The 913,716-nt window shown below is 60.9% G+C and carries 889 protein-coding genes, 5 tRNA genes, 2 other RNA genes and 6 pseudogenes (2 of these 902 only partly in view); 420 read left to right on the top strand and 482 right to left on the bottom strand.

Annotated elements, in window-relative coordinates; genetic code table 11:
* Both glmU and glmS read left to right on the top strand, forming a co-directional pair.
* Window positions 1–619 carry the end of a bifunctional UDP-N-acetylglucosamine diphosphorylase/glucosamine-1-phosphate N-acetyltransferase GlmU gene (gene glmU, locus DevBK_RS05270; RefSeq protein WP_317184702.1) on the top strand. 731 nt of this gene lie to the left of the window's left edge, so only the last 619 of its 1,350 coding nucleotides appear in the window; its start codon lies off the left edge, out of view; its stop codon occupies window positions 617–619.
* Window position 620: 1 nt separating this feature from the next.
* Entirely contained in the window at window positions 621–2,447 is a 1,827-nt protein-coding gene (gene glmS / locus DevBK_RS05265) for a glutamine--fructose-6-phosphate transaminase (isomerizing) (RefSeq protein ID WP_317184701.1), read from the top strand.
* Window positions 2,448–2,563: 116 nt separating this feature from the next.
* Here glmS and recG read toward each other — a convergent pair whose 3' ends face one another.
* Window positions 2,564–4,672 (bottom strand): ATP-dependent DNA helicase RecG, encoded by a 2,109-nt coding sequence (gene recG / locus DevBK_RS05260; protein WP_317184700.1) that lies wholly within the window; start codon window positions 4,670–4,672, stop codon window positions 2,564–2,566.
* 101 nt (window positions 4,673–4,773) lie between these two features.
* On the opposite strand from recG, the gene DevBK_RS05255 reads away from it, so the two are divergent.
* From DevBK_RS05255 to DevBK_RS05235, 5 genes are all read left to right on the top strand, one after another.
* The gene (locus DevBK_RS05255) at window positions 4,774–5,127 is read left to right on the top strand and encodes a PRC-barrel domain-containing protein (protein WP_061907353.1); all 354 of its coding nucleotides are present in this window, start codon (window positions 4,774–4,776) and stop codon (window positions 5,125–5,127) included.
* A 94-nt stretch (window positions 5,128–5,221) separates the two neighbouring features.
* On the top strand, window positions 5,222–5,500 hold the full coding sequence (locus tag DevBK_RS05250) for a succinate dehydrogenase assembly factor 2 (protein ID WP_317184699.1): 279 nt from the start codon (window positions 5,222–5,224) through the stop codon (window positions 5,498–5,500).
* On the top strand, window positions 5,497–8,982 hold the full coding sequence (gene mfd, locus DevBK_RS05245; RefSeq protein ID WP_317184698.1) for a transcription-repair coupling factor: 3,486 nt from the start codon (window positions 5,497–5,499) through the stop codon (window positions 8,980–8,982). The genes DevBK_RS05250 and mfd overlap by 4 nt, the downstream gene beginning before the upstream one ends.
* A gap of 119 nt (window positions 8,983–9,101) precedes the next feature.
* Window positions 9,102–9,749 carry a glutathione S-transferase family protein gene (locus tag DevBK_RS05240; RefSeq protein WP_317185595.1) on the top strand — a complete coding sequence of 216 codons (648 nt, stop codon included), beginning with the start codon at window positions 9,102–9,104 and terminating at the stop codon, window positions 9,747–9,749.
* Window positions 9,750–9,954: 205 nt separating this feature from the next.
* Complete coding sequence (locus DevBK_RS05235) at window positions 9,955–10,683, top strand: invasion associated locus B family protein (RefSeq protein WP_061907350.1); 729 nt, start codon at window positions 9,955–9,957, stop codon at window positions 10,681–10,683.
* A 72-nt stretch (window positions 10,684–10,755) separates the two neighbouring features.
* On the opposite strand, the gene DevBK_RS05230 is transcribed toward DevBK_RS05235, so the two are convergent.
* Genes DevBK_RS05230 through DevBK_RS05220 form a run of 3 tightly spaced genes read right to left on the bottom strand, consistent with a single transcriptional unit; the run spans window position 10,756 to window position 12,831 of the window.
* Window positions 10,756–11,922: an FAD-dependent monooxygenase gene (locus DevBK_RS05230; RefSeq protein WP_317184697.1), complete on the bottom strand. Its 1,167-nt coding sequence runs from the start codon at window positions 11,920–11,922 to the stop codon at window positions 10,756–10,758.
* A complete protein-coding gene (locus tag DevBK_RS05225) occupies window positions 11,915–12,379 on the bottom strand; it encodes a DUF6691 family protein (RefSeq protein ID WP_317184696.1) in 465 nt (154 codons plus the stop codon). The genes DevBK_RS05230 and DevBK_RS05225 overlap by 8 nt, the downstream gene beginning before the upstream one ends.
* Window positions 12,379–12,831, bottom strand: a complete 453-nt coding sequence (locus tag DevBK_RS05220) for a YeeE/YedE thiosulfate transporter family protein (protein ID WP_317184695.1) — start codon at window positions 12,829–12,831, stop codon at window positions 12,379–12,381. Before DevBK_RS05220 ends, DevBK_RS05225 begins: the two co-directional genes overlap by 1 nt.
* A 243-nt stretch (window positions 12,832–13,074) precedes the next feature.
* On the opposite strand from DevBK_RS05220, the gene DevBK_RS05215 reads away from it, so the two are divergent.
* The 10 genes from DevBK_RS05215 (at window position 13,075) to DevBK_RS05170 (ending at window position 19,198) form a co-directional block, all read left to right on the top strand.
* Window positions 13,075–13,959 (top strand): TerC family protein, encoded by an 885-nt coding sequence (locus DevBK_RS05215; RefSeq protein ID WP_082461162.1) that lies wholly within the window; start codon window positions 13,075–13,077, stop codon window positions 13,957–13,959.
* Complete coding sequence (locus DevBK_RS05210) at window positions 13,956–14,927, top strand: quinone oxidoreductase family protein (protein ID WP_062630239.1); 972 nt, start codon at window positions 13,956–13,958, stop codon at window positions 14,925–14,927. The genes DevBK_RS05215 and DevBK_RS05210 overlap by 4 nt, the downstream gene beginning before the upstream one ends.
* 59 nt (window positions 14,928–14,986) lie before the next feature.
* Window positions 14,987–15,076 (top strand) — tRNA-Ser (locus DevBK_RS05205).
* Between the two features lie 95 nt (window positions 15,077–15,171).
* On the top strand, window positions 15,172–15,429 hold the full coding sequence (locus tag DevBK_RS05200; RefSeq protein ID WP_317184694.1) for a GIY-YIG nuclease family protein: 258 nt from the start codon (window positions 15,172–15,174) through the stop codon (window positions 15,427–15,429).
* Window positions 15,430–15,448: 19 nt separating this feature from the next.
* Window positions 15,449–15,967 carry a hypothetical protein gene (locus DevBK_RS05195; RefSeq protein ID WP_317184693.1) on the top strand — a complete coding sequence of 173 codons (519 nt, stop codon included), beginning with the start codon at window positions 15,449–15,451 and terminating at the stop codon, window positions 15,965–15,967.
* Window positions 15,968–16,041: 74 nt separating this feature from the next.
* Window positions 16,042–16,278 (top strand): hypothetical protein, encoded by a 237-nt coding sequence (locus tag DevBK_RS05190; protein ID WP_317184692.1) that lies wholly within the window; start codon window positions 16,042–16,044, stop codon window positions 16,276–16,278.
* A gap of 204 nt (window positions 16,279–16,482) precedes the next feature.
* Window positions 16,483–16,674 carry a hypothetical protein gene (locus tag DevBK_RS05185; RefSeq protein ID WP_046143849.1) on the top strand — a complete coding sequence of 64 codons (192 nt, stop codon included), beginning with the start codon at window positions 16,483–16,485 and terminating at the stop codon, window positions 16,672–16,674.
* Between the two features lie 132 nt (window positions 16,675–16,806).
* Entirely contained in the window at window positions 16,807–17,475 is a 669-nt protein-coding gene (locus DevBK_RS05180; protein WP_317184691.1) for an allophanate hydrolase subunit 1, read from the top strand.
* A complete protein-coding gene (locus DevBK_RS05175) occupies window positions 17,475–18,377 on the top strand; it encodes a biotin-dependent carboxyltransferase family protein (RefSeq protein WP_317184690.1) in 903 nt (300 codons plus the stop codon). The genes DevBK_RS05180 and DevBK_RS05175 overlap by 1 nt, the downstream gene beginning before the upstream one ends.
* Window positions 18,374–19,198, top strand: coding sequence for a 5-oxoprolinase subunit PxpA (locus DevBK_RS05170; protein WP_317184689.1), 825 nt, complete (start codon window positions 18,374–18,376; stop codon window positions 19,196–19,198). The genes DevBK_RS05175 and DevBK_RS05170 overlap by 4 nt, the downstream gene beginning before the upstream one ends.
* A gap of 130 nt (window positions 19,199–19,328) precedes the next feature.
* Here the strand turns inward: DevBK_RS05170 and DevBK_RS05165 are convergent, their stop codons facing one another.
* From DevBK_RS05165 to DevBK_RS05145, 5 genes are all read right to left on the bottom strand, one after another.
* Window positions 19,329–20,081, bottom strand: a complete 753-nt coding sequence (locus tag DevBK_RS05165; RefSeq protein WP_317185594.1) for an ABC transporter ATP-binding protein — start codon at window positions 20,079–20,081, stop codon at window positions 19,329–19,331.
* 14 nt (window positions 20,082–20,095) lie between these two features.
* Window positions 20,096–20,860: an ABC transporter ATP-binding protein gene (locus DevBK_RS05160; RefSeq protein WP_317184688.1), complete on the bottom strand. Its 765-nt coding sequence runs from the start codon at window positions 20,858–20,860 to the stop codon at window positions 20,096–20,098.
* A gap of 9 nt (window positions 20,861–20,869) precedes the next feature.
* On the bottom strand, window positions 20,870–22,012 hold the full coding sequence (locus tag DevBK_RS05155) for a branched-chain amino acid ABC transporter permease (protein ID WP_317184687.1): 1,143 nt from the start codon (window positions 22,010–22,012) through the stop codon (window positions 20,870–20,872).
* Window position 22,013: 1 nt separating this feature from the next.
* Window positions 22,014–23,045, bottom strand: a complete 1,032-nt coding sequence (locus tag DevBK_RS05150) for a branched-chain amino acid ABC transporter permease (RefSeq protein WP_317184686.1) — start codon at window positions 23,043–23,045, stop codon at window positions 22,014–22,016.
* Between the two features lie 189 nt (window positions 23,046–23,234).
* Window positions 23,235–24,593: a substrate-binding protein gene (locus tag DevBK_RS05145; RefSeq protein WP_317184685.1), complete on the bottom strand. Its 1,359-nt coding sequence runs from the start codon at window positions 24,591–24,593 to the stop codon at window positions 23,235–23,237.
* Between the two features lie 188 nt (window positions 24,594–24,781).
* Between DevBK_RS05145 and DevBK_RS05140 the strand changes: the two genes are divergently transcribed.
* Genes DevBK_RS05140 through DevBK_RS05125 form a run of 4 tightly spaced genes read left to right on the top strand, consistent with a single transcriptional unit; the run spans window position 24,782 to window position 29,755 of the window.
* Window positions 24,782–26,404 (top strand): helix-turn-helix domain-containing protein, encoded by a 1,623-nt coding sequence (locus DevBK_RS05140; protein ID WP_317184684.1) that lies wholly within the window; start codon window positions 24,782–24,784, stop codon window positions 26,402–26,404.
* Window positions 26,405–26,458: 54 nt separating this feature from the next.
* Window positions 26,459–26,842, top strand: a complete 384-nt coding sequence (locus DevBK_RS05135; protein ID WP_061907334.1) for a response regulator transcription factor — start codon at window positions 26,459–26,461, stop codon at window positions 26,840–26,842.
* On the top strand, window positions 26,820–27,053 hold the full coding sequence (locus DevBK_RS05130) for a hypothetical protein (protein ID WP_317185617.1): 234 nt from the start codon (window positions 26,820–26,822) through the stop codon (window positions 27,051–27,053). The genes DevBK_RS05135 and DevBK_RS05130 overlap by 23 nt, the downstream gene beginning before the upstream one ends.
* On the top strand, window positions 27,053–29,755 hold the full coding sequence (locus DevBK_RS05125) for a sensor histidine kinase (RefSeq protein WP_317184683.1): 2,703 nt from the start codon (window positions 27,053–27,055) through the stop codon (window positions 29,753–29,755). The genes DevBK_RS05130 and DevBK_RS05125 overlap by 1 nt, the downstream gene beginning before the upstream one ends.
* Here the strand turns inward: DevBK_RS05125 and DevBK_RS05120 are convergent.
* Window positions 29,752–30,528: an ion channel gene (locus DevBK_RS05120; protein WP_317184682.1), complete on the bottom strand. Its 777-nt coding sequence runs from the start codon at window positions 30,526–30,528 to the stop codon at window positions 29,752–29,754. The two genes, DevBK_RS05125 and DevBK_RS05120, sit on opposite strands and share 4 nt — an antisense overlap.
* A 217-nt stretch (window positions 30,529–30,745) precedes the next feature.
* Here DevBK_RS05120 and DevBK_RS05115 point away from each other — a divergent pair, with 217 nt between their 5' ends.
* The 4 genes from DevBK_RS05115 to DevBK_RS05100 all read left to right on the top strand — a co-directional run bounded on the left by DevBK_RS05115 (window position 30,746) and on the right by DevBK_RS05100 (window position 33,966).
* Window positions 30,746–31,489 carry a glycosyltransferase family 2 protein gene (locus DevBK_RS05115; RefSeq protein WP_317184681.1) on the top strand — a complete coding sequence of 248 codons (744 nt, stop codon included), beginning with the start codon at window positions 30,746–30,748 and terminating at the stop codon, window positions 31,487–31,489.
* 89 nt (window positions 31,490–31,578) lie between these two features.
* Window positions 31,579–33,054, top strand: coding sequence for a flagellar hook-length control protein FliK (locus tag DevBK_RS05110; RefSeq protein ID WP_317184680.1), 1,476 nt, complete (start codon window positions 31,579–31,581; stop codon window positions 33,052–33,054).
* Window positions 33,051–33,344, top strand: coding sequence for an EscU/YscU/HrcU family type III secretion system export apparatus switch protein (locus tag DevBK_RS05105; protein ID WP_317184679.1), 294 nt, complete (start codon window positions 33,051–33,053; stop codon window positions 33,342–33,344). The genes DevBK_RS05110 and DevBK_RS05105 overlap by 4 nt, the downstream gene beginning before the upstream one ends.
* A 76-nt stretch (window positions 33,345–33,420) precedes the next feature.
* Window positions 33,421–33,966: a DUF2076 domain-containing protein gene (locus DevBK_RS05100; protein WP_317184678.1), complete on the top strand. Its 546-nt coding sequence runs from the start codon at window positions 33,421–33,423 to the stop codon at window positions 33,964–33,966.
* 12 nt (window positions 33,967–33,978) lie between these two features.
* On the opposite strand, the pseudogene DevBK_RS05095 reads toward DevBK_RS05100, so the two are convergent.
* Both DevBK_RS05095 and DevBK_RS05090 read right to left on the bottom strand, forming a co-directional pair.
* A pseudogene (locus DevBK_RS05095) lies at window positions 33,979–34,395 on the bottom strand (cell wall hydrolase); the annotation flags it as partial.
* Window positions 34,396–34,532: 137 nt separating this feature from the next.
* Window positions 34,533–34,877: a hypothetical protein gene (locus tag DevBK_RS05090; RefSeq protein ID WP_061907325.1), complete on the bottom strand. Its 345-nt coding sequence runs from the start codon at window positions 34,875–34,877 to the stop codon at window positions 34,533–34,535.
* A gap of 167 nt (window positions 34,878–35,044) precedes the next feature.
* Between DevBK_RS05090 and DevBK_RS05085 the strand changes: the two genes are divergently transcribed.
* Window positions 35,045–35,374, top strand: a complete 330-nt coding sequence (locus DevBK_RS05085) for a hypothetical protein (RefSeq protein WP_061907324.1) — start codon at window positions 35,045–35,047, stop codon at window positions 35,372–35,374.
* On the opposite strand, the gene DevBK_RS05080 is transcribed toward DevBK_RS05085, so the two are convergent.
* Entirely contained in the window at window positions 35,364–35,996 is a 633-nt protein-coding gene (locus tag DevBK_RS05080) for a 5'-methylthioadenosine/S-adenosylhomocysteine nucleosidase (protein WP_317184677.1), read from the bottom strand. The genes DevBK_RS05085 and DevBK_RS05080 overlap by 11 nt on opposite strands.
* Window positions 35,997–36,137: 141 nt before the next feature.
* On the opposite strand from DevBK_RS05080, the gene DevBK_RS05075 reads away from it, so the two are divergent.
* Window positions 36,138–36,383 (top strand): hypothetical protein, encoded by a 246-nt coding sequence (locus tag DevBK_RS05075; protein ID WP_061907322.1) that lies wholly within the window; start codon window positions 36,138–36,140, stop codon window positions 36,381–36,383.
* Window positions 36,384–36,442: 59 nt separating this feature from the next.
* On the opposite strand, the gene DevBK_RS05070 is transcribed toward DevBK_RS05075, so the two are convergent.
* Entirely contained in the window at window positions 36,443–36,613 is a 171-nt protein-coding gene (locus DevBK_RS05070; protein WP_317184676.1) for a DUF2934 domain-containing protein, read from the bottom strand.
* A 155-nt stretch (window positions 36,614–36,768) separates the two neighbouring features.
* Window positions 36,769–36,845, bottom strand: a tRNA-Arg gene (locus tag DevBK_RS05065).
* 49 nt (window positions 36,846–36,894) lie between these two features.
* Here DevBK_RS05065 and DevBK_RS05060 point away from each other — a divergent pair.
* Both DevBK_RS05060 and prfB read left to right on the top strand, forming a co-directional pair.
* Window positions 36,895–37,395, top strand: coding sequence for a peptide deformylase (locus tag DevBK_RS05060; RefSeq protein ID WP_061907321.1), 501 nt, complete (start codon window positions 36,895–36,897; stop codon window positions 37,393–37,395).
* A 52-nt stretch (window positions 37,396–37,447) separates the two neighbouring features.
* Window positions 37,448–38,570, top strand: a protein-coding gene (gene prfB, locus DevBK_RS05055; protein WP_317184675.1) for a peptide chain release factor 2 whose coding sequence is annotated in 2 segments (ribosomal slippage) — window positions 37,448–37,516 and window positions 37,518–38,570 — 1,122 coding nt in all. Because the reading frame shifts where the segments join, the coding sequence is not laid out codon by codon here.
* A gap of 151 nt (window positions 38,571–38,721) precedes the next feature.
* On the opposite strand, the gene DevBK_RS05050 is transcribed toward prfB, so the two are convergent.
* Together DevBK_RS05050 and DevBK_RS05045 are read right to left on the bottom strand one after the other, a co-directional pair.
* Window positions 38,722–39,861 carry a M23 family metallopeptidase gene (locus DevBK_RS05050; protein ID WP_317184674.1) on the bottom strand — a complete coding sequence of 380 codons (1,140 nt, stop codon included), beginning with the start codon at window positions 39,859–39,861 and terminating at the stop codon, window positions 38,722–38,724.
* An 81-nt stretch (window positions 39,862–39,942) separates the two neighbouring features.
* Window positions 39,943–40,422 (bottom strand): peroxiredoxin, encoded by a 480-nt coding sequence (locus tag DevBK_RS05045; RefSeq protein WP_317184673.1) that lies wholly within the window; start codon window positions 40,420–40,422, stop codon window positions 39,943–39,945.
* 149 nt (window positions 40,423–40,571) lie between these two features.
* Here DevBK_RS05045 and DevBK_RS05040 point away from each other — a divergent pair, with 149 nt between their 5' ends.
* Window positions 40,572–44,042, top strand: a complete 3,471-nt coding sequence (locus tag DevBK_RS05040) for a DUF3971 domain-containing protein (protein WP_317184672.1) — start codon at window positions 40,572–40,574, stop codon at window positions 44,040–44,042.
* 50 nt (window positions 44,043–44,092) lie between these two features.
* Here DevBK_RS05040 and tyrS read toward each other — a convergent pair whose 3' ends face one another.
* A complete protein-coding gene (gene tyrS, locus DevBK_RS05035) occupies window positions 44,093–45,343 on the bottom strand; it encodes a tyrosine--tRNA ligase (protein ID WP_061907316.1) in 1,251 nt (416 codons plus the stop codon).
* A 172-nt stretch (window positions 45,344–45,515) separates the two neighbouring features.
* Window positions 45,516–46,178, bottom strand: coding sequence for an alpha/beta hydrolase (locus tag DevBK_RS05030; RefSeq protein ID WP_062630263.1), 663 nt, complete (start codon window positions 46,176–46,178; stop codon window positions 45,516–45,518).
* 280 nt (window positions 46,179–46,458) lie between these two features.
* Between DevBK_RS05030 and DevBK_RS05025 the strand changes: the two genes are divergently transcribed.
* The 8 genes from DevBK_RS05025 (at window position 46,459) to DevBK_RS04990 (ending at window position 54,791) form a co-directional block, all read left to right on the top strand.
* Complete coding sequence (locus DevBK_RS05025) at window positions 46,459–47,604, top strand: cysteine desulfurase family protein (protein ID WP_317184671.1); 1,146 nt, start codon at window positions 46,459–46,461, stop codon at window positions 47,602–47,604.
* 67 nt (window positions 47,605–47,671) lie between these two features.
* Entirely contained in the window at window positions 47,672–49,201 is a 1,530-nt protein-coding gene (gene sufB / locus DevBK_RS05020; RefSeq protein ID WP_062630265.1) for a Fe-S cluster assembly protein SufB, read from the top strand.
* 113 nt (window positions 49,202–49,314) lie between these two features.
* The gene (gene sufC, locus DevBK_RS05015; RefSeq protein WP_317184670.1) at window positions 49,315–50,076 is read left to right on the top strand and encodes a Fe-S cluster assembly ATPase SufC; all 762 of its coding nucleotides are present in this window, start codon (window positions 49,315–49,317) and stop codon (window positions 50,074–50,076) included.
* A gap of 6 nt (window positions 50,077–50,082) precedes the next feature.
* A complete protein-coding gene (gene sufD, locus DevBK_RS05010; RefSeq protein WP_317184669.1) occupies window positions 50,083–51,291 on the top strand; it encodes a Fe-S cluster assembly protein SufD in 1,209 nt (402 codons plus the stop codon).
* Window positions 51,292–51,410: 119 nt separating this feature from the next.
* Complete coding sequence (locus tag DevBK_RS05005) at window positions 51,411–52,631, top strand: cysteine desulfurase (RefSeq protein ID WP_317184668.1); 1,221 nt, start codon at window positions 51,411–51,413, stop codon at window positions 52,629–52,631.
* Between the two features lie 70 nt (window positions 52,632–52,701).
* On the top strand, window positions 52,702–53,034 hold the full coding sequence (locus tag DevBK_RS05000; RefSeq protein ID WP_244487030.1) for an SUF system Fe-S cluster assembly protein: 333 nt from the start codon (window positions 52,702–52,704) through the stop codon (window positions 53,032–53,034).
* Window positions 53,035–53,088: 54 nt separating this feature from the next.
* The gene (locus DevBK_RS04995) at window positions 53,089–53,469 is read left to right on the top strand and encodes a HesB/IscA family protein (protein WP_061907308.1); all 381 of its coding nucleotides are present in this window, start codon (window positions 53,089–53,091) and stop codon (window positions 53,467–53,469) included.
* 44 nt (window positions 53,470–53,513) lie between these two features.
* Entirely contained in the window at window positions 53,514–54,791 is a 1,278-nt protein-coding gene (locus DevBK_RS04990) for a 3-phosphoshikimate 1-carboxyvinyltransferase (protein ID WP_317184667.1), read from the top strand.
* Window positions 54,792–54,794: 3 nt separating this feature from the next.
* Here DevBK_RS04990 and DevBK_RS04985 read toward each other — a convergent pair whose 3' ends face one another.
* Both DevBK_RS04985 and DevBK_RS04980 read right to left on the bottom strand, forming a co-directional pair.
* Window positions 54,795–55,862 carry a GGDEF domain-containing protein gene (locus DevBK_RS04985; RefSeq protein ID WP_317184666.1) on the bottom strand — a complete coding sequence of 356 codons (1,068 nt, stop codon included), beginning with the start codon at window positions 55,860–55,862 and terminating at the stop codon, window positions 54,795–54,797.
* 122 nt (window positions 55,863–55,984) lie between these two features.
* Complete coding sequence (locus tag DevBK_RS04980) at window positions 55,985–57,382, bottom strand: DEAD/DEAH box helicase (protein ID WP_317184665.1); 1,398 nt, start codon at window positions 57,380–57,382, stop codon at window positions 55,985–55,987.
* A gap of 427 nt (window positions 57,383–57,809) precedes the next feature.
* Between DevBK_RS04980 and DevBK_RS04975 the strand changes: the two genes are divergently transcribed.
* Window positions 57,810–59,156 carry an MFS transporter gene (locus DevBK_RS04975; protein WP_317184664.1) on the top strand — a complete coding sequence of 449 codons (1,347 nt, stop codon included), beginning with the start codon at window positions 57,810–57,812 and terminating at the stop codon, window positions 59,154–59,156.
* A gap of 6 nt (window positions 59,157–59,162) precedes the next feature.
* On the opposite strand, the gene DevBK_RS04970 is transcribed toward DevBK_RS04975, so the two are convergent.
* On the bottom strand, window positions 59,163–60,386 hold the full coding sequence (locus DevBK_RS04970; RefSeq protein ID WP_317184663.1) for an MFS transporter: 1,224 nt from the start codon (window positions 60,384–60,386) through the stop codon (window positions 59,163–59,165).
* Between the two features lie 324 nt (window positions 60,387–60,710).
* Between DevBK_RS04970 and mazG the strand changes: the two genes are divergently transcribed.
* Window positions 60,711–61,538: a nucleoside triphosphate pyrophosphohydrolase gene (mazG, locus tag DevBK_RS04965; RefSeq protein WP_317184662.1), complete on the top strand. Its 828-nt coding sequence runs from the start codon at window positions 60,711–60,713 to the stop codon at window positions 61,536–61,538.
* On the opposite strand, the gene hflX is transcribed toward mazG, so the two are convergent.
* From hflX to DevBK_RS04945, 4 genes are all read right to left on the bottom strand, one after another.
* A complete protein-coding gene (gene hflX / locus DevBK_RS04960) occupies window positions 61,527–62,894 on the bottom strand; it encodes a GTPase HflX (RefSeq protein ID WP_061911582.1) in 1,368 nt (455 codons plus the stop codon). The two genes, mazG and hflX, sit on opposite strands and share 12 nt — an antisense overlap.
* A gap of 8 nt (window positions 62,895–62,902) precedes the next feature.
* Window positions 62,903–63,154, bottom strand: coding sequence for an RNA chaperone Hfq (gene hfq / locus DevBK_RS04955; protein WP_035078721.1), 252 nt, complete (start codon window positions 63,152–63,154; stop codon window positions 62,903–62,905).
* 185 nt (window positions 63,155–63,339) lie between these two features.
* Window positions 63,340–64,722, bottom strand: a complete 1,383-nt coding sequence (locus DevBK_RS04950; protein WP_061911581.1) for a sigma-54-dependent transcriptional regulator — start codon at window positions 64,720–64,722, stop codon at window positions 63,340–63,342.
* A complete protein-coding gene (locus DevBK_RS04945; RefSeq protein WP_061911579.1) occupies window positions 64,722–67,049 on the bottom strand; it encodes a sensor histidine kinase NtrY-like in 2,328 nt (775 codons plus the stop codon). Before DevBK_RS04945 ends, DevBK_RS04950 begins: the two co-directional genes overlap by 1 nt.
* 217 nt (window positions 67,050–67,266) lie before the next feature.
* Here DevBK_RS04945 and DevBK_RS04940 point away from each other — a divergent pair, with 217 nt between their 5' ends.
* Entirely contained in the window at window positions 67,267–68,166 is a 900-nt protein-coding gene (locus tag DevBK_RS04940; protein ID WP_062630272.1) for a DMT family transporter, read from the top strand.
* On the opposite strand, the gene ntrC is transcribed toward DevBK_RS04940, so the two are convergent.
* The 3 genes from ntrC to dusB are packed head-to-tail and all read right to left on the bottom strand — an operon-like array spanning window position 68,163 to window position 71,733.
* Window positions 68,163–69,608 carry a nitrogen regulation protein NR(I) gene (ntrC, locus tag DevBK_RS04935; RefSeq protein WP_061911575.1) on the bottom strand — a complete coding sequence of 482 codons (1,446 nt, stop codon included), beginning with the start codon at window positions 69,606–69,608 and terminating at the stop codon, window positions 68,163–68,165. The genes DevBK_RS04940 and ntrC overlap by 4 nt on opposite strands.
* A complete protein-coding gene (locus tag DevBK_RS04930; protein WP_244484014.1) occupies window positions 69,605–70,735 on the bottom strand; it encodes a two-component system sensor histidine kinase NtrB in 1,131 nt (376 codons plus the stop codon). The genes ntrC and DevBK_RS04930 overlap by 4 nt, the downstream gene beginning before the upstream one ends.
* On the bottom strand, window positions 70,732–71,733 hold the full coding sequence (gene dusB, locus DevBK_RS04925) for a tRNA dihydrouridine synthase DusB (protein ID WP_317184661.1): 1,002 nt from the start codon (window positions 71,731–71,733) through the stop codon (window positions 70,732–70,734). Before dusB ends, DevBK_RS04930 begins: the two co-directional genes overlap by 4 nt.
* 174 nt (window positions 71,734–71,907) lie before the next feature.
* Here dusB and DevBK_RS04920 point away from each other — a divergent pair, with 174 nt between their 5' ends.
* Both DevBK_RS04920 and DevBK_RS04915 read left to right on the top strand, forming a co-directional pair.
* The gene (locus DevBK_RS04920; protein ID WP_317184660.1) at window positions 71,908–73,104 is read left to right on the top strand and encodes a bifunctional 2-C-methyl-D-erythritol 4-phosphate cytidylyltransferase/2-C-methyl-D-erythritol 2,4-cyclodiphosphate synthase; all 1,197 of its coding nucleotides are present in this window, start codon (window positions 71,908–71,910) and stop codon (window positions 73,102–73,104) included.
* A complete protein-coding gene (locus tag DevBK_RS04915) occupies window positions 73,104–73,607 on the top strand; it encodes a CinA family protein (RefSeq protein WP_317184659.1) in 504 nt (167 codons plus the stop codon). Before DevBK_RS04920 ends, DevBK_RS04915 begins: the two co-directional genes overlap by 1 nt.
* Window positions 73,608–73,612: 5 nt before the next feature.
* Here DevBK_RS04915 and DevBK_RS04910 read toward each other — a convergent pair whose 3' ends face one another.
* The 15 genes from DevBK_RS04910 to aspS all read right to left on the bottom strand — a co-directional run bounded on the left by DevBK_RS04910 (window position 73,613) and on the right by aspS (window position 90,459).
* A complete protein-coding gene (locus tag DevBK_RS04910; protein ID WP_317184658.1) occupies window positions 73,613–74,056 on the bottom strand; it encodes a type II toxin-antitoxin system RatA family toxin in 444 nt (147 codons plus the stop codon).
* Window positions 74,056–75,006, bottom strand: a complete 951-nt coding sequence (lipA, locus tag DevBK_RS04905) for a lipoyl synthase (protein WP_317184657.1) — start codon at window positions 75,004–75,006, stop codon at window positions 74,056–74,058. The genes DevBK_RS04910 and lipA overlap by 1 nt, the downstream gene beginning before the upstream one ends.
* A gap of 88 nt (window positions 75,007–75,094) precedes the next feature.
* A complete protein-coding gene (locus DevBK_RS04900) occupies window positions 75,095–76,135 on the bottom strand; it encodes a Gfo/Idh/MocA family oxidoreductase (RefSeq protein WP_062630276.1) in 1,041 nt (346 codons plus the stop codon).
* Window positions 76,136–76,286: 151 nt separating this feature from the next.
* Window positions 76,287–77,726: a dihydrolipoyl dehydrogenase gene (gene lpdA, locus DevBK_RS04895; protein ID WP_317184656.1), complete on the bottom strand. Its 1,440-nt coding sequence runs from the start codon at window positions 77,724–77,726 to the stop codon at window positions 76,287–76,289.
* A 24-nt stretch (window positions 77,727–77,750) separates the two neighbouring features.
* Window positions 77,751–78,401, bottom strand: a complete 651-nt coding sequence (locus DevBK_RS04890) for an SGNH/GDSL hydrolase family protein (protein ID WP_317184655.1) — start codon at window positions 78,399–78,401, stop codon at window positions 77,751–77,753.
* A 9-nt stretch (window positions 78,402–78,410) separates the two neighbouring features.
* A complete protein-coding gene (locus DevBK_RS04885; RefSeq protein WP_317184654.1) occupies window positions 78,411–79,793 on the bottom strand; it encodes a pyruvate dehydrogenase complex dihydrolipoamide acetyltransferase in 1,383 nt (460 codons plus the stop codon).
* 11 nt (window positions 79,794–79,804) lie between these two features.
* Window positions 79,805–81,166: a pyruvate dehydrogenase complex E1 component subunit beta gene (locus tag DevBK_RS04880; RefSeq protein WP_410494061.1), complete on the bottom strand. Its 1,362-nt coding sequence runs from the start codon at window positions 81,164–81,166 to the stop codon at window positions 79,805–79,807.
* A 37-nt stretch (window positions 81,167–81,203) separates the two neighbouring features.
* Entirely contained in the window at window positions 81,204–81,599 is a 396-nt protein-coding gene (locus tag DevBK_RS04875) for a hypothetical protein (RefSeq protein ID WP_317184652.1), read from the bottom strand.
* Between the two features lie 6 nt (window positions 81,600–81,605).
* Entirely contained in the window at window positions 81,606–82,625 is a 1,020-nt protein-coding gene (pdhA, locus tag DevBK_RS04870; protein WP_061911547.1) for a pyruvate dehydrogenase (acetyl-transferring) E1 component subunit alpha, read from the bottom strand.
* 113 nt (window positions 82,626–82,738) lie between these two features.
* The gene (locus DevBK_RS04865) at window positions 82,739–83,137 is read right to left on the bottom strand and encodes an FtsB family cell division protein (RefSeq protein ID WP_317184651.1); all 399 of its coding nucleotides are present in this window, start codon (window positions 83,135–83,137) and stop codon (window positions 82,739–82,741) included.
* A 58-nt stretch (window positions 83,138–83,195) separates the two neighbouring features.
* Window positions 83,196–84,167 (bottom strand): ribose-phosphate diphosphokinase, encoded by a 972-nt coding sequence (locus tag DevBK_RS04860; RefSeq protein ID WP_062630284.1) that lies wholly within the window; start codon window positions 84,165–84,167, stop codon window positions 83,196–83,198.
* Between the two features lie 57 nt (window positions 84,168–84,224).
* Entirely contained in the window at window positions 84,225–84,515 is a 291-nt protein-coding gene (locus tag DevBK_RS04855) for a Dabb family protein (RefSeq protein ID WP_317184650.1), read from the bottom strand.
* Window positions 84,516–84,518: 3 nt separating this feature from the next.
* On the bottom strand, window positions 84,519–86,798 hold the full coding sequence (locus DevBK_RS04850) for an NADP-dependent malic enzyme (protein ID WP_317184649.1): 2,280 nt from the start codon (window positions 86,796–86,798) through the stop codon (window positions 84,519–84,521).
* 127 nt (window positions 86,799–86,925) lie between these two features.
* On the bottom strand, window positions 86,926–88,536 hold the full coding sequence (locus tag DevBK_RS04845) for an EAL domain-containing protein (RefSeq protein WP_156352101.1): 1,611 nt from the start codon (window positions 88,534–88,536) through the stop codon (window positions 86,926–86,928).
* Window positions 88,537–88,677: 141 nt separating this feature from the next.
* On the bottom strand, window positions 88,678–90,459 hold the full coding sequence (gene aspS, locus DevBK_RS04840) for an aspartate--tRNA ligase (protein ID WP_317185593.1): 1,782 nt from the start codon (window positions 90,457–90,459) through the stop codon (window positions 88,678–88,680).
* A 176-nt stretch (window positions 90,460–90,635) separates the two neighbouring features.
* On the opposite strand from aspS, the gene rnd reads away from it, so the two are divergent.
* Window positions 90,636–91,805 (top strand): ribonuclease D, encoded by a 1,170-nt coding sequence (gene rnd, locus DevBK_RS04835; RefSeq protein WP_061911535.1) that lies wholly within the window; start codon window positions 90,636–90,638, stop codon window positions 91,803–91,805.
* A gap of 10 nt (window positions 91,806–91,815) precedes the next feature.
* Here the strand turns inward: rnd and DevBK_RS04830 are convergent, their stop codons facing one another.
* Genes DevBK_RS04830 through DevBK_RS04815 form a run of 4 tightly spaced genes read right to left on the bottom strand, consistent with a single transcriptional unit; the run spans window position 91,816 to window position 97,300 of the window.
* Window positions 91,816–93,351: a Ppx/GppA phosphatase family protein gene (locus DevBK_RS04830; protein ID WP_317184648.1), complete on the bottom strand. Its 1,536-nt coding sequence runs from the start codon at window positions 93,349–93,351 to the stop codon at window positions 91,816–91,818.
* Window positions 93,352–93,353: 2 nt separating this feature from the next.
* On the bottom strand, window positions 93,354–95,519 hold the full coding sequence (locus DevBK_RS04825) for an RNA degradosome polyphosphate kinase (protein ID WP_061911531.1): 2,166 nt from the start codon (window positions 95,517–95,519) through the stop codon (window positions 93,354–93,356).
* On the bottom strand, window positions 95,512–96,258 hold the full coding sequence (locus tag DevBK_RS04820) for a hypothetical protein (RefSeq protein ID WP_061911529.1): 747 nt from the start codon (window positions 96,256–96,258) through the stop codon (window positions 95,512–95,514). Before DevBK_RS04820 ends, DevBK_RS04825 begins: the two co-directional genes overlap by 8 nt.
* Window positions 96,227–97,300, bottom strand: a complete 1,074-nt coding sequence (locus DevBK_RS04815) for an AI-2E family transporter (RefSeq protein ID WP_317184647.1) — start codon at window positions 97,298–97,300, stop codon at window positions 96,227–96,229. The genes DevBK_RS04820 and DevBK_RS04815 overlap by 32 nt, the downstream gene beginning before the upstream one ends.
* A 253-nt stretch (window positions 97,301–97,553) precedes the next feature.
* Between DevBK_RS04815 and purM the strand changes: the two genes are divergently transcribed.
* The 3 genes from purM to purN are packed head-to-tail and all read left to right on the top strand — an operon-like array spanning window position 97,554 to window position 99,690.
* Complete coding sequence (gene purM / locus DevBK_RS04810) at window positions 97,554–98,630, top strand: phosphoribosylformylglycinamidine cyclo-ligase (protein WP_317184646.1); 1,077 nt, start codon at window positions 97,554–97,556, stop codon at window positions 98,628–98,630.
* Between the two features lie 2 nt (window positions 98,631–98,632).
* Window positions 98,633–99,106, top strand: a complete 474-nt coding sequence (locus DevBK_RS04805; RefSeq protein ID WP_317184645.1) for an ATP-binding protein — start codon at window positions 98,633–98,635, stop codon at window positions 99,104–99,106.
* Window positions 99,103–99,690: a phosphoribosylglycinamide formyltransferase gene (purN, locus tag DevBK_RS04800; protein ID WP_317184644.1), complete on the top strand. Its 588-nt coding sequence runs from the start codon at window positions 99,103–99,105 to the stop codon at window positions 99,688–99,690. Before DevBK_RS04805 ends, purN begins: the two co-directional genes overlap by 4 nt.
* A gap of 31 nt (window positions 99,691–99,721) precedes the next feature.
* On the opposite strand, the gene DevBK_RS04795 is transcribed toward purN, so the two are convergent.
* Window positions 99,722–100,630, bottom strand: a complete 909-nt coding sequence (locus tag DevBK_RS04795) for a 5'-methylthioadenosine/S-adenosylhomocysteine nucleosidase (RefSeq protein WP_317184643.1) — start codon at window positions 100,628–100,630, stop codon at window positions 99,722–99,724.
* Between the two features lie 184 nt (window positions 100,631–100,814).
* On the opposite strand from DevBK_RS04795, the gene DevBK_RS04790 reads away from it, so the two are divergent.
* From DevBK_RS04790 to DevBK_RS04780, 3 genes are read left to right on the top strand one after another with little or no spacing between them, the layout of a single operon-like run.
* Window positions 100,815–101,711, top strand: coding sequence for a DMT family transporter (locus DevBK_RS04790; protein ID WP_317184642.1), 897 nt, complete (start codon window positions 100,815–100,817; stop codon window positions 101,709–101,711).
* A 48-nt stretch (window positions 101,712–101,759) separates the two neighbouring features.
* A complete protein-coding gene (locus tag DevBK_RS04785) occupies window positions 101,760–101,966 on the top strand; it encodes a hypothetical protein (protein WP_156464155.1) in 207 nt (68 codons plus the stop codon).
* 1 nt (window position 101,967) lies between these two features.
* Window positions 101,968–102,156, top strand: a complete 189-nt coding sequence (locus DevBK_RS04780; RefSeq protein ID WP_062630295.1) for a hypothetical protein — start codon at window positions 101,968–101,970, stop codon at window positions 102,154–102,156.
* A 12-nt stretch (window positions 102,157–102,168) separates the two neighbouring features.
* On the opposite strand, the gene gatB is transcribed toward DevBK_RS04780, so the two are convergent.
* From gatB to DevBK_RS04765, 3 genes are all read right to left on the bottom strand, one after another.
* Complete coding sequence (gene gatB, locus DevBK_RS04775; protein WP_317184641.1) at window positions 102,169–103,668, bottom strand: Asp-tRNA(Asn)/Glu-tRNA(Gln) amidotransferase subunit GatB; 1,500 nt, start codon at window positions 103,666–103,668, stop codon at window positions 102,169–102,171.
* A 100-nt stretch (window positions 103,669–103,768) separates the two neighbouring features.
* Window positions 103,769–104,278, bottom strand: a complete 510-nt coding sequence (locus tag DevBK_RS04770) for a GNAT family N-acetyltransferase (RefSeq protein ID WP_317184640.1) — start codon at window positions 104,276–104,278, stop codon at window positions 103,769–103,771.
* A gap of 39 nt (window positions 104,279–104,317) precedes the next feature.
* Window positions 104,318–104,635, bottom strand: coding sequence for a chorismate mutase (locus tag DevBK_RS04765; RefSeq protein ID WP_061911506.1), 318 nt, complete (start codon window positions 104,633–104,635; stop codon window positions 104,318–104,320).
* Between the two features lie 255 nt (window positions 104,636–104,890).
* Between DevBK_RS04765 and DevBK_RS04760 the strand changes: the two genes are divergently transcribed.
* Window positions 104,891–105,148 carry a YjhX family toxin gene (locus DevBK_RS04760; RefSeq protein WP_317184639.1) on the top strand — a complete coding sequence of 86 codons (258 nt, stop codon included), beginning with the start codon at window positions 104,891–104,893 and terminating at the stop codon, window positions 105,146–105,148.
* A 170-nt stretch (window positions 105,149–105,318) separates the two neighbouring features.
* Here the strand turns inward: DevBK_RS04760 and DevBK_RS04755 are convergent, their stop codons facing one another.
* The 7 genes from DevBK_RS04755 to DevBK_RS04725 all read right to left on the bottom strand — a co-directional run bounded on the left by DevBK_RS04755 (window position 105,319) and on the right by DevBK_RS04725 (window position 109,579).
* Entirely contained in the window at window positions 105,319–105,636 is a 318-nt protein-coding gene (locus DevBK_RS04755) for a hypothetical protein (protein WP_061911621.1), read from the bottom strand.
* A gap of 129 nt (window positions 105,637–105,765) precedes the next feature.
* Entirely contained in the window at window positions 105,766–107,250 is a 1,485-nt protein-coding gene (gene gatA, locus DevBK_RS04750; RefSeq protein WP_317184638.1) for an Asp-tRNA(Asn)/Glu-tRNA(Gln) amidotransferase subunit GatA, read from the bottom strand.
* Window positions 107,243–107,710: a hypothetical protein gene (locus tag DevBK_RS04745; protein ID WP_317184637.1), complete on the bottom strand. Its 468-nt coding sequence runs from the start codon at window positions 107,708–107,710 to the stop codon at window positions 107,243–107,245. Before DevBK_RS04745 ends, gatA begins: the two co-directional genes overlap by 8 nt.
* Window positions 107,698–108,207: a hypothetical protein gene (locus tag DevBK_RS04740; protein WP_317184636.1), complete on the bottom strand. Its 510-nt coding sequence runs from the start codon at window positions 108,205–108,207 to the stop codon at window positions 107,698–107,700. Before DevBK_RS04740 ends, DevBK_RS04745 begins: the two co-directional genes overlap by 13 nt.
* The gene (locus DevBK_RS04735; RefSeq protein WP_317184635.1) at window positions 108,204–108,686 is read right to left on the bottom strand and encodes a GNAT family N-acetyltransferase; all 483 of its coding nucleotides are present in this window, start codon (window positions 108,684–108,686) and stop codon (window positions 108,204–108,206) included. Before DevBK_RS04735 ends, DevBK_RS04740 begins: the two co-directional genes overlap by 4 nt.
* Window positions 108,686–108,973, bottom strand: coding sequence for an Asp-tRNA(Asn)/Glu-tRNA(Gln) amidotransferase subunit GatC (gene gatC, locus DevBK_RS04730; protein WP_317184634.1), 288 nt, complete (start codon window positions 108,971–108,973; stop codon window positions 108,686–108,688). Before gatC ends, DevBK_RS04735 begins: the two co-directional genes overlap by 1 nt.
* Window positions 108,974–109,060: 87 nt before the next feature.
* Window positions 109,061–109,579, bottom strand: coding sequence for a hypothetical protein (locus DevBK_RS04725; protein WP_317184633.1), 519 nt, complete (start codon window positions 109,577–109,579; stop codon window positions 109,061–109,063).
* Between the two features lie 70 nt (window positions 109,580–109,649).
* Between DevBK_RS04725 and ruvX the strand changes: the two genes are divergently transcribed.
* The 7 genes from ruvX to topA all read left to right on the top strand — a co-directional run bounded on the left by ruvX (window position 109,650) and on the right by topA (window position 117,936).
* Window positions 109,650–110,102: a Holliday junction resolvase RuvX gene (gene ruvX, locus DevBK_RS04720; RefSeq protein ID WP_317184632.1), complete on the top strand. Its 453-nt coding sequence runs from the start codon at window positions 109,650–109,652 to the stop codon at window positions 110,100–110,102.
* Window positions 110,103–110,178: 76 nt separating this feature from the next.
* Window positions 110,179–111,144, top strand: coding sequence for an aspartate carbamoyltransferase catalytic subunit (locus DevBK_RS04715; RefSeq protein WP_317184631.1), 966 nt, complete (start codon window positions 110,179–110,181; stop codon window positions 111,142–111,144).
* Window positions 111,141–112,433 (top strand): dihydroorotase, encoded by a 1,293-nt coding sequence (gene pyrC / locus DevBK_RS04710; RefSeq protein WP_317184630.1) that lies wholly within the window; start codon window positions 111,141–111,143, stop codon window positions 112,431–112,433. The genes DevBK_RS04715 and pyrC overlap by 4 nt, the downstream gene beginning before the upstream one ends.
* Window positions 112,434–112,619: 186 nt before the next feature.
* Window positions 112,620–113,120, top strand: a complete 501-nt coding sequence (locus tag DevBK_RS04705) for a DUF1993 domain-containing protein (protein ID WP_317184629.1) — start codon at window positions 112,620–112,622, stop codon at window positions 113,118–113,120.
* Between the two features lie 340 nt (window positions 113,121–113,460).
* Window positions 113,461–114,066 (top strand): glycerol-3-phosphate 1-O-acyltransferase PlsY, encoded by a 606-nt coding sequence (plsY, locus tag DevBK_RS04700; RefSeq protein WP_317184628.1) that lies wholly within the window; start codon window positions 113,461–113,463, stop codon window positions 114,064–114,066.
* A 17-nt stretch (window positions 114,067–114,083) separates the two neighbouring features.
* Complete coding sequence (gene dprA, locus DevBK_RS04695) at window positions 114,084–115,199, top strand: DNA-processing protein DprA (protein WP_317185592.1); 1,116 nt, start codon at window positions 114,084–114,086, stop codon at window positions 115,197–115,199.
* A 79-nt stretch (window positions 115,200–115,278) separates the two neighbouring features.
* Window positions 115,279–117,936, top strand: coding sequence for a type I DNA topoisomerase (topA, locus tag DevBK_RS04690; RefSeq protein WP_317184627.1), 2,658 nt, complete (start codon window positions 115,279–115,281; stop codon window positions 117,934–117,936).
* A gap of 120 nt (window positions 117,937–118,056) precedes the next feature.
* Here topA and DevBK_RS04685 read toward each other — a convergent pair whose 3' ends face one another.
* Window positions 118,057–119,100 carry a dipeptidase gene (locus DevBK_RS04685; RefSeq protein WP_317184626.1) on the bottom strand — a complete coding sequence of 348 codons (1,044 nt, stop codon included), beginning with the start codon at window positions 119,098–119,100 and terminating at the stop codon, window positions 118,057–118,059.
* Between the two features lie 292 nt (window positions 119,101–119,392).
* Here DevBK_RS04685 and rnr point away from each other — a divergent pair, with 292 nt between their 5' ends.
* The 5 genes and pseudogenes from rnr to rpmG all read left to right on the top strand — a co-directional run bounded on the left by rnr (window position 119,393) and on the right by rpmG (window position 123,036).
* On the top strand, window positions 119,393–121,669 hold the full coding sequence (gene rnr / locus DevBK_RS04680; RefSeq protein WP_317184625.1) for a ribonuclease R: 2,277 nt from the start codon (window positions 119,393–119,395) through the stop codon (window positions 121,667–121,669).
* Between the two features lie 4 nt (window positions 121,670–121,673).
* Window positions 121,674–122,072, top strand: coding sequence for a DUF983 domain-containing protein (locus DevBK_RS04675; RefSeq protein ID WP_061911475.1), 399 nt, complete (start codon window positions 121,674–121,676; stop codon window positions 122,070–122,072).
* Between the two features lie 111 nt (window positions 122,073–122,183).
* A complete protein-coding gene (locus tag DevBK_RS04670; RefSeq protein WP_061911473.1) occupies window positions 122,184–122,426 on the top strand; it encodes a type II toxin-antitoxin system ParD family antitoxin in 243 nt (80 codons plus the stop codon).
* Between the two features lie 2 nt (window positions 122,427–122,428).
* A pseudogene (locus DevBK_RS04665) lies at window positions 122,429–122,715 on the top strand (type II toxin-antitoxin system RelE/ParE family toxin).
* 153 nt (window positions 122,716–122,868) lie between these two features.
* Window positions 122,869–123,036, top strand: a complete 168-nt coding sequence (gene rpmG / locus DevBK_RS04660; protein WP_046104197.1) for a 50S ribosomal protein L33 — start codon at window positions 122,869–122,871, stop codon at window positions 123,034–123,036.
* 396 nt (window positions 123,037–123,432) lie between these two features.
* On the opposite strand, the gene DevBK_RS04655 is transcribed toward rpmG, so the two are convergent.
* Window positions 123,433–124,803, bottom strand: coding sequence for a PleD family two-component system response regulator (locus DevBK_RS04655; protein ID WP_317184624.1), 1,371 nt, complete (start codon window positions 124,801–124,803; stop codon window positions 123,433–123,435).
* Between the two features lie 85 nt (window positions 124,804–124,888).
* Window positions 124,889–125,260, bottom strand: a complete 372-nt coding sequence (locus tag DevBK_RS04650; RefSeq protein ID WP_317184623.1) for a response regulator — start codon at window positions 125,258–125,260, stop codon at window positions 124,889–124,891.
* A gap of 123 nt (window positions 125,261–125,383) precedes the next feature.
* On the opposite strand from DevBK_RS04650, the gene DevBK_RS04645 reads away from it, so the two are divergent.
* From DevBK_RS04645 to DevBK_RS04605, 9 genes are all read left to right on the top strand, one after another.
* Window positions 125,384–125,662, top strand: a complete 279-nt coding sequence (locus tag DevBK_RS04645; protein ID WP_061911467.1) for a DUF3572 family protein — start codon at window positions 125,384–125,386, stop codon at window positions 125,660–125,662.
* A 9-nt stretch (window positions 125,663–125,671) separates the two neighbouring features.
* Complete coding sequence (locus tag DevBK_RS04640; RefSeq protein ID WP_317184622.1) at window positions 125,672–127,000, top strand: DNA polymerase IV; 1,329 nt, start codon at window positions 125,672–125,674, stop codon at window positions 126,998–127,000.
* Window positions 126,997–127,455, top strand: a complete 459-nt coding sequence (locus DevBK_RS04635) for a RidA family protein (RefSeq protein WP_062630315.1) — start codon at window positions 126,997–126,999, stop codon at window positions 127,453–127,455. Before DevBK_RS04640 ends, DevBK_RS04635 begins: the two co-directional genes overlap by 4 nt.
* A gap of 72 nt (window positions 127,456–127,527) precedes the next feature.
* A complete protein-coding gene (locus DevBK_RS04630) occupies window positions 127,528–128,292 on the top strand; it encodes a glycerophosphodiester phosphodiesterase family protein (protein ID WP_317184621.1) in 765 nt (254 codons plus the stop codon).
* Window positions 128,279–129,451: a GNAT family N-acetyltransferase gene (locus DevBK_RS04625; protein WP_410494039.1), complete on the top strand. Its 1,173-nt coding sequence runs from the start codon at window positions 128,279–128,281 to the stop codon at window positions 129,449–129,451. Before DevBK_RS04630 ends, DevBK_RS04625 begins: the two co-directional genes overlap by 14 nt.
* A gap of 59 nt (window positions 129,452–129,510) precedes the next feature.
* The gene (locus DevBK_RS04620) at window positions 129,511–130,638 is read left to right on the top strand and encodes a hypothetical protein (RefSeq protein WP_317184620.1); all 1,128 of its coding nucleotides are present in this window, start codon (window positions 129,511–129,513) and stop codon (window positions 130,636–130,638) included.
* Between the two features lie 9 nt (window positions 130,639–130,647).
* Entirely contained in the window at window positions 130,648–131,067 is a 420-nt protein-coding gene (locus tag DevBK_RS04615; protein WP_410494038.1) for an HIT family protein, read from the top strand.
* Between the two features lie 143 nt (window positions 131,068–131,210).
* Entirely contained in the window at window positions 131,211–131,924 is a 714-nt protein-coding gene (gene lexA, locus DevBK_RS04610) for a transcriptional repressor LexA (RefSeq protein WP_062630320.1), read from the top strand.
* A complete protein-coding gene (locus tag DevBK_RS04605; protein ID WP_317184618.1) occupies window positions 131,924–132,304 on the top strand; it encodes a nuclear transport factor 2 family protein in 381 nt (126 codons plus the stop codon). Before lexA ends, DevBK_RS04605 begins: the two co-directional genes overlap by 1 nt.
* A gap of 715 nt (window positions 132,305–133,019) precedes the next feature.
* Here the strand turns inward: DevBK_RS04605 and DevBK_RS04600 are convergent.
* The gene (locus DevBK_RS04600) at window positions 133,020–134,825 is read right to left on the bottom strand and encodes an IlvD/Edd family dehydratase (protein ID WP_317184617.1); all 1,806 of its coding nucleotides are present in this window, start codon (window positions 134,823–134,825) and stop codon (window positions 133,020–133,022) included.
* Window positions 134,826–135,108: 283 nt separating this feature from the next.
* On the opposite strand from DevBK_RS04600, the gene DevBK_RS04595 reads away from it, so the two are divergent.
* The 4 genes from DevBK_RS04595 to DevBK_RS04580 are packed head-to-tail and all read left to right on the top strand — an operon-like array spanning window position 135,109 to window position 139,487.
* A complete protein-coding gene (locus DevBK_RS04595) occupies window positions 135,109–136,020 on the top strand; it encodes a 2-dehydro-3-deoxygalactonokinase (protein WP_317184616.1) in 912 nt (303 codons plus the stop codon).
* A 13-nt stretch (window positions 136,021–136,033) separates the two neighbouring features.
* Window positions 136,034–136,645, top strand: coding sequence for a 2-dehydro-3-deoxy-6-phosphogalactonate aldolase (locus DevBK_RS04590; RefSeq protein WP_317184615.1), 612 nt, complete (start codon window positions 136,034–136,036; stop codon window positions 136,643–136,645).
* Complete coding sequence (locus DevBK_RS04585) at window positions 136,642–137,517, top strand: SMP-30/gluconolactonase/LRE family protein (protein WP_317184614.1); 876 nt, start codon at window positions 136,642–136,644, stop codon at window positions 137,515–137,517. Before DevBK_RS04590 ends, DevBK_RS04585 begins: the two co-directional genes overlap by 4 nt.
* Before the next feature lie 8 nt (window positions 137,518–137,525).
* Entirely contained in the window at window positions 137,526–139,487 is a 1,962-nt protein-coding gene (locus tag DevBK_RS04580) for a beta-galactosidase (protein ID WP_317184613.1), read from the top strand.
* Here the strand turns inward: DevBK_RS04580 and DevBK_RS04575 are convergent.
* Entirely contained in the window at window positions 139,456–141,417 is a 1,962-nt protein-coding gene (locus DevBK_RS04575) for a ComEC/Rec2 family competence protein (protein ID WP_317184612.1), read from the bottom strand. The two genes, DevBK_RS04580 and DevBK_RS04575, sit on opposite strands and share 32 nt — an antisense overlap.
* Before the next feature lie 241 nt (window positions 141,418–141,658).
* Here DevBK_RS04575 and gltX point away from each other — a divergent pair, with 241 nt between their 5' ends.
* Window positions 141,659–143,074: a glutamate--tRNA ligase gene (gene gltX, locus DevBK_RS04570; RefSeq protein ID WP_317185590.1), complete on the top strand. Its 1,416-nt coding sequence runs from the start codon at window positions 141,659–141,661 to the stop codon at window positions 143,072–143,074.
* Window positions 143,075–143,228: 154 nt separating this feature from the next.
* Window positions 143,229–144,518 carry a citrate synthase gene (gene gltA / locus DevBK_RS04565; protein WP_061911435.1) on the top strand — a complete coding sequence of 430 codons (1,290 nt, stop codon included), beginning with the start codon at window positions 143,229–143,231 and terminating at the stop codon, window positions 144,516–144,518.
* Window positions 144,519–144,548: 30 nt separating this feature from the next.
* Here gltA and DevBK_RS04560 read toward each other — a convergent pair whose 3' ends face one another.
* The 14 genes from DevBK_RS04560 to hisI all read right to left on the bottom strand — a co-directional run bounded on the left by DevBK_RS04560 (window position 144,549) and on the right by hisI (window position 161,448).
* Window positions 144,549–145,706 (bottom strand): lipid-A-disaccharide synthase, encoded by a 1,158-nt coding sequence (locus DevBK_RS04560; protein ID WP_317184611.1) that lies wholly within the window; start codon window positions 145,704–145,706, stop codon window positions 144,549–144,551.
* Window positions 145,707–146,516, bottom strand: a complete 810-nt coding sequence (lpxA, locus tag DevBK_RS04555; protein WP_061911431.1) for an acyl-ACP--UDP-N-acetylglucosamine O-acyltransferase — start codon at window positions 146,514–146,516, stop codon at window positions 145,707–145,709.
* Window positions 146,513–146,986: a 3-hydroxyacyl-ACP dehydratase FabZ gene (gene fabZ / locus DevBK_RS04550; protein WP_062630329.1), complete on the bottom strand. Its 474-nt coding sequence runs from the start codon at window positions 146,984–146,986 to the stop codon at window positions 146,513–146,515. The genes lpxA and fabZ overlap by 4 nt, the downstream gene beginning before the upstream one ends.
* Window positions 146,983–148,011, bottom strand: a complete 1,029-nt coding sequence (gene lpxD, locus DevBK_RS04545) for a UDP-3-O-(3-hydroxymyristoyl)glucosamine N-acyltransferase (protein WP_317184610.1) — start codon at window positions 148,009–148,011, stop codon at window positions 146,983–146,985. Before lpxD ends, fabZ begins: the two co-directional genes overlap by 4 nt.
* A 73-nt stretch (window positions 148,012–148,084) precedes the next feature.
* Complete coding sequence (bamA, locus tag DevBK_RS04540) at window positions 148,085–150,208, bottom strand: outer membrane protein assembly factor BamA (RefSeq protein ID WP_317184609.1); 2,124 nt, start codon at window positions 150,206–150,208, stop codon at window positions 148,085–148,087.
* Window positions 150,209–150,388: 180 nt separating this feature from the next.
* Entirely contained in the window at window positions 150,389–151,525 is a 1,137-nt protein-coding gene (gene rseP / locus DevBK_RS04535; protein WP_244484018.1) for an RIP metalloprotease RseP, read from the bottom strand.
* A gap of 37 nt (window positions 151,526–151,562) precedes the next feature.
* Window positions 151,563–152,360, bottom strand: coding sequence for a phosphatidate cytidylyltransferase (locus DevBK_RS04530; protein ID WP_317184608.1), 798 nt, complete (start codon window positions 152,358–152,360; stop codon window positions 151,563–151,565).
* Between the two features lie 59 nt (window positions 152,361–152,419).
* Entirely contained in the window at window positions 152,420–153,181 is a 762-nt protein-coding gene (locus tag DevBK_RS04525) for an isoprenyl transferase (RefSeq protein WP_062630333.1), read from the bottom strand.
* 34 nt (window positions 153,182–153,215) lie between these two features.
* Window positions 153,216–153,770 carry a ribosome recycling factor gene (gene frr / locus DevBK_RS04520; RefSeq protein ID WP_061911417.1) on the bottom strand — a complete coding sequence of 185 codons (555 nt, stop codon included), beginning with the start codon at window positions 153,768–153,770 and terminating at the stop codon, window positions 153,216–153,218.
* 89 nt (window positions 153,771–153,859) lie between these two features.
* On the bottom strand, window positions 153,860–154,579 hold the full coding sequence (gene pyrH / locus DevBK_RS04515; protein ID WP_061911416.1) for a UMP kinase: 720 nt from the start codon (window positions 154,577–154,579) through the stop codon (window positions 153,860–153,862).
* Between the two features lie 177 nt (window positions 154,580–154,756).
* On the bottom strand, window positions 154,757–155,686 hold the full coding sequence (tsf, locus tag DevBK_RS04510) for a translation elongation factor Ts (protein WP_061911413.1): 930 nt from the start codon (window positions 155,684–155,686) through the stop codon (window positions 154,757–154,759).
* Between the two features lie 70 nt (window positions 155,687–155,756).
* Complete coding sequence (gene rpsB / locus DevBK_RS04505; RefSeq protein ID WP_061911412.1) at window positions 155,757–156,527, bottom strand: 30S ribosomal protein S2; 771 nt, start codon at window positions 156,525–156,527, stop codon at window positions 155,757–155,759.
* A gap of 365 nt (window positions 156,528–156,892) precedes the next feature.
* A complete protein-coding gene (gene dnaE / locus DevBK_RS04500) occupies window positions 156,893–160,348 on the bottom strand; it encodes a DNA polymerase III subunit alpha (RefSeq protein ID WP_062630334.1) in 3,456 nt (1,151 codons plus the stop codon).
* 650 nt (window positions 160,349–160,998) lie between these two features.
* Entirely contained in the window at window positions 160,999–161,448 is a 450-nt protein-coding gene (gene hisI, locus DevBK_RS04495) for a phosphoribosyl-AMP cyclohydrolase (protein WP_317184607.1), read from the bottom strand.
* 109 nt (window positions 161,449–161,557) lie between these two features.
* On the opposite strand from hisI, the gene DevBK_RS04490 reads away from it, so the two are divergent.
* A complete protein-coding gene (locus DevBK_RS04490) occupies window positions 161,558–161,977 on the top strand; it encodes an EVE domain-containing protein (protein ID WP_317184606.1) in 420 nt (139 codons plus the stop codon).
* Window positions 161,978–162,002: 25 nt separating this feature from the next.
* Here the strand turns inward: DevBK_RS04490 and folE are convergent, their stop codons facing one another.
* Entirely contained in the window at window positions 162,003–162,623 is a 621-nt protein-coding gene (gene folE, locus DevBK_RS04485) for a GTP cyclohydrolase I FolE (protein WP_317184605.1), read from the bottom strand.
* 142 nt (window positions 162,624–162,765) lie between these two features.
* Here folE and DevBK_RS04480 point away from each other — a divergent pair, with 142 nt between their 5' ends.
* The 6 genes from DevBK_RS04480 to DevBK_RS04455 all read left to right on the top strand — a co-directional run bounded on the left by DevBK_RS04480 (window position 162,766) and on the right by DevBK_RS04455 (window position 167,758).
* Entirely contained in the window at window positions 162,766–163,218 is a 453-nt protein-coding gene (locus DevBK_RS04480) for an iron-sulfur cluster assembly scaffold protein (RefSeq protein WP_317184604.1), read from the top strand.
* Window positions 163,218–163,529 carry a membrane protein insertion efficiency factor YidD gene (yidD, locus tag DevBK_RS04475; protein WP_317184603.1) on the top strand — a complete coding sequence of 104 codons (312 nt, stop codon included), beginning with the start codon at window positions 163,218–163,220 and terminating at the stop codon, window positions 163,527–163,529. The genes DevBK_RS04480 and yidD overlap by 1 nt, the downstream gene beginning before the upstream one ends.
* Window positions 163,530–163,690: 161 nt before the next feature.
* Complete coding sequence (gene thrS, locus DevBK_RS04470) at window positions 163,691–165,679, top strand: threonine--tRNA ligase (protein ID WP_317184602.1); 1,989 nt, start codon at window positions 163,691–163,693, stop codon at window positions 165,677–165,679.
* A gap of 28 nt (window positions 165,680–165,707) precedes the next feature.
* Entirely contained in the window at window positions 165,708–165,905 is a 198-nt protein-coding gene (locus DevBK_RS04465) for a hypothetical protein (protein ID WP_317184601.1), read from the top strand.
* 20 nt (window positions 165,906–165,925) lie between these two features.
* Window positions 165,926–166,357: an alternative ribosome rescue aminoacyl-tRNA hydrolase ArfB gene (gene arfB / locus DevBK_RS04460; protein ID WP_317184600.1), complete on the top strand. Its 432-nt coding sequence runs from the start codon at window positions 165,926–165,928 to the stop codon at window positions 166,355–166,357.
* A 24-nt stretch (window positions 166,358–166,381) separates the two neighbouring features.
* Window positions 166,382–167,758 (top strand): phosphomannomutase, encoded by a 1,377-nt coding sequence (locus DevBK_RS04455; protein ID WP_317184599.1) that lies wholly within the window; start codon window positions 166,382–166,384, stop codon window positions 167,756–167,758.
* 88 nt (window positions 167,759–167,846) lie between these two features.
* On the opposite strand, the gene DevBK_RS04450 is transcribed toward DevBK_RS04455, so the two are convergent.
* Both DevBK_RS04450 and DevBK_RS04445 read right to left on the bottom strand, forming a co-directional pair.
* Window positions 167,847–169,646 (bottom strand): hypothetical protein, encoded by a 1,800-nt coding sequence (locus DevBK_RS04450; RefSeq protein WP_317184598.1) that lies wholly within the window; start codon window positions 169,644–169,646, stop codon window positions 167,847–167,849.
* A gap of 110 nt (window positions 169,647–169,756) precedes the next feature.
* Window positions 169,757–170,491 (bottom strand): rhomboid family intramembrane serine protease, encoded by a 735-nt coding sequence (locus DevBK_RS04445; protein WP_082461149.1) that lies wholly within the window; start codon window positions 170,489–170,491, stop codon window positions 169,757–169,759.
* A 160-nt stretch (window positions 170,492–170,651) separates the two neighbouring features.
* Between DevBK_RS04445 and DevBK_RS04440 the strand changes: the two genes are divergently transcribed.
* The 3 genes from DevBK_RS04440 (at window position 170,652) to DevBK_RS04430 (ending at window position 172,855) form a co-directional block, all read left to right on the top strand.
* Window positions 170,652–171,326, top strand: coding sequence for a PAS domain-containing protein (locus DevBK_RS04440; protein WP_162236081.1), 675 nt, complete (start codon window positions 170,652–170,654; stop codon window positions 171,324–171,326).
* Between the two features lie 70 nt (window positions 171,327–171,396).
* Entirely contained in the window at window positions 171,397–172,020 is a 624-nt protein-coding gene (locus DevBK_RS04435; RefSeq protein ID WP_317184597.1) for a PilZ domain-containing protein, read from the top strand.
* A 211-nt stretch (window positions 172,021–172,231) separates the two neighbouring features.
* Window positions 172,232–172,855: a transglutaminase-like cysteine peptidase gene (locus DevBK_RS04430; protein ID WP_317184596.1), complete on the top strand. Its 624-nt coding sequence runs from the start codon at window positions 172,232–172,234 to the stop codon at window positions 172,853–172,855.
* Window positions 172,856–172,975: 120 nt separating this feature from the next.
* On the opposite strand, the gene DevBK_RS04425 is transcribed toward DevBK_RS04430, so the two are convergent.
* Window positions 172,976–173,296 carry a DUF6949 family protein gene (locus DevBK_RS04425; protein ID WP_062630347.1) on the bottom strand — a complete coding sequence of 107 codons (321 nt, stop codon included), beginning with the start codon at window positions 173,294–173,296 and terminating at the stop codon, window positions 172,976–172,978.
* A gap of 113 nt (window positions 173,297–173,409) precedes the next feature.
* Between DevBK_RS04425 and DevBK_RS04420 the strand changes: the two genes are divergently transcribed.
* Window positions 173,410–174,066: a hypothetical protein gene (locus DevBK_RS04420; protein WP_317184595.1), complete on the top strand. Its 657-nt coding sequence runs from the start codon at window positions 173,410–173,412 to the stop codon at window positions 174,064–174,066.
* A 16-nt stretch (window positions 174,067–174,082) separates the two neighbouring features.
* Here the strand turns inward: DevBK_RS04420 and DevBK_RS04415 are convergent, their stop codons facing one another.
* From DevBK_RS04415 to DevBK_RS04405, 3 genes are all read right to left on the bottom strand, one after another.
* Window positions 174,083–174,301, bottom strand: a complete 219-nt coding sequence (locus DevBK_RS04415) for a DUF3126 family protein (RefSeq protein WP_061911375.1) — start codon at window positions 174,299–174,301, stop codon at window positions 174,083–174,085.
* A 112-nt stretch (window positions 174,302–174,413) separates the two neighbouring features.
* Window positions 174,414–175,238: a serine O-acetyltransferase gene (cysE, locus tag DevBK_RS04410; protein WP_061911373.1), complete on the bottom strand. Its 825-nt coding sequence runs from the start codon at window positions 175,236–175,238 to the stop codon at window positions 174,414–174,416.
* Window positions 175,239–175,318: 80 nt separating this feature from the next.
* A complete protein-coding gene (locus DevBK_RS04405) occupies window positions 175,319–176,089 on the bottom strand; it encodes an alpha/beta hydrolase (protein WP_317184594.1) in 771 nt (256 codons plus the stop codon).
* Between the two features lie 148 nt (window positions 176,090–176,237).
* Here DevBK_RS04405 and DevBK_RS04400 point away from each other — a divergent pair, with 148 nt between their 5' ends.
* The 5 genes from DevBK_RS04400 to DevBK_RS04380 all read left to right on the top strand — a co-directional run bounded on the left by DevBK_RS04400 (window position 176,238) and on the right by DevBK_RS04380 (window position 181,147).
* Complete coding sequence (locus tag DevBK_RS04400; protein ID WP_061911369.1) at window positions 176,238–176,483, top strand: zinc-finger domain-containing protein; 246 nt, start codon at window positions 176,238–176,240, stop codon at window positions 176,481–176,483.
* Window positions 176,484–176,491: 8 nt separating this feature from the next.
* Window positions 176,492–177,676 (top strand): FAD-dependent monooxygenase, encoded by a 1,185-nt coding sequence (locus DevBK_RS04395; protein WP_317184593.1) that lies wholly within the window; start codon window positions 176,492–176,494, stop codon window positions 177,674–177,676.
* A gap of 76 nt (window positions 177,677–177,752) precedes the next feature.
* A complete protein-coding gene (locus DevBK_RS04390; RefSeq protein WP_317184592.1) occupies window positions 177,753–179,087 on the top strand; it encodes a TCR/Tet family MFS transporter in 1,335 nt (444 codons plus the stop codon).
* Complete coding sequence (locus tag DevBK_RS04385) at window positions 179,062–179,547, top strand: GNAT family N-acetyltransferase (protein WP_317184591.1); 486 nt, start codon at window positions 179,062–179,064, stop codon at window positions 179,545–179,547. Before DevBK_RS04390 ends, DevBK_RS04385 begins: the two co-directional genes overlap by 26 nt.
* Before the next feature lie 31 nt (window positions 179,548–179,578).
* Window positions 179,579–181,147, top strand: a complete 1,569-nt coding sequence (locus tag DevBK_RS04380; RefSeq protein WP_317184590.1) for a cryptochrome/photolyase family protein — start codon at window positions 179,579–179,581, stop codon at window positions 181,145–181,147.
* 10 nt (window positions 181,148–181,157) lie between these two features.
* Here DevBK_RS04380 and DevBK_RS04375 read toward each other — a convergent pair whose 3' ends face one another.
* Both DevBK_RS04375 and gndA read right to left on the bottom strand, forming a co-directional pair.
* Window positions 181,158–182,480, bottom strand: coding sequence for a chloride channel protein (locus DevBK_RS04375; protein WP_317184589.1), 1,323 nt, complete (start codon window positions 182,478–182,480; stop codon window positions 181,158–181,160).
* Window positions 182,481–182,547: 67 nt separating this feature from the next.
* Window positions 182,548–183,966 (bottom strand): NADP-dependent phosphogluconate dehydrogenase, encoded by a 1,419-nt coding sequence (gndA, locus tag DevBK_RS04370; RefSeq protein WP_317184588.1) that lies wholly within the window; start codon window positions 183,964–183,966, stop codon window positions 182,548–182,550.
* Window positions 183,967–184,186: 220 nt separating this feature from the next.
* On the opposite strand from gndA, the gene DevBK_RS04365 reads away from it, so the two are divergent.
* Together DevBK_RS04365 and DevBK_RS04360 are read left to right on the top strand one after the other, a co-directional pair.
* A complete protein-coding gene (locus DevBK_RS04365) occupies window positions 184,187–184,957 on the top strand; it encodes an SDR family oxidoreductase (RefSeq protein WP_317184587.1) in 771 nt (256 codons plus the stop codon).
* Window positions 184,932–185,492 carry a gluconokinase gene (locus tag DevBK_RS04360; protein ID WP_410494060.1) on the top strand — a complete coding sequence of 187 codons (561 nt, stop codon included), beginning with the start codon at window positions 184,932–184,934 and terminating at the stop codon, window positions 185,490–185,492. Before DevBK_RS04365 ends, DevBK_RS04360 begins: the two co-directional genes overlap by 26 nt.
* On the opposite strand, the gene DevBK_RS04355 is transcribed toward DevBK_RS04360, so the two are convergent.
* The 5 genes from DevBK_RS04355 to DevBK_RS04335 all read right to left on the bottom strand — a co-directional run bounded on the left by DevBK_RS04355 (window position 185,476) and on the right by DevBK_RS04335 (window position 189,205).
* Window positions 185,476–186,381, bottom strand: a complete 906-nt coding sequence (locus tag DevBK_RS04355; protein WP_317184585.1) for a DMT family transporter — start codon at window positions 186,379–186,381, stop codon at window positions 185,476–185,478. The genes DevBK_RS04360 and DevBK_RS04355 overlap by 17 nt on opposite strands.
* Window positions 186,382–186,449: 68 nt before the next feature.
* Entirely contained in the window at window positions 186,450–187,205 is a 756-nt protein-coding gene (locus tag DevBK_RS04350; protein WP_062630360.1) for an SDR family NAD(P)-dependent oxidoreductase, read from the bottom strand.
* 102 nt (window positions 187,206–187,307) lie between these two features.
* Window positions 187,308–187,775, bottom strand: a complete 468-nt coding sequence (locus tag DevBK_RS04345) for a CYTH domain-containing protein (protein ID WP_317184584.1) — start codon at window positions 187,773–187,775, stop codon at window positions 187,308–187,310.
* Window position 187,776: 1 nt separating this feature from the next.
* Window positions 187,777–188,661 carry a CHAD domain-containing protein gene (locus DevBK_RS04340; protein ID WP_317184583.1) on the bottom strand — a complete coding sequence of 295 codons (885 nt, stop codon included), beginning with the start codon at window positions 188,659–188,661 and terminating at the stop codon, window positions 187,777–187,779.
* 7 nt (window positions 188,662–188,668) lie between these two features.
* Complete coding sequence (locus tag DevBK_RS04335) at window positions 188,669–189,205, bottom strand: methylated-DNA--[protein]-cysteine S-methyltransferase (RefSeq protein WP_317184582.1); 537 nt, start codon at window positions 189,203–189,205, stop codon at window positions 188,669–188,671.
* A 54-nt stretch (window positions 189,206–189,259) separates the two neighbouring features.
* On the opposite strand from DevBK_RS04335, the gene DevBK_RS04330 reads away from it, so the two are divergent.
* Window positions 189,260–189,931, top strand: a complete 672-nt coding sequence (locus tag DevBK_RS04330) for an RluA family pseudouridine synthase (RefSeq protein WP_317184581.1) — start codon at window positions 189,260–189,262, stop codon at window positions 189,929–189,931.
* 13 nt (window positions 189,932–189,944) lie between these two features.
* Here the strand turns inward: DevBK_RS04330 and DevBK_RS04325 are convergent, their stop codons facing one another.
* Entirely contained in the window at window positions 189,945–190,223 is a 279-nt protein-coding gene (locus tag DevBK_RS04325; RefSeq protein ID WP_317184580.1) for a hypothetical protein, read from the bottom strand.
* A complete protein-coding gene (locus DevBK_RS04320) occupies window positions 190,223–190,603 on the bottom strand; it encodes a RidA family protein (RefSeq protein ID WP_317184579.1) in 381 nt (126 codons plus the stop codon). The genes DevBK_RS04325 and DevBK_RS04320 overlap by 1 nt, the downstream gene beginning before the upstream one ends.
* Before the next feature lie 79 nt (window positions 190,604–190,682).
* Between DevBK_RS04320 and DevBK_RS04315 the strand changes: the two genes are divergently transcribed.
* Window positions 190,683–190,767: transfer RNA gene (locus DevBK_RS04315), tRNA-Leu, on the top strand.
* A gap of 19 nt (window positions 190,768–190,786) precedes the next feature.
* Window positions 190,787–191,464 (top strand): hypothetical protein, encoded by a 678-nt coding sequence (locus DevBK_RS04310; protein ID WP_317184578.1) that lies wholly within the window; start codon window positions 190,787–190,789, stop codon window positions 191,462–191,464.
* Here DevBK_RS04310 and gpt read toward each other — a convergent pair whose 3' ends face one another.
* Window positions 191,465–191,962, bottom strand: a complete 498-nt coding sequence (gene gpt / locus DevBK_RS04305; protein ID WP_061911336.1) for a xanthine phosphoribosyltransferase — start codon at window positions 191,960–191,962, stop codon at window positions 191,465–191,467.
* Between the two features lie 79 nt (window positions 191,963–192,041).
* The gene (locus tag DevBK_RS04300; protein WP_317184577.1) at window positions 192,042–192,812 is read right to left on the bottom strand and encodes a competence/damage-inducible protein A; all 771 of its coding nucleotides are present in this window, start codon (window positions 192,810–192,812) and stop codon (window positions 192,042–192,044) included.
* Window positions 192,813–192,933: 121 nt separating this feature from the next.
* On the opposite strand from DevBK_RS04300, the gene map reads away from it, so the two are divergent.
* A complete protein-coding gene (gene map / locus DevBK_RS04295; protein ID WP_062630369.1) occupies window positions 192,934–193,764 on the top strand; it encodes a type I methionyl aminopeptidase in 831 nt (276 codons plus the stop codon).
* A 50-nt stretch (window positions 193,765–193,814) separates the two neighbouring features.
* A complete protein-coding gene (gene radC / locus DevBK_RS04290; RefSeq protein WP_317185589.1) occupies window positions 193,815–194,492 on the top strand; it encodes a RadC family protein in 678 nt (225 codons plus the stop codon).
* On the opposite strand, the gene DevBK_RS04285 is transcribed toward radC, so the two are convergent.
* The 3 genes from DevBK_RS04285 to dgt all read right to left on the bottom strand — a co-directional run bounded on the left by DevBK_RS04285 (window position 194,484) and on the right by dgt (window position 198,027).
* Window positions 194,484–195,743: a GNAT family N-acetyltransferase gene (locus DevBK_RS04285; RefSeq protein ID WP_317184576.1), complete on the bottom strand. Its 1,260-nt coding sequence runs from the start codon at window positions 195,741–195,743 to the stop codon at window positions 194,484–194,486. The genes radC and DevBK_RS04285 overlap by 9 nt on opposite strands.
* Before the next feature lie 117 nt (window positions 195,744–195,860).
* The gene (locus DevBK_RS04280) at window positions 195,861–196,598 is read right to left on the bottom strand and encodes a cytochrome c biogenesis CcdA family protein (protein WP_061911326.1); all 738 of its coding nucleotides are present in this window, start codon (window positions 196,596–196,598) and stop codon (window positions 195,861–195,863) included.
* 85 nt (window positions 196,599–196,683) lie between these two features.
* Window positions 196,684–198,027 (bottom strand): dGTP triphosphohydrolase, encoded by a 1,344-nt coding sequence (gene dgt, locus DevBK_RS04275; RefSeq protein ID WP_317184575.1) that lies wholly within the window; start codon window positions 198,025–198,027, stop codon window positions 196,684–196,686.
* A gap of 200 nt (window positions 198,028–198,227) precedes the next feature.
* On the opposite strand from dgt, the gene rpe reads away from it, so the two are divergent.
* The 6 genes from rpe (at window position 198,228) to DevBK_RS04245 (ending at window position 202,423) form a co-directional block, all read left to right on the top strand.
* Window positions 198,228–198,908 (top strand): ribulose-phosphate 3-epimerase, encoded by a 681-nt coding sequence (gene rpe / locus DevBK_RS04270; RefSeq protein WP_317184574.1) that lies wholly within the window; start codon window positions 198,228–198,230, stop codon window positions 198,906–198,908.
* 30 nt (window positions 198,909–198,938) lie between these two features.
* Entirely contained in the window at window positions 198,939–200,270 is a 1,332-nt protein-coding gene (gene purB / locus DevBK_RS04265) for an adenylosuccinate lyase (protein WP_317184573.1), read from the top strand.
* Window positions 200,267–200,818, top strand: a complete 552-nt coding sequence (locus DevBK_RS04260) for an alpha/beta hydrolase (protein WP_317184572.1) — start codon at window positions 200,267–200,269, stop codon at window positions 200,816–200,818. The genes purB and DevBK_RS04260 overlap by 4 nt, the downstream gene beginning before the upstream one ends.
* Entirely contained in the window at window positions 200,818–201,231 is a 414-nt protein-coding gene (locus tag DevBK_RS04255; protein ID WP_317184571.1) for a GNAT family N-acetyltransferase, read from the top strand. Before DevBK_RS04260 ends, DevBK_RS04255 begins: the two co-directional genes overlap by 1 nt.
* A 233-nt stretch (window positions 201,232–201,464) precedes the next feature.
* On the top strand, window positions 201,465–201,776 hold the full coding sequence (locus DevBK_RS04250; protein WP_062630378.1) for a DUF1344 domain-containing protein: 312 nt from the start codon (window positions 201,465–201,467) through the stop codon (window positions 201,774–201,776).
* Window positions 201,777–202,117: 341 nt separating this feature from the next.
* A complete protein-coding gene (locus DevBK_RS04245) occupies window positions 202,118–202,423 on the top strand; it encodes a DUF1344 domain-containing protein (protein ID WP_317184570.1) in 306 nt (101 codons plus the stop codon).
* A gap of 52 nt (window positions 202,424–202,475) precedes the next feature.
* On the opposite strand, the gene DevBK_RS04240 is transcribed toward DevBK_RS04245, so the two are convergent.
* Entirely contained in the window at window positions 202,476–202,799 is a 324-nt protein-coding gene (locus tag DevBK_RS04240) for a DUF1476 domain-containing protein (RefSeq protein ID WP_317184569.1), read from the bottom strand.
* Window positions 202,800–203,027: 228 nt separating this feature from the next.
* On the opposite strand from DevBK_RS04240, the gene purC reads away from it, so the two are divergent.
* From purC to DevBK_RS04160, 16 genes are all read left to right on the top strand, one after another.
* Window positions 203,028–203,792 (top strand): phosphoribosylaminoimidazolesuccinocarboxamide synthase, encoded by a 765-nt coding sequence (gene purC, locus DevBK_RS04235; RefSeq protein WP_061911308.1) that lies wholly within the window; start codon window positions 203,028–203,030, stop codon window positions 203,790–203,792.
* Window positions 203,793–203,808: 16 nt separating this feature from the next.
* A complete protein-coding gene (gene purS / locus DevBK_RS04230; RefSeq protein WP_061911306.1) occupies window positions 203,809–204,051 on the top strand; it encodes a phosphoribosylformylglycinamidine synthase subunit PurS in 243 nt (80 codons plus the stop codon).
* Window positions 204,052–204,316: 265 nt separating this feature from the next.
* Window positions 204,317–205,393 carry an acyltransferase family protein gene (locus tag DevBK_RS04225; RefSeq protein ID WP_317184568.1) on the top strand — a complete coding sequence of 359 codons (1,077 nt, stop codon included), beginning with the start codon at window positions 204,317–204,319 and terminating at the stop codon, window positions 205,391–205,393.
* Between the two features lie 61 nt (window positions 205,394–205,454).
* Window positions 205,455–205,976: a hypothetical protein gene (locus DevBK_RS04220; RefSeq protein ID WP_317184567.1), complete on the top strand. Its 522-nt coding sequence runs from the start codon at window positions 205,455–205,457 to the stop codon at window positions 205,974–205,976.
* Window positions 205,977–205,980: 4 nt separating this feature from the next.
* Entirely contained in the window at window positions 205,981–206,649 is a 669-nt protein-coding gene (gene purQ, locus DevBK_RS04215; protein ID WP_317184566.1) for a phosphoribosylformylglycinamidine synthase subunit PurQ, read from the top strand.
* 33 nt (window positions 206,650–206,682) lie between these two features.
* Window positions 206,683–207,294 carry a DJ-1/PfpI family protein gene (locus DevBK_RS04210; RefSeq protein ID WP_061911298.1) on the top strand — a complete coding sequence of 204 codons (612 nt, stop codon included), beginning with the start codon at window positions 206,683–206,685 and terminating at the stop codon, window positions 207,292–207,294.
* Window positions 207,291–209,516 carry a phosphoribosylformylglycinamidine synthase subunit PurL gene (gene purL / locus DevBK_RS04205; protein ID WP_317184565.1) on the top strand — a complete coding sequence of 742 codons (2,226 nt, stop codon included), beginning with the start codon at window positions 207,291–207,293 and terminating at the stop codon, window positions 209,514–209,516. Before DevBK_RS04210 ends, purL begins: the two co-directional genes overlap by 4 nt.
* 80 nt (window positions 209,517–209,596) lie before the next feature.
* Window positions 209,597–210,190 (top strand): hypothetical protein, encoded by a 594-nt coding sequence (locus DevBK_RS04200; RefSeq protein WP_317184564.1) that lies wholly within the window; start codon window positions 209,597–209,599, stop codon window positions 210,188–210,190.
* An 88-nt stretch (window positions 210,191–210,278) separates the two neighbouring features.
* Window positions 210,279–210,512: a BolA family protein gene (locus tag DevBK_RS04195; protein WP_061911292.1), complete on the top strand. Its 234-nt coding sequence runs from the start codon at window positions 210,279–210,281 to the stop codon at window positions 210,510–210,512.
* A 5-nt stretch (window positions 210,513–210,517) separates the two neighbouring features.
* Complete coding sequence (locus tag DevBK_RS04190; RefSeq protein ID WP_317184563.1) at window positions 210,518–210,832, top strand: DUF6665 family protein; 315 nt, start codon at window positions 210,518–210,520, stop codon at window positions 210,830–210,832.
* A 53-nt stretch (window positions 210,833–210,885) separates the two neighbouring features.
* Window positions 210,886–211,209 carry an HIT family protein gene (locus tag DevBK_RS04185; RefSeq protein ID WP_317184562.1) on the top strand — a complete coding sequence of 108 codons (324 nt, stop codon included), beginning with the start codon at window positions 210,886–210,888 and terminating at the stop codon, window positions 211,207–211,209.
* Window positions 211,206–211,829, top strand: coding sequence for an HAD family hydrolase (locus DevBK_RS04180; RefSeq protein ID WP_410494036.1), 624 nt, complete (start codon window positions 211,206–211,208; stop codon window positions 211,827–211,829). The genes DevBK_RS04185 and DevBK_RS04180 overlap by 4 nt, the downstream gene beginning before the upstream one ends.
* Window positions 211,829–212,389 carry a hypothetical protein gene (locus tag DevBK_RS04175; RefSeq protein WP_317184560.1) on the top strand — a complete coding sequence of 187 codons (561 nt, stop codon included), beginning with the start codon at window positions 211,829–211,831 and terminating at the stop codon, window positions 212,387–212,389. The genes DevBK_RS04180 and DevBK_RS04175 overlap by 1 nt, the downstream gene beginning before the upstream one ends.
* Before the next feature lie 108 nt (window positions 212,390–212,497).
* A complete protein-coding gene (gene grxD / locus DevBK_RS04170) occupies window positions 212,498–212,833 on the top strand; it encodes a Grx4 family monothiol glutaredoxin (RefSeq protein ID WP_317184559.1) in 336 nt (111 codons plus the stop codon).
* 147 nt (window positions 212,834–212,980) lie between these two features.
* Window positions 212,981–214,201, top strand: coding sequence for an MFS transporter (locus DevBK_RS04165; protein ID WP_317184558.1), 1,221 nt, complete (start codon window positions 212,981–212,983; stop codon window positions 214,199–214,201).
* Between the two features lie 121 nt (window positions 214,202–214,322).
* Window positions 214,323–215,579: a multidrug effflux MFS transporter gene (locus DevBK_RS04160; protein WP_317184557.1), complete on the top strand. Its 1,257-nt coding sequence runs from the start codon at window positions 214,323–214,325 to the stop codon at window positions 215,577–215,579.
* Between the two features lie 35 nt (window positions 215,580–215,614).
* On the opposite strand, the gene DevBK_RS04155 is transcribed toward DevBK_RS04160, so the two are convergent.
* Genes DevBK_RS04155 through DevBK_RS04145 form a run of 3 tightly spaced genes read right to left on the bottom strand, consistent with a single transcriptional unit; the run spans window position 215,615 to window position 216,930 of the window.
* A complete protein-coding gene (locus DevBK_RS04155; protein WP_317184556.1) occupies window positions 215,615–216,244 on the bottom strand; it encodes an ATP-dependent Clp protease proteolytic subunit in 630 nt (209 codons plus the stop codon).
* 45 nt (window positions 216,245–216,289) lie between these two features.
* The gene (locus DevBK_RS04150; protein ID WP_317184555.1) at window positions 216,290–216,619 is read right to left on the bottom strand and encodes an SRPBCC domain-containing protein; all 330 of its coding nucleotides are present in this window, start codon (window positions 216,617–216,619) and stop codon (window positions 216,290–216,292) included.
* Complete coding sequence (locus DevBK_RS04145) at window positions 216,616–216,930, bottom strand: metalloregulator ArsR/SmtB family transcription factor (protein WP_317184554.1); 315 nt, start codon at window positions 216,928–216,930, stop codon at window positions 216,616–216,618. The genes DevBK_RS04150 and DevBK_RS04145 overlap by 4 nt, the downstream gene beginning before the upstream one ends.
* A 105-nt stretch (window positions 216,931–217,035) precedes the next feature.
* Here DevBK_RS04145 and DevBK_RS04140 point away from each other — a divergent pair, with 105 nt between their 5' ends.
* Window positions 217,036–218,238, top strand: a complete 1,203-nt coding sequence (locus DevBK_RS04140) for a pyridoxal-phosphate-dependent aminotransferase family protein (protein WP_317184553.1) — start codon at window positions 217,036–217,038, stop codon at window positions 218,236–218,238.
* On the opposite strand, the gene DevBK_RS04135 is transcribed toward DevBK_RS04140, so the two are convergent.
* Together DevBK_RS04135 and ttcA are read right to left on the bottom strand one after the other, a co-directional pair.
* Window positions 218,228–219,040 (bottom strand): inositol monophosphatase, encoded by an 813-nt coding sequence (locus tag DevBK_RS04135; RefSeq protein ID WP_317184552.1) that lies wholly within the window; start codon window positions 219,038–219,040, stop codon window positions 218,228–218,230. The two genes, DevBK_RS04140 and DevBK_RS04135, sit on opposite strands and share 11 nt — an antisense overlap.
* Window positions 219,037–219,900: a tRNA 2-thiocytidine(32) synthetase TtcA gene (gene ttcA, locus DevBK_RS04130; protein ID WP_317185588.1), complete on the bottom strand. Its 864-nt coding sequence runs from the start codon at window positions 219,898–219,900 to the stop codon at window positions 219,037–219,039. Before ttcA ends, DevBK_RS04135 begins: the two co-directional genes overlap by 4 nt.
* A gap of 178 nt (window positions 219,901–220,078) precedes the next feature.
* On the opposite strand from ttcA, the gene DevBK_RS04125 reads away from it, so the two are divergent.
* Window positions 220,079–221,479: a peptide transporter gene (locus DevBK_RS04125; RefSeq protein ID WP_317184551.1), complete on the top strand. Its 1,401-nt coding sequence runs from the start codon at window positions 220,079–220,081 to the stop codon at window positions 221,477–221,479.
* 46 nt (window positions 221,480–221,525) lie between these two features.
* Here DevBK_RS04125 and DevBK_RS04120 read toward each other — a convergent pair.
* From DevBK_RS04120 to DevBK_RS04095, 6 genes and pseudogenes are all read right to left on the bottom strand, one after another.
* Window positions 221,526–221,952 (bottom strand): annotated as a pseudogene (locus DevBK_RS04120) (VOC family protein).
* A 205-nt stretch (window positions 221,953–222,157) separates the two neighbouring features.
* Window positions 222,158–222,775 (bottom strand): 30S ribosomal protein S4, encoded by a 618-nt coding sequence (rpsD, locus tag DevBK_RS04115; RefSeq protein WP_061911256.1) that lies wholly within the window; start codon window positions 222,773–222,775, stop codon window positions 222,158–222,160.
* A gap of 173 nt (window positions 222,776–222,948) precedes the next feature.
* A complete protein-coding gene (locus tag DevBK_RS04110; RefSeq protein ID WP_317184550.1) occupies window positions 222,949–224,187 on the bottom strand; it encodes an MFS transporter in 1,239 nt (412 codons plus the stop codon).
* A gap of 67 nt (window positions 224,188–224,254) precedes the next feature.
* Window positions 224,255–225,067, bottom strand: a complete 813-nt coding sequence (locus DevBK_RS04105; RefSeq protein ID WP_061911615.1) for an RNA methyltransferase — start codon at window positions 225,065–225,067, stop codon at window positions 224,255–224,257.
* Between the two features lie 56 nt (window positions 225,068–225,123).
* Entirely contained in the window at window positions 225,124–225,720 is a 597-nt protein-coding gene (locus DevBK_RS04100; protein ID WP_062630400.1) for a GNAT family N-acetyltransferase, read from the bottom strand.
* A gap of 180 nt (window positions 225,721–225,900) precedes the next feature.
* The gene (locus DevBK_RS04095; RefSeq protein WP_317184549.1) at window positions 225,901–226,470 is read right to left on the bottom strand and encodes a GNAT family protein; all 570 of its coding nucleotides are present in this window, start codon (window positions 226,468–226,470) and stop codon (window positions 225,901–225,903) included.
* A 57-nt stretch (window positions 226,471–226,527) separates the two neighbouring features.
* On the opposite strand from DevBK_RS04095, the gene DevBK_RS20995 reads away from it, so the two are divergent.
* On the top strand, window positions 226,528–226,983 hold the full coding sequence (locus tag DevBK_RS20995) for a GFA family protein (RefSeq protein WP_410494035.1): 456 nt from the start codon (window positions 226,528–226,530) through the stop codon (window positions 226,981–226,983).
* The gene (locus tag DevBK_RS04090) at window positions 226,983–227,318 is read left to right on the top strand and encodes a TfoX/Sxy family protein (RefSeq protein ID WP_317184548.1); all 336 of its coding nucleotides are present in this window, start codon (window positions 226,983–226,985) and stop codon (window positions 227,316–227,318) included. The genes DevBK_RS20995 and DevBK_RS04090 overlap by 1 nt, the downstream gene beginning before the upstream one ends.
* A gap of 2 nt (window positions 227,319–227,320) precedes the next feature.
* On the opposite strand, the gene fabF is transcribed toward DevBK_RS04090, so the two are convergent.
* Both fabF and DevBK_RS04080 read right to left on the bottom strand, forming a co-directional pair.
* Window positions 227,321–228,604, bottom strand: a complete 1,284-nt coding sequence (gene fabF / locus DevBK_RS04085; protein WP_317184547.1) for a beta-ketoacyl-ACP synthase II — start codon at window positions 228,602–228,604, stop codon at window positions 227,321–227,323.
* Window positions 228,605–228,662: 58 nt separating this feature from the next.
* Window positions 228,663–229,037: a MarR family winged helix-turn-helix transcriptional regulator gene (locus tag DevBK_RS04080; protein WP_317184546.1), complete on the bottom strand. Its 375-nt coding sequence runs from the start codon at window positions 229,035–229,037 to the stop codon at window positions 228,663–228,665.
* A gap of 184 nt (window positions 229,038–229,221) precedes the next feature.
* On the opposite strand from DevBK_RS04080, the gene DevBK_RS04075 reads away from it, so the two are divergent.
* Window positions 229,222–230,433: an NADP-dependent isocitrate dehydrogenase gene (locus DevBK_RS04075; RefSeq protein WP_317184545.1), complete on the top strand. Its 1,212-nt coding sequence runs from the start codon at window positions 229,222–229,224 to the stop codon at window positions 230,431–230,433.
* Between the two features lie 69 nt (window positions 230,434–230,502).
* On the opposite strand, the gene DevBK_RS04070 is transcribed toward DevBK_RS04075, so the two are convergent.
* On the bottom strand, window positions 230,503–232,200 hold the full coding sequence (locus DevBK_RS04070; protein ID WP_317184544.1) for a VWA domain-containing protein: 1,698 nt from the start codon (window positions 232,198–232,200) through the stop codon (window positions 230,503–230,505).
* Window positions 232,201–232,397: 197 nt separating this feature from the next.
* Here DevBK_RS04070 and DevBK_RS04065 point away from each other — a divergent pair, with 197 nt between their 5' ends.
* Window positions 232,398–233,282: a DMT family transporter gene (locus DevBK_RS04065; RefSeq protein ID WP_317184543.1), complete on the top strand. Its 885-nt coding sequence runs from the start codon at window positions 232,398–232,400 to the stop codon at window positions 233,280–233,282.
* Between the two features lie 109 nt (window positions 233,283–233,391).
* Here the strand turns inward: DevBK_RS04065 and alaS are convergent, their stop codons facing one another.
* Both alaS and recA read right to left on the bottom strand, forming a co-directional pair.
* On the bottom strand, window positions 233,392–236,031 hold the full coding sequence (gene alaS, locus DevBK_RS04060) for an alanine--tRNA ligase (protein WP_317184542.1): 2,640 nt from the start codon (window positions 236,029–236,031) through the stop codon (window positions 233,392–233,394).
* A 265-nt stretch (window positions 236,032–236,296) separates the two neighbouring features.
* Window positions 236,297–237,367 (bottom strand): recombinase RecA, encoded by a 1,071-nt coding sequence (gene recA / locus DevBK_RS04055; RefSeq protein WP_061911241.1) that lies wholly within the window; start codon window positions 237,365–237,367, stop codon window positions 236,297–236,299.
* A 276-nt stretch (window positions 237,368–237,643) separates the two neighbouring features.
* Between recA and araD1 the strand changes: the two genes are divergently transcribed.
* The 4 genes from araD1 to DevBK_RS04035 all read left to right on the top strand — a co-directional run bounded on the left by araD1 (window position 237,644) and on the right by DevBK_RS04035 (window position 240,356).
* Window positions 237,644–238,639: an AraD1 family protein gene (araD1, locus tag DevBK_RS04050; RefSeq protein WP_317184541.1), complete on the top strand. Its 996-nt coding sequence runs from the start codon at window positions 237,644–237,646 to the stop codon at window positions 238,637–238,639.
* A 132-nt stretch (window positions 238,640–238,771) separates the two neighbouring features.
* Window positions 238,772–239,788, top strand: coding sequence for an aldo/keto reductase (locus tag DevBK_RS04045; RefSeq protein ID WP_317184540.1), 1,017 nt, complete (start codon window positions 238,772–238,774; stop codon window positions 239,786–239,788).
* Between the two features lie 56 nt (window positions 239,789–239,844).
* The gene (locus tag DevBK_RS04040) at window positions 239,845–240,111 is read left to right on the top strand and encodes a glutathione S-transferase N-terminal domain-containing protein (RefSeq protein WP_317185587.1); all 267 of its coding nucleotides are present in this window, start codon (window positions 239,845–239,847) and stop codon (window positions 240,109–240,111) included.
* Entirely contained in the window at window positions 240,075–240,356 is a 282-nt protein-coding gene (locus DevBK_RS04035) for a glutathione S-transferase C-terminal domain-containing protein (RefSeq protein ID WP_317184539.1), read from the top strand. Before DevBK_RS04040 ends, DevBK_RS04035 begins: the two co-directional genes overlap by 37 nt.
* A gap of 94 nt (window positions 240,357–240,450) precedes the next feature.
* On the opposite strand, the gene DevBK_RS04030 is transcribed toward DevBK_RS04035, so the two are convergent.
* Together DevBK_RS04030 and cckA are read right to left on the bottom strand one after the other, a co-directional pair.
* A complete protein-coding gene (locus DevBK_RS04030) occupies window positions 240,451–240,846 on the bottom strand; it encodes a DUF2237 domain-containing protein (protein ID WP_317184538.1) in 396 nt (131 codons plus the stop codon).
* 43 nt (window positions 240,847–240,889) lie between these two features.
* Window positions 240,890–243,460, bottom strand: a complete 2,571-nt coding sequence (gene cckA / locus DevBK_RS04025) for a cell cycle histidine kinase CckA (protein WP_317184537.1) — start codon at window positions 243,458–243,460, stop codon at window positions 240,890–240,892.
* 159 nt (window positions 243,461–243,619) lie between these two features.
* Here cckA and DevBK_RS04020 point away from each other — a divergent pair, with 159 nt between their 5' ends.
* Entirely contained in the window at window positions 243,620–244,150 is a 531-nt protein-coding gene (locus DevBK_RS04020) for an AAA family ATPase (protein ID WP_317184536.1), read from the top strand.
* 14 nt (window positions 244,151–244,164) lie between these two features.
* On the opposite strand, the gene flhB is transcribed toward DevBK_RS04020, so the two are convergent.
* From flhB to flgB, 6 genes are all read right to left on the bottom strand, one after another.
* Window positions 244,165–245,247 carry a flagellar biosynthesis protein FlhB gene (flhB, locus tag DevBK_RS04015; RefSeq protein WP_062630411.1) on the bottom strand — a complete coding sequence of 361 codons (1,083 nt, stop codon included), beginning with the start codon at window positions 245,245–245,247 and terminating at the stop codon, window positions 244,165–244,167.
* A 3-nt stretch (window positions 245,248–245,250) separates the two neighbouring features.
* A complete protein-coding gene (gene fliR, locus DevBK_RS04010; RefSeq protein WP_061911227.1) occupies window positions 245,251–246,021 on the bottom strand; it encodes a flagellar biosynthetic protein FliR in 771 nt (256 codons plus the stop codon).
* On the bottom strand, window positions 246,021–246,287 hold the full coding sequence (fliQ, locus tag DevBK_RS04005) for a flagellar biosynthesis protein FliQ (RefSeq protein ID WP_061911225.1): 267 nt from the start codon (window positions 246,285–246,287) through the stop codon (window positions 246,021–246,023). Before fliQ ends, fliR begins: the two co-directional genes overlap by 1 nt.
* A 109-nt stretch (window positions 246,288–246,396) precedes the next feature.
* Window positions 246,397–246,891, bottom strand: a complete 495-nt coding sequence (locus DevBK_RS04000; protein ID WP_244484022.1) for a flagellar hook-basal body complex protein FliE — start codon at window positions 246,889–246,891, stop codon at window positions 246,397–246,399.
* A gap of 20 nt (window positions 246,892–246,911) precedes the next feature.
* Window positions 246,912–247,322, bottom strand: a complete 411-nt coding sequence (flgC, locus tag DevBK_RS03995) for a flagellar basal body rod protein FlgC (protein ID WP_061911223.1) — start codon at window positions 247,320–247,322, stop codon at window positions 246,912–246,914.
* A 14-nt stretch (window positions 247,323–247,336) separates the two neighbouring features.
* Window positions 247,337–247,744 carry a flagellar basal body rod protein FlgB gene (gene flgB, locus DevBK_RS03990; RefSeq protein ID WP_061911221.1) on the bottom strand — a complete coding sequence of 136 codons (408 nt, stop codon included), beginning with the start codon at window positions 247,742–247,744 and terminating at the stop codon, window positions 247,337–247,339.
* A gap of 177 nt (window positions 247,745–247,921) precedes the next feature.
* Between flgB and DevBK_RS03985 the strand changes: the two genes are divergently transcribed.
* The 3 genes from DevBK_RS03985 to nhaA all read left to right on the top strand — a co-directional run bounded on the left by DevBK_RS03985 (window position 247,922) and on the right by nhaA (window position 250,918).
* Window positions 247,922–248,578: a flagellar biosynthetic protein FliO gene (locus DevBK_RS03985; RefSeq protein ID WP_317184535.1), complete on the top strand. Its 657-nt coding sequence runs from the start codon at window positions 247,922–247,924 to the stop codon at window positions 248,576–248,578.
* Window positions 248,544–249,335, top strand: a complete 792-nt coding sequence (gene fliP, locus DevBK_RS03980; protein ID WP_061911610.1) for a flagellar type III secretion system pore protein FliP — start codon at window positions 248,544–248,546, stop codon at window positions 249,333–249,335. Before DevBK_RS03985 ends, fliP begins: the two co-directional genes overlap by 35 nt.
* A 386-nt stretch (window positions 249,336–249,721) precedes the next feature.
* Window positions 249,722–250,918: a Na+/H+ antiporter NhaA gene (gene nhaA, locus DevBK_RS03975; RefSeq protein ID WP_317184534.1), complete on the top strand. Its 1,197-nt coding sequence runs from the start codon at window positions 249,722–249,724 to the stop codon at window positions 250,916–250,918.
* Window positions 250,919–251,454: 536 nt separating this feature from the next.
* On the opposite strand, the gene DevBK_RS03970 is transcribed toward nhaA, so the two are convergent.
* From DevBK_RS03970 to DevBK_RS03950, 5 genes are all read right to left on the bottom strand, one after another.
* Window positions 251,455–254,799 (bottom strand): hypothetical protein, encoded by a 3,345-nt coding sequence (locus DevBK_RS03970; protein ID WP_317184533.1) that lies wholly within the window; start codon window positions 254,797–254,799, stop codon window positions 251,455–251,457.
* Between the two features lie 199 nt (window positions 254,800–254,998).
* Complete coding sequence (locus tag DevBK_RS03965; RefSeq protein WP_317184532.1) at window positions 254,999–256,024, bottom strand: hypothetical protein; 1,026 nt, start codon at window positions 256,022–256,024, stop codon at window positions 254,999–255,001.
* On the bottom strand, window positions 256,021–256,464 hold the full coding sequence (locus DevBK_RS03960; protein WP_156352106.1) for a DUF6468 domain-containing protein: 444 nt from the start codon (window positions 256,462–256,464) through the stop codon (window positions 256,021–256,023). Before DevBK_RS03960 ends, DevBK_RS03965 begins: the two co-directional genes overlap by 4 nt.
* Before the next feature lie 14 nt (window positions 256,465–256,478).
* Entirely contained in the window at window positions 256,479–257,645 is a 1,167-nt protein-coding gene (fliM, locus tag DevBK_RS03955; RefSeq protein ID WP_062630419.1) for a flagellar motor switch protein FliM, read from the bottom strand.
* Window positions 257,645–258,178, bottom strand: a complete 534-nt coding sequence (locus tag DevBK_RS03950) for a flagellar basal body-associated FliL family protein (RefSeq protein ID WP_062630420.1) — start codon at window positions 258,176–258,178, stop codon at window positions 257,645–257,647. The genes fliM and DevBK_RS03950 overlap by 1 nt, the downstream gene beginning before the upstream one ends.
* A 284-nt stretch (window positions 258,179–258,462) precedes the next feature.
* On the opposite strand from DevBK_RS03950, the gene flgF reads away from it, so the two are divergent.
* The 9 genes from flgF to DevBK_RS03905 all read left to right on the top strand — a co-directional run bounded on the left by flgF (window position 258,463) and on the right by DevBK_RS03905 (window position 265,769).
* Window positions 258,463–259,200: a flagellar basal-body rod protein FlgF gene (gene flgF / locus DevBK_RS03945; protein WP_061911609.1), complete on the top strand. Its 738-nt coding sequence runs from the start codon at window positions 258,463–258,465 to the stop codon at window positions 259,198–259,200.
* A 15-nt stretch (window positions 259,201–259,215) separates the two neighbouring features.
* Window positions 259,216–260,001: a flagellar basal-body rod protein FlgG gene (gene flgG, locus DevBK_RS03940; RefSeq protein WP_061911204.1), complete on the top strand. Its 786-nt coding sequence runs from the start codon at window positions 259,216–259,218 to the stop codon at window positions 259,999–260,001.
* 12 nt (window positions 260,002–260,013) lie between these two features.
* Entirely contained in the window at window positions 260,014–260,961 is a 948-nt protein-coding gene (gene flgA, locus DevBK_RS03935; RefSeq protein WP_162236082.1) for a flagellar basal body P-ring formation chaperone FlgA, read from the top strand.
* Between the two features lie 16 nt (window positions 260,962–260,977).
* Window positions 260,978–261,715: a flagellar basal body L-ring protein FlgH gene (gene flgH, locus DevBK_RS03930; RefSeq protein WP_410494034.1), complete on the top strand. Its 738-nt coding sequence runs from the start codon at window positions 260,978–260,980 to the stop codon at window positions 261,713–261,715.
* 247 nt (window positions 261,716–261,962) lie between these two features.
* Complete coding sequence (locus tag DevBK_RS03925; RefSeq protein WP_317184531.1) at window positions 261,963–263,462, top strand: carboxypeptidase M32; 1,500 nt, start codon at window positions 261,963–261,965, stop codon at window positions 263,460–263,462.
* Between the two features lie 277 nt (window positions 263,463–263,739).
* Entirely contained in the window at window positions 263,740–264,174 is a 435-nt protein-coding gene (locus DevBK_RS03920) for a curlin (protein ID WP_061911196.1), read from the top strand.
* A 60-nt stretch (window positions 264,175–264,234) separates the two neighbouring features.
* A complete protein-coding gene (csgH, locus tag DevBK_RS03915) occupies window positions 264,235–264,612 on the top strand; it encodes a curli-like amyloid fiber formation chaperone CsgH (RefSeq protein ID WP_062630423.1) in 378 nt (125 codons plus the stop codon).
* 181 nt (window positions 264,613–264,793) lie between these two features.
* Window positions 264,794–265,198 (top strand): curlin, encoded by a 405-nt coding sequence (locus DevBK_RS03910; RefSeq protein ID WP_317184530.1) that lies wholly within the window; start codon window positions 264,794–264,796, stop codon window positions 265,196–265,198.
* A gap of 148 nt (window positions 265,199–265,346) precedes the next feature.
* Window positions 265,347–265,769, top strand: coding sequence for a YciI family protein (locus tag DevBK_RS03905; protein ID WP_061911190.1), 423 nt, complete (start codon window positions 265,347–265,349; stop codon window positions 265,767–265,769).
* A gap of 44 nt (window positions 265,770–265,813) precedes the next feature.
* Here the strand turns inward: DevBK_RS03905 and dksA are convergent, their stop codons facing one another.
* Both dksA and DevBK_RS03895 read right to left on the bottom strand, forming a co-directional pair.
* Window positions 265,814–266,230: an RNA polymerase-binding protein DksA gene (dksA, locus tag DevBK_RS03900; protein WP_061911188.1), complete on the bottom strand. Its 417-nt coding sequence runs from the start codon at window positions 266,228–266,230 to the stop codon at window positions 265,814–265,816.
* Between the two features lie 174 nt (window positions 266,231–266,404).
* Window positions 266,405–266,824 (bottom strand): flagellar assembly protein FliX, encoded by a 420-nt coding sequence (locus DevBK_RS03895; protein ID WP_317184529.1) that lies wholly within the window; start codon window positions 266,822–266,824, stop codon window positions 266,405–266,407.
* A 247-nt stretch (window positions 266,825–267,071) separates the two neighbouring features.
* On the opposite strand from DevBK_RS03895, the gene DevBK_RS03890 reads away from it, so the two are divergent.
* The 4 genes from DevBK_RS03890 to DevBK_RS03875 all read left to right on the top strand — a co-directional run bounded on the left by DevBK_RS03890 (window position 267,072) and on the right by DevBK_RS03875 (window position 269,548).
* Window positions 267,072–268,196, top strand: a complete 1,125-nt coding sequence (locus tag DevBK_RS03890) for a flagellar basal body P-ring protein FlgI (protein ID WP_061911184.1) — start codon at window positions 267,072–267,074, stop codon at window positions 268,194–268,196.
* Entirely contained in the window at window positions 268,196–268,516 is a 321-nt protein-coding gene (locus DevBK_RS03885) for a rod-binding protein (RefSeq protein WP_061911182.1), read from the top strand. Before DevBK_RS03890 ends, DevBK_RS03885 begins: the two co-directional genes overlap by 1 nt.
* Window positions 268,516–268,986 (top strand): hypothetical protein, encoded by a 471-nt coding sequence (locus DevBK_RS03880; protein WP_061911180.1) that lies wholly within the window; start codon window positions 268,516–268,518, stop codon window positions 268,984–268,986. Before DevBK_RS03885 ends, DevBK_RS03880 begins: the two co-directional genes overlap by 1 nt.
* 235 nt (window positions 268,987–269,221) lie before the next feature.
* Window positions 269,222–269,548 carry a hypothetical protein gene (locus tag DevBK_RS03875; protein WP_062630427.1) on the top strand — a complete coding sequence of 109 codons (327 nt, stop codon included), beginning with the start codon at window positions 269,222–269,224 and terminating at the stop codon, window positions 269,546–269,548.
* Between the two features lie 126 nt (window positions 269,549–269,674).
* On the opposite strand, the gene DevBK_RS03870 is transcribed toward DevBK_RS03875, so the two are convergent.
* Entirely contained in the window at window positions 269,675–270,784 is a 1,110-nt protein-coding gene (locus DevBK_RS03870) for a flagellin (RefSeq protein WP_061911176.1), read from the bottom strand.
* A gap of 488 nt (window positions 270,785–271,272) precedes the next feature.
* On the opposite strand from DevBK_RS03870, the gene DevBK_RS03865 reads away from it, so the two are divergent.
* From DevBK_RS03865 to flaF, 3 genes are all read left to right on the top strand, one after another.
* The gene (locus DevBK_RS03865) at window positions 271,273–274,035 is read left to right on the top strand and encodes a flagellin (RefSeq protein ID WP_061911174.1); all 2,763 of its coding nucleotides are present in this window, start codon (window positions 271,273–271,275) and stop codon (window positions 274,033–274,035) included.
* A gap of 253 nt (window positions 274,036–274,288) precedes the next feature.
* The gene (flbT, locus tag DevBK_RS03860; protein WP_061911173.1) at window positions 274,289–274,726 is read left to right on the top strand and encodes a flagellar biosynthesis repressor FlbT; all 438 of its coding nucleotides are present in this window, start codon (window positions 274,289–274,291) and stop codon (window positions 274,724–274,726) included.
* Window positions 274,665–275,039 (top strand): flagellar biosynthesis regulator FlaF, encoded by a 375-nt coding sequence (gene flaF / locus DevBK_RS03855; RefSeq protein ID WP_061911171.1) that lies wholly within the window; start codon window positions 274,665–274,667, stop codon window positions 275,037–275,039. Before flbT ends, flaF begins: the two co-directional genes overlap by 62 nt.
* Window positions 275,040–275,237: 198 nt before the next feature.
* Here the strand turns inward: flaF and DevBK_RS03850 are convergent, their stop codons facing one another.
* The 3 genes from DevBK_RS03850 to DevBK_RS03840 form a co-directional block, all read right to left on the bottom strand.
* A complete protein-coding gene (locus DevBK_RS03850) occupies window positions 275,238–277,451 on the bottom strand; it encodes a hypothetical protein (RefSeq protein ID WP_317184528.1) in 2,214 nt (737 codons plus the stop codon).
* A 14-nt stretch (window positions 277,452–277,465) separates the two neighbouring features.
* The gene (gene flgK / locus DevBK_RS03845; protein ID WP_317184527.1) at window positions 277,466–279,331 is read right to left on the bottom strand and encodes a flagellar hook-associated protein FlgK; all 1,866 of its coding nucleotides are present in this window, start codon (window positions 279,329–279,331) and stop codon (window positions 277,466–277,468) included.
* 213 nt (window positions 279,332–279,544) lie between these two features.
* Window positions 279,545–282,262 carry a flagellar hook-basal body complex protein gene (locus DevBK_RS03840; protein WP_317184526.1) on the bottom strand — a complete coding sequence of 906 codons (2,718 nt, stop codon included), beginning with the start codon at window positions 282,260–282,262 and terminating at the stop codon, window positions 279,545–279,547.
* Window positions 282,263–282,501: 239 nt separating this feature from the next.
* On the opposite strand from DevBK_RS03840, the gene DevBK_RS03835 reads away from it, so the two are divergent.
* From DevBK_RS03835 to DevBK_RS03820, 4 genes are all read left to right on the top strand, one after another.
* Entirely contained in the window at window positions 282,502–283,368 is an 867-nt protein-coding gene (locus DevBK_RS03835; protein ID WP_317184525.1) for an ATPase, read from the top strand.
* 68 nt (window positions 283,369–283,436) lie between these two features.
* A complete protein-coding gene (gene metA, locus DevBK_RS03830) occupies window positions 283,437–284,345 on the top strand; it encodes a homoserine O-acetyltransferase/O-succinyltransferase family protein (RefSeq protein ID WP_317184524.1) in 909 nt (302 codons plus the stop codon).
* A gap of 101 nt (window positions 284,346–284,446) precedes the next feature.
* Entirely contained in the window at window positions 284,447–285,898 is a 1,452-nt protein-coding gene (locus DevBK_RS03825; protein ID WP_317184523.1) for a YcjX family protein, read from the top strand.
* Window positions 285,895–286,920 carry a YcjF family protein gene (locus DevBK_RS03820; RefSeq protein ID WP_061911157.1) on the top strand — a complete coding sequence of 342 codons (1,026 nt, stop codon included), beginning with the start codon at window positions 285,895–285,897 and terminating at the stop codon, window positions 286,918–286,920. The genes DevBK_RS03825 and DevBK_RS03820 overlap by 4 nt, the downstream gene beginning before the upstream one ends.
* On the opposite strand, the gene DevBK_RS03815 is transcribed toward DevBK_RS03820, so the two are convergent.
* On the bottom strand, window positions 286,909–287,607 hold the full coding sequence (locus DevBK_RS03815; RefSeq protein WP_061911155.1) for an EAL domain-containing protein: 699 nt from the start codon (window positions 287,605–287,607) through the stop codon (window positions 286,909–286,911). The genes DevBK_RS03820 and DevBK_RS03815 overlap by 12 nt on opposite strands.
* Before the next feature lie 198 nt (window positions 287,608–287,805).
* On the opposite strand from DevBK_RS03815, the gene DevBK_RS03810 reads away from it, so the two are divergent.
* Window positions 287,806–288,129, top strand: a complete 324-nt coding sequence (locus DevBK_RS03810; RefSeq protein WP_061911153.1) for a hypothetical protein — start codon at window positions 287,806–287,808, stop codon at window positions 288,127–288,129.
* Here DevBK_RS03810 and DevBK_RS03805 read toward each other — a convergent pair.
* The 11 genes from DevBK_RS03805 to DevBK_RS03755 all read right to left on the bottom strand — a co-directional run bounded on the left by DevBK_RS03805 (window position 288,126) and on the right by DevBK_RS03755 (window position 299,069).
* Window positions 288,126–288,449: a 2Fe-2S iron-sulfur cluster-binding protein gene (locus DevBK_RS03805; RefSeq protein WP_061911151.1), complete on the bottom strand. Its 324-nt coding sequence runs from the start codon at window positions 288,447–288,449 to the stop codon at window positions 288,126–288,128. The two genes, DevBK_RS03810 and DevBK_RS03805, sit on opposite strands and share 4 nt — an antisense overlap.
* 185 nt (window positions 288,450–288,634) lie before the next feature.
* A complete protein-coding gene (locus DevBK_RS03800; RefSeq protein ID WP_061911149.1) occupies window positions 288,635–289,660 on the bottom strand; it encodes an NAD(P)/FAD-dependent oxidoreductase in 1,026 nt (341 codons plus the stop codon).
* A gap of 163 nt (window positions 289,661–289,823) precedes the next feature.
* Window positions 289,824–291,098 (bottom strand): phosphoadenylyl-sulfate reductase, encoded by a 1,275-nt coding sequence (locus DevBK_RS03795; RefSeq protein WP_317184522.1) that lies wholly within the window; start codon window positions 291,096–291,098, stop codon window positions 289,824–289,826.
* Window positions 291,099–291,274: 176 nt separating this feature from the next.
* On the bottom strand, window positions 291,275–292,933 hold the full coding sequence (locus DevBK_RS03790) for a nitrite/sulfite reductase (protein WP_317184521.1): 1,659 nt from the start codon (window positions 292,931–292,933) through the stop codon (window positions 291,275–291,277).
* Window positions 292,920–293,249: a DUF2849 domain-containing protein gene (locus DevBK_RS03785; RefSeq protein ID WP_061911145.1), complete on the bottom strand. Its 330-nt coding sequence runs from the start codon at window positions 293,247–293,249 to the stop codon at window positions 292,920–292,922. The genes DevBK_RS03790 and DevBK_RS03785 overlap by 14 nt, the downstream gene beginning before the upstream one ends.
* On the bottom strand, window positions 293,246–294,640 hold the full coding sequence (gene cysG, locus DevBK_RS03780; protein ID WP_317184520.1) for a siroheme synthase CysG: 1,395 nt from the start codon (window positions 294,638–294,640) through the stop codon (window positions 293,246–293,248). The genes DevBK_RS03785 and cysG overlap by 4 nt, the downstream gene beginning before the upstream one ends.
* Before the next feature lie 190 nt (window positions 294,641–294,830).
* Window positions 294,831–295,151 carry a 2Fe-2S iron-sulfur cluster-binding protein gene (locus DevBK_RS03775; RefSeq protein WP_061911142.1) on the bottom strand — a complete coding sequence of 107 codons (321 nt, stop codon included), beginning with the start codon at window positions 295,149–295,151 and terminating at the stop codon, window positions 294,831–294,833.
* Window positions 295,152–295,418: 267 nt separating this feature from the next.
* Window positions 295,419–296,588 carry an SAM-dependent methyltransferase gene (locus DevBK_RS03770; protein ID WP_317184519.1) on the bottom strand — a complete coding sequence of 390 codons (1,170 nt, stop codon included), beginning with the start codon at window positions 296,586–296,588 and terminating at the stop codon, window positions 295,419–295,421.
* A complete protein-coding gene (locus DevBK_RS03765; RefSeq protein ID WP_317184518.1) occupies window positions 296,585–298,186 on the bottom strand; it encodes a peptide chain release factor 3 in 1,602 nt (533 codons plus the stop codon). Before DevBK_RS03765 ends, DevBK_RS03770 begins: the two co-directional genes overlap by 4 nt.
* A gap of 84 nt (window positions 298,187–298,270) precedes the next feature.
* Entirely contained in the window at window positions 298,271–298,630 is a 360-nt protein-coding gene (locus DevBK_RS03760) for a hypothetical protein (protein ID WP_317184517.1), read from the bottom strand.
* A gap of 43 nt (window positions 298,631–298,673) precedes the next feature.
* Window positions 298,674–299,069, bottom strand: coding sequence for an Hpt domain-containing protein (locus tag DevBK_RS03755; RefSeq protein ID WP_317184516.1), 396 nt, complete (start codon window positions 299,067–299,069; stop codon window positions 298,674–298,676).
* Window positions 299,070–299,522: 453 nt separating this feature from the next.
* On the opposite strand from DevBK_RS03755, the gene DevBK_RS03750 reads away from it, so the two are divergent.
* Window positions 299,523–305,450, top strand: a complete 5,928-nt coding sequence (locus tag DevBK_RS03750; protein WP_317184515.1) for a hypothetical protein — start codon at window positions 299,523–299,525, stop codon at window positions 305,448–305,450.
* Between the two features lie 317 nt (window positions 305,451–305,767).
* On the opposite strand, the gene DevBK_RS03745 is transcribed toward DevBK_RS03750, so the two are convergent.
* The 5 genes from DevBK_RS03745 to acs all read right to left on the bottom strand — a co-directional run bounded on the left by DevBK_RS03745 (window position 305,768) and on the right by acs (window position 312,391).
* A complete protein-coding gene (locus DevBK_RS03745; RefSeq protein WP_317184514.1) occupies window positions 305,768–306,964 on the bottom strand; it encodes an MFS transporter in 1,197 nt (398 codons plus the stop codon).
* A 136-nt stretch (window positions 306,965–307,100) separates the two neighbouring features.
* On the bottom strand, window positions 307,101–308,162 hold the full coding sequence (locus DevBK_RS03740; RefSeq protein ID WP_317184513.1) for a glycosyltransferase family 1 protein: 1,062 nt from the start codon (window positions 308,160–308,162) through the stop codon (window positions 307,101–307,103).
* An 89-nt stretch (window positions 308,163–308,251) separates the two neighbouring features.
* Window positions 308,252–309,052 carry a UDP-2,3-diacylglucosamine diphosphatase gene (locus DevBK_RS03735; protein WP_061911125.1) on the bottom strand — a complete coding sequence of 267 codons (801 nt, stop codon included), beginning with the start codon at window positions 309,050–309,052 and terminating at the stop codon, window positions 308,252–308,254.
* A gap of 85 nt (window positions 309,053–309,137) precedes the next feature.
* Window positions 309,138–310,220, bottom strand: a complete 1,083-nt coding sequence (locus DevBK_RS03730) for a glycoside hydrolase family 3 N-terminal domain-containing protein (protein ID WP_061911123.1) — start codon at window positions 310,218–310,220, stop codon at window positions 309,138–309,140.
* 227 nt (window positions 310,221–310,447) lie between these two features.
* Entirely contained in the window at window positions 310,448–312,391 is a 1,944-nt protein-coding gene (acs, locus tag DevBK_RS03725) for an acetate--CoA ligase (protein WP_317184512.1), read from the bottom strand.
* A 159-nt stretch (window positions 312,392–312,550) separates the two neighbouring features.
* Here acs and DevBK_RS03720 point away from each other — a divergent pair, with 159 nt between their 5' ends.
* Window positions 312,551–313,117 (top strand): GNAT family protein, encoded by a 567-nt coding sequence (locus tag DevBK_RS03720; RefSeq protein WP_317184511.1) that lies wholly within the window; start codon window positions 312,551–312,553, stop codon window positions 313,115–313,117.
* 213 nt (window positions 313,118–313,330) lie between these two features.
* On the opposite strand, the gene DevBK_RS03715 is transcribed toward DevBK_RS03720, so the two are convergent.
* From DevBK_RS03715 to DevBK_RS03695, 5 genes are all read right to left on the bottom strand, one after another.
* Window positions 313,331–314,653 carry a lipopolysaccharide biosynthesis protein gene (locus tag DevBK_RS03715; protein WP_317184510.1) on the bottom strand — a complete coding sequence of 441 codons (1,323 nt, stop codon included), beginning with the start codon at window positions 314,651–314,653 and terminating at the stop codon, window positions 313,331–313,333.
* The gene (locus DevBK_RS03710; protein WP_061911115.1) at window positions 314,650–315,819 is read right to left on the bottom strand and encodes a lipid II:glycine glycyltransferase FemX; all 1,170 of its coding nucleotides are present in this window, start codon (window positions 315,817–315,819) and stop codon (window positions 314,650–314,652) included. Before DevBK_RS03710 ends, DevBK_RS03715 begins: the two co-directional genes overlap by 4 nt.
* A 123-nt stretch (window positions 315,820–315,942) precedes the next feature.
* Entirely contained in the window at window positions 315,943–316,641 is a 699-nt protein-coding gene (locus tag DevBK_RS03705) for a TerC family protein (protein ID WP_061911113.1), read from the bottom strand.
* A gap of 220 nt (window positions 316,642–316,861) precedes the next feature.
* A tRNA-Lys gene (locus DevBK_RS03700) sits at window positions 316,862–316,937 on the bottom strand.
* A gap of 201 nt (window positions 316,938–317,138) precedes the next feature.
* Entirely contained in the window at window positions 317,139–317,336 is a 198-nt protein-coding gene (locus DevBK_RS03695; RefSeq protein ID WP_317184509.1) for a hypothetical protein, read from the bottom strand.
* A gap of 285 nt (window positions 317,337–317,621) precedes the next feature.
* On the opposite strand from DevBK_RS03695, the gene DevBK_RS03690 reads away from it, so the two are divergent.
* Window positions 317,622–318,734, top strand: a complete 1,113-nt coding sequence (locus tag DevBK_RS03690; RefSeq protein ID WP_317184508.1) for a pyridoxal phosphate-dependent aminotransferase — start codon at window positions 317,622–317,624, stop codon at window positions 318,732–318,734.
* Here the strand turns inward: DevBK_RS03690 and DevBK_RS03685 are convergent.
* The 9 genes from DevBK_RS03685 to DevBK_RS03645 form a co-directional block, all read right to left on the bottom strand.
* Window positions 318,719–319,666 (bottom strand): endonuclease/exonuclease/phosphatase family protein, encoded by a 948-nt coding sequence (locus tag DevBK_RS03685; RefSeq protein WP_317184507.1) that lies wholly within the window; start codon window positions 319,664–319,666, stop codon window positions 318,719–318,721. The genes DevBK_RS03690 and DevBK_RS03685 overlap by 16 nt on opposite strands.
* A 27-nt stretch (window positions 319,667–319,693) precedes the next feature.
* Complete coding sequence (locus DevBK_RS03680) at window positions 319,694–320,143, bottom strand: GNAT family N-acetyltransferase (RefSeq protein ID WP_317184506.1); 450 nt, start codon at window positions 320,141–320,143, stop codon at window positions 319,694–319,696.
* Window positions 320,144–320,209: 66 nt separating this feature from the next.
* Window positions 320,210–321,769: a 2-isopropylmalate synthase gene (locus tag DevBK_RS03675; protein ID WP_317184505.1), complete on the bottom strand. Its 1,560-nt coding sequence runs from the start codon at window positions 321,767–321,769 to the stop codon at window positions 320,210–320,212.
* Between the two features lie 116 nt (window positions 321,770–321,885).
* Window positions 321,886–322,011, bottom strand: a complete 126-nt coding sequence (locus DevBK_RS03670; RefSeq protein ID WP_274532533.1) for a hypothetical protein — start codon at window positions 322,009–322,011, stop codon at window positions 321,886–321,888.
* Window positions 322,012–322,114: 103 nt separating this feature from the next.
* Window positions 322,115–322,999, bottom strand: coding sequence for a PhzF family phenazine biosynthesis protein (locus tag DevBK_RS03665; RefSeq protein WP_317184504.1), 885 nt, complete (start codon window positions 322,997–322,999; stop codon window positions 322,115–322,117).
* A 1-nt stretch (window position 323,000) separates the two neighbouring features.
* The gene (locus DevBK_RS03660) at window positions 323,001–323,495 is read right to left on the bottom strand and encodes a heme-degrading domain-containing protein (RefSeq protein WP_061911099.1); all 495 of its coding nucleotides are present in this window, start codon (window positions 323,493–323,495) and stop codon (window positions 323,001–323,003) included.
* 90 nt (window positions 323,496–323,585) lie between these two features.
* Window positions 323,586–324,305, bottom strand: a complete 720-nt coding sequence (locus DevBK_RS03655; protein ID WP_317184503.1) for a hypothetical protein — start codon at window positions 324,303–324,305, stop codon at window positions 323,586–323,588.
* Window positions 324,306–324,467: 162 nt separating this feature from the next.
* Window positions 324,468–325,487 carry a ketol-acid reductoisomerase gene (gene ilvC, locus DevBK_RS03650; RefSeq protein ID WP_061911095.1) on the bottom strand — a complete coding sequence of 340 codons (1,020 nt, stop codon included), beginning with the start codon at window positions 325,485–325,487 and terminating at the stop codon, window positions 324,468–324,470.
* A gap of 27 nt (window positions 325,488–325,514) precedes the next feature.
* Window positions 325,515–326,162: a TetR/AcrR family transcriptional regulator gene (locus DevBK_RS03645; protein WP_317184502.1), complete on the bottom strand. Its 648-nt coding sequence runs from the start codon at window positions 326,160–326,162 to the stop codon at window positions 325,515–325,517.
* A 363-nt stretch (window positions 326,163–326,525) separates the two neighbouring features.
* Between DevBK_RS03645 and DevBK_RS03640 the strand changes: the two genes are divergently transcribed.
* The 4 genes from DevBK_RS03640 to DevBK_RS03625 are packed head-to-tail and all read left to right on the top strand — an operon-like array spanning window position 326,526 to window position 329,182.
* Window positions 326,526–326,735, top strand: a complete 210-nt coding sequence (locus DevBK_RS03640) for a hypothetical protein (RefSeq protein WP_317184501.1) — start codon at window positions 326,526–326,528, stop codon at window positions 326,733–326,735.
* On the top strand, window positions 326,732–327,328 hold the full coding sequence (locus DevBK_RS03635) for an alpha/beta hydrolase (RefSeq protein WP_317184500.1): 597 nt from the start codon (window positions 326,732–326,734) through the stop codon (window positions 327,326–327,328). Before DevBK_RS03640 ends, DevBK_RS03635 begins: the two co-directional genes overlap by 4 nt.
* A 53-nt stretch (window positions 327,329–327,381) precedes the next feature.
* A complete protein-coding gene (locus DevBK_RS03630; protein WP_317184499.1) occupies window positions 327,382–327,828 on the top strand; it encodes an Rrf2 family transcriptional regulator in 447 nt (148 codons plus the stop codon).
* A 16-nt stretch (window positions 327,829–327,844) separates the two neighbouring features.
* On the top strand, window positions 327,845–329,182 hold the full coding sequence (locus DevBK_RS03625; RefSeq protein ID WP_317184498.1) for an FAD/NAD(P)-binding protein: 1,338 nt from the start codon (window positions 327,845–327,847) through the stop codon (window positions 329,180–329,182).
* Here DevBK_RS03625 and DevBK_RS03620 read toward each other — a convergent pair.
* From DevBK_RS03620 to DevBK_RS03580, 9 genes are all read right to left on the bottom strand, one after another.
* Window positions 329,179–330,051, bottom strand: a complete 873-nt coding sequence (locus DevBK_RS03620; RefSeq protein ID WP_317184497.1) for a DMT family transporter — start codon at window positions 330,049–330,051, stop codon at window positions 329,179–329,181. The two genes, DevBK_RS03625 and DevBK_RS03620, sit on opposite strands and share 4 nt — an antisense overlap.
* A gap of 53 nt (window positions 330,052–330,104) precedes the next feature.
* A complete protein-coding gene (locus DevBK_RS03615) occupies window positions 330,105–332,012 on the bottom strand; it encodes a glycoside hydrolase family 127 protein (RefSeq protein WP_317184496.1) in 1,908 nt (635 codons plus the stop codon).
* Between the two features lie 117 nt (window positions 332,013–332,129).
* Window positions 332,130–333,185, bottom strand: a complete 1,056-nt coding sequence (locus DevBK_RS03610) for a sn-glycerol-3-phosphate ABC transporter ATP-binding protein UgpC (RefSeq protein WP_317184495.1) — start codon at window positions 333,183–333,185, stop codon at window positions 332,130–332,132.
* The gene (locus DevBK_RS03605; protein WP_317184494.1) at window positions 333,182–334,009 is read right to left on the bottom strand and encodes a carbohydrate ABC transporter permease; all 828 of its coding nucleotides are present in this window, start codon (window positions 334,007–334,009) and stop codon (window positions 333,182–333,184) included. The genes DevBK_RS03610 and DevBK_RS03605 overlap by 4 nt, the downstream gene beginning before the upstream one ends.
* Window positions 334,006–334,908 carry a carbohydrate ABC transporter permease gene (locus DevBK_RS03600; protein WP_061911077.1) on the bottom strand — a complete coding sequence of 301 codons (903 nt, stop codon included), beginning with the start codon at window positions 334,906–334,908 and terminating at the stop codon, window positions 334,006–334,008. Before DevBK_RS03600 ends, DevBK_RS03605 begins: the two co-directional genes overlap by 4 nt.
* Before the next feature lie 185 nt (window positions 334,909–335,093).
* Entirely contained in the window at window positions 335,094–336,323 is a 1,230-nt protein-coding gene (locus DevBK_RS03595) for a sugar ABC transporter substrate-binding protein (RefSeq protein ID WP_317184493.1), read from the bottom strand.
* A 71-nt stretch (window positions 336,324–336,394) separates the two neighbouring features.
* Window positions 336,395–337,441: a LacI family DNA-binding transcriptional regulator gene (locus tag DevBK_RS03590; RefSeq protein ID WP_317184492.1), complete on the bottom strand. Its 1,047-nt coding sequence runs from the start codon at window positions 337,439–337,441 to the stop codon at window positions 336,395–336,397.
* A 72-nt stretch (window positions 337,442–337,513) separates the two neighbouring features.
* Window positions 337,514–338,410: a sugar phosphate isomerase/epimerase gene (locus DevBK_RS03585; protein ID WP_317184491.1), complete on the bottom strand. Its 897-nt coding sequence runs from the start codon at window positions 338,408–338,410 to the stop codon at window positions 337,514–337,516.
* An 11-nt stretch (window positions 338,411–338,421) separates the two neighbouring features.
* Window positions 338,422–339,456 carry a Gfo/Idh/MocA family oxidoreductase gene (locus DevBK_RS03580; RefSeq protein ID WP_317184490.1) on the bottom strand — a complete coding sequence of 345 codons (1,035 nt, stop codon included), beginning with the start codon at window positions 339,454–339,456 and terminating at the stop codon, window positions 338,422–338,424.
* 144 nt (window positions 339,457–339,600) lie between these two features.
* Here DevBK_RS03580 and DevBK_RS03575 point away from each other — a divergent pair, with 144 nt between their 5' ends.
* Window positions 339,601–340,626, top strand: a complete 1,026-nt coding sequence (locus DevBK_RS03575) for a LacI family DNA-binding transcriptional regulator (RefSeq protein ID WP_317184489.1) — start codon at window positions 339,601–339,603, stop codon at window positions 340,624–340,626.
* Between the two features lie 6 nt (window positions 340,627–340,632).
* On the opposite strand, the gene DevBK_RS03570 is transcribed toward DevBK_RS03575, so the two are convergent.
* Together DevBK_RS03570 and DevBK_RS03565 are read right to left on the bottom strand one after the other, a co-directional pair.
* Window positions 340,633–341,517: an alpha/beta hydrolase family protein gene (locus tag DevBK_RS03570; RefSeq protein ID WP_317184488.1), complete on the bottom strand. Its 885-nt coding sequence runs from the start codon at window positions 341,515–341,517 to the stop codon at window positions 340,633–340,635.
* A complete protein-coding gene (locus tag DevBK_RS03565) occupies window positions 341,518–342,420 on the bottom strand; it encodes a hypothetical protein (protein ID WP_317184487.1) in 903 nt (300 codons plus the stop codon).
* Between the two features lie 184 nt (window positions 342,421–342,604).
* Here DevBK_RS03565 and DevBK_RS03560 point away from each other — a divergent pair, with 184 nt between their 5' ends.
* Together DevBK_RS03560 and DevBK_RS03555 are read left to right on the top strand one after the other, a co-directional pair.
* A complete protein-coding gene (locus DevBK_RS03560) occupies window positions 342,605–343,732 on the top strand; it encodes an NADH:flavin oxidoreductase/NADH oxidase (RefSeq protein ID WP_317184486.1) in 1,128 nt (375 codons plus the stop codon).
* Window positions 343,733–343,950: 218 nt separating this feature from the next.
* On the top strand, window positions 343,951–344,376 hold the full coding sequence (locus tag DevBK_RS03555; RefSeq protein WP_061911061.1) for a hypothetical protein: 426 nt from the start codon (window positions 343,951–343,953) through the stop codon (window positions 344,374–344,376).
* Window positions 344,377–344,381: 5 nt separating this feature from the next.
* Here DevBK_RS03555 and DevBK_RS03550 read toward each other — a convergent pair whose 3' ends face one another.
* From DevBK_RS03550 to DevBK_RS03515, 8 genes are all read right to left on the bottom strand, one after another.
* Complete coding sequence (locus DevBK_RS03550; RefSeq protein WP_082461345.1) at window positions 344,382–346,301, bottom strand: potassium transporter Kup; 1,920 nt, start codon at window positions 346,299–346,301, stop codon at window positions 344,382–344,384.
* Window positions 346,302–346,477: 176 nt separating this feature from the next.
* Window positions 346,478–347,062: an NADPH-dependent FMN reductase gene (locus DevBK_RS03545; protein ID WP_061911058.1), complete on the bottom strand. Its 585-nt coding sequence runs from the start codon at window positions 347,060–347,062 to the stop codon at window positions 346,478–346,480.
* Window positions 347,063–347,294: 232 nt separating this feature from the next.
* Entirely contained in the window at window positions 347,295–348,035 is a 741-nt protein-coding gene (locus DevBK_RS03540) for a pyridoxine 5'-phosphate synthase (protein ID WP_317184485.1), read from the bottom strand.
* A gap of 161 nt (window positions 348,036–348,196) precedes the next feature.
* Entirely contained in the window at window positions 348,197–348,751 is a 555-nt protein-coding gene (gene ilvN, locus DevBK_RS03535) for an acetolactate synthase small subunit (protein WP_061911054.1), read from the bottom strand.
* A gap of 22 nt (window positions 348,752–348,773) precedes the next feature.
* Window positions 348,774–350,543, bottom strand: a complete 1,770-nt coding sequence (locus tag DevBK_RS03530) for an acetolactate synthase 3 large subunit (RefSeq protein WP_317184484.1) — start codon at window positions 350,541–350,543, stop codon at window positions 348,774–348,776.
* Between the two features lie 206 nt (window positions 350,544–350,749).
* Complete coding sequence (locus tag DevBK_RS03525; protein WP_317184483.1) at window positions 350,750–351,256, bottom strand: NUDIX hydrolase; 507 nt, start codon at window positions 351,254–351,256, stop codon at window positions 350,750–350,752.
* 253 nt (window positions 351,257–351,509) lie between these two features.
* Window positions 351,510–351,785: a YMGG-like glycine zipper-containing protein gene (locus DevBK_RS03520; protein WP_061911048.1), complete on the bottom strand. Its 276-nt coding sequence runs from the start codon at window positions 351,783–351,785 to the stop codon at window positions 351,510–351,512.
* Window positions 351,786–351,864: 79 nt separating this feature from the next.
* A complete protein-coding gene (locus DevBK_RS03515) occupies window positions 351,865–352,230 on the bottom strand; it encodes a DUF423 domain-containing protein (RefSeq protein WP_317184482.1) in 366 nt (121 codons plus the stop codon).
* 68 nt (window positions 352,231–352,298) lie between these two features.
* Here DevBK_RS03515 and DevBK_RS03510 point away from each other — a divergent pair, with 68 nt between their 5' ends.
* The gene (locus DevBK_RS03510) at window positions 352,299–353,717 is read left to right on the top strand and encodes an MATE family efflux transporter (RefSeq protein ID WP_317184481.1); all 1,419 of its coding nucleotides are present in this window, start codon (window positions 352,299–352,301) and stop codon (window positions 353,715–353,717) included.
* Here the strand turns inward: DevBK_RS03510 and miaA are convergent.
* Window positions 353,714–354,649 carry a tRNA (adenosine(37)-N6)-dimethylallyltransferase MiaA gene (gene miaA, locus DevBK_RS03505; RefSeq protein WP_317184480.1) on the bottom strand — a complete coding sequence of 312 codons (936 nt, stop codon included), beginning with the start codon at window positions 354,647–354,649 and terminating at the stop codon, window positions 353,714–353,716. The genes DevBK_RS03510 and miaA overlap by 4 nt on opposite strands.
* Window positions 354,650–354,717: 68 nt before the next feature.
* On the opposite strand from miaA, the gene serB reads away from it, so the two are divergent.
* A complete protein-coding gene (gene serB, locus DevBK_RS03500; protein ID WP_317184479.1) occupies window positions 354,718–355,590 on the top strand; it encodes a phosphoserine phosphatase SerB in 873 nt (290 codons plus the stop codon).
* A 503-nt stretch (window positions 355,591–356,093) separates the two neighbouring features.
* Here serB and hflC read toward each other — a convergent pair.
* From hflC to DevBK_RS03460, 8 genes are all read right to left on the bottom strand, one after another.
* Window positions 356,094–357,221, bottom strand: a complete 1,128-nt coding sequence (gene hflC / locus DevBK_RS03495; protein WP_062631786.1) for a protease modulator HflC — start codon at window positions 357,219–357,221, stop codon at window positions 356,094–356,096.
* Window positions 357,222–357,223: 2 nt separating this feature from the next.
* A complete protein-coding gene (gene hflK, locus DevBK_RS03490; RefSeq protein ID WP_061911040.1) occupies window positions 357,224–358,360 on the bottom strand; it encodes an FtsH protease activity modulator HflK in 1,137 nt (378 codons plus the stop codon).
* 63 nt (window positions 358,361–358,423) lie between these two features.
* Window positions 358,424–358,948, bottom strand: a complete 525-nt coding sequence (locus DevBK_RS03485; protein WP_317184478.1) for a dihydrofolate reductase — start codon at window positions 358,946–358,948, stop codon at window positions 358,424–358,426.
* Window positions 358,945–359,427 carry a GNAT family N-acetyltransferase gene (locus DevBK_RS03480; protein ID WP_317184477.1) on the bottom strand — a complete coding sequence of 161 codons (483 nt, stop codon included), beginning with the start codon at window positions 359,425–359,427 and terminating at the stop codon, window positions 358,945–358,947. The genes DevBK_RS03485 and DevBK_RS03480 overlap by 4 nt, the downstream gene beginning before the upstream one ends.
* A 3-nt stretch (window positions 359,428–359,430) precedes the next feature.
* On the bottom strand, window positions 359,431–360,444 hold the full coding sequence (locus DevBK_RS03475) for a DUF4424 domain-containing protein (RefSeq protein WP_317184476.1): 1,014 nt from the start codon (window positions 360,442–360,444) through the stop codon (window positions 359,431–359,433).
* A gap of 70 nt (window positions 360,445–360,514) precedes the next feature.
* Window positions 360,515–360,844: a hypothetical protein gene (locus tag DevBK_RS03470; RefSeq protein WP_061911032.1), complete on the bottom strand. Its 330-nt coding sequence runs from the start codon at window positions 360,842–360,844 to the stop codon at window positions 360,515–360,517.
* Window positions 360,841–361,635, bottom strand: coding sequence for a thymidylate synthase (locus DevBK_RS03465; protein ID WP_317184475.1), 795 nt, complete (start codon window positions 361,633–361,635; stop codon window positions 360,841–360,843). The genes DevBK_RS03470 and DevBK_RS03465 overlap by 4 nt, the downstream gene beginning before the upstream one ends.
* Window positions 361,636–361,644: 9 nt before the next feature.
* Complete coding sequence (locus tag DevBK_RS03460) at window positions 361,645–362,217, bottom strand: DUF1003 domain-containing protein (protein ID WP_410494059.1); 573 nt, start codon at window positions 362,215–362,217, stop codon at window positions 361,645–361,647.
* Between the two features lie 107 nt (window positions 362,218–362,324).
* Here DevBK_RS03460 and DevBK_RS03455 point away from each other — a divergent pair, with 107 nt between their 5' ends.
* Window positions 362,325–362,588 (top strand): YdeI/OmpD-associated family protein, encoded by a 264-nt coding sequence (locus DevBK_RS03455; protein ID WP_317184474.1) that lies wholly within the window; start codon window positions 362,325–362,327, stop codon window positions 362,586–362,588.
* A gap of 59 nt (window positions 362,589–362,647) precedes the next feature.
* Window positions 362,648–363,901 (top strand): dienelactone hydrolase, encoded by a 1,254-nt coding sequence (locus tag DevBK_RS03450; protein WP_317184473.1) that lies wholly within the window; start codon window positions 362,648–362,650, stop codon window positions 363,899–363,901.
* Here the strand turns inward: DevBK_RS03450 and DevBK_RS03445 are convergent.
* Complete coding sequence (locus tag DevBK_RS03445; RefSeq protein WP_317184472.1) at window positions 363,898–364,434, bottom strand: thermonuclease family protein; 537 nt, start codon at window positions 364,432–364,434, stop codon at window positions 363,898–363,900. The two genes, DevBK_RS03450 and DevBK_RS03445, sit on opposite strands and share 4 nt — an antisense overlap.
* A 125-nt stretch (window positions 364,435–364,559) precedes the next feature.
* Here DevBK_RS03445 and ssrA point away from each other — a divergent pair.
* From ssrA to DevBK_RS03430, 3 genes are all read left to right on the top strand, one after another.
* Window positions 364,560–364,916: a transfer-messenger RNA gene (gene ssrA / locus DevBK_RS03440) on the top strand.
* Window positions 364,917–365,028: 112 nt separating this feature from the next.
* Complete coding sequence (locus tag DevBK_RS03435; RefSeq protein WP_061911024.1) at window positions 365,029–365,526, top strand: SspB family protein; 498 nt, start codon at window positions 365,029–365,031, stop codon at window positions 365,524–365,526.
* A gap of 13 nt (window positions 365,527–365,539) precedes the next feature.
* On the top strand, window positions 365,540–365,764 hold the full coding sequence (locus DevBK_RS03430; protein WP_317184471.1) for a ribbon-helix-helix domain-containing protein: 225 nt from the start codon (window positions 365,540–365,542) through the stop codon (window positions 365,762–365,764).
* Here DevBK_RS03430 and DevBK_RS03425 read toward each other — a convergent pair.
* Window positions 365,745–369,362 (bottom strand): AsmA family protein, encoded by a 3,618-nt coding sequence (locus DevBK_RS03425; protein ID WP_317184470.1) that lies wholly within the window; start codon window positions 369,360–369,362, stop codon window positions 365,745–365,747. The genes DevBK_RS03430 and DevBK_RS03425 overlap by 20 nt on opposite strands.
* 168 nt (window positions 369,363–369,530) lie before the next feature.
* Complete coding sequence (locus DevBK_RS03420) at window positions 369,531–371,705, bottom strand: esterase-like activity of phytase family protein (RefSeq protein ID WP_317184469.1); 2,175 nt, start codon at window positions 371,703–371,705, stop codon at window positions 369,531–369,533.
* A 193-nt stretch (window positions 371,706–371,898) separates the two neighbouring features.
* On the opposite strand from DevBK_RS03420, the gene DevBK_RS03415 reads away from it, so the two are divergent.
* The 3 genes from DevBK_RS03415 to DevBK_RS03405 all read left to right on the top strand — a co-directional run bounded on the left by DevBK_RS03415 (window position 371,899) and on the right by DevBK_RS03405 (window position 375,544).
* A complete protein-coding gene (locus DevBK_RS03415; protein WP_317184468.1) occupies window positions 371,899–374,232 on the top strand; it encodes an ATP-dependent helicase in 2,334 nt (777 codons plus the stop codon).
* A gap of 58 nt (window positions 374,233–374,290) precedes the next feature.
* Window positions 374,291–374,608 (top strand): heavy metal-binding domain-containing protein, encoded by a 318-nt coding sequence (locus DevBK_RS03410; protein WP_061911014.1) that lies wholly within the window; start codon window positions 374,291–374,293, stop codon window positions 374,606–374,608.
* A gap of 66 nt (window positions 374,609–374,674) precedes the next feature.
* Complete coding sequence (locus DevBK_RS03405; protein ID WP_061911012.1) at window positions 374,675–375,544, top strand: 50S ribosomal protein L11 methyltransferase; 870 nt, start codon at window positions 374,675–374,677, stop codon at window positions 375,542–375,544.
* Window positions 375,545–375,685: 141 nt separating this feature from the next.
* On the opposite strand, the gene DevBK_RS03400 is transcribed toward DevBK_RS03405, so the two are convergent.
* The gene (locus tag DevBK_RS03400; RefSeq protein ID WP_280114011.1) at window positions 375,686–375,817 is read right to left on the bottom strand and encodes a hypothetical protein; all 132 of its coding nucleotides are present in this window, start codon (window positions 375,815–375,817) and stop codon (window positions 375,686–375,688) included.
* 119 nt (window positions 375,818–375,936) lie between these two features.
* Window positions 375,937–376,071 (bottom strand): hypothetical protein, encoded by a 135-nt coding sequence (locus tag DevBK_RS03395; RefSeq protein WP_280137179.1) that lies wholly within the window; start codon window positions 376,069–376,071, stop codon window positions 375,937–375,939.
* A 106-nt stretch (window positions 376,072–376,177) separates the two neighbouring features.
* On the opposite strand from DevBK_RS03395, the gene DevBK_RS03390 reads away from it, so the two are divergent.
* Complete coding sequence (locus DevBK_RS03390) at window positions 376,178–377,992, top strand: aminopeptidase P family protein (RefSeq protein WP_317184467.1); 1,815 nt, start codon at window positions 376,178–376,180, stop codon at window positions 377,990–377,992.
* 234 nt (window positions 377,993–378,226) lie between these two features.
* On the opposite strand, the gene DevBK_RS03385 is transcribed toward DevBK_RS03390, so the two are convergent.
* The 25 genes from DevBK_RS03385 to rsmH form a co-directional block, all read right to left on the bottom strand.
* Window positions 378,227–378,721, bottom strand: a complete 495-nt coding sequence (locus DevBK_RS03385) for a hypothetical protein (protein ID WP_317184466.1) — start codon at window positions 378,719–378,721, stop codon at window positions 378,227–378,229.
* An 87-nt stretch (window positions 378,722–378,808) separates the two neighbouring features.
* Window positions 378,809–379,267 carry a DUF3828 domain-containing protein gene (locus DevBK_RS03380; protein ID WP_317184465.1) on the bottom strand — a complete coding sequence of 153 codons (459 nt, stop codon included), beginning with the start codon at window positions 379,265–379,267 and terminating at the stop codon, window positions 378,809–378,811.
* A 35-nt stretch (window positions 379,268–379,302) separates the two neighbouring features.
* A complete protein-coding gene (locus tag DevBK_RS03375; protein WP_317184464.1) occupies window positions 379,303–380,583 on the bottom strand; it encodes a hypothetical protein in 1,281 nt (426 codons plus the stop codon).
* A gap of 13 nt (window positions 380,584–380,596) precedes the next feature.
* Window positions 380,597–382,807 carry an NAD-dependent DNA ligase LigA gene (gene ligA, locus DevBK_RS03370; RefSeq protein WP_410494031.1) on the bottom strand — a complete coding sequence of 737 codons (2,211 nt, stop codon included), beginning with the start codon at window positions 382,805–382,807 and terminating at the stop codon, window positions 380,597–380,599.
* Window positions 382,808–382,953: 146 nt separating this feature from the next.
* Complete coding sequence (gene recN / locus DevBK_RS03365; RefSeq protein ID WP_317184463.1) at window positions 382,954–384,624, bottom strand: DNA repair protein RecN; 1,671 nt, start codon at window positions 384,622–384,624, stop codon at window positions 382,954–382,956.
* Between the two features lie 322 nt (window positions 384,625–384,946).
* Complete coding sequence (locus tag DevBK_RS03360) at window positions 384,947–385,621, bottom strand: class I SAM-dependent methyltransferase (protein WP_317184462.1); 675 nt, start codon at window positions 385,619–385,621, stop codon at window positions 384,947–384,949.
* Between the two features lie 73 nt (window positions 385,622–385,694).
* Window positions 385,695–385,994, bottom strand: a complete 300-nt coding sequence (locus DevBK_RS03355) for a hypothetical protein (protein ID WP_317184461.1) — start codon at window positions 385,992–385,994, stop codon at window positions 385,695–385,697.
* A 261-nt stretch (window positions 385,995–386,255) separates the two neighbouring features.
* Window positions 386,256–387,101 carry an outer membrane protein assembly factor BamD gene (locus DevBK_RS03350; protein WP_317184460.1) on the bottom strand — a complete coding sequence of 282 codons (846 nt, stop codon included), beginning with the start codon at window positions 387,099–387,101 and terminating at the stop codon, window positions 386,256–386,258.
* 136 nt (window positions 387,102–387,237) lie between these two features.
* Window positions 387,238–388,185 carry a UDP-3-O-acyl-N-acetylglucosamine deacetylase gene (gene lpxC, locus DevBK_RS03345; RefSeq protein ID WP_061910994.1) on the bottom strand — a complete coding sequence of 316 codons (948 nt, stop codon included), beginning with the start codon at window positions 388,183–388,185 and terminating at the stop codon, window positions 387,238–387,240.
* Between the two features lie 119 nt (window positions 388,186–388,304).
* Window positions 388,305–389,981, bottom strand: coding sequence for a cell division protein FtsZ (gene ftsZ / locus DevBK_RS03340; protein ID WP_062631763.1), 1,677 nt, complete (start codon window positions 389,979–389,981; stop codon window positions 388,305–388,307).
* Window positions 389,982–390,333: 352 nt separating this feature from the next.
* Window positions 390,334–390,900, bottom strand: coding sequence for an NAD(P)H-dependent oxidoreductase (locus tag DevBK_RS03335; RefSeq protein WP_317184459.1), 567 nt, complete (start codon window positions 390,898–390,900; stop codon window positions 390,334–390,336).
* Window positions 390,901–391,007: 107 nt separating this feature from the next.
* Window positions 391,008–391,391, bottom strand: coding sequence for a helix-turn-helix domain-containing protein (locus tag DevBK_RS03330; protein WP_317184458.1), 384 nt, complete (start codon window positions 391,389–391,391; stop codon window positions 391,008–391,010).
* A 30-nt stretch (window positions 391,392–391,421) separates the two neighbouring features.
* The gene (gene ftsA / locus DevBK_RS03325; RefSeq protein WP_082511796.1) at window positions 391,422–392,735 is read right to left on the bottom strand and encodes a cell division protein FtsA; all 1,314 of its coding nucleotides are present in this window, start codon (window positions 392,733–392,735) and stop codon (window positions 391,422–391,424) included.
* On the bottom strand, window positions 392,732–393,613 hold the full coding sequence (locus tag DevBK_RS03320) for a cell division protein FtsQ/DivIB (RefSeq protein WP_317184457.1): 882 nt from the start codon (window positions 393,611–393,613) through the stop codon (window positions 392,732–392,734). The genes ftsA and DevBK_RS03320 overlap by 4 nt, the downstream gene beginning before the upstream one ends.
* Window positions 393,601–394,521 carry a D-alanine--D-alanine ligase gene (locus DevBK_RS03315; RefSeq protein ID WP_061910984.1) on the bottom strand — a complete coding sequence of 307 codons (921 nt, stop codon included), beginning with the start codon at window positions 394,519–394,521 and terminating at the stop codon, window positions 393,601–393,603. The genes DevBK_RS03320 and DevBK_RS03315 overlap by 13 nt, the downstream gene beginning before the upstream one ends.
* 220 nt (window positions 394,522–394,741) lie before the next feature.
* Window positions 394,742–396,157, bottom strand: a complete 1,416-nt coding sequence (murC, locus tag DevBK_RS03310) for a UDP-N-acetylmuramate--L-alanine ligase (protein ID WP_317184456.1) — start codon at window positions 396,155–396,157, stop codon at window positions 394,742–394,744.
* A complete protein-coding gene (gene murG, locus DevBK_RS03305; protein ID WP_317184455.1) occupies window positions 396,154–397,269 on the bottom strand; it encodes an undecaprenyldiphospho-muramoylpentapeptide beta-N-acetylglucosaminyltransferase in 1,116 nt (371 codons plus the stop codon). Before murG ends, murC begins: the two co-directional genes overlap by 4 nt.
* Window positions 397,266–398,429: a putative peptidoglycan glycosyltransferase FtsW gene (locus tag DevBK_RS03300; protein WP_317185584.1), complete on the bottom strand. Its 1,164-nt coding sequence runs from the start codon at window positions 398,427–398,429 to the stop codon at window positions 397,266–397,268. The genes murG and DevBK_RS03300 overlap by 4 nt, the downstream gene beginning before the upstream one ends.
* A 185-nt stretch (window positions 398,430–398,614) precedes the next feature.
* Window positions 398,615–399,406, bottom strand: coding sequence for a DUF4394 domain-containing protein (locus tag DevBK_RS03295; RefSeq protein WP_244484237.1), 792 nt, complete (start codon window positions 399,404–399,406; stop codon window positions 398,615–398,617).
* A gap of 287 nt (window positions 399,407–399,693) precedes the next feature.
* Window positions 399,694–400,779, bottom strand: a complete 1,086-nt coding sequence (gene mraY / locus DevBK_RS03290; RefSeq protein ID WP_061910978.1) for a phospho-N-acetylmuramoyl-pentapeptide-transferase — start codon at window positions 400,777–400,779, stop codon at window positions 399,694–399,696.
* A gap of 29 nt (window positions 400,780–400,808) precedes the next feature.
* Window positions 400,809–402,200, bottom strand: a complete 1,392-nt coding sequence (locus tag DevBK_RS03285) for a UDP-N-acetylmuramoyl-tripeptide--D-alanyl-D-alanine ligase (protein ID WP_317184454.1) — start codon at window positions 402,198–402,200, stop codon at window positions 400,809–400,811.
* Between the two features lie 256 nt (window positions 402,201–402,456).
* Entirely contained in the window at window positions 402,457–403,899 is a 1,443-nt protein-coding gene (locus tag DevBK_RS03280) for a UDP-N-acetylmuramoyl-L-alanyl-D-glutamate--2,6-diaminopimelate ligase (protein ID WP_244484235.1), read from the bottom strand.
* Window positions 403,900–403,902: 3 nt separating this feature from the next.
* On the bottom strand, window positions 403,903–405,639 hold the full coding sequence (locus DevBK_RS03275) for a penicillin-binding protein 2 (RefSeq protein ID WP_317184453.1): 1,737 nt from the start codon (window positions 405,637–405,639) through the stop codon (window positions 403,903–403,905).
* Entirely contained in the window at window positions 405,636–406,019 is a 384-nt protein-coding gene (locus DevBK_RS03270; protein ID WP_061910973.1) for a hypothetical protein, read from the bottom strand. The genes DevBK_RS03275 and DevBK_RS03270 overlap by 4 nt, the downstream gene beginning before the upstream one ends.
* The gene (gene rsmH / locus DevBK_RS03265) at window positions 406,016–407,017 is read right to left on the bottom strand and encodes a 16S rRNA (cytosine(1402)-N(4))-methyltransferase RsmH (protein ID WP_317184452.1); all 1,002 of its coding nucleotides are present in this window, start codon (window positions 407,015–407,017) and stop codon (window positions 406,016–406,018) included. Before rsmH ends, DevBK_RS03270 begins: the two co-directional genes overlap by 4 nt.
* Window positions 407,018–407,214: 197 nt before the next feature.
* Here rsmH and DevBK_RS03260 point away from each other — a divergent pair, with 197 nt between their 5' ends.
* From DevBK_RS03260 to DevBK_RS03250, 3 genes are read left to right on the top strand one after another with little or no spacing between them, the layout of a single operon-like run.
* Window positions 407,215–408,711, top strand: a complete 1,497-nt coding sequence (locus DevBK_RS03260; protein WP_317184451.1) for a sensor histidine kinase — start codon at window positions 407,215–407,217, stop codon at window positions 408,709–408,711.
* Window positions 408,704–409,147, top strand: a complete 444-nt coding sequence (locus tag DevBK_RS03255; protein ID WP_061910967.1) for a response regulator — start codon at window positions 408,704–408,706, stop codon at window positions 409,145–409,147. The genes DevBK_RS03260 and DevBK_RS03255 overlap by 8 nt, the downstream gene beginning before the upstream one ends.
* A 4-nt stretch (window positions 409,148–409,151) precedes the next feature.
* Window positions 409,152–410,186 (top strand): histidine kinase dimerization/phosphoacceptor domain -containing protein, encoded by a 1,035-nt coding sequence (locus tag DevBK_RS03250; protein WP_062631754.1) that lies wholly within the window; start codon window positions 409,152–409,154, stop codon window positions 410,184–410,186.
* 140 nt (window positions 410,187–410,326) lie between these two features.
* On the opposite strand, the gene DevBK_RS03245 is transcribed toward DevBK_RS03250, so the two are convergent.
* The 11 genes from DevBK_RS03245 to katG form a co-directional block, all read right to left on the bottom strand.
* Entirely contained in the window at window positions 410,327–411,607 is a 1,281-nt protein-coding gene (locus DevBK_RS03245; protein WP_317184450.1) for a saccharopine dehydrogenase family protein, read from the bottom strand.
* Between the two features lie 45 nt (window positions 411,608–411,652).
* Window positions 411,653–412,753 carry a carboxynorspermidine decarboxylase gene (locus DevBK_RS03240; RefSeq protein ID WP_317184449.1) on the bottom strand — a complete coding sequence of 367 codons (1,101 nt, stop codon included), beginning with the start codon at window positions 412,751–412,753 and terminating at the stop codon, window positions 411,653–411,655.
* 175 nt (window positions 412,754–412,928) lie between these two features.
* On the bottom strand, window positions 412,929–413,111 hold the full coding sequence (locus tag DevBK_RS03235; RefSeq protein WP_317184448.1) for a hypothetical protein: 183 nt from the start codon (window positions 413,109–413,111) through the stop codon (window positions 412,929–412,931).
* A 190-nt stretch (window positions 413,112–413,301) separates the two neighbouring features.
* Window positions 413,302–413,457, bottom strand: coding sequence for a hypothetical protein (locus DevBK_RS03230; protein WP_156352236.1), 156 nt, complete (start codon window positions 413,455–413,457; stop codon window positions 413,302–413,304).
* Between the two features lie 187 nt (window positions 413,458–413,644).
* An RNA gene (gene rnpB / locus DevBK_RS03225) (RNase P RNA component class A) lies at window positions 413,645–414,028 on the bottom strand.
* A gap of 45 nt (window positions 414,029–414,073) precedes the next feature.
* Window positions 414,074–414,820, bottom strand: a complete 747-nt coding sequence (locus DevBK_RS03220) for a DnaJ family molecular chaperone (protein ID WP_317184447.1) — start codon at window positions 414,818–414,820, stop codon at window positions 414,074–414,076.
* Between the two features lie 114 nt (window positions 414,821–414,934).
* Window positions 414,935–415,759 carry a hypothetical protein gene (locus tag DevBK_RS03215; RefSeq protein WP_317184446.1) on the bottom strand — a complete coding sequence of 275 codons (825 nt, stop codon included), beginning with the start codon at window positions 415,757–415,759 and terminating at the stop codon, window positions 414,935–414,937.
* Window positions 415,760–415,882: 123 nt separating this feature from the next.
* Window positions 415,883–416,779 carry a methylenetetrahydrofolate reductase [NAD(P)H] gene (gene metF / locus DevBK_RS03210; protein WP_317184445.1) on the bottom strand — a complete coding sequence of 299 codons (897 nt, stop codon included), beginning with the start codon at window positions 416,777–416,779 and terminating at the stop codon, window positions 415,883–415,885.
* 4 nt (window positions 416,780–416,783) lie between these two features.
* Window positions 416,784–417,734, bottom strand: coding sequence for a metalloregulator ArsR/SmtB family transcription factor (locus DevBK_RS03205; protein ID WP_317184444.1), 951 nt, complete (start codon window positions 417,732–417,734; stop codon window positions 416,784–416,786).
* Window positions 417,735–417,806: 72 nt separating this feature from the next.
* Window positions 417,807–418,937, bottom strand: coding sequence for a DUF2336 domain-containing protein (locus DevBK_RS03200; RefSeq protein WP_317184443.1), 1,131 nt, complete (start codon window positions 418,935–418,937; stop codon window positions 417,807–417,809).
* Window positions 418,938–419,090: 153 nt separating this feature from the next.
* Entirely contained in the window at window positions 419,091–421,316 is a 2,226-nt protein-coding gene (gene katG, locus DevBK_RS03195; protein WP_317184442.1) for a catalase/peroxidase HPI, read from the bottom strand.
* A 93-nt stretch (window positions 421,317–421,409) separates the two neighbouring features.
* On the opposite strand from katG, the gene DevBK_RS03190 reads away from it, so the two are divergent.
* Both DevBK_RS03190 and DevBK_RS03185 read left to right on the top strand, forming a co-directional pair.
* A complete protein-coding gene (locus DevBK_RS03190; RefSeq protein ID WP_317184441.1) occupies window positions 421,410–422,324 on the top strand; it encodes a hydrogen peroxide-inducible genes activator in 915 nt (304 codons plus the stop codon).
* Between the two features lie 75 nt (window positions 422,325–422,399).
* Complete coding sequence (locus tag DevBK_RS03185) at window positions 422,400–422,909, top strand: nuclear transport factor 2 family protein (RefSeq protein WP_317184440.1); 510 nt, start codon at window positions 422,400–422,402, stop codon at window positions 422,907–422,909.
* A 5-nt stretch (window positions 422,910–422,914) separates the two neighbouring features.
* Here DevBK_RS03185 and rarD read toward each other — a convergent pair whose 3' ends face one another.
* Window positions 422,915–423,865 carry an EamA family transporter RarD gene (gene rarD, locus DevBK_RS03180; RefSeq protein ID WP_082461339.1) on the bottom strand — a complete coding sequence of 317 codons (951 nt, stop codon included), beginning with the start codon at window positions 423,863–423,865 and terminating at the stop codon, window positions 422,915–422,917.
* A gap of 185 nt (window positions 423,866–424,050) precedes the next feature.
* Here rarD and DevBK_RS03175 point away from each other — a divergent pair, with 185 nt between their 5' ends.
* A complete protein-coding gene (locus DevBK_RS03175; RefSeq protein ID WP_062631745.1) occupies window positions 424,051–424,500 on the top strand; it encodes a host attachment protein in 450 nt (149 codons plus the stop codon).
* Window positions 424,501–424,567: 67 nt separating this feature from the next.
* Here the strand turns inward: DevBK_RS03175 and DevBK_RS03170 are convergent, their stop codons facing one another.
* The 10 genes from DevBK_RS03170 to DevBK_RS03125 form a co-directional block, all read right to left on the bottom strand.
* Window positions 424,568–425,428 carry an alpha/beta hydrolase gene (locus DevBK_RS03170; RefSeq protein ID WP_317184439.1) on the bottom strand — a complete coding sequence of 287 codons (861 nt, stop codon included), beginning with the start codon at window positions 425,426–425,428 and terminating at the stop codon, window positions 424,568–424,570.
* Entirely contained in the window at window positions 425,428–425,751 is a 324-nt protein-coding gene (locus tag DevBK_RS03165) for a hypothetical protein (RefSeq protein WP_317184438.1), read from the bottom strand. Before DevBK_RS03165 ends, DevBK_RS03170 begins: the two co-directional genes overlap by 1 nt.
* On the bottom strand, window positions 425,748–426,086 hold the full coding sequence (locus tag DevBK_RS03160) for a hypothetical protein (RefSeq protein WP_317184437.1): 339 nt from the start codon (window positions 426,084–426,086) through the stop codon (window positions 425,748–425,750). The genes DevBK_RS03165 and DevBK_RS03160 overlap by 4 nt, the downstream gene beginning before the upstream one ends.
* 125 nt (window positions 426,087–426,211) lie before the next feature.
* The gene (locus DevBK_RS03155; RefSeq protein ID WP_061910935.1) at window positions 426,212–426,580 is read right to left on the bottom strand and encodes a response regulator; all 369 of its coding nucleotides are present in this window, start codon (window positions 426,578–426,580) and stop codon (window positions 426,212–426,214) included.
* Entirely contained in the window at window positions 426,573–428,018 is a 1,446-nt protein-coding gene (locus DevBK_RS03150) for a sensor histidine kinase (protein ID WP_317184436.1), read from the bottom strand. Before DevBK_RS03150 ends, DevBK_RS03155 begins: the two co-directional genes overlap by 8 nt.
* A gap of 94 nt (window positions 428,019–428,112) precedes the next feature.
* Complete coding sequence (locus tag DevBK_RS03145) at window positions 428,113–428,682, bottom strand: DUF6969 family protein (protein WP_410494058.1); 570 nt, start codon at window positions 428,680–428,682, stop codon at window positions 428,113–428,115.
* Window positions 428,683–429,091: 409 nt separating this feature from the next.
* Complete coding sequence (locus DevBK_RS03140; RefSeq protein WP_317184434.1) at window positions 429,092–430,306, bottom strand: YeeE/YedE family protein; 1,215 nt, start codon at window positions 430,304–430,306, stop codon at window positions 429,092–429,094.
* Between the two features lie 94 nt (window positions 430,307–430,400).
* Window positions 430,401–431,306 (bottom strand): sulfurtransferase, encoded by a 906-nt coding sequence (locus DevBK_RS03135; protein WP_317184433.1) that lies wholly within the window; start codon window positions 431,304–431,306, stop codon window positions 430,401–430,403.
* 179 nt (window positions 431,307–431,485) lie between these two features.
* Window positions 431,486–433,141: an energy-dependent translational throttle protein EttA gene (gene ettA / locus DevBK_RS03130; RefSeq protein ID WP_317184432.1), complete on the bottom strand. Its 1,656-nt coding sequence runs from the start codon at window positions 433,139–433,141 to the stop codon at window positions 431,486–431,488.
* Between the two features lie 118 nt (window positions 433,142–433,259).
* Entirely contained in the window at window positions 433,260–434,348 is a 1,089-nt protein-coding gene (locus tag DevBK_RS03125; RefSeq protein ID WP_317184431.1) for a methyl-accepting chemotaxis protein, read from the bottom strand.
* Between the two features lie 261 nt (window positions 434,349–434,609).
* On the opposite strand from DevBK_RS03125, the gene DevBK_RS03120 reads away from it, so the two are divergent.
* Window positions 434,610–435,959: a pitrilysin family protein gene (locus DevBK_RS03120; protein WP_317184430.1), complete on the top strand. Its 1,350-nt coding sequence runs from the start codon at window positions 434,610–434,612 to the stop codon at window positions 435,957–435,959.
* A complete protein-coding gene (locus DevBK_RS03115) occupies window positions 435,956–437,302 on the top strand; it encodes a pitrilysin family protein (protein WP_317184429.1) in 1,347 nt (448 codons plus the stop codon). Before DevBK_RS03120 ends, DevBK_RS03115 begins: the two co-directional genes overlap by 4 nt.
* Before the next feature lie 122 nt (window positions 437,303–437,424).
* Here DevBK_RS03115 and DevBK_RS03110 read toward each other — a convergent pair whose 3' ends face one another.
* From DevBK_RS03110 to DevBK_RS03085, 6 genes are all read right to left on the bottom strand, one after another.
* Window positions 437,425–439,596: an FdhF/YdeP family oxidoreductase gene (locus DevBK_RS03110; RefSeq protein ID WP_317184428.1), complete on the bottom strand. Its 2,172-nt coding sequence runs from the start codon at window positions 439,594–439,596 to the stop codon at window positions 437,425–437,427.
* Between the two features lie 66 nt (window positions 439,597–439,662).
* On the bottom strand, window positions 439,663–440,598 hold the full coding sequence (gene ppk2 / locus DevBK_RS03105; protein ID WP_061910915.1) for a polyphosphate kinase 2: 936 nt from the start codon (window positions 440,596–440,598) through the stop codon (window positions 439,663–439,665).
* A 132-nt stretch (window positions 440,599–440,730) separates the two neighbouring features.
* Complete coding sequence (locus DevBK_RS03100; protein ID WP_317184427.1) at window positions 440,731–441,516, bottom strand: hypothetical protein; 786 nt, start codon at window positions 441,514–441,516, stop codon at window positions 440,731–440,733.
* Between the two features lie 342 nt (window positions 441,517–441,858).
* Window positions 441,859–442,782 carry a response regulator gene (locus tag DevBK_RS03095; protein WP_317184426.1) on the bottom strand — a complete coding sequence of 308 codons (924 nt, stop codon included), beginning with the start codon at window positions 442,780–442,782 and terminating at the stop codon, window positions 441,859–441,861.
* Complete coding sequence (locus DevBK_RS03090) at window positions 442,769–446,143, bottom strand: ATP-binding protein (protein ID WP_317184425.1); 3,375 nt, start codon at window positions 446,141–446,143, stop codon at window positions 442,769–442,771. The genes DevBK_RS03095 and DevBK_RS03090 overlap by 14 nt, the downstream gene beginning before the upstream one ends.
* A 111-nt stretch (window positions 446,144–446,254) precedes the next feature.
* Window positions 446,255–448,180 carry an acid phosphatase gene (locus tag DevBK_RS03085; RefSeq protein WP_317184424.1) on the bottom strand — a complete coding sequence of 642 codons (1,926 nt, stop codon included), beginning with the start codon at window positions 448,178–448,180 and terminating at the stop codon, window positions 446,255–446,257.
* A 226-nt stretch (window positions 448,181–448,406) separates the two neighbouring features.
* Here DevBK_RS03085 and urtA point away from each other — a divergent pair, with 226 nt between their 5' ends.
* The 5 genes from urtA (at window position 448,407) to urtE (ending at window position 454,377) form a co-directional block, all read left to right on the top strand.
* Window positions 448,407–449,714, top strand: coding sequence for an urea ABC transporter substrate-binding protein (gene urtA, locus DevBK_RS03080; RefSeq protein ID WP_410494030.1), 1,308 nt, complete (start codon window positions 448,407–448,409; stop codon window positions 449,712–449,714).
* A 178-nt stretch (window positions 449,715–449,892) separates the two neighbouring features.
* Window positions 449,893–451,497: an urea ABC transporter permease subunit UrtB gene (gene urtB, locus DevBK_RS03075; RefSeq protein WP_317184423.1), complete on the top strand. Its 1,605-nt coding sequence runs from the start codon at window positions 449,893–449,895 to the stop codon at window positions 451,495–451,497.
* Window positions 451,498–451,729: 232 nt separating this feature from the next.
* Window positions 451,730–452,923, top strand: a complete 1,194-nt coding sequence (gene urtC / locus DevBK_RS03070) for an urea ABC transporter permease subunit UrtC (RefSeq protein WP_317184422.1) — start codon at window positions 451,730–451,732, stop codon at window positions 452,921–452,923.
* A 3-nt stretch (window positions 452,924–452,926) separates the two neighbouring features.
* Window positions 452,927–453,676 carry an urea ABC transporter ATP-binding protein UrtD gene (urtD, locus tag DevBK_RS03065; protein WP_317184421.1) on the top strand — a complete coding sequence of 250 codons (750 nt, stop codon included), beginning with the start codon at window positions 452,927–452,929 and terminating at the stop codon, window positions 453,674–453,676.
* Window positions 453,673–454,377 carry an urea ABC transporter ATP-binding subunit UrtE gene (gene urtE / locus DevBK_RS03060; protein WP_317184420.1) on the top strand — a complete coding sequence of 235 codons (705 nt, stop codon included), beginning with the start codon at window positions 453,673–453,675 and terminating at the stop codon, window positions 454,375–454,377. The genes urtD and urtE overlap by 4 nt, the downstream gene beginning before the upstream one ends.
* Window positions 454,378–454,432: 55 nt before the next feature.
* Here the strand turns inward: urtE and DevBK_RS03055 are convergent, their stop codons facing one another.
* The gene (locus DevBK_RS03055; protein ID WP_062631725.1) at window positions 454,433–454,789 is read right to left on the bottom strand and encodes a hypothetical protein; all 357 of its coding nucleotides are present in this window, start codon (window positions 454,787–454,789) and stop codon (window positions 454,433–454,435) included.
* 259 nt (window positions 454,790–455,048) lie between these two features.
* Between DevBK_RS03055 and DevBK_RS03050 the strand changes: the two genes are divergently transcribed.
* The 12 genes from DevBK_RS03050 (at window position 455,049) to ureG (ending at window position 463,153) form a co-directional block, all read left to right on the top strand.
* Window positions 455,049–455,720 (top strand): urease accessory protein UreD, encoded by a 672-nt coding sequence (locus tag DevBK_RS03050; protein ID WP_317184419.1) that lies wholly within the window; start codon window positions 455,049–455,051, stop codon window positions 455,718–455,720.
* An 11-nt stretch (window positions 455,721–455,731) separates the two neighbouring features.
* On the top strand, window positions 455,732–456,034 hold the full coding sequence (locus DevBK_RS03045) for an urease subunit gamma (protein WP_061910895.1): 303 nt from the start codon (window positions 455,732–455,734) through the stop codon (window positions 456,032–456,034).
* Window positions 456,035–456,044: 10 nt separating this feature from the next.
* Complete coding sequence (locus tag DevBK_RS03040) at window positions 456,045–456,623, top strand: HupE/UreJ family protein (RefSeq protein WP_062631723.1); 579 nt, start codon at window positions 456,045–456,047, stop codon at window positions 456,621–456,623.
* A 7-nt stretch (window positions 456,624–456,630) separates the two neighbouring features.
* Window positions 456,631–456,936 (top strand): urease subunit beta, encoded by a 306-nt coding sequence (locus tag DevBK_RS03035; protein WP_062631722.1) that lies wholly within the window; start codon window positions 456,631–456,633, stop codon window positions 456,934–456,936.
* Window positions 456,937–457,038: 102 nt separating this feature from the next.
* Window positions 457,039–457,458 carry a hypothetical protein gene (locus DevBK_RS03030; RefSeq protein WP_156352232.1) on the top strand — a complete coding sequence of 140 codons (420 nt, stop codon included), beginning with the start codon at window positions 457,039–457,041 and terminating at the stop codon, window positions 457,456–457,458.
* 102 nt (window positions 457,459–457,560) lie between these two features.
* Window positions 457,561–459,270, top strand: coding sequence for an urease subunit alpha (gene ureC / locus DevBK_RS03025; RefSeq protein WP_317184418.1), 1,710 nt, complete (start codon window positions 457,561–457,563; stop codon window positions 459,268–459,270).
* Entirely contained in the window at window positions 459,270–460,400 is a 1,131-nt protein-coding gene (locus tag DevBK_RS03020) for a methyltransferase domain-containing protein (protein ID WP_317184417.1), read from the top strand. Before ureC ends, DevBK_RS03020 begins: the two co-directional genes overlap by 1 nt.
* An 86-nt stretch (window positions 460,401–460,486) precedes the next feature.
* On the top strand, window positions 460,487–460,927 hold the full coding sequence (locus DevBK_RS03015; RefSeq protein ID WP_317184416.1) for an MliC family protein: 441 nt from the start codon (window positions 460,487–460,489) through the stop codon (window positions 460,925–460,927).
* Window positions 460,928–460,946: 19 nt separating this feature from the next.
* Complete coding sequence (locus DevBK_RS03010; RefSeq protein WP_061910882.1) at window positions 460,947–461,417, top strand: urease accessory protein UreE; 471 nt, start codon at window positions 460,947–460,949, stop codon at window positions 461,415–461,417.
* Between the two features lie 3 nt (window positions 461,418–461,420).
* On the top strand, window positions 461,421–462,077 hold the full coding sequence (locus DevBK_RS03005; protein ID WP_317184415.1) for an urease accessory protein UreF: 657 nt from the start codon (window positions 461,421–461,423) through the stop codon (window positions 462,075–462,077).
* 2 nt (window positions 462,078–462,079) lie between these two features.
* Entirely contained in the window at window positions 462,080–462,505 is a 426-nt protein-coding gene (locus DevBK_RS03000; RefSeq protein WP_061910877.1) for a DUF3995 domain-containing protein, read from the top strand.
* A 15-nt stretch (window positions 462,506–462,520) separates the two neighbouring features.
* Window positions 462,521–463,153: an urease accessory protein UreG gene (gene ureG, locus DevBK_RS02995; protein WP_317184414.1), complete on the top strand. Its 633-nt coding sequence runs from the start codon at window positions 462,521–462,523 to the stop codon at window positions 463,151–463,153.
* Between the two features lie 70 nt (window positions 463,154–463,223).
* On the opposite strand, the gene glgX is transcribed toward ureG, so the two are convergent.
* The 8 genes from glgX to DevBK_RS02955 form a co-directional block, all read right to left on the bottom strand.
* Complete coding sequence (gene glgX / locus DevBK_RS02990) at window positions 463,224–465,224, bottom strand: glycogen debranching protein GlgX (RefSeq protein WP_317184413.1); 2,001 nt, start codon at window positions 465,222–465,224, stop codon at window positions 463,224–463,226.
* A 10-nt stretch (window positions 465,225–465,234) separates the two neighbouring features.
* Window positions 465,235–466,866 (bottom strand): alpha-D-glucose phosphate-specific phosphoglucomutase, encoded by a 1,632-nt coding sequence (locus DevBK_RS02985; RefSeq protein WP_317184412.1) that lies wholly within the window; start codon window positions 466,864–466,866, stop codon window positions 465,235–465,237.
* Window positions 466,847–468,307 (bottom strand): glycogen synthase GlgA, encoded by a 1,461-nt coding sequence (gene glgA, locus DevBK_RS02980; RefSeq protein ID WP_317185582.1) that lies wholly within the window; start codon window positions 468,305–468,307, stop codon window positions 466,847–466,849. Before glgA ends, DevBK_RS02985 begins: the two co-directional genes overlap by 20 nt.
* A complete protein-coding gene (gene glgC / locus DevBK_RS02975; protein WP_061910869.1) occupies window positions 468,307–469,578 on the bottom strand; it encodes a glucose-1-phosphate adenylyltransferase in 1,272 nt (423 codons plus the stop codon). The genes glgA and glgC overlap by 1 nt, the downstream gene beginning before the upstream one ends.
* Window positions 469,579–469,634: 56 nt before the next feature.
* A complete protein-coding gene (gene glgB / locus DevBK_RS02970) occupies window positions 469,635–471,833 on the bottom strand; it encodes a 1,4-alpha-glucan branching protein GlgB (RefSeq protein ID WP_061910867.1) in 2,199 nt (732 codons plus the stop codon).
* 86 nt (window positions 471,834–471,919) lie between these two features.
* Window positions 471,920–474,391, bottom strand: coding sequence for a glycogen/starch/alpha-glucan phosphorylase (locus DevBK_RS02965; protein WP_317184411.1), 2,472 nt, complete (start codon window positions 474,389–474,391; stop codon window positions 471,920–471,922).
* Between the two features lie 95 nt (window positions 474,392–474,486).
* A complete protein-coding gene (locus DevBK_RS02960; protein ID WP_317184410.1) occupies window positions 474,487–476,340 on the bottom strand; it encodes a monovalent cation:proton antiporter-2 (CPA2) family protein in 1,854 nt (617 codons plus the stop codon).
* Window positions 476,341–476,439: 99 nt separating this feature from the next.
* On the bottom strand, window positions 476,440–477,687 hold the full coding sequence (locus tag DevBK_RS02955) for an AI-2E family transporter (protein ID WP_317184409.1): 1,248 nt from the start codon (window positions 477,685–477,687) through the stop codon (window positions 476,440–476,442).
* Between the two features lie 129 nt (window positions 477,688–477,816).
* On the opposite strand from DevBK_RS02955, the gene DevBK_RS02950 reads away from it, so the two are divergent.
* Complete coding sequence (locus DevBK_RS02950; RefSeq protein WP_317184408.1) at window positions 477,817–478,758, top strand: nucleoside hydrolase; 942 nt, start codon at window positions 477,817–477,819, stop codon at window positions 478,756–478,758.
* Between the two features lie 36 nt (window positions 478,759–478,794).
* Here DevBK_RS02950 and DevBK_RS02945 read toward each other — a convergent pair whose 3' ends face one another.
* Window positions 478,795–480,381 (bottom strand): ABC-F family ATP-binding cassette domain-containing protein, encoded by a 1,587-nt coding sequence (locus DevBK_RS02945; RefSeq protein ID WP_317185581.1) that lies wholly within the window; start codon window positions 480,379–480,381, stop codon window positions 478,795–478,797.
* A gap of 181 nt (window positions 480,382–480,562) precedes the next feature.
* On the opposite strand from DevBK_RS02945, the gene DevBK_RS02940 reads away from it, so the two are divergent.
* Window positions 480,563–481,174 (top strand): LysE family translocator, encoded by a 612-nt coding sequence (locus tag DevBK_RS02940; protein ID WP_062631710.1) that lies wholly within the window; start codon window positions 480,563–480,565, stop codon window positions 481,172–481,174.
* Window positions 481,175–481,208: 34 nt separating this feature from the next.
* Window positions 481,209–481,415 (top strand): hypothetical protein, encoded by a 207-nt coding sequence (locus DevBK_RS02935; protein ID WP_061910855.1) that lies wholly within the window; start codon window positions 481,209–481,211, stop codon window positions 481,413–481,415.
* Here DevBK_RS02935 and DevBK_RS02930 read toward each other — a convergent pair.
* Window positions 481,412–481,948 (bottom strand): DUF2087 domain-containing protein, encoded by a 537-nt coding sequence (locus DevBK_RS02930; protein ID WP_062631709.1) that lies wholly within the window; start codon window positions 481,946–481,948, stop codon window positions 481,412–481,414. The genes DevBK_RS02935 and DevBK_RS02930 overlap by 4 nt on opposite strands.
* Window positions 481,949–482,187: 239 nt before the next feature.
* Between DevBK_RS02930 and DevBK_RS02925 the strand changes: the two genes are divergently transcribed.
* Window positions 482,188–482,264: transfer RNA gene (locus DevBK_RS02925), tRNA-Ile, on the top strand.
* Window positions 482,265–482,348: 84 nt separating this feature from the next.
* Here DevBK_RS02925 and DevBK_RS02920 read toward each other — a convergent pair.
* Window positions 482,349–482,654, bottom strand: coding sequence for a TM2 domain-containing protein (locus DevBK_RS02920; RefSeq protein WP_062631708.1), 306 nt, complete (start codon window positions 482,652–482,654; stop codon window positions 482,349–482,351).
* A 195-nt stretch (window positions 482,655–482,849) separates the two neighbouring features.
* On the opposite strand from DevBK_RS02920, the gene DevBK_RS02915 reads away from it, so the two are divergent.
* From DevBK_RS02915 to phoB, 7 genes are all read left to right on the top strand, one after another.
* A complete protein-coding gene (locus tag DevBK_RS02915) occupies window positions 482,850–483,605 on the top strand; it encodes an IclR family transcriptional regulator C-terminal domain-containing protein (protein WP_317184407.1) in 756 nt (251 codons plus the stop codon).
* 273 nt (window positions 483,606–483,878) lie between these two features.
* Window positions 483,879–484,904, top strand: coding sequence for a substrate-binding domain-containing protein (locus tag DevBK_RS02910; RefSeq protein ID WP_062631707.1), 1,026 nt, complete (start codon window positions 483,879–483,881; stop codon window positions 484,902–484,904).
* A 66-nt stretch (window positions 484,905–484,970) separates the two neighbouring features.
* Complete coding sequence (pstC, locus tag DevBK_RS02905) at window positions 484,971–486,344, top strand: phosphate ABC transporter permease subunit PstC (protein WP_317184406.1); 1,374 nt, start codon at window positions 484,971–484,973, stop codon at window positions 486,342–486,344.
* Between the two features lies 1 nt (window position 486,345).
* Window positions 486,346–487,710 carry a phosphate ABC transporter permease PstA gene (gene pstA, locus DevBK_RS02900; RefSeq protein WP_082461332.1) on the top strand — a complete coding sequence of 455 codons (1,365 nt, stop codon included), beginning with the start codon at window positions 486,346–486,348 and terminating at the stop codon, window positions 487,708–487,710.
* 68 nt (window positions 487,711–487,778) lie between these two features.
* Complete coding sequence (gene pstB, locus DevBK_RS02895; protein WP_061910842.1) at window positions 487,779–488,561, top strand: phosphate ABC transporter ATP-binding protein PstB; 783 nt, start codon at window positions 487,779–487,781, stop codon at window positions 488,559–488,561.
* A gap of 23 nt (window positions 488,562–488,584) precedes the next feature.
* On the top strand, window positions 488,585–489,301 hold the full coding sequence (gene phoU, locus DevBK_RS02890) for a phosphate signaling complex protein PhoU (protein ID WP_061910756.1): 717 nt from the start codon (window positions 488,585–488,587) through the stop codon (window positions 489,299–489,301).
* A 105-nt stretch (window positions 489,302–489,406) separates the two neighbouring features.
* Complete coding sequence (gene phoB, locus DevBK_RS02885) at window positions 489,407–490,108, top strand: phosphate regulon transcriptional regulator PhoB (protein ID WP_061910755.1); 702 nt, start codon at window positions 489,407–489,409, stop codon at window positions 490,106–490,108.
* On the opposite strand, the gene DevBK_RS02880 is transcribed toward phoB, so the two are convergent.
* Window positions 490,105–491,241 (bottom strand): GGDEF domain-containing protein, encoded by a 1,137-nt coding sequence (locus DevBK_RS02880; RefSeq protein ID WP_317184405.1) that lies wholly within the window; start codon window positions 491,239–491,241, stop codon window positions 490,105–490,107. The genes phoB and DevBK_RS02880 overlap by 4 nt on opposite strands.
* 189 nt (window positions 491,242–491,430) lie before the next feature.
* Between DevBK_RS02880 and DevBK_RS02875 the strand changes: the two genes are divergently transcribed.
* On the top strand, window positions 491,431–492,354 hold the full coding sequence (locus DevBK_RS02875) for an MYG1 family protein (RefSeq protein WP_317184404.1): 924 nt from the start codon (window positions 491,431–491,433) through the stop codon (window positions 492,352–492,354).
* A 15-nt stretch (window positions 492,355–492,369) separates the two neighbouring features.
* Here DevBK_RS02875 and DevBK_RS02870 read toward each other — a convergent pair whose 3' ends face one another.
* The 5 genes from DevBK_RS02870 to DevBK_RS02850 all read right to left on the bottom strand — a co-directional run bounded on the left by DevBK_RS02870 (window position 492,370) and on the right by DevBK_RS02850 (window position 495,588).
* The gene (locus DevBK_RS02870) at window positions 492,370–492,618 is read right to left on the bottom strand and encodes a hypothetical protein (protein ID WP_317184403.1); all 249 of its coding nucleotides are present in this window, start codon (window positions 492,616–492,618) and stop codon (window positions 492,370–492,372) included.
* Between the two features lie 176 nt (window positions 492,619–492,794).
* Complete coding sequence (locus DevBK_RS02865) at window positions 492,795–493,049, bottom strand: hypothetical protein (RefSeq protein ID WP_061910750.1); 255 nt, start codon at window positions 493,047–493,049, stop codon at window positions 492,795–492,797.
* A 47-nt stretch (window positions 493,050–493,096) separates the two neighbouring features.
* Window positions 493,097–493,303: a cold-shock protein gene (locus DevBK_RS02860; protein WP_317184402.1), complete on the bottom strand. Its 207-nt coding sequence runs from the start codon at window positions 493,301–493,303 to the stop codon at window positions 493,097–493,099.
* A gap of 204 nt (window positions 493,304–493,507) precedes the next feature.
* A complete protein-coding gene (locus DevBK_RS02855) occupies window positions 493,508–493,957 on the bottom strand; it encodes a YaiI/YqxD family protein (RefSeq protein ID WP_317184401.1) in 450 nt (149 codons plus the stop codon).
* The gene (locus DevBK_RS02850; protein WP_317184400.1) at window positions 493,957–495,588 is read right to left on the bottom strand and encodes an MFS transporter; all 1,632 of its coding nucleotides are present in this window, start codon (window positions 495,586–495,588) and stop codon (window positions 493,957–493,959) included. The genes DevBK_RS02855 and DevBK_RS02850 overlap by 1 nt, the downstream gene beginning before the upstream one ends.
* Before the next feature lie 412 nt (window positions 495,589–496,000).
* Here DevBK_RS02850 and DevBK_RS02845 point away from each other — a divergent pair, with 412 nt between their 5' ends.
* Window positions 496,001–496,498 (top strand): DMT family transporter, encoded by a 498-nt coding sequence (locus DevBK_RS02845; protein WP_062631700.1) that lies wholly within the window; start codon window positions 496,001–496,003, stop codon window positions 496,496–496,498.
* Complete coding sequence (locus DevBK_RS02840) at window positions 496,495–496,917, top strand: DMT family transporter (RefSeq protein ID WP_062631699.1); 423 nt, start codon at window positions 496,495–496,497, stop codon at window positions 496,915–496,917. Before DevBK_RS02845 ends, DevBK_RS02840 begins: the two co-directional genes overlap by 4 nt.
* Before the next feature lie 60 nt (window positions 496,918–496,977).
* Here DevBK_RS02840 and DevBK_RS02835 read toward each other — a convergent pair whose 3' ends face one another.
* Window positions 496,978–498,417 (bottom strand): aldehyde dehydrogenase family protein, encoded by a 1,440-nt coding sequence (locus DevBK_RS02835; protein ID WP_061910737.1) that lies wholly within the window; start codon window positions 498,415–498,417, stop codon window positions 496,978–496,980.
* 48 nt (window positions 498,418–498,465) lie between these two features.
* Entirely contained in the window at window positions 498,466–499,617 is a 1,152-nt protein-coding gene (locus tag DevBK_RS02830) for a fumarylacetoacetate hydrolase family protein (protein WP_317184399.1), read from the bottom strand.
* A gap of 240 nt (window positions 499,618–499,857) precedes the next feature.
* Between DevBK_RS02830 and DevBK_RS02825 the strand changes: the two genes are divergently transcribed.
* Window positions 499,858–500,571 (top strand): SIMPL domain-containing protein, encoded by a 714-nt coding sequence (locus tag DevBK_RS02825; protein WP_061910733.1) that lies wholly within the window; start codon window positions 499,858–499,860, stop codon window positions 500,569–500,571.
* A 170-nt stretch (window positions 500,572–500,741) separates the two neighbouring features.
* On the opposite strand, the gene DevBK_RS02820 is transcribed toward DevBK_RS02825, so the two are convergent.
* Together DevBK_RS02820 and DevBK_RS02815 are read right to left on the bottom strand one after the other, a co-directional pair.
* Complete coding sequence (locus DevBK_RS02820; RefSeq protein ID WP_317184398.1) at window positions 500,742–501,560, bottom strand: sulfite exporter TauE/SafE family protein; 819 nt, start codon at window positions 501,558–501,560, stop codon at window positions 500,742–500,744.
* A 14-nt stretch (window positions 501,561–501,574) separates the two neighbouring features.
* Window positions 501,575–501,994 (bottom strand): secondary thiamine-phosphate synthase enzyme YjbQ, encoded by a 420-nt coding sequence (locus tag DevBK_RS02815; RefSeq protein WP_061910840.1) that lies wholly within the window; start codon window positions 501,992–501,994, stop codon window positions 501,575–501,577.
* Between the two features lie 256 nt (window positions 501,995–502,250).
* On the opposite strand from DevBK_RS02815, the gene DevBK_RS02810 reads away from it, so the two are divergent.
* The 6 genes from DevBK_RS02810 (at window position 502,251) to DevBK_RS02785 (ending at window position 508,214) form a co-directional block, all read left to right on the top strand.
* On the top strand, window positions 502,251–504,533 hold the full coding sequence (locus tag DevBK_RS02810) for an OmpA family protein (protein WP_317184397.1): 2,283 nt from the start codon (window positions 502,251–502,253) through the stop codon (window positions 504,531–504,533).
* A gap of 122 nt (window positions 504,534–504,655) precedes the next feature.
* Entirely contained in the window at window positions 504,656–505,171 is a 516-nt protein-coding gene (locus DevBK_RS02805; RefSeq protein WP_317184396.1) for a TIGR00645 family protein, read from the top strand.
* Window positions 505,172–505,307: 136 nt separating this feature from the next.
* The gene (locus tag DevBK_RS02800) at window positions 505,308–505,670 is read left to right on the top strand and encodes a hypothetical protein (protein ID WP_061910725.1); all 363 of its coding nucleotides are present in this window, start codon (window positions 505,308–505,310) and stop codon (window positions 505,668–505,670) included.
* Window positions 505,671–505,829: 159 nt separating this feature from the next.
* Window positions 505,830–506,528: a tellurite resistance TerB family protein gene (locus DevBK_RS02795; RefSeq protein WP_317184395.1), complete on the top strand. Its 699-nt coding sequence runs from the start codon at window positions 505,830–505,832 to the stop codon at window positions 506,526–506,528.
* Window positions 506,529–506,626: 98 nt separating this feature from the next.
* The gene (locus DevBK_RS02790) at window positions 506,627–507,667 is read left to right on the top strand and encodes an LLM class flavin-dependent oxidoreductase (RefSeq protein WP_317184394.1); all 1,041 of its coding nucleotides are present in this window, start codon (window positions 506,627–506,629) and stop codon (window positions 507,665–507,667) included.
* 1 nt (window position 507,668) lies between these two features.
* Window positions 507,669–508,214 (top strand): hypothetical protein, encoded by a 546-nt coding sequence (locus tag DevBK_RS02785; RefSeq protein ID WP_317184393.1) that lies wholly within the window; start codon window positions 507,669–507,671, stop codon window positions 508,212–508,214.
* On the opposite strand, the gene queF is transcribed toward DevBK_RS02785, so the two are convergent.
* From queF to dnaG, 6 genes are all read right to left on the bottom strand, one after another.
* Entirely contained in the window at window positions 508,211–508,663 is a 453-nt protein-coding gene (gene queF, locus DevBK_RS02780) for a preQ(1) synthase (RefSeq protein WP_061910721.1), read from the bottom strand. The genes DevBK_RS02785 and queF overlap by 4 nt on opposite strands.
* 1 nt (window position 508,664) lies before the next feature.
* Entirely contained in the window at window positions 508,665–508,886 is a 222-nt protein-coding gene (locus DevBK_RS02775) for a hypothetical protein (protein ID WP_061910719.1), read from the bottom strand.
* A 71-nt stretch (window positions 508,887–508,957) separates the two neighbouring features.
* A complete protein-coding gene (locus tag DevBK_RS02770) occupies window positions 508,958–509,251 on the bottom strand; it encodes an HlyU family transcriptional regulator (protein ID WP_062631691.1) in 294 nt (97 codons plus the stop codon).
* Window positions 509,252–509,262: 11 nt separating this feature from the next.
* On the bottom strand, window positions 509,263–509,550 hold the full coding sequence (locus DevBK_RS02765) for a DUF2442 domain-containing protein (RefSeq protein WP_061910715.1): 288 nt from the start codon (window positions 509,548–509,550) through the stop codon (window positions 509,263–509,265).
* Between the two features lie 9 nt (window positions 509,551–509,559).
* Complete coding sequence (gene rpoD, locus DevBK_RS02760; protein ID WP_061910713.1) at window positions 509,560–511,617, bottom strand: RNA polymerase sigma factor RpoD; 2,058 nt, start codon at window positions 511,615–511,617, stop codon at window positions 509,560–509,562.
* 189 nt (window positions 511,618–511,806) lie between these two features.
* Window positions 511,807–513,741, bottom strand: coding sequence for a DNA primase (gene dnaG, locus DevBK_RS02755; protein ID WP_317184392.1), 1,935 nt, complete (start codon window positions 513,739–513,741; stop codon window positions 511,807–511,809).
* A gap of 63 nt (window positions 513,742–513,804) precedes the next feature.
* Here dnaG and DevBK_RS02750 point away from each other — a divergent pair, with 63 nt between their 5' ends.
* Complete coding sequence (locus tag DevBK_RS02750) at window positions 513,805–514,206, top strand: hypothetical protein (protein WP_317184391.1); 402 nt, start codon at window positions 513,805–513,807, stop codon at window positions 514,204–514,206.
* Here the strand turns inward: DevBK_RS02750 and DevBK_RS02745 are convergent.
* On the bottom strand, window positions 514,203–514,763 hold the full coding sequence (locus DevBK_RS02745) for an HdeD family acid-resistance protein (RefSeq protein ID WP_317184390.1): 561 nt from the start codon (window positions 514,761–514,763) through the stop codon (window positions 514,203–514,205). The two genes, DevBK_RS02750 and DevBK_RS02745, sit on opposite strands and share 4 nt — an antisense overlap.
* 182 nt (window positions 514,764–514,945) lie before the next feature.
* On the opposite strand from DevBK_RS02745, the gene DevBK_RS02740 reads away from it, so the two are divergent.
* From DevBK_RS02740 to DevBK_RS02730, 3 genes are all read left to right on the top strand, one after another.
* Entirely contained in the window at window positions 514,946–516,130 is a 1,185-nt protein-coding gene (locus tag DevBK_RS02740) for an MFS transporter (RefSeq protein WP_062631686.1), read from the top strand.
* Between the two features lie 98 nt (window positions 516,131–516,228).
* Window positions 516,229–517,377: a GGDEF domain-containing protein gene (locus DevBK_RS02735; RefSeq protein ID WP_062631685.1), complete on the top strand. Its 1,149-nt coding sequence runs from the start codon at window positions 516,229–516,231 to the stop codon at window positions 517,375–517,377.
* Window positions 517,378–517,495: 118 nt separating this feature from the next.
* Window positions 517,496–518,107 carry a glutathione S-transferase family protein gene (locus DevBK_RS02730; protein ID WP_062631684.1) on the top strand — a complete coding sequence of 204 codons (612 nt, stop codon included), beginning with the start codon at window positions 517,496–517,498 and terminating at the stop codon, window positions 518,105–518,107.
* Between the two features lie 36 nt (window positions 518,108–518,143).
* On the opposite strand, the gene DevBK_RS02725 is transcribed toward DevBK_RS02730, so the two are convergent.
* The gene (locus DevBK_RS02725; protein ID WP_317184389.1) at window positions 518,144–518,602 is read right to left on the bottom strand and encodes a GatB/YqeY domain-containing protein; all 459 of its coding nucleotides are present in this window, start codon (window positions 518,600–518,602) and stop codon (window positions 518,144–518,146) included.
* A 186-nt stretch (window positions 518,603–518,788) separates the two neighbouring features.
* On the opposite strand from DevBK_RS02725, the gene carA reads away from it, so the two are divergent.
* A complete protein-coding gene (gene carA, locus DevBK_RS02720; protein ID WP_062631683.1) occupies window positions 518,789–520,000 on the top strand; it encodes a glutamine-hydrolyzing carbamoyl-phosphate synthase small subunit in 1,212 nt (403 codons plus the stop codon).
* 37 nt (window positions 520,001–520,037) lie between these two features.
* Here the strand turns inward: carA and DevBK_RS02715 are convergent, their stop codons facing one another.
* The 4 genes from DevBK_RS02715 to DevBK_RS02700 all read right to left on the bottom strand — a co-directional run bounded on the left by DevBK_RS02715 (window position 520,038) and on the right by DevBK_RS02700 (window position 523,417).
* Window positions 520,038–521,576, bottom strand: coding sequence for a glycosyltransferase family 32 protein (locus DevBK_RS02715; RefSeq protein WP_317184388.1), 1,539 nt, complete (start codon window positions 521,574–521,576; stop codon window positions 520,038–520,040).
* A 112-nt stretch (window positions 521,577–521,688) separates the two neighbouring features.
* Window positions 521,689–521,865, bottom strand: coding sequence for a hypothetical protein (locus DevBK_RS02710; RefSeq protein WP_317184387.1), 177 nt, complete (start codon window positions 521,863–521,865; stop codon window positions 521,689–521,691).
* 71 nt (window positions 521,866–521,936) lie between these two features.
* Window positions 521,937–522,443: a cupin domain-containing protein gene (locus DevBK_RS02705; RefSeq protein WP_317184386.1), complete on the bottom strand. Its 507-nt coding sequence runs from the start codon at window positions 522,441–522,443 to the stop codon at window positions 521,937–521,939.
* A 50-nt stretch (window positions 522,444–522,493) separates the two neighbouring features.
* Window positions 522,494–523,417: a neutral zinc metallopeptidase gene (locus DevBK_RS02700; protein ID WP_061910685.1), complete on the bottom strand. Its 924-nt coding sequence runs from the start codon at window positions 523,415–523,417 to the stop codon at window positions 522,494–522,496.
* Window positions 523,418–523,681: 264 nt separating this feature from the next.
* Between DevBK_RS02700 and DevBK_RS02695 the strand changes: the two genes are divergently transcribed.
* The gene (locus DevBK_RS02695; protein WP_317184385.1) at window positions 523,682–525,658 is read left to right on the top strand and encodes a bifunctional 2',3'-cyclic-nucleotide 2'-phosphodiesterase/3'-nucleotidase; all 1,977 of its coding nucleotides are present in this window, start codon (window positions 523,682–523,684) and stop codon (window positions 525,656–525,658) included.
* Window positions 525,659–525,693: 35 nt separating this feature from the next.
* Here DevBK_RS02695 and DevBK_RS02690 read toward each other — a convergent pair whose 3' ends face one another.
* The gene (locus DevBK_RS02690) at window positions 525,694–526,137 is read right to left on the bottom strand and encodes a MarR family transcriptional regulator (protein WP_317184384.1); all 444 of its coding nucleotides are present in this window, start codon (window positions 526,135–526,137) and stop codon (window positions 525,694–525,696) included.
* 114 nt (window positions 526,138–526,251) lie between these two features.
* Between DevBK_RS02690 and DevBK_RS02685 the strand changes: the two genes are divergently transcribed.
* Entirely contained in the window at window positions 526,252–526,689 is a 438-nt protein-coding gene (locus DevBK_RS02685) for an organic hydroperoxide resistance protein (protein WP_061910679.1), read from the top strand.
* 53 nt (window positions 526,690–526,742) lie between these two features.
* Here DevBK_RS02685 and DevBK_RS02680 read toward each other — a convergent pair whose 3' ends face one another.
* From DevBK_RS02680 to motA, 3 genes are all read right to left on the bottom strand, one after another.
* Window positions 526,743–526,916 (bottom strand): DUF1328 family protein, encoded by a 174-nt coding sequence (locus tag DevBK_RS02680; protein WP_082461327.1) that lies wholly within the window; start codon window positions 526,914–526,916, stop codon window positions 526,743–526,745.
* A gap of 115 nt (window positions 526,917–527,031) precedes the next feature.
* Entirely contained in the window at window positions 527,032–527,952 is a 921-nt protein-coding gene (locus DevBK_RS02675) for a flagellar motor protein MotB (protein WP_317184383.1), read from the bottom strand.
* Between the two features lie 63 nt (window positions 527,953–528,015).
* Window positions 528,016–528,879, bottom strand: coding sequence for a flagellar motor stator protein MotA (gene motA, locus DevBK_RS02670; protein ID WP_061910835.1), 864 nt, complete (start codon window positions 528,877–528,879; stop codon window positions 528,016–528,018).
* Between the two features lie 182 nt (window positions 528,880–529,061).
* On the opposite strand from motA, the gene DevBK_RS02665 reads away from it, so the two are divergent.
* The 4 genes from DevBK_RS02665 (at window position 529,062) to carB (ending at window position 535,112) form a co-directional block, all read left to right on the top strand.
* Window positions 529,062–529,487 carry a hypothetical protein gene (locus tag DevBK_RS02665; RefSeq protein WP_062631678.1) on the top strand — a complete coding sequence of 142 codons (426 nt, stop codon included), beginning with the start codon at window positions 529,062–529,064 and terminating at the stop codon, window positions 529,485–529,487.
* A gap of 40 nt (window positions 529,488–529,527) precedes the next feature.
* Window positions 529,528–530,631, top strand: coding sequence for a class I SAM-dependent RNA methyltransferase (locus DevBK_RS02660; protein WP_317184382.1), 1,104 nt, complete (start codon window positions 529,528–529,530; stop codon window positions 530,629–530,631).
* 129 nt (window positions 530,632–530,760) lie between these two features.
* Window positions 530,761–531,129 carry a response regulator gene (locus DevBK_RS02655; RefSeq protein ID WP_317184381.1) on the top strand — a complete coding sequence of 123 codons (369 nt, stop codon included), beginning with the start codon at window positions 530,761–530,763 and terminating at the stop codon, window positions 531,127–531,129.
* Between the two features lie 671 nt (window positions 531,130–531,800).
* Complete coding sequence (gene carB / locus DevBK_RS02650) at window positions 531,801–535,112, top strand: carbamoyl-phosphate synthase large subunit (RefSeq protein ID WP_317184380.1); 3,312 nt, start codon at window positions 531,801–531,803, stop codon at window positions 535,110–535,112.
* Window positions 535,113–535,192: 80 nt separating this feature from the next.
* On the opposite strand, the gene DevBK_RS02645 is transcribed toward carB, so the two are convergent.
* From DevBK_RS02645 to DevBK_RS02630, 4 genes are all read right to left on the bottom strand, one after another.
* Complete coding sequence (locus tag DevBK_RS02645; RefSeq protein WP_317184379.1) at window positions 535,193–535,804, bottom strand: hypothetical protein; 612 nt, start codon at window positions 535,802–535,804, stop codon at window positions 535,193–535,195.
* Window positions 535,805–535,859: 55 nt separating this feature from the next.
* Window positions 535,860–536,225, bottom strand: a complete 366-nt coding sequence (locus tag DevBK_RS02640; protein ID WP_317184378.1) for a hypothetical protein — start codon at window positions 536,223–536,225, stop codon at window positions 535,860–535,862.
* A gap of 67 nt (window positions 536,226–536,292) precedes the next feature.
* Window positions 536,293–537,312 (bottom strand): low-specificity L-threonine aldolase, encoded by a 1,020-nt coding sequence (gene ltaE, locus DevBK_RS02635; protein WP_317184377.1) that lies wholly within the window; start codon window positions 537,310–537,312, stop codon window positions 536,293–536,295.
* A 50-nt stretch (window positions 537,313–537,362) separates the two neighbouring features.
* Entirely contained in the window at window positions 537,363–538,340 is a 978-nt protein-coding gene (locus DevBK_RS02630; RefSeq protein WP_317185580.1) for a methyltransferase, read from the bottom strand.
* Between the two features lie 487 nt (window positions 538,341–538,827).
* Here DevBK_RS02630 and DevBK_RS02625 point away from each other — a divergent pair, with 487 nt between their 5' ends.
* A complete protein-coding gene (locus DevBK_RS02625; protein WP_061910660.1) occupies window positions 538,828–539,037 on the top strand; it encodes a cold-shock protein in 210 nt (69 codons plus the stop codon).
* A 69-nt stretch (window positions 539,038–539,106) separates the two neighbouring features.
* Here DevBK_RS02625 and DevBK_RS02620 read toward each other — a convergent pair whose 3' ends face one another.
* Window positions 539,107–540,255, bottom strand: a complete 1,149-nt coding sequence (locus tag DevBK_RS02620; protein WP_317184376.1) for a PQQ-dependent sugar dehydrogenase — start codon at window positions 540,253–540,255, stop codon at window positions 539,107–539,109.
* Between the two features lie 301 nt (window positions 540,256–540,556).
* Between DevBK_RS02620 and greA the strand changes: the two genes are divergently transcribed.
* The 7 genes from greA (at window position 540,557) to DevBK_RS02585 (ending at window position 547,909) form a co-directional block, all read left to right on the top strand.
* Window positions 540,557–541,030: a transcription elongation factor GreA gene (greA, locus tag DevBK_RS02615; protein WP_061910657.1), complete on the top strand. Its 474-nt coding sequence runs from the start codon at window positions 540,557–540,559 to the stop codon at window positions 541,028–541,030.
* Between the two features lie 157 nt (window positions 541,031–541,187).
* Window positions 541,188–542,138, top strand: a complete 951-nt coding sequence (gene trxB / locus DevBK_RS02610) for a thioredoxin-disulfide reductase (RefSeq protein WP_317184375.1) — start codon at window positions 541,188–541,190, stop codon at window positions 542,136–542,138.
* Window positions 542,139–542,249: 111 nt separating this feature from the next.
* On the top strand, window positions 542,250–543,149 hold the full coding sequence (locus tag DevBK_RS02605) for a LysR family transcriptional regulator (RefSeq protein ID WP_061910653.1): 900 nt from the start codon (window positions 542,250–542,252) through the stop codon (window positions 543,147–543,149).
* 199 nt (window positions 543,150–543,348) lie between these two features.
* Window positions 543,349–543,957 carry a signal peptidase I gene (gene lepB / locus DevBK_RS02600; protein ID WP_317184374.1) on the top strand — a complete coding sequence of 203 codons (609 nt, stop codon included), beginning with the start codon at window positions 543,349–543,351 and terminating at the stop codon, window positions 543,955–543,957.
* On the top strand, window positions 543,954–544,667 hold the full coding sequence (locus DevBK_RS02595) for an HAD family hydrolase (RefSeq protein WP_317184373.1): 714 nt from the start codon (window positions 543,954–543,956) through the stop codon (window positions 544,665–544,667). Before lepB ends, DevBK_RS02595 begins: the two co-directional genes overlap by 4 nt.
* Window positions 544,668–544,700: 33 nt before the next feature.
* A complete protein-coding gene (locus DevBK_RS02590; RefSeq protein WP_317184372.1) occupies window positions 544,701–545,186 on the top strand; it encodes a hypothetical protein in 486 nt (161 codons plus the stop codon).
* Window positions 545,187–546,772: 1,586 nt separating this feature from the next.
* Window positions 546,773–547,909 (top strand): hypothetical protein, encoded by a 1,137-nt coding sequence (locus DevBK_RS02585; RefSeq protein ID WP_317184371.1) that lies wholly within the window; start codon window positions 546,773–546,775, stop codon window positions 547,907–547,909.
* On the opposite strand, the gene DevBK_RS02580 is transcribed toward DevBK_RS02585, so the two are convergent.
* Together DevBK_RS02580 and DevBK_RS02575 are read right to left on the bottom strand one after the other, a co-directional pair.
* Entirely contained in the window at window positions 547,906–548,415 is a 510-nt protein-coding gene (locus tag DevBK_RS02580) for a 2'-5' RNA ligase family protein (RefSeq protein WP_317184370.1), read from the bottom strand. The two genes, DevBK_RS02585 and DevBK_RS02580, sit on opposite strands and share 4 nt — an antisense overlap.
* 2 nt (window positions 548,416–548,417) lie before the next feature.
* Window positions 548,418–549,620, bottom strand: a complete 1,203-nt coding sequence (locus DevBK_RS02575; RefSeq protein ID WP_317184369.1) for a pyridoxal phosphate-dependent aminotransferase — start codon at window positions 549,618–549,620, stop codon at window positions 548,418–548,420.
* 183 nt (window positions 549,621–549,803) lie between these two features.
* Here DevBK_RS02575 and DevBK_RS02570 point away from each other — a divergent pair, with 183 nt between their 5' ends.
* A complete protein-coding gene (locus tag DevBK_RS02570) occupies window positions 549,804–550,100 on the top strand; it encodes a hypothetical protein (protein WP_062631663.1) in 297 nt (98 codons plus the stop codon).
* Between the two features lie 91 nt (window positions 550,101–550,191).
* Here DevBK_RS02570 and DevBK_RS02565 read toward each other — a convergent pair whose 3' ends face one another.
* The 5 genes from DevBK_RS02565 to DevBK_RS02545 form a co-directional block, all read right to left on the bottom strand.
* Window positions 550,192–550,764: an SH3 domain-containing protein gene (locus DevBK_RS02565; protein ID WP_317184368.1), complete on the bottom strand. Its 573-nt coding sequence runs from the start codon at window positions 550,762–550,764 to the stop codon at window positions 550,192–550,194.
* Window positions 550,765–550,872: 108 nt separating this feature from the next.
* Window positions 550,873–551,544, bottom strand: a complete 672-nt coding sequence (locus tag DevBK_RS02560; RefSeq protein WP_061910634.1) for an SH3 domain-containing protein — start codon at window positions 551,542–551,544, stop codon at window positions 550,873–550,875.
* Between the two features lie 119 nt (window positions 551,545–551,663).
* Entirely contained in the window at window positions 551,664–552,260 is a 597-nt protein-coding gene (locus DevBK_RS02555; protein WP_317184367.1) for a peptidase inhibitor family I36 protein, read from the bottom strand.
* Window positions 552,261–552,339: 79 nt separating this feature from the next.
* A complete protein-coding gene (locus DevBK_RS02550) occupies window positions 552,340–552,717 on the bottom strand; it encodes an acyl-CoA thioesterase (protein ID WP_244484205.1) in 378 nt (125 codons plus the stop codon).
* An 11-nt stretch (window positions 552,718–552,728) separates the two neighbouring features.
* A complete protein-coding gene (locus tag DevBK_RS02545) occupies window positions 552,729–553,325 on the bottom strand; it encodes a thymidine kinase (protein ID WP_061910631.1) in 597 nt (198 codons plus the stop codon).
* Between the two features lie 349 nt (window positions 553,326–553,674).
* On the opposite strand from DevBK_RS02545, the gene DevBK_RS02540 reads away from it, so the two are divergent.
* Window positions 553,675–554,061 carry a DUF2147 domain-containing protein gene (locus DevBK_RS02540; protein WP_061910629.1) on the top strand — a complete coding sequence of 129 codons (387 nt, stop codon included), beginning with the start codon at window positions 553,675–553,677 and terminating at the stop codon, window positions 554,059–554,061.
* A 1-nt stretch (window position 554,062) separates the two neighbouring features.
* On the opposite strand, the gene DevBK_RS02535 is transcribed toward DevBK_RS02540, so the two are convergent.
* From DevBK_RS02535 to DevBK_RS02525, 3 genes are all read right to left on the bottom strand, one after another.
* Window positions 554,063–554,968, bottom strand: coding sequence for a DMT family transporter (locus DevBK_RS02535; RefSeq protein ID WP_317184366.1), 906 nt, complete (start codon window positions 554,966–554,968; stop codon window positions 554,063–554,065).
* A 149-nt stretch (window positions 554,969–555,117) separates the two neighbouring features.
* Window positions 555,118–556,338, bottom strand: a complete 1,221-nt coding sequence (locus DevBK_RS02530) for an aminotransferase class V-fold PLP-dependent enzyme (protein ID WP_317184365.1) — start codon at window positions 556,336–556,338, stop codon at window positions 555,118–555,120.
* A gap of 172 nt (window positions 556,339–556,510) precedes the next feature.
* Complete coding sequence (locus DevBK_RS02525) at window positions 556,511–557,218, bottom strand: Spy/CpxP family protein refolding chaperone (protein ID WP_317184364.1); 708 nt, start codon at window positions 557,216–557,218, stop codon at window positions 556,511–556,513.
* A 189-nt stretch (window positions 557,219–557,407) separates the two neighbouring features.
* Here DevBK_RS02525 and DevBK_RS02520 point away from each other — a divergent pair, with 189 nt between their 5' ends.
* The 8 genes from DevBK_RS02520 (at window position 557,408) to DevBK_RS02485 (ending at window position 565,979) form a co-directional block, all read left to right on the top strand.
* Entirely contained in the window at window positions 557,408–558,079 is a 672-nt protein-coding gene (locus tag DevBK_RS02520) for a YoaK family protein (RefSeq protein WP_317184363.1), read from the top strand.
* A gap of 62 nt (window positions 558,080–558,141) precedes the next feature.
* Window positions 558,142–558,522: a VanZ family protein gene (locus DevBK_RS02515; RefSeq protein ID WP_317184362.1), complete on the top strand. Its 381-nt coding sequence runs from the start codon at window positions 558,142–558,144 to the stop codon at window positions 558,520–558,522.
* Between the two features lie 93 nt (window positions 558,523–558,615).
* The gene (locus tag DevBK_RS02510; RefSeq protein ID WP_061910622.1) at window positions 558,616–559,017 is read left to right on the top strand and encodes a hypothetical protein; all 402 of its coding nucleotides are present in this window, start codon (window positions 558,616–558,618) and stop codon (window positions 559,015–559,017) included.
* 161 nt (window positions 559,018–559,178) lie between these two features.
* Complete coding sequence (locus DevBK_RS02505) at window positions 559,179–560,546, top strand: HD-GYP domain-containing protein (protein WP_317184361.1); 1,368 nt, start codon at window positions 559,179–559,181, stop codon at window positions 560,544–560,546.
* A 614-nt stretch (window positions 560,547–561,160) separates the two neighbouring features.
* Window positions 561,161–561,403 (top strand): DUF2188 domain-containing protein, encoded by a 243-nt coding sequence (locus DevBK_RS02500; protein ID WP_061910618.1) that lies wholly within the window; start codon window positions 561,161–561,163, stop codon window positions 561,401–561,403.
* Window positions 561,404–561,528: 125 nt separating this feature from the next.
* Window positions 561,529–564,135 carry an excinuclease ABC subunit UvrB gene (gene uvrB / locus DevBK_RS02495; RefSeq protein ID WP_317184360.1) on the top strand — a complete coding sequence of 869 codons (2,607 nt, stop codon included), beginning with the start codon at window positions 561,529–561,531 and terminating at the stop codon, window positions 564,133–564,135.
* A 258-nt stretch (window positions 564,136–564,393) separates the two neighbouring features.
* Window positions 564,394–565,146: a hypothetical protein gene (locus tag DevBK_RS02490; protein ID WP_317184359.1), complete on the top strand. Its 753-nt coding sequence runs from the start codon at window positions 564,394–564,396 to the stop codon at window positions 565,144–565,146.
* Window positions 565,147–565,154: 8 nt separating this feature from the next.
* On the top strand, window positions 565,155–565,979 hold the full coding sequence (locus tag DevBK_RS02485; RefSeq protein ID WP_317184358.1) for a hypothetical protein: 825 nt from the start codon (window positions 565,155–565,157) through the stop codon (window positions 565,977–565,979).
* Here the strand turns inward: DevBK_RS02485 and DevBK_RS02480 are convergent.
* The gene (locus DevBK_RS02480) at window positions 565,976–566,203 is read right to left on the bottom strand and encodes a hypothetical protein (RefSeq protein WP_317184357.1); all 228 of its coding nucleotides are present in this window, start codon (window positions 566,201–566,203) and stop codon (window positions 565,976–565,978) included. The genes DevBK_RS02485 and DevBK_RS02480 overlap by 4 nt on opposite strands.
* A gap of 10 nt (window positions 566,204–566,213) precedes the next feature.
* Here DevBK_RS02480 and DevBK_RS02475 point away from each other — a divergent pair, with 10 nt between their 5' ends.
* The 5 genes from DevBK_RS02475 to DevBK_RS02455 all read left to right on the top strand — a co-directional run bounded on the left by DevBK_RS02475 (window position 566,214) and on the right by DevBK_RS02455 (window position 569,338).
* Window positions 566,214–566,942, top strand: a complete 729-nt coding sequence (locus tag DevBK_RS02475; RefSeq protein ID WP_317184356.1) for a hypothetical protein — start codon at window positions 566,214–566,216, stop codon at window positions 566,940–566,942.
* Window positions 566,943–567,255: 313 nt separating this feature from the next.
* Window positions 567,256–567,540, top strand: a complete 285-nt coding sequence (locus DevBK_RS02470) for a hypothetical protein (RefSeq protein WP_061910607.1) — start codon at window positions 567,256–567,258, stop codon at window positions 567,538–567,540.
* A 63-nt stretch (window positions 567,541–567,603) separates the two neighbouring features.
* Entirely contained in the window at window positions 567,604–567,990 is a 387-nt protein-coding gene (locus tag DevBK_RS02465) for a hypothetical protein (protein WP_061910605.1), read from the top strand.
* A gap of 492 nt (window positions 567,991–568,482) precedes the next feature.
* The gene (locus DevBK_RS02460) at window positions 568,483–568,932 is read left to right on the top strand and encodes a DUF1236 domain-containing protein (RefSeq protein ID WP_317184355.1); all 450 of its coding nucleotides are present in this window, start codon (window positions 568,483–568,485) and stop codon (window positions 568,930–568,932) included.
* 115 nt (window positions 568,933–569,047) lie between these two features.
* Window positions 569,048–569,338 carry an SH3 domain-containing protein gene (locus DevBK_RS02455; protein WP_317184354.1) on the top strand — a complete coding sequence of 97 codons (291 nt, stop codon included), beginning with the start codon at window positions 569,048–569,050 and terminating at the stop codon, window positions 569,336–569,338.
* Between the two features lie 3 nt (window positions 569,339–569,341).
* Here DevBK_RS02455 and hemH read toward each other — a convergent pair whose 3' ends face one another.
* From hemH to DevBK_RS02440, 3 genes are all read right to left on the bottom strand, one after another.
* Complete coding sequence (gene hemH / locus DevBK_RS02450) at window positions 569,342–570,364, bottom strand: ferrochelatase (protein WP_317184353.1); 1,023 nt, start codon at window positions 570,362–570,364, stop codon at window positions 569,342–569,344.
* Window positions 570,365–570,453: 89 nt separating this feature from the next.
* The gene (locus DevBK_RS02445; protein ID WP_317184352.1) at window positions 570,454–572,160 is read right to left on the bottom strand and encodes a DUF1007 family protein; all 1,707 of its coding nucleotides are present in this window, start codon (window positions 572,158–572,160) and stop codon (window positions 570,454–570,456) included.
* A gap of 14 nt (window positions 572,161–572,174) precedes the next feature.
* Window positions 572,175–573,071: a LysR family transcriptional regulator gene (locus DevBK_RS02440; RefSeq protein ID WP_317184351.1), complete on the bottom strand. Its 897-nt coding sequence runs from the start codon at window positions 573,069–573,071 to the stop codon at window positions 572,175–572,177.
* A gap of 198 nt (window positions 573,072–573,269) precedes the next feature.
* Here DevBK_RS02440 and DevBK_RS02435 point away from each other — a divergent pair, with 198 nt between their 5' ends.
* Together DevBK_RS02435 and DevBK_RS02430 are read left to right on the top strand one after the other, a co-directional pair.
* Window positions 573,270–573,692 (top strand): MarR family winged helix-turn-helix transcriptional regulator, encoded by a 423-nt coding sequence (locus tag DevBK_RS02435; RefSeq protein WP_156352226.1) that lies wholly within the window; start codon window positions 573,270–573,272, stop codon window positions 573,690–573,692.
* A gap of 176 nt (window positions 573,693–573,868) precedes the next feature.
* Window positions 573,869–574,342: an SH3 domain-containing protein gene (locus tag DevBK_RS02430; protein WP_317184350.1), complete on the top strand. Its 474-nt coding sequence runs from the start codon at window positions 573,869–573,871 to the stop codon at window positions 574,340–574,342.
* Between the two features lie 47 nt (window positions 574,343–574,389).
* On the opposite strand, the gene DevBK_RS02425 is transcribed toward DevBK_RS02430, so the two are convergent.
* Entirely contained in the window at window positions 574,390–574,827 is a 438-nt protein-coding gene (locus DevBK_RS02425; protein WP_061910589.1) for a hypothetical protein, read from the bottom strand.
* A 122-nt stretch (window positions 574,828–574,949) separates the two neighbouring features.
* Between DevBK_RS02425 and DevBK_RS02420 the strand changes: the two genes are divergently transcribed.
* Window positions 574,950–575,345 (top strand): DUF2177 family protein, encoded by a 396-nt coding sequence (locus DevBK_RS02420; RefSeq protein WP_061910587.1) that lies wholly within the window; start codon window positions 574,950–574,952, stop codon window positions 575,343–575,345.
* Between the two features lie 82 nt (window positions 575,346–575,427).
* Here the strand turns inward: DevBK_RS02420 and DevBK_RS02415 are convergent, their stop codons facing one another.
* Both DevBK_RS02415 and DevBK_RS02410 read right to left on the bottom strand, forming a co-directional pair.
* Window positions 575,428–576,345 (bottom strand): DMT family transporter, encoded by a 918-nt coding sequence (locus tag DevBK_RS02415; RefSeq protein WP_317184349.1) that lies wholly within the window; start codon window positions 576,343–576,345, stop codon window positions 575,428–575,430.
* 62 nt (window positions 576,346–576,407) lie between these two features.
* Complete coding sequence (locus tag DevBK_RS02410) at window positions 576,408–576,728, bottom strand: hypothetical protein (protein WP_317184348.1); 321 nt, start codon at window positions 576,726–576,728, stop codon at window positions 576,408–576,410.
* Window positions 576,729–576,915: 187 nt separating this feature from the next.
* Here DevBK_RS02410 and DevBK_RS02405 point away from each other — a divergent pair, with 187 nt between their 5' ends.
* From DevBK_RS02405 to DevBK_RS02350, 12 genes are all read left to right on the top strand, one after another.
* Complete coding sequence (locus DevBK_RS02405; RefSeq protein ID WP_317184347.1) at window positions 576,916–577,701, top strand: SDR family oxidoreductase; 786 nt, start codon at window positions 576,916–576,918, stop codon at window positions 577,699–577,701.
* 58 nt (window positions 577,702–577,759) lie between these two features.
* Window positions 577,760–579,643, top strand: a complete 1,884-nt coding sequence (gene uvrC, locus DevBK_RS02400) for an excinuclease ABC subunit UvrC (protein ID WP_317184346.1) — start codon at window positions 577,760–577,762, stop codon at window positions 579,641–579,643.
* Window positions 579,644–579,711: 68 nt separating this feature from the next.
* Entirely contained in the window at window positions 579,712–580,242 is a 531-nt protein-coding gene (locus tag DevBK_RS02395; RefSeq protein WP_062631642.1) for a DUF3060 domain-containing protein, read from the top strand.
* Between the two features lie 107 nt (window positions 580,243–580,349).
* Entirely contained in the window at window positions 580,350–580,703 is a 354-nt protein-coding gene (locus DevBK_RS02390; RefSeq protein ID WP_317184345.1) for a YciI family protein, read from the top strand.
* Between the two features lie 96 nt (window positions 580,704–580,799).
* Complete coding sequence (locus DevBK_RS02385; RefSeq protein WP_061910573.1) at window positions 580,800–581,303, top strand: pyridoxamine 5'-phosphate oxidase family protein; 504 nt, start codon at window positions 580,800–580,802, stop codon at window positions 581,301–581,303.
* A gap of 114 nt (window positions 581,304–581,417) precedes the next feature.
* Window positions 581,418–582,419 carry an ATP-binding cassette domain-containing protein gene (locus tag DevBK_RS02380; RefSeq protein ID WP_317184344.1) on the top strand — a complete coding sequence of 334 codons (1,002 nt, stop codon included), beginning with the start codon at window positions 581,418–581,420 and terminating at the stop codon, window positions 582,417–582,419.
* Window positions 582,416–583,213, top strand: a complete 798-nt coding sequence (locus tag DevBK_RS02375) for an ABC transporter permease (protein WP_317184343.1) — start codon at window positions 582,416–582,418, stop codon at window positions 583,211–583,213. The genes DevBK_RS02380 and DevBK_RS02375 overlap by 4 nt, the downstream gene beginning before the upstream one ends.
* Window positions 583,214–583,216: 3 nt before the next feature.
* Window positions 583,217–584,017: an ABC transporter permease gene (locus tag DevBK_RS02370; RefSeq protein WP_317184342.1), complete on the top strand. Its 801-nt coding sequence runs from the start codon at window positions 583,217–583,219 to the stop codon at window positions 584,015–584,017.
* Window positions 584,018–584,316: 299 nt separating this feature from the next.
* Window positions 584,317–585,390, top strand: coding sequence for a 3-deoxy-7-phosphoheptulonate synthase (locus tag DevBK_RS02365; RefSeq protein WP_317184341.1), 1,074 nt, complete (start codon window positions 584,317–584,319; stop codon window positions 585,388–585,390).
* A gap of 177 nt (window positions 585,391–585,567) precedes the next feature.
* Entirely contained in the window at window positions 585,568–586,137 is a 570-nt protein-coding gene (pgsA, locus tag DevBK_RS02360) for a CDP-diacylglycerol--glycerol-3-phosphate 3-phosphatidyltransferase (protein ID WP_317184340.1), read from the top strand.
* A complete protein-coding gene (locus tag DevBK_RS02355) occupies window positions 586,134–586,385 on the top strand; it encodes a MoaD/ThiS family protein (RefSeq protein WP_062631636.1) in 252 nt (83 codons plus the stop codon). The genes pgsA and DevBK_RS02355 overlap by 4 nt, the downstream gene beginning before the upstream one ends.
* Window position 586,386: 1 nt before the next feature.
* A complete protein-coding gene (locus DevBK_RS02350) occupies window positions 586,387–586,833 on the top strand; it encodes a molybdenum cofactor biosynthesis protein MoaE (protein WP_062631635.1) in 447 nt (148 codons plus the stop codon).
* A 220-nt stretch (window positions 586,834–587,053) separates the two neighbouring features.
* Here the strand turns inward: DevBK_RS02350 and DevBK_RS02345 are convergent, their stop codons facing one another.
* Complete coding sequence (locus tag DevBK_RS02345; protein WP_062631634.1) at window positions 587,054–587,944, bottom strand: branched-chain amino acid aminotransferase; 891 nt, start codon at window positions 587,942–587,944, stop codon at window positions 587,054–587,056.
* 135 nt (window positions 587,945–588,079) lie between these two features.
* Between DevBK_RS02345 and DevBK_RS02340 the strand changes: the two genes are divergently transcribed.
* Both DevBK_RS02340 and DevBK_RS02335 read left to right on the top strand, forming a co-directional pair.
* Entirely contained in the window at window positions 588,080–588,598 is a 519-nt protein-coding gene (locus DevBK_RS02340; RefSeq protein WP_410494028.1) for a MarR family winged helix-turn-helix transcriptional regulator, read from the top strand.
* Window positions 588,599–588,830: 232 nt separating this feature from the next.
* The gene (locus tag DevBK_RS02335) at window positions 588,831–589,124 is read left to right on the top strand and encodes a hypothetical protein (protein WP_317184339.1); all 294 of its coding nucleotides are present in this window, start codon (window positions 588,831–588,833) and stop codon (window positions 589,122–589,124) included.
* Between the two features lie 13 nt (window positions 589,125–589,137).
* Here DevBK_RS02335 and proC read toward each other — a convergent pair whose 3' ends face one another.
* The 3 genes from proC to DevBK_RS02320 form a co-directional block, all read right to left on the bottom strand.
* Window positions 589,138–589,959, bottom strand: a complete 822-nt coding sequence (proC, locus tag DevBK_RS02330; protein ID WP_317184338.1) for a pyrroline-5-carboxylate reductase — start codon at window positions 589,957–589,959, stop codon at window positions 589,138–589,140.
* Entirely contained in the window at window positions 589,959–590,459 is a 501-nt protein-coding gene (locus tag DevBK_RS02325; protein ID WP_061910550.1) for a YbjN domain-containing protein, read from the bottom strand. The genes proC and DevBK_RS02325 overlap by 1 nt, the downstream gene beginning before the upstream one ends.
* A gap of 265 nt (window positions 590,460–590,724) precedes the next feature.
* Window positions 590,725–590,976 carry an accessory factor UbiK family protein gene (locus DevBK_RS02320; RefSeq protein ID WP_061910547.1) on the bottom strand — a complete coding sequence of 84 codons (252 nt, stop codon included), beginning with the start codon at window positions 590,974–590,976 and terminating at the stop codon, window positions 590,725–590,727.
* Window positions 590,977–591,118: 142 nt separating this feature from the next.
* Between DevBK_RS02320 and DevBK_RS02315 the strand changes: the two genes are divergently transcribed.
* Window positions 591,119–591,847 carry an SDR family NAD(P)-dependent oxidoreductase gene (locus tag DevBK_RS02315; RefSeq protein WP_317184337.1) on the top strand — a complete coding sequence of 243 codons (729 nt, stop codon included), beginning with the start codon at window positions 591,119–591,121 and terminating at the stop codon, window positions 591,845–591,847.
* On the opposite strand, the gene DevBK_RS02310 is transcribed toward DevBK_RS02315, so the two are convergent.
* Complete coding sequence (locus tag DevBK_RS02310; RefSeq protein ID WP_317184336.1) at window positions 591,844–592,647, bottom strand: hypothetical protein; 804 nt, start codon at window positions 592,645–592,647, stop codon at window positions 591,844–591,846. The genes DevBK_RS02315 and DevBK_RS02310 overlap by 4 nt on opposite strands.
* Window positions 592,648–592,765: 118 nt before the next feature.
* Here DevBK_RS02310 and DevBK_RS02305 point away from each other — a divergent pair, with 118 nt between their 5' ends.
* The 5 genes from DevBK_RS02305 to DevBK_RS02285 all read left to right on the top strand — a co-directional run bounded on the left by DevBK_RS02305 (window position 592,766) and on the right by DevBK_RS02285 (window position 597,132).
* Window positions 592,766–593,227, top strand: coding sequence for a GNAT family N-acetyltransferase (locus tag DevBK_RS02305; protein ID WP_317184335.1), 462 nt, complete (start codon window positions 592,766–592,768; stop codon window positions 593,225–593,227).
* Between the two features lie 140 nt (window positions 593,228–593,367).
* A complete protein-coding gene (gene lgt / locus DevBK_RS02300; RefSeq protein ID WP_317184334.1) occupies window positions 593,368–594,192 on the top strand; it encodes a prolipoprotein diacylglyceryl transferase in 825 nt (274 codons plus the stop codon).
* 10 nt (window positions 594,193–594,202) lie between these two features.
* Window positions 594,203–595,282: a class I SAM-dependent methyltransferase gene (locus DevBK_RS02295; protein ID WP_317184333.1), complete on the top strand. Its 1,080-nt coding sequence runs from the start codon at window positions 594,203–594,205 to the stop codon at window positions 595,280–595,282.
* Window positions 595,279–596,040 (top strand): peptidoglycan editing factor PgeF, encoded by a 762-nt coding sequence (pgeF, locus tag DevBK_RS02290; RefSeq protein ID WP_317184332.1) that lies wholly within the window; start codon window positions 595,279–595,281, stop codon window positions 596,038–596,040. Before DevBK_RS02295 ends, pgeF begins: the two co-directional genes overlap by 4 nt.
* Window positions 596,041–596,199: 159 nt before the next feature.
* The gene (locus DevBK_RS02285; RefSeq protein ID WP_062631626.1) at window positions 596,200–597,132 is read left to right on the top strand and encodes a ribose-phosphate pyrophosphokinase; all 933 of its coding nucleotides are present in this window, start codon (window positions 596,200–596,202) and stop codon (window positions 597,130–597,132) included.
* A 142-nt stretch (window positions 597,133–597,274) separates the two neighbouring features.
* On the opposite strand, the gene DevBK_RS02280 is transcribed toward DevBK_RS02285, so the two are convergent.
* A complete protein-coding gene (locus tag DevBK_RS02280) occupies window positions 597,275–597,706 on the bottom strand; it encodes a hypothetical protein (protein ID WP_062631625.1) in 432 nt (143 codons plus the stop codon).
* 244 nt (window positions 597,707–597,950) lie between these two features.
* Between DevBK_RS02280 and DevBK_RS02275 the strand changes: the two genes are divergently transcribed.
* Window positions 597,951–598,583 (top strand): 50S ribosomal protein L25/general stress protein Ctc, encoded by a 633-nt coding sequence (locus tag DevBK_RS02275; RefSeq protein ID WP_317184331.1) that lies wholly within the window; start codon window positions 597,951–597,953, stop codon window positions 598,581–598,583.
* A gap of 166 nt (window positions 598,584–598,749) precedes the next feature.
* On the top strand, window positions 598,750–599,448 hold the full coding sequence (pth, locus tag DevBK_RS02270) for an aminoacyl-tRNA hydrolase (protein WP_317185578.1): 699 nt from the start codon (window positions 598,750–598,752) through the stop codon (window positions 599,446–599,448).
* 571 nt (window positions 599,449–600,019) lie between these two features.
* On the opposite strand, the gene DevBK_RS02265 is transcribed toward pth, so the two are convergent.
* The 5 genes from DevBK_RS02265 to DevBK_RS02245 all read right to left on the bottom strand — a co-directional run bounded on the left by DevBK_RS02265 (window position 600,020) and on the right by DevBK_RS02245 (window position 607,398).
* Window positions 600,020–601,390 (bottom strand): alpha-glucosidase/alpha-galactosidase, encoded by a 1,371-nt coding sequence (locus tag DevBK_RS02265; RefSeq protein WP_156352224.1) that lies wholly within the window; start codon window positions 601,388–601,390, stop codon window positions 600,020–600,022.
* 12 nt (window positions 601,391–601,402) lie between these two features.
* Window positions 601,403–603,067, bottom strand: coding sequence for an ABC transporter ATP-binding protein (locus DevBK_RS02260; RefSeq protein ID WP_061910525.1), 1,665 nt, complete (start codon window positions 603,065–603,067; stop codon window positions 601,403–601,405).
* A 10-nt stretch (window positions 603,068–603,077) separates the two neighbouring features.
* The gene (locus tag DevBK_RS02255; RefSeq protein ID WP_062631622.1) at window positions 603,078–604,211 is read right to left on the bottom strand and encodes an ABC transporter permease; all 1,134 of its coding nucleotides are present in this window, start codon (window positions 604,209–604,211) and stop codon (window positions 603,078–603,080) included.
* A 62-nt stretch (window positions 604,212–604,273) separates the two neighbouring features.
* Window positions 604,274–605,287 (bottom strand): ABC transporter permease, encoded by a 1,014-nt coding sequence (locus tag DevBK_RS02250; RefSeq protein ID WP_062631621.1) that lies wholly within the window; start codon window positions 605,285–605,287, stop codon window positions 604,274–604,276.
* A gap of 80 nt (window positions 605,288–605,367) precedes the next feature.
* Window positions 605,368–607,398 (bottom strand): ABC transporter substrate-binding protein, encoded by a 2,031-nt coding sequence (locus DevBK_RS02245; RefSeq protein WP_317185577.1) that lies wholly within the window; start codon window positions 607,396–607,398, stop codon window positions 605,368–605,370.
* 215 nt (window positions 607,399–607,613) lie between these two features.
* Here DevBK_RS02245 and DevBK_RS02240 point away from each other — a divergent pair, with 215 nt between their 5' ends.
* Complete coding sequence (locus DevBK_RS02240; RefSeq protein ID WP_317184330.1) at window positions 607,614–608,528, top strand: helix-turn-helix domain-containing protein; 915 nt, start codon at window positions 607,614–607,616, stop codon at window positions 608,526–608,528.
* A gap of 137 nt (window positions 608,529–608,665) precedes the next feature.
* Here the strand turns inward: DevBK_RS02240 and DevBK_RS02235 are convergent, their stop codons facing one another.
* Entirely contained in the window at window positions 608,666–609,478 is an 813-nt protein-coding gene (locus tag DevBK_RS02235) for a helix-turn-helix domain-containing protein (protein ID WP_317184329.1), read from the bottom strand.
* Window positions 609,479–609,563: 85 nt separating this feature from the next.
* On the opposite strand from DevBK_RS02235, the gene DevBK_RS02230 reads away from it, so the two are divergent.
* Window positions 609,564–610,382 (top strand): phytanoyl-CoA dioxygenase family protein, encoded by an 819-nt coding sequence (locus DevBK_RS02230; protein ID WP_317184328.1) that lies wholly within the window; start codon window positions 609,564–609,566, stop codon window positions 610,380–610,382.
* 192 nt (window positions 610,383–610,574) lie between these two features.
* Here DevBK_RS02230 and ychF read toward each other — a convergent pair whose 3' ends face one another.
* The 6 genes from ychF to DevBK_RS02200 all read right to left on the bottom strand — a co-directional run bounded on the left by ychF (window position 610,575) and on the right by DevBK_RS02200 (window position 616,472).
* A complete protein-coding gene (gene ychF / locus DevBK_RS02225) occupies window positions 610,575–611,672 on the bottom strand; it encodes a redox-regulated ATPase YchF (RefSeq protein ID WP_317184327.1) in 1,098 nt (365 codons plus the stop codon).
* A gap of 399 nt (window positions 611,673–612,071) precedes the next feature.
* Window positions 612,072–612,650, bottom strand: coding sequence for a LysE family translocator (locus tag DevBK_RS02220; RefSeq protein WP_317184326.1), 579 nt, complete (start codon window positions 612,648–612,650; stop codon window positions 612,072–612,074).
* On the bottom strand, window positions 612,647–614,188 hold the full coding sequence (locus DevBK_RS02215; RefSeq protein WP_317184325.1) for a tryptophan halogenase family protein: 1,542 nt from the start codon (window positions 614,186–614,188) through the stop codon (window positions 612,647–612,649). Before DevBK_RS02215 ends, DevBK_RS02220 begins: the two co-directional genes overlap by 4 nt.
* 122 nt (window positions 614,189–614,310) lie before the next feature.
* Window positions 614,311–614,607, bottom strand: coding sequence for a type II toxin-antitoxin system RelE/ParE family toxin (locus DevBK_RS02210; RefSeq protein WP_082461320.1), 297 nt, complete (start codon window positions 614,605–614,607; stop codon window positions 614,311–614,313).
* Window positions 614,595–614,867, bottom strand: a complete 273-nt coding sequence (locus tag DevBK_RS02205; RefSeq protein WP_317184324.1) for a CopG family ribbon-helix-helix protein — start codon at window positions 614,865–614,867, stop codon at window positions 614,595–614,597. Before DevBK_RS02205 ends, DevBK_RS02210 begins: the two co-directional genes overlap by 13 nt.
* A 150-nt stretch (window positions 614,868–615,017) precedes the next feature.
* Window positions 615,018–616,472: an alpha-glucosidase/alpha-galactosidase gene (locus DevBK_RS02200; protein ID WP_062631612.1), complete on the bottom strand. Its 1,455-nt coding sequence runs from the start codon at window positions 616,470–616,472 to the stop codon at window positions 615,018–615,020.
* A gap of 90 nt (window positions 616,473–616,562) precedes the next feature.
* Here DevBK_RS02200 and DevBK_RS02195 point away from each other — a divergent pair, with 90 nt between their 5' ends.
* The 11 genes from DevBK_RS02195 (at window position 616,563) to DevBK_RS02145 (ending at window position 625,565) form a co-directional block, all read left to right on the top strand.
* Window positions 616,563–617,444, top strand: coding sequence for an AraC family transcriptional regulator (locus DevBK_RS02195; RefSeq protein ID WP_317184323.1), 882 nt, complete (start codon window positions 616,563–616,565; stop codon window positions 617,442–617,444).
* 138 nt (window positions 617,445–617,582) lie between these two features.
* Window positions 617,583–618,059: a molybdopterin-dependent oxidoreductase gene (locus DevBK_RS02190; RefSeq protein ID WP_061910496.1), complete on the top strand. Its 477-nt coding sequence runs from the start codon at window positions 617,583–617,585 to the stop codon at window positions 618,057–618,059.
* A 50-nt stretch (window positions 618,060–618,109) separates the two neighbouring features.
* The gene (locus tag DevBK_RS02185; protein WP_317184322.1) at window positions 618,110–620,407 is read left to right on the top strand and encodes a putative bifunctional diguanylate cyclase/phosphodiesterase; all 2,298 of its coding nucleotides are present in this window, start codon (window positions 618,110–618,112) and stop codon (window positions 620,405–620,407) included.
* A 71-nt stretch (window positions 620,408–620,478) separates the two neighbouring features.
* Window positions 620,479–620,952 (top strand): MaoC family dehydratase, encoded by a 474-nt coding sequence (locus tag DevBK_RS02180; RefSeq protein WP_317184321.1) that lies wholly within the window; start codon window positions 620,479–620,481, stop codon window positions 620,950–620,952.
* Entirely contained in the window at window positions 620,949–621,506 is a 558-nt protein-coding gene (locus DevBK_RS02175; protein WP_317184320.1) for a MaoC family dehydratase, read from the top strand. The genes DevBK_RS02180 and DevBK_RS02175 overlap by 4 nt, the downstream gene beginning before the upstream one ends.
* A gap of 31 nt (window positions 621,507–621,537) precedes the next feature.
* Window positions 621,538–621,882 carry a hypothetical protein gene (locus DevBK_RS02170; protein ID WP_317184319.1) on the top strand — a complete coding sequence of 115 codons (345 nt, stop codon included), beginning with the start codon at window positions 621,538–621,540 and terminating at the stop codon, window positions 621,880–621,882.
* A gap of 129 nt (window positions 621,883–622,011) precedes the next feature.
* Entirely contained in the window at window positions 622,012–622,878 is an 867-nt protein-coding gene (locus DevBK_RS02165; RefSeq protein WP_317184318.1) for a hypothetical protein, read from the top strand.
* A gap of 153 nt (window positions 622,879–623,031) precedes the next feature.
* Window positions 623,032–624,051 (top strand): TerC family protein, encoded by a 1,020-nt coding sequence (locus tag DevBK_RS02160; protein ID WP_317184317.1) that lies wholly within the window; start codon window positions 623,032–623,034, stop codon window positions 624,049–624,051.
* Window positions 624,052–624,392: 341 nt separating this feature from the next.
* Window positions 624,393–624,563 (top strand): hypothetical protein, encoded by a 171-nt coding sequence (locus DevBK_RS02155; protein WP_317184316.1) that lies wholly within the window; start codon window positions 624,393–624,395, stop codon window positions 624,561–624,563.
* Window positions 624,564–624,699: 136 nt separating this feature from the next.
* Window positions 624,700–625,101: a VOC family protein gene (locus tag DevBK_RS02150; RefSeq protein WP_317184315.1), complete on the top strand. Its 402-nt coding sequence runs from the start codon at window positions 624,700–624,702 to the stop codon at window positions 625,099–625,101.
* 65 nt (window positions 625,102–625,166) lie between these two features.
* A complete protein-coding gene (locus tag DevBK_RS02145) occupies window positions 625,167–625,565 on the top strand; it encodes a GFA family protein (protein ID WP_317184314.1) in 399 nt (132 codons plus the stop codon).
* 54 nt (window positions 625,566–625,619) lie between these two features.
* On the opposite strand, the gene DevBK_RS02140 is transcribed toward DevBK_RS02145, so the two are convergent.
* From DevBK_RS02140 to petA, 5 genes are all read right to left on the bottom strand, one after another.
* Complete coding sequence (locus DevBK_RS02140) at window positions 625,620–626,153, bottom strand: adenine phosphoribosyltransferase (protein ID WP_317184313.1); 534 nt, start codon at window positions 626,151–626,153, stop codon at window positions 625,620–625,622.
* A gap of 26 nt (window positions 626,154–626,179) precedes the next feature.
* Window positions 626,180–626,374, bottom strand: a complete 195-nt coding sequence (locus DevBK_RS02135) for a hypothetical protein (protein ID WP_156352221.1) — start codon at window positions 626,372–626,374, stop codon at window positions 626,180–626,182.
* 155 nt (window positions 626,375–626,529) lie between these two features.
* Entirely contained in the window at window positions 626,530–627,402 is an 873-nt protein-coding gene (locus DevBK_RS02130) for a cytochrome c1 (RefSeq protein WP_317184312.1), read from the bottom strand.
* Window positions 627,403–627,416: 14 nt separating this feature from the next.
* On the bottom strand, window positions 627,417–628,670 hold the full coding sequence (locus tag DevBK_RS02125; protein ID WP_061910474.1) for a cytochrome b: 1,254 nt from the start codon (window positions 628,668–628,670) through the stop codon (window positions 627,417–627,419).
* A gap of 14 nt (window positions 628,671–628,684) precedes the next feature.
* Window positions 628,685–629,236 carry a ubiquinol-cytochrome c reductase iron-sulfur subunit gene (gene petA, locus DevBK_RS02120; protein ID WP_082461317.1) on the bottom strand — a complete coding sequence of 184 codons (552 nt, stop codon included), beginning with the start codon at window positions 629,234–629,236 and terminating at the stop codon, window positions 628,685–628,687.
* A gap of 208 nt (window positions 629,237–629,444) precedes the next feature.
* Here petA and DevBK_RS02115 point away from each other — a divergent pair, with 208 nt between their 5' ends.
* The 4 genes from DevBK_RS02115 (at window position 629,445) to DevBK_RS02100 (ending at window position 632,244) form a co-directional block, all read left to right on the top strand.
* Window positions 629,445–629,909, top strand: coding sequence for a tRNA (cytidine(34)-2'-O)-methyltransferase (locus DevBK_RS02115; RefSeq protein ID WP_317185576.1), 465 nt, complete (start codon window positions 629,445–629,447; stop codon window positions 629,907–629,909).
* An 18-nt stretch (window positions 629,910–629,927) separates the two neighbouring features.
* Window positions 629,928–630,800 carry an oxygen-dependent coproporphyrinogen oxidase gene (gene hemF, locus DevBK_RS02110; RefSeq protein WP_317184311.1) on the top strand — a complete coding sequence of 291 codons (873 nt, stop codon included), beginning with the start codon at window positions 629,928–629,930 and terminating at the stop codon, window positions 630,798–630,800.
* 1 nt (window position 630,801) lies between these two features.
* A complete protein-coding gene (locus tag DevBK_RS02105) occupies window positions 630,802–631,977 on the top strand; it encodes an AAA family ATPase (protein WP_317184310.1) in 1,176 nt (391 codons plus the stop codon).
* Window positions 631,978–632,046: 69 nt separating this feature from the next.
* The gene (locus tag DevBK_RS02100; RefSeq protein ID WP_061910466.1) at window positions 632,047–632,244 is read left to right on the top strand and encodes a DUF1059 domain-containing protein; all 198 of its coding nucleotides are present in this window, start codon (window positions 632,047–632,049) and stop codon (window positions 632,242–632,244) included.
* Here DevBK_RS02100 and DevBK_RS02095 read toward each other — a convergent pair.
* The 3 genes from DevBK_RS02095 to DevBK_RS02085 form a co-directional block, all read right to left on the bottom strand.
* The gene (locus DevBK_RS02095) at window positions 632,241–633,410 is read right to left on the bottom strand and encodes a CCA tRNA nucleotidyltransferase (RefSeq protein ID WP_317184309.1); all 1,170 of its coding nucleotides are present in this window, start codon (window positions 633,408–633,410) and stop codon (window positions 632,241–632,243) included. The two genes, DevBK_RS02100 and DevBK_RS02095, sit on opposite strands and share 4 nt — an antisense overlap.
* A complete protein-coding gene (locus DevBK_RS02090) occupies window positions 633,407–634,033 on the bottom strand; it encodes a CoA pyrophosphatase (protein ID WP_162243266.1) in 627 nt (208 codons plus the stop codon). The genes DevBK_RS02095 and DevBK_RS02090 overlap by 4 nt, the downstream gene beginning before the upstream one ends.
* Before the next feature lie 76 nt (window positions 634,034–634,109).
* Window positions 634,110–634,658 (bottom strand): N-acetyltransferase, encoded by a 549-nt coding sequence (locus DevBK_RS02085; RefSeq protein WP_317184308.1) that lies wholly within the window; start codon window positions 634,656–634,658, stop codon window positions 634,110–634,112.
* A gap of 352 nt (window positions 634,659–635,010) precedes the next feature.
* On the opposite strand from DevBK_RS02085, the gene DevBK_RS02080 reads away from it, so the two are divergent.
* Complete coding sequence (locus DevBK_RS02080) at window positions 635,011–635,970, top strand: glutathione S-transferase family protein (RefSeq protein WP_317184307.1); 960 nt, start codon at window positions 635,011–635,013, stop codon at window positions 635,968–635,970.
* Window positions 635,971–636,042: 72 nt separating this feature from the next.
* Window positions 636,043–636,522, top strand: coding sequence for a DUF4126 domain-containing protein (locus tag DevBK_RS02075; RefSeq protein WP_317184306.1), 480 nt, complete (start codon window positions 636,043–636,045; stop codon window positions 636,520–636,522).
* 3 nt (window positions 636,523–636,525) lie between these two features.
* Here the strand turns inward: DevBK_RS02075 and DevBK_RS02070 are convergent, their stop codons facing one another.
* Both DevBK_RS02070 and DevBK_RS02065 read right to left on the bottom strand, forming a co-directional pair.
* Window positions 636,526–636,999, bottom strand: coding sequence for an NUDIX domain-containing protein (locus DevBK_RS02070; RefSeq protein WP_156352220.1), 474 nt, complete (start codon window positions 636,997–636,999; stop codon window positions 636,526–636,528).
* Window positions 636,993–637,229, bottom strand: a complete 237-nt coding sequence (locus tag DevBK_RS02065) for a hypothetical protein (RefSeq protein WP_162243265.1) — start codon at window positions 637,227–637,229, stop codon at window positions 636,993–636,995. Before DevBK_RS02065 ends, DevBK_RS02070 begins: the two co-directional genes overlap by 7 nt.
* A gap of 24 nt (window positions 637,230–637,253) precedes the next feature.
* On the opposite strand from DevBK_RS02065, the gene DevBK_RS02060 reads away from it, so the two are divergent.
* The 4 genes from DevBK_RS02060 (at window position 637,254) to DevBK_RS02045 (ending at window position 641,264) form a co-directional block, all read left to right on the top strand.
* Window positions 637,254–638,102 carry a metallophosphoesterase family protein gene (locus tag DevBK_RS02060; protein ID WP_062631595.1) on the top strand — a complete coding sequence of 283 codons (849 nt, stop codon included), beginning with the start codon at window positions 637,254–637,256 and terminating at the stop codon, window positions 638,100–638,102.
* Between the two features lie 210 nt (window positions 638,103–638,312).
* A complete protein-coding gene (locus DevBK_RS02055; RefSeq protein ID WP_317184305.1) occupies window positions 638,313–639,644 on the top strand; it encodes a hypothetical protein in 1,332 nt (443 codons plus the stop codon).
* A complete protein-coding gene (gene murD / locus DevBK_RS02050) occupies window positions 639,634–640,935 on the top strand; it encodes a UDP-N-acetylmuramoyl-L-alanine--D-glutamate ligase (RefSeq protein ID WP_317184304.1) in 1,302 nt (433 codons plus the stop codon). Before DevBK_RS02055 ends, murD begins: the two co-directional genes overlap by 11 nt.
* On the top strand, window positions 640,932–641,264 hold the full coding sequence (locus DevBK_RS02045) for a DMT family transporter (RefSeq protein ID WP_062631592.1): 333 nt from the start codon (window positions 640,932–640,934) through the stop codon (window positions 641,262–641,264). Before murD ends, DevBK_RS02045 begins: the two co-directional genes overlap by 4 nt.
* On the opposite strand, the gene DevBK_RS02040 is transcribed toward DevBK_RS02045, so the two are convergent.
* Complete coding sequence (locus tag DevBK_RS02040) at window positions 641,265–643,007, bottom strand: hypothetical protein (protein WP_317184303.1); 1,743 nt, start codon at window positions 643,005–643,007, stop codon at window positions 641,265–641,267.
* Between the two features lie 272 nt (window positions 643,008–643,279).
* Between DevBK_RS02040 and DevBK_RS02035 the strand changes: the two genes are divergently transcribed.
* Complete coding sequence (locus tag DevBK_RS02035; RefSeq protein ID WP_061910446.1) at window positions 643,280–643,726, top strand: hypothetical protein; 447 nt, start codon at window positions 643,280–643,282, stop codon at window positions 643,724–643,726.
* A 359-nt stretch (window positions 643,727–644,085) separates the two neighbouring features.
* Here DevBK_RS02035 and DevBK_RS02030 read toward each other — a convergent pair whose 3' ends face one another.
* Window positions 644,086–645,132 (bottom strand): NAD(P)-dependent alcohol dehydrogenase, encoded by a 1,047-nt coding sequence (locus tag DevBK_RS02030; protein ID WP_317184302.1) that lies wholly within the window; start codon window positions 645,130–645,132, stop codon window positions 644,086–644,088.
* 397 nt (window positions 645,133–645,529) lie between these two features.
* Here DevBK_RS02030 and DevBK_RS02025 point away from each other — a divergent pair.
* A pseudogene (locus tag DevBK_RS02025) lies at window positions 645,530–645,952 on the top strand (CHASE4 domain-containing protein); the annotation flags it as partial.
* Window positions 645,938–646,780, top strand: coding sequence for a GGDEF domain-containing protein (locus DevBK_RS02020; RefSeq protein ID WP_317185575.1), 843 nt, complete (start codon window positions 645,938–645,940; stop codon window positions 646,778–646,780). The pseudogene DevBK_RS02025 and the gene DevBK_RS02020, both read left to right, overlap by 15 nt.
* A gap of 6 nt (window positions 646,781–646,786) precedes the next feature.
* On the opposite strand, the gene DevBK_RS02015 is transcribed toward DevBK_RS02020, so the two are convergent.
* Window positions 646,787–646,948: a hypothetical protein gene (locus DevBK_RS02015; RefSeq protein WP_156352219.1), complete on the bottom strand. Its 162-nt coding sequence runs from the start codon at window positions 646,946–646,948 to the stop codon at window positions 646,787–646,789.
* A gap of 125 nt (window positions 646,949–647,073) precedes the next feature.
* Here DevBK_RS02015 and ade point away from each other — a divergent pair, with 125 nt between their 5' ends.
* The 3 genes from ade to DevBK_RS02000 are packed head-to-tail and all read left to right on the top strand — an operon-like array spanning window position 647,074 to window position 651,228.
* Window positions 647,074–648,783 (top strand): adenine deaminase, encoded by a 1,710-nt coding sequence (gene ade / locus DevBK_RS02010; RefSeq protein WP_317184301.1) that lies wholly within the window; start codon window positions 647,074–647,076, stop codon window positions 648,781–648,783.
* 4 nt (window positions 648,784–648,787) lie between these two features.
* The gene (locus DevBK_RS02005; protein WP_317184300.1) at window positions 648,788–650,413 is read left to right on the top strand and encodes a CocE/NonD family hydrolase; all 1,626 of its coding nucleotides are present in this window, start codon (window positions 648,788–648,790) and stop codon (window positions 650,411–650,413) included.
* A 56-nt stretch (window positions 650,414–650,469) separates the two neighbouring features.
* On the top strand, window positions 650,470–651,228 hold the full coding sequence (locus tag DevBK_RS02000; protein ID WP_317184299.1) for a HugZ family protein: 759 nt from the start codon (window positions 650,470–650,472) through the stop codon (window positions 651,226–651,228).
* 112 nt (window positions 651,229–651,340) lie between these two features.
* Here DevBK_RS02000 and DevBK_RS01995 read toward each other — a convergent pair whose 3' ends face one another.
* From DevBK_RS01995 to uraH, 11 genes are all read right to left on the bottom strand, one after another.
* Entirely contained in the window at window positions 651,341–653,503 is a 2,163-nt protein-coding gene (locus DevBK_RS01995; RefSeq protein ID WP_317184298.1) for a malate synthase G, read from the bottom strand.
* Window positions 653,504–653,558: 55 nt separating this feature from the next.
* Window positions 653,559–654,860, bottom strand: coding sequence for a guanine deaminase (gene guaD / locus DevBK_RS01990; RefSeq protein ID WP_317184297.1), 1,302 nt, complete (start codon window positions 654,858–654,860; stop codon window positions 653,559–653,561).
* On the bottom strand, window positions 654,857–656,083 hold the full coding sequence (locus tag DevBK_RS01985) for a urate hydroxylase PuuD (protein ID WP_317184296.1): 1,227 nt from the start codon (window positions 656,081–656,083) through the stop codon (window positions 654,857–654,859). Before DevBK_RS01985 ends, guaD begins: the two co-directional genes overlap by 4 nt.
* Window positions 656,084–656,282: 199 nt before the next feature.
* Window positions 656,283–657,368, bottom strand: coding sequence for a BMP family ABC transporter substrate-binding protein (locus tag DevBK_RS01980; RefSeq protein WP_317184295.1), 1,086 nt, complete (start codon window positions 657,366–657,368; stop codon window positions 656,283–656,285).
* Window positions 657,369–657,423: 55 nt separating this feature from the next.
* Window positions 657,424–658,347 (bottom strand): ABC transporter permease, encoded by a 924-nt coding sequence (locus DevBK_RS01975; RefSeq protein WP_062631580.1) that lies wholly within the window; start codon window positions 658,345–658,347, stop codon window positions 657,424–657,426.
* The gene (locus tag DevBK_RS01970; RefSeq protein ID WP_061910424.1) at window positions 658,347–659,429 is read right to left on the bottom strand and encodes an ABC transporter permease; all 1,083 of its coding nucleotides are present in this window, start codon (window positions 659,427–659,429) and stop codon (window positions 658,347–658,349) included. Before DevBK_RS01970 ends, DevBK_RS01975 begins: the two co-directional genes overlap by 1 nt.
* Window positions 659,413–660,945 carry an ABC transporter ATP-binding protein gene (locus tag DevBK_RS01965; RefSeq protein ID WP_317184294.1) on the bottom strand — a complete coding sequence of 511 codons (1,533 nt, stop codon included), beginning with the start codon at window positions 660,943–660,945 and terminating at the stop codon, window positions 659,413–659,415. Before DevBK_RS01965 ends, DevBK_RS01970 begins: the two co-directional genes overlap by 17 nt.
* Before the next feature lies 1 nt (window position 660,946).
* Window positions 660,947–661,804: a xanthine dehydrogenase accessory protein XdhC gene (gene xdhC / locus DevBK_RS01960; protein ID WP_317184293.1), complete on the bottom strand. Its 858-nt coding sequence runs from the start codon at window positions 661,802–661,804 to the stop codon at window positions 660,947–660,949.
* A 91-nt stretch (window positions 661,805–661,895) separates the two neighbouring features.
* Window positions 661,896–664,226: a xanthine dehydrogenase molybdopterin binding subunit gene (xdhB, locus tag DevBK_RS01955; RefSeq protein WP_317184292.1), complete on the bottom strand. Its 2,331-nt coding sequence runs from the start codon at window positions 664,224–664,226 to the stop codon at window positions 661,896–661,898.
* Window positions 664,226–665,692, bottom strand: a complete 1,467-nt coding sequence (gene xdhA / locus DevBK_RS01950) for a xanthine dehydrogenase small subunit (protein WP_317184291.1) — start codon at window positions 665,690–665,692, stop codon at window positions 664,226–664,228. The genes xdhB and xdhA overlap by 1 nt, the downstream gene beginning before the upstream one ends.
* A 3-nt stretch (window positions 665,693–665,695) precedes the next feature.
* A complete protein-coding gene (gene uraH / locus DevBK_RS01945) occupies window positions 665,696–666,049 on the bottom strand; it encodes a hydroxyisourate hydrolase (protein ID WP_291406852.1) in 354 nt (117 codons plus the stop codon).
* A 154-nt stretch (window positions 666,050–666,203) separates the two neighbouring features.
* Between uraH and DevBK_RS01940 the strand changes: the two genes are divergently transcribed.
* Window positions 666,204–667,187 carry a LysR family transcriptional regulator gene (locus DevBK_RS01940; RefSeq protein WP_317184290.1) on the top strand — a complete coding sequence of 328 codons (984 nt, stop codon included), beginning with the start codon at window positions 666,204–666,206 and terminating at the stop codon, window positions 667,185–667,187.
* Between the two features lie 65 nt (window positions 667,188–667,252).
* The gene (gene puuE / locus DevBK_RS01935; RefSeq protein WP_317184289.1) at window positions 667,253–668,671 is read left to right on the top strand and encodes an allantoinase PuuE; all 1,419 of its coding nucleotides are present in this window, start codon (window positions 667,253–667,255) and stop codon (window positions 668,669–668,671) included.
* A gap of 19 nt (window positions 668,672–668,690) precedes the next feature.
* Here the strand turns inward: puuE and DevBK_RS01930 are convergent, their stop codons facing one another.
* Both DevBK_RS01930 and DevBK_RS01925 read right to left on the bottom strand, forming a co-directional pair.
* Complete coding sequence (locus DevBK_RS01930) at window positions 668,691–668,837, bottom strand: hypothetical protein (RefSeq protein WP_156352217.1); 147 nt, start codon at window positions 668,835–668,837, stop codon at window positions 668,691–668,693.
* Between the two features lie 57 nt (window positions 668,838–668,894).
* Window positions 668,895–669,382: pseudogene (locus DevBK_RS01925) on the bottom strand (SRPBCC family protein).
* 52 nt (window positions 669,383–669,434) lie between these two features.
* Between DevBK_RS01925 and DevBK_RS01920 the strand changes: the two are divergent.
* The 5 genes from DevBK_RS01920 to DevBK_RS01900 all read left to right on the top strand — a co-directional run bounded on the left by DevBK_RS01920 (window position 669,435) and on the right by DevBK_RS01900 (window position 672,621).
* Complete coding sequence (locus DevBK_RS01920) at window positions 669,435–669,764, top strand: ArsR/SmtB family transcription factor (protein ID WP_061910406.1); 330 nt, start codon at window positions 669,435–669,437, stop codon at window positions 669,762–669,764.
* Window positions 669,765–669,831: 67 nt separating this feature from the next.
* Window positions 669,832–670,650: a bifunctional allantoicase/(S)-ureidoglycine aminohydrolase gene (locus DevBK_RS01915; RefSeq protein ID WP_317184288.1), complete on the top strand. Its 819-nt coding sequence runs from the start codon at window positions 669,832–669,834 to the stop codon at window positions 670,648–670,650.
* Window positions 670,651–670,665: 15 nt separating this feature from the next.
* Entirely contained in the window at window positions 670,666–671,172 is a 507-nt protein-coding gene (locus tag DevBK_RS01910) for an ureidoglycolate lyase (protein WP_317184287.1), read from the top strand.
* Between the two features lie 69 nt (window positions 671,173–671,241).
* Complete coding sequence (locus DevBK_RS01905) at window positions 671,242–671,994, top strand: META domain-containing protein (protein ID WP_317184286.1); 753 nt, start codon at window positions 671,242–671,244, stop codon at window positions 671,992–671,994.
* Window positions 671,995–671,997: 3 nt separating this feature from the next.
* Window positions 671,998–672,621 (top strand): nucleoside deaminase, encoded by a 624-nt coding sequence (locus DevBK_RS01900; RefSeq protein ID WP_317184285.1) that lies wholly within the window; start codon window positions 671,998–672,000, stop codon window positions 672,619–672,621.
* 120 nt (window positions 672,622–672,741) lie between these two features.
* Here DevBK_RS01900 and DevBK_RS01895 read toward each other — a convergent pair whose 3' ends face one another.
* The gene (locus DevBK_RS01895; RefSeq protein WP_156352216.1) at window positions 672,742–672,888 is read right to left on the bottom strand and encodes a hypothetical protein; all 147 of its coding nucleotides are present in this window, start codon (window positions 672,886–672,888) and stop codon (window positions 672,742–672,744) included.
* 221 nt (window positions 672,889–673,109) lie between these two features.
* Here DevBK_RS01895 and otsB point away from each other — a divergent pair, with 221 nt between their 5' ends.
* Together otsB and DevBK_RS01885 are read left to right on the top strand one after the other, a co-directional pair.
* On the top strand, window positions 673,110–673,898 hold the full coding sequence (otsB, locus tag DevBK_RS01890; protein ID WP_200913711.1) for a trehalose-phosphatase: 789 nt from the start codon (window positions 673,110–673,112) through the stop codon (window positions 673,896–673,898).
* A gap of 93 nt (window positions 673,899–673,991) precedes the next feature.
* Window positions 673,992–675,407: a trehalose-6-phosphate synthase gene (locus DevBK_RS01885; RefSeq protein ID WP_317184284.1), complete on the top strand. Its 1,416-nt coding sequence runs from the start codon at window positions 673,992–673,994 to the stop codon at window positions 675,405–675,407.
* A gap of 117 nt (window positions 675,408–675,524) precedes the next feature.
* On the opposite strand, the gene DevBK_RS01880 is transcribed toward DevBK_RS01885, so the two are convergent.
* From DevBK_RS01880 to DevBK_RS01865, 4 genes are all read right to left on the bottom strand, one after another.
* Window positions 675,525–677,003, bottom strand: coding sequence for a DEAD/DEAH box helicase (locus tag DevBK_RS01880; protein ID WP_317184283.1), 1,479 nt, complete (start codon window positions 677,001–677,003; stop codon window positions 675,525–675,527).
* A 339-nt stretch (window positions 677,004–677,342) separates the two neighbouring features.
* Window positions 677,343–678,134 (bottom strand): molybdopterin-dependent oxidoreductase, encoded by a 792-nt coding sequence (locus DevBK_RS01875; RefSeq protein WP_317184282.1) that lies wholly within the window; start codon window positions 678,132–678,134, stop codon window positions 677,343–677,345.
* On the bottom strand, window positions 678,131–679,039 hold the full coding sequence (locus tag DevBK_RS01870; protein WP_410494025.1) for a cytochrome b/b6 domain-containing protein: 909 nt from the start codon (window positions 679,037–679,039) through the stop codon (window positions 678,131–678,133). The genes DevBK_RS01875 and DevBK_RS01870 overlap by 4 nt, the downstream gene beginning before the upstream one ends.
* A 71-nt stretch (window positions 679,040–679,110) precedes the next feature.
* Entirely contained in the window at window positions 679,111–679,761 is a 651-nt protein-coding gene (locus DevBK_RS01865) for a ThuA domain-containing protein (RefSeq protein ID WP_061910391.1), read from the bottom strand.
* Between the two features lie 229 nt (window positions 679,762–679,990).
* Between DevBK_RS01865 and DevBK_RS01860 the strand changes: the two genes are divergently transcribed.
* A complete protein-coding gene (locus tag DevBK_RS01860; RefSeq protein WP_317184281.1) occupies window positions 679,991–681,592 on the top strand; it encodes a bifunctional metallophosphatase/5'-nucleotidase in 1,602 nt (533 codons plus the stop codon).
* A 36-nt stretch (window positions 681,593–681,628) separates the two neighbouring features.
* Here the strand turns inward: DevBK_RS01860 and DevBK_RS01855 are convergent, their stop codons facing one another.
* Both DevBK_RS01855 and DevBK_RS01850 read right to left on the bottom strand, forming a co-directional pair.
* Window positions 681,629–681,997: a response regulator gene (locus DevBK_RS01855; RefSeq protein ID WP_317184280.1), complete on the bottom strand. Its 369-nt coding sequence runs from the start codon at window positions 681,995–681,997 to the stop codon at window positions 681,629–681,631.
* 41 nt (window positions 681,998–682,038) lie between these two features.
* Window positions 682,039–682,290, bottom strand: a complete 252-nt coding sequence (locus DevBK_RS01850; RefSeq protein WP_061910387.1) for a GlsB/YeaQ/YmgE family stress response membrane protein — start codon at window positions 682,288–682,290, stop codon at window positions 682,039–682,041.
* A 163-nt stretch (window positions 682,291–682,453) separates the two neighbouring features.
* Between DevBK_RS01850 and DevBK_RS01845 the strand changes: the two genes are divergently transcribed.
* Window positions 682,454–683,023, top strand: a complete 570-nt coding sequence (locus tag DevBK_RS01845; RefSeq protein WP_317184279.1) for a hypothetical protein — start codon at window positions 682,454–682,456, stop codon at window positions 683,021–683,023.
* A 75-nt stretch (window positions 683,024–683,098) separates the two neighbouring features.
* On the opposite strand, the gene DevBK_RS01840 is transcribed toward DevBK_RS01845, so the two are convergent.
* From DevBK_RS01840 to DevBK_RS01815, 6 genes are all read right to left on the bottom strand, one after another.
* Entirely contained in the window at window positions 683,099–684,142 is a 1,044-nt protein-coding gene (locus tag DevBK_RS01840) for a Gfo/Idh/MocA family oxidoreductase (RefSeq protein WP_317184278.1), read from the bottom strand.
* Window positions 684,143–684,318: 176 nt separating this feature from the next.
* Window positions 684,319–685,107 (bottom strand): ThuA domain-containing protein, encoded by a 789-nt coding sequence (locus DevBK_RS01835; protein ID WP_317184277.1) that lies wholly within the window; start codon window positions 685,105–685,107, stop codon window positions 684,319–684,321.
* A gap of 176 nt (window positions 685,108–685,283) precedes the next feature.
* A complete protein-coding gene (locus tag DevBK_RS01830; protein ID WP_317184276.1) occupies window positions 685,284–686,288 on the bottom strand; it encodes an ABC transporter ATP-binding protein in 1,005 nt (334 codons plus the stop codon).
* 12 nt (window positions 686,289–686,300) lie between these two features.
* Window positions 686,301–687,146, bottom strand: a complete 846-nt coding sequence (locus DevBK_RS01825) for a carbohydrate ABC transporter permease (protein WP_317184275.1) — start codon at window positions 687,144–687,146, stop codon at window positions 686,301–686,303.
* Window positions 687,146–688,126 (bottom strand): carbohydrate ABC transporter permease, encoded by a 981-nt coding sequence (locus DevBK_RS01820; protein WP_061910374.1) that lies wholly within the window; start codon window positions 688,124–688,126, stop codon window positions 687,146–687,148. Before DevBK_RS01820 ends, DevBK_RS01825 begins: the two co-directional genes overlap by 1 nt.
* Before the next feature lie 91 nt (window positions 688,127–688,217).
* Complete coding sequence (locus DevBK_RS01815; protein WP_410494024.1) at window positions 688,218–689,483, bottom strand: ABC transporter substrate-binding protein; 1,266 nt, start codon at window positions 689,481–689,483, stop codon at window positions 688,218–688,220.
* A gap of 467 nt (window positions 689,484–689,950) precedes the next feature.
* Between DevBK_RS01815 and DevBK_RS01810 the strand changes: the two genes are divergently transcribed.
* Window positions 689,951–690,970 (top strand): substrate-binding domain-containing protein, encoded by a 1,020-nt coding sequence (locus DevBK_RS01810; protein ID WP_061910372.1) that lies wholly within the window; start codon window positions 689,951–689,953, stop codon window positions 690,968–690,970.
* A 108-nt stretch (window positions 690,971–691,078) separates the two neighbouring features.
* Here the strand turns inward: DevBK_RS01810 and DevBK_RS01805 are convergent, their stop codons facing one another.
* Both DevBK_RS01805 and DevBK_RS01800 read right to left on the bottom strand, forming a co-directional pair.
* Complete coding sequence (locus DevBK_RS01805; protein ID WP_317184274.1) at window positions 691,079–691,810, bottom strand: hypothetical protein; 732 nt, start codon at window positions 691,808–691,810, stop codon at window positions 691,079–691,081.
* Complete coding sequence (locus DevBK_RS01800; protein ID WP_062631555.1) at window positions 691,807–692,736, bottom strand: aminotransferase class IV; 930 nt, start codon at window positions 692,734–692,736, stop codon at window positions 691,807–691,809. Before DevBK_RS01800 ends, DevBK_RS01805 begins: the two co-directional genes overlap by 4 nt.
* A gap of 116 nt (window positions 692,737–692,852) precedes the next feature.
* On the opposite strand from DevBK_RS01800, the gene DevBK_RS01795 reads away from it, so the two are divergent.
* The 11 genes from DevBK_RS01795 to DevBK_RS01745 all read left to right on the top strand — a co-directional run bounded on the left by DevBK_RS01795 (window position 692,853) and on the right by DevBK_RS01745 (window position 704,787).
* Entirely contained in the window at window positions 692,853–693,200 is a 348-nt protein-coding gene (locus DevBK_RS01795) for a hypothetical protein (protein WP_317184273.1), read from the top strand.
* A gap of 254 nt (window positions 693,201–693,454) precedes the next feature.
* Entirely contained in the window at window positions 693,455–694,564 is a 1,110-nt protein-coding gene (locus DevBK_RS01790) for an ABC transporter substrate-binding protein (RefSeq protein WP_317184272.1), read from the top strand.
* Between the two features lie 246 nt (window positions 694,565–694,810).
* Window positions 694,811–695,677: an ABC transporter permease subunit gene (locus DevBK_RS01785; RefSeq protein WP_317184271.1), complete on the top strand. Its 867-nt coding sequence runs from the start codon at window positions 694,811–694,813 to the stop codon at window positions 695,675–695,677.
* Window positions 695,674–696,465, top strand: coding sequence for an ABC transporter permease (locus tag DevBK_RS01780; RefSeq protein WP_061910363.1), 792 nt, complete (start codon window positions 695,674–695,676; stop codon window positions 696,463–696,465). Before DevBK_RS01785 ends, DevBK_RS01780 begins: the two co-directional genes overlap by 4 nt.
* Before the next feature lies 1 nt (window position 696,466).
* The gene (locus DevBK_RS01775; protein WP_061910361.1) at window positions 696,467–697,456 is read left to right on the top strand and encodes an ABC transporter ATP-binding protein; all 990 of its coding nucleotides are present in this window, start codon (window positions 696,467–696,469) and stop codon (window positions 697,454–697,456) included.
* A 182-nt stretch (window positions 697,457–697,638) separates the two neighbouring features.
* Window positions 697,639–698,472, top strand: a complete 834-nt coding sequence (sseA, locus tag DevBK_RS01770; RefSeq protein WP_317184270.1) for a 3-mercaptopyruvate sulfurtransferase — start codon at window positions 697,639–697,641, stop codon at window positions 698,470–698,472.
* A 176-nt stretch (window positions 698,473–698,648) separates the two neighbouring features.
* Window positions 698,649–699,875 carry an efflux RND transporter periplasmic adaptor subunit gene (locus DevBK_RS01765; RefSeq protein ID WP_317184269.1) on the top strand — a complete coding sequence of 409 codons (1,227 nt, stop codon included), beginning with the start codon at window positions 698,649–698,651 and terminating at the stop codon, window positions 699,873–699,875.
* A gap of 182 nt (window positions 699,876–700,057) precedes the next feature.
* On the top strand, window positions 700,058–703,171 hold the full coding sequence (locus DevBK_RS01760) for an efflux RND transporter permease subunit (RefSeq protein ID WP_317184268.1): 3,114 nt from the start codon (window positions 700,058–700,060) through the stop codon (window positions 703,169–703,171).
* A gap of 76 nt (window positions 703,172–703,247) precedes the next feature.
* Window positions 703,248–703,703: a macro domain-containing protein gene (locus DevBK_RS01755; RefSeq protein WP_317184267.1), complete on the top strand. Its 456-nt coding sequence runs from the start codon at window positions 703,248–703,250 to the stop codon at window positions 703,701–703,703.
* 35 nt (window positions 703,704–703,738) lie between these two features.
* Window positions 703,739–704,368, top strand: a complete 630-nt coding sequence (locus DevBK_RS01750; RefSeq protein WP_317184266.1) for an LD-carboxypeptidase — start codon at window positions 703,739–703,741, stop codon at window positions 704,366–704,368.
* A gap of 41 nt (window positions 704,369–704,409) precedes the next feature.
* Entirely contained in the window at window positions 704,410–704,787 is a 378-nt protein-coding gene (locus DevBK_RS01745; RefSeq protein WP_317184265.1) for a hypothetical protein, read from the top strand.
* A gap of 12 nt (window positions 704,788–704,799) precedes the next feature.
* Here DevBK_RS01745 and DevBK_RS01740 read toward each other — a convergent pair whose 3' ends face one another.
* The gene (locus tag DevBK_RS01740; RefSeq protein ID WP_317184264.1) at window positions 704,800–705,507 is read right to left on the bottom strand and encodes a YafY family protein; all 708 of its coding nucleotides are present in this window, start codon (window positions 705,505–705,507) and stop codon (window positions 704,800–704,802) included.
* 69 nt (window positions 705,508–705,576) lie between these two features.
* On the opposite strand from DevBK_RS01740, the gene DevBK_RS01735 reads away from it, so the two are divergent.
* The gene (locus DevBK_RS01735) at window positions 705,577–705,999 is read left to right on the top strand and encodes a VOC family protein (RefSeq protein ID WP_317184263.1); all 423 of its coding nucleotides are present in this window, start codon (window positions 705,577–705,579) and stop codon (window positions 705,997–705,999) included.
* 73 nt (window positions 706,000–706,072) lie between these two features.
* Here DevBK_RS01735 and DevBK_RS01730 read toward each other — a convergent pair whose 3' ends face one another.
* Window positions 706,073–706,666, bottom strand: coding sequence for a TetR/AcrR family transcriptional regulator (locus DevBK_RS01730; RefSeq protein ID WP_317184262.1), 594 nt, complete (start codon window positions 706,664–706,666; stop codon window positions 706,073–706,075).
* A gap of 132 nt (window positions 706,667–706,798) precedes the next feature.
* Between DevBK_RS01730 and DevBK_RS01725 the strand changes: the two genes are divergently transcribed.
* Window positions 706,799–707,197, top strand: a complete 399-nt coding sequence (locus DevBK_RS01725; protein WP_317184261.1) for a RidA family protein — start codon at window positions 706,799–706,801, stop codon at window positions 707,195–707,197.
* A gap of 56 nt (window positions 707,198–707,253) precedes the next feature.
* On the opposite strand, the gene mmsB is transcribed toward DevBK_RS01725, so the two are convergent.
* The 3 genes from mmsB to chvE all read right to left on the bottom strand — a co-directional run bounded on the left by mmsB (window position 707,254) and on the right by chvE (window position 711,350).
* On the bottom strand, window positions 707,254–708,531 hold the full coding sequence (gene mmsB / locus DevBK_RS01720) for a multiple monosaccharide ABC transporter permease (RefSeq protein WP_410494023.1): 1,278 nt from the start codon (window positions 708,529–708,531) through the stop codon (window positions 707,254–707,256).
* Window positions 708,528–710,060, bottom strand: coding sequence for a multiple monosaccharide ABC transporter ATP-binding protein (gene mmsA / locus DevBK_RS01715; protein WP_061910339.1), 1,533 nt, complete (start codon window positions 710,058–710,060; stop codon window positions 708,528–708,530). The genes mmsB and mmsA overlap by 4 nt, the downstream gene beginning before the upstream one ends.
* A gap of 222 nt (window positions 710,061–710,282) precedes the next feature.
* Complete coding sequence (gene chvE / locus DevBK_RS01710; protein ID WP_061910805.1) at window positions 710,283–711,350, bottom strand: multiple monosaccharide ABC transporter substrate-binding protein; 1,068 nt, start codon at window positions 711,348–711,350, stop codon at window positions 710,283–710,285.
* A 456-nt stretch (window positions 711,351–711,806) separates the two neighbouring features.
* Here chvE and DevBK_RS01705 point away from each other — a divergent pair, with 456 nt between their 5' ends.
* The 11 genes from DevBK_RS01705 (at window position 711,807) to DevBK_RS01655 (ending at window position 724,489) form a co-directional block, all read left to right on the top strand.
* Window positions 711,807–712,577: a FadR/GntR family transcriptional regulator gene (locus DevBK_RS01705; RefSeq protein WP_061910338.1), complete on the top strand. Its 771-nt coding sequence runs from the start codon at window positions 711,807–711,809 to the stop codon at window positions 712,575–712,577.
* Between the two features lie 85 nt (window positions 712,578–712,662).
* Window positions 712,663–715,056, top strand: a complete 2,394-nt coding sequence (locus DevBK_RS01700; RefSeq protein ID WP_317184260.1) for a methyl-accepting chemotaxis protein — start codon at window positions 712,663–712,665, stop codon at window positions 715,054–715,056.
* A 201-nt stretch (window positions 715,057–715,257) separates the two neighbouring features.
* Entirely contained in the window at window positions 715,258–715,524 is a 267-nt protein-coding gene (locus DevBK_RS01695) for a hypothetical protein (protein ID WP_317184259.1), read from the top strand.
* A gap of 62 nt (window positions 715,525–715,586) precedes the next feature.
* Window positions 715,587–716,246 (top strand): hypothetical protein, encoded by a 660-nt coding sequence (locus tag DevBK_RS01690; protein WP_317184258.1) that lies wholly within the window; start codon window positions 715,587–715,589, stop codon window positions 716,244–716,246.
* A 127-nt stretch (window positions 716,247–716,373) separates the two neighbouring features.
* Window positions 716,374–719,697 carry a transglutaminase family protein gene (locus DevBK_RS01685; protein ID WP_317184257.1) on the top strand — a complete coding sequence of 1,108 codons (3,324 nt, stop codon included), beginning with the start codon at window positions 716,374–716,376 and terminating at the stop codon, window positions 719,695–719,697.
* A gap of 4 nt (window positions 719,698–719,701) precedes the next feature.
* Window positions 719,702–722,113, top strand: coding sequence for a circularly permuted type 2 ATP-grasp protein (locus DevBK_RS01680; protein WP_317184256.1), 2,412 nt, complete (start codon window positions 719,702–719,704; stop codon window positions 722,111–722,113).
* A 3-nt stretch (window positions 722,114–722,116) separates the two neighbouring features.
* A complete protein-coding gene (locus DevBK_RS01675; RefSeq protein ID WP_317184255.1) occupies window positions 722,117–722,995 on the top strand; it encodes a transglutaminase family protein in 879 nt (292 codons plus the stop codon).
* A gap of 69 nt (window positions 722,996–723,064) precedes the next feature.
* Window positions 723,065–723,274 carry a hypothetical protein gene (locus tag DevBK_RS01670; RefSeq protein ID WP_317184254.1) on the top strand — a complete coding sequence of 70 codons (210 nt, stop codon included), beginning with the start codon at window positions 723,065–723,067 and terminating at the stop codon, window positions 723,272–723,274.
* An 89-nt stretch (window positions 723,275–723,363) separates the two neighbouring features.
* Window positions 723,364–723,522 (top strand): DUF3309 family protein, encoded by a 159-nt coding sequence (locus DevBK_RS01665; protein ID WP_082461306.1) that lies wholly within the window; start codon window positions 723,364–723,366, stop codon window positions 723,520–723,522.
* Between the two features lie 179 nt (window positions 723,523–723,701).
* Window positions 723,702–724,052, top strand: coding sequence for a YqjD family protein (locus tag DevBK_RS01660; protein WP_061910324.1), 351 nt, complete (start codon window positions 723,702–723,704; stop codon window positions 724,050–724,052).
* Complete coding sequence (locus tag DevBK_RS01655; RefSeq protein ID WP_317184253.1) at window positions 724,052–724,489, top strand: phage holin family protein; 438 nt, start codon at window positions 724,052–724,054, stop codon at window positions 724,487–724,489. The genes DevBK_RS01660 and DevBK_RS01655 overlap by 1 nt, the downstream gene beginning before the upstream one ends.
* A gap of 20 nt (window positions 724,490–724,509) precedes the next feature.
* Here DevBK_RS01655 and DevBK_RS01650 read toward each other — a convergent pair whose 3' ends face one another.
* The 3 genes from DevBK_RS01650 to DevBK_RS01640 all read right to left on the bottom strand — a co-directional run bounded on the left by DevBK_RS01650 (window position 724,510) and on the right by DevBK_RS01640 (window position 727,683).
* Window positions 724,510–725,415, bottom strand: a complete 906-nt coding sequence (locus DevBK_RS01650) for a diacylglycerol/lipid kinase family protein (RefSeq protein ID WP_317184252.1) — start codon at window positions 725,413–725,415, stop codon at window positions 724,510–724,512.
* A 4-nt stretch (window positions 725,416–725,419) separates the two neighbouring features.
* Entirely contained in the window at window positions 725,420–726,673 is a 1,254-nt protein-coding gene (locus DevBK_RS01645) for a sensor histidine kinase (protein WP_317184251.1), read from the bottom strand.
* Window positions 726,674–726,927: 254 nt separating this feature from the next.
* Window positions 726,928–727,683 carry a Crp/Fnr family transcriptional regulator gene (locus DevBK_RS01640; protein WP_061910316.1) on the bottom strand — a complete coding sequence of 252 codons (756 nt, stop codon included), beginning with the start codon at window positions 727,681–727,683 and terminating at the stop codon, window positions 726,928–726,930.
* A gap of 42 nt (window positions 727,684–727,725) precedes the next feature.
* On the opposite strand from DevBK_RS01640, the gene DevBK_RS01635 reads away from it, so the two are divergent.
* Window positions 727,726–728,184 (top strand): hypothetical protein, encoded by a 459-nt coding sequence (locus DevBK_RS01635; protein WP_317184250.1) that lies wholly within the window; start codon window positions 727,726–727,728, stop codon window positions 728,182–728,184.
* Here DevBK_RS01635 and DevBK_RS01630 read toward each other — a convergent pair.
* A complete protein-coding gene (locus DevBK_RS01630; RefSeq protein WP_061910312.1) occupies window positions 728,181–728,735 on the bottom strand; it encodes an RNA polymerase sigma factor in 555 nt (184 codons plus the stop codon). The genes DevBK_RS01635 and DevBK_RS01630 overlap by 4 nt on opposite strands.
* Before the next feature lie 4 nt (window positions 728,736–728,739).
* Complete coding sequence (locus DevBK_RS01625; protein ID WP_061910310.1) at window positions 728,740–728,949, bottom strand: NepR family anti-sigma factor; 210 nt, start codon at window positions 728,947–728,949, stop codon at window positions 728,740–728,742.
* 155 nt (window positions 728,950–729,104) lie between these two features.
* On the opposite strand from DevBK_RS01625, the gene DevBK_RS01620 reads away from it, so the two are divergent.
* Window positions 729,105–729,899, top strand: coding sequence for a response regulator (locus DevBK_RS01620; RefSeq protein WP_061910309.1), 795 nt, complete (start codon window positions 729,105–729,107; stop codon window positions 729,897–729,899).
* Window positions 729,900–730,014: 115 nt separating this feature from the next.
* Window positions 730,015–730,179, top strand: a complete 165-nt coding sequence (locus tag DevBK_RS01615; RefSeq protein ID WP_046142315.1) for a DUF1328 domain-containing protein — start codon at window positions 730,015–730,017, stop codon at window positions 730,177–730,179.
* Window positions 730,180–730,222: 43 nt separating this feature from the next.
* Here DevBK_RS01615 and DevBK_RS01610 read toward each other — a convergent pair whose 3' ends face one another.
* Window positions 730,223–731,017: a YdcF family protein gene (locus tag DevBK_RS01610; protein WP_317184249.1), complete on the bottom strand. Its 795-nt coding sequence runs from the start codon at window positions 731,015–731,017 to the stop codon at window positions 730,223–730,225.
* Between the two features lie 190 nt (window positions 731,018–731,207).
* Between DevBK_RS01610 and DevBK_RS01605 the strand changes: the two genes are divergently transcribed.
* From DevBK_RS01605 to DevBK_RS01590, 4 genes are read left to right on the top strand one after another with little or no spacing between them, the layout of a single operon-like run.
* Complete coding sequence (locus DevBK_RS01605; RefSeq protein ID WP_317184248.1) at window positions 731,208–732,020, top strand: amino acid ABC transporter ATP-binding protein; 813 nt, start codon at window positions 731,208–731,210, stop codon at window positions 732,018–732,020.
* Between the two features lie 31 nt (window positions 732,021–732,051).
* The gene (locus DevBK_RS01600) at window positions 732,052–732,804 is read left to right on the top strand and encodes a transporter substrate-binding domain-containing protein (RefSeq protein ID WP_317184247.1); all 753 of its coding nucleotides are present in this window, start codon (window positions 732,052–732,054) and stop codon (window positions 732,802–732,804) included.
* A 58-nt stretch (window positions 732,805–732,862) separates the two neighbouring features.
* Window positions 732,863–733,675, top strand: coding sequence for an ABC transporter permease subunit (locus DevBK_RS01595; protein ID WP_317184246.1), 813 nt, complete (start codon window positions 732,863–732,865; stop codon window positions 733,673–733,675).
* A complete protein-coding gene (locus DevBK_RS01590) occupies window positions 733,675–734,409 on the top strand; it encodes an ABC transporter permease (RefSeq protein WP_062631533.1) in 735 nt (244 codons plus the stop codon). The genes DevBK_RS01595 and DevBK_RS01590 overlap by 1 nt, the downstream gene beginning before the upstream one ends.
* 10 nt (window positions 734,410–734,419) lie before the next feature.
* Here DevBK_RS01590 and DevBK_RS01585 read toward each other — a convergent pair whose 3' ends face one another.
* The 3 genes from DevBK_RS01585 to DevBK_RS01575 all read right to left on the bottom strand — a co-directional run bounded on the left by DevBK_RS01585 (window position 734,420) and on the right by DevBK_RS01575 (window position 736,861).
* Window positions 734,420–734,896 (bottom strand): two-component system response regulator, encoded by a 477-nt coding sequence (locus DevBK_RS01585; protein ID WP_317184245.1) that lies wholly within the window; start codon window positions 734,894–734,896, stop codon window positions 734,420–734,422.
* Between the two features lie 56 nt (window positions 734,897–734,952).
* Window positions 734,953–736,164, bottom strand: a complete 1,212-nt coding sequence (gene uxuA, locus DevBK_RS01580; RefSeq protein ID WP_317184244.1) for a mannonate dehydratase — start codon at window positions 736,162–736,164, stop codon at window positions 734,953–734,955.
* A gap of 79 nt (window positions 736,165–736,243) precedes the next feature.
* Window positions 736,244–736,861 (bottom strand): trimeric intracellular cation channel family protein, encoded by a 618-nt coding sequence (locus tag DevBK_RS01575; RefSeq protein ID WP_317184243.1) that lies wholly within the window; start codon window positions 736,859–736,861, stop codon window positions 736,244–736,246.
* A 91-nt stretch (window positions 736,862–736,952) separates the two neighbouring features.
* Between DevBK_RS01575 and DevBK_RS01570 the strand changes: the two genes are divergently transcribed.
* On the top strand, window positions 736,953–737,573 hold the full coding sequence (locus DevBK_RS01570) for a hypothetical protein (RefSeq protein WP_317184242.1): 621 nt from the start codon (window positions 736,953–736,955) through the stop codon (window positions 737,571–737,573).
* Between the two features lie 119 nt (window positions 737,574–737,692).
* Here DevBK_RS01570 and DevBK_RS01565 read toward each other — a convergent pair whose 3' ends face one another.
* The 16 genes from DevBK_RS01565 to mdh all read right to left on the bottom strand — a co-directional run bounded on the left by DevBK_RS01565 (window position 737,693) and on the right by mdh (window position 754,617).
* Window positions 737,693–738,028, bottom strand: coding sequence for a cupin domain-containing protein (locus DevBK_RS01565; RefSeq protein WP_317184241.1), 336 nt, complete (start codon window positions 738,026–738,028; stop codon window positions 737,693–737,695).
* Between the two features lie 4 nt (window positions 738,029–738,032).
* Entirely contained in the window at window positions 738,033–738,755 is a 723-nt protein-coding gene (kduD, locus tag DevBK_RS01560) for a 2-dehydro-3-deoxy-D-gluconate 5-dehydrogenase KduD (protein WP_410494057.1), read from the bottom strand.
* A 38-nt stretch (window positions 738,756–738,793) separates the two neighbouring features.
* Window positions 738,794–739,618: a 5-dehydro-4-deoxy-D-glucuronate isomerase gene (gene kduI, locus DevBK_RS01555; RefSeq protein ID WP_317184239.1), complete on the bottom strand. Its 825-nt coding sequence runs from the start codon at window positions 739,616–739,618 to the stop codon at window positions 738,794–738,796.
* A 29-nt stretch (window positions 739,619–739,647) separates the two neighbouring features.
* Window positions 739,648–740,379, bottom strand: coding sequence for a FadR/GntR family transcriptional regulator (locus tag DevBK_RS01550; protein WP_317184238.1), 732 nt, complete (start codon window positions 740,377–740,379; stop codon window positions 739,648–739,650).
* Between the two features lie 4 nt (window positions 740,380–740,383).
* The gene (locus tag DevBK_RS01545; RefSeq protein WP_317184237.1) at window positions 740,384–741,664 is read right to left on the bottom strand and encodes a TRAP transporter large permease; all 1,281 of its coding nucleotides are present in this window, start codon (window positions 741,662–741,664) and stop codon (window positions 740,384–740,386) included.
* Window positions 741,665–741,671: 7 nt separating this feature from the next.
* Entirely contained in the window at window positions 741,672–742,199 is a 528-nt protein-coding gene (locus DevBK_RS01540) for a TRAP transporter small permease (protein WP_317184236.1), read from the bottom strand.
* A 53-nt stretch (window positions 742,200–742,252) separates the two neighbouring features.
* Complete coding sequence (locus tag DevBK_RS01535) at window positions 742,253–743,233, bottom strand: TRAP transporter substrate-binding protein (RefSeq protein WP_317184235.1); 981 nt, start codon at window positions 743,231–743,233, stop codon at window positions 742,253–742,255.
* Between the two features lie 331 nt (window positions 743,234–743,564).
* On the bottom strand, window positions 743,565–744,974 hold the full coding sequence (gene lpdA / locus DevBK_RS01530) for a dihydrolipoyl dehydrogenase (protein WP_317184234.1): 1,410 nt from the start codon (window positions 744,972–744,974) through the stop codon (window positions 743,565–743,567).
* 24 nt (window positions 744,975–744,998) lie between these two features.
* Window positions 744,999–745,631, bottom strand: coding sequence for a LysE family transporter (locus DevBK_RS01525; RefSeq protein WP_061910276.1), 633 nt, complete (start codon window positions 745,629–745,631; stop codon window positions 744,999–745,001).
* Between the two features lie 80 nt (window positions 745,632–745,711).
* A complete protein-coding gene (locus tag DevBK_RS01520; RefSeq protein ID WP_317184233.1) occupies window positions 745,712–746,101 on the bottom strand; it encodes an MAPEG family protein in 390 nt (129 codons plus the stop codon).
* Between the two features lie 47 nt (window positions 746,102–746,148).
* Complete coding sequence (locus DevBK_RS01515; RefSeq protein WP_061910272.1) at window positions 746,149–746,604, bottom strand: hypothetical protein; 456 nt, start codon at window positions 746,602–746,604, stop codon at window positions 746,149–746,151.
* A gap of 172 nt (window positions 746,605–746,776) precedes the next feature.
* On the bottom strand, window positions 746,777–748,048 hold the full coding sequence (gene odhB, locus DevBK_RS01510) for a 2-oxoglutarate dehydrogenase complex dihydrolipoyllysine-residue succinyltransferase (protein ID WP_062631519.1): 1,272 nt from the start codon (window positions 748,046–748,048) through the stop codon (window positions 746,777–746,779).
* A 22-nt stretch (window positions 748,049–748,070) separates the two neighbouring features.
* Window positions 748,071–751,076 (bottom strand): 2-oxoglutarate dehydrogenase E1 component, encoded by a 3,006-nt coding sequence (locus DevBK_RS01505; protein ID WP_061910268.1) that lies wholly within the window; start codon window positions 751,074–751,076, stop codon window positions 748,071–748,073.
* 372 nt (window positions 751,077–751,448) lie between these two features.
* Entirely contained in the window at window positions 751,449–752,351 is a 903-nt protein-coding gene (gene sucD / locus DevBK_RS01500; RefSeq protein ID WP_317184232.1) for a succinate--CoA ligase subunit alpha, read from the bottom strand.
* An 18-nt stretch (window positions 752,352–752,369) separates the two neighbouring features.
* Window positions 752,370–753,563: an ADP-forming succinate--CoA ligase subunit beta gene (gene sucC / locus DevBK_RS01495; protein ID WP_317184231.1), complete on the bottom strand. Its 1,194-nt coding sequence runs from the start codon at window positions 753,561–753,563 to the stop codon at window positions 752,370–752,372.
* Window positions 753,564–753,654: 91 nt separating this feature from the next.
* Window positions 753,655–754,617, bottom strand: a complete 963-nt coding sequence (gene mdh, locus DevBK_RS01490) for a malate dehydrogenase (protein WP_061910262.1) — start codon at window positions 754,615–754,617, stop codon at window positions 753,655–753,657.
* Window positions 754,618–754,813: 196 nt separating this feature from the next.
* Here mdh and DevBK_RS01485 point away from each other — a divergent pair, with 196 nt between their 5' ends.
* Both DevBK_RS01485 and DevBK_RS01480 read left to right on the top strand, forming a co-directional pair.
* Window positions 754,814–755,068 (top strand): BrnT family toxin, encoded by a 255-nt coding sequence (locus DevBK_RS01485; protein ID WP_317184230.1) that lies wholly within the window; start codon window positions 754,814–754,816, stop codon window positions 755,066–755,068.
* Entirely contained in the window at window positions 755,061–755,486 is a 426-nt protein-coding gene (locus DevBK_RS01480) for a BrnA antitoxin family protein (RefSeq protein WP_317184229.1), read from the top strand. The genes DevBK_RS01485 and DevBK_RS01480 overlap by 8 nt, the downstream gene beginning before the upstream one ends.
* Here DevBK_RS01480 and zapE read toward each other — a convergent pair.
* The 3 genes from zapE to DevBK_RS01465 all read right to left on the bottom strand — a co-directional run bounded on the left by zapE (window position 755,483) and on the right by DevBK_RS01465 (window position 757,778).
* On the bottom strand, window positions 755,483–756,640 hold the full coding sequence (gene zapE, locus DevBK_RS01475) for a cell division protein ZapE (protein WP_317184228.1): 1,158 nt from the start codon (window positions 756,638–756,640) through the stop codon (window positions 755,483–755,485). The two genes, DevBK_RS01480 and zapE, sit on opposite strands and share 4 nt — an antisense overlap.
* Before the next feature lie 160 nt (window positions 756,641–756,800).
* Entirely contained in the window at window positions 756,801–757,424 is a 624-nt protein-coding gene (locus DevBK_RS01470; protein WP_061910254.1) for an AprI/Inh family metalloprotease inhibitor, read from the bottom strand.
* A 120-nt stretch (window positions 757,425–757,544) separates the two neighbouring features.
* Window positions 757,545–757,778 carry a hypothetical protein gene (locus tag DevBK_RS01465; protein ID WP_317184227.1) on the bottom strand — a complete coding sequence of 78 codons (234 nt, stop codon included), beginning with the start codon at window positions 757,776–757,778 and terminating at the stop codon, window positions 757,545–757,547.
* Window positions 757,779–757,974: 196 nt separating this feature from the next.
* Between DevBK_RS01465 and DevBK_RS01460 the strand changes: the two genes are divergently transcribed.
* From DevBK_RS01460 to DevBK_RS01445, 4 genes are read left to right on the top strand one after another with little or no spacing between them, the layout of a single operon-like run.
* Window positions 757,975–759,075: a microcin C ABC transporter permease YejB gene (locus tag DevBK_RS01460; RefSeq protein ID WP_317184226.1), complete on the top strand. Its 1,101-nt coding sequence runs from the start codon at window positions 757,975–757,977 to the stop codon at window positions 759,073–759,075.
* Window positions 759,072–760,175 carry an ABC transporter permease gene (locus tag DevBK_RS01455; protein ID WP_317184225.1) on the top strand — a complete coding sequence of 368 codons (1,104 nt, stop codon included), beginning with the start codon at window positions 759,072–759,074 and terminating at the stop codon, window positions 760,173–760,175. The genes DevBK_RS01460 and DevBK_RS01455 overlap by 4 nt, the downstream gene beginning before the upstream one ends.
* Window positions 760,172–761,806, top strand: coding sequence for an ABC transporter ATP-binding protein (locus tag DevBK_RS01450; RefSeq protein ID WP_317184224.1), 1,635 nt, complete (start codon window positions 760,172–760,174; stop codon window positions 761,804–761,806). Before DevBK_RS01455 ends, DevBK_RS01450 begins: the two co-directional genes overlap by 4 nt.
* Before the next feature lie 12 nt (window positions 761,807–761,818).
* Entirely contained in the window at window positions 761,819–763,672 is a 1,854-nt protein-coding gene (locus DevBK_RS01445) for an extracellular solute-binding protein (RefSeq protein WP_317184223.1), read from the top strand.
* 162 nt (window positions 763,673–763,834) lie between these two features.
* On the opposite strand, the gene DevBK_RS01440 is transcribed toward DevBK_RS01445, so the two are convergent.
* Genes DevBK_RS01440 through DevBK_RS01430 form a run of 3 tightly spaced genes read right to left on the bottom strand, consistent with a single transcriptional unit; the run spans window position 763,835 to window position 770,570 of the window.
* Window positions 763,835–764,437, bottom strand: coding sequence for a class I SAM-dependent methyltransferase (locus tag DevBK_RS01440; RefSeq protein WP_317184222.1), 603 nt, complete (start codon window positions 764,435–764,437; stop codon window positions 763,835–763,837).
* Window positions 764,437–768,765, bottom strand: a complete 4,329-nt coding sequence (locus DevBK_RS01435) for a translocation/assembly module TamB domain-containing protein (protein ID WP_317184221.1) — start codon at window positions 768,763–768,765, stop codon at window positions 764,437–764,439. The genes DevBK_RS01440 and DevBK_RS01435 overlap by 1 nt, the downstream gene beginning before the upstream one ends.
* Window positions 768,765–770,570, bottom strand: coding sequence for an autotransporter assembly complex family protein (locus DevBK_RS01430; protein ID WP_317184220.1), 1,806 nt, complete (start codon window positions 770,568–770,570; stop codon window positions 768,765–768,767). Before DevBK_RS01430 ends, DevBK_RS01435 begins: the two co-directional genes overlap by 1 nt.
* Before the next feature lie 413 nt (window positions 770,571–770,983).
* Here DevBK_RS01430 and DevBK_RS01425 point away from each other — a divergent pair, with 413 nt between their 5' ends.
* On the top strand, window positions 770,984–771,760 hold the full coding sequence (locus DevBK_RS01425; protein ID WP_317184219.1) for an SDR family NAD(P)-dependent oxidoreductase: 777 nt from the start codon (window positions 770,984–770,986) through the stop codon (window positions 771,758–771,760).
* 117 nt (window positions 771,761–771,877) lie between these two features.
* Here the strand turns inward: DevBK_RS01425 and DevBK_RS01420 are convergent, their stop codons facing one another.
* On the bottom strand, window positions 771,878–772,912 hold the full coding sequence (locus DevBK_RS01420) for an Ldh family oxidoreductase (RefSeq protein ID WP_317184218.1): 1,035 nt from the start codon (window positions 772,910–772,912) through the stop codon (window positions 771,878–771,880).
* Window positions 772,913–773,177: 265 nt separating this feature from the next.
* Between DevBK_RS01420 and DevBK_RS01415 the strand changes: the two genes are divergently transcribed.
* The 3 genes from DevBK_RS01415 to DevBK_RS01405 all read left to right on the top strand — a co-directional run bounded on the left by DevBK_RS01415 (window position 773,178) and on the right by DevBK_RS01405 (window position 776,539).
* Window positions 773,178–774,074 carry an aromatic ring-hydroxylating dioxygenase subunit alpha gene (locus DevBK_RS01415; protein ID WP_317184217.1) on the top strand — a complete coding sequence of 299 codons (897 nt, stop codon included), beginning with the start codon at window positions 773,178–773,180 and terminating at the stop codon, window positions 774,072–774,074.
* Between the two features lie 108 nt (window positions 774,075–774,182).
* Window positions 774,183–775,892, top strand: a complete 1,710-nt coding sequence (locus DevBK_RS01410) for a Rieske 2Fe-2S domain-containing protein (protein ID WP_317184216.1) — start codon at window positions 774,183–774,185, stop codon at window positions 775,890–775,892.
* A gap of 2 nt (window positions 775,893–775,894) precedes the next feature.
* On the top strand, window positions 775,895–776,539 hold the full coding sequence (locus tag DevBK_RS01405; protein ID WP_317184215.1) for a glutathione S-transferase family protein: 645 nt from the start codon (window positions 775,895–775,897) through the stop codon (window positions 776,537–776,539).
* Between the two features lie 137 nt (window positions 776,540–776,676).
* Here the strand turns inward: DevBK_RS01405 and DevBK_RS01400 are convergent, their stop codons facing one another.
* Window positions 776,677–777,807: a hypothetical protein gene (locus DevBK_RS01400; protein ID WP_317184214.1), complete on the bottom strand. Its 1,131-nt coding sequence runs from the start codon at window positions 777,805–777,807 to the stop codon at window positions 776,677–776,679.
* Between the two features lie 246 nt (window positions 777,808–778,053).
* Between DevBK_RS01400 and fabV the strand changes: the two genes are divergently transcribed.
* Entirely contained in the window at window positions 778,054–779,223 is a 1,170-nt protein-coding gene (fabV, locus tag DevBK_RS01395) for an enoyl-ACP reductase FabV (RefSeq protein ID WP_317184213.1), read from the top strand.
* 28 nt (window positions 779,224–779,251) lie between these two features.
* Here the strand turns inward: fabV and DevBK_RS01390 are convergent, their stop codons facing one another.
* A complete protein-coding gene (locus DevBK_RS01390) occupies window positions 779,252–780,283 on the bottom strand; it encodes a lysine-2,3-aminomutase-like protein (protein WP_317184212.1) in 1,032 nt (343 codons plus the stop codon).
* A complete protein-coding gene (epmA, locus tag DevBK_RS01385; protein WP_317184211.1) occupies window positions 780,280–781,338 on the bottom strand; it encodes an EF-P lysine aminoacylase EpmA in 1,059 nt (352 codons plus the stop codon). Before epmA ends, DevBK_RS01390 begins: the two co-directional genes overlap by 4 nt.
* A gap of 127 nt (window positions 781,339–781,465) precedes the next feature.
* Between epmA and efp the strand changes: the two genes are divergently transcribed.
* The gene (efp, locus tag DevBK_RS01380) at window positions 781,466–782,035 is read left to right on the top strand and encodes an elongation factor P (protein ID WP_061910221.1); all 570 of its coding nucleotides are present in this window, start codon (window positions 781,466–781,468) and stop codon (window positions 782,033–782,035) included.
* Between the two features lie 135 nt (window positions 782,036–782,170).
* On the opposite strand, the gene DevBK_RS01375 is transcribed toward efp, so the two are convergent.
* Both DevBK_RS01375 and DevBK_RS01370 read right to left on the bottom strand, forming a co-directional pair.
* Complete coding sequence (locus DevBK_RS01375; protein WP_317184210.1) at window positions 782,171–782,392, bottom strand: DUF2934 domain-containing protein; 222 nt, start codon at window positions 782,390–782,392, stop codon at window positions 782,171–782,173.
* 164 nt (window positions 782,393–782,556) lie between these two features.
* Complete coding sequence (locus tag DevBK_RS01370) at window positions 782,557–783,045, bottom strand: ferritin-like domain-containing protein (RefSeq protein WP_062631510.1); 489 nt, start codon at window positions 783,043–783,045, stop codon at window positions 782,557–782,559.
* A gap of 155 nt (window positions 783,046–783,200) precedes the next feature.
* Here DevBK_RS01370 and DevBK_RS01365 point away from each other — a divergent pair, with 155 nt between their 5' ends.
* Window positions 783,201–783,911 (top strand): class I SAM-dependent methyltransferase, encoded by a 711-nt coding sequence (locus DevBK_RS01365; RefSeq protein ID WP_317184209.1) that lies wholly within the window; start codon window positions 783,201–783,203, stop codon window positions 783,909–783,911.
* A gap of 116 nt (window positions 783,912–784,027) precedes the next feature.
* On the opposite strand, the gene DevBK_RS01360 is transcribed toward DevBK_RS01365, so the two are convergent.
* From DevBK_RS01360 to DevBK_RS01300, 13 genes are all read right to left on the bottom strand, one after another.
* Entirely contained in the window at window positions 784,028–784,672 is a 645-nt protein-coding gene (locus DevBK_RS01360; protein ID WP_317184208.1) for a ThuA domain-containing protein, read from the bottom strand.
* Window positions 784,669–786,282, bottom strand: a complete 1,614-nt coding sequence (locus DevBK_RS01355) for an acyltransferase (protein WP_317185572.1) — start codon at window positions 786,280–786,282, stop codon at window positions 784,669–784,671. Before DevBK_RS01355 ends, DevBK_RS01360 begins: the two co-directional genes overlap by 4 nt.
* A complete protein-coding gene (locus tag DevBK_RS01350) occupies window positions 786,282–787,289 on the bottom strand; it encodes a hydroxyacid dehydrogenase (protein WP_317184207.1) in 1,008 nt (335 codons plus the stop codon). The genes DevBK_RS01355 and DevBK_RS01350 overlap by 1 nt, the downstream gene beginning before the upstream one ends.
* The gene (locus tag DevBK_RS01345; protein WP_317184206.1) at window positions 787,289–789,142 is read right to left on the bottom strand and encodes a DUF2264 domain-containing protein; all 1,854 of its coding nucleotides are present in this window, start codon (window positions 789,140–789,142) and stop codon (window positions 787,289–787,291) included. Before DevBK_RS01345 ends, DevBK_RS01350 begins: the two co-directional genes overlap by 1 nt.
* Window positions 789,143–789,257: 115 nt before the next feature.
* The gene (locus DevBK_RS01340) at window positions 789,258–790,334 is read right to left on the bottom strand and encodes an oligopeptide/dipeptide ABC transporter ATP-binding protein (protein ID WP_317184205.1); all 1,077 of its coding nucleotides are present in this window, start codon (window positions 790,332–790,334) and stop codon (window positions 789,258–789,260) included.
* Window positions 790,331–791,347 carry an ABC transporter ATP-binding protein gene (locus DevBK_RS01335; protein ID WP_317184204.1) on the bottom strand — a complete coding sequence of 339 codons (1,017 nt, stop codon included), beginning with the start codon at window positions 791,345–791,347 and terminating at the stop codon, window positions 790,331–790,333. Before DevBK_RS01335 ends, DevBK_RS01340 begins: the two co-directional genes overlap by 4 nt.
* A gap of 171 nt (window positions 791,348–791,518) precedes the next feature.
* Complete coding sequence (locus DevBK_RS01330; protein WP_317184203.1) at window positions 791,519–792,661, bottom strand: ABC transporter permease; 1,143 nt, start codon at window positions 792,659–792,661, stop codon at window positions 791,519–791,521.
* Window positions 792,661–793,650 carry an ABC transporter permease gene (locus DevBK_RS01325; protein ID WP_317184202.1) on the bottom strand — a complete coding sequence of 330 codons (990 nt, stop codon included), beginning with the start codon at window positions 793,648–793,650 and terminating at the stop codon, window positions 792,661–792,663. The genes DevBK_RS01330 and DevBK_RS01325 overlap by 1 nt, the downstream gene beginning before the upstream one ends.
* A 115-nt stretch (window positions 793,651–793,765) precedes the next feature.
* Window positions 793,766–795,667, bottom strand: coding sequence for an ABC transporter substrate-binding protein (locus DevBK_RS01320; protein WP_317184201.1), 1,902 nt, complete (start codon window positions 795,665–795,667; stop codon window positions 793,766–793,768).
* Window positions 795,668–795,749: 82 nt separating this feature from the next.
* Window positions 795,750–797,471, bottom strand: coding sequence for a heparinase II/III family protein (locus DevBK_RS01315; RefSeq protein ID WP_317184200.1), 1,722 nt, complete (start codon window positions 797,469–797,471; stop codon window positions 795,750–795,752).
* 488 nt (window positions 797,472–797,959) lie between these two features.
* Entirely contained in the window at window positions 797,960–798,964 is a 1,005-nt protein-coding gene (locus DevBK_RS01310; RefSeq protein WP_317184199.1) for a LacI family DNA-binding transcriptional regulator, read from the bottom strand.
* A gap of 66 nt (window positions 798,965–799,030) precedes the next feature.
* Window positions 799,031–800,005, bottom strand: coding sequence for an acetylxylan esterase (locus DevBK_RS01305; protein ID WP_317184198.1), 975 nt, complete (start codon window positions 800,003–800,005; stop codon window positions 799,031–799,033).
* A gap of 83 nt (window positions 800,006–800,088) precedes the next feature.
* Complete coding sequence (locus DevBK_RS01300) at window positions 800,089–800,541, bottom strand: hypothetical protein (RefSeq protein WP_317184197.1); 453 nt, start codon at window positions 800,539–800,541, stop codon at window positions 800,089–800,091.
* A gap of 225 nt (window positions 800,542–800,766) precedes the next feature.
* Between DevBK_RS01300 and DevBK_RS01295 the strand changes: the two genes are divergently transcribed.
* The 6 genes from DevBK_RS01295 (at window position 800,767) to DevBK_RS01270 (ending at window position 806,594) form a co-directional block, all read left to right on the top strand.
* The gene (locus DevBK_RS01295; RefSeq protein ID WP_317184196.1) at window positions 800,767–802,251 is read left to right on the top strand and encodes an ABC transporter substrate-binding protein; all 1,485 of its coding nucleotides are present in this window, start codon (window positions 800,767–800,769) and stop codon (window positions 802,249–802,251) included.
* Between the two features lie 84 nt (window positions 802,252–802,335).
* Window positions 802,336–803,409 carry an ABC transporter permease gene (locus tag DevBK_RS01290; protein ID WP_317184195.1) on the top strand — a complete coding sequence of 358 codons (1,074 nt, stop codon included), beginning with the start codon at window positions 802,336–802,338 and terminating at the stop codon, window positions 803,407–803,409.
* The gene (locus tag DevBK_RS01285; protein WP_317184194.1) at window positions 803,406–804,251 is read left to right on the top strand and encodes an ABC transporter permease; all 846 of its coding nucleotides are present in this window, start codon (window positions 803,406–803,408) and stop codon (window positions 804,249–804,251) included. Before DevBK_RS01290 ends, DevBK_RS01285 begins: the two co-directional genes overlap by 4 nt.
* Window positions 804,248–805,057 carry an ABC transporter ATP-binding protein gene (locus tag DevBK_RS01280; RefSeq protein WP_317184193.1) on the top strand — a complete coding sequence of 270 codons (810 nt, stop codon included), beginning with the start codon at window positions 804,248–804,250 and terminating at the stop codon, window positions 805,055–805,057. The genes DevBK_RS01285 and DevBK_RS01280 overlap by 4 nt, the downstream gene beginning before the upstream one ends.
* Window positions 805,054–805,815, top strand: coding sequence for an ABC transporter ATP-binding protein (locus DevBK_RS01275; RefSeq protein WP_317184192.1), 762 nt, complete (start codon window positions 805,054–805,056; stop codon window positions 805,813–805,815). The genes DevBK_RS01280 and DevBK_RS01275 overlap by 4 nt, the downstream gene beginning before the upstream one ends.
* Window positions 805,812–806,594, top strand: a complete 783-nt coding sequence (locus DevBK_RS01270) for a DUF1684 domain-containing protein (RefSeq protein WP_317184191.1) — start codon at window positions 805,812–805,814, stop codon at window positions 806,592–806,594. The genes DevBK_RS01275 and DevBK_RS01270 overlap by 4 nt, the downstream gene beginning before the upstream one ends.
* Before the next feature lie 241 nt (window positions 806,595–806,835).
* Here the strand turns inward: DevBK_RS01270 and DevBK_RS01265 are convergent, their stop codons facing one another.
* Both DevBK_RS01265 and DevBK_RS01260 read right to left on the bottom strand, forming a co-directional pair.
* On the bottom strand, window positions 806,836–807,087 hold the full coding sequence (locus tag DevBK_RS01265; RefSeq protein ID WP_061910176.1) for a GlsB/YeaQ/YmgE family stress response membrane protein: 252 nt from the start codon (window positions 807,085–807,087) through the stop codon (window positions 806,836–806,838).
* Between the two features lie 121 nt (window positions 807,088–807,208).
* Window positions 807,209–807,529, bottom strand: a complete 321-nt coding sequence (locus tag DevBK_RS01260; RefSeq protein ID WP_317184190.1) for a hypothetical protein — start codon at window positions 807,527–807,529, stop codon at window positions 807,209–807,211.
* A gap of 213 nt (window positions 807,530–807,742) precedes the next feature.
* On the opposite strand from DevBK_RS01260, the gene DevBK_RS01255 reads away from it, so the two are divergent.
* From DevBK_RS01255 to DevBK_RS01240, 4 genes are read left to right on the top strand one after another with little or no spacing between them, the layout of a single operon-like run.
* The gene (locus DevBK_RS01255; protein WP_317184189.1) at window positions 807,743–809,044 is read left to right on the top strand and encodes a sorbosone dehydrogenase family protein; all 1,302 of its coding nucleotides are present in this window, start codon (window positions 807,743–807,745) and stop codon (window positions 809,042–809,044) included.
* A 6-nt stretch (window positions 809,045–809,050) separates the two neighbouring features.
* On the top strand, window positions 809,051–810,031 hold the full coding sequence (locus tag DevBK_RS01250) for an ABC transporter substrate-binding protein (RefSeq protein ID WP_317184188.1): 981 nt from the start codon (window positions 809,051–809,053) through the stop codon (window positions 810,029–810,031).
* A gap of 5 nt (window positions 810,032–810,036) precedes the next feature.
* Window positions 810,037–810,801 (top strand): ABC transporter permease, encoded by a 765-nt coding sequence (locus DevBK_RS01245; RefSeq protein WP_317184187.1) that lies wholly within the window; start codon window positions 810,037–810,039, stop codon window positions 810,799–810,801.
* A complete protein-coding gene (locus DevBK_RS01240; protein WP_317184186.1) occupies window positions 810,780–811,520 on the top strand; it encodes an ABC transporter ATP-binding protein in 741 nt (246 codons plus the stop codon). Before DevBK_RS01245 ends, DevBK_RS01240 begins: the two co-directional genes overlap by 22 nt.
* Here DevBK_RS01240 and DevBK_RS01235 read toward each other — a convergent pair.
* From DevBK_RS01235 to exbB, 3 genes are read right to left on the bottom strand one after another with little or no spacing between them, the layout of a single operon-like run.
* Window positions 811,489–812,643 (bottom strand): TonB family protein, encoded by a 1,155-nt coding sequence (locus DevBK_RS01235; RefSeq protein WP_317184185.1) that lies wholly within the window; start codon window positions 812,641–812,643, stop codon window positions 811,489–811,491. The two genes, DevBK_RS01240 and DevBK_RS01235, sit on opposite strands and share 32 nt — an antisense overlap.
* On the bottom strand, window positions 812,640–813,095 hold the full coding sequence (gene exbD / locus DevBK_RS01230; RefSeq protein ID WP_317184184.1) for a TonB system transport protein ExbD: 456 nt from the start codon (window positions 813,093–813,095) through the stop codon (window positions 812,640–812,642). The genes DevBK_RS01235 and exbD overlap by 4 nt, the downstream gene beginning before the upstream one ends.
* Before the next feature lie 3 nt (window positions 813,096–813,098).
* Window positions 813,099–814,025: a tonB-system energizer ExbB gene (gene exbB, locus DevBK_RS01225; protein ID WP_317184183.1), complete on the bottom strand. Its 927-nt coding sequence runs from the start codon at window positions 814,023–814,025 to the stop codon at window positions 813,099–813,101.
* Window positions 814,026–814,228: 203 nt separating this feature from the next.
* Here exbB and DevBK_RS01220 point away from each other — a divergent pair, with 203 nt between their 5' ends.
* The gene (locus tag DevBK_RS01220; RefSeq protein ID WP_317184182.1) at window positions 814,229–814,759 is read left to right on the top strand and encodes a biliverdin-producing heme oxygenase; all 531 of its coding nucleotides are present in this window, start codon (window positions 814,229–814,231) and stop codon (window positions 814,757–814,759) included.
* Window positions 814,756–817,299, top strand: coding sequence for an HWE histidine kinase domain-containing protein (locus DevBK_RS01215; RefSeq protein ID WP_317184181.1), 2,544 nt, complete (start codon window positions 814,756–814,758; stop codon window positions 817,297–817,299). The genes DevBK_RS01220 and DevBK_RS01215 overlap by 4 nt, the downstream gene beginning before the upstream one ends.
* Before the next feature lie 217 nt (window positions 817,300–817,516).
* On the opposite strand, the gene DevBK_RS01210 is transcribed toward DevBK_RS01215, so the two are convergent.
* The 4 genes from DevBK_RS01210 to DevBK_RS01195 all read right to left on the bottom strand — a co-directional run bounded on the left by DevBK_RS01210 (window position 817,517) and on the right by DevBK_RS01195 (window position 821,680).
* The gene (locus tag DevBK_RS01210; RefSeq protein ID WP_317184180.1) at window positions 817,517–818,551 is read right to left on the bottom strand and encodes a sulfate/molybdate ABC transporter ATP-binding protein; all 1,035 of its coding nucleotides are present in this window, start codon (window positions 818,549–818,551) and stop codon (window positions 817,517–817,519) included.
* An 11-nt stretch (window positions 818,552–818,562) separates the two neighbouring features.
* Window positions 818,563–819,438, bottom strand: a complete 876-nt coding sequence (cysW, locus tag DevBK_RS01205) for a sulfate ABC transporter permease subunit CysW (RefSeq protein WP_082461299.1) — start codon at window positions 819,436–819,438, stop codon at window positions 818,563–818,565.
* A complete protein-coding gene (gene cysT / locus DevBK_RS01200) occupies window positions 819,422–820,267 on the bottom strand; it encodes a sulfate ABC transporter permease subunit CysT (RefSeq protein WP_061910152.1) in 846 nt (281 codons plus the stop codon). The genes cysW and cysT overlap by 17 nt, the downstream gene beginning before the upstream one ends.
* A 198-nt stretch (window positions 820,268–820,465) precedes the next feature.
* Entirely contained in the window at window positions 820,466–821,680 is a 1,215-nt protein-coding gene (locus DevBK_RS01195; protein ID WP_317184179.1) for an O-antigen ligase family protein, read from the bottom strand.
* 206 nt (window positions 821,681–821,886) lie between these two features.
* On the opposite strand from DevBK_RS01195, the gene DevBK_RS01190 reads away from it, so the two are divergent.
* The 4 genes from DevBK_RS01190 (at window position 821,887) to DevBK_RS01175 (ending at window position 825,639) form a co-directional block, all read left to right on the top strand.
* Entirely contained in the window at window positions 821,887–822,612 is a 726-nt protein-coding gene (locus DevBK_RS01190; RefSeq protein ID WP_317184178.1) for a hypothetical protein, read from the top strand.
* Between the two features lie 108 nt (window positions 822,613–822,720).
* Window positions 822,721–823,950: a polysaccharide biosynthesis/export family protein gene (locus tag DevBK_RS01185; protein WP_317184177.1), complete on the top strand. Its 1,230-nt coding sequence runs from the start codon at window positions 822,721–822,723 to the stop codon at window positions 823,948–823,950.
* Window positions 823,951–823,965: 15 nt separating this feature from the next.
* Entirely contained in the window at window positions 823,966–824,733 is a 768-nt protein-coding gene (locus DevBK_RS01180) for a family 16 glycosylhydrolase (protein WP_317184176.1), read from the top strand.
* 12 nt (window positions 824,734–824,745) lie between these two features.
* Window positions 824,746–825,639, top strand: coding sequence for a polysaccharide pyruvyl transferase family protein (locus DevBK_RS01175; protein WP_317184175.1), 894 nt, complete (start codon window positions 824,746–824,748; stop codon window positions 825,637–825,639).
* Between the two features lie 233 nt (window positions 825,640–825,872).
* Here DevBK_RS01175 and DevBK_RS01170 read toward each other — a convergent pair whose 3' ends face one another.
* From DevBK_RS01170 to DevBK_RS01140, 7 genes are all read right to left on the bottom strand, one after another.
* A complete protein-coding gene (locus tag DevBK_RS01170) occupies window positions 825,873–827,351 on the bottom strand; it encodes a lipopolysaccharide biosynthesis protein (protein ID WP_317184174.1) in 1,479 nt (492 codons plus the stop codon).
* A complete protein-coding gene (locus tag DevBK_RS01165) occupies window positions 827,348–828,355 on the bottom strand; it encodes a glycosyltransferase (RefSeq protein WP_317184173.1) in 1,008 nt (335 codons plus the stop codon). Before DevBK_RS01165 ends, DevBK_RS01170 begins: the two co-directional genes overlap by 4 nt.
* Window positions 828,306–829,592 (bottom strand): O-antigen ligase family protein, encoded by a 1,287-nt coding sequence (locus DevBK_RS01160; RefSeq protein WP_317184172.1) that lies wholly within the window; start codon window positions 829,590–829,592, stop codon window positions 828,306–828,308. The genes DevBK_RS01165 and DevBK_RS01160 overlap by 50 nt, the downstream gene beginning before the upstream one ends.
* Window positions 829,589–830,788: a glycosyltransferase family 2 protein gene (locus DevBK_RS01155; RefSeq protein WP_317184171.1), complete on the bottom strand. Its 1,200-nt coding sequence runs from the start codon at window positions 830,786–830,788 to the stop codon at window positions 829,589–829,591. Before DevBK_RS01155 ends, DevBK_RS01160 begins: the two co-directional genes overlap by 4 nt.
* 16 nt (window positions 830,789–830,804) lie before the next feature.
* On the bottom strand, window positions 830,805–831,191 hold the full coding sequence (locus DevBK_RS01150; protein ID WP_317184170.1) for a hypothetical protein: 387 nt from the start codon (window positions 831,189–831,191) through the stop codon (window positions 830,805–830,807).
* 9 nt (window positions 831,192–831,200) lie between these two features.
* Window positions 831,201–831,872 (bottom strand): sugar transferase, encoded by a 672-nt coding sequence (locus tag DevBK_RS01145; protein ID WP_061910126.1) that lies wholly within the window; start codon window positions 831,870–831,872, stop codon window positions 831,201–831,203.
* A gap of 432 nt (window positions 831,873–832,304) precedes the next feature.
* On the bottom strand, window positions 832,305–832,487 hold the full coding sequence (locus DevBK_RS01140) for a hypothetical protein (RefSeq protein WP_156352208.1): 183 nt from the start codon (window positions 832,485–832,487) through the stop codon (window positions 832,305–832,307).
* 397 nt (window positions 832,488–832,884) lie between these two features.
* Between DevBK_RS01140 and galU the strand changes: the two genes are divergently transcribed.
* On the top strand, window positions 832,885–833,796 hold the full coding sequence (galU, locus tag DevBK_RS01135; protein WP_317184169.1) for a UTP--glucose-1-phosphate uridylyltransferase GalU: 912 nt from the start codon (window positions 832,885–832,887) through the stop codon (window positions 833,794–833,796).
* A gap of 594 nt (window positions 833,797–834,390) precedes the next feature.
* Here galU and DevBK_RS01130 read toward each other — a convergent pair.
* The 15 genes from DevBK_RS01130 to phnG all read right to left on the bottom strand — a co-directional run bounded on the left by DevBK_RS01130 (window position 834,391) and on the right by phnG (window position 849,866).
* A complete protein-coding gene (locus DevBK_RS01130; protein WP_317184168.1) occupies window positions 834,391–836,631 on the bottom strand; it encodes a Wzz/FepE/Etk N-terminal domain-containing protein in 2,241 nt (746 codons plus the stop codon).
* Window positions 836,632–836,651: 20 nt separating this feature from the next.
* The gene (locus DevBK_RS01125; RefSeq protein WP_317184167.1) at window positions 836,652–837,542 is read right to left on the bottom strand and encodes a glycosyltransferase family 2 protein; all 891 of its coding nucleotides are present in this window, start codon (window positions 837,540–837,542) and stop codon (window positions 836,652–836,654) included.
* Complete coding sequence (locus DevBK_RS01120; RefSeq protein ID WP_317184166.1) at window positions 837,542–838,540, bottom strand: glycosyltransferase family 2 protein; 999 nt, start codon at window positions 838,538–838,540, stop codon at window positions 837,542–837,544. The genes DevBK_RS01125 and DevBK_RS01120 overlap by 1 nt, the downstream gene beginning before the upstream one ends.
* Window positions 838,537–839,694, bottom strand: a complete 1,158-nt coding sequence (locus DevBK_RS01115) for a glycosyltransferase (RefSeq protein ID WP_317184165.1) — start codon at window positions 839,692–839,694, stop codon at window positions 838,537–838,539. The genes DevBK_RS01120 and DevBK_RS01115 overlap by 4 nt, the downstream gene beginning before the upstream one ends.
* A 241-nt stretch (window positions 839,695–839,935) precedes the next feature.
* Window positions 839,936–841,276 (bottom strand): phosphonate ABC transporter, permease protein PhnE, encoded by a 1,341-nt coding sequence (gene phnE, locus DevBK_RS01110; RefSeq protein WP_317184164.1) that lies wholly within the window; start codon window positions 841,274–841,276, stop codon window positions 839,936–839,938.
* A gap of 2 nt (window positions 841,277–841,278) precedes the next feature.
* Complete coding sequence (phnE, locus tag DevBK_RS01105) at window positions 841,279–842,253, bottom strand: phosphonate ABC transporter, permease protein PhnE (RefSeq protein WP_317184163.1); 975 nt, start codon at window positions 842,251–842,253, stop codon at window positions 841,279–841,281.
* Between the two features lie 141 nt (window positions 842,254–842,394).
* On the bottom strand, window positions 842,395–843,303 hold the full coding sequence (phnD, locus tag DevBK_RS01100; protein WP_317184162.1) for a phosphonate ABC transporter substrate-binding protein: 909 nt from the start codon (window positions 843,301–843,303) through the stop codon (window positions 842,395–842,397).
* 61 nt (window positions 843,304–843,364) lie between these two features.
* On the bottom strand, window positions 843,365–844,192 hold the full coding sequence (phnC, locus tag DevBK_RS01095; RefSeq protein ID WP_317185571.1) for a phosphonate ABC transporter ATP-binding protein: 828 nt from the start codon (window positions 844,190–844,192) through the stop codon (window positions 843,365–843,367).
* A gap of 323 nt (window positions 844,193–844,515) precedes the next feature.
* The gene (locus tag DevBK_RS01090) at window positions 844,516–845,133 is read right to left on the bottom strand and encodes a DapH/DapD/GlmU-related protein (protein WP_317184161.1); all 618 of its coding nucleotides are present in this window, start codon (window positions 845,131–845,133) and stop codon (window positions 844,516–844,518) included.
* Window positions 845,130–845,834, bottom strand: coding sequence for a phosphonate C-P lyase system protein PhnL (gene phnL, locus DevBK_RS01085; RefSeq protein WP_317184160.1), 705 nt, complete (start codon window positions 845,832–845,834; stop codon window positions 845,130–845,132). Before phnL ends, DevBK_RS01090 begins: the two co-directional genes overlap by 4 nt.
* Entirely contained in the window at window positions 845,834–846,610 is a 777-nt protein-coding gene (gene phnK, locus DevBK_RS01080) for a phosphonate C-P lyase system protein PhnK (protein ID WP_317184159.1), read from the bottom strand. The genes phnL and phnK overlap by 1 nt, the downstream gene beginning before the upstream one ends.
* Before the next feature lie 153 nt (window positions 846,611–846,763).
* Window positions 846,764–847,639: an alpha-D-ribose 1-methylphosphonate 5-phosphate C-P-lyase PhnJ gene (locus tag DevBK_RS01075; protein WP_061910096.1), complete on the bottom strand. Its 876-nt coding sequence runs from the start codon at window positions 847,637–847,639 to the stop codon at window positions 846,764–846,766.
* Between the two features lie 103 nt (window positions 847,640–847,742).
* On the bottom strand, window positions 847,743–848,825 hold the full coding sequence (locus DevBK_RS01070) for a carbon-phosphorus lyase complex subunit PhnI (RefSeq protein ID WP_317184158.1): 1,083 nt from the start codon (window positions 848,823–848,825) through the stop codon (window positions 847,743–847,745).
* A gap of 1 nt (window position 848,826) precedes the next feature.
* Window positions 848,827–849,411, bottom strand: a complete 585-nt coding sequence (gene phnH / locus DevBK_RS01065) for a phosphonate C-P lyase system protein PhnH (RefSeq protein ID WP_317184157.1) — start codon at window positions 849,409–849,411, stop codon at window positions 848,827–848,829.
* Window positions 849,411–849,866, bottom strand: a complete 456-nt coding sequence (gene phnG, locus DevBK_RS01060) for a phosphonate C-P lyase system protein PhnG (RefSeq protein WP_317184156.1) — start codon at window positions 849,864–849,866, stop codon at window positions 849,411–849,413. The genes phnH and phnG overlap by 1 nt, the downstream gene beginning before the upstream one ends.
* Window positions 849,867–849,942: 76 nt before the next feature.
* Between phnG and phnF the strand changes: the two genes are divergently transcribed.
* Window positions 849,943–850,668 (top strand): phosphonate metabolism transcriptional regulator PhnF, encoded by a 726-nt coding sequence (gene phnF / locus DevBK_RS01055; protein ID WP_317184155.1) that lies wholly within the window; start codon window positions 849,943–849,945, stop codon window positions 850,666–850,668.
* A gap of 137 nt (window positions 850,669–850,805) precedes the next feature.
* Here the strand turns inward: phnF and phnN are convergent, their stop codons facing one another.
* Both phnN and DevBK_RS01045 read right to left on the bottom strand, forming a co-directional pair.
* Entirely contained in the window at window positions 850,806–851,363 is a 558-nt protein-coding gene (phnN, locus tag DevBK_RS01050; RefSeq protein ID WP_317184154.1) for a phosphonate metabolism protein/1,5-bisphosphokinase (PRPP-forming) PhnN, read from the bottom strand.
* Window positions 851,360–852,502 (bottom strand): alpha-D-ribose 1-methylphosphonate 5-triphosphate diphosphatase, encoded by a 1,143-nt coding sequence (locus DevBK_RS01045; RefSeq protein WP_317184153.1) that lies wholly within the window; start codon window positions 852,500–852,502, stop codon window positions 851,360–851,362. Before DevBK_RS01045 ends, phnN begins: the two co-directional genes overlap by 4 nt.
* A gap of 180 nt (window positions 852,503–852,682) precedes the next feature.
* Between DevBK_RS01045 and DevBK_RS01040 the strand changes: the two genes are divergently transcribed.
* The 5 genes from DevBK_RS01040 (at window position 852,683) to DevBK_RS01020 (ending at window position 859,004) form a co-directional block, all read left to right on the top strand.
* Complete coding sequence (locus tag DevBK_RS01040) at window positions 852,683–855,769, top strand: alpha-mannosidase (protein ID WP_317184152.1); 3,087 nt, start codon at window positions 852,683–852,685, stop codon at window positions 855,767–855,769.
* Between the two features lie 84 nt (window positions 855,770–855,853).
* Entirely contained in the window at window positions 855,854–856,963 is a 1,110-nt protein-coding gene (locus DevBK_RS01035; RefSeq protein ID WP_317184151.1) for a CehA/McbA family metallohydrolase, read from the top strand.
* A 135-nt stretch (window positions 856,964–857,098) separates the two neighbouring features.
* The gene (locus DevBK_RS01030) at window positions 857,099–858,148 is read left to right on the top strand and encodes a LacI family DNA-binding transcriptional regulator (RefSeq protein ID WP_317184150.1); all 1,050 of its coding nucleotides are present in this window, start codon (window positions 857,099–857,101) and stop codon (window positions 858,146–858,148) included.
* 135 nt (window positions 858,149–858,283) lie between these two features.
* A complete protein-coding gene (locus DevBK_RS01025) occupies window positions 858,284–858,526 on the top strand; it encodes a hypothetical protein (RefSeq protein WP_317184149.1) in 243 nt (80 codons plus the stop codon).
* A 205-nt stretch (window positions 858,527–858,731) separates the two neighbouring features.
* On the top strand, window positions 858,732–859,004 hold the full coding sequence (locus DevBK_RS01020; protein ID WP_317184148.1) for a hypothetical protein: 273 nt from the start codon (window positions 858,732–858,734) through the stop codon (window positions 859,002–859,004).
* A 5-nt stretch (window positions 859,005–859,009) separates the two neighbouring features.
* On the opposite strand, the gene DevBK_RS01015 is transcribed toward DevBK_RS01020, so the two are convergent.
* A complete protein-coding gene (locus DevBK_RS01015; protein ID WP_317184147.1) occupies window positions 859,010–859,696 on the bottom strand; it encodes a Crp/Fnr family transcriptional regulator in 687 nt (228 codons plus the stop codon).
* 460 nt (window positions 859,697–860,156) lie between these two features.
* Between DevBK_RS01015 and DevBK_RS01010 the strand changes: the two genes are divergently transcribed.
* A complete protein-coding gene (locus tag DevBK_RS01010) occupies window positions 860,157–860,813 on the top strand; it encodes a Crp/Fnr family transcriptional regulator (RefSeq protein ID WP_317184146.1) in 657 nt (218 codons plus the stop codon).
* Here the strand turns inward: DevBK_RS01010 and DevBK_RS01005 are convergent.
* The 5 genes and pseudogenes from DevBK_RS01005 to DevBK_RS00985 form a co-directional block, all read right to left on the bottom strand.
* On the bottom strand, window positions 860,797–861,300 hold the full coding sequence (locus DevBK_RS01005; protein ID WP_317184145.1) for a response regulator: 504 nt from the start codon (window positions 861,298–861,300) through the stop codon (window positions 860,797–860,799). The genes DevBK_RS01010 and DevBK_RS01005 overlap by 17 nt on opposite strands.
* A 108-nt stretch (window positions 861,301–861,408) precedes the next feature.
* Window positions 861,409–861,585 (bottom strand): hypothetical protein, encoded by a 177-nt coding sequence (locus tag DevBK_RS01000; RefSeq protein WP_317184144.1) that lies wholly within the window; start codon window positions 861,583–861,585, stop codon window positions 861,409–861,411.
* A 34-nt stretch (window positions 861,586–861,619) separates the two neighbouring features.
* Window positions 861,620–861,745: pseudogene (locus DevBK_RS00995) on the bottom strand (DUF892 family protein); the annotation flags it as partial.
* 147 nt (window positions 861,746–861,892) lie between these two features.
* Window positions 861,893–863,062 (bottom strand): zinc-dependent alcohol dehydrogenase, encoded by a 1,170-nt coding sequence (locus DevBK_RS00990; protein WP_317184142.1) that lies wholly within the window; start codon window positions 863,060–863,062, stop codon window positions 861,893–861,895.
* The gene (locus DevBK_RS00985) at window positions 863,062–863,601 is read right to left on the bottom strand and encodes an SRPBCC family protein (RefSeq protein WP_317184141.1); all 540 of its coding nucleotides are present in this window, start codon (window positions 863,599–863,601) and stop codon (window positions 863,062–863,064) included. Before DevBK_RS00985 ends, DevBK_RS00990 begins: the two co-directional genes overlap by 1 nt.
* A gap of 180 nt (window positions 863,602–863,781) precedes the next feature.
* On the opposite strand from DevBK_RS00985, the gene DevBK_RS00980 reads away from it, so the two are divergent.
* Both DevBK_RS00980 and DevBK_RS00975 read left to right on the top strand, forming a co-directional pair.
* On the top strand, window positions 863,782–864,075 hold the full coding sequence (locus DevBK_RS00980; RefSeq protein WP_317184140.1) for a hypothetical protein: 294 nt from the start codon (window positions 863,782–863,784) through the stop codon (window positions 864,073–864,075).
* On the top strand, window positions 864,072–866,396 hold the full coding sequence (locus tag DevBK_RS00975) for an HWE histidine kinase domain-containing protein (protein ID WP_317184139.1): 2,325 nt from the start codon (window positions 864,072–864,074) through the stop codon (window positions 866,394–866,396). Before DevBK_RS00980 ends, DevBK_RS00975 begins: the two co-directional genes overlap by 4 nt.
* On the opposite strand, the gene DevBK_RS00970 is transcribed toward DevBK_RS00975, so the two are convergent.
* The 5 genes from DevBK_RS00970 to DevBK_RS00950 all read right to left on the bottom strand — a co-directional run bounded on the left by DevBK_RS00970 (window position 866,393) and on the right by DevBK_RS00950 (window position 872,135).
* A complete protein-coding gene (locus tag DevBK_RS00970; protein WP_317184138.1) occupies window positions 866,393–867,235 on the bottom strand; it encodes an ABC transporter ATP-binding protein in 843 nt (280 codons plus the stop codon). The genes DevBK_RS00975 and DevBK_RS00970 overlap by 4 nt on opposite strands.
* The gene (locus tag DevBK_RS00965) at window positions 867,232–868,257 is read right to left on the bottom strand and encodes an ABC transporter ATP-binding protein (RefSeq protein ID WP_317184137.1); all 1,026 of its coding nucleotides are present in this window, start codon (window positions 868,255–868,257) and stop codon (window positions 867,232–867,234) included. The genes DevBK_RS00970 and DevBK_RS00965 overlap by 4 nt, the downstream gene beginning before the upstream one ends.
* Before the next feature lie 2 nt (window positions 868,258–868,259).
* Window positions 868,260–869,117, bottom strand: a complete 858-nt coding sequence (locus DevBK_RS00960; RefSeq protein ID WP_317184136.1) for an ABC transporter permease — start codon at window positions 869,115–869,117, stop codon at window positions 868,260–868,262.
* 2 nt (window positions 869,118–869,119) lie between these two features.
* Window positions 869,120–870,136: an ABC transporter permease gene (locus DevBK_RS00955; protein ID WP_317184135.1), complete on the bottom strand. Its 1,017-nt coding sequence runs from the start codon at window positions 870,134–870,136 to the stop codon at window positions 869,120–869,122.
* A gap of 64 nt (window positions 870,137–870,200) precedes the next feature.
* Window positions 870,201–872,135: an ABC transporter substrate-binding protein gene (locus tag DevBK_RS00950; protein ID WP_317184134.1), complete on the bottom strand. Its 1,935-nt coding sequence runs from the start codon at window positions 872,133–872,135 to the stop codon at window positions 870,201–870,203.
* Between the two features lie 316 nt (window positions 872,136–872,451).
* Between DevBK_RS00950 and DevBK_RS00945 the strand changes: the two genes are divergently transcribed.
* A complete protein-coding gene (locus DevBK_RS00945; RefSeq protein ID WP_317184133.1) occupies window positions 872,452–874,053 on the top strand; it encodes a GH39 family glycosyl hydrolase in 1,602 nt (533 codons plus the stop codon).
* An 89-nt stretch (window positions 874,054–874,142) separates the two neighbouring features.
* Here DevBK_RS00945 and DevBK_RS00940 read toward each other — a convergent pair whose 3' ends face one another.
* From DevBK_RS00940 to DevBK_RS00925, 4 genes are all read right to left on the bottom strand, one after another.
* Window positions 874,143–874,370 (bottom strand): DUF3072 domain-containing protein, encoded by a 228-nt coding sequence (locus DevBK_RS00940; RefSeq protein WP_061910045.1) that lies wholly within the window; start codon window positions 874,368–874,370, stop codon window positions 874,143–874,145.
* A gap of 51 nt (window positions 874,371–874,421) precedes the next feature.
* Window positions 874,422–875,396 carry a tripartite tricarboxylate transporter substrate binding protein gene (locus DevBK_RS00935; protein WP_317184132.1) on the bottom strand — a complete coding sequence of 325 codons (975 nt, stop codon included), beginning with the start codon at window positions 875,394–875,396 and terminating at the stop codon, window positions 874,422–874,424.
* Window positions 875,397–875,669: 273 nt separating this feature from the next.
* Complete coding sequence (locus DevBK_RS00930) at window positions 875,670–876,320, bottom strand: GntR family transcriptional regulator (RefSeq protein WP_062631396.1); 651 nt, start codon at window positions 876,318–876,320, stop codon at window positions 875,670–875,672.
* 34 nt (window positions 876,321–876,354) lie between these two features.
* Window positions 876,355–877,356 (bottom strand): Gfo/Idh/MocA family oxidoreductase, encoded by a 1,002-nt coding sequence (locus DevBK_RS00925; protein WP_317184131.1) that lies wholly within the window; start codon window positions 877,354–877,356, stop codon window positions 876,355–876,357.
* A gap of 202 nt (window positions 877,357–877,558) precedes the next feature.
* Between DevBK_RS00925 and DevBK_RS00920 the strand changes: the two genes are divergently transcribed.
* From DevBK_RS00920 to DevBK_RS00810, 23 genes are all read left to right on the top strand, one after another.
* Window positions 877,559–879,259, top strand: coding sequence for a dihydroxy-acid dehydratase (locus tag DevBK_RS00920; RefSeq protein ID WP_317184130.1), 1,701 nt, complete (start codon window positions 877,559–877,561; stop codon window positions 879,257–879,259).
* On the top strand, window positions 879,252–880,112 hold the full coding sequence (locus DevBK_RS00915; RefSeq protein ID WP_317184129.1) for an amidohydrolase family protein: 861 nt from the start codon (window positions 879,252–879,254) through the stop codon (window positions 880,110–880,112). Before DevBK_RS00920 ends, DevBK_RS00915 begins: the two co-directional genes overlap by 8 nt.
* A gap of 22 nt (window positions 880,113–880,134) precedes the next feature.
* Window positions 880,135–881,061 carry a dihydrodipicolinate synthase family protein gene (locus DevBK_RS00910; protein ID WP_317184128.1) on the top strand — a complete coding sequence of 309 codons (927 nt, stop codon included), beginning with the start codon at window positions 880,135–880,137 and terminating at the stop codon, window positions 881,059–881,061.
* On the top strand, window positions 881,058–881,843 hold the full coding sequence (locus tag DevBK_RS00905; protein WP_317184127.1) for an SDR family oxidoreductase: 786 nt from the start codon (window positions 881,058–881,060) through the stop codon (window positions 881,841–881,843). Before DevBK_RS00910 ends, DevBK_RS00905 begins: the two co-directional genes overlap by 4 nt.
* Window positions 881,844–881,910: 67 nt before the next feature.
* A complete protein-coding gene (locus tag DevBK_RS00900) occupies window positions 881,911–883,470 on the top strand; it encodes an aromatic amino acid ammonia-lyase (RefSeq protein ID WP_062631401.1) in 1,560 nt (519 codons plus the stop codon).
* 79 nt (window positions 883,471–883,549) lie between these two features.
* Window positions 883,550–884,461 (top strand): ABC transporter substrate-binding protein, encoded by a 912-nt coding sequence (locus tag DevBK_RS00895; RefSeq protein ID WP_317184126.1) that lies wholly within the window; start codon window positions 883,550–883,552, stop codon window positions 884,459–884,461.
* 77 nt (window positions 884,462–884,538) lie between these two features.
* Window positions 884,539–885,729 carry an ABC transporter permease gene (locus tag DevBK_RS00890; RefSeq protein ID WP_317184125.1) on the top strand — a complete coding sequence of 397 codons (1,191 nt, stop codon included), beginning with the start codon at window positions 884,539–884,541 and terminating at the stop codon, window positions 885,727–885,729.
* Complete coding sequence (locus DevBK_RS00885) at window positions 885,726–886,661, top strand: ABC transporter ATP-binding protein (protein WP_317184124.1); 936 nt, start codon at window positions 885,726–885,728, stop codon at window positions 886,659–886,661. The genes DevBK_RS00890 and DevBK_RS00885 overlap by 4 nt, the downstream gene beginning before the upstream one ends.
* Window positions 886,658–887,410 (top strand): ABC transporter permease, encoded by a 753-nt coding sequence (locus DevBK_RS00880; protein ID WP_317184123.1) that lies wholly within the window; start codon window positions 886,658–886,660, stop codon window positions 887,408–887,410. Before DevBK_RS00885 ends, DevBK_RS00880 begins: the two co-directional genes overlap by 4 nt.
* A 16-nt stretch (window positions 887,411–887,426) precedes the next feature.
* Complete coding sequence (locus DevBK_RS00875) at window positions 887,427–888,518, top strand: DUF917 domain-containing protein (protein WP_317184122.1); 1,092 nt, start codon at window positions 887,427–887,429, stop codon at window positions 888,516–888,518.
* Window positions 888,519–888,527: 9 nt separating this feature from the next.
* Entirely contained in the window at window positions 888,528–890,192 is a 1,665-nt protein-coding gene (locus tag DevBK_RS00870; RefSeq protein WP_317184121.1) for a urocanate hydratase, read from the top strand.
* Window positions 890,193–890,333: 141 nt separating this feature from the next.
* Window positions 890,334–891,290, top strand: a complete 957-nt coding sequence (locus tag DevBK_RS00865; protein WP_317184120.1) for a tripartite tricarboxylate transporter substrate binding protein — start codon at window positions 890,334–890,336, stop codon at window positions 891,288–891,290.
* The gene (locus tag DevBK_RS00860; RefSeq protein WP_317184119.1) at window positions 891,280–891,804 is read left to right on the top strand and encodes a tripartite tricarboxylate transporter TctB family protein; all 525 of its coding nucleotides are present in this window, start codon (window positions 891,280–891,282) and stop codon (window positions 891,802–891,804) included. Before DevBK_RS00865 ends, DevBK_RS00860 begins: the two co-directional genes overlap by 11 nt.
* A 3-nt stretch (window positions 891,805–891,807) precedes the next feature.
* On the top strand, window positions 891,808–893,295 hold the full coding sequence (locus DevBK_RS00855; RefSeq protein ID WP_317184118.1) for a tripartite tricarboxylate transporter permease: 1,488 nt from the start codon (window positions 891,808–891,810) through the stop codon (window positions 893,293–893,295).
* 26 nt (window positions 893,296–893,321) lie between these two features.
* The gene (locus DevBK_RS00850) at window positions 893,322–894,845 is read left to right on the top strand and encodes an MmgE/PrpD family protein (RefSeq protein WP_317184117.1); all 1,524 of its coding nucleotides are present in this window, start codon (window positions 893,322–893,324) and stop codon (window positions 894,843–894,845) included.
* A gap of 20 nt (window positions 894,846–894,865) precedes the next feature.
* Window positions 894,866–895,549: a GntR family transcriptional regulator gene (locus tag DevBK_RS00845; protein ID WP_317184116.1), complete on the top strand. Its 684-nt coding sequence runs from the start codon at window positions 894,866–894,868 to the stop codon at window positions 895,547–895,549.
* Window positions 895,550–895,621: 72 nt separating this feature from the next.
* Window positions 895,622–898,090, top strand: a complete 2,469-nt coding sequence (locus DevBK_RS00840) for a beta-glucosidase (protein WP_317184115.1) — start codon at window positions 895,622–895,624, stop codon at window positions 898,088–898,090.
* Window positions 898,091–898,245: 155 nt separating this feature from the next.
* Complete coding sequence (locus DevBK_RS00835) at window positions 898,246–899,052, top strand: ABC transporter ATP-binding protein (RefSeq protein WP_317184114.1); 807 nt, start codon at window positions 898,246–898,248, stop codon at window positions 899,050–899,052.
* Window positions 899,049–900,071, top strand: a complete 1,023-nt coding sequence (locus DevBK_RS00830) for an iron ABC transporter permease (protein WP_317184113.1) — start codon at window positions 899,049–899,051, stop codon at window positions 900,069–900,071. Before DevBK_RS00835 ends, DevBK_RS00830 begins: the two co-directional genes overlap by 4 nt.
* Complete coding sequence (locus DevBK_RS00825) at window positions 900,068–901,138, top strand: iron ABC transporter permease (protein WP_317184112.1); 1,071 nt, start codon at window positions 900,068–900,070, stop codon at window positions 901,136–901,138. Before DevBK_RS00830 ends, DevBK_RS00825 begins: the two co-directional genes overlap by 4 nt.
* A gap of 13 nt (window positions 901,139–901,151) precedes the next feature.
* The gene (locus tag DevBK_RS00820; protein WP_317184111.1) at window positions 901,152–902,129 is read left to right on the top strand and encodes an ABC transporter substrate-binding protein; all 978 of its coding nucleotides are present in this window, start codon (window positions 901,152–901,154) and stop codon (window positions 902,127–902,129) included.
* Window positions 902,129–903,040 carry a sucrase ferredoxin gene (locus DevBK_RS00815; protein WP_317184110.1) on the top strand — a complete coding sequence of 304 codons (912 nt, stop codon included), beginning with the start codon at window positions 902,129–902,131 and terminating at the stop codon, window positions 903,038–903,040. The genes DevBK_RS00820 and DevBK_RS00815 overlap by 1 nt, the downstream gene beginning before the upstream one ends.
* Before the next feature lie 22 nt (window positions 903,041–903,062).
* Window positions 903,063–904,034, top strand: coding sequence for an ABC transporter substrate-binding protein (locus DevBK_RS00810; RefSeq protein WP_317184109.1), 972 nt, complete (start codon window positions 903,063–903,065; stop codon window positions 904,032–904,034).
* Window positions 904,035–904,076: 42 nt separating this feature from the next.
* Here DevBK_RS00810 and DevBK_RS00805 read toward each other — a convergent pair whose 3' ends face one another.
* From DevBK_RS00805 to DevBK_RS00770, 8 genes are all read right to left on the bottom strand, one after another.
* Window positions 904,077–904,931, bottom strand: coding sequence for a 2-hydroxy-3-oxopropionate reductase (locus tag DevBK_RS00805; protein WP_410494021.1), 855 nt, complete (start codon window positions 904,929–904,931; stop codon window positions 904,077–904,079).
* Window positions 904,928–905,713: a 2-oxo-tetronate isomerase gene (gene otnI, locus DevBK_RS00800; RefSeq protein WP_317184108.1), complete on the bottom strand. Its 786-nt coding sequence runs from the start codon at window positions 905,711–905,713 to the stop codon at window positions 904,928–904,930. The genes DevBK_RS00805 and otnI overlap by 4 nt, the downstream gene beginning before the upstream one ends.
* A gap of 3 nt (window positions 905,714–905,716) precedes the next feature.
* Entirely contained in the window at window positions 905,717–906,631 is a 915-nt protein-coding gene (locus DevBK_RS00795) for a sugar phosphate isomerase/epimerase (protein WP_317184107.1), read from the bottom strand.
* Window positions 906,632–906,641: 10 nt separating this feature from the next.
* Window positions 906,642–907,673, bottom strand: coding sequence for a Gfo/Idh/MocA family oxidoreductase (locus DevBK_RS00790; RefSeq protein WP_317184106.1), 1,032 nt, complete (start codon window positions 907,671–907,673; stop codon window positions 906,642–906,644).
* Window positions 907,674–907,683: 10 nt separating this feature from the next.
* Window positions 907,684–909,387, bottom strand: coding sequence for an ABC transporter ATP-binding protein (locus DevBK_RS00785; RefSeq protein ID WP_317184105.1), 1,704 nt, complete (start codon window positions 909,385–909,387; stop codon window positions 907,684–907,686).
* A 13-nt stretch (window positions 909,388–909,400) separates the two neighbouring features.
* Window positions 909,401–910,567 (bottom strand): ABC transporter permease, encoded by a 1,167-nt coding sequence (locus DevBK_RS00780; protein ID WP_317184104.1) that lies wholly within the window; start codon window positions 910,565–910,567, stop codon window positions 909,401–909,403.
* Between the two features lie 9 nt (window positions 910,568–910,576).
* The gene (locus tag DevBK_RS00775; RefSeq protein ID WP_317184103.1) at window positions 910,577–911,563 is read right to left on the bottom strand and encodes an ABC transporter permease; all 987 of its coding nucleotides are present in this window, start codon (window positions 911,561–911,563) and stop codon (window positions 910,577–910,579) included.
* Window positions 911,564–911,817: 254 nt separating this feature from the next.
* Window positions 911,818–913,716, bottom strand: the 3' portion of a protein-coding gene (locus DevBK_RS00770; RefSeq protein WP_317184102.1) for a family 10 glycosylhydrolase. It continues 213 nt past the right edge of the window; the window shows 1,899 of its 2,112 coding nt (coding positions 214–2,112); the start codon falls outside the window, past its right edge — the gene reads right to left on this strand; the stop codon is at window positions 911,818–911,820.

The raw sequence follows: 913,716 nt of genomic DNA, 5'->3' as shown, positions 1-913,716 counted from the left end.
CAACGAAGCCATGGAAAACGGCGTCACCTTGCGCGATCCGAAAAGTGTCTGGTTTTCCTGGGACACCGAGCTTGGCCGCGACGTCACCGTCTTTCCCAATGTCGTTTTTGGTCCAGGCGTCAAAATCGCCGACAATGTCGAAATTCGCGCTTTCTGTGATATCGAAGATGTCGTCATTGGCGAGGGATCAAGCATCGGTCCGTTCGCGCGCATCCGCGGCGGCGCCGAATTGGGACGGGACGTGCACCTCGGCAATTTCGTCGAGGTGAAAAAATCCAAGATCGGCGATGGCACGAAGGCCGGGCATCTCAGCTATCTTGGCGATGCTGAGATCGGGACGAAGACCAATATCGGCGCGGGCACCATTACGTGTAATTATGATGGTGTGAACAAGGACAAGACCATTATCGGCGACAATGCCTTTATCGGGTCCAACGCCTCGCTGGTTGCGCCGGTCACGATCGGCAATGGTGCTTATACCGCATCAGGCAGCGTCATCACCGAAGATGTGCCGGATGACGCGCTGGCCTTTGGCCGCGCGAGCCAAGTGAACAAGCCGGGCTATGCGCCCAAACTGCGCGAAAGGGCGCTGGCCAAAAAAGCGGCCAAGGGGAAATAAGATGTGCGGCATTGTTGGAATCGTCGGTAACGCGCCGGTTGCGGATCGTCTGGTCGATGCCCTGAGGCGGCTGGAATATCGCGGCTATGACAGCGCGGGCGTTGCTACGCTTGAAAGCGGCTTCATCGCTCGCCGTCGCGCCGAGGGCAAGCTTGGCAATCTGGCGACCAAGCTCGGCATGGAGCCGCTTGGCGGGCATATCGGCATCGGCCACACGCGCTGGGCCACGCATGGCGCGCCGACCGAAACGAACGCCCATCCGCATGCCACCGATCGCGTCGCCGTAGTCCACAATGGCATCATAGAGAACTTTCGCGAGCTTCTGGCCGATCTCGCTCAGGACGGCTACCTGCCTCAGACGCAGACGGATACCGAATCCGTCGCGCTCTGGGTCACCCGCGAAGTTGTCAACGGCGCAGACCCTGAACTCGCCGTCGCGCGCACGCTGAAAAAGCTGAAGGGCGCCTTTGCACTCGCCTTCATGTTCAAGGGCGAGACCAATCTGCTGATAGCGGCCCGCCATGGCGCACCGCTGGCCGTCGGCTATGGCACGACCGAAATGTATCTCGGCTCGGACGCCATGGCGCTGGCGCCGTTTACGTCCAAGCTTACCTATCTTGAAGATGGCGATTGGGCCGTGATCACCCCGGCTGGCGTCACTATCCGCGATGGCAAGGACGCCATCGTGCAGCGCGAGCAGATGCTCTCGCAGGCCTCGGCGCTTCTGGTCGACAAGGGCAATCATCGCCACTTCATGGCCAAGGAAATCTACGAGCAGCCGGAGACCATCTCGCACACGCTCAGCCACTATGTGGATATGGGCGCAGAGAAAGTGGCGATCCGCGAAAACCTGCCCTTCGATTTCGCTGATCTTTCTCGGCTAACCATGAGCGCCTGCGGCACGGCTTATTATGCCGGCGCCGTTGCCAAATACTGGTTCGAGCGCTATGCGCGGCTGCCGGTCGATATCGATGTGGCAAGCGAATTCCGCTATCGCGAACCACCGCTCGACAAGAATGGTCTGTCGCTCTTCATTTCCCAGTCGGGCGAAACCGCTGACACGCTGGCCGCTTTGCGCTACTGCGCCAGCCAGGGTCAGCATGTGGCAAGCTTGGTCAACACGCTGGAATCCACCATTGCGCGCGAGTCCGGTGTCGTCTTCCCGATCCTCTGCGGCCCTGAAATCGGCGTTGCCTCGACCAAGGCGCTCACTGCGCAATTGACCTCGCTTGCCAGTCTTGCGATCGCTGCTGGCCGCGCCCGTGGCGTTGTCAGCGCCGAGGAGGAAGCCGAGCTTGTTCGTGCGCTCACGGCGCTGCCATCGGCCGTCTCGACAGCGCTGGGTTCAGAAGGCCAGATCATCGAAATTTCCAAGCGCCTCTCCAAGGCCAAGGACGTGCTCTATCTCGGCCGCGGCCCGATGTTCCCCATCGCCATGGAAGGCGCGCTCAAGCTCAAGGAAATCAGCTATATCCACGCTGAAGGCTATGCCGCGGGCGAATTGAAGCACGGGCCGATCGCGCTGGTTGACGAAGCCATGCCCGTGATCGTCGTCGCGCCATCGGACGAACTGGTCGACAAGACCCTGAGCAATATGCAGGAAGTCGCCGCCCGCGGCGGCAAAATCATCCTGATCACCGATGCCGAAGGCGCCAAGACCGTGGGACATGGCGTTGCCGACATCATCGAAATCCCGCACGTCCACTCCTTCGTCGCGCCGATCCTCGCGACTATTCCGGTGCAATTGCTGGCCTATCATACTGCCGTGTTCATGGGTACGGACGTGGATCAGCCGAGGAATTTGGCGAAGTCGGTTACGGTGGAGTAGGCAGCACATCATTCCGCCCTTCGTCATTGCCGGGCTCGTCCCGGCAATCCATCTCGCCTCCGCATGGACCACCAGGACAAGGCCGGTGGTGACGATGGAGCTGCGGGTAGGTCGATTTAGCCCGCCCGGATCAGCGGGATCGCCAGGTCTTTCCTGAACAAATAAAGCAGGGTGCGCGCCGCCTCGCCGTCTGTGCCAGTCAGCGCGGGGTTGCGCTGCATAAGCGCCTTGGCGTCGTCGTGGGCGAACTCCAAGAGGTGGCGATGCACGTCAGGGACGGCGAGGCGGTAGCCGGGCATGCCGGATTGGCGAGTGCCCAAAATATCGCCCTGGCCACGAAGTTCGAGATCGCGTTCGGCGATTTCAAAACCGTCCTCGGTGGATTTGATCGTTTCGAGACGCGCTTTCGCAGTTTCGCTGACCGGGTCTTTGTAGAGTAAAAGGCACGCTGAGCGCTGGGAGCCGCGACCGACGCGGCCGCGAAGCTGGTGGAGCTGGGCGAGGCCGAAGCGCTCCGCATGCTCGATGATCATGATCGTAGCATTGGGCACGTCGACGCCGACTTCGATGACGGTGGTGGCGACTAGTAGCTTGATTTCGTTGGCCTTGAAGCGGGCCATGACCTCCTGCTTGGCGGCGCCGGACATGCGGCCATGGACGAGAGCGACGTCGAGGCCGAAGATTTTTTGCAGTTCAGCAAAACGGTCCTCGGCTGAAACGACCTCGAGGGTTTCGCTTTCTTCGACCAGTGGGCAGACCCAATAGGCTTGGGCGCCTTCGGCTAGGCGCGACTGCAGACGAGAGATGACCCGGTCATAATCGCCGATCGAGAGAGCGGCGGTGTCGATCGGTTGGCGGCCGCGCGGTTTTTCGCGGAGGACGCTGACGGCCATGTCGCCAAAATGGGTGAGGACGAGCGTGCGCGGGATGGGCGTTGCGGTCATGACCAGAAGGTCGGTATGCCGGCCCTTTTCCGAGAGCGCCAGGCGTTGGTGGACGCCGAAGCGATGTTGTTCGTCGACGACGGTCAGGCCTAAGTCCTTGAATTCTATGCCGGACTGGAAGAGGGCGTGGGTGCCGACGGCGATGGTGGTCGAGCCATCGGCGAAACCGGCAAGGATGGCGCGGCGCTCGCCGGCGGGCATCTTGCCGGTGAGGAGCGCGCAACCGAGACCGGCCGCGTCGCAGATCGGTTTGATGGTCCTAAAGTGTTGGGAGGCCAACAATTCCGTCGGTGCCATCAGCGCGGATTGGGCGCCGGATTCGGCCATTGCGGCCATGGCCATCAGGGCGACGACGGTCTTGCCGGAGCCGACATCGCCCTGCAAAAGCCGGGACATGCGCTCGGGCGAGGCGAGGTCGGCGCGGATTTCTTCGAGTGCCTGGTTTTGCCCTTCAGTCAGCGAAAACGGTAACGCTTGGGCAACCTTTGACGTAACCTTTCCCGTAAATCGGCGCGCGACGCCGGCTTCCGACACCATCGACGAGCGAAGAAGCTGGAGCGTGATCTGACCGGCGAGATATTCGTCATAGGCGAGGCGTTGCCGGGCAGGGGCCCAGAGTTCGGCTTCACCCGGATTTTCCGGCAGATGCACCATGCGCATGGCTTCGGCAAAGGTCGGCCACTTGCGTTGCGCAAGGGTGGTGTCGTCGATCCATTCGGGTAATGGAGGGACGGCCTCTACTGCCTGGCGCACGAGCTTGGCGAGGGCTTTTGAGCTCAGGCCATTGGTGAGCGGATAGACGGGCTCAACGAGCGGCAGAGTGGCGAATTTTTCTGCCTCGACGATGTAGTCCGGATGCGTGATCTGCTTTTCGCCGTTGAAGAAATCGATCTTGCCCGAGACATAGCGCTCCTCGCCGACCGGCAGCGCCTTTTCGACCCAGCCGCCTTGGGCCCGGAAGAAGACGAGGCTGATATCGCCGCTCTCATCATGGGCGAAGACCCGATGCGGAATGTGCTCGCGTCCGCGCGGCGGGGGCTGGTGGCGGTCAATGTGGAGTTTGAGCGTGACGATCTGGTTGAGATAGGCCTCGGCAATGCCGACCTGCCGACGCCGATCGACAACGCCGGACGGCATATGCATCAGGATGTCGAGGACGATGGCTTCTTGGCCATCGGGCGCGCCGAAAAACCGCGTCAGCAGCGCGCCGAGTTTGTCCCCGACGCCCTTGATGGCGTGGAGTGAGCGGAACAGCGGTTGAAGAGTTTCTGGGCGCGACACGAGTGATTCTCCTGCCCGAAACGTCGCACAAAAGAACAGGAGAAGAACAGAGCGGAACCGGTTGCGTTCACGCGGGTTGCGGAAGACCAGGAGAAAAAGCCATGAGCAAGACCATCATCACCGCCGCCCTGTTGGCCAGCCTGATGGCTGGCGCCAGTTTCGCGCAGGAAAAGGCGCCGCTGGTTGAATTGACCGACCCCAATGCCTCGATCGCCGTTCTCGGCCTGACGGTCGATCAGACGGTCGGCAAGGAAGTCTATGACAGCGAGGGCAAGCTACTCGGAACGGTCGGGAAGGTTTTGGGCGACGATGCCGATACCCCGATGGCGGTGACCGTTGGCGGCGGCGGCAAGGTTGTCGTGCTGGAACTGGCAAGCGCCGAACTGATCAACAACCGCATCGTCACGCAGTTGAGCGGCGAAGAATACGAAGGCCTCCCGCCCTTTGAGCAATAGGTCTTTTCTAGCCGAAGGAAAGGGTGACAAGCCTTTTCAACCTCGGTAAGACACATGTCCAAATCGGGAACAAACTTGCATCATGGTGTCTCAAATGACCGCCGGTGAGGACATTGCTATTCGTCGCAAGCGGCTGCGTTATCGCGCCTGGCATCGCGGCACCAAGGAAATGGACCTGGTTCTGGGGCCATTTTGCGATGCCAATATCGAGGGTTTCGACACGGCGACTCTCGATCGGCTCGAAGCGCTGATGGATGAGGAAGATCCGCCATTGCTCAAGTGGGTGATGCGGCAGGAAGAGCCGCCGGAGCATGTCGACCGTGATTTCCTTGATCGGGTGATCGCTGACCATCAGGCACGGATCGAAAAATGAACGAGATGACCGGTCTTCCGCCTCTGCGCACCATGTCCAATGTGCCAGATGGCATGCAGCCCATGGTGCTGGCCAAGCTGGTGGAAGACCGGCTGAAAGCGGCGCCGGATGATGCTGCAAGCCTCGTCTTCGTCGCGCGCGATGGGCGTCGCCTGCAGCGCATGGCGGAAGTGTTGGGCGCCATGCTGCCCGGCCACACCATCCTGACGCTGCCTGCCTGGGACTGTCTGCCCTACGACCGTGTCTCGCCCAATAACGTAACCATCGCTGCACGCATGAGCACGCTGGCGACGCTGACCAGCGGCGCCAGGGGCGTTGTTGTGCTAACGGCGGTCAATGCGCTGATTCAAAAGCTGCCGCCGCGCGATGTCGTCGAGAGCATGTCATTCTCGGCCGCGGTCGGTCGCATCGTGGACAGCGAGAAGCTGATCGCCTGGGCCGCCAACAATGGCTATCTGCGCGTTCCGACTGTGCGCGAAAGCGGCGAGTTTGCCGTGCGCGGCGGTCTGGTGGATCTCTATCCCGCCAGTGCGTCCGCGCCGCTGCGCTTCGATTTTTTCGGCAGCCAGCTCGAATCGATCCGCACCTTCGATCCCGATACCCAGCGCACGACGGGTACGCTGAAGCGCATCGACCTGACGCCGATGAGCGAAGTCATCCTCAACGAGGAGACCATTCGGCGCTTCCGACAGAATTACACAGCGACCTTTGGCGGCAACACCGTCGACGACACCCTCTATGCCTCGGTCAGCGGCGGCTCGCGCTATTCGGGCACGGAACACTGGCTGCCGTTTTTCTATGATCACATGGATCGGCTGGCCGACTATGTCGGCGACGCGCCCTTCGTGTTCGACGATCAGGTTGGCGAGGCCTTTGCCGAGCGCGCGACGCAAATCCGCGACTATTATGATGCCCGCGAAGCGGCCCGCCTGGCGCCGCCGGTTGCTGGGGCAGGGGCGCCCTATAAGCCCATCAAGCCAGAGCTTCTTTATGATCTCGATATGGCGCCGCAGGCTTTGGCCGGCGCCACGGTCATTCAGCTTTCGCCGTTTCTGTCGCCAAACACCAAGAAGGGCGACGATGCCGGTGGACACATTGCGCCGACCTTTGCCGCCGAACGCCTCGCCTCGGACATCAACCTCTTCCAGGCAGTCGTCGACCGGCTGATGGCTGAACGCCGCGCCGGTCGCCGCGTGATCATTGCCTGCTGGAGCGCTGGCACTCGGGACCGCATGGGGCAGGTTCTCAAGGACCATGGCCTGACCAATCCGCGCATGGCGGAAAACTGGCGCGATGCGGAAACCGTCAGCGCGGCGACCACGTCTCTCGTCGTGCTGCCGCTCGAAACCGGCTTCGAAACGCTCGACCTGCTGGTGCTGTCCGAGCAGGACATCTTGGGCGAACGCATCCTTCGCCCGCAGCGCAAGAAGAAGGCTTCCGACGCGCTGACCGAGGCGGCTTCGCTGTCAGCAGGTGATCTCGTCGTCCACGTCGATCATGGTATTGGCCGTTTCCTCGGCCTCAAAGTCATCGAGGCGGGCGGCGCGCCGCATGAATGCGTCGAGCTGCAATATGCGGGAGAAACCAAGCTTTATCTGCCGGTCGAAAACATTGAACTGCTAACCCGTTATGGGTCGGACGATGCCTCGGTCACGCTCGACAAGCTCGGTGGCGTCGCCTGGCAGGCCAAGAAGGGTAAGCTCAAGAAGCGCATCCGCGAAATGGCGGAGCAACTCATCAAGCTCGCCGCACAGCGCCTGCTCACCAAGGCCGATGTCATCGACATCAATGCCGGCGCCTATGACGAATTTGCCGCCCGCTTCCCCTATGAGGAAACGGAAGACCAGCTTACGGCCATCGAGGCGGTTTTCGACGACATCACCACGGGCAAGGTCATGGATCGCCTCGTCTGCGGCGACGTCGGTTTCGGCAAGACCGAAGTCGCGCTGCGCGCGGCATTTGCCGTGGCCCTGTCGGGCAAGCAGGTGGCGGTCGTCGTGCCGACGACGCTTCTGGCGCGCCAGCACTTCAAGACCTTCTCCGAGCGCTTCCAGGGCCTGCCGGTGCGCGTGCGCCATGCCTCGCGCATGGTCAGTGCCAATGAACTCAAGGCCACCAAGGAAGGCCTCGCCGATGGTCAGGTCGACATCGTCGTCGGCACCCATGCGCTTCTGTCCAAGACCATCAAGTTCAAAGACCTGGGCATGCTCATCATCGACGAAGAGCAGCACTTTGGCGTGTCGCACAAGGAACGTCTCAAGGAACTTAAGGCCAATGTGCATGTGCTGACGCTGACGGCGACGCCAATTCCGCGCACGCTGCAACTCGCGCTCACCGGTGTGCGCGATCTCAGCCTTCTCGCGACGCCGCCAGTCGATCGCCTCACCATCCGCACCTTCATCTCGCCATTCGATCCGCTCTCGATCCGCGAGGCGCTGCTGCGCGAAAAGTATCGCGGTGGCCAGAGCTTTTATGTCGTGCCGCGCATCAAGGATCAGCCCGATATTGCAGAGTTCCTGCGCCAGCAGGTGCCCGAAGTCAGCTTCGTCACCGCCAATGGCCAGATGCCGCCGGGCGAACTCGACGACATCATGAATGCCTTCTACGACGGCAAGTTCGACGTCCTCTTGGCGACGACCATCGTCGAATCCGGCCTCGATATTCCCAATGCCAATACGCTGATCGTGCACCGCGCCGACAACTTTGGCTTGGCGCAGCTCTACCAAATCCGTGGCCGCGTGGGTCGCGGCAAGCAGCGCGCCTATGCGCTCTTCACCGTGCCGCCGGACAAGAAGCTAACCGATACGGCGGAACGCCGTTTGGGCGTGTTGCAATCGCTCGAAAGTCTCGGTGCCGGTTTCCAGCTTGCGAGCCACGACCTCGATATTCGCGGCGCGGGTAATCTCCTCGGCGACGAACAGTCGGGCCATATCCGCGAGGTCGGTTACGAGCTCTACCAATCCATGCTGGAAGAGGCTGTTGCCGCGCTTAAGAATGGCGAGGAAGAATACGAGGATCGCAACGAGTGGAGCCCGGCGATTTCGCTCGGCATGCCGGTGATGATCCCCGAACACTATGTGCCCGACCTGACCCTGCGTATGCAGCTTTATCGCAAGCTCGGCGATCTCACCGACATTCGCGATATCGATGCGGCAGGTGCCGAACTCATCGATCGATTCGGGCCGCTTCCTGAGGAAGTGGAGGCGCTGCTCAAGGTCATTCTGGTGAAGTCGCTTTGTCGCCTCGCCAATGTCGAGAAGGTCGATGCCGGCCCCAAGGGCGCGGTGCTGACTTTGCGCAACAACGAGTTTCCCAATCCGGTGGCACTGGTCAAAATGGTCAGCGACCCCGCCAATCAGGTTCGCATCAAGCCCGATCAGAAGCTGGTCTTTGCGCGCAATTGGCCGACACCGGAGCAGCGTCTCAAGGGCACAGCAGCAATCCTCTCGAAAATGTCGAAGATGGCGGAGGCGAGCGCCTGAGGCCAATTTGGCCTCCGGCGCAGATTTCGTAAAATCTTTGTCGAACAAGCCTGACGCGCCTCGTCGGGATGGCAGAAGATCGTGCCCACGGGCGGCACGACGCCATCGAGGAATTCGCCATGACCATCACCATTACCGCCTTCGAACGCTCGCCGGATGGCGGCAAGGGTCTGGCGCGGGATACCCGCGTGCGCTGGGCGCTCGAGGAAGTCGGCCAAAGTTACGATGTGCAGTTCGTATCCTTCGCCGGCCTCAAGGAGCCGGCCTATCGGGCGGTGCAGCCGTTCGGACAGATCCCGGCCTATCTCGAAGACGATCTGGTACTGTTCGAAACCGGATCGATCATTCTCCATATCGCCGAGCGCCACGAGGGTCTTTTGCCGCGCGATGCGCACGGGCGAGCCCGCGCCATCACCTGGATGTTCGCTGCCATCGGGACTGTCGAGCCGCCAATCCTCGACCTCGTGACGGTTAGATTGGTGGAAGGAAAGGAAGCCTGGGCGGCAGACCGGCTGCCGCTGGTGGAGGCGCGCATCCATGCGCGTCTTGCCGAACTATCCACCTATCTGGGCGACAAGGAATGGCTGGAAGACCAGTTCACTGCGGGCGACTTGATGATGGTTCATGTGCTGCAGCGGCTCAAGCCATCCGGCCTGCTCGCCCGCAACGAAACGCTTGCGGCCTATGTTGCAAGAGCCGAAGCGCGACCCGCTTACCAGCGCGCCTTTGCCGCGCAGCTTGCGATCAATGGCCTCACTGGTGCCTGAGTTTGGCATTGGCCCAATCCTGTTCGATCGGCCTTCCCCGTAAATGTTTAGTGAGGCAAGCCATATTCCCTGCGGTGCGCCTGGCTCATAATATTTTGGCAAGGGGTTCCGGTCATGTTATTGCCCGATTTGAGCCCTTGAAGGGCAGGTAAGTTTCTAGGTGGCGGAGTGCCGCCGAGACCGCCAAGGAAGGCAAGGACACTCTATGGAATTCAGGAAACCCCTCGTTGCCGTGGTTACGGCAGCCGCGCTGCTTCTCTCGCCGATGACGGCCTTTGCCCAGGATACCACTGCCCCCGCTGCCGAAACCCCGGCTGCCCCTGCTCCTGCAGCAGGCGATGCGGCAGCGGCTCCGGCTGCCACTCCGGCCCAGAACTGGCTCAAGGTTTGCGATCCGCTGCCCGATGGGCAGAAGGCATGCATCATGCGCCAGGTGGTTCTGGCGAATGGTCAGTTCCTCGGCTCGTTCCTGCTGCGTGACGATCCGGGTCAGGAATCGCGTCTTCTCGCCGTTGCTGCCGTGCCGCTTGGGGTGCTGCTGCCATTCGGCCTGACCTGGCAGATCGACGGCGCCAAGCCCGTTCGCGTGCCCTACATGATCTGTGACCCGACCTCGTGCGCGACCCAGCTCGTGATCAATGAGCAGTATGTCAATTCGCTCAAGGGCGGCGGCAAGCTCACGCTGACGGCAAAGAACCGCCAGAACCAGGACCTCGCCATCGAGATTAACCTGGCAGGTTTCACCGCTGCCTATGACAGCGATTCTGCGATGACTTTCGAGCAGTTCCAGCAGGAAACCTCGGGCGAGAACGCTCTCGAGCAGGTTCTTCAGGATCGCGCCGAAACGCTTCGTCAGCAGTTGACCGACCAGACCAACGCGCCTGCTGCCCCGGCTGCCGGTACGGAAACGCCGGCGACCCCGCCAGCACAGTAAAAGCTTTCGGGCTTTTGAAATACGAAGGGCGCGACCTCGGTCGCGCCCTTTTTGTTTCGGCTTCTGGATGGCTCAGGCCGACCGGCGGCCCATGCCGAGCAAGAACGCGCCGCGCCGGAGTGGCGGCATCAGCTTGAGAGCCCAAAGACCGGCCGCACGCAGCGCCTGGCTCGGCAACATTTCGGCGAGCAGCGAGCGGAAGAGGGTATCGACCATTGTGCCGGTGCGTGCCAAGTCTGCGGCGCGACGCTCGGCATAGGCACGGCTGGCCTTTTCCGCCCAATCGGCATCGCTGCGATCCGCGCGCGAAAGCACGGCCACCAGATCGGCCACGTCGCGAAGGCCAAGATTGAGCCCCTGCGCACCGATCGGCGGAAAAGCATGCGCGGATTCGCCGACCAGCACGGTTCCATCCCGCCCAGCTTCGATGACGCTGAGGACGCTGAGCGGGAAAATCACGCTCGGCGAGACGATTTTGATCTCGCCAAAGAGGTTTTGCGACTTTTGCCGGAAGGCGGCGAGCAGGGCATCAACGCCGGCGTCCTGCGCGGCGCGCAGAACAGGCTCCTCATCGATCCAGACGAGATTGGCGCGGTTGTCGCCGGCCGGCACCAGCGTAAATGGCCCATGCGGGTAATGAAATTCCACCGAAGTGCCGCCGATGGAGCGGCCAATTTCGAGATCGCAGACGAGCGCCGATTCTTCGAATTTGTTTTCGCGGGCGGCAATCTGTGCCGCGCTGCGGATCAATGACTTCTTGCCATCGGCCCCGACGACCAGCGGGGCCGCCAGTTCGCTGCCATCAGCGAGCGTCACGACGCCTAGCCCATCTTCCCGGCGATAGGCGGTAACCGCCTCGTTGCGCGTGGAAAGGCCCGTTTCCGGCGCTGCCGATTGGAAATTTTCGAGAAGCGCGGCATTGGCGAAATTCCAGCCAAAGGCGTCGAGCCCGGCTTCTTTGGCATCGAAAACCGTTTCAGGCGCGCGGATCAGGCGAGGCGTCGCGTCGATGATGCGGATCGCGCTGAGCTTATGGCCCACGCCGGCGGCGCTGTCGATCAGCCCGGCTGAAAGCAGGAATTCGACACTTGGCATCATCAGTGCCGAAGTGCGTCGATCGGGCGGTGCCTTGGGCGCGAGATGGATGACGGAAAAGCCAGTGCGCGCCAGGCTGACCGCCGACGCAACCCCGGCGAGACCGCCGCCGACGACGATAATATCGGCACTTTGCTCAGTCATTCTGTATCGCCTCTTTTGCACCGAATGTCGCTGGAACCATGCCTCCGAGATAGGAGCCCGCCAGCATTGCCGCAAGGAACAGCCAGATCCCTTCGGGCGGAAAGGCGATCAGCGAAATAGCGGGTCCGGGGCAAATGCCGGACATGCCCCAGCCGATGCCAAAAAGCGCCGCGCCGAGGATGAGGCGCAGATCGATCTGCTTTGTCTTTGGCTCATGAAAATGCGTGTCAAAGAGCGGCGCGTTGCGGCGGCGGCCGAGGCGAACCGCCACGAACATCACGATGATCGCTGGCCCGATCACAAATGCAAGGCTCGGATCCCAGCCGCCCGACGGAATCGCGGTGAAATCGAGAAAGCGCAGCACTTTGAGCGGATCGACCATCTGCGAGACATAGAGTCCAGCGCCAAAGAGCACTCCGCTGAGCGTGGCAGTCGCCAGATAGGGCAGGCGGGTCATCAGACGATCCCCGTTACGGTAACGGTGAGGATGGCGACACCGAAGAACACAGCGACGGCGACTAATGAGCGAAGCGACAAGCGGGCGAGCCCGCAGACGCCATGGCCCGATGTGCAGCCATTGCCGATGCGCGTACCGAAGCCGACGAGTAGACCCGCGGCGATCAACCAGATCGGCATGGGAATATTCCAGCCAGCCGGCGGCGGCACGAGTGCGGCAGCTTTGACGCCGCCAACCCCGAGCTGCGGGAAGAGATGCGCCGTTACCCATGCCCCGGCGATCAGCGCGACGAGAAAAATGGCGCGCCAGAGTGCGGAATGCGTTGCTGGCAGCAAATTGCCGAAGATGCCGGATATGCCGGCGATCCGGCCATTGCCGAGCCAGAGTATTGCGGCCGCGAGGCCGATCAGCGAACCGCCGATGGCGGCACTTAGAGGCGAGAACGATTCCATGACGATGCTTCTGGGGTGACGATGGAACCAGAGTCTATCACTGGCCATTGCGGGCAGACCAGCCCGTCTCGAGGCGGGCGAGGTGCGGCTTGCCGCAGGGGATCACGAAAATCGACGCCGTAATCATTGTCGCCGACGAATGGAAGACACGAGGCTCTTGCCTTTGTTTCGCGCCGCCCCTCACATCCTCACATAGACAGATCGACCTGCGCGCCGCAGCGATTCCTCATTTCGGAGCCCATGATGCTTGAGCTTCTCTACGATCCCAATGTTTGGGTCGCCTTCCTCACCCTGACGGTCATGGAGATCGTGCTGGGGATCGACAACATCGTTTTCATCTCCGTCCTCGTTTCGCGCCTGCCGCGCGAGCAGGCCGAATTTGCCCGCAAGCTCGGCATTGGCCTCGCGCTGGTCTTCCGCATCGTGCTTCTGTTCCTGATCAGCTGGATCGTACAGCTACAGGATCCGGTCTTCACCGCGTTCGAGCATGCATTCTCCTGGAAGGATATCATCCTCATCGCCGGTGGCGGTTTCCTGATCTACAAGGCGACGCACGAAATGCACGCCGCGATCGAAGAGCCGCATGAAGTCGGGTTGAAGGAAGCAGCGACCGCGAGCCTCCAGGCAATCCTCGTGCAGATCGTCGTCATCGACATGGTGTTTTCGATCGATTCGATCATCACCGCCGTCGGCATGGTGCCTGCCGATCAGGTTGCCGTCATGGTTGCGGCGGTGCTCGTCGCCGTGGGCGTCATGTTCGTCGCTTCCGGCCCGATCGCGAAGTTTGTCGCCGATCACCCGACCACCAAGATGCTGGCTCTGGCCTTCCTTCTGCTCATCGGCGTGACGCTGGTAGCCGATGGTTTGGGCTTCCACATTCCCAAGGGCTACATCTATTCGGCCATGGCCTTCTCCGTGCTGGTCGAAGCGGTCAATATCTTCGCCAAGAGCCGCAAAGCGCGTTCCGCAGGCGGAACGCACCGCGTAACGCCATTTACCGGTGATACCGGTTCGGTTTCGGCCGAGGCCGGTGTCGCGGCCGTCACGAAGCGCCCGCAATCCCCAAATGTGCGGCAGGCCCAATCGCGTCCGAAATCGGCGCCACGCAAGCCGAAGACGCCGCGATGACCCAGGCAATCGTCATCCGCCAGACCGGCGGACCAGACGTCATGGCGCTCGAAGACTGGCCGGTTTCCCAACCAGGACCCGGCCAGGCTTTGATCCAGCAGACCGCCATCGGCCTCAACTTCATCGACACCTACCAGCGCTCCGGGCTCTATCCCGTGGCGCTGCCCTTTGTGGGTGGAAATGAAGGGGCAGGGGTGGTTACAGCCGTCGGACCGGACGTGACATCAGTCAAGGTCGGCGACCGCGTCTGTTATCAAGGCCAGATCGGTGCCTATGCCAAGGAGCGTTTGATTGCGGCAGACCGGTTGGTGCCGATCCCGGACGGCATCAGCGACGAGACGGCGGCGGCTGTCATGCTCAAGGGGCTGACGGCTTATTATCTGCTGTTCATGACCTGGAAGGTTGAAGCCGGGCAGACCATCCTCTGGCACGCAGCTGCGGGCGGAACGGGCCAGATCGCGACACAATGGGCCAAAGCCCTGGGCGCAACGGTAATCGGCACGGCAGGCGGTGCCGAAAAAGTGGCGCTGGCGCGGGCTAATGGTTGTGATCACGTCATCGACTATCGGACCGAGGACTTTGCGGCGCGGGTCAAGGAGATTACCGCGGGCAGGGGCGTCGATGTCGTTTATGACGGCGTTGGCAAATCGACCTTCGATGCTTCGCTCGATTGCTTGCGGCCGCGCGGGCTCATGGTGAGCTTTGGTAACGCCTCGGGGGTCGTGTCGGTGCCCGATTTGGGCGTTCTCGCGCGCAAAGGCTCGCTTTACGTCACAAGACCGACAAGCGGGTCCTATCTCGGCGATCGGACAGTCTTGCTGGCCGGCTCTGAAGCCTTATTCGGGGCCATCCTTTCGGGCGGCATCAAGGTCGATATCTCCGCCCGCTTTCCGCTGGCCGATACCCGACAAGCGCATGAGGCGCTCGAAGGGCGGCAGACGACCGGCTCGGTTGTCCTCATCCCATGATTTCCCGCGTCGCGCCCTCTGGACAGGGCGGCGCGGCGCGGCTACACGGGGCAGCCAACGGGTAGGTGGCAGAGCGGTTGATTGCTCCGGTCTTGAAAACCGGCGAAGGTGCAAGCCTTCCGGGGGTTCGAATCCCTCCCTACCCGCCACCCTGCGCCCTATGGGCTTCGGGTGGCAGGCCACCTGGAGCCGATAGGCGCAGGGTGATCTCCCGGAGCTGCAGAGCAGCGTAGGGAGACAGCTCGTGTGGTACGTGTACTTTCTTCTGCTAGCCAACGGCGACATCTATGTCGGCTCAACAAACGACCTAAAGCGCCGTTTTAAATCGCATCAGTCTGGGCAGGTTGTTTCGACCAAATCGTACTTGCCCTGCGAACTGAAATCCTATGTCGCAGTCGAGACTGAGGGGCATGCGCGCGAGCTTGAAAAATATTTCAAGTCGGGATCTGGTAAGGCAATTGCACTGAAGCGCCTTTTGCGCCTCAGTGACCTCTCCGGTTAGATCATGTGAATTCACTACTTTGACCACGCTCTTCTCCGGCCTGCTCAACGTTCAATATGGCCAGTTCTACCTCGAAGCCGGAACGCGGTTCGATGGCGATATGGCGCGCTGCTTCAAGGGTCAGCGCAATGGTCTTATGGGCGCGCGCGTGCCTGGGTTTCTGTTTGCAACGACGGGCCTTCACACCGGCATCGTCGGCGTCACCGTTTTGCTCGAAGAAGCCGAACCGCCGGTCGACGACAGTTGGGACGAAATCGTAGAAATCTCGCTGCAGGCCTCCGGCCGGGAAGTGGCGCTGCTTGAATGGGCGAGCGATGAGCCCGTTCCGCTCGCTGTAATGGCCGGCCCATATCGCGTGCGCTATTCCGCCCGTGCCATGGACGAGGCCGCTGAGGCCGATACCAATGAAGGTCCGGATCCGATCGACACCTATCAGATCGCGCTATGGCCCGCTGCGCCGGCGCGGGATCGGGTGATCAAGCAGACGAGCGAGACGGCGCAGTATTGGCACGATTGGGTTCGTGGGCTGGGCTCATAGCCAAAACCCCTTGAGCGCCCGGGCGTGATCGGGCTAAGAGGCGGCTTCACATCCCGCAGTCAGGACAGATCGCCATGAGCCGCAAGGAATTCGACGCTTCGCGCATGCGGCGCATGAAGCGTATCGCCGGTCGTCATGGCCTGACCATTCTGACCAGCGAGAAGATGAAAGTTCTCGGTCAGCCGGGCGGTCACGCGCTGCGCGACGACAAGACTTTTGCCATTGTTTACGGGGACATACCCAAGCCCTTTTCGGCGAGTCTCGACGATATCGAGACCTACATCGAAAAGCTTAAGGCGGGGGAAGAGTAAGCGGGCCTGACCTTTCTGGCAACCGCTTCAATGTCCCGGCCTGGGGCAATCCGTTATTTATTCCGTAACAGGAATCGGCACACACTGGTCTCGTAAGCACTCGAGAGACGTTCATTGTTCTCTGAAACGCTGAACGGCCTTTGGTTGCTTGGATCGCGTTTTCGAACCGGGAAGGTGGTTTTCACGTTCTCCGAAGACGCTCTAATGGAGGCGCGCACCGTGTTTACCCTGATCAACGCAGACGCCGACGAAGACGACGCCGAAATCACCGATCCCCAAGAAATCGCAGAATTGTTCGCGGCCATCGCTGCCGTAGCAATCGAAACCATTGGCGCCGCCAATGTCCGCGAGCTTTTTGATGCGGTCGTCGAACAGGAGGGTCGCGATCCCAATTAGAGATTTGATTTTCAAACGACGTGCCGGATTGACGATCTGACACCATCATTCGGCCAAGCGCCGAACCTGCTTCCCGCCTTGGCGGAGTGTGTGCAAGCACTCCGCCAGGGCGACAACGGACGGAAGGCAGATTTGACCGGTCAAGCTCATATCTCGCCCGAACGGCCCATGCTGCAGCCCCTGGGCGATAGCGCACTTCTCGTCCGCTTCGGCAGCCATCTCGATGAAGCTGCCAACAGCCGGGCCATAGCCTTCGCGCAAGCTGCCCAAGCCCAGCCCCTCGAAGGTGTCGTCGAAATCGTCCCAAGCCTTGTGTCGGTTCTAATCCGCTATAACCCATCGATCTCGCGCTATCAGGACATCGCCGGCACGGTTCGGCTGCTTCTCGGCCGCAATCAATCTAGCGCTGATGGTCGCGAGTGCCGGCTCCCAATCCGCTTTGGCGGCGAGAACGGCCCCGATCTTGATGAAGTCGCAGGCCTCCTCAAAATGTCGGCTGAGACGTTTGTTAGCCACCACAACGCAAACCCGCTTCGCGTCCTCGCGACCGGTTTCGCGCCGGGCTTTGTCTATTGCGGATTTCATCCAGAGGCGCTGGTGCTGCCGCGTCGCAATTCTGTGCGGCCACTGGTGAAGGCGGGGAGCGTTCTCTTCGCCGCCGGACAAACCGCGATTGCCGCAACCGATATTCCAACCGGCTGGCACGTCATTGGCCACACCGACTTCAGCAATTTTGACCCCAAGGCGGTCCCACCGACACAGCTCAAAGCCGGCGATCGACTGATCTTCGAGGCCGTGTGATGGTCGCCAGCATTACCCTCGAGCGGGCAGGGCCGCTCACCAGTATTCAGGATGCCGGCCGGTTTGGCCATTTGGCAGATGGCATCAGTGCCTCCGGCCCGATGGATATTGCAGCGTTCCATCGTGCCGGATTGCTGGCGGGGAGTGGAGGCCAGGCGGGGATCGAATTTTCGATGCTGGGCCTCGATCTCCGCGTGGACGACGGCACGCTAAGCGCCGGCTGGGACGGTGGCCACTTCGATATTTTTCTCAACGACACGCCGCTTACTTGGCCCGGTCAGGCCGAACTGCGCCCCGGAGACAGGCTGCGTATTGGTCCGGCAAAGGCAGGCAATTATGGCTATCTCCGCTTCGGCGGCGAGATCGACGTGCCCGAGATCATGGGGAGCCGGTCGACGAGCTCGAGAGCCAAACTTGGCGGGCTAGATGGGCGGGCGCTGACCTCCGGCGATCGGCTGCAGATTTTTGGCTCCGGCGCCGAGCCGCAACCTTTGGCGCCGCTAATTGGAGAGGATGGCCCGATCCGTTTCATCTGGGGGCTGCATGCCGAAGTCTTCTCTTTGGACTTGCGACAGAAATTCGTAACCGAAGCGTTCCGCATTACCTCGATGATGGACCGCATGGGCGTGCGCCTCAAAGACGAGGCCAGCGTCTTCGCCGATAGCCAAATCCTTTCGCTGGTTTCCGATCCGGTCATCTGCGGCGATATCCAGATCCTCGGCGATGGCACGCCGATTGTGCTCGGACGCGATCATCAGCCGACCGGCGGCTATCCGCGCATCGGCACCATAATTTCGGCCGATCTTGACCGTTTCTTCCAGCTCAGGCCCAATGCAACAGTCATGTTCCAATCGATTGGACTTGACCATGCGCAGGCGCTGTTGCGGAGCGGAACGCAGTGATCACCGTGGATCTCAACGCCGATCTCGGCGAAGGCATGGGCACCGACGAGGACCTGCTCGAACTCGTCTCGAGCGCCTCGATCGCGTGTGGTGGGCATGCTGGCGACGCGGCGACCATCCGGCACGTGCTCAAACTCTGCAAGGCCCGTAGCATTCAGGCTGGCGCCCATCCCGGCTATCCCGACAAGCCGCGCTTTGGCCGCTTCCGCCTCGTCATGCCGCTCGATCAGCTGATCGGCCAGGTGCGCAACCAAATCTTTCTCGTGCGCCACATTGCGGCCGAGGTGGACATGCCGCTTTCCTATGTGAAGCTGCATGGCGCGCTCGCCAACCAGACCGCCGAAGAGCTGACCATGGCCGTCGCGATTTTCGCCGGCATCCAGGCCATGGACCCAAATCTTGCCGTTTTGGCGCTCGACAATTCCGAACAGGTCCGCGCCGCCAAGGCGGTCGGTGTGCCGCTGATCCGCGAGGCCTATGCCGATCGCGCCTATACGGCTGAGGGACTGCTCGTTCCGCGGAGCCAGGAGGGCGCGGTCATCCATGATATCGACGCCGTCATCGAACGCTGTCTGCGATTAGCGAGAGACGAAGAAATCGTCGCTATCGACGGGACCGTGCTGAAATCCGGCGCACGCTCGATCTGCCTTCATGGCGACACGCCGGGCGCGGTCGACCTGGCCCGCGAAGTGCGCGATGCGCTCGAAGGCGAAGGCATCAAGATTGCACCCGCACCGCTCGAAATGGAGTTACCCTGGGCCTCTCGGGAGGGAGAGGGTGAAATCGGCATCATGCCTTTGGGACCAAAAGACCCAGGGTAATTTTTGGGCTTTTGTGCCCATTTGTTGTTACTTTCGTCACCACCGGGCTTGTCCCGGTGGTCCATTTGGTGACGAGGTGGATTGCCCGGACAAGCCGGGCAATGACGGCGGTGGAATAAGGCTGAAGGCTTTAAATCGCCAGATACTCATGCCGCAGTTCGGCGTTATCGAGCACCTCCTTGGCCGTGCCGGCAAAAACCACTTCGCCTGTGTCGAGAATGACCGCCCGATCCGCCAGCTTCAGCGCCGCGACCGCATTTTGCTCGACGATGATCGTCGTGATCCCCAGCGGCTTGATAGAGTGGAGGATGCGTTCGATTTCCTGCACGATGACCGGGGCCAAGCCCTCATAGGGCTCGTCGAGCAGCAGCAGTTTGAGGTCCCGCGCCAGTGCGCGGGCAATCGCCAGCATTTGCTGCTCGCCGCCTGAGAGGGTAACACCTTCCTGCGTCCGTCGCTCGGCAAGGCGCGGAAAACTCTGGTAGATCTGCTCAAGGCTCCAGCCGTTGCCCGGCGCGACCTTGGCGAGCGTCAGGTTTTCTTCGACCGTCAGGCCCTGAATGATCCGGCGATCTTCGGGCACGAGCTGAATGCCGGCCCGTGCCGCCTCGAAGCTTTTCATCTGGTGGATCGGCGCGCCATCGAGCCAGATTTCGCCTTGCCGCATCTGCGGGTTATCGGTCCGGGCGATGGTGCGCAGAGTGGATGTCTTGCCCGCACCGTTGCGGCCGAGCAAAGCGAGGATTTCACCCCGCCGCACATCGAGCGATACGCCCTGCACGATATAGCTCTCGCCGTAATAGGCATGGATGTCGCGCACCGAAAAGAACGGGCGGGTGGTTTCGATCTCGCTGGCCTGGCTGACGGTGGTGTCTGCGGTCATGGCAATGGCGCTCATCAGTGGGCTCCCCCGAGATAGGCTTCCTGCACTTTGGGATTGCCACGCACCTGGTCCGGCGTGCCATCGGCGATGATGCGTCCCTGCGCGAGAACGGAGATTTTGTCGGCAAGCGAGAAGACGACATGCATGTCGTGCTCGATGATGACCTTGGTCATGCCGCGCGCCTTGATCTTCTTGAGAAGCTCGATCGTCGTATTGGTGTCATGCCGGCTCATGCCGGCCGTGGGCTCGTCGAGCAACAGCAGCCGCGGATGCTGAATCAGGCACATGGCCAATTCCATGCGTCGCTTGTCGCCACGGCTGAGGCTGCCCGCCAGCATGTCGCGGCGGTTGAGCATGCCGACATCTTCAAGCATGTGTTCGGCCTCGGCACGAATGCCGGTCTCGCTCTCGAGCGAGCGCATCATGTTGAGCGTAAACATGCCATCGCGCTTCGCGAGGGCTGGGATCATCACGTTGTGGAGCACCGAAAGGTCCGCGAAAATCTCCGGCGTCTGGAACACGCGGGCAATGCCGAGCTGGTTGATCTGATAGGGCTTTTTGCCGGTTAGCACATTGCCGTCGAACACCACCTGGCCGCTCGATGGCGCGAGTTTGCCGATGATGACATTGAGCAGTGTCGATTTGCCGGCCCCATTGGGACCGATGATCGCGTGGGTCTTGCCTTCTTCGATCTGCAGATCGATGTCGGAGAGGGCGTGGAGGCCGCCGAAGCGCTTGTGAACGTCGGCAACGTGTAGAACGACGTTGGGATTGGCCATGGTGCGATCCTACTCTGCCGGTTGAGTCTGCGGGGCCGTCTTGGCGCCCGATGAGCCAGAGCGGCGGAAGAGGCCGGCGACGCGCCGCACGCCCTCCATGATGCCGCCGGGCAGGAAGATCACGACGATGACGAAGGCGAGGCCCAGCGTTAGGTGCCAGCCATCGCCGACGAACTTGCTCGTCACCTTGACGAGGACATCGGCCACGCCCTCGGGCAGGAAGCTCCAGAAGCGGGCGAGGATATTGTCGTTGAGCGCCGAGAGAATGTTTTCAAAATATTTGATGATCCAGGCGCCAATCACCGGCCCGACCAGCGTGCCGACACCACCAAGGATGGTCATGAGCACCACTTCGCCCGACGCCGTCCACTGCATGCGCTCGGCGCCGGCCAGCGGATCGGTGACGGCGAGAAGGGCGCCGGCGAGGCCGGCATACATGCCGGAAATGACGAAGGCCGAGAGCGCATAGGGGCGGGTATTGAAGCCGGTGAATTGCATGCGCGTCTGGTTGGATTTGATGGCGCGCAGCATCATGCCGAAGGGGGATCCGGCGATGCGCTGGGCGATGAAGAAGGCAAGGATCAGGAAGCCGGCACAGAAATAGAACCCGGCATAGCCCGAGAGTTGCTGGCCGAGAATATTCGGCACCGGCTGGCCGACAAAGCCCTGGCCAACTGCCGCATCGATCACGCGCGGATCGCTGAGCGTCAGCTGCAGCCCGGTCTCGCCATTGGTGATCGGCGTCAGCACCGAATAGGCAAGATTATAGCTCATCTGCGCGAAAGCCAGCGTGAGGATGGAGAAGTAGATGCCCGAGCGCCGAAGGCACAGAAAGCCGATGACGAGGGCGAAGAGGCCGGAGATCACGACCGCGAAAATCATGGCCGGGATGGCATCGAGCGTCAAAAGCTTGAACGACCACACGGCGGCATAGGACCCAACACCGAAGAAGGCTGCGTGGCCGAAGCTGAGATAGCCGGTGAGCCCAAAAAGGATATTGAAGCCGACGGCAAATATCCCAAAAATCATGAAGCGCTGCAGCAGATCGGGATAGCCGGCGCCAAAAGGCGCCAGCCAGATCGGCATGGTGAGGACGACGAGGGAAAAACCGGCGAAAAGCAGAAGGTCGTTGCGGGACATGAATTTTGGCATGTCAGGCCTCCATTACGCCGCGCCGACCAAAGAGGCCGCGGGGGCGAACGAGAAGAATAATGACCGCCACCAGGTAGATGATGATCTGATCGATGCCGGGAAACACGGCTTTCACCTGGTTCATCGAGGCGAAGGACTGGAGAATGCCGAGCAGGAACCCGGCGGCAACGGCGCCGGGCAGGGAGCCCATGCCGCCCACGACGACGACCACAAAGGAGAGGACGAGGAAGTCCATGCCGAGGTGGTAATTGGGCGGGAGGAGGGGCGTGTACATGACGCCTGCGATGCCGGCTACGACGGCGGCTAGCCCGAACATGATGGTGAAGCGGCGGTCGATATTGATGCCGAGAAGCCCGACCGTTTCGCGATCCGCCATGCCGGCACGGACCACCATGCCGAAGGTGGTGAACTGGAGGAAAGCGAAGACCCCGCCGATGACGACCGCGGCGAAGACGAAATAGATCAGCCGCCAGATCGGATAGGTGATGATATTGGCCTGCATGCCGAGAAAGGCGCCGATATCGGCAGCCCCGCGGAGATCCGTCGGCATGGGCTGCGGAATGGGATTAGGCCCGTAAACGGACTTGATGACTTCCTGCGCGACGATGGCGAGGCCGAAGGTGACGAGGATCTGCTCGGCATGGCTGCGCTTATAAAAGTGCTTGATGATGCCGCGTTCGAGCGCAATGCCGACGACCAGCATGATCGGGATAGTGATGATGATCGAGAGCGGCACGGAATAGTTCACCAGCACCGCGCCGAAATCGCCGAACCAGGCCTGCACCAGCGGCTCGCGTATTTCGAGCGGCGAGCCCCAAGGCGAGAGCTTCTCGGGATCGACCGTCACGGTTTCCATGGTGAGGAACATGCGCACGGTGACAGCGCAAAAGGCGCCGAGCATGAAGAGGGCGCCATGGGCGAAATTGACGACGCCCAGCGTGCCGAACACCAGCGTCAGGCCGAGGGCGATCAGCGCATAAGCCGCGCCTTTGTCGAGCCCATTGAGAAATTGCAGAAAAATGACTTCGAACATGGGAAGTTCCGCGTTTGCTTAGGCAACCCCTCACCCCAACCGCAATTCGCCTAGGCGAATTCGGTGTCCCTTCGGGCACCCTCTCCCACAAGGGGAGAGGGAGGTTCTGTGGTTGTCACGAACTCGGAGCTCCCTTCTCCCCTTGTGGGAGAAGGTGCCCCTTGGGGCGGATGAGGGGTTCTAAACCCCTCACGCGCACATCGGTACCGGTTCAGCTTCGCCGAGCTCGCCACCGAAGATCGTGGGGTCATACGTCACCGTGTCCCTGTCGATTTCCTGGAACACATTGAGCACGTCGAACTCGCTCGTCGGGCTTTCGTTGCCCTGAACGACCAGCACCGATTTGATGCATTGGTGATCATCGGCGCGATAGACCGTCGGTCCATTGCCCATGCCGTCAAATTCAAAGCCTTCGAGCGCCTTGATGACTTCGGGCGGATAGAAGGTCCCGGCGCGTTCGACGGCATCTGCATAGAGCAGCGCCTGCACATAGGCCGTGTGCGCTGCCTGCGATGGCGGGGAGCCATATTTGGCCCCAAAACTCTTGGTGAAGGCGATCGAGCCAGGGTCCTGCAGGTTCCAATGCCAGTTCGAGGTGCCGAAAATGCCTTTGACGCTTTCCCCGGCGCCCTTGGCCATCAGCTCGGAAATCAGCGGGGTGACGATCTGGAAATCCTTGCCATTGGCCTGGCGGTCGCGCATGCCGAACTGCACGGCCTGGGTGAGCGAATTCACCATGTCGAGGCCATAGTGATTGAGGATCAGCACGTCTGCGCCGGAATTGAGGATGGGCGTCAGATATTGCGAATAGTCGGTGGCGCCGAGCGGGGTGCGAACGGCCGCGACGGTTTCCCAGCCCAGCGCTTCGGTGGCGTTTTTGATCGATTCTTCCTGCGTCCAGCCCCAGGTATAGTCGGCCGTCAGGTGATAGGCGCGGCGATCCTTGCCATAGGAATCCCCGAGGACGGGCGCGAGGCCGATGCCGGACTGATAGGCGTTGAAGAAGTGGCGGAAGCCGTAGCGGCGCTTGTCCTTGCCGGTCGTGTCGTTGGAATGGGTGAGGCCCGCCATGAAGATGACGCCCATTTCCTGGCAAAGGCCCTGCACGGCGATGGCTTCGCCTGATGACGAGCCGCCCGTAATCATGATGGCGCCATCGCGCTCGATCATGCGGGTCGCGCCGGCGCGGGCCACGTCGGACTTGGTCTGGCTGTCCGAAGACACATAGGTGACCTTCTTGCCGAGGATGCCGTTCCCCGTGAGGGCGGAGGGCTGCAGCACGTTCAAGAGGCCGCCATCGCCTTCGCCGTTGAGATGGGCGATCGCCAGTTCATAGGCTTTCTGCTCATCCGCGCCTTCTTCGGCATAGGTTCCGGTCAGCGGCAGGTTGAGCCCGAAGACCACTGTGTCGCCGGTGGGATTGTTGCAGAACTCCTGGGCCCAGGCGCCCTTGGAGAAAACGAGAGGGGCAACGCCGGAGCCGATGATGCCGGCCATGCCGGTCTGCAAGACACGGCGACGGGACAAGCCACGCTTCAAAATAGTCATTGATCTCCTCCTGATGCGCGGGCCACCGGTACATTGCCGGAGCCTCAGCGCTGCCCGATATTTGCCCCATTTGAAAACGCCCGCAATATCCCATTGTAATCGTTCGATTATTCTGTAAATACTTGTTCTGGATTGACTGTCTTTCAGTCAATTCGTTTGCAAATCGCAGTTTCGGGGAGGGAACAGCGATGCGGGCGCCGATTGGTTTCCGGATATCCAACCGCAGGAAATCGCTGGGCATTTCCCAGGCAGCGCTGGCGCGTCTCGCCGGCATTTCGCCGAGCTATCTCAACCTGATCGAAAACAACAAACGCGACGTCGGCGGCATCTTGCTGCAGCGGATCGCTCAGCAATTGCGCATCGAGATTTCCGATCTCACGGGTGACGACGAACAGAAGCTGCTGCAGGACCTGGAAGAGGCCTATGCGGATCCGGTGGTCGAGTCGCTGCATTTCCAGCCCGAGGAACGCCGTCATCTCGTCGCGCAATATCCCGCCAGCGCCGCCGCCATTGCGCGTCTACACCGCGCCTATACTGGCGCCGTCGCCAATGCCGATACCTATGCCGACCGCCTGCGCTCCGATCCGCTCCTTAGCCAGCTTCTGCACCAGATCTTGTCCGGCATTACCGCCGTCCGCTCGAGTGCAGAAATTCTCGAAGATGTGCCCGATCTCGACGATGCCGAGCGCAAGCGCTTCGTCGACGCTATTGGGCGCGAGGCGCGGGCGCTCAGCGATGTGGCGCGGAGCCTCATCGGCCAGTTCGAAAGCAGCAGCAAGGTAATGGGCAAGGCATCAGCCCTGCGCGAGATTGATGATCTCATCATCGAGCAGGAGAACTATTTTCCGACCCTTGAAGCTGTCGCGGCGGACCTGCGAAGCGAACTGGAGAGCGAAGGTGCATTCGGCCCCGCGCTGCTCGTCGAAACGCTGGAACGTCGTTTTGGCGTCACGACGCGAGTCGGTGGCGAGAGCGGTGTTGCCGAATTTCCGGGTCAGTATCGCTTCGATTCCAGCGCTCGCGTCATGTGGTTTCAGGGCTCTACCACGCTCGCAACGCGCCAGTTCCAGCTTGCTCGACTGCTCGGCGAACTCAGCGCCACCGGCGTGCTGCGCGAAACGCTCGATGCGGCCATGCTGACCCGTCCGACGACGCGACGCCTGGCGGCGCGGGCGCTGGGCTCCTATCTGGCCGGTGCCATCGTTTTTCCCTATGGGACGTTTCACGAAGCGGCCGAAACGCTGGCCTACGACATCGACCAGCTGCGCCAGACGTTTAACGGCAGCTTTGAACAAGTGGCGCATCGGCTGGTGTCGCTGCGCAAGCCCGGCCAGGAGGGCGTTCCTTTCGGCTTCCTCCGCTCCGATCCTGCCGGGCGCCTCACCAAGCATTTTCCTCTGCCGGGCCTTCTATTGCCGAACTCCGGCCACGCCTGCCCGCTGTGGCCGATCTATAGCGCCTTCCGTCACCCTGAGACCCTCCAGCGCCAGGTGGTTCAATTCACCGATCGCTCGCGCTATCTCTTCCTCGCCCGGTCGCTGCAGCGCCGCGCGGGCGCATTCCAGGAACCGGCGACGCATATCTCGATCATGCTCGCCTGCGATGTGCTCCACGCCGATCGTACGGTCTATGCGCGTGGCCTCGATCTCGCCGATCAATCAGCCGATTTGCCCGTCGGTCCGACCTGCCGGCTCTGCACGCGAAAGAGCTGTCCGGCGCGGCAGGAGGAGATGCTGACGCCGGGCGAACAGCGCTCGGCAACGCGCCAGCCGCTGATCCCGCAAGAATTCGGCCTTGGCGATTCCGGCTGATTGCGCTTTAGTGACGCAGCTTGCGGAGGGGAGACCGCAGGCGAGGGGGGAGATTTGGCTATCGATATCCTGATTGCCGAGGATGAACCGTCGATTCTTGAATCGCTGGATTTCATCCTGCGTCGTGCCGGATGGAGCATCAGTTCGGTCACCGATGGCGACGCCGTGCTCGATGTCGTGCGGCGGCTGCGACCGCGCATGCTGGTGCTCGATGTGATGCTGCCCAAGCGCAGCGGTTTCGACATTCTGAAGCATCTACGCGCCGATGCGGACACAGCAAACTTGCCCGTCCTGATCCTCACCGCCAAGGGCCAGCAGCAGGATCGACGCACAGCCGAAGAACTCGGCGCCAATGGATTCGTGACAAAACCCTATTCCAATGCCGAGGTGGTGGGCGCGGTGCGCAGCCTTCTGGGTGAAGATGCCCGACCGGCATAGGATCGTCGGCGGCATGTTCCTGCTGACGGCAGGCGGGCTGTTGTTGCTCGTGCCGCCGCTGGTGCATGTCTTCAATCACGACATTGCCGTCTTTGGCGTACCGCAGATCGTTTTCTACCTTTTCGGCGTCTGGTTGGCGCTCATCGCAGGCACCGCCTGGCTGACCAGCCGCATCCCAGCTGAGCCGCGGCAAGAGGAGGGCGAGGGGTAATGCTGTCGGCCGATTTCGTCATTGCGACCGCGATCGGCTATGTCTGTCTGCTCTTCGTTCTCGCCTATATCGGCGACCGCCGCGCCCGCATCAATCAGCGCTCCTGGCTCCATTCGCCCGCGGTCTATACGCTCTCGATCTCGGTCTACTGCACCAGTTGGACTTTTTACGGTGCCGTGGGAAATGCTGCTCGTAGTGGATTGGAGTTCCTCACGATTTACCTTGGACCAACCATAGTCTTCGTCGGTTGGTATTTCCTCCTCCGCCGCCTCGTCCGGATCGGCCATCTCTACCGCATTACGTCGGTAGCTGACCTCCTGTCGTCCCGTTTCGGCAAGTCGAGCCGGCTCGGCGTGCTGGTCACCTGCATCGCCGTCATCGGCATCGCGCCCTATATCGCGCTGCAGTTGAAGGCCGTCACCTCGTCGATCCAGGCGCTCGCCGGCTCCTCCGAATTCGGCCAGGGCAGCCTTCGCGGCATCGACGATGTCGGCCTCGCGCTCGGCGTCGCCGCCGGCATGGCGCTCTTCACCATCCTCTTCGGCACCCGCCATGTCGACGCCAAGGAGCAGCACCATGGCGTCGTCGCCGCCATTGCCTTCGAGGCCGTGGTCAAGCTTACGGCGCTCGTCGCCGTCGGCATTTTTGTGCTCTATATCGGCGGCGGGTTTGAAGGCATTTTCAGCCAGGCAGCAGCGCGCGGCGTCGTGGTCGACACCTCGGCAAGCTTTGACAGTCGCTGGATCACGACGCTCGTCCTCTCCATCGCTGCCATCGTCTGCCTGCCGCGCCAGTTTCAAGTGACGGTCGTCGAAAACTCGAACGAAAATCACCTGCGCGTCGCCGGCTGGGCCTTCCCGGCCTACATGTTCCTCATGAGCATCTTCATCCTGCCCATCGCCATTTACGGGCTGACAGTGATGCCCGCCGATGCCAATCCCGACATGTTCGCGCTGACCCTGCCATTAGCAGCAGGTCAGAATGGCCTTGCGCTCTTTGCTTTCATCGGCGGCTTTTCCTCCGCCACCTCGATGATCATCCTCGAATCCATCGCCCTGTCGATCATGGTGTCGAACCACATCATCATGCCGCTGGTGCTGCGCTTCAGCCGTCCGCAATTCGGGGAAGGGCAGGGCATGAGCCGCACGCTGCTTGTGGCCCGGCGTTTCTCGATCATGCTGATCCTCTCGCTCGGATTTTTCTATTTCTTCTTCACCCGCGATTCCAACGCGCTGGCCCCGATCGGCCTCATCTCCTTCACCGCCATCGCCCAGTTTTTCCCCGCGCTTCTCGCTGCCATCTTCTGGCGCGAGGCATCGCTGAAAGCCGTTACGGCAGCGATCCTTGCCGGCTTCGCCACCTGGGCCTGGTGCTGCTTCCTGCCATCCTTCGAATCCGTCTCTCCCGCCGTCTCCCAGCTTCTCGCCGACGGTCCCGCAGGCATTTCCTGGCTACGGCCCGAGGCCATGTTCGGCCTCGACGGTTGGGACCCGCTCGCCCACGCCGCCTTCTGGAGCCTTTCGGTCAATGTGCTGACGCTGACCCTCGGCTCGCTGCTGACGACGCCCTCCGCGCTCGAACGCATCCAGGCCGCGGCCTTTGTCGATGTCTTCAAGCGGCCCAATCTTGCGCTCCGCGGCATTGCACCGGGCTCGGCCACGGCGACCGATCTCTATTTCGTCGCCGAGCGCGTGCTGGGCGAAAAACGGGCGGCCGCACTCTTTGAAGTCGCGGCGCGCGAACGTGGCGTCGACCCGGTCCTCCTTGAACCAACGCCCGAATTCGTTGGCCGCCTCGAGCGCGAATTGGCCGGCTCGATCGGCGCGGCCTCGGCACATGTCATGCTCTCGAAAGTCGTGGCTGGTGCCGATGTCTCGCTCGAAGAGATGATGCAGATGGCCGACGAAACGCAGCAGGCCATCGAATATTCCCAGGAGTTGGAGCGCACCTCGGCCGAACTCCGCATGACCGCACAAAAGCTCGAAGACGCCAATCAGCAGCTCCGCCAGCTCGATAGCCAGAAGGATGAATTCTTGAGCCAGGTCAGCCACGAGGTCCGAACCCCGATGACCTCCATCCGCTCCTTCTCGGAAATCCTGCTCGATGGCGATCAGCTCGACGACACCCAGCGCCAACGCTTCGTTTCGACGATCCATCAGGAAAGCCTGCGGCTTACCAAACTTCTCGACGAAATCCTCGATCTCTCGGCGCTCGAACGGGGTGAAAAGAACTGGACGAGCCAGGCCGTCGATGCCGACGCCGTGCTCGACCGTGCCATTTCGGTTTGTGACGCGCTGTTGCGCAAAAGGACCATTCGTCTTGACCACGGTCAGCGCGCTGGCCGGACGATGATCGAGGGCGACCCGGACCGGCTCTGCCAGGTTTTCATCAACCTGATTTCAAACGCCGTGAAATACAACACCTCGTCCGATCCCGTCGTCCGCATCAGCTCGGCCCTGCGCGCTGGAAATTTCGTCGCCGAAGTGGCCGACAATGGCCCCGGCATCGCCAAGGGCGAGCGCAAGCTGATCTTCGAAAAATTCTCGCGCGGCCGGCGCGGCGCTGCCGATCAAACCGGCGCGGGCCTCGGCCTCGCCATCAGCCGCCAGATCGTCAATCGCATGAACGGCACGCTCGATCTCGCGCCCAGCACCTTGCCCGGCGCCTGCTTCCGCCTGCGCCTGCCGGTGATCCGCGGCTAGAGCCCATGCCCCTCGTCGGGAATGTTGAGAAGATGCCCGCACGCCTTGCAGTGCACCGCATCCGGCTCATGCTTCGTCAGCCCGCATTGCGGACAGGGAAAATGCACCTTGGCCGGCCGGAAAATGAGCTGCGCCAGCCGCACGAAGAGCGAGATGCCCATGATCATGATAACGATGGATACAAGTTTGCCAAACGTGCCGGGCAGGGTGAGATCGCCAAACCCCGTCGTCGTCATCGCCGTAACGGTGAAGTAGAGCGCGTCGACATAGCCCGAAATGCCGGATTCTTCGCCGACAAAGGCCGTGTAGACAAACCCGGTCACGACGAAAATGAACACCAAGAGGTTGATGACCGCCTGGATCGTTTCCTTATACCCATCAAGCCCACGCTTGCTCAGTGGTCGCCAGATGAGCGGCGATTTGCTCAGCGTCCAAAGCCTCAGGATACGCAGGAAGCCAAGATTGAAGAGCCAGGTCGGCGCGAGAAGCGTGATCAGGATAAAAATATCGATGACGACGGGAAGCTGCCGAATCCAGCGTGGAATATCGTTGGTCGCCAAAGCCCGCGCGCACAATTCGATGAACACCAGCGCAGCGATCGAATAGTCGATCCAGAGAAAATATTCGCGCCCCTTCAGCAGGGGACTCGCGATGAAAAACGCGATGATGGCGAGATCGACGACAAGGATCGTCGCCTGGAAGCGTAGCGCGGCCGGTTGCTGGCTGTGATACAAAATCCGGAGTCTTGAGCGCAGGCGCGGCAACCAGCCCATCTGCGTTTCGTCCGGGGCCGCGTCTGGTTTGGAGGCAGTCAGAATTCACCTCATGGCGCTCGGGCCTTGGTTGATTGAAACGCTTCTTAGCAAATGCCCCAAGGCATGGAAACTCGGGCCATTGCCTCACGCACCTGAAGGTTGCCCCGCTCCGCTTGTCGCGCTATGAGCAGCGCCACCCCAGCGCTGGCGGGTTTTGGCCGGCAGAAGGAGTGCCATGAAGCTGGCTTTCGTCATCCCGGCCTATAACGAAGAGGCCCTGATCGGAAAGTGCCTGGAATCGGTTCTGGCCGAAATCAAGCGCTCCGGCGTCCCTGCCGATGTGATCGTGGTCAACAATGCCTCGACCGACCGGACAGGCGAAATCGCCCGCAGTTTTGCCGGTGTGCGCGTCGTCGATGAGCCCAAAAAGGGCCTCGTCAATGCGCGGGATGCGGGCTTTGCCGCCAGTGAGGGCTTTGATCTCATCGCGAATATCGACAGCGATACGATCGTCCCCGAAGGCTGGCTGACGACCGTCATGCGCGAGTTCGATAAGGACCAAAAGCTCGTCTGCCTCAGCGGCCCCTATGTCTATTATGACATGGCCCCGCATAACCGTCTCATGATCGAGATGTTCTATGGCCTGACCTACCTGATTTACCTGCTCAATCGCTTCGTGCTGCGGGTTGGCTCGGTGGTGCAGGGCGGCAACTTCGTCTTCAAGCGCGAAGCCTGGGTCAAGGTCGGCGGCTATGACCGGACCATCGAGTTCTTCGGCGAAGATACCGATGTTGCCGTGCGCCTCTCGCGCGTTGGCGGGGTCAAATGGCTCACGAGCTTCAAGATGAAGACCACAGGCCGCCGCCTCGAAAAGGAAGGCGTCTTCCAGACTGCCGCGACCTATACGCTCAATTTTTTCTGGGTCACCTTTCGCGGCAAGCCTGCCACCATGGAATACAAGGACGTCCGCAAGGATTGACCGGCTGAGGAAACCTCGGTCTTCCACATTTTAGAGAATCATCGATAGGATCGATCTTGGCCGCATTTGGCGGCCAGGATGCGTTACGGATGTCGATTGCCTCGCAGTTCCCCGTCGTATCACCGGCCCAATCCGGCTCGGCCCTGCGCGCGCTCGCGCTGACACCGGGGCAGGTAATCGAGGGACGCGTACTGGGCGCCGGGCAGGGCGGCGCAACGCTCGTCCAGATTGGCCGCCAGCCCATGGCCCTGTCACTGCCCGGGGGCGCGACGCCCGGCAGCATCCTCACGCTCAGCGTCCAGCAAACCGAAGGCCAGTTGCGCCTCGCGCTGGTGTCGAGCCGTCCACCGCCCACGACGCCCGCGCCCCAGGCTCCCGCAACCAGCGTCGAAATCGCTCAGCGCCCAGTCGTTCAGGGCCCGATCACCTATAGCCCGCCAAGCCTGACGCCGAGCGCCGGCAGCCCTTCGCCCGTCATCGCCGCGCCGATCACTGCCCAGCCAACGCCCGCTGCTCCGCTGCCAGCGGCCCAACCCGCAATCGGCTCGCCAGTCGCCACGCAGCCCGTCGCGCCAGGCATTCAGCAGCGGCTAGGCGGCGCGCCTTATGGCATGCCGCAGATGACCGGGGCCCAACAGACCGCGGCTCCCGCCACCCAACCGGGCTCTCAGGCGTCTCTCCTCGCCCAGATGGTCCAGCAGTCGCTCCCGGTCCAGGGCAGCATCGGCGCGGTCACCAGTCTTCTGGTCGCCGTCGCCGGCAAGACCGCCTTGCCCGAGCCTGTGCTGAAAGCTGCGCGGCAAATTCTCGGCAATCAGTTGGACAGTGCCGGCAAGCTCGATGGCGCCACCCTTAAGGCCGCGATCCGCAATTCGGGCATTTTCCAGGAGGCGCAATTGGGCCAGGTCGCGCCGGGCGCGGCCGCGACCGATACGAAATCGAGCCTTATGGCCATGCGTCAGGGGCTGGGGCAGTGGCTCGGCAATCAGGCGCAGATCGCGCCGGCAACGCAGATCCCGCCGCCCCTAAAGCATGTCTTGCCCCGCGCGCGTCTCCCCGAGGCTTTGCCCGATGAGCTTCCCGATGATGGCGAAGCGCTGGGCAAACTGCTCCTCGAGCGCACCGAAGGCGCTTTGGCTCGGGTCCGGCTGCATCAGCACGCTTCGCTGCCGGACGGCCAGAAGGCCGGCGATACGCAATGGAGCCTCGATTTGCCCGTGCTGGTCGGCCAGCAACAGGCCGTTTTGCAGCTTCAGATCCACCACGAAGGCAGCGGCAGCGACACGCGCAGCGAAGATCGCGGCTGGCAGGTGCAGTTCGCGATTAACTTGCCCGCTCTCGGCGAGGTCGGCGCGCAGATTTCCCTGCGTGGCCAGACGACCGGCATCCTGCTGTGGGCCGAAAACCGCGAAACCGCCAAGATCTTTTCCGAGACCATCGAGGAACTGCGCACAACGCTTGAAGCAGCGGGCCTATACCCCGGGGCGCTCGTCGTGCGCAGCGGTGCGCCCGCGGAAGACCCGACCGATCCCCGTCTCGGCCATTCTGTGGATGCCAGAGGATGAGCGAAGACCCCAAAACCCGCCAACTCGCCGTCGCCCTCCAATATGAAAAAGGCACGGACCACGCGCCCCGCGTCGTCGCCAAGGGAAGAGGGCTGATCGCGGAGCAGATCGTCGCACTCGCAGAAGAAAACGACATCGTCATCGAATCCAATCCGCTCCTTGCCGAGGCCCTCAGCCATGTCGAGGTCGACGACAGCATCCCCATCGAACTCTACGAGGCCGTTGCCGCCGTTATCGGCTTTGTTCTCAAGCAAAATGCCAAGGCTCCGGCCCCTGCTAAGATGTCCTGAATTCGGCGTGATCGCGCTCTGCGCCATTGCGCCTCATCGTGCGGCTTCCCATGTCAAATTTGAAAGGGAGTTGATCATGCTGAGACAGGAAGACGAACGCGCCATCGAAGACCTCTTCGAACGCCTGCGTAATGTGGAGCGCAATAGCGCTGCGCGCGACGCTGATGCCGAGCAACTCATCCGCCAGCGGCTCGCGGAAAATCCGACCGCTGCCTATTTCATGGCCCAGACGATCATCGTGCAGGAAGCAGCTCTGCGCGAGGCCCAACAGAAAATCGAACAGCTCGAATCAAAGCAAAGCCAGGGCGGTTTTCTCGGCGGGATCTTTGGTGGCGATCGCCCCGCGCAGGCGCAGACCTCGCAAGGTGGACCCTGGGGCCGGTCGGACGATCCGCTAGATGATCTCCGCCGCTCCCGCGGCAATGGCGGCTTTTTGGCTGGCGCTGCCCAGACCGCGCTCGGGGTCACCGGCGGCCTGCTGCTCGGCAGCATGCTGACCGGTCTCCTTACCGGCGAGGCGCAAGCCGAAGAGGCGCCACCACCTGAGGATGCGCCCGAAGATCAGGGCTATGACGATGGCGGTGACATGGGCGACGATTTCGACGTGGGGGGCGACTTCTAGAGGCTAGTTCGTCCGCTTCTCGTAGAACTCGTTGCCGCCCGCTTCGAGCACATAGAACATATTGTTGTATGGGAAACGGAGGCCCGCCGTGTGGAAATGCTGCGCATTCTGCACGCCGGGATGCCGCGCCCCATGCAGCACCTGATCGGCGACCTGTGCCGCGAGCACAGCGCCGCTATCGGTCATGGGCTTGGTCAAGACGCCTTGCGCGAACTGGTTTTTCTGCCCGACCACGCCGCAGACATTTTTGGGATAGCGCGGGTCGTTAAGCCGGTTCATCACCACGGTGCCGACAGCCAGCATGCCTTCCGAGCTGGAGCGGTTCGATTCGAAATACATGGCGCGCATCATGCATTCCTTCTCGCTCATCTGCGCCATGCCGAAATTGATGCCGAGAAAGCTGCAGCCCCCGAGACTGGTGACGACAATCGCGACGGCTGACAATTTGATGGCGAGGCGAGCAAAAAGGGCCACGGTGCATCTCCGGAGTGTTGCCGAGTTGCGGCTTTCCCCGAAAATGCTCCGACAGCCCTAAGGAAGGTTTGACCGGGTTGGTAAAGAAACTCTTATCGACGGCGGAAGAGCAAAGTGGTCAGCAACAGCGTGGTGCCGAGAACGGCGATCACCGGCACGGGGTCGCGCTGCACGGCCTTCGCACTCTCCATGGCCTTGCGGCTTGCAACACCGGCGATCCAGGCGCCTTGCTTGGCAGCGTCGCGGCCCCATTCGGCAACCACGTCACCGACATCATCCGCGACCTCGCTGGCATTATGCGACAGAGACCGTGCATTGCCGGACAGCGAACGGCCGAGATGGCGCGTCTGGCGACGCAGGTCATGCAGTTGTGCAGCAATCTGATCGAGTGGATCCTGACGGCGGCGGCGGGACGGGAACAGTTCTTCAAGAAGCATGGCTTACTCCATCTTTCGCGAGGGAACGCGACGTGCCGCGCGGAAGTTCCGTCCACCGTTTAACCAAGATTAATCTCTAGAGTTTGTTTCGAGAATGGCACTACCCGTTTCGGGATCGAGGCCTACATAAAGCAAGTCATCTAGCGCAGGAACGGAACGACAGATTGATGGAAACCAAGAGCGCCCGACGTCTCAACCGACTGTTCGATAGACTGGAGCGGAAAATACCGGCCAAGGCTGCTGGTTTGCTACAGCGTATCCGCCGGCCGGAGGCGCGCTTGATCCGCATTCCGCTCGGCATTCTGCTGGTCCTCGGCGGCATTTTTAGCTTCCTGCCCGTGCTTGGTATCTGGATGCTGCCGCTCGGCCTCCTGATCCTCGCGATCGACCTCATCTTCCTGCAAGGCCCGGTCAATCACGCCATCCTGCGCGGCGGCCGCCACTACACCAATTGGAGCCGCAAGCGCCGCGACAAGAAGGCCATGCCTAAGGCGTGAGATCGATGAGGCCGTCGGCATAGGCGGCCTCGATCAAATCTACAGCCTCGGCCAGTTTCTCGTCGATGATATGGAGATACTGCGTCCAGTCCTCGATCTTGCTGACCGTCTCTGTCCCGTCCGAAATGCCGCGAAGAGCTAGGAGCGGCACCCCAAAAGACTGGCAAGCGCGCTTGACCGCAAAGGTCTCCATATCGACCATGTCCTCGACGATGGCGTCATAGGCCGGTCCCGTAACCACATTGCCACCGGTTGAAAGCGTCGCTGCTGTAAGGCCCGGCAGGGCAGGGACCAGAGGCAGCGTTGCGGGCAGGTCTGTCAGCGGCGTTATTCCTTTGGCAAATCCCAGCGCCGAAGTATCCATGTCGCGATAGGACACAGAAATCGCCTGATAGACGGCACACTGCTCAAGCCTGTTTGAGCCTGCCGAGCCCAGACTGACAACGAGCTTTGGCAGGTTCTCGGCCCGTCGCGCCAGGGCGCGGGTCGTCGCCACCGCGGCCTCGACAGGACCAATCCCGATCATTTCCGGCTGGATGCGTGCGGCCAGATGTGGCCCGAATTCGGCCTTTGCGGCCATGAGATAGAGAATGGACATGCCGCCTTCTAGCATGGCTGCCATGCCGCTCAAGCTCTAGGCGTTACCGCTTATGTAACGGAATGATGACATATTGAATTGGTCGCCGCCCGATAGGCGATCAAACGAGGCAGATTGAAAGTGCGGTTCGCAGTCATCCAGGGCTCAAGAGAATGGACCGAGGCAATGCCGGAGCGCGCTGCCGCTCCTCAGGGCCTTGTGGTGGAAGATGTTCAGGCAGAGGCGCGCCGTCGCCTCCGATGCCTCAAGATCGAAGAGTGGCGGCTGCGCGAATTCGTCACCGGCACGCCCGTGCCCGACCATGTCAGCCACCTGGCTCTGCAGATCGAATTCGCCGCCCAGGCCATCGGCCGTCTCTCGCCAATCCCGTCGGACTATGCCGACGACGTCTATTGGCCCCGCATCTGGTAAAATAGAACAGGCGCCGCGAGATCCGCAGCGCCTACTAAAATTCCAAAACACCTGAAGAATCAGGCGGCCTTCTTGACCCGCGGCGCGCGCTTGCGGGGCGGCTTTATCGTAGCGGCTGCTTCGGAAGCCAGTGCGGCGACAGCCTTGAACCAATAGGCCTGATCCTGCCCCTCGGGGCGGCCATCGGCGTCCCAGAGGTCATAGGCCTTGCGCTCGATCTGTTCGTGCATTCTCAGCTCCGGTGAAATGTAACTGATCGGTAGCGTGAGCCCGCAAGGTTAAGGTCAGGCTAATTCTTCGGTTTGCGAGCAGTATTGGGGCCCTGCGCAAGACGCATGGAACCGCTCAAAGCAGTTGAGACCAACAAAGATTATAGGGATCAGGCTGGTGATCTCGACGGGATTCGAACCCATGACCCCCGGATTAGGAATCCGGTGCTCTATCCTGCTGAGCTACGAGACCAGCCGATTTCGACCTACCAGCCGGGCCGGCAACATGCAAGATGGCAGCCATGAGCACGTTCATCACCTATCCCGATCCGCGCCTTAGCGAGGCTGCGACGGCCCAGCCCGTCGACGCCGCCCTCCGTGCCATCGGCCAGCGGCTGCTTGCTGCTGGAACTGAGGCCAAGGCCTATGGCCTCGCCGCAGCCCACATCGGCGAAGTAGCCCCGATCGCACTGGTGAGCATCAGCGAACCCGACGAACGGGACTATCGTCTCCTCTATAATCCGACGGTCGTCTCATCCGCCCAAGAACAGGAAATCGGCACCGAGGGCTCGGTCTCACTCCCCGGCATCGAGGTTGACGTGCTCCGGGCGCGCGCCGTCGAAATCACCTTCGACGACGAAAATGGCATTCGCCATACCCTCTCGCTCTCAGGCTTTGCCGCCCGCGTCGCCCAGCACGAAATCGATCAGGTCAATGGTATCTTTTTTCTCAGCCGGGTGTCCCGTCTCAAGCGCGATGCGGCGCTCAAGCGTTTTGCCAAGCTCGGGCGCCGGGCGGGTTGATCCCCCGGCACGGCTCCTTTAAACGGGACGCACTGAACACAAGGAATTTTCAATGCGCGCGGAAATCGAAAAGACCGTCGCCGAAATCGAGCAGGTTTTGACCCTGCTGAGGAGGCATCTTTGACTGGGATACTGCACAACTCCGTCTCGACGCGCTGACAGCGCAAACTGAATCCCCCGACTTCTGGAACGATCCGGAAAAGGCACGCGTCACCATGCGCGAGCGCGACGAACTCGATGTGGCGGTCAAGACCGTGCGCGAGCTCGAATCTGGCATTCGTGACAATGTTGAATTGATCGAACTCGGCGATGCCGAGGGCGACGCCGATATCGTGCGTGATGCTGAAAGCGCGCTGATCGAACTCAAGCAATCGGCCCGCCGCCGGCAGATCGAAACGCTGCTTTCGGGCGAAGTCGATGCCAATGACTGCTATGTCGAAATCCACTCCGGCGCCGGTGGCACCGAGAGCCAGGATTGGGCCAACATGCTTTTGCGCATGTATACCCGATGGGCCGAACGCCGAAAAATGAAAGTCGAAGTGCTCGAAATGCACAACGGCGAAGAAGCTGGCATCAAGTCCGCGACCATTCAGATCAAGGGCCACAATGCCTATGGCTGGCTCAAGACCGAGAGCGGCGTGCATCGCCTCGTCCGCATCAGTCCCTACGATTCGGCCGCGCGTCGACACACCAGCTTTTCGAGCTGCTGGGTCTATCCGGTGATCGATGATTCCATCGATATCGAAATCCGCGAAGCCGACCTCAAGGTCGACACCTATCGCGCTTCCGGCGCCGGCGGTCAGCACGTCAACACGACCGACTCCGCCATCCGCATCACCCACGTGCCCTCGGGCATCATCGTGGCGTGCCAGCAGGAACGCAGCCAGCACAAGAACCGTGCAACGGCCATGGCCATGCTGAAATCCCGTCTCTACGAGATGGAAATGCAAAAGCGCGAAGAAGCGGCAAACGCTCAGGCGGCCAACAAGACCGATATCGGCTGGGGCCACCAGATCCGATCCTACGTCTTGCAGCCCTACCAGATGGTCAAGGATCTCCGCACCAGCGTCGAAAGCGGCCAGCCTTCAGTGGTGCTCGACGGTGACCTTGACCAGTTCATGGAAGCAGCACTTGCCCAGCGCGTTGGCGTCGCAACGGACGTAGCCAGCGAATAAACTTGGTGAGGGGGCAACACCCCCTCCCAGCCTCCCCCATCAAGGGGGAGGTGCGGGCTGGCGCGTTGGGCTGGGTCGTGAACCAAACTCGATCCGTCACCTCCCCCTTGATGGGGGAGGCCGGGAGGGGGTGAACCGAGCCATCCGGAAATCACCCCAGCACCGCAACCAACCGCTTCCCAGCGTCCAAAAACGCCTTGGGATTGATCGCCTCATCGGCCTTGCGGATTTCAAAATGCAGATGCGGCCCCGTCGAACGTCCCGTCGACCCGACTTTGGCGATGGGCGTCCCGGTATCGACCTTCTGGCCTTCTTGCGACAAATAACCGCTCAAATGCGCATAGCGAGTGAGCAGCCCATTCGCATGCGTCACCTCGACAACCATGCCATAGCCTGATCGCGTCCCGACATAGGTGACCACTCCGGCCGCAGCGCTCAGCACAGTCGTGCCTGTCGGCGCGGAGAAGTCGATGCCGGAGTGAAACGCCCGTGATCCCGTGAATGGATCGCGGCGATTGCCGAAGTTCGAACTTTGCCGGAACGTGCCGCTGATCGGCATATGTACCGGCGCATCATCGAGCGTTTCCCGCGCCATCTTGTAGCGCATCAGGGCCGACATGACCTCGTTGGCATCTTCAAGCATCGGCGTACCGGCCAGATCATCGCGCGCTGGCAGCAAAGGACCACCCATCGCTTCGTCATCGGCATCGGGCAGCGTCACCGGAATACCAAGCTGGCGCATCTCGGTGGCTATTTCGTCTGCGCGGGTCGAGGCGACCTGGGCAATGCCATCCATCGCCATTTGTGTCTCGCCCATCATTCGCTCGATGCTGAGCGCCGTCGCATCCACATCGGGATTGCCGGTCAGGCTCGCCAAGTCGGCCGATTGTGGAGCAGCCGGCGGCGCGATATCCGCGGCCGCAATGCCCAGCGCATCGGCTTTTTCCACCAAGACCTTGACCAGCTGGTGCTGCTCGAACAGCACTTCCTGCTGCTGCGATAGCTCCTGGAGCTGCAAGTTGATGTCGCCCGTCTGGGCAAAGCTGCGCGAGTGCAGCCGGTCGATTTCGACCCGCATCTGCGCGATGCGATCCTCATAGGCGCCGATCACTTCATCGGTCCGGCCGTTGAGCATCCGCGTGATATCGGGAGAGAGATAGAGCGCTGTGCCGGCAAAGACATTGCCGCCGAACAGCACGGCAAACATGCCGTAAAACAGGGCAGGGTGGATGCCGCGCACCGGCGCCTTAGCTCTGTTTCCGCGGTTTCCGAAGCCGGCTTTCGCTACCACTTTGCGCCCCTCGCACTGCCCACCTTATGGTAAGCAGACTATGAGCGCTCATGGTTAAGAAACCCCGAAAGATGGGGGTTTTCAGGCAGATGCCGTGTTTTCACGTAAGGCACCAAGGACTTTTGCGGCGTGGCCCTTGATGCGCGTGGCGCGGATGATCCGCTCGATTTTGCCGTCGGTGCCGATGATGAAACTGGTACGGATGAGCCCCATGAACTCCCGCCCATAAAGCTTCTTGAGCTGCCAGAGCCCAAAGGCTTCGATCGCTTGCCGCTCGGGATCGGCAACGAGCGGGATCCGCAGGTCATACTTGGCGCGAAATTTCTGGTGCTTGGCGATGTCGTCGGGCGAAATCCCCTGCAACACGGCGCCCGCCGCTTCATACTCGTCGAGCAGGTTGGAAAACTCGACATTCTCGTCGGTGCAGCCGCCGGAATCATCCTCGGGATAAAAGAACAGAACAACGCGCTTTCCCCGGTGCGCCGAAAGCGTGAACACGCTGCCATCGTCGCGCGGCAAGGTGAAGTCCGGGGCAGGGTCGCCTTGGTTCAGATGTGTCATCGTGGGTCTCCCAAGTCCCTGATCCAATAGAGGGTGTCGGCGCCACATTCCAGCCGGTATCATTGTGCAATTGCAGCCCGGCGGGTGAATGATTCTGTGAGGAATTCTGCGGTATTGTAGGTTTCCTCAAGCTGGATAGACGTGAGCGAGTGACAATTCCGGCCGATCAGCCCGCACCATCACTGACATCTACCCCTCCGCCTGCGCGCTCTCGCCGGCTGCTCAAAATACTGGGCTGGATCTTTGGCGGCTTCTTTGCGCTGCTTCTGGTTCTCTATCTCGTCCTCCTGGTCACCCCGATCCGTCTGCCATTCTCCGGCGATACCGTGCGGAACGTGGTTCAATCCATGCTGCCCCCGACGTCGAAACTCGAAATGGGCGATCTCTCGATTGCCGTTGAAAGTGGCGTCTGGCCGGTCGTCCGCTTTTCTCCCGTCGTGCTCGACGATACCCAGTCGGGCGCGCAAATCGCGATGGATGCGCTGGAGGTCGGCTTCTCCCCGCTCCGCGCGCTGATGGGGCAGCCGGGGGCCTCGGTCACAGTCGTCGGCCCGCATCTCCAATTGGTTCAGGATCTTCATGGGCCGCGCCTCGGCCATATGGAGCTCGTCGAAAACGCCGATGGCAGCGTCCCGACCCTCCGGGTGCTCGAGGGCGATCAGGCCTATTCACCCATCGGCATTGGCGAGAAGGGACTGGCTCTGGGCGCTGACGGCACCAAGCTGCGCTCCGACAACGATTGGCTCGTCTATAATCTTGAATCGACCGAGGTTGCGCTCAGCGACTTCGTCAAGATGAGCACGCAAGGCCAATTCTCCAAACTGATCGTGCGCGACGCGACCATCGACATGACCGACTCTGTCTATGGGCTCTATCGGCGCTTTGATCAGGTCGATCTCGAAATCGGCCCATCAGCGGATGGCAAGCAAACCGCGGGCACGTTTGCCGCCCAAATCGGCGGCCGTCAGGTCTCCGGCACGATCGATCGTATCCTAGCTGATGATGGCACCTCTCGGCTCAAGGTCGATGTGCTCAATCTCGACTTCGCAGCGCTTTTGCCATTCATCGACGACGCAACCAGCATGGCCGCGATGCGTGGCGCCGGCGCGCTCTCAATCGACATTGGCTTCGATCCTGCTGGCGGCAAGCTCGTCGATGGCCAATTCCGCATCGATTTGACGGGCGTCGATCTGCGCATCGGTACAGATTACTTCCCCGTCGCCAGTTCGATCATGGTGATCGATTGGAGCCCTGAAACTGGCCAATTCGAATTGGCCGATTCCGCCATCCAGATCGGCCAGAGCGATGCGCGGATTTCCGGCACCTTCGCAATGGGTCTCGACGCCACTTATGGCCCGACCATCGGCATGTCGATCAAGGCGACCGATGTAACCCTCCATCCCAATGATATGGCCGCGCCGGAGTTGCCATTCGAGACCATGGACTTTTCCGGCTGGTCGGCGCCGCTCTATGGTGCCTTGGGCATCGATCGCTTCGTGGCGCGAAAGGGCGATGCGATCATCGAGAGCAAGGGCCGCATGGACATGCTCCAGGCCGGCCTTTCCGCTAGGATCAGCGTGGCCGGTAAGGGCGTCAGCGCCGACGATATCAAGCGCATCTGGCCCTATTTCATGGGCCAGGAAAGCCGCGACTGGTTCGTCGCCAATGTCACCAATGGCCAGGTGGTCGAAGCGCGGCTCAATTTTGACTTCCCGGTCGGTTCGCTCGGACCTGATGCCGAAGGCAAGCCGCTGCCCGATGGCGCCATGCAGATCGACATGACCGGGCAGAACGTCGCCGTCCGCGCGACCGAAGCCATGGATCCGATCAAGATCGACGGCATTACGCGCCTCCAGATCGACGATTCCAAGGTCACCATCTCGGCCGAAGGCGGCAAGGTCGACACGGCCGACGGCACGATCGATGTCCGCCGCCCCGCGATGATCTTTGACAGCTCTTCCCCCGATGACAGCATTTTCGAGGTTTCCGGCAATCTCTCTGCGCCCATTCCGGCGCTGCTGGCCATCACCAAGCAGTTGCAGCCCGATGCGCTGGCGCAAGCCGAATTGCCCATCGATCCAGCAACGCTAACAGGTACTGTCGATCTCGGCCTCGTCGCCACCATCGGCCTTGCCAACGAAGACACCGGCAAGCCGATGGAGATCGACTATGTCGTCAACGGCACCGTCGCCAATTTCGCCAGCAGCGCTCCGATCCAGGATCGCACCATTGCCAATGGCCAATTGAGCTTCTCCGCGACCCAAGAGGGTTATCACCTCGGCGGCTCGGCCGACATCGACGGCATGGAAGCCGAGCTTTCCGTTGACGGCACACCGACGACCGACCCCGCCTTCAAGCTCGGCGCCACCGTCGAGGTCGCCGATCTTGCCGCCTTCGGCTTCGATGCCTCGTCCTTCCTGTCGGGAAGCCTCCGCTTCATCGCCGAACCCGCCGCTGACGGCAGCATCAAGATTTCTGCCGATCTTGCCGATGCCGGCCTCGACTTCAAGGATGTCGGCATCCGCAAAAGCGCCGGCACCCCGGGCAGCGTCACGGCCACTGTCCGCCCGGACGGCGACGTGACCCATCTCGAAGACATCGCCGTCGGCTTCGGCTCAGTGCAACTGGCCGGCAAGGCGGATTACAGCACCAAGGATGGCCTCGTCCTCGCCGAGTTCAGCAAGGTAGCGCTCAGCGAAGGCGACAATGCCCAGGTGTTTCTCAAACCCGCCAATGGCGGTTTCGACGTGCAGATCCGCGGCGCCCAACTCGATTTAAAACCCGTGCTCAGCCAGTTCTTCAGCCTCGGGCAGGGCAGTGGCGGCGTACGCACCACGCAGATCAACCAAGCGCTCAGCCTCGACGTCAAACTTGACCGGGCGCTGGGCTACTACGCGACGACCGCCTTCAACGTCGATCTCAAACTCAGCCTTCGCGGCTCCAACCTCCGCCGTGCGACGCTCTCGGCCCAGTTCAGCGAGGGCAACGCTCTTTCGGTCACCACCAATCCCGCCCCCAAGGGCCGGACGATGACCGTTGCCTTCAACGATGCTGGCACCGTCCTCCGCTTCCTCGGGGTCTATTCCCAGCTTGCCGGCGGCACTGGCAGCCTCGTCCTCACCACCGACAGCGACGCCGATGCCGAAGGCGGCCGCCTGTTGATGAGAAATTTCGCCATCGTCGATGAAGCCAATGTCGCCCAGGTCCTCGGCAACCATTCCGATTCTCGCGCCGCCATAGCGCGCAACAACCGGCTCGATTTCGAAGCCGGCGAGATCGACTTCATCCGCCGTAGCGATCGTGTCGAAGTCACGCGCGGCATTCTCTCCGGCCCAACGGTCGGCGGCACCATGCGCGGCTTCATCTATACCGATAAGCGCCAATACGATCTGACCGGTACCTATGTGCCGCTCTTCGGCCTCAACAATGCCTTCCAGCAAATCCCACTGCTCGGACCGCTCCTCGGCGGTCGCGATGGCGAGGGCCTTGTCGGCGTCACCTTCGCCGTGCGCGGCCCGCTCGAGCAGCCACAGTTCCAGATCAACCCGCTCTCCCTGCTGCTCCCCGGGGCCTTCCGCGAGCTCTTCGAGTTCCGCGCCAACGAACTCCCGCAGCAATAAAAAAGGCGCCGCACCCAAGTGCGACGCCCAGAATCGAAGACTATAAAAACTTAGATTGGCTTGATCAGCGCATGCCGCTTCTTGCCGACCGAAAGCTTGATAACGCCCTCGTCGAGCAAAGCGTTGTCGCCAAGGCTGAGCTTGTCATCGTCGACCGTTGCGTCATTGACCTTCACAGCCCCCGACGCGACATGCCGGCGCGCTTCGCCGTTTGACGCTGCGAGACCAGCCTTCACCAGCGCATTCAAAATACCGATGCCCGAGGCGAGTTCAGCATGGGTCACCTCCGCCGTCGGCAAGGAAAGATCGATAGCGCCCGATTCGAAGGTCGCCAGCGCTGTCGCTGCCGCCTGGATCGCCGCATCCCGTCCGTGAACGATCGCGGTGATTTCGGTCGCGAGGATCTTCTTGGCCTCGTTGATCTCATTGCCGCCGAGCGCACCGATACGCTCGATTTCCGAGATCGGCAGGCGTGTGAAAATCTTGAGGAATTTCACGACGTCGGCGTCTTCGGTGTTCCTGAAATACTGCCAGAAATCATAAGGCGAGAAGAGATCGCCATTCAGCCAGACGGCGCCTGAGGCCGACTTGCCCATTTTTTCACCGGACGACTTCGTCAGCAATGGCGTCGTCAGCGCATAGAGCTGCGGCCCGCCCATGCGATGGCTGAGGTCGACACCGTTGATGATGTTGCCCCACTGGTCCGATCCACCCATCTGCAACACGGTGCCATAGCGCCGGTTGAGTTCGGTGAAGTCGTAGCCCTGCATGATCATGTAGTTGAATTCGAGAAAGCTCAGCGACTGCTCGCGATCGAGCCGCAGCTTCACCGAATCGAACGAGAGCATGCGATTGACCGAGAAGTGCCGGCCGACATCGCGGAGGAATTCGATGTAGTTCAGCTTCAGCAGCCAATCGGCGTTGTTCACCATCATGGCGGGGTTGGAGCCGCCATAGTTGAGAATATTGCCGTAGACACGCTTGATGCTCTCGATGTTCTCGGCGATCTGCTCGACCGTGAGCAGCTTGCGCTGATCGTCGCGGAAGGACGGATCGCCCACCATAGATGTGCCGCCCCCCATCAGGCTGATCGCCTGGTGACCGGTTTCCTGCAGCCAGTAGAGCATGGTGACGGTGATCAGATTGCCGATATGGATCGAGGTCGCCGTCGCGTCATAGCCGACATAGCCGGTGATCTTCTGCGTCGCCGCGAGCTGATCAAGCCCTTCGGGATCGGAAATCTGATGGATGAAACCGCGCTCATCGAGGACGCGGAGGAAGTCGGATTTGTATTTGGTCATTGGTGCGATCCGGAAATGTCGTGTTCTTCGCCGCGTCGGTCCATTTTCCGCTGCGTCATCCCCGCGCAAGCGGGGATCTCATGCGATGCGACAGGAGATTCCCGCTTGCGCGGGAATGACGTCGTGAATGTCTGGGCGCGGTAGTGAATGACCGCCCGAAAATGCGCTCTCTTTAGCGCCCGCCGCCGTCCGCGATCTCCTGACGGCGACGGTCGAGATACTCTGCGCAGGCCGTCGTCAGTTCATCCACCTTACCTTCGTAGAAGTGGTTGGCTCCTTCAACGATCTGCTGTTCGATGGTGATGCCCTTCTGCGTCTTCAGCTTATCCACCAGCTTCTGGACCGATTGCGGCGGCGCCACGCGGTCCTTGTCGCCATGGATGATCAGGCCCGACGACGGGCAGGGGGCGAGGAACGAGAAGTCATAGAGGTTTTCCGGCGGCGACACCGAAATAAAGCCTTCGACTTCCGGGCGGCGCATCAGGAGTTGCATGCCGATCCAGGCGCCGAACGAGAAGCCGGCGATCCAGCAGCCACGCGACTCGCGGTTGATGATCTGCAGCCAATCGAGCGCGGCAGCCGCGTCCGAAAGCTCACCGATGCCGTGATCGAAGACGCCCTGCGAACGGCCGACGCCGCGCGAATTGAAGCGCAGGACCGAAAAGCCGCGCTGAGCGAACATATAGAAGAGATTGTAGACGATCTGATTGTTCATCGTCCCGCCGAACTGCGGGTGCGGATGCAAAACGATGGCGATCGGCGCGTTCGGTTCCTTGCCCGGCTGGTACCGGCCTTCGAGGCGCCCCTCGGGGCCATTGAAGATAACTTCAGGCATGGTGTTTTCTGGCCTTTTTCGGCTCTGTCACTAAGCTGATCCGACTGGTCAGGAAATCGTCTGCGCCGCTTGACTATGGGCGGGACGATCCCTAAAACATGGGTCGAAAAAACCAGTTTAGAATGGTTCGAAATTCGGTTTTTGGCCGCGAGCGGCCACGTTGAGCGCCCCTTGTAATGAAAGTGGGCGGCAAATTTCAAGAAGTGTTTGGTTTCCGGGCCTTTCCATTGGCTCATTCCAGACATGCGGTTCTTTCGGGCATGTGGGCCCAAGAAGGCAGATGGCGAAAGAGAGCATCTATCTCGATCATAACGCCACCGCCCCGCTTCGTCCTGAAGCGCGTGCGGCGCTTCTTGCTGCGCTCGATTTGACGGGCAATCCGTCCTCCGTTCACGCCCATGGCCGCAAGCAGCGCGATCTCATCGAGACCGGCCGCGCCCAGGTCGCCCGCCTTGCTGGCGCCGAGACGCGTCAGGTGGTCTTTACGGGCTCTGCCACAGAGGCACTTACCCAAGCCATTGTCGGTGGCGCCAGAGCCTTTTCGGCAGGCGCCGTGGCGATCAGTGCTGGGGAGCATGCTGCGGTCGCCAAGGCGGCCGAGGCCACGGGCCTGCCTGTCCATACCATCGGTCTTCTGCCCGATGGCAGCATTGATCTCGATCAACTGCGCGCTGTGCTCACTAGAGCTGACGAAGACGGCACGACGCTCCTCGTTGCGGTGCATTGGGTCAATAATGAAACCGGCGTCGTCCAGCCCATCGGCGCGATCTCGGTGCTCGTTGGTCCGACCCGTCACACACTTGTGGTCGATGCGGTCCAGGCGCTGGGCAAGCTCGATCTGGATTTCGCTGCTTCGGCTGCCGATATGGTGGCCATCAGCGGCCACAAGATCGGCGCGCCGGCTGGGATCGGTGCGCTCTTGGTCAAAGGCCACGCCGACACGGTCCGCCTGATCCCTGGTGGTGGCCAGGAACAGGGCCGTCGCGGCGGCACGGAATCGGCAGCGCTGATTTCCGCCTTTGGCGCGGCGGCCGCGGCAGAGCGCATGGATATGAGTGCCCTTGAGGTTTTGACCAAGCGCGTCGAGGACGGGTTGAAGGCCATGGCGCCCGATACTGTCATCTTTGGCGAGGCAACAAGCCGCGTCGGCAATGTCGTCAATTTCGCCGTGCCGGGTATTCGCAGTTCGACGGCGATGATGGCGCTGGACCTTGCGGGGCTTTCCGTTTCGTCCGGCTCGGCCTGTTCTTCGGGCAAGGTCGGCGCGAGCCATGTGCTTCTTGCCATGGGCGTCTCGCGCGATCTCGCCGAATGCGCCCTGCGCGTCAGCTTCGGCTGGAATTCCACACTGGCGGATGCCGATGCATTCCTTGCCGGATTTGAAACGATCCTCGTTCGCCAGCGGCGCGCGGGAAAAGCGGCCTAGCCGCTTATAGATAGAGACTTCGTTCGCGGCGGCCTTGAACCGTCGATGGGCACAAAGGAGAAGCCTGATGGCGGACTACGATATTCCGACGCTCAAGGAAGAGATCGATCGCGAAACGGTTGAGCAGGTGCTCGCCCTCGACGTCGACAAATACAAGTACGGCTTCGAATCCGATATCGAGTCCGACGTGCTGCCGCCCGGCCTCACCGAAGAAACCGTTCGCTTCATCTCGGCCAAGAAAGAAGAGCCGGAATGGATGCTGGAATGGCGCCTCGACGCTTTCCGACGCTTTCAGACGCTTGAAGAACCAAACTGGGCCAAGCTCCACTATCCCAAGATCGACCTGCAGCAGATCAGCTTCTACGCGGCTCCAAAGAGCTTCAAGGGTCCGAAAAGCCTCGATGAAGTCGATCCTGAACTGCTCAAGACCTATGCCAAGCTCGGCATTCCGCTGAAAGAGCAGGCGATTCTCGCCGGTGTCGAAGGCGCTGCCGAATCCGTCGGCACGCCTTTTGGTGCCAATGTCGCTGTCGACGCTGTGTTCGACTCGGTCTCCGTCGTCACCACCTTCCGCGAAGAACTGGCCAAGGTCGGCATCATTTTCTGTTCGATCTCGGAAGCCGTGCGCGAGCACCCCGAGCTCGTAAAGCAGTATCTCGGCACCGTCGTTCCGGTCTCGGACAATTACTATGCGACGCTGAATTCGGCCGTCTTCACCGATGGGTCCTTCGTCTACATCCCCAAGGGCGTCCGCTGCCCCATGGAGCTGTCGACCTATTTCCGCATCAACGAAAAGAACACCGGCCAGTTCGAGCGCACGCTGATCATCGCCGACGATGACAGCTATGTCTCCTATCTCGAAGGCTGCACCGCACCGTCGCGCGACGAAAACCAGCTTCACGCCGCCGTTGTCGAGCTGGTCGCCCTCGACAATGCCGAGATCAAGTACTCCACCGTCCAAAACTGGTATCCGGGCGACAAGGACGGCAAGGGCGGCATCTACAATTTCGTCACCAAGCGTGGCGATTGCCGTGGCGTCAATTCGCACATTTCCTGGACCCAGGTCGAAACCGGTTCGGCCATCACCTGGAAATATCCGAGCTGCATCCTGCGCGGCGACGGTTCGCGTGGCGAATTTTACTCGATCGCCATTTCGAACGGCTATCAGCAGGTTGATAGCGGCACCAAGATGATCCACCTGGGCAAAAACACGTCGAGCCGTATCATCTCCAAGGGTATCGCCGCCGGCTTCTCGGACAATACCTATCGCGGGCAGGTCTCGGCGCATGCCAAGGCCAGGAACGCCCGCAACTTCACCCAGTGCGACTCGCTCCTCATCGGCGACAAGTGCGGCGCCCACACGGTTCCCTATATCGAAAGCCGCAACGGCACCGCCGTCTTCGAGCACGAAGCGACGACCTCGAAAATCTCCGACGACCAGATGTTCTATTGCCTCCAGCGCGGCCTCAACGAGGAAGAAGCTGTGGCTCTGATCGTCAACGGTTTCGTTCGCGACGTGCTCCAGCACCTGCCGATGGAATTCATGGTCGAAACCCAAAAGCTGATCTCGATCAGCCTCGAAGGTTCAGTCGGCTAAAACAAAAATCGCGGCCAACTCCACCTCTCCCTCTGGGGGAGAGGTCGCCCGAAGGGCGGGTGAGGGGGCTTTCAGACAAACACCGGCGACTAATTGGCGCCACGGAGAAGCAAATGACCACTCCCGTTCTTGAAATCCGCAACCTGCACGCCCGCATTGAGGATCGCGAAATCCTCAAGGGGGTCAATCTCGTGATCCCGCAGGGCGAAGTCCACGCCATCATGGGCCGCAACGGCTCGGGCAAGTCGACCCTGTCATATGTCCTTGCGGGCAAGGAAGACTATGAGATCACCGAGGGCGAAATCCTCCTCAATGGAGAAAGCATTCTTGAGATGGAGCCTGCCGAGCGCGCTGCTGCCGGCATCTTCCTCGCCTTCCAGTACCCGATCGAAATTCCTGGCGTCGCGACCATGACCTTCCTCAAGGCCGCCATCAACGCCCAGCGCAAGGCGCGCGGCGAGGGCGAACTCTCGACGCCCGATTTCATGCGTGCCGTCAAGGAAGCCGGCGCTCAGCTCAACGTCGATAGCGCCATGCTCAAGCGCCCGCTCAATGTCGGCTTCTCGGGCGGGGAAAAGAAGCGCGCCGAGATCATGCAGATGGCGCTCCTCAAGCCAGCTCTGGCCGTGCTCGACGAAACCGATTCCGGTCTCGACATCGACGCGCTGCAGGTCGTTTCGAAGGGTGTGAATGCGCTCCGCGATGGCAAGCGCTCCATGGTCGTCATCACCCACTACCAGCGCCTCCTCAACCACATCGTCCCCGATGTCGTGCACGTCTTCTCGGATGGCCGGATCGTCGAAAGCGGCGACAAGGATCTGGCGCTGCAGCTCGAAGCCAAGGGCTATACCGATTATGACGGTCAGGCGGCGTAACCAACCATGCGCCCAGCTTTTCCAGTTCGTCTCGGCGCTGCCGAGGAAACCCTGATCGCCCAGCTCAAGGCTGTCGGCGCTGACCAGGTCGCCGAGCGCGTCACCGTGGCTGGCCTCCCGACTCGCCGCGTCGAGGCCTATCACTATACCGACCTCAAGACGCTGCTGCGGACCATTCCGCCGCTGGCCCAGCCGGCCAATGAAGCGACGGGCACGGGTCTTCGTATCCCCGGCGCCTTTGCGCTCTCGATCGTCAATGGCGTCGTCCAAAATGCTGCGACGGCCCCCGAAGGCGTCATCGTCGGCAAGACCCATGGCGGCGTTTTGACCAATCGCGACGATCTGCTCGTCAATGTTAACGGAGTGCTAACGAAAGACGCCCTCAGCGTAACGCTTGAAGGCCAGGTGCAGCAGGTCATCCAGATCGATCATCGCATCGTGGGCGAAGCCGCCCATGTCGTTGATGCCACGAAGATTTTCGTTGCTGATGGCGCCTCTGTCGTCATCCTCGAAACCTTCTCCGGTTCCGAAGCGGCCCATGTCGGCAACCACGCGACCTATATTGCGCTGGGCAAGGACACCAATGTCACTCACGTGACGATCGACCTAAGTGCCCGTGCCACCTCGCATTTTGCGACCAACGAATATCACTTGGCCGATGGCGCCCAGCTTCGCACGCTCGTCGTCCACGCTGGTGCCAACCTTGCTCGCACTCATCTTTTCCCCAAGATGTCGGGTGCCGGTGCGCATGCCAACGTCACGGGCCTCAATCTGGTGTCCGACGGCCAACATGCTGATATTACGATGGAAACCACCCATGCGGTGCCGCACACCTCGTCGCAGCCGCTGTTCAAATCCATCACCCGCGGCCGCTCCAAGTCCGTGGTTCAGGGCAAGCTGATCGTCGCTCGCGATGCGCAAAAGACCGATGCCAAGTTTATGCATCAAGGACTTATGCTCTCCGACGACGCGGAAATCCTGTCGAAGCCCGAACTCGAAATCTATGCCGACGACGTCGTCTGCGGCCACGGTTCGACCTGCGGCAAGCTCGACGAAGACAGTCTTTTCTATCTCCTCAGCCGCGGTATCCCAACGACAGAGGCGGAGACCATGCTGGTCCGCGGTTTCATCGCCGAACTCATTGATCCGATTGAAGATGAAGCGCTGAACGAGGCCCTGCAAGGCATCGTCGACACCTGGCTTCTCGGGAAGTAATCCCCGGGTCGCATGTCTTCTGTTAAACTACCAGACGTGACGCGTTACTGCGCCACGTCCCGACCCACTCCAATCGTGGATTTGGGCCAGCGGCGACGACAGTCGCCACGGGACGAAACATGACCCTCGACCTCGAAAAAGTGCGCGCCGATTTTCCGATCCTGTCGGAAGTCATCCACGGCCATCGCCTGGTCTATCTCGACAGCGGCGCGTCGGCGCAAAAGCCTGTTCAGGTCCTCGACCGGATGGATTACGCCTTCCGGCACGAATATGCCAATGTTCACAGAGGCTTGCACACGCTCGCCAATCGCGCGACAGAGGCCTATGAGGGCGGGCGCGAGGCGGTGCGCAAGTTCCTGAATGCTGGTCGCATCGAGGAAATCATCTTCACCCGCTCGGCAACCGAGGCGATCAACCTCGTCGCCCAATCCTTTGCCGGTCCGCGCATTGGGGCCGGGGACGAAATCGTCACGACGATCATGGAGCACCACTCCAATATCGTCCCTTGGCATTTCCATCGCGAGCGCAAGGGCGCGGTCATCAAGTGGGTCGATGTCGGCGACGACGGCAGCTTCAGCCTCGATGCGTTTGAAGCGGCGCTTTCTGACAAGACCCGTATCGTTGCCGTTACGCATATGTCCAACGTCTTGGGCACCGTCGTCCCGATCAAGCAAGTCATTGAAATCGCTCACGCTCGGGGCATTCCCGTGCTTGTCGATGGCTCGCAGGGCGCGGTCCACACCAAGGTCGACGTGCAGGATCTCGGCGCCGATTTCTATATCATGACAGGCCACAAGCTTTATGGGCCGACCGGCATAGGTGTGCTCTACGGCCGCTACGATCTGCTCGCGGAAATGCAGCCCTATCAGGGCGGCGGCGAAATGATAGAGACAGTCAGCCTCGACACCGTCACCTATAATGAGCCGCCGCATCGGTTCGAGGCGGGTACACCACCAATCGTGCAGGCCATCGGACTTGGCGCAGCGCTGACCTATATGGAATCGCTCGGTCGCGACAATATCGCGGCGCATGAGCATGACGTGGCTGACTACGCACACGAAAAACTCAGCCGCATCAATTCACTACGCATGATCGGCACGGCGCCGGGCAAGGGCGGCATTTTCTCCTTCGAGATCGCCGGCGCCCATGCCCATGACGTCTCGACCATTCTGGACCGCTATGGCATCGCCGTCCGTGCCGGCACCCATTGCGCACAACCGCTGCTCAAACGATTTGGCGTTACCTCTACCTGCCGGGCGTCGCTCGCCCTATATAACGGCAAGGATGATGTGGACGCTCTGGTCGATGGCATCGAGCGCGCCCGTAAATTTTTCGCCTGAGAGGCTCAAGATGAGCGAAGATACGACCCCTGCCGCCGACGAACAGATCGATGTGCGCCTGCAGCCGACCATGCCCGAAAACCTCGGCGATGGAGAAGTGCAACGCATCACCTCCGATCTGATCGGCGCGCTGAAAACCGTCTATGATCCGGAAATTCCGGTCGATATCTATGAGCTTGGCCTGATCTATAAGGTCGATCTCGATGACGACCGCAACCTGACGATCGACATGACGCTAACCGCGCCGGGTTGCCCGGTGGCGGGCGAAATGCCGGCCTGGGTGGAAAATGCGGCGCGTGGCGTCGAAGGCATCCAGGATGTCACCGTGAACATGGTCTTCGATCCACCATGGGACGCGAGTCGCATGAGCGAAGAAGCACAAGTTGCGTTGAACTGGTGGTAGGATCGCGCGTTCACTGCTATATATCGTGAACTACCGATAAAGGCGGAAGACACCATGGCCTTCAAGATCATGTCCCTGACCGATGCTGCTGCCGAGCGCATCCGTGAAATCATGGAAGATTCCGACAAGCCGGTCATCGGCCTCCGCGTCGGCATAAAGAATGCCGGCTGCGCGGGCGTTTCCTATACGATGGACTATGTCAGCGAGCCGCTGAAGGGTGATGACCACGTTACCGATCAGGGTGTCGATGTCTGGGTCGACCCCAAGGCAACGATGTATCTGCTCGGTACCGTCATGGATTTTGAAGAATCCAAGATGAGCGCTGGGTTTACGTTCAAAAACCCTAACCAGACCGGCGCTTGCGGCTGCGGCGAGAGCGTCACGCTCAAGGCTGCGGATTTGAAGGCTATCGCCGAGGCGCGTGCAACCGCCTGATGGCGATTGCCTCTTGGGGCGCTTTGTCCTAACACCACGGCATCATGCCGAAAACGCTCCCGCCTGCCTACACCATCGTTCCGCCCGGTCGCCCGCTTTCTGGTCGCGTATCGCCGCCGGGCAGCAAGTCCATCACCAATCGCGTCCTGCTCCTCGCGGCACTGGCCGAGGGCACGAGCCGCCTGACCGGTGCGCTCAAGAGCAAGGACACGGTGCTGATGGCCGAGGCGCTGCGGCAGATGGGCGTGACGGTCGAAGAGCCAAACAGCACAAGCTTTCTCGTCACCAGCAGCGGAAAATTGGCAGCGCCAAACGCACCACTGTTTCTCGGCAATGCGGGCACCGCCACACGTTTCCTGACTGCAGCAGTCGCGACCATCGACGGCACTGTTGTGGTTGATGGCGACGAAGATATGCACCTTCGTCCCATCAAACCCTTGGTTGACGCCCTTCAGTCTCTCGGTATCGATGCCACTGCACCAACCGGCTGCCCACCCGTGAACATCCACGGCACAGGCCGGTTCGGGAAGGGCAGGGTGGAGATCGACGCCTCTCTCTCGAGCCAATACGTCTCAGCGCTTCTCATGGCCGCGCCGTTCGGCGAAGGCCCGATCGAAGTCGCATTGGCAGGCCAGGACATCGGCGCCCGCGGCTATGTCGATCTCACGCTCGCTGCCATGCGCGCCTTCGGCGCCAAGTTCGAAGAAACAGCGCCAGGCACGTGGCAGGTCGAACCAACCGGCTATGTGGCGACCGACTTCCACATCGAGCCCGACGCGTCCGCCGCCACCTATCTCTGGGGCATAGAAGCGCTCACTGGCGGCAAGATCGACCTCGGCGTGGCCGCAGATGCCTTTACCCAGCCGGACGCCGCTGCACAGGCCGTCATCGCGCAATTCCCGAACATGCCATCTATCATTGATGGCTCGCAGATGCAGGATGCCGTACCGACCATCGCGGTCGTGGCCGCCTTCAACAACTCACCCGTGCGTTTCGTCGGCATTGCCAATCTACGCGTCAAGGAAACCGACCGCATCCGCGCCGTCGCCAACGAGCTGAACCGCATTCGTCCCGGCCTTGCGATCGAAGAAGGCGATGATCTCGTGGTCTATGCCGATCCGGCGCTGCTTGACGCCGCTCAACGCAATGCGACGTCGCGGATCGAGACCTATCACGATCATCGCATCGCCATGAGCTTTGCGCTCGCGGGCCTTCGCATTGGTGGCGTGACCATTTTGGACCCAGCCTGCACCGGCAAGACTTATCCTGAATATTGGGAAATGCTGGCCAGCCTCGGCGTCGAGCTTAAACCTGCGGAATAAGCCCTACGCCGCCGAGACGCCGGTTTCTGGGGCCTCGGCAAGGTCGGTAATGGTGTTTTCCGTAACGACGCAGTTTCGCCCGGCATGCTTGGCGGCATAAAGGCAACGGTCAGCGCGCTCGATCAGCGAGCCGGCGGTATCTGATGGCCGGAAGGCGGCAATGCCGAAGGACGCGGTGATGCGGCCGAGTTTTTCATTGGTCGAGCGCTTCAGCAATTCCTTGCCATGGATCGCGGCGCGGACATTTTCCGCAACGATCGAAGCGCCGTTGATATCGGTGTTCGGCAGGATGGCCACGAATTCTTCGCCACCATAGCGCGCCGCCAGATCGCGACCCTTGATGTTCGATTTGATCGTCATCGCCACAAGACGAAGCACCTGGTCACCCGTCTGATGGCCGTAAGTGTCGTTGAAACTCTTGAAGTGGTCGATGTCTATGAGGATGAGGCAGAGCGGCCCGCCGGTCTGCCGCGCCTCGGCAATGCCTGCACGGAGCCCCTCGTCAAAGCTTTTGCGATTGGCGATCTTGGTCAGCGGATCGAGCAAAGATTCGCGCCGCACATCGTCGAGATCGCGCTGGAGGGAGGCGATATCTTCGCGGGAGGCTTCCAGCTTTTGTTCGAGGGTGCGGTTGGTATCCTGCATCCGGCGCGTTTCGGCCAAGAGCCGTGTGGCGAGCGCCTTCAGCGCCTCCGGTCCGATATCGCGTTCAAGGTCGCCCTGGGCTGATTGCAGTGAACCGGAATAGGCATTCGCCGTCGTCATGGCGTGGTCAATCGCCGAATGGACAGCCTCGATACGCACCTGCATGCGCTCGGAAACCGTCGACATTCGGTCATTGACGTCGGATTTCAGAAATTCGTTGTAGAGCGTTTCCGCCAAGCTCGCCGATGGCGAGTTGCCCGTCGCGAAAATGGCGTTGATGCGATGGTTGAGCGACGGGTTTACGCCCGTCGCATAGGTATAAAGCAGCTCATAGAACTGCGGGTAGGGTGGAATAGAACTCTTCTTCAAAAGCTCGAGCGCTGCGTTCGCATAGCCCAATGCTCGTGTGAATTCGTGATCCGACACAGCCGTCCCCGCGCCTCGTTGCGCCAACCATCAGCAAATCAGTCTTACGTCAAAGTCATTTACAAGTCATACCAGTCGCAAGACAAGCGCGCTGGTAGCAATTTTCCAACCCGGCCAGTAATTTATTCCGCTTCTTGTTCGGCAATCCGCGCCGAACGAAGCAGAAACGCGGGAATCGGTCCTGCATCACCGAATGGCGATCCGGGCACGATATCGGACGATACCGCTGGCGTGTCTTTAGGCCGCTGCCGACTCTGGCGCCTTGGCGCTGGTTCGCTGGCAGCAACAGGCGCTTCGGCTGGTTCGCCACGGCGGGACGAGCGGCGGCGCGAGGTCCGTGCGGGCTTTTCTTCGCGCGGCTCTTCCTCAGTATCTTGCGACGAGGCCACAGGCGCAACATCGAGGTATTCGATAGGCTTCTGGATCAGCTTGAGAATGGCATCGAGATGCTTCTCGTCGCTGGGTCCGACAAAGGTGTAAGCCGTGCCGGCACGACCGGCGCGACCCGTGCGGCCAATGCGGTGCACATAGTCTTCGGCGTGGACAGGCACATCGAAATTGAACACGTGGCTAACCGCCGGAATATCGAGGCCGCGGGCCGCGACGTCGCTGGCGACGAGCAACGAAAGATTGCCGGATTTGAAAGCATCCAGCGTTTCCATGCGGCTCTTCTGATCCATGTCGCCATGCAGCGAACCGGCGCTATAGCCGTGGCGCTGCAGCGAACGGGCGAGGGTGGCCACGTCGCGCTTGCGATTGGAGAAGATGATGGCGTTGGTCAGCCCTTCGGCTGCATCGATCCGGGCTCGCAGCATGGCGCGCTTCTGATCGGGCCGCGACGAAACTTTCACCAGCTTCTGGTCGATCGTATCAGCCGTCGACGCCGTCCGCGAAACCTGCACGTGTACGGGATCGCGCAGGAATTTCTTGGTCAGGCGCTCGATCTGCGGATCCATCGTCGCCGAGAACAGCATGGTCTGGCGACGCGGCGGCAGGCGCGAACAGATCTTTTCGATATCGTCGATAAAGCCCATGTCGAGCATGCGGTCGGCTTCGTCGATAACGAGGATTTCGACGCCCGTCAGCAGGATCTTGCCGCGATCGAATTGGTCGAGCAGACGACCTGGTGTCGCGATCAACACGTCGACGCCGCGATCGAGCTTCTTGTTCTGGTCCTCGAACGATACGCCGCCGATGATCAGCGCCATCGAGAGGCGATGGTTTTTGCCGTACTTTTCAAAATTCTCCGAAACCTGCGCCGCAAGTTCGCGCGTTGGTTCGAGAATGAGCGTGCGCGGCATGCGGGCCCTGGCGCGCCCTGCTTCGAGCAGCGTCAGCATGGGCAGAACGAACGAAGCCGTCTTCCCTGTGCCGGTCTGCGCGATGCCGATCAGATCCTTCTTCTGCAGAAGGTGCGGAATGGCCTGCGACTGAATTTCAGTCGGTTTTGTATACCCCGCAGCGGAGACTGCGTCGGTAACTTTGCTCGAAAGGCCAAGGCCAGAAAAATCGTCTGTCAACGTCAGAGAATCCACTCAGCGTGTCATCCGGGAAACGGGCCGGAGCGAAATGCTCGGGGCGGCTTACCGCGGAAATCAAATGCAAAGCCCGTGTCGGGGTCCGTGGCCCAAAACCCAACACTTCGGCAGACCGAAGCCCTAGTAAACGCGAGCAATAGTGATACTTGCGCCCAGTAAATATTTGAGCCCGGTCGAACCTTGCGGCGCGGACCATAGCGCAAAGCCCTTGAGTGTCAACGGTCTTGGCCTATTTTAGCTGCTTTGGTGAATGCCGCCTGACCACGAAGACTTCGTGCCAAAGACAGTTCAACGGCTCGGCGTGTCGAAAGCGAGGCCTCACATTCGTCTTGGGAGAGACGCTGACACGATCTGTCAGCCGGGATAATCTATCTTTGGCAAAGACGATCAGACTTCAGGGAGGATGATCATGCGGCCTTTCCACCATCTGCTGGCGAATAATCTTGTCGCCAATATCACCGATTTTACCTTGTGGTTCGCGGTGACGTTTTGGGTCTTCCTCGAAACACAATCGGTTTTCGCCACGGGCATGGTGGCCGGGATCTATCTGGTCTTCACCGCGGCCTTTGGCTTCTGGTTTGGCTCGATCGTGGACCATAATTCCAAGCGCCTGAGCATGCTCGGCTCGAGCCTCGCCTCAGAAGCATTTTACCTGATCGGGTTCATCCTGGTGCTGACCGAGCCGGAGGGCGCGTTTCGCGATCCCTATGGAATATATCTCTGGGCGTTTATTTTGACTGTCATGCTCGGCGTGATTGCCGGCAATATCCGCTCCATTGCCTTGCCAACCTTGGTGACCATTCTCATTCCGGAACCGGAGCGCGATAAGGCCAATGGTCTGGTTGGCATGGTGTCGGGCATCGGATTCCTGACGACCTCGGTGATCTCGGGTCTGTTCGTGGCCTATGGCGGCATGCTGGGCGTGTTGGTTCTTGCGCTCTCGGCGACGGCTCTTGCCTATCTGCACCTGCTATTCGTGAAAATCGATGAGGGCAGGGCGCCTGTCGAAGGCGATCAGCCGGCAGAGCCCAAGCGTGTCGATATCGCTGGCACGATAAGAGTCATTGCAGGCGTGCCCGGACTTTTCGCGCTGATCTTTTTTGCCACCTTCAACAATTTCCTCGGCGGCATCTTCATGGCGCTGCTCGACGCCTATGGCTTATCGCTGGTTTCGGTCGAGGTATGGGGTCTCCTGTTTGGCTTGTTGTCGACGGCGTTCATCGCCAGCGGGATCATCATTTCCAAAACCGGGCTCGGCAAAAATCCATTGAAGACACTGCTGATGGTCAGTGCGATTACCTGGGCGGTCTGCTGCGTGTTCACCTTGCAATCCTCCATCTGGCTTCTGGCCGCTGGGTGTTTCGTCTGGATGCTGCTTGGGCCATTTGCTGAAGCTGCGGAGCACACGACGCTGCAAAAAGTGGTGCCTCTCGAGCGCCAGGGCCGCGTCTTCGGATTTGCCCAATCAGTTGAACAAGCCGCCTCGCCATTGACGGCATTCCTCATCGGGCCGCTGACACAGTTCGTCGTTATCCCGTTCATGACGGATGGGGCAGGGGCTGCGACGATCGGGTCTTGGTTCGGCACGGGGCCAGCGCGCGGTATTGCGCTGGTCTTTACGATCGCCGGCTTCGTCGGACTTCTCGTCACCATCCTCGCGTTCAATTCGCGCTATTATCGCCAGCTCTCGGCGGCGTATCGCAACAACAAGGATGATGATGAGGATGGCGGGACGGCTGTCGCCAATCCCACCTGAACGAGACTAGGCCGGGACAGCCTCTGCCGGCGGCTCATCGACGCTTTTGGGCGGGAACGCTAGCGCCAGCGCGGCGCCGGCAAGCCCAACAGCGGCCGAAGCGACGTAAAGCCAATGGTAGTCGCCAAAAGTATCGAACAGCCAACCGCCGCCGACCGGACCAAAGGCCATGCCGATCGACGACGTCATGGTAATGCCGCCAAGAACGGTGCCCATGACAGTCGGCCCAAAATAGTCCCGGGCCAGCACCGAATAGAGCGGCATGACCCCGCCATAGACCATGCCGAGCACGGCAGCCAGCATATAGAATTGCTGCAACTCGCCGACATAAATATAGCAATAAATGCCGACCGATTGCAGCGCCAGGCCGCCGACGATGACGCGCTTCACGCCGATCTTGTCAGCGAGCACGCCGAAGATCAGGCGGCCGAACAGCCCCGCAACGCCTTCGACACTGTAAATGCTGGCTGCCGCAAGAGCCGAGGCGCCGCAAAGCATAGCGTAGCTCACGGTGTGAAAAATCGGCCCGGAATGTGCCGCACAGCACAGAAAGAACACGCCGGCGAGAATAAAGAATTGCGGCTTGCGGAAGATCGCCGACATATTTGTCGGAGCCGGTTCTGCTGGCGCAACATCGCTGCCGGGCGTTAGCGCGGCCATGCTGGCGGCAGGCGCGCGCCGGATCAGGAAGGCAGCCGGGACGATCAGCGCCGTCGCAGCGACCGCCGTATACATCATCGCATCGCGCCAACCGATCACGCCGATCAGCACAGTCGCCAGTGGCGTTATAACCATGGGCGCGATGCCGCCGCCCAGCGACACAAGCGAAACGGCGAGGCTACGGTTCTTATCGAACCAACCCAAAGTGGTCGCGATCAACGGCGCGAAAAACGCGCCGCCCGATGCGCCGACCAATCCGCCATAGGCGATCTGGAACACCAGGAGGCTCGTCGCTCGGCTGGCCACGAACAATCCGAGCCCGAGCATGACCGCCGCGATCAGCACTACGGGCCGCGCGCCGATGCGATCCGTCAATGTGCCCCACAAAAATCCGGCAACGCCCATGACGACGAAGCCGATGGTCATGGCGCCGGAAATGCCGGCCCGCGTCCAGCCGGTTTCGTCAGCGATAGGCTGTAGATAGACTGGCAGGGCAAACATGGCGCCCATTGCCAAACAGGTGATGACTGCGCCTGCAGCGACAATCACCCAACCATAGTGCCGTTCCATTCCGAAGGTCCTCCACATGGAATATGCCTTCAAGACGAACGAGAGCGCCCAATTTCGACGCGAGCAAGCAAATAGTTTGAGTAGAGGTTGGCTCGAGGAGATAACTGATGCGCGGCCTGCGATGGTTTGTTCGAAGAGGCGAAGCTTCACGCGAGCACATCGAAATGAGCAATTCAGAGCCAAATAACTGAGAAACCAGCAGTTTCACAGATCAAAGTTCCATAATATATATTATGCGAATGAAGTGCGCTTGGCTTTTGGGTGACGGCCCCCCGCCTTTGATGTAACGACGCCGAGGTCGATCCACCTTCCTTGGAGCCCAGCATGCAACCGTCTCGCGATATCGCCCGGCTCATCGAGATCATGGCGGCTTTACGCGACCCCGTATCTGGATGTCCTTGGGATCTGGAGCAGGATTTTTCGACGATCCGGAACTACACGATCGAGGAAGCCTATGAGGTTGCCGATGCGATCGAACGCCAGGATTTTGACGATCTGCGCGAGGAGCTCGGCGATCTGCTCTTACAGCCGATCTTTCACGCCCAGATGGCAAAGGAAGCGGGACACTTTGAAATTGGCGATGTGATTTACGCCATCACTGAAAAGCTCATTCGCCGCCATCCGCACGTCTTTGGCGATCAAACCGCCGATAGCGCCGCCGGAGCTCAGGTCAGTTGGGAAAGCGTCAAAGCGGCGGAAAAGAAGGCGAAGGCCGCGCGCCAGGCGGCCAAATCATCTTCGGCGATTGACGATGTGCCCCAAGTGCTCCCTGCCCTGACGCGTGCAGAAAAGCTCACGAAAAAGGCCGCGAAAGTCGGCTTCGACTGGCCAGATTTTGGCTCCGTGATGGCAAAGGTCAGCGAGGAACTGGCAGAGGTCGAGGAGGCCAAGGCCGCCGCCGATCCGTCCGCCGTACACGAGGAAATCGGCGATCTTCTCTTTGCGATCAGCAATTTGGCGCGCCACGCCGGCGTTGATCCGGAAGCCGCACTGCGCGACGCCAATGCCAAGTTCACGCGGCGATTCCACTATGTCGAGGCCCGCTGCCGCGAGGATGGCGTTGCAGCCCCCGACGCCGGTCTTGAGCGGCTCGACGCTTACTGGAACGAGATCCGCGCTGCCGACAAGCAGAAAGCCCCGTCAGAGATCTGACAAGGCAATCCGGCCGTTGAACCGCTCCAGAAATGCTGCCTTGTGCCGGGGATCGACACGCACGACGTAGTCTTGACCCTGTTCGGTCGGCTCATCGCGCGAAATGACTTCGGCATTGCCATGCAGCCAACCGATATCGCTGCCGGCGCTGTGTGGCACATGGACGTGGTAGGTCCGGCTCTGCTCACCAAGGGACCGCTCGATCAGTTCGAGCAGTTCCGTGATGCCCGCGCCGGTATGGGCAGACACCGGCATGCTCGCCAGCACATTGCCTGCCGGCGCAGCTGAAGCCAAGGTCAGCTGCGGCTCTTCGAGCAGATCGATCTTGTTCCAGACCTCGACCACAGGCGTGTTTTCCGACGACACACCAAGCTCGTCGAGCACGGTGAGCACATCTTCAGCCTGAGCGGCATGATCGGGATTGGCTATGTCGCGCACGTGGAGAATGATATCGGCGTCCACGACCTCTTCCAGCGTCGCGCGGAACGCGGCCACAAGGTCGTGCGGCAGGTCCGCAACGAACCCGACCGTGTCGCTCAGCATCACCTCGCGGCCATGCGGCAATTCGATCTTACGCACCGTCGTATCTAGCGTCGCAAAGAGCAGGTCTTCGGCAAAGACCCCTGCCCCCGTCAGCCGGTTGAACAGCGTCGATTTGCCGGCGTTGGTATAGCCAACGAGCGCCACGACCGGGATCGCCGCGCGAGTACGCTGCTGCCGCTGCTGTGCGCGCGTTTTCTTGACCTTATCGAGCCGATCTTCGAGCAGAACGATACGATCGGTGATCTGCCGACGGTCGCTTTCGATCTGCGTTTCGCCGGGGCCACCCATAAAGCCTGTGCCGCCGCTGCCACGCTGGCGTTCAAGGTGGGTCCAGGAACGCACAAGGCGCCCCTTCTGGTAATTGAGATGGGCGAGCTCGACCTGCAAAACGCCTTCGCGTGTCGCGGCGCGTTCTCCGAAAATTTCGAGGATCAGCGCTGTTCGATCGAGCACCTTGGTGCCGGTTTCGCGTTCGAGATTGCGCTGCTGGATGGGTGTGAGCGCCGCATCGACCAGCAGAAGCTCGATATCTTCGGCCTTTACCTTTTCAGCAAGGGACTCGACATGGCCGCCGCCCAGGTAAGTCGCGGGCCGGATTTCCCGGACCTTCATGATCTCGGAAAATTTGATATCGAGGCGAATGGCCTCTGCCAGACCCTCGAATTCGGCCTTGCGGGACTCGATGCTGTGGTTGGACGATTTGCCCCTCACATCAGGGCAGACGAGGCCAGTGCGCGTGGGCTGCTCTTGCCTGTCGATATAGGGTTTGGGGCCGCCTGGGTGGCGACCATCCTCCTCGTCGAAATCGTCCATATGATCCGTCAGTCGTGGTCGTTGTTTTGTTCTGGATCGAACAGCTGGATTGGCGCGCCCGGCATGATCGTCGAGATGGCGTGCTTATAGACCAGTTGGGACTGCGCGTCACGGCGCAGCAACAGACAGAAATTGTCGAACCAGGTGATCACACCCTGCAACTTGACGCCATTCACGAGAAAGATCGTGACGGGCACCTTCTGCTTGCGAACGTGATTAAGAAAGGAATCCTGCAGATTTTGCTGCTTCTCGCTGGGCATTTAGGCCTCTTTGCCGCGGCATTTATTGTCGCTGTTATGTCGCAATCGCTTGCGTCCGAATATCACGAAAACTGCCGCCCAGTCGTCGTCCATCCGGAATTATGATACAATTACAACTATGCCACACATCCCCGTCTCTGCCTACCCGCAGCGGATGCATGGCACACTGCCGATTTAGTGCGCCATCACAGCCCTAGTGACTTGATCTTGCGGTGTAAAGCGCTGCGCTCCATGCCCACAAACTCCGCCGTCTTGGAGATGTTTCCGCCAAATCGCTCGATTTGCGCGAGGAGATATTGGCGCTCGAACACTTCGCGCGCATCGCGGAGCGGCAAGCTCATGAGGTGCGCCGAGGTGTCGGTGTCGCCAACCGTCGGCAGCACCTCGCCGATGTCCGAAGGCAGCATGGTCGCAGTGATGACGCCATTCTCCGGCTGCTGATCCTTCATCAGGATGAGAAGCCGCTCGATGGAATTGCGAAGCTGGCGCGCATTGCCCGGCCAGTCCTGCGCCTGCAGAACAGCGATGGCGTCTTCCCCGATGCTGATGCGCTGCAGGTTATGCATGCGGCAGATCTGCTCGATGAAGACGCTGACCAGCGGCGGAATATCCTCGCGGCGTTCCTTGAGGGGCACAAGCTGAACCGGCACGATGGCGAGCCGATGGAAAAGATCGGAGCGGAATTCGCCGCCCTCGGTCAGCGCCGAAATATTCTGCGAACTGGACGAAATGATGCGCACATCGATTGGTACAGCTTGGGCACCGCCCACGCGGTTGAACCGGTTTTCAACCAGCGTGCGCAACAAGGCGGTCTGTACTTGCGGCGGCAGTGTGGTCACTTCCGACAGATAGAGCGTGCCACCATGTGCCCGCTCGAGCGCGCCCACCTCGACCTGCAGAAGTCCCGACTTGTCCCTGGCTTCCCGCCCGAACAGCACCACGGACACCTCATCGGGCGCGTAGAGCGAAGCGTTGATCTCCACAAAGGGAGCGTCGCTGCGCGGGCTGCGCTGATGGATCAGCCGCGCCACTAGGCCCTTGCCGGCGCCGGACGGGCCCGCAATGAAAATGCGCGAATTGGTCGGCGCTGACTTCTCGATCAGGCCGCGGATTTGCTGGAGAGAGGGGGAGTTACCGACCATGTCGGCATTTTTTCCAGCCGAACGCTCCTTGAGCTCGGCCACTTCGCTCCGAAGCCGCGTGGCTTCCATCGCCCGCTGGGTTACGTGGAGCAGCCGGTCGATCTTGAATGGCTTTTCGATATAGTCGTAGGCGCCACGCCGGATGGCCGAAACCGCTGTTTCGACATTGCCATGGCCCGAAATCATCACCACCGGCATGTCGGGATGCTGGCTCTGGAAGACGTCGAGCAGCTGCAACCCGTCGAGGCGCGAGCCCTGCATCCAGATGTCGAGGAACACGAGGCTTGGTCGCCGTCGCGCAATTTCGTTGAGCCCGCTGTCGGCGTCGTGCGCCTGTCGCGTGTCGAAGCCTTCATCCTCTAGGATACCGGCGATCAGATCGCGAATATCGTCTTCGTCGTCGATGATCAGAATGTCTAGTGCCATTACTCGTGAACAATCGCTGGCATCAGCGATTCCTCCTTCTGGGGCAATTCAGAGCCGCGCTCCGGATTGTCCTTCTCGTTGGTCTTTTGTGGGGCACGCAGTGGCAGCGTGAATGTCACGCAAGCCCCCACCCTGCCCTGTTCATCAGGTTCAGCGTCGATCAGTTCAGTTATGCCGCCATGTTGTTCGATGATGCGCGCAACGATGGCGAGACCCAGGCCCGTGCCTTTTTCCCGAGTCGTCATGTAAGGCTCGAGCAGCCGCTGGCGGTTTTCCGCCGGCCACCCCTTGCCATTGTCAGATACCGACACCCGGGCGTGATTGCCCTCATAGTGGGCTTCCACTTTTATCGTGGGCTGCCAGTCGGCCCCCAAATCCAGCCCTTCGAATGCCTCGACCGCGTTTTTGATCAGATTGGTGAGGGATTGCGACACGAGCCGCGTGTCGAACCAGGCATAGACCGTGTCATCCGGCAATTCGGTGACAATTGCAACTTCCGGCAGCCGAACGCTTTCGAGAAACACAGCTTGCCGGATTGTGTCGGATAAGTCAGCCACCTCGGGCGCTGCCTCAGGCATGCGCGCAAAGGCGGAGAACTCGTCGACCATCCGCCCGATATCGCCCACCTGCCGCACGATCGTATTGATGCATTTGTCAAAAACATCGCGATCGTCTTCGAGCTTGGCGCCATAGCGCCGCCGCAGACGCTCGGCCGAAAGCTGGATTGGCGTCAGCGGGTTCTTGATTTCATGCGCAATGCGGCGCGCAACGTCGGCCCAGGCGCTGGTACGCTGCGCCGATTCAAGTTCGGTAATGTCGTCGAACGTCAGCACATAACCCTTGGATTCGGTAATCGACCCTTCGCGGGTGAGCTGGATCTGGTAGATGCGCCGGTTGGTTTCGTTGCCAAGCTGGATCTGGTCGCGCACCTGCCCGCGCCGCGCCGATTTCGCTTTGTCGATGGCCGGCGCGATTTCGGGAAGGATGTCTTCCATTCGCTCGCCCATCATCTCGATTTCGGAATGCCCCAGCATTTCACAGGCACGCGCATTAGCCAGCGTGACCGCTCCGAACGGATCAAGCCCGATAATCCCCGCCGACACGCCCTCCACCACGGCCTCGGTGAACTGGCGGCGCTTTTCGTTGACCTCGTTGGCCATCAGCAGCTCTTCGCGCTGCGTCTTGAGCTGCTGCGTCATCCGGTTGAAGCCATTCGAGAGGTCGCGGAGATCCCCCCGTCCCTCTTGCACCGGTACGCGCACATCGAGATCTCCGCCACTGACGCGGCGCGATGCGATCATCAGGTTTCTGATCGGGTCGACGAAACGATTGGCGAGAGCGATGCCGATCCAAAGTGCCGAGAGCAGTAGCACCACCACAAGGCCGACATACATGATGGTGAAGGTGATCTGGAACACCAGCCGGTTCGACGCATATTGCCGATATTCGGTGATATTGTCGTCGGTCAGCCGCATATATTGCAGCACTTCGGCGTCCACAGGCCGCGCCACGAACAGGAACACATTGTCATAGCCGCGCAGCTTGATGATCGAGCCGACGAACTGTGTCGACCCAGGCGCAATCTGCGTCGGTATGCCCTCGACGACGCCCTCCGTCACCCCCGCTGGTGGCTTGGGATAAGACCCGCCCACGCTGATCTGCGCCCGCATGATTTCATTGCCATTGCTGTCGAGCAGCGAGGAAAATGGCAGCGAACGCGTCACGGCAAGCGCGGTCAGAATGCGCTCGAACCGCTGGCGATCCGCAAGATAGGTAGAGTGGGATTGCTCGAGTTCGCTGGCTACCCATATGATGTCGTCGCGCAAAACCTGGGCGTGTTCGAGCATATAGGAGCGCGCGACAAGCCGGCTGCTCTCCACCATCGACCGGGTGCGATCCGAGAACCACTGATCAAGGCCCTGGTTAAGCGCAATGGTGGCCACGATGGCCACGAGAATGGCCGGGATGCCGGCCACGACGGCAAACATGGCGACCATGCGGACCTGTAGCGCCGAGCCCGGCTGCTTTTGCATCCGCGCCTGAAACAGCAAGACTGCCTCGGTGACCACCAGCGCAAGCACCAGCAGAACGAGCAGTCCCGTGACGACCCAGATGATCGTCCAGACCTCGGCCGATGGCTCGATATTGGTCGTGCCCGAGAGGATCAGGAACGACACCGAAGACATGAGCACGGATGCAAAGACGACAAGGAAGCCGAGCACACGCAATGGCCCATTCCCCTCGCCGGAGAACAGAGAACGCTGATCCGCCGTCCGCGCCTTGGTGTCGGCTTGTGCGGCTATGTCATCGCTGACCAACTCAGTCATGCACTAATCGGTTCGCTCCGGCTTGTTGTGGCAATACCTGCAGCACGATCAAAGCGCGGCACACGGCATCCTAGGCAGCAAAGCCTGACTGAAATCGCCGCACCCTTCAAGATAATTGTTGCCGAAATGTGACACTGCCCCGTGAGCTGGGGAAATCCTCCGGCTGGACAAGTCCGGCATCCCAGCGCAAACAGACGCTCTCCCTCGAGCATCGAAATTGACCACCCCCGCTTTTCCCGCCACCGATTCCGCCAGCCTCAAGGGCATGGCCATGGGCATTACGGCCTATACGCTTTTCGCGGTCCATGACGCCTTTATCAAAGGCATTATTCACGCCTTGCCGGCCGCCCAGATTCTCTTTGTCCGCGGCGTCATAATCGTCATCCTTTGCATGGTGATCGGCAAAAGCTGGATGTTTCCACGGCTCGTTGCGTCGTCCAATCGCGGCATGATCCTCGGCCGCGGCCTGCTCACGCTGGCGGCCTGGGTGATGTACTATAGTGCCGGCCGCGACTTGCAGCTCGCCGAGATGACGACGCTTTATTATTTCGCGCCAGTTCTCACCACCATCCTGGCGGTCATCTTCCTCAAGGAGCGGCTGACCCTCGCCCGTGTCGGCGCCGCCGCCATCGGCTTTTTCGGCGTCGTCGTCGCGGCAAATCCCAGCGGCTTCACGCTGACCCTGCCTGTTATCATGGTGCTGCTCGCCGCTCTCAGTTGGGCCGTGTCCATGATCCTCATGCGCACCATCTCCAAGTCGGATAGCGCCCTCGTGCAGGTCTTTGCCCAAAACCTCATCCATGCCGTGGTGATGGGCGTCGTCAGCATCCCGCTTTGGCAGGGTATGGGACCAACGGAGCTTGCCTTCGTCCTGGCCGCCGGTCTCGTCGGCGGCTCCGCCCAGTTCATCCTCGTCGAATCGGCAAAACTGGTGCCGGCCAGTGTGCTGGGAACGGTCGAGTACGGCGCCCTCATCTGGGCCTTCGTCTTCGGCTATCTTTTCTGGGGCGAGACGCCGCTGCTCAACGTCTATGTCGGCGCCGGCTTTGTTGTTGCGGCTGGTTTTGTCCTGGCATTGACCGAACATAGAACCCGCCGCAATCAGATGCGGCGCTAGTTCCTGCGGCTATGTTTGACGATCTCGATCGAGTGCGTCCGGATCTTCTTGCGCAAGGTGTTTCGGTTGAGCCCGAGCAGGTCCGCCGCCTTGATCTGGTTGCCACCACACGCGTTGAGCGCCATGGCGATCAGCGGCGCCTCGACCCGGTCGATCACCCGCTGATAGAGCCCGGCAGGCGGCAGGTTCGGCTCGTACTCGCGCAGCAATTGCCCGACATGGCTTTCGACCGCCGTCGAAACGTCCACCGGCCCAACACCCGCAACCGCCACTGGACGATCGGAAATGTTGAGTTCGTTCTGCACGATCTCCGCCGAAATGCTCTCGTCGGCATAAAGCGCCGACAGGCGTCGCACGAGGTTTTCCAGCTCGCGAATATTGCCCGGCCAGGAATAGTTCTGCATCAGCCGAATGGCATCGGGCGCAATCGTCTTTGGCGCCTCGCCTTCGCGCTCCGCCGCGCGCAGGAAATGCTGCACCAGATCGGAGATATCGTCGATGCGCTCCCGTAGGGGCGGCAAGCGGATCGGCACGACATTGAGGCGATAGTAAAGATCTTCGCGGAACAAGCCCTGACGGATCATCTGGCTAAGATCGCGGTGCGTCGCCGCGACGATGCGTACATTGGTCTTGATGGCGCTCCGGCCACCCACCATCGTATATTCACCCTCCTGCAACACGCGTAGCAGACGTGTCTGCGCGTCCATCGGCATATCGCCGATTTCGTCGAGGAAAAGCGTACCGCCTTCGGCCTGTTCGAACCGGCCCGATGAGCGCGTATTTGCCCCTGTAAAAGCGCCCTTCTCGTGCCCGAACAGTTCGGCTTCGATGAGATCGCGCGGAATGGCGGCCATATTGATGGCAACGAACGGCCCATTGCGGCGCTTGCCGAAGTCATGGAGCGCGCGCGCCACCAATTCCTTACCGGTGCCGCTTTCGCCTGTGATCATCACCGTGAGGTCGGTCTGCATCAACCGGGCAAGAGCGCGATAAATGTCCTGCATGGCAGGCGAGCGGCCCACCAGCGGCATGGAATCGCCCTGCTCTTCTGCCTTGCGCTCCGCATTGCTGGGCTTCTTGGCGTCCGCCAGTGCGCGAGAAACCACCGACAGCACTTCGGTGATATCAAACGGCTTCGGCAGATATTCATAGGCGCCAACTTCCGATGCGCGGATAGCCGTCATGAACGTATTCTGCGCCGACATGACGATCATCGGCAGATCGGGCCGCAGCTTCTTGATCTTGGGCATCACCTCGAAGGCATTGCCATCGGGCATTGCAACGTCGGTGATCAGCACATCCCCTTCCCCACGGCTCACCCAATTCCACATGGTGGAAATATTGCCCGTCGGGCGCACTTCGTAACCGGCACGGGTCAGCGCCTGGTTGAGCACCATGCGGATCGCGGCATCGTCGTCAGCGAGCAAGACAACATGGCTCATTTCGTCGAAACCTCTTCAGGGCTTTGTTGGAAGGCGCCGCTCGCAACGGGCAGGAGAATACGGAACCGCGTGCGGCCCGGCCGGCTGTCGCAGTCAATGACACCGCCATGATCGCCGACGATTTTTGCGACCAAGGCCAGACCCAGACCCGAGCCATTGGTCTTCGTGGTGACAAACGGATCGAAGAGGAAAGGCAAAGTGTCTGGGGATACGCCGGGGCCGTTGTCCTCGATGACAATCTCGAGCGGCAGCGAAATACGCTCAGCGACGCCAGCGACGCTAATGCGAATGCCAGGACGGAACGCGGTCGAGAGGCTTATCTCGGGTTTCTGTGTACGCTCAAGGGCTTCCGCGGCATTCTTCACCAAGTTTAGGAACACCTGGATCAGTTGATCCCTGTTGCCAAACACCGGCGGCAGCGACGGATCATATTCCTCGGAAAAGGTAATCCCGCGCGCGACACCGTTGCGCGCCAGAAGCTTCACGCGGTCGAGCACGACGTGGATATTGATCGGCTCGCGCTCCATCGGACGCTCGTCACCGAACACCTCCACTCGATCGATCAAGCCAACGATCCGGTCCGTCTCCTCGCGGATCAGCCGAGCCAGCGGAATTTCATCCGCCGAAACCGTCTGCTCCAAGAGTTGCGCCGCACCGCGAATACCAGAGAGCGGGTTCTTGATCTCATGCGCCAGCATGGCCGCGAGACCTGTCACTGAGCGCGCTGCACCGCGCGAAACCATCTGCCGGTCGATCTTGTCGGCCATGGTCCGTTCTTGGATCAGCACCGCCACGCGGCCATCCTCGTCAGAGATCGGGCTGGCAAAAACGTCGGCAATCCGCTCGTCGCCAAAGCGGGATGAGCCAATCCGCACCCGGTATTCCGTCATCGGCGCGCGGCGCGTGATCACGGTCTCAACGAGCGAAATGATGGGCGATCCAAAAGCAATCAGGTCATCGAGCTTCTGCCGCGTCAGCACACTCAGCGATGCGCCGAAGAAGGCCTCGGCCGCATAGTTCACGAACTGGATTTTTCGCGATTCATCGAGCACGATGATCGGCTGCGGCAGCGCCTGCAACACGGAGCGGGACGGGAAAGATTCGAGGGCAGACATGGCAGCGTTCATGCGGCCACACTCCAGTCATTGGAAAACACGCGCCCGATCAGCTTGATGACGTCGGCCGGCTGGTCATTGTCGAGCAGCGCCTTGCGGGTGGGTTTGTCGAGATTGAGATTGGCCGCCTCGGCATACCAGTCGAGGTGCTTTCGAGCGGCGCGCAGCCCGACCTCGGTGCCGTATTCAATGAGCATTTCCTGATAATGCTCCTGGATCAGCGCAATCAGCGCATCCTCTGTCGGCGCCTCACCAACAGGTTCTCCCGCCAACGCCGCGCCGATCTGCCCCACACGCCAAGGCTGCCCCTGCGCACCGCGGCCGAGCATCACCGCCGCCGCACCAGACTGTTCGAGTGCCGTCCGGGCACCAGCTTCATCCAGAATGTCGCCATTGACGACCACAGGCACCGAAACGGCCTCCACGACCGATCGTACAAGCTCCCACCGCGCCGTGCCCTTATAAAACTGCTGCCGCGTGCGCCCATGCACGGTGATCATCTGCGCGCCAGCGTCGACCGCCATGCGCGCAATCTGCGGCGCATTGAGGCTCTCGTCGTCCCAGCCCAGCCGCATTTTCACCGTCGCCGGCGAGCTAGTTGCGCCAACCACCGCCTCGACGATGGCCAAAGCCTGATCAGGTACGCGCATCAGTGCCGAGCCGGCATAGCCGCTCGTCACCCGCTTGGCGGGGCAACCGAAATTGATGTCGATGATATCAGCGCCTGCGTCTGCCGCGATGCGCGCACCTTCCGCCATCCAGGTCGGCTCGCATCCCGCGAGCTGCACCATATGCGGCAAACCACCAGCCTTGCGCAGCTTCCGAACCATATCGGCATGGCCAGTCCCAAGCGCCGCACTTGCGATCATTTCGGAAACGACCATGCCGGCACCATAGCGCTCGGCGATCTCGCGAAACGGTCGATCGGTGATTCCAGCCATGGGCGCGAGAAGCGCGCGGTTGCGAAGGCTGTGGCCGCCAATGCTTAATGTGAAGGCACTACCAGACAATCGCCTGCCCCAGAAATGACCATTTAGCGCGAGGTGCCCGCACAATAGTCATTTTTATAGTCCGTGCAATACAGAACCAATGCGCCACCACTGGGAACCAGCGGTGCTCTTGCCGCATGGCATGCTCGGGGCTAGACCAGTCAGATGTATGACGGTTGAGTTGCATCTGCCTATATGTCCACACGCCCAAAATCCATAGCCGTAATCATCGTCGCAGCGGGAAAAGGCGAGCGCGCCCAAGGCAGTGGCGATGCAACTCCCAAGCAGTATCGCACCATCGCTGGCCGCGCCGTCCTCGCCCGCACCATCGACGCTTTCCTCGCTTTCGACGCGATCAGCCAGATCCTCCCGGTCATCCACCCGGATCATACCGAGCGATTTGATGCCCTTGGCTTGAGCGACCCGCGTATTCTTGCGCCGATCAATGGCAGCACCACGCGTCAAGCCTCTGTTCTGGAGGGCCTGAAGGCCCTGGCGCCCAGCCGCCCCGATCTCGTGCTTATTCAGGATGCAGCCCGCCCCTTCACCGACCCAAAAGTCATTGGCGACGTCATCGCCGAGCTTGGTCAATATGATGGCGCGCTGCCCACCGTACCGCTCACCGACACCATCAAGCGCTCGCTCGATGGCCGGGAAGTCGTTGCCACCGAAGACAGGCGTCTACTCTCCGCCGCCCAGACCCCGCAAGGCTTCCGCTTCGGGCAGATCTTTTCGGCCCATATGCGCGCCGGCAATGTCCGTCGCGAATTTACGGACGATGCCGAAATCGCCGAATGGGCGGGCATGCGCGTGGCCATGGTCATGGGCGACCGCAACAATATCAAGATCACCCATCCCGAAGATTTTCAGCGCGCCGAGCGCATGCTCCAAGGAGATATCGCCATGGAAACTCGTGTCGGCACCGGCTTTGACGTCCATTCTTTCGAGCCCGGCGATCACGTCTGGCTTGGCGGCGTCCGCATCGAGCACCACGCCAAGCTCAATGGCCACTCCGATTCCGACGTTGCGCTCCATGCGCTGACCGACGCCATTCTGGGCGCCATCGGTGAAGGCGATATCGGGATCCATTTCCCGCCGAGCGACATGCAGTGGAAGGGCGCGGCCTCCACTATTTTCCTCAAACATGCCGGCGACCTCGTCGCAAGGCGCGGCGGGCGCATTGTCAACCTCGATGTCACGATCGTTTGTGAAGCGCCGAGGATTGCCAAACACGTCCCGGCGATGTGCACTGTGATTTCCCAGACGCTGGGGATCAAGCCTGATCGCATTGCGGTCAAGGCGACGACAAGTGAAAGGCTCGGGTTTACCGGGCGGGAGGAAGGTATCGTGGCCATGGCAAGCGCAAGCGTAGAAGTGCCGAGGGATGAGTGATGGCAAAATCCCCCGAACCGAGCGTCAGCAAACACATCATCGATCTGCTGCGTGACAGCAGCAAGACAATCGTCACCGCCGAAAGCTGCACGGGCGGCTTGATCGCAGCAGCACTGACCGACGTGCCCGGCTCGTCCGCCGCTGTCCATGGCGGCTACATAACCTATTCCAATGCCGCTAAGTCGCGGATGATCCAGGTCCCTTCTCGCCTCATCCATGATTATGGCGCGGTCAGCAATCAGGTCGCCCGCGCCATGGCCGACGGCGCCCGCAACACCGCCCGCGTCGATGTCGCCGTCTCTGCTACCGGCATTGCCGGCCCCGATGGCGGCACGGAGAAAAAGCCGATCGGCCTCGTCTATGTCGCCGTATCGACCGATCTCGCGACGGTCGTCATCGAACATCGCTTCGGTGATATCGGCCGCGAGGCGGTGCGCAAGGCAACTGTCGCCGCCGCGCTCGATCTGGTGCATCAGGTGCTGACGACAGACGAGGCCGACTGAAGCCTTCAGTCGCCGTAGCGGCGGTCGGCTTCTTCGGCAAAGGCGCGCATGATCTCATCCTGTTTCGCCGCAAAGGCCGGTTCGGCCACGGCGGCGATCAGCATGTTGGAGATTTTGAAGTCGATCTCAAAGCGCACGCGCGTCCCCTGCCCTTCGGCTTCGAACCGCCAAAGGCTATCCAGATAGGCAAAGGGACCATCAACAGCCTTGGCGGCGATGGTGAGGGCCTCGGCGTCTGATGTTACGCGGCTCGTATAGGCCTGCGTGATCGGACCGAAATGCAGTGTCATGCGCGCGAGCCGCACATCCTTGCCTCGTGCCGAGGGATCGGGACGCACGTCCATCGCCTTGCAGTTGGGGATAAAGGCCGGATAGCTTTCGAGATCGGCCACGATATCGAACATGGCGCGCGGCAGATGCGGCACATGCCGCTCGAAGAAACGCTTCATCAGTGTCCGAGCCTGGCCAGCCGCGCTGCCTTGAGGTTCGCAAAATCCTCGCCGGCATGGTGCGACGAACGGGTCAACGGGCTCGACGAGACGAGGAGGAACCCCTTCGCCGTCGCGACCGTCGCAAACGACTTGAACTCTTCCGGCGTCACGAAGCGCTGCAGCGGGTAGTGCTTCTTGGTCGGCTGCAGATACTGCCCGATAGTCAGGAAATCGACATCGGCCGAACGCAGGTCGTCCATGAGCTGAAGCACTTCGTTCCGCTCTTCGCCCAGGCCCACCATGATGCCGGACTTGGTGAAGATGGTCGGATCAAGCTCCTTGACCCGCTGCAAGAGCCGGATCGAGTGGAAGTAGCGCGCGCCGGGGCGTACCTTGAGATATTTGGACGGCACGGTTTCAAGGTTGTGGTTGAAGACGTCGGGCTTGGCCGCAACGACGATCTCCAGCGCGCCTTCCTTGCGCAGGAAGTCCGGCGTGAGGATTTCGATCGTGGTCTTGGGCGTCGCCGCCCGGATCGCCCGAATGACGTCGGCAAAATGCTGCGCACCGCCATCGGCGAGGTCGTCACGGTCCACAGAAGTGATGACGACATGCTCGAGGCCAAGCTTGGCCACGGCCTTGGCGACGTTTTCCGGCTCGTTGGGGTCGAGTCCGGTCGGCAGGCCCGTCCGCACATTGCAGAAGGCGCAGGCGCGGGTGCAGATTTCGCCCATGATCATCATGGTCGCGTGCTTCTTGCTCCAGCACTCGCCGATATTGGGGCAGCCGGCTTCCTCGCAGACCGTGACGAGATTGTTCTCGCGCACGATCTGCTGAGTTTCCTTATAAACCGGCGAGCCGGGCGCCTTGACGCGAATCCAGTCCGGCTTGCGCAGCACGATGCTTTCGGGCCGGTTGGCCTTTTCTGGATGGCGCGGGCGGGCCGCATTATCGATGAGCGTGACCATGATAGTCCTGTCTGGGCGTGTGCCCGTTATATCGCTCCCTTGGGCGGCCGGTTCAACCCGGCCTTATTGCTAGGCTGGTTTGCGAGACTCAGCCCAGGACTTCTTCCATTTCGACCCAATCGCCGCCGCGCGATGCAGACATGATGCTGGCCTGCACCAGCGCCAGCGAGCCAAGATTGTCCTGACCCGAGCTGAAGCCGGTCGGGATGATCCCCGTGTCGACGACGCCGGCAATGGCGTTGAGCGTACCTGTGCGGTCAGGATATTTGACTGGCGATAAAGAAACCGTCTCCGCTGACTGATCGATCGGCTGTAGCGTCAACACGTCCGGGCCCGCCTTGTCGCGGAAATGATCGCGCGAACTCCAGCGAATCTGGCCCTCGGCCGCATCCATCACCCATTCGCCCGCCCATGGCGTCACCGGACCCGAATTCATCCAACTGCCGCGATAGGACAGCATGGTGCCGCGCGAAAATTCGATCGTCGCAACGCCGCTCGGATGGAAATGGAATGGGCTGCCCGGCGGATTCCACGTACGGCAAGAGAGCCGCACCGGCTCGTCGCCCAGCACATAGCGCATCAGGTCGAAATGGTGGATCGACATGTCAGCGAGGAGCGGATCGGGCATATCCCAGTAGCGATAGCCCTGAGTCGGACCATGCCGGCGGAAATCGAGCGACACCATGTTCATGGCGCCGAACTTGCCATTGGCAATCAGCTCGGCGACCGCGATCGGGCCCGGCTGGTGCCGATAATTCTGGCTGACCATCAGCACCTTGCCCTGCTGGGCAGCGAGCGCAACGAGCTCCTTGCCCTGGGCAATGGTGGTGGTGAAGGGCTTTTCGACAATGACATTATAGCCAAGCTCTAGGCAGCGCTTGACCACGGGATAGTGCGCCTCGGTTCGCAGCGTACAAATCGCCAGCGTGGCATCAGTGCGCTTGGCCGCCTCGTCGAGGCTCGTAAAACAGAGTTTTGGATCGATCCCGAGTTCACCCTGAACACGCGCCGTGGCGTCGGGGCTGGTGTCGACATAGCCCACCATTTCAACAGCGTGAACTTTGGGGATAACTTCTTTGGACCAACTGAAACCCCAGTGTCCCAAGCCGATCTGAATTGCCTTGACCATGTGGATAACTCCTCTGGTTTGGTGATCTTCCCACCAACCGGCTGTCATCCCGGCGAAGGCCGGGATCCATCCTGAGATGGTGCCTCGATCACAAACCTTGGGGTGTGCCCCGGCCTTGGCCGGGGTGAGATCCAAAGTTTGCGTCGGCCGATCAGATGTTCAGCGCGCGACCATAAGCGTCGAGCACGCTTTCCTTCATCGTTTCGCTCAGTGTGGGATGGGGGAAGATGGTGTGGATGAGTTCTTCTTCGGTGGTTTCGAGATTCATGGCGACGACAAAGCCCTGGATGAGCTCGGTCACCTCGGCACCAATCATATGCGCGCCGAGAAGTTCCCCGGTTTTGGCGTCGAAAATGGTCTTAACAAGGCCATCCGGCTCGCCAAGGGCGATCGCCTTGCCATTGCCCACGAATGGGAAGCGGCCAACCTTGATCTCGCGGCCGGCTTCCTTGGCCTTGGCTTCGGTCAAACCGACGCTCGCCACCTGCGGCTCGCAATAGGTACAGCCCGGCACCTTGGTCTTGTCGAGACCGTGGACCTTGAGGCCGGCGATCTTTTCGACCGTGATGACAGCCTCATGCTCAGCCTTGTGCGCCAACATCGGCGGGCCGGCGACGTCGCCGATGGCCCAGATGCCATCCACATTGGTCTTGCCATAATGGTCGATGACGATAGCGCCGCGCTCCGTTTTGACGCCGACCGTTTCGAGGCCGAGGCCTTCGATATTACACATGACGCCGACAGCCGAGATCAGCTTGTCGCCAGCGATCTGCTGGGTCTTGCCGTCCTTGGTCTCGACATACGCAACGACGCCGTTACCGGTCTTTTCGACCTTGGCGACCTTGGCTTCGGTGATGATCTTGATGCCGCGCTTTTCCAACCGCTTGCGGGCAAGGCCGGAAATCTCGACGTCTTCCACCGGCAGGATATTGGGGAGCAGCTCGATGACCGTAACCTCGGCGCCAAACGACCGGTAGAACGAGGCGAATTCGATGCCGATCGCGCCCGAACCCATGACCACCAGCGACTTCGGCATTTCGGCCGGCTTCAGCGCTTCGAAATAGGTCCAGATCTTGTCGCCATCTGGCTCGATGCCCGGCAACACGCGCGGACGCGCACCAGTCGCGATGATGATGTTCTTGGCCTTATAGGTGCCTTCGCCGAGCGCATTCTTCGGCACGGGACCCTGCGGCTGAACGACCGGTTTCTTGCTCGGCGCAACCTTGATCTCACCCGGCTTGGTGATCGTCGCTTCGCCCCAGATGATGTCGATCTTGTTCTTCTTCATCAGGAACTGCACGCCATTGTTCATCTGCGCCGCAATGGCGCGCGAACGCTTGACGATGCCGTCGAGGTCGAAGCCGAACTTTTCGGCCGTCAGACCATAGTCCTTGGCATGGCCCATATGGCCGTAGATTTCAGCCGAACGCAGCAGCGCCTTGGTCGGGATACAGCCCCAGTTCGAGCAGATGCCAGCCATGTGCTCGCGCTCGACAATAGCGACTTTCATGCCCAGCTGCGCGCCACGAATGGCAGCGACATAACCGCCGGGGCCGGCGCCGATGACGAGAAGATCGTATTGGTCAGCCATGAGGGCCTCCAGAAAGAGTCGGGCTCAGAGGCCCAGTACTTGTTTGACGAGCGGCACGAGGCCCTCGCCGATGGCGCGGGTATTGGCCGCGTCGATATGAATGCCGTCGAGCGGCGAAGCTTTGGCAACGGTCGCGGCGTCGAAGAAGCCGGTGTTCCACTCCCCTGCCCGCTTGGCATAATGCGTCGCGAACTGGCTGGATTCCTTGAGCCCGTGCTCATAGCCGCCAAAATGGCCCATCATGTCGGCATTGTCGCTGTCGCAAACGAGCGGCGGCGAAACGAGAATGATCTCGGGCGCCTGTTCGCCTTTGCCGGCATAGTGACCGCGGATGATCTGCACCAGCCGCCGCATGCCGAACGAGGCTTCGATCGCCGAACCGCAAATCGCAGGCTTGAGATCGTTAGTGCCGAGCATGATGATGACGAGATCAAGCGGCGAATGGCTTTCAAGGATGGTCGGCAGGATGCGCCCGCCATTGCGATCGGCCGCCGCATACCAGTCGTCCGAAACCGTCGTGCGACCGCCGAGACCTTCGGCAATCACCCGCGCCGTGCCGCCGAGCCCTCGCTCGAGCGCGGTCGGCCAGCGATCCTCATAGGCATGACGGGGGCCACCCGGCTGCGGATTGGCCCCATAGGTCAGGCTGTCGCCATAGGCGAGGATGGTTTTCATATCCCCTCCTTAAGCCAGCATCATCACCGGGTTTTCGATCAGCCCCTTGAAGACGCCGAGCAGTTCGGCCCCGAGGGCACCATCGACCGCACGGTGATCGCAGGAGAGCGTGACCGTCATGAACTGGCCGATCTTGATCTGGCCATTCTCGGGATAGACGCGCTCTTCGCCGGCGCCGACCGCAAGGATCGTGCCATGGGGCGGGTTGATCACGGCCGCAAAATGCTTGATCCCGAACATGCCGAGATTGGACACCGAGGACGAACCACCCTGGTATTCATGCGGCGCCAGCTTCTTGGACTTTGCGCGACCCGCCAGATCCTTCACCTCTTCCGAGATTTCGCGAAGGGTCTTGGTGTCGCAGGATTTGACCACCGGGGTGAAGAGACCGCCCGGCACGGAGACGGCAACCGCAACGTCCGAACGCTTGTGGTAGAGGATCGAGTCCCCGGCCCAAGTCGCGTTGGCGGCCGGCACGCGCTGCAGCGCAATGGCCCAGGCCTTCATCACGAAGTCATTGACCGAGAGCTTGTAGCCGGGCTTGCCGTCCTTGCTCTTGGGGGCCGCGGTATTGATCTGCTCGCGGGCGGCCATCAGCGCATCGATCTTGCAATCGAGTGTGAGGTAGAAGTGCGGAACGGTCTGCTTGCTTTCGGTCAGGCGCGCGGCCACGACCTTGCGCATGCCGTCGTTCGGCACGACCTCGTAGGTGCCTTCTTCGTAGAGCGCCATGACCTGGTTCTTGCTCATGCCCGTCGCAGGCGCAGCGGCAGCAGCCGGCGCACCAGCAGCAGGCTTGGCAGCACCCTTACCGGACTTCGCCGCTTCCACGTCAGCCTTGATCACGCGCCCCTTGGGACCGGAACCCGCCACCGAAGCGAGATCGATCCCCGCTTCCTTGGCAAGGCGCTTGGCCAGCGGAGAGGCGAAGACGCGGCCGCTTTCGGATTTGGCCGAAGCCGGCGCAGCAGCAGGCTTGGGCGCGCTGGAGCCTGTATTCGAATTCGACACAGGCGCGGTCGAGGTCGTCGACGTGCCCTTGTCATATTGCAGCGTGCCCGCATCGCCCTTCGGCGCTTCGGTCTTTGCTTCAGCCTTCGGTGCCTCGGCCGGCTTTGCGCCGCCCGAACCGATGGCGCTGGCATCTTCGCCTTCCTGCAGCAGGACGGCGATGACGGCATTGACCTTCACATTGTCCGTGCCTTCGGCAACGAGGATCTTGCCGATCTTGCCTTCGTCGACGGCCTCGACTTCCATCGTGGCCTTATCGGTTTCGATCTCAGCGATCACGTCACCGGAAGAGACCGAGTCGCCTTCCTTGACGTGCCATTTCGCAAGCTTGCCCTCTTCCATCGTGGGAGAGAGCGCCGGCATGGTGATATCGATTGGCATACCGGGTCTCCTTACGAGCGATAGGTCACGGCATTCACGGCCGCGATCACTTCGTCAACATGGGGCAAGGCCAGCTTTTCAAGGTTCGCGGCATAGGGCATCGGAACGTCCTTGCCAGTCACGCGCAGCACGGGCGCATCGAGATAGTCGAAAGCCTGTTCCATGACGCGTGCGGCGAGTTCGGCGCCGATGCCGCCCTGCGGCCAGCCTTCTTCGACGGTCACGAGGCGACCGGTCTTCTTGACCGACTCGATGACGGTGTCGCTGTCCATCGGACGCAGCGTGCGCAGATCGATGAGTTCGACGTCGACACCGGCCGCAACCAGCTTTTCCGTTGCCTGGGTCGCATAGCGCATGCCCATCGAGAACGACACGATGGTCACATCGGCACCCTTGCGGGCGATCCGCGCCTTGCCGATCGGCAGCACGAAATCGTCCATCTTCGGCACGAGGCCGGTGGAGCCGTAGAGAATTTCGTTTTCGAGGAAGACGACCGGGTTCGGCGAGCGGATCGCTGCCTTGAGAAGGCCCTTGGCGTCGGCTGCGCTATAGGGCGCGATGACGGTCAGGCCCGGCACATGGCTGTACCATGCCGAATAATCCTGGCTGTGCTGGGCGGCAACGCGCGAGGCGACGCCGTTGGGGCCGCGGAACACCATCGGCGCCTTGACCTGGCCACCTGACATATAAAGCTGCTTGGCAGCAGAGTTGATGATCTGGTCGATTGCCTGCATGGCAAAGTTCCAGGTCATGAATTCAACGATCGGCTTGAGGCCAGCAAAGGCCGCACCAACGGCGAGACCGGCAAAGCCGTGCTCGGTGATGGGCGTATCGATGACGCGCTGCGGGCCGAATTCCTGCAACAGGCCCTGGGTCACCTTATAGGCGCCCTGATATTCGGCGACTTCCTCGCCCATGATGAAGATATTCGCGTCCGAGCGCATTTCTTCGGCCATGGCTTCATTGAGCGCCTGACGGACGGTCAGTTCGACCATCTCGACGCCTTCGGGCAGGTCTGGATCGTTCTGCGCCACGAATTTCGGCGCTTCGCCGCCGGTCTTGGGCTCGGCAGGCACTGGCGCGGCCGCCGCTTCCGGCACGGCCGACTGGCCTTCTGGATCGGACGAAGTCGTCTGAGCCGCTGGGCGATTGCCCTCGCCCACTTCTTCGCCTTCGCCAAGCACGAGCGCGATTGGCGTATTGACCTTCACGCCCTCGGTGCCTTCCTCGACGAGGATTTCCTTGACCACGCCTTCATCGACCGACTCGACTTCCATCGTCGCCTTGTCGGTTTCGATTTCAGCCAGCACGTCGCCAGATTTGACTGTGTCGCCGACCTTGACGAGCCACTTGGCGAGCTTGCCCTCTTCCATCGTGGGAGACAAGGCGGGCATGAGGATTTGGGGCATATCAGCTCTCCAGAATAAGCGCGCCGGGCATGTCAGCCGCGCGGCGAATGTCAAAGTGTTCGGCGAGACGAGCGAGACGCACGTGCCAATCGGTTGAGGTGACGGCGCTGACCTGCGCCGGACCCTGACGTTGATTGACGACCCAGCCGCTTAGGATCAGGCCGAAAGTGATAAAGACGAGGCACGCGATAACGGCGCGCTTATAGGTGGCAGCCTGCACTTCGCCGCTGAGACCGGCCCAACCGGAAATCCGTTCGAAACGCCACCAGCCAAAAAGCCAGTCGCGCGGGCTCGGTCCGCTGACCGATGCACGGCGGCTGATCGCCACGGCCTGTCCGGCTGCAAGCGCGCCGGACAACAGGGCAAACAGCATGATAACGCCGAGCAGGATGCCCATCTGCGCTTAGGCCTCGATCGTGATGTCGGTCCAGAGTTCCGAAGCATCGGGTTCTGGATCGTTGGTCGCAAAATCGGCCGCTTCCGTGACGATAGCGCGAATATCGGTCTCGATCTTCTTAAGGTCTTCCTCGGTGACGCTGCCGGCTTCGAGAAGGCGTGCACGCACCTGTTCGATCGGGTCGCGTTCCTGGCGATACTTGGTCACTTCGTCCTTGGAGCGATACTTCGCCGGGTCGGACATGGAGTGGCCGCGATAGCGATAGGTCAGCATTTCGAGGATATAGGGGCCGTTGCCCGAACGCGCATGCTCGATGGCGCGCTTGGCCGCGTCATGGACCATGCGCACATCCATGCCGTCGACCTGTTCGCCCGGAATGTCGAACGAAGCGCCGCGCTTGGAGAAGTCGGTGGTTGCCGCAGCGCGCTCGATCGAGGTGCCCATGGCGTACTTATTGTTCTCGATCACGAAGACAACCGGCAGCTTCCAGAGCTTGGCCATGTTAAAGCTTTCGTAGACCTGGCCCTGATTGGCCGCGCCGTCGCCGAAATAGGCAATGCTGACCGAACCGTCGCCGGTATATTTCGCTGCAAAGGCCAGGCCTGCGCCAAGCGAAACCTGCGCGCCGACGATGCCGTTGCCGCCATAGAAGCGATGTTCGTTGGAGAACATGTGCATCGAGCCGCCTTTGCCTTTCGACAAGCCGCCCTGGCGACCAGTGAGCTCAGCCATCACACCCTTGGGGTCGAGACCCATGACCAGCATGTGGCCGTGGTCGCGATAGCCAGTGATCTGGGCGTCCTTGCCCTTTTCACTCGCCATGGTGATGCCGGTGACGACAGCTTCCTGGCCGATATAGAGATGGCAGAAGCCGCCGATGAGGCCCATGCCATACATCTGGCCGGCCTTTTCTTCGAACCGGCGGATGAGCAGCATCTCGCGGAATGCGTCGAGATCCTGTTCATTGGTGAACTGTGGGACGTTGGGCTGCGTCGTGGCCGAAGTGGCCGTCGCCTTGCGCGCCATGGTAGGCTCCCGTCTAGAATGGAATTTGCCGCTGGGCCGATCAGGCCATCTCCGACACTATAGCGCAAGCTTAGAGCAGATAAAATTGCCAAGAGCAAGCAAGGCAGATCAACCTAAAGCGTTGACCCGTCTTCAATAATCTTGATTAACTCGCCGTCGGTTAATTCTTCGAATTTACCGGAAATAGGTTTACCGGTATTCGGATCGACCATCACGAGGATATCGTCGGCATTGGCCATGTTGAGCAGTGCACGGGCCCGCTCGGTGACGATATCGGGGTCGAGATGGCGCGGATTCATCAGCGAATTGCGATGTTCGAAGCTGTCGATCTCGGCCTGCAGTGCCGAAGACTTATCCTTCAAAACCTGGATGTCGTTATGAATAGTTTCGCGGCTTTCGATGCCGAATTGCCCGCTGATGGCCGAATAGCCAAGATAGCCTTGAAAGGCCAGGAGCGCGATGGCAAGCCCCAAGGGGCGCCAGAAAGGCCGGCGTTTTAAACGAGTTGGCATAGTCGAACCAATTCCCAGGAAGGTTCACTATCTCAGCTATCGATTAATGCGCAGTTAGCTATTCCGCCGCCACGCGTGGCATGGAGGTATTTTCGTCAAATAGCGCACTGACCGACTCGCCCGAACTGATCCGGCGCATCGCTTCGGCCAAAGCTGGCGCAACCGACAGAACCGTCAGCTTGCCATGAGCCTGCCGTGCCGCATTGGGCAAGGTATTGGTGCAAACGATCTCGACGACATCAGGCTCCGCCGCGAGCCGGGCCACCGACCCGCCGGCAAAAATCCCATGCGTGCACGCGACGCGCATGGATCGCGCGCCATTGGCGCGCAGATGCTTGAGCAGTTCGAGGATCGACCCGCCGCTCGCGATCTCATCGTCGAGAATGATCACGTCCTTGCCGCGCACATCGCCGATCACGGCCGAGATCCGCACCTGCGTATCCGAAATCCGCTCCTTGGCGCCCGCCGCCACCGGCAAGCCCAACCGCTTGGCAAAAGCCGCCGCCGTCTTAGCGTTGCCAAGGTCGGGCGAAACCACGACGGAGTTCGAGAGATCGAAGCGCTTGAAATGCTCGGCCAGTTCCGTGAGCGCATGGAGGTGGTCGACCGGCACGCTGAAAAAGCCATGCACCTGCGGCGAGTGCAGCGTCATGGTCAGAACGCGATCGGCGCCCGCCGTCTTGAGGAGATCGGCAACAAGGCGCCCGCCGATCGAAATGCGCGGGGCATCCTTCTTGTCCGATCGGGCATAGGAATAGTGCGGGATGACAGCCGTGATGCGCGCTGCCGAGGCGCCCCGCGCCGCATCGAGCATCAGCAGCAATTCCATCAGGTGTTCCTGCACCGGCTCGGCCAAGGTCTGGACGAGGAACACGTCCTGCTCTCGGCAATTGGCCTGCAATTGCACTTCGATACAGTCGTTGGAAAAGCGCTTGATCCGCGTCGGCTGCAGCGGAACCTCAAGTTCCGCGCAGATCTGGCTGGCCAGCTCCGGATGCGCACTGCCACTGAACACAGCGATCTGGTTCATGGTGACTTCCTCGGCTGTTCGTCGCGGGATGTGCAGCAGGTCTTACCCTGTCACACCTCAGAGCGCAACGTAGTCGATCTCCTGGAACCGCGCGACTTCAGGCACCCAACGATCCCGCACGAAGGCGACGTGATCGGGATGCACATTATAGCCGTCATAGGCGGCCTGATCGGCGAACTCCATCGAGAAGCCAAAGGCATAATCCGCCTTCGGGCTCACTTGTCGAAGACGCTCGAATTTCTGGACGCCCGGAATGGCCTCGAGCACCAGGGCTGCGTCCAGAAATGCCTTTTCCTCGGCCGAACCCGAAGCATGCTTGAGCGAGAAAACCACCGTGTGACGGATCATGGCTCAGGCTCCCACAGCTTCATTGGCCGCAATTGCCGCCATATTGACGATGCCGCGGCTCGTCACCGACGGCGCAAGAATATGAGCCGGCGCCTTGGTGCCCATCAGGATCGGCCCGACGGCGAGCGCATTGTTCATTTCCTTGAGCAGCGTCATGGAAAGGTTGGCCGCATCGAGATCTGGGAAGATCAGCAGATTGGCTTCGCCGCGCAGCACCGTCTCGGGCACGTAGCGCTCCCGGAGTTCCTGGTTGAGCGCCAGGTCGCCCTGCATTTCGCCTTCAACGATCAGGTCAGGCGCCGCGACCTTCAGCTTTGCGTAGACTTCGCGCATCTTGAAGGCGCTGTCGCCATCGCGCGAACCGAAGTTCGAGTAGCTCAGCAGCGCCACACGCGCCTCGATATTGAAGCGCTTGAGGTGATCACGGGCCTGGAGCGTAATGCTCACCAGCTCGTCGGCCGACGGGTTCATGTTCACATAGGTGTCGGCGAGGAAGAATGCGCCGCGCGGCATGATCAGCATCGACAGCGCCGAGGCGTCATTGACACCGTCCTGCAGCCCGATGATCGAGCGGATGTCGCGGACGTGCTTGATGAAGCGGCCCTGCAAGCCACAGATCAGGCCATCGGCCTCGCCACGCTTCACCGCCAACGCCCCGATCACCGTCGTATTGGTGCGAACGATCGTGCGCGCCGTATCCGGCGTCACGCCATTGCGGCCCACCAGCGAGTGGAACAGACTGACATAGTCGCGATAGCGCGGATCGTCTTCAGGGTTGATCACCTCGAAATCGCGACCCGGCTGAATGCTCAGGCCAAAGCGCTCGATACGCGCCTCGATGACCGCCGGACGGCCGATGAGAATCGGCCGGGCGATACGTTCTTCGAGCACCACCTGTGCCGCACGCAGCACGCGCTCGTCTTCGCCATCGGCAAATGCAATCCGCTTGCCCTTCCCCTGCGCCCGATCGACGATCGGCTTCATCACGAGGCCTGAGCGGAACACGAAGCGGTTGAGGCGATCCTGATAGGCGTCCCAATCTTCGATCGGGCGCTTCGCCACGCCCGATTCCATGGCCGCCCGCGCGACAGCCGGCGCAATGCGCAGGATCAGTCGCTGGTCGAACGGATTAGGGATGATGTGGTCCGGCCCAAACACGGCCGGCGCCCCTGAGGGCGACACTTCCAAGCCCGGCTCATGCGCCAGCTTGGCGATCGCCCGCACCGCCGCCAGCTTCATCTCCTCATTGATCGTCGTCGCATGCACATCGAGCGCGCCGCGGAAGATGAACGGGAAGCAGAGGACGTTGTTGACCTGGTTCGGATAGTCCGATCGGCCGGTGCAGACCATGGCATCGGGCCGCGTCGCCTTGGCGACTTCGGGCATGATTTCTGGATTTGGATTAGCGAGCGCGAGGATGAGCGGCTTTGGCGCCATCTTCATCAGCATTTCGGGCTTCAACGCACCGGCAGCCGAAAGACCGAGGAAGACGTCGGCACCTTCGATGACTTCAGCCAGCGTCGTCGCGTCGCTTACGCGCCGGAATTGGCCGCGCCACTTGTCGTTGACGTCATTGCGCTTATGGGTAACCAAACCGTCCTTGTCCGCTACCCAGATGTTCTCATATTTGGCCCCGAGTGCCACGAGAACGTTAAGGCAGGCGATGGCCGCGGCCCCTGCCCCGGACGTGCAGATCTTGACCTCTTCGATCTTCTTGCCGGTCAGCTCAAGCCCATTGAGCACCGCTGCACCGACAATGATCGCGGTACCATGCTGGTCGTCATGAAACACCGGAATAGGCATGCGCTCGCGCAGCTTTTCCTCGATCTCGAAGCAGTCCGGTGCCCGAATATCCTCGAGATTGATGCCCCCAAATGTCGGCCAGAGCGGCGCCACGGCATCGACGAATTTGGTCGGCTCGATTTCATCCACTTCAAGATCGAACACGTCGATCCCAGCGAATTTCTTGAACAGAACCGCCTTGCCTTCCATCACTGGCTTCGACGCCAGCGCCCCGATATTGCCGAGCCCCAGCACAGCCGTACCATTGGAGATCACGGCGACGAGGTTCTGCCGCGATGTATAGCGTGCGACCGTTTCAGGATTTTCGGCGATTTCCTCGCACGGCGCGGCGACGCCAGGGGAATAAGCTAGTGCCAGATCGCGCTGGTTGCCCAGCGGCTTGATCGGCTGGATTTCAAGCTTGCCGGGCTTGGGGAATTCGTGGAAGTGCAGAGCCGCGTCGCGCAGGATCTTGCGTTGCTCATTGGGATCGGTCGACACGCTTTCCTCCGGCACAGGCAAATACGTGCCGTACCTGCCACCAATCGGCGCCGAAGAAAAGGGGCGTCAGCCCACAGCCGTCGCAAGAATCAGCGCCGGTCGTCTAAGCAATTGGTCTTGGTTGGCCTCAGGCCGCGTCGGTAACGATTTCGCTGGCGTCAGGCGCATCGCCATAGCCGAGCGGCACGGACTGTAGCGCTAGCGCCAACTCCTTGAACGCGCCCACTTTTAGCGCAGGCGCAAAAATATAGCCCTGCGCCTGCACCACGCCACGCGAGCGGAGGTAAACAGCCTGCGCCTCGGTCTCGACACCCTCGGCGACGATTTCGCACCCAAGATTTGCAGCCATCGAAATCAGTCCGTCGAGCACGGCAACCTGCGTTGTCCCCGGCTTGACCATGTCGACGAACACACGGTCGATCTTGATCACGTCGACACCCAGCGTCGCGATATAAGCCAGGTTCGAGTGACCGGTGCCAGCATCGTCCATGGCAATCTTGGCACCAAGCGCATGGAGCCCAGAGATGACGCTATTGACCGCCGTCGAGTTTTCGAGCGGCCGGCGCTCGGTGATTTCGAACACGAGCTGATCGTAGCTGATCGGCGAATTACCGAAGATGGCCTGCACGTCGTCGACAATGCCGACATCGCGGAAATGCCCTTCGAACAGATTGATCGAAATCTTCAGGCCCGGCATCTTTTGCGCCAGTTCGCTGAGATCATACCGCACCTGCTGCATCAGCGAGAGCGTCATCGGGATCGCCATGCCGCTATTCTCGGCATAGTCGATGAAGACGCCAGGCGGCACGATTTCGCCATTGGGCTTTTCCCAGCGGCACAGCACTTCGCAGCCCACAAGCCCGCCAGTGCGGAGGTTGATCACCGGCTGATAGTACGGCTTGATTTCGTTACGGCCGATAGCGCGCTCGAGATCGAAGGACGGCGTCCGCGACCGGCGGGCATAAGCCAGCGTCACGAGCAGCAACATCGCGCTACCAACGCACGACAGCAGCGTGAAAACCACATCGAGATCGGCATACCCCGCGCGGGCTTCTGCAAATGGCAGAAGGTACCGCACCTTGATCGGCAACTCGCCGGCATAGCTTTGCACCGCCAGATAATCCTGCCGATTTACCGAGCGGTCGAAATCCATCGACTCACCCAGCGACAGCACCGGCGTGCCGCTCGTGAGCGCAATGTCGATCATCGCGCCCTGCGGCAGGTTCTCGACCAGCGACTCCTCGGTCGTCGCCATCAGCGGCACGAACGCCGAAATCCGGCGGACGCCACCAAGCGTCTGCGTCACCTTCAGCGCCGGCATCGTCATGTCGGCAAACTTGACCACCGTAATGGTCTCGGTCAGCCCCGGCACGGGCAGCGATGTCGAGAGCGGGGAATGCGAGACGCCACGCCCGAACGCGTCGCAATACTGCACGCCGTCCATATTCTCGACGAGGATCTGCTTGACGTTATAGCTGTTTTCGATCGCCGCCTGCGCGATGCCCGTAAAGGTCGGCGTGCAGAACGAAGGGCTATCCGCAACAACCTTGCGCAACACGCTTACGGCATTGTTTGCGTTGTAATTGATCTCGGCGCTGAGGGCGTCCATCCGCGTCTGCAGCGCGGCGGTCTCCTTGGAGCGCACATAGGCGTCGAGTGCGAAGTCGACCGACAGGATCGGCACGAAGGCCAAAAGGCCGCCAAGCAACATAAGGACGTGCGAGAACTTGGCCTTCACCGACGAATCCACTTCAACATGGCTTTATCGCATTGTTAAGGCAGCCCCACTTAAGGACCCCTTAAGCACCTTTGGAGCGCTGGGCGAAAAGCAAAAAGCGGGCCTTGCGACCCGCCTTTACCTATGCAGTACCGCTCAAATTTATTGAACGTTGAGCCGAATGCTGAGCTCGCGGAGCTGCTTGTTATCCGCCGGACTTGGCGCGCCCATCAGCAGATCTTCCGCCTGCTGGTTCATCGGGAAGGCTGTGATTTCACGTAGGTTCGCAACGCCGCAGAGCAGCATGACGATACGGTCGATACCGAATGCCGCGCCACCATGCGGCGGAGCGCCATATTGGAAAGCGCGATAGAGACCGCCGAACTGTGCCTCGACTTCCTCACGCGACTTGCCGGTCAGCTCGAACGCCTTGACCATGGTCTCCGGCTCCTGGTTACGAATCGAACCGGAAGCGATTTCGAAGCCGTTGCAGACCGCGTCATACTGATAAGCCTTGAGCGATAGCGGCTCGGCCGAGTTCAGCCCTTCGATTCCGCCCTGCGGCATCGAGAACGGGTTGTGCGCGAAGTCGATCCGCTTTTCTTCCTCGCTCCATTCGTAGAACGGGAAGTCGACGATCCAGCACAGTGCAAACTGTTCGGTGTCAACGACGCCGAGATCGGTACCAACCTTGGTGCGGGCTTCGCCGGCAAACTTGTAGAACTTCTCCGGGCGGCCAGCGACGAAGAACACGGCATCGCCGTCATCAAGGCCGAACTGGGCCTTGATCGCAGCCGTGCGCTCTTCGCCGATATTCTTGGCGATCGGGCCGGAACCGGCACCGTCCTTGAAGAAGATATAGCCAAGGCCCGGCTGGCCTTCGCCCTGTGCCCAGGCGTTCATACGGTCGCAGAAAGCGCGTCCGATCGGCTCGGCACCGGCATTGTTCTTGGCCGGGATCGCCCAGACTTCGACTTTGGGATCGCTTTCGATCTGATTGGCGAAGACCTTGAAGCCCGAACCGGCAAAATGCTCGGTCACGCCCTCGATTTCGATCGGGTTGCGCAGGTCTGGCTTGTCCGAGCCATACTTGCGGATCGCCGTATCATAAGGAATGCGCGGCCAGCTCTTGGTGACGCGCTTGCCATCGGCAAACTGCTCGAACACCGAAGTCATCACCGGCTCGACCGTTTCCCAGATTTCTTCCTGGGTCACGAAGCTCATCTCGAGGTCGAGCTGGTAGAATTCGCCCGGCAGGCGATCGGCGCGCGGATCTTCGTCGCGGAAGCATGGCGCAACCTGGAAGTAGCGGTCGAAGCCGGCAACCATCAGGAGTTGCTTATACTGCTGCGGCGCCTGTGGCAGCGCGAAGAACTTGCCGGGGTGAATGCGGCTCGGCACGAGGAAGTCGCGGGCGCCTTCCGGCGACGAGGCAGTCAGAATCGGCGTCGAAAACTCGGTAAAGCCCGCCCCGCCCATGCCCGACCGCATGGCCGAGATGATCTTGGTGCGCTTGAGGATATTGGCGTGCAGCTTTTCGCGGCGCAGATCCAGGAAGCGATAGCGCAGGCGAATGTCTTCCGGATATTCGGCGTCGCCGAACACCGGCATCGGCAGTTCTTTGGCCACCGAGAGCACTTCGATATCGCGAATGAATATCTCTATCGCGCCAGTCGGAATGTTGTTGTTCACGGCCGAAGCGTCGCGCAGCTTCACCTCGCCATCGATGCGCAGCACCCATTCCGAGCGCACCTTCTCCGCCTGCGCAAAAGCCGCAGAATCAGGATCGATGACGCACTGCGTGATGCCGTAATTGTCGCGCAGGTCGATGAACAGCAGGCCGCCATGGTCGCGGATACGGTGGACCCAGCCACTCAAACGGACATTATTGCCGGCATCACCCGCCGTGAGGGCGCCACAGGTGTGGGTACGGTAGCGATGTATCGTCATTTTCTTTTCCGAATTGAGCAAAAAGGGCCGGATTCTCGGGCGCGAAAAGCGCATGGAGCACCCCGCTTGTCAAGCTCTTGGGCATTCCGTGCCCAAGGCGGAATTCCGAGGTGGAGCAATCCTTCAGCACCTGCTAGGAACGAAGTTGACGATATTGAGACGGTAGCCGTATGGACCTGATAGTTTCCACAGAGGCGCTCTCGGCTTTCTGCGAGCGTGCAGCCCAGTTCGACTTTGTAACTGTTGATACAGAATTCTTGCGCGAAACCACTTATTGGCCGCGCCTTTGTCTGATCCAGGCAGCGACCGACGAAGAAGCCGTCCTTATCGATCCGTTGGCCGATGGCCTCAGCCTGAAGCCCTTCTTTGCTCTCCTCGCCAATCCTGCGGTAACCAAGGTTTTCCATGCCGCACGGCAGGATATCGAAATCTTCGTGAAGCTGACCGGCGCCGTCCCTCACAACATCTTTGATACCCAAATTGCTGCCAGCGTCTGCGGCTTTGGCGATAGCGCCTCCTATGACAGCCTCGTCCGCGCCATCTGTAAGGTCGAGCTCGACAAGTCTTCGCGCTTCACCGATTGGTCCGCCCGTCCGCTGTCCGAAAAGCAGCGCCTCTACGCGCTCGCCGACGTCACCTATCTCCGCGATATCTATCGCGAACTGCGCAAGCAGGTCGAACAGACCCGTCGCTGGGATTGGGTCGAAGACGAACTAACGACGCTCCGCAGCATCGATACGTATGTCGTCCAGCCAGAAGAGGCCTGGGAACGACTCAAGATGAAGATCAACCGTCCGCGCGATCTGGCAGCCTTAAAAGTCCTGGCCGAATGGCGCGAGCGCAAGGCGCAGCTCACCGATCAGCCGCGCAGCCGCATCTTCAAGGATGATGCGCTTTACGATCTCGCCATGCAGCGACCGCTGACCCCTGACGCTTTCGACAAGTTGCGCGCGGTGCCGCGCGGTTTCGGCCGTAGCTCTGCCGCCGCCGAGATCATCGAATTGCTCAAGGGCGTCGAAGCCATCAATAAGGCCGAGCTGCCGGTTCTCCCCGAACGCTATCGCGGCCCGTCGCCAAAAGGCGCCGTCGGCGATCTGGTCCGGGTCTTGTTGAAGTCCGTTGCTGAACAGCATGGCGTCGCCGCACGCATCCTCGCGACCTCCGACGAAATCGATGCGCTCGTTCTCGATGACGAGGCCGACGTCCCTGCCCTCAAAGGCTGGCGCCGCAAACTGTTCGGCGAAAAAGCGCTCGCGATCAAACATGGCCGCATAGGCCTCGTCGCGACCCGCAAGGGCATCGTTGAGTTCACCGTCCCGAAGACCGAAGCAGCAGAATAGATCTCGCGGGTCAGCCGACCTCGACCCGCGAATCCTCATGCTCTGCAAAGCTGGCAAACTGATTGAGCCGGTTGCGCAGATGCTCGCCATTGAGGAAAGCAAAGTCTGATGGCAGCGCGAGGACGATCGTGTTGCCCTCGAGCCGGAACCGGATGCGCGGCAAAACCCCAGGCATGGCGGCGCTCATCGGATAAGCGACGCGGAACATCGCCCCCAAAAGCCGTCCGCGCCGGATCATCTCGGCAGGCGCCAGTGTGTTAAGACTATTGGCCGATTTGGATTTGAGGCCGTCGTACCGCACGGCGATCATATGCGCGAGCACCGCGCGGCCCGGGTGATCGACCCCCGTCAGCGAACCATAGGCCAGAGAATCGACGCTCTGCGGCCCACGATAGTCAGGATGCGCGCGCCAGCCGATATCGGCGAGCAAACACCCAACCTGCCGCACACGCTTTTCTTCGGCGGTCTCGACAACCCCGACAGCATCGAAATATTGAGCCGTGAATTCAATCAGATCCGCCGCATGCGCCGGCGAGCGCGAGCGCAGCACCGAGAGCTCTTCCGCGCCCTGGATCAGCGGATCGACATGCTTTTCCGCCTCGGACAAAAGCCCGTAGAGATAGCCCTCGCGCACACCGAGCGCTGAGAATACGACACTCTCGAACTTTCCGGCCCGCAGCACTTCGGCCAGCACAGCCGCGCCGAACGGCACCAGTTCGCGCCGCGAATTGCTGGCGCTGCCCGAACCGGGATAGCTCTTGAGCGATTCTGCCGCGACGATCTCATCGCAGACCGAAATCATCTCTTCGGCCGGCACCACATAGTCCTGCACCATATGCAGCGGATAATCGCGCAGCTCGAGATGAAGCTTGGCGAGCGATCGCCAAGTGCCGCCGATCGCAGCGAACTGTTTGCCGGGCACCACATCCGCCAGGAGCGAGTGTGTCAGCTTTTCGCGGACCATTGTCGCTGCCTTTTTCGGCGATCCATCCGCATCATCCTGCAGCCGGATCACGCCGAGCTCGTAGGATTGGCCCTCGCCATCCCGCCCGCCAGAAATCGCCGAGAGCTCGAGGCTGCCGCCGCCAAGGTCGCCCATAACACCTTCAAAGCCGGGAATGCCAGCGACGACGCCGAGCGCCGCATAATGCGCTTCCTGCTCGCCCGAAAGCACCCGTACCGGCGCTTCGATGATCGCTTCGACCGCCGAGACAAACTCTTCGCGGTTGGCGGCGTCGCGCACGGCCGAGGTCGCCAGAATATGCACCTGCCCCACGCGCATCATCTTGGCAACCAGCGCAAAGCGCTTGATGGCATCGATCGCCTTGGCGACGTTTTCGTCCGCCAAACGTCCGCTTTGCGCGATGCCGCGCCCCAGGGCGCAGGCCGATTTTTCATTGTAGAGCGGCGTCAGCGAGCGGGCATGCCGCTCATAGACAACCAGACGAACCGAGTTCGAGCCGATATCGAGCACCGCCACCGGCAATGCTCCTTTTAGACGACCCTGCGCGGTGGGATCAGCATCGACCCCCCAGAATTGCGTCAAATTCAACCCTCGTCGCCGTCCCCAATACCCGCGCTGCCACGACCGGACAGCGACGGATTGGTCATGAAATAGTCGTGCGCATTAAAGGGTTCCGCACCCTCGGCAACGCGTAGCCGATGTGAACTGCCATCGGGCAATACTTCCCAACTCTGCTGATTGTCCCGCAAATAGGCAACCAGGATCCGGTCGAGAATCTGCTTGTGCACGGTTCTGTTGAGAATGGGAACCATGACCTCGACGCGCCCGTCGAGATTTCGACCCATGATATCGGCCGATGAAATATAGACCAGGGCCCGCTGCGATGGCATCGCCTCGCCATTGCCAAAGCAATAAATGCGGCTGTGTTCAAGGAAGCGGCCAACGACCGATTTCACCCGGATATTGTCCGAGAACCCTGGAATGCCAGGCCGCAGACAGCAAATTCCACGCACGATCAGGTCGATTTTCACCCCGGCCTGGCTCGCATCATAAAGCGCATCGATCACCTGCGGATCGACCAGCGAATTCATCTTGAGCAAAATCGAAGCCGGCTGGCCGCTGCGCGCAAATTCGATCTCGCGACCGATATTGTTGATCAAAGTTTCGCGCAGGTTCACGGGCGAAACCGCGATCGTCTCAAGCTCGGTCGGTCTGGCATAGCCGGTGATGAAGTTGAACACCCGCGCCACGTCGCGCGTCACGGCCGGGTCGATCGTGAAGAAGCTGAGGTCGGTATAAACCTTGGCGGTGATCGGGTGATAATTGCCGGTGCCGATATGGCAATAGCTGACGAGCTTGCCCTTTTCGCGCCGCACCACCTGGCTCATCTTGGCGTGCGTCTTGAGTTCGATGAACCCGAAAACCACCTGCGCCCCGGCGCGCTCGAGGTCACGCGCCCAGCGGATATTGGCTTCTTCATCAAACCGCGCCTTAAGTTCGACAAGGCACGTCACCGATTTGCCGGCCTCGGCCGCCATCACCAGTGCCTTGACGATCGGGCTATCTGAGGAGGTGCGATAAAGCGTCTGCTTGATTGCCACGACGTCCGGGTCGCGCGCTGCCTGCATCAGGAATTGCGCCACCACGTCGAAGCTTTCGAACGGGTGGTGGACCAGAATATCCTTGGCGCGGATGGCAGCGAAATTATCGCCATTGTAGTCGCGAATGCGCTCGGGGAAGCGCGCGATATAGGGCGGGAATTTGAGGTCTGCCCGATCGACATCGCAGATTTTCCGCGCGTCGGCGAGGCCGAGAAAACCCTGCACCACGAACACGTCGGCATCCTTGATGCCCATTTGCTCGCCGATCTGGCGCTGCAGGCCGCGCGGCATGCTGCGCTCGATTTCGAGCCGGATCACCTGCCCGCGTCGCCGCTGCCGCAGCGCGCTTTCGAATTCGACCACCAGATCGGCCGCTTCGTCATCGATTTCGATTTCGCTATCGCGTATCACGCGGAACGCGCCGGAGCCGACGACTTCATGGCCCGGGAACATCTTGTGGAAGAACAGCTTGACCAGCGTATCGATGGTCACAACCTCGGTCCGCCCATCCGAAACCAGCCCGGTCGGCAGGTTGATGAACCGATCGAGATTACCCGGAATACGAACCAGCGCCGTCAGATGCTGATCGCTATCGGGGCGCTTCAATTCAAACGCGAGCGCCAGACCCAGATTGGGAATGAACGGAAAAGGATGCGCCGGATCGACGGCGATCGGCGTCAGCACCGGGAAAATCTCCTCCCGGAACAGCTTCTGGAGATAAGCGATCTGCTCTTCCGAGAGATCGTTGGATTCGTGGATGACGACGTTCTGCGCGAACAGCTCTTCGCGCAGCGATTCCCAATGATCCTGCTGGTCGCGCTGCAGGTGCTGGGCCAGCGTCGCGATTTCTTCGAGCTGTTCGGCTGGGCTCAGTCCGTCGGCGCTCTGCTTGGTCAGACCCGCACGGATCTGACCCTTCAAGCCCGCTACGCGGACCATGTAAAATTCATCGAGATTGTTGGCCGAGATCGAGACGAATCGCAGGCGCTCGAGCAGCGGGTGGGATTCATTCCCCGCCTCTTCCAGCACACGCATGTTGAACTGGAGCCAGCTCACCTCACGGTTGACGAAGCGCGCCGGGCTCGTGCGCAATGCTTCGATATCCGGCCCCGTCGCTTCGGCTTCGGTGATCTCGCTCATGTCATTCATCTTGAAGAGGATCCCACTCCTGTTTGCCAGCACTATCGCGCTCTGCGTCGCGAAGCGAAAGGGCCTCGGCCGCTATAGCGCGCGTAATGGCAGTGGCCCGCGCCAGCGCCAGCCTGTCCATGCTCTCGACCAATGCTGTCACCTCCTCGGGGCTCCGCTCCATGCGCGCCACGAGATAGTGGATGATCTTGGGGTCAACCTTGATCTGCCGGTCGCCAAAAAGCTTGGCGAACATGTGTGACAGTTCTATGTCGTCACTGGCCTCGAGCCGGAACGCCGGCGCCCGCCGCACCCGCGAGCGAACATCATCCGTCGCCAGAGGCCAATCGCCGATTTCGGCCCGCGCAGTCAGCAAAATCGTCCGGTTTCCGCGCATCGCCTGGTTGAGCAGGTGAAAGAAGCTCGGCTCGTCATAACCGTCCCGATCGACATCCTCGATCACCAGTGGCCCGCGACCATCCGCCTCGGCCACGGCCTTGATCGTATCCGGCGTCACGATCTCCGCATGGCTCCGATCGGCAAAAATCCGCGCCAGATGCGATTTGCCCGATGCGGCCGGCCCAATCAGCAAAGTCACGGCATCAGGCCAATGCGGCCAGGCCAACACCCGCGCATGCGCCAGCGCATTGCCTTCGCCCACCAGAAAATCATCTGCTGTGTGCGAAGGTGTATGGTCGAATTCGAGCGGTAGTTGCCGCGGGGTCAGGTCACGCAGTGGGGTTACCACCGTGACCACCATGGGTTGATCCGAGATAGAGGCTGCTTCCCTTATATTTGCGCACGCCATAGCGCACGAGCACCCCGCCAATCGCCGCCAGGGGCACCGCCAGCAGTAGCCCGAGGAAACCGAACAGCGCCCCGAAGGCCAACAGCGCGAACATCAACCACACCGGATTGATGTTGATCGAAGAGCTGACGAGCTTTGGATAGAGCACATTGCCCTCTATGAACTGCCAGCCCATGAAGATGCCGAAGACGACGGCGACCATCCACCAGTTCGGCCAGAACTGGACGATGGCGATGCCGACCGAAAGGGCGAGGCCCACGCCAAACCCGACATAGGGAATAAAGCTCAGGAAACCGGCGATCAGCCCCACGGCGAGCCCGAAATTGAGCCCCACCAGCGAAAGGGCGGTCGCATAAAACACCGCATCGATCAGCAAGACACCGCCCTGCCCGCGGATCACGCCGGCCATGGAGCTGTCGATATCCCGCAAGATCCCAAGAATTTCCGGGCGATGTTTTCGCGGCAGCAGATCATGCACGCCGCGCACCATGCCCTGCCAATCGAGCAGCAGGTAGAACGTGACGACCGGTGTAAAGATCGCAAAGCCGATCACGCTGATCAACGTCATGCCCGAATTGACGATTTCCGAGGTGACGACACCAACGAGACCAACAAGCTGTCCGAGCATATCGGACATCGTCCGCTGCACTTGCGCAGCGCGCTCGGGCCCCAGCCACTGATTGAGTTCCGGCGCCCAGCGCCGCGCCAGCGCTTCGAGGTCGACGGCATAGCCAGGCAAGCGTTGCACGAGGCCCAGCACCTGCGTTGCGACCATCGGCAAGAGCATCACGAAGATACTGATAATGATGGCCAAAACGCTTAAGAGCACCACGGCAGTCGCCCAGCCGCGGCTAAATCGCCACTTCTGCAACTGCGCCACCAGCGGGTTCAGCAGATAAGCCAGCGCCGCCCCGACCACGAAGGGAAGCAGGATGCCGCGGAAGATCCACAGGGCGAGGATCAGGACCACGAAGAATCCGATCCAGATCAGCACTTGATTTCTAAGGTTCATAGCGCCCGGCGGCCCTTGCGTCTGACTATCCAAGAAGCTATCAGGCCCTCAGGCGAATTCAGCAACAAGTCTTGTTCACCTTGTGCACGTGAAACGCCATAAAAACAAAGACCTGGAGCATTGCGCGATTCGAGAACCGCACAAGAGGCTCTAGCGGCCAGCACCGTTAAGTTCAACCAGACCGGGTTTCGAGCGCCACGGCGTCCCCGATATCCCCAGCATTGGCAAGAAGCTCATGTCCGACGCGCAAAACCTGCCATCAAATGGGCTCTCATACAAGCAGGCGGGCGTCGATATCGATGCTGGCAATGCGCTGGTGGAAGCCATCAAGCCCGCCGTGCGCTCGACGCGCCGCCCTGGTGCCGATGGCGAGATTGGCGGCTTCGGTGGCCTCTTCGATCTCAAGGCTGCAGGCTTCAAGGACCCGGTCCTCGTCGCGGCCAATGACGGCGTCGGCACCAAGCTCAAGATCGCCATCGATACCGGCAAGCACGACACGATCGGCCAGGACCTTGTCGCCATGTGCGTCAATGATCTCATCGTGCAGGGCGCCGAACCGCTGTTTTTCCTCGATTATTTCGCAACCGGTAAGCTCGATGTTGCGCAAGGCACAGCCATCGTCACCGGCATCGCCCATGGCTGCCGCCTCGCTGGCTGCGCCCTGATCGGCGGCGAAACCGCAGAAATGCCGGGCATGTATCACGGCAACGATTATGACCTGGCCGGCTTCGCCGTCGGCGCCGCCGAGCGCGAAAACCTCCTCCCCCGCAAGGATATCGCTGCCGGCGATACGCTCGTAGCCATCGCTTCCTCTGGCGTACACTCCAATGGCTATTCGCTTGTGCGCAAGATCGTCGAGCTCTCCGGCCTCGCCTGGACCGACGCTGCCCCCTTCGAAAGCGGCAAGACCCTCTCCGAGGCGCTCCTCGAACCGACCCGCATTTACGTCAAGCCGCTGCTCGCCGCGCTGAAATCCGGTCTCGGCATCAAGGCCCTGGCGCACATTACGGGCGGTGGTTTCATCGACAATATTCCCCGCGTCCTTCCCGATGATCTCGCGGCGGATGTTGATCTCGCTGCCGTCACTGTTCCGCCCGTCTTCGGCTGGCTTTCCAAGGTCGGCGGCATGAGCGAACGCGAAATGCTCCGCACCTTCAACTGCGGCGTCGGCATGCTCGTCGCCGTGACACCGGAAGATGCCGAAAAGCTCGTCGAAAGCCTCACCGCCTCCGGTGAGACCGCCGCCATCGTCGGCCAACTGACGCTCCGCACCGGCGAGCCGGTGACCTTCCGTGGGCGCCTCTCGCTCTGAGCATGTCGAACCCGGGCCGTCTGATCATCATCGCCGGACTGCCCGGGACCGGAAAATCGACGCTCGCGAAAAAACTCGCTCTGCGCTTCCATGCGACCATCTATTCCCCTGACGACTGGTTGGACGCCCTCGGCATCAATCTCTGGGACAATGCCGTCCGCGACGCCGTCGAACGCCTGCAATGGCAACAGGCGCAAGACATCCTGCGCCTTGGCGGCACCGCCATCATCGAGTGGGGCACCTGGGCCCGCAGCGAGCGCGATATCCTGCGCACAGGCGCCCGTGCATTGGGCTCAGCAGCAGAACTCCGCTTCCTCGATGCCGAGCCGGCCGTTCTTCACGCCCGGATGACTGCCCGTGGCCGCGAAAATCCACCCATGACACTGGACCAGCTCCAGGCCTATTCCGCCGCTATCGAGCGGCCGACAGCTGAAGAACTGGCCCTCTACGACGCCCCATCGGAGCCGCTTTCATGACACGCAAAAAGGTCGCCATCCTCATCTCTGGCCGCGGCTCCAACATGTCGGTTCTGATCGAAGCCGCCAAGGCGCCCGACTATCCCGCCGAAATCGTCGGCGTCCTTTCGAACAGGGCTGCCGCGCCTGGCCTCGAAATCGCACAGCAGCACGGCATCGCCACGGCATCCCTTGCCCAGAGCAAGTTCCTCAGCCGGGACATGTTCGAAGACACGATGACCCAGATCCTCGAGAGCTGGGAGGTGGACATCGTTTGCCTCGCCGGCTTCATGCGCATCCTCGGGGAGGATTTCGTGAACCGTTGGCAGGGGCGGATGATCAACATCCACCCCTCCCTCCTCCCCGATTACCGCGGCCTTGATACCCACGCTCGCGTCCTCGCCGATGGCGGCAAGGTCCATGGCTGCACGGTCCATTTCGTCACGCCCGGTCTCGACGAGGGCCCCTCCATCCTCCAGGCCCAAGTGCCTGTCCTGCCCGGCGACACGCCAGATACCCTCTCTGCACGTATCCTCATCGAAGAACACCGCATCTACCCCGAAGCCCTCCGCCTCCTCGCCAGCGGCAAGATTGCCTTTGCTTGAAAGCCGGCCGCATGAAGCGGCCAGCCGGGTATCATTCTGGCAGGGCCGCGATAAAGGCCTCGACCACTGCAGCGGAGTTGTCCGAGGCAAGGCCCATGAACGTGCCCATCTCGTTCTCCCCTTCCCCGCCGCCTGCCAAGTCAGACAACGAACGGAATGCGATGAAGGGCACGTTGTTGGCATAGGCCACATGCGCAACCGCAGCGCTCTCCATGTCGAGCACCTGCGCATCGAACGTGTCGAAGGCGTAGGAGCGAAATTCCGCATTGTCGACGAAGGCTGATCCAGACACGCCGTTGCCACCGACATAGACCTTGGGCGCAGTCGTAAGGCATGCATTGTCCGGCGTGCAGTCTTTGAGTGAGATGGATTCTGCCACGCCCTCTGCGACCTTGAGCAGATCGGGGTCCACGGCAAACCAGAATTTGTTCTCCGGCTCCGAACCCTCTCGCGTAACTGTCACGTCCTGAGGAAACATCATTCCGTAATTGGGCAGCGAATGTGGCAGAAAGGATGGTGGGGTGAACTCGCCCGGAGCGGCCTCACGCGCCAGAATCATGTCGAGATACTGGCCCCACTGCGTTGGGACGATCACGTCCCCGATATGCCGATCCGGATTGACCCCGCCGGCGATTCCGGAAAACACGATGTTTTTGACGGCGAAGTGGTCGAGCAGCAATTGGCTGTTCATCGCGGCATTGACCATGCTGACCCCCGTCAGAAACAACACCACGGGTTTGCCCTCGATTTTCCCCGTTGCGAAGGTGACGCCATTGACGCTGAAGTCCTTGCGGTCGCTCATAGCTGCTTGCAAGGCCACCCATTCTGGCGCGAAGGCGGACATGACTGCAGTGCGCGGCGTGTCATCCAACATCTCGGCGCCTGACGCGGTCGAGATGCTTCCAACGAGAAGAGCGAGGCAGCAGAGTTGTTTCAACATAGTGTTTCTCCCTTGGTCATTGCCCCCCACGCTAGGTGAGACACTCGTCTGGCGCCACTTCGGCGTGCGCATGGCAGCCAACCGCCGCCCATCACCACGATTGATGCGATCCATCGTCAAAATCGGTTCGACCTTTGTTCCTGCGCGGCGTAGCGTCCGGCCTTCTCAGTGAAAGGCACCCGAGATGAGTCTGCGTGATTGGTTCTGGATTATTCTCCTCGGCGCCATCTGGGGATGCTCCTTCGTCTTCAACGCCATCCTCATCCGCGAGATCGGCCCGCTCTGGGTCACCTCGTTGCGCGTCAGCATCGGCGCCCTCGGCTGCTGGGTCGTCATGCTGGCGCTCAAAAAATCCGTACCGCGCGATCCAAAACTCTGGCTGCAACTCGGCGGCCTCGGCATCATCGCCTATGCCATTCCTTTCGCGCTTTTCCCCCTCGCTCAGGCCCACCTCGCGAGCGGCATCGCCGCGATCATCAATGCCCTGACCCCCATGGTCACCGCGCTGATTTCCCACGCCTGGGTCGGTGGCGAAAAGGCGACGCCCACGAAATTTGCCGGTGTCGCCATCGGCTTTGTCGGCGCGGCCATTCTGGTGTCACCAGCCCTTGCCGGCGGCGGATCCTCGCAGCTTTGGGCCATCGCGGCCTGCCTCGGCGCCACGCTCTGCTATGCCATTTCGCTCAACATCACCCGCAGCTATAAGCACGTCGAGCCGACGGCTTTCGCCTCCATCGCGCTCACTGGCGCGGCCATAGTCGCGGTCCCGATCGCATTCTTTTCCGAAGGCGTCCCGGTCATGACGCGGCCCGAAACGTTCGGCGCGGCCCTCGCCATCGGCCTTCTCTCGACCGCCTTCACCTTCCAGATCATGTACCGAATCCTGCCCCGCGTCGGCGCCACCAATTTCGCCACCACGACCTTCATCGCCCCGATCTCGGCTCTGATCATCGGCGTCACCGTCCTCGGCGAAAGCATCCTGCCGATCCAGATCCTGGGCATGTTCGTGATCTTTTTTGGCCTGCTGTTTATCGACGGCCGCATCCGCCACATCTGGAGCCGCCGCGCCGCGACCCCATGATTGCGGAACCTCCCGCCGGGCCCATCGTTGGCCCGTCAGGAGGTGCTCATGCCCAATTCACCTGAAATCGATCCCCGGCCCGACGAGCCTGTCGTCCCGCAGCCCGAGCCGCCACAGCCCGTCCCGGCCGATCCAGTGCCCACTGGCCCGACGGAAATCCCTATGCCCGATCAACCTGTCGAAGACCCCGGCCCGTCCGTCGAGCCCGAAGTCCCACCCATGCCCGGCGATCCCCCGCGGCCGCAGGAGATTTGACATGAGCGATCCGCACGATCACGACCCCAAAGTGCCGCACAATCCGCCACAGCCCGTGCCGCCCATGCCGGTCAACCTGCCCACTGGCGATGCGCTCAACCCGCACACCTCGCCCTTGCGGCATGATCAGGATACGGAAAAGCCCGACCCGGCACTACCGCCGGAGCCGGGCCACGATATCAATCCCTAGCGCAGTCGGCGCTTATTCGATCCCGAGCTTGCGCTTCATCAAGTCGTTGAGGGCCTGCGGGTTGGCCTTGCCGCCCGAGGCCTTCATCGCCTGACCGACGAACCAGCCGATCATTGTCGGCTTGGCGATCACCTTGGCCACCTGATCGGGATTGGCCGCAATGATCTCGTCGACGATCTTTTCGATCGCGCCAAGATCGGTCACCTGCTTGAGCCCACGGCGCTCGACGATCTCCGCCGGATCACCCTCGGGTTCCTCAGCGATAAGAATCTGCAGCACATCCTTGCCACCCTTGGACGAGATCGTGCCGCCTGCAATCAGGTCGACGAGCCCGGCAATCTGAGCCGGCTGCAGATGCGTCTCCCACACAGCCAGACCCTGGCTATTGGCAAACGCCGCGACGTCCGCATTGAGGATATTGGCGACGGCCTTGCCATCGCGCTTCGTGCCGCCATGGGCCACGCAGGCCTCATAGTAATCCGCCGTTTCGCGATCGAGCGTCAGCACCATCGCGTCATAAGCGGTAACGCCATAGTCACCGATAAACCGCGCCTGCTTCTCGTCTGGAAGCTCCGGCAACCCTTCAGCCATTTTGGCAATGAAGGCATCATCGAACTCGAGCGGCAGCAGGTCGGGATCGGGGAAATAGCGATAGTCGTGCGCTTCTTCCTTGGAGCGCATCGACCGCGTTTCGCCGTTCTTGGGGTCGAACAGCCGCGTTTCCTGATCGATGGAACCGCCATCTTCCAAAATATCGATCTGGCGCCGCGCTTCATATTCGATCGCCTGACCGGCAAACCGGATCGAATTGACGTTCTTGATTTCGCAGCGCGTGCCGAATTCGCCGCCCGGACGACGCACCGAGACGTTGACGTCGGCGCGCATGGAGCCCTGCTCCATATTGCCGTCGCAGGTGCCGAGATAGCGCAGGATCGTCCGCAGCTTACCCAGATACGCCTTCGCCTCGTCCGACGAGCGCAGATCGGGCTTTGACACGATTTCCATCAGCGCCACGCCCGACCGGTTGAGATCGACAAAGCTCATGTTGGGGTGCTGATCGTGGATCGACTTGCCGGCGTCCTGCTCGAGATGCAGGCGCTCGATCCCGATTTCGATCTGCTCGCCATCGACATCGAGCAAAACCTTGCCCTCGCCGACGATCGGATCTTTGAACTGGGAAATCTGATAGCCCTGCGGCAGATCGGGATAGAAATAGTTCTTCCGATCAAACACCGAGCGCTTGTTGATCTGCGCCTTGAGCCCGAGCCCGGTGCGCACAGCCTGGCGCACGCACTCCTCGTTGATGGTCGGCAGCATGCCCGGCATGGCTGCATCGACGAAGCTGACATTCGCATTAGGCGGATTGCCGAAGGCCGTCGAAGACCCCGAAAACAGCTTGGACTCGCTCGTGACTTGCGCGTGCACTTCCATGCCGATGATCACTTCCCAATCCCCGGTCGAACCGGAAATCAGGCGCTTCTTGTCAGGGGTGCGGGTGTCGACGAGGGTCAATTGAATGTCCTGAAAGGCAAGGCAAAATGTAAGTAAGTGCTTACTGAGATTGGCGCAGCGATGCAACCGCGATGGCCGGAAATCCGCCCGCTACCCGCGCTCAATCCTCGCCGATCTCGCCATCGAACGGATGCAGTTCCTTTTCGAGATGCACGCTCATGAACGGCTCGTGGGCCGCCCGCGCCGCGGTCCGCAGCGCCAGGATATGATAGCCCTGCCGCTCGTAAAACCGCACGGCCCGCACATTGTCGGCCGGCGTTTCCAGAAGCACCCGCTCTGCCCCTTCGAGCTCGAGCATGGTCTCCATGCGGTTCAACAGCCGCGCGCCGATCCCATGGCCCTGCATATCCGGCATGACGAAGAGGAATGGAATGTAGTTCCGCCGGCGGGATCGGCAACACCAGCCGACGACGATCCCGTCGATCGTCGCCACCACGCCATTTTGCCAATTGGAGGCAGCCGCATGCGACAAGCGCAATCGCTCGCTATCCCGTTGCCCCGGCTTTTCGTCGAGCAGCGGCCTTATCCCGGTATCCCAGGCCGAAAAGGCTATATGGGCCATGCGCGGCACGTCGGCGAGTTCAGCTTTGCGGATGTCGATAACAGCCATTCCAGTCTGCTCCTCGCTCGCCGTGTCCGCGGTGCGGCCTTATCGTGCCCGACGTCGAGCGGCGATGATGCCCTTTTCGTAGTTCACGTTCCAGTCGATCAGCGTCCGCCAGATCAACTCGGCCTGGTCTTCGTCGAGGTCGAGATCAAGGCTCCGCGCCCGCACCTTGGAGACGACGGCTTCGATCCGCGCCGGGTCGAAGGCTTCGTGCGGATCGGTCTTGATCTCTGCCATACGCGTAACATAGCGGTGACGCTCGGCAAAAAGGCCCAGCAAAGCCTGGTCGATCCGGTCGATTTCGAACCGAACGTCATCCTTGCTTTCACATTCGGCAGGCAGTTTTGCGGCAGCAGTCACGGTCCATCCCCAGATCTTGGTCTGTTGCTGGTTTGCACCGGCCTGAGGTGGATTTCAACCGCTCGCGCGCAGAATGTGGACGCCCTGCAGTCCAAGCGCTAGACAAAGTCCATGTCTAGTCAGTCCGAGACCGCTTGAAGCCCCGTCCCATTGGCGGCGGGGCATGAATGAACCGACCAACCGCTGAGCGCGATGCCAGCGGACGGTCTTGTTTGTTCGCGCGTACAAAACGCGCCTCTCAGGCATCAGACATCAGTGGACATTTCACGAGACGAACAGCGCGTGCTCCATGCACTCGCCCAGGGCGGCTACATCGCCGTCATCAAAGATTCCCGCGGCAAGATCGCCGAATTCGAATTCATCAACCGCGAAGGCTGGCAGATGAGCGGGCTCACGCCCGTTCTCTTCCCAAAACTCAAAGCGAAAAAAGCCATCAAATCCCAAGGCGGCAAACCCTACCGCATCACCAAGCGCGGACTGGAATTGGTGAGAAGCCAAGTCGACAACCGATAGGATTAAGTCAGAGAAAACTGATTCGATGCCCACCATTTGTCACCCCTGCGAAAGCCGGGGCCCAGCCTGAGATTTCAAAATCGACTTGCCCTAAAGCGGCACCGAAGCCAGAAAAACAAAAAGGCCGCAGCACAATGCTGCGGCCCTCAAATCCAAAACCACTTGAAACCCTAGTGCTTGGTCACTTCGCTCAGCGCCGCCGAAATGTGCTCCCATTCGGCACTCACGCTCGCCGTCGCCCTGCGCTTGCCGGCGCGGCGATACCAATAGTCGGCATTGCCCATATCGGCTTCGATCCAATGCATCAGCGCGTGAACCCAATCAAAAGCGGGCACGCCCTCCATCGACTGAACGATAGCATGCGCCCTTTCCCATTCGGGTCCGACGCGGAATTCGCCCTTCTTGAGCCACCAGAGCGCCTGCAGCGGCTTGCTCATATCCTTGGGCGGCTCGGACCAGTCGAGCGTCGTAAAAATATCAACGGCCATCGGCGAAATTCCTGTTGGCCCGGACGCTGCCATCGGGCGCGTGACAACCAGTTTAAATTTGTGCATGGGGCGCAAATAGTGCGGAACGGCGGCGCAATCAAGCGCTGCCGTCATGCAAAGCCCCGCGGCTTACCACCACTGGGTGGGAGCGAAAGTGGTGCCGGTGCTCTTTTCGATCACCCGCGCCGCCGCAAACAGCGTCTCCTCATCGAATGGCTTGCCGATGAGCTGAAGACCGAGCGGCAGACCCTTGCCGTCCTTGCCCGCAGGCACCGCAATGCCGGGAAGACCCGCCATGTTGACGGTCACCGTGAAGACGTCATTGAGATACATGGCGACCGGATCGGCAGCCAGGGCCTCATCGCCAATTCCAAAGGCAGCAGAAGGCGTTGCGGGCGTCAGGATGGTGTCGACGCCAGCGTTGAAGGCATCTTCAAAGTCCTTCTTGATCAGCGTACGCAGCTTCTGGGCCTTGACGTAATAGGCGTCAAAATACCCGGCCGAAAGCACATAGGTACCGATCATGATCCGGCGCTTCACTTCGCGACCAAAACCGGCAGCGCGCGTCAACTCATATTGGTCGGTGATGTCCTTGCCCGAAACGCGGAGCCCATACTTCACGCCATCATAGCGCGCGAGGTTCGACGAGGCTTCCGCCGGCGCCACGATATAATAAGCCGGCAAGGCATATTTCGTGTGCGGCAGCGAAATATCCTTCACCGTCGCGCCTTCAGCCTTGAGCCATTCGAGCCCCTGATTCCACAGCGCCTCGATTTCGGCCGGCATGCCGTCCATGCGATATTCGCGCGGCACGCCGATGACGAGACCTTTTACACCGCGCTCGACGGCAGCAGCAAAATCGGGCACGGCGAGGTCGACACTCGTCGAATCCTTTGGATCGAACCCCGACATGGACTGCAGCATTAGCGCCGCATCTTCCACGGTCCGGGCGATCGGGCCTGCCTGATCGAGCGACGACGCAAAAGCGACTGTGCCCCAGCGCGAGCAGCGGCCATAAGTCGGCTTGATGCCAACCGTGCCGGTAAATGCCGCAGGCTGGCGGATCGAACCGCCGGTGTCGGTTGCCGTCGCACCGGCACAGAGCCAGGCCGCCACAGCCGAAGCCGAACCGCCCGACGAGCCGCCCGGCACCAGATTGGCATTGCTGCCTTCGGCGCGATAGGGATTGACCACGGCGCCATAGTAGCTCGTCTCGTTGGACGACCCCATGGCGAACTCGTCCATGTTGAGCTTGCCCAACATCACCGCGCCATCGCGCCAGAGGTTGGCGGTCACGCTCGATTCGTATTCGGGCTTGAACCCATCGAGAATGTGGCTCGCCGCCTGAGTGTGCACACCCTTGGTCGCAAAAAGATCTTTCACGCCGAGCGGAATGCCTTCCAATAGTCCGGCTTCGCCGCGCGCCAGTTTCGCGTCGCTGGCCTTGGCCATTTCGCGGGCTTGCTCGGGCGTCGTCGCCACATAGGCATTGAGCTTGTCATTGGCAGCATCGATCGCGCCGATATAGGCGTCGGTCAATTCCACCGCGGTAAAGCTCTTGTCCTTGAGGCCCTGGCGGGCATCGGCGAGGCTCAGCTTGGTCAGGTCAGTCAACGGTAATCTCGCTCAGATTGTCGCAGCGTGTGTAGAGCGTTGCGCCGGGCGTCGCAACAGCACTGGTGGGTTCGAAAATGCCGGCCAGCGTCATGGCGGCATCATAGGACGAGACCAATTGGATCTGCGTCTCGGAATATGGGGCGATAGCCATCGTATCGGGATAGAGCTCGCCCAGAGCTTCGCAGACGGCATTGACGAACAGATGGGTCGAGCCTTCGCGGCTTTTCACGTCGAAGAAATTGCATTGGAATTCCATGGACTGGATGCCCTTGGGAAAGCCCAATGCCAGGAAATCGAGGTCCATGAAGGCTTCGATTCCCTTCTTCTCCAGCATGTCGCAAGCGGCCGGATCGGTCACATAGATCTTGCTCTGGTCGATGCGCAAATCTTCCTGCGCCGCCGCAGTCAGCGGCAGCGCGAGCATCGCGGCAAGGGTGATCCCGATCATTTTGGCCATGCAAAATCCTTCGCCGTCAGCGGCGGACAGGCTGTGTAGATCCCGTCATAACCATCGGACTTGGCCATTTCCTCGCCGCCGAGATCGGCGCGCATCGAAATGATCTCGAGGCTCGGCGGAATCGGCTCGCCGGTATCGCCGTAATGGAGATTGATATTCTGGCTGACATTGGTCAGCACCACCTGGTCCATATAGTCCTCATAAGGACCATAGCACCGCGCTGTCGCCAACACTTCGGTGTCGCCGTCATCCCAGCCCATCGCCGAAGGCGACATGCGCACATCGACCAGCCGGCAGATCATTTCCCCACGGACCCAGATCGCCTCGCGCGGCAAGACCGCGCTCGCCTGCAGATCAAACAGCACCGACTCGATGTCGCCCTTGCCGGCCTGGTCGCAGACGGCCGGGTCGGAAACATAGATGGTGTCATAGGCATCGTCGGCCAGTGCGCCACCAATGCTGCACACCACCAAAGCCGCGACAATTGCGGTTCTCATGCAACCTGCTCCTGCGGCAGTTTCAGTTCAAAAAACGCCGACCATTCGCTGTCCGGATAGTCGAGAAACGGCCCGCGCGGCGCGAATCCGTAACGCGTATAGAGCCGATGCGCCTCGGCCATGCCGTCGCCCGTGCCGGTTTCGAGCATCACGCTTCCCATGCCACGCTCTCGCGCCAGCGCGACGATCCGCTCCAGCAACTGCTTGCCCACCCGCTGGCCGCGCACTTCGGGCACCGTGAACATGCGCTTGACCTCGCCAAGCTCAGGCCCATGCGCCTTGAGCGCGCCCATGCCGACGGCTTTGCCCGTATCGTCCCGCGCCACGAACAGTGTCGTATCGCTATCGGCCATTTGCTCGACGGTCATCTTGAACTGGAATTCCAGCGGCGACAGCGGCAGCAGATGATCGTTCAACCGTGCGACCAGCCCGCGAACATCGTCCTGCAGCGGCGTCTCGGCAGCGATCGAAATCGCCATTATTCAACCACCTTGGGCACCATGAAGAAGTTGTCTTCAGTCAGCGGCGCGTTCTTGACGATCTGCTCGGGATAGCCACCATCCGTCACGACGTCGTCGCGGCGGCGCAACTGCATCGGCGTTACCGAGGTCATCGCCTCGATACCATCGACGTTCACTTCACCGAGCTGCTCGACAAAGCCGAGAATGGCGTTGATCTCGCTCTGGTAGCTGGCGACTTCCTCTTCCTCGATACGGATACGGGCAAGGCGCCCGATGCGCTTGACGGTGGCAGCGTCGACAGACATGGCAAACTCCAGCGAATAAGGCCTTCTTTGCCGCGTTCTTAGCAACGGCCGGCCCCAAAAGACAATGAAAATGGCTTATGGGAAGGATCAGACTTCCACAGCCAATCCACGCTCGAGCGCAATCAGTCCCGTCCCATCCAGCCGATCCCGCAGCGCCACAAACGCCGCATCGACCTCCGCCTCACTCCCAGCCAGCGCCATCAGCCGCGGTCCCGCCCGCTCTAAAATCGCCCCACCCCGCTCCGCTAAGCCCTCGCCAATCAGCACGACAAGCGCCTGCCCCACCCAGCGGCCACTCGCCGAAAAATCTACGCTCGCCAAAACCAGGGGCACCTCCCCATCGGCATCGACGACCATCGCCCCCTGCCCCAGCCCCACCACCTCGGGCTGCCGCATGGCCTCATCCGCCTCCAGCATCCGCAACGGCACCCGCGGCTTCCAACCCTCCGAACCCGCAACCACTCCACCCCAGCGCGTTACCACATCCGCCCCACTCACCAACTCCGCCCGGTCCACCCCAAGCAGAGCCCCCTCACCCTCCACAACCACAATCGCTCCCCCCGCATGAATGCGAAACGTATTGCCGCCGAACCAGGTGAGTTTCATGAGCGCGTCCCATCGCCAAAATCTGCCTATGAGCCTATAGGACAGACCGAGCCACAACCGCGAGCCCCATGTGACCGAGACCGACACCCTAGCCGCCATTCCCCCCGCCGGCAAAATCCTCGGCCTTGATCTCGGCACCAAAACCATCGGCGTCGCCGTGTCGGACGGCATGCGCTATTCCGCCTCACCGCTCGAAACCATCAAACGAACGAAATTCACCCAGGATGCCGAACGCATTATCGCCCTTGTCGCTGAAAACAACGCTGTCGCCCTGATCCTCGGCCTGCCGCTCAACATGGACGGCACCGAAGGCCCGCGCGTCCAATCCACCCGTGCCTTTGCCCGCAATCTCAGCCAGAAACTCGACCTGCCCATCGCCTTCTGGGACGAGCGCCTCTCGACCTCCGCCGTCACCCGCATGATGATCGAAGCCGACCTCCGCCGCGACCGCCGCGCCGAAGTCGTCGACAAGCTCGCCGCCAGTTACATTTTGCAGGGCGCGCTCGATCGGCTGCGCAACTAAAGGTTGAAAATTCAACTATTGGTTGAACGCCGCGCCCCCCTCGGATAGACCGCAGCAAATCTGAAGGGATCCGCGCATGGCCGATACGCCCGCCCGCACCTCCGGCGACTTTCCCCCGTTCCGCCAACGACACCTGATTTCCATTGCTGATCTCAAACAGCACGAAATCATCGATCTTCTGGACCGCGCCGAGCGCATGGTCCCCGTCAGCAGGCAGGAGCGCAAATCGCTCCCCACGCTTTCCGGCAAAACCCAGATCAATCTGTTCTTCGAGCCCTCGACGCGCACGCAGTCATCCTTCGAGATCGCCGGCAAACGCCTCGGCGCGCTCGTCGTCAATATGTCGGTGAAAACCTCGTCGGTCTCCAAGGGCGAAACTCTCGTCGACACCGCCGCGACGCTCAACGCCATGCGCCCCGATGTGCTGGTGGTCCGCCATGGCGCCGCCGGCGCAGTCGAACTGCTCAGCCAAAAAGTCGGCTGCTCGGTCATCAATGCCGGCGACGGCGCCCATGAGCACCCGACCCAGGCGCTCCTCGACGCGTTGACCATCCGCCGCCACAAGGGCCGCATTTCCGGTCTCACCGTCGCCATCTGCGGCGACATCGCCAATTCCCGCGTTGCCCGTTCCAATCTGCTGCTGCTCGGCGCGCTCAATGTCCGCACCCGCGTCATCGCCCCGCGCAATCTTCTTCCCGCTGGCATCGAACACCTGGCCACCGAAGTCTTTACCGACATGGAAAAGGGGTTGCAGGGCGTCGACGTCGTCATGATGCTGCGCCTCCAGCATGAGCGCGCCAGCGGCAAGATGATCCCCTCGGTCCGCGAATATTACCGCTTTTATGGCCTCGACGCCGAAAAGCTCGCCTTCGCCAATCCCGATTCCATCGTCATGCATCCCGGCCCCATGAACCGCGGCGTCGAGATCGATCCGGCCATCGCCGATGGCGCCCGCTCGGTCATCACCGATCAGGTCGAGATGGGCGTCGCCGTCCGCATGGCCGTCCTGGATGCCCTGCTGCCTTCGAGGAACGAAGAATGACCCGGCCCCTCCTCATTGAAAATGCCCGCGTCGTCGACCCCGCCTCGGGCACCGATCAGCGCGGCGCAGTCCTCATCGAAAATGGCCGCATCAGCGATCTCGCCCTCGGCGGTCCCGTCGGCGTCCCCGATGGCGCCGAAGTCGTCAATGCCAATGGCCTCGTCCTCGCCCCCGGCCTCATCGACATGCGGGTCTTTACCGGCGAGCCCGGCTGGGAATATCGCGAAACCCTGGCCTCGGCCGGCGAAGCCGCCGCTGCTGGTGGTGTCACCTCTTTTGTCATGATGCCCGATACCATGCCGGCCGTCGATGATGGCGCCGTCGTGGATTTCCTCGTCCGCCGCGCCAAAGCGACCGCCAAGGTCAACATCCTCCCCGCCGCCGGCATCACCAAGGGTCTCGCCGGCGCCGATCTCACCGAATTCGGCCTCATGCGCGAAGCCGGCGCCGTCTGCCTCACCGATGGCCGCAATTCCATCCAGTCGACCGCGCTTCTGCGCACCGCCATGTCCTATGCCGCCAATTATGACATGACGATCGTCCACCACACGGTCGATATGAGCCTTGCCGGCGAAGGCGTCATGAACGACGGGCTCTTCGCCACGGTCCTGGGTTTGAAGGGCATTCCGCGCGAGGCCGAGACCATCCCGCTGTCGCGCGATCTCCAGCTCGCCGCGCTCACCGGCGTCCGCTACCACGCTGCGCAAATCTCGACGGAACCCTCCGTTGAAACCGTCGCCGCAGCCAAAAAGCGAAACAGGCGCGTTACCGCTGGCGTTTCGATCAACAATCTTTGCCTCAACGAAAACGACATCGGCCGCTACAGGACCTACTTCAAGCTCGGCACCCCGCTCCGCTCCGAAGACGACCGCCGCGCCATCATCGAGGGGCTCCGCTCGGGCGTCATCGACACGATCCATTCCGATCACGATCCGCAGGATAGCGAAGTCAAACGCCAACCCTTCGCCGAAGCCTCCAATGGCGCCATCGGCCTCGAAACCCTCCTCGCCGCCGCCTTGCGCCTCGTCCACTCCGAAGACCTGCCGCTGCTGACGATTCTCAAAGCCATGACCAGCCGCCCTGCCGAAATCCTCGGCCTCGAATCCGGCCGCATCGCCAAGGGCGCTCCGGCGGACCTCATCCTCGTCGATCTCGACTATCCTTGGCAGGTCAGTGAAACCGACCTCCGCTCCCGCTCCCGCAACACCAGCTTCGAAGGCGCAAGGCTCGCCGGCAAAGTGATGCGAACGATCGTCGGCGGCGAAACGGTTTTCGTCCACAAGGACTGAGAGCCTCAGCTTTTCCCTAGCCCTTTGTGGGAGAAAAGCCACCGGACCATTCTTCTCCCCCTCGGGGAGAAGGTGGCGCGCAAGCGCCGGATGAGGGGGATGCTTGGAATGAGCTTAACTTCCTCGACTAAACCGATCCTAACTGCCTCCCATCCATCCCCACTCACGTCTCCATCAGGTACCCAAATGACCCTCTCAATGTACTCCGCCTCCGTGCCGGTCTTCACCCGCATGCTCAAGAACCTGCTCGCCATTTTCGATAAGGCCGAAGCGCACGCCGCGGCAAACAACATCGATCTCCAGACCTATGTCGGCAGCCGCCTCGCCGATGACATGATCCCCTTCAGCGGCCAAATCCAGATCGCCACCGACGGCGCCAAGGGCGTCTCCGCCCGCCTCGCCGGCCAACCGCTCCCAAGCTGGCCAGATGACGAAGTCACCTGGGCCGAGCTTCGCGCCCGCCTGCAAAAGGCGATAGACTATCTCGCCACGCTTTCGCCAGAAGCCTTCACCGGCGCCGACACCCGCACCGTCACTCTCAAGATCGGCGGCAACGACGTCGAATTCGACGGCGAGACTTACCTCCTCAACCGCGGTCTGCCCAATTTCTACTTCCACGTGACGACGGCCTACGACATCCTCCGCCACAAGGGCTTGCCGATCGGCAAGAAAGACTATCTGGGCTAAGTCCAAAACGGCGTTCCTACGTGTTGGCAACATCTGAATACGCCGCTTCTGGACCTCGAAAAGCATCCCAGGCCCCGTTCTTCCCTCGGGCTCGACCCGAGGGCCAGCGCGGGAGCCACAAGCCTCTACGCTGATGCGAGCGACCCTCGGGACAGGCCCGAGGGAAACATGGTGCGTGGCGCGGTAGCATCCCCACCACCGATCCAACACCTCCCCTTCCAAGGGGAGGCCGGGGGGGGGGATGCGAGAGCCACAGCGTCAAGCGCCCCAACAAAATCCCCGTCCCCCACTTGCCCCCCTCCCGCCCGGGCGTTAATCCTTCGCTAATAAGGGAGAAACCATGCCGAACGATTTCATTCCGCTCATTCTGGCGCTCGTTCTGGGCTATCTGTCCGGCTCCATTCCCTTCGGCCTCATTCTGACGCGCGCTGCCGGCCTCGGCGATATCCGCAATATCGGCTCGGGCAATATCGGCGCGACCAATGTGCTGCGCACCGGTAACAAGAAAGTCGCCGCCGCGACCCTTGTTCTCGACGCGCTCAAGGCCGCAATTCCCGTTCTGGTCGCCCGCTACTTCTGGGGCGAAGATGCTGCCATGCTGGCTTCGCTCGGCGCTTTCCTAGGCCATTGCTTCCCGGTCTGGCTCGGTTTCAAGGGCGGCAAGGGCGTCGCGGTGATGATCGGCTCGCTCCTGTCCCTCGCCTGGCCCGTCGGCCTCATCTTCTGCGCCGTCTGGCTCCTCATTGCCTACACGCGCAAAATGTCCTCCCTCGCAGCACTCACGGCCGCCGCAACGGCGCCGATTTTTGCCTATGTCGTCGTGGGCGATCGGCTCGCCGCCACCGTGCTCGTTCTCGCCGTCCTCCTGTTCTTCCAGCACCGCGAAAACATCGCGCGTCTGTTGAAGGGCACCGAGCCAACCATCAGCGGCAAAAAGACGGCCTGATCGTGGAGGGCCGCGTGATGCAGATGCTCACGCCGGCCCAACGCATCGCCTGGCTGCGCCTGGCGCGCAGCGACAATGTCGGCCCCGTCACCTTTCGTCAGATGCTCAATCGCTTCGGTTCGGCCGAAGCTGCTTTGGATGCGCTGCCAAGTCTTCTCCGCAATACGGGGCGCGCCGCCCGCATCACCAGTCTCAGCCAAGCGGAAGATGAAGTCGCCGCCCTCGCCAAATGGGGCGCCCGCATCGTCGCCATTGGCGAGGCCGCCTACCCCACTCATCTCTCCCACATCCACGGCGCCCCACCCGTCATCACCCTTGTCGGTGGCGATCGGCTCGATTGGCACCGCACGGTCGCCATAGTCGGCGCCCGCAATGCCTCTGCCGCCGGCGCCAAGATGACCCGTATCCTCGCGACCGATCTCGGCGAAGCCGGCTACACCGTCGTCTCAGGCCTCGCGCGCGGCATCGACACCGCCGCCCATCGCGCCAGCCTCACCACTGGCACCATTGCCGTCCTTGCCGGTGGCCTCGACCATATCTATCCCGATGAAAACGTGCCCCTCGCCCAATCCATCCTCGATGCAGGCGGCGCGCTGATCACCGAAATGCCGCTCGGCTGGGAGCCGCGTGCCCGCGATTTCCCAAGGCGTAACCGGCTGGTTTCCGGTCTCTCCTTGGGCACGGTCGTCGTCGAAGCTGCAAAGCGCTCCGGGTCATTGATCACCGCTCGCCTCGCCCTCGAGCAAAACCGCGATGTTTTTGCCGTCCCCGGCTCCCCGCTCGATCCGCGCGCCGAGGGTGGCAATCTCCTCATCCAGCAAGGCGCCAAGCTCATCACCTCGGCCGCCGACATTATCGAATCCATTGCCGTCGCCGATCCCGCGCGCAGTCTTCTCTTCGATCCCGCCTGGAGCCCCGACCCCAGCGACACAACCATCGAAGACCAGTCAAACCCTGATGATCGCCATCGCCTCCTCAGCGCGCTCTCGACCACACCCATGGAAATCGACGAGCTGATCGGCCAAACGCTGATCGCCCCGCCCGCCATGCAGGGCCTGCTCCTTGAACTCGATCTCGAAGGCCGTCTCGAATGGTCCGGCGGGCAGCTTGTGGCCCTTCGTCCCAGTGAGTGATGCTGCGCCCCGTTGACACCGCCCCCTCGGTTCACCATGTTGCGCCACCTCAGTCAAAGCGTTGCGGAATGGGTTCTCCATGAAGGTCGTCGTCGTTGAAAGTCCGGCTAAAGCCAAGACAATCAACAAATATTTGGGCAAGGACTATGAAGTCCTGGCCAGCTTCGGCCATATCCGCGATTTGCCGGCCAAGGATGGTTCGGTCCGTCCTGACGAAGATTTCGCCATGTCCTGGGAGGTCGATACGGCCTCAAAAAAGCGTGTGGCCGACATTGCCAATGCACTCAAGGGCGCTGACGGCTTGATCCTCGCGACCGACCCCGATCGCGAAGGCGAAGCCATTTCATGGCATATTCTCGATGTGCTGCGTCAGAAAAAGGCGATCAAGAAGGATACGCCGGTCCAGCGCGTCGTCTTCAACGCCATCACCAAGGATGCCGTGACGACGGCCATGGCCAATCCGCGCGAAGTGGATATGCCGCTGGTCGATGCCTATCTCGCCCGCCGTGCTCTCGATTATCTCGTCGGCTTCACCCTCTCGCCAATCCTCTGGCGGAAGCTTCCCGGCTCCCGTTCGGCCGGTCGCGTGCAGTCCGTCGCCCTCCGCGTCGTGTCCGATCGCGAAGCCGAGATCGAAAAATTCAAGGCCGACGAATATTGGTCCGTCGAAGCGTCACTCGCCCAAAACGGCAAGAGCTTCGTCGCACGGCTGTTCTCCGTCGATGGAAAGAAGACCGACAAGCTCGACATCAAGACCGGCGAAGACGCGGCAGCGCTCAAAAAGCTCATCGAGGGCGGCCAGTTCAACGTCGCCAATGTCGAAAAGAAGCCGACCAAGCGCAATCCCTACGCGCCCTTCACCACCTCGTCTTTGCAGCAGGACGCCTCCTCGCGCCTCGGCCTGTCGCCCAGCCGCACCATGCAGATCGCCCAGCGCCTCTATGAAGACGGCCTCATCACCTATATGCGTACCGACGCCGTGCAGATGGCGCCCGAAGGTATTGCCATGGCCCGCTCGGTCATCGGCAAGCATTATGGCGCCGAATTCCTGCCCGATAAGCCGCGCGTCTACTCCTCCAAGGCCAAGAACGCCCAGGAAGCGCACGAAGCGATCCGCCCGACGGATATGTTCAAGCGCCCGGATGATTTGCATCTCGATGCCGATCAGCAGAAGCTCTATGGCCTGATCTGGCGCCGTACCGTCGCCTCGCAGATGGCCTCGGCCGAGATCGACCGCACGACCGCCGATATCGCCGTCAATGTTCCCGGCCGCACCGTCGCCCTCCGCGCTGTCGGCTCCGTCGTTACCTTCCCAGGCTTCCTCAAGCTCTATGGCGTCGAAGCCAAGAGCGATGAGGACTCGGAGGACGAAGACAGCCGCGAATTGCCGCCCCTCAAGGTGGGTGACAAGCCGACCCTCCAAAAGGTCGAGATCGAGCAGCACTTCACCCAGCCGCCGAGCCGCTATACCGAGGCGAGTCTGATCAAGAAGATGGAAGAGGTTGGCATTGGCCGTCCCTCGACCTATGCCGCCATCGTCACAACCCTTAAGGACCGCAATTATGTGCGTCTCGAGGGCAAGGCGCTCGTCCCCGAGGATCGTGGCCGCATCGTCACCGCCTTCCTCGAAAGCTTCTTCACGCGCTATGTCGAATACGGTTTCACCGCCGGCCTCGAAGAGCAGCTCGACGAAATTTCCGATGGCAAGCTCGATTACAAGCAGGTCCTCCGCGACTTCTGGAAGGACTTCAACGGCAATATCGACGAGATCAAGGACCTCCGCGTCTCCGAAGTTCTCGACGCGCTCAACGATCTTCTCGCGAGCCGCATTTTCCCGCCCAAGGAAGACGGATCGGACCCGCGCCGCTGCCCCACCTGCGGCACAGGCACGCTGTCGCTGAAGTTGGGAAAATTCGGCGCCTTCATCGGCTGCTCCAACTATCCCGAGTGCAAGCACACGACCCAGTTGTCGGACGCCGCCAATGGCCAATCCTCTGAAGCCGCCGCCGGCGATGGCGTTCTCGGCACCGATCCCGAATCGGGCGAGGAAGTGCATTTGAAATCGGGCCGTTTTGGCCCCTATGTTCAGCTTGGCGATGGCAAGGAGCCCAAGCGCTCGTCCCTGCCCAAGGGATGGGAACCGGCCGCACTGACCCTCGAAAAAGCCCTGCAGCTTCTCTCGCTTCCGCGTGAAGTCGGTCTTCACCCTGAATCAGGCCTGCCCATCTCTGCCGGCCTTGGCCGCTATGGCCCCTTCATCCTGCACGATGGCAAATATGCCAATCTGCCCGATGTCGAAGAAGTCTTTACCGTCGGCCTCAACCGCGCCGTCGACCTCCTCGCGCAAAAAGCCGCTGGCGGTTTCAAGCGCGGCGGCACGGCCGTCGCTGCCATCCAGACCTTTGAGCACGACAACGGCCCGATCACCGTCCGCGCCGGCCGCTATGGCCCCTATGTCAATCAGGGCAAGATCAACGCCACGATCCCCAAGGACGTCGCCCCCGAAGCGGTAACCGTCGAACAAGCCGTCGAATGGATCGCCGCCCGCGCCGAAGCCACCGGCACCAAGGTGAAAAAAGCCCCGGCCAAAAAGGCAGCGGCGAAGAAGCCAGCAGCAAAGAAGACTGCAGCGTCGGAAGACAAGTCAGCGGCTAAAAAAGCGCCAGCCAAGAAGCCTGCCGCCAAAAAGGCCCCCGCCAAGAAAAGCACCGTCACCGACGAAGACGTGCCATTCTAACGCGCCCTCACCCAACCTCCCCCTGACAGGGGGAGGAGCCGCTCGGCTGCACTCGGAAATCTTGGCAAACTCAATAAGTCCCTCCCCCTGCCAGGGGGAGGCTAGGTGAGGCTAGCGCCCTTACCCGATCGTCCTCCCCACCACGCCCAACCAATTCTCCAGCGCAATCTTGCGCACCAAACCCTCGCCATAGCCCTTATCCAGCAGTGCCTGCAGCAGCTTCGGCACGCCCGTCACGTCCTTGATCGGCGCCGGCATCGTCGCCCCGTCGAAATCGCTCCCCAGCGCCACGCCGTCCTCGCCCAGCGCCTCGACCAGCGCATCGACATGGCGAACCATCAGTTCGATCTCCATATCCGGCTCCATCTTCCCATCCGGCCGCAGGAACCCAGTCGCATAGTTTAGCCCGACGACTCCGCCGCTCTCCCGGATCGCCGCCAATTGCCAATCAACAAGATTCCGCGTCGATGGACAGATCGCGTGGACATTGGAATGCGTCGCGACGAGCGGCTTGTTCGAGTTCGCCGCCACATCGCGAAAACCCGCGGCGTTGAGGTGGCTGAGATCGATCATGATCCCCATGCGATCACACACCCGCACCAGTTCCTTGCCCGCGTCGCTCAGCCCCGGCCCGATGTCGGGATCGACCCCATGCCGGAACGGCACACCCGTCCCAAAAGCATTGGCCCGGCTCCAGGTAATCCCCAGCGACCGGAACCCCGCCGCGTAAAGCACCTCAAGCGCGTTGAAATCGGTGTCGATCGCCTCGGCGCCCTCATGATGGTAGATCGCTGCCAGCGTCCCCGAAGTCATCGCCGCGCGGATCTCGGCCGCCGTCCGGCAAACCTTTAGCGACCCAGCGCGCTCGAGTTGAAACATCAGTGCCGCCATCGCATTGGTCGAGCGCTGCGCCTCGGCAATATCCAGTTCCGGCGGCAATTGTCCCGCAGACTTCGCTGGCGTTGAAATATCGCTCAGGCTCGCCTTCAGCGGCGGCGGAAACATCGCGAAGAACCCGCCCACCATCCCGGCAGACTTGGCCCGCGGCAAATCGATATGCGCCTCCGCCATCCCGTCGGTGAACAGTTCCACCTTGTTCGGCCGCGGATCATCCACCAGCCGCAACAGCGTATCATTATGGCCGTCGAAAAAAGGAATAGTCATGGAATCGCTTTCTTGTAACTCTCGCATTGAACGGGTGTTAGCCGTGCGGGGCAAGCACCCCCACCTAACCTCCCCCTGCTAGGGGAGGAACCGATCGGGTATGCCGCGATAATCGTGAGCCACCAGCAGATCCCTCGCCCTACCAGGGGGAGGCTAGGTGGGGGTACCGCCCCGGCCATTCGAGCATGGCTCTCATGGCTTCCCCGCCACCAATCGCTCCACTGGAGCGATTTGCCCTGTGGGACGGCGTTGAATTGGCAAAACCCCGCCAATCCCCTACATATCCATCAACATGAAAACCAAAAAACCAAAAAACACGTCCGGCCCCCGTCGCAGCGTTCAGCCGCGCGCTGGTGAATTGCCGACCCGCGAACAACTTCTCGCTGCGCTCGCCCAGGACGCCGATATCAAGGGCAAGCGCGATCTCGCCAAGGTCTTCGGCATTCGCGGCGATATGCGGAAGCCCTTCAAGGCCATGCTGGCCGAGCTGGAAGGCGATGGCGTCATTACGCGCACCCGTAAGGCGCTGCGCCGCACCGCCGCCCTGCCCCACGTCACTGTCCTCGATATCCCGTCCGACGCCGATCCCGATGCGCTCCACGCCTACCCGGCCCAGTGGAATGACGAGGAAGGCGAAAAGCCGCGCGTTGAAGTTCTCGTCGGCAGCGACGCTCGCGTAGCGCCCGCCCCCGGCGACCGCATCCTCGCGCGGATCGATGCCGGCGAAGACGACATCCCGCATTACACCGCCAAGCCGATGAAGGTGCTCGACAAGCCCCGTCGTGGGCAGATCGGCATCGTCCGCATGGACAATGAGGGCGCCCGCCTCATTCCGATCGATCGCAAGCAAAAGGAAATGCGCATCCCGCTTGGCGATCTCGGCGACAGCAAGGACGGCGACCTCGTCGAAGTGGAGGTAAAGCTCTCGGGCCGGCTGATGATTCCGCGCGCTCGGGTCACCAATGTCATCGGCAACCCCGCCTCCGAAGGCGCGGTCTCGATGATCGCCATCCACAATCTCGAAATCCCCTATGTCTTCCCCGCCAGCGTCGTTCGCGAAGCCGAAGAAGCCAAGGAAGCGACCCTGAAAGGCCGCGAGGATTGGCGCGACCTGCCTTTGGTCACCATCGATCCGCCCGACGCCAAGGACCATGACGACGCGGTCCACGCCGCGCCCGACGAAGACCCGAAGAACCCCGGCGGCCACGTGGTCACCGTGGCCATCGCCGACGTCGCCGCCTATGTGCGCCCCGGCACGGCGCTTGATCGCGAAGCCTATCTCCGCGGCAATTCGGTCTATTTCCCCGACCGCGTCGTGCCCATGCTGCCCGAGCGCATTTCCAACGAACTCTGTTCGCTCAAGGAAGGCGAGCCCCGCGCCGCCCTCGCTGTGCGCATGGTGCTCGACGCCGATGGCAACAAGATCAGCCACTCTTTCCATCGCATCCTGATGCGCTCGGCCGCCAAGCTCAGCTACCAGCAGGCGCAAGCCGCAATCGATGGCAATGCCGACGACAAGACCGGCCCGCTGCTCGATCCTATCCTGCGCCCGCTCTGGGCCGCTTATGACGCCATGGCCTCGGCCCGCGACAAGCGTGGTCCGCTCGATCTCGATCTGCCCGAGCGCAAGATCATCCTCGACGAAAAAGGCATGGTCGCCGATATCCGCATCCCCGACCGCCTTGAAGCCCATCGGCTGATCGAAGAAATGATGATCGCGGCCAATGTCGCCGCCGCCGAAACGCTCGAACAGAAGCGCCAGGAACTGCTCTATCGCGTCCACGACGAGCCCTCCTCCGAAAAGCTCCAAAGCCTGCGCGACTTCCTAGGCAGCCTCGATATTTCGGTGAAACAATCCGATTCTGTCCGCGCGTCCGATTTCAACGGCATTCTCAATCAGGCCCGCAAGGCCGGCAATGTTGAACAGGTCAGCGAAATGGTGCTGCGCAGCCAGGCGCAGGCCGAATATTCGGCAGAGAATTACGGCCATTTCGGTCTTAACCTCAACCGCTACGCCCACTTCACCTCGCCCATCCGCCGCTATGCCGATTTGATCGTGCACCGCGCGCTGGTGAAAGCCCTCGGCTTCGGCGGTGATGGCCTCACCGAGCAGGAAGAAACAAAACTTACCGGCATCGCTCAGCACATCTCGGCCACCGAGCGCCGCGCCATGCTGGCCGAACGCGAAACCTCCGATCGCCTCCTCGCGCAATTCCTCGCGCAAAAGATCGGTGCCCGCTTCGAAGGCCGAGTTTCCGGCGTCACCCGCTCGGGCCTCTTCATCCGCCTCCTCGAAACCGGCGCCGATGGCTTCATCCCGGCCTCGACCCTGGGCCAGGACTATTATCGCTATGTCGAAGAGCGGCAGGCCATGGTCGGCGAACGCGGCGGCGAAACTTTTACGCTCGGCGATCGCGTGACCGTGCGTTTACTTGAAGCAGCTCCGGTAGCCGGATCGCTCCGCTTCGAGTTGTTGTCTGAAGGCACCCGCGGCAATCCGCCATCTGGGCGCCGCCCGCAAAAACGCCCATCTAAGAGCTTCGGTCCCAAGGGCCGGAGAAAGAGGTAGTTCCATGCCAGAGAACACCACCACTCTCGAAAATCGCAGTGTCGGCCAGGCCATGTGGCGCGGCGCCCTCTGCCGCTGCCCGCACTGTGGCCAGGGCAAGATGTTCCGCGCCTATCTCAAGGTCGCGGACCAATGCAATGTCTGCGGCGAAGAGCTAAGCCATCATCGCGCCGATGATTTCCCGCCCTATATCGCCATCACCATTGTCGGCCACATCATCATCTTCCTGATGCTGCATATGGACATGACCTACCATGTCCAGCCGATCACCTATCTCCTGACGATGATTCCCCTCTCCATCGTCCTCTGCCTCGCCCTCCTGCCCCCCATCAAGGGCTCGATCGTGGGTCTGCAATGGGCCGCCCGCATGTACGGCTTCGGCGCGCCCAGCCGGGCGGATTGAACACTCCTAGCGAAGCACACCAGAGCTCACCCTGAGCCGGTCGAAGGGCGAGGTCCCACACGCTTTGACAATCTTTGCCAAAAACTGCGATATTCGTTCTTGGAGGCAAATATGGCCACGATGAACGTTTCACTCCCCGGTCCGATGAAAGACTGGGTCGAAGCCCAGGCGCAGACCGGGCGCTATGCCAATGCGAGCGATTATGTCCGCGATCTGATCCGTAAGGATCAGGAACGCAGCGACAAAATCTCAACCATGCAGCGCTATGTCGATGAAGGCCTGGCCAGCGGCGCCGGCACCCTCACGAGAGAGGGCATTTTCGCTGAAGCCAAAAGGCGCGCTGTGGCCGGTTAATCATGGGCTTTCGTCTTACAAGGCAGGCCGAAATCGATTTGGTCGAGATTGCCCAAGCCGGCATACGCCTCTTCGGAGAAAACCAGGCCGCGCGGTACCACAACGAACTGTTTGATCTGTTCGATCTGATTGCCGCCAATCCAAGAATCGCCCCGGAGCGGTCCGAGATTTACCCTCCTGTCCGATCCATCCCTCCAAGGCTCACCTCGTCGTCTATGTCGTGGAAGGTGCCGGAGACATCTTGATTATCCGCGTGCGGCATGGTCACGAAAACTGGCCCGACGCCTGAGGCTAATCCTCGCCGAGACGCAGCAGCGATTCCGAGCGGTCATCTATCCTGCCCCCTCTACCTGCTTGACAATCGGCCGCAAATCCGTAGTTTGCGCCCAAATTCCAGCGCTGCCGTTTCGCAGCGCCCTTTGTTTTATTAAGGACTGCGAAAATGGCAAAAGCCGCCACCATCAAGATCAAGCTCGTGTCGACGGCTGATACCGGCTTCTTCTATGTCACCAAGAAGAACGCACGCACCCAGACCGAAAAGCTTGCATTCAAGAAGTACGACCCGGTCGTCCGCAAGCACGTCGAATTCAAGGAAGCCAAGATCAAGTAATTTGATCTGCCCCTTCCAAGCGTTTGAAGGCCCTGCACATCGTGCGGGGCCTTTTCGCATCTGGACTACCGAAATCTGAGAAAAGCAGAACTCGATGTTAACGGAATGCTAACATCGGGGCGCATAACCATAACCTGTATGAAGAAGAGTGGCTGGTCCGGAGCGGCACGTCGAAGAGGCCACTCTCGCCGCGTCCGGACCAACCGCCCTACGGAACTCAGGAGTTGCGGCGGACCTGAGAAAAGCCGTAGGGATCTCTAAGACTGCTGGGCCGTTAGCCGCTGCTGTCTGAAATTCAACCTACTTTAAGGCCTGAAAAACTCAAGCGGATCCGTCGCTTGCGTAGCGGTAACCTCTTGTTAATTATAACAGATAACCCTAACGCATCGCATTTTATCAAGCGGCGTCAAGGATAACCCGGTTCCGCCCTTCACGCTTGGCACGATAAAGCGCGAGGTCCGCCCGCTTGATCAGGCTTTCCGGCGTATCCGCGAGCGTCTCATTGAACGAAACGCCAACCGATACCGTCACCGTCAACGGCCGCTGCCCTTTGATATCAAAAGACTTTTCGGCAATAGCCTGCCGCACGCGCTCTGCCACCAGCTCGGCGTTCAGCACGTCCGTATCGGGCATCAGCACCACGAATTCCTCGCCGCCAAACCGGCAGGCCAGATCCACCCCGCGGATATTCCGCTTCATCCGCGCCGAGAACTCCTTGAGCACCACGTCACCGGCATCGTGCCCATAGGTGTCGTTGACCGATTTGAAGTGATCGATGTCGAGAATCATCACCGCCAGGTTCTTGTCCTGGCTCTGGGCCTTGCCCAGCAACACATTGAGATGTCTATCGAAATAGCGGCGATTGTAGAGACCGGTCAGGTCATCGGTCACCGCCATGGCGATCGAATGATTGACGCTTTCGCGCAGCTCCATGGCGTAGCGATGCCGCCGGATTTGCGTCCGCACCCGGGCCTTCAGTTCGTTCCGCTCTATGGGCCGGCTGATGAAATCGTTGATCCCCAGATCCAGCGCCCGCACCACCCGCGCCTTGTCGCCGTCATCCGCCATCAGGATGATGGGAATGTTGCGCGAATGGTCGATGGTGCGCACCTGCGAGGCAACCCGCAGCGGGTCGAAATCCCCAAGCGCCATGCTGACGAGAACCAGCTCGTAAGTTGTTCCGGTGACTTGGAAAACCGCGTCTGCGGGCTCGTGCAGAATGTCGACCTTGTGTTCTTCAGAGAGGTAACTCTGCACGCGTTCTGCATGGCGGCGATCACTGTCGATGATCAACACCGATCCGCCGCTCGCCGAAATCGTATCCATCGCCCGCAGCGCATCTTCGATGGCGATCTGCTGGCCGGTCATCGCGCGGGCACGCAATTCGTCAGTCAAGGATTTGAGGCGCGACAGGCTCTTAACGCGCGCCATGAGCTGCGTATCGTCGACCGGCTTGGTCAGAAAGTCGTCTGCCCCCGCCTCGAGCCCCTTCACGCGATCAGAAGGCTGATCGAGCGCGGTGATCATCAGCACCGGCACATGGTGGGTTTTGGGATTGGACTTGAGCCGCCGGCAGACTTCGAACCCGTCCATCACCGGCATCATCACGTCGAGCAGCACGATGTCGATCTCGGCCGTCTCGCAGATTTCGAGCGCCTGAGCCCCGGAAGATGCTGTCAGAACTTCAAAATATTCGGCCGTTAGGCGCGCTTCGAGCAACCGGACATTCGTTGGAATGTCGTCGACAATCAATACGCGCGCCGTCACGTCAGTTCTCCCGCAATCACGCCCCAGTCCGATCGCTTCAAGCGACCGGGCATACCAATCAGATCAGAGACATGCCCCGATCTGGTCAGGCTGGTCCAATGTAGCCAGCAATGGTTTCCAGAAAGTGAGACACGGAGATGGGTTTACTGATGTAACCCTCACAACCGCCTTGCAGAATGCGCTCTTCGTCGCCCTTCATCGCAAAGGCGGTGACGGCAATCACAGGAATATGCGCGAGGTGCTCGTCATCCTTGAGCCACTTGGTCACCACCAACCCCGAAACTTCAGGCAATTGGATATCCATAAGGATCAGGTCGGGCATATGGGCACGAGCCAAATCAAGCGCTTCGAGGCCGTTCCGTGTCTGGATGACGCGATAGCCGCGCGATTCGAGGAGATCGTTGAAGAGCTTCATATTCAGCTCATTGTCTTCCACGATCATGACAGTCTTGGACATTGGTCCTCACTTGCGCGCCTGGCATGCTGGCCGATTATCCGGCCATATATCCACGGCTCTTCGCTTCCCCGAATGCATGGGGTAACATTGAAACCGTTACAAAACCTCAAATGAGGCCTTTCCGTGCCCCTCGCCAAACCGTCAACGCCCGATCTCGCCACGGTTGCTGACGCCTGCCTCGGTTATCTTGCCGAAAATCCTGAAGAGCTGCTAGCTTTCATGCAGTTTGCCGGGTTCGATCCGCAGTCGCTTCGACAGGCCGTCGGCACCAAGCGCCTGCAAACCGGCCTCATCGATTACTTTGCCTCAAACGAACCGATTCTTCTCGCGCTCTGTGCCAATGCCGGCATAACGCCGGAATCGTTCATGCATCTTTGGCACAAGCTCAATCCAAGCGGATAACGCGGCACGATGGATTGGCTCTGCCGCGATTGTCTGAACTTTGGATCGACAGCGCCTGAACCGCGCCGCTGTCCGAAATGCGGTTCGCCCCGCATTCGCAGTCACGCGGAGCTTTTGAGCCTCTCCATCGCCCACGTCGATTGCGACGCGTTCTACGCTTCAGTCGAAAAGCGGGACGACCCGAGCCTGCGCGACCGTCCTCTCATCATCGGCGGCGGCACGCGGGGCGTTGTTTCCACCTGTTGCTACATTGCCCGCCAGTTCGGCGTGCGCTCCGCAATGCCCATGTTCAAGGCGCGTGAACTCTGCCCCGACGCCGTAATCATCAAGCCGAACATGGCCAAGTATGTCGATGTCAGCCGGCAAATCCGCCGCCACATGGATGCCTTGACCCCACTCGTCGAACCCATCTCCATCGACGAAGCCTTCATGGATCTGACGGGCACCGAAAAGGTCCACAAAGCCGCCCCGGCTCTGACATTGGCGCGTTTTTCGCGCGCCATCGAGGAAGAGATCGGCGTTTCGATCTCAGTCGGTCTCAGCCACAATAAATTCCTCGCCAAGGTCGCCTCAGATCTCGATAAGCCACGCGGATTTGCCGTCATCGGTGCCGCTGAAACCCTGTCTTTCCTCGCGCCAAGGCCGATCAGCCTAATCTACGGCGTTGGCAAGGTGTTCTCCGAAACGCTCAAGAAAGACGGCTATCACACCATCGGCCAGCTTCAGCAGGAAGACCCGGTGCAGCTCATGCGGCTCTATGGAGAATCAGGCGCGCGCCTTGCACGGCTGTCGCAAGGCCAGGACAGTCGCCGGGTCTCTATCGATGGAGAAATGAAGACCGTCTCATCCGAAACGACCTTTAATCGCGACCTCGCGACACTCGAAGAATTATCGACCGAACTTCTTAAATGCAGCGAACGCCTGTCTGAGCGGCTGAAAAGAAAGTCGCTCGTTGGCGACACAGTGACGCTCAAGCTCAAGACCACGGGATTTAAGTTGCGCACGCGGGCGAGACACCTGATGATGCCGACACAGCTTGCAAACGTCCTCTACGAAGCCGGCCTGACCCTGTTGCAGCGTGAAGCGGACGGAACGTCCTTTCGCTTGATTGGCATCGGTGTCTCGGGTCTCGATGCGGCAGATGGGTCTGACCCCAGCGACCTTCTGGAACCACAAGTGGCCCGGAAGGCTGCAGCGGAACGGGCCATGGACCGCGTCCGATCCCGCTTCGGCCGCACGGCGGTCGTTCGCGGCAAGCTTTACACCAACCGGTCCGAAACTCTTTCGGCTCCGGCATCCGAAGAAGAAGCAGAAGACCTGGAAGGTAAGACCAGATGACCGATCCGATCCAAAAGCTCCGCGAATATGGCTATGAGCTGCCAGCCGCCAAGGCGCCTGTCGCCAGCTATGTCCCCGTTACCCGCAGCGGCAATCTGATCTATGTGTCAGGCCAGATTTCGATTGGCGAAGCCGGCGTCGTCGAGGGGCGCCTTGGCGACACGATGAATGTGCAGCAGGGCGGCAATGCTGCCGAACTCGCCATTCTCAACGTTCTCGCACACATCGTCCACACGGCTGGCGTTCAGCTCCAGGACATCAAGAAAATCTTGAAGCTCACGGTTCTCGTGTGTTCCGCCGATGACTTCACAGAACAGCACCTTGTCGCCAATGGCGCTTCGAACCTGCTCGTCGCCATCCTCGGCGAAAATGGCAAGCATGCCCGCGCAGCTTTCGGCGTCACCTCCCTGCCCTTTGGCGCTGCCGTAGAAATCGACGCGGTCGTGGAAGTCTAAGCCGAACTGCAATCACACTGTCACGGAGGCGTGCGAACCCCACGCCTCCACTCTCGCTGGCAGACTTTCACCATGACCGAACCGCTCTTTCCCCGCCCCGTCGCCCATCGTGGCCTCCATGATCGCGCCAACGGCGTCATTGAAAACAGCGCCAGCGCCTTTGCCGCCGCTATTGCGGGCAACTTTGCCATTGAGTGCGACCTGCAACTGACCAGCGATGGCCATGCGGTGGTCTTCCACGACGAAAAGCTTGAGCGCCTGACCGGCGAAACCGGCCTCGTCAGCGACCGCACCATCGCTGAAATGACCGCGATGACGCTCCTAGACAGCGCCGCCGGCGATCGTCCGCAGACCCTCGACGCCTTTCTCGAGCAGATCGCTGGCCGCGCCCTCCTTCAGATCGAGCTCAAGCACCAGCCGACCAAGGAAGCCACTCAGCGCCTTGCCCGCGTCGCCACTGACGCCCTGGCGAAATATGCCGGCCCCGTCACCGTCGAATCATTTGATCCCAAGCTTATCACCCTCATCCGCGACTACGGCTTCTCCGGTCCGCGCGGCATCATCACCTATGACTATGAGGGAGAGGACTACCCTCCGGAGATCACCGAAGACGAGCGCTACACAATGCGCCACCTTCTCCACTGGCATGAGACGCAGTTCGACTTCATCTCTTGCGACAAGAACGCCCTGACCCTGCCCGCGATCACCTTTTGGCGCGCGCTCGGCAAGCCCGTGACCGCCTGGACGATCCGGTCTAAGGTTGAAGCAGAGGCCGCGCGCCCCTACATCGACCAGATCGTGTTCGAAGGGTTCAACCCGGACAGTGTCTCCCAATAATCTGACTGCCACCATTCATCCCACAACGGCATCCATCGGGGCCGACGTGTGGAACGCACTCGTGCCGGGCACCGATGGCGTGCCCGACAATCCGTTCCTCGACTTCGCTTTTTTCCGCGCGCTCGAAGAATCAGGCTGCGCCACCGGCCGTACCGGCTGGCAACCGCAACACGTCGTGGTTTCGGAAGGCGACACGCCCGTCGGCCTTTTGCCGCTGTTCCTCAAATCCCATTCCATGGGCGAATACGTCTTCGACCATGGCTGGGCCCAGGCCCTCGAGCGCGCCGGCGGGCATTATTATCCCAAGCTCCAGGGTTCAGTGCCCTTCACGCCCGCAACCGCCCCAAAGCTCCTGGTCCCGTCCGACAGAATCGAGATCAAAACCGCACTCCTCGAAACGGCGCAGCAGCTCGCCTTGCAGCGCAACGCTTCGTCGGTGCACCTCACCTTTCTGCCCGATGAAGATGCCGACATTGCCGAAGCAACTGGCTGGCTTGGCCGCGTCGACACTCAATTCCATTGGCACAACCAGGGCTTTGCGACCTTCGAAGATTTTCTCGAAACGCTATCCTCGCGCAAGCGCAAGACCATCCGCCGAGAACGCCGCGATGCGCTTGCTGATGGCTTGACCGTCAAATGGCTGCGGGGCGATGAAATCAAGGAGCATCACTGGGACGCCTTCTTCGATTTTTATGAAGACACCGGCGCGCGCAAATGGGGCCAGCCTTACCTCAACCGGAAATTTTTCTCGCTCCTTGGCCAGTATATGGCCGATCGGATCGTGCTGATCTTCGCCTACGATGGCGACGAACCCATTGCCGGGGCCATCAATTTCATCGGCAGGGATCGCCTCTACGGTCGCAATTGGGGCTCGACGCGCGAAGTCCCCTTTCTCCATTTCGAGATCTGCTACTATCAGGCCATCGACTTTGCCATCGCCCACAAGCTTGCGGTCGTAGAGGCCGGCGCACAAGGCGAACACAAGCTGGCGCGCGGCTACACTCCCGTCACCACCCACTCCGTTCACTGGATCGCTCACGCGGGTTTACGCGACGCGGTAGCGGATTATCTCGAGGCGGAACGTCCCGCCGTCGAGCGGGAACAAGAGGCGCTTGAAGGGTTTACGCCATACCGGCGCGGCGATCGGCAGGAGCGTTAGCCCCAGCCGATCGATTGTGCTAGACAGCGCGCATCAAGTGATCAGGAGACCCGGGACTAATGGATTTGTGGGATGTCGTAGCCTTCATTCTCGAAGCCCTTCTCGTCTTCGTAGTGGCAACGACCCTGTTCGACACCCTGCACTGGCTGCTGCACCGCTGGGAAAATTCCGAGATCCCGCTGCTGCGCACCTTCTCGTCCTGGCACTGGGTCCACCATAAATTCCTTGGCCTCGATATGCAGGTCAATCCGGCCTATGCCCGCCAGAATATCTGGTTTCACGTCCTGCCCGAATACTTTACCTCGATGGCCGCAATCGCGCTGTTCCTCCTGGCGCTGCCCTGGCAGCCCGTGGCCGTCGTTGCCGTCATCCGCACGGTCATGTTCGCCCTGACCCTTCGCGAGGAAGGGCTCGACTACAATCACATGTCGATGGACCGCGTGGGCGGCAAACAGGGCCTCTTGTGGGTAAACAACAATTACCACGCGATGCACCACGTCTATCCGCACAATTTCTTCTCGTCCTTTGCCAACACCTTTGATCTCCTGGTCGGCACCACCTGCCAGATTGCTGGCCGGCGCTTCCTCATCACCGGCGCAAGCGGCGCCTTCGGCTCGGCCATGGTCAAAGCACTCGAAAAGCGGGGCGGCATTGTCGAAACGGCAAAGTCCGGCGTCGATTTCACCGCCGGAAATTACGCCGCGATGGACGAAAAGCTCGCGCGCGCCGACGTTCTGATCCTTTCGCACGGCGCCAAAACGGACGATTGCTGGAACGCCAATTACGTCACGTTTCGCGACCTGATCGAGCGCTTCACCCTCATGGGCAAGGATAGGCTCCTCGCGCCGGAGGTCTGGGCGCTCGGCTCCGAGGTCGAATTTCACGGCGATATGGGCATGGATGAATTGCGCGATTATTCCAGTTCGAAGCGCGCCTTCGCTGCCCGCGCCCGCCACTATTATCGCTCCGACGACCTCATCTATCGCCACATTGTCCCCTCCTCCTTCACCTCCGCCATGGGCAAGGGCGCGATGTCGGCGGAAACGGCGGTCGGCATCGCTCTCTTCTTCATCACCCGCGGCTTCAAATATGTACCGGTGACCCTTACCGGCCTTGCCGTCCTCAATTTCTTCCGCTTCCGATATGCCAACAATGCCGGCGACGAAGCGCTCGCCGCTGCCGAATAATCCGAGGCTTTGATGACCTACGACCCAACCAATATCTTCGCCAAAATCCTCAAGGGCGAACTACCTTGCCACAAGGTCTACGAGGACGACACGGCCCTCGTCATGCTCGACATTTTTCCGCAGTCCAAGGGTCACACCCTCGTAATTCCCAAGGCCCCATCGCGTAACCTTCTCGATGCCGATCCCGCGGCCCTTTCGGCGGTGATGCCGCTCGTCCAACGCGTCGCCAAGGCCCTGCAGACTGTAACGAAAGCCGACGGCATCCGCCTCGCCCAGTTCAACGAGGCCCCGGCTGGCCAGACCGTCTTTCATCTCCATTTCCATCTGATCCCTGCCTACGAGGGCACCGCCCTCGGCGCCCATGCCAGCGGCCGTGCTGACGACGCCGAACTCGCCCAACTGGCGAAAGACCTCGCCGCCGTGCTCTAGTCTTGCCGCTGACGCGACGTCTTCCGGCGAAAGCGAGAATCTCTACTGCGCCTCTATTTGGCAAAGATGGGAGACTCTTGCGGAACATAGACGGAACACATATAGTCGTTCCGTATCCGTTCCGATTCTAGGGCTCACCGGCGATGCTGACGCGCAAACAACACGAATTGCTGATGTTCATCCACGAACGGATGAAGGAAAGCGGCATTCCCCCATCCTTCGACGAAATGAAGGATGCGCTGGATTTAGCGTCGAAGTCAGGCATCCATCGGTTGATCACTGCGCTCGAAGAGCGTGGCTTCATCCGCCGCCTGCCCAACCGGGCGAGAGCCCTCGAGGTCGTCAAGCTGCCGGATTCCATGAACCCATCCCTCGGCGGGCGCAAAGCCAAGTTTGAACCGTCGGTTATCGAAGGCAGCCTCGGAAAAGTTAGCGCGCCCCAGCCACGCGGTATCGCCGCCGAGGATTATGCCCGACCGATCTCCATTCCCGTCATGGGGCGCATCGCTGCCGGTACGCCCATCGAGGCGATCCAGACTCATTCCCACACCATTCAGGTCCCGCCTGAAATGCTTGGCGCGGGCGAACACTATGCGTTGGAAGTCCGCGGCGACTCCATGATCGACGCCGGCATTTTCGATGGCGACACGGTCGTTATCAAAAAACAGGATCAGGCCAGCACTGGAGAAATCATCGTCGCCTTGGTCGATGACGAAGAGGCCACCCTCAAACGCCTCCGGCGCAAGGGCAACACTATCGCACTCGAAGCTGCCAACCCGGCCTACGAGACCCGCATCTTCCCGCCGGATCGCGTGAAAGTTCAAGGCCGCCTCGTCGGCCTCCTCCGCAAATACTAATGCCCGGCGCCGCCACACCCAAAACGGTGATGGCGGCTTATGCCGACCTGATCAACCATCACGACTTTTCATTGCTGGTCCCGCTGATCGATTCCGATGCAGTCTTCTGGTTCAGTTCAGGCAGTTTCACCGGCATCGATGCCATTCGCAGTGCCTTCGAACGAACATGGCAGCGTCTTGAGAACGAGACGTACTGGCTTGAAGACCTCACCTGGATCGCGGACGGCGACACGGCAGCGAGCTGCACCTATCGGTTCTGTTGGCGCGCTGTGGTCGATGGCAAAGACGCCGAAGGATCAGGACGAGGCACCACGGTGCTCGCCAAGCGCGGTGATGCTTGGCGCATCATCCACGAACATCTAAGCTCTTATCCGGATTGAGCGTGACATTCTTTAGTCTCGATCGCGTTTCTACGCCGAGTGCGATTAGCCTGCAGCAGCGGATTTCATATCTCAGCGGTGAAAAGGGCTGTCACTTAGGCAAACTCGATGCGTCCCTCCTCCTACTAATGGCTTCGATCCGGCCGCAGGCAAAATTGCGCCAGTGGCGCAACTTCAGGAGAGAGGGCCATGAGGGCTATGCCCGAATGGCAAGCTAGGTGGGGTAAACCCCAAAACCCCAAAATACTTATCCATCTTCTCCCCGCTCCCCAAAACCTCGCCCATACTCTCCCCATTCCGCCAGTCACACGGCTCCCACGCAGGGTCGGGCGGAATGGCCGGTGGATGGGGGCGCCTATCCGGGCGGGGAGTTGAAATACGGCAGCCGCGACCGAAATAACGTTCGCGCCTGATCCCGGACCTGCTGCAAACTCCGGATCCTGTGACCGGCGGCCTTTGGCTCCCAATGTCTAAACAGGTAGAGCCAATGGCCGCCCGTCACCGTGAAAAACCGTCAGCCAAAAAAAAGGCCGGGCGGCACTCTGTGCTGCCCGGCCTTTAACTCGGTCACCGAAGGATTGGCCGGTAGTCGGCCTAGGCTGAGGCGAAAATGTCGGTCTCTGAGAACCGGCGCGCAGCGTACATCAGTACGTGAGCACCGGAAGCGCAAGAGACCGGCATTTGCAGACCAGCATCGGCCGAATGACGGTCGATCCTAGTGGTTATCCCTTGGCAGGCCTTCTGTCTGCGCAATCCGCTGGTACTTTTCAGCCGGTTTCAGGATCGCGCCTTCGCCGAGCTGGCCGACGATACCGCGCTGGATTTCCTGCCACGGCGTCTGGTGCTTGGGATACTTGTAGCCGCCTTCAGCCTCGAGCGCCGCGCGACGGGTCGCGATTTCTTCGGCCGAGATCAGGATATCGGCTTCGCCCTTGTTCAGATCGATGCGGACGCGGTCACCAGTCTTGAGGATCGCAAGGTTACCGCCTGCAGCTGCTTCCGGAGACGCATTGAGGATAGAAGGCGAACCCGACGTGCCTGACTGACGGCCGTCACCGATACAGGCGAGCGAATGGATGCCCTTCTTGATGAGGTAGGCCGGCGGCCGCATGTTGACGACTTCTGCCGCACCCGGATAGCCGATCGGACCAGCGCCGCGCATGAAGAGCAGCGTGTTTTCGTCGATATCGAGCGCCGGATCGTCGATGCGGTGGTGATAGTCCTCAGGGCCATCGAACACCACCGCCTTGCCTTCGAACATGCCGGGATGCTCGGGATTGGCGAGGTAGCGCTCACGGAACTCGGACGAGATCACGCTGGTCTTCATGATCGCGCTGTCAAAGAGATTGCCGCGCAGCACGAGGAAGCCGGCATCCACCTTGAGCGGATTGTCGAAGTGGCGGATGACCTTATCGTCCTGGATCGTCGTGTTGCGGCAATTCTCGCCAATGGTCTTGCCGTTGACGGTCGGAGCGTTCTCGCGAATGAGACCCTGCTTCATCAGCTCGTTTACCACCGCCGGCACACCGCCGGCATGGTAGTAATCTTCGCCGAGATATTCGCCAGCCGGCTGCAGGTTCACCAAGAGCGGCACCTTGTGGCCGTAGGTCTGGAAGTCCTGCAGTTCCAGCTCGACGCCGATATGCTTGGCGATGGCCTGGATATGGATCGGCGCATTGGTCGAGCCACCGATCGCCGAATTGACGACGATGGTGTTGATGAAGTTGTCCTTAGTCAGGATGTCCGAGGGTTTCAGATCCTCGTGCACCATGTCGACGATGCGCTTGCCGGTCCGGTAGGCCATTTCCTGGCGGTCGCGATACGGCGCGGGAATAGCTGCCGAGCCCGGCAACTGCATGCCGAGCGACTCGGCCAGCGAGTTCATCGTCGTCGCCGTACCCATCGTGTTGCAATAGCCGGTCGACGGCGCCGACGACGCGACGAGTTCAATGAACTGCGCATAGTCGATCTCGCCCGCCGCCATCATCTGGCGCGCCTTCCAGACGATCGTGCCGGAACCCGTGCGTTCGCCCTTGTGCCAGCCATTGAGCATGGGCCCGACCGACAGCGCGATCGCCGGGATGTTCACGGTCGCCGCGCCCATCAGCATGGCCGGGGTCGTCTTGTCGCAACCAATGGTCAGCACCACGCCATCAAGCGGGTAGCCATAAAGCACTTCGACGAGGCCGAGATAGGCGAGGTTGCGGTCAAGGCCCGCGGTCGGGCGCTTGCCGGTTTCCTGGATCGGATGCACCGGGAATTCGATGGCGATACCGCCAGCTTCGCGAATGCCCTCACGCACGCGCTCGGCCAGCACCATGTGGTGACGGTTGCAGGGGCTGAGGTCCGAACCGGTCTGCGCAATGCCGATGATCGGCTTGCCCGACTGAAGTTCTTCGCGCGAGACGCCGAAATTCATATAGCGCTCGAGATAAAGCGCGGTCATGTCCGGGTTTTCGGGATTGTCGAACCATGCGCGCGAACGCAGCTTCTTCGGAGCGCCGCTGTTATCAGTCGTCATCGTCAAATTCCTTATCCGTCCGCAGCGCGCGGACCGTGGGCCTTGCTGGTTGCCGTTTTAGCACGGCAAGCGCCGCTGTGAACGGCTCCCATCGAAAAAATCATACAATTGATTTGGGTGGGGTAACAGGGGGCATATGTGCCGGAACGCTCTGAAAATCTTACCAATCGCGGAGAACACATTTGAGCTCTCCGATAGCCCCTGCGCTGATGGCCCTGTTCATGGGCCGAGAACCCAATTAGGGTCGCGCCGCATTGTGTAGGCGGTCGTCGAGGAGGCTTGTTTGAGCGAATCTGTTGCCTGGATTGCGGTCGATTGGGGCACGTCCAATTTGCGCGGCTGGACCCTCGATCACGCTGGAAATGTCCTTGCCTCGCGCAGTTCGCCAAAAGGCATGGGCAAGCTGACGCGCGAAGAATTTCCCGCCGCACTTTCAGAATTGCTCGCCGATATTCCCCTGACGGAAAAGACCGACGTTGTCGTTTGCGGCATGGCCGGCGCCCGCCAGGGCTGGCTCGAAGCGCCCTATCTAGAAGCGCCGACGGACCTCTCCGGCCTCATTCGGGGCGCCGTCCATCCCGATAGCGGCTCCGACAAATTTAACGTCTCCATCCTGCCCGGCGTCTGCCAAAGGCAAGGCGGCGACAACGTCATGCGTGGCGAAGAAACCCAGCTCCTCGGGCTCGCAGCCACCCTGCCCGGCTATTCCGGCCTCGTCTGTATGCCCGGCACACATTCGAAATGGGCGCTGCTCGACGGCACGAAAATCGAGCATTTTACGACGGCCATGACCGGCGAAATGTTCGAATTGCTCTCCACCCAATCCGTGCTGCGCCATTCGCTCACCGGCGATCAAAACGGCCCTGAGCGCAATGATGGCTTTTCTGCCGGTGCGCGAGATGGCCTCGAGCGGCCCGCTGATCTCCTCGGCCAATTGTTCCGCGTCCGCGCCAGCGCGCTGGTTTCCGGCCGCTCACCCGCCTGGTGCGCCGGCTATCTCTCGGGCCTTTTGATCGGCACCGAAATTGCCGCCAATCGCCACCAGATCGGTAACGAGCCGGTGCCGCTTATCGGCTCGCACGTTCTCTGCTCGCTTTATGGCCAGGTGCTCGAAATGGCCGGTGCCGCCGGCCGTCCCGTCGATGCCACCGCCGTCGTCCTCGCCGGCCTTAAGGCCGCCCGCGCCGCCGCTTGAAGGAAAACTCCCTATGTCCCACCGCCACATCATTGCCATCCTGCGCGGCATCACCAATGACGAAGCCGTCCCGGTCTGCACAACCCTCGTCGAGGCCGGTATCACGCTGATAGAAGTGCCGCTCAATTCGCCCAACGCCATCGAGAGCATTTCGCGCGCCGCCAAGGCGCTGGGCGACCGCGCCGAGATCGGGGCCGGCACTGTTCTCACGGAAGAAAATGTCCGCGCTGTCGCAGCAGCCGGCGGCACCTTCATCGTCTCGCCCGATACCAATGAAACCGTCATCGCCGAAACTGTGCGTCTCGGCCTCAAATCCTATCCCGGCGTCTTCTCGCCCAGCGACGCCTTCAAGGCGATCCGCACCGGTGCAACCGGCCTCAAATTCTTCCCCGCCGAAGTCTTGGGCTCCAAGGGCATCAAGGCCATGAAAGCGGTTCTGCCGCCTGCCCTGCCGCTCTACGCCGTCGGTGGCGCCAATCCCGACAATTTCGACGAGTTCTTCGCCGTCGGCTGCGCCGGCTTCGGCCTCGGAACTTATATTTACAAACCCGGCATGAGCGTAGCCGACGTCGCCGAGCGCGCCGCTACCGCCGTCGCCGCCTATGACAAGGGAGCCAAGGCATGACCGAAACGGCACGTCTTCTCATCGACAGCAAATCCGAACTGGGCGAAGGCCCGTTCTGGCACGCCGCCCGCCAGCAGCTCTTCTGGTTCGATATCAATGAGCAGTCCCTGTTCGCCGCCAATGCAAGCGGCGAAATAGAGGACAGCTGGCTCTTCAACGAAACGGTAACCGCGGCCGCCATCGTCGACGAACACAACCTCGTCCTCGCCACCGAAAACGGCCTGATCGAATTCGATCTCAATGTCGGCGGCATCAACCGCCTGATCGACATCGAGCGCGATAATGAAGCCAATCGCAGCAACGATTGTCGCGTGCATCCCTCCGGTGCTTTCTGGATCGGCACCATGGTCAAGGAAGAGGGCCCCAAAGAGGGCTCGGTCTATCATTACCGCGCCGGCAAGCTGACCAAGATCATCGAAAACGTCGCCATCCCCAACGCGACCTGCTTCTCGCCCGATGGCAAGACCGCCTATTTCACCGATACGCCGACCAAGAAAATCCTGAAATGCGCGACCGATCCCGAAACTGGCCTGCCGGCGGGCGAATGGGAACTTTTCGCTGACGTATCCGAAGGCCGCGGCTGGCCCGACGGCGCCGTGGTCGACAGCGAAGGCTATCTCTGGAACGCCAAATGGGGCGGCAATTGCGTCGTCCGCCATGCGCCGGACGGATCGATCGACCGCATCATCGAAGTACCCGTCAGCCAGGTCACCTGCCCCGCTTTTGGCGGCAAGGATCTCAAGACGCTCTTCATCACCACGGCCGCCAAGACCCTAGGCGCCGAGCAACTGGCCGAGGAAAAAGTCGCCGGTGGCGTCTTTGCCATCGACCTCGACGTCGCCGGTCAGCCTGAACCCAAAATCGTAATCTGAGCTCTTCCATGTCCATCTCTCCCGCCCTCGGCGTTTGCTATTATCCTGAACACTGGCCCGAAGAGTGGTGGGAGAAAGACGCGGCCCGCATGGCCGAAGTCGGCATCAAATATGTCCGCATCGGCGAATTCGCCTGGTCGCGGATGGAGCCGACCCCTGGCGATATACAGCTCGATTGGATGATCCGCTCGATGGACGTCCTCGGCAAGCACGGCCATAAGGTCATCGTCGGCACGCCGACGGCGACGCCGCCACGCTGGATGGTCGACAAGCACCCGGACATGCTGGCAGTCGACGCTCAAGGCAAGCGCAAGGGATTTGGCTCGCGCCGCCACTACGATTTCTCACACCTGCCCTTCCGCGAAGAATCGGCACGAATTACCCAGATCCTCGCCGATGCCCTCAGCGATCACCCTGCACTTGGTGGCTGGCAGACGGACAACGAATATGGCTGCCATGGCACGACCTATTCTTATTCCCCGGCTGCGCTCGAAGGTTTCCGCAAATGGCTCGCGTCCCGTTACGGGTCGATCGAGGCGCTGAACGACGCCTGGGGCAATGTCTTCTGGTCGATGGAATACAACAGCTTCGACCAGATCGAGCTGCCGAACCTATTGATCACCGATCCTAACCCAATCCACGCGCTCGACTTCCGGCGCTACTCGTCCGATCAGGTCGCGGCCTTTAACAAGACCCAATACGATATCCTCAAGGCCAAGCGGCCGGACCTGCCGGTCATCCACAATTTCATGAGCCGCTACACCGAGTTCGACCACTACGATGTGGCCGAAACGCTCGATGTCGCGAGCTGGGATTCCTATCCAATCGGCCACCTCGCGGTCAGCGACGAACCCGACGACATCAAGCGCCAATATATGCGCCAGGGCGACCCCGACAACGCCGCCTTCCACCACGACCTCTATCGCACGGTCGGTCATGGCCGGTGGTGGATCATGGAGCAGCAGCCAGGCCCGGTGAATTGGGCCAAGTTCAACCCAGATCCGCTGCCGGGCATGGCCCGCCTTTGGGCTTGGGAAGCCTTTGCCCATGGCGCCGAAGTCGTCTCCTATTTCCGCTGGCGTCAGGCCCCCTTCGCGCAGGAGCAAATGCATGCTGGCCTTCTCCGGCCTGACAGCGAACCCGCACCCGCCTATGACGAAGCGATTCAGGTCGCCCAGGAACTGAAGCAGACCGGCATCGACGGTCAGGCCGGCAAAGCCCGCGTCGCTATCGTCTTCGATTACGATAGCGAATGGGCTTGGCAGGTTCAGCCGCAGGCTGACGGCTTCAAGCACGGTGCCCATGTCCGCGACATCTACTCAGCCTTCCGCAAGCACGGCATCGACATCGATATTCTCTCGCCCAAGACCAAGAGTTTTGCCGGGTATGACGTCGTCGCCATCCCAGCGCTCTTCGCCTGGACCGATGAACTGCGCGAAGCCGTCGCCAGTTTCGAAGGCTATCTGCTGCTTGGCCCGCGCACGGGCTCCAAGACCAAGAATTTTGCCATTCCGGCCAAGCTTGGTCCCGATCTCTCGCCCAATCTGCTCGACGCAAAAGTCATGCGTGTGGACAGCATCTCCGCCTATGTGTCCGTACCCGTAAAGGGCGGGGGCTTCACGCGGCTTTGGCGCGAAAAGGTCGAGACACGCGGCGAAGTCATCATGGAAGATCATGAAGGCGTCCCCGTGCTGATCTCGCAGGGCAAGATCTTCTATCTCACGGCGAGCGGCGACCGCGGATTGATGCAGCGCATAGCTGACTATCTGATTGCCGAAGCCGATCTGCCGGTTCTCACCCTACCCGCCGGCGTCCGCGCCCGCAGCCGCGGCGGCTTCCGCATCTACGTCAACTATTCAGCCAGCGACGCGAGCCTAGTGATGGCGAGCGACGAAGCCGAATATGTTGTCGGCGGCACGGAACTCGCCGCAGCCGGCGTCACCGTGGCACGACTCGCCAAGGCCGACTGAGCGTTTCTATGGCTGGGCGGATATCAAACCGCCCGGCTTCGCCATTCCATTTGAGCCACTGCACGCCACCTTCAGCGAGGTCCTGTGGTCCAATGATTTGCGCCTCAGCATTGCAATTCGCAGGAGCACGTACACGTGCAATGATCAGGTCAAAGCCTCCGCAGTCCTCAGCGAAGGCTGCGGCATTGCGCACAACAGCGACGCTGTAATCGTCTGTTCTCAAAATGCAGCCCAGGCTGTCGCACCGGGCTTCAGGATGGGCTGAGCCGATCTCGGTCTGGTAGTACCGGCTCCAAACGTCGACTGCGAAACTGCCGGTCTTACCGGACATGAGTGCCAGATCGGGCCCATTTCGCACGGCTACTGCCTGTGTCGTATCCGCGATCAGAATGTCCGGTCTTGGGGAAAATCCCCATAGGAGAATGACCGGCACGAGAACTGCTGGTCCCACAAACCGCCATCTTCCTTCGAAGAAGGCGAACCACGCCAAGGCAGCAAGGCCAACCAGCAAGGTCCATCCCTCCAATATGGGATTGCCTATCAGTGATGCGCTCCAACCGGCGACAAGCACCGAGACATCGACCATCCGATCGATATTCCACCCCATCAAATGCAACATTGGACCATCAAGACCAAACGGCATCGCGACGATGGCCAGCGATCCAAAACCCATGATCAGGCTGACGAACGGCAAGGCCAGCACGTTGCCGACGACACCCAACGGCGACGTCTGTTGAAAGTGATAGGCGGAGAACAACAGCGTCGCGGCCCCGGCCACAAAACTTGTCCACGCTGTCGCAGATATGAACCGTACCAGCCGGCTAACCCCGCTACCGTTATTGGGCCGCCTTTGGGGCAGTTCATAGACACCGATCAGGGCGACAACGGCTGCGAATGAAAGCTGGAAGCTGGCGCGAAAAACGCTCGCTGGATCGATGAGGATAATGACGATTGCCGCAATCGCAACGTTACGCATCGTTAGCGCACGACGCCCGGCAAGCACCGCCCCAAAAATCAGCGCCAACATTAATGTGGAGCGAAAGGCGGGGACATTGTCGAGGCCGCCCGCCAGCATCAGATAGGCAAAGGCGGTCGAAAGGCCGGCAACCGCGGCAATTTGTTTGTTGGGCCAAGCAACGGTAAACGGCAAGCAGGCTAGAACCAACCGCACCATCCAAAATATGCCGCCGGCAACGATCGATAGGTGAAGGCCCGAAATCGAATAGACATGCGCCAGCCCGGCCGCGGCCATGACCTCGCGTGTCTCGTCGGAGATCGCGCTCTGGTCGCCCATGGTCATAGCTTTGCCGATCGCGGCGCTGTCATCCGTGAGGGCGAGATCAATGCGATCCGCTATGAGGCGCCGAAGGCTTTGAACGCGCCTTGCGATCGCATCTTCGCTGCCTTGCTCGATGATTGCGACGGGAGCAATGGCGCTGCCATAGGCGCCGATGCCGGCAAAATATGCGTGAAACTGGCCATCGAACGCGCCCGGCAAAATCGGACCAGGCACCGGCGCCAGTCTCATCCGGCCCTTTACGATGTCGCCAATCTGCACCTGCGGTTCTGTCTGCAAAAGCACTCGGGCTCTTCGGATCGGAACGGCGCGAGCATCCTCCAGTGGTTCGAGGCCAGACACGACGACCCTAATGCCCTCGTCGTCGCTAGAAAGGACTTCGTCAATTGTCGCGGCATAGGTGCCATAAGCAGGCACGGCCAGCATTTGAGTTCCAAAGACAACTGCGTGCAGTGGAAGCAAAACTAAGCCAAGCCACAGTGCCGCAATCTGGGCCGCCAAGCGCAGAACCGCCATACTGCCCGTTGCGAAGGCCGCAATCACCAAACCCGTAACGGCGGCCGAACCAATAGAAAAATGGAGGATCGCAGGCTCACCTGGCAAAGCGACATAGAGAACCAGGCCAAGGATCATGCTGAACGGCAGCACAGCAAACAGGCGGCGATCATTGACTGCCCCGTGACTGGCAGCGCCAAGCGAGGCGGTGATCTTGGTGGGTGAGACAAAAGACAACCAGCCGCGATAGCCAGAGGCCTCGGCCACCGGCATCAGTTGTCGCGTTCCAGTCCCATGCCCGTCCATGGCGAGCCCCCGCCCTTGCGCTCAAGCCCGCCTATGCTACACACGGCCCAAAATTCCTCAATTCGTTCCGGTAATCATGTCCCAGGTCATTACTCGTTTCGCTCCATCTCCCACCGGGTACCTGCATATCGGCGGCGCTCGCACTGCCTTGTTCAGCTGGGCTTATGCCAAGAACCAGGGCGGCAAGATGCTGCTGCGCATCGAGGACACCGATCGCGAACGTTCAACCGAAGCGGCCGTGACCGCGCTTATCGATGGCCTGAAGTGGCTTGGCCTCGACTGGGATGGCGATCCGATCAGCCAGTTCGGTCGCGCGTCGCGTCACGCCGAGGTTGCGCACGAGCTCGTCAAGATGGGCCACGCCTATTATTGCTATTGCTCGCCCGAAGAGCTCGACCAGATGCGCGAAGAAGCCCGCGCCGCCGGAAAGCCGCCGCGCTATAACGGTTACTGGCGCGATCGCGACCCGAAAGAAGCGCCCGAAGGCGTCTCGCCGGTGATCCGCATCAAGGCGCCGCTGACCGGCGAAATCGTCGTCCGTGACCACGTTCAGGGCGATGTCGTCTTCAAGACCGAAAACCTCGATGATTTCATCATCCTGCGCTCGGACGGCACGCCCACCTACATGCACGCGGTTGTGGTCGACGATCATGACATGGGCGTCACCCACATCATCCGCGGCGACGATCACCTGACCAATGCCGCCCGCCAGATCATTATTTACAACGCCATGGGTTGGACCGTGCCCGAGATGGCGCATATCCCGCTGATCCATGGTCCGGATGGCGCCAAGCTCTCCAAGCGTCACGGCGCGCTCGGCGTCGAAGCCTATCGCCAGATGGGCTATCTGCCTGCAGCGGTTCGCAACTATCTCGCGCGCCTCGGCTGGAGCCATGGCGACGAGGAAATCTTCTCAACCGATCAGATGGTCGAGTGGTTCAGCCTTGAGGCGCTCAATAAGGGCGCGGCGCGCTTCGATTTCGTCAAGCTCGAGAACATCAACGGCCACTATATCCGCGAAGCGGACCCAACCTACCTCTACAACGTCATGATCGAGACGGCCAAGGAAGTCGGTCGCGACGAAGACGCGAAGGGCCTGATGGCCAACCACAACACCGTGCTGGCCGCCCTGCCGGAATTGCAGCCACGCGCCAAGACCGTTCTTGAGCTCATCGACCTTGCGCAGTTCATCTACGCTCTGCGCCCTATCATGCCCGATGCCGCCGCAGCCGCGCTCCTCACGCCTGAGGCCAAGACGGTTCTCGCCAGCATTGCCGAAACGTTAGGGGGCCTTGCCGATTGGTCAGTGCCCGCGATCGACGCCGAGATGCGCAAACTGGCCGAAGAAAAGGGTTTGAAGCTCGGCAAGCTCGCACAGCCGCTGCGCGCGGCCCTTACCGGGCGCACTGTTTCGCCGGGAATCTTCGAAGTCATGGTGCTCATCGGCCGCGAAGAATCGATGGCACGTTTGAATGACCAAACCGCTTAGTCCATAGGTTAGCAGAGGGTAACCTCTGCTTACCTATCGGTTGCCCAAGCGGGGCAAAAACTGATACCTCTCCGTCAGCAAATCGGCACCGCTGGAGGTGCTGCCCCGCTTCACCTCCCTTCCCTCGGAGCGCGGGCATTTCGAGGAGAGCTCAATGACCGAAAAAGTCGCCAAACTCACGGTCGGGGACCAGACCGTCGAATTCCCGATTCTGAGCGGAACCGTCGGGCCAGATGTCGTCGACATCCGCTCGCTTTACGCCAAGACCGGCCTCTTCACCTACGATCCTGGCTTCACCTCGACAGCCGCCTGCGACAGCGCCATCACCTATATCGATGGCGACAAGGGCGAACTGCTCTATCGCGGTTATCCGATCGAGCAATTGGCCGAGAAATCCAACTATCTCGAAGTCTGCTACCTGCTGCTCTACGGCGAATTGCCGACCGCCGCGCAGTGCAAGGAATTCGAAGAGCTCGTCACCAAGCACACCATGGTGCACGAGCAGATGCACTACTTCTACCGCGGCTTCCGTCGCGATGCGCATCCAATGGCCGTCATGACCGGCGTCGTCGGCGCCATGGCCGCATTCTACCATGACTCGACCGATATCAACGACCCGCAGCAGCGCGAGATCGCGTCGATCCGCATGATCGCCAAGATTCCTACGCTCGCCGCGATGGCCTATAAGTACTCGATCGGCCAACCTTTCGTGTATCCGCGCAACGATCTCGATTACGCCTCGAACTTCCTCCACATGTGCTTCTCGGTGCCTGCGGAAGAATACAAGGTCGACCCCGAGATTGCCCGGGCAATGGATCTGATCTTTACGCTCCATGCCGATCATGAGCAGAACGCCTCGACCTCGACCGTTCGCCTCTCTGGCTCGTCCGACGCCAATCCGTTCGCCTGTATCGCTGCCGGCGTGGCCTGTCTCTGGGGCCCTGCCCATGGCGGCGCCAACGAAGCCGCGCTCAACATGTTGCGCGAAATTGGCACCGTTGATCGCATCCCGGAATTCATCGCCCGCGCCAAGGACAAGAACGATCCGTTCCGCCTGATGGGCTTCGGTCACCGCGTCTACAAGAACTACGACCCGCGCGCTAAGGTCATGCAGCAGACCGCAAACCGCGTTCTGGCTTTGCTCGATGTTTCGAACAATCCGACACTGCAGGTTGCCAAGGAACTTGAGAAGATCGCTCTCGAAGATCCGTACTTCGTCGATCGCAAGCTCTATCCGAACGTCGACTTCTATTCTGGCGTCATTCTCGATGCCATCGGCTTCCCGACCTCGATGTTCACCGTGCTCTTCGCCGTCGCCCGTACGGTTGGCTGGATCAGCCAGTGGAAGGAAATGATTGGCGATCCGCAAAAGAAGATCGGTCGCCCGCGTCAGCTTTATAACGGCGCAACGGCGCGCGATTACACCGACCTCCAGACCCGCTAAAAACAAAGGCCCCGCTTCAACGGGGCCTTTTCATTTCTGGGTCCAGTGGCTCAAGACACGTTCTGCTGGATTTACTCGTGGATCCTCCGGCGTTCCCTGCTCCATCACTGTCCGTATCCGAGCAAAACCATCCACCTGCTTGGGCGCAATGTCCGGTGCGTCCAGCAGCTGTCGGACGGCGGACGTAAGTGCCTCGCCATCGGGCTCCAGCTGTAGAATCTCCGGCACCAAAGCCTGGTCCAGAATGGCATTCGGGAGCGCGGCAAACTTCACTTTATATTTGAACCAGCGTTTGGCCTGCCCTTTGTCGGCGACATAAGTCGTGACCATCGGTACGCCAGCCAAAGCCAATTCCAGTGTGACGGTGCCAGTAACAGCGACTGCCGCAACTGCCTCTGCCATCGCTGACGCCTTCGGCCCTTCGCCTGTGATGACGTCCACCGGCACAGGCCAGTCGGAGACAAGCCGTTTGAGCGAATGTTCCAGACGACGCGGCGTTGGAATCATGAAGCCTGTCACACGAGGATGCTTGGCGAGTGCGATCGCCGTTTCCTTCATCAAGGGCAAATGGCGTCGCAGCTCTCCGTCGCGGCTGCCGGGCAGCAAAAGCACCGGGCCCGTCGCTGGAATGTCCGTACGAAAGTTCAGTGCGTGCGTCGCTTGATGACCAATATAGTGCGTTTCCGGGCCATGAGCAGTTCGCATGAACGCAGGCTCGAAGGGCAGCACCGCCATGACCTCGCGGAAACGCGGCTTTAGCTCCTGCGCCCGCTCAGGCTTCCAGGCCCACACTGCCGGCGCGACGCAGAGCAAGATTGGAATATCGGGAGCGGCTTTGTAGACCTGCTTGGCCACAATCGCCGAGAAGACCTGAGCATCGACAAAGACAACGACGTCAGGACGTTGGCGAATGATGGTCTTTGCGACCTGACGTGCCCGCCACAAGAGCTTCGGCAATCTCGGAAGAACGTCGGCCCAGCCCATCACCGAGAGCTCGTTCATATCGAAGAGCGACTGAAGGCCTTCGTCAGCGAGAGCTTCTCCACCCACGCCTGTCAAGTTTACCGCTGTCGTCTCTCGCAAGCGCTGCACGAGATTGGCGGCAATTCTGTCGCCGGAAGGCTCACCAGCCAGGATGAACAGGTTCAACGGTTTCGACAGACTCGGCGTGCCGACGGGCGCGGACAATTATTCTTCTTCCGCTTCCGCACGCGGCAAGCAAAGCGGCCTATCTTTCACGGAGGCAATGAAAGAGACGACGTCCTGGACCAGCTTGGCATCCTTGAACATGCCAGCTGCGTCATCGACGCGCTCGCGCAAAGTGCCTTCGCTCGAGAAGATCATGCGGTAAGCCGCACGCAGTCGATGCAATTCTTCGCGGTCGAAACCAGCGCGCTTGAGGCCGACCAGATTAAGGCCGGCCAAACGCGCACGATTTCCAATGGCCATGCCATAGGGAATGACATCGCCATCGACCATGCTGTGGGCACCGACAAAAGCGTGGTCGCCGATGCGAACGAACTGATGAACACCGCACATGCCGCCGAAACGAACATTGTTGCCGATGACCGAATGGCCCGCGAGACCGACGTAATTGGCCAGAACGACATTGTTGCCGACGAGCACATCGTGGGCGACGTGCGAGCACGCCATGAGCAGGCAGTCGTCGCCGATCTTCGTCAGCATGCCGCCGCCTTCAGTGCCGGGATTGATCGTCACCGATTCCCGGATCGTGCAGCGCGCGCCGATTTCGACCCGCGACAGCTCGCCATGAAATTTCAGATCCTGCGGCTGATGGCCGACGGAGGCAAAGGGGAAAACTTTCGTGTCCGCACCGATGGTCGTACGGCCTTCGATCACGGCGTGCGAGATCAGTTCTACGCCATCGCCCAGAACGACATTTTCGCCCACGATGCTGTAAGGGCCGATTTTGACGCCGGCTCCCAACTGCGCCCCGCTGGCAACAATCGCTGTCGGGTGGACAACGGTGTCGCTCACGAGTTTGCCTCGGAGATCATCGCTGTGATCTCGGCTTCAGCCACAACCTTGCCGTTGACCTTCGCTTCGGCACGATAACGGCCGACGTTGCGGCGACGCTGGATCTTGCTGACATGGTATTCGAGGGTATCGCCGGGCCCCGCAGGATGACGGAAACGCGCCTTGTCGACGCCGAGCAGCATGACGATGCTCTTCTTATCATCGCGAGAATCGTGACGGATCGCAATCGCGCCGCAGACCTGCGCCATGCCCTCGATGATCAGCACTCCGGGGAAAATCGGACTACCGGGGAAATGCCCCTGGAAAGCAGGCTCGTTGACCGTGACGTTCTTGATACCGATAGCCGAGTCGTCGCCATCGATTTCGATGATCTTGTCGATCATCAGCATCGGATACCGATGAGGCAGCGTGCTGAGGATATCCATGATGGTCATGGCGTCGAGTTCGGTATTGCTCACCGGTTCAGTCATCCCCGCTTATCCCCCTTGGAAATTTTACGTAAAGCGGCCAACTCCCGCCAAAAGTCTTTTGCATCCTGGGCTGGCGCGCCGGCCAGTTTGGAGCCAGCGGGCCAATCCTTCGTCACAGCCGCGCGGCCATAAACGACGCTTCCCGCGCCAATGCGCAAGTGTCCGGAGGTGCCAACGCCACCACCGAGCAGCACACCATCCTCAACGACCGTCGAGCCCGACAGGCCGCTCATCGCAGCAATAAGGCAACTGCGCCCAATACGGCAGTTGTGCCCAATCTGAACTAGATTATCGATCTTGGTACCTTCACCGATGACTGTATCGCCCAGAGCGCCGCGATCAATCGTGCTATTGGCACCGATCTCGACGCGATCTTGGACGATGACACGGCCAAGCTGGGGAATCTTGCGATTGCCCTGACCATGATCGAGCCAGCCAAAGCCCTCAGTCCCGACACGAACGCCAGAATGCAGAACCACATCGTTGCCGAGGTGAGCGCAATCGATCGTGCAATTTGCAGCGATGACGCTGTTCCGGCCAATGGTTACGCCAGGACCAATCACCGTATTGGCGCCGATCACCGTGCCCCGGCCAATCTCGACACCATTCCCGACGACGACATTCGACCCTATGGTCACATCGCGTTCAAAGATCGGCGCTCCGAGATCGTCACGACCGCCAGCGATGACCGAGCGAGTGCTCGATGGATAGAGACGATCCAGGATTTGCGCGAAGAGGATATGAGCCTTCGGCGTTACGATGACCTGCGTATGCGAAGGAGCCTTTTCGCGAAGAACCGGGTGAACGATGGCGAAGCCTGCGGACGTCCGCGCCAGGTCTTCGGTGTAGGATGCGTGCGCCGCGAGGACGAGCTCATCGGCCGCGGCGAGTTCAAGCTCGGAAACACCGCCAACGATACCGTTTGCGTTGGTCAGGTCCGCAGCAAGCTCGGGAAAACCCAGCTCTGTGAGCAATGCCCCAATAGCAACCGGGCCGGCAAAGCGGTGAAATCGTGTATCGACCATCAGATCACTTCAAAAGAAAAAGCCGCGGGAGTTACCGCCCCGCGGCTTGATGACTTCTTTCACGTTGCTCGGACTAGAGCAAGGTCTGAAGCGTGATCTGGAACACCTGCGTACGATCCGCGGTGGACTTGTTGAAGACGTGGGAAACGTCGCCACGGAGAGGACCAAACGGTGAGTCCCAAATGAGCGATGCACCAACCGAAGTCCGGAGCGGCGTATCCTGGCTTGCCGGATCAAGGGTACCAGTACCCTGCCCTGGCAGACCATCGATCCAGGCCGCATCTGCCCAGAGCGCGCCGGTCAGACCATAGCTTTCAGGCAGAGCCGGGATCGGGAATTCGATCTCGGCAGAAGCCGCAGCATACATGGTTGCGCCGAGATATTCGCCGGTGGTCAAACGAGGACCAACACCACGACCTTCGAAACCACGTATGAGGTTTGGACCCGGCATGAAGGCTTCCACGGCATGGACCGAACCACCGTCCATGCTGTTGACCACGCCGGCCTGACCACGGACGCTGGCAATGATGCCGCTATCATCGAGCAGTGGCACGAAGTAACGGGCGCGAGCCTCGCTCTTCAGCAGGTTATGATCCCAGCCAATATACTGCTGGCTAAAGGTCGCGTAGAGACCTTTTGTCGGATCCTTGGTGTCATCAAGGCCATTCCAGGTCAGCGTATAGCCGATGAATGCCTTGTTGAATTCCTGACCATTTTCGACGAGGGACGACTTGAACTGCGGATTGTCCTTCTCGTCAGTGATCGTCTTGCGTTCGTAACCACCATACAGCGACGCGGTGAGCGCGCTCGTGATCGGAACGCCGAAGCGAAGCTGACCGCCCGTCGACTGCGAACCGTAGAAGGTCGTCGTCGTTTCGTCGGAAATGCGGTGATACGCATCGACGCCAGCAGACACCTTGAGGCCCATGAAACGGGGCTCGGTGAAGGAGAAGTCGAACGTACGGCCGGACTGGGTCGCGCCGATTGCAGCACGCAGATACTGACCGCGACCGAGGAAGTTACGCTCGGTAAGCGAGACTTCGCCGAGGATACCGTCGCTGGTGGAATAGCCGGCGCTGGCGCCGTATTCGCCCGTAGAGGTTTCCGTAACGTTGATGTTGAGAACAACCTTATCCGCCGAAGAGCCAGGGGCCGTCGTCACTTCAACTGCGGAGAAGTAGCCGAGATCCTGGATGGCTTCGCGGCCACGCACAACCATGGAACGGTTGAAAGGGTCGCCTTCACCAAATTCCAGTTCGCGACGAATAACGAAGTCGCGGGTCTTGGTGTTACCGGTGATGTTGACGCGCTCGACATAGATGCGCGCGCCTTCATCGACGAGGTAGGTCACGTTGAAGGTGCCGGTGGCAACATCACGATCGAGACGAGCCCGGACGTCGGCGAAGGAGTAGCCTTGGGTCGCCGCTTCGTAGGACATGTCCTCGATAGTCTTCTGCAGGTTCGTCGCAGAATACTGCGCACCCTGCCCCGTCTGCACAGACGAGCGAAGCACTTCGGTGTTCAGACCGTTGATGCTGGTTTCGATACCAATGTTGCCGAACTCGTAGCGCTGGCCTTCATTGATCGTGAAATTGATGAAGTACGCATTGCGCGCCGCTTCGTACTCAGCGACCGCATTGACCTGCGCATCGGGATAGCCACGATTTGCATAATACTGACGAACGCGCTCACGATCGACGGCAAGCTTGCGCTCGTCATACGTGTCGTCGCGGAGTAGCCAGCTCAGAATGCCGGTTTCCTTGGTCAACATGGCGCCCTTGAGGTTGCCGCTGCTGATCGCGTTGTTGCCGGTGAAGTTGATCGCAGCGATGCCCGCGCGCTCACCTTCATTGACCTGGAAGATAACACGGACGCGCCCATCGGCAGTCGCTTCAGTGCGGGACGTCACCGTCACACCAAGGAAACCATCGCGATCATAGGCCTGACGGATGCTTTCAACGTCGGCCGCAACGCGTTGCTGGGTGTAGATACCGGAGGCGGACACATCGACCATCGCCAGCAATTGGGTATCAGAGAAGCGACGATTGCCCTCGAACAACACCGAGCCGACCAACTGCTCCTGAGCCTGCGCAATGGCAACGCCCAGAACTGGCACCCCGGCTCCGACCATCGGGCTCGCGCCCATAATGGCGATCACCGAAACGGCGCCACGCATCAGCTTGGTGGGGTTAATCATATTGTTATTGCCTTCTGCGACCTGCCCGGAGAATCGTCAAACGCCGCTCCCCCAAGCCACTCCATTGAAGTGTTTTACTGTTTTTTTAACCACGGACAAGCGGGAAGCCGGGACGCGGTTAGCAATTCATTGGCGCGCTTGTATTCGTGCAACACCTTGCGAACCAAGGTTAACAAAGGGTTAGCGCAAAATCCCGAAATGGTCGAAGACCGTATCATTGAAGAGTGTAAAGACCATCAATGCCAGAACCAGCGCGAACCCAAAGCGGAAACCAATCTCCTGCACGCGCATGCTAAGAGGCCGTCCCCGAATTGCCTCGATCAGATAGTACATGAGATGCCCGCCGTCGAGCATGGGAATTGGCAAAAGATTGAATATACCAATGTTGAGTGAGAGGAGCGCCATGAGGTTGATCAGAGCGATCACCCCAAGGGTCGCGACTTCGCCCGACACTTTGGCCACCTTGACCGGGCCGCTGAGCTGCTGGACATCACCGCGCCCAACGAAGAAATCGCCCAAGAACGCGGCCGTGCGCTGCACGATGAACCGAATTTCCTCGACTGTCATGCCGATCGCTTCGACCGGTCCCGGCTTATAAAGCTCGATATCGCCTTGCGACGTTTCTCGACTAACCCCGATGCGGCCGATTCTCTGGTCGTTACCGAAGCGGTCCTGAATGACCACCGGCTCGGGCGTGAGGTCGATGGTTCGATTCGTATCGCCGCGCTGAATTTCGATGACCACTTGGCGAGCTGGACTCGTCGCAACGTAGCGCTGGAAATCCTCAAAGCCACGAACGACATAACCGTCTACCGACAGGATTCGATCTCCCGGCTCGAAACCGGCTGATTGCGCTACCGAGTCAGGCAAAACCTCGCCGATGACTGCCGGGACGCTATAGCGACCATAGCCAAGCAGCAGTGCATAAAGGATCAGGAAGGTCAGCAGCACATTCGCGATCGGACCCGCCGCAACGATGGAAATACGCTGCCAGACGTTTTTGTTGACGAACAGCCGCGGCGCGATCGCGGGGTCCTGCAACTCCGGCGCATCGGGATCGGGCATGCTGGAGGCATTCATATCGCCGGCGAAGCGGACGTAGCCGCCCAATGGCACAGCCGAGAGTTTCCAACGGGTTCCGTGCTTGTCGGTCCAGCCGAACAGCTCGCGGCCAAAGCCGATCGAGAAGGCCTGGATGGCGACACCATTCCAGCGAGCAACGAGGTAATGGCCCATTTCGTGGACGAAGACGATGACGGTTAGAACCGCGAGAAATGGAATGACGTAGGACAAGAGCCAAGTCACGGATTCGAACATCGTCATTCCTCAAAATGGGCCGACCGGCCCCTGGTTCTCACCAGTAAAGCAGACCTTGGGCTACCGCGCCAAATCCGCCATGTGCCGCACCCACGATTAAAACAAGCACAAGACCAAGCGTCAGGCTATCAAGCCGGTCCATCAGGCCACCGTGGCCTGGAATGATATCGCCGCTGTCCTTGATCCGGAAATGCCGCTTCACGGCGCTTTCGCAAAGATCACCGAGCTGACCGACTATGCTGATCGCAATGGAAAGGAGAAGCCCGATCCACCAGGGCGAATCCGTGATCAGCGTCCAGACGATCAAGCCTGCGGCAGTTCCGAGGGCCAAGCCGCCAAGAGCGCCTGACCAGGTTTTAGAGGGAGAGATACCGGGGGCGAGCTTCTCGCCGCCGATCTGACGGCCAGTGAAGAAAGCCGCCGAGTCAGTCATCCACACCACGGTCCCTAGATAAACCCCCGCCCAGATGCCATCCATTGTGGCCCCGCGCATGAGCACCGCGGATAAAATCAGCAAGCCAAATAGCGCAAGACCACCGATGCGCCAGCTTGCGAGTTCTCGGCCCATGAAGACTGCAACCACGCAGGCGATCGCTATCGTGGCCACGAGACCGATCATGCCAAGCCAGGGGAAAACCAGGCCGGAAAGCCCGACGAGACCGATAAGCGCAAATCCCCCAGGCGTGAGCGGAGCGCGGGACACCATGGTTTCCCACTCCCGGTAGACACCCGCATAGACCGCGCCGACAACGCCGGAAAAGAAATAGCTGCCGAGATAAAGCGCAGTCACCGTCAGCAGGATCAGAACCGCGGCAGAGGCCAGACGAGGTCCCATATCAGCCCAATTTCGGCTTGGGCGTGATGCTTGCTGTGGTGACGGCTCTTGAGGCTCCATCAGCTCCCGCCTGCCCCTAGGCCACCATAACGACGATCACGCATGGCGTAGGTTTCGAGGACGCGCACAAAGCTCGTCTCATCGAAATCAGGCCAGTTTTCAGGAACGAATACCAATTCCGAATAGGCCGACTGCCAGAGAAGGAAATTGGACAGACGCTGCTCGCCACTGGTTCTGATGATGATATCGGGATCGGGGATTTCACGCGTGTAGAGGGCGCGAGAAATAGTCGCCTCGTCGATGCTGGCCGGATCGATCTTGCCGGCGACCGCATCGGCGACCAGCGAACGTACGGCATCCGTGATCTCAGCGCGGGCGCCATAATTGAACGCGACCACCAGGACGAGACCGGTATTGTTTGCGGTTTTGGCCTCCACCTCGTCTATCAAACGAATCAACGAGGGCTCGAGCCCTTTGCGCGCGCCAATGATCTTTATGCGGACATTGTTGCGGATCAGGCGCTGCAGATCCGACACTACGAACCGGCGGAGAAGACCAAAAATGAAGGAGACTTCGTCAGCCGGCCGGGCCCAGTTTTCAGATGAAAAACTGAATACCGTCAGATAACTGACGCCGAACTTGATGCAATATTCGACGACATTGCGGAGCGATTGAACGCCCTGCACATGACCCTCGGTGCGCCGCTTTCCCTTGGCTTTGGCCCAGCGGCCATTGCCATCCATGATGACGCCCAGATGGACTGGAATGCGCAAGCCCGGCCCTGAGGCCGGGTCAATTTTCGCAGCGTTCTCGCTTGCCATAAACGCCCCTCCCGGTGGCGCCTACACGCAGATCTTAGACCTGCATGATTTCCTGTTCTTTGGACGCGACGATCACATCGATTTCCTTGACGGCATCGTCGGTCGCCTTCTGAACCAAATCCGACTGCTTCTTAGCATCGTCCTGGCTCATGTCGCTGTCCTTCTCCGCCTTTTTCAAGGCGTCCATCCCATCGCGGCGAATGTGGCGCACCGCGACACGAGCCTGCTCGGCATAAGTATGCGCGACCTTTGCAAGTTCCTTGCGGCGCTGTTCGTTCAACTCAGGCAATGGAACGCGGATAACCTGGCCCTCGCCCATCGGATTGAGGCCAAGACCGCTGTCACGAATGGCCTTTTCGACGGCATTGGCGAGACCACGATCCCAAACCTGAACCGAGAGCATGCGGGGCTCAGGAACGGTAACGGTCGCGACCTGATTGAGCGGCGTACGCGAACCATAGGCATCAACCGTGACAGGCTCGAGCAAGCTGGCGCTGGCGCGACCGGTACGCAGGCCAGACAGTTCGTCCTTGAGCGAGGCGATCGACTTCTGCATACGGTTCTTGATGTCGTTGAGATCATAGGCCATGGCCGAGGTCCTTCCAGTCACTTGGCGCAGCCAGCTTGGGCGCGCTTCTTTTAATTTCAAAACACCTGAAGGTGCCAAACGGCCCTGCCCTAAGCCGCGCCGCCAACGCGCGTAGAAAGGCCTTCGCCCTTGAGAACGCCGGAGAGGCCCGCCGCATCATCGAGGGAATATACAATAATCGGCATCTGGCTGTCGCGGGCAAGCGCAAATGCAGCTGTGTCCATGACTTTCAGGTTCCGAGAAATGACTTCGTCATAGCTGATATGGGAATATCGGACCGCGTCGGGGTTCTTTTTCGGGTCATCGGAATAGACGCCATCGACCTTTGTGCCCTTGAGCACGACGTCGCATTCGAGCTCGATGGCACGCAGGGTGGCGGCGGTATCCGTGGTGAAGAACGGATTGCCCGTGCCGCCACCGAGGACGACGACGAAACCCTCTTCCAGGGCCTGCTTGGCATCACGTGCGGTGAAGGTGTCGGCAACTGAAGGCATGGTCGCAGCGCTGAAGGGCTTGGATTTAACCCCTTGACGCGAAATGGCGTTCGAGAGCGCCAGAGCGTTGATCATGGTTCCGAGCATGCCCATGAGATCGGCCGTCACACGGTCGGTGCCGTCGGCAGCGCCGGCCATGCCACGGAAAATGTTACCGCCGCCGACGACGATGGCGACCTGGGTTCCGGCTTGTGCGACCTGGGCAATCTGACGGGCAACGGCCTGGAGAAATGGCGGTTCGATGCCGAAGGAGTTGTCCCCCGCCAGCGCCTCGCCCGACACTTTGAGCAGAATGCGCTTATAAGCCGACGCCATGGGAGACCTCACGTTAAAGAGCTGCGGGCTCGCGATTCCGCAAGGCCCATGAGACACTAGGGCATAATTGCCGCAAGCTGAAGGCCGAGCCACGCAGGAAGTAAATGCAAAACTTACGGAGCTCGATCCGCATCATCGGAGAGCGAAGGACGGGCCATTGCTGGCCCGTCCAAATCATCAGGCCTTTACGCCTGCGGTCGCTGCAACTTCGGCAGCAAAGTCGGTCTCGACCTTCTCAATGCCTTCGCCAAGAGCGTAGCGCACGAACTTGGTCAGCTTGATGGGCGCACCAGCGTCCTTCTCGGCATTCTTGATCGCGTCGGCAACCTTGGTCTCGCCGTCGATCACGAAGGTCTGCGCGAGGAGCGTGACTTCTTCGTAGTACTTGCGGAGACGGCCATCGACCATCTTCTCGGCGATGTCTGCGGGCTTGCCCGATTCCTTGACCTGCTCAAGAATGATGGCGCGTTCGCGAGCCACAACGTCCTGATCCAGTTCGCTTGCATCGATTGCCAGCGGATTGGTCGCTGCGATGTGCATGGCAAGCTGCTTGCCCAGAGCCGACAGAGCGGCCTTGTCGCCGGTCGATTCGAGAGCAACCAGAATGCCGATCTTGCCCAGGCCAGCCTTGACGGCGTTGTGGACATAGCTTTCGACCACGCCATCGGTGACCGAAACGGTCACAGTGCGGCGCAGATTCATGTTTTCGCCGATCTTGGCGATCGCTTCGGTCAGCTCTGCCTTGACCGAGTGACCAGCGCCGGGGAACGGCATTTCGCCGAGCTTGGCGACATCGCCGTCAGCGTCGAGAGCAAGCTTGGCGATCGAGCCAACGATGTTCTGGAACTGCTCGTTGCGGGCAACGAAGTCGGTTTCCGAATTTACTTCGACGACGGCAGCCTTGGTGCCGGAGGTCGCAACGCCAACCAGACCTTCGGCAGCGACGCGATCAGCCTTCTTGGCAGCCTTGGCAAGGCCACGGGTGCGCAGCCAATCGACGGCAGCTTCCATGTCGCCATTGGTTTCGGCCAGGGCCTTCTTGCAGTCCATCATCCCGACGCCGGTCGAGTCGCGGAGCTGCTTAACCAGTGCAGCAGTGATTTCCATGGGTTCACCTTTCGGCGGCCCCAGACCGGGGCCGCATAGTTTCGTTCAAACGATTCCGGACATACCGGACTTAGTTGACAGCTGCGCCTTCGGCCGGAAGATCTTCTGCCGGAGCTTCCGAGGAAGCGCCAAGATCAGCACCGAGCGAGCTGGACGAACGGCCGATACCGTCGAGGGCAGCGCGCGAGATCAGCGAAACATAAAGTTCGAGAGCGCGGCTGGCGTCGTCATTGCCCGGGATCGCGTAGTCAACGATATCCGGATCGCAATTGGTGTCGACGATGGCGACGACCGGGATACCGAGACGGCGGGCTTCCTTGATCGCGTTGGCTTCCTTGTTGGTGTCGATCACGAAGAGGAGCGAGGGAACATTGCCCATGTCCTTGATGCCGCCGAGGTCGCGCTCAAGACGCTCCTGCTCGCGGGACATCATCAGGCGCTCTTTCTTGGTGCGGAGAGCCAGATCGTCTTCGCTCATCGATTCCAGTTCGCGCAGACGCGAGATGGAGTTCGAGATCGTCTGCCAGTTGGTCAGCGTGCCGCCGAGCCAACGCGAATTGACGTAGTACTGAGCAGACTGCTTGGCAGCTTCAGCAACGAGGGGAGCCGCCTGGCGCTTGGTGCCGACGAAGAGCACGCGGCCGCCATCGGCAACGGTGTCGGAAACGAGCTGCAGCGCGCGGCTGAGGGCCGGCACGGTCTGCGACAGGTCGAGAATGTGGATGTCGTTGCGAACGCCGAAAATGAAGCGTTCCATCTTCGGGTTCCAGCGGTGCTTCTGGTGGCCGAAGTGCACGCCTGCTTCGAGGAGCTGGCGCATGGAGAATTCTGGCAGAGCCATGTGATATATCCTTTACCGGTTAATACCTCCACGAAGCGAGTGCGACGGTTGCCCGCCACCGGATGGCGTTCCCTATGAGGAAGGCCTGCTTCGTGTGTGAGATCGCGCCTGGCAAACCGCCGGACGCGTGGGCGATATAAGCGAACTCGCCCCTGAGCGCAACCCGCCTCGCCTTCCGAGATAACGAACACTCACATGATCGTCAGCGAACCATCGTCCGACTTGGTTGTTAACCAATCATAGACCCGCGCGTCGACGTGGGGACAAGGGTGAAAGCCCCGAGCGGAGGAGGAGGAGTTTGGGCTCGCCTCCTCCGCGTTTATTTGTCACTCGGCAATTGTCCTATCGGCCGAGCATACCTTGCATCAGTTAAACCGCACGTCCGTGATGCCTTCGAGCGCCTTGATGCCGCCGGCGACTTCGGCGCTGACGGCGTATTTTCCGGGAAGTTCGATTTCGTATTCCTTGGCGCCGGCGTCGCGAATGACGACGAGACTTACGGTGCCGTTACCGCCGCGTTTGAGCTGGGCACCGACTGATGGAAGCGCCTTGGCATCTGCGGCAAAAATGGTGAGCTGACGATCAATGCTTTCGGCCGCGCCTTCGATGGGTTTTGCTCCATTGAGCATGAGGCTGATGCCTTCCGCGCGCTCTTGAGCACCAACTTCAAGAATGACCGAATTGCCCGGCTGAAGAATCGCCCCGAATTGGCTGATCTGCTCGGAGAAGGCGATGCACTCAAAGGTACCGCTCTGATCCGAGAGGGTCAGGATCATCATCGGCGTGCCTTTACGCGTTCGCCTGTCGTTACGCGATGAGATGGTACCGGCAAGGCGTCCAGCGGAAGCACCATCTTTTACGGCGCGCTCGAAATCACCCCAGCGCTGAACGCGCAGCCGTTCGAAGAGATCGGCATAGGCATCGAGCGGGTGGGCCGAAAGGTGAAAGCCGATGGCCGATAGTTCGCGATCGGCGCGCTCAGTGGACGTCCAGGCGGGCACGCCTGTCGGCAACCGGAATGTTTCGGGTTCGCTCGAGGCAAACATGTTCCATTGGCCTTCGTTGCGCTCGGACGTCAGCGCCTGGGCAGTCCCCATGATCTGCTCGATGGCGGCAAAAGCGATCTCGCGACGCGGCGCGAGCCCGTCAAAGGCCCCTGCACTAACGAGCGTTTCGAGTGTGCGCTTGTTTATCGCCTTGGGATCGACGCGGCGGGCGAAGTCCCCGAGATCCTTGAACGGATTGTCGCCGCGGACCTCGACGATATGCTCGGCGACTGCGCGGCCGACGCCTTTGACAGCCGATAGGCCATAATGAATGCGATCGTCCTTCACCGAGAAGACGACTTCTGACGCGTTGACGCAGGGGGCGACGACTTCGATCTTCTTCTTGCCAGCCTCGCGGCGGAAGTCGGAGAGTTTATCTGTCTGGGCCATATCGAGCGTCATCGAGGCCGCATAGAATTCATGCGGGTAATGCTGCTTGAGATAGGCGGTCTGATAGGACACCCAGGCATAGGCGGCGGCGTGGCTCTTGTTGAAGCCATAGTTCGCGAACTTGGCCAGAAGATCGAAAATCTGATCGGCCAAGGCTTCGCCGACGCCCTGCGGGCCGGACCCTTCGCGGAAGCGAATCCGCTGGTTATCCATCTCCGCCTTGATCTTTTTGCCCATGGCGCGGCGAAGCATGTCGGCTTCGCCCAGGGAGTAGCCCGACAGGAGCTGGGCGATCTGCATCACCTGTTCCTGATAGACGATGATGCCATAGGTTTCGTCGAGCACTTCGCTGATCTTGGGATGAGGATAAGCCACCTCTTCCCTGCCGTGCTTACGGTCGATGAAGCTTGGGATATTGTCCATCGGACCCGGCCGATAGAGCGCGTTCATGGCGATGAGATCTTCGATGCGGTCGGGCTTGAGATCCATCAGGGCACGCCGCATGCCGCCACTTTCGAACTGGAAGATGCCGTAGGTGTCGCCCCGGGCATAGAGATTGTAGGTTTCGGCGTCATCGATCGGGATCGCATCGATATCGAGATCGACGCCGCGCTTGCGGACCATTTCGACAGCGTATTGGATCGTGGTCAGGGTCTTGAGACCCAGGAAGTCGAACTTGACCAGACCCGCCGGCTCAACCCACTTCATATTATATTGCGTTACCGGCATATCGGAACGCGGATCGCGATAAAGTGGGACGATGTCTTGTAGCGGCCGATCACCGATCACGATACCGGCGGCGTGAGTCGAGGCGTGCCGATAAAGACCTTCGAGCGATTTCGCGATTTCGACGAGCTGGCCGACGGCCTCGTCTTCCTCAGCCATCTGCTTGAACTGCGGCACCTCGTTCATGGTGCGCTCGACGGTCCAGGGATCGGCAGGATTGGCCGGCACCATTTTGCAGATGCGATCCACCTGGCCATAGGGCATCTGCAGAACGCGACCGACGTCGCGCAGCACTGCACGTGCCTGGAGCGAACCGAAGGTGATGATCTGGGCGACCTGTTCGACGCCATATTTCTTCTGCACGTATTCGATGACTTCCTCGCGCCGGTCCTGGCAGAAGTCGATATCGAAGTCGGGCATCGAAACGCGTTCGGGATTGAGGAAGCGTTCGAAGAGAAGATTGTAGCGCAACGGATCGAGGTCGGTGATCGTCGTCGCATAAGCGACGAGCGAACCGGCACCGGAACCACGGCCCGGACCGACCGGAATGCCCTGCGCCTTGGCCCATTGGATGAAGTCGGCCACGATGAGGAAGTAGCCGGGGAATTTCATCTTCTCGATGACGTTCAGCTCGAAATCGAGCCGATCGCGATATTCTTCCTCGGTCTTTCCGGGGCCGGGACCGTGGGCGGCAAGACGTTTGTCGAGGCCGGTGATCGCCATGTCGCGCAAGGCATTGGCTTCTGCGGCGACGACTTCATCTTCGGTCGCGTGCGATCCGGCAGCGAATTTGGGAAGAATCGGTCCACGGGTGCGCGGGCGATAGGCGATACGCTTGGCAATCTCGATGGTTGAATCGACCGCCTCGGGGAGATCCGAGAACAGCTCGATCATCTCCGCGCGGGTCTTGAAATAATATTGGTCGTTGAGCTTGCGACGCTCGGTTTGGGCAAGGACGGAACTGCCAGCAATGGCGAGAAGCGCGTCATGCGCTTCGTATTCTTTGGCGGTCTTGAAAAATGGCTCGTTGGTCGCGACGAGCGGAATGCCCTTGCGATAGGCATAGTCGACAAGACGCGGCTCGACATTGGCCTCTTGCGCCCGGCCGTGGCGCTGCAATTCGATATAGAGACGATCGCCGAACAGATCGGCGAGACGATCGAGCCGGCGCAGTGCATTTGCGTCCTGGCCATGAGCGAAGGGCATGTCGATGGCGCCTTCGGGGCCACCGGTCAGGCAAATCATGCCAGTGAGCGATTCTTGGGTCAGCCAGTCGAGCTTGGCGCGCGCCAAACCATTTTCGCCCTGCATATAGGCGCGCGAAACGAGGCGGGAGAGATTGGCAAAGCCCTCTTCGGACTGAGCCATCATCACGACGCTGGATTTACCGGTCCAGGCAACATGTCCACGCTCACTGATACGCTCTTCGGCGGCAGCAAAATCGATAGCCAACTCAACGCCGATCAGCGGCTGGATGCCCTTTTTCGTCGCCTTCTCGGAAAATTCGAGTGCACCGAAAAGATTGGCCGTATCAGCCAGACCGAGCGCCGGCTGATTGTCGGCCGCTGCAAGTTTGAGAATCGCCTCAAGCTGGACTGCTCCTTCGAGGAGCGAGAAAGCCGAGTGAACGTGTAGGTGAATAAAGCCGGGGCCGCGCATATTGGTCTCCTCAGAAAAGTCTGAGCCAATGGACGGCCGAGGTCAAATCACCCTGCCCCCAATCCACAGGCATCAGCCCAGATGCGTTAGCAGGTCCATCCAGGTCAGCGACCCGATGGTGAAGGCTCCGAGGGTCACGAAGGCGGCGAAGTCCTTGAGGAAATCAATCATCTCTAGCTCCCGTGTTGCTATAATGTTCTTATATGTTCGGTTTTCGTTCTGGTCTAGTGAGATGATCGGGGAAAGCGGGGACAGGGTTAACGCGTTAGGGATTCGTTAGAGGCAGCTCAGCGGGACGCGAGATGCATCCGCTGGAATCAGCGCACGACAAAGCGCCGGCCAGCCTGTGGCTTCCGGATGGGTGGACGGACCTCGGAGCGGCATTCGCCTCGAAGGGTTTTTAGTAGAGTGAAGCGGATGCCGCTCCGAGGCGCCATTTTTTCGGATAGGCGCAGGACGCCGATCGATCGCTCGTCGAAAGGCGTTCAGCACCCAAACGCACGACTGGAGACGATCCATCGCGATTGGCCCTCCCGCTACTGTCGTCTGCAGACCGTCCTTGCGGGATTGGAGGGACAGGATAAGCGAAAGAAAATGGGCGGGAATAAACGGGATAAGTGCGGGTCTGGAGACCCGCCGCGCGCTTTCGGCTACTTGCTGTAGACTGTCGCGGGATCGAAAAGCCTGGGCAGTCCGGTGTCCGCAAGGCTCGCCGTATGGCCCGACGTCTCGATGCGGCGATAAAAGCAGCTCTTGCGGCCTGTGTGGCAGGCGGCACCGCGGCCGGTTTGGCGGACGGTCATGACGAGGCAATCCTGATCGCAATCGGTGCGGAGGTCGACGACCTCTTGCATTTCGCCTGAGGTTTCGCCCTTTTTCCAGATCGATTGGCGCGACCGGGACCAATAGTGGGCGATGCCAGTCTCAAGAGTGAGGCCGAGTGTCTCGGCGTTCATATGGGCGACCATGAGGACGTCCTTCGAACCGTCTTCTACGGTGACGACCGTGATCAGCCCATGGGCGTCGAAGCGCGGGGCGAAGGTCGAACCCTCTTCCAACTCATCATGGGTCAGCGTCTTTGGGTCGGCAAAGGAGATCATTCAGGTCACCCTATATGTTGTGCGAGGCTCTAGCGCGCATCCAATTCGATTACCACTGCCGAAAACTGGCAGTTCGGCAGTCTAGTGTTTTGGCGAATGGAGATCGATCATGACGAAATACTGGATCGCAGTGGCTTCGGCCGAACATGCGCGGCGCGGCAAAGCCGGGTTCATGCAGGTCAACCACGGGAAGAAGACGCCACTGCAGCGGATCCGTGCCGGAGATGGCGTGACCTACTACTCGCCCGCTGAAACTATCCGCGGCAAGGATCGCCTGCAAAGTTTCACAACGATCGGCAGTGTGCGGGACGAAGAGCTCTATCAGGGCGAGATGGGCGGCGACTTCACGCCCTGGCGGCGCAATGTCGATTATGCCGACGCGATCGAAGCGCCAATCGCGCCTTTGCTGGACACGCTTGATTTCACGCGTGGCAACCGCAACTGGGGTTACCAGATGCGGCTGGGCCTGTTCGAGATTTCAGAGCACGATTTCCGCGCCATCGCCGAAGCGATGCACGCGGAAGTTTGAGTGGGAGGTTAGCCCTGTTGGCGGATCAGCGGCTGATCATGCCGAAGAAGCGGTCCTGCTCGATGCGATCTTCGGCGAAAACACCGGTGAAGCGATGGGTGATCGTCTTGACGTCGTGAGCCCGGACGCCGCGCATGGTCATGCACATATGCTCGGCTTCGAGCATGACGGCGGCGCCGCGCGGACCAAGATTTTCGTTGATCGCGTCGATGATCTGCGCCGTCATCGTCTCTTGAGTCTGGAGGCGACGCGCGAACACTTCCACGAGACGTGCGAGCTTGGAGAGGCCAACGACGCCATCATGGGGCAGATAAGCGATGTGCGCCTTGCCGTAGAACGGCACCATGTGGTGCTCGCAATGGGCATAGAACGGAATATCGCGCACCAGCACGATGTCGTCGTAACCGCCCACTTCACGGAACGTCTTCGCAAGGACGGCCTTGGGATCCTGTCCATAGCCGCCAAAAAGCTCGCCATAAGCCTTGGCAACACGCGCTGGCGTCTCAAGCAGACCTTCGCGAGTCGGGTCATCGCCAGCCCAGGCGATCAGGGTGCGCACTGCCGCTTCGGCTTCTTCGCGCGTCGGTCGCGGGAGTGCCGTCGAAGAGGTGGGTGCTGGGAAAACAGGATTGACGGACGCGTCCACGGAATGACTCCTAACTGGCAATCGCCCTGATTACGCTGGCGCCGGGCAGTTGGACCACACGGGCATATGAAACCCTGGCAGTCCTCGCCGGAGCCTCTATATAGAAGGCGTACAAGACGGGAACAAGAAGCCAGTTTTTCCAATGGCGCTTATTGAGCTCTATTCAGACAAGATTCTCGACATTGCCGGCAATGCGTCGCAGCCGGGACGGCTGGCCGCGCCGCAGGCTTCGGCGCGGAAGGTTAGCCGCGTTTGCGGATCACTGATCGAGGTGGATGTCGTCGTAACCGATGGGATCATCTCGGCCTATGGGCATGAGGTATCGGCATGTGCCCTGGGACAGACATCGGCGGCGATCGTGGCGCGGGAAATCGTCGGCACGCCGGTCGAGACCTTTTTGGCGTTGAGCCGGCAGATGCGCGATATGCTCAAGGGCGAGGGCGAGGCGCCGGGTGGAAAGTGGTCGGACTTGGGCTATCTCGAAGCTGTCCGCGACTTTCCGGCGCGGCATGCATCAACACTGCTGGTGTTTGAAGCAGTGGCTGATGCGTTGAAGAAAATTGATACCGATCAACGCGCTGCAGCGGAAATTTGATGCAGCGCGTGATCGATCTGTTCTGGCGCGTCATCGATTTGCCGTTCAAATTTGCGGCCATTCTTCTGATTACCATATATCGCTACACGCTCTCCGCTTTTGCAGGGCGCACCTGCCGGCACCTGCCAACGTGTTCGGAATATACGCGAGATGCCATATGGCACTTTGGTTTCTGGCCCGGTGGATGGATGGGGCTGTCGCGCTTTGTGCGCTGCCGTCCGGGCGGAACGCACGGCTACGATCCGTTGCCTGAAGCTATCCCGGTCGAGGCGAAGTGGTATGCGCCTTGGAGCTATGGGCGATGGAAGTAGGCCGCTGCAACTAGCAGTTGGCCCCCAAGTGTTTGAAGTGCTTGCGCCCAAGCAATGACAGCAGTGCGCCCCAAAGGGCTGGCACGACGGCAAAAGCGTGCTATTCAGGCCGCCTTGTGGCGATTTCGCGCTGCAATTATCCCAATTTCTGGAGATCCAAAATGACGATCAAGGTGACGTTCCCCGATGGTGCAGCTCGCGAATATCCGCGCGGCACCACCGGCACCACCGTGGTCGAAGGCATCTCCAAGAGCCTCGCCAAAAAAACCATCGCCATGCGCTGGAACGGCGTCGTTTCCGATCTTTCGGATGCGCTAGAGGCTGACGGCAAGATCGAGTTCGTGACGCGCGAACCCGGGTCTAAGGATGCGCTCGAGCTTATCCGCCACGACGCCGCGCACGTGTTGGCCGAGGCGGTGCAGGAGCTGTGGCCCGATACGCAGGTGACGATCGGTCCGGTGATCGAGAACGGCTTTTATTACGACTTTTTCCGCAAAGCCGGGCCGTTCACCGAAGATGAGCTGCGCGTCATCGAAAAGAAGATGAGTGAAATCATCGATCGCGGTGCTGCCTTCACCAAGGAAGTGTGGACGCGCGACCAGGCCAAGGACTTCTTCCGCGCCAAGGGCGAAGAGTTCAAGGTCGAGCTGGTCGACGCGATTCCGGCTGACCAATCGCTTAAAATGTACAAGCAGGGTCAATGGATCGATCTTTGCCGCGGCCCGCATATGCGGACCGTGAAAGATGTCGGCCAGGCTTTCAAGCTGACCAAGGTGGCCGGCGCTTACTGGCGTGGCGATAGCAATCGCCCGGTGCTTTCGCGCATTTACGGCACGGCTTTCGCGACCAAGGAAGAGCTCGACGCGTACCTCGTCATGGTGGAAGAGGCGGAAAAGCGCGACCATCGCAAGATCGGCCAGGACTTGGACCTGTTCCACTTCCAGGCTGAGGCGCAAGGCTCGGTGTTCTGGCATCCGCGCGGCTTTACCATCTATAACCAGATGGAAGCCTATATCCGCCGGCGCCTGAATTCGTCGGGCTATGTCGAGGTGAAAACCCCGCAATTGATGCACGCCAAGTTCTGGGAGCAATCCGGGCACTGGGGCAAGTATCGCGAGAACATGTTCGTCGTACCTGATGTCGTGCCAAACACGGATGAAGACGGTCCGGTGTTTGAGGACGTTGGCGACCTTCTGGCGCTCAAGCCGATGAACTGCCCGGCCCACGTGCAGATCTTCAACCAGGGCATCAAGAGCTATCGCGACCTGCCGCTGCGCATGGCCGAGTTCGGCTGCTGTCACCGCAACGAGGCCCATGGTGCGCTCCATGGTCTGATGCGCGTGCGGCAGATGACCCAGGACGACGCGCATATCTTCTGCCGCGAAGACCAGATCCAGAGCGAGACGGAGCACTTCGTCCACCTGCTCTATTCGGTCTATGGACATCTTGGCTTCGACAATGTCGTCATCAAGCTCGCGACGCGGCCGGAGAAATTCGGCGGCACCATCGAGCGTTGGGATGCAGCCGAAAAGGCGCTGGGCGATGCCCTGCGCGCGACCGGCTACGATTTTGAGATCGCCGAGGGCGAAGGCGCGTTCTATGCGCCCAAGCTCGAATTCCACCTCAAGGACGCCATCGGTCGGTCCTGGCAGGTCGGTACGCTGCAGCTCGACTATGTGCTGCCCGAACGCCTCAACGCGACCTATGTCGCCGAGGATGGCTCACGGCAGTTTGCCGTGATGCTGCATCGCGCGATTCTCGGATCGCTCGAGCGCTTCATCGGCATTCTGATCGAAAACCATGCCGGCAAGATGCCGATGTGGCTGGCCCCGACCCAAGTTGTGGTTGCGACCATCGTTTCGGAAGCGGACGAGTATGGTCAGAAGCTGGTCAACCAGCTCCGGGCCGTAGGCATCCGTGCCGAGCTCGACACCCGCAACGAGAAGATCAACTACAAGGTGCGCGAGCATTCGGTGCAGAAGGTGCCGTTGATGTTCGTGGTGGGCAAGCGCGAGGCCGAGGAAGGCACGGTTTCCGTGCGTCGTCTCGGCACCGAGGGCCAACAGGTCATGCCATCGATGGAAGCGATCGTTTCGCTTCTTACCGAGGCGACCCCGCCTGATCTCAAGGATAAGGCGCAGGCTGCATAAGATGCCGCAGCGTCCGTCTAATCGGGAAATGAAGGCACTGTTTCATCTGGGCGAGGACAAGGTCCTCGGCCCGGATGACTTCAAGGATATCGGCGAAAAAACCTTTGCCGGCATGCTGAAGAAGAAGTGGGTGGAAGAGGTCGAGCCGGGCAAATTCCGGACGACCGAAAAAGGCCGCGTCATCCATGATGAAGAGGTCTATTTCACTGGGCGCTGGAAGCGCTGAGGACAAGAAGGAGCGGGTCGATGGCTGATCCGATTGCCATAACCCGCTGCGTTTCCATCGATCCCGGCGAGATCGAGGAGACTTTTGTGCGCGGCTCCGGGCCCGGCGGACAGAACGTCAATAAGGTCGCAAGCGCGGTGCAGCTGCGCTTCGATCTCGAAAATTCTCCCAATATTCCCGAGCCGATGAAGCGACGCGTGGCGGCGCTGGCGGGCAGCCGAATGACCAAGGATGGCGTGATCGTCATTCTGGCCAATATCCATCGCGATCAGCCGCTCAATCGGGCGGAAGCGCAGGCGCGGCTTGTGGCGCTGCTGCGCGAAGGCGCCTATCCGCCAAAACCACGCATCGCGACGCGACCGACGCTCGCCTCCAAGACGCGGCGGCTCGACGCCAAATCCAATCGCTCCAGCATAAAGACCGGACGCGGACGGCCGCAATTCGAAAATTAGTTTTCTGACATCGGGGACAGTGTCATGAGTTTGAAGTTTGGGACCAGTGGCGTGCGTGGCCTGGTGGTCGATCTCGAAGGCCAGCCGGCGCGCCGCTATGTGACGGCGTTTATGCGGCATTTGCAAACGTCGGGGCAGATGGCGGGCGGGCGCGTGCTGGTCGGCTATGACCTGCGACCCTCCAGCCCGGCGATTGCCGAGGATTGCCTCGCGGCGATTGCCTATGCCGGGTTCGAGCCGGTGGATTGTGGCGCAGTGCCGACGCCGGCGCTGGCGTTGCAGGCGATGACGACCGGGAGCGCTGCGGTGATGATCACCGGCAGCCATATTCCCGCCGATCGCAATGGTCTAAAATTTTACAAACCGGCCGGCGAAGTCAGCAAGGCTGATGAAGCGGGTATCGTCGCGTCACTGTCGGATATCGATGTGCCGGACTACGATGAATCGGTGCTCGACGAAAATGAGGAAACGCTGGAAGCCTATCGCGATCGCTGCGTGGATCTGTTGCCGGTCGGTGCACTGGAAGGGTTCAAGATCGGGGTTTTCGAGCACTCGACGGTGTCACGGGAACTGATGGGCGAGGTGCTGGCGGCGCTTGGGGCGAAAGTCGTATCGTTGGGGCGGAGCGATGTCTTCGTGCCGGTGGATACCGAGGCGTTTTCGGATGCCCTGTTCGCCCCCCTGCCCGGCTGGGTGCGCGAACATGAGCTTGATGCGATCGTCTCGGCCGACGGCGATGCGGACCGGCCGCTGGTGATGGATGGCAGTGGCAATTTCGTGCGCGGCGATGCGCTGGGCTTGCTGGCGGCACGGTTCTTGTCGGCAAAGACTGTGGTAACGCCGGTGACGTCGAATTCGGCGATCGAGCGCACGGGCTACTTTGCAGAAGTCGTTCGGACCCGTGTCGGCTCGCCTTTTGTCGTCGCGGAGATGAAAAAGGCTGAAAAGGTCGTCGGCTTCGAGGCCAATGGTGGGACGTTTGTTGGTGAAGGTTTTGACCTCACGGCCCTGCCGACCCGCGACGCGATTCTGCCGGTCATTGCTGCGCTCGGCCTAGCCGCGGCGGAAAAGATTTCGGTGGCAGAACTAGTGGCACGGTTGCCGTTGCAGGTGGCGGTGGCAGACCGGTTGCAGAACGTGCCGGGCGATCGTAGTGGGCCGTTTCTTGAGCGTCTGCAAAAAGATAGCGGGTACGCGGCAGAGGTTTTTGCGCCCCATGAGATCGCCAATGTGAATGCGATCGACGGACTGCAATTCCATCTCAAGAGCGGCGAGACGGTGCATTTCCGCGCCTCGGGCAATGCGCCGGAGTTACGCTCTTATGTCGAGGCCGGGACGGCGGAGCGGGCCAAGGAATTATTGGCTTGGTCTATGGGTGCGCTGGAGAAGGCGGTTCGCTGAGAACCCCGGCTGTCATCCCGGCGCAGCATCTTGAGCGGAATGCAAATTACTAGAAAACTTGGGGCGGCCTGCGGGCCGCCCCTCTTATTTACTTCGCTGCGGCGGTGATGTTCACCTTATCGATCAGAACCGTGGGATCCTGTTCGGCAGCCATGAAGTCAACCATGCCGAGACCGGGATCTTCCTTGGCTTCGATGGCGATGTTGAGCGACTTACCCTTGCCGCTGACGAACTGATTGATCGCCTGACCGAGCTTGGCCGCGTCGGCAGCGCCAGCCATCATGCCGACAACAGTGCCTTCAGCGAGACCGGCAAAGACCGGGCGCAGCGTTGCGGGGTCAGTGCCCTGCTCTGCTCCGACGACCGCAAGGATGATGTCCGAGAGGCCAGAATCGGTGACGTCGAGGTTGAGTGCCTTGACCGCGATTCCCATGCCGGCAGCGATGGCTTCGTTCTCATCGAGCGAGAACAAGGTTTCCGTTGCATTGGCGAAAGTACCGGTCAGCACAATGTTCGCCAGATCTTTGCCGGTCACGGAGATTTCGCTGACGTCGATTGTGTCGGTTGCTTCGTCCCAGGCGGCGGCAAAGCGGAAGCCGGCGTCGATGTCCCTGATGCCGAGCGAGATCAACTGCTGCAGTTGCGGATCGCCGCTTTCTTCCGGAAGCGCCGCCTTGATACCCGTGGCGGAGGTATCGATCATGCCCGGGATGCCGTTGACGTAGTTGCCCAGCGTCAGGTCGAAATTGTCGATGTCAAAGACGACGCGCTCACCATCAGCTTCGGGGTCGGGGATATCGACCGACAGTCCGGCAAAGGAGAACCCTTCGAACGACGGGACCAAAGTGCGGGCATTGGCATCGAACCAGGCCTCGTCCACTTCGGCAGGAACATTGGCGAGCGCCTCGATGGTCGAGGTCATATCGAACTGTTTGACGGTGACGTTATCGATGGAGACTGCGCCATTGCCCTCGACCGACACGTCAAAACCATCCATCGAAATTTGCGGATAGATGCCGGGGGTCATGCCGCCCATCGTGACATTGCCAACGTTGAAGGTCATCGGCTGACCTTGGTCATCCTGCCCGTCACAGGCAAAACCTTCAAATGTGAAAGGATCACTTTCGAACGCCGTCAGGAAATCGGCATACATCTTGACGAACTCGCCAAAGAGCGCCGGATCGGCCATGTCGGGATCCGCTTCCATCCGCTGCGCCAGATGGACGAATTCGATAATCGAAGTCTTGAGCGGACGTCCGCGGACGCCGCCACCTTCGAAAGGACCGATCTCGCAGGTCATTTCGGGCGCTTCGAACGTGCCGCCTTCCATCTTGAAGTCGGAATAGAGCGTCTGCATCTCCTCGGATTCACCGGCGTCGACGAGGCCGTAGATGCCGAGAATTCCGCGGATGTTGAAATTGCTGACCGATGTTGCGCCCCAATCGGCACCACCTTCGGGCATGGTCATTCCCGTACCGTCGAGGCTGGCGCTGGCGGCCACCCCATCAACCACGTCTTCGAGGACGAGGTTGGTGAATGTGAGGACGGCTTCCTGAGCTTTGCCTTCGACAGTCGAGGTAATGTTGATGGAGATTTCCGGAACGGTGATGCTGTCAGCGTTGAGGGTGCTCAGCGCTTCAGCATTCGTTTCGATGTCGCCGGAGAGAATCGACTTGATAGTGTCGCCATCGATCGACGAATTGACCGCATCGACCGTCGGGATCGACACGGAAACATCATCGATTGAGGATTCCTGGGTTGCCGGGGCACTCGTGTGCTTGTCCTTGGTCTTTTGCGCCCAGGCGGGGGCTGCAGGTAGAGCAACGCTGACGAGACATGCAGCAGTGATCGCTGCCAGAGTGCGTCTCGACATGAATTTCAAAGTCATGTGGTTCTCCCGGTTGTGGGCGGACCTTGCACCGTGCCGCCGATCTCTAGCCAAAGGAATATCCGCCTATCCGCGTGCAGGCAAATGCTGCGACCGCGGCAAGCGGAGCCTCATGTGCGCCGTTCGAAAAGCCCGACCATCAGGAAGCCAGTCAAGAAGCCCCCAAGATGCGCCTGCCATGCGACACCAAGGCTTGTGCCCATCAAAAGTGGCGCCAAGGGGACCGCAGCGTTGAGCAGGAGCCAGATGAGGGTGAAAAAGCGCGACCGCGGATTGACGAAAGTCTCGCGCATACTCGCAAGACGCCTGCCGAGGACGATGCGCTGGCCAGTCTCGGGATGCTGCGCGTAGAGAATAGGCTGGAAAATGAAGCGCACGGCAGCACCGGTCAGCCCCGCCACACCACCGGAAGCGCCGATGAGATAGGCGCCGGAATAAAGCGATGTCGCAGCGAACGCCGCGGCGCCGCCGGCGGCAGAGAGAAGGAAAATCGCGAGCATCGGCCCTGCCCCATAGCGCCGCACCACCGGGCTTGCAAATATGACGAGCCAGGCGACGTTGACGAGCAAATGGTCCCAACCGCCATGAAGAAAGGCATGCGAAAATGGGGTCCAAATCAGCGGGATGGCGACGCTTAAATCCTGGGCGGCGAGGACGATCCGCAGCGGCTGAAACGCGAACCAGAAGTAGAGCTGGGTCTGCCCTTCTTCGTTAAGGACCATGGTTGCAGCGACATGAATCGCTGCCAGAATTCCGACGAGCACCGTAACGGATGCCGGTAACAGGAAGATCGGCTCGCGCGCGGGACGTCCAGAAGAACCGGGCGTTTGGTCTAATTCGCTCATCCACAGTCTCCCAGAGCCCACGGCTCCTTGGCTTACGCTGGTCTTTTCCACATTGGGACACCCGCGTTAACCTTAATTAATGTTTAAGCAGGCAATCGCCCTACCGATTTGCCATTGTCACGACGCGGCAGACGACTCTCACGGCGAGAGGTTGCCTCTCATGACAAAGCGGGTCCGAACCATGCAGATGCCGAGCACCAATACGCTCTATACCTATTGGAACACGATTCGTGGTGCGCGCAGCGCGCCCGACCGTAAGGATATCGATCCGACCCGCATCCGTGAGGCTCTGGCCAATACGTTCATTCTCGAACTCAACGAGGACGACAAGTTTTCCTTCCGCCTTGCCGGCTCGCACCTCTGCACCAGCTATTGCCGCGAATTGAAGGGCCGGTCGTTCTCGGCTCTCTGGCATGATCGCGACCAGGATGCGATGGATACGCTGATCCGCGCCGTGACCGAAGACCACGCCGTTGCGCTCGTCACGTTCCAGGGCACCACTGCCCTTCACACCAAGACCTCGTTCGAACTGATCCTGATGCCGCTCCGTCATAACGGCTCGAGCCACACGCGGATTCTCGGCGCCATGACCGCTCAGGACGAACCCTATTGGCTGGGCGTACAGCCGATCGCCGAGCAGCGGATCACGGGCCTGCGCTTGATCTGGCCGGACGAAATGCCGCGCGAGGAATCGGTGCGCGAAGTCGCCGCCAATGTCGTCAACGATATCGGTTTTGCGCCAGCAGCGCCGATCGGCGCCATGCAGACTACCCTTTATGGCCGCAGCGCACGTCGTTACGCACACCTCGCCGTCATCGATGGTGGGCGCCACTAATCCAACCATGCGTTAACCCAGAATCGGTATCCTGCTTGCATTAGGTGCTGTAGGCAGGAACCGGTAGCGCATGCTTAGTGACGATCTGGATTCTCCCCGCACACTTGCTTTTGGGCAAGAGAACCGCTTTCAACGCGTCAAGGTCTCGATCCTTGGTCGCTATATGCTTGCGGATCGACGCGAATTTCCCTGCCAGGTGTTAGAGATGTCGCCGGGCGATGCTTTCCTCATCGCGCCGGTCTCCGGCGCTGAGGGCGAGCGCATCATCGCCTATCTCGATCATCTCGGCCGCATCGAGGGCACGCTACAATCCCACGCGGATGGCGGGTTCACGATGGATATCTCCGCAACGCAGCGCAAGCGCGACAAGATGGCGGCGCAGCTCACCTGGCTCGCCAACAAGGATATCCTCAATCTGCCAGAGGATCGCCGGCACGAACGCGTCGTGCCTGATCTGCGTCACTCGACTGTCGTGCTCGATGACGGTCGGCGCTACAATTGCAAGATCATCGACATTTCGCTCTCGGGTGCTGCCGTCGAGCTCGACGTGCGACCGGCAATGGGCACGCCGATCACAATTGGCCGCATGCGCGCGCGGGTCGTCCGTCACTTCCAGAATGGCGTCGCAGTGGAATTTGCGGCGGCGCAGGAAATGCTCAACGTTGTGCAGCAGAACCTGCGCATGATGGGCTGAGGGTTCACACAGTTCAGAACTGAAAAAGGACGCGCTGGTCGCGTCCTTTTTTATTGGCGTTTGAGGCCGCGAAGACAGCGTAAACCAGACGTTACGCGCTCGGCTAAAACACGGCTCAAATTCAACTCAAACACGCATAAAAACTGCGCTCTCGTTTTCGGAGCGGGGCAATCGGCGGTCCTTAGCGTGGTCTCCATCAGGAGATCGCATAATGACAATCAATTTCAGGCGCCTAGGCGCCGCGGGGATAGCGGTAGCAGCGCTAGCGGGCTGGGCCCAGCCAAGCGCAGCGCTCGACTTCACCAACGCCGCCTATATCCAGGTTGCTTCCACCAATACGTCCATTCCAGTCGGCCATCTCGATTTTTGCCGCCAGCGCCCCGGCGAGTGCATGCCCAATAGTGACGTCGAGTCTGCCGTGACTCTGAATGAGACCAATTGGCAGCAGCTCGTATCGATCAACGCGCACTTCAACCAGACCATCATCCCGGTGACCGATCAGGAACTTTACCAGGTCGAAGAATTCTGGACCTATCCGACCAGCGGCTATGGCGACTGTGAGGATTTTGTTCTCGCCAAGCGCCGCGCGCTGATCGAGGCCGGCTGGCCGGTGAGCACACTGCTGATTTCCGTCGTGCGCCAGACCGATGGCAGCGGCCATGCCGTGCTGATGGTCCGCACCGATCGCGGCGACCTCGTGCTCGACAATCAGGACGGAGCGATCAGGCTCTGGAATGAGACGCCATACCAATATCTGAAGCGTCAGACCCAGGCCAATGCCGGCCAGTGGGTCGATATGCTGGACGATCGCACGACCATCGTCGCCGCGAACTAATACTGCGCTTGAGTTAGAGTTTCCGGGCCCCGCCCATCTGATCCCTGATAGGGGCCTGAAGAACAAAGCCGGCTTTCGCTTAGCGAGGCCGGCTTTGTTGTATTTGAGATCTGCTAGCCGTCAGCGGAAGAACGCGACGTAAAAGCTCATGAAGAAAAGACCGGTGACGAAAGCCCATGTAAAGGCGACGAGCGCACCGATAAGAGCCGAAGTCATGGACAGAGTGCTGTCGTCTTCATGCTGCCAGCCCATATGCAGCATGATGTAAGGACCGCAGATAATGCTCATCGCAAGGTGACCAACCGCGCCCCACAGGCTTCGGCCATCGAGCCTCAGCATGGCCTGCTGTCGGGCGACGCCCTGGTATAAATGCGTACCCGCTGCAGCAATGGAAAGCCCCACGCCCATGATGAAGGCCGCAAGAAGTAGTTCGCGCGTCATCAAAGCCTCCTCAGCCGCCGACCCTCGGCAGAACCAAACTTAACGCTTTGGTAACCATATTGCGGCTGAAGTGAAGTGTCACCTCCGCTTCCGAAAACTGGTTAATACCGGTCATGTCCGCGACATCCCATTCGAACACGGCTCAAGGCCAGATTTCAGGCCTGATGCAAAACCTGGCCGGGATCGCGCTCGGCGTATTGCTGCTGGCTGTCGGCGCAGCCTATCTCGTCGATCAGACCAGCCGACCCGGCACGCGGACGGCCGCTTCGCTGGGCGACGGAAGCGCCATCGTGCAGACCGTGGGTGGCCGTGAGCTGACGATTCCCCAGAACTGGTTCCGCTTTGGCGAGCAGATGCAGACCGGCTTTGTCAGCCAGGTTGATCTATCGGTACATCTGGCCTCTGGCGTCGTCGATGTGACGCTGGTGCCTCGATCGCGGGCGCGGGCGAGCAGTGAATTGCTCGACAGCGTCTACGTGCATCAATTTGCCAAGGGCACACTCAGTGGCGTGCCGGGGCTGATCGGCCAGACGCTTGGGGGGAGTGGATATGCCGGCGAGGTACTTTGGTATGACGCGCTGGCCGCACAGCCATTTGTCGCCAAGTGCATTGCGCCGGTGGAAGTGGATGCCGCGAGTCGCTGCGTGCGCACGGCGCAACTGACATCGGGATTGGCGGCGATTTATAGCTTCGACGCCACCATGCTCGCTGACTGGCGCGACTTCGATGCGCAGATGGGGCAGTGGTTACAAAAAATCGGCGCCAACTAGGGCGCCGATTTCAATTCTATTCGATATCGTCGAGATCGATATCGAGGATCGACATCGAGAACATGTAGGACTTGTCGCCGTCTTCATCATCGAGATGGATGAGACCGATCGACTCGTCGCCAATGAACACCTCAACGGAATCGTTGAGCTTGGCGCGCGGACGCACGTCGATGTTCTTGTTGTTGAATTTCTGTTGCAGGAATTTCTGCAGCTTGATGATCTCGGGATGGTTCACGGCAATCGTCCTGCTGTTGGGTTGGCGCGCAATCTAGTGACTGAGCGGATGCTGACAACCCCTGCCCCAGCCATTTTAGCGGTAACAACGCACGGCAGAGACTTGCCGTCGCTTATGGGTTCTCGTGAACCAGCACCATCTGGTCCATGATCAACGCGGGTTGTGCGCACCCGGCTTCACCAATCACCTTGGCTGGAACGCCCGCGACAGTCGTGCGGGGCGGCACTTCCTTAAGCACCACCGAACCCGCGCCGATGCGCGAGCAATCGCCGACCTGGATATTGCCAAGCACCTTGGCGCCAGCACCAATGAGGACGCCATTGCCGATTTTGGGATGACGATCCTGATCGGCCTTGCCGGTGCCGCCAAGCGTCACGTTCTGCAGCATCGAGACATTGTCGCCGACGACCGCCGTCTCGCCGATGACGAGGCCGGTGCCATGATCGAGCATGATGCCCTTGCCCATGACGACGGCGGGATTGATATCGACTTGGAAGACCTGACTGGCGCGGCTCTGGAGGTAGAGCGCAAAATCGCGGCGGCCGGCCTTTAGGAGGGCATGCGCAAACCGATGGGTCTGGATGGCCTGATAGCCCTTGAAATAGAGCAAGGGCTCGATGGCACGGTGGCAGGCCGGATCCCGCTCAAGCGTGGCTGCGAGATCGACCCGCGCAGATTCGCCAATGGCCGGAACATCGCGGAGAATTTCGAGAAAGGTCTGACGGATGATATCGGCCGAGACGTCTTCGTGATCGAGCCGCGCCGCGAGACGCTGCGCCAAGGCCTCTTCGAAGGTCTCGTGATTGAGAACAGTCGTCAGTGCCATCTTGCCCAGCGCAGGATCGGTGTCCAGAATCTGGCGCGCGCCGGCGCGAACCGCTTCCCAAACGGGATCGACCGATTTGATCTGTGCCGACTTCTGGACGTTGACGCTCATAGGCCGAGCTCCGCTTTATCGAGAAGTACCGATATAAAGCATCTGGTTGCTCAATACAAAGGCCAGGCGCACGGATTGGTTCACGCTTTTATCGCATAAGGAAAAGTCCTCCCCAAAAATTCGAGCGCCGCTGCCTTGAATTTGGTGTCGCCTGTAGCCCGCATGTGATCGCGCCTGGGGATCAAGAAGGCTTCGCCCTGCGGAAGAAGTTCGGCCAGCGGCTCGGGTGGGCCAGCCATCTCGTCGGCCTCGCCGACTGCGACCAGGACCGGAACCTCGATTCGGCGGACATCGGCGCGGGCCATCGGCTGCCGGGACGTTTCCATGCAGGCAGCGAGGGCCTCGCGATCAGAACCCGTGTGATCGGCAAAGATGCGGAACTGACGGGCAGTGGGGTGGGTCAGATCAGTGAGGCTGGGAGCACGGAGGCCCGAGATGATGTCGTTACCATCTGTGAGTCCATTGATCAGGTTCATACCCATCCCGCCGAAGATGGCTGCTGCCACCCTCTCGGGATGGTCATAAGCGAGAAAGGCGGCAACGCGGGCGCCCATGGAATAACCGAGGACAGCGACGCGCGGTTCACCAAGGTGGTCGAGCAGCGCCAGACTGTCCTCGACCATTCGCTCAGGAAAATAGGCATCGGGATCGTGCGGCTTGTCCGACATGCCATGGCCCCGGTGATCGAAGGTGATGGCCTTGTATCCGGCCCCGACGAGCGTATCGACCCAGCCGGTCTCGATCCAGTTGACGCGCCCGCTTGAGGCGAAGCCATGAATGCAAAGGACCGCTGGGCCTTCGCCGGCTGTTTCATAAGCGAGGGAATATCCGCCGGATTGGAACATGGGCATGGGGAAGCTCCTTTGCGCGTCGTCTTATCTCGTGCGGCCCAGCCGTGCCACCCTGACGAGTGCGACAACGAGGTGAGCACTGGCCCTTTTCTTCGCGTCGCGGCTTGGCTATGGTCCGCCACAACAAATCGGCCCTATAGGTTAGACCATGGCTCACGGCACCACCCCGCACTTTCACAACACCGATGGCCTGCGCAGCATCGAGGTTGGGTCCAAGGAATTCCAGTGCATCGGCGCCCTGCCCCCGTTTGATCATCCGCATGTCTATCTCGACATGGGCAAGGACACCGAAATCGTCTGCCCCTATTGCTCGACGCTTTATATCTACAAGTCCGAATTGGGCGACGGTCAGTCGAACCCTGCTTCCGCGATCTTCAAGGCGAAGGCTGCCTGAGTTCGACCATGCCCGGCACGGGCCGTAGTTATATCATAGCCGGGGCCGGAATTTCCGGCCTCACGCTGGCGCTGACGCTTGCCAAATTCGGCGCGACTGTCGTCGTGCTTGAGCGCAATAGCGGCATTCAAGAGGCCGGTGCTGGCCTACAGATCAGTCCCAATGCGCGGCGCATCCTTGACCGGCTGGGACTTTCCGAGACGCTCTCGACGATTGGCCTCGTCCCCCAAGCGCTCGACACCTATAGGCATGGCGAGACCAAGCCGTTTTTCTCCATGGAACTTGGCGCGCTCATGGAAGAGCGCTTCGGCGCGCCATATTCAGTGATGCATCGAGCCGATCTGGCCGAGGCGCTCTATAAAGCGACCCGGCGCTTCGCGAATATCGACATCATGTTCGGCGTACGGAGTTGGGACATCGCATCACATGCCCGTGGCGTGACGGTCGCGATCGACGACGACAGCGGGCAGTCGCGAACGACGCGCGCCAATGCCTTTATCGGGGCCGATGGTGTGCACTCTGCAACTCGGCGGCAGTTTCTCGGCGGACCCGAGGCCCAGTTCGGCGGGAGAGTTGCGTGGCGCACGCTAATTCCTGCCGAGGCCGCGCAGGGGCTGATCGCGATGGATCGGGTTTCGGTATTCTTTGGCAGCGGGCATCATCTCGTCTGCTATCCGCTGCCGCATCGCGGTCAGGTCAATCTCGCGCTTTTTCTGCCGGGGGAAGCCAAGGACAACCCGAAGGTGCCAGTGCTCAAGGGCAAGGCGACGTTTGGAGCGCTGATGGCTGCGGCCGGGGAAACCTGGACGCCATGGCCGCTTTTTACCGTCAAAACGCCGACCTGGTACCACGACAACATCGGGATCCTTGGGGATGCAGCACACGCCATGGTGCCGTTTCAGGCGCAAGGCGCGGCCATGGGTATCGAGGATGCGGCAACGCTTGGGCCGCTGCTCGTGGATTGCGCAGAACCGGAAACCGCATTCGCGCGTTACGCGACAGCGCGTCAGGCTCGCGTTGAGCGTGTGGCAAAACTTTCGGCCAGCAATGGCCGTATATTCCATATGAAATGGCCGATGTCCGCAGCGCGCGACGCGGTTATGCGGGCACAGGGGCCACGGGGGCATCTCAACCGCTTGGGATGGATTTATAGCCACGATGTGGCGCCACCGGCAGGCACGCCAGAGCGGTAATGCCTTGCCTTGCACGGCGCCGCTGTGGCAATGCCCTAAGAGACTTTGGGCTGGTTGAAAGGGAACGGAACTCCGCATGCAAGCTGCGACACGCTCCCGACTGGCCCTTGCCTGCATCCTGACCACAGTGCTGATCGACATGATCGGCGTGGGCATTATCGTACCGGTACTGCCCGAACTGTTGGAAGAACTGACGGGCGGCAGCGTTGCCAATGCGGCTGTCATCGGCGGCTATCTGGTTTTCGCCTATGCCTTGATGCAATTCGTGTTTTCGCCGGTCTTGGGAAATCTCTCAGACCGGTTCGGGCGGCGACCGATTCTCCTCGCGTCCCTTTTGGGTTTGACCTTCGACTATCTCATGATGTCGATCGCGCCCTTCGTCTGGTATCTGTTCATCGGACGCATTATCGCTGGCATCGCGGGCGCGGCTTTGGCGACGGCGACGGCCTATATGGCCGACATTACGCCTCCCCATAAACGCACGCACCGTTTTGGGCTTATCGGCGCAGCCTTCGGGTTGGGCTTTATCATCGGGCCGGTGATTGGCGGCGAATTGGGCGAACTCGGGCCGCGCGTACCGTTCTACGCGGCCGCAGGTTTGGCTTTCGCAAATTTCCTCTTCGGGCTTTTGGTTCTTCCCGAAAGTCTGCCCAAGGCCAATCGCCGCAAATTCAATATCAAGCGCGCCAATCCGCTGGGTGCCGTGGTCGCGTTGCGGCGTTACCCTTCGGTGCTGTGGCTGCTTGGCGTGCTGTTTTTCCTGCAGCTTGCGACGCAGGCACTGCCGACGATCTTCAGCTATTTCACGGTCGAGGTATTCAATTTCACCTCCTCAACGATCGGGCGCACGCTGGGGGCTTTCGGTATCGGCTTTGCGTTCAGCCAGGCGGTTCTGACGGGACCCTTATCGAAGGGCATCGGCGAGCCCGCCGTGGCCATTGTCGGGCTCATGGCCGCGGCTGCCGCCTTTGCGGGTATTGCCTTCTCGACCGATGTTTATCACCTCTATCTGTTCATCGCCGTCGGCACGGTCAGCGGTCTCGCGCCGCCTGCAATCAATGGCCTCCTGTCGCGGCAGGTGCCGGACAACAGCCAAGGCGAGTTGCAGGGCGCTGTGAATGCCGCGAGTTCCTTGGCAACGATCATTGGGCCTTTGGCGGCGACGCAGATCTTTTCCTACTACTCGGACTCTTCGGGCACCGGTCACTACTTCCCCGGCGCTCCATTCATTGCGTGCGGCATAGCTGTCGTCATCGCGCTCGTGATTTTCGCAGTCGCAGCCTGGCGCTTCGAACTTTCGCATCGACCGAGCATCGCCAACAATCCACACGTGCCCGATCTGCCGCCACCGGGGCAGTTGCGTGTTGCGCCAATCGATGACGACGATGACATCAATCCGCGCCGCCGCTGAGACTGACCGCGAAGCGATTTTGAAGATCATCGCGCCGGTTTTGCGCGCTGGCGAGACCTATGCCGTCGACAGCGACCTGAGTGAAGCCGCCATGCTCGACTACTGGTTCCTGCCGGCGCACGAGGTTTTCGTAGCGGTGGATGATGGTGAGGTCGTCGGGACATACTACTTGATGGCCAACCAGCGGGGCGGTGGGCAGCATGTGGCCAATTGCGGCTATATGGTTTCGCCGAAAGCACAGGGCCGAGGCCTTGCGCAGGCCATGTGCGAGCATTCCCAGGAGATCGCGAAAGCCCGGGGCTTTCTGGCGATGCAATTCAACCATGTCGTGTCGAGCAACACGCGCGCCGTGGCACTATGGCAGCGGCTTGGTTTCGACATCGTCGGCACGTTGCCCAAGGCATTTCGTCACCCGGTGCATGGGCTGGTGGATAGCTACGTGATGTTCAAGACCTTCTGAACCGCGGGGCAGCCTGAAGCGTAGATGGTCCATGGCTATTCTCCGTTTCATCCTCGGCGACCAACTCTCGCGAAATCTCGCTACGCTTCGCGATATCGATCGCGAGCACGACGTGGTGCTGATGGCGGAAGTCGGCAGCGAATCGACTGTCGTCGGTTTTCACAAACAAAAACTCGCCTTCATTTATTCGGCGATGCGGCACTTCGCAGATGAGCTTCGGGCTGAAGGCATTCGCGTCGACTACGTCTCGCTGACCGATCCGGAAAATACCCAGAACCTTGAAGGCGAATTGGCGCGGGCGCTGCGGCGGCACGCGGTCGAAAGCGTGGCCGTCACCGAGCCCGGCGCATGGCGGGTCAAAGATATGATGTCGGGCTGGGAAGAGCGGCTTGGCGTAGCCGTCGACGTCCGGGAAGACGACCGCTTCATCTGCAGCCATGCGCGGTTCGCATCCTGGGCAGAGGGCCGAAAGAGCTTTCGCATGGAATATTTCTATCGCGAGATGCGACGCGAAACCGGCCTTCTCATGGAGAGCGGCGGGCCGATCGGCGGTCAATGGAATTTTGACGCCGAGAATCGACAGTCATTGCCCGAAGACTACCGGCCACCGGAGCGATTGCGGTTCAAACCTGATGAAACCACGCGCGCTGTGCTCGATCTGGTGGCTACGAGATACGACAAGAACTTCGGCGATCTCGAGCCCTTTGCATGGGCAGTGACGCGCGATGGCGCTCTGGAGGCGCTGGATCATTTCATCGAGCATTGCCTGCCCGACTTCGGCACCTATCAAGATGCCATGAAATCAGGCGAACCGTTTCTCAACCACGGCCTGATTTCGCCCTATCTCAATGTCGGTCTGCTCGACCCGCTGGAGGTATGCCGAGCGGCGGAACGGGCTTACCTCAAGGGCGACGTGCCGCTTAATGCAGCCGAGGGGTTCATCCGGCAGATCATCGGCTGGCGCGAATATGTGCGCGGAATTTATTGGCTGAAAATGCCGGACTATGCCGGGATGAACCATCTCGAGGCCAAGCGCGACCTTCCGTGGTTTTACTGGTCGGGCAAGACGCGAATGAACTGCCTTGCCAACGCGATCGGCGACACGCAGCGGCATGCCTATGCCCATCATATCCAGCGCCTGATGGTGACGGGCAATTTTGCGCTCTTGGCGGGGATCGAGCCGCGGCAGATCGAAGCCTGGTATCTCGCGGTCTATATCGACGCGTTCGATTGGGTGGAGCTGCCGAACACGCATGGCATGGTCATGTTTGCCGATGGCGGGCTCCTGGCCTCAAAGCCCTATGCGGCCTCAGGCGCCTATATCAACCGGATGTCGGACTACTGCAGCGGTTGCGTCTACAGCCCTGCGACGAAGGACGGCGAAAAGGCCTGTCCGATCACCCTGCTCTACTGGAATTTTCTGATGGAAAACCGGCAAAAGCTGCAGGGAAATCGACGGATGGTGATGCCCTACCGAAACTTGGATCGTATGGATGCTGCGCAGCGGAAGAGCATTCAAACCCGAGCGAATGCGTTTTTGGATGGATTGTCTGCGACCAAGGATGAGCCGGACGAGCCGCAGATGCAACTAGACCTATAGCGTCTGGCTCTCATTGTCCGGGCAATTGAGTTTTTGTATCGAGCGTAGCCCGTTGAAGAATGCGGTGAGCGAGCGCATGATACACGCCTTCGCGGCAGACCAGCTTCGAGCAGAAGGTGGCCACCAGTGCACCAATCATCACCGGAAAGATGAGCGCGTGATTTCCAGTCATCTCGATGACAATGACGAACGCCGTGATCGGCGCTTGGAGGACCGCGGCTAGATATGCGGCCATGCACACGATGGTCAACGCCGCGATCGGCAGCGGGATCAATGTTTTGACCATCTCGGCGATGCCGGCACCCACTGCAAGGGATGGCGAGAATATGCCGCCAGGAATGCCGCTAACTGACGACAGCAGTGTCGCTAGCAGCTTCAACGGAGCAAAGCCGGCGGGTGCGCCCTCGCCCGCCATAATAGCTTTTGCCTGCTCGGCGCTCGTGCCGAATATGCTTCCCCCCGTCACGACTCCACAGACGGCGACACCGAGACCACAGAGGACAGCGAAGAGGACTGGATGCGACTTAATCACTTTGCCCACTCTGCCTGGCAGTCCATAAGAAAACGCGATCAGGCCGCGACTGAATAGTCCGCCGGCAAAACCACAGATCGCAGCAACTGGGAGCACCCAGATCCACTGCTGGATATGGCCGAGCGTCACGAGCGATCGACCAAAATACGTATAGTCGCCCACAATCGCGAGCGGGACCAAGCCCGCAACGATCACCGTACCAAGCACGAGGCCGCTGGTCCGCAACTCGAACGAGCGACCCATCTCCTCTATGCCGAACACAATTCCAGCAAGTGGCGCGTTGAAGGCAGCTGCAACGCCCGCTGCAGCGCCAGCAAGCAAAAGACCTGGCTGTCGATGCGGCGCAAAACGGCCGAGCCAGAACATTATCGATGCGCCCACCTGCACCGTTGGTCCCTCACGCCCCGCAGATGCACCGACGAGCAGCCCACCGGAGAGAAGCAACATCTTTGCTGCCGCCAGCTTCGGTGACACCAATTTTGTTTTGCTCTGCTGATCCTTCAGCTGCCGCGCCGCAATGACCTGCGGAATGCCACTACCCTGCGCGCCATCAAAATAACGACCCGTGACCCAAGCGAGAAAACCGAACCCCAATGGCGTCACCAGCAAGGGCATATAGGGCCATTGCCTCTGCGCGGACACAAAAAGCGCCATGGCAAAGTCAGCGCCATAAGCGAGCGCGAGGGCGGCAACGCCGACGACAATTCCGCCGACCACAAACAGTGCTCGGCGCCGCAAACGCGGCAACCAAATGCGGTTCACACGGAGATGAAGTGCTCGGCGGAAAGAGCGCTCGGTCATGACTAGCTTCTGAAATGGTTGAGCCGGAGACTAGCCCCGGCTCATGACGTCGAGAAAATTGCGGCGCTTACTTGCCGAGCGTCGACGGCCAGGTGCCGTGGAGATCGGAGCCGCGGCCTTCGATTTCGAAGCCGTGGGCGCCGAAGAAGTCGCGCTGGCCCTGGATCAGGTTGGCGGTACCCTTGGCCTGACGATAGCTGTCAAAGTAGCTGAGCGCAGCCGAGAGACAGATCATCGGGAATTCGCCGATGGCGGCAGCGGCAACGACCTTGCGCAGGCTCGGGTGGGCGTCCTTCATGATCTCGACGAAGTCGGGCACGACGAGCAGATTGGTTGCTTCACCCTTGGCATAGGCCGAGGACATCTGATCGAGGAAGCGCGAGCGGATGATGCAGCCGGCGCGCCAGATCTTGGCGATCGTGGCGAGCGGCAGGGCCCAGCCATTTTCTTCCGAAGCCTTGGCAATCACGGCAAAGCCCTGGGCATAAGACACGATCTTGCCGGCGAGGAGCGCCTTTTCGAGATCGGCGAGTGTGACGTCGGTCTTGGCACGGTTAGGCTTGCCATAGATGCCTTCGGCGGCGACGCGTTCAGCCTTGCGCGACGAGATCGAGCGGGCCGCGACAGCGCCTTCGATGGCGGTAGCGGGAACGCCCATCTGCTGCGCGGCGATGGCAGACCAAACGCCAGTGCCCTTCTGGCCAGCCTTATCGAGGATCAGATCGACCAGCGGCTTGTTTGTGTCGGGGTCGACAGCGTCGAGCACGTGGCCGGTGATTTCGATCAGGTAGGAATTGAGCGGACCCTTGTTCCATTCCTTGAAGACATCGGCGCAAGCCTTTGCATGCATGCCCAAACCATCGCGCATGACGCCATAGACTTCGGCGATCATCTGCATGTCGCCATATTCGATGCCGTTGTGGATGGTCTTGACGAAATGGCCAGCGCCACCTTCACCGAGATAGGCGCAGCAGCTTTCGCCATCGAACTTGGCAGCAATCGCGGTGAGCACTGGCTCGGCATTGTGCCACTGTTCCTTGGAGCCACCGACCATGATCGAGGGGCCGTGGCGGGCGCCTTCTTCACCGCCGGAAACACCGACGCCGAGATAGCCGATGCCCTTGGGGCCGAGGTAGTCGAAACGGCGCTGGGTGTCGGTGAAGAGCGAATTGCCGCATTCGATGATGGCATCGCCCTTTTCGAGGTGCGGCAGGAGCTGTTCGATCATTTCATCGACCGGCTTGCCGGCCTTCACCATGATGATGATGGAGCGCGGGGCCTTTACGGCCTGGACGAACTCGGCGAGGTCATACTTGGCCGTGACCTTACCATCGAGACCTTCCTTCTTCGCTTCTTCGACGAACTCGTCGATGCGGCCGGGAGACCGATTATGGACGGCGATGGAATAGCCTTTTTCCGCGATGTTGAGCGCGAGGTTGGAACCCATCACCGCCAAGCCGATCAGGCCGATATCTGCATTCGCCATGAAGCTGTCCTTCCGAAGTCTTCGTCGCCGTCAAAATGTCGTGCGCCATGCGCGTGGTGCATAGCATGCGGGGGCGACAATGACCACAAAGTGGGTTCGCTGGAAAGGGCGATGGCGGCAATATTCGACCAATTCGCCATGCTTGTATGGAAGCTCCTATGCGCGTCTTGCTTCATAGCGCTTTGGATGGGTAGAAGCGTCGAGACAGAAGGATTTCAAGATGGGTCAGCGCTCGCCATTCGATCTCTCCGGCCAGCGCGCCCTCGTGACTGGCTCCAGCCGCGGCCTCGGCTTTGCTATGGCCAAGGCGCTTGCTGCGGCCGGTGCGGATATCGTCCTGAATGGACGCGATACTGTGGCACTTGGGGCTGCTGCCGCCGATCTCTCCGAGAGTGGCGTCGAGGTCAAAGCGCTGGCTTTTGACGTGGCGAGCGAGGATAGCGTTGCGGAAGCGATGGATTACTGCGACCGCGAGATCGGACCGATCGACATCCTCGTCAACAACGCCGGCACAATGGTTGGCGGCGCGCTCGAAGACTACCCGCTTGATCGTTTTGAAGCCTTGCTGTCGGCCAATCTTGTCTCTGCCCTGTGCGTAGCGCAGGTCGTTGGCAAGAGCATGCTGGCGCGGGGTCGGGGCAAGATCATCAATATCTGCTCGACGCGGGCCGATCGCCCACTGCCCGGCAATGGGCCTTATGCGGCGACCAAGGCCGCGCTGGTGAACCTGACCCGCGCCATGGCGCTGGAATGGGCGCCGCGAGGTCTGCATGTCAACGGTATAGCGCCGGGATTCTTTGCGACCGAAATGAACGCTGCGCGCATGGCTGATCCGGACTTTCAATCATTTATGTCGCGCGTTTCACCAATGGGGCGCTGGGGCGAGCCGGATGAACTCGGCGGCGCCGTTGTCTTTCTTGCCTCGGCGGCATCCAGTTTCGTCAATGGGCACATACTTTACGTCGATGGAGGCCACAGTGCAGCAGTCTGAACCCGCCCGCATCATTATCGTCATGGGCGTCAGTTCCTCGGGCAAGTCTACCGTTGGCGCTGCGCTAGGGCGTGCCCTGCATGCGCCGTTTCTCGATGGCGACAAATATCATCCCGAAGCCAATGTCGAAAAAATGCGCGCCGGCATTCCGCTTACCGATGAGGACCGCTGGCCTTGGCTCGAAGCCTTGGCGGCAGCATTGAAAGATGCCGCGGACCAAAAAAAGGGCATTGCTGTCGGGGCGTGCTCGGCCCTCCGGAGGGCCTATCGCGATTTCATCACCGAGAAAGCCGGCGAGCCCGTGTGCTTCGTTTATCTAGACGGCAGCCGCGAGGTGATTGGCGAGCGCATGGCCAAGCGCAATCACGAATATATGCCGACAAGTCTTCTCGACAGCCAGTTCGCGACATTGGAAGTGCCGGATCCACAGACGGAAAACGTCATCGTGGTGCCGGTGACGGATCCGGTAAACCGGATCGTGACAACGGTGACCGGCCAACTCGATCACCTCAAGAGCTTCAAACGCTGGCAGTAGCTTTTCGGGTGAAACGGCCCTGCCCATAGGCAACCAGCGCCGCAGCGCCGACGACCAGAAGCGCGCCGAGAAGCGCGATTGGTCCGGGAACGATTCCGAGCAGGATCAGGTCGAAACCGAAGGCCCAGATGATGCCGGTATATTCATAGGGCGCAAGGACCGACACCGGAGCGCGGGCAACCGATTCCATCAGCAGCACGTGGCCGAGGCCGCCAAGAAGACCAGCGCTGACAAGTAGCCAAAATTGGGTTTGGGTCAGGTCGGCCCACCCGAGAAGCGCGGATGCAAGTCCTGCGGCCGAGCAGATCAGCGCAAACGAGAGTGCGATGCTGGCAGGCGGCTCGGTGCGCGTCAGGTCCTTGACCTGGACACGTGACAGCGCGTTGGTAGCGGCCATGGCAACGCCTGCGCCCACGCCGATCAAGGTTCCTTCGCGCAATTCGCTACCGACGAGAGACGGGTACAGCATCAGCACGATGCCGGCAAAGCCGAGCACGACGCCGAGAAAGATCGTGGCGCCAGGCCGTTCGCGCAGAAAGATCATGGCGGCAGCGATCGAGAGAATCGGCGCGAGATAGGTCAGCGCCGTGGCAAGGCCCACCGACAGGTAGCGCAGCGAAACGAAGGAAAAGAACATGACCGCGCAGCCAAGGAGGCCGCGGACCAGATGCTTGTGCGGATACCGGGTGCGGATGGATTGGCCGAGTTCACGCCGGACGGTGAGATAGATCAGCGTCGGCAAAAGGGCGACGAAGCTACGCCAGAAGATAATCTGGCCTGTCGGTACGCCATCCGCGGCAACGGCGTGCACAGCGGTCGACATGCCCGACATGACGGCAAGGCCGCCCGTCGAAAGCCAAAGGGCGGCCGCGATATTCTGCTTGGGCATGGGTGGGGGTCACAGGAGGGAAAGTTTCGCCCTTGGTAGTGTTCCCCACCCTGCCCTGCAAGCACGGATTACTGCGCGGCGTAACCGCCATCGACCAGATGATAGGAACCGGTGATGAAGGATGCCTCATCGGACAGGAGGAACAGCGTCAGCGCCGCGACCTCACCGGACTGACCGAGACGCCCGACCGGATGCAGCGCACGGAGGCCGTTCAGGGTATCGGACGGCGTGGCGGAGCCGAGGAGCGGGGTTTCGATGAAGCCCGGACCGACGGCAGTCACGCGGATACCCTCCTTGGCATAGTCGATGGCGGCCGCCTTGGTCAGCCCTACCACACCGTGCTTGGCCGAGACATAGGCCGGAGCGCTGGCAAAACCATTCGTGCCGAGGATCGAGGCCATGTTGACGATCGCGCCACCGCCGTTCTTGAGCATGGCAGCGATCTCGTACTTCATCGAATAAAAGACGGAGTTGAGGTTGACGTCGATGACCTTGTGCCAATCGTCAAAGGTGTAGTCGCCGGCCTTGGCTGCCTTGCCACCAATGCCGGCATTGTTCACGGCAACGTCGAGCCTGCCATAGGTGTCGACGGCGAACTGTACGGCCTTCTCGACCTGGTCGATCTTGCTGACGTCAACCGCGACGGCTGCGGCTTCGCCACCGGCAGCCTTGACGGCGTCCACGGCAGCCTGGGCGGCATCGAGCTTGAGATCGGCAACAACTACCTTGGCACCGCGCGCCGCCAACTGCTTGACGACCGCTTCACCGATGCCGGAAGCGCCACCTGTGACGAACGCGACCTTGCCTGAAAAATCCTGTGCCATAACAATCTCCTTTATATCCCTTGGAGATATGCGCTTTGGCCGCTGGTGCAACAGCGTGTGCGACGAAGTCCGGTGAACGGATTGTTCAATCGCGACACGAACTTATTGCGGCACACCGGGCGTGCGCGAAAGGCTGGCATTGGCGTATCGATCGTCGTCGGTGACCTCCCGCCCTATCCAATCGGGTATGGCGACCTCATCACGTTCGGATGACATTTCAACCTCAGCAAGAACCAGCCCCTCATGCAGCCCTTCGAAGACGTCGATCTCCCAGACATGATTGCCGAACGGTGCTTTGTGGCGGCGCTTCTCGACGATATTGGGAGAAGAAAGAGCCATCATTTCCCGCGCGTCCGCGAGCGGCACTTCATATTCAAATTCTGGGCGTGTGAGGCCAGTTGCTTTGCCTTTCAAGGTCAGCACGGCGCGAGTGTCATCAAAAATGCGGATGCGAACCGTGGCCTTGGCGCTGGTCGAAAGATAGCCCTGCTGCAGGCGTGCGGAACTCGTCACTGCGCTCTTCCACGCATCGCTCTTGAGCAGGAATTTACGTTCGATTTCCTCGGCCAATTCAGATGTCCTTGGGCAAGAGTTTCCAGAATTTGCCGAGCCGGGCGGCTAGCGCAGCACGGTTTTCAACGCAGAGCTCTCGCCCAAGCGGGATCGCTTTTTCGGCCAAGGCTTGTTGTTGGCCCGCAAGGCCCTCGCGCAAACTGACATCGAGTGGGCCGGCTCTTTGCGAGAGAAAATCAGCGAGAACCGCGATGTTGTGGTGATCCCCCAACAGATCACCAAGCGTGTCGAGATGCGCCTTGCGTGTAGCAAGGATATGCGGCGCTGATTTGCTCAGTAGGCCGATGTGAAACCAATGACCTTTCGACTGCTTGCGCCATTCATGAAAATCGACGGGATCATGGGACTTCGCGGCCTTTTTCATCCGCTTCTGCATCTCACTGTAGGTATCGCCCAGACCCGCCCTGAACAGTTGAAAACCGTCACCGCTGAGTGACCAATCAGGCACGCGGCCCAGCGCGTTCTGCATGGCTAGCGCAAAGTCTGCGAGAAGCTGCGACTGGTTTTGCTCGGCTTTCACCTCGTCCAGATGGGACGTCAGCAGCGCCCGAAGATTTTGCTTCCGCTCGTGAGGAAAATCAGCCGCCCATGGCTCTTGCATGGCGGCATCGTAGGTTTCGACCATGACAGCCGCATCGCGGGAAACTGAAAGCGCGGTAGCAGCATCGCGGAATGCCGCGTTTTCCGCTTCGAATTCTTTGAAATTTGGTCGGACAAGGCGGATCAGACCGCGGATCTTCTTGCAGCGACGACGGAGGCCATGGACGGTCTTGTCGAAGTCCTTGTAGGCTTCGGCCAATTCAATCGCCGACGTGATCTGATCCGCTGCGATCTGCCGTACCTGTGCCGGGGTGTCCTTGCGCTGCTTGAATGAAAAGCTCATGCCACTCCTAAAACGCAAACTGCATTTGCCCCGGCGGCGTGCCGAGGCTCACACCTTCCAATGCCAGCATGACGCGCTTGGTTGCCGTGCCGCCCGGCGCAGAAAAGCCTCCCGCCCCACCGCGCGCCGCGAGAACACGGTGGCAAGGAATGATTAGCGGAATAGGATTTGCGCCCATCGCCTGGCCGACGGCGCGCGAAAGGCCGACATCGCCCAATTGCCGCGCCATGTCACCATAGGTGGTTGTCGCACCTCGGCTGATCGTAAGCAGGATGTCGTAGCAGCGACGGTGGAAGGCCGGCACGCCATCGAGATCAAGCGGGACATCCGCGAAATCGACAACCTCGCCTTCGGCATAGTCCTCGATCCTGTCGAGCACAGCGCTGATTACCCGCGGCGGCTCCGAGCGTTGGGCGCCGAGTTGTGCAAGGCGATGCTCGAGCGCGATGGCTTCGTTGCCGGGCAGGAACACGCGCCTGATGCCTTGATCGGTCCAGATCAGTGCGAATTCGCCGAGCGCCGTATTGAAGGTCGTGCTGTACATCGTGCGAGCATAGTAGGGTTGGTGAAAACGGCCAAGCTCTGCTAAAGCCCCGGCATGCCCGGTCCCATGCCCACACTGCTCAATTATTTTCCGCCAACCGATCCTTATCTCAACGTCATCCACGTCGATGACGATATTCTGGTGGTCGACAAGCAGAGCGGCTTGTTGAGCGTTCCCGGCAAGGATCCGAGCCTCTGGGATTGCGTCGAACATCGCGCGCGACAAACATGGCCAACCGCCGGCATGTGTCACCGACTCGACAAGGACACGTCAGGTGTCTTGGTGCTGGCGCTCAACAAGCGCGCGCATGGACGCATCGGCAGCCAGTTCGAACATCGGCAGACGACCAAGAGCTATGTGGCCCGCGTTGCCGGCGTAATTGCCGAAGACAGTGGCGTCATCGACCTGCCTCTCGCGACCGATTGGGAAAACAAGCCAAGACAGCGCGTTGATTTCGAGAATGGACGCCACGCCAAGACCGAATGGCAGGTCTTAGAGCGCGAACCCAATGCGACACGGGTAAAACTTGTGCCACTGACCGGCCGGACGCACCAATTGCGCGTGCACATGCTCGCCATTGGTCATGTCATCCTCGGCGACGCCTTCTATGCCGAAGAGGATGATTTCAAGGCCGCAGATCGGCTTCAGCTGCATGCGGCAGAGCTGGGTTTTACGCATCCAACGCGCGAAGAGTTCATGACCTTCGTGGCGCCAACGCCGTTCTGACCGGTCTTTCAGATCAGTCTTCGAACTTCACTTCGATCCGTTGGAAAATGCTGCCTTCCTTCATAGTGTCGAGCCATTTGCGGAAATCGGCGACATCGGTGAAACCGGCGCGCTTGGCATCTCTATCGGTAACTTCATCCGCACTCATATCGGTGACGGAAACGATCGACAGTTGACCAAACTTGGTCTTGAGCGTGCCGCCGGTTCTGACGGTCGGACGGTTCCAGCGGCGGAAGATCACGTCGATCTTGCCGGCTTTGATGTCTTCGAGAAGTGCGAGTTTGAGCAGCATCAGTCGAGGACCGCCGTAGCTGTGATTTCGATTTTGAGACCCTTGGCGAGCAATTCCTTGACGACCACCGTGGCGCGGACCGGGAATGGCTGCTGAGTAAAAAACTCGCGGTAGACCGCGTTCATGCCAGGGGCATCGGCGCTGTCGACAAGAAAAATCTGCACCATGACGAGGTTGGCAAGCCTGCCGCCAGCGGCATTGAGTGCGATCTGCAGGTTCTCGATACAGCGGCGAGCCTGTGCTTCGATACCGCCCTCGACGATCTCGCCGCTAACCGGATCTTCGGGGATAGCCACGAGCCAGAGATGCTTGCCGGCGCGCACAGCGTCATTGATCGGCGCCGAGGATGGCGCAATGCCGGTTTCGATGCGTTCGATCATCTTCTCTCCGGGGTTGAGAATCGTCAGAGCACAATTGTCTTGCGCATCGCCTTGTGACAAACACGGGCCACCGAGCCAAGCGGGCGTGGTGAAACTGGTAGACACAAGGGACTTAAAATCCCTCGGCTAACGCTGTACGGGTTCGATTCCCGTCGCCCGCACCATCTCCTTATCCGAGCGCTCATGAAACCCTGGATCCATCTCGATACGGCAAATGTCCCGGGCGACAAGACCCAGCTCAAACTGATGCAGCGGGGCGATGAATTCTCCATCATGCTCGGCACAAATGAGCTGATGAACAGCCGCCTCAGTGGCTCGGAGGAAGCGCTGGCGACACTGAGCGCCGAGCGCGTTGGCAACCGTCCCCAGCCGCGCGTGTTGATCGGCGGTCTTGGCATGGGTTTTACGCTGCGCGCGGCACAGGCGTGCTTTGGGCCAGACAGGGAATTGGTTGTGGCGGAACTGGTCCCTGAGATCATCGCCTGGGCGCGCGGTCCGCTGACGCCAGTTTTCGGCACTTGCCTCGATGACCCGCGGGTTAGAGTGGTCAATGACGACGTGGGTAAGGTCATCGCGGCGCGGAAAGCTGCCTTTGATGCGATCCTGCTCGATGTCGACAATGGGCCGGATGGCGTGAGCCGGGAGCAAAATGACAAACTCTATGGGCTCAAGTCGCTCAGAACGTCGCTGGATGCTTTGCGCCCGGGCGGCGTGCTCGCTGTTTGGTCGGCGCATCCGAGTGAGCCATTCACAAAGCGTTTGGCGACAGCAGGCTTTGCGGTCGAAGAAATAAAAGTGCGCGCGCGCAGCGGTGGTCGCGGCGCGCGGCACGTTATCTGGTTGGGCAAAAAGCCTGGCTGATCAGTCTGTGCCGCCCGAGATCGGAGCGACGTAAGCGACGTCGAGGTCCCACGGGAAGAAGATCCAGGTGTCCTGGCTGACTTCGGTGATGAACGTATCCACCATTTCGCGGCCCTTGGGCTTGGCATAGACAGTGGCAAAATGAGCGCCGGGGAGCATTTCGCGGACAACGCGGGCGGTGTTGCCGGTGTCGACGAGATCGTCGACGATCAGGATCTTGCCGCCGCCCTTGCAAAGCTCGATGACCGGCTGGCTAATTTCCTTGAGGATCTTGATGCCGGTCTGGTTCTGGTGGTCATAGCTCTTTGCCGCCACAGTCTCGACAGTGCGGATGTTCAATTCGCGCGCCACGATAGCGGCCGGCACAAGCCCACCACGAGCAATGGCGACGACTGCATCAAACGGGCCGAGGCTGGCGAGGCGCCACGCCAAGGCGCGGCTATCGCGGTGAAACTGGTCCCAGGTGACGGGAAACGACTTCTGGTTGGGATTGCTCAACGCTCAAAACTCCGGGGGCGTGCGGGCCGATTGATCCTTCGTGGGGACCGTCCATATCAAAGCGCGGCCAATCCGCCAATCATTCCGCATCGGGTGGCGCAATACCCGCTTTTTCGTGAGCATCCATTACCATGGCCCGCACCTTCTCGGTGGCCTCGTTCAGCCGTACCTCGTCGGATGAGCGCAGAACGAGCTCGGTCATAACGCGGTCTTTGCCCATCTGTGGATAAGAGCCCATCTTCACGTCGGGGTATTCTGCCTGGAGTGTACCAAGCGGGCCGCCGAGAGTTCCTTCACCGACTGCCGCTTTGACAGTTTTAGACAGAACCTTCTTCCCGCCTTCGAGCTTTGGTGCGAGTGCCTCGAGCATGGCGCGCATGATGACGGGGACGCCGGCCATGACATGGACATTGCCGATGCGAAAGCCGGGAGCGGCGCTGACCGAATTGACGATAAGATCGGCGCCTTCGGGGATGCGCGCCATGCGGAGGCGCGCCTCGTTGACCTCGGTGCCAGTCTGGGCCCAGCGTGCTTCTAGCATAGCGCGGGCCTGCGGATTGATTGGCAGCGCCACGCCGAACGCCTTGGCGATGGCGTCGGCGGTGATGTCGTCGTGGGTTGGGCCTATGCCGCCCGTCGTGAAGACGTAGGTATAGCGCTGGCGAAGCGCGTTGACGGCTTCGACGATCGACTCTTCGACGTCGCTGACGACCCGGACTTCGGTGAGGTCGATGCCGAGATCGGTGCAGAAATCGGCGACGGCGCCGATGTTCACGTCCTTGGTGCGGCCGGAGAGGATTTCGTCGCCGATGACGAGGAGACCGGCAGTGACGCGCGCTTGACTGGACATGATTGGACCCGGTGTGTTTGAGCAAAAAGGAATGCCCCTGCCCTAACGCGCCGTCAAGGTTAGAAGCCCTTTCCATTGCGACAGCAACTGACTAGGTTTGGAGCATCTTCCGGAGTCCTGCATGGTTACCTACGTCGAAGCATCCGCCAAACCGCGTCGCACCGCCGGCATCATTCCGATCCACGGGACGGAAGGCTTTGAGGGCATGCGCAAGGCTGGCGCGCTGACGGCACAGGCGCTGGACATCCTGGCAGAATATGTCGAGCCAGGCGTCGACACCGCAAAGCTTGACCAGATCGCCTACGAATTCGGCCGCGATCATGGCGCGGTGCCTGCAACGCTGTTTTACAAGGGCTATCGGCATTCGATCTGCACATCGATCAACCACGTTGTGTGCCACGGCATCCCCGACGAGCGCGGCATGCGCGAGGGCGACATCGTCAATATCGACCTGACCTTTATCGTCGATGGCTGGTATGGCGATTCGAGCCGCATGTATCCCGTCGGGGAAATATCTCGAAAGGCCGAGCGGCTGATCGAAGTGACCTATGCGAGCCTCGAAGCAGGCCTCGCTGCGGCCAAACCCGGTAATACGACGGGCGATATCGGTGCGGCGATCCAGGCTGTCGCCGAGGGCGAGCGCATGAGCGTGGTGCGTGATTTTGTCGGCCATGGTGTGGGCCGGCTATTCCACGATGAGCCGAACATTCTCCATTTCGGAACGCCGGGCACCGGCGTGCCGATTAAGCCGGGCATGATCTTCACCATCGAGCCGATGATCAATCTCGGCAAGCCGCACGTGAAAATTCTCTCGGATGGCTGGACCGCAGTGACACGTGACCGGACGCTGTCGGCGCAGTGCGAGCATTCGATCGGTATCACCGAAACCGGGAACGAGGTGTTTACGCTTTCGCCCGGCGGCCTCTTCAATCCTCTCGCAGCACGGAAGTAACGTTGAGCGACAAACCCGAGACCAAATCCGGTGGACTGGCGGAAGCGCCGATGAAACCGCATTATCTTGGGCATCGCGAGCGAGCACGCGAACGGTTCAATGCCGTGGGCGGGGATGGCCTTGCGGACTACGAACTGCTTGAGCTGCTCCTCCATATCATTTTGCCCCAGCGCGATACCAAGGCGTTGGCAAAGGAACTTCTGGCGCGCTTTGGTTCGATGTCGGAAGTCCTCGGTGCGGCCCCTGCCCGCCTGGCGGAGATCAAGGGGCTTGGGGAAACCTCTATCACCCACCTCAAGGTCATGCAGGCCGTGGCGCAGCGCTATGGGCGCGATCAGATCAATGTCGAAAAGCCAATCCTCTCATCGTGGACGCAGTTGATCGACTACTGCCGCAGCGCGATGGCCTACGAGAATATCGAACAGTTCCGAGTTCTCTTCCTCGACAAGAAGAATCGACTGATTGCCGATGAGGTGCAACAGGTCGGGACGGTTGACCACACGCCGGTCTATCCTCGCGAGGTCATCAAGCGAACGCTTGAGTTATCCGCTTCCGCACTGATCCTCGTGCATAATCACCCGTCCGGCGATCCATCGCCTTCGCCTGCGGACGTGAAGATGACGCGCGAAATCGGCGATATCGCTCGGCAGATGGGCATCACCCTCCACGACCACATTATCATCGGTCGATCGGGTCATGCCTCACTGCGCGGGCTGAAACTACTCTGAAGGCTGGGACGCCTGCGGCTTCTTGCCGAAGAGGCGATCGCGGGTCTGATGCGCGGTCCGGATTGCGCTCTTGATGCGCGGATTGGCCTTGGCCTGAGCACGCGCCTTCTGGAACTGTTGGTGCAGCCCGACGGACAGCCGGCCTTTCCAGGTGCGACCGACATAGTGCTGACGGATCGGGATCTGCACGTTGCACCAATGGCGCTTCTCGTCAGTGAAGCCGGAGCCCATGTCGAACATGGTGAAGCCGCCATCGAACACCGATTGCATGACGCGCAACAGACACTGCTTGCCCGGCGAACCGTTCTGGATGGCAGGATCGTCGCTCATTGACGAGATCAGGCAAAACATTCGAGTACCATGGACGATATTGTAGCGCACCGCGACGATATCGCCGTTGAGGCGGAGAACGTGGAGGCGGACATCGAGCCCCGAGCCCGGCTGCATCGCCTTCTGGTAGAAATCGACGAGGTTGTCGCAAACAAACGTGTCGCGAATGCCCTGCGCCTTGAAGCGGGCGGAGCGCTGGCGGAACATCACCTCTATGGCGGCCTTACCCGTTACCGGATTGGTAACGAATTCGAACCCAACTTCGCCGAGCGCTGCGAGACGATCGCCTTGCTGACGGTCATGCTTCCGGCGGCTACGGCTGCGCTGGATCTGATCGCACTGTTCCCAGGACGAGAATTCGGAGCGGTAAAGCGTTTCGACCGCGAGCGCACTGCCGAGTTCGTCGAACAGCCCACCATAGCCCGTGATTTCGGCGGGAATAGCGCGAAGATAGACCGCGTCGGCATCAGGCAGTTCGGCGATCATTGATTGCCAAAGTTGAAGACGTCCGGCAGGGCCAAGCAGCGTGAGCTTTTCGTAATTTGAAATCGGCGCGTAGCAACCGACCTGGGAGCGCGGGAACCAAGTATAGACCGTAACGCCGAGCTGGCGGCGGCGATGGAGCGGCATCAGCGCGACTGGTTCGCCCTCGATTTCGCCAACAATGAAGGCTTGGTCCTTTTGGGCGATGCCGCGATCAGCGATCCAGAGTTTGATAAAATCAAAACTCTGGCCGGGCGACTCGACGCTACTCGCGGTCAGCGACCGCCAGACAGCTTCGACATCATCGACATTGCGGGTGAACCGCGCGCTGACGCGCACGCCGAGGCGCGGCGCGGCTTCGGCCCTTTGCTCGAGGGCATCGCTTTCGATAGCAAGTGCCCGCAGTAATGGTTGGCTGTTGATGTGTGCCGTACCCATATTCCCCGCCCCAATAGCGCCGCAAGCATTGCGGCACGCGAGTAAACCGGGGCTGAAGATCGCCCAGAAATTGTTCTGGGACTTTCAGAAAATTTGAGAGGGTTAAGAAAGTCCTGATCAACCGAAGGTCGACAGCACTGGAAAAGTCTCGAGGAACCAGAACGAGATGCGGGTAAAATTACCAGTGAGAAACAACACGCCGGTGACCACCAGCAGGCCGCCCATGACTTTCTCGACGGTGTGGAGATGCCGCTTGAAGGAATGGAAGAAGGTGAGGAACGGGCCGATGGCAATGCCCGCGAGGAAGAATGGGATGCCGAGGCCAAGCGAATAAAGTCCGAGCAACGAAGCGCCTTCCCAGGCTGTATCGCGGCTGGCGGCAACTGAGAGGATGGCAGCGAGCACGGGTCCGATGCACGGGGTCCAGCCGATAGCAAAGGCGAGGCCGAGCAGAAAGCCACCACCCGGACCTGAGGCTACGCCGGGACCATTGTGCCGCAACTGGCGGTCGAGAAAGGCCAGGCGATAAACGCCGAGGAAATGGAGTCCCATCGCGATGATGACGACGCCGGCAACGGGGGTCAGGATGGGCAAGAGCTGCCGGAAAACCTGGCCAAACGCCGTTGCGGTTGCGCCAAGGGTAACGAAGACGACCGAAAAGCCGAGGATGAAAAAGAGCGAGGTGATCGCGACTTTGAGGGTCAGCTTGCCCGCACCCGTATCCACATCGTCGCGAAGCTGGTCGAAACTCGCACCGCTCATATAGGTCAGATAGGGCGGAACCAGCGGCAGGACGCAGGGGCTAAGAAAGCTCAAGACGCCTGCGCCGATGACCAGAGGCAGGGAAAATTCCAAGGTGACGCTCCTCGTTCACGCCTTGTCTAGCGCGGCAGCGCTGTAAAGCAATCTGCCTTACCGTCGCATCGCGCCGATGTGAGGACTAATGGCCTGAGAGCATTTTGGAAATGCGAAGTGCGTAACGGTCCGTCATGCCGGACGTGTAATCTGCTAGCGCGTGAAGTGCCTCGGCCGGTGTGGTCAGATTGCGCAGGTCGAGATCCAGCGCCCGCACCAGTTGTTGGGAACGAGAGCCAAGGCTTTCTGGCTGCCAGCCGACGGCGGCAAGATCTTCATAAACGGGCAGAATGCCGGACATCACATTGTTGATGATGCGCCGCCCTGAGACTTCCAATTCGGTTTTGCGACGGGCGGTGAAAATGTGGTCGTTGGACAATTGGCGCATGTCGGTGAACATCTCACCCATTTCGCAAACCTCAGTCAGCGAGCCGGAAAATGTGCCGTCCATGATCGCCGCGTGGTTGTCGATAAAGGCTTTGACGCAGCTTTCGATTGCCTGACCAATGGCCATGGCGCGCAGCATGGCGACATGTTCGGCCTGGCTCCGATCGCCAGCGCTTTCGTCGCGCGGCTTTGCAACCTTGACCAGGATCGTGACGACTTCCTTGTAGGAGAGTTCGCCGGTGGTGAAGGCATCTTCGATATCGACGATATTGTAGCAGATATCGTCTGCAGCCTCGACGACGTAGACCAGCGGATGGCGACGCCACCATTTCTGCTCGCCGATGCGCTCTTCGGGCAGTCCCAGCGTCGTTGCGACATCGTCGAACAACGTCTCCTCGCTGCTGAAGAAGCCGAATTTCTTGAGGCCGACATAGCTCGTCTCGCCGCTTGCCTTGAGCGCGGCGCGTGTCCTAGCAGTCACCGGATACTTCATGAAAGCACCGAGCGTTGCCTTCGAGAGCCGCATGCCGCCGTCGTTGCGGCGCATTTCCAGGCGCGTCAGGATGCGAAATCCCTGGGCATTGCCTTCAAAGGCAGTGAACTCTGGCTGGATGGCGAAATCGACCTCGCGGGCTAGCCCCTTGCTTGCTGCGAACTGCTCGGCAAACCAGGAGCCCATCGCATCTTCGCCGGAGTGACCAAATGGCGGATTGCCGATGTCGTGGGCAACGCTGGCGGCCTGGACGATATTGGCGAGGGCGTGCTCGTCGCCGGGACTGATCAGCCCCTGCCCGACCAGCCACTGGCCAATGCGCATGGCAAGCGATCGGCCAACGCTGCTGACCTCGATGGAATGGATGAGCCGATGATGAACATGGTCGTGCTCATAAAGCGGCTGCACCTGCGTCTTGTTGGCGAGGCGGCGGAAGGGGGCGGAAAAGACGATGCGGTCGTGGTCTTGCACGAAAATGGACCGGCTCGCCTGCGACGCAGTCTTCTTGTCCCCGAGACGTTCCTCGGAAATCAGGCGGTTCCATTCCATGACTGGTCCTCACACAGACAAGCGACACTGGATATGAACTGCCAACCATGGCGGAGTCCCGGCGAAGCACGGTCTTTTCAACAGCTATGCACGTGTGGCGAGCGATATGGGCAAGCTCGGAGACTGCACTTGCCCCCGCGCCGTGACCGCCCTATAGCCAGACCGAATACCTGAATATGCTCTGTCGCTGAGGTGCCTTCATGCCGGCCCGTCCTCTTCGCATCGCTCCGTCGATCCTCTCCGCCGATTTTTCGCAGCTCGGGGATGAGGTCTCAGCCATCGTCGCGGCCGGTGCGGATTATATCCATGTCGACGTGATGGATGGCCACTTCGTCCCCAATATCAGCTTCGGCGCGCCGATCATGAAATCGATCCGTGGCGTGACCGATAAGGTGTTCGACGTGCACCTGATGATTTCGCCGGTCGACCCCTATCTCGCCGATTTTGCGGCAGGCGGCGCCGATATCATCACGGTACATGCAGAGGCTGGCCCGCACCTCCATCGCAGCCTGCAGGCCATTCGGGGCCTCGGCAAGAAAGCCGGCGTGGCGCTCAATCCAGCGACACCCGTTTCGGCCATCCAGCATGTCATCGACGACGTTGATCTCGTGCTGATCATGAGCGTCAATCCCGGCTTCGGCGGCCAGAGTTTTATCCCAGAATCGATCAACAAGATCCGCCAGGCCAAGGCACTGATCGGCGGGCGCGATATCGACCTAGAGGTCGATGGCGGTATAACCGCTGAAAATGCCCGCGCCGTGGTCGATGCGGGGGCCAATGTTTTGGTTGCCGGTTCGTCGATTTATGGCGGCAATGACCCCGCAACCTATGCCGGCCGCCTCGCGGCTATCCGCGAGGCGGCAACGAGCCGCATCGCCTGACTCCACTTCTGACCTTTTAGGGCTAAGTCCATGATCCCGCGCTATTCCCGTCCCGAAATGGTGGCCAACTGGTCGGCCGAAACCCGCTTCGCTATCTGGTTCGAAATCGAGGCCCACGCGACAAGCAAACTCGCCGAGCTCGGTGTCGTGCCCAAAGAAAGTGCCGACAAGATCTGGAACGTGATGAACGCCCGCAAGGCGGAGATGGGCGACTACGGGTTCGACGTCGAGCGCATCGACGAGATCGAGCGCACGACCAAGCACGATGTCATCGCGTTCCTGACGCACCTCTCTGAGATCGTCGGCCCGGATGCCCGCTTCGTGCATCAGGGCATGACCTCTTCAGATATCCTCGATACGACGCTCTCGGTGCAGATGAAGCGCGCCGCCAACATCCTGCTCGCCGATATCGATGCTCTGCTCGAGGCGCTGAAGCGTCGCGCGATGGAGCACAAGCACACGATCACCATCGGCCGCAGCCACGGCATCCACGCTGAGCCGACGACCTTTGGCGTGAAGCTAGCCGAGGCCTATGCCGAGTTTTCACGCAACCGCGCTCGACTCGTGGCGGCGCGCGATGAGATCGCCACCTGCGCCATTTCCGGCGCCATCGGCACCTTCGCCAATATCGACCCGCAGGTCGAAGAATATGTGGCGGAAAAGCTGGGCCTTTCGATCGAGCCGGTGTCGACCCAGGTGATCCCGCGTGATCGTCACGCCATGTTCTTTGCGACCCTCGGCGTTATCGCCTCGTCGATCGAGCGCGTTGCCGTCGAGATCCGCCACCTGCAGCGCACGGAAGTGCTGGAGGCCGAAGAATACTTCTCGCCGGGTCAAAAGGGCTCGTCGGCCATGCCGCACAAGCGTAACCCGGTGCTTACCGAAAACCTGACCGGGCTTGCGCGTCTGGTGCGCGGCATGGTGACCCCGGCGCTGGAAAACGTGGCCCTCTGGCATGAGCGCGATATTTCTCACTCCTCGGTCGAGCGCATGATTGGCCCCGATGCGACGATCACGCTCGATTTCGCGCTCGCGCGCCTCACTGGCGTTATCGACAAGCTGGTCGTCTATCCGGAAAACATGCGGAAGAACCTGGACCTGCTCGGCGGCCTCCACAATTCGCAGCGGGTGTTGCTTGCACTGACCCAGGCTGGTTACAGCCGCGAAGATTCCTATTCGGCCGTACAGCGCAATGCCATGAAGGTTTGGGAACATCGCGGCGATCGTGCAGGCCTTTTCGCGCAAAATCTTAAGGGCGATCCGGCCGTAACGCTGTCAGATGCGCAGATCGACGACATGTTCGATGACGCCTACCATCTCAAGCATGTCGACACGATTTTCTCGCGGGTCTTCGGCGCATGAGAATTGCTGAAACCGATATCCTGATTCTGCCTGGGCTTGGTGCTGCGGGGCCGGGCCATTGGCAGGTGCGTTGGGCCGAGAAGATGTCGACCGCCGGCATCGTCGAGCAGGCCGAATGGGACGAGCCCGATCCGGAGGATTGGGTCGATACCATCGTCAAGGCTGTCGAATTGGCCAATCGGCCTGTGGTCTTTGTCGCCCATTCGCTTGCGTGCATTGCGCTTGCGCAAGCGGCGTCACGGTTTCCCGAAGGCCGCGTGAAGGGCGCCTTGCTCGTCTCGCCCCCTGACATTGAGCTCAATGCCAGCGTGCCGGAAGAAGCAACGGCATTTGCACCCGTGTCGCGCGATCCCCTGCCCTTTCCGTCGTTGCTCGTGATTTCGGACACCGACCCCTATTGTTCTTTGGAGCGCGCTGCAGACTATGCTGCGGCTTGGGGATCGGATTTTCATCAGGCTGGAGATGCCGGGCATATCAATGTGCAGTCCGGCCATGGCCCTTGGCCCGAAGGACTGATGATGTTCACCCGCCTGATGCAGCGGCTGTGATGGACGGCTACACGCTTATCGAACAGTCGCCCGACGTCGAGGACTACCTCCGCTTGCGAGTCGTATCGGGGCTTAGTCCCAAGACGCGTGCCGGCGCTGAAGCCGGTCTGCCCAACACGTGGTATGGCGTCCACTTCATTTTCGACGGACGACCTGTCGCAATGGGTCGCGTCATCGGCGATGGCGGCACGGCTTTTCAGATCGTTGATATGGCCGTCGAGCCTGAGCATCAGGGCAAGGGCCTCGGCAAGGTGATCATGACAGCTCTGGTCGCGCGCTTGCAAAGCCACGCGCCATCGGGCGCCTATGTCAGCCTCGTGGCCGATGGCGACGCCAAGCATCTCTATGCCAAATATGGGTTCGAACCAGTCATGCCGAAATCGATCGGCATGGCCATGGTCATCCGACCCTGATTAGAACAGCTCCAGTTCGACGCCGATTTGCCCGCTTTCCGCCTAACTTCCTGAAAGTTAGGCGGAATCTGGCGTTCGGGAATTAAATCTTCTTAACTTGAGAACCAGCGTGGCCAGGCCTAGACCAGTGCTCGTCGGTTTGGAGCCGCCGGCGGGAACGAAGGACCCGCGACGCGACGACCCCTGAAAACCGACTTATGGCCGCGCATCGGCCCGTCTCATGGAGACATTTCATGCGCAAGTTCGTCGCCCCACTCTTTCTCGCTTTGCTCGTTGCCGCACCGGCAAGTGGTGCCTTTGCCGCTACGGCCATGGCTCCCGCTGCCAAGCCCGCGGCGTCCGCATCAACCTCTGCGGATCAATCCATCAATGGCACCGTGAAGAGCTTCAACCTGACAGCTCGGTCACTCGAGCTCGCGGATGGTAGCTGGTACTTCCTGCCGCTCAATACCAAGTTCCCTGATGTGAAATCGGGTGAAAAGGTGACCGTTCACTACAAGCAGAATGGTTCGAGCCACGATGTGACCGCGATCGACGTCGGCTAATCGAAGGAGAGAAATCTCCCTACTTTTTTGCTTGCACAAATTCCCTGCACAAAGGCCGTCCGGCATCCGGGCGGCCTTTTCGTTATGGTCAATCAGCAAGAGATATTAGAACGGCTCCAGACCGACGCTGATTTGCCAGAATGTCGCCTAACTCACTGAAATTCAGGCGGAATCTGGAGCCGCAGAATTAAATCTTCTTAACTTGAGAAGCCGATTGGCCGGGCCTAAACCAGTTCTCGTCGGTTTGGAGCCGCCGGCGGGAAACGAAGGATCCCGCGACGCGACGACCCCTGAAAGCCGACTTTTATGGCCGCGCATCGGCCAGTCTCATGGAGACCATCATGCGCAAATATATCGCACCGCTCTTTGTCGCCCTGCTCGTCGCAGCCCCAGCCGGCGGCGCATTCGCCGCCACGGCGATGGCTCCGGCCGCTAAGCCGGCCGTCTCGGCACAGGCTGAGCAGTCGATTTCGAGCACCGTGAAGTCGATCGACCTCAAGGCCCACACGCTGACCCTGGCGGATGGGAAGACCTACCAACTGCCCACCACATTCAAGGACCCCGGCCTCAAGGCGGGTGAAAAGGTAACCGTGCAGTGGAAGATGAATGGTCGCGCCTATGAAGCGACCCGAGTAACGATCGGCTAGTCTAGTCCAAGGAGCCGGCCATGGTCGGCTCCTTATTTTTTAAGCCTGACGATCAGCCCTCGGAGGCGATCTGTTCATTGGCTACAGCGACCAGCGTCGACATCTTCTGGCGAATCACGTCGTCGCCGACCGAGATGCCCTTGGCCTTGAGATCGCCCGACACCTTGCGGAACACGTCCTCGTCGCCGGCCTCTTCAAAATCGGCAGCAACGACTTCGGCCGCATAGGCCTTGGCTTCGTCACCCGTGAGGCTCATCAGTTCCGCGGCCCAAATGCCGAGCAGCTTGTTGCGGCGGGCTTCTGCCTTGAACTTCTTTTCAGAATCGAAGGCAAATTTGGCTTCCTGGCCCTTCTGACGGTCGTCGAACGCGCTCATGATCTCTCCCATGTTGACCAACGTGCCGGAATTCCGGCGTCTCAAGACCGACATAGGCGGTCGAGACAAGCAAATCAACGGCATGGAAGGCCATGCGACCTTGTGTGACGGAGGCAACAGTCCGGTGCCCCAAGACGTTGGCCCCCATGAAAGCGCTTGCAATTCCGCTTGGTTCTAGCGCATGAAGCGCGCCTAAACGGTGCGCTTTTTCACGGCAGCGGAAACCTCATGAATCGTCGACGCAAAATCTACGAGGGCAAGGCAAAGATCCTTTTTGAGGGTCCTGAGCCCGGCACTCTGGTCCAGTATTTCAAGGACGATGCCACCGCCGGAAACGGCGCCCGGCATGAAGTGATCGACGGCAAGGGCGTGTTGAACAACCGAATCTCGGAATTCGTGTTCACCAAGCTCAATGCCATGGGCATCCCGACGCACTTCCTGCGCCGCATCAATATGCGCGAGCAGTTGATCAAGGAAGTCGAGATCATCCCGCTCGAAATCATCGTACGCAATTTCGCGGCGGGTTCGCTGGTCAAGCGCCTTGGCCTCGAGACGGGTACGCAACTGCCGCGCTCGATCATTGAATTCTGCTATAAGGACGATGCGCTCGGCGACCCGATGGTTTCTGAAGAGCACATCACGGCCTTCGGTTGGGCAACCCCGGCCGAGCTCGACGACATCATGAGCCTTGCGATCCGCGTCAACGACTTCCTGACCGGCCTCTTCATGGGCGTCGGCATCCAGCTCGTCGATTTCAAGATCGAATGCGGGCGCCTTTATGAAGGCGATCTCATGCGCATCGTGCTGGCTGACGAAATCAGCCCGGACAATTGCCGCCTCTGGGACATCAAGACCCGCAACAAGCTCGACAAGGACAGATTCCGCGAAAATCTCGGCGGTCTCGTCGAAAGCTATCGCGAAGTGGCCCAGCGCCTCGGCATCCTGGTTGAAAACGACAATGCGCTGACCACCGGTCCGCGCCTCGTCCAGTAATTTTCGGGAAAAGCTCATGAAAGCGCGCGTCACTGTCACGCTCAAGAATGGCGTTCTCGATCCGCAGGGCCAAGCCATCGAAGGCTCATTGTCCTCCCTCGGCTTTGGCGGCGTCTCCGGCGTTCGCCAGGGCAAGGTTTTTGATCTGGTTCTCGATGGCACCGATGAGGCTGCCGCCCGGACCCAGTTGACCGGCATGTGCGAGAAGCTTCTCGCCAATACCGTGATCGAAAACTACCAGATCGAAATCTCTAATTAACGCTTAATTGCGATAACAACTGGCGCGCCCCATTTGGCGCAGGACAGTACCATCATGCGTAAAACCCAAATTGCTCTTTCGGTCTTGTTCTTCGCCTCCATCGGCCTGCTTTTTGCGGCCTATGCCTCGGTGCCTGTGCCGGTCTGACCGGCTTTAGGGCATTAATTACCAAGCCGGCAAATGCTTCCAAACCCACCGACCGGTTTAACCGGCTGGTCGAAGGGATACGCTAATCTGCACCCGTCATCATGCGGGGAATGCGGTTATGGGCTTGAGTAAGCAGAGGCTCGATTGGGTGGATATGGCCAAGGGCCTGTCCATTTTTCTGGTCGTCATCATGTATTGCGCGTCGAGCGTCGGCGAGGATACGGGTCAAACCGGGTTCCTCCATTGGACGATCGCCTTCGCCATGCCCTTCCGCATGCCGGAATTCTTCCTGATCTCGGGCCTGTTCCTGAGCCAGGTGATCGATCGACCGTGGCGCGCCTATGCCGATCGCCGCGTGGTCCATTATCTCTATTTCTACGTCCTCTGGGCGATCATCCACATCATCTTCAAGGTGGCGCTGGTCGGCCGCGATCCAGGCGGCGCACTAAGCTTTCTCGCCTGGGCAGTGATCGAGCCCTATGGCGTGCTGTGGTTCATCTACATGCTGGCCGTCTTTGGGCTGGTCAGTAAGCTCGTGCATCAGGCCAAGCTCCCGCATTGGTTGGTGCTGGGCGTCGGCGCTGTGCTGCAGATGGCTTCGGTCCATACCGGCAGCTATCTCGTCGACCAATTCTGCGCCTATTTCGTTTATTTCTACGCCGGCTACGTCTTTGCCCCAGCAATCTTCCGCCTGGCAGATTGGGCAGGCCAAAATGTCGGCGCAGCGCTGGGTGTCCTGGCGGCTTGGGCAGTGGTCAACGCTGTGCTGGTTTTCACGCCCGGCTTCCGGCTCGATCCGGTCCATATTCAAATGGGTTGGGGCGCCCTGCCCGGCATTCACCTGCTGGCGGCAATTGCCGGTGCTATTGCGATCTGTATCGCTTCCGCACTGCTGGTTAAACTGCCATGGATGAACTGGCTGCGCTGGATGGGTGGCAAGTCGCTGGTGGTCTATGTGGCCTTTGTGCTGCCCATGGGCATAGCCCGCACTATTCTCCTCGCGCTTGGCATAGAAGAACCGAATCTGGTCAGCCTCATCATCATGACCATCGCCATCGGCTCGCCGCTCATTCTGTGGTGGCTGACCGAGACGACCGGCTTTGGCAAATTCCTCTTCGAACGCCCGGCCTGGGCCCATTTGCCGGGCACGGGCAAGCCGACCACGCCGAATTCGCAGGCCATTCCAGCCGAATAGGTCACGAAGTAGCCAAATCCGTTCGCTAGGCCGGCGGGGCACCCAAGATGGAGCCCTGCCGATGCGTCCTCTCCTTGCCTGCCTCGCCGCCCTGCCCGTTCTTCTGGCGCCAGTGGCGGCCCATGCCGAATTCCTCAATCCCACATTCGAGACGCTGGCGATCGATGGCATCGCGCCACCCGACTGGATCGCCGGTGTTCGCGAAGGCGCCTATATCGGCATGTGTGGCAGTTGTGACGGCGGCATGGTGGTGCTCGAAATTAAGGTTCACAACGACGACGGCACAGGCGGACGTGTTCGGTCAGGTGAGACCACGACCGAGACCTATACGGAACTCGGCAAGGCCAACGCTCAATCTCTCGGCGGCGAATCCGAATATTTGGGCACGGACGAAATAGAGTTCGGACCTGCGGTCGGGTTCAAGACCAACGCCAAAATTGCGACCGGCGACTACTCCACCACCTATCAGTTGTGGAGTGACGGCAAACAATTGGTGATTAGAGTTTACGGCGCGGATCAAACCGTGGTGGACAACGTCGCGGAGAAAGCCTATTCCGCCGCTGCACCCCAGACCTTCAGGTGACCTGATGAAAGCTGCCGTTCTCGTCTTCCCCGGGCTCAACCGCGATCGCGACATGATCGCCGCGCTGACCAAGATCGGAGGCGCCGAGCCGGCAGTCGTCTGGCACCAGGATGCCGATATACCCGATGTCGACCTGATCGTTATTCCTGGTGGCTTTTCCTATGGCGATTATCTGCGTTGCGGCGCGATCGCGGCGCGCTCACCGATGATGGACAAGGTGCGCGAGCGTGCCGCCAAAGGCATAAAAGTTCTGGGCGTCTGCAACGGCTTTCAGATTCTGATCGAAGCCGGTCTTCTGCCGGGCGCGCTGATGCGCAACACATCGCTCAAATTCGTCTGCCGCGAAGTCAAGCTCGAGGTTACGAACACCGACAACGCGTTCACGGGCGGTTACGCCAAGGGCCAGATCATTCGCTGCCCCGTTGCCCATCATGACGGCAACTATTTCGCCGATGCCGAAACGCTCGCCCGCCTCGAGGGTGAAGGACGCGTGGCGTTCCGCTATGCCGAGGGCACCAATCCAAACGGGTCCATCAACAATATCGCCGGCATTTTAAACGCTGAAAAGAACGTGCTTGGCCTGATGCCGCATCCGGAAAATCTCATCGAAAGCGCCCATGGCGGCGATGACGGCCGGGCTCTTTTCGCTACCCTTCTCAATAAGGCAGCCTGATAGCGCGGCTCGCAAGACCGCCAGGAGTGCAGCATGGTTGACGCCAATAACCCGCTTCAGGTGGGCATCGTCGTATTCCCCGAAGTCGAGGAACTGGATTTCGTCGGGCCCTGGGAGGTTTTCACAATGGCGGCCCAAGTGGGTGCGCCAGTGAACACGTTTACGGTGGCATGGTCCGACAAAGCGCTACGCTGTGCCAAGGGTCTCCGCATCGAAGCCGACTACGATTTTTCCGACGCGCCGCATGCCGATCTCGTCATCGTACCGGGCGGCAAAGGCACGCGTACTGTCATCATGGACGACGCGTTCATCGACACCCTGCGAGACTATCTGGCGGCCGCAAAATGGCAGGCCTCCGTCTGCACCGGTGCTGCGCTGCTGGGTCAGACTGGCTTTCTCGACGGAAAGCGAGCAACGACCAATCATGTGGCCCTCGACTGGGTGCGCAGCATGGCCCGTAAAGCCTACTTTACGACTGAAGAGCGCTACGTGCGCCACGGCAGCGTCGTGACCAGTGGCGGTGTATCCGCCGGCATCGACATGTCGCTGTGGTTTGTCGGTCACCTGTTCGGCCACGACATGGCCCACGAGACGCAACGCGTCATGGAATACTATCCCGAGCCCCCCTACGGAACGACCCGATGACCCTTGCCAACGACATCGCCATCACCCCGCAGCTGGTCGCCGACCATGGGCTGAAGCCGGATGAATATCAAAAGATCCTCGACCTGATCGGCCGCGAGCCGACCTATACTGAGCTCGGCATCTTCTCGGCGATGTGGAACGAGCACTGCTCCTATAAAAGCTCGAAGAAGTGGCTGCGTACGCTGCCCACCACCGGTCCGCGCGTTATCCAGGGACCGGGCGAAAATGCCGGTGTCGTCGATATCGGCGATGGACAGGCCGTTGTCTTCAAGATGGAATCGCATAACCATCCGAGCTTCATCGAACCGTATCAGGGCGCAGCGACCGGCGTCGGCGGCATTCTGCGTGACGTCTTCACTATGGGCGCCCGCCCAGTTGCGGCGATGAACGCGCTGCGCTTTGGTGCGCCCGAGCACGAAAAGACCCGACACCTCGTCAATGGCGTCGTCGCAGGCGTTGGCGGCTATGGCAATGCCTTTGGCGTGCCGACCGTGGCTGGCGAAGTCGAATTCGACGCGCGCTACAATGGCAACAACCTCGTCAATGCCTTCGCGGCCGGCTTGGCTGATACCGACAAGATCTTTTACTCCAAGGCCGAAGGCGTCGGCCTGCCTGTCGTCTATCTTGGTGCCAAAACCGGCCGCGATGGCGTCGGCGGCGCCACCATGGCCTCGGCCGAGTTCGGCGACGATATCGAGGAAAAGCGCCCGACCGTGCAGGTTGGTGACCCCTTCACCGAAAAGCGCCTGCTCGAAGCCTGTCTGGAACTAATGCAGACTGGTGCCGTGATCGCCATTCAAGACATGGGCGCTGCCGGCCTGACCTGCTCTGCCGTCGAAATGGGCGCCAAGGGCGATCTTGGCATCGAGCTTGATCTCGATAAGGTGCCGGTGCGCGAAACGGCGATGACGGCCTACGAAATGATGCTGTCGGAAAGCCAGGAGCGCATGCTTATGGTGCTGCATCCTGATAAGGAAGCAGCAGCCCGCGCCGTGTTCGAGAAGTGGGAACTGGATTTCGCCACCGTCGGCAAGACAACCGATGACCTGCGTTTCCGTGTGCTCTGGCAGGGGACGGAAGTCGCCAATCTGCCGATCAAGGAACTCGGCGACGAAGCTCCGGAATACGATCGCCCTTGGGTTGAGCCGAAAGTCCCGGCCGCACTCGCCGCCGATGACATCCCGCAAATGGACGTCGCCGATGCGCTGCTGAAGCTCGTTGGTGGCCACCAGTGCTCCTCCCGCCGCTGGGTCTACGAGCAGTATGACACCCTGATTCAAGGCAACAGCATTCAGCGCCCCGGCGGCGACGCGGGCGTGATCCGCGTGCTGGGTCACGAGACCAAGGGCCTTGCCTTCACCTCGGACGTCAATCCACGTTATTGCGAAGCCAACCCCTATGAGGGCGGCAAACAGGCCGTGGCCGAATGCTGGCGTAACCTCACCGCTACCGGTGCAGAACCGCTGGCAGCGACCGACAATCTCAATTTCGGCAATCCCGAACGCCCGGAAATCATGGGCCAGCTTGTGAAAGCTGTGGGCGGTATTGGTGATGCCTGCCGTGCACTCGACTTCCCGATCGTTTCGGGCAATGTCTCGCTCTACAACGAAACCAATGGCCGCGGCATTCTGCCGACCCCGACTATCGGTGGCGTTGGCCTCCTGCCAGATTGGCAGAAGAGCGTGCGCATTGGCTTTGCAGCTGTGAGCCAGCCAATCCTCCTCATTGGCGGCCCTGCTGAGCGTGGCACCCACCTCGGCCAGTCGATCTATCTGCGCGACCTGTTCGATCGTCGCGACGGCGAAGCTCCTCATGTCGACCTCGCCGCTGAACGCAAGACCGGGGACTTTGTCCGCAAACTCATCCGTTCGGGCGTTGTTACGGCTTGCCACGATCTCTCCGATGGCGGTCTTGGCGTTGCACTGGCTGAAATGGCCATTGCCGGCGGCATCGGTGCGACGGTGACCGATATCGAAGGTCACGATCCAATTCTCCAGTATTTTGGCGAGGACCAGGGCCGCTATCTCGTGACTCTCAATCTCGACCCGCAGGGCGAAGAGATCGCGGCACTTTGGGCCGAAGCCAAAACTCTCGGCATCGAGGCGCCTTGGATCGGCACCACGGGCGGCACCGAACTCGTTCTCGGCAAGGCCCGCGCGGTTTCGCTGGCCGAATTGACCCAGGCGCACGAAGGCTGGCTCCCCAACTATATGAACGGCTGATCTGCCTATTGAATGCGGATGCCATATGATCGCCACCCTTTGGTCCGCCAAAGGGTGGCGCGTTGTTTTTGGAGCAGGTGATGAATTCGAAGCGGCTTTTGGCGATCGTGGTCAGCATGAGCGCGGTGTCGCTGCCGGCAACGAGCTACGCCCAGACCATAAACGTCACGCGCTCGATATTCCCTGACCAGCCCTACACTCTCATCTACCCGGAAGCCATGGTGGCCACCGGCGGCGCGGGCGAACCGCTGACCATCAACCACCCGAATGCGCCCTTGCAGTGCGACCTGAGCGTCGTGCCGGTCGAAGATGCCGATTGGTCCGCTGAAGCCGCCGTCGCTGCGCTAGACGCATCTGCTATTACCGAAGCCTGGGTAGAGACATTTCCCGGCTTCACGCTCGGGGAAACCGGCACCAAGAATTATCAGGATGCCACCGCACTTTATTATGAGGGCACGAGCGAAAGCTCCTCCATGGGCGTGCCGATCACGCTGGTTCATAGCGAGACCGTGGCCCAAAGCCGCGGCTATTCGCTCGACTGTATCTACGCGACGTCAGTCGCCGAGCAGGTACGACCGGCCGTCGAATTCATCATCGCCAATTTCTCGACCCGTTCGGACGCCGATTGTTGCGTCGGCGCGACGCCCGAGACCGAACAAGCCCCGCCTCAATAGTCCGGCGATATTGAAGCCGCCCCTTCCGCATGCCATATCAAGGACATGCGCCGGCCACGGCGAACCGAAAACGACGGGGAGACTGAACATGCCAATGGACGCCCACGAGATCGAGCGCCGCATCAAGGCCGCCCTGCCCGATGCCGATATCGAGATTCGCGATCTGGCCGGCGACGGTGATCACTATGCCGCCAAGGTCGTCTCCGAAGCTTTCCGCGGCAAAAGCCGTGTCCAGCAGCATCAGCTCGTCTATGCAGCTCTTCAGGGAGACATGGGCGGCGCTCTGCACGCTCTGGCACTGCAAACCGGCATCCCCGAATAGAGCCGATGTCCGGGCTGCGCGACTCGCTTGATCTCATTCGCATGGTGCGACCGGAAGCTGGCACTGCTGCCCTCGACCACGAGATCATGGCGGAACGCGCCAATTCGATCGGCGCGGCCGAAGCGCGGGTCATCAAGAGCTTGGCCGCGCTTGAGACTGGCACCGACAAAGCCCTCTACGAAGCCCGAGACGCCGTCTGGTCTTATTTCGTTCAGCGCGAGCTCATGGGTTTTCGTCAGCACGGCGACGTCATTCGCGATCTAAGAATTCCGGCAAACGTGCTGAACGGTCTCGGCGCGACGCCCCCAAAATCTCGATGAGAGTGGCCGGTTGCCGCTTCTGTCGAGAAAATGGGCTCCTGATCGACGCGCCTTTGCTTGAGACCAAGCATTTCTATCTTCTGGCGAGCCGCGATCCAGATCTGCCCCTCGCCAGCATGATCGTGCCGCATCGGCATAGCGAAAGCCCTTTCGAGATGTCTCCTGACGAGTGGAGTGATTTCAACGCCGCGCTCGCGGCCACACGCGATCACTATGGCGACCAAAAGCCCGACGGTTTTACGCTCGGCTGGAATGTCGGATCGGTCGGTGGACAGCATGTCTTCCATACCCACCTCCATGTCATTCCACGGTTCGCGGGCGAGCCACTGGATGGCAAAGGCATCAGGAATGCGTTCAAGGAAGCGCTCAAGCGGTGACACGCTCGATCATCTTCGACGTCGATGGCGTGCTCGTTCATGGCTATCACGCGCGGCCTGATGGGAAGACGTGGGAAGAAGAGTTCCTGATCGATCTCGGCATCGACCCCGTTCGATTTCGCGACGAGTTTATCTACGACATTTTCATCAAGAAGGTGGTTGTCGGGCAAACCGCTCTCGTTGACGCCCTTGATCGGCGGCTCTCGTCATTTGGCTACAAGGGCTCAACAATCGCCTTCGCGCAGCATTGGGTGGCCCGGAACAGTCAGCCAAATGAAGATCTGCTTGAGGACATCCGTCGGCTGAAGGCAACGAAAGACATCAAGCTCTACCTCGCCACAAACCAGGATCATATGCGGGCCCAATGGCTATGGCAGACTCTTGGACTGGGCGAGTTGTTCGACGATATGTTCTATTCGGCCCGTGCCAGGGCAATGAAGCCGATGGCCGCGTTCTTTGAATTCGCTGCAGCACGAATGGGCCCGCAGACCGAAATTCCGCTGTTTTTCGACGATACGCAAAAAGTGGTAGAAGGCGCCTGCAATTTCGGTTGGGAATCGGTGCTCTTCACCAGCAACAACGACTTCCGCCTGCACCCTTGGATCAAGGACAGACTTTGATGCGCCTCAGTCAAGCTCTCGCATTGATGCCGTTCCTCTTTGCTGCGCCGGCAATGGCGCAGGAGGCTCAGTGTTTTCAGACCGACCAGTTCCTCGTCATTGCGCAAGACCGGACCGATAGTGCGGGCATGGAAATCCTCGCGCGCGCGCCTGCACGCGGTAAGATCAAATGCGAATATGTGGAGCGGGAGACGGACTTTGTCATCAATCCCCTGGGTCAGGCAGGTTGGCCCGATGGCCAGCCGCTCTGGTTTGAGGGTCTTGCAGGCAAGTACTTAGTTCTGACCCGATCGACCGGACCGGACGGCAATATCGTCATCATGGACCTCGCCGAGCACCAAACCGTTGTGGATGAAGCTGCCGACAATGAGATCACCGTCAGCGACGACGCGGTGACCTATTGGATGCGCAGCGAGCAGGGCACGGAGGACAATTGCCCGCAGTTTGAGGATTTCACCTCCAATGGGCTTGGCGCGGTTATTGCCGAAGAACAAGTGTTCGACATTGCTTCGGGCGAGGTCAAGTCGACCGGCGAAAAGCGCTGCAGCGCGACACAGTAACAATAGTGGGCGAGTTGAGGCGGTGATCTCGACACTGCCGCAGTCCTGTCCTATTTAAAGCGCGAGTTCACCCGGCCCTTGAAACCGGTTCACTGAAAGGCTCCTCCCATGACCGACATCAACGCCTTTATCGACGAGAAGGTGAAGAACAACGACGTGTTCCTCTTCATGAAGGGCACTCCAGATTTTCCGCAGTGCGGCTTCTCCGGCCAGGTCGTTCAGATTCTGAATTATCTCGGCGTCGACTACGATAGCGCTAACGTGCTCGAAAGCCCCGAACTGCGCGACGGCATCAAAGCCTATTCCAATTGGCCAACCATTCCGCAGCTTTATGTGAAGGGTGAATTTGTCGGCGGCGCCGATATTGCCCGCGAAATGTTCCAGTCCGGCGAATTGCAGACCCACATGCTGCAGGCTGGCATCCCGGTAAAGCAGAGCGCCTAAGTCGTCAGAATTGTGCTGAAAGCCCCGCCGCTGTGCGGGGCTTTTGTTTTTGTGGGCATCACCAGATCTGATCGAAGCCATTCCGCAATATCGTTTTGCGTGATGGCGGTAGCGGCGTAATCTCTGCGGACTCGCTCAGGTGCTGCCATGACCTCTCCCGCTTCCGCCCGTCCCGTCGTTCCAATGCCAGTGGTCATCATCGCTGGCTGCATCATTGCGGCGATTGGCTTTGGGACGCGCGGGGCCTTTGGACTGTTCACCCTGCCGGCGACAGAAGACCTTGGCCTCTCGCGCGAGCAATGGGCGATGGCCATGGCGGTGCAGAACCTGGTCTGGGGCATAGCACAGCCGTTCGCCGGCGGCTTTGCGGACCGCTATGGCACTGGCCGCGTCCTTGCCGTCGGCGGCCTGATCTACGCGCTCGGCGTGCTGGGCATGTCGTTTTCGACCGACGTTCTCAGTCTAACCATCACCGCCGGTCTCGTAACCGGTACGGGCATCGCTGTCGCCTCGTTCGGTGTCGTGATGGCCGCTTTCGGCCGCGTCGTTCCCGCGGAAAAGCGCAGCTTTGTCTTCGGCATTGCCACCGCTGCCTCCTCGGCTGGCCAGTTCATCTTTGCGCCGCTCGGTCAGGGCTTCATTTCTGCTTTCGGCTGGCAGATGGCGCTGGTTTGGATAGCTCTGCTCCTCCTGCTGATCATCCCACTATCCGCCGCATTGCGCGGCCGGAGCGTCAGCACACCCGGCGAAGCCGACATGCCTTTCATGCAGGCGTTGTCGCAGGCCTGGGGCCATGGATCATACAGGCTCTTGGTCATCGGCTTCTTCGTTTGCGGCTTCCATCTGGCGTTCATCAATGTCCATATGCCCGCCTATCTCGTGCAGTGCGGCCTGTCCCCGGAAGTCGGAAGCTGGACGATTGCGGTGATCGGGCTATTCAACATCGCCGGCTCGCTGCTGTCAGGCTGGTTGGGGTCGCGCCTCCCCAAACAGATCTTGCTCGCGACCATCTACTTCCTCCGCGCGATTGCGATCGCGGCGTTCCTGCTGGTCCCGGTTACGGAAGTCACTGCCTATACGTTCGCGGCAGCAATGGGTCTGCTGTGGCTCTCTACCGTGCCGCTGACGGCGGGCCTCGTTACCCTGTTCTTCGGGCCGCGCTATATGGGCATGCTCTACGGCGTCGCTTTCTTCAGCCACCAGCTCGGGTCGTTCGTCGGCGTCTGGTTGGGCGGCGTTGTCTATGACCAGACCGGATCTTATAGCCTCGTCTGGTATCTCGGTATCATTCTGGGTCTCGCATCCGCAGCGCTGCATCTGCCGATCAACGAGCGCAGCGTTTCGAGTTTCAGGACCCAACCCGCTTAACCCATAGCAACTATCGTTTTTTACCGATAAAAGCTTGCCAACCCGGCCGGACAGGTTCATGTTCCGGCCAATTATTGCGCCGCCGTCTTCTGGGCGAGCCCCTCCTTACTGAGCAATTCTCATGTCTGATCACGTTAATCGGGTGCTCTCGCGCCCGGAATTCATTGCCCTTATCGCGGCCCTCATGGCGCTGAATGCGCTCGCCGTCGACGTTATGCTTCCTGCGCTGCCCTATATGGGCGAGGCGCTCAATATCGTTAGCGAGAACGAGCGCCAGTTCGTCGTGTCGTTCTACATGCTCGGCATGGGCATCGCGCAGCTTGCCTTTGGTCCATTGACCGACCGTTTTGGCCGCCGGGCGCCGCTGCTTGCTGGCATCGGCGTCTACATCATCGCTGTGATCGCCGCAGCCTTCGCGCCAAGCTTTGCCGCGCTTCTCGCGCTCCGCTTCGTGCAGGGCATGGGTGCAGCGAGCGTGCGCGTCATCGCCACCGCCGTGGTACGGGACCGGTATCAGGGCCGCGAAATGGCCGAAGTCATGTCGCTGACCTTCATGGTCTTCATGGCTATTCCAATCGTGGCTCCCGGCATTGGTCAAATCCTGTTGCTGACCGGGCCTTGGCAGATGATCTTCATCTTCATGGGTCTGCTTGCACTGGTCTTTTGGAGCTGGACCTATTTCCGCCTGCCCGAGACACTGCCAGCTGAAAAGCGTCGCCCCCTCAGCTTTTCGGGGATCATTCAAGGCTTCAAGATCGTCGTGACCAATCGCGTGGCCTTCTCTTATGGGCTCGCGGGCACTTTCCTCTTCGGCGCGCTGTTTGGCTTCATCAGTTCGGCACAGCAGATTTATGTCGATATCTACGGCCTCGGCGTCTACTTCCCCGTGGCATTTGCTGCCGTGGCAGGCCTGATGGCGGTATCGTCCTTTACGAACTCGCGTATCGTGCGCAACCTCGGCATGCGTCGCCTCTCCCATGGAGCGATGGTGGTCTACACAATTGCATCGGCGGTTCTGTTGGCGCTCTCGCTTGCGGGATACGTGCCGTTCTGGGTGTTCTTCGGCCTCCTCTGCGTGGTCATGTTCTGCTTCGGCTGGGCTGCGTCCAACATGAATTCGCTGTCCATGGAGCCGCTGGGCGCTGTCGCCGGTACGGCAGCATCGGTCTTCGGCTTTATCCAGACCGTTGGCGGCGCACTGATCGGCAGCTATGTGGGGCAGATGTTCGATGGGACCACCGTGCCGGTGGCGGCAGGCTATTTCAGCATGGGCGTACTGGCCCTGATCTGCATTCTCGTTGCAGAGAAGGGTCGGCTGTTCGGCGTGGGTGAGCAATATAGCCACGGCGAGGCCGCGCCCATCATGGACGCGCACTAAAAACCAAGCCACCCGCAAAACGGGTGGCTTTTTTCTTACGCGGGAGAGTCTACTGGCGGGAAGGAAAGCTCGGCACGATCGGCGTAGACGTGGTCGATCAATCCCCAGGCTTTGGCATCTTCAGGAGTCATATAGCGGTCGCGCTCCAGGGCCAGCTCAACCTCCTCATATGTGCGTCCACAATGACGAGCATAGATATTATTCGTCAGGCGTTTGAGTCGCAGGCTTTCCTCTGCATGGATCAGGATGTCCGTCACCTTGCCCTGAAAACCGCCCGAGGGTTGGTGCAACATGATTGAGGTGCTGGGCAACGATGCGCGATGACCCGGCTCACCCGCAGCCAGAATGATTGTCGCGGCTGATGCTGCCATGCCCATACACAGTGTACCGACCGGTGCCTTGATAAACTGCATGGTATCGTACATCGAGAGACACGCGGTTACGACGCCACCGGGTGAATTGATATACATGTAGATCGGCTTGGTCGGCGCCTCTGCTTCCAGAAACAGCAGTTGGGCACAGATCAACGAGGCCATGTTGTCCTCGATCTGGCCATTTACGAAAATGATCCGCTCTCGGAGCAGCCGCGAATAGATGTCGAAGGCGCGTTCGCCACGACTGGATTGTTCGACGACCATAGGGACGAGTTGCATCATGTCGCGCATCGGCGACCTCCATCAGATTTTCGGTGTAATTGGTAAGGTCGGCGCTTAAGCCGCGAGCATCATGGGCTCGTTGCTGTTGTCGGCCGCCGGCATGGCCAGAGGCGCATGCGTTAGCCGGAAATAGCTGCCGCCACTATCAAGCGGACTGATCTCAAAGGTGACGACACTGTCGGATGAAGACGTGCCATCCTTCTGATCTCGCCACCGATAGGTCACGCTGTGCGGCTCATCGGTCTGGATGACCGAAATGTCCGTCTTGGACGGCAGATCGAGCCAACGTTCGAGATATTCAGGGATGGTCAGCGCCCGCCAGACCTTCTCGGGCGGTGCATCGAGCTCGGTCTCGAAGACCACTGCTTCATCCTTGTCGGTCATTGGTCCATCTCCCGCAGCAGGTCCTTGAGATTATCGATCCGGCTCGGCCAGAAATCGCGATAACGCGCGAGCCAGGCGTGTAAAGGTCCAAACCCGTCGGGATCGACGCGGTAATGAGCGAATCTCCCTTCGCGCCTTTCGCTGATCAATCCCGCACCCTTGAGAACCGCAATGTGCTGCGACATCGCCGGCTGTGAAATGGCAAAGCCATCGCGCAGATCGGTGGCTGTCAGTTCTGCTTCGGAAAGCCGCTCGAGAATTGCCCGGCGGGTTGGGTCGGCCAGCACTTTGAATATTTCAGCATCTTTCATGCAAACACATAAGCATAGACTTATGAGTCGAGCAAGTTGGTCAAGACACTTTGCGGGTCTGTCGAGGAAGTCTAGGCTAAAGCGTCTATCACTCTGGAATCTGCCATGTCAGGTCGCACCTATCTCGCCATTCCCGGTCCATCTGTCGTGCCGGAGCGTGTGCTGAACGCCATGCATCGCGCCTCGCCCAATATCTATGAAGGCGAAGTAGTTGAGATGATGGATGGCCTGATGGCCGATCTCCGGCGCGTGGCAGTCACCAGGCAGAACGCGGCAATCTATATTGCCAACGGACACGGCGCATGGGAGGCCGCGAGTGCGAACCTCTTTTCGCGTGGCGACAAGGCTCTTCTGGTCGCGACCGGACTTTTCGGCACGGGCTGGGCAAGCTCAGCCATACGAATGGGTGTGGACGTTGAGGTGATGGATTGTGGCAAGTCAGGCGCAGCCAATCCGGATTTGATCGCGGAGCGATTGCAGACCGACATATCGCACAACATCAAGGTGCTCATGGTCACGCATGTCGACACGGCCTCATCAGCGAAGAATGACATTGCCGCAATCCGCCGTGCCATTGATGCCGCCGGGCACCCTGCTCTCCTTGCCGTCGATGCCGTCGCGAGCCTCGGCTGCGACGAATTGCGCATGGACGATTGGGGCGTCGATGTCATCGTCGGCGCCAGCCAAAAGGGCCTGATGATGCCACCGGGTCTCGCCTTTCTCTGGTTTTCCGACAAGGCGCGCGAGCGATCCGCAGAGAGCGATCTCAGAACACCCTATTGGGATTGGTCACCGCGAACCGATGGCGCCGAGTTTTGGCATTATTTCGGGGGCACCGCTCCGACGCAGCACCTCTTTGGCATGCGCGAAGCACTTGATATGATTTTGAACGAAGAAGGCTTGGAGAACGTCTGGCAGCGCCACCACACGCTTGGCAGATGCGTGTGGTCGGCGCTAGACGCCTGGAGCGCTGGGCACTCCCATATCGGTCTCAATATTGCTGATCCGTCCGCCCGCGGACACTCCGTCACCGCAGCGCGCATAGGCAATGGTGGCGCCCTGAAATTGCGGCGCTGGATGGAGCAAGAAGCAGGCGTCACACTGGGCATAGGTCTCGGAATGGCTCTCTCCAGCGAGCCAGCCTATGGCGATTTCTTACGCATTGGTCACATGGGACACGTCAATGCCCATATGGTGCTTGGCGTTCTGTCCAGCATAGAAGCGGGCATGGAATCTTTGGGCATCGCGCGAGGCGTCGGCGCGATAGAGGCCGCTGCCAAAGCGTTCAGCGCAGGGGCTAGACCGTAAAGACCTCGCGGCGGAGTTCGTCCCAACTCTCCTTGCTTGGCGCAATAAGCAGCCCGCCGTCACTGTGACGTGCCTTGTATTCCGAGCCATCAAGGCGCGCGACATGGGCACCGGCTTCGCGCATCATCAGCGCGCCGGCAACGTGGTCCCACGGCATCAGCTTATTATACATGAGGAAATGGACGTGCCCGCTGGCGGCCATGCGATATTCATGGCCAGCACAGCGATAGTTTGCGAACATCTGGACCTTGGCCAGATTGGCGAGGACCTGGCTACGCACGCCCTCGGGCAGATAAGAGACCGAAGCCAGCCCGCCCATCTCGGCAAGCGGCGCAGCTTCAACAAATTTCTGCCGCACGCGGCGTCCATCCGGGAACACTTGCCAAGTGCCGCAGCCGCGCTCGGTCATCATGAAGTCGTCGCCCATTGGGTCGTAAATGACGCCGGCAACGGTCTCGCCATTTTCTACGACCGCCGCCATCACGGCAAAAAGCGGTAGGTCAGCGGCGAAATTGTAGGTGCCGTCGACTGGATCGACATAGATGACGGTGCGATCTTCAAAGTTGGTTTCGAGCAGCGCCGGATTGGCGGAAACCGCTTCCTCGCCGACAACGACAGTATTGGGCGAATGAGCATTGATCGCCGCCGTAATGACCCGCTCCGCATTCTCGTCGGCTTCGGTAACGAGATCGAACGCGTTAGTCTTGCTGCGCACCATGCCTTCGTCGAGATGCCGGAAACGCGGCATGATCTCGGCCTTGGCCGCTTCGCGCAATATTCCAGCAAGCCGTTCGATATTCATGCGTTTTCTTCCTTTGCGCTCACGGTCAGGCTGGCGAAATCAAAGAGTTTAGGATCCAGCATGTGGCTCGCATTAATATTGCCGAGCGCACGGATCATGACATCCTTGCGGCCCGGCATCCGCTTTTCGATATCGGTCAGCATGGCCTTCATCGCATTGCGCTCGAGCCCATCCTGCGAGCCACAGAGATCGCAGGGAATGATCGGGAACTGCATGGCATCGGAAAATTTCTGCAGATCTTCCTCTGCGCAATAGATCAGCGGCCGCAGCACCTGCAGATCGCCCTCGTCGTTGACGAGCTTGGCTGGCATAGCCGCCAGCTTCCCACCATGGAACATGTTCATGAAGAAGGTTTCGAGGCTGTCGTCGCGATGATGACCTAGCACCAGCGCCGTGCAGCCTTCTTCCCGCGCGATGCGGTAGAGATTGCCGCGGCGAAGGCGCGAGCAGAGCGAGCAATATGTCGCGCCCTGCGGCAGTTTGTCGGTCACAATCGAATAGGTGTCCTGATATTCGATGCGATGCTCGATCCCCAATCCCTCAAGGAATTCCGGCAGGATATGCTTGGGAAAGTTCGGCTGGCCCTGATCGAGATTGCAGGCCAAGAGCTCCACCGGCAGCAGGCCGCGCCACTTGAGATCAAGCAGCAGAGCGAGGAGGCCATAGCTGTCCTTGCCGCCCGAAAGGGCAATCAGCCATTTCTCTCCGGGCCGGACCATGCCGAATTTTTCGAGAGCCTCACGCGTGTTGCGGATGAGACGCTTCCGCAGCTTGTTGAACTCGACCGAACGCGGTGCCTTGGCGAAAATCGGATGCGCACCAGTTTCATTTTCGTCAGCCGGCGTGGTCGGGGCTTCCATCACCGCGGTCATGGCAAATCTCCCATATGAACCTTCGCCCTGCTGATACCCCCTGCAGCAGCGCAGGGAAAGCAAAAGCGACAGGCCTCAACCTTACCAAAGCTTAACTTCCTGTCCTTGTTTTATGCGTAATGCCACAGTTAGATGACACATCTTCCTGGCACCTTGGAGTCTCCCGGTGTTCCGCTCCTTTTTCCCCGTACCCAAGATATTCTTTTCGTCGGCTGCCTTGTGGCTGCTGGCCTCCGTACTGATCTGGTTTGCCGTCGGCGAACCCATCCGGTCGGTCATCAGTATTGATCGGTTCACCCACCCCCAGATCGCCTCGACGGAGACACCGGCGGCCGATCAACCGACGACGGCAGACGATCCGGTTGCGGCGCAGCCTGCGGCGGGCGCTGATCAGACCAACCCCAATGCTCCGGCGACGACAGAAAGCACCACTTCGACCTCGCAACAGGCTGCCGCTGCAGGCGCCGCCGAGTCCTCGGTTGGCAACTTCCTCAACGGGGATCGCGTCTGGCTTTATGAGTATGTGCTGCTCGTTGCATTTGCGTTCTGCGTCTTCTGGTACTTTTACAAGCGCAACGAATGGTATTGGTGGAGCGTCGTCGGGTCGACCGGCATCCTTTTGGTCATCTATTTCCAAGTGCAGGTCGAAGCGTTCGTCAACGAATGGTCTGGCGTGTTCTTCGATATGATCCAGCTGGCGTTGACCCAGCCGCGGTCGGTTTCGCCAGAGCGTTTTTACGGCGAGGTCTTCACGCTGCTGATCGTATTGATGCCAACCATCATCGTTTCAGTTTTGCTCGCCTTCTTCACCTCGCACTACGTCTTCCGTTGGCGCAAGGCGATGAACTTCTACTACATGGCGCATTGGCCAGCGATCCGCCAAACAGAAGGTGCCGCGCAACGTGTTCAGGAAGACACCATGCGTTTCGCGACCATCGTTGAGGATCTCGGCACGGCGTTCTTCAGCTCGCTGATCACGCTTGTCGTGTTTCTGCCGATGCTGTGGGGACTATCGAGCACGATCACCGAGCTGCCGTTCGTCGGTGAAGTTCCCGGCAGTCTGGTCTGGGTGGCACTTGCAGCCGCCATTATCGGCACGGTGCTGCTTGCGACCGTTGGTATCAAACTACCCGGCCTTAACTTTGCCAATCAGCGCGTTGAAGCAGCCTATCGTAAGGAACTGGTGTTTGGCGAAGATCATGCCGAGCGCGCCGATCCGCCAACGGTGAAGGAGCTCTTTGCCAATGTGCAGAAGAACTATTTTAGGCTCTATTTCCACTACACCTACTTCAACCTGGCGCGTTACGCCTACCTCAACATGGTTGGATACGTTCCGCTTCTAACCATGGCGCCGACTATTCTTGCTGGCGGCCTGACCATGGGTGTCTATCAGCAGGTACAGTTGGCTTTTGGCCAGGTTTCGTCCTCGTTCCAGTTCTTCGCTCGCGCCTGGACAACGATTGTCGAACTGCAGTCGGTCTATCTGCGTCTGCGTCTCTTCGAGAGCTTTATCCCGAAGGATCAAGAGCCGATCAAGGAAAGCGTCAGCGGCGCTGCGACTACCTGATACTCAAACAAAAGGGCCACTCCTCGGAGCGGCCCTTCGCCTTTGATCACACGGCAAAAGTGACGTGACCGTTCTCATCGATCGGCCATGCCGGGTTCCAGGCAATTTCCCAGGCGTGCCCATCCGGGTCCGCGATGTAACCGCGGAAGCCGCCATGGATTGGCGCATCGGCCTTGCGCAGAAGCGTGCCTCCGGCTGAAACAAGGGCATCCATGATCGGCTCGACATCTTCTTTGTTCGGGACATTGTGGGCTAGCGCATAGGCACCGGGACCCACCGGTAGATCCGTCAGGTTCATGTCTTCCTCCAGTGCTGACTTGAGGAAGGTACCCAGCACGAACCCGTTCATTTGGTAAAAAAACGATTTCGGGATTGTCGAAGACAGGCGTCCACCCAAAGCCTTCGCCATAGAAGCGGCGTGAGCGGGCGATGTCGGCGACGCCGAGTGCAATGACGGCGATAGACTGTTTCATCGTTCCAGGACCTTTCTGTCGCACGCGCACTATGCGCAGGCGTTCAAGGTCATGGGACTCATCGCGTAGCGAAGGCCAGGACCTGCGGTCTTAACGCAGGGGCTGGGCTAACCGCACCAGCCTTTCCTTTTTAGACCATCTCATTGAGCCAAAAGAAAAGGGCCACCAGATGGCGGCCCTTCCCAGTTCTGTGCGTCGTGTTCGCTTAGCGCGAATAAAATTCGACGACGAGGTTCGGTTCCATCTGGACCGGGTACGGCACGTCCGAGAGAGCGGGCACGCGGGCGTAGGTGGCGACCATCTTGTTGTGGTCGACTTCTACGTAATCCGGCACATCGCGTTCAGCGAGCTGGACGGCTTCGAGAACGACGGTGAGCTGCTTGGAGCGCTCACGCACTTCGATCTTGTCGCCAACCTTGACCTGGTAGGATGGGATGTTCACGCGCTGGCCGTTGACGGTCACGTGGCCGTGGCTCACGAACTGACGAGCAGCAAACACCGTTGCGACGAACTTCGCACGATAGATGATCGCGTCGAGGCGCGACTCGAGCAGACCGATCAGGTTTTCACCAGTGTCGCCCTTGCGACGGCTGGCTTCGTCATAAAGACGACGGAAAGCCTTTTCAGTGATCGAGCCATAGTAGCCCTTCAGCTTCTGCTTGGCGCGGAGCTGCAGACCGTAGTCCGAAAGCTTGCCCTTGCGACGCTGACCGTGCTGGCCGGGGCCATAGGCACGTGCGTTGAGCGGGGACTTCGGACGGCCCCAGATGTTCTCGCCAAGACGGCGGTCAATCTTGTACTTTACAGAATGACGCTTCGACATCGCGTATCCCTTTCATAGTTTGAATGGATCGCGCCCTCCTTTGCCCTCGTCGCCGAGGGCCGACAGATTCCTAAAAATTCAGGAGATCCCGGGTGCGCCTATAAGGCCCGAGGGCCGGATAGGTGGGCGCTTGATAGTGGCGAGGGGCCATCCTGTCAAGCGCCGGAGGGGTTTCAGACCATCTTCTTGTCCAAACTGTCCTGCTCTCGCAGTTGCGGAAAGAGCCGGCTCCAGAGCCCAGCGACGAGCATGGCGCCGACACCTCCGACGGCCACCGCGGCAACCGGACCGATGAAGTGCGCAACGGTCCCGGCGCGAAACTCTCCAAGCTCGTTGGATGCACCAATGAAGACTGAATTGACCGCGTTGACACGTCCGCGGACCTCTTCCGGCGTCCAAAGCTGCATGATGGTTTCGCGGATCGTGACGCTGACCATGTCGGCAGCACCCACCAGCATCAACGCAGCAATGGAGAGCCAAACGCTGGTCGAGAGGCCGAAGACGAGCGTGAAGAGACCAAAGAGCGCCACGAAGGCAAAGAGGGTCTTGCCCGCATGCTTGCGCACCGGGAACTTGGTCAAGACGAGCGCCATGGTGAGCGCGCCAATTCCGGGCGCGGCGCGCAGCACGCCGAATTCCATTGGCCCGCCGTGGAGGATTTCCTCGGTAAAGGCAGGCAGCAGCGCAACGGCGCCGCCCATGAGCACCGCAAACATGTCCAAAGAGATGGCACCGAGCACCACCTTGTTGGACAGAATGTAGCGGAAGCCTCCAAAGATGGTTTCAAGGCTCGTCGCCTGCTGGGCCCGTTGCTGAGTGGGCTTCGGAATGAGAATGACGCAGACAGCGCCGCAGACCAGCAGCACGGCGGCTGTGCCAAAGGCGAGGATCGGACTGATTGCGTAGAGGACACCACCAACAGATGGTCCAGCGATACTGGCAATCTGCCAGGCCGACGCATTGACTGTGATCGCGTTTGATAGTGCCTCAGGCGGCACCAGATTTGGCGCCAGCGATTGCGCCGCAGGACCCCAGAAGGCGCGGGCGGTGCCGAGGACAACCAGAATGACAAAGATCGGCCAGACCTGATGGGCTTCAACCTCGACCAAGGCCAGAAATCCGAGGGCGCAGAGCAATTCCACGGTAAGGCAGATTGCCATGATGCCGCGACGATTGAAGCGGTCGGCGGTCAATCCCGTAACGAGGATAAGGCAGAGCGCCGGGAGAAACAGACATAGCCCAACAAGGCCGAGCAGGAAATAATCACCAGTCACGGCAAAAATCTGCCAGGCGATGGAGACCGACATGATCTGCACGGCAAAGCTGACGAACAGTGTCGTCAGCCAGAAAAAGCGAAAGCCGGGATAGGTAAAGGCAAGCCGATTTGGCTCAGTAGGATGGGTCGTGGACATGATGACCCGGCATGACACTTTGTCGCACCGGCGTCAAAGGCGAATCTGGCCCGATCCGTTCGGCAGATTAATCCGTGATCGGTTTATCGGCCTCAGCCTTCTGCCGGTTTGGATTTGGGCGCTCATGGCGCCGGTCGATCGAAGAAATCACGCCACGCAGTGTGCGGATTTCCTGGCTGGTAAATCGCCCCCGGGTGAGCGCCGTGCGCAGATTGTTGACCATGCTCGGCCGCTTATCCGGCGTCGTGAAGAAGCCACTCTGATCAAGCACGCCTTCGAGATGCTCGAACAGCCCGACAAGTTCATTGCGCGGCGCGGCTTCATCGAGCCCGTCCCCAAAGGGCAGATCTTTGCCCGGGCCACCATGGCGGCGCCATTCATATGCCATCAACAACACCGCCTGGGCGATGTTGAGAGACGCGAATGCTGGTTCGACCGGGAGGGTTACGATTGCGTCCGACATGGCGACTTCATCATTGAGAAGGCCCCAACGCTCGCGACCGAACAGCAATCCTGCCCCCTGCCCGGCATTGATGCTCTGGGCCATGTTGATCGATGCTTCTTCCGGCCCCAACACTTCCTTCTGCATGTCGCGCGAACGGGCCGTCGTGGCATAGACCAGCTTGAGGTCGGCAATGGCGTCTTCCAGCGTTTCGAAAACACGCACTCTTTCGAGCACATGATCGGCGCGGGAGGCGGCTGCTACCGCCTTTTCATTCGGCCAACCGTCGCGCGGGCGAACAAGGCGCAGGTCCCACAGCCCGAAATTGGCCATGGCGCGTGCCGCAGTGCCGATATTCTCGCCTAATTGCGGTTCGCATAAAATAATCGCTGGCCCCGGGGCCAGCGTTATGGAGAGGGAAGTGTCAGTGCCTGCCATCTGCGCCATCCAGCCGATTTGGCGGCGACATAGCGCAGATGCGCCTCAGGTGCAAATCAGGCCACGCGTTCGCGAAGCGGCAATGGGCGCACCTTGGACGATGCCTGCCATTCGCGATCGAGAATGGCAAAGTGCAGTTCCTCGTCCCATTCGCCCTGGAACAGCGCGTGTTCACGATAGTGAGCTTCAAGGCGCATACCGAGCTTCTGCATCAGCTTGGCCGAGTGATGATTGCGGCCATCGCAGCGCACGAAAATGCGGTGAATGCGGAAATGATCGAAGGAGAGGTTCAGCATCGCCGTGAGAGCTTCGGTGAGGAAGCCGTTACCAGCATGAGCCGGATCGATGCAGAAAAGCAATTCACCCTGCCCCGCGGTCGCGTCAGACCATTTCAGCGACACATGACCGAGGACGGCCTGATCGCCTTTGCGCTGCATCGCAAGGGTCAGAACATCGCCCGGACGCTGCAAACCGATCTGGTTGCGCATGACTTCGACGGCGCCGGCAACATCTTCAGCATAGCGCGTTGGGCGAGCCAGGTAGCGTTGGACGGACGGCAGAGTGAGATAGCGCGCGACCAGGCGCACATCACTGCGCTCAAACGGACGAAGAACAAGACGATTGGTAGTGATTGGAAAATTCAAACCCGACATGACGATTCCGCCCCTTATGTAAGCTGCTGGACGCTCCAAGGGGACAACGGCATGATCGGATGGAAGTTCCTGCAATATCTAATGAAATTCAGTTCACTTAGCACTTGCAGGCACAAACAGGGACGTCTCCGGATGACATTGGTGAAACCACATATCATGGAGCAATACGTCTTGCGGCGATCAGGGCTGGTTGTCGCCCTGCCATTCGCGCTGCAAAACAGCATAGATGAACTCCTCATCCCAGCCACCCTTGTACCGTGCATGCTCGCGAAAGTGTGCTTCACGGCGCATGCCCAACCGCTCCATGAGGCGCCACGACGGACTGTTCCGCGCGTCACACCGTGCAAAGATGCGATGGATGTCCCCACCATAAAATCCTAGGTTGATGACCGCACGCGCCGCCTCCGTCGCGTAGCCACGGCCCTGATATTCCGGGTGAAAAATCCAACCTATCTCGGCCTGACGGGCATCGACGTCTCGCCAAATGAGCGACATTTCGCCAATGACACGCGAGCTGTCTGAGAGCTCCACCGCCAGCACAATCTTATCGCCCTCTTCTGCCCAATTGGTATGGACGATGCGCTGCTGCACCGCTTGGGCGCACTCATCTCGGCTGAGCGCTGAATCGAAGAGGTAGAGTGCGACATCAGCCCGACCGCGATAGTCGAACACCGCATCGACATCACCGCGGGTGAATGGGCGGAGCCGCAACCTTTGTGTCGATACCGGGAAGTGCGGATAGTAACCCATGATACTTTCTCCGCGGATTAAGGGGACGTCGAGGCATCTTGCAGACCCGCACCGAGCATGCAACTTTTTGCCATGACCCACAAAAACAATCTTAACCTGGATCAATACGGACACTGTGACTGCGGTGCCAATTCCGTTCACGTCGCCGGCCGACCCGTGTCCATGTTCATGTGCTCATGCGAGAATTGCCAGCGCGTTGGCGGCGCCGGACATTCTGCTGTCGTTCTTTTACGTGCTGAAGACGTTCGGACGCGAGGCGCGCTGAAGTCGATCTCCCGCCCGGCTGCATCCGGAGCAAGCTTCACGCGCCACTTCTGCCCCGAATGTGGCACTACGCTACTCGCTCAGAGTTCGCGCGCCCCTGCGCTTCGTATAGTGCCTGTGGGCATTTTCGCGGGTGCCAATGACTGGTTCAAGCCAAACCAGTTGATCTTTTCACGGAGCCATCAAGCCTGGGATCTGATCGCCGATCACCTTCCGCGTCACGACACCTATAGAAAGGACGAAGCGTGATGAGCCTGGCATGCGACGAGTTGAGCGATCGCGTCCGCGATGTCCTCGGGCCCCTGCCTTTTCTCACCGAGAGGAAAATGTTCGGCGGCCGCGCATTTATGCAAAACGGAAACATGCTGTGCTGCCCGACAAAGGAAGGCAGTCTCATTGTCCGCGTGGGCAAGGACGGAATGGATGAGGCGCTTGCTATTTCTGGAGCCAGCATCATGGATATGGGCGGCCGCAGCATGACCGGCTTCGTCGTCGTCTCGGGCGATGCCCTCGAAGACGACGACAATCTCGCTGATTGGCTGGGGCGATGCCGACGCTTTGTCGCCACGCTCCCAGCCAAATAGAATTACGGCGCTTTGCCGAAGACAAGCGCCGCGTTGACGCCGCCAAAACCAAAGGAATTGGACAGCACGTAGTCCAACTGCTTGGGCTTTGCCTTGTTCGGCACCAGATCGAAAATGTCTGCCTCTTCCACCGGATCGTCGAGATTGATCGTCGGCGGCAGCATGTCGTTGCGGATGGCTTGAATCGCCACGATAGCTTCGAGCGCCCCTGCTGCGCCGAGAAGATGACCCGTAGCCGACTTGGTGGACGAAACCGCCAGATCCTTGCCGCGCCCGGAGAAGACGGCGCCGATGCCGGCAATCTCAGCCATATCGCCGACCTGAGTCGATGTCGCATGCGCGTTGACGTAACCAATCGCTGACTGGTCAATCCCAGCCATTTTGATCGCATTGCGCATCGCAACCTGCGCTCCTGCCCCATCCGGAGACCCTGAGGTCAGATGATAGGCATCAGCCGATGTGCCGTAGCCGGCAACCATCGCCAAAGGCGTCGCACCGCGCTTTAGCGCATGGCTGAGCTTTTCTATGACGACAACAGCAGCGCCCTCCGACAGCACAAAGCCATCATGGCCCTTATCGAATGGCCGTGAGGCTTTGGTGGGATCATCCGCATAGGCCGTGGAAAGCGCGCGGGCGGCGCCAAAACCGCCGACCGAAATAGGATCGACGGATCCCTCGGCACCACCGGCCACGACGACTTCGGCTTCACCGGTCAGCAGCAGCCGCACACCATCGCCAAGCGCCTGAGCGGAAGCAGCACAAGCCGTAACCGGCGTGCCTATTGGACCGCGAAATTGGTAGCGAATGGATATCCAGCCAGCGGCGAGATTGGCGAGGAAGGACGGCACGGTGAAAGGCGACAACCGGCGCGGTCCCTTCTCGCGGATCGTCTCGACCGCCTTGGCCATCACTGGCGAACCGCCGACGCCCGAACCGATGATCGTCGCGGTAGCCTGTTGGTCCTCAAGCGTTTCGGGAAACCAATTCGCCTGCGCTAGGGCTTCAGCCGTCGCACCCAAAGCGTATTGGATGAAGAGGTCCATTTTCTTGACCTCCTTTGCATCGATGAAATCAACGGGATCAAAGCCGTGCTCATCGCGATCCTTGCCCGGCACGAGGCCGGCGATAGGCGACACAAAGCCTTCGGTATCGAACCGGTCATTGCGCACGATACCGCTTTTGCCCTCGATCAATCGGCGCCAGAAAACCTCGACACCAACGCCAAGTGGGGTCACTGCTCCCATGCCTGTAACGACGATTGGATCAGATGGATCGGGCTTCAGCATGGGTTTGTCCTGTGTTTGAACGGGTTCATTTGGAGATAGTCTGTGTGGGAGGTCCCGCCTAAAGGCGGGCGATAGTGCGGAGCCCGTTAATAACAGTCTCATAATTGGGGTCGCGCAGTGCGAGGCGCAGGTCGGCAATCGAGCGTCGCCATTCGGGAACAGCTTTGTCGAAAGCCGCGCGGCCAGTTTCCGTCAGGGCAAAGGGCCGCGCTTTTCCCTCGGCAGTCGCTTCGGTTGCGATCAAGCCTTTTCGTTCGAGCAGCGCCAGATTGCGCGACAACGTGGTGCGTTCCATGGCCAGTTCGCTCGCCATTTCCGAAATGGAGCGGTTCGGCCGGCTGACCAGCATCCCCATGATATTAAATTGCGCCGCGGTAACGCCGAACGGTCGTAGGCGCCGATCGGCCAGACGCGTGACTGTCCGAGCGGCCATTCGCGTGTTCAGCACAAGGCAAATATCAAAATCATCCTGCATGGCAGTTCAATACACCCGTGCATATGCACGGGTCAATGGCATGCCCCCTTGCCGGACCCGTCTTTGCGCTTCGCGCTCATAATGCTATAGGGGCTGCGAAATTGGCCGAGGGGCCAAAGCAAGGATTTTCAGGGAGTATCCGATGAGCAAGATCAAAGTCGCCAACCCAGTTGTGGACCTCGACGGCGATGAAATGACCCGCATCATCTGGCAGGCGATCAAGGACAAGCTGATCCATCCCTACCTCGATCTCGACATCAAGTATTATGATCTCTCGATCGAAAACCGCGACGCCACCAACGATCGGGTGACCGTGGATTCGGCCAATGCCATTCGCGAATATGGCGTTGGCATCAAGTGCGCCACCATCACCCCCGATGAGCAGCGCGTCGAAGAATTCGGCCTCAAGAAGATGTGGAAGTCGCCCAACGGCACGATCCGCAACATCCTTGGCGGCGTGATCTTCCGCGAGCCCATCATCTGCAAGAACGTGCCGCGCCTCGTTCCCGGTTGGACCCAGCCGATCATCGTCGGCCGTCACGCCTTTGGCGACCAGTACCGCGCCACCGACTTCACCTTCCCCGGCAAGGGCACGTTGACCATCAAGTTCACCGGCGAAGACGGTCAGGTCATCGAGCACGAAGTCTATCAGGCTCCGGGCGCTGGCGTGGCGATGGCCATGTACAACCAGGACGAGTCGATCCGGGACTTCGCCTATTCGAGCTTCAACTACGGCCTCGCCCGTGGCGTGCCGGTCTACCTCTCGACCAAAAACACCATTCTCAAGGTCTATGACGGCCGCTTCAAGGATATCTTCCAGGAGATCTATGAAGCCGAGTTCAAGGAAAAGTTCGAAGCCAAGAAGATCTGGTACGAACACCGCCTGATCGACGATATGGTTGCTTCGGCCCTTAAGTGGTCAGGCGGCTATGTCTGGGCCTGTAAGAACTATGACGGCGACGTGCAATCCGACATCGTGGCCCAGGGCTTTGGCTCGCTCGGCCTGATGACCTCGGTTCTGGCAACGCCCGATGGCAAGATCGTGGAATCGGAAGCCGCCCACGGCACCGTGACCCGTCACTACCGCCAGCACCAGCAGGGTAAGGAAACCTCGACGAACTCGACCGCGTCGATCTTCGCCTGGACCCGTGGCCTCGCACACCGCGCCAAGCTCGACGACAACGCGGCACTCGCCAAGTTTGCCTCGACGCTCGAAAAGGTCACCGTCGACACCATCGAAGAAGGCAAGATGACCAAGGATCTCTCCTTGCTCGTCGGCCCAGATCAGCCATGGCTCTCGACCATCGGCTTCCTCGACGCCATTGACGCCAACCTCCAGAAGGCCATGGCGTAAGCGCTCTAATCGCTTTGAATTGAAAAAGGCCGGATCTCGCGATCCGGCCTTTGCTTTTGGGGTACAGCCCTACTTTTTCTTCCCCCCGGCTTTCGGCGGCGTGATGGTCAACTCGAACCGCTCGCCCGCCTTGATGGTCACCGGCGTTTCGCTTTCGACATCGCCCTTTTCTGAAAACACGATGTAGTCGCCCGCTTTGAGAGTGGTTTGCACGTTCGGCCCATAGCCATAGTCGAACGATGTAATATTGCCCGCGATGTCCTTGGTGGGGCTGCGGAATTCGACATAATCGTCGCTCGGTGTCGTCACCGCCAGCACGCCTGCGTCGAGCACAACCGGAACATCCGTCCGCTCTCCGGTCGCGACACTGAACGGTATCTGGCCCGTCGTGCCGTCGAGCTTATAGTCCATGACGTAGTCGCCCGGCGCCAGCTCGAAATCCTGCTCGCCATCGTAGCCATAAGCTATCGAATTCCGCGTGCCATCAAGCGCCACCTTGGCATCGAAGATTTCCATGTAGAGGTCGTTATCTTCGACCTTCACGCCAGGCGCGTACTCCGCCTTGAAGAAGACGAGACCCGTACCAACGATAACGTCCTCATCGACCGTTTCGCCTGCCTTTACCGTGTACGACCGAGTCACTGTGGCCTCTCCGATCGTCACGTCGAAGTCGAGCTTTCCGGCGGGCAGAACCAGGATCTTGTCGCCATATTGCGTCGTGACATTTTCGCCGTTGTGGCGAATTCCGATCGAGGCATTTTCATTCACCTCGGCACCCTCGCTCGACTTCGGGTGCAGCTTGAAGACGGCTGCGTTGAGGATGAAATGAGTGTCGTTGACCTTGTCTGCAACGATTGTCACCGGCTGTTCGGCAGTTGCATAACCATATTTGACCGTGACGATGTAATTGCCGGGGTCCAGCGTCCCTTTAAAGCGGGCGTAATAGTCGGTGTCTATCCATTCGCCCTTGGTGCCGTCGGGGTTCACTTTGAACCACTGCCAGGTCAGATTAAGCGGACCACCGTCCTCGATATCCGGTCCACCTTCGGACAGCGACGCGGTCGGCGCAAAGTTGTATTCGACCTTAGGCGCCGGTTCAGGTTTCGGGGCTGGTTCGGGCTCTGGTTTCGGCTCGGCCTGTACCACTTGCGCGACGGTCTTTGTCAACGCGTCGACAAGGCCCGCACCATCGGCGGCAGAAAGATATTGGCCGCCCGTATTTTCCGCGAGACAAGCCACCTGCTGGCCTTCTTCATCGGAGAGACCAAAGCCCAGGACATGGGTGGTAAAATCGACGCCCTGCTTTTCAAGTTCGCTTGCAAGCTGGCACGGATCGACCTCGCAGGTTTCGAGCCCATCGGTAATGAGGATGACCGTGGCCTTTTCCTCGGTGTAGCGCAGGTCTTCCGCCGCAAGTTTTACTGCGTCGGAAATCGGCGTCATCCCCTTGGGATTGATGCTATCCGCCGCTTTGGCGATCGCCGCTCCCGTGCCGACGGCTGGCTCGACCAGCATTTCGATATCGCCGCAATCGCCCTTCTTGCGATGCCCATAGGTCATGAAACCGAGTTCGAGATCGTCCGGCAGATCCGCTAAAACTGACGCCAGCGTTTCACGCGCAATGGTGATCCGCGCCTTGCCATCGATCTGCGCCCACATGGAACCGGATCCATCGAGCACGATGATGGCGCGCTCCGCCGATAAGGCCGGAAAAGCCAGGCCCAGCGCGGCTATCGCGCCAAGCATGGCTCGCTTGAACATAGTCATGGAATGCCCTCCAGAAGCGGCCGGTCACCGGTCCGCCATGCTCCAACCAAGCCATTGCGCGGCTGAAGCCGGGATGAATGGCGGAGCCAGATTATCCCGAGTTAAGGCGGACTAGAAGAGCGTGACCGCGAAGAACAAGCTTAGTATGGTAGATTGCTCGCTCACGAGTCCAAACCCCGATTTGTCAGGTAGTTGAGATGCCCGTCGGCGTCATTCTGGCCTTTTTGGCCTATGCCAGTTATTCCATCGGTGATGCGCTGATCAAAGCGACGGGATCCGGCCTGTCGGTGTTCGAAATCGCGTTTTTCACCACCAGCTTTTCGATCATTCCCGCTTGGCTGACAAAGCGCGGCGAGCGCTGGCGCGACATCTATAAGTTGCAGCATCCCTGGCTTGTGCACCTGCGCTGCGCAACGGCGATCTCGGCCACGGCTTGCGTCATGTATGCCTTTACCCACATTGCCTTTGCCGACGTCTATGCCATTGGTTTTACAACACCTTTGTTCGTGACCCTGCTGTCGGTAGTGCTTCTCCACGAGCATGTTTCCGTGCCGCGTTGGCTGCTCCTGCTCCTCAGTTTCCTCGGCGTTGTCCTGGTTATCCGTCCGGGTCTTCGCGAACTTGAAATGGGCCATTACGTGATGATGGTGGCTGCCGTTCTGGCCGCGGTCACGACCACCGTGCTCCGCCACGTAGCGCCTAAAGAGAGACGCGTCAGCCTTGTCGGGCTCCAAGTGCTCTATTCCGGAATTTTCAATGGCTTCATGATGATACCGACTTTCGTGGTCCCCAATCTGGAGCAGATGGCGATCCTTTTGGGCATTGGTCTACTCGGTGGTGTCGGTGCGCTGCTGCTCATTCAGGCGAGCAAGCAAACGCCTGCCAACCTGATCGCACCGGTTCAGTACAGTCAGCTGATCTGGGCGATCCTGTTCGGCGCACTTTTCTTCGGTGAATATCCGGACTGGATTGCGGTCGTCGGGATGCTGATCGTGGTCGGAGCGGGGTTGATGAATGTGCTCAGCGAGAAGCGACCGATCCGCTGGAAGCCGCGAGTGTTCTTCTTCCGGATTGGGGAGTGATCCGGTAGCAGTCCGTTACCATCGACGCGTCCTCAGCGGCGAATTGGTTCTAGAAACGACAAACCCCGCACCGATGGCGCGGGGTTTTGTGTTTAAGGCTGCCGTTCGATCAGATCAGGGCGCGAATAGCGGCGACGGCGTCGTCGGCCTTGGAGGCATCTGGACCGCCACCCTGGGCCATGTCCGGACGGCCACCACCACCCTGCCCGCCCAGCGCGGCAGTCGCCGACTTGATCAGAGTGCCGGCGGCATATTTGCCGGTGAGGTCTTCCGTCACGCCGATGGCCACGGTGCCCTTGCCGTCTTCGCCCTTGAGAACGATGACAACGACGCCGGAGCCGATGCGCTTCTTTTCAGCGTCGACGACCGTCTTGATATCCTTGGCGGCGACGCCTTCGACAACGCGGCCGACGAAAGTGACACCATTGACGGTTTCAGTGGCACTGCCGCCTTCGCCGCTGCCGCCGAGCGCCAGCTTCTGGCGCGCGTCGCTCAGGGCCTTTTCCGCGCTCTTGATCTGGTTTTGCAGGGCTTCGATGCGCTCGAGCACTTCATGCGTGCCGGAGCGGAGGAGGCTGGCAGCCGACGAGACGATGTTGACATTTGTATTGCCGCGATGCCGGGCGGCCTTGCCGGTGAGGGCCTCGATGCGGCGGACGCCTGCGGCAGACGCGGTCTCGGTGACAACCGAAACGAGGCCGATATCGCCGGTGCGACGCACATGGGTGCCGCCGCAGAGTTCGACAGACCAGCCAAGGCCATTGCCGGTCGGCTCGCCCATGGAGACGACGCGGACTTCATCGCCATACTTCTCGCCGAAGAGCGCGCGCGCGCCCGATTCCTTGGCTTCATCGACGCCCATCAGCCGCGTTTCGACCGCCGTATTCTGAAGGATGATCGTATTGGCGATATCCTCGACCTCGGCGATTTCCTGCGGGGTCATCGGCTTTGTATGGACAAAGTCGAAGCGCAGGCGATCGGAGGACACCATCGAACCCTTTTGCGCGACGTGGTCGCCGAGCACGAGGCGCAGGGCTTCGTGCAGCAGGTGGGTGGCCGAATGGTTGGAGCGGATCGAGGAGCGCCGCTCGTGATCGACGACGAGCTCGACAGCCTGACCGACCTTGAGGGTGCCTTCGGTGACCTTCACCTTGTGGCTGAAGACGCCATGGTGCTTGCCGGTATCGAGAACGTCGGCAGCAAAGCCTTCGCCCTTGATGACGCCGGAGTCGCCGACCTGGCCGCCGCTCTCGCCATAGAATGGGGTCTGGTTGACGATGACGACGCCGTCCTGACCGGCAGCGATCTCGGCGACTTCTGCGCCATCGACCAGCAATGCCTTGATCTCGCCTTCGGCCGTCTCGGTTTCGTAGCCGAGGAATTCTGTCGGTCCGAGCTTGTCGGCAAGACCATACCAGACGGTATCGGTGGCCGCTTCACCCGAGCCAGCCCAGTTCTTGCGGGCTTCAGCCTTTTGCTGGGCCATGGCAGCGTCGAACCCTGCCTGATCGACCGTGATATTGCGCGAACGCAGGGCGTCCTGCGTCAAATCGAGCGGGAAACCATAGGTATCATAGAGCTTGAAGGCGGCGGCGCCGTTGAGCACATCACCTTCGCCGAGACCGGATGTTTCCGATTCAAGAATCTGCAGGCCACGGCCAAGCGTCTTGAGGAAGCGGCCTTCTTCGAGGCGGACGGTCTCGGCGATCATGGCTTCGCCGCGGCTAAGTTCGGGATAGGCCTGGCCCATTTCCCGAACGAGCGCGGGGACAAGCTTGTAGATCGTCGGTTCGCTCGCGCCCAGAAGGGTTGCGTGACGCATGGCGCGGCGCATGATGCGGCGGAGGACATAGCCGCGGCCTTCATTGGACGGCAGCACGCCTTCGGCAATGAGGAAGCTCATCGAGCGGAGGTGATCGGCGATGACGCGGAGGCTCCGATTGCCCGGACCATCGACGTCGGCATTGGTGGCATTGGCGGCGGCCGAGATCAGCGCCTTGAAGAGATCGATGTCGTAATTGTCGTGAACGCCCTGCATGACTGCAGCAACACGTTCGAGACCCATGCCGGTGTCGATGGACGGACGCGGCAGGCCGGTGCGCGACCCATCGGCATGCTGTTCGAACTGCATGAAGACGAGGTTCCAGATTTCGATCCAGCGATCGCCATCTTCATCCGGCGAGCCCGGAGGGCCGCCCCAGACCTTGTCACCATGGTCATAGAAGATTTCCGAGCACGGACCGCAGGGACCGGTATCGCCCATCTGCCAGAAATTCGACTTGGCGCCGAGGCGCACGATGCGGTCTTCGGATAGGCCTGCGATCTTCTTCCAGAGTTCGAGCGCTTCGTCATCGTCCTGATAGACAGTGACCATCAGCTTGTCGCGCGAAAGGCCCCAGTCCTTGGTGAGAAGGTTCCAGGCGAGCTCGATCGCTTGCGGTTTGAAATAGTCGCCGAACGAGAAATTGCCCAGCATTTCAAAGAAGGTGTGGTGGCGCGCGGTGAAGCCGACATTGTCGAGGTCGTTATGCTTGCCGCCGGCACGCACGCATTTCTGGGCCGTCGTCGCCGTCGAATAGGGGCGCTTTTCAAGACCCGTGAAGACATTCTTGAACTGCACCATGCCGGCATTGGTGAACATCAGCGTCGGATCATTGCGCGGCACGAGCGGGCTCGAGGCGACGGCTTCGTGGCCATTGCGGGCGAAGTAATCGACAAAGCTCGAGCGGAGATCGTTTACGCTGGTCATCAACAGGCTTTCATGACGAACAGAACGCGGGCGCGTCCAGAAAGAAACGTGGCTTTCTATCGTGCGAATGACGGAAATGTCCAGCATTGCGGCGATATTGGGATGGGAGAAGGTTGGGGTGGCTGATGCCGATACCTCAGCACTTGTTTCCTCTCCACAAGGAGAAGAGCAGCATCGGACCAACTGCCAATTACAACTCACCCTAGAAAAAGACCCCCGCCGATGGCGAGGGTCGAAAAGTATGCATGGGATTTTTGTGGAGGCTTTATTCGTCGCCGGCGTCTTCCTCGCCACCGGCCACGAGCAAGACTTCGCCAAGGAGGCCCGAACTCTCGCGGACGCCCTGCTCGATCGTGTTGGCAATCTCAGGATTATCCTTGAGGAACTGACGGGCGTTTTCACGGCCTTGCCCCAGGCGCTGGCTATCCCAGGAGAACCAGGCACCAGATTTGTCGACGATGCCGGACTTGACGCCGAGATCGAGCAATTCGCCAGTCTTGGAAATGCCTTCGCCATACATGATGTCGAATTCGACCTGACGGAACGGCGGAGCAAGCTTGTTCTTGACCACCTTGACGCGGGTCTGGTTGCCAACGATCTCTTCGCGATCCTTGAGCGCGCCGATGCGGCGGATATCGAGACGAACCGAAGCATAGAATTTCAGCGCATTGCCGCCCGTGGTCGTTTCGGGCGAGCCGTACATCACGCCGATCTTCATGCGGATCTGATTGATGAAGATGACGAGGCACTTGGACTTCGAAATAGACGAGGTCAGCTTGCGCATGGCCTGGCTCATCAGGCGGGCCTGAAGGCCTGGAAGCGCATCACCCATTTCGCCTTCGAGTTCGGCGCGCGGGGTGAGCGCTGCAACCGAGTCGACGACGAGAACGTCGATAGCACCGGACCGGACCAGCGTGTCGGTGATTTCGAGCGCCTGTTCGCCGGCATCCGGCTGGGAAATCAACAGGTCATCGACATTGACGCCGAGCTTACGCGCATAGACCGGATCGAGCGCATGTTCCGCGTCGACAAAGGCGCAGATGCCCCCTTTGCGCTGCGCTTCGGCAATGACATGCAAAGCCAGCGTCGTCTTGCCCGAGCTTTCCGGCCCGAAGATTTCGACGATACGGCCCTTGGGCAATCCGCCAATACCAAGCGCGATATCGAGACCGAGCGAGCCGGTCGAGATCGATTCCACTTCGATTGCGGAATTTTCGCCCAGGCGCATGATCGAGCCCTTGCCGAAATTCCGCTCGATCTGGCTCAGCGCTGCCGCAAGAGCCTTGTCCTTATCCATCGATCCACCCTCAACAACGCGAAGCGGCGAGCTAGCCATGATTTCTCTCCTTATTTCACGCTCTCGAGGACCACGCAACGCGCTGGGTCGAGAGATCAATGTCCACAAATCGTGCTGTATTTGTTCTCATTATGTTTCGGTACTGTCAAGGCACAAAAAGAGAACATTTAGATTGACCGATGCGACCTCGTGTGATGATTCTACGGATGATTGGGACCGCGAGTCTCAAAAGTATGATTTTTGACTAGACAGGCTGCGACTGGTTGCGCTTTATGCCTGCCAAGCTGCCGAAGGCCCCAGGAGGCAAGGAAAGTCATGCACCTTATCCAGTATTTCGATGACAATGGCACCCGCGCCGTGGGCGTGACGCGCGACGGAGCGACTCGCAAGGTCGAGGGCGTCAGCAGTGTCTATGAACTGGCTCAGGCAGCCCTGGCGGGCCTTGGCGGTCTATCGGCCGCGATCGATGCGCGTGGTCTTGGTGTCACTGTAGATAAGGCCGCCCTTTTGGCCGAGGGCCGGTTGCTGGCTCCTATCGATCACCCCGACGCGACGCATATGCATGTAACTGGTACTGGCCTGACCCATCTCGGATCGGCCGCAACGCGCGACGCCATGCACAAGAGCAATGGTGAAAAGCCGGCGGGCGAATTGACCGACAGCATGAAAATGTTCCGCATGGGGCTGGAAAACGGCAAGCCAACTGGCGGCGAAAAGGGTGTGCAGCCTGAATGGTTCTATAAGGGCAATGGCCATATCGTTTCCAATCCAGGCCATCCCATCCCCTCGCCGTCCTTTGCGCTCGACGCAGGCGAAGAGCCGGAGATCGCCGGCATTTACCTGATCGATGCCAATGGTCAGCCACGCCGCCTCGGCTTTGCATTGGCCAACGAATTTTCCGACCACGTGACCGAGCGGATCAACTATCTCTATCTGGCGCATTCCAAACTGCGCGCCTGCTCTTTTGGCCCGGAATTGCGGGTCGGCGATCTGCCCAATCATATCGAAGGGATGTCGCGCATCCGTCGCGACGGCGAAGTGCTCTGGGAAAAGCCGTTCCTCTCCGGCGAGGACAATATGAGCCACACCATCGCCAACCTCGAATATCACCACTTCAAATATGGCCTCTTCCGTGAGCCAGGCGATGTGCATGTCCATATGTTCGGGACGGCGACGCTGAGCTTTGCGGATGGCATCTCGACCAAGGAAAACGACATCTTCGAAATCGAGGAGAGCCAGTTCGGCTTGCCGTTGCGCAATCCGGTGCGTCTCGAGCAGGAAAAGCCAGTGCTGATCAGCGGGCTCTACTGAGCGTCTCGCAAGACTGACATCGGGCCTCTCGCTGAAAAGCGAGGGGCCCTTTTTGTTTGTCTGAGGGGGCTGCACTTTACTCGCCGCAACTAACATGTCAGTTGTTTTGAAGGGAGTTAAGGGAGGTTTATAGTGACCAGCAGGTTCGACACGCGGCGCGTGGGCGAGACGGCGCTCGAGGTGACGACACTGGGGCTTGGCTGCGCCTCGCTGGCCGGGATTTTCTCGCGCGTGCCGGCAGACCAGGGCCGTGCCACGGTGCAACATGCGCTCGACAGGGGCATCACCTATGTCGATACCGCGCCCCAATATGGCCTGGGGCGATCGGAGCATCTCGTCGGCGACGTGCTGCGCGAAGCAGCGGTGCGGCCTGTGGTGTCGACCAAGGTCGGGCGGTTGCTCAAGCCGGTTTCGCCGGAACGGCAGGACAAGGGCAATTGGGTCGATCCCCTACCCTTCGATCAGCAGTATGATTATAGCTACGATGGCGTCATGCGCTCGTTCGAAGATAGCCTACAGAGGCTGGGGCTCGACCGGGTTGACATCGTCTATGTCCACGATATCGGCGCGGCGACGCATGGGGTTGAGGGCAACAAACCCCTCTGGGCGCAATTGGCGGGCGGCGGATACAAGGCGCTGCGCGAGCTGCGCGATAGCGGAGTGATCAAGGCGATTGGGCTCGGGGTTAACGAGTGGCCGGTGTTGATGGACGCCTTTGCCCTTGGAGATTGGGACGTGTTCCTGCTGGCTGGGCGCTATACGCTCCTGGAACAGACTTCGCTGGAGCCATTCCTCTCGACCTGTATCGCGCGCAAGGCGTCAGTCGTCGTCGGCGGACCGTTCAATTCCGGCATTCTGGTTGGCGGCGACAAGTTCAATTATGAGCGCGCGCCGGAAGCAATCGTCACAAAGGTGCGCGCGATCGAGGCCGTGTGTCGCGAGTTCGGCGTGCCACTGCCCGCGGCGGCGCTGCAGTTTCCGCTGACCCATCCGGCCGTGTGCAATGTGCTGCCGGGTCCTCGCTCTCCCGAGGAGCTGGATGGCATTCTTGATTGGTGGGCTGCAGAGATTCCAGATGCGCTGTGGACCGCGCTGGCCGAGAAGGGTCTGCTGGCCGAGGGCACGCCGATACCGGGCGGGACAGCTTGAGCCATCACACGCTGACAGTCTGGGGGCGCAAGACGTCGTCTAATGTGCAAGCACTGATGTGGTGCATCGGCGAACTCGGGCTGCCCTACGAGCGCTACGATGTCGGGCATCGCTTCGGCGGCAATGATACGCCGGAATTTTTGGCGATGAACCCGAATGGGACGGTGCCGGTTCTGCAGGATGGGCTCAATCAGCCCATCTGGGAAACGGGTGCCATACGGCGCTATCTCGCAGGGCGTTACGGCGATGCCCCTTTTGGCCGAGCGATAAGACATTGCGGGCGCCGGTGGATCAGTGGGCAGAGTGGGCCAAGATCAATGTGACGCTGGCTTTTACAGGTCCGGTGTTTTGGAGCGTGGTGCGGACGCCGCCGTCACGGCGTGATCCCGTGGCGATTGCAGCGGCGTTGGAAAAGCTGCATGCGGTCCTCGCGATTGCCGAGGCGCAGTTGGCGCGGCATGCATTTTTGGCGGGCGGCGATTTTACGCTCGCCGATATCCAGTTTGGACACGTGCTCTACCGCTTTTTCGACATCGATATTCCGCGACCAAACTGGCCCAATATCTAGCGCTATTATCACCAACTAACGCAGCGGCAGGCTTTCCGCGAGCACGTGATGGTCTCTTACGACGAGTTACGGACACACGACTGAAGTTGATGCGTCAGTTCAGGTCGATTGCGTAACGCTTTAGAATATCGAGCGGAACGAGGTCGAGAACCTTGCGGTTGGTGGCGCGGAGGTGAATGCGTGGGGCTTTGCCTGCCTCGTGGGCCTGCAGCCAGCGGGCGGCGACGAGGCACCAGCGGTTGCCGGGAACGATGCCAGTGAAACCGAATTCAGGGCGTGGCGTCGAAAGGTCGTTGCCGACGGATTTGGAATAGGCGAGGAACTCGGCTGTGGCTTCGATGCAGACAAGATGCACGGCTGCGTTTTCCGGGCCGGCCGCGCAATAGCCGGTGCGGAAGAAGCCCGTTAGCGGATCGTCGGAGCACGGCTGCAGCGCTTCGCCGAGAACGTTGTATTCGCTCGGGCCTTCGATGCGGTTTTGGTGGTTCATGAAAGCTCCGAACTGAGGTGGCAGGGCGATGTTGTGCCCTGCCCTAGCCGTCAGTCTTGTCCTGGCGCCGGAGCACTTCCTTGACCTTGGAATTGATCTGGTCGAGCGAATAGGGTTTTGGCAGGAAGTCGACGCTTTGATCGTCCTCGATGTCTCGGCGGACGCTTTCCTCGGCATAGCCGGACACAAAGATGATTTTCAGGTTCGTCATCTTTTCGCGGATGACCTTGAGCATGGTCGGCCCATCCATTTCCGGCATGACGACGTCGGAAATGATTAGGTCGACCTTGTAGTCGAGGTCTTCGAGCACTTCGAGCGCCTCTTCGCCACCATCGGCTTCGAAGACTTCATAACCCGTGGTGCGCAACGCGCGAGCTGAGAAGGCGCGAACGCTTTCTTCGTCTTCGACGAGAAGAATGCGTTCGTGGCCGGTAAGGTCCTTGGCTGGCGCGGTGGCGATAGCGACTTTGGCCGCGGTCTCTTCTGCGGTCGGGACGTAGCGCGGGAGGAAAATCTTGAAGGTCGTGCCGACGCCGACAACCGAGACGGGATAGATGAAGCCTTCGGTCTGCTTGACGATGCCGTAGACCGTCGAGAGGCCGAGGCCCGTGCCCTTGCCCAATTCCTTGGTGGTGAAGAAAGGCTCGAAGATTTTCGCCATGACTTCGGGGCTCATGCCGGTGCCCGTGTCCTGGACGTCGATAAGGACATAGTCGGCGGCGGCCATGCCATCGAACTTGAGATCGCGGGCTTCGTCTTCGGTGATGTTGTTGGTGCGGACTGTGATCGAGCCGCCATCGGGCATGGCGTCTCGTGCATTGACGACGAGATTGATGATGACCTGTTCGAGCTGCACCACGTCGGCGCGGACTGGCCAGATATTACGGCCATGCTCGACCGTCAGATTGTTCTTCTCGCCGATCATGCGCTTCAAAAGCACGGTGAGGTCATCGACGATCAGCGGCAGTTCGAGCACTTGCGGGCGCAAAGTCTGGCGGCGCGAGAAGGCGAGTAGCTGACGAGTAAGACCGGCAGCGCGATTGGCATTCTGCTTGATCTGCATGAGTTCGCTGAACGATGGATCACCCGGCTTGTGCTTGAGCAGCAGGAGGTCGGAGAAGCCGATGATTGCGGTGAGCAGATTGTTGAAATCATGCGCGACGCCGCCCGCGAGCTGGCCGACCGCCTGCATCTTCTGGCTCTGGGCAAATTGGGCTTCGAGCTTGCGCTGGTCAGTCATGTCGAGCGCGTAGACGTTGATCTGCTCAGGCGAGCCGGCACTGACTTCGGACGCGGAGATATAGAGCCTGACGGCATGCTCGCCCTCGACGCTCAACTGCGCGTCGACGGGTTCGACTTCACTGCGCTGTGCCGTGGCGTCGGACAGCGCGCGCATGAGCTTGTCGCGGCTGCCTTCACCGATGAGGTCGTGTAGAGGCTGCAGTTCCAGGCTTTTTTCCTCGCCCGACCAGCGGAAGATGCGCCCAAATGGAGCGTTGGTTCGCACAATGCGGCCTTGGCCATCGAGGGTGGCAATAGCGAAAGGCGTGTCGTTGAAGAAGCGGGAGAAGCGGACTTCGGCGGCGCGGAGTTCTTCTTCGCTTTCGGGGGCGCTGGAGCGATCGAGGACGAGGGTCCGCGTTTCGCCCAATTCGCCATCGGCGAGACGCGCAGCGCGATGCAACATGCGAACCGGCAAGGCGGTGCCATTGCGGCGCACGAGGTCGATATCGATGATCTCGGTGTGGATTTCGCCATCCCGGCGGCCGCGCATCAACAGTGTCGCGCCATCGCCACGGACCACATCGCCAAGGCTCAAATGGCCGGCGTTGAACTCGGCAAGGTCATAGCCCAGCCAATCGGCGAGCGTCGAATTGAGGTATTGGATGCGGCCCTGAGCATCGGCAGAGAAGAAGCCGGCCGGGGAATGATCGAGATAATCGATGGCGCGCTGGAGATCGAGGAAAGCGGTTTCGTTGCTTTCGCGGTCGCGCGTGATGTCTTCGACGGTCCATACCACCATGGGTTTGGTAGTCTCATCGGTGGCCGGCAGCGGCCGAACGGAAATGCGATACCAGAAGGCCCTGGCGCTCTCAGTCTGCGACCCACCAAGGCCGCCGACGATGCGCAAATCCTCGATGGCATTACGGCCATCTTTGGCGGCGCGGGTGAGCCGGTAAATGGCCTCGCCAGCATCGGCCTGGCCGGCGAAAAGGCGCGGCAGGCTGACGGGCACGCCATTGGTCAGGGCACCGTTAAAATTGCCATAGTGCGAATTCACGTAGGCGATCTTGCCATCGCGATCGGCCACGACGATCCCGCGTGCAGCCGTATCGACCACAGCTCGGGCGATCGTCCGGCGCTCTTCGGACGCCGCGAAGCGGAACAGCCCGGCAGCCAAGCCAAAGAGGAAGAAGACTCCGGCGACGGCCAGCAGCCCCACAAAAGTCATGACCACTTCGGCCGGGACGCGCTCACCAAAGAGCGCAAAGGCAACCGCGGCGCCGACCAGAACAAGCCCCAGCGCCGCGACGCGCCAGAGACCGGCACCGCCCTTGGCAGCAGAAACCAACGGATCGGGGTAGTTGTCTTCGCCGAGCGGCGTCGTGGCCATGAATGGGAGCTCCAGCGCAAAACCTGCCCCGATTCGGGACACTCGACATTGGTTTAGCAAATGGATTCCCCCGTTGGGAGAGCGAAGGCGGCTTTTCCCGCCCTGTGCCTCAAATCCCTGCGGTTTGGCGCAATAAAACCTCACGAAAGGAATTCGAATTTGAACGGGTTGATCATTATTTCCGGCTGCTCAGGCGGCGGCAAATCCACGCTGCTGACCGAACTGTCCCGGCGCGGCTTTGCCGTGATCGAAGAGCCGGGGCGAAGGATCGTTATCGAGGAAGAAGCCGCGGGCGGAAGCGCCCTGCCCTGGCTGGATCTCAAGGGGTTTCTGACCAGAGCAGTGTCGCTCTCGCGAGAGGATCTTGCGACGGCAAGTACACTCGATGGCCCGGTATTTTTCGACCGCGGGCTTTTCGATGCTCTGTCTGGTCTGGCCGAAGTGACGGGCAATCGCGGCGTGCTCTATGAGGCTGGCTATCCGAGCTTCCACAAGACAGTGTTTTTGACGCCGCCATGGCCAGAGATCTACCGCAGAGATGCCGAGCGGCAACATGGGCTAGACGCCGCACTGGTGGAATATGAGCGGCTAAAGCGCGACTACCCCGCAATGGGATATGACGTGATCGAGCTTCCAAAAATCCCGGTCGTCGCGCGGGCGGATTTCGTGATCTCAACCCTAGGCCTCTAGCAGCACAGCCGCGATCAGCGCGCCTTCCAGCTCTGGCCGTGCTTGAGGCGCATGACGAAGCCGATAATCTCGGCGACAGCCTTGAAGTGTTCGGCGGGGATATCCTGGTCAACGTCAACCGACGCGTAGAGCGCGCGGGCGAGCGGCGGATTTTCGATGATCGGCACATCGCTTTCCTTGGCCACGGTGCGAATGCGCAAGGCGACCGCGTCGGCGCCCTTAGCGACGCATTTTGGTGCGCCCATGCCCTTTTCGTATTTAAGCGCCACGGCATAGTGGGTCGGGTTGGTGACAACGACCGTGGCGTCGGGCACGGCCTGCATCATGCGCTTACGCGCCTTCTCCTGCCGGAGCTGGCGAATGCGGCCCTTGACGTGCGGATCGCCTTCCATCTGCTTATATTCGTCGCGCGTTTCCTGCATGGTCATCATCTGCCGCTTCCACCACTTGTTGCGTGTGTAGAAGTAGTCGGCGGCCGCAATAGCGGTGACGACGATGAGCACTGAGGTCAGGATCTTGACCGCCAATTCCTGGAAATCGAGCAGGATGACGATCGGGTCTGCCGTCATCATGGTGTCGAGGCGATCGCGCTCAGGCCAGACGGTCATCACGACGACGGTGCCGACAACGGCGATCTTGGCGAGCCCCTTGCCAAAATTGACCAGCGCTTCTCCCGAAAACAGGCGCTTGGCGCCAGCGAGCGGAGAAATCTTGGAGAATTTCGGGGTGACGGGCTCGGTCGAGAACAGCGGTTTGTGCTGGATCAGATTGGCGACGACGCCGCAAACGTAAAGTACGCCAAGCGGGGCCAGCACTGCGCCGATCATGGCGAGCGCGAGCCCGTTGAAAAACGCAGAAAAACCCGATCCCTCGACGTCGAAGCGATCGGCATTCATCATGATAATCTGGAGCGGATTGCTGATCTGCTGGGCGACCCAAGGCGCCATCGACGAGACCACGACGGCCATGCCCACCAGCATGAACCAGGCCGTTACCTCCTGGCTCTTGGCGACATCGCCCTTTTTATGGGCTTCCTCGAGCTTTCTATGGGAGGGATCTTCTGTTTTGCTTTCCTGCTCCGGGGCTTCGTCTGACATCGACTACCCCCTCCACATGGCCAGATGATTTTCAAAGGCGGAGAGATACCACCCCATCATCATCATGAGCAGCAGCGCGAAAAGCACGAGGCCCGCCAGGATGTTGGCGGGCATGAGCAGAAAATAAACCTGCAAGGCAGGCATCAGGCGGGCCAGGATGCCGGCGCCAAGGTTGAACACCAGCCCGAAGACGATGAAGGGCGCCGACATCTGAACGCCGACCGAGAAGGCGCCGGCGACGGTCTTGAGCGCCAGTTGCATGGCATCTTCCGACATGATGGGCATGGTCGGCGAGAACACATCATAGCTGTCGTAGATCGCCGCGAGGATCATGTGATGGAGATCGGTCGCAAAGATCAGCGTGATGCCGAGGAACGACAGAAAGCTTGAAAACACCGCAGCCTGCATGCCCTGCTGGGTCGGGTCGGCCGCCATGGCGCCGGAAAGGCCAGTCTGGAAGGCGACGATGGCGCCCGCGACCTGGGTGGCCATGGTGGTGATGCGCACGATGGCCCCGATGATGAGGCCAACGGCGATCTCATGGAACAGCAGTCCCAGCATCGGGCCGAAATCGGTCGAAGCGGGCGGAATCACGTCGCGCAGCAATGGGTATAGTACCAAAGTCAGCAGCAGCGCAAAGGAGAGACGCAAGCGCGCGGGGATCGTGTCTTCACCCAATGCCGGCATCAGCATCAGCATCGCGGCGATGCGCGAAAACAGGATGAGATAGGTAAAGGCGGCGCCAGGCGCCCAATCGATGTTGAGCGTAAACATCAGCCGCCGACGATGATCATGTCGACCACGCGCGTCATATAAGCCGACATGGTCGCGCCCATGAACGGCAGGGCGATCAGCATGGTGACGAAGATGGCGATGATCTTGGGCACGAAGACCAGGGTCTGTTCCTGGATCTGCGTCAGCGCCTGAAAGAGCGCGATGACGACGCCCACGACGAGACCGACGAGCATCATGGGCAGGGACACGATGACGAGCGTCCAAATGCCCTGATTGGCAATGTCGAGAACTTCGGCGCCGGTCATTTTAGTCGCTCCGCGAACAGAATCGCGAAGCCATAGGTAACTGATTCCTGAATCCGCCGCGAATTCTATGCAGCGGCAGCCCTCAAAGTTGCGAGAGCGAAAGCATGCCTTAGATCGGCATGCTCATGATCGATTCATAGGACTGGATGACGCGGTCGCGAATGGTCACGATGCTGTCGATGGCAAACTCGGTCTGGGACATGGCGGTGACCATATCGACGACATTGGCTTTGCCGTTGACCATGTCGATGGCCATTTTGTCCGAGGAGCGGCCGGTATCGACGACACCCTGCACCGACTGGGCCAGCATCTGGGCGAATTCATTGCCTGATTTGCCGGCATTGGTGCCGAGCTGCGCGCCCGGCTGCGACGCCTGGGAGAGAAGACGGCTTGCGGCATCGTTGAGCGACGCGACGGCAGTCGGGTCGGCGGCGCGGCCGGTTTCGGCGATGCCCTGGACCGACTGGGCCAGCATCTGTGCGAAGTTCGGACCACCGGAAATCCCGGCGATCGTGCTTTCGACTTCCGGACGGCTGATTTGCGACGCGAGGCGGCTGGCATTGCCATAGGCCGCGGCTGCGATGTTGAATGGTGTCGACGCCATGATATTTGCCCCCTAGAACGTCAGCCGCGCAGGATGTCGAGCGTCTGCCCGAGCATCTGGCGAGAGATGGTAACCACGTTGAGATTGGCCTCGTAACTGCGCTGGGCCTCGCGCATGTCCATCGTCTCGATGAGCGTATTGACGTTGGGATACTGGACGTAACCGCTGGCATCCGCGGCCGGATGGCCGGGTTCGTAGCGGCTCGTGAAATCGCTTTGATCGAGGGCAACCTTGCCCATTGTGATGACCTTACCGCCAAGCTCCTGGTTCATCACCGTTTCGAACGTCGGCACGCGGCGACGGTAGGGCTGGCCGCCCGGGGTCGAGGCCGTCGAGTCGGCATTGGCGATGTTTTCAGCGATGACGCGCATACGGGCGGACTGAGCATGAAGGCCAGTTGCGGCGATGCCAATCGAAGTGTTGAAGTCCATGGGTCACGCCCTCCTTATGCTGTTTTGCCGAGTGCGGTCTTCAAGATCTTGACCGACTTCTGGTAAAGGGAGGTCGCGGCCTGATAATCCATCATATTGGTCGTGACCTTCATCATTTCGTCTTCGAGCGTGATGCCGTTTCCGCGCGGCGTGACCTCGAAATTCACCATGCGCTGGTCGGCAAAGCTTGAACCGCCGCCAAGGCTGGTGGAAAAGTGCATAGGCTGGGTCGCTGCAGTCGCCACCGTCGGCGCCTGTGCGACCTTGAACCGATCCTCGAAGTTGTATTGCTTGAGGTCGCGACCCTTGAAGCCGGGGTTATCGGCGTTGGCGACGTTTTCGGCGAGCAATCCCTGCCGGGCCTGATGCCAGCGCATCTTGTCCGTCAGCGCCGCGAAGACCGGCATATCCAACAATCCCATCGCCAGCGCTCCTTGAGTCCAGGCTAGATAGGAAAATCCTGCCCATTTGTGGTTAAAGAAGAGTTAATAGAGCACGCATGCTGTCCCAAATTGCCTCGCAATCTGCACGATTGCCTGGTTTGACTGGGCAGAAAATGCCCGTCAGAATCACGGCGGCCACTTTAGGAGTTAGAATCAGTGCAGTTCATCACCAGCCTTTTCGGCGGTAGCGGCAGTACATACCTGACCGCTTTCTTCGCCCTCGGGGCCGTAATCGTCCTCATCATCCTCGGTGTATGGCTGCTCAAACTGGTCTTCAACGTGTCGAGCAATGGCGTGCGTGGACGCAACCGGCGCCTCGCGATCATCGACACTCTGGTGGTCGATCAGAAGCGGCAATTGCTGATCGTGCGGCGTGACAATGTCGAACACCTGATCCTGACCGGCGGCAGCCAGGACCTCGTCGTGGAATCGGGGATCACGCCTCCAGAGCCGCCCGCCGCGCAAACCTCGCGCCGCCCCGTGCCAATGGTTGGCCGCCGCCCGGCCAATGAAGGGCGCAAGACGGATGTGAAGCCGACGATCGTGCCGGCTGCGACTGTTGCAGCGGGCCCCGGCGCCGCCGCAGATCGCGCCCGCGAAGCCAACAAGGTGCGCGAGCATGCGCCGGGCAAATCGCTGCGCCATACGGGCCTGCTGCGCCCGGTAACGACGCAGGACACTTTGCCGCCGGGGTATAAAGCGGACATTTCGCCCGTAAACGCGGCCGACTCAGCTAAAGAAGGCGCAGATGAGCCGGTTAACGAAGGCATAACGCGTGATCACGAAGCGCAGGGCGAGAGCAACAGAAACTAGCGCCCCGCGCAGGCGCCTCAAGAAAACGGCGTTTATCGGCCTGGCGCTTGCCGCCGGGCTGACGCTTCTGGCAACGGGCATCGCCCAGGCGCAGGACATCTCCATCGGCTTCGGCGACGACACCGCGATCGCCGAGCGCGCCATCCAGTTCATCGGCCTTCTGACCATCCTGTCGCTCGCGCCATCCATCCTCGTAATGGTGACGAGTTTTACCCGTATCGTCGTCGTGCTGTCCCTGCTCCGCACGGCAATCGGTCTCCAGACGGCGCCGCCGAACTCGGTGATGATCTCGCTCGCGCTGTTCCTGACCTTCTTCATCATGCAGCCGACGCTGCAGCAGAGCTATGACAATGGCATCGCGCCGCTCCTGGCCGGGCAGATCGAGATCACCGAAGCCTTCGAGCCGACCGTAGCGCCGCTCCATGCCTTCATGCGCGCCAACGTTCGCGATCAGGACCTGTCGCTGTTCTACGACCTGACCGATGCAGAAATCCCCGATGAAGCGGAAGCCATTCCGCTGCAATTGCTGATCCCGGCTTTCCTGATTTCAGAACTGCGGCGCGCCTTCGAAATCGGCTTCCTGCTGTTCCTGCCCTTCGTCATCATCGACATGGTCGTCGCCTCGGTGCTGATGAGCATGGGTATGATGATGCTGCCGCCGGTGGTGATCTCCCTGCCCTTCAAGCTGATTTTCTTCGTGCTTGTGGATGGCTGGTATCTGGTCGTCGGCTCGCTCGTGCGAAGTTTTGTGAGTTAGGTGGCGTTGGGCTAAACGGCAGATAAGGGATGGGACGAAGGTTGGCGGCTTTAAACTCACAGTCATCATAAGCCGACATTGGTGCGGGAAGAGATTTGGCACGCTTCTTGGCCGCTAACCGCATCCCAACATTGCTTGAAATTTCCGACACAGTTCGCTAGACCTTCCTCGGGTGCCCTCATGGGGCAGGATTGCGCTGGTCGGGCCGCCAGCGGAACACAATCTCGAAAGAGACCCATGGCCCACTTGTGCTTGGCTGAACAGAGCCACTCCATTCTCATTGCATTTCTGGTTTGCCCAGCGGCGGCTCTTGAGCAGCCACGCGCTTTGTCGCGTCCGGCCTAAACCACTTTTCCGAACATCCGTGTCCTAAGGAGCTGGCGACAATGTCTGCTGCGCCCACGCGTCCCGTTTCTCTTCTCCGCGCCTTTCTCGACAACGCCTCTTCGGGCGGTATCATTCTTATGGTTGGCTCGGCGCTCGCCATCCTGGTCGCCAATTCGCCGCTCGCCGCCGCTTACTTCGATGGGCTTCACGCCTATGTCGGCGGCCTCTCGGTGCACCATTGGATCAATGACGGGTTGATGGCGCTGTTCTTTCTGTTGGTCGGTCTCGAGATCAAGCGGGAGGTCATTGATGGGCAGCTTTCGACATGGCCGAGGCGCGTTCTGCCCGGCTCTGCCGCCATAGGCGGTATGGTGGGGCCCGCGCTGATTTATCTGGCGTTCAATATGGGACCAACAGGTCACCCCAACGGCTGGGCCATCCCGGCCGCGACGGACATTGCCTTCGCGCTTGGCGTACTATCGCTTTTGGGATCGCGCGTGCCCACAACGCTAAAAGTTTTCCTGACCGCTCTCGCCATCATCGATGACCTTGGCGCTGTCATCATCATTGCGCTCTTCTATACGACCTCAATTGATATGATAAACCTTGGTCTTGCCGGCGGTCTCATCGTTGCGCTCGTTGCCATGAACCGGATTGGGGTGCGTGTGCTGTGGCCCTATTTGCTGCTCGGCGCGGTGCTCTGGTTCTTCGTCCTGCAATCAGGCATCCACGCTACGCTTGCTGGCGTCGTTCTCGCGCTGACGATCCCGCTACGCCCGAGCCCTACGCGTCCCGACGACATGGATTCCCCGCTGCATAAGCTTGAGCACGGCCTGCAACCCTGGGTGACCTTCCTGATCCTGCCGATCTTCGGCTTTGCCAATGCTGGCGTGTCATTTGCCGGTATGTCGATCGGCCAACTTGCCGATCCAGTGCCGCTCGGTGTTGCGGCGGGTCTCGTCATCGGCAAGCAGGTCGGGGTCTTTGCGGCGGCCGCACTCGTCATTCGCGCCGGCTGGGCCGAATTGCCGATGTATGCAACATGGCGGCAGGTCTATGGGGTGTCCCTTCTTTGCGGCATTGGCTTCACCATGAGTCTTTTTATTGGCTTGCTTGCCTTCCCTGACTCAACGCTGCTGCAGGACGAGGTCAAACTCGGCGTTCTCTTGGGATCTCTAATCTCGGCCTTGCTCGGCGCGCTCGTGCTCGGCACGTCGCAAGCGCGCGCGCCCAAGCAGCAGGCAAAACCAGTCTGATGAGGGTGGAAAAAAAGCTCTACGGCGTGCAGCGTGTGCTGCCGGGCCGTAGAGAGCCGGTCCCGGAGAGTGTGCTAATCGAGGCATCCTCTCCGGTAGCGGCGGGCGAGCGTGTAGTCGGATGCCGGCTGATACCAGTTGGCTCACCGGCCAATCTTCGGGCGCTCGTTTGGCACATGAAGCCGGACTTCACTCCGGTTTGCACAAGCCTTTACGAGCCCGAAAATCTCGACCGCGGCCTCCGTGCGGGCCGGCTGAAGGTTCTGGCCCGATCTGGATCAGCGCAGGAGCGTAGGGTGCACATCCATATCTTGATCATGGCGATTGTCGTTGCTGTGGCGATAGCTATATTGATCCTGCAGTTCTGAGCGATGGATCGACTTTTTCCTAACGGCCTGAGGCGGGTGTATCCGCTTTCAGGAGCTAATCCATTTCTTGAACGGGGTCGAAAACGGCCTCTATGAATAGCTACCCGTCACTCACGTGACTTTTGGCGACATCTTTATCTCGCCAACAATTTCCAGCGATGGCCTCTCCTACTTCAGCGTCGCTACCGCACCATCCGGCTGCGCCGCCGACTCCGGAGTCAGCGCGCCTTCGCTGCCGTAGACTTCGCGATAGGCCGAGAGGAAGGTTTCGAGCCCGTTGACGGAGGCGATTTCGGTGGCGACTTGGCGGAACTGGTTGCTGGTGGCTTCGATTGGGCCGGTGACATAGTCGAACATCGGCCATTCGGGCGAGCTGACCATGGCGTCGGAATATTTCGACCTGAGGCGGGCAATGCCGCTCGAATCATTGCTCAGGACGTAGCCGACTGCGGCCTGTAGAACGGCCATGCGGGCGGACTTGCTGAGGGGCACGCCCGGCGTTGCCGGATAGAGCCCTTCGATGAGCTGGCCGGCCTGACCGTAACGCTTGGCCTTCCAATGCGCGTCGATGCGCATGAGGTCGACATCCTTGCCGGTCAATTCGCGGATCATGTCGAGCGCGAGCTGATCGCGACCGCCATCGAGGAGAGCGCGGGCTTCGAGAATGCGGCGCTGACGGCCGAGGCCATCGGGTAGATCGGGGAGCCGCGTGTCGTTGAGAACACGCATCGCCTCGGCGGGCTTCTGATCGGCGAGGTAAATGACCGCGAGATCGGACGCGACCTGCGTGCGGGCCACGCCGCGCAGACGATTGTCGAGCTGATACTTAAGCAGCTCTGCCGCCTGCGGCAGCAGATCGACGCGGACGAGGCGACGGGCAAGATTGCGGATCATCTCATCGCCGCGCGTGCCCGGCGGGGTCAACTGGCGGAAGTCATAGTAGATGCTGAGCGCTTCGACCGGGCCGATGGAATCGGCAAGGCCATTGAGGAACAGCTCGTTAAAAGTCTTTTGCGCATTGTCGCTGAGCGCCTGCACGTCGCGGCTATCAGGATCGCTCGCCACAGCGGCCATCACCGATTCAAAACCCTGACGGTATTCGCCCGAGCGGAAATAGAGATCGGCCAGCATGCCCTGCATAGAGGCTTCGAGTGCATCGCCGCGCCAGAGCAGCGCTTCGGCAGAGAGCGTCTGGGCGCCCTTGACGATATCGAGGCGCTTCTGCTGGTCGAGGATTTTGAGCGTGCGGTAGACGGCTTCGGCGCGCGGCTCGCGCACTTCCATGGCGATGACCTGCCCATAGATATCGATGGCATTGTTGAATTCGCCACGCTCTTCGGCGATGCGGCCGGTGAGGAGGTTGAAATCGGCCACCTGGTCATTGCCGAGATCGGAGAAGCGAACGTCGCCGATCATCTGCTGGGCCTGATCGGCATAATGCTCTTCGATGGCCGCTCGGGTGGCGGCCAGAAGGAAGGTTTCGCGCGCCCAGCCGGGATAGGAATCGATGATGGAATAGGCCTGGGTGGCATCGGCGCGCGCCCCTGCATAGTCGCCGGCATGCGAGCGGGCGATGGCGCGCCAGAACATGCCATCGATGTCCTGATCATAGTCGGGCGTGTTGAGCTGCGTCAGCGCGTCTTGCGGCCGGCCAGCCATGATATTGGCAGCGGCCATGCTCATCTTCAGCTTGGCGAGCAATTCATCATTGCGCAGATTGCCTTCGGTGACGCGAAGGACACCAAGGGCCTCCATGGCAAAACCATTGGCGACATAGAACTCGGCGAGATCGACACGCGCCGCATCGCGCGCGCGGCCATCGCTGGCGGCGGCAGCGGCTTCCAGTTCGTCGCGCTGCTTGCCGAAGACTCCCGCGTCTGATTGCACGAGCGGCTCATAATCGACATAGCCCGGGCGGTCGGTCGGCACGGTGGCGGCGACGCCGTGACGGAGGCTGTCGGTCGAGGAAACTTCGAGCCCTTCATTGGTGCCGATGACGGCAAGGGCATTTTCGAGCGAAATCGAGAGATCGTCGGCCTTGGGGCGAATGACGAGGCCGTGGACACTCGTCATGGCGGTGAAGTCGACATAATCGAGCGAGCGCGTGATGCCGCGCGCGGGTGGATAGATGGTGACCACATCGAGCGTGTCGCCAACGAGCGGATCCTGAAACTGGTGGACACGGCCGGGGCGAACGAGATTGGCGGTCATCTCGAAATCACCGCGCATATCGCGGCGACGGGTCAACTCCATCGGCTCGGTCGGCGCCATCATGACATCGCCCAGCGAGAGCACCCAGGATTGCCCCTCGGACCCCATGGTCGCGAGCCGATCCTTGGACAGGTCGAGACGCACGATCTGAGCATTGTCCGCCATCGAGACGACGAACTCGTCGGAAATGTCGGAGAGCTCTTCGAGATCGCTGGGGATCTGGATGGCGCTGCTCGTATCGAACATCAGCCAGACAGAATCGCCGCGCCGGAAAATGGCAGCGGGCGTTTCCTGCGTGAACGGGAAGACGACGCGGACGGTGCTGCCGATATTGGTGACGAAGGGCGTGATTTCGCTGGGGGGTACGACGGTGAGATCTTGCCCGGTGGAGGCGCCCTGCCCGGCCTCGGCGCCAGCATCAGCGGTATCATGTGGCACTTCGGCGGCAAGCGCCTCGGCCGAAAATTCCGGCAGGCCCTGACCCTCAACGTCGATATCGAGGACATATTGGTTGGGCCCGGTCGAATAGAATCGCGGCGTGATGCCTTTGGCAAAGCGGAGGTTGACCCCGCTGCCATCGAGATCGACGGTGTTCTTGGCGGTGACGATTTCGGGCGGCAGATCGGACAGCAGATCGCGCAGATCGACCTCGACCGGCCATTCGAATTCAAGATTGCCGACCTCGCCTTCCTGCTCGAACTTGGCCTGGGTCGGAATGGTCCAATCGAACTGCAGGCGCATGAAGGTGGGATTGCGGCCGATTCGCAGCGTGCCCTTGGGGTTCTGCTCGGCAACGACATTGGCCTTGCGCTGCTGATCGGCACGCAGCGCCAGGCGCTCGGCGCGTTGGGTCATCTCGGCGATGACGTCATCGGGGAGCGGTGGCGGCGAGCCCTGCCAATTGGAGGGCAGGAGATCGATGAAAAGTTTGGTGCCCGCCTCGGTGCGGTTGAAATTGAGCGTCGTGCGGAGGCCAATGCGCAGCCCCTTGCCCGAGGGATCGAGGCGCGCAACCGAGAGATAATCGGGGAGAATCGAGGCGACGTCGGGCAGAGAGACGTTGATGGGCTCGCTGAACTCGAGCGCGAGAACACCATTGGTCATGCGCATCGAATAGGCCGGCATGGTGTCGCGATCGGGAAAGCTGATTACGAGCCGGCCGTAACCTTCTTCCTGCGTCGCAAAGAACTGGGCCTGATCCTGGCCCATGGCGACGGAAACCGTGAGGAGGCTGACCGACAGATATGCCGCTGCCAGAAGGTGACGCGGCCTCAGCCAACCCGAATTGATGGTCTTATTCACGACTTCCACCTGCCCCGACGCAGAGCTGAACACCCCTGGAAACCCAGAACATGCCAACAACCAAGCACTGGCCGCAGACTAAGCAAGCATGCTTAACACCCGATTACGCGCGGCGCTTAAGTCTTGTGTCGGAGAGGGAAATGCAGCCGGAAGACAGCAAAAAGCCCGCGGCGTAAACACCGCGGGCTCCTTAGGAATATTACTGCCCGACGATCTGGGGCAAGGCGGCGAGATCGGCAGCGCCCATCTGCTCGGGATTTTCAGAGGTTTGCGAGGCGAGTGCGACGGTTAGGGCCTCGGCTTTGGTCCGGTCCATCGCCGCCAGAATCGGAGCCATGTTGCGAGGCGGCATCATTTTGGCAACGCGCAGCAGCACATCCATTTCGAGCGTATTGAAGATGCCGGCAGCATCTTTGGGCTTCATGGTCTTGTACATCGACACAATCGAAGCGAACTGGTCTTCCTCGAGCTTCTTTCGCTCTTCGACCAGACCCGAAATCTGCGATTCGAGGGCCTGGAGCGTTGCGGTGCGTTCGTTGACGCGCTTTTCGGCGGCATCGATGAGTGAAGCGCGCAGAGCCAGTTCCTGCTCATAGCTGTCGAGTTCGGTGCGGCGGGCAGAGAGCCGGTCGAGCAACACCTGTTCGGTCAGCGTCGGGTCCGATGCGCCGAGATCGACATTGCCACTCGGGGTCGACAGCTGCGGCGTGGCGTCTTTGATTGGCGGACAATCGGCACCGACGGCGGTCAATTGGCCATCGGGCGTTTCCTCGCCCACCGGACGCGGTGCGCAGGCATTAAATTCTGCGACGCTGTTGGAGCCTTCGGGGGCCCCATGTCCACCATCGGCCGCGCCTTCGATATTGGCTTCGGCGACCTGGGTCGCTTCGCCGCCATGGCCGGCTTCCGGCGCAGGCGTTGCGCCGTGATCATTGGCAGGCGCGGGTGCGCCGTGACCGCCCGCAGCGACGGGCGGTTGTTCACCCGCCGTCGGCGCGGTGTCGGCAATTGTGGGCGACGTATCGGCCACTGTCGGCTGAGACAGGGTCGAGGTCGCCGCAGGCTCGGAAGAACCGCCGTGGCCACCACCGCCACCACCTGCCGCGAGGGCAACGTTGACGCCGGTCAGCGCATAGCTGCCCTGGGTCACGAGACCCACGGTCTTGAGAACGAGGAGCGCCCCGATCATCAAGATAACGACAGGAAGGAGGCGGATCCGGTTCACGCGGCCACTCCACGGTTCCGCACGCGGGTCGAGAGCTGCTCGAGGGCCGCACGCACCTTATTGTTTTCCTTGCCGGTGCCGATCGATTCATTGGCTGCAGGGGCCGGCATCATCACCGGGCTCTGACGCACGGCATTGGTGACGCGAACGATCTTCTGCATCAGCGCGGTGCCTGAATTGACGTGATTGGCCAATTCGATGCCGAAGCGCTCGGCTTCTTCAAGCCGCGAGCTGAGGACCATATCGGCCTCGACAGCGGTGGCCTTGAGTTCCTTGATCGCCTGATTGGCAAGATTGGTGGCTGCGATCAGATCGCTGACCATCAATTTGAGCGCATCCCGATCGGCGTGAAGCCGGGCGAGCTTACGGTTGAGTACAACGCAATACCCCAGGGTAAGCGCCATGAGCACCGACACAGCGGCCTCAATGAACAATCCCATCGACAACCCCAACATCAGCGACCTTCCATAGATTCATCAATTGCCTCAAATGCCGCCATGGTGACCTTGGGCGGATTGAGGGGGCGCGTGACGCGCACTGAAACGTGGTTTCCGATATGGCCCATAATGGCCTCGGTAAGCTCGACATCGCCGCAGCGAAGCAGAATGGGATCATTCGGCGAGCGCTCGAACATCACGGTGTCGCCGGGCTTGAGCGCGAGAAGGCGCGAGAGCGGCAGTTCCTGCTCATGCAGCACGGCATCGATCTCGACATCGGCCTGATAGATCTCGGTGGCGAGGTGCCCTTCCCAGATCGGATCGCGGCCGAACTTTTCACCCATGAACATCTGCAGGAGCTGTTCACGGATGGGTTCGATCGTGGCGTAGGGCAAGAGGATTTCGATCTTGCCGCCGCGCTCGTCCATTTCGATCCGCAACTCGATCAGGATCGCGGCATTGTTGGGCCGCGAAATCGCTGCGAAGCGTGGATTGGTTTCCATGCGTTCGAGCTTGAAATTGACCGTCGTCACCGGCTCGAAGGCGCGCTTGGTGTCCTCGAGAATGACTTCGATCAGCCGCTGAGCCAGGGCCTGCTCGATGGTGGTATAGGGACGACCTTCGATGCGCATGGCGACGCCCGTACGGCGGCCGCCGAGCAACACGTCGATCATCGAATAGATCAGGCTCGAGTCTACAGTCAGAAGACCGTAATTCTCCCATTCTTCCGCCTTGATGACCGAAAGAATGGCCGGCAGCGGGATCGAATTGAGATAATCGCCGAAACGCACCGATGAGATGGAGTCGAGCGAGACTTCGACGTTATCTGACGTGAAGTTACGCAGCGACGTCGTCGCGAGACGCACGAGGCGGTCGAAGACGATTTCGAGCATCGGCAGACGCTCGTAACTGACGAGCGCGTTATTGATCAGCGCCTGGACGCCGGTCAGCTCTACATTGCTCGCCGTAGCCGCATCGAAACCGAAAAGATTGTCGATCTCGTCCTGGTTGAGAACGCGCTCGACACCGTCGGCCGCGCCTTCCTGGCTGGCCTTGAGCATGGCCGCCCAGTCTTCTTCGCCATCTTCACCCTCGCCGGGAATGTTGAAGCTTGGCGTGGGGCTATCGAGGTCGTCGAGACCCCAGTTTTCCGAAAGCTTGTCTTGATCTGAAGGGCCAGCCATCACTGCACCAGCATTTCCTTGAAGAGAATGCTTTCGATCCGAGCGGGATAGACCGCAAGGTTCACGCGACGCAGCAACTCTTCCTTGAGACGATAGACGCCAGCCGAACCTTCGAGATCGGACTTGCGCAGCTCGCGCATATAGACCTGGAACGCATCGATCACCTTGGCAAGGCGTGGCTGGATTTCGGTCATCATATGCTCGTCGGCCACTTCGAGGGCGACGGTGAGCTTCATGTAATTCTGGGCGCCATCAGCGCTCTGCAGGTTCACCATCATCGGTTCGAGATTGAAGATGAAGGTATCGGCAGCAGCAGTTGCGCCGTGCTCGCCCGCTGGGGCGCCATGTTCACCGGCTGCAGCTTCGTGGCCTTCCGCCGCAGCTTCGGCAGGTGCGCTGCCCTTGGACATGAAGAAGAACAGGCCGGCACCTGCGATGAGGACTATGATGGCCGCAGCACCAATAATAATGAAGAGCTTGTTGATGCCCTTCTTGGCTGGCACTTCCTCGCCAACTTCCGCTTCCGTCGCCATGCAAACCCCGCCAGATGCAACCATGCCGGACGATTCCGGCGATGAGTCCACCTAATGCCATCTTGGTTAACGCTTGGTTACTTTTGGCCCCTAGTCGGCAATATCTGCCGGGCATTACTTGCCGCGAAGTAAAACGAGCACCCGGCAAAGTTAACCGGTCCATTTCAATAACCCATTGAAAACGCAGAAGAACCCAATCTGGCATGGTTTCTGCATTTTGAGATGCGAGGCGGCAGACTTGGGGAAGTCAGCCACCTCGGGGATACGAACCGGGGATCGAAATGATCGAGAACGCACAACTCATCGGCCTGTCGCGCCAAATGGCTCTGCAGCGCCAGATGGACATGGTGGCCAACAATATCGCCAACGTTAACACAGGTGGTTTTAAGGCCGAACAGCTCTTGTACGAAGAGTATAAGATGCCGGTCGCCCGCCATGGCGACTTCTCGGGTCAGGATCGCACTCTGTCCTATGTTCAGGACTGGGCAACGGTGCAGGACTTTTCTGCCGGTGCGATGGTCCAGACCGATGCGCCCCTCGACGTTGCGATTTCGGGTGACGGCTTTTTCACCGTGCAGACTGCTGCCGGTGAACGCTACACCCGCTCCGGCGCCTTCCAGCTGAACAATGCTGGCACGCTCGTCGATCTCGCCGGCAACCCCGTCATGGGCACCGGTGGCCAGATCCAGTTCGGACCCGAAGAAACCGATATAAAGATTGCAGCCGATGGGTCGATCTCGTCGAGCGAAGGCGCCAAGGGCCAGCTTCGCGTCGTCGAATTCGCCGACCCGCAGGCATTGACCCGCCAGGGCAACAACCTGCTCGCCGGCGGCACGCCGGTGCCGGCGACCAATTCGCGGGTACTGCAGGGCTTTACCGAGAAGTCGAACGTTTCGAGCGTTTCCGAGATGGCCGAAATGATCCGCGTGACGCGCGCCTACGAATCCATCGCCTCGCTGGGCCAGAAGCAGGACGACATGCGTCGCGATGCGATCAAGCGCCTCGGCTCCATGAACGCGTGACATTGAGGAACTGCCATGAAAGCTCTCTACATCGCATCGACCGGCATGAGCGCGCAGGAACGCAATGTCGAAGTCATCTCCAACAACATCGCCAACATGCGCACGCCCGGCTTCAAGCGTCAGCGCGCCGAGTTCGAGGATCTGCTCTACCAGCAGATCTCGCGCGCCGGCTCGCAGACCTCGGACCAAGGCACGCTTGTGCCGGCCGGCCTTGAAATCGGTTCGGGTGTTCGCACCGTCGCCACGCCTCGCGTGATGAGCCAGGGCAGCGTCAACCCGACCGAACGCGAACTCGACGTCGCTGTCCGCGGCGAAGGTTTCTTCATGGTCGACCTGCCCGATGGTCGAACTGCCTATACCCGTGACGGTTCGTTCGAACGCAACGAAGACGGCACGCTGGTCAATTCGAGCGGCTTTGCCCTTTCTGGTGGCATCACCATTCCCGGCAATGCCACCGGCGTGAACATCTCTCCCGATGGTACGGTCGAAGCCTTTATTGGCACCGGCGGCCCGGCAACGCAGCTCGGCCAGCTTCAGTTGGCGCGCTTCGTCAACAAGTCCGGTCTCGAATCGATGGGCGACAACCTCTTCCTTGAGACCGCAGCCAGCGGCGCGCCGCAGATCGGCGTCGCTAATGCCGACGGCAATGGCAGCATGCTGCAGTCGTACCTCGAAATGGCCAACGTCAATTCGGTGACTGAAATCGCCGACCTGATCGCTGCCCAGCGCGCCTATGAAATGAATGCCCGCGTCATCTCTGGTGCAGACCAGATGATGCAGGCCACCAGCCAGCTGCGCTGATAGGGGGACATGGTGACCTTCCTCTCTCGCCTTGCTCTCGTCAGCGCCCTGTCGCTTACGGTCGCCACCGCCGAAGCAGCGCCTGCGCTGCGGGGCAATGTGACCGTGACCAACAAGGTCGTGACCGTTGCCGACATGTTCGACGACGCTGGCGCGCTGGCCGAAACTGCGATCTTCAGCGCTCCTGCCCCCGGCACCACCGGCCAGGTCGATATCGCTACCATTCGCGCTGCCGCTGCCCGCGTCGGCATCGTCGACTTTGAAGCCAACGGCATCAATGCCGTGACCGTCACTCGCGCAGGCATGACGGTGGATGAAGCAACACTTGAAAACCTGGTGATGACGGAATTGTCGACCCGCGGCCTCATCGGCCCCGGGGTCAACAGCACCATCCAGTTCTCGCGCTTCATCGATCCGATCCAGGTCTCGACCAATGGCGTTGCCGTGCGGCTCGATAGCCTGCGCTACACCAAGGGCGGCCGCGACTTCTCGGTCCGGTTCATGCTCGCTGACGGCACGCAGACGCTCGATGTCAGCGGCACGATCGACATGACGATCGACATGCCGCACCTCGCCGCCAACTTGCCGGCCGGAACGATCCTCCGCCCCGAGAACGTCGTGATGAAATCGGTGCCGGTCGGTCAGGCAGATGCCTATGGCTATGTGCCGATCGAACAGCTCGTGGGCATGGCGCTCAACCGCCAGAGCCGCGAAGGCATGCTGCTCCGCGCGAGCGATGTCAGCGCGCCGCTGACGGTCGCCAAGAACGACGTCGTCACCATCATCTATCGCCGCGGCCCCATGACTCTAACCGTCAAGGGCCAGGCGATTACCAGCGCGAGCCGCGGCACCAGCCTGCAAGTGCTCAATCTCATGTCCAATCGCGTGATCACCGCGACCGCCGTATCGCCGGGCACCGTCGAAGTCGATGGTGCTGCCGTGTCGATGGCTGGCCTCTAATCAGGACCGAATGAAAATGAAGACTCTTAAGATCGCCACCATCCTCACCCTGACGGCAGCCCTCGGCGCCTGCAACACCATGGATCGCCTTGCCAGCGTCGGCAATGCCCCACCACTGACCCAGATCCAGGACCCGACGACGCTCGCCGGCTACCAGCCCGTGCGCATGCCGATGCCTGAGCCGATCGCGGACACCTATCAGTCGAATTCGCTCTACCGCACCTCGGCCAAGGGCTTCTTCAAGGATGAACGCGCCCACCGCGTCGGCGACATCCTCACCGTCATGGTGACGGTCGATGACAGCGCCAAGATCAGCAATACGAGCAATCGCAATCGCTCATCGAGCAACAATGCCGGCATGGGCGGCATCTTCGGCGCCGCGGTCGAAAACGTGACGGCTGGTGCGATCGATCCGGCCAAGGCCATCGACTTCACCTCGGGCATCAACGATGCCGGCGCCGGTTCGGTGAATCGTTCGGAAGCCCTTCAGACCTCGATCGCTGCGGTGATCACCCAGGTTCTGCCCAACGGCAATCTCGTGATCGAAGGGCGCCAGGAAGTGCGCGTCAATTTCGAAGTCCGCGACCTCATCGTCTCCGGCATTGTGCGCCCGTCCGACATCCAGGCCAATAACACGATCCCATCGACCAAGATCGCCGAGGCCCGCATCTCCTATGGTGGCCGCGGCCAGATCACCGACGTGCAGCAGCCGCGTTACGGCCAGCAGGTGCTCGACGCCATCCTGCCATTCTAATTTCGGCAGAGCCCGGTCATCGGGCGCGCCACCTTCTTCCGGCGGTATGTTGTCCCCATTGCGTGCCGCCGTTCCCCCGGGCAGATCCAGAAGGATCGCCCAGGCCAAAGCAGAAGCCAAAGGCCTTCCCCACGAGGCGCAGCTCCCCGGCTGCGCCTCTGTTGTTTTTTAAGGACGGCGCGAGGAACTTGATCCTGCCCCATCCCTATGAAAAACATCGCGGCACCTCGTTTCGGAGACCTGCCGCATGTCCTTCCCAAAACTCGATGCCCTTGGCCGCAAGCTTGAAGCGCTAGAGCACGCGCTTTCCATTCTCGGCGCCGACGAAGCGACGCATATGGCGGTGGGTGGCGGCGAGAAGCGGGCTGAGGCGATGTCGAACCTCGCCGGCATGTATCATGCCCAGGCGACAGCGCCCGAAATCGCCGATTGGATCGACGCGGCCAAGAACGAAGATCTCGACACCGGCCAGAAACTGGCGGTCGCCGAATTCGAGCGCAGTTATGTCAACGCGACCTGCCTCCCGACCGAATTCGTCGAGCGCCGGACGGCGGCGACCATGCGGTCGGAACAGCTCTGGCGCGAATTGCGGGCCAAGGGCGATTGGGATTCGTTCCTGCCCGCGCTGGAAGGCGTGGTCGCGCTAGTACGCGAAGAGGCTGGATTGCGCTCGGCCGCCACTGGGCTTGGCGCCTATGATGCGCTGATGGACCAATATGATCCCGGCAATCGCGTCGCCGGCATCGATCCGATATATGCTGACCTCAAGACTTTCCTGAAGGACTTTGTGCCTGAAGCACTGGCGGTGCAGGAAGAGCGCCTCGCCAAGCGTCCGCGAAAAAGCCTCAACGGCCCCTACCCGATCGAAAAGCAGCGTGAGCTTGGGCTCGCTGCAATGCGCGCGGTTGGCTTCGATTTCACCCATGGTTCGCTCGCGGTGTCACATCACCCATTCTGTGGCGGCGTGCCGACCGACGTGCGCATGACCACGCGCTATCGGACCGATGAATTCCTGTCTTCGCTTATGGGCGTACTGCACGAAACCGGCCACGCGCTTTATGAGCAGGGCCTTCCCAAGGACTGGTCGCACTGGCCGCTCGGCAAGGCGCGCGGCATGGGCATGCATGAAAGCCAGAGCCTTTTTGTCGAAATGCAGCTCTCGCGCAGCCCGGAATTCTGGGAATTCATGCTGCCGCTGGTGCGCCAGCATCTCGGCGATAATGCGATTCCTGGCTGGGACATCGCCGATATCCTCAACGAAGTGAACCATGTGGAGCGCGGCTATATCCGCGTCGATGCCGACGAGGTCACCTACCCGCTTCACGTCATCCTCCGCTACGAACTGGAGCAGGAGCTGATTGCGGGCAAGCTGGGGGCGAGCCAGATCCCGGAGGCCTGGGACGCCAAGATGACGGAATATCTCGGGATCTCGACCATCAACGACCCCAAAGACGGGCCGATGCAGGACGTCCATTGGCCGGGCGGCGCACTTGGCTATTTCCCGAGCTATACGCTCGGCGCCATGATCGCGGCACAGCAATGGGCAGCGATGGAAAAAGCCGTCCCGGACGCAAAGAGCCAGATGAGCCGTGGCGAGTTCGGCGCGATAAACCAATGGCGGGCGGATAATGTGTGGTCAGAGGCGTCACGTTATTCGACGCCGGAGCTGATTACGAAGGCGACGGGCGAGCCGCTCAATGCCGAGTTCTTCAAGAGGCATTTGAAGCGGCGGTATGGGCGGGTTTGAGAAGATATTGGTGATTGCCGATCACCCCCTCCCTTCCTCCCCCATCAAAGGGGGAGGTGTCTGGCCGGTGGCTTTGGCTGGATCTAGTCCCAAACTCAATCGGCACCTCCCCCTTGATGGGGGAGGCCGGGAGGGGGTGACGGCAGCGACGATTTTCGACCTACTGCTTCACCTGAACGAATTCTGAATTCTCGCTTCAGGCCCGGTTCCGGATCAGGCGTCTAAAACGGTTTCCATCAGCGCGGTCGGAGGGACCGCCCCACCTGGAGACGATAAAATGATCCGCAAGCTCTTCATCGCCGCTCTTGCCACCACCGTCATCGCTTCTGCCGCTGCGCCTGCCATGGCCGCTGGCATCCATATCGACCAGTACGGCTGGGGCAACCAGGTGGGCGGTAGCCAGTCGGGCTGGAACCAGACTTTTTCGACCAAGCAGACCGGCTGGTGGAACAAGGCAACGAGCCAGCAGAAGGGCGGCAACAACGTCTCCGCAATCGGCCAGCAGGGCAATTGGAACAAGGGCGACGTCTACCAGAACGGCTGGAACAACCAGGCTGGTGTCGGCCAGTTCGGCAACAACCACACCTCGGTCATCACCCAGGACGGCAATGGCAACATCACGGCCGGCGTGCAGGTGGGCAATAATTGCAATGCCAACGTCGTGCAGCAGGGTTCTGGCAATGTGACTGCCTTCGTGCAGGCCTGCAACTGAAGTCAAAGGCCAGGGGCTGGTTCGCCAGCCCCGCCCTTCCCCGCGTATCAGGAGGACGACATGATTACCCCACTGACCCAAGGCCTTATCGCCGGTGTCGTAGCGCTCGCTGGAATTGGCGCGGTCGCGACGGCCAATGCCGATGGCGGCAACTTCACCTGCGGCGTTGAAACGACAACCCAGTCGGGCATGACCACCTATCAAGGCCGGCTGATGAGCCCGACCGTGCTGACCGGCGACTACACCTTCTCGCTGCGCTCGTCGGGCGGCGGTGGATCGAGCAATATCAACCAGGGCGGCCCGTTTGCGGCCATGGCCAATACCGAAGTCTCGATCGGCCAGGTGATGATCAATTCAAGCGCCAATGCCAAGGTCAACTTCACGGTCACGATCGGCGGCAAGAGCTATGACTGCTCGCAGAGCACCGGCCGAATCTAACGTATCTGCACCAATGATCCGACATTGCCCCGGTTTGCCGGGGCTTTCCTTTTGGCGACAGGGAATCGCTGAACGCATTCTGAACGCCCTGCTCCGGATGGGTTCAGCCCAAGGGCTCTAAGCTCTTTTCATGCGCTGGGAACCACCAGCACCGGGAACGCAGAACTGCTTGGAGAACCAAATGACCGCCACCTTCGCAAAGACCGCCGCAGCCGCCATCACCGCTCTCGTCATCGGAATTTCGCCTGCCATGGCCGGCCAGATCTCGTTCGGCTTTGCGCCGAGCGATCCAGACCAGGCGCAGGCCCTTGGCCTTGGTCTGCGGGTCTATTCCCTCGTGAAGGGTTTTTCAGACAATGGCGGCAATGTCGCGCAGAACGGCAATTGGAACGCCGCCGGCTTCGATCAGAGCGGCAGCAACAATTCAGGCCTGATCGTCCAGGACGGCAATGGCCACCACGGCACCATCAGCCAGCACGGCAACAACAATACGTGCGGCCTCTTCCAGTTTGGCAATGCCAGCGATGCGCAGTGCATGCAGAACGGCGACGGCCAGAGCGGCATCACCACCGTCTTCGGCTTCTAAATTTCTCTCAAAGCGTCACCAGTCAGACGGGGCCCATTCGGCCCCGTTGTCTTTTCTGAAAAGTCACGTCGCAAAAATGTCGAAGGGCTTCGCTTGAATTCGTCGCCAGGGTGAGAGGCAATTTCTGCCGCACTGAAGGAGACGAGAAATGCGCGTTGTCGTTTTTGTAAAAGCCACCCAGGACAGTGAAGACGGCCGCATGCCGCCCACCGAAATGCTCGAAGCCATGGGCAAATATAACGAGCAACTAATCAGCGCCGGCATCATGCTCGGCGGCGATGGGCTGAAACCCACCAAGCAGGCCAAGCGCGTGCATTTCAACGGCACAGACCGCACGGTGATGGATGGCCCCTTCACCGAGACCAAGGAAATCGTCGCCGGCTACTGGATCTGGGAAGTGCGCGATATGGACGAGGCCGTCGAATGGGTGAAGCGCTGCCCCAATCCGATGTTTGAGGAAAGCGATATCGACATTCGCCCGATCTATGAACTGAGCGATTTTGCCGAGCAACTGACGCCAGACGTTCAGGCGATCCACGATCGCAACCGCGAACGGACCGGTGAAGTCTGAACCATCACGCCAAACAAAAAGCCCGCCTTGCGGCGGGCTTCGATTTATTCGTCGCGATAGACCTTTTCGCGCCGCTCGTGCAGTTCCTGAGCTTCAAGGCTCAGCGTCGCAGTTGGGCGGGCATCGAGCCGGGCGACGCCGATCGGGTCGCCGGTTTCTTCGCAATAGCCATAAGTGCCATCGTCGATCCGCTTCATGGCGGAGTCGATCTTGCCGATCAGCTTGCGCTGACGGTCACGCGTCCGCAATTCCAGCGCCCGATCGCTTTCCGAGCTGGCCCGATCGGCCATATCCGGATGGTTCTGGCTTTCTTCTTGCAGGTTTTCGAGCGTGCCGCGGCTTTCGCGCAGGATCTCGTCTTTCCAGGCAAGCAGTTTATTCCGGAAGTATTCCCGCATACGCGGGTTCATGAACGGCTCGTCTTCACTCGGCCGGTATTCGATAACTTCAACCGAAGACATTAGCTGACTCAACTCCAATGCACCCCTCGGCGGCCTATATAGGCCGGACGTCAACCCCGAGCAAGCGAAGTTCTTAAAGTGCCTTAACTAAGAAAAGGCCCTTCGCATCAGCCACATAGCCCGTAATAGGCAACATTTTTATGAAGCTGACTGAACTGTGACTTATCCTTTGTCTCAGAAAGGCGGGAAGAGACCCTGCTTGGCGAGCTCGACGCGGACGCGCAGTTCGATATCGTCCAACAGGTCATCAAGCCCCGGTTCGGTCCGGTCGCGATAGGTGCTGAGTTCCTTGACCAGCGCATCGAGCCGATCGGGCGTGATATCGCCAACGAGCAGATCGGCCTTGATGCCTTCGAGGAGGTCGAGCAGGTTGCTGCCGCGCTTCACCGCCTTGCGCTTGCCGCCCATGACATCGCCAACCGACTGGATAGCAAGGATCGCGTCGAGCGGGGTCAAAGCCACGACCGGCGCTGTGCGGGCCACCCGTGCGGGGCCCGAAACATCCGACATCGTAAAAGACTGGCCGGCAGCATATTTCCCCACGGCGGCACGTGAAGACACACTACTCATGCGATTGGCGGTTTCGATACGCACGGGACTCAGTCACTCCCAAATTCCTGTCACAGGCAAAATCTGCCCGACATGGTTAAGGACCACTTAATGTTCCCGGCAAGAATTGCACACCGGCACATTTAGGGCGGGCAACCGAGCACTGCATTCGACAGTAAACTTAAGCATTACAATGACTTATGCAGAAAATTCGAGTTTGGCACGCTTCTGGCATTGAGTGTTGCGAACTGCAGCGCCATGGGGATGGCGCCGCGCACTCTCGGGGAAACAGATGCCAAAGAGCTTCTTCCGTATTGGCCTTCTTATAGCGGTCGGCGCCGCGCTGGCACTGGGCCCTATCGCCCAGGCAGCCGCAGCGCCTGCCCGTATCAAGGACATCGTCGACGTCGAAGGCATCCGCGAGAATCAGCTTGTCGGCTATGGTCTCGTCGTTGGTCTCAATGGCACAGGCGACAGCCTCAACAATTCGCCATTCACCAAGCAGTCGCTGCAATCCATGCTCGAACGGCTTGGCGTCAACACAGCCGGCGAGAATGTCCGAACGGCAAATGTTGCCGCCGTGATGGTGACCGCCAGCCTGCCACCTTTCGCCACGCAGGGTCAGCGCATCGACATTTCTGTTGCTTCGCTCGGCAATGCCAAGAGCCTCCAGGGCGGTACTTTGCTGGTAACTCCCCTCCTCGGCGCCGACGGCGAAGTCTTTGCCATCGCGCAGGGCCCGGTCACCATCAACGGTTTTAGCGCGGAAGGCGACGCGGCGAGCATCGTTTCGGGCGTGCCAACCACCGGCCGCATTTCCTCTGGCGCCTTGGTGGAACGCGAAATCGGTTTCGAACTCGGCGCCCAGCATTCGCTGCGCCTTGCCCTGCGGAACCCGGATCTCACCACCTCGCGCCGCATCGCCATGGCAATCAACGATTTCATCGGTGCAGCGACAGCCGTGCCGGAAGATCCGTCCACCGTTCGCCTCACCCTACCCGTCAATTTCAACGGCAATATCGTCGATCTGCTGACCGACGTTGAGCAGCTCATCATCCAGACCGACCAGTCGGCCAAGATCGTCATCGACGAAAACAGCGGTATCATCGTCATGGGCAAGGATGTCCGCGTGTCGAGCGTTGCCGTGGCCCAGTCGAACCTGACTGTCTCGATTGCCGAAAACCCGACCGTCGTGCAGCCAGCACCCTTTAGCCAGGGCCAGACCGCCGTACAGCCAAGCACCGATCTCAGCGTCAGCCAGACCGATACGGCCCTGCAGGTGATCAACGAATCCGTAACCTTGCAGGAACTCGTCGACGGGCTCAACGCGCTCGGCATTTCGCCCCGCGATCTGATCGCCATCCTCCAGGCCATCAAGGCGACTGGCGCTCTTCAAGCTGAAATCGAGGTGCTCTGATGGAAACCACAATCGTCAACGGCATCAAGACCAGCCTCAACAGCCACCAGATCGACAAGATCCGTAAGCAGGCCGAGGATTTCGAAGGCGTCTTCCTCAACCTTCTCACTAAGGAAATGTTCGCGACGGCCAAATCCGACAACGGCTTCGGCGGCGGCTTCGGTGAAGAGACCTGGCGCTCGATCCAGTCCGAACAACTTGCCAATTCCATGGCTCAAAATGGCGGCCTCGGCATTGCCGACCAATTGATGGGCGACATGATCGCCCTGCAGGAAGCCAGCCAACAAACTAATCCGCGTGTAACAGGAGTGTACCGTTAATGTCCGCAGCAGCAGATCGTATTGCGTCCCTCGACAGCCTGCCAGCCGAGGAGCTCTGCACCCAGGCCGAGACCGCGCTCCAGGCGCTGGTCAACGTGATGAACGAAGAAACCACCCTGCTCCGCGCCGGCCGTTTTCGCGATGCCGCAGGCCTCACCGCCGAAAAGACCCAGCTTGCACAGGATTACGTGGTTTACGCCCGTTCGGTGCAACGCCAGACGACGCGTCTTTCGGCCGAAGCGCCTGTGTCGCTCGACCGCCTGCACAGCAATCACGACAGCCTTGCAACGCAGATGGCGGAAAACCTGCGCGTTATCGCGACGGCTAAGACCATTGCCGAGGATATTCTGGAAGATGTCGCGGAAACCGTCGGCCAGAAAGACCGCACCCGCACCTATGATCGCAGCGGCGAAGTGAGAATGCCGCGCGCTGCGGCGGCCAAGGGCATCGCCATCAACCGCGCGCTCTAAGGAATCGCCGGCGCGCGCGTCTTAAAGACCAGTGCTCCAGAAGGAGCGCTTGCTGTATCACCGGCCAAAGGGCTTTCGCAGGAGCGAGGGCCCTTTTTCTTTGCCCGCTGTCATGGTGAACCAAATCTTCCGGAGTGATGACCACTTTCTTAAAATCCGACCATTGCTCCGAACGGATTACAGAGAGGCCGACTCATAGCCTGCCAGTGGCCAATTGTGGCTCCAGGATAGGAATATGAGCGCCAGAATAGCGCCGAAAACCGATACGATCGGTATCGCATTTTCGCCGCATCTTCCCCGGTTTACGCGGCCAAATGGCCGAAAAAACCAGGATGATCCCAAGAAAGACCGTCCACCCGAAGACGATCCCGAAAACGCAAATGGCGGTTCGGCGGTCACGCAACACGATGAGAGCCTCCCCGCAGAGACGATTTTCGAAGCGGGGCTGCTGGGTAATGAACAGGCCTTGGCGCCGCCAACGGCTTACGAATATATCCAGCGCCTCAAGCGGGAGTGGTCATCGCCCCTCTCAACCTTACCGGTAACCGACAAGATCATCTGACGACCACACATGAAAAACCCGGGCTGAGTTTCAGCCCGGGTTTTCTCTTGCGCGCGATTACGGCGCTCAAACGAAAAAGGCCCGCCGAGATGGCGGGCCAAGTTTTCAGTGAAGTATCGTGAGCGATTACGAGATGAGGCGGAGAGCCGTGGTCTCGGAAGACTGCATGATCGAGAGGGCCGTGGTGGCCATCTGCTGGCGGGTCTGGAGAGCGACGAGGTTCGCAGCTTCCTGATCCATATCGGCGGCAGTCAGCGAGTTGGCGCTGGACTTGAGGATATCCGAGAGCGAGGCGTTGAAATCCTTGCGGGCATTGATGATCGACTGGGTCGAGCTGAACGATGCGGCAGTTGCTTCCAGCGTATCGGCAGCAGCGATCAGATCATCGAGAGAGTCGGTGATGTTCTTATCCGACTGCCAGGTCCCGGCTGCACCGGCAACACCGAGGCTTGCAGCATTGACCACCGTGCCATCGATCGAGGTCGAGGACGAACCATCTTCGTTGAGCGCCAGCTTGATCTTGTCACCATTGAGCAGGTTGGTGCCGTTGATGCCTGCGTCCTTGGCAATCCGATCGATTTCGGTCTTGAGGGCATCGAACTGCTTGGCAAGTGCTTCGCGGGTCGCATTCTTCGGAGCAGCAGTGGTCGCGGCGGTGAAGCCCGGAGCGGTCAGGCCAGTGCCGGTGCCGGCGATCGTGATGGATTCGTTGTTCGAACCGGAGAGGGTCAGCTTGCCGTCGACGATCGCAGCCTTCACACCGACGTCTGCGTCAGCATTGATGCCGTCGATCAGGCCCTGGACGGTGCCACCACCACCCGGTGCAGTGTAGGTGTAGGTGCCGCTCGTGGTCGTCAGAACCAGCGTATCTGCGGCGGTGATCGCCGTGGTGCCGGTCACGGTTGCAGTGCCGGTGACCTTCGCATTGGTTGCCGAGGAGGTCAGTGCCTGGCTGGTGAGACCGCGGGCTTCCTTGATGAGGCCCTGGATGCCCTTGATGCCTTCCGAAGCGGCCTTCATGGAGGACTGAGCAGCGTTGATATTGTCCATCAGCGAGTCGATCGAAGCAGCGCGGGTGTCCATCGAAGAGGCAGTGAAGAACTTCGAGACGTTATCCAGCGGGCTATTCACGGCCTTACCAGTTACCAGGCGGCTCTGCGTGGTGGCCATCTGCTCAGAAACGTTGCGCAGAACTGTGAGACCGGTACGGGCGTTGGACGAAAGATTGATGCTCATGTTTGGACTTCCTGCTCCAGAGATTTTTTTCTTCCGGCGTTTCTTGCCGGCGAAATCAGGTTTAAGGTCCAAAAGCTGCGCGCCCCTCTCGGCAAACATCGCAATTTATTTCAAATTTTATCTAATTCAGCCGAGCCCGGATTTTGCCCTCGCCTGATAGGTCGATTCGCGCGCGTACACGTGAGGGCGATTTAGGCCCTGGGCTAATAGAGCTAGGGGCGAGTCGTGTGATCTTGCCGACGTGATGTGAGCAGAATCCGGGAAACCGCCGCCTCCAAAGATCATCCGGCGCGAAATATTTAGCGCCCTGGAGCTCCACCAACCAACCTGCAAATCCCAGAAAATCCACGGAAAACCGTGGTGAATGAAGGGCTTACCGACAGCGTAAAGATTGAACGAATTTAAGAAGTTTTTAGCAAGTCGAGCTCATGCTGCAGACGTCTCAAGAATTGAGGCGAAGCACCACACGTCCAGAAGGAAAACCTAGTATGGGTTCCGATGTTTCTCTCTCGAAGGCCGTTCGCGCGAACCTTCTGAGCCTCCAGAATACCGCCGGCATGATGGACAAGACGCAGAACCGTCTTGCCACCGGTAACAAGGTGAACTCGGCTCTCGACAATCCGTCGAGCTTCTTCACCGCCGCAGCTCTCAACAGCCGCGCTGCCGACATGAGCAATCTGCTCGATTCCATGGCCTCGGGTATCAAGGTCATCGAAGCCGCTAACAACGGCATCACCGCCCTGACGAAGAACATGGAATCCATGCAGTCGACGCTGCGCCAGGCCCGTCAGGACAAGTCGTTCTCGACCAAGTCGTTCGACGTCAACGACAGCACCAAGATCAACCTTGGCGGCGGTCAGTTCGGCGACCTCAACGCCGACATCAGCCTCGCTTCGGCGACCGTTGCCGGCACCAAGGCCCAGATCTCGACTGAAGCTGCTACCGCCTACCTTGGCCCACAGTCGACCACTGCTGGCGCTCAGGGTGCTGGTGCTCGTTCGGTTATTACGCTGGGTTCGCCTGCTGGGTTCACTACCGGTGACACCTTCTCTGTTGCTGGCGTGACCGTCACTGCTGGTGCTGACGTTACTGCTGCTGGTCTCAAGGCCACCATCCAGACGACGCTCGATGCCGCTCCTGCCACGACTGCTAAGTACGCTGTGTCGGTTGGCACTGGCGACAATGCAGGCAAGATCATCATCGAAACGGTCGATCCCTCGGCTGCTGCTGCCGCGATCAATCTTGATCCGGACAACAACGCTGCAACTGGCGTCAACAACGCCACCAAGGGCGCTGTAACGTTCAACTACTCGGCTGTGAGCACCTCGATCACCGCTGGTGGCCAGAGTGTTGCAACCGGTGCAACCTTCGACGACTTCGTTGCGAACCTGCAGGCCAAGGCAACCGCCGGTGGTTACACCGTCGAAGCCGACGCAACCACAAAGGACATCAAGCTCACCAGCACCCAGTGGGGTGGCGCTGTCCCGACCGTTGCCGGTGTTCCGAACTACTCTCCTGGCACGCCTGCAACCAAGGCCTCGTCGGTGTTCACGATCGGTACCTCAAACGGTGCTCAGAACCTGACGATCGCTGGCGCATCTGGCCCGATCGCCATCGCCAGCGGCGCAACGGACGCACAGGTACTCTCTGCACTGCAGGGCGACGCCAACATCAACGCGAACTACGACATCACCAACACCGGTTCGACGTTCACGTTGACTGCAAAGACTGCCGGCGCTGCAACAGCTCCGACCGTCACGTCCGACAAGACCTACGTTGCAGCTGCAGTTGCGTCCGACTCAGGCACGCTGATGGGCACCGTGGACTTCACGAGCACGGGCACAAACCTTCAGGCCTATGCCGGTCAGACGATCTCCGTTGGTGCTCAGAGCTATACGTTTACCGCTGGTGGTGACAACACCACCCAAGCAACGGCGCTCAAGACCGCCCTTGAAGGTGGTAGTAGCGGTCTTACTGTCACGCTTACGACTACCGGCTTCTCGATCACCAAGGCAGATGGTACTGACTTTTCCATCTCCACCACCGGCACTCTTGGCACAGCTATCGGCGCTACTGCTGGTACTCTTGACGTCACCAACGGCTCCCCGCTCTCCGCCGGTATCAACGGTGCTGTTACGTCGAACAACGGCCAGCCCATGGTGCCGGAAATTGACGGCGTTCAGACTGCCACTGTCACCGCGCAGGGTGCTTCGGTTGCGACCGTCGCTGCCGAAAAGAACACCTTCACCGTTTCCTACGATGGCAAGACTGCCAACGTTTCGATCGGTGGCGTAAAGGGTGGCGTCGGTACTCCGGTGAACGCTCTCGATATCAAGAACTGGCAGGATGCGACCATCGCATCGGTCAATTCCGATCTCGAAGCTGCTGGCATCACTGGTGTCGAAGCCAAGTTCGACGCAGCTGGCAAGTTCCAGCTCGTTGGCAAGACTGCAGAAGCCAAGACCCTGGCTGTCTCGGGTGACGATGCAACTGCCCTGTTCGGTACCAACGGTGTGAACACCGGCGTTGCTGAAAAGAGCCAGCTCAACGCCACCAAGACCGTCGACAAGTTCGTCGAACTGATCAACCGCGACCATGGCGGCAAGGTTCGTGCGTCGAACGACAACGGCAAGCTCCGTATCGAAAACCTGTCGACCCAGGCTCTCGATATCGGTGTCGATACCAACGGCAACGGCGCCGTGAATGCCCTCAAGATCGATGGCAACTCGGTCCGTGCGAACCTGTCCAAGCAGTTCAACGAACTGCGTGACCAGCTCGACAAGCTCGCTGATGACTCGTCCTTCAACGGCATCAACCTGCTCCGTGGCGACAAGCTGAAGATTACCTTCAACGAGTCCGGCACGTCCTCGATCGACATCCAGGCCAAGGATGCCAACGGTAACACCCGCGGTATCAATGCCTCTAACCTCGGCGTTGAAAGCCTTGTTGCTGAAGACCTCGACACCGACGAAAAGATCGACGCCTTCCTCGGCAAGCTCTCTTCGGCTCTGACCGAACTGCGCTCGCAGGCTTCGGCTTTCGGTTCGAACCTGTCGTCTGTCGAAAACCGTCAGTCGTTCACCAAGAACATGATCAACACGCTCGAAACCGGCGCGGCGAACCTGACCTTGGCTGATACGAATGAAGAAGCGGCCAACCTTCTGGCTCTTCAGACCCGTCAGCAGCTGTCGTCTTCGGCCCTCTCGATGGCGTCGCAGCAGGACCAGGCTGTGCTGCAGCTCCTGCGTTAATCGCAAGCAGCACAACGATAAAAGGAAGGCGGGCCACAAGCCCGCCTTCTTCTTTTGGGCATATGGGAATCGGAGCCGGTACCCCTGCCCTTTTCCACCAACGCCTTCCAAGAATCGCATCGCGCCGCCCCTGTCGCCGTGGCCTTTTCTGGGGGATTTGCGCGAGTGGCTGGCGTGTGAGCCAAGTGACTGCTATCGATTGCACAAGCCCGCCAGACGACCGGCGGCATTCCCAGAACAGGAAACAGAGCCTATGTCGCTGAAAGTCGAATTGAAGCCCGGTGAACGCCTTATCATCGGCCAGTGCATCATCACCAATTCAGACCAGCGCACACGCCTCTTCATCGACGGCAAGGCCCCTATCCTGCGGGAAAAAGACATCCTCACCATCGCCACGGCAGATACCCCCGCAAAGCGGATCTACCTGGCCGTCCAGCTCATGTATCTCGAGGACGATACGGCCCGTTTGCGCGAAGAATATTTCCGCCTTGTCAACGACATAATTCAAGCGGCGCCCTCGATGATTACGCTGATCAACGGGATCAACAACGAGATTTTAACCGGCCAATTGTACAAAGCTCTCAAGGCAGCCCGTAAGCTTATTCAGTACGAACAGGACCTTCTAGCAAATGTACCATCAGGGAGCGCAGGCCTATCAGCAGACGGCCCGCAAGACGGAAGCCCCGCGTGATCGCGAAGCAAATCTGCTTTCGCGGGCGGCTGCCAACCTCCAGCTTATCCATGACGCGTGGGACCTGAAGCAGGAGAGCCTCAACGAGGCACTGCTTTTCAACCGCCGCATCTGGAACATCTTCCTCACCTCCGTCACCCGCGAAGATAATCCGCTTCCGGCCCAGGTTCGGCAGAACATCGCCAATCTCGGTCTCTTCGTCATGAACGAGACCCGCGAGCTCCATATGGAGCCGATCAAGGCCAAGCTTCTGCCCCTGATCAATATCAACCGTCAGTTGGCCGCCGGCCTCCGCGGTTCCGACCAGGCCTGAATAGGCACCTCCCCCAAAGATCGCCTCGATGCGATGCCAAGAGCCTCCGGAAATAACCGGGGGCCTTTTTGTTTCTAGGGCTCTTTGCCCTGATCGGAAGTCAGGCGAAGGCGGTAGTCGATATCCCAAAAGAAAAGGGACGCTTTCGCGCCCCTTGATCTCTCGGCCTTCTGGCCTCGCTGTTCGCCTTCTGGCGCCCTATTTGAGGTAATTAACGAGGCTCAGGTTCGCGACGCTGGCCGTGGTCTGGTAGCTCGCCTCTAGGCGCGTCTTGAGCGCCAGAAGCTGCATGGCAGTTTCTTCCATGCTGACGGTTTCGACTTCGCTCAGCAGCGTCTGGAGCTGGCCCGAGAAGGCCGTGTTGCGCTCCTTGGCGCCGCCAACAGTCGCCCGCACGACGCCCAGTTCAAGACCGATCTGTTCGACCGAGCCGTCATGGGTCGCGGTCGCGCTCGACGTGCTCGCCATCTGCTTTTCCACCATGGAGCTGAAGCGCGCCTGGGCGGTGTTGTCGTTGACGTCGTATTCCTGGCTGCTCATGGCAGCGAGGGTTTTGACAAGTTCGCGGAGACCGGACTCATTGGCGCGGACGCCATAGCCGACCTTGGTGGAATCATCGACCGCAGCCGTTGCCGAGCGACGGGGATTGTCCCCCGCTGTGCCGATTTCGCCGGTGTACCATTTGACGGTATCGCGAGCGCCGGGCGTCGAGTAGACGGTCGCCGTTTCTGGATCGCCGCCGGTCATGTCGATGCGGCGCGCCACCCCATCGGCCGAGAAGAAATCGTCGGCCGCGGCAAAGCTCGATGCTGCGACGAGATCGGTCTTGCTGGTCTGATCGAGCTTGATCTTGAGGGCAGCTTCGAAATTGGCAGCCGTCTCTTCCTTGTTGGCGCCGATGACGAACTGACCGGTGCCGGGCTGACGATCGACCGCCTGCAGCATAACGGCCTTGCTGGTGCCGTCTGGCATGGTCAGGTTGAGAGTGACGGATTCGCCCGAGCGGGGCACTCCCATGAACTCGACCGTCATGTTGGCCGGATTGCCGGCAACGGCGCTGACATTGATCCGGCTGCTGGTGGTTGAAGCGGATGCGAGCTTGTAGCCGAAAACCGTCGGCGGAGATTCTTCCGCAATGCGCACCTTCTCGGGCGCCATAGCATCCACACCAGCTTCAAGCCGACCGGTCTTGATCGGCGCTTCGAGGGCGCCGAGATGGGTCTTGAGGGCGCCCTGAAGGTTCTTCAGCGTTTCCTCGCGGCTCACCCCGATCTGATATTCCTTGGGGTTCGCAGCGGGGTCCGGCGTACCGGCAACGGCCTTGAACGCATAGTCGGTGGTCACACCGGTTGCTGCGTTCTTGATGCCGATGGTGATGGTTTCGCCATCGGTCGGCTGGGTCTGGAATTTGACCGACACGGCCTCCATGCCGTCGGAATAGCCGATGACTTTCACATCGGCATCCGAGGACAGGAACTGCTTGAAGTTGTCGAGATTGCCAAGCTTCTGACCCATCAGGTTTTCGAGGTTCTTGGCAGTGTCTTCGAGCGTCGAACCGACCGCATATTCCGGCGGCGTCGCCGAACTATCGGGAACGGCTGGCGCAGCGACAGCCTTGGCCGTCAGGGTCTGCGTGGTACCGTCGCGGCGGGTCATGTTGAAGGTGACCAGTTCGCCATCGAGCGGCTGGGTCGAAACCTGCACGGTGGGCGCCAGCGGGTCGGCCGTGGGGCCCATGGTCTGGGTCGAGTCCGAATTGCCCGAGATCGAGGATATGGAATAGCCGAAGCGCTCGAACTCGGCCGAGGAGAGAACGAGATTGTTCTTCCAGGGGCCGGTAACGGTCGTGCGCGGCAGGCCGACATTGGCGAGAGTATCCGAAGAATCCTTGCCGAGGTCGGCCTTGCGGCGCTCTTCGGCAACCTTGAGGTAGCCGTCCGAGGTGCCGTCGCCATTCATGATCTGGTCGTAGGTCGCGACGGGCGCAGCTTCGGTCTTGTTGCCGCCCATGAGATAGCGGCCCGCGACGCTGAGGTTCAGCGTTTCGAGCAGTTGCGACAGACGGTTCTGCGAGTCCTTTTGGAGGCTCACCATCGTGAGGTTGTTCTCACCAAAGCTCGTCGGCGTTGCCGAGGTCCGGGTTTCGGACTTGAGCTTGGAGAGCGAGGTGAACGCTTGGTCGAGGAAATTGAGGCGCAGGTTCACCGTGTTGATGTTGGCAGCGAAGGAATCGAGCTTGGTCAGGCGATTGCGCGAGGCCAGCGACACCGTGCGGTCGAACCCCATTTCGGACAGCGTTTCCGCCTTCTGGCCGCTGCCGAGCTGGGTCTGGAGCTTGCCGAGCTGCGACTGCATGGTCGAGATAGCGCTATAGCCTGCCTTGACCGGATACATGGACTTGTTGATCAGCATCTTGCGCGGCTCCCTTAGGTGAACGACTGCATGAGCGTGTCGAGCAGTTCCTGCACGACAGACGCGACGCGGGCATTGGCGGCATAGGCGTTTTGCAACTCCATCAGCCGCGCGACTTCTTCGTTGATATCGACGCCATAGATTTCATCCATCCGCGAGGTGATGGCGTCGAGCGTCTGGGTATTGGTCTTGCTGGTGGCGAGCGCGGTCTGGATGGCGCTGCCCTGATATTCCATGACCTGGGTGGCCATGTCGGACAGCGAGCCGGAAAGACGGAAACCGCCATTCTTGGTCCCGACCATGGTGTTGGAGCCGAAGCGCATATTCTCGAACTGATCGACGAGATAGTCGACGCGCTTGCTGTCGCCAGAGGCTGTGGTGGCCGAGTAGTTCACCAGCGTCTTGTTGTCGGTGATCACCGCCGGATTGACGGTGATGCGGCTGGCAAAACCGAGACGCTGGCCGTTGCCGCCGAGCGAATTGGTGAAAGCCTTGTTGCCATCGGAGTCGATAAAGAGCGGCATGCCCAGCGAGCCGGCGGAAAGCTCATCGGCAGTCCAACGGGTCGAAGCTGAGATCGGGGTGGCATTGCCATTGCCCCGCACCGACAGCGTCGAGCCGGTTCCAGAAAAGCTCGGGCCGTAAGCAAGCGAGCTGTTGAGCGTGCTGACGACGAAGTTCATGTCGACCGTGCCGGCCGGACCGGTGCCGGCCATGCGGAGGCCCACGACCTGATTGCCGAAGCTATCGGGGGTCTGAAGCGGGAGCTTCGATTCATCGTCGACGCGGACGACGCGCGCCGTGCGCTCGACGCCGTCTTCACCGCGATATTTGATCATCGCGTCGTCGCCGTCCTTGAGCTTGCTCAGATCAAGGTCATAGCCCGATGGCGGACCAGTGACGACCGCACCCGGCTCCTGCACGGTAGAGAACACCTGCGAGAGGGCAGCTGCGACGTCGTCGAGCTGCTTCTGCGCGTCCTGGAGGGTCACGTCGCGCATTTCGATGAGGGCGCCGAGCGTGCCGGTGCGGATCGCGCCTTCCTTGACGAGATCGACCTTGGTGCCATTCGGCGTTTCAAGGATGAACTTGCCGACGCCGCTCTGCTGGTCGTCGACATTGAATTCGCTAGTCGGCGTCAGGGAACCGGACTGCTCGAAACGCACGACCGACGGCTTTACGTCGATCAGTGCCGTGCCCGACTTGGTCGCGAGGCGCACTGTGCCGTCGGGATTGTAGTCGACGCGCACGTCCATCAGTTCGGATACGCCCGAAACGATGCGATCGCGCTGGTCGAGGAGGCTGTTGCGCGTGTTGTTGTCGACGCCATAGTCGGCCAAAACCATGTTCACGTCGCGGAGCGAACCGAGCATGGAATTGATCTGATCGACCGACGAGGCCATCCGCGTTTCCGTCTCGCGGCGCATGGACTGCACGTCGAGCGAGAGGCGGTTGAGTGTGTTGGCCATGTCGGTGGCCTTGGTCACCACATCGGCGCGGGTCGCATAGTTGTCCGGGCTCGTGGCGAGGGCATCAAGCGACTTCTGCAGGTTGCCGAGCGAAGTATCGAGCGAACCGGCGGTGCCGGGCTTGCCGAGCGAGGTCTGGAGGCGGTCCATGAAGGTCGCCCGGGTGGACGAGTATGCTGTCTCGGGAACCTGCTTGGTATAGTAGTTCTGGAGGATGCTATCGAAGGCGCGTTCGATCGTGCCGGCGCGGACATAGGAATTGTCACCCCGGCCGACTTCGAGCGCGTTCAGCGTCTGCTTGTGGTAGCCGGGCGTACCGGCATTGGAAATATTGCGGGAGATGACTTCCAGCGCTGTCTGGCTGGCCTTCAGGCCCGAAAGGGCATTCCCGATCGCTACTGTCAAACCCATGACGGGTCTCCTTTGGCGCCGCGCCCTTCCCCGCCCCGAAGGACGGCGACCGCGCGAAGAATCTGAGAAACGGCGAGTCCCGGCGCAAGCACCGGGACCGTTGAGAAAAAGGGAATGCTGCTCCAACGCCTGCCTAGGCGAGGCATTAACCGGTCAGACAGCCCGTGAGGCCGGTTAGCGAATGGGCAACATTCCAAAGGCATTGCGAAAACCTCAGCGGATCATGTTGAGAGCTTCTTTGAGCATCTCATCGGCTGCCGTCACGATCTTGGTGTTGGCCGAGTAGGCCTGCTGCGTGACGATCAGCTTGGTGAATTCCTCCGAGATGTCGGTGTTGGACGCTTCGGTAGAACCACCCACGATGCCCGATCCGGACTGGTCGACGATCGGCTCGCCGGATTCGACGGTTGCCGTGTAGGTGCCGCCGTCGCCGCGCTTGAGGGCATTGGCGTTGTTGAAGCTTGCCGTCACGATCTGTGCGACTTCGCGGGTTTCGCCATTGGTGTAGGAGGCGACGACGCGACCGGCATCAGAGACGCCAACCGAGATGAATTCGCCGGCGCCATAACCGTTCTGCTTGAGGGCTGTGGTGCTGGCAGCGCCGCTATTGTCGGCAAACTGCGTCATGCCCTTGAGGCCGTGATTATAGGTCATCTGGCCGAGCGAGGTGCCGTTGACCGTCAGGTTGCTGATGGTCAGCTGCTCGGTGCCTGTTGCCGTCGCGACGCCACCAGCGGGCGCAATGCCGCTCAGGATGCCGTTGTCATAGCTGTAGTCGGCAAGCTTGGTCCAGGCGACGGAGGCGCCAGGACGGCTATCGGAGGCATAGAAGAGGCCCCAGGTTTCGTTGCCCGTCGTGCCGCCCATCTTGGCCCAGCGCATCTGCACGTTCACCGGCTCGCCGGTGTTCGAGTAGACCGTGATACCGCCGCCCGAGATCGATTCCGACACGAAGCGATCGGAGTCAGCCGAGAGGATGTTGTCGACCGAACCGGACGTCGCGTTATAGCTGCCGGCGATGTTGAGCTTGGTGGCGCCAGCGGCATTGCCCGAGATCATCACGTTATTGGTGTAGTTGCCGGCAAAGGTCACGCTGAGGCGACCGCCGACCATGTCGACGTCGACGCCAGCAGCGCCTGGGCCGCCATTGGCCTTGAGGTCGGCTTCGATGGACGCAAGCATGTCGGCGACAGTGCCGGTGGCGTTAATGCGGGTTTCACCCGCGCCGACGGCAAGCGTGCCCGACGTGTCGAGGCGGTAGGTGCGCGTGGTGCTGCCAACCTGGATCGAGAGCGTATCGCCGTGGTCGATCAACAGGCTTGCAAGAGTGTTGGTCGGCTTGACGTCGACGCCGGCTGCAGTGTCCGTCGTGAGGCTGAGGCCCATGGCATCGCCGCTGATGGAGCCGACGCGGTCGGTCGTGAACGCCAGGGACTGCGTGCTGGCATCGCCCATGATGACGGCAACTCGGCCGTTGCGGATACCGACGCTCATGCCGGCATCACCGGTGAGAGCGCGCAGCTTGGTTTCCATATCGGCGAGCATCGTGGTGATGCTGCCGTTAGCAGCCACTTCGGTGCCGGAACCGGTCACCGTCGTATCGGCAGCGCGAGCACCAGCGGGATACGTAACGGTCAACTGACCGGTCACGCCGTCATACGTCGCCGTTGCTGGTGCGATAGCTGCGTTCACCGAAGTCTGGAAGTTCGCGGGAGTGATCGGACCCGTTGCTGGCAGGATGGTGACGGCAGTGCCGTTGATGTTAAAGTTGCCGGCAGCGCGGAGGTTGGCCAGTTCTTCCTTCGGCACGGTGACGACGGTCGTAGCCGAAGTCGCGAGGGTACCGGCGCGTGTGCCCGGAGCGTTGAGGGCAACGCCAGCACCGGCCGCAGAAGTTTCAGCCGGTGATGCGCCGGCCGGGTAGTTGATGACCAGCGACGTGCCGGTAAGAACTGCCGAGCCGGGTGCCAAGCTCAGAGCAGTCTCGATAGCGGACTGGAACTGTGCGTCGGTCGTCACACCGGCAAGCGGGACAGCAGTCGAACCGATGAAGAAGTTATCGGCAGTGACGAGAGCCGCGCGGCTGGCAACGTCGATCGTCGTGCGCTTAGCAACCGCCGCATTACCGGCCGTCGCGCTGGTCAGCGTCGCTGCAGGCGTCGAGACGCCATTGGTGTTGAACCGTACGCCGTAGGTGATGCCGCCAACGGTGACGTTGAGACGATCGTTGTCGGTGACGATGGAATTGGCTGCCGCCGTGCCATTGACGGTCGCGCCGAAGGCATAGGCTGGGGTGGTCGCTGGCAGTGTCGCGCCCGAACCCGCAGGGGTCTTCGGGAAGGCCGGCGAACCCTGGACGTTGGAATAATTCCACGGCTTGAAGAGCTCGCTGCCCGGCGTCGTCGAGACATAGGACGAGGTCTTGGGAACCTGTGGCAGGTTGAGCTGATAGTCGATCGTCGTCGAACGCTTGGCTGGCAGGAATGAGTTGTCAATCTTGATGGCTTCGGCGACCGAACCGGTCACGACGCCATTGTTCATGCCAAGACCCGTCAGGCGATAACCAGCGCCGTTGACGAGGTAGCCGTTGCGATCGATGTCGAAGTCACCGCGGCGGGTGTAGAACGTGCCGCCCGAACCATCGCCCTGCTCGACAACGAAGAAGCCGTTGCCATTGAGAGCCATGTAGGTTTCAGTTTCGGCATTCTGAATATCGCCGCGCAGGGTATTCATGGAGCGCGAATAGGACGAAACGGCACCGGCAATCTGCTGCTTGACCGGAGCATCGGGGATCATGTCCACGAAGCTCGTATCGATCCGCTTGAAGCCGATGGTCTGCGAATTGGCGATATTGCCGGAGATGTTCTCCATGGCATGCGACTGGGCCTTTAGGCCGGACACCGCACTTTGAAGAGCGCCAAAAATACCCATTTAAAACTCCAGTTCCCCAAATAGACGAGGCAAGCGCCTGTTTGCCCCAAGCAATGCAAGGGGAGTGCCAATTCGTTAACCATATGAATTAGTTGATCTTTCAGGATTTTGGCGCCGAGCCGCACCCGGCAGACCGGCAGAAAAGGAATGGGCACATGGCAAAAAATGCCGCCTGACTTGCCGAGCGCCTTCGTTTATTGGGTTGGGCCTGGATCGTCCGACCGGGAAATTGCCGACCAATGCTGTTTGAAACGCCTGATCAGTTCATCAATTCGCCGCGCCGCGCCGTAACGGTTTTCGGCATGGCTGGCGTTGGAAAAACCCGGCTTTCCAACCTCTTGCGGAAAAACCGCTGGTTCCACTATTCGGTCGATTTTCGCATTGGCACGCGCCATATGGGCGAGTACATCGTCGACAACTTCAAGGCCGAAGCCATGAAGGTGCCGTTCTTGGCTGAGCTTCTGCGGTCGGACTCGATCTATATCTCGTCCAACATCACCTTCGACAATCTCGATCCGCTCTCGACCTATCTCGGCACGCCCGGCAATCCGCAAAAGGGTGGCCTGCCGCTCGCCGAATATCAGCGCCGGCAGGAGCAGCACCGGGTGGCGGAAATTTCTGCCCTTTTGGACGTTCGCCACTTCATCGATCGCGCCAAGACGCTCTATGGCTATGATGATTTCATCGCCGATACCGGCGGCTCGCTGATCGAGGTCATCGACCACGACAATGCCGAAGATCCTGTCGTCCGCACCCTCGCAGACAATTCGCTGCTGCTCTATATAAGGGGCACGGACAAGGACGCGGCCCAACTGGTGCAAAGGTTCAAGCAGAGCCCAAAGCCCATGTATTACCGGCCGGCCTTCCTCGTGGAAAAATGGGCCGAGTTCAAGCATATGCACGGCATTCTCGAAGACGACGACGTCGACCCCGCCCAGTTTGGCGCCTGGGGTTTCGAGGCGCTGCTGCATAACCGCCTGCCCCGCTATCAGGCGCTGGCCGACAATTTCGGCTACACTGTCGAAGCCTCGGATCTGGCGCTGGTGCACGACGGCGACGAATTCGTCGATCTCATCGCCTCGGCCATCGAAAAGCGAATGCGTTAGCGCGTGCCCCACGGGGACGCGCAACTGACGACACGCCGCTTTTTTTCTGCCCCATTGCTGAGGCTCACATGCCTATTCGTATTCCCGATAATCTACCCGCCCGCAAAATCCTCGAGGACGAGGGCGTCAACGTCATGGATACCAGCCGCGCCTCGCGGCAGGATATCCGCCCGCTCGAAATCGGCCTTCTCAACCTGATGCCCAACAAGGAGCGCACCGAGACGCAGTTTTCCCGGCTCATCGGGGCGACGCCGTTGCAGGTCAATCTCTCGCTCGTGCGCATCACCGAACATCAGTCCAAGCACACCTCGGAAGATTATCTCAAAACTTTCTACCAGACCTGGGAAGAGGTGAAGGAGCGCAAGTTCGACGGCTTCATCGTGACTGGCGCGCCGATAGCCCATATCCCGTTCGAGGACGTGCGCTACTGGAACGAGATGCTGGAGATCATGGCCTGGACGTGCACCAATGTGCACCGGACCATGTACATCTGCTGGGGCGCGCAGGCGGCGCTGCACCACTTCCATGGCGTGAAGCGCAATCGCATGGAGGAAAAGGCTTTTGGCGTCTTCCGCCACCGGATCGTCAACACGCGCTCGCCTTATCTCCGCGGCATGTCCGATAGCCCGATGATCCCGGTCTCGCGCTACAACGATATCGACCGCGCAAGCGTCGGCGAGGATCTCGATGTGCTGGTCGACAGCGATATCGGCCTTTGCATGTTGGGCGATAAGAGCGGCCGCGCCGTCTATTTCCTCAATCACCTGGAATATGACAACCGCTCGCTCGCCGACGAATACGAGCGGGACGTCAAAGCCGGGCTCGAAACGACGCCGCCGGAAAATCTCTTCCCCAATGGCGACACCTCGGCCGAGCCGGAAAACCGCTGGCGCAGCCACGCCCATCTCCTGTTCCAAAACTGGATCAACGAGATTTACCAGACGACGCCATACGATCTCGGCGAGATCGGTCAGTGATGGAACGGCGGGCCGGGTGCCCGCCGTTATTCTTTGGGCGAGAGCGCTCTCACTTGATCGCGCCGACCCGCCGCCTATCTTGGTGCTGAAGAGGACCGAACTTGCCCCAGCCGCCGACCAACCTGACCGACGAACTGGGCATCGCCCTGGCCAATCTCACCGATACCGCAACCGGCATCCTGACGCCGACGCTTCGGTTGGGCGTCACCGGCCTCAGCCGCGCCGGCAAGACCATCTTCATCACATCCCTCATCCACAATCTTCTCACTCAAGGCCGCTTGCCCGGATTTGCCCCGGTGGCCGAAGGCCGCTTCATCGGCGCTAAACTCGCCGAATACCCCGACGCGACCATTCCCCGCTTTGCCTATGAGCAGCACCTTGCTGCATTGACCGGCAAGCCCGCGACCTGGCCGGAAAGTACGCGGCGCATTTCCCAGCTCCGCATTGTTTTGAAATACCAGTCGGCAAAATGGTGGGGCGGAATGCGCGGTCCCGCGACGCTCAATCTCGATATCGTCGATTATCCCGGCGAATGGCTGCTCGACCTGCCGCTCTTGGGCAAGAGCTTTGCAGAATGGAGCGAAGAAGCCCTCGCCCGTGCGCGCCAGCCCGGCCATGCCGACGAGGCCGGGCGGTTCCTCTTCGAACTCGACAATACCGACGCCCTCCGCGATGCCACTGACCCGGACGCCGAACGCCTGGCTGGCGCTTTCACCACTTATCTCCGCCGCAGCCGCGAGCACGGCGCCCTCTCGACCCTGCCGCCCGGTCGGTTCCTGCTGCCCGGTGATCTCGAGGGCTCGCCAGCGCTGACCTTTGCGCCGCTACCACGCCCCAGCCTGCCGATCCGCAATGCCAGCCTCTATGCCATGCTGGAAAACCGCTACGAGGCCTACAAGGCCCAAGTGGTCCGTCCGTTCTTCCGCGACCATTTTGCTCGGCTCGATCGCCAGGTGGTGCTCGTCGATACGCTGCGCGCGCTCAATACCGGGCCGGCTGCTGTTGCCGATCTCGAAACCGCGCTGACCTCGGTGCTCTCCTGCTTCCGTCAGGGCGAAGCCAATCCGCTCTTGCGCCCGTTCAGCCGCCGCATCGATCGCATCCTCTTTGCCGCGACCAAGGCCGACCACGTCCACCACACAAGCCATGATCGCCTCGAAGCAATTCTCAATCGGCTGGTGTCGAACGCCGCCAAGCGTGCCCGCTTTGCCGGCGCCTCGACCAAATCCATCGCCATTGCCGCCATTCGGTCGACCAGCGAAGGCACGATTCGCGAAGGTGGGGAGACGCTGCCAACCTTGATCGGCACGCCGCAAGCGGGGGAAGAACTCGACGGCATCACCTATGATGGCAAAACCGAAATAGCATTGTTTCCCGGCGACTTGCCGGAAAGACCGGATTCTCTATTTGAAGACGGCAATCCGGTCGCGCTTAACTTCCTGCGCTTCACCCCGCCGCAGAAGCGCGAGGTGAATGGCTCTGGCGAAACCGTTTTGCCGCACATCCGCTTTGACCGCGCACTCGATTATCTCATCGGAGACTGGATGGCATGAAGCGTCCCATAGCTCGCCCTACCGGCACCGCCGACGATGCCGAAGCCGCCATCCGCGTCCCACGCGCCTTTGCGCCAGCCTCTGCCGAATTGGTGGAGACGAGTTTTGACGAGCCGGAAACCGACGCAGTCCTCGTCGGCCCGCCGCCGCGCCGCATGGGCTGGATCGGCAAGCTCGCCTGGACCACAGGCGGGATATTGATCTCGGCAGGCCTAGCGCTTGCGGCTGACCGCCTGATCCGCGATCTCTTCGCTGCCCAACCCTTGCTCGGCTATGTCGGCCTGGGTGTCCTCGGCGCCTTCATCGTCGCGGTCCTTGCTTTGGTTGCCCGCGAGGTCTTTGCCCTGCGGCGCCTGCGGGTGCTTGATGCGCTCAAGGCCGATGCTGCTCGCGCCCGCATCGACGACGATCAGAAGGCGGCGCAGCATGTCGTCAACCAGCTCGAAGCCATCTATGCGGATCGGCCCGACATGGCCCGCGGCCGCGAGGCGGTGAAGACCAACCTGCCCCATCTCTTCGATGGCGGCGAAATCATCGCCCTCGCCGAACGCAATCTCATGGCCTCGCTCGACGCCCGCGCCAAAATCCTGACGGCCGCGTCGGCCCGCCGCGTGGCTTTGGTAACCGCCGTTTCGCCCCGCGCCCTGATCGATGTCGCCTTCGTCATCTATGAAAGCGTGCGCCTTGCGGGCGCGATCGCAGCGCTATACGGCGCCCGCCCCGGCTTTTTCGGCTTTTGGCGGCTGACCGGCGCCATCCTGGCGCACCTCGCTGTCACTGGCGGCCTCGTCCTCACCGACGGGATCGTCGAGCAACTCGTCGGCCAAGGGCTGGCGGCAAAGCTCTCCGCGCGGCTCGGTGAAGGCGTCGTCAATGGCTTGATGACTGTGCGCGTCGGCATTGCCGCCATGCGCGTCGTCCGCCCCATGCCGTTCGAAACCTCACCCCAGCCCATGGTTCGGGATTTCATTCCCGAACTGGTCAAGGTGACGGGTGATGCCGGCCGCAACTCAAGCGGCTAGCAGCATCGCTGGCTCTTCAAAGGTCTCGACGCGCGGCTTGGCGAAGTAATAGCCCTGGAACAGAGCGATCCCTGCAGCACGTAGCGTCATCAGCTCCGCTTCGCTTTCGACGCCTTCGGCCAAAACCTTGATATCGAGCTGCCGGCTGATCCCGACGATACCGGCAATGATCGCCTGGCGCGCCACTGATGTATCGACATCGCGGAGCAATTCCATGTCGATCTTGATGAGGTCTGGCTGGAATTTTGCCAGCAGCCCGAGGCCGGCATAACCAGCGCCGAAATCGTCGAGCGCGGTCATGAAGCCCATGCGCTTATATTCGGCAACGATATTGGCGACATGGTCTACATTGGGCATGCGCTCGTTCTCAGTGAATTCGAACATCAACCGCTTGGGGTCGAACTGCGCACGGGCCGCAGCGCCGAGCGTCGCTCGGATGCAGGCTCGGGGTTCGTAAACCGCATTGGGCATGAAGTTGATCGAGAGCCTCGCGTCCGACGCCATTGGCAGGTTGTGCCCCGCCAATTCGATGGCTTTCACACGGCAAGCCTGATCGAAAACATAGCGGTTTGCGTCGGTTACGGCAGACAGCACACTCGCAGCGCCTTGCCCGTCCATGCCGCGCACGAGAGCTTCATAGCCCCATACGGTCTGGGTGCTGACATCGACGATCGGCTGGAACGCCATAGTAAAGGCGACAGGAAACTCCTCTCCGCCGCGGCAACCCTGACAAGAAACACCCACTTGAATAACCTATGTTATTATGATTGCTAGTATTTCCTCCAATATGCCTGATGTCTCTTAATGCAACGACAATCTGAGCCAAGCAGGCCCAGTCCTGCCGCAATGTTCGCCGAGCATTCTCTGCCAACGCGGAGTTTGCCCATGAAAGCCCTCGCCGTCTTCGCTCTTACCCTTGCCATTGTCCCCGCCGCCCATGCACAGGGAGACAAACAGTTTCCCGATCCGTCGGAAACGACGCCGGAACTCATCGAGCTTTATGAGGATGCAAACGCCATTTGCCGCGGCAATAGCGGCAATGACGTAAAGACCTGGGCCAATTGCGCGGCCCGCTCGGTCTATGGCACCGCGCTCAATGAGCGCGACTGGTGCTATGGCAAGGAAGATCAGGCCGGCGCCGAAATGGAATGGCACGAATGCGAAGCGACTTCGCTCCGCTTCGAGCCCGTCGACATCAACGCGCTCTAGGCGTCTTTGGCAGCGCTCGGCGCCAGCGTCAGTTTCAGCCCATCGAGATCGTCCGAGCAGAGGATCTGGCATGATAGGCGCGAGTTCAATTTCACATCGCCGACGCTGTCGAGCATATCCTCTTCCTCGTCGCTCGGCGCACCGACCGCACCGAGCCAATCATCATCGACATAGACATGGCATGTGGCGCAGCTCAGCGCACCGCCGCACTCGGCCTTGATGTTAAGACCCCAATCGCGAATGACCTCCATCACGCGCCAGCCCTCGAGCCCTTCGAGCTCGTGCACTTCGCCTGCCTGGTCGGTAACGGAAATCTTCATCGGGCGCTCCTCAACAGCGGGGCGTGCTTAGCGTTGTATGGGGCGGGAAGGCAAGTAGGACATTGGTTTGGGCAAAGTGCACCTCAAACCATCGGCTGTCATCCCGGCCTTGAGCCGGGATCCATCTTGAGATCTCGGGATGGCCCCCGGCTCAAGGCCGGGGGACAATCGCATTTTCGGTGGGCCTAAGCCACACCTAGCTTCTTCTGCAGCTTGGTCGAGCTGGTCGTGTACTGAAACACCACGCGCTCGCCCGGCGAAATGATCGACTTCGCAGCCTGCGCCATCAATGCGGCCTCGTGGAAGCCAGAAAGGATCAGCTTGAGCTTGCCTGGATAAGAATTGATGTCGCCGATCGCAAAAATGCCGGGGACCGACGTCTGGAACTTCTCGGTATCGACGACGATCGTGTTGTCGTTGAGCTCAAGCCCCCAGTCGGCCACAGGACCGAGCTTCATGGTGAGGCCAAAGAACGGCAGCAGGCGCGTCGCCGGGATCGACAGATCGCCCGCTTCGGTCGTCAGATGCACATGGTTGATCTGGCCGTTCTCGCCATCGAGCTTGGCGATCTGGCCGAGCTGGAAGTTGACCTTCCCCTCGCCCACCAGCTCCTTCATCTTGTTGACCGAAGCCGGCGCCGCCTTGAAAGCATCGCGACGGTGCACCAACGTCAGTGTGCGCACGATCGGCTGCAGGTTGAGCGTCCAGTCGAGTGCCGAGTCGCCGCCGCCGACGATGACAACGTCCTGTCCGCGGAAATCCTCGATTTTGCGCACCGCATAGAAGACCGACTTGTTTTCATAAAGCTCGATCTCAGGCACCGGCGGGCGCTTGGGCTGGAACGAGCCGCCACCCGCCGCGATCACCACAACCTTAGTGAAGAAGGTTTCATCGGCATCGGTCTGCAGCTTGAACGAGCCATCTTCCAGCTTCTCGATGGAATTGACCATGCGCGAATAGTGGAATTCGGGCGAAAACGGCGCGATCTGCGCCATCAGATTATCGGTGAGCTGCTGGCCCGTGATCATCGGGAAAGCCGGAATGTCGTAGATCGGCTTTTCCGGATACAGCTCGGCGCACTGGCCGCCTGGGCGGTCGAGAATGTCGATAAAATGGCATTTGATATCCAAGAGCCCGAGTTCGAAAGCCGCAAACAGGCCGCAAGGCCCAGCGCCGATAACGACAACGTCGGTGGTGATCTCAGTGCTCATTTGTCTCTGCCTTGGCGGACGGCGGGTCCGCAATTTTGCTCGGCGTCATTCCCGCGAAAGCGGGAATCTCCCTGCGCAAGGAGAGGGATCCCCGCCTTAGCGGGGATGACGCGGTGTTGGAAGTAACCCCCAGGGATTACCTGATCGACACGCTCCACTTATCCTAGGAGACGCGACGAAGGAAGGGCCGAGTACCGACCGGTACTTCGGTGACGCCCACGGGCTGATAAAACAGCGCCATTTCTGGCAACCGGTTCTCGATCAGCGCTTCGCGGGTCGGCTCGTGGGTCACCACCAGCGCGTTGAACCCGCAGCGGCGCATATGCGGAATCTGATCCTGCAGAACATCGCCTACAGCCCTGATTTCACCGGCATATTTGAACCGCTCGACCAGGAGGCGAGCGGTCGAATAACCGCGACCATCCGAGAAGGCCGGGAATTTTATCGCGACCGACGCAAAGCGCAAAAGGTCATCGACAACATCCTCGATCTTCTCACCGGGCGACACCAGCAGCCCCAGCGGATGCTGGCTTGCCAGATAATCCGCACGATTGGCCAGGAATTCCGGCAGCGGCACGTGGACATAGCGGGCATCGGCTGGCTTGGTGCCTTCCACCCATTCCTTGAACGGGTCGGCAATGAAAGCGCCGTCTTTCCAGAGCGTATGGCGGGCTGCAGCAGTCATCGGATTAGCGATCGCTCCACTGAAATCATAATGGATGCCGCATTCCTTTTTATTCAGGCCGCGCCACCGTCCGGCACGCGGATCCTCGCCCTCGGCGACGACCGAAGTGCAAGGCGCGCAGCCAATAGACTTGTAGCCTTTGGCATAGAGCGGATGCTCGGGCAAGTTATGCCTTTGGCGATATTCGATAACGTCGGCATCGGAGAAATAGGCCAGCGGATTGACCTTGATCCGATCATCGCTCGTCAGCTCGAAATGCGGCAGCACGCCGCGTTCCGTGGTCTGATAGCGCTTCCGCCCGGTCACCCAGCCACCATATTGCTCAGTCACCGGCTCCAGCGGCTCGGTCTTTCGAATATGGCAGCAGGAATCAGGGTCCGTCTCCCAAAGCGTCCCTTCGGGATCGAACCGCTTCACGTCATCCGAATTGGGGTGGATGGCGTGAACATTGATCAAGCCGAACTGCTTCTTCAGCGTCTCTACATAGGCCAGCGTCTCGGCAAAGTGCTTGCCCGTCTCAAGGAAATAGACCGGCATCGACGGATCGACCTGCGCCACCATATGCAACAGCACCGCCGAATCCGCCCCAAAGGACGAGACGATAGCAAGATCGCCGGGAAGCACATCGGACACGGCGTAGCGCAAGACGCCGACCGCATCCATTTCGTCAAACATGCCATTGAGCGCCAGAATGCCCAGCGACTTCAGCTTGTCATGCGCCGCCTTAGCGGGCGCGAGTTTAGGCAGTCCCATAGGATTTCTCCGAGAACGCGATGCCGTCTATTCTTCTCCCCCTCGGGGAGAAGGTGGCGCGCAGCGCCGGATGAGGGGGATGCGTCAGCGCGAGTGGAGAAATCCCCCTCACCGACTCGGCTTCGCCGAGCCACCTCTCCCCGAGGGGGAGAGGAATAGAAGCATCTGCTTTGCCACTAAGCATTGCCGTACAACGCCTCCTTGAATGGCGCTTCCCCAAGACGCCGATAGGCTGCAATGAAAGTTTCGTCTTCGCTCGTGCGCTGGGCGATGTAAAAATCGACCAACTTTTCGATAGCGCCCGGCACGTTCTCGGCCTCGAAACCCGGCCCGATGATCTTGCCCACCGAAGCATGCTCTGTGGCGTCACCGCCCAGCGTGATCTGATAGAGCTCGCCGCCCTTCTTCTCGACGCCGAGAATGCCGATGTGCCCCACATGATGGTGCCCACAGGCGTTGATGCAGCCTGAAATTTTAATCTTGAGCTCACCGATTTCCTTCTGACGCGCCGGCTCGGCGAACTTTTTGGAAATCTCCTGCGCAATCGGAATAGAGCGGGCATTGGCCAGGGCGCAGAAATCGAGGCCCGGACAGCAGATCATATCGGTGATGAGGTTGTTGTTGCCCTCAGCCAGCTCGGCAGCCACCAGTGCATCATAGACGGCACGCAGATCGGCCAGCGCCACATGCGGCAGAACGAGGTTCTGCTCATGCGTCACGCGCAGCTCGTCATAGGAATACTGTTCAGCGAGATCAGCCACGACCTCCATCTGCGTATCCGTCGCATCGCCCGGGGCACCGCCAACCGGCTTCAGCGAAATCGTCACCGAGGCATAGCCGGGCTGGCTGTGAGCGTTGATATTGTTATCGAGCCACCGGCCATAGGCAGGATCGATGATAGACTCATAGGCGACGTCGATCTTGGTCAGGCTCTGCGCCGTAAAATCCGGCAGCGCAAAGTAGGCGCTGATGCGGTCGACTTCCTCGCTCGGCAACGTCAGCACACCGCCACGCACTTCGGCAAATTCTGCCTCGACCTGCCCCTTGATGGTCTCCAGACCCTCTTCGTGCACGAGGATCTTGATGCGCGCCTTATACTTGTTGTCCCGACGACCGTAGCGGTTGTAAACGCGCATGATGCTTTCGAGATAGGCCAGCAGATGCTCATTTGGCACGAAGCTGTTGATCAGCTTTCCGATCATCGGCGTGCGGCCAAGGCCACCACCAACCCAGACTTCCCAGCCGATCTCGCCCGCACCATTCACCGCAGCCTGCAGCCCGATATCGTGGAAACGGATCGCCGCGCGATCGTGCGGCGCGCCGGTTATGGCGATCTTGAACTTTCGCGGTAGATACGAGAATTCGGGATGAAGGCTCGACCACTGGCGCAGGATTTCGGCGACTGGCCGCGGATCGATGATCTCATCGGCAGCGGCGCCGGCAAACTGGTCCGTCGTCACATTGCGGATGCAATTGCCCGAGGTCTGGATCGCGTGCATCTCGACCGATGCCAGCTCTTCCAGAATGACCGGAATGTCCTTCAGCTTAGGCCAGTTGTACTGGATGTTCTGGCGCGTGGTGAAATGGCCATAGCCACGGTCGTAGACCCGCGCGATGTGGGCGAGCTTGCGCATCTGCTTGGACGACAGCGTGCCATAGGGCACGGCGACGCGCAGCATATAGGCGTGCAGCTGCAGATAGAGCCCGTTCATCAGCCGCAACGGCCGGAACTGATCTTCGCTCAGCTCCCCCGAAATGCGGCGCTTCACCTGATCGGCAAACTGCGCCGTGCGGCCCGCGACGAACGCGGCGTCAAATTCGTCATATCGATACATGACCGTCCTCACCCAGATGTTGGCGGTCGTAAGCCTGCCCATGTAGCGTCAATGGCGCGGTTGGACCCGCAGCCCGGATACGTTCGCGAAGCCGCTTGGGCACGATCTGCCCATCGACGACATCGACTTCTTCGATTTCAAGGCTGATCACACGACCGGTCGCCTTGGTCGCCGCAACAGCGCCATCGCGCTCGGCTGCGTCTTCCTTCTCAAAAAGACGCGCAGCGCTCAGCGCTTCCACCCAATCGCCGGATGCCGACAGGTAAACCGTCGCGCCCGAGATCAATTCGTTCCCCGTAAGGATTTCCTTGCTCATGCTACCTTGAAACTTTCTAATTCTCCGGCGACGGCCTCAACCCAATCGCCATGCGCCACAGCCCGGCCAACGAGAATGACGGCTGGGCCATCCTCGAATGCGACCGCGCCGCGCGCCAATTCCCTCAGATTTCCCGAATAGGACCGGCTGCTCGCCCGTCCCGCATTGACGACGATGCCAATCGGCAGATCAGCCTCCGCACCTGCTGCAAGCAGCCGCGCCGCTGTCTCCGCCGCGATCGATTTGCCCATGTAAAGCGCGAGGGTCAGACCCGTCAGCGACAGCGCCGCCCAATGCGCCAATTCGCTATCCTCAGCCCCATGCGCTGTCGCAACGACCAAGCCAGTCGACACTTTCCGCAACGTCACTGGCGTCGCGGTATCCGCCGCGGCGGCAAGAGCCGAAGTCACGCCCGGCACGATTTCGAAGCCGATCCCCGCTTCGCGCAGCGCCGCGATCTCTTCGCCGGCACGTCCGAAGACCATCGGATCGCCCGACTTGAGCCGCGCCACGCGCTTGCCCTCGCCTGCGAGTCGAACGATCAGCGTGTTAATTTCGCCCTGGGTGAAACTATGGTTGCCCTTCGATTTGCCGACGGAAATTTGCTCGGCATCTCGACGGCCCATCTGCACGACCTCGGCCGGCACAAGCTGGTCATAGACCACCACGTCCGCCTGCTGCAGATAGCGCTGCGCCCGCAGGGTCAGCAGATCGGCCGAACCTGGCCCTGCCCCGATTAGCCAGACGACGCCAGCGCCAGAACCCGTCGCAACATGGCTCTCAAGCAGCTTTATTGCCTCAGCCTCGCCCTGCCCTTGCGCCACGGCCCGCTCGACCGCAGGCGAAGTCACCAAATCCTCGTAGTAGCGACGCCGGGCGGCGCCATCATGAATCAAGCTCTCAACCTTATGGCGTAAACCGCCAGCCAGACCGGCGATTTTCCCGATTCCCGGCGAGAGCAGCGCCTCGATCTGCGCGCGCACCAGCCGCGCCAAAACCGGCGCATCGCCTTCGCTCGAAATGGCGACGCTCAGCGGCGCCCGATCAACGATGGAGGGGGTATAGAAATCGCACTGGTCAGGGACGTCGACCACATTGAGCGGAATGTTCAGCCGGCGCGCCTCGGCAGCGGCCAAGGCGCCATCCGGGCCCTCGTCAGCCACGAACACCATGGCAGCGCCATCGATATCACCGACGGCCAGCGGCCGCTCGAAAATGGTCAGATCGTAGCCGGAAAAATCCGTCTCAACCTGTCGCGTATATATCTCTATCGAAGCAGTAGTCTTAGCGATCAACCGGACTTTGTTCAGGGCCTCGTCGGTGCCGCCGACGATGATGATGCGCTTGCCCTTGACCTTGTAGCTCAACGGAAATGTGTTGAGGCGAGTCATACTAGTCCTATTCCAATTGTGCGCCAAAATAGTCGCAGGTAGGGGATTGGAACAAGGCGTTGAAATTCAATCGCTTTTATATTTCCCTTGGCAGGGTTACCTTAGAATGACGCTAAGGTGGAATGGCGGTGGCAGGCAAAAAAATGCGGCCAACCGCCTCTACGCGAAATGCTGGAATTGCCTGAGGCGCTTAGCCCTGCCGGGTAGGCACGTGAACGACGAGCCCGTCGAGATTGTCCTTCACCTTGATCTGGCAGGACAGCCGGCTCGCATCCTTCACGTCGAACGCGAAATCGAGCATGTCTTCTTCCATCATCGAAGGCCCTCCGACAGTCTCGCGCCAGGCATCATCGACATAGACATGGCATGTTGCGCAGGTGCAGGCGCCGCCGCATTCCGCGACAATTCCAGGCACGGCGTTGATGATGGCCGTTTCCATCACGGTCGCGCCGTTTTCGGCTTCCGTCTCGATGCGGTCGCCGCTTGAAGTAACAAAGGTGATCTTGGTCATGGGGACCTTTTAGGCTTGCTGGTGCATGAGGATATAGGCCACACGAGCGAGGTTGGGTAGGCGAAAGGGTGAATGGCTGACCTACGTTAGAGCCCCCTCACCCGTCTCGCGCTTTGCGCGATCCACCCTCTCCCCGAGTGGGAGAGGAATAAGAGGGACCCTATGCATCCAAAAGCACCGCACCATTCTTCTCCCTCTAGGGGAGAAGGTGGCGCGCAGCGCCGGATGAGGGGGATGTCCAGGCAGCTCCAGATATTTCGGCAGCCCCTAAAGCCCCAGCAACCCCTCAAGATAATGCCGCTCGATCCCGAACATGGCTTTCACATCAGCCACCTTCTTCAGCGCCGCCTCGCGCGAGCCAGCCTTGCCCTTCTGCGCCACGATCAGATTATTCTTCGGCGTATGCGCATCCGAGACAAACTCGAAAACCTTGGTCCGATAACCCGAGGCCTCGAGCAGTAGCGCCCGCAGCCCATCGGTCACCATCTCGGCCTGCTTCTCCATGAACGTGCCATGGCGCAGCAAGAAGTCCAGCCGATTGTCCGAGGTCCCCGCCTCCATCTGCCGCCGCACCTGCTTGTGGCAGCACGGCGCCACGGCGATCAGCTCGGCTCCCGATGAAATCCCCTTGAAGATCGCGTCGTCGGTCGCCGTATCGCAGGCATGAAGCGCAATCACCGCGTCGGCGCCACTCGCGTCATAATCAAGGATCGATCCAGGCACGAACTGCAGCGCCGCAAACCCACTCTGCGCCGCCAGCTTATTGCCGTCATCCACCAGCTTGGGCCGCATCTCGACGCCGATCACCTTGGCCGGCACACCCTTACCCTGCAGATAATCGAACAGCGCAAAATCGAGATAGCCCTTGCCCGCGCCCATATCGACAATGCGCGGCGTCTTGGCCGAAAGCTCGTGAATCAAAGGCGCAAAAATTTCGACCATCTTGTTGATTTGTCGAAACTTATCCTGCGACGCCGCCAGGACCTTGCCGTCCGCACCGGCAATGCCCAGCGCCTGCATCCACGGCTTTGCACCCGCCTCAAGCGGCCGGTTCTTCACCCGATCGTGCCCGGCCGTAGCCACTTCGCGCCCCGAGACTTCGGTTTTCTTCAGCCGAAACTTGTCGCCCTGCCGTTCGATCTGCAGGTCGAAATCCCTAGTCTCCAGCCGTCCGCTGCGAAACGACGTCGACAAGCCATCACGGACAAAACTCATGGCATCGTCGATGATCAGGTTCTTGGTGATGTCGCGCGTCTTGTAGCTCCAGACGAGGCTCATCCGTTCGCCCGCCTTCAGCGCCAGCTTGCGACCCTCGACGCTCTTCAGCTCGGCCTCGGCGCCATGATAGCCGCCAAGCCTAAGCTTGATGATCGATCCATCGATAAAGCCAGTCTGCAGCGCGAGGACAAATTCCTCTATGCGGTCGGGGGCGCTCAATGCCGTTCCTTGGTCGTGAGGAACTTGATCTTGGGCCAATCCTGCTTGGCCCGATCCGCCCACCACGCGTTCTGCGCCAGGAACACGGGCGCATTCGCCCGGTCCTCGGCCATATTCGTCTTCTGCGCCTGAATGAAGCGCTTCAATTCGTCGGCATCGTCGCTATCGACCCAGCGCGCCACTTCAAAGCCCATGGGCTCAAAGGTAATCGGCACGCCGTATTCCTTGTTGACCCGGCTCGCCAAAACTTCGAGCTGCAACTGGCCCACCACGCCGACGATCCAGTCCGCGCCAACCATGCGGCGAAAAACCTGCGTTACGCCTTCTTCCGCGAGATCGGATAGCGCCTTCGACATCTGCTTGGTCTTCATCGCGTCGACGAGACGCACACGGCGAATGATTTCGGGCGCAAAGTTCGGAATGCCGGTGACATTGATCGTCGCGCCCTCGGTCAGCGTATCGCCCACCGACAGCGTCCCGTGGTTGGGAATACCCACGATATCGCCCGCCACGGCCTCTTCAGCCAGTTCACGATTATTGCCGAAGAAGAACATCGGATTGGCCACGGCCATATCCTTGCCCGACCGCACATTCTTCAAGCGCATGCCGCGGGTAAACGTCCCCGAGCAGAGGCGCACAAAGGCAATACGGTCGCGATGGTTCGCGTCCATATTCGCCTGGACCTTGAACACAAAACCCGAAACCTTCTTTTCATCGGGCGCAATCGGGTTTGGCAGCGCCGGCTGCGGCCGCGGCTCCGGGCCCCAATCACCCAGCGTGCGCAGCAGTTCAGCCACGCCGATACCCTTGAGCGCCGAGCCAAACAGCACCGGGCTCATATGGCCCTCATGGAACACGCCAAGGTCAAACTCAGGCAACATCGCCTGCGCCATTTCCAGCGTCTCGAGCGCCACCATGAATACCGGATCATCCACGAGGCTTTCCACCTCGAGCAGATCATCGATCACCTCGAAATCCGCCAGCGTCTTGCCCTGCGGCGTCACCACGCGCTTTTCCAAGAGGTCGATATAGCCCCGGAAATCCACCCCCTGCCCGATCGGCCACAGCACCGGAGTCAGGTCGAGCGCCAGCTTGCTCTGGATCTCATCGATCAGATCGAGCGGCGCCAGGCCCTCGCGGTCCACCTTGTTGATGAAGGTGATGATCGGAATGTCGCGCAGGCGGCACACCTCGAACAGCTTAAGCGTCTGGCTTTCGATACCCTTGGCCGCGTCGATCACCATGATCGCCGCGTCGACCGCGGTCAGCGTGCGATAGGTATCCTCGGAAAAGTCCGAGTGGCCCGGCGTATCGAGCAGGTTCATGGTGAGCCCGTCGAATTCAAACGTCATCACGGATGACGAAATCGAAATGCCACGCTGCTGCTCCATTTCCATCCAGTCCGACCGCGTCGAGCGCGCGCCAGATTTGCCGCGAACCGCGCCCGCCTGCTGAATAGCACCAGCCGCCGCCAGCAACCGTTCGGTCAGCGTGGTTTTACCGGCGTCAGGGTGCGAAATGATCGCAAAGGTCCGACGGGTACGAAACGGTTCAAGATTGACCCGAGGAGAAACCTCGGCGGCACTGGCAAGGGACATGGGCTTTTTGACAAATGCGGCCGCAGCATCCCGCCCGGCACGTTTAAGATATTGGGCGCTGTATATGGCGTGACAAGGACATGGTCAAACCGCGCGATCAGCGATTGAACTGACTTCCTCGCAAGCGTCTGCATCGAAAAGGAACTGGCCTTCGCCGTCGAGTCGATCCGGCAGATGCTCACGCCACCATGCCGCTGCCTCCAGTTGGTGCTCGGCCAACAAGTCGACAGCGAGCTTGGCATTGACGAGATACCCCGTCATCTCAAAACTCTTGCCGGTCAAATTGGCCCACACTTGGGCAAACCAGTTTCGCGGCCGGGTGAGCACGCCATAGGCCGCCATCCGCTGCTTTTCGCCCATGACGGGAAAGGTGAGGCCAATCCAGGCCTCACGCACCCATTGCGGCGCTTCGCCCAAAGGCGTCCTAACAATAGTGATCTTCATTCGATGATGCTCTCATCGAAAAGGCTAGACAAGCAATACCGCCTCAGGCCGCGTCCTGTCCAACCATGCGCGCGATAAAGTCCCGTACGTCGCCGACGACGATCCCAAGATCGTCGATCTTTTCCTGCGATAGCGGCCGGCCGCTGCGCATTTCGTGTTCCATGGCCTTGGCCTGCTCGGCGATGGACCAGGCGCCCACGCCACCGGCCGCGCCCTTGATCGAGTGCAGCACGAGGCTGAGATCGTCAAAGCTCGTCGCAAGCTTCAGGCGGCCGTAGTAATCGGTGATCGTCGTATCGAAGAGACGGAGAACCTCGCGCTCCAGTGCCTCATCGCCGAGGCATTGCTTGGCGAGATGGACCAGATCCACTGGCCGGGCAGCGCGCGTGCGAATTTCGGTGAACGGCTCTGCCTCAACTGCAGTGCTCAAGGGGGCCATAAAGTGCTCCATCATGGCTCGGCCAAAACTCGTAGCCGGGCGATACTCGAACCTTCAGCTTAGAATGGGTGGATGAACAGCCTCTTAAGCCCCAACTTCGCCTTGATTTGAGGGCCAGAGCAATACGGGCAAAAGTTAACGGGATTCTCGGGACCGAAAGAGCTAAAACGCCGGAAATCGAGTTGTTTTGAGTGTTCTGAGCAAAACCGGACACCTAAACGCCTCTCGTTTCCACGTTAAAATTAACCTTTCGTCCGGAAATCCTTCGGTTTGCATCAAATTGAATGTAATAGTGAACGTTGAGCCAGCGCGCGGCGGCGAGGGGTCGGAACCGTCGAGGCATTTGCATCGAATTGTTCCTATTTGACCACGGGCACCGAAAGGTGTTCGGGGCTAGATATACTCCTAATGCCCGCTATGCGCTGCAGTGCCGACGCGAGAGTTGTAAAGAGTATGGCCAATAATCAGAACACCCCGAACGATCCGGCTGCGTTGGCCTTTTCGGCCGTAGAAGACGCGCTCAAGGAATCGGTGTTCAGCCTCGATCCAGCCAATCGGCCACGGACCGAAAAGAAGCCGGAGCAGCCACGCTCCGAGCGTCTTCGCGCCGCCGACAAGATCGCGCAGCAGGCCGGTTCGGTCGCCAATGACGATCGTGCCTCCGCCGCCCGTCTCCTTTATGGCCTCCAGAATCGCTCGTCGGCGACGCCGACCTGGCTCGCGACTGTTCTGTCCGTTCTCTGGGTCGCCGTGGCCGGCACAGCCGCTGTGTTCCGCTATGGTCCCGAAATGGCCAATTTCGGCCAGTTCGCCGCCTCCATCGAATTCATCGCCATAGTCGCGATCATTCTTCTGCCCGTTCTCGGCTTCTTTGCTGTCGCCACGCTCATTCGTCGCGCGCAGGATTTGCGCAATGCCGCTTCCTCGATCACCCAGGCCGCCATTCGCCTTGCAGAGCCGGAAGTGACCGCAGCCGATAAGGTCGCCTCTGTCGGCCAGGCTGTGCGCCGCGAGGTCAACGCCCTGGGCGATGGGCTTGAACGCGCCCTCTCCCGCGCCAGCGAACTCGAAGTGATGATCCATAACGAGGTCACTGCGCTCGAACGGACCTATTCCGACAATGAGTCGCGTATGCGCGCACTGATTGCCGAACTGGCTAACCAGCGCGAAAGCGTGCTATCCAACACCGAGCGCGTGCGTGAGGCAATCACCGAAAGCCATACCGGTCTCGTCTTCGATCTCGATATGATCAGCCAGCGCATTGCCGGCACCATCAACGAAAGCGGCGGCACCCTGGCTCGCGCCCTTGAAAGCGGCGGCGATGTTCTCAACGGCGCTTTCTCTGAACGTGCAGAGAATTTCACACGCCTGATGGACAATCGGACCACCGATTTCCTCGCCTCGCTCGAACAATCCGCTGGTCGCGTCTCCGGCGTTGTCGAAGACAGCGCGTCGCGCGTCGATTCCAGCTTTGAAAGCCGCACCCGCGATTTCCAGGCCAATATCGAGCGCCACATCCAGAGCCTTACCGAAGCGCTCGACGCCCGTGCCGGCACCATCGGGTCCTCGCTCGATTCCCAGACCCTGATGCTGACCACGGCCATTCAGGACAAGACCGACGCACTGGCCAATCTCCTCGCCGTCAACTCGACCAAGCTGATCGATCAGTGGGGCGAACGCGGCGATCTGGTTAACCGCGCGCTTGAACAGCTCGGCAGCCGCGTCGGCGAAGATGTCTCCGACCGCGCCCGCGAAGCCGAAGCCATGCTCGGCGCCCTTACCCGCCAGCTCGACGAGTCGGTGTCGATCCAGCTCAATTCGCTCGAAAGCCGTCTGCAGTCCGCGCTCATCGAAATCAATGGCGCTCTTGATGACACGGCCGAACGCGCGCGCATTACTGTATCGTCGGCCGGCCAGGATTCGCTCGGCCAGTTCGACGCCCGCCTCAGTGACATCACCGGTCAGCTCGACCAGCGCCTCTCCGCGCTCGACAATGTCATCGGCGACAAGGGCGATCAGCTCCTCAACCGCCTCGATCAGCACGGCTCAAGCTTTGCTACGCGCGCCAATGTCCTCGAAATGGCGCTCAACGAAGAATCGGGCCGCTTCAACGAAGTCGTCACCGAACGCACTCGTGAGATGAACGAAGTGATCGGCGCCAAGACCGCCGCCATCACCGAAGGCCTCGCAACCCGCACCCGCGAAATCTCCGAGCGTCTCGACACCTATGCCGAGACCCTCACCGAGACCCTCGATACGCGCACGGGCCGCATCGACGAAGTTCTCTCCTCACGTGCTCAGAACCTCACCGAAGCCCTCGACACCCGCGCTGGACGCATCGACGAGGTCCTCTCCTCACGCTCGCAGACCCTGACTGAAGCCATCGACACGCGCGCCGGCCGCATCGACGATGTGCTTTCTTCGCGCTCGCAGACCCTGACCGAGGCTCTCGACACCCGCGCCGGCCGTCTCGACGAGGTCCTCTCCTCGCGCGCTCAGACGCTGACGAGCCGTCTCGACACCTATGCCGATACGCTCAATACCGGCCTCGATAGTCGCGCCAACCGCATCGACGAAGTGCTGTCGACCCACAGCCAGAACCTCGGCAATAGCCTCGACGCCTATGTCGATACGCTCAATACGGGGCTCGATAGCCGCGCCGAACGCATCGATTCTGTGCTCTCGAACCACGGCCAGGATCTCGGCAACAAGCTCGACGCCTACGCCGATACGCTCAATGTCAGCCTCGACAGCCGCACCGCCCGCATGGACGACGTTCTGAACGCACGCTCGCATGAGCTGTCCAATCGCCTCGATTCCTACGCGCAGACCCTCGACCTCAGCCTCGAAAGCCGCGCTGCCGAACTCAATGATCAGTTGCAGGCACGCATCGGCGAAATCGGCCAGGCGGTCACCGCCGGCGCTGAATCGCTGGAACAAACCCTTGCTGGTCGCGGGACCGAGCTCAGCGAAGCCATCCGCACCCGCTCTCAGGAGCTGGGTCAGACGCTCACCATCAGCACCCAGGCGTTCGATCAGGCCGTTGCCGGCCGCACGCAGCGCCTTGCCGATACGCTCTCGGAGCGCACCAATACGCTTTCGCTCGAAATCGAAAGCCGCACCAATGCGCTGAGCGGTCAGCTCGAAGAGCGCACCCAGACGCTGGCCTCGACCCTCGACGCCAGCCAGGGTGTTCTCGCCTCGACGCTCGATGAGCGCCAGGCCTCGCTCACCAGCACGCTTGAAGAGAAGCAGGCGCAGTTCACCTCGGCCATCGAGGAACGTGCCGGCCGGTTCGTCGGCGATCTCGACGCGCGTACCGCCACCATGGCAGGCGCTCTCGATACCCGCACCAACGAACTCAACGCGTCGTTCGACCGTCGCACCACCGAGCTCACCGCAGCGCTCGACGCACGCACTCTCGAACTCGCGCAGGCCGTCGGCACCCGCACCACGCAGCTCGCCAGCACCCTCACCGCCCGCACCGAGGCGCTGTCCGATACGCTGTCGAGCCACACGACCTCGATGGGCGAAACCATCGGCATGCACACGGCCGAGCTCGCACAGACGCTGGATCAGCACAGTGCCGCCGCTCGCGAATCCATCGACCAGTCGCTCCGCACCGTCACTGAAACCATGTCGACCCGCATGGACGATATGTCCTCGACGGTTGCCGGCAAGGTCGCGGAAATCGGCACGGCGATGACGCAGAACCTGTCCTCGGCTCTCGCCCGCGTGGACGAAGCCCAGGCCGGCGTCACGTCGCGTATCGATGCGGCTAGCGTCAGCTTCGATGAAAACGTCCGTAAAGCGACGCAGATCGTGGAAGCCGGCGTCGATGCGGCACGCCAGTCGATGGTGGATCTCGTCGACTCGCGCCTTGGCACCCTGCCCGAGGCCATCACCGCACGCGCCGACATCACGGCCGAGCGCCTCGCAGCGCTCAATGCGTCGATCAATACCTCGATCACCCAGTCCATGGCCGATCTCGAAGCCGGCGCCGATCGCATCGAAGAAACCATCTCGACGCGCATCACCGCCGCTACCGAAAATATCTCGGCCGACGTCGCCGCCACGGCCACGCGCATGGATTCGGCTGTGCGCAACGCCCTCGACCAGATCCGTCTTGCCGCCGGCTCCATCGACGACATCGTCTCGGTCCGTGCCGTCCAGACTGTCGAATCGCTCGAAAGTCGCCTAAGCGAAATCAACAATTTGGTCGAAACCCACACCAGCCAGTTTGCTTCGCTTGTCGATGAAAAGTCGGGCGAACTGCAGATGGCCCTGCGCAGCCACGGCAACCTCCTCCGCGAGGCCCTCACCGGCACCGCACGCGACGCCGAAGAGATCATGGCCGTCTCATCGAGCCGCATCCTCACCGATGTCACCTCGGCCCTCAGCAAGCTCAACGACTCCAACCTGTTGCTGCAGCGCGTGCTCGACGCCTCGACCACCAATCTCGCAACGCTCGAAACCAGCATTGCTCAGCAGACCGCCAGCTATGCCGGCACCATGCGCGACGCGATTGGCCAGACCGAGGAAGCCGGCGTCATGGTCACCCGCCATGTCGGCGCGCTCCAGAGCACCATCCAGTCCATGGTCGACGAGTTCGCCGGCATTCTTGGCAAGCTCGATATGGAAGTTGTTTCCATGTCCCAGGCTTCGCGTGCCCTTGAAGCCACCAGCTCAACGGCCCTCGATTCGCTCGAAGACCGCCGTGGCGCCATGGATGCCTTGGCCCACAGCTTTACGACCCGCGCCGACGATATCGACAACCGCATGCGCCTCTTCGCGCAGTCGATCGCCGATACGGTCAACGATACCGAACGCCGCATGATCTCGGCACGCCGCGCCATGGACGAGGCCCTAGCCGCGACCAGCAGCACGGTCACCGAAGCGCTCACCTCGGCGACATCGACCGTCAGCGACGCGCTCTATTCCACCAATGAACACTTCACTGCGACGCTCGAAGAACGCAGCGCCCAGGTCGACAACGCCGTTCAGCGCGCTGCCGAAGCTGCCGCTGCCGCCCTCACGCACACCTCGTCCTCGGTGCGTGCCGCACTTGCAGCCCAAGCTGATCAGGTCAATTCGAGCCTCGAAGACAATTCCAACCGCGTCAGCGATCTCCTCGCTTCGACCGCTGGCAGCGTGACAGATGTTCTCACCTCGACGACCAGCTCGCTGAGCGAAACCATCGCGGAATCGACCAGCTCTGTCCGCAATGCCATCACCAGCAACACGGGACAGCTGCGTCAGGCCATCGATCAGTCGACTGGCGTCTTCCGCCAGACACTCGACGAAACCGCCGAAGAGGTCACCGGCCGCCTTGGCGATTTCCGCGAGACCGCCGATGGCGAAAGCCGCCGCACCAATGCAGCCCTGCAGGAAGCCCAGCGCCGTCTGGTCGCCGAAATGCAGCAGGCCATCGAAGACGCGACCCAGCGCTTCGGCGAGACAGCTCGCGCCATGCGCGAAACGGCTCGTGAAGTCGGCCACGAACTCGAAGCCACCCGCGCCGAGCTCGCCCGCGGCGTCAACGAACTGCCCGAGGAGACCCGCGCCAGCGCCGCCGCCATGCGTCGCGTCGTTGCTGAGCAGATCGAAGCCCTCAGCGAACTCAACGCCATCGTTCGCGGCCAGCCGGCAACTCACGATCTCACCGATCGTCGTGGTAGCCAGCCCCGCGTCTCGGCCCGCCAGCCCGAGCCGGCGCCCTACCAGCCGCCGCGCCAGCCCGACCCGGCGCCGGAACCCTACCGTCCGGAACCGGCCGCCCAGACCCTCGTCGATCCGATCCGCACCCGTCCAGTCGAAGCACCACGCCCGACTGTTCGTCAGCCCGTGCAGGCCCAGCAGCCCGTCCAGGCCGCGCCTGTCGCTCAGCAACCCGTCGCACCACAGCGCACCGTAACGCCAACCCCGGCCCCCGCGCCACGCCAGCAGCCTGAGACCGCTCCCGCCGCTGGTGCCGAAGGTGGCGGCTGGCTCCGCGACGTCCTGCGCAACGCATCAGCCAGCCAAGCCGGCCAGCAGCCTGCCCAGGGCCTCTCGACGCTGACCGAGGAAATCGCGAACGCCATCGACGACAATGCACTCGCCGATGCCTGGGGCCGTTACCAAAATGGCGAGTCCAACGTCTTCTCGCGCCGGATCTACACGCTGACCGGCCAAGGCACCTATGACGAAGTCCGCAAGCGCCTGCAGCGCGATCCGGAATTCGCCCGCACCGCCCAGGCCTATATGGGTGACTTCGAGCAGCTCCTGAAGCGCGCCGCCGCCGGCCCTCGCGCTGCCGCCGAAACCCGTGAATACCTGCTCTCGGATCGCGGCAAGGTCTACACAACCCTCGCCCACGCCAGCGGCCGCCTCAGCGCCTGAAGCCAGCGATGACAAACAAAAAGCCCCGGATCATCCGGGGCTTTTTTTATTGGTTATCAGTCCGAGGGCCTGAAGACGTCCAACAGGTCTGCGGCCCGCGGCACGTCACTCTGCACCGGTAGAACCATCAACCGCGAAGCAATGAGACGCGCATATGCCTTCCCAAACACCGCTCTTCCCTCGGGCTCGACCCGAGGGCCAATGCGGGAGCCACAGACAAATCTGCGCGGACTGGAGACCCTCGGGTCAAGCCCGAGGGAACACCGAGAATGTGATGAGCGCGTCTAGAGAAGCGGGCTACGGGCTAGCGGCGGCCCCTACCGCACCGCATCCTTCGGCGGCCGCAGCTTTAGCGACAGCAACACACACCCAATCGCGATCGAGCATGTCACCGTCGACGAATAAAACGCGGCGGACCCAAAAAACTCCACCAGCCAGCCAAAGCAAATCAGCATGACCATGGCCGCGCCCTGGTTGAGCATATTGGCAAAGCCCTGCGCTTCGGCAGCATTGCTCTCATGCGTCCAGTTGGCGATGAAGTGCACAACGCCGAAATAACCCATGCCGAAGCTGAAGGCGTGGAGCAACTGCACGGCGAACAACACTTCCACCGGCGGCGAAAACGCCAGGACAGTGAAGCGCAACAGCCCGGCGATGGCAGCTGCCAGGATCATATTGCGCGCCGTCACCCGTCCGCCAAACCGGCGCCAGGCAAACATCAGCACCGCTTCCCCGATCGCTGCACTCCCGAGCAGCGGTCCGAGGAAATAGTCAGGGATCCCCTGCTGGTGCCAGAGCAGCGCGCCAAAGCTGCCGATCACCGCATTGCTCGAGTTGACCAGCGCAAAGGCAATCAGCGGCAGCACGAACCAGAGCTTGAGCGAATCTTTTAGCCGCGCCGTCTGCGGCAACGCCTGCGTCACGCCAGCTACTGTCGGCTCGGCCGCTGGTGCCCTGAACCGCGGCAGTAAAAAGCCGAGCGTAGCGCGCAGCACCGTCATCAAAATATAAAGCGTGATAAAGGCGCTTGGCCCCAAAAGCGTCAGCAGGATGCCAATGCCCGACGCCCCAACCACATAACCGACCGTCGCCCAGGCTCGCACAGCGCCAAAGTCGGTGCCGTTTCGCTGCGTCATCCGCACCGTTGCGGCATCGATGATCGGAGCGACGAGGCCGTTCGACATGCCGGTCAGCGCCCAGATGAGCAGAATGCCCCAGAATTCAGTGGTGAAATAAAGCGCAAACGGCACGATCGCCGCGACCAAAGAAATCGCGATAATCGCCGTGCGCCAATCATCGGCCCTGTCGGCGATACGCCCGATGACCATGTTGAGGACCAGCAGCCCCAGCATCGGCAGGGCATTGATCAGCCCGATCTGGTCGGCGGGAATCCCGTGCTGGCTCAGCCAGATGCCAAGATAAACCGAAGCGACCGCACCCGGCAGGTACACGGTGAATTGATAAAGGGATGCGCGCGCCTCGGGCGTATCGAGGCGGGATAATGCGGGGGGCATGGAAAAAACTCCGGACGCAAATCATGCGTCCGATCCCCTTGGTGCATCGCAGCGAACGACAATGCAAGACCGAATATGCCGGAAAAATAACGTTGCAGCCGCGATGTGACAAAGGTGTAACGTAAGTTACGCCCGCTTAGATTGCCGCCGCCATCCCAGCCACCCGGCTCGTCGCCGGCACTAAGCCGTCCAGAAACTGTCGCGCGCTAGCGGCCCAGGTGAAATTCTCCGCATGCGCGCTGGCATCCGATCTTGTCAGCATGAGCGCACGCCGAACCGCCACAGCAAGATCCTGATGCACGACGCCCGCTCGGCCGTCCGTCAAAATGTCCTTCGGCCCGGTCACTGGATAGGCTGCCACCGGTGTCCCGCAGGCGAGAGCCTCGGTAATGACATTGCCAAACGTGTCCGTCCGGCTCGGAAAAACCAGCACATCCGCGCCGCGATAGGCATCGACCAAGTCCTCGCCGTGCCGATAGCCGCAAAACACCGCCTCAGGGTAAAGCTTTTCGAGCCTCGCCCGATCGGGCCCATCACCTACGACGATCTTGGTCCCCGGCACATCAAGGCTGAGGAAAGCCTCGATATTCTTCTCCGCCGCCACGCGCCCAACATGCAGCAGTTTTGGCCCCTGCAAATGCGCAAAGACGTCCGACCGTCCCGGTTTGAACCGCTCCATATCGACCCCCCGGCCCCAAAGCCGCAGATGCGAAAATCCGCGGTTCAAGAGATCATCCCGCAGCGATGGCGTCGGCACCAGCGTATTGGCGGCCGGATCGTGAAACCAGCGTAGATAGCCATAGCCCCAGTCCTGCGGCACAGGCAGCCGCGCCGAGAGATATTCGGGAAAGCGCGTGTGAAAGCTCGTCGAGAACGCCTTGCCGCGCTCTAGACAATAACGTCGCGCCAACAGCCCCAGCGGGCCTTCCGTCGCAATATGAATGTGATGCGCGCGGGCATGCGCCAGCCGATGAAACACGGCCCGGCGGGAGGCCAGCGACAGCCGGATTTCCGGATAGGTCGGCACCGGGACGGTCCAGAATTCTTCCGGCGTCAGATAGTCGACGCTGTGGCCCCATTCGCGCAGCACCTTGCCGGTGCTTTCGAGCGTCCGAACCACGCCATTGATCTGGGGACGCCAGGCGTCGGTGACGATGACGATCCGGCGGGAGGAGGCAGGCGAAACGGTCTTGGCCATGGCGGCACCGCGGGGCTGATGTAACCGTCTTCAGCCTGCTCTGCCTGGATTGCGCTGCGATGACCCTATTGCGACGGGCGCGCGACAGCCTATTCGCCTAGAGACTTTCGCACTTTTGCACGCCGCGGCTCGCCGACGATCATTTCGGTCCATTTGATCATCTCGAACTGCCCATCGTGATTCTCCACCACAGCCGTGCAGCTTTCTACCCAGTCGCCGGTATTGATATAATGGATGCCAAGCCGATCATGCATATCGGCAAAGTGGATGTGGCCGCAGATCACGCCATGGACACCCGATTCCTTGGCCTCATGAACCAGCGCTTCCTCGAAACGCCCGATGACGGAAACAGCGTTTTTCACCTTCTGCTTCGCCCAGGCGCTCAGCGACCAATATTGCAGCCCAAGCCGGCGCCGCACCCAGTTGATCAGAATATTGACCCGTAGCGCGAAGTTGTAGGCCCAGTCGCCGACATGGGCGAGCCACTTGGCATTCATCACGACCACATCGAACTGATCGCCATGGATGACGAGATAGGTCCGTCCCGTCGCGGAGGTGTGCACGGTGCGATCGACGAGCTCGATCTCGCCGAAATAGGTCCCGAGGTATTCGCGCAAAAACTCGTCGTGATTGCCCGGCAGATAGACGACGCGCGTCCCCGTCGTGGCCTTATCGAGCAGAATCTGCGTCAGTACATTGTAGTCTTCGGGCCAGTGCCAGGCCTTGGCCAGCCGCCAGCCATCTAAAATATCACCAACCAAATAAATGGTCTCGGCATCGTGGAGGCGCAGGAATTCGATCAACTGCCGAACGCGCGTCGGCTTCATGCCCAAGTGCACGTCGGACAGGAACAACGCCCGGACGTGCCGGACCTCGCGATCATCCGTCATTGCTCTTTGGCCTCCAATCAGGCGCTCACCTTAGCGTTGCGGGCCTTCGGAGGAAACGGGCTTCATGAGAAAGAGGTGGAAAGGCTTAACCTAAGCGCCGCTTGAGCGCGACGATGCGCTCATAGCTCTCCTCGATCCGCGCCTTGAACACAGGATCGGCCTCGGCGTGCTCGACGAGAATGTCGAGAATTTCCTTGCCCAAGGTCGGCCGCTGATAGCCGGTATTGGAAAAGAGCAGGATATCCATGCCCGCCGATACGGCCTCGACCACGGTTTCTTCGAGCGTGAAATGATCGCGGATGGCGCCCATTTCGAGATCGTCGCTGATCACGACGCCCTTATAGCCAAGATCGGTGCGCAAAACCCCGTCGATCCAACGCTTTGAGAGCGATGACGGCGTCTGCTCAGCGCCCTCTGCATAGTCCGAATGGAACAGGTGCCCGACCATGACCATGTCCAGCACGCCCTCGCCGATCAACGCCTTATAGGGCTCGAGTTCGGTCTCCGACCAAGTCTTCGAAATATCCGTAAAACCCTCGTGGCTGTCAGTCGTCGAAGACCCATGCCCCGGGAAATGCTTCAGCGCCGTCGCCAGCCCCGCTGCATGATGCCCCTCGATGAAGGCACGATCATAGGCGGTCACGATTTCCGGATCGGCGCTAAACGCCCGGCCAAACTTCGCAATGACAGGATTGTTCGGATTGACGTTGAGATCGGCAACCGGCCCGAAATTGACGGTGAAACCAAGCGCAGCAACGCTCTTGGCCATGGTCTCATAGATGCCCTCGGCCTGCTCCGGGGTGTTCTCGGCGGCAATCGTCGACGCCCGCGCGATCTCCTTGAAACCGACATCCTCCGTCAACCGCTCGACCGCGCCCCCTTCCTGATCGAGCGTGACAAACGGCGGCAGGTCCGGTGACGCCGCACGAAACTGCGCATTCATATCGCGGACTTGCCCGAGCGACTTCACGTTCTTCTTGAGATACATGACGCCGCCGAGCTGCCCGCTTTTCAGCTCCGCAGCAATCGCCTTGACGCTGGCATCGCTCGCACTATCGCCATCAAACCCGATCACGATCATCTGCCCCGCCATGTCCTCAAGCGTCGCGGCATGGATCGGCGCAGCCAAGGCAAGGCTGGTAAAGGCAGCAAGAAATAGCGGGCGCAAGCGACGGCTCCGGAGTGCGAATCTAGTGGCCGACACTGGCCATGGAAAGCGGGCGAGACGATGACTGTGGTTATGGACGGGTGTCACCCCCTCCCAGCCTCCCCCATCAAGGGGGAGGTGCAGGCTGGTGGATTTGACTGTATGGCGCCACAAACTCGATGTGACACCTCCCCCTAGATGGGGGAGGTTGGGAGGGGGTGACCGGCAATCACCACCCCCGTGACGAATTACCGATTTTGCCGATTGCTAATCAGATCATCCACGACAGCCGGATCAGCCAATGTCGACGTATCCCCCAAGGATCCGAAATCATTCTCGGCCACCTTGCGCAAAATCCGTCGCATGATCTTGCCCGAACGGGTCTTGGGCAAGCCTGGTGCCCACTGAATCAAGTCCGGCGTCGCGATCGGCCCGATTTCCTTGCGCACCCAGTTCCGCAGTTCGCTGCGCAGCTCGTCCGAACTCGCCTCGCCCGCCATCAACGTCACATAGCAATAGATGCCCTGCCCCTTGATGTCGTGCGGATAGCCCACCACGGCCGCCTCGGACACTTTCGGATGCGCCACGAGCGCACTTTCGACCTCTGCCGTCCCCAGCCGGTGCCCCGACACATTGAGCACGTCGTCGACACGCCCCGTGATCCAATAATAGCCATCGCTATCCCGCCGGCAGCCGTCACCGGTGAAATAATAGCCCTTATACTGGCTGAAATAGGTGTCGACGAACCGCTGATGATCGCCATAGACCGTGCGCATCTGCCCCGGCCAGCTGTCGGCAATCGCGAGCACGCCCTCGGCCTTGGTCTGGCTTTGCACCACGCCCTCGGGCGAGAGCACCACCGGTTTGACGCCAAAGAAGGGCTTCGTCGCCGAGCCCGGCTTGGTCGGGAACGCGCCGGGGAATGGCGCGATCATGTGTCCGCCGGTCTCGGTCTGCCACCAGCAATCGACAATGCCGCAACGCTCCTTGCCGACATGCTTATAATACCACATCCAGGCTTCCGGATTGATCGGCTCGCCCACCGTGCCGAGCAAACGCAGGCTCGGCATGTCGTATTTATCGGCAAAGTCATGGCCCGCGCCCATAAGCGCGCGGATCGCCGTGGGCGCCGTGTGGAAAACGTTCACCTTGTGCTTTTCGACCACCTGCCAGAAGCGGCTTGCGTCCGGATAGCTCGGCACGCCTTCGAACATCAGCGTCGTCGCGCCATTGGCCAGCGGCCCATAGACGATATAGGTGTGCCCGGTGATCCAGCCCACGTCCGCCGTGCACCAGAAAACCTCGCCATCGCGATAATCGAAGGTCAGCTGATGCGTCAGCGACCCATAGACGAGATAGCCGCCCGTCGTGTGCAGCACGCCCTTGGGCTTGCCGGTCGAGCCGGAGGTATAGAGGATGAAGAGCGGATCTTCCGCATTCATCGGCTCTGGCGGGCAGTCGGCGCTCACCTTGGCTGCCTCGTCGTCATACCAGACGTCCCGGCCCGCCTCCATGGCGACCGCGTTGCCGGTCACCTTGCTGACGATGACGCGCTCGACGCCGCCGACTTTGGCCAGCGCTTCGTCGACATTCTTCTTGAGCGCAATGGTCTTTCCGCCGCGCCGACCTTCGTCAGCCGTCAGGATGATCTTCGAGCCGCAATCCTCGACGCGGCCAGCAATGGAATCGGGCGAAAAACCGCCAAAGATCACCGAATGCACGGCGCCGATACGCGTACATGCCAGCATGGCGACAGCCGTATCGATGACCATCGGCATATAGATGGTGACGCGGTCGCCTTTTTTGACGCCATTGGCCTTGAGCACATTGGCGTAGCGGCAGACGCGCTCATGCAGCTCGCGGTAGGTCGCCTTGCCATCCGAGCCCGGCGTATCGCCTTCCCAGATGATCGCCGTCTGATCGCCGCGCTTTTCCAGGTGCCGGTCGAGGCAATTGTAGGAAACGTTGAGCACCCCGTCCTCGAACCATCTGATCGAGATATCAGGATAGGCAAAGCTCGTGTTCTTTATGGTCTTGGGGAAAGTCACCCAATCGAGGCGTTTCGCCCGCTCGGCCCAGAATCCATCGGGATCGTCGATCGAGCGCTGATATTGCGCTTCGTAATCGGCGGCTGTGGTCCTGGTATGCGCGAGTGCAGCCGCATTGGGCTGGAACAAGAGCTCTTCGCTCATTGTCGTCCTCCTAGTCTCTCCCGCTATCCGTTCTAGAGAGCCCGGCAACCGCCCGCAACCCCTTGACCATTCGAGGCAAAGCTGCGTGCAAACGCCACGGTCCATTAACGGCCCCGCGCTATTCTTGCCTCTCGGAGATATGCGCAAGGGAAGAGATCAATGGCAGAAATGACCATCCGGGCCGCCGAGCCCAAAGATATCGACCTCATTCACGCCGAACTCGAAGACGTCATCGCGACGTCCCCGTTCTATAATGACCGCTTCAAGGCCTATGAAACGGCGCGGCTCAACAAGACCTATCTGCAAAATCTTCTCGCCATCGATCCCTGGCACATCATGATCATGTGCGCCGATGGCGTCCCCGGCGGCGCCATGGTCTCTGGCCCCGAATTCGGCGCCGTCTTCCGCTACTGGAGCTGGGTCTTTCCGTCACATCGCCAGACCAAGCTCGGCATGTTCGGCATGCGCGCCTTCGACGAACACTGGAACGAAAACCGCTTCCATAAGGCCTATACTTTCGTCCGCCCCGAAAACGAAGTCGCCCGCATGCTCCTCAAGCGCTACGGCTATCGCGAAACGGCGCTCCTCGAGCAGCACATCTTCGGCCAGGACTATCTGCTGATCGAAAAGTTCTACACCAAGGTCGGCGACGACTACGACAACGGCGTCAACATCGGCCGTTTGGGTCGGTTGAAGAACAGCATCAAGGGTTTGGTAGGGGCGTGAGCCAACCGCTAGCTGGATAACTACAGCGAAAGGCCGGGAGCCACCACCTCTCCCTCTGGGGGAGAGGTCGACGCGAAGCGGCGGGTGAGGGGGCCTTCGGCAAGCACCTGACCCAATTAAGGCCCCCTCACCCGGCCCAATTGGCCGACCTCTCCCCCAAAGGTAGAGGTGGAGCATGCCTCAGGCTTCGTGCCCAACCACCACCCCTAAACCCTATTCCGCCGCCACCACAACCCGTCGGCTTCTGAACCATTGCAAGATGGACACATCGACCCGCGCGGTGTGCAGCGCGGTCATCCAGAGCGCCATCGACCAGATCGTAATCGACAGGATCGCCGCCAGCGAAGCCCCGACTAGCCCCATGGCCGGCACCAGCACGAGATTGCTGACAAACAGCGAAAAAATCCCCAGCGCAATCGCTGGAAGACTTGCCCAGGGCCGATCATGGATCGAGAGCACGATCGAAGCCGGCCCCAAAACCGATCGTACCACCAGCGACAGGCAGAGGATCGCGAGGGGCGCCGCGCCTGCGGCGAACTCTGGCCCAAACAGCATCAGCGCAAAGGGCGCGCCGACCACGGCGCCACCAAACAACAGTAGTGCGACGCCGCTCGCCACAGCATTGGCCTCGCCCACCTTTCGGTTGAATTCGCTGCGGTCCGCCTTTGCCTCGCTTTCGAACATATCCGGCATGGTCACGGCATAAACCGCCGCCACGCCGAACGACACCAGCGAGAAGATGCGCGTGCAGACGCCGAAGATCGCCAGCTCTTCCTTGCTCAGCAAATGGCTCAGCAGAAGGAGATCGATATCGAAGAAAAAATCGGTCGCAAGACTGATGATCACCCATGGCAGTGCAAACCGCCACCAACGCTTGCTGTCGACCGGCGCGGGGTCCGCACTCAACGGCACTTGCGGCAGGCTCTTGATCACAAGGCCGAACTGCACCAGCGACACGACGATATAGGCGAGCCCGAAGCACCAGAGCATCTGCGTAAAGCCGGCCTCCGGCAGGCCCACACCCAGCGCAAAGAGGAACGATGCGAGGACGATCATCGGCCGCAGCAGCGCATCAGCGAAGAACCCCGCAAAAGGCCGCTTGAGCCCCACCAGCATGGCGCTGTTGACGTAAACGATCGCCGTGCCCAGCGTCAGCAGCGCGAAGGGCACGAAATGCAGTGCCAGAGTACCCTGGCCCTGCCCGATCAGGTCGAGCAGCATCGGCCCGGCTATGATCAGTCCGACGAAGGTGAGCAGCACATGGCCATAGGCCCGCGTCAGAAAGGCCAGCAATTGCTGCCGGCTGCCACGCGCCCGATATTCGGCAGCAAAATAAGTGCCGACCGTATGAAAGCCGAGCGGCATTACCACGGCGACGAGATTAACGCTGGCCACAGTCAGCAAAAACTCACCAAGCAGTTGCGCGCCCCAGAGCCGGGCGATGAGCGCCTGCGTGGCAAAGATAAAACCGGCGCCAAAGATTCGGGCCGCAAAGATAACCGACGACTGCGACGCTAGTCTCCGGGCGAGGCTCATTTCAGATACTCGTCCCAGATATGTGGCGTTTGGTCCGGCTTGGCCTTGCTGCTTCGGAGGCCATCGATATGCCGGCGCGTGTGCTGATAAAGATCGCGCAACGTAAACGCCGCCGTGCCGATCAGCTTCGCCCAAGGCGAGGTGGCATAGTTCAGGACGGGCGGCACGGGCCGGATCACCCCGGCATCGCCCACCATGCCCGTCTTGAACTGGTGCAGCCCCTGGAAACCATCGGTCCCCCCGAGGTCATACCACTGGCCTCGCGTATTATCGCGCAGCCAACGGATCACGTGCCAATGGAGGAAGTAACCGGCACGCAGTGGCAATGCGTTGTCATTGGTCGCGCCATAGAGATAAACCGCACGCTCACCCGCCTTGAAGACCAGCGCCCCAGCGACCGTCTCGTCCCCCTGACGCACGAAGAACAGTTCGGGCCGCAGGGGCTCGTCGAGCGCCATCAGCGCATCGAGCGTTTCGTAAGCCGAATGATCGGGAAACTGCTTGCGCTCGGTCATCGCCGCATAAAGTGTCTTGAACGCTTCTATCTCGCCCGGCTCCGCGCGCCAGAACTCGAGCCCGGCCTTGTCAGCCTTATTAAGCTGACGCCGCCAAGTCTGGCTGAAGCTTTTGCGCAGATCGGCATCAGGAAGCTGGAGCTTGACCATATAGCGGTTTGGAAACAGCAGCGTCGACCCGCGTGCAAAGCCACGCTGGCGCAGCGCCACATAGCCCGCATTGGTTTCCTCCGGCGCCGCATGCAGCAGCACCGAGAGCATCATGTTCCGGGTTTCTGCATAATCTTTGATGAGGCATTCAGTCATCGCGACGCGCAAGGCGTCCGCATCCGCAACCTTGCGCGAAGCGAGCATCGGCGCCCACTTGACCACGGCCATCTTGCCCAACCCGAGCGGCAGCGGCTGGATCATCACCAGCGCCCCACCAATCACCGTCCCGCCGCGCGAAAAGACCAGCGGTTCCTGGCTCACGCCCGGCCAACGCGTCGAGGCGAAGGCGTGCATCTGCTCCTGGCAGACCTCGTCAAAACTGCCGATGATCGCATCCCAATCGGCGCCTGCAACTTGCTTGCTGGCCAAGACGATGCCGGATGCTCCAACGGTGGAAGCAGCCCGGCTCTGGTCATACGAATCTTCGGCGATGACGGACATAAAAATCCCCGCAACTTGGTGTTTGCGGGGAAAGCTAGTGCCTCTAGATGAGCAAATCCCTATTGAGCTCTCGCAAATGCCCCGGATTTGGGGGCGTGGTTAGCGAAAGCTCAAATCATTGGATCAATGTGCAGCGGCCGCGCCCACTGCATGCGGCGTGTAAAGCAGCGGGATTTCGGGGATGGTGACGAAGGCTCCAGCCCCTTCGAGCGTCATGCGCACCGCCACGAACAGGATGATCGCGAGGCCGACCCAGGCGATCCAGCGGAAGCGATGCAGCAGCCGCGCGATGAAGGTCGCAGCGACGCCCATCATGACGACGGAGAGCGCGAGACCAAAAATCAGCGCCTCGGTGTGATGCTGCGCCGCGCCGGCCACGGCCAGCACGTTGTCGAGCGACATCGATACGTCGGCGATGATGATCTGGGTGACGGCCTGACGCAGCGTCTTGCGCGGCGCTTTGCCGGCAACGGTACCATCGGCATTGAGATCATTGCCGGCGAGCGCTTCGGTCGCCTCGCCTTCTTCCTCGTGACTGACGCTGAGCTCGCGATACATCTTCCAGCAGACCCAAAGCAGCAGGATGCCGCCGGCAATCAGCAAGCCGCCGCCCAGCGCGAGGAGCTGCGAGGTGATGAGCGCGAAGATAATGCGGAGCACGGTCGCTGCAGCAATACCGACCAGGATGGCTTTGCGGCGCAGATCGGCCGGAAGGCCCGCCGCGGCGAGACCGATGACCACGGCATTGTCACCTGCTAGCACGAGGTCGATCATGATGACCTGGAGCAGCGAGGTGAAGAAACTCGGATCGATTCCGAACATGAGGGGATGACTTTCAGTGAGCAATTCTTGCTGCGGCTATACGACGCGCCGCCGCGGGAGAAAAGCGCATCCCACGCAGATTAGCCTATTTAACTAGAAACGGGCTCAAAGTTACCGGAATGGTAGCAGAAACCACCCGAACTGCCACGCCCGGGGAGAAGCGGCACATCTCTCGTGCCGCCCTGTCATTTGATCGCCATGTCAGGGGCTTAGAAGACTTTGGTGGGCGCACAAGGGCTCGAACCTTGGACCCGCTGATTAAGAGTCAGCTGCTCTACCATCTGAGCTATGCGCCCGTCTTTGAAGACCGGCACCAAAGTGGCGCCTATGTAACAAGGGTCTTTTGGGCTGTCTATAGCCAAGTGCCCGAACCTGTGGATAAAATTTTGGGACCCTTCTGGGTCCCGCCAACATTTCTGGCATTTTCTCCTGCGGCACGCTTTGGCGCCGCTGAAGTTCCCCGTTCCGAACCGTCCTATCGGCGGGGATAAGGCCTTTTACCGCCGCGCCTGACGATAAGCGTCCAGTTCAAGAACGTTATCGGTCTGGCTCGTCTCCTCCGGTCGGAAATCATCCATCAGGCTGATCGTACGCTCGATGATATGACGCAATTGACGTGATCGCTGGTCGGCGCCTTGCAGGATGATCGCTGCGCGTTGCAGGTGATCACGTGCAAGCAAGTAAGTTGGGTTCACGTTTTGCTCCTTTATACCCGGCATATGGGTAACCCGCCGTCCACACGGCGCGTTGCAGAAGGTGGACCCGTATAGTTGTCGCTAACTTTCTGATTGCGCTCGCTTTTAATTCAAATGCCAACGATCGGCCTGCGCCCATCGAATCTCCCCGCAGCAAGTGGGTCCGCGATTTATGAACAAGAAAACCGCCTGTTGAGAACCGGCCCGGGGCTCGTCGCGAAAGCCATGTTGTGCCCCATGGAACTGCGCTAGAAATGAAAAAACACACGCATTCGGAGCGCACAATTGGCCCCGCCCAGATTGACCGAAATCGCCGAGAACTTGCCCGAAACCGTACCCTTCGTTGGCCCGGAGGCCATTGAACGGCGCATGGGGATAAAATTCGCCGCTCGAATCGGCGCCAACGAATCGGGTTTCGGCCCAAGCCCCAAGGTTCTCGACGCCATCCGCGATGCCGCAGCGGGGATATGGCAATATCCCGATCCAGAGAATCATGACCTCCGCACTGCCCTGGCCAAATTCCACGACGTAACCGCCGAAGAAGTTGTCATTGGCGAAGGTGTCGATGGCCTGATGGGCCAAATCGTCCGCCTTTTCCTCGCCCCCGGCGAGGTTTTGCTGACCTCGCTCGGCGCCTATCCCACTCTAAACTATCACGTAATTGGCCATGGCGGCCGTTTGGAGTTCGTCCCCTATGCCGGGGCACACGAAGACCTCACCGCCCTTGCCGAGGCTGCCCAGCGCCTAAAACCGCGGATCGTTTATCTCGCCAATCCCGACAACCCGATGGGCTCGTTTTGGCCCGCTGCAGACGTGGAGAGATTTATCGCAGCTATCCCCGAGGATACGCTGATCATGCTCGACGAAGCCTATGGCGAATTGGCTCCAGAAGACGCCCTGCCCGCCATAGACACGAGCAAAAACAACGTCTTGCGCCTCCGCAGCTTCTCGAAGGCCTATGGCCTCGCCGGCATCCGCGTCGGTTACGCTATCGGTCCTAAACCCATCATCGGCGCCTTCAATTGCGTCCGGAATCACTTTGGGGTCAATCGCCTAGCTCTGGCCGCCGCGCTGGCCGCTCTTGACGACCAGGATTATCTTGCGCACGCCAAGGGTCAGATCGCCCACGCACGCGATCGAATCGCTGAAATTGCTAGGGAAAATGGCCTCAATCCCCTGCCCTCAGCCACCAATTTCGTCGCCGTTGATTGCGGCCGCGACGGCGCCTATGCGGCGAAAATCCTCGAAGAACTGGCAAAACTCGGCGTCTTCATCCGCAAGCCCGGCACGCCGGGCCTCGACCACCATATCCGCATCAGCGTCGGTCCAAAGGCGGCGATGGATCTTCTCGCCGAAACCCTGCCAAAGGCTATCGCCGCCGCTCAGAGCGGCGCGTAAAGGCCAATCCGCGCAAAGAGATAGCGATGGTTCGACCCAAAGCTATCCTTGCCGGACGTTGTGTAGATGATCCGCGCATCGCCCTTGGTGAAGATATTGTCAATCGGCACGCCGAACTCGCCAAATTCCACCGGCCAGGTCGAGCGATATGTCGGGGGCGGAATCAGCTCCTGCGCCCGACCGAGAAAAGCTAAGGGGGCCGACCAAGCCGCGGCATTGAAATCACCAGATAACACGATCGGCCCGGTAATCCTCGAGAGCGTATAGCGCAGATAACCAAGCTCCTGCAGCGACGCTTCGTCGAAATAAGGCTTCGAGAGATGGATACCGACGACCGTCACCTTCACCCCCTCCACCGTCATCGGCGCTATGGCCAGGCGCGCGCGGCGAAACGGGGGGATATCTCTTATTTCGCCATTCTCGATCGGGAATCGCGAGAACAGCGAAATATCGCACGTCGCGACCCGATCGCAGCCCAGCCGATAGGGCAACACCGCCTCGATCTCGGGCAGATACTCGACCACCCCCGGCGTCTCCATGATCAGCGCCACGTCAGCGCCTGACGTCGTGATGTAATGCGCCGCCGCGTCGGCAGTCTGATTGGACGCTAACACATTGTAATTTAAATACGAAAACTCAGCCTGCAGCGCCCCGACGGGCACTTCGCGCCGCTTCTGGAACTCCCAGACATAAAAAGCGCCATGCGCAAACGCGCCGCAGAGAAAAACGAAAAACAGCGCCGCCCGCCATTTCGCTCCGAAGATGACCATCAGAACGGTCAATACCAGCCCGAGCGCAACGAGGTGAAACCTTAGAGACTGCAACAGCAATTCGCCCGGAATCCCGGGCGAAATGGAGGTGATGATCAGAATGACGGCAAGCACCCCGCCAAGGGCGAGGACAGCGCCACGAAACTCCGCCCGGCTCCACATGTTGCCCCCTGTCGACGTGCCGTAAGGCTAGAGCAGCTTCCTCATCTGGATGCAAGACTCGGCAATGCCAACAAGCTCATCGCGGTCCCACTCGAACCGCTCCCAGCCCGTCTTCTCGTAAAAACCCAGCGCGTCCGCCGCCGCATTGACCAGCAGCGTGTGCACACCAGGCGCCCTGGCCCGCTCGGTCAACAGCTGCTCCATCACGCGCCCATGGCCCGCGCCCTGCGCATCTCGCGTAATTGCCACTAGTCGCACCGCCGCCTTGCCTTCACCAAGGAGATCAAGCCGCACGGTGCCAAGCGCGCGGTCATCTTTCTTCAGCAAATAGGGATGGGCAAAATCTGCATAGTCGTCAGGATGCTTGTCGTTATAGACCCCGAACCGCCCTTTGGCCTCGAACAATTCCTGCCGTCGAATGGCATGGAAATCGACCCAGTCCTGCGGCTCGGTCACCGCGACCAGAACGTAGCTCATGGCTCGCCTCCTCGCGTCCACGGCGTTTGGCTGCATCACGCCAGACGGGCGATGCAGCCTCGCTTTTTAGCCCGCCAAAGCACCCTGTGCCGCAGCGCCACGCTCGATCATCACGCGATTGAGCGCATTGAGATAAGCGCGGGCCGAGGCCACCAGTGTATCGGGCTCTGCCGCATTGCCCGAAGCGATCCTGCCGTTCATTTCGAGACGCACATGGGCCGAAGCCTGCGCGTCGGTGCCGCCGGTCACGCCGTCGATCGCATAGAGCACCAGATTGGGGTCCTGCCCGACGCCTTCCTTGATGGCGTTGAAGATAGCATCGACCGAGCCCGTGCCCTCATAGGTCACCGAGGATTCGACGCCATCGACAGAAAGCGTGATCGAGCAACGATGCACTCCACCGGTCTTGCTGACGACTTCCATATCGACGAGCTTGATCCGATCGCCAACCGAGCCAACCTCGTCATCGACCAGCGCGACGATGTCGGCGTCATAGACGTGCTTCTTGCGATCGGCCAGATCCTTGAAGCGCTGGAAGGCTTCCTGGAAGGCGTTGTCGCCCAATTCGTAGCCCAGTTCCTTGAGCTTGTCTTTGAAGGCGGCGCGGCCAGAATGCTTGCCCATCACCAAGGTCGTTTCCTTGATGCCAACGCTGGCGGGCGTCATGATTTCATATGTTTCGGCATTCTTCAGCATGCCGTCCTGGTGGATGCCGCTTTCATGCGCGAAGGCATTTTTACCGACGATCGCCTTGTTGTACTGCACCGGGAAATTGGCTGCGGCCGACACGACGCGGCTGGCGCGCGCCAGGTGGGTCGTCTTGATATCGGTGAAGAACGGCATGGCATCGCCGCGCGTGCGCAGCGCCATCACCACTTCTTCGAGCGCCGCATTGCCGGCGCGCTCGCCAAGACCATTGATCGTGCATTCGATCTGTCGCGCGCCGCCGGCTACACCCGCCAGCGAATTGGCAACGGCCATGCCGAGATCGTTGTGACAATGGACCGAGAAGATAGCCTTATCGGAATTCGGCACACTCTCGATGATGGTCTTGAACATCTGGAAATGTTCTTCGGGCACCGCGTAGCCCACCGTGTCGGGCAGATTGATCGTCGTTGCGCCGGCCTTGATGGCGGTATCGACGCATCGCTTCAGGAATTCGAGCGGCGTGCGGGTCGCGTCCATGGCCGACCATTCGACATCTTCAACCAGATTGCGCGCCTGAGCGACGGTCCGCGCGATGATCTCGATCACCTCGTCCTCAGTCTTCTTCATCTGGTGGGCCAGATGGATTGGCGAGGTAGAAACGAAAGTGTGGATGCGGCCCTTCTGAGCGTGGCGCACAGCTTCTGCAGCGCGGTCGATATCGGCTGTGATGGCGCGGGCCAAGCCGGCGACGGTCGCCTTCTTTACCTGCTTCGCCACAGCAACGACGGCTTCGAAGTCGCCATTGGAGGCAATCGGGAAACCGGCTTCGATAATGTCGACGCCCATCTCGTCGAGCGTTTCGGCAACCTGCAGCTTTTCTTCCAGCGTCATCGTCGCGCCGGGCGATTGCTCACCGTCGCGCAGCGTGGTGTCGAAGATGAAGACGCGTTCTTTGTTGCTGTTGGCAGTTGCAGTCATTTCAGGCTCTTTTCCTATCGGCCCCGAGGCAATGGCTCGTCGGACCGGACATTTTTGATGTTCGGTTTGTGGCGATATCCCCTGACGACCCGCTCGCTAATCCGAGCTGCCGGTAATCAGGGGCTGATAAGAAGGAGAAGAAGCGCGGCCGGAAGCAGCAGCATGCCAGCAGCGATCATCAAGGCGCTGTTACGCTCCTGAGTCTGTGCGATGGCAATGGCTTTGGCGCGACGGCGCTGCATGGAGAAACTCTCTATTTCGATGGGAGCATGCGCGAATTTGCTGACCTATGCAAGTGTCGAGAGGCTGATGTCGCCAAATTTCGGCCGCCTCTCGACGAAAGGCTTAGTCGAGGTCGAGCTTCCCTTCGCCGACGATGACCGCATAGCCGCCGATCGCGCCATGTGTCAGCACTTCGGCTTCCTTGCGCAATTGCAGCGTGATGCGGCAAAGCCGGCCCATTTCCTTGCCCTGACGGAGGATATAATCCGCTTGGCCCGTACCGAGATCGGCCTTATCCGCCAAAAGCCCGATCAGCGCCGCGGCCGCCGAACCGGTGCCCGGATCTTCGCCGATATCCATGCCGAACATGCGAGCGGCGATATCGTTCTCGGGCTCCTCTGGCGTCAGCGTAAAGACATAGGCCGAGTTGTGGTCATGCGAGAACACCTCGCCGAACATTGCTTGATTGGGGCGCACCCGCGCCAAGACTGCTGCATTGCGAACGGGAACGAGGTGAAATGTGACGCCAGCCGTGTAGACTGCCGGCGTAAAAAGATCGCAGCCGATATCTTCGGGCTCGATCCCCAGCGCTTGGGCAATCCCGAGCCGGTTGTCGAGGTCAGCCACCTTGACGGGCAGCTTGGGCAGCGTGAACCGCGCCTCGGCCGAACGTTTGTCCGCCTTTTCGACCAGTGCCGTCACGAGCCCAATCTTCTCTTCCATCCGCACCGCGCTGCGATCGTCCTGCAGACCCAGCACTACCGCCGCGCCAACCGTCGGGTGACCTGCAAAAGGCAGTTCCTGATAGGGCGTAAAAATCCTGACGCAGGCAGCATTGCTCACGCTTTTAGCCTTGGTCAGAAACACGGTTTCGCTGAGATTGAACTCCCGCGCGATGGCTTGCATCTCTGGGTCGGAGAGCCCGTCAGCCTTAAGAACAACCGCAAGCGCATTGCCCTGCAGCCGGTCGCGGGTGAAAACATCGAGCAGCAAATAGTCGAGTTTCATCTCAAGAGGCCTCAGGCAAAGCGTAATCGGCGCGATCGCGGCCAAGATGGTCGCACAGCGCATCGACCGCCACGGCATGATCCTTCCAACCCGGCAGGCCGGAAATCGTCAGCGAACCGATGATTCCCGCACCCGGCACGCGCAGCGGAAAGCCACCGCCGGCAATGACATAGTCGGCAACGTCGGCGCCGGACTGCGGCGGAAACGGCACCTCGCCACGCTCCAGCACCATGCGATAACTCGCCCGGTGAAAGCGCTTCACCGTATTGATCTTGCGTCGCACCCATTCAGCATTGTCCGAACTCGTGCCCGGCGTGGCCGTGAAAAACAGCTGCCGGTCCCAGGTGCGGATATCGACCACCAGCGACAATCCCTCAGCCACAGCGCGCCTCCGAATGGCCGAGCCGATGTCGTAGGCCACGGCTTCGTCGAGCACCGGCAGAACCAGCTCGAGCTCCTGGCGCTTCACCTTGGCGATATGGTCTTCATTGCTCATGCGAGTCAGTCCTGATCGAGCGCAAACTATGCTGATAGCGGTATCCGGTCGAACGCCGATCGTGCAAGCAGTGTCGATGAAAAAGCGCGCCTAGAGCGTGATCCGTCCATCCTGCCAGGCATCCAGCAATTCGGCAGCATAAGCCATTACCTGCCCCCTGCCTGCCGCATCGGCGCCACGGCGTAGCGCGACCACGTCAGCCAGTTCGCGATGGTCCTGCGTTTCGAGATTTGCTCGGATCTGAGCGACGAGATCATCTGCCGTCGTGTCGAAATGGTATGCCTGACCAATCGAAATGCGCGGGCCATCGAGAACGGCCACGAGATTGCCCTGGCGCGAATCCGTGTGGTTCAATCCGGTCTCCTCCTCCAACTCCCACTGCGTCGATCGGGCCACATCGATCCGCCCATCCGGCAAGACATCACGCGGCTCCAGCGAACCGCCGGCTGGATAGATCATCCCGGCATTGGCGGTATCGTCGCCCATCAGCCCAAAGATCATGTGGCCGTCGTTCGACATGATCAGCGCCGAGCCGAAGAGATTATGAATACCGATCTGTGGGAAACCCGCCTCGCGCCAGGTCAGAAAAGCCGAGAACGCGTCCTCCTTCGCCTCCGCACGCAAAATGCCGTCTGCGTCGATCGTGGGCGGGGTCACCCCGATAATGCGACCGTCCCAGAGATGCGGATTGGCCGCGATCATCTCTGCCCAGCGCGGCGCAACTGAAGCCCGAAGCTCATCCGGCAGTGGCCAGGCTCCTTCGACAAAGCGGATGTCTACGCCCTTGATGGGGACGATGCCGATGCTCATGCGCTCTTCGCTCCTGTAGCCAAACGAAAACGGGGGCCGAAGCCCCCGTCTCTATATTGCGAGTATGGCGATTAGGTCTTCGCCTTGTCGACCAGCTCGTCAGCCTTGATCACTGGCGTCGCGTTAGCGCGCCGACGAAAAGACCGGGGAGCAAGGCCAAGCTTAGTTCTTCGCCTTGTCCACGAGGGCGCCGGCCTTGATCCACGGCATCATGTCGCGGAGCTTGGCGCCGACTTCTTCAATCGGATGCTCGTCGGCGAGGCGACGGGTCGCCTTGAAGCGCGAGGCGCCGCCCTTGTATTCCTGCATCCAGTCCGAGGTGAACTTGCCCGACTGGATGTCGTGCAGCACGCGCTTCATCTCGGCCTTGGTTTCCGAGGTGATGATGCGCGGACCGGTGACGTATTCACCCCACTCGGCCGTGTTCGAGATTGAGTAGTTCATGTTGGCGATGCCGCCCTGGTAGATCAGGTCGACGATCAGCTTCACTTCGTGCAAGCACTCGAAGTAGGCCATTTCCGGCGCATAGCCAGCTTCCACCAGCGTTTCGAATCCAGCGCGGATCAGCTCGACGAGACCACCGCAGAGAACGGCCTGTTCGCCAAAGAGGTCGGTTTCGCACTCTTCGCGGAAGTTGGTTTCGATGACGCCCGAACGGCCGCCGCCAACGCCCGAAGCATAAGCGAGCGCGATGTCATGGGCATTGCCAGACGCGTCGTGATGCACGGCGATCAGGCACGGCACGCCGCCACCCTTCTGGTATTCGCCGCGAACGGTGTGGCCCGGACCCTTCGGCGCGATCATGATCACGTCGACGGTGGACTTTGGTTCAATGAGGTTGAAGTGGACGTTGAGGCCGTGGGCGAAAGCTAGCGCTGCGCCGTCACGGATGTTGGGCTCGATGTCCTTCTTATAGATATCGGCCTGCAGTTCGTCCGGGGTCAGCAGCATGATGACGTCGGCCCAGGCGGAAGCCTCGGCGACCGACATGACCTTGAGGCCTTCGCCTTCGGCCTTCTTGGCGGACGGCGAGCCGGGACGCAGACCAACGGCAACGTCGGTGATGCCCGAGTCGCGCAGGTTCAGCACATGGGCATGGCCCTGCGAACCGTAGCCAATGATGGCGACCTTCCGGGACTTGATGATGTTGATGTCGGCATCACGATCGTAATAGACGCGCATGGGTATCTCCCCTCAACTGCGTTTTTCTTAGGAGTTCGCCTTGGCCCCATAGAGGGCCAGGAATTGATCCGTCGCCGCCATGACATCGGCTTCGATATTGGCTTCGACATTGGATTGGGTGAGGCTGTTGTCGCCGAGCAGCAGACGGATCTGCACATCGCGGACAACGAGGCCGAAAAAGGTACGATAGGCGTCTTCGCTAGACGTGAAGCGGACAAGCCGCGCATCGCGCGCCGCTTCGAGAATGGGCTTGAGCCTGCGACGGATCGCCATCGGGCCGTTCTCTAGGACGATATTTCCGAGGCTGTCCTTTTCCTGGGCAGCATGGGTGATGGCGGTGCGATTGAGGGTGATGGAGACTTCGCCGATGATCGTCGTCAGCAGGTCGCGCGCAAATTGCTGCAGGCTTTCGCGCAGCACTTTGGCGCTGAGGTGGCTGCGATCGACATGCGGCATGCGCACCTTGGCCGCCTGCCACTGCACGGTGGCCGTGAGGAGCCCATCGCGATCCCCAAACCACTTGTAGAGCGTTTCCTTGGAGCACGACGCGCGTCGCGCCACGGCGGTCATGGTCAGGCCATCGCCATTTTCGACCAGCAGGTCGAGGGCCGCCGTCAGCACGGCCTGCTGGCGCGGCGTAAACGTCTCTTCGCTGATCTTGATGGGCAAAGGCACTTGTCGTTCCCGCACGCCGATGCCGAACGCTTCCGGCACTTTCCGTCCGCAGGCGTACCGTACGGTACGGTTCCGCGCAAGAGGGATTCGTGTGGCTTTCCCGACGAAATGCGGCAGTGCCTTTGCCACATCTTAGATGGGCTGCTTTAACGAATAGATGGATGAAACGCGAGACTCTTTGGCCAAAACGCATTCAAATAGAACGTCATTGCCTATAAGCCGCCCGACCACGACAGCCGGGGCAAAATTTTCTCCTTCGGCGTTAAGGCGCGCAAGACCAGACCTTCTCAATCCCGACTGTGTTGATAGAGTTTTGGAACAAGACGCGACCGCTTCGCGTGGTCTACTTCAAGGAGAAACAGCATGGTGCCCCTCTTCGGAATTCTTGACCCAAGCCACAGCCAGCGGTTCCGAGCTGCCGAAGCTCCACAAAAGCTGAGCTTCTTTGGCGGCGTGTCTGCGCTGACACCCGATGCCATATTCGAGAGCGAGCCGGAGCAAACCGTCGAGGACAAGGCGTCAGACACGCATTTCGATAAACTGGAAAATCCAGAAAATCTCCTCACGCGATGAGCCGCACCCATCTCATCGTACCCGGTCTCAATGGATCCGGCGACGGCCATTGGCAGCATCATTGGATGGCCGATCACGAGCATTCCGAGCTGGTCGAACAGACCGACTGGTCCAATCCCCATGCGGGACGCTGGCTCGCCCGGCTCGAACGCGCCGTCATCGCTCACCCTGGTGCCATTCTCATCGGTCACAGCCTCGGCGCCATTTTGATCGCGCGCCTGGCTTCCAGCTCTGTCGCGCCGCTTGTTGGTGGCGCCGTGCTCGTCGCACCTGCCGATATCGAGCGCACCTCGACCATTCACGCGCGCACCTATGAGTTCGGCACGCTGCCCACTGATGCCCTGCCCTTTCAAGCGCTCGTCATTGCCAGCCGCAATGACGACTATATGAGCCAGGAAAAGGCGCGTTCGCTGACCTCAGCATGGGGCGCCACCTTCCTCGGCTTCGGAGACAACGGCCACATCAACATCGCCAGCGGCTTCGGTCGCTGGACCGGCGGCTATGAATTTGCTCAACAGATCAAGGCAAAAGCCGATCGGCGCTTGCGTCACGACATCGGCAAAGGACTTGTCGAGAATGTCTATCAAATTTAAAGCGGTACCCGCGATACTGATGGCCGTCGCGATCGGACCGGGAACTGCGCATTATGCTGACCAAAAAGGGCAAATACGGGCTCAAGGCTCTTACGGCGCTGTCGCGCCTGCCAGAGGGTCAGTTGACGGGCGTCGCCGAATTGGCTCAGGCCAACGCCATCCCCAAGAAATTTCTCGACGCGATCCTCGCCGAACTGCGCAATGCGGGTTTCGTACGCAGCCGCAAGGGCAAGCTCGGCGGCTACGGTCTGGCCCGACCGGCGGCGGAAATCATGATCGGTCACGTCGTCCGCGTGCTCGATGGCCCGCTTGCGCCCATTCCCTGCGCCAGCCGCACGCGCTATCAGCCCTGCGAGGACTGCGAGGTGGAAACCTGCCAGGTCCGGCATTTGATGCTCGACGTGCGCAATGCCATCGCGCAGGTTCTCGACCAGACCAGCCTGACGCAAATGGCCGCCATGGGCGGCGCCGAAGCGGTGGAGCAATCGCTCACCGCCTGAACAAGCGGAACACCCCATGAGCGCTGCCAACAAGTCGATCATCATCATTGGCGGCGGCGCCAGCGGCGTGTTGCTCGCGGCACATCTCTTGCGAAATCCCGATCCAGATCTTCGGGTCACATTGGTTGAACGTCAGGGCCGCTTTGGCCAGGGCCTCGCCTATTCCGCCCTCCAGCGCGATCACCGCGTCAATGTTCCCGCCCGCGGCATGAGCGCCTTTGCCGATGATCCCGAACATTTCTGGCGCTGGCTGCAGCGCCGCGAACCCGGCCGCCATGCGACTTCCTGGACCTTCGTGCCGCGCCGGGTCTATGGCGCCTATCTCGAACACGTCCTGCGCGAAGCCGGGGAATCCCTGCCCGGTCGCCTACGGGTTTTAAGCGAAGAAGTCGACGCGGTGCGCGAAAGCAAAACCGGCGTCGAAGTTGCCCTAGCCAATGGCACCAGCCTCGTCGCCCGCTGGGCGGCGCTTGCCGTCGGCCACGAAACCCAGCCGGCCCGCGGCAAGGGGATCGCTGTTCGCGCGACGTCCGACCGAGATACGGCGCTTCCGCCCGATTCTCCCGTGATGATCCTGGGGTCCGGCCTCAGCATGGTGGATGCGTGGGTTTCCCTTTCGGAGACAAAACACACCGGCCCTGTCACAGTCGTGTCGCGAAACGGCCTCCTGCCACAGGCCCATAAGGACGTCGCCCCTATCACCATCGACGCTGCTGACGTCCCCTTCGGCACGAGCCTGACTTATCTCACGCGCTGGTTCCGCGAATTGATTGCCGAGACCGAGGCGAATGGCGGCGATTGGCGCAGCGTCGTCGATGGTCTCCGCCCCTTCAATCAGCGCCTTTGGCAAAGCTGGCCCGATCACGAAAAGCGCCGCTTCCTCCGCCACCTTCGCCCATGGTGGAACGTGCATCGCCATCGCCTGCCGCCTGATCTTCATGCTGGCCTCGTTCGTGCGGTTGAAAGCGGCCAGGTCGAGTTGGTCGCCGCCGAGTTCGTCGGCATCGAGCGCCATGGCGACGGCGCCCGCGCCACCATTCGCCCGCGTGGCACTGAGCGGCGGGAAACCATAGATGTCGCCCGCGTCTATGATTGCGGCGGCGTCAGCGTCGATGTCACGGCCAGCGCCAATCCAGTCATCCGCCAACTCATCACCGCCAGCAGCGCCCGTCCCGATCCGCTCCATATCGGCCTCGATGTCGATGAACAGACGGCGCTCATCGCCAGCGACGGCACTGTCTCCCAGCACATTCGCGTCGTTGGTCCGCTCACTCGTGGCCGGTTCTTCGAAATCGAAGCCATTCCCGACATCCGCGTGCAATGCGCCAAACTGGCAACGACGCTCCTGGCCTAGCTGGCGCGGGCTTCGCCAAACCGCGCGATGCCGATCCCGAGCATCACGAGCCCCAATGCGAGGAGAAGGCTGACGGTCACCTCCGCTTGCCCAAGCGCCACCAGGCACATCGCCGACAAAACCGGCGTCAGAAAACTCAACACGCCGATCATCTGGGCATTGCCGTGCTTCATGCCGAAATCCCAGGCCGCGTAGCTGAGTGCAAAGCCGATCGAGGCCACCCCAACAATCGTCAGGCTTAATCCCGGCGCCGGTGGTGCGCCGAGAAGCAGCCAGATCGATCCGTTGATCAGGCTGCTCATCAGGAAGACGACGCCGAGGAACTTGCTCGATAGATATGAGTAGCGCGCGGAAACCGCCGAGAAGACGCTCCAGCTCAGCGAGCACACCACAGCCCAGCCATGTCCCGGCATCAGCGCAAACTGCCCCAGCGCCAGGCCGCGCCCTGCCAGCAGCGCCGCGATCCCCGCCAGCCCCAGTATCCCGGCCACGAGATGATACCACCGCAGCTTCTGCTTGAGGGAAATCGTCGTCAGCACGATCACCAGCAGTGGCCAGGTATAGATGATCAGTGTCGCTTCAAGCGGCGGCGCGTTCTGCACTGCGGCTACCCAGGTGATGTTGTGGAGACCAATGCCAATGAGTCCGAGCCCATAAAACCAGAGCGGCACGATCCGCAGTTCCGGCAGCGGATTTTCGCGCCGGAAGATCCAGAGCACAACAAAGGCCAGCGCCCCGACTCCGTCGCCTAGGGCAACATACAAAAACGGATCGACGCCCACCGCCAGCGCCATGACCGGCGCCGTCAGCGACCAGATCAGCACCGAAGTCAGCCCGCCGAGCGTGCCGAGGCCCGATCGCTTTTCCATATGAAAACGTCCCCGCAAATTGCAGGGACGCTCATATCATCAGCGCGGAATATTCACAGCACTTCCGGTATCCACACCACCATGCTGCCCTTACCGCGATTGGCCCAGAGATAGTAAGGAATGGCCGTCAGGCTCGACTCCTTTTCGACGGGCGGCGTGCTACGATAAAGCCCTTGCCATTCGCCCTCGTCCACCGCGAGCGCCTGCGCTTTCAGCGTCACCACACCATCGAAGAGCCCGCTGTCAGTCTTCGCCTCTACTTCGCCATCGCGCTTGATCCTGATCCTCTGCACACGTCCGCCGGGATTGTCGACTTCCTCGATGCAATAGACCAGCGGCCCGCGCTTCAGCGCGACGCGACCAGCGTTCATGATCACGCCTGGATGCGAATAGAGCCGCTCGGCGGGCATCGGCAGACCAAGCGCAATCGTATCGCCCTTGGCCCAGGTCCGCCGAACCGTGACATAGCCGTTCTCGGGTTTCACCGGCACAGCCTCGCCATTGACCGAGAGGCTCGCGCCCTCGCACCAGCCCGGAATGCGCAGCTTCACGTCGAATTCGGCCGCAGTCTCGGGATCGACAGAAATCTTTATATCGCCCGACCAAGGATAGTTAGACACTTCGCGGAAAGCGACCTTAGTGCCGGCTACGTCGACCATGCTCGAAATCCCACCATAGAGGTGGAACGCCACACCATCCTCAGCCGTCGAGAGGAAATAGCCCCCAACCGAGGCCACGAGCCGCGAGACGTTCATGGTGCAGCACGGGCAGGTATGCCAATCCCAACGGGTTGGCGTACCGTCACTCTCAAGCGGATTGGCATAGAAATAATGCTCGCCATCGCGGCTTAGCCCGGATAGCGCGCCATTGAACATCGCAAGCTCGAGAATGTCGGCATATTTGCCGTCGAGATCGAGATGCAGCATACGCTGCGCCCAGAAGATCAGCGCAACCGAAGCACAGGTTTCGGCATAGGCCGTCTGGTTGGGCAGGTCGAAGTCATGCGTAAAACCCTCGTTATGCGCCGAGGGACCAAGGCCCGCCGTCACATACATCTTGGTTTCCATCACGTCGTCCCAGAGCACCTCGCAGGCGCGCTTGAGCTCGGGATCATTAAGTTCTGCCGCAAGGTCCGCCATGGCCGTATAGAGATACATGGCGCGCACTGCGTGCCCGACCACCTTCTCCTGCTCGCGCACTGGCTTGTGGCTCTGCGAGTATTCGTAATTCGCGAAGACATAGCGTTGTTTGGATTCTGCCCCTTCGCGCGCTTCCCGTTCGATATCGAAATAGTGCGGCGGCTGCTGCCCGCGCTCGTTGATGAGGTAAGTAGCGAAGTCGAGGTGCTTCTTTTCGCCGGTGAGGTAATAGAGCTTCATCAGCGCAAGCTCGATTTCCTCATGCCCATCATAGCCGCGGCGCTTGCCCGGCTCGGTGCCGAAGGTCGAGTAGATGTGGTCGAGATAGCGCTCCATGATATCGAGGAACCGTCGCCGGCCGGTTACGCGATAATAGGCCACCGCGCCTTCGAGCAGATGCCCGGCATTGTACATCTCGTGATTGTCGCGGAGGTTCGTCCAGCGGTTCTGTGGCTCATGCCCCAGATACCAGCAATTGAGATACCCATCCGGCGCCTGCGCCTTTTCGAGGTCATCGACCGCTGCCTCGATCTTGGCTTCGATATCCTCGTCGCGACGATGTGCGAGGGCATAGCTTGCTGCCTCGATCCACTTTCCGACATCGCTGTCCCAAAAGACCTGAACGGTGAATCCGTTGGCGTGACGCGGAAAACGCAGTGGCGGTGCCGGGTTCGGCAGCTTCAGCGAGTCGAGAATGCCGTATTCACCCAGCTTCTTGTGCTGGCTGGGCACAGTCCGGTCGAGCACCGTTTCCAGGCGCTCATGCCAGAATTGTCCTTCAAGCCGCACATCCGGAAACGGCACGGGAGCATAGCGAGACATTTGAGAAAACCTTTTCGCTGACAAATTCTTAGACGTTGGATTTTGAACTTCCTCCTATCCCGATGTCACCCCGGCGAACGCCGGGATGACAGCCAGTGGGAGAGGCGAAAGAGAAAGTTAAATCCGCTTCCCACTCTGCGGATCAAAGAGATGGATCAGCGCCGGATCGATCTCGACCCCAACCCGATCGCCGACCGAAACCGTCGAGCGTTCCGATTGCACCAGTTGCAGGTGACCGTCTGCCGAGGTGAGATACGTTGCCGAGCCCGTCGATTCCACATTGCCTACCGGGAAGTGGAAAGTCGGCGTGCCGGTCGCGAGCTTCATATGTTCCGGCCGCAAGCCCGCAACCACCGGCTGGTTCGGCTCTGCCTGTCGCGCCAGCGGAATACGCTCGCCCCCGACGAGGTTCACAGCCCGCCCATCACTCGCAATCTTGCCTTCGATGAAATTCATCGCCGGCGAGCCAATGAAGCCTGCCACGAACCGGTTGACCGGATGATCGTAGAGATCAAGCGGCCGCCCCTGCTGTTCGATGATCCCATCGCGCATCACCACCACCCAATCGGCCATGGTCATGGCCTCGATCTGGTCATGCGTCACGTAGACCGATGTCGCGCCAAGCCGATCATGCAGCGCACGGATTTCCTTGCGCATCTGCACGCGCAGCGCCGCGTCGAGGTTCGAAAGCGGCTCGTCGAAAAGGAACGCCTTGGGGTTACGGATGATCGCCCGACCCATGGCCACGCGCTGGCGCTGCCCGCCAGAAAGCTGGCGGGGATAGCGTGGCAAAAGCTGGCCCAACCCCGTCGTCTGCGCCACCTCGGCCGCCTTGGCTTTTGACTCAGCCTTGCCGACACCATGGAGCCGCAGCGAATAGGTGAGGTTTTCCTCCACCGTCATGTGCGGGTAGAGCGCATAGCTCTGGAACACCATGGCAATGTCGCGATGCCGTGGCGGAACCCCGGTCATCGTCTTGCCAGCGATGGACAATTCGCCCGAACTGATGGTTTCGAGCCCGGCAATCGAGCGCAACAGCGTCGATTTTCCGCATCCCGAAGGCCCGACCAGCGCAACGAAGCTGCCCTTGTCGATCGTCAGGCTCACATTTTTGAGGGCATGAAACGACCCATAGTGCTTTTCGATATTCTTGAGTTCGATCTGGGCGGTCATTTGAGGGCTCCCGAGGTGAGGCCGGAGACGATACGGCGCTGCAACAGCACGAAGACGGCAAGGATCGGCGTCACATAGATCGCCGAATAGGCCATGATGGAATTCCAGTCGGTCGAATTGGGACCGAGGAAGCCGGAAAGGCCGACGCTGGCCGGTTGCAGCGATGGGTCTTGGATGATCGACTTGGAGTAGATGTATTCGCCGAACGAGCTCATGAAGGTGAGAATGGCGCAGACCAGAATGCCGTTTCGGGCCAGCGGTAGGACGATCGAGAAGAATGCCCCCATGCGGGAATTGCCATCGACGAGCGCCGCTTCTTCGAGTTCCCGCGGCACCGTCATGAATGTTGCGCGGACCAGCACAACGAAGAACGGCATGGCTTTGGCGGCTGCAGCGAGCACCACGGCGGTGCGTGGATAGTTGAGCAAGCCGAACTGATTGAAGGCGACGAAGAGCGGGGTCACCATCACCGATGCTGGCAGAACCTGCAGCATCAGAATGGCAAAGAGGCCCACATCCACCCAGACATTGCGATACCGCGCCAGCACATAGGCGCAGCCCGTGCCAAAGATGACCGTAATCGCCGTCACGCCCGCCGCGATCAGCGTCGAGTTCCAGAGATAGACCCCCATGGTGCGCCGCGTCCAGACAGCGCCATAGACTGACGGATCAGCTTCGCGCGGCCAGAAGGTCGGCGGATTGGCAAAGATCTCCGAACCCGATTTGAGGCTGGTGATATACATCCAGTAGAGCGGGAAGAGATAAACCGCAGCCAGCGCCAAGGCGACGGCCAGCAGCAGCCAGGGAACATAAGGCCGGGTCATCCGCGCACCTCGTGCCGGGTTGAACGCACATAGATGATGGAGGCGAACAGCACGAGCACCAGCATCATCACGGAAATGGTCGCGCCCTTGGCAAAGTCGTAGAGCTGGAAGCTCATCTGCCAGGACCAGTATTGCGCCACCGTCGAGGTATTGGCCGGACCACCCTCGGTAATGGCGGGGAAAAGGTCGAACTGCTGCAAGGTGCCGATCAAGCCAAGCGACAGCACCGCGCCGATCGTCGACCGCATCATCGGCAGCGTGATGGTCCAGAAGCGCTGGAAGGCATTGGCACCATCGAGTTCCGCAGCCTCATAGAGATCGCGCGAGATACCCGCGAGGCCCACCGAGAGCAGCAGCATATTGAAGGCAAGGCCAAGCCAGATATTGGCAATGATCACGGCCCAGATCGAAACGCTCGGATCCGATTTCCAGAAGATATTGGATTGGATGATGCCAAGGCTCTTGAGGATGGCGTTGAGCACCCCGAAGTCACCGGCGAGGATCCAGCTCCAGATCGCGCCGACCACGAGACCGGGCATGACCCAGGAGACGAGGAAGAGTCCGCGAATGGTGGCAGCGCCTGGAAACTTCTGCGCGAAGAACAGCGCCAGCGCAAAGCCGAGCACAAATTGTCCGGCCATGGAGAAGAAAACGAAGACCGCCGTATTGCGCGTGACGAGCCAGAATTCGGGCTGACGCACCACGTCGATATAGTTTTGGATGCCGGCAAATGGCCGGATGAACGAGCCCAGGGTGAACATGTCCACCTGCTGAAAGCTCATCAGCACATTATAGACCAGCGGCAAGCCCGCCATGGCGATGAGAAAGAGCATCGCGATACTGATCAGAAGAATATCGAATCCCACGCCATCGCGCAGGCCAGACAGAAATCGTTGCATAAGACCTCCAAGGCGGGCCGCAGGCCACCCCTCCCTCTGCGGGAGCAGTCAGATTGCAAAGCACTTGGGGTGAAGGAGCCTTCTCTTCAGGGAGGACTAAAAAGCCCCCTCACCCCAACCGAATTCACTGACGCGAATTCGGTGATGCTTCGTGTCGACCTCTCCCCTTGGGAGAGGTCAGGACCTTACTTTCCGAGGATGGTGTCGATCGAAGCCTGGGCCTGATCCAGCGCGTCCTTGGACGACATCTGGCCGGTCAGAGCTGCCTGCATGGCGTCATAGATCGCCTTGGAGATCTTCTGCCATTCAGGGTGCGGACCGCGCGGCTGAGCAAACTTCAGCTGTTCCTGGAACACCTTGAGAGCAGCGTCCTTATGCGCATCGCCGCTGGCGGGCAGAGCGATATCAGCGCGGGCTGGCAAGTTGCCGAAGTCTTCAAACATCGTGCCGTCCTTGCTCGAGAAGAACTCGAGCGCACGGAAGGCTTCGTCCGGATGCTTGGTCGTCGACATGATGCCCCAATCGAAGCCACCGAGAGCCGAAGAGCGATCGCCGCCTTCGGTGATGGTGGGGAGCAGCGTCACGCCCCAATCGAACTTGGCGTCTTCGATCATGCGATCGACTTCCCATGGACCGGAAACCGCCATGGCGGCATTGCCCGAGTTGAATGTGCCGGTCGAATCCCACTGACCCAGGCTGAGGACGTCCTTGGAGGCCCAGCCATTGTCGATCATCTTCTTCCACAGATCGAGCACCTGGGCCGCTCCCTCGGTGTTCACGTGGTCATAGCCGCCACCCGACATCTGGATGATGGGTAGGAACTGGAACGTGCCTTCTTCGCCGGCGCGAGCGGAGAACGTCGCGCCATAGACGCCAGCGGCGCTATCGGTTAGCTTTTCAGCATCCGCAGCAAATTCATCCCAGGTCTGCGGCGGCTCGGTGATTCCGGCCTTGGCAAAGAGATCCTTGTTGTAGAAGACACCGATCGTGTCCGTATATTTCGGAATGCCGTAGAGCTTGCCGTCCCAGGTGACGGAATTGAGCGGGCCTTCGAAATACTGCGCCTTGCTCAGGATTTCCGAGTTCTTCACGCGATCGGTGATGTCGAGCATCGCCCCGCGCGAGGAGAACATGGCAAAGTCCGGATTATCGAACGAGACGATATCGGGCGCATTGCCAGTCGCGAAGGCGCGCAGGGTTTCGTTGACCAATTCGTCGAACGGCACGGCGCGATATTCGACGACGATATCTTCATTGGCTTCGTCGAATTCCTTGGACCAGGTGTCGGCGATACCGGGACGATCGACGCCATCGATCGACCAAATCTTCAGCGTCACCTGCGCGAAGGCGGGCGTCGCAAGGCTCATTGCGCCAATGCTGGCGGCAGCCATCAGTGCGGCAAAATGCAGTTTCATGTCGTTCCTCTCCCAAGCGGCACAAGCGCCGCAAATTGCTCCGATTGGGGCCCTCCAGCCCCAGCCAGGCTTTAGTCGACGGTGGCTTCTACCCCTCCGCGTCGATGCGTAACCGCAGCGTTTCCGCCGCAGGATTGTCTGATGACGAGACGGCACGGCAGTTTCCGGATCCCCGGCTCAACTGCCCTCCCCTCCGCCAATTCCAGGACCAGCCGCCCGGCTTCCCGCCCGATGGCTTTCAAGTTCATGTCGACCGACGTCATCGGCGGTCGCGTCTGGCTCGCAACGATGTCCCAGTTGTCGAACCCGACCACGGCGACATCATCCGGCACGCCGACCCCACGCTCGCTCAAGGCATCGACGACGCCGCGACCGATCTGGTCATTACCGCAGAAAATCGCATCCGGCCGCGCGCCTTCAGCGGTCCACAGAAGATCGACGGCCGCATGCCCCCAATGCTCGGACCACTCGCCATGGAGCACGATCCCCTCGCCTCCCAGCGCGTTGCGATAGGCTGCCGCGCGCTCACGCACCGAGGCGAAGGTCTCAGGACCGGTAACGTGGACGATACGTTTCCGACCCAGACGCTTGAGATGCTCGACCGCCTCGGTCGACCCTTGGGCATCGTCTGAAACCAGCGTAACCGACCCCTCATGCCCCTCGGTAAAGGCATAGACCACCGGCACTGGCAGGTTGCTGAGGTCCACCGGCAACCGTCGGTCCACACGCTTGCCCGAGGCGATGATTCCATCCACCTGCTTGTCGAGCATGGCATCGAGATGAAGCTTGCCCAGCGCCGGATCATCCTCGATCCCGCACAGAAAAACCGACACGCCCTGATCAACCAGCGCTTCCGAAATCCCCGCCATCACCGGCAGTGTAAAACGCCCATAGCTGTCGTTGGTCAGCAGCCCGATCGTAAAACTCCGGCGATGGATCAACCCACGCGCCATCGCATTGGGCCGAAAGCCCAGTTCTGCCGCAGCGGCCTTAACCTTGGCCCGCGTCTCGTCGGTCATGCGGCCCGTATCGTTTAAGGCCTTCGAGGCCGTCGCAACGCTCACACCGGCGAGGTGCGCGACATCGTAAATGCGAACTCGACCTCCCCCAGCGCTCACGAAACCCTCCCGAGAAACCGTTTTCTCATCCAGAGAAAACGTTTTTCTTGCCTACGTCAAGTTAAGTATGACTTATGCGGCAACAAATTCTCGGCCCCGGCTGGCCTTGAGATAATTGAGCGCATGCACCTGCCCCGTCATCTCGAGATCGCCGCGATAAACCGGGTCATGCCAGCCCTCGATATCGATCGAGCCCTGATAGCCCGCGAGCCGCAATTCCGAGATCACATCGGTCCAGTTGCTATCGCCAAAACCCGGCGTGCGCATGAAGACGAACTTCTCCTTGCCGAAGACGCCATGCTCCTTGATGACCTCCCAGCGGATCGTCGCGTCCTTGCCGTGGATGTGGAAGAATTTGTGCGCCCATTTCCGGATCTGCGGCATGGGGTCGATCAGATAGACCATCTGATGGCATGGCTCCCATTCGAGCCCGATATTGTCGTCCGGCGTCTCGTTGAACATCAACTCCCAGGCATCGGGATTGTGGGCGATGTTCCAGTCGCCGCTCGCCCAATTCCCGTCCATAGCGCAGTTTTCGAAGGCGATCTTCACGCCCTTGTCCGCGGCGCGCTTGGCCAATTCGCTCCACACTTCCTTGTAGCGCGGCAGGCTATCCGTCAGCACCTTGTTACGGATGCGTCCGGTGAAACCAGCGACGCAGGTCGCCCCGAAATAGTGCGCATTGTCGATGCACTGCTTCCAGCCTTCGAGCGTCTGGCGGTCCATCTCCTGGTCTTCGAGGGGATTGCCGAACATGCCGATGGTCGAAATGGTGATGTCGCGGTCCCCGATCGCATCGAGACAGCGCTTGCCCAGTTCCGCCAGATCCTGGCCATTCGTCGTCTGCCAGAAGAACGGCTCAAAGCTTTCAAAGCCGAGGTCCGCGATTTTTGCGATATTCTCCGGCGCCTTTCCTTCCGTGGATTGGATCATGGTGCCGATGCGAATGGATTTGGCGGGGTTGGACACGAACAAAAACCTTAAGCTGAAATCTGAACACGTTGCTTGAGCCGCGCGCTTTCGATGGCCCCGAAGACCATGGCGAGGCTTTTGATGTTGTCACTGCCCACCGTCTCGGGCGCAGAGCCGGCCTCGATAGCGTCGAGGAAATCAGCGATGACGCTGGCATGCCCCTCGGTCTTCGAATCGTCGGGCATTTCGGGAATGTTGAGCGGCTGCAGATCGCGGAAGAACCCTTCTGTGCCCGCCACCTGGTGCGCTTCGAATTTGTCGTAGCCGTCCCAGAGCAGCGTGCCCTTGGTGCCGACAATCCGCCAGTAGGCTTCCCAGCTCGTATTGGCGCCCTCGGCGCTCCAACTGCCGCGATAGTTGAAGACGATATCGTCCTCGAATTCGAAGATCGCGTTCGCCGCCGCGCCATGGGAATACCAGGAGCCCGGCGGATTGACCTCGAGGCAGTAGACAGCCTTGGGCGCCGTACCAGCCATGAACCGCGCCGCGTCGAGCGTGTGGATCGCCATGTCAAGCAGCAGCACGTTTTCCATCTGCTCGCGGAAACCGCCGAAATGCGCGCCGACGAAGAAATCGCAATTGATCGAGGTCAACTGCCCCAACGCGCCGCTTTCGATCACCTGCCGAATGCGCCGCACGCCCGGCACATAGCGCCGGTTCTGCACCACGGCATGGATTTTACCGGCCGCCTTGGCCTCAGCCACCATCCGTCGCGCAGCATCGAGCGTCGGCGCCATCGGCTTTTCCGTCAGCACATGACAATCATGGCGCAACCCGGTCGCAACGAGTGCAGGCCGCGCATTGGGCACGACGACGTCGAACAGCAGATCGGGTTTGGTCTCGGAAAGAACCATATCGAGATCGCTACCGATCACCACATCCGAAAGGGAAAATTCTGCAGCCCGCGCCTCGGCTACCTTCGGGTCGAGATCCACGAGGCCGACAATGCGCACCCGTCCCTTGAGCAAAGGGTGCTCGGTCAGAGCGTTGAGCCAGCCTCTGGACATGGCTCCGCAACCCGCAAGTACGGCTGTAAACTGCAAAGATCCTCTCCCCTGCAACAATCGGCGGGCCTCTTGTGGGGCGTCCTGCACGTGTTGCCGTAAACGTTTACGACGCTACAATCGGGAGCGATTTCATGTCAAGACATCGCCGTAAACGTTTCTGGAAATTTCTTGGGGGGCCAAGTGAAGGGCATCAGACGGCTTGCGCAAGAGCTCGACATTTCGATCGGCACGATCTCTCGCGCCCTTAATGGCCGCGCCGATGTCAGCCCGGACACCCGCCAGCGCGTTCTCGAAGCCGCCGCCGCCATGGGCTATGTGCCCAATCAGGCCGGCCGCAGTCTTCGCCAAGGTAACACCAATGCCATCGGCTTCATGATCGAGCTGGGCGCCGATGTGAACGGCGGCAATGACAACTTCTTCATGGGCGTCTTCGATGGCGTGCAGTCCGTGCTCGCCCGCCACCATCTCGATCTGATCGTACTGCCCTGCCCCACGGGCGAAGATCCTGCCGTCTATCTCCAGCGCATGATGGCACGGCGCCTAGTCGATGGTCTCATCATCTCGGCGACGCACCGCAAGGACACGCGCATCGATATGCTGACCAAAATGCGCATCCCGTTCATCACTCTTGGGCGCTCCAACACCCCCGGCGACTATCCCTGGATCGACCTCGATTTCGACGGCGCCGCCCGCCGCGCCATCGATCGGCTGGTCTCGGCCGGCCATAGCCGCATCGCCGTGGCCGTGCCCGGCAATGACATCAATCTCGGCTTCATCTTCCTTGATGGCTATAAGGCAGCGCTGGCTCGCCACGGCATCGCCTTCGACCCGTCCATGGTCTTCCGCGTGCCGTCGTCAGAGCTTGGCGGCTATCAGCTTGGCCACGAGCTCTTGGCCATGAAGGACCGCCCCAGCGCCGTCATCCTCAATTATGAATTGCTGGCGCTCGGCCTCTATCGCCAACTCGGAGAAGCTGGCCTTCAAGCCGGGCGAGATCTCGCAGTGATCGGTTTCCGCGAAAATCCAGTCTCTCGCTACATGTCGCCTCGCCTCACCTGCTTCCGCCTTTCCCTCACCGGGCTGGGCGCTGCCATCGGTGAGGCGCTGCTAGCCACGATGCCGGCTTATGCCGAGGCGTATCCCCTGGGCCGAACACAGCGGATTTGGCCGATGGAATTGGTCCCTGGCGAGAGTGACGGCGCCTAGGACAGCTTACCCCAGCCACTTCCCAAAAAACGCCAGCACCGCCTCCCGCATCCGCGGCGTTTCCTGATGCCCGACACCTGGCTCGCTCACAAGCTCCAGCTTCCCCTGCGCTTCGGCGTACGCGGGCTGCAACTCCGCCCAGGCCCGCTGCACGGCCAGCGGCGGGCTCAAATGATCGGCCTCGCCAACGCAGATCAATTGCGGCCGCGGTGCGATCAGGGCCGCAATCGTCCCGCCATCGGCCTCGCGCAGCAGGCCCGGCACGGTCAGATAAATCCCGTGCCCGTCATGCGCGCCGAGTTCGATCATGGTTCGGAAATCGGCAAAGCAGCAGAGATGTGCGACGGCGGCGATCCGATCATCGATCGCGGCAAGCCAATAGCTCAACACGCACCCCATCGAGAGCCCGAATGCCCCGATGCGCTTGGCGTCGACATCGTCGCGTCGTGCAAGATAAGTCAGCGCCGCTGCGTGATCAGACAACATTTCACCGAACAGCGATTTGCCGTGCCAAAGCAACGCCTTGGCCGCAGCGCTTTCGCTCACTGTCGCCCGCTCGCCAAAGATCGGCATATCGATGCAGAGCGTCACATAGCCGGCGCGCGCGAAAACCGGCCCCAGCGGCCCCACCAGATATTCGCGCCCATCGAGCAATTCACGGGCGCCGATCGCATAGCCGCCGCCATGTGAATGCCCATACAGTATCGCGGGCAATTTGCCCTCATTCTCCGCCGGCCGCGTCAGGATTCCCCGTACTTCCTGCCCGCCGATCTGCATGCGTAAATATTCGACGACATAATCGCCGTGGTCTTCGATCTGCCGATCAGTTTCGACAACCGACCGTTGCTCAAAACCCAAAAGCGCGCGAAATCTCTCAGCGTTAAACGTCATCTATGCTTTGCCTCTTGCGGGCCGGTCGCCGACCCGATGGTTGAAGCGCGCGAGGGCAAGACCGAAAACGATCAGCAGCAGCCCGCCGCCAAGGATCGACAGAGGTTGCGCGCCGAGGAAGGTGAACCACTGCGTGAAAAAGTGGACGGCGCCGAAAACGGCGACGCTATTGACCACCCAGCGCCGGTTTGCTGCAACGGCCCAGGCGCCAAATGCGAGCAGAGCCAGCGCCCAGACGATTGAAAACCACGTCGAACTGATGCCGGCGCTATCGTCGCCAAAGAGAGAACCGAGGAGAAAGGCCCCGTTGACCAGCACAATCGCCACGCGCATGGCGACGATAGCCAGACCTTCCTCTGCGGGCCGCAGGCGCAGCGAAATCAGATAAAGGGCAAGGATCAGTGCGCACAAACCGACGATGACGGTGACCATCATGTGGTTTGGCGGCCAGGACACATCGTTGAACACGAGAATGGTGGCGAAACCGAGCACCGCCAGCGCCGCCAGAAGGCCGGATCGCGCAACGATTGATGCGGCGGCCAGTCCGATCGTCAGCGCCACGCGCACCAGCGGATTGTCGCCATAGAGCCCGCCGATGCCGCTGCAGAGTGCAAGGGCGCCAATTGTCATGATGATCTGTGCGAAGAGCTGCAGCCGCGCCAAGCCGCGCAGCCGTACGATTAGACCGGCAGTAAAAAGCACAACGCCGAGCGCGACCAAGGTCTCGAGCGTCGGGAGCAAGGCCCCGATGCCACCGCAAACCGCTATGGCGCCGAGCGCGAAGAGGATATTGGCGCCGAGGGCGCCGGTATCGGCCGCCGCAAAACCTTTGAGACGTTCAGCTTCCTCGGGCGAGATTTTGCCCGCCGCGACAAGCGCATCAAGGTCTAGCGTAATCTTCATCGCCCTCTCCCAGTGCGCCGTTCAAGGTTAGTGTAACGTTGCGATTCTGCCCATGCCAGAGCTGCTTAACACGCACCCCTGCAATGTCGGCCCACGAATATCTCCATCGGCACTTGCCGATAGAGCGAACGAAGTGCATCTATCCAGCGATGCCGTTTCCGGCGACGCCTTTCGAGAGAATTTCATGACCGAACTATTTTCCCCCATCACCCTGCGCGACCTGACCCTGCGCAACCGAACCGTTGTCGCCCCGATGTGCCAATATTCCGCTATCGATGGCTTCGCCAATGATTGGCACTTCGCCCATCTCGCCCGCTTCAGCATCGGCGGCTTTGGGCTCGTTATTTTCGAGGCGACTGGGGTCGTTGCAGAAGGCCGCATTTCCTATGCCGATCTCGGCCTCTGGAAAGACGAGCATATCGCTCCCCTCGCTCGTATCGTAGACTTCCTCCACACGCAGGGCTCGGCCGCGGGCATCCAGCTTGCCCATGCCGGCCGCAAGGCTTCGACCCCCGTTTCCTGGCGCGGCCCGGAAGAGCTGCAGACCGAGGAGCAGAAGAAGGCCGCCGGTTACGAACATTGGCAGCCTGTTGCGCCGAGCGCTGAATCGGCCAATCCGGCTGATCCGAGCTTCCAAGTGCCGACAGAACTCGACCAGGCCGGCATCCAGCATGTGATTGATGGGTTCGTCGCCGCGACGCTTCGCGCCGAAAAGGCGGGCTTCGACACGGTCGAAATCCACGCCGCCCATGGTTACCTCCTCAACCAGTTCCTCTCGCCGCTCGCCAACCATCGGACCGACGAATATGGCGGCAGCCGAGAGAACCGCATGCGCTTGGTGCTTGAGGTCACCGAGGCTGTGCGCGCCGCTTGGCCGGCCCACAAGCCGCTCCTCGCGCGCATCTCGGTCAGCGACAATGCCGAAGGCGGTTGGACGGTCGAGGACAGCGTCGTGCTCTCGCGCGAACTTAAGGCACGCGGCGTCGATGGCATCGATTGTTCGAGCGGCGGGTTTGCGCAGGGCCGTATCGCCTCGGCGCCCGGCTATCAGGTCGATTTCGCCCGGGCGGTCAAGCAAGGCGCCGATATCCCCACTATGGCCGTCGGTCTTCTTGGCGATGTGCATGAAGCCGAAGCGATCATCCAGCGCGGCGACGCCGATTTCATCGCCCTTGCACGTGGCGCAATGAACGACCCCAATTGGCCCGTTCATGCTCAACGCGAACTGGGCAGCGTCGACTACTCGCTCTGGCCGGTCCAAACGCAACGCGTTTCCGATCACGACCGCATCCTCGGCCTACAACGCGCCTAACAATCTCAAGCCCGGCACAACCTCTCGTCCGACCTGAAACAAAATAAGCCCATCCGACCGTGAGGTTAGATGGGCTTTCGTTTATCTCACCGCCAATAGCTATCTCGTCCGGCCGCCCCCAAAAATCCTCTCAGCCATCGAAATTTCGCCGCAAGGCGGGAACAGCCTTGTACCTGTCATTTGAGGTGACCATCTTGGCTGCATAAAGGGAGAAGTGCATGGATACCAAGGCAGCAATCATTGCCCTGCTCACCGTCTGGGGTGTCGGCGCCGCGGGGTGCATTCCCGCAGCGGCAGAAGACACTGCGATCGATGGCGACGTCGATACTGACAGCGACAACCCATTGCTCAACAAAGTCTGGATACAGCAGGGTGATACCGCTAGCCCCGGTGCGGCGCAGATCTTTCTCGCCGACGGCACGCTAGTCACCGATAGCTGCTGGGAGACCTACCGCCTCTCCAAATGGCAGCAGGTTTCTGACACAGCCATTTCCTGGGACGAAGATGGCATGACCATCAATGCGGACATTGTCAGCGTGTCGCCGAGCGAACTGGTCCTCAACCTGCATCTGGTTAGTGAGAATGTCGAACAGCGATTCGTGCTGGCCGACGTTCCCTATGTCTGCCCTGACATGCCGAAATAAGCGGCCTAAATCACCACCTGCGTGCCGATCTCGACAACTCGACCCGTCGGAATATGGAAATATTCCGTCGCGTCGCTGGCGTTGCGCGCCAAACGAACGAAGAGGCGATCCTGCCAGAAGCGCAGCATGCCGCTTTTGTTTCCGACTTTGAGCGACCGACGCGACAGGAAGAAAGAGGTGGACATGATATCGAACTTCCAGCCTAGTTTGCGGGCGAGCGCCAAGGCCTTGGGAATGTTCGGCGTTTCCATATAGCCGAAGGTCACGACGACACGGAAGAACAGCTCGTTGTAGGCGTCGATCGTCACCTTCTCATCATCTGGCACACGCGGAGAGGCCGAGGTCTTGACCGTCAGGATGACGTTCTGCTCGTGCAACACCTTGTAGTGCTTGAGAGAGTGCAAGAGCGCCGTCGGCGCGCCTTCGATATCGCTGGTGAGGAAGATCGCGGTCCCGGGCACCGTGGTCGGTTTCTTCTTGGCCAGATTGTTGACTAGAAACTCCAGCGGAACTTCGTCGCGCCGCGTCTTGTCCGCCAGGCGCTTCCGTCCGGCCATCCAGCTCCACATCAGGAGTGCGACCCCGAGTGCAACTGCCGCCGGCACCCAGCCGCCTTGGAAAAGCTTGGACACGTTCGCGGCGAAGAAGCCGCCATCGATGCACAGATAGACGGCACCGAAGAGGACGACGACAATGGGGTTCCATTTCCAGTTGCGCCACATGACGACAACGAGAAGCAGCAGCGTCACGATCATCACGCCGGAAACGGCGATACCGTAAGCATTTGAAAGGGCTTCAGAACTTCTGAACGCCGCCACTAGCACCAGCACGCCGATCATCAGCATCGAATTGATCTGCGGCATGTAAATCTGGCCGCTCTGCGTCGCCGAGGTGTGATGCACGACCATGCGCGGCAGCATATTGAGGGCGATGGCCTGCTGCGTAAGGCTATAGGTGCCGGTGATTACCGCCTGGCTCGCAATGATCGTCGCGAGGGTAGCGAGGCCGACGAAGGGCAAAAGGCCCCATTCCGGGATCATTTCGAAAAACGGGCTCGCGACGTTATCGACGCCATGGCCGATGACGTAGGCGCCCTGGCCAAAATAGTTGAGCAGCAGACAGGGAAAGACGAGGCCGAACCAGGCGAGGACGATGGGCTTGCGGCCAAAATGACCGAGGTCGACATAGAGCGCTTCGGCGCCGGTCACGGCAAGGAAGATGGCACCAACGACGACGAAAGCGATGCCGATATGTGTGGTCAGAAACTGCAGGCCGAGCAGCGGGTTAAGCGCCTGGAGCACATCGGGGTGTTGGAAAATGTTGACCAAACCGGCGATGCCGAGCGTCAAGAACCAGACCATGGTGACCGGGCCGAAAACGATCGAGACCTTGGCCGTGCCGAACCTCTGGACGGCAAAAATGCCAAGGATGATCACAAGGGTGATCGGTACGACCCAGCGGGTCATGCCCGGCTGAACCAGTTCGATACCTTCGACGGCGGAAAGCACTGAAATTGCTGGCGTAATGATCGCGTCGCCAAAGAAAAGCGCCGCGCCGAGAACGCCGAGCGTCGTGATCCAGATCGGCGGATTGGTGAATGTTTTGCGCGCCAGCGCCATCAGCGACAGCGTACCGCCTTCGCCATTATTGTCGGCGCGGGTCACGAAGAACACGTATTTGACGGCCACCGTCAGGGTCAGCGCCCAGACGATCAGCGAGAGAAGGCCCAGCACTTCGATGTTCGACGCTGCGGCTCCGGGCCTGACCTGCATGGCCTGACGAAAGGCGTAAATCGGGCTAGTGCCGATGTCCCCATAGACGACGCCGATGGCGCCAAGGGTGAGAATGGGGAGATTATTGTGTGAGTGCCCGGCGTCACCGGTCGCTGCCACACCGGCATGACCGGTCGAATCCACTTGCGTCATGAGCTTTTGGGCTCTCGCTGTTAAGGGCGGGCGCCGCTATACACCCGCCCATTCCCACACACAACACCATTAGAGTTACAGAACTACAAAGGCATGCAGGGGTTGCACCTTTCGGCACAACCCCTGCAAGGCAAACGAGACTTGGAGGTCTTCGTTATTCCGGTTGGCGCTGCGGCTTAGCCGCGAGCAGCCTTGGCTGCATTGCCCCACCAGATAAGCTGGTCGAGCATGTCCTTGGTCGAAGCGCCGATCGACGGCTCGATGTCGGACATTGGCTTGTTCTGCTGACCAAGCGGGTGCACGGCAAAGAAGTCACCGCCGGCAATGTGAACGGCCGAGCGGGTCGAAACCATCTGGAGTTCGATACCGATGGTGCGGAGGTTTTCGATGGCGCGAGCAGCACCGACAGTGCCATAGCCGACTGCACCGAAAGCCTTCCTGTTCCACTCGACATAGGCCTGGTCGAGAGCATTCTTCAGCGCGCCGGTGACAGCGCGGTTGTATTCAGCAACGACGAAGATGAAGCCGTCGAATTCGCCGATCTTCTTCTGCCAGCGAACAGCTTCCGGGTTCTGCGACGGCATCCAGGCATTGGAGGCCATTTCGTCGAAGAACGGCAGGTCGAAATCGCGGAGGTCAACGATCTCGGCTTCGATTTCGGGGCGCTCGTTCGCCTTTTCGAGGATCCACTTGGCGGGGACATCGCCGAAACGGGTGGGACGGGTGGACGAGATGATGACGCCGATCTTGAGCTTGGACATTTGATGCCCTCCTTGGTCACAAAAGGTAACTGAGGCGATATATGTGCCTGAGAGCATTTTCCTCAAGAGGGCACCGACGTGTGATCCAGGGTCACACGATTGCCTAAGGCACATTCATGTAAGTATTGGATCTGGCTGATGTTTAGCGATTGTCAGGCGGAGTTGTAACGCGGCGCCTTGGCTCCGTCGTCCAGGCGGCGACGAAGCGTTCGCAGAGCCGAAACAATGAGGGTCAGGCTAGAACCTCGATATAACGCCTGGTCGCTGCATCGAACCCCATCAGCAAAGCATCGGCGGTAATGCCGTGGCCGATGGATGCCTCGGCAACGCCGACAACGGCGAGTTGAAAGGCTGGCAAGTTGGCAAGCGTGAGGTCGTGGCCAGCATTGACTCCAAGGCCGGCGTCGAGAGCGGCCTGGCAGGTAATGGCAAGCGCCTCGAGTTCGACCAGTGCCTGTTCCGGATCGGCATAACAGGCACCATAGGGGCCGGTGAACAATTCGATCCGGTCCGCACCTGTGGCTTTCGCGGCCGCGACCCCTTCCCTTCCGGCGTCAGGGTCGCAGAAGAGGGAAATACGACAATCGGGCCGCCGCATCTGCTGGACGACGGAGGTCAGAAAATTGTTCTTGCCAACAAAATCCCACCCGTGATCGGAAGTGGCTTGAGCCGGATCGTCCGGGACCAGCGTCACTTGGTGCGGATTAACGTCCTCGATCAGTTCGAGGAAGTCATCGCTGGGATATCCCTCGATGTTGAATTCTGCGTCTGGATAGTCCTGCCGCAGCAGAGTGCTGAGGTCGTAAACGTCGGTGCGACGGATATGCCGCTCATCTGGCCGGGGATGGATGGTGATGCCGCTCGCGCCCGCATCGAGAACCACGCGCGCAATGCCGGTGACGCTGGGCCACGGCAAATCGCGGCGATTGCGCAATTGTGCGACGGCGTTGAGATTGACGGACAGAAGAGTCATGGCACGGCCCCGAGTGATTGCCCCTGCCTTACACCAAGCAGAGCGGGCCGCCCAAGCCAACCTTTTATGAACCGGTCAGATTATGTGCCCGGCATCATCATATATCCACGCCTGACTACGTGGATAGAAAGGCCGCCGCAGTTGCCCGCGGCGGCGCTTAATCACATGCCTTCGGGACCACGGCCGATGGCAGCGAGGCCGGTCCGCACCACTTCGACGAGACCGAGCGGGCCCATCAAGGCGATGAAGCTATCGATCTTGTCCGGCTTGCCGGTCACTTCGAAGACGAAGCTCTCGACGGTGGCATCAACGATGTGGGCGCGGAAGGCATCGGCCAGACGAAGCGTTTCGGCGCGGTGCTCGCCCGTGCCCTTCACCTTGATCAGGGCCAGCTCGCGCTCGACATAGTTGCCCTCAGCCGTCAGGTCATGCACCCGATGGACGGGCACGAGACGCTCGAGCTGGAGCTTGATCTGCACCAGCACCTTTGGCGTTGCGACCACGACGACAGTGATGCGACTAAGTCGCCGGCCATGTTCCGTCTCGCTGACGGTCAGGCTTTCAATATTATAGCCGCGCGCCGAAAAGAGGCCGACGACGCGCGCGAGGATTCCCGGCTCATTGTCCACGAGGACGGACAGCGTATGGCGTTCGGTCTGTTGCGTTTCCTGGGTCAGGAAATAAGCGGACCCGGTCGGCTGCATATGTGCGTTCATTTCTCGTTCCTCCGCCGCCGGCTTAGACCAGCGCGCGCCCCTTTTCGTCGATGATCGAACCGAGATTGGCCGTATCGGGCAGGATGATCTCGTTGTGCGGCTTGCCCGATGGGATCATCGGCAGGCAGTTTTCGTCCTTTTCGACGATGACGTCGAACAGAACCGGGCCGTCATAGTCGAGCATTTCGGCAATTGCGGCGTCCAGTTCGGCCGGGTTTTCGCAACGGATCCCCTTGCCGCCATAGGCTTCGGCGAGCTTGACGAAATCGGGCAGCGATTCCGAATAGGAATGCGCATAGCGCGAGCCGTGCAGCAGATCCTGCCACTGACGAACCATGCCCATGCGCTCATTATTGAGGATGAAGATCTTGATCGGCAGGCGATATTGAACCGCCGTCGACATCTCCTGCATGGTCATCTGCACCGACGCTTCGCCGGCAATGTCGATCACCAGCGCATCGGGATGCGCCACCTGCACGCCGACCGCAGCCGGAAGGCCATAGCCCATGGTGCCGAGGCCACCCGAAGTCATCCAGCGATTGGGCTTGTCGAAGTGGAAGTGCTGGGCAGCCCACATCTGGTGCTGGCCCACTTCTGTCGTGATGAACACGTCCTTCGACTGCTGCTTGGTCGCTTCATACAGGCGCTGGATCGCCCATTGCGGCTTGATCGTCGTCTCGGAGTTTTTGAAATTGAGCGAGCCGACGCTGCGCCACTTTTCGATCTGCTTCCACCACGGCGCAATGGCCTCCGTGCGCGGCTGATTGGTGCGGCTGCGCCAGACGCGGATCATCTCTTCGAGCACACGGTTGCAATCGCCGACGATCGGGATATCGACGCGGATGATTTTGTTGATCGACGACGGGTCGATATCAACGTGGATCTTGCGGCTATTGGGCGAGAACGCATCGATCCGGCCGGTGATGCGATCATCGAAGCGGGCGCCGATATTGATCATGACGTCGCAGTCGTGCATCGCCCAATTGGCTTCGTAGGTGCCGTGCATGCCGAGCATGCCGAGCCACTGCGAATTCGATGCCGGGAAAGCGCCGAGACCCATGAGCGTCGAGGTCACCGGGAAGCCGGTGAGTTCGGCGAGTTCGCGCAGGTTTTCGGAGGCTTCGGGACCAGCATTGATCACGCCGCCGCCGGTGTAGAACACCGGACGCTCGGCCTTGAGCATGAGATCGACAGCTGCTTCGATGGCCTTGAGATCGCCATCCACCTGGGGACGGTACGAAGCGTGGCGGAGGGTCTCGATTTCGGGCTTGTAATAGTCACCGAGGGCGAACTGGATGTCCTTTGGAATATCGACCACCACCGGGCCCGGACGGCCGGTCGTGGCAATATGGAAAGCCTCGTGCAGCACGCGCGGCAGGTCCTTGATATCCTTCACCAAATAATTGTGTTTGGTGCAGGAGCGGGTGATGCCGACGGTGTCACATTCCTGGAAACCATCCGTGCCGATCAGCGACGTCGGAACCTGGGCCGTGATGCAAACGAGCGGGATGGAATCCATCAGCGCATCGGTGAGGCCTGTCACCGCATTGGTCGCGCCGGGGCCGGAAGTCACCAGCACCACGCCGGGCTTGCCGGTCGAGCGGGCATAGCCTTCGGCCATATGCGTGGCGCCCTGCTCGTGGCGCACCAGGATGTGCTTGACCTGCTCCTGCTGGAACATCGCATCGTAGATCGGCAAGGCGGCACCGCCGGGATAGCCGAAGATATGTTCAACACCTTGATCCGCAAGCGCCTGGATCACCATTTCCGCGCCGGTCATTTTCTCGGCCATTTGCGCTTCCTACTCCTCGAGCCCACCGTACCGGGCATTACGTTTCTTGACGCCTTCAAACCGCTTTTGCGAAAAAAAGGCAATAAAAAAGGCCCCTTTCGGGACCTGTGTTCGGCGCACCAGCTATCGCGCGGGGACTTACCCCACGTTGCCGATGCGCCAGCGTACTACGAGAATGAGTGCCCGCACGGGACCTCTCCTAAAAATCAGATGCGTCTTGATAGAGGTTTTGGATCGTCCATGTCAAGACCAGCGGCTCTACCGCCAGAACTCAACTGCCGCGCCAGCTTCTCGGCCAGGTCACACAGAACCGGCTCACCGAGCAGCCGCTGTGCTTCCGGTAAGGTCGCCCAATGGCGCAGCCGCTGACCCTTTTCGCGCCATTGATCATACTGGCGCGTCACCTCGAGGGGATAGATATCGACGGTGACCAGCAGTGCATCGGACCCGACCCGCGCCTGATATGCGCCGATCGGCAGATCGGAAATCTCGCCGGCCACCCCCGCCTCTTCTTCCGCCTCGCAGGCCGCGCTATCCCATGGGGTATAGCCCTGCTTCACACCGCCCTTTGGAAATATCCAGCGCCCGGACCGTCGCGTGGTGACGATCAGAAAGTGAAGGTTACCATTGATATAGGCATAGGGCAGCGCGCCCGACTGTCGGACTCCGAACTGCTCAGGAGCTGGCGGGATGGTTTCAGACGGACTGGTCAATGGCGCGATAACTCTGGCTCCGGTGCAACGCCATCTCACGGTGGCGCCAGAAAAACAGTGGGGACTTCACGCCCTTAGACATAAATCCGGATCGATGATTCGGATGCTGACATTAACCAATAGCGAACCATTGTGTCGGCTTCAATTGCACGCGTGTGCAATCGTGAACGGCAAAACACCCGGTCGGTGGGGGATCCGACCGGGTGCCTTTGCACCACATCAGCGGTTTAGGTCTTAAACCGCCTCAGCGAAATTAGCCGCGTGGGCAGGTATCGACGTAACGCGTGCCGTTCGGACGCTGATAGACGCAACGGTCGTTGCTGCCTTCAACGCGGCCGAGGACGTCGCCAGCGGCTGCACCGACGACTGCGCCAACGCCGGCGCCAACGAGGGTCCCTACACCGCTACCGCCGGTTGCGGCAGCACCAACAACGGCACCGCCGAGTGCGCCAACCGTAGCGCCCTGCTGTGTGGTCGTGCAGGCAGCCAGGGAGAGGGTGGCGGCGGCGATAATCAAGAACTTATGCATAGGATCCTCCAGGGAACTGATCGATCACATAATGCGGAATTTTGGGCTTGGTTCCGGATCGCGCTCAAGAAAGTTTGAATCAATTGTTAAAGGATGACCGGAACGCGGCTGAAATCGCCATCACAATCCAGCCAACGATCAAGGCTCCACCTCCAAGCGGCGCTGCGCCGGGGAACAATGGCGCGCCCAGCCATTGTCGCATGGCGAGGTCAGCCGTGAATAAGATTACGCCGATCGAGAGAATTACGCCGGCTGCGACAAGGGCCCTACCCCGGCCGACCAGTGCAAGAAACAAGAGTACCGGAGCATGGGCCAGTGCGATCGTCGATATGGCCGCGACATTGCGAACGTCGGAGCCATGGGACGCCGCGGCCGCGCTCGCGACGCCGAGCGCACCCAGCAAACCTGCCAGCACCATGAATGATCTGCGCAATGCGAGCGTCAATTTCGTCTCCATCTTCCAGCGGCAGCCGCTTTGGACTAGAGCATGACGCCTGAAGGTGGGAAATGGAAATGACCGATAATGTCGCGGGCGCTGGCAACGACGCCGAACAAACCGGCTTGAGCAGTTGGGCGAGCGAATTCCGCGCGACCTTTGCGCTCGCCTGGCCGCTGGTCATCGCGCAATTGGCTCAAAATGCCCTTCACACTACGGACGTGATTCTTCTCGGCTGGCTCGGCTCCGACTATCTCGCGGCCGGCACGTTGGCGACGACATTTCTCATGCCGTTTCTGGTTGGCGGCATCGGTGTCGTCGGCGCTGTAGCCCCGCTCGTGGCGCAGGCGCGCGGGTCGCGGAACATCAAGGCGGTGCGCCGCATCGTGCGGCAAGGCTGCTGGGCAGCGATCGTTCTGGCCATGGTGCTGGTGCCGATCGTGCTGCAGATTAAGCCGATCTATCAGGCGCTGGGCCAAGATCCCCAGGCGACGGAATTGGCCAATCAGTTCATCCAGATTGCTGCCTGGTCGCTGTTCCCTGCCCTCGGCATCATCGCGTTCCGCTCGCTGCTGTCCGCTTTCGATGCGACGCGGGCGATTCTCGTCATCACCGTGATGGGCGTGCTGGTGAATGCCCTCACCGCCTATGTGCTGATCTTTGGCCACTTCGGCTTTCCGCGGCTGGAATTGCGCGGGGCGGCGATCGCGACCACGCTGACCAATGTCGTGATGCTCATCGCCATGGTGACCTATGTCGTTCGGCATCGGCGGCTGAAGCGCTTTCATGTGCTGCTGCGATTCTGGAAGCCGGATTGGCCGCGCTTCCGCGAGATTTTCCGCATCGGCACGCCGATCGGGCTGACGGTCGTCGCCGAGGTTGGCATGTTTACCGCTGCTGCCTTGCTGATGGGCCGGCTCGGGACGGACGAGGTCGCGGCGCACGCGATTGCGCTGCAATGCGCGTCCATCGCCTTCATGGTGCCGCTCGGCTTGGGCGTTGCCGCGACGGTGCGTGTCGGCATGGCTTATGGGCGCGGCGATGTGGAAGGCATTCGCAAGGCGGGTTGGACGTCGTTCATGATGGGCACCGCCTTCATGACCGTATCCTGCATATCGTTCCTGACCTTCGGGCCGCATATCGTAAAAGTGTTTCTTGATCCGCATGTCGATGCCAATGTCACCTCGCTGACGCTGGCGGCGTCATTCCTCGTCGTCGCCGGGGTTTTCCAGCTCGTCGACGGCGCGCAGGTCGTTGCGGCGCATTCGCTGCGTGGGCTGAGCGACACCAAGACACCGATGATTCTGGCGATCGTGGGTTATTGGATGGTTGGGCTGCCGATCGCCTATTTCCTCGGCTTCGTGGCGGAATGGCGTGGCGTCGGCATCTGGATCGGCCTGGCTGCGGGCCTGGCTTTCGTTGCCGTGGTGCTGGTGACGCGGTTTGCGCTGCGCGAGCGCATCGGTCTGATGCGTGGGATTGGCCAACCGGCCTAAACCAAGGGCGCGCCCTCGAGGCCGAGGCGCGGCCAATCGCCCATGCGGTTTCGGAACCAGGTGCGCTGGCGCTTGGCATATTGATGCGTGGCGATGGTTGCGAGCGAGATAGCGTCTTCGCGGCTCTGGACGCCATCGAGCCAATCGCCGATTTCGCGGACGCCGATGGCTTTCATGACCGGCAAAGATGGGTCGAGATTTTGCGCGAGCAGCGCTCTCACCTCTTCGACGGCGCCACTGGCGAACATGGCTTCGAAGCGTCGGGCAATGCGGGCGCGGAGCACGTCCCGATCGGGCGAGAGTACAAAGCGCTCGATCGCCCAGCCATCGAGAAGGCCGGGCTGTAGATCGTCTTGAAAGTCGGAGAGCGGGCGGCCGGTGGCGCGCTTGACGGCGAGAGCGCGGATGACGCGCTGGGGATCGGCGACGCCGAGCCGTTCTGCGGCCTTGGGGTCTTCGCGCTGCAGCAAAGCCATGCGGCGGGCTTCATCGAGGTGCAGGATTTCGTCCTGAACAGCGAGTGTCAGTTCGGGGGAGATTTCCGGGACATCGGCAAAGCCTTTGATGAGCGCATCGAAATAGAGGCCGGTGCCGCCGACGAAAATGACTTCGCGGGCGGGGTCGATATCATCGAGAATGGCGCGGACAGCGGTGAGCCATTGGCCGGTCGAAAAGCGGGTCGCTGCCGGCACCGTGCCGTAGAGCCGATGTTCGGCCTGCGCTTCGTCTTCTTCGGACGGGCGGGCCGTGACGATGCGGAGCGTGTCGTAGAGCTGCATGGAATCGGCATTGACGATGACGCCGCCGCTTTCCCGGGCGCGCGCCAAAGTGAGGCTCGACTTGCCGCTTGCGGTGGGACCCGCTATCAGGACGGCGCTTCTCTGGCGCGTCATCCCAAAGCCCAAGGGCTTTGGTTCTTTGTTTTCACGCATGTCTTTATCCCGAAACCGGTCCCCACTTTCGGGAGACATGCTTCAGCCCTCCGAAAGTCGCTTCCGCCATGCCGGTTCTCAGCCTCATTGCCAATCCTGCCGATTCCGAACTGGACGTTTCGCTCGCGGCGGCAGTCGTGCAGCAAACGGGCGGAGAACTCAACTGGCTGACCCATCAGGTCGCCTGCGATATTCTAGAGCCCAAGGCGCCGGACGCGGCCGAAATCGCGCGCGAAATCATTGGCAGTCGCGCGGTCGACGTCAATATCGTGCCGACGGAAGGCCGCCGTAAGCTGCTGCTGATTGCCGATATGGATTCGACGATGATCCAGCAGGAATGCATCGACGCAATGGCAGCCGCGCTAGATTTGAAGCCGCAGGTTGCAGAGATCACCGAGCGCGCTATGCGGGGCGAGCTGGATTTTGCCGAGGCGCTCGATACGCGCGTAGCGCTGCTCAAGGGGCTGGAGCGCGCGACGATCGAAGCGATCCGCCGCGAGGCCATCACCCTGACCCCGGGCGGACGGACGCTGGTCCACACGATGAAGGCCTATGGCGCCTATACTTCGCTGGTCTCGGGCGGCTTTACGTTCTTTGCCGACTATTTTGCCAAGCGCATCGGCTTTGATGAAGCAATCGCCAATGTGCTCGAATTCGATGGCGATGCGCTGACGGGGACTGTGCAAAAGCCGATCGTCGACAAGAACACCAAGCGTGAGCGGCTCGAAGCCCTGGTGGCCGAGCGCGGGTTGACGCTGGCGCAAACGGTTGCCGTCGGCGATGGCGCCAATGATCTCGACATGATCGGCATTGCAGGGTTTGGCGTGGCGCTCCATGCCAAGCCTGCCGTGGCTGCTGCCGCCGGCTATCGGGTTGACCATGGAGATCTGACCGCGCTGCTCTACCTGCAGGGGTATTCGGACGAAGATTTCGTTCGATAGAGCGGGCGTGCCGAAGCGCCGCCCGGCCTTTTGGCGTTGCGGTTTCACGGTGACGGGCGGCCATTGGCTCTACCTGTTTAGACATTGGGAGCCAAAGGCCGCCCGTCACAGGATCCGGAGTTTGCAGCGGGTCCGGGATCAGGCGCGAACGTTATTTCAGTCGCGGCTGCCGTATTTCAACTCCCCGCCCGGATAGGCGCCCCCATCCACCGGCCATTCCGCCCGACCCTGCGTGGGGGCCGTGTGACTGGCGGAATGGGTGGAGTATGGGCGAGGTTTTGGTGAGCGGGGAGAAGATGGATAAGTTTTGGGGGGGTTAGGATTTACCCCCACCTAGCCTCCCCCTGCCAGGGGGAGGGACACATTGAGTTTGCCTTGGTGACTGTGGGCCAGCGGCAGATCCCTCCCCCTACCAGGGGGAGGCTAGGTGGGGGTCTTCGCCGCCCTCAAAAACAAAAAGCCCGGCAGCGATGCCGGGCTTTTCGCATTTCGTCGGGTCCAGACTAACCGCCGGTGCCCGTTGCCGGAGCCGGGGTGGTGGCTGGGGCGGGCGTCGTGGTTGCCGGAGCTTCCACCGGTGCTGGGGCTTCCGTGCCGACCGTGGGGGTCAGCTCGGAGCCGTCTTCCAGCGTCACGGCTGGAGGGGCGATCGTCTCTTCGATGCCGAGGCCATCAAGAGCGGGTTCCGTGCTTGGCAGCGCGCTTTCGGGAACTGGCTGCGGCGCGATAGGCGTCGCAAAGTTCGTGTTGGCGGCCGGCAGTTCGCCGCTCGAACCGAAGTAGCGGAAGAAGGCGCTATCGGGCGAGAGGACCATGGTCGTGCCGGTGTTCGAGAGAGCCGTGCGATACGATTCCATCGAGCGGTAGAACTCGAAGAATTCGGGATCCTGACCGTACGCAGCCGCGAAGATGCGGTTGCGTTCCGCATCACCCGTACCACGGATGATTTCGGCATCACGCGTGGCGGCAGCGACGATTTCGACAGCCTGACGATCAGCGATAGCGCGGAGGCTCTGGGCCTGCTCTTCACCGCGAGCGCGGAGCAGAGCCGCTTCGGCAAGACGTTCGGCGCGCATACGCTCGAAGGTCGTGGCCGAAACGTCGGCATCGAGATCAGTCCGCAGGATACGCACGTCGACGACATCGACGCCGATTTCAGCAAGATCCGGACGGATAAGGTCACGGGTTTCCTGCATCATCTGGGCGCGCTGGTCCGAAAGAGCCGCGTTGAATTCGCGTGCCGCATAGACCTGGCGAAGGGCCGAGTCGAGGTTGGCTCCGATACGATCTTCGACCACCGAAAGCTGGCCGGTGGCGCGCTGACGGAAGAGACGAGCGTCTGCAATGCGGTAGGTCAGGAAGGCATCGACCTGATAGAAGGCGTTGCCCGAAACCTGAACGCGCATATTGGCGATATCGTAGCGCAGGAGCCGGTCTTCGACGAGCTGGACGCGATCGACGAAATCGGTCGGGATCTTGAAGTAGACGCCCGGCTCGGTGCGGATATCGGTGATCTGGCCAAAGCGCGTGACGATGGCCTGCTCACGCTCATCGACCACGTAGATCGAGGAGAAGAGGACGTAGAGCGCCGCAACGATGACGGCACCGATGATAAAGAGGCGGTTCGTCATGATCAGTTCCCCGTCGCGTTCGGCGTGGTTGTCGTCGTGGTCCGCGAACGGAGCTCAGGCAACGGCAAGTAGGGAACGACACCGGAACCATTGGCACCGCTCTCGATCAGCACCTTTTCGGAGCCGCCGAGAACCTCTTCCATGGTTTCGAGATAGAGACGCTGACGCGTCACCTCAGGCGCATTGACGTATTCGGCATAGACGGCGTTGAAACGCTCGGCTTCACCGGTTGCTTCCTGCACCACGCGGTTGGTGTAAGCGGCAGCGTCTTCGCGCTGAGCCGCCGCACGACCACGGGCATCGCCGAGGAGCGTATTGGCGTAAGAGCGGGCTTCTTCCTGAAGACGGGTTTCGTCCTGGCGGGCACGCTGCACTTCGTTGAAGGCGTCGATGACTTCTGCAGGCGGGCCGGCGTTTTCGATCAGCACCTGCGAAACGTTTACGCCGAGGCCATAGCTTTCGGCGACGTTGCGGATGATCCCGAGCACTTCCTGCTGAATGCCGGCGCGGTCGTCGCTATAGACTTCCTGAGCCGGACGGCGGCCGACGACTTCGCGCATGGCGCTTTCGGCGGCATATCGGATCATCGCTTCCTGATCGCGCACGTTGAAGAGATAGGCGATCGGATCGTTGACGGCCCAGAAGACCGAGAACTGAACGCTGACGATATTCTGATCGCCCGAAAGCATCATGCCTTCGCTCGCCGGCGCATTGTTCGCCTGGGGGCGGTTGGATGTCGGCGTGGCATTGGAATTGGCCGTGCCGATCTGGGTCTGATTGAGCGTCAGGGGAACGCGTTCCACCGTTTCGATCGGCCAGATCAGGAAATGCAGGCCTTCGCCGGAGAGTTCTGGCTTGGGCGAACCGAAGCGCAGCTCGACGCCGACTTCGCTCGAATTGATCGTATAGACCGAATTGACGCCCCAGAAGGCGAGCAGCGCGACAACGGCGCCGACAATCGCCCAGCGGCCGCCGGGCACACCGCCGCGAAACTGGTCGCGACCGCGATTGAGAATTTCCTCGAGATTGGGAGTGTTTCCACCGGGACGGCGCGGGCCGCCGCCACCTCCACCGGGTGCCTGGCCCCAGGGACCGCCATTATTGCGGCCACCTCCGCCTCCATTATTCTCCCAAGGCATCTCGTTCCTTTCGGTTCCTGCGCATTGTCGTTGGAAACATATATAGGCAAGGCTTGAGAACGATCAATGCGTGGGCTTGGACCGTCTTTCGTAGACTTTTATCACATAGGTTGCCGCGTCCTTGTCGGACGGGGTGACCGGGGGCTCGTCGACAACAGCCCAGATTTCGGGGTCGATGGCCGGAAAATGCACGTCGCCTGAGGGTTCGAGGTCGACATGGGTGATGTAAAGCCGGTCGGCTGACAGCAGCGCCTGCGCGTATATGTCGCCCCCGCCGATGACCATAATTTCATCGGCGCCAAGGGCGTTTGCCTGGGTTTCTGCATCCGCAAAGGCAGCGTCGAGGTCATTGACGACGGTCACGCCCCCGGCCGCGTAGTCGCCTTGACGGGTGACGACGATATGTGGGCGGCCGGGCAAGGGTTTCGGGAAAGTCTCGAATTGCTTGCGGCCCATGATCATGGGCTTGCCCATAGTGGTTGACTTGAACCAGGCAAAATCGGACGGAATACGCCAGGGCATGTCCCCGTCCCTGCCGATGACGCCGTTGCGCGCGACCGCGGCGATGAGCGAGCGGCGGATGGTCATGATCTGCCGAGCGCCTCGAGCGCTGCCCCATCGATGCGCACCTTGGTCCACTCGTCCTGCATGACGCCACCCTGGCTCTTGTAGAATTTGATTGAGGGCTCGTTCCAATCGAGCACCCACCATTCGAAGCGCCCGAGCTTTTCGCTGACGCAGCGCTGCGCCAGATGGACGAGCAGCGCCTTGCCGAGACCTTTGCCACGCAGGTTTGGGTCGACATAGAGGTCTTCGAGCCAGATGCCGTGGCGACCCTGGAAGGTTGAATAGGTATAGAACCAGAGGACGAAGCCGACTGGGTTGCCGTCCCATTCGGCGATATCGCAGAAGACCTTGGGCGCCGGACCAAAGAGATCGCGTGCCAAATCGGCCTCGCTCGCCTCTACTTCATGCAAGAGCTTTTCGTATTCGGCGAGATCGCGCACGAATTGCAAAATGGTGGCTTCGTCGCCGGGAATGGCGGCGCGGATGACGAGGTTGGTCAAGGCTTACTGGTCTTCCTGGCGGACGAGGATCAGGACGTTGATCTCGTCTTCGGGGAAGAAATCGGTCTTGACCATTTCGAAGGTGGTCGGGCCGATCTTCTTGATATCGTCGCCGCAGAAGGAGACGAGATTGTCTTCACTGCCCTTATCGATCACGAGGCGGAATTTTCCGATGCTGCCGCCGGCCCAATTGCCGCCCGTCGTCAGGATGTAGGAAATCCAGCTTTCGGTGAACGGGGCGGACCAGAGATCCTTGGGGTCCTTGAGCGTCTTGCGGACGGCGGCGCGGAAGCCATCATCGGTGCAATAGCGCTCGCGGTATTCGGCGCCGGGATCATAGCCTTCTGAGGGTTCGGCGAGCATGGAAACGCCGACCGTGCCGCCGACGCTGGGCTTGTAGCGATGTTCGACGGTGACGGTTTCCCCGGCCGGGAAGGTCGCATTCCAGGTATAGGTGGCGCGATAGGACCAGCTTGGCCAGAAATGCTTTTCCCAGCCCTGCCCCGCGTCATATTCATCCGGAATGACCATGCCGAGATAAAGCAGGTTTGCCTTGTCCTCCTCGCTGAGCGCTTCAGTGGCGCTCATGGCTTCGTCGGTGAAGGGAACGATGGGCAGATCAAGCTGACGCACGAGCTTGGTGCGATCGACGCCGGCGGAATAGGCATATTCGTGAAGTTCGGCGTCGACGGGTTGGCCGTTGAAGGTCGTCCGGAACTCGAAGAGATTATCGGCCGGGCCGGTCGGGTAGGAAACGGGCGAGAACGGGTTCGGCACGATCTCGGGCATCGGGAACGCGACGAGCACATCCTGATCGGAGTCGGAATTGTTCTTGAACGTATAGGTGACGCGGATTTCGTCCATGGAGATGAAAAGCTCTTCGCTTTCCATCGAGATATCGCCGTGCTGGACGAAGTCGAGCCCGCCCGTGGTGAGTACGGCGGAGGTATCGTTGGCAAGGGCCGGCAGGCTCAGGCAGCCCAGCGCAATGGCACTGGCAAGGGGACGGATCAGCACTGTCTCTCTCCCGAAAATCAAAGGCTTAGCGGCAAGATCGGACTCTCGCCCACAACATCCGGCAAGGGTTTTAGCCGGTTTCGCCGTCGCGGCGAAGATAGGCGAACCATTTTCTATCAAGCGCCGCGTCGAGGTCGATGCCGTGGCGCTGGGCATAAAGTAGGAGGAAAGCGAGGAGATCGGCGGCTTCGTCATCGCGGCGCGCGGTGATCTCGGCGTCGGTAAAATCCTTGCGGCGGCCACGATTGGTTAGACGCAAATGCTCGGCGATGAGTTCGCCCAGCTCTTCCTGCATCTTGAGCGCATACCAATCGTCATCGCGCTGAACACCGGTCTCGGCCGCGTACATGTCCGAGACACGCGCGACGAGCATCGTAAGTTCAGCGATCGAGCGGGTCATACCGCGACGGCGCCCTTGATGTGCGGGTGCGGATCGTAGCCTTCGAAAACAAAATCCTCGTAGACGAAATCCTCGAGCCGCTTGCGCTCGGGGTTCATGATCAGCTTGGGGAGCGGCCGCGGCTCGCGCGTCAGTTGCAGACGGGCCTGCTCAAAGTGATTGTTGTAGAGGTGCACATCGCCGAAAGAGTGGACGAAATCGCCGACTTCGAGCCCAGTCACTTTCGCCATCATGTGGGTGAGGAGCGCGTAGGAGGCGATGTTGAAGGGGACGCCCAAGAACGTATCGGCGGAGCGCTGATAGAGCTGGCAGCTCAGCTTGCCGTTGGCGACGTAGAACTGGAAGAGGCAATGGCATGGCGGCAGCGCCATTTCATCGACCTCCGCCGGGTTCCAGGCGCTGACGATGTGGCGGCGGCTGTCGGGCTTGTTGCGGATCGATTCGACGACATTGGCGAGTTGGTCGATATGGCGGCCATCGGGCGCGGGCCATGAGCGCCACTGCGAGCCATAGACGGGTCCGAGATCGCCGTTTTCGTCGGCCCACTCGTCCCAGATCTTGACACCCCGCTCCTGCAGCCAGCGCACATTGGTCTCGCCGCGGATGAACCAGAGCAGTTCATTGATGATGGATTTACGGTGCACCTTCTTGGTGGTGACCAGCGGGAAGCCCTTCGAAAGATCGAAGCGCATCTGGTAGCCAAAAAGGCTCCGCGTGCCGGTGCCGGTGCGGTCCGACTTGTCGGTGCCGTGTTCAAGAATATCGGAGAGGAGCTTGAGATAGGGCTGCATGACCCTACCCTACTTCGATTCCACCGCTTTGAGATGCCCCTCGACAAGCGTCGTCAACAGTTCGATTTGCTGCTGCTGCTTTTCGATCAGCTCGCGCATCTCGGCATTGCGCATCTGGTCGAGCTTTTCGTGAAGCGCCATGATCTCGATCTCGGCCTTGAGATTGACCTCGTAATCGTGGGCGGAGACCTCGCGATCCTTGGCCGCCTGCCGGTTCTGGCTCATCATGATCACCGGCGCCTGGATGGCGGCGAGCATGGAGAGCATCAGGTTGAGGAAGATAAAGGGATAGGGATCGAACGCGTGGGACATCAGCGCGACGTTGATGCCGGTCCAGAGCACGAGGAACACGCCGAAGCCACCGATGAAGGTCCAGGAGCCACCGAAGGCCGCGACGCCGTCGGCGAGTTTTTGGCCAAGGGTGAGCCGATCGTCGAAGGCAGCGTTCGGATCACGCGCGAGGGTCTGCCGGCGGATGGCCTTTTCGACGGCACGACGCTCGGTGGATGTCAGGGCACTGAAGGCCTTGCCCATGAACGTCTCGGACGCATGATTGATCTTGGCTGATTTGTCGTTGGACATGGAAAGCTCGCTGCCATGGGCGGTAGGTGAATACCGCGCGATACGCTGACGCGGCATGTCAGCATATCCGTCTTAGGATCAACATGAACCTGTGAAAGGAGAGCATGATGAGCCCGGTTTTAAGACCTCTGCGCAAACGCGAGGACATGCCTGACTTCGTGCGGCAGGCGCTGGAGGAGCATGGGCTGATGGATGCCTATGCGGCGCGGCCGAATTACCAGCGCAACGACTATCTGCTCTGGATCAATAAGGCCAAGCTGGACGCGACGAAGGAGAAGCGGCTCAAGCAGATGCTGGACGAACTCGAAGGCGGCGGCGTCTATATGAAAATGTCCTGGAAGACGGAAAGCGAAAGCCCTTCGAAAGAATGAGAAAGACTTGCGCTTTCGCTTTCTGCCGTTAGGCTCCCTGTCAATAAGTGGAGGTAGGCATGCGGTGGATTCTGATTATGGCACTCCTCGTCAGCGCAGGAGGGCCGGCTATGGCCGAAGGCAATCGCATCGACATTCAGCGGCCAGACGCGCCTATGCTCGCGGCGCCCGGTGATCTGGCGATCGGGGTGCAGACGATCGAGCTGGTGCATGAGGGGCAGCCGGATGTTTTGACCGGCAATGGCGCGACATATGACCGGCCTTTGACGGTGGAAGTCTGGTATCCAGCCGACCTCAAAGGTGTAGCGCCGGGTGGCGACTATCTCAATGTGCAGATGGCCAATAGCGACCAGAAGATCACGCTGCATGGCCAGGCGGTTCGCGATGCGGAGTCGCTCAAAGCCAACGGCCCCTACCCGCTCGTCATTCTCTCGCATGGCTATCCCGGCAATCGCTTCCTGATCTCGCATTTCGGCGAGAACCTTGCGAGCAAGGGCTATGTCGTCGCCAGCATCGACCACTTCGAAAGCACTTATGAAAACCGGCTTGGCTTTGCCAGCACGCTGGCCAATCGTTCGCCGGACCAGCTTTTCGTGCTCGATCAGATCGCCGACCTGTCGACAGGATCGGATGGCTTCCTCAGCGGTCTCGTCGATGCCGAGAACAGTGCGGTCATCGGCTATTCTATGGGCGGCTATGGCGCAGTTTTGACTGCAGGCGCTGGTTTGGCCGAAGCCGCAAATAATACGGGCATGGCGCCTGCAGAAGCGCTAGCGGGGTTGATGGCTGGTTCGGAGGCTTTCACCGAAAGCCGCGATCCGCGCGTCAAGGCCATCATTGCTATTGCCCCCTGGGGTGCGCAGGTTGGGCTTTGGGACGAAGCAGGCCTTGCCGGGATCAAGGTCCCTCTCTTTGTCATGGGCGGCACGCTCGACGAGGTGTCGAGCTATGAAAGCGGCATTCGCCAGATTTTCGAAGGCGCGACCAATTCGGACCGCTATCTGCTGACCTTCCAAGGGGCTGGCCACAATGCCGGAGCGCCAATGCCGCCACCGGACGAAGCGACGCAGGGCGGACCCAGCAGTCCCTTCGAGCACTATGCTGATTTTGTCTGGGCCAATGCGCGCATGAACAATATCGCTCAGCATTTCGCTACGGCCTTCCTCGGGCTGCACCTTAAGGGCGACGCCGCGATGAGCAACTATCTGAAGGTCGATGCGGACGACTGGACCGTCCAAGCGGGCGATCGCGCCTGGCCCGGTTTTACCGAGCGGACCACGCGCGGCCTCGTGCTCGAGCACATGGCGCCCTAGCCGGCGCACCAATCAAGCCGGCGGCCTTGCCAGGGATGGGCGAGGCCTTCGGCAATAAGCGTGTTGCCGATGGACGTGCCACCCTGCATGACCACGCGCAGTTTGCGACCATAGCGATCTTCGTCGCGATCGGCGGCTGCGAGCGAAAAGCCGCCACTGCTCAATATCTGGCTGAGGCGCTCGGCTGCCTGATGGCCAAGGCGCGCTTCAGCCGCACAAGAAGGACTGCCGGTCTCGGGCGTATTGATATCGGCGATGCGGATTTTCTCACCATCGAGCCAGAACGTATCGCCATCGATGACGCAGGTTTTCCGAGGTCCGCTGCCGCAAAGCGGCAGGGTGCGCGCGGGAACTTGGGCGACGATTTCGGCCGGCGGATCGAGAAAAAACGAGGCAAGGCCGGTATCGCGAAGGCCTGCAGTTACCCCAAGCGCGATCAAGGCGAGCGCGAAGGCCAGAACCGAACCATTGGCCCAGCGCGGCAAGCGGCGGCCGATGCGGATACCGCCGAGGATTCGCCTGCCTGTTGCCATCTGCCGCCAATCCCACGGAGAAAACTGCGTGGTTTGGCAGATGGCATCGGCGGGGTGTACTTGGGGTTAATGCGGAAGGGTCTCAGGCATCGGTGCGAAACCGGATGGGCAAAAAATCACTCCCGCCATTTGCATCGCGGGAATGGCTCGCCTATATAGGAACTGCCCTTCGGGGATATGGCGATAAATGGTCATTGTAATAAACCTTTCGGACCCGGGGGCAGTACCCGGCGTCTCCACCATCTCCCCTCGCTGAGAGGAGCCAATGGGGACGAAACAGGATCGACGAGGGCGTAAAGAGTGTGCTTTTGCTCGGTGAGGTACCACCGTTATCGGTCCAAAACTTATAGTTGCAAATGACAACAATAAGGCTCCAGTCGCTCTCGCTGCGTAAGCAGTGCTAGCATTGGGAAATTAAGTCCTCCACCCTTCGCCGGGTGACAGGCGGGGTTCGCAGGCACCTGGCAACAGAAGCCTGCACTTTCACCCTTTTCAGCACGCTCGTGGACGCCTTTGTTCTTGAAAATTTCTAGAACGTGGGGCTGATATGGGCCGTTCGGGATTCTCCTGGGCAGCGACGCGTTAGGAAGTAAAATGGCCGAAGACCACATGCGATATGACATTCTCGCTCAGGAAGCCCTGCGCGGCGTCGTGCGCAAGGTCCTTGCCGAAGTCTCCCGCACAGGTTTGCCCGGCGAGCACCACTTCTTCATTTCCTTTGCGACCCGCGCGCCCGGCGTGCGCCTCAGCGAGAAACTGCTGACCCAGTACGACAAGGAAATGACCATCGTTCTGCAGAACCAGTATTGGGACCTCAAGGTCACCGAAACCGGTTTTGAAGTCGGCCTCAGCTTTGACGGTATTCCCGAAACGCTGGTTATCCCCTTTGCTGCCATCAAGGGCTTTTTCGACCCCTCGGTGCAGTTCGGCCTGCAGTTCGACCCGGCCACCGCCCCTCGCGAAGATGGCTCGGTCGAGGACGAAGCCGATGCCAAGGCAGAGCGCGCCGAACGCGGCGAAGGCGAAGCCGAGGGCGCCGAACAGACCGGTGAAAAGGTCGTCAGCCTCGACGCCTTCCGCAAAAAGCCCTGATATCTAGCCGAAGATGCAGAAGCGCTCCTTCTCCATCGCCGGCCACCGCACCTCCATCGCGCTTGAGGCCGATTTTTGGACGGCCTTCGAAGAGATTGCGTCGCAACGCAACTTGAGCCTTGCTGCGCTGGTGCGCGAAATCGACGAGACGCGAGAGGCGGCGAACCTCTCGTCAGCCATAAGGCTTCATATTCTGCGCTGGTATCGGGACCGCGCCACTACTGCGCCGGCTGATTGACCGGATTGCCGCTGAAAATGTTGGGCCGGAAGGTCAGATCGAGTGGCTGGCTCGGCGTCGTTGTTTCCGGCGTCATGCTGAAGGGCGGGACCGGATTTGTCGGCGTGGTCTGCGGCTGCTGTGATTCCTGCGCCTGACGCGCCGCTTCTTCGGCGGCAGCCCTTGCAGCCGCTTCCGCCGCAGCCTGACGGCGCTGTTCCTCGATCAAACGATTGCGCGCTTCGGCTGCCTCGCGTTGGCGCGCTTCGTCTTCGAGGCGCAGAGCCTCAAGCCGATCGACTTCCAACTCATTGGCCCGCACCTGAATTGCTGCAACAAGTTCGCTCGTGTCCACGGTGACCACCGGGGCCGGCAGCGTGCCGCTCAGGCGGGCGATGACGCGCGCGGCGTCGTTCTCGATCAGACCGGATGGGTCGGTGAAGTTGAGCGGGGTCAAAACGAAGCTGCCGTTGAGCCCGAGGGTTTCGAGCGCCATATCGACGCCACCCGCGAGGCGCGCATTGGTACCGTCGACGATGAGATTGGCAAGGCGCACCGTGCCACCGGCAATTGTAAACGCCGTGGTGGCGGTAGACGCGGTGAAGGAGCCCTGCCCGAGCGACTGATCGATGAGAATGTTGAGCGCGTCAGCGTCGATATTGAGGACATCGGTCAATTGGGAGAGCGCGGGATAAACGCCGGGATTGAGGCGATCGGCCGAGAAGCCGGCGACGGTGAAGTTTCCTTCGCCGGCGAGGCCCGCCATTACGTCGGCAAGCGACGCGCCGGTGCCTTCAAAACTGGTGCTCGCGGTCAGGCGCCCGGCAATGCCCGCAGTCGTCGCAGCAGGCGCAATGGCTTTGACATCGACATTGTCGAGCGAAACGCGGCCGGTGATGGTGCGATCGGTCAAGGGGCCGGCACAGCATTGGGAGAGAGCGGCCGTAACAGTGCCACCGCCCACTGAACCGGTCAGGTTCGAAATGGCGAGGTTCTGCTGGTCCCAGGTCAGATCGAAAGCCGCATTGGCGAGCGACGCGTCGCCGAGGGTGATGGCGCCTGATGTAACCGCGATATTGCCCCGGCTTGGGCGCATTGACGTCGCGACCGCGAGCGGACCATCAGGCCATACACCACTGCCGGGTACAAGCGCTGCAGGGGAAAACAGCGCGGCGGCGAGACCTTGGCCGGAGAGACGATCAAACTTCAGCGCCCCATCGACGCTCATGCGTTGCGCGACCTGCGTCAGGGTAAGGTCACCCGAAAAGGCTGAACCCGTGCTGGAGCCGGCAATGCCTGAAATCGAGAGCTTCTGGAGGCCGGTAAAGGTGACCCCCGCACTTGCTTCCATACCGCCAAGTCCGACGCCGGTGGCGCCGACGAGGGCGGCGAGACCCGAACTATCGCTGAGCGACGCATCGATCGTCCCCGCCCCGCTCAATTCGCCTGGCGGCAAGGCGGACACCGAACCGGCATAGGCCAGCATTTCCTCGCCATGACTGAGAGAAACGCGTGTGTCATAGGCGCCGGCCTGGTTGCGCTCAGAGTATAGGCTGACAAAGGCAGGGCCATCCGTTGCAAAGAGCGGCACATCGGCGCCGAGAATTTGGTCGGACAGCGCTGTGCCATCGGTGGCATCGAGCGAGCCGATGATGCGGCTGGGCGCGGTTGAATTGGCATCAAAGTCGAGCGAGAGATCGAGCTTGCCGGCGCCGGCATCGCCATTGAGCGTCAGGCGCTGACTGCCGGCCTCATCGCCCGCAGCCAAGACGAAATCGAGCGCGGCAGGCGCGGAGCGGCCGATGTTGGGGCGCCAGGACGTCGGAACATTGAGATAGGAATAGAGCGCGTCGAGCGCTGGAGCTGTGGCCTCGGACACATCGACATGACCCGATCCGGTCAGCGATGGCGCGGTGAGCGTGCCGGCGAGGTCGCCTTTGGCATCCACCGCGACGCCGCCGAGATCGCTGCTGACGAGTTTAGAGAAACTGATGCCAGTCGGCGACCACGCGCCTTCGGCGACGAGATCGGATGCTTGAAGGCCCAAGACCCTGATGGTTTGAGTATCGAGCGAAAAGCTGCCTTCGGGGAAGCTGATGGCAAAGGTGCGGTCTGTGCTGGGATCGGGCAGCAAGGCGCCGAGGATAGCGCTGTCGCCTTGGCCCAGATCATCGAGGCGGCCGACGAGATCAAGCCGGGGCTCGGTGCCAAAACCGAGCCGGATTTCGAGCGCATGGGTCTTGCCGTTAAGCGCAAGGCGACCATGTGAGAACCCGAGGGCATCGCCAGCGAGCATCACCTGACCGGTCAATTCGGCCGGCACATTGAAGAGCGGCGTATTTTCCTCCGGCTTGCGCCAAAGCTGGCTCAGAGCATCAAGGCGCTGGGTGGCCAGGCTAAGATCGCCGTTGAAGCCGACAACGCCATTATCGTTGCGCAGCGCGCCGGACAGATTGAGCTTGGAATTGCCGGGCAGTTCGGCTTGAGCCCGGGCAATGGTCCAGATCGTGCCATTGGTGCTCGCATCGATCCGCACATTGCGCAAAGCCGTGCCGCGGAGACCGATCTCGGCAAGGTCGATGCCGACTTCGCCGGGGATAGGCGGCAGCAGTGGCGCGGGCAATTCGCCCAGGAGCCGCACCAGCTCATAGGGCATCTGGCTGCCGTCTTCATCGGCATCGCGCGGCGGAAGCGTGAAAGCGCCGCCCGAGACCACCGCTTCGAACGTATTGCGCGCGCCAAGCTGGATGCTGGCCGCGCCGGTGAGACGCATGCCCGCCCGGTTTTCATCGAGCATGAGCGTATAGCCATTGAGAACGACGCGGTCCGTCGAGGCAGTAACCTTGCTCTCGAGCACGAGATTGCCGCGGATTTGCTCGGCATTTTCCGCGACCGGCGGCGCCTGCTTCAAGACCATCGTGCCATCGAACTTTGGCGCGACGCTGGCCGTGAGGGCGCCATCGAGGGTCAGCGATGTACCTGCAGCGCCATCGGATATGAAAGCGGAGACGCGAGCGGAGCCAGATTCGTCGACGGCGGCGCTATTGAGCCTCAAGCTATAGGACGCACCATCGTGGCTGGCATTGCCCTGGAACTGGAACGGGCCGGCAAAACTTGCCAACCGCAAATCGCCGGTGATGCTGGAAAGGACATAGCTATCACCGGAGCGCTGATCGGTCAGCGTCATGCGGCCGCCTTCGATCCGGGCCTGTTCGAGCGCGACACCCTCGCCTGCGCCCGACAGGTCGATGCCGCTGACGAGAAGTCCGCTCTCGTCAAGCGCCAGATCGAGGGACGGGTTCTTCAGCGTCAGCGCCGAGAGATTGTATTGGTCGCGGAGAAATTCCATTAGCCCGAATTGGGCTTCGACGCTGCCTATGGTGGCGACAGGCTTATCGGCAGGGCCGATGACGACATCGGAGAAGGCAAGGCGCGGCGCGGGCAGCAGCGCAAAATCGATATCACCGCGGATCGTCACGTCGGTGCCGAAGACGCCCTCCGCAAGCATTTCCATGCGGTCGCGATAATCGCCCCAATGAATGAAGCGCGGCACGATGAAGGCACCGGCAAGCGCCAGGATCAGGACCAGACCAACGATGATGTAGATGCGGTTGAGCACGGCTTTTCGGACTGCCTGTCAGATTCCCGCGGGAAGTGTAGGCACTTACCGCCCTTGTGCAAGTGGAGGTGCCACAAATCCGACAGGTGAATCCAGAGCGCGCGTGCCCGCTCCCGCACAAATGATGCTGGCCGGGCGATTGCCCGGCCATTTGAGTGCGTCCAGTGCTTACTGAAGATCGATGGACCAGAAGAAGGTCTCGCCCGAGGAGTCGTCGGTGCCGTCATTGTCGGTGATGACAAAGCCCTTGCCGGTCGAGTCCACGGCAAAGCTTTCGACCTTATCGACGACATAGCCATTGTTGGCGGCGAGGTCGGGGATCAGATCGCGGACCAGTTCCTTGGTGACGACAGGCAGTTCGCCGCCGAGTTCGGCACCTTTGAGGTCGGCCACCGGCACGCGGTAGATGGCCTTGAGGCCAGCCTTATCGGCGATCTGGTTGTCGCGTTCGACGACATAGGCATATTCGCCATGGACAGTGATTTCGCTGAGGCCAACCCAGCCGCCTTCCGGCGCGGCTTCGAGCGGATAGCGGACCGCAGCCCATTCCTTGGTGGCCGGGGTGTAGGACAGGAGCTTCACGAAGCCCTTCTCGTCGTCGCCCCATTCGCGCTGGACCGCGACCCAGAGGGTCAGGTCGTCGCCCGAACCGATGGCGGCAACGCCCTCGGCGCCAAAGCGCTTCTGGCCGGCGAGGAGATCGACCGGGAAGCCGACTTCCGCCTGAATGGCGCCTTCGGCATCGACATGGATCAGCCCATGGGGCACAAGCTTGTCGCTATCGCCTTCATTGGCGAGCCAGAAACCACCTTCGCCGTCGAGCGTGATGCCTTCAAGATCGAGCTTCTGGGCCGTTTCGCCCTTGCGGGCGATGACGGTCTTCTTGACGATGCGGGCCGGCTGGGCGGTCGCGTCGATTTCGTAGATCGCCGGTTCGCCGTAAAGCACGCTATCGCTGACGGCATAGAGAATGCCGGGCTTTTCAGCATCGGCAACGGCGCCGGAAATGGCGGCCCAGCCAATCGGGTGACCGTCTGCGTCGAGATCAGAGATAAGCTGCGGATAGGCGGGTTCGCCTTCGCCGAGCTCATAGATCATGACATGCGAGCCGGCGAGACCATCTTCCCGCAGATCGGCTTCATTGGCCGTGGCAAAAAGGTTGCGTTCCGGAATGGCGACGAGGCCCTCGGGAGAAATGCCCGAGGGGACGGACTGGACGAATTCAGGCTCGGCGCCGGTGTCCTTGTAGATCGCGATCAGCGAGGAGCGTTCTTCGGCGATGAAGATATATTTGGTTTCGCCAAAGGTTGCGACTTCGAGGCCTTCGGGCTCGACACCCTTCTTGTTGCGGAAGTCGGGATAGTGGCCGAGCTGAGCGGCATTGACGTCGAGCGCATTGCCCGAGTCGAAGGCGATCGAACCATCGCGATTGAAGATGGTGAAGCCGCGCGAGCCGCCATTCCAATCGCCCTCATTGGCGATGATCAGGCGATCATTGTCGAGCCATTTGACAGCATCGGGCTCCCGAGGAACGACCTTAAGATCGGCGGAGAAATCGATCTTGCCATCGTTCTTGGTATCGACGCCGGCAACACCGGTTTCGCCCGCTTCGAAGCCGCCAGTGACGGTGGCCGTCTTGGCGTCGACTATGACGACGTAATTGTTTTCCTGCATGGTGACGGCGACTTCGTCATTGTCGTTGAACGACACGAATTCGGCCTCGGCATCTTCCGGCGCGATTTTCGAGAGGCCGGTGAGCTCAACTTTCTTGATGCCGGCTTCGGTGACGGCGCCGTTATCCAGCGTGACGAGGGTCAGGTAGCCCGAAGGGGCTTGCGGGATAGCGCCGTCGTTGACGTCTTCATCGCGCTCGTTTTCGATGGCGATGGCAAGGATGGTGTTGTCCTTGTTGTGGGCGATGGAATCCGGCTGGCCGCCGAGCTCGAATTCGCCATCAACCGACTGGCCGGCGATATCGACGACAACGAGCTTGCCCGACGGTTCGGTGAAGGATTCAGAGGTGTTGACGGCCACATAGGCCTTGCCGCCGATGACGGTGACGGAGGTGGGCTCGCCACCCATGTCCAGATAGCCGGCTTGCTTCGGGGCCTTGGCGTCGGTGATATCGACAAAGCCGATGCCGCCATTGGGGCTATCGGAATAGATCAGCGTCATGCCGTCGTCGGTGGCGGTGATGATTTCGGCCGAGGTGGCTTCGGCTTCGGGCGCATTGAGCGCAACCGGGAAGCTCGAAACGCGATTGAAGTATTCGGCGGCGTGCGCGCCGGCTGTCGAAAGCAGCAGCGCTGCGGTCAGCGCGCCAAGATGCTTGGAAGCATGCATTTGCGGGTCCCCTTTGAGATGCCCGCTCCGCTTATGGTCGGCGCAAAACAAAGCCATGACGGGCTTGTGACGTTTGGGTGACGATCCCGGCTTCTATACATGGACGCCTTGCATCCCTATATTGCGACGAGAACAAAATGAGATTCGTCAAGCTCGCCGCGCTGCCCCCTGCGACGGTCTGAAAGATTTGCCCATGGTCGAACCCGCCCCTCTGCCCCGCCCCGCCGGCGGGCCGATCACCAGTCAATTGAACCGGCAAGTGCCGGATTATCTGCGTGGGCTAAACCCCGAGCAGAAAGACGCGGTGATGACGACCGAGGGGCCGCTGCTGGTGCTGGCAGGAGCGGGCACGGGCAAGACGCGCGTGCTGACGACACGCATTGCGCATATTCTCAACCAGCGGATGGCTTGGGGAAGCCAGATTCTGGCGGTGACCTTCACCAACAAGGCCGCCAGCGAGATGAAGAAGCGCATCCACGAATTTGTGCCCAATTTCGAGGGCCTGCCATGGATGGGGACCTTTCACTCGGTTTCGGCGCGCATTTTGCGAGCGCATGCCGAACTGGTCGACCTCAAGCCGCAATTCACCATTCTCGATACCGACGACCAGATCCGGCTGATCAAGCAACTTTTGGCGGCGGACAATATCGACGAAAAGCGCTGGCCGGCGCGGCAGTTTGCCAACATGCTCGACGGCTGGAAGAACCGCGGTTGGCTGCCCAAGGACGTTCCCGCTTCTGAAAGCGGTTACTTCGCCAATGGCAAGGGCGGTCAGCTCTATTACGATTACCAGGCGCGACTGAAGACGCTGAACGCCACCGATTTCGGCGATCTGCTGCTCGAGTGCATCCGGCTGTTCCGCGAAAATCCGGAAGTGCTCGCCGAATATCACCGCAAGTTCAAATACATGCTGGTCGACGAATATCAGGATAGCAACACGGCGCAGTATCTGTGGCTGCGATTGCTCGCGCAGGGGAAGCCGGCACCGGAAGCCAATATCTGCGTCGTCGGCGACGATGACCAATCTATCTATGGCTGGCGCGGGGCCGAAGTGGACAACATCCTTCGTTTCGAAAAGGACTTTCCGGGCGCCAAGGTCATCAAGCTCGAGCGCAATTATCGTTCGACGGCCAATATCCTGAAAGCGGCTTCGACCCTGATCGCCTTCAACGAAGACCGGCTGGGCAAGACGCTCCACACGGATATCGCCGAAGCCGGCGAGACAATCTCGTTCACGCAAGTCTATGATTCCGAAGAGGAAGCGCGGACGGTTGGCGAAGAGATCGAGCAGTATCAGCGGGCCGGCGAGCCGCTCAATTCCATGGCGATCCTGGTGCGCGCCTCGTTCCAGATGCGTGAGCTTGAAGAGCGGTTCATTACGCTTGGGCTGAATTATCGCGTCGTCGGTGGGCCGCGGTTTTATGAGCGCAAGGAAATCCGCGATGCGCTGGCTTACCTGCGGCTTGTCGCGCAGCCGGCCGATGACCTTGCGTTCGAGCGGATCATCAATGTGCCCAAGCGCGGGCTTGGCGATACGACAGTGAAAACGCTGATGGAAACGGCGCGCCACCAGAACGTGTCTCTGCTTTCGGCGACGCGCATGCTGACGGAAACCGAGGAACTAAAGCCCAAGCAGCGGACGACGCTGCGGGGGCTCGTCGATCAGTTCGACAACTGGGCCTATCGCGCGGAGAACCTGGCGCCCTATCAGCTTGTCGAGCAGATCCTCGAAGAAAGCGGCTATATGGATATGCTGGCCGCCGACAAATCGGCGGAGTCACAGGGGCGCAAGGAAAACCTCAAGGAACTCAGCCGCTCGATGGAAGAGTTCGAAAGCCTTGGCGGATTTCTCGAACACATCTCCCTCGTCATGGATCGCGACAGCGCCGAGGCGAGCGATGCCGTCACCATCATGACATTGCACTCGGCCAAGGGGCTGGAATTCAACACGGTTTTCCTGACCGGATGGGAAGAAGGCACGTTCCCAAGTCAGCGCTCGATGGACGAAAATGGCCGCGCCGGGCTCGAGGAAGAGCGGCGGCTGGCTTATGTCGGCATTACCCGCGGCCGTAAGCGCGTGCGGATTTCGGCGGCGCAGAACCGGCGCATCCACGGGCTCTGGCAATCGGCAATGCCCTCGCGCTTTATCGATGAATTGCCGCCTGACGCTGTCACCGTAACCGACCGTGGCTCGGCCTATGGCGGTTATGGCTATGGCGGCGGGGCCACCTCGCGGTTCAACAAGGCCGATCCTTTTGAAAGCCTTTATGAAACGCCGGGCTGGCAGCGGGCGCGGGCCAATCAGGCCAATCGCAAGGGCGGCGGGCCGATGACGATTGAGGGCGAACTCGTGGCGCGGTCCGTCGATCTCGGCGGGCAATCGAGCGGCTATGCCGTCGGCGAGCGCGTGTTTCACCTCAAATTCGGCTATGGCGACGTGAAAAGCGTCGAGGGCAACAAGCTGACTATCGAATTCGAAAAGGCCGGGATGAAGAAGGTGCTCGAAAGCTTCGTGCAAAAGGGCTGAGCCCATTGCAGGCCGGACCGCCCTTCCCCATCTGACATCAATTCAGATGGAGGACCGCATGATCATCTCGACCACACCGACGCTCGAAGGCCAGCCGATCCGCGAATATCTCGGAGTCGCGACCGGCGAAGTCATCGTCGGCGCAAATATTTTCAAGGACTTGTTCGCCGGCATCCGCGACATCGTCGGTGGTCGGGCCGGCGCCTATGAATCGACTTTGCGCAGCGCGCGCCAGGAAGCATTCCGCGAGCTTGAAGCCGAGGCCAAGCGGCTGGGCGGCAATGCGGTGGTGGGCGTCGATATCGATTATGAAGTCGTTGGCCAGAACGGCTCGATGCTGATGGTTTCGATCTCGGGCACCGCGGTGCGCGTCTGATCCGTCAGGATTGACTCGGCCGCTTGGCTGCAGCAACTAGGCGGAAAGAATAAAGGAAACAGCACCATGTCCGTCGATCAGCTCTCCGCGACGCTCACCAAGGAACAGGCCTATGCGCTTGTCGACGCCGTGATGGAGCGGGACGATCTGGCGCTGACGGCATCGGCGCATGAGATCGAAGACACCGGCGAATGGGTGTTCGAGGCCACCTGCGACAGCCCGCCAGACGTCGAGGCTTTCGGGCGGCTGGCCGAGATGGTGCTGGGCGGGACGGTCGACTTCTCGGTCGACCCAATCGATCCAGAAATCAACTGGGTTGCCAAGTCCTTGGAAGGTTTGGCGCCAGTGATCGCGGGCGGCTTTTATGTCTATGGCAGCCATGAGACGGCGCCGATTCCCGAAGGCCTGATCCCGATGAAAATCGATGCGGCTCAGGCCTTTGGCACGGGGCATCATGAGACGACGACGGGGTGTCTCGAAGCCATCGAAATGCTCCTGGCGCATACGACGCCCAAGGCGATGATCGACATCGGCACGGGCACCGGCGTGCTGGCGATTGCGCTTGCCAAGCGGCTGGGCGGGAAAATCCTCGCAACCGATATCGATCCGATCGCGGTGACGACGACCATTGAAAATGCTCAGGAAAATGGTGTTGGCGACAATATCGACTCGATCGAGGCGACCGGGCTCGACCATGTCGAAATCGCCGCGCGCGCGCCTTATGATCTGATCGTCGCCAATATTCTGGCCGGTCCGCTGACCGAGCTGGCGCCCGGCGTCGGCGGCATTGCGCAATCGGGCGGGACGGCGATTCTATCGGGGATTTTGAACACGCAGGCCGATGGCGTCATCGCTGCCTATGAGCTTGCGGGGTTCCATCTGGTGGATCACCTCAAGCGCAAGGACTGGACGACATTGGTGCTGCAAAAGCGCTGAAACTGGTAGCATTCCGCTAACATCGAGGGCGCTTCGGCGCCCTTTTCGTTATGCGGATGCCGAAAGGCGAACCCCAGAAAAGCAAAATCCCCGAAGCGGACTTCGGGGATCGAAACGATCGTCGTTTGGTACGAGCTGCCGTTATGGGCGCTTGGTAACAGCGCCGATCAGCTGGTGCTGCATGCGGTAGCTAACCTGGCGAGATGCTTCGCGACCACGAGCGTCAATCAGACCACCCAGTGCGTTGCGGAAACCATTCTTGCTCTCAGTCATCTTTCACTCCATGCGACGAGAGGTCTATTGCCTATCGTCTGGTAGCTTTTTACTCAATTCCGGCGAGGTGTGTTAGGGGGCTAGCGACAGACCTGCCATGCCGATCATGCAGGGCACGATTAACGGCCGTTTACCCTATCCCGGTTCTTGCCATAATCGCGCTCGAACTGCGCCACATAGCGCTCCGCGCGACGCGTGCGGCCCTCGACCAGGGCAGTGAGTGCGCGGGTAAAGAGATTGTCGGGCTTGCTCATTTTCGTCTCCATCATTCTATAGCTAAGATAGGAAACAAGACGGTGGCGACCACCGCCAATCCGACAACAGAGCCATGCCGGGAGCGCACCCGGCTGAGGTATATCCATGACCACTTCCGCCTTCCCGCCCGCCAAATTCCAGAGCTTTGACGAAAAGTCCGACCCGAGCCAGGTGGCGCCACGGCTAGCGGCGCTGCGCAAGGCGATGAAGGCGGCGGGCGTCGACTACTTCCTCGTGCCCCGCGCCGATGCGCATCGCGGAGAATCGGTGCCAGCGAGCGAAGCGCGGCTGGCCTATGTGACGGGTTTCACCGGCTCGGCCGGTCTGGCGCTGGTGGGCACCAAGGAGGCGTATCTCTTCGTCGATAGCCGCTATACGCTGCAGGCACCGGCGCAGACTGACACCGCACTGGTCACCGTGCACGAGGTGGCTTCGCTTGCCATCGACGCCAAGGACTACGTGAAGAAGGATAGCGTTGTCGCCTATGACCCATGGCTGCATACGCCGGGCGAGGTGCGCGACCTCACCGAAAAGCTGAAGGGCCATGCCAAGGTCGTGGCGCATGACAATCTGATCGATGTCGTCTGGGACGATCGCCCTGCCCCACCTGCTGGCCAGATCGAGATTCTGGGCCACAATCGGGCCGGGAAATCGGCTGCTGACAAGATCGCGGACTTGCAGAAGACGCTGAGCGACGATGGCGCTGATGCGGTGGTGTTCACCCTGCCCGAATCCATCTGCTGGCTGTTCAACATTCGCGGCCGCGATGTACCCAATACGCCATTCGTCCTTGGCTTTGCCGTGGTGCCGAAAAAGGGGGAGCCGACGCTGTTTCTCGATCCGGCCAAGGTGACGCCGGAACTGGAAAATGCGCTCGATGGCATCGCGGAAATCGAACCGGCAAAGAAGCTGACCAAGACGCTCGAAAAGCTTGGCAAGAATGGCAAGGCCGTACTGGTCGATCCGGCTTCGGCGCCGATTGCCATCGCCGATACGCTTAGGGATGCCGGCGCTCAACTGATCGAAAAACGCGATCCCGTCCTGCTGCCCAAATCGCGCAAGAACGAGGCGGAGCTGGCCGGGATGCGCGAGGCGCATAAGCTTGATGGCGTGGCGCTGGCCAAGTTCCTGCACTGGTTCGACAGTGAGGCGCCAAAGGGCGAGCTGACCGAAATCGGCATCGTGACTGCACTCGAAGCGTTCCGGCGCGAAGAGGAAAGCTGCGTCGATGCCAGCTTCGACACGATTTCCGGCGCCGGGCCGAACGGCGCCATCGTCCACTATCGCGTTTCGACCAAGACCGACCGGCGGCTCAATGCCGGAGAAATCATGCTGGTCGATAGCGGCGCACAATATCTCTCGGGCACGACCGATATCACGCGGACGCTTTTCACCGGCTCAGCGACCGACGAGCAGAAGGACCGCTATACGCGCGTGCTCAAGGGCATGATCGCGATCTCGATGGCGCGCTTTCCCAGGGGCACGAGCGGGGCGCAGATCGACGTGCTGGCGCGGCAGTTTTTGTGGGCCGATGGCGTCAGCTATAGCCACGGGACAGGCCACGGGGTCGGCGCCTATCTTGGCGTGCACGAGGGGCCGGTGGGCATTTCATCGCGCTATACGCTGCCGATCGAGGTGGGCAATGTGCTTTCCAATGAGCCGGGTTATTACAAGGCCGGTGAGTACGGCATCCGCATCGAGAACCTGATCGTGGTCAAGGAATCGGAGTTTGCTGGGTTTTTGGAATTCGAGACGCTGACGCTGGCGCCGATAGATAAGCGGTTAATCGATTTGAGCCTGCTGACGGATGCGGAGCGGGCTTGGCTCAATGCGTTTCACCAGCAGATTTGGGCGGAGATTGGGCCGAAGGTTTCGGGGGATGTGAAGGCTTGGTTGGAAGAGGCGACGGCGGCGATTTGAGGGGTTTCTAACTCACGCACCGGTTTTCCCTCGGGCGTGACCCGAGGGTCTCTCGCGCAGGCTCAAACGTTTGTGGCTCCCGCACTGGCCCTCGGGTCGAGCCCGAGGGAAGAATGGTGAGTGGGGAGAGGTGTGCTCTGGGGCACGTGCATCGTGGCTCATTCACCCCCTCACGGCCTCCCCCGTCGGGGGGGAGGTGTTGGGCCGGTGGGAGAAACAATCACAAGCCAGACGTCACATCGCATAAGGATCCGCGGCGAGTGCCCAGCTCAAGAGCCAGGGGACTTCGCTGCCCAGTGAGGCAACGTCGTCGACTTTCCAGGTTCCGCTCTCTTCGACGAGGGAAACCGACAAGAGCCGGGGCTGATCGAAATTGTGGTAGGTGACCGTCACAATGGCGCGGTCATCGAGGCGCATCGGCTCGCTGATGACGAGATCGAACAGCAGCGCATTATCGTCGGGCAGAAACGGATTGAAATTGGGGTCGGCGACCGGCTCGAGCTCGCTGCTTAAGGCGGGGTTCGCCCCGGTCCCGGTATCGGCCGCCAATTGCGCGATGCCTTTGAGGCGCTCCGAGTAATGGACCGTTGGGTCGCCCTTGGCGGCGCCGGGTTTGTAGCCATCGTAGATCGCCTGAACCAAAGCCTTAGGATCGGCATAGTTTTCTTCGGCCATGGCGGATTGGGCCATTGGCGCCAGGATGATCAACAGGGAGAGAATCGCTCTCATCGTGCCCTCGAGAAATGAACGAGGACACGATTGCTTGGCGCTGGCGGCTGAAATGCGGCCGGCGGATTAAATCTTGGAAAGCCGCGGCTACTCTTGCGCGGCGGCAAAGATTTCGCTGAGGCGATAGGCGAATTCGCCATTCTGGCCCTCGAGATCGTCGATGACCCAGCCGCCGTTTTCATTGACGAGGTCATAGGTGATTTCTACCGGCTCATCGAAATTGGTAAAGCTGACGACGACAGTTGCCGTATCGCCACCATAAACCGGCTCGCCGATTTCGAGATTAGCGATCTGATAATCCTGGCCATCGATATAGGGATCGAAGTCGAGCGCCCCCATTTCGCCTTCCGGGGTGCTTTCCGCATCGGCCTCATAGAGCGCATTGAGCGCAGCGGAGCGGAAGCTCTCCTCGTTTTCGGGGAAATCGTCGGTGAGATAGGGCGCGTAAAACGCTTCGAGCAGCGCCTCAGGCGTATCGAAGGGCTGGGCGGCGGCTGGCGCAACGAGCGCGAGAAAGAGGCCGGACAGGGCAAGGAGGCGACGCATGAAAAACTCCTGTGGCCGACGGTCCGGCCTTTTTCTCAGTTAAACCACAGCGCGAAGAGCGGCCAGTCATCGCCAAAGACACGGTTAGCGGCCGCAAAACTTTCCGCGTCGGCGATCGGGCCCGGCTTGATATAGGGCAAAGCGCCCTGCCCGATGAACATCATGACGATGTCGGTTTCGGTCGCCGTGTTGAAATAAGCGGCGAGATCGAACCCCTGCTTGAAGCGCCAATGGGGAAGCAGCAATTCGCCGGCAAAAACCTTATCCACCCCATCAAGCGTTTCGCGCCAGGCCGCAACCATCTCCTCGGTGATGTTCATATCAGGGAAGATGGAGGTCTGGCTTGGAGATGGCAGCAGTTCTCTGGTGTCGTCAGTCTCGGCGAGAATCGCGTCCCAATTTTTGCGTGACAGCGCGGGGATGGACTTGAGCCGATCAAGCACGCCGGCGAGGCGCGCGCTATCGCTGACCGGGAAACTCAGCGTGTGGAGCGCCGCGACCATATCGGCAATGCCTGTATCGCTGTCGCCATCGAGAAACAGAATGCCGCCCCGATTGTAAGCCTGCATAGGCAGGCCCGCTTCGGGGAAGAAGCGATGGAAATAGGCATTGTAGAATTCGGTGAAATCGTGGGCCATCAGCCAATCGACGGGCGAAGCGACGACCTGGGTATAGCCGGCGAGCCAGAAGGCATCGGCGCGATCGAGCCCTACGGACGTATCGGGTGCAGCGCTGCCGGTCTTGTCCTTGGTCTTGTGGCCTTCTTCAACCGGCAGCATGCCGTACATGCCAAAGGCTTCGAGCGCGGGGCCGGACAGCGTTTCGGTTTCGCCAACCGTGCCATCGCCATCGATATCGAAGCGGAGGCGCAGGGGATCAAGGAGGATGACATAATCCCCAGTCTCGCCTGCCCTCTCGAAATAGCCGCGGGCGGTATCGAGGGAGGCGACGGTGGCATCGAGATAACCACGGAACTGATCATAGGTCAGCGGTTCTGGATTGGGATTGGCGGGCTTGGGCTGAGTTGGTCCCTCGACGCCAAGGCCAAAAATCAGCGCTGCGGGCGTGTTGCCGGGCGCGACGCCGCCATGACGATACATGGCCTGGGCAAGCGATTCGTAGGCAAAGACCAGTTCGCCGAGGCCGGCGCCTAAGCACGCTTCGGTATCGCCGGTGGCGCAGATATTGGCAAAGACCTGGCGTCCTTCGGAGAGTTTGCCCTCATAGGCGGCGGAGACGATGGCATCGCCGGTTTCGCTGGCGAAGGCCGGGGCCGACAAGAGGGTCAGTCCCAGGGCGATCCATGTCTTTCTCATCGTCTCTCCAAACCTATTTTCCGACGCGCGCGAACCACTCGTCTTCAGTGATGACTTCGACGCCGTGCTCCTGCGCGGTCTTCAGCTTCGAACCGGCGCCTGGCCCCGCGACCAGGATATCGGTCTTGGCCGAGACAGAGCCTGCAACCTTGGCACCAAGCCGTTCGGCCATAGCCTTGGCTTCGGATCGTGACATTTTTTCGAGCGTACCGGTAAAGACCACGGTTTTTCCTGCAATCTGGCTATCGGCAGAAACCGTGACGACATAGGGCTTTGGGTGGACCTGAGCCAGCAGAGCATCGAGCACATCGTCATTGCGCTCATTACCGAAGAAGCTGACCAGCGCCTCGATGACCGTACCGCCTATGCCATCGACGGAGGGAAAGACCGTGGTCGGCTCCTCGGCAGCGGCGGTCTCCTTGCCGACGCGGATCAGTTCCTCGATCGTGCCAAAGGTGCGGGCGAGCACTGCGGCCGTGGTTTCGCCGATATGGCGGATGCCGAGGGCGAAGATGAAGCGATCGAGTTCGGGCTCGCGGCGGGCGTCGATGGCGGCGAAGAGCTTGTCGAGCCCTTCATAGTTGCGATCCTCGACGCCGCGCACATTCTTGCGCGTCTTGCCGGAGGCGGCTTCGCGGGCCTTTGCCTGCACCTCGCGGCGCTCGGCGAGCGCGCGCTGCACTTCGGGGCGGCGGTCTCGAAGGGTAAAAATATCGGCGGCGGTGCGGACGAGGCCGGCATTGAAGAAGGTGTCGATATTTTCCGCGCCCAGACCTTCGATATCGAGGGCACCGCGCGAGACGAAATGTCGGAGGCCTTCGACGGCCTGGGCGGGGCAGATCAATTCGCCGGTGCAACGGCGGCGCGAATCTTCCTTGCCGGTCTTTTCGTTGACCTCGCGCACGGCGGGGGAACCGCAGACCGGGCAGGTTTCGGGCATCTCATAGGGTTTGGCGTCAGCCGGACGCTTGTCGAGCAGCACATCAACGATCTGGGGGATGACGTCCCCGGCCCGCTGGATGGTGACGGTGTCGCCGATGCGGATATCCTTGCCCTCCCGGATGGGAAGGCCATTGCTGTCGCGGCCGGCAATATAGTCCTCGTTGTGGAGGGTGACATTGACGACGGTGACGCCGCCGACGCTGACGGGATCGAGCCGGGCAACGGGCGCAAGGGTACCGGTGCGGCCGACCTGGATTTCGATGTCGCGGACTTTGGTAGTCGCCTGCTCGGCGGGAAATTTGTGCGCCACGGCCCAGCGCGGCTCGCCGGTGACGAAACCCCAGCGGCGCTGCAGTTCGAGCTGGTCGACCTTATAGACGACGCCATCGATATCGTAGCCGAGCGAGGAGCGCTGGTCTTCGATGGCGTGATAGTGGGCGATCAGTTCTTCGACCGTTTTGGCGCGGGCCATGAGCGGGCTCACGGCAAAGCCCCATTCGGCGAATTTTTGCACCGCGTCATATTGGGTCGGCGCCGGGTCTTCCGTTGTCGCGCCCCAGGCATAGGCGAAGAATCTCAGATTTCGACTGGCGGTGATCGACGGGTCCTTCTGGCGCAGGGAGCCAGCAGCGGTGTTGCGCGGATTGACGTAGTTCTGGCCACCGGCAGCGGCGGAGCGCTCCTTGAGGGCCTGGAATTCGGCATAAGTCATATAGACCTCGCCGCGGATTTCGATGCTTTTGGGCCAACCGGTGCCGTGGAGCTTTTCGGGGATATCCTTGATGGTGCGCAGGTTTGCCGTGATGTCCTCGCCCACGGCGCCATCGCCACGAGTGGCGCCGCGGACGAAAACGCCGTCCTCGTAAAGGAGCGAAGCGGAGAGGCCATCGATCTTGGGCTCGGCAGTGAAGGCGATTTCGAGGCCTTCGTCCTGCTTGAAAAAACGGCGGCCGCGCTCGATGAAATCGACGACATCCTCATCGGTATAGGCCTTGGCAAGGCTCAGCATCGGCACGGCGTGGCGCACTTTGGCAAAGCCCTCGGCCGGGGCGGCGCCGACCTTGCCGGTGGGCGTATCGGGCCGGACGAGTTCGGGAAACGCTTCCTCGATCTCGTTATTGAGGATGGTCAGCGCGTCATACTCGGCGTCCGTCAGCTCGGGCGCGTCGTTCTGGTGATAGGCGATGTCCGCTTGGGCGATGGCTGCGGCCAGTCGTTCCAGCTCCTGGCGGGCCTCGTCTTCGGTGAGATCGGCTACGGACTTTTGGGACAGGTCGGACATGGCTCACTCACCTCTGGCTGCAGAACGGTTCTAGCCACGGCGTCATTCGCGCGAAAGCGGGAATACAGTGGATGGGAACAGAGATTCCCGCTTTCGCGGCAATGACGCCGTGGTGATGGGTGGCGCAGTGGCGACCCAAGCAGCGACTATTTCACCGCGCCGAGCAATTTCTTGGCAGCAGCACGGGCTTCCGAAGTGATTTCGGCGCCGGCCAGCATGCGGGCGACTTCTTCCTGGCGAGCGCTTGGTTCGAGCGGGCGGACATGGGTGCGGGTGAAGGCGCCCTCCTCCACCAGTTGCTTTTCGATCAGCAGATGCCGATTGGCGCGGGCAGCGACCTGCGGGGCGTGGGTGACGGTGAGCACCTGCACGGTCTTCGCGAGTCGGGCGAGGCGGCGGCCGATGGCATCGGCGACGGCACCGCCGACGCCGGTATCGATTTCGTCAAAGATCAGGACGGGTGCGGAGCCGCGATCGGCGAGCACCACCTTGAGCGCGAGGAGGAAACGACTCAATTCGCCGCCAGAGGCGACCTTGAGGAGCGGGCCGGCGGCAGTGCCGGGATTGGTCTGGACGTGGAAGGCAATCTGGTCGAAACCGGCCGCTGCGACGCGATCGCGCTCGATCTGGTGATCGACGATGAATTTTGCCGCGCCAAGCTTGAGATCGGGCAATTCGGCTTCGACGGCCTTGCTCAGCGCCTTGGCGGCCTTGGTGCGGCCAGCGGTGAGCGTTTCGGCGGCTTCGCGATAGCGCGCGCGGGCCTGGGCTTCATCAGCCTCGAGCGCCTTGAGGCGGCTTTCCCCGCTTTGCAGCGTATCGAGATCGCCCTGGTATTTTTCGAGCACGCCCGGCAGCTCGTCACAGGTCACCTGATGCTTGCGCGCGGCGGCGCGGAGGGCAAAGAGGCGTTCCTCGACCGCTTCGAGCTCGGCTGGATCATAGGCCATCTGCCGCTGCAATTCGATCAGCGCTTCGCCAGCGCGGTCGAGCGTGACGAGCGAGGCATCGAGCGCTTCGACGATGGGCTGGAAAACTTCGCCGCCATTATCGAGCTTTCGCAACAGGCGGCGCATGAGGCCGGCGAGTGCGGGCGACGGGGCGTTGGGGCCGTTAAGGATTTCGTCGATCTCGACGAGATCGGAAGCGCCCTTTTCAGCTTGCTGGAGCTGGATGCGGCGCTCGGCAAGTTCGCCTTCTTCGCCTTCCGAAGGCTTGAGCTTGCCCAGCTCTTCGACCGTGTGGCGGGCGTAGTCCTCAGCGGCAACGGCTTCGGCGACTTTAGCCTGCTGCTCCTTGACCGCCTGCTGGATTTCGACGAGATCGGCCCAGGCTTCGCGCACGGCAGCAGCGGGCGCAGCGAGTTCGCCGAAGGCATCGAGCGCGGCGCGATGGGTGGCGACATCGACTAGCGCGCGATCGTCGTGCTGGCCGTGGATTTCGATAATCTGCGTGCCGATCTTTTGCAGCAGCGAGGCGGAAACCGGCTGGTCGTTGATGAAGGCACGGGTGCGGCCATCGGCGAACTGCACGCGGCGGAGAATGACCTCTTCATCATCGGCAATGGCATTGTCGCGCAGCAGCGTCCGCGCCGGATGGCTGGGCGGCAATTGCACCATGGCGACGACCTGGCCGCTGTCCTGCCCCTGCCGCACCAGCGAGGCATCGCCGCGCCCACCAAGGGCAAGCGTCAGCGCATCGAGCAGGATGGATTTACCGGCGCCGGTCTCGCCGGTGAGAACGGTCATGCCCTCGTCGAGCGCCAGATCGAGCTGGTCGATGAGGACGATATTGCGAACCGAAAGCGCGTTCAGCATGCGGATCTATCCAGGGCCAATCGGGCTTGCCTCATAGCATTTGAGGGCCGCCCGGCGTCTGCGGCAATTCACTTTCGCACAGCAATGCGAACGGCAGGCATGATATCGAAAAAGAACAAAATGGCAACTGGAAGGTGGAGAGATTTGTGGGGGGGTGGCTCAGGCTAATGAATGAGGGCGCGGTGGACACCCCCTCCCGCCTCCCCCATCAAGGGGGAGGTGTAAGATCGAGTTTGTGGCTCGGTCGGTTCACGACCACCGGCTCTGCACCTCCCCCTTGATGGGGGAGGCTGGGAGGGGGTGATCTTAATGCCCTCCTGCCCTATTCCGCGTACGCCACCCAGCCACGGAAACTGAAGGCAGAATAGAAAAGGCTGATATCGGCAAATCCTGCCTCGCGGAGCATGGCCTCTTCCTCTTCCGGCGCGAGGATGTTGAGGCGAGTGGCGATCGCTTCGCGGGCCTTGGCTGCAGTCGCGGGATCGACATCGTCGGCCTGGCCATAAGCGACGTGGCGGGCGATCGAGCGAGAGCGTTCGGGCTCTGTCTGCGGGAAGCTGATATGGGCAAGGATGAGCGGCGCGCCGGGTTTGAGGCGACGGCGGAGCTGGCGGAGCGTTTCGAGGCGCTGCTCGCGCGGGATAAAGTGAAAGACCAGGAGGCTTGTCGCCGCATCGAACCGGCCCTCGGGCGCGGCGTCGATATAGCCTTCGGTCAAGGTGATGCGATCAAGATGCTCGGCCGCGGTGTGGCGTGCGAGGGAGAGCATGTCGGCAGAGGGGTCGACGCCCGATAGTCGCCAGCCGGAGCGGAAATCGGCCAGGGCCTTCAGTTCGAGACCACCCCCAGCGCCGAGCACGAGGATTTCCGCCTCTTCCGGCACAGTTTCGGCGAGGAGCAGGTTCATCATGCGGTGGATGCCCGCAAAGCCCGGCACCTGCCGCGGCGGGCCATCGGCATAGTGGCGAGCGGCTTCGGCGTCGAAGGGTGCGGGCATGGGAGGGTCCTAGCTGGGGGTGACCAGAGATAGGCGCGGCGGCGGGGAAGTCAAAGCACCGGCTTGCGAGAACTCACACCAGCTTTAGCAGCGCCTTTTGTAGCTCGCTAAGAAGGAGAGCGATCAGGACCGCAGGGATCAGCGTCAGTGCCGTGTCTTCGAGGGCACCGGAGAGGCCGGCGCCGTTGAGATTTTCGATGAGGTCGATGATCTCGTTGGTGAGCTGGAGAGTGACGACGATCGCCAGAGCGAGGAAGGGTCGGCGGATAGCGAGGGCTAGGCCGAGATAGAGCACGGTGCCGACGAGCAGGTGCAGTACCGGATCCGTGAGACCGGTCGTGTCCTTGATCAGCAATTTGGCGAAGTGCCACATCTATGTCGGCCTGAGGACTGTGATTGGGCGACAGCGTAAACGTCAGAAGTGAAGGCTGGGTTTCATACACCAACCTGCCGCGTGGGGAGAGAGGACCCCTCACCCTGGCCAATCTGCTGAACGCAGATTGCCCGGTCCCTCTCCCACAAGGGGCGAGGGAAGACGGTGGCTCACGGCGTGAGTGGCCAACACTCGACTCGTTAACGGCGGTCAAACAAAAAGGGCCCCGGAGGGCCCTCTTCAATTCAAAAAATGAAAATCTCAGCTTTGGTGGGCGGCGAGCCAGCTGCCGGAGTTGAGCTGGGGGGCAAGGCCTTGTTTGCCGAGGAGGGCGAAGGCGCGCTTGTACCAGTCGCTGGAGGGGTAGTTGTGGCCGAGGACAGCGGCTGCGGACATGGCTTCGTTGGTGAGGCCAAGCAGCAGATAGGCTTCGGTCAGGCGATAGAGCGCTTCTTCGATGTGGGTGGACGTCTGCCACTTTTCGACGACTTCGCGGAAGCGGTTGATGGCGCCGGTATAGTCGCCATTGCCGAGATAGTAGCGGCCGACCGACATTTCCTTGCCCGCGAGCTGGTCATAGCCGACGAGGAGCTTTTCCTTGGCGTCCTTGGCGTGCTCGGAGTTCGGGTAATTCGAGATCAGAAGGTTGTATGTGTCGATGGCATCGCGCGAAAGCTGCTGATCGCGGGTGATGTCCTTGATCTGCGCAAAATATGACGTGCCCTTGAGCCAGAGGACGTAGGGAACATCCTTGCCATTGGGGTAAAGCGCCAAGAAGCGATCGGCCGCGAGAATGGACTGATCGAACTTGCCCATGCGATAGTTCGCATAGACCTGCATCAGCTTGCTCTTTTCCGTCAGCGCATCGCGCGGATGCTGACGATCAAGCTGTTCGAGCTTTTTGACCGCGGTCTGGAAATACTGGCGATCCATATCGTCCAGCGCGCCCTGATAGAGCGAGGCTGCGGGAACGATCGGTTCTTCCTTGAGCTTGGGTGGACCAAAGAGCCCGCCGCCCGCGCAGGCGGTGAGCACGGCGGCGAAAAGACCCATGGCGGCAAATCGGGCGATCCGACCTGTCATCTGGCTTACAACGTTAACAGTCACGCAGTGCCCCGTTCTTCATTCATCCACAATCGCTTGCGGCGTAATTAGCAATTGGATCAAAACTGTGGCGCAGGCTGAGCCGCCTGCCCCGATCACCCTGCCCTTTCGGGCGCGTTTTGCGACTATCTCGCTGCGGTCAGCGGACGGACCGGAGATAATGACGTACGCCAAGACCCTCGGGCTGATCGTCGAAATTCTCGACTTCCAGCGGCAGATCCTCGGCGTTGACTATCTCATAATTGGCTTCGCTCGCAAAGAGACCGGCAAGCACATGCGCGTTGAGCGCGTGGCCGCCCTTATAAGAGCGGAAGCGGCCCCAGATGGGCAGGCCACCGAGCGAGAGATCGCCGATGGCGTCGAGCAGCTTGTGGCGCACGAATTCGTCTTCGTAGCGCAATCCATCGGGATTGAGGACGCGGTCCTCGTCGACGGTGATGGAATTGTCGACGCTCGAGCCGAGGGCATAGCCGGCCTGGCGCAGCGCCTTGGCATCGCGGGCAAAGCCGAAGGTACGGGCGCGGGACACATCTTCGAGATAACGGCGCGGCGTCCAATCGAAGATCATGCGCTGGCGGCCGATGACCTTGGAATCGAAGTCGATCTCGAGATCGAGCGCACGGCCATTATAGGGCTCGAGCGCAGCGAAGGCGTCGTTGTTGCGCACGGTGACGGCGCGGATGATCTTGAGGAATTTGCGGTGGGCCGGCTGGGTGTCGAGACCGACGTCCATGATGGCCGCAGCGAAGGGATGCGCGCTGCCATCGAGGATGGGGCATTCCGGACCATCAAGCGTGATGAGGGCATTGTCGACGCCCATGCCGGACAGGGCCGAGGTCACATGTTCGACAGTTGCGACGCTGACGCTGTCGCCGAGGTCGAGAGTGGTGCACAGTGTGGTGCGGCTGACGCGCGAAAAATGCACGGAGACCGGCTGGGTAATCCGGCCGTCGCCCATATCGCGGCGGATGAGAAAGCCACTATCAGCCGGCGCTGGTCCGATGGACAGATTGACGGGTGCAGCGGTGTGTACGCCATAGCCCGAAAAGGTCACTTCACCGGCAAGCGTGCGCTGGCGTGTGGACATTTTTTTCATACTCTATTTACTCCACCCCAAGGGTCTCACGCTCGCACGACTGTTAGCCAAAAAAAACTCGGCGCGGAAGTCGCGCCGAGTCACGTTTACAGACTTGAATTTAACGGGTTCTAACCGTGCTTGCGGAGGAAGGCCGGGATTTCGAGGCTATCCTTCTGGGGTGCAGCGGCTGGAGCACGACCATGGTTATCGAGGTTGCCACGGGCGCCTTCGGCAGCCGGGGGAACACGCGAAGTCCTTGCGCCGCCTGCTTCAATTGCGCTGCGGGCAGCGGCGTCATCGGCAGTGCGAGCGACGGGTTCCTGGCGCTGCTCGGGCTGCTGCTGACCGATGTTCAGGCCGACATTGGAGGCCAGACGCTTGAAGAGCGCACGGGCATTGCGGGGCTCTTCGACCTGACGATCCTGAGCCTGCTGTGTCTGGCGTGCAACAACCGGAAGCTCCTCGGTGCGCGGCATACGGCGATAACCGTCCGGACGGGCAGCGTGCGAGGGCACATAGACGCTGGGAATCGGCTTATCTTCGGCCATCGGAGCTTCTTCCGGCTCGGCCATCATTTCGGCAGCCGGGACATAGGGCTCGACCAGGATGCCGTCGTCTTCAGCCATGTGGTGGCTGTGCGCGGAGGCAGCGGTACGGTCGGCGACGAAAGCCTGAGCGACAGCCGATTCGACCTCGAAGCCGATGTCTTCCATGGCGACTGGTGCCGGCTCGGGAGCTGGTGCCGGAACAGCGCGGGACGGCTCGACCGGCACATGGCGGCGAACGGCGAGCGGAGTGCGCGAGGCATGCGGCTTGGCGGGCTCGAGAGCCTGAACCATGGTCGCGTCGGTGCCGGTGGCAACGACGGACACGCGGATCGTGCCGGTGAGATCGGGATCGTAGGTCGCGCCAAGGATGATGTTGGCGTCTGAGTCGACTTCTTCGCGGATGCGGGAAGCGGCTTCGTCGACTTCGTAAAGTGTGAGGTCCGGGCCGCCGGTGATGGAGATGAGGAGGCCGCGAGCGCCCTGCATCGAGACATCATCGAGAAGCGGATTGGCGATGGCGGCTTCGGCGGCGTGGCGGGCACGGTCTTCGCCGGAGGCTTCGCCGGTACCCATCATTGCCTTGCCCATGCCGCGCATGACGGCGCGAACGTCGGCGAAGTCGAGGTTGATCAGGCCCTCTTTGACCATGAGGTCAGTGATACAGGCGACGCCCGAGAACAGCACCTGGTCGGCCATCGAGAAGGCGTCGGCAAAGGTGGTCTTCTCGTTGGCAACGCGGAAGAGGTTCTGGTTCGGGATGACGATGAGCGTATCGACATGGCGGTGCAGCTCGTCGATGCCGTCATCGGCCAGACGCATGCGGCGATTACCTTCGAAATTGAACGGCTTGGTGACCACGCCAACCGTCAGAATACCCTGTTCGCGGGCTGCACGGGCGATGACCGGGGCAGAGCCGGTGCCGGTGCCGCCACCCATGCCGGCGGTGATGAACACCATGTGCGAACCGGAGAGGTGGTCGTTGATTTCGTCCCAGCTTTCTTCGGCAGCGGCACGACCAACTTCGGGGTGCGAGCCGGCACCGAGACCTTCGGTGACGCCGACGCCGAGTTGGATGATGCGCTGGGCCTTGGAGAGCGAGAGAGCCTGGGCGTCCGTGTTGGCAACCACGAAATCGACGCCGCTGAGACCGGACTCGATCATGTTGTTAACGGCGTTACCCCCGGCGCCGCCGGCACCGAACACGGTGATGCGGGGCTTGAGTTCCTGGATATCGGGGATCGTCAGATTGATGGTCATTTATGGCATGGCCCCATAGGTGGCGTGGTTGATTAAGATTTACCCGCCTATTCGTTAACCAGAGCCTAACAAGTGTCCCGATTGCGTTAAGAATGGCGCAAATTGCGAGACAGTGGCGTTATGCGTTTACGCGCCATTAACCGGCAAAATCGCCGGAAAGCCGCTTGAGAGGCTGGTTTTCAAGGTTAACTGGCCAAGGTTAAACGAGCGTGTGCGTCATTAACCACCAACGCAGTTATGATCGCCCTGCCCTCGCTCGGTGACCGGAATGTCACGAGGGTGAATCAGCCGGTTGATACTCGGCCGATTCTCTTTTGGGGCGCGTCGCCTCCCCGAAGAAGGCTTTATGAGCCTACGCCGCCCGCGCCGTCTTGAGGGCGTTGGCCCACCAGACGAGCTGGTCGAGCATGACGTTTGCGGCTTCGGTCAGGTAGGGGAAGTCGGTAAAGGTCTTTTCGCTCTTCATCAGCGGCACGAGTTCGTTGGCGTTGATGTGGACCGCATGCTTGAGCGTCGCAATCTGGAGTTCGGCAAGGATCAGGCGCAGTTGTTCGACGGCCCGGGCACCACCGACGCCGCCATAGCCGACAAAGGCGGCGGGCTTGCGATTGTATTCGGCGTGCGCGTGGTCGAGGGCGTTCTTGAGGACACCCGGGATCGAGTGATTATATTCGGCAGTGACGAAGATATAGCCATCGAGCTCGGCCATCTTGGTCGCCCATTTGGCGCCGGCGGGGCCATCATCGTGAACGAGCGATTCATCGAAAAACGGCAGCGGATAATCGCGGAGATCGACGATCTCGATATCGAGGTCGCTACGATCCTCGGCAATGGATTGGAGCCACTGGGTTGGCTTGTCGGCAAAGCGGGCGGCACGGGTGGTGCTGATGACGATGCCGATGCGCGGTCTGTTGGTCACTTGATAATTTCCTGACTGGTGTTCAACCAGATCGGAAATGGTCCCTGCCCCAACCCATCCTCAAGACCGGGAGATTTTTGTTCGGCACGAACAAAAATGTCGGCCGGTCACACCTCGCGTTCGTCGAAAAGGCGGCGCGACTCGACGATGCCGTCCGTGTGCTGGTGGGCCCACGAGTGGATCGCCGCCAGCGGCTCCATAACGCTGTGGCCGCGCTCGGTCAGCTCGTAGTCGACGCGCGGCGGGATGGAGGCGGTGATATGGCGCGTAACAAGGCCGTCACGCTCGAGCGTGCGCAGCGTCAGGGTCAACATGCGCTGGGAAATGCCGTCGATACCGTCTTCAAGCTCGGAAAAGCGCTTAGGGCCGCCCTGCAAGCCGCCGAGAACGTGGAGGAACCACTTGCCGCTGAATTGGGCGAGCACGTCGACCGTTGGCCGGCAGAAATCGGGAACGTGGGCGGCGCGGTCTTTGAAGATGTGCTTGCTCATGGAGGCAAACTTAAGAGCGCCGGCCCGAGATTAAAAGCTCGAACGCAGCCAATTGCCGACCCGGGCGATGTAGCCATCGGTACCGGTGAGCTTACGGGTGCTGCGGGGCTCGGTATATTCTTGGGCGCAGACCTGCGGATAAACCAGCATGCCGGCAACGGTCGAGAAGGCCGCGCTCTTCGCGATTTCTGGGAGGCCAGCAATGCCCATGGGGCGGCCATTGCGGACATTGCGCGCCAAGGTTCGGCGAGCGACTTCAGGCAGGCCGGTGAGCTCGCTGCCACCGCCCGTGAGGACGAAACGGCGACCGCAGACGTCCATCATCCCGGTAGCCTGCATGCGATCGCGGATAGCGGTAAGAATCTCTTCGATGCGCGGGCGCATGATACGGGTGAGGACCGAGCGGGCCACCTGCCCCGGCGCTTCGTCGAGCGCGGCGCCGACGGGCTGGATCGCGATCATGTCGCGCTCGTCGGCCTGACCGGGCAGCACAGAGCCATAAAGCGTCTTGAGGCGCTCGGCATCGGCGACGCTGACGGACAGCTGGCGCGCGATATCGAGGGTCAGGTGATGGCCGCCGATGGCGATGGCGTCGGCATAGACGAGGTGTCCGTCGTTAAAGACGGAAACGGTGGTGGTGGCGCCACCGAAATCGAGGCAGGCGACGCCGAGCTGGGCTTCATCATCGACGAGGCTCGCAAGACCCGAGGCATAGGGCGTGGCAACAAGCGCTTCGATCTGCAGGTGGCAGCGGTGCAGCACCAGTTCGAGATTGCGCATGGCGAGGGTTTCGGCCGAGACAACGGCGACATCGACGCCGAGCTTTTCGCCGACCATGCCCTTGGGGTCGCGAATGCCCTTCTGGCCATCGAGCGCGTAACCGATCGGTAACGCGTGGATGATGGAGCGCTCGGGACGAACCGAGCGGGAATTGACGGCTTTCAAGACGCGGACGATGTCGGTCTTTTCGACTTCCTGGCCATCGAGCGAGACGGCGGCAGAAAATGTTTCCGAGCCAAGGCGGCCTGCGGTGACGTTGACGAGAACCGATTCGAGCGTCAGGCCGGCGGCGCGCTCGGCCATGCCGACGACATTGCGGATGGCGTGTTCGGCTTTTTCGATATCGGTAACGACGCCGCTTTTGACGCCCGAGGACGGTCCGTAACCAAAACCGATCACTTCGGCCCGGTGCGAACGGCCACGCAGGGCCTTGCCCTCGGCGCGCGGGATGAGACGCGCGATGACACAGCAGATCTTGGTCGAGCCAATATCGAGCACGGCCACGAGAGTGGTCTTGCCGGGCTGAACGGCGCGGAGCCGTGATGTCATCGCATCGGTCATCATGATGGTTCGGCGTCTTCACGTTTGGTCGGCCGCACGGCCACGACGGAATCGACGCGCAGGTCGATCACGGTGAGGTCGCGATCCAACAATTGGTATTCGGTTTGATAATTGGACAGCTTACCAAGTGCCTGAGCCACGCCCTGCTCCGGCAACTGGATGCGCAATCCGGTTTGGTAGATCATGTCCCAGCGCCGATCGGCAATGCGCGACAGCGCAACCAAGCCATTCTGCAACTGGGGATAGTGGTCGAGCGCCCGGATCATCACCAGCGCATCGTCGGCCGCGCCATCACCGATGACGAGCGGCAGGTCGCCATAGGCGCCGCCATCCTCGCCGATCTGCTCGCCACCAGCATCGATGACGAAAGTGACCCCATCGACGCGCCAGCGCGCGACCGGGGTCTTCTCGGTCACGACGACAGAGACGTCGGCGGGATAGGTCTTGCGTACCGTGACGGTATCGATAGCAGGCAATTCGGCGATCCGCGACCGCGCGCTTTCGACATCGAAGGCCAGGGTGGATGTGTCGGGCATAATGCCGAGGGAATCAAAGATCGCCTGTTCGGAGGTCAGCGTCTGGCCGGAAATGGCAATCTTGCCCACCGATAGGCCGGCTTCTGCGAACTGCACCTGAGCAAGGGAGCCGAGGGAAGTGACGCCAAGGCCGATATGGTCGCGGACCTGATAGATCGCCGTTGCGGCAACCATCAGCGCGAGCACCATGCCGGTGCGGCGAAGCCCCGTGCCATGCAGCACGAGGGCACGATTGAAGCGATTGCTCACCCGCTGCAGCGGCGAGCGCCGTGCGGGGACAGGAAGTGTGCGGGGATCGACGGGACGGGCCCCGGCGAAAAAGGCCTCGCTCTTTACCTGTTGCAACTCGCATCCTCCACCAGCCAGGCGCACAACTCTTCATAAGAGTGGCCCGCATGGGCAGCTTGTTCCGGGGCTAGCGACACCTCGGTCATACCCGGCTGGGTGTTGATTTCGAGGAGCACCAGTTCGCCATCCTCACCTGCCGCGTCATTGTAGCGGAAATCACACCGCGTCAGACCTCGGCAGCCGAGAGCCGCATGGGCGGCTAGACTGAATTGTTGCACTTTGTCGTAAATTTTCGGTTTCAACTGAGCAGGTAAGATGTGGCGCGCGCCACCCTGGCTGTACTTGGCTTCGTAGTTGAAAAAGGTCAGGTCGGTGACGATTTCGGTGACGCCAAGGGCAACATTGCCCATGACGGCGCAGGTCAATTCCCGGCCGGGAATGAAGCGCTCGACCATCAGTTCTTCGCCGCCATTCCAATCCTCGCGGAGGATTTCCTGCGGTGGGTGGCTGGCATCGCCCTTGACGACGAAGACGCCGAAGCTCGACCCATCGGCGATGGGTTTGACCACATAGGGCGGCGCCATGATGTGGCTGCGCGCGATATCGCCACGCGTCGCGACGGTGTGGTCGGTGACCGGAATGCCCGCGGCCTTGAAGAGGATCTTGGCCTGGTGCTTGTTCATGGCAAGCGCCGAAGCGAGGACGCCCGAATGGGTGTATGGAATCTGGAGGAGTTCGAGCACGCCCTGGATATAGCCGCCTTCGCCGAAGGGGCCGTGAAGGGCGTTGAAAGCCACATCGGGCTTGAGGGCTGCGAGAACTTCTGCGACGTCTCGGCCGACATCGACCTCGGTGACCTGATAGCCGGCGCGGCGAAGCGCGGCAGCGCAGCCGGCGCCAGTCATGAGGGAGACGGGGCGTTCGTTATTCCAACCGCCCATGAGAACGGCGACATGCTTGGTCATGGGGTGGCTCCGATATTTAGGCTAGCGCCGCTTCTGCCTTCTCCCCTTGCGGGAGAAGGTGCCCCGAAGGGGCGGATGAGGGGTATTCTTGCCGTGCGCTTCACCTGCTCCTCTGCGGAGGTGAGAAACCACTCACCCTGATTTTCTGCTGGCCGCAGAAAATCTGTCCCTCTCCCGCAAGGGGCGAGGGATAGCGCGGCGTGTGGGGCGGCAGAGAGCGTCATTCCGCTGCAATGCCCAACGCTTCCAGTTCACCCGGGAGCGCTGCGGCCCATTGGGTGATATTGCCGGCGCCGAGGCAGACGACATAATCGCCATCCGCGACCCGCGAGGCCAGGAGTGGCGCAAGCGCTTCGGGGCGGTCGATGACGCGGGCGTCGCGGTGGCCGCGGTTGCGGATGCGGTTGACCAGTTCTTCGTGGGTGACGCCGGGGATAGGCTGTTCGCCCGCGGCATAGATGGGGGCGACGATGACGGTGTCGGCGTCGTTGAAGCAGGCGGCGAAATCGTCGAAGAGATCGTTGACGCGGCTATAACGGTGCGGCTGCACGACGGCAACGACATCGCGGCGAGCCGACTGGCGCGCGGCGCTGAGGACGGCGGCGATTTCGACCGGGTGGTGGCCATAATCGTCGATGACGGTGACGCCGCCGACTTCGCCGGTCTTGGTGAAGCGACGCTTGACGCCGGTAAAGCCCTTGAGCCCCTTGCGGATGGCTTCTGCGGGAACGTGGAGCTGATCGGCGACGGCGATGGCGGCCGTGGCGTTGAGCGCGTTGTGGATGCCCGGCATGGGCATTTCGAGCCCATCGATACGGAGCTGGGTTTGGCGGATGCGGTCGCGGATTTCGACGGAGAAATGCTGCACGCCATCGCGATTCTCAAGATCGATGAGACGCACATCGGCCTGCGGGTTTTGCCCATAAGTGATGACGCGGCGATCGCGGATTTCGCCGACCAGCGACTGCACGACCGGATGATCCAAGCACATCACGGCAAAGCCGTAGAACGGCACGTTTTCGACGAACTGGTGGAAGGCGCGCTTTACGCCTTCGAAGTCGCCATAATGGTCGAGATGCTCGGGATCGATATTGGTGACGATGGCGACGTCCGCAGGCAGCTTGATGAAGGTGCCGTCCGATTCGTCGGCTTCGACCACCATCCATTCCCCTGCCCCGAGGCGCGCATTGGTGCCATAGGCATTGATGATGCCGCCATTGATGACGGTGGGATCAAGATTGCCGGCGTCAAGGAGCGTCGCGACCAGCGTAGTCGTGGTTGTCTTGCCATGGGTGCCGCCGATGGCGATGGCGGTCTTGAAGCGCATGATCTCGGCGAGCATTTCGGCGCGGCGCACGATGGGCAACGCCTTGGCGCGCGCGGCGACGAGCTCGGGATTATCCTTCTTGATCGCCGAGGAGACGACGACGACTTCGGCCTTTCCGAGATTATCCCCGTTCTGGCCGATCTCGACCTTGATGCCCATGTCGCGCAAGCGCTGGACATTAGGATTGAGCGAGGCGTCGGAGCCCTGGACCGTATAGCCCTGGTTATACAGGATTTCGGCAATGCCGCTCATGCCGATGCCGCCGATGCCGATGAAGTGGACCGGGCCGATATTGCGGGGCATTTTCATGAGGCGGATTCCAATGTGCTGGTGCCTTGACCGGCGAGGCTTTCGGCAAGGTCTGCCAGCTTCTCGACGGCGCGCGGCTGCCCGAGGCCTTGTGCGGCCTGGGCGGCTTCGATGAGTTGGGTTGGATCGTTGAACAGATCCGTGAGGCGAGTGGCAAGCGATTGCGGCGAAAGCGCGGCCTGTTCCATCACCCAGCCCGCTCCACCCGATTCGACCACAAGAGCATTGTTCTTCTGGTCGGCATCGAGCGATCCGGGCAGCGGAATGAGGATCGAGGGGCGGCCAATGACCGTGAGTTCGGCAATGGTCGAGGCGCCGGAGCGGCCGATGACCAGATGGCTTTGCGCGATGCGCTCGGGCAGATCGGTGAAGAACGGCGCGAGTTCGACGCTGACACGCGACTGGCGATAAATCTTGGTGACGCGGTCGAGATCTTCCTGCCGGCACTGCTGCACGAGACGCAGGCGCGACCGGATGGCATCGGGCAGCATCGCAATAGCGTCGGGGACGATATCGGACAGCGCGCGGGCGCCCTGGCTGCCACCGAAGACGACGAGATTGATCGGATCGGTCGCCGAGAGAGGCGGATAGGGCTTTGCGGCAATGGCGCGGACGCGATCGCGCACGGGATTGCCGGTGAGCACCTTGTCGATGCCCTGATCGTCGGCGAAGCGCGTCTGGGCGAAGCTGAGGGCCAGGATATCGGCGAAGCGGCTGAGGGCGCGATTGGCGCGGCCCATGACGGCGTTCTGCTCGTGGAGAATGCCGGGCACGCTCAAGAGGCTCGCCGCGATGAAGGGCGGAAAAGTGGGATAGCCGCCAAAGCCAATAACGGCGTCGGGCTTCAGCGCACGCAGAATGCCGAAGGATTTGGCGACGCCGCGGGCGATGGTAAAACTGGCGCCGGCAAACTTGATGGGGTTGGAGAGGCTCGGCGTGGCCGAAGGGACCATGTGGATTTTCCGCGCGGGAAAATCCTGGCCATAGCCTTCGACACGATAATCGGTCATCAGCTCGACGACATGGCCGCGGCGCAGCAATTCCTGAGCGAGGGCCATGGCCGGGAAGAGATGCCCCCCGGTGCCGCCGGCCATAAGGACGAAGGTTTTCATTCGGCCGGCGCGACCACGGCGCTGCGGAAGGATGGAAGGCCTGTGGTCATGCGCTCCTCGGGTTTGGTTCTCGTCATGGCCAGCATCAACCCCATGCCGAAGGCAACGGCGAGCATGGAGGTGCCGCCATAAGACACGAAAGGCAGGGTCATGCCCTTGGGGGGAATCAGATTGAGATTCACCGACAGGTTGATGCCCGACTGCATAGCAAACTGGATGGCGAGTGTGGACGCAGCAAGGCGGGCAAACAGGCTCTGCTGGCGCTGCGCACCCATCATGGCGCGAAGCACGATGAAGCAGATGAGTCCGACCAGCGCCATGCAGAACAGGATGCCATATTCGCCGGCAGCGGCGGAGAAGACATAGTCGGCGTGAGCGTCGGGAATGAGCTTTTTGGCGATCGACTCACCCGGGCCGCGACCGAACCAGCCGCCTTCGGCGACGGACTGCAGCGCGCGGTCGATCTGATAGGTATTGCCGCCGCCCTCGGGGTTGAGGAAGGTATCGATGCGGCGCGCGAAGTGCGGGAAGAAGAGATAGGCGCCAAAGAGGAGGCCGCCGGCCGCACCGGCGAGGCCAAAAATGATCCACCAGGAAATGCCCGAGAGGAACAGCAGGACAGCCCAGGTGGCAAGGATCAGCGCGGTCTGGCCGATGTCGGGCTGCAACAGCAGGCCGCAGACGATGACGAGCATGATCGCGGTCGCGATGAGGCGGCCCGGCACGTTGCGATGGATCATATATTCGGAAAAGAGCCAGGCGCCGATAATGGCAAAGGCCGGCTTGACGAATTCGGACGGCTGCACCGACTGGCCGACAAAGGTCACCCAACGCCGCGCGCCCTTCACTTCCGTACCGAAGCGCAGGGTCGCGTAAAGCAGCAGCGTCATGACGACCAATGTGCCAAGGGCGGCAAAACGCGCCTGACGATGGGTCAGCAGCGATGTCGCGAGCATGACGGGCACGGCGAGCCCGCAGAACATGGCGTGACGAATGACGAAGTGCCACTCGTTGAGGCCGATGCGCTCGGCCACCGGCGGGCTCGCCGCCAGGCTCAATACGAGGCCACAGATGAGGAGAAGGATCAGCCCGCTGAGCAATTCGCGGTCGATCGACCACCACCACTCGGCCAAAGGCGTCTTTTCAGCACGGGAAAACATCATCGGCTGGGGCCACGTACTCGATACAGATTGAATCGAACTGTACCGGCTGGTGGTTACCGATTTGGTAAGGGTCTCGCGTTTTGCGAGTCATAGTGCTCAATGTGAAAGAGGCGACCCGTAGGTCGCCTCTCTTACAAGCCAGTGGAGGACTGTCGGGAGGCCCAGCCCTCCATCCGGCAAGATCAGTTCCAGACGGCGATATCGGAAATGGTGCCGTCTACGCCTTCAATGGCGCCCTGCTCGGTGGCAGCGCCGGTCTCGAGATCAACTGTGTAGAGCGTGCTGCCGATGACGAGATAAGCCGTGTTGGTCAGGTCTTCCGTTGCGTGAATATCGAACGCGTAGGAGGAGCCGCCATCCACACCAAGCTTGCCAATGGCCGCGAGCGTGCCGTCATTTGGCTTGGTCTGCTGGATCAGCGCGACGATGGTCGCATCGATGTCGTACATGGCCGTCGCTTCGGGCTTGCCGAACGAGTTGGTGTAAGCCGCTGCGACGATGGCCGGGGTTTCGCCGGCATGCATGTCGCCTTCTTCAAAGGCGAGCGAACCATCGACGGTCACGGCGCCATCATCGACATTGACGCGATGATTGGTGCCATCGGTGCCCATCAGGCGGAGACGATCGGCCATCGGGTTGAAGTCGACAATCGCGCCTTCATAGCTCGGGAGCTTTTCGGAAAGCGTCGACTTGGCGGTTGCAGCGCCGGTTGCTGGATCGATCGTGACGACCTCACCGGCAAGCGTGACGCCATAGAGCAGTTTATCGGCTGGACGCTGGTCGATGCCGGCGAGGCCATCGGCGCCCGTCACGTCAACCGTGGCGCTGACGGCGCGGGTTTCGGTGTCGAAAGTCACGAGCTTGGTGCCATCGACAAGCGCGATGGCTGTGGCGGCCTGAGCGGCGCCGAGAGCGAGGCCGGACGTTGCAAGAGCAAGGGCGGCGACAAGGGAAATGCGGGCGGTAGCAGGCAATTGAGGTCTCCTCGTTAGGACACGGCCGAGACGCGCGGAATGCACGCCGGGCCCCGTGAGCAATGGGGGGACGATTGCTATCGTCATGAGGAGATACGGGAGGAGGCGACGGAAGTTTCAACGGGTAGAGGGATTTGGCGATCACTGAGGCGTGATGGGTCTTTCGCCCTGTGCAGCCGAATGCCTTCCGAACCTCGGTGCAATGGGATTCCCGCGAAAGCGGGAATCCCATTGCACCGATAGGAGATTCCCGCTTTCGCGGGAATGACGCGGTGACAGCGAACGGCTCAGCGCAGCTTGAGGCTCGACAAACCAATCAGTGCGAGGACAAAGGAAATGATCCAGAACCGGATGACGACCTGGCTCTCAGTCCAGCCCAGATGCTCGAAATGGTGGTGGATAGGCGCCATGCGGAAGACGCGCTTGCCGGTCAATCGGAATGAGGTCACCTGCACGATCACCGAAACGGCTTCGAGCACGAAGAGGCCGCCGATGATGGCGAGGACGATTTCGTGTTTGGTGGCGACGGCGATTGTGCCAAGCGCGCCGCCGAGTGCGAGCGAGCCGGTATCGCCCATGAAAATCTGGGCCGGTGGCGCGTTGAACCAGAGGAAACCGAGGCCGGCGCCGATCAGGGCGCCGCAGACGACGGCGAGCTCGGCTGTGCCGGGGACGGGATTGAGGAAGAGATAATCGGCGTAGTTCTGCGAACCGACGAGATAGGCGATGAAGCCGAAACAGGCGGCGGCGACCATGACAGGGACGATGGCGAGACCATCGAGACCGTCCGTGAGATTCACCGAATTGCCGGCTGCGACCATGACGAAGCCGCCGAACAAAATGTAGAAATATCCGAGGTTTATCGCCAGGTCTTTGACAAACGGAAATTGCAGCGAGGTGCCATAGGCGCCCGAAGCGAGCTGGGAAATGGCGAAGGCGGCGATACAGCCGATGGCGGCTTCGAGGAGCAGACGCTGGCGCGAGCCAAAACCCTTGTGGCTCATCCGCTTGACCTTGAGATAGTCATCGTAAAAGCCGATGGCGCCGAAGCCGATGGTGACGAAAAGCACCACCCAGACATAGCCGTTGGAGAGATTGGACCAGAGCAGCGTCGAGATGACAGCGCCCGACAGGATCATCAGGCCGCCCATGGTGGGCGTGCCCTTCTTGGTCAGCAGGTGGCCCTGGGGACCATCCTCGCGGATCGGCTGGCCGCGGCCCTGCTTGAGGCGCAGAAGCGCGATCATGCCGGGACCAAACATGAAAACGAAGAACAGCGCCGTAATCACCGCCCCCGCAGTGCGGAAGGTGATGTACCGGAACACGTTGAACGCGGCGAGGGTGTCACCCAGCTGGCCGAGAAAATAGAGCATGCTGTTCTTGATGTCCTACTTGAGGCGTCTTAGCGCTGTTGGAACGTGTCCTTGACCGCGGCGACGAGGCGCGACAGCCCGACACCGTTCGACCCTTTGACCATAACTGCGTCCCCATAGGCAAGGGTGGCGAGCAGCTCGGGCGTTGCCGCGTCGACCCCTGTGAAATGCCGGGAAAAAATCTGTTGCGGCAACGCATCGGCGAGATGTGCCATGTTTGCGCCCACAAGATAGACGGCATCGGGCTGGGCTGCGGCAACGGATTGCGCGAGACCGGCATGAAGCGATGGCCCCGCTTCGCCAAGTTCGAGCATGTCGCCGAGGACGACGACCTTCTTGCCGCCGGGCGCAGAGACCGTGCCGAACACATCGAGCGCCGCCATGATGGATGCGGTATTGGCGTTATAGCTTTCGTCGATCAGCAGCAGCGGCTTTTCTGGATTGCCGAGAAGAATACGCTGGCCGCGGCCCGGCTGTGGACCGAAACCGGCGAGCGCCTTGAGCGCAATGGCGGGATCGACGCCGGCAAGCGTCGCGACGGCGAGAGCTGCGGTGGCATTGCTCAACATGTGCCGCCCGGCGACGCCAATGGCGAGGGCATAGCGTTCATTGCCGTTGACGACGGTGGCAAAGCTGCGGTCGCCCGCGGTTTCCGCCTCCAGGATCTGCCAATCGACGCCGCGCGAAAAGCCGAAGGTGACGATTCGTCCAACGCCAGCGGCTTTTGCCGCGTCGATGAGCAGGCCAATCTGCGGATGGTCGGCATTGATGACGGCGGTGCCGCCGGGTTCGAGGCCTTCAAAGATTTCCGCCTTGGCGCGGGCAATGGCTTCGAGGCTGCCGAGCTTTTCGAGATGGGCGGCGGCGACGGTGGTGATGACGGCGATGTGGGGGCGGACGAGCTGGCTGAGCGGCCGGATTTCGTCCGGCGCGTTCATGCCCATTTCGAAGACGCCGAATTGCGTGGCTTCCGGCATGCGCGCCAACATCAGCGGCACGCCCCAGTGATTGTTGAAGCTCTTGATCGAGGCATGGGTCTGGCCCGCTGCCTCAAAGACCATGCGCAGGGCTTCCTTGGTGGTGGTCTTGCCGACGCTGCCGGTGACGCCGACGATCAGCGCACGGCTGCGGGCCCGTGCAGCGCGGGCGAGATCAACGAGGCCATCGAGCGGATCGCCAACATGGACGCGCCCTGCCCCATCGCCGCGGCTGACAAGCGCTGCGACTGCGCCGTTGGACAGCGCCGTATCGACGAAATCATGGCCGTCGAAGCGGTCACCTTTGATGGCGACGAAGAGCGCATCGGGGCCGATTTCGCGGGAATCGATGGTGATGGAATCGATGGATTTTGCGCTGACGGATTCGGCACGGCCCATGGTGGCGGCGAGAATGGCGTCGAGGGTGAAGAGGGGTTGGGTCATGACGGTTTCCGCGTTGGCGTGTTCGTCTCGAACACCAGGGCCTGCCTCCGGCTGTCATCCCCGCGCAGGCGGGGATCCATCCTGAGATCTCAAGATGGGCCCCGGCTTTCGCCGGGGTGACATCCCGTTCTGGTGACCATTTCTGGGCACGCTTCAGACCTGTTCACTACGCGCTGCGTCATTCCCGCGAAAGCGGGAATCTTGTCTTCAGCAAGAGATTCCCGCTCTCGCGGGAACGACGTCGAGCAAGAGTACCTCAGCCCTTGACCGCCTCGGCCACGACTTCGTGGTCCGAGAAATGGTGCTTGGTCGTGCCGATGATCTGGTAGGTTTCGTGCCCCTTGCCGGCGACCAGCAGCACGTCGCCCTTTTGGAGCGATTTTACCGCCGTTTCGATCGCCTTCTTACGATCGGCGATTTCCTTGGCGCCCTTGGCTTCGGCTAGGATCTGCTTGCGGATCGAGGCGGCGTCTTCGGTGCGCGGATTGTCGTCGGTGACGATAACCTCATCGGCGAGTTCGCTGGCGATAGCACCCATTTGCGGGCGCTTGCCCTTGTCGCGATCGCCGCCGCAGCCGAAGACGACACGCAGCTTGCCTTTGACATATGGGCGCAGCGAATTGAGCGCAGTGCGCAGGGCCTCTGGCTTGTGCGAATAGTCGATGAAGATCGCCGCACCATTATGCTCGGCGACCAGTTCGAGCCGGCCGACGGCACCAACGAGCTTGGGCAATGCGGCAAAGGCGTCTGCCTTGTCGACACCCGACGACATGGCGAGTGCCGCAGCGATCAGGGCATTCGACACCTGGAATTCGCCCGGGATATTGAGATGGAAATCGACGAGTTCGCCGATGTGCCGGATCTGCACGCGCTGACCATAGCCCTCGGGCTTGATCGACATGATCTCGATATAGGCCCCCTCTCGCCCGACCGTCAGCAGCGTCGCGTTGCTCGACAGCGCGGCGAACATGAATGGTTCGTATTCGGGATCATCGACATTGACGATGGCAGCGCCGCCATCGACCAGGAGATCGGAAAAGAGCCGCAGCTTGGCGTTGCGGTACTCGTCCATATCCTTGTGATAGTCGAGATGGTCGCGGCTGAGGTTGGTGAAGGCGACGGCTTCGAAATGGATACCGTCGAGACGACGCTGATCAAGGCCATGGCTCGAGGCTTCGACGGCGACGTGATCGACGCCCTGGGCGCGGAGGGCGCGGAGGGCCTGATGCAGCGTGCGCGAATCAGGGGTTGTCAGCGCGCCTTCGATGGTGCGCGTCGCGGTCTGGACGCCGAGCGTGCCGACGCTGGCGCCGGGAACGCCGGAATGGTCCCAGATCTGACGCACGAACGAGGCGACCGAGGTCTTGCCATTGGTGCCGGTGACGGCGACCGAAATTTCGGGCTGCGGCTCGAAGACGCGCGAGGCGGCGCGGGCATAGGAGGCGCGCACATCCTTGACGACAACGACGGGTACGCCCGGATCGCCCACCGGCATGATGTCGGTGACGATGGCCAGAGCGCCGCGATGGACGGCGTCAGCGATAAATTCATTGCCGTGAACCTTATGGCCTGGCAACGCGAAGAAGATATCGCCCGGCTCGATCCGGCGGCTATCAGAATTCAGGCCGAAGACGGTGCCCAGGCCCTTTTTGGGGCGAGCGCCCGAACCTTCGAGCAGTTGAGAGACGCTGATAGACACGGCTTAATATCCTTCTGGAAAGATCCGCCGCACTTCTGGCGGGACGATCGACTGGTCGAGCACTTGCGAGAAATCGGGGGCGACGCCGAGCATAGGCGCAACGCGTTGCACCACGCGGCCGGTCAGCGAGCCGGCATTCCAGCCGGCCGTGGTACCCGATTGCGGATTCTCCGCCTTGGGTTCATCCACCATGATGACCATGGCATAGCGCGGATTATCGAGCGGGAACGCCGAGGCGAAAAAATTGGTCACCTTGTTGGAAGAGTAGCGGCCATCGACGACCTTTTCGGCCGTGCCGGTCTTGCCGCCGACACGATAGCCAAGCGCGGCCTTGTTCATCTGCGAGCCGGAGCCGCCTGAGGAAATGGCGTTGAGGCGCATCAGGTAGCGGATTTCAGCGCTGGTTTCGGGCCGAATGACGCGCTCGTAGAGCGGCTCGGCCTGTGCAACGCTGCGCTTGTAGAGCGTGGGCGCGATATAGTTGCCGCCGTTGACGAAAGCGGCATAGGCCGTGAGCATGTGGAGCGGCGACACCGAGAGGCCATGGCCGAAGGACGCGGTGGCGGCGCCGACTTCGGAGAAATCCTTGGGGACGCTTGGGACGCGCATTTCGGGCAGCTCGAACTGCACGCGCTGGTCGAACTTCATGCGGCTCAAGAAAGCGCGGTAATTTTCCTTGCCCATGGTCTGCATGATGCGGATCGTGCCGATGTTGGAGGAGTATTTGTACACCTCCGGCATGGTCAGAATGCGGTGCTTGCCGTGGAAATCGTCGATGGTGAAGCGGCCGAAACGGACGCCGTAGCGAGCATCGAACTCGTCGGTGATCTTGGCCGTGCCTTCATCCAGAGCGCCGGCGAGCGTGACGGTCTTGAAGATCGAGCCGGGCTCGAAAATACCCGAGGTCACTCGATTGAACGTGTCCTTGACGAGCGCCGAGGCGGGATCGTTGGGGTTGAAATCGGGCAGCGAGGCCAGCGCGATGATCTCGCCGGTATAGATATCCATCATGACGCCAGCCGCAGCGATGGCCTGATAGCGCGTCATGGCATCGACCAACTGGTCGTGGAGGACGTGCTGGACGCGCATGTCTATGCTGAGATCGACCGGGGTCAGCGCATTGCCGCGCGCGAGGCCGAGATCCTGCAGCAGCGAGATGGATTCGTTGTCCATGGCGCGCTCGATGCCGGCAATGCCCTGGTTGTCGACATTGGTTGAGCCCAGAACGTGCGAGGCTTCGTTCATTGCCGGATAAAAGCGCTTGGATTCAGTGATGAAATCGACGCCGGGAATGCCGAGGCGCATCACCTGCTCTTCGATGGCCGGCGTCAGCTCACGCTTGATCCAGACAAATCCCTGATCGCCGGAGAGGCGATTGCGGAGCCACGTTTCGTCGATGTCGGGCAGCACGGTGCGGAGCTTGGTGACGGCTTCTTCGACATCGATGATGCGGCGCGGTTCGGCATAAAGCGAGGGCACGCGGATATCGACGGCCATTTCGAGGCCGTTGCGGTCGAGAATCGGCGGACGGGTCGCGGTGATGGCGTCGCGGGTCTGACCTTCGATGGTCGTGTCGGTCTCGACCATGCCGAGCTGCACGAGGCGCCCGCCGACGGCGGCAAAGCCGAGCACGACCGCGAGCACCATCCAGCGGATGCGGGCCTGGGTGAGATTGACGCGCGCCTTGCGGACGCCGTCGAGAGAAATGGTTTGCGGGAGACCGTCAGCCGTGATCGTCATTCGATCCCTTCCAGTTCAAGAATGGCATCGATCGGGTCTATGCCGGCGTCGATCGCCTGGAACAGCGCATCCATAGCTGCGGTGTCGGGCTTGGCGGGGCGCATGGGCAAATCGGCAAAGGAGCCGAACTGCTCCTGCTTCACCTGATCGATCGCCAATTCAGCCTGATGGCGGCGCACGATGGGCTCGACATAAGCGGGTTGGTTGAGCACGGCCCAATCGGCCTTGAGCACCGTCAGCTCATCTTCCTGTTCGGAAATATGCGACTGCAGCGAGGTACGCTCGGTTGCCGTGCTCTCGATCGAGAATTTGAGCATATAGACGCCAACCAGCATGACGATGCTGGTGCAGATGAGGAAAATATTGATGCGCCGGATCATGCGGCACCTCGCACGACCGGAACGCTCAGTTGTTCATAGGATGCTTCGCGCGCCGGGACATCCGTGCGCACGGCGCTGCGGAGAACCGATGAACGCGCGCGCGGATTGCGATCGAGTTCTGCCGATCCGGGCTTGATGGTCTTGGCCACCGGGTCCCAGCGGCGCGGCTCAAGCTGAACCTGCGGCAGGTGGCGGGACTGGGCTGGACCGCCCTTGTCCGGATCGAAGAAGCGCTTGGCGATTCGATCTTCGAGGGAATGGAAGGTCACGACGGAAAGAATGCCGCCCTCGCCGAGGAGACGTTCGGCGGCAAACAACCCTTCGACCAACTGGTCGAACTCGCCATTGACGGCGATGCGAAGCGCCTGGAACGAGCGCGTTGCAGGATGCGCGTCGCCCGGTTTGCGACCGATGGCCTTTTCGATGATGCGGGCAAGTTCGAGCGTCGTCGTGATCGGCGCCTGCGCGCGCGCCGCGACAATGAACTGCGCAATGCGGCGCGATTTGCGCTCTTCGCCAAAGGCATAGAGAAGATTGGCGAGCGCGTCCTGTTCAAGTCCATTGACGAGATCGGCAGCGCTTTCACCCGACTGGCTCATGCGCATATCGAGCGGCCCCTCGCGCATGAAGGAAAAGCCCCGCTCGCTTTCATCGAGCTGCATGGAGCTGACGCCGATATCGAGTACGACGCCATTGATGGGCCCGTGTGGCGCGGCGAGCGTATCGAGTTCGGAAAATGTCCCGGGCACGAATTGGAAACGGCCGGGGAATTCGCCAGTGAGTCGGTCTGCATGAACTTTGACCGATGGATCACGATCGATCGCGACGACATCGGCACCCGCGAGGAGCAGAGCGCGCGAATATCCACCCGCGCCAAACGTGCCATCGACGACACGGCGGCCAGCCATCGGCGCGAACGCAGCCACGACCTCGTCCAACAGGACAGGCACGTGTGGCGCATCGGGTACTGGGGATTCGGGCAGGTTACGCTTGCCCATACTGACCTTAACTCCACCTTCGGTCGCAGCAACCGACCTTGCAAACAGTGGCTAAACTTGCACGACGACGCTTAAGATTCTGTTTCCCATGGCGAATGTCGCGGGAGAACAAAGGGAAACCGGCCGCGAGTTAATCTACTATATTGCCCTCGCCCCCTATTCGGGCGATGAAGGTTAAAGCGTCACCGGAATTTTTTATGCCAATCACCAGCAAGACCTTCATCAGGTCCACAGCCGTGCTCCTGCTCGTCGGGCTTCTCGCCCTGCTCGGGATCGTGGGCGCGAATGTGTGGCTGGTCGAGCGCTCGCAAGGGTATTTCGACGAAGTCATCGAAGGCCGGATCGCGCGACGCGTCATCGTCGACCTGCGCACGCAACTGCAGGACATGGAGACGGGACAACGGGGCTACATCATCACGCTTGATGAGACCTATCTCGAGCCATTTGAAGAGGCCCGTCCTCTGGTCGATGCGCAATTGGCTCGTTTGGGCGAAATTCTCGCCCCCTACCCTGAAGCCGCCGCGCCATTCGCCCAGCTCAAGACGGACGTGACTTTCAAGATCGACGAGATGAACCGCACGATCGCCGAGGCCCGCAGCGGCAATCGCGACGCGGCGGTGGCGCTGATAAATACCAATGAAGGCAAGGAAGCGATGGATCGCAGCCGTGCCTTTGTCGACGGATTTATCGAAGCCATCGACGCGCGCCTGACAGAGGGCGTCGCCAATCAACGCAGCACGATTGAAGCCTTGCGCTGGGTCTCGATCGGCGGCGGGCTTATCATTCTTGTCGTCGTTTCAGGCGCCATCTGGGCCGTCATTTCCTACACTGCCGAACTCGCTAAAGCACGGCGCGAAGTGCAGGAAGCCAATACCGGGCTCGAACAGCGCGTGCGCGAACGCACATCGGATCTTGGCAAAGCCAATGAAGAGATCCAGCGCTTTGCCTATATCGTGACACACGATCTGCGCGCGCCGCTCGTCAATATCATGGGCTTTACGAGCGAACTCGAGACCAGCATCGGGTCGCTACGTACCTATATGGAAGCTAAGCCGGCCGATACCGACCCCTACTTTGCCGAGGCCAAGGAGGCGGCGACCGAGGAGCTGCCCGAGGCCATCTCCTTCATCCGCGCCGCGACGCGGAAAATGGATGGCCTCATCAACGCCATTCTCAAGATTTCCCGCGAGGGCCGCCGCCAGCTCAAGCCCGAACAGGTCGATATCCGCGAGCTCGCCGAAAATTCGAGCGCTGCTCTCCATCATCAGGTGGCTGAGGGCGAAGGCAAGATCGATGTCGATATCCGCGTCGGCAAAATCATGACCGACCGGCTTTCGCTCGAACAGGTGCTCGGCAATCTCCTCGACAATGCCATAAAATATCAGGAGCCGGAGCGTCCGCTCAAGGTGACGATCCGCGCCCGCCATGTGCCGGGGAACCGCGTCGAGATCGAAGTCGAGGACAATGGCCGTGGCATTGCCGACACCGACCACGAGCGCGTATTCGAACTGTTTAGACGCTCAGGCAAACAAACCCAGCCGGGCGAGGGAATTGGCCTTGCCCATGTGCGCACCATGGTGCGAAGCCTTGGCGGCGACGTGACGCTGCGCTCGACGTTGGGCCAGGGCACGACTTTCATCATCAACCTGCCGCGCGACCTGCGTAGCCATTTGGGGACTTCCGGCAATGAATGACGCACGGCCAGTCACGATCATCATGATCGAAGACGATGAGGGCCATGCGCGCCTCATCGAAAAGAATATCCGGCGCGCCGGTGTCGCCAACCAGATCGTGCCCTTCACCAATGGCACCGAAGCCCTGGCTTATCTCCTCGGCCCCGACGGCACGGGCGCGGTCAACAAGGGCCGGCAGCTCCTGGTGCTGCTCGATCTCAACCTGCCCGACATGACCGGCATCGACATCCTCGAAAAGGTCAAAGGCAACGAGCACACCAAGCGCTCTCCTGTCGTCGTCCTGACGACCACCGACGACCAGCGCGAGATCCAGCGCTGCTATGACTTGGGTGCCAATGTCTACATCACCAAGCCTGTCGACTATGACGGATTCGCCAATGCCATCCGCCAGCTCGGTCTCTTCTTCTCCGTCATGCAAATTCCCGAAGCTGACTGAGATCATGCCAAACCGCACGCCGCATGTGCTTTACGTGGATGACGACCCCGGGCTCGCCCGGCTGGTCGAAAAAGCCATGCAGCGACGCGGCTATAATTATGATCACGCGACGAGCGGCGAAGAAGGCCTAGCGCTGATCCACAATGGCGGCATCGACGTCGTCGTGCTCGACCATTACCTGCCAACCGGCACCGGGCTCGACGTGCTCGCGCAAATCGCCGCGCTCGAAGACCGGCCAACGGTAGTCTATGTGACGGGGTCCGCCGAAACCGACGTTGCCGTCGCTGCGCTCAAGTCCGGCGCGACCGATTATGTGCCGAAAACGCTGAGCGAGGAGTTCATGGAACTTCTTCTCACTGCGATCGACCATGCCATCGACCGCGTGCGTCTCAACCGCGCCAAGGTCAAAGCCGAACGCGATATTCTCGAGGCGCGAGAACGCGCGGAAATGCTGCTGGGCGAGGTCAATCATCGTGTCGCCAATTCGCTGGCAATGGTGGCGGCTCTTGTCGGCCTCCAAGCCAATGCAGTGACCGATGCAGAGGCCAAACGCGCGCTCTCCGAGACGCAGGCCCGCATCCACGCCATCGCAGGCGTCCACCGCCATCTTTACACCAGCGACGACGTCCGTTCAGTGCAGGTTGCCGACTATATCAAGTCGCTGGTCGATGAACTTGAAGCCTCGGTGCAGCTCGAGGGCCAGACGGCGACGCTGCAGGTCGATGTCGAGCCTTTTACGATGTCGACCGAGAAGGTCGCGTCACTGGGCGTGATGCTGACCGAACTCGTGACCAATGCGCTGAAATATGCCTATGCCGGGCGCGAAGCGGGCGAAGTGCGCATTCACATGACGCGGCGCGAGGGCGTCGTGGAAATGTGCGTCGAAGACGACGGCATCGGCTGGACTGGCACCGGCAAGCCGCAGGGCACCGGCCTCGGCAGCCGCATCGTCAAGGCCATGGCCCATTCGCTCGAGGCCGAGGTCGCCTATGAGACGGCCGGTGGCGGGACGTGCGTTCGGGTGACGTTCAGCGCTTGAGGGTCCCTGCGGGTGTTGCTCCACCCCCTCCCGGCCTCCCCCATCAAGGGGGAGGTGTCAAATCGAGTTTGATGCAAAATCTATTGAAAGCCGCCGGCCCGGCACCTCCCCCTTGATGGGGGAGGTTGGGAGGGGGTGACCTACGACGCCCCGAGCCGCGCCTTCTTCGGCACCGGCAGCTTCTCGACCGCAAAGCTGCGATCGCCTGCCCCATCGCGAAGACGCGTTGGCAAACCCATGGTTTCAAGCAATTCGAGGAACGGCACAGGCGGCAGTTCTTCGATATTGGCCATGTGGTGGCAATCCCACTCGCCACGCGCGACGAGCATGGCCGCGGCAATTGCGGGCACACCTGCGGTATAGGAGATCGCCTGGCTGCCGGTTTCGGCGAAGGTCTCTTCATGATCGCAGATATTGTAGATCAACATCTCCGTCTCAGCGCCGCCGCGATGGCCCTTGATCAGATTGCCGATGAAGGTCTTGCCGCTATAGCCGGGCGCCAGCGAGGCTGGATCGGGCAGCACGGCCTTGACCAGCTTGAGCGGCACGACTTCCTGGCCCTCGGCGGTGACCACTGGCTTTTCGGATAGCAGCCCCAGATTCTTCAGGACGGTAAACACGTTGATATAGTGCTCGCCAAAGCCCATCCAGAACCGGATGTCCGGCACGCCGAGATTGGCGGAGAGCGAGTGCACTTCGTCGTGGCCGGTGAGATAGGTCTTGTGCGTCCCAACGACCGGCAGATCGTCCTCGCGGCTGACCTCGAACATTTGGTTGGGTGTCCACTGGCTGTTCTGCCAGCTCCAGACCGTGCCGGTGAATTCGCGGAAGTTGATCTCGGGGTCGAAATTCGTCGCAAAATAGCGCCCATGGCTGCCAGCGTTCACATCGATGATGTCGATGGAGTCGATGGCATCGAAATAGTGCTGAGCGGCGAGTGCGGCATAGGCATTGACGACGCCTGGATCGAAGCCAGCGCCGAGGATAGCCGTGATGCCCTTGCGCTCGCAGGTTTCGCGATGCTTCCACTCGTAATTGCCGTACCAGGGCGGCTGTTCACAGACCTTCGACGGATCTTCGTGAATAGCCGTGTCGATATAGGCAACGCCCGCTTCGATGCAGGCGCGCAGCACTGACATGTTGAGAAAGGCCGAGCCGGCATTGAGGACGATCTGGCTCTTAGTCTGGCGGATAAGCGCCTTGGTCGCCTCGATATCCATGGCGTCGAGCTGATGGGCTGCAATCAGCCCCGGGCGCTTCAGAGCCTTGCGCTCGACGATGCCGGCGACGATGGCCTCGCACTTTTCAAGTGTGCGGGAGGCAATGTTGATATCCCCGAGGATATCGTTGTGCATGGCAGCCTTAACGGCTGCAACCTGCGCGACACCTCCGGCACCGATGATCAGAATGTTCTTTTTCAATTGGCACGAAACACCTTCTTGGTGGTGGATATTGCCCAGCCCCGATCAGGAGAGGCTGGAGACGTAATCGGCGTAACCGAACTCGCGAATGAGTTCGGCTGCGCCATTTTCTCGTCGAATGGCGATGGCTGGCATGGCGACGCCATTGAACCAGTTCTTTTTCACCATCGTGTAGCCACCCGCATTGAGGAGGGAAATACGGCTCCCCACTTCAAGCGGTTGCGGAAAATCGAATTCGCCGAAGATATCGCCAGCAAGGCACGACTTGCCGGCGATTATGTAACGATGCGCACCCGCGTTTGGTGCCACGGCTGCATCCTGTCTATATACGAGCAGATCCAGCATATGGGCTTCGACGGCGCTATCGACAATGGCGATGGCTTTCCCATTGTCGACGACATCTAACACGCTGACCTCGAGCGAGGTGGTATCGGTGACAACAGTATCGCCCGGCTCGAGATAGACCTGGACCCCGAAGCGCTCAGAGAAAACGCGCAACCGCGCGGCCAATTCCTCGATCGGGTAGCCGGGCTTGGTGAAATGGATGCCGCCACCGAGGCTGACCCAATCGAGCCGCTCGAGGAAGTGGCCGAGCTTTGCTTCGATCTCGTCCAGAAGAGCCGAAAATGCTTCGAGCGAGTCGTTCTCGCAATTGCAGTGAAGCATGAAGCCCGAGATATTTTTCATCGCCGCTTCGATACGCCCATGATCCCATTCGCCGAGGCGACTGAAGGCGCGGGCAGGATCGGCGAGATCGAAATGGGAATGGCTGACGCCGGGATTGACGCGCAGCCCGATCGGCAGATGCGCCGCGCGATCGGCATAGCGCTTTAGCTGAGACGATGAATTGAAGATGATCTTGTCGGCATTGGCGATTGCTTCGTCGATCTCGTTATCGGACCACGCGACCGAATAGGCATGCGTTTCGCCAGCGAACTTCTCGCGTCCGAGCTTTACCTCGTTAAGCGAGGACGAGGTCGTGCCATCCATATGTGGGGCGATTTGCGGAAAGGCGGCCCAGGTCGCAAAGCATTTGAGCGCAAGGAGGCATTTGGCGCCCGATGCGGCGCGCAACTGGTCGATCAGCGCAAGGTTTCTCGCCAGCGCAACTTCGTCGATCAAATAATGCGGGGTGGCCAGAGGCATCGCGCTCAACTCCAACAGCGTGTGCCGCCGGATATGCGGCGGAAACCAAAGGCATCGCCATAAAGCGATGATCCGTCATGTGCAAGAGTAAGGCCTGCCGCACCCTGCCCTGCACACAACGAAAAGCCCCCAGACTTTCGTCGAGGGGCTTCCAAGGATGAGAGGTCGAACGACCTTAGACGACGTTGATGATTCTCACGGGTTCAGCGCCCGTCGTGGGCGACAGACTTTCGGTGACGCAAAGCGATGCGTCCTTGAAATAACAATTGCTCGGGTCCGACACCGACGCAGCAAGGCTCGGCGCGGCAACAGAGGCACCGAAGGCAACGGCGATTAGAGTGGCGAGAACGATTTTCATAGTTGTTAGACCCGTGTTTGACTTAAAGCCACACCTAGGGTCGTCGATTTTCTAAAACCTTACCGACAATAGAAAAATTGTCCGAGACGGCCCAGATCAAGTGGTCATGGTAAACCAAAGATCGAGCCGCCAGCGGACAGTTCGGGCAATTGCCCGAAGTATAGATCACGTCAGCCGAAGCTGAGAGAACTTACGAGTTGTAGTCGGTGGTCGGCGAGAGCGATTCAGTGACGCAGAGCGACTTGTCCTTGAACACGCAGTTCGGGCCGGAGGTGGCGGCGAAGGATGGGGTGGCAACGCCGGCAACGACGAGCGAGGCGATTGCGAGAGCGATGATCTTCTTCATTTGGAGGTCTCCGTTGGTGTGTTGTTCACGAGACAGAGAATGCGCCGCCAGCATTGCATGAACATTGCATGACAGAGAAAAAGATCATTAAAATCATGAACTTACGGCAATACGCTGCAATCTTCGCGCAATGTAGATTAAGCCCGGTTCAGCCCCGAGGCGAAACTGTGGCATGTATGGAAGAGGCAACGCCAGTTGACCTATAAGCCGGGTTCTGTAGGGCCGCGTTGCCGCGACGTGGTGACCATTCATCTGAGGCGCCTGTTGCCAGGCCACTCGTGCAACCAACCCGGATGACATGGCCTCAAAACCGGCTGGGGCTAGCCCCGCGTCATCCCTATTTGGTCTTGCTCCCGGTGGGGTTTACCGTGCGGCCCCTGTCGCCAGCGGCCCGGTGCGCTCTTACCGCACCCTTTCACCCTTACCCCGGCATGCCGGGGCGGTTTGCTTTCTGTGGCACTTTCCCTGGGGTCGCCCCCGGCGGCCGTTAGCCGTCACCGTGTTTCGAAGGAGCCCGGACTTTCCTCCAGCATGAAGTTACCCTCATGCCAGCGGTCACCCGGTCAACTGGCGCGCCGATGTAGAGGGGCGCCCTGCTCCGCGTCAAGCGCGAAGATCAGGCAATCAGCGGCTGGGGCTTGGGCTTGGTGATCGCCTGATATGCAAGGTTGATTGCGGCCATGCGCGCGGTCGCTACATCGATCAACTCGCCGGGCACGCCCTTGGCGATAAGCCGATCGGGGTGGTGCTCGGCCACGAGGAGACGGTAGACGCGGCGCACCTCTTCGGGCGGCGCATCATGCGACAGGCCTAGGACGATATAGGGGTCGACGCCCTCTTCGAGCATGACGTGCTGAGAGGCGATTTGCTCGAACCGCACTTCGTCGAAGCCAAAGATCGAGCTCACCGAGCGCAGATAATCAAGCTCGGCCTCGTGAACCAGCCCATCAGCCGTCGCGATAAAAAAGAGGCCATCAAGCACGTGCTCGAGTGTTTCCGGAGAATCCGAGAAAAACCGGGCGACCTTCCGAGCGTAGGATTCGTAGCCAGAGACATCTTGCTTGGCGAGATTGAACAGCCGTTCGACCTGCGGCTCCTGGCCCTTGGTGACCTCGACGGTCGCGTTGAAAGCGCGCACTTCGGACGCCGTGACGGCACCATCGGCAACGGCCATCTTGGCTGAGAGGGCGATCAAGGCCAGCGTGAAAGCCGCATCACGGCCGCCCGGCAGCCAAGTGTCCGGATCAAGAATATTGGCGATGTGACCCACAACGCCAGTGCGCTGCGAAAACGAGCCCAGAAAGCTCGCCAGCTTGTGCCAGATATCTCGATTTTCTTCCGCTTTGCGTACGCAGCACAGCATGGGTCTGCCTTTTGTTGTCGCCGAGTCTGCCCCGGCGACGAGCGCGAATATTAAACCCAAGCAGATTGCCGGTCCATTGCGGCGATTGCATGCAAGCTGACCGGCTAAGACAGATCAGTACGGGAGATAGATAACGTCGTCCTCATAACGACCAACCGGCCGATCGCCCTGCGGCACTTGATCGAGCCAGACGCCGTTCGAATCGTATCCATATGCAGGAACAGGGGCGGGCGGCACGTTCTGCTGCACGGTATAATTGGCGGTGCTGCGACGATTGCGGTTGGCCAGAAAATCCGAGAGGGGGCCGGACTCCCAAGTGTTGAGATCATCCGCGGTGACAAAGTCATTCTGCGTCTGCTGTGCCTGAGGCAGGCTCGCTAGCGGCAAATTTGCCGGCACGGTCGGTTGATCGATGATCAGCGGCTGATTGGAGGCCAAAGGCACCGTAACAGGGCGCGGACGCATCGAAAGCGGCATCGGCATTGGTGCGGTCTTGGCGGGCAAGGCTGCAACCTGCTGATCTGGCGTCGTGATCGTCGGGCGGGCCGGAGTCGCAGTCGGCGTCGATGCCTGGGCCGGCTGGCTCGGCTGCTGGGTCGCAGGCGCCACTGCAGCAGGTTTTGCTGGCGTTGCGGCAACCGGCTTCGCAGGCGATGCAGGCGCGTCGCCGCCAGTGATATAGCTCGGCAGTGGCTTGCCCGATTGCAGCATGCCGCCGACAGGATCGGCATTGGCAACAGACTGCGGTTTCGTCGTCGACGTCGCGGCGGGCTTGGCCACATTGGCCACCGGCGCTTCGGCCTCGGCATCAACGACGGCAACGCTCGGCCTGGCGGAATTGCCAAATGATCCCGTGAGATAATCGGCGGTCGGAACGCCAATAACAAGCAGGGCACCGGCCCAGGCGAGGCCATTGGTCAGGCGGCGATCCAGTTTCATAAGTCTCTACGGCTCCGAATTCCGTCGCGATTTGCTCGCCGTTCAAGGCGAACTTGGTGGCCATTTTATGAACCACTGCATCACAACATATTGCCCGACTTAAGGTGAACGCCGTCTGAACGATCAGTCTGGACGGCGGCCAAGGAGCCGTGCGAGCGCCAGAACGAGGTTAGAGCGGTTGAGCGTATAGAAGTGAAATTCCGTTACGCCCTCGTCCAAAAGCTCGGTCACCTGCTCGGCCGCGACGGCCGCCGCAACAAGCGCGTGGGTCTCAGGATCATCGTTGAGGCCCTCGAACCTCTCGATCAGCCAAACAGGGATGGATGCACCGCAGCGGGCCGCAAAACCCGATATCTGCTTGAAGGAATGGATCGGCTGGATACCCGGCACAATCGGCACGGTGATGCCTGCCTTGCGGGCGCGCTCGACAAAGCGGAGGTAATCGGAATTGCGGAAGAACATCTGCGTAATGGCGCGATCGGCACCGTTGTCGATCTTGCGCTTGAGATTGTCGATATCGGCTTCCCAATTGGGACTTTGCGGGTGCTTTTCGGGATAGGCAGCAACGGAAATGTCGAAATCGCCGAGCTTCTTGATTCCGGCGACGAGATCGGCGGCGTTTTGATAGCCTTCGGGATGCGGTACGAAGGGCTGCCCGACGCCCTCTGGAGGATCACCACGCAGCGCCACGATGCGCTTGACGCCGACGTCCTGGAAACCGCGGATGACTTCGTTGATTTCATCGCGCGTTGCGCCAACACAGGTGAGATGCGCTGCGGCAGGCACGCCGGCATCCGTCGTGATGCGCCGCACCATGCGCAGCGTACGCTCGCGGGTAGAGCCGCCTGCCCCATAGGTCACCGAGACGAAGCGCGGCTTGAGCGGGGCAAGCTTTCCGATCGATTCCCAGAACTTTTCTTCCATCGCATCGGTCTTGGGCGGGAAGAACTCGAATGAAATCTGCAGGTCCGGACGCTGGTCGGCGGTCTGGCGGCTGGCTCGGCTTTCGTCGGCAATCATGGCTCTATTCCGTTTTCTCGCGGTCCTGGAGGTGCCAGAGGCACACGGTCAGGCCGTCCTTTTTGTTTTTGCTGGGAAACTCGCGGACCGATCGAACCTCTAATCCGGCGGTTTCGGCCCAGCCCGTCATCTGCTCGCGCGAGAGGCCAAGGCGGCGATGGGCGTGTTCGGTGCGCAAGAATTCGAGATCGTGGGGCGCGAAGTCGACGATAAGGATTTCCCCGCCCGGCGTCAGCATGCGCCGCGCCTGAGCCAGCATGCGGCCCGGATCATCGAAATAATGCAGCACCTGATGGATGACCACGACGTCGGCGAGACCAACGGATAGATCGAGCGAGCCAATATCGCCCAAGCGCACCTGGGCATGTGCGAGCCCTGCGGCGGCTAGGCGCGAGCGGGCGACAGCGAGCATTTCCCGGCTTGAATCGACGCCGATGGCGCGCTTATAGGCCGGTGCCAGCAGCTCCAGCATGCGCCCGGTGCCGGTGCCGAGATCGAGCAGCAGATCGACCACCCGCCCGGCCATAGCTTCGAGCAAAGCAGCTTCCACCGCCTCTTCGGGCACGTGGAGGGTTTTCAGCAGATCCCAGCTATCGGCAACCTTAGCAAAGTACGCGGTTGCCAGCGCCTGTTGGTCAGCCAAAGCCACGGCCTGCCGGTTGCGATCGCGGCTATAGGCGGGGTCTGTGGGGTCGATGCGTGCAACCAGCCACCGCGCCAGTTCCGCGCCGTCGCCGTGGAGTGCGAGGCCATAATAGGCCCAGGCGCCTTCCGCATGGCGCTGCACGAGCCCGGCATCGGCCAGAAGCTTGAGGTGGCGGGAAACGCGGGGCTGCGACTGGTCGAGAATTTCCGTCAGGTCCTTGACGGAATGGTCGCCATCGGCGAGCAAGGAGAGAAGCCGCAAACGCGTGCTCTCCCCCGCAGCCTTCAAGATATTGACCAGACTAGACACGCCAGACGAACTCCGGATGATATAAAGATATCTTTATATCCGGTTCGTGCGGCGGGTCCAGCAGATTTTACGCTAGGCGGACAGTGCTTGCGGCTCGGGTGCGGCATTCCGACGGCGGAAACCATGCGTGCGCCAAAGTTCGAATATGTTGCGCGCTTCAGCCTCGTCGAGCACCTTGAACCGGCTCGCCATCATCGCCTCGTGCTCGGGCGTGGGTAGGTCACGCCAAGGCAGCGTGGGGGTCAAGGCGGTAAAGAGCTCGGCCGTGAAGCCGGCAGACCGCAGCGCTACGGTGATGGCGGCATAGTCCTGGCTCGCGAGCCATTTGACGACGATCTCGGGCTGCACGTGCAGCAAAACCGAGATGGATGCCGCAACGTGGTGGCCATAGCCAAAACGGGCAAACCGGGCCAAGGCCCGATCATCGAGCTGCCGGCGTTCGCTGAGGGCGCGCACCTGATTATAGGCATGCTTCCACTCCTGCGAATTGAAGCCCGCGCGATTGCGCATGCGCTTATAGACAACGGCATTGATTTTGTCGGCCGTGACCGGATCGAAGTGACCCTCGGATTCGGCCAGAGTTTCGAGGACTTTGTCCGCAGCACTCTCGATCTCTCCGCGCAGCGATTTCCAATCGATATCCGAGCGATTGCGCAGATCCTCGGCCAGGTCCGCGTGGTCGGCCGCGAGCGCCACCAGCTTCTCGATCGTCGCGCGTCCGAGTTCAGCCTTTGCATTGCGCACGAGTTGCAGCACCGACTCGGTTTCGCCGTGCTCGACGATGGCGGCCCCTACCCGCTCGGCCACGGCTGCGCGGCCGGCAATCGCGGCGCGGTGTGCCTCGGATTGATTTTGGATGATGTCGATCAGATCATCATCGCTGAGCACGTTGGAGAATTCGAGCAGCGGCCGGGCGACCTCGATGTCGTCATTGGCAAGCTTCAAGATCACCGTCGACGGCGCACGCTTGAGTGGCGCGAGAACGCGCGCGACATGGGCACGCGCTTCAAGTTCGACCAGTTCGGCGAGAAGGCAGAGCGCCTCGTCATATTGGGCGAGCTGCTGGTCATCGCAGCGGTCGGAAACGTAGCTGAACAGCCGCGCCATATTGCGGAACAGCTTGTCGCGCTCCGACTTTCCGTTTTCGCCGTTCAGCCTGCGAATGTTCGCGACGGCACGGTGCCCTTCCTCGAATCCACTCATTCTCTTCTCCGGGAGGGAAATACGATGAGTAGAAACGATGCCGCCAAATCTCCTTGGGATGGCTGAAAGGCAAGTCCGGCAATTAATTCAAATTAACACAAGCTGAATCAAAACGCCCCGGACCAAGCCGGGGCGTCGAAGATTTTCAGAGGCTTAGCGGAGGTCGAACCGATCCGCATTCATCACCTTGACCCAGGCGGCAACAAAATCCTTGGTGAATTTTGAGCCTGAGTCAGCCTGGGCATAGACCTCGGCAAACGCGCGCAACTGAGAGTGCGAGCCGAAGATCAGATCGACGCGCGTGCCGGTCCATTTCTGGGTGCCGGTGGCACGGTCGTGGCCGGTGTAAACGCCCTCCTCGCCCGCCTTCGGCTGCCAGACTGTGTCCATGCCGAGGAGATTGAGGAAGAAGTCGTTGCTCAACACTTCCGGACGATCGGTGAGGACACCATGATCGTTCACGCCAACCTTGAGGACGCGGAGGCCACCGAGAAGAACCGTCAACTGTGGGCCGGTGAGGCGTAGAAGCTGTGCCTTGTCGACCAGCGCTTCCTCCTGCTGCATGAAGCAGCGGGCCTTGTTGTAGTAGTTGCGGAAGCCATCGGCCCGCGGCTGCAGCGCCTGGAACGAAAGGACGTCTGTCTGCTCTTCCGAGGCATCCATCCGGCCCGGCGTGAACGGCACGGAAATATCCTGGCCACCCGCACGCGCCGCCTTTTCGATGCCGACGCCGCCAGCGAGGACGATCAGATCGGCCAGTGACACCTTCTTGCCACCTGACTGGGCGGCATTGAAGTCGCCCTGCACGCCTTCGAGCTTGGCAAGAACCTTGGCGAGCTGGGCCGGCTGGTTGACCTCCCAATCCTTTTGCGGCGCAAGACGGATGCGCGCACCATTTGCGCCACCGCGCTTGTCCGAACCGCGGAACGTGGCAGCGGAGGCCCATGCCGTACCGACGAGCTCCGACACGGTAAGACCGGTATCGAGAATCTTGGTCTTGAGCACGGCGATGTCGGCGTCATCCACGAGCGGATGATCAACGGCTGGAATAACGTCCTGCCAGATCAGGTCTTCTGCCGGCACTTCGGGGCCGAGATAGCGGACCTTGGGGCCCATATCGCGGTGAGTCAGCTTGAACCAGGCGCGAGCAAAAGCATCGGCGAACTCGGCCGGATTTTCGAGGAAGCGGCGCGAGATCTTTTCGTAGATCGGATCGAAGCGCAGCGACAAGTCGGTCGTCAGCATCGTGGGGCGATGCTTCTTCGCGGTATCGAACGCATCGGGGATAACAGCATCGTCGGTCTTGGCGACCCACTGCTTGGCGCCAGCGGGGCTGGCCGAGAGTTCCCACTCATACTTGAAGAGGTTCTCGAAGAAGAAGTTGCTCCACTGAACTGGCGTCTGCGTCCAGGTGACTTCGAGGCCCGAGGTGATCGCGTCCTTGCCGATGCCCGTGCCGTGCTTGCTTTTCCAGCCAAGGCCCTGGTCTTCGAGGTCTGCGCCTTCCGGCTCAGCCGCAACGAGCGACGGATCACCCGCGCCATGGGTCTTGCCGAACGTGTGACCGCCGGCGATCAGCGCCACGGTTTCTTCGTCGTTCATCGCCATGCGCGAGAAGGTTTCGCGAATGTCGCGCGCTGCCGAAATCGGATCGGCATTGCCGGCCGGGCCTTCGGGATTGACGTAGATGAGACCCATCTGCACCGCGCCCAGCGGCTCTTCGAGCTGGCGCTCACCCGAATAGCGGGAATCGCCGAGCCAGGTGCCTTCCGGACCCCAATAGAGTTCTTCTGGTTCCCAAACGTCGGCACGGCCACCGGCAAAACCGAAAGTCTTGAAACCCATGGATTCAAGGGCAACGTTGCCGGTCAAGATCATCAGATCGGCCCAGGAAATCCGGTTGCCGTATTTCTGCTTGATCGGCCAGACGAGGCGGCGGGCCTTGTCGAGGCTGGCATTGTCCGGCCAGGAATTGAGCGGGGCAAACCTCTGCTGGCCCATGCCAGCGCCGCCACGGCCGTCGGTGATGCGATAGGTGCCGGCGCTGTGCCAGGCCATGCGGACGAAGAGGCCACCATAGTGCCCGAAGTCGGCTGGCCACCAATCCTTGGAATCGGTCATCAGCGCGGTGAGGTCGGCCTTGACCGCGGCGAGGTCGAGCTTCTTGAATTCTTCGGCATAGTCGAAGTCCGGGCCCATCGGGTTAGACAGGTCGGAATTGTTGTGGAGCATGCCGATATCGAGCGAGGTCGGCCACCAGTCGCGGTTGCGATGGCCACGACCCTCGCCGCCCCGGCCCTTGCCGCCATTCCCACCATGATCGACCGGGCACTTGCCGCCTGACGCGTCGGCGGGGGAATTGGAAAAAGTGTCGTCCATGAGGGGGCTCCTAAGCTGCTGACCGGGTTATAAGCAGGTGACAACCATTCGGCCAATCGATAATTCTTTCTCCACCGATAGGAAGAAGTTATCGTGACAATTACGCTCAAGCAGATGAAATATGCGCTGGCTGTGGCGCGGACGGGGCATTTTGGGCAGGCGGCCGAGGAATGCGCTGTCTCCCAGCCTGCCCTCTCCCAACAGATTCTGTCGCTCGAAACGCTCTGCGGCACGCAGCTTTTCGATCGGTTGAAGACTGGCATTCGCCTTACCCCATTTGGGAGGGATTTCATCGAACGCGCCAAACCTGCGGTAGCGGCTGCCGAAGCGCTCGATGACTTTGCCCTGCGCCGCGGAGGGCGGCTTGATCGGCCGATCCGCTTCGGGCTCATTCCCACGGTTGCGCCCTATCTGCTGCCGGAGATTTTTCCGGCGCTGACCGTAGCCCTGCCGCAGATCAAATTCACCGTCAGCGAGAGCCGAACTGAATCAATGCTGGAAAGCGTGCAGAGCGGCGCGCTGGACCTGGCGCTGATCGCCTCCCTGCCCCCGCCGGGCGGACCGAAGCTCGCGCTCTTTCCCCTCTTCGAAGACCCATTCGTTTTGGCGACATCGCAGTCGGAAATGCCAACAGGGCCCGTTTCGCTTGAGGCTCTCGAGCCCGGGCGCATTTTGCTGCTCGACGAGGGTCATTGCTTTCGCGACCAGACCATTTCGGCCTGCCGCCTTGAAGGCGAGCGCTCGACCCGCACCTTTGCCGCAACATCGCTCTCGACCATCGTCGAATTCGTCGCCAATGGTCAGGGCGTGACGCTGCTGCCCCAGATCGCGCTGCGCAAGGAGGCCAGCGATCCGCGCATCGCTGTCCACCGGCTCGACGACCCGCAGGCCGGGCGGCAACTGGCTCTGGTTTGGCGCGAGGCGACCCCGCTGACGGACACATTTGAGCAAATCGGCCAGGTGATCCGGGCGGCACGCACGCACCCCGAGGTTCCTATTAGCCGGTAAAGTGCCTCCTTAACGAAGCGCCTCGTCATATCTAATTCTCTGCGTGGGTCGACCAATGCCGACACGGAGAGAACGATGAATTTGAAAACCAGCATGATGGCCATTGCCCTGGCCGTCACGAGCATCACCGGCGTAACCGCGCTCCACGCCCAGGAAGCCGTGGTGGAAGCCGCCGATAAGGACGCGCTCTTTACGAGCACCGATCCGCAGCTCAACGCCAACAAGCAGGTAGTCTACGATATCTATCGCGTGCTGCTCGAAGCCAACAATTGGGACAAGGCCGGCGATCTGCTCACCGAACGCTATATCCAGCACAATCCCAATGCCGCTTCCGGCCTCGATGGCGTCGTCAAATTCTTCACCGAGACGCTGAAGGTTCAGCCCACTGCGGTCGAGGACAAGATCAAGTCACCAGTCGTCTTCGTGACGGCCGAGGGCGATCTCGTGACCGTCGGCACAGTGCGCACCGAGGACGATCCGGCAAATCCGGGTCAGAAATACACCACAACCTGGTACGACACCTGGCGCATCGTCGACGGCAAGGCCGACGAGCACTGGGATTCGGCAACCAAGATGGCGTTCTAGGACCGCTAAGCGGCGGCGCGGTTCGCACCGCGCTGCCGGAAACTGTCATAGGAAAAGACCGCCAGGGACAGCCAGATCAGCCCGAAGCTGACAAGGCGCGTGCCGTTGAGATGCTCGCCAAACAGCATGACCGCCACCAAAAACTGGATCGACGGCGCGAGATACTGGAACATGCCGATGGTCGTTAGACGCAGGCGGCGCACCCCATAAGCAAAGAGCAAGAGCGGCACAGCGGTCGCCGGACCCGTCAGCACCAGCAGCGTCATCATGGTCGGATCGGCATGCGGTCCCAAACCCTTGGTCGCGATATCGAACGCCACATAGGCCAGTGCAAACGGCGCGGCGACCATGGTCTCGGCGAAAAGCCCGGACGTCGGACCCGATGGCGCGGTCTTGCGGAAGAAGCCGTAAAACCCAAAGGTCAGCGCGAGGCTGACGGCGATGAACGGAAATTTCCCGAGCCCAACCGCTTGGATGCCGATCGCCACCACAGCAATTGCGATCGCGATTGTCTGCAACCGGTTCTGCCGCTCGCCGAGAAAGATCATGCCGATGGCGACATTGACCAACGGATTGATGAAGTAGCCAAAGCTGGCTTCCAGCACCTGCCCGGTCTCGACCGCCCAAACATAGAGCAACCAATTGGCGACAAGGAGCGCTGTCGAAAGCGCGATGATCCGCAGCGTCTTCCAGTTGGTCAGAAGCTGGCGCACTTCTCTAAATCCTGCACCTACCGCAAGAATGATCCCAAGCAGCACCAGCGAAAACAGCGTGCGCTCTGCTACGATCAGCACGGACCCGACGGAATCGAGCGCGCGGAAGAGGATCGGCAGGAAACCCCAGAAGAGGTAAGCGGCCAGGGCGGCGAGGACGCCATTACGGGTCTGGATGGGATCTGCAACCAAAGGCGCGGCCGTAGTTGCGGCGACTTCGGGAGCCTGTTCAGGCAAGGTCATGGAAGGACTCCGCCCCACTTGGGCGCCAGGCACACCTAGCAGCCAAATAACTGAGCCGCCAATCATAGTTTGTGATCGCACCAACCGCCTTTGCTGATCGGTGGCGCCAACCTTTTGCCGTTTGGCTGCGTTTGGTGAGTGGTCCGTGCAATGCGGATCACACCAGATACTTGCAGGAGCAGCAGATGAAAAAGACCGTCACCTGGATCTTGATCGCCGATGGCACCCAGGCCCGCGTCCTCGAACACCATGGACCAGGCAAGGGCCTAACGACCATCAAGGGGCTCGATTGGTCCATCGAACCGCTCCAAAGCCAGGACATCGATAGCGACAAGCCGGGCCGCGGCCATTCGTCGGGCGGCTCTGCCCGCTCCTCCATGGAGCCCAAGACTGATCCGGCTCAGCACCGCGAAGCCGAATTCGTGCGCTCCGTTGCGGCCGTGCTGGATAAAAAGGCCCTCGAAGGCGCCTACGACCGCCTCGTCGTCGCCGCAGCACCGATCGCACTGGGTAATTTCCGCAAGGTCATGTCGGACCACGTGAAGAAAACAATCGTCGCCGAACTCGACAAGGACCTGACCAACATCCCAACTCCGGGCATCGACAAACATCTCGATGGCATCATCGCCGTCTGACGCAAAAGGCCGGAGCAAAACTCCGGCCTTTTCTTTATCTTTCAATGCGTTGGCTGCATGGGCGGATTCATTCCTGCAGCGGCTCGTCGCCCTCTTCATCCACATCGAATTCGCCTTCATCGCCCGCCAGCGCATCGAGAAATTCCTCGAGCATGCGGTTGATCATGGCCGGCTGTTCGATGCTCGGAATATGCGCAGCGCCTTCGAGCACGGCCGCGAACGAATTGGGCATGGTTTCGGACAAATGCTCATGCCGCTCGATCAGTGCGGTGAAATCCTCATCGCCGACGATCAGCATGGTCGGCGCTGTGATTTCCTGAACGCGCGGCCAGGCCTCCGGCTCGCGCGCGATCTGCGTCAGTTCGGGCTTTGCGAGCGCCTTGGCGTTCATATCGAGAAAGAGCTTTCGCGCCTCTCCGCCGACACGGCCGCTCTGCGCGCGCGGCCCGTCGAGCCACTCATGCGCCTGCACCTTGTTCATGAACTCTAGATCGCCCCGCTCCCAGGCGTCCTCTTCCACCATCTCGATGGCGCGCTCTTCCTCGGTGGCGCTCCATGGCGCTCCTGTGACCGATGTGCCGATCAAGACGAGGCCGATGACGCGGCCGGGATGGCGCAAGGCAAAATCTATGGCGAGGCCACCGCCGAGCGAACAGCCGACAAAAATGGCGGCGTGGATATCGAAGGCATCGAGAAGAGCTTCGAGATCGTCGACATGGCTAAAGGGCTCGTCGGCGCTGGTGCTGTCGCCATAGCCGCGCCGGTCATAGGCAATCGCGTGCCAGCCACTCTCGGCGGCCACCCGCATCTGTTCATGCCACATGCGATTGTCGCAAACACCGGCGTGAAGAAATACTACCGGCAGGCCATCGCCAAGCTCGACGCCGGTCAGTTCGGCGCCATCGATCTCAATACTGAATTCGTCCATTACCACGCACAGATTTCGGTTTCGGTCGCATCGCTCACCCAGCAGGCTGGATCTTCTTCGGAGCGAAAATAAGTCCCCGGCAGCGAAACACTGCGACCACCCGGCGCAAAGACAGCACCGGCATAGGCCTGACCATCCTCGATGAACACCTCGAAGGTGGGCTTGCCATCGGCGGAAATGCGGAAACTGCCCGCATCGTCGGTGGCTTCAAAGTCGCAATCATATTCGCCGTCATCGGTGGTGAAACAGCGCGCGTCCTTGGCCAAAGCACTCGTCGCCCCAGCGACAAAAACGAAGCACACGCAGGCAATCTGGCCGATCATTGCGACACCGCGGCGCAAAATTTCGTCTCGTCGTTCTGGGACTGCCAGCAACCAGCCTCATTGGCGAGCGGCACAAATTCGCCTAGCTCCTCTGGCCGCTGACCTGGTGAAGCATCGGCGGCGATCAGATAGCCGAGGCCTTCGCTTTCGTTTACGGCTGCAAAGGCAAATGTCTGGCCATCGGGAAGGCCAAAAGTCAGGCCGCTACCATCGGTTTCGACATCGCAATCGAAGGTGCCAAAGCCGGTAAGCGAACATTGGCCGGTGGCCGCGAGTGACGGTGACGCGAGGGCAAGGCCAAGTGCAAGCGCAGCCCCCGTCAAATAGATGTTCATGCATTCCCCCAGAACGCCGGATCTTTAAGGCCCATTGAGCCTTAACTGTCGAGCTTATGGCAGAAATGGCAGCAGAACCAATGGGTTTTCTTGGATTTTGCGTCGAACGGTAAAAGCGAAGGCGACTATTGTTTGTCGAGCAGCGGTCCGAGTGCGCGTTCGACATCCTGCGGCGAATAGGGTTTGACGATGACGGCATGGCCCTGCCACTCGTCAGGAAGCCCATCTCGGCCATAGCCGGTGGCGAACAGCAAAGGCACACCCCGCTCCGCGAGGATCTGCGCGGCGGGAAACACCGTGGTCCCGCCGATATTGACGTCGAGAATGGCGGCATCGACTTCGCCGACCGTCTTTGCCAATTCGACTGCCTTGTCGAGCCGCATGGCCTGGCCGGCAACTTCGCAGCCGAGATCGGTAAGGATGTCCTCGAGGTTGAAGAGGACCAGCGTCTCGTCTTCGACGACGAATATCCGGCTTCCAGCAAATTTAGCCAAGGGCCAACTCCTGAGCGATGTAGGCGGCCGGCGGAATGACGAGGCGCGCGAAGATACCCTTGGGCTCATAGCGGACATCGAGTTGCCCGCCAAGTTCACCGGTTACGACTGTGTCGAGAAGTCGCGAGCCGAAGCCACGACGTGACGGGGCGGATACGGCGGGACCGCCGTTCTCGGACCACTCCAAAACCAAATTCTTTTCAGGATCTTCCCGCCACGACACCGCGACGACCCCGTCGGGCACGGAAAGCGCGCCGTGTTTTGCCGCATTGGTCGCGAGCTCGTGCAACAGCAGGGCCAGCGCGATGGTGCATTTGGAATTGACCACCAGTTCGGGCCCGGCATAGCGCACCTGCGCGCCTTCATAGGCGCTCAGTTCCTGGCAGACGAGCCGGCCGATCTCGGTATCGTGCCAGCTTCGGTCGCTGAGCATGCTGTGTGCCTTCGACAATGCCTGGATGCGCGCCTGAAACGCTTCCCGCGCCTTGATCGTATCGGCGGTGCTGCGCAGCGTCTGCGCGGCAATCGACTGCACGGTTGCCAGCGTATTGTTCACCCTATGATTGAGCTCATCGATCAAGAGACGCTGGCGCCGTGCCGCACGCACGGATTCCGTACGGTCCGTGCCCTGCACGAACACACCGGTGATCTCGCCCGAGGGATCGCGAATAGGGTGATAGGAAAAATCGAGGAACGTCTCCTCTGGCGCTTTGCCCTCGTCGCGCACCAGCATGAGCCGCGCGCCTTCTGCCTGATGCACATAGCCTTCGACGAAGACCCGATCGAGCAATTCGATAAAGCCCTGATCGCGCACCTCAGGCATCGCCTCGCCGACAGAACAGCCCAAAAGGCGTCGTCCACCGACTAGGCGTAGGTAGGAATCCGATGCAAAGGTGAAAACGTGGGTGGGCCCGGACAGAATCGCGAAGAACGCAGGCGCTTGCTGAAACAGCCGGCGGAAATCGGCATTGGCCGCTTCGACTTCGCGCGTGCGCTCTATCAACCGCGTCTCGGCGGAGAGCGAGGTAAACGGCACCGTCGCGGCGGCGCGAATGCGCGCGAATTCTGTGACATCGACCGTGTTCTGCATCACGTATTTCACGGAACCATCGGCATCGAGCACCGGGACATGCACTGCCGTCCAATAGCGGTTCTCGACTTCCCCGCCAGAGCTCCGCGAAATGGGATAGGCCAGATACGCGAGCGTATCGGGCTGGCCGGTGGCCATGACCTTATCGATCGATGCCCTTAAGCGATCGCCGCTCTCTCCTGGATTTGGAAAAAGTTCGAAAACCTTTTGCCCAGCGATTTCGTCGAAGCTGCGACCGGTTGTTTCGAGATAGGCACGGTTTGCCGCGATGTAGCGAAGTTCTTTATCGACGACCATGAACGGGCTGGGGAGCACGTCGAATATGCGTGCGTAGTCAACCTCGCCCATGTGTACTCCATCCCCAGAAAAGCCACGCACAAACCACGTAGCCATTCGACGAAACGCCGAATCCGCGCTGCGGTTCCGCCTAGCGCGAGATTAATTAGACGCTGAAAGAGGACGTGACTTCAAGACTGCGATCCTTATGCACATCGGCATTGGGATGCGCCGCAAGGACCCTATCGCGCTCATTCAGCAGCCCTTCAATCTCCGTCTTGTAAGCGACGAGCACGGCGGTCAGCCAGCGATTGACGAGGTAGGACGGGCTGGGCATGGCCATATCAAAACGGTCAATTAGCCCGATGATGGTTGCAGCATCCGCCCAATCGTCACCGACGACCCACTGGTTCACCGTGAAGAGCCGCAACATCTTGCCGTTCTGATCGACGCCGACGGCGATGAGATGATGGATTGGCCCTTCCGCACCCTTGGGGCGGATGAAGCAATGAAAGTGGCCGTGCTCGCTTGAGCCCTCTTCCGCAGGGTGACAATGATAATACCACTGCGACCCGCTGACGGGATCGAACACATCGCCTGGCGGATAATGATCCCAGGCGGAGATGTCCGATACGCCGCGAAAAAGATCACTGAGAACGGTGAGACCGCCCTTGGCGAGAGTGCTCTCGCAATAGGCGATCTCCGCCAAAGCGCGATCCCGCTCGCTGTCCATCAGTTTGCGTCCACGACGAGCTCGGGCGCCTCTTGCCCCTCAGGCTTCAACTTGGGTGGCGGCGGCGGTGCGGCTTTTGCCGGCTCGCTCGTCTCCGCAACCGGTCTTTGCGCCGGGGGCGGTGGCGGCGAAGCCTTCTGACTTGTTGCCTGCGGCACGGCTGGCGGCGGCGGAGGCGCAGCCTTCATCGGCGCACCTGCAGCGCATGGAGCAGCGGGCGCCCCGGCCGCACAAGGCGCGACGGCACCCGCGGCGCACGGCGCCGCGCCGGCTGCACAAGGGGCAGCCGAGCCGCTGCTCGCCGCGACCTGAGCGGATGGTCGCGCCGGCACAGGATTGGTCACATGATCATAGGCCACTGCAGCGGTAGTGACTGCGAGAGCCGCGCCGAAAAGCAGAGTGTTGCGCGTGCTCATTTCTTGGCAAATCCATCAAGACCAAAAACCGGCCGCAGCCACACACCCGCGAATGAGCCGACAAAGGCCGCAGCGAACCACAACCAACCGTGAAGGCTGCCCGTCGCGATTCCGGAGAAAAGCGCCCCGATATTGCAGCCGAAGGAGAGGCGCGCGCCATACCCCATCAGCAAGCCGCCGATGATGGCCGCAATCAGCGAACCGAGCGGCAGCTTGGCCTTTGGTGCAAATTTACCTGCAACCGCCGCCGCCAAGGCAGCACCCAGAACGAGGCCAAAATCCATCACCGAAACACTATCGGCCAAGACGCTCGAATTGAGCGCCTGCGCCTGCGCGGGCCAGGTCCAGAACTCCCAAGTACCGACGGGAATACCGACAGCCGAAGCGATCTTGGCGCCCCAAAGCCCAAAGCCATAGGTGATCGACCAGGGGTGCCCGGCCAAGAGCAGCGTCGCGATATTGAGGAGCGCCAGCACCAGCCCTGCCCCCACCAGCGGCCATGGACCATAGAGAACCCAGTTCCAACCCTGCCGCGCTGGCGCCGGTTCGGCTTCGATCGAACCGTGGACGCGTTTTTCGATCAGCGCCGTAATCAACGCGACAAGCGCCAGTCCAGCGATCGTCACGGCGAGAGCAAAGCCAACGCCAAGTTCCGCGCCAAGGCTGATCGCGGGTAAAGCCGGCTGCTGCAACCAGAACGGCAAATGGGCCGTGCCCACCAGCGCACCGATGATAAAGAACACAAGCGTCACCAGCATGCGCGCCGAGCCGCCGCCGACAGTAAAGAGCGTGCCCGAGCCGCACCCACCGCCAAGCTGCATGCCAAGGCCAAAAATACAGGCGCCTAAAAGCACCGAGACACCGACAGGTGCCATCGCGCCGACCATGGATTGGCCGCCGATATTGCCGGCCGCGACGAGCGGGATCATGGCGAGCGCGGCGACGCCGATCGTCAGCATCTGCGCACGCATGCCGCGCCCGCGCTTATCGACAACCATCCGCTTCCAGCCGCCGGTAAAGCCGAACGAGCCGTGGTAAAGCGCGACGCCCAGACCGCCGCCAATCAGGAACAGCGCGCCCTGACGGAGATCAACCTGCCAGGTGATGAAGGCAAAGCCGACAAGCAGCATGGCTCCGGCGATGAACAGCGGAGATCGATCCACCGCCGCTGGCGGCAGAAACTTGGGCAGGGATGCGGAAATATCGCTCATGATTCTCGATTATTTCGGGTCGTCTAAAAGGTTTGGATGCTGCAGCCTTGCGGTGCAACATCCAAATCCCGATCAGTGATGAAGTGTCGCGATCTTACTGGATCGGACGGGCCGGATCGGCAGCCCATTCGGCCATCGAGCCGTCATACATGGCGGTGTTCTTGTTGCCGCCCACTTCATGGAGGGCAAACCAGGCGATCGACGCCCAGTGGCCGGTATTGCAGAAGACGATATTCTTCTCGTCCTTGCCAAGGCCTATCGCCTGTTCGAGCGCAGCAACCGTTTCAGGCTGCGCAAAGCTCGCAAATTCAGCGCTGTAGAGCTTGGAATGCGGCAGGTTGATCGCGCCTGGGATCGTGCCTTCGATCCGCACGACGGGGCTCTTCGACTGGCCCAGATACTGCGCTTCCGGACGTCCATCGATCAGCTTGGTACCTGCAGCCAGCGCCGCTTCCACATCAGGCGTCGTGGCGCGCAGTTCCGGACGCACATTGACCGGGAATTCGGCCTTGGCCGGCACAGCCGCTTCTGCAACGCGCTCGCCGCCCGCCGCATCATACTGGCGCCAACCGCCATCAAGGATCGAAACTGCGTCGTGGCCGAGATATTTAAAGGTCCAGTAGACGCGCGTCGCGCCGCCGAACTCGGACGAATCCGTGCCCCAGGGCAGGATGATGACATGGTCGTCGCCATCGATGCCGAGATCGCCGATCAGCTTGCCGATCTGTTCGGGCGGCGGGATCTGCGCGGGCACGCCCTGCACTTCGGTACGCCAGCCATAACTCGCATAAGGCGCCACCGCCGCACCTGCCACATAAGGCAGATCGCCAAGATCGGTGCCTTCGATTTCGTCGCGGATGTCGATGATTTTCACATTCTCATCGCCCGCATGCTCAAGCAACCACTGAGCCGTCACCAGCGGGGTAACATCCTGAGCCTGAGCGAAAACGGGAGAAGCAACGACAAAAGCAGCAGCAGCGGCGAATGATGCGAAACGCACGGCAATCCTCCAAGACATGAATTGGCATGATACTAGACAGGCCAGGTCGAGAAAGCGACGGAGGACGGCCCAAATGTCTCGGCGATAAGACAAAAATGGCCTAATCGGTCGGCCAAAGAGAAAAGATTATCCTCAGGCGCTAAAGAAAAAGGCGCGGTTCTCACCGCGCCTCTTGCTCATTACCGCGTCAGCGGCTTGTACGTCGCCCGCTTCGGGTTCACCGCGTCAGCGCCGAGACGACGGACCTTGTCCGCTTCGTAGTCCTGGAAGTTGCCTTCGAACCATTCTACATGGCTGTCGCCTTCAAAGGCCAACATGTGGGTCGCCAGACGATCGAGGAACATGCGATCGTGGCTGATGATCACGGCGCAGCCGGCGAATTCCTCGAGCGCCTCTTCGAGCGCAGCAAGGGTTTCGGTGTCGAGATCGTTGGTCGGCTCGTCAAGGAGCAGCACGTTGGAACCCGACTTCAGCATCTTGGCAAGGTGCACGCGGTTGCGCTGGCCACCCGAAAGATTGCCGACCTTCTGCTGCTGATCGCCGCCCTTGAAATTGAAGGTCGAGGTATAAGCGCGCGAGTTCATTTCGCGCTTGCCGAGCATCAGCACTTCATCGCCGCCCGAGATTTCTTCCCAAACGGTCTTGTTGGCGCTCAGCGTATCGCGGCTCTGGTCGACATAGCCGAGATGTACGTTTTCAGCGACCGTGACCGAACCGCTATCGGGCTTCTCCTGGCCGGTGAGCATCTTGAACAGCGTGGTCTTGCCCGCACCATTGGGTCCAATGATGCCGACAATGCCGCCGGGCGGCAGCTTGAAGCTGAGGTTTTCGATCAGCACGCGATCGCCGAATGACTTCGAGATGTTCTCGACGTCGATGACGTTGTGGCCGAGGCGCTCGCCGGGCGGAATGATGATCTGAGCCGTGTGCGACTGTGTGCGGGCGTCGTTGATCTTGACCAGTTCGTCATAGGCCTTGAGGCGGGCCTTGGACTTGGACTGGCGCGCCTGTGGGCTCTGGCCCATCCATTCGCGCTCGCGTTCGAGCACCTTGGCGCGCGCTGCGTCCTCGCTCTTTTCCTGCGCAAAGCGCTTGGCCTTGGCGTCGAGATAAGCAGAGTAGTTGCCTTCATAAGGCACGCCGCGGCCGCGATCGAGCTCGAGAATCCAGCCCGTGACATTGTCGAGAAAATAGCGGTCGTGGGTGATGATCAGCACCGCGCCTTCGAATTCGCGCAGGTGCCGTTCGAGCCATGCCGTCGTTTCCGCGTCGAGATGGTTGGTCGGTTCGTCAAGCAGCAGCAGGTCTGGCTTCGACAGCAGCAGCGCACACAGCGCCACGCGACGCTTTTCACCGCCCGAGAGATTGGTGACTTCGGCGTCGCCCGGAGGGCAACCGAGGGCTTCCATGGCCACTTCGACCTGCGATTCCAGGTCCCACAGGTTCTGCGAGTCGATCTGGTCCTGGAGCTTGGAGGCTTCGTCGGCAGTCTCGTCCGAGTATTCCATCATCAACTCGTTATACCGGTCGACGATGGCCTTCTTTTCCTTGACGCCGATCATGACGTTGCCGAGCACGTTCAGCGTCGGATCGAGCTGCGGCTCCTGCGGCAGATAGCCAACCTTGGCGCCATCGGCCGCCCAGGCCTCGCCGGAAAATTCAGTGTCGATGCCGGCCATGATCTTGAGGAGCGTCGATTTACCCGAGCCATTCGGCCCGAGAATACCGATCTTGGCATCGGGGTAGAAGGAGAGGTGGATGTTATCGAGCACCTTCTTGCCGCCCGCATAGGACTTCGACATTCCGTGCATGTGATAGATGAACTGGCGGGCCATAGGCGAAGAACCTCTTCGACGGTGTTTCGGGAGTTGGCGCCTATGTAGGGCAAGCAGCATTCGGGAGCAACGGGCACGAACCTGTCATTCCGCGCGATGATGCTCAGTATGGCTGCTTTCAGCCCCGGTCCATCCCGAGCTGGCGCCTCAGCGCGTCGTCGGAATCGGTGCGCTGCACGATGACGCCCCACCAGCCGAGGCCATCATATTCCTGATATCCAAGCGTCTGGGCGAAGGCGACGATATCGCCATTGGGCGAGAGGTAACTGCCGCGCTTGGCGCCATTGTTCTGGAGGGAAAATGTGCTGAAACGGTTTTGCGGCCGCGTGGTCGCGATGACACGGCCCTTGGCATCGAGCAGCATCACCTCGGTTCGTTCGGCGACCTGTGGCGGCAAGGCTGCTTCGGTCTCGACGATGGAGCGGCCCTGCGCCTGCCAGTCGAAATAGACGCCGAGCGCGCCGACGGCCGATCCATCATTGCGGCCATTGCTGCGCACGGCGGTCGAATAGACCAGCACTTCGCGGCGATCGTGGTGCGGGCTTTCCATCACCTCGCCCACAGCGTACTCGTCGCCCGCCCGCGTTTTCAGGGCTTCGCGAAACCAGGTTTCGCGCGAGAAATCCGCGCCAACGATATTGCGCGAAAAGGCGGAATTGGCGCTCACGATCACCCTGCCCCGCGCGTCCGTCAGCACCAGATCGGAATAGACCGAATAGAACCGGTTTATCGCTGCGAGCCGCTGACCGGCAAAATCGCGCGCCGCAGCATCGTCACCCGCCAGCGCCTGCCAGAAAGCCGTGTCCGTCGCCCACCAGCGCACGTCCGCCGTGCGCTCATAAAGATTGCGGACGATGAGCTGGACGAGAGTCTGCGCCAGATCGGTTAGCCGCGCGCCTTCCATTTCATCGACAAGCGTACCCGACATGGTCCGGCCCATGCTGAGCCTTCCAGCCAGCACATCTTGAAACCGCGCCGCGATATCGGCAGCGCTATCGGCGAGGCGCTGCACTTCATTGGCAACGACCGCGAACCCCTTGCCTGCGTCGCCCGCCCGCGCCGCCTCGATGATGGCGTTGACCGCCAGAAGCTTGGTTTGTTTGACGATCTGCTGATTGCCGACCGAATAAGTATGCAGCTCGCGGCTGATGCCGTCCATCACGATGCGCATGGCGCGTGGAGAAGCGGGGACTTCCGGCTTGGACATGGAATTCTCGGAACAGCGCGATGGACTGTAATTGAGTCTAACAACTCATGGTAAGCGTTGCGTAAATATTTGTTCTATCCCAAATATTTAGTATGCTCAAACCTGCCCGTTATTTGATCATAACGCCCAATATCGCACTCGTTCGCGTTCATGGCGATCACACGTGATCGTTTCATAAGCAACGGGATTGCCGGTTGCGCTCGGGCCCGATCTGGATAACCTCGCCGCCGCCAAATCCACCGACGGAGAACGCGCCGAACCATGCACCGCCCGATGATTGCCCTTGTGGCCGCCCTATTCACGGCCCTGCCCGTGGCAGCAGAGGAAACTCCGCCGCCTACGGTGAGCCACTTCATGCTCGAAAACGGACTTGAACTCGTGGTGATTCCCGATCGGCGCGCGCCGGTCGTGACCCATATGGTGTGGTATCGCACTGGCGCTGCCGACGATCCGGCGGGGCAATCGGGTGTCGCGCATTTCCTCGAGCACCTGATGTTCAAGGGCACGGCGAAATATCCGGCCGGAGCGATCGAAGGCAAGGTCAACGAACTCGGCGGCGAAACCAACGCCTTCACCAATGCCGATGTGACGGTCTATTTTCAGACCGTCCCGCCCGATGCGCTCGCCGAGATGATGGATATCGAGGCCGATCGCATGCGCAACCTCGTGCTGGCGCCCGAAGTCATCGATTCCGAACGCGCCGTGGTCCTCGACGAACGGCGCCAGCGCGTCGACTCCCAGCCGCGCACCATTCTCTCCGAAGCGGTCAACGCCACGCTCTATCAGAACCATCCCTATCGCATCCCGATCATCGGCTGGGAACACGAGATCGAAACGCTGAGCCGCGAAGACGCGCTGGCCTTCTATGATCGCTTCTACGCGCCCAACAATGCGCTCGTGATAGTCGCTGGCGATGTCGATGCCGAAGCCGTCAAGGCCATGGCCGAGACCACCTATGGCAAGGTCGAGCGCAGCCCGGACCTGCCGCCACGCCACCGCCCCGAGGAGCTGCCTGCCACCACGAGCCGCACCGTCACCCTCGAAGATGCCCGCGTCTCGCTGCCGAGCTTTGCGCGCTCCTGGCTGGTGCCCAGCTATCGCCAGGCCGAAGATGGCGAGGCCGAGGCCCTCGACGTGCTCTCCGCCATTTTGAGCGATGGGCCGCAGAGCCGGCTGTATCAGGCGCTTGTCGTCAAGACAGGCATGGCCGCCCAGGTCGGCGCCGCCTATGGGGGCAGCGCCCTCGACGATGGCACCTTCACGCTCTATGGCGTGCCGCGCCCTGGCAATACACTCGACGATCTAGAAAAGGCCGTTGCTGCCGAGGTGGACGATCTCATCGCTAACGGAATTTCCGAGGCCGAACTCGAACGCGTCAAAACCCGCTTCATCCGCAGCACCATTTTCGCTCAGGACGATCAGTCTGCCATGGCCCAGACCTATGGCACGTGGTTGACGACCGAACGCTCGGTCGAAGACGTCGCGCAATGGCCCGATCGCATCCGCGCGGTAACGGCCGAAGAGGTCAAAGCCGTTGCTGTCAAATATCTGCGCCCTGCCGTTGCGGTGACGGGCTACCTATTGCCTCCTGCCGCGGAGACCAAGCCATGATCGCGATTTTCAAGAACGCCCGTCGCGCCCTGCACGCACTGGTGGCGCCGCTTCTCGCGCTAGCCCTTGCCATGCCGGCCCAAGCCGAAGTGGCCTTCAAGTCCATCACCTCCCCCGGCGGCATCGAAGCCTGGATGGTTGAAGACTATACGGTCCCCATCGTCACCATCGGCTTTGCCTTCGAGGGGGGTGCTGCGCAGGACCCGACCGATAAGGTGGGCCTTGCAACGCTGATGTCCTCGCTTTTCGACGAAGGCGCCGGCGATCTCGACAGCGACGCCTTCCAGATCAAGCTCGACGAAGCCGGCCTCGAAATGGGCTTTTCGGCCAATTTCGACTATTTCGCCGGCTTTGCCCGCATGCTGGCCGATCAGAAGGATGACGCGACCGATCTACTGGCGCTGGCCGTCAACGAGCCGCGCTTCGATCAGACTGCGATCGATCGCATGCGCGACCAGATCCTGGCCGGTCTCGCCGCCCGCAAGCAAGACCCCGGCTATGCCGCGGGCCGACTGTGGAACGAAACGCTCTTCGGCAATCATCCATATGCGCGCCCGATAGAAGGCACCGAAGCAAGCCTGCCCACGATCACGGCTGACGACCTGCGCCAGTTCCACAAGGATATCTTCGCCCGCAAGACGCTCAAGGTTGGCATTGTCGGTGCGCTCGATGAAGAGGCCGCAGGCAAGATGATCGACGCGATCTTCAGCAAGCTTCCGGCTGAGCCAAAGCTGGCTGAAATTCCGCCCGCCCCCCTCAGCTTCGGCCAGGAAGTTGCGGTGGACTATCCCCTGCCACAGACCTCGATCAACCTCGCCTATCCCGGCGTCGTCGAAACCGACCCGGACTACTTCCCGGCCTTCATCATGACCGAGATGCTGGCCGGCGGCAGCCTCCTCTCCGAGCTCAATGTCGAAGTCCGCGAAAAGCGCGGCCTCAGCTATGGCGTATCCGGCGGCCTCGTAAACCTCTCCGAGGCACAGGCGCTCACCATCGGCACCTCGACCCGCCCCGATCAGGCAAACGAGGCCATCGAGGTGATGCGGACAACACTCGCCAAGATGGCGGCCGACGGTCCCGATCCGGCAGCGCTCGAACGCACTAAGCGCTATCTCGTTGGTGCCTATCCGATTAACCAGCTCCGCTCTTCGGTCGCTATCGCGACGACCATGGTCAGCCAACAGATCGAGGGCCTCCCCCTCGACTATGTGGTGGAGCGCCAGCAATCGATCGAGGCCGTCACGGCTGAACAAGTCCAGGCCGTCGCCAAGCGCATTTTCGAAGCCGAGCCAAGCGTCCTGATCGTCGGCCCCGGCGCCAAAGAAGAGGACGCCGCGAAGTAGCCCATTCACCGGCTGTCACCCCGGCCTTGAGCCGGGGTCCATCCTGAGATCTCGAGATGGATCCCGGCTCAAGGCCGGGATGACATCGCGCTTGTTCTAGCTATTGTGACCACCGACACACTTTAAGCCGCCACAACACTCACCGGCACCGACTTGAACGCCGGCGTTTTGCTACGCGGATCGACCTCGGTGCCGATCAGCACATTGGCCTCTGGATAATAGGCCAGCACCGAGCCCGCCGGCAGATCGAAGCATGTCGCGACGCCCTCCATCTCGCCCACTGATGAGCGAACGCGCACCCTCTGTCCCTCGCTGAGACCGCGCGCGTGCATATCATCCGCGCTCAGAAACACAGCATAGCGCCCCGCCTTGCCGCGATAGCTGTCGGTCTCTTCATAAATGATCGAATTGAACTGCCCTTCGCTGCGCACCGAAGCCAGCATCAGTTTGCCCGCCTCCAGCCTGGGGATAGGCGTCACGACGAAATGCGCCTTGCCGTCCACGGTCCCGAATTCAGGCACATGCAGCACGCGATGGCGAATATGGAATTCGCGCTTGGCGACATCGATATCCGCCAATTCTTCCATGCCCGGCACGATCGCCGCGATGGCATCGCGTAGTTTGGCATGGCCTGAAAACGCATAGAAATCGATCGGCGAGCCGGGCAGCATACGCTTGCCCAACTGCCCCAGGATCCAGCTCTCCGGCCGCACCGTGCCGATCCGCTCTATACCGCCATCCGATAGCCGCACGAAGTTGAACATCGATTCCTGCGTCGTCGGCTCCCATTCCTCGTCGCGCGCCGTCACCGGCAGGATCATCACCTCGCCCTCGCCCAAACCATGCACATGACCCTGATTGAGCGTCGTCGTGAGAAAAAGCTTGAAGCCGATCGCGCCCATGGCGCGGGTCGAAAATCCCGTGTCCGGCGTCGCTGCCCAAAGATTGCCGCCCATGATCACGGCCGCATCGACCTCGCCCGCCTCTGCCCGTTTGAGGCAGGCCATGGTGTCGAGGCCTTTTTCTTCCGGGAAGCTGACGCCAAAGACCTCTTCCATGCGCTTGAGCACGTCGCGCGCCAGCACAGGCTTGACCCCGATCGTGCCGATCCCCTGCACATTGGAATGCCCGCGCAATGGCAAGAGCCCGGCAAACCGCTTGCCGATCATGCCGCGGACAAGCGCGAGATTGGCAATGGCTTCAACATTCGCCGTGCCATGGACATGGTGCGTCATGCCCATGCCCCAGGCAAAGACAGCCGCCTTCGAGCGCCCATAGGCCGCCGCGACGCGCTCGATATCGCTCTGTGCAATACCGGTGGCAGCCACAACCTCATCCCAACTCAGCGCCGCGATATCCCGCCGGAACGCTTCAAAATCCGCCCCGTGCCGGGCGATAAAATCCGCGTCCTCCGTGCCCTGCTCCAGCACCGCCTTCACCAGCCCCTTAAGGAGCGCAATATCCGAGCCGATGCGCGGCTGCAGATAGTCCGACGCGATCTCGCTGCCGCCCTTGAGCATCGAGAGCGGCGATTTCGGCACGGAAAACTTCACCAGCCCCGGCTCCTTGGCCGGATTGATGACGATCACCTGCCCGCCCCGCTCGCGGCAGTTCTTGAGCATGTGAATGAAGCGCGGATGGTTCGATGATGGATTGGCCCCGATGACAAAGATCAGGTCCGCGCCCGTAAGGTCCTCAAGCTCGACCGTCGCCGTACCCTTGCCGATCGTCGTCGCCAGTCCCTCGCTCGTCGCCTGATGGCAATAATAGGAGCAGTTGTTGACGTTGTTCGTCCCATAGGCCCGCGCCAGAAGCTGGAACAGAAACCCCGCCTCATTGGACGAGCGCCCCGACGAATAAAAGAACGTCCGCTGCGGATCGGTCTCGACCAGCCGATGCGCGGCATGATCAAGCGCCGTTTCCCAATCCAATGGCTCAAACCGATCCGATCCCGCCCGCCGAAATAGCGGCGTACCGAGCCGCCCCAGACGCTCCATTTCGCGCCCCGAGAGTTCGGCCAGTTCCGCAATTGTGTGCTGAAACACCGGCTCGGGAATGGCCGGCTGGATATCGGTCGATTGTGCCTGCACCGACTTGTTGCAGACCGAGGGAAACTCATCGAGTTCGTTGGTCATGCCGCCATGCTGGCCACCCATGCCATAGGCACAGGCCTTGCAGGTATTCTTGGCCGTCAGCGCTTTGGCCGCCTTACCCACCCCGATCTTGCTGATGGTGGAAAGCGTATAAAGGACCTTTTTCGGGCCACCGCCCACGATATCGCTGGTTTCGGCCAAAACCGGTCTCCGACTTGCTGCGCCGGCATTTTCGACTGTTCAGCCGACGCAGGCAAGCCGTCGATCTTAGTAGATCGACTTCACATACATATCCTGCGGCACGGGTCCACGGTGATAGTCAGGATGGCGGATGCGCTCGGGCAGCACGACCTCCTGCTTGGGCACTTCGGCATAGGGAATAGCTTCAAGAAGATGGGCGATGCAGTTGAGGCGTGCGCGCTTCTTGTCGTCGGCCTGCACCACCCACCAGGGCGAATCTTCCGTATGGGTCCGTGCCAGCATGTCTTCCTTGGCCTTGGTATAATCCTCCCAATGGCGGCGTGATTCCATGTCCATAGGCGATAGTTTCCATTGCTTCAGCGGATCCTGGATACGCATGCGGAAGCGGAATTCCTGTTCTTCATTGGTGATGGAGAACCAGAATTTTATCAGGATGATCCCCGAGCGGATCAGCATCTTTTCGAATTCGGGCACCGTACGGAAGAACTCTTCCAGTTCGTCGGGATTGCAGAACCCCATGACACGCTCGACGCCCGCGCGGTTGTACCAGGAGCGATCGAACAGCACCATTTCGCCAGCCGCCGGCAGGTGCGGCACATAGCGCTGGAAATACCATTGGGTCTTTTCGCGGTCGGATGGCGCAGGAAGCGCGACGACGCGGCAAACGCGCGGATTGAGCCGCTGCGTGATGCGCTTGATCGCCCCGCCCTTGCCGGCGGAATCGCGGCCTTCGAAAATGACCGCAACCTTCAGTTTGTTATGTACAATCCAGTCCTGCAGCCGCACGAGTTCGTGCTGCAGGCGAAACAGTTCGCGGAAATAGACATTGCGGTCAAGGGACTTACGGCCGGCGCGCTCGCCGTCCTCGGCTAGGGCTTCAAGCTGGTCGTCTTCGAACTGGAGTTCGAGTTCTTCGTCGAAACTATCGGTGATCTCGGCGCGGATGCGGTTGAGTTCAGCCTCGAATTGCTCGAAACGCGCGTTTTGGTCGAAGTCGTTCACAGCGGGTCCCTCCGGGTGCGGCTCCATTGGCCACAACCGGATTGCAGTTTTGTGACAAGTGCCGCGCAGAACCGTTATGCGGTCTTTCGCACCACTTGAGAAGGTGGGCCGCGCACGGCCCACCTCGTCGGATCAGTAAACGAACATCGTCAACTGGTTGCCGCGCTGCTGGACCGCAAACACACGATCGGTGTTATAGGACGAGCGATCGAGCGAAGCGCTGAGCAGGCTGTCCGAAGCAATGGCCGACCGCAGGTTCGAACCCTGCAGGGCGGCAGCAAGCCAGGCCTGCAGTTCCGGGCAGAGGTCGACCCGACGGATCGTGACATTGCTGGCGCTCTGCCAGCTGCCGCCGATCTGCGTGTTGCGGATCAGGCGTTCGACCTCGCGCGGGTTGGTCCCGCTGCAGCTCGGCATGTTCCCGCCATTGGATGCAGACAAAGAGGGCGGGAACATCGTGCCCGGTCCACCAGGGTTACCGGGATTGCCAGGGTTACCTGGGTTACCGGGATTGCCCGGGTTGCCAGGATTCCCCGGGTTGCCAGGATTCCCCGGCGTTCCCGGATTGCCGATCGTCACGCCCACATTTGCGAGACTGCTACCGCCCACAGTGGCATTGGCTTTCACAGTATCGTTCAACAGGCCTGCATTGGCATCGACTAGACTATCGCCACCGACCCCGACAGTGGTCCGCGCAATATCGGAATGTTGGCCACCGACTTGAACATCGAGGACCTGATTTCCCCCGCCAACGCCAACATTGACGAGGCCGGTATCTGACGCGTCGCCGGAGCCAATCGTGATGAGAGCATTCTCACCACTGGCCCCGATGACACCAAGCAAGTTCTCGCCGTGTGCAGGTACTACTGCACTCGCAAGCAAGACCAGAGGAAGCAACGAAAATTTGGATGTTTTCATAACTCGTCTCCATCTTAGCGACCAATTGCCGCATAGAAGGGACGATTCAAATCGCCTTCTAGTTCCGCACTAACACTTACACAAAAATGAACTAGTTAACGATTTTAAATATTGGAAATTTTAAAGTAAGACGCCGAACAAAAAAGGCGCGGAACCGAAGTTCCGCGCCCCATCGGGAGCTACAAGAAGGAGCGTCAGCCTCCTCGCCGCAACCGATTTTCATGCCGCGATAGCGATCGCGACGATTTCCCGTCCCGCGTTAATTGCGGTTCGTCTGCACAACGACAGATGTGTTGTTGGGTTCCCGCTAAACCGTTCACATGAATGGATCTGCGCGGATCGTTAGAGGTCGAGCGCCTGCATGGCCTGAATAGCCTTGATCGCCGCGGAGGCGCGATTTTCCACGCCGAGCTTGGCGTAGACCTGTTCGAGGTGCTTGTTCACGGTGCGTGGGCTAAGGCCCAAAATCTCGCCGATATCGCGGTTCGATTTCCCCCGCGCGATCCAGAGCAACACCTCGCTCTCGCGTTGGGTCAGGCTGAAATGCTGGCGCAGATTATCCTCTTGTCCGGCCATCTGGACGCGCGACAGCCGGAACAGATATTCGGCCCCGCCGACGAGACCCAGAAACGAAAATTGCAGATTTGGCCCGCTCTCGATTTCGAGATCGAAACCACTGCCCGGCGCGCCATCGCCGTGTTCGAGCAGCCAGCGCAAAAATCCCGGCGAGAGTCGATCGGCGCGGCCAAGATCGAGGCTCGAGCTTTCGAGCAGTTTTGTAGCCTGCGGCGTCGACCACAACACGGTTCCACTGGCACCAAAGGCGACAAGATGGCGCCCGGCCGCATCGAGCGCGATGCGCGCGCTTTGCGCCCGCCGTGCATTGGCAAGATGGACCCGGATCCGCGCCCGTAATTCATCGACATTGATCGGTTTGGCCAAGTAATCGACCCCACCGCTTTCGAGCGCGTGAACGATATGCTCGGTTTCCGTCAGACCAGTCATGAAGATAACGGGGACATGCGCCAGCGGCGCCATGGCCTTGAGCCTCTGGCAAGTCTCGAACCCGTCGAGCCCCGGCATGACTGCGTCCATAAGGACGACATCGGGAACCACGCGCTGCACGATGTTAAGCGCCATCTCGCCGCTTCGTGCCACCAGCACCGTAACGCCAGCGGCCTCCAGCGCTTCGGTCAGAAAGCCAAGCGATTCCGGCGAGTCATCGACGAGAAGGACAATATCCTGGTCTTTCTCAATGCGGCTCATGACCGACCCGCTCCAAAATATCGGCATAGCCGTCGAAGTCGAACGTCTCCATCCGCTTGCGCAGCGCCGCGACCAGCGGTGCATTGTCCGGCTCTTGCGCCAATTCCGCCAACTTCGCCTCTATTCCCCGTACATGCCCGATTTGCCCCAGACTGGCCAATTCGCGCAAGTGTTCGATCCCCGGCGAGCGCAGGGGCTTTTCGGCGGCCTGCACTGCCGATCCAGCTTCGTCATAGACCCAGTCGAGCGCCAGGTGCGCGTTGATCTTGTCGAGCAGTTGCGCAAGATCGAATGGCTTTGCGAGCGTATCACTGTGCCCGGCATCGGCGCTTGCCGGCCCCGCCCCGTCGCCAATATTGGCCGAAAGCATGACGATCGGCGCGGCAGTGGCGCGGGCTCTCAGGGCGGAAACTAGTTCCCAACCGCTCATCCCCGGCATCCGAATATCGACGAAGAACATATCGGGCTCCGACGCGTCCAGCATATCGAGACATGCTGATCCGCTCTCCGCCATCAGCACCACAAAGCCAAGCGGCGAGAGCATTTCGCGCACCAGTTCGCGATGATCATCATTGTCATCGACAACCATGACCGTTCGCGCTGTGCCCGTATAGCCTGTGATGCGTCGCGGGTACGCCCGCCGCAAAGCCGGCCGCTCGACCTTGGACAGCATCAATCGCGCCTGGAACCGGGTCCCCTCACCCACAGCACTTCTAACGGTGATCTCGCCGCCCAGCGTCTCGGTCAGCAGCTTTGTAATGGTCAGCCCCAGGCCAAGCCCCGGCGTAAACCGGTTATGCTCCGCCTCGCCGCGCACAAAGGGCTCGAAAATATGGTCGAGATCGTCAGCGGAAATGCCGCTGCCGGTGTCGCTCACCGTAAAGGTCGCCACCTGCATGCGATAGCCGACGTCAAAGTTCACATGCCCCGACTGGGTGAACTTGATGGCATTGGACAGGAGATTGACCAAAATCTGCCGCAGCCGCTTTTCGTCGGTCCGCACATAAAGCGGCAGCGCCTTGGCGCGTGCATGCCGGAATTCGAGCCCCTTGGCGGCGGCTTGCAGACTGAACATGTCGACGATCTGATCGAGAAAATCCTGGATATTGATCTCGTTGGAATAGACGTGCAGCCGCCCTGCCTCAATCTTGGAAATATCGAGGAGCCCATCGATCAGCCCGGACAGATGCTCGGCGCTGCGTTTGATCACCTGCACAGATCCGCGCCGGTTTTCCGGCACGTCCGGATCGCGCTCGAGGATCTGCGCATAGCCCATCACCGAATTGAGCGGTGTCCGAAGCTCGTGGCTCAAGCCAACCACGTAGCGTGACTTCGCTTGATTGGCCGCTTCGGCTTTTTCCTTGGCCCGCTGCAGTTCGGCGTCGGTCTTTCCGTGCGCGTCGATTTCCTTGAGCAGCAGCGTATTCTGCCGCGTGCTCTCTTCTTCGGCGACCAGCCGGCTATCATGCGCCAGCACCAAGAACCAGGTCATGATCCCCGCCGCAACCGCAAAGACGAAGAACACGACCAAGAGCGTTCCGCCCACTACCTCCGCCGTCTCCGGCGCCGATTGGCTCGCGAACGAATAAATCAGCGCCAGAATGCCGGCTAGGATCGCCGTGGCGATCCCCATGGAAATCCCATAGCGCCCGAGCCGCGTCTGCAACTTCTCGATCGCCCATTGCGGCAACACGCTCGACGCCACCGCATGCGTCTGCGCCCGGAAATGCGCATGGGGCTTGCACATGTCGTGACACCGCGCATCGAGCGAACAGCACAGCGAACAGATCGGCGCAGCATAGGCCGGGCACCAGGCCATGTCTTCGGGCTCGAAGGGATGCTCGCAGATCGAGCAGGTCAGCGATGTTTTCGACTGCCAAGACTTTCGCGGTTTGCGCGCCAGATAATATTTCCCCTTGGTCGCCCAGGCGATGGCGGGCGAGGCAATGAAGCAGACGATAAGCGCGATATAAGGCGCCAGCGCCGAAGCCATTTCGCCAAAGGCCCCAAAATGGGCCGCGAGCGCAATGCTCACCGAGAGCACCATCGACCCCACGCCAACGGGATTGATGTCGTAGAGATGAGCTCGCTTGAACTCGATCCCCGGCGGCGCCAGCCCCAGTGGCTTGTTGACGAAGAGATCCGCCGAAATCGAACAGAGCCATGCCATGGCAATGATGGAGAAAATCCCCAGCGTCTCTTCAAGCAGCCGATAGATCCCGAGCTCCATCAGCAACAGCGCAATGGCCACATTGAACAAGAGCCACACCACCCGCCCGGGATGGCTATGCGTCAGCCGAGAGAAGAAATTCGACCAGGCCAGCGACCCGGCATAAGCATTCATCACATTGATCTTGAGCTGGCTGACGACGACGAACACCGCCATCAGCATCAGTGCCACAAACTGGTTGGGGATCATGTAGTCGAAGGCCACCGCGTACATGTAACCGGGTTCTGACGCGTGATGCGGCGACACGCCAGTCGACAGTGCCAGAAACGCCAGAAATGATCCCGCGATCAGCTTTGGCGCGCCGACGACGACCCACCCTGCCCCAGCCAGAAAAATCCCGATCTTCTGCCGCCACTTCGGGGCGCCCTCGGCCGGCAGGAAGCGCAGGAAATCCACCTGCTCACCGATCTGAGTCATCAGCGCGAGGATCACCGCCGATGCTGCGCCAAACTTGGCAATATCGAACGGCGAAATCGTCCCCGCCGCACCCTCAGGCTGACCCAACCCGGCAAAGGCGCGCCACAGATCGAACTTCTCCCAATCCATGAACGCAATGAAGATGAAGGGCAGGACATTGAGCACGATCCAGATCGGCTGCGTCAGCACCTGAAAACTCGAGATCATCCTGATCCCATGCGTCACGAGCGGAATGACGATCAGCGCGGAGATGATGTGCCCGATCCAGAGCGGGATGCCGAAAGCCAGTTGCAAGGCGCTCGACATGATCGAGGCTTCGATGGCGAAGAGGATGAAGGTGAAGCTTGCATAGATCAGCGACGTAACCGTCGAGCCGATATAGCCAAAACTCGCGCCGCGGGTGAGGAGATCGACATCCACCCCATGCCGGGTCGCGTATCGCGAAATCGGCACCCCGACGAGAAGGATGGCGATGGACGCGACGAATATCGCAATCAGCGCATTGGTTGTCCCATACGATAACGTAATGCTACCGCCTATGGCCTCCAAAGCTAGGAACGATATCGCCCCGATCGCCGTCTGCGAGATGCGATCATTCGAGAATCGCCGTGCCGATTTCGCGGTAAAGCGCAGCGCATAATCTTCCAAAGTCTGGTTTGCGACCCAGCGATTATAGTCGCGCCGAATGGGAATGATGCGCTGGCGAGGAGGCATGCCTAAAGAAGTACCGAAGCCAAGGATTGGTTATCGCTTAGGCATTGTCTCGGCAAAAGCGCCACTTGGCAAGCAGAGAAGAAGGGCCGGTGAACCGGCCTCCCGCTAGGTTTACTGAGCAGCAAGCGAGATCGCATCCGCGCTATAGGTCACTTCGACAGCCGCACCGTTGAGACGGACTTCGTCGAAAGTGCCTTGGATAGCGCTTGCAGAAACGAGCGTAACGCCTTCTGCCGATTCAGGAAGCGTGATGTCGAGCGTTCCGCCGAGCATCGTCACGTTCCCCTCGACAGCCACCGCAGCCGTCTCACCCGCAACGCCACGGATCGCCAAACCGGCATCGTCGAGCACAGTCAGATCGCCACCTATGTCGACACCCTTAATACCAACCGTAAGCGTGCCGCCCGCGACATAAACATCGCCGGCACCAAGGGCCGAACGGCTCGCCGCGACGAGTTCACCGCCCTCGACGACAACACCACCGGTAAAGCCGTTGTCACCCGCAAGTGTAAGCGCGCCGCTCCCGGCCTTGGTCAGCATGCCTGCACCAACGATATCATTCCGCCAGGTGTCACGGGCATTGAAGCCACCAAGGCTCGCATCCATGGTAACTGTAACATCCCCATCGAAGGCACCATAGCCATCAGCCGCACGGATATAGTCGAGACGGCCAAAGCCCTCGGCATCATCCATCACCGGGAAAACGGCCGGCAGCAGCGTCGACTTGATGACCACGCGGCGCTGTTCGGCCGTGAGATACGGCTGGCGCGTTTCGAGGACAACCTCGGCACCGGCCGGCACGACATCCTTGGTTCCGGTGTCTGAAGCCACAGCCTCAAAACCATAGGACTGGCGCGGCGCGACATAGGCGACGTTCAGCTCGGCGTCCGCAAACCGATCCTCGGTCAGCGGCCAGGCGTGAGCGGCCGTATAGAGCTCGGCCTCCGTTTCCGTACCCGTCTGACGCTGCAACCAAGCCAATGCCTGTACGCGAGCGCTGACCTTGAGCTCGTCATTTTCGGCGCGGTTGAGATTATAGACGACAGTCGCCGTCCCCAGCATACGACCGCCGATCACGTCGAGCGGGGAATGCATGCCGGCGATGATACGGCTATCGCCCATCTCCACGGACCGCGTCAGTATTTCCTGGAAACGCTCCGGCACGAGATAGGCCATGGCCAGGCCATCGCGCCAGGCTTCAGCCGTGTGCCCACTCGGGAAACCACCATCCGTCCCAGCCGAACCGCTCTTGGCTGGTTCGAGAGCAGGCACGACGAACACGTCGCTGTCCCAACGCCACGGACGGCCATACTTGTAAAAGCGCTTTGCCGGTTCGGTCGAACCATCGGCGCTCATCGCATTGATGAAATCGACCGCGAGGCCAAGATCTTCATTGGCATCGATCTCTGCTTCTTCGTCGCCGACGCTGCCGAGGCCGCGATTATTACCGTGGTCGTCATATTTGACGCTTGTCGCGTCCGGCTGCACCTGGGTGATCGTCGTGAACTGATGCGCGCCGTTCTTCCAGGCATCGGCCAGCGGGCCGAGACCATCGAGCATGCTGATATTCTTGCCGCGGCGGTCATCGAGATAGGCACCGATCGCCTGCTGGGCGCTGCGCGACGCCGTCACCTGCACTACATAGTCCATATTGTGATCATGCACGGCCTGATCGACGACTTTGCCATCGGTCGCCGAACCCGGGGTCCCGTCCCAATCGCTCTTCACGATCGCCGGGCAATCGCCATTTGCCTCGGCCTCAATGCCCGCATCGACGAGCAGCGTCGACGGTTCCCAGACCTTCAGAAAGCCCGACAGCAGCCGCACGCCCGCATTGGTATCGACCGTCGCCATGCAAGCGTCGCCGCGCTGGTTGGTGGCGCCGAATTCGATATAGGCGGGGACGTTCTCAGCGGTCGGCGCTGTGTCTTCAAAGCCGAGACCTGTCGGCCGCGCTGGCGCATCCTGGGCCACGGCGCCCGTGGCCAGCAGCAGCCCCAGCGCGCTGGAGCATGTCAGGGTTTTGAGAGAAATCATGAACGGCCTCACTGAGTTAGGTTTCGCGGCCCGCCCATAAAGGTCTCATATGACAGCCATGCTACATCGTTTGATCAAAGTGGTTTTCCACCGCCCCGCGGTGCCCGGGCCGGCAGTTACGTCAATCGACGTATAGGGCGCGAAGCCGAAATCGTCTCAGTTGACCCCATCGAGGCGCCTCCCTTGGCTGTCTCCTGGGGCTCAACGAAACTAGAGGGACGAACACATGAATTTCTCGCGCGCCAAAAGCGCCTTGCTCGCTGCGGCACTTGCCGGCAGCCTCACAATGCCAATGGTGCCTGCCCAGGCGCAGGACGACACCATCAAGGTCGGTATTCTTCACTCGCTCTCGGGCACGATGGCGATTTCCGAAACCACCCTTAAGGACACCATGCTGTTCCTCATCGAACAGCAAAATGCCAAGGGCGGCGTTCTCGGCAAGCAGCTTGAGCCGGTCGTGGTCGATATCGCTTCGGATTGGCCGCTGGCCGCCGAACTCGCTCGCCAGCTGATCGAAGTCGACGATGTCGACGTGGTTTTTGGCTGCTGGACCTCGGTCTGCCGCAAGTCCGTTCTGCCCGTTTTTGAAGAACTCAACTCGCTGCTCTTCTACCCCGTACAGTACGAAGGCGAAGAATCCCAGCGCAACGTGTTCTACACCGGCGCCTCCCCGAACCAGCAGGCCATCCCGGCCGTCGATTACCTGATGAGCGAAGATGGCGGCTCGGTGAAGCGCTGGGTCCTCGCCGGCACCGACTATGTCTATCCGCAGACGACCAACAAGATCCTTGAGCAGTACCTGCTCGATAAGGGCGTCGCTAAAGAAGACATCATGATCAACTACACGCCCTTCGGTCATTCCGATTGGCAGACCATCGTCTCCGACATCAAGGCCTTTGGTTCGGAAGGCAAGAAGACCGCCGTTGTCTCGACCATCAATGGCGATGCCAACGTGCCGTTCTATCGCGAACTGGGCAACCAGGGTATCAAGGCTGAGGACATCCCCGTCGTCGCCTTCTCGGTTGGCGAAGAAGAACTCTCCGGCTTCGACACCACCCCGCTCGTGGGTCACCTCGCCGCCTGGAACTACTTCATGTCGGTCGATACGCCCGAAAATGAAAAGTTCATCGCCGATTGGCACAAGTTCATCGGCTCCGACACCCGCGTCACAAACGACCCGATGGAAGCCCACATGATCGGCTTCAACCTCTGGGTTGCTGCTGTCGAAAAGGCCAAGTCCACCGACGCCGACGCCGTGATCGAGAACATCGTCGGCCTCGAAACGCCGAACCTGACCGGTGGCATGGCCAAGATGCTCCCGAACCACCACATCACCAAGCCCGTGCTGATTGGTGAAATCCAGGACGACGGCCAGTTCTTCGTGGTCTGGCAGACCGACGACCTCGTCGCCGGTGACGCCTGGTCCGACTACCTGCCGGAATCCAAGATGCTGGAAGCCGATTGGACCGCCCCCATCAACTGCGGCAACTACAACACCGAAACCAAAACCTGCGGCGGCACGCCAGCGCAGTAAAGGGGTCACACCCTCCCATCCTCCCCCATCAAAGGGGGAGGTGTAGGGCTGGTGACGTGGGCATGATCTAGCCCCAATCACAAATCTGCACCTCCCCCTAGATGGGGGAGGCTGGGAGGGGGTGGCGGCATACACCACCCCCTCAACTTCCTAAACCGCGACAAGGACTTCCCAAGCGATGCTGACTCAACTTCTCCGCCTGGCGCTACTCACCCTGTCGCTTCTCATTTCCACTTTGGCACAGGCCCAGACCACCGATATTCCCGCCCGCATCGCTGCCATGGGCGAAGCCAATTTGCGCGAACTTACCCAGATCGTGACTGACCTCGCAGCAACCGGCGACCCCGCCGTTGTCCCCGTCCTCACCGCTCTCGGCGACGGCAACCTTTATCTCGACGAAACCTCCGGCCGCGTCGTCATCCAGACCGGCTCCGCCATCACCGATCCTCTCACTGGCGAAGCGGTGGACCTCGGCGCCGATGCCGACCTCTCACGCATTCGCGTCAACAACGGCCTCAGGCGCGATATTTCCGCGGCTCTCGGTGGCATGACGCTGATGAGCGACAATCCGCGCACCCGTCTCTCCGCGGCGCAGGGGTTCCTCGCCAATCCCGATCCGGCCGCGCTGCCGCTTCTCGATGAGGCCATTGCCGCCGAGACCGATGCCAATGTGCTCGGCGTCATGCAGACCGCGCGCGCCATCACCGTCCTATCGAGCGAAGACGCGTCAATCGAAGAAAAACAGGCCGCCGTGCCGCAGATTGTCGCCGGCGCCGGCCGCGGTGCCATCACCGTCCTCACCAGCGCCCTCGCCAGCGCGCCCGATGAGGTCAAGCCCACCATCCAATCCGCCATTGCCGGCCTCGAACAGAGCCGCGCTGTCTGGGCCGCGCTGCAAAATGTCTGGTTCGGCGTCTCGCTTGGCTCGGTCCTACTTCTCGCTGCCATCGGCCTCGCCATCACCTTCGGCGTCATGGGCGTCATCAACATGGCCCATGGCGAAATGGTCATGCTTGGCGCCTACACCACCTTCCTAGTGCAACTCGTCATCCGCCAGAATTTCCCGGGCCTGCTCGATTATTCCCTCCTCATCGCCCTGCCCGTCGCCTTCCTCGTCACCGGCGCCATCGGCGTCGGCATCGAGCGCGGCATCATCCGCTGGCTGTACGGCCGCCCGCTCGAAACGCTCCTCGCCACCTGGGGCCTGTCGCTGATCCTGCAGCAGACCGTGCGCTCGATTTTCGGGCCGACCAACCAGATGGTCATCGCCCCGACCTGGATGTCCGGCTCCACCGATTTCTTCGGTCTCGCCATCACCTACAACCGCTTCTGGATCGTCATCTTCGCTCTTATCGTCTTTTTCATGCTGCTGCTGATCCTCAACCGCACGCCGCTCGGCCTTCAGATGCGCGCCGTCACCCAGAACCGCCGCATGGCCTCGGCCATGGGCATCCGTACCCCCTTTGTCGATGCCATGACCTTTGGCCTCGGCTCAGGCATCGCCGGCCTCGCCGGTGTCGCGCTCACCCAGATCGATAACATCTCGCCCAATCTCGGCCAGAACTACATCATCGATAGCTTCATGGTCGTGGTCTTCGGCGGCGTGGGCAATCTCTGGGGCACCTTTGTCGGCGCGCTGACGCTCGGCGTCGCCAACAAATTCCTCGAACCCTATGCCGGCGCGGTGCTCGGCAAAATCCTGATCCTCGTGCTGATCATCCTCTTCATCCAGCGGCGCCCAAGAGGGCTGTTTGCCCTCAAGGGAAGGGCGATCGAGCAATGAGTTCTAAAGCCCCCTCACCTGTCTCGGGCTTCGCCCGATCCACCCTCTCCCCGAGTGGGACAGGAATGGTGCTCCCCTCTTATTCTTCTCCCTCTCGGGGAGAAGGTGGCGCGCAGCGCCGGATGAGGGGCTTCGACCCGGCCGGTAAGGCAAAATCGCTCCGGTGGAGCGATTTTAGGGGCGAAGGCCATGAGAGCTACGCTCGAATGGCCCAGATGAAAGGTACAAAAAAATGCTGACCCAAGCCCTGTTCCGCGCCCTCGATAAAAAGGCCATCTGGGTTATCGGCATCTTGCTCGCCGTGGCGATTTTCGTGCCCATGGCCAACCTTCTGATCCCGCCCGGCCAATTCGGCCACGTCCCGACCTATCTCGTTTCCCTTCTCGGCAAGTATCTCAGCTACGCCATTCTGGCGCTCGCGCTCGATCTCGTCTGGGGCTATTGCGGTATTCTCTCGCTTGGCCACAGCGCCTTCTTCGCGCTCGGCGGCTATGCGATGGGCATGTATCTCATGCGCCAGATCGGCACCCGGGGCGTCTATGGCAATCCGACGCTCCCAGACTTCATGGTCTTCCTCAATTGGAAGGAATTGCCCTGGTACTGGCTCGGCTTTGATAATTTCTGGTTCGCCATGGCCATGGTCATCGTGGTCCCAGGCCTCCTCGCCTTTATCTTCGGCTTCTTCGCCTTCCGCAGCCGCGTGACCGGCGTCTATCTCTCGATCATCACCCAGGCGATGACCTTCGCGCTGCTCCTCGCCTTCTTCCGTAACGACATGGGCTTTGGCGGCAATAACGGCCTGACCGACTTCAAGGACATTCTCGGCGCCCCAGTTCAGGCCCAGAGCACTCGTGTCGCGCTTTTTGCCGCCACGGCCATAGCTCTCGCGCTTTCGGTCCTTGTCTGCTCGATGATCGTCAATTCCAAACTCGGCAAGGTTATGGTCGCCGTGCGCGACGCCGAAAGCCGCACCCGCTTCATCGGCTACCGCGTCGAATACGTAAAACTCTTCGCCTTCACGGTCTCGGCCATCATGGCCGGCATTGCCGGCGCCCTCTATGTACCGCAGGTCGGCATCATCAATCCCGGCGAATTCGAGCCCGGCAATTCCATCGAAGTGGTCATCTGGACTGCCGTCGGTGGTCGCGGCACGCTGATCGGCCCGATCATCGGGGCCATCGTTGTCAACCTTGGCAAATCCTGGTTCACCAGCGCCCTGCCCGAATTCTGGCTCTTCGCCCTCGGCGCCCTTTTCATCTTCGTCACGCTCTTCCTGCCCAAGGGGATCGTCGGACTCTGGAAGCAGATCTTCGGCAATCGACAGAAGGCCGAGCCGACTGCACCGACCCCGGCGCAATCCGCTGATATCGAGCGCGGCGAAGACCCGTCGACTTTCGACAATCCCCAACCCCGGCCGGCGGAGTAAGCCATGAGCAAAGCCCAAGACACGATGCTCTATCTCGACGGCGTCTCGGTTGCCTTCGACGGGTTCAAAGCCATCAACAATCTCTCGATCATCGTCCACCCCACCGAAATGCTGGCCATCATCGGCCCCAACGGGGCGGGCAAGACGACGATGATGGACATCATCACTGGCAAGACGCGTCCTGATGCTGGCGATGTGATGTTCGATGGTCGCACGGACCTCACCAAGCTAGACGAAGCCGCGATTGCCAATCTCGGCATCGGCCGGAAATTCCAAAAGCCCACTGTCTTCGAGAGCCACACGGTGTGGGACAATCTTGAAATGGCGCTGAGAAAACCACGCGGCATCTTTGCGACGTTGTTTTACACCGCCAGCGATGAGGACGTCGCCCGTATCTCCGAAATCCTCGAAACCGTCCGCCTGCTCCACCGCAAAGACGAGTTTGCGGCCAATCTCAGCCATGGCCAGAAGCAATGGCTAGAAATTGGCATGTTGCTTGCACAAGATCCGAAGCTGCTGCTCGTCGACGAACCCGTCGCCGGCATGACCGACAGCGAAACCGAGGAGACCGCGAAACTGCTACGCGAAATCGCCCAAACCAGATCGGTGGTCGTCGTCGAACACGACATGAGCTTCGTGCGCGAGCTCGGTTCGCGCGTGGTCTGTCTCGCCGAAGGGGCCGTTCTGGCTGAGGGGACACTCGACCAGGTCAGCGCCAATCCCGTTGTGATCGAAAGGTACCTTGGACGATGACCGCGGCTCTCTCGATCTCGACTATAAATCTTCACTACGGCGCAGCGCAGGCGCTCAAGGGCGTCTCCATCGACTGCCAGCCCGGCAAGATCACCGCTGTCCTTGGCCGCAACGGCGTCGGCAAGTCCTCGACCCTTCGCGCCATCACTGGCATCAACCACATCTCGTCGGGCGCCATAACTTTCGGCAGCGACGTGCTCAAAAAAACGCCACCCTACAAGCGCGCCCGCATGGGCATTGGCTACGTGCCACAGGGGCGCGAAATTTTCCCGCTGCTGACAGTGAAGGAAAACCTTGAAACCGGTTATGCCGGCCTCGCCCGCAGCGACAGAAACATTCCCGACTACATCTTCGAGCTGTTCCCGGTCCTGAAATCCATGCTTGGGCGACGGGGCGGCGATCTCTCGGGTGGTCAGCAGCAGCAGCTTGCAATAGGCCGCGCCCTGGTTACCCGACCCAAAGTTCTGGTTTTGGATGAACCAACCGAAGGCATTCAGCCCTCGATCATCAAGGACATCAGCCGCGCCCTGCAGTTTCTCCGCGATGAAAAGGGTATGACCATTCTCTTGGTCGAACAATTCCTCGATTTCTGCCGCGAGATCTCCGACGACATCTACGTCATGGACCGCGGTGAAATCATGCACAAAGGCCCGGCGAGCGATCTCGATAGGCCGGACGTGCGCAAACACTTGATGGTATAAACAAAAAGGCACCTGACCGAAGTCAGGTGCCCGAAAGACGCTGATGAGCGAACTTTTACTTGGTGAAGCCGCCAGCGGTGCAAGCTTCCAGCGAGATGGTGTCGAGGTCGATCGTGGTCGTGGCGTTGGCAGTTTCGCTCACAGCCGGAGTGTTGGCGGCGGCAGTATCGCCAGCAGTCGTGCTGGATGCGCCATTGGTGTCAGCACCCATACCACCGGTTACTTCACCGTCTTCAGTCGTTGGGGCGAGCGATTCAGTGGACGAAGCGTTTGCAAGCTGGTCACAACGCTGCTGGACGGCCGGCTGGTCTGCTTCGGAAACAGCGACGCCATTGATCATCATGCCCTGGGCAAAAGCAGCGCCAGAGAAAGCAACGGTAAGAGCGAGAACAGAAAGAGCGGACTTGATCATTTATAACCCTCTTGAAAATTCTTTATGAAAGAGCGCTTGCTCCCCTGAATAACGGGGCTGAGGCCAGATCGTTGCAATGAATTTCGCCGTAAAGCCAAATTTAGAGGCAGTTCGTCCAACCTCGCTCATGCAACGAGCGCGGGGCATTGGGCGCATTAAAACCAAACAGCGCGACGGCAAGACTTGCCTCGATACGCTTTTCCAAGAAGGCTGCGGCAAGATACGTCTGCCTCATACGCACTCCCAAGCACTCGAAGCCGTGCTGATAAATACAGCGGGCGGTATTACTGGCGGAGACCAAATTGACTGGTCCGCCGAAGTTTCGGCCGGCGGCAAGCTGGTTGTCACCACTCAGGCCTGCGAACGCAGCTATCGCTCGACCGGAGATACGGCGCTTGTCCGAGCCAAACTCCACGTGGGCGCGGGCGCTCATCTCGATTGGCTGCCGCAAGAGACAATACTGTTCGCTGGCAGCAAACTGAGCCGTACGCTCGACATCACGCTCGAACCTGCCGCGACGCTCACGGCGATCGAGGCGGTCCTTCTCGGCCGCGATGCCATGGGCGAGGAAGCCCGCGATGCCATGTTCTCCGACAATTGGCGCATCTATCGCGGAGACCGCCTGCTCCATGCCGAGGCAACGCGCCTGACGGGCGATGGCAGCGAGCGCGATGGTTTGTCCCTGCTGCACGGCAGCCGAGCGTTCGCCTCCATTCTCCATGTGGCCACCAATGCGGATATGGCCAACATCGTATTTGACCGCCTTCGCCTTCAGCACACCGGAAAAGACATGATCGCGGCCAGCGCCAATGGCGAACGTCTCGTCATCCGCGCCATGGCGCCAACTGGGCTTGCCTTGCGCCGCCTTATTGTACCAACTCTGCTCGAATTGACCGGCGCTGGCGATTTGCCGCGTCTCTGGCACCTTTAGGAAAACGGCCGATGAACCTGACCCCTCGCGAAAAAGACAAGCTGCTCATCGCCATGGCCGCGATCGTCGCGCGCAAGCGGCTCGAACGCGGCGTCAAACTCAATCACCCCGAGGCCATCGCGCTGATTACCGATTTCGTCGTCGAAGGCGCCCGCGATGGCCGCGCTGTATCCGAGCTGATGGAAGCCGGCGCCCATGTCATCACCCGCGCCCAGGTCATGGAGGGCATTGCCGAGATGATCCACGACGTCCAGGTCGAAGCCACTTTCCCAGACGGCACCAAGCTCGTCACCGTTCACCAACCCATCCGCTGAAGAGGCACAAATGTTCAAGCGCGCGCTGATCGCTCTATCCATCCTGGCGGCCGCCACCATGCCCGCCTTTGCTCATCTTGACCCCGGCGAACATGGCTCCTTCGCCGCCGGCTTCAGCCACCCCCTCTTCGGCCTCGATCATATCCTTGCCATGGTCGCCGTCGGGCTCTGGGCCGCCATGCAGGGCGGCCGCGCGGTATGGATTGTTCCCGCAGCCTTCGTCGGCACCATGGCCGTCGGCTTTGCCGCTGCCATTGCTGGCGTGCCCCTACCCTTCGTCGAGCCCGTCATTCTCGCCTCGGTCATCTTCATCGGCATCGCTGTGGCACTCGCCCTCCCAGTCCCGACCGCAGGCGTCGCGGCAATGGTCGGCTTCTTCGCTTTCTTCCATGGTCATGCTCATGGCGGCGAGCTCGGCGAAGCAGGCGCTTGGCAATTCGCGCTGGGCTTTGTCATCGCCACTGTTGTGCTGCACCTCGTCGGCATCGGGGCCGGCCTTTCGCTCTCCCGCTTCGGTGGCAAGGCACTAGGTCGCATCGCTGGCGCAGCGACCGCGCTCGGCGGCCTGTGGCTCGCTTTTGCAGCGTGAGGTCGGCATGATCCCCGGACAAATCATCACCGCCCAAGGCACGATCGAACTCAATGCAGGGCTCGAGCAACTGACCCTCGAAGTGGCGAACACCGGTGACCGGCCGATCCAGGTCGGCTCGCATTACCACTTCTATGAAACCAATGCCGGCCTCCGCTTTGATCGCGAAAAGACCCGCGGCATGCGACTCGACATTGCAGCAGGCACCGCGGTGCGTTTTGAACCAGGCCAAGCCCGCGAAGTGCGGCTCATCCCGATCGGGGGCGACCGCCAAGTTTTCGGCTTCCGCCAAAAGATCATGGGCGCGCTCTGATCATGCGCGGTCGTCTGGGCATTTTCCGGTCTTCGCCGTGGCAATCGGCAGCGATTGATGGTTTAAACACCACCAATTCCACTGCCATTTGCCTGGATGACCATGACTGCCCAGACCAAAGACAACGCCGCCCGCAATGCCGAATTCAAGCAGCGCTTTACAGCGGTCGTCAGCGACATCGTGACATCGGGCGGCGAGGACGGCCAAGCCATGGCCATGATCGGTCATCTGGCATCCGATATTGCCGCCAGCCTGCAGCAGCAAAATTGGGTCACTGCGAAAGCCAATATGACATCAGAGGTCTACAACGACCTGCTGAAAATCTTCGAAAAGCGCGGCAACGAATACCATCAGGCGGACAAGACCAAGCACGCCTATGCTATTCAGGCGCTCGCCATGTCGCTGATCGCGGCGACAATGCGCTCGGATACGCAAATTGCCGAGGGCGAGAAAATTCTCGATGCCATCATCGATCGCTCGGTCGCGGTCTACCAGACTCAATCTCGCAAGACCGCACACTAACCGACTCTAAAACCATAGCTTTCACGCAGCTTAGACGCACGGCCAAACTTGGCCGGGCGCTTTTGCCGTTGCCGTCCCGTTTCTCCTGATCCCGGAGCCGCCATGCCCGCCCGTATTTCCCGCGCCACCTATGCCGATATGTACGGCCCCACCACCGGAGACAAGCTGCGCCTGGCCGATACCGAACTCTTTATCGAGGTCGAAAAGGATTTCACCACATACGGCGAAGAGGTAAAATTCGGCGGCGGCAAGGTGATCCGCGATGGCATGGGCCAGTCCCAACGCACCCGCGCCGAGGGGGCTGTCGACACCGTCATCACCAATGCCCTCGTCGTCGACTATACCGGCATCTTCAAGGCCGATATCGGCCTCAAGAATGGCCGCATTATCGGCATCGGCAAGGCTGGCAATCCCGACACGCAATCGGGCGTCGACATCATCATCGGCCCCTCGACCGAAGCCATTGCTGGCGAAGGCAAGATCCTGACCGCCGGGGGCATGGACGCCCATATCCACTTCATCTGCCCCCAGCAGATCGAAGAGGCGCTGATGTCCGGCGTTACCACCATGCTCGGCGGCGGCTCCGGCCCGGCCCATGGCACGCTTGCCACCACCTGCACCGGCGCCTGGCATGTCGAGCGCATGATCGAAAGTTTTGATGCTTTCCCGATGAACCTGGCCCTGGCCGGCAAGGGCAATGCCTCAGTCCCTGCCCCGCTCGTCGAAATGATTCTCTCCGGCGCTTCGGCCCTCAAGCTGCACGAAGACTGGGGCACCACCCCCGCCGCCATCGACAACTGCCTTTCGGTCGCTGACGAATATGACGTGCAGGTGATGATCCACACCGACACGCTCAACGAATCCGGTTTCGTCGAGGACACGGTCGGTGCCTTCAAGGGCCGCACCATCCATGCCTTCCACACCGAAGGCGCCGGCGGCGGCCACGCCCCCGATATCCTTAAGGTCGCGGGCCTCCCGAACGTCATTCCCTCTTCGACCAATCCAACGCGGCCCTACACGGTCAACACCATCGCCGAGCATCTCGACATGCTCATGGTCTGCCACCACCTCGATCAGTCGATCCCCGAGGACGTCGCCTTCGCCGAGTCGCGCATCCGCAAGGAAACCATCGCGGCCGAAGACATTCTTCACGATATGGGCGCCCTTTCGGTCATCTCCTCCGACAGCCAGGCCATGGGCCGCGTTGGCGAAGTGCTGATCCGCACCTGGCAGACCGCCGACAAGATGAAGCGCCAGCGCGGCAAGCTAGCCGAGGAAACTGGCGACAACGACAATTATCGCGTCCGCCGCTACATCGCCAAATACACGATCAACCCCGCCATCGCCCACGGCCTCAGCCAGCACATCGGCTCGGTGGAAGTCGGCAAGCGCGCCGACCTCGTCCTCTGGAACCCCGCCTTCTTCGGCGTAAAGCCCGAAATGGTTATCCTCGGCGGCTCCATCGCTGCCGCACCAATGGGCGATCCGAACGCTTCGATCCCGACGCCCCAGCCTATGCACTACCGCCCGATGTTCGGCGCCTATGGCAAACTGGTTAGCCGCTCCTCAGTCACCTTCATATCGCAGGCTGCTCACGACGCCGGCCTCCGCAACCGCCTCGGCGTCGACAAGGACCTGCTGCCGGTCCAAAACACCCGCGGCGGCATCGGCAAGGCTTCGATGAAACTCAACACCGCCACCCCCAATATCGACGTGCATCCCGAAACCTACGAAGTACGCGCCGACGGTGTACTTCTCACCTGCGAACCAGCTACGGTGCTGCCCATGGCGCAACGATATTTCCTGTTCTGATGAAGAAGCCGACCGGCACACTCAAGGGCCTGCCCAGCAACCCCATCCTCGCCCTCCGCGCGACCGAGCTTCTGGCCACGGGCGAGGAGCTTGAGCGTCAGGGCAAGATTGCCGATGCCGCGCGGCTCAGCGCCGAGCTCGTCAATGTCGCGCCTGACCTGCCGCAGGGGCACAAGCTCATGGGGAGCCTTGCCATGCGTACAGGCGCGGCGGAGATCGCAGCCGTCAGCTTCCGCCGGGCCCTTGCACTGCAGCCCCGTTCCGCCGAACTCCATATCGCACTGGCTCAGGCGCTGCTGGCGCTAAAGCAGCCGCAAGACGCGCTCGACCTTCTCAACAAGGGTCGGACGCTGCATCCAAATGATGGCTGTATTTTCCGCGAACTCGCCCAGGCCCAGCTCGATCTCGGCCAAAGCGACGCTGCGCTCAAGAGCTTCTCCCGCGCCGTCAAACTGCAGCCCAAAGACCTCTATTCCGCCCATATGGTGGCCGCGCTTTCCAAAGAGGGCGCGCCCGACAAAACCTATGTCGCAGAACTCTTCGATTCCTACGCCGAAACCTTCGATGAGCACCTGACTGACAAACTTGAATATCGCGTGCCGCAGGCCATCGCCGATCTCCTGGCGACGAACAATGTCCAAACCGGCCCCACCCTCGATCTCGGCTGCGGCACCGGCCTCATGGGAGCAGCGCTGCCGCAGTCCTCCCACCCGATCGACGGGATCGACATCGCGCCAAAAATGGTGGCGAAGGCCGAAGCGCGAGGCCTCTATCGCCATCTCGTCGTCGGCGACGCCGCAACGGTTCTTGCTACCAATGAAGACCTCGCCGGCCCCTATGCCCTCGTCGTCGCGACCGACGTGTTCATTTATATCGGCGACATCGAACCGCTGTTTCAGGCCCTCTTGCCACGCCTTGCGCCCGGCGCCCACATCGCCTTTTCCATTGAAACCCATGACGGTGACGGCATCGCCGTCCGCTCCAGCGGCCGTTTCGCCCATGGCGCCGCCTATATTCGCGACCTCGCGGCCCGCCATGGCCTGACCATCGTTGCCGAGCGCGATCAGCCCATTCGCCTCGAGCGCGAAGTGCCGATTCCTGGCGCGATATTTCTCCTCCAGCGGGCCTGATCGACGTTGCCAGAACATCCGAACACCATGATTGTGCGCTTGAGTTCGACACGGTTCGACATCACGACATCATTGGAGGGAAGACCATGATCTCAGCGCGCACAATTCTCGCCGTCGCCCTGCTCAGCCTCGGCAGCGCTCCGCTGCTGGCCCAGGACGCGACCGAAGCTCCGGCCGAAGCCGCACCAGCCGCGGCGCCCGTCGCACCGCCTGCAGCGGTCGCCGATATGACCCTGACCCTTTCAAGCGCCAGCGACATCGAGCGCACCGTCGCCATCTATCAGTGCGACAATGGCGAAGGCTTTCGCGTCCAATATATCAACGCCGCGCCCAATTTCCTGGCGCTTGTGCCGGTCGAAGGCGAAGTCCATGTCTTCGTAACGACCGTATCCGCGTCCGGCGCTCGCTATGTTTCCGGCCCCTATGAGTGGTCGACCAAGGGCGATGACGCGACACTCAGCGATCTACAGGCCGAAGAAGGCGCCCCGCCGCTCGCCACCTGCCTTGCCGCCAGCAACACCCCGTAATTTCCAAGGATAGCCGTCCATGCACCGTGCCGTCGCCCATCTTCCTGCCAATCACGGCCGCGGCGCCCCCATCGACACGATCACTCTGGCGCATGACGAGCGTCGGGTGCGCCGCAAGCTGCTGACGGGCAAGAACGGCACGGAAGTCATGGTCGACTTCCCAAATTCCGTGACGCTTGACCATCAAGGCGGCCTTGAACTCGGAGACGGCCGCATCATCGAAGTGCTGGCTGCGAAAGAAATCCTCTACGCCGTGACCGCCAAGGACGCGGCTCATCTGCTGCGCCTCGCTTGGCATATCGGCAATCGCCACACCCCCGCCCAGCTCGACGCCGACCGCATTCTCATCAAGCGCGATCACGTGCTCAAGGGCATGCTCGAGGGCCTTGGCGCCAAGGTGACCGACGTCACCGAACCGTTCTTTGCCGAACATGGCGCCTATCACAGCCATAATCATGCCGAACCCGGCCATGCCTTGCTCGCGCGGTAAACCGTGAGCGCCGATCTCCAGAAACTTCTTACATGGCTCTCGCCGGCCTTCCCGGTCGGCGCCTTTGCCTGGTCAGCCGGCCTCGAAACCGCGATCGTCTCCCGCGCGGTGCATGATCGCATAACGGCACAAGACTGGATCAGCGGCGCCCTCCTCCACGGTGCCCTCCGCACCGACGCCATCCTCATGGCCCATGCCCACCGCGCTCCTCGCGACCCCAAAACCCTGCGCGATCTGGCCGATCTCTGCCTCGCGCTCACCCCCGCCCGCGAACGCCACGCCGAAACTACGATGACCGGCAACGCCTTCGTTACTGCTGCAGCGGCATGGCCCGTCGGCCCGCCGCTCGACCTCCCAAAACCCTGCCCTTATCCCATTTCCGTCGGCGCCCTTGCCGGCGCGCATGCCATTGCTTTGCGCGACACACTCGTCGCCTATCTCACCGCGACCGTGCATAGCCAGGTCTCGGTCGCCGTCCGCCTCGTGCCCATTGGCCAGACAGATGGCCTTGCCATTATGGCTGCGCTTGAGCCACAGATCGCCCAACTCGCCGATCTGTGCCAGCATGCCACACTGGACGAAATCGGCAGTGTCGCCTATGGCGCCGATATCGCCCAGATGCAGCACGAAACGCTGCCCACAAGGATTTTCCGCTCGTGAACATGTTCATCGCGTCCCTCCTGTTCATTGCGCTTTTCACGGTTTCGCTCGCCCATTTCGTCTGGTCGATTGGGCGCACCTGGCCGATCCGCAACGAAAAGCTCCTGGCCCAGACCGTCGTCGGCTTCCGCGATATCGAGCGCATGCCCCCGCGCCTCGCCTCGCTCTCCATCGCCCTCGCCACGGCCGCCGCCGCGATCTACGCCCTGGCGCTGGCCGACCACGATTCCGGTGGCACCCTGCTCAATCTCGGCGGCTTGGCTATCGCGGTGGTTTTCCTTGGCCGCGGCATTCTCGGCTACACCGCCAAGTGGGCCGAGCTCACGCCAGAACCCAATTTCCGGCTCAACGACCGCCGCGTCTATTCCCCGCTATGCCTCGCCATCGGGCTCGGCTTTCTCGCCCTCGTCGTCCTGCGCTTTCTCTGAACCCCGGAGCATTTCATGACCAAAAGCCTCAACGGTCCCCTTCGCATCGGCATCGGCGGCCCTGTCGGCTCAGGCAAGACGACGCTGTGCGAAATGCTGCTCAAGGCGATGCGCGATCGCTATTCCATGGCCGTCGTCACCAATGACATCTACACTCGCGAGGACGCGCTGATCCTCGCCCGCGTCCAAGCCATTTCCGAAGACCGTATCGTCGGCGTCGAAACCGGCGGCTGCCCCCACACCGCTATCCGCGAAGACGCCTCGCTCAACCTCGCGGCGATCGACGATCTCAACCGCAAATTCCCCGATCTCGACATCATTCTCATTGAAAGCGGCGGCGACAATCTCGCCGCGACCTTCTCGCCCGATCTGGCAGACCTGACCATCTACGTGATCTCGGTCGCCCAGGGCGAAAAAATCCCGCGCAAGGGGGGCCCGGCCATCTCTCGCTCGGACCTGCTGGTCATCACCCACACCGACCTCGCGCCCCATGTCGGCGCCAGCCTCGAGGTGATGGAAAGCGACACCCAAAAAGTCCGCGAAGGCCGTCCGTACGTCTTCACCGACCTCCTCCGCCGCGAAAGCCTCGACCAGATCATTGGCTTCATCGAAAAGCACGGCGGCTTCCAGGCCATGGCCGCCGAATAGCCGCCACCCCACCCCCAGATCGTCACCCGGCGAACGCCGGGGCCCATCCTGAGCTTTCGTAACTCGGTCGTTACGGCCGAACCAGCGCCACGACCGACCGGGGCCCAACTTTCGCGACGCTCTCGGACACCGAAACCTCAAATCCCGGATCCGACTGGATGCCCAGCGCCCAATCGCCCTCCGGCAGCCTGGCTTCCACAGGATCGATCCGCCGGTTGAACCACACCAGCACCTCGTCACCCTCATAGCGCAGGTGCATGCCGAGCACCGAGGCGCCGGCATCGTTCCAGTCGCCCTGGGTCATCTCGCGCCCGTCGGGATGCAGCCAAACGACATCGCGCCCGCCGCCGTTGTCCCGCCCGGTAAAAAACGCGTCCACGCTCAACGCCGGATGCGCCCTGCGAAAACCATTCACAGCCGCGACGAAATCCACCAGTGCCCCATCGGCATTGTCCCAATCGAGCCAAGAGATCTCATTGTCCTGCGCATAGGCGTTATTGTTGCCCTGCTGCGTGCGATAAAGCTCGTCGCCCTGCTGGATCAGCGGTGTTCCGCGCGAAAAGAACAGCGTCGCCAGCAGCGCTCTGACATCGCGGCGCCGCGCGGCATTGATGCCCTCGTCCTCGGTTTCGCCCTCGACGCCGCAATTCCACGAATGGTTGTTGCCGTGCCCGTCGCGATTGTTCTCGCCATTGGCCTCGTTGTGCTTGTCATTGTAGCTGACGAGATCGCGCAGCGTAAAACCGTCATGCACCGCCAGCATATTGACGCTGTCGCTCGGGCTCCGGCCCGGCCTGTTGAAAACCTCTGCCGATCCAGAAAGCTTCCCCGCCAGCGCCCCGATCTTGTAGGGCTCGCCCTTCCAGAATGAGCGCACCTCGTCGCGAAACGTGTCGTTATGCTCCTGGAATTCGGGCCCGAATTGTCCCAAGCCATAGCCACCCGGCCCGGGGTCCCACGGCTCGGCGACAAGAATGCACTGGCTCAATACCGGATCGGCCTTGATCATCCGCAGCATTTCGGCATCAGGATTGAAACCGGGATCGCGGCCCAAAATTGTCGCGAGATCGAAGCGGAAGCCTGAAACGCCAAGTTCTTCCACCCAATAGCGGAGGCTCTCGATGACGAGCCGCTGCACCGCCGGATGATCGCACCGCAGCGTATTGCCAGTGCCGGTATCGTTGACCAGCACCTTCTTCCCATCGACCTCAACGAAGCGATAATAGGTCTGCGCATCGAGCCCCATCATGCTCAGCATCGGCCCTTCGGCGTCGCTTTCGCCGGTGTGATTATAGACAACGTCGAGGATCACCGAGATGCCGTTTTCTCGATAGAGATCGGTCATCACGCGCAATTCCTGCGGCCCGCGCGGCGCGAGGCGCGGGTCTATGGCGAAATAAGCCACGGGGTTATAGCCCCAGGCATTGGTCAGCCCCAGGGCCGGCAGATGCCCTTCGTCGATCCAGGCCGCTACCGGCATCAACTGCAAGGTGTCGACGCCCAAAAACTTGAAATGATCGATGACGCGTTGCGTCGTCAGCGCCGCGATCGTGCCGCGCAGCGGCCCCTGCACGCTCGGATGGCGCATGGAGAAGCCGCGAACATTGAGCTCATAAAAAAGGCCCGGCGGCTTCCCGCGTGGCGAGGCGTTTTCATTGCCATCCCCCACGACGATCGCCTTGGGGATCAGCGGCGCCGTATCCACCGCCTCTTCACGCCGCAACCGCAGACGCGGCGAACGAACAAAGACCCGGTCGAGCCGCCGTGCATAGGGATCGACCAGCAGCTTTTGCGGATCGAAGAAGAACCCCTGCTCCTCGTCATACCTTCCATCCGCGCGCAACCCATAGCGGGCTCCGGCGCCAATGTCGGCAATCAGGCCAGCCCGAATATTGTCCTGGTGCACGTCAAGTTCGACCCGCGCGATTTCCTGGTCCTGCTCGTCAAAAAGCGAAACCCAGATGGCGCTGGCCGTTTCGGAGTAAACGGCGAAATTGACGCCGTTCTCGGTAATGGTGGCGCCGAGCTTTGCAATGCTCCCGGCGCCCGGAACGAGTGTTGGTTCGCTCAACAAACTGGTCTCAGGTGATCACGCTGGGCTCGGTGCGGCCGGTGCGCTTCTGGATGCCGGCGAGCTTTTCGATGATCGCGATCAGCGGCGCCAGCGCCTCCTGCGTGTCCAGATTGTGCTGGCCATCGGCTGGTTCATATCGCTCGAGATAGACACGCAATGTCGCCCCGACCGTACCGGTGCCCGAGAGGCGCAGCACGATGCGCGAGCCATCCTTGAAGCCAATGCGAATGCCCTGCTTGGCGCTCGTCGAACCATCCACCGGATCATGATAGGTGAAGTCGTCGGCATAGGCGATTTCAAGCCCGTCGATCACCTGGCCGGGCAGGCTCGATAGCCGCCCGCGCAGATCATCGACCAGCGCATTGGCGATGGCGCTATCGACCTCTTCATAGTCGTGGCGCGTGTAATAGTTGCGCCCATAGGTCGCCCAATGCTCGCGCACGATCTCGTCGACACCCTGCTTGCGCACAGCGAGAATGTTGAGCCAGAGCAGCACGGCCCAAAGACCGTCCTTCTCGCGCACATGGTCAGAGCCGGTGCCGGCGCTTTCCTCGCCACAGATCGTCACGCGACCAGCATCGAGGAGGTTACCGAAGAACTTCCAGCCCGTCGGCGTCTCGTGCATTTCGATGCCGAGCTTTTCGGCGACACGATCGGCTGCTGCGCTCGTGGGCATGGAGCGCGCAATGCCCGCGATCCCGCCCTTATAGCCCGGCGCCAGATGCGCATTCGCGGCCAGGAGAGCCAGCGAATCCGATGGCGTCACGAAGCGGTTCTTGCCGATAATCAGGTTGCGATCGCCATCACCATCCGAGGCCGCGCCAAAGTCCGGCCCCTCAGGGGTCATCAGCAGCTCATACATATCCTTGCAATAGACAAGGTTCGGATCGGGGTGCCCGTCGTTGAACGACGGCGACGGCACGCCGTTGATCACTGTCCCGGCAGGCGCCCCGAGAATGCCCTCGATAATCGCCTTGGCATAAGGTCCGGTCACGGCATTCATGGCGTCGAACGTCATGGTGAAACCAGACTTGAACAGCGCCCGGATCGCGTCGAAATCGAACAGCGTCTCCATCAGCGCGGCATAGTCCGTGACCGGATCGATCACCTCCACGACCATGTCGCCAACCTGCTGCGTGCCGATCTTCCCGAGATCGATATCGGGCGTATCGAGCGTCTTGTAACTGTCGATCACCTTGGTGCGGTCGAACACCGCATCGGTGATCTTTTCGGGCGCCGGTCCACCATTGCCGATATTGTACTTGATGCCGAAATCGCCTTCCGGCCCGCCCGGATTGTGGCTGGCCGAGAGCACCAGCCCGCCAAAGGCCTTGTAGTGCCGGATGACATGGCTGGCTGCCGGCGTCGAAAGCAGACCGCCCTGCCCGACCAGCACCTTGCCGAACCCGTTGGCCGCCGCAATGCGGATGGCCTTCTGGATGGCGACATCGTTGTAATAGCGCCCGTCGCCGCCGATCACCAAGGTCTGGCCGGCAAAGCCTTCGAGGCTGTCGAAAATCGCCTGGATATAGTTCTCGACATAGTTCGGCTGCTGATAGACCGTGACGCGCTTGCGCAGGCCCGAGGTCCCCGGCTTCTGGTCGGCATAGGGCGTGGTCTTAATCGTCTGCAGTGTCATCGCGTTTCAGTCCAATCAGCGAAGCATAGAGTTCGGCATAGCGGGCGGCGCTGGTTTCCCAGCTCACATCCGATTTCATGCCGCGTCTCTGCATTTTCTTCCAGGTTTTATCATCCGCAAAGAGCGCCAGCGTGCGCCTTATGGCATTGGCGAGGGCGTCTTCGCTCGGTGGCGCAAATTGCACGCCCGTCGCCACTTCCGCCTGCAATGCGGCAACATTGGCGTCGATCACGGTATCATTGAGCCCGCCGACGCGGCTGACGAGCGGAATACAGCCATAGCGCAGTGCATAAAGCTGGGTCAGCCCGCATGGCTCGAACCGCGACGGCACGACCATCACATCCGCCCCGCCCTGCACCAGATGGCTCAATTGCTCATTATAGCCGGTCACAAGACCCACGCGCCCGGGATGACGCATCGCCGCCCCGCGCACGGCATTCTCAAGCTCGGCCTCGCCCGAACCCAGCACCGCCAATTGCCCGCCCCCCTCGACCAAAAGGTCGATGGTGTTGACGAGGAGGTCGATCCCCTTCTGCCAGGTCAGGCGGCTGACAACGGCGAACAGCGGCCCCGAAGACGGCTCAAGCCCAAACGCCTCCTGGATCGCTGCCTTGTTGGCATTGCGGCCCATCAGCGAATTGGCGGTATAGGTCGATTTGAGGCTCATATCCGTCGCCGGATTCCAGGCCTCCATATCGATACCGTTGAGCACACCGAACACGGTTTCCGAGCGATTGTTGAGGAGCCCGTCGAGCCCCATGCCAAACGCTGGCGTGCGGATTTCAGCGGCATAAGTTGGCGACACGGTGGTCACCACATCGGCGCATTCGACGCCGGCCTTCAGATAACCGACCCCGCCATAATATTCGACGCCTTCGACCGAGAACGCATGTTGCGGCAGGCGCAATTGTGGGAAGATGTCGTAGCCATAGGTGCCCTGAAACGCCATATTGTGGACCGTCATCACGGTCTTGAGCGTCGAGGACGGGCCATATTTGACATAGGCCGGTACCAGTCCCGCCTGCCAGTCATGCGCATGAATGACCTGCGGCTTATAGCCTTCGACAAGCCCGAGGCCCAATTCGGAAGCGACCCACGAAAGGGCAGCAAAGCGCTTCCAATTGTCCGGCCAGTCCCACCCTTCCGGCCCCACATACGGATTGCCCGGCCGGTCATAGAGCACCGGCGCATCGAGCACGATCAGGTCCATTCCATCGACGCGCCCGGCCAGCAGCCGCCCCGTGACCCCGAACAGGTCATCGAAATGATGGACCTCGCGCGCCGCGCCCAGCTTGGCCATCACCGCCGGATAGCCGGGCAGCAATGTTCGCATCGAAACGCCGTTTTGCGCCAGAGCCGCCGGCAACGCGCCGGCGACGTCAGCAAGACCACCCGTCTTGATGAGCGGATAGACCTCGGAAGCGACCGAAAGGACTTCGATCATCGATCGGCCAGATAGCGGTTGACCATGGCCTGGGTGATCAATGTCACGCCCTCTTCCGTGCGGCGGAACCACTTGGCATCGAATTCCGGATCTTCGCCCACGACGAGACCCGCCGGAATATTGACGCCGCGGTCAATGACGACCTTTCTCAGCCGCGCATTCTGCCCGATATCGCAATAGGGCAGCACGACGGCCTCATCGAGGGCCGAGTAGGAATGCACGCGCGACCCCGTAGACATCAGCGTGCGCTGCAGATGGCCGCCCGAAATGATGCAATCGCCCGAAACCAGCGAATTGACTGCGGAGCCGCGACGTCCGTCGAAGTCGTGCACGAACTTGGCCGGCGGCGTGATTTCGGCATAGGTCCAGATCGGCCAGTCGCGATCATAGAGATCGAGCTGGGGATTGATGTCGGTCAGATCGATATTGGCCTTCCAATAGGCATCGACCGTACCCACGTCGCGCCAATAGGAGACCGTCTCGTTGCTCGAGCGCACGCAGGAGCGCGGGAAGCGGTGTGCCCAGGCCGTGCCGTTCTTGACGATATAGGGGATGATGTCCTTGCCGAAATCGCGGCTAGACCCTTCGGTCGCCGCGTCGCGACGGAGCTGTTCCATGAGGAAACGCGTCTCGAACACATAGATGCCCATTGATGCCAAAGCCATATCCGGCTTGTCCGGAATACCCGGCGGATCTTTGGGCTTTTCGACGAAATCGACGACGCGATCGCGCCCGTCGACATGCATCACGCCAAAGCCCGTCGCTTCCATGCGCGGCACTTCGAGACAGCCGATGGTCACGTCGGCGCCCGTATCGACGTGCTGCCGCAGCATGATTTCGTAGTCCATCTTGTAGATGTGGTCGCCGGCCAGGAGCACGATATAGCGCGGACCGTAATCCTCGATGATGTCCATGTTCTGATACACGGCGTCGGCCGTGCCGGCGTACCACATGTCTTCCTTGACGCGCTGGCTCGCGGGCAGCACGTCGAAGCTTTCGTTGCGCTCGGTGCGCAGGAAGTTCCAGCCGCGCTGCAGGTGGCGAATGAGGCTGTGCGCCTGATATTGCGTCGCCACAGAAATGCGTCGAATGCCCGAATTGATGGCATTGGAGAGCGCGAAGTCGATGATACGCGACTTGCCGCCAAAATAGACGGCGGGCTTGGCGCGCCGGTCGGTCAGTTCCATCAGACGCGTGCCGCGTCCGCCAGCCAGAACATAGGCCATAGCCTCACGCGCCAATGGCGACGGTGCCCGATAATCAGCCATTCACTTCCTCCACTAGTGCCCGCCGCTCCCGCGGGACGTATTCACTCGATAACGTGTTATTCAGGCTCGTATTTCAGGAAAACTGTCGCCAGCGGCGGCAGGAAAACTTCCATTTCTGCAGGCAGGTGTCGGCCTTCGACCGGATACGCGGTCACAGCGCCCTGGTTGCCGGTATTGCCACCGGCATACCAACCCGCATCGGTATTGATCCGTTCAACCCAGCGCCCGGTCAGCGGCACCGGCACTTTATAGCCGCTGCGTGGAACAGGCGTCATATTGGAGATGACGACGACGGGGTCGGCGCCTTCGGCCTTTCTCAGCCATGCAAAGACCGTATTGGTCTGGTCATTCCCGATCAGCCATTCGAAGCCATCCGGCTCGCAATCGCGCTCGTGCAAGGCGGGCAGGCTGCGATAGGCCGCATTGAGATCGGCCACGAGGCGGCGCATCCCTTCGTGCGGCGCTGAATCGAGCAGCCACCAGTCAAGGCTGCGGCTCTCGGTCCATTCTTCGCGCTGCGCAAATTCTTGGCCCATGAACAACAGCTTCTTGCCCGGATGCCCCCACATGAAGGCGAGATAGGCGCGCAGATTGGCAAATTGCTGCCAATCGTCGCCCGGCATCTTGGTCAGGAGCGCACCCTTGCCGTGCACCACTTCATCATGGCTGAGAGGCAGGACGAAGTTTTCGCTGAAGGCGTAAACCAGCCCGAAGGTCATGTCGCTGTGGTGATAGCGGCGATGGATCGCGTTGCGGCTCATGAACCGCAGCGTATCGTTCATGAAGCCCATGTTCCACTTGAACCCGAACCCCAACCCGCCCGCATAGGTCGGCGCGCTGACGCCCGGCCACGAGGTCGATTCCTCAGCAATCATGAAAGCGCCGGGGAATTGCCGGTAAACCTCGGCATTGACGCGCTGCAAGAACGCGACCGCATCGAGGTTCTCATTGCCGCCATGCTGGTTTGGCACCCACTGCCCCGCCTGCCGCGAATAGTCGAGATAGAGCATGGACGCCACCGCGTCGACACGCATGCCGTCGATATGGAACGTCTCGAACCAATAGAGCGCGCTGTTGGTCAGGAAGGCGGAAACTTCCTTGCGCCCAAAATTGTAGATCGCGGTGTTCCAGTCAGGATGATAGCCCTGCCGCGGATCGGCATGCTCATAGAGTGCAGTGCCGTCAAAATGCGCCAGGCCGAATTCGTCGGTCGGGAAATGCGCTGGCACCCAATCGAGAATGACCCCGAGCCCCGCCTCATGCGCCGCGTTCACCAGCCGCGCAAATCCGGCCGGATCGCCAAAGCGCGCCGTGGGCGCAAACATGCCCGTCGGCTGATAGCCCCAGCTCGGATCATAGGGGTGCTCGCTGACCGGCATGAATTCGAGATGGGTGTAACCCATATCAGCGGCGTAGGGCACAAGCTGCTCGGCAAGCTGGTCATAGCTCATGAACGAGCCATCCGGCCGCCGCCGCCACGAACCCAGATGCACTTCATAGATCGACATGGGCGAGCGGCGCCAATCGCGCTTGGCCCGTTCTTCCATGTAGCGATCGTCTGTCCAGGTGAACGGCGTCGGATCAGGAACCACCGACGCATTGCGCGGCCGCAGTTCAGCCTGCCGCGCCATCGGATCGGCCTTCAACGGCAAGACCTGCCCGTCGGCGCCGACGATTTCATATTTATAGATCGTCCCCGTGCCCAAAACCGGGATGAATACTTCCCAGATCCCATCGCGATTGCGCATCGGGTGGCGGCGCCCATCCCACTGGTTGAACGGTCCGACGACGGAAACGCGTCTCGCATTAGGCGCCCACACCGCAAAATGCGTCCCGTGGATGCCCTCGAATTCCATCTCGTGCGCGCCGAGCTTGTCGAAGAGCCTGAGGTGGCTGCCTTCCTTGATGTAATAATCATCCATCGGCCCGAGCACGGGACCGAAGGAAAACGGATCGAACACCGTCCAAACGCCGCCGGCGTTCTTGGCCTCGAACCGGATCGGCTGGCGCGCGTCGATGCTCACCTTGCCTTCGAAAAAACCACCGCCATGCCGGGGATAGAGATTGCCAAGCGGCTTGTCGTCGAGCGTGAAGGCCTCGACTGACTCCGCATGCGGAATAAAGGCGCGCAGCACCCAGTCCCCGCCTATCTCGTGCAGTCCGAGAACGCCGAAGGCATTGCCGTGGCGACCCGCCACGATGTCTTCGATATCCCTGCCCTCAGCCTGCCAAGCTTCTTTTGCCACGCCTTGCATCCCCCCATGACCAGCCAAATTCATTCAGGTGGTCGTCATTCGGTAAGGCCGCAGAGCGAAATTCGATCCGCGGCCTGACTTATTTTTCAAGCCGTCTGCACATCCCAGATGTCATGGGCATATTGCCTGATGGTCCGGTCGGACGAGAAGAAGCCCACATTGGCAGTGTTTCGGATGGCCATGGCATCCCAGCGCGAGCGGTCGAGCCAGGTTTTCTCGACCTTGGCCTGAGCGTCCCAATAGGCGTCGAAATCGCGGGCCACCATGAACCAGTCATGGTCGCGCAGCCCGCCGATCAGATCGCGATAGCGGTTCGGATCGTCCGGCGAATAGACACCCGAGGAGATCGCGTCGAGCGCCTCGCGCAGCCGGTGCGTGCTCTGGAGCACCTCAGCCGGTGCCTCGCCGTTCGCCCGCTTTTCATCCACCTGCTCGGTCGTAAGACCGAAGATGAAGATGTTGTCGTCCCCGACTTCCTTGTGCATTTCGACATTGGCGCCGTCCATCGTGCCGATGGTCAAGGCGCCATTGGCCATGAACTTCATGTTGCCGGTGCCCGAAGCCTCCATGCCCGCCGTCGAAATCTGCTCAGACAGATCGGCCGCCGGCACGATCAGTTCGGCGAGACTGACATTGTAATTGGGCAGGAACACCACCTTGAGGAGCCCGCGCACCGCCGGATCATTGTTGATCACGCGCGCCACGTCGTTGATCAGCTTGATGATCAGCTTGGCATTCCAGTAGCTCGGCGCCGCCTTGCCCGCGAAAATCTTGACGCGTGGCACCCAGTTCCGCTCCGGATGCGCCCGGATTTCATCATAGAGCGCCACGGCGTGAATGATGTTGAGCAATTGCCGCTTGTATTCGTGGATGCGCTTGATCTGCACGTCGAATAGCGCGTCGGGCGAAACCTTGACGTTGACGCGATCCTTGATGAGCTTGACCAGCCGCTGCTTGTTCGCGTGCTTGACGGCCGCAAACTGCTTCTGGAAACCGGGATCCTGCGCATGGGCGTCGAGCTGATGCAGCTTCTCGATATCGTCGAGGAATTCAGGGCCGATGCGCTCGGTGATGAGCTTGGTCAGCCCGGGATTGCACTGCATCAGCCAGCGCCGCGGCGTGATGCCGTTGGTCTTGTTGTTGATGCGCTCTGGATAGAGCTTGTGCAGATCGGCAAAAACCGTCTGCTTCATGAGTTCGGTATGAAGCGCGGACACGCCATTGATCGAGTGCGAGCCGACGAAGGCCAACTGCCCCATGCGGACGCGGCGCCCGCCATGCTCGTCGATCAGCGATACATTGGCGACCTGCTGGTCGCTGAATGACGCCTTGGCCCGCGCTTCGGTCAGAACCGCAGCGTTGATCTGGTAGACGATCTGCATGTGCCGCGGCAGCAACCGCTCGAGCAGCGCCACCGGCCAGCTTTCGAGCGCCTCTGGAAGGAGCGTATGGTTGGTGTAACCAAACGTGCCCTTGGTCAGCTTCCACGCCTCTTCCCATTTAAGGCCATTCTCATCGACGAGAATGCGCATGAGTTCGGCCACAGAAATCGCGGGGTGAGTATCATTGAGCTGGATCGCGACCTTATCCGGCAGCGAGCCGAGATCGCCATATTGCTGAAGATGCCGGCGAACGATGTCCTGGAGCGAGGCGCAGGAGAAGAAGAACTCCTGCCGCAGCCGCAATTCCTGCCCAGCCGGCGTTGAATCGGCGGGGTAGAGAACCCGGGTAATCGCTTCTGCGCGCGAGCTTTCTTCAAGCGCCCCGATATGGTCGCCCGAGTTGAACTTGTCGAGCAGGATCGGATCGATCGGCTGGGCGCTCCAGAGCCGCAGCGTGTTGACGCGCGAACCGCGCCAGCCAACGATCGGCGTATCATAGGCCACCGCAAGCAGATGCTCATTCGGTCGCCATTCCTGGCGCACGGTGCCGTCGGCATCGGTCACCGGCTCGACATGACCGCCAAAGCCGACTTCATAGGCGCTTTCGCGGCGCTCGAATTCCCAGGGATTGCCGTGGGCGAGCCAGTCTTCCGGCAATTCGACCTGCCAGCCCTCGCTCATTTCCTGCCGGAACAGCCCGTGCACATAGCGAATGCCATAGCCGTAAGCCGGGATTTTCAGCGACGACATGGATTCAAGGAAACACGCCGCGAGACGGCCGAGACCGCCATTGCCCAGCGCCGCATCGGGCTCGAGATTGATCAGGTCGCCGAGATCGACATTGAGGTTCTTGAGCGCCTGCGCCACCGGCTCCATCAGGCCCACATTGCTCATCGCATCGCGCATGAGCCGGCCGATCAGGAATTCAAGGCTGAGATAATAGACGCGCTTGTGCGAAGTCCGCCACGTCTCGCGAGAACTCTCCATCCAGCGGTCCATGATCCGGTCGCGAACAGCGAGGATCGCGGCGCGCAGCCAGTCATGCGGGCGAGCGACAATCGGGTCCTTACCGACTGAATAGATCAGCCTTTCAAGGATCTCGGCTTGAATCGCTTCAACGGTAGTGGCGCGGGGCTCTGGCGTCGGAGCATCGTAGACGATCGGCTTTTGCGGCATATCGCAATCCAGTGTTCATGACGATGTTCCCCTCTAGAAGCATCACTCTTGCACTTAATTTGTGCATCGGAAAGCCCCCTCGAAGGGCAGGGAAATTAGTTACCTGTACGAGGCGTCGATTGTGCGACTGCCTCCTCAGCGTTTTGTTCTGAAACGGTAATTCCGCTTTCGCGGGCCTGATCCTCGGCATTGCTGAGGAGAAGCCGTCCAAGGTTGCGCCAGTCCTCGCCGTTGAACTGCAGTTCGAAGCGGCGACGGTCGCGCTCACGCACGCCCTCGATCACTTCGTGCGCTTCTTCCTCGCTGGCGCCGAGCATTTCCGCCGCTTCACCGCCGAATGCGACGGCCGATTCGAAGGTCTCGCGGATCTGATACTCGACCCCTGCCCTCAGAAGTTCGATGCCGTGCTGACGATCATAAGCGCGCGCCATTACCCGCGCCAATGGGAACTGATCCCGTACCAATTCGGCGATCCGGTTGGTCTGTGCCTTGTCGTCGGTGCAAAGAAGGATCAGATCGGCCGTCCCGGCGCCCGCAGCGCGCAACACGTCGAGACGCGTGCCATCACCATAATAGACCTTGAACCCGATTGAAGCTGCAGCACGGATCATTTCCGTGTCGTTGTCGATGATCGAGACCGAGTGGTGCATCGCCAAGAGAGGCTGGCTGGCGATTTGGCCAAAGCGGCCGAAACCGATGATCAGCACGCGGCTCGACAGCCCATTGGCCCTTTCGATGCCGTCGAAAGAAACGACCTTCTTGGGCATGAACCGGCGCATCAGGATCAGCGCAAACGGCGTCACCACCATTGAAATGATGACGGTCGCGGTAAAAATCGCATTGCTTGGCGCGTCGATGATTCCGGCCGAAACAGCGGTTGTGTAGAGCACGAAGGCGAATTCGCCGCCCTGCCCCATCAGCACCGCGCGCTCCAGCGCCTCGCCATGGTCCGACTTCAACACCCGCGCGATGACATAGATCGCGATCGCCTTGATCGCCATGAACAGCACGACACAGGCCGCGATGATCTGCCAATTGTCCGACACCGTCGCGAGATCGAGCGACATGCCGACCGCTAGAAAGAACAGCCCCAAGAGAAGCCCGCGGAACGGCTCCACATCCGCTTCAAGCTGATGCCGGAAGGCCGAGGTCGAGAGCAGCACGCCGGCAAGGAACGCGCCCATGGCCATGGAGAGACCGCTAACCTGAAACAGCAGCGCCGCGCCCAAAACCACCAGCAGCGCCGCCGCAGTCATTACTTCGCGCACCTTGACCGAGGCCAAAACCGCGAAGAACGGGTTCATCACGCGGCGCCCGAGCCAGATCAGCAAGAGGATCGCGCCGATCGCGCCAGCGACGCCGATCAATCGCGTCACCGTCGACTGGTCCTCGCCTGTCGGCGCCAAGAGCGCCACGATGGCGAGCAGCGGCACGATCGCGAGATCTTCGAGGAGAAGAATGGAGACCATCTTCTGTCCACCCTCGCTCGCAAGTTCGCCCCGCTCGCCCAAGATCTGCATGACGATGGCCGTCGATGTCAGCACGAAGCCCATGCCGAAAATGAAGGCGACAACGGGGGAAAACCCAAGGACGACGCCCACCCCGGTCAGCAGCAATCCGCAACTCACGACCTGAATAACGCCCAGCCCAAAGATCTGCTTGCGCAGCGCCCAGAGCTTGCTGGGCTCCATTTCGAGCCCGATGATGAAGAGGAACATCACGACGCCAAGCTCGGCCAATTGCAGCACCGAGGCAGGATCGCGGATCAACCCGATGCCCGATGGCCCAAGCAAAAGCCCAGCCGCCAGGTAGCCCAAAACGGACCCAAGCCCGATCCGGCGAAAGATTGGCACGGCAATGACACCGGCCGCCAGCAAGGCAACGATGGGGAAAAGGTCGATCCCGTGGTGTGCCGCCTCTGCGGCCTGCGCCACTGCTTCACCCGCCATGATTCTATTCCCCCAAAGGCACGTTTAGGGGAGACACTTGTGCCGCAGGCCATGCGCCGTCAAGGCGGCTACACGCAGACGAGCCACGCGCGAACGAAACTAGCTCGATGCCTCGACGCCAGTCGGCGCCGTGCCGTCCGGCGGCTCCAGCCGCTCCTGCTTGCGCTTTTCGTTGCCGTCCTCGGCCTCTTCCTTCTGCTCGTGGATCGCCTGCGCAGCATTGGCAAGCACCACCTCACGTTCGCTCATATAGCGCGTGCGCCGCACCGGCCGCTTGGGCTTGACCGGCTTGCTCGGCAGCGCATGCGTCAGGATGGACGTCGCAATCAACAGGGTCGGAACGGCGACAAGCCCACCTACCGGTCCCCAGGCCCAAAGCCAGAAGGTGATCGAGAGAAAGATAATGAAGGGATTGAGCGTCATCGTGCGGCCGATGAAGTGCGGCGTCACGATCTGCCCCTCGATGAAGTTGATGCCCATATAGCAAAGCGCCGGCATCAGGATGTGCTGCAACTCGGTTTGCGTGCCGAGACCGACCGCGAGAAGGATCAGGATCATCGTGCCCTGTCCCACATAGGGGATATAGTTCAGCACCGCGGCAAGCGCGCCCCAGAGGATCGGCGATGGCATTCCGATCAGCCACATCACGGTCGTCACAGCAATGCCGACGCAGGCATTGATGAACGTTATGGAGAGGAGGAACCGGCTGACCTTGGCCTCGACGTCTCGGAACACATGGGCCGTGCGCCACCGCATCCGCCGCGTCACGCAAAGTGCCAGCACCGAGATGCGGATATGGTCGCGTGTCGCAACAAAGAAATAGAGACTCGCGAGAAAAATCAGGATTTGGGCCAGGATCGCCGGCGCTAGCATGGCAACACTCGCCATGGCACTTCCATCCTCGACATTGACGCTCATCCCCGCACCACCACCGAAGATCTCGGTGATCTGCGTCTGCAGCCCTGAAAGGCTTTCGATCGGCTCCTTGAGATTAGCCAACTGGCCCTGCAGCTTGTCCCAGATGAGCGGCGCCCGTGCCACCCATTCACTCAGCGGCAATGCAAAGAGCACGATGCCCGACGCAATGATTGTAAGCAGCAATAGCACGACGACGGCGGCCGACAGCGCCGGCGGAATGCCGATGGCTTCTAGTCGATCCGCAACCGGCCCAAACATCAGACCCATGACTATCGCGAGGGTAACCGGCGCAAGAAAAACCTGCCCAGCCTGCAGCACGAATAGGAGCACGACGACGCCAATCGCCACCACCGCGAGTCGCGCGGCATTATTGAGCACGCGCTCGAATTGGCTTTCGTCCATGTCTTCGCCTGCAGGCCCTCTGCTCATGATCTCTTTCTGGGTGCTGGAAATTATGCACCTACAACGTCACGCTCCCCCCGTTGTTCCAGATAGTCGACCATTGCCGTTCCGCCAGCTAATGTCCCCTTGTTTTCGCTTCGCTTTCAGGGACAGACCATGCCGCGCAAGATCATCATCGACACCGATCCAGGTCAGGACGACGCCGTCGCCATTCTCCTCGCGCTGGCCTCCCCGGAGGATTTCGAAGTCGTGGGCGTCGTCGCCGTCGCCGGCAATGTCGGCCTTCACCACAACGCCACCAATGCCCGCAAGATTGTCGAACTCGCCGGCCGCCCCGATGTCCCCGTCTATGCCGGCTGCTCCCGCCCGATGCGCCGCAGCCTCGTCACCGCTGAGCACGTTCACGGCGACACCGGTCTCAACGGCCCCGACCTTCCAGCCCCCACGATCGAGCTCCAGCCCCAGCACGGCGTCGATTACATCATCGATGCACTGATGAGCGCCGAGCCCAAATCGATCACCCTTTGCACACTCGGGCCCCTGACCAATATCGCCATGGCTCTAGTGAAAGAGCCGCGCATCGCCGAGCGCATCGCCGAACTCGTCATGATGGGCGGCGCCTATTTCGAAGTCGGCAACATCACCCCGGCGGCCGAATTCAACATCTATGTAGACCCCGACGCCGCCGATATCGTCTTCCGCAGCGGCATCAAGCTCACCGTCCTCCCGCTCGACGTCACGCACCAGATGCAGTCCACCCCGGCCCGCCTTAATGCCATCAAGGCAATCGGCAACAAATCCGCCCAGGCCGTTTATGAAATGCTGACCTTCTCCGAAGGGTTCGATCTCAAGAAATACGGCTGGGAAGGCGCGCCCCTCCACGACCCCACCGTCATCGCTTACCTCATCGACCCCACCATCTTCGAAGGCCGCGAGTGCAACGTGACCATCGAAACGACAAGCGAACTCACGATCGGCATGACCGTCACCGACTACTGGCACGTCACCGACAAACCCAAAAACGCCACCTACATCCGCTCCGGCAAAGCCGATCGCTTCTACGATCTGCTGACCGAGCGGCTGGCGCGACTGCCGTAACTTCCCCAATCCGTCCCTCCCCCTGCCAGGGGGAGGTTAGGTGGGGGTCAGCCGCACCTCCCGCGTCATCCCGATATTCTCCAAAAATACCGCATCGTGGCTGATGACCAGCAGCGCGCCATCATAGGCCCGCAGCCCTGCTTCGATCTTCTCGATTGCCTCGACATCCAGATGGTTTGTCGGTTCATCGAGTACCAGCAGCATCGGCGGCGTCTTGCCGCCGAGCGCCGCCGCGAGCCCGGCCCGCAGCATCTCGCCACCGCTCAGCGTGCCCGCCAGCTGCAGCGCCGCATCGGCCCGGAACCCGAACGCCGCCAGCACCGACCGGCAATCATTCTCCGAACTCTCGGGATTGAGCCTTCGAAAATTCTCGACAATGCTCTCCTGCCGATCCAGCAGCCCCACCTGCTGGTCGAGCAGCGCCATTGGCCCGCCAAGCTCCACCGACCCGGTAAAAGGCGTCAATTCCCCGGTCAGCATTTTGATCAGCGTCGTCTTGCCCGAACCATTTGGCCCCACCACGGCCACCCTCTCCGGCCCGATGATCTCAAGATCCACACTGCGGATCACCGGCGCCTCAGGCTCATAACCTCCGCTCAGCCCCTTTGCCCGCAACACCACCTTGCCCTGCGGCAGATTGCTTGGCGCCAGCTTCACCGAGAACGGCGTCAAAACCTCAATCTTCGCGCGCGCCGCTGCGGCCTGTTCCTGCGCCGCGCCGGCCATTTTCTCGGCCAGCGTGTCGAGACCACCGGCCGTCTCCTCTGCCCGACGCTTCAGGCCGCCCATCATGATTTTCGGCATATCGCCCTTGGCCGCCTTTCGGCGTCCGCCGGCATCGCGCTGCGCCTGCTTCTCCCGCGCCTCCTGCGCCTTGCGCGCGACATCCCGCACTTGCCGCTCGGCCACATCGCGATCCCGCTCAGCGACCTGCAGCTCCAGCGCCTTGCGCTCGCGATAGTGCCTCCACCCGCCGCCATAGGTCTTGGCGCCAAGGCTTGTCAGCTCAACAATCGCATCAACTTCCTCAAGTAAGCCACGATCGTGACTCACGACCACCGCCGCACCGCGCCAACCTTTCAGCAAGCCGGCGACCGCCTCTCGCCCGTCGACATCGAGATTATTCGTCGGCTCATCGAGAAGGATCAGGTCCGGCTCGGCAAAAACCAAAGCCGCCAGCGCCGCCCGCGTCCGCTGCCCACCCGACAGCGTCGAGAGCGGCGTTTCCGCCGTCACCGGCAGACCCAACTGCGCCAACGCCGCCTCGAGCCGCGCCTCGAGCGTCCAATCGACCTCGGCCAGTTCATCCACATCGGCAGAACCGCTGACCGCCTTGGCCAGCAAAGCCAGCGCCGCGCGCACCCCGAAGATATCGGCGATAGTCTCGCCTTCGCGCGGCTGCACCTGCTGGCGCAAAACGCCCAGACGCCCGGTACCGCTGATCGTGCCGGAGCTGGGCGTCAGTTCGCCCGCGATCAACCGCAGCAGCGTGGTCTTGCCCACACCATTGTGCCCCACAAGGCCTGTGCGGCCCGGGCCAAAGGTCAGATCGAGATCAGAAAAAAGTTTGTGGCCGTCAGGGCCGGTATAGGACAGGTTCGCAATCGTTACGGAAACGGGCATGGACAAGATGTTCTCCAAGAGCAAGGCAGGTCGGCATTGCAGTGGAGAAGCGTTCCATTCGGCACCATCCGGTCGAGTTACGATGCCCATAAGATAGCGCGGCCAGCGCGGGCGTCAACCGCCCCACTGGTCAAGCCCCGGGCGCGGGAGTAGTGTCCGGCATCATTTGCCGGACTGCCCCATGGACCTCTTCACGCTCGCCGCCTTCACCCTTGCCTATGCCATTGCCGTGCTCGTGCCTGGCCCCGGCGTTGCGGCCGTCGTTGCACGGGCCCTGGGCGGCGGTTTCAAGGGCGCCTTCCCCATGGTCCTAGGGATTCTGGCCGGCGATCTCGTCTATTTCGTCTTCGCCGTCTTCGGCCTTGCGGCCATCGCTACCTGGTTTGGCCCGGTCTTCGTCATCATCCGCTGGGCCGGCGCCGCCTATCTTCTTTACATCGCGTACAAATTCTGGACCGCCAAACCCGGCGCCGAGCAGATGAAGCCCAAGAGCGAAGCCCCGCTCAAAACCTTCCTCGCCGGCTTCTCGCTCACCATGGGCAATCCCAAGACCATCGTCTTTTACCTTGCCATCCTGCCGACGGTGATCCCGCTCGATCAGATGAACCCCATCGCCTTCATCGAGCTCACCGCCATCGTCGTCGTGGTTCTGCTGATGATCGGCTGCGGCTATGCCTGGCTCGCCTCAGCCGCCCGCGACATGTTCCGCAGCGAAAAGGCTCTGGGCCGTCTTAACAAGACCGCCGGCGCCATGATGGCCGCCGCCGCCGGCCTCGTCGTCATGCAGCATTAAGGGCCGGCTAACCATTTCTTGCCATGGTTTCTCCATGGCCAGTATCAGCACCATCTCCCAGATGTCGCGCTATGAGCAGATGAAGTACTACCGCGAGAAGCGCACCGCCGCTCTCGCGCAGGTCCAATCCATGAGCAGCCAGGCCACCGGATTGATGACCGTAAAGCTCAGCGAATCTCAGGGCATGGGCAATCTTGCCGCCAAGATCGCCTACCAGCGTGGCGTCAAGAAAACCGCCTAGACAGCTTCCTGCGTTCTCATCACCCTGCGCAACAGCGGCGACAATTCCGCCGGCGGCTTCTGCTCGATCCGGCGATAAATCCGCCCGTCCTTGCTGCGCACGGCATACCCCAGCGAGACAAGCGCCCGCCGCAACAGCGCATGATCGCCAAAACTCGCCCAGCGATTGAGCAGCGCCGTCATCTCCGCGTCCGAATAGGTCCGCCCCGCTTCGATCCGGCTCCACAGAGCCCAAAGGCAAAGCGGTTGCAGGCTGTTCTTGGCCGGCCAGCGCATCAATACCCCAGCGCCATCGAAATGCCGGGCCACCCGTTCGATCAAGTCATGATCGACCGGCTCGGGCCGAGGCGCCTCGCTCTGCCGCTCCTCCTGCGCCCGAAAATGCTGATAGTTTCGATACCCTGCCGACTTGCTCAGAAGATTGAGCATCTCGACATGGCTCGGCGGCGCCTCGCGCTTGGCAAGACCGTCCCGCAAGGCGCGGGCAAATGAAGACAGATCCGAAATAGTGAGTGCGTGAATTTCGCGCGACATGACACATCCTTGCTGAACATGCCTCAACCGCATGGGGCGGCTCGATGGTCACCGACTTTCGACGAGGCACAAGGTGTCGTCGAATTCTATTTGAACGCAGGTTTAGCTTCCCTCGTGGGGACGGCGACGCCTCGGTGAACTGCAGACCGTTCCGCAAATTAGCGCGCTCGGGAAAAGGACACAAGCCTGTCCTCTTCCCCCTTTGACAGCGGCCCCGACCCTGCTAAGAGGCACGCAACGCGCCTATAGCTCAATTGGTTAGAGCCGACCGCTCATAACGGTCTGGTTGGGGGTTCAAGTCCCTCTGGGCGCACCACATTTTCATTCCCGCCCGAAGCGAAACGACCGGACACAAGGCCCGGTCGATGACGTTCACTAGCTCTACTGGTGTCAATCAGCCTTAGCGGCGCCCAAACACGCGGTCGGCGATGCGCGTATTGCGGCCGGCGGCCATGCCCGGGATCAGCAGCGCATCGATCAGCCACCAGAGGCCGACGAGGAACCACAGGAAGCCGAGAAATCCGAAGGACACCAGCGTCAAAAGGAACACCACGGCCGAGAACCCGAACATCATCAGGCCGCTGATCGGCCTGCCGAGATAAAACCGGTGCACGCCGACATAGCCCAGGAAAAACCAGAGCACATAGGCCACGACCAGCGATTTCTTCTCGATATCATACTGGGCCGAAACGCGATCATAGGTCATTGCAGTCCTCCATTCGCAACGAAAATGGGAAGTCCTCGCCGTTGTGCAAGATGCCGCCCGATATTCCGTTGCCGCAGACGCCAATTCGCCTGTCCGTTCAACTGCCTAAACCCAGATCCGCTTGCCGCGTTCCCCAGCCCCTTCCCTTCCCGCGCCATTCATGTCACCTCAGGCCAATTCACCAGTGAGGCCCCCATGCGCGACGGCGACATCATTCATGGCCTGGCGCGCGGCCTCGCCGTCATCGAGTGCTTCGACGAAGCCCATACGCGCATGTCGATCACCGAAGTCGCGGCCCGCACGAGCCTCGAACGCGCCACGGCCCGCCGCTGCCTCCTGACCCTCGTCCACCTCGGCTACGCCACCTATGACGGAAAATTCTTCCAGCTGACGCCGCGCGTCCTCAACCTTGGCCATTTCTACCTTGCGGCCAATACCTTGCCGCAGATGATTCAGCCCTTCCTCGAAGAACTCTCGGTCGCGACCGGCGAGAGCACCTCCGCCGCCGTACTCGACGGCACCGACATTCTCTACGTCGCACGCGCCTCGACCCGCCACGTCATGTCGATCAATCTCGGCCCCGGCGCGCGCCTACCCGCTTATTGCACGTCGATGGGCCGCATTCTCCTCGCCGCCCTGCCGCTCGACGAAGCCGCGACCATTCTCGATCGCTCGCGCCTCATGGCCTATACCAGCCGCACCAAGGCCGACCTTCCATCGATCACGACGGAACTCGCGGTCGTCGCCGCTCAGGGTTTTGCTGTCATCGACCAGGAACTCGAACTCGGTCTCTGCTCGATAGCCGTGCCGCTCTACAATTCGTCCGGCAAAGTCATAGCCGCGGTGAATATCGGCGCCCAAACCGCCCGCGCCTCGACGTCGCGCATGATCGCAAGCTTCCTGCCCCTCATGCGCAAGATACAGTCCGATCTTCGGCCGCTCCTGCGCTGACCCTTGGTCAACTGTCACAATTCCCGGCTAAGATTGGGATCAGCGCCTCGGTGAGAACCTTGCAGGCCGAGTCACAAAACAGCGTCACAAAAGCTGTCACAAAACCGATATTGTCGGGTTTCACCTTTAAAAACATCGGTTTGCACTGTCACAAACCAGTCACCCCAATGCAATAAAACCGTCGCTGGGCGACAATATGGTCTGCCGCGTCACAGGACGGCCGCAAGCATGGCTGGCCATGTCTAAGAACCGAATTTCCGAAAGGGAACTTTCATGAAGACCGCACTTTTCGCAAGCGCCGCCGTTATCGCACTCGCCGCCTTCGGCACCACCGGTGCTTTCGCCCAGTCGCGCGACACCATCCAGATCGCCGGCTCGTCGACGGTTCTGCCCTTCGCTTCGATCGTTGCTGAAGAATTCAGCGCCGCCTTCCCTGAATTCAAGACCCCGGTTGTCGGCTCCGGCGGCACCGGTGGCGGCCTCAAGCAGTTCTGCGAAGGCGTTGGTGAAAACACCATCGACATCGCCAATGCTTCGCGCCAGATCAAGGATGCGGAACGTGAAGTCTGCACCACCAACGGCGTGACCGACATCCGCGAAGTCCAGTTCGGCTTCGACGGCATCGTCTTCGCCTCCGCCGCTTCGGGCGCTGATTTCGCCCTCACCCCGCTCCAGGTTTACAAGGCCATTGCCGCCAAGGTCGTCGTTGACGGCGCTCTCGTCGATAACCCCTACAAGACCTGGAACGAAATCGACGCGTCGCTCCCGAACCAGCCGATCTCGCTCGCTATCCCAGCGTCGAACCACGGCACCCGTGAAGTCTTCCAGGAAAAGGTCGTGACCGCAGGCTTCAAGGAAGCTGGCGCTCCAGAAGGTCTTTCCGAAGACGAAATCAAGGCCGCTGAAACCACCTTCCGTCAGGACGTCGTCATCGAAATCTCGGGCGACTACACCGAGACCCTGGCTCGCCTGAACTCGGACCCGAACACCGTCGGCGTCTTCGGTCTCTCGTTCTACGAACAGAACACCGACTCGCTCAAGGTTGCGACCGTGAACGGCGTCACCCCCTCCAAGGAAACCGTTGCTGACGGCGAATACCCCGTCTCGCGCCCGCTGTTCTTCTACGTCAAGGGCCAGCACATCGGCACCATCCCGGGCATCGAAGACTACGTTCAGTTCTTCCTCTCCGAAGGCGTTTCGGGCGAAGGCGGCATCCTTGAAGCTGCTGGCCTGATCCCGCAGCCGGCTGACAAGACTGCTGAAGTCCTCGCTTCTTTCGAAGCTGGCGCTGCTCAGTAAGAGACCATTGCGGGCCGCACCTTCCCGGTGCGGCCCGTTCTTTCGTTTTCCCGCGGGAGCGCATCGATGAATGCTCTGGTCGTAGCCGGCGTACTGCTCGTCATCCTAGGCATATCCTATCAGACCGGCTGGTCGAGGAGCCGCAACCTCGTCACGACCAATGGCGTGACCGTTCACTCCCGCCCGCAATATCACGGCACCTTCACCGCCCTTTGGGCCATGCTGCCCGCGCTTGCAGTCGTGCTGCTCTGGGCCTGGTTCGGCGGCGATATCACCCGCAATTACACTGTCTCTCTGATCCCAACCGACACAGTAATGTCGCTCGATCAGATGGGCCTCAACAATGCCATCAACCGCGTCAATTCCCTGGCCTCCGGCTATGGCGTCACCGGTGAACTGGCCCCATACGAACAGGCCGCCGGCGATGCGCTGCGCTCGTTCAATTTCATCACCTTTGCCGGTTCGCTGATCCTGGCCATCGTGGCGGGCGGCGCAGGCCTCCTCTATGCCCGCTCCCAGATCACGGCGCGCCTCCGCGCTCGCAATCAGGTTGAGCGCGCGGTCAATATCCTGCTCCTCGCCTGCTCGGCTGTTGCCATTCTGACCACGGTCGGCATCGTCGCCTCGCTCGTTACCGAAGCGTTCAAGTTCTTCACCTTCATCAACCCCATCGACTTCTTCTTCGGCACTGTCTGGGCCCCCAACAATGCTGGCGGCACCAATCACGGTCAGTATGGCCTCCTGCCGCTGCTGTCGGGCACGCTGATGATCACGGCCATCGCCATGCTGGTCGCCGTTCCGGTCGGCCTGATGGCTGCCATCTATCTCAGCCAATATGCCCCAAAATCGCTCCGCGCCGTCGCCAAGCCCCTGATCGAAATCCTCGCCGGTATTCCGACAATCGTCTTCGGCTTCTTCGCCCTCGTCACGGTCGGTCCCTTCCTCCGCGATGTCGGCAATGCGATCGGCCTCCAGGTCAGCGCCACTTCGGCGCTCACGGCGGGCGTGGTCATGGGCATCATGATCATCCCCTTTGTCTCGTCCCTTTCCGATGACATCCTCAACCAGGTGCCGCGCACCCTGCGCGATGGTGCCTATGGCCTTGGCGCGACGCAGTCCGAGACGATCCGCAACGTCCTCTTGCCCGCCGCCCTTCCCGGCATCGTCGGCGCCTTCCTTCTCGCCGTCAGCCGCGCCATCGGCGAAACCATGATCGTGGTGCTTGCGGCCGGTAACGCGCCCATCCTTCGCGGCAATCCGCTCGAGCCCGTCTCGACCATCACAGTCTCGATCGTCAACCAGCTCACCGGCGATACCGATTTCACCGGCCCGCAGTCCCTGGTCGGCTTTGCTCTGGGCCTGACGCTCTTCGTCGTGACCCTCTGCCTCAACATCTTCGCGCTCTACATCGTGCGCCGCTTCCGGGAGCAGTACGAATAAAATGGCTACCGATATTCAGACGTCCTCCAGCGCCAGCGCCGATCGCCGCAAGCTTGTCCGGTCCGGCCTCCGCCGCCGTCACCTGAATGAGCAAATCTTCCGCGGCCTTGGCATCGCCGCCATCGCTCTTGCCCTTGGCTTCGTGGCCCTGCTGTTCGTCGATGTGTTCCGCAAGGGCATCCCGGCCTTCATCCAGTCCAACGTCCACCTGGCCGTCACCTATGATCCGGCTGTGATCGACGTTGGCCCGGCCCCTGCCCGTGCCGATTTCGCCTCGGAAGCCGAGTTCAATGCGGCAAGCCTCAAGTGGCAGCGCGAAGTGGCGCTCCTCAACTGGAACACCATTGTCGAAGCCTCGCTTCGCAAGGCGCTACCGGAAGGCTACGACATTACGAGCCGCGAACTACTCGCGATCCCCGAGACCAATGCCCGCCACGCCATTCGCGAAAAGTTCGTCAGCGATCCCTCGCTCCTCGGCCAGACCGTCGAAGTCGACGTGCTCGCCTCGGCCAATACGGCCAATTGGGTGAAGGGCAATATCGATCGCTCGCTCGGTGATACCCAACAGCAGCTTTCGGCGCCAACCCGTGGCCTGATCGACATCTTCGAAGAAAACGGCACCATCACCAATGGTTTTGCTTGGTCGATCTTCACCAATGTCGATAGCCGCTCGGCGCCTGCGTCCGCTGGTCTCCTCGGCGCCTTTGTCGGCACGCTCTGGATGATGCTGATCGTTGTCGTCCTCGCCGTTCCGATCGGCGTTGCCGCGGCCATCTATCTCGAAGAGTTCGCGCCAAAATCGCGCCTCACCGATCTCATCGAGGTCAACATCAACAACCTCGCGGCCGTCCCCTCGATCGTCTTCGGCCTCCTCGGCGCCGCGGTGTTCATCAACTGGTTCCACCTGCCGATCTCCGCCCCGCTCGTTGGCGGCCTGGTGCTGACGCTGATGACCCTTCCCACCATCATCATCGCCACCCGTGGCGCGCTGATGGGCGTTTCCCCGGCCCTCCGCCAGGCAGCGCTCGGCATGGGTGCCTCGAAAACGCAGATGGTGTTCCACCACGTCCTGCCGGTGACCTTCCCCTCGATCCTGACGGCTACCATTCTCGGCGTCGCCCATGCCCTCGGTGAAACCGCCCCACTGCTGCTCATCGGCATGAAGGCCTTCGTTGCGTCGGTCCCCGCAACCCCGCTCGATCAGGCCGCCGCCCTTCCCGTCCAGATCTATCTCTGGCAGGGCAATGAAAACCGCAATTTCTTCGAGCCCCGCACCGCAGCCGCCATCATGGTGCTGCTTGGGGTAATGATCCTGCTCAACGGCGTGGCGATCTATCTCCGCTCCCGCCTTGAAAAGCGCGCTTAAGGAGTGTGATCCAAATGGATATGCTTGCCGGCAAGGTAAAGAAGACCTCCCAGAACCTGGACTCCGCTATGAACCCGACTGACGTGCTTGACCGCCCTATCCGCCTGACCGCCCGCGACGTCACCGTCCACTATGGCGCCAAGCAAGCCCTGCACGGCATTTCGATCGACATTCCTGACCGCGCCGTCACCGCCTTCATCGGGCCATCGGGCTGCGGCAAGTCGACCTTCCTGCGCTGCATCAATCGCATGAACGACACCATCGAAGGCGCCAAGGTCGGCGGCACTATCAAGCTCGATGGCGAGGACATCTATGCCCAGGATCTGGACGTGGTCGAACTGCGCGCCCGCATCGGCATGGTCTTCCAGAAGCCCAATCCCTTCCCCAAGTCGATCTACGACAACGTCGCCTATGGCCCGCGCATCCATGGCCTCGCCCGTAACAAGACCGATCTCGACGAAATCGTCGTGTCATCGCTCCGCAAGGCCGGCCTCTTCGAAGAAGTGAAGGATCGTCTGGCCGAGCCCGGCACCGGCCTCTCCGGCGGCCAGCAACAGCGTCTTTGCATCGCGCGCGCCATCGCCGTTGGCCCCGAAGTGATCCTGATGGACGAGCCCTGCTCGGCCCTCGACCCGATCGCCACCGCCGTCATCGAAGAGCTGATCGACGAACTGCGCGAAAACTACACCATCGTCATCGTGACCCACTCGATGCAGCAGGCCGCCCGCGTCAGCCAGCGCACCGCCTTCTTCCATCTGGGCAATCTGATCGAACAGGGTCAGACCGAAGACATCTTCACCAATCCGGTGAACAAGCAGACCCAGGACTACATCATGGGCCGCATCGGCTGATCGCGGAACGAGGAGCCAACATCATGCCCACCAATAACAGCACGTCCGACCACATCGTCTCGTCCTTCACCGACGAGCTCAACACCCTGGCCCAGACCATTGCCGAAATGGGCGGCCAGGTCGAAGTCGCCATCGAGAACGGCACCAAGGCCCTTCTCAAGCTCGATCGCGAGCTGGCCGACCTCACCATCATCGCCGACCAGCGCATCGACGACATGCAGCGCAAGATCGACGAAATGGCCGTCTCCCTGATCGCCCGCCGCCAGCCGATGGCGAGCGACCTGAGATCGGTCATCACCGCCGTTCACGTCGCCAACGATCTCGAACGCGTCGGCGACATGGCCAAGCAACTGGCTCGCCGTTCGCTGAAACTCGAAGGCATCAACCTGCAGCCGACCTTCTACAATGGCGTCAAGAACATGACCGCCCTTGTCCTCCGTCAGCTCAAGGACTCCCTCGACGCCTATGCCAATCGCGATGCGGCAGCCGCCGTCGAAGTCTGCAACCGCGACGACGAAGTCGACGCCATGCACACCTCGCTCTTCCGCGAACTCTTGACCTACATGCTGGAAGATCCGCGCAACATCACCACCTGCACGCATCTCCTCTTCTGCGCCAAAAACCTCGAGCGCATCGGCGACCACGCGACCAACATCGCCGAACGCGCCTACTACCTGCAAACCGGCAAGCAACTCACGGCCGACGTCCAGGAACTGCACCGCACGCAGATCAAAGCGTAAACCCTTCCTTCCCCTCCCCCTCTTTCAGGGGGAGGCCGGGTGGGGGTAAACCACAAGAACCATGACTTTCGGCCAGACGTTGAGGCCGATCGATGGAGCACGCCTATGCCCGCGACCATTCTCGTTGTCGAAGACGAGGGCGATATCGCCATCCTCTTGCGCTATAATCTCGAAGCCGAAGGCTTTCGCGTCGTCACCGCCGAAACCGGCGACGAAGCCCAGCTCGCCATTCAGGACAAGCTGCCGGATCTGATCCTGCTCGATTGGATGCTGCCCGAGATTTCAGGCATCGAACTCTGCCGGCGTCTCCGCGCCCGCGAAGAAACCCAGCGCATCCCCATCATTATGCTCACCGCTCGCGGCGAAGAAGAAGAGCGCGTTCGCGGCCTTTCGACCGGCGCCGACGACTATGTCGTAAAGCCCTTCTCGGTCCCCGAACTGGTCGCCCGCATCCACGCCCTCCTCCGTCGCGCCAATCCGAACCTCGTGACGGCAGCGCTCAAGGTCGGCGATCTCGAACTCGACCGTACCACCCATCGCGTCCGCCGCTCCACCCGCGACGTGCACTTGGGCCCGACCGAATACCGCCTCCTCGAATATCTCATGCGCCATCCCGGCCGCGTCTATTCGCGCGAGCAGCTTCTCGATGGCGTCTGGGGCAATGACGTCTATGTCGATGAGCGCACCGTCGACGTCCATATCGGCCGCCTCCGCCGCGCCATCAATCGCGGCCGCGAAAGCGATCCGATCCGCACTGTCCGCGGCGCCGGCTACGCCTTCGACGAGCGCTTCGGCCAGCCAGCCTAGGCTGCAGCGCTCTTGACTGACTCGGCCTGATGCACGCTCACGCGATTGCGGCCGCTTGACTTGGCCGCATAAAGCGCCGCGTCCGCCTTCGAAAACGCCTGCCGCGGCTCCGCGCCTGCTTCATATTCGGCAATGCCGAAGCTCGCCGTAATCCGCAGATCGCCCGGCATATTGGCATGCCGCAGGTCACTGAATTTCTTGCGCAGCCGATCAGCCTCGATCATCGCCACCGCGATCGACCCGCCCGGCACCAGCACGGCAAATTCCTCGCCACCCAGACGCCCGGTCTGATAACCGCTCAAGCGCAACAGCTCGGCAAAGGCGCACAGCGCCTTGTCGCCCGCCGAATGGCCGAACCGGTCATTGATCGATTTGAAATGATCGATATCGCAGAAAATCACGCTGCCACCGGTCTTGCCGGCGACGCTCGCCAATTGATGAAACGCCTGGTGGTTCAAAAGCCCCGTGAGGCTGTCGAGCTCCGAGCGCCGCCGATAAGCCACGATGACGCCATTGATGATCCGCGCGAGCGTCAAAAGAATAGCTACAGCCGACAGCAATGCCGAGAGCATGAGCGTCGCCCGCTCGATATCGCCCGCACGAATGACCGCATAGGCGACGTCCGGCCCGTAGATGAACGGATAGGTCACCGCCCTGAAAATGAAGATGGCGAACAGCCCGCCGACCACCCCGATCAGGCCGTGATCGATAAAGCTGCGCGTCGGCAACTTGGCCAGCCGATAGATGCCGTCCCAAAGCGCCAGCGCACAAGCGATCTGAAACACCGGCGTCCGATAGCTGAACGGCACATCGGCCAGCTTCAGCGATACAGCTGCAAGAGTGAACACAGCCACAGCGCCATAGAGCCACCAGTTCCGGCTCCGCTGCCCAAGCGCCGCGCGAATGGCCTCGCCAAAGCAGATATAGGCCAGTGGCGTCAGCACGGCGACGGCATTGGAGCTTACGGTCTCAAATTGTGCATTGGCCAGAAAAACGGTCTCGATCGTCGCGATTACAGCGGTCGCGACAAGCCATGCCAAAGAAGGCATGCGTCGCATGCCGAGGAAAACGCAGACGCAAAGGATTGCCAGAATGGCAAAACCCGACGTCGTCACCCAATTGAGGCTGACCATAAAACTCCCCGGCAGAAACACTTTGCGGCCTGTAACGCCGCCCAAGCGGATTCGCCTCCGCCTCTCTTTCAACCTAAGGTCAGACCAGTTAATGCAAGGCTTATGGGCTTGATACCATTGCGCCAAACACCCGAAGCAGGCTAGCTGAGGCTAACGCTTCCTTACCGTTCGAAAGCAAGGCAAACCGGCATGTCTGTCCAGTTCCTCGTCACCCATTCTGGCGGATTTCATGCCGATGAACTGCTCTCGAGCGTCATCCTCACGCGCCTCTTTCCCGAGGCCAGCGTCGTGCGCACCCGCGCTCCGGATTGGATCGCCCCAGCCCCCGATCGCATCATCTACGATGTCGGCGGTGCCTATGATCCAGCGGCCAATATTTTCGATCATCACCAGCGCGGGGCGCCCCTCCGCGACGATGGCCAGCCCTACAGCTCCTTCGGTCTCGTCTGGAAGCACTTTGGGCGCGACTACATCGCCGCCCTCGGCACCCCGGCAAACCATGTGGACAGCATCCACGAGAGCTTTGACGGCAGTTTCGTTCTGCCGATCGATCTCGTCGATAATGGCGCGCAGAGCCCGTCGGGCCCCCTCGCCGGCCTGTCGCTCTCTTCGCTGCTCGAAACCCTGAAGCCCGATTTCGACGACACCGATACCGATGCTGACGAAAAGGCCTTCATGCAGGCGCTTGCCGTTGCGCGCAGCTTCGTTGAAGCCGGCGTCAAGCGCGCAGCCGCAAAGCTCCGCGCCGAAAGCGTAGTTCTTGCCGCCATTGAGGCCACCGGGCCCGGCCGCGTTCTGGAATTGCCCATGGGCATGCCGTTCCGCCCGGCCATCGAAAAAGCCGGCGCCGACCATCTGCTCTTCGTCGTCCATCCGCGCGATAAGGATTGGTGCCTAACAGGCATCCGTCGCGGCGAAGGCTTCGAGCTTCGTGCCGATCTGCCTGCCGCCTGGGCTGGCCTCGTCAATGAGGATCTGGAAAAGGCATCCGGTGTTCCCGGCGCCACGTTCTGCCACAACGGCCGTTTTATCGCCGCTGCGCGAACCCGCGCTGCGGCCCTGACAATGGCAGAGCTCGCGGTGGCCGAGGCACTCAAGAGCCACGCGGCCTAAAGTCGACGGGCCGCGCTATCGCGCGCGGCACTCTTGCCCGATGGTTTCCATCTGGCTGTGAAGGGTGCGGATCTGGTCCGGCCCAAGCGTTTCGCCCTCAACCTTGAGCATGGCACCGCGCAGGCTCACCGGCGCTGCCTGCTCCATGGCAAAGCGTACGGCCTTGGCCGCCGACGAAAACCGGCGCCCGCCCTGGGCAAATGCATTTTCAACATTCGTGCCGAGGAACAACTGTCCCGGCATATTCAATATCTGCGTATTCATTCTAAACTTTCTTTCGGCAAAACGCCGACGTCCGGCGCGCAAAGGCGCCGAATGATTTGTATTGGACAACAATAGCTGTCGATTATTTCAGCGCGACGACAGCGCGTGGCGGTGCCGCTGCAGCGAAAACGCCGCAGGATCGAAACCCGCCTATGCGCTGATCAAGCCGGAACGAACTAGCGTTTGTTCACGGCAATGCTGAAGACGCTTTGAGCCAGCGTGCTGGTCGCCTTGGTGGCGTTGCTCGGCGACAGGTCGACTTCATCGACCACCCGCTCAACGCTTTCACCGCGCGATTTCACCCGATATTGCACTGGGCCACTATCATGTGGCAGGCAGGCAATGACTTCGCAGGGCCCATTGGGCCGATTGCTGTGGCGGGGAGCGGATCGCAGATCGACCATCTCGCCGACCTTAAACAGATGAGACATCAGACGCTCCTGAACGCCGGGGCAGTGCTGCCCCGGCAAGATCTGCTTTAGGCAAGCTGTACATTGATCGCGGACTCACGACCGTCGCGGCCGCGTTCCAGATCATAGCTTAACTTCTGGCCGTCGGCGACGGTGGTCACGCCAGCACGCTCGAGAGCCGAGATATGAAGGAAGGCATCCTTGCCGCCGTCATCGGGCGAAATGAAGCCAAAACCCTTGGTGGAATTGAAAAATTTTACAGTACCATTGATCATGGGAAGTCTCTGAATTGGCTCGAAGCTGTGCAAGCGAGCATTTCTCCCGCGCGATATGCACCGGGAGATACCAACGTTTGCAGTTCGAAAGGAAAGCCAATCAACCGGCTATACCGGGAAGGTCAGGTCGCCACGCGGGCAGAAAACGTATGATCAGATATATCGCGTTCAATGCGTCAAAGTCAAGGCAGCGTTCACTTATATCTAACGGCGCTTGGCGCGCTGCACGGCCGCATCGAACTGTTGGAGGAAACTGGAGCGATCCTTTGCCGTGAAACTGGCATTAATCCCGCGGCTTTCGCCGGTCTCCCTAAGATGTTGATTAAGCTCGCGCATCGCCATTGCCATGCCGATCGAGTCAGACGTAAACAGTTTCCCCGTCGGTCCGATCGCCACCCCATCCTTGGCCAGCACGCGGCTTGCCAGCGGAATGTCGGAGGTCACGACGAGGTCCCCCGCTTCCACCGCCTCGACGATCCAGTCATCAGCCGCGTCGGCCCCTTGCGGCACCATCACATTGCGCACCATCGGGTCGCGCGATGGCCGCAGCCCGAAATTGGCGACATAGGTGATCATGAGCCCATGCCGCTCCGCGACGCGCAGCGCTTCGTCTTTGACCGGGCAAGCATCGGCATCGATATAGATCGCGACCATCAGGCACCAATCTCAGGACTATCGCGCAGCGGCGTCGTATCGTCGAGCGGCACGGTCTGCCGCTCGATCATCCGGTGCACATGCGGCAGTCCCTCGCCGCGATGCAGCGCCCGCAATTGCTCGGTATTGTCCGCATCCGCCTTGGTGCGCCGCAGGTTGTGCCGGACATAGTCGACCCAGGTCGGCACATGATAACTCTCAACCCAGATGTTCGGCTTTTCGAGATCGCGCAGCAGCGACCATTGCCGCGCCCCGTCCCGGATCCTGATCCGGCGCCGATCGCTCATCAGCGCCAGAAACCGCGAAATGTCTTCCTGGGCGATTTCATAGTCGATCATCACCATGATCGGACCACTCCGCGGCCGAAGGTCGAGCTTGAGCAAGGGCTCGTTGAAGGTCCCGAGCGGATTGAGATCGCGATCGTTGAACTGCGGCAGCGGCAGCACGAAGCCCACCCCGCAGCAGACGAGCAGCACGCCACCGGCCACGACCAAGGCCCATTGCGGGTCCGTCGCGTCAGCCGTCAAACCCCAGATCCAGCTTCCGCCCGCCATGCCACCAAACGTCGCCGTCTGATAGAGCGACAACGCCCGGCCAACCACCCAGCGCGGCGAAGAGAGCTGTATCGAGACATTGAACAGCGAGAGCGACAGCACCCAGCATGCCCCTGCCGGCAGCAAGACCAAATGGCTCAGCAAGGCGTCGCGGCTGAACCCCAACCCAAGGCAGCTTGCTGCAAAACCGAGACAGGCGAGCCTGACGATCACCTCATTGGAAAACCGCTGCCGGATCCGACCATTGAGAAACGCCCCGCCAATGGCCCCAAGTCCGAAACAGCCGAGCAGCGTGCCGTAAACGAGCGCCCCGCCGCCCACATATTCCTCGGCGACAGAAGGCAGCAGCGCCATGATGACGATGGCGGCAAAACCGAACAGGAACCCACGGAACAGCACGGTCAGCAGGTTCGGCGAGAGCGACATGTAGCGCACACCCGCCAGCATGGCGCTGCCAAACCGCTCGCGCGGCAGGCGCGATTTCGTCCGCTTGGGCTGCCACCGCCAGAGCGCCGCAATCAGCGTCAGATAAGACAGCGCATTGACGGCAAAAGCCGCGCTCGCCCCCGCCAGCGCCACGATCATGCCGCCTACCGCCGGGCCGACGCTGCGCATCATGTTGAAACCCATCGAATTGAGCGTCACCGCTCCGGGCAGGTCGTCGCGCGGCACGATATCGCCCATCGAGGCCTGCCAGGATGGATTGAACAGCGCCGTCCCGCAGCCGATAAGGAAGGTAAAAGTCAGCAGCAGCCAGGGATTGAGCAGCCCCATCCAGGCCGTTATGGCCAGCGACAATGATACGAGCGCCATCCCGGCCTGCGCCACGAGCATCACGCTCCGCCGATCGAAATTATCGGCCAGTGCGCCCGCCGCGATCGAAAAGACCATGATCGGCAGCGTCGTCGAGGCCTGCACCAGCGCCACCATATTGTGCGAGGTGGTCAGCGTCGTCATCATCCACCCCGCGCCTACCGACTGCACCAACCCACCCAGGTTGGACATCAGCGTTGCAGCCCAAAGCGTCCGGAAAGTCTCGTGACGAAAGGGCGCCAGGATAGATGTGCGCTCAGCCATATGATTCAGCTCCTCGCCCGTTCATGAGCCAGCCGGTTGACCAAGGCAAGACCATTCTCGGCACCGCCCCGTCACCCGCCCCGCCCTCCTCCATAAAGCATGGCCGGCCCGAACCGATCCCGCGACAAACGCGATCTTTCTGCGCAGAGCGGGCAATCTCTTTCTGAGGATGCTGTTGGTCTTCCAAAGCCTCACCAACCACCATCCTTCCCTCGGGCTCGACCCGAGGGCCAATGCAGGAGCCGCAAGGGTTTTGACCGCGACCAGAGACCCTCGGGTCAAGCCCGAGGGAAGACCAGTGGTTTGGCTAGTACATCTAAACGGCACGTGGAGAAGTGACCCCACAGCGGGGATGAACCCCAACCCACAAACGCATACACTTCCTAGAACCATCCTCACTCGAATCGCGCCCATGACCCCATCCCAGACCCAGCGGCCAAACCCGCTGCACCTCCTTGCGGCCTTTGCCAGCGGCGGCCTTCTGACCCTCGCCATCTTCGTCAATGGCGAAGCCGGGCGTCTGGGCGGCGCACTCTTCTCGTCGTGGCTGGCCCACGGCGTCGGCACCGTCGTCGCCGTCGCCGTCCTCGCCCTCATCTGGCGCCGCGAACGTGCCGCAACCAAGATCGCCGAGGCCCAGCACGGCAAGGCTCCGCTCTGGGCCTATCTCGGCGGCATCTTCGGCGCCGTTACCGTCATGCTGACCTCGACCGCCGTCAATTCGCCCCTCGCTTTGGCCGGCACCCTTGCGCTTGGTCTCGCAGGCCAGGTCGTCCTCAGCCTCGCCGCCGATTATTGGGGCCTCCTCGGCCTCGCCCGCCGCCGCCTCGACCTACGCGATGCAGGAGCCGTCATCCTCATCGCCGGCGGCAGCCTTCTCATCATCCTCTTCGGATTTGGTGCCGCATGATCCTGCCGCTCATCGCCGCCTTCTCCGCCGGTGTCCTCGTCATCCTCAGCCGCCAGGTCAATGGCCGCATGTCGATGTCTTCGACCCCGATGATTTCGTCATTCTGGAATCACGTCGTCGGCTTCGTCGTCCTCACCCTTATCGGGCTCGTTGTCGGCGGACTTATCCCCGCCAATATCGGCGAGATGCCGTGGTGGATTTTCACCGGCGGCGCCATCGGCGTCGTCTTCGTCGCTTCGGGCTCCTGGCTCATCACCCGCATCGGCGCCGTCAATTCGACGCTGCTCGTCATCGCCGGCCAGATGGTCTTCGGGGTGATCTTCGATCTCATGCGCGGCGCACCCGTGACGATCTGGGCCTCGGCCCTCGGCATCATCATGATTTTAGCGGGAATGGCGCTCACCCAACGTCGGCGATAACGGAATGCTAACAAAAACGGGGCCAATTGGCCCCGTTTTCACATCCAGATTTTGCGGCCTTTAGCCGGCTGCGGTGTAAGCTGTCTTCACGATAGTGAAGAACTCGGCCGCGTACTTGCCCTGCTCGCGCGAGCCATAGGACGAGCCCTTGCGCCCACCAAACGGCACGTGGAAATCGACGCCGGCGGTCGGTACATTGACCATGACCATGCCGGCTTCCGAGTTGCGCTTGAAGTGCGTCGCATACTTGAGCGAGGTCGTGACGATACCTGCGGACAAACCAAATTCGGTGTCGTTTGCGGTCGCTAGCGCCTCTTCATAATCTTTCACGCGAATGACGGCGGCCACGGGCCCAAAGATCTCTTCGCGCGCAATCCGCATGGAATTGGTCGCTTCGGTAAAGAGCGTCGGCTGCAGGAAGTAGCCTTCCGTGTCCTTGGTGACGCGCTCGCCACCAGCGGCAATCTTGGCACCCTCTCCTTTGCCGATCTCGATGTAATCGGTGTCCTGCTTGAGCTGGCCGGGATCGACCACCGGCCCGATTTCCGTATTTTTATCAAGAGCATCGCCCACGCGCAGGTTACGGGTGCGCTCGGCAAGCGCCTCGACGAACTTGTCGTGGATGCCTTCCGTCACGATCACGCGGCTCGACGCCGTGCAGCGCTGGCCGGTCGAGAAAAATGCCGACTGCGCAACGCTTTCGACGGCAATCTTGAGATCGGCATCGTCGAGCACGATGGTCGGGTTCTTGCCGCCCATTTCGAGCTGGAACTTGCGGCCAACCTTGACCGAAGCCTCGGCAACCCGCTTGCCCGTCCCCACCGAACCGGTGAACGAAATCGCGTTGACATCGGGGCTGTCCAGCATGGTCTGGCCGACCACCGAACCCTTGCCCATCACGAGGTTGACGACGCCCTTGGGCAGTCCGGCGCGCACGAGAATATCGACGATCGCCCAGGTCGAACCCGGCACGAGATCGGCAGGCTTGATGACGACCGTGTTGCCATAGGCAAGAGCCGGCGCCATCTTCCAGGATGGGATGGCGATCGGGAAATTCCACGGCGTGATGATGCCGATAACGCCGACCGGCTCACGGGTGATTTCGACCGTCAGACCCGGACGCGCGCTGGGGAGAATTTCCCCCGCCAGGCGCAGCGTTTCGCCGGCAAAGAAGTCAAAAATCTGCGCAGCGCGTGTCACTTCGCCAATGCCTTCAGGCAGCGTCTTGCCTTCTTCGCGGCTCAGCAACTCGCCCAGTTCCTGCTTGCGCGCGAGGATTTCCTGGCTTGCCTTGGAGAGGATTGCATGGCGCTCAAGAATGCCCGAGCGCGACCATGCCGGGAAGGCGGCCTTGGCGGCAGCGATGGCCTGCTTGGTTTCTTCGGCAGTCGCGCGTGCATAAACGCCAACCACTTCGTTGATATTGGACGGATTGATGTTTTCGACACCATCGGCGCCGACCCACTCACCATTGATCAGGTTCTTGTGCAGTTCGCTCATATCGAGGCCTTTCGGGTTATTCAGGTTCTGCCGGCAGAAACGCGGCAGCTAGAGGAGGTCAGCGCGGGCAAGATCCCGCAGCAGATGGCTGGTGCCATAGGTCCAGGGCGGACACTTGGTGGAGAGGTTGACGGTATTGGTCAGCGTACCGAGCGAAGGCGTCGAAATGGAGACTATGTCCCCGAGCTTGTGGGTAAAGCCCTTGCCTGCGCCGTCGCGATCCTTCACCGGCGCGAACATCGTGCCGAGGTAAAGCACTAGCCCGTCCGGATATTGATGGTGGCTGCCGATCGTCGCTGCCACCAGGGATTCCGGCGTCCGCGAAATCTGCGCCATGTTCGAAGCGCCCTCGAGTACAAAGCCATCCGTACCTTCGACGCGCAGCGCGATCTCAGAATTCTTGATGGTTTCGAGCGTGAAATCACCATCGAAGAGCCGCACAAATGGCCCAAGCGAAGCCGAGGCATTGTTGTCCTTGGCCTTGCCTAATAGCAGCGCCGAGCGCCCTTCGACATCGCGCAGATTGACGTCATTGCCGAGCGTTGCACCGACGATCTCGCCCTTGCTCGTCACCAGCAGCGCCACTTCCGGTTCCGGATTGTTCCAGCTCGAAATCGGATGCAGCCCGACCTCCGCGCCAAAGCCAACCGAGCTCATCGTCTGGCTCTTGGTGAAAATCTCGGCGTCCGGCCCAATCCCCACTTCGAGATACTGGCTCCAAACGCCCTTTTCGATCAGCGCCGCCTTGACCTTCATCGCCGGCTCCGAGCCCGGCACAAGCTGGGACAGATCGGTCCCGATGAGGTCGAGAATTTCCGTCCGCAGCGCATCGGCGCGCGACTTATCCCCGCGGGCCTGTTCTTCGATTACTCTTTCGAGCAGCGAAACGACGAACGTAACCCCCGAAGCCTTGATGGCCTGGAGATCGATGGGAGAAAGCAGAACCGGCAAATTTTCACTGGTCTGACCAGTGCACGAATTATCAACGATCGCATCGACAGCGCCGAGCACAGTGCCGCTTGCCGAGCGAACATGCTCGGCCGCACGGCCGCTCTCGGCGATATCGCGCACCGTCGCCATGCCCTTGGCCGTGATATCAACCACGTGACCATCGCGAACCGTGACAATCCGAGGCTCTGCAAAGCCGGGGACTTTGGCACGCCCAAGCAGAATACCTTCGGGAATGATAGTCACGTTCATCGTGCCGCCCTCTGCTGAGATCATGGCTGTGACTACCCCGCCAGAACGGCCGGACGCAACCCTTGAGAAACAAATAATCATACTTATTGGCCATGCCAAGGGCCGCCGCGGGTTTAAGCGGTAGCTTTCGATTGGCTGAACGGAAAGCTTTGGACAGGTTCAAGTCCCGTTCATCTGCGCCGCAATACTGACGCATTGGCTGGGGTATGGATGACCCCACCGAACACTCAGGAGTTTGCCATGCGTTTCGCGACTGCCCTTGCCCCCTTCGCCCTCCTCGCCGCTGCCGTCCCGGCCTATGCCGGCACCATCACCATCGAAGGGCGTGGCGAGGTCCGCGCGGCTCCCGACATGGCCCTCATCAATTCCGGCGTCACGACCCAAGCCGAAACTGCCCGCGCCGCGCTCGATGCCAATACGGCTGCCATGGCCGAGCTGATATCGACCCTCAAGGAAGCCGGCATCGAGCCGCGCGATATCCAGACTTCGGGCTTCTCGGTCAATCCGAACTATGTCTATTCCGAAACCCGCGACGATATGGGCTACACCCTCCCGCCCAAGATCAATGGCTATCAGGTGTCCAACACGGTCACCGTTGCCGTCCGCGATCTCAAGGAACTTGGCAATATCCTCGATATGGCCGTCAATGTCGGCGCCAACACCATCAATGGCGTGAACTTCTCCGTCGCCGACCCGACCGATCTTTACAACGAAGCCCGCAAGCAGGCCTTCGCCGATGCCCGCGAAAAGGCCGAGCTCTATGCCACCGCCGCCAACGCGACGCTCGGTGAGCTCGAAGCCATCTCGGAAAGCCAGAATATCAACAGCCCGATTCAGATGCCGATGTACGCCCGTGCTGATGTAGCACAGGCTGCCGTGCCGGTAGAAGCGGGCGAAATGACCTTCGAAATCGGCGTCAACGTTCAGTGGGAACTGGACAACAAGACCAACTAATCTTCTCAAAGGCCTTGAACCGGCCACCTTGATGACCGACGTCCAGCCTGAACCGGCGCCACCGGTTTAGGCTTTCGAGCCTTTAAGGCGTCGAGTTTTCCGGGCTCCTCTTTTTGCGGAGCTTGGACGGTGGGGGCGGCCCCAAACCGTAGTCACCCGCCCCCACCAGTCTATCCTGCCATCACTTTCCAGAGCATGTTGAGCCCCACGACGACGAGGAATGCGGCAAAGACATATTTGAGCGTTCGCTGGTCCATCCGGTGCGCCAGCGCCGCGCCCAAAGGCGCAAAGGCGGCGGCCGTCACTCCGACCAGCACCAACGCAATGCCGTTGACATAGCCGAGGCTGAACGGCGGCAACTCTGCCCTGCCCCATCCCAAAATGACGAAACCCAGCGTGCCCGAAAGCGCGATCGCGACGCCGATTGCCGCCGACGTACCGACAGCTGCATGCATCGTCTTGCCGAACGCCACGAGCGTCGGCACGGTCAGCGACCCGCCGCCCACGCCCATCAGCGACGAGATATAGCCAACGATTGCCGCCGCGGTCCGGTGCACGGCCTTTGATTCCTTGAGGTGCCCCATCAGCCTCGTCTGAAACGAGAAGATGATATTGGCCGCGATGAGAAAGGCCATCACCGCAAAGACCACACGCAGCACGTCGCCCGAGTACAAGCCAGCCATCAGCCCGCCGACAAAGGTACCGGCCACGATGAACGGCGTCCAAAGCTTCAGCACCGCCATATCGAGCGCCCCACGCTTCTGGTGCGACCGCGCGCTCATGATGCCCGTGGGAATGATGATAGCGAGCGACGTACCGACCGCCACATGCTGCACCACATCGGAATCATATCCCATTAGCGACAGCGCGGTGCTGAGCGCCGGCACAATCACGGCGCCGCCCCCTATGCCGAGCAGGCCCGCCGCAATACCCGAAACGACGCCCGTCGCGAGCATGCTCAAGACGAACGGCCAGTAACTGGCCATCATTGCCCAATCCATGCTCATTCCCCCAAAATATGCAGCACGACGTCCCGGCTATGGGGCCGGCGCCTGTGCTCAAAAAGATAGATGCCCTGCCAGGTGCCAAGCACCGCGCGCCCATCGACAATGGGGATGGCAATCGAGGTCTGCGTCAGCGCCGATTTGATATGCGCCGGCATATCGTCCGGCCCCTCAAGCGTATGGACCAGCCAGTCCATGCCTTCGGGCACCAGCCGACGGAAATAGCCGACAAGATCGACCTGCACATCCGGATCGGCATTTTCCTGGATCAGCAGCGAACAGGATGTATGGCGCACAAACGCTGTCACGAGCCCGATGTCGATGCCCGCCTTCCCGATGGCAGCCTGCATCTGCCGGGTGAACTCGTAAAGAGCCTGCCCGTCGGTTCTGATGGTGAGGTGTTCGATCGCCTGGTGCATGCAATCGGGCCTAGCACGAAGCGGCTGGGACCGCGAGCGCTCCCGCTGCAACCGGCTATCCATGCCGCAATCCAGCCAAAATCTGCCACGCGCAACTTCGTCGTTCGATCTGCGGAACCGTCCGGAAACCTCCGGCGTTTGGGGCTTTGCGGGGATGCTGGGCCGCGGTATGACGCTCGGCTGATCATTCAGCCTCCGTTCAGATAGCTCCCACGATGCTCAGCACAACGTGGCACACACGACGAAGGATAAAATAATGCGCCTCAGAAATTGGCTCTTCGCCGGCACCAGCATGACGCTGATCAGCATGGTCCCGAATGTGGGCTTTGCACAGGATGCGCCTGCCGAATTGCCCCAGGTCTGTATCGACCAGGGCTTTGCAACGCTGGAAGAATGTATCGCCGCTCAGCCCGCTGGTGCCGCCCCCGCTGCACCGGAAGAAGCTGCCCCGGCTCCTGAAGCTCCGGCCGAAGAAGCTGCGCCCCCCGCAGCAGAAGAACCCGCTCCCGCTCCGGAAGAGGCAGCCCCTGCCCCTGAGCCGCAGCCTGAAGCGGCCCCTGAACCAGAACCGCAGCCCGAGGCTGCTCCCGAGCCGGAACCCCAGCCTGAGGCTGCACCTGCCGAGCGCGCGCCAGCACCGGAAGCTGCTCCTGAAGAGCCGGCACCTGCCGAAGTGGCACCTGAGCCAGAAGCTCAGACCGAAGCAGCACCAGAACCCGCACAGCGCCAGGTAGCCCCTGAAGCTGAACAGGCTCCCGAAGCTCAGCCTGAAGCCCCTGTTGAAGCGCAGCAGCAGGCTCCGGAAGAAGTTGCCCCTGCCGCCGAAGAACGTGCGCCAGAACAGCCCGCTCCGGCTGCCGAAGAACGCGCCCCTGCTTCCGACATCGCCGGCCAGCTCACCGCTCAGGTCGAAGCCTATAATGCTGCCGTTGCCGAACTGTCCGCAGGTGGCGATGCCGCCGGTGCCCAGTCGCGCATCGACGCAGCACTCGCCGAGATCAATTCGATCTGCTCGAACGCCGGCCTGCCCGATGTTGACTCGTGCCTTGCTCCGCTTGGCCTAAGCCTCAACCCGCTGCCCGACGTGCAGGACGTGACCCCAGCGGCTCCAGTCGAAGGTCAGCCTGCTGATCAGACTGCCCCTGCTGACGGCACGGTCGATCCCAACGCAGCGCCTGCTGCCGAAGGTGAAGTCACCGTCGATGGCCAGCCTGCCGAAGTTATCGAAGATCTTCCAGAAGGCGTAACCCAGGACCAGATCGCTCCGGTTCTCGATAGCGCCAAGGATGTTGTGCTGTCGCCCGATGGCCAGGCTCCTGCTGAGCCGGCAGTCGATGCGAATGCCGAAGCCACGACCGACGCCAACGCGTCGGCACGCATGGCTGTGCCTGAAAATGACCAGGCCGCTCAGTCCGAAGAAATTCGCACTATGGCTGTCGACGCCGCTGCCATGTCGGCCACTGCCGAACAGGGTACCGCAGTCACCGCGACTGAAAACACGACGGTCAACCAGACCGTGGTGAACAACTACATCACCAACATCACTAATATCACCAACAACAATTCCGGCACGACCAACAACACGACCATCAACAACAACACGACGGTCGTGGACAATTCGCAGACCAATATCGGCCAGCAGAACAACATCACCGTTGTCGAGCAGGTGCCGGTGCGCGAAGCGACTGCCGGTGATCTGGTGACCCAGGTGATCCTGCAGGTTGGCACCCAGCTGATCGTCAATTCGATCGGCCAGGATACCGACCGCTTCTATGATCCACAGCAGGACGAAGTTTACTACGAAAACCTCTCCAATGGCCGCGTCCGTGAAGTCGTCTCGCGTCCCGATGGCAGCCAGGTCGTAACTGTCCGCAACCGCAACGGCGACATTCTGCGTCGCTCGCGCATCACGCCAGATGGCCGTGAAATCGTACTTGCATCGTTCGACGATCGCTATGACGACCAGCTGCTGTCCTGGCGTGACCCGGGCCTTGACCTGCCCCCGCTGCGTCTCAACATCCCGGCCCGTGACTACGTGCTCGATGCCGCTTATGCCGATGAGAACGAAGTTTCTAGCTTCTTCCGTCAGCCGCCGGTGGAACAGGTTCAGCGCCTCTACTCGATCGACGAAGTCAAGCGCTCGGCTCGCGTTCGTGACAGCGTCCGCCGTCTCGAAGTCGGTAATCTGACCTTCGATACCGGTGCCGCCACCATCGATCGCAACCAGGTTGCTTCGCTGTCCAACGTTGCCAAGGGCATGCTGGATCTGCTGGCCGCCAACCCAGCCGAAACCTTCCTGATCGAAGGTCACACCGATGCCGTCGGTTCGGACATCTCGAACCTGCGCCTCTCGGATCTGCGTGCCGCAACGGTCGCCCGCATCCTGACGGACTTCTATGGCGTCCCAGCCGAAAACCTGGCCACCCAGGGTTATGGCGAGCGCTACCTGAAGATCCGTACGGAGACGGCCGAGCGCGAAAATCGCCGCGTTACCATCCGCCGCATTACCCCGCTTGTGACTGTCGCAAGCAACGGCTAAGCGGCCAATTACCGCGAAGGGGCCGGACGCAAGTCCGGCCCCTTTTTTATGGCTGCGTCATTGAGGCTGCTTGCCAGCCGTCATGGACTTGATATCCGTGCGCGGTCCTCCTGGAGCGCGCCATGAAACGCCTGGAAATCTTCGTTGAAAGCCTCATCCTCGCGTCGCGCTGGCTGCTGGTGGTCTTCTATATCGGCCTCGGGCTCGCTCTTGCCCTCTACGCAGCGACATTCGGCTTAAAACTCGGGGATTTCGCCACCCATCTCGTCGGCATGGACGAAACTGAGGTGATCCTCAAAATCCTCGGCCTTATCGATGCGGCATTGATCGCGAGCCTCGTCGTGATGGTGATCATCTCGAGCTACGAGAATTTCGTCTCCCGCTTCGACAACGAGCGTGATGTGCACTGGCTGGGCCAGATCGATGCCGGATCGCTCAAGATCAAGGTAGCCTCGACCATCGTCGCCATCTCCTCGATCCACCTGCTCCAGATCTTCCTCAACGTGCCGCATTACACCAATGAGCAGATTTTCTGGTACACCGTGCTGCACTGCACCTTCATACTATCGGCGCTATTTCTCGCGCTGATCGACAAGATTTCGAAGAAAGATAGCAAGTCCAAAGAGCTCGATCTCTAATAGGCCATAGCAACCATCTGATCTTTCGAGGTCTTTTCAGCGCCACAATTGTTTTTGGTTTGTGATCACGGAATGGGGAACTGACTGCGAACTGCGGGCGTTCTTCACCCAGAATTTCACTTGCAAGGAGCAAATGATGGCTACCCCAGAACGTGATACTATCTATACCAACGACGGTAACCGCACTGTCTACACCCGCGAAAGCAATGGTACAGGTTGGTTTGTCGGCATCATCGTCGCCTTGGCTCTGCTCGCCATTGGCTATCTGGTCTTCTCGGCCAACTCGGGCCCGTCCACTTCGGTTGACGTGAACAGCACGACACCAGCCGTTGAGACCACCGCGCCGATGACTGAAGCTCCGGCCGCAACGCCTAGCGCTGCCCCAATGACCGAAGCTCCAGCCGCTACTCCGGCCCCGGCAACTGAAGCCGCTCCTGCTGTTGAAGCACCAGCTTCGACAACCACGACGACGGCCCCAGCCACGACGCCGGCCAACTAATAAAGCACCTAACGGCCTCGACCCCCTCCCCTTGAGGCCCTTCGAGCCCCGGTTCAGGAAACCGGGGCTTTTTGCTGCCTGCGGCACAATGGCATCCGCGCCAAACTTGCAAGGCACATCGCTGATACCCATTTCCAAACCAGCAACACGGGAGCGCCAATGTTCAATATCGATCAGATTATCAAAGCCATTCAGACCGATCCCAATAGCAAGCGCACCGCGATGACGGGAGCAGCTGGCCTCGCGGCCGGCTTGCTGATGTCGGGCGGGAAGCCCACCAAGCTTCTGGGCAATGCGGCTAAGCTCGGCGCGCTCGCAGCTGTTGGTGGCCTCGCCTACAAGGCTTGGCAGTCCTATCAGGCCAACCAGACCAATCAGAGCGGTAGCGCCGCGCAACCCGTGCGCGAAGACGCCTTCATTCCGGCTCCAGGCAATGAGGCCGCGCAGGAAGAGCTCGGCAAAACTCTGGTGCGCGCGATGATCGCTGCGGCCAAGGCAGACGGCAAGATCGATGCCGAAGAGAAAGATGCCATTTTTGAACGCCTGAAGACCATGCCGCTTTCCGCAGAGGAAAAGGCCTGGGTCTTTGACGAACTCTCGACCCCGCTCGACATCAATGCCGTCGCCGGCCGCGCCGATACGCCTGAGCACGCGGCCGAAATCTATGCAGCCTCGCTTGTCGCCATCACGGCTGACACTCCGGCAGAGCAAGCCTACCTCGAAGCTCTTGCCGCCAAGCTGCGCTTGGATCCCGCTCTCGTCACCGAGATCCATAAGGCTGCAGGCGAAAAAGCCCCTCAGCCGGCACCAACCCCGCCGCAGCCTTGGGCCTACACACCCACGACGGTCAACCGCTGACCATCAAGATGCCGCGCCTCCCCCGGGCGCGGTATCACCCATGTGCGTTCTTGATGCTCGACCGCAGCGCCGCCATGTCTTTCCGCAAGGAGAATGCCATGGAACTCGGACTTTATTCTTTCGCTGAAAACACCGCCGATCCCCTTAACGGCGGACACGTCCAGTCGCCCGCCGAACGTCTGCGCGACCTGATCGAAGAGATCGAGCTAGCCGATCAATTGGGACTGGCTTTCTATGGCCTTGGCGAACATCACCGCCCAGATTATGTCGCGTCCTCGCCCGTCACCATCCTCGCCGCTGCGGCCGCACGCACGAAGTCGATCAAACTCTCGACCGCCGTCACGGTGCTCAGTTCGGAAGATCCCGTCCGCGTCTGGCAGCAGTTCGCAACGCTCGATCTCCTGAGCAATGGCCGTGCCGAGATCATGGCTGGCCGCGGCTCGTTCATCGAAAGCTTCCCGCTCTTCGGCTACGATCTCAACGACTACGACGATCTCTTCGAAGAAAAGCTCGAAATGCTGCTGACCCTGCGCAAGGGCGGCAAGGTCAATTGGGCTGGTAGCAAGCACACCCAGGCGATCAACAACATCGCCGTCTATCCCGAGCCCGTGCAGAGCCCGCTGCCGCTCTGGATCGCCGTCGGCGGAACACCGAATTCGGTCGCCCGCGCTGCCTATTATGGCCTCCCGCTCATGATCGCGATCATCGGCGGCCGCCCGCGTCAGTTCGCGCCGCTGGTCGATCTCTACCGAGACACAGGCAACAAGATGGGCCACGACGCCTCGCTCCTCAAAATTGGGGTCTCTGGCCACGGCTTCATCGCCGAAGACAGCCAATCGGCGCGCGATATTGCTTTTCCCGCCCACAGCGCCACCATGAGCCGCATCGGCGCCGAACGTGGCTGGCCGCCGACCACCCGCGCCCAGTTCGATGGCGGCGCAACGCCGGAAGGCGCCTACTACATGGGCTCGCCGCAGGAAGTGATCGACAAGATCCTGATGCAGCACGAGTGGTTCAAGCACGACCGCTTCGGCCTGCAACTCAGTGTCGGCACCCTGCCCCATGATAAGATCATGAAGGCAATCGAGCTTTACGGCACAGTCGTGAAGCCCGCCATCGACAAGGCGCTTGGCGCATAAAATGGACGCGGCGCTCTACGCAGAAATTGTCGAGCGCCGCCGTCACTTCTCCTGGCCCGGCTATCCAAGCTATGCCGACGCTGGGTTGGATGGCGACTGGATCACGCCCTACCACCTGTCCTCAGCGAGCTTCACCGGCCCGGTGCTACTGACCTACAATTTCCTCGACGCCCCGACTGCCATAGCCGAACGCTCGCGCTTGCGCGAAACTGGCTATCTCGCCGAGATGCCGTTCAATCGTGTGCTGGATTTGGGACTGGCGCTGGCCGGCCTCAAGCGCAGCGACATTTACGTCACCCACGCGTTCCACCTCCTCGCCCGCCAACGCTCGGAGCGTATTCCCAACGCAGCGCTGGACGCCTCGTTCGACGCCATCGCATGTCATGAGCTCGTGGATCGTCGGGTCATTGCCCTGGGTGACGCGGCCAGCCGCCAATGCAGCCGCCACGCCATTCCTCATCAGCGCACCCCGCATCTCAGCGCCCGAGGCCTCAGTTTTGCCGAGCGTGCCGAACAGCTTGCAGCCGCGCTTAAGTCTGCTCTCTAGCCGCGGCCGCGATAGGGCGGAACGCCCTGATCGGGCAACCAGACACCGTCGGGCACTGGCCCAGTCTGCCAGAACACATCAATGGGGATGCCGCCGCGCGGATACCAGTAGCCGCCGATCCGTAGCCAGCGTGGCTTGATCGCCGCGACGATCCGCATGGCCACATCGATCGTGCAACCTTCATGGAAGGCGCCGTGATTGCGGAACGAGGTCAGAAACAGTTTAAGCGACTTTGACTCCACCAGAAACTGATCGGGCACATAGTCGATGACCAGATGGGCGAAATCAGGCTGCCCCGTCACCGGACAGAGCGAGGTGAATTCCGGCGCCACATAGCGCGCGACATAATTCACATCCGGATGCGGATTGGGCACCGGGTCCAGCACAGCCTCGTCCGGATGCTGCGGCACCTCCACATCCTTGCCAAGCTGCAGGGTTTCCGAATTCATCTTACTTGCCCGAGCGCTTGATCGACTTGATCGCCAGCGGCGGCATGCCGGACTTTTCGGAGATGGCGCGGTCCTGCTCTTCGATCGCAGCCTTGGCTGGTTCGTCGCCATCAAGCCCACCCAGCAGATTGGCATCCACCTTGCGGTTTGAGCGCTGCGAGCCGTCTTCATAGACGATGTCGAACATCACGAATTCACTGCGGGCGGTTGGCTTCTTGGCCATGACGACAATCCTTCAAAAACAGGACCGCGAGCCGATTGGCCCGCGGTCATAACTAAAAATACTGGCTCGGCTTAGCGGTAGATGCCGTCGCCTTGTTCGTCGATGATTTGGCGGCCTTTGTTGAGAGCCAGCGCGATAAGATCATCTTTCGATCCCATACGGTCGGCGCGGATGAACTTGTAGCTCTTCTGCTCGCCGCCGATTTCTTTCTCGATCGTCCCGGCCAACTGATATTCGCTGCCGACGCGCATCTCGATCGCCTTGATCAGATGCCCCTTGTAGCTTTCTTCGCCGAGGGACTTGTCGCCGGCTGGTGTCGCCTCGTCAGCGCCGCCACCACCAAAAAGCTTCTTCCAAAACGACATCGAAAACTCCCTTAACTTCGTCTCGGCGGCCGGGGCCGTACCAACTCGCCGCGCTTGTCCATCTCCTCCTGCAGCCATTGCGGTGAGATGTCAAAATAGTTTGGCCAGATGGGCTTGCCATTGGCGAGCTCCACCTTGGCAAAATAGGCCCGATCCCGCAGCGGCTCCGTCCCCTCTCCGCGCTCAGCCAGCATGGGCGCGGCGTTGAACACGCCATGCGTCCCATCGGAAAAAGTCACCGCCAGCTTGAACGGAACAGACGCGCGAATAGCCGTTATCTTGAGGCGAGGAGCAGCCATGAGCTGCTCCTAGTTGTCGAGGAAGCTCCGCAGCTTGCGGCTCCGGCTCGGGTGCTTGAGCTTGCGCAGGGCCTTCGCTTCGATCTGACGGATACGTTCGCGGGTCACCGAGAACTGCTGTCCGACTTCTTCGAGCGTGTGGTCGGTGTTCATGCCGATACCAAAACGCATACGAAGCACGCGCTCTTCACGCGGCGTCAGCGAAGCGAGAACGCGCGTCGTCGTTTCACGCAGGTTCGACTGGATCGCCGCATCGATCGGCTGGATCGCATTCACGTCCTGAATGAAATCGCCGAGGTTGGAATCTTCCTCGTCGCCGATCGGCGTTTCGAGCGAGATCGGTTCCTTGGCGATCTTGAGCACCTTACGGACCTTGTCCAAGGGCATCTGCAGCTTTTCGCTGAGTTCCTCTGGCGTCGGTTCGCGGCCGATCTCGTGCAGCATCTGCCGCGAGGTCCGGACGATCTTGTTGATCGTCTCGATCATATGCACCGGAATACGGATGGTGCGCGCCTGATCGGCGATCGAGCGGGTGATCGCCTGACGGATCCACCAAGTCGCATAGGTCGAGAACTTGTAACCGCGACGATACTCGAATTTATCGACGGCCTTCATCAGGCCGATATTGCCTTCCTGAATGAGATCAAGGAATTGCAGGCCGCGGTTGGTGTACTTCTTGGCGATCGAGATCACGAGGCGAAGGTTGGCTTCGACCATTTCCTTCTTGGCGATAGCAGCTTCGCGCTCGCCCTTTTGCACCTTATGCACGATGCGGCGATATTCAGCGATATCGAGGCCAGTCTCGGTCGCTAGCGTAGCAATCTCGTAACGGATGTCACGAACGGTATCGACTTCGCGACGTGCGAATTCAGCCCAGCCCTTGCCATCGAAACCATCGAACGTCGTTTCCCAGGTCGGGTCCAGTTCGCGGCCATAATAGTTCTTGAGGAACACTTCGCGCTTGACGCCATAGCTCTCAGCCAGGCGCAGCAGACGACCTTCAAGACGCACGAGGCGCTTGTTGATATCGTAAAGCTGTTCGACGAGGCTTTCGATACGGCTATTGTTGAGCGAAAGCGACTTCACGTCGGCAATCACTTCACCGCGCAGCACTTCAAGCTTCTTGCTTTCCGCGTCGGAAACGGTGGCGGTGCGATCTTCGGCATGCCGATCCTGCATCACGCGCATCTGGCCATAAGCCTCGGCGATACGATCGAACGTCTCGACGACTTGCGGCTTCAGTTCGGCTTCCATAGCCGAAAGCGACAGCGCATTGTCGAATTCGTCATCGTCGTCTTCGACCGGATCCTGCGGCGCCTGCGGCTCCTCCGGCACATAGTCGTCGTCGCTATCCGAAGACGCAGCGCGGCGCGGCGCTGGCTTTGCGGCAGCCTTTACCGGCTCCTGCTCCACTCGCGGCGCTGGAACCGGAATTTCGGGCGCCGCCTGCTTGGCGTCGGGGCCAGCATAGGTCGCTTCGAGATCGATAATGTCGCGGAGCAGAATCTCGCCCTCGGCGAGCTGATCGCGCCAGATGATGATGGCCTGGAAGGTCAGCGGCGATTCGCAGAGGCCCTCGATCATGGTCTCGCGACCGGCCTCGATGCGCTTGGCGATGGCGATTTCGCCCTCGCGGCTCAGCAGCTCGACCGAGCCCATTTCGCGCAAGTACATTCGCACCGGGTCGTCGGTACGATCCGAGCCAGATTTGGTGTTCGATGTATTGGCCAGAGCGGTGCCGCCGGAAGGCGCAACTTCGCTGCCGGTTTCTTCCTCGTCTTTCTCGACTTCGGTCTCTTCGACCTCGTCTTCGTCGACGACGTTGATGCCCATTTCCGAGAACATGGACATGAAGTCCTCGATCTGCTCGGAGCTGGTTTCGTCAGCCGGCAGAACGGCATTCAGTTCTTCATAGGTCACATAGCCGCGCTTCTTGGCGACCTTGATCAGCTTCTTGACCGCAGCATCGTTCTGGTCGATCAGAGGACTGTCATTGGAGGCCTCCGGAGCCCCGGATTCGGGCTTCTCGGTTTCCTTGCTGGCTTTGTTCGCTGCCTTGGTGGCCATATGCTACTCCTCGGGACCCGCGGGCATCTCGGGCGCCGGACTTGTCATAGGTGGTGACAGCTCAAGACAAGGTAAAGGTTTGGTCACCAAGGCGTTAACACCTCAGCATCATGATGGTTCGCTTCGGGACGACATGACGTGACCGCCATATGCGAAATCGCGCGTCTTCGCCGGTCTTTAGAGTTTTCTCTAAAAACTGCGAGTCGCGCGTCCAGATAGCGAACCAAATCCTTCGATCAATGCCTCTGTGCCATCGACAGTGGTAATCTGGTTCTTGATGTCTCGCAGCCTTTCAAAGGTTTCATCGCTCGGGTCTTCGCCCAGCGCCGCTTCGGCTGCCTTGAGTTCCCTATTTAGCTGAACTTTCTTGTTATGCAAGGCCAGCGCATGACTTAATCCTGTTTCCGCGTCGGTGAGCGCCGTATCCGACCCCACCTGCCAGACCCCCTGCCGCACCAGTGTCTCGGCCATTCTCGCCAGCGTCGGTCCATGCCCGCGCACGCCAAGCGCGTCCTGCAAATCAGGCGCCGAAATATCGTGATGCCGCACGACAAGGGCCAGTATGTCACTCAAAACCTTCTGGGCAGTCTGCGTTTCACAGTCGAGCGCAGCAAGGATTTCGAACTTGTCTTCGACGAGAGCCGGATGGTTGACCAGGGTCTGGATGATCGTCGCCTCGCGCGGCGTTGCTTCCATGCCTGTCGAACCGCGCATCAGTCGCGAGTTCCTCAGCGTATCGGACACGACGAGACGCGGCGTCCCGCGTGCGGGAAATCCATAGGCGCCGCTCTGACCATAGTTCGGCCGCCCGCCGCGCTGCCCGTCCCAAGGTTTCCGGATCGGCGCAAAGAATGCTTTCAGCTTTTCATCAAACGCCTGCTGATAGTGAAAGCGGACAGTCTGGTCCTGGATCGAATGGGCCCGCTCCCGCAGCCGCGCTTGCAAAGCGGCGCGCTCTTCCGGCGCATCGGGCACCAATCCGCCGGTCTCGAGGCTCCAGAGCATATCGGAAAGGCTGCGCGCCTTCTCGATCACGTCGGCAAACGCCTGCCGGCCCTGCGCCTTGATCAGATCATCGGGGTCCTGCCCCTCAGGCAGTGTCGCGATCTTCACCGTCTGCCCCGGTTTGAGATGCGGCATGACCAGATCCATGGCCCGCTCGGCAGCCTTCAAACCCGCCTTGTCGCCGTCAAAGCAGAGAACTGGCACCTCCGCCATCCGCCAGAGCAACTGCAGATGCTCCTCGGTCAGCGCGGTGCCAAGTGGCGCCACTGTCCCTTCGAAACCCGCAGAAACAGCGGCAATAACATCGAGATAGCCTTCCACCACGATAACCGTGGCTCCGTCCCGCGCCGCCGCCCGCGCCGATTGCCCATTGTAAAGCGTCTGCCGCTTGGAAAAGAGGCTCGTCTCCGGCGAGTTGAGATATTTTGCCGGCACATCGGCGCTCAGCGCCCGGCCACCAAAGGCGATGATCCGGCCTCGAAAATCCATGATCGGAAACATCACGCGGTTGCGGAACCGGTCATAGGTCAGCGGATCGTCGTCACGACTGGTAACTAGCCCCGCATCGAGCATCGCCTGCGCCGAGACACCATTCGCGGCGAGATGCTCCTTGAGTCCATTGCGGCTATCGGGCGCAAAGCCGATGCGAAAGCGCGTCTGGCTCGTCGGCGACACGCCGCGGTCAAAGAGATAGCCGCGAGCCCGCGCGCCGATATTATGCGCCAGCGCCGCCTCGAAATATTTGGTCGCGAGTTCCATGACCTCGACGAGGCCCTTTTGCGCGGCCTCGCGTTTTTCGCTGCGCTCATCGCGCGCCGGCATCGGCACACCGGCCATGCCGGCAAGCTTTTCGACCGCCTCGGGAAAGCTCATCCCGGCTTTTTCGGTCAGGAACCGGAAATGATCGCCCGTCGCGCCGCAGCCAAAGCAGTGATAGATGCCGCGCCGGTCATCGGCATGAAAGCTCGGGCTTTTCTCGGCGTGGAAGGGGCAACAGGCCCACATGTCGCCCTTGCCAGGCTGCGATTTGCGCTTGTCCCAAAGCACGTGTTCGCCCACAACCTGCGTAATCGGCAGGCGCTGGCGGATTTCATCCAGGAACGTATCGGTAAAGCGCATGGGTGTTACCTAAGCACTCCCAGGGCCGAAGTCACCTCACGACCTAGGAGCTTATCCACAGCCATGCCCAAGACGACGAAAATGCCGATGGCCGTATTGCTGGCGCTGACCCTTGGGCCGGCTATCGCCATCGGCGCGACGCTTTGGTTCGTGGCAGCAGCCATTCCAGAGTGCTCGGTCAACGAAACCGAGCGCCTGCCCTCGCCCGATGGTCAGTTCGACCTCGTCATTTTCTCCAGGGACTGCGGCGACACCGACCCAAATACCCAGGCAGCGCTGGTGCCACCGGGCGAAGACGTGCCATTCGACGCCGCGAGCTTCTATTCCGTCGGCGCAGCCGCTGATCCTGATCCCCGCTGGCTCTCGGCCACAGCAATCGAGATCATTACGCCCCCCGAGGCCACGATCTATCGGGATGACCCGACCGTGGCCGGCGTCTCGGTGACGTACAAGCCCGCGACCTAAACCTTGCTCGACTGATAAAGCCGCCAGGCCCAACCAAAGAGGCCAATGGCGAAGAAGATCAGCAGGATGCCGCCAAGCATCACGCCCACCGCTGCTGTCAAAACCGGGAATAGCAAGAAGACCAGCCCGAGCAGCACATAGGACGCCCCAGACAGCACCACCGGCCAGATCCGTGCATAGCTCTCACGCTCGCGGACCACGACGAATATCTGCATGGCACCAACGAAAAGTGCGGCGAGCCCCACGATCGTGCCGAGGAAAGTTGCTGTAAAGATCGTCGCGATAAACGGCTGGATGAAGAATAGCACACCGAGGATCAGCGACGCCGCATTGGCGATGATATCGAACCAATAATTGCCGCTCTTGCCGCCGCCAAACGTCAGGCTCCATAGCCCCAAGGCGCCATCGACGATCAGCAAAACGCCGCCGAACAGCACCAGAACCGTGAGCGCATCGCCCGGGAAGATCAGAGCATAGAGCCCAGCAATCAGCATCAGCGCGCCGCGCAATGCCGTCGCAGCAGCAAAACGCCTTTTGGTACCCGAAGAAACCGCCATTTCACTTGCCCTCCATGGGACTCAACAGCCCGCCAAAGAGAACGTTAGCGCCAGCTCTGCGGTCACGCCAGCACCATGGGTTGAGCTTTTCTGAAATGGCCCGCGCAAAATATAGATTGTGCCCCTTTCGGGCCTATGGAAAGACACGCCCTCCACCGAGGCCGCCTCCCGGCGAATACTGCATGTCCCTCCCCCTTATCGCGCTTTTCCTCGCAGCCTTTGCTTTTGGCACTGCCGAGTTCGTCATCGCCGGCATTCTTCCCGAAGTCGCCACCGGTCTAGGCGTAACCGTGCCAGTGGCTGGTTATCTCATCTCCGGCTATGCGATCGGCATCGCCGTTGGCGGCCCACTTCTCGCCGTTGCCACCAAGAAGATGACGCGAAAGTCGCTGATCCTGCTGCTGGGCGGCATTTTTACCCTGGGCCAAGTGCTCTGTGCCATTGCTCCGAGTTTTGAACTGCTGATGGCCGCCCGTGTCATCGTCGCCGTGGTCCACGGCACGTATTTCGGCATCGCAGCGATCGTGGCGGTCAGCCTCGTGCCGCCGGAAAAACGCGGCTTCGCGGTCGCACTGATCCTCTCGGGCCTCACCGTTTCTAATATCCTCGGCGTACCCGGCGGCACGGCCATCGGCAATGTTCTGGGTTGGCGCGCCACGTTCTGGACGGTCGGAATTATCGGACTGCTGGCGACGTTGACCGTGGCCTTTTTCCTGCCGCGCGGTGCCGCCTCCGCCACCACCGCTGGGGACTTCGCGCGTGAATTCAAAGTGTTGGGCCGGCAGCAGATCGTCGCCTCACTGCTCATAGTTATCCTGGTGATGATCGGCCAATATAGCCTCTTCACCTACATCACCCCGCTCCTGACCAATATTACCGGTCTGCCCACGGCGACCGTCCCATGGCTCTTGCTGCTCTATGGTGTCGGCTCGACCATCGGCGTCTTTGTCGGTGGCAGATTGGCCGATTGGAAGCTCATGCCCTCGCTGATCGCCATCCTCACGCTACAGGCCGTAATGTTTGCGACGATCTTCTTCGTGAGCCCCTACGCCATCGTCATGGCCATCGCCACGATCCTGTGGGGCGGCGTCAACTTTGCCTTCGGTTCACCGGTGCAGTCGCGCGTGCTCGCCTGGGCTGCCGATGCACCGAACCTCGCTTCGGCCCTCATTCCCACCGGCTTCAACATCGGTATAGCCATTGGCGCCATTCTCGGCGCCAACGTGATCGCATCCGGCCCCGGCTACGCCTACCTGCCGCTCATTGGCGCCATCAGCTCGGCGCTCGCCGCTTTTGTCGCGATCGTCTCCAACATGCTCGATAAACGCCAGGGTCTTTTGCCGCCCGTCGCTATCGCCGCGGAATAGAGCTTGGGGAAAAATACAGTCGATAGAATTCAAACGGAAATGTAAGGGAGCGTTGTCAAATTTGACTTTATGACTGCCCGACCGTCGTGGGGTGCACCATGATCATCGACAATGCAACTCTACTGATCGGCATCGGCTTTTCGAGCGCCTCATTGCTGCTCGCGCTTTTGATCGGCTGGTTCAACTCTCGCAGCGAGACCTATCTCGTTCTTGGCGCCACCGGCATGGCGCTCATCGTCGTCGCCCTTATGCTTATGGGCCTGCGCAACGGCGCCTACACGCTCTTCTTCCAGCTTGTGCCCTTCGCGCTGATCCTGATCGGTTTCAGTTGCGTCTACGCGGGCGCCCGTCGCTTCAGAAACAGCAAGGCGTCCCTTTGGCCCGCCGCTGTGGTAGGCGCTCTTTCGGCCATTGCGACCGCGGTACCCCTTCTTCTTGGACTATCGGGCCTGGGCACACTGATGCTTAATGCCACGGCCGCCGTTCTTATGCTCCTATGTGCCTATGAGCATATCCGCAGCGACGACCAGCTTCGCTTTGCGCTTGCCGCAATCGGCACACTTTACGTCGTCACCGCCATCTCATTCGCCTGTTGCGCCCTCATGCTGGCCCTTGACGGCAATTGGGTACTCTCCGCGCCGCCAAAGAACTGGGCTGAAGACTTCAATTCCATCATGTCGCTGGTGGGACTGACGGGCATCGGTGCCATCACCCTGACCCTTCACCACGCGCGCGCCGCCCACCACCATCACCAGGCAGCAAACACCGATTCCCTGACCGGCGTGCTCAATCGCCGGGCGCTTTTCGATCGCTTCAGCAACGCGCCGCCCGGCCGCAACAGCGCCGTGTTGATGTTCGATCTCGATCATTTCAAGCAGATCAACGACCGGCTTGGCCACGCCGAAGGTGATCGCGTCCTAAAACTCTTTTCCGATGTATTGCAGCGCGAGCTCGGACCTCTCGATGTCATTTCCAGGATCGGCGGCGAAGAATTCTGCGCTGTTCTGATCGACGTCGATCAGGAAAAGGCCAAGGCAGTTGCCGAACGCGTGCGCAGTGTCTTTGCCGATTTGACGCTCGTCATCGAGCAAGGCCAGCTGCACGCCACCGTCAGCGTGGGCCTTGCCATGTTCGAGGGCGATGAAGACTTCCCCGCCCTCCTCAACCGCGCCGACGCGGCGCTTTACCAAGCCAAGCACAATGGGCGAAACCAAGTAAAACTCGCCGCGCTTCGGCTTGTCGCGTAACGCCAAAAAAATCTCAGAAAAATAGTCGATCGCCTGTCGGCAGAGGCGTCGTCCTCACATCCGCATGGAGTAAGCTTGTGCAAAGCGAGCTCTGAAGAGGCGGCACTAGGAGGATTTTATGACTGAAAGAACGCTCTACTATACGCACAACATCAACCCGCGCGTCGCGGTCGCCGTCGCGCGCCATCTCAAGTCACCAGTCGACTACATCCGCTACGAGCCGATGGGCGCCGACCGCGAGAAATTCTTGCCGCTCAATCCCAATTCGCTTGCCCCGCTGCTCGTCGAAGATGGCAAGCCGCTGTGGGAAGCCGATGCCATTTCGCTGCGCCTTTCCCGCCTTGCCGGTGGTGCCTTCTGGCCCGATGAATTCGCTGTCGAGATTATGATGTGGGTGAGTTGGAGCGCCCACCATTTCACCAATGCCGGTGCGGCCCTCGTCTGGCACAACCACACCGCAAAGTCGTTCATGGGCGATCCGGATCCGCAGGTCGTTGAAGATACGACGAATGATTTCAAGCGCTCCGCCGCGATCCTCGATTCAACGCTTGCGGACCGCGATTGGCTTGTCGGCGGCAAACTGACCTATGCCGATTTTCGCGTCGCCTCGGCCCTGCCCTATGCCGAGCGCGGCCTGATCCCGCTCGATCTCTTCCCCAACATCCGCGCCTGGCACGATCGCCTCAACGAGATCGAAGCCTGGCGCGAACCATTCGCCGGGCTTTCCTGAAACGAAAAGGGGCGCCTCTCGGCGCCCCACATTCCATCAACCCTGCGCTGCAAGAGCGCTTCGCACCTGCTGGCTCACCTTCCCGAAGTCGATTCGTCCGGGATAGTTCGCCTTGAGCTCGGCAATCACCTTGCCCATGTCCTTGGGACCTTCGGCGCCGCTGGAAGAAATGGCCGCCGTGATGGCCGCAGCGACTTCTTCCTCGGTCAGTGGCTTGGGCAGAAACTCGTTGAGAATATCGATCTCTTCCTTTTCCACCGTCGCGAGATCGGCGCGGCCGGCCTGGGCATAGATGGCAAAGCTCTCTTCGCGCTGCTTCACCATCTTCTGAATCATCGCGAGGACTTCGTCGTTGGTCGCCGGCCCCTTGCCATCGCCGCGATTGGCAATATCGCGGTCCTTGATGGCCGCATTGATGGCGCGCAGCGTCGCCGTACGCCGCTGATCCCGGGCTTTTAGTGCGGTTTTGAGGCATTCGCTGATCGTTTCGCGCATCTTGGTGTGCTCCTTGCCAGGCAGATTCTTGCCCCCATATAGGCATGAAACGCGGACTGCGCCACTTGCGCTCTCCGGCTTGGCCTTCTAAGAGGAGGCCTCAACCGACATCCCTCGCACCCACTGTAGCGGCTCACCCCGTTTGCCTGTGCGCGCGAACCGACGAACCAAGCATGGAGACCGACCGTGACCGGCTGGCAGCAATCCCCCGCGACCGCAGTTCTTATTCTGGCTGACGGCACGCGCCTTGAGGGCCATGGCATTGGTGCAGTTGGCCATGCCGCAGGCGAAGTGTGCTTCAATACGGCGATGACCGGCTACCAGGAAGTCCTCACCGACCCCTCCTATGCCGGCCAGATCATCACCTTCACCTTCCCCCATATCGGCAATGTCGGCACCAACGATGAAGACATCGAAACGGTGAACATGGCCGCGCTCTCGGGCGTCCGGGGTGTCGTCCTCAAGGCAGACATCACCAACCCCTCGAACTACCGCGCCGCCGAAAAGCTCGATGCCTGGCTCAAGAAGCGCAACATTATCGGCATTGCCGGCGTCGACACCCGCGCCCTGACCGCGCGCATCCGTGAAAACGGCATGCCCAATGGCGTCATCGCCCATGAGCCCACCGGCCAGTTCGACGAAGGCTCCATCAAGGCCGAACTCAATGCGTTTCCGGGCCTTGAAGGCCTCGACCTCGCCAAAGAAGTCACCACGGCCCAGACCTACCACTGGGACCAGACCAGCTGGCAGTGGAACAAGGGCTACGGCACAGTCGAGAAGCCAGATTTCCACGTCGTCGCCATCGACTACGGCGCGAAGCGCAACATCCTCCGCTGCCTCGCCGATCAAGGGGCCAAGGTCACCGTCGTCCCGGCCACGGCGACAGCTGCCGACGTGCTCGCGCACAATCCCGACGCCATATTCCTGTCCAACGGCCCTGGCGATCCGGCGGCGACGGGCAAATATGCCGTCCCGACCATTCAGAAGCTGATGGAAACGGGCAAGCCCATGTTCGGCATTTGCCTCGGTCACCAGTTGCTCGGCCTTGCCCTCGGCGGCACGACCAGCAAGATGCACCAGGGCCACCATGGCGCCAATCACCCGGTCAAGGATCTGACGACGGGCAAAGTGGAAATCACCTCGATGAACCATGGCTTTGCCGTGGACACCGAAAGCCTGCCGGCTGGCGTCACCCAGACCCATATCTCGCTGTTCGACAATTCCAATGCCGGCCTCGCCGTCGATGGCAAGCCAATCTTCTCGGTGCAGTACCACCCTGAAGCCAGCCCCGGCCCACAGGACAGCCACTACCTCTTCACGCGCTTCCTCAATCTGGTGCGCAAGGAAAAGGGCTTGGCAGAGCTGCCCGAGCACAAGGCACCCGGCGAAGCCGCCTAAAGCATTGAAAAGGGCAGCGCCAAAAGCGCTGCCCTTTTCAATTCTGGTTGCTGCGTACGACTTCGAGCTCGGTCAGCCCGCAAACTTCAAAGCCCCGATCCCGCGCCATGATGCCAAACGCCTCGGCGCCAAGGTGCAGCTTGTACGGCGTCTCCGCGAAGCGTACGCCCGCCTCAATTACCGCCCGCTCGATCAGGACAAAGCTCTCCCCAACTCCATCCAACGGCAAGACGGCAAACGCCTTCTGATGCCCAAGATAAGTCCGGAACGCTCGGTCACGGCGCACCGCGCCATCTCTGCCGCCATCCTTGTAAAGCACCTTGAACGGCGCCGCTTTTTCATATCGGAACAACTGGTCATCGCCCGGCGCCCCGGTTTCGTCGACGACATTGGCTGAGACCACGGGCCGCTCTACGCCCAGCATCCTCTGGATCGCATCAGGCGGAAAGTCCTGAATGGGCCCGTCGACCAGCAGCACCCAGTCGGCCCCCGGCCCATGGCTGTCCAAAATGTCATTATCCCGCGCCGCGACGCTTGCATAATCTCCCGCAACGATCACCGCATTCAGCCCCTTCTCCGCCACCAGCGCGTCCAGACCCCGGACATCCGCGCGACCAGGAACATGCAGCGTGATGGCCAAGCGATCGCGCGGATAATCGAGGTGCATCAACGCTTCCGCCAATCCCTCCGACAGGACGCCATCTCCGAGCCGAACCGCCACGTGAACACTCGGTCGATCCGCCGACGGACGGATGTTCTGATCGACATAGAGATGCAGCGGATCGGAAATGACCACCTTGGCCAACGACGGATTGGCCAACTGCCTGAACTGCCATTTGGCCCGCGTCGGCGCCTGAAACAACGCATTGAACCGCTTGCTCCGCTTGTGCCAAGGCACCCAGGTCGTCATCCACACATGCGACACCATTGGCTCCGCCCTCGAAACCACTGGAGCGACCGGCTCGAGCAAGGCGACGGCTTCGGCATCTGTCCCAGTCTTCCGCCCATCAACGAGCAATGGCGACCACACCCTTGGCGACAGCAATGTCGGCCGCTCATTACGCGGCAGCCGCAAAACCGCTGCCGTCACCATGGATGGACCCGTGGAATAAAACGTCTCCTGATCCAACAGCGACGGCATTCTCGCGATGATATCCAGCCAAAGCCGATGCCTCGGGACCGAGCCCATAAAGGCGTTGGTGATCAGAAACGGCACGCCCTGATGATGGCGATCGGGAAAGATGTGTTCGAGCGGTTCAATCCCAAGGAAACACTCATGCTGCAGAAGTTCATCGATGGGCCGGAATGGCTCGACATCAAGGTCTGCATAAACGCCACCCAGCGCTCCAAGCACGAGATAGCGGAACGCGTCCGCTCGCTGGATCATCTTGGGATAGGCGTCATAGGTGGCGAGAAAATCGGGATATGTTTTTTTAACGAAACCCCGCATCGTTTCGTCGGTCCAAAGCCGGATATCCCAATCCGGATGCAGGCTGCGCCATGCATCGTAATAGGTTTGCATCTGCCGCGGCAGGTCAGTGGATTTCCAGGTGAAGTGCAGGATTTTGGGGATCATGGCGGCCCATGCGTAAAACTAGGCAGGGTTTACCCAACCCTGCCCTACGCGGCCACCACTATCTCACCCGTGACGGTCAGGCGGCTAAAGCCGACCCTATTACGCTATCAGGCTAGTCATACGTATCTTCATTCGCGCCAGCGGACAGCGGACCCTCGGCGCCCGGTAAATCCTCGTCGCGCGATCCCGAGGCGGCCTTCTTGTCCTTGTCAGGCAATGGCCGGCGGTCAGCCTCGGCGCGATGGGTGTCATTGGCTTGAGCGGTATTCGTCTCTTTAGGTTTGCTCATTTGCAATCTCCTTCAGTCTGAAGGAAATGCTTGAGCCACCCAAAGCGGTCCATCACGAATGCGCTCCTAGTTCATCCCCATTTGCTCAGCAGCGGACCGGCTTGGCCGCCCACCGGATCGGTTTTCGGCAAGGCCACCTGGGCGATGCATTCGTCCGCCCCCGGCCGCTCGCCAGGCTCGCCCTTCAACAAATCGGCGCTCATCCCTGGCGGATATGCACCTACCACCAGAAAGTCCGCGCTCGATCCGAGATTTTTATGCCCGACACCCGCTGGCAGAACCATAACATCGCCAGCGGTCACCTCGAACACCCGTCCCTCCGGCCCGCCAAGTTGTAGCCGCGCCGAACCGCGTGCCACGCCAAGACATTCATGCGCTGTCGAATGAAAATGATGGAAATCGTAGACGCCATAGCGCCAAGCACTCGGCCAGCCATTAACGTCGAAAAGCGCCTCCATCGCCTCGGGTGACGGCTCAGCAACCGCCCGCCGATAAATGATCACCGGCAGGCTATTGTTGGGAAATGTCCCATCATCGGCAAAATGCTCGATGGCGATATCAGCGAGATTGCCCTGCATTCAAAACTCCTTGGCCGAAGACGCAACGCGTCGCCCGGCCAAGGGTTCGCCTAGATATTGCCCGAGAACGTATCGCACTGGTTGGGCTCGCCCGACCGATACCCGCGCTCGAACCAGGTGCGGCGCTGCGCTGACGTGCCGTGCGTAAACGTCTTGGGCACGGCATAGCCCTGCATCCGCTCCTGCAGCTTGTCGTCGCCGATCTGCTCGGCAGCGTTCAGCGCTTCGTCAATATCGCCAGATTCCAGGAGGTTCTGCTCGCCGGCAAAGTTCGCCCAGACGCCGGCATAGCAGTCGGCCTGCAGTTCCACGCGCACCGAATAGGCATTGGCTTCTTCTTCGCTCATGCTCTGCCGACGCTCGTTGAAGTCAGGCAGCACGCCGGTCAGGTTCTGCACATGATGCCCGATTTCATGGGCAAGCACATAGGCCTGCGCAAAATCGCCGGGCGCGCCAAACTGCTGGCGCAGCTCATCGTAGAAACTGAGATCGATATAGACCTTGGAATCGACCGGGCAGTAGAACGGACCCATCCGCGAATCCGCAGTGCCGCAACCGGAATCCGTCTGGTTGGTGTAAAGCACCACCTGCGGCTCGGTGTATGTCTCGCCCGCAGCGGCAAACACCTGGTTCCAGAGATCTTCGTTCTCCTTGACGACGACGCCGACGAAATCGGCCATCTCGTCCTGACCTTCGGCCGGCAATTGGCGTGATGTCGTGCTCGATGGCGCGGCGCCCGAACTGCCGCCCAGCATGTCCATCGGGTTCTGTCCCGTGACCAGCCAGACGATGCCGAGCAACACAACGATCCCAATGATGCCACCGATGCCGCCGCGCGAGCCACCGCCGCCACCCGTCGGCAGTCGGATGCCACCACCACGGCCGAATGGCGAGCTGCCAAAGCCGCCGGAACTACCCGCCTGCCCGCGTCTGTCTTCGATATTGCTGCTGCGCTCGCGCCCACGCCATTTCATGGAGATTGCCCCTTCACAACGCTGTTATTGCTACCAACAAGAGACAAGGGTGGGAACAGGTTGCATCCTGTCGTTCGCTGTCATCGCAATGTCATAAATTGACCGCCTGGTAAAACAATCCTAGCCTCCCTCCGCCGCCGTCACGGCACCGTCACCGAACGGAGGCAAGAGCAGGTCTCGCCCTTTTTTGGGAGCGGCCATAGCCGGTTAACCGGCAACCGGAGGTGCACTTCCGGAAACAATGGCAAATACTTGGAGAAGTCGATGAATTTTCACCCGAGGATATCCCGCCGTACCTTTCTCGCCGGTTCCGCCAGTCTAGGAGCCATCGCGGCGATGCACCCCTTTGCCGTCCATGCGCAAGCCAATCAGGCCCATCTGCGCATCATCGAGACCACCGATCTACACGTCGCGGCACTTGCTTATGACTACTATGCCGACGCGCCCAATGACACGATGGGCCTCGCACGCACCGCCAGCCTGATCGAAGCCATCCGCGCCGAAGCCGGCAATTCCATGCTGCTCGACAATGGCGACATCATCCAGGGCAATCCGATGGGCGACTACATCGCCTATGAAAAAGGCCTCGATGGCAACGTCCACCCGATTATCGCTGCAATGAACACGCTGGGCTATGAAGCCGCGACCCTTGGCAATCACGAATTCAACTACGGCCTCGAATTCCTCGACAAGGCTCTCGAAGGCGCCGAATTCCCCTTCGTCTCCGCCAACCTCGTCCGTGGCGACCTCGCAGCCGATGCGCTTAGCGACGACACTTACATCACGCCCTATCGCATCGTCGAAAAGGAACTGACCGACGGCTCCGGCGCCACCAAGACCATCAAGGTCGGCCTCATCGGCTTCCTGCCGCCCCAGATCATGACCTGGGACGCGACGCACCTTGAGGGCAAGGTCAACACGCGCGACATCGTCGAAACCGCCAAGGCCTACGTGCCGCGCATGAAGGAAGAAGGCGCCGACATCATCGTCGCCCTCTCCCATTCCGGCATCGCCTCCGACCAGACGACTGGCGCCGAAAATGCCTCGCTGCAGCTTGCTGGCGTCGAAGGCATCGACGTCGTTCTGACCGGCCACCAGCACCTCGTCTTCCCCGGCCCCGATTATGAAGGCATCGAAGGCGTCGACATTGCCGCCGGCACCCTCGCCGGAAAGCCGGCCGTCATGCCCGGCTTCTGGGGCAGCCATATGGGCCTCATCGACCTCCTCCTGGAGCAGGACGCCGATGGCAAGTGGACCATCGCTTCGCACACCTCCGAGGCCCGCCCGATCTCCGAGCGCGTCGATGGCAAGGTGCAGCCGCTCGTCGAAGACGAAGCCGAAATCGTCAGCGCGGTTGGCGATGAACATCAGGAAACGCTCGACTACATCCGCCGCCCGGTCGGCGAAACCGCCGCCCCGCTCTATTCCTATTTCGCCCTCGTTGCCGATGATCCGTCCGTCCAGATCGTGAGCCAGGCCCAGACTTGGTATATCGAGCAGATGATGAAGGGCACAGAATGGGAAAGCCTGCCGATCCTCTCGGCGGCGGCTCCCTTCAAGTCGGGCGGCCGTGGCGGTCCCGACTATTACACCGACGTCCCTGTGGGCCCGGTCGCCATCAAGAACGTCGCCGATCTCTATCTCTATCCCAATACGATCCAGGCCGTTGTCATCACCGGCGCCGACGTCAAGAATTGGCTCGAACGCTCGGCAGGCATCTTCAACCAGATCGAAGCCGGCGCCAAAGATGCCGAATTGATCAATCTCGACTTCCCGTCCTACAATTTCGACGTCATCGACGGCGTCACCTACAAGATCGACCTCACCCAGCCCTCGAAATACTCTTCCGATGGCAAGGAAGAACCGAACCCCGATGCCAACCGCATCGTCGATCTGATGTATGACGGCAAGCCGGTCGATCCAGCTCAGAAGTTTGTCGTTGGGACCAACAACTATCGCGCTGGCGGCGGCGGCACCTTCCCGAACATCAATTCGGATGTGATCGTCTTCAAGGGACCAGATACCAACCGCGACATCATCGTGCGCTACATCATCGAAAACGGCACGATCGATCCCAAGGCGGACAGCAATTGGTCTCTGGGTCCCATCGCCGACACCACCGTCCTCTTCGCCACCGGCCCCAAGGCTGCCGAACACGTCGATGATGTCACAGCGATCAAGATCGAAGCGACAGGCGAAACCAACGAAGACGGTTTCGGCATCTATCGCATCACGCTCTAAGCCAACAAAAAGGGGAGCCGCTGGCTCCCCTTCCCTTATCGCACCGCAGCATCCAGCCGCTCCCGCAGCGCATCCAGCTCTTGCCGGAGCGCATCGATGCTTTCGAGCGATCCACCGGTCCCTTCGACGACCGCCAGTGGGATGGCCAATGCCTTGGTTTCCATCGCCCGCCCCTCGTCCGTCAGCTTGATCCGCACCTGCCGCTCATCGACCTTATCGCGCTCGCGGCTCACCAGCCCCCGCGCCTCAAGCCGCTTCACCAATGGGGTGATCGTGCCGGAATCGAGGAACAATCGCTCGCCCAAGGTCTTTACCGTGATGTCGTCCTTCTCCCAGAGCACGAGGAAGACGAGATATTGCGGATAGGTGAGATCGAGCGCGTCCAGCCGCGGCTTATAGAAACGCGTGAAGGCGTGTCCGGCCGAATAAATGGCAAAGCACAGCATCTGGTCGATCGTCGGCATCTTTTTAATAACCATGCGCCCTCTCCAACTTCGATCCAACCTATCCCACAAATTTCTATTGCGCGCAATTTAATTGTGCGCTATTGCATTCAGTGTCACGAGATTTCAGCCCTCTCACAGGAGCAAAACATGTCGATCAAGTCTGCAGTCTATACCGCCCACGCCCACACCACCGGCGGCCGCACCGGCACCAGCAAGACCGATGACGGTCGTCTCGCCGTAACGCTCGACACCCCCAAGGCCATGGGCGGCAATGATGGCCCGGGCACCAATCCTGAGCAGCTCTTTGCAGCCGGCTACTCCGCCTGCTTCCTCGGCGCGCTGAAGGCCGTTGCCCGCGGCGAAAAGATCAAGGTTCCCGACGAAACCACGATCGACGCTTCCGTTTCCTTCGGCGAAAACGCCAATGAAGGCGCCAAGGGCTTCAACATTGCGGTCGAGCTCAAGGTCAACCTCCCCGGCTTTTCCAAGGAAGACGCAGAATCCCTGGTCCACAAGGCCCACGAAGTCTGCCCCTATTCCAACGCCACCCGCGGCAATGTCGACGTCACGCTGACCGTTGCCTAAAACACCAAGGGCGCCGCAAGGCGCCCTTTCTTCTCTCCGGCTGCAGCTAATTTTCAGAACAAAATGGCCAGCCCCATCATCGCCAGAATGACGATGAGACCGATGCCGAGCAGCATCAAAACGAAGATGATCTTGGCAAGGCCTGCCGCACCAGCCGCGACGCCGGTGAAGCCCATGGCGCCCGATACGACGGCGACAACGATCAGAATAAGCAACAACTGCAACATGACGCTTCTCGCAGAATAGAACTCTGCAAAGAAGAACGCCGCGCACTGCGCAGCGTTCCAGTATGTTATCGTTCCTGAGCCGCAAAAAGCTCAGAAAAATAGAGATGCCACAGTCCTATGGCTTGAGGCTCATCGGCACGGGCGGCGCAGTCTTGATCACGGTGATCTTCACGCGCTCATTGGCCGCCATATAGGGATCGTTCGGGAAGAACGGCTCATCCGTCGCCCGGCCCGACACCGACTTGATCCGATCATCGCTCAGCCCGAATTCACCCAAGGTCGACCGCACGACATTGGCGCGATCGGCCGAAAGCTCCCAGGCGCCATAACGCGGATTTTCGTAGCGACCACCGGCAGCCGTGTGGCCCGAAATCGTCATCTGCGCATTGAGCTGCTGCAGATAGGGCGCCATCGCGGCAATCGCCGCACGCGTCGTCTCCAGCGGATATTTCGAACCCTCGGGGAACATGCGACGGCCCTGCTGGTCGACGATCTGGATATCGAGACCATCTTCGGTCTCTTCGATCATCAGGTTATCCATGAACGGGGTCAGCTCGGGCATGGACTGCCAAGCCTGGCGAATGCTCGCCGCAGCCGAGTGGAATTCCTGCGAATCCACCGATTTGAGATTGAATTCGGAATCGCTCGTCGCCTGCAATTCGCTACCATTCTCTTTGGCCTGCCCGCCCACAGCCTTCTCGGCTTCACCCGTGGTGGCGTCAGACGGCGATGCCGGCTCCTTGGCCGTGATGTCGGAAGCCGAGCCGGACATGCTCGCGCCTTCATTGTCCATGGCCTGCCCGCCCATGACCCCGCCTGCCCCGCTCGAGGAAAGGCTGATCGATGGTGGCGAGAAGTAGTCGGCGAGGCCCTGCTTTTGCTCCGCCGTCGTCATGTTGATGAGCCACATGAGGAGGAAGAAGGCCATCATGGCCGTCACGAAGTCGGCATAGGCGATTTTCCAAGCCCCGCCATGGTGGCCGTGACCACCCTTCTTGACCTTCTTGATGATAATTGGCTGTTCGAAATTGGCCATGGCCGCCCCGCAGAAAACTACTGCGCCGCCCCTCGGGGCGGCGCGTTACTCGAAAGATTTAGATCAGGTCGCAGCCGGGAGGGCTGCAGTGGCCTCTTCGACCTCGTTGAAGGTCGGGCGCACATCGCTCATCAGCGCCTTGCGGGCAAACTCGACAGCCATAACCGGCGGCTGGCCGCTGATATGGGCGAGAAGGCCAACCTTCATGGAAAGGAAATACTTCGATTCAGCTTCAAAGATGCCGCGCAGCGACTGCGCCATCGGGCCAAAGAAACCGTAGGCGACGAACACGCCAAAGAAAGTACCGACGAGAGCGCCGCCGATGAGGTGGCCGAGAACTTCCGGCGGCTCGGTGATGGCGCCCATGGTCTTGATAACGCCGAGCACGGCGGCCACGATGCCGAGAGCCGGCGTACCGTCCGCCAGCGCCTGCATGGCGCCGACGAGCTGTTCCTGCTCCTGGTGATGGGTTTCGAGTTCCTCGTCCATCAGCGCTTCCATCTCATGAGCATTGTTCGTGCCCATGGTCACCATGCGCAGATAGTCGCACATGAATTCCACTGCGTGGTGGTTCTTGGCAAAGGTTGGGAAGCGATTGAACAGCTCGGAATCGTGCGGGTTTTCGATATGCGGCTCGATCGCCAGCACACCCTTGGCCTGGATCAGCTTGTAAAGGCTGAACTGCAGGCCAAGCAATTCTACGTAGGCCGCCTTGTTGTAGCGCGGTCCTTTGAACAGCGTACCGAAAATGCCGATGGTCGACTTCAACACCCGGCCACTATTGCCGATGATGTAGGCGCCGATCGCGGCACCCAGAATGATGACGAATTCGAAGGGCTGCCAGAGAACTTCGACGTGCCCGCCCATTGCGGCATAGCCGCCGAGAACGCAGGCAAAGACAAAGATAACACCGATAATGAGACGCATCGAACCCGACCTGACGCAATACTGAAACTCGCGGGGGGAGCAGACCAGGCCTGCCATCTCCGACAGGGCCATAATGGCGGTCTACGCTTAACGGGCGGTATATTTTGCCGCCCGTCTTGTAGTCGCCGCGATTTGAAGCAAATCTGCCGCACCCAGCCGATATAGGTCCCGGAGAACAGTTTATGCGCCTTGCCATCGCGGCTCTAGCCCTGCTTATTGCCAGCCCAGCCTTTGCCAGCGAAGAGCAGGTTTATGCCGACATCGAGAATATTCACGGCAATGCCGACGGATTTTTCGAGCTTTTCTCGGACGTTCAGCAGGCATCTACCTATAATCCGGTCGATTTTGCCGCCTTCGCCATCTATCCGCTGACCATCAATGCCAATGGCGAAACTTACGACATCCTCAGCCAGCAGGATTTCGAAGACAACTTTGACACCCTCGTCACCCAGGAAACGATCGACGGAGTCGCGTCTCAGGATGTCGATGATCTGATCGTCACCAGCGAGGGCGTCGGCCTCGCCAATGGCGCCATGTGGATCACCAATGTCTGCCTCGACGATTCCTGCGCGGATACGCAGTGGGGCATTTTCTCGATCAACAACTGAGCCCATTGCGGCCAAGGGATGTGCAAGCTAGGTCAGACGGATGACCGCCAGCTTCCCCATCTATCTCGTCTCGACCCCCGGCCTTGAAGCGCCTCTTTGCGAAGAGGCGCTCGAAAATGGCTTCGCCTCGGCGCGCGTCACCGATGGCGGCGTCACCTTCGAGGGCACCTGGGCCGACGTCTGGCGCGCCAATCTCGTCCTCCGCGGCCCCACCCGCATCCTTGCGCGCTTCGCTGAATTCCGCGCCATGCACTTGGCTCAACTCGACAAGCGCTCGCGAAAAATCCCGTGGGGTGATTTTCTAAGCCGCAATGTCCCCCTCCGCGTCGAAGCGAGCTGCAAGCGCTCCCGCATCTACCACGCAGGCGCCGCCGCCCAACGTGTCGCCACCGCCATTGCCGAAGAGTTCGGCGCACCGATCACTGAGGACGCCGCCCTCCGCGTCATGGTCCGCATCGAAGACGACCTCGTCACCCTCAGCATCGACACCACCGGCGAGTCGCTCCACAAACGCGGTTTCAAGGAAGCGGTCAACAAAGCCCCCATGCGCGAAACTATGGCGGCCATGTTCCTGCGCCAATGCGGTTTTGATGGCATCGAGTCCGTGCTCGACCCCATGTGCGGCTCCGGTACCTTCGTCATCGAAGCCGCCGAAATCGCCTCTGGCCTCATCCCCGGCCGCCAGCGCAGTTTCGCCTTTGAAAGCCTCCCCTCCTTCGACGCCAAGGCCTTCGCCGCACTGCGCCCCGACACCTCCACTCTCACGCCGTCGGTTCTGTTTCACGGGTCGGACCGCGACGCTGGCGCCATTCGCATGGCGAACGAAAACGCCACGCGCTCCGGCGTCGACGCCATCACCCGCTTCGAGCAAAAATCCATCGAAGAACTCGAGCCGCCAGCCGGCCCGTCCGGCCTCGTAATCCTCAACCCACCCTATGGCACGCGCATTGGCGACAAAGCCCCGCTGGTCAGCCTTCACCGCACCCTTGGCAAAGTGCTCAAAACACGCTTTGCTGGCTGGCGCGTCGGCATCATCACGGCCGACAAGTCCCTTGCCCAAGCGACGGGCCTCAAATTCGAGCCGCCCCTGCCCCCGGTGCTCCATGGCGGCATTCGCGTCGCACTCTATCGATCGCAGCTCTAAGTAGAGCCGCAAGTTCAATTCGATACGATTTTAGTAAAATCCTAACCATACTGACAGCCATGCTACCACCGCATGCAACGTTCAGCTTTCCACGGGCTTCCCTTTATGTCTGTGCGAAAGGGGAAGCCGATGTCGAATCTTTCCAAGATCCTGGTAGTCGAAGACAGTCCACTGCTTCTGCTTGATCTGTGCGATCAGCTTGAGGAGATGGGTTACACCCCGGTATCGGCGACGACCGCTGCAACTGCTGCGCGTCTGGTCGATGATACGATCACCGCAATGATCACCGATATCGAACTTGGGCTTGGCCCTGATGGTCTGGCCCTCGCGCGGCTTGCTGCGCAGGCGCGACCTGGCTTGCCGATCGTGGTCGTCTCCGGCGGCGTTATTCCAACAGCGGCCGATCTGCCTACGGGCGCTATTTTCGTGCCCAAGCCCTATAGCCTCGATGCCGTTCTTGCCGCCCTACACAGCCAGAAAATGGCGACAGCAGCCTAAATAAGCAAAAGCCCCGGCCGAAGCCGGGGCAAATGGGAAGCCGCTTACTGGGAAGCTGGCGGTGTCGCCGGCGTCGTTGCCGGAGGCGTTGCTGGCGTAGTCGCCGGTGCTGGAGTGGTCGTGGTGTTCGACGGTGCATCTGCAGGCGGCGGAGCATCCCCACCACAAGCCGCAAGAGCCATAGCCGTGACAACTGCCAGAGCAGCAAATCGCAAGTTCTTCATATATACCTCATACAATGAATGATCGACTTTTGATCACGCCCATGTGAGGCGCCTAACAAGGCAGGTATTGGACCACTCTTGGGTCATTCTTGGGCAAAGATTAGGCAGGGATGACAGAAGCTAATCTCGCTGGTCGTGCAAATCCTGCACATAGAATTCTCGATTTGCCGCTAAGGTGGACCGCAACACGCAGTTTCACTGCGCTCTCCAATCGTCCCGCAGTATCCATTCTCCACGCCGAACGCGGAGAGCCATGGACAAACGCACCGCAAAGCACTCGGCCCCTTCCCTTCCCGCGACTCTTCGGTTAGACAGCCCACCTAACCACCATGTTCGGTCTTCTTCCCCGCGTTGCAGCGCTCAGTTGCCGTGCGGGTTTCGCGCGGACAGGTGTGTCCGGGCGATTCCTCCCCTCGCCCGCTTCCAAATTGTTAGAGAGCGAGCGCCATGCCAAAACGTACCGACATCAAATCGATCCTGATCATCGGCGCGGGCCCCATCATCATCGGGCAGGCATGCGAGTTCGACTATTCCGGCACCCAGGCCTGCAAGGCTCTGAAGGAAGAAGGCTACCGGATCATCCTGGTGAACTCCAATCCAGCGACGATCATGACCGATCCGGATCTGGCGCACGCGACCTATATGGAGCCCATCACCCCCGAAGTGGTGGCAAAAATCATCGAGAAGGAACGTCCCGATGCGCTCCTCCCCACCATGGGCGGCCAGACGGCGCTGAATTGCGCCCTATCGCTGCGCAAGATGGGTGTCCTCGAAAAGTTCGGCGTTGAAATGATTGGCGCGACCGCCGAAGCCATCGATAAGGCCGAAGACCGCGAACTCTTCCGCGATGCCATGAAGAAGATCGGGCTCGAAACCCCGCGCTCCATGCTCGCCCACAACACCATTGAAGCCCTGCAGGCGCTTGAGGTCATCGGCCTCCCCTGCATCATCCGCCCGAGCTTCACCCTTGGCGGCACCGGCGGCGGCATTGCCTATAACCGCGAAGAATATCTCGCCATCGTCGAGAGTGGCGTAGACGCCTCTCCCACCAACGAAGTCCTCGTCGAAGAATCCGTTCTCGGCTGGAAGGAATACGAGATGGAGGTTGTCCGCGATAAGAAGGACAACTGCATCATCATCTGCTCGATCGAGAATATCGACCCCATGGGCGTCCACACCGGCGACAGCATCACCGTCGCCCCGGCCCTGACCCTGACCGACAAGGAATACCAGATCATGCGCGACGCCTCGCTGGCGGTTCTGCGCGAGATCGGTGTTGAAACCGGCGGTTCCAACGTTCAGTTCGGCATCAACCCTGCCGATGGCCGCATGGTCGTCATCGAAATGAACCCGCGCGTCTCGCGCTCCTCGGCTCTCGCTTCGAAGGCCACCGGCTTCCCGATCGCCAAGGTCGCCGCCCGCCTCGCCGTCGGCTACACGCTCGATGAACTCGAAAATGACATCACCGGCGGCGCCACCCCGGCGTCCTTCGAGCCGACCATCGACTATGTTGTCACCAAGATCCCGCGTTTCGCGTTCGAGAAATTCCCCGGCGCTGACAACCGCCTGACCACTTCCATGAAGTCGGTCGGCGAAGCCATGGCCATCGGCCGCAACTTCCAGGAATCGCTCCAGAAGGCCCTTCGCTCGCTCGAAACCGGCCTCACCGGCCTTAACGAGATCGGCATTCCCGGCCTCGGCGAAGGCGAAGACAAGAACGCCATCAAGGCCGCCCTCGGCACCCCGACACCGAACCGTCTCCTCCACGTCGCCGAAGCCATGCGCCTCGGTCTCACTAACGAAGAAATCTTCGAAGCCTGCAAGATCGACCCGTGGTTCCTCGAGCAGATGCGCGGCATCGTCGATATGGAAGCCAAGGTCAAGGAATTCGGTCTCCCGCAGGACGCCGCTAACCTGCGCCAGCTTAAGTCCATGGGCTTTTCGGACTCCCGTCTCGCCCAGCTCGCTGGCGTCAAGACCTCGGATGTCCGCAAGCTGCGCCATAGCCTCGAAGTGCGTCCCGCCTATAAGCGCATCGACACGTCCGCTGCCGAATTCGCGTCACCAACCGCTTACATGTATTCGACCTACGAAGCCCCCTTCGGCGGCAAGGTCGAAGACGAATCCCGTCCTTCCGACCGCAAGAAGGTCGTCATCCTCGGTGGCGGCCCCAACCGCATCGGCCAAGGCATCGAGTTCGATTATTGCTGTTGCCATGCAGCCTTCGCGCTGGCTGACGCCGGCTACGAAACCATCATGGTCAACTGCAATCCGGAAACTGTTTCGACCGACTACGACACCTCCGACCGCCTCTATTTCGAGCCGCTGACCGAGGAAGACGTCATCGAAATCCTGCTGCGCGAAAAGCAGAACGGCACGCTCCATGGCGTTATTGTGCAGTTCGGCGGCCAGACCCCGCTCAACCTCGCCGAGGCCGTGCAGAAGGCCGGCGTGCCGATCCTCGGCACCCAGCCCGACTCCATCGATCTCGCTGAAGACCGCGATCTGTTCATGAAGCTGCTCAACCGTCTCGAGTTGACTCAGCCTAAAAACGGCATTGCCTACAGCCTTGAACAGTCTCGCCTTGTTGCCGAGCGCTTGGGCTATCCGCTGGTCATCCGCCCGTCCTATGTCCTCGGCGGCCGTGCCATGGCGATCGTGCACAGCGCGAACGAGTTCGAGCGTTACATTCAGGATACCCTCACCGGCCTCGTGCCGCCCGATATCCTCCAGCGCTACCCCAATGACCGGACCGGCCAGATCAACTCTGTCCTCTCCGACAATCCGCTGCTGTTCGACGCCTATCTCTCCGGCGCTATCGAAATCGACGTCGACGCCCTCTGCGATGGCAAGGACGTTTTCGTTGCCGGTATCATGGAGCACATCGAAGAAGCCGGCATTCACTCCGGCGACTCGGCCTGCTCCCTGCCGCCACGGAGCCTGCCGCCCGAAGTCATCGAAGAACTCAAGCGCCAGACCCGCGAACTCGCTTTCGCGCTCAAGGTCGGCGGCCTGATGAACGTCCAGTATGCTTATAAGGACGGCAAGATCTACCTGATCGAAGTGAATCCGCGCGCCTCGCGCACCGTGCCCTTCGTCGCCAAAGTCATCGGCGAACCCATCGCCAAGATCGCCTCGCGCATTATGGCCGGCGAAACGCTTGCCAGCTTCAATCTCACCGAGAAGAAGCTTAAGCACATCGCCGTCAAGGAAGCCGTGTTCCCGTTCAACCGCTTCCCCGGCGTCGATACGGTTCTCGGCCCTGAAATGAAGTCGACCGGCGAAGTCATCGGCCTCGACAACAATTTCGCCATCGCCTTTGCGAAATCCCAGATGGGCGCCGGCCAGAAGGTGCCAACCTCAGGCAAGGCCTTCATCTCCGTCCGCGACGACGATAAGCAGTACATCGTCGACATGGCCCGCCATCTGGTCGAAGCCGGCTTCGAAATCCTCGCGACCGGCGGCACCCAGCGCTATCTCGTTGACAACAATGTGCCAGCGACCAAGATCAACAAGGTCCTCGAAGGCCGTCCACACATCGTCGACTCGATGAAGAACGGCGGCGTTCAGCTGGTGATCAACACGACGGACGGTCTCAAGTCGATCTCCGACAGCCGCGACATCCGCCGCACCGCGCTCTACTCGAAGATCCCCTACTACACGACCATCGACGGCGCCCTCGCCGCCGTAGAAGGCATCGTCGCCCTTCGCCAAGGCAGCCTCCAGGTCCGCGCCCTGCAGGAATATTTCGCAGTCTAATCCAGCCACAATCGTGCCTCCCTCTAAATAGAGGGAGGTAGCGACGCTAGGCCCGAAGGCTTAGCAAAGCTAGGCGCACGTTACTTCGCCGGACAATCTTCAGTCGTCGTCTGCGACGTCAGCTTCCCATCGACAACACTGACGACGCTAGCCTCGATGCTCCGCTGCCCCACACTGGCATCGCAACTATCGATATAGACATCGGGCAGCGTCTGGATCACCTCGGGCGCGTCGCCGAGCTTGACCGCACTGAGCCCGATCGCCATCGTCCCCATATTGTAAAAGCTCCCCTCGCCCACGAGCTCATCGATCCCGTCCCCATCGAGATCAACCGCCACCACGGGCCGTGAAAACGCCGCATCCTCTGGCAATGCCCAATCGGCCACCTGTTCGTCGCCAGCAAACACAACGAGACGCTGATCGAGCTTCGGGAAGGGATCGGCCGCAGCCGGCGATCCATTGCTCACGAGATATCCGATCTCGTCCGCCCCAGCCTTGGTAAAAGCCCCCTTCACCTCACCAAGCACCTCAACACCGCCACCGATCTTTTCGGCGATCGGGCTCCACTGCGCTGTATCCGCAATATCGAGGGCATTGCCGTCATTATAATCGATCACAACCTGGTCCTGTGCCAAGGCTGGCCCGGTCAACAGACCTGCCGCTACAATGATCGTCGTCGCACGAAACACCATTTTGCTACTCCCTATCTTTCGCTCAGCTTTGAGGACCCGCGCGGCAAAACCAAGGCTAGCCCGGAAAACTAGTGGCGAGCACGATCAGCCAGCTCACAACGGCGCCAATCCATAAAATGAGAAGATAGGTCAGTCGCCGCGGCCAATCCCCGACGCCCCGCTGCTTGAGCGCATAGCCAACGGGACCCGCCACGAGAAAGCTAAACGGCCAGATCAGCCCCACCGCGATCAGCACCGGCCAGACCCAGGGCCCGTTCCAGTCATCAAGCGGCGGATAAAACATCGAGACTACCGGAAACGCGACGCCATAAAGCGCCATGCCAAGCATGCCGAGGCTTGCAAAACCGCCGATCAAAAACAGCACGAAGGCCAGCACGGACCATTTGATCGCGCCGATATAGCCAAGAACAGACCTGAGCATGGGCAGCTCCTCCGTGCTGCCCTAATGCCAGACCGCACCCACTGGTTGCCGCCAAACCCGTTTGCCATCAGACGAAAAACCGATCCACCAGAGCCAAAGCGCCATCGATATCTTCATCGCTGACATCGAGATGCGTCACCCAACGCTGTTGTCCATAGCGCCCGGTAATGCCGACGCCATTCTCGCCAAGATAATGGCTGAGCCGATCGCCCAGTTCGGGCTCGGCCTCCACCCAGAGAATATTGGTATCCGGCATCGTCAACTTCAGCGCCTTATGCCCTGCCAGCCCCTCGGCCAGCCGCTTTGCCCGGCGATGGTCTTCGGCCAAGCGCACCACATTGTTCTCGATCGCATAGAGCCCCGCCGCCGCCAGCATCCCTGCCTGCCGCATACCGCCGCCCAGCATTTTCCGATGCCGCCGTGCCGTGTCGATCAGATCTTTGCGCCCAACGAGGACCGATCCAACCGGCGCCCCCAACCCTTTGGAAAGGCAGATGGAAACCGTATCGAACGGCGCCGAAAACTCGGCGATCCCCAAGCCCAATTTCGTCACGGCATTGAACGCCCGCGCGCCATCGAGATGCAGCCCCAACCCGTGCTTGCGCGCAATGCCAGCGACTTCGTTCATATAATCGACGGGAAGCACACGGCCCCCAAAGGTGTTCTCGAGTGCAATGACGCGCGTAACAGCAAAATGGCTATCGCCCGGCGCCTTGATCGCTGCCTCGATTTCCTTCGGGTTCATCGTGCCGTCGGCCCGATGCGCAATCGGCTGCGGCTGGATCGAGCCGAGCACGGCAGCGCCGCCCGCCTCATATTTGTAGAGATGGGCATTCTGTCCAGCGATAAACTCCTCGCCACGCCCACAATGGCTCATCAGGGCGAGAAGATTGGACATCGTCCCCGAAGGCACGAAAATTGCGGCCTCCTTGGTCAAGAGACCTGCCATTTTCTGCTCGAGCAGATTGACCGTCGGATCATCGCCAAAAACGTCGTCGCCCACTTCGGCCGCAGCCATGGCGGCGCGCATGCCCTGGCTTGGCCTTGTCACTGTGTCGGAGCGAAAATCGTGGCGAATGCTATTCATGGGAGCCTCCAGTCGGACGCTCCCCTTGTGCCAAGGCGGGAGAGATTTGGCTAGGCGGCGACGTGGTCGCCGGCTTCGCCGTCATTGGCCGCGGTCAATTCGATCATCGGCTTCTGCGCCACGACCAGGATGCCCGTAATCGGCGCTCCCCGGTCCATCCGCAAGACCGCGGTCTCAAACCGCAGGATATCGAGGCCCGCCACCACCAGCGCATCGCGCGTCGCGGCAACGCCATGGGCATAGCGCAGGCTTGGGCGGAGGAAGAGCGCTTCTTCCCCATCATGCGCCTCAAGCGAAAAGGCCACGAGCCCGCCGGGCTTCAGCGCCGGCACCAAGGCCGCCAATACAGGCTGCAGCGCACCGCAGTAGATGAAAACATCCGCCGCGGTCATCAGGTCAGCCTCGGCGCGCCGCGTATTCAGCGCGGCCACCAGCTCTGCCTTCTGCAGGCTGTCATAGATCCCCTTGCGCGCAGTTTCGGCAATCATCGCTGCAGAAATGTCGACGCCTTCGAGGAAATCGACCTTCTGCCGCAGCCGCTCGCCCATCAGGCCCGTGCCGCAGCCAAGGTCCACCGCCTTGGCAAAACGGGCGATCCCCAGACGCCCCATTTCCTCGACCACCATAGCGTCGATAATTTCCGGCACCCGGTAGCCCAGCTTGCCGACCAGCGCATCTTCGAACTGCGGCGCATATTGGTCGAACAGCGCTTCGACATAGCTCGTCGCGGTGCCTTCACCCGCCGCGCCCGCGTCATGAGCCGCGAGCTTCAGCCGCGCGCCGAAGACACCTTCGTCATCGAGCGCTTCGAGCCGACGCCAGGCAGAAATCGCGCCCGAGACATCGCCGGTTTTCTCGCTATAGGTCCCAAGCAGGTCCCAGCCGGCCGCCCATTCCGGCGCCAGCTCCAGCGCCTGCCCCATCAGTTCGGCCGCTGCGGCGTAGTCGCCACCTTCGGCCAGCATGCGGGCATAGTCCGCCCGTCGGTCGGCAATGACATCGCCGGAGGAGTAAAACGCCTTGGTCAAGACGAGGAACTTTCGAGAAAACCGCCAACCTTGCGCGGCGCGCGGGGTGTGCCGGAAAAGCCGGGTCTTGGCAAGATAAATGCGCGCAACATCGTCGTGATTGCGTGCGTCGAGGCTTTCTATCGGCACGGCTCTAGGCTACAACACGCCCAGTTTGGGGAGCCCTCCTCAACCTCTCCAGGCCCGCCAGCCTCCCTGACGTCCTGGATTGCTCCGCTGAAACCGGAGCGTTGCGGCATTGATATCGATTGCAGCCTGGCAGAAATTCAATTCTGCTGGGCCATACTTGTTGGAAAAACCACATATTGTCGCAAGGTTTGTTTCACGCTAGGGTGAACGGATCGAATATTGCGGCCGACTGATTTAACGACGCGAATGCCATTCGCTAATGCTGACGTCACTTTCCGAACATTCGATATCGTCTAGATCCCGGTCGGGTGCATCGATTGGGGTCATATTGCAGCGACTGCACGAGGGAACGCGCATCATGGCAACGGGCACCGTTAAGTGGTTTAATGGCCAAAAAGGGTTTGGCTTCATCCAGCCGGATGAAGGTGGAGCGGACGTTTTCGTCCACATTTCCGCCGTCCAGCGTTCAGGCCTGAATGGCCTGGATGAAGGCCAGAAGATCACCTACGAAATCGTCAAGGACAAGCGGACGGGCAAGTCTGCCGCCGACAATCTAGTGGCCAGCTAAGCCAAGGTTCGTCCAATCGATGGAGCGCGTCCGCATGCGGGCGCGCTTTTGTTTTGGGTTGATGGAAGCCTATTGCCCGTCGGGCGCCACGCGGATCAGCCTGCCGTTTTCAGCGTCGGTCAGCAGATAAATCGCGCCATCTCCCGCCACACGCACATCACGGATGCGCCCGAGTTGTCCTTCGAACAGCCGCTCTTCGCCCACCACGGCATTGCCATCCATATCGAGCCGCACCAATACCTGCCCGCTTAAGCCGCCAAGTAGTAAGTCACCCTCCCAATCAGCCAAAAGCGTGCCTTCATAGAAGTCGAGGCCCGACGGGGAAATGGATGGATCCCAATAGTGGATCGGCTGCTCCAGCCCCTCCTTCTCGGTTCCCTCGCCGATGGACAGGCCCGAATAGTCGACACCATAGGTGATGATCGGCCAGCCGAAATTGTCGCCCGCCGTGGGCATGTTGACCTCATCCCCGCCGCGCGCCCCGTGCTCCACGGTAAAGAGTGCACCGTCCGATGGCCTGATCGTCGCGCCCTGCGGATTACGATGACCGATGCTCCAGAATTCTGGCGCCCAGCCCTCCGTCTTTGGATTGTCCGCCGGCACCGACCCATCGGGCCCGATACGCACCACGCCACCCGCGAGATCCTCAGCATCCTGCGCCCGGTCCATCGTTCCGCGGTCGCCAAGCGTAACGAAGAGTTTGCCGTCCTGCCCGATGGCGATGCGCGAACCGAAATGCCGCGTCGAATTGTCAAAGTTGTTCATGCGGAAGATCACCGACTGATCTTCCAACCGCGCCGCGCCATCCTCCAGAACAAGATTCGCCGCCAACACAGCCGTCCCCGTTCCCCGCTGCAAACCCGCTGATTCTGCAGGCTCTGAGAAGGTCATGAACAGCCTGCCGCTCGTCTCGAAGTCAGGTGCCAGAACCACATCGAGTAAGCCGCCCTGCCCGCGCGCCACGACCTCGGGCACCCCATCGACGGTGATCCGCTCACCGGCATCGTCGAGGACCAGCAATTGCCCGCTTCGCTCGGTCACGAGAAACCGCCCATCAGGCAGGAAGGCCAATCCCCACGGATGCTCCAGGCCATCGGCCACCACCGTCGCGGTAAGCGATCCGGCGCTACTGTCCACAGTCTGCCCCTGTGCGTTCGATGCGACCGAAAGCATCAGGGAGAGGGTAACAAGCGGCAGAACTGGCAGGGAATGTCGCATGAGGCATAGCCTTTCTGGTGTTTTGCGGAATGTGCCCTTGAACAGTGGCATAAAGCGAATATCTCACTACACACACTGGCTTGACCGCAACGCGTCGCGCGGGCAAGTTGGCCTCATCTCCCTCAAAACTTATCGTGAAGCTTTGGCCGAACGGCGTTTGGCGGGAGACATCATGCAGGGTCGCGATCGCACTGGTCGGACCCAACCTACAACCTGATCAAGGCGCGCGGTGGCGTTTCCATGTGGAACCGTCAGGGCGCGCCGGATTCATTTGCCTGAAGCCCATTGGAGGCGAGACGATATGGATAAGGTCCCGATGACCGTCCAGGGACACAAGGCCCTGACTGCAGAGTTCGAGCACCGCACCAGCAACGAGCGCCGTCGCATCATCGACGCCATCGCTGAAGCCCGCGCTCACGGGGACCTTTCTGAAAACGCCGAATATTCGGCGGCCAAGGAACAGCAGAGCCTCAACGAGGGCCGCATCAAGGAGCTTGAAACGCTCCTCGCGCTCGCCGACATCATCGATGTGAGCAAGCTTTCGGGCTCGTCCGTCAAGTTCGGCGCGACCGTGACCTATGTCGATGAGGACACCGAAGAGGAAAAGACCTATCAGGTCGTGGGTGACCCGGAAGCCGATGCCTCGGCCGGCCGCATCTCCATTTCCTCGCCCATCGCCCGCGCCATGATCGGCAAATCCGAGGGCGATTCGTTCGAGGTTGCGGCGCCGGGCGGCTCGCGCAGCTATGAGATCGTCAAGATCAAGTACGTCTGACGCGGTTTTTGCGGGTTGAGGCCCAATATACTGTGTCTTTCCAGCACTTTCACGGGCCCCGAACGGGGCCCGTCGTCATAGTGCCTTGAAACCGAACCTCATCGGCTCTTAATTAGGCCCTGAGGGAGTTTTCCTTTTTTATTTGAGAGGCGTCGCGATGCACGCGAAAGTCATCATCATTGGCTCCGGTCCTGCCGGCTATACCGCCGCGATTTATGCTGCGCGCGCCATGCTCGAGCCGGTGATGATTCAGGGCCTTCAACCGGGCGGCCAGCTCACCATCACTACCGATGTCGAAAACTATCCCGGCTTCGCCGACGTCATCCAGGGCCCCTGGCTCATGGACCAGATGAAAGCGCAGGCTGAGCATGTCGGCACCAAGATGGTCAACGACATCATCACCCATGTCGATTTCGACCGCCGCCCCTTCGTCCTCACGGGCGATAGCGGCGATACCTACACCGCCGATAGCATCATCATCTCGACCGGCGCCCAGGCCAAGTGGCTCGGCCTGCCATCCGAGCAGAAGTTCCAGGGCTTTGGCGTCTCCGCCTGCGCCACCTGCGATGGCTTCTTCTATCGCGGCAAGCAGGTGCTCGTCGTCGGCGGCGGCAATACGGCTGTCGAAGAAGCCCTCTTCCTCACCAACTTCGCCGAGAAGGTGATCATGGTGCATCGTCGCGGCGAATTCCGCGCCGAGCGCATCCTCCAGGAACGCCTCTTCAAGAACCCCAAGATCGAAGTGCGCTGGCATCATGAGATCGCCGAGGTCAATGGCACGCCTATGCCGCCATCGGTCAATGCGGTCACCCTCAAGGATAACGCCACCGGCCGCATCTATGAGCAGCCCATCGACGGTGTCTTCGTCGCCATTGGCCACGCGCCCGCCACCGCAATTTTTGCCGGCAAGCTCGACATGAAGCCGGGCGGCTACCTGCAGGTCAAACCCGGCAGCACCGAAACCAATATTCCGGGCGTCTTTGCCGCGGGCGACGTGACCGACGATGTCTATCGTCAGGCCGTCACTGCCGCAGGCATGGGCTGCATGGCCGCGCTCGATGCGGAACGCTTCCTTGCTGAACACGAACTTGCCGAAGCGGCTGAGTAGGCTGCGTCAGTATGTTCTGTGAAAAAGACACGACCGTCATAATGAATGCCCGACTTTTGGCTAAGCCGGGTCTGCTGCAGCTCACCGGCTGACCGTTAACGAGAAAGCGTCATGAAAATGCTCGATTGGGACAAGCTTCGGATTTTCCACACGGCCGCCGAGTCGGGCAGTTTCACCCATGCCGCTGAAAAGCTCGGCATGAGCCAGTCGGCCGTCAGCCGGCAGATTTCAGCGCTCGAGGACGATCTCGGCCTCAAACTCTTCATTCGCCACGCGCGCGGACTGGTGCTCACCGAAGTCGGCGAGCAGCTCTTCCGCACCGCCCACCGCATGCACTGGGAATTGCAGCAGGTGGAAACGCAGATGTCCGAAAGCCAGGACGAGCCCACCGGCCCCCTGATCGTCACCACGACAGTCGGCATCGGCTCCACCTGGCTCTCCTCGCGGCTCGATGAGTTCTTGAAACTTTATCCGCTGATCCAACTCGAAATCCGCCTCAACGATTCCGAACTCGATCTCGCCATGCGCGAGGCCGACGTGGCCATCCGCCTCCACCGCCCCAATCAGTCGGAAATGATCCAGCGCAAGCTGTTCACGGTCCACAATTACTTCTACGCCAGCAATTCATACATCGACGAACACGGCATGCCGCGCTCGCTGGACGATCTCGACAATCACCGCATCATCAGCTTCGGCGAGCCTGTCCCGTCTTATCTCGGCGACATCAACTTCCTCGAGCGCATGGGCCGCTCGGAATCGAGCCCGCGCCGCGCCTCCCTCAAGGTCAATGCCATCTACGGAATGATGCAAGCCTGCCGCGCCGGCATCGGCCTCGCCATGCTCCCGGCCTATGTGACCGAGAAGGAAGACGGCCTCGTCCAGGTGCTTCCCGAAGTCGAACTCCCGGCCTACGAAGCCTATTTCGTCTACCCACCCGCCCTCAAAAACTCCAAGCGCGTCGGCGTCTTCCGCGACTTTTTGGTCTCGAAGGCGAGAGAGTGGAGCTTCTAATCGTCCCAAACGGCAAATCGCCTCAATGGAGCGATTTGAGATCAAAAGGGCATGATGGCTACTGGATCGGCGGTTATGACAACAGGCACTTTACCCCCTGACCGTCACCCCGGCGTAGGCCGGGGACCTCCGGCACCCGTCGCGAGCTCATCTCGGAAAACGGATCCAGAGCCCGTCGCGCTAAAATGGTGACCCAGCAATGCGCCACAATCTCGCCCTGACGATCGCCCTCTGCACCCTCGCCACCCCTGCCCTCGCCGCGCCCTTCTATACCGTCCCCTCGTCCTCGATGATGCCGACCCTCGGCGAGGGCGATACCTTCCTTGCCGTCCCCTACGCGGCCGATAAGCAGCGCGGCGATATCATCGTCTTCTCCATGGGCACCGAAGTGCATGTCAGCCGCATCATCGGCGTTCCCGGCGACATGGTCACCATCATCGGCGGTATCGTCTTTATTAACCGGACGCCTTTGGCGCAGACCCAACTCGTCACGCCCATCGAAGCCGGCTGCCCAGACCTCACCCCTCCCTCGGAGAAATGCGCCTTTTATCGCGAAGCGCTCGCCGAAGGTTCCAGCCACGTCATCATCAGCACGGCGACCGACTCCCATTTCGACAACACGCAAGCTCAAACGGTCGGCGAGGGTCAATACTTCGTCCTCAGCGACAACCGAGACAACGCCGTCGATAGCCGCTTCTTCGGCCCCGTCAACGAAAGCGCCATTCTTGGCATTGTTCACAACCTGACTTTCAGCCCTCGGCCCGGCTCGTGGACCGACCGCCTCGAAGGCTTTCCAGACGCAAAATGAACCCACCCCGCATCACCACGATCGCCCTCGATGCCGACGACACGCTCTGGCAAAACGAGCAGTTCATCCGCCTCACCGAACAGCGCTTCATCGATCTTCTCAAGGACTATACCGATGCGCCAAATCTGAGTGAGCGCCTTCTCGCCTCAAGCGCCAAGAACCTGCAATTCTACGGCTTCGGCATGAAGGGTTTTACGCTTTCCATGATCGAGACCGCGCTCGAAGTCACAGAACATCGCGTGCCGGCCACCGTCATTGCCGAACTCCTCGCCGCAGGGCGTGAATTGCTCACCTACCCCATCGAAACGTTGCCCTATGTCGATGCCGCACTGGCAAACCTGCAAGAAAGATACCGCCTGATCCTCGTAACCAAGGGCGATCTCTTCGATCAGGAGCGTAAGCTCGCCGCCTCTGGCCTCGCTGACTTTTTCTCCGCCATCGAAATCGTCGCCAATAAGGATGCGAAGACCTATGCCCGCATTTTCGATTCCCATACCGATGGCGCCTCCCACACGGTGATGGTCGGCAATTCGCTCCGCTCCGATATTCTTCCCGCTCTCGAAGCTGGCGCTTTCGCCGTCTACGTTCCGCATGACCTGACTTGGTCCTATGAACACGCCGAAGAGCCGGCAAATGAAACGCGCTACGCCCGCATCCCGCACCTGGGCGAGTTGCACGCCGCCATCGCCGCCTTCGAGCAAATGCGCTAGGTTTGGCGCCGCCACGCCAAGCGGAGTTCAATCATGCTGCGTCTTGTTCTCACCGCCATGGGACTGTTGCTGACCAGTGCAGCAGCCATGGCCGCATCGCCCACCCCCGCTGACTTCGGCGACGCCTTTTGCCGCGCGAGCCTTGATGGCGATATGTCGCCGATCGAAGACGCATTGTCTCCGGCCCTGTCCGTCATCGTCGTCGACGCCTGGGCCGAGAGCGATGCACTGCAAGCAGCGGCGCCCGACGAAAAACCGCCTCTCGGCGATGGCCTCCCCTGGCGCAGTTGGCAGGACTATGCCGATGGTTGCGATGTCGGTGCAATCGAGAGCAATGCAGATACTGCAAAGGTCGAGATCAGCTACAGCTTCACCAGCGATTCCGCCGCCAACTATTCCGACCGTCTCAATCTCATAAAAACCGACAAAGGCTGGGTTCTGGACGATATCGAATACGACACCGGTGACGCGCTGCGCACTTCGTTGGCAGCATCCTTCGTCGATCAGCCCATAAATTAGGCTGCGTCAGCACGCCGCAGATTGAGCCTTTGTCGTTGATTCAACTCGGAAATTCGGCGAGACATGCGCATATCGCATGCCTGACATGTCAGTACCCTGGTTGGCGAATGGGCAAGGCGCTCATATATCGAGCACATCACAGCGCGGATGTTTCTCCTCCTCCCTTGCAACGCGCTGCGTTCCCTCCTTCGGGCTTCGGCCCGACCCTCTAAGGCTTCGCTCTCCCCTCGGGCGAAGCCTTTTTCTTTCCCCCCCTTCTGATTTGATAACGTGGCGCTTGTGCTTTTGCCGAATGCACGCGTTTGCAATTTTTTCAGCAGCCTTGCAAAAATGCATGGCTGACATGTCAGTGGCCGTATTGCCGACTAAGTCAGTAGAGTACATATAGGTCGTGTCGCTGAGACGCGCTCCGAACTCCTCCTCCCTCGGATCCCGTATCGCGACACCGAGCTAAGGGTCTTTTCCTCCTCCCTAGACCCAAGGCTCACGGCAGATGGCATATCCTCCTCCCTTGCCTCTGCCCCACTTTCGATTTGGCTTCGGCCCAGTCATCAGGCTCCAACTTCGGTTGGAGCCTCTTTTTTTGCCCAAACGCATTTGGACAGGCCAGCCACCGCGCTGGCGGTACAGCTACGTCACCGGTCTCATCTCAAACTCAATTGTCACCCCGGCGAAAGCCGGGGCCCATCCTGAGATGCCACCCAGCAAGAACACTCTCCGTACAATCCGGGGCCACCCCCCCCCCTTGTCCTTTCCGGCACTAAACTCTCCCACCCATCGAACTTCCCTCGGGCTTGCCCCGAGGGTCCACGCGGGAGCCACGAACATCAGTGCCTAGCGGAGTGCCCCTCGGGTCAAGCCTGAGGGAAGCACGGTGAGCGGAGTGCGCCGGAGGCGGAAACACCCGCTCAAGGAGCTGGCGGCCTTTCCCCGCCCCTCACCCTCCAATCGCCCCCTCACACCACTTCCATACAAGCTGCTCAAATTTTGGACAGAATGTCGCTGTGCCTATTGCATAGCTGACATGTTGGAACCCGCATTGCTGACCAAACGGTCAAAATCTATATTCGGTCTTGTCGATGCGACGCCGCTCCTTATCCTCCTCCCAAGGACCCGCGACGCCCGACACCGGGTTGTAACCGTATCCTCCTCCCTCGGTTATGGCCCACCGGCTTGGTGCAAATCCTCCTCCCTTGCATCGGGCCAACACTTACGATTTGGCTTCGGCCCTATCATTGGGCTCCAACTTCGGTTGGAGCCCCTTTTTTTCGCTGCAGCGATTCTGCATGGCAGCCCTTCTCATTGAGCGTTTGTCGTTAAACCGACAAAGTCAGATAGTCCGTCTTGAAGGTGGTGTACGTGGTGTACCACCCCTCCAAGGTCAGCGGCTCTGCCGAAGACCCCTGGCCCCACCCATCCCCTCGGGTGGGGCCTCTTTATTTCTCCCCTCCCTCGATACAATTTGCTCAGCGCACCCGGCAAAACATGCCGTCTGGCCAATTCGTCTATTTCTACATCGTTGATTTCAAACGTAAATTAAACGGCACAAGGTTTGCTTAACCATTGGTAGCAAGGAGAACGCTGCCATGGTCGCCATCACCAATTCCTATTACACCGCCTATTCGACCGCGACATCGTCGGGCAGCGCCTCCGCCGCAACGACGGCAACCGCCAGCGCCAAAACACAGACGACGACCACGGCAACCGCCACATCATCCTCTGCCACCTCCATCACGCTGTCAGACGCGGCAAAAGCAGCCCTCTCCGAGCGCTCCTTCGCCGCAGTCCTCGCCGATGCGCGCACCAAGCTGACCGAATTGCTCGAAGCCGCCGGCCGTAAATCGCCGCTCCAAAACGGCGAATTGGCGCTGGATATGTCGAGCCTTGATTCTCGCGAGCTTTATGCGATGGCGAGCGACAAGAGTTTTGCCGCCGACCAAAACGACGCCGCCAAGCTCGAAATGCAGCGTCGCATGGAAGCGGCCCTCGCAGGCCCGCTGTCCATTGCGAAGGTCACCGGCAATTACACCGGCCTCTACAATGCCGCAGCGACCTTCCTCGACGCTCTTGGCCCCGAGGAAAAAGCCAGTGCCGATTGGCAGGCCTCGCGCGCTGCGGTTACCGAAGGCCTCAAGCAACTCCAGATCGATTCCAAGACCTTGCCTGAAGCTGGCGAGAATGATCCCGTCGCGACCTATATCAAGCTTCTCGAAACCCGCGGCGCGCTCGACCAGTCCATGGCGAGCCTTGCAACTAACGCCCGCACCACCATCGACAAGCGCTATGCCGATGCCACCGCCGCCGGCAAAATCCCGACCTTCAAACCGAACGGCACGGGCGCCTTTATCGATCTGTCGGATCTATCGAGCCGCACGCTCTCGTCCATCGTCCTCGACAAGGAAAGCCAGTTCTCGTCCCAAGAAGTTGCGGCCGCAAAGTCCGAACTGCGCACCAAATCGAGCGCCGTGCTCATGGCCGGCCTCAAATCTGCGTCCAAATCCTCAGACCCCACCGCGTTCAGCCAGAATGTCATCTCGGCATTCTCCTCGCTCAGCGCCGAGGAACGCCAGGCCGCCGGCTGGTCCGACAAGCTCTATGAGGCGGCCGTCGCCAACTATTCTTCATCCAACAAGCTCATGGAAATGTTCAACCAGTTGGGCGCCAGCAGCGGCAGTGCCAGCAAGTCCACGCCAGGCTTCAGCCTCGCGGGTCTCCTCGGCTAAACCCCGAGACGTTTGAGCGTCACGATTGGGCTGAAACCCACAAGCTCGATCGTGCGCACCTCGGCAGCCTGTTGTGTCGGCCACATCGTATGCGCCAGTTCAAGCGCCGCATCCCCATGCCCCGCCGTCTGCAGCGTCACATGCGGCACCCAGGCGTCGGGTCGATAGTGCGGCGCAATGGCAGCATCACCCACCAAAGTCGCCGCCTTGGCCTGTAGCTCGCGCAATCCGGCACCATCGACGCCGAGCCACACGACATCGGTGTCTACAAACCGCCCCGGCGGCCCAAGCGTCAAATTGAGCCGCGCATCTTGCGCCAGATCCGGCAAGGCGCGATCAAGCTGCCCCGCCATCCCCTCATCCTCGACCACGATCAGCGTCAGATGCGGCGGGTAGTGCAGATCGAGCATGCTCGAACTGATCCCCAGTTCCGCCATCCGATGCCAGATTTCCCGCACCGAGGCGGTGGCAACCGGATCGAACAGCAGCGTTACGGCAACCGCCACGCTCAGGAAATTCCCGCGCAGAACTGCTGGATGCGCTTGATCGCCTCTTCCAGCTCCGCATTGCTCGCCGCATAGCTCAGTCGGAAATGCCCCGGCAGGCCAAACGCCGTGCCATGCACCAGCGCCACCCCGGTTTCCTCGAGCAGCGCCATCACGAAATCCTCGTCAGTCTCAAGCTTGGCCCCACCGGCCGTAGTCCTGCCCAAGAGCCGCTTGCACGACGGGAACACGTAGAATGCGCCCTCGGGCGTCAGGCAGTCGAGCCCGGTATTGGCATTGAGCCCCTTGACCACCAGGTCGCGACGCTCCTGGAACACCCGTCGCCAATCCGCCAAAAAGTCCTGCGGCCCGTCGAGCGCCGCCACCGCCGCCCATTGCGAGATCGAGGTCGGGTTCGACGTCGATTGTCCCTGCAACTTCGTCATCGCCGCCAACAGCGGCCGCGGCCCGGTGCAATAGCCGATGCGCCAGCCAGTCATGGCATGCGACTTCGACACGCCATTCATCGTCAGCGTCCGCTCCTGCAGTTTTGGCTCCACCTGAGCCAGCGTTGCAAAGCTGCCGCCATCGTAGACCAGCACTTCGTAGATATCGTCGGTGAGAATGTACACCTGCGGATGCCGCAGCAGCACATCCGCCAGCCCGCGCAACTCCGCGGCCGAATAAGCCGCGCCTGTGGGATTCGACGGCGTATTCAGGATCAGCCACTTGGTCTGCAGCGTAATCGCCGCCTCCAGCGCTTCCGGCGACAGCTTGAAGCCCGTCGAAGCATCAGCCATGGCGAACACCGGCTCTGCCCCGCAAAGCCGCGTAATCTCGGGATAGCTCACCCAATAGGGCACGGGAAGGACCACCTCATCACCCGGATTCAGCGTCGCCATCAGCGCGTTGAAAATGATCTGCTTGCCGCCCGAGGATACGAAGCAATCCGCCGCCGTCACGTCGAGCCCATTGTCGCGCTTGAACTTGCGCGCCACTGCTTCCTTCAGTTCGATAATGCCATCGACATTGGTGTAGCGCGTCTTGCCCTCGTCCATGGCCTTCTTGGCCGCGTCGCGCACATGCTCTGGCGTGTCGAAATCCGGCTCTCCTGCGGAAAGCGCGATGATGTCCCGCCCTTCTTGCGCCAACACGCGTGCTTTCTGGGTGATTGCCATGGTCGCCGATGTGGCGACGCGTCCCAGTGCGTCGGAAAGAAAAGCCATGTCTGCCTCCGGTCAATGCCGGCATGAATAAGCAAAGCCATCGCGTCCGGCAACTGCCCACCGCACGCGAAATCGCTGCCGCATTTCGGACAGAAAATGGTCAAGCCATCATGGCGACCCGTCACACTCGAACCCTATTTGCGTGGTTAGCTGAGGCATCTTAACTGATGAGACGCCTATCCCATGCAAACTACTCCGTCTCGCGGTCGTAAGAGCCTCAAGATCAAGGTCGCAATCGCATCAGGTTTTGCTGTTGCCCTCGGCCTCTCCGGCGCCCTCCTCGCCGGTGTTACGCCCGCCTTGGCGGCCGATCTTGCGGCTCAACCCGATGCGCAGGTTGCCGTCTTCATGGTCCCGCTGACCATTCTGGTTTTGACCATGATGTTCGAGGTCAGCCGTTATGTCTGGCGCAACCGCATTCCTGCTTCCGTGCCGCCCCGTCGGCGCGTCACCAATTGGTCAGCGCCCAAACAACGCTGATCAGTGCCTGCCGCGAGTTGCCCTCTGCGCGGCTTTTCTTCAAAGTCCTCAGGCCGGCTCAGCCGGCCTTTTTTTTGCGTGAACGGTCGCGTTAATAGACGCGGATCGAGGAGAGATTGCGCACGAGATACTGGTCCATAACCGGCTGGCTCTCGATGATCCGCTCGCAATAGGACTGGAAGCCACGATCCCGGCAGGCCGCAACCGACACGTCACCGGTGATCTCGACCGAGCTAAACCGGTTATCCTGGCCGTAAAGCTTAAGATCGGTAAAAACCTGCCCCGGCCCCGCACACAGCGAGGCGCCCGAGAAATTCCGCCCTTCATAAAAGCAGACGCTCCCCGGTCCACCGGCAGGGTAATTGGGCTGAATCGAAAACAGCGGGCCTTCCGGCGTCTTGCCGAAACCGACAGCCTGACGGCTCGTCCAGCCGCGCTCCGGGCCGCTATCGACGAGGCACCAGTTCACCTGGCAGCGCAGCACGCGGATAGCGGTATTTTCAGCAATGCTGCCGGCTGGGCCATAGGCCGCGCCAGGACCATTGGAGAGGGAAAGGTCGACCAGCGCCCAGCCATGCGATCCGGTATCGGAAAAAGCGGAGGCAGGCGTAAAGCTCGCCAGACCCATCAACACAGCCAGTCCTAACCCAAGCAGTCGCTTCATCGATTCTGTCCACCAATACTGTTTGGCCGGACACTAGCCTATTCGCCTGTGCCCAGCCAATTCCGAATAGAAAAACGGCGCCCTGTGTTTAGGGCGCCGTTGGTTAATTTAGCGGATGCGGATCGAAGCGACGTAATCGTCATAGTCGTTGAGGCTCGATGCGCTCGTCGTATAGGTCCGGCAATTGCGATAGTTCGGCTCCGAGCAGACCTGAACCGAATAGCCGCCTTCGTTCTGGATCGAGGAGATACGGTCGGTCCATTCACGCAGGTCACGGATGTTGTCGCCCGGTGCGAGGCAGAAGCTTGGGCCGCGATAGCGCGAGCCATCGTAGAAGCAGACGTCATCGCTGACCGGCTGCGGGCGCGGCGGCTGCACAACGGGCGGCGTCACCGGAGGACGCGGCGGCTGCTGGTTGCCGACACCGATATTGACGTTCGGGCCATTGGGGCCAAGGTTGAAGCCGAAGGAAATGCCCGGCTGCTGTGGATTCACGGCGCCGCCATCAGCGCTGAGATAGCTGGCGGAAATCCAGCCATCCGGACCCGGCTTGGCGATATAGCACCAGGAGCCCTGGCACTGCTGCACATCGACAGCCTGGCCGCGGCGCACGGTGTCGACCACGGCGTAATTGGTGCCCGGACCGGACCGCACATTGACATTGCTCGTCACGGTACCTGGGGCAGCCTGCGCGGCAGGCAGGAAAACGACAAGTGCTGTTGCACCCACTGCAACGGCAGTGGTCACATTGAGCAGCATTTTGCGGGTGTGGCGGTTCATGGTGAGTAGTCCCTGTGTGCCGCGTCCCGGGTGACGCAGTGCCCCGGTGCGGAATTGTTATGAGCTAGAAACGGAGTGGCCTGAAAAAGAGTTCCGGAGCCGAAATCGGAATCCGAATGCTAGTAAACCTCTAGCGAGCGGACGCGACGGTCGAGCCCAGAGGGCAATCGCGAGGAATCCGAGCGCAGCGTCACGCAGCGTCCATAAAGGTCGCTGTCAGTGCAGAGATCGACCTCCGCATCGCCGAAAACTTCGACCGAGCGGATACGCTGATCCCAGCCGCGCGGCAGGCGCGGATACTCTTCGCCCACATCGACGCAGAACGAGTCGCCGCGGAAATTGCGCTGCGCGTAAAAGCAAGCGCCGGCATCTTCATACTCAGGCGGCGGCACCGGCTGTGGCCGGGGCGGCTGCGGAACAGGCTGCGGACGTGGCGGCTGCGGCTGATAGCCCCCAAAAGCCAAGGCGCCCTCTTCCACCCAGCCGATGAATGGCCCACTTGGTCCATTGCCGTTTACCTGGCACCAGCCGCGTCCAAAGCAGTTGGCGTCCACCGTCAGGCCGCTATTCATATAGTAGCCCGTCGCGCCATATTGCCAGCCCGGTCCGCTATAGACTTCCACGGTCGTTGTCGCGAATGCAGGTTCGGCCTGAGCGCTGGAAACGCTGGCAAAAAGACCGAGCGCAGCAGCGGCAGCGAGAAGAATGGCTTTCATGGTGTGGCTCTCCACGAGCAAGGCGATGTCGTGCTGCCTTTTTGGCGCGGCGTGGCTGAACGCAGTCTGAATGCAGAATTCAGGCGGGCGGGATTGGGCGCTTTTGCCCGTTGTCGTCGAGCGACACATAAACAAACCGACCCTCGGTGACCTTCTTGCGGTCATCGAGCCTGTTGCGCCGTACCCAGGCTTCGAGCGCTATGGTGATCGACGTATTCCCGATCCGCTCTATGCTCGTATAGACGCAGAGCACGTCGCCGACCTTCACGGGCGCGATGAAGGTCATCGCCTCGACCGCCACGGTCACGACGCGCCCTTTGACCCGCTCGACCGCCGCAATAGCGCCAGCGATGTCCATCTGGCTCATCACCCATCCGCCGAAAATATCGCCTGCCGCATTGGTGTCGGCCGGCATTGCCATAGTGCGAATGGTCAATTGGCCCAGCGGTTCGTTCATTGCGTCATCCATCATCGCGGTCCTTTCACCGGCCAGCGTCCCACGGCTTCTTCCCAATGCTTGCGACAGAGTGAGAGGTAGACCGATTTTTCGATCGAAACCTGATCGCCATCGGTCAGCACTCGCCCATCCATGCTTTGCCGCACCACCATAGTCGCCTTGGCGCCGCATGTGCAGATGGTGCGGATTTCCCGCATCACGTCGGCGACGGCAAGCAGCTCCATCGAGCCGGGAAAGAGTTTGCCCTGGAAATCGGTCCGCAGCCCAAAGCACATGACCGGAATGCGTAACCGGTCGGCAACGCGCGCCAATTGCCAGACTTGGTCGCGCTCGAGAAACTGTGCCTCATCGACGAAAACGCAATCGACCTTTGACTCTTCGTGCAAGTCCTTAATCGACTGGTAGAGGTCGTCTCCCGCCGAATAGAGTTCCGCCGGCTCGCTGATGCCGATGCGCGAGGAAATCAGCCCGACCCCGTCCTCGACATAAAGCGCCGAGGTAAAAAGCAGCGGCCGCATGCCGCGCTCGCGATAATTGTAGGCAGCCTGCAGCAGCAAGGTGGATTTGCCGGCATTCATCGCGGCATAGGAAAAATAGAGTTTGGCCATCGTCCGCCCCAAAAGCTGCGAACCACTCTGGCAATCCGCCGAGGCGCGTTCGAGCCCTTTTTGGCGCAGCCTGCAGGCCGGCGCGAGGACTATTCCCAATGGTCCACAAAAAAGGGCCGCCCGAAGGCGGCCAAAGCAACGATGCGGTGAGGTCGAGGACCTCGGGGGAACGCCCGCCGGGCTATGGGAAGGCGGGCGGCGCATCCGGCAATACATGGGATGCCTCCGGAGCATCTTCACCCTAAAGCCTCTGCGTGACATACCGATGAACCGCTTTCGGCGTTGCAAACCGTTCAGCCGCCATTCACCTCCGCGCCCGCAAACTCTGCCTCAGTTGCCGGAGAACATCATGCCCCGCTTGTCTGCCCTTTTGCCACTCGCCCTCGCCGCCTTCGTCGCCACCCCGGCCCTTGCCTCACCCAATGGCGTTTGGGAATTGGATAGCAAGGACACTCGCTTCAAGTTCGAACTCTGCGGCGATGGCAACCAGCTCTGCGGCCAGCTCGTCTGGCTCAGCGACGTCGACTACAACGAGCAGTATAAGCCCTATCTCAACAAGCCCATGGCCAACCGCCTGCGCCCGTCCGGCAGCAATGCCTGGAAGGGCAATCTCAAACTCTTCGGCTTCAACATGTCGGGCACCATCACCCAGCACAGCGAAGACCACATGACCCTCCAAGGCTGCGCCGTCCTCGTCGTCTGCAAGAGCTACGAGATGTATAGGGTTAGCCAGTAACTCAGTTCGTGGCCCGGACCTCAGGCAATTGCCGGCGCGCTAAAAGTGCTGGCACTGCCTCTACCAGAACAATTGCTGCAAACAGCAGCGCTGCCCCGGCATAGCCCACAGCCGGCAATCGATCGCCGAGCACCACTGCCCCACCCAGCGCGGCAAACAAACTTTCCGCCGAAAGAATGATCGCCGCATTGGCCGGCGGCACATATTGCTGCCCCACCGCCTGCAGGGTGAAACCCACAGCCGTCGACAGCACCGCAGCATAGGCGAGTTGCACCCAGACGCCCGAAATCTGCCCCAGCGTCGGCGCCTCGGTCGGCACGGCAATGGCCAGCGCCACGACACCCGCGACGAGAAAACTGATCGCCGAAACGAAGATCGGCAGCCCCGTCTCCTTGGCGATATGCCCCAGCGAGAGCACATGCATCGCCCAGAACACGGCGCTGAGCACGATCAGCCAGTCACCCTGGCTGAAGCTCGAAATCCCGCCGCCATTAAGGAAATAGATCCCCACCAGCGCCAGCGGCACCCCGACATAAACGATCGGATGCGGCCGCACCCGCAGAAACACCAGACCGATCAGCGGCACGAAGAACACGTAAAGCCCGGTCAGAAACCCGGCATTGGTCGCCGTTGTCGACGCCAGTCCAGCCTGCTGCAACCACGACCCCATGAAAAACGCAAAACACAGCACACCAATCAGCAGCCAGTTGTTCCGCGTCAGCGTCACCTTCCGCCGCTTCCACTCCCCCAGCGCTAACGGCAGCACCAATAGCCCGCCGAGGATATACCGCACCCCCGCAAAACTCAGCGGCCCCATCGTCCCCATGGCCGACTTCTGCGCCACAAAGGCAAAACCCCAAAACATGGTGCAAAGCAGCAAAAGCAAAGCTGCAAGTGGACGCGACATTTTTTGTAACTCGTTTTTTAGTTTAGGCCCGGAGCCCGTCACGAACTCGATTGTCACCCCGGCGAAAGCCGGGGCCTAACCCAAGATCTCAAAATGGATCCCGGCTTTCGCCGGGATGAAATCCGATGTTGTGAGAAATGAATCAGTCTCTACAATTCCGCATCTAGCGCCTCGATGAGACTCTGGATTTCCTCTTCGCTCGTGTAGTGCACGAACGACAATCGCAGCACCCCATGGTGCGGATCGATCCCCAGCGCCTCCATCAGCCGCCAGGCATAGAAATTCCCGCCCGAGGCCATCACGCCATGCTTGGCGAGGCGCTTCGCCACCTCGATCCCCGGCTCGCGATGCCGCAGCGCAACCGTCGGCGCCCGCAGCTCCGCATCATCTGGCCCCACCAGCGAAACATCGTTCCGCCCCTTGAGATAATCGAGCAGCGGCCGCGCCAGTTCGATCTCCTGCGCCCGCATCGCCTTGTGCGCCCGCCGGAATGGATTGCCCTCGCCCCCGGCAATCTCGGCAACCTGCTCGAGATAATCCGCGATACCCGCGCAAGCCGCGATCTGTGCATGATCCGGCCCGGCCGGCGTCAACCGATAGCGCGGCTTGGCATCGTTGAAAAAGTGCCCTTGATTCGGCAGCGCCATCGCCAGTGCCGGCCGCACCGCCATCACCCCCTGATGCGGCCCATAGGTCTTGTAGGCCGAGAACAAATAGATATCCGCGCCCAAGTCAGCCAGATCCGGCAGGCCATGCGGCGCATAGCTGACGCCATCGATCGCCACCACAGCCCCAACCGCATGCGCGCGCTTGGCGACTTCCCTCACCGGATTGATCTCGCCCACCACATTGGAACAATGCGGCGCCGCGACGAGCTTCACCTTCTCATCGAGCACGGCGTCGAGCGCGCCGAGCGCCAGCCGCCCGGTCCGCGGATCGACGCTCCACTCGCGCACCTCGATGCCCTTCTGCGCCAACCGCCGCCATGCGCCGGTATTGGCCTCGTGATCCTGATTGGTCACGACAACAGCATCACCCGGCTTTAGCCAGCCGCCAAAGGCATTGCCCAGCACATAGCTGTTCGCCGAGCTCGATGGCCCAAAGTGGATCCAGTCCGCCGTCACATTCAGCGCCGCCGCGATCCGCTCGTAGCTCAGGTTCATCGCCTCGCCCGCCTCGATCGAAGCGGGATAAACGCCATAGGGCTGCACCTTGGTCGCCCGATAAAAATGCTCCAGCCGATCGAGCACTACCTTGGCCGTATAGGACCCACCGGCATTCTCGAAAAACGCCTGCCCCTTTAGGCTCGGCTCGGCAAAAGCGGGAAAAAGCGCACGAATGCGGGCGGTGTCGAGTGGCAGCTGGGTCATGGTCAATCCATCAAAGGCTGATCGATTGGTAGTCGAGCCGCACTCAACCAGCAACGAAAAACCCCGGCCGTTGAGGGCCGGGGTCCGCGGACGCGATGGACTTCGGGGGCAAATCGCGCCGCTCATCGGCTCCGCACCGAAGAATGCGCGGAGCCGGAAAAGCGTTTGCTGCTTAGGTCTGCGGCAGCGCTTCTGTCGGTGCTTCGGCAGGAGTGGCCGGCTGATCAGGCGCACCCATCTGGCCCGGACGACCGTGCTGACCCTTGCCGTTCGGCCCGCCATGCTGGCCAGGGCGGCCATGCGGACCAAAGCCGGGTTCGCCACGCTGCGGCGTAAGCTGGGCCTGCTGCTCGGCGGTCAGGCTATCGAAGAAAGCCTTGGCCGATGGCTGCACCGCTTCAAGCGCTGCAAGCTGCGCCTTTTCCATCGCAATGCGATTGTCGAGCCGTTCGGTGAACGTCGGCGGCGTCGGTGCAGTCGCGGTCGTGCCTTGAGCAGGCGGGGTCGGACGCAAACCCTCGGTGGCGGTCGTGAATGTTTCAGCCGCCGCCAGCGCATCGGTCTTGAACGTCTCGAGCAGCGTCTTCTGCTCGGCGGTCAGGTCGATCCTGTGGCTGAGGCGCACGATGGCAATTTCGATGCCTTCGCCGCCACGGCCAAAGTCGAGAAACCCTTCGCCCCCACCACGGCGCGGCCCGCCGTCATGCGGACGATGGCCGGGGCCACCCATCGGACCATTGGCATCGGGCGGCATCGGCGCATCGGCCGTCGGCGGCTGCGGAGCGGCTGGAGCCGTCTGCGCCATGGCTGGTGCAATGGCACCCAAGCCGATCACTGCGGTCACGGCAGCAACGATGGCTTTTTTAGAAATCGAGGTCATGGTTTTTTCCTTGCATGGGAAACCGGTCGAACCGGAATGACACCAACCTACAGGCATCGGGCTGGCCCTGAGGTTGCGAGGGAATGAACTCTTGGCAAGGTCGGTAATGTTAGCCGCGCTCGCCGCTTGCAAAGCCCGGAAATCCTCGTAATTTCGGCGATCACAAATTCAACCGGCGGCCGAATTTACGTGCTTATCCATGAAGGCAATCAGCGAACGCCCGCAATCGACGTAAAGCTGGCGGTGCTTCTGGCCGGTATCGCCGGCGCGCTCAACGCATCAGGTTTTCAAGCCGTCGGCTTCTTCTCCGCCAATATGACCGGCAATGTCTCCGCGCTCTCCGATCAGATCGGCCTCGGCCGCTTCGGCCTGACGGGTATCTTCCTTGCGCTCATCGTCGCCTTTATCACCGGCGCCTTCTGTTCCGGCCTTCTCATCGAAACCGGCCGCCGTCACGCCATTCGCGGCATCTATGCCTATTCCATCCTCCTCGAAGCCGCCCTTCTCGCCGTCCTCTTCGTCGCCGATCTCACTATCCCGAGCTTCGGCCCCGGCCTCCTCATCGGCCTCAGCTTCATCATGGGCCTCCAAAACGCCGCGACGACCCGGATCAGCGATGCCCGCGTCCGCACCACTCATGTCTCCGGCATGGCCACCGATATCGGCCTCGCCCTCGCCTCGCTCACCTATGGCAACGGCCCCCAGCGCTTGAAACTCCATCTCAGCACCCTCGCCGCCTTCCTCCTCGGCGGCATTGCCGGCGTTGTCATCTATCTCGCCATAGGCGGCTGGCTTTTCCTCCTTACGGCGCTCCTTCTCCTGGTCATCGTCCTCCCCGAGGTCCGCCGCGCCCGCGCATGACGGGCACCTGCCATGCCGCCCCGCCACTGGCCAGCTCCGCCTCCGGCGCGTATGACAGTTTTATGACCAGAACCATTCTGCAGGCCCTCGCCTGGCTCGCCCTTATCGGCATCGCCATTGCCACGCTCTCGCCAATCGGCCTGCGCCCGCGCCTTTCCATGCTCCCGGTCGACATCGAAAGGTCCGCAGCCTTCGTGGTCGTTGGCCTCCTCTTCGCCCTCGCCTATCCGCGCAAAATCTGGCTCGCCTTGCTGATCGTCATCTTTGGTGTTTTCGGCCTCGAATGGCTGCAGGAGCTTCGCCCTGATCGCCACGGCCGCTTCGCCGACGCCATGGTCAAATCCGTGGGCGCGCTGATTGGCCTCTCCGCCGGTTGGGTCCTTGTCCGCATCGCTGAAACCGTCTTCCCATCCCTCTCCTCGGACACGCCCCGCGCGCGTTAACAATCTGGTAAAACGCCCGAAAAACCGGTATTCTCCGCCCGCCTGCGGACATTGGGGACTTGCATGCTCCGCCGGCTTTCAGGGGGAACATCAATGCCAAAAATCTCGCATCTCTTCTTTCGTGCCGGAATTCTCTTTCTGATCACGGGCATAGGCCTCGGCCTCGCCATGTCGATCAGCCAGAACCATGACGTCATCGGCGCCCACGCCCATATCAATCTGCTCGGCTGGGTCACGAGCGCCATCTTCGGCGGCTATTACGCGCTCAATCCCGCCAAGGCGGAAGGCCGCCTGCCCCAGATCCATTTCTGGGTCTATACGGCCGGCGTCGCCATGATGAGCGTCGCGCTCTATCTGCTGCTCAAAGGCAATACCGGCGTCGAAGCCTTCGTCGCCATCGGCTCGCTGCTGACCGCCGCCGGCGTCCTCATCGGCGCCTATGTCTTTTTCACGCCCGCGCCAAACGCCGCCACCCGCATGCAGCCTGCCGAATAACACCACCGCCAAACGCCGTCGCCACCCGGCTTGTCCGGGTGGTCCATCCAGCGTCAAATGGATCGCGCCCGCGAAGCACTTGCTTGCAATTGCGCAATCATACTCGGCGTTTGCCTTAAGGATTATCCCTTATCCTGCCTCTGTCAGACAGGCGGGGCAGCATGCAGGACGTCGTTTATCTATCCGAAGTCGTCGGCGCGCTCAGCTATGCGCTCGATATTACCGAGGGCCAGCCGGTCGGTCACAGTCTTCGCTGCTGCTGGATCGGCATGCATATCGGCATGCGGCTTGATCTCTCCGAAGAAGAGCTCTCCGACCTCTATTATACCCTTCTGCTCAAGGATATCGGCTGCAGTTCCAACGCTGCCCGCATCTGCAAGCTCTATCTGGCCGACGATCTTAACTTCAAGAATTCTTACAAGAGCGTCGACACCAAGCTTCCGGAAATCCTGCGGTTTCTGATCTCCAACACCGCGCGCAAATCCGGCTTCGTCGAACGCCTGCAAACCATGATCAATGTTGCCCGCAATGGTGGCGAGATCGCTCGCGAGCTCATCGAAACCCGCTGCCAGCGCGGCGCCGATATCGCCCGCAGCATGCGCTTCTCCGAAACCGTCTGCCAGGGCATCCTCGACCTCGACGAGCATTGGGATGGCACGGGCCAACCCTTGCGCCGCACCGGCAGCGAAATCTCGCTTTTCGCCCGCATCGCCCTGTTATCGCAGGTGGTCGATGTGTTCTTCATGCGCGGCGGCGCCGAAGCCGCTGTCGCTGAGGTCAGCGATCGCGCTGGCCGCTGGTTCGAGCCAAGCCTCGTGGCCATCATTCAGGACCTCGCATCCGACGCCAAATTCTGGCAGGTCCTCCTCGCCAACGATCTCGATCATTGCGTCGCATCGCTCGAGCCACGCGCCCGCATGCGCGAAGTCGACGAAGACTATCTCGACGACATCGCCGCCGGCTTCGCCCAGGTCGTTGACGCAAAAAGCCCGTTCACTGCCGGCCATTCCGACCGCGTCTCGATCTTCGCCGATCTTATCGCCGAAGAACTCGGCTACGCCCCCGACCGCCGCCGCTGGCTCAAGCGCGCCGCGCTTCTTCACGATATCGGTAAGCTCGGCGTTTCCAATTCCGTCCTCGACAAAAATGGCCGCCCGGACGAAGACGAGTGGGTCCAGATCCGCCAGCATCCCGAACTCGGCCGCGTCATCCTCTCCAAAATCTCCGCCTTCCGCGCCATGGCTCGCATCGCCGGGGATCACCACGAACGCTTGGATGGCAAAGGCTATCCCCACGGCATTTCCGAGGCTTCGATCGACCTCGACACCCGCATCGTCACCGTCGCCGACATCTTCGACGCCCTGACCGCCGACCGCCCCTACCGCAAAGCCATGTCCGTCACCGACGCCTTCGCCATCATGCAAAAAGACCTCGGCACCGCCATAGACCCCACCATCTTCGCCGCCCTCCAACGCGGCTTCGTCCACATCGAAGACATCGCCAATCCGGACGAGACGAAGGCGGCGTAAGCGACAGCGCGAGACGCTGATCGGTGCAATAGCGCGGATTACGGTGCCAAACACCATACCAACAGGTGACAGAGTCCGCCCGCGCATCACCAATCCCCACCTAGCCTCCCCTTTCCCAGGGGAGGTATCCGCCGGTAGGACCAACGGGCCGCAGCAAGAACCGCTGCGTCCCTCCCCCTACCAGGGGGAGGCTAGGTGGGGGTTGCGCGATAATGCCCAGCACATTTAGCCGTCACCAGCATATTCCCAATGAAACATCGGAGCACCTAGACACCCCGTCCGGCACAGGTAAATTTTCGACCCATCAGTATGTTAGCTCGGAAACCGGCATGCGAAGCATAACCAGCACCCCGGCCCCATTGCCTCCTCTCGCATCACCACAAATGCCTTCGCTAGCGCAGGTCATTGCAACCTGACCTATTGGGAAATCCCCGCCCTCGATCACGGCATGCTCGATCCGAAGGGCAAATCTCACATGGCGACCATCGCCGCACATGCCGCCGCACGGTTCACAGCTACCGTAACCGCCTGCTGACCGGACATCCTGCCAATATCCTGTCCTGCCCCGGCATCCCTCCCCGCCCTCTCCGCGTTATCTGCCCACGGAGGACCCCATGACCCAAAATCACTACATTGTCTGTGAACGCGACGGCGCCTGGCAGCATACCAATCGCGGCAGCATTTCTGCACCATTCAAGACCCGCGAAGCGGCGATCGAGTCCGCCATCGACGAGGCGCGCGAATCCGGACAATTCGACGCCGAAGTCATCGTGCAGGATCCCGAGACCCAATCGCGTACCGTCTGGCGCCACGGCGAGGCCGGCCAGGCTTCCTCGCCCGCCCCCGATCCACAATAGCGCGTTTGCTTGCCTTTGGCCGCGTGCTAGAAGTCGTGATCATCTCCCCTGCTGACATTGCCTGACAGGACACCCATCTAGTGGTTTCCCTGCCCGTCCCGTCCTGCTGAAGAAGAGCCCGCGCCATGGCCCCCAAATCCACTCGCCCCGGCAAAGCCGAATTTTCCATCGACGAATTCTTCGCCGAGATCGAAAAGGCCGAGGACATCCAGGCCAGTAAGCCGCTCTATGCCGAGCGGATGAAGAACAAGCGCGCCCTCGACCGCGCCGATGCGGCTGAGAAAGCGGCGGCAGCGCCAAAGACCCCGCTCGAAAAGCGCCGCACCACCAAGTCGAGCCACGACACCGCCACGGGCATGGCAAAGAAGTCCGGCAAGACCAAGATCAATTCCGTCGATCGCGTCGACTTCTCGGGGCTGGGCGAAGCCCCGCAAGCCGGCTTCAACCACATGCCGTCAAAAGCCGTCACCGCGCGCGAAATCTCCCGCGCCGCCGCTGCCGATCCCGAAGCCCAAGCCAAACTCCGGGAAGCCCTCGACGCGTCGGTCAAAAAGAACAAGGCCAAAAAGGGCGAGTCCCTCGAAAACGCTACCACCGTCGGCATCACCGCCACGGTGAAAGCCCTCGAGCAGATCATCCTCCATGGCCGCAAAGAGGTGGAAGGCTCCTCCCCCTGGGTGCCCCATCGCCCCGAGCGCCCGGCAAAACTCGAAGGCGGCAAGGCCTTCAAGCTCGTCACCGACTACACCCCTGCCGGCGACCAGCCGACCGCCATTGCGGACATCGTCGAGGGCGTCAACAATGGCGAGACCGACCAGGTCCTCCTCGGCGTCACCGGCTCGGGCAAGACCTTCACCGTCGCCCAGACCATCCAGCGCACCCAGCGCCCCGCCCTGATCCTTGCGCCCAACAAGACCCTCGCCGCCCAGCTCTATGGCGAGTTCAAGCACTTCTTCCCGGAAAACGCCGTCGAATATTTCGTGTCCTACTACGACTACTACCAGCCGGAAGCCTATGTTCCGCGCACGGACACCTATATCGAGAAGGAATCCACTATCAACGAGCAGATCGACCGCATGCGCCACTCGGCGACGCGGGCGCTGATGGAGCGCGACGACGTCATCATCGTCGCCTCGGTGTCGTGCATTTACGGCATCGGCTCGGTGGAAGGCTATTCCGCCATGATCATCGATGTGCATCAGGGCGAGAGCATCGACCAGCGCGAAATGCTGCAAAAGCTCGTCGCCCTGCAATACAAGCGCAACGAGCAAAGCTTCACCCGCGGCTCCTTCCGCGTCCGCGGCGACACCGTCGAAATCTTCCCGTCCCACTATGAAGACGCCGCCTGGCGCGTCTCCATGTTCGGCAATCAGATCGAGAAGATCGTCGAATTCGATCCGCTGACCGGGAAAACCATCGGCGAGCGCAAATTCATCCGCATCTATGCGAACTCGCACCACGTCACCCCCCGCGCCACCACCACAGGCGCGATCAAGCTGATCCGCTCCGAGCTCGCCGCGCGCCTGCAGGAACTCAACGGCGCCGGCCGCTTCCTCGAGGCCCAACGCCTCGAACAGCGCACCCTCTTCGATCTCGAAATGATGGAAGCCACCGGCTCCTGCGCCGGCATCGAAAACTATTCGCGCTACTTCTCCGGCCGCCGCCCCGGCGAGCCACCACCGACGCTGTTCGAGTACCTGCCCGATAACGCCCTCGTCTTCGTCGACGAATCCCACGTCACCATCGGCCAGCTCGGCGCCATGTATCGCGGCGACCTTCGCCGCAAGGCGACCCTGGCCGAATACGGCTTCCGCTTGCCCAGTTGCATGGACAACCGCCCCCTCCGCTTCGAGGAGTGGAACGCCATGCGCCCGCAATCGGTCTATGTCTCGGCCACCCCCGGCTCATGGGAAATGGAACAGGCCGGCGGCGTGTTTGCCGAACAGGTCATCCGCCCCACCGGCCTCATCGATCCCCCGGTCGAAATCCGCCCCGCCACCCATCAGGTGGACGACGTCATCGACGAGATCCGGCAGACCATCAAGCGCGGCTATCGCACCCTCTGCACGGTCCTCACCAAGAAGATGGCCGAAGACCTCACCGAATATATGCACGAACAGGGCATTCGCGTGCGCTACATGCACTCCGACGTCGACACCATCGAGCGCATCGAGATCATCAGGGATCTCCGCCTCGGCGCCTTCGACGTGCTGATCGGCATCAACCTCCTCCGCGAAGGCCTCGACATCCCCGAATGCGGCCTTGTCGCCATTCTCGACGCCGACAAGGAAGGTTTCCTCCGCTCCGAAACCTCCCTCATCCAGACCATCGGCCGCGCCGCCCGCAACGTCGACGGCCGCGTCGTCCTCTATGCCGATAAAGAAACCGGTTCCATGGAACGCGCCCTCGCCGAAACCAACCGGCGTCGCGAAAAGCAGATCGCCTACAACCTCGAACACGGCATAACGCCCCAGAGCGTCAAAGCCCGCATCAACGACATCGTCGACAGCGTCTACGAACAAGACCACGTCACGGTCAGCATCGGCAAAGGCAAGGACGGCAAAGAAAAGGTCGTCACCGGCGACAATCTCGCGACAGTCATCAAAGACATCGAACGCGAAATGCGCGAGGCCGCAACGAACCTTGAGTTCGAGAAGGCGGCAAGATTGCGCGACGAGGTCAAGCGGCTGCGGGAGATGGAGTTGGATACGTTGTCTGGCGAGGTCGATTAACACAGCCATCAACTGAAATCTGGGGACGCGCACCGCTCTCCGCAGCCGGAATAGAGATCAAGCAAGTCTAGCCTGACGTCGCGCGATAAATTTGTTGAGTAAATCGCTGACGAAGCATTATAGATTTAGACTTCACGCGGAGAACGATTGAGCATGGCGCCTTGGCATGCGCACCTAAAGACAGCGGGCATAGCGGTCGTCGGGGGCATGCTGGGGGTGCTAGTAGGCGCCGCACTTATACTTGGGAAACCAGATCCCGTGGCGATTCTCTCCTCGATCGCGTCTATAGGCGCTGCGAGTGCCGCCTTTTTAACCATTCTAGAGATGCAAGCCTCTCGGAAACTGTCCGCGAGAGCCCGTATTGGATTCTACACCGCGGAACAGCCAATTTCATTTCGGTGGAATATCAAAACGAACAAAGTTCACCAATTGGAGGGCACCCCTACCCTCCTGCTGCGGAACACCACTAGCGGCACCGCGATGTCCGTGCAGTCGACTTGGCAAGCTATAAATAAAATCTCCGCCGCCGATTTGGCGAACGCAAATCAAATGCTTCCGGCAGAATCAAATATATCGATTGTTTCAGCCGGATACCAGATTGTATTCAAATCACCGTCGGGGACAACACTGGCACCCGTATCTGGGCTAGACAAAGCCGCCGTTGGCGATGTTGGGCCAGGACAAGAGGTGCGAATTGTAGTTCCAACGGCAATTGCCAACTATGCAATGCTGAAGTGGATGACGTTGCTCGGAACACTCAAGAGCAATCCGTCTATCGCACCGCAGGATGCACCATTATTTTCTCTGACACTTCGCCACGACAATATATACGAGCAAGGCATTGAGGATATTCACGAAATCAGGTTCTCGGTAGCGAGGTTTTCTGCTCTCGATTCACGCGGAAGCGAACTTGACGGCCCTAATAATCCAAACGCGGAAGTATTTGAAGTTGCCATATTGCCAGAACTTTGGCAGGCAGATTTTAGTGCGTATTCGACAAAGACGATTTGAGGGGGACAATGGCGTCAAGTGTAGTAATCCGCGCGCAGCTAACGGGTGGCGACGCCGATCGGCACCAGATTCCCGCCTACGACGGCTTTACATCCCTAGCAGGACTTGGCCTAACATTATCCCTAACTGCGAACTACATCGAAACTGGGAAAATCCGGCGGCGTGGCGATTTCGCAGGCAGGCATTCTGTCAAGGCCACGCCCATCGAGGAAGGCAGCGTACTCACCGACTTCCTAGTTTCGATACCGCGCATCTCTCTACCGTTCGCTAGAAAGCTTAGTGATGCCGCCAGTAGCGAGTTTGTTGCCGATCTGGTGAAAGGAGTCATAGACCGGAATCTTGGTGTAGAAAGCGAACCAACAACAGATGAACTGTCGTCTTTGTTGGAGCATAAGGATGGTGATTTTGAGGCATTGGTAGCTGCAACTGAACCCTCTCTAAAGCAGGCACACACTATAATTGGTGAGGGTGCGCAGGTAATGAACCTGTTTGGTAGCAAGCATCAGCTGGGACAACTGAATCAACAATCCAAGAAATACATACATGGTACCGTTGAGGATCCCGAAATATACAATAAGGACGTCAGCGTCGCATCGTTCAACGTAAATTCTGGATACGGCGGGGTATATGACCCCGACCTTCGAAGAGTTGTGTCAATAAAAGTCACACCGACCACAATGCCCCAAGCCAAATCTGTTCTAGGCTGGGGCCTGAACGAATATGCTAATGGCACCGGTAAGAGGGTTCATCTTCAATACTACCGGTGGATGACGCTTGATGACAGACCCAAAAAATACATTGTGATCGATGCAAAAATTCCAAAGGACGACTAAGACAGCCCGAGAATTTTACTAAGCTCAAAAGCGGCATCTTCGCTCGGAAGGCGAGCTAATATCTCGACGTCTTGTGACCGTCTTTTCGCTTTCTTCCTCAGCAAAAAATACCCATAAGACTCAACCAACTGCATATTATTGGCAGCAGCAACTTCTGAGCTGATCGGCGATATACACATCAGATCGCCATTATCCATTAGCCGGCTTAAATAGTAATCTGACATGGGAACTCCGATGCTAAAAGAAAAGCCCACGCACCGAGAGGTTAGACACCCGAGACTCTCGGACAACAAGCTGGCGGACTACATGGCCGCGTCAGAGCAAGCCAGGAGGGGAATACTTAGAAGCTGCAAATACCAAGCAGTCACCGCCGTGATTCAACATGCAGACGCCAGAAGAATAGTAGCAGAATCAATAGTTAACGGCAACGTAGATATGGCCAAGCTTGGCGAAGAAATTGCCGTGTACGAAGGGAAAATTACCGACACTGACTTTGAGGAAGAGGTCAAACAGCACAACCTAGATTACATCAGGTCAGTAGTCTCGATGGCGCCTATTGCAATTAAGGGGGCTGAATTCGTTCGCTGCACGTCTCAGAAAAAGATCGACTTTAACGGCACGGAGATTTCGTTCTTTCCGGACGTTCTCGTCGCAAGGACGAATAAACGAAATAACCGAAAGATTGGCGCAGTAAATTTGCGCTATAGCAAATCGGCGCGTCTGTCCGAGCAGACCGCGGCATGGCAGTCAGCGTTAATGTTTGGGGTACTCAAAGATGAACCCTTTGAGGAAGAATCATCGCCTGAGCTGGCGCTCTGCCAGACGTTGGACGGCTTTAACGGCAAAGTGTACGAAGCACCTACAAACTCAGTGTACATGTACAAGGAGATTCAGGCTGCATGCGCAGGCATAGCGCAGCAGTGGAACAATATCATGCCGCCCAATGGCGCGATATTGAAGTAACTCTCTTCAAGATCGGCCGCCTAGCCCTCACCCTAACCAAAGCCGCTTATCGACTTCGGCCTGAGGTGCATATGCCTGCACCAGTCGCGCCAACCGCCCCGGCGTCACCGCCAGATGGCTAGCACTAGCACGTGCCCGCCATCAGCCGCAGAAAGCTCCAGCGCCTAGCCCGTGGACTGCCCGCCATCGTAATAGCCCAAGGCTCGCAAGTGTTTGCCTATGCAAGGCGACGCTACGCGGAAAGAACGCAAACGCAACCACCTACGCCAAACAACGCATTGCCCCTCGCCCCGCCCTGGGCCACCCTGCCCGCATGACCACCCTCTCCAACGGCGGCCCGCCGCTTGACGATGACGACACCCATATCCCGCCCTGGGGCAAAAATGGCATCGGCCGGTATTTCGAATGGGCCCATGCAAAGAAGCGCGCCTTCGATGCCCCCTTCGACATCGCCAGGATCCGCGCGCAGCGCGCCGCCCTGATTGGCCTGACCTATGAGGAATATGTGAGCGAAATCCTCGAACGCGGCCGCTATCTCAATGCCGGCGACACGATCCGCATCGCCGAGATCATCGCCAAGCGCCCGGTGCGCTACTAGCCCCACTTATCCCCCACGCCCCCGCCGCCCCTATCCTCGTCTCTCCAACAAGGAGAGACCGACATGAGCCGCACCCCCTATCTCAGCCAGCGCCGCATCTGCGCCTATAATCGCCTGCAGGTCGATGTGATCGCGATGACCTATATCGTGCGCTTCCATAAGCCTAAGGGCCCGATCGGCGAGCACACGAGGGAGGCCTGCAATTCCATGATCCAGCAGGCGTTCAAACTTTTTCGCCGCGAAGCCGGCATGCCGCATTTCCGCGTGCTCATCCCCGACGAGCCCTTTACCCTGGCCGATCTTGCCATTCTCGTGACGCGCCTGACGGCCGCCGGCATCATGTTCGAGGATCGCTATGCCCACTATAAGGCCAATGGCAAATTCCATAAATCTTTTCGCGTCCTCGCGCCGGCTCTCGATGCCGATGGCTTTCCCTCCAAGCACACCTGAGCCTGGCATCCGCTAATCCACGCCCGTACCAAGGCCGCCCACGCCCGCCAGGCGGCCCAAAAATGCAAAAATCCAAAAATCTATCCCCGGCCCCAAAAGCCTGCCCCATACTGCAGCCATCCCATCAGTTACGCGGTCCCGACGCAGGGCCGGATGGGAGGCCGGTGGATGGGGGCGCCTGTCCGGGCGGGGAGTTGAAATACGGCAGCCGCGACTGAAATAACGTTCGCGCCTGATTCCGGACCCGCTGCAAACTCCGGACCCGTAACGGGCGGCCCTTGGACCGTTCTACCCTAGTCAGAAAGGCCCAATGGCCGCCCGTTATCGTAAGCAAAACCGCGACGCCGCAAGGCCAGGCGGCATTTTCTGCTGCGCGCTTGTTTGTGGCCCATGCGCCACGCGCAAAAAGCACATTCGTTCGGAACCGGAACCTTCGCGAGGGCTCGCCAGTTGTCAGCCCATTGCCAAAGGCGAAAGCCAACGGAGACTAAAATGAAGAAGCTTTTTATTGCCCTTATGGCCTCGACCATCGTCCTGGCCCCAGCCATTTCCCAGGCGCAGATCATCAAGGACCCCAATGAGCAGGCCGCGGGCGGCGCGGTTGTCGGCGGCGCTGCCGGTGCCACCACGGGCGCCATCGTTGGCGGCCTGATCTTCGGGCCCATCGGCGCAGCCATTGGCGGCTTTACCGGCGCGACCATCGGCGCAGCCGGCGGCGTTGAAGCCAGCTCGGTGGATTATGTCCGCATGCACCCGACCGATCCCGTCGTGATCGATGGCTCCATCGATGTCGGCTATGCCGTCCCCGAAGCCATCGTCATCCATCCGATCGAAGGCGATCCGACCCACGGTTATTTCTACACCAATGACCGCGTCTACTTCGTCGACCTCAGCAATCGCGCTGTCGTCTACTCGCCCGGCCTCGTCGTCGCAGCGCAGTAATCGTCAAATTCTTTCGAAAGCGGCCGCCTCTGGGCGGTCGTTTTCTTTTTGGGGGCTATCGCCTTGTCTAGGCCCCGCCGCTGCGGCAAGAACAGGCAAACCCAAGGATTGCCCCATGCGCGCCCTGCTCATCCCCGCTCTTCTGGCGCTCGCCGTCACCCCTGCCCTCGCCGCCCCCACCGCGCGCGTGTCAGGCGGCAATATCGCCGTCCGCACCGGCCCCGGCATGGAATACGGCATCATCGGCCGCATCCCCGACGGCACCGAAGTGACCCTCGACTATTGCACTCGCAACGACCGCTGGTGTTTCGTCACCGACACCGGCTGGGTCGACGCCTCCTGGCTCGTCGGCTGGTCCGCCAAAATCCGCGCCACCCCGCCCGATTTCAGCGGCCCAGCCTGGTAGCTGTTACAACCACCCGCTCAGCTCGCGGCGCACCATCGACTCAATCATATCCATGCCGCCGGGACTGTCATTGAGGCACGGGATATAGGCATAGTTTTCCCCGCCCGCTTCCATGAAGGTATCCTTGCCGCCCATGGCGATCTCTTCGAGCGTCTCGATACAATCCGCCGAAAATGCCGGCGCCAGGATCGCGACCTTCTTGATCCCCTTGCCCGGCAGCGCCTCTAGCGTCTTGTCGGTATAAGGCTGCAGCCATTCCGTCGGCCCGAACCGGCTCTGGAAGGTGACCATCAGCTTCTCCTTGGGCCACCCGAGATATTCCCGCACCAGCCGCGTCGTCTTGTAACACTGGCAATGGTACGGATCGCCCTTCTTGAGATATTCGACCGGCATGCCGTGGTAGCTGGTGATCACGAGATCAGGCTCGAAATCGAGCTTGGCAACGCCGTCGCGGATCGAATTGCCGAGCGTTTCGATATACTTGGCATCCTCGAAGTAAGCCGGTGCCGTCCGCACCGCCGGCTGCCACCGCATCTGCTTGAGCGCATCGAACGCCTTGTCATTCGCCGTCGCCGTCGTCGTCGCCGAATAATGCGGATAGAGCGGCACGAGCAGGATTTTCTGGCACCCGGCCGCCTGCATCTTTTCAAGCACGCTCTTGGTCGAAGGATTGCCGTAGCGCATGGCATATTCGACCATTACGCCATCGCCCGACATACGCGCCGCCAGCGCCTCGGTCTGCGCCCGCGTGATCACGCGCAGCGGGCTCTCATTGCGCTCTTTGTCCCAAATCTGCGCATAGGCATGGCCGGCCTTTTGCGGCCGGAAATTGAGAATGATGAGGTTGAGGATCGGCCACCAGATCAACCGATTGGTATCGATCACGCGCCGGTCGGACAGAAACTCTTTGAGATAGCGCCGCACGCTCCAGAAATCGGTCGCGTCAGGCGTGCCGAGATTGAGCAGCAGCACGCCCACCTTTTGCTGCGGAACGGGCGGGTGATTTTTAGGCAGGTGGTCGGACATTTTTTGGGGGCCGGTCTTGGAATGAGTCCAGATTTTGGCCGCACCATAGCCGCTTCTCGCCTCGCCGCAAGGCGGCACTGGGTCGCGCTCTAAAGGCTCGCCATCAGGAGGAGAATACCGAACATCAGCACGAAAGCCGCGCCTGCCAATTCGGCCCACCAGACGATCCGCTGTGCCAAAACACTCTCGCCACCCCCAAGCCGGCTCACAAGCCCCTTTGCGCCAACCGCCAACGACGCCAGCACCGCAACGGTGATCGCCGTACCCAGCCCCATCAGCAAGACCGAAACGACGCCTGCCAGCAGCACACCCTGCGACAGCGCAAAGACCATCACCACCAACGCGCCAGAGCACGGCCGCAACCCCACCGCCAGCACGACTCCCAGCTTTTCGCGCCAATTACCCCTTAGATCAGCCGGCGCCACGGCATGATGCATGTGGTGATGCTCGTGATCATGCCGGTGGTGATCATCATGACTATGCCCATGATCATGATCATGATCATGCCCGTGGTCGTGGTGATCATGGTCGTGGTCATGATGCTCATGCGCGTGCCCATCATGATCATGCCAGATATCGCGGCGCGCCGGCCTCGGCTCTGGATGGTGGTGGTGGTGATGCCCCCAGCCAAAAATCTTGCGCAGCAACAGCCACACACCAAGCAGCGCGACCATCGCGTAGCTGAGGATTTCGACCCAATAAGCGGCGTCGCCAAGTGCCGTACTCGTCAGCCGCAACACGCCGGCCAGCAACAAAACAAAGACGATGGCAACCACTGATTGTAACAGCGCCGACACCGCACTGAGCGCGATCCCCTGCCGCAACTGACGCTCATTGGCGAGCACATAGGACGAGATGACCACCTTGCCATGCCCCGGGCCCGCCGAGTGGAACACGCCATAGAGGAAACTCAGCCCGCCAAGCAGCCAGAAGGCCGTCCAATCGCTGCGCATGCGATCAAGCGCCCCGGTCATCGCGGCGTAAAAATTGCGCTGCTCCTGCTGGATCCAACCGAAAAAGCCGGTGCGTGGCAGGTTGAGCCCACGCTCAGGCGGCGGACCACCAAAAGGCGCCGTCGGCCGCGCCTCGGCCACGTGCTGCGTCGCCTCCAGCGCTGTCGTCGGCGCCGGTGCGGGACCACAAGAAATGACGATCATCCCCTGCGTGCCGCGCATCGCGGCCGCCAGGTCAGGCGGTAATTCAAGAACATCCGGACCCAGCGCATAGAGCCGGTCTTCGGTCGCCTTGTCCATGGGCGCAGGCGGCACCAGTCGCGTCGAACAACTTGCCGGTGCGTTTACCAATTGCACCGCGGAAGCATCGGCGAAGCTGATGGCTACATAATATTCGGCGTCAAAAATCCCGAGTTCGAACTTCGATCCTGGCGCGACGGGCTCGGTGGCATTGATCGAATAATCGAGCGTCACCCGATTGTTTTCATAGCGCATCCGCTGGTCGCCGGCCGGTGTGAACGCCATGCCATCCCCGGCATAAGTGTAGAAATCGTACTGCGCGAGCCCGTGCATGTTGTCGTCGGCAAGCGGCTGCATCTCTTCAGTGCTGACCGTGCCATCGCTATTGGTGTCGAGCCCCTGCACCATCCAAACGGAAAAGGCAGTGTCGAATGTCCAGTGGTGCCGCAGCGCCGCAATGCGCCCGGCGTCGTCAAAGACCACGTCGACCTTGGCGTCGATGAAAATATGAGGATGCGCAAAGACGGGCTGAGCCAGCCCAAGAACCGCAAGCAAGAGCACCGCAAGGCGCAAGGCCTGGGCTCGGATAGCAGCAATAGTCACGCCAGCAGAATCCGTCAGTTGATCGGGTGAGTGGCGAACCAGTCCACCAGATGATCGATCAGCGCCCGCACCTTGCCCGCCAGATGCCGCCGATGCGGATAGACGGCCTGCAGCGTCTGCCCCGTGGGCAGAAAGCCGGGCAGCACCGGCACGAGCTCTCCACTCGTCACCAGCGGGTCAGCCAGGTACGAAGGCAATACGACGAATCCAAGGCCCATCGCCGCCGCTTTGCGTGCCGCCAAAGGCGAATTAACCCGCAGCGGCCCATTGACCGGCACCGAGATCGTCTTGCCGTCCTCGATGAACCGCCAATTCGATTGCCCCTGCAGGTTCACATCGATAATGCAGGGCAAATGCCGCAAATCCTCAGGGTGCTTGGGCGCACCAACCGCCTGCAGCAGCGATGGCGCCGCACCGACGACAACATGCATATCGGCGATCTTGCGCGCGATCAGCGAGGAATCCGCCAGCGTCGAAATCCGCAACGCCACATCGATCCCCTCATCGACGAGATCGACATAGCGATCCTCAAGCCGGAGATCGAGCGACACTTTTGGATACTTCTTGAGATACTCGAAGATTGCCGGCGCCAGCGTCGACTCGCCGAAATTACGCGGTGCTGAGACCCGCAACATGCCGCGCGGCTCTGCCGTCTGGTCGGTAATTGTCGCGTCGAGATCGTCCAGTTGCTGCAGCAGTGACGAGGCTTCACGATAATATGCTTCGCCCGCTTCGGTGAGGCTAAGTTTTCGCGTCGTGCGATTCATCAACCGAACGCCAAGATAGTCTTCAAGATCGGTGACATATTTGCTGAGCAGCGCCTTGGAGCGCCCGTGGAGCCGCGCGGCCGAGGAAAAACCGCCTGAGTCGAAGACCTGCACGAATGCACGAATGCGGGCCAGATCCTGCATATTTGGTCCCTCGCTGCTCGCACGCCGCGGCGCGCCGCCTTATGCCGAGACAAGCGCGATTGCATCGCCCAACCCTGCAAATGGACGCATAACTCATCTGCGCTGAGTGAACAATAACGGGTCTTGGTCGTTGCCTGATTAACGATAGGATAGAAGCATCATCGACGCGTAACTGGAGTTCGGACTATTTTCCCGCTTATGTCCAAACCTTCACCCAGCTCCGTGCTCTACCGGCTCATCGCCGCCGGCCAATTGGCACACAAGGCGCTGCTCGTGCCGCTCAAGGAACGCGGTCTCGAGCCCGGTGATGACGCCGTGCTGTTCGAGCTTGGTCGCTCCGGCACGACTGAACAGGCCCTTGCCGATGAACTTGGCCTCTCCCTCGAATCCCTCAACCCTCGCCTCAGCCGCCTCATCGAGCGCGACTTGATCGATCGGCGTGCGGTCGGCCCGGAGCTGGTTCCCGGCGTTGCGCTTACCGAGCGCGGCATTCGCATCCGCAATAGTCTCGCCGATCATTGGGCCCAGCTCGAAGAAGCGCTTCTCGGCGAACTCAAGCCCAAGCAACGCAAGAAGTTCGGCCAGATCCTCAAGCGTTTTACCGATCTGCTGCAATTTTAACGCGGACACCCTGTCCGCGAGCAACGCCGCGCCATTTCGCGCATTTCTCCAATCAACGCACCGTGAAACGTCTGGGCTCTCTGAAGTCTAAAGGCTTTGTTCAGTCTGGGTTCATCCACAATGCGCTTAATTAGTCCCAGGCAAACAAAGCCAACGACAGGGAAAGGAGAACTCCCATGGCCTTCAATCGCAAGCTCATAGCCTCCACGCTCGCAACCCTGGCAGTACTGGCAACCACCGCTGCGGCTTCGGCCGCTCCTGCAGTCGCAACCAGCAATGTCAACGTCCGCTCCGGTCCGGGTACCGGTTATGGTGTCGTCGATGCATTGCGCCGCGGCGAACGTGTGGACGTCCAATATTGTCGCGGTAGCTGGTGCTACATCGAAAAGCGCGGCCCAGATGGTTGGGTCTCGGCAAACTATCTCTCGACCGGCGGCGGTGGCGGCTGGAATGGCGGCTATGAGCCACCTCCGCCACCGCGTCCTCCCCACTGGAACCAGCCGCGCCCGCCGCACTGGAACCCCGGCCCACCGCCGCGTCCGCCACACTGGAATCCGCGTCCGCCGCGTCCTAACTACCCCTACCCGAGCAATCCGGGCGCCAGCTTCTGCTACAATGGCCCCAATGGCTACTTCTGCGTCGGCCAATAACCGACCCTGACATGATCAAAGGCACCGGGCTTCGGCTCGGTGCTTTTTTATTCGACGATCAACCGCTCGACATCGATCCCGTGCCGCTCCAGCGGCGCCCGCGCCCTGCGCGCCAGAAACTCATTCAGACCATAGGCCGCAATCGCGCCGACCAACATGGCAATTCCAAAGCCGCGCCATCCGTCATGGCTCGCAATCGCAATGGCTGAAAAGAGCGTTACCCCGCCAACACCAAGCAGAAACCAGGTCCGCTTCTCACTCGCCACCCGATAGTTCCGCGCTCCGGCATGCAGCAGGTCGCGCAATTCACTGTCGCTCATCGCCACGAGATCCGCATTGCGCCGCTCTCGCCTGATGGTTTCGATATAGGCGTCGACGCGGCGCAAGGTCAGCGCATCGCGCTCCCGCGTCACCTTCTTGCGGGTGAGCAAGGTCCAGCCACCGCCGATCAACAGCAGGATCAAGGCAATTTGGAGCAATCCCATAGTCCGTCCCCTCGGGTGCGCAGGCAGTCCTTGCCAGACACATGCCCCTTCACATGGGCTACTGCAAGTGATCCAGAACGCAATGCGCCTCGTTTCCTGAATAGTTTTAGGGGAGGCTTACCTTGACCAAATATCTCATTCTCTACGGCGCTATCGCCATCGTGTTTTTCCCGCTCGACTTCATCTGGCTTTCGACCATGGGCAAGAATTTTTACATGCCCGAACTCGGCGGCCTGATGCGCGAACAGCCCAATCTCGTTATCGCCGGGTTGTTTTACCTCGCCTACATCGTCGGCATCGTCGCTCTCGTTGCAGCGCCAGCCGATGGCGATGTGGTCAAAGCTCTCGTCCTCGGCGCCATCCTGGGCTTCGTCGCCTATGGCACCTATGACCTGACCAATCTCTCGACTATCCAGGGCTTCTCGCCCAAGGTTGCCATAGTCGACATGGCCTGGGGCACAACCCTGACCGCCGTCAGCTCCGCCGCCGGCGTCTGGATTTCGAGATTCTTCGCCTGACTTGATCGCCTACCTGCACCCACACACAAGACGTTACCCCGGCCTTGAGCCGGGGCCCATCCTGAGGTTTTGCGGCGCCGCCCTAGGCCTCTCCCACCGGCGCCACCACCACGGCCGGAATCTTCTTCTTCCGCTCCCGCGCCATCACGACCAAGCCGGCAATCACGATAATCCCCGCGCCCACCAGCGAAACCGGATCGATCCAGTGCCCGAACACAACGACACTGAGAACGATCGCCCAGGGCAGCGAGAAATAGTTGAACGGCTGCAAGACGCTGGCTGGCGCCATACCCAGCGCATAGACCATCACGCCATGTCCCGCGCAGGTGGTGATCATCACGAGCACCACCATGAGCAGCGCCTGCCACTCCATGGGCTGCCAGAAGAAAACGCCGACCATGCTCGAGAGAACCAAGCCCACGCAGGACGCATAGGCGAGGCTGGTTCCCGCGCCATCAGCCTTCGACACCTGCCGCGTCAAAACAATGTAGATGGCGTAAAACGAGGCCGACGCCAGCGCGAAGACGACGCCCCAGGTCATCGGCACCCCGCCCGGCCGCAGGATCACGAATGCGCCCACCAAACCGGCACCCACGGCCGCAAACCGGAAAATCCCGACCTTCTCGCCAAGGATCGGAATGGCAAAAACCGTCACCAAAAGCGGATAGACGATCACGATCGCCTGCAGCTCTCCGAGCGGCACCGTCTGCAGCGCGATCGCAAAACACCAGATATCGGCCATCAGCAGCACGCCGCGCAAAATCTGTCGCTTCGGCATGGCAGAATGGAAAGCCTGTCGAATCGGTCCCTGCCGCGCCACCATCACCAGCGCAAACAGGGCAAATCCCCAATAGCGCATCATGGTGATCTGGAACGGGGAGTAATCTTGCACGAGAAGCTTGGACACCGCATCCTGCACGCCGAAAACGGCAATGGTGGTGAGCGTCAAGGCAATGGCGCGCCCGAGATTGTCGGGGCTCTGGTCGGTGGGGGAGGACATGGTCACATCGAAGGCAGGAAAAAACGCCCCACAAATCGCAACGCGTGCGGGGCGCCTTCAAGCTATCGCATGGCCCTACCCTTGACCATGAAAGACTTCACCGTGCCCACGATCGCCGTCAGCGCGCCGCCGATGATCAAGGCTACTGCACCCTGCCCGGCAAGCGCTCCCAAATCCATGGCGCTGGTCGCCGATGAAGCGCCAAGAAGCGTGTCGAAATTGGGCAAAAGCCCTGTCAGAAACGTGCCCAACACGCCTCCGATTGCACCAACTATGCTATCGCCCACCGGTCCAAGGCTGAGCGATCGTGCCAATTGCCCCAAGACACTCCCGCCAGCACCGCCGGCGATAAGCTGCACCACTATGGGTACTAGAACGTCCATTTTAGTCCCCCTCTCTCATCTGCGGATTTCCCGTCCGCATAACCACGTTAACCCCGCGCCTGACGCGGCGAAAGCGCAAGCTGCTGCTGCGGTAGTCTGACAATTGTTTCCAATACCGACAGCACCTTGGCTGTCGCGTCAGCCACATATGTTAAAGGGGGTCGCGAAGGCGGCCTGTTGATCTCCGATGCCCCAGCAGCCGCATATTTTCCCTGACACGCTTGGCGTAGCGCTCATCACCGGCGCCAATGACCGCATCGGCGCCACCATCGCCAGGGCGCTGGCCAAACAGGGCGACGCCGTTGTTATCCACTATCGCTCCGGCGCAGACGGCGCTGAAAAAGTCGCTGCGGAAATCGTCGCATCAGGCGGCCGCGCCAGGACCGTGCAGGCTGACCTCTCGGATCGCAAAAGCCGCGCCGTTCTGATCGCCGAGGCGGCCAAGCCCTTCGGTCCCCTCACCATTCTGATCAACAATGCCTCGGTGTTCGATCCCGACAGTGCCCAGGATGTGAACGAGGAACTCTGGGACCAGCACTTTTCGGTCCATGCCGAGGCTCCCATATTCCTGTCACGCGACTTCGCCGCGCAATTGCCCTATGGCGTCGAAGGAAACATCATCAACATGATCGACGAACGGGTGCTGCACCCAAGCCCGGCCTATTTCAGCTATACGCTCTCAAAATCGGTGCTGTGGACCGCAACACGCACCATGGCCCAATCCCTGGCGCCCGCCATTCGCGTCAATGCCATCGGCCCCGGGCCTGTCCTGCCCCACAAAGGCCAGAGCGATCAGGATTTTGCCGACAGCGTGAAATCCTTGCCGCTCAAGCGCCACGCAGACCCCGACGCAATTGCCCAGGGCGTCCTCGCCATTCTCTCCATGCCCGCGTTCACCGGCCAGATGCTGGCCCTCGATGGCGGCAAACATCTTGACTACCCCGCCCGACGCGGTCCAACCCCTAGGGCCTGACCACCGAAAAGGAGTTGGAGCGCTCATGCGACTCCAATCACGAAAACCGCTTTAGACCATGACAGATACGCCTAGCCCACAACCTGCCGGCCCGGAGGTCATCCGCGCCTTCGTCCGCACCCTGCCCTCCGCCCCGGGCGTCTACCGCATGGTCGATGCCAATGGCGAGGTCATCTATGTAGGCAAGGCGCGCTCGCTCAAGTCGCGGGTCACCAACTACACTCGTCCCGAGGGCCTGCCCGTGCGCATCCAGCGCATGATCGCTGCCACGGTCAGCATGGAATTCGTCCGCACCGAGACCGAAGCCGAAGCGCTCCTTCTTGAAGCCAATCTTGTCAAGCGTCTGAAGCCGCGTTTCAATGTCCTCCTCCGCGATGACAAGAGCTTCCCCTACATCCTGATCGCCACCGATCACGAAGCGCCCGAACTTACCAAGCACCGCGGTAGCCGGCGTCGTCCTGGCCATTATTTTGGTCCTTTTGCGTCCGCTGTCGCCGTCAGCCGCACCATTGCAAGCCTCCAGAAGGCCTTCCTCCTCCGCAATTGCTCGGATAGCTTTTACGCAGCCCGCACAAGGCCTTGCCTGCAATACCAGATCAAACGCTGCGCCGGCCCCTGCACCCGCGAAACCAGCCTTGAGGCCTACGGCGAACTGGTCGAAGACGCGCGCCTCTTTCTCACCGGCAAATCCCAATCAGTCCGCGACCACCTGCAAAAGGACATGGCATCCGCCGCCGAGAATCTCGATTTCGAGCGCGCCGCCCTGATCCGCGATCGCCTCTCGGCCCTTGCCGTCGTCCAATCACAGGGCGGCGACGCAACCGCGCGCAATGTCGAAGAAGCCGACGTCTTCGCCATCCACCATGAAGGCGGCCAATTCTGCGTCCAAGTCTTCTTCTTCCGCGCTTTCCAGAACTGGGGCAATCACGCCTTCCGCCCCAAGGCAGACGATTCTCTCACCGACGTGGAAGTGCTCGAAGCCTTTATCGGCCAGTTCTACGAAGATCGCACGCCTCCCAGCCTCGTGCTCCTCAGCCACGAGATGGCCGAGCGCGAACTGCTTGAAGAGGCGCTTCGCAGCCGCGCTGGACAAAAAGTCCGCGTCGAAACTCCGCAACGCGGCGAAAAGCGCGACCTCGTCAATTACGCCATGCAAAACGCCCGCGAAGCCCTTGGCCGCCAGCTCGCTGAAGGCGCCTCCAATCGCACGCTTCTCGAAGGCGTTGCCAATTGCTTTGGGCTCGACGATCCCCCGCGCCGCATCGAAGTTTACGACAACTCCCACATCTCCGGCACCAATATGGTCGGCGCCATGGTCGTGGCGGGCGAGGAAGGCTTTTCGAAAAAGCACTACCGCACCTTCAACATCAAATCCGACATCGCCGCCGGGGATGACTTCGGCATGATGCGCGAGGTGCTGACCCGCCGCTTCGCCCGTCTCGCCGCCGAAAGCGAAACCGACGCCGAAGACGAAGCGACCGGCATGCCCGATTGGCCCGATATAGTTTTTATCGATGGCGGCGCCGGCCAGCTCAATGCCGTGCGACAGGTCATTGCCGAACTGAACCTGCCCAAGGAAGTCACCTTCATCGGCATCGCCAAGGGCGAAGAGCGTGACGCTGGCCGCGAAAAATTCTTCATGGAAGGCAAGGACGCCTTCATGCTGCCGCACCGCGACCCCGTCCTCTATTACGTGCAGCGCCTCCGCGACGAAGCGCACCGCTTCGCCATCGGCACCCACCGCGCCAAACGCAAGAAAGAGCAGATTTCCAATCCGCTCGACGAAATCGAAGGCATTGGCCCGACGCGAAAACGCGCGCTCCTGAACCACTTTGGCTCCGCCAAGGCCGTGGCCCGCGCCAGCCTCATGGACCTTGCAGCGGTACCCAGTATTTCAAACGCCATGGCGCAGCTCATTTACGATCACTTCAATCGAACGTGATCCTGCCCCATTGAGGCCGAACTCTGCCTGCAGTTTCCGCGCATATTAAACGGTCAGTGGAATCTGCCATGCGTCTCATCCTGTCGATTGCCCTTCTCGCCGCCCTCCCCGTTTCCGCCTTCGCTCAGGTGAGCGATACGGCCAAGCCCGAGGAAGTCGTCATCGAAGGCGTCGGCTTGACGCGCACCGTTCCCTGCGATGGCCTCGATGTTGGCATCTATGGCGCCGACAACCAGATCGACCTGACCGGTACATGCGGCCAGGTCGTCGTCCACGGCGATGGCCACACGGTCCATGTCGAAGACGCCGCCACCATCGCCATCTCCGGCATCGGCCACACGGTCAACGCCGATAAGGTCTCGACCCTCTCGATCGACACCACGGAAAACACCGTCAATGCGACGATCGAAGCAGCCGACGATGCGGCCAAGGTCTCCATCAATGGCGCCGAACAGACCGCCAACCTCACCCTCAAATCCAAGACGACGATCGACGTCCAGGGCACCGAGCAGGTCGTCAATTGGGATCTCGGCGAAGGCGCGCCAGAGCCACGGATCGACATTGGCGGTATCGACAACGCTGTCAATCGCATCGAATAGACCAGTGCCGGGCCCGTCCCGGCATTTTCTTTTCCGCACCTTCAGATTTTTGTCGAAAAGCGTCTCCTCGGTTCGTCTTATTGTCAGAACACAAACAGGAGCGTCCGATGAAATTCCTCACCATGGTCAAGACCCTCAACCCCGAAATAGCCAGCCAGCCGCCCGCGGCCCTGATGCAGGCCATCGTGCAACTCGGCATGGAAGCGGGCGCGAAGATGATCGAAACCGGCGGCATGTCGCTCGCCGGCACCGTCACGACGCGCCAGGGTCAAATGGTCACCGATGGCCCCTTTGCCGAGGCCAAGGAAATGGTCGGCGGCTATGCCGTTTATGAACTCGAGACCGACGCCGAGATGGTCGACTGGACCGAGCGCTTTGTAGAACTCCACCGCAAGCATTGGCCGGAATGGGACGGCGAAGTCACCGTCCTGCAGCTGCAACAGTTCAATATGGCCGGATGATAATGACCCCAAAGCGATGTGATCGCTTAGTCTTTCACATCGCGGCAACTTCCCGCCTGTCTGGCCGTTCGTCTTCCAACTCATAGGAGCCGAACCATGACCGAAGAAAACAACCACACCCTCCCGGCCGGCGAAGCCATCGACCGCATCTGGGAGCTGGCCGAGAAAATCGACATCTGCATGTTCACCACCTGGGACGGCAAGCAACAGCGCAGCCGCCCGATGTCCGCCCGTGTGCGCCGCGAAGAACATGCCATCTACTTCCTGACCGATCTCGAAGGCCATAAGCTCACCGAGATCGAGAAGTATCCGCACGTCTCCCTCGCCTGGGCTGACAACGGTGGCCACAAATATGCTGTCATCGCCGGCGAAGCCGAAGTGCTCAACGACCGCGCCAAGATCGCCGAGCTCTGGGAAAAATTCGACAAGGCCTGGTGGGACGACGAAAACGATCCTCAGATCCGCCTCCTCAAGGTGACGCCGGACGACGGCGAAGTCTGGGATAGCCCGAACATGGTCGTCGCCACCGCCAAGATGCTCGTTGCGGCCGCCACCGGCGCCAAGCCCGACATGGGCGCCAACGCCAAGGTCGATCTCTAGGCTTCAGTAATCGCTGACCAAGGCCCGCGTCGCATAGACGCGGGCCTTTTCACATAACCTATTCTCCAGCCCCGAGAATCGTCTAGCCTCGCCCCGCCTCTGGGGAGGGGAACCATGGCTATCATCTCGGCTTCGTCAGTCGAAAAAATCTTCCGCCAGCCCAAGCGTCAGTCGGGTTTCGGTGGCGCCATTCGCGGCCTCTTTTCGCGCGACTTCACCGAAATCCGCGCCGTCGATGGCATCTCTTTCACGATTCAGCCGCGCGAAGCCGTCGGCTATCTCGGCCCCAACGGCGCTGGCAAATCCACCATGATCAAGATGATGACCGGTATCCTGGTCCCATCTTCTGGCACGGTCCAAGTCCTCGGCCGCGAACCCCATACCAACCGCATCACCAATGCCGCCGAGATCGGCGTCGTCTTCGGCCAGCGCAGCCAACTCTGGTGGGATCTCCCCGTCCGCGACAGCTTTGACCTCAACCGCCACATCTACGACATCCCCACCGCCCGTTTCGCCGATAACCTAGCCCGCCTCACGACCATGCTCGACATGGCGAGCTACATCGACCGCCCCGTCCGCCAGCTCAGCCTCGGCCAACGCATGCGCGCCGAAATCGCCATGGCGCTGCTGCACGATCCCAAAATCCTCTTTCTCGACGAACCCACCATCGGCCTCGACGTCGTCGCCAAGGACACGGTTCGAAAATTCCTAGCCGAAGTGAACCGCGACCGCGGCACCACCATCATCCTCACTACCCACGACCTCGTCGACATCGAGGAAATCTGTCCGCGCCTCATCATGGTCGATGACGGCAAACTGCTCTTCGATGGCGAGCTCAAACACCTCCGCCAAACCCTCGGCTCACGCCGCCGCTTGAAACTGGAATTCGGCACCGATCCCGGCCCGATAACGCTGAAGACCGCTGAGCTCGTCACCGACGAAGGCGCGGCAAAACACTTCCTGCTCGAAAACGAACAGACGTCCATTCTCGACGTCCTCACCGAACTTGGCTCTGGCCACGACCTCATCGACATCAAACTCGAAGAGCCCAATATCGAGGAGGTGATCCGCACCTTCTACCAGAACAAGCCCGCGCTCGCCGGAGCCCGGCCATGAAGGCCGCCGCCTATCCCGCCTTCGCGCTGACCGCCTTCCAGTCGCGCCTCGTTTATCGCAACCAGGTCTGGGCCAGCGCCTTTGGCGATCTCGTCAGCATTTTTGCGCGCATCGCGATCTGGACCGCCGCCTTCGCAGGGGCAACGCAGGTCGATGGCATCACCCTGCCCGAGATGGTCACTTACGCGCTGCTCTCGGGTCCTCTGCTCTACTGGGAATATTCCCGCGTCCTCTACGATGTCGGCGACGCCGTCCGCACTGGAGACGTCGCGGTCTTTCTCCTGAAGCCGCTGCACTATCCCAGCTATCTCCTCTCGACCCATTTTGGCCATTTCGCCTTCGAATGCGTCGCTATTGTCGTGCCCGTGGCTCTCATCGTCGGCTTCACCGTAGGCCTCCTGCCACCCGCGAGCCTATTTCACGGCCTCATGTTCTTCCCCTATTGGGCGGTGTCCTGGCTGATCCTCTTCACCCTCGCGTGCCTCTGCGGCCTCCTCGCCTTTTGGCTCCTCACCGCCTTCTCGCTCGAATGGTTTCTCATGGCGATCATGTCGCTCTTCTCCGGCGCCATCATCCCCCTTTGGTTCCTGCCAACGCCCCTGGCCACCATCTTCGGCTACCTGCCGTTTTCATGGATCAGCTACTATCCGGCAGCCGTTTATCTCGGCAAACTCGACCCCACCGCGACGTGGCTCCATCTCGGCATCGGCCTCCTCTGGCTCGGCCTGCTCACCGCCGCCGTCCTCGCCCTCTGGGGCAAGGCGCGCCACCGCCTCGTCGTGCAGGGAGGCTGAAAAATGTCCCGCTCCCTCGCCGTCGTCCCGCATCTCGTTCGCATGTATGTGCGCTCCCGCATGGAATATCGCGGCGCCATGCTGCTCGCCTGGTTTGCCCAGGCCCTCAGCTATGCCGCCACCTACACGGCAATCGCTCTCCTCCTGCTCCGCTTCGGCAATCTCGGCGGCTGGACATGGAGCGAAATGGCCCTGCTCCTGTCCTTCCACCTCCTGGCCTACTCGCTCGGCGCCTCCCTAAGCTTCACCCAGTTCCGCAACATCGAGGAACAGGTTCGACAGGGCACGTTCGACGCAGTCCTCATCAAGCCCGTCAGCCCTTGGGTCTACCTGGTCTTTTCCGGCCTCAACATCGGCTATGCCGGCCACATCATCCTCGCCGTCGGCCTCATGGCCTGGGCCGTCACCCAGGTGGCCGTCGATTGGTCGCCCCTCACCGCCCTCTACTTTCTCGCTAGCCTCCTCAGCGCGGCAATGGTCACCGCTGCCATCATGACCATGATCGGTGCCACGGCCCTCGTCTGGGTCCGCTCAAAACACCTGTTCTCCATCTTTTTCGGTTTCTGGGAATTGGCGCGCTACCCCCTCAACATCTTCCCAGTCCCCCTCCAGATCCTGATGCTTACCATCGCCCCCTTGGGCTTCCTCGCCTTCGTCCCGGTCGCCGTCACTTTGGGCAAACCCGTCCCCCTCCTCGGCGATTGGGCTCTCCTTGCGTCCCTCTTGGCCGGCCCCCTCGCCGTCCTCCTCGGCGCCCTGCACTGGCGCCATTGCATTCGAAATTACCAAGGCGCCGGTGGCTAAATCCCAAATCCGCAGTAGACCTCATGGTGAGGCGCGCAGCGCAGCGGAGCCTCGGACCACGAGGGCGGCCCCCCTCCTAAAGTCGGGACTCGACAAGCCCCGACTCCTCGGCTAGCTTTCTCGCCATGATCAACGCAGCGACCTTTTATTGGTATTTTAGCTATCCGCTCCCGGCGGAGGCTATCGCGCGCGTGTCCTGATCCCGACAAGACCAGACCCAAATCGCAAGCTAGCCGCCCGACTTCCGAGGCGGCTTTTTTCTTGGCCCCTCGACTTCAAAACCGAGAGACCGAAGAAAAATGCTCAAATCGACCGACGACCTCCGCATCACCGAAATAAAACCGCTGACCACACCCATCGAGGTCATGCGCCAGCATCCGCGCACCGACGCCGCCACCCGCACCGTCCTCGCCGCCCGCCACGATTTCCATAATATTCTGACAGGCCAGGATGATCGCCTCGCCGTCATCGTCGGCCCCTGCTCGATCCACGATCCCAAGGCGGCGATGGATTACGCCAACCGCCTCGTCGCCCTACGCGAAACCCTCGGCGATCGCCTCGAAATCATCATGCGCGTCTACTTCGAAAAGCCGCGCACCACGGTCGGCTGGAAGGGCCTGATCAACGACCCCGATCTCGACGGCAGCTTCAACATCACACAAGGCCTCCACACGGCCCGCACCCTGCTGCTCGACGTAGCCAATCTCGGCCTGCCCGCCGCCTGCGAATTCCTCGACATGACGACCCCGCAATACATTGCCGACCTCGTGTCCTGGGCTGCTATCGGCGCGCGCACCACCGAGTCGCAGATCCACCGCGAACTGGCCTCCGGACTCTCCTGCCCTGTCGGCTTCAAGAACGGCACCGATGGCAATGTGAAAATCGCCCTAGACGCGGTGCTCTCCGCCTCCCACCCTCACCATTTCCTCGCCGTCACCAAAGACGGCCGCTCGGCCATCGCCGCGACTACGGGCAATGAGGACTGCCACATCATCCTTCGTGGCGGCAAAACCACCAATTACGACGCCGCAAGCGTCGAAGCCTCGGCGCGGGCGGCAATCAAGGCCGGCCTCAACCCGGCCATCATGATCGACGCCAGCCACGCCAATTCCTCCAAAAATCCTGAAAACCAGCCCTTGGTCCTCGCCGACATCGGCACCCAGCTCGCCGCCGGCGACAAGCGCATCATCGGCGTCATGATCGAATCCAACCTGGTCGCCGGCCGCCAAGACCTCGTCCCCGGCCAGGACCTCGTCTACGGCCAATCCATCACCGACGGCTGCATCGATTGGGACACAACCGTCACCACGCTCAACGCCCTCGCCGAAGCCGTCGAAAAACGTCGCGCGGTGAACAATCAGGCGGTTGCATAACGCCCAGCACAGCAATCTATTCGACCCACCACGTCATTCCCGCGAAAGCGGGAATCTCATTCACTCCAAGAAGAGATTCCCGCTTTCGCGGGAATGACGCCACGCAAAGGTGGGACAGGAGAGATCTCCACCGCAACCACCCTTGACCCCTCGCCCCCATTCCTATTCTCTCGCCTCATGGCCAGAAACCCGCTTACGCTCGTCCCGAACATCATCACCATCGCCCGCATCGCCGCGATCATCCCGATCGTCTGGTTAGTGATGGATGGCGACATCACCCTGCGCATCATAGCGCTGGTGCTCTTTGTGATTGCCGCCGCCAGCGACTGGGTCGATGGCTATCTCGCTCGTGCATGGGATCAGTATTCCGATCTCGGGCGTATGCTTGACCCCATCGCCGACAAACTCCTCGTCGGCATCCTGATCACCGCCCTCGCATGGGACGGCAGCTTTTCCGGCTGGGACATGATCCCCGTCGTCGCCATCCTCTTCCGCGAATTCTTCATCTCAGGCCTGCGTGAATTCCTCGGCAACACCTCCGTCGTCCTGCCCGTCAGCAAGCTCGCCAAGTGGAAAACCACCATCCAGCTCGTTGCCCTCGCCGTCGTCCTCTTCGAGCGCATCGTGCCCGGCTTTGGTCTCATCTCCGACATTCTGCTTTGGGCGGCCGGCGCCATTACGCTCTGGACAGGCTGGAACTATCTCCGCGCCTCCTGGCCCCATCTCGTGGGCACGACGGCGAAATGAAAATCCTCTATTTCGCCTGGCTCCGCGAGCGCCTCAACCGCCCGAGCGACGACGTCACGCCGCCGGCTGATGTCGTTACCCTCGAAGATCTCGTCACTTGGCTCCGCGCCAATGACGAAAGCCTTGATCTCGCCATGGCCAATCCCAAGCAGTTCAAGATCTCCAAGAACGCCCGCATCGTTCCCTGGAACACGCCGATCGATGGCGCCGAGGAAGTGGCTATCCTGCCGCCGATGACCGGCGGCTGAGATGATCATCATCTCCAACGCCCCCTTCGACCCCGGCGCACTACTCAGTCAGTTCCTGGCCAACCACCCCGAAGCCGGCGCCGCCGTCACCTTCACGGGCATGGTCCGCTCCCTCCCCGATCGCCCGATCACGGCGCTCATCCTCGAGTGCTATCCCGACCTCGCCCAGAACGAGATCGCCGCCATCCGCGCCAATGCCATCGCCCGCTTCAACCTCATCGACGCCGCAATCCTCCACCGCTACGGCCGCCTCGTCCCCGGCGAACCCATCATGCAAGTCATGACCCTCGCCCCCCACCGCCAAGCCGCCTTCGACGGCGCCCAATACCTCATGGACTACCTAAAAACCGACGCCCCCTTCTGGAAACAGGAAGAAATGGCAACGGGCACGGAATGGGTAGAGGCGAAAGCAACTGACGACGTGGCACGGGATCGCTGGAGGAGGTAGCCACCCTCACCCGTCTCGCGCTGCGCGCGATCCACGCTCTCCCGAGGGGGAGAGGAATAGAGGGGGCCACCTCTGATTCTTCTCCCCCTCGGGAAGAAGGTGGCGCGCAGCTCACCGAATTCGCATTTGCGAATTCGGTAGGGATGAGGGGATACCCCCACACGCGAAACAAAAAAGCCGGACATCCCTGCCCGGCTTCTTCAAACTCAATTCAACGAAACTACTCCGCCGCCGCCCGCTTTGGCTGAACCGCTGCCGAATACGCATCGATCAGCGTCCGGCACCCTTCGCCCGGGGTGAACTTATAGTCCCCGATCAGCGAAACCGGTGTCACTTCAGCAGCGGTACCCGTCAGGAAGCACTCGTCGAACTGCGAGAGCTCTTCCGGCATGATGTGCCTTTCGGTAACGGTAAAACCGTTTTCCTTGGCCAGTGCGATCAGCGTCTGGCGGGTGATGCCATTGAGGAAGCAATCCGGCGTCGGCGTCGTAATGTCCTTACCCCTAATGAAGAACACGTTGGCGCCCGTGGCCTCAGCCACATAGCCGCGATAGTCCAGCATCAGTGCGTCGGCATAGCCATTGGCCATGGCGGCGTCCTTGGAGAGCGTGCAGATCATATATAGACCCGCCGCCTTGGCCGAAGACGGGATCGTCTCAGGCGACGGGCGCTTCCACTTGCTCCACTCGAGCCGGATCCCCTTGAGCTTTTCCTCGGTCGAGAAATAGCTCGGCCACACCCAGGCAGCGATCGCCACATGCACCTTGTTGTTCCGCGCTGGCACCGAAAGCTCTTCCGAGCCGCGCCAGGCGACAGGACGCAGATAAGCGTCAACGAGGCCATTCTTGTCGAGCACGAGGCGCTTCGCCGCTTCGATCTCGTCGACCGAATAGGGGAAGGGCATATCGAGCGTTGCCGCCGAACGGATCAAACGCTCGGTATGCTCGCGCGATTTGAAGATTTCGCCACCATAGGCGCGTTCACCTTCGAATACCGAGCTGGCATAATGAAGCCCGTGCGTCAGCACGTGAATCTTCGCGTCCTTCCACGGTTTGAGTTCGCCATCGAACCAGATCCAGCCATCACGCTGGTCCATGGGCACGCCTGCCATGATCCTCTCCACAGTCTTTGTTTTTGCCGTTCTTACACGAACCGCACGTTTCTCTAATCATGCCCCAAGGGCCATGCCCTTGGCAAACCACAATGTCTTTGGGATAAGACGAAACGCCGATGTGATGGAGAGACAATGGCAGAGGCCCAAAAAAATGTCAACAAGGCTGACATAAATTCTGCTGCGATCGCGCAGTCGGTGCTGCCGCTCGATATCATGGGCCTGTTCTTTTTTGCCTATCGGGATTTTACCGGCGACGCCGATGCCCTGCTCGAGCGGCAAGGTTTCGGCCGCGCGCATCATCGGGTGCTCTATTTCGTCAATGTACGCCCCGGCATGCCAGTCGCGGACTTGCTCGACATCCTGAAAATCACCAAGCAAAGCCTGGCTCGCGTCCTCCGCCAGCTCATCGACAATGGCTATATCGAGCAAAAGACCGGCCACTCCGATCGGCGTCAGCGCCTGCTTTTTGCCACCGACAAGGGCCGCATGCTGTTCGCCACCCTATCGGCCACTCAGGCCAGCCGCATCGACGAGGCCATCGCCGCCCTGCCGGCCGAAGGCGCGCACATGGTGCGTCAGTTCCTCGTCAGCATGGTCGAGCCAACAGATCGCACTGTCCTTGAACGGCTCAACCTGACGGTCAATCTGTAAAAAAGCCGATTGCCGAACAAATGCTTATCCCGCACGCTGGCTCCAATGGGCCCTGGAGCGTGCGGAGCATAGAATTCTCGACCTGATCCACTATCTCTCGGAAGCGCGACGCCTGCAGCAGCAAGGCGAGGTCATCGAAGCAATCTGGTGCTACGATACGATCCTCAAGGATCCTTTTGTCGGGCAAGACCCGCCAACCCTGCAGGCTGCCGGACTTGGGCTCGGCCAATTATTGATTTCAGAAGTTCAGGTCAGCAATGACACAGATCGCATCGGTCGGCTGCTCAACCGTGCCATTCAGGCCCTCGGCCTAGCCCACAGATCCGATCAGAACGATCCGCAGATCGCACTCGTCCTCGCCGAAGCTCATGGCGAGCGTTTCCGCCACAAAAATCAGTCGGCAGACGTGCTCGCCGTCAATCTGCTGCTCGATCGGATGGGCACCCCACCCGAGCTGCAGGATCGCATCGCCACGCTTCGATCCCGTATTACGAGACCGCCAACTGCCCTTTCAAGGCAGGGTTAAGCAGCAACTGCTATCAGCCCTGCCCCAGTTCCTCGCTGCGCTTCCGCGCGGCCGTAACAGCCTGGTCCATCACCGGCCCCAGCCCATCAGCGCCCATCAACACCTCGAGCGCCGCCGCAGTAGTGCCATTGGGCGAGGTCACATTCTGGCGCAAGACGCTGGCCGGCGCCGGATCGATCTCCAGCAAACCCGCAGCGCCAATCACCGTCTGCCGCGCCAGCGTCATGGCTACATGCTCTTCGAGCCCCTGCGCCACGCCTGCCGCAGCCAGTGCCTCGACGAGATTGAACACATAGGCCGGCCCCGAACCCGAAACCGCCGTCACGGCGTCGAGATCCCCCTCGGCATCAAACCAGACGACGAGCCCCGCCGCCGATAGCAGCGCTTCCGCCGCCGACCGTCCCGCCGCATCGACGCCCGCTCCGGCAACGACGCCAGTAACGCCCTTGCCGATCTGCGCCGGGGTATTGGGCATGCTGCGCACCACCCGATCCGTGCCCGTGCCCGACGCCAGCCGATCCAGCGAAATCCCCGCGGCGATCGACAGCACCAGCGTATGCGTGCCAATCACAGGCTTCAGGTCATCCATAACCGCCGAGATCACCTGCGGTTTCACCGCCAGCACCAGCACAGTGGGCTGCAGCCCAAGCGCCGCTTCGTTGATCACAAGGTCATAATCGGCCGCAAAAGCCTTGGCCTCGTCGCTCGCCCGCGGATCGACCAGCACCAGATTGGTCGGCGGCAATCCGGCATCGAGCCAGCCCGAAGCCAGCGCCATGCCCATCTTGCCCACGCCAACCAGCATGACCGGCCCAATGGATCGCAAATCGGTCATCACGCCTCGCCCACGGTTTCAAACATCACATGGCTCAGCGCATCGGCGGCCGATTTTCCGGCCCAGACGACAAACTGAAATGCTTGATAATAGAGATCGCAGCTATCGGTCGCCGAGCGCAACAGCGCCTCGCATTGCTGCGGCGACACATCGGCCCCGCCGGTAAGAAGATGCGAATTGCGGAAGAGCACAACGCCTTCCTTGTTCCAGATATCGAAGTGCCCAATCCAGAGTTGCTCATTGATCAGGCTGATCAATTGGCGGATTTCGCTGCGCCGGCCCTCGGGCACCTTCAGATCGAAGGCGCAGGCGATATGCAGGCTTTCGAGGTCTTCCATCCAGTTGAACGAGACGTGATAGTCGCTCCAGCCCCCGCGCACCGAGATCGAAATCTCGTCCGCGTCCTGGCGCTCAAAATTCCAGTCGTTGATCGATGCGATGTGCTCGACCAGGTCCACCGGGTGGGACGAACGATCGGGCTCGTGGGCAATCAATGACATTGGCCGGTTCCGTGCTGGCATGGCGCTCTGGGACACGACAACCGCCGTCACCCCTCCACTGCAGACCCAATCTCACGCGTCCTCCTGCGTTCGAATCGTCCACATCACAAACCGTACACTGCAGTTCCGATTCCAGCAGTTCAACTGACGCCCAAGCGCCCAATCTCTTGTGGAAGACGGTAACCTCTCGTTAACCCGAGAGATCCAAGCCAGCGCATCTGTTGTGAAGCGCTGGCGAAATTTGGCCGATTGAGTGAGGCGGCCGTTAGACGGTCTTTGCAGCCTTGAGCGCCGCAATCTCTTGACGCAGCGCGTCGATTTCTTCGCCCTGGACCTGCACCAGCTCACGCAGCGCATCAAAGTCCTCGCGCTTGACCAATTCCATATCGGCCACGATCCGCTGCGCCTGCGACTTGGCAACGGTCTCGACTTCGCGCCGCACGCCGTCGGCGACACCCGCCGCTTCGTTCATGATCCGGCCAAGACCGTCAAAAATCCTGTTATTGCTCTGGCTCATGATAATCCCATTATCTGCAATTGCGTTTGCTCCCCTATGTAGGCCACCCCCGCCGCATTGACCAGTGCAACCATTGGCCGCGCCTCCCCATGAACCGAACCGCCCATCCACGCGTACCTGCTGGGCAAAGGGAGAAATGGCAATGAGCGACACCATCATCCTCGTCGGCGGCGCGGGCGGCATTGGCTCGGCTCTCGCGAAAAAGTCCGCCGCTCGCGGGTTGGTTCCGCACTTGATTGGTCGCAGCCCCGATGCCCTCGCGGCCCTTGCTGATGAAACAGGAGGCACTTGGGCGGAAGCGAATGTCACGGATACCACCGCGCTGACCGCGGCGATCCAGCAAGCCCCTGGCCCCGTCGCCGGCCTTGCCTATTGCGTCGGCACCATCAATCTGAAGCCGCTAGCCCGGCTCACGATCGAAGATTTCGCCCGAGATTTCGCTATAAGCGCTGCAGGCGCCGCCATGGCGATCCAGGCCGCCCTGCCCGCTCTCAAACAATATGAGGGAACCGCCTCTATCGTCCTCTTCTCTTCCGTCGCCGTCTCCCAGGGTTTTAGCGGCCACGCCTCCATCTCCATGGCCAAGGGCGCCGTGGAAGGCCTCACCGTCGCCCTCGCCGCCGAACTCGCCCCAAAAATCCGCGTCAACGCGGTGGCACCCTCTTTGACAGCCACGCCTCTGGCCGAGTCCCTGACGTCAAACGAAGCCATGGCCAAATCCATCGCCCAGCTTCACTCCCTCCCCCGCCTCGGCACCGCCGAAGACAGCGCCAATGCCGCCGACTTTCTCCTGTCCGACGCGTCGAGCTGGATCACTGGCCAAATCCTCGGCGTCGATGGCGGCCGCTCGACCCTGCGCACCAAGGGCTAGATCCCCGCATCGGCGATGTGGGGGAAGATATTGCGCGTCTCGTCGCGCGCAAATCTGCGCGTTGCCGGGGTACAGTTTGCGTCTGCAAAGGTGATCATATCGGCAAGAATGCGTCGCGCCTCGTCCACCCGCCCGGACCGAAAATTGAGCTTGCCAAAGGTAAGCATCGCACTCACCCGCGGCCCCGGATCGTCACCGGGAACACTGAGCTCATAACTACGCGTCCCAAGGGCCAGCGCATTTTCCATATCTCCCAGCGCCTCGTAACAAGCGCCCATCAGCCCAACCAGTCGCCTCAGTTCCGGATTGTCGGCGCCGTAATGCTGCTCAGCATCGGCAAGAAGCGGCTCATAAGCATCGAGCGCACGCCGCGGACCATGCACCGTGTTATTATAGACTCCCAGATTGAGCCGGATGAAAAACGCCTCGCCGATAGGCCGCTCTAGCTTGGCGTGCAGCTCAAGCGCCCGCTGCAGATGCATTTCCGTACGTGGACCGCCCTTCCAGGCCGTCCCGACATCGCCGCACTGCATATGCATGAAATAAAGCGCACGATCATCGATCGCCCCGGTCTCCGCCTGCGCCGCCAACGCACGATCCGCATGATCGAGACAGACCAGCTCGTCCCGTTTTGCCTCCAACACAGCGAGCTCGCGAAACAGCCGCGCCTCCGCCGCGCGATCCGGGATCAACGGCTCCAGCGCCAACAGATCATCCCGCATATCCGCGCCATGAAAAAGCGCTTCCGGATCGCTCAAAACCTCGAATAGCGGCTGAAATCGTGCTTCAAATTCCGACATACCTGCTCCCGCCTCAAAACATGGAGCATGCAATCGGATGTGTCCTGACTGTGGCGCTGTGCAGCAAAAAGCTAGCCCATCATACTGACACAACAAATAAAAGAGTCGGCCCACTTCAATGAACCCACTCACGATCCGCCCAGCATGCGGGGAAGACCTCCCCGACCTCCTTGCCCTTTACCAGCACCTCAATCCTGGCGACGCCGTCCCGTTGCTGGAACAAGCCTCAGCCAATCTCGAACGCCTTCGCCTGTACCCCTGCAGCGACATCCTGGTCGGGATTGCGGACAATCACCTTGCCGTCTCGTGCACACTCATCGTCGTGCCCAACCTCACGCGCAGCGGCAAACCTTATGCGCTGATCGAAAATGTCGTGACCCATGCCGATTTCCGACGGCGCGGATTCGGCCAACAAATCTTGGACGCAGCATGCGAAGCCGCGTGGACCGCAGGCTGCTACAAAACCATGCTCATGACGGGATCTAACAAACCACAGATACTCGACTTCTACCGTATGGCTGGGTTCGAACAGTCAAAAACAGGCTTCCAGAAACGGCAACTACCGGCGCGCCAAGCCTAAGGTCAATAACCCGTCTCCGGTGAGACAAGGTCAATAGCGCCGCACCGCCCCTTTCTTCGCCTTCCCCCTTGCGACCCATGCGCGCCAAGGCTACGGCTTTCCCGCCACCCTGCACTGACCCTGCCGGAGAAGGATAGACCTTGCCCTTTCCCAATATCGATCCCATCGCCTTTGCCATCGGCCCCTTCGCGCTCCGCTGGTATGCGCTGGCCTATCTGTTCGGCGTCATTCTCGGCGCCGGTTATGGCTATCTGCTGCTGCGCAACGAGCGGCTCTGGTATCGCGGTACCCCGCCCTTCCCGGCCAAGGATATTTGGGATTTCGCCTTCTGGGCCATGCTGTCGATCGTCATCGGCGGCCGCACGGGCTATGTGCTCTTTTACAATCTGCCCTATTACCTGCAGAACCCGATCGAGATCATCAATACGCTCGATGGCGGCATGTCCTATCATGGCGGCATGGTTGGCCTCATGCTCGCGGCCATCCTCTTCACGTGCCACAAAGGTGGCTATTGGCTCTCTTCGCTCGACCTCCTCGGCGCCGTCGCCACCATCGGCATTTTCCTCGGCCGTATCGCCAATTTCATCAATGCCGAGCTCTATGGCGCGCCGACCGACCTACCCTGGGGCGTCATCTTCCCGACCGATCCGCTGCAGGTGCCGCGCCACCCGAGCCAGCTCTATGAAGCCGCGCTCGAAGGTCTTTTGCTTTTCCTCATCATCCGCGTCGCCACCCACGTCTTTTATGGCCTCCGGAAGCCCGGCCTCGTCGCCGGCATTTTCGCCATCGGCTATGCACTTTCGCGCATCTTCGTCGAGACCATTCGCCTCCCCGACGAGCAACTCGGCTATCTTTATGGCGGCTGGCTCACCATGGGCCAGGTCCTCAGCCTGCCCATCCTTCTTGGTGGCGTCATTCTCGTCGTCTATGCCCTGACCCGGCCGACCAACAAACTGCGTGCTTGAGGAGCCATCAATGAATACCCAGCTCCCGCTCGCACAGCAGATCGATCTACAGATCTCGACGACCGGCCCCATGTCGGTCGCCACCTATATGGGTCTCTGCCTCACTCATCCAACCCAGGGCTATTACAAGGGCGCCGATCCGCTCGGTGCCGCCGGCGATTTCATCACAGCGCCCGAAATCTCGCAGATGTTCGGCGAGCTGATCGGATTCCATCTCGTCAATGTCTGGCAGCAGATGGACGAGCCCAAAAGCTTCAACCTCGTCGAACTCGGGCCTGGCCGCGGCACGCTCATGGCCGATATCCTGCGCGTCGCCTGCCGCGCCCCAGGATTTCGCGATGGTCTCAAGCTGAAGCTGTTCGAGACCAACCCGGCGCTCACCGCCAAGCAGCGGAATCGCCTTGAAAGCTACGAGCCGCAATGGCTTGAAAACTTTGAACAATTCTCCGAAGGCCCGATCATCGTCGTCGCCAACGAATTCTTTGATGCATTACCCATCCGCCAATTCGTCCGCAAAGCCGATGGCTGGCACGAACGCATGATCGGCCTCGCCGATGGCAAACGCGCCTTCGGTCTCGCACCGACGCCGATTTCCAACGACGCGATGCCCACAGCCGTCGCCAACGCCGAAGACGACAGCCTCTTCGAAGTCTGCTTTGCCGGCAGCGAAGTCATGTCGCGCGTCGCCAAGGCCATCGCCAAGCAAGGCGGCAGCGTCCTCGCGATCGATTATGGCTACGCTCGCACCCAGACCGGCGACACACTGCAAGGCGTCCGCAACCATGCCTTCGCCGATGTGCTGGAAAACCCAGGCGAGACCGATCTCTCCGCCCATGTCGATTTCGCCGCCCTCGCCGCCGTCGCGCGAGAAGTCGGTCTCGCGGTCCAGCCTCTTGCGACCCAGGGCGAATTCCTCACCCGCCTCGGTATCGCCGAACGCGCCGCCGCCCTTGCCGGCGCCAATCCCGGCTCCGCCCCAGATATCCGCGCCGCTTTGGAACGTCTCACCGCCAAAGACCAGATGGGCGACCTCTTCAAGGTCTTCTGCGCCCACTCTCCCGGCCTCAATCCGCCGGGGTTCACTGCATGATCGAGTTCCACACCGTCCAACCCTTCACCGACACAGACACCGTCCACCACGGCTTCTTCGGCCGCCATGGCGGCGTCTCGACCGGTGAGTTCGCCGGGCTCAATGCCTCTCAATCCACCGGCGACGCGCCCGAGCCCGTGGCCGAAAACCGCCGCCGCATAGCCGATGTGCTCGGCGGCAACACGCTCGTCACTGTCAAACAGGTCCATTCCAACCGCGTCGTCACCGTCGAAGCCGGCGCCCTGCCTGACCCGACCGTCGAAGCCGATGCCCTTGTCACTCGCCGTGGCGATGTCCTCCTCGGCATCCTCACCGCCGATTGCGCCCCGCTCCTGTTCGTTGATCCCCATGCCGGCATTGTCGGCGCGGCCCATGCCGGCTGGCGCGGCGCCGTCACCGGCATCCTGACCAATACCGTCGCCGCCATGGAAGCCCTCGGCGCCCAGCGACGTCGCATTCTCCTTGCCATCGGCCCCACCATCTCCGCGGAAAACTACGAAGTCGGCCAAGCCTTTAAGGATGATGTCCTGAATCAAAATGCGAAAGCCGACTCCGCCTTCATCACTCCGCCCGGCGGCACTCCGCATTTCGACCTGCCGCTTTTCCTTGCCAAAGAGGCGCAAACGCTCGGCCTCTCCGGCATCACCGAAACCGGCCTTTGCACCTATGCCGAGCCCAGCCGTTTCTTCTCCCATCGCTACGCCACGCACAAGCAAACGCGCACCGGCCGCCAGCTTTCCGTCATCGGCCTTGCCTGAAACGAGGTGCGGTTCGCGGCTTAAACATCGCGTGCTGCACTACTCTTAATTTACGCATGTGATCGAACGGGCGTTGCGGTCACAAAAATGACTCGCTAAAGCTGCCCGCGAAACTGGAAGGTCCCCGTCCTTGGGATCGGTTGAGACAGGATCGCGCCCATGAAACTGGTGACCGGCAATTCCAATCGTGCCCTCGCCCAGGCCGTCGCCAGCTACCTCGAATTGCCCCTGACGGATTGCACCGTCAAACGCTTCGCCGACAAGGAGGTCTTTGTCGAGCTCCATGAAAACGTCCGCGGAGAAGACGTCTTCATGCTGCAGTCGACCAGCTTTCCCGCCAATGACAACTTGATGGAATTGCTGATCCTTACCGACGCCCTGCGCCGGTCCTCGGCCCGACGCATCACCGCCGTCCTCCCCTATTTCGGCTACGCCCGCCAGGATCGCCGCGCCGCCGGTCGTACGCCAATCTCGGCCAAGCTCGTCTCAAACCTGATCACCGAAGCCGGCGTCCACCGCGTCATCACGCTCGATCTGCACGCCGCTCAGATCCAGGGCTTTTTCGATATCCCGACCGACAACCTCTATGCCGCGCCGATCATCACGCGCGACATTCTCGACAATTATAAGCTCGAGAACACTATGATCGTCTCGCCCGACGTTGGCGGCGTCGCCCGCGCCCGCGCGGTCGCCCAGCGCCTCGGCACCGATCTCGCCATCGTCGACAAGCGCCGCCCCAAGGCCGGCGTGTCCGAGGTGATGAACATCATCGGCGATGTCTCAGGCCAAGCCTGCATTCTCATCGACGATATCGTTGATTCCGGTGGCACCCTGGTCAACGCGGCCGAGGCCCTCCTCAAGGCCGGCGCCAAGGAAGTTTCGGCCTATATTACCCACGGCGTCCTTTCCGAAGGCGCCGCCGAGCGCATCGCCGCCTCAAAGCTCAAGGAACTGGTCGTCACCGACTCGATCCAGGAGACCGAAGCGACCAAGGCCGCGGCCAATATCCGCCGCATCGCCATCGCCCCCCTCCTTGGCGAAGCCATCGCCCGCACCGCCAGCGAACAGAGCGTTTCGAGCCTCTTCGACTAAGAGGTCAAACCGCTTCAGTGGAGCGATTTGACAGGCGCGTTCCCACACACCGAATGTCACCCCGGCGAAGGCCGGGGCCCATCCTGAGATCTCAGGATGGATCCCCGCCTGCGCCGGGATGACCCCCAGTGCGTCTAGCCCCCTACTTCAAAACCAACTGAATCGTCCCCGCCTCAAACGCCGCCTTGCAGTCGCTCGCGTCGTGCATGATATCGTCCTCGATCAGCGGCGTTGACGTCATGCCGGCGCCCTTGAACCGCATATCGTCGCATTCGCCGTCCTTCGCATATTCACCCTTGTTGTCGCCGAATTCGGGCACACCATCTTCCGACACGCCGCGCAGCGAAATCGTGCCCGAGGCATAGGCCTCGCCACAGTCGGTAGCGTCATTGAGAATGTCGTCGCTGAGCAGTGGCGTCGTCGTCATGCCCTTGCCCTCAAATCGCGGATCGTCACACTCGCCGTCATTGGTATATTCGCCGCCGTCGGTCCCGAACGAAAACTTCGGCGCCGCATAGGCCGGAACGGCAAAAACCACGAGCGAGGCAAGAGCAAGGACGACGGCAGGTTTCATGATCGAATCCGGAATGCTGATGACGAAAAAACGAGCGCTATCAACACTTGGCGCTATGACGAAAGTGTGACCACGCACTTTCTTGTCCTCGCCCGCGCCGAAAGCCTCCGGAATCCCCGTCTGCTTCCTTGCCGCCGTCCCCCGCTTGAGCTATAGCGCACCCCATGAAGTGCCCGTCACCCCTGGAGGACGGGTGCGTATGCCGTCGCGAAGACGCCATACACCAACCCAATGGATGCTTTCCATGGCTCAGAATAAAGTGCTCAAGGCACAGGCGCGCAACGGAGTGGGCAAGGGGGCCGCTCGCGAAGCTCGTCGTCAGGGACTCGTTCCTGCAGTTATCTATGGTGACAAGAAGCCCCCCGTCGCCGTTTCCGTGGCCTATAAGGACGCGCTGAAGTTCATCTATGCCGGTGGCTTCAAGTCGCACATCCTCGACCTCGACGTCGATGGCACGATCCACAAGGTCATCCCGCGTGACTACCAGCTCGACGTCGTCATGGATCAGCCGATCCACATCGACTTCCTGCGCGTGGCCAAGGGCTCGAAGATCAACGTTCAGGTTCCCGTGCACTTCGAAAACGAAGATGCAAGCCCGGGCCTCAAGCGCGGTGGTACGCTCAACATTCTGCACCACACGCTCGATCTGACCGTGCCGTCCGACAACATCCCGGAATTCGTGACCGTTGACCTCACCGGCCTCGAAATCGGCGATACCGTCCACATCTCCAACATCAAGCTGCCCAAGGGCACTGCCGACCACAGCCACGAAGAGGACGTGACCATCGCAACCGTCGTTGCGCCGTCCGCTCTCAAGGCCAGCGGCAGCCTTGATGACGAAGAAACCACCGAAGAAGGCGAAGCATCGGCCGAGTAATCGGCTGGAGCTTTTCCAAAGCTTTGAGGGCGGCCTTCGGGTCGCCCTTTTCATTTGCCCCCTTGATGCGTTATGCCCTCTGGACGCGTTTCCCAGCAAAAGTGGCAACGATTTTGCCGCTCGGAAACGCGATCACACAATGACTTGGACCAAGAACGAGCGCGCCATGAAACTCCTCGTCGGCCTGGGCAATCCGGGCAGCCAATATGAAGGCAATCGCCACAATATCGGCTTCATGGCCATCGACGCCATTGCGCGCGCTAAAGGCATTTCCAGCTGGAAATCGAAGAATTCCGGCCTCCTCGCCGAAGGCACGATCGGCTCCGAACGCGTGCTCCTGCTCAAGCCCCAGACGTTCATGAACAAGTCCGGCGACAGCGTCCAAAAGGTCGCGAGCTTTTACAAAATCCCGCCCGCCGACATCGTCGTGTTTTATGACGAACTCGACCTCGCGCCCGGGAAGGTCCGCGTCAAGATCGGCGGCGGCAATGGCGGCCACAATGGCCTGCGCTCGATCGATCCCCAGATCGGCCTCGACTACAAACGCGTCCGCCTGGGCATCGGCCACCCCGGCAAGGAATTCGTCACCCCCCACGTCCTCGGTGACTTCGCCAAGGCCGACAAAGCCTGGCTCGATCCCCTCCTCGACGACATCGGCCGCCACGCGGGAATGCTGCTGGCAGGCGACGACGCCGGCTTCATGAACAAGCTGGCACTGGCAAGCAAAGGCAACGAAGAGCCAAAGCCGGCCCTCAAAGCCCAAAGCCACATCCGCCAGGCCCGCGCCAGCAAGCCCCAAGCCGAAGTCCAAAAATCCGGCCCCATGGCCGATATGCTCAACAAGCTGTTCGGCAAGGGCGAGTAGCGGCTACCCTGCCTCGCCCACCCACCGCTTCTCCCCTCGCCCCTTGTGGGAGAGGGACCGACTTTTCGCGTCCAGCGAAAAGTAAGGGTGAGGGGCTTCGAGGCGTCCCACAGGGCAAATCATGCCAGTGGCATGATTTGAGCCGAGAAGGCCATGAGAGCTATGCTCGAATGGCCTCCTCCGCAGAGGGGCGCGTGATGGAATAGAAAGAATACCCCTCATCCCAACCGAATTCGCGAATGAGAATTCGGTGACCCTTCGGGCACCTTCTCCCTCAAGGGTATAAGGGAAATCGAGACCCACACGCTGTAACTTGCAAACAAAATGACCCCAGCGCTTCGGCGCCGGGGCCTACCCACAATGTCATCCACGCGAAAGCGGGGATCTCTATTTCTGGCACCGATTTTGGATTCCCGCTTTCGTGGGAACGACACGGTGGGAGAACAAAATCTCCCCAACCGTCATTGCCGGGCTTGTCCCAGCAATCCATCTCGCTTCCGCCAGCCATTCTTGCGAATGGCTTGGACCACCGGCACAAGCCCGGTGGTGACGCTGCGGTTAGTCTAAACCCTTATGCAACGCGCTGCTTGCGCGGCCCACGTGCCCATTCCGGGATCCACGTTCCGTGTGCTTCCAGCAGATCATCGACCACGTTCCAGATCTGCTCGAGATCCAGTTCCGCCGCCGTATGCGGATCCATCATCGCGGCATGATAGATGTGCTCGCGGTTTTCCTCGATCAGCGCACGAACCGTCAGCTCCTGCACATTGATATTGGTGCGGATCAGCGCCGTCAGCTGCGGGGGCAATTCCCCGATATAGGTCGGCTGCAGCCCATTGTCGTCGACGAGGCATGGCACTTCCACCGCCGCATTGTGCGGCAGCGAGGTAATGACGCCGTTGTTGCGCAGATTGCCGTAAATCACCGAAGGCTCGCCGGTCCAAACCGAGTTGACGATGGACGAGGCATATTCCTTGGACTGCTTGACCTCGATCCGGTCAGCCTTCTTGTAGTCCTCGGACGTCTTCTTCCAGTTTGCGATCTGCTCGACGCAGCGCTTGGGATATTCATCGAGCGGAATGCCGAATTTTTCGATGATGTCCTCGCGGCCTTCCTTGATGAAGTAAGGCGTATATTCCGCAAAGTGCTCGGAGCTTTCGGTCACGAAATAACCGAGCCGCGTCATCATCTCGTAACGCACCTTGTTCGGGCAGCGCGGGTTCCAGGTCGGCTTGGGCGCACGGCCTTCACGATAGGCCTTGAACAGTTCTGGATAGAGATCCTTGTACGAGCCATCGGCCTGGCGATGCTCGAACTTGAGATAGAACGCCATGTGGTTGATGCCGGCCGAGCGATAGCGGATTTCCTCATAAGGAATGCCGAGATCGTGGGCCAGTTCAGCCGCCGTGCCCTGCACCGAGTGGCAGAGCCCGACCTGCTTGATCGTCGGATACTTTTCCGAGATCGCCCAGGTATTGATCGCCATCGGGTTGACGTATTGCAGCATGATCGCGTCGGGCGCGACCTGCAGCATGTCTTCGCAAATGCTCCACAGATGCGGCACGGTGCGGAGGCCACGCATGATGCCGCCGACGCCGAGCGTATCGGCAATGGTCTGACGCAAGTTGTACTTCTTGGGCACTTCGAAATCGACGACGGTGGAAGGCTCATAGCCACCGATCTGGAAGCAGACGACGACGAAATTGGTGCCGTCGAGCGCCTTGCGCTGGTCCGAGAAGGTCTCGACCGTCGCAGAAACACCAAGCGTGTTGATCAGCTTCTGCGCAATGATCTCGCTCTCTTCAAGCCGCGTCGGATTGATATCCATCAGACGGATCTGCGCGCCGGCCAGCGCTGGACGCTGCAAAATATCGCCCACGATGTTCTTCATGAACACCGATGAGCCGGCACCGATGAAGGTGATTTTCGGATTTGCCATTATAAACTCCAGTCGTCAGGCAGCTATTTCGAATGCGGCCCGCACGAGGCGCGCCGTATATTCGGTTTTGGGGTTGATGAGCACTTCATTAACCGGCCCCTGCTCCACGATCTTGCCGTGCTGCATCACCATCACCCGATGGCATAGGGCCCGCACGACCTTGAGATCATGCGAGATGAAGAGATAGGAGAGGCCCTTCTCGTCCTGCAGTTTGCGCAGCAGGTCGATGATCTGCGCCTGAACCGACAGATCGAGAGCCGATGTCGGCTCGTCGAGGAGGATGAATTCGGGTTCGAGTGCAATGGCCCGGGCAATGGCGATACGCTGGCGTTGCCCGCCCGAGAATTCATGCGGAAAGCGCGAGAGGATATTGTCCGGCATGCCGGCATCGCGCAGCGCCTGCCGCACGCGGTCGACCCGCTCGCGACTATTGGCGCCGATGCCGTTGACCACGAGCCCTTCTTCGATGATCTGGCGGATCGACATGCGCGGGTTGAGCGAAGCAAACGGATCCTGGAAGACGATCTGCATCCGACTCCGCAGCGGCCGCATGGCCTGGCGATCCTTGCCATCGATCCGCTCGCCATCGAACCAGATCTGCCCGCCCTGATTGCCGATCAATCGCACCAGCGCCTGCCCGAACGTCGTCTTGCCCGAGCCGCTCTCGCCCACGATCCCGAGCGTCTCATGCCGCATCAACTTGATGTCGAGATTGTCGACCGCCTTGAGCTCAAAGAAGTCGGGTTTGAAGAACCCACCGCGCTTAAGGGTAAAGGCTACCTTCACCTGCTTGCCCTCAAGCACGGTGTCATGCGCCCCCTCTTCGAGTGGCAGCGCCGTGCCCTTGGGTTCGGAGGCCAACAGATGCTTGGTATAGGCGTGCTGCGGATTGGCAAACAGCGCCTCGGTCGCATTGTGCTCCTGCACGCGACCGTTCTGCATCACATAGACATATTCTGAAAACTGCCGGACAATCGTCAGGTCATGGGTAATCAGGATCACCGCCATGCCATACTTGTCTTTCAGGTCCTTGATAAGATTGAGGATCTGCGCCTGCACGGTCACGTCGAGCGCGGTCGTCGGCTCGTCCGCAATCAGCACATCGGGCCGGTTCGCGAGCGCCATGGCGATCATCACGCGCTGCCGCTGTCCGCCAGACAGCTGGTGCGGAAAGTTGTTCAGCCGCGCCCGCGGCTCCGGAATCTGCACCTCGGTCAGGAGCGCCTCGGCCCGCTTCATCGCCTCGTCGCGCGAAACCTTATTGTGCAGGTGAATAACCTCACAAAGCTGCTGCCCGATCGTATAAACCGGATTAAGCGAACTCATCGGCTCCTGAAAGATCATGGCAATGTCATTGCCACGGAGCTTGCGCATCTCCTTGTCGCCCATCTTGACGACATCCTTGCCCGAAAGCGTGATCCGCGTATTGGGGAGAATAGTGGCGCGCTTCGTCAGAAGCTTCATCAGCGTCCGCGCCGTCACCGATTTGCCGGACCCCGATTCCCCCACAAGGGCGATAGTCTCGCCCTTGTGCAGCTGGAACGACACATCGCGCACCGCATGTACCGTGCCGCCTTCCACCTTGAAATCGACACCCACATTCCGCGCGTCGAGGATCAACTCGCGCCCGTGGGTACCAAGGTCATGCCGCTCGCTCGAAACTGGATTGCTGGGGGTCATGACACTGGCCTCAATAGGGGTCGACGGCGTCGCGCAGGCCATCGCCCAGCGCGTTGAACGCAAAGACGGTGATCAGCACGAAGATGACGGGCGAGAGGATCCACGGATAGGACCCAATGACCGAATAGGACGACGTATCCTGCAGCATCAGCCCCCAGGAGATCAGCGGTGGCTTCACGGCAAAGCCGAGGAAACCAAGGAAGCTCTCGAGCAGCACAACGCTTGGAATGGCCAGCGTCACCGCGACGATGATGTGGCTCAGCACATTGGGGAGAATGTGACGCACGACGATCCGTCGATCCGAGGCACCCACCGCAATCGCTGCACGCACATATTCGATCCGCGCCAGCGATAAGGTCTTTGATCGCACCTCGCGACTGAGCTGCGCCCACCCCAAGGCCGCGATCACGCCGATGACGAAAGCAATGAACACATTGGATGGTGCCGTTGCCGGAATAAGCGTCGTCAGCGCCAGATAGAGCGGCAACTGCGGGAACATCAGGATGAACTCCACCACCCGCTGCACCCAGGAATCGAACCGCCCACCAATATAGCCCGACGTAATCCCCACCAGCGTCCCGACGATCGTCGTCAGCGTGACCACCACCAGCGCAATGGTCAGCGTAATCCGTGCCCCGACAAAGCCACGCGCGAGAATATCGCGCCCAAACTTGTCGGTGCCAAGGAAATGCACCGTCTTTTCCGGATCGACCGGTCCGAAGAAATGGATATTGGCCGGGATCACCCACAGCAGCCGATATTCATACCCCCGCACAAAGAAGCCAAGCTCGGTCGGGTTGTCATAGTCCGGCCCAACCAGCGGCTGGAAGGTAATGGGATCAAGCTCATCGCCTTCGGCAATCGGAAACACCACCGGAATGAGCGTGAAGCTGCCATCGCCCTTGAAGAAGCTGACATGATCGGGCGGCGCAAAGCCGATATCGGCAGCCTTCGGATCCTGCGGCGCGAAGAAATCGGCAAAGATCGTCACGACGATCAGGAGCACAACCAGCACGAGGCCGATCATGCCGATCGTCGAGCGCCGGAACCGCCGCCACACGAGCGCCAGATAGCCCTCGTCGCTGGTGCTGCTCCATCGCGAATTGACCTCGGGCGTATCCGCTTCCTCCGCGGGCGTCGGCATGGGGCCGGCGGCATCGGGCGGTAGCGGAATGGAGGAGCCGGGATTGGGATCTTGATACTTGGTCAATTGGACTTCTCCCCGCCCAGGCGAATGCGCGGGTCGAGCAGCGCAAGCAACACGTCGGAAATGATATTGCCGATGATGAGCGTGACGGCGAGCACCATGACGAACGTCGCGGTCACCCAGACGTCACCCACACCCATCGAGCCCACGATTGCCGGACCGACGGTGGCGAGGCCAAAGACAATGGCGACCTCGATTTCACCCGTCAGCATGTAGGGCAGTACCACGCCCTGATAGGCGACCAGCGGGTGGAGCGCATTGGGCACGGCATGGCGCATGATCACGGCGCTTTCCGGTAGGCCCTTGGCGCGCGCCGTCTCGACATATTGGCTGTTGAGCACGTCGAGGAGATTGGCGCGCATCACGCGCATATTATAGGCGAGCCCACCGATCGTCGCGACGAGCACGACCGGCCAGACATGGGCGACGAGGTCGACGAACCGTCCCCAGCCCCAGGGCTGGCCGCCCCAATAGGCCGAGTTGAAACTGCCGATCTCGTTCACCCCGAGCCGGAAGACCAGAACATAGAGAATGATGATCGCGAGCAGAAAGCGGGGAATCGTCATGCCCATGAAGGAGATGAAGCCCAGCACGGTATCGACCCAGGAATATTGACGGGTCGCCGCGAGAATGCCGAGGCTGATGCCGATCACCGAAGCCAGGATATGGCAGGTCAGCGCAAGAAGGATCGTGCGCGGCAGGCGTTCGGCCACCACATCGCCCACGGGCTTGTTGTAGTAGAGCGATTGCCCGAAATCGAAGCGGGTCACGACGCCGGTGATCCAGCGGAAATATTGCACGATCAGCGGATCGTTGAGCCCATTGGCAGCGCGATAGGCTTCGGCCATGGCCTGGGCCTGCTCGGCGGTGGCGCCGGTGCGGTTGATCGCCATGGTGCGGATATAGTCGCCATAGTCGCCCGGAGGCGCCTGAATGATCAGGAAGGTGACGATGCTCAGCAGAATGAGGATGGGGATGGCCCCCAGGATCCGGAATACGAGGAAGCGCAGCATCACACTCTCTTCTGGCAGAAACTTTTTGGGTCGAAGTCCGGCGGCAGCGTGCCGCCGCCGAACCTGTCATTGGAGAGGGATCAGTTGGAAATCGGTCCGTTACCCACACCCGGCGTATTGGGCAGGGTGTTCGGATGCAACTCGTTCGTGCTCTGCTTGTCCGCCGGTACATAGAGGCGTTCGCGGATCACGTTGTCTTCGGCCCAGTTGAACTGGAAGATCGGGGCGCCGGCCGGGATATTGGCGAAGCGCTTGTTGATCAAGAGAGCACCCGGATACTGGGTCAGGCCGATGGCATAGAGGTTCTGCGTGTAGATCTGCTGGTAGGTCTTCATCAGGTCAGCGCGTTCCGCATTGTCGGCGCTGGCGATGAACTTGTTGACCGTATCCACCATCTCTTGCTCGAACGGCATCAGGTCGAGCGTGCCGTCAGTGCCGGCGCGGTGCGAGAAGGCCGTACGCGGACCAACAGGGGCAAGCCCAGCCGTACCCTGAACCACCGAGACGAGATCCGAACCATTGCGGAGGATCGCCCAGTCATACTTGCCGCCCTGCTGGTATTCGGCCAGCGAGTTGCCGCTCACAGTGTCGAGGATGACGCGGATCCCAAGGGCTTCCATCTGTGCGAGCACACCTTCGGCAAGGCTCTTGTCGGTGGTGTAGTCGGCATTGACCAGCATGGTGATCTGGACGTCCTGACCACCCGCCGTGCCCGATGGGAAGTTGACGACGCCATTGCCATCGGTGTCTTCGAGGCCGGCCTTGGCCAGGTATTCCTTGGCCTTGTCCATGTCGTAGCCGAAGAAGGCGGTCGAGTCCTTGTCGTAAAAGCTCGTGCCGGCATAAAGGCCGCCCGGATAAGGCGTCGTGAACGGCCCCTTGACGAGGGATTCACCGAGGCTCTTGCGGTCGATCGCATAGGTGATCGCCTTGCGGAAATCGATATTCCGGTTGAGCTCGCGCACAGCCTGGCTCAGCTCGTTCGGTTCACCCCAGCCATTGCCCGAAAGGTTCGGATAGAGGGTGTAGCCGATAGTGCGGGCGCCGAACTGCAGACGAGCCGGAGCGGTCTCTTCCGCCGCACGGCGGAGCGATTCCACGAAGTTTTCCGGCTGTTCCAGGTTCGAGAAGTCGGCCGTGCCGGCAATGGTCTGCACGTCGCGATCGGCCCAAGTTGAGAGGCGATAGCTGACTTCGTTGAGATAGGGCAGCTGGTTGCCGTTCTCGTCGACCTTCCAATAATAAGGATTGCGGCGCAACACGATCACGTCGTCTGGACGATATTCGACCGGCACCCACGCACCCATAACCGGGAAGTTCAGGAATTCAGGTGGGAAGGCGTTCTTGTACTGGTCGTAGTTGTTTTCCGAATATTTCGGATGCTGCGGCTTGAGGATATGCGCCGGACCCGGGCAGAACGTGCCATAGGCCATGGCATAGAGGAACTGCGTGGGCTTGGCCTGCTTGAAGGTCCACTTGACGGTCGCGTCGTCGATCTTTTCGAGCGTCGTGCCTTCGCCAAAGCTTTCCGGCGTTGCGCCACCCGTCGGGGCAACATTGGTGTCGAGAACGTTGTCTTCCCAATAGAACATGACGTCGTCGGCGCCGAAAGGCTCGCCGTCAGACCACTTCGCACCCTCGATCAGGTGCATGGTCAGTTCGTGGCCATCTTCGGACCATTCCCAGCTCTTGGCGAGGTTCGGCAGCGGCTCGAGTTCGTCGGCCTTCACTTGGAACAGCGGACCGGTACGCGTCAGACATTCGTACATGCCGATGTCGACGCCGCCCCAACCCTGGGTCGCGCCACCGATATAGTTCCAGCCGTCAGGACGGCCACCGATAACGTGGCGCATGGTATCGCCATAAACGCCCATGCCGTCGGGCATGTTGGGGGTCTTGAAAACCAGAGGTTCCTTGGGCAGGCGCTCAGCGACCGGCGGCAGCTTGCCGGCATCGACGAATGCCTTGACGAAGTCCGGCTCATGATATTCCGGCAGCGCCTTGTATTCCTGGATATCAGAACCGCTCACGAATACCGGTTCGCTCTGTGCGGCGAATTCCGGCGGATCTGGTGGCGTGGTCCACTCGGTCTGAGCGAAAACGGCGGACATGGAAACGGACAGCAAAAGTCCTGCCCCGCCAAGGGCATAGATAGGCTTTCTCAATAGAACCTCCCTTTGCAACGGGCTAGCGCGTGATGCGTCGAGTCAGTTTCTCCTCGCTGACTCTGGTCCCGTGCACGATCTCAACCTACGACTTGCCAGCGATGATGCAATCCGGAATGATAGAGACTTATTCCGGTTTTCTAAGAAGCCCGCTGATTAGTATGACAGTTGTTTTGTCCCAAATGCGCCCCCGCGAGAAGGCGCCCCGCCCGACCCCGCGTCCGGACCGCAGCTTTTATGCCTCGGGCAAGGCTTTTGGCCGCTTCGGCATCCGCGCCTTTCCGCCCCAGATTATGTCCGCGCCCCATAGTCATGGGCATATCGAGTTCAATTGGCTGACCTCGGGCCAGATGGACTATTCCTTCGACGGCGGCCCCATCACAGTCGGTGCCAACCGCCTCGTCGCCTTCTGGGCCGGCATTCCCCACCAGACCGTCGCCCTTCACGACGTCGTCGATGCGCGCCAGCTCAATATCTACTTGCCGATGGATGCTTTCCTGGAGATGCCCCATCTCGGCCGCCTCACCGAAACCCTGATGGGCGGCGGCGTTATCCAGCTCACGCCCGAATGCATCGGTCTCGACACGCTCGAACGCTGGCACGGCGATTACCGCAGCGGCAATTCGCTCCGCGCCGACCTCGTGCGCACCGAAATCGGCACCATGTTCCGCCGCGCCGCCATCACCGGCTGGGATACCCTCCTCCCCGCCTGGCTCGAAAAATCCGGCACCCGCACGCGCACCACGACGCCAGTGCGCTACGTCGTCCGCATGGTCCGCCATATCGTTGAAAACATCACCGATCCCCTCTCCGCCGAAGACATCGCTAAGGTTGTCGGGCTCCACCCCAATTACGCGACCAACCTCTTCACCAAGGTGATGCACATCTCGGTCCAGAAATTCGTCACCCGCATGCGCCTCATCCGCGCCCGCTCCCTCCTCTTCGACGGCAGCCTCTCCATCGCCAACGTCGCCTTCCAGTCCGGCTTCGTCAGCCAGACCCAGTTCTACGAACATTTTCGCAAAGCGTATGGGATGACCCCGAGCCAGATGCGGAAAGACACTATCGAGGGCTAGGGCCCGTCCCGCAGGGCGGGCAGCTCTCGCGCTGCGCCAGTCTCACACTCGATTGTCACCCCGGCCTTGAGCCGGGGCCCATCCTGAGATCTCAAAATGGATCCCGGCTCAACGCCGGGATGACATCCGCTTAGCAATCAACTCTCCGGCGTCTGCTGCCGAAACCGCAGCGGCGAGACCCCCATCCGACGCTTGAACCGTTGCGAAAAGTAGAACTGGCTCTCAAACCCGGCACTCGCCGCCACCTGCTTCACCGGAAAACTCGTCCGCTGCAGCAAATCCGCTGCCAGCTGCATCCGCCGCGCCTCGATATGCCCCTGCACCGTCTCGCCGGTTTCCTCCCGAAACACATGCGCCAATCGTGACGCCGACAAGCCCACCGCCTCAGCCACATCATCGATAAGCAGCTTCTCCGGCAGCCGATCTTCGATGAAATCCAGCGCCTTGCGCACGCGTCCATCGCCGGCCTGAGCCTCCCGCTCATTGTACCCGTCGCACCCGAGCAACACCGCCTCCAGCGCATTGAACGCCAGCGCCTCCCGCCGAAGCTGCGAACCAGTGAGCACCGCATGTACCCCCGCAAACTGCGCCGCCAAACCGGCGTCCTCGATCCGCAGATGCATCAGCCCACCCGACACCACCGGCCAAGCCAGCCAGTCCAGCCATTCCGTCCGCGGCTGAAAATGCGCCCACACCAGCTCCCATCGCTCAAGCTTCGCCTCGACCCCATAATCATGCGGCGTTCCCGGTCGCAAAAGCACCCAGTCTCCCGCCTCAACGATCAGCTCGCCGCCGGCATATCCAAACCGCCCGCGCCCACCCGTCGTGTGCACCAGCAGCCAATCGCCCACCCCGCGCCGCCGCACGGCACGATAGCCCGATGTCTCATCAAAGTGCCCCGTAAGAAGCCGCCGCGCCGACTGATATGGGCTTTCTGCAATTTCACTCATAGCAGGATATTGCATATCATTGGCAGCATGTTCCATGGCCAGCAGCCTGCTCTCGGCTTAGTCTTCCTCAAATAGGGAGGTCGGAATGACACATGCTTTTCTCAATGACACGCAGGCAGCGCAGTTCGAAAGCGACGGCTTCCTCGCCGTCCGCGGCCTGATCACCCCCGAAGAAATCGCCGAAATCCGCAAGACGTTTATGGACCAGGCAGCCAATGGCCCCGTCCCCGGCCTCTCCGACATGCCGCGAAGCAATACGCCCAACGATCCCCTCAGCCGCTACCCGCGCATGATGCACCCGCACAAGCACCCCGACAAAGATGTCGGCCAACTCGCCATGCGCTACATGCTCGATCCGCGTTTGCAGCCAATCCTCGCCGATCTGTTCGGTGAAGAGCCCTTTGCCTGCCAGTCCATGTTCTATTTCAAGCCCCCAGGCGCGCGCGGTCAGGACCTGCACCAGGACAATTTCTACCTGCGCGTCAAACCCGGCACCTGCATGGCCGCCTGGATCGCCGTAGACGACGCCGATGCCGACAATGGCGGTATGATGTGCGTGCCGCAGACCTCGATGCTCGACATCGCCTGCCCCGAACCGTCAGACCCCACCCGCTTCTTCACCACCGAACACGTCGAGCCCCCACCGGGCCTCGAACCGCAAATGATGCAGCTCAAAGCCGGCGACGTGCTCTTCTTCAACGGCAGCGTCATCCACGGCTCGACGCCCAACACCAGCCCCGACCGCTTCCGCCGCTCGCTGATTTTCCACTACATCCCAGCCAGCACCAAAGAGATCAGCCACTGGTACGAAGCCCTCAGCTTTGCCGGCGACAAACAAGACATCGCCATCAACATGGACGGCGGCCCCTGCGGCACCAATCAACCGGCCATGGGCCCGCACTAACTTCCCAGTAAACTTCATGGTGAGGTGCGCAGCAAAGCGCAGCCTCGAACCACGAGGTCGTGGCACAAACAAAAAATCCCCGCTCACGCGGGGATTTCTATCAGTGCCCTTGGCCTAGCCATTCGCGCAGAGCGCTCATAGCCTTCTCGCCTCAAATCGCGCCACTGGCGCGATTTGCCCTGCGGGACGCCTCTAAGTATTAAACTTGAAGAGCATCACGTCGCCGTCTTTGACGACATATTCCTTGCCTTCGTCACGAGCCTTGCCCGCTTCCTTGGCCGCAACTTCGCCGCCAAGGGTCACAAAATCATCAAAACCAATCGTCTGCGCGCGAATGAACCCGCGCTCGAAATCGGTGTGAATGACGCCCGCCGCCGCCGGAGCCTTGTCGCCCTTATGGATCGTCCAGGCGCGCGTTTCCTTAGGGCCGACCGTAAAGTAGGTCTGCAGCCCAAGCAGATCATAAGCCTCACGGATCATGCGGTTGAGGCCCGGCTCATGCAGCCCCAGCGATTCCAGATATTCGGCCTGCTCTGCATCGGGCAACTGAGCCAGCTGCGATTCAATCTCAGCCGAAATGATCACGACACCCGCATCATTCGCCTTGGCATAGGCTTCCACCAGCTTGCTCATCGCATTGCCGTTTTCAGCCGACCCTTCGTCGACATTGCAGACGTAAAGCACCGGCTTCGACGTAAGAAGCTGCAGCTCCTGGAACGCCTTCTCTTCCTCGGCCGAACGCTCGACAAAGCGCGCCGACTTGCCATCGTGCAGCAGGACAAGCGAACGATCAATCAGCTCGAGCGTAACCTTGGCGTCTTTGTCATTGCCCTTGGCCTTCTTTTCCACGCCATTGCGGCGCTTCTCGAGGCTTTCAAGATCGGCCAGCATCAGCTCGGTCTCGACCACCTCGGCATCGGCCAGCGGGTCAACCTTATTGGCAACGTGAATGATATTGCCGTCTTCAAAGCAGCGCAGCACATAGGCAATGGCATCGCATTCGCGAATATTGGCCAAAAACTGGTTGCCCAGGCCTTCGCCCTTCGACGCGCCCTTCACGAGACCCGCAATATCCACAAAGCTCATGCGCGCCGGCAGGATCGTCGCCGATTTGCCGATCGTCGCCAGCTTCTGGAGCCGCGCATCCGGCACAGGCACATCGCCCACATTGGGCTCGATGGTGCAGAACGGGAAATTGGCAGCGGCAGCCGCCGCCGTACGGGTCAGCGCATTGAAAAGCGTCGACTTGCCGACATTCGGCAGGCCGACGATGCCCATCTTAAAGCCCATGGGAAACTCCGGGAAATTGTTGGGTTCCAATTGGGTCGGTTTGGGTTGGATGTCAACCTAGTCCCGCGGCGACGCCGCTCTGCGGCCATCGCGCGCCGCCATTTTACGGCACATTTGAAGCCGCCACACCCGTCTCGCGCCGCGCGCGATCCACCCTCTCCCCGAGTGGGAAAGGAATAGACGGCAACCTCTTAGTCTTCTCCCACTCGGGGAGAAGGTGGCGCGCAGCGCCGGATGAGGGTGGCTTGCGACGGGCACGATGCGAGCGAGCCACAGCTTCACCTCTCCCTTCGGGGGAGAGGTCGGCTTGCGCAGCAAGACGGGTGAGGAGGCCTTCCTCTCTGCCCGAGCGCGCCAAAGGCCCCCTCACCCCAAAAGGGCGAGGTCGGCTTCGCCCACTCACCTCAGCGTCTGGAACGCCAACACCGCCCCGAACACCGCGAGCGCGACCGCAGTAATCTGCTCCACCCGCGCCGAGGTCAGCCATCCCGCCGCGCCGCGTTGCGCCAATTTCCCCAGCGACATCCACCCAATCGCCGTACCAATGACGAGCGCCGCAAACACAACATCAAACGGCAGCCTCTCCACAAACCCAACACCCGGAAAAATCGCAAAAGCAAAAACCAGCGCCTTGGGGTTAAGCAACGTCGTCACAAAAACCCGCCCCAGCGTAATCCCCCACTGCCCCAAATCCGCCCGCCCTGCATTGCGCCACAGCTTCCACGCCGACCAATAGAGAAACGCCACGGCCACCAGCTTTGCGGCGACTGCCACCATCGGCTCTCGCGCCGCCACCGCTCCCACAACCTCGATCCAAACCGTGATCGCAATCGCGTAACCCCCGAGCTCCCCAACCAGCAAATGCAGCGATTGCCGCACGCCTCGTTGCGCCCCGCTTGCCGCCATCAGCGTATTTGTCGGCCCCGGCACGGCCAGCAATCCCAGCACCGGTAGGACAAACCCCATCCAATCGCTCACGCCATGCCCTGCACGATATCCAAAAATTCCCGATGTCCCAGCGCCTGGTTCGCGGCCGCCCGATATTCCCTCACAAGGCCATCAAATGTCTGCTGCGCAAAGCGCCTGAGCTTTGGATCAGCCGCCATCTCCCTGCGCGCCAAGTTCTGGTCCAGGAGCCCCAGCCCATTCAGCACCGGATAATGCAGCTGCGTCTCGATATGCGGCAGGCCACCAAGATAGTTCGGAAAATCCCCATGCCGCGGCATCTGCTTTTGCCAGCGCGCCAGCCGCTCCTTAGTCTCGGGGTGGATGCGATTGGCCCGCACCTCACGCCAAAACGGCGTATCGTCTCGCTCGGTCATGTAGTGCGTATTGACGAACGTCCGGAAATCATCGACCTGCCGCCCTACCCGCGCGTTATAATCGTCCCGCGCCTTTTGGCTGATCTTGCTCGGCTGATCCATATAGCGCTGCGCAAACAGCATCATCTGCACGATGGTCCCATGGATCGACGTCGATTCCAGCGGCTCCAAAAAACTCGAGCTTAGTCCAACGGCAACACAGTTGCCGATCCACGCTTTCTCCAGCCGCCCGATCTGGAACCGAATATCGCTCCGCACCTCGATCTCGTGGCCGAGCACCCGCTCGACTTCTTCCTTGGCCTGTTCCGGCGTCGAAAACTCATCGGAATAAACATAGCCGCAGCCAAAGCGTGTCCGCGTCGGGATCTGCCACATCCAGCCCGAACTCTGTGCCCAAGCCCGCGTATAATTGGGAAGCTCTTCCCCTTCTTTCACATCGATCCAGAACGGCAGCGCCCGATTGACCGGCAACTCGTGCGCGTAAGACTTCCACGGCGCCTCCAGCGCCTTGACGATGATCTGCTTTCGGAAACCCGTCGCATCGATAAAGAAGTCGCCCTCAAGCCGCGAATTATCGTCGAGCACCAGCGCAGCTATATCGCCGCTCTCGCCATCCCGCTCGACCCCGGCCACCAGCGCATCGACCTTCTCGACGCCTTTGGACTTACTGGCAAAAAACTTGCCCACCAGCGCCTGATCGAAATGATACGCGTGGTGAAACGGTCCCAACGGGATCAGCGACCCATCCGCCTTCAGCGCATAAGGTGCCTTTTTCTCCTCCAGCAAGGGCTGGAACATGTGCATCTCCTGCACAGCCCTGCCCGCCGCCACCGCATAGACATTGAGATAATCCGAAGGCGCTCCCTGCGGCGCCTGGATCACCTGATGCGGATCATCAATCGGCCCATAATAGGTGTAGCCTTTCCGCCGCCAATCCTCATGCTTGATCCCGAGCTTGAAGCTCGCATCGGTCTTGCGGAAGAATTCGAATTCATCGATCCCAAAGTGCTTCAGCAGCACGCGAAACGCCGCCGTCGTCGCCTCCCCAACCCCAACCGTCGGGATACGCGAACTCTCAACCACCGAAATCCTGAAATCAAACCCGCGCCGCCGCGCCTCATCCTGAATGATGAACGCCGCGATCCACCCGGCCGTCCCCCCGCCCACAACCACGAAATGCGCTGGCTTTGCCATGTGTTTGTTCTCCCCGAGGAGAAGCTATTTGGCGGTAGCGAAGCGGGCAAGCCAGACAAAGAAGACGCCAAGCGTTTTCTTGGAAAGCAGGAAGAAAGTCCGTGATGAGCGGACACGGCGCCTTATGGAGAACCGATCTCTCGCTGGTGTCGTATTGCGACGACATAAACCGTTTCCGTCGAAGGGTCGTACCGATATCGCGCCAGATAGCCACCATCGCCAAACGGGATAAGAATTTCTCGAAAGGGATCCAGATTTGGCACCGGACGCCCGGCCTGGGGTGTCTCAGTGACCGCGATGAGCCGATCGCGAATGGCAGCCACCGCCCGCTGGGCAGCACGCGGATTTTTATCAATCAGGAAGCGCCTCAGGCGGCTAAGATCAGCGATGGCCGCGTCGGTGAGCCTCAGGTGTGGCAAGGCGGAGCGTCCGTTTCCTCATCGGTACCCCATGTCTCCATCCACGCAAAAACCTCTTCGCCTGTCAGATGCAGACCAGTCTCCTGATAATCTTTCCAAGACGCCAGCGTCGCTTCATCGAAGCCAAGTCGCGCCTCTTCCTTCTCAACATAGGTGCGGATAGCCTCACGCATGACCCAGTGCGCAGAGCGCTGCTTGCTGTCTGCCAGCGACTGGATGCGCTCCCGCATCTCATCATCAAGTTTGACTGAAACCGCCATGGCGACCTCCGGTAGTACCTTTCGATACCATACACCCGTCAGGGCCTTCAGCAAACGCTGAAAAATACGTACACACCCTCAACGAAAATGGCCCCGGCTTTCGCCGGGGCCAAAATGACGCTTGGGAGGTCGCGTCAAACTTGATGGAGGCTAGTGGTGTGCGCCGCTCATTTCGCGGAGTTCTTCCACCGAGCGAACCTTCTTGCGGGCAGCACCTTCCCAGTCGCGCGTCTTGACCGTCGACTTGGCCACGCGCTCCTGGGCCGCCGGCACGGCGTCGGCATATTGCGGCAGCCACTTGGCTTGAGCGACCACCATCTCGTCGACCATGGCCCAGACTTCGTCCGGGGTGCAGATCGCCCCGACCAGTGGGTCGTGCAATACGGCAAGCTTGAGCGTATCGAGATTGCCCGTCATCGCAGCCTCGACCGAAAGACGCTGCACCGAAACCGAAACCGAGCACGTAGCGGCGCAAGCCGTCGGCAGGGTAATGCCCTCGATCATGTTGATCCCGAAGCGGTCGACATAGCCCGGGCTTTCGATGATCGCATCATCGGGCAGGTTGGTGATGATGCCATTGTTGCGGCGGTTGAAATGCCCGCGATAGGGCCGCCCGGTTTCCAGCGCTTCGATGATGTAGCTTGCGTGTTCGCTGGTCCGCTTGTGTTCGGACAGCGGCTTGTTCGCCTGCTCCTTGAACATCGGAAAATCGGTCTCGAACCAGTTCCGGCGCTCGGTCGAATAGCGCAGATATCCGCCCGTCTCGCCATGAATCCAGTCGCTCATGTCGATCCAGCGATTGATCTCGTCCGGACGCTTCCGGTACCAGGGCAGGTATTCGGAAAGGTGCCCGTTCGACTCGGTCGAATAGACGCCAAACCGCTTCAGCACGTCGATGCGCACCTTTTCGGTCTTGGAATAGATCGGGTGCTTCTCAAAGCCCGCGATCAGCTCTTCCTTCTCGATCTTCCGGCCCTTGGCGCGAATATCGATATACCAAGTCTGGTGATTGATGCCGGAGCAGACATAGTCGAGCTCGTCATCCCTCACCCCCAGCACCTCGGCAATCTGGTGTGCGCCATGCTGCACGCCATGGCAGAGGCCCACCACATTTACGCCGCCATAGAGATCGGCCGCCCAGGTGTTCATCGCCATCGGGTTGGCATAGTTGAGGAACAGCGCGCCCGGCTCGGCGACTTCGCGGATATCCTTGCAGAAGTCGAGGATCACCGGAATGTTGCGCTGGCCATACAAAATGCCGCCGGCACAGATGGTATCGCCCACGCACTGGTCGACGCCATATTTCAGCGGAATGGAAATGTCGGTCGCGAATGCCTCAAGTCCGCCGACGCGCACGCAGCTCATGATGTAGCGCGCGCCAGTCAGCGCTTCGCGACGATCGGTGGTCGCCGTCACCTTGGCCGGCAGATTGTTCACCGACACGATCGTCTCGATGATCTGCTTGACCATATCGAGGTTGTGAGGATTGAGGTCGGTCAGCGCAAATTCGCAACCGACAAATTCCGGCACCTTCAGCAAGTCCGAAATCAGCGTTTTGGTGAAGCCGACCGACCCAGCGCCGATCACAGCAACCTTGAATGACATATTTCCTCCCGTGCACCGCTCAACGGTAACGTAATGTTACCAATAGCTAGCTGCTGCGCCCCCATTGGTGTAGAGAAAGCTTGTGCCATCATGGGTAATTTTGTGCTCTCCCAGCTTCTCGACCACGGCCACGATATTCGCTCGCTCAACCTGCCGCGCAGCGCCGCGCCGCTGCATTGCATGAGTGTCAGCGCTGGTTACGAGCAGCGCCGTAACGAGGTCTATTCCTGGGATGGCACCAAGCGCGGCACCGCCCCTTTCCTCGTTCTTCAGCACACGACCCTGGGCGAAGGCCGCCTTGATTATGCGGGCACGCGCCACCGGCTAACCCCCGGAAAAACCATGATAATCACTATCCCCCACGCGCACCGCTATTGGCTGGAGCGCGGTGGTGAATGGGAATATTTCTGGCTGCTGCTCAATGGCCGCGAAGCCCTGCGTCTTGCCCGCGAAATCATCGAAACCGCCGGCCCAGTCCTCGAACCCGCCACAGCGCAAGTCGACCGGCTAGCTGCCGCCTGTCTCGACGTCCTCGAAATGACCGACCCGTCACCCGGCCTCGCGTCAAACGCCGCCTATGCCGCCATGACCAGTCTCCACGACACCGTTTTCGGTAGTAGGCCGCCGGCGGAAAAGTCTTTGCCCTCAAGCGTTTCGCGCGTTCTCTCTCACATCGAAACCCACATTGCGGCCCCTCTCCCCATCGAGCGCCTCGCGGCAATAGCCGAGCTCAGCCGCGCCCATTTCGTCCGCATGTTCAGTGCCGAAGTGGGTCTCGCACCCTCCGATTACGTCCTCGAAAAACGCCTCGAACGCGTCGAGCGCCTCCTCCTCGCGACCGAAATGTCAGTCGCCGAAATTGCTGGTGCAACTGGCTTTTCGGACGGCAATTATCTCGCTAAAGTACTGCGACGCCGCCGCGGTCTTGCACCGCTGGAATTCAGGGCGGCCGGCCGCCAGGCAAGTCTCTAGACCGCTCCCTGGCGGAAGTTGCGCATAAATACGATAGACACGGATCACCGCCCGTTAAGCCTGTAGTGATGAAGTTGTGGACCTTAACGGGTCTTAAGAACTCCCATTGCAATCTGGGGATGACAGAGGAACTCTTACATGACTCTATTTCGTCTTCTTGCAGCATTCGGACTTGCCGCTTTCGCGGCCGCAGCCACGCCCTCAATGGCCCAGGACCTGCCCACCCTGACCGTGGTTAGCCCAGCAGGCACAGTCACTTACGACCGCAACGAGCTTGAGGCCATGGGTCTCGTATCCGTCAAAACGAAGACCCCCTGGAATGAGGGCGTGGTCGATTTTGAAGGCGTACCGATCGCGAAAATCCTTGAAGCCGCCAAGGCGGAAGGCACCACCGCGACGGTCGTTGCGCTCAATGATTACAGCGTCGATATCCCGACCTCGGATTTCACAGATTTCGGCACGATTCTCGCGGTTAAACGCAATGGCGACTATATGCCTGTCGACGATCAGGGCCCATTCTTCGTCATCTATCCATTTGATTCGGATGCCAAATTGCAGGGACAACCCTATTATGGGCGCGCGGTTTGGCAGGTTAAGGAGATCGACGTCGAATAGGCAGAACGCCGTCTGACGCGACATTACACCATGGGATAAAGTCGCTCACCATGCGCTTCCTTCGCATAGCGCTGACCGTTGTGATCCTGGGCTTTCTGGCCTCGGCGATCTACATTTCCGCGCTATTTTTCCAGCGGCAGGCTGCGCTCGAAAGCGTCGGCCTGAACAATGTCACCTGGACCATTGCCCAGGTGCCAAGCGAATTCGCTCGCCTCCAGCAACGCGTCAGCGCCTATGGCATGGGCGACCCTGCAATCACCGAAGCCGAGGTGAAGCTCCGCTTCGACATCGTCGTTAACCGCATCAAGACTTTGCGCGATGTCGCCGTTCAGGAACTGATCCGCACAGACGATCGAGCCGCGAAAATCCTTGCCGATCTGAGCACGGCCATCGAGACGGTGCGGCCGCTGATCACGACGATCTCGGCACCTGACGCGCCTGCGCAAATCTCCACCATCCTAGAGCCGGTTTATCCCAAGCTGGTTCGTCTATCGACCGACGCCAACGTCTGGAACATCGATCGCATCGAGGCGGCACGCGCTGAGCTTTTCACCCTGCAGCAGGCTCTTGCATACGTTGCTCTGGGCATGTTCGTTTGCGGTTGCGCTCTGATTGCGCTTTTGCTGGTCCACAATGGCTTGTTGGGCCGCGCTCAGAAAGTACTTGAGCAAAGCGAGAGCAGTCTGGCGCTACAAAACGCGCGCTTCGACGCTGCGCTCGATGCCATGTCCCTCGGCCTCTGTCTCATCGATGGGCAGGAGCGCATCATCGTCTGCAACCCGCAGTTTCTCAGCCTGTTCGGCCTGACGGAGGCGGAAGCCGCGCCTGGAATGGCCCTGCGTGACCTCATCGATTCCGACCTGCTGACAGACGCGGTCCATGAGCCTGGCGCCGCTGCCCGCGGCGACATTGCGCTTCTCAACGACCATACGCACCACCTGCCCAATGGCACGGTGCTGGTGGTCTCCCGTGAGCCGACCTCCGAAGGCGGTTGGGTCTGCACCTTTGAGGATGTCACTGAGCGCCATCGCGCACAAAACCGCATCTTCCATATGGCGCACCATGACAATCTGACGGGCATGCCAAACCGCCTGCTGTTCTGGGAGAACATCACCCAGGCGGTGCACGCCCTCTCCAAGAACCAGAAGCACTTCGCTGTGCTCTATCTCGATCTCGACCGCTTCAAGGAAGTCAACGATACCCTGGGTCACCCGGTCGGCGACGTGCTGCTGCGCCAGGTGGCTGAACGCCTGCGCCACGCGGCCTCAGAGCGCGACATCGTCGCCCGGCTCGGCGGCGACGAGTTCGCCGTGCTGCACTATTGCGAGAACAACACGACTGAGAGCACCGAAACGCTGGCGCATGCGATCATTGCGAGCATCGGCCAGCCATATCACGTCGATCAGAATGAGATCATCATCAGCACCAGCGTCGGTATCGCGTTAGCGCCCAAGGACGGTGTCGAGACCGACCATTTGATGAAGAATGCCGATCTCGCGCTCTATAGTGCCAAGAGCGAAGGCAAGAGCACTTATCGCTTCTTCTCGTCCAAGATGGATGAGGACATGCAATACCGGCGCCAGCTCGAAACCGATCTGCGGCGCAGTATCAAGCTTGGCCAGTTCCAGCTCTATTATCAGCCGCTGATCAGGCTCGACACCGGCCGCATCGTTGCCGGCGAAGCCCTAATGCGCTGGCGCCATCCCGACCATGGCATGATCTCGCCCGCTCAGTTCATCCCGCTCGCCGAGGAAACCGGCGCCATCGAAGTCCTTGGCGAATGGGCGCTCCATCAGGCCTGCCAGGACGCGCTGAACTGGCCTGAGCATGTTCGCGTTTCGGTCAATCTCTCGCCGGTCCAGTTCCGGCGCCCTGGCCTCATCGACATCGTCAAAGCTGTCCTTGCCACCAGCGAGCTCGATGCGCGGCGCCTCGAACTCGAAATCACCGAGTCCGTCCTGCTCCAAAACAATGCCGTCAATCTTGAAGCGCTGCACCAGCTTCGCGCCCTCGGCCTCACCATTGCGCTCGACGATTTCGGCACAGGCTATTCCTCCCTGAGCTATCTGCAGCGCTTCCCCTTCGACAAACTCAAGATCGATCAGAGCTTCGTGCGCGATCTCGAAAATCGCCCCGATAGCCTCTCGATCGTTCAGTCGATTGCGACCCTCGGACGCAATCTTCGTATGCGCACCACGGCCGAAGGCGTCGAAACACTCGCCCAACTCGAAACCATCACCGCCGCAGGCTGCACCGAAGCGCAGGGTTATTATTTCGGCAAACCCATGCCGGAAGCCGAGTTCCGCAGACTTCTGACCGAGGATATGCGCGTCAAGGCAGACGCCTGAACCGCGACTGCTGCACCCTTGCCCAGACGCCAGCGTCATGCGAAAAGGCGGTTGACGTATAGGGAAAGACGATGACCAATCCTGTCACGCGCGACCGGCGGCATTTTGAAGACCTGACCGTTGGCGAGATCATCACCCTTGGCCATGTGACCGTGACCAAGCAGATGATTTTCGATTTCGCCCACGAGTTCGATCCCCTGCCCTTCCACATCGATGAAAAGGCCGCCAAGGCAAGTCTCCTCGGTGGTTTGGCCTCAAGCGGCTGGCAGACGGGTGCCCTCAGCCTTCGCATGCTGGTGGATAGTTTTCTGGGCAACGTTGCCTCGGCCGGCGGACTGGGATTTGAAAATCTCAAATGGAAGAACCCCTTCATGGTTGGGGACACCATCGGCGGCAAAGTCACCATTGCCGAATTGCGCCGCTCCACCAGCCATCCGCAATGGGGCATCGTCACGCTCGATTTCGATATCCGCAATCAGAAGGACAAGCCGGTGATGACCATGCGCTTGGCCAATCTGGTGGAATGCCGCGAGGCCCTCGCATGACGCGTTGGTTCGAAGATATCGTCATCGACGAAATGTTTCCGCTCGGCAGCCACACCTTTAGCGAAGAGGAAATCATCCGCTTCGCCAAACTCTACGACCCTCAATATTTCCACGTTGATCCAGACCAGGCACGCCATAGCCACTTCGGCGGTCTCGTCGCGAGCGGCTGGCACACTGTCAGCGTCGGCCACCGCAAGATGGTCGATGCTCTGTTTGACGAGGCCGAACGGTTGCGCGGACTGGGTCAGGAGCCCGGGGTTTCAGGCCCGTCGCCCGGCGTCAATTCCATGGAATTCAAAGTGCCCGTACGCCCCGGCGACACCGTCACTTATGAATTGATCGTGACCGACAAGAGACCATCCAATTCGCTTCCGGGTTGGGGCCTTCTCTTCAACCGGTTGACCGCCCGGAACCAGCGCGACGAGATAGTTTATCGCGCTGAAATCGTTGGATTTTCGAAGCTCCGGGATTACCGCATGCCCATGAAGCTGAAAGTGTTGCTGGCACTCACCAGCTTGCCCGTCATCGGACCCAGATTGCGGCGCAGCACTTGAATATAGCTTGGGCCATCGGCACTCTCACCGCATGCGCCGATTCGCCCTTGCCCTATTGCTGTTTCCCGCCCTGTCCGTGCCATCGATGGCGCAGATCTACCAAGGCAATTGGAGTTGCCGCGACGCATCGACCAATCGCGTCGGCATCCTGACCATTTATGGCAGCGTCTACGGTTGGGCTTCACGCACCGCTGGCGACCCCAATTCCGGAACCGGGACACTGACGCCCTACGAAGACGGCGCTGGTCTCAATGATGGCAATCTCCGCGGCAATGCCGGCATCCAGACAGCCCGCACTGTCAATGACCCGGTCAGCGGCGTTGCGGTCCAGCTCGAAACAGCCGACGCCATTGTGATGCTCTGCACGCCGCGCTGAGCGCCAGCTGTTCCTTGCCAAGATTTCATCTGCCGGTAGCCATCCTGTCAGGCGCTGGCGGGTAGTTGATTTGCAGATCAAGGCATAGCCCTTGACAGTATCAATGGCCCCACGGACAGGATCCCGAAGATGCTCCATGACCACGACGACCACGATCTCGGCTTCCGGCACGATCTTCCGCGCCTTGTCAGCCGCCGAAGCCTACTGGCCCTTTTTGGTGGCGTTGGTGCCGTCGCGCTCACCGGTCTTCCCGCCTCCGCTTTGGAATGCATCGCCCTGCCATGGGAAACGGCGGGGCCCTACCCCGCCGATGGCTCCAATGTCCGCAGCGGCCAGGTGGTCAATGCCCTGACGCAAGAAGGCGTCATCCGCACTGATCTCCGCCCATCGTTCGGCACGTTGACGCCCGTTGCTGAAGGCGTCCAGCTCGATCTTGAGCTGACCTTGGTCAATGCCGACGGCTGCACGCCGCTCGCCAATCACGCCATCTACATCTGGCACTGCGATACTACCGGCCTCTATTCGCTCTACGACACACCCGATGCCAACTATCTTCGCGGCGTGGGCATTTCCGATGCCGAAGGCAAGGTGCGATTTACGACGATCTTCCCCGGTTGCTATGACGGGCGCTGGCCCCATATCCACTTCGAAGTCTTTGAAAATGCGGAGAAAGCCGTTTCCGGCGATGCTTCTCTTCTCACCGCCCAAATCGCCTTGCCGCACGACATCTCGGCTGACGTCTATGCAGCCGACAGCCGCTACAGCAACGGCACCAGCAACCTCGGTCGCATCACCATCGCGACAGATATGGTATTCAGGGATAATTCCGAAGCGGAAGTCGCCCAGCAGACTCTCGCGGTCACCGGTAGCCCGACCGGTCCGCTCGCTGGAACGGTGACGATTCCAATCGACCGCACCGCGTCCAGAAGCACATCTGGCGGCAGGCCCGCGGGTGCACCGCCGAGCGGCAATCCGCCGCCCATGCCCGGAAAGTAAGGCGTTCCGCGCATTTCCGGGCTCCCTCACAAGGGGGCTTGAACTTTTCTACGGTTTGAGCATTTTAGAGGGGCAGCGCCGGGCCCCTCTGGTCATGGTCCCCATGACGATGTCGGAGCTGCTCCAACTTTCACATGGAGAAGGTCCGGCGAAATGGATTCGCTTCTTGCCGCCCTGACGGGCGAATTCCTCGGCACACCAATTTATTTCTGGATCGCGTTCATTACGATCGTGATCGCTCTGCTTGTTTTCGACCTCGGCATCCTGCACAAGGACGAGCACGAGATCGAAGCCAAGGAGAGCCTGCTGCTCTACGGCTTTTACGTTGCAATTGCCCTCGCCTTCGGCGGCTGGGTATGGTGGCAGCGCGGCGCGACCGCGGGCCTCGAATTCTACACCGGCTACCTGCTCGAACAGAGCCTGGCGATGGACAACATGTTCGTCATCGCCACGATCTTCGGCTTCCTCGGCATCCCCCGTCTTTATCAGCACCGGGTGCTGTTCTGGGGCATTCTGGGCGTCATTCTCTTCCGCGCCGTGCTCATCGGTGTCGGTGCCGCTCTCGTCAATCAGTTCAGCTGGATTCTGCTCGGCTTCGGCGCCTTCCTGGTGTTCACCGGCATCCGCATGTTCAAGCATCAGGACGAAGAGCCGAACCTGGAAGAGAACAAGGTCTACCAGTTTATCTCCAAGCGCTTCCGCGTCACCAAGAAGCTGCATGGCCGAAATTTCACGGTCAAGGAGCCTGATCCCAAGACCGGCAAGATCGTCACCTTCCTGACGCCGCTCGCCGTGGCACTGATCATGGTCGAAGTCGTTGATCTCATCTTCGCCGTAGACTCGGTCCCGGCCGTGTTTGCAGTCACCCAGGACACGTTCATCGTCTACACCTCGAACATCTTCGCCATCCTTGGCCTGCGTTCGCTCTACTTCGCCCTTGCGGCCGCGATGAACCGCTTCCGTTACCTGCAGACATCGCTCGCCATCATCCTCGTGCTGGTGGGTATCAAGATCTCGCTCGTGCCGTTCCACATCCATATCGACACGCTGCTCTCGCTCACGGTCACCATCGCGATTCTGGCCGGAGGCATCCTGTTCTCGCTGTGGAAGACCCGCAACGAGCCTAATGTCAGCGCCCAGGAAGACCCCACCCAGGGTCAGCTCGAGCCCTGATCTAAAGCGTCGACAATCAAATCAGGACGGCCCGGTTGACCCGGGCCGTTTTCTTTTTGTAGGCTACGTTCCGCAACTGCCCAGGAGGCCCCGTCCAGAAATGAACATCTGAACCCGCACACCGGACGCTACTGACCGCTCTTGGCGCCCTCGCATCGAGGTCCCGCCGGTCATGTTTGCGCGTGTTGCGACGGATGATTTTTGGACGGCTTTGCTCTTCCCCTAACCCCAACTTTCCGCGCTGACGGCGTCGTCACTTCAGTTCACTTGCGTGTGGTCTTCTGCACGCTTTGCACGTCTTCAACTGCCTTTGGCTTTCGCCGAGGCGGACAGGATCACTCATGCCTAAAAACCAATTCCAGCGCCCGCAGCCGATCAACCACACCCGCAATGTGCCACGGCATGGCCAACAACAGCCGCCACAGCGCCCAAGCAGCAAGACCAGCATGCAGACGCCGCCAAGCGGCCTGCCCTCGCTTGGACAATTGCTGCACACCGATAAGCACCACTAATCAATCGAGCCCGGCGCCTCAGCGCCGGGCTCCACTACAGCCACAACCGTTCAGCAGCAGGGCACAACACCCGCGCTCTAAACTTGCCGCATTTGCTGTCTAACCCGAGAGAGACAACGACAAAGGATAAACGCAAATGGGTGTGATCCACGAGATCGTCTTCGATTGCGACAAGCCCGCCGTTCTGGCTCAGTTCTGGGCTAAAATTCTCGATGGCTATGACGTTCGTGCCTATGACGAAGACGAAATTGCGCGCCTCGCCGCCCTTGGCCTGACGCCCGAGACTGACACGACTGTCATGATTGATGGCCCCGGTCCGTCAATCTGCTTCCAGAATGTCGATGGCCGCGTCTTCGACAACAATCGCGTCCATCTCGATATTGAAGTTACTGATCGCGGCGCCGAAGTCGACCGCCTCAAGGAAGCCGGCGCGACGGTCGATCGCGTCCTCCCGACCTATACGGTCATGCGCGATCCCGAAGGCAACCAGTTCTGTCTCGTCGACCCACGTGTCGTTCTGCAGGCGGCTGCAGCCTAGGACGGTACTGACAGAGGCTGTCAGCGTCCGTGCCTAAGGTCTCCTCACCCTAGAGGAGATCCATCATGTCGCTGACCGCGTCTTGCCATTGTGGCGCCACCCGCATCACCCTGCCCCGCACGCCGACCGAGGCGAAGACCTGCAATTGCAGCTTCTGCCAGCGAACCGGTGCGGTATGGGCCTATTTCGAGGAGGGCGAACTCGGTTTCGATCAACTCAAGGGCGACACGACCTATTCGGCCAGTGGCGGCATGAACCAGCACCACTTCTGCAGCCATTGCGGCATTCAGACCTGGGGTAGTTCCCCCGATTGGGCTTCGGCATATAATGCCGACGGCACTCCCAAGGGCGAACCCGGCGTCGTCCCCGAACGCCGCACCTATGCCATCAATCTCAACACGGTCGATGAGCTTGATTGGTCCAAGGTCAGTGTCGAAAAAATGGATGGCCGCAGCAACTGGTAGGCCAAACAAAAATCCCCGCTTTCGCGGGGATCATTTTGCTTAGTCTAATTCGCTTTAGTGCCCGTCAAAAGCCATCAGCGAGCTAACCGCGACCTTCTCGGCCTGCAGTTTCGCCGCGCCGCCCAGTGCCGGCAGATCGATGACGAAGGCAGCTTTGTCGCAGGTCGCGCCGGTTCGACGGATGAGGCTGACGGCAGCAATTGCGGTCCCGCCCGTCGCGATCAGGTCGTCGACTATAAGCACCTTATGGCCGGCATGAAGCACGTCGGCATGGATCTCGATCGTGTCGACACCATATTCGAGCGCATAGTTCTGGCCGATGGTTGTGCCCGGCAGCTTGCCGCGCTTGCGCACGGGCACAAAGCCGACGCCAAGGGCGATAGCCACCCCTGCCCCGAAAATGAAGCCGCGGGCTTCGATACCGGCAACATGAGTGAATCCCATGCCGCGATGGGCCGCCGCGATTTGCTCGACGCTTTCCTTAAAGCCTTCCGGATGCTCGATCAGCGTCGTGATGTCACGGAACAGGATACCCGGCTTGGGATAGTCCGGAATAGTCCGGACGAGCGACTTGAGGTCGATCGACATGGAAGGCCTTCAAAGAGAGAATGGGCTCAGGGGGTGCGGCGGCCGGCAATATGGCGGGCAATGACGCCGGCATTGTATGCTGCCGAGCGCGTCGCGCTGATCGCAGCATCGCGCGCCTTCGGATTATTCGCCACTGCGTGGATGCCGGCGCGAACAACGGGATGGCGGCTGATGGTCATGGCGGCGGACACGACGGTGACAGCCAGGCGAATGGCGGACAAGGCAACCTCCTCCAAAGAACCGGTACGGTTCCATATTGCGGCTGACGGCGGGAATGACAAGACCCTTGCGTCGATGTGAGAGAAAAAGCCGCGCCATCGCCTCAAAAAGAAAGGGCTCCCGGAGGAGCCCTTGATCGCTAATCATGGCGTCGAACTTAGTGCTCGATACCAGCCCAGATCTTGCGCTTTGTGCCATACATCAGGCCGGCAAACAGCACGAGGAAGATCAGCACCGCAAAGCCCGTCTGCTTGCGCGACACGAGGTGCGGTTCCGCAACCCACATCATGAAAGCGGCAACGTCGGTCGAGTACTGCTCGAGCGTCTCGGGAACGGCAGTGCCATTCTCGGCTTCGGCATAGTCGACAGCACCATCGGCGAGCGGCGGAGCCATGCCGATAGCGTGGCCGGGGAAGTAGTCGTTGTAATGCTTGCCTTCAGGCAGCTGGAACGGCGTGCCGTCGCTGCTGTGCGGCGCATCTTCCGGCACTTCCTCGTGGTAGCCATTGAGCAGCGCGTGGATGTAATCCGGGCCGCCTTCCTGGTACGCGGTGAAGTAGTTGAAGATCCAGGTCGGGAACGGATCCTTGACGCCACGGGCCTTGGCAAGCACCGAGAAGTCTGGCGGCAGAGCGCCACCGTTTGCGTCGCGGGCTTCCTGATCGCTGGCGAAAGGCGAAGGCCAACGGTCGGCCGGAACGGCCGGGCGGCGACCGCCATCGGCCGTCGCGTCGTTCACTTCATATTCGAGCGCCAAGGCACGAACCTGAGCTTCGGAAAATTCCGGGCCGCCCTCATCCATCAGGTTGCGGAAAGCGAGGAGATGCGCACTGTGGCAGCTCGAGCAGACTTCCCGGAAAACCTGGAAGCCGCGCTGGAGCTGATTGGTGTCATAGGTGCCGAAGATACCGCCAAACGACCAGGCCTGACGTTCCGGGTGCGGGCCGGCTTCTGCTGCCTGGGCAACAGGAGCCATGGCAAGACCGGCGACAAGCGCGGCAGCGGCAATGATGAGCTTATGCATGTTCATGTTACCGGCCCCGATCACGCGTGTGCCTTGTTTCCGAGAACGCTCTCGGAAATGCTGGTTGGCAGCGGCTTTGGCGTCTCGATCCGCGAGAGCACCGGCAGAATGACCAGGAAATAGAGGAAATAGAAGGCGGTGCAGACCTTGGCGAGCGTGGTATAGGGCTCCGCGGCTTCTTGCGCACCGAGATACATCAGCGCGATGAAGTTGATCACGAAGAGACCGTAGAACCAACGGAACATCGGACGGAACACACCCGAGCGCACCTTCGAGGTGTCGAGCCACGGCACGACGAGAAGGCAGGCCATCGCACCACCCATGGCGATCACGCCGCCAAGCTTGGAGTCGATGAAGAGGATGTTGAAGTCGATGGCGCGGAGGATCGTGTAGAACGGCAAGAGATACCATTCCGGAACGATGTGGGACGGCGTCACCTGGCTGTTGGCCATGATGTAGTTGTCGGGGTGGCCGAGGATATCGGGCGCGAAGAAAACGAACCATGCGAACGGGATCATGAACAGCACCATCCCGAACAGATCCTTCATCGTGTAGTACGGATGGAAAGGAACGGTATCGCGGCTATCCTTGACGTCGACGCCGATCGGGTTGTTGTTGCCCGGAACGTGCAGCGCCCAGATGTGGAGTGCGACGACGGCTGCGATGATGAACGGCAGCAGATAGTGCAGCGAGAAGAAGCGGTTCAGCGTCGGGTTACCCACGGCAAACCCGCCGAGAACGAGCTGCTTGATGCTGTCGCCGACGAGCGGAATAGCCGAGAAGATGTTCGAGATAACCGTCGCACCCCAGAACGACATCTGGCCCCAGGGCAGGATGTAGCCCATGAACGCGGTCGCGGTGGTGAGAAGGAAGATCACGACGCCGAGGATCCAAAGGATTTCGCGCGGCGCCTTGTAGGAGCCGTAGAAAAGACCGCGGAACATATGGATGTAAAGCGCGACGAAGAACATCGAAGCGCCAACGGCGTGGGTGGCCTGGATGACGCGGCCGCCGCTGATGTCGCGACGGATATGCTCGACCGAGTCGAAGGCCAGCGCCACATTTGGCACATAATGCATGGCAAGGATGATGCCGGTGACGATTTGCACGCCAAGGCACATCACGAGAATGGCGCCGAACGTCCACCAGTAGTTGAGGTTCTTCGGCGTCGGGAAGTCCATGAGATGTTCTTTGGCGAAACGCACCACCGGCAGGCGGTCGTCCAGCCACTTCTCAACGGCAGTTCCCGGAACGTAAGTCGAATGTTCTGACATCGGAAATGCCCCCACTAACCGATCTGGACCAGCGTATCGCTGAGGAATTCATATGGCGGCACGACCAGATTCTTGGGCGCGGGACCGCGACGGATACGGCCGGCAGAGTCGTAGTGCGAACCATGGCATGGGCAGAACCAGCCATCGAAATCACCGGACTGACCCACAGGGATACAGCCCAGATGCGTGCAGTTGGCGATCATGATCAGCCACTGTTCGTGGCCCGGCTTGGTGCGGGCCTCATCGGTTTCCGGATCCTTGAGGTCGGCCATCGGAACGGCTTTGGCCTCTTCGATTTCCTTGGGCGTACGGTGACGCACGAAAACCGGCAGGCCGCGCCATGTGATCGTGACCGACTGGCCCTCTTCGATCGGCGCGATATTGTACTGAATGCTGGCCAGCGCCAGCGTCGATGCGTCGGGATTGAGCTGATTGATCAGCGGCCATACCACCGCGGCAGCACCGACGGCGCCGACTGCGCCGGTGGCGATATAAAGAAAATCCCGCCGGTTTGTGGATGAGTGTTCTGCTTGCGTGGACAAGTCCGTTTCCCCGTACGAATGCATAAATGACGGAGCCGGCACCAGCCTACGACTACATAAGCAGAATCGATAGCCGGCCGCCCTCAAGCGGTCCGTCAGTTGCGGTTCTTTTTGCACTCTCGGCTGGCCTTGTCCAGTGTGCGCCCGATGACAGTTTGCCTTCGCGCAACTATATCTCTGCGCCAGACATGCTCACTGGACCCGGCAACGACCGGGAATGATGCCCTTGCCCATCGATCTCGCGCTCTATCAGCCTGATATCCCTCAAAATACGGGTACGCTCATCCGGCTGGGCGCCTGCATGGGCATCACCGTCCATATTATCCACCCGGCGGGCTTTCCGATCACGCCAAAGGGCCTTGCCCGTGCGGGCCTCGATTATATCGAGCACGCCAGCATGCGCGAGCACGACAGCTTCTCCCAGTTCGAAGAGTGGCGCGCCGCCGAGGGCCGCAGATTGGTGCTTCTGACCACCAAAGCCAGTCAGTCTGCCTACGACGCGGCCTATCAGCACACCGACATTCTCCTTCTCGGGCGCGAAAGTGCCGGCGTCCCTGATTCTGTTGCCGAGCGCGCCGACCTCCGCGTCCGCATTCCCATGCGTCCCGGCTTGCGCTCGATCAATGTCGCCCTAGCGGGAAGCATGATCATAGGGGAGGCCATGAGACAGATTGGCCGCTTTACAGAGCTGAGTTAAAGGTCCATTTCCCCCGCCATGACCCTTCCTGCCGATATAAAAACCAAGAAAACCGCAGCCTCCGCCTGGTTCCGGAGTCTTCGCGACCAGATCTGCCAGTCGCTCGAAGATCTCGAAAGCGCGGTTAGTGGCCCCAACGCTGAAATGGCACCTGGGCGCTTTGAACGTACGCCTTGGGATCGCGCGGCTGGTGGCGGCGGCGAAATGTCGATGCTTCATGGTCGCGTCTTCGAAAAGGCCGGCGTCCATATCTCCACAGTGCACGGCAATTTCTCCGAGGATTTCGCCAAGCAAATGCCCGGCACCGAAGCCGGCACCGGCTTCTGGAGCTCCGGCATTTCGCTGATCATCCACCCCTGGAACCCCCACGTTCCGGCGGTGCACATGAACACGCGCATGATCGTCACTGGAAAGCAGTGGTGGGGCGGCGGAGCCGACCTGACTCCCGTGCTCGACCGTCGGCGGACGCAGGACGATCCCGACACGATCGACTTTCACGCCGCCATGCGCGCAGCCTGTGAGGCCGCTCCAGGCGCGGATTACGACCGCTTCAAAGCGTGGTGCGACGAATATTTCTACCTGCCCCACCGCAAGGAACACCGTGGCGTCGGCGGCATCTTCTATGACCAGTTCAACTCCGGCGATTGGGACGCCGACTTCGCCTTCACGCGCTCCGTCGGCGAAGCGTTCCGTACCATTTACCCAGAGCTCGTCCGCCGCAACTTCGAAACGCCCTGGAATGAAGCCGATCGCGACGAACAATTGGTGCGCCGCGGCCGCTATGTCGAGTTCAACCTGCTCTACGATCGCGGCACGACCTTTGGCCTCAAGACCGGCGGCAATGTGAATTCGATTCTCTCCTCCATGCCGCCCGCGGTGAAGTGGCCCTGACATGACCCTCGCGGCGCTGGAGATCATCGGTTATCGATCGGTGCGCCGCATCCGTTTCCCCCTGCGCCAGTTGACCGTCCTCGTCGGCGGCAATGGGGTCGGGAAAACAAATCTCTACCGCTCGCTCGAATTGCTGCAGAGCGCCGCCAAAGGCACGCTGGCCGATGAACTGGCCCGCGAAGGCGGCCTCTCCTCGGTCTTCTGGGCCGGCGGCAAAAACCTCACGGAAGACGGCAGCTTCGACCCCAAATACCGCACCGATGGCTATCGCTCCGGCGAACCCCAGCGTCTCGCGCTGGAAGCGGAATTCAGCGAACTCGATGGCTTCCCGGACGGCTTGAACTACCGGCTCGAAGTCGGCTTCGCTCCCTCCGAAAGCGTCGCCGCCTTCCCCAATGAAGCGCAGGTTAAATCCGAACGCGCAAACATGCGCCATCGCGGCAAGCCGGTCATGCTGATGGAGCGCAAGGGCAACATCGCCTGGGCGCGCGACGCCGATGGACGCCGGGAAGTCGCCGATGAAGACTTGCTGCCCAGCGAACCTGCCCTCTCCCGCCTGGGCGGACGTCCTGAAATCGCCCGGCTGCGCGACGCCATCCTCGGCTGGCGCTTCTTTCACGGCTTCCGCACCGACCCCGATTCGGCACTGCGCCGCCCCGCCCGCGCCGTGACCTCCCCGACCCTCGCCCCGGACGGCAGCAATCTCGGCGCCGTCTTCGCCACCCTCCGCCACATCCGCCAGGACACCACCGACCTCGACCGCGCCATCGCCGATGCCTTCCCCGGCGTCGCGCTCGAAGTCCCCCCAGTCGGCGAGCACGCGACCTTCGGCCTCCGCTATCCCGAAATGCCCAAGCGGGTGTTTCTGCCCCACGAACTCTCCGACGGCACGCTGCAGTTTCTCGCGCTCGCCGGCGCCTTGCTGTCCTATCGCCTCCCGCCCCTCATCGCCCTCAATGAACCCGAAACCAGCCTCCACCCGTCTTTGCTGCCGATCCTTGCGCGCATGATCGTCAAGGCCGCCGAGCGCAGCCAGATTTGGGTGGTGACGCATGACCGCGACCTGGCGGAATCCATCGCGCAGGAAAGCGGCGTCCTCAGCCGCGAAGTCATCCGCAACGACGACGGCACCTGGATCGAAGGCCTCAACATCCTCGGCGAGTTCACCGACGACTAGGTGCACCGCTGCAACCTAAAACTTTCTGACCCGTTTACCCTCTCCAATAGAGACGAAGGAGAAAACGACATGAAACGTTTTGAATCCGGTACGCTCATTCCCGGCTCAACCTGGAAAGCCGAGGCCGAAAGCGAAGCCGAAGTTGTGCGCCGCGCGGTCGAAAACCTGAAGAATTACCACGGCGAAACCGAAGTGCGACCCGACATGGTCGAGCGCATCAAGGAGCGCATCGTGGACGTCGATAGTGCCGGTGACACCAAGCACTAAATTTGGGCGAGCAACTCGTCCTTACTCAAACTGAAGCCGCTCTCGATCCAGAGCGTCTCAAGTCGGGCCAGGGTTTTTCCAACCTCTGGCCCGGCTTTTATGCCTGAATCCAAAAGGTCCTTTCCCGAAACTGGCATCGTCGGGTCAGGCAAACGCCCCAGTTCCCGCGCTGATTCCATCAACCGCTCGCGTGGCCAGTTTTCCCTCGCAGCGGCCACGGCAAGCGCCTCGATGGCATCTTCCCGAAACGCATAGACCGCTCTCGCGATTTGATCCGCCGACGCCAGGCTCGCTGCAGCGGCTATGCGCTTTGCCGTATCGACCACAGCGTTAGACAACCGCCACCGCTCCTGAAATGCATCGAGATCGCCACCGGCCACGATCGACAGCTGCGCCGCCGCCCCGGCCCCGCCAAGCGCCTCATATCGCACCAAAGCCGCCAATATCTCCCGCGACAGTGCCAGCAACCCGATCTCGTTCATCACTGCCAGCGTCAGCGCCACCTTGGCCAATCCAAGCATACGCCACATCTCGGCGCCCACCCGCTCGGCCGAAATATGATCGAGCCTGCCCGCCGCATCCTGGCACGCCGCCAGCCCCTCCGGATCAAGCCGCTCGCCTCCATGGCTCGCTGTGAACCGAAAGAACCGGAACACCCGAAGGCCATCTTCCGCAATTCTTTCAGCGGCTTGGCCGATAAACCGGACTCTCCCATTGAGCGCATCGCCAGCGCCGCCCAATGGATCGAACAGCGCGCCATCCGGCCCGCAATAGAGCGCGTTCATCGTGAAGTCGCGACGCTTGGCGTCCTCCGTCCAGTCCGTCCCGAACTGCACCTGCGCGTGCCGGCCATCGGTTTCAACATCGCGCCGCAATGTCGTCACCTCGACACTGGTCTCATTGAGCCGGAGCGTCACCGTCCCATGCTCGATGCCGGTGGGATAGGCCGCAATGCCATGCGCCTTGGCCCTCTGCATCACTGCGACCGGCAGCAGCTCCGTTGCCATGTCGATATCGGAATCGGGCCGCAACCGTCCCATCAGCGTATCGCGCACGATGCCGCCCACCGCCCGCGTCGTGCCCTCTGCGCCGTCGAGCGCGGCAAAAATCTGCTGCGTCTCAGACCGCTCCAGCCATTCCGCCGCCGGCAATCGCTCCGGAATCACGCCGCAACCTCGCCCAGCACCAAGTCCCGGAATTTTCGCGTCAGATTCGCCGTAATGCCCCAGATGACGTGCCCATCGTGGTCGATCTGCCAGGTCGAATGTTCCTTGCCGCCGCGGCTGATGCGAAACCGGCCATAGCTGCCCGAATCCAAAATCCGCTGCAGCGGCACTTCGAACACCGAATGCACCTCACCCGGATTGGGCACGAATGGCCCCGTCGGCGTCACCTCGGCAATAACCGGCGTGATCAGATAATTGCTGCCGGTAAAATAGGGCTCCATATAGCCGAGCACCTTGGCTTCGGCGGGGTCGAGCCCGATCTCTTCATTGGCTTCCCGCAGCGCCGCAGCCCCGGCGTCTTCATCGTCCGCATCGACCTTGCCACCCGGAAAGGCCACCTGCCCCGAATGCGAACGCAGATCCGGCGAGCGCTCGGTATAAAGCACCGTATGCCCCTCTGGCCGCTTCACCAGTCCAATAAGAACCGCCGCCAAAACAGGCGGCCGCGAAAATGGTTCGAGCGGCGCCCAATCGGGCACGAGATCACGCCCCTGCGGCAGGCTCGGCGGCGACGGCAATAGCCGCCCGGCGAGCATTTGGGCAATCGGGGTATAAGAAGACAAAGGGACGTCCGGACAATTGTGCATCGCTGGCCGCAGCTTACGCGACGGTATCAGCCGATGCACCCGTTTTTGCGCTCTACTTGCCGGCGTCGAAGGCCGCGATCGAGCCCTTGAGCGTCGTGGCCAATTCCGGATCATCGGCCAGCAGCAAAACGCGGCTTGTATCGACCGGGCCAGGGAACTGGATATTTCCCGGGGTCGTCGGCACCCAGCCGAGCGGGCAATAATAATCCTGATCGCCAACCAGCAACACGAAGTGGCCCTCGCCGCGCGCCAGCGCCCGCTTGCTAACTTCCCGCGCCAGAAGCTTGCCGGCGCCCCGCTTGCGGAAATTGGGGTGGGTTGCGAGCGGCCCGAGAAGATATCCCTTCATGCCGCCAACGCTGATCGGGGTCATCCACACCGAACCGCAAGCGGTGCCGTCGACTTCTGAAATCAGGCTCAGGCTCTGGTCGATCGGAAACCGCTCGCGCACACGAAATGCGGTCCGGGCAAACCGGCCAGGGCCAAAGGCAATGGCCTGCAGATCGTCGACGAAAACATCGTCGGCTTGCGTCGCGGGCCGCACAGTGAGTTGACCGGAAAGAGGGGCAGCAACGGCCTCAGCCGCAACAGGCGTGTTCATGGGTCTGATCCAGGAAAGATTTCGTGCAGAAGAACAAGCGGTAGCCCCTCGGACACCGCGCGAAAACGACCAACTAGGGTCGTCGGAACATCTGCAAAACCTTCACCATCCTGGACGCCTCCACGTCTGAATCCGCATTAGCACCAGCGTGGTCACGCGTAAATGGGAATATCTGCGTCATGGCCGAAATTCCTCTCTCCAATGGATCGGTGTATCCCAAATGCACAACGCATTGTTGCGCGCGCGGTGCCTTATCGTTGTTGCCCCCCGCCTTTAAGTATCGGCCAGACGCAACGCTTACCCCCACATGAGCGTAGAAAACCGACAGCAAGATGACCGAAAGGGACCAAAGATGGGACAGTTGATCGACGGCGAATGGTCGGACAAATGGTACGACACGAGCAAGACGGGCGGCAAATTCGTCCGCTCCCAATCCGGCTTCCGCAATTGGGTCACGGCCGACGGCAGCCCTGGCCCGAGCGGTGAAGGCGGCTTTGCCGCCGAAGCCGGCCGCTATCACCTCTATGTCTCCCTCGCCTGCCCCTGGGCTCACCGCACCTTGATCTTCCGCAAGCTCAAGGAACTCGAGAGCCTGATCTCGGTCTCGATCGTCTCGCCCAAAATGCCCGACGAAACCGGCTGGAGTTTCAAGACCGACGAAGGCTCGACCGGCGACACGCTGCTGAACAAGGATTATCTCTGGCAGGTCTATACCGAAGCCGATCCGCACTATACCGGCCGCGTCACCGTCCCTGTCCTCTGGGACAAGAAGACCAAGACCATCGTCTCTAATGAAAGTGCGGAAATCATCCGCATGTTCAATTCGGCTTTCAATGAGCTGACCGGCAACACCGACGACTACTATCCCGAAGCCCTGCGCGGCCGCATCGACGAGATCAATGCCCGCGTCTATGACGACATCAACAACGGCGTCTACAAAGCCGGCTTCGCGACCACTCAGGAAGCCTATCAGGAAGCAGCCAAGAAACTTTTCGATGCCCTCGATTGGGTCGAAGGTCTATTGGGCGACAATGCCTACCTGACCGGCGACAGCATCACCGAAGCCGATTGGCGCCTGTTCACGACGCTGGTGCGCTTCGACGCCGTCTATTTCGGCCACTTCAAGTGCAATCTCAGGCAGATAGCGGATTATCCGAATCTCTCGCACTACCTGAAGGCGCTCTATGAGGTGCCGGGCGTCAAGGAAACTGTCGATATCGGCCATATCCAGACGCACTACTATTGGAGCCACACGACGATCAATCCACACCGGATTGTCCCCATCGGCCCCAAGCTGGCCTTCATGGACTAAGCCGAGTTCGAGAAAGGATCGTTTGCAGAAAAGGGACGTTGTGCCACCGACACTTTTTCGGAGCACACCCCCATGTTGCGGTCCTTTCTCATCGGTCTCGTCGCGGGACAGCGCGGCATTAGCCCGCTTGCGGCGATCGCCATTGCCACTAATCGCCAGGAAATCGACGCGAGCCTGCCGTTCCAGAAACTCTTCCGCAATCCGGTCGTCACAGCAGGCGCGACGGCATTCGCTGCCGCAGAAATGGCCGGTGATAAGATGAAATCGGCGCCAGACCGAATTGTGCCCATTGGCCTTGCCGTCCGGAGCATCACCGCAGCCTATGCCGGTGCCGCCCTTGCCCCGAGAGATCAACGCACCACGGGCGCGGCCCTGGCTGTCGTTACCGCCCTTGCATCATCCTATGTGGGTTGGCGCATCCGCTGCGCCGCCATGGAGCGCTACGGCCAGACAAAGACCGGCTTGGTCGAAGACGCTATCGTTTTTGGTACGGGCCTTGCCGTGGCCAACCCAAGTCTCACGCAAACCAAGCGACTGCCCCGCCGCCGCTAAGGTTCAATAGCCCCAGACATCCCGCTTTGGCGCACCGTCGAAAACCTCGTCGATGCGTTGCGACGTCGCCGGGGTCACGCCGTCCGGCAGCTTTGTGATCTCGAACCAGCCGCATTCGGCGATTTCGTGATCCTTCTTCCGCTCAAAGGCAAATTCGTGCTGCCGGGCGATATAAAGCAGAACATGGTCGCGGTTCGTCACGACGCTGGTGTTGTGATAGACGCCAAAAAGCTCCATCGGCCCAGTCACCCGATGCCCCGTTTCCTCCAGCGTCTCGCGCGCGGCCGAAGCCTCCGCAGTCTCGCCGGGCTCGATCCCGCCGCCCGGAAACTGCCATCCGGGAATGAGCGTGTGCTTGATCAGAAAAACCTTATTGCCATCGATCAGCATCACCTTGGTGCCGATGGTCATATGGCGGATAATGCCGATAATCGTCAGAAACACCTTGGCACGAACGCGCTGGAATCGGGTCAGCATCGGCAGTCGTTCTCCTGAAAACTGATCGAGGGGTAGCGTTTCCAGCGCAAAAGTCGATAGTTCATTTTGCTGGCTGCCATGCAGCCAAGCGCTTTCCTCATGCGTTTGCGCCGCATGATCCAAGTGGATAAAGCCGATTTGTCCTGAATTTCCCGCCCCAGGTCCCGATTGACCGTTTCCCTGCTGCCCAGCATCTGGCAAAACCCCATTCGATGATTACGCTCGCGCACATTTCGGACCTCCACCTGTCTCCCATGCCCGAAGTGGGTCTCAAGGACTTGGTGGGAAAACGCATCACCGGCTACCTCAATTGGAAGCTGAAGCGCCACGGTGAGCTTAATGCCGAAACGCTCTCGCGCCTCGTTGCCCATATGCAGGAGCAGAACGCCGATTTCACCGCCGTCACCGGTGACATGACCAACCTCGCTCTGCCCACCGAAGTGCGCCGCGCCGGCGATTGGCTCAAGGCTCTCGGCGGTTCCGATAAGGTCGCCGTCTGCCCCGGCAACCACGACGCCTATGTGCCCGGTGCCCTCGAAAATGCCCGCGAAGAATGGGGCAGCTATCTCGAAGGCGAAACGCTCGAGGGCGAAACCTATCCCTTCGTCCGTCGCGTCGGCGATCTCGCCATCGTCTCCTGCTCGAGCGCCGTCCCCACCGCTCCATTCCTCGCCATCGGCCGCTTCGAAGAAAAGCAGGCCGCCAGGCTCGATCGGATGCTCAAACTCCTTGGTGATGCCGGTTATTTCCGCGTCGTCATGATCCATCATCCGCCCAATCCAGAGCTGCAGCACCCATCATTCGGCCTCAAGGGCCACCGCATCTTCCGCAAGGTGATTGCCGAACGCGGTGCCGAATTGATCCTTCACGGCCATACGCATCGCTCCTCGATCCACCACATTCCCGGCAACGAGCACGAAGTGCCCGTCATCGGCGTCGCAGCAGCGAGTGCCGCGCAGGGCGGCACGCTCGACGACCCGGCGCGCTACAATCTCTTCCGCATCGAAAAAGCCGGCAATGGCTGGTCCTGCACCATGCGCGAATACGGCTTCCAGCGCATCGGCACCGATATCGTCATGCGCATGCAGATGCGTATCTACTAAGGGCATGCGGAGATTCAGGTCAGGGCAGAGCGAAAACGGCGGTTTTCGAGAACCGGAACGGAGCGTACATTTGGGTACGTGAGTACCGGAAGCGCAGAAAATCGCAGTTTGCAGCCTGCCATCACCTGAATACCCACATGCCCTAAAGGGCCCACTCCCACCGTGGTCACAAATCACCTATATGAGTGACCAAAGCCGCGTGAGTTGCCCGTGACCGAATCCTTTTCCATCGACCGCCCTAGTTTTGATCCCCAGAACGGCGAAGCTCGTTTCAGCTACCGGCTGAACGATCTCAGCTTCACCGAAGTCCTGGGATTGCCCTCCGGCGCCGATGCCGCAAAGGCCGAGAGCCCGGCCTTCCGCAAACTTCTCGATCTGACGGCCTTCGTCCTCGGCGTAAGCTATTTCAAACTCCGCGCACCCTTTGAAATCGCCGCGCCCGATATCAAGCTGACGGAAGCCGAAAAGGCCTTCGTCATCGACGTCTATGAAAACGGCCTCGGCGAATTTTACGCCCGCAACGATCTCGCCCGCTTCGGCCGCCTCAAGCTGACCACCGCACTCGATTCCGAGACGCAGAAACCGACGCTGTCCCTGCCCGAACGCACCCTGCTCCCGATCGGCGGTGGCAAAGACTCCCTTGTCAGCGTCGAACTCCTCAGCCATGTCGGCGTCGACTTCACGCCCTTTGCCGTCAATCCCAAGGGACCGATCCTCACCTCGGTCGACGCCATCGGCCGCGCGCCGCTCTATGTCACGCGCACCCTCGACGCCGAAATGATCCGGCTCGGCAAAGAACCCGGCTACTACAATGGCCACGTTCCCTCGACCGCGATCAATTCCATGATCGCCTCGCTTTGCGCCCTGTTGTTCGGCTACGATCAGATCGTTCTCAGCAACGAACGCTCGGCCAGCGAAGGCAATATCGAATTCGACGGTCGCGAGACCAATCACCAATATTCGAAATCCCTCGGCTTCGAGCTGCTGATCGCCGACGTACTCTCCAACGCCACCGGCGGCGCCCTCAAATATTTCTCGCTCCTTCGCCCCTATTCGGAAGCCCGCATCGCCTCGCTCTTCACCCGGGGCGGCCGCTTCGATTCCGTCTTTTCGAGTTGCAACCGCAATTTCCGTCTCAACGGCAATGACGGCCCGCTCTGGTGCGGCGAATGCCCAAAGTGCCACTTCGTCTTCCTGATCTTCGCGCCCTTTATGGCTAGGGATCGCTTGCTGAAAATCTTCGGCAAAAACCTCCTCGATGAGCCCGCCAACGAACATTCCTTCCGCGAACTCTCCGGTCTCACCGGCCAAAAACCCTGGGAATGTGTGGGCGAAATCCTCGAAGCCGCGGCTTGTTTCTACACCCTCACCCGCCACGCCGATTGGCATCAGGATGCCGTGGTCCGTGGCGTAAAGGCGGACCTTTTCGCGCAATATGGCGAAGAGCAATTACAGCGCGCCATGGCCGAATGCCTGACCGATAGCCACGACCACCACATCCCGCCCGCCCTCGCGGCAAAGGTGGCCGCCCATGCGGTTTGATGCCCCGGTCCTCCTCTACGGCGCGGGCCGCGAGGCCAATTCCACCCGCCAATTCCTGAAGCGTCATCAGCCCGATCTTCCCGTCTTCGTCACCGTCGATAGCGGCACCGCCGATATCCCCGACACCGAAGCGATCAGCCCCTCAGATCTCCCGGCCGCCATCGCCGAGCGCCGCTTCGGAACCATCGTCAAAAGCCCTGGCGTCTCCCGCTACAAGCCGATCTTCGAAACCGCCCGCGCCGCCGGCATCGAGATCACGTCCAATCTCAATCTCTGGGGCGCGACCTATCGCCGGGGCCGCACGGTCATCGCCATCACCGGCACCAAGGGCAAATCGACCACTGCGACCCTTGTCCACTTGATGCTAGCGCGCTCCGGCCTCGATGCTGGCCTCGCCGGCAATGTCGGCCTCGCTCCCCTCGAAATCGCCGACAAGCATGCCATCGTCGTTTTCGAGCTCTCGAGCTATCAAACCGCCGACATGGCCTTCACGCCCGATGTCGCCGCGATCACCAATCTCTATCCCGAACATGTCGACTGGCATGGCTCGGTCGAGCGCTATTACGCCGATAAGCTGCATCTCGTCGATCGCGACGGCAGTTTCGCAGTCGCTCTCGGCAAGGCAGCCGCGCCCAACGCGCTGGTCGCCAAAGCCGTCCGCGACCATCGCCGCCTGGTCAAATCCCTCAGCGAAGCCGAAGCGCGCGCGCTCGAAAGCGCCGTGTCGCGATCGCGCCTGAAGGGCGCCCATAATCTCGACAATGCCCAGCTTGCCGCCGAGATCTCTCTGGCTGTCGGTGCCAGCATGGATGGCATTCTCGCCGGCATCGCCGCGTTCCGCCCGCTGCCGCATCGCCTCGAAGAGCACCGCCTTGGCGATCTGACCATCGTCAACGACTCCATCTCGACCACCCCGGAAGCCACCAAGGCCGCTCTTGCTGCCTATCCAGGCCGCCGCATCGCTCTCATCGCCGGCGGCCACGAGCGTGAGCAAGATTATGCCGAGCTCGCCAGCCTCCTCGCTTTGCGCGGTGTAACGACGCTGATCACGCTCCCGGTCACAGGCACGCGCCTCGCCAGCGCGACCCGCAAAATCGCGCCCAACATCACTGTGACCGAAACGGAAAACCTCGAAAGCGGCATCGCCACGCTTGCCACCCAGCGCGATCGCTTCGACACGATCATTCTCTCACCCGGCGCCCCGTCCTATAATCAGTTCAAGAATTTCGAAGAACGCGGCACGCGCTTCGTCGAACTCTGCAAAACCACTTTTGCGGACCAAAATCCATGAACGGCGCCGCCTACCTTGCCATCGCCATCGTCGGCGAAGTCATCGCCACGTCCTTCCTGCGCGCCTCCATGGGCTTTACCCAGCTTGTGCCCTCGATCGTTGTCGTCGTGGGCTATTGCATCACCTTCTATTTCTTCTCGCTGGCGCTACAGACCATCCCGGTTGGCATCGGCTACGCCATCTGGTCCGGCGTGGGCATCATCCTCGTCTCGATCATCGCCTATTTCGCCTATGGCCAATCGCTCGATCTGCCGGCGCTGATCGGCATCGGCCTGATCCTCTCCGGCGTCCTTGTGATCAACCTCTTCAGCCATTCGAGCGGCCACTGATCAGAACGCGGTCACCAGCGACATCTGCGGCACGCCAGCTTCGGCCAGGCCCATCCGGATTCGATCGAGCAAAGCCGTGTCGGTGATCCGCCGACGCAATTGGGTAATGATGCCCCCCGCCCGGAATGATGGCACTTCCAGAACCCGCGGCAATTCCCTGGCCACTTGCTCCTCGTCGCCCTGCCCTTGAGCGGCGAGGATCGCCAATATCGGCCCCACTTCCCGATCCGCTCGCGCATAGGTATCGGCAAACTGCTCCGCCTGCGAGAAATCGCCGGTTTCCAATGCCGCAAGCGCCGGCACCCCATAGTACCAGTCGGGAATTGTCGTCGGCCCGGACAGCGATCTTTCGGCAAGCGGTTCAGCCTGATCGAGCCGCCCGATAAACGCGAGATGCCGCGCATGCGCCGCGACCGCATCGAGATTCGCCGGGTTGGTCTGCAAAGCCGTGCCATAGGCAGCTTCTGCCAAGGCGTGTTCCGCCATGGCCTCATAAAGCCGCGCCCGCTGTTCCCAGACAAAGCTGCTGGTCGGCAGCGCCTGCACGGCCTTGACCAGCATATCGCCGGCCTCGCGATATCGGCCCAGCCTAGCCGCCGGCGTAACATCGCGATTGCCGGGGGCTTCCGCGATGATGCTTGCCACCGCCGCCAAGGCAATGCCGTTGTTCTGGTCCTGCTCGGGCAAGGCTGCGTAACATGCCTGCGTCCGATCAGCCGCCGCCGCTGTCATGGTCTCGCGATAGATGCTGAACATGATCCGGCAAACATAGGGGCTTTCGCCACCGGTCGGCGCGCCCTGCATCAGAAGATGTCGCGCCCGGGCATGGAGCGGGCCGCGCGCGCTACCCAGAACAGACGTGATGTCGATGGAAAGCGCCTCGATCCGATTCGTGTCCGCAAGCTGAGAGCCGCTGACCACCATTGTGCGATTCCAGATGACATTATTGGTCGCGACCTCGGTGACGAGCACGCTGTACTGGTAATTTACCTGGGTTGCCGGATCACGGCGCACGATGCCCGTCAGCGTATAGCCGTCCTTGGGCAGGGCCTGCCCGCCGATTTCCCCGCGCCCGCCATAATCCACATTGAGGAAATTGAGCGTCTGCATTCGATCGACGAGATCGACGGCCAGTCCCGCTACTGCGGCTGTGATCGTCGGGTCATCCGTCAGGTTCTGAAATTCCATGATGCGGATGCTGGGCTGCTGGATCGCCCCGTTGCGCGCGACCTGCTGGTCTTGCCGCGGCCCCCAGATCGAAAGCGAATAGGCAAGCGCTGCGGCGCCGATCGCAATGACCAGGAGAACGAGCCAGGAAACGGTCACATGTCCGCGCCGTGATGCAGCAGGCGTCAGGTCAGGCTCGCTGCCCTCTTCATCCACGACACCGACTGACTCCACTACATGCTCAACAAAATCAGGCACATATCGTCCAACTGGCAACACGATACGAACGCCATCCTCTGCTCCCGGTCCCGCATAATACTGGTCGAGAAGCTGCCGCATCCGCCGCGCCTGCACGCGTACGATGGGATCGCTCTGGGGGTCGAAATCGGCTGAGCGGCCGAAGACATCGACGGCGATCGAATAGGCTTTGATCGATTGAATATCGTCATCGAGACGATGTCTGACGATATAATCAAGGAAGCGGACGATCTGCGGCGACCGCGCCATATCGGGCCAAGCCGATAGCCGATCGAGTGCCGCAAGCACTTCTTCCCTCGTGACGCCGTCCTCGGCCATTTTACCCCCGCCTGGACGTTAATAGTGCCGCGTTACATGTAAAAAGCAAGCGCTACTTACCTGCACTTTACCCGGTGTTGCCTAGCGGCGCAGCGCCGACCCAGACATATGCCGGGTGTCGGTGCAGTTCTCCCGGCTTGTTCCCAGCGGCTCTCGTCCCTGGAACGCGTTACGACCACCACAGTAGTGATTTCTAAACGGCATGCGGCGCGGCGCTTCATGCCTGTCCAAGAGTAGCTTTGCCCGGAGCGGCGCCGGGCAAGAGGTAGCGTGTGTCCCTTTCAATCAAGCATTCACCCTTCATTGGGCTGATCGATGACGACTGCCATTCGGCACGTCTCTTCATGCGGATGCTTGCTGAAAACGGCGGCCCTGCAGTTTGTCACTTCGGCGATGGCGCGATCGGCCTTCAGGGTCTGACCCGCGTTCTGGAAGATCCTCTGGCGCAATGGCCGGATTTTCTGGTCATCGACCTGAAGGATCATAGCAGGGCGACCTTGGAATTTGTTCGTAGCCACCACGGCTGGCTTCGCCAAAAAGGCGTCGACATCGTGGTGATGGTCCCCCCGACAGATCGGGCGGGCCGATCCAGTTATCTTGAAGCCGGCGCGGCAGCCGTCTTCTTTCGCCAGCCCGAACTCGACGCTTATCGTTGGGAGCTGGATGGCATAGCGGAATTCTGGGTGCGCAATGAGCGCCTGGACGCCGTTGGCATGTAACTCCTGCGTCCACAGGTTACATGCCTCGACGGGAAGCAGAGCGGCCGGGCTGACTATCGCCTGGTATTTCCCAAGCGCTGCTTCCCGTCCTCGAATACGGGCGTCGATCTGCACCATCGACGTCTGGACGCCGGTTCAGCTCCAAGTGAACTGGCGAGGGGGCACGGTTGCGATACCTCCCGATCGCAATCGTACGGGGGGAGAAGTATCCGCCGGCAGCACATTGTCCCTCAATGCTGCCTGGCGACCAATATACTTCTCCCCGCGGCCCATCAGCGGTTCAGCTGTCACTAGACAAAACAGTCCATCTTTGTTGATCACCTGACGGCCTGCGTTCGCCCGTGTAGGTGATGCTCAGTTTAGCGCTCGACGCGGATCTGCAGTTTGACATCATCCGGCCGCGCTTCCACTGCCCGGTCAAATGCCGCCTTGGAATCGTCGAAGGCGAACGTTTCGGAAATGAGCGGCTTGAGGTCCACCTTGCCCGAGGCAATCAGCGCGATGGCGCGGTCATATTGATGGGCATAGCGGAAGACATTTTCGATCCGCAATTCCTTTGTCGAGGCGCCGGCAATGTCGACCTTGACCGGCTCGACAGGCAAACCGACGACGACGATCGCGCCGCCCGGCCGCGGCAGGTCCATGATCGTTTCCCAAGCCTTGGGCGATCCTGAACATTCGAAGACAACGTCCGCGCCCCATCCATCGGTGATCTCGCTGACCTTTTCGGCGATATTGGCGTTGCGGATATTGACGGGAATGATCCCCTGATACTGCGCCGCGATATCAAGCTTCGGCTGCGCCAGATCGGCAATGATCACGCGGGCACACCCGCCTGCCAACGCTGCCAATGCCACCATCGTGCCGATTGGTCCCGCGCCCAGAACGACCGCGGTATCGCCGGGCGTGATCTTGGCTTTGGCCGCCGCCTGCATGCCGACTGCGAATGGTTCAACCATCGCGCCTTCGGCAAAACTGACATTGTCCGGCAGCTTGAACGTATAATTGGCAGGATGCACGACTTCAGCCGTCAGCACGCCGTGGATCGGCGGCGTCGCCCAGAAGCGGACAGCGGGATCGACATTGTACATGCCAAGCCGGCTCGCCCGCGAGTTGGCGTCGGGAATGCCAGGCTCCATACAGACGCGATCGCCCACCTTGAGGTGATCGACGCCCTGCCCGACCTCGACCACTGTCCCCGATGCCTCATGGCCGAGAACCATCGGCTCATTGACGACAAAAGGCCCGATCCGGCCATGCGTGTAATAGTGCACGTCCGACCCGCAGACCCCCACCGTATGGATCGCGATCCGCACCATGCCCGGACCAACCTCGAGCGGCATGTCGATATCGCGCAAGGCGAGTTCGTGTTGACGTTCAAGCACCAGCGCACGGACCATAGCCATGGATTGTCCTCCTCTATTCTCAGATAGATTTACTTGATCACTCGGGCGAGGAACAGGCCGCAAACTTCTCCCAGGCGTCGCGGAAACCGTTGATTAACGCAAGCTACAAACTCCGATCACGATTCATCCTCCACTCATCGTCCTCACATAGATTTCTCCGTGCCTGAGTGGAGCGCGCTATGTCGGTCAAAGACCGTTCGCATTTTTCGACCCGCTTTCTGTTGCCGCTGATTGCGGTCGCGGTGATCGCGCTCGTCGGTCTCGGCAGCTTCCTCGTCTGGTCCGCGCAGCGGATCGATGCGGATGCCTATGGGCACGAGAGTGAGCTGCTGAAACGCGGAATTGCCGAGCTCGCGGTCAATATGAAAACCGCCCAGCAGGATTTGCCGTCTGGGACGAAGCAGTGTCTGCCTATGAACGCGGAGACAGCGCCTGGCTTGCCGAAAACCTCGGCAGCTACCCCTACCAGACCTATGGCCACAACCGCCTTTACCTCGTCGATTCCGAGCATAACCCCGTCATGGCGGTGCACGAAGGCGGTCATGTCGCGCCAGAAACCTCCGTCGATACCATCGATCGGCTGACGCCCCTCCTCCTGCAGTTGCGCACCCTCGACGTTCAGGCCGCCATTTCCGCCTTCAACGAAGGCAATATCGAAACGCCGCCCAACATCGTTGAATTCACGATGGTCGACGGTCACCCGGCCCTGGTCGGCGCCATGCCTCTCCTGTCGTTGAGCGGCTCCAATCCATCCGAACTGGGGTCTGAAGCCATCTTCATCTCCGTCGTGCTGCTCGATGCCGAAATGGCGAGCTACATGGGGACGGAATATCTCGTCGACAACCCCGCCTTCACCCTCAAAAAACCGGCAGGCACCACCGCCATTCCCGTCGTCGACGGTTCAGGCCAGACGATCGCCTGGCTCGATTGGAATGCCTCCCGTCCGGGCTCTCATCTGATCAGCGACACTCTCCCCGCGCTTGTCGCCGGGGTGCTGATCATGGCGCTGATTATCGTCCAACTCCTGCGCAGCCTACGCCGCGTCCTCAAGCAATTGCAGGCCGAACGGGAGGAAGCCCATGAACGCGCCCTGCGTGATCCGCTGACCGGCCTCGGCAATCGCAGCATGTTCCGCGCCACGCTCGAAAGCTGCTTTGCTCTGCCGACCCACAGCCAGCCGCGCCTGGCGCTACTTGCCCTTGATCTCGATCACTTCAAGGAGGTCAACGACAGCATGCGCCACGCGGCAGGCGACGAACTGCTCACCCTCGTCGCCCGACGCCTCGCGCCTTTGCTCTCGCAGCAGGACACCCTCATCCGCCTAGGCGGCGACGAATTCGCCGTGATCCAGCCCGGCATTTCCAGCCATGACGAACCGATCGAGCTTGCGAAAAAGATCGTCGCTGAACTGTCCAAGCCCATGGCGCTGTCTAGTGGCTCGGCAACCATCGGCGTCATCGTCGGCATCGCGACGGCCTGGGATGTCGCCAAAAATGCCGAAGATCTGGAGCGCTTCGCCGATGACGCGCTGTATCGCGCCAAAAACAGCGGCCGCAACCGCTTCTGCCTTTACGGCTCTACGGAAATCAACGAGCCATCACGGCAGCAAAATGAATTGCGCGGCGCCTTCACCACGCGCCGCGCCTGAAACGCCTCAGGTGGTCGGCGCGGGCATCATCATGTTGTAGATGATGAGAATGACCGCAAAAGCGATCACCACACCGATCAGGGACACGACCAGCACGCGCATGTTCATCTTGCGCGGGCTTGCCTGCCGAACTTCGGTGGCGTTCTTGTTCGGATCGTAGGTTTCCATGCGTCAGCTCCCGAATGTGTTGATGATTCCAACGTCTTGCGCTCACCAGGGTTCCTTTTGAGAGGGCTTGACGCAGAGCGCCGCCCGACCGACCCTTCCATATGACCACAAGAAAGCCTTTGCCGATGACCTCCCCTGCCCTCCTCACCCGCATGATCATGGCTGGACAGGGCAAGGAACCGGCCGACCTCGTCATTCGCAATGTCGGCATGCTCGACGTCATCACCGGTGCGGTCACCGTCACGGATATCGCCGTCGTCGCCGACCGCATCGTCGGCACCCATGCCCGCTACGAAGGCAAGACCGAGATCGACGGCACCGGCCGCTTCGCCGTCCCCGGCTTTATCGATACCCATCTCCACATCGAATCCTCGCTCGTCACCCCGCTCGAATTCGACCGCTGCGTCCTCCCCCACGGCGTCACCACCGCCCTCTGTGATCCCCACGAAATCGCCAATGTTCTCGGCGCCGAAGGCATCCGCTATTTCCTCGATAGCGCTGAGCGCACTGTGATGGATGTGCGGGTAAACCTTTCCTCTTGCGTGCCCGCCACTCCTTTCGAGACCGCCGGCGCCCAGCTCGAAATCGAAGATCTGCTGCCCTTCCGCAGTCACCCCAAGGCCCTCGGCCTCGCCGAGATGATGAATTTCCCGGGCGTTCTCAATGCCGATCCCGGGATTCTCGCTAAACTCGTTGCCTATCAGGACGGTCACATCGACGGCCACGCCCCCCTCCTCCTCGGCCAGGCGCTCAATGGCTATCTCGCGGCCGGCATTCGCACCGACCACGAAGCGACAAGCGCTGCGGAAGCGCGTGAAAAGCTCGCCAAAGGCATGGCGATCTTGATCCGCGAAGGCTCAGTCTCGAAGGACCTGAAAGCCCTCGCCGAAATCCTCGACGAAAACACCTCGAGCTTCGTCGCGCTCTGCACCGACGATCGCAATCCTCTCGACATCGAAGAAGAGGGGCACCTCGACAGTTCCATCCGCCGCCTGATCGCCATGGGACGGCCCCTTCACCATGTCTATCGCGCCGCAAGCCACTCGGCTGCGCGCATCTTCGGTCTCGGCGATCGCGGCCTCCTCGGCTCGGGCTGGCGCGCGGACATCGTCCTCGTCGATAGCCTAGAAGACTGCCGCGTGTCCGACGTCATCGCTGCCGGACGCCATGTCACGCCTGCCCTCTTCGACACGCGCAGCCATGTGGAGCCGGTTGGCCTCCTCTCCGTCAAAGCCAAGCCTGTTGCCGCCGAGACGTTCATCACCGAGGCCAAGCCCGGCCAAAATCGCGTACCGGTTATCGGCGTCAAACCCGGTCTCATCCTGACCTTCCGCGAGGAAGCGACACTCGCCACCACAGAAACCGGCCTCCAGCCCGATCTTGCCGCCGATGTCATCAAGGTCGCCGTCGTCGAGCGCCATGGCAAAAATGGCAATATCGGCCGCGCCTTCGTCACTGGCTTTGGCCTCAAGCGCGGCGCCATCGCCTCGTCAGTCGGCCACGATAGCCACAACATCACCGTCGTCGGCGCGACCGACGAAGATATGGCGGTTGCAGTCAATCGGTTGATCGAGCTGCGTGGCGGCTTCGTCGTCGCCGATGGTGGCAAGGTCACGGCCGAACTTGCCCTGCCGATTGCCGGCCTCATGAGCCTCAAAACCTTTGAAGATGTTGCGCACGATCTCCATATCCTCCGCGATGCGGCCAAAGATCTGGGCTGTGTCCTGCCCGAACCCTTCCTTCAGGTTTCGTTCCTCGCTCTGCCGGTTATCCCGCATCTCAAGATGACCGATCGCGGGCTGTTCGATGTCGACAAGTTCGACTTTGTGAGCTGAGCCCATGAGCCTATCTTCACTCTATTTGGCCTGGTTGGAAGATCTGCCGCCACGGCTCAATGGAGTGAAGAAAACGCGCGGCATTTCCGTGCCGATGGACGATGGCGTCTTCCTCAAGACAGACCATTACGCTCCCCGCGCCGATGGCCCGCACCCAACGATACTCATGCGGCTCCCCTATGGCCGCCGCGGTTTTGGCGCCATTTGCGAGGCTTATGCCGAACGCGGATTCCACGTTGTCATCCAGGCCTGCCGCGGCACCGAGCTTTCCGGTGGCGAATTCGATCCCTTCGCCAACGAACGCGCCGATGGTCTCGCGACGCTCAAGTGGCTGGAGCAACAGCCCTGGTACGACGGCCGCATCGGCCTCACTGGCCCGTCTTATCTCGGCTATGCGCAATGGGCTATTTCCGACGCCCTGCCGCCCATTTCAGCCATGGCCACCAAAGTCACCACCTCCAATTTTCAGCCCGTCGTCTTTCCCTCGGGCGCTTTCCACCTCAATCTCTGGTTGTCCTGGGTGCAGGTCATCGAGGGTCTGCGGACCAATCCACTGGCAACTGCGGCTCGCATGTTCTCGGGTGATATCGAGCGCCGCACTGAGCGCGCCGCGAGCGTCTTGCCCCTGATCGACGCCGACATTGCTGCCGTGGGGCACGAGATCCCTTTCTGGCGCTATTGGTTCGACCATGCCATTGGCAATGCCGGCTTCTGGAAAGAGATCGACCACAGTCACCGCCTGTCCAAATCGACACCACCGGTCCATTTCATCTCCGGCTGGTACGACTTCATGGTCGATCCGCTCTTGGCCGACTATCAGCGCCTCGTCGAACTCGGCCACACGCCATTTCTGACGGTCGGCACCTGGTTCCACATCGCCGAAGAACTGCAACGCGACAACCTCCGCGAAACGCTGATCTGGATGCGCGCCAAGCTTCTTGGCGATGCCTCTGGTCTCCGCAAAAATCCGGTCCGGCTTCACATCTCAGGTGAAAATGCCTGGCACGAGTTCGACCGCTATCCACCAGGTCCGCCGACGCCGGTCACTTACGCCATCGCGTCGGACAGGCGCCTTCTGGAGAGGCCAGAAGCACAATCGGGCAGCGACAGCTATCGCTACGATCCCAACGACCCAACGCCCAATCTCGGCGGCGCAATCTTTGCTTTTACCGGCGCCGGATCAGTCGACAATGCCCCTCTCGAAGCGCGCAGCGATGTCCTCGTCTATACTGGGCCGGTTTTGCTCCAGAAGCTGACAGTGATCGGCCAATGCCAGGTCAATCTCAGCATCAAGGCCGAGCATCCCAATGTCGATCTCTTCGTCCGCCTGAACGATGTCGCACCCGATGGCATCTCACGCAATATCTGCGACGGTCTCCTCCACATCACCCCGGACGGTTCATCCCATCCGGAGGGCGCACTCAAGCTGCACCTGAAATTGCATGCCACCGCGCACACATTCCTTCCCGGCCATCGTCTCCGTCTTCTCATCGCCTCGGGCGCCCATCCGCGCTACGCCCGCAATCCGGGCACTGGCGAGCCGATAAATACCTCGGTCCATCTGGTCCCCAACACGGTGGAGGTTTTCAATGATGGCACCACTATCATCCTCCCGACCCATATAATCTGACATTGACGATCATCATTTCATGACATAGTTCCGGCAGCAGCTTCGAGGGACATGTCATGGAAGAAAAATCACGGCTCCAGCCGACCGATGCCGCAGCGTTGCGCCAGGCCAAGGACTTGATCCGAACTGCGCGCCACGGCGCTCTCGCAACGCTCGATCCGGCGACCGGCGCGCCACAAGTTACACGGGTCGGTGTTTCGACCGATTTTGACGGGGCGCCCGTACTTTTGATCTCGGGCCTCGCCGCTCATTTTCCCGCGCTCAAAGCCGATGGCCGCTGCTCCCTCCTCCTCGGCGAGCCGGGCAAAGGCGATCCCCTCGCCTATCCACGAATCTCCATTGCCGCCAATGCGACGATCCTAGACCGCGAAGCCCCCGATAGCCTCCGCATTGCTGCGCGCTATCTGGCCCACCAGCCAAAGGCAAAGCTCTATGCCGACCTCGGCGACTTCCGCTTCGTGCGGCTCGACCCCACAGCCGCCAGTTTCAATGCCGGCTTCGGCAAAGCCTATGCGCTGACCCCGACCGATCTACTCTCCAACGCCGACCCGGCCTTGGCCGCCGCCGAGGCGCACGCCGTCGAACACATGAACGAAGACCACGCCGACGCGGTCGATCTCTATGCCCAGCATTTCGCCAAAGCCCCCAGCGGCAAATGGCTTCTCACCGGCATCGACGCAGAAGGCATCGACATCGCCCACGGCGACGACATCAGGCGCATCTGGTTCGAGAACCGGATCGCAGTGCCGCAAGACATGCACATGGTGCTGGTGCAGATGGCGAAGGCGGCACGCTTGGCGTTGATGGAAGTCTAGGCCACTACCCATTAACCGTAGTCATTGCCGGGCTTGTCCCGGCAATCCATCTCACCTCCGCATGGACCACCGGGACAAGCCCGGTGGTGACGACGAATGAGGGGATGCGACCCTACTTCCCGTCCCGCGCCTTGACCTTGCGCCGCGCCGCATGCAGCAGCGGTTCCGTATACCCGCTCGGCTGATCCGCCCCCTTCAGCGCCAAATCCAGCGCCGCCTGAAACGCGACAGACTGGTAGTTCTCCGCCATCGGCCGATAGATCGGATCGCCCTCGTTCTGGCTATCGACCACCTTGGCCATGCGCTCGAAGACCGAGGTCACCTCATCGCGGCTCACCAGACCATGCCGCAGCCAGTTCGCCACCGCCTGGGAAGAGATACGGCAAGTCGCACGATCTTCCATCAGCCCGACATTGTTGATGTCCGGCACCTTTGAGCAGCCAACACCCTGCTGCACCCAGCGCACCACATAGCCCAAAATGCCTTGCGCATTATTTTCGAGCTCACGGGTGATCTCGTCGCGGCTCAAAGAATAGGGCACCTGCGCCGGCATTGAGAAGAGGTCCGACAGTCCCGGCACCGCTTGATTATGCCGACGGCTCTGCGCCTCGAACACATTGACCTGGTGATAGTGCAGCGCATGGAGCGTTGCCGCCGTCGGTGACGGAACCCATGCCGTATTGGCGCCCGCGTTTGGATGGCCGATCTTGGCATCCATCATCGCCGCCATATCATCCGGCCGGGCCCACATGCCCTTGCCGATCTGCGCGCGCCCCGAAAAGCCGCAAGCCAGCCCGATCAGCACATTGCGGTCTTCATAAGCGCTGATCCAGCGCTCGGACTTGATCTCGTCCTTACGCAACACCGCGCCTGCTTCCATCGACGTGTGGATCTCGTCCCCGGTCCGATCGAGGAAGCCGGTATTGATGAAGAACACACGGCTGCGCGCCTCATAGATCGCCGCTTTGAGGTTGGCCGAAGTCCGGCGCTCCTCGTCCATGATGCCGATCTTGATCGTATTCGGCTTGAGCCCGAGAAAATCCTCGACCGACGCGAAAATCGCGCAGGCAAAAGCCACTTCCTCAGGGCCATGCATCTTGGGCTTGACCACATAGATCGAGCCGGTGCGCGAATTGTTGCCCTTGTCGTGCAGCGCGGAAAGCGCTGTCACCGCAGCATCCATCAACCCTTCGCCGATCGGCTTGCCGTCGAGCAGCACCGCGTCGGTGGTCATCAGATGCCCGACATTGCGCACCAGCAACAGCGAGCGCCCTTTGAGCACCAGCGGCTGGCCATTGGTGTCCTTATAGGTCCGGTCTGCCTTGAGCTTACGCGTGACAGTCTGTCCGCCCTTCTCGAACGTGTCTTCGAGCGTGCCGTCCATCAACCCGAGCCAATTGCGATAGACGCCGACCTTATCCTCGACATCGACTGCAGCGACCGAATCCTCGCAATCCTGGATCGTCGTCAGCGCCGCCTCGACGACGACATCGGCCAGCCCAGCCTTGTGCGCCGATCCGATCTGGCTTTTTGGATCGATGGCGAGGATCACGTGCAGCCCGTTATGCCGGAGCACGATCTCGCCCTGATCCTCGGTCCCACCATAGCCGACAAAGCCGGATGGGTCGCGAAGCCCCGTGCGTCCCGAAGGAGTATCGACTTGCAGGTGTCGCTGGCCCTCAACGTTAACGAGATGGTACCCGATCACATCCGAATGGCTGCCTGTCGCCAACGGAAAACTCTCATCCAGAAACTGTGCCGCCCGCGCCACGACAGCGGCACCACGCTCCGCATTATAGCCCTTGCTCGGCACCAAATCGCCATCGCGGGATATGACGTCGGTGCCATAAAGCGCATCATAAAGGCTGCCCCAACGCGCATTTGCTGCGTTCAAGGCATAGCGGGCATTGGACACCGGAACGACCAATTGCGGCCCGCAAAGGCTCGATATTTCGGGATCGAGATTGTCCGTCTCAATCATAAAATCTTGAGGCTCTGGAACGACATAGCCAATTTCGCGCAGAAAGAACTCGTAGCCCTGCGGATTGTTGGCAACCGGCCCATATTTGTGGTGCCATTCGTCGATCTGGCTCTGCAGCTCATCCCGCTTGGCCAAGAGTCGAGCATTGGTGGGCGCATGCTCACGCACCAGATCTGCCAGCCCATCCCAAAACTGATCGGCCGATACGCCAAGCCCGGCAAGCGCCTCTTTCTCGACGAAATCCACCAGCAAAGGATGGACGGACAAGCCGGATTTCGTCAGGTAGTCGCTCATGCCTGGAACCTCTCGATAACAGTTTGGCGACAGCTTTAGGCCATCGCAGGCGGCGTCACAACCCGCCTAAAGTGGACTTCGCCCTTGCGCCTGCCACATAGACTTCGGCGATCGCGCGGTCGTCGCCCAGCGTTTGCAGGACGAACAGTTCCTCGACCAGCGTCTCGACACTCCCCATCCGCATCTGCATAGTCGGCGTCGCTCGCGCATCGAGCACGACCAAATCGGCCGCCCGCCCCGGCGCCACGCTGCCAATCGTCTCCGCCAATCCAAGCGCTTCGGCATTACCACGCGTTGCCAGATGAAACGACGCCAGCGGATTAAAACTCTGCTTCCGCAACTGCAAAATCTTGAAGGCTTCGTCCATGGTCTTGAGCATGGAAAAGCTGGTCCCTGCCCCAATGTCGGTCGCAAGCCCAATGCGCACGCCATGCTTGAGGAGCCGCTTGCGGTCAAAAAGCCCCGAGCCGAGGAACAGATTCGACGTCGGGCAAAATACCGCCACCGACCCGGTCTCAGCGATCACTGCTGTCTCGCGATGATTGAGGTGGATCGAATGGCCTAGCAGCGTTTTGGACCCCAGAAGCCCATAGCGCTCATAAATTCCAGTATAGTCCGGCGCATCGGGATAGAGCTCCATCGAGTAAGAAATCTCTGCGTCGTTCTCGCTGAGATGGGTCTGCACGTAACAGTCCCCATGCTCCGCCACGATTGCCTGCGCCATCTCCATCTGCCCGGGCGTCGAGGTGATCGCAAAGCGTGGTGAGATGGCATAGAGCCCCCTGCCCCGCCCATGCCAGCGCGCGATCAGCGCCTTGGTGTCGTCATAGCCAGACTGCGCCGTGTCGAGCAGATCGTCCGGCGCATTGCGATCCATCATCACCTTGCCGCCAACCATCAGCATATTACGCCGATGCGCCTCGGCAAAGAAGGCGTCGACCGAACGCGGATGGCTTGAGCAATAAGCGACAGCCGTCGTCGTCCCATGCCGGATCAGCGCGTCATAAAAATCGACCGCAACCGCGTCCGCATGCCCCTGCTGGGAAAACTTCTGTTCCTCGATGAAGGTATAGGTATTGAGCCAATCGAGCAGCGACCCGGCATAAGACGCCATCATCTGGCTCTGCACATAATGGAGGTGCATGTCGATGAAGCCGGCCATGATCAGGTTCGGCCGATGGTCGACGATCACTGATCCAGCCGTATCGGCTTCGGCAAAATCACCGACGGCAATGATGGCGCCATTCTGGATGCTGACCGCGCCGTCTTCGAGATAAAGATAGCTACCCGTATCGTCGATGCCTTCGGGCGCCCGATGAAAACTGAGGACCCGCCCACGCAGGATCGTACGGCTCACGAGCCCGAACCCTCACGGAACCACTGAACGAGAATAGCCCTCTCCTCAGGCGTCATCTCGGTGACATTGCCCGGCGGCATGGCATGGGCATAGCCCGCCTGCATGGCGACATCCTTGGCGTGATTTGCAATGGCAATGTCATTATCGAGGATGACATTCTTCGGCGCCTCATAGACACCCGGCCAAACCGGCTCGGCCGTATGGCACATGGAACAGCGTGTCTGAATTGTCTGGCTCGCCAGCTTGAAATGCTCAGTTGCCATGAACCGCTCGCCGGTCGCGCTGGCAATTGCTGGCGTATCGATCCCAGGCAGCTTTGGCGCCGTCGAGAGCCAAGCAATGGTGATGAAGAGAATGACGGCAACAGCCCAAGTCCAGTGCGGATTGCCCTTCCGCGCGTGGCGCGTGTTGAAATAGTGCCGGATCACGACGCCAACGAGGAAGATCAGCGAGGCGATGATCCAGTTCCACTGCGTGGCGAATGCCAGCGGATAGTGGGACGAGAGCATGAAGAAGATAACGGGCAGCGTCAGGTAATTATTGTGGAGTGAGCGCTGCTTGGCGATTTTGCCATATTTGGCGTCGGGCACCCGGCCCGCCTTCAAATCCGCCACCACGATCTTCTGATTGGGAATAATGATCATGGCCACGTTGGCCGCCATGATGGTCGCAGTAAACGCGCCCATGTGCAGCATCGCCGCGCGTCCGGTGAAGAGCTGCGTATAGCCCCAGCTTGCCGCGACGAGAATGGCGAACAGCACCAGCATCAGCCCGGTCGTCGATTGCCCGATCTTGGATTTGCAAAGCGCGTCGTAAAGTACCCAACCCAGCACGATCGAGCCGATCGAGAGCAGGATCGCGCCCCAGCTCGGAATATCGAGCACATTACGATCAACGAGGTAGAGGTCAGCCCCGACATAGTAGATCAGCGCCAGCAGCGTGGCGCCGCTCATCCAGGTCCAATAGCTTTCCCATTTGAACCAGGTCAGGTGTTCAGGCAAAAACTCTGGCGCCACCAGATATTTGTTGATGTGGTAAAACCCGCCGCCATGCACCTGCCACTCCTCGCCATGGGCCAGCGGCGGCAGGCTGGGCGTCTTGCGCAGGCCAAGATCGAGCGCGATGAAATAGAACGAAGACCCGATCCAGGCGATGGCGGTAATGACGTGCAACCAGCGCACGGCAAACATTAGCCACTCATAAAAAATTGCCAGATCGCCCATGCTGTCCCTCTTCTTGTTCCTCTCCCCATCGGGGAGAGGTGGCTCGGCAAAGCCGAGTCGGTGAGGGGGGGCTGTCGCAATATCTGCGCATGCGGTCAGCACCCCCTCATCCGTCGCTACGCGACACCTTCTCCCCGATGGGGAGAAGAAAAGAGGCGGGCGCAGGCCCGCCCCTCAACACTCAGTCAAACCAGCTAGTTTACGCCGGCTGTTCGACGCCTTCGACATACCAATCCATGCTCAGCAGTTCGGCATCGGTCATGACAACGCCGGCGGCAACGCGCTCGGTGCCGGTGTTGTCCTTGATCGGGCCGGTGAAGATATGGAAGGAGCCGTCGATCTGGCCATTCTTGACTTCGTCAGCGGCAGCGCGAACGTCTTCCGGCACCTTGGCGCCATATGGCCCCATCTGCACGACGTCTTCCTTGAGACCTTCCCAGGTATTGCCGGGCGTCCAGCTGCCAGCCAGAACGGCTTCGGCAGACGCGAGGTAATGCGGGCCCCAATGGTCGATGATCGCGGTCAGCTGGGTGTCGGGCGCAAAGGCGCTCATGTCTGCACCCTGGCCGAAACCACCAACGATGCCGCGCTCGGCCGCAACCTGGAGGGCCGCTGGGCCGTCGGTGTGCTGGGCAACGATATCGATGCCCTGGTCGATCATGGCGCGGGCCGCGTCAGCTTCCTTGGCTGGGTCGTTCCACGTCGAGATATAGACCGGCTTGACGGTGAATTCTGGGTTGATGCGACGGCCGCTCAGCGCCAATGCGTTGATGCCCATCACCACTTCCGGAATCGGGAAGGAGCCGATGTACCCGGCCTTGCCGGTCTTGGACATGTGGCCAGCGATCGTGCCGCAAACCGCACGACCTTCATAGAAGCGCGCATTGTAGAGGCCGATATTCGGGCCGTTCATGTAGCCGGTGGCGTGCTCGAAAGCGATATCCGGGAACTGCGCAGCAACCTTGACCACCGAGTCACCGAAGCCGAAGCTCGTAGCGAAGATCAGCTGGCAGCCCTGCTGGGCCAGTTCGCGAAGGACTCGTTCGCAGTCCGGGCCTTCCGGCACGTTCTCGACGAATACGGTCTCGACCTTATCGCCGAGCTGTTCTTCGACGTAGATACGGCCCTGGTTGTGGGCATAGTTGTAGCCGTTGTCGTTGATCGAACCGACATAGATGAAGCCGATCTTGACCTTTTCGAGCTGCGCGAAGGCGCGCGAGCCCAAGAGCGGCAGCGCCAAGGCGGCGCCGCCGACTTTGACGAATGTACGACGCGAAAGTGTCATCTGATGTTTCTCCTGACTGACGTTCCTTGATCGAGATGATCGTCCCAATGTCATCTCAATTGGCGGGCAAGAACGGCTTGCCGAGGCAAGCCGGTGCATTGGTAGACGCATCGCGGCGGAGCGAAATCAGCACCAGCACGACGACGGTCGCGATATAGGGAAGAGCGGCCCAAAGCTCGGACGGCACGGCGCTCAGCGGCCCGCCGCCAGCCTTGGCATAAAGCTCGGTGGTCATGACAAGGCCGAAGAGATAAGCGCCACCCAATAGGCGGAAGGGTTTCCACGAGGCGAACACGACAAGCGCGACCGCAATCCAGCCGCGCCCCGCCGTCATCCGCTCAGCCCATTGCGGGGTGAGCAGCAGCGGGAAACAGGCTCCCGCGATACCGGCCATGGCGCCGCCAAACATGACGGCGAGATACCGTACCCCGATCACCGAATAGCCGATCGAATGCGCGGATTGGTCATTCTCACCGACGGCCCGCAGGATCAGGCCCGCGCGCGTTTTGTGGAGGAAATACCAGATGGCGACGACCATCACGAAGGAGAAGTAAACCGGGAACGAGTAGCCAAAGATAACGCGCCCGATTGGATTGGCATAGAATTCGGCAGGAAAGAGCGGCTGCATCAGCGTCACCGGACGCGCCGAATAGGACGATCCGGCAAGCGCCGAAAAGCCAGTCCCGAAAATCGTCAGAGCCAGACCCGTTGCCGTCTGATTGGCTGAGAGCGACAGCGTCAAAAAACCAAAGATCAGTGATGCCGCTGTCCCGGCCGCGGCGCCGCAGAGCAGCGCCAGGTATGGATTACCGGTGTGGAATTGGACGACGAAGCCGGCGATCGCGCCGATCAGCATCATGCCTTCGACGCCCAGATTGAGCACCCCTGCCTTCTCGACAACCAATTCGCCCAAGGCCGCGATCAGAATAGGGGTTGATGCACCAACGACTGTGATCAGAATTGCGAGCGCCAGTTCCATTATGCCGCTCCCACCGATGGTTGCGGCAACACGCGGCGCAACCGGTACTTGATCAGAATATCGCCAGCCAAAAGGAAGAACAGCATCATCGCCTGGAAAATCCCGGTCGCCGCATTGGGCAGGCCAATGGTGGTCTGGGCGACTTCACCACCAACGAATGTGATGGCCAGCACAATGCCCGCAACGATGACACCCAGCGGATTGAGCCGTCCCAGGAACGCGACGATGATGGCGGTAAATCCGTAATTGGTCGGAAAGCCCGGCACCATGCGCTGGAAGGGACCAGCGACTTCCAGAACACCCGCGAGACCGGCCAAGCCACCACTCACCAGCATGGCGAGCCAAATGGTTTTGTTCTCGGAAAACCCGCCATAGCGTGCAGCATGAGGCGCGGCCCCAACGACGCGCATCCGGTAGCCAAATACCGACCTCGTCATGATGAACCAGGCGACGATCCCAACGAGAACTGCAATCGGTACGCCAAGATGCACAATTGTCCCCGGAATGATCGTCGGCAGGCGCGCCGCTTCCGAAAAAAGCCGCGTCTGCGGAAAGCCCATGCCCATAGGGTCCTTCCAGGGCGCGCGGATCAGATAGTAGATCAACTGTACGGAAGCATAGGTCAGCATCAGGCTCGTCAGGATCTCATTGACGTTGAGCCGCGTGCGCAGCAGCGCCGGAATGGCCGCATAAGCCATGCCCCCCAGCATCCCAGCCAGCACCATAAGCGGCAGGATCCACCAGCCCGTCATGCCATAGGTCAGGAGCGCTATGCCCGTGCCCGCAAGCCCCCCAATGACATACTGCCCTTCGGCCCCGATATTCCAGACATTCGCCCGATAAGCGATGGAAAGACCCACGCCGATGATGATCAGCGGCGCTGCCTTGATCCCCAGATCCTGCCACTTGTAGCTATTGGTCAGCGGCGTCAGGAAAATCTCGCGCACCGCGCCAATGCCATCATAGCCGATCAGCGAAAAGATCACCGCGCCGACGATCATGGTCAGGACCACGGCGACCACCGGCGTGATGTAGATCATAGCCTTGGACGGCTCGCGACGCTTCTCAAGCCGGAATTGCATGATCGGCCTCCGAGGCTCCGTGGACGCCACCCATTAGGAGACCGATTTCTTCGATGCTGAAATCCTTGACCGGCTTGGCGGCGCTCAGATGTCCCATATTGATCACCGCCAGCGTATCGCAGAGCGCCCGCAATTCATCGAGATCCTGGCTGATCACCACGATCGCCGAACCAGCAGACGCCAGATCGACCAGTGCTTGATGGATTGCCGCCGCCGCCCCTGCATCGACGCCCCAGGTCGGCTGACTCACCACCAGTACCGAAGGCTTCTGCAGAATTTCACGGCCCATAATGTACTTTTGCAAGTTCCCGCCAGACAGCGATCCCGCCGTCGAACTCGGACCCAGCGCCTTGACGGCAAAATCGGCAATGACCTTGCCCGTATAGGTCTTGGCCGCGCCCGAATTGATCAGGCCCATGACGACCATGCCGAGCCGGTCGCGCGCCGTCAGCACCGAATTGTCCGCCAGCGAAAAATCACCCACCGCCGCATGACCATTGCGCTCTTCGGGCACCGCGCAAAGCCCGCGCTTGCGGCGCTCGGTCGTATTCATCATCCCGATGCCAAAACCATCGATGGTGATGGCCTCGCGATCGTCGCCAATGATCTCGCCCGAAAGCGCATCGAGCAGCGCATTCTGCCCATTACCCGCCACACCCGCGATGCCGAGGATTTCCCCGGCGCGCACGGTGAAGCTGACATTGTCGACAGGCACGTCGAAATGCCCTGCTTTATTGGTACGTAGCCGATTGACGACGAGCTTGGGCTGGCCGAACGCCCTGCCCTCGCCCTTGACGATATCCTTCAACCCGGTGCCGATCATCTTCTCGGCCATAGAGCGGCTGGTTTCTTGCTTTGGATCGCAGGTATCGACCAACTTGCCGCCGCGTAGGATCGTCGCCGTATCGCAGAGAGCTTTGATTTCATGCAGCTTGTGCGAGATGTAGAGAATCGAACATCCCTCAGCAGCAAGTTTTCGCAGCACGGTGAACAGCTGCTCCACCTCCTGCGGCGTCAGCACCGAAGTCGGCTCGTCCATGATCAGCAATTGCGGGTTGAGCAGCAGCGCGCGGACGATTTCGATGCGCTGGCGTTCGCCGACCGAGAGTGTCGCAACTGTCCGGTGCGGATCGAGCACCAGCCCATAGGTCTGCATCACTTCACGGATCCGCCCCTCAAGCTCACGCGAGGGAATTTTGGCATCCATGCCAAGCGCGATGTTCTCAAGCACCGTCAGCGCTTCGAACAGCGAGAAATGCTGGAACACCATGCCGATGCCAAACTTTCGCGCGGCCTTGGGGTTGGGCACCACGACGGAATCGCCATTCCAGCGGATTTCGCCAGCATTGGGCTGCATGATGCCGTAGATCATCTTGACGAGGGTGGATTTACCGGCGCCGTTTTCGCCGAGGAGCGCGTGGATTTCGCCGGGTTTGACCGCGAACGACACCTGATCATTGGCCAAAACGCCGGGAAACTGCTTGGTAATGCCGGTCAGTTCGAGCCGATTGGGCATGTCAAAGTCCACTCGCTACCCCCTGTTTTTCGGGGATAGGCACCTGCCCGTCCAAAGCTTCCCGTTGCCCAATTTGGACCATAATCTCGGCCGCCGCTAGTGCCGCAATGACGGATGGCCGTTTATCCCCAAGCCCTTGTGCGCCTATGGGTAACACCAAGCGATCCAAATCAGCCCTGTCGCCCCCTTGCTCGAGAAACCAGCTCGCGAATTTCGCGCGCTTCGTCTTCGAGCCAACCATGCCGACATAGGGGCTGTCGAGCCGGTTCAGCGCCTCACTGGCGATCAAGAAATCTAGCGCGTGGTCATGGGTCATGATCACAAAAGCGCTGCCGCGTGGCGCGGCGCGGACCACGGCTTCAGGCATGGCCGCGCGCCGATGCGCGATCCCAGGTGCCAAGAGATCAAGCTCTTCCTGCCGCGTGTCGATCACCTCCATGCGCACCGGCAATAGTGCCAGGATTTGTGCCAGCACCCGTCCAACATGGCCCGCCCCGAAAACGTAAACCTGAGGGGTCAGCGCATCCTCAGCCATCGTCCGCGCCATGACCTCCCGACGGATCGCGGCATCCGCGAAGCGGAGAGACACTATGACCCGCCCGCCGCAACACTGGCCAATCTCAGGTCCAAGCGGCACATCCATGGCTTCCTCGGCCCGCCCTTCAGCGATCAGCCGCCGCGCATGATCGATGACCATATATTCGAGCGCCCCACCACCGATGGTCCCAAAGATCGCGCCAAGCGCCACCAGCATAAAGGTCCCCTGCTCGCGCGGTGAGGACCCGCGCACGGAGGTCAATTCGCAGGCTATGATATCGGGGTTGGCAGCGAGGAAGGATTCGAGGGCGGTGGACGTCATGGCATAGCGCTCCAGCCAAAGGTCACCCCCTCCCGGCCTCCCCCTAGATGGGGGAGGCCGGGAGGGGGTGGGGCCACACTCACAAGAGCTCTCACCCCCGCACCTCCCGCTTCATCCGCTCGACACCCATCAGCACCCGCTCCGGCGTCACCGGCATATCGAGCTGCGGCGCGATCCGATAATCCGCCACACTCGCCACCGCCATGCCCAGTGCTTCCGGCACGCTCATCGCCAACATGAATGGCGGCTCACCCACAGCCTTCGAGCGCCCAATCGTCGGCTCCTTGTTCACCGACCACTCCGCCAGCTTCACATTGAAAACCGGCGGCACATCGCTGGCGAGCGGGATCTTGTAAGTTGACGGCGCATGGGTCCGTAACTGCCCCTTGGCATCCCAGACCAGCTCTTCTGTCGTCAGCCAGCCCATGCCCTGCACAAAGGCACCCTCAACCTGACCAAGATCAATGGCCGGGTTCAGCGACTTACCAACATCATGCAAAATATCCACGCGATCGACGGTGTACTCACCCGTCAGCGTATCGATCGTCACTTCGCTGACCGAAGCACCATAAGCAAAATAGTAGAACGGATGCCCGCGACCGGTCGCCCGGTCCCAATGAATTTTCGGCGTCTGATAAAAGCCCGCTGCCGAAAGCTGCACGCGGTTCATGAAGCCCGACATGGCCAACTCGGCAAACGGCACGAATTTCGCGCCGGCCTGAATGCCGCCCTGCACCCATTCACACTCGGCTTCGCTGACCTGATGCAATTTCGCAGCATGCGCCAGCAGCCGCTCCTTGATCTGCCGGCACGCGTCATAAGCCGCCGCACCATTGAGATCTGACCCCGACGAAGCCGCCGTCGCGGACGTGTTCGGCACCTTGCCCGTCGACGTCGCCATGATCTTGACCGTGTCGAGGTTCACCCCGAACGCATCGGCCACCACCTGTGCCACCTTGATATAGAGCCCCTGCCCCATCTCGGTGCCACCATGGCTCAGATGGATCGATCCATCCTTATAAACATGCACCAGCGCGCCGGCCTGATTGTACCAGGTCGCCGTAAAGGAAATGCCGAACTTCACCGGCGTCAGCGAAATGCCCTTCTTGATCACCACATTGGTTTTGTTGAACTCCAGAATGGCCGCGCGGCGCGCAGAATAGTCCGACGACGCCTCAAGCTCATCCACGATCCGGTGGATGATATTGTCCTCCACCACCTGATTGTAAGGCGTCACATTGTCGGTATCGGTGCCATAGAAATTGGCTTTGCGAATATCGAGCGGATCCTTGCCCAGCGCATAGGCAATATCCTCGATCCAGCGCTCCGCCCCAACCATGCCCTGCGGTCCACCAAAGCCACGGAAAGCCGTGTTGGAAACCGTGTTGGTATAGAGCGGCTCTGACCGCGCCCGGACGGCCGGATACCAATAGGCATTGTCGCAGTGAAACAGCGCCCGGTCCGTCACCGGCCCCGACAGGTCCGACGAATACCCCGCGCGCGCGCCATAGACCGCCTCCACCGCATGGATTTTCCCGGTCTCATCGTAGCCGACGTCATAATCGACCACAAAATCGTGCCGCTTGCCCGTCGCGCTCATGTCGTCGTCGCGGTCAGGACGGATCTTGCAAGCCCGGTTCCATTTCTTGGCCGCCAGCGCCGCCACCACGGCAAACAGGTTCCCCTGCGTTTCCTTGCCGCCAAAGCCACCGCCCATGCGACGAACATTAACAGTGACAGCATTGTGCCGAATGCCCAGCGCCTGCGCGACGATTAGCTGAATTTCGCTCGGATGCTGGGTCGAAGAAAAGAGCGTAACGTCCTCGTCCTCGCCTGGCACCGCCAGGGCGATCTGCCCCTCGAGATAAAAGTGATCCTGCCCGCCAATGGTGATCGCACCCTTTGCCCGACGCGGCGCGCCCGCCAGCCCAGCCTTCACATCCCCGCGCTCAAGCTTGAGCGGCGGGGTGACCAGCTTGCCGCCAGCCGCCTGCGCCGACCGCACATCGGTGAAAAACGGCAGTTCCTTGTAGTCGATCTTGGCGAGATGCGTCGCCCGCCGCGCCTGGTCACGCGTCTCTGCGACCACAGCAAAAACCGGCTGCCCCCAGAAATGCACGACACCATCGGCAAAAACCGGCTCGTCATGCATATGCGCCGAGCTGATGTCGAGCACACCCGGCACATCGTCATTGGTCAGAACGCCGATAACGCCGGGCGCCTTCAGCACCGCAGAAAAATCCATGCCGAGGATCTCGGCATGCGGCTTGGTCGAGAGCGCCAGATAGGCATGCATCGTGCCGACCGGCTCGATCATGTCGTCGATATATTCGGCCGTACCCGTGACGTGCTTCGGCCCGCTATCGTGCCGCGTATTGGTATGCATCACAGCCAGATTAATCGGTGCAGCATGCTTGTTCATCACGCCACCTCACGCTTGAGCCGCACATCCTGCCCCGACACATCGAGGAAGAACCGCTTCAGGAGGTTCTGCGCCGTCAGCAACCGATACTCCGCCGAAGCGCGCATGTCACTGATTGGCTGATAATCCTCGGCGAAAGCAGCAACAGCCGCCTCCACAGTCTCCATCGTCCACGGTTTTCCAACCAGAGCCGCCTCGACGGCCTTGGCCCGTTTCGGCGTCGCCGCCATGCCGCCAAAGGCAATCCGCGCCATGCCGACGACGCCGGCGTCATTCACGAACACCCGGAACGATCCGCACAGCGCAGAGATATCTTCCTCGCGGCGCTTGGAAATCTTGTAGGTCGCAAATTTCTCGCCCGCCGGCAGCAGCGGCAGTGTTACGCTTTCGACGAACTCGCCCGGCTGCCGATCCTGCTTGCCGTAGGCGATGAAGTAGTCCTCGAGCTTTATCTCGCGCCGATGCTCGCCGCGCCGCAGGCTCAGCTTGGCTCCCAGCGCAATAAACGGCGGCGGCGTATCCCCAATCGGCGACCCATTGGCGATATTGCCGCCGATGGTCCCCATATTGCGGATCTGCTCGCCGGCAATCCGGTTCCAGAGTTCACCCAATTGCGGGAAACTCGTCTGAATGACCGGCAGTGCTTCCGAGTATGACACCCCGGCATAAAACCGCACTTCGCTGGCGTTCTCGGCGATGCGCTTCAATTCCTGCAGATGACCGATAAAGATCACCGGCCCGATATTGCGCATGAATTTCGTCACCCACAGCCCAACATCGGTCGAGCCGGCAACGATCCGCGCGTTGGGATTGGCTTCATAGACAGCAGCGAAATCATCAAGGCTCGCGGGGATAATGATCTGCTTGTCGCCCTCGCCGATGACAACGCGACGCCCATCATTCAGCGCCTTGATCTTATCCTTAACCGCGATGCGCTCGGCCCAGAGCACATCGCCCTGCGGCTGGCCATAAGTCCCCATGGCTTCGCCGGCACGAATGATCGGCGCATAGCCCGTGCACCGGCAGAGATTCCCCTGCAGTGCCTTCTCGATCGCCGGGCGCGTCGGGCTCGGATTCCGCATCCACAGCCCATAAAGGCTCATCACAAAACCCGGCGTACAAAACCCACACTGCGACCCATGGTGGTCAACCATCGCCTGCTGCACCGGATGCAGCGCGCCATTCTCGCCGCGCAGATGCTCGATGGTAACGACATGCGTCCCATGCAGACTTCCGACAAAGCGGATGCACGCCGTCACCGAGTCATAAATGATCTCATCATTCATCAGCCGACCGACCAGCACAGTGCACGCCCCGCAATCGCCCTCGGCACAGCCTTCCTTCGAGCCGCGCAGACGCCGCTCCAGCCGCAGCCAATCGAGCAGCGTCAGGTCCGGCGCGACATCGATGAGGGTGATTTCCTCGCCATTGAGCAGAAAGCGGATGGCATTTGCGACCTCCACCATGGCTCAGCTCCCCCTGTAGGTCGAATAGGCGAAGGGGCTGACAAGCAGCGGCACGTGATAGTGCTTGTCTTCGGAGATGGTGAAGCGGATCGGCACGACATCGAGGAACGGCGTTTCGATCTCGACCCCAATGCGCTCAAAATACTGCCCGACATGAAAGCGAATCTCGAACTCGCCCTGCTGGAACTGATCGTCCGCGAGGAGCGGCTGATCGACCCGACCGTCGGCATTGGTGTAGCTGTCGCCCAGATGGTGCGTGTGGTCGCCATGCACGAAGTGCAGTTCGAGGCGCATACCACGCGCCGGCTTGCCCGCCATCGTGTCGAGAACGTGAGTGGTGAGGCGTCCGCCGGCCATATGCTGCTCCTATACACACCGTCCGAACGTGGGGCGTTTCGGAACGGCATGTGCAATTCGTTTCCCCGAAGAGCACCATAGAACTGCGATTCTGCTCTTGATACTCTCAAATTGGGAGCACTATGCTGCCGAAACGGCAACAGCAAGTCCCACGATGACCGACAAGAGCCCGACTGCCGACCGCCCCCGCGAACACGCGCTTTCTGCAGGCCTCCTCGCCCGCGTGTTCCATCAGCCATCGCTGCTCTATTTCAACGCGGTCGCCACCCACCTGTCGATCCGTGAAGCCGCCCGCCGCCTCAACGTCGCTTCGTCAGCGGTCACAAGACAGGTCGCCCAGTTGGAAGATGCCCTCGGCATCACCCTCTTTCTCCGCGACAAGCGCCGCATGCGCCTCTCCCCCGCCGGCGAAATCCTCTTCCGCCATTCCCGCCGCCTCGCCGCGCCAATGGAAGCCGCCGTCTCAGAGATCGAACTCCTCCGCGGCGTCCGCGCCGGCGTCGTCCGCATCGGCACCGTCGAAAGCGTCGGCCTCTCCTTCCTGCCGCGCCTCATTTCCGACTTCGGCCAGCGCTACCCGCGCCTCACCATTGATCTCTCCATCATATCCTCGAGTGAAGTGGTCGAACGTCTCGTCGAGGAGCGCATCGACATCGGCTTTGGCTTCATCTCCAAGCCGCCGCGACAGATCGACATCGCCTACCGCCGCGATGTCCATATTGGCGCCGTCATGGTCCCGAGCCATCCCTTGGCCTCGGCCAAAAACCTCACCATGGACCAGTGCCTCGATCATGCCGTCGCGGTGGCCCGGCCCGAAATCTCCATCCGCGAAGTCATAGAGCCCTTCCTACGCCGCCCGGGCCTCGCCCTGCCTCCGATGGTGGAAGTCAATTCCATCCGCATGCTGGTCGAATTGGCCTTGGGCGGCCATTACCTATCGGTCATGACGCCCATCGGCGCACAAAACGAAATTGCCGACGGCCGCCTGATCTTCAAGCCGCTGCACGATCCCGGTCTTCCGACGAATCGCTTCGGCATCCTCGTCCGCACCGGTAGCGCGCTTCATCTCGCCCCCGCCATCTTCTTCGATCACGCCAAAAGCTACTTCGATGGATTGCAACTGCCCGGTGCAATCTGACGACTGGTAAAATCACCCGTCCTGCGCTTACCCTGAATTCAACGACACCGACGCATGAGACACCAATGAACCGCTACCCCCGCGATATGCATGGTTACGGCCCTACCCCGCCCAATGCCAACTGGCCCGGCGGCGCCCACGTCGCGGTGCAATTCGTGCTCAATTACGAAGAGGGCGGCGAAAACAACATTCTGCATGGCGACGCCGCCTCGGAAGCTTTCCTCGTGGACGTGCTCGGCGCAGCGCCTTGGCCCGGTCAGCGCCACGCCAATGTCGAAAGCATGTACGAATACGGCGCCCGCGCCGGCTTCTGGCGGCTCCATCGCCTCTTCACCGAAGCAGCACTTCCCGTCACCATCTATGGCGTCGCCACCGCCCTGATGCGTGCGCCCGAACAGCTCGCGGCCATGCAAGAGGCCGGCTGGGAAATCGCCTCGCACGGCTACAAATGGGTGCAGCACAAAGATATGTCGCTCGATGAAGAGCGCAGCCAGATCGCCGAAGCCGTGCGCCTCCACACGCTCGCCACCGGCTCCCGCCCCCTCGGCTGGTACACCGGCCGCTCCTCACTCAACACGGTCGATCTCGTCGCCGACTATGGTGGCTTTGCCTATATCTCGGACACCTACGACGATGACCTGCCCTATTGGAAAGTCATCCACGGCCACCCTCAGCTCATCATACCCTACTCCCTCTCAACCAACGACATGCGCTTCGTCACCGGCCCCGGCTTCGACAATGGCGAGGAGTATTTTCAGTTTTTGAAGGACACTTTTGACTGCCTCTACGCCGAAGGCGAAGCCGGCAGCCCCAAGATGATGTCTATCGGCCTCCACTGCCGCCTCGTGGGCCAACCCGGCCGCTTCCAGGGCCTCAAAAAGTTCGTCGACTACATCAGCACTTTCGAGAAAGTCTGGGTTCCAACCCGCCTCGATATCGCCCGCCATTGGACGCAAGAACATCCCTACGTGGCGCCCGAAGTCGTACCCAGCCAACTCCCCAAAGACGAGTTCGTTACCCGTTACGGTTCGATCTTTGAGCATTCCCATTGGATCGCCGAACGCGCCTGGGAAAGCGAACTCGCCCCAGCCAACGACACCGCCATCGGCCTACACTTCGCGCTGCGCACTCAGTTCCGCATGGCAACGCCGGAAGAACGCCTCGCCGTCCTCCGCGCCCACCCCGACCTCGCCGGAAAACTCGCTGCCGCAAAGCGCCTGACCGCAGACTCCACCGCGGAACAAGCCTCCGCCGGCCTCGACGCGCTAACCGATGCGGAGCGCGAAAAATTCACCGCGCTCAACAATGCCTACACCCAAAAATTCGGGTTCCCCTTCATCGTCGCCGTTCGCGACCACGACAAGGCGGGCATTCTCGCCAATTTCGAAAAGCGCCTCGCCAATTCGGCGCAAGAGGAATTCAACACCGCCTGCGCGCAAGTCGAACGCATTGCACTGCTGCGGCTCAAGGCCATCCTCCCCTGAGCCACCCTGGAACGGCGGCCTACCCGTTCATATCGTCGGGGTCAGCGTCGAATTGAGGTTCGTCGCTGAATAGGCCCATGAACAAGGCCAGCGCTGCCAACCACGGCAGATGATGCTGCAGCCAGGTAGACGATCCAACGAAAAGCGACACGCTTGGGTTACTCATGCCTTCAACCATCGGGCCAAAAGTTGAAAATTTGGTAACCCTAATCGAACCTTAGCGCTATTTGTAGAAGCCGGCGCGCAGGTTGATCCCGTGCTCGACATAGACTTTCAGCGCGCACAGCATTCCCGTCCACCCCTCGCAATTGCCATAGGACGCCTTCTGCGCCGCCGCGTTGTCGCGCCAACCGCTTTCGTGGATCGTCACTAGCGTGCGGCCATCGTCCAGCCCGGCAAAGGTCATCGTCACCGTGGTCTCGTATTGCCCTGTTTCGTCATTTCCGTCCGCCGCGCCCCAGCGCAGAACGATCTTTTCGTCCTGTACAACGTCAACCACATGGACAGGGAAGGCACCGGGAAAATCGTGAAAATCCCAAGTCACGACGGCGCCGGTCTCAAGCCGCCCTTCGCGCCGCCCGTCGTAAAATACCCTGACAATTCCTTGGGATCAGCCACTGCCTCGAACACCTCATGCACCGGCTTGCTGATCCGTCCGGATACAGAAAATTCCGGGCTCGGACGCGGCCCCTTGCTCACGACTGCACGCATATTTCTCACTCCTCCGCTTGACCCACAAAACCATATGTTATAAAAATATAACATGTCAACCGACGACCAAGACGATCTGATTTTCAAGGCTCTGAGCCACCGCATCCGGCGGCGCATGCTTGATGTTTTGAAGACCGAACCCGCGACCACTGGCACGCTCTGCTCTGCGTTCCCCGAGCTCGATCGCTGCACGATCATGCAACACCTAGGCGTTCTCGAAGCAGCCGGTCTCGTCATTGCCGAGCGCCGCGGCCGCGAGCGCTGGAACCACCTCGATGCCCTACCCGTCCACGCCATCCACGAGCGTTGGATCGGCCCATACGCCGCCTATGCCGCGTCCATGCTCAGCAAGCTTGAGAAGAACCTCGCCCTCAGCGAATAACAGGCATGGCCTCCTCCGCCGTTCCGCTCTAGTCTTTTCCGGAATCGTCCAGAATTGACCCGAGCTCATGGCAACGACTTACGCCTCACCCATCGCCGGCCTGCCGACCCAGATGGCCCTCCACACCGGCCGCGCCACCTTCACCGAGGCCTATGCCCTGATCCCTCACGGGGTGATGCGCGACATCGTAACATCCTACCTGCCCCATTGGCGCGAGACCCGGCTCTGGGTCATCGCGCGCCCCATGTCCGGTTTTGCCGAAACCTTCTCACAATACATCGTGGAAGTTCTGCCGGGCGGCGGGTCCGAACGGCCTGAAGAAAACCCGGAAGCCGAAGGCGTGCTTTTCGTCGTCGCCGGCCAGATCAATGTCATCATCGAAGGCCAGACGCATACGCTCAAGGAGGGCGGCTATGCCTTCCTACCGCCCGGCTGCAAATGGTCACTCACCAATCACGCGACCGATCCGGCTCGCTTCCATTGGGTGCGCAAACGCTATGAAGTCGTCGAAGGTGTAGACATCCCTTCGCCCTTCGTCACCAACGAGCAGGACCAACCCATTCGCTGGATGCCCGGCACCAAGGACACCTGGGGAACGACGCGCTTCGTCGAGCCCACCGATCTCCGCCACGACATGCACGTCAATATCGTCACTCTCGAACCCGGCGCGGTCATTCCCTTCGAAGAAACCCATGTCATGGAACACGGCCTCTATGTGCTCCAGGGCAAGGCGGTCTATCGGCTCAATCGCGACTGGGTCGAGGTCGACCCCGGCGATTTCATGTGGCTCCGGGCCTTCTGCCCACAGGCCTGCTATGCCGGCCCAGAGCGCTTCCGCTACCTGCTCTATAAGGACGTCAACCGCCACGCCAAGCTGCCGTTCTGAGCCGAGGAAACCGGAATGCCCGACACCATCTTCATCGAGTCGCTGACGCCAGATGCCTTCGCCCCCTTCGGTCAGGTCATCCAGACAGAGGGCGCGCACCACTATCCGATCAATGCCGGCAAGACCGAACGCTTCCATGATCTTGCACGCGTCGAACTCGGCGGCGTCCATCCCCGTCCACTGATCTCGATCTTCCGCGGCCAGCCTTACGCCCTGCCGCTCAGCCTCACGCTCGTTGAGCGCCACCCCCTTGGCAGCCAAGCTTTCTATCCCCTCGGCGACGCCCACTGGCTGGTAATCGTTGCAGAGGACGAGAGCGGCACGCCGATCAACATCCGCGCCTTTCGCCCCGGGCCGGGCCAAGGCGTCAACATTGCCATGAACACGTGGCACGGCGTGCTGACGACCCTCGATAAAGAAACCGATTTCCTCGTCGTCGACCGCGGCGGCGACGGTAATAATCTTGAGGAGCACGTTTTCTCAGCCCCCCTCATCGTCACCCATCGCGAACCGAGCGCTTAACCCCAAGCGCCACTTTGCCTCGCCAACGTCATGCCGACCCGCTACGCTAAAACGATAGGGAGGATTGCCATGCTCACCCGGCTTATCTCGATCGTTATGTCGCTTCTGCTGCTGTCGAGCTCTACCTTTGCGCAGGGCCTGTCGCTGACCGGCGACGTAACCTATCGCGAACGGGTGGCGCTTCCCGCTGGAGCAAGCCTTTACATCGGCCTCGTCACCCTGCCCGATGGCCGCCCGGTCCTTGGTGCCGGCTCCTCCGTTCCCTCAGGCGCACAGCCGCCGCTCCAATTCGCGCTGGCGATCCGCTCGGATCTGACCGCGTCAAAAAAGTCCTATGGCCTCGTCGCCGATATCCGCCTCGGCAGTGCCATCCTCTTCCGAAACGACGTCGCCGTGCCCGTCGATCTCAACTCGCCATCGCCCACGACGATCGTCGTCTCGCGCTATACGGGCGACCAACCCATAACTGAACCTGTCATCGAAACCGGTCTCATCGGCGCAACCTGGCAGGTCACCAGCATAGCGGGCACGCCCGTCTCCGGCAGCCGCGCCCTAACCCTCTCCATCGCGTCCGATCTGCGCGTGGATGGTTATGCCGGATGCAACGATTATTTCACGCAAGCCACGATCGAGAGCGGCGGCCTTCAGTTTGGGCTGCCTGCATCGACCAAAAAAACCTGCAGTGCCGACCTTATGGCGCAGGAGCGCGCCTTCTTCGCGGCGCTTGACGCCACCGCGTCTTATGATCTCACTGATGATAGCCTGCGCCTTCTCGATGGCGCGGAGATTCCGTTGATCGGTCTGATCAAGGCCACGGAGTAGATTTTGGAAACGACCCGCCTTCTCCAGCGCTTTCTCGATGTCATCGAGCACGACATCGTGCCGAAAACCGCGAGGGGAGTGGCCGCAGGCAACAAGCTGTTCGGCGCGGCGATCCTCCGCAAGTCTGACCTGTCGCTCGTGATCGCCGAAACCAATAACGAAACCGAAAATCCGCTTTGGCATGGCGAAATGCACGCCATCAAAAAGTTCTTTGAATTGCCCGAAGATCAGCGGCCCGCAACCAAGGACTGCATATTCCTCACGACCCACGAGCCTTGCTCGCTCTGCCTATCCGGCATCACCTGGGCAGGCTTCGACAATTTCTATTATCTCTTCACCTACGAAGACAGCCGCGACAGCTTCGCAATTCCCTACGACATTCAAATCCTACAGTCGGTTTATGCCGTCCGTGATCCTGATCGCGACAAAGTGCCGGATGAGCGCCCGCTCTATAACCGAGAGAACGCTTTCTTCAAAAGCCGGTCGATTGGTGAACTGCTGGCAAGTCTTGATCGCGGACACCGCGAAGAACTGCTCGCGCGGGTCGACGATCTACGGGCCGCTTATGGGGATTTGTCGTCGATCTATCAACGCGATAAAGGCAGCAAAGGCATTCCGCTTGCCTGAGTTTTGCGCAGCGACTTCAACGGTCGCCTGACCAACGTTTCGATCCCAGCGCATTTTGGCATGGGAATAACGACCCGAAACAATTCAGGTCGTTGAAGCTCGCTTTGCGTTGCGCTCGCCTTATTCATTGCTCCCTACCGCAATTTGCGCATCCGTCACCGGCATTTCCGCAAACGAAGCCGCTAATGTTATGAAGCTCAGCGCCGCAACGAAGAGAGCGGTCAGCATCAGTTGCGACTGAACGGGCTTGGTGAGCATAGGACGCATTTGTTCTGGTAATCCCTCAACTTAGTCCGAACCGAGCTGTTCACCGGTTCGCGATCATAAAACGCAACAAAAGGCATATCGCTCCCAACCTGAGGTGATCACGAACGCGTGATTTAGATTTCGTTCATATTCCCGCCACGTGCATGTCTGCCGTGTGGCGCGAACTTTTCTTCTCCCGTGGCGTTAGGTCTCATGAGCCGTAATCCGAAGTGAGAGAAGTTATGAACGAAATGCTAATTCGGAATGGCGCCGAGCTGCCCGCGCTGGCCATCTTCACCGACTTCGACGGCACTCTCGTCGAAATCGCCGAGCGGCCTGATGCAGTTGTGGTGCCCAGCGATCTTGCAGAGCAGCTTGAGCGCGCCACCCAGGAATTTGACCACGCCTTTGCCGTCATCACCGGACGCGAAATTTCCGACATCGACCGTTTCCTGTCCCCGCTTCACCTTCCTGTCGCTGGAGCGCACGGTTCGCAGCGCCGTCGCGCCGATGGTTCGATGGAAGAGCTGGACGAAGAGCTAATCGTCGGCGCTGAAAAGATCGCTCGCGCCATCGAGCCGCTCGCCATGGCGCATCCCGAACTGATTATCGAGCCCAAGGCCGGCGCAGTGGCTCTTCATTTCCGTCAGGCGCCTGAGCTAGAAGGCGATTGCCTCCGCGCGATGGAAGAAGTGCTGGAAAGCCACCCGCAATATTCCCTCGTGCCCGGCAAGATGGTGCTCGAAGCGCGGCCTGCTGCCTTCGACAAGGGTGCCGCGCTGCGCGCCTTCATGGAAGAAGAACCCTTCAAAGGCCGCACGCCGATCTTCATCGGTGATGACCGGACCGACGAAGATGCGTTCCTCGCCGCTCAGGAACTTGGTGGCGTCGGCATCAAGCTCGGCGCCGGTGAGACGTCCGCCCGTCTTCGCATTGCCGATGTTGCTTCAGTCCACGCACTGATCCGTGGCCTCACCGATATGGCGCATCGCGACGATGCACCGATTCTGGCGGACACGACGGCAAACTGATCCGAGGTGTCGATCACAGCCTGAAACCACGCAAGTTCAGACCCGGGCGCACCAGCGTCCGGTTCATTGTTTTTCTAACTAGGGGGTCTACCTATGAGCCGCATCGTCATCGTTTCCAATCGTACGCCAGGCAAGGGTCCTGCGGCCGGGGGCCTTGCGGTCGCTCTGAGAAAGGTCCTGTCCAACCACGAAGGCTTCTGGTTCGGCTGGTCTGGAAAACTCACCGAAACTCCATCGTCAAAGCCGCATTTCGAAGACATCGATGGTTTGAAGGTCGCCCAGATCGACCTCACCGCCGATGATCACCGCGCTTATTATGCCGGCTTTTCCAACTCGATCCTCTGGCCGAGCTTCCACCTGCGCCTCGATCTCGCGACCATCGAAGGCTATTGGTACGAGGGCTATCGCCGCGTGAACCAGCAGTTCGCCAAGGCGCTTATGCCGCTCCTCAAGCCAGACGATGTCGTCTGGGTTCACGATTATCACCTGATCCCCCTCGCCAGCGAGTTGCGACGCCTCGGCGCAAAGAACCGCATCGGTTTTTATCTCCACATCCCCTTCCCCACGGCGGACGCGCTTTACGCTATCCCGCACCATGGCGATCTCATGCGCGACCTGTCGCGCTATGATCTGATCGGCATGCAGGCCAATCGCGACGTTGCGGCATTCACCGATTTCGCCGAACACCAGGCGCCTTCGACCTTCGCCACGGCGTCGACCGAAACCATCGATTTCTCCAAAACCGAAGTGACCGCCTTCCCCATCGGCTCGGACCCCGAGGCTTTTACGCGGCTCTCGACCAGCCCGGCGGCCAAAAAGATGATCCATCGCATGCGCCGCGCTCTAACCGATCAGCGCCTGATCCTTGGCGTCGATCGCCTCGATTATTCCAAGGGCCTGCCGCAGCGCATCGAAGCCTATGAGAAGCTCCTCGCCAACAATCAGCGTTTCCGCCGCAACGTGCATTTGCTGCAAGTGGCTCCACCTTCGCGCGACAGCATCAAGGAATATCAGGAAACTAGCGACACGCTCGACGCCATGGCGGGTCGCGTCATGGGCCGCTTCGCAGAACCAGATTGGGCACCCCTGACGTACGTCAAGCGAGCCTATGGCCAACCCAGTCTCGCCGGCCTCTATCGCCTCGCACGCGTGGGCCTCGTCACGCCCCTCCGCGATGGCATGAACCTTGTCGCCCACGAATATGTCGGCGCGCAGGATCCGGAAGACCCCGGCGTGCTGGTCCTCTCCCGCTTCGCCGGCGCCGCGGAAATCTTCCCCGAAGCGCTGCTGGTCAATCCCTTCGACACCGACGAAACCGCCGAAGCCCTTCGCATGGCCCTCGACATGCCGCTCGAAGAACGCAAGCAACGCTGGCAAGCCCTCTGGGCCGCCGCCACCAAGCACAATGTCGACGACTGGGCCCTCAGCTTCCTCAAACGCCTCTCCCCCGGCATCGAGGATCAAGCCCAGGTCGACAAAGACACCATCTACATGGCCTCGGTGGCATAACTGCTAAAGCACTGGCGCTGCGACGCTGACCTCATGGTGAAATGCGAAGTCTTGAACCACTGAGTGCATACAGAATCTGCAAACAAAAAGGGCGGCCACCGGGCCGCCCTTTTTCATTTAACCTTCGCCGCGGCGATTGCGTGCAGCGGACTTTTTCGCCCCCGTGGTCCAACGCGGCTTGGCCTTGAGGCCGTCAGCGCGCGGTGGCTTCACCGAACGAGATGGGGCCAGCGGATTGCGCGGGTCGCGGGCCGGGCCAGCGCTCGCTTCGCGTGGGGCATTCGCATCGCGCGGGCTGCCGCCCCTGCCACGTTCGCCGCCCGGACGCGGCGTGTTGAACTTTCGCGGATCCGGCTTGGGATTGCGTGCAGTGCGCTGCCCACCGGGAGCCCCGACGGTATGACGCGGTTGGCGCGGCGCCGAAGCCGTCGCTTCTTCGACCATGTTGACGTCGCCCGAAAGCGGCAGCGTGCGGCGGATCAGCTTTTCGACATCTCGCAGTTTCGAGCGCTCGGTGCCGTCGCAGAGCGTGATCGCAATGCCGGTCGCACCATTGCGGCCCGTACGGCCGATGCGGTGCACATAGTTTTCGGGATCGTCCGGCAGATCATAGTTCACCACATGGGTGATGCCGGGAACGTCGATACCGCGCGCGGCAATATCGGTCGCTACGAGAATGCGGACATTCCCGCTCGCAAAACCCTTCAGCGCTGCCTGACGCGCATTCTGGCTCTTGTTGCCGTGGATGGCAGCAGCCTCATGCCCATCGATGGCAAGGTTCTTCGTCACGCGGTCTGCGCCATGCTTGGTGCGTGCGAAAACAATCACGCGCTCCATGCCTTCCTTCTCGTCGTCGAGCAGGCCATTGAGCACATTGCGCTTGGCCTTCGAGCCGGAGAGGATGACGCGCTGGTCGATCTTGACGACGGTCGAGCCCTGCGGCGCCGCTTCGACCTTCACCGGGTCCTTCAGCAGGCCCTTGGCCAGGTCTTCGACCTCTGCCGCCATGGTGGCCGAGAACAACATGGTCTGACGGCGCAAACCAATGGCCTTGGCAATGGCCTTCACCGGCGCAATGAAGCCCATGTCGAGCATGCGGTCGGCTTCGTCGAGAACCAGCCAGCGCGTTTCATTGAGGCGGATCTTGTTATCGTCGAGCAGATCCTTGAGACGGCCGGGCGTCGCCACGACAACGTCCACACCCTTGGCGATCTTCTGCACTTGATGGTAGCGTGACACGCCACCGAGCACGAGGACAGTATCGATCTTCTGCTTGGAGCCTGCAAACTTACGAATATTCTCTTCGATCTGCACGGCAAGTTCACGCGTCGGCGCAAGGATCAGCGCGCGTGTCGTCATCGGCCGCGGACGGCCGGTCAATTGGGCAAGTCCGGCAAGGATCGGCAGGCCAAATGCTGCAGTCTTGCCCGAGCCGGTCTGGGCAATGCCCATCATGTCCCGGCCCTCGAGCAGCTTCGGGATCGCTTCGCTCTGAATCTTGGTTGGCGTCTCGAACCCACCCGCCTTGAGGCTATCAACGAGGGCGGTGGGCAGTCCGAGACTGGAAAAATCGGTCAAATCTAGATCTTTCATCATGCGCAAAGCATTGCGCGGGCACGCTGCGAACCGCAGGCGCCATGAATAAAAATGCAATCGGGCGATAGGGATTATCGCGCGGGTGCTGGCTCAAACCCGGAGCATTTTCGCTATCCGGGCTGACTTCGCCGCTCACCGCTGAGTAAGAAGAGAAGTCCGTTAGCGGCCCATTTCGCCGCAACGCTGCGTCCCATATGGGCCACAATGCCCATAAAGGCAAGTGTGAGAGGCGCATGGGTGGTTTGTGACCCTCAAGCGGGAGCCACCATCCCCTGGGTTATGCGCCCAGTTAAGTTAGATCGTCATATGCAGCCCGCCATGGCCAATCGAGCGCATGGCCTAGATCCCACCATACCAATCATAGCCGTTATCCGGCCAATACCCGCCCTTCCCCATGCCGAATGGCGTGAGGTCATCAACCAATTCGATCGTGTGCAGATATTTCGGCTGCTTGTAACCAAGCGCTCGCTCGATCCTCAGACGCACCGGCGCACCATTGCTCACCGGCAAAACTTGATCGTTGAGCCCATACGACAAAATGGTCTGCGGATGATAGGCGTCCACCAGGTCCGAGCTTTCGTAATAAAAGATCTCGCCCGAGAGCGACTTCTGGATATTGTCGAAGCAGTGATAGACGCAATAGCGCGCCTCGGGCTTCACGCCGGCCATGTCGAGGAGCGGTCCGAGCTGTGTCCCGGTCCACTTGGCAATGCAACTCCAGCCTTCGACGCAATCGTGCCGGGTGATCTGGCTACGCGCCGGCATATTCCGCAATTCGTTGAGCGAGAACGACACCTCGCGCTCCACCATGCCCTTGATGGTCAGCTTGTAAGACGCAAAGTTCTGCATCTTGAGGAAAGTATATTCCGGCGTCGTCGGCTCGGTGGAGCCGTTCGGCTTCATCCCCTGCCGGATTTCGCTCGCCGCATATTCGCGTGCCAGCGTCTGATCGCCAATCAATGCCCGCTGCGCGCGATAGGTCAGCACATTGGCCTGCTCCAGCGCCTGCCGCACGGGATGTCCGCGCTGCCCCAGAAAGTCGAACTGATCGCATCCGGCGAGCGCCATGCTCGAGCCCAGTGCTGCGGAGCCAACCAACAGTTTGCGGCGGTTCATGATCAGGCCGCTCATGGCTTATCTCCTTCGGCAGCAGGCGTTCCCGGGCTTGTGCGATACCACCCGGTGATCATCGAGCGCAGCTCATTAAGCGGCCCGGCCAGCAGCACCATCAGAATATGGACGATAAAAAACAGCACCAGCAGCACCATCGTGCCGAAGTGGATGGTTCGCGCGGTCTGCCGGCCGCCGAAAAGATCTAGCAGCCATGGCCAGGCAGCGTCCATGCCGGGGCTCATCGTCAGTCCCGTCAGCACGATCAGCGGAAACAGCACAAAGAACACGGCGAAATAACTCAGCTTCTGCAGCGGCGAATAGCGCCGCCCATGATGCAGCTTGAGCCGTGCATGATCGCCGATATCCCTCGGCAACTCTTTGAGATCACCACTGCGTGGCAAAATATCTCGCTTGAGATGCCCATTGATGAAGCTTGCCAAAAACCAGACGAACAGCGCGGCCACCATCAGCCAGCCGAAGAAGAAATGCACAACCCTGCCAGTCGCAAGATCGCGATAGGATGGAATGGTCACTGCCCCCGGGAAACCCACATAATCTGGCGCTTCAGCCGTACCGCTCATCCCGAGCACGCCGGTCGTATCGAACGTCTGCCCGAAAACAGTCGTCTGCCCGCGCGGCCCCTGTGGCGTGTTGACCGCCCCGATCCGCAGAACAGAATTATCGAACTCGAAGCCCGATTGCTGGCCGATATAGAGCGCGGGATGGGCATTGAAAATCTGCAGCCCGGAAAGCAACAGAAAGAAGAGACAGATGACCCAAACCCAATGGGTCAACCGGGTCCAGATGGATTGGCGATAAACCAACGGTCCTTTGGGTCGAGCCACCGGCGTTTGGGAAGACGCGTCGGCGGAGGGCCTTGGCTCTCCACCCGCAGGTTGTTCTTGGCTCGAATCCACGCTCATCCTGCTCTCCTTGATCGTTTCAGATACGAGAGCAAAACGGGTCGGGTTTCAACTCACCTTCGAGCGAGAGCCTATTCGGCCCGCGCTGCCCAATTCATGCCCCGACGCATGATCGTGGCCATATCGGCGTTCTCGAATTCCTTGGCCTGATGGCCGAGCGTCATATGGAACACCTTGCCCTGCCCATGGCGGCGCTTCCAGACGACTGGCATGACCACGCCATTGATCCAGCTTGCATGTTCGCCCGTGAAGGTCGTCGTCGCCAACACCTCGTTGGAGGGGTCGACATGCATGTAATACTGCTCGGACTTGTAGGGGAAGGACGCGGGGATGCCATCCATGATTGGATCTTCAGGCTTCGTCACATCGACCGTGTAGTCGATAATGTTGCCCGGATGCGCCACCCACTGCCCGCCGACCATGAACTGATAGTCCACGGCTTCGCGGAACGCATCGCTCATGCCACCATGATGCCCGGCAAGGCCCACGCCGCCTTCGACTGCCTTGACGAGGTTTTCGACCTCTTCCTTGGCAATCTTGCTCATCGTGAAGATCGGAACGATCAGCGAAAGATCGTGGATGGAGGGATCGGCAAAGGCGCTGGTTTCGGTCGCGGTACGCACCGCATAGCCGTCTTCATGGAGCCAACGACGATAGATCGCCGCGCATTCTTCCGGGTCATGACCTTCCCAGCCACCATAAACGATCAAAGCACTACGCATCAGGATTAACCCCGCAAATCAAACGGGGCGGAGAATACCTGACTCATCCGCTATTGAAACCCCGTCCCGTGCCGCCTTCGCTCAATCGAGCAAATTGCGCTGCCACAACACTTTTCACTGTCATAATTAGCTGATTAACTAAACCTTGTGCTTCCCCCGGCCGCTTGGCGAGGTGCATCGCCGGCGGTGCTGAAGCGGATTTTGCCACGAACCACAAGGGATTTGAGGGATGAAGAAACTACTGCTGGGCGCCACTGCGCTCACGCTTTGCGCTGGTTTTTCGACCGCCGCCTATGCCGAGTTCACGCTGAACATCCTGCACATCAACGACTTCCATTCGCGCTTCGACCCCATTACCGGCTCTGATTCCAATTGCGATGCCGAAACCGACGCGGCCGGGGAATGCTTTGGTGGCATCGCCCGCCTCAAGACCATAATCGATGATACCCGCGCCAAATATGAGGGAGGAAATTCCCTGCTGCTCTCGGCCGGCGATAATTTCCAGGGGTCGCTCTACTACACGACCTACAAGTCAAAGGTCGTCTCCGACTTCTTCAACCAGATGGGCTTTGACGTCGTCGCCACTGGCAATCACGAGTTCGACGATGGTCCAGAAGAATTCCTGAAGTTCATCGAAGCTGCCAAATTCCCGATCATCGGCGGCAATTTCGATGTCACCAAGGATGAAGGCCTCCGCGGCAAGATCGAAGGCTCGATCGTCCTCGATATCGGCGGCGAAAAGGTCGGCATCATCGGCGCGACAACCGAAGACACGCCCGATATCGCTTCGCCCGGCGATGTCGAATTCCACGATGTCATCCAATATGTGCGCGGCGCCTCCGAAGCGCTCGATGCGGCCGGCGTCAACAAGATCATCCTTCTCAGCCACATCGGCTACAATGAGGATCTCAACGTTGCCGCCTCGCTGCCGCTCGTCGACGTCATCGTCGGCGGCCATAGCCACTCGCTGTTGGGCTCCATGGAAGGCGCCGTTGGCCCCTACCCCACCATGGTCACCAATCCCGAGGGCGTCGAAGTCCCCGTGGTTCAGGCCAATCAGTATGGCAAGTATCTGGGCGATATCGCCATCACCTGGGATGACGAGGGCAAGGTCACCAAGGCCGAGGGCGAGCCCTTCCTGATCGACGCATCGGTCACCGCCAACGAAGAGTTCAAGACCCAGCTCGCCGAACTCGCCGGCCCGATCGAGGAAATGACCAGTCAGGTCATCGGCTCGACAACCGCCAAGCTCGAAGGCGCTCGCGAAGTCTGCCGCGTTGAAGAATGCTCCATGGGCAATCTCCTCGCCGACGCCATCCTCGATCGCGTCGCCGATCAGGGTGCTACCATCGCCTTCCAGAATGGTGGCGGCATCCGCTCCTCCATCGACGCAGGTGAAATCACCGTCGGCGACGTGCTGACTGTCCTACCCTTCTCCAACACCCTCGCCACAGTGCAGATCTCGGGTGCCGATGTCATCGAAGCGCTCGAAAACGGCGTTTCCGACATCGAGAACGGCGCCGGTCGCTTCGCTCAGGTCTCAGGCCTCAAATATAGCTACACTCTCGCAAAGCCTGCCGGCGAGCGGGTCAGCGATGTGATGGTCAAGGGTGAAGGCGATACCTGGGTGCCGATCGACGAGGAGAAGACCTATACCATCGTCACCAACAACTATGTCCGCGGTGGCGGCGACGGCTATGGCACTTTTGCCGAAGGCGAAAACCCCTACGACTTTGGCCCGCCGCTCGAGCAGGTGGTTGCTGAATACCTCGCCAAACTCGGTGGGGAATATACCCCCTACACCGATGGTCGTATCACGGTGATCAAATAAAAACAGGGAGGGCGCCCACCGGGCGCCCTTTTTGATTCAGTTCAGCGCAATTGCTGAGGTGAGCAGGTCTTCATTCCAGGGCTTGGGGACGAAGCGCGCATTGTCGGGCATCTCACCAGAAAACGGTTTCCGTCCCGCCGAAACGACGACGATCTTAATATGGGGCCACATGAATCTCACATGGTTCGCGAGCACCATACCGTTTCGCGTGCCGGGCATGTTGATATCGGTGATGAGACCGGAAAAAGCATCGCCCGCCCGTTCGAGAATGCCGAGAGCCTCTGCGGTGCTCCCAGCCTCCCATGGCTCATAGCCACGCTCTCTGACGACCTCAGCCAGTTCCATCCTGACGATAGGCTCGTCATCGACGATCAAAAACGACTTGCGACTCGATTGTGTACTCATGACCAGACAACAACTCCGCCCCATTCACGTTCCGGCCGTTATCAACGGCGGCGCGCGACCAGACCCCAAATGACGAGAATAATGATGGCACCGACCACCGAGGCAATGAAGCCTGCGCCGTCATTCGGGCCATACCAACCGATCTGCTGACCGAGCCAGGTTGCGAGAACCGAACCGACGATGCCGAGGATAGTCGTTAGAATGAACCCGCGCGGTTCGTTGCTCCCCGGTGTGATCCACTTGGCGACGAGACCTGCGAGGAAGCCGATGATGATGGCCCAGATGATACCCATTTGACGCTCCTATTGTGATGCCGAATAAACATCGATCCTGCCATCCCGGTTGCAATGGCTCATCACAATTGCCGCTTTCCTGTCCCTTTTGCTTAAAAGTGTTGCAACTGCCCGGTTGGGCCTCCGTTGTCAGGCGGGGGGCAATTGCAACCGGAGAATACCGATGAACAAGATCCTGGCCGCCGTTTCGGTCGCCGCGCTGATGAGCGCAGGTTCTTTTGCTATTGCCCAAGATGCAGCTGTTGGCGTGGATGCCGGCGCTGGGGTAAGCGTTGACACGCCTGCGATGGATGCGCAGGCAGGTGCTGGTACCAGCACCGATGCCAATGCCACGACGAATGGCACTTTCACGACCGGCAATGCCGGCACGAATGCCAATGCAAACGCCAAGGCCGGCACCAATGCCGGTGGCATGTCTGACAACACCTACGGCTCTGTCGTTTCCTCGATTTCTGGCAGTGCCAGCGTCGATCTCTCGGCTGTGACGGAAGACTCTCAGGTCAGCGTCGTTCTGCTGACCTCGCTCCAGGGCAATGCCGCCACTGAAGCGGCCGCGCTTGACGAAGCTCTCTCGGCCAATGCCGAGGGCCAGACGACGCTTCACTCCAATATCGAAGCGAACGCTGCCATCAAGGCCAAGCTCGATGCCGAAGGCTACACAGCCGATGACGTCGTCGCCGTCAAATCGGCCGCCGATGGCATGGTCACCGTTTATGTGGACGATCGCGCCTAAAACGACCCAAACTTAAAAAGAAAGCCCCGGTTCACACCGGGGCTTTTTTGTATTTCGGATATCGCGCTGAGGTTCTCAGACCTTGTGCTCCATCCGGTCACGGTCCGTCACCGTCCCAAGATCCAGCACCTTCTGAATATTGGTCGCATGGCGGAAGCTTGGCTCCATATTCTGGCCCGTCCGCACTGCTTCGGCAAAGCGCTGGTAATTGGTGAACACCGGCTCGACCTCGACCTCGGTCCAGGTTCCCGTCTCGACGTCGTCGCCAAGGCACGTGAAAAGCTTGGACCAGTCATGCCGGTGCTGGACTTCCACAGAGCCCTTATCGCCATAAACACGCAGGCGAAGTTCGTTGAAATGCCCGGTGGCCCAGCGCGTCGCATGGATGACGCCGAGCGCGCCATTCTCAAGCTGCGCCGTCATGGCGAAGCTGTCATTGGCGTCGAGATCGTATTCGCCGATCCTGTTGCCCTCGGCTTTATCGAAGGTTTCGAGCCGGCAGAAGACCTTGGAGAAGTCGCTCCCCGCCCCATAAGCGGCGAAGTCGAGGATGTGGACGCCGATATCGCCCAGCACCCCGTTTGAGCCGTGCTTCTTCGACAAGCGCCACAGCCACTGGCTTTCCGTGCGCCAATCGCCCCAGGCCTTAGAGACAAGCCAGCTCTGGAGATAGCTCGCCTCGAAATGCTTGACGCGACCCACCTGCCCCGATTGCACGATCTCGCGCGCCTTCTGCAGTTGCGCAACATTGCGATAGGTCAGGTTGACCATGTTGACGAGCCCGAGCCGTTCGGCCGTCTCGGTCATTTCCATGGCCTTGGCATAGTCGGTCGCCAGCGGCTTTTCGCAGAACACGTGCTTGCCCGCATTCAGCGCCGCCATGGTGGTCGGATGGTGAATGCTGTCCGGCGTCACATTGGCGATAGCATCGAACTCGCCCCAGGCCAAAGCCGCATCGAGCGAGCCGAAGCCGCGCTCGATCCCGTGGCTCTGGTTGAACGCTTCTACGCGCGCGGGATCGACGTCCACGCCGCCGGCCAGCGTCACGCCCTCGATCGCCGCAAAATGCTTGGCATGCTGGTTCGCCATGCCGCCAGTACCCAGAATGAGGATACGCATTCTTTTAATTCCTTGGCCGCCAAGACGACCGTCTGATTGTTTCACTGCTCGAAGCCACAATAAGCTTCGATACCTGTCCCGTCGTCATCGCCCGGCTTGTCCGGACGATCCAGCCTCACGCTAGTAACGCCCGTCGATTGCCCGGACAAGCCGGACAACCAACGGACAAGCGTCTCTTACTGCTTCACTTCACCAGCGTGATCGGATGCACTGAGCTTGGCGCCGCGTTCCTCGATCTTTTCGATCGCTTCGCCGACCGGCGTGTTCGGCGCCTTCATCAGGTGCGCATGACGGTCGCCGTTATAGGCCCAGTTCACCGCATTGCGCAGCACCTGGCCGACATTGGCATCGTGATAGGTGGGGTAGGTTTCGTGGCCGGGGCGGAAGTAGAAGATATTGCCGGCGCCGCGACGATAGGTCAGGCCCGAGCGGAACACTTCGCCACCCTGGAACCAGGAGACGAACACAGTCTCGAGCGGTTCCGGCACGCTGAAAGGCTCGCCATACATTTCTTCATATTCGAGCTCGAAATAGGCCGGCAGGCCCTTGGCGATCGGATGGCCCGGATTGACGACCCAAAGGCGCTCACGCTCGCCGGCTTCGCGCCAGTGGAGGTTTGCCGGCGAACCCATCAGGCCCTTGAAGACCTTCGAATGGTGGCCCGAGTGGAGCACGATCAGGCCCATGCCCTGCCAGACGTGTTCCATAACGCGCTTGACGACAACATCGTCGACCTTGTCATGCGCCGCGTGACCCCACCAGAGCAGCACGTCGGTCTCTGCCAGCACAGCATCGGTCAGGCCGTGCTCCGGCTCCTGCAACGTCGTGGTCTTCACGGCCAGATTGCCGTCCTGCTTCAGGAGCGAAGCGATCTGGTTGTGCATGCCCGTTGGGTAATTGTCGGCAACGACCTTGTTCTTCTGCTCATGGACGTTCTCGCCCCAGACCAGCGTACGGATCGGCATTGGTATTCTCCTAGATTCATGGCGAAGCGGGGAGGCGATCGCCATTCCTTGGTTTTTTCGGCGTCATTCCCGCGAAAGCGGGAATCTCCCTTTATCAAGGAGACTCCCGCTTTCGCGGCAGTGACAGATTGGGTGAGAAAGGTGACGATGCTTGGACCGTCACCTTTATTTTTTTGTCAGCGGATCGGCTTACCGGCTTCGTCGAAGCGATGGATATTTTCCGCCTGTGGCGATACGCGCACCGTTGAGCCGCTCTGATAGCTCGACGCGCCGTCGAGACGGACGACCACGGGCTCTTCTTCGCCCATATCGAGATAGACATAAGAGTCGGCACCAAGATTTTCCGTATGGATGACAGTGCCCTCCCAGATCCCATCGGGCGAGACCGTCAGGTGCTCGCCGCGAATGCCAAGCGTGGCGCAATTGTGCGCTGCCGCCTTGTCCTTGGTCAGGAAGTTCATCTTCGGTGACCCGATGAAGCCAGCAACAAACATACTGTCCGGCCGCTCGTAAAGTTCCATCGGCGTGCCGACCTGTTCGACGAGACCATCACGCAGCACACAGATCCGGTCGGCAAGCGTCATTGCCTCCACCTGATCGTGCGTCACGTAGATCATCGTGACGTCGTTCATTTCCTCGTGGAGCTTGGCGATCTCGATACGCGTCGCCACACGAAGGGCGGCGTCGAGGTTCGAGAGCGGTTCGTCAAAGAGGAACACCTTGGGGTCGCGGGTAATAGCGCGGCCAATAGCAACGCGCTGGCGCTGTCCGCCCGAGAGCTGCTTGGGCAGACGATCGAGATACTGCCGGATCTGCAGCATATCCGCGGCCCGCTCCACGCGGCGACGGATCTCGTCCTTGCTGTGGCCTTTGTCGAGCTTGAGGCCGAAAGCCATATTCTCGTAGACCGTCATATGCGGATAAAGCGCATAGGACTGGAACACCATGGCGATGCCGCGTTTCGACGGCGTCAGCGAATTGACGACCTTGCCGTCAAAGAGCATCTCGCCAGAAGTAATGTCTTCGAGCCCCGAGATCAGGCGCAACAAGGTGGATTTGCCACAACCCGAAGGCCCGACAAACACCATGAACTCACCCTTCTTCACCTCGAGATCGACGCCCTTGATGACGTTCACCGCGCCGAAGGACTTCTTGATATTGCGAAGTTCGATAGATGCCATTTGCAGGACCCCTTAACCCTTCACGCCGCCAGCCGTCAGGCCGGATACGATCTTGCGCTGGAAGATGAGCACCAGTGCGACGAGCGGCACGGTGACGATGACCGAGGCAGCCATGATGATGCCCCACGGGATTTCATATTGCGATCCGCCCGAAAGCAGCGCGATGGCCACAGGTACGGTGCGGGTCTGGTTCGAGACGGTAAAAGTCAGCGCGAACAGGAACTCGTTCCACGCCGCGATGAACGCAAGAAGCCCCGTCGTCACCAGCGCCGGCCACATCAGCGGCATGAACACCTTGGTGATGATCACCCAGGGCGTTGCACCATCGACGATTGCGGCCTCTTCGATCTCGATCGGCAGGTCACGCATGAAGGTGGTCAGCACCCAGACGGTGAACGGCAGCGTGAAGATCGTATAGGCAAAGATCAGCGCCCAGGGCGTGTTGTAGATGCCAAGAAAGCGGATCACCTCGAACAGGCCGGCCAGCACGGCGATCTGCGGGAACATCGAGACCGCAAGGATCGTCATGAGCAACAGGCTCCGCCCCCGGAACCGCACGCGGCTGAGAGCAAAGGATGCCGTGATCGCAAGGAACAGGGCGAGGATCACTGTCACCGAAGCGACGAAAACCGAGTTGAGGAGGTTGCGCGGAAACTCGCCTTGCGTGAACACCTGACGGAAATTGTCGAGGCTGAACGAGGTCGGCCAATAGGTCACGCGGAACAGGTCCGTGCCCGATTTGAGGCTCGTCAGGATCGCGTAGTAGAACGGGAATACCGACACCACGACGATAAAAACGACGAGAGCATAGAAGAGCACGGTCTTCGTGGTCTTCCAGAGATCGAAGGTCGCACCCATCAGCGGTCTCCTCCATCGAAATTGACTTTGCCGATCCAGATATAGAGCACGGTAAAGATCGCGATCATCAGGAACAGCAGCGTCGACTGCGTCGAGCCTTCGGCAAAATTGTTGAACTGGAACAGGTTTTCCTGCGCCAAGACCGACATGGTCTTGGTCGCCGAAGAGTTCGGCGTCAGCACATAGATCAGGTCGAAGATGCGCAGCGCATCGAGCACGCGGAAGATGATCGCGACCATCAGCGCGGGCCGCACCAGCGGCAGCGTGATCCGGAAGAACTGCTTGACCGGATGCACGCCATCGATCTCGGCGGCCTCATAGATGTCGCGCGGGATCATCTGCAGACCCGCGAGGATCAGCAGTGCCATGAACGGCGTCGTCTTCCAGATATCGACGATCAAAACCGCCGTCATCGCCGTATCCGCAGAAGCCGTCCATGCCACTGGAGCGGCCAGGAGGCCCAGCTTCATGCCTAGATCATTGATGATGCCGAACTGGTCGTTGAGCATCCAGCTCCACATACGAGCCGAAACGATCGTTGGAATAGCCCAGGGAATAAGGATTGCCGCACGAACGATGCCACGGCCTTTGAACTCCGCATTGAGCACCAGGGCAACGATCATCCCGAGGATGGTTTCCCAGAACACTGACCAAAAAGCGAAGCGCACGGTGTTCCACACCGCATTCCACCAGTCGGGATCAGCCAGCACGCCGCGATAGCGCACGGTGCCGCTTTCAAGCACCTGCCAGCGCAGGTAATTGCCGAAGCCGATCCATTCGGCGCCGTAGAGATTGTTGAGTGTTGCATCGGTGAAGGAGAAGTAGATCGAGCGCAGCAGCGGCCAACCGGCCACGATCGCCAGCGCGACCAACATGGGGATCAGAAACAGCCGCGCGGCACGTGCGCGCTGCAGCATGAGTTCTGATTTCGCCTTCGGCGCATTCGCCGTCGCAAGAGGCGCCAGTGCATCGGTCGCCATGATCGTCGTCCTCCCTATCAAGACATTTATTGAAAAAACGGGCGGCGGGGATAAACCCCGGCCGCCCGTCCATTAGGCTTGCCGGGAGGACTTACCAGGCGTCGCCCTTGAGATCGTTGAGGTCGGCCTCGAGCAGTTCGAGGTTTTCGGCAGCAGTGCCGTTACCAGAAAGCGTTTCGTGCACCGCACTCCAGAACATCGAAGAGACTTCGTTATAGTTGGTCTTGGTCGGAGCCGACGGACGTGGCACGGCCTGTTCGAAGATCGCCTTCCAGTTCGCCATGAAGGGCGACGCGGCAAGCACGTCCTTATCTTCATAGAGCGCTGGAATGGTCGGCAGGTTCGACTGGTTGATCGCGCGTTCCTTCTGCACTTCTTCCGAAGCCAGATACTTCACGAGCTCGATTGCAGCTTCCTGGTCAGGAGAATACTTGGAAACGGCCATGTTCCAGCCGCCAAGCGTTGCAGCCGAACGACCGCCTTCGCCGTCTCCGGCTGGCAGCGGAGCAACGTCGAACTTGCCCTTCACGGCAGAGTCTTCACCATTGCTCAGTGCATAGGCATAAGGCCAGTTGCGCATGAACACGGCATTGCCGAGCTGCCACACGCCGCGGCTTTCTTCTTCCATATAGGCCAGGACGCCATCGGGCGCGATCGTGCCAACCCAGCCGGCAGCGCGATCGATCGCGGCAGCAGCCTGTTCGTTGTTGATCGAAATCGTACCGTCTGCTTCGATGATCTGGCCGCCGCCATTCGACACGACCCATTCGAGAGCGTCGCAGGTCAGGCCTTCATAGGCATTGCCCTGGAACACGAAACCCCAAAGCTCGGCGGCACCGGCGCCACGTTCGGCATCCATGATTTCCTTGGCCGTGGCTTCAAGCTCGGTCCAGGTCGTTGGCACGGACTTGCCGTACTTTTCAAGCAGGTCCTTGCGATAGTAGAGCGCAGGAGCGTCGGTGAACGCCGGCATGGCGACGAGCTTGCCGTCGACGGTCTGGGATTCGATGATCGAGGGGAAGTGGTTGCCCACGACATCCTTCATCGCTTCGGTCAGGTCAGTGAAGTGCTCGGCAAGCTGCGGAGCCCAGATCACGTCGGTCTGGTAGACGTCGATATCGGCATTGCCGGCAGCGAGCCACAGGCGATACTGGCCGAACTGGTCGGTGGTCGAAGACGGCATCGGCACAACGGTGACCTTGTTGCCGGTCTGCTGTTCGAACTTGTCGAGCTGGCTGCGCAGGAATGCCAGGCCATTACCGGTATCGCCCGAAACGATCGAGAGATCGGCAGCCTGCACAGCGCCCACCAGCGTCACGCTCGCCATCATCGCAACGAGCAACTTGTTCAACATCATCGGAAGTCCTCCCAAAAAAATTTTGTCCGGGGAGACGTAGAGGCACGCCCGGCGCCATACGCCAGGCCACACCTGATCTCCCCCAAAGCCCTTCGCCACACCCATTTACCGGGCACGTTTTCAAAGCGCTTTGAACGAAAAAGAACCAGAGCGCCGGAAAACTGTCAAGCAGCACCAATGCCGTATTTTTACCTTTTTTGATGGAACCCTATTTTTAGTATTATGCGTCAGCCACTTAGCGCAATCCAAAGCCTCGAAGTCGTTAATTTGGCTGAATCTACGCTGATGTACGCACCTCAAACAATTTGAAACTTTGGACACCCTTGCATCCAAAATTGAAATCGCTTTGAATGGACTTTGGAGGAGTTGGGCCAAGGCTCTGGTCAAAGAGCCTGGCCTGCCCTAATGGGGCGGCAAACCAAAGGCTTTCAAAAGCCGGATGCCGCACCAGCTGGGCCACGAGCGCTATGAGATTGAAGGAGCTCGCCGAGCATCTCGGCCTATCGCAGACGACGGTCAGTCGCGCGCTCAATGGCTATCCCGAAGTCAAGGAGGCCACGCGATTGCGCGTTTCCGAGGCTGCGCTTGAGCTCGGATATCGCCCCAATGCCAGCGCCCTGCGCCTCGCCACGGGCCGTGCCAGCGCCGTCGGCATGGTCTTGCGCGGCGCCGACGAACTCGGCCCCCACATGTCTGAATTTCTTTCGGGCCTTGGCGGTCGCATGGCCACGCAAGACATAGACATCGTCGTCACGACGGTTGCCAGCCAGCAGGAGGAACTCGCGGCCTATCGCCGCCTCGCCGCCAGCCAGCGCGTCGATGCCATGATTCTCCATTCGCCAACGCTCAACGACGAGCGCGCCGAACTGCTGATGGATCTCAAAATCCCCTTCGTGCTTCATGGCCGCACCAATGCGACCCGCCCCGTCGCCTGGCTAGACATCGACAACACCGGCGGCCTCGAACGCGCCACGAGCCACCTGCTCGATCTCGGCCACCGGCGCATCGCGCTTCTCAATGGCGTCAAAGGCCGCACCTTCGCCGAGCACCGCGAACTCGGTTACATGGCCGCCCTCTCTGCCCGCGGTGTCGCCTTCGATCCCGCGCTGATGGGCAATACGGCCTTTACCGACGAAGTCGCCTTCCGCATGGCCCAATCCATGCTCGAACTGCGCCCCCGCCCCACTGCTTTCCTCGCTGGCTCGATGATGACCGCCCTCGGCGTCTTCCGCGCCATCCGCCAGGCCGGCATGACCCTTGGAACCGACGTCTCGATGATCGCTCACGACGACGTCTTCCCCTATCTCAACGCCGACAACATGTACCCCACCATGTCGACGACCCGCTCCTCGATCCGCCAAGCCGGGTCCCGCATCGCCGAACTCCTCCTCCAGCTCCTCGGCGGCAAACCCGTCAGCGAAATCCACGAACTCTGGCCCGTCGAACTCGTCCTCCGCGAAAGCTCCGGCCCCGCGCCGTTGTTTTAGCTGAAGAAGAAGCGTTTTGGTCGCGCAGCGACACCTCTCTCATTGGGGAGAGGTCGGACTGCATGGCAGTCCGGGTGAGGGGGCCTTCTTCGGCCCTGACTCAAAACCTCACGCCCCGAGCCTAAACCCGCGCATCCTCTCATAAAACGGCCGCGCCTCATCCGCGATGTCAGCCAACTCCCGCGGCAGCGCCCCGATCTCATCCGGCGGCGAGAACCCAGTGCTATTGTAAACCGCATTATACCAATGCGGCCCCCAAACCCCATCCTCCGGATGCGCGCCCTTACGCCAACTGAGCATGGCCGGATCCCAGGCAAGCCCCATTGCCGCGCAAAGCGCCTGCAGCGTCCCTTCCGGATCGCGCCTGATATCATCGCTGTCGACAACCACCGGGGCTTTGCCCGTCCGCTGCGCCACCCGATCGAACAGCATGGCCTGCCCCTCAAACCCGATATCGGCCAGCGTCACGCTCTCCCGCTTCTGCGCGTATGACGCCAGCACCCGCTCCGGCGCCCGCAGCAGGAAAACATTGGTCACCTTGTCCATCCAGTCGAGCGGAAATTCCTCGATCATATGATGGCTCATATGCTTCTGATACCAAACGCTCTTTCCGCCCGGCACAGGCCCGAGGATATAGTCGACCACCGCTTGAGGATCCTGCGGCTGCGACGCAAGGACCTCTTCCTGCATCGGATGCACGATCCCCGTCGCCTTGAGATAAGCCGCATAAAACGGCTCGTCGCTGACAAAGCTATCCGCCCGCGACGAAAAACTCCGCATCATCGCAGTGGAGAGATTTCGCGGCCCCGACCACATGGCAATTCGCATGACTTCGCTCATGGCCTAAAAGTCTCCGCTTCGATCAGGTCCCGATAAAGCCCGGCCAACCGCGCCGTCATCTCTCCCGGAATGGGTCCCGGCCCTTTGAGCGGATGTCCCATTTTCCGGCCATCCACCTCGCGCACCGAGGTCAAACCCGCAAAGGTCCCCGTCACAAAAGCCTCGTCCGCCCCATAGACATCGGTCAGCGAGAAATTCTTCTGCCGCACGGTGATCCCGGCCGCCTCAGCCACCCGGATAATGTTCCCCCGGGTGATCCCGCCGAGGCAATAATCCCCGGTGGACGTCCAGACCTCACCCCGCCGCACGATGAAAAAATGCGTCGAATTACAAGTTGCCACGAAACCCTGCGGATCGAGCATCAGCGCCTCGTCCGCCCCTGCCTTTGCCGCCTGGATGCAGGCCTGAATGCAATTGAGCTTGGAATGCGAATTCAGCTTCTGGTCTTGCATATCCGGCGCCGTGCGGCGGATCGTGGAGGTAAAAAGCGAAATCCCATCGGGCTTTGCCGAAGGCGCCTTGTATTCGGGGATGATGACAATGGTCGCATCCCCGATCGTCACCCGCGGATCCTGATAAGGCGTCGCCTTGATCCCGCGCGTCACCATGAGGCGGATATGGACACCATCCGTCATGCCGTTGGCAGCAAGACAATCGAAAATCCGCTTCACCAATTCGTCCGGCGTTAAGCCGACCGAAAAATCGAGCGTCTTCGCCCCCTCATAGAGCCGCTCCAGATGCGCCCACAAAAACGGGATCCCGCCCTTATGGAGCCGAAGCCCTTCCCAAACGCCGTCGCCGAGCACGAAGCCAGAATCAAACACCGATACCACCGCCTTGTCGCGCGGCATCAACTGGTCATTGACGGCAATCAGAATGGAAGCATTACGCGGATCATCCGCATAGGCATGAACGCCATAGGCCATGAGGGAAGGCTCTCGAATTGTTAGTCGCGTCCCAACCTTCTCCTCCACAGGCACCGATGTCGAGAGCTGAATAGGCGGTGGACGACCAGAGGCTGCGTTACTAATCTGGACAAGTCATGGGGGACACTTTGAAGAAATCAACAAAAGCCGTGCTGGGGCTGATCCTGGCGATCATGCCAATGGCAAGTCGTAGCGCAGTGGCCGAGAGTTACATTCTGCCCATCGAGTTCTCGGGAATAATCCTGAAAATCTTTATAGATAACGGTTCCGCTCGAAAGCTGTCGCAGAACGCGAAGGAGTACGTCTATCAATTGGACATGGAAGACGGTGTCTGCACGACGGATGTGACCATTGTCGGCGTCCCCGCGGAACCGCTCCGCCTGCGCTATGACTTGTGTGCTGGAAAGCTTCTCTCCAGCAATTTCGCTGTCTCTACAGAGCCCAACGATCCTGCGAAGCGTTAGCCCGCCACCATACTTTGACCATCTGGACGAGACTGTCACAATTGGGCAATCTCACCCTGCGGCTGGGAGGACGCGAGCAGATGGGCAGATGAGCGCAATCGATTGATGTTGCGGCCATTATCGCCCCTCTGTGGGCGACTCCGCACCGTCACCAATATGTCATTGCACTGTCATCTGACCTCTCTACTCCCTCGCCCGTTCGCACCAGCTCTCCTTGGGGAGGGCGAGCGACTGCTCATTCAGGGAGACAAAGAATGACGTTCAAGTCTGCGCTGACCGCATCGGTTTCGCTTCTCACCGTGCTCAGCTTCGCGGCTCCGACTTTCGCCCAGGCCGATCTGACCGCGCTCTACGACGCCGCCAAGACCGAAGGCCAGCTCACCGTAATCGCCCTGCCCCATTCCTGGTGCAACTATGGCGGCGTGATCGAAGGTTTCAAGGCCAAGTATCCCGGCATCACCGTCAATGAACTGAACCCCGATGCCGGTTCGGCAGACGAGCTCGAAGCCGTCCGCGCCAACAAGGGCAATACCGGCCCGCAGGCTCCTGACGTTCTCGATATCGGTCTCGCCTTCGGCCCGCAGGCCAAGGATGAGGGCCTTCTCCAGGCTTACAAGGTCTCGACTTGGGACGAAATTCCGGACGACGCCAAGGACGCCGATGGCTTCTGGTATGGCGATTATTATGGCGTCCTCGCCTTCGGCATCAACAAGGACATCATCACCGGCGAAAACCCGGCAACCTGGGCTGACCTGAACAAGGACGAGTTCGCAAACTCCGTGGCTCTGGCTGGTGATCCGCGTACCGCCAACAACGCCATCATGTCCGTCTATGCCGCTGGTCTCTCGACCGGTGCCGCTCAGGATGCTGCCGCCCAAGCTGGCCTTGAATACTTCAAGGCGCTCAACGACAAGGGCAATTTCGTCCCCGTCGATGCTGAAGCTGCCGCCATTGCTCAGGGCACGACCCCGATCGCGATCAACTGGGACTACAACCTTCTGGCCGCCCGCGACAACCTGAACGGCAACCCACCGATCGAAGTCGTCGTGCCGTCCGATGGCGTCGTCGCCGGCGTCTACGTCCAGGCCATCTCGGCCTTCGCACCCCACCCGAACGCTGCCAAACTCTGGATGGAATACCTCTATTCCGACGAAGGTCAGCTCGGCTGGCTCGCTGGCTACTGCCACCCGATCCGCTTCAACGCCATGTCCGACGCTGGCGTCCTGCCAGCCGACCTGATGGCCAAGCTCCCGGCCGCCGAAAACTACGCCAAGGCCGTGTTCCCCTCGATTGAAGAGCAGAACGCCAACAAAGCCACCATCACCGGCGGCTGGGACTCCACCGTCGGCGCTTCGGTTCAGTAAGCTGACTGTTGTTGCTCAACCCACTGAATGTCACCCCGGCGAAGGCCGGGGCCCATCCTGAAATCTCAAGATGGATCCCGGCCTTCGCCGGGATGACAGCCGGTGAACTGGGCTGCAGTACCCCCACCCATCCTCCCCCTGACAGGGAGAGGAGCCACATCGAGTTCGAGGCAAAATCGCGCCGCACACACCGCGCGGTCCCTCCCCCCTCCCAGGGGAGGCTAGGAGGGGGTCGCCCCAAGCACCATGAGCGCATCTAACGCCAAACGCCGCATCCCCTGGGACAGCCTCGCCGTCTTCCCCTTCGTCCTCTTCGCAGTGATGTTCCTCTTCCTGCCGACCCTCTCGCTCCTCGGCGCTGCCTTCACCGATGGCGCGGGCAATTTCACCTACGAAAACATCGCCGGCCTGTTCACCGATCAGATCATGGCCGCCTATTGGATTTCGATCCGCGTCTCCGGCGCCTCCGCCATTCTCGGCGCGTTGATTGGCCTTGCCATCACTCTCGCGATCATTCGCGGCAAGCTGCCCGCCGGCTTCCGTTCCGCAGTCATGACCTTTTCTGGCGTCGCGTCCAATTTCGCCGGCGTGCCCCTCGCCTTTGCCTTCATCGCCTCGATCGGCCGCATCGGCCTCGTCACCATCATCCTGCGCGATGTCTTCGGCTTCGATCTCTACCGCGCTGGCTTCAGCCTCTTTTCCTTCTGGGGCCTGACGCTGACCTATCTCTATTTCCAGATCCCGCTGATGATGCTGACCATCGCTCCCGCGATCGACGGCCTCAAGAAGGAGTGGAACGAAGCCGCCCAGACGCTCGGTGCCTCGCCCTGGCAATTCTGGCGCTATGTCGGCCTGCCCATTCTCTGGCCGAGCTTCCTGGGCACCCTCAGCCTACTCTTTGCCAATGCCTTCGGCGCCATCGCCACCGCTTGGGCGCTTACCGGCTCCAACCTCAACATCGTCACCGTGCTGCTCTACAATCAGATCCGCGGCGATGCCCTGCAAAATCCCGGCCTCGGCGCCGCTTTGGCCGTCGGCATGATCCTCATCACGTCTTTCGCCAACGTCATTTATCTCGTCGTCGCCGCGCGTGCCGAAAGGTGGATGAAATGAAGGCCCAAAAGTTCTGGCCCTGGCTCATCGTTACGCTCGGGGCGGCCTATTTCCTCATTCCGCTGCTCGCGACGTTCATCTTCTCGCTGCGCATGCGCCGCAACGAATACACCTTTGACGCCTATGTTTCGGTCTTCTCCGATCCGAAATTTTACGCGACCTTCGGCTATTCGCTCAGCGTCGGCGTCTTCACTATTATCGTCGGCATCTTTGTCGTCGTGCCGGCCGTCTATTTCGTCCGCTTGCGCATGCCCTGGCTGCGGCCGTTCATGGAATTCGTTACCCTCCTGCCGCTGGTTATTCCCGCACTGGTGCTGGTCTATGGCTATGTCCGCCTCTATGGCTCATCCTCGCTGATCCCCTTCACCGGCTCCATCCTCGGCACCGATATTCTCCTCACCTGTGCCTATGTCATGCTCGCCATGCCCTATATGTACCGGGCGGTCGACAACGGCATGCGCACCATCGATATCGGCACCCTCACTGAAGCCGCGCAGATCATGGGCGCCAGCCAGGTCCAGATCATCGGCAATATCATCCTGCCCAATATCCTCGTCGCCATACTCTCGGGCGCCTTCCTGACCTTCGCCATTGTCATCGGCGAATTCACCATTGCGAGCCTCCTCAACCGCCCTGCCTTCGGCCCCTATCTCGTGGGTATCGGCACCAATCGGGCCTATGAGCCCGCCGCGCTCGCCATCATTTCCTTCATCATCACCTGGGGCGCCATGGGCATGATCAACGTGCTCGGCCGCTTCGCCCCCCGCACTTCCGCCCGGACCGATTGACATGCCCGCCTTTCTCGAAGTTCAGAACCTCGTCAAATCCTTCGGCACCAATACGGTCGTCAAAGGCGTCAATTTTGCCTTCGCCAAGGGCGAGTTCATCTCACTCCTCGGCCCCTCCGGTTGCGGCAAGACCACGATCCTCAGGATGATCGCCGGCTTCGAGCGCCCCACCTCCGGCACCATCCGCGTCGATGGCGAAGACATCACGCATCTCAAGCCCAATCAGCGCCAGCTCGGCATGGTCTTCCAGGCCTATGCGCTCTTCCCCAATATGACCGTCGGCGAAAACATCGCCTTTGGCCTGAAAGTCGCAGGCATGCCAGCCGAGCAACGCCGCGCCCGCGTCGATGAGATGCTCAAGCTGATTGGCCTCCTCGGCTTTGACAAGCGCTATCCCTATGAAATGTCCGGCGGCCAACAGCAGCGCGTCGCCCTCGCCCGCGCCATCGCGCCAAAACCGCGCCTCCTTCTCCTCGACGAACCGCTCTCCGCGCTCGACGCCAAAATCCGCGTCTCCCTCCGCGAAGAAATCCGCGCCATCCAGCGCGATCTCGGCATCACCACCGTCTTCGTCACCCACGATCAGGAAGAGGCCATGTCCATTTCCGATCGCATCGTGGTCATGAACTCAGGCAATATCGAACAGCTCGGCGCCGCCCACGACATCTACAATCGCCCGGCCACCCGCTTCGTCGCCACCTTCGTCGGCCAACTCAACACGCTTCCCGCCGGCGTCCTAGCCGGCACCCCGGGCGAACGCGCCATCCGCCCCGAGCTCATCTCCCTCGCCCCCCGCCCCGAAACCGACCTCACCCTGACCGGCACCATCGCCGATCTCCACTTCCTCGGCTCCGTCCAACGCCTCCGCGTCGACATCGGCGGCACGCTCGTCAACATCGACACTTTTAACAACCAGACCAGCCCCCTCCAACGCGGCGACACCGTCACGCTCCACCTCGCCCAAAAAGACCTCCTCACCCTCGGCGCGTGAAGCACCTGCGCCGCCACACCAACCGGCTGTCATCCCGGCGAACGCCGGGACCCATCCACAGATATCGGTGCGACCACCTGAAGAGAGGTTAGTCCCCCACGCATACCTCCCGCGTCGATTTACCCTTTGACCGCCGCCCGGCGCAGCGCCATTGTCCCCCCACAGCAACGAGGAATCGCGTGATGGAAAGCCTTTTCGTTTCAACTGAATGGCTGGCGGAACATCTGAGCGATCCAAACATCGCGGTGGTCGACGCGAGCTGGCACATGCCCAACGCCTCGCGCAATGCCCAAGCCGAATACCTCGCCGGCCACATTCCCGGCGCGGTCTATTTCGATATCGACGGTGTCGCCGATACCTCCTCCAACCTGCCCCACATGCTCCCCGCCCCCGAAGATTTCGCCCGCATGGTCGGCGCGCTCGGCGTTGGCAGCGACATGACCATCGTCATCTATGACGAACTCGGCCTTTTCAGCGCCCCCCGCGTCTGGTGGACATTCAAAACCTTTGGCGCCAAGGACGTGCGCATCCTCTCCGGCGGCGGCCCCAAATGGCGCGCCGAACGCCGCCCGCTCGAAGCCGGTCACAAGACCAAGGCCCCGGCCACCTTTACCGTCCAGTTCAATCCCGATCGCGTCGTTGATTTTGATGCCGTAAACGGCCTCAGCAAGACCGAAACGGCGCAGATCCTCGACGCCCGCCCCGCCCCGCGCTTCCACGCCGAAGCCCCCGAGCCGCGTCCCGGCCTTCGCTCCGGCCACATCCCCAATAGCCGCAACGTCCCGGTGAGCCTCCTCACCGAAAACGGCATGCTCAAATCCCCCGAAGCCCTCAAGGCGCTCTTCGACGAGCGCGGCGTCGATCTCTCCGAGCCCATCGTCACCTCCTGCGGCTCCGGCGTCACCGCCTCGACCCTAGCCCTCGCCCTCGAACAAGCCGGCGCCAAATCCGTCGCCGTCTACGACGGCTCCTGGGCCGAATGGGGCTCCCGCCCCGACGCCGAAGTCGAAAGCTAGGTCTCAAGTAGTCCGGTAGCCCTCATACTGAGGTGCTTCGCCTTTGCGAAGTCTCGAAGGACGAGGGCGTGCCACTACCCCTCACAATCCCGAAACCTTTCCGCATTTTAATTTAACACGCCCGGTCAACCTGTTACCGTAACGGTGTTTTTCCCGTTTACAGTTTGAGGTCTGGTTTGATCCGGCAGATTGTCGCCTCGATCGTCATTCTCGTGGCCGCCGCGCTGGCGTGGCTCTTCTTCGCCCCTGGCGCCCATCAAACCCTGTCCAATGCAGGCATCACCCTGCCCTTTGGCCCGCAAGCCGAAGCCGCGCCGCAGCAAGGCGGCGGCCCCGGAGGCAACCGTCCCGGCGGCGGCCAGGGCGCCCAGGCGGGTGGTGGCGGCGCTCCCGGAGGCGGTGGCCGTCCCGGCGGCTTTACTCCCCGCGCCACCAATGTGATCACCACCGGCGTCACCATGGCCGATATCAACGACACCCTCGCCGCCATCGGCGAAGGCACCCCCGTCCGTTCGGTCACGGTCACAGCCACCGCCGGCGGCGAACTCGCCGAAGTCGCCGTCCGCCCCGGTCAAATTGTCGAGCAAGGCGCTATCATCGCCCGCTTTGATGCCGCCGCCGAACAGATCGAATATGACCGCGCCGAACTGGCCGTCGAAGACGCCCGCGCCACCTTGACGCGCACTGAAGGCCTCGCGAGCAACAATGTCGTCGCCGGCACGGCCCTCTCCGCCGCTCAGCTCAGCGCCGCCAATGCCGAACTCGAACTGCGCAACGCCGATGTTGCCCTCTCGCGCCGCACCATCACGAGCCCGATCGCCGGCCGCATCGGCCTCATCCGCGTCACCCCCGGCAATTACGTCCCGGCCCAGACCGCCGTCACCTCGATCGACGACACCTCCTCGATCCTTATCGATTTCTGGGTTCCCGAACGTTATGCGGCCCAGATCGAGCCCGGCATGGCCGTCTCCGTCGCCGCTGTCGCTCTCCCCGGCCAGACTTTTACCGGGGACATTTCCGCCATCGATACCCGCATCGATCCAGCGAGCCGCACCCTGCAGGTCCAGGCTGAAATCCCCAACCCCGACGACACGCTCCGCGCCGGCATGAGTTTCACCGTCTCCCTCGCCTTCCCCGGCGAGCGCTATCCCGCCGTCAATCCACTGGCCATTCTCTGGTCCGCCGAGGGCTCCTATGTCTGGAAATATGTCGAGGGCAAAGCGACCCGCGTACCCGCCGAAATCATCCAGCGCAACAGCGACGGTGTCCTCGTCCGCGCCGACCTCAAGCCCGGCGACGCCATCATCACCGAAGGCATCTTGCAACTAAGCGAAGGCGCCACCGTCACGCTGCTCGAAGGCCCGGACGGCACGGGTGAATCTCCACCTGCACCGGCTAGCTAAATTGCTCATGTTGCCCCCCGCTCCCAATCCAAACTCGATTGTCACCCCGGCGAAAGCCGGGGCCTATCCTGAGATCTGGAGATGGACCCCGGCCTTCGCCGGGGTGACAGCCGGTGGGTTTAGCCGCAATCAATCACAAGCATTGGCCTTCGGCCGAGAAACGCTCTAGAGGAACCCCGCCAGTGTCCATTGCCAGCAAGAACGAACGCGGCGGCGCTCTCGCCACCCTCTTTGTCCGTCGCCCGGTCATGGCCATCGTCATCAATGCCCTCATCATGGTAGCCGGCCTCGCCGCGCTCATCGGCATCGAAGTGCGCGAGCTTCCCCGCGTCGAAAGTCCGGTCCTTTCGGTTTCCACGAGCTTCACGGGCGCCGCCGCCGAAACCGTCGATCGTGAAGTCACCGCCATCGTCGAAGGCGCCGTCGCCCGCGTTCAGGGTGTCACCGCCATTTCCTCAAGCTCCTCGGTCGGCCAAAGTCGCGTCACCCTCGAATTCTCGGAAAACACCAATCTCGACATCGCGACCTCCGACGTTCGCGATGCCTTGAGCCGCGTTACGCGCAGCCTGCCCGATGACGTCGAAGCGCCGACCATCTTCAAGGCCGATAGCGATGCGCAGCCGATCATGCAGCTCGCGGTCACCGCCACAAACACCGACATTGCTGGCCTCAGCGAACTGGTCGATGGCATCATCACTGAGCGTCTCGCCGCCGTCGAAGGCGTTGCCGAAGTCCAAGTATACGGCACCCGCACCTCGGCCTTCGAGGTCGATATCGACCCGGTCAAACTCGCGAGCCACGGCCTCACCGTCGCCGATATCCGCAACGCGCTCTCGACCATTGCCTTCGATTCCCCCGCCGGCTCCATCAACGGTCCCAATCAGAACATCACCGTCCGCGCCATTTCCGAAATCACCGAGCCCAAGGATTTCGAGGCCATCATCATCAATGGCCGCACGCGCCTCGGCGATGTCGCCAGCGTCGTCTTCGACGCTGCCGCCAGCTCCTCCTCCATCCGCGCCGATGGCCGCCCCGGCATCGGCCTCGGCATCGTTCGCCAGGCCCAATCCAATTCGGTCTCTATTTCGCACGCCGTCCACGAAGCCGTCGACACGCTCAATCAGTCCCTTCCAGAAGGCGTCACCGTCACCATTTCGAGCGACGAAGCCGTCTTTATCGAAGGCGCGCTGCACGAAGTCGAAATCGCGCTGATCGTCGCGCTCGTCGTCGTCGTGGGCATCATCTATCTGTTCCTCCTCGATTGGCGCGCCATCATCGTGCCCGCCATTTCGATGCCCATCGCCCTTCTCGGCGCTGTCGCCGGCATGTATCTCGCAGGCTTCTCGCTCAACATCATCACCCTTCTGGCGCTCGTCCTCGCCACCGGCCTCGTCGTCGATGACGCCATCGTCGTCCTCGAAAACATCATGCGCCGGAAGCATATGGGCGCCGGCCCCCGCGCCGCCGCCGTTCTCGGCACGCAGGAAGTGTTTTTCGCCGTCGTCGCCACCACGGTCACCCTGGTTGCCGTCTTCGTGCCGCTCTCCTTCCTCGAAGGCCAAAGCGGCCGCCTCTTCCGCGAATTCGGCTATACCCTTGCCATAGCCGTCCTGCTTTCGGGCGTCGTCGCTCTCTCCATGGGCCCCATGGTCGCCTCGCGCCTCCTCCGCAATTCTTCAGGCGAACACACTGGCGGGCCCTTCGCCAAGATCGGCCACTTTTTCTCCAGTCTTTATCGCCGTACGCTTCGCGTCGCGCTGCACAATCCGCTCGTCATCATCCTCGTCGCCGTGATCTTCGCGGGCTCGGCCTATTACGTCTATGGCAGCCTCCGCCAGGAAATCACTCCGTCCGAAGATCGCTCGGCCATTAATCTTCGCATCAACGCCCCCAACACAGCCAGCCTCGATTTCGTCCGCACCCGCCTCTCCGAAGTCGAATCCATGCTGCAGCCTTATGTGAAATCGGGGGAAGTTCGCTCCATTTTCGTCCTCTCCGGCTGGGGCAATGGCGGCTCGATCACGCTCACCCTTGCCCCGTGGGGCGAGCGCACCCGCAGCCAGCAGCAGATCGCCTCCGAGATCAGCGCCCTTATGGCTCAGGTCCCCGGCGTCCGCGCCAATGTCAGCCAAGGCAATAGCCTCGGCATCCGGGGCGGCGGCTCCGGCCTCCAATTTGCCGTCACCGGCTCCGATTATGCGGTCCTCTCCGATACCGCCGAAAAAATCTCCGATGCCCTCACCGAACATGGCCGCTTCGGCAGCGTCTCGGTCAATTTTGATACCACCCAACCGCAGTTGACCCTCACCGTCGATCGCGCCCGCGCCACGGCCCTTGGCATCGACATCAATGGCCTAGCGCCCACCATGCAGGCCATGATCGATGGTTCCGATATCGGCACCATCTTCATCAATGACGAAAGCTATTCGGTCCGCATGCTCTCGACCTCGCATCCGGTCAACGACCCCCGCGATCTCGAAACCCTGTTCGTCCGCACCGGCGATGGCCGGTATGTGCCCATGTCCACCATCGCCACCATTGAAGAAGCCCCGGTGCCGCCGTCCCTCCGCCGCGAGCAGCAACGCCGCGCCGTCACTGTCACCGCCAGCCTCGAAGATGGCCTTGCCCTCGGCGACGCCTACACCCAGCTCCAGACCATAGCCGCCCCGCTCCTCGCCCCCGGCACGGCCATCATCCCGCTTGCCGAAGCCAAGACCATCGGCGAAGCCAATAACGCCCTCTTCCTCACCTTCGGCTTTGCGCTGGTCATCATCCTCCTCGTCCTCGCCGCCCAGTTCGAAAGTTTCTGGAGCGCCATCATCGTCATGGCCACAGTTCCCTTCGGCGTCGCCGCAGGTCTCTGGGCCATCCTCCTCACCGGCGGCAGCCTCAATATCTTCTCCCAGATCGGCCTCGTCCTCGTCGTCGGCATCATGGCCAAAAACGGTATCCTGATCGTCGAATTCGCCAATCAGCTTCGTGATCGCGGCATGTCCGTCGCCGAGGCCATCGAACAGGCCTCCAACATCCGCCTCCGCCCGGTCCTGATGACCATGATCGCCACCATTCTCGGCGGGGTGCCTTTGGTCCTCGCCTCCGGCGCTGGCGCCGAAGCCCGCGCCGCCCTTGGCTGGGTCATCGTCGGCGGCCTCGGCTTCGCCGCCATCGCCACCCTCTACCTCACCCCTGTCGCCTACCTCCTCCTCGCGCGCTTCTCAAAACCAAAATCGGAAGAAGAGGCCCGCCTCGAACGCGAGTTCGAAGAAATCGACGGCAAGGCCGCGCCTGCAGAGTAGTCCCTCACTTCCTAAGTGATTACACCGCTAGGATGCCCTATATCCTCACGGATAAGACGTGTTGGGAGGAGCAGTCATGAAAGTCATTCGCGGCGATCTGCTGGCTTTGGCGCTTGCTGGCGAGTTTGACGTCATCATTCATGGCTGCAATTGCTATTGCACCATGGGCGCCGGCATTGCCTTTTCCATTAAGCGACTGTTCCCCGAAGCCTTTGCTGCCGACAAACAGACCAAATCCGGCGATAGGAAAAAGCTCGGCACGATCACCAGCGCCGACATTGTGCGCGGCGCAACCCAGTTCACGATCGTCAACGGCTATACCCAGTTCGACTTCCGCGGCCACGGAACGCGCGCCGATTACGATGCCATCCGCAGCGTCATGAACACCGTCGCCGCCCAATTCCCCGGCGAGCGCATCGGCTACCCCAAAATCGGCGCCGGCCTCGCCAAGGGCGATTGGTCGATCATCTCGGCCATCATCGACGAAGAACTCGCCGGCCAAGACCACACCCTCGTCGAATTCGCCGGCTGAGCACCTGCGCGAAGGCCAAAGCCTGGAGTTGCCCGATGCCCCTCGCCCTCCAAAAGCCCCGCCGCCTCGTGCCCGGTGACCGGATCGCGGTCGTCTCCCCCTCTTGGGGCGGCCCGGGCACCCTGCCCCAGCGTTATGCCGCAGGAAAACGCCAGCTGGGGGAAACCTTCGGCCTCCAGGTCGTCGATATGCCCCACACGCTTGCATCTGCCGAAGACCTCGCCGCCCATCCAGAATGGCGCGCCGCCGATCTCCACCAAGCCTTCGCCGACCCCAGCATAGCCGGCATTTTCGCCAGCATAGGCGGAGACGACTCCATTCGCCTCCTGCCCCATCTCGACCTCGACATCATCCGCCGCAATCCCAAGGTCTTTCTGGGCTTTTCCGACACGACAACCATCCACCTCGCCTGCCTCGCGGCAGGGCTCGCGAGCTTTTACGGTCCCAGCATCATGGCCGGATTCGCCGAAAACGGCGGCATGCACGCCTACACGGTCGATAGCCTGCGCAAGACCTCTTCTCGCCCGATCCACCCGGCCTCGTCCCCGTCAACATTGCAGGCTGGACCAGCGAGCGCACCGATTGGTCTGATCCCGTCGCCCAAGCCCAGCCCCGCGTCCTCAATCCGGCCACCCCGCCCAAAGTCCTCCAAGGCACCGGCATAGCCCGCGGCCCCCTGATCGGCGGCTGCGTCGAAGTGCTCGAAATGGTCAAAGGCACCGCCTGGTGGCCGAGCCTCGAAGCGTGGGACGGCGCCATGCTCTTTTACGAAACTTCAGAGGACGCACCGCCCGCCAAGTTCATCCGCTATTGGCTCCGCAACTACGCAGCCCTAGGCATCCTCAACCGCCTCAACGGCATCCTCCTCGCCCGCCCCGACCCCTTGGGCGATCCGACATACCAAAAGCAACTCGAAACCGTCGTCACCGATATCCTCGCCGAAACCGGCCTTCCAAATCTCCCGGTCCTCTCCGGCCTAGACTTCGGTCACACCATGCCGATGCTCACCCTGCCCTATGGCGCTATCGCCGAAATTGACTGCGCGAATGCCAGCCTTTCCATCACCACTTCAGGCGTCACCTGACGTCCCGCCCCCTCACGTCGTATCCCGCTCTCCCGAACCCTCCCGGGCCCGCAACTGCTGGAGATAATCCCGCAACAACGCCACGCGTCTCGGCCTAAAACTCTCGCCGGTCACCCGCGCCGCCCGCATCCGGTCGCCCCGAAAAATACGAAAATCCTGCCTGAGGCAACACCAGGCCAGCACCGAGAGCGTCCGCTCTGTATAGACCAGCGCCAGCGGCCAGATCGTGCGCTCGCTCTCGGCGCCATGCTGATCGACATAGGCAATCTCAACCGCCCGCTCCCGCCAAGCCGCCTCGCGCAAGATTTCGAGATCGACACCAACCGCCCGCGGCTCCGGCCGATAGACCAGCGACACGGCATGCAGCACCTGCTGCTCCGCCTCATCGGGCAAGGTCGCAGCGATCTTGGCCAGCGCCGAACGCGCCGCATCCGCCAGTGCCTTGTCCCCCATGCCGCGCACTTCGCTCAAGCCCAGCACCAGCGCCTCGATTTCGGCCCGCGTCAGCGTCTGCGGCGGCAGCGCAAAATCCTCGATCAGCCGATAGCCGTAGCCACGCTCACCCTCGATCCGCGCCCCCGCCGCCCGCAGGCTATCGATATCGCGATAAAGCGAGCGCAGCGACACGCCTGTCTCTTCTGCCAGCCGTTGCGCGGTGATCGGCGCCGGCATCACGCGCATGGCCTGCAGCAGCCTCAAAAGTCGATCCGATCGCGACATGTTCAACTGCCGGAAAATGTCAGTTGGGTAGCGCTACAACAGCGTCATCTCTTCAGCAAGGACGAAGCTATGAGCATCACCACCACCACGCATCTCAATTTCCGCGGCCAGGCGCGCGAGGCTCTGGCCTTCTACCAGTCGGTCTTCGGCGGCGAGGTCATGGTCCTCACCCACAGCCAGATCTATCCCACCTTCCCCACCGAAGAAGCTAATCACGTCGCTTTTGGTCAGGTCCGCAGTCCCCAAGGTTTTCACATCATGGCCTTCGACGTGCCCGCTGCCCGCCCGTTCGATCCCGGCATCACGCCGATCTTCGTCTCGGTTCACGGCAACGACGCCGATGAAATCACCCGCTACTGGAATGCCCTCGCCGCGGGCGCCACGATCGTCCAACCCCTTGCCGCCGCAGGATGGGCTCCGCTTTACGGCATGCTCACCGACCGCTTCGGCATCACCTGGGTCCTCGACGTCGCCAACACCGACGCGCGCTGATCTGGCCTAGCAAAGACAGCGGGCTGCTCGTCTCACTGACGGGCAGCCCAACTCTTTCCGCAGCCTCAGCCGGCTACGCCGACCGCGTCAACAATCCCGACGCCAGCGCATTGAACGCCCCGATCACGCGCGGCAGCGTCTCATCTGGATCAGCGCTCGCCGCCACCCAAAGCGCCGCGTTCAGCGCCGCCCCATTGATCAGCCGCGCCGCCGCCTCGACGTCGACTGGTTTTACCCGACCCTCAGCCATCAGTCGCTCGAGTGTTGCCCGCGTCGCCTGCAGGCAGGCATTCTGGCTCGGCCATTGCGACGGGTCTCCCAGCACCGAAGGACCATCGAGCAAGACGATCCGCTGCACTTCGGCATCGAGCGCCATTTCAATATAAGCCGCGCCCTCCGCGAGCAGTCCGTCCCACGGATCGTCCCTCTTCGCGCCGATTGCCTGCGCCTTGGCCGCCATGGCGCCGTCGATCTCTTCGACCACTGCCGCCAGCAGGCCCTTCTTGTCGCCAAAATTATGGTAGAGCGCCCCGCGCGTCAGTCCCGCCGACGCCGTCAAATCATCCATCGATGCCGCGGCATAGCCGTGTTCGGCAAAAGCCGCCCGCCCCGCCGCGATCAGCTTGGCGCGGTTTTCTTCCATCATCGCAATGCGCTTATTGGCCATATCCCCAAACCCAATTCACATACGCACCGTATCTGAATTTGACATACGGCACGTATTTCATTACATACGCCTCGTATATCAAATCCCGCGCGCTGCCGAAAGCCCGCGCCCAAACCAGTAATTGGAGCCCCCATGGCTATCCGCAATCCCATCTTCCCCGCCGAACGCCACGCCCTTTATGAAGCCCATGGCTATTCCGCCGCCATCCGCTCCGGCGATCTGCTCTTCGTCTCCGGCCAGGTCGGCACCCGCCCCGATGGCTCCGCCGAACCTGATTTTGCCGATCAGGTCGAGCGCGCGTTTCAAAATCTCAAGGCCGTCCTCGCCGCCGCCGGCGCCACCCTCGATGACATTGTTGACGTCACCACCTTCCACACCGATCCCGAAAGCCAGTTCGAGACGGTAATGTCCGCCAAATCCCGCCATTTCGACACCAAGCCCTACCCCAACTGGACAGCGGTCGGCGTCAATTGGCTTGCCGGTTTCGATTTTGAAATCAAGGTGATCGCCCGCCTTCCTGAATCAGCCTGAAAACAAAAAGGGCCGCCGGATCTCTCCGGCGGCCCCGAACCTGAAAGCCCAGAAAATCAGGCGGAGCGGTTCTTGTTGTAGAGGTCGAAGAACACGGCTGCGAGCAGCACCACGCCCTTGATCATCTGCTGCCAGTCGATGTTGACGCCCATGATGGACATGCCGTTGTTCATCACACCCATGATGAAGGCACCGATCACGGCGCCAGCGACAGCACCGACACCGCCTAGTGCCGAAGCACCGCCGATGAACACGGCCGCGATCACGTCGAGTTCGAGACCCTGGCCGGCCTTTGGCGTCGCCGAGTTGAGGCGGGCCGCATAGATCATGCCGGCGAGCGCGGCGAGCGCACCCATGATGGCAAAGATGTAGAAGGTCGTGCGTTCGGTCTTGATGCCCGAAAGCGCAGCGGCCTTGAGGTTACCGCCGAGAGCATAGATGCGGCGACCAAAGGTCATGCGCTTTGTGAGGAATACGAAGAACGCGATCAGGATGCCCATGACGACGAGCACGTTGGGCAGGCCGCGATAGGACGCCAGCATATAGGCAAAGAACAGGACCAGCGCCGCGATGACGAGGTTCTTGACCACGAACAGGCTGAATGGCTCGACATCATAGCCACGAGCTTTGCGGCGGGCGCGGGTGCGGATGGCGAAGAACACGGTCGCAACCACAGCAACAATGGCGATCACCATGGTCGTCGTGTGGAGGATCAGCGGCTGCACGCCTTCGCTGGCAGCAACCAGCGTCGTCGGCCCGATCACGTCGGGAATGAAGCCAGCCGAAAGCAGCTGGAATTCAGCCGGGAATGGACCAACCGACTTGCCGGCGAGGATCGCGAGCGACAGGCCCTTGAAGATGAGCATGCCGGCCAGCGTCACGATGAAGCTGGGGATCCGGTGGTAAGCGATGAGATAGCCCTGCGCCGCCCCGATCGCCGCGCCGACGATGAGACAAATGATGCCGGCAACGATCGGATTGGCGAGGAATGCCAATTCCGGCGGAAAGCGCCAGCCGACCATGAGCATGGCCGCGAGAGCACCGACAAAGCCGGAAACCGAGCCGACCGAAAGGTCGATATGGCCGGCAACGATCACCAGCAGCATGCCGAGCGCCATCACGATGATGTAGCTGTTCTGCAGGATGATGTTGGTGAGGTTCACCGGCTTGAAAAGCACGCCGGCGGTGAAATACTGGAAGAACACCATGATGAGGATGAGCGCCAGCAGCAGGCCATAGTCGCGCATATTGGCGCGAACGGCCCCGAAGAAGCTCAGCTCCTGGGTCTGGGTCTGATCGGCCGGAACGCCGGTCGGTGCAGTTTGAACGGTCATGATGCTTTTCCTTCAGCGCGCACGATGGAGCGCATGATCTTTTCCTGGCTTGCTTCGCTGGTCGGCATTTCGCCAACGATGCGGCCTTCGTTCATTACGTAAAGTCGGTCGGTAATGCCGAGGAGTTCGGGCATTTCCGAAGAGATCACCAGGATGGCTTTGCCCTGCGCCGCCAGCTGATTGATGATGGTGTAGATTTCATATTTGGCGCCCACGTCGATGCCGCGCGTCGGTTCGTCGAGGATCAGTACGTCCGGGTTGGCATAGAGCCACTTCGAGAGCACGACCTTCTGCTGGTTGCCGCCCGAAAGATTTCCCACGGTTTGGTAGACGCTCGAAGAGCGGATATTGGTCTTCTTGCGATAGTCGTTGGCAACATCGAGCTCGGCCAGATCGTCGATCACGCCCCAACGCGACACGCCCGGCAGATTGGCGATGGTCGTGTTGTTCTTGATGTGATCGATGAGGTTGAGCCCAAAAGTCTTGCGGTCTTCCGTGGCATAGGCAATGCCGTGGCGGATCGCGCGACCAACCGTGCCGGTATCGATCTTCTTGCCATGCATGAAGACTTCGCCGGTGATCTTCTGGCCCCAGGATTTGCCGAAAAGGCTCATGGCAAATTCGGTACGGCCCGAGCCCATCAGCCCGGCAATGCCGACGACCTCACCCTTGCGCAGGGTAATGTCGACATTCTTGATGACCTGACGGTCGCGGTGCTGGGGGTGATAAACCGACCAGTTCTTTACCTCCAGGATCGTCTCGCCGATCTTGGGCTCGCGGTTCGGATAGCGATCGTCGAGCGACCGGCCCACCATCGAGGTGATGATGCGGTCTTCGGTAATCTCTTCGTTTTCCATCGTCTCGATGGTGCGGCCGTCGCGGATGACGGTCACGCGGTCGGCAATGCGCGAGATCTCGTTCAGCTTGTGGCTGATGATGATCGAGGTGATCCCCTGCTTGCGGAATTCCATCAAGAGGTCCAGCAGCGCTTGGCTGTCCTTTTCCGAGAGCGACGCGGTCGGCTCGTCGAGGATCAGCAGCTGCACTTGCTTGGAAAGCGCCTTGGCGATTTCGACAAGCTGCTGCTTGCCGACGCCGATATTGGTCACGAGCGTATCGGGGTCTTCCGAAAGACCAACCATCGAGAGGAGCTTGCGCGCCCCGTCACGGGTTTCGTCCCAGTCGATCACGCCATTGCTTGCCTGCTCGTTGCCAAGAAAGATGTTCTCGGCAATCGAGAGCAGCGGCACCAGCGCCAGTTCCTGGTGGATGATGACGATGCCCTTGTGTTCGCTGTCGCGAATGGAGCGGAACTGCTGTTCCTCGCCCTTGTAGAATATCTGCCCTTCATAGGTGCCGTGCGGATAAACGCCGCTCAAGACCTTCATCAGGGTCGATTTACCGGCCCCGTTTTCGCCGCAGATCGCGTGTATTTCGCCTTCCCGCACGTCGAGATTGACGTCCGAAAGCGCCTTAACGCCTGGAAAGGTCTTGGTGATGCTGCGCATCTCAAGAATGGTGTTGGACATACTGGTCCCTGTTTTCGATAGAAGCCGCCCCGCCGTCACGACGGACCGGAATTGAGACTGCCACTCTGGTTAAACCGCATTCTGAGCTTGTCGAAACACGAGGCCGTGTCCGGCTTTCGTGCCTGCCACCGTGCTTGGAAAAGCTCACCCTGAGGCCATCCGGTGCAATCTCGAAAGGGCCCCGCGTTGCCGCGGAGCCCCTGGTTTCAAAAACCGCAGTGATTACTGCAGATCTTCTTCCTTGATGTAGCCCGAGTCGACGACCAGTTCCTTGTAGTTGGTCGCATCGACTTCATACGGGGTCAGCAGGATCGACGGCACAACCTTGACGCCATTGTCATAGGTGGTGGTGTCGAGACCTTCCGGCGTGCCGCCCGAAACCACGGTGTCGACGAGGTCGGCAGTGGTCTTGGCCAGTTCGCGGGTGTCCTTGTAGATGGTCGAATACTGTTCGCCAGCAATGATTGCCTTCACCGACGGAGCTTCAGCGTCCTGGCCGGTGATGATCGGCCATGCGAGGTCGCCCGAGCCATAACCAACGCCGCGGAGCGACGAGATGATGCCGCGCGAGAGGCCATCATAGGGAGCGAGAACGCCGTCAACGCGGCTGCCGTCCGAGTAGTTGGCCGAGAGGATGTTGTCCATGCGAGCCTGGGCAACAGCACCGTCCCAACGCAGCGTACCGACCTGGTCCATGCCCATCTGGCCGGACTTAACAACGATGTCGCCCGAGTCGATCATCGGCTGCAGAACGGACATGGCGCCATCATAGAAGAAGAAGGCGTTGTTGTCGTCAGGCGAACCGCCAAACAGTTCGACGTTCCATGGTTTGGTGTCGGCGAAACGTTCCTTGAGGCCCTTCACGAGGCTGTTGGCCTGGAGAACGCCAACCTGGAAGTTGTCGAAGGTGGTGTAGTAGTCGACATTGCCCGATTCGCGGATCAGACGGTCATAAGCGATGACCTTGATGCCGGCATCAGCGGCCTGCTGCAGCACGGACGAGAGCGTGGTGCCGTCGATCGAAGCGACCACGAGAGCCTTGACGCCCTTCGTGACCATATTTTCGATCTGAGCGAGCTGGTTCGGGATGTCGTCTTCAGCAAACTGCAGGTCGACGGTGTAGCCCTTGCCTTCAAGCGCGGTCTTGAGCTCGTTGCCGTCCGAAATCCAGCGGAGCGACGACTGCGTCGGCATTGCAATGCCGATCTGGCCCTTATCCTGGGCATGGGCGGCGGTTGCAGCGGTTGCCATCAGGGCACCAGCGGCAAACAGCGTCGCAATTGATTTCAGAACCTTCACGTCTCGACTCCCTTAGATTTTTCGAGGTGATTGATGTGTTCGGCGTGGCTTGGCGATCGGGCCAATTCGTTTCCGGCTCCGCTCCCGGCGCGGCTCAAACCGCATCCGGACGGACTGTCCCTGTCCTGCCGGCGCACTGCCGGGGTCAGGAACGAAAACTGCATGATGTCCTCCTGCTCGGACGGCTCGTTAGCCGCCTCGGCCCTTCCAAGGCCACGGGCGGGAAATTAGGATAATCAGATATGCATGTAAAGCGGGGCTGCTTCCCGCATAGTTATTTTTTCGATTGTCGAAGATATAAATTTAGGCTTAGAACCCCCGCTTTCAGGGTGTTGCTGGTTGCAACCTGCATCGATACCCTGGATGACAACGAGGCGACTCCCCGCCAAAAACCAGCCGAAAAACGGCACGCGGGAGTCAAAGGTATCAGATACCTTGGGAGGCTTCATGGGTGTGTTGAGTGATGAGGCGCGCGCCGATCACACGAGCGCGGCAAGCGCTGTGGCCGATCACCTTGCGCAGGAGATTCTGGGCGAGCTGACGCCGGGCCAAAGCCTCCCCAGCGAAGCCGAATTGGCCGAGCGCTATTCGGTCAGCCGGCTGACGATTCGCGAGGCCGTAAAACTCCTTGCTGGCCGCGGACTTTTGGAGCTTTCGCGCGGTCGAAAAGCCGTCGTCCGCGAGCCCGATGGCTCCGCCTTTTCCGACTTCCTGACGAGCATCGTCCGCACCGATCCAAAGGGGCTTTTCGATCTCGTTGAGGTACGTCTGTCATTGGAGGTCCAATCGGCGACGCTCGCCGCAAAACGTGCCAATCGCGCTGGCATCGTCGCCATTGAAAGCGCCCTCCAGGGCATGCGCGACGCCCTCGGTGATTCCAACGAGTTCGCAGATGAGGCCGCCGAAATCCGCTTCCACGCATCCGACTTCGGTTTTCACGAAGCGGTAGCCTTAGCGAGCGGTAACCGTGTTTTGGGATATTTGTTCGAGGCCATGGCCACGCCCCTCCGCGAGGGATTCTTCATCAGCCAGCGCGGCCACGTCGATCGCGGGCACACGCCCCACGACACCATCGCCGCCCATCAGCGCATTCTCGATTGCATTCGCGAAGGCAATGGCCGCGCCGCTGCAGAAGCGATGCGCCTCCATCTCCGCGATACCGAGCGCGACATCCGCAAAGTCGTCTCGAAAATGGGGCAGTCCGCCGCCCGTCGCTGATGAGCCTAACCTACATTAACCGAGTTTTGATCATGATTGCGCACAGTGTCCGTGGCAATTCAGCCTGCAAACATGTGTCGCTCTCGTGTTCCATCTATCTAAAACCATCTCGGGTAAGCTTTTACTTGTCTCGGGCGTCTCGATAGCGGCGATTCTGTCCGTCTACACCGCCTTCAATGTTTGGTCCGCCAAGACGCGCACCGAAGATCAGGTGATGACCCTCGCCGCCGAAACCGCGGCCAATGTCGCCAATCAGGTGGCGGTGAAACTGTCGGTCGCGACCTCCGCCGGCGCCGCCCTCTCCGCTAGCATCTCGGGATATGAAACCGACGGCGCCAAGCTGCGCACCGACGTGATCGCCCTCCTCCGTCAAGTCGCCCCGCAATATGATTTCGTCTTCGGGTCGTGGATGATGGAGCTGCCCGGCGCCACCTCGCCGCGGGTTCTGACCGGCACCGAAGGCACCAATGCTGATGGCCTATTCACGGCCTATTGGACCAAGAATGCGACTGGCGCGATGGAATTCTCGACCTGGTCCGTCAAACCCGATTCCGAATATTATACCGCCCCGCTCCAGTCCAAGCAGCCGGTCATTACCTCGCCCTATCTGTCCAACGAGAACGAGCTGCTGACTTCGGTCTCCGTTCCCGTGATGGTGAACAATGAGATGGTTGGGATCACCGGCGTCGACATCAAGCTAAGCGACCTCACCTCCGTCCTATCCGAACTTCACCCCTTCGGCGTCGGCCAGGTGATGCTGGTCGCGAGCAATGGCAATTGGCTTGCCCACCCTGATTCGACCAAGCTCATCACCGCCTATGCCGATCAAGGCGCTGGTCTGGTGACCGAGGCCCTCACCAAGGGCACCATGCAGGTCATCCGCGATATGCCCGATGGCTCGGTCCGCCTCGTCTATCCCTTCACAGCGCCGGGGATGAACAAGACCTGGGCCGCCGTGCTCGATATTCCTGCCTCCGTTTTCCAGAACCCGGTCTGGCAGCAGATCCAGGTCGCCATTATCGCCGGCGCGCTGATCCTGCTCGTCAGCCTCGGCGTCATCCTCATCACCTCGCTGGCCATCGTCCGTCGCCCGATTGCACGTCTCTCGAGCACCATGGATCAACTATCGAAGGGCAATCTCGACGTGGCGGTGCGCGATACCGAGCGCAATGACGAAATGGGCGTCATGGCGCGCACAGTGGAAGTGTTCCGCGAGAACGCCATGAAGGTGCGGGATATGAGCCAGGCCGAAGCCGTTCGCATCGTTGCCGACGAGCAGGCCCGTCGCAAGATGATGAGCGAGTTGCAGAACGCCTTCGGCCATGTCGTCGATTCAGCCATTGCCGGCGATTTTTCCAAGCGCGTCGATGCGCAATTCCCCGATACCGAACTGAACGCCTTGGCCAATTCAGTCAATTCGCTCGTCGAAACGGTCGATCGTGGGCTCGATGAAACCGGCACGGTTTTGGCCTCGCTTGCCGAAACCAATCTGACCCAGCGCGTTCAGGGCAACTATCAGGGCGCCTTCGCCAAGCTCAAGAATGACACCAATGCCGTCGCCGAGAAACTGACAGATATCGTCGGCCAGTTGCGCCGCACCTCGCGCGGCGTCCGCTCGGCGACCGGTGAAATCCTTGCCGGTGCAAATGACCTCTCCGAACGCACCACCAAGCAAGCCGCGACCATCGAAGAGACCTCGGCCACCATGGAACAGTTGGCAGCCACCGTGCTGACCAATGCCAAGAAGGCCGAAGACGCCAATACCAGGTCGCAAGCAGTATCCCACACCGCCGAAGAAGGCGGAGCGGTCATGCGCCAGGCGACCGACGCCATGGCAAAGATCACGACATCTTCGTCCAAGATTTCCAATATCATCGGCCTCATCGATGACATCGCCTTCCAGACCAATCTACTCGCGCTCAACGCCTCCGTCGAAGCGGCACGCGCCGGTGACGCCGGCAAGGGCTTTGCCGTGGTCGCCGTCGAGGTCCGCCGCCTCGCTCAGTCCGCCGCCAGCGCCTCGTCGGACGTCAAGGCCCTGATTGAGCAGAGCGCCAAGGAAGTCTCTGGCGGCTCCAAGCTCGTGGCTGACGCCGCCGCCAAGCTTGAGGCAATCCTGACTGGCATCCGCGAAAACAGCCTCGTCATGGAGGGCATCGCCCGCGACAGTCGCGAGCAGGCCTCCTCGATCGAGGAAGTCAATGTCGCCGTCCGGCAGATGGACGAGATGACCCAGCACAACGCCGCGCTCGTCGAAGAAACCAATGCTGCAATCGAGCAGACCGAAGGCCAAGCCTCCGAGCTCGATCGGATCGTCGATATCTTCATCCTCGAAGACCACCACCCCGCCGCCCGCGCGTCCACAAGCCCGGCGCCGGCCCAAGGCATCAAGACGATCCAACGCAAGGTCCAGCAGGCCGCCAAGACCTACATGACCCGCGGCAACACCGCCGTCGCCGAAGACTGGAGCGAGTTCTAAGCCTCCCTCCCCATCCTGCTGATAAAAACACAAGGGCGCCCGGAAAATCCGTTGGCGCCCTTGGTGTTTTTGCGTCCCCTGGAGCGACCTACTAGACCATTGCGAAGGCTCGCCCATCGACCTGACCACCGGTGTCAGGTCGATGTCAGGCGGCCCATGGTACGATTCGCCCGTTCGAAAACAGAACCCAAGGACGTTCTCATGATGAAGTCAGCAACCGTGGCCATTGCCATCGCACTCCTCGCCACCTCAGGCGCCTATGCGGATCCAGAAAACAACAATCGGGGCGGTAGCAAGCAGTACGAATTGGTCGACGGAACGACTTTCACCAATGCCGGCGAGATGATTCAGCACCTGCGCGATCGCGACAATGGCTACGCCTCGGGCAACCCCAAGGACATCGTCGACGCCTATCCCGAAGAATTCGAAAATGTTGGCGACCTGATCCACTCCAAGCGCGTGGATTGAAGCAAAGAGGCGGCCCCGGTCGCCGCTTCGCCTCTACCCTCCCACACATTGCGAGAAGAACAATGCCCGGATCGGTGCACCGCTACACGCTGCCCACATCGGTCGGCAGGCCTGACCAATGGTCGTTCACTTGGAACCTGTCCGACGATGTGACCTTTGCCTCATGCTGCGACTTTTGCAGCCAGGCGAACCAACGCATGACCTATGAAATCCGTCGCGATTCCGACCTGTGCTGGGTGTGTCAGCGCTGCGCTGGACGCTACAGCTTTGGCGCCATGCTCGATCAATTGACGCTCACCGCCAACGATGCGCACGTCCATCTCAACGGCTTGACCATGCGTATCAAGCAACAGACCTGCCATGATATCATCCGCAAGGCTGTGGCCGGCAGTGGCGACACAGCCACTCTCGAAATCTCCCTCTATTTCGATCGTAATCTGCAGCTTTCCCCACGCCACGCAGCCCTGCTCTTTGCGCTTCTCGACGAAGTTGATCCCGGCATTGATAAGCGGATTTTCGAAATCCAGCTCCGCAGTCAGGCTCACCAGCGCGAATATGGCGATCTCGACAGCGCCGCCCGCAAGCTGGTCTGGCCAGCACTGACGCCGCAACAACAAAAGCGCATCACCGCTTTGGGCTTTGCGCCAAGATCGCTCTCGCAGAGGGGACCAAACTCGCAAACCCGAGCACCCCACCACGCTACCTTACAACTGCCGGGCTGACTATTTGCCTTCGATCCCGCCGTCGACATCGGCTTGTGCACGCCGCCTATCCAAGTCCCCAAATCACCGCTAAGCTCTCGTCCGGGAAGTCTAAAATCTGTGGCCATTGAGCGAGCGTTTCAGCCGAATGTCGATCAAAGCCGCAATCTATCATCTGACACATTATAAGTACGACCGGCCCGTCTTCCTGCAGCCCCAGATCATCCGGCTCCAGCCCGCTCCCCATTCCAAGACGAAGGTTCTGAGCTATTCGCTCCGGGTCTCGCCCAACCTGCATTTCGTCAACACGCAGCAGGATCCCTACGGTAATTTCCTGACGCGTTTCGTCTTCCCCGAACCCGTGACCGAACTCAAGATCGAGGTCGATCTCGTCGCCGATATGACGATCTATAACCCCTTCGACTTCTTCGTCGAAGAGTCGGCCGAGACTTGGCCGTTCGACTATCCAGAGGACATCCGGGCCGATCTTGCAATTTATCGCCAGCCCGAGCCGCTGACCCCGGCAGTCTCGAAATTCATCGATGCGATCGACAAGCGCCCGCGCAATACGGTGAACTTCGTCACCGATCTCAATGCCAGCCTGCAGCAATCAGTCGATTACATCGTGCGCCTCGAGCCTGGCGTCTGGACTCCTGAAGAAACGCTCGTCAACGCCAGAGGCTCATGCCGAGATTCAAGCTGGCTGCTGGTCAATATTCTCCGCCACCTCGGCTTTGCCGCGCGCTTCGTCTCCGGCTACCTCATTCAGCTCAAGCCGGACCTTGTCTCGCTCGATGGTCCCGCCGGCACCGACCATGATTTCACCGACCTCCATGCCTGGTGCGAAGTCTATCTCCCAGGCGCCGGCTGGATCGGCCTCGACCCCACCTCCGGCCTTCTCACCGGCGAAAGCCATATCCCCCTCGCGGCGACGCCGCATTATCGCAATGCGGCGCCGATTTCCGGCTTTGCCTCCTATGCCGAGGTCGATTTCGCCTTCGAAATGAAGGTGACTCGCGTCGCCGAGCATCCGCGCATCACAAAGCCCTTCTCGGACGAAAGTTGGAACGAACTCAATGCCTTGGGGCATCAGGTCGATTCTCTTCTGAAGTCTGAAGACGTGCGACTGACCATGGGCGGCGAGCCCACATTCGTCTCCATCGACGATTTCGAGGCCGACGAGTGGAATGCCGGCGCCGTCGGCCCCACCAAACGCCGCCTCGCCGACACCTTGATCCGCCGCCTCCGCACCCGCTTCGCGCCCAATGGCATGATCCATCACGGCCAGGGAAAGTGGTATCCGGGCGAAACGCTCCCGCGCTGGACCTTCTCCCTCTTCTGGCGCCTAGACGGGAAGCCGATCTGGTCCGACGAAAGCCTCATCGCCGAGGAAGGCAAGGACTATGGCGTCACCCCGGCCGACGCCGAGGCTCTGAGCAAGGCCATAGCTCAAAATCTCGGTCTGACCACCGACACGGTCTCACCCGCTTATGAAGACCCCGGCGAATGGCTCCTCAAGGAAGCCAAGCTCCCCGAAAACGTCGACCCCGCAAATTCCAAACTCGCCGATGCCGAAGAGCGCGCCCGCATGGCCACGGTCTTTGATCGTGGTCTCACCAACCCAACCGGCTATGTCTTCCCGGTCCAGCGTTGGAATGCTGCAGCTACCGGTCGCCGCTGGGTCACCGAACAATGGAAGACCCGCCGCGGCAAGCTCTATCTCGTGCCCGGCGACAGCGCCGCGGGGTACCGCCTCCCCCTCGGCAGTCTCGACCATATTCCCCCCACATCTTATCCCCATGTCGTGCCCGCCGATCCCGGCGAAGTTCGCCCGCCACTGGCCGAGCCCGAAGCCATTTTGGAGCGCCTCCACGCCCAGCCCACCGCGTCTTTCACCGAAACACCCTTAAGCACGGCTCAACGGCAACGGAATGCTAACGAAATCATCTCCGATGTGCGCACCGCGCTAACGGTCGAAGTGCGCGACGGCCGCCTCTGCGTCTTCCTGCCGCCCGTGGCCGATGCCGACGACTATCTCGATCTTATCACCGCCACCGAAGCGGCCGCCAAGGCCATCAAAAAGCCAGTCCACATCGAGGGTTACCCCCCTCCATTCGACCCGCGCCTAAACGTTATCCGCGTCGCCCCCGACCCCGGCGTCATCGAAGTCAACATCCACCCGGCCTCCGACTGGGACGATTGCGTCGCAACCACCACCGCCATCTACGACGAAGCCCGAAACTGCCGACTCGGCGCCGATAAATTCATGATCGACGGCAAACATACGGGCACCGGCGGCGGTAACCACGTCGTCGTCGGCGGCGCGACGCCGGCGGACAGCCCGTTCCTGAGACGCCCGGATTTGCTGAAGTCTTTGATCCTTCACTGGCAGCGCCATCCCTCGATGAGCTACCTGTTCTCCGGCCTCTTCATCGGCCCCACGAGCCAAGCGCCCCGCTTTGACGAAGCCCGCCACGACAGCCTCTACGAGCTCGAGATCGCCATGGCCGACGTGCCCTCGCCCGATCTCGGCACCACCCCGCCCTGGCTCGTCGACCGCCTCTTCCGCAATCTCTTGACCGACGTCACAGGCAACACGCATCGCTCAGAGATTTGTATCGACAAGCTTTTTTCGCCTGACGGCCCCACCGGCCGCCTCGGTCTCGTCGAATTTCGCGGCTTCGAAATGCCGCCAAACGCCCGCATGAGCCTTGCCCAGCAATTGCTCATCCGCGCCCTCATCGCCCACTATTGGAAGAACCCGCTGGAAGGCGAGTTCACGCGCTGGGGTACGACGCTCCACGATCGCTTCATGCTCCCCCACTTCGTCTGGCAGGACTTCCTCGGCATCCTCGCCGACCTTGATCGCGCGGGCTTCAAGTTCGACCCAAAATGGTTCGAAGCCCAGCTCGAATTCCGCTTCCCCTTCTGCGGCGAAGTCGAATCGAACGGGGTAAAACTCGAACTCCGCCAAGCCCTTGAGCCCTGGCACGTCATGGGGGAACAAGGCGCCATCGGCGGCACCGTCCGCTATGTCGATAGCTCGGTCGAACGCCTCCAGGTCAAGCTCACAGCCCCAAATCCCGGCCGCTATCTCGTCACCTGCAACGAGCGCCCTACCCCACTCGCCGCCACCGGCGAAGCCGGCATGTCCGTCGCCGGCGTCCGCTTCAAAGCCTGGCAACCGGCCTCCGGCATGCACCCGACAATGCCGGTCCACGCGCCGCTGGTCTTCGATATCTACGACACCTGGACCAAGCGCGCGATCGGCGGCTGCGTCTACCACGTCGCCCATCCGGGCGGCCGCAACTACGAGACTTTCCCCGTCAATGGCAACGAAGCCGAAGCGCGGCGGCTTGCGCGCTTCGTGCCGCACAATTATACGCCGGGCAATTATTTGTATCGCCCGGAACGGCCAACGGATGAATTCCCGCTGACGCTCGACTTGCGGCGCCCTCCACGGGTCACGTAACGCCATGAGAAAGCGGAGTCAGAACACCCGCACGACGCCGCCCGCCGGTCCCAGCATCATCAGGGACTACGCCCTCTTGCCGGGCGTGCCTGATGAAATGCTTGATGCATCAGGCGCGCTGCGTCCCGGCTGGGACAAGCTCATGGCGGCCTTCGATGCACTCGGGCCCGCGGAGCTTTCAGCCCGCTTCGAGCGCGCTGACCAATATCTGCGCGACGCTGGTGTATTTTACCGCAAGTATGATGGCGCCGAAGGCAAGGAGCGCGCCTGGCCCTTGGCGCATATTCCTCTGCTCATTCACGAAGCTGAATGGCAGACCATCTCGACCGGCCTGACCCAGCGCGCCGAACTCTTGGAGAAGATCGTCGCCGACATCTACGGCGATAATCGCCTTGTGCAGGAAGGCCTGCTACCGCCTGAACTGGTTGCTCAAAACGGCGAATTCCTGCGTCCCCTCGTCGGGGTCAAGCCAACCAGCGGACATTTCCTCCATTTCTGCGCCTTCGAACTTGGCCGTGGGCCGGATGGCGCCTGGTGGGTCTTGGGCGATCGTATGCAAGCGCCGTCTGGCGCTGGCTTCGCGCTCGAAAACCGTGTCGCAACCACTCGCGCGCTGTCCGATATCTATGGCGAGATGAACATCCAGCGCTTGGCCGGGTTCTTCCGCGATTTTCGCGATCATCTCTTTGCGCAAGCCAAGCGCGATGGCGGCCGCGTCGGCATCCTGACGCCCGGACAGCTCAACGAAACCTATTTCGAACACGCCTATATCGCGCGCTATCTCGGCCTCATGCTGCTCGAAGGCGAGGATCTCGTCGTCGAGAACGGCCAAGTCATGGTGCGAACGGTTGCGGGCCTCAAGCCCGTCAGCGTCCTTTGGCGGCGTATGGATTCGAGCTTCGTCGATCCTCTGGAACTGCGCTACGACAGTCGCATCGGCACTCCGGGCATGGTTGAAGCCCTCCGCTCCGGCTCCATTTCCATGATCAACGGCCTCGGCACCGGCATCCTCGAAACCCGCGCTCTCTCTGCCTTCATGCCGCGGCTCTGCGAGCATCTGTTGGGCACAGGCCTCCAGCTTCCCGAAATTGCCACCTGGTGGTGCGGCCAGCCTTCCGAGCGCGACTTCGTCCTCGATAATTTCGACAATCTCATGCTTGGGCCGGCTTTCGCCACGACCTTGCCCTTTGACGATTTGCGCGGCACCGCGCTCGGCGCCAGCATGACGGCTGAGCAAAAGACACTGCTTCGCCAGCGCATCGCGGAGAATGGCCGCCACTATGTCGGTCAGGAGCCCGTGCAGCTTTCGACTGCGCCCGTCTATGTCGATGGCAAGCTCGAACCGCGGCCGATTACACTTCGCGTCTTCGCGTCCCGCACCGAGCGCGGGTGGACGCTGATGCCCGGCGGCTTCGCGCGCGTCGGATCTACCCCCGATACCACTGCCCTTGCCATGCAGCGCGGTGGTCAGGCAGCCGACGTCTGGGTCGTGTCATCGTCGCCGGTCGAACAGATTTCGCTATTGCCGCAGGAAGGAGACCGCCTGGTCCGCAATTCCGCCGGCAGCCTCCCGAGCCGAGCTGCGGATAATCTGATCTGGCTTGGCCGCTATGCCGAACGCTGCGAAGCGACAGTCCGCATTCTGCGCGCCTACAATGCACGCCTCGCCGAGTTGTCAAAGCCCGATCTGCCGATCCTGACCCATTGCGCCGCTTTCCTCCACAGCATCGATGTCGATGCGTCTGAGGCAATGCCACAGGGCTTGCTGGTGTCGATCAACAGTGCGGTGCACAGCGCCGGCCAGATCCGCGACCGTTTTTCGCCCGATGGCTGGCTGGCCCTCAACGATCTGCAAAAGACTGCCCAACGCTTTGCGACCCGCATTCAAGGCGGCGATGACGCAACGCCTGCCATGACCGTGATCCTGCGCAAGCTTGCCGGCTTTTCCGGCCTTGTGCATGAAAACATGTATCGCTTCGCCGGCTGGCGCTTCCTCGAAATCGGGCGCCGCCTGGAGCGCGCCATTCAGACTGCGCGCATTGCCAGCGCCCTCTCGGGCGATAATGCGCCTGATGGTTCGCTCGAAATGCTGCTCGAGATCGGCGATAGCGTCATGTCGCATCGCCGGCGCTATTCGGTGACGGCCGGAACGCAAAGCGCGATCGACCTTCTGGTCCTCGACCCGCTCAATCCACGCTCGGTCCTGTTCCAGCTGACCGAGCTTCGGACCCAATTAGAAGAATTGCCGGGTGGCATTCGGGATGGGCAACTCTCGACAGTTGCCAAGGCCGCGCTTGAGCTACAGACCCGCCTGATCATTGCCGAACCTGAAGCCATTACGCCTGAGGTTCTCGAAAACATCGCCAATGAGATCGGCATGCTGGCCGGCCTCATCGCCGCGCATTACTTCACCTGACCCATGCTCTACGACCTCCGCCTGACCCTCACCTATGACTACGACGCGCCGGTGCATGGTGGGCGCCATCACATCCGCGTCGCGCCGTCCTCGGTGCCTGGGCACCAGCGGGTCATCGCCTCATCGCTCTCATTCTTCCCGAAGCCGCAGCGCGCGACGAGTTTCATCGACTTCTTCGGCAATATGGTCAGCGATGTCAGCTTCGTAGAGCCGCATGAGAAATTCGAGGTTCGCCTTACGGCGCGGGTTCAGGTTGAAGATCATGTCGAGCAAAGCGACATTTCCCCCACAATGGGTCAGCTTGCCTTAGAGGTTGAACGCTACTGGTCTGTCCAACCCGACAGCCCGCAGCATTTCCTTGCGGCCTCCCCACGAGTGCAACTGGTTCCCGACATCAAGGACTATGCAAGCGCTCAATCAGCGCATGCCGACACCGTCCTTGGCAAAGCCATGGCCCTTTGCCTCGCCATACATAGGGATTTCGAATACGACCCCAAGGCAACGGACGTCGAAACTAAACCAGCCGAGGCCTTTGTCCTTAAAAAAGGCGTCTGCCAGGATTTCGCGCATGTGATGATTGCCGGGCTTCGTGGGTTGGGAATACCGGCCGGCTATGTCTCGGGCTTCCTCCGCACCCTCCCCCCGCCTGGAAAAGCACGCCTCGAAGGAGCCGACGCCATGCACGCCTGGGTTCGGGTTTGGTGTGGCACGACCATGGGTTGGGTTGAGTTCGACCCGACCAATGCCATGATGGCTGGCGCCGATCATATCGCCATTGGCCACGGCCGCGACTATGCCGATGTCTCCCCAATTGTCGGCGTTTTGCGCACCCACGGTTCGCACGAAACGCGCCAATCGGTAGACGTCATACGCATCGAATAGATACCGCCCGGCGCGCTGGAACCAATTCACAGCATTGCCGTTTCTTTGTCACGATGCCCATGACGGGCAATGACCACGAGTTCCCGCGCTGGCGGGCCGCTGGAGGCAAAGATGACTCAGGCTGAAATTCGCGCTCTGGAACATGCTGGACGTTCCTCGATGGCTTGGCCAAACGAGGGCTACGACGAACCAAGCCACGCCAATGACGTTTTCCGCGCTCTCATCCCTGCAGCCTTCATTCTGGCTGCCGCCGCAGCGCTCATGGTCGCACTTTTCTAATTCCGAATTGGCGGGAATGTCCGCCGATATCAGCGCTTTGTCTGGGTCGACCAAGCGCTGATCAAGCCGTTTAGATCGAGGAGGGTTTCATGGGTCTCGGCACTATTCTCATTATCATTCTTATTCTGCTTTTGGTCGGCGCACTGCCGAGCTGGGGCTATTCGCGCGGTTTCGGTTATGGCCCGTCCGGCATCTTGGGTGTCGTGCTCGTGGTTGTGCTGATCCTCGTGCTGATGGGCCGGATCTAGCAGCAACGTAATAGGCACTTGTCCCCTAGACCTGTGTCTTTGCGAACCGAAGGACGCCCCCCTTTCGGTCTCGCTTTGCCCCGATGCACTCTGTGCATTGGGGCTTTCTCTTTTAGGACCACAGGCCGGAACCGGGAGAAGGTTGCCGCGTTTTCACCTGTGATAAACAGGAGTTTCCCATGGCATCCACCACCGATATGGCACCCGCCGCTGCCCGCAAGGGCGCCCGCGTTTCCGAAAAGACCCGCGAGCAGGAACTTGAGGCACAGGTTGCCCAGCTTCAGGACGATCTCAAGTCCATCGGCGAGACGCTGCGCAAGCTGACCGGCGAAAAGGCCGGCGAAGTCCGCGACATCGCCGAAACTGAATTCCGCCAGCTCAAGCGCCGTGGCCGTCATATGGTCGAGGAGGCCCAGGACCAGGCGGGGGAGTACGAACAGCAGCTCAAGGACACGATCCGCGAAAAGCCGCTGACCTCCGTCGCAACGGCTCTCGGCGTCGGCTTCGTTCTGGCCCTGTTGACGCGCTGATGTTCAACCTGCTCATGCCCCTCGCCGGGCTTCTCGGCCTTGAGGTCGAGGGGCTCGGGCAGCGTCTCAAGGGTCTTGCAGTTGTCTACGCGGTTATTCTGGTTTTCGGCGCCATTGGCGTCGGATTCCTGATTGCAGCAGGATATATCGCGCTCGCAGCATCTGTTGGGCCGCTCTACGCATCGCTGATCTTCGCTGGCGGATTTATTGCCATCGCGCTGATCACCTTGATCGGTTTCTCGATGGCAGAGGCAGGCCGTAAAAGGCGCCTTGTTGAAAAGCGGCGCTCCAGCGACACTGGTGCGTTCCTGACGACGGCAGCCCTTACCGCTCTGCCGCTCCTGGCCCGTTCGCCTCTGCTTTTGAAGCTCGGCATCCCTGCAGCAGCTATCGCCGCGGTAGCACTCCTGAGAGATCGCAACGACCACAACTCGTGACGGGAAACCGTCGCGAGTTTTTAGCTTTCTGCTTTCGGCAGAATGACGCGCAGCGCCTGGGGCACCGCCTTCAAGATTACCTTCCGATCCAGATCGATCAATTCGCCATCGATCACGGCCTGCGCATCTTTTTTGCGCTTCGGAAAATGCAGCTCGAGCTGGGTGCACTCCAGCTCCGTCACCTGCGGATTGTTGCGCCAACGGCCCAACAGCACATCTATAGCGAGCCCAATGAGTTCACCCGTGGTCACTGGTGCTGCGAAGTAGACACCCAGGCGCCCGCTATCGAGTTGCCCAGCCACCGGTACAGGCCCATCATCGAGCGGATTGTTCGAAACCGCGATCCCAGAAACGGTTCGGCTGTGTTTGCCGGTACTGTCGGTGTACTCCACGTCGAATTTCGGCGGGTTTGCTGCCGCGGCCGCAATCGCTCGCAGGCTTGCCAACATTTTGCCGAAGCGGCTGCGGTAGACCATGCCATTGCGGATCCGCACGAGCCGCGGATGAATACCGACGCTAAACTGATGGACGAAAGGCTGTTCGTTGGCAGTCGCTATATCGACCGATCCAACGCTTCCATGCGCAATCGCGTGCACCGCGCGGTGAATATCCTGGGGCACACCCAAAGCGCGCGCAAAAAGGTTCATTGTGCCCGCCGGCAATAGTCCCAAAATCTTATTTTCTTTGAGAGCGAGAGCCGCGGCGGTCGAAATTGTCCCGTCACCGCCAGCTGCGATGATCGCCTCGACCGTGTCGCTGGTGGCTAGGTTTTCAAGGGTCGAAACCACCTCATCGCCATTGACGATATTGCAGTCGAATTCATGCCCGGCAGCCGCAAAAGCGTCCTTGGCTTCCGCGCAAAACTCTTCGAGGTTCATGGTGCGTAATGTGCCGCTGTCGCGATTGAAGACGGCGGCTATATGCATGAATCTACTCCGCCGCCGCGTGGGTCGGCGCTTGAACGAGAGCGGGCATCGCCACCACTACGATGACCCCATTACCTGGCTCACTCGTATAGATCGGTTCCCCACCAAACTGGCTAGACAACTGTTTGATGATGACCGAGCCCAGCCCACCCTCTCCCTTGCCCTCGGGTAGGCCGACACCCGTATCGCGCACCGTCAATGTCGGCACACCCGCATCATTGCGGAAAAGGGCAACTTCGACATGCCCCTTCCGTCCATCGGGGAAGGCATGCTTGAGGGCGTTAGTGACGAACTCACCAACCAGAATGCCCAACGTGGTCGCGTCCCGTGAGCTCACTTCGATCGGATCGATCTTGCCCTCGATGGTGATGCGCTCGGAATCGGATTGAGTGATTGATATATCTTCGAGGACTGCGCTCAAGAACTCCTCGGCGCTCGCCGATTCCATGTCATCGCCCAATCGAAGGCGGCGATGGGCCGATGCAATGGCGTGCACGCGAAGCCGTGCCGCCTCGAGGGCTACACGCACTTCTTCCGACCGTGTCCGCATCAACTGCAAGGCAAGAAGCGACGAAACGGTCGCCAGCGAGTTGCCAATGCGGTGGCTGGTGTCCTGCAGCAGCGCTTCCACGCGCTGCCGTTCACGCTCGGCATGTGCCCGTGCATCGTCGATCGCGCGCGTCCGTTCGGCCACCTCAGCTTCAAGCGCCTCATTCTGGTTAATCAGCCCGCGGTTGCGCTGCGCCATGGAACTGACTTGCTTTTGCGTCCGCGACATCAAAGCATAGCCGAGGCACACCGCTGCCGCCAAAGCAGCGATGATCGTCCCCACCAGCCACAAGCGCGACTGATCGATAGCGTCATTACGCACGGCAAGCTTCTGATTTTCCTCGCCGATGAAGGCTTCGAGCGTATCGCGCACTTCACCCATCATCCGCGCGCCCATGCCGGTATCGGTCAGCGTCTGCGCCTCTTCCTGGCGCTGAGTCGCGACGAGCTGCACCACCCGTTCCATCTCGGCCATCTTGCCCGCGATGTCGCCCGTTATGCTCCGCACACGAGCGGTCTGCGCCGGATCGTCTGCAGCCATTTCCAGAAGCGAGGAGACATAGGTGTCGATCTGAGCGGCGGCAGTGCGGTATGGCACCAGAAACTGACGGTCGCGCGTCAGCATATAGCCGCGCTGGCTGGCCTCAGCCTCTCCAATGATGTTGATGAGTTGCCGTGCCTTATCACGCACGGCGTAAGTCTCGGTCATGTCGCTCAGCTGGCGTTCCATGCCCTGCATGAGCAAGAGCGAAACGATGGCAGCGAGAAAAACAAGGCAAAGAGAAGACCAGACAGCAATGCGTCGGGCAGTGCGATGTCCGAGTACTGGCACAACTGTGCTGTTGGGTTCTTGTCCCACCGTTATCATCCAAGCCATCCTGGCCGACTCTTGTCGCTGGACGGAGACCTATTGTAGGTCCACCGCGTGCCATGCGGCAATGGCAGCATTGAGGCTGCAATCATTTAGATTAGTGGCCTCGTGATTTCTCTGGGGGCATCCCAATCTGCGAGCTCTTGCAGACCTTCGGGATCGATGATTTCGCAACTCCGATCCAACCAGCGGATGAGGTCTTTCTCTGCCAGTTTGCGCAGCGTCTTATTCGTGTGGACGATGGAGAGGCCAAGTGTATCCGCGACATGCTGCTGGGTCAGTGGTACATGCAGCACTTTGTCGGTAACTGGCCCAAGCGTTGCGGCGCGGTTGTGAAGAAATGCCAGCAGATAAGCTGCCCGCTCGACCGCCGTTCTCCGGCCAACACTGAGAAGGTGTTCGTCAAGCATCCGCTCTTCCCGCGCCGCCAGCCAGGTGACGTCAAAGCCAAGTCCAGCGTGGGCCTCGAAAAGCTCGTTCAGCTTATCGCGCTGGAAGACGCAGAGGATGACGGGCGTCAAAGCCTCGACCGAATGCTCCATTTCGCCCAGCACTGACCCCTGTAGTCCAAGCAAATCGCCGGGGAGCAGATAATTCAAAATCTGACGGCGACCATCTGGCAGCGTCTTGAACCTGAAAGCCCAGCCCGAAAGCACCGTGTAGAGATGCGGACTGTGATTGCCTTCCGAAAGGATAGCCGATCCAGTTTCAGCAACCAGTTCGCCCCGCTTGAAGCTCGACACGAACTTGAGCTCTGGTTCGGTAAAGTCGCGAAAGGCTGGCAAGCCGCGTAAAGGGCATTGTTCGCAGGGCACCCTTCTCCCGGTGCTGGGAAGGACGAGATTCAAGGGAAATCCTGAAAGTTATGACGCTGGCGGAATAACGCGGGCGTGATCCGCCACGTTCCGATGCGTATGTCTTTTTTAAATGACGGCCTACCGGCCAAGGAACAAAAGGATTGTCCCATCCAGCAAGGAAAACGCCGAATGCTCAAAGGCCAAACGGCGCTTATTGTCGAGGCTCAATACCTCATTGCGCTGGACATTCAGGCGACCCTTGAAGACCTCTCTTCGCCACGCGTTTTGATCGCGCAAGACCCCGCATTCATTGAGGAGCTGGCGGTCCCGTTCAGCGAAATAGGCCTCGCCATCGTCGAGATCGAACGCAACCTGCCGAGCAATCTTCAACTGATTGGCGATCTCGTGCGGCAGGGTATTCCGGTGATTGGCGTCACCGCCGATCAGGACTTGCGGAAGAGCATTAACTGGCTCTCCGGCGTGCCGCTATTGTTCAAGCCGACACCGTCCGAAAGCATGATCGATGCCATCCGGACGGTGATTGTAGCTTAGAAGGAGTGGTTGGTGGTGGTCACCTGGGCCGAAACAGCGTCCGGACCATAGTCGGATTCACCGCTGATCTTCAGCATCTCTTGCAGGCGTGAGCGTGCGCGGCTGACGCGGCTTTTCATAGTGCCAACGGCGCAATCGCAGATCTCTGCCGCTTCTTCATATGAGAAGCCTGACGCACCAATGAGAATGATTGCTTCACGCTGATCATCCGGCAGCTGACCTAGCGCCTTCTTGAAATCCTGAAGGTCCATCGAGCCATATTGCGATGGGTGCACCGACAACCGCTCGGTGAATGCACCATCGGTATCCTGCACTTCGCGCCCGCGCTTACGCATCTGGCTATAAAACTCGTTGCGCAGAATGGTGAAAAGCCACGCCTTGATATTCGTTCCCATCTCAAAGCTGGACTGCTTAGCCCACGCCTTCATGACGGTGTCCTGCACCAGATCGTCAGCTTTATCGTGCTTGCCGGTCAAGGACACGGCAAAAGCACGGAGGCTCGGCAATGTGGACAGCATTTCGCGCTTGAACGACGTCGTCTCTGTCGCCATTCGCTTATTCTCCGCCCTGCGAAGATTGCTTGGCATGTGCCTGTTCGGCACTATCCAGTTTTTCGAGTAGATCGAGCAACTGATCAGGCACGCCCTCTTCCTGCACTGCGCCATAGAGCGCGCGCAGACGCGAGCCAATATCTGATGTCGGCCCAAGGCCATCATCCGGCTGCTGCCGCATGTTTTGTTGGCCCACCAATGTGTCGTTCTTCATGCCCTGACTCTACCCAAGCTTCGGAAGCGGTCCCGCTAATCAGAGAAAATTCGTCTGGATAAAAAAAGTTCCATCGGTTCGGAACTTTTCTCTCCATGCGCCATTAAATTAATTCGTGAAGTCACGGACTAAAAGCGTCACTGGAGTTTCCCTACATGTCTCTGTCCACGCGGATTGCGCCGCACCTGCCTTACCTCCGGAGATTCTCACGGGCGGTTACAGGATCGCAGACGTCTGGCGACGCTTACGTCGCCGCCACGTTGGAAGCCCTTATTGCCGATATCTCGTTGTTCCCGGAAGCATCGAGCGATCGCATTGCGCTTTACAAATTGTTCTCGGCTCTCTTCACGTCGTCCGCTGTCGATATCCCCGAACCGATCTCGACCTTCGCGTGGGAACAGCGCGCTGCTCGTAATCTCGCCAACCTCGCCCCCCGCCCCCGCCAGTCCTTCCTGCTCGTTGCAGTCGAGGGCTTCACGCATGCCCAGGCTGCCGAAGTGCTTGGCGTAAGCGACCAGGAATTTGCCTCGCTCCTCGATCAGGCCTCGCATGAAATCTCGCGCCAGGTGGCGACCGAGATCATGATCATCGAAGATGAGCCATTGATCGCGATGGACATCGAGCAGATGGTCGAAAGCCTCGGCCACAAGGTCGTCAGCATCGCCCGCACGCATGCTGAGGCGGTTAGCCTGTTCAATCAGACCCAGCCGCGCATGATCCTGGCGGACATTCAGCTCGCTGATGGCAGCTCGGGCATCGATGCAGTCAACGACATCCTCAATACCCATTCGGTACCCGTGATTTTCATCACGGCATTCCCCGAGCGTCTTCTTACGGGCGAACGTCCTGAGCCGACTTTCCTCGTCACCAAGCCGTTCAATCCGGAAATGGTGAAGGCGCTGATCAGTCAGGCACTGTTCTTCGAAGACGGTTCGCGCGCCGCAGCCTGACACCAAAGGTTGCGTGCAAAACTCGAAAGCCGGCTATGCCGGCTTTTTTGTTGCCTGCAGGAACTTGCCAAAAGGTCGCACGTTTATTCTGCAAGACATCACTCTGGAGGCAACTATGCTTTACTACGCTCTCGTCTTCCTCGTTATCGCTCTTATTGCCGGCGTTCTTGGCTTTGGTGGCATTGCTGGCGCCTCTGCAGGTATCGCCCAGATCCTTTTCTTCCTTTTCCTGGCGTTCCTCGTCATTTCTCTTGTTATCGGCCTCTTCCGCCGGACTTAAAACTTCTAAATAGCCAAATGGGCGGCCCTCATGGCCGCCTTTTTTATTGCTGAGGAAGAAAAATGGTGGTTTTGCCTGTCCAATAGTAGACCGCGAGCCCGATCCACTCCTTGATCGCAACAGTCGTCACATTCAGATTTTGCACGGGATTAGCGATATCGAACCAAAGCCCCTGCGGCCCCGGTGTCCGATAATCCGTCGGCCAGGGGATTACGCGCAGTCCCGCCTTGCTGAAAATACCGACTGAGCGCGGCATGTGAAATGCCGAAGTCACCAATATGACATTGCCGTTCGCCAGATCACCCAACAGCGACTCGGTGAAAGCGACATTCTCGTCGGTATTTCGTGACTCGCCTTCGAGGATAAAGCGATCCTCGGAGATGCCGTGCATGGAGAAAAAGCGCTTGGCCGTTTCGGCCTCAGATTCTCCTTCGTCGTCCAACACGCCGCTTCCCCCACTGACAACGATCTTTGCCGTCGGATAAGCGTTGGCGAGCCATAAGGTCGTGGTCAGGCGATCGCCGGCATCATTGAGTTCCGCAATTTGCCGGGCTGAACTTGGACGCGCCAACGTTGCTCCACCCAGCATGATAATCGCATTGACCGCCTGTGGTGGCGTCGCGGGCACGGAAAACCGATCTTCGAGCGGCTGAATGATGACATAGCCCAGCGTGGTATATCCCACCAACCCGTGGACAAGCACGGCCAACACAAGCGCCGCAATGCTCGATTTCCGCTTCCTCAAAAGCGCGAAACCGAGCGCGAGAAGCAGCAGCAACACGACAATGCTCGACGGCTGCGCCACCAGCCAGAAAATCTTTGAAACCAGGAAGAACATGCCGCACCCTGCGCATCGAACACGCGGCCTTGTGCCCCGTTTTCACCGCAAGTCCAAGAGCGCTGGGCAATTCTGCTTTTTCCCCTTGCTATCTCGGCGCCATTTGCATTTGTTGAAGGCGGTCAAAACTGCCAGCCTCAAAATAAGGCAGTTGCCATCAGGAATGCCCGAAACCGGGTCTACGGTAAGCATGCACGAACTGAACACGGCGCCCGCTGCGACCATGCCCGTTGTGGAATTGCGCGATCTGCATAAGTCCTTCGGCGCGCTGGAGGTTTTGAAGGGCATATCGCTGTCAGTCGGCGAAGGTCAGGTGGTGAGCCTGATTGGGTCTTCTGGCTCGGGCAAATCGACCCTTCTGCGCTGCATCAATATGCTCGAAGTTCCTGATCAAGGCGACGTGCTGATCGACGGCGAAGCTATCAAGCTTCGCGGCTCGGCCCAAGCGCGTCAGATCGCAGACGAATCCCAGATCCGGCGCATCCGCTCCGAGCTCGGCATGGTCTTCCAGTCCTTCAATCTCTGGGCGCACATGACAGTGCTGCAAAATGTCATGGAAGCGCCGCTCATCGTCCAGGGTCGTCAACGCGCCGAGGTCGAGGCAGAGGCCCGCGCCATGCTCGATAAGGTCGGCATTGGTTCAAAGACCGACGCCTATCCATCCCAACTTTCCGGTGGCCAGCAACAGCGCGCCGCGATCGCTCGCGCCCTTTGCATCAATCCGCGCGTCATGCTCTTCGACGAACCGACCTCCGCGCTAGACCCGGAACTCGAGGTCGAAGTTCTGCGCGTCATCAAAGTGCTGGCTGACGAAGGCCGATCCATGGTTCTCGTCACCCACGATATGGAATTTGCCCGCTCCGTCTCGGACCGGGTGGTGTTCCTCCATCAAGGCTTGATCGAGGAAGAAGGCACGCCGGACGAGGTTTTTGGGGCCACCAAATCGGCCCGCCTCAGACAGTTTCTCAACGCTGCCAATCACGAAGAGCAGCGGCATACTTAAACTCTCGACGTCAAACGTAATGGAGACGCTAATGAAGAAGATAATCCTGGCAGCGCTTGCCACCCTGACGCTGAGCAGCGGCGCAATGGCACAAGATAGCCTCCGCATCGCGACGGAAGGCGCCTATGCGCCATGGAATTTCCTCGACGAGAGCGGCAAGCCCGCAGGCTACGAAATCGAACTCGCCGGCGCCATCTGCGAAAAGGCTGGCCTCACCTGTGAATTCATCGTCAATGACTGGGATTCGATCATCCCGAACCTCTTGGCTGGCAACTACGATGCCATCATGGCGGGCATGTCGATCACCGAAGAGCGCAAGCAGACCATCGCCTTCAGCGACGAATATTTTCCGCCCGATCCGTCGCGCTACGTAGCGCTGGCTGGTGCAGAGATCGATTTCGATGCCCTCACCGGCAAGCGTATCGGCGTTCAGGGCGGCACGATCCAGGCAGCCTATGCCGAGGAAAATCTCGCCAAGGACAACACCATCGTTTCCTTCACCACCGCTGATCAGGCAGTGGCAGATCTCTCAGCCGGCAATCTCGACGCGATCTTTGCCGATGGCGCCTATGTCGATCCCATCGTCACCGCATCGAGCGGCGCCATCGACTATACCGGTCCTGACATCATGATCGGCGAAGGCATGGCAATTGGCCTCCGCAAGGAAGACACCGACCTGACCGCCAAGCTCGACGCCGCCATCGAAGCCCTCAAGGCAGACGGCACCGTCGATGGCCTCATCGCCAAGTGGTTCGACGGCCGCGGCCCCTATTACGCGAACTGATACGCTTCGAGCGAGGAGCCCAAACTCCTCGCTCACCGATTGAACTGGTGCGCGCCACATGACCGACGACATCGCCTTCTGGCTCAGCTATCTGACCAATGGCAAGCATCTGACCTGGTATGCCAGCTTCCAGTTCACCATTTTCGCGGCCCTTATGGGTGGCGCGCTTGCCGTGCTGTTCGGCCTAGCCGGCGCCACCGCCCGAAACTCGCGCTTCCTACCGCTCCGCGTCCTTGGCACTATCTATTCGTCCATCGTGCGCGGCGTGCCAGACGTTCTCTTTTTCCTCTTTTTCCCCCTCGCCTTCGAGCAAGGCGTCGAGTGGCTGGTCGCGACGCAGGTCTGCTCACCGGCGATGGTTGCCGCCCAAACTGCCGCCTGGCCACCGTGCCGCGAAGCCAATTGGATTCTCGGCACGCCGGAATATCTGATGCTTGCCAGCGTCTCGCTCGGCATCGTCTATGGCGCCTTCGCCACCAATGTCATTCACGGCGCGCTTCGCTCCGTCCCGTTGGGGCAGCTCGAGGCCGCACGCGCCTATGGAATGTCGTCTCGCCAGGTGCTGTGGCACATTCACATCCGCCAGATGTGGGTCTATGCGCTTCCCGGCCTCTCCAATGTCTGGATGCTGATCATCAAGGCGACCTCGCTGCTCTCGCTGCTGCAGATTGCCGATATCGTACTCTGGGCCGATCGCCTCGGTGCGCCAAACTTCCTGCCGGCGGTAGGCCTCGTCCACGAGGATTGGCGTTGGCGCTATTATCTCGTTCTCTTTGTCTTTTACATCCTCGTCACCTGGCTTTCGGAGCGCGTTTTCGAGGCCATTATGCGCCGCGTCGGCAAAGGCATATTGAGCGAGGCACACGCGTAATGCAGGGCTTCCTTAACGATCTCGCCATCATGGCGCCGGCAGTGATGTTCAACATCTACTTCGCCCTCGCCTCGATTCCGCTCGGCTTTGTGCTCGCCGTCTTCCTCGCGCTCGGCAAGGCATCGCGCAATCCGCTGATCAACCGGCTGTCGCGCGGCTATATCTACGCCTTCCGGGGCTCGCCGCTCTTCATCCAGTTCTTCATGTTCTATTCGCTGGCGCTGTCGCTCAATATCTCCGTGTGGAAGCCGCTGGGCATATCGGGCTTTGTGCTGCACCCGCTATTCATCGGGCCGCTGGTTCTGGTGTTGAACACGGCCGCCTATACCGCTGAAATCTTCTACGGTGCCCTGCGCGCAGTCCCCCGTGGCGCCGTCGAAGCCGCGCGCGCCTACGGCATGTCCCCCGCCCAGCAATTCCGGCGTGTGGTCTGGCCCAACCTCATCCGCCTCGCCTGGCCCGCTTACACCAACGAAGTGGTTTTCCTCTTCCACGCAACGGCGATCGTATATTTCGCGCTGCCGGTCATCGGCGCCCAGGCGGATCTGATGATCACGGCAAAGACCCTCTTCGAACGCGACTACAATGCGTTCCTGCATTTCTCGGTCGCCGCGCTCTATTTCCTCGCGGTATCGCTCGTCGTGTTTTTTATCTTTGGCTTGATCTATCGGCGCCTAATGCGCCACTTGCCGCCGCAACCTGGCCTCCGTTTCGCGCCAAAGTGGATGCGCTGACGGTCAGTGCCTAGGCGCGCAACGTCTGGCGCAGCATCGCATGAGCAAGCACGCGAGCGATCTCGGCTGAAACAGCCGCCGCTTGAAGTGGCTTGTTCACGCTGCCCGCAGCGCCTGCCGCAAGCGCATCACTGTGCTCACCCAGCATGCAGATCATGATCACGGGGATATCGCCGGTTTGCGGATCGGCCCTCAGTGCTGCCAGCACATCCCAGCCGTCGAAACCGGGCATCAGCACATCGAGAAGAATAGCCGAAGGCGCCATCGATCGCGCCATTTGCAAAGCGGCCTGTGGCGCACCAATCGACATCGGCACATGGCCCGCGGAGCGAATGATCCGCTCCGCCTCGCGCAACACATTGATATCGTCATCGACGACAAGAATGCGCGCCGGTTCCTGCAATTCCTGTGGCGGAAGGTGCGGTGATGGCCTTAAAGACGTCACCGCTCGCCGTAACGCGCTCATCATACCCATCGCCACCACCACCTAGACTCAAGTGTCCAGTGTGGCAGTGGCGCGCGCAGAGGGTGTTAACCGGTTGATTAGAAGTTTACCGATTGGTGTTCGAGCGCCGTCATGACGCCGCGCAATTCGGCAAGGCCCTTCATGCGCCCGATGGTCGGATAGCCCGGCTGCGCCCGGCGTCCAAGATCATCGAGAATATCCTGACCGTGATCTGGGCGCATGGGAATGATCGCGTCCTTGCGTCCCTCAGCCTTCCGCCGCCGCTCTTCGCGCACGATCGCGGCGATAAGCGCGACCATATCGGTGTCCCCGCCAAGATGCTCAGCCTCAAAAAACGAGCCGACAATATCGTCATTGTCGCGCTTGACGTTCCGCAAGTGCAGGAAATGCACCTTTGGCCCAAACCGCTCCATCATGCCCGGCAGATCATTGTCCGGCCGGGCGCCGAGCGATCCCGAACACAGCGTCATGCCATTGGCTGGGCTGTCGACGGCATCGATGATGTATTTGTAATCCTCTTCCGTCGACATGATACGCGGCAGGCCGAGGAGGGCAAACGGAGGATCATCCGGGTGGCAGCAGAGACGCAAGCCTAGTTTTTCCGCCTCAGGAACCACTTCTTCGAGGAAATGCACAAAGTGCTCGCGAAGCTGGTCGCGCGTGATGTTGCCATACTCGTCGAGATGCGCCTGCACATCGTGCAGCGACATGGATTCCGTCGAGCCTGGCAGACCCATGGTAACATTGCGCCCAAGCTGCTTCTTCTCGTCCTCGCTGAGGCTTGAGAAGCGGCGCTCCGCCTCGTCGGCGATGGCATTGGTATAGTCGGCGGTCGCACCCGGACGCTTCAGGATATGAATATCAAAGGCCGCAAAATCGTTGATATCGAACCGCATGCATGAGCCGCCATTGGGGACTTCCCAGCGCAGATCCGTGCGCGTCCAATCGAGCACCGGCATGAAATTGTAGCAGATCACCTCCATGCCGCTTTCGGCGAGGTTCCGCATGGAGATCTTATAGTTGGCGATGTGCTCGCGCCAATCGCCCTTCTGCTTCTTGATATCTTCGCTGACCGGCAGGCTTTCGACCACGTCCCAGGTCAGGCCCGATGCCGAGCCGTCCTTGCGCGTCGCGATTTCCTGGTAGCGCTTGGCGATATCGTCCTTGGTCCAGACGACACCATTGGGCACATGGTGCAAGGCGCTGACGACGCCCACTGCTCCCACCTGCGTGATATCGTCGATCGAGCACAAGTCCTTCGGGCCGAACCACCGCCAGGTCTGTCGCAAAGCAGAACTCCATTCTTGTATGGTAGCCCTGCCTCTAGCACAGTCTGCTAGGGATTTGCCAGCTTCCGCACGTCTGGCTTTACTTGCGCATGTCTCGATCGAAAACGAACTTCGGCATTTCCCATTTCAGCACGAGCGACAGCATGCGCAGTGGGAAGCCCACGGCCAAAGCCACGAGCACCATCAGATCCGTCGGCAAGCCGCCGAGGAGCCCGAGATAATAGACGACACCTGTGACGATCGACACAGTCGCATAGAGCTCGCCATGGAAGACCAGCGGAATGTCATTGCAGAGCACATCGCGCAGAATGCCACCGACGATCCCCGTTACCATGCCCGCAACGATGATGATGATCGGATGCGCATTGGTTTCGATGGCCACATTGCAACCGACGATCGTGAAGACCACAAGGCCGACCGCATCGAGAAGCAGGAATGGCCAGCGAAGTTTGTCGACCACCCGCGCCAGCGCTATGGTCAAAAGCGCCGCGCCGCAGACCAGCACCAGGATATAGGGATTGCGTACCCAATAGAGCGGATAGTGATCAAGGATCATGTCGCGCGCCGTGCCGCCACCAAGCGCGGTGACGCAGGCGATGATGCAGACGCCGAACCAGTCCATGTTGCGCCGCCCTGCAGCGAGGGCGGCCGTCATCGCCTCGGCGGTCATGGCGACATAAAACATGATCATCAGCATGGACAGAACCTGGAAGCGCGTCGAAATCGGGTTGTTTCCGCCACGTTACAGAAGCAACCCTTGCCGTCCAGAGCCGATGGAGATTTGTCCCATGCGTCCGCCGAAAACCGTCCGCGCCCTCGAAGCCTTCGGCCGCGTGAGGCTCTCGGAAAACTTCTTCATGCGCGATTTTCTGTATTCCGAAATCGCCGTCATCAACGGCCTCCAGAACCTGCCCGATGATCCCAATCTCGCCATCGCAGCCGGCACGCGCCTCTGCGAAGAATTGCTCGAACCGCTGCAGGAAAAATTCGGGCCCCTCTCCGTCCGTTCATCCTATCGATCGCCGCAGGTCAACCACTTCGGCAACGTCAACAAACTCAATTGCGCCAGCAATGCCAGCAACTACGCCGGCCACATCTGGGACCGCCGAGACGCCGAAGGCCGCATGGGTGCCACAGCCTGCGTCATCGTCAACCGCTTCATTCCGTACTACGAACGCACCGGCAATTGGGAAGCCATGGCCTGGTGGATCCACGACCACCTGCCCTATTCGGATATGCAATTCTTCCCAAAATTCGCAGCCTTCAACCTGCAATGGCGAGAGGAACCCGTCCGCCGCATCTACAGCTACATCCCACCCCGGCGTGGGAAATTGACCGCGCAGGGAATGGCGAATTGGCCGGGGACGCATGAGGAGGACTATGCGGCGATGGTGGCGGAGATTAGCTAACACCCACCTAGCCTCTCCCTGATAGGGGGAGGAACGCATCGAGTATGCCGCAATACCGGAGAGCCACTGGCAGATCCCTCCCCTAACAGGGGGAGGTTAGGTGGGGGTCCTAAAACCTCTTACAAAAAATCCGCCCGATACGGCGTAAACACATCGACCAGCCGGCCCTTCTCCAGCGCCACGACGCCGTGCACGAGCCCTGACGGCACGATGAAGCTGCCGCCCTGCCCGACCACTTCGGTCTTGCCGTCGATCGTCACCTCAAAGCTGCCCTCGGCCACATAGCTCACCTGAATGTGCGGGTGGCTATGAAGCGCGCCGACGGCGCCCTTGTCGAAGCCAAACTCGACCTGCATCAATTCTGGCGTATGGATCAGCACCCGGCGGGTATTGCCCGGCGCCAGTTCGGTCCATTCGGTTTCGTTGGGTTGAGCGAAGAATTTCTGTTCAGTCATGATATCACCTTGCGAGCCAGCCGCCATCGACGGGGATAACGGCGCCATGCATGTAGTTGGAAGCCGGGGCCAGGAGGAACACTGCCGCGTCCCCGATATCGGAGGGCACACCCCAGCGCGCCGCCGGAATACGCCCGAGGATCGAGGCCGAACGATCGGGATCGTTGCGCAGCGCCTCAGTATTGTTGGTCTCGATATAGCCCGGCGCAATGGCATTAACATTGATGCCCTTAGCCGCCCATTCATTGGCCAAAAGCCGCGTAATCCCCAGCACACCGCTCTTGGACGCCGTGTAGCTTGCGACGCGAATACCGCCCTGGAAGCTGAGCATAGAGGCGATGTTGACGATCCGTGCCGGGCGGCTTTCCGCCAAGGCTTTGCGCCCCATCGATTGCGCGAGGAAAAACATCGTCTTGAGATTGATGTCCATCACTGCGTCCCAATCCGCCTCGGTAAAGTCCACCGCATCGACGCGCTTGATGATCCCGGCATTGTTGACGAGACCGTCGATAGGCCCATGCTGGTCCCAAGTCGCATCGAACATAGCCTGCGCGTCCTTGGTCGAACCGAGATCGGCGCGCACGTCGACAAAATCGGCGCCCTGCCCGGCCATGAGCGAGGACGTTTCTTCCATGGACGACCGGCCGACGCCGACCACCCGCCCACCAGCCCGACCGATCGAGAGCGCGATGCCCTGCCCGATGCCGGTATTGGCACCGGTGACCATCACCGTCTTGCCAGTCAGGCTAAAGGCCGTGAGGTCGGTCAAAGAAGATCCTCCATCGGGATCTTTTCGGCGTCGGTATAGTCGATGTTGTCGCCGGCCATGGCCCAGATAAAGGTGTAAGACCCAGTTCCAGCACCCGAATGGACCGACCAGGGCGGGGAGAGAATCGCCTGCTCGTTGCGCACGATCATGTGCCGCGTCTCATCCGGCTCACCCATTAGGTGCACAACGAAGGCATCGGGCTTGAGGTCGAAATAGAGATAGGCCTCCATGCGCCGATCATGCACATGCGCGGGCATGGTGTTCCAGACCGAGCCGGGCGCGAACTGGGTGAGCCCGACGACCAACTGGCAGCTCTTGAGGCTGTTGGTGTATTGATAAATCGAGCGCTCGTTGGCGGTTTCTGCACTGCCCATATCGAGCCGCTTGGCGCCAGATTGCTGCAGCAGCGTAGTCGGATGCGAGGCGTGCGCCGGAGCGCTCAGCAGATAGAATTTGGCGCCTGCGCCAGTAAATAGCACATCCTTGGATCCCATCCCGATATAAAGCATGTCGCGCGAACCGACCGCATGCGCAGTGCCATCGACAGTGATCGTGCCGGCCGCGCCAATATTCACCGCGATCAGTTCGCGGCGCTCTAGGAAGCTCGCCGTCCCGGTCGGCTTGATGCTCTCCAGCACCAGTTCGCCGCCACTCGGCACCGCCCCGCCAACCGCCATTCGATCATAGTGCGTATAGGTCCAGCGCACCGCCCCATCGGCGAAGAGATCGTCGATCAAAAAATTCTCGCGCAGCTCGGCCGTGCCCATGCCAGCGGCCCCGACGGGATCGATGGCAAAACGGATGTCGAATTCGGTAGTCATGGCAGCTCCGGCGTAGAAAGGTGAAAGGGTCAGTCTTGCTCGGCGAGGCGGGCGCGATAGCGGTCCTGGCTGCGCGAGAGATGTTGGCGCATGGCCTCGCGGGCGGCGTCGGCATTCTGGGCAGCAATGGCCTGAAGGATGCGCTTGTGCTCCTCGTGCAGCCCGGCCTGATAGTCATAAGTCAGCACGCTCTCCGTGCCCCAGGGCGAAGCGACATCGCAGGGGATTGTGCGACTCCCGAGGCCGTCGAGAACTTCGATGTAGAAGGGGTTGTTGGTCGCGGCGGCGATGGCGCGGTGAAACGCGAAGTCGGTCTTGCCCGTCGGATTACCCGATTTCAGCAGCCGGCCAAACTCGTGCCATGCCTCCTGGATCGCCGCTTCCTGGCTGGCGCTGCGGCGGATCGCAGCGAGCCCGGCAGATTCAATCTCGATGCCCATGCGCACTTCGAGCACGTTGAGGGCGACCGAGATCTTGTTCGATGTTTCGCCGCCGATCGCAGCAAAGGCGCTGGCAGCATTCGCTAGCACGAACACACCCGCTCCCTGCCGCGGCTGGACGGAACCATCCGCCGAAAGCGCCGCGATGGCTTCGCGCACCACGGTGCGGCTAACGCCGAAATGCACGGTCAACTGGCTTTCGGTGGGCAACTTTTCGCCCGGCCCGAATTCGCCGGACGAGATGCGCTTTCTCAGCGCATCGATGACCATTTGTGCCAGCTTGGGCTTGCGGGCGGGAAGTGCGGCTTCAACGAGGGACATGACCTTACCGGAACAGACTCGGCAACCAGAGCGAGAGCGCCGGAATATAGGTCACGAGCCCGAGAACAACGAGGCCCGCACCATAAAACGGCCAGACGCTCTTCATGGCGTCCCAGACAGTGATCTTGCCCACGGCAGCAGCGACGAACTGCACCGGCCCAAGGGGCGGCGTATTAAGCCCGATGCCGAGATTGAGGATCATGATGACGCCGAAATGCACGGGGTCGACGCCGAAGGCCGAGACCATAGGCAGGAAGATCGGCGTCGTGATGACGATCAGCGGTCCCATATCCATGAACGTGCCGAGAAGGAGCAACAGCACGTTGATCAGCAGCAGTACCATCAGCGGATCGGTGGTCAGCTGCGAGATTGCGTCTGTGAGAATGGTCGCAACCTTGAGATAGGCCATGAGCCAGCCGAAAGCCGCCGCCGCGCCGATGATGAACAGCACCATGGACGTGGTCCGCACCGCACCCATCACGCAGTGCACGAATTCCTTCGGCCCCATGGAGCGGTAAACCAAGACGGTGACGAGCAGCGCATAGATCACCGCGATGCAGGAGCTTTCCGTGGCGGTGAAGATGCCGGAGCGGACGCCACCGAAGATGATGACGATCAGCATGAGGCCCGGGATCGAAATTAGGAAATACTGGAAGGCCCGCGCAAACCCCGGGAACGGCTCCGTCGGATAGCCGCGCTTTACGGCAACGAAATAGGCCGTGACCATCAGCGCTGCGGCAAGCAGCAATCCGGGGATGATACCAGCGGTGAAGAGATCGGGGATAGAAATGCGCCCGCCGCCAGATAGCGAATAGATGATCATGTTGTGACTGGGTGGCAGAAGAAGCGCGATCAGTGCCGCCATCGAGGTCACGTTCACCGCGTAATCAGCGCCATACCCGCGCGCCTTCATCTGAGGGATCATGATGCCACCGACAGCTGCGGCTTCCGCCACGGCCGAGCCGGAAATGCCGCCAAAGAGCGTCGATGCCGCAACATTGACCTGGCCCAGACCGCCACGAACATGGCCGATCAACGAGCCCGCAAACTGGATGATCCGCGCTGCGATTCCGCCGCGCATCATCAGATCGCCGGCAAAGATGAAGAAGGGAATGGCCATTAGCGTAAAGGCGGAGACGCCGGAATTGAGCTGCTGGAACACAACGATTGCCGGGCGGCCGAGATAGACGACCGTCGCAAAACTCGCGATCCCGAGACAGAAGGCGATGGGCGTGCCTACCAGCATGAGCAGCGTGAAGACGCCGAAGAGAATCCAATATTCCATTTTGCCCTCAGTCCGCCGTCACGGTGGCATCGATGATGGGATCATCGACATTCTCGCCAGCAGCGCGCAGCAAGAGGCGCTCGAGCGAGAACAGGCACATCAAACAGCCCGCGATGACGATGGGGAGATAGGTGAAGGTCTGCGGCAGGCCGACGACCGGAATGCGCACTGTCCAGCCGCGCAGGGCCAATTCACCGCCGTAAAAAACCATGCCCGCCGCAAAGGCGAAGATGGAAATATCGCTTATCCCGCGCAGCCAAGGCTTGCCCCCCGGTGGCAGGATATAGAGAAGCACGTCGAACCCCATATGGAAGTTCTCGCGCACGCCAACCGCTGCGCCCAAGAAAATGAACCAGCTCATGATCATGATCGAACCGGCCTCGGTCCAGGGCGGCGAGGAATTGACCACGTGCCGCATGAAGACCTGATAGGCCACGATCACCGTCATCGAAACGAGACCGATACCGGCAACCCAGAGCGCGCCTTCCGACAAGGCATGCGTCACCGCTCCGGCTCTCTTGAACCGTTCTCTCATGGCTCAAACTCCTCGAGGGAAAGACGGGCCGGCCTGAGCCGACCCGAAAGGCCTCAGCCTTCAGTGGCCTGGATGCGGGAAACGAGGTCCTGCAGCTTGGGATCGGTGACGTACTTGTCGTAGACTGGCTTCATCGCTTCGATGAAGGGGGCCTTGTCGACTTCGTTGATCGTCGCGCCGAGCGCTTCGACGGCCGCCTTGGATTCGACTTCCTTGGCCTGCCAGAGCTCGCGCTGGACTGCGACGGATTCCTTGGCGGCTTCGCGGAACAGCGCCTGATCTTCCGGCGTCAGGCCATCCCAGACGACCTTGGACACCACCAGGACTTCGGGCACCATCAGATGCTCGTCGAGCGAGTAGTACTTCGCGACTTCGGCGTGACCGGCCGTGTCATAGCTCGGATAGTTGTTTTCCGCGCCGTCGATAACGCCGGTCTGGATGCCGGAATAGACTTCGCCATAGGGCATGGGGGTTGCATTGGCGCCGAGCGCGCCGACCATGTCGACAAAGATGTCGGACTGCATGACGCGGAATTTGAGGCCCGCCATATCGGCTGGAGAGTTGATCGGCTTTTCGCTGTTGTAGAACGAGCGCGAACCACCGTCATAGAAGGCAAGCGCGACGACATCGACGGGATCGAAGGCGGCGAGAATTTCTTCGCCGATCGGACCATCGAGCACATTGTGGAAGTGCTCGGCCGAGCGGAAGATGAACGGCAACTGGGTGACCGTAGCTTCCGGCACCTGAGTGCCGAAGGCACCGATCGAGATGCGGTTCATGTCGATGACGCCGAACTGGGTCTGCTCGATCGTGTCGGCTTCCTGGCCAAGCTGGGCCGAGTGGAACACTTCGACCGAATAGCGGCCATCGGTCTTTTCGCTCAGCAGTTCGCCGAACTTCTTGACCGCTTCGACGGTCGGATAGCCATCGGGATGCGTGTCGGACGAGCGCAGCACCGTCTGGGCGCTGGCTGTCGAAAGCATGAGCGAAGTCGCGACGACGGCCATAGCCGCCATCTTTGGCAGATGAAACATGGATGTCCTCCCAAAAATCCAGCGTCTTGTCCCTTCCTCGAACCAGACGCATGGCCGGCCTATGCCGGCCGCTGGGCACCCTCCCCTCCTCGGAAATTGGTGCCGTGGGCAAACTGGTATGGAAGTCTTCAAGACAAGTCAACATACAATTAATCTGAACTTGTATGATGAATTATCGAGAGGCAGAAAAGGCGCCGTGATTAGCGGCGCCTCATGTGTCTACGATCAAACCACTGCGTGTCATCCCCGCGCAAGCGGGGATCCATCTTGAGATCTCAGGCTGGGCCCCGGCCTTCGCCGGGGTGACAAGCGGTGGAGCTCGGAGATTGCGTCAGATGTGGATCGCCCCATCACCCAGCGCCAGCGCTGCTTCACGCACAGCTTCCGACAGCGTCGGATGGGCATGGGTCGTCCGCGCCAAATCTTCCGCAGCGCCCGAGAATTCCATCAGCGTCACCAACTCGTGGATCATTTCACCGGCATTCTTGCCCACAATATGGGCGCCGAGCACGCGGTCGGTTTCCACATCGGCGAGAATCTTCACAAAACCCTGTGTCGCCAGCATCGCCTTGGCGCGGCCATTGGCGGTGAAGGGGAACTTGCCGATCTTGTAGTTGACGCCATCGGCCTTGAGTTCGTCTTCGGTCTTGCCGACCGAGGCGACTTCGGGATTGGTGTAAACGACGGACGGGATCGCGGCATAGTTCACATGGCCGGCCTGACCAGCCAGGATCTCCGCGATGGCAATGCCTTCATCCTCGGCCTTGTGTGCCAGCATCGGGCCGGCAATCACGTCGCCAATGGCATAAATGCCATCGACCGAAGACTTGTAGTGCCCATCGACCTTGACGCGGCCGCGCTCATCGAGCGCCACGCCAGCGCCTTCAAGGCCAAGACCTTCCGTGAAGGGCTTGCGGCCGATGGCGACGAGCGCGATGTCGGCGTCGATCACTTCGGCCTGGCCACCCTTGGCCGGCTCGACCTGCACCTTGAGCGCGCCGCCTGCATCCTTCTGAACGCCGGACACCTTGCTCGAGAGCTTGAATTCCATGCCCTGCTTTTGCAGCATGCGCTGGAACTGGCGGGCAACTTCGCTGTCCATGCCGGGCAGGATGCGATCGAGATATTCGACCACCGTCACCTTGGCGCCAAGACGCAGCCAGACCGAACCGAGTTCCAGCCCGATGACGCCGGCACCGATAACGAGGAGATGGCCCGGCACCTTGTCGAGCGACAGCGCGCCCGTCGAGGTGACGACGGTCTTCTCGTCAATGTCGATGCCCGGGAGATTGGCCGAAACCGAACCCGTGGCGATGACGATATTCTTTGTTTCGATTTCCTGCGCAGCGCCAGACTGCGGCGTCACCAGCACCTTGCCAGCAGCCGGGATCGAGCCAGTGCCGCGGAAGACGGTGATCTTGTTCTTCTTGAAGAGATAATCGACGCCGCCGACATTGGAAGCGACGACATCGGACTTGTGCGCCAGCATCTGCTGCAGGTTGAGAACCGGCGCTGGAATGTCGATGCCGAGCTGCTTGAAGCCGTGGCCGGCCTCCTCGAAAAGCTCGGAGGCGTGGAGCAGTGCCTTGGAGGGAATGCAACCGATATTGAGGCAGGTGCCGCCGAGCGTCGGCCACTTTTCGACCACGGCCACCTTGAGCCCGAGCTGCGCGGCGCGGATGGCGCCCACATAGCCGCCGGGGCCGGAGCCGATTACTACGAGGTCGAATTGGTCTGCCATGGTTCTTCTAAGCCTCAGATAAGTTTAGCGCTGCTGTGCCAGCGCGACGCGAACGGCCAACGCCAGGAATGTAATGCCGGTAACCCGATTAAACCACCGGCCGACGCGGAAAAAGCCCTGCCGCACCGAAGGGGTCGTAAAGAAAAACGACACCAATGCGAACCAGGCAAAAAGCATAAGGCTCATGCTGCCCACGTAGATAACTTTTACTTCGCCCGGCGTGTGGATCGAGACGAGCGAAGTGAACAACGCGAGGAAGAATAGCACGGCCTTGGGGTTGAGAAGGTTCGTGAGAAACCCCAGCGCAAAGGCTGCCATATCGCCGCGGCGGGCCTGCGAGGCATCGAGTTCGGACGGCGGCTGCGGCGGTGGGCTGCGCAGCGCCTGAATGGCGAGCCAGACGAGATAGGCTGCGCCCAACCACTTCAAGACATTGAACAAAAGCAATGATTGGCCGACGATCACGCCGACGCCGAGCAGCGTATAGGTGCCGTGGACGAGGATCGATGTGGCGATACCGGCGGAGGTGAAGAGCGCAGCGCGGCGGTCGTGGGCCACCGATTGGCGCAGCACCATGGCGAAATCGGCGCCAGGAATAACGGCATTGATGCCAAAGGCCAGCATAAGGCCGGCGAATTCGAGCCAGGGAAAAGTCATGGTGCACCGCAATGATAGCGGTCAAACCGTTACACCACTGGCTTCCGAGCGGCAATGCGCCGCCCGGCAAGGGCCCTCACCTAAAAGGCAACGCCCACAAAGAGGAGGATCAACCCGATCATCGACACCGTCCAGACACCGGAGCGCACAAAGGGCACGTCTATAAAGTAGGCCGGGATATAGACCCAACGCGCCCAGAACCAGATCTGCGTGCCCCACTGCGTCAGACCATCGGAGCGGCCCGAGAGTTCGGTGGCCACGGCAAGCGCGATGAAAATGCCATAGGTTTCAAGCAAGTTACGCAGAGCGCGATTGCCGCGGGCGGCCCATTTATTGGGTGGCCGCTCATTGTCGCGCTGCGAGCCGGCATATTTGATCCCGTAATCGAGCCGGTAGGCCGTCGATTGCACGAGGACATAGGCAAAGGCGAGCGCGGCGCTCCAGATCAGTAAAGTCAGTTCGGTGCTCATGAAATCCTCCGGCAACTGTAGCTGAAACGCGCGAGACGTTTGCTGGATCAGGACGAGGCCGAGATTTCCTGCGCCCGCTTCAACGGATCGGGCAATTGCTGATCGATATCGAGCGCGCCTGATTCCACTTGGGCCAGAAAGGCGCGGCAGAAATTGTCTTTGTTGTAGGCCTGGTTATAGGCCGTCATGATCTGCGAACCGCCATAGGTTTCGGCGGCGCGGCGCTGGTCCTCTGCCCCGCCGCCGAGGCGGGCAATGACGCGATCGGCGAGATCGAGAAAGCCGATATTCCGCAGATACCAATTGTCGGCGGCTGCCTTATAGGCGCCATCAAGACCCGTGGTTTCGTAGCAATGCGTGGTCATGACATCGACGATGGCTTGCGATCCATGGAAGGCCATCAGCTCGCCGATCAACTGTTGATTGCCGGCGGAATCATCCTGTGCTGTGGCGGGGATAACCGGAACGAGAAGAAGAGCGATCAGGGTTAGACAAAAACGCAACCCACATCTCCGAGGCGTGTGACAGTTCAACGACTACGCTATGCATAGGGGCCACTTCCGCTAACAGGTCGTTAACATCGAGCTCCGCCAACAACACGGTTTGGTTAGACCAAGAAAAAAGGCCCGCCGAAGCGGGCCTTTCGCGTAACGCGTCGTTGGCGTCAAACGTTCCTTAGAGATCGAGGACCAGACGCTCGGGCGCCTCAAGGCTTTCCTTGACGCGAACGAGGAAGGTGACCGCTTCCTTGCCATCGACGATCCGGTGGTCATAGGACAGCGCGAGATACATCATCGGACGGATGACGATCTGGCCCCCGACGACGACCGGGCGCTCCTGGATCTTGTGCATGCCAAGAATACCAGACTGCGGCGCATTGAGGATAGGCGTCGACATCAGCGAGCCATAGACACCACCATTGGATATGGTGAAGGTGCCGCCCTGCATGTCGGCCATCGACAGCTGACCGTCGCGAGCCTTCTTGCCGAGATTGCCGATTTCCTTTTCGATCTGAGCGATCGACATCTGATCGGCATTGCGCACGACCGGAACGACGAGACCCTTGTCGGTGCCGACAGCGACGCCGAGATGGGCATACTGCTTGTAGATCAGCTCATCGCCATCGATCTCGGCATTGACGGCCGGGATTTCCTTGAGAGCGTGAACCACCGCCTTGGCAAAGAAGCCCATGAAGCCGAGCTTGACGCCATGCTTCTTCTCGAACAGTTCCTTGTAGGAATTGCGCAGGTCCATGACCGGCTTCATGTCCACTTCGTTGAACGTCGTGAGCATGGCCGCAGTGTTCTGCGCGTCCTTGAGGCGGCGGGCAATGGTCTGGCGGAGACGGGTCATCTTGACGCGTTCTTCGCGCTCTGCATCGCCGGCAGCGGTCGGTGCGCGCGGCGCAGCAGGCGCCTTGGCTTCGGCAGGCTTGGCAGCCGGAGCGGGTGCAGCCGGGGTCGAGGTGCGGGCGAGAGCGCCGAGCACATCTTCCTTGAGCACCTGGCCAGACTTGCCCGAACCGCCGATCGCATTGGCATCGAGGCCATTTTCGTTGATCAGCTTCTGAGCCGATGGCGCCGGAGCGCGGTCGGTCGCACCAGCCTGCTGGATCGGCTCGGGGCCGGCAGCATTGGCAGCAGGCACTTCGGCCTTGGCAGGAGCCGGCGCAGCAGCAGCGGCAGGCGCAGAGGCAGCAGCCCCGGCACCGGCAGCGCCGATGGCGCCAAGCAGCGCGCCGACATCGACGGTGTCGCCGGGATTGGCGGCAATAGCTTCGAGCACGCCGGCCGAAGGGGCCGGCACTTCGATGGTGACCTTGTCAGTTTCAAGTTCAACCAGCGGTTCGTCAGCGTTGACGGTATCGCCAACCTTCTTGAACCACTGGCCGATGGTCGCTTCGGTGACGCTTTCGCCCAGCGTCGGCACACGGATTTCTGTCGACATTGTTGATCCTTTTATCTCGTGCTTACTTGGCAAACGCTTCGTCGAGGAATTCCTGGAGCTGCGCCAGGTGGGTGCGCATCAGGCCGGTTGCCGGCGAAGCGGCAGCCTTGCGGCCGACATAGCGGACGCGCTGATATTCGCGGCCGATCTGGTCGAACACCCATTCCACATAAGGCTGGATGAACGTCCAAGCGCCCATATTGCGCGGCTCTTCCTGGCACCAGACGATCTCGGCATTGGGGAAGCGGCTCAATTCGTCCACCAACGCCTTGGCCGGGAAGGGATAGAGCTGCTCTACGCGGAGAAGGTAGACGTCGTCGACGCCCTTCTTCTCGCGGTCTTCGAGGAGATCATAGTAGACCTTGCCGGTGCAAAGCACGACGCGGCGGATCTTGTCGTCGCCGACAAGGCGCGTAGTCGTCTTCGGCACGCCCGGAGCCTCGGCATCGTCCCAGAGGAGACGGTGGAAGCAGGAATCGGGACCCAATTCGACGAGGCCCGAGACGGCGCGCTTGTGACGCAACAGGCTCTTGGGCGTGAAGAGAATCAGCGGCTTGCGGAAGTCGCGCTTCAGCTGCCGGCGCAGCACATGGTAGTAATTGGCCGGCGTCGTGCAGTTGGCGACCTGCATATTGTCTTCTGCGCAAAGCTGGAGGAAGCGCTCGGGACGCGCGGAGGAGTGCTCCGGGCCCTGCCCTTCATAGCCATGCGGCAGAAGCATCACGAGGCCCGACATGCGGAACCACTTGCGCTCGCCCGAGGAGATGAACTGGTCGATCACGACCTGCGCACCGTTCACGAAATCGCCGAACTGGGCTTCCCAAAGGGTCAACGCCTTTGGTTCGGCCAGCGAATAACCATATTCGAAACCGAGCACGGCTTCTTCCGAAAGCATCGAGTTGATGACTTCGTAGCGCGCCTGATTTTCAGGATCGAGATTGTTGAGCGGGGTATAGCTCTTGTTCTCGACCTGCTGATCATTCAGCACCGAATGGCGCTGGCTGAACGTGCCGCGTTCGCAATCCTGGCCGGAGAGACGGACCGGGTGGCCTTCAGTGACCAACGTGCCGAAAGCCAAAGCTTCGGCGGTCGCCCAATCGATGCCCTCGCCCGACTCGATCGCGCCGAGGCGATTGTCGATGAAGCGCTTGACCGTGCGGTGGACGTTGAGGTCTGCCGGAACGGTGGTGAGCTTGGTGCCGATCTCGACGAGCTTGTCGAGCGAGACACCGGTTTCGCCACGGCGCGGGCCCTCTTCGTCGGCGGGCTTGAAGTTCTTCCAAGCGCCATCGAGCCAGTCGGCCTTGTTCGGGCGGTAGTCCTGGCCGGCTTCAAACTCGGTTTCGAGTTTGGAGCGCCAGTCGGCCTTGAGCTTGTCGACTTCGGCAAGGCTGATCACGCCTTCGGCGGCCAGCTTTTCCGAGTAGATCTCAAGCGTCGTCTTGTGGCTCCGAATCTTGGAGTACATGAGCGGCTGGGTGAAGCTTGGCTCGTCGCCTTCGTTGTGGCCGAAGCGGCGATAGCAGAACATGTCGATGACGACAGGCTTGCCGAACTTCTGGCGGTATTCGACCGCGACCTTGGCGGCGAACACCACGGCTTCCGGATCATCGCCGTTCACGTGCAGAACCGGCGCTTCGATCATCTTGGCAACGTCGGTCGGATAGGGCGACGAACGCGAATAGATGGGCGAAGTGGTAAAGCCGATCTGGTTGTTGATAACGAGATGGATCGAGCCGCCGGTACGATGACCCTTGAGACCGGAAAGGCCCAAGCATTCCGCGATGACGCCCTGGCCGGCAAAGGCCGCATCGCCATGGATCAACAGCGGCAGGACCATCGACCGGTCCGGCTTGCCATCGACGGCAATGTTGACGAGCTTGCCATCGGGCGCGATGTGCTGGTCCTGCTTGGCGCGCGACTTGCCGAGCACGACGGGATCGACGATCTCAAGGTGGCTGGGGTTCGCGGTCAGCGACAGGTGGACCTTGTTGCCATCGAATTCGCGATCGGATGACGCACCGAGGTGATACTTCACGTCGCCTGAACCTTCGACGTCGTCGGGATAGAAGGCGCCGCCCTTGAACTCATGGAACAGGGCGCGATGCGGCTTCTGCAGCACTTGGGTCAGGACATTGAGGCGGCCGCGGTGGGCCATACCAAAGACGATGTCCTTGATGCCGAGCGCGCCGCCGCGCTTGATGATCTGCTCGAGCGCCGGAATCGCGGCTTCACTACCATCAAGGCCGAAGCGCTTGGTGCCGGTATATTTGACGTCGATGAACTTTTCGAAGCCTTCTGCCTCGATCAGCTTGGAAAGGATCGCCTTCTTGCCTTCGGCGGTGAAGGTGATTTCCTTATCGGGGCCCTCGATGCGCTCCTGGATCCACTGCTTGGCTTCCGGATCCGAGATATGCATGAATTCGATGCCCACCGTGCCGCAATAGGTGCGCAGCAGGATGGCGAGCATTTCCGGGAGCGTCGCGTATTCGAGCCCGAGATAGTTATCGATGAAAATCTTGCGGCTGTAGTCGGCTTCGGTGAAGCCATAGCTCTTGGGGTCGAGCTCGGGAGCCGGTTCTTCGGCCTTGAGACGCAGCGGATCGAGATCGGCATGCAGATGGCCGCGCATGCGATAGGCACGGATCATCATGATGGCGCGGATCGAATCGCGCGTCGCCTGCAGCACATCGGTGGCGCTTGGCGCGGGCTTGCCTTCGGCAGCAGCCTTCTTGGAGGTCGCCTTTTCGGCCTTGACAGCCACTTCGCCCCAATTGCCATCGAGCGCAGCAATCAGGTCGCCACTCGCCGCCTGCGGCCAATCCTTGCGGCCCCAGCTTGCGCCTTCGGCGTTCTTCAACGCTTCGGCATCACTGTCGTCGAGCCTTGAGAAGAAGCTGGACCACGTACCATCGACACTCGACGGATCGGTCTTGTAGCGGGAATAGAGTTGTTCGATGTAGTCGGCGTTCCCCCCATAGAGGAACGAGGTCAGTAAGAACGCGTCGTTCTTTTCCTGTCGTGTCATCGCTTTTTGCGCAGGACCTTGCGTCCTGTCATCCTTCTCAACAAACCGGCGGAGAGCCGGTTCTCAATTGCGGCCACCCAAAGTGGGGGAATATTGACCGCTTTTCCTTTGTATCTTGTTAAGACTTGCGGCGCCCTGAGCAGGCGCCGCGACTTAGAACATATGTACCAAATCGGTCGGCGTCCGGCTTAACACCAAACCGTGACCGAAGCGCGACCGACATTGGTCGCAAAGGGGAAATTTAGTGGGCGGGAAGACCCCCACCTAGCCTCCCCCTGGTAGGGGGAGGAACGCGGCGGTTCGTGCCGCAATAGTCGTGAGCCACCGTGAGATTCCTCCCCCTACCAGGGGGAGGTTAGGTGGGGGTATTTTTTAGCCTTTAAGCACTTCCACAAGCGTCGTACCCAGACGTGCCGGCGATGGCGAAACGCGGATACCCGCGGCTTCCATCGCAGCAATCTTGGATTCTGCATCGCCCTTGCCGCCGGAGACGACAGCACCGGCATGGCCCATGGTGCGGCCCTTGGGCGCAGTGCGGCCAGCGATGAAGCCAGCCATTGGCTTCTTGCGGCCCTTCTTGGCTTCGTCGATCAGGAACTGCGCCGCATCTTCTTCAGCCGAACCGCCGATTTCGCCGATCATGATGATCGACTGGGTGGCTTCGTCCGCGAGGAACATCTCGAGCACGTCGATGAACTCGGTGCCTTTGACCGGATCGCCGCCGATGCCGACAGCCGTGGTCTGGCCGAGGCCTTCGTTCGAGGTCTGGAACACGGCTTCATAGGTCAGCGTGCCGGAGCGCGAGACGATACCCACCGAACCCTTGCGGAAGATAGAGCCCGGCATGATGCCGATCTTGCATTCTTCCGGCGTCAGGACGCCCGGGCAGTTCGGGCCGAGAAGGCGCGACTTGGAGCGGTCGAGGCGAGCCTTGACGCGCACCATGTCCATCACCGGAATACCTTCGGTAATGCAGGTGATAAACGGGATTTCCGCATCGATCGCTTCGATGATGGCATCGGCAGCGCCGGCTGGCGGCACATAGATGACCGAAGCGTCAGCGCCGGTGCGTTCCTTGGCTTCGGCAACGGTTGCGAAAATCGGGAGAGATTCGCCGCCAGCGCCGGTCCAGGTTTCGCCACCCTTCTTGGGGTGGATACCGCCGACCATCTGCGTACCGTAATAGGCCAAAGCCTGTTCGGTGTGGAAGGTGCCGGTCTTGCCGGTCAGGCCCTGAACGAGGACCTTGGTGTTCTTATTGACGAGAATAGACATCAGGTAAGGTCCTTCAAATTAGCCGTTGATCGCCGCGACGATTTTCTTCGCAGCGTCATCGAGATCGTCGGCTGCGGTGATCGCGAGACCCGACTCGTTGAGGATCTTCTTGCCCAAATCGACATTGGTGCCTTCGAGGCGCACGACCAGCGGCACCTTGAGACCAACTTCCTTGACGGCTGCGACCACGCCTTCGGCGATGACGTCGCACTTCATGATGCCGCCAAAGATGTTGACGAGGATGCCCTCGACCTTGGGGTCGGCCGTGATGATCTTGAAGGCTGCAGCGACCTTCTCCTTGCCGGCGCCGCCGCCGACGTCGCAGAAGTTTGCCGGCTCTTTTCCGTAAAGCTTGATGATGTCCATGGTCGCCATGGCAAGGCCGGCGCCATTGACCATGCAGCCGATATTGCCATCGAGCGCAACGTAAGCGAGGTCCCACTTCGAGGCCTCGATTTCCTTGCTGTCTTCTTCGGTCTCGTCGCGCAGCGCCTTGACGTCGTCGTGGCGGAACAGAGCATTGCCGTCGAACGACACCTTGGCGTCTAGGACGCGCAGGTGGCCGTCGGTCATGACGATCAGCGGGTTGATTTCGAGAAGAGCCATGTCCTTCTCGCTGAACGCCTTGTAGATGATCGGGAACAGCGTCTTGGCATCTTCGGCAGCAGCACCGTCGAGGGCAAGGGCAGCAACGATCTTGGCGGTATCAGCGGCGGTCACGCCAGCTTCTGGATTGATGGCGATGGTATGGATCTTCTCGGGCGTGTCATGAGCGACGGCCTCGATGTCCATGCCACCTTCGGTCGAGACGACGAAAGCCACCTGACCGACCGACCGATCGACCAGCAGCGAGCAATAGAGTTCGCGGGCGATATCGGCGCCGTCTTCGATATAGAGGCGGTTGACCTGCTTGCCGGCATCGCCAGTCTGAGCGGTCACGAGGGTGTTGCCGAGCATTTCCTTGGAGAATGCCACGACGTCCTCGATGGTGCGGGCGAGGCGAACGCCGCCCTTGGCATCGGGACCGAGTTCCTTGAACTTGCCCTTGCCGCGGCCGCCGGCATGGATCTGGCTCTTGACCACATAGAGCGGGCCGGGCAGCGACTTTGCCGCAGCTTCAGCTTCGTCAGCCGAATAGATGGCGACGCCGGCAGCAACGGGCGCGCCATATTCTTTCAGCAGCGCCTTGGCCTGGTGTTCATGGATGTTCATTGGATTCCCCTTGGGTGGGCAGATGGTAACCGGCCGATTCTAGAGACCGGAAAGGAGAAGCCGCCGGACTTGCCAGCGGCTTTTCATAAACTTACGCCAACTTTGGCGCGATCTTCTTACAGGCTTCGATCAAGCCTTCAACCGACTCGACGGACTTGTCGAAGGCTTTTTGTTCGGCCGAATTGAGCGAGATTTCGATGATCTTCTCAGCGCCACCGGCACCGATCACGATCGGCACGCCGACATAGGTGTCCTTGACGCCATACTGGCCGGAAAGGAAGGCAGCGGCAGGGAGCACGCGCTTCTTGTCCTTGAGATAGCTTTCGGCCATGGCAATGGCGGAAGCGGCAGGCGCATAGAAAGCCGAACCGGTCTTCAAAAGACCAACGATCTCGGCGCCACCATCACGGGTGCGCTGGACGATCTCGTCGAGCTTTTCCTTGCTCATCCAGCCCATCTTGACGACGTCGGTCAGCGGAATGCCGGCAACAGTCGAATAACGGGTCAGCGGCACCATGGTGTCACCGTGGCCGCCGAGCACGAAAGCCGAAACGTCTTCGATCGAGACGCCAAGCTCTTCAGCGATGAAGTGGACGAAGCGCGAGCTATCGAGAACGCCGGCCATGCCGACGACCTTGTTCGCCGGGAGACCCGAGAACTTCTGCAGCGCCCAGACCATGGCGTCGAGCGGATTGGTGATGCAGATAACGAAGGCGTTGGGCGCATATTTGGCAATACCCGCACCCACCTGCTCCATCACCTTGAGGTTGATTTCGAGAAGGTCATCGCGGCTCATGCCGGGCTTGCGCGGCACGCCGGCCGTGACGATCACGACATCGGCGCCTTCGATATCCTTGTATTCGGACGTGCCCTTCATGGCAGCGTCAAAACCCTGGGCCGGAGCCGACTGGGCGATATCGAGAGCCTTGCCCTGGGGAACACCATCAACCACGTCGAACAGGACGACGTCGCCCAGTTCCTTCTGTGCGCTCAGCAGAGCCAGTGTTCCGCCGATCTGTCCCGCACCGATAAGGGCAATCTTCTTGCGCGCCATAAGTCTTCATCCCAGACTGCGTTGAATTGGCGCACGTCTTAACCCTGTCAGGCAAACCGGGCAAGTGAACCCTTCGTCTTAGGGCGCAAATCTGCCTTGCCGATGAGCGATGGGGGAATGCCGGTTGGGCATGCAGTAATTTCTGTACCGACACTAATTCTTGCGTCGCGCATTTATTGGAGTTACAAATATTCCAATGCTGATCACCTGGGACGAACCCAAGCGCCTCGCGAACCTCGCCAAACATGGCCTGGATTTCCGCAACCTCGACGCTGAGTTTTTCCTGTCCGCCTTTGTCGAGCCATCGCGTGACGGGCGCTTGCTCGCGATAGGCAGCTTGTCTGGAGTGCAGGTGATCGTTGTGGTGTTTCGCCCGCTTGGTTCCGAAGCGCTTTCGGTGATTTCGATGCGACCGGCGCGCCGTCAGGAGAGGATGCAAACTCATGCCTAAAAACTGGCCTGCCTTCGTTACCAAAGATCTGGACGATAGTCTCGACGGCGAAGCGGAATTGCAGCGGCGTTGGGAACTGTACAACGAGGAGATGCAGGCGCTGATCGCGGCTGGCGGCGTTCACCAGGATGACGATGGCTGGTGGGTCGATGACGCCACCGGCGAGCTAATTGGCCCCGACCCGGAAATCGAGAGACCGTCCACCGACGATGAGCTCGCGCAATTCCGTCCCTTCACTGAGGTCTTTCCTGAACAGGCGGAAAGCATCCGGCGCAGCCGAGGCCGCCCCCCCCTCGAAAGCCCGAAGCAGCAGGTCACTCTACGTATCGACGCCGATGTGCTCGCCCGCCTGCGCGCGTCTGGCAAAGGCTGGCAGGGCCGGGTCAATGACGTGCTTAAGAAGTCGGTCGGACTTTAGCTTACTGTTTCCACTGGCGCCGCGTCCCGCAGACCCTTGGCTAGGTATTCTTCGGACTGCATTTCGTTGAGGCGCGAGATGGTCCGCTTGAACTCAAAGGCGGTCTTGTCGTCTTTGCCCAGCGCCTCGAGCCCGACCTCGAAACTGGCAGCGAGTTTAACACCACGGTCGTATAGGCTATCGATCAGGAGGATAAAGCGCTTGGCAGCATCGGACTTGGTGCGGTCCATTTGCGGCACGTTGTCGAGCATCAGCGAATCGAAATGGTGGGCGATACGAACGAAATCCCGCGTGCCCAACGGCTTTTCGCAAAGGTCAGCGAAGGCGAACCGCCCTGCGCCCATGGATTGGAGCGGCACAGGGATTTGGCGACCGATGCTTTCGATATTGCCGGGCTGACCAGCTTCGCCACCGGTAATCCTCAACCAGAGCCGATCCATCACCGGCTTCACTTCCACCGGCGACCCAAAGGCATAGACTTGCTGACCGGCGAATTTCAGCCGCCGATAATCCTGCTCGGAAAGGAGCGTGACAACATCAGCCTCAGCCTTGAGCCGCGCAATGAACGGCAGGAAGAGTTGGCGGTTGAGACCATCCTTGTAGAGCTGATCCGGCTCGACATTGGAGGTCGCGACCAGCGTGACGCCGCCGGCAAAGAGCTTCTCGAACAGCCTGTCGAGCAACATGGCATTGGTGATGTCATGCACATGAAATTCATCGAGGCAGAGCACGCGCAGGCCCGATTTCAGAATCGGCTTGGTAACGGCATCCATGGGATCGGCATTATCGTCCCTGCCCCGCGGTGATTTCCGGAACGCGGAAATGCCGGCATGCACCTCGTCCATGAATTCATGGAAATGCACCCGGCGCTTTTCCTTGATTGGAAGGGCGCCATAGAACAGGTCCATGAGCATGGTTTTGCCACGCCCCACCTCGCCGACGAGATAGAGACCAGGGATGTGGCGCGGTTTCTCGAAAAACCCCCAAAAGCCCTTGGAGCGCTGTTCGGTCAGGTCCCGCCAAAGCCGATCGAAATGAGTTGCCGCTTCGAGTTGCGCCGGGTCGGACGTCAGCGCGCCACGCTCGACCAATGCGAGATACTCGCTGCGGACCGGGCTCGCGACAGGGTGGGTAGCAAATTGATTTTGGGACAAGAGAACGAACCGCTGGGAAAAAGGCCCGGGCAACAGCCCGACAAAGCGTTCGAAACCCGACGCTTGTGGCCCATCCATACTCGACACGCCAGCCCGTACAAACGGTATGGCAACGGAGCAGGCAAAAGAAAGAGCCGGCCTCGCGACCGGCTCCAAGAACTTATCGGGCGATCGAGATCGCCTGACCGCCGCTCATGGTGCCGATATAGCGGCCACCCGAGGGGGCGAGGAAGGCAGCGATATTGCCGTTATCATCATATAGCTGGAGCTGGCTGCCCACCTGCTGCCAACCTGTGACGCCAGCGATCTGGGCCACGGTGCAGCCCGGCGAGGACGCACGATAGTAGGACGTGCCCGTCTTAGCCGTCATCGGCAGGTTGAGCTGGCATGTGCTGGCGCCGGCCGTCACCGTCCATACGCCTTCAGGACCAGCCGAGAAACCGGCAGCCGGAGCGCCGACATTGACGATCGAGCTATTGCTGCCCATCGGCGTCGTCATCGAGCCCGATGCGGATGCCGTGGTCATTGGCGCCATGCCGCCAACTGGCGCACCACCAAGCACGGGCGTGCCCGAAAGACCGGGCGCTGGCGTACCCGATGCACCGATAGCGGGCAGCGTGCCCTGCTGTACTGTCGAGGACTGAACCGGCTGCAACTGCTGCGCCGGGCGTACGACATTGAGATTGGCCGTGTTCGACTGGCTGGTGGTCGAACATGCCGCCAGCGTCATCGCGACGAGGCCCAATCCAACCACGGAAGCGGATCCGCGCATCCAAACCTTCATTGGTCACTCCTGCCCGAAGGCTTAAAGGAAATTAACTCTTTAGGCGGCTTATTAACGCAAGCCGCGCTGGGGTTCAACGCCCGTCCCGCATAGAAAACGTCGCTTCTGTTTATGGCGCTTTTACGTGCCACTCTGGCCCATGTCCTTCAACAACTGTTCGACCAGAACCGTTGCATCGGAAGCCTCTGATTCCGGAACGTTTATGCCGACCCCTTCCGGACCGAAGAGATTGGGCACACCAGGAAGGCCGCCATCGCCTTGCTCCATAGGGTGAAATCCATGGGCGCGAAGAGCCACAAGGATGACCCGGGCCACGCTTTCGTCGCGCACCTGCGCAATGGTCATGAAGTTCATCAAAACTCCCTTTCTGCGCCGAATGTGGCCCGCTCTTTGCCGTAGAGGCAATGAAAACCTTGCACAGGTAAACAAGACAACGCGCTTGTGATGTTGCCAAATGTGGCAACAGGTGATGCACTGCAGCCAAGGTCCCGTAAACGCAGGTGATTTGCCCGCGAAAGAAGGATTATCGAGGAAACGAGCTGGAGCCGCGATGGGCGCCTACATCATCCGCCGACTTCTGCTGATGCTTCCCACGATTTTCGGCATCATGGCCGTATCTTTCGTCATCACCCAATTTGCCCCCGGCGGTCCCGTCGAACAGGCGCTGGCCAATATGTCGGGTCAGAACGTCGCCTTGAGCGAGCGCGTCAGTGGCGGCGGCGAGGAGGTGCAATCCCAGCCCGGCCCACAAAACAATCAAAAGGCTGGTGAGTATCGCGGCCGGCAGGGACTGCCGCCCGAGTTGGTCGCCCGAATCGAAAAGCAGTTTGGTTTCGATAAACCGCCGCTCGAGCGCTTCGGGCTGATGCTGTGGAATTATCTGCGCTTCGACTTCGGCCAGAGCTATTATCGCGACATCTCCGTCATCGATCTCGTCATCGAAAAAATGCCCGTTTCGATCTCGCTCGGGCTTTGGATGACTCTGATCGCCTATGGCATTTCGATTCCCCTTGGGATCGCCAAGGCCAGGCGCGACGGGTCCCGCTTCGATGTCTGGACATCGACCGTGGTCATCGTCGGCTATGCCGTGCCCGGTTTTCTGGTCGCTATTGCGCTGGTCGTCCTTCTCGCCGGCGGCAGCTTTTGGCAGGTTTTCCCGCTGCGTGGGCTCACGTCACCCGGCTTTTCGAGCTTCCCAATCTGGCGACAGGTTCTCGATTATTTCTGGCACCTGGTCTTGCCGATCATCTCCATGGGTCTTGGTGCATTCGCCACTGCGACATTGCTCACCAAGAATTCGTTCATCGATGAAATCTCCAAGCAATATGTGACGACGGCCCGCGCCAAGGGACTGACCGAGCATCAGGTGCTCTACGGCCACGTCTTCCGCAACGCGATGATGCTGATCATCGCGAGCTTCCCCGGAGCCTTTATCGGTGCCTTCTTCGGCGGCTCCTTGCTGATCGAAACCATCTTCTCGCTCGACGGTCTGGGGCTGCTCGGCTTCGAAGCCATCGCGACGCGTGATTATCCCGTGGTCTTTGCGACGCTCTACATCTTCTCGCTCCTCGGCTTGGTCATCAGCCTCATTTCCGACCTCGCCTATATGTGGGTCGATCCGCGGCTCGATTTTGAAAGCCGCGACGCATGAGTTCGCTGGCCCTCTCCCCGCTCAACCAGCGGCGCCTTGCCAATTTCAGGAAAAACCGCCGCGGCTGGTGGTCGTTCTGGCTATTTCTCGTGCTCTTCGTGCTGACATCGGGCGCGGAGTTCATCACCAATGATCGTCCTGTCCTCGTCTCTTACAAGGGCGAGTTCCTCGCGCCGGCCTTCGTTACCTATCCCGAGGCAAAGTTCGGCGGTTTTCTGGCCACCACGGACTATCGCCAGCCCTTCATCGCCGAGGAAATAGCCGCCAATGGCTGGTCGATCTGGCCACCGGTGCGCTTCAGCCATGACACGGTCGATGGTTATCTCCCCTCCTCCGGCACCAATCCACCGAGTTGGATGCTGACCTGGGATCAGTTCTGCTCGCGCTATCCCCAAGGAACAGCCGACCCCAATTGCCATCTCGGCAATTATCATTGGCTTGGGACCGACGATCGCGGCCGCGACGTGCTCGCCCGCCTCATCTATGGCTTCCGCATTTCCATTCTCTTTGGCCTGATCCTTACTGTAGTCTCGTCCGTCATCGGCGTCTTTGCCGGCGCCGTGCAGGGCTACTTCGGTGGTTGGCTCGATCTCATCTCGCAACGCCTCATCGAAATCTGGACCTCGGTCCCGGCGCTTTACCTGCTGCTGATCATTTCGAGCGTCATCGCCCCCAGCTTCTGGGTGCTGCTCGGCATCCTCCTGCTCTTTTCCTGGGTTGCGCTCGTCGGCATTGTCCGCGCCGAATTCCTCCGCGCCCGCAACTTTGAATATGTCAACGCCGCCCGCGCCTTGGGCGTCTCGAACCTTACCATCATGTGGCGGCACCTCCTGCCCAATGCCATGGTCGCGACGCTGACCTTCATGCCGTTCATTCTCTCAGGCTCGGTGACCACCCTCACCTCCCTCGATTTCCTCGGCTTCGGCCTCCCCCTCGGCTCGCCCTCGCTTGGCGAACTGCTCGCGCAGGGCAAACGCAACCTCCAGGCACCCTGGCTAGGCCTCACCGGCTTTTTCACCATCGCCATCATGATGACCCTCCTCGTCTTCATCGGCGAAGCCGTCCGCGACGCCTTCGATCCAAGAAAGACGTTCTCGTGACCGCCCCCCTCCTCTCCGTTCGGGATCTGACCATCCGCTTCGGCGCCTTTGCGGCGGCTAAGGGTGTCAATTTCGCTATCGCGCCAGGCGAGACGCTGGCGCTGGTGGGGGAGAGCGGATCGGGCAAGTCGGTGACTGCCCTTTCGGTCCTGAAACTCCTGCCGCCTGCGGCGCAGCTAGAGGGCAAGGTGCTGCTTGATGGGCAGGATCTGCTCACTGCATCCGAGCAAGCCCTACGTGGTGTGCGCGGCAATCAGGTCGGGATGATTTTCCAGGAGCCGATGAGTTCGCTCAATCCGGTCCACACCGTCGGCAAGCAGATCGGCGAGGTGCTCGCGGTCCACCAAGGCATGCGCAAGACCGCGGCGCGGCAGCGGACGCTCGAGTTACTGGGTGAGGTCGGTATTCCCGATCCCGAAAGCCGGATCGACGATTATCCGCACCAGCTTTCCGGCGGCCAGCGACAGCGCGTCATGATCGCCATGGCCCTGGCCAACAACCCAAAATTGCTGATTGCCGATGAGCCGACGACGGCGCTCGACGTCACGGTCCAGGCGCAGATCCTCGCACTGCTGAAATCGCTACAGCAGCGCCATGGCATGGCGATGCTGTTCATCACACACGATCTGACCATCGTGCGCCGGATCGCCGATCGTGTGGCGGTGATGACCGGGGGCGAGATCGTGGAAAGCGGACCGACCGCCGAAATCTTTGCGCGCCCGCAACACGCCTATACCAAAAAGCTGCTCGCTGCTGCGCCCAAGGGCGCGCCCAACCTGCCCAATGGTCACGCGCCGACACTGGTCGAGACCAAGGACCTAAAAGTCTGGTTCCCGATCAAGCGGGGCCTGCTTCGCCGTGTCGTGGGCCATATCCGGGCTGTCGACGGCGTCGATCTCGCGATCAAGCGTGGCGAGACGCTGGGCGTTGTCGGCGAAAGCGGCTCGGGCAAATCCTCGCTGGGCTACGCCATCCTGCGGCTCATTCCATCGAACGGCAAAATCGTCGTGCTCGGCGAGACAGTGAGCCAAAAATCCTCGAAGGGCTTGCGGCCTTTGCGTCGGCACATGCAGATCGTCTTCCAGGACCCATTCGGTTCGCTCAGCCCGCGCATGTCCGTCAGCGAGATCATCGGCGAAGGTCTGCGCGTTCATATGCCGACCCTCTCGTCGACTGAGCGCTCGGCCAAGGTGGAAGCGGCACTCAAGGAGGTCGGGCTCGATCCCGCAGCGGCCGATCGTTATCCCCACGAGTTCTCGGGCGGCCAGCGCCAGCGCATCGCCATCGCCCGCGCTTTGGTGATCGAGCCGGATTTCCTCGTCCTCGACGAGCCGACCTCCGCGCTCGACATCTCGATCCAGGCGCAGGTCATCGACCTGCTCCGCGCCGTGCAGCAGAAGCGCAATCTCACCTACCTATTCATCAGCCACGACCTGCGGGTGGTCAAAGCCCTTGCCCACTCGCTCGTTGTCATGCGCCATGGCAAAGTGGTCGAAACCGGCCCGGCCGCGGCGATCTTTGCGCGGCCGCGCGATCCCTATACCCGCCAGTTGATGGCGGCCGCATTCGATATTGATCCAGTCGGCTCCACCAAGCCGGCAAAAGCCTCCGACGACACTCCAACCCCATAGACAGAGCGCCCCATGAAGTTTTCGACACTCCTTGCTTCCGGACTTCTGACCCTTGGCCTTGCTCTGCCCGCTTTGGCGCAAACGCCCACCGGTGTCTGGGTCTATGCCGACAGCCTCACAGAAGCGCCAAAATATCCCGAAGGTTTTGCGCATTTCGATTACGTCAATCCCGATGCGCCCAAGACCGGCACGGTTCGGCTCGGCACCCGTGGCGGATTCGATACTTTCAACCCGATCTTGCCCAAGGGCGATGCGCCTCTTGGTTTGAGCTTGGTCTATGAGACCCTGCTGACATCGTCGCTCGACGAGGTGAACACCTCCTATGGCTTCCTCGCAGAATCGATGAAGGTCGCCGACGATTTCGGCTCCGTCATCTTCCGCATGGACCCCAAGGCGCGCTGGCAGGATGGCGAGCCGGTGACGGCGGAGGACGTGGTCTGGTCCTTCGACAAGCTCACTGAGCTCAGCCCGATGTATACCCAATATTACGCCAACATCACCAAGGCCGAGGTGACGGCGCCGGGCGAAGTCACCTTCACCTTTAACATGACCGGCAACAAGGAACTGCCGCACATTCTCGGCCAGCTCATGGTGCTGCCGCAGCATTGGTGGGAGGGCACAGACGCCAATGGCAAGAAGCGCGATATCGGTGCCTCGACGCTCGAGCCGCCCATGGGCTCGGGCCCCTATAAAATTACCAGTTTCGACGCCGGCCGGTCCATCACCTACACGCGCGATGAAAACTACTGGGCCAAGGACCATCCGACCCAGATCGGCACCAACAATTTCGACGTCATCGACTACGAATATTTCCTTGATGAATCCGTCTGGTTCGAGGCGTTCAAGGGCGACCAGTTCGACTATTGGAGCGAATATACCGCCCGCCGCTGGGCCACGGGCTTCGACTTTCCAGCCGTTACGGAAGGCCGCGTCGTCCGGGAAGAATTCCCGCAGGATTACAACGGCCGCGGCGACATGACCGCCTTCATTCCCAATCTGCGCCGCGAGAAATTTCAGGATCAGCGCGTCCGCGAAGCGATCAACCTTGCCTTCGATTTTGAAGAGCTGAACAACACGATTTTCTATAATCAGTATGCCCGCATCGACAGCTACTTCTTTGGCCTCCCCTTCGCTGCCAAGGGCCTGCCGCAGGGCGAAACTCTGGCCGTGCTCGATAGCGTGAAGGATGAAGTCCCGCCGGCTGTCTTCACCGAGGCTTACACCAATCCGGTCAATGGCGATCCGACCAAATTACGCGAAAACCTCCGCAAGGCGCTCGGTCTACTGACCGAGGCCGGCTACACGCTCAACGGCACCCAGCTTGTCGATGCCAATGGTCAGCAGCTTTCCTTCGAAATCCTGATGCACCAGCCGACGCTCGAAGCCATCGCTGCCAATCTGCAGCGCAATCTCGGTCAGATCGGCATTGCCGTCTCTGTGCGCATCGTCGATACGCCACAATATATCAACCGGCTGCGCAGCTTCGATTATGACATGATCTATACCGGCTGGACGCAGTCCTTCTCGCCCGGCAACGAGCAGCGCGATTTCTTTGGGTCAGGCAGCGCCAATGAAGAAGGCTCGCGCAATTATGCGGGGATCGCCGACAAGGGCATCGACACATTGATCGATAAGCTCGTCGCCGCGCCAGACCGCGATACGCAGTTGGCCGTGATCGAGGCGCTCGACCGCGTCCTTCTCGCCCACGATTACGTTATCCCCGGCTATGCGCTGCGCTATTCCCGCACCGCCCGCTGGGACCGCTTCAGCCGTCCTGAAACCCTGCCCGAATTCGCCATCGGCTTCCCGAGCATCTGGTGGTGGGATGAGGCCAAAGCGGAAAAGACAGGTGGCGCGGGCCGGTAGTAGGCTTGACCAAGGCGGATCGGAACAGTCCCGGTCCGTCAATTTCACAAACGCGGCGTCATTCCCGCGAAAGCGGGAATCCCATCGCACCGACGCAGAGATTCCCGCTTTCGCGGGAATGACGCGGTGGACGTTCAAGAAGGAGGGTGGAAGAACAACCCGCTATCCGGGCTTACGCGCCACAAGATCAACGAGATGCGACCGGCCTACATGCCGCGCGCCTTCGGCGAGCTCGACATCATGGTCCTGCAGCTGCAAAATCTCGAGACCGGCGAACTTCTCGGCGAGCAAAGCTTCGGTATAGAGGTTCTCGATCATGCTCGGCCCACCGGTCTTGTACTCGAGCTGGCGCGGGCCATAGCCTTCCAGGATCAGCAGGCCACCGGGCTTTAGGGTGCGTTGCATGCCCGCAAAGATCGCGTCGCGCAGGTCTGGCCCGGCGAACTGGAAGAAGATGCCGGCAACGACGTCGAACTGCTCAACCGGCCAACCATAAAGCGCAATATCGACGAGTTGTGGATCGAGAGCGACCCCACGCTTCTGCGCCAAGCGCCTGGCCTTCTGGATACCGACCGGAGAGGCGTCAAACGATACGACCTCAAGCCCCTGCTCCGCCAACCAGACACCATTGCGCCCTTCCCCGTCAGCGATGGCCAAAGCCGTCCCAGACTTGGGGAGCAGATGCGCCTGGCGCGCGAGGAAAGCGTTGGGCTCCTCTCCGAAAAGGTACTCGGACGTGCTGTAGCGCTCGTCCCAATAGCTCATCAGTAATCCTGCTCGTAATAGACGCCGACGCTCGAATTCCCATCCTGCCCCGCAGCGCCGCGCACGACGAGATCGTCGGTCACATCGAGATTGATCGACACTTTCGACTGTCCATTGGCCCCAGCCGTGACGCCAAGATAGACATTGTCCTGCAGATAGGTCCCGGCCTGCACGCCAACATTGCCCTGCGCATCTGTGACGACGTCGAGATCGGCGAGGCCGGCCGCACCGCGAAGACCATCGACGAGGCCGCCTCCACCGCCGCCGCCGACGAGCTCCGCCGCCGCGCCCGCAAGCTGAGCCAACTGGATCGGCGACAGTTCGCCCATGGAGCGCTTGAAGATCAGGCGGCTGAGGACTTCATCCTGCGGCAGGCTGGGGTTGGAACTGAAGCTCACATCAGGCGCCGAAGCGCGACCGGAAATGGTGACGAAAACGGTGATGTTGTCGCCCTCGGTCCGTGCCACGAAATAAAGCTGCGGATCGAGATCGCCGACCAGCGTCACAGTGCCCGTCTCGAAATCAAGCCGCTGGCCAAGCACGGAAAGACGACCGCGTTCGAGCGAGAAGGCACCGACCGGCTGGATATTGTTGAGCGGCCCGGCAAGCCGCACCGAACCGCCGACCTCGGCATCGAGACCACGGCCGCGAATGAAGATCTGGTTCGGCGCATTGACATTGACGTCGAGCAAGAGACCAGCCGACCGCGTCTGCGGAACCGGCGCACCAGCCGCATCGATCCGCGCGCGCTGCAGCGTCTGGCTGACGGCAGGCGGGGTATTGATGTGGCGCACATCGATCAGCGGCGTGCCGCCACCAAAGCCTTCCGGAACGGTGATATTGGCGTTTTCGATAGTGACGTCGCCGGCAAGCAGCGGCGTGCCAAGGAGATTTCCCGTCAACCGCAAGCCGCCCGAAACGGTCGCGAGGAAAATCTCGCCATCCGAATAGCGCGCCGAGTTGATCGAGACGCTGAGATCAGCCGGGAATTGACCCGAAATGCCGACGGTACCCGAGGCCGAAACCGAGCCACCCGTCGAAAGGTTGGCCGAAAGATTTTCGATCCGCGCCTGGGTGCCGGCAAGGCTTGCCCGGCCCGTAATGCCAGTCAAACGAAGGTTGAGTTCGGGATCGATGTAGCCCGCTCCCGCGACGGAAACCGAGCCACCAAACTGTGGCGCGGAAATGCTGCCCGAGACGTCGGCGTTAAAATTGGCTGTGCCCGAAAGCTGCCCGCCGCGATCGGCGACAAAGCGGTTGGCGAGCGCCAGGGGCGCCGAACCTGTCAGCGACACGGCCAACCCATTGCCCGCAAGCGGCACACGGCCCGAGCCGGACACGGAGAGACCACCCGAACCATTGGCCGCCAGCCGTTCAAGCGCCACGACATTGTTGGTATAGGTGCCGCTTGCCGTGATGCTCACCGGCGCGATGCCGAAGGGCTGGATTGCGGCCGCATTGATGCCGCTGCCCTGCGCCTGAAACTGCACTTGGGGATCGGACGACGAACCGGAAATGACCGCCGTGCCCTCGAGCGTCCCGGCCAGACCAAGGCTCGGCACGATCGTATTGGCGATAGACAACGGCAGCGCCGAAATCTGGACGCGCATATTGAGCGTTTCGCCTGCCGTACCCGTCGCCGTGATGCTGCCCGAGCCGACATCGAACCGTAGCGCATCGAGCGACACGGCATTGTCGCGAACGATGAGTTCGGTGGGGGAAGCCAGCCGTGCGGCCAGCGTGCCTTGCGTCAGGTTGGCGCGATCGAGAGAGAGACGATAGCCTCCATCGGTCGGCGCCAAAGCACCAGCAACATCGATACGAGTACCGGTCGCAAGCCCGGCCTCACCATCAAAGCGCGTGGTGTCGCCGCTTTGGTCCGCGCGGGCATTGAGGCTCGTTATGGTGGCGCCGGCCGCCTTTACATCGCTGGCAGCAATCGTGCCATTGGCGACGGGAACGCCGAAGAGATCGCTGACTGTCCCGGTGATATCAGCGCGGCCGACGACGATGTCGTTGACCGTCAAACCGCTGGCATTGGCCGTCAGCCCCACCTGCTGCGTGCCATCGACCGGCGCCAGCGCCAGCGCAGCATTGATGCTGCCGGCAGCGTCCTGCAGGAGCAAAGCTGCCGCGAGCGACACATCCGGCGCGACGACGTCGAGCCGGCCCGTCAACAAAGCGGTATCGACCGCACGGCTGACCGAACCAAAAATCCGCGTGCCGGCAATCTCGAAATTCAGGTCCTTGAGCGCCTGCTGCACCTCATCGACCGCAATCTGCGAGGACAGCGTTGCCTGATAGCCATCGAGCATGGCCGAGCCATCGACACTGCCGCTGATCTTGCCGCCAAGCACATCGAGATTGAGCCCAAGCTTTGCATCGCGCAGCGTCCGGTCGATCAACCGGCCGTCCGCCACATTGGCGTCAAGCGCAAGAACAACCGGCGCCTCGGCGCTGGTGGATTTGGCCGTGCCACGCACCTTCAACGCGCCGGAGGCCTGATCGCTCAGAAGGCCGAGATCGGAGAGATCGAGCCCGATGGCAAAATTGGCTTCGGCCGTGCCATAGACGCCATCGGCCGTGAACTGCACCTGCGGATTGGTCACTGCAAAGTCGTCGGCGACGATACCGGCCGGCGTGCGTGCCAGGCGGCCCGACAGCGCCACATTGCCCGCAAGCAAGGCATCGGCCGTCGGATCGTCGATGGTCAGATTATTGCCCGAACCATCAAAGGTCAGGTCGAAGCCGCCGCCGATGAAGGCGAGCGATCCCTCGGCATCGAGCGAGAGCGCACCGGTCAGGTCGCGCCCGGCCAATGCCGAGAACGGCGCGATATTGTCGGTCTGAAGACCGATGCGTCCGCGGAAACCAGCGCCGTCGATATTGCCCGAAAGTCCGGCCGTCAGCGCCTTGCCGACGACGCGCAACTGCGCCAGTTCAATCGGCTGCCCAGCATTCCAGAGGCCAGCAAGGCCAAGCCCGACGCTGTCCCCAAGCGCGGCGATGACAGCCTCGTCGCCGGTAATCCCGGACACGGCACCATCGCCATTGAAGGTGATCATGCGCTTCGTGGGATCAGCGAGAGCGCTCGCGACACCATTGACGTTGAGACCCACGCGCTCGGCCGAAAACTCATCGGTCACGAGCCCGTCGATACCCAGATCAGCCCGCCAATCTTCCGAGCCGTCTTCGCCAAAATCGATGACGAACTGCGCCGCGCGCACCTGCGTCGTGCCCGCCGCCGGCAGCGTCACCAGTCCACCCTGAGGATCGGCGATGGAAGCCTTCAAATCGAGGCGGGAGAGGAAATTGTCGGCCGTGGTGCTGGCCGTCGCTTCAAGCGCCAACTGTCCGCCAGAAATATTGAGGGCGTTGAGATCGAACCCGCCGGCACTGCGCAGGAGGGCATTGGCTGTCAGTCGCGTATCGGCGCCGAAAAACGGCCGGTACTGTTCGGCGATCAGCGTCGAGAGCGGCCCGCCAAGATTAGCGTCGACCAGGAAACCATCGGCATTCTGGGTGATCGTCGAAACGCCCGACAGCGCCGTCTGGCCATTGGCGAGCAGGTTGAGATCGGCGCGCAGATCGGCCACCGGGCCCTGCCCCGCCAGCGTCAACTGCATGGCCGGCCGCCCCTCGATGCTGAGGAGATTGGCGAGGACGCCATTTTCCGGCTCGTTGAGATCGAGGTTGAGATCGATCTCGTTGCTGTCGCGCGCATATTTGAGGTCGAGATCGAGCGTACCGCCTGGGCCATCAAGCCGCACGATATCGAGCGTCGTATCGAGATTGCCGCCATCGAGCTTGAGATTACCCGCCAGCGAAATCTCCGAGCCAAGCCCGAACACGCCTTCGCCGAACGTCACCTTGGGGATCGACAGCTCACCGAGCTCGATCGCCACCGGAAATTCCGGCACCGAAAAACTGCCCGCTTCCGGCGGCGGCAGATCGACGCCTTCGGCCGGAACGGCATTGCGCAGATATTCGATCGAATCCGCTTTCAGCGAATTGACCTGTAGCCGGCCGGTAAACAGCGCCGTCTGGCTCCAGTTGAGGCTGGCATTATTGACGCGCAGCCACACGCCTTCTTGGTCGGAAATGGTGATCTCGCGGATCGTCACGTCCGAACCAAGCGCGCCCTCGATATTGGAGAGACTGATCTGCCGCTCAGGCGTCGAAAGCCGATCCTGCACGAAACTCGTGAGCCAGTCCTTCTGCTCCTGATCCGACCCATCCTGCGCCATCAGCGTCGCGGGAATAGCGGTCATGGGCACAAGAATGAGACCGGCAAAAGCCAGCCGGCGATGATTGCGAGACCAAGCCATCAGAATGCCTGCCCTATGCCAGCGTAGATGGCGTAATCGGGATCGCCCGCCCGCTTGTTGAGGGGAATGGCAAGATCGAGCCGCAAAGGACCAAGTCCGGTGTAGTATCGAGCACCGACACCGGCGCCGAGGCGCAGATCTTCAAGACCGGGGAACGTATCGGCCGCGACATAGCCGCCATCGACGAAACCAACGACCCCGATGCTCTCAGTCACCTTGGCGCGCGCTTCGAGCGAGCCTTCGAGCAGATAGCGGCCGCCCGTCACCTGGCCATTGCCATTATCGACGCCGATCGACTTGAACCCGTAGCCGCGCACGGATCCGCCACCGCCCGAGAAGAACAGTTTGTCTGGCGGGATCTCATTGAGTCCCGGCCCGAGCAGCGCGCCGCCCTTGATGCGGCCGGCAAGCACGAATTGGTCGTTTTCTGAAAAGCCGAAATAGGTGCGCGCTTCCGCAGTGACGCGCAGACCCATCTTGCCGAAAGCAAAGTCATAATAAGGCTCTGCCGTACCCGCGGCATAAATGCCCTCGGTCGGGTCGACCGTGCTGTTGCGGCCATCAAAGGTCGCGCCTGCATAGACGCCCAAAGTCGAGAAATCGCGCGTGCCAAAGACGTCGTCGAAACGGGCGCGCTCATAGCTCGCGCCGCCTTCGAGCGTCAGCTCATCGGAGAGATAGTGGGTCAAGCCGACCCGCCCGAGCGCCGAGGTTTCGGTATAGGTCGGATAGATCGTCCGCTCGGCCGAAATGGCGGCGACGAGATCGGTATCGGGCGTCAAGAAGCCCGGCTTGGTAAAGGTGCCACCGAAGAAATAATCGAACTGCGCCGTATCGATCGGCCAGGCAATGCTGGCAACACGCGCATCGAGCCTAAGCCGCTCGGCCTGCCCGAAAAGATTGCGCCAGAGGTGATAGCCTTCAATGCCGAGCCCATCGACGGTCGAGAAGCTGGCGCCTGCACCAAAGCGGCGGCCGGGCAATTCCTCGACGATCAACTGATAGGGCAAGAGCCCATCGGGTCCGATTTCCTGCGCCGCCTGGAAACGCGCCGCGCGGAACACTTCGAGTCGATCGAGTCGCTTCTGCGCCCGCTCGATCTCGTCGGGATCGTATTCCTGACCCACGGCAAGCCCGGCCTGCTGCCGCACGAATTCGGGGTTCATGCGCTCGGTGCCGGTGACGTTGATATCGCCAAATGCCGCGAGGCGGCCGGGATTGACTGTGATGGTGACATCGACCGTCTGCCGCGCATGGTCGGCGATCACATCGCGATTGACCACTTCTGCCTTGGCATAGCCCTGCTGCTGCCAAGCCTGCACCGCCAATTGCTCGGCGGCGAGAATGACGGAAGATCGCGCAATCTGTCCCGCGCCATAGCCGCGCATGACGGGCAGTTCGACTTCGTCACCGGGATCGCTGGTCAGCGGCGCCTGATTGATGATGGCGACATTGTTGAAGGTGAAAAGCGGTCCTGCCGTCACAGCAATGGTGACATCAACCGGATCGGGCAGGTTCACGTCGGGCGCGAGGGTGGACGCTTCGACCCCACCGATTCGGATGCTGACGGCCGCGCCATAATGGCCTTCATTATAAAGCGCCGCGATGATGCGACGGTAATCACCCCGCGCCTTGGCAATCAGCCCGGCAGCGGCTGAGGCGGGCTCTGATTCGTCCGCGATCAGCGAGGAGGCATTGCGCGCTGCGGTTTCCACCGCGCCGCCCTCGCTCGAGGTGAAGGTCACCACATAGGGCTGGGGGTCGACGATGACGGACTCTTCGGTCTCGTCCTCGAAAAACTTCATGCCAAAGAGTTCAAAACCATAAGCAGGCCCGACCGCTGCGGACAATGCAGCCGCGGCGATACACAAGGCGCCAATACTCGATACCCAACGCGCTCTTTGCAGTGGACCAGTTCCCGACCGTTACGCTTCAACCAATAGGCGGAAGCTGAGAATAGAGGGACGGCAGGAAAGATTGGGTTAACCCTCCGCCGCGTGCCCGAGGGGCGATGCGTTCGGCGCGACTGTAGGTCGGCATTGCAGCGCGGGGCAAGCACCGGGGAAGAAATTGATGGTGCGAAAGGCAGATGCGTGGCCGATCGGCAACGCTGTTAATTCTGATCGTGCCGCTGCGAGCCACCACGCCTGTTGACGGCAACGCGCTCGCGGGTCCACCCTGAACGCCTCCCCTTCGACCATTCCTCCAGGACCGAAAAATGTACCAGCTGCTCGATCCCAGCCGCTTTGTCGTCTTCATCACCGGCGCTACCTCCGGCTTCGGCGAGGCCGCCGCCCGCCGCTATGTCGCTGCCGGCGGCAAGGTGATCGCAACCGGTCGCCGTCAGGATCGGCTGGAAAAGCTGCAGGCCGAGCTTGGCGCTGACAATTGCCACATCATCGCCCTCGACGTGCAGGACCGCGCCGCCATGGAAAAGGCGATCGCCAAGCTTCCCGCGCCCTTCGACGGCGTCAATATCGTCCTCGCCAATGCCGGCCTCGCGCTTGGTTTGCAGCCTGCGGCCGAAGCCAATCTCGAAGATTGGGGGACCATGATTTCGACCAATATTTCGGGCCTCGTCTACACCGTCCGCCTGTTACTCCCCGGCCTTATCGCCCGCGGCGGCGGCCATGTCGTCACTCTGGGCTCGGTAGCCGGCGAATATGCCTATCCCGGCGGCTCGGTCTATGGCGCGACCAAGGCCTTCGTAAAACAGTTCGCCCTCAACCTCCGCTCGGACCTCCAAGGCAAGAAGGTCCGCGTCACCAATATCGAGCCGGGCCTCACCGAAACCGAGTTTTCCCTCGTTCGCTTCAAGGGCGACGAGGGCAAGGCCTCCGCGCCCTATTCCAAGACCAAGGCAATGAACGCCGACGACATCGCCGAAAGCATCTTCTGGGCAACGACGCTGCCCGCCCATGTCAACGTCAACAAGATCGAACTGATGGCGACGACGCAGGCGATCGGTCCGTTTGATATTTATCGGGAACATTGAGACTTTCCCAAGTCTCACCACCACCGCATGTCACCCCGGCCTTGAGCCGGGGCCCATCCTGATATCCCAAGATGGGTCCCCGCTTTCGCGGGGATGACAGCCGGTCGTTTGCTGAAACTACACTCCCAAAAACCGCACCGTATCCGGATCCAACGGAATCCCCTCTTCCCTCCGCTTATCCATCTCCGCCCATTCTCGATCCCCCGGCGCCATCACCCGCCCGCCTTCGCGCACGCGCGATCCCCGCAGGCTCTCGAGATAGCGTCCGATCGCGCGCAAAAACACCTCGCGCCCAGCGAACTTGTCGGGATCGATCACCAACACGAAATGCCCCATGTTGCGCGGCGTCGAGATATCGTCCCCGCCATACATCGGGATGAAATCGCCATCGAGCGTCGTCCCCGTCAGCAGCGCCGAAAACAGCGTCGCCACGCCGGCCAGCGCCGCGCCCTTATAGCCATAATCCACGCCGCCCAACGGTAGCAGCATATCCGCCTCATGCGGATCGGTCGTCGGTTGCCCATCGGGCGTTGCCGCGACACCCGCCGGCAGGTCCTTGTCGAGAGAGCGGTGCAGCAGCACGCGATTGAGCGGAATGGACGACGTCGCCATATCGAGGAGCCACGGCCGCCCCTCGGCCACCGGCGCCGCAAAGGCGAGCGGATTGGTGCCATGGAATTTCTGCGCCCCATCGAACAGCGCCACCATGGAATCGGTATTGGTCGTCGCAAAGGTCACGAACCCCTGCTCCGCCCCCGCGACGGCATAGGCCCCCGCCGCGCCGAGATGCGAGGAATGCTGGATGCCCACGGCCCCAACACCGGCTTCGCGCGCCAGTTCGATCCCAACCTCGACCGCCTTGTACGCCGCATAGTGCCCGAGCCCATCATCGGCATGGATCAGCGCACTCCCCGCCCCGCGCTTGTCGACCGTCAATTGCGGATTCTGGTTGAGCCGCCCACCGCCCAACATCCGGCAATAATGCTCGGTCAACCGCACGCCATGGCTGTCCACGCCCACGAGCGAAGCATGCAGCATCGCCCGGATCGCGGCGGCACGCGACGCTTCACTCGCCCCCGCCTCCGCCAACCGCGCCTCAACCTGGCTGCGCACCAGGGCCTCGGGAAAGCGTGGGGTGGTTTGATTGTCCATAGTGTCCTCCTGTGAGCAGTCTAGACACGCTGTCCACGAGGCGGAAGCCGAAACCTCCCCACCGTCATTGCCCGACTTGTTCGGGCAATACAACTCTCCGCGCACTCCGGACTATCCCATGGATCACCGGGACGAGCCTGGTGATGACGGCGGCGGGGCAAGCGGTATGCACTGCCCAAACCTTAACCGCACACCCTCACCCGCACTTTTTGTTGGCACGCCCCGTCCACATCGCTATTCTCCTGCGAACCTCGAAAGCACGCCCATGCCCAAAGCCCCAGACCCCATCACCCGCGATCTCTGGCACGTCGTCGCCGCCACCGACGAGCTCAATATCGGCCTCATCGAAACCACGCTCCTCCTCGATCGCCGCCTCGCCATGACCCGCGGGCTCGATGGCGAGCCGGTGGTTTGGTTCGCGACCGATGAAGAAAACGGCGAGGATATCGACGCGGAAACGGTGCTCGATCGCCTGCCGGTAAAAACCGCCTATGGCTATACCTGGACCTGCCTCGGCACACCGTCGGCCGATCTCTTCCCGATTCCTGAATTTGCCGAAGCCGACCGCGTCAACATGAGCTGCGGCTCCATCGGCATTCACGTCTCCGCTCCCCGTGCCGTCGAAAATTTCCTTGACATGGGCCACTTCCCCTACGTCCACACCGACATCCTCGGCTCCGAGCCACATACCGAGGTCAAGGAATATGACGTGGAAGTTTCGGAAGAGCGCGACGAAGTGCTCGCCACCAAGTGCAAATTTATGCAGCCGCGTGCCGCCAAATCCGCGACCCAGGCCATGGAAGTAGAATACGTCTATCGCGTGCCGCATCCCTTCTGCTCGGTGCTCTATAAATCCTGCCCCGAGGACGAAAGCCGCCGCGATGTCATCGGCATTTTCCTCCAGCCCATGACCGAAGAAACCTGCCGCGCGCATCTCCTGCAATCGATGATCGACTCGACCTCGACCATCACCGACCTGCGCCGCTTCCAGCAGACCATCTTCGGCCAGGACAAGCCGATCCTCGAAAACCAATATCCCAAGAAACTGCCGCTCGACCCGCGCTCAGAAACCCCCATACGCGCAGATAAGTCAGCCATCGCCTATCGCAGATGGCTAAACCAGAAGGGGATTACCTATGGGGTGATCCCACAGGCGAGTTGACCGCCCAACCACGGCGAGCAAAAGACGAGACACCCCGTACGCCAGGGTGGCAATCGTGACTAAAAATTCGATCGTGGCGCGATCCTCAAACTTTGGATCTGATCGACAATGCCCCTCAGTCTATCCGACCCCACCTGGTATCCCATCGCCTCGAGCGAGGACCTGCCCTTTCGCCATGTCTATCATGGCCAATTGCTCGGCCGCGAATTGGCCGTCTGGCGGGCTGACGATGGCAATGTAAATGCCTGGGAAAACCGGTGCCTCCATCGCGGCGTGCGCCTCTCCATCGGCATCAATGAGGGCCAGGAGCTGAAGTGCCAATACCACGGCTGGCGCTACGCCAATCGCTCGGCCGGATGCACCTATATTCCGGCCCACCCAGCCGATGCCCCAGCCCGCCGCATCGAAAACCGCAAATATCCCGTCCGCGAAGCTTTTGGGCTCATCTGGTCCGCCGCGAACGATGACCAGCCCTTTGCCCCCTTTCCCGGCGCCGAGGGCCACGATTGGTTTGCGCTGCGTCCCGTACCGGTCAATGCCACGCCTGAAGACGTCCTCGCCGGCCTCTCCCGTCTCGCGCCCGATGATCAATCGGTCGAGTTCATCCCCGGCCGCGCCGTTACGCTGGGCAGCGCCCATTTCTTCGTCCAGCCGGTCGATGCTGCCCGCTCGGTCATCCGCGGCATTCTGCCGGAAAAGCCGGCCGACGAGATCGCGACGCTGCGCTATTACAACGAGCAATTGACCAAGCTGCGCGACAGCCTCGAACGCGCCGCCGCCAAAAAGCCGGCGCCTGAACCGCTGCAGCCGGTCTTTGAAAAGGTGTCGGTCGAACTCTCGACCATGCCCGACATTGCCGTGCCGCGCGGCAATACGTTCCCGGTCGTCGTCAAGCGCAAGTGGCAGTCCGCCGATGGCGTCATCGGCTTCGAGCTCGCCGATCGCGATGGCAAGCATCTGCCGACCTTCCAGCCCGGCGCCCATATCGACGTGCACCTGCCCAATGGCCTCGTGCGCCAATATTCGCTGACCAACGGACCCGGCGACCTGATGAGCTACACCATCGGCGTCAAGGCCGAGAGCGCGTCCAAGGGCGGCTCGAAGGTCTTGGTCGAAAGCGTCCGCGAGGGCGACGTGCTCGCCATTTCCGAGCCGCGCAACAATTTCCCCCTCCGTCGTGACGCCACCCGCACCGTGCTCATTGCGGCCGGCATCGGCATCACGCCGCTCCTCTCCATGGCGCGTTTCCTCGACAAGTCGAGCCTCAATTACGAGCTGCATTATTTCGCCCGCGCCAGCGAAACCATGGCTTTTTCGAGCGAGCTAGACGTGCTCCACGGCCGCGTCGACCGCCACATCGGCCTCCAGCGCGAAGCCATCAAGGCCAAGGTCACCGAGGTGCTTGGCCAATACCAGTTCGCCAACCACGTCTATATCTGCGGCCCCGGCGCCATGCTTGAGATGGTGCAGGAAACCGCGACCGCGCTCGGCTGGCCCGATGAAGCCGTGCATTTCGAATATTTTGAGAACACCAAGACCATCGACGCCTCCTCGGCCTTCGATGTCGAACTCGCCCGCTCTGCCCTAACGCTCCACGTCCCGGCCGGTCGCACCATCCTCGAGACCATGCGCGAAGCGGGCCTCACCGTGCCCTCGTCCTGCGAGCAAGGCGCCTGCGGTACCTGCCTCACCGGCGTCATCGAGGGCGAAGTCGATCACCAGGACGTCTATCTCAACAAGACCGAGAAGGCGTCCAACACCTGCATGATGACCTGCGTCAGCCGCGCGAAGTCCGGTCGTCTGGTTCTGGATATCTGACAATGACCATAACGCTTTACGACTTCGAGCTCTCGGGCAACTGCTACAAGCTGCGGTTGCTGATGAACATTCTCAACGTGCCCTATGCGATTCATCCGGTTGATTTTTTCCCCGGTCGCGAACACAAGGCCGACTGGTTCCTGCGCCTCAATCCCTTCGGGCAATTACCGGTGCTGAAAGACGACGATCTCGTCCTCTCCGACTCCGGCGCCATCCTCTCCTATCTTGCGAAGAAGTACGACACATCTGGCCAATGGTTTCCCGATGACCCGGCTGTCACCGCCGAAATCCTCCGCTGGCACGCCGTCGCCGACGATATCACCGCGACCTCATCTGCTGCCCGCCTTGCACTCGGCTACAGCTATCCCTTCGATATCGAAAAAAGCCAAAAGGGCGCGCATCGCATCTTCCGCATTCTCGACGAACATCTCTGGTTCGGCGAAAAATCCGGCCGAGACTGGCTCTGCGCACCGGCCTATCCGACCACCGCCGACATCGCCTGCTTCCCCTATGTAATGCTGAGCGAAGAAGGCGGCATCGGCCGCCAGGACTACCCCGCCCTCCGCCGCTGGACCGACCGTGTGCGGCGCGTGCCGGGGTTTACGGTGATGTCCGGGATTTTCCCCGCAGGGCCGGAGAAGGTTTAGCGAAAGTCCACCCCCCACCCACCATATGTCACCCCGGCGAAGGCCGGGGCCCATCCCTGAAATCTAAAGATGGATCCCGGCTCAAGGCCGGGATGACAGCATGTGGGTGGCAAGAACAGCGGTGTAAGTGAAACCCCCTACGACTTCACCTTCCCCGTCGGCTGCGCCACCTTCCAGCTCTGATAATCATCCGCCGTGCAGCCAAACGGCGCGCGATCATCGCCGAAGCGCTTGTAGAGCTGCTCGCAGCCCCAGGTGTTCAGCGGCTCGGGCATGATGTTGTTGATCTCGATGCCGATGGAGTCGAACGCATCCGGCGCCGAGGTCACGTAGTAAAGCCAGAACCCGAAGAACGCGACAACCGCCAGCACGATCACGCCCAGGCCCGCCGCGAGACCGCGTAGGATATTCGGCCCGCGCTTGACCGTAGGCGACGGATTGGCGGCGCGCACGACGCCACGTTGTTCCTGCTCGGCATCAAATGCCGCAAGGGCCGCCTGGCGTTCGCTTTCGGTCATCTCGATGCGCTCGAGCCGGCTATCGAGCAGTATCGGCGTTTTGCTCTGCTCATGCAGCACCGCAAGGCCAACCGGCTTGCCGGCTTCATCGTAGCCGATCAGCGGCTCCTGCCCCTTGTCCATGAAGGTGCGAATGTTCCGCTTCGAAGGCGAGCGGATATTGTCGAGATAGGTCACGGCATCCTTGCCGCGCACCTTCTTGACCTCGATCACCTCGACCGGCACGACGTTCAAGCGCCCCGGCCCTGCCACCGCGCGATTAGCCCGTCCTGCCTGTAGCCCGGCAAAAAGCATTGCGATGGCGCCACCGCCAAAGAGCAACATGAAGACCGCCATGACGATGGTACGGTTCCAGAGCATGTCGAGCCCGAGGCTGAGCGTTGCGAGGTCCGGATTATCCCGCGAAACGACGAGATCAACGGTGTAATCGCCGCTGCTCAGGTCGAAAAAGGCGAGCGTGATATATTTCTGATAGTCCTGCCCGTCATAGGAATAGGTCACATTGGCTTCGCAATCGGTCAGCCCACGACGCGAGGAGCACTCGCCGTCGACCATGTCCCACTCGTCGAGAACCACCGGATCGCGGCTCACTTCCCAGTCGCGCAACAGTCCCGGCCCCTGCCACCAGGCAAGGCCAATCGCCATTGCTGAGAGGATGACGAGCGTAAACAGAAAGCCAGCCGGCACCGCGAAGGGTTTTGGCGCCAGCGTCAGCGATCGGCTCGGCAAGGGAAGTGCGACTTGGGACATGGATGCCTCTTGATGTGTCAGCGATAGGCCCGATTTCGTGGCAATGAATAGGATCACGCGCGCGTGAACCAGCCGTGACTTCACCCAAATTGTGGAAAATCTGTGCCGGCCGAACACTTTCTGCCCGAAAGTATCGCAAACAACGTCGCGCCAAACCTGTTGTCACACCGGGCAAAACCCCAAGCGGCGGCTAGCACTTTCGCCACATTCGGTCTATTGGCTTGAGCAAATCGAGGAGAAAATCCCATGATCATCGAGCCCAAGATCCGCGGCTTCATCTGCACCACCGCTCACCCCACTGGCTGCGCCACCAATGTGCAGCGCCAGATCGACCATGTCGTGATCAAGGGACCGATCCCCTCCGATCGCAAGCGCGTCCTGGTGCTTGGCTGTTCGACAGGCTATGGCCTCGCCTCGCGCATCGTCACGACCTTCGGCTCGGGCGCTGACACGGTCGGCGTCTCCTTCGAGCGCGAACCCGGCGAAGCCAAGCCCGCCTCCGCCGGCTGGTACAATAACCGCGCCTTCGAAAATCGCGCCCGCGCCGCCGGCGCCAAGGCCGTCACCATCGAAGGCGACGCCTTCTCCGACGCCGTCAAGGCCGAGACCGTCGAAGCGATCAAGTCGACCCTCGGTCAGGTCGATCTCATCGTCTATTCACTCGCCTCCCCGGTCCGCACCGACCCCAAGGACGGCGTCACCTACCGCTCGGCCATCAAGCCCTATGGCACCGCGGTCACCTCCAAGACCCTCAACACCGGCACCGGCGAAGTCTCGGAAATCTCCGTAGAGCCCGCGACCGAGGAAGAAGCCCAGGCGACCGTCAAGGTCATGGGCGGCGAAGATTGGGAACTCTGGATCAAGGCCCTGTCGGAAGCCGGCGTCCTCGCCGACGACTTCACGACCCTGAACTACACCTATCTCGGCTCCGAGCTGACCTGGCCGATCTATCACAAGGGCACGCTGGGCAAGGCCAAGGGCGATCTCGATCGCGCCGCCGCCGCCATCCGCGCCGCCCATGGCGATAATTCGGCTCATGTCGTCGCGCTCAAGGCCGTCGTAACCCAAGCGAGCTCTGCCATTCCCGTCGTGCCGCTCTACGGCACGCTGCTGATCAAGGTCGAAGACGAAATGGGCCTTGGCGAAGGCCCGATCCAGCAGATCGATCGCCTCTTCCGCGACAAGCTACAGGGCGTCATCGTTCTCGACGACGAAAGCCGCGTCCGCGTCGACGATTGGGAACTGTCCAGCGCCATGCAGGCCGAACTCAAGAAGCGCTGGGCCGTCCTCAACACGGAAAACCTCGCCGACCTCGCCGACCTGCCAAAATACCGCGAGGAATTTTTGAAGCTCTTCGGCTTCAGCGTCGGCGGCGTCGACTATTCCAAAGACGTCGATCCGCGCGTCGTAGAGTAAAAGTTTAGGGGCGCCGCGGCGCCCCTTTTCATTCCGGCGGATAGGCGTGCTCGCCGCCCTGCCAATCGCGCACGGTAAAACACCCGTCGCCGCCAGAAACCGTAGCGGCACCGATATCGGCTTTACCATGGCCACCCGGAATATCGAGCACATAAGTCGGCTGACACAGCCCCGAAATCCGACCTCGCAAAGCCGCAACCAGCGCCTGCCCCTCTTCGATGCCGATCCGGAAATGGCTCGTCCCCGGTGCCAGGTCCGGATGGTGCAGGTAATAAGGCTTGATCCGGTTCTCGACGAATCCGCGCATCAGCGCCGCCAGCGTCTCGACATCGTCGTTGACCCCGCGCAGCAGCACCGATTGGCTGAGCAACGCCACACCACCGTCAAACAACCGCTTGAAGGCCTGCCGTGCCGCCGGCGAAAACTCGCGCGGATGATTGGCATGGACAGCAAGATACGTCGTCTTGCCGCTCGACATCAGCGCCTCGACCATCGCCTCGTCGATCCGCTCCGGCTCCACCACCGGCACCCGCGTATGAAAGCGCACGATTTTAACGTGCTCAATCTTCGCCAGCCGCTGCATCAGCCCAGTCAACCGCCGCGGCGAAAGAACCAGCGGATCGCCGCCGGTGAGGATTACTTCCCAGATTTCCTCATGCGCCGCGATATACTCCATCGCCGCATCGAGTTCCGGCCCGGTCAGCGTCCCCAGCCCCTGCGGCCCCACCATCTCGCGGCGGAAGCAGAAGCGGCAATAGACCGGACAGACATGCACCGCCTTGAGCAACACCCGGTCGGGATAGCGGTGAACGATCCCTTCGACGGGCGAATGCGATAGGTCGCCGATGGGATCAGCGCGCTCTTCCGGCGTAGTCAGCAGTTCAGCTTCAGTCGGCACAAACTGGCGCGCGATCGGGTCATTGGAGTCAGCGCGGTCGATGAGTTCGAGGACGGCCGGCGTGATGCCGATTGCATAGCGCTTGGCAACCGCATCGAGCGCGCCAACATCCTGCACCAATCCGGCTTCAACAAGTGCCTTGGCGGATTTGACAAAAGTCATTCCGCCACCGGCGCCCAAAGCACCGCCTCAATCCGCTGCGCACCCGTTGCCAGCATCACCAATCGATCAAACCCCAGCGCAACCCCGCTCGCCTCAGGCATCAGCTCCAGCGCCGCGAGAAAATCCTCGTCGACCGGATAACGCTCGCCATAGATCCGCGCCTTCTCGTCCATCTCGGAGACAAAGCGAACCCGCTGCTCGGCAGCATCGGTCAGCTCGCCAAACCCATTGGCCAGCTCCACGCCACACGCATAGACTTCGAACCGCTCGGAAACCCGCCGATCGCCCGGCACCCGCCGCGCCAGCGCCGCCTCGCAGGCCGGATAGCGATCCAGAACCGTCACCCGTCCATTCCCCAGCTTCGGCTCGACTTTTTCAACGAGGATCAGGCTGAACAGATAGCTCCAACTGCGATCCTCCGGCACATCGAGCCCCACAGAGATCATCTGCGCCGCCAGCGCTTCGCCGTCCGGCACCCCCTCGGCGTCCATCGTGGCGAGCAAATCCACACCCGCATGCGCCAAAAACGCATTGGCAACACTGACCCGCTCCGCCTCGGCCCGTGGATCACACACCCGTCCGCGAAATTCGAACTGGGCAATCCCGGTCACTTCCGCCGCGAGCCGGATGATCGCCAAAGTATCGTCAATGATGGAATCGTAGCCCTCGCCTGCCCGATACCATTCGAGCATGGTGAACTCAGGATGATGCAGTGCCGAGCGCTCGCGATTGCGCCAGACATGCTGCAGGCTCGCAATCCGCGTCTCGCCTGCCGCAAGCAGCTTCTTCATGGTGAATTCGGGCGAGGTATGAAGATACATCGCCTGCCCCTCACCATCATTGCCGATCATCGTCGTCCCAAAGGCATGGAGATGCGTCTCATTGCCCGGCGAGCGCTGCAACCCCGGCGGATCGACGATGAGAAAATCCCGTTCGGCAAACCACCCGCGCACCCGCGCATCGAACCGGCTGCGCGCCAGAAGCGCCGGACGCCGATCGGCGTGGCGCTCGGGCGCCCACCAGGGCGAGGAGGATTGAGGGATCGAAGCGGTCATGCGGTTTCTTGCCGTGCCGGACTGGCGAAATGGTGCGGAATAGGATATCGGGCGCTCGACAACAGTTTATCGGCACGCGGACAGCTCAGGCTCTAGTACGCGCCATCGACACGAACAAGGAAGAAATATGGTCAAGGTCATCGCCTCGTCCCTGCGCAAAGGCCATGTGGTCGAGCAGGATGGCAACCTCCACGTCGTTCTGACTGCGGAAAACGTTCATCCCGGCAAGGGCAATTCCATCACCAACGTCAACATGCGCCGCATCTCCGATGGCGTGAAGGTCGTCGGCCGCTGGCGCACGGTGGAAATGGTCGAAAAGGCCGATGTGGACGACCGTATCTACGACTACCTCTACTCGGATGGCGAAGGGCACCATTTCATGGACCCGGACAATTACGAGCAGCTGGTTGCACCCGATGACGTCATCGGCGAACAGGCCGCCTACCTCTCCGATGGCATGAAGGTTCACCTCATGACCTTCGAAGGCGTGCCGCTCTCGATGGAACTGCCCCAGCGTATGTCGTTCGAAGTCGTCGAGACCGAGCCTGTGGTCAAGGGCCAGACGGCCTCTTCGTCCTATAAGCCAGCCGTCCTCAACAATGGCCTCCGCGTCATGGTCCCGCCCCACATCGGCGCCGGCACCCGCATCGTCATTCTCACGGAAGACAATTCGTACGTGGAGCGTGCGAAGGACTGAGCTGCGGCGGCGCTCCGCGCCGACAAAACTCCCCGGTGGGGAGTTTTGAGCAGCTCAGGCCCGGAGAGCTACGCTCGCAGGGCCCAGCGCTACCAAGTGCGCAGAACAAAAAGACGGGCCCTTTCGGGCCCGCTTTCATTTCCCCTCGATTTCCTTTTCGGCCTCATACCAAAAAAGCTCCGAGCTGTCCGCCGGCGTGCCTTCGGCAAGCCAGCGGTCATAAGCCAGTTGGCGCTGATGCATTTCCTTGGCCTTGAGCCAATACTCCGTTGCCCTCCCCTCGGGGTGTCCATCCTGTTGCGACAGGAAGTAAGCCGTTTGGCGAATCCGCTCGGCAAGGGCAGTGTTTTTCTGCATCAGCGATCTCGGTTTTGGGTCAGGACGTGTGGAGATTCAGGTTAGGGGGTGGCGAAAATAGTGGTTTTCGAGAACCGGAACGGAGCGTACTTTTGTGTACATGAGTACCGGAAGCACAGAAAACAGCCATTTGCAGCCCGCCATCACCTGAATCCCCGCACGGCCTAAGCGGCCTTTTGGTTGACGGAGGCGAGAGCGACCTGGCTCAGTTTCTTGTCGGTCGCTTCTTCTTCCTTCAGCGTTTCAGAAAGCAGTTGGGCAATGTCGTTGTGGCCGAGCTGCTTGGCCCAGGTCACGAGCGTGCCATAACGCGCGATTTCATAGTGTTCGACAGCCTGCGCAGCGGCGACCAAGCCAGCGTCGAGCGCGGTCGCGCCCTTATATTCGTCCATGATTTCCTTGCCTTCTTCAAGAATGCCAAGGATCGCATCACAGGTCTTGCCGCGGGCCGGCTTGCCTAGAATGTCAAAAACCTGCTGCAGGCGTTCCACCTGGCCTTCGGTTTCCTGGTGGTGCTGCTCGAAGCCAGCCTTCAGTTCCGGCGAAGTTGCGGCCTTTGCCATCTTCGGGAGAGCTTTGAGGATCTGCCGTTCGGCATAATAAATGTCTTTGAGAGTATCGAGAAACAGATCGTCGAGTTGCTTGTCAGCCATTTTGTGCTCGTCTCCAAGAATTTGCTTTAAAGAATTCGCTTGAGATGACGCTGCCTCTGCAACGGCGCTTCCCGTGAGTGGTTCCGCCGCAAAAATCACGATCTGGTCTGGGAACCCGCATCCCGCGTAGAGTGACCACGAGGAGATTCTGCCCCATGCCAACGTCGCTCTACCCCGCCGATTTTTACGCCGATCGGCGGACTCATACGGCCCATGCCGCGAGCCGCATTTTCGGCAGCCTTCCGAAGGGTCTCAAGCGCGACGGCGTCGCCGATATCGGCTGCGGCACCGGCACTTTCCTTGCCGCATCCGGCGCCAGCTATCGCTTCGGCATGGAAGGCGATTGGGTGCGCCCCGAAATGCTCGACGATCCCGGCATCGACTTTCGCGGGCATAACCTCGAACAGCCCTTCTCCGGGCCCAAAGTCGACCTTGTCCTCTCCCTCGAAGTCGCCGAACACTTGGCTCCAAGCCGCGCCGAGAGCTTTGTTGCCGACCTCGCCGCCATGGCCCCTGCCGTGCTTTTCTCCGCCGCCATCCCCGGTCAGGGCGGCGTCGGCCATGTCAACGAACAATGGCCAAGCTTCTGGGCCGGCCTTTTCGCTGCCCACGGCCTCAAACCCCACGACGTCATCCGCGACCAGATCTGGACCGACGACGCCATCCCCGCCTGGTACCGCCAAAACGTCATTTTGTGGCTCGACGAAAACACCGCCGATTCACTTGCATTAACGCCGACGCCGCCCGAATTGCTCGACCGCGTCCACCCCGCCTTCTGGGCAAGAGCCAATCGCGAACTGCAATATGCAAATGCACTGCCGGAGTCCGAAGTGCTTCGACGTCAGGCAGAGCAGGAACAGCAGTAGCCCCTGGCCCCCACCGTCACGGCGTCATTCCCGCGAAAGCGGGAATCCCTGCCTGCCCTAAACAGAGATCCCCGCTTTCGCGGGGATGACGCAGAGTTTTGTGTCAGTAATCATCCCTAACGCGCGGCCCAAACCAACCCTCGCCTCAAAATCGTCCGCGCCGGCTCCAGCGCCAACTCATCCGCCGTGTGCCCCAATGACGAATAAAACACGCGCCCCTGATCATGGGTCGTCGTAAACACCACCGGCATCACCACATCCTTGCGCCAGGGATGAAACTCCCCCGAAAACCGCGTCGTCGCCAGCACCTCAACCGCCGGATCGTAGTTGAGGTAATACTGCTCCGAAGTGTGCTCGAAACTCTCGATGTCAGCCATGATCGGATGATCGCTCCGCGTCACGTCGACCGTGTAGGTGATGATATTGCCCGGATGCTGCACCCAATAGCAGCTCGCCGCATAGCGAAAAGGCACGCTGGCCCGAAACGTCGTCGCCAGCCCCATATGGTACCCGGCCAGCCCTGTCCCCGCCCGGATCGCCGCGATCAGATTAGCCATCTTCTCCGGTGCCAGCGTCCCATCGGTAATGACTGGAACGACAAGATCATTGCTGCCGACATCCTCGGCCCCGAGCGCGTCGTATTCCGGCGTCACCGTGACAGCAAAACCCTCTTCCTCGAGCAGCTCCCGCACCACCTGCGCCCCTCGCTCCGGTGTATGCAGCTCCATCCCGCCCCAAACGACGAGCGCTTTCTTGGTCATAGTCCCAACCCCACCGCTTCAGTCCGATGCACACCCCGCGGCACGAACGCAAAAGCATCCTCAAGCCCCAAAAGCTTGGCCGCAAGATGCACCACGGACAGCCACATCTCCGTCCCTTGCAGTCCCGGCTCCTGCCCATCGGCAAAGGCAAAGCCCCTGCCCTCGATCCAGCGCTCACCCGCCCGCGCGATCACCAAACGCGCATTCTGCTCCGCCTCCGCCCGTCGGTGGTCGGTCTGGCTGAGACACAGCAGCAGCGGATGAATGGTATCGAGCAGGTTACACGCCGTATACGTCCGCCCCGAAAACCCGCCATAATTTCGATAGTTCAGCAGCACCGAGTCGATCGCCGCCTCCGGCCGCGGCACCGCAACGCCGAACTGCGCATAGGTCCCGCGCGTCAGCCGGTAAAACCCGTTGACGGGCTGCAACAGTCCCTCGTCCGCCGTCGGCGCCCCCCAAAGCCCCGAGCCGCGATCCTGCTTCATGGCGAGCCAGCCAAACAGCGTCTCGCGCGTCGTCCCGGTCGTAAAATATCGCGCATTGAAATAGAGCGCCGTGCCGATCGCATCGACCGCTGCCCCCGCCCCCCAGGCCCGCTCGCGCCACGTCAGCCCTTCGAGCCACAGCCGCAGTTCCGTTGCCGGAACCTCCACCGCCTCGACGCGATGCAGCGGCTGCCCACCCAGCACCTCGATAGCGTAACCGGTCGAGAGCACATTATAAAGCGCCAACCCATCGTCGCGCATCGCAACGCCCGGCTTGGGCGGCTGAAACGGATCGGGAAATAGCCCCGTCACCGGATCCTGCACCGCCTGCAGCCGCGCCAGTGTCCCCGCCACATCGAGCCCGGGCGGCACCTCCCCAAACGCCGCCGCAATCTCAATCGCATCGCATAAGTGCCGATTGCTCTTCCGCGCCGTATTGTCGTTCTCGCGCGAAACATAATCCGCGCCATCGAAATTCTCGGCCAGCACTTCGCGCCATTGCCTGGCCGCCCGATCGCCCAGCGCCTCAAGCTGTTTTCGCGTCTCGTCCCGCCGCCCCTTCCCGCGAAACCGCAAGACCTTGGCCGGCACGCCACCGACGATGGCCATTTCAGGCACATCCTTGCTGACCACCGCCCCCGCCGCAATCACCGCCCCGCGCCCGATCGTGACGCCATCGACAATCACCGCATTAGCCCCGACCCACACATCATCGCCGATGGTGATCCCCCGGCTCTCATGCTTCTGCAGATAAATCGGCACCTCGGGATCGTCATAACCATGGTTGAAGCCAACCAGCGAAGCATGGCTCGCGATCCGCACCCCATCCCCACAGCGCACCGTGCCCGAAATCATCGCATAGGGATTAACCGTGCAATGCGCGCCAAATTCCACATCCCCCCGCACCAGCGCATGCCCACCGATCCAGCTCTGCTCACCAAGCACCAATCGGGTCGTAAAAATCGCCGCCTCAGCCGCAACATAAGCACTCGGCGCAAACTCCGCCCCCGCCCGCAACGCCAGCTCCGCCTGCCGCGCGCGGTGTTCGGGGCCGTCGATGTCCTCAGGCGTCCGATCCCAGGTGAGATATTGCAGACGCGCGCGGTGCCAGCGATCGTCCATCACGCCAGCCTCTCCAGCAATTCCGGCTGCACCTCATAAAGCATGGGCTGCCCCCTAACGAACCGCTCGATCTCCTCGACAGCCATCAACCCAAGCCGCAACCTCTCGGTCCCGATCGCTCCCGCAACATGCGGCGTCAGAAACACATTGGGCAACGTAAACAGCGGCGAGTCCGCCGGCGGAATTTCCGGATCGGTCACATCGATCACCCCAAAAATCCGCCCCGTCTGCAGCTCCGCCACCAGAGCCGCCTCGTCCGCCAGCGCCCCACGCGCCGTATTGATGAACGTCGCCCCATCCTGCATCAGCTTGAGTTGTCGCGCCCCGATCATCCCTCGCGTCGAAGGCAAGGACGGCGCATGGATCGACACCACATCCGATCGCGCCATCAACACATCGAGCTCCACCAGCTCGACCCCAACGAGATCCGGATCCCCCGCCTGCACGAAGGGATCATAGAGCAGCACCGAAAAATCAAAGCTGCGCAGGAATTCGATCACCTTCCGTCCGATCCGCGACGCCCCGACAATGCCCACCGTCCGCCGGAAATTCCCGATCGCCGTATCGCCCAGCGCATAGCTCGAACGGCGCGTCGGGTCGGCCCGATAAAGATCGCGCAACGCAAAGATGTGCTTGGCCGAAAAGAGGATGGAAGCCAGCGTAAACTCGGCCACCGGCACCGCATTGGCATCCGCCGAATGCGTCACACGAATGCCCGAGGCATAGGCCGAAGGATCGATCGTGTATTTTACTGTCCCTGCGGCATGCGCGATCAGCCGCAGGTTCGGCGCCGCGCGCAACACCTCCGGGGTGATCATCGGACAGCCCCATCCGGTCACGAGAATATCCGTCTCGCCCAGCAGCCGCCGCGCCTCCGGATCGGCAAATCCATCGATTGGCGTTCGCCGCAACAGTTCGCAGCTTTCCGCGAGCCGATCCAGGCTCGGCTCGTCGAACACATGCCGCGTCTTGTCCGCCGCCATGGCGAAGAGAAGTTTTAGAGGCATCAGAACCGCTCCGGCACCATTATGGCGCTGACATCAACGCCCTCGCGGGCAAAAAGGGCTTCGAGCTCGGCAATGTCGGGCGCTGCCGGCACGGCATTGAGTGCCGCCTCGGCCTCCGCCCCTGCCGGCAGAGCCATCGCCGCCGTCACCAGCACAGTCGTGCCCGCCGGAATGTCTCCGCGCAGCTGCGGTACGATAGCCTTGGAAAAGATCAGATTGCTATTGGGCAAAGTCCGGAACGCCCGCCCGTCGCGACCACCGGCCAGGCAGACAATGGCGCTGACATCCGTCTTGCTCTTGGCAACACTCCGGCCCTTATCGTCGATATAGGTATCGGCATTGAACTCCGCCCGGTCGATGGCAAAGCCGCCTTCGGTCCCATGCAGTGCCCGTGGCGTCGTGATCCGATGCACACGGATGTGCCAAGGATTGGCTGGAATGAGCCAGGTCTCGACCGTCACATCGCTCCACGGCTTCCAAACCGCATGAAGCCTGTCGCCCGCGATCTGCGCGGTCTCATTGGTCTCGCGCACCCGATAGTGCCGCCCATCGTCGCTCAGTGCCAGGGCGCCATCGAATGCGCCGGAGTGATATGCTCGCTCATCCACCTCGACCGAAAACCCATAGCGGCTCGAATAGACGAACTTGGCGTATTTCTCGGCGCCATGCCGCATCTGCCAGTTCTGCTGCCCGCTCGACAGCGCCACCACATTGCCCTTCGTGTGAAAGCTCACCATGCCCGGATGTTTCAGCGGCACCGGCGTCTCGTCAAAATCCGCCTTGACCTCCTCCGCCGTCCAGAACGGATGATCGGCCGGCAGCGCCAGCGGCAAGAAGGCCTTAAGCGCCCAATAGGGTGACCCCGCCGAATTATAGCTCTCGGACATGAAAAGGTTGGGATAGCCATAGCCGATCGACAGCACCCCATTGCCGTGCGCAATCGGCACCTTGCTCCACCAGCGCAGGTGCCTGAGGAAGTGCCCTTTTATGACGCCCCAGGGCAGCGCATCGACATCGGCAAATGCCAGCGCGCCCCAAAAGCCGCCGCAGGCAAAGCGATAGGTGAGCGACCGCCCGAAAACGAGCGTGCCCCCATCCTCGTCGAACCAGTGCTGAATATCCCGCGCAAACGCCTTAGCGCGCGCCTTGTAGTCAGCCACCCGCTTGTCATCGCCCTTGGCAAGCTTGGCGTAGATCAGCCCATAAAAGTGCATTGCAAAGGGAATGTAATGGTCGATCCGCCGGACATTGCCGTCGCGATACCAGCCACCATCGAGGTAAAAGCCCTCAAGCTCTTCGAGATACGCATCGGTATAGGACCGGTCGAATTCGACCCCACATTCCTCAAGCCCAAGATCGACCAGGATGCGGAAAAACTTCCAGTTGTTGTCGGCATATTCGAACTTGCGCGCGTGCTTCAGATAAGCCGCGAGATTATCCTTCGCCTTCTGCGGCAGCGGTTCCCAAACCAGATGCGGCAGCATTTTGAGCGTAAAGCCGATCGCCGCAAGCTCCACCTGCCGCTGATCCGTCCCCTTCACGGTGCCCCAATACTCAGGGTGCTCCGGATCCGTGCCATTGGCGAGGCCCTGCCGATAAATCTCCCAGTGATCGAACTCGCCCCCGCCCGCCGCGAGCGGCGTCAGCCCCCAAAGCGGCCGCGCAAAGCCTTCGAGATCAGCCGCCGCCCGATCGAAATGCGCCCCCGCCCCGTCAAGCCGCACCCGCGCCCCACCTTCCGAAAAGTAGGGCAGCAGCGGCTGAAACAGATCGCGCAGCCCCTTCTCGACATCGTCCCGTGTCTTCAGCGGATTCCCAAAAAGCGGATTGGCCGTGGCCGGATCATAAGTCATTTGTTCGAAAATTCCTGGTGTCTTCCGTACGGTCCGGCATGGGCCACCCGGACAGGCCGGGTGGTGACGATCGGCGAGATCTTCGTTTCTCTGCTGAACATTCTCATCTCCATCGTCATTGCCCGATCTGTCCGGGCAATCCACCGGCAGTCACCAACGGCGTCGGAGGCACAAACCCCGGCGCGTCATAAGCGCCCTTCAGTTCGAGTGTCTCGGCAAAGTGGCAGGCGGCCTCTTGGGCGGTGCCATGGATCGGTCGCAGCACCGGCTTTTCCGTCCGGCACCTGTCCTCGGCATATTTGCAGCGCGTGTGGAACGGGCACCCTTTGGGCCGATTGCCGAGATAGGGGATTTCGCCCTTGAGTTCCTTGTTCCGCCCCTTGCGCCGCGTCGGGTCGGCAATCGGCAGCGCCTCGAGCAGCATCTCGGTATAGGGGTGTCGCGGCCGCTCGAAGAGCATTTCCGTCGGCGCATTCTCGACCACATGGCCGAGATACATCACCACCACCCGGTCGGCGATGTAGTTCACCACCCCAAGATCATGGCTGATGAAAATATAGGTCAGCCCGAACTCTTCCTTGAGATCATCGAGGAGGTTCAGCACCTGCGCCTGGATCGACACGTCCAGCGCCGAGACCGCCTCGTCGGCAATCACCAGCTTCGGGTCGAGCACCAGCGCCCGGGCAATGCCGATGCGCTGCCGCTGCCCGCCCGAAAAAGCATGCGGATAGCGCCCCACCGCATCGGCCGGAATGCCGACCTTGGCGAGCGTCGAGATCACCCGATCCTCAAGCTCCCGCCCCTTGCAGATCTTGTGTACCCGCAGCGGCTCGGCGACGATATCGAACACCCGCATATTGGGGTTCAGCGAGCTCATCGGGTCCTGAAAAATCATGCGGATATCGCGCCGGTAGGGTTTTATGGCCCTCTTGTCGAGCGCGGTCAGCTCGACCTTCTCCCCACCCTCCTGGTGATAAAAAACATGCCCCTCGCTCACCGGCTGCGCCTTGATGATGCAGCGCCCAAGAGTGGTCTTGCCGCAGCCGCTCTCCCCCACGATAGCGAGCGTTTCCCCCGCCTCCACCGTCAGGTTGATATCGTTGAGCGCCACCAGTTCGCGGCCTGCCTTGAAGAGACCGCCACCAAGGGTAAAAACCTTGGAGAGATGTTCGACGGAAAGCAGCGTCGTCATGCGAGCGCCTCCTCTTTCGTATGCGTCAGGAGATGACACCGCGCCACATGGCCCTCGCTCAACGGCGTCCGCTCGGGCCGCACGGTCGGGCATGGCGCAAAGGCATGCGGGCAGCGGCTGGTAAAGGCGCAGCCCACCGGCCGGTCTTTTGGTGACGGCACCGTGCCCTTGATCGGCTGCAATCGCGTCCGTTCGGATTTCCGCTGCAACCGCGGCACCGAACTCATTAGCGCCTGCGTATAGGGATGTTTCGGGGCCTTGAAGACCTCGAACACATCCCCCTGCTCCACCACATCGCCCAGATACATCACCGCGATATCGTCGGCCACCTCCGCCACCACCCCAAGATCATGGGTGATGAACAACATCGCCATGCCGAAATCGTCCTGCAACTGCCGCAGGAGATCGAGGATCTGGGCCTGCGTCGTCACATCGAGCGCCGTTGTCGGCTCGTCGGCGATCAGCAGTTTTGGGGTACAAGCCAGCGCCATCGCGATCATCGCGCGCTGCCTGAGACCGCCCGACAACTCAAATGGATAAGCATTCGCCCTCTCCCGCGCCCCGGGAATGCCCACCTGATCGAGCAGCGAAACCGTCCGCTCCCGCGCCTGCTTCTGCGTCAGCCGCTCATGCAGCACGATGATCTCGTCGATCTGATTGCCGATCGTGTGGACCGGCGACAGCGAACTCATCGGCTCCTGAAAAATCATCGAAATCTGCGCGCCGCGGATCGACCGCATCGCGAGACTATCGGGCTTCAATCGCGCGACATCCACCGCCCCGCCCGCGGCCTCATAAACGATCTCGCCGGTCCGGATATCGGCATTCCTATCGAGCAGCCGCAAAACCGCCCGCGCCGTCACCGACTTCCCGCACCCGCTCTCACCCACAAGCGCGAGCGTCTTGCCCGGCGTGAGTGTGAGATCCACCTGCCGCACGGCCTCGATGTCCGGCTCGTCGGGCGAGGTGAAGACGATCGACATATCGTTGATTGAAAGGAGGGGCTTGGTCATGCGCGACATCCTTGCGCTGGAACAAAGGTCCCCCTCATCCGGCGCTGCGCGCCACCTTCTCCCCGAGAGGGAGAAGAACAGAGGGGAGCCACCATTCCTCTCCCACTCGGGGAGAGGGTGGATCGGGCAAAGCCCGAGACGGGTGAGGGGGATGTTGCGTGTACCACTGAACTACCGCCCATGAGGATCCGCCGCATCACGCAGCCCATCGCCAAAAAAGTTGAGCGCCAGAATAACCACCACCACGCAGACCCCAGGCGCCAGCAGCCAAGGCGCTGTCGCCAGCGTCCGGATATTCTGCGCATCCTGCAGCAGCGTGCCCCACGATACGATCGGCGCCTGCAGCCCGAGGCCAAGGAAGGACAATGCCGTTTCCGCGAGGATCATGCCCGGAATAGCCAGCGTCGCCGCCGCAATGATGTGGCTCGTAAAACTGGGCACCATATGCCGCGTCACGATCCGCCAATCACTGGCCCCATCAAGCTGCGCCGCAGTAACGAAATCCTCGGTGCGCAATGACAGAAACCGCCCGCGCACCACACGCGCCAGCTCCGTCCAGCCAATCAAACTGAGGATCAGCGTGATGGCAAAGTAGGTTTGAAGCGCACTCCAATCCTTGGGCATGGCCGCCGCGAGCCCCAGCCAGAGCGGAATGGTCGGCATCGAGCGGATGAATTCAACGACGCGCATCACCGCACTATCGAACCAGCCGCCATAGTAGCCGGCAAACCCACCAATCACGATGCCGAAGAAGAGGCTCATGGTCACGCCGACAAGACCAATCGACAGCGAAATGCGCGTGCCGTGAATGACCCGGCTCAGCATATCCCGCCCCAGCCGATCGGCCCCGAGAATATAAAAGGGATCGCGCGGATTCTCGACGCCCATGAATTTCACCGACATCGGGATGAACCCCGCCAGCAAATACGGCTTGCTCTCGGCAAAGAATTTGACCGGCAGCCGCACCTCTTCGTCGATCACAAAAGTCCGCCGCAGCGCCACCGGATCGATCTCGGTTTTGTACCCATTCACATAGGGCCCGAATTCCCAGCCCCCATCCTCGTTGACCGCAAAGAAATGGATCCCCTGCGGCGGCGCATAGGTGTAGCGCGCGCTATAGGTGCCCGGATCGGTCGGCGCCAGAAACTCGGCGAGCAGCGCCACGAGGTAAAAAATCACGACGACCCAAAGGCTCACCAGCGCCAGCTTGTGCCGCTTGAACCGGCGCCACATCAGCCCCAACTGGCTCTCCCGCCGCGCGCGGGCCTTGGGCACATCGGCATGAATGGTCGGCTGTATCGTATCCACGGCCATCATTTGCCTCCGTAACGAATGCGCGGATCGATCAGCGCAAGGAGAATGTCGGAAATCACGGTGCCGATGACCGTCAGCACGCTGAGGAGCAGAATGATTGCGCCGGCCAGATACATGTCCTGCGTCGTCAGCGAACGCAGCAGCATCGGCCCGGCCGTCGGCAGGTTGAGCACCACCGATACGATCACCGACCCCGAAACCAGCGCCGGCAAGAGCCAGCCAATGGTCGACACCAGCGGATTCATCGCCAGCCGCACGGGATATTTGAGGATCACCCGCCATTCCGGCAGCCCCTTGGCCCGCGCGGTTACGACGTAGGGTTTCTTCAATTCATCAAGCAGGTTCGCGCGCAAAATACGGATCAGCTCCGCCGTCCCGGCCATCGACAGAACCAGGATCGGCGCCCAGGCGTGGTTCAGAAAGTCCCAGATGCGCGGCAGGCTCCAGCGGGCGTTTTCAAAGCCCGGCGAAAACAACCCGCCCAGCGTCACCCCGAACCAGGTGTAAGCCAGATACATCAGGATCAGCGCGAAGAAAAAATTCGGCACGGCCAGCCCGAGAAAGCCGCCCACAGTCGCGAGATAATCGCCCAGCGAATATTTCCGCACTGCCGCATAGATGCCGATCGGCAGCGCGATCAGCCACATGGTGATCACCGCCATGCCTTCGAGCAGCATCGAATTGCCCAGACGCCCCCAGATCAATTCGGTCACCGGCCGCTTCCATTCGAAGCTCTGGCCGAAATTGCCGGTCAGGATGCCGCCGATCCATTTGAAATATTGGACATAGAACGGCTCGCCGAGCCCATATTGCTCGCGCAGGTTGGCGATCACCCGCGGATCGACCTGCTCGCCGGTCGAAGACAGCGAGGCGATATAGGTCGTCAGATAATCGCCCGGCGGCAATTGGATAATGGCGAATGCCACGATGGAGATGGCGAACAGCGTCAGGATCATGGCGACGAGACGCCGGATGATGAACTGAACCATGAAAAGGGCCTTCCGCAGCGCTCTGGCAAATCTGCCCGAGACGATTGGGGGTAAGGGACCCCTCGCAGCCAGGGAGAACCGCGAGGGGCAGGAGCGGGTTGGAGGACAGCCCCGCTTATTCGAAGTACCAGGTCACCGGATCCATCGGCGAAGGCGTTGGGAACAGCCAGGCATTGAACATGCTCTCGGGCGCGTTCCGGAGGTTGTTGCGGATGATCGAATAGGAGTTTGGCATCAGGCTCACCCCGATCACCGGGAACTGCTCCTTGGTGATCGCCAGCACCTGGCGGAACAGTTCGCCGCGCTTGGCCGGATCGGCCTCGGCCTTCACCTGGTCGTAAAGCGCCATCTGTTCCTTTGCCCAATCGACCGGCTCTTCGGCGATTTCAGGCTTGGTGCCATTGTACCACTGCACCCACTTATAGGCCCAAACGCTCTCGTCGCTGAACGGGAAGTAGTAGCGCGGGTCCTGGATCGCCTCGATGCCGCCGTCACCGGCCCAAATCTGGGCGTCAAAGTCATTGCCCGGGCGCTTGTCGTAAAACAGCGTGCGGTCGATATTGTTGAGCTCGAGCTCGATGCCGGCCGCCTGGAACTGCAACTGCATGATTTCGAGGATATCGATCCATTCCGGCCGCAGCGCCGAAATGACGTCCACCGTGATCTTGGCCGGCTGGCCATTGCTCATCAGGCGAATACCGTCGCCGTTCATTTCCGTCAGGCCCGCCGCATCGAGATGCTGCGCGGCCAGATCGGGATCGAACTCGGTATATTGCTTGGCCAGTTCCTCGTCATAAAACTCGGATTCCGGGCGCGGCGCGACCTGGAAGGGTTCGCCTTGGCCCGTAAAGACCACGTCGATGATTTCCTGCCGGTCGATCGCGTGCGAAAGGCCCACGCGGAAGTCCTTGTTCTGGTAGAGCTCACGCTTGACCGGATCGTCGTGGTTCATGTTGAGCTGCAACACGAGCGTATTGGACGAGGACGGGATCACTTCACCCAGGTGATAGTCGCCCTGTTCCTGCCCATCAAAGAAGAGCGGCTTGTTGACCGTGGTCGCAATGTGCCGCTCCTGGAAATCGATCTCGCCATTGAGCGCCAGCAGCGTCAGTTCTTCGATACTTTCCGAGACGCGCATATCGAGATTGTCGATATAGGGAAGCTGGTTTCCCTCGCTGTCGGTCTTCCAATAATAGGGATTGCGCTTCCAGGTCAGCCGCGCCGCATTGGCGTTGAGCGGCTGGTCGATGACCCAGCCATAAAGCACCGGCAGGTCGGGGTTGGAGAAGCGGATCGTCTCAAAACCCCACGAGCAACGGTCCTGAAGGTAAAGCGCCCAGTTGGTGAAGCCCGCCGCCTGCGCTTCCGCGTCCGCGTTCTCATTGTATTTGGGGTAAAACTGGCCGCAATATTTCTTCTGCAGCGAGGTGATGTGGAGGCCATCGGTGCCGGCAATGTTCTCGAGGAACATGCCATTGGGCTTTTCGAAGGTGAATTTGAACGTCAGCTCGTCGATGACGTCCAGCGTCAGCGGATTGGTCGTGCTGTCGATCCAGCTGCCCGCGGCGTAGTTCGGGTCCTTGTAGATTTCGACGGTAAAGGCGATGTCTTCGGTGGTGAATGGCGACCCATCGCTCCACTTGACCCCATCGCGCAGCTTGAACGTATATTCCTTGGCATCGGGGCTCACTTCCCAGCTTTCCGCCAGGTTAGGCAGCACGGTCTTCCATTCATGGTCGAAGCGCACGAGGCCTTCATAGGCAACGGTCTTGACGATGATGCCATTGTCCCCGCCGCCGCGCATGCCCATGCGCCAGGTCCCGCCATATTTGCCGACACTCTCGCCATCGACGACCAGCGGATTGCTCGGCAGCCGCTCGGCCACCGGTGGTAGCTCGCCGCTTTCCACAGCCGCATCCAACACCGGCGATTGCTGCTGCGCCCAGACCGGGCCGGCTGCGGCGAGCATGGCCGAAATGGCCACCGCACCGGTCAAACCAAGATAGGTCTTCCTCATACTATCCCTCCCTTTTCCGGTGCTTTGACCGGAGATGATTTTGGCCGCCCATCCTCCCGGGATCAGCCACAAAAACTCCCGCTCAGGTGAGCGGCGAGATGTCGAGCACGACGCGTCCTTCCCGGCTCCTCCGCCGGGGCGTGAACACGATGCGGGTCAGATCGACCGCTGGCTGATATTGTTTTTCCTGGGCTTTCCGAACATCGAAAGCGACCTCGAGCGCGCCGGCATCAAAGCCGATGCGTGCCCCCGCCCCAGCCTCGCCGACGAGCACAGCGTCACCCTCGGCCCGCGCCGAAAGCGACGTCACCAATACGGACTGAAATTCACCTTCGGCGCTCTTGAATGCATAGCGATCCTCAAGCCGAACCGCTCCACCCGGCACATCGCGCTTCAGCGCCACCGTCCGCTGCAACTGCGAGAGGTCAGCCTCCGCCGGATAGGCCGCTGCCATCTCCAGCACCAGCCGATCCTCGGCTACATCATGCCCATGCTCGAGCACTTTGGCCGCATGCGCCCTGCCTTCAGCCTGCGCCTCTCCATTCACCACCGGCACCGAATGACCCAGCGAAGACGCAAAAATGTTCTGGTAGCGATCGGGCCCAAAATAGGCCTTCGAATAGCGCCCACGCCCCGGATCGGTCAGCACCACCTTGCCGCCGGCAACCACCATGAACGACCCCACGTCGTTCTGGTTGTGCATCTCGTCATTGTGCCCGCCTTTGGCGGCCAGCCGCAGCGAATTTGGGTCGTTGGGATCAAGCCGGCTGATCATCCAGCCCATCTCGTCATACCAATCTTGCAGTCCCAAAGTGGCCGGCTCGGCCTTTGCCAACGGCCAGGCAAACTGCCGAAGCGGCCAGACGAATTGGTTGAATACCTCGACGCCAAAGTCATTCTGCATGCCGAGGCCCAAAAGCCCCGGCAGATCGAGATGCTTTGCCAACAGCGACAACAGGCCGGGATGAAAACTCGGATTATGATCCGAGTCCGAAAAGCTCACCCAGACGCCTTCCGTCAGCATGGTGCGCAACGGAAACTGCGCAATGTCCCGGATGAAATCGCCGTCCAGCAGGTCGATCGCCCCACCCGTCCGCTCATGCAGCAGATGTGCGAGCACGGCATAATTGCCGAACCCATAGGTCCAGTAATCCGGCCCTTCGGACGACCCGCCCTCGCGATCGAACGTCTCGAGATAATCCGCGAGACTATGCAGACCCCGCGTGACGATCTCCGCCAGCCGCCCCATATCCGTTTCAAGATAAAGCGCTGCGCCCACAGCCCCAGCGACACAGACCGCCGTCCAATTGTTCACCTGCTTCTGCGGCGTCGTATGCAGCCACCAGTGATCGTTCCGATTGAGAAACGGCCCGACCACCCGCCGCTCGACCTCGACCCGCACGCGATCGCGCAGATTGGCCGAGAGCTGATCTCCGACCAGATAGTCGATCTCAGCCAGATCCAGCGCCGTCATTGCCGCCGCCAGATCGAGCGTTGGCCGGTCGAAGCGATCCAATTCCCGCGCATGTGCCGGCCAGGCCCAATTGGTCTCCTCGAGCCGAGCCCAAATCACACTCTCGATGGCAGCGACAAACCGCCCCTCGCCGGTCAGCCACTCGGCTAAGACCAGCCGGTAAAGCATGCTCCGGCGCGCCCGCTGCGCATCCTCATAACCCTCGCGGCGACCAGTCTCGGCAAACTCACGATAAAGCCGCGCCGGAAGCGCCGGTACGTCGGCAACAGCATCTGCTTCCGCCTGGCCCACCAGTCCGGTGAGCACATCAGCGCCCAGCCGATCCTTCACGCCAACCCATTCATCAGACCTCGCCCGAGGAAACGGCGCAAAGTCAGGCGCGCTTTCCAGCACCTCCCGAACCTGACGCACATTCCACCGCCGAAGATCCACCAATTCCCCCTTAAGCCGCGCTCGATGTTACCGGAATGCTACCGGATGGCGCCGAACCTAACGCAAGGCTATGCACAATCTTGCGCAAATTCAAGACTTTTGCGCAATTCACGCAATTTACGCAATATTGCGAGAATTGCGTTGTGGGTGGAAATGGATAGGGGATAGGATGCGCCGAAAAGCGCATCGATCTCAACAAGGGCGCTGATATTTTTATCCGTTTGGAGCCGGAGATCACGCCCTCCCAGCCTCCCCCATCAAGGGTGAGGTGCTGTCCGATGGTCGTGAACACACCTAACCCCAAACTCGATCGACACCTCCCCCTTGATGGGGGAGGCTGGGAGGGGGTGGAGGCAAGCTCGGGAAGAGAAGATAAAACGCCCCCCTCAATCCAGCCGATGCACAGTCTCGCCCTCGACCAGCGTCAGCCCCACTTCAAGGTGCTGCACCGCCCGCTCGCCTTCGAGCTGCTGCGCCAGAAGCCGGACGACGCCGCGCCCGATCGCCTCGCGATCGACCCGCACCGTGCTCAGCCGCGGATTGGCGATCCCGGCAATCGGCAGATCGTCAAAACCCATCATCGAAAAATTCTTGGGCATGGGCGAATCCTGCCCGAGCAGCGAATCCACCATCGAGACGGCCACACTGTCATTCCAGCAAAAAACCGCCGTCACGTCGTATTTTCCGGCCAAAAGGTTAGCCAAGAGATCGTGGCTCGAATGCTCGTTGGAAATCACCACCGTCGCCTCGGCATCCGGCACGCTGGCCATCGCCGCCTCAAACCCGCGTCGCCGCTGCATGATCGTGTGGCGATGCCGATAGGTATAATGAAGGATCCGGCGATGCCCCGCATCAAGCAGGTGTTTCGTCGCCATATAGGCGCCGAAAAAGTTGGCCGGCGACACTGAACTCAATCGCATCAGGGGGTCGACACCATTGGCCAACACCACGCTGATATCGGCGTCGATCGCCCATTGCGCCAGCGCTTCATCGGGATCGATCCCCGCCAACACCAGCCCATTGGCGCCGGTCTTGGCCATATGCCGCTGAATGAAATCGAGCGTCACCGTTTCTTCATTGACGAGCCGCACATCGAGCAAGATGCCCTGCTCTGCCGCCTGGGCACGCATGCCTTCGACAATGCCGTGGTAAAAGCTCGTCAGGTTCCCCATGGCGCCATTGAGCGGCACCATGGCGACGGCGCGCTTATCAAGGCTCGCCACCGCCGGCACATGCTTGCTCTTGTAGCCGAGCATCCGCGCGACGCGCTGCACGTCCCTTCGCACCGCGTCGCTGATCCCGATCTCATTGGCCAGCGCCCGCGACACGGTAGATACGGACACGCCGAGCTTTTCGGCAATATCGGCTTGGTTCGCGCGCTTGCTGGCCATGAAAAGACCCTCCTCACTCAGTTACGCAATATTTGCGTTTCTTGAGTAAAGCAAGTTTTTCCCGTTTCACGCCATTCCGAACCGTTTTCCGAGCCATTTCATCTGCTCGCGATCCTGGAACGGCCCGCCGCCCTCGTGGTTGTTAAACTCATATTCCACAATCGTTTTATCGCTGCCGGCAAAAGCCTGGTAGGCGCCATAGACGGTCGACGGCGGGCAGATATCATCCATCAGCGCCACCGAGAACAATGCCGCCGCCTGGCTTTGCCGCGCGAAATTGACGCCGTCGAAATAGCGCAGCGTTTCAAAGACTTGGCCTGACTTATCCCTGTGCTGGGCCAGGAAGCGTACAATCTCGAGATAGGGATCGCGTCCCGCAGTCCGCACCGCACGGGGGTAATCGCAGAGAAACGGCACATCCGGCATCACAGCCTTCACCCGGCTATCGATGCCAGCAACCGCCAGGGCAATGCCGCCACCCTGGCTACCGCCACAAACGGCAACGCGCTGGGGATCGACGAAATCCTGCTCGAGCAGCATGTCGACCGCACGCACGCCATCGGTAAAGAGGCGCCGGTAATAGTAGTCGTTTTTGTCGAGCACGCCCTTGGTCATCACGCCGGGAATGGAGGGCGTCGTGCCCACGGGGTCAGCCGTCGCGCCCATGCTCCAGCTACTGCCCTGACCGCGCGTATCCATGCGGAAATAGGCATAGCCCGAAGCAGCCCAATGCAGCAGTTCATGGGGAAAGCTGCGCCCGCCGCCATAGCCGATGAATTGCACGACGAGCGGCAGTTTACCTTCGCGCACCTTCGGCAAGAGCAACCAACCCTTGACCGGTTGACCGTCAAACCCCGGAAAGGTCACGTCAAAAGCTTCGATCAGCTTCAGGCTCGTTTCGGCTGGCACCATTTCGACCTTGCCGCCCGCCGCGCGCGATTGGGCCAGCGTGTCCGACCAGAAGCTGGCGAAATCACCAGGCATTTCAACGCTGCTGCGATAGGCGCCAAGCGCCGGGTGAGTGAGATCGGGAAAGGGCACGGTGCAATATCCTGGTATGGAAGTTTAGCCCAGCCTGCACCCACGCCAGTCAAAAAACCAGTCGCTGCGGTCAATTCACACAGCTAAGCCACGTAGCACGCAATCGTAAACCGATGAAACTGCAGGTTTTTGTTACTCGGTCGCAGCAATGGATCTTCCGGCAAAAACAGCGCCGCGCCTGGCCTGATAACGTCCTCACGCTCAGCTGAAACCTCATCTGGCCGCGCCACCGTTAGCGTTCCGTTGTCAGCGACGCTCACCACACCGGTGGAAAAAAGTTGCGCCAAGCGCGATTCGAGCACCAGTACATTGCCGATCTCCAACTCGCCGCCGAATTCGCGCGGATGAATCAGCACCACCTCAAGCTTTTCATGCAGATTCTCGTCTTGAGGGGAGACACTCAAGCCACTGATCGCGCAGCGATATTGGTAAGTCTGCAGGGCAAAACGGTAAAAGGCCACGGCCATATCGGTCGCGGCATCGAACCGCGCCATGGGCTGTTCGCCAAATCCGCGCTGGTCGTCTTCCTCGATCATGACCGCCCCGATTGAACGGCGCAATCTTATGTAGATTTTACGATGGCGGAAACCCTAGGCGCAGTCCCAATCCCGATGGTGTGAAATGGCGTTTTCATTAGTGCGAAACCGGGAGTACAAAATACCTCATCGACGTGAGCCCCGGGACAAGATTGTCGACCGGACAGATAGTGATATTTTGAGCGAGCCCCTAAGCTCCCGGCCAGCCCTTTTTCGGAGCGTCTCATGACCACCAAAACCCTTCTCATCGCCGCCCTTCTGGCTGGCGTCACCCTTCCCGCCGCAGCCTTTGCGCAGGATTACAATGCCGATGCCACCATTCGCATCGGCTCGCTCTATGAACCCCAGAACCTCGACAATACCGCCGGCGCCGGCCAGGGCATCAACGAAGCCTTCAATGGCAATGTCTACGAAGCCCTGTTCCAGCTGACCGATGCCGGTGCTGTCGAGCCCAAGCTCGTCGATAGCTATGAAGCCAGCGAAGACGGCCTCACCTACACTTTTAAGCTCAAGCCCGGCGTCACCTTCCACTCCGGCGATCCGCTGACCGCAGCCGATGTGAAATATTCCATCGAGCGCGTCACCGCCGAAGCCTCGAAGAGCTCGCGCAAGAAGAGCCTCTCGACCATCACCGGCATCGAAACCCCCGATGACCAGACCGTCGTGATCACGCTCTCGGCGCGCTCGATCTCGCTGCCCTACAACCTCTCCTATGTCTGGATCGTCAACGACGCCGCCACAGATATCACGGCCACCGAAGACGGCACCGGCCCGTATACGCTGGGCGAATGGCGCCGCGGTTCGGCCCTCGCCCTCGAGCGCAACGACGCCTATTGGGGTGACGCCCCGACCAATGGCGAAGTGATCTACACCTATTTCACAGATGCCACCGCGCTCAACAACGCGCTGCTGACGAACGCCGTCGACATCATCACGTCGGTCCAGAGCCCGGATTCCCTCGCCCAGTTCCAAGGCAATTCGGCCTATACGGTCACCGAAGGCGCTTCCACCACCAAGGAAATCCTCGCCTACAACGATCGCGTCGCCCCGTTCGACAACGTCAAGGTCCGCAAGGCTCTGGCCCGCGCTACCGATAAGGCCCGCCTGCTCAATTCCATCTGGGGCGAATATGGCACGCTGATCGGCTCCTTCGTGCCGCCGACCGATCCCTGGTATGTCGATCTCACCAGCGTCGATGCCTATGACGTCGACAGCGCCAAGGCCCTCCTCGCCGAAGCCGGCTATCCCGATGGCTTCGAGTTCACCCTCGACACCCCGGACTACGATCCGCATCCGATCGTCGCGCAGTTCCTGCAGTCCGAATATGCCAAGATCGGCGTCAAGGTGAACATCAACATCATCACCGCCAATGAATGGTACACCAAGGTCTACCAGGCCCACGATTTTCAGGCGACGCTGCAGGAACACGTGAACCACCGCGACATCGTCTTCTACGGCAATCCCGACTTCTACTGGGGCTATAACAACCCTGAGGTCGTCAAGCTGATCGCTGACTCTGAATCCGCCGCCACGGAAGCCGAACAGACCGAAAAGCTGACCGAAGCCAACAAGCTCATCGCCGAAGACGCCGCCAGCAACTGGCTCTACCTCTATCCCCAGATCGTCGTGTCCGCCGCCAACGTCACCGGCTACCCTGTCAACGGCCTGAACTCCCAGTTCTACGCCTACGACATCCAGAAGAGCGAATAGGCTCCCTCGCGCCGCCGTCATTGCCGGGCTTGTCCCAGCAATCCATACCGCGCCGAGCGATGGATCACCGGGACAAGCCCGGTGATGACGGCAGTTGGGAATCCATTAAACACTTCCCACCGGCCCACCAGCCGGTGGCTTTGCTTTCTGTCCCCCGCTAATATTGCGCCCGACACCGCGCAAGGAATCTCCCCCATTCTCGTCTACCTCCTCCGCCGCACGCTGATCCTTCTCGCTTCGCTTTTCGTCGCAGCGGTGGTTCTCTTTGTGCTCTTGCGCCTCCTCCCCGGCGATCCGGCCAATGCGCTCCTTGGCGTCGGCGCCACCGAGCAGCAGATCGCCGCCGCCCGCGCCCAGGTCGGCTCCGATCAGCCGCTCGCCGTGCAATTCGTCAGCTTCCTTGGCAATATTGCCCGCCTGGATCTCGGCACCTCCTTTGTCAGCCGCGCCTCTGTGCTGGAAGAAATCGGCAACCGCATGTCGGTCACCCTGCCGCTGACGTTCCTGGGCTTCTTGATCGCACTGATCCTTGCCGTTCCGCTGGGCATTCTCGCCGCCGTACGCTCCGAAAAATGGTACGGGACTGCCATTTCCGTTGTATCCCAGCTCGGCATCGCCATCCCCGTCTTCTGGGTCGGCATCCTGCTGGTCACGCTCTTTTCCATCAATCTGCGCTGGCTCCCCTCCGGCGGCTTTCCGCTCAAAGGCTGGGCCAATTTTGGCGAAGCGATCACGGGCATGATCCTCCCGGCGCTCACCATCGGCCTCGTCATGGGCGCCTCGCTCCTGCGCTATGTCCGTGCCGCGACGCTTGACGTGCTCGGCAGCGATTACCTCCGCACCGCCCGCGCGCTCGGCGCCAGTTTCCCAGAGGCGCTAATCCGCCACGGCCTCCGCAACGGCGCCGTGCCAGTGATTTCCATTCTGGGCATCGAACTCGCCAGCACCTTCCTCGGCGCCGTCGTCATCGAGCGCGTCTTCTCGCTGCCCGGCCTCGGCTCCATGCTGCTCCTCGCCATCCAGCAGCGCGATTATCCCAATGTGCAGGGCGTCCTCTTCATTTCGACCCTCCTTGTCCTCCTCATCGGCTTTGCCGCCGACATCGCCCAGCGCCTGATCGATCCGCGCCTCCGCTCAACCGGGAGCGCCCGCGAATGACCACCGAAATCATCACCGCGCCGCAACGCCAGCGCCGCCCGCTCATTCTCTGGGCCGGCCTCATCCTCGTCGGCCTCCACGTCTTTGCCGGGCTCCTCAGCCTCGTCTGGCTGCCCTATGACCCGACTGCCATGGCCGGCGGCCGCCTCGAAGGCCCGAGCCTTCTCCATTGGGTCGGCACGGACAGGCTCGGCCGCGATCTATTCACCCAGATGATGATCGGCAGCCGTATCGCGCTCACCGTGGGCCTCGGCGCCGTCGCCATCGGCGCCGCCATTGGCGTTACCCTCGGTATTCTGTCTGCTTTCGCTACCCGCTGGCTCGACGATGCCCTTGCCGCCACTCTCGACATCCTGATTGCCTTCCCGACCCTGCTTATCGCCATGCTTGTCGTTGCCGCCAGCGACACGGCTAATCTCTGGTCCGCCATCATCGCGCTCGGCATCGCTCTCTCGGCCATCGTCGCGCGCCTCACCCGCATTCTCGCCAAGCGCGTGTTGGTAATGGACTACATCACCGCCGCCCGCACCTCGGGTAGCAGCTGGCCGAAAATCGTCGCCATCCATATCCTCCCCAATATTTGGCCGACCCTGGCGGTCAATTTCGCCCTGCAATTCGGCCTTGCCGTCATCGCCGAGGCGTCTCTCTCCTATCTCGGCCTTGGCGCCCCGCCGCCCAACGCCTCCTGGGGCCGCATCCTGCAAGAGGCACAAGGCACGGTTTACACTGCCCCCCTCGGCGCCATTGCTCCCGGCATCGCGCTCGTCTCCCTCGCCATTGGCGTCAACCTGCTCGCCGACGGCCTCCGCGACGCCATCGACCCCACGAGGCGCGCCCGATGACCGATCTCCTCACGCTCAACAATCTCTCAGTCTCGACCGGCACCAAGACGCTGATCCACGGCCTCTCCCTCTCCCTCGAAAAGGGCGAACGCCTCGGCCTCATCGGCGAATCCGGTTCCGGAAAATCCCTCACCGCCCTCGCCGCCACCGGCCTACTCCCCGCCGGCCTCCGCGCCAGCGGCTCCGCAATTCTAGCGGGCACAGAAGTCATCGGCGCCCCCGAGCGCCAGCTCAACACGCTCCGCGGCACCGCCGTCGCCATCGTCTTCCAGGAGCCGCTGACCGCGCTTGACCCACTCATGCGCGTCGGCAAACAGGTTGCCGAACCCCTCGCCCGCCGCGCCAAGCGCGATGGCAAGCCGCTCCCTGGCACCGCCCTCGATCAAGCCGTCCTTGCCCTCCTCACCGAAGTCGCCCTGCCCGATCCGCCGCGCATCGCCCGTGCCTACCCGCACGAACTCTCCGGTGGCCAACGCCAGCGCGTCGCCGTTGCCATGGCCCTCGCCTGCAAGCCTGATCTCTTGATTGCCGACGAGCCGACCACTGCGCTCGACGTCACCACCCAGGCCGAAATCCTCGCCCTGATCGACCGTCTCGTCCGCGAGCGCAACATGGCGCTCCTCTTCATCAGCCACGACCTCCCCGTCGTCGCCAACACCGTCAGCCGCGTCATCGTCCTCCGCCAGGGCGAAGCCGTCGAAGCCGGCACCGTCGCCGACGTCTTCGGTAATCCCCAGCACGATTACACCAAAAGCCTCCTCGCCGCCGCGCGCAGCTTTGATCGGGCCTTGGAGGGCACGCCATGACCCTCATCCAGGTCCAAAATCTCAATTTCGGCTATAGCGCTACTCGACAAATCCTCTCCGATATCAACCTCGATATCGCCCCCGGCGACACGGTCGGTCTCGTTGGCGAAAGCGGCTCGGGCAAGACCACGCTCCTCCGCCTCCTCCTCGGGCTCGCCCGCCCGGACAGCGGCAGCATCACCTTCGACGGCCAAGACCTCGACACCGGCAACCGCGCTTTCATGCGCCAGTTCCGCCGCCAGGCGCAAATCGTCTTCCAGGACCCCTATTCCTCGCTCGATCCGCGCCAGACCATTTTTTCGATCATCGCCGAGCCGCTGCGCTCCCTGAAAATCGACGGCGATCACCGCCAGATGGTCGCCGACGCCCTCGAAGCCGTCGGTCTCGACCGCGACGCCGCCACCCGCTATCCCCATCAGTTCTCCGGCGGCCAGCGCCAGCGCATCGCCATCGCCCGCGCCATCGTCGCCCGTCCGCGCTTCCTCCTCGCCGATGAAGCCGTCAGCGCGCTCGATCTCACCACCCGCACCCGCATCGTCGATCTCCTCGCGCGTCTCAGCGCGGAGATGACTCTGCTTTTCGTCTCCCACGATATTGGCGTCGTCGCCGCCCTCTGCCGCCGCATCGTCATCCTCGAAAAAGGCCGGATCGTGGAACAAGGCGAAACCGCCAAAATCCTCAAAAACCCGCAGCATCCCTATACGCAGCGCCTGCTCGCCAGCGTGCCGCGCCTCACCGTCAACGAGATTTCATCATGACCGATTACCCCACCCAATATGCCGATTGGCAGGCAAAGCGCCTCGCCGCCCTTAAAGCTCCGAATGGCTGGCTCAATATCATCGCCCGCGTCTGGCTCGCCGAAGGCACGGTCACCGTCGGCAGCGCCGCCGACAATGACATCATCCTCTCCTCCGGCCCGTCGCATATCGGCAGCCTCACCCAAGACGCCGATGGCCAGGTGACTTACACGCCCGAAGACGGCGCCCCTCAGGTTCTCGAACTCTCGAAATACAATCCGCCGCGCTTCACCGCCGGCAATCTTCTCCTCGAGGTAACGACCCTCAACGGCGAAAACGCCCTCCGCGTCCGCGACACCACGTCGGATGCCCCCGAAAAGCTGCAGCCACTTGAGTATTTCCCGCTCGATCCCACCTGGCGCGTCGTGGCAGATTGGGTGCAGCTCGAAACCGCCAAGGGCCTCACCATTGACACGTCCAAGTCAATCCCGACCGATGTCGAAGCCACCCACAAAGCCGTCTTCACCCGCGATGGCGTCACCTACGAACTCCTCGCCACCCATGGCACGCCGGAGTCTCCCCAGTTCGTCATCCGCGACCAGACGTCGAAGGACTCGACCTACGCCGCCTGCCGCTTCGTCTTCGGCGAAGATGTTACGGACAAGACCATCGTTCTCGACTTCAACAAGGCCGTAAACCCGCCCTGCGCCTTCACCGAGCACGCCGTCTGCCCGCTTCCGCCAGCCGAAAACGTCCTCCCCATCCGCATCGAAGCCGGCGAAAAGCGCCTGCACGACTAAGCGGTCACCCACTGCGCCGATCCAAGTCCCCGATTGTCACACCGGCCTTGAGCCGGGGCCCATCCCCGGATCGCAAGATGGATCTCGGCTCAAGGCCGGGACGACGGCCGATGGCTCGCAGGCCACGCAACAAAAGCGATACGTCCCTCGCCCTTCAAGGGGGAGGCTAGGTGGGGTCTACACCCCCAAACAAAAAAGGCCGGCATCGCTGCCAGCCTTCTCATAAAATTCTCTTGCCGTTCTAACGCCGTATGGCGCGAACCAGAGCAATAAGAATACAGGCGCCCAGAAGGCCCGCGATCAGGTAGCCAAGCCAGCCACCGAAGGAAACTCCGAGAATACCGAAAAGGAAGCTCGCAATCGCCGCGCCGACAATGCCGAGGACGATGTTGAGAAAAATCCCGGTATTGGTCTTCATGATGTTGGAGGCGATCCAACCTGCAATACCGCCGATGATGATGGCTGCAATCCAGCCAATGCCTGCGTCGCCCATGTCATAAACCCCACTGTTGAGCGCGACATTTCAAATGCCGCACTATCCAACGTTCCGCTCACGGATTCGGTTGCGGCCGCAGAGTCGAAAAGCCCAACAAATCCGGGAGCTTCGCCCGAATTCAGAACTCGAAGCTCCAATCGTCATCCTGAGGCGTGAACCGCCCCATGCTCGGTGCTGACCAACCGCGCCCGATCGAATAGAGCCGCACCCAGCACGTGACGACCCCATTGGGATGCTTGGCGCAATCCGTCGCTTCGAGCCGGATGCGCTTTTCGACCACGGCGACACGGTCGCGTTCGAGAATTCGTGGATTGGCCAACATGGCGTCGATCGCCTGCGTGGGTGTAGGACCACCCGCAACAAGGGGCGCTTCGCTGGAGCTGCACCCGCACAGAAATACCAGCCCCACCAGCACTGCGGCGTAGAACGGCGGCTTCATGGAACCCTCCTGGGTCTCAGGTGTCCACTCTAACACGGCGCCGGTAAATTCCCGGTTGAGGTCGAACTACAAACAATACCGATGTCCCAGGTTTAGCCCGCCCTAAGTTTCTGCCGGGAAACTCCAAAAAAGCCGGTTTTCCTATTGGCTCGCGGGCGACAATGCCGCTAGTTTGGCGCCGCCCCGGTTCCATACCAGTCTGTCGAGACGCCCATGAACGCCAATTCCATTTTCGCCCAGATCGTCGCTGCCGTTGGCGCCGTTGCCGTTGCGGTCCGCCATTCCGGCGATGGTCCGCGCCCGCCCGTTTTTGGCGCCAAACCCTCCATTCCCGAGCCCAAGGCCCAGGGCAGCATTCCGACGCTGAAAATGCCGACCGCCAAGGGCTGGGAAGGCGATCATAAGCCACAGGCTGCTGCGGGCCTCAAGGTCAATGCCTTCGCCAAGGGGCTGGACCATCCGCGCCAGGTCTATGTCCTCCCCAATGCCGACGTGCTCGTCGCCGAATCCATGGGTGAGTCTGGCAAGCCAAGCTCGCTTTTCGACCACGCCATGTCGGTCACCATGCAGCGTGCCCGCGCCTCGGGCGATAGCCCGAACCGTATCATTCTCCTCCGCGATGCCGATGGCGATGGCGTCGCCGAAATCCGCCACACCTATATCGCCAATGTCCGCCAGCCCTATGGCATGGCCTTGATCGGCTCGACGCTCTATGTCGGCGCCAGCGATGCGCTTTACGCCTATCCGTATGATCCCGCCGTTACCAGCATCACGGCTCCCGGCAAGAAGCTGATGGACCTCGTTCCCGGTGGCCATTGGACGCGCAATCTCATCGCCAGCAAGGACGGCACAAAACTCTATGTCGCCGTCGGCTCGCTCAGCAATATCGGCGATGCCGGCATCGCTGCTGAAGAAAACCGCGCCTGCATCCACGAATATGACATCGCCACCGGCACCTCGCGCATCTATGGCGCAGGCCTCCGCAATCCCGTCGGCATGGCTTGGGAGCCGACGACCAATACGCTCTTCACGGTCGTAAACGAGCGCGATGGCCTCGGCGACGAAACCCCGCCCGACTATCTGACCTCGGTGCGCGATGGCGGCTTCTATGGCTGGCCCTATTCCTATTGGGGCGTGGTCGATGATCGCGTCACCCAGAACCCCTCTCGTTCGGCCGCGACGCAGGATCATCCGGACTACGCCCTCGGCGGCCACACGGCCTCTCTCGGCCTCACCTGGGTGCCCGAAAACACCCTGCCCGGCTTCCCCGCCGGCATGGCCATCGGCCAGCACGGCTCCTGGAACCGCAGCAAACTGAGCGGCTATAAGCTGACCTTCGTCGCCTTCGAAAACGGCAAGCCCACCGGCCTGCCGCGCGACATCCTCACTGGCTTCCTCTCAGCCGATGAGAAGTATTCCTATGGCCGCCCCGTCGGCGTCACCGTCGCGGCCGACGGCGCACTGCTCATGGCCGACGATGTCGGCGACGTCATCTGGCGCGTCACCGGCGCCTGATCGACCATGACGGCCCTCAAGCACGCTGCAACCGCGCTCTTCCTCACGCTCGTTGGCCTCGGCTCTGCCGGGGCTGCGGAGACGCTGACCATCGGCGTGCAAGAAAGCGGCACCGTGCAATGGGAGATCGAGACCATAAAATCTATGGGCCTCGATAAGGCGCATGATCTCGACCTCGTCGTGCGCCCGCTCGCCGATAGCCGCGCCGGCCAGATCGCACTCCAGACCGGCGCCGTCGACGTTATCCTGTCCGATTTCGTCTGGGTCTCGGTCCAGCGCAATTCCGGCAATATGGTCGCCATGGTGCCCCATTCGCTCGCCGTCGGCGGCATGATGATTCCCGCTGGTAGCGACATCGCCTCGGTCGCCGATCTCGACGGCAAGGTCATCGGCGTTGCCGGCGGCCCAGCCGACAAAAGTTGGGTCATTCTTCAGGCCTATTTCGCCCACGAAACCGGCAAGACTCTTGCCGAAGCCGCAGAGCCCCGCTTCGGCGCCCCGCCGCTCGTCAACGAACTTCTCGCCAGCGCCAAGATCGAAGCCGGCCTCAATTTCTGGCAGTGGAACGCCCGCGCCGCCGCATCTGGCGCCACCGAATTGCTCTCGGTAAAAGCCATGCTGGCCGACCTTGGCATCGCGACACCCCCGCACCTCCTCGGCTGGACGTTCACCGACGTGACGGCCGCGGCAAAGCCCGAAGCCCTCAAGCGTTTTCTCGACGCCTCGTTCGCCGCCAAGGACGTGCTCCGCACCGATGACTCGGCCTGGGAACACCTCATAGACCTGATGGGCGCCGCCGACGACCCCGCGCTGTTCGAGGCCCTCAAATCCGGCTACCGCGCCGGCATCGTCACCGCCTACGATCCCGCGGACACCTCCGCCGCCGAAAAGACTTTCGCACTCCTCGCCGAATTCGGCGGCAGTGATGTGGTCGGCGATGACACGACCCTTGCCGAGGGCACCTTCTGGCCCGGCTACAGCAAGTAGTTTTGGTGCCATCCGCGCAACGCCATCATCGTTTCCTTGAGCTGGCCTCCATCCCGCTCCTGCTGCTCTTCTGGCAAGTGCTGGCCATGCTCATGGCCCAGCGCCTTTTCCCGACGCCCCTCGCGGTCGGCGCCGAACTCATTCATCTCGCCACCGCCGAACGCCTGCTGCCTGATCTCGGGCAAACCCTTATCCGCGCCGGCCTCGGCTTCTTCCTCGCCATGGTGCTCGGCACCGCGCTTGGCCTCGTCCTCGGCCGCGTCCGCAGTCTCGACCGGCTCTTTTCCGGCTGGCTCATCGTCGGGCTCAACCTGCCCGCCATCGTCGTCGCGATCCTGTTTTACATCTGGCTCGGCCTCACCGAGACCGCGCTGATTGCCGCCGTCGTCGTCAACAAGCTCCCCCTCGTCGCCGCTACCATCCGCGAAGGCGTCCGCAGCTTTGCGCCCGAATATGACGAACTCGCCCGCGCCATGCGCTGGCCCCTCGCCCGGCGCCTCCGCCTCGTCTTCATCCCCCAGCTCATGCCCTTCGTGCTCGCCGCCGCGCGCACGGGCCTCTCGCTGATCTGGAAAATCGTCCTCGTCTTCGAAGTCCTGGGCAGCGATGGCGGCGTCGGCTACCGCGTCAGCCTCTTTTTCCAGTTCTTCGACATCACCGGCATCCTGGCCTACACCGCCGCCTTCATCGCCGTCGTCCTCGCGGTCGAATACGGCCTCCTGCGCCCCCTCGAACACAAGGTCCTCAAATGGCGCGCGGACCCAGCCTGAACCTGACCATCGCCGAAAAGCGCTACGCCGCCGGCGCTGCGCCGGTCCTGGCCGGCATCGATCTCACTATCGCCGCGGGAAGCGTCACCGCCATCCTCGGCCCCTCCGGCATCGGCAAATCCACCCTGCTCCGGCTGATTGCTGGCCTCGACACGCAGTTCACTGGCTCCATCCAAATTGACGGCCAGTCACCAATCGACGCCCCGTCCCCCGGCTTCGTCTTTCAGGACCCCCGCCTCCTCCCCTGGCTCACCGTCCTCGACAACATCCGCACCGCCGGCCAAGGCGTCGATACCGCCACCGCCCTGTCCGCCCTTGAGCGCACTGGCCTCACCACCGCTGCAAATCTCTACCCCCGCCAACTCTCCGGTGGCATGCAGCGCCGCGCCAGCCTCGCCCGTGCCTTGGCAATGAGCTCCGGCCTTCTGCTGCTGGACGAACCCTTCGTTTCCCTCGACCGCGCTCTCGTCAGCGAAATGCAGGACTTGGTTGCCGATATCATCACTGCCGACAAGCCCACGACGCTGCTCGTCACCCACATGCCCGAAGACGCCGCCAGATTAGCGGGCCGCGTACTGATCCTTGCGGGTCAGCCCGCAAAGGTGGTGGCGGACCTCGCCTTGCCCGCGCCAATCGCTATGCGCGAGCGCCAGACCATCGCTAGCTATGTCGAGATGATCGAAGCCGCTACCGATTACCGTCGTATTCCAGCGGAATGACGATCGGGAATTTTTCCTGTCCCGCCGGAGGCGGTGGTAACGGCGAACTGGCCCATGCAAGGTCTGTTGCGGCCTTATCCAGCGCGGGGAAACCGCTCGATTGAGCAATACTGACCGATTGCACTTGGCCACTCGCGTCAATGTTGAACCTAAGCATTACCACGCCTCCCTGCCCGCGCCGCCCCTCATTGGGGTTTCGCTTCCGACGAGCAAGATGCCGCAACACGCTGTTCTGCCAGCTCTGGATCTGCGACGCACTCGGCTCCGCCGAAACTGCCTGCTGCGGCGCCGCGACCTGCTCAGCCTTCTCGGCCGCCGGCTTCGGCGCCGCCGCAACGCTCGCCGCTGACGGTGGCGGCGCCGTTTTCCGCTGTGGCGGCGGCGTAAACTTCGTCGCCGGCGTTTCAGCGCGAATATCGGCAATCCGCTGCGGCATCGCCACCGGCATCGGCATATTCGGATCCAACGGTTCTGGTTCTGGCTCAGGCTCGACCGGTTCTACAACCGGGGGTTCCTCAACCGGGTCAACCTCCGGCACCACCTCCGCCTGCCGCTCGATCACCACAGCCGGCTCGGGCACCTCTGCCTCGGGTACCTCGATCACCGGCTCTGCCGTCTCGACAGGCGCTGGCTCAGGTTCAGGTATAGACTCAGGCTCAACCGCAGCCATACGCGCAACCGGCTCGGGCTCTGAGACTTCCGCTGGCGGGGGCTCTTCTAAAACCGGCTGCACTTCCTCGGCAAACGGCGGCGCCTCTTCAACCACCGGCTCGGGTTCATCCAGTGGCTTCACCTCTTCTATTGACTCCGGCTCATCCACCGGTTCTGCCTCAGGATCCGGTTCCGCCTCAGTCTCCGGCGCCGCCTCCGAAGCCGTGGTCGGCGCACCCTCGGCGATCTCAAGCTCTTCTTCTGCCGGCGAGGTTACGAATTCGGCAAATTCCACCGTCATCGCCCCGGCCGGTTCTCCAGCCGGTTCCGCCGGCACGAACCGCTGATAGGCCCAGACACCCGAGCCGATCCCCGACAGCACGATCAAGCTCGCTGTCGCCCAAAGCGCCAGTTCGCCCCGCGTGGTGCGCAAAAAATCTTCGGGACTAAAACTGTCTCCGGTCAGTTTCATTGCGCCGCTGGAGCCTCAGGCAAAGCAACCCCATTGGCGCTTTCGACCCCAACGAGCGCGATCCGCAAATAGCCGGCCTCGCGCAACAGGTTCATCACCGCCATCAGTTCGCCATAGGCGACGTCCTGGTCGGCCCGCAAAAACACCCGCGTCTCACGATCCCCCTTGGTCACCGCGTCAAGCTGCGCCTGCAAAGCGTCGCGCGCCACTGCGTCGTTATCGATGGCAAGGCTGAGATCGCCCTTGAGCGTCACAAACAGCGGCTCATCGGGTCGCGGCGCTGGCGTCGCGTTCGACACCGGCAGGTCGACATTGACATCGACCGTCGCCAAAGGCGCCGCCACCATGAAGATGATCAGCAGCACCAGCATGACGTCGATAAAGGGCGTCACATTGATCTCGTGATTGATCTCGAGATCGTCGCCGCCGCTATCCTTGATCCGCCCAGCCATGGCCTATTCCGCCGCCTTAGCGCTCGAAACGCGACCATGCAGCGCCACGCGATCGAGATCCCGGCTCACCACCCGTTCGATCCCCGCCGATACATCGGCCAGCACCTGCCGATAGCCCGTCACCGAGCGCGCGAAGGCATTGTAGATCACCACCGCCGGAATAGCCGCGACAAGCCCAAATGCCGTCGCGAGCAGCGCCTCTGCGATACCCGGCGCCACGACGGCGAGGTTTGTCGTCTGCGTCTCGGCGATCCCGACAAAGGCATTCATGATGCCCCAGACGGTCCCAAAGAGGCCGACGAACGGCCCCACAGAACCGACCGACGCCAAAATCCCAAGGCTCTTGGAAATCTTGCGGCCGGCGGCCACCTCGATCCGCGACAGCCGCGAGGAAACACGTTCCTTGATACCGCCGGGATCAACCCGCCCCAGCATATCGCTTGAGGCGTCCATTTCTTCCTGCGCCGCCGCCACCAGCATTGCGCCGACCCCGCGCCGCTGCCGCATCGTCTCGGCCAGGTCGCGGAGGCTTTGGGCCTTCGAAACATCGCGCAGTGTCGCCAGCGCCCGTCGCCGCGCGCCTGCGAGCTGCAGGGTCTTAAACAACCAGATGGTCAGGGTCACGACAGCCGCTGTCACAAGCCCGATCATCACGCCTTTGACGACGTAATCCGCCGCCATGAACATGCCCCAGGGCGATAGGTCATGCCCCTGTAACCCGGTTTCGACACCAACTGCCGGCTCAGCCGGAACATCCACAACGGCAGGCACAGTCTCCGTCTCCGGCACAACTGCTGGCGCAACGACATCCGGCACAGGGCTGACCGGTGCGACATCCTGCGCCATAGAAAAGCCCGTGATCCCAGCCAAAACCAACGCAACCGTTGCCATTCGCTGCATCAGGCCCAAGGCCGTTTTCCGCTCTGCCATGTCACACCTCTCGGCAGTCTGCTGCCGTCATCGCACCACGCGCCGAAATTCGTCGCGCGTCACCCCTTAATAAAGGTGACCATCGAAGTCAACAATTCTGGAAAGGCCGCGCAAAAAGCGTTGTGCGCTATGACATAAGTTATAAAATATTGAAATGACAGCTTTGGTCACACGACCTATGTTCGCTGGAAATCGGAGCTTCCATGGCCATAGCCTCACTGCGTTCCGCGCTCAAAGAGCGGACCGCCGCGCTCCACCACCAGCTTGATCAGCAGGTGGGGGAGTTCACTGCCCAAGACGACTACGCAGACTATGTCACGCGCAGCTATCTTTTTCGTGCGACCATAGAGCCACGCCTTGCCGGCGACGGCTGGCAGTCCCCGCTCTTGGCCGACGTCATGGCGCAGGATCTGGCCGATCTCGGCCGCTCCGTGCCCAAGACGCAAACCAGTGAAACGCCGCGCGCCAATCGCGGCGAACGCCTCGGCATGCTCTATGTCATCGAAGGCTCCAGCGTCGGCGCCCGCCTCCTGTTGCGCCGTGCCAAGGCAATCGGTTTCTCCGAAGATTTCGGCGCCCGTCATCTCGGCCATCAGGCCGGCGACACCGCACGCTGGCCGCAGTTCCTCTTCGTTCTGGAACAGACCCCCGCCGCCGAGCATGAAGACGTGCTGCGCGCCAGCGAAGACGCCTTCCGCCTCGCCCTCGATGCCTACACGGTTGCGGCCCCATGAACGCCCAGACCAAGGTCGACCTGACCAATTGTGATCGCGAACCCATCCACATTCCGGGCAGCATTCAGCCCCATGGATGCCTCCTCGCCTGTGACATGTCCGCCGTCACCGTTCTGCGTCATTCAGAAAATTGTGCTGGCATTATTGGCGTCGAAGGCGATCTCATCGGCCGCTCGCTGCCCGAAGTGCTAGGCGATCAGGTTTCCCATAACATTCGCAACGCTCTCTCGCGCACGCAGGAAGGCGCCCGCTCTTCGCTGCTCTTTGGCGAACTGCTGCCTAATGGCCGCCGCTATGACATCGCGGTCCACCGCTTCAAGGGCAATGCCATCATCGAGCTTGAGCCGGCCGAAAGCGAGATTGCTCAGCCGCTTGAACTGACCCGCGCCATGCTCGGCCGCATTCAGCAGATCACGACGACTGATCGCCTGATCCGCGACACGGCTCGCCTGATCCAGGGCATGCTCGGCTATGATCGCGTCATGATCTACCAGTTCGGCTCCGATGGCGCCGGCAAAGTGATGAGCGAAGCCAAGCGCCCCGATCTCGAAAGTTTCCTCGGCCAATATTTCCCTGCCAGCGACATCCCGCAACAGGCCCGTGCGCTCTATCTCAAGAACACGATCCGCATCATTTCCGACGCCAATTTCGAGCGAATTCCAGTCAATCCGGTGCTCGACATCTCCGGCGAGCCGCTCGACCTTTCATTCGCGCATCTGCGCAGCGTTTCCCCCATCCATTGCGAATACCTCCGCAATATGGGCGTCGGCGCCTCGATGTCGATTTCCATCATCATCGATGGTGAGCTGTGGGGGCTGATCGCCTGCCACCACTATGGCCCGCGCACGCTGTCGATGGCGCAGCGGGTCGCTGCCGAAATGTTCGGCGAGTTTTTCTCGCTCCATCTCAATGCCCTCCACAATCGGCGCCTCCTCGAAGCCGTCACCACGGCGCGCCGCGCGCTCGACGAATTCCTTGGCCTCGCTGTCGGGGCAGAGGACATCAATCAGCTCTTCCGCGATCATCTGAGCGATTTCGGCAATCTCATACCGTCCGATGGTCTTGCCATGTGGATCGACGGCAAGCTCGTTAGTTCAGGCGCGACGCCACCGCCCGAAGCGATTCCCGGCCTCGCACGGTTCGCGCAGACCGTTGCCGAAGGCTGTATCTGGGCCACCAACAAATTGGCCAATGTCTTCCCCGGCGCCGAGGAATATGCATCGACCGCTGCAGGCGTTCTCATCGTGCCACTCTCGCAGCGGCCGCGCGATTTCCTGTTCTATTTCCGCAAGGAACTGGTGCAGACGCTCGATTGGGCCGGCAATCCGGATAAAGTCTACGAAACCGGCCCGCTCGGCGATCGCCTGACACCGCGCAAGAGCTTCGCCATCTGGAAAGAGACGGTTCACCAGCAATCCGCGCCCTGGACCGAGCAGGAACGCGAGTTCGGTGAAGCCGCCCGCGCCGCCCTCGTCGGTGTCATCCTGCAACATTCGGAACTGCTGGCCGATGAGCGCGCCAAGGCCGAAGTGCGCCAGCGCATGCTCAACGAAGAGCTGAACCACCGCGTCAAGAACATCCTCGCGGTTATCAAATCGTTGGTCACAAGCCCCGACCAGACCGGCCAGAGCCTCGAAAACTATGTCGAATCTCTGCGCGGCCGCATCCATGCCCTCTCGCTCGCCCATGATCAGGTCATTCGCGGCGATGGTGGCGGCTCCCTGGTCGATCTGCTCAATGCAGAATTGACCCCCTACCGCACGGGAACATCGAGCATCGTGCTATCGGGCCCCGGTGTCTGGATGGATGCGCGCGCCTTTTCAATCATGGCGCTGGTGCTACACGAGCTTTCGACCAATGCTGCCAAATATGGCGCCCTCTCCCGCCCCGGTGCTACGCTCAGCGTCACCTGGAGCATCGACGATGTCGGTGGCTGCAATATCGTCTGGCAGGAAAGCGATGGCCCCGAAGTCACCCCGCCCAGCCGCCGCGGCTTCGGCACGGTGCTGATCGATCGCAGCATTCCCTTCGATCTCGGCGGAGAAAGCGACGTCCAATACCTTCGCGAGGGCGTTTTTGCCCGGTTCCGTATTCCGCCCCGCTTCATCGCCATTCGTAACGTTCCGGCGCCGACCCCGGTCGAAACGTCCCATCCTTCGGTGGTCGCAGACACTGACCTCACCGGCAAGCATGTGCTCGTCGTTGAAGATCAGATGCTGATCGCCATGGATCTCGAACGCCTTCTGGTCGATGCGGGCATGGAGGTCGATGCCGTCGCCACTTCGCATCGCGAAGCCAGCGCCGCCCTGTCGCGGAACAGACCGGATATCGCGATCCTCGACGTCAATCTGGGCGAAGAAACCTCGGAACCCATCGCCCGCCAACTGCTGGCCGACGGCATCCCCTTCATCTTCGCTACGGGCTATGGCGAAGCTGGCAGCATCCCGACTGCCTTTGAGGGCATCGGCGTCGTCCGTAAGCCCTACGACCAGGATTCCATCCTGCGCCAATTGCGCGAAGCCCTGAGCAAAGCGAAGTAACGGACGATCACCTCGCTTTTGACCCCGGCGAAAGAGACGGGGCCAGCCACTGCAGACGCTTTGGGCGCTCGGACTGTCCCACACACCGCCCTTCCCTCGGGCCTGACCCGAGGGCCGATGCGGGAGCCACAAACATTCAGTGTGTTGGCGCAGTGACCCTCGGGTCAAGCCCGAGGGAAGACAGGGGAGAGCAAACGGCTAATGCTTAAAACCCGCCCTAAGCCGCCGGAAACAGCTTCCAACGCTTGGGCCGGAAACTGATCTGGCTGCGCTCGCCGGCCGGATGATCGAACGGCAGATCGATCTCTACCCGGTGCGCCGAACCACCCAATTCCAGCTCCACCCGTCGCGTACCGCCGACGCGTCGGCTACTCGCCACGACACCGCGGAGTGCTGCATCGGCCTCGACGAGTTCGATATCGTGCGGCCGGAAATAGAGTTGTGCCGGGCCATTCCCCTCGACGCCGGAAACCCCAAGCGGCCGATCGCCCAGCCAGAGATCGCCGCGCTCCACCGTCACCGGCAGCGTGCTCGATTCCCCGATAAAGCCGAAAACGAACGGCGATTGCGGATGGTCGTAAACCGAATCCGGCGTCCCCACCTGTTCGATCTTGCCCTGGCTCATCACGCAGAGCCGATCAGCTAGCTCCAGCGCTTCCTCCTGGTCATGCGTCACGAACACAGTCGTATGCCCGGTGCGGTCGTGGATTTCGCGCAGCCACTTGCGCAATTCGCGCCGCACCTGCGCGTCGAGTGCGCCAAACGGTTCGTCGAGCAACAGCACGCGCGGCTCGATCGCCAATGCACGCGCCAGCGCCACACGCTGTCGCTGCCCGCCCGAAAGCTGGCTCGGATAGCGCTTCTCGAGTCCCGAAAGCTGCACCAGATCGAGTAGTTCGCGCGCCCGGCGGCGAATTTCCGCCTTGGCCGGACGTGTCGCGCGCGGCCGCACTTCGAGCCCAAAGGAGACATTCTCCAAAATCGTCATGTGCCGGAACAGCGCATAATGCTGGAAGACGAAGCCGATATTGCGCTCCTGCACGCTCTTTTCAGAAGCGTCTTCCGCCCCGAAAAAGATCTTGCCCGCGGTCGGCCGTTCGAGCCCCGCGATCAGGCGCAGCAGCGTCGTCTTGCCCGAACCCGAAGGGCCCAGAAGCGCAATGAGTTCACCCGAAGCAATATCGAGCGACACATCATGCAGCGCCGGAAACCGGTCGAATTCCTTGCGGACGTTTTGAACGCGTACTTCCATCTATGGTCCAGTCAATGGCCGCGCCCGGTGGCGGCGAGTTCATCGCCAAATCGCCATTCGAGCGCTGTCTTAAGAACAAGGGTTACAAGAGCGAGCAAGGCAAGCATCGAGGCGAGAGCGAATGCGGCGGTGCTTTGATATTCATTATAGAACATCTCGACCTGCAGCGGCATCGTCGTCGTCTGGCCGCGGATCTTGCCCGAAACCACCGCCACAGCGCCGAATTCACCCATGGCGCGCGCATTGCACAGCAGCACGCCATAAAGGAGACCCCATTTGATATTGGGGAGGGTCACCTTCCAAAACGTCTGCCAGCCCGAAGCGCCGAGCGAAATCGCCGCCTCTTCATCGCCGCTGCCCTGATCCTGCATCAGCGGGATCAATTCCCGCGCGACGAAAGGAAAGGTCACGAAGATCGTCGCGAGGACAATGCCGGGCACGGCAAAGAGAATTTCGATATTATAGGAGCGCAGCCAAGGGCCGAGCACACTGCCCGATCCAAACAGCAGCACATAAACGAGCCCCGAAATCACCGGCGACACCGAAAATGGCAGATCGATCAAGGTGATCAGAAACGCCTTGCCCTTGAATTCGAACTTGGCGATGGCCCACGATGCGCAGATGCCGAAAACAACATTGAGCGGCACGGCGATCGCCGCTACCAGCAAAGTCAGCCTTATGGCCGATTGGGCGTCAGGGCTCTGCAGCGATTGAAAAAATGCGCCCCAGCCCTGCGCAAAAGCCTCAGAAAATACGGCGATCACCGGCAAGACGATGAATAGCGCCATATAGACGAGACCCGCAAGGATCAGCGTCCACCGCACACCGGCAGGCTCATTGGTCGGCGAGGTCACCTGGCGATGCTGCAAACTAGCTTCCATAGCCATACCTCCGCCGGCTCCAGGCCTGGATCAGGTTGAGGACGAAGAGCATCGCAAAGGAGATCGCTAGCATCACCGTGGCGATCACGGCCGCCCCGGCATAATTGAACTCTTCAAGGCGAATGACGATCAGCAGCGGCGCGATTTCCGAAACGAAAGGGATATTGCCGGCAATGAAAATCACTGAACCATATTCGCCGACCGCCCGCGCAAAAGCCAAGGCAAAGCCGGTCAGGATCGCCGGCGTCAAACTCGGCAGCAGCACCCGCGAAATCGTCTGGAAGCGATTTGCGCCCAACGTTGCAGATGCCTCTTCCACTTCCTTGCTAGTCTCTTCGAGGATCGGCTGGATCGTCCGCACGACGAACGGCAGCCCGATAAAGATCATCGCAATCGTAATGCCGATCGGCGTATAGGCGATCCGAATGCCGAACTGCGCCGCGATCTGCCCAATGAAGCCATTCGGCGCATAGATCGCCGTCAACGCAATGCCTGCCACCGCGGTCGGCAGGGCAAAAGGCAGATCGACCATGGCATCGAAAATCCGTCGGCCGGGAAAGCGGTAGCGCACCAGCACCCAGGCGATCAACGTCCCGAACACGACATTGACGCCCGCGGCGATCAGCGCGGTCACAAAGCTCGTCCGCAGTGCCGCGAGCACACGCGGATCAAGCGCTGCCGCCCAGAAACCATTCCAGCCAAGCCCGGTCGAGCGCAGAACCAGTGCGACGAGCGGCACGAGAATGATCAGGGAGAAATAGGTGAGGGTAAATCCAAAAGTCAGGCCAAAGCCCGGGATGACGCTCGGCTGGCGAAAGCGGCCAAGTCTCGTCATGCAACCCCCTCAGTCGCGGCAAGTCCACGGCAGCCGCGACAAAGCCAGAGTTATTCACTCGGGGAAACCCTACCCCGAAATTTCGTTCCAACTCTAGCCGAGAAGTAGAGTTTCTCAAGCCTTGGTCAGCGCAAGATTCCGGGCAGAATGAGAAATTCGTTCCGCCAGCGGCGAAACCAGCCGAACGCTATTTCGGGTTTACCCCACGACAGTTTCGTTCGCGCGAACGACTGAGGACGCAAGAAGACCCGTCACAAGGCAGACGGCAGCGTAGCAGGTCGTGACATTCAAAATGCCAAACATCGCATTGGTCAGCCCCATCACGAAGTAGCCTGCCACAAGTGCCGAAACCAGAACCATAAGCTGCGCGCGCGCCACGCCCCGCGGCAGTCGAAGCACTTCCACCACCGGCGCCGCCAAAAATAGGAGATAGGCCATAAGGCCTATTAATCCGCCGCTCGCCGCGAAATCAGCCGGATCGCTATGGAGATGCGGCGCTTCCCCAAACGGCACTTCCACAAGGCTATTGGCGACACGGACGAATTCCAGCGGCCCATGCCCAAACACTGGCGACTCCAGAAACGCTTTCCATCCGCCCGTTAGCATCTGAAGGCGAATGCCCGTGGACGCATCCGTGGGCATGCCAACGCGCAACACATCTGAAATATCGGCAAGCACGCGCTGCACACCGGACAGTTGCTGCACTCCAGCAAAAGCCCCAACAATGCCGAGCACAATCACGGCCACAACTGCACCAATTGCCCACTTAAGCGAAACGAGCCGCGTGATAAGCGCCACTGAACCTGCGACACCAAGCATGACAGCAACCGCCACCATCGGCCCACGCGACCCTGATAGCATCACGGCTACCGATGCAAAAACTGGCGCCAGCGCATAAATAAAACGCCACTTACCGCCCGGCCGCAGCATCCCGGCGCAGGCAAGAAATCCAACCAGCAAAGCTACATCCGCAAAGTGGATCGGATTGGCAATGATCTCGCCGGCGCGCGTCGTACCCGTCTCGGCCACCTCGATGCTCACCATCACGGCAGCGCCAGCGACACTCACAAGGCCAAGCACACCCACCAGATCAACGGCCTCAAAGCCCGGCTCGTCCCCTGCCGCCACGAGCGGATAGATAGCCAGCACCGGCGCAAAATAGGCCAAGCCAATCAGCCCATCGACCGATCCTGACCCGATAACATAGGCAATCGCGATAAGAAGGAGCGCGGAAAGCGGCATCCAGACCACCGGGCGCCGAATGGCTGCACCGCCTGAACGCACCAAAAATCCAAAGCCCACAATCCCGGAAATCAGGAACAGCACATTGGCCGCTTCGGGCGCGACGGGCGCCATAGCGAGCACTGCGATAAGGGCAAAAGCGGTGAGAGCAGTGCGTGATGAGGTCAGCATGGCGGTCCCTTATCCCCGATACACCCGGCTGACAAGCGACAGTTCCTCAGACGCAACCTGCACCTAGAGCAGCTAAACTGCCACCAAATCTCCTAATTTTTGCCGTAACTTGCCTTCGTTGACTCCAATGCGTGCCTTGCTTTGTCCATCATAAGTCACGCCCCCGTGAATGGGGATTTGCGCAACGAAAGATGAGGCTCCAAAGCATGCCGATGGCCCGTATCCGCTATACGCTTGCCGACGCCGTGGGCGATCCCAAGACTTGGACCTATACGTGGGAAATTGCGGATGACGTGACCTTCGCCAGCACCTGTGGCTTCTGCGGGCAGGACGAGCAGCGTCTCACCTATGAAGTCACCCGTGACGAAGAATCGCTCTGGATTTGCCAGCGCTGCGTTGGCCGCTATCCGGTCACCGGCATTTGGGATGGCGAACTGCTTGACCAGGCGAGCACCCGCGCTAATATTCATGGTCTGACGGCGCGGCAAAAGCAGCGCACATGCCAGGAAGCCATCAAGAAAATTCAGGCCGTTGCGCCCGATGCCCCGCTCAGCGAAGTCGTCGTCTATTTCGAGCGCAATCTGCAATTGTCGCCTCAGTGTGCCGCAGTTCTCTTTACCGCCATGGCCGCTCTACCCGAACCGCTCGATCCGCGCATTTTCGATATCCAGACGCGCAGCAAGGCGCATCAGGACGAGTTCGGTGCGCTTGATGACAAGGACCGCAGTGTGGTCTGGCCTGCCCTGTCGCCGCAGCAACGCCGCCGTCTCTCCTCGCTCGGCTATGCCCCCAGTATCCACACGACCAGGCGCACGCGCCCGTCAAATCCGCGAAATGCGCAATCGCAGTTTCCCGCCTCTAGCATATCTCCCTTGTGCGAGCCGGCAACATCCGACGCGACCACAGAAACCTCTGCGAAAACAATCCTCTAGCCTCACGCGCTCTCAGGTTGCCGGTCTGCCTTAATTCCTGCCCGCCCCATTGCGAGCACGATCGCTGGCAACCATCCTGTCATCTCGATCGAAAGCAAGGATGGGGACATGATTTCATCCCCCGGCAAGACTTCGTCCGTCGCCCGGTACATCGCCCTCTGGCTCGTGGCTTCCGCCGCGTTCACCTCTGTGCATGCAGCAGAGCCCTATATCTTGGGCATTTCCGACAAGCTGACGATCAAGGTCGTCCAGTGGAAAGCTGCCGATTCCAGTTTTCAGGAATGGACAGCCCTTGCCGGCGATTACATCGTCGGCGCCGATGGCAATGTGAACTTTCCGATGCTCGGACCCACCGAAGGCGCCGGCAAGACCAGCAGCGATCTGGCGGCAACGATCGGCGCTGGCCTGCAGCAAACCCTCGGCCTGCCCACAGCCCCATCCGTCACGGTCGAAGTCTCCGCCTATGGCCCGATCTACGTCTCGGGCGATGTCTCCACACCAGGCGAATATCCCTTCGCGCCCAATCTCACGGTCATCAAGGCCCTTGCTCTCGCAGGCGGCGAACGTCGCAGCGCCGAGGCGGCCGCGCGCCCTGAAAAGGAAATGCTGAGCACGACCGGCGCCCTGGACGTGCTCGAGGACGAATACAATCGCCTGCTCGTCCGCCGCGCCCGCCTCGAAGCCGAACTGGCCGGCCAAAGCGAAATCGCCGTGCCGCCCGAACTGACCGACCTCCCCGAGATTAGCGCCCTTCTCTTGGCCGAAACCGCAATCCTTGCTGCACAAAAGCGTCAGGCCGAAGCGCAATCGACGTCACTGACCGACGAAATCAATCTGCTGACCACCCAGATCGAAGCCTTCAATCAGAAGAAAGCCAGCACCGAGACGCAGCTCGAAACGGCGCGAGACCAGCTCCAAAAGATCTCGACCCTCTCCGAAGATGGCCTCGCCCTGTCCTCCCGCGTCGCCTCTCTCCAGACCAATGTGGCCGATCTCGAAGCGCGCCTCCTCGACACCGAGACGGCAGCCCTGCAAGCCCAGCAGGCCATCGCCACAGCCAATCGCGAACAGGCCCGGCTCGCCGACCAGCGGATCTCCGACCTCTCCTTGGAAAAGCAAACTGTCGACGGCCAGATCAGCGCCCTCGCCCTAAAAATCCAGACCCAGCAGGGCCTCGTCCAGGAAGCCGCGCTCTATACCGGCGCCGTCGTCCCCGGCGATCAGGCGCCGCAATACACGTATTCCATCGTCCGCGATGGCGAAGAAATCCCCGCCGAGATCGACACGCCCCTCGTCTCGGGCGACGTCGTCATGGCCCGCCTGGCGCTTGCGCCCTAACCCCAGGAGACCAGGATGAAACGCCTCCTCGCCTGCCTGTCGATCGCTGCCACCCTTGTCACCCCCGCTCTCGCCCAAGAGGCGTTCTTCGACGATTTCGACAAGCTCGATACCGGGCGCTGGTATGTATCCGATGGCTGGTCCAACGGCGCTCATCAGAATTGCCAATGGGCGAATGATCAGGTCCGCGCCGAAAACGGCAATCTGCGCGTCGGCTTTGCACCCAAACCAAAAGGCGACCGTCAATATAGCTGCGGCGAAATCCAGACCCGCAAAGCCTATGGCTTCGGCACCTATGAGACGCGACTGAAAACCCCAAAAGGCTCCGGGCTAAACGCCGCCTTCTTCACCTATATCGGCCCCCAGCAGGGCAAGCCGCATGACGAGATCGACTTCGAAATTCTCCTCCGCGATACCGCTCATGTCGAAACCACAACCTTCGTCAACGGCAAGAGCGGCGACGGCGAAATCGGCAGCGGTCAATCCCACGCCCTGCCCCAGCCCTCGGACCAGGATTACGTCACCTTCGCCTTCACCTGGGAGCCGAACCGGCTACGCTATTACATCGATGGCGAACTGGTCCGCACCATGGACACGTCCGCGACCATTCCGTCCAATCCCCAGCGCATCTTTTTCAGCCTCTGGGGCACCGACACGCTGACCGATTGGATGGGCGAGTTTACCCCAGTCACCGCTCCCATCGCCATGGAAGTCGATTGGGTCGCCTTCACTCCGCTCGGGCAAAGCTGCGCCTTCGATCAATCCATTCTCTGCCGAAACTGAAAGGTCCTCCTGATGAAGCTCGTATTCTTCCGCGGCCACGTCCCCAATTTCGGCGACGAACTCAATCTCCACGTCTGGCCCGCCCTCCTGCCGAAAAACTTCCTCGATGAGGACGAGAGCGAACTCTTCGTCGGCATCGGCTCGATCATCGGCGATCATCTGCCGGCCAAATCGCGCAAATATGTCATGGGTTCCGGCTACGCCGGCTATATGGGCCTGCCCGATATCCGTGACGGCACGTGGGACATTCGCTTCGTCCGCGGGCCCAACACCGCCAAGACCCTTGGCATTGATCCAAAACTATCGATCTGCGACAGCGCGATCCTGCTCCGCGCCATGGACCTGCCGCCGCCCGACGATAGCACCGGCATCGCCTTCATGCCGCACTATGAAAGCCTGGAGCGCGGCGATTGGGCCGCCGCATGCAAACAAGCCGGCATGACGCTGATCGACGCCACGGCGGCAGTGGACACCGTCCTCAGCCAGATCCGCGGCGCCCGCCTTCTCATCACCGAAGCCATGCACGGCGCTATCGTCGCCGATGCGCTCCGCACCCCCTGGATCGGCGCCCGTCCCATCTATGGCGGCCACCACAAGAAGTGGCTCGATTGGGCCGGCGCCCTTGATCTCGACGTGCGCCTCAACACGCTCAAACCCACCAGTGTCCTCGAATATTATATCGGTCGCACGGGCCGCGGCGGGCGCCTCGGCAAGGTCGGCCAATTCAACGCCTCCCCCCTCGCCGCCATCCCCAACCGCATCCTTACCGGCATCGCCGCCCAACACCTGCAAGAGATGGCCAAGCTCACGCCCCAACTCAGCAGCGACGCCAAAATCGCCGAAGTCACCGAAAAAGCCCAAGCCGCCGTCCACACCTTCGTCCGCAGCCGCGTCGCCGTGGCTTAAAGCGTTTTAGCTTTGAACTGGATCAGCCCCAAACGCGATGTCATCCCGGCCTTGAGCCGGGATCCATCCTGAGATTTCTGCATGCGCCGCTGCGTGTAAACCGCCAGATGCTCTAAACACAAAGGGCGGCTTCGGAGCCGCCCTATTTTTTCGCCAATTTTCTCAATAGCCCTAATGATCGGGCGCTTTGTGAGGCAGAGCCTCACATCATACGGTCATGGCAGGCCACCGGCCTACCGCCGCCGCCGCACAAATCCCACCAGCCGCTGCACGCGCTCCCGCCCGAACACGACTATCACCAGCCCATAGCTCAGCGCCGCAACGCCCACCGTCGCCACCAGCCGCAGCACAGGCTCGCTCTCGCCCATCTCCCGCTGCACCAGCCACCCCGCGCCCCACATTGCGGCCGTCGCCAGAACCGGGAGGGCGAACGAGGCGAGATAGGCCCACAGCGAAATGCCCAATAGCCGCACCACCATATGAAGGCTCGGCAGCCACATCAGGACGTTGAGAATAACGAGCGCAATAGTCAGCGGCAGCAGCCCCCAGCCGGCGAACAGGAACACGTAAAGCACCGTGACCACCTGCTTGCTGAGCACATAATAAAACCAGAGATCGGCTTGTCCCTGGCTGCGGATCAGCGAGGCCTGCAAAATGCCGACCGCCGTCAAAATCCCCAGCGCACAAAAAGCCTGCACGACCGGGATGGCTTCAACCCAGTGATCGCCGAAGGCAAAGGGAATGAGGTCCCCCGCGACCAGCGCCAGGCCTGCAAAGACTGGAAAGGCGACGACCGAGGACGCAAATGTCCCGAGCAGATAAGCATCGCGCAGCTTCTCCGGCTCGCGCTGCATCGAAGACAGCAGCGAATAGGACACGAGATTGAGCGCCCCGCCGATCAGGTCCGTCAGGATCTGAAATATCCGCCGCGCAAACCCATAGATGCCAAGCCCTGCTGGGCCCAACAGCGCCCCGATCAGCAGCTGATCGACGCTCAAGGTCGTGATGAAATGATTGCCGGTCGAAAACAGCCCGAAGGCTTTCAAATCCTTCAGCGCCCGAAAATGAAACCGGAAGCCCGGCACCCATTTGGCCGCGATCAGCGCGCCAACACAGGTCGTGATCGAGGCGGCCAATTGCGACGCCGCCAGCGCCCAAAGCCCGAACCCAGCCCATAGCAGCCCAAGACACACCGCCGCCGCAACCAGCGACGCCGCCGTGGTGCGCATCGCCAACATCCGGAACGACATGGTCCGCACCAGCAGTGCATTGGGCACTGCCGCCGCCATATCAAAGATGACGCGCGCCGAAATGAACGGGATCAGCGCCAGCAGCAAAGTATCCCCAGACGCCCCTGCAACGAACGGCGCTGCCGCGCAAAGCGCCCCGAACACCAAGATACCGGCGCCAAAACACAGCCAAAACACCGTATCGAGATGCTCTGCGCCAATCCCTTCGCGCTGGATCAGCGCCTCGCGAAACCCCATCGGTGAAACGGCCATGCCCACGGTCGCAATGCTGGCGGCATAGGCGACGATGCCGAACTCTGTCGGACTCAAGACGCGGGACGTCGCCAAAAATACCAGAAAGCCCAGCAGGGCCGGCGCAAGGCTGCTGACCAAAGACCACATCGTGCCCTTGATCGCCGCCGAAGCCCGGCCCGTTTTCAGATGATCGAGCCCGGCGCCGCCCGCTTCTGTGACTGCACTCATGCCCGGCTCGTCGTTTGCCGCAGTCCGTCGCGCGAGGCAACGAAGCGCTTGAAGTCAGGCGTCACCCGCCCAAGCAGCCGGATCATCCACCCGCGCAGCCTCAGCTTCCAGGCCTCCCGCACCGGCACATGACCAGAAAGCTTCTGATCGATCAGCGCCTTCCCCACATGCATGGCCCGCGTCCCAAGCGGCGTCGCAAAGCGCTGGTCGGTCAGAAAACTCGCCCGCTGCTCCGGCGATGCCTCTTCCCAAACCCGCCGCCGCAGCGCCTGCACGGCGCGCTTCAAATCCAGCTCCCGCCGCAGATATCCGGCCTTGAGTTCCGCATTCCGCGTGGTCTGTTCGGCGTTCTCAGCCCAGACGGCCAGCGGATGCATGGCGACATAGATCGGCTCCACCACCGAATAGGTCCGCAGATATTCCTGCAGCGTCGCCGTGCACGGATATTGGATTTCGAGCGGCGAGCGTGCCCTTACCGACCAGAACAGCCCGCCATTGGAGACCCCGATCCCCGCCAGCAGCGACATGCGGAAATCGCCAGCCGCATAGCGCCCCTCGGTGAACAACTCATCGAGCACGCCCACCGTCGACAGCCGCGCCTCTGCCGTGCCGCTCGCATATTCGAACACCTGATTGCGCAGAACGATCTCGACCTTCTCCTCCGCCATCAGCTTCATATTGGCCGTAAAGAATTCGGGCAGGACAAAATTGTCGTCCTCCACCACGCAGAAATACTCCGCGCCATGCGGATTCTCCGCGCTAAAACACTGGTCTATGTTCTTGGAGGCAAAGAGTTGTGGCTTGTTCGCCGTATAGCGAATGCGCGCATCCCCGATCGCCGTCACGACGCTGCGCGCCGCCTGATCCGGATCATCGTCATAAACGTCGCAAATCCAATGCGGCCAGCTCTGGTCGATCATCGAATAGAGCGCCCGCCGCAAGGCATCAGGGCGCTTATAGGTCGGCGTGCGGATATGGACGAGGCCTGGCTGGAAATCTGACATGGCTCAATAATCCTTTGGGACGACGCGCCGGCGGCGCTGCCTGGGCCCTGAGGGCCATAAGCCCCTGGGCGGCATAGATGAGGGTGGCGACACCCATGATCGAGCGGATGGAAAACTCGAAGAACACTTCGACTTCGATGAAGCTGCGAAGGATCATCAAGAGCTGCAGCGACAGCAGCAGCGCATTGGCGGCATTGGGCCGGGCAAACGTATAGAGGCCCATGGCGACAGCGCCGCCATAGATGATGACGATCTGCATCAAAAGTCCAACGAGACCAATCTCCACGGCATTGGAAATATAGGTGTTGTGGAAGTTGAAGCCGGCGCCCGATGGCACATCGAACATGGCCCAGAGCTCTTCCGCCGGCGCAAAACCGATTACCCAGAACGAGCGATAGCCCAGCCCCTGCAGTGGCCGCTCGGCAATATAGCTCAGCCCCGTCGCCCAAAGATCGGTGCGCCCGGTCAGTGTCGCATCCTTGCCCGAGCCTTCGAGCACGCCTGCCAGCAACGTATCTCCCGCCACCATGATCAGCAGCGTCAGCCCAGCCGCCAAAATGACGATCATGGTCATGACGAACAGCTTCTGCATCCCGGTCAGCCGGTTGAGCAGCAGCGTCAACAAAATCACCGCAAGACACGGCGCCACCATCAGAATGGCGCCCGCCGATTGCGCCAGCGACAGCAACGGACCCGAAAGTAACGCACCACCCAAGCCCAGCAAGCGCAGCACGATCGGCGAATCCCGATCTGCCGCCACGGCCACTGACACCAGCGCAAAAACCGCGATATGTGCCGCTACTGCATTCTTGCTGCCAAAGGCGCCAACCCAGGCGCCACCGAGCCCAGTCTTGCCAAAGGCGAGGCTCGCCACAACCCCGATGCCATAAACAATGAACATCAGCCGCATCAGCGTCGATGTGGACACCCGCCCGGTGATGGCCACGGCCACCGCCAGCGTAAAAGCCAGCTGCAGCCCATAGCGAAAGGAATTTGCCGGATAGAGCGACCAGAGCGATGTCAGCATGCAATAGGCCGGCAGGATCAGCACCGGCCACCACCGCCGCAGACTCTCAAGGCTCTGCCCCGGATTGCTGACGATCAACAGCGCCCCGCACCCCATAAAGGTCAGCGCAGCCAGCGGCCCAAACATGGCGTTCAGCACCAGCGCGGCAAAAGCCCCGAAGGTGAGCAGCGTTGCAAAATTAAGCGTCAACTGGCCGCGTGGCTCCATCATGACGCGAGCCCCACCCGCTCGGGATGCGACACCACCGCCTCGGGAATGAATCCCGCCGCATATTCGCCCGCAGCGTCGAGCGGAATGCAGCGCACTGCCCCCTGCCCGCGACGGCCCGCCAAGTCGCGCCAGATTTCGCGCGGCCGCGGCGCCGACCAATCGATCAAATGCGATGGCACATAGTCCGGCACCGCATGGTCCGACCCCGCGCCCAGTACCAAAACCGGCGAGGCCTCGGCCACCACAGGCGCTGCCGCCCGCCGCTGCCGCCCTTCGGCGATCGACGCCAAGAGTTTCGGCGCCAATCCCGGCCGCCGCGCCACCTGCGCCAGCGCACTGCCAAAGCGTCGTCCTTTGAGACTGGCCACCAGCCGTTCAAACGTCAACCCGCGCTGCAGCCCATCGAGCCGCTGCGCAAAGGCCGCCGTGATCCGCCCATCGAGCGTTCCATGCTGCACCATAATCGCCCGCTGCCGCTCGGCCATGGCCTCCATATCGCTCACCGAAAGCCGGTGCGAAATTGACTGTGAGTGCCGCCGATAAAGATAGAACGGCTCCGGGACGACCAGCATGCGGCCGCCATCGAGCAGCAAGCGCAGGATCAGGTCGAAATCCTCCCCGATCCGCAACCGCTCATCATAGCGCAGCGCGTACAGCCGCTCGGCCCGGATCAGCGGCTTCAAATAGCCCAGTGCCGGCGACCCATCGGTCCCCGCCAAAATCCAGCGCTCCGTCGAAACCAGAAACGCGTGATCGGTCCCCTCGCCCAGCATCAGCTTGGGCAAGGACCCGTCTTCGAAAAACAGCAGGAGATCATCGGCGACGATATCGCAATCATGCGCTTCCGCCGCTGCGATCAGCCGCTCGAACCGTTCGGGATGAATGATGTCGTCGCTATCGACAACGGCAATCCACTCGCCACGCGCGGCATCGAGCGCCCGGTTGCGGCATCGTGCTGGCCCGCCATTGGCCATGGCGGTGATCAGCTTGATCCGGCCATCCATCTCCATCAGCCGCCGCACATGGGCAAGGCTATCGTCGCCCGAGCAATCGTCGCTGACGATGATTTCGATGTCGGAAAGACTTTGGCGCAGCACCGAATGCAGCGCATGGACGATCTTCTCGCCCGCTTCGAAATTGGCCATCACCACTGAGATCAGCGGCGCAGCCTCAGGCCCGCGCTCGATGTTCTGCATGGTTCTGTCCCGGGTCCTACGCGCTCGTCGCTTCGTCTGCCTCGCCCGATGCTCCGACGGAATTACCGTCAAGCTGCAGGATCAAGGCACCAAATTTTTCGATCTGCGCATCAAGCGCCGCCACCCGGCGCCGCGCTGCGGCCGCGCCCTGTTCTGCGGTGCGGATCACCATTTCGTCGGCCTTTTCACGCCGCGCATAATCGTCCGACGCGTCCAACATGGTCGCCGCCTGCGCATAATACATGCTCATGCGCTGCTTGAGCCCGTCGCGCTCGCGGCGGGCATCAGCCAAAGCCATCAGGATGGCATTGCGCACGGTTTCCGTGCGCGCCTGATCGGTTTCGGCATCGCGGCCGGGATTGCGGGTACGAAAAGCGCCGGGACGAAGGGAAAGAATGGCCATCGCGCGCTCCTATCGGCTGCCGGTCCGCAGGGCGACAACCCCGATGGTCTTGACGAGAATGACCATGTCACCCCGGAACGACCATTCGCGGACATAGCGGCTATCGAGCTGCACGCGCTGATCATAGCCCGTGTCGCTGCGCCCGCTGACCTGCCAAAGGCCTGTAATGCCGGGACGCACCGCCGCATAATGGGCGATCTCGTCGGCATAACGCTTAACCTCGTCCTGAACGATCGGACGCGGCCCAACAAGGCTCATGTCGCCGCGAATAACGTTGATGAGCTGCGGCAGTTCATCAAGGCTCGTCACCCGCAGGAACTTCCCGAGCCAGGTGATGCGCGGATCATTCCGCAGCTTCTGGGTTTCTTCCCATTCGGCCCGCGCTTGAGGGAACAGTTCAAGGTGACGCCGCAGCGCTTCCTGAGAATCGACCACCATCGAGCGGAATTTGAGGCATTTGAACCGCTTGCCGTTCAAGCCAATCCGCTCATGGCCGAAAAAGATCGGCCCGCGATCGGTCGAAAACATCAGAACGGCGATGAAGAACATCGCCGGCAGCGCAAAAAACAGCATGGTCGAGGCAGTGACAACATCGAAACTGCGCTTGGCAAAACCGCCACGCGGCATGCCTGCCTGGGTGGGGTAAGAAGATTGGCCGACTTCGGCATTGATCATCGACATAACGAATTCTCTCGCAAAGGGGCTTGCTAAGAAGGCGAGACGACCCGCCGCTGGTGACGTGCAAAAGGGTTCGCGCAAGCGGCATCGCCGACGCGGAAGACCGGGTTTGACTCATTCAGATTGTGGACTCCGAACCACGGTCCGGAGACGCCGCATTTGCCTGCCGGAAATTACGAAGCATTAACCCCGTCCGGCATGAGTGCAGGCAAACATGATCGGAAATGCATGGCAACGCTTGTCGCGCATGGCAGTCATGCAGACCACCAGCCACAAAATCACCCGATTGCGTCAGCGCCAACCAACGCAAATCATTCGGTAAAGTATTGAGTGCTCAAAGATTTGGCAGTAGCAAACTAAAATGCGACCGAAACCATGGTCGCGAGCGCCGCGCAAGTAACCGCATGGCGAAAAGGTCGGGCACACACCCTCGCCTTAGAGGTTAAAGAGGAAAACCACACCGTTCCAGACGAGGTAGATGCCGACCCAACCGAGCGCCATTACCCCGATAGCGACGAGACCCCAAGGCCAGGGAAACGGCGTGCGCTGTTCGCGGTCTGTCGGCGCCGTCAGGGGCGCCTTGTGCGCCGCGCTGTCCTCTGGCCGTTTTGCGTTCACCCTTGCCTCCCCTGCAGCAGGTCCAACCCGCCGCGGCACCTTCGTGCTCGTTGTCTAGCAGCGCTTCGTAAATACACCCCTCCCAGGGCCTTGAGAATACGACCTTCCTTCACGACTGCGTAGTAAGGGGTCGCACGAAGCCTCTTTAGGGCCAACGTTGCATATCGGCAGATGGTTGTCTCCTAGACTTGTGTTGCAGCCGCCAATACTCGCCGACGGCGAAATCGATTGCGCCATCTTTCCGCTTGCCTCCGCGCAGCCCGCCCCAATTGGGACAGAATGAAACAACGGCAATTCTGCAAGCAAGCCATGCATCTGCGATCGCGCTTTAGGCTTTCTTGACTGGCCTCGACATGTTCCAATTCACCCCGTTGTTACCCTCAATCAGGAGATAGCAGTGGTTAAACGCGTCAAGACTGCCGTTTTTCCCGTCGCTGGCCTCGGAACACGTTTCCTGCCAGCCACCAAGGCCATGCCGAAAGAGATGCTGACGGTGGTCGACCGTCCCCTCATTCAATATGCGGTGGATGAAGCCAAGGAAGCCGGAATCACCCATTTCGTCTTCGTCACCGGCCGCAACAAGGGCGTCATCGAAGACCATTTCGATCGCCAGTTCGAGCTTGAAACAACGCTCGAAACCCGCGGCAAGCTCAAGGCGCTCGAAGAGCTCCGCCAGGATCTGCCCTCGGCCGGTCGCACGAGCTTCACCCGCCAGCAGGAGCCGCTCGGCCTCGGCCATGCCGTCTGGTGCGCGCGCGATATCGTCGGCGATGAACCCTTCGCCCTGCTCCTCCCCGACATGCTGTTCAAGGGCCGCCGCGGCGTCCTCAAGCAGATGATCGAAGCCTATGAAACCACCGGCGGCAATGTCATCGCCGTCGAGGAAGTGCCGCACCAGGAAGTTTCCTCCTATGGCGTCGTCGGCCGCGGCGCCGGCACCGATGGCGGCTTCGCCATCACCGAAATGGTCGAAAAGCCCAAGCCGCAGGATGCCCCGTCCAACCTCATCATCTCAGGCCGCTACATTCTGCAGCCCGAAATCTTCAGCCTCCTCGCCGATCAGCCCCGCCGCGCGGGCGGCGAGATCCAGCTCACCGACGCCATGCAGACCCTGATGACGTCCCAGCCCTTCGCCGGCGTCAAATATGAAGGTCAATCCTTCGACTGCGGCTCCAAGGTCGGCTTCCTCGCCGCCAACGTCGCCTACGCCCTCGACCGCGAAGACATCGCCGAAGATTTCCTCGCCGCCCTCTCCAAACTCGGCCTCCACACCGCTCTCATCGACGGCATGAAAGTGGCTGCCGAGTAGCCTTAACACGCACAGACTTCCTTCTCCCCTTGTGGGAGAAGGTGGCCCAACGGGCCGGATGAGGGGTATTCCCGCCTCATCAGCAAATCTTCCTGATCTTCATAAGTCGCTACATGATGGGTGTGTTCGACCGCGCATCCAGCAGTCTGGCCATCGCCTATGGTCAAGCGCCGGCCTTGGTCACCACGCCTGCAATGTCCCCTCAGCCTCCATGATCACCGCTCTTCCCTCGGGCTCGACCCGAGGGCCATTGCGGGAGCCACCCACCTCTCCCTCTGGGGGAGAGGTCGACGCAAAGCGTTGGTTGAGGGTGCCTTCCGGCAAGCGCCAAACTAGCCTGATTGCCGTCGCAAAAGCTGAAACAAAGAACGCCGCCCCTCCTCCCACCACGTCATTCCCGCGAAAGCGGCAATCCCCTTCACCTCATCAAGATTCCCGCTTTCGCGGGACTGACGCAAAGGCACACGCCACGGATCTGATCGGGCATCCCTTGCATTCAACTCCACGGCCTCTCTCACTCGGCAAGCCCACTCATGCCCTATGGCCATCGACCTGGAACTCCCCCTCCCCCTCGCGCCCCAAAAAAACGGCGCCCTATGGCGCCGTTTCTAATTCCCGCTCCTCGACCTTGCGCCGTCGTTTATACGCAAACCGCTCCATCCCCCCGATATCGGTGAACTTCGGTAGCGTCCCAAGATCGACCTTGTTGAGCACCACGCCCACCATATGATCCGCCAGTTCCGGCTCCCGCTCCAAAACCCCGCGCACCAGTCGCCGCGGGGTCTTGCCCCATTCGGTCACCAAGACGCTCGCATCGGTAAACGGCAATACGGTCAGCGCATCGATCACCGGCCCCAAAGCCGGAAGGTCGAGGATGATATAATCGAATTGGCTCCGCGCCTCGGACAACATCTTCTGCATCGCAATGCTCGAGAGATCGCCGCCACCCACTTCCGCCGCGCCAGCGGAAATCGTGACAATCCCGCTCTCGACATCGGTCGTCGCCGCGCTCCGCCATTCGGCCGGCTGCAGCGGCACCACGCGGCGCGACATGGCGTCGACATCGGGCGCCACATCGGCATCGACCAGCAGCACACGTGCCCCGGATTCGCTCAGCATTTCCGCCAGCGATAGCGCAAAAGTCGATTTCCCCTCGCCCGGCAAAACCGAAACCACGCCAAGTACCGGGCTCGCCCGCTCAGCAACCGGCTGCAGCACCAGCCGCGTTGCCTTCAGCGCCTCGAGATAAGGCGCGCCCCAGCGCCGACCCATCTTGCTGCCAAGCGCCCCGCGCACCAGCATGCGAATGGTTTTGCGCCTGATGTCCTGCGTGTCATCGGCCCCAAGCTGCAGTTTTGGCATATAGCCAAGGAACCGCAGCCCCAATTGCCGGCGCACCTGCTCCCCGGTGCGGAAACCGCGCTCGCGCAATTCGTTGAGCATGCCGAGAACCGCGCCGGCGAAACACCCGGCGATAATCGCCGCCAAAAGGATGACGACCGTCCGTGGGCTCGATGGATCATCGGGCATCAGCGCTTCGGTCACGATCCGCACCGATGGGATCGGGAAACTTTGCCGCTGCACCGCCTCTTCGTAGCGCGTCAGATAGCTATTATAGAGCGCCCGCAACGCGTCCGAACGCTGCTGCAATTCATTCAAGCGCACCTGTTCCTGGCCGATTGCCCCGGCGCTCTGCCCTTCAGCGTCGATATCCCCGCGCAGCCCGATTTCCTGCTGCTGGGCAATGGTCAGTTGCGTGCGATATTGCTGCCCAAGGTTTTGCAGCAGCGCAAAGATGCGATTGTCGAGCGCGGTCTTTTCAGCCCGCAAGACCGAAAGCTGCGGATGGTCCGCGCCATAGGTGCCTTCAACCTCCGCAATCCGGCTCGTCAGTGTCGCCACCTGATTGCGCAGCAGCGAAATTTCCGCCGGATCCGATTGCGCTCCAGCGAGCAGCGACACCGAAGCCGAAGCCGCTTCGGGCCCCTCCGCGATGACCGCCTCGACCTGCCCCGAAAGCGCCCGCAGCCGCGCCGTCTCCGCCTGCGCCTCGGCAAGCTGAGTGGAGAGCGTCTCAATGCGCTGATTGGTCAGGTCGCGATCCTGCCCCACGCTGAGGCCGGTTTCCTTGCGATATTGCTCGATCGCCAAAATCGCCTGGCGCTGGCTTTCGCCAATCTCGGCGAGCCGCTGCTGTAGCCAATCGGCCGCCGCGCCCGTCGCTTCGAGTTCGGCATTGAGCTGATCCTGCAGCAGCGCCTGTCCATAGGCCCGCGCAATGCGCTGCGCCAGTTCCGGCGTCGCTGCCTCATAGCCGACGCGAATGATCGAGGACCGCCCCATGCGGTCCACCGCCACATTGGCGCGCAGCATCCCGGCGACTTCATCGAGCGTTGCTTCCCGCGTTTCCGTCGCAGCGCCCGATCCAAGCCCGAAAAGGCTCTTCACCCGCTGGCTGAACGAGGGCGGCGGATTGAGAAATTCCTGATCGGTCATCAGGTTTTCCGCTTCCGCTACGGCCTTAGCGACGCGGCTCGAGCGTAGAACCTCGATCTGGTTGAGCACCTGCGCTTCGAGATCGGTCGAACTCGTCGCCGTCTGCTCCCCGCTCGTCACCTGTTCGAGCTTTTTGTCGATCAGGATCTGCCCCGCCGACATATAGCTGCGCGGCGCCAGCGCCAGGTAAAACACCGCCAGCGCCACCATCGCGGCAACGCAGAGCGCAAGGATCCACGCCTGCCGCCGCACCAAAGAAAAGATGCGGTCGAGGTCTATGGTCTTGAGGTCCGATGGCTGCGGCGCCATGGCTTCGGGAAAGGGGTTCTTTTCAAGCATGTGGTTCTCCGCCTGAAGGCTCAGGACGTGGCCGAATGGCCATAATGTTCGGCCTGGCTGAGGCCCAAGAGGCCTCCCGCCACACCCATGTGAAGAATGGCCCGCAACCAGTTGCGCCGCCGCGCAATCGGCGAAAAGGCCGTCAGCCCCGTCATCAGGCAGCAAAAGGCGATCTTCGCGCCCACCGCAGGCAGGCGCTTGGCCCGCCCCCCTGTCAGCAACATGCCGTGCGTCTGCCCAAACCGCAGCCGGCGTTTCACGAGCCAACCCATGCTGGCCCGCGCCGCCGGCACCGGCTCTTCCACCAGCGCCTCGGGCGCATAGTCGATCGTGCCGCCCAGATCGGTCAGCGCATAAAAAAACGAGGTATCCTCGCCGCCCGATTTCCCGAGCCTTGGATCAAACCGCAGTGTCGAGAATGGGGCCGTCCAGCGGATCAGCACATTGCAGGTGTAGCCCGTGCGGATCGTGCCCTCGACAAAGACCGGATAGGTCGAGTGAAAATCGCCGCGCCGCATCCAGTCCGGCGCATCCGCCCCATAAACCGCCGCCACCGGCCCCAACACCGCCGCCGCGCCCGTCTCCTCGGCCCGCGCCAGAAGCGCCATCAGCCAGCCGGGGCTCACTGTCTCGTCGTCATCGACAAAGGCGATAAACTCACCCTCCGCCGCATCAAGACACGCATTGCGCGCGATACAGATATTGGCTTCCGGCGCGTGCACATAGCGAACCGGCAAAACCAGTTCCGCCGCAAGTTTCTCAACGAGCCCCCGCGCCGATGGCGTCGTGTCATTATCTGCCACGATCACCCGGACATCGTGCCCGCTGCGCTCCAGCCGCCCGATCGAGCGCAGCGTCTCGGCCAGAAACGGCCGGCGAAAGGTGCAAACACAGATATCGACCCGAGCCATCATGCCGCTCCCTTGCGGAACGGCCGCTGGATCAAATGCAGCCAAAAGCCCGATGACCAGGCAAAGTGCATGATCATCGCCGCCCAGCCGACCAGTGGCGACAGGCTCATCGGCATGTCATATTCGGGATAGTATTTCTTCGCCGCATGCACGCCGAGCGCGATGCAGCCAATGCCCCAGAGCAGCAGCGGCAGTAGAAACGCCCAGTGCCAGATCGAGAGCACGGCAAGCAGCACCACCGGCAAAATCGCCAGCGGCGCCATCTGCCGCAGCCGCGGCCGCATCCGGTGCTTCAGAATATTGCGCGCCCTGCCCCCGCCATAGCCAAAATACTGGCGGAAGAGGCTACCGGCCGTCGCGCGCGGATAATAGATCATGCCAGTCCGGTCGGTCAGCCAGATCGTGTGACCCGCCGCCCGCAACCGGAAATCGAGCTCCGCATCCTCATTGGCGCGGAACGTCTCGTCATAGCCACCGACCTCTCGGAACGCATCGACACGCATCAACGCGTGATGCCCATGGTCGACCGGCCCGCTTTCATTGCCGGTGCGATGCGCCGAACCACCCGTGCCGATCGGTGAATTCTGCGCCGTCGCCACCGCCCGTTGAAACGGCTCTTCCCCCTTGGTCGTCATCGGAACGACGACGCTGCCGACACCGCGCTCTTCCGCCTCGGCCACAAGGTCCCGGCAGTAATCTGGCGGATAAGTCCCATGCGCATCGATGCGAATGAGATAATCCGCGCGATCGCCAAACAGCACCACCGCCAGGTTGATCGCCGCGGATTGGATTCGCCGCGTATTGTTGATCAGGTGAATGCGCGTCGATTGAGCCGCCCTTGCCGCCACGATCTCCCGCGTCCCATCGTGGCTGCCGCCATCGGCCACAACGATCGTCGCATCGAGCACTTCGGCCTCGACCAGCAAAACATCGAGCAGACTGGAAATATGCGCGCTTTCGTTCAGCGTCGGCACGATAATCAGAACCCGCGCACTCATGCTGCCATCTCCATCGCCGAGACGCCCGCGAGCGCCCCCAGCTTCTTCACCAGCGCCACGCACTCGTCCTCATCGCAGCGGAAATTGCTCTTGTCCTTCTCCGCCACCGCCCGCGCCAATTCGCGCACTCGGTCGCGGCTCATCCCCGCAAAAAGTTCGACCAGCGTCGAAATCTCGACATCGTCGATGACGATCCCAATCCCATGCCGCTCGATAAAGGCCGCCGTTTCCGTGCCCCTGAGCGCAATCGGAATGGCACCATTCAGGCACCCTTCGTAAATCCGGTTGGGCAGCAGCCAGCTCGAATTCTGCCCCTCTTCGAAAAAGTCGATCGCCCAGACGAAGTGCACATCGGAATAGATCGGCGCCAGATCATCGGGATAAACATAGGGCCCCTCAAAGCGCAGATGCCGCGCCGCCTGGGTCGACCCATGAAAGTCCTCGAACTCGGTCAGCGCCGGCCGCCCGCGCAGCGTCACCTCGAGCTTGCCGCCCAATTCGCTCGATACCTTTTCAAGGATCGCCAGCGACTTGGCGCAGCGCAGCGCCCCGAACCAGCCAAGCCGCAAGGGCCCCTCATCATCCTCGGCCAAAGCCGGATTGCGCCCCGTCTCGGGGATATCAGGCGCAAAAACCTTGTTCTCGACCAGCCGCGCCGGCGGCGCGCCCTGCTCGTCGAAATATTGGCTCAAGAACGCCGGAGAACTCGTCAGCAAAAGGCTCGCCGGCTGCATCAGCCGTTGCTCGACCGAGCGCATCGCCCGCCCGACCCCATCCTCACGCAGCATCAATCGGTGAATATCGAGACATTCATAAACCAACGCCGGCGGATTGGGCCAAAGCTGCAGGAGATGCTCGGCAATCGCCAGCATTTCGAGATTGCGCGCCACGATGACGTCGGGCCGCGAAAATGACCGCGCCCAACCCCGCGCCGTGTAGCGCGCCTTCACCGTCGCGAGCAGCCGCTGCAACATGCGCGCGTCATGCGTCACATCGAGTTCGACCACCATCTCGACCGGCAGGCTCGATGGCGGCGCATCGGCCCGACGGAATCCCGCCAGCTCGATTTCGGCACCACCAAGCTGAAACATCGCCACCCGGCGGCCCACTGCAGGATCGGACAGGTTGGGGACCAGGTAGAGTATCTTGAGCAATCGCGCATCTCCTCTCCGGAACCTGCCGAGTGGAAGATTTGCCAAAGATGCGGTCAACGGCACTCGCGACGACCAAGCAATGCGCCTGCCGCATGTCACGAAGGAGCCGTATTTTCTAAACCGGGAAAAGACGAAGCCGCCACCCGAAGGCAGCGGCTCTCTCATTCGATATTTCAGTAGACCCTCGTGGTGAGGTGCCCTGGGCCAGGCCCGGGGCACCTCACCACGAGGGGCGTGGCTCTCAGGTATTCGACCCAATCAACCGCGAGCGGATGGCGTTCGACATATTGTCGAAGAGGAACACCACCAGGAGGATCAGCAGCACCATATAGGCGACCTTGTCCCAGTCCGAATTGGTGCCCATCGATTCGAGCAGTTTGAGCCCGATGCCCCCCGCCCCGACCGCCCCGATCACGGTGGCCGAGCGCGTATTGCTCTCCCAGAAGTAGAGCGACTGCGACACGAAGACCGGCAGAACCTGCGGCACAACGCCATAGCGGTTGACCGCCATCGGGCTCGCGCCCACCGATTTCATGCCCTCTCGCTGCTTGTCGTCGACATTTTCCAGCGCCTCGGCATAGACCTTCCCAAGCGCCCCGGTATCGGTGAGGAAAATCGCCGCGATCCCCGGGATCGGCCCCGGCCCAAAGCCGCGGGTAAAGAACAGCGCCCAGATCAACATGTCCACCGAGCGGATGAAGTCGAAGAACCGCTTCATCCCCCAATTGGCCGCCCGGTTCGGCGTGATCGTCCGCGCCGCGATGAAAGCGAGCGGGAAGGCGATCAGTGTCGCGAGGAGCGTACCAACAAACGCCATAACGAGCGTCTGGAACAGCTTTACGAGAATATCGGCATGCTGCCACGCCTTATTGCCTAGCCACTGGTTGAGCACATATTGCGCATTCGACATCTCGGGATTGACCCGATCGCCCGAGAGCATCAGCCCGATCGAGGAGAGGAGATCATTGCCCCAGAGCGGCGAGGTCGGATCATAGAGGAAATTGGCCCAGCCGAAGAACCGGCGCTGCACCGCGACCTGATTGGCGCGGATCTCGGCCTGCCCTTCGAACCCAAAATCGACCACCACCTTCTGCCGATCCTGCTGGATCGCGGCTGGCGCACCTTCCGGCGCCAGCGCCGCATCCGCCGTGATCATCACCGGCCACACTTCGCCATCGAGATAGACATCGACCTGTCGCGTCGTGATCTCGAGCTTATCTGCCTCACTACCGAAGGTCGCGGTCATGCTGCCGTCGCCATGCGGCGTCAGCCAATCGATCGTCGCATCAGCCGGATATTGCCCGCGGCTCGACCATTGCGGCGTGACCACGCCATCATCGCCAAAGCGCAGCCGCGGCTGGGCGCGCCAGCTATACCAGTCCTGCACATAGATCGACGCACGATCCCATTTGCCGTTCTGCAAGGCCGGTCCGACATTAAAGAAAAACCAGCAGAAAACGAGATATGCCGCCGTCGCCACAGGCGCCACGATCAACCCATGCCGTTTGAGGAACGAGGTCTTGAAGACCTCAGGGAATTTCTGTTCGAGCCGAGCGCGCTCGGCAGCACTGATCGCCGACATGGTCACACGCTCGCCTTTCCGAAATTGAAGCTGCCATCGCCCACCAGCCGCCGCCGCAGCCAGCCCGAAAACTGGTCGATGGCAATGATGGTCACGAGCAGCAGAATGATGATCGCATAGGTCTGCGCGGCATAATCGCGCCCGATCGAAAGGCGAAACACTTCGCCGATCCCGCCGCCGCCCACTGCCCCGATAATGGTCGAAGCGCGCACGTTGATCTCGAGGCGCAGCAGCCCATAGGACACAAAATTGGGCATCACCTGAGGCACGATGGCGTAGCGTACCCGCTCAAGCCAGCTCGCGCCAACCGATTTCAGCCCCTCATCGGGCTTCATGTCAGCATTCTCGACAACTTCGAAAAACAATTTCCCGAGCGCGCCAATGGTGTGCAGCGACACGGCCGCAATAGCAGCAATCGGCCCGATCGAAAGCACGGCTGTCAGCAGCCCGGCGATGACGATTTCCGGGAAGGCACGCATCACTTCCATGATGCGCCGCACCACCCAGCGCACCGGCCCCGCGCCCACGAGATTGGTCGCAGCAAAGAAGCAAAGGCAAAAACCGATCGCTCCGCCGATGATCGTCGACACCACGGCAATATTGACCGTGACGATGAGCTGATAGATGAAATTGGGAATGTAGAGGCTGTCGGTCAGATAGATATTGCTCGAGGTATAATCATACTTCGCCGAGCCATCGAAATAGGGCGAGGCCACCCCGAACATGGCGCGAAAAATCTCGAGCGGATCGCGCGGCGTAAAGTTCTTGATAAAGTCGAACATGAAGGGAAGGCGTTCGAAAAACTTCCCCGAATTGGCCGAATTGGCATAGCTCATGGCCGCCACCAGCGCGACGATTACCCCGATCACCACGAGGATCGTATAGACCCGCCGCGTCATCACCTGAGAGCGATAATGCTGCAGGATCGTTTGGCCGGCCGGCGAAAGCCCGGGTGACTGCTGGGAAATATCGGCCATCGCGAGGCATCTCCGACAACCACGGCGTCATTCCCGCGAAAGCGGGAATCCCTCTTGCAGAGATCCCCGCTTTCGCGGGGATGACGCTGTGGCTTGATTGAAATGAGAGGCAGGCTGCGCCTGCCTCCCGGGATCAAAAAATCAGCCGCCGATAACCGACTTACGGGCGTCGATGATCGTCTGGTACATGGTCTGGTCGGCGTCGACGAAGTTGGTGTAGCCGCCGGCGGTGAAGGCGTCGAAGCATTCGAAATCGGTCTCGGGCAGCGCCTTGAACATGGCGGTGACCTTTTCCTTGATGTCGGCTGGCAGCTTGTTCGACACCATCAGCGGGCCGTTCGGGATGATCGGCGACTGCCAGACTTCGACCAGGTCATCCATGTCGAGGAGGCCCTTGTCGACCATGATGCGCAGGTTACCGGAAGTGTAGCCTTCCGAGAATTCGCCCTGGCCCGAACCGAAGGTCGTGCCGACATCCCAGGTGCCGTCGAGAACGCCGAGCACGAGGTTTTCGTGGCCGCCGCCAAATCCGGTTTCGCTGTAGAACTCAGCGATCGGCATGCCGAGGTCGGCTGGAAGAGCGACGGACGGGATCAGGTAGCCCGAGGTGGAGTCCGGATCGGCAAAGCCGAGCTTCTTGCCCTTGCTCGAGGCAAGATCGGTGATGCCGCTATCAGCGCGAGCAACCATGATCGTGTGGTAGCCGGTCGAACCGTCTTCCTGCTGGGTGGTCAGCACCGGGTCAACGGCTTCCGGGTCCTGCAGGTAGATCGCGGCATAGGACGAAGCGCCCATGATGGCGATGTCGATAGTGCCGCCAAGGAGGCCCTGGATGATGCCGTTATAGTCGGGCGATGGGAAGAACTGGACATCGGTGGCGCCGGTTGCGGCCTTCAGCGGCTCGGCAACGCATTCGGAACGGCGCAGCTGGTCGGCTTCGTTTTCGCCGCCATCGAGACCGATGCGGAGGACGAGACCGTCCTGGGCAAAGGCTGCGGTCGACATGGAAAGCGCGACGGAGGCGAGAAGCAGTTTACGGATCGCGGACACGGGAGGTCTCCTTTGGTGACGCGTTTGGGTAATCTCGGTTTTTTCTGAAAAGGGCCGAGTTTCAGGGCGCCTGCTGCGCGTTGGTCGGTGTGCGCGGCAGGTATTGGATGGGCGCGATCGAGGTCGAGGTCATCGCCTCGGAAAAGGCCTCCTTGAGGCCATCGGCGCCGTAAATGGTGCGAGCGACATCGGTCGTCAGCTCGTTGGGCGTACCGTCGAACACCACCTTGCCAGCCGCCATCCCGACGATCCGCTCGCAGTAAGCGCGCGCCGTATCGAGCGTGTGGAGATTGGTGATGACGGTGATGCCCTCGGAATTGATGTCGCGGAGCGAGTCCATGACGATCTGCGCATTGCGCGGATCGAGCGAAGCGATCGGCTCGTCGGCAAGGATCATCTTCGGTTTCTGCATCAACGCCCGCGCAATCGCGACGCGCTGCTGCTGGCCGCCCGACAGGGTCTGCGCCCACTGGGTCGCCGTTTGCGCGATATCGAGCCGCTCCAGTGCCTTCAGCGCTTCGAACTGCTCGTCCGGCGAAAACACCTGCAACAGATTCAGCAGAGGATTGCGACCATTGAGCCGCCCCAGCATCACATTGGTGATGACATCGAGCCGCGGCACCAGGTTGAACTGCTGAAAGATCATGGCGCAATCGCGCTGCCAAGCCCGCAACGCCTTGCCCTTGAGCTCGGACGTCTTGACGCCCTCATATTCGATATAGCCCGACGAAACGTCGTTGAGCCGATTGATCATGCGCAGCAGTGTCGACTTGCCAGCGCCCGAACGGCCAATAATGCCCACCATCTGCCCTTGCGGGATTTCGAGCGTCACATCATTGACGGCGATCTTGTCACCGAACCGTCGTGTAACGTGCGAAATCTTGAGCATGAGCCCGCCCCAGTCGTTGAACTGCGGCAGACCTAAGGCGCGCATGTAACGTCACCATGTATGATCGGTGACCGTTCCATGACTATTCACCGCCACCGTGTGGCGGGTTGTCGCGGTAACTAGGGTATTACGGACGCCTTAGCCCCGCGCTCCGGCCCTCCCCTCGCCCCTTGAGGGAGAGGGACAGACCAACTTTGCGTTCAGCAAATTGGTCAGGGTGAGGGGTATTCTCTCCTCCGCAAAGGAGAGCGTGACGGGCACTAAAAGAATACCCCTCTTCCGGCGCTAAGCGCCACCTTCTTCCACAGGGGGAGAAGGGAAGTTCAAGCGCCCTCATACTTCTCCAAAAACGCCTCGATCCCCAGCTCCCGAAAATCCGGCAGCGCCTGATGCAGTTTCTCGTGGCTCCAATCCCACCACTTCATCGCGTCGAGCTTTCCCGCCACATCATCGGAAAACCGCTGCTTGATCGTCCGCGCCGGCACGCCCACGGCAATAGCAAAATCCGCCACGTCCTTGGTCACCACGGCATTGGACCCAATGATCGCGCCATTGCCGATGCTGACCCCCGGCATCACCACGGCGCCATGCCCGATCCAGGTATCGTGCCCAATCCGGATGCCATCTGCCGCCCGCCAGTCGAAAAAGCCCTGATCGTCCTCTTCGCCCTCAAAATACCAGGCCGAGCGATAGGTAAAGTGATGGAGCGAGGCCCGCTCGATCGGATGCATCGACGCATAAATCCGCACATGGCTCGCGATATTGGCGAATTTTCCAATATCCGCATACGCGATCTGCGTATTCTCGACGCAATAGGAATAGTCGCCGATCTTGGACCGGCTGACATGCGAGCCCGCCCCGATCTCGACATAGCGCCCAAGCTCGGACGCCGTCACCTGTGCCGTCAGATGAATGGAGGGTGTGTCGCCAAGCCGGGTCATGCCGCCGCCTTCGGTGCAAAGCCGGTCACATCGACGATCCGGTCGGCCACTTCCGCCCGCACCTCTTCATCATGGAAAATCCCAAGCATCGCGACTCCCTCGCGCTTTTTCTGCGCAATCATCCCAACCACCACCGCCCGATTGGCCGCATCGAGCGATGCCGTCGGCTCATCGAGCAGCAGAACCGGGTGATGCGTGATAAAACCCCGCGCAATATTGACGCGCTGCTGCTCGCCACCCGAAAAAGTCGCTGGCGGCAGCTCCCATAGCCGCTCCGGCAGATTGAGCCGCGCCAGCAGTTCTCCGGCCCGCCCCCGCGCCTCGGCCTTGTCGACCCCACGCACCACCAGCGGCTCCGCCACCACATCGATCGCCGAAACCCGCGGCACCGTCCGCAAAAACTGGCTCACATAGCCAATTGCATCGCGCCGCAAGGTCAGCACAGTCCGCGGATCGGCACTCGCCAAATCCACCATGGCGCCCTCATGCGCAATCAGCACCGAGCCGCGATCGACCCCATAATTCCCATAGACCATCTTTAAAATGGACGACTTCCCCGCCCCCGATGGTCCACCCAGCACCACGCATTCGCCCGGCGCGACGTCGAAAGTGACGTTATCCACCACCGGCAGGCTGATCCCCCCGCGCAAGTGCATGGTAAAAGTCTTTGCGAGATTTCTCACGGATAGAGCGGTCATCATCACACCTGCAAAATCGAACTGACCAACAATTGCGTATAGGGCTCGCGCGGATCATCGAGCACCCGGTCGGTCAGCCCCGCCTCGATCACATGCCCACCCTTCATCACCATCATTCGATGGCTCAGCAGCCGCGCCACGGCCAGGTCATGCGTGACGACAATCGCCGAAAGCCCAAGCTCACCGACCAATTGCCGCAACAAATCCAGGAGCCTCGCCTGTACGGACACATCGAGCCCACCCGTCGGCTCATCCATGAACACGAGCCGCGGCCCGGTCACCAAATTCCGCGCAATCTGCAACCGCTGCCGCATCCCGCCCGAAAACGAGCGCGGCTGATCATCGATCCGATCCGCCGCAATTTCCACGCGCCCCAGCCAATCAAGCGCCGTGTCGCGAATAAGGCCATAATGCCGATCCCCAACCGCCATCAGCCGCTCACCGACATTGGCCCCCGCCGACACCGTCATCCGCAACCCATCGGCCGGGTTCTGATGCACAAAACCCCAATCCGTCCGCGTAAGAAACCGCCGCTCAGCCTCGGATAACTCATAAATATTGCGCCAACTCTCATCGCGCATCCGGTAGAGCGCCTCGCCCGACGTCGGCTCAAGATTTGCCGAAAGCGTATTGAGCAGCGTCGTCTTCCCCGAGCCACTCTCGCCAACGATAGCCAGCACTTCGCCGGGATAGAGCTCGAAATTGACATCGGCACAGCCAAGGCGGCTGCCGTAATATTTGGTCAGATTGCTGACACGCAGCAGCGGTTCGTCAGACATGGGGATTCTCCGTGCGCACCGAACACCCCCTCCTAGCCTCCCCCATCAAGGGGGAGGTACGGGCCGGTGAATGGGACTGGATCGAGTAAAAAGAGTGGAGGGACACCTCCCCCTTGATGGGGGAGGTTGGGAGGGGGTGATGAGCGTAAAAGGTCACTCCGCCGCCTCCTTCATCCCCAACACCCCAACAAACCCCGCCTCCCGCCGCTCTTCGCAGTGGTCGGTGTCCGAGCACACATACATGTGCCCGCCCCGATCATCCAAAATGACCTCATCCAGATACACCCCCTCCGCGCCACACAGCGCGCAGGGCTCCTCAAAATGCTGAATCTCAAACGGATGATCCTCAAAATCGAGGCTGACGACATCCGTAAACGGCGGCACCGCATAGATCCGGTGCTCACGCCCCGCCCCAAACAGCTGCAGCGCCTCGCTCCGATGCATTTTCGGATTATCGAATTTCGGCGTCGGCGACGGGTCCATCACATACCGCCCCTCGACCTTGACCGGATAAGCATAGGTCGTCGCAATCCGCCCATGCCGCGCAATGTCCTCATAGAGCTTCACATGCATCAGCCCATATTCCTCGAGCGCATGCATTTTTCGCGTCTCGGTTTCGCGCGGTTCCAAAAACCGCAGCGGCTCGGGGATCGGCACCTGATACACGAGGATCTGCCCCGCCTCGAGCTTCCGCTCGGGTATCCGATGCCGCGTCTGAATGATCGTCGCCTCAGCCGTGTGCGTCGTCGTCGCGACCTGCGCCACCTTGGCAAAGAACGCCCGGATACTCACCGCATTGGTCGTATCATCCGCTCCCTGATCGATGACTTTCAGCACATCATCCGGCCCAATAATCGACGCCGTCACCTGCACCCCACCCGTGCCCCATCCATAAGGCATGGGCATTTCGCGGCTGGAAAACGGCACCTGATACCCGGGAATGGCGACAGCCTTCAAAATAGCCCGCCGGATCATCCGCTTGGTCTGCTCATCGAGATATGCAAAGTTATAGTTTGCGACGGCGTTCATTTCAGCGCCTCCAATGCCTTCCTATTCTTCTCCCCCTCGGGAAGAAGGTGGCGCGCAGCGCGGGATGAGGGGGATGCTTCAGCGGGAGTGGAGAGGGAGAAACTCACTCCGCAGCCTCCTGCTTCCCCTCAAATTCCGCCCGCATCCGCCGGATCAAATCCAGCTCCGCCTGGAAATCCACATAATGCGGAAGTTTGAGGTGCTCGACGAAGCCCGTCGCCTGCACATTGTCCGAGTGCGAAATGACGAATTCCTCGTCCTGCGCCGGCGCGGTGATATCTTCGCCAAACTCCTTGGCCCGCAGCGCCCGATCGACCAGCGACATGGCCATCGCCTTACGCTCCGCCTGCCCGAACACCAACCCATAGCCGCGCGTAAACTGCGGCGGGATGGTCGCCGAACCCTTGAAATGATTGACCATCTGACACTCGGTCACTCGAACCCGCCCGAGGCTCACCGCAAAACCCAGCTCAGGAATGTCGAATTCGACCTCGACTTCCCCGATGCGGATTTCGCCGACAAAAGGATGCGTCCGGCCATAGCCACGCTGCGTCGAATAGCCGAGCGCCAGCAGAAATCCCTCGTCTCCCCGCGCCAGCGCTTGCAGTCGCAAATCCCTGTTGAGCGGAAAATCAAGCGGCTCCCGCGTCAAATCGCCGACCTCATGCCCCTCGGGCAATTCGCCATCCGGTTCGATCAGCCCCTGCCGCCCGAGCAGATCCGTCACCCGCGGCGCCCGTTCATCCTCGGCCTCGCGAACCGCCGGCACTTCGGCATCCTCGCCCACGATACTGGGGTCCAGCAGCCGGTGCGTATAATCAAACGTTGGCCCGAGCATCTGACCGCCCGGCAGATCCTTGAACGTCGCCGAAATTCGTCGCTCGATCTTCATCGCTCCGGTATCGATCGGCTCCGAATAGCCAAACCGCGGCAATGTCGTGCGATAGGCCCGAACCAGAAAGATCGCCTCGATCAGATCGCCCCGCGCCTGCAACAGCGCCAGCGCCGCGAGTTCCCGGTCATAAAGCGACCCCTCGCCCATGGCCCGGTCCACCGCGAGGCCCAACTGCTCGACAATCTGATCGAGCCGCAGCGCCGGCACCGACCGATCCCCGCGCCGCCGATCCGCCAGCAGGCGATGCGCATTGGCAATGGCTGCCTCGCCACCCTTTACGGCTACGTACATCTCAGGCCTCCACAATTCGGCTGGATCGCGGCAGGCCGATCACCTGCTCACCAGCCACAAGCAAAAGGTCGACCCCGCGCGGAAACAGCTCGCGGTTCTCTCCCCACTGACTGACGAAATCCCCGCTCAGCCCTTCTGGGCTAATCTCAACCATGTCGCGAATGCCCGGCCCGCGCAGCACCAGCGTCGGCCCACCGCTCAACGAGGGCAGTTCGGCGACGATCGTCGTCGAGCGATCGGGATATTCCTGGGTCCCAAGATTGCACTTGGCGAGATCGGGCAGCGCATCGCCACGCGCCACAAAGGCAAAAGTGGCCTTGGCCGGATCGCTGACAATGCTCGCCCCTGTATGAAACCCGACGAACCCGCGCGCGGCTTCCGTATCGAGCGCAGGCGATAACCAGATCGTCGTGTCGTGGTCGCTCAACGTTAGCGTAATGCTACCCAATCCACCCATTTCAGTGCCCGCTACAGGCAGGTGTTGCATTGTCCCCGGGTTCGCCAAGGCATCCAAAACCGCCCGAAACACCACCTGCGCCTCGCGCACCGGCTCGGTGAAACCGGCGCCAAAATCATGGGAAAGCATCAGTTATCCCCCCGCACCATAGTGAAAAAATCGACCCGCGTCGCCGCCGCTTCGTCCCGCCGCGTGGCGTCGCGCTCAGCCCCAAGTGCTTCGAGCGGCGCGATAATTTCCGCGTCCACCCGCGCCGCTTCGCGCTGGCGCAGCGCATCGATAACCGCGATGGCCTCGGCCTTATCGAGGTCGCGGCCCAGGCAATACCCGTGCCCCACTTCCCCGGTTACGATCCGCACACTCGCCCGGCTGACCGTCGCCTCGCCGATATTGAACGGCGCTCCGCCGCCGCCCGCCCGGCCGCGCACCATGACGAGCCCTGTCTCGGGTCCGCGAATGCGCTGATGCTGCGGCTGTTCGCCAAACGCGGCCCAGCGCTCGGCCAGCGCCTTTGCCGGCGCTGCCGCCAGCACATCCAGCGCCCGCTTTCTCGCGCTTTGCTCGGCAGAAATCTCGCTCTTCATGCTTGCCTCGATTTGTCTAATAAACTAGACAACTAATCTCACTAGTTCCGCTCTACGCTTCGTGTGTGAAAGTGCAATGACAAAATTGAAATCGGCACAGGGCGGCGTCGCGCTCTGGCGTCAGATCGCCGATGCGATCCGCCTCGACATCGTCGGCGGCAAGCTCGCCAATGGCGATCGCCTCCCCACCGAAGCCATTCTCGCCGAACGCTTTTCCGCCAACCGCCACACGGTCCGCCGCGCGCTCTCAGTGCTGGCCGAAGAAGGCGTCGTCATCGCTGAACAAGGCCGCGGCACTTTCGTGAAAAGCATCCGCCGCCTCAGCTACCCCATTGGCAAGCGCACCCGATTCCGCGAAGGCCTCAAGGGCCAGGCTAACACCGTTGTCACCAACACCCTGGGCGACCGCATCGACAATGCCAGCGCACAGGTCGCCGAAGCCCTCGGTTTAAAACCCGGCGCCAAGGTCGTGCGGCTCGAAGCCGTTTCGCTCGCCGATGGCGTCCCGCTATCGCGCTCGACCACCTGGCTCGCCTATCGCCAATTTCCAGATTTCGCCGCCCGCCTCACCGAACTCAATTCGATCACCCGCGCCTTCGAAAGCTACGGTTTCCCGGACTATGTCCGCGCCACCACCCGCATCTCCGCCCGCCACGCCGACGTCGAAGAAACCCGGCTTCTGGGCCTCGCCCCCGGCGCCATCGTCTTGGTTTCCGAGGCAGTCAACGCCGACCCCGACGGCAATCCGCTGTCTTACGCGCTCAGTCGGTTTCCGGCGGAACGGATGGAATTGGTCGTGTGAAACTGGGGCTATAGCCCCCAACGCTCCCGACGATCTCGGCGTCATTCCCGCGGAAGCGGGAACCCCTTCTACACAAACAGAGATTCCCGCTTTCGCGGGAATGACACGGTGGAGCCAAAAGCACCGCCCTGAGGAATCTAAGCCCTAACCCCCACCCGCAACAAATCCCTCAGCAGCCCCACAAACTGCTCCCCAGCCACATCCAGCGCGCCCGAATTATCAATCCGCACCGTGCTCGCTGGCAGTCTCACCGCGACGCTCCGGTCCATCCGCCGCCGGATCTCCCCGGCATCTTCGCGCCCGCGCCCGGCCAGCCGCTTCGCAACCACTTCCGGCTCCGCCCAGACCTCGACCACCAGCGCCGTCGGATAGCGCCGCAACAGGTCCGGGATCACCGCCCGCGAGAGGTTGGCAACAACCACCTGCCCCTCGCCAAGATTCCGATCGAGCGACACCGGCAGCCCGTAATGCAGCCCATGCGCCTCCCAGCTCAGCGCAAATTCACCGCGGCTTTCCGCTGCCAGGAACTCAGCCTCGGAGAGGCTGTCATGATCCTCGCTGCCGCCATCGGCCGGCCGTGTCACCACGCGCCTTACGGTGCTGATCTCGTCGCCCAGCCGCTCGCGCGCAAAGTTCATCACGCTGTCCTTGCCAGCGCCACTCGAGCCCACGACGGCGACAATAGTTCCGGTCATATAACCCGCCGTCCCTGCCGCCACACGGTCATGACGATCGGAATGCCCTCTTCGACGCGCACATGGACGAGGTCCGCGCGCTTACCCACGGCAATCTCGCCGCGATCATCGAGCCCCGCCGCGTCCGCCGGGCGCTTGGTCACGAAGCCGATCGCTTCCGGCAAACTTATCCCCGGCACCTCTTCGGCAAGGCAAAATGCCGATTGCAGCATCGAGAAGGGAATATAGTCGGACGATAAAATATCGAGGAGCCCCGCCGCCGCCAGATCGCGTGCCGAAACATTGCCCGAATGCGATCCGCCGCGCACCACATTAGGCCCGCCCATCAGGATGGCCATGCCCGCATCGCGCGAAGCCTGCGCGGCTTCAAACGTCGTCGGAAACTCGGCAATGCGAATGCCCAGCGCCACGGCCTCGTCCACATGCGCCTTGGTCGCATCGTCGTGGCTTGCCAGCGCAATGCCCCGCTCCGCGCTCAGCGCCGCGAGCGCCTTGCGATGCTTGTCCGAATAAGTCCCTGATTCATATGAGCGTCGCGCGATGAACTCGGCGAGCTCATTGTCCGTCATCTTCAGCTTGCCCTGATAATAGACCTTATAGGCATCCGGGCTCGCAAACTGCCGCTGCCCCGGCGCATGGTCCATCAGCGAGGCTAGCCGCACCAACGGATGGTCCATGATCTGCTCGAAACTTTCGAGGCAATCCGGCGCCGAAACCTCGCAGCGGAGGTGGATCAGGTGATCCGCCCGCAGCCGCCCGGCATTGACGCCCGCCGTCACCGCATCAGCCAAAATCCGCAGCTCCACCGCGCCCATATCGGCATGCTCGTCGATCCCGACACGAATGGCATCGAACACAGTGGTGATGCCGGAAGCCGCGATCTGCGCATCATGCGCCTGCACCGCCGCCACCGGATGCCACCGCACTTTCGGCCGCGGCGCATAATGCGTCTCCAGGTGGTCGGTGTGCAGTTCCACCAGCCCCGGAATGAGATAATCGCCGTTCAGATCCGTGCCGCGCCGGCTCGCCGAACCGATATCGGTGATGACCCCGCCCGCGATTTCGACCGCGCCTTCGTGGATGCCATCGGCAAGAACGATACGAGCATTACTCAATACTGTGGCGTCTAGGGCGTGCATGGCGGGCCAATCGAAAAGGGAAAAGTGGCGCTGCGATAGAGCAAAACTGTGACACCGAAACGACAAGCGGAAAACCGCTGAAATCTCGGCATTGCAACGTTTTTATCGCGCGCTCGCCATAGTTTTTCGCTATCGCTACCCGTCAATTGAATCACAGCGTCCCATTGAAAAAGTCTGCCCATGCCCCGTATTGCCAAGCTCGACCGCCTGCTCGCCGTGCTCCGCGAGCGCATCTTCCAGCGCTCCGGCATCTTCGTGCCGCTCAAGCACCGGCAGGCGGAAAATGGCGAACGCAACCTCGCTGCATTGGAGGACCGCAGCGGCTGGACCGACGTCGACCAGAACCTCGTCTGGGGCGAGCCCGATGGCTATTACTGGTTCGGCGGCTCCGTCACCCTGCCTCAGGAAATGGCGGGCAAACCCGTCTTCGGTCGCGTCGAAGCCCAGTTCGGCTCAGTCATGGGCCGCAGCGATCCGCAGCTTCTCGTCCGCCTCAATGGCAAGATCGCCAGCGGCGGCGACGGCAATCACCGTGAATTCCGCATCACCTCCAAAGCCACCGGCGGCGAAACCATCGACATCCTCATCGAGGCCGGCACGATCGAAAACCGTCGCCAACTCGGCTTTGCCGTCGAACTGGTCACGCTCGATCGCCTCGCCGAAATCGTCTACTACGACCTAAAGGTCCCGCTCGACGTCGCCCGGCTCCTCAAGCCCGACGATGCCCGCCGCGCCCGCCTCCTCCGCCATATCGATGACGCCATCGACCTCATCGACCTGCGCCCCGGCAATCCCGAACGTTTCACCGCGAGCCTGGAAGCCGCACGCACCCGCGCCGACGCCCTCTACGCCGAGGCCGACGCCGATGCCATGCCCGAGATCGTCGCCACCGGCCACACCCATATCGACGTCGCCTGGCTCTGGCGCGTGCGCGAAACCCGCCAGAAAATGGCGCGTTCCATGGCCAATGCCCTCTCGCTGATGGACGAATATGACGACTACCGCTTCATGTATAATCAGGGCGTGCTGCTCGATTATCTCGAAGAGGACTATCCCGAGCTGTTCACCCGCATCGAAAGTCAGGTCGAAGCCGGCCGCTTCGAGATCGAAGGTGCGCTCTGGCTCGAACCCGACGTCGTCATCGCCTCGGGCGAAAGCCTCGTCCGCCACATCATCAAGGGCGTTAGATATCATCAGGAAAAATTCGGCGTGACGCCGAAAATCGTCTGGCTCCCGGACACTTTTGGCTATACTGCCGCCCTGCCCCAGCTCATGGCCCTTTCCGGCCTTGAAGTTTTCATCACCCACAAGATGAGCTGGAACGACACCAACCGCATGCCGCACGAAATCTTCTTCTGGCAGGGTTTGGACGGCACCAAGGTTCCGGCCTATTTCCTCACGACCCAGCGTTACGAATACGATGGGATCAACACCACCTACTGCCCCGATCTCGTGCCCAGCCACGTCATGGGCACTTGGAAGCGCTTTAGCCAGCAGGGCCTCCACGACGAACTGTTCCTCGTCTATGGCCACGGCGATGGCGGCGGCGGCCCCACCCGCGGCATGCTCGAAAATGTCCGCCGCATGGAGCGCGGCATTCCCGGCTGCCCCAAGATCAAACACGAGCCCATGGCGCCCTATTTCAAGCGCCTCGTCGAGCGCATGAACCGCGAGCCCGAAGCTTTCCCCAGCTGGGTCGGCGAGCTCTATCTTGAATATCACCGCGGCACGCTAACCTCTGTCGCCAAGAACAAGCGCAACAATCGCCTCGCCGAACAGACGCTCCACGATCTCGAGGTTCTCGCCGTCCTCGCGAGCCGGCATGGCATCGCCTACCCCAAGGACACGCTGGAGCGGCTCTGGAAGACGGTCCTCCTCAACCAGTTCCACGACATCCTTCCCGGAACCTCGATCGGCTTCGTCTACGAAGACAGCGACCGCGACTACGCCGCCTTCTTCGCCGAAGCCGCAGCCCTTCGCGACCAACTCGCCGCGCCCCTCGCGACAGCCGGCACCTACACGGTCCTCAATTCCACGAGCCTTACGCGCACTGATCTGCTGACGCTGCCCGCCGGCACATCGGCCATCGCCGTCTCCGGTGAGACCATTACGGCCCAAACCATCACCCGCGCCGACGGCTCAACCGAAACCGTAGCTCCCTCCGCCGGTTTCGCGCCCCTCTCCGCCACTGCCCTGACCTTTACAGAGACAACGGCTTCCGCTCCCGAAACCACGCTCTCCGTCTCCCCGACCCATCTCGAGAACACCGCCCTCCGCGCCACCTTCAACACCCGCGGCCAGCTCACCTCCCTCTTCGACAAAATCCGCAATCGCGAAGCCATCCAGCCCGGCAAGCTCGGAAACACCTTTGTCGCCCATCGCGATATCCCGATCGATTTCGACGCCTGGGACATCGATGATTATGTCGAAGACCAGTCCTGGCCGGTCGACACCCTGGTCTCGGCCGAAGTCGTCGAAACCGGCCCCTGGCGCGCCGCAATCCGCTTCGAGTGGACCTATGAGAATTCCCGCATCGTCCAGGTGATCTCGCTCGCCGCCGACGCCGCCCAGCTCGAATTCGACACCATGATCGATTGGCACGAGCATCAGACGCTCCTCAAGACCGGCTTCCCGCTTGCCATCCGCACCGATGCCAGCCGCGCCGAAACCCAGTTCGGCCACCTCACCCGCCCCACCCATGCCAATACGTCGTGGGATAAAGCACGCTTCGAAACCTCGATGCACCGCTGGGTCGATCTCAGCGAGGCCGGCTTCGGCGTCGCCGCGCTCAACGATTGCAAATATGGCTATGACGCCAAGGGCTCGACACTGCGCCTGACCCTGGTCAAATCCCCGGTCTTCCCCTGGCCCGAAGCCGACCAAGGCGAGCATCGCCTTCGCTACGCGCTCCTCGTCCACGCCGGCGATCTGCAAGTGGTCCACAACGCCGCGACCACCTTCAACCAGCCCCTGCGCCTCCTCGCCGGCTCATCCTCCGCCGCACCCACCCTCAGCGCCCTTGCAACTCTCTCTAGCGACCAGATCGCCATCGAAACCGTCAAGCAAAGCGAAGACGGCCAGCGCATGATCCTCCGCCTCTGGGAAACCCAAAACAAGGCCGGCACGGTCACCCTGACTCTCCCCAGCGCCACAAGGATCAGCGAAACCGATCTCTACGAAGCGGACACGTCTACTCTCTCGGAGAGCGCCAAAACCATCGACCTGACCTTCAAACCCTTTGAAATCAAAACCATCGCTTTGGGCTGAGCCCGCCCGACGTGAGCCCCCGCTTCATCCCTCCCCCTCCCAGGGGGAGGCTAGGTGGGGGTCCCCCAAACAACGAGCCCCGCCATGATCCCACCCCTCCCCAGCACCCTCCCCCCGCTCCTCGGCGTCGAGAACGGCATCTGGCTCAAGGGCGATTGGCACATGCACTGCCGGCACTCCACCGACAGCTCCAACAACCCCCAATCCCGCATCATCACCTTCGCGGAAAAGCTCGGCTTCGATTATCTCGCCATCACCGACCATGACGTCCACGTCCAGGGCGCCGTCGCCCAGAACACTTGGGCCGACCCCGAATACCTGTCCGAAAGCGTGCTCCTCTTTTACGGCGCCGAACTCACCGCCCCCCGCGGCCACGTCAACATTCTCTCGGCCGAGCCCTACGATCACCAAGCCATCTTCGACGCCCGCAATGCGCGGGATTGGGACCTTCTCAAACTCAAGCAAGACCTCGGCATTCACTGGTCGGCCAATCATCCGCACCACAAGAATCACTATGGGTTCTCCTTCGATCTCGCCGACAGCGTCGAAATCTGGAACACCAGCATTTGGCCCAAGAATATCCCGAGCGTCCGCATCTGGGACGATCAACTCCTCTCCGGTCGCATGCTCGGCGCCCGCGGCGGCAGCGATTCCCACCATGGCGCGCCCGACGATCCGGCCCTCATCGTCCCGCTGACCATCGAGCGCTCAGGCAATTACGTCGGCACCCCGACGACCTGGATTTTCGCCGCCGACCGCACCAAGCCAGCGATCCTCGCAGCCCTCAAACAAGGCCGCGCCTCCGTCAGCTCCAACCCATACAACCCCCGCGTCGAACTCCTCGCCGACACGACGGGAACCGGCCAGTTCGACATGATGATGGGCGACAACGTCATCCCGACAGGCGCCCCCGTCACCTTCGAAGTCCGCCTCTCGGGCGGCGGTATCCCCGGCGCCAATTACCAAGTCCACGTCATCAAGAACCGCAGCGAATTCGCGACCCTTCTCACCGACACCACCACCCGCACTGCCCGCTTCACCGACACCCCATCGCCCACCGACCGCAGCTATTATCGTGTTGAAATCGAAGGCCCCCAGGCGCCCTATCCCGAAGTCCCCAATTCCATGGCGCAAAGCCAGAACATGGTCGCCCTGTCGAATCCCATCTACTTCAATTACGATCCGGAGTTCTGACGCCGTCTTGCCCACCGGCTGTCACCCCGGCGAAGGCCGGGGCCCATCCTGAGATCTCAAGATGGATCCCCGCTTCCGCGGGGATGACAGCAAGTGGTTGGGTTGGCCCCTCCGATCACCGGCGAGCCCAAAAACATGGTAAGAGACCCAAGCCGAAAAGTCGGCGTCAAGGACATCGCCGAGGCCGCCGACGTCGCCGTCTCGACCGTCTCCCATGTTCTCAATGGCACTGCCCCCATCTCCGCCGAAGTCCGCGAGCGCGTCCTCAACGCCGCCAATGCCCTCGGCTATCTCGCTCGCCGCCGCGAAAAGGCAGCCATCGCCGTCCTCCGCAGCGTCCTCCTCGCCGTGCCCACCGACACGCTCCCGCACAACGAACACAACCTCTATTCCTGGACCCTTCTCAGCGCCCTCACGCGCGAATGCGAGCGCCGCGCCATTCGTGTCATCCCGATGGAAATTGGCCCCGAAATGGCCGATGGCGCAAAGATCGTCGAAAAGGCCCAGAGCCAGGAGGTCGATGGCGTCCTCATCCTCAACGACGATCGCCCCGAGCTCCTCCACGACATCGCCGCTGCCCGCATTCCCGCTGTCCTGATGAATGGCGAAGACCACGAAATGCAGATCGATAGCGTCACCCCCGGCAATCGCTTCGCCGCCCGTTACGCGACCAATTGGCTCATCGGCCAAGGCCATAGCCAGATCATGCACCTCACCTGGGAAGGCCGCTCCACCATCCGCCGCCGCCGCGACGGCTTTATCGATGCCTTCCGCGCCAATAATATCGCAATCGACGGGGCCCAGGTCCATTTTGCCGATGGCTATCTGCCCGAATACGGCGCCGCGGCCATCGAGCGCTGGCTCAAAGACCATGATGGGCTCGGCGGCATCACCGCGATTTTCTGCGCCGCCGACAATCTTGCCCTCGGCGCCATGACGGCGCTGCATCGCGCCGGCATCCGTATGCCCCAGGATGTCTCCATCGTCGGTTTCGACGGCGTCGCCCTCGGCGAATTTACCTCACCCTCACTGACCACCGTCAGCGTCCCCCTCGAACATATGGGCGCCGAAGCCCTGCATCTCCTCGAGCGACGCATCGTCAATGCGCTCCTCAATCCGCCGGCCCACCGCCTCGAACTCGGCTGTCGCCTCACTATCCGCGGCAGCGTCCGCCGCGTCGGCTAAGCTTCTACGACCCTTGATAAACAGCGGAACAGCCCGCAGCTCCTCGCATTGGCCTTCTTAGACTGGAGGCCTACAATTTCCGACCGCATCATCCCGCTCCACCCAAAGCCACGCCCTCAAGCAGGCGGCGAGCAATTGCGCGCCAGCATCGATGCCGGCCGCACCGGCGATAAGGTCGCATTCCCCGATCCCGCCGCCGCGCCTTTGCCAACCGACGCCGAGGCCGGCGGCACCGCCACCGCCTTCAAGCCCGAGCCAGATCGAAGCGACCTCACCCGCCGCGGGGGCGCCAGCGGCCTCCTCGTCTATATCCTCGTCATCGCAGCCATTGCCGCCGCCGCGATCGCGCTGATCTGGTGGGGACCGACACCACGCTAGGGTCCACGCCTCTTATCCTACGATAACCCGAAAGTGGGTGGCGGAACTCAAGCATTTCGCCCAAAGTTCTGCCAACGACCTTGGGTTTGGTTCTTGCTTGATGACGCTGCAAGATCGGCCAGATTCAAGGTCGCTTCTCTCATGCGATATGCGCCCACGCATATCGCAAAGCACGGCAGCGCCAAGGCGCTTGAGGAGCAAGGCGATGATTGAGGCAAATCTGGTTCGCGATCTGTCCGTCGAGCACGAAGGCAGGTCCTATCACGCGACCTATTTCGTCGAGCATGGACAGATCCACGTCAAAACCGGCGCCAAGCTTTTTCGCCTGCCCCTTACCGAGACACCCGCGCCATCCGCCGTCGAAACCCTGTTGATCGGCCTCGCAACCGATGCTGCCCGTGAGGCCAGCCAATCGTCACGTTGGGCTGAGGTTCTGACCGGCGGATCGAGCCCCCAATCGCCCAAAGGCGCAGGATAAACCGCCTATCGCGCCTGCAAATATCCCGGATCGAACGAGCACAGCGACCGCATCCCCTCGGGGTCCGGCAGTGTCACGACCTTGTCCCGCCAAGTCGCGAGACCCAGCCGGCGCAAGACCTGCACCGTGCGATTGACGTGCACCGTCGAAAGCCCGAGTGCCTCCCCCAGCTCCGCCTGCGTCAGTGGCAGGTCGAAGCTGCCATCCTCGCGCACCAGCCCCGCCTTATTGAGCCGGAAGTGCATCTCGCAAAGGAGATGGCTGACTCGGTGCAACGCGTTGCGCCCACCAAGGCTGACCAGCAGTTCATTGGTCGCCCCATGCTCGATCGCAGCGCAGCGCAGGATCGCCGTCATCACCTCGGGATATTGCTCGACGATCCCCGCCAATCGATCAAGATCGACCATGCCGACGGTGCTATGCGAGAGCGTCACAACGCTCTGCGATGCCGGGCTATCGGAGAGAAAACCAAAGTCGCAGATATCGCCCGGCACGATAAATGTCGTGATCTGCCGGCTGCCATCCGGCAGGTACTTGTAGCGGCAGGCAAAACCCGACAGCAACACGCGCACAGCCGTGTCTTCCAGCCCGTCCCGTACGATGTGCTCGCGCGATTGATAGCTGCGTGGCACCGATACGGCATCGCGCACCGCAGCGCGTGCGCCCTCGGAAAGATCCATCAAATCGGTCAATCGCCGGTGCCAGATTTCCCCCGGGCTCAGGGTTGGACGAAGCGCGCCCCTCATTCAGGTCGCGCCCGAAGCGTTACGCATTGCGTGAACCACGTCATTCCGCAGCCGGGGCACCCGCTTTCCACCCCAGAATTATTGTTCGTTTTCAACGGCAAGCCCATGATTCTTCGTATCTGGACTTGACCCTATAGGCCGTTGCGCGCCGTGCAATTCACATAGGTTAAACAAGGCATTAGCGGCCTCGAAATCGATCTAAATAGTCTGTCGTCCATCTAACCTGCGTTAGTCACATTTGTCTCTCAGACCAATTCAGAAAACTCTTGCTCCGATCGCGCGCGGTCGGAGTTGTATTCAATAGGGGGAATGGATTGGACAGATAATGCTCGCCAGCAATGTAAAGCCATTCGAAACGCCTATGCCCGGGCCTGTTATATTCAAGCGCCTCTGGGAAACGGGCCTCTTGAAAAACAACGATGTCGCGGCCCTAGCCGGCCTCTCATGGACTCGGCAAAACGTCCCCACAGACGGCAGCATCGATAGCCGCAGAGACCTCTGCCTCCTTTCGAGCGGTATGGTCTTTCGCCAGCGCACCATGGAAGACGGTGTGCGGCGGCTGATGTCGCTGGTCGTGCCCGGCGATATCTGCTGCTATGCCATCGTCACCGGGCACATGACACTCTCCACCCTCTGCGCCGTTACCCCATGTACGGTGATGCGCGCGCCGATGGAAGAGGTCATCACCCTGTGCGAGCACTATCCCAATATTCTGGCGGCCCTGCTCGCCAATCTCTCGATCGACACCGCCGTTACCGAGGAGTTGCTGCTCTCGATCGGCCATCGCACAGCGCTCGAGCGCATGGCGCATTTTCTTTGCGAGCTCGAATTCCGCCTGCGCCGCGTGCGCCTTGCCGATCATGCGCAATTTCTTCTGAACATGACGCAGGCCGATATGGGCGCTTACCTTGCCCTCTCGGCCGTTCACGTCAATCGCACCTTGCAGGAATTGCGCCGCCGGGGTCTTGTCCGCACCGTCGGCGCGCGCATCAATCTGCTCGATCAGGCGGAGCTGCAGCGCATTGCCGGCTTCTCGCCGGCCTATCTCACTGACGCGCGCTAGCCGCTTCGTAGGAGCGGCGCATCGTCACGCAGATCGCGCGCATCATGCGCGTCCGAGGATCTGCATCCCGGTTATCGTCTGCGGCGCTCCGCGCCATGATCCGGGGCTGCGCCACCGGCTCGGCCGGCCGCCTGTTTCCCATTTCGAGAATAGCTTCGATGAGCCGCGAGCGATCATAGGGCTTTGTCAGCCGCGGCTTGCCCTTGTAACGCTCCGGCATCGCCTCGTCGCCAAAGGCCGTTGCAAAGATGATCGGCGTGCCCCGGCGCGTCAGTTCATCGGCGAGGCTGAACACTGTCGTGCCGTGCAGGCGCACATCGAGCACTGCACCATCGACACCGCGCCGCCCCAGCAATTGCATGGCATAAAAAGGAGTCGGCGCCGGTCCGAGAACGATCGCGCCCTGCCGGCGCAAATCCTGGCACATTTCATCGGCGAGGTAGAAATCGTCCTCGACGACCAAGATCCGTTTTCCCTCGAGATCCATTGGTCATTCCTCCGTTGGTGGAAGCCCAAAGGGCCAAGACTTGAACGATTAACCTACAGCAGGATAGGCTCTGTCCGCGCTAACATTTGTTGAGTGTGGCGCGCCTAATTATTGACCCACCACATAAAACACCGTGCCGGCGATCAGGATAAACGCCAGCACGACACCAAAAATCCGCAGCATGCTGCCATAGGGATTGGTCCCGAGGAGAAGACGTTCAGCCGTCCCCTGCGCGTTATCGACAATCACCTTGTCGGTTTTGGACCGCCTGTCAGGCTCGCTCATTGCCGAATGCCGTCACTAAACGCCGCCGTCACTTCTTCGTCTCGACGTCCGGATAATGCTCGATCCGCTCGACTTGCGGGCGCATGATCGCCAGCGCTTGATGTTCCATAGCGTGAGCGTTGCGCAATCCGGTGAGGTAGATTTCCGTTGGTGTCGACATCGTTCTCTCCGCTGGTCTCTCCAAGGGAACGGCGGGGCACGCTCGAAGCTGCCTGCCCCATCTCAGATCATCCCGCCTAAACCACGGCATTGGCGACATATTCAAATGGCGAAGCGGCCGAAGCATCAGCGCCGGCCGCTTCACGGATCAGGGCCTCAACACGACCTTGGTCCATTCGTTTTGCTTGTCGTGGAAGTTCTTGTAGCCCATCGGCGCTTCTTCGAGCGACAACCGGTGGCTGATGAGGAAGGTCGTATCGATTTCCTTCTCCATGATGCGCCGCAGCAGATCCTCGGTATAGCGCTGCACATGGGTCTGGCCGCCCTTGATGGTCAGGCCCTTTTCCATCATCGCGCCAAGCGGCCACTTGTCGAGCATGCCGCCATAAACACCGGGGACAGAAACCCGCCCGCCTTTTCGGCACGCCAGCAGCGCCTGCCGCAAGGCATGGCCACGATCCGCACCCGGCGCGATCTTCTGTTTGACGAGGTCGAGAACATTATCGACCACAAACCCATGGGCTTCCATGCCCACTGCGTCGATCACCGCATCAGGCCCGATGCCCGCGGTCATCTCCATCAATGCCTCGCGCACATGCGTCTTCTCGAAATTGATGGTCTTGGCGCCAAATTGCTTGGCCAGTTCCAGCCGATGCTCGTGGTGATCGATGACGATCACCTGCGCCGCGCCCATGATGACGGCGCTTTGCACCGCAAAGAGCCCAACCGGCCCAGCGCCCCAGACGGCAACGGTATCGCCCGGCTCGATTTCTGCATTTTCCGCCGCCATCCAGCCCGTCGGCAGGATATCGGAAAGAAAGAGCACATCGTCGTCGCCCAGCTCATCGGGAATGACGATCGGCCCGACATCGGAAAACGGCACGCGCACATATTCCGCCTGTCCGCCGGCATAGCCACCGGTCAGGTGCGTGTATCCAAATGCTGCCCCCATGCCGTGTCCATAAAGCTTTTCGCTCGCATCCTGCTTTTCCGCGGGATTGGAATTGTCGCACGCCGAAAACTGACCCTTCTTGCAATGGAAGCATCCACCACAGGAAATGGTGAAAGGCACAACGACGCGCTGGCCCTTCTTGAGCGTACTTTTGGGCCCCACCTCGACCACCTCGCCCATGAATTCATGGCCGAGAATATCGCCCGATATCAGGCCGGGAATGACGCCGTCATAAAGGTGCAGGTCGGACCCGCAGATGGCGGTCGATGTGACCTTTAGGATCGCATCGCGTGGGTTGAGAATTTCGGGATCGGGGTGAGTGTCGACGCGAACGTCGTTGTTGCCGTGCCAGGTGAGCGCCCGCATCAGTTTTCCTCGTTCTGTTTGCTGTGAAAGCTGCCGGTGGCGATTTCGCCGGTTTCCATGAGCATCTTGAAGCGCTTGAGCTCGTGCCGCGCCTGGATATTGGGCTCGACCGCAAAGAGCTTGGCGAAGATCCGCCCAATGTCTCCGCCCGGCGGCGCATAGGAGATGTCAGCGGTCACCACGGTGCCGCGATCGGCCGGCGCGGTCTCGAACGTCACGCGACCGCGCGTCTTGATCTGGGAATCTTCGGTCGATTCCCAAGCAATTGTTTTGTGCGGCACGTCTTCGGTGATCTTGGTCACGAGCGTCACCGTCTGCGCCAGCGGGGCGCGGACCGTCCAATGATAGTCTTCGCCCCGCTTTTCCACCGCCTCGACGGCCTTCATGAAGCCGGGAAACCGCGTCGGGTCGCGCCAGCCTTCATAGACTTCGGCAATGGGCTTGCCGACCAGCACCGACCGGCCGACCACTGCCAGATCGCCGTCCTTGTCATCCTTGCTCGCGCGCTTTGGTGCGTCATCGACGCTGGTGTCGCTCATCAAAAATTCCTCCTGATTGCCGGCTTGGACATGCCGGGCAAATGGCTGGGAATCCGCGAAGGTTCAGCACCTGCCTCAGGTTAAGTCCCTGATGACGCACACTCGGCGCCGATCCATTAACCTGCGTAATCGTGCCGCCATCTCCGCCATGCTAGCCATGGCCTAGCGCAACTCCGGGCCATGTTCGAACATTTCCAGTTCGATCCATCGCCCATCGCAACACGGAGTTTCGGCATGCAGCCCAAGGACGAAGAGGTGAGTTTTCTCGCAGAAGACTTCGGCATCCCCGCAGCGAAAGCTGCCGCGCTCGTCGCCGACACTGAAATCGAGGCGGACGCCCTTGCCGCCCGCCAGATAAAACGCGAACGCAGCCGAGGTCCCTATGGCAATGCCCCTGTTCCCGCGTCGCCGGAGGAGCATCAGGTGTCCGACGATGGCGGCCTCCAAAAGCCCGTTCTGAAGCAGTATCCGTGATCGGCCAACCACCGGCCGGGGCTCGGCTTCAGATCGAGGCCTATCTCCTCAAGCTGACCGACGCGATCCGCCAACTCTACGATCCGGTTGAAATCCAGGTCGTCGCCCAGCGTGTTCTTGCGCTCGAACTTGATGCCGACCGCGTCGCCTATGCCGAAGACCTCGGCGATGGCGTCCATGTGCAATTGACCCGGGATTGGACCAATCGCGGTCCGAGCCTTGCCGGCCGCTATCGCTACGCCGATTACGGCATCGAACTCATGACGGCCCTCCTTGCTGGCCGCTCCTCCATTCGCCCCGATATCCAGGCCGACCCAAGCCTGAGCCCCGCTGAAAAAGCCGCCCACGCCACCCTCGGCCTTGGCGCTACGCTCAATGTGCCCCTCGTTAAAAATGGCGGCCTCGTTGCCATCCTCGCAGTTCATTTTGCCGGCCCGCACGATTTTACCGACACCGAGGTCGCCGTGACCGAGGCGACGGCCGAGCGCACCTGGGCCGCCGTCGAACGCGCCCGCGCCGAGGCAGCGCTCCGTCAAAACGAGGAAAAATACCGCGAGCTCTTCAGCTCCATGGATCAGGGCTATTGCATCATTCAGATGCTCTACGACGGCACGAAGGCCGTCGACTGGCGCTATATCGAGGTCAACGCGGCCTTCGAGCGCCATAACGGCCTCCATGATGCGACCGGCAAGACCATCAAGGAATTGACGCCTGACATCGAGGAAAAGTGGATCGAGATCTACGACCGCGTCGCCGTGACGGGCGAAAGCCTACGCTTTGAGGAAAACTCCTCCGCGCTCGAAGATCGCACCTTCGATCTCTACGCCTTCCGCGTCGGCCGCCCCGAAACGCGCCAGGTGGCCGTGCTTTTCCAGGACATCAGCGAACAAAAGCGCGCCCAGGCTGCGCTTCGCGCCAGCGAGGAACGCTTCCGCAAATTTGCCGACGCCTCGTCCGACGCGCTCTGGATCCGCGACGCCAAGACTCTTGCCGTCGAATTCGCCAGTCAGGCCATGGAAACCGTCCTCGGCATATCCCCCGATGCCGCCCGCGCCGATGCCCGCGCGCTCGACGCGATGATCCTCCCGGAGGACCGCCCCGACGTCATGGCCAATGTTGCGGCAATCCGGCGCGGCGACGCCGTTGTTCACGACTACCGCATCCTCCGCCCCTCGGATGGCGCCTTCCGCTGGATCCGCAGCACCGGTTTTCCGCTTCTCGACAATCTTGGCCAGGTCGAGCGGATCGCAGGCTTTTCGACCGACATTACTGACGCGCGCATTTCGACCGAACACCAGGCCGTGTTGCTCGCCGAATTGCAGCATCGCGTGCGCAACATCATGGCGGTGATCCGGTCCATCGCCAGTCGCTCCGCCTCGACCGCCGACAGCGTCGCGAGCTACCAAAGCCTCCTCGCCGGCCGCCTCACCGCCCTCGCCCGCGTCCAGGCTCTACTGACGCGTAGCACCGAGACCGGCAAAATTTTGGGGACGATGATCGAGGAAGAGGTTTCGGCCCACGCGCCCCAGCCTGGGCAGGTGACGCTCGATGGCCCGCCCATTGAACTCGGCCCCAAGGCCATCGAGGTCCTGACCCTCGCCATTCACGAACTCACCACCAATGCCGCCAAATATGGCGCCCTCGCCGTGCCCCACGGCAAGCTCACGATCCGGTGGACCCAGCAAGTGCGCCGCGGCACCGATTGGCTCCACATCGATTGGCACGAAAGCGGACTGACAGATCTCAGCGAACCACGCCGTCGCGGCTTTGGCAGCGAACTGATCGAGCGACGCATTCCCTATGAATTGGACGGCACCGGCGAGATGCAGTTCTCACCCACCGGCCTCCGTTGCACTCTCGAGTTCCCGCTACCCGAAAAGGCCAGCATTCTAGACACCGCCTCGCCGACCCCCGTCTCTGTCCACGGCGGCAGTCTCGATCTTGCCCAGGCGCCCAATCTGTCCGGCTATCGCATTCTCGTCTCGGAAGACGACTATCTCCTCGCCTCCGACGTTTCGACCGCTCTCCGACGCGCCGGCGCAACCGTCATCGGCCCCTTCGCCGACGAAATGCGCGCCAAGGAAAGCGCCGAAACCGAACATCCCGACGCCGCCATTCTCGACATCAATCTCGGCACCGGCGCCGGCTTCGGACTCGCTGCCTATCTCGGCGAACGAGCGACCCCGTTCCTTTTTCTCACCGGCTACGACACCGAGATCATCCCGCCCGGCCTTGCCGGCATCACCCAGATCCAGAAGCCGGCATCACTCCTCAAAGTCGTGCAGGCGGTCCACCGCCTTCTCCGCCCGACGGAGACCTAGCCCCGCGCCGCCATCTTCTCTTCGATGATCCGCCGCGCCAAAACCGGATCGGGCGGCAGAACCGCACTCGCGAGCGCCCTGGAATAATCGTGCTGCGGATTGCCCAATACCGTTTGCGCCGCGCCCGCCTCCACCACATCGCCCTTATGCATGATGATCACGCGGTCCGAGATATAGTAGGCCGTCGAGAGATCATGGGTGATGTAGATGATCGAGACCCCGAGCGTATCGCGCAGATCCCGGAACAGATTGACGATCGACATGCGCAATGACGCATCGACCATCGACACCGGCTCATCCGCCACGATCAGTTTCGGCTCCGGGATCAGCGCCCGCGCCACCGCTATACGCTGCAATTGCCCGCCCGAAAGCTCGTGCGAATAGCGTCCGCGGACTTCGGCAAGGCTCAGCCCCACATGGTTGAGCGCCTTGTCGACCGCCGCCTCGATCTCTGCCTTGCGCTTCAGCCCCAGAAACCGCTTCGCCGTCGAATAGAGATAATAATCGAGCGTCGAGAGCGGATTGAATGCCTCGAACGGGTTCTGGAAAATAGGCTGCACCTTGGCCATGAATTTCAGCTTATCCGCCCGGCTCTTGATGCCGGCGATATCCTGGCCCGCAAAGCTCAGGCGCCCACTTGTCGGCGTCTCATTGCCAAGGATCATCCGCGCCGTCGTCGTTTTGCCACTACCCGACTCCCCGACGATCGTAAAAATCTCCGGCGCCTCGTCTGTGATGGTGAAGCTGACATCCTTGACTGCATGAAGGATCGAGCGGTCCATGAACCCGCCGATCGCATAGTCCTTGTTCACATGGTCGAGTTCAAGAAGTGCACTCATGCTGCAGCCACCTCCCCGGCCCGCCAGCAGGCGACCCGGCCTGAAAGCCTGTTCTCGAGCGGCGGATTATCGGTCTTGCATTTGTCGATCGCGAGCGGGCAGCGCGGATGAAACCGGCAGCCATTCGGTGGCTCGGCAAGGTTCGGCGGTTTCCCCGGCAGAGCCGAGCGCCGCGTCTTGTCCCCGAGCCTTGGCAAGCTCGCAATCAGATGTGCCGTATAGGGGTGCTGGGGCTGCCTGAACACATCGAGCGTCGGCCCCTCTTCGACAAGCCGCCCCGCATAGACGATGCCGATCCGATCGGCGATCGCGGCATGCACCGTCATGTCATGGGTCACGAAGATGATCGAAGCGCCCATGCGCCGCTGGATATCCTTGATCAGCGCCAGCACATCCTGCTGCACCAAGACATCGAGCGCCGTCGTCGGCTCATCCGCAATGATGAAGTCGGGCTCACACACCGTCGCCAACGCAATCGTCAGCCGCTGCCGCATTCCGCCCGAAAGCTGGTGCGGAAAGGACTCCAGCACCCGCGGATCAAGCCCGATCCGCTGCAGGTGCTTTTCCACCCGCTCCCGAAATGCTCGTTCCGAAAGCCCCATATGCTCGAAGGCAAAGTCGTGAAACGCGTGCTTCACCTTGCGCACCGGGTTCAGCACATTCATCGAACCCTGCATGATATAGGAGAGGTGCTGCCAGCGCGCCTTTTTCATCCGCTCCGGCTCGCCATAGACGTCGAGCGTCTGGCCGCCGAAATCGAATTTGACCGAGCCCTCGACCACCCGCAGCGGCGGCGTAATCGCCCCGGCAATGGTCTTGATCAGCGAAGATTTCCCCGAGGAGGACTCCCCAGCAATCCCATAGATCTCGTTGCGCTTGATGGTCAGCGTCACATCGTCGACCGCCCGAACCTCCCGGCGTACGCCAAAGTAGTTCATCTGGTAATAGGCCTTGAGGCCTTCGACTTTCAGCACCGGAGCGGCGTCGACGCTGAGCGGCGTTTTCTCAACAACAGACAGCATGGTCACGCTCCCATCCGGCTCAAGCGACTACGCGGGTCGATATATTCGTTGACGGATATCGCGAGCAGGAACAGCCCGAGGAACAGCAGCACGATGGCGATGATCGGAAACGCGATCCACCACCAGATGCCGGCGATTATCGCCTGGTGCTGGTTGGCCCAATAGATCATCCCCCCAATGGTCGGCCGGTTGATGTCGGAAAAACCGAGCACCGATAGCGTCACCTCGAGCCCGATGGCCCAGATCAGGTTGTTCATCGCGGTAAAGAAGATCACCGGCATGACATAGGGCAGATGCTGGCGGATTAGGATCTGCGGCACGCTCATCCCGGCGAACACCGCATGACGCGTGAATTCCCGGTTCCTCAAGCTCAGCGTGACCGAGCGGATGAGCCGCGCATCGTAGTTCCACCCGAGGAGCGCGGCCGTCGCCGCCAGCACCGGCCAGCTCATCGAATCCCGCATCACGAAATAGACGAGCAAGAGAATCGGAATATTGGGCAGCGCGATCATGGTGTCATTGAGTGTCATCAACGCCTCGTCCCACTTGCCCCCAAGATAGCCCGAGATCATGCCCACGGCGACCGCGAGCAAACGACTGAGGATGGTCACGGTGATCCCAAACAGCATCGTGTTCCAGATCGCCGAGCTCATCTGCCAGAGCACGTCCTGCCCGCGCGATGTCGTGCCGAACCAGTATTGCGCCGAAGGCGGCATGTCGGGCGGCAGGAGATAGATGGCGCTGTCCGGCATTGGCGCCCAGAAGTGCGCCAGAGCGAAAAGGAAAATACCGAGCGTCAGCACGAAGCCGATGGCGAATTCCCGGTTATAGCGCAGCAAGTCGCGAAGAATCTTGAACATGGTCAGCCGTGCCTCACGCGCGGATCGATGAGCGGATCGATGAGCGGATAGATGAGATCGATGATGAAGACGGCGACAGCCACCGCCACGATCGACATGGTCGTCACCCCGAGCACCAGCGAATAATCGCCGCGATAAATGCCCTGGATCAGGAGCCGCCCGACGCCGGGATAATTGAAGAGAAATTCGGTGATAACGGCGCCGCCAAAGACATTGCCAAGGCTGAGTGCCAGCCCCGTCAACTGCGGCAGCAGCGCATTGCGCGCCACATATTGGGAAAAGATCTTGCTCGATTTCACCCCGCCGAGCTCGGCATAGACCACATGGTCGTCGGTCACGATATTGGAGACCAGCGACCGCATGGAAATGAACCAACTCCCGATCCCGACGAGCACCAGCGTCAGCGCCGGCAGCGTGCCGTGCAGAATAAGCGAGCGGATATAGTCGAAACTGAACGCCGGCTGCAGGTTCATCTGCGCCCCGCCCGAGATCGGCAGCACCGGCCAGATAAAGCCGAAGGCAAGCAGTAACACGAGACCGATGATATAGGCCGGCACCGGATGGAGCGCCATGATCGCCGCGCCCGACAGTTTTAAGAGCGTATTGTTGCGGTAGTAGCCCGCCAACGCCCCGAGCAGGTTGCCGAGCGTCCAGGTGATGATCAGCGCCAATGTCAGAAGCCCAACGGTCCAGGGCAAGGCGCTCATGATCAGCGACATCACCGGCGTCGGGAACGATGAAAGCGAGGGTCCGAAATCGCCCTGCACCACGCGACCCCAGAACCCCACATATTGCTCGATCATCGAGCCCTTGAGGCCATAAAGCTCCTGCAGCGCTTCGCGCATCAGTTCCACCGCCCGCGGGTCGGTAGCACCGAAATTGGTCATCAACGACACGGATTGTTCCACCGGATCGACCGGGGAAAGCTTGGTGATGACGAAAGCCAGCGAAACGCCCAGGAAAATCACGAGGAAAAACTGGAAGAGGCGCCGGACGAGATATTTGGCAAAGCCGTCCATCTGCGTGCCCGTTTCGAACTATGAATCAAAGGAAACGGGCGGGGTCATGCCCCGCCCGCAGGGCCTATTGTGCAGCCGGTGCGTTCGGGTTGGCTTCGAGGGCCACCACCATGTAGCGCAGGTTGCTCCAGAACGGACCCGAAGCCGAATAGGGATTCTCGGCGCTGGGATAACCGGTCCAGTAGGTCGTGTCGAAAGGCGCAAACTTGTTGTAGGCCATCAGCGGAATGAACGGCATCTCTTCGACGGCAAGCTTGAGATAGTCCATCCCGAGCTGGGTGACCTGTGGGGCGTCGAACCCGATCACGCGATTGGCTTCGATGATCTGGTCGAGCCGTTCATCTGTCCAACGGGTCAGGTTGCGCGGCGGCTGGGTTTCCCCGGCTGGCTTGACGAAATCGGAGTGATAGCTTTCGAGGAAGAACGAAAGGTCCGGGTGGCCGCCCCAGGTCTCGACGGTCCAGTAGATGGCGACCTCGAAGTCACCGCCGCCGAGACGCTGGCCGTTGGTCGGCCCCGCGACGTCCACCGTCGTCTGCACCCCTTCCATCGACCACTGCTGGGCGATGATGGTACCGGCACGCGCGAGCGTCGGAACATTGTCGCCCTCGACCATCAGCTTGATGGTGAATGGCGTGCCATCGGGCTTCATCCACTGGTTGCCGTTCTTGGTAAAGCCGGCTTTCTGCAGCAGTTCCGCTGCCGCCTGCACGTCCTGCTTCCACCAGCCATTGCCGAACATCTTGGCAAGCTGGGCCGGATCGTCCGGAATGTCCTCGCCCCATTGCGGTTTGACGAGCGCAGCGATCTGCTGCGGCACGGTCTGGTCGTAAGGCTTTATGGTCCGCGTGCCGGTATTGAGCTCATAGCCGTTGAGCCATTCCTGCATCGGCTCGTAATAATCGACCACGGCCGTACCGGTCGGCGGCACGGACAGTGCAGCCAGGTTCGCTGCCCCGCGATAAGACCCCATGGCCACGGCGCGGATATCGATCATCAGGGCCAGCGCCCAGCGAACGTCCTTATTGGCGTAAGGTTCGCGCTGGTGGTTGAAGAGCACTGACGGCAGTGTCGGATCGGGATGGGCAAAGGGGAAGCCCGGGAACCATGACGCGGTGGTTTCGCGCGCATCGCGGGCAATGGTGAACATGCCTTCGGGCGCAATGTCGTTGATCACATCGAGATTGTGGTTCATCTGCTCGATGACGCGCGCATCGGGATTGCCCGCATTGCGATAGACGACATATTTCACGTCCGGCGCCTTATCGAGCGTCATGCCGATCGAGGTGCGCTGCCAGTCCTCCCGCAGCTTCCAGATCACCCAATTGCCCGCGCTGTCATAGCTGTCAAGCACATAGGCCGAGAGCGACACCGGCGGATTGGCGTTATAGGTCAGTGGATCCTCGACCTTTTCGAACACATGCTTGGGCATGATCCAGGCCGCATTCCAGCGCACGGTAAAGAGCGTATGGAACCGTGAATTGGGTTCCTTGAGATTGAAAACCACCGTCAATGGATCGGTCGCTTCGACACTCTCGACATTGACCGTAAACGGCGCGCTCCAGCCCATGCCGGCATGTTCGATCTGCGTCTCGACCGTATAGACGACATCGTCAGCCGAAAACTGAACCCCGTCGCTCCAGAAGATGCCATCCCGCAGTTTGACGGTCATCTGCGTGAAATCGTCATTATAGATCGGCTTTTCGGTCGCCAGCGCATTGGTCCAGGCCGCGTCGCCCGTGCCCTCGGGATTGATGAACCAGAACGTATCGGCGGTCAGCTGCTGCAAGCCATTATTGCTCGCCCCGCCGCCCGGCGCCCAAAGGTTGAACCATTCGGCATTTTGCGCTGCCGGACCCTGAATGATCAGCGCCTCGTTGCGCGGAATACCCGCAATGAAATCCTGGGCGGCTACCGGCACCGCCGTTGCGGCTATAGCGACTGGCATCGCCACCTTGGCGATCGCTAGCGCGGTTGCCACCAGCTTCCGAAAGAGCATGGTCGTTCCTCCTATGGCCCGCGCTTTGCGCAGGCAGCGACTGCGCAGGCCTTCGCCGCACATCGCCTCCCTCACCTCGACGCCGCCCGCCAATTCCTCCCGGCAGTCCGCGCCAACAGCTTTATCGACAATATTTTAACCGAGGGCAACAGGATTATCGACAAAACAGCGCATTTTCACGCCTTTGATCGCCATAGTGCGGGATTTAATCGACAATCCACCTTTGTATTATTGACAAAGACACGCACCCGAGTAGGCTCACCGCACCAAACGGGCAATGACCCAAAACGCAGCTATCAAGGGTGGAGACAAGACAATGACCACGACTTACGACGTCCGCATCGACGTGGACGCAGGCGCAAGCCGCGGTGCTTACCGGCCATTGTGGAACTGGTTCGGCTATGACGAGCCGAATTACACCTACACCGCCAATGGCAAGAAGCTGCTCAACGCCCTGACCGAGCTCAGCCCCGAGCCCCCGCGCGTACGCACGCACAATCTTCTCACCTCAGGCGATGGCAAATATGCCCTCAAATGGGGCTCGACCAATGCCTATACCGAAGACGCCGACGGCAACCCGGTCTACGATTGGACCATCATGGACCAGATCTTCGACGCCTATGTCGAAGCCGGCAATATCCCGCTGATCCAGGTCGGCTTCATGCCCGAAGCCCTCTCCGACGATCCAGGCGAATACCGGCACCATTGGACCCCCACCGATCCCTACGCCACCATCCTGACGGGCTGGGCCAATCCGCCCAACAATCTCAAGAAGTGGGGCGACCTCATCCACGCCTGGGCCCGGCACCTCGCCGATCGCTATGGCGAGGAAAACGTCCTGTCCTGGCCATGGGAAGTCTGGAACGAGCCCGATGGCATCTATTGGAAGGGTACGATCCCGCAATTCTGCGAAATGTACGATGTCGCCGCCCGTGCCATCAAAGCCGCCCTGCCCGGAGCCCGCGTCGGCGGTCCACACACCTGCGGCGCCTTCAACAACCCAAAGGCGCAGAAATTCCTCCGCGAATTCCTGCAGCACGTTGTCGACAACGATTCTCCCATCGACTTCATCGCCTTCCACGCCAAGGGCAATCCGGTGATCTGGAAGGACCATGTCCGCATGGGCCTCCACAAGCAGCTCCGCGATATCGAAGCCAACCTCGCCATCGTCAACGAATTCCCGACCCTGCGCCATCTGCCCACGGTCATCGGCGAATCCGACCCCGAAGGCTGCGCCGCCTGCTCCGCCCGCGTTCATCCGCAAAACGGCTATCGCAACGGGCCGCTCTACGGCGCCTATGTCGTCGAAAGCATGATCCGCACCTACGAACTCAGCCAGCGCGCCGGCATCGAAATCGAAGGCGCCGTCACCTGGGCCTTCCTCTTCGAAGACCAGCCCTGGTACGACGGTTTCCGCGATCTCGCGACCAATGGCGTCGATAAGGCGGTGCTGAATGGCTTCCGCATGCTCGGCAAGCTCAAAGGCGAATGGGTCGAGGCCAAATCCGACCACGCCCTCGATATCCAGACCATCATGGAACACGGCGTCCGCGAGCAACCCGACGTCAACGCCGTCGCCACCCGCGACGATACCGGCGTCTCGATCCTCGTCTGGAACTACCACGATGACGATGTCGAAGACGGCGCCGCCAACGTCACCCTGTCACTCAAAGGCATCCAGCCCGGCAGCCACAAGCTGACCCACTACCGCATGGACAAGGATCACTCCAACTCCTTCGGCGTGTGGAAAGCCATGGGCTCGCCTCAGGAGGTCACCGGCGACGACTACAAGAAGCTGGAAGCCTCCGGCCAACTCGCCGTCTTCGAAACCTCCACCGCCGAAGCCTCCAACGGCGCCGTCACCCTGACGACCACTCTCCCCCGCCAGGGCGTCTCTCTCCTCCGCATCGACTACTGAACTCCGCGCAAATCAGCCCTTGCTGATTTGTCGCGACAGCACCCCGCCGACCTCCCTCGGCGGGGTGCTTTATTTTGTGGAGATCGCGCTTACGAACCCAGCCCCAATTCCTGCCGCAGCGCATCGATCCGCTCCGAGGCTTCCGCCTTGCTCAGATCATCGGCAAACTGCTCCGGCTTATGCGCCTGCTCCGAAAGCGTCTTCAAATAAGACCCCTGCGCATCCGTCATCGGATCGTCGCCGGTCGTCCATTCGCTCGGGTCCTTTTCGAGATTGGAATGCGGACCCGGATCGATTTTGGGATTGGTCGTGGACATCTGAGAACTCCTCGTTTGTTCTCTAAACGTTCACCACCCGCAACCCGTTCCCTACTGGATCGAAACGCCTGCCTCGGCGATCACCGGCGCCCAGCGCGCCACTTCGCTCTTCACATGCTCGGCCAGTTCTTCCGGCGTCGACCCGACGACCACCGCGCCAGCCTCCGCGAGTTGCTCTTTCACCGCCGGATCATTGACCGCCGCCACCGCCGCCGCATTGAGCTTCTCGATCACCTCGGGTGGCGTCCCGGCCGGCGCAAACAGCGCATTCCAGGTGTTGGTCTCATAGCCCGGCACCCCGGCCTCATCCATGGTCGGCACGTCGGGGAAGCTCGCGCTCCGTTCCAGCGTCGTCACCGCCAGCGGCCGTAGCGTCCCCGCCTTCATATGCTCGCTCGCCGAAGGCAGATTATCGAAAATGATCGGCACCGCGCCCGAAAGCGCATCGACCAGTGCCGGCCCCGATCCCTGATAGGGCACGTGCACCATGTCTGTGCCGGTCATCGATTTGAACAATTCCCCCGAAAGATGCAGCGGCGTCCCATTGCCCGAAGACGCATAAGCATGCTCCTCCGGCTCCGCCTTCAGTTTCGCGATCAGCTCCTCGACCGTCTTGGCCGGAAAGTCGGGATTGACCAGCAAGACGTTGGGCACCGTCACCAAGAGAGAAATCGGCGTGAAATCGGCCGAAGGATCAAACGGCGGCGTCGCATAAAGTGAAGCGCTCAGCGCATGCGTCGCGATCGTCCCCATCAGGATCATGTAGCCATCCGGCGCCGCATCGACCACCGCCGTCGCTCCAACGACGCCCCCGGCCCCTGCCTGGTTCACCACCAGCACATTCTGCCCAAGCTCCTTGGACATAGCCTCGGCAACAATGCGCCCGACAAGATCCGTCGATCCGCCCGCCGCAAACGGCACGACGAGATTGATCGGATGGCTCGGAAAATCCCCCTGAGCCAAGACCGGCGCCACCAGCGCCAAAGTCCCAGCCACCAGGGCCGGCACAGCAAAAGCAAGCTTCATCAAATCCTCCTCAAGGCGCCTCCCGCGCCCGGCCGTGTTTCACGGTCCAAGAAAGATGCTAGCCGCAGCAGCCCACCTGCACAATTCAAGTTTGCGCACCTCTTATCCTTCTCCCCCTCGGGGAGAAGGTGGCGCGCAGCGCCGGATGAGGGAGATCTAACGGCAATCGCAACAGGGGAAAATTCAACCACCAACTTCGCGCAGCGACACCTCTCCCGCTGGGGGAGAGGTCGGATTGCCTAGCAATCCGGGTGAGGGGGCCTTCTCACCCGCCTATTCCACCAACCCAATATACCGCTTCTTAGACGGCTGCAGATGGTCGACACACAGTTGCGCCAGAACCCAATTATCCCGCCCGCTCAGCATTTCGATCATCAGCCGATGCTGGCTATGCGAAATATCGAGCGCCGCCCGATCCGCCATCGAGTTCGCCCGCACCGGCAGGCTGTAGCGCATGTAAAGCTCGATCGCCTGCACGAGATATTTGTTCCCGCAGGCCCCGAACAGCGTCAGGTGAAAGCGGTCATTGGTCTCGTGCACACCGCGCAGATAACCCGCCTCGATATGCTCGCCATGCTCCTTGTGAATCTCTTGGAGCTCATCGATCAGCCCCTGCGGCGCCGGCAGCGGGATCATCAGCGCCGCCTGCCGCTGCACCAGTTCGCGCACGGCATAGATTTGCTCGACCTCGCTCGGGGTCAGCGAGCGCACCGTGGCGCCCTTGTTGCGCTCGCGCACGACGACGCCCATCTGCTCGAGCTGCACCAGCGCCTGCCGCACGAAATGCCGCGTCACCGGAAAGCGCGACAGGAGCTTGTCCTCGGTCAGGCGCGACCCCGGCGCCAGCCGCCCGAAGATGATGTCCTCCTCAAGCGCCCGCACGATCTTCACGTCTTCGGGTTCGGTCTCGTGATGCTCGGTCATGCTGGCGGCCCCGGGAGGTTATCCCGCCCTTCTATCAGAGAGTCCCCGCCGGTTTAAACTGGCTCGCCGCATAGGCGGCCTCCACCAGCCGCAGTGTTTCAAGATTATCGGCCGCGCTGGTCTCGAACGCACGCCCCGTTCGCAAGCAATCGACGAAATGCGCCACAGCCCCGTCATAGGCCGCCTGATAGCTCTCTGGCCCATCGAACCGCATCTCGCGCGGGCTCGACCCCAATAGTCTCAGCACTGTCCCATCCAAATGGATCGTGCCCTTGCTCCCCCAAAGCCAAAGCTGATCGCTCGGCGCCGGCGGCGCGCCATGCACCGCGAGATTACCCGACACGTTGAGCGGCATTCCGTCCGCCAACCGCTCCAGCCGCAGCAAAGCCTGATCCTCCCCGATGATCTCGTCATTGCTTCGCCGCAGCCGCGCCGATGTCAGCGCCAACTCGCCGAGCAAAAACCGCAGACTATCGAGGTGATGGATCAACACCTCCATCACGAGCAGCCGCTGTTCGCGCCGGAAGAACGGCTGCCGCACCAGTGCCGGCCGCTCACCCTTGCCATCGGCAATCATCCCGCTCGAATGAAAATCGAGCCGCGCCTCGAAAACCTCGCCGATCAACCCCTCGTCAAGCCAGTCCCGCAATTGCCGATAATAGGGCCGAAAGCGCCAGTTCTCGTGCACCATCAATCGCGCCAGTCCCGACACCGCCGCGACCACCTCCTCGGCCTCCGCGAGATCAACCCCGAGCGGCTTCTGGCACAGCATCGGCAAGCCTCGCTCTCCGCCCAACATCACCTGCTCGGCATGAAATTTCCGGGGCGAAGCAATGTCGAGCGCATCGAGCCGCTCACCTTGCAGCATATCGGCCAGCGACTCGTACCGCCCCGCAATCCCGAATTCATCCGCCCGCGCATTCCGCGCCGCCTCATCGGGGTCGCAGATCGCCACAACCTCGACACCCGCAAGCTTCTTCCACGCCGGCAAGTGATATTGCGTAACCCAGCCCGCCCCCACCAATCCGATCCGCACAATCGCCTCTTATCAATAATTTATCGTTTTCTCGCGCCCAGCGACGAAATCCACCACTGCAGCGATTTGCCTGAATTTAAGCGCATATAACCATGATGCACAACCAAAACCGCACACAACGCTAACCGCATTATTGACAATAATGCTGACGCCTGTAGGAATGACCCGACAAGCCGCACTGAGACGCGGCAGGGAGGATATCGTGACCCGCGGGCTTCGCAGACGGTTGACCAGCTATGGCGACCAGGATTTTTCGCTGTTCCTGCGCAAGGCCTTCATCAAGGCCATGGGCTATTCCGATGACGCGCTCGATCGCCCCATTGTCGGCATCGCCAATACCTATTCCGATTATAATCCCTGCCACGGCAATGTCCCGCAGCTGATTGAAGCGGCCAAGCGCGGCGTCATGCTGGCCGGCGGCATGCCCATGGTCTTCCCGACCATGTCGATCCACGAGAGCTTTGCCGCGCCCACCTCCATGTTCCTGCGCAATCTCATGGCCATGGAAACCGAGGAACTGGTCCGCGCCCAGCCCATGGATTCGGTCATCCTGATCGGCGGCTGCGACAAGACCATCCCCGCCCAGGTCATGGCTGCGGCTTCGAGTGAAGTCCCCGCCATTGTCCTCCCCACGGGTCCCATGGATACCGGCAGCCATCGCGGCGAACGTCTCGGCGCCTGCACTGATTGCCGCCGCATATGGGCCCAGTATCGCGCCGATCAGATCGATGCCGACGAAGTCGCCGAGATCAATGGCAAGCTCGCCAGTTCCGTCGGCACCTGCACCGTCATGGGCACTGCCTCCACCATGGCGGCCCTGATGGAAGCCATGGGCCTCTCCCTCCCCAAGGCCGGCTCAGCCTTGGCCACCTCGTCCGAGCGCATGCGCCTTGCTGAAGAAACCGGCCGCGCCGCGGTCGCCATGACCGAGACCGGTCTCACCACGGCAGAAGTCCTGACCCCCGCCGCCCTCCGCAACGGCCTCGTGACGCTCCAGGCCCTCGGCGGCTCCACCAATGCCGTGGTCCATCTCGCCGCCATTTATGGGCGCCTGGGCAAAAAGCTCGACATGGCCGAATTCGACGCCATCGGCCAAAAGGTCCCAGTCCTTGTCGATCTAAAACCCACCGGCACCGGCTATATGGGCGAATTCCACGCCGCCGGTGGCGTCCCGCGCCTCCTCTCGGAATTGACCGATCTTCTCGATCTCACCGCCCCGCGCGCCTTTGGTGGCACTCTCGGCGATACCATCGGCACCCTGCCCGCGCGCTACGAAACCCAGATCATCCGCCCGCGCACCGCGCCCATCTCGCCTGCCGGCGCCATCGCTGTTCTCTCGGGCAATCTCGCCCCACGCGGCGCCGTCATCAAGCATGCCGCCGCCGATCCAAAGCTGCAGGTCCACGAAGGCCGCGCCGTCGTCTTCGATTCAGTCCGCGACATGACCGAACGCCTCGACGATCCCAGTCTCGACATCGCCGCCGACGACGTCCTCGTCCTCCGCAACGCCGGCCCCAAGGGCGCTCCCGGCATGCCCGAAGCCGGCTACATTCCCATCCCACGCCATCTCGCCCGCCAGGGCGTCAAGGACATGGTCCGTCTCTCCGACGCCCGCATGAGCGGCACCGCCTTCGGCACGGTCGTCCTCCACATCACGCCCGAATCCGCCGATGGCGGCCCCCTCGCCGCTGTGCGTACCGGCGACCGCATCCGCCTCGACGTGCCCAATCGCCGCCTCGAACTCCTGATCTCCGACACCGAGCTCGACGCCCGCATGGCCGCCCTGCCCCCGCCGCCCGCCTCGCCGCCCCGCGGCTATGCCCAGCTCTACGACCGCCACGTCACCCAGGCCGATGACGGTCTCGATTTCGATTTCCTTATGGCCGCCAAAGACCATGGCTGACGCGCTCGACGCCCCGCTCTGCCTGCCGCCGCGCCCGCTGCGCAATTCGGCCAATCTGCGTCTCCCCGAAAACACCTGCGACGCCCATTTCCACGTCTTCGCCCCCTCGGCGCCGCTCGCCACCCCGCGCAACTACACGCCGCGGATCGAACCGATCGACAATTGGCTTAGCCTCGCCGATACCTTCGGCATAGCCCGCGGCGTCCTTGTCCAACCAAGCGTCTACGGCCTAGACAATCGCGTCCTCCTGACAGCGCTGACCGGCCACGCCGATCGCCTCCGGGGCGTCGTCGTCATTCCGCCCGAAACCAGCGACGCCGAACTCCAGCGGCTTGACGCCCTCGGCGTTCGCGGCGTCCGCTTCAACCTGCGCAATAAATCCGGCATCGGCTTTGACGCCTTTGCGACCCTTGCCCCGCGCATTCGCGCCCTCGGCTGGCACGCGCAGTTCCAGATCGGCCCCGAAGCCATCTCGACAGTCGCTGAACTCACAGCGCGATACGACATCACCGGCGTCATCGATCACCTCGCCTTCATCGCGCTGGATAATCCTGGCACAGCCCTCGACGATCTCGACCGCGCTCTGGAAACCGGCCGCGTTTACGTGAAAATTTCCGCGCCCTATCGCCTCAGTGACGCCCCGAATAACCAGTTCTATCGTTCAGCCGTTTCAACGCTAACGGAATGCTACCCAAACCGCGTCCTTTGGGGCAGCGATTGGCCCCATACCGAGCTTTTCAAGACCGTCCCCGAGGACGACGATCTGATCGCGCTCAGCCTCGACACTATCCCCCCGGCACATCACGCCGCGGTCTTTGCCGACAACGCCGCCACCCTCTATTTTTCGCACTGAACCCAATAACCGGAGTCGCCTCATGCCCCTCCTGACCGAAGACGCCAAAGGCGTCTATGTCATTGCCGTCACACCCTTTTCCGACACCGGCGAAGTGGATTGGGCAAGTGTCGATCGCATGGTCGATTTCTATGAGGAAAAAGGCGCCACCGGCCTCACCATCCTCGGCCAATTGGGCGAAGCGCCCAAGCTAACTGCCGAAGAATCAAGGGAAATCGCCCGCCGCGTCATTTCCCGCGCCAAAATTCCCGTCGTCGTCGGCGTCACCGCGCCAGGCCTTGCCCCCATGCGCGAACTCGCTGATTCCGTTATGGAAATCGGCGCCGCAGGCGTCATGGTCGCCCCGCCCTGGACCCTCAAGACGGACGACCAGATCTACGCCTACTTCGCCTCGGTCGGCGACGTTCTCGGCAAAACCCCGTGGGTGCTCCAGGATTATCCCCTCACCACCAATGTCACCATCGCCCCAAAAGTCATCGATCGCATTGTTAGGGATATCCCGACCTGCGTCATGCTCAAGCATGAAGATTGGCCCGGCCTTTCGAAGATCACCACCCTTCGCGCCTCCAGCGACAAGGGTGAAACCCGAAGGATTTCAATCCTTTGCGGCAATGGCGGCCTCTTCCTCCCCGAAGAAATGGGCCGCGGCGCCGATGGTGCCATGACTGGTTTTTGCTTCCCCGAAATGATGGTCGGCGTCGTCGAAAACTACGCCAAGGGCAATCCCGACCGCGCTCATGACATCTTCGACGCCTATCTCCCGCTCGCCCGCTACGAGCAGCAGCAGGGCATCGGCCTCGCCTGCCGCAAATATGTGCTTGCCAAACGCGGCGTCATTTCGTCAGCTACTTTGCGTATACCCGCGCCGGCATTGAGCAAACTCGACATCGCCGATGTCGAACGCCTCCTCGCCCGGCAAGAAAAGCGCCTCAAGGAGATCGCCGCATGAAGCTCGGAATCGAAGGAAAGCGCGCCCTCGTCCTTGGCGCCAGCAAGGGCCTCGGCGCCGCCACCGCCCTCGCCCTCGCCAATGAAGGCGCCCATGTCATCGGCGCCGCCCGCTCGACCGACGCCATCACCGCGCTCGATGCCAAGGTCGACAAAACCCTCGGCGGCAGCATCAGCGCTGTCTCGCTCGACCTATCCGACCCCGCCTCCATTCAAGCGCTGATCACCAAGATCACAGCCGAGGGCGGCGCCGACATCCTCGTCAACAATTCCGGCGGCCCACCACCCGGCGAAGCCCAAGCCCTTGCGCCCGCTGATTTTTCCCGTCAGTTCGACACAATGATCGCCCCGCTCATCGCCATCAGCCAGGCCCTCTTGCCCGGTATGAAAGAGCGCAAATGGGGCCGCATCATCACGCTTACCTCCTCCGGCGTCGAAGCCCCCATTCCGCGTCTCGCCATCTCCAATGCCCTGCGACAGGCGCTTGTCGGCTGGAGCAAAACCCTCGCTTCCGAAGTCGCCGCTGACGGCATCACTGCCAATGTCATCGTCCAGGGCCGCATCCATACCGACCGCGTCGATGAACTCGACGCCGCCGCTGCCAAGCGCCTCGGCAAGAGCGTCGAAGAGGTAAAGGCCCAGTCGCTCTCGCAAATCCCCGCCGGCCGCTATGGCCGCCCCGAGGAACTGGCCGATGTCGTCGCCTTTCTCGCAAGCGACAAAGCATCCTATGTCACCGGCAGTCTGATCCGCGTCGATGGCGGCATGCTCAAGTCTGTTTGAGGTTCGCTTGGCGGGGCAATGCGGCTAGGCTATCTCAGAGAGAGCTACTCATAGTTCCAGAGGCCTCATGCCCGCCGGCCCCCACCGTCAAGACCGCACCCCGCTTAGCCTTTCCGGCGGCCCGCTGAGCTTTGCCGATCTGGCGCGCATCGCGCAGCACCGCGCCCCGCTCGTGCCCGATCCAGATGCGCTGGCCGCCGTCGCCCATTCGCGCCAAGCCATTGAAAACGCGATAGCCGCGGGCCAACCGGTCTATGGCGCCACAACCGGCGTCGGCGCCATGAAGGATATTGCCTGGTCGCAGGACGAGATGGACGCCTTCAATATCGGCCTCGTCCGCGCCCACCATTTCGGCACCGGCGAACCCTTCTCGCGCCACATCGTCCGCATGGCCATGGCCATTCGCACCAATATGCTGCTCACCGGCAAGGTCGGCTGCACGCCATCCCTCGTCTCGGCCTATCTCGATCTTCTCGAACGCGACGTCGTCCCCGTCGTCCGCCGCACCGGCTCCATCGGCTGCGCCGATATCGGTCTCATGGGCCAGATCGGCGCTGTGCTGACCGGCGCGGGCGAGGCGTTTTTCGACGGCGAACGCCTGCCCGCCGATCGCGCCCTCGCCGCAGCCGGCCTCGCCCCGGTCCATCTCGCCGCCCGCGATAGCCTTGCCTCGGTCTCGACCAATGCCGTCGGCTATGCCGCCGCCGCCGATGCCCTGCGCCGGGCCGCAGCTTCGGTTCGCGTACTGCTCGCGACCGCCATCACCACCGCCGGCGCTCTCGGCGCGTCGCGCGATCCCTGGAAAGCCGTCGCCTATGCCGGCACGGAGGGCGAAAGCCGCATTGGCGCCTGGCTTTATTTCAATGCCCGCGGCTGGGATTGGCCCAATGCGACCCAGATCCAGGACCCGTTGAGCCTTCGCATGATGAGCCAGGTTTTTGGTACCGGCTTCGAAGCGCTCCGCGTCGCCGGCCGCACCCTCCTTGCCGCCACCGGCCGCACCGATGACAATCCGGTCGTCGCCAATGGCCAGGTGCTCACCTCCGGCGGCTCGCTCCCCCTCGACGTCACCCTCTTCATCCAGGCCGCCCAGCTCGGCCTTGCCCATGTCGCGCGCAATTCCTTCAATCGCTGCGTCCTCCTCGGCAATGGCGGCCGCCGCGATCTGCCGGTCAATCTCGTTTTCCCCGGCCATGTCGCCACTGGCTTCGGTCCCGCCATCAAGCTTGCCGGCGAGCTCTTCGCCCGCGTCCTCTCGATGACTGCGCCCATCTCGGCCAATTCCATGGTCGTTGCCGACGGCATGGAAGACGAAGCCGCCTTCCTGCCCCTCGTCGTCGAGCGTTTCGAGCGGCAGATCCTGGCGCTGCAGCGCCTTGCCGCTCTCGAAGCCATGCTCGCCGCCCAAGCCATGGACATTTCCGGCGACCAGCCCGGCAACGTGCCCGGAATGGTCTATGCGCGGGTCCGAAACTGCTCGAAAACCTACACGGTCGATCGCCCGCTTTCCTCGGAAGTCGAAGACCTTGAAGAATCTTTGGGCTCGGAAGATTTTCTTGGCGAACTGATTTCTCACTCGACCATTGAAGAGGTGGATGAGTTTTTCGCGTTGGGGGAGGGTCTGTAGAAACCCAAGCCTCGCCTACCCCGGGCAACTCGCTAGGCTAAGGAACAACCGGAGCGTCCGGTCCCTAACGGAGATACATATGCGCCTCACCGCCAAGCTGCTGACTGCAGCATCCGCATTCGTCGTGCTGGCCGGCACCGCCCAGGCTCAGGTCGTGGTCTCGTCCAAGATCGACACCGAGGGCGGCGTTCTCGGCAACATCATCAAGCAGGTGCTTGAGAACAACGACATCCAGGTCGAAGACCGCATCCAGCTCGGCGCCACCCCGATCGTGCGCGAAGCCATCATCGCTGGCGAAATCGACATCTATCCCGAATATACCGGCAATGCCGCCTTCTTCTTCGACAAGGCTGATGATCCGCTCTGGAACAATGCCGAAAGCGCCTACACCGAAGCGGCAAAGCTCGATCTTGAAGCCAACAAGATCGTCTGGCTGACACCCTCGCCCGCCAACAACACCTGGGCCGTCGCCATCCGCAACGATATCGCCGAACCCAACAACCTGACGACCTTCACCGAATTCGGCGCCTGGGTTGCCGGCGGTGGCGAAGTCAAGCTGGCCGCATCCTCGGAATTCGTGAATTCCCCGGCCGCGCTGCCAAAGTTCCAGGAAGTCTATGGCTTCACCCTGACCCCTGATCAGCTCGTCGTTCTCTCGGGTGGCGATACCGCAGCAACCATCGCCGCTGCCGCCCAGCAGACCAATGGCGTCAACGCCGCCATGGTCTATGGCACCGATGGCGGCATCGCCCCCTCGGGCCTGAAGGTTCTTGAAGACGACAAGGGCGTGCAGCCGGTTTACCAGCCCGCCCCAATCATCCGCGATGAAGTCCTCAAGGAATATCCGCAGATCACCGAACTGCTGAAGCCCGTCTTTGAAGGCCTGACCCTCGAAGTCCTGCAGGACCTCAATGGCCGCGTTCAGGTCGGTGGCGAGCCTGCCGCTGCTGTCGCGACCGACTATCTCACCAAGAACGGCTTCCTGAGCTAGGCCCTTTGGGCGGGCCGAAAGCCCGCCCTTTTTCATGCCCGGCCCCGCGCCGGACAACCGGAGCTGGAACCCACAGCTTGAGTCTTGCAGCGTCAGCAGACATCGAAAAGAAGCCCTGGCCGCGCCTCGATAAACTCGGGGTGCTGGTCGCCATTATTGGTCTTGCCGGTCTCGCCCTGCCTTTCGCCCTCTTTCGCGCCAACCGCATTGTCCCCGGCGAAGGCATGGGCATCGTCGGCTCGCTGGACGGCGTCTGGTCCATCCTCCTGATCGCCGCGATCGTCGCCGCACTCGCGACAGCCCTTGTCCGCTTCCGCCCCATCTTCAAACTGGCCGCCGGCTTCCTCGCCCTCGCCGTCCTCGCCTTCGCCATCGGCGCTGCAGCCAACCATCTGACGCCCGCCGACAACAACTATGCCCGCGTCGCCCCCGGTGCCGGTTTCTGGCTGCTGCTCCTCGCCTTTTCGCTGATGGTCACCGACGCGCTCACCCGGCTGCGCCTCCGCCCTGTCTGGCGCGTCGCGCTCCTCGCCCTCGTCCTCGGCGCCGTCGCGCTCATTCTCTGGAGCGGCCTCTGGAGCAATCTCTCGCTCCTCAAGGAATATGCCAGCCGCGCCCCCGCCTTCTGGCAGGAAGCCCGCACCCACCTCGTCCTCGCCTTCGGCTCCGTCGCCATCGCGACCCTCGCCGGCATACCCCTCGGCATTCTCTGCTATCGCGTCAAACCGCTGCGCGCCGCCGTGCTCAACACGCTCAACATCGTCCAGACCATTCCCTCGATCGCGCTCTTCGGCCTCCTCATCGCGCCGCTCGCCTGGGTCGCCGCGAACATCCCCGGCGCCAGCAGCATCGGCATTTCCGGCATCGGCATCGCCCCGGCCCTCATCGCGCTCTTTGCCTATTCGCTCCTGCCCATCGTCTCCAACACCGTCGTTGGCCTCCTCGGCGTCAATGGCCAAGTAGTCGATGCCGCGCGCGGCATGGGCATGACCGATCGCCAGCGCCTCCTCAATATCGAGCTGCCGCTGGCCCTGCCGGTCATTCTCACCGGCATCCGCATCGTGCTCGTCCAGAATATCGGCCTCGCCACCATCGCCGCGCTTATCGGCGGCGGCGGCTTCGGCGTTTTCGTTTTCCAAGGCATCGGCCAGACCGCGATGGACCTCGTTCTCCTCGGCGCCGTGCCCACCGTCGGCCTCGCCTTCGCCGCCGCCGTCATTCTCGACGCCATCGTCGAACAGATCAGTATCAAGGGACGCGGCGCATGATCGAAATCGAGGACATCGTCAAATCCTATAATGGCACCACGGTCGTCGACCACATCAGCCTGACCATTCCGCCCCGCACCATGAGTGTCATTGTCGGCACCTCGGGCTCGGGCAAGACGACGCTGATGCGCATGATCAATCGCCTCGTCGAGCCGACTGCCGGCACCATCCGCATCGACGGCGAAGATATCCGCGACGTGCCCGCGCATGAGCTCCGCCGCCGCATCGGCTACGCCATCCAGGGCCACGGCCTCTTCCCCCATTGGACCGTCGCCCAAAACATCGCCACAGTTCCAAAACTTCTCGGCTGGGGAAAGTCGAAGATCGAAGCCCGCGTCGATGAACTGCTCGGGCTCTTCCAACTCGACCCCGCCCAGTTCCGCCACCGCATGCCCCACGAACTCTCGGGCGGCCAGCAGCAGCGCATCGGCGTCGCCCGCGCCCTCGCCGCCGGCCCCAATATCCTCCTCATGGACGAACCCTTCGGCGCCCTCGATCCGCTCATCCGCGCCAAGGCCCAGGAAGATCTCCTCGCCATCCAGCGCAAGCTTGGCACCACCATCGTGCTGGTCACCCACGACATGGAGGAAGCCATCCACTTGGGCGACCGCATCGCCGTCATGGATAAGGGCAAGCTCCTCCAATATGCCGAACCCGCCGAGATCATCGTCAATCCGGCAACGCCCTTCGTCGCCGACCTCATCGGCACTTCGGACCGACCCTTCCGCCTCCTCTCGCTGACCCGCGTTGGCGACCATGTCGAACCCGGCACCGCCACCGGCAGCCCCATCGCGGCCGACGCCAGCCTCCGCGATGCCTATAGCGACCTCCTCTGGTCGGGCCGCACTGCCGCGCCCGTCACCCGCGACGGCCAAGCCATTGGCATAATCACCCTCGCCGCCTGCGCGCGTATGGCGGCGCGTCCGCAATGAAAATCGGCCTCCTCATCAGGCTCGCGGTCTTCTTTGTGCTGGTCGCGTTGCTCGTCCAGCCCGACCTCTTCCAGGGCTTCTTCGCCCTGTTCGCCCGCCCCACCCAGCCGGCCATCTACAATCAGGGCAATCTGCTCGATATCACCATCAGCCACCTGACCATTGTCGCCATCGCCATCGCGCTTTCGACCGTGGTCGCCGTCGGCCTCGCCATTCTCGTCACCCGCCCTTTCGGCGCCGAATTCCTGCCAGTCTCGCGCACCATCGCCAATGTGGGCCAGACCTTTCCGCCCGTCGCCGTCCTCGCGCTTGCCGTCCCCATTCTCGGCTTCGGCACCGCGCCAACCCTGATCGCGCTCTTCCTCTATGGTCTCCTGCCGATCTTCGAAAACACGCTGACCGGCCTCACCACCCTCCCACCCAACGTCATCGAAGCCGCCCGGGGCGTCGGCATGACCGGCCGACAGCGCCTGATGCGCGTCGAATTCCCCCTCGCCCTTCCCGTCATTCTCGCCGGCATTCGCCTCTCGACGGTCATCGCCCTCGCGACCGCCACCATCGGCTCGACCGTTGCCGCGCGCACCCTTGGCGAAGTCATCATCGCCGGCCTCCAATCGGGCAATACGGCCTTTGTCCTCCAGGGTGGTTTGATCGTCGGCATCCTCGCCGTATTGATCTATGATGCCCTCGCCGGGCTTGAACGCTGGCTCACCGCCCGCACAGGCCAGAAGCAAGCGGCCGCAAACTGAACAAAGGGGACCAGGCTTGGGACGCATATTGACTGAAAAGGACGTCGAAGCCGCCGTGCTTGGAGGCTCGGTCTATGCGGCAGGTGGCGGCGGCTGGGCCGATCATGGCCGCCAGCTCGGCTATGCCGCGGTCAGCGTCGGCAAGCCCGAACTCGTCAGCATCGAAGAACTCGACGAAAACGCCTTGGTCGCTACGGCCGCCGCCATCGGCGCCCCCGCCTCCACCACGCCGTGGGAAATGCAGGGGGTCGACTACATCAAGGCCGTCCAACTGCTGCAGGATGCGCTCGGCGAGAAACTCTCCGGCCTGATGATCGGCCAAAACGGCAAGTCCTCTACGCTCAATGGCTGGCTCCCCTCCGCGGTCCTCGGCACGAAGGTCGTCGACGCCGTCGGCGATATCCGCGCCCACCCCACGGGTGACATGGGCTCGATCGGCATGGCCGGCTCGCCCGAACAGATGATCCAGACGGCCGTCGGCGGCAATCGCGCCGAAAACCGCTATATCGAGCTCGTCACCCGCGGCGCCACCGCGAAAATCTCGCCCATTCTTCGCACCGCTGCCGACCAGTCCGGCGGTTTCATCGCCTCCTGCCGCAATCCACTCCGCGCCAGCTATGTCCGCCGCCACGCCGCACTCGGCGGCATCTCCCTTGCCCTCAAACTCGGCGAAGCCATCATTGCCGCCCAAGCCAAGGGCGGCACCGCCATCATCGACACCATCGCCAAGACCACCAATGGCACCGTGCTCTGCGAGGGCACGATCCTCAAAAAAGCGGTGCTCTACACCAAGGACGCCTTCGACATCGGCGCCGTTACCCTGTCGAGCGGCGACGTCCTCCACGTCATGAACGAATATATGGCCGTCGATGGCCGCGATGGCGCCCGCACCGCCACCTTCCCCGATGTCATCACCACCCTCTCCGCCGAGGGCGAACCCCTCAGCGTCGGCCAGTTGCGCGAAGGCATGCAGATTTTCGTGCTGCACGTACCGAAATCCAAAATCCCGCTCAGCGCCTCGGTGCTCGATCCAACCGTCTACCCCTATGTCGAAAAGCAGATGGGCATCGAAATTGCCCGCTATGCCCTCGACGGCGCCAACGCCTAAGGTTCTTCCATGCCCAGCCCCAATTCCCGCCATCCCAATTTTCCCATTCCCGACGGTCCGGAGTTGCGGGCCAAGGGGTGGCGCCAGGAAGCCTTGCTGCGCTTGCTCGAAAACGTCCTTGCCGTCGGCGAAAACCCCGATGAGCTGATCGTCTATGCCTCGCTCGGCAAGGCCGCACGCAATTGGGCGAGCCACAAGGCCATCGTCGAAACCCTTCTCCGCATGGACGAGGACCAGACCCTCCTCATCCAATCCGGCAAACCTATCGGCCTTCTCAAAACCCACGCCAAGGCGCCCTTGGTCATCATGGCCAATTGCAATCTCGTCGGCCAATGGGCCCGCGCCGAAGTCTTCTACGAGCTAGAGAAAAAAGGCCTCATCTGCTGGGGCGGCCTCACCGCTGGCGCCTGGCAATATATTGGCAGCCAGGGCGTCATTCAGGGCACCTATGAAATCTTCATGCGCATCGCCGAAAACCGCTTCGGCGGTACCCTCGCCGGCCGCTTCGTCCTAACCGCTGGCCTCGGCGGCATGGGCGGCGCACAACCCCTCGCCGGGCGCATGGCCGGCGCCGCCATCCTCTGCGTCGATGTCGATCCCGAGCGCGCCCGCAAGCGCCAGGCCATCGGCTATCTCCAGGAGATCGCCCCCGATCTCGACACCGCCCTCGCGCTCATCGAAACCGCCACACGCGAAAAGCGCGCGCTTTCCGTCGGCCTCGTCGGCAATGCCGCCGAAATTTACCCCGAAATCCTTCGCCGCGGCATTGTCCCCGATATCGTCACCGACCAGACCGCCGCCCACGATCTCGTCTATGGCTATGTCCCCAAAGGCATGAGCCTCGAAGAGGTCCGGCGCCTCCGCTCCGACGGCCAGGGCCAGCTCATGGCCGCAAGTCGTGCCTCCATCGTCGATCACGTCGAAGCCATGCTCGGCTTCAAGGCGGCCGGTGCCGAGGTCTTCGACAATGGCAATCTCATCCGTACCCATGCCCAGGCCGGCGGCGTCGACAACGCCTTCGATATCCCGATCTTCACCGAAGCCTATCTGCGCCCGCTCTTTGCCCGCGCCATTGGCCCCTTCCGCTGGATGGCGCTCTCCGGCGACCCCGGTGACATTCACAAGATCGACCGAAAACTCCTCGAGATGTTCCCGGACAACCGGATCGTCACCAACTGGATCAGCCTCGCCAGCCAATATGTGCCCTTCGAAGGCCTCCCCGCCCGCATCGCCTGGCTCGGCCATGGCGAACGCACCGCCCTCGCCCGCGCCGTCAACACCATGGTGGCCACGGGCGAACTCAACGGGCCCGTCGCCTTCAGCCGCGACCACCTCGATGCCGGCGCCATGGCCCATCCCAATATCATGACCGAGCGCATGAAGGACGGCTCCGACGCCATCGCCGATTGGCCCCTCCTCGATGCCATGCTGCTTTGCTCGTCCATGGCCGATCTCGTCGTCGTCCATTCCGGCGGCGGCGGCTATGCCGGCTACATGACCTCGGCCGGCGTCACCGTCATCGCCGACGGTACGCCCGAAGCCGACGAACGCCTCGACCGCGCCCTCACCAACGACACCGCCCTCGGCGTCATGCGCTATGCCGATGCCGGCTACGAAGAGAGCCTCGACGAAATAGCGGCCAAGGACATCCCCTACATCCGCCTCGGCAATTGATCCCAAGCTCAATTCTGTCGGCAGAACATTCTCCCTTGACGCCAAAAACCGATCCATGATCAGTTCAAAGCGTCAAAACTGTCGACACATTGGCGCAGCGAAGAACCGCTAAAGAGCGGACCCTGCGCCTGGGAGGATCACATGTACTTTTCGAAGACGCTCGCCGTCTTGGCGATGACGGCTGCGCTCGGCACCGGCGCTGCATTGGCGCAGGTCAATGTCATGCTGCCGGCCAATCCAGGCGGCGGCTGGGATAGCCTCGGCCGCCAGGCCTTTCAGGCCATGAACGATGCCGGCATCTATACCGGCGGCGTCAATTTCACCAATACGGGCGGCGCAGGCGGCACTGTCGGCCTCGCCGAATTCCTCGGCACCTCGAGCGGCCAGCCCGATTCCCTCGCCGTTTTCGGCGCCATCACCGTCGGCGCCATCGCCCTCAACAATTCGCCGATCAACCTCGCAGAATTCCGCCCCGTTGCCCGCATGACGGCGGAATATCTAGTGATCGCGGTGGCTGCAGATTCGCCCTACAACACGCTCGCCGACCTCGTTGCCGGCATCAAGGCTGATCCTGGCGCCGCTGCACTCGGCGGTGGCTCTGCCGGTGGCGTCGACCACATTTCGCTCGCTTTGCTGGCGCAGGCCGGCGATATCCCTGTCGCCGATCTCAACTACATCCCGCAGACCTCGGGCGCCGAAACCGTGACGGCCATCGTCAATGGCACGCTCGTGGCCGGCGTCTCCGGCACGTCCGAATTCGCCCAGTTCGCCGAACAGGGTCGCATCAAGCTCCTCGCCGTGACCTCGGCCGAACGGCGCCCCAATCTCCCCGATGTGCCGACCTTCAAGGAAGCCGGCTACGACGTCGAGATCGCCAATTGGCGCGGCATCCTCGCTGCCCCCGGCGCGCCGGATGACAATTACGCCATGTGGGTCGACAATTTCACCAAGCTCTCCCAGAGCGATGCGTGGAAGGCTGTGCTCGAAGCTCAGGGCTGGGATGATTTCTTCCTGCCCGGCGAAGAATTCGGCGCCTTCATCGCCGAAGAAACCGAGCGCCAGGGCCAGATCCTGAAGGACGCCGGCCTTGTCAACTGACGAGCGCAACACGACCGGAGGCAGCCGCGCGGCTGCCTCCACCACGCCAAAACCCTATTGGATCGGCCTTGGCCTCATGGTCATGGGCGCCGTCTGGCTCTACAACGCCTTCGGACTGCCGCAAGGCGCCCGCTATGCCGCCGTCGGTCCCGGCCTTTTCGTCACCGTCGCTGGCGGCGCGCTGCTGCTCCTCGGCGCGCTTCTCATGGTGCAAATCTGGCGCGGCGAAACCTTTGAGGCGCAAGACGTCGAAGACGCCGACGGCGCCACCAAAATGGACAAGCGCGCATTCCTGACCGCTCTCGTCGCCGTCGCTTTGCCGATCGTCACCATGGGTCCGCTCGGCATGCCCTTTACCGCCACCCTCTCCTTCGTCCTCGTCGCCAATGCCTTCGGTTCGCGCCGCTGGTATCTCGACCTCGTCTATGGCGCCATTCTCGCCTCCGGCAGTTGGTTCCTGTTCCATCAGCTCGGCCTCCAGCTTGGCCGCTTCTTTCCGCCGCTCGGGGTGTGAGCCATGGGAACCTTTGAACTCCTGCTGCAAGGCTTCGGCGTCGCCCTGCAGCCGACCAATCTCATGTGGGCCCTTGTCGGCTCCGTCCTCGGCACCGCCATAGGCATTCTGCCCGGCATTGGCCCGGCTTTGACCATCGCGCTGCTGCTCCCCGTCACCACCGCCCTCGCGCCCACCTCTGCCTTCATCATGTTTGCCGGCATTCTCTATGGCGCCATGTATGGCGGCTCGACCACCTCGATCCTCCTCAACACGCCCGGCGAAGCCGGCTCGATGATGACCGCGCTCGAAGGGAACAAGATGGCCCGCGCCGGTCGCGGCGCTGCAGCCCTCGCCACCGCCGCCATCGGCTCCTTCGTTGCCGGCACCATCGCGACGCTCTGCCTGACCTTCGCCGCGCCCGCCGTCGCCGAACTCGCCTTCTATTTCAAGCCCACCGACTATTTCGCCATCACCGCCCTTGCCTTCTGCTCGGTCGCCGTCGTCATGGGCACCTCGCGCACCCGCGGCTTCATCTCGCTCTTTCTCGGCATCGCCATCGGCGTCATCGGCATCGACACCATGACCGGCCAGGCCCGCCTCACCTTCGGCAATATGCAGCTTCTCCGCGGCATTGCGCTGACCGTGGTCCTCGTCTCGCTTTTTGCCGTCGGCGAAATCCTCTATGTCGCGAGCCGCTATCGCTCGACCCCCGGCGTCATGGCCCCCATCAAGGGCCAGCTCTGGATGACGAGGCAGGATTTTGCCCGCTCCTGGAAGCCATGGCTGCGCGGCACCGCAATCGGCTTCCCCATGGGCGCCCTCCCCGGCAGCGGCTCGGAAATCCCGACCATGCTGAGTTATACGCTCGAGCGCAAACTCACCAAATATCCGGAAGAATTCGGCAAGGGCGCTATCGAAGGCGTCGCCGGCCCGGAAGCTGCCAACAACGCCGCCGCCGCCGGCATCCTCGTACCCCTCTTGACGCTCGGGCTCCCCACCTCGGCCACCGCGGCAGTGCTGCTCGCTGCCTTCCAGAACTACGGCCTTCAGCCCGGCCCCTTCCTCTTCACCTCTAACCCCGCGCTGATCTGGGGCCTCATCGCCTCGCTCTATGTCGGCAATGTCATGCTGCTCGTGCTTAATCTGCCGCTCGTCGGCATCTGGGTACAGTTGCTCCGCATCCCTCGGCCACAGCTCTATGCCGGCATTCTCGTCTTCGCCATGATCGGCGTCTGGGGCCTTGCCGGGTCATGGGTGGACCTGACCATCATGCTCGTCGTCGGTCTCGCCGGCTATGTCATGCGCGTCTATGATTTCCCCATCGCGCCGGTGCTGATCGGCCTCATCCTCGGCCCCATGGCCGAAACCCAGCTCCGCACCGCGCTTGCCGCCGGTCAGGGCAATCCGATGGTCTTGGTTTCGACGCCACTCTCGGCCATCCTCATCACCCTCGCCGTGCTGCTTCTGGCACTGCCCATTCTCCTCAAGCGCCTCCGCGCCACCGCCTGAAACCTTCCAGGGACTCTCGCTCGACCATGAAGACCTACGACGTCAAAGTTCATCCCTCCGCCGCCAATCTCAAGCGCGAGGACCAGCTCGCTTGGCACATTGCCGAGTTCGCCGCCAATTGCGGCCCGCTCGATGACGACGTCGTCGAAATGATTGCCTGCCGTATCGTCGACAATGCCAGCGTTGGTCTCGCTGCCATCAATCGCGCCCCCGTTGCTGCCGCCCGCGCCATGGCGCTCGCCCATCCGCGCAAGGGCGGCTCGACCCTCTATGGTCTCGGCAGCGGCATCCGCGTCGATGCCGAATGGGCCGCTTGGGCCAATGCCACCGCCGTCCGCGAACTCGATTTCCACGACACGTTCCTTGCCGCCGACTATTCCCACCCCGGCGACGCCATCTCCCCGCTGATCGCCGTCGCCCACCAATTGGGCATCGACGGCAAGGCCCTCGCCCGTGGCATCGCGGTCACCTACGAAGTCCATGTGGCTCTGGTGAAGGCCATCTCGCTCCACAAATACAAGAAAGACCACGTCGCCCATCTCGCTCCCGCGACCACGGCCGCCATCGGCGCCATGCTGGGCCTCCCAACCGAAGTGATCTTCCAAGCGGTCAACCAGGCCGTGCACCTGAGCTTTTCCACCCGCCAATCGCGCAAGGGCGAAATCTCGTCATGGAAGGCCTATGTTCCCGGCTTCTCGGGCAAGCTCGCCATCGAATGCGTCGATCGCGCGATGCGCGGCGAAGCTTCGCCCTCCCCGATCTATGAAGGCGAAGACTCGGTGCTTGCCTATATGCTTGGCGGCAAGAACGACGCCTATCAGGTCTCCCTCCCCGCCCCCGGCGAAAGCCCGCGCGGCATCATGGAGACCTACACCAAGGCCCACTCGGCCGAATATCAGGCCCAGGCCCTGATCGATCTTGCCATCGACCTCTCGAAGGAAATCGGCGACCTCTCAAAGGTTAGAGATATCCTCCTCGAAACGAGCCATCACACGCACAATGTCATCGGCACGGGCGCCAATGATCCGCAGAAGATGGACCCGGAAGCATCACGCGAAACGCTTGATCACTCCATCATGTATATCCTCGCGGTCGCCCTCGAAGACCGCAAATGGCACCATGTGGATTCCTACACCCGTGAGCGCGCCCGCACGCCGTCCACTGTCGCCCTCTGGCACAAGATCCGCACCGTCGAAGAACCCTCCTGGACTGTGCGCTACCTTGACCCCAACCCGGACAAACGCGCTTTCGGCGGCAAGATTATCGTCACCCTCGATGATGGCCGCGTCATCACCGGCGAGCGCGGCGTTGCCGACGCCCACCCCAATGGCAACCACCCCTGGACCTGGCCCGACTATGCCGGCAAATTCGAAACCCTCACCAAGGGCGAACTGGCTGACGCGGATCGCCAGACCTTCCTCGACGCCGCCAAGGGCTTTGCCAACCTTGCCGCCGGCACGCTGGATATCCTCATCCCGGCTTTGCCCCAGGGCAGCGTGACGCCGTCGAAGCCCACCGGCCAGGGCATCTTCGATCACGGTCTCGACTGAGAGCGGCAGAGGAGATCGTTTTGGATCAAGCGATCGACACGGTTGAGGGGGCGGATGACCGCCTCCTCACCGACCAGCTTTTCGAACAGATGAGTGAGGCCATCGTCCGGGGCACCTTTGCTGCCGGCACCAAGCTCAGCGAGCCGCGTCTCGCCGCCCAATATGGCGTCAGCCGCGGCCCCCTGCGCGAAGCCATCCGCCGGCTCGAAGAGCGCAAGCTCGTCACCCGCGCTCCCCGCCAGGGCGTCCGCGTCGTCGTGCCCACCGCTGCCAACGCGCTCGAACTCTTCACCATCCGCGAAGTCCTTGAGGGCCTCGCCGCGCGCCAGGCCGCCGAGCATGCCACGGAGGGAGAAGTCGATCGGCTGCGCACCATGCTGAAAATGCACCGCGAGATGCTCTCGACCGACGATGCCATGGTCTATTGGCAGGCAACGGCCAATTCCGATTTCCACTTCATGATTGCCCGCATCGGCCGCAATCAGCATCTCTTTGATCTGCTCTGCGGCGAATATTACACACTCTTCCGGCTCTACCGTATGCAGCACCGCATCGTGCCCGGCCGCGCCCAGCGCGCCTTGACCGAACATGAGCGTATTGTCGACGCCATCGCCGACCGCGACGCCGACCTTGCCGAACTTATCATGCGCAAGCACATCGCCTCGGCCCGCACGGGCCTCGTTTCCCAACAGATCGGCGCCTAACGCCCTTCCGCCTCTCGCCGGAAAGTGCCAAGGAAGCTCTGCGCGCAACCTTTTCATCGACGGAAGTCCCGCATGACCGACCAGACCGAAGACCGCATCAAGCAACTCCTCGCCGAGCTGACGCTCGAAGAAAAAGTCTCGCTCCTTTCAGGTGAGGATTTCTGGTCCGTGCCCTCCGTCGAGCGTCTCGGCATCGGCAAGCTGCGCGTCAGCGATGGTCCCAATGGGGCGCGCGGCGGCGGTTCGCTGATCGGTGGCGTCAAGTCGGCAAGCTTCCCGGTCGGCATCGCCATCGGCGCTACCTGGAATGTCGAGCTCGCCCACGAGATCGGCACGGCGCTGGCCGATGAAGTCAAATCCAAGGGCGCGCATATGCTGCTCGCGCCCACGGTCAATATCCACCGCTCGGTCACCAATGGCCGCAACTTCGAGTGCTATTCGGAAGACCCCTTCCTCTCCGCCGAACTCGCCGTGGGCTATATCACAGGCCTCCAGGATCAGGGCATCGGCGCGACCATCAAGCATTTCGTCGGCAATGAAAGCGAGATCGAGCGCACGACCATGTCGAGCCAGATCGACGAGCGGAGCCTGCGCGAAATCTATCTGATCCCCTTCGAATGGGCGGTGAAAAAGGCCGGCACCTGGGGCGTCATGAGCTCCTATAATCGCCTCAACGGCACCTTCACATCCGAGCACAATTGGCTGCTGACCACCGTCCTTCGCGACGAGTGGAAATATGATGGCATCGTCATGTCCGATTGGTTCGGTTCGCACTCGACCGCCGAAACCGTCAATGCCGGCCTCGATCTCGAAATGCCCGGCCCCGCGCGCGATCGTGGCCAGAAGCTGATTGACGCCGTCAATTCCGGCGCTGTCTCTTCAGCGACGCTCGACAAGCGCGTCCTTGCCATGCTCCGCCTGATGCAGCGCACCGGCTCGCTAGACGATTATCGTCCCCATAATGAAGAGGCCAATGATCGCCCCGAACACCGCGCCCTCATCCGCCGCGCTGGCGCCGAGGCCACTGTTCTCCTCAAGAACAAGGGCATCCTGCCGCTCGCCGGCAATGGCAAGATCGCCGTCATCGGCCCCAATGCCAAGCGCGCCCAGATCATGGGCGGCGGCAGCGCTCAGCTCAACGCCCATTATCGCATTTCGCCTTGGGAAGGCCTCGTCGCCCAGCTAGGCGAAACTCGCCTCAGCTATGCCCCCGGCTGCACCAATGATCGCTTCCAACCGCTGCTGCGCGGCGCGCTCAAGGTCGATTATTTCGCCAACGAAAAGCTCGAAGGCAACCCGGTCCATACAGGCACTATGGAGGACGCCCAGGCCTTCTGGATCGGTCAGGTTGCCGAGGGCAAGGTCGATCCCCTCCACTTCTCCGCCCGCGTAACCGGCAGCTACACCGCCGAAAACACCGGCACCCATCGTATCGGCATCTATTCGGCCGGCTTCACGAAGGTCTATGTCGATGGCAAGCTCGTCGCCGATGCCTGGACCAATTGGACCAAGGGCCGCACCTTCTTCGAAGAAGGCTGCGATGAAGTCGTCGGCAGCGTCGATATGGAAGCGGGCCGCACCTACGACATCACCATCGAATTCGGCACCAAGGACTTTGCCACGCTCGGCCTCGCCGCCTTCGCCTGCGGCATCGGCTTCCCGCTCGGCCAAGAGGCCATCGATGACGCAGCCGCTCTCGCCGCCGACGCCGAAATCGCTCTCCTCTTCATCGGCCGCAATGGCGAATGGGACACCGAAGGCAGCGACCTCGACGGCATCGAACTCCCAGGCCGCCAGAACGACCTCGTCGCCGCCATCGCCAAGGCCAACCCCAAAACCGTCGTCATCCTCCAGACCGGCGGCCCCGTCGAAATGCCCTGGATCGATCAGGTCGAAGCGGTCCTCCAAGCCTGGTACCCCGGCCAGGAAGCCGGGAACGCCATCGCCGATGTTCTGACCGGCGCCGCCGAACCCGGCGGCCGACTGCCCCAGACTTTCCCCGTCCGCTGGGCCGATAACCCGGCTCACAGCCAGGACCGCGAAGTCTATCCAGGGCTTGAAGGCAAGGTGCGCTACGAAGAGGGCATCTTCGTCGGCTATCGCCACTATGACCGCTTAGGCATGACCCCGCTCTATCCCTTCGGCTTTGGTTTGAGCTACACAAGCTTCGATCTCGGCGACCTGACTGTCGACGAGTCACGGTTTGAGGCCGATGGCGCTGTCAACGTTAGCGTAATGGTAACGAATACGGGTGCTCGCGCGGGCTCGACAGTGGTCCAACTCTACATCGGTGACACGCAATCCTCCTCGCCGCGACCCACGAAAGAACTCAAGGCCTTCGCCAAAATCGCCCTGGAGCCCGGCGAGTCTAAAAAAGTTATCCTCGCCCTCGACGCCCGCTCCTTCGCCTTCTTCCGGACCGAGGCCAAGCACTGGCTGGTCGAAGCCGGCGACTTCACCCTTCATGTCGGCCAATCCTCCGCCGACCTGCCGCTCACCGCAAAGCTCACGCGCAACACCACCCTGATGCTGCCCGTCTAACGCACTGCGCCGCCACAACATTAAGCCCTCCGGCCCTAAAAGGTCGGAGGGCTTTTTCATGCCCGTCGAAGCCTCATTGCGCCTATATCTGAACTTGACACTCAGGTTAAATTAACCCAAGACACGCCTGTACTTGCTTGAGCCCGGAGACCCCGATGAGCCGTCTCGAAGCGGTCGGTATCGACGCCGGCTACGCCGACGCCCCCATTCTAGATGCCGTCGATCTCCTCGTCCCCGATGGCAAGGTCACCGTCCTCGTCGGCCCCAATGGCTGCGGCAAATCCACCCTGCTCAAGACCCTGGCGCGTATTCTATCCCCGTCCCGCGGCCAGGTGCTTCTCGAAGGCAAAGACATCCACGCGCTCAACACCCGCGCCGTCGCCTCCAAACTCGGCCTTCTCCCCCAAGGCCCAGTCGCTCCCGAGGGCCTGACCGTCCGCGAACTCGTCTCCCAAGGCCGCTATCCGCACCAGTCCCTTCTCCGCCAGTGGACCCGCGCTGACGAAGAAGCCGTTGAATCCGCTATCGAAACTGCCGGCATCACCCAGTTCGCCGATCGCAGCGTCGATACGCTTTCCGGCGGCCAGCGCCAGCGCTGCTGGGTCGCCATGGTCCTTGCCCAGGAGACCCGCCTCATCCTTCTCGATGAGCCCACGACCTTCCTCGACCTCAAGGTTCAGGTCGATCTGATGGACCTTTTTGCCAGCCTCGCCCACGATCGCGGCCACACGCTTTTAATAGTTCTCCACGAGCTCAGCCTCGCTGCCGCCTATGCCGATTACCTCGTCATGATGAAAGACGGGAAGATCGTTTCCGCCGGCGAACCCAATGATATCTTCACCGCCGAGCGCCTGAAACACGTCTTCGATCTCGACGCCAGTGTGCTCCGCGATCCGGTCAGTGGCCGCCTCGTTTGCGTACCCGTCGGCGCCCGCCGCCGCGTCCTCGAGGCTGCGCAGTGACGGTTGCAGCCGCACCATCGCCGGTTCGCCACTCCGCCCGCTCGTGGTCCGGCGTGCCGGTGCTGCTCGCCATCCTAGCCGGTCTCTTCCTCTTCCACATCGCCGTCGGCGCCAAAGCCCTGCCGCTCGGCACCGTCGTCGATGCGTTTTTCGCCTTCGATTCCAAGAACTTCGACCACGTTATCGTCTTCAATCTGCGCCTCCCGCGCGCCGTTATTGCCGTGGTCGTCGGCGCAAGCCTCGCCCTTGCCGGCGCGCTGATGCAGGGCGTCACCCGCAATCCCCTGGCTGATCCCGCCCTCCTCGGCCTGACCAGTGGCGCCGCCTTTGCCGTCGTCATCGCCACCTCGGTCTATGGCCTCGCGACCATGGCCCTCCTGCCCTGGATCGCCATGGCCGGCTCCCTCGGCGCCGCGACGATCGTCTACATCATCGCCCGACTTGTCCCCGGTGGCGCCACGCCGTTGAGCATGACCCTTGCCGGCGCCTCAGTCAGCGCCTTCCTCGGCGCCGTGATCTCCGCCATCCACCTGCTCAACCAGGAAACCTTTGAAAACCTTCGTGTTTGGCTCACCGGCAGCCTCGCTGGCCGCGACGTGACCATGCTCTATTATGTCGGCCCGCCCATGCTGGTCGCGCTCCTTGCCGGCATTCTCCTCGCCCCCCGCGTCACCGTCCTCGCCATGGGTGACGACGTTGCCCAGGGACTCGGCGTCCGCACAGGGCCCCTCAAGGCCCAGCTCCTCGCCGTCGTCGTCGTGCTCACTGCCGGAGCCGTCGCCCTCGCTGGTCCCCTCGGCTTCATCGGTCTCGTCATCCCCCATGTCGTCCGCCTCTATGTCGGCTCCGACTATCGCTGGATCGTCCCCTACGCCGCCCTTGCCGGCGCGGCCTATCTCCTTGGCGTCGACATCATCGCCCGCGTGGCCATCCCGCCCCGCGAAATCTCGACCGGCATCATCACCGCCATGATCGGCGCGCCGCTCTTCGTCCATCTAGTCCGCCGGAGGACACGATGAGCCACGCCACCGCCGCGCCCCGCCACCTCGTCCTGCGCCTCTTCGACGAGCGAATCGCGCTCCGCATCCCCCTTCGCGCCCTCATCACCGCCACAGCGCTCACACTTATCCTCCTCTTGGTGATGAGCATCAGCCTCGCCACCGGCACCTACGGCATCGCGCTCGAAGAAGTCTGGAACACCCTGCGCGGCATCACCATTTCCAGCGCCATCGACAACGTCGTCTGGGAATTCCGCTTCCCCCGCACCCTCGCCGCCTCTCTCGTCGGCGCCATGATGGCGCTCTCCGGCGCCACCCTCCAGAACGCCACGCGCAACGGCCTCGCCGATCCCTCCCTTGTCGGCATCAGCCAGGGCGCCGCCCTCGCCGTCGTCGCCTTAACAGTTCTTTTCCCCGCCTCCCTGGCCCTTTTCCGCCCCTGGGCTGCCTTCTTCGGCGCCATCGTTGTAGCCCTTGCCATCCAGGGCCTGTCGCATACCCGCCAGGGCGGTGGTGCCGTCCGCTTTATCCTCATGGGCATAGGCCTCTCGGCCTTCGTCGCCTCGATCACCTCCGCGCTCCTCACCTATAGCGAGATCGACCGCGCAATGGCCGCTCTTTCCTGGCTGGCCGGATCAATCAACGCCACCAACTGGAACGATGTCGCGACCCTTGCCGGCTGGACTATTATCCTCCTTCCTATCCTCCTCGCCCTCAGCCGCACCATGAGCGCCATGCGGTTCGGCCAAGCCACCGCCACCGGCCTCGGCGCCCCCATCCGCCTTGCCAACAATGCCCAACTCGCCATCGCCGTCGCCCTCGCCGCCGTCGCTACCTGCGTCGTTGGCCCGCTCGGCTTCGTCGGCCTGATCGCCCCGCACGCCGCCAAGCGCCTCTCGCCGGCGGGCATGGGTCTGCACCTCATCCTCACCGCCCTCTGCGGCGCCATTCTTGTCTCGCTCGCCGACCTTCTCGGCCGCGCCGCCTTCGCGCCGATCCAGATCCCGGCGGGCATCATCACCGCCGCCATCGGCGTCCCCGTCTTCGTCATTCTGCTGGTCCGCACGCGGCCAGCACAAACCCACTGATCCGGAGTTACCCATGGCGCTTCGCACGATTTCCGCCCTGGCTGGCCTCGCGCTGACCCTCGCCCTTCCCGCCTTCGCGCAGGAAACCCGCAGCGTCACCGCGGCCAACGGCACCTTTGATATCCCCGTCGCCCCGCAGCGCATTGTTGCGCTCAATGACCAGATCGTTGCCCTGCCGCTCTACGAGCTCGGCGCCTCGGTCGTCGGCAGCGCCGGCCGCGTCGATGCCGAAGGCAAGACCTTCATGCGCGGCGGCATGGATACGCTCGGGATCGACTATGCTAATACAGACATCCAATATGTCGGCCAATTCAACGCGCTGAACGTGGAGGCCATCGCCGCTCTGCAGCCCGATCTCATCATCGGCGGCACCTATACCGATCCAGCCGTCGTCGATCAGCTCCAGTCGATCGCGCCGACGCTAGTCATCGACAATGGGGCCCTTGGCCTCATCGAAACCCTCCGCACCCTTGCCGATGTCAGCGGTCAGTCAGGCAATTTCGAAGCGCGCTATCAGAGTTACCAAGCTAATATCGAGCGCACCAAGAGCTTCATCGGCGATACCGCAGCGATCTCGGCGACCACCACATTCATGTTCCCAGAAGCCGACGATCTATGGGTCTATCGTGCCAATCTCGGCGCTATCACCCAGGTTCTCTCCGATCTCGGCTTTGCCCAGCCCGCCGCCGTTGCAGCCCTCAACGCCACGCAAGCCTCCTGGAGCGCCGAACTGATCCAGCAACTCGACGCGGATTTCATCTTCGGCTTCTACCGCCAGCAGCCCGACGCGACGCCCGAAACCATCCGCGCGGCCTACGAAAAATTTGCCCCCGGGTGGTGCGCCGCCCTCACCGCCTGCCAGAACGGGCAGTTTGTCGTCCTCCCCGGACCCACGTTCGGCAGCACCATGACCGGCCTCGAACTGGCGCTCGAGCTGGTCGAAAACAATGTCGCGGGCCGCCCGTTCACGCCTTTCGTCGAAGCGCCGTAATGGCCAAGCATCTCTTCTGCACTGACCTTTGTCTAGAACGCGGCGAACCCTTAGCCGGCACCGGCAATGCGCCCAAACGCGCGCTCATGCTAGCCTGGCCCCGCGGACAGTGGCGCACGCCACGTTGGGAATCGGCCGGCATGTCGCCCGAATTGCGCGCCGCCATGCATGCCGCCGCCAAAGGCGGCCTCCATGTCGCGCTGATCGACAAAGTCGAAGCCGAAGGCAGTCTGCCGACGCTCCACGCCGTCCCCGAAGGCACCTATGCCGACTTCACGGATGAAGCCGCCTTGATCAAGGCAATCGGCGATTATGTCGATGGCCGGGTCTTCGAAGGCCGCCACGATCCGCGACAGGTCATCATCGTCTGCACAGACAGCCGTCGCGACGCCTGCTGTGCCCGCCACGGTTTTTCGACCTACAAGGCGCTGGTGGCCGCCGCTGACACGACCAAATTCCACATCGTACAGGCCACCCATATCGGCGGCTGCCGCTTCGCTGCCTCCATCGTCGTTATGCCGCAGCGCCAGCGCTATGGCCGCATGACCGCCGCCCAGGCGCCGGCATTCCTCGCCGCGCTTGAACAAGGCCGCGTTTACGTCGCGGCTTACAAGGGCCGCACCGATATCGCCGAACCCATCCAAGTCGCCGAAATCGCCGCCATGGCCTGGGCCGACCGGAACGGCAAAGCCGAACAAACCGTCCACCTCCACGGCGAATTGCCCGAGACGGCCGCAGAGGGACAGACCCTGGCGCTGGAGGCCGAAATCGCCGGCACAAAACTGACCATAAGCATGCATGCCCAGACCTTCTTCATGCAGGGCAATTGCAGCGTCGTCGCCGACAAAGAGGGCGAAGACGTCCTTCGCTGGTGCCTCGACGACGTCACACCCTATTCCGCCACTCCCTGACTTCAATAGCCGGACGCAGCCGATGTTTTCATTACCCTCCCGCGCCCTGACCACCGCAGCCGCCGCGCTGCTCGCGACATGCCTTGCCCTGCCCGCCCTGGCGCAGGAAACGCGGACCATTACCGACGATGCCGGCCGCAGCGTTGAAATCCCTGCCGATCCCCAGCGCATCGCTTCGCTTCAGGACCTGTTCTTTTCCGTGCCGCTGATCGAGCTTGGCGTCACGCCCGTTGGCAGCCACGGTCGCGTGGTCATCGAAGGCCAACCCTTCATGCGCTCATCCAAAATGCTGACCGGCGTCGATTTCGACACCGCCCCAATCACCTTTCTCGGCACCGGCACCGAGATCGACCCCGAGGCCGTCGCCGCCGTCGATCCCGATCTGATCATCCTCTCGACTAACCAGAACCCGGAGGCTTTCGCCAGTATCGCCCCGACCGTGCTGCTCGATTTCAACCGAAGCGACAAGTTCGAGCTCTATGATCGCCTCGCCGAAATCACCGGCACGGGTGACGCGCTAAAGCTTCTCGAAACGCGCTACGCGCAGCAGCTCAATCAGCTCAAGGCCCAGGTCGATGCACCAAATATTTCCGTAAACGTCATCGCGGCAGTCGAAGGCCAAATCCGATCATACCGCCACTTTGCAGCGCTAGGGCGTCTCCTCGACGAGGCCGACTTCGCCATGCCAGACGCTGTCAAGGAAGTCGAATACGGCAAGTTCGCCGATTTCAGCCCGGAACGCCTGCCCGAACTCGACGCAGACCTGATCCTCGTCACCTATCGGGCTGAAGAAGGGGAAACCGCGCAGGACGCCTACGACCTCCTTGAAGCCACGATCCCAGGTTACTGCGCCTTCCTCAAAGCTTGCCAGAATGGCCGCCTGATCGCTGTCCCGCGCGACGAAACCTTCGCCTCTTCGTATTCTGCTCTCGGCTCGCTCGCCTACACGCTAATTGCACTCTTGGCGCCAGTTCCGGACGTGCGGCCGGATTAGTCTGGTCGGAGGAGACCAACGCCGCCTCCTCATCGACCAATCTCAACTCAGCGCTTTGATGAGCGCTGAATGGTCTTTGTCGCCAAGACCATCGGCAATGGCTTTGTTCATGAGTTGCTGCAGGTTTGCCGCGTGCGGCAGATAAAGATCGAGCGCTTTTGCCGACTCCAAAGCAAGCCCGATATCCTTGCGATGGAGTCGGATGCGGAAACCCGGATCAAATGTTTCGTTGATCATACGGTCGCCATGCACCTCAAGAATACGCGAAGAGGCAAAGCCGCCCATCAAGGCTTCTCTGACCTTTGCCGGATCTGCGCCGGACGCCTTTGCCAAGGTCAGGCCTTCAGCTACAGCCTCGATTGTGAGACCGACGATGATCTGGTTGACCACTTTCGCCGTCTGACCATCACCCACTGCACCAATCCAGGTGATGTTCTTGCCCATGAGCTTGAGCAGCGGCAGAGCTCGCTCGAAATCACTTGCTAAGGCGCCGACCATGATGGTAAGCGCCGCATTTTTTGCGCCAACTTCACCGCCAGATACAGGCGCGTCCACATAGCCAGCACCAATCTCGGCAATGCGGGTCGCAAAGGCCTTCGTGGCGACAGGTGAAATCGAACTCATATCGATGACGAGCTTGCCCGTGGCGAGACCTTCGGCAACGCCACCTTCGCCGAAGAGAACTGCTTCCACATCAGGCGTATCGGGCAACATGAGGATAATCACGTCTGCAGCCTCGGCGACCGCTTTCGGATTGTCCAATGCCTTGCCGCCGGCTTCGACCAGATGCTGGGAAACGTCTTTCACTCGGTAGAGAAAGACCTCGTGCCCTGCGGCAATCAAATGGCCGACCATTGGCCGCCCCATGACGCCAAGTCCAATAAATCCAATCTTCATGCTGATGCCCTCCAGTCCCTGAGCCAGTTCAGGCCATCGCTCGTGCCAGCCTTTGGCCTGTATTCTGCCCCCACCCAGCCTGCATAATCAGCTTCGTCCAAGGCTTTGAAGATATTGGGATAATTGATCTCGCCGGTGCCCGGCTCGTTGCGTCCGGGATTGTCGGCGATCTGCACATGGGCAATGTGCGACTGGAGACGCGAGAAGGTCGGGAGCAGGTCACCCTGCACCACCTGCATGTGATAAAAGTCATATTGCAGATAAAGGTTTGTGTGACCGACCGCTGCGGCAATACGCTCGTAGTCATCGGTCGAGTTGATCAGGAATCCCGGAATGTCACGGGTGTTGATCGGCTCGAGCAACAGCTTTATTCCCCTATCGGCAAGACGCGGCGCGGCATATTTGAGATTGTCGATCAGGACGCTTTCGAGCGCTGATCGATCGACACCTGCTGGCGCGATGCCGGCAAGGCAATTGACCTGCGTGCACTTGGTGGCCTCGGCATATTCGATCGCCTTATCAATGCCTTGACGGAAATCTTCGATCCGATTGGGGTGGCAGGCGATTCCCCGTTCACCGGCGGCCCAGTTGCCGGCCGGCAAATTGAACAGAGCCTGGCTCAGGCCATGCTGGTGCAACAGTGATCTGAGTTCAGCAGGATCCTGGTCATAGGCGCCCACATATTCGACGGCCTCGAAACCATCCGTGGCTGCAGCAGCGAACCGGTCCATGAACTGCAATTCGGGATAGAGCATTGAGATATTTGCAGAAAAACGCGGCACGGGTCAGGCTCCCTTGAGCGGGCCGGGATAGGGGACAAAGTCGCCGCCACGGGCGGCTTTGAGATAGTTGAGCGCGTGGACTTGGCCGACCATTTCTAGCTCCTCGCGATAGACCGGGTCATGCCAGCCTTCGATATCAATGGAGCCGGACCAGCCGGCGAGGCGGAGTTCTGAGATGACGTCGAACCAGTTGGTATCGCCAAAACCGGGGGTGCGCATCCAGACGGCTTTCTCCTTGCCGCCATAGCCCTGGGACTTGATGACATCCCAACGGATGGTGGCATCCTTGCCATGGACATGAAAGAACTTATGCGCCCACTTACGAATTTGCGGAATGGGATCAATAAGATAGACCATCTGATGACACGGCTCCCATTCGAGCCCGAGATTGTCTTCCGGCACCTCGTTGAACATCATTTCCCAAGCGTCGGGATTGTGGGCGATGTTCCAATCGCCGGTTTCCCAATTGCCGCGCATGGCGCAGTTTTCGAAGGCGATTTTTACGCCTTTGTCGGCGGCGCGCTTGGAGAGTTCGGTCCAGATTTTCTTGAACTGCGGCAGGCTTTCTGTCAGCGGGCGATTGCGGATGCGGCCGGTGAAGCCAGCGACGCAGGTGGCGCCAAAATGGTGGGCGTTGTCGATCAACGCTTCCCAACCGCGGAGAGTCTCGATGTCTTTTGGCTGTTCTTCCAAGGGGTTACCGAACATGCCGAGGGTGGACATGGTGACATCAGAATCGCCGATGACGTCTTTCAACCGCTTGGCGAGCTCGGGGAGATCCTTGTTTACGGTCTGCCAGAAATAGGGCTCGATGCTTTCAAAGCCGTGCGGGAGGATCTTTTCGAGGTAGCCGACAGGATCGGGCTCGTGGCCGCGGATCATCGTGCCGATGCGAATGGCTTTGGGGTCTATGGCCATGAATTTGCTCCTAAATTACGATTTCAACGCGACGGCCGGCGGTGGAACTGTCGATGGCTCCGAGGACCATGGCGAGGCTTTTTATGTTTTCGCGGCTGATTGTTTCGGGCGTAGGTCCGCCGCGGGTGGCATCAAGAAAATCTGTGATGACGCCGAGATGGCCGCCGATGCGGTCGGCCGGGTCTAGTGCTGGAATTTCAAGGACTTGCGTATCGGGAAGGAGCTTTCCGGCTACATGGGGCTGCACGCGTTCGGCGCGGATGTCGTCGGCGCCGTCCCAGAGGATCGAGCCCTCTGTTCCGGTAATGCGCCATGTGCTTTCCCAACTTGTGCGGAGGCCCGGCGCGGCCCAGGAACCACGGTAAGTCATTACGAAGCCTTGCAAAAATCGGAAGCTGGCGAAGGCGGAGGCGTCGCGTTCGTACCAGGAGCCGGCAGGGTTCCACTCTTCGGCATAGACCGAGGTGGCGGCATCGTCGATGACGAAGCGGGCGGCGTCGAAGGTGTGGACAGCCATGTCCAAAAGGAGGACGTGGGGCATCTGCTCGCGGAAGCCGCCGAAGTGGGGATCGAGGAAGAAGTCGCAGTGGACGCCGGTGATATCCCCGATGGCACCGGAGGCGACGAGACGGCGAATGCGGCGGAGTTGAGCGAGGTAGCGGCGGTTCTGGATGACGACGTGGAGGCGGCCGGCGGCTTCGGCGCGGGCGACCAAATCGCGAGCCTGATCAAGGGTTTCGGCCATAGGTTTTTCGGAGAGCACATGGGCTCCAGCCGCGAGGGCAGTCGAGACGATGCCATGGCGGACGGCGGGTATGGCGACATCGAAAACGATCTCGGGAGACAATCTATCCAACATCGCTTTGAGGTCGGTGCCGATCTCGGGATTGATGTTTTGTTCGGCGGCGCGAGCCTCGGCATTGGCGGGATTGATGTCGACAATCCCGACGATATCGACGCCGCCGACGGTTTTTATGGCGTCGAGCCACTTGCGGCTCATGGCGCCAGCGCCGGTTAACACGGCACGCTGATTGGTGGTCATTTCGGTAGCATCACGTTGACGTTGAGAGGGCCGCAAGGCGTGTTCGGTGCAACATCCGCTTATTGCGGGGGTCGGGATTGGGAACGGCCGAGATCAGGGCGCGGGTATAGTCTTCATTCGGGCTCGTGCAGATCGTTTCGGCAGGACCGATCTCGACCAGTTTGCCCCGATGCATAACGGCGACGCGATCGCAGAAATAGCGAACGACGGAGATGTCATGGGAGATGAAAATGAAGGAGAGATCGAGGCGGCTCTGGATCTCGAGGAGGAGGTCGAGGATCTGACTACGGATCGAGACGTCGAGAGCGGAAGTCGCTTCATCGGCGATGATGATACGTGGATCGAGCGCGAGCGCGCGTGCGATACCGATGCGCTGACGCTGGCCGCCCGAAAAGGCGTGGGGGTAGCGCTCCATGACGTCGGGCGAGAGACCAACGAGGCGGAGGAGTTCGGCGGTCTTTTCTTCGATCTCCTTCCCCTTGAGCTTGCCTTCGACGACTAGCGGATCGCCGATGATCTGGCGGATGGTCATGCGGGGATTGAGCGAGGCGAAGGGGTCCTGGAAGATCAGGCGGACATCGGCGTGGAATTTGCGCAGGTCTGATTTTGAGAGCGCGGTAACGTCGATCTCCTTGCCATCCCTCTGGCGGTAGAGGACCTGGCCGGCTGTCGGCTCGACGATGCGGAGGATGAGGCGCCCAAGGGTGGTTTTACCGGAGCCGGATTCGCCGACGACGCCGAGATTTTCGCCGGCATGGAGGACCAGGCTGACATCGTCGACGGCCTTGAGGGCGAATTTCTTCGTGCCGAGAAAGCCTTTGGCACCACCATAGACTTTGGTGAGACCTTTTACCGTCAGGAGCGGCTGGGGTGTGATGACGGCTTCGGCGCGAGCATCGGCGGGTTGCTCGAGTTTGAGGGTCGAGGCGAGGAGGCGCTGGGTGTAGGCGTGCTGAGGGGCGTGGAAGATCTCGTCGACGGTGCCGGTTTCGACGATGCGGCCGAAGCGCATGACGGCGACATCATCGGCGACTTCGGCGACGACGCCCATATCGTGGGTGATGAGCAGCATGGCCATGCCGCGCTCGGTCTGCAGGCGCTTGATGAGGTCGAGGATCTCGGCCTGAGTGGTGACATCGAGCGCCGTGGTCGGTTCGTCAGCGATGAGAATGTCGGGATTGACCGCCAGCGCCATGGCGATCATGGCGCGCTGGCGCATGCCACCGGAAAATTCGAAGGTGTATCGATCGGCCATTTCGGCGGGGTTGGGAATTTCGACCTGCCCGAGAAGCTCGACGGTGCGGGCGCGAGCGGCGCGCTTGTCAATCCCCGAATGCAGCCTGATCACTTCATCGATCTGGCTGCCGATGGTGTGGACCGGCGAGAGCGAGGACATGGGCTCCTGGAAGATGAGACCGATGCGGGCGCCGCGGACCGCGCGGACTTCGGGACTATTGGAGGCGAGTTGAGCGAGATCGACTTCGCCGCCCTGAGTGCGGAGGATGATCCGGCCACCGACCATGACGCCGGGCTTATCAACGATGCGCATGAGCGAGCGCGCGGTGACGGATTTACCGGAGCCGCTTTCGCCGACGAGCGCGAGGGTGCGGCCGCGGTGGAGCTCAAAGCTCACATCGCGGACGGCGTGGAGAATATGCGTGCGAAGGCGAAAATCGAGCGAGAGATTTTCGACGCTGAGGACTGGCTTTTCCATGGGTATCGGCTCCTCAGGTTTCATAGGGGTCGGCGGCATCGCGGAGGCCATCGCCGAAGAAATTGAAGGAGAGAACCGCGATCACGACGGCAAGGCTTGGCCAGATAAGAAGCCACGGCGCGGTTGAGATCGAGCGGATATTCTGCGCGTCCTGCAGCAGCACACCCCAGGAGACGACCGGCGCCTTGAGCCCGACGCCGAGGAAAGAAAGCGAGGTCTCGGCGATGATCATCGAAGGCACGGCCAGCGTGACGACGGCGAGGATATGGCTTGTCAGCGAGGGCAGGATATGCCGGAAGATCACACGACGCTCCGAAGACCCATCGAGCTTGGCGGCTGTCACAAAGTCCTCGTTGCGGAGGGAGAAGAAGCGGCCGCGCACTTCTCGGGCAAGACCCGTCCAACCCAGCAATGAAACGATGATGGTGATGACGAAGTAGACATTGAGCGGTGACCAGGTGAGCGGAATGGCGGCGGCAAGGCCGAGCCAGAGCGGAATGGTCGGCATGGCGCTGACGACTTCGATGATGCGCTGGATGACGGTATCGACCCAGCCACCGAAATAGCCGGAGATGGAGCCGAGGACGACGCCGAGCACCAGCGACATGCAGACACCGATGAGACCGATCGACATGGAAATGCGCGTGCCATAAATCAGCCGGCTGAGAAGATCGCGGCCAAGGCGGTCGGCACCGAGCAGATACATCGGCTGGGTGGGATCGAGCGGGCCGATGAGGTGGCGATTGGTTTCGAAGATGCCCCAGAATTTATAGGCGGGACCTTCGACGAAAAGGCCCACGGGGACGATAACGCTGTCATCGACGACGAAGGTGCGGCGGAGCGCTGCCTTGTCGATCTCGACGGTGTACCCTTTTACGTGGAATTGGAACTGACCATCGGGCGTGAAGAGGCCGATGCTTTGTGGCGGCGCGTAAGTGTACTGCGCGCGGCTGGTGTCGGGCAGGCCGGGCGCGAGGAATTCGGCGAAGGCGCCGATGAGATAAAGAACCAAAATCACACCGCCGCAGAAGAGGGCGACTTTCTGCTTGAGGAATTTGCGCCAGATCAGGGTCCACTGGCCGGCGGCAGCGTCGGAGATCGGGTCCATGCCGGGCTTGAGGCCGGAAATGGCAGGGCCGTCTTCGACAATCTTGGCATCGAGGATGGGCGTAAGGGTCATCGCATCACCTCAATTGTAACGGATGCGCGGATCGAGCAGCGCGAGCAGGATGTCGGACACGAGCATGCCAACGAGGGTCAGGACGCTCAGGAGCAGAATGAAGCTGCCGGCGAGATACATGTCCTGCGCGACGAGCGCCCGGAGGAGCAGCGGGCCCGCAGTCGGCAGGTTGAGGACGATGGCGGTGATGGTGACGCCGGAAACGAGTTCGGGCAGCACCCAGCCAATGGCCGAGACGAAGGGATTGAGCGCGATCCGCACCGGGTATTTCACGATGACCTTGTATTCCGGCAGCCCCTTGGCCCGTGCCGTGGTCACATAGGGTTTTGACAACTCGTCGGTGAGATTGGCGCGGAGAATGCGGATCATCGCGGCTGTGCCGGACATGCCGATGACGAGGATGGGGATCCAGAGGTGGAGGATCAGATCCCAGAGTTTTTCGAGGCTCCAGGGCGCGTCGACATATTCGGGCGAGAAGAGGCCGCCGACGGATTGGCCGAACACGCGGAAGGAAACATACATCAGCGTCAGCGCCAAAATGAAGTTTGGCACGGCAAGGCCGATGAAGCCGAAGAAGGTAAAGACGTGGTCGCCTATCGAATTGCGGCGGACGGCGGAATAGATGCCGATGGGGAGCGACACGGCCCAGACGAGGAGGATTGCGGCGAAGGAAATGGCAAGGGTCGAGCCCATGCGCGACCAGATCACTTCGGATACCGGCTGGTTCCACTCAAAGGAAAAACCGAAATCGCCGCGGGTGAGGATGCCCAGCATCCACTTGCCGTATTGGATCCAGATCGGCTGATCCAAGCCATATTGCGAGCGCAGGCGTTCGACAGTCGCGGGATCGATCGGCGCACCGCCATCGGCGAGCGTCGAGAGCAGCGAGGTCAGATAATCGCCGGGCGGAAGCTGGATGATGGCGAACGAGATGATCGACATGCCGATCAGGGTCGGGATCATGTAGACCAGTCGCTTCAAGATATAGTTCAGCATTGCCGCTCCTCTTTCGGCTTTGCGGGGTGGTCCGGCGGGGATGCCGTCGGGCCGGGTGGTTTGGTGGCTCCCTCAGAACCCCACCTAGCCTCCCCCTGGCAGGGGAGGGATAGCGGCGGCGATTGGGGAGAAACTGGTTTCTCTATTTTCTTGGCGTCATCCCCGCGAAAGCGGGGATCTCGGGTTGGGATTGGGATTCCCGCTTTCGCGGGAATGACGCCGTGGGCGCGGACGGCTGGAAGGGTTCCTCTCACTCACTCCCAAACCAGATAGACCACCTCCATGGTCTCGATCTGGCTGATATCGACCGTTACACGGCCGTCGGCGATTGCAAATTGCACTTGTTTATCCGCGACCAAAAGATTGACGGATTTCACTTTTTTCCCCTGCGGGATTTCGAGCGTGGCGGTCAGCGGGCCAACAGGCCAGGTGTCGCGGAGGGGGCCCTTCATCATCATCGGATTGGTGAGATTGAGGAGGCAGAGCGCCCTGCCCTTCGCGTCTTCGTGGAGGCCGACATCGAAGACACCGCGGCCGATTACCGTGACTTCGGGTTCCTTGCCAAGCGCCCATTTGACGGCGTTGGCGATGAGGCGGCCCTGGTCTTCGGCCATATAGGTCCAGAACACCTCGCCGATATTCCAAGGGATGTAGACAACGCGGCCACCGGCTTCGGTCGTGCGGGCGGCGACCCCGACGCCCTGGGGCGGCAGGCGCGGATAGACTTCTTCCATCGGCAGATCGGGGAAGTCTGGGATCTTGAGGAAGGGCGTTTCCACTGATGTAGTGGGTTCAACCGCAACGTCCTCGGTGCCGCCGATGATGCGCTGGGCAGTGCCGAAGCCAGCATTGATCGGATGTGTGCCGTTGAGAGCGACGTAGGAATTGCGGACATTGGCGCGCGGAGCCGAAGTCATTTTCACGCCAAAGACATCGGCGAGCCCGAAGTCGGATCGAGCGGCGCCCTTTTCGTCGTAGAGCGAGGTCTGGTGCGCGGCGACGACAGAGCCGCCTTCCGCAACGAAATCGCGCAGCGCCTGGCACTGGGCATCGGACAGGTAAGTGGCGTTGGCGAGGATGACGAGCTTGTAACGGCGCAGTTCATCGATGGTCATGATCTGGTCGGAGAGGAACTCGAAGGGAAGCCGGGCTTCGACGAGGGCGTGGTAAAAACCCATATCGTTGAGTTCGGCCAGATGCCGCTTGTCCGGGTCCCAATGGCGAAGGGTTGTCGCTGGGTCGATGATAGCGATCTCAGCCTTGGGCAGCATGGAGCCGATGACCGGCTCGACCTTTGCGTGGAGCTTGAAGGCATTTGCGGTCGGCTGGACCCAACGATCGTCGGGAATGCAGGCGTTGAACTTGGTGAACCAGGGAAAGAGCCCCTGGGTGATGCCGGCGTGGATCCACTGCTCGATTTCGGGGCCGGTCTGTACCGAATCTTTCCAACGCGGGATTTCTTCTGGCCCGATGGAGGTGATGAGCCCCACTGGCCGATCGCGGAACGTGGCGCGGATGCGCTTGCCGTTGCGGCCGGCGGACCACGCGGGCTCGACATTGCGGCGGCCCTGGTGATCGACGAAGAGAATGGGGCAATGCTTTTTGATGACCGAGAGGTCGAATTCCATGAGCGAGGAACCGCTCATATTGGGAATGAAGCTGGCATGCGGCTTCATCTTTTTGACTTCGGTGTCCCAATGGGCAACGAGCTTGGTCAGCGTCGTGCGGCGCCAGGCGGCCCAAGCCTGCCAGACGGGATCGGAAGCGGTGGTCGTTTCCGGCAGGTCGAAGCCGCTCGCGTCGCGGAAATTGTCCTCGCAGGCCTTGCAATAGCAGACACCGTGGCCCTGCCAGCGATTTCCGAAAAGCGCGTCGATGTCGTATTTTTCGGCGATCTCGACGATGACCTTGGTCATGAAGTCGAAATTGTAGCTCGAATAGGCGCAGGTGACGAAAATGCCGGGCATGGCCCAGTGCTCGCGCGGCTGGCGATCGGCAGTGAGCGACACCCATTCGGGGTGCGCCTCGGCGGCGTGGGCATGGATGGCGTGGGGATCGACCCGGGCCATGACGTGCATGTCGAGTTTGCGGGCTTCGCCGACGAGCGTGCCGAAGGGGTCGGTGTCGCCGATAAATTTTGAGACGTAATGGAG

It is taken from the genome of Devosia sp. BK (genome assembly GCF_032907385.1).
GTDB lineage: Bacteria > Pseudomonadota > Alphaproteobacteria > Rhizobiales > Devosiaceae > Devosia.
The sequence above is the reverse complement of the archived record's forward strand: the minus strand, read 5'-3'. Positions and strand labels throughout refer to the sequence as shown.

Coding starts and splice junctions, on each gene's coding strand:
- glmS (WP_317184701.1), top strand. CDS start 621: ATGTGCGGCATTGTTGGAATCGTCGGTAACGCGCCGGTTGCGGATCGT.
- DevBK_RS05255 (WP_061907353.1), top strand. CDS start 4,774: ATGAGCAAGACCATCATCACCGCCGCCCTGTTGGCCAGCCTGATGGCT.
- DevBK_RS05250 (WP_317184699.1), top strand. CDS start 5,222: ATGACCGCCGGTGAGGACATTGCTATTCGTCGCAAGCGGCTGCGTTAT.
- mfd (WP_317184698.1), top strand. CDS start 5,497: ATGAACGAGATGACCGGTCTTCCGCCTCTGCGCACCATGTCCAATGTG.
- DevBK_RS05240 (WP_317185595.1), top strand. CDS start 9,102: ATGACCATCACCATTACCGCCTTCGAACGCTCGCCGGATGGCGGCAAG.
- DevBK_RS05235 (WP_061907350.1), top strand. CDS start 9,955: ATGGAATTCAGGAAACCCCTCGTTGCCGTGGTTACGGCAGCCGCGCTG.
- DevBK_RS05230 (WP_317184697.1), bottom strand. CDS start 11,922: ATGACTGAGCAAAGTGCCGATATTATCGTCGTCGGCGGCGGTCTCGCC.
- DevBK_RS05225 (WP_317184696.1), bottom strand. CDS start 12,379: ATGACCCGCCTGCCCTATCTGGCGACTGCCACGCTCAGCGGAGTGCTC.
- DevBK_RS05220 (WP_317184695.1), bottom strand. CDS start 12,831: ATGGAATCGTTCTCGCCTCTAAGTGCCGCCATCGGCGGTTCGCTGATC.
- DevBK_RS05215 (WP_082461162.1), top strand. CDS start 13,075: ATGCTTGAGCTTCTCTACGATCCCAATGTTTGGGTCGCCTTCCTCACC.
- DevBK_RS05210 (WP_062630239.1), top strand. CDS start 13,956: ATGACCCAGGCAATCGTCATCCGCCAGACCGGCGGACCAGACGTCATG.
- DevBK_RS05190 (WP_317184692.1), top strand. CDS start 16,042: ATGAGCCGCAAGGAATTCGACGCTTCGCGCATGCGGCGCATGAAGCGT.
- DevBK_RS05185 (WP_046143849.1), top strand. CDS start 16,483: ATGGAGGCGCGCACCGTGTTTACCCTGATCAACGCAGACGCCGACGAA.
- DevBK_RS05175 (WP_317184690.1), top strand. CDS start 17,475: ATGGTCGCCAGCATTACCCTCGAGCGGGCAGGGCCGCTCACCAGTATT.
- DevBK_RS05165 (WP_317185594.1), bottom strand. CDS start 20,081: ATGACCGCAGACACCACCGTCAGCCAGGCCAGCGAGATCGAAACCACC.
- DevBK_RS05160 (WP_317184688.1), bottom strand. CDS start 20,860: ATGGCCAATCCCAACGTCGTTCTACACGTTGCCGACGTTCACAAGCGC.
- DevBK_RS05155 (WP_317184687.1), bottom strand. CDS start 22,012: ATGCCAAAATTCATGTCCCGCAACGACCTTCTGCTTTTCGCCGGTTTT.
- DevBK_RS05150 (WP_317184686.1), bottom strand. CDS start 23,045: ATGTTCGAAGTCATTTTTCTGCAATTTCTCAATGGGCTCGACAAAGGC.
- DevBK_RS05145 (WP_317184685.1), bottom strand. CDS start 24,593: ATGACTATTTTGAAGCGTGGCTTGTCCCGTCGCCGTGTCTTGCAGACC.
- DevBK_RS05140 (WP_317184684.1), top strand. CDS start 24,782: ATGCGGGCGCCGATTGGTTTCCGGATATCCAACCGCAGGAAATCGCTG.
- DevBK_RS05125 (WP_317184683.1), top strand. CDS start 27,053: ATGCTGTCGGCCGATTTCGTCATTGCGACCGCGATCGGCTATGTCTGT.
- DevBK_RS05120 (WP_317184682.1), bottom strand. CDS start 30,528: ATGGGCTGGTTGCCGCGCCTGCGCTCAAGACTCCGGATTTTGTATCAC.
- DevBK_RS05115 (WP_317184681.1), top strand. CDS start 30,746: ATGAAGCTGGCTTTCGTCATCCCGGCCTATAACGAAGAGGCCCTGATC.
- DevBK_RS05110 (WP_317184680.1), top strand. CDS start 31,579: ATGTCGATTGCCTCGCAGTTCCCCGTCGTATCACCGGCCCAATCCGGC.
- DevBK_RS05105 (WP_317184679.1), top strand. CDS start 33,051: ATGAGCGAAGACCCCAAAACCCGCCAACTCGCCGTCGCCCTCCAATAT.
- DevBK_RS05100 (WP_317184678.1), top strand. CDS start 33,421: ATGCTGAGACAGGAAGACGAACGCGCCATCGAAGACCTCTTCGAACGC.
- DevBK_RS05090 (WP_061907325.1), bottom strand. CDS start 34,877: ATGCTTCTTGAAGAACTGTTCCCGTCCCGCCGCCGCCGTCAGGATCCA.
- DevBK_RS05085 (WP_061907324.1), top strand. CDS start 35,045: ATGGAAACCAAGAGCGCCCGACGTCTCAACCGACTGTTCGATAGACTG.
- DevBK_RS05080 (WP_317184677.1), bottom strand. CDS start 35,996: ATGGCAGCCATGCTAGAAGGCGGCATGTCCATTCTCTATCTCATGGCC.
- DevBK_RS05075 (WP_061907322.1), top strand. CDS start 36,138: ATGCCGGAGCGCGCTGCCGCTCCTCAGGGCCTTGTGGTGGAAGATGTT.
- DevBK_RS05070 (WP_317184676.1), bottom strand. CDS start 36,613: ATGCACGAACAGATCGAGCGCAAGGCCTATGACCTCTGGGACGCCGAT.
- DevBK_RS05060 (WP_061907321.1), top strand. CDS start 36,895: ATGAGCACGTTCATCACCTATCCCGATCCGCGCCTTAGCGAGGCTGCG.
- DevBK_RS05045 (WP_317184673.1), bottom strand. CDS start 40,422: ATGACACATCTGAACCAAGGCGACCCTGCCCCGGACTTCACCTTGCCG.
- tyrS (WP_061907316.1), bottom strand. CDS start 45,343: ATGACCAAATACAAATCCGACTTCCTCCGCGTCCTCGATGAGCGCGGT.
- DevBK_RS05030 (WP_062630263.1), bottom strand. CDS start 46,178: ATGCCTGAAGTTATCTTCAATGGCCCCGAGGGGCGCCTCGAAGGCCGG.
- DevBK_RS05025 (WP_317184671.1), top strand. CDS start 46,459: ATGGCGAAAGAGAGCATCTATCTCGATCATAACGCCACCGCCCCGCTT.
- sufB (WP_062630265.1), top strand. CDS start 47,672: ATGGCGGACTACGATATTCCGACGCTCAAGGAAGAGATCGATCGCGAA.
- sufC (WP_317184670.1), top strand. CDS start 49,315: ATGACCACTCCCGTTCTTGAAATCCGCAACCTGCACGCCCGCATTGAG.
- sufD (WP_317184669.1), top strand. CDS start 50,083: ATGCGCCCAGCTTTTCCAGTTCGTCTCGGCGCTGCCGAGGAAACCCTG.
- DevBK_RS05005 (WP_317184668.1), top strand. CDS start 51,411: ATGACCCTCGACCTCGAAAAAGTGCGCGCCGATTTTCCGATCCTGTCG.
- DevBK_RS05000 (WP_244487030.1), top strand. CDS start 52,702: ATGCCCGAAAACCTCGGCGATGGAGAAGTGCAACGCATCACCTCCGAT.
- DevBK_RS04995 (WP_061907308.1), top strand. CDS start 53,089: ATGGCCTTCAAGATCATGTCCCTGACCGATGCTGCTGCCGAGCGCATC.
- DevBK_RS04990 (WP_317184667.1), top strand. CDS start 53,514: ATGCCGAAAACGCTCCCGCCTGCCTACACCATCGTTCCGCCCGGTCGC.
- DevBK_RS04975 (WP_317184664.1), top strand. CDS start 57,810: ATGCGGCCTTTCCACCATCTGCTGGCGAATAATCTTGTCGCCAATATC.
- DevBK_RS04970 (WP_317184663.1), bottom strand. CDS start 60,386: ATGGAACGGCACTATGGTTGGGTGATTGTCGCTGCAGGCGCAGTCATC.
- mazG (WP_317184662.1), top strand. CDS start 60,711: ATGCAACCGTCTCGCGATATCGCCCGGCTCATCGAGATCATGGCGGCT.
- hflX (WP_061911582.1), bottom strand. CDS start 62,894: ATGGACGATTTCGACGAGGAGGATGGTCGCCACCCAGGCGGCCCCAAA.
- hfq (WP_035078721.1), bottom strand. CDS start 63,154: ATGCCCAGCGAGAAGCAGCAAAATCTGCAGGATTCCTTTCTTAATCAC.
- DevBK_RS04950 (WP_061911581.1), bottom strand. CDS start 64,722: ATGGCACTAGACATTCTGATCATCGACGACGAAGACGATATTCGCGAT.
- DevBK_RS04945 (WP_061911579.1), bottom strand. CDS start 67,049: ATGACTGAGTTGGTCAGCGATGACATAGCCGCACAAGCCGACACCAAG.
- ntrC (WP_061911575.1), bottom strand. CDS start 69,608: ATGAGCCATGTTGTCTTGCTCGCTGACGACGATGCCGCGATCCGCATG.
- DevBK_RS04930 (WP_244484014.1), bottom strand. CDS start 70,735: ATGAACGCTGCCATGTCTGCCCTCGAATCTTTCCCGTCCCGCTCCGTG.
- DevBK_RS04920 (WP_317184660.1), top strand. CDS start 71,908: ATGTCCACACGCCCAAAATCCATAGCCGTAATCATCGTCGCAGCGGGA.
- DevBK_RS04915 (WP_317184659.1), top strand. CDS start 73,104: ATGGCAAAATCCCCCGAACCGAGCGTCAGCAAACACATCATCGATCTG.
- DevBK_RS04910 (WP_317184658.1), bottom strand. CDS start 74,056: ATGAAGCGTTTCTTCGAGCGGCATGTGCCGCATCTGCCGCGCGCCATG.
- lipA (WP_317184657.1), bottom strand. CDS start 75,006: ATGGTCACGCTCATCGATAATGCGGCCCGCCCGCGCCATCCAGAAAAG.
- DevBK_RS04900 (WP_062630276.1), bottom strand. CDS start 76,135: ATGGTCAAGGCAATTCAGATCGGCTTGGGACACTGGGGTTTCAGTTGG.
- lpdA (WP_317184656.1), bottom strand. CDS start 77,726: ATGGCTGACCAATACGATCTTCTCGTCATCGGCGCCGGCCCCGGCGGT.
- DevBK_RS04890 (WP_317184655.1), bottom strand. CDS start 78,401: ATGAAAACCATCCTCGCCTATGGCGACAGCCTGACCTATGGGGCCAAT.
- DevBK_RS04885 (WP_317184654.1), bottom strand. CDS start 79,793: ATGCCAATCGATATCACCATGCCGGCGCTCTCTCCCACGATGGAAGAG.
- DevBK_RS04880 (WP_410494061.1), bottom strand. CDS start 81,166: ATGGAAGAGGGCAAGCTCGCCAAGTGGCTCGTCAAGGTCGGCGACACA.
- DevBK_RS04875 (WP_317184652.1), bottom strand. CDS start 81,599: ATGGGCATCCTGCTCGGCGTTATCATGCTGTTTGCCCTGTTGTCCGGC.
- pdhA (WP_061911547.1), bottom strand. CDS start 82,625: ATGGCGCGCAAGGCGACGGCCACTTCGGCCACGACGCAGCCCAACGTC.
- DevBK_RS04865 (WP_317184651.1), bottom strand. CDS start 83,137: ATGCCAACTCGTTTAAAACGCCGGCCTTTCTGGCGCCCCTTGGGGCTT.
- DevBK_RS04860 (WP_062630284.1), bottom strand. CDS start 84,167: ATGAACCAGATCGCTGTGTTCAGTGGCAGTGCGCATCCGGAGCTGGCC.
- DevBK_RS04855 (WP_317184650.1), bottom strand. CDS start 84,515: ATGATCCGTCACACGGTGGTTTTCTCGCTCAAGCATGCTTCGGGTTCG.
- rnd (WP_061911535.1), top strand. CDS start 90,636: ATGGACCTGATAGTTTCCACAGAGGCGCTCTCGGCTTTCTGCGAGCGT.
- DevBK_RS04825 (WP_061911531.1), bottom strand. CDS start 95,519: ATGAATGACATGAGCGAGATCACCGAAGCCGAAGCGACGGGGCCGGAT.
- DevBK_RS04820 (WP_061911529.1), bottom strand. CDS start 96,258: ATGGTGGTCACGGTGGTAACCCCACTGCGTGACCTGACCCCGCGGCAA.
- purM (WP_317184646.1), top strand. CDS start 97,554: ATGTCCGACGCGCAAAACCTGCCATCAAATGGGCTCTCATACAAGCAG.
- DevBK_RS04805 (WP_317184645.1), top strand. CDS start 98,633: ATGTCGAACCCGGGCCGTCTGATCATCATCGCCGGACTGCCCGGGACC.
- purN (WP_317184644.1), top strand. CDS start 99,103: ATGACACGCAAAAAGGTCGCCATCCTCATCTCTGGCCGCGGCTCCAAC.
- DevBK_RS04795 (WP_317184643.1), bottom strand. CDS start 100,630: ATGTTGAAACAACTCTGCTGCCTCGCTCTTCTCGTTGGAAGCATCTCG.
- DevBK_RS04790 (WP_317184642.1), top strand. CDS start 100,815: ATGAGTCTGCGTGATTGGTTCTGGATTATTCTCCTCGGCGCCATCTGG.
- DevBK_RS04785 (WP_156464155.1), top strand. CDS start 101,760: ATGCCCAATTCACCTGAAATCGATCCCCGGCCCGACGAGCCTGTCGTC.
- DevBK_RS04780 (WP_062630295.1), top strand. CDS start 101,968: ATGAGCGATCCGCACGATCACGACCCCAAAGTGCCGCACAATCCGCCA.
- DevBK_RS04770 (WP_317184640.1), bottom strand. CDS start 104,278: ATGGCTGTTATCGACATCCGCAAAGCTGAACTCGCCGACGTGCCGCGC.
- DevBK_RS04755 (WP_061911621.1), bottom strand. CDS start 105,636: ATGGCCGTTGATATTTTTACGACGCTCGACTGGTCCGAGCCGCCCAAG.
- DevBK_RS04745 (WP_317184637.1), bottom strand. CDS start 107,710: ATGGCCAAAATGATCGGGATCACCCTTGCCGCGATGCTCGCGCTGCCG.
- DevBK_RS04740 (WP_317184636.1), bottom strand. CDS start 108,207: ATGAGAACCGCAATTGTCGCGGCTTTGGTGGTGTGCAGCATTGGTGGC.
- DevBK_RS04735 (WP_317184635.1), bottom strand. CDS start 108,686: ATGGCGATTTCGATCGCTGCCGAGACGCCGCTGCAGGACGATGTTCGC.
- gatC (WP_317184634.1), bottom strand. CDS start 108,973: ATGTCTGTCGACGCTGCCACCGTCAAGCGCATCGGGCGCCTTGCCCGT.
- DevBK_RS04725 (WP_317184633.1), bottom strand. CDS start 109,579: ATGAAACTCACCTGGTTCGGCGGCAATACGTTTCGCATTCATGCGGGG.
- DevBK_RS04715 (WP_317184631.1), top strand. CDS start 110,179: ATGGCCGATACGCCCGCCCGCACCTCCGGCGACTTTCCCCCGTTCCGC.
- pyrC (WP_317184630.1), top strand. CDS start 111,141: ATGACCCGGCCCCTCCTCATTGAAAATGCCCGCGTCGTCGACCCCGCC.
- DevBK_RS04705 (WP_317184629.1), top strand. CDS start 112,620: ATGACCCTCTCAATGTACTCCGCCTCCGTGCCGGTCTTCACCCGCATG.
- plsY (WP_317184628.1), top strand. CDS start 113,461: ATGCCGAACGATTTCATTCCGCTCATTCTGGCGCTCGTTCTGGGCTAT.
- dprA (WP_317185592.1), top strand. CDS start 114,084: ATGCAGATGCTCACGCCGGCCCAACGCATCGCCTGGCTGCGCCTGGCG.
- topA (WP_317184627.1), top strand. CDS start 115,279: ATGAAGGTCGTCGTCGTTGAAAGTCCGGCTAAAGCCAAGACAATCAAC.
- DevBK_RS04685 (WP_317184626.1), bottom strand. CDS start 119,100: ATGACTATTCCTTTTTTCGACGGCCATAATGATACGCTGTTGCGGCTG.
- rnr (WP_317184625.1), top strand. CDS start 119,393: ATGAAAACCAAAAAACCAAAAAACACGTCCGGCCCCCGTCGCAGCGTT.
- DevBK_RS04675 (WP_061911475.1), top strand. CDS start 121,674: ATGCCAGAGAACACCACCACTCTCGAAAATCGCAGTGTCGGCCAGGCC.
- DevBK_RS04670 (WP_061911473.1), top strand. CDS start 122,184: ATGGCCACGATGAACGTTTCACTCCCCGGTCCGATGAAAGACTGGGTC.
- rpmG (WP_046104197.1), top strand. CDS start 122,869: ATGGCAAAAGCCGCCACCATCAAGATCAAGCTCGTGTCGACGGCTGAT.
- DevBK_RS04650 (WP_317184623.1), bottom strand. CDS start 125,260: ATGTCCAAGACTGTCATGATCGTGGAAGACAATGAGCTGAATATGAAG.
- DevBK_RS04640 (WP_317184622.1), top strand. CDS start 125,672: ATGGATTGGCTCTGCCGCGATTGTCTGAACTTTGGATCGACAGCGCCT.
- DevBK_RS04635 (WP_062630315.1), top strand. CDS start 126,997: ATGACCGATCCGATCCAAAAGCTCCGCGAATATGGCTATGAGCTGCCA.
- DevBK_RS04630 (WP_317184621.1), top strand. CDS start 127,528: ATGACCGAACCGCTCTTTCCCCGCCCCGTCGCCCATCGTGGCCTCCAT.
- DevBK_RS04620 (WP_317184620.1), top strand. CDS start 129,511: ATGGATTTGTGGGATGTCGTAGCCTTCATTCTCGAAGCCCTTCTCGTC.
- lexA (WP_062630320.1), top strand. CDS start 131,211: ATGCTGACGCGCAAACAACACGAATTGCTGATGTTCATCCACGAACGG.
- DevBK_RS04605 (WP_317184618.1), top strand. CDS start 131,924: ATGCCCGGCGCCGCCACACCCAAAACGGTGATGGCGGCTTATGCCGAC.
- DevBK_RS04600 (WP_317184617.1), bottom strand. CDS start 134,825: ATGACGACTGATAACAGCGGCGCTCCGAAGAAGCTGCGTTCGCGCGCA.
- DevBK_RS04590 (WP_317184615.1), top strand. CDS start 136,034: ATGTCCCACCGCCACATCATTGCCATCCTGCGCGGCATCACCAATGAC.
- DevBK_RS04585 (WP_317184614.1), top strand. CDS start 136,642: ATGACCGAAACGGCACGTCTTCTCATCGACAGCAAATCCGAACTGGGC.
- DevBK_RS04580 (WP_317184613.1), top strand. CDS start 137,526: ATGTCCATCTCTCCCGCCCTCGGCGTTTGCTATTATCCTGAACACTGG.
- DevBK_RS04575 (WP_317184612.1), bottom strand. CDS start 141,417: ATGATCCTTGGCCTGGTTCTCTATGTCGCTTTGCCAGGTGAGCCTGCG.
- gltA (WP_061911435.1), top strand. CDS start 143,229: ATGACCGAAAAAGTCGCCAAACTCACGGTCGGGGACCAGACCGTCGAA.
- fabZ (WP_062630329.1), bottom strand. CDS start 146,986: ATGACTGAACCGGTGAGCAATACCGAACTCGACGCCATGACCATCATG.
- lpxD (WP_317184610.1), bottom strand. CDS start 148,011: ATGGTCGATACACGATTTCACCGCTTTGCCGGCCCGGTTGCTATTGGG.
- bamA (WP_317184609.1), bottom strand. CDS start 150,208: ATGATTAACCCCACCAAGCTGATGCGTGGCGCCGTTTCGGTGATCGCC.
- rseP (WP_244484018.1), bottom strand. CDS start 151,525: ATGTTCGAATCCGTGACTTGGCTCTTGTCCTACGTCATTCCATTTCTC.
- DevBK_RS04530 (WP_317184608.1), bottom strand. CDS start 152,360: ATGGGACCTCGTCTGGCCTCTGCCGCGGTTCTGATCCTGCTGACGGTG.
- DevBK_RS04525 (WP_062630333.1), bottom strand. CDS start 153,181: ATGGCAAGCGAGAACGCTGCGAAAATTGACCCGGCCTCAGGGCCGGGC.
- frr (WP_061911417.1), bottom strand. CDS start 153,770: ATGGCCTATGATCTCAACGACATCAAGAACCGTATGCAGAAGTCGATC.
- pyrH (WP_061911416.1), bottom strand. CDS start 154,579: ATGGCGTCGGCTTATAAGCGCATTCTGCTCAAAGTGTCGGGCGAGGCG.
- tsf (WP_061911413.1), bottom strand. CDS start 155,686: ATGGAAATCACTGCTGCACTGGTTAAGCAGCTCCGCGACTCGACCGGC.
- rpsB (WP_061911412.1), bottom strand. CDS start 156,527: ATGGCTCTGCCAGAATTCTCCATGCGCCAGCTCCTCGAAGCAGGCGTG.
- dnaE (WP_062630334.1), bottom strand. CDS start 160,348: ATGCGCGGCCCCGGCTTTATTCACCTACACGTTCACTCGGCTTTCTCG.
- hisI (WP_317184607.1), bottom strand. CDS start 161,448: ATGATCTCCTTTGCCGACCCAAAGACGCTGACCCATGATGAGTTGGAA.
- DevBK_RS04490 (WP_317184606.1), top strand. CDS start 161,558: ATGACGAAATACTGGATCGCAGTGGCTTCGGCCGAACATGCGCGGCGC.
- DevBK_RS04480 (WP_317184604.1), top strand. CDS start 162,766: ATGGCGCTTATTGAGCTCTATTCAGACAAGATTCTCGACATTGCCGGC.
- yidD (WP_317184603.1), top strand. CDS start 163,218: ATGCAGCGCGTGATCGATCTGTTCTGGCGCGTCATCGATTTGCCGTTC.
- thrS (WP_317184602.1), top strand. CDS start 163,691: ATGACGATCAAGGTGACGTTCCCCGATGGTGCAGCTCGCGAATATCCG.
- DevBK_RS04465 (WP_317184601.1), top strand. CDS start 165,708: ATGAAGGCACTGTTTCATCTGGGCGAGGACAAGGTCCTCGGCCCGGAT.
- arfB (WP_317184600.1), top strand. CDS start 165,926: ATGGCTGATCCGATTGCCATAACCCGCTGCGTTTCCATCGATCCCGGC.
- DevBK_RS04455 (WP_317184599.1), top strand. CDS start 166,382: ATGAGTTTGAAGTTTGGGACCAGTGGCGTGCGTGGCCTGGTGGTCGAT.
- DevBK_RS04450 (WP_317184598.1), bottom strand. CDS start 169,646: ATGACTTTGAAATTCATGTCGAGACGCACTCTGGCAGCGATCACTGCT.
- DevBK_RS04445 (WP_082461149.1), bottom strand. CDS start 170,491: ATGAGCGAATTAGACCAAACGCCCGGTTCTTCTGGACGTCCCGCGCGC.
- DevBK_RS04440 (WP_162236081.1), top strand. CDS start 170,652: ATGACAAAGCGGGTCCGAACCATGCAGATGCCGAGCACCAATACGCTC.
- DevBK_RS04435 (WP_317184597.1), top strand. CDS start 171,397: ATGCTTAGTGACGATCTGGATTCTCCCCGCACACTTGCTTTTGGGCAA.
- DevBK_RS04430 (WP_317184596.1), top strand. CDS start 172,232: ATGACAATCAATTTCAGGCGCCTAGGCGCCGCGGGGATAGCGGTAGCA.
- DevBK_RS04425 (WP_062630347.1), bottom strand. CDS start 173,296: ATGACGCGCGAACTACTTCTTGCGGCCTTCATCATGGGCGTGGGGCTT.
- DevBK_RS04420 (WP_317184595.1), top strand. CDS start 173,410: ATGTCCGCGACATCCCATTCGAACACGGCTCAAGGCCAGATTTCAGGC.
- cysE (WP_061911373.1), bottom strand. CDS start 175,238: ATGAGCGTCAACGTCCAGAAGTCGGCACAGATCAAATCGGTCGATCCC.
- DevBK_RS04405 (WP_317184594.1), bottom strand. CDS start 176,089: ATGCCCATGTTCCAATCCGGCGGATATTCCCTCGCTTATGAAACAGCC.
- DevBK_RS04400 (WP_061911369.1), top strand. CDS start 176,238: ATGGCTCACGGCACCACCCCGCACTTTCACAACACCGATGGCCTGCGC.
- DevBK_RS04395 (WP_317184593.1), top strand. CDS start 176,492: ATGCCCGGCACGGGCCGTAGTTATATCATAGCCGGGGCCGGAATTTCC.
- DevBK_RS04390 (WP_317184592.1), top strand. CDS start 177,753: ATGCAAGCTGCGACACGCTCCCGACTGGCCCTTGCCTGCATCCTGACC.
- DevBK_RS04385 (WP_317184591.1), top strand. CDS start 179,062: ATGACATCAATCCGCGCCGCCGCTGAGACTGACCGCGAAGCGATTTTG.
- DevBK_RS04380 (WP_317184590.1), top strand. CDS start 179,579: ATGGCTATTCTCCGTTTCATCCTCGGCGACCAACTCTCGCGAAATCTC.
- DevBK_RS04375 (WP_317184589.1), bottom strand. CDS start 182,480: ATGACCGAGCGCTCTTTCCGCCGAGCACTTCATCTCCGTGTGAACCGC.
- gndA (WP_317184588.1), bottom strand. CDS start 183,966: ATGGCGAATGCAGATATCGGCCTGATCGGCTTGGCGGTGATGGGTTCC.
- DevBK_RS04365 (WP_317184587.1), top strand. CDS start 184,187: ATGGGTCAGCGCTCGCCATTCGATCTCTCCGGCCAGCGCGCCCTCGTG.
- DevBK_RS04360 (WP_410494060.1), top strand. CDS start 184,932: ATGGAGGCCACAGTGCAGCAGTCTGAACCCGCCCGCATCATTATCGTC.
- DevBK_RS04355 (WP_317184585.1), bottom strand. CDS start 186,381: ATGCCCAAGCAGAATATCGCGGCCGCCCTTTGGCTTTCGACGGGCGGC.
- DevBK_RS04350 (WP_062630360.1), bottom strand. CDS start 187,205: ATGGCACAGGATTTTTCAGGCAAGGTCGCGTTCGTCACAGGTGGCGCT.
- DevBK_RS04340 (WP_317184583.1), bottom strand. CDS start 188,661: ATGAGCTTTTCATTCAAGCAGCGCAAGGACACCCCGGCACAGGTACGG.
- DevBK_RS04335 (WP_317184582.1), bottom strand. CDS start 189,205: ATGTACAGCACGACCTTCAATACGGCGCTCGGCGAATTCGCACTGATC.
- DevBK_RS04330 (WP_317184581.1), top strand. CDS start 189,260: ATGCCCGGTCCCATGCCCACACTGCTCAATTATTTTCCGCCAACCGAT.
- DevBK_RS04325 (WP_317184580.1), bottom strand. CDS start 190,223: ATGCTGCTCAAACTCGCACTTCTCGAAGACATCAAAGCCGGCAAGATC.
- DevBK_RS04320 (WP_317184579.1), bottom strand. CDS start 190,603: ATGATCGAACGCATCGAAACCGGCATTGCGCCATCCTCGGCGCCGATC.
- DevBK_RS04310 (WP_317184578.1), top strand. CDS start 190,787: ATGAAACCCTGGATCCATCTCGATACGGCAAATGTCCCGGGCGACAAG.
- DevBK_RS04300 (WP_317184577.1), bottom strand. CDS start 192,812: ATGTCCAGTCAAGCGCGCGTCACTGCCGGTCTCCTCGTCATCGGCGAC.
- map (WP_062630369.1), top strand. CDS start 192,934: ATGGTTACCTACGTCGAAGCATCCGCCAAACCGCGTCGCACCGCCGGC.
- radC (WP_317185589.1), top strand. CDS start 193,815: ATGAAACCGCATTATCTTGGGCATCGCGAGCGAGCACGCGAACGGTTC.
- DevBK_RS04285 (WP_317184576.1), bottom strand. CDS start 195,743: ATGGGTACGGCACACATCAACAGCCAACCATTACTGCGGGCACTTGCT.
- dgt (WP_317184575.1), bottom strand. CDS start 198,027: ATGGAATGGAACCGCCTGATTTCCGAGGAACGTCTCGGGGACAAGAAG.
- rpe (WP_317184574.1), top strand. CDS start 198,228: ATGCCGGCCCGTCCTCTTCGCATCGCTCCGTCGATCCTCTCCGCCGAT.
- purB (WP_317184573.1), top strand. CDS start 198,939: ATGATCCCGCGCTATTCCCGTCCCGAAATGGTGGCCAACTGGTCGGCC.
- DevBK_RS04260 (WP_317184572.1), top strand. CDS start 200,267: ATGAGAATTGCTGAAACCGATATCCTGATTCTGCCTGGGCTTGGTGCT.
- DevBK_RS04255 (WP_317184571.1), top strand. CDS start 200,818: ATGGACGGCTACACGCTTATCGAACAGTCGCCCGACGTCGAGGACTAC.
- DevBK_RS04250 (WP_062630378.1), top strand. CDS start 201,465: ATGCGCAAGTTCGTCGCCCCACTCTTTCTCGCTTTGCTCGTTGCCGCA.
- DevBK_RS04245 (WP_317184570.1), top strand. CDS start 202,118: ATGCGCAAATATATCGCACCGCTCTTTGTCGCCCTGCTCGTCGCAGCC.
- DevBK_RS04240 (WP_317184569.1), bottom strand. CDS start 202,799: ATGAGCGCGTTCGACGACCGTCAGAAGGGCCAGGAAGCCAAATTTGCC.
- purC (WP_061911308.1), top strand. CDS start 203,028: ATGAATCGTCGACGCAAAATCTACGAGGGCAAGGCAAAGATCCTTTTT.
- purS (WP_061911306.1), top strand. CDS start 203,809: ATGAAAGCGCGCGTCACTGTCACGCTCAAGAATGGCGTTCTCGATCCG.
- DevBK_RS04225 (WP_317184568.1), top strand. CDS start 204,317: ATGGGCTTGAGTAAGCAGAGGCTCGATTGGGTGGATATGGCCAAGGGC.
- DevBK_RS04220 (WP_317184567.1), top strand. CDS start 205,455: ATGCGTCCTCTCCTTGCCTGCCTCGCCGCCCTGCCCGTTCTTCTGGCG.
- purQ (WP_317184566.1), top strand. CDS start 205,981: ATGAAAGCTGCCGTTCTCGTCTTCCCCGGGCTCAACCGCGATCGCGAC.
- DevBK_RS04210 (WP_061911298.1), top strand. CDS start 206,683: ATGGTTGACGCCAATAACCCGCTTCAGGTGGGCATCGTCGTATTCCCC.
- purL (WP_317184565.1), top strand. CDS start 207,291: ATGACCCTTGCCAACGACATCGCCATCACCCCGCAGCTGGTCGCCGAC.
- DevBK_RS04200 (WP_317184564.1), top strand. CDS start 209,597: ATGAATTCGAAGCGGCTTTTGGCGATCGTGGTCAGCATGAGCGCGGTG.
- DevBK_RS04195 (WP_061911292.1), top strand. CDS start 210,279: ATGCCAATGGACGCCCACGAGATCGAGCGCCGCATCAAGGCCGCCCTG.
- DevBK_RS04190 (WP_317184563.1), top strand. CDS start 210,518: ATGTCCGGGCTGCGCGACTCGCTTGATCTCATTCGCATGGTGCGACCG.
- DevBK_RS04175 (WP_317184560.1), top strand. CDS start 211,829: ATGCGCCTCAGTCAAGCTCTCGCATTGATGCCGTTCCTCTTTGCTGCG.
- grxD (WP_317184559.1), top strand. CDS start 212,498: ATGACCGACATCAACGCCTTTATCGACGAGAAGGTGAAGAACAACGAC.
- DevBK_RS04165 (WP_317184558.1), top strand. CDS start 212,981: ATGACCTCTCCCGCTTCCGCCCGTCCCGTCGTTCCAATGCCAGTGGTC.
- DevBK_RS04160 (WP_317184557.1), top strand. CDS start 214,323: ATGTCTGATCACGTTAATCGGGTGCTCTCGCGCCCGGAATTCATTGCC.
- DevBK_RS04155 (WP_317184556.1), bottom strand. CDS start 216,244: ATGCGCGACATGATGCAACTCGTCCCTATGGTCGTCGAACAATCCAGT.
- DevBK_RS04150 (WP_317184555.1), bottom strand. CDS start 216,619: ATGACCGACAAGGATGAAGCAGTGGTCTTCGAGACCGAGCTCGATGCA.
- DevBK_RS04145 (WP_317184554.1), bottom strand. CDS start 216,930: ATGAAAGATGCTGAAATATTCAAAGTGCTGGCCGACCCAACCCGCCGG.
- DevBK_RS04140 (WP_317184553.1), top strand. CDS start 217,036: ATGTCAGGTCGCACCTATCTCGCCATTCCCGGTCCATCTGTCGTGCCG.
- DevBK_RS04135 (WP_317184552.1), bottom strand. CDS start 219,040: ATGAATATCGAACGGCTTGCTGGAATATTGCGCGAAGCGGCCAAGGCC.
- ttcA (WP_317185588.1), bottom strand. CDS start 219,900: ATGGAAGCCCCGACCACGCCGGCTGACGAAAATGAAACTGGTGCGCAT.
- rpsD (WP_061911256.1), bottom strand. CDS start 222,775: ATGTCGAAGCGTCATTCTGTAAAGTACAAGATTGACCGCCGTCTTGGC.
- DevBK_RS04110 (WP_317184550.1), bottom strand. CDS start 224,187: ATGTCCACGACCCATCCTACTGAGCCAAATCGGCTTGCCTTTACCTAT.
- DevBK_RS04105 (WP_061911615.1), bottom strand. CDS start 225,067: ATGGCAGGCACTGACACTTCCCTCTCCATAACGCTGGCCCCGGGGCCA.
- DevBK_RS04100 (WP_062630400.1), bottom strand. CDS start 225,720: ATGTCGGGTTTGAATTTTCCAATCACTACCAATCGTCTTGTTCTTCGT.
- DevBK_RS04095 (WP_317184549.1), bottom strand. CDS start 226,470: ATGGGTTACTATCCGCACTTCCCGGTATCGACACAAAGGTTGCGGCTC.
- DevBK_RS20995 (WP_410494035.1), top strand. CDS start 226,528: ATGCAACTTTTTGCCATGACCCACAAAAACAATCTTAACCTGGATCAA.
- DevBK_RS04090 (WP_317184548.1), top strand. CDS start 226,983: ATGAGCCTGGCATGCGACGAGTTGAGCGATCGCGTCCGCGATGTCCTC.
- fabF (WP_317184547.1), bottom strand. CDS start 228,604: ATGCTGAAGCCCGATCCATCTGATCCAATCGTCGTTACAGGCATGGGA.
- DevBK_RS04080 (WP_317184546.1), bottom strand. CDS start 229,037: ATGGCCGCTCGGACAGTCACGCGTCTGGCCGATCGGCGCCTACGACCG.
- DevBK_RS04075 (WP_317184545.1), top strand. CDS start 229,222: ATGAGCAAGATCAAAGTCGCCAACCCAGTTGTGGACCTCGACGGCGAT.
- DevBK_RS04070 (WP_317184544.1), bottom strand. CDS start 232,200: ATGACTATGTTCAAGCGAGCCATGCTTGGCGCGATAGCCGCGCTGGGC.
- DevBK_RS04065 (WP_317184543.1), top strand. CDS start 232,398: ATGCCCGTCGGCGTCATTCTGGCCTTTTTGGCCTATGCCAGTTATTCC.
- alaS (WP_317184542.1), bottom strand. CDS start 236,031: ATGACCAGCGTAAACGATCTCCGCTCGAGCTTTGTCGATTACTTCGCC.
- recA (WP_061911241.1), bottom strand. CDS start 237,367: ATGGCTAGCTCGCCGCTTCGCGTTGTTGAGGGTGGATCGATGGATAAG.
- araD1 (WP_317184541.1), top strand. CDS start 237,644: ATGCACCTTATCCAGTATTTCGATGACAATGGCACCCGCGCCGTGGGC.
- DevBK_RS04040 (WP_317185587.1), top strand. CDS start 239,845: ATGTGGTGCATCGGCGAACTCGGGCTGCCCTACGAGCGCTACGATGTC.
- DevBK_RS04030 (WP_317184538.1), bottom strand. CDS start 240,846: ATGAACCACCAAAACCGCATCGAAGGCCCGAGCGAATACAACGTTCTC.
- cckA (WP_317184537.1), bottom strand. CDS start 243,460: ATGGCCACGACGCCGCTCGGCGAAGACAACTACCCCGATCCGTTGGTT.
- flhB (WP_062630411.1), bottom strand. CDS start 245,247: ATGTCAGACGAAGCCCCGGAGCAGGAAAGCAAAACAGAAGATCCCTCC.
- fliR (WP_061911227.1), bottom strand. CDS start 246,021: ATGTTTACGCTCAACATCGATTGGGCGCCTGGCGCCGCCTTTACCTAT.
- fliQ (WP_061911225.1), bottom strand. CDS start 246,287: ATGACCGGCGCCGAAGTTCTCGACATTGCCAATCAGGGCATTTGGACG.
- DevBK_RS04000 (WP_244484022.1), bottom strand. CDS start 246,891: ATGGCGTCGACACCATTCAACATCGCAGCCGCGGCCTATGGCAATGCC.
- flgC (WP_061911223.1), bottom strand. CDS start 247,322: ATGGACTTCAACACTTCGATTGGCATCGCCGCAACTGGCCTTCATGCT.
- flgB (WP_061911221.1), bottom strand. CDS start 247,744: ATGGGATTGTTGGATATGCCGGTCTTCGCGGCGCTGACGGACAAGATG.
- nhaA (WP_317184534.1), top strand. CDS start 249,722: ATGTCTGCTGCGCCCACGCGTCCCGTTTCTCTTCTCCGCGCCTTTCTC.
- DevBK_RS03960 (WP_156352106.1), bottom strand. CDS start 256,464: ATGGGATTGTTCATTGAGGCCGCTGTGTCGGTGCTCATGGCGCTTACC.
- fliM (WP_062630419.1), bottom strand. CDS start 257,645: ATGGCTGGCCCTTCAGATCAAGACAAGCTTTCGGAAAACTGGGGTCTC.
- DevBK_RS03950 (WP_062630420.1), bottom strand. CDS start 258,178: ATGGCGACGGAAGCGGAAGTTGGCGAGGAAGTGCCAGCCAAGAAGGGC.
- flgG (WP_061911204.1), top strand. CDS start 259,216: ATGAAAGCTCTCTACATCGCATCGACCGGCATGAGCGCGCAGGAACGC.
- flgH (WP_410494034.1), top strand. CDS start 260,978: ATGAAGACTCTTAAGATCGCCACCATCCTCACCCTGACGGCAGCCCTC.
- DevBK_RS03925 (WP_317184531.1), top strand. CDS start 261,963: ATGTCCTTCCCAAAACTCGATGCCCTTGGCCGCAAGCTTGAAGCGCTA.
- DevBK_RS03920 (WP_061911196.1), top strand. CDS start 263,740: ATGATCCGCAAGCTCTTCATCGCCGCTCTTGCCACCACCGTCATCGCT.
- csgH (WP_062630423.1), top strand. CDS start 264,235: ATGATTACCCCACTGACCCAAGGCCTTATCGCCGGTGTCGTAGCGCTC.
- DevBK_RS03910 (WP_317184530.1), top strand. CDS start 264,794: ATGACCGCCACCTTCGCAAAGACCGCCGCAGCCGCCATCACCGCTCTC.
- DevBK_RS03905 (WP_061911190.1), top strand. CDS start 265,347: ATGCGCGTTGTCGTTTTTGTAAAAGCCACCCAGGACAGTGAAGACGGC.
- dksA (WP_061911188.1), bottom strand. CDS start 266,230: ATGTCTTCGGTTGAAGTTATCGAATACCGGCCGAGTGAAGACGAGCCG.
- DevBK_RS03890 (WP_061911184.1), top strand. CDS start 267,072: ATGCCAAAGAGCTTCTTCCGTATTGGCCTTCTTATAGCGGTCGGCGCC.
- DevBK_RS03885 (WP_061911182.1), top strand. CDS start 268,196: ATGGAAACCACAATCGTCAACGGCATCAAGACCAGCCTCAACAGCCAC.
- DevBK_RS03880 (WP_061911180.1), top strand. CDS start 268,516: ATGTCCGCAGCAGCAGATCGTATTGCGTCCCTCGACAGCCTGCCAGCC.
- DevBK_RS03875 (WP_062630427.1), top strand. CDS start 269,222: ATGAGCGCCAGAATAGCGCCGAAAACCGATACGATCGGTATCGCATTT.
- DevBK_RS03870 (WP_061911176.1), bottom strand. CDS start 270,784: ATGAGCATCAATCTTTCGTCCAACGCCCGTACCGGTCTCACAGTTCTG.
- DevBK_RS03865 (WP_061911174.1), top strand. CDS start 271,273: ATGGGTTCCGATGTTTCTCTCTCGAAGGCCGTTCGCGCGAACCTTCTG.
- flbT (WP_061911173.1), top strand. CDS start 274,289: ATGTCGCTGAAAGTCGAATTGAAGCCCGGTGAACGCCTTATCATCGGC.
- flaF (WP_061911171.1), top strand. CDS start 274,665: ATGTACCATCAGGGAGCGCAGGCCTATCAGCAGACGGCCCGCAAGACG.
- DevBK_RS03850 (WP_317184528.1), bottom strand. CDS start 277,451: ATGCTGATCAACAAGTCCATGTATCCGGTCAAGGCAGGCTATAGCGCT.
- flgK (WP_317184527.1), bottom strand. CDS start 279,331: ATGGGTTTGACAGTAGCGATCGGGAATGCCCTTTCGGGCCTGAAGGCC.
- DevBK_RS03840 (WP_317184526.1), bottom strand. CDS start 282,262: ATGGGTATTTTTGGCGCTCTTCAAAGTGCGGTGTCCGGCCTAAAGGCC.
- DevBK_RS03835 (WP_317184525.1), top strand. CDS start 282,502: ATGCTGTTTGAAACGCCTGATCAGTTCATCAATTCGCCGCGCCGCGCC.
- metA (WP_317184524.1), top strand. CDS start 283,437: ATGCCTATTCGTATTCCCGATAATCTACCCGCCCGCAAAATCCTCGAG.
- DevBK_RS03820 (WP_061911157.1), top strand. CDS start 285,895: ATGAAGCGTCCCATAGCTCGCCCTACCGGCACCGCCGACGATGCCGAA.
- DevBK_RS03815 (WP_061911155.1), bottom strand. CDS start 287,607: ATGGCGTTCCAGCCGATCGTCGATGTCAGCACCCAGACCGTATGGGGC.
- DevBK_RS03810 (WP_061911153.1), top strand. CDS start 287,806: ATGAAAGCCCTCGCCGTCTTCGCTCTTACCCTTGCCATTGTCCCCGCC.
- DevBK_RS03805 (WP_061911151.1), bottom strand. CDS start 288,449: ATGAAGATTTCCGTTACCGACCAGGCAGGCGAAGTGCACGAGCTCGAA.
- DevBK_RS03800 (WP_061911149.1), bottom strand. CDS start 289,660: ATGAGCACTGAGATCACCACCGACGTTGTCGTTATCGGCGCTGGGCCT.
- DevBK_RS03795 (WP_317184522.1), bottom strand. CDS start 291,098: ATGGGACTGCCTAAACTCGCGCCCGCTAAGGCGGCGCATGACAAGCTG.
- DevBK_RS03790 (WP_317184521.1), bottom strand. CDS start 292,933: ATGTATCGATATGACGAATTTGACGCCGCGTTCGTCGCGGGCCGCACG.
- DevBK_RS03785 (WP_061911145.1), bottom strand. CDS start 293,249: ATGAGCAAGGAAATCCTTACGGGGAACGAATTGATCTCGGGCGCGACG.
- cysG (WP_317184520.1), bottom strand. CDS start 294,640: ATGACTCGCCTCAACACATTTCCGTTGAGCTACAAGGTCAAGGGCAAG.
- DevBK_RS03775 (WP_061911142.1), bottom strand. CDS start 295,151: ATGACCAAGATCACCTTTGTTACTTCAAGCGGCGACCGCATCGAGACG.
- DevBK_RS03765 (WP_317184518.1), bottom strand. CDS start 298,186: ATGTCCCTTGCCAGTGCCGCCGAGGTTTCTCCTCGGGTCAATCTTGAA.
- DevBK_RS03760 (WP_317184517.1), bottom strand. CDS start 298,630: ATGAAGATCACTATTGTTAGGACGCCTTTGGGCGAAGCGCCGCAATGG.
- DevBK_RS03755 (WP_317184516.1), bottom strand. CDS start 299,069: ATGGCCCCCTTGAGCACTGCAGTTGAGGCAGAGCCGTTCACCGAAATT.
- DevBK_RS03750 (WP_317184515.1), top strand. CDS start 299,523: ATGGCCAATAATCAGAACACCCCGAACGATCCGGCTGCGTTGGCCTTT.
- DevBK_RS03745 (WP_317184514.1), bottom strand. CDS start 306,964: ATGCCCCCCGCATTATCCCGCCTCGATACGCCCGAGGCGCGCGCATCC.
- DevBK_RS03740 (WP_317184513.1), bottom strand. CDS start 308,162: ATGGCCAAGACCGTTTCGCCTGCCTCCTCCCGCCGGATCGTCATCGTC.
- DevBK_RS03735 (WP_061911125.1), bottom strand. CDS start 309,052: ATGACGGATGATCGCGAGGTCCGGCACGTCCGGGCGTTGTTCCTGTCC.
- acs (WP_317184512.1), bottom strand. CDS start 312,391: ATGAGCGAAGAGCTCTTGTTCCAGCCCAATGCGGCTGCACTCGCGCAT.
- DevBK_RS03720 (WP_317184511.1), top strand. CDS start 312,551: ATGGCAGAAATGACCATCCGGGCCGCCGAGCCCAAAGATATCGACCTC.
- DevBK_RS03715 (WP_317184510.1), bottom strand. CDS start 314,653: ATGAGCCTCGCCCGGAGACTAGCGTCGCAGTCGTCGGTTATCTTTGCG.
- DevBK_RS03710 (WP_061911115.1), bottom strand. CDS start 315,819: ATGTCCGTCATCGCCGAAGATTCGTATGACCAGAGCCGGGCTGCTTCC.
- DevBK_RS03705 (WP_061911113.1), bottom strand. CDS start 316,641: ATGTTCGGAATCGATCCGAGTTTCTTCACCTCGCTGCTCCAGGTCATC.
- DevBK_RS03685 (WP_317184507.1), bottom strand. CDS start 319,666: ATGTGGAGCCGGGCGGAGTTTCGTGGCGCTGTCCTCGCCCTTGGCGGG.
- DevBK_RS03680 (WP_317184506.1), bottom strand. CDS start 320,143: ATGAGCTACGTTCTGGTCGCGGTGACCGAGCCGCAGGACTGGGTCGAT.
- DevBK_RS03675 (WP_317184505.1), bottom strand. CDS start 321,769: ATGACTGCAACTGCCAACAGCAACAAAGAACGCGTCTTCATCTTCGAC.
- DevBK_RS03670 (WP_274532533.1), bottom strand. CDS start 322,011: ATGCAGCGCCGTCGCGCCAAAGCCATTGCCATCGCACAGACTCAGGAG.
- DevBK_RS03665 (WP_317184504.1), bottom strand. CDS start 322,999: ATGAAACTCGACTATTTGCTGCTCGATGTTTTCACCCGCGACCGGCTG.
- DevBK_RS03660 (WP_061911099.1), bottom strand. CDS start 323,495: ATGAGCAATGAAGACCATATCGCCAAGGTGAAGCGCCAGGAGCTCGAG.
- DevBK_RS03655 (WP_317184503.1), bottom strand. CDS start 324,305: ATGAGCATCGGCATCGTCCCCATCAAGGGCGTAGACATCCGCTTTGTC.
- ilvC (WP_061911095.1), bottom strand. CDS start 325,487: ATGCGCGTCTATTACGATCGTGATGCCGACATCAACATCATCAAGTCC.
- DevBK_RS03640 (WP_317184501.1), top strand. CDS start 326,526: ATGGTGCCCCTCTTCGGAATTCTTGACCCAAGCCACAGCCAGCGGTTC.
- DevBK_RS03635 (WP_317184500.1), top strand. CDS start 326,732: ATGAGCCGCACCCATCTCATCGTACCCGGTCTCAATGGATCCGGCGAC.
- DevBK_RS03630 (WP_317184499.1), top strand. CDS start 327,382: ATGCTGACCAAAAAGGGCAAATACGGGCTCAAGGCTCTTACGGCGCTG.
- DevBK_RS03625 (WP_317184498.1), top strand. CDS start 327,845: ATGAGCGCTGCCAACAAGTCGATCATCATCATTGGCGGCGGCGCCAGC.
- DevBK_RS03620 (WP_317184497.1), bottom strand. CDS start 330,051: ATGGAAAAGCGATCGGGCCTCGGCACGCTCGGCGGGCTGACTTCGGTG.
- DevBK_RS03615 (WP_317184496.1), bottom strand. CDS start 332,012: ATGTCTCGCTATGCTCCCGTGCCGTTTCCGGATGTGCGGCTTGAAGGA.
- DevBK_RS03610 (WP_317184495.1), bottom strand. CDS start 333,185: ATGACCGCCCAGATCGAACTCAAGAATATCGAAAAGCACTATGGGTCG.
- DevBK_RS03605 (WP_317184494.1), bottom strand. CDS start 334,009: ATGACCCGGCCTTATGTTCCCTGGCTGCTGCTGGCCGTCGCCTTGGCG.
- DevBK_RS03600 (WP_061911077.1), bottom strand. CDS start 334,908: ATGCAACGATTTCTGTCTGGCCTGCGCGATGGCGTGGGATTCGATATT.
- DevBK_RS03595 (WP_317184493.1), bottom strand. CDS start 336,323: ATGAAACTGCATTTTGCCGCACTGATGGCTGCCGCCAGCATTGGCGCA.
- DevBK_RS03570 (WP_317184488.1), bottom strand. CDS start 341,517: ATGACGTTTAACGCTGAGAGATTTCGCGCGCTTTTGGGTTTTGAGCAA.
- DevBK_RS03565 (WP_317184487.1), bottom strand. CDS start 342,420: ATGAAGATTACGCTAGACCTTGATGCGCTTGTCGCGGCGGGCAAAATC.
- DevBK_RS03560 (WP_317184486.1), top strand. CDS start 342,605: ATGACCGAACTATTTTCCCCCATCACCCTGCGCGACCTGACCCTGCGC.
- DevBK_RS03555 (WP_061911061.1), top strand. CDS start 343,951: ATGGATACCAAGGCAGCAATCATTGCCCTGCTCACCGTCTGGGGTGTC.
- DevBK_RS03550 (WP_082461345.1), bottom strand. CDS start 346,301: ATGACGCAAGTGGATTCGACCGGTCATGCCGGTGTGGCAGCGACCGGT.
- DevBK_RS03545 (WP_061911058.1), bottom strand. CDS start 347,062: ATGTCCAAGCTCAAGATCGGCGTCATCATCTCGTCCACCCGTCCCACC.
- DevBK_RS03540 (WP_317184485.1), bottom strand. CDS start 348,035: ATGACTCTTCTGTCCGTCAATCTCAACGCCGTCGCACAATTGCGCAAT.
- ilvN (WP_061911054.1), bottom strand. CDS start 348,751: ATGAACGCACATATGCAGCCGACCGGGTCCGCTTATTTCCTGACCCAG.
- DevBK_RS03530 (WP_317184484.1), bottom strand. CDS start 350,543: ATGGCCGAGAAAATGACCGGCGCGGAAATGGTGATCCAGGCGCTTGCG.
- DevBK_RS03520 (WP_061911048.1), bottom strand. CDS start 351,785: ATGCATAAGTTCTTGATTATCGCCGCCGCCACCCTCTCCCTGGCTGCC.
- DevBK_RS03510 (WP_317184481.1), top strand. CDS start 352,299: ATGACCGATAATGTCGCGGGCGCTGGCAACGACGCCGAACAAACCGGC.
- miaA (WP_317184480.1), bottom strand. CDS start 354,649: ATGCGTGAAAACAAAGAACCAAAGCCCTTGGGCTTTGGGATGACGCGC.
- serB (WP_317184479.1), top strand. CDS start 354,718: ATGCCGGTTCTCAGCCTCATTGCCAATCCTGCCGATTCCGAACTGGAC.
- hflC (WP_062631786.1), bottom strand. CDS start 357,221: ATGACGAACCGCCTCTTTATCATCGGTGCCGTCATCGTTGCGGCGCTC.
- hflK (WP_061911040.1), bottom strand. CDS start 358,360: ATGCCTTGGGAGAATAATGGAGGCGGAGGTGGCCGCAATAATGGCGGT.
- DevBK_RS03485 (WP_317184478.1), bottom strand. CDS start 358,948: ATGACCATCCGCCGCTCGCTCATCGCCGCGGTCGCGCGCAACGGCGTC.
- DevBK_RS03470 (WP_061911032.1), bottom strand. CDS start 360,844: ATGACCCGCTCGATCGCTGAACTTACGATGCTCGTCGCGCGTGTCTCG.
- DevBK_RS03465 (WP_317184475.1), bottom strand. CDS start 361,635: ATGCAGCCCTATCTCAAGCTCCTCTCCGATATTCTTGAACACGGCACC.
- DevBK_RS03460 (WP_410494059.1), bottom strand. CDS start 362,217: ATGTCCAACGACAAATCAGCCAAGATCAATCATGCGTCCGAGACGTTC.
- DevBK_RS03455 (WP_317184474.1), top strand. CDS start 362,325: ATGAGCCCGGTTTTAAGACCTCTGCGCAAACGCGAGGACATGCCTGAC.
- DevBK_RS03450 (WP_317184473.1), top strand. CDS start 362,648: ATGCGGTGGATTCTGATTATGGCACTCCTCGTCAGCGCAGGAGGGCCG.
- DevBK_RS03445 (WP_317184472.1), bottom strand. CDS start 364,434: ATGGCAACAGGCAGGCGAATCCTCGGCGGTATCCGCATCGGCCGCCGC.
- DevBK_RS03435 (WP_061911024.1), top strand. CDS start 365,029: ATGGCCGAAGACCACATGCGATATGACATTCTCGCTCAGGAAGCCCTG.
- DevBK_RS03430 (WP_317184471.1), top strand. CDS start 365,540: ATGCAGAAGCGCTCCTTCTCCATCGCCGGCCACCGCACCTCCATCGCG.
- DevBK_RS03420 (WP_317184469.1), bottom strand. CDS start 371,705: ATGCATGCTTCCAAGCATCTTGGCGCGCTGACCGCAGCGCTGCTGCTT.
- DevBK_RS03415 (WP_317184468.1), top strand. CDS start 371,899: ATGGTCGAACCCGCCCCTCTGCCCCGCCCCGCCGGCGGGCCGATCACC.
- DevBK_RS03410 (WP_061911014.1), top strand. CDS start 374,291: ATGATCATCTCGACCACACCGACGCTCGAAGGCCAGCCGATCCGCGAA.
- DevBK_RS03405 (WP_061911012.1), top strand. CDS start 374,675: ATGTCCGTCGATCAGCTCTCCGCGACGCTCACCAAGGAACAGGCCTAT.
- DevBK_RS03400 (WP_280114011.1), bottom strand. CDS start 375,817: ATGACTGAGAGCAAGAATGGTTTCCGCAACGCACTGGGTGGTCTGATT.
- DevBK_RS03395 (WP_280137179.1), bottom strand. CDS start 376,071: ATGAGCAAGCCCGACAATCTCTTTACCCGCGCACTCACTGCCCTGGTC.
- DevBK_RS03390 (WP_317184467.1), top strand. CDS start 376,178: ATGACCACTTCCGCCTTCCCGCCCGCCAAATTCCAGAGCTTTGACGAA.
- DevBK_RS03385 (WP_317184466.1), bottom strand. CDS start 378,721: ATGAGAGCGATTCTCTCCCTGTTGATCATCCTGGCGCCAATGGCCCAA.
- DevBK_RS03380 (WP_317184465.1), bottom strand. CDS start 379,267: ATGCGTCGCCTCCTTGCCCTGTCCGGCCTCTTTCTCGCGCTCGTTGCG.
- DevBK_RS03375 (WP_317184464.1), bottom strand. CDS start 380,583: ATGAGAAAGACATGGATCGCCCTGGGACTGACCCTCTTGTCGGCCCCG.
- ligA (WP_410494031.1), bottom strand. CDS start 382,807: ATGTCCGACCTGTCCCAAAAGTCCGTAGCCGATCTCACCGAAGACGAG.
- recN (WP_317184463.1), bottom strand. CDS start 384,624: ATGCTGAACGCGCTTTCGGTTCGCAATATCGTCCTCATCGACCAGCTC.
- DevBK_RS03360 (WP_317184462.1), bottom strand. CDS start 385,621: ATGCCCGCACCCTTCGACGCCGAAGCCGCTCGCCACTATGCCGATGGC.
- DevBK_RS03355 (WP_317184461.1), bottom strand. CDS start 385,994: ATGTGGCACTTCGCCAAATTGCTGATCAAGGACACGACCGGTCTCACG.
- lpxC (WP_061910994.1), bottom strand. CDS start 388,185: ATGTCCACACGCCAGCGCACGCTTGCCGGTGAAGTGACCTTTTCGGGC.
- ftsZ (WP_062631763.1), bottom strand. CDS start 389,981: ATGACCATCAATCTGACGATCCCCGATATCCAGGAACTCAAGCCCCGC.
- DevBK_RS03330 (WP_317184458.1), bottom strand. CDS start 391,391: ATGAGCAAGCACATCTTCAAAGACCGCGCCGCCCACGTTCCCGATTTC.
- ftsA (WP_082511796.1), bottom strand. CDS start 392,735: ATGATGACCGATGCGATGACATCACGGCTCCGCGCCGTTCAGCCCGGC.
- DevBK_RS03315 (WP_061910984.1), bottom strand. CDS start 394,521: ATGACCAAGCATGTCGCCGTTCTCATGGGCGGTTGGAATAACGAACGC.
- murC (WP_317184456.1), bottom strand. CDS start 396,157: ATGAAAATGCCCCGCAATATCGGCCCGGTCCACTTCATCGGCATCGGC.
- murG (WP_317184455.1), bottom strand. CDS start 397,269: ATGAAAACCTTCGTCCTTATGGCCGGCGGCACCGGGGGGCATCTCTTC.
- DevBK_RS03300 (WP_317185584.1), bottom strand. CDS start 398,429: ATGTTTTCCCGTGCTGAAAAGACGCCTTTGGCCGAGTGGTGGTGGTCG.
- mraY (WP_061910978.1), bottom strand. CDS start 400,779: ATGCTCTATTTTCTCGGCCAGCTGGGTGACACCCTCGCCGCGTTCAAC.
- DevBK_RS03285 (WP_317184454.1), bottom strand. CDS start 402,200: ATGACCCAACCCCTCTTCACCCTCGACGCCATTCTCGCCGCCACCATG.
- DevBK_RS03275 (WP_317184453.1), bottom strand. CDS start 405,639: ATGACGATCACGGCTGACGGTCTCCCGCAAACCATTTCTCTCGACGGC.
- DevBK_RS03270 (WP_061910973.1), bottom strand. CDS start 406,019: ATGATCCGGCGCATCAATATTTTCCTCATCTGCACCAGCATCGTCATG.
- rsmH (WP_317184452.1), bottom strand. CDS start 407,017: ATGGGCAAGCGTAACCTGCCCGAATCCCCAGTACCCGATGCGCCACAC.
- DevBK_RS03260 (WP_317184451.1), top strand. CDS start 407,215: ATGCCAATCACCAGCAAGACCTTCATCAGGTCCACAGCCGTGCTCCTG.
- DevBK_RS03255 (WP_061910967.1), top strand. CDS start 408,704: ATGAATGACGCACGGCCAGTCACGATCATCATGATCGAAGACGATGAG.
- DevBK_RS03250 (WP_062631754.1), top strand. CDS start 409,152: ATGCCAAACCGCACGCCGCATGTGCTTTACGTGGATGACGACCCCGGG.
- DevBK_RS03240 (WP_317184449.1), bottom strand. CDS start 412,753: ATGCCTCTGGCCACCCCGCATTATTTGATCGACGAAGTTGCGCTGGCG.
- DevBK_RS03235 (WP_317184448.1), bottom strand. CDS start 413,111: ATGAAAATCGTTCTCGCCACTCTAATCGCCGTTGCCTTCGGTGCCTCT.
- DevBK_RS03230 (WP_156352236.1), bottom strand. CDS start 413,457: ATGAAGAAGATCATCGCTCTCGCAATCGCCTCGCTCGTCGTTGCCGGC.
- DevBK_RS03220 (WP_317184447.1), bottom strand. CDS start 414,820: ATGCTGTGCTGCGTACGCAAAGCGGAAGAAAATCGAGATATCTGGCAC.
- DevBK_RS03215 (WP_317184446.1), bottom strand. CDS start 415,759: ATGAAACTGGATCGCCGCCTGACCAATGGCCTCGCCTGGGCCGGTGCC.
- metF (WP_317184445.1), bottom strand. CDS start 416,779: ATGATTGCCGACGAAAGCCGAGCCAGCCGCCAGACCGCCGACCAGCGT.
- DevBK_RS03200 (WP_317184443.1), bottom strand. CDS start 418,937: ATGAGTGGATTCGAGGAAGGGCACCGTGCCGTCGCGAACATTCGCAGG.
- katG (WP_317184442.1), bottom strand. CDS start 421,316: ATGGACGACACTTTTTCCAATTCCCCCGCCGACGCGTCAGGCGGCAAG.
- DevBK_RS03185 (WP_317184440.1), top strand. CDS start 422,400: ATGAATTTGAAAACCAGCATGATGGCCATTGCCCTGGCCGTCACGAGC.
- rarD (WP_082461339.1), bottom strand. CDS start 423,865: ATGACCTTGCCTGAACAGGCTCCCGAAGTCGCCGCAACTACGGCCGCG.
- DevBK_RS03175 (WP_062631745.1), top strand. CDS start 424,051: ATGAAAAAGACCGTCACCTGGATCTTGATCGCCGATGGCACCCAGGCC.
- DevBK_RS03170 (WP_317184439.1), bottom strand. CDS start 425,428: ATGGACGAATTCAGTATTGAGATCGATGGCGCCGAACTGACCGGCGTC.
- DevBK_RS03165 (WP_317184438.1), bottom strand. CDS start 425,751: ATGATCGGCCAGATTGCCTGCGTGTGCTTCGTTTTTGTCGCTGGGGCG.
- DevBK_RS03160 (WP_317184437.1), bottom strand. CDS start 426,086: ATGAACATCTATTTGACGGGGGCTGCGCTTGCACTTGGCCTTGCCCTC.
- DevBK_RS03150 (WP_317184436.1), bottom strand. CDS start 428,018: ATGGGCGAGGTTGACTACGCACGCATATTCGACGTGCTCCCCAGCCCG.
- DevBK_RS03140 (WP_317184434.1), bottom strand. CDS start 430,306: ATGAGCGATATTTCCGCATCCCTGCCCAAGTTTCTGCCGCCAGCGGCG.
- ettA (WP_317184432.1), bottom strand. CDS start 433,141: ATGGCCCGCCAGTTCATCTATCACATGCACGGAATGTCGAAGTCCTAT.
- DevBK_RS03125 (WP_317184431.1), bottom strand. CDS start 434,348: ATGTCCAAGCCGGAAGTCCCCGCTTCTCCACGCGCCATGCGCATCGTG.
- DevBK_RS03120 (WP_317184430.1), top strand. CDS start 434,610: ATGCACCGCCCGATGATTGCCCTTGTGGCCGCCCTATTCACGGCCCTG.
- DevBK_RS03115 (WP_317184429.1), top strand. CDS start 435,956: ATGATCGCGATTTTCAAGAACGCCCGTCGCGCCCTGCACGCACTGGTG.
- DevBK_RS03100 (WP_317184427.1), bottom strand. CDS start 441,516: ATGAAAACATCCAAATTTTCGTTGCTTCCTCTGGTCTTGCTTGCGAGT.
- DevBK_RS03095 (WP_317184426.1), bottom strand. CDS start 442,782: ATGAGCCGCATTGAGAAAGACCAGGATATTGTCCTTCTCGTCGATGAC.
- DevBK_RS03090 (WP_317184425.1), bottom strand. CDS start 446,143: ATGCCTCCTCGCCAGCGCATCATTCCCATTCGGCGCGACTATAATCGC.
- DevBK_RS03085 (WP_317184424.1), bottom strand. CDS start 448,180: ATGATTTCTCTCAAAACCCTGACATGCTCCAGCGCGCTGGGGCTGCTG.
- urtA (WP_410494030.1), top strand. CDS start 448,407: ATGAATTTCTCGCGCGCCAAAAGCGCCTTGCTCGCTGCGGCACTTGCC.
- urtB (WP_317184423.1), top strand. CDS start 449,893: ATGCTGACTCAACTTCTCCGCCTGGCGCTACTCACCCTGTCGCTTCTC.
- urtC (WP_317184422.1), top strand. CDS start 451,730: ATGCTGACCCAAGCCCTGTTCCGCGCCCTCGATAAAAAGGCCATCTGG.
- urtD (WP_317184421.1), top strand. CDS start 452,927: ATGAGCAAAGCCCAAGACACGATGCTCTATCTCGACGGCGTCTCGGTT.
- urtE (WP_317184420.1), top strand. CDS start 453,673: ATGACCGCGGCTCTCTCGATCTCGACTATAAATCTTCACTACGGCGCA.
- DevBK_RS03055 (WP_062631725.1), bottom strand. CDS start 454,789: ATGATCAAGTCCGCTCTTTCTGTTCTCGCTCTTACCGTTGCTTTCTCT.
- DevBK_RS03045 (WP_061910895.1), top strand. CDS start 455,732: ATGAACCTGACCCCTCGCGAAAAAGACAAGCTGCTCATCGCCATGGCC.
- DevBK_RS03040 (WP_062631723.1), top strand. CDS start 456,045: ATGTTCAAGCGCGCGCTGATCGCTCTATCCATCCTGGCGGCCGCCACC.
- DevBK_RS03035 (WP_062631722.1), top strand. CDS start 456,631: ATGATCCCCGGACAAATCATCACCGCCCAAGGCACGATCGAACTCAAT.
- DevBK_RS03030 (WP_156352232.1), top strand. CDS start 457,039: ATGACTGCCCAGACCAAAGACAACGCCGCCCGCAATGCCGAATTCAAG.
- ureC (WP_317184418.1), top strand. CDS start 457,561: ATGCCCGCCCGTATTTCCCGCGCCACCTATGCCGATATGTACGGCCCC.
- DevBK_RS03020 (WP_317184417.1), top strand. CDS start 459,270: ATGAAGAAGCCGACCGGCACACTCAAGGGCCTGCCCAGCAACCCCATC.
- DevBK_RS03015 (WP_317184416.1), top strand. CDS start 460,487: ATGATCTCAGCGCGCACAATTCTCGCCGTCGCCCTGCTCAGCCTCGGC.
- DevBK_RS03010 (WP_061910882.1), top strand. CDS start 460,947: ATGCACCGTGCCGTCGCCCATCTTCCTGCCAATCACGGCCGCGGCGCC.
- DevBK_RS03000 (WP_061910877.1), top strand. CDS start 462,080: ATGTTCATCGCGTCCCTCCTGTTCATTGCGCTTTTCACGGTTTCGCTC.
- ureG (WP_317184414.1), top strand. CDS start 462,521: ATGACCAAAAGCCTCAACGGTCCCCTTCGCATCGGCATCGGCGGCCCT.
- DevBK_RS02985 (WP_317184412.1), bottom strand. CDS start 466,866: ATGACACTGCAGACGATTAAGACCACGCCCTATGCCGACCAGAAGCCG.
- glgC (WP_061910869.1), bottom strand. CDS start 469,578: ATGGCTGATTATCGGGCACCGTCGCCATTGGCGCGTGAGGCTATGGCC.
- glgB (WP_061910867.1), bottom strand. CDS start 471,833: ATGCAAGGCGTGGCAAAAGAAGCTTGGCAGGCTGAGGGCAGGGATATC.
- DevBK_RS02965 (WP_317184411.1), bottom strand. CDS start 474,391: ATGCCGCAAAAGCCGATCGTCTACGATGCTCCGACGCCAGAGCCCCGC.
- DevBK_RS02960 (WP_317184410.1), bottom strand. CDS start 476,340: ATGGCGGGTGAAGCAGTGGCGCAGGCCGCAGAGGCGGCACACCACGGG.
- DevBK_RS02955 (WP_317184409.1), bottom strand. CDS start 477,687: ATGAGCAGAGGGCCTGCAGGCGAAGACATGGACGAAAGCCAATTCGAG.
- DevBK_RS02950 (WP_317184408.1), top strand. CDS start 477,817: ATGCCGCGCAAGATCATCATCGACACCGATCCAGGTCAGGACGACGCC.
- DevBK_RS02945 (WP_317185581.1), bottom strand. CDS start 480,381: ATGCCCGTTTCCGTAACGATTGCGAACCTGTCCTATACCGGCCCTGAC.
- DevBK_RS02940 (WP_062631710.1), top strand. CDS start 480,563: ATGGACCTCTTCACGCTCGCCGCCTTCACCCTTGCCTATGCCATTGCC.
- DevBK_RS02935 (WP_061910855.1), top strand. CDS start 481,209: ATGGCCAGTATCAGCACCATCTCCCAGATGTCGCGCTATGAGCAGATG.
- DevBK_RS02930 (WP_062631709.1), bottom strand. CDS start 481,948: ATGTCGCGCGAAATTCACGCACTCACTATTTCGGATCTGTCTTCATTT.
- DevBK_RS02920 (WP_062631708.1), bottom strand. CDS start 482,654: ATGACCTATGATCGCGTTTCGGCCCAGTATGATATCGAGAAGAAATCG.
- DevBK_RS02915 (WP_317184407.1), top strand. CDS start 482,850: ATGCGCGACGGCGACATCATTCATGGCCTGGCGCGCGGCCTCGCCGTC.
- DevBK_RS02910 (WP_062631707.1), top strand. CDS start 483,879: ATGAAGACCGCACTTTTCGCAAGCGCCGCCGTTATCGCACTCGCCGCC.
- pstC (WP_317184406.1), top strand. CDS start 484,971: ATGAATGCTCTGGTCGTAGCCGGCGTACTGCTCGTCATCCTAGGCATA.
- pstA (WP_082461332.1), top strand. CDS start 486,346: ATGGCTACCGATATTCAGACGTCCTCCAGCGCCAGCGCCGATCGCCGC.
- pstB (WP_061910842.1), top strand. CDS start 487,779: ATGAACCCGACTGACGTGCTTGACCGCCCTATCCGCCTGACCGCCCGC.
- phoU (WP_061910756.1), top strand. CDS start 488,585: ATGCCCACCAATAACAGCACGTCCGACCACATCGTCTCGTCCTTCACC.
- phoB (WP_061910755.1), top strand. CDS start 489,407: ATGCCCGCGACCATTCTCGTTGTCGAAGACGAGGGCGATATCGCCATC.
- DevBK_RS02880 (WP_317184405.1), bottom strand. CDS start 491,241: ATGGTCAGCCTCAATTGGGTGACGACGTCGGGTTTTGCCATTCTGGCA.
- DevBK_RS02875 (WP_317184404.1), top strand. CDS start 491,431: ATGTCTGTCCAGTTCCTCGTCACCCATTCTGGCGGATTTCATGCCGAT.
- DevBK_RS02870 (WP_317184403.1), bottom strand. CDS start 492,618: ATGAATACGCAGATATTGAATATGCCGGGACAGTTGTTCCTCGGCACG.
- DevBK_RS02865 (WP_061910750.1), bottom strand. CDS start 493,049: ATGTCTCATCTGTTTAAGGTCGGCGAGATGGTCGATCTGCGATCCGCT.
- DevBK_RS02860 (WP_317184402.1), bottom strand. CDS start 493,303: ATGATCAATGGTACTGTAAAATTTTTCAATTCCACCAAGGGTTTTGGC.
- DevBK_RS02855 (WP_317184401.1), bottom strand. CDS start 493,957: ATGGTCGCGATCTATATCGATGCCGATGCTTGCCCGGTCAAAGACGAA.
- DevBK_RS02850 (WP_317184400.1), bottom strand. CDS start 495,588: ATGGCTGAGCGCACATCTATCCTGGCGCCCTTTCGTCACGAGACTTTC.
- DevBK_RS02845 (WP_062631700.1), top strand. CDS start 496,001: ATGACCCCATCCCAGACCCAGCGGCCAAACCCGCTGCACCTCCTTGCG.
- DevBK_RS02840 (WP_062631699.1), top strand. CDS start 496,495: ATGATCCTGCCGCTCATCGCCGCCTTCTCCGCCGGTGTCCTCGTCATC.
- DevBK_RS02835 (WP_061910737.1), bottom strand. CDS start 498,417: ATGAGCGAACTGCACAAGAACCTGATCAATGGTGAGTGGGTCGGCGCC.
- DevBK_RS02830 (WP_317184399.1), bottom strand. CDS start 499,617: ATGAACGTGACTATCATTCCCGAAGGTATTCTGCTTGGGCGTGCCAAA.
- DevBK_RS02825 (WP_061910733.1), top strand. CDS start 499,858: ATGCGTTTCGCGACTGCCCTTGCCCCCTTCGCCCTCCTCGCCGCTGCC.
- DevBK_RS02820 (WP_317184398.1), bottom strand. CDS start 501,560: ATGATGGCCAGTTACTGGCCGTTCGTCTTGAGCATGCTCGCGACGGGC.
- DevBK_RS02815 (WP_061910840.1), bottom strand. CDS start 501,994: ATGCACCAGGCGATCGAACACCTCACCATCAGAACCGACGGGCAGGCT.
- DevBK_RS02810 (WP_317184397.1), top strand. CDS start 502,251: ATGCGCCTCAGAAATTGGCTCTTCGCCGGCACCAGCATGACGCTGATC.
- DevBK_RS02805 (WP_317184396.1), top strand. CDS start 504,656: ATGAAACGCCTGGAAATCTTCGTTGAAAGCCTCATCCTCGCGTCGCGC.
- DevBK_RS02800 (WP_061910725.1), top strand. CDS start 505,308: ATGGCTACCCCAGAACGTGATACTATCTATACCAACGACGGTAACCGC.
- DevBK_RS02795 (WP_317184395.1), top strand. CDS start 505,830: ATGTTCAATATCGATCAGATTATCAAAGCCATTCAGACCGATCCCAAT.
- DevBK_RS02790 (WP_317184394.1), top strand. CDS start 506,627: ATGGAACTCGGACTTTATTCTTTCGCTGAAAACACCGCCGATCCCCTT.
- DevBK_RS02785 (WP_317184393.1), top strand. CDS start 507,669: ATGGACGCGGCGCTCTACGCAGAAATTGTCGAGCGCCGCCGTCACTTC.
- queF (WP_061910721.1), bottom strand. CDS start 508,663: ATGAATTCGGAAACCCTGCAGCTTGGCAAGGATGTGGAGGTGCCGCAG.
- DevBK_RS02775 (WP_061910719.1), bottom strand. CDS start 508,886: ATGGCCAAGAAGCCAACCGCCCGCAGTGAATTCGTGATGTTCGACATC.
- DevBK_RS02770 (WP_062631691.1), bottom strand. CDS start 509,251: ATGTCGTTTTGGAAGAAGCTTTTTGGTGGTGGCGGCGCTGACGAGGCG.
- DevBK_RS02765 (WP_061910715.1), bottom strand. CDS start 509,550: ATGGCTGCTCCTCGCCTCAAGATAACGGCTATTCGCGCGTCTGTTCCG.
- rpoD (WP_061910713.1), bottom strand. CDS start 511,617: ATGGCCACCAAGGCAGCGAACAAAGCCAGCAAGGAAACCGAGAAGCCC.
- dnaG (WP_317184392.1), bottom strand. CDS start 513,741: ATGCGCTTTACCGATACGTTCCTGGATGAAATCCGCCAGCGCCTGCCG.
- DevBK_RS02750 (WP_317184391.1), top strand. CDS start 513,805: ATGCCCAAGACGACGAAAATGCCGATGGCCGTATTGCTGGCGCTGACC.
- DevBK_RS02745 (WP_317184390.1), bottom strand. CDS start 514,763: ATGGCGGTTTCTTCGGGTACCAAAAGGCGTTTTGCTGCTGCGACGGCA.
- DevBK_RS02740 (WP_062631686.1), top strand. CDS start 514,946: ATGTCCCTCCCCCTTATCGCGCTTTTCCTCGCAGCCTTTGCTTTTGGC.
- DevBK_RS02735 (WP_062631685.1), top strand. CDS start 516,229: ATGATCATCGACAATGCAACTCTACTGATCGGCATCGGCTTTTCGAGC.
- DevBK_RS02730 (WP_062631684.1), top strand. CDS start 517,496: ATGACTGAAAGAACGCTCTACTATACGCACAACATCAACCCGCGCGTC.
- DevBK_RS02725 (WP_317184389.1), bottom strand. CDS start 518,602: ATGCGCGAAACGATCAGCGAATGCCTCAAAACCGCACTAAAAGCCCGG.
- DevBK_RS02715 (WP_317184388.1), bottom strand. CDS start 521,576: ATGATCCCCAAAATCCTGCACTTCACCTGGAAATCCACTGACCTGCCG.
- DevBK_RS02710 (WP_317184387.1), bottom strand. CDS start 521,865: ATGAGCAAACCTAAAGAGACGAATACCGCTCAAGCCAATGACACCCAT.
- DevBK_RS02705 (WP_317184386.1), bottom strand. CDS start 522,443: ATGCAGGGCAATCTCGCTGATATCGCCATCGAGCATTTTGCCGATGAT.
- DevBK_RS02700 (WP_061910685.1), bottom strand. CDS start 523,417: ATGAAATGGCGTGGGCGCGAGCGCAGCAGCAATATCGAAGACAGACGC.
- DevBK_RS02695 (WP_317184385.1), top strand. CDS start 523,682: ATGAATTTTCACCCGAGGATATCCCGCCGTACCTTTCTCGCCGGTTCC.
- DevBK_RS02690 (WP_317184384.1), bottom strand. CDS start 526,137: ATGGTTATTAAAAAGATGCCGACGATCGACCAGATGCTGTGCTTTGCC.
- DevBK_RS02685 (WP_061910679.1), top strand. CDS start 526,252: ATGTCGATCAAGTCTGCAGTCTATACCGCCCACGCCCACACCACCGGC.
- DevBK_RS02680 (WP_082461327.1), bottom strand. CDS start 526,916: ATGTTGCAGTTGTTGCTTATTCTGATCGTTGTCGCCGTCGTATCGGGC.
- DevBK_RS02675 (WP_317184383.1), bottom strand. CDS start 527,952: ATGGCCAATTTCGAACAGCCAATTATCATCAAGAAGGTCAAGAAGGGT.
- motA (WP_061910835.1), bottom strand. CDS start 528,879: ATGCGTCTCATTATCGGTGTTATCTTTGTCTTTGCCTGCGTTCTCGGC.
- DevBK_RS02665 (WP_062631678.1), top strand. CDS start 529,062: ATGCGCCTTGCCATCGCGGCTCTAGCCCTGCTTATTGCCAGCCCAGCC.
- DevBK_RS02660 (WP_317184382.1), top strand. CDS start 529,528: ATGACCGCCAGCTTCCCCATCTATCTCGTCTCGACCCCCGGCCTTGAA.
- DevBK_RS02655 (WP_317184381.1), top strand. CDS start 530,761: ATGTCGAATCTTTCCAAGATCCTGGTAGTCGAAGACAGTCCACTGCTT.
- carB (WP_317184380.1), top strand. CDS start 531,801: ATGCCAAAACGTACCGACATCAAATCGATCCTGATCATCGGCGCGGGC.
- DevBK_RS02645 (WP_317184379.1), bottom strand. CDS start 535,804: ATGGTGTTTCGTGCGACGACGATCATTGTAGCGGCAGGTCTGTTGACC.
- DevBK_RS02640 (WP_317184378.1), bottom strand. CDS start 536,225: ATGCTCAGGTCTGTTCTTGGCTATATCGGCGCGATCAAATGGTCCGTG.
- ltaE (WP_317184377.1), bottom strand. CDS start 537,312: ATGAATAGCATTCGCCACGATTTTCGCTCCGACACAGTGACAAGGCCA.
- DevBK_RS02625 (WP_061910660.1), top strand. CDS start 538,828: ATGGCAACGGGCACCGTTAAGTGGTTTAATGGCCAAAAAGGGTTTGGC.
- DevBK_RS02620 (WP_317184376.1), bottom strand. CDS start 540,255: ATGCGACATTCCCTGCCAGTTCTGCCGCTTGTTACCCTCTCCCTGATG.
- greA (WP_061910657.1), top strand. CDS start 540,557: ATGGATAAGGTCCCGATGACCGTCCAGGGACACAAGGCCCTGACTGCA.
- trxB (WP_317184375.1), top strand. CDS start 541,188: ATGCACGCGAAAGTCATCATCATTGGCTCCGGTCCTGCCGGCTATACC.
- DevBK_RS02605 (WP_061910653.1), top strand. CDS start 542,250: ATGAAAATGCTCGATTGGGACAAGCTTCGGATTTTCCACACGGCCGCC.
- lepB (WP_317184374.1), top strand. CDS start 543,349: ATGCGCCACAATCTCGCCCTGACGATCGCCCTCTGCACCCTCGCCACC.
- DevBK_RS02595 (WP_317184373.1), top strand. CDS start 543,954: ATGAACCCACCCCGCATCACCACGATCGCCCTCGATGCCGACGACACG.
- DevBK_RS02590 (WP_317184372.1), top strand. CDS start 544,701: ATGCTGCGTCTTGTTCTCACCGCCATGGGACTGTTGCTGACCAGTGCA.
- DevBK_RS02585 (WP_317184371.1), top strand. CDS start 546,773: ATGGTCGCCATCACCAATTCCTATTACACCGCCTATTCGACCGCGACA.
- DevBK_RS02575 (WP_317184369.1), bottom strand. CDS start 549,620: ATGGCTTTTCTTTCCGACGCACTGGGACGCGTCGCCACATCGGCGACC.
- DevBK_RS02570 (WP_062631663.1), top strand. CDS start 549,804: ATGCAAACTACTCCGTCTCGCGGTCGTAAGAGCCTCAAGATCAAGGTC.
- DevBK_RS02565 (WP_317184368.1), bottom strand. CDS start 550,764: ATGAAGCGACTGCTTGGGTTAGGACTGGCTGTGTTGATGGGTCTGGCG.
- DevBK_RS02560 (WP_061910634.1), bottom strand. CDS start 551,544: ATGAACCGCCACACCCGCAAAATGCTGCTCAATGTGACCACTGCCGTT.
- DevBK_RS02555 (WP_317184367.1), bottom strand. CDS start 552,260: ATGAAAGCCATTCTTCTCGCTGCCGCTGCTGCGCTCGGTCTTTTTGCC.
- DevBK_RS02550 (WP_244484205.1), bottom strand. CDS start 552,717: ATGAACGAACCGCTGGGCCAATTGACCATTCGCACTATGGCAATGCCG.
- DevBK_RS02545 (WP_061910631.1), bottom strand. CDS start 553,325: ATGGCCAAACTCTATTTTTCCTATGCCGCGATGAATGCCGGCAAATCC.
- DevBK_RS02540 (WP_061910629.1), top strand. CDS start 553,675: ATGCCCCGCTTGTCTGCCCTTTTGCCACTCGCCCTCGCCGCCTTCGTC.
- DevBK_RS02535 (WP_317184366.1), bottom strand. CDS start 554,968: ATGTCGCGTCCACTTGCAGCTTTGCTTTTGCTGCTTTGCACCATGTTT.
- DevBK_RS02530 (WP_317184365.1), bottom strand. CDS start 556,338: ATGACCCAGCTGCCACTCGACACCGCCCGCATTCGTGCGCTTTTTCCC.
- DevBK_RS02525 (WP_317184364.1), bottom strand. CDS start 557,218: ATGACCTCGATTTCTAAAAAAGCCATCGTTGCTGCCGTGACCGCAGTG.
- DevBK_RS02515 (WP_317184362.1), top strand. CDS start 558,142: ATGACCAGAACCATTCTGCAGGCCCTCGCCTGGCTCGCCCTTATCGGC.
- DevBK_RS02510 (WP_061910622.1), top strand. CDS start 558,616: ATGCCAAAAATCTCGCATCTCTTCTTTCGTGCCGGAATTCTCTTTCTG.
- DevBK_RS02505 (WP_317184361.1), top strand. CDS start 559,179: ATGCAGGACGTCGTTTATCTATCCGAAGTCGTCGGCGCGCTCAGCTAT.
- DevBK_RS02500 (WP_061910618.1), top strand. CDS start 561,161: ATGACCCAAAATCACTACATTGTCTGTGAACGCGACGGCGCCTGGCAG.
- uvrB (WP_317184360.1), top strand. CDS start 561,529: ATGGCCCCCAAATCCACTCGCCCCGGCAAAGCCGAATTTTCCATCGAC.
- DevBK_RS02485 (WP_317184358.1), top strand. CDS start 565,155: ATGGCGTCAAGTGTAGTAATCCGCGCGCAGCTAACGGGTGGCGACGCC.
- DevBK_RS02480 (WP_317184357.1), bottom strand. CDS start 566,203: ATGTCAGATTACTATTTAAGCCGGCTAATGGATAATGGCGATCTGATG.
- DevBK_RS02475 (WP_317184356.1), top strand. CDS start 566,214: ATGCTAAAAGAAAAGCCCACGCACCGAGAGGTTAGACACCCGAGACTC.
- DevBK_RS02470 (WP_061910607.1), top strand. CDS start 567,256: ATGACCACCCTCTCCAACGGCGGCCCGCCGCTTGACGATGACGACACC.
- DevBK_RS02465 (WP_061910605.1), top strand. CDS start 567,604: ATGAGCCGCACCCCCTATCTCAGCCAGCGCCGCATCTGCGCCTATAAT.
- DevBK_RS02460 (WP_317184355.1), top strand. CDS start 568,483: ATGAAGAAGCTTTTTATTGCCCTTATGGCCTCGACCATCGTCCTGGCC.
- DevBK_RS02455 (WP_317184354.1), top strand. CDS start 569,048: ATGCGCGCCCTGCTCATCCCCGCTCTTCTGGCGCTCGCCGTCACCCCT.
- hemH (WP_317184353.1), bottom strand. CDS start 570,364: ATGTCCGACCACCTGCCTAAAAATCACCCGCCCGTTCCGCAGCAAAAG.
- DevBK_RS02440 (WP_317184351.1), bottom strand. CDS start 573,071: ATGCAGGATCTGGCCCGCATTCGTGCATTCGTGCAGGTCTTCGACTCA.
- DevBK_RS02435 (WP_156352226.1), top strand. CDS start 573,270: ATGTCCAAACCTTCACCCAGCTCCGTGCTCTACCGGCTCATCGCCGCC.
- DevBK_RS02430 (WP_317184350.1), top strand. CDS start 573,869: ATGGCCTTCAATCGCAAGCTCATAGCCTCCACGCTCGCAACCCTGGCA.
- DevBK_RS02425 (WP_061910589.1), bottom strand. CDS start 574,827: ATGGGATTGCTCCAAATTGCCTTGATCCTGCTGTTGATCGGCGGTGGC.
- DevBK_RS02415 (WP_317184349.1), bottom strand. CDS start 576,345: ATGTCCTCCCCCACCGACCAGAGCCCCGACAATCTCGGGCGCGCCATT.
- DevBK_RS02410 (WP_317184348.1), bottom strand. CDS start 576,728: ATGGACGTTCTAGTACCCATAGTGGTGCAGCTTATCGCCGGCGGTGCT.
- DevBK_RS02405 (WP_317184347.1), top strand. CDS start 576,916: ATGCCCCAGCAGCCGCATATTTTCCCTGACACGCTTGGCGTAGCGCTC.
- uvrC (WP_317184346.1), top strand. CDS start 577,760: ATGACAGATACGCCTAGCCCACAACCTGCCGGCCCGGAGGTCATCCGC.
- DevBK_RS02395 (WP_062631642.1), top strand. CDS start 579,712: ATGCGTCTCATCCTGTCGATTGCCCTTCTCGCCGCCCTCCCCGTTTCC.
- DevBK_RS02390 (WP_317184345.1), top strand. CDS start 580,350: ATGAAATTCCTCACCATGGTCAAGACCCTCAACCCCGAAATAGCCAGC.
- DevBK_RS02385 (WP_061910573.1), top strand. CDS start 580,800: ATGACCGAAGAAAACAACCACACCCTCCCGGCCGGCGAAGCCATCGAC.
- DevBK_RS02380 (WP_317184344.1), top strand. CDS start 581,418: ATGGCTATCATCTCGGCTTCGTCAGTCGAAAAAATCTTCCGCCAGCCC.
- DevBK_RS02375 (WP_317184343.1), top strand. CDS start 582,416: ATGAAGGCCGCCGCCTATCCCGCCTTCGCGCTGACCGCCTTCCAGTCG.
- DevBK_RS02370 (WP_317184342.1), top strand. CDS start 583,217: ATGTCCCGCTCCCTCGCCGTCGTCCCGCATCTCGTTCGCATGTATGTG.
- DevBK_RS02365 (WP_317184341.1), top strand. CDS start 584,317: ATGCTCAAATCGACCGACGACCTCCGCATCACCGAAATAAAACCGCTG.
- pgsA (WP_317184340.1), top strand. CDS start 585,568: ATGGCCAGAAACCCGCTTACGCTCGTCCCGAACATCATCACCATCGCC.
- DevBK_RS02355 (WP_062631636.1), top strand. CDS start 586,134: ATGAAAATCCTCTATTTCGCCTGGCTCCGCGAGCGCCTCAACCGCCCG.
- DevBK_RS02350 (WP_062631635.1), top strand. CDS start 586,387: ATGATCATCATCTCCAACGCCCCCTTCGACCCCGGCGCACTACTCAGT.
- DevBK_RS02345 (WP_062631634.1), bottom strand. CDS start 587,944: ATGGCAGGCGTGCCCATGGACCAGCGTGATGGCTGGATCTGGTTCGAT.
- DevBK_RS02340 (WP_410494028.1), top strand. CDS start 588,080: ATGGCAGAGGCCCAAAAAAATGTCAACAAGGCTGACATAAATTCTGCT.
- proC (WP_317184338.1), bottom strand. CDS start 589,959: ATGACCGATTTGCGATCCATTGGGCCGGTCATGCTGGTTGGCGTGGGC.
- DevBK_RS02325 (WP_061910550.1), bottom strand. CDS start 590,459: ATGTCATTGATTGCCCACGAGCCCGATCGTTCGTCCCACCCGGTGGAC.
- DevBK_RS02320 (WP_061910547.1), bottom strand. CDS start 590,976: ATGAGCCAGAGCAATAACAGGATTTTTGACGGTCTTGGCCGGATCATG.
- DevBK_RS02315 (WP_317184337.1), top strand. CDS start 591,119: ATGAGCGACACCATCATCCTCGTCGGCGGCGCGGGCGGCATTGGCTCG.
- DevBK_RS02310 (WP_317184336.1), bottom strand. CDS start 592,647: ATGTCGGAATTTGAAGCACGATTTCAGCCGCTATTCGAGGTTTTGAGC.
- DevBK_RS02305 (WP_317184335.1), top strand. CDS start 592,766: ATGAACCCACTCACGATCCGCCCAGCATGCGGGGAAGACCTCCCCGAC.
- DevBK_RS02295 (WP_317184333.1), top strand. CDS start 594,203: ATGAATACCCAGCTCCCGCTCGCACAGCAGATCGATCTACAGATCTCG.
- pgeF (WP_317184332.1), top strand. CDS start 595,279: ATGATCGAGTTCCACACCGTCCAACCCTTCACCGACACAGACACCGTC.
- DevBK_RS02285 (WP_062631626.1), top strand. CDS start 596,200: ATGAAACTGGTGACCGGCAATTCCAATCGTGCCCTCGCCCAGGCCGTC.
- DevBK_RS02280 (WP_062631625.1), bottom strand. CDS start 597,706: ATGAAACCTGCCGTCGTCCTTGCTCTTGCCTCGCTCGTGGTTTTTGCC.
- DevBK_RS02275 (WP_317184331.1), top strand. CDS start 597,951: ATGGCTCAGAATAAAGTGCTCAAGGCACAGGCGCGCAACGGAGTGGGC.
- pth (WP_317185578.1), top strand. CDS start 598,750: ATGAAACTCCTCGTCGGCCTGGGCAATCCGGGCAGCCAATATGAAGGC.
- DevBK_RS02260 (WP_061910525.1), bottom strand. CDS start 603,067: ATGACCCCCAGCAATCCAGTTTCGAGCGAGCGGCATGACCTTGGTACC.
- DevBK_RS02255 (WP_062631622.1), bottom strand. CDS start 604,211: ATGCCGACGCCCGCGGAGGAAGCGGATACGCCCGAGGTCAATTCGCGA.
- DevBK_RS02250 (WP_062631621.1), bottom strand. CDS start 605,287: ATGCTGCGCTTCCTCGTATTCCGGATCCTGGGGGCCATCCCCATCCTC.
- DevBK_RS02245 (WP_317185577.1), bottom strand. CDS start 607,398: ATGTCCGCCGTTTTCGCTCAGACCGAGTGGACCACGCCACCAGATCCG.
- DevBK_RS02240 (WP_317184330.1), top strand. CDS start 607,614: ATGACAGTTGTTTTGTCCCAAATGCGCCCCCGCGAGAAGGCGCCCCGC.
- DevBK_RS02235 (WP_317184329.1), bottom strand. CDS start 609,478: ATGAGTGAAATTGCAGAAAGCCCATATCAGTCGGCGCGGCGGCTTCTT.
- DevBK_RS02230 (WP_317184328.1), top strand. CDS start 609,564: ATGACACATGCTTTTCTCAATGACACGCAGGCAGCGCAGTTCGAAAGC.
- ychF (WP_317184327.1), bottom strand. CDS start 611,672: ATGGGCTTTAAGATGGGCATCGTCGGCCTGCCGAATGTCGGCAAGTCG.
- DevBK_RS02215 (WP_317184325.1), bottom strand. CDS start 614,188: ATGGCAAAGCCAGCGCATTTCGTGGTTGTGGGCGGGGGGACGGCCGGG.
- DevBK_RS02205 (WP_317184324.1), bottom strand. CDS start 614,867: ATGGCGGTTTCAGTCAAACTTGATGATGAGATGCGGGAGCGCATCCAG.
- DevBK_RS02200 (WP_062631612.1), bottom strand. CDS start 616,472: ATGTCATTCAAGGTTGCTGTGATCGGCGCTGGGTCGGTCGGCTTCACC.
- DevBK_RS02195 (WP_317184323.1), top strand. CDS start 616,563: ATGGGTAATTTTGTGCTCTCCCAGCTTCTCGACCACGGCCACGATATT.
- DevBK_RS02190 (WP_061910496.1), top strand. CDS start 617,583: ATGACTCTATTTCGTCTTCTTGCAGCATTCGGACTTGCCGCTTTCGCG.
- DevBK_RS02185 (WP_317184322.1), top strand. CDS start 618,110: ATGCGCTTCCTTCGCATAGCGCTGACCGTTGTGATCCTGGGCTTTCTG.
- DevBK_RS02180 (WP_317184321.1), top strand. CDS start 620,479: ATGACCAATCCTGTCACGCGCGACCGGCGGCATTTTGAAGACCTGACC.
- DevBK_RS02175 (WP_317184320.1), top strand. CDS start 620,949: ATGACGCGTTGGTTCGAAGATATCGTCATCGACGAAATGTTTCCGCTC.
- DevBK_RS02170 (WP_317184319.1), top strand. CDS start 621,538: ATGCGCCGATTCGCCCTTGCCCTATTGCTGTTTCCCGCCCTGTCCGTG.
- DevBK_RS02165 (WP_317184318.1), top strand. CDS start 622,012: ATGCTCCATGACCACGACGACCACGATCTCGGCTTCCGGCACGATCTT.
- DevBK_RS02160 (WP_317184317.1), top strand. CDS start 623,032: ATGGATTCGCTTCTTGCCGCCCTGACGGGCGAATTCCTCGGCACACCA.
- DevBK_RS02155 (WP_317184316.1), top strand. CDS start 624,393: ATGCCTAAAAACCAATTCCAGCGCCCGCAGCCGATCAACCACACCCGC.
- DevBK_RS02150 (WP_317184315.1), top strand. CDS start 624,700: ATGGGTGTGATCCACGAGATCGTCTTCGATTGCGACAAGCCCGCCGTT.
- DevBK_RS02145 (WP_317184314.1), top strand. CDS start 625,167: ATGTCGCTGACCGCGTCTTGCCATTGTGGCGCCACCCGCATCACCCTG.
- DevBK_RS02140 (WP_317184313.1), bottom strand. CDS start 626,153: ATGTCGATCGACCTCAAGTCGCTCGTCCGGACTATTCCGGACTATCCC.
- DevBK_RS02130 (WP_317184312.1), bottom strand. CDS start 627,402: ATGAACATGCATAAGCTCATCATTGCCGCTGCCGCGCTTGTCGCCGGT.
- DevBK_RS02125 (WP_061910474.1), bottom strand. CDS start 628,670: ATGTCAGAACATTCGACTTACGTTCCGGGAACTGCCGTTGAGAAGTGG.
- petA (WP_082461317.1), bottom strand. CDS start 629,236: ATGCATTCGTACGGGGAAACGGACTTGTCCACGCAAGCAGAACACTCA.
- hemF (WP_317184311.1), top strand. CDS start 629,928: ATGACCCTTCCTGCCGATATAAAAACCAAGAAAACCGCAGCCTCCGCC.
- DevBK_RS02105 (WP_317184310.1), top strand. CDS start 630,802: ATGACCCTCGCGGCGCTGGAGATCATCGGTTATCGATCGGTGCGCCGC.
- DevBK_RS02100 (WP_061910466.1), top strand. CDS start 632,047: ATGAAACGTTTTGAATCCGGTACGCTCATTCCCGGCTCAACCTGGAAA.
- DevBK_RS02085 (WP_317184308.1), bottom strand. CDS start 634,658: ATGAACACGCCTGTTGCGGCTGAGGCCGTTGCTGCCCCTCTTTCCGGT.
- DevBK_RS02080 (WP_317184307.1), top strand. CDS start 635,011: ATGGGACAGTTGATCGACGGCGAATGGTCGGACAAATGGTACGACACG.
- DevBK_RS02075 (WP_317184306.1), top strand. CDS start 636,043: ATGTTGCGGTCCTTTCTCATCGGTCTCGTCGCGGGACAGCGCGGCATT.
- DevBK_RS02070 (WP_156352220.1), bottom strand. CDS start 636,999: ATGCTGACCCGATTCCAGCGCGTTCGTGCCAAGGTGTTTCTGACGATT.
- DevBK_RS02060 (WP_062631595.1), top strand. CDS start 637,254: ATGCCCGAAGTGGGTCTCAAGGACTTGGTGGGAAAACGCATCACCGGC.
- murD (WP_317184304.1), top strand. CDS start 639,634: ATGCGGTTTGATGCCCCGGTCCTCCTCTACGGCGCGGGCCGCGAGGCC.
- DevBK_RS02045 (WP_062631592.1), top strand. CDS start 640,932: ATGAACGGCGCCGCCTACCTTGCCATCGCCATCGTCGGCGAAGTCATC.
- DevBK_RS02040 (WP_317184303.1), bottom strand. CDS start 643,007: ATGGCCGAGGACGGCGTCACGAGGGAAGAAGTGCTTGCGGCACTCGAT.
- DevBK_RS02030 (WP_317184302.1), bottom strand. CDS start 645,132: ATGGCTATGGTCCGTGCGCTGGTGCTTGAACGTCAACACGAACTCGCC.
- DevBK_RS02020 (WP_317185575.1), top strand. CDS start 645,938: ATGGCGAGCTACATGGGGACGGAATATCTCGTCGACAACCCCGCCTTC.
- DevBK_RS02015 (WP_156352219.1), bottom strand. CDS start 646,948: ATGGAAACCTACGATCCGAACAAGAACGCCACCGAAGTTCGGCAGGCA.
- ade (WP_317184301.1), top strand. CDS start 647,074: ATGACCTCCCCTGCCCTCCTCACCCGCATGATCATGGCTGGACAGGGC.
- DevBK_RS02005 (WP_317184300.1), top strand. CDS start 648,788: ATGAGCCTATCTTCACTCTATTTGGCCTGGTTGGAAGATCTGCCGCCA.
- DevBK_RS02000 (WP_317184299.1), top strand. CDS start 650,470: ATGGAAGAAAAATCACGGCTCCAGCCGACCGATGCCGCAGCGTTGCGC.
- DevBK_RS01995 (WP_317184298.1), bottom strand. CDS start 653,503: ATGAGCGACTACCTGACGAAATCCGGCTTGTCCGTCCATCCTTTGCTG.
- DevBK_RS01985 (WP_317184296.1), bottom strand. CDS start 656,083: ATGGGCGATCTGGCAATTTTTTATGAGTGGCTAATGTTTGCCGTGCGC.
- DevBK_RS01980 (WP_317184295.1), bottom strand. CDS start 657,368: ATGACACTTTCGCGTCGTACATTCGTCAAAGTCGGCGGCGCCGCCTTG.
- DevBK_RS01975 (WP_062631580.1), bottom strand. CDS start 658,347: ATGGAACTGGCGCTCGCAATTCTGATCACAGTCGTTGGTGCATCAACC.
- DevBK_RS01970 (WP_061910424.1), bottom strand. CDS start 659,429: ATGCAATTCCGGCTTGAGAAGCGTCGCGAGCCGTCCAAGGCTATGATC.
- DevBK_RS01965 (WP_317184294.1), bottom strand. CDS start 660,945: ATGCCCAATCGGCTCGAACTGACCGGCATTACCAAGCAGTTTCCCGGC.
- xdhC (WP_317184293.1), bottom strand. CDS start 661,804: ATGACGTCCACCGCCCTCGAATCCTTCCTCGCTGCCAACCCCGATATC.
- xdhB (WP_317184292.1), bottom strand. CDS start 664,226: ATGAACAAGCATGCTGCACCGATTAATCTGGCTGTGATGCATACCAAT.
- xdhA (WP_317184291.1), bottom strand. CDS start 665,692: ATGGTGGAGGTCGCAAATGCCATCCGCTTTCTGCTCAATGGCGAGGAA.
- uraH (WP_291406852.1), bottom strand. CDS start 666,049: ATGGCCGGCGGACGCCTCACCACTCACGTTCTCGACACGATGGCGGGC.
- DevBK_RS01940 (WP_317184290.1), top strand. CDS start 666,204: ATGACCGACAAGAGCCCGACTGCCGACCGCCCCCGCGAACACGCGCTT.
- puuE (WP_317184289.1), top strand. CDS start 667,253: ATGAACCGCTACCCCCGCGATATGCATGGTTACGGCCCTACCCCGCCC.
- DevBK_RS01930 (WP_156352217.1), bottom strand. CDS start 668,837: ATGAGTAACCCAAGCGTGTCGCTTTTCGTTGGATCGTCTACCTGGCTG.
- DevBK_RS01920 (WP_061910406.1), top strand. CDS start 669,435: ATGTCAACCGACGACCAAGACGATCTGATTTTCAAGGCTCTGAGCCAC.
- DevBK_RS01915 (WP_317184288.1), top strand. CDS start 669,832: ATGGCAACGACTTACGCCTCACCCATCGCCGGCCTGCCGACCCAGATG.
- DevBK_RS01910 (WP_317184287.1), top strand. CDS start 670,666: ATGCCCGACACCATCTTCATCGAGTCGCTGACGCCAGATGCCTTCGCC.
- DevBK_RS01905 (WP_317184286.1), top strand. CDS start 671,242: ATGCTCACCCGGCTTATCTCGATCGTTATGTCGCTTCTGCTGCTGTCG.
- DevBK_RS01895 (WP_156352216.1), bottom strand. CDS start 672,888: ATGCGTCCTATGCTCACCAAGCCCGTTCAGTCGCAACTGATGCTGACC.
- otsB (WP_200913711.1), top strand. CDS start 673,110: ATGAACGAAATGCTAATTCGGAATGGCGCCGAGCTGCCCGCGCTGGCC.
- DevBK_RS01885 (WP_317184284.1), top strand. CDS start 673,992: ATGAGCCGCATCGTCATCGTTTCCAATCGTACGCCAGGCAAGGGTCCT.
- DevBK_RS01880 (WP_317184283.1), bottom strand. CDS start 677,003: ATGATGAAAGATCTAGATTTGACCGATTTTTCCAGTCTCGGACTGCCC.
- DevBK_RS01875 (WP_317184282.1), bottom strand. CDS start 678,134: ATGAGCGGCCTGATCATGAACCGCCGCAAACTGTTGGTTGGCTCCGCA.
- DevBK_RS01870 (WP_410494025.1), bottom strand. CDS start 679,039: ATGAGCGTGGATTCGAGCCAAGAACAACCTGCGGGTGGAGAGCCAAGG.
- DevBK_RS01865 (WP_061910391.1), bottom strand. CDS start 679,761: ATGCGTAGTGCTTTGATCGTTTATGGTGGCTGGGAAGGTCATGACCCG.
- DevBK_RS01860 (WP_317184281.1), top strand. CDS start 679,991: ATGAAGAAACTACTGCTGGGCGCCACTGCGCTCACGCTTTGCGCTGGT.
- DevBK_RS01855 (WP_317184280.1), bottom strand. CDS start 681,997: ATGAGTACACAATCGAGTCGCAAGTCGTTTTTGATCGTCGATGACGAG.
- DevBK_RS01850 (WP_061910387.1), bottom strand. CDS start 682,290: ATGGGTATCATCTGGGCCATCATCATCGGCTTCCTCGCAGGTCTCGTC.
- DevBK_RS01845 (WP_317184279.1), top strand. CDS start 682,454: ATGAACAAGATCCTGGCCGCCGTTTCGGTCGCCGCGCTGATGAGCGCA.
- DevBK_RS01840 (WP_317184278.1), bottom strand. CDS start 684,142: ATGCGTATCCTCATTCTGGGTACTGGCGGCATGGCGAACCAGCATGCC.
- DevBK_RS01835 (WP_317184277.1), bottom strand. CDS start 685,107: ATGCCGATCCGTACGCTGGTCTGGGGCGAGAACGTCCATGAGCAGAAG.
- DevBK_RS01830 (WP_317184276.1), bottom strand. CDS start 686,288: ATGGCATCTATCGAACTTCGCAATATCAAGAAGTCCTTCGGCGCGGTG.
- DevBK_RS01825 (WP_317184275.1), bottom strand. CDS start 687,146: ATGGGTGCGACCTTCGATCTCTGGAAGACCACGAAGACCGTGCTCTTC.
- DevBK_RS01820 (WP_061910374.1), bottom strand. CDS start 688,126: ATGGCGACCGATGCACTGGCGCCTCTTGCGACGGCGAATGCGCCGAAG.
- DevBK_RS01815 (WP_410494024.1), bottom strand. CDS start 689,483: ATGATGTTGAACAAGTTGCTCGTTGCGATGATGGCGAGCGTGACGCTG.
- DevBK_RS01810 (WP_061910372.1), top strand. CDS start 689,951: ATGAGATTGAAGGAGCTCGCCGAGCATCTCGGCCTATCGCAGACGACG.
- DevBK_RS01805 (WP_317184274.1), bottom strand. CDS start 691,810: ATGAGCGAAGTCATGCGAATTGCCATGTGGTCGGGGCCGCGAAATCTC.
- DevBK_RS01800 (WP_062631555.1), bottom strand. CDS start 692,736: ATGGCCTATGGCGTTCATGCCTATGCGGATGATCCGCGTAATGCTTCC.
- DevBK_RS01795 (WP_317184273.1), top strand. CDS start 692,853: ATGGGGGACACTTTGAAGAAATCAACAAAAGCCGTGCTGGGGCTGATC.
- DevBK_RS01790 (WP_317184272.1), top strand. CDS start 693,455: ATGACGTTCAAGTCTGCGCTGACCGCATCGGTTTCGCTTCTCACCGTG.
- DevBK_RS01785 (WP_317184271.1), top strand. CDS start 694,811: ATGAGCGCATCTAACGCCAAACGCCGCATCCCCTGGGACAGCCTCGCC.
- DevBK_RS01780 (WP_061910363.1), top strand. CDS start 695,674: ATGAAGGCCCAAAAGTTCTGGCCCTGGCTCATCGTTACGCTCGGGGCG.
- DevBK_RS01775 (WP_061910361.1), top strand. CDS start 696,467: ATGCCCGCCTTTCTCGAAGTTCAGAACCTCGTCAAATCCTTCGGCACC.
- sseA (WP_317184270.1), top strand. CDS start 697,639: ATGGAAAGCCTTTTCGTTTCAACTGAATGGCTGGCGGAACATCTGAGC.
- DevBK_RS01755 (WP_317184267.1), top strand. CDS start 703,248: ATGAAAGTCATTCGCGGCGATCTGCTGGCTTTGGCGCTTGCTGGCGAG.
- DevBK_RS01750 (WP_317184266.1), top strand. CDS start 703,739: ATGCCCCTCGCCCTCCAAAAGCCCCGCCGCCTCGTGCCCGGTGACCGG.
- DevBK_RS01745 (WP_317184265.1), top strand. CDS start 704,410: ATGGTCAAAGGCACCGCCTGGTGGCCGAGCCTCGAAGCGTGGGACGGC.
- DevBK_RS01740 (WP_317184264.1), bottom strand. CDS start 705,507: ATGTCGCGATCGGATCGACTTTTGAGGCTGCTGCAGGCCATGCGCGTG.
- DevBK_RS01735 (WP_317184263.1), top strand. CDS start 705,577: ATGAGCATCACCACCACCACGCATCTCAATTTCCGCGGCCAGGCGCGC.
- DevBK_RS01730 (WP_317184262.1), bottom strand. CDS start 706,666: ATGGCCAATAAGCGCATTGCGATGATGGAAGAAAACCGCGCCAAGCTG.
- DevBK_RS01725 (WP_317184261.1), top strand. CDS start 706,799: ATGGCTATCCGCAATCCCATCTTCCCCGCCGAACGCCACGCCCTTTAT.
- mmsB (WP_410494023.1), bottom strand. CDS start 708,531: ATGACCGTTCAAACTGCACCGACCGGCGTTCCGGCCGATCAGACCCAG.
- mmsA (WP_061910339.1), bottom strand. CDS start 710,060: ATGTCCAACACCATTCTTGAGATGCGCAGCATCACCAAGACCTTTCCA.
- DevBK_RS01705 (WP_061910338.1), top strand. CDS start 711,807: ATGGGTGTGTTGAGTGATGAGGCGCGCGCCGATCACACGAGCGCGGCA.
- DevBK_RS01695 (WP_317184259.1), top strand. CDS start 715,258: ATGATGAAGTCAGCAACCGTGGCCATTGCCATCGCACTCCTCGCCACC.
- DevBK_RS01690 (WP_317184258.1), top strand. CDS start 715,587: ATGCCCGGATCGGTGCACCGCTACACGCTGCCCACATCGGTCGGCAGG.
- DevBK_RS01685 (WP_317184257.1), top strand. CDS start 716,374: ATGTCGATCAAAGCCGCAATCTATCATCTGACACATTATAAGTACGAC.
- DevBK_RS01680 (WP_317184256.1), top strand. CDS start 719,702: ATGAGAAAGCGGAGTCAGAACACCCGCACGACGCCGCCCGCCGGTCCC.
- DevBK_RS01675 (WP_317184255.1), top strand. CDS start 722,117: ATGCTCTACGACCTCCGCCTGACCCTCACCTATGACTACGACGCGCCG.
- DevBK_RS01670 (WP_317184254.1), top strand. CDS start 723,065: ATGACCACGAGTTCCCGCGCTGGCGGGCCGCTGGAGGCAAAGATGACT.
- DevBK_RS01665 (WP_082461306.1), top strand. CDS start 723,364: ATGGGTCTCGGCACTATTCTCATTATCATTCTTATTCTGCTTTTGGTC.
- DevBK_RS01660 (WP_061910324.1), top strand. CDS start 723,702: ATGGCATCCACCACCGATATGGCACCCGCCGCTGCCCGCAAGGGCGCC.
- DevBK_RS01655 (WP_317184253.1), top strand. CDS start 724,052: ATGTTCAACCTGCTCATGCCCCTCGCCGGGCTTCTCGGCCTTGAGGTC.
- DevBK_RS01650 (WP_317184252.1), bottom strand. CDS start 725,415: ATGCATATAGCCGCCGTCTTCAATCGCGACAGCGGCACATTACGCACC.
- DevBK_RS01645 (WP_317184251.1), bottom strand. CDS start 726,673: ATGACCGAGACTTACGCCGTGCGTGATAAGGCACGGCAACTCATCAAC.
- DevBK_RS01630 (WP_061910312.1), bottom strand. CDS start 728,735: ATGGCGACAGAGACGACGTCGTTCAAGCGCGAAATGCTGTCCACATTG.
- DevBK_RS01625 (WP_061910310.1), bottom strand. CDS start 728,949: ATGAAGAACGACACATTGGTGGGCCAACAAAACATGCGGCAGCAGCCG.
- DevBK_RS01620 (WP_061910309.1), top strand. CDS start 729,105: ATGTCTCTGTCCACGCGGATTGCGCCGCACCTGCCTTACCTCCGGAGA.
- DevBK_RS01615 (WP_046142315.1), top strand. CDS start 730,015: ATGCTTTACTACGCTCTCGTCTTCCTCGTTATCGCTCTTATTGCCGGC.
- DevBK_RS01610 (WP_317184249.1), bottom strand. CDS start 731,017: ATGTTCTTCCTGGTTTCAAAGATTTTCTGGCTGGTGGCGCAGCCGTCG.
- DevBK_RS01605 (WP_317184248.1), top strand. CDS start 731,208: ATGCACGAACTGAACACGGCGCCCGCTGCGACCATGCCCGTTGTGGAA.
- DevBK_RS01600 (WP_317184247.1), top strand. CDS start 732,052: ATGAAGAAGATAATCCTGGCAGCGCTTGCCACCCTGACGCTGAGCAGC.
- DevBK_RS01595 (WP_317184246.1), top strand. CDS start 732,863: ATGACCGACGACATCGCCTTCTGGCTCAGCTATCTGACCAATGGCAAG.
- DevBK_RS01590 (WP_062631533.1), top strand. CDS start 733,675: ATGCAGGGCTTCCTTAACGATCTCGCCATCATGGCGCCGGCAGTGATG.
- DevBK_RS01575 (WP_317184243.1), bottom strand. CDS start 736,861: ATGCTGATGATCATGTTTTATGTCGCCATGACCGCCGAGGCGATGACG.
- DevBK_RS01570 (WP_317184242.1), top strand. CDS start 736,953: ATGCGTCCGCCGAAAACCGTCCGCGCCCTCGAAGCCTTCGGCCGCGTG.
- DevBK_RS01565 (WP_317184241.1), bottom strand. CDS start 738,028: ATGACTGAACAGAAATTCTTCGCTCAACCCAACGAAACCGAATGGACC.
- kduD (WP_410494057.1), bottom strand. CDS start 738,755: ATGGTCACCGGTGCCAATACCGGCATCGGGCAGGGCATCGCGCTCTCG.
- kduI (WP_317184239.1), bottom strand. CDS start 739,618: ATGACTACCGAATTCGACATCCGTTTTGCCATCGATCCCGTCGGGGCC.
- DevBK_RS01550 (WP_317184238.1), bottom strand. CDS start 740,379: ATGTCCCTCGTTGAAGCCGCACTTCCCGCCCGCAAGCCCAAGCTGGCA.
- DevBK_RS01545 (WP_317184237.1), bottom strand. CDS start 741,664: ATGGAATATTGGATTCTCTTCGGCGTCTTCACGCTGCTCATGCTGGTA.
- DevBK_RS01540 (WP_317184236.1), bottom strand. CDS start 742,199: ATGAGAGAACGGTTCAAGAGAGCCGGAGCGGTGACGCATGCCTTGTCG.
- DevBK_RS01535 (WP_317184235.1), bottom strand. CDS start 743,233: ATGTTTCATCTGCCAAAGATGGCGGCTATGGCCGTCGTCGCGACTTCG.
- lpdA (WP_317184234.1), bottom strand. CDS start 744,974: ATGGCAGACCAATTCGACCTCGTAGTAATCGGCTCCGGCCCCGGCGGC.
- DevBK_RS01525 (WP_061910276.1), bottom strand. CDS start 745,631: ATGACTTTTCCCTGGCTCGAATTCGCCGGCCTTATGCTGGCCTTTGGC.
- DevBK_RS01520 (WP_317184233.1), bottom strand. CDS start 746,101: ATGAGCACCGAACTGACTTTACTGATCTGGAGCGCCGCGCTCGCCTTT.
- odhB (WP_062631519.1), bottom strand. CDS start 748,048: ATGTCGACAGAAATCCGTGTGCCGACGCTGGGCGAAAGCGTCACCGAA.
- DevBK_RS01505 (WP_061910268.1), bottom strand. CDS start 751,076: ATGACACGACAGGAAAAGAACGACGCGTTCTTACTGACCTCGTTCCTC.
- sucD (WP_317184232.1), bottom strand. CDS start 752,351: ATGTCTATTCTCGTCAATAAGAACACCAAGGTCCTCGTTCAGGGCCTG.
- sucC (WP_317184231.1), bottom strand. CDS start 753,563: ATGAACATCCATGAACACCAGGCCAAGGCGCTGCTGAAAGAATATGGC.
- mdh (WP_061910262.1), bottom strand. CDS start 754,617: ATGGCGCGCAAGAAGATTGCCCTTATCGGTGCGGGACAGATCGGCGGA.
- DevBK_RS01485 (WP_317184230.1), top strand. CDS start 754,814: ATGCTGATCACCTGGGACGAACCCAAGCGCCTCGCGAACCTCGCCAAA.
- DevBK_RS01480 (WP_317184229.1), top strand. CDS start 755,061: ATGCCTAAAAACTGGCCTGCCTTCGTTACCAAAGATCTGGACGATAGT.
- DevBK_RS01470 (WP_061910254.1), bottom strand. CDS start 757,424: ATGAAGGTTTGGATGCGCGGATCCGCTTCCGTGGTTGGATTGGGCCTC.
- DevBK_RS01465 (WP_317184227.1), bottom strand. CDS start 757,778: ATGAACTTCATGACCATTGCGCAGGTGCGCGACGAAAGCGTGGCCCGG.
- DevBK_RS01460 (WP_317184226.1), top strand. CDS start 757,975: ATGGGCGCCTACATCATCCGCCGACTTCTGCTGATGCTTCCCACGATT.
- DevBK_RS01455 (WP_317184225.1), top strand. CDS start 759,072: ATGAGTTCGCTGGCCCTCTCCCCGCTCAACCAGCGGCGCCTTGCCAAT.
- DevBK_RS01445 (WP_317184223.1), top strand. CDS start 761,819: ATGAAGTTTTCGACACTCCTTGCTTCCGGACTTCTGACCCTTGGCCTT.
- DevBK_RS01440 (WP_317184222.1), bottom strand. CDS start 764,437: ATGAGCTATTGGGACGAGCGCTACAGCACGTCCGAGTACCTTTTCGGA.
- DevBK_RS01435 (WP_317184221.1), bottom strand. CDS start 768,765: ATGGCTTGGTCTCGCAATCATCGCCGGCTGGCTTTTGCCGGTCTCATT.
- DevBK_RS01430 (WP_317184220.1), bottom strand. CDS start 770,570: ATGAAGTTTTTCGAGGACGAGACCGAAGAGTCCGTCATCGTCGACCCC.
- DevBK_RS01425 (WP_317184219.1), top strand. CDS start 770,984: ATGTACCAGCTGCTCGATCCCAGCCGCTTTGTCGTCTTCATCACCGGC.
- DevBK_RS01420 (WP_317184218.1), bottom strand. CDS start 772,912: ATGGACAATCAAACCACCCCACGCTTTCCCGAGGCCCTGGTGCGCAGC.
- DevBK_RS01415 (WP_317184217.1), top strand. CDS start 773,178: ATGCCCAAAGCCCCAGACCCCATCACCCGCGATCTCTGGCACGTCGTC.
- DevBK_RS01410 (WP_317184216.1), top strand. CDS start 774,183: ATGCCCCTCAGTCTATCCGACCCCACCTGGTATCCCATCGCCTCGAGC.
- DevBK_RS01405 (WP_317184215.1), top strand. CDS start 775,895: ATGACCATAACGCTTTACGACTTCGAGCTCTCGGGCAACTGCTACAAG.
- DevBK_RS01400 (WP_317184214.1), bottom strand. CDS start 777,807: ATGTCCCAAGTCGCACTTCCCTTGCCGAGCCGATCGCTGACGCTGGCG.
- fabV (WP_317184213.1), top strand. CDS start 778,054: ATGATCATCGAGCCCAAGATCCGCGGCTTCATCTGCACCACCGCTCAC.
- DevBK_RS01390 (WP_317184212.1), bottom strand. CDS start 780,283: ATGACTTTTGTCAAATCCGCCAAGGCACTTGTTGAAGCCGGATTGGTG.
- epmA (WP_317184211.1), bottom strand. CDS start 781,338: ATGACCGCTTCGATCCCTCAATCCTCCTCGCCCTGGTGGGCGCCCGAG.
- efp (WP_061910221.1), top strand. CDS start 781,466: ATGGTCAAGGTCATCGCCTCGTCCCTGCGCAAAGGCCATGTGGTCGAG.
- DevBK_RS01375 (WP_317184210.1), bottom strand. CDS start 782,392: ATGCAGAAAAACACTGCCCTTGCCGAGCGGATTCGCCAAACGGCTTAC.
- DevBK_RS01370 (WP_062631510.1), bottom strand. CDS start 783,045: ATGGCTGACAAGCAACTCGACGATCTGTTTCTCGATACTCTCAAAGAC.
- DevBK_RS01365 (WP_317184209.1), top strand. CDS start 783,201: ATGCCAACGTCGCTCTACCCCGCCGATTTTTACGCCGATCGGCGGACT.
- DevBK_RS01360 (WP_317184208.1), bottom strand. CDS start 784,672: ATGACCAAGAAAGCGCTCGTCGTTTGGGGCGGGATGGAGCTGCATACA.
- DevBK_RS01355 (WP_317185572.1), bottom strand. CDS start 786,282: ATGGACGATCGCTGGCACCGCGCGCGTCTGCAATATCTCACCTGGGAT.
- DevBK_RS01350 (WP_317184207.1), bottom strand. CDS start 787,289: ATGCCTCTAAAACTTCTCTTCGCCATGGCGGCGGACAAGACGCGGCAT.
- DevBK_RS01345 (WP_317184206.1), bottom strand. CDS start 789,142: ATGACTTATGATCCGGCCACGGCCAATCCGCTTTTTGGGAATCCGCTG.
- DevBK_RS01340 (WP_317184205.1), bottom strand. CDS start 790,334: ATGACGACGCTGCTTTCCGTCGAACATCTCTCCAAGGTTTTTACCCTT.
- DevBK_RS01335 (WP_317184204.1), bottom strand. CDS start 791,347: ATGACCAAGCCCCTCCTTTCAATCAACGATATGTCGATCGTCTTCACC.
- DevBK_RS01330 (WP_317184203.1), bottom strand. CDS start 792,661: ATGGCCGTGGATACGATACAGCCGACCATTCATGCCGATGTGCCCAAG.
- DevBK_RS01325 (WP_317184202.1), bottom strand. CDS start 793,650: ATGGTTCAGTTCATCATCCGGCGTCTCGTCGCCATGATCCTGACGCTG.
- DevBK_RS01320 (WP_317184201.1), bottom strand. CDS start 795,667: ATGAGGAAGACCTATCTTGGTTTGACCGGTGCGGTGGCCATTTCGGCC.
- DevBK_RS01310 (WP_317184199.1), bottom strand. CDS start 798,964: ATGGCCAGCAAGCGCGCGAACCAAGCCGATATTGCCGAAAAGCTCGGC.
- DevBK_RS01300 (WP_317184197.1), bottom strand. CDS start 800,541: ATGATCGAGGAAGACGACCAGCGCGGATTTGGCGAACAGCCCATGGCG.
- DevBK_RS01295 (WP_317184196.1), top strand. CDS start 800,767: ATGACCACCAAAACCCTTCTCATCGCCGCCCTTCTGGCTGGCGTCACC.
- DevBK_RS01290 (WP_317184195.1), top strand. CDS start 802,336: ATGACGGCAGTTGGGAATCCATTAAACACTTCCCACCGGCCCACCAGC.
- DevBK_RS01285 (WP_317184194.1), top strand. CDS start 803,406: ATGACCACCGAAATCATCACCGCGCCGCAACGCCAGCGCCGCCCGCTC.
- DevBK_RS01280 (WP_317184193.1), top strand. CDS start 804,248: ATGACCGATCTCCTCACGCTCAACAATCTCTCAGTCTCGACCGGCACC.
- DevBK_RS01275 (WP_317184192.1), top strand. CDS start 805,054: ATGACCCTCATCCAGGTCCAAAATCTCAATTTCGGCTATAGCGCTACT.
- DevBK_RS01270 (WP_317184191.1), top strand. CDS start 805,812: ATGACCGATTACCCCACCCAATATGCCGATTGGCAGGCAAAGCGCCTC.
- DevBK_RS01265 (WP_061910176.1), bottom strand. CDS start 807,087: ATGGGCGACGCAGGCATTGGCTGGATTGCAGCCATCATCATCGGCGGT.
- DevBK_RS01260 (WP_317184190.1), bottom strand. CDS start 807,529: ATGAAGCCGCCGTTCTACGCCGCAGTGCTGGTGGGGCTGGTATTTCTG.
- DevBK_RS01255 (WP_317184189.1), top strand. CDS start 807,743: ATGAACGCCAATTCCATTTTCGCCCAGATCGTCGCTGCCGTTGGCGCC.
- DevBK_RS01250 (WP_317184188.1), top strand. CDS start 809,051: ATGACGGCCCTCAAGCACGCTGCAACCGCGCTCTTCCTCACGCTCGTT.
- DevBK_RS01240 (WP_317184186.1), top strand. CDS start 810,780: ATGGCGCGCGGACCCAGCCTGAACCTGACCATCGCCGAAAAGCGCTAC.
- DevBK_RS01235 (WP_317184185.1), bottom strand. CDS start 812,643: ATGAAACTGACCGGAGACAGTTTTAGTCCCGAAGATTTTTTGCGCACC.
- exbD (WP_317184184.1), bottom strand. CDS start 813,095: ATGGCTGGGCGGATCAAGGATAGCGGCGGCGACGATCTCGAGATCAAT.
- exbB (WP_317184183.1), bottom strand. CDS start 814,025: ATGGCAGAGCGGAAAACGGCCTTGGGCCTGATGCAGCGAATGGCAACG.
- DevBK_RS01220 (WP_317184182.1), top strand. CDS start 814,229: ATGGCCATAGCCTCACTGCGTTCCGCGCTCAAAGAGCGGACCGCCGCG.
- DevBK_RS01215 (WP_317184181.1), top strand. CDS start 814,756: ATGAACGCCCAGACCAAGGTCGACCTGACCAATTGTGATCGCGAACCC.
- DevBK_RS01210 (WP_317184180.1), bottom strand. CDS start 818,551: ATGGAAGTACGCGTTCAAAACGTCCGCAAGGAATTCGACCGGTTTCCG.
- cysW (WP_082461299.1), bottom strand. CDS start 819,438: ATGGCTATGGAAGCTAGTTTGCAGCATCGCCAGGTGACCTCGCCGACC.
- cysT (WP_061910152.1), bottom strand. CDS start 820,267: ATGACGAGACTTGGCCGCTTTCGCCAGCCGAGCGTCATCCCGGGCTTT.
- DevBK_RS01195 (WP_317184179.1), bottom strand. CDS start 821,680: ATGCTGACCTCATCACGCACTGCTCTCACCGCTTTTGCCCTTATCGCA.
- DevBK_RS01190 (WP_317184178.1), top strand. CDS start 821,887: ATGCCGATGGCCCGTATCCGCTATACGCTTGCCGACGCCGTGGGCGAT.
- DevBK_RS01185 (WP_317184177.1), top strand. CDS start 822,721: ATGATTTCATCCCCCGGCAAGACTTCGTCCGTCGCCCGGTACATCGCC.
- DevBK_RS01180 (WP_317184176.1), top strand. CDS start 823,966: ATGAAACGCCTCCTCGCCTGCCTGTCGATCGCTGCCACCCTTGTCACC.
- DevBK_RS01175 (WP_317184175.1), top strand. CDS start 824,746: ATGAAGCTCGTATTCTTCCGCGGCCACGTCCCCAATTTCGGCGACGAA.
- DevBK_RS01170 (WP_317184174.1), bottom strand. CDS start 827,351: ATGAGTGCAGTCACAGAAGCGGGCGGCGCCGGGCTCGATCATCTGAAA.
- DevBK_RS01165 (WP_317184173.1), bottom strand. CDS start 828,355: ATGTCAGATTTCCAGCCAGGCCTCGTCCATATCCGCACGCCGACCTAT.
- DevBK_RS01160 (WP_317184172.1), bottom strand. CDS start 829,592: ATGATGGAGCCACGCGGCCAGTTGACGCTTAATTTTGCAACGCTGCTC.
- DevBK_RS01155 (WP_317184171.1), bottom strand. CDS start 830,788: ATGCAGAACATCGAGCGCGGGCCTGAGGCTGCGCCGCTGATCTCAGTG.
- DevBK_RS01150 (WP_317184170.1), bottom strand. CDS start 831,191: ATGGCCATTCTTTCCCTTCGTCCCGGCGCTTTTCGTACCCGCAATCCC.
- DevBK_RS01145 (WP_061910126.1), bottom strand. CDS start 831,872: ATGTCGATGATCAATGCCGAAGTCGGCCAATCTTCTTACCCCACCCAG.
- DevBK_RS01130 (WP_317184168.1), bottom strand. CDS start 836,631: ATGCTTGAAAAGAACCCCTTTCCCGAAGCCATGGCGCCGCAGCCATCG.
- DevBK_RS01125 (WP_317184167.1), bottom strand. CDS start 837,542: ATGGCTCGGGTCGATATCTGTGTTTGCACCTTTCGCCGGCCGTTTCTG.
- DevBK_RS01120 (WP_317184166.1), bottom strand. CDS start 838,540: ATGAGTGCGCGGGTTCTGATTATCGTGCCGACGCTGAACGAAAGCGCG.
- phnE (WP_317184164.1), bottom strand. CDS start 841,276: ATGTCGGCGATCAGTGCTGCCGAGCGCGCTCGGCTCGAACAGAAATTC.
- phnE (WP_317184163.1), bottom strand. CDS start 842,253: ATGGCCGATATTTCCCAGCAGTCACCCGGGCTTTCGCCGGCCGGCCAA.
- phnC (WP_317185571.1), bottom strand. CDS start 844,192: ATGCTCAAGATTTCGCACGTTACACGACGGTTCGGTGACAAGATCGCC.
- DevBK_RS01090 (WP_317184161.1), bottom strand. CDS start 845,133: ATGACCCGGCTTGGCGACACACCCTCCATTCATCTGACGGCACAGGTG.
- phnL (WP_317184160.1), bottom strand. CDS start 845,834: ATGATGACCGCTCTATCCGTGAGAAATCTCGCAAAGACTTTTACCATG.
- phnK (WP_317184159.1), bottom strand. CDS start 846,610: ATGTCTGACGAACCGCTGCTGCGTGTCAGCAATCTGACCAAATATTAC.
- DevBK_RS01075 (WP_061910096.1), bottom strand. CDS start 847,639: ATGAACGCCGTCGCAAACTATAACTTTGCATATCTCGATGAGCAGACC.
- DevBK_RS01070 (WP_317184158.1), bottom strand. CDS start 848,825: ATGTACGTAGCCGTAAAGGGTGGCGAGGCAGCCATTGCCAATGCGCAT.
- phnH (WP_317184157.1), bottom strand. CDS start 849,411: ATGCTTTCCCATGATTTTGGCGCCGGTTTCACCGAGCCGGTGCGCGAG.
- phnG (WP_317184156.1), bottom strand. CDS start 849,866: ATGAAGAGCGAGATTTCTGCCGAGCAAAGCGCGAGAAAGCGGGCGCTG.
- phnF (WP_317184155.1), top strand. CDS start 849,943: ATGACAAAATTGAAATCGGCACAGGGCGGCGTCGCGCTCTGGCGTCAG.
- phnN (WP_317184154.1), bottom strand. CDS start 851,363: ATGACCGGAACTATTGTCGCCGTCGTGGGCTCGAGTGGCGCTGGCAAG.
- DevBK_RS01045 (WP_317184153.1), bottom strand. CDS start 852,502: ATGCACGCCCTAGACGCCACAGTATTGAGTAATGCTCGTATCGTTCTT.
- DevBK_RS01040 (WP_317184152.1), top strand. CDS start 852,683: ATGCCCCGTATTGCCAAGCTCGACCGCCTGCTCGCCGTGCTCCGCGAG.
- DevBK_RS01035 (WP_317184151.1), top strand. CDS start 855,854: ATGATCCCACCCCTCCCCAGCACCCTCCCCCCGCTCCTCGGCGTCGAG.
- DevBK_RS01030 (WP_317184150.1), top strand. CDS start 857,099: ATGGTAAGAGACCCAAGCCGAAAAGTCGGCGTCAAGGACATCGCCGAG.
- DevBK_RS01020 (WP_317184148.1), top strand. CDS start 858,732: ATGATTGAGGCAAATCTGGTTCGCGATCTGTCCGTCGAGCACGAAGGC.
- DevBK_RS01005 (WP_317184145.1), bottom strand. CDS start 861,300: ATGGATCTCGAGGGAAAACGGATCTTGGTCGTCGAGGACGATTTCTAC.
- DevBK_RS01000 (WP_317184144.1), bottom strand. CDS start 861,585: ATGAGCGAGCCTGACAGGCGGTCCAAAACCGACAAGGTGATTGTCGAT.
- DevBK_RS00990 (WP_317184142.1), bottom strand. CDS start 863,062: ATGCGGGCGCTCACCTGGCACGGCAACAACGACGTTCGCGTCGACACT.
- DevBK_RS00985 (WP_317184141.1), bottom strand. CDS start 863,601: ATGAGCGACACCAGCGTCGATGACGCACCAAAGCGCGCGAGCAAGGAT.
- DevBK_RS00980 (WP_317184140.1), top strand. CDS start 863,782: ATGTTCGAACATTTCCAGTTCGATCCATCGCCCATCGCAACACGGAGT.
- DevBK_RS00970 (WP_317184138.1), bottom strand. CDS start 867,235: ATGAGTGCACTTCTTGAACTCGACCATGTGAACAAGGACTATGCGATC.
- DevBK_RS00965 (WP_317184137.1), bottom strand. CDS start 868,257: ATGCTGTCTGTTGTTGAGAAAACGCCGCTCAGCGTCGACGCCGCTCCG.
- DevBK_RS00960 (WP_317184136.1), bottom strand. CDS start 869,117: ATGTTCAAGATTCTTCGCGACTTGCTGCGCTATAACCGGGAATTCGCC.
- DevBK_RS00955 (WP_317184135.1), bottom strand. CDS start 870,136: ATGGACGGCTTTGCCAAATATCTCGTCCGGCGCCTCTTCCAGTTTTTC.
- DevBK_RS00950 (WP_317184134.1), bottom strand. CDS start 872,135: ATGCTCTTTCGGAAGCTGGTGGCAACCGCGCTAGCGATCGCCAAGGTG.
- DevBK_RS00945 (WP_317184133.1), top strand. CDS start 872,452: ATGACCACGACTTACGACGTCCGCATCGACGTGGACGCAGGCGCAAGC.
- DevBK_RS00940 (WP_061910045.1), bottom strand. CDS start 874,370: ATGTCCACGACCAATCCCAAAATCGATCCGGGTCCGCATTCCAATCTC.
- DevBK_RS00935 (WP_317184132.1), bottom strand. CDS start 875,396: ATGAAGCTTGCTTTTGCTGTGCCGGCCCTGGTGGCTGGGACTTTGGCG.
- DevBK_RS00930 (WP_062631396.1), bottom strand. CDS start 876,320: ATGACCGAGCATCACGAGACCGAACCCGAAGACGTGAAGATCGTGCGG.
- DevBK_RS00915 (WP_317184129.1), top strand. CDS start 879,252: ATGGCTGACGCGCTCGACGCCCCGCTCTGCCTGCCGCCGCGCCCGCTG.
- DevBK_RS00910 (WP_317184128.1), top strand. CDS start 880,135: ATGCCCCTCCTGACCGAAGACGCCAAAGGCGTCTATGTCATTGCCGTC.
- DevBK_RS00905 (WP_317184127.1), top strand. CDS start 881,058: ATGAAGCTCGGAATCGAAGGAAAGCGCGCCCTCGTCCTTGGCGCCAGC.
- DevBK_RS00900 (WP_062631401.1), top strand. CDS start 881,911: ATGCCCGCCGGCCCCCACCGTCAAGACCGCACCCCGCTTAGCCTTTCC.
- DevBK_RS00895 (WP_317184126.1), top strand. CDS start 883,550: ATGCGCCTCACCGCCAAGCTGCTGACTGCAGCATCCGCATTCGTCGTG.
- DevBK_RS00885 (WP_317184124.1), top strand. CDS start 885,726: ATGATCGAAATCGAGGACATCGTCAAATCCTATAATGGCACCACGGTC.
- DevBK_RS00880 (WP_317184123.1), top strand. CDS start 886,658: ATGAAAATCGGCCTCCTCATCAGGCTCGCGGTCTTCTTTGTGCTGGTC.
- DevBK_RS00870 (WP_317184121.1), top strand. CDS start 888,528: ATGCCCAGCCCCAATTCCCGCCATCCCAATTTTCCCATTCCCGACGGT.
- DevBK_RS00865 (WP_317184120.1), top strand. CDS start 890,334: ATGTACTTTTCGAAGACGCTCGCCGTCTTGGCGATGACGGCTGCGCTC.
- DevBK_RS00855 (WP_317184118.1), top strand. CDS start 891,808: ATGGGAACCTTTGAACTCCTGCTGCAAGGCTTCGGCGTCGCCCTGCAG.
- DevBK_RS00850 (WP_317184117.1), top strand. CDS start 893,322: ATGAAGACCTACGACGTCAAAGTTCATCCCTCCGCCGCCAATCTCAAG.
- DevBK_RS00840 (WP_317184115.1), top strand. CDS start 895,622: ATGACCGACCAGACCGAAGACCGCATCAAGCAACTCCTCGCCGAGCTG.
- DevBK_RS00835 (WP_317184114.1), top strand. CDS start 898,246: ATGAGCCGTCTCGAAGCGGTCGGTATCGACGCCGGCTACGCCGACGCC.
- DevBK_RS00825 (WP_317184112.1), top strand. CDS start 900,068: ATGAGCCACGCCACCGCCGCGCCCCGCCACCTCGTCCTGCGCCTCTTC.
- DevBK_RS00820 (WP_317184111.1), top strand. CDS start 901,152: ATGGCGCTTCGCACGATTTCCGCCCTGGCTGGCCTCGCGCTGACCCTC.
- DevBK_RS00815 (WP_317184110.1), top strand. CDS start 902,129: ATGGCCAAGCATCTCTTCTGCACTGACCTTTGTCTAGAACGCGGCGAA.
- DevBK_RS00810 (WP_317184109.1), top strand. CDS start 903,063: ATGTTTTCATTACCCTCCCGCGCCCTGACCACCGCAGCCGCCGCGCTG.
- DevBK_RS00805 (WP_410494021.1), bottom strand. CDS start 904,931: ATGAAGATTGGATTTATTGGACTTGGCGTCATGGGGCGGCCAATGGTC.
- DevBK_RS00795 (WP_317184107.1), bottom strand. CDS start 906,631: ATGGCCATAGACCCCAAAGCCATTCGCATCGGCACGATGATCCGCGGC.
- DevBK_RS00790 (WP_317184106.1), bottom strand. CDS start 907,673: ATGACCACCAATCAGCGTGCCGTGTTAACCGGCGCTGGCGCCATGAGC.
- DevBK_RS00785 (WP_317184105.1), bottom strand. CDS start 909,387: ATGGAAAAGCCAGTCCTCAGCGTCGAAAATCTCTCGCTCGATTTTCGC.
- DevBK_RS00780 (WP_317184104.1), bottom strand. CDS start 910,567: ATGACCCTTACGCCCATCCTCGATGCCAAGATTGTCGAAGACGGCCCT.
- DevBK_RS00775 (WP_317184103.1), bottom strand. CDS start 911,563: ATGCTGAACTATATCTTGAAGCGACTGGTCTACATGATCCCGACCCTG.